The sequence below is a fragment of the Pseudomonas sp. 43A genome, from assembly GCF_013363935.1.
GTDB lineage: Bacteria > Pseudomonadota > Gammaproteobacteria > Pseudomonadales > Pseudomonadaceae > Aquipseudomonas > Aquipseudomonas crudilactis.
Map to the genome: position 1 here is coordinate 5,839,677 of NZ_CP054880.1, position 922,746 is coordinate 6,762,422.

At 59.4% G+C, this 922,746-nt stretch carries 835 protein-coding genes, 6 tRNA genes, 3 rRNA genes, 2 other RNA genes, 9 pseudogenes and 1 riboswitch (1 of these 856 cut by a window edge); of the genes and pseudogenes, 381 read left to right on the forward strand and 474 right to left on the reverse strand.

The features are described from left to right. From HUW52_RS25740 to HUW52_RS25755, 4 genes are all read left to right on the forward strand, one after another. A protein-coding gene (locus HUW52_RS25740; protein WP_016985107.1) for a glycosyltransferase crosses the window boundary here: on the forward strand, positions 1-2,411 show its 3' portion. Its footprint begins 181 nt before the window's first position; only the last 2,411 of its 2,592 coding nucleotides appear in the window; its start codon lies beyond the left edge, outside the window; it ends in the stop codon at positions 2,409-2,411. Positions 2,412-2,649: 238 nt separating this feature from the next. After that, a complete protein-coding gene (dapE, locus tag HUW52_RS25745) occupies positions 2,650-3,801 on the forward strand; it encodes a succinyl-diaminopimelate desuccinylase (RefSeq protein ID WP_175555229.1) in 1,152 nt (383 codons plus the stop codon). Then, complete coding sequence (locus HUW52_RS25750; protein ID WP_175555230.1) at positions 3,801-4,610, forward strand: putative RNA methyltransferase; 810 nt, start codon at positions 3,801-3,803, stop codon at positions 4,608-4,610. The genes dapE and HUW52_RS25750 overlap by 1 nt, the downstream gene beginning before the upstream one ends. A 75-nt stretch (positions 4,611-4,685) precedes the next feature. Beyond that, complete coding sequence (locus HUW52_RS25755; RefSeq protein WP_175555231.1) at positions 4,686-5,063, forward strand: hypothetical protein; 378 nt, start codon at positions 4,686-4,688, stop codon at positions 5,061-5,063. Positions 5,064-5,154: 91 nt separating this feature from the next. Here the strand turns inward: HUW52_RS25755 and HUW52_RS25760 are convergent, their stop codons facing one another. Further along, positions 5,155-5,364, reverse strand: a complete 210-nt coding sequence (locus HUW52_RS25760; RefSeq protein ID WP_007908870.1) for a cold-shock protein — start codon at positions 5,362-5,364, stop codon at positions 5,155-5,157. Positions 5,365-5,601: 237 nt separating this feature from the next. On the opposite strand from HUW52_RS25760, the gene plsB reads away from it, so the two are divergent. From plsB to HUW52_RS25775, 3 genes are read left to right on the forward strand one after another with little or no spacing between them, the layout of a single operon-like run. After that, the gene (plsB, locus tag HUW52_RS25765) at positions 5,602-8,103 is read left to right on the forward strand and encodes a glycerol-3-phosphate 1-O-acyltransferase PlsB (RefSeq protein WP_016985111.1); all 2,502 of its coding nucleotides are present in this window, start codon (positions 5,602-5,604) and stop codon (positions 8,101-8,103) included. A gap of 55 nt (positions 8,104-8,158) precedes the next feature. Further along, positions 8,159-8,557 (forward strand): YbaY family lipoprotein, encoded by a 399-nt coding sequence (locus HUW52_RS25770; RefSeq protein ID WP_175555232.1) that lies wholly within the window; start codon positions 8,159-8,161, stop codon positions 8,555-8,557. 40 nt (positions 8,558-8,597) lie between these two features. Beyond that, positions 8,598-9,287, forward strand: a complete 690-nt coding sequence (locus tag HUW52_RS25775) for a DUF4197 domain-containing protein (protein WP_016985113.1) — start codon at positions 8,598-8,600, stop codon at positions 9,285-9,287. Here the strand turns inward: HUW52_RS25775 and HUW52_RS25780 are convergent. From HUW52_RS25780 to HUW52_RS25790, 3 genes are all read right to left on the reverse strand, one after another. Then, the gene (locus tag HUW52_RS25780) at positions 9,284-10,675 is read right to left on the reverse strand and encodes a Fic family protein (RefSeq protein WP_175555732.1); all 1,392 of its coding nucleotides are present in this window, start codon (positions 10,673-10,675) and stop codon (positions 9,284-9,286) included. The genes HUW52_RS25775 and HUW52_RS25780 overlap by 4 nt on opposite strands. Before the next feature lie 811 nt (positions 10,676-11,486). Continuing rightward, on the reverse strand, positions 11,487-14,555 hold the full coding sequence (locus HUW52_RS25785; RefSeq protein ID WP_175555233.1) for an efflux RND transporter permease subunit: 3,069 nt from the start codon (positions 14,553-14,555) through the stop codon (positions 11,487-11,489). A gap of 6 nt (positions 14,556-14,561) precedes the next feature. Then, entirely contained in the window at positions 14,562-15,662 is a 1,101-nt protein-coding gene (locus tag HUW52_RS25790; protein ID WP_123594900.1) for an efflux RND transporter periplasmic adaptor subunit, read from the reverse strand. Between the two features lie 94 nt (positions 15,663-15,756). Here HUW52_RS25790 and HUW52_RS25795 point away from each other — a divergent pair, with 94 nt between their 5' ends. Next, entirely contained in the window at positions 15,757-16,392 is a 636-nt protein-coding gene (locus tag HUW52_RS25795; protein WP_016983601.1) for a TetR/AcrR family transcriptional regulator, read from the forward strand. Between the two features lie 105 nt (positions 16,393-16,497). On the opposite strand, the gene HUW52_RS25800 is transcribed toward HUW52_RS25795, so the two are convergent. After that, a complete protein-coding gene (locus tag HUW52_RS25800) occupies positions 16,498-17,280 on the reverse strand; it encodes a class I SAM-dependent methyltransferase (RefSeq protein WP_026000488.1) in 783 nt (260 codons plus the stop codon). Between the two features lie 92 nt (positions 17,281-17,372). Between HUW52_RS25800 and HUW52_RS25805 the strand changes: the two genes are divergently transcribed. Next, the gene (locus tag HUW52_RS25805) at positions 17,373-17,993 is read left to right on the forward strand and encodes a hypothetical protein (RefSeq protein WP_016983603.1); all 621 of its coding nucleotides are present in this window, start codon (positions 17,373-17,375) and stop codon (positions 17,991-17,993) included. A 3-nt stretch (positions 17,994-17,996) separates the two neighbouring features. Here HUW52_RS25805 and HUW52_RS25810 read toward each other — a convergent pair whose 3' ends face one another. The 7 genes from HUW52_RS25810 to ppc form a co-directional block, all read right to left on the reverse strand. Beyond that, the gene (locus tag HUW52_RS25810; RefSeq protein WP_175555234.1) at positions 17,997-18,689 is read right to left on the reverse strand and encodes an extensin family protein; all 693 of its coding nucleotides are present in this window, start codon (positions 18,687-18,689) and stop codon (positions 17,997-17,999) included. Between the two features lie 2 nt (positions 18,690-18,691). After that, positions 18,692-19,528, reverse strand: coding sequence for an oxaloacetate decarboxylase (locus HUW52_RS25815; RefSeq protein WP_175555235.1), 837 nt, complete (start codon positions 19,526-19,528; stop codon positions 18,692-18,694). 31 nt (positions 19,529-19,559) lie between these two features. Further along, the gene (locus HUW52_RS25820) at positions 19,560-20,420 is read right to left on the reverse strand and encodes a DUF72 domain-containing protein (RefSeq protein ID WP_175555236.1); all 861 of its coding nucleotides are present in this window, start codon (positions 20,418-20,420) and stop codon (positions 19,560-19,562) included. Then, positions 20,420-20,728, reverse strand: coding sequence for a hypothetical protein (locus tag HUW52_RS25825; RefSeq protein WP_008078387.1), 309 nt, complete (start codon positions 20,726-20,728; stop codon positions 20,420-20,422). Before HUW52_RS25825 ends, HUW52_RS25820 begins: the two co-directional genes overlap by 1 nt. Positions 20,729-20,950: 222 nt before the next feature. Then, entirely contained in the window at positions 20,951-21,625 is a 675-nt protein-coding gene (tsaB, locus tag HUW52_RS25830) for a tRNA (adenosine(37)-N6)-threonylcarbamoyltransferase complex dimerization subunit type 1 TsaB (protein WP_175555237.1), read from the reverse strand. Between the two features lie 93 nt (positions 21,626-21,718). Further along, positions 21,719-22,369: an adenylate kinase gene (adk, locus tag HUW52_RS25835; RefSeq protein WP_008078383.1), complete on the reverse strand. Its 651-nt coding sequence runs from the start codon at positions 22,367-22,369 to the stop codon at positions 21,719-21,721. 300 nt (positions 22,370-22,669) lie between these two features. After that, positions 22,670-25,300 carry a phosphoenolpyruvate carboxylase gene (gene ppc / locus HUW52_RS25840; protein WP_175555238.1) on the reverse strand — a complete coding sequence of 877 codons (2,631 nt, stop codon included), beginning with the start codon at positions 25,298-25,300 and terminating at the stop codon, positions 22,670-22,672. 213 nt (positions 25,301-25,513) lie between these two features. On the opposite strand from ppc, the gene HUW52_RS25845 reads away from it, so the two are divergent. The 4 genes from HUW52_RS25845 to HUW52_RS25860 all read left to right on the forward strand — a co-directional run bounded on the left by HUW52_RS25845 (position 25,514) and on the right by HUW52_RS25860 (position 27,759). Next, complete coding sequence (locus HUW52_RS25845; RefSeq protein ID WP_175555239.1) at positions 25,514-25,858, forward strand: pilin assembly protein; 345 nt, start codon at positions 25,514-25,516, stop codon at positions 25,856-25,858. A 377-nt stretch (positions 25,859-26,235) separates the two neighbouring features. Then, complete coding sequence (locus tag HUW52_RS25850; RefSeq protein ID WP_093436697.1) at positions 26,236-26,640, forward strand: DUF4398 domain-containing protein; 405 nt, start codon at positions 26,236-26,238, stop codon at positions 26,638-26,640. A gap of 54 nt (positions 26,641-26,694) precedes the next feature. Beyond that, complete coding sequence (locus HUW52_RS25855) at positions 26,695-27,483, forward strand: OmpA family protein (protein ID WP_007908901.1); 789 nt, start codon at positions 26,695-26,697, stop codon at positions 27,481-27,483. Between the two features lie 114 nt (positions 27,484-27,597). Further along, positions 27,598-27,759: a hypothetical protein gene (locus tag HUW52_RS25860; RefSeq protein WP_175555240.1), complete on the forward strand. Its 162-nt coding sequence runs from the start codon at positions 27,598-27,600 to the stop codon at positions 27,757-27,759. A 69-nt stretch (positions 27,760-27,828) separates the two neighbouring features. Here HUW52_RS25860 and HUW52_RS25865 read toward each other — a convergent pair whose 3' ends face one another. From HUW52_RS25865 to HUW52_RS25935, 15 genes are all read right to left on the reverse strand, one after another. Next, a complete protein-coding gene (locus HUW52_RS25865) occupies positions 27,829-28,158 on the reverse strand; it encodes a hypothetical protein (RefSeq protein WP_016983545.1) in 330 nt (109 codons plus the stop codon). Further along, complete coding sequence (locus tag HUW52_RS25870) at positions 28,155-29,060, reverse strand: alpha/beta hydrolase (protein ID WP_175555241.1); 906 nt, start codon at positions 29,058-29,060, stop codon at positions 28,155-28,157. The genes HUW52_RS25865 and HUW52_RS25870 overlap by 4 nt, the downstream gene beginning before the upstream one ends. A gap of 159 nt (positions 29,061-29,219) precedes the next feature. Then, on the reverse strand, positions 29,220-30,470 hold the full coding sequence (locus HUW52_RS25875; protein ID WP_175555733.1) for a flavohemoglobin expression-modulating QEGLA motif protein: 1,251 nt from the start codon (positions 30,468-30,470) through the stop codon (positions 29,220-29,222). Positions 30,471-30,530: 60 nt separating this feature from the next. Beyond that, positions 30,531-31,085: a hypothetical protein gene (locus HUW52_RS25880; RefSeq protein ID WP_175555242.1), complete on the reverse strand. Its 555-nt coding sequence runs from the start codon at positions 31,083-31,085 to the stop codon at positions 30,531-30,533. A 162-nt stretch (positions 31,086-31,247) separates the two neighbouring features. Next, positions 31,248-31,961 carry a TetR/AcrR family transcriptional regulator gene (locus tag HUW52_RS25885; RefSeq protein ID WP_175555734.1) on the reverse strand — a complete coding sequence of 238 codons (714 nt, stop codon included), beginning with the start codon at positions 31,959-31,961 and terminating at the stop codon, positions 31,248-31,250. 105 nt (positions 31,962-32,066) lie between these two features. After that, positions 32,067-33,569: a lysine--tRNA ligase gene (gene lysS, locus HUW52_RS25890; protein WP_016983551.1), complete on the reverse strand. Its 1,503-nt coding sequence runs from the start codon at positions 33,567-33,569 to the stop codon at positions 32,067-32,069. Between the two features lie 114 nt (positions 33,570-33,683). Beyond that, positions 33,684-34,779, reverse strand: a protein-coding gene (gene prfB, locus HUW52_RS25895) for a peptide chain release factor 2 (protein WP_099758102.1) whose coding sequence is annotated in 2 segments (ribosomal slippage) — positions 33,684-34,706 and positions 34,708-34,779 — 1,095 coding nt in all. Because the reading frame shifts where the segments join, the coding sequence is not laid out codon by codon here. A gap of 311 nt (positions 34,780-35,090) precedes the next feature. Next, entirely contained in the window at positions 35,091-36,092 is a 1,002-nt protein-coding gene (locus tag HUW52_RS25900) for a PleD family two-component system response regulator (RefSeq protein WP_175555243.1), read from the reverse strand. Between the two features lie 48 nt (positions 36,093-36,140). Further along, positions 36,141-37,151, reverse strand: a complete 1,011-nt coding sequence (locus HUW52_RS25905; protein WP_016983556.1) for a chemotaxis response regulator protein-glutamate methylesterase — start codon at positions 37,149-37,151, stop codon at positions 36,141-36,143. After that, a complete protein-coding gene (locus HUW52_RS25910) occupies positions 37,148-39,433 on the reverse strand; it encodes a hybrid sensor histidine kinase/response regulator (protein WP_016983557.1) in 2,286 nt (761 codons plus the stop codon). Before HUW52_RS25910 ends, HUW52_RS25905 begins: the two co-directional genes overlap by 4 nt. Beyond that, positions 39,430-40,113 carry a chemotaxis protein CheW gene (locus HUW52_RS25915; RefSeq protein WP_016983558.1) on the reverse strand — a complete coding sequence of 228 codons (684 nt, stop codon included), beginning with the start codon at positions 40,111-40,113 and terminating at the stop codon, positions 39,430-39,432. Before HUW52_RS25915 ends, HUW52_RS25910 begins: the two co-directional genes overlap by 4 nt. Further along, complete coding sequence (locus tag HUW52_RS25920) at positions 40,110-41,381, reverse strand: CheR family methyltransferase (RefSeq protein ID WP_175555244.1); 1,272 nt, start codon at positions 41,379-41,381, stop codon at positions 40,110-40,112. Before HUW52_RS25920 ends, HUW52_RS25915 begins: the two co-directional genes overlap by 4 nt. Next, entirely contained in the window at positions 41,378-41,914 is a 537-nt protein-coding gene (locus HUW52_RS25925) for a chemotaxis protein CheW (RefSeq protein ID WP_016983560.1), read from the reverse strand. The genes HUW52_RS25920 and HUW52_RS25925 overlap by 4 nt, the downstream gene beginning before the upstream one ends. Beyond that, positions 41,914-43,536, reverse strand: coding sequence for a methyl-accepting chemotaxis protein (locus HUW52_RS25930; RefSeq protein WP_016983561.1), 1,623 nt, complete (start codon positions 43,534-43,536; stop codon positions 41,914-41,916). Before HUW52_RS25930 ends, HUW52_RS25925 begins: the two co-directional genes overlap by 1 nt. Positions 43,537-43,828: 292 nt before the next feature. Next, positions 43,829-44,551, reverse strand: a complete 723-nt coding sequence (locus HUW52_RS25935) for a tellurite resistance TerB family protein (protein ID WP_016983562.1) — start codon at positions 44,549-44,551, stop codon at positions 43,829-43,831. A gap of 178 nt (positions 44,552-44,729) precedes the next feature. On the opposite strand from HUW52_RS25935, the gene HUW52_RS25940 reads away from it, so the two are divergent. The 8 genes from HUW52_RS25940 to HUW52_RS25975 all read left to right on the forward strand — a co-directional run bounded on the left by HUW52_RS25940 (position 44,730) and on the right by HUW52_RS25975 (position 54,761). Further along, positions 44,730-45,644: a LysR family transcriptional regulator gene (locus tag HUW52_RS25940; protein WP_007967749.1), complete on the forward strand. Its 915-nt coding sequence runs from the start codon at positions 44,730-44,732 to the stop codon at positions 45,642-45,644. A gap of 131 nt (positions 45,645-45,775) precedes the next feature. Next, entirely contained in the window at positions 45,776-47,233 is a 1,458-nt protein-coding gene (locus HUW52_RS25945; protein WP_175555735.1) for a gamma-aminobutyraldehyde dehydrogenase, read from the forward strand. 83 nt (positions 47,234-47,316) lie between these two features. Beyond that, positions 47,317-48,468: a putative ABC transporter substrate-binding protein YdcS gene (gene ydcS, locus HUW52_RS25950; protein ID WP_175555245.1), complete on the forward strand. Its 1,152-nt coding sequence runs from the start codon at positions 47,317-47,319 to the stop codon at positions 48,466-48,468. Between the two features lie 251 nt (positions 48,469-48,719). Continuing rightward, positions 48,720-49,757: an ABC transporter ATP-binding protein gene (locus tag HUW52_RS25955; RefSeq protein ID WP_175555246.1), complete on the forward strand. Its 1,038-nt coding sequence runs from the start codon at positions 48,720-48,722 to the stop codon at positions 49,755-49,757. A gap of 16 nt (positions 49,758-49,773) precedes the next feature. Then, positions 49,774-50,694 (forward strand): ABC transporter permease, encoded by a 921-nt coding sequence (locus HUW52_RS25960; RefSeq protein ID WP_007908947.1) that lies wholly within the window; start codon positions 49,774-49,776, stop codon positions 50,692-50,694. Beyond that, entirely contained in the window at positions 50,684-51,508 is an 825-nt protein-coding gene (locus HUW52_RS25965) for an ABC transporter permease (RefSeq protein ID WP_175555247.1), read from the forward strand. Before HUW52_RS25960 ends, HUW52_RS25965 begins: the two co-directional genes overlap by 11 nt. 167 nt (positions 51,509-51,675) lie before the next feature. After that, positions 51,676-53,100 (forward strand): gamma-aminobutyraldehyde dehydrogenase, encoded by a 1,425-nt coding sequence (locus HUW52_RS25970; RefSeq protein WP_175555248.1) that lies wholly within the window; start codon positions 51,676-51,678, stop codon positions 53,098-53,100. 176 nt (positions 53,101-53,276) lie between these two features. Further along, entirely contained in the window at positions 53,277-54,761 is a 1,485-nt protein-coding gene (locus HUW52_RS25975) for an APC family permease (protein WP_175555249.1), read from the forward strand. 75 nt (positions 54,762-54,836) lie between these two features. Here the strand turns inward: HUW52_RS25975 and HUW52_RS25980 are convergent, their stop codons facing one another. Further along, positions 54,837-55,238, reverse strand: a complete 402-nt coding sequence (locus HUW52_RS25980) for a type II toxin-antitoxin system VapC family toxin (protein WP_016986390.1) — start codon at positions 55,236-55,238, stop codon at positions 54,837-54,839. Next, positions 55,238-55,483: an AbrB/MazE/SpoVT family DNA-binding domain-containing protein gene (locus HUW52_RS25985; protein WP_016986389.1), complete on the reverse strand. Its 246-nt coding sequence runs from the start codon at positions 55,481-55,483 to the stop codon at positions 55,238-55,240. Before HUW52_RS25985 ends, HUW52_RS25980 begins: the two co-directional genes overlap by 1 nt. Before the next feature lie 419 nt (positions 55,484-55,902). On the opposite strand from HUW52_RS25985, the gene HUW52_RS25990 reads away from it, so the two are divergent. Further along, complete coding sequence (locus tag HUW52_RS25990) at positions 55,903-56,415, forward strand: Bro-N domain-containing protein (RefSeq protein WP_175555250.1); 513 nt, start codon at positions 55,903-55,905, stop codon at positions 56,413-56,415. A 288-nt stretch (positions 56,416-56,703) separates the two neighbouring features. Here the strand turns inward: HUW52_RS25990 and HUW52_RS25995 are convergent, their stop codons facing one another. Continuing rightward, complete coding sequence (locus HUW52_RS25995; protein WP_175555251.1) at positions 56,704-56,889, reverse strand: hypothetical protein; 186 nt, start codon at positions 56,887-56,889, stop codon at positions 56,704-56,706. Between the two features lie 392 nt (positions 56,890-57,281). On the opposite strand from HUW52_RS25995, the gene HUW52_RS26000 reads away from it, so the two are divergent. Next, positions 57,282-58,910, forward strand: a complete 1,629-nt coding sequence (locus HUW52_RS26000; RefSeq protein WP_038357769.1) for a glucan biosynthesis protein D — start codon at positions 57,282-57,284, stop codon at positions 58,908-58,910. 206 nt (positions 58,911-59,116) lie between these two features. Here the strand turns inward: HUW52_RS26000 and HUW52_RS26005 are convergent, their stop codons facing one another. From HUW52_RS26005 to HUW52_RS26015, 3 genes are all read right to left on the reverse strand, one after another. Continuing rightward, a complete protein-coding gene (locus HUW52_RS26005; RefSeq protein WP_175555252.1) occupies positions 59,117-60,223 on the reverse strand; it encodes an NADH:flavin oxidoreductase/NADH oxidase in 1,107 nt (368 codons plus the stop codon). A 286-nt stretch (positions 60,224-60,509) separates the two neighbouring features. After that, positions 60,510-62,219 (reverse strand): single-stranded-DNA-specific exonuclease RecJ, encoded by a 1,710-nt coding sequence (gene recJ / locus HUW52_RS26010; protein ID WP_175555253.1) that lies wholly within the window; start codon positions 62,217-62,219, stop codon positions 60,510-60,512. A 55-nt stretch (positions 62,220-62,274) separates the two neighbouring features. Next, complete coding sequence (locus HUW52_RS26015) at positions 62,275-62,817, reverse strand: YaeQ family protein (RefSeq protein ID WP_007908961.1); 543 nt, start codon at positions 62,815-62,817, stop codon at positions 62,275-62,277. Between the two features lie 146 nt (positions 62,818-62,963). On the opposite strand from HUW52_RS26015, the gene HUW52_RS26020 reads away from it, so the two are divergent. Both HUW52_RS26020 and HUW52_RS26025 read left to right on the forward strand, forming a co-directional pair. Next, entirely contained in the window at positions 62,964-64,163 is a 1,200-nt protein-coding gene (locus tag HUW52_RS26020) for a CaiB/BaiF CoA-transferase family protein (RefSeq protein ID WP_016986383.1), read from the forward strand. Continuing rightward, positions 64,090-65,070 (forward strand): TIGR02285 family protein, encoded by a 981-nt coding sequence (locus tag HUW52_RS26025; RefSeq protein ID WP_175555254.1) that lies wholly within the window; start codon positions 64,090-64,092, stop codon positions 65,068-65,070. Before HUW52_RS26020 ends, HUW52_RS26025 begins: the two co-directional genes overlap by 74 nt. Before the next feature lie 176 nt (positions 65,071-65,246). Here the strand turns inward: HUW52_RS26025 and HUW52_RS26030 are convergent, their stop codons facing one another. The 7 genes from HUW52_RS26030 to xerD all read right to left on the reverse strand — a co-directional run bounded on the left by HUW52_RS26030 (position 65,247) and on the right by xerD (position 72,560). After that, positions 65,247-65,528, reverse strand: coding sequence for a DUF3509 domain-containing protein (locus tag HUW52_RS26030; protein ID WP_016986381.1), 282 nt, complete (start codon positions 65,526-65,528; stop codon positions 65,247-65,249). Between the two features lie 175 nt (positions 65,529-65,703). Further along, a complete protein-coding gene (locus HUW52_RS26035) occupies positions 65,704-66,111 on the reverse strand; it encodes a response regulator (RefSeq protein ID WP_016986380.1) in 408 nt (135 codons plus the stop codon). A 117-nt stretch (positions 66,112-66,228) separates the two neighbouring features. Beyond that, positions 66,229-67,602 carry a transporter substrate-binding domain-containing protein gene (locus HUW52_RS26040; RefSeq protein WP_175555255.1) on the reverse strand — a complete coding sequence of 458 codons (1,374 nt, stop codon included), beginning with the start codon at positions 67,600-67,602 and terminating at the stop codon, positions 66,229-66,231. A gap of 120 nt (positions 67,603-67,722) precedes the next feature. Continuing rightward, positions 67,723-69,132, reverse strand: a complete 1,410-nt coding sequence (gene thrC, locus HUW52_RS26045) for a threonine synthase (protein WP_175555256.1) — start codon at positions 69,130-69,132, stop codon at positions 67,723-67,725. Between the two features lie 109 nt (positions 69,133-69,241). After that, the gene (locus HUW52_RS26050) at positions 69,242-70,546 is read right to left on the reverse strand and encodes a homoserine dehydrogenase (protein ID WP_175555257.1); all 1,305 of its coding nucleotides are present in this window, start codon (positions 70,544-70,546) and stop codon (positions 69,242-69,244) included. A gap of 130 nt (positions 70,547-70,676) precedes the next feature. Then, complete coding sequence (dsbC, locus tag HUW52_RS26055; protein ID WP_007908974.1) at positions 70,677-71,408, reverse strand: bifunctional protein-disulfide isomerase/oxidoreductase DsbC; 732 nt, start codon at positions 71,406-71,408, stop codon at positions 70,677-70,679. A 255-nt stretch (positions 71,409-71,663) separates the two neighbouring features. Continuing rightward, positions 71,664-72,560 carry a site-specific tyrosine recombinase XerD gene (gene xerD, locus HUW52_RS26060; protein WP_016986376.1) on the reverse strand — a complete coding sequence of 299 codons (897 nt, stop codon included), beginning with the start codon at positions 72,558-72,560 and terminating at the stop codon, positions 71,664-71,666. Between the two features lie 108 nt (positions 72,561-72,668). Between xerD and HUW52_RS26065 the strand changes: the two genes are divergently transcribed. Then, a complete protein-coding gene (locus HUW52_RS26065; protein WP_175555258.1) occupies positions 72,669-74,477 on the forward strand; it encodes a sodium:proton antiporter in 1,809 nt (602 codons plus the stop codon). A 118-nt stretch (positions 74,478-74,595) separates the two neighbouring features. Here HUW52_RS26065 and HUW52_RS26070 read toward each other — a convergent pair whose 3' ends face one another. From HUW52_RS26070 to ffh, 6 genes are all read right to left on the reverse strand, one after another. After that, a complete protein-coding gene (locus tag HUW52_RS26070) occupies positions 74,596-75,009 on the reverse strand; it encodes an acyl-CoA thioesterase (RefSeq protein WP_038357747.1) in 414 nt (137 codons plus the stop codon). Between the two features lie 91 nt (positions 75,010-75,100). Then, entirely contained in the window at positions 75,101-75,451 is a 351-nt protein-coding gene (gene rplS / locus HUW52_RS26075) for a 50S ribosomal protein L19 (RefSeq protein ID WP_003175895.1), read from the reverse strand. 45 nt (positions 75,452-75,496) lie between these two features. Beyond that, positions 75,497-76,249 carry a tRNA (guanosine(37)-N1)-methyltransferase TrmD gene (gene trmD, locus HUW52_RS26080; protein WP_008081628.1) on the reverse strand — a complete coding sequence of 251 codons (753 nt, stop codon included), beginning with the start codon at positions 76,247-76,249 and terminating at the stop codon, positions 75,497-75,499. A 2-nt stretch (positions 76,250-76,251) separates the two neighbouring features. Then, entirely contained in the window at positions 76,252-76,788 is a 537-nt protein-coding gene (gene rimM, locus HUW52_RS26085) for a ribosome maturation factor RimM (RefSeq protein WP_016986372.1), read from the reverse strand. Positions 76,789-76,793: 5 nt separating this feature from the next. Further along, positions 76,794-77,045 carry a 30S ribosomal protein S16 gene (gene rpsP, locus HUW52_RS26090; protein WP_016986371.1) on the reverse strand — a complete coding sequence of 84 codons (252 nt, stop codon included), beginning with the start codon at positions 77,043-77,045 and terminating at the stop codon, positions 76,794-76,796. A 249-nt stretch (positions 77,046-77,294) separates the two neighbouring features. Continuing rightward, a complete protein-coding gene (gene ffh, locus HUW52_RS26095; RefSeq protein WP_007908988.1) occupies positions 77,295-78,671 on the reverse strand; it encodes a signal recognition particle protein in 1,377 nt (458 codons plus the stop codon). 210 nt (positions 78,672-78,881) lie between these two features. On the opposite strand from ffh, the gene HUW52_RS26100 reads away from it, so the two are divergent. The 3 genes from HUW52_RS26100 to HUW52_RS26110 all read left to right on the forward strand — a co-directional run bounded on the left by HUW52_RS26100 (position 78,882) and on the right by HUW52_RS26110 (position 82,494). Then, positions 78,882-79,694: an inner membrane protein YpjD gene (locus tag HUW52_RS26100; protein ID WP_016986370.1), complete on the forward strand. Its 813-nt coding sequence runs from the start codon at positions 78,882-78,884 to the stop codon at positions 79,692-79,694. Positions 79,695-79,706: 12 nt separating this feature from the next. Beyond that, complete coding sequence (locus HUW52_RS26105) at positions 79,707-80,948, forward strand: transporter associated domain-containing protein (RefSeq protein WP_175555259.1); 1,242 nt, start codon at positions 79,707-79,709, stop codon at positions 80,946-80,948. A 229-nt stretch (positions 80,949-81,177) separates the two neighbouring features. Then, complete coding sequence (locus HUW52_RS26110; RefSeq protein ID WP_175555260.1) at positions 81,178-82,494, forward strand: MFS transporter; 1,317 nt, start codon at positions 81,178-81,180, stop codon at positions 82,492-82,494. Positions 82,495-82,613: 119 nt separating this feature from the next. On the opposite strand, the gene purT is transcribed toward HUW52_RS26110, so the two are convergent. From purT to HUW52_RS26135, 5 genes are all read right to left on the reverse strand, one after another. Beyond that, entirely contained in the window at positions 82,614-83,795 is a 1,182-nt protein-coding gene (purT, locus tag HUW52_RS26115) for a formate-dependent phosphoribosylglycinamide formyltransferase (protein ID WP_175555261.1), read from the reverse strand. A 100-nt stretch (positions 83,796-83,895) separates the two neighbouring features. Beyond that, positions 83,896-84,363 (reverse strand): VUT family protein, encoded by a 468-nt coding sequence (locus HUW52_RS26120; protein ID WP_016986366.1) that lies wholly within the window; start codon positions 84,361-84,363, stop codon positions 83,896-83,898. Positions 84,364-84,592: 229 nt separating this feature from the next. Continuing rightward, positions 84,593-84,805 carry a DUF1289 domain-containing protein gene (locus tag HUW52_RS26125; protein WP_016986365.1) on the reverse strand — a complete coding sequence of 71 codons (213 nt, stop codon included), beginning with the start codon at positions 84,803-84,805 and terminating at the stop codon, positions 84,593-84,595. Further along, positions 84,802-85,326, reverse strand: coding sequence for a gamma carbonic anhydrase family protein (locus HUW52_RS26130; protein ID WP_007954617.1), 525 nt, complete (start codon positions 85,324-85,326; stop codon positions 84,802-84,804). The genes HUW52_RS26125 and HUW52_RS26130 overlap by 4 nt, the downstream gene beginning before the upstream one ends. Before the next feature lie 47 nt (positions 85,327-85,373). Next, positions 85,374-85,973, reverse strand: a complete 600-nt coding sequence (locus tag HUW52_RS26135) for a CoA pyrophosphatase (RefSeq protein ID WP_016986364.1) — start codon at positions 85,971-85,973, stop codon at positions 85,374-85,376. A 147-nt stretch (positions 85,974-86,120) separates the two neighbouring features. Between HUW52_RS26135 and HUW52_RS26140 the strand changes: the two genes are divergently transcribed. The 7 genes from HUW52_RS26140 (at position 86,121) to nagE (ending at position 94,740) form a co-directional block, all read left to right on the forward strand. Then, the gene (locus tag HUW52_RS26140) at positions 86,121-86,672 is read left to right on the forward strand and encodes an NUDIX hydrolase (protein ID WP_175555262.1); all 552 of its coding nucleotides are present in this window, start codon (positions 86,121-86,123) and stop codon (positions 86,670-86,672) included. An 87-nt stretch (positions 86,673-86,759) separates the two neighbouring features. Further along, positions 86,760-87,275 carry a murein L,D-transpeptidase family protein gene (locus tag HUW52_RS26145; protein ID WP_016986362.1) on the forward strand — a complete coding sequence of 172 codons (516 nt, stop codon included), beginning with the start codon at positions 86,760-86,762 and terminating at the stop codon, positions 87,273-87,275. A 283-nt stretch (positions 87,276-87,558) separates the two neighbouring features. Beyond that, positions 87,559-88,290: a GntR family transcriptional regulator gene (locus HUW52_RS26150; RefSeq protein WP_371929227.1), complete on the forward strand. Its 732-nt coding sequence runs from the start codon at positions 87,559-87,561 to the stop codon at positions 88,288-88,290. Positions 88,291-88,313: 23 nt separating this feature from the next. Next, a complete protein-coding gene (gene nagA, locus HUW52_RS26155; protein ID WP_175555264.1) occupies positions 88,314-89,420 on the forward strand; it encodes an N-acetylglucosamine-6-phosphate deacetylase in 1,107 nt (368 codons plus the stop codon). Continuing rightward, positions 89,401-90,423, forward strand: a complete 1,023-nt coding sequence (locus tag HUW52_RS26160) for an SIS domain-containing protein (RefSeq protein ID WP_175555265.1) — start codon at positions 89,401-89,403, stop codon at positions 90,421-90,423. Before nagA ends, HUW52_RS26160 begins: the two co-directional genes overlap by 20 nt. A gap of 34 nt (positions 90,424-90,457) precedes the next feature. Next, positions 90,458-92,971, forward strand: a complete 2,514-nt coding sequence (gene ptsP / locus HUW52_RS26165; protein WP_175555266.1) for a phosphoenolpyruvate--protein phosphotransferase — start codon at positions 90,458-90,460, stop codon at positions 92,969-92,971. 23 nt (positions 92,972-92,994) lie between these two features. Next, positions 92,995-94,740, forward strand: coding sequence for an N-acetylglucosamine-specific PTS transporter subunit IIBC (nagE, locus tag HUW52_RS26170; RefSeq protein ID WP_175555267.1), 1,746 nt, complete (start codon positions 92,995-92,997; stop codon positions 94,738-94,740). A gap of 49 nt (positions 94,741-94,789) precedes the next feature. Here nagE and HUW52_RS26175 read toward each other — a convergent pair whose 3' ends face one another. Together HUW52_RS26175 and HUW52_RS26180 are read right to left on the reverse strand one after the other, a co-directional pair. Continuing rightward, positions 94,790-95,086: a hypothetical protein gene (locus HUW52_RS26175; RefSeq protein WP_016986354.1), complete on the reverse strand. Its 297-nt coding sequence runs from the start codon at positions 95,084-95,086 to the stop codon at positions 94,790-94,792. A 224-nt stretch (positions 95,087-95,310) separates the two neighbouring features. Then, positions 95,311-95,670: a DUF6124 family protein gene (locus HUW52_RS26180; RefSeq protein WP_175555268.1), complete on the reverse strand. Its 360-nt coding sequence runs from the start codon at positions 95,668-95,670 to the stop codon at positions 95,311-95,313. Between the two features lie 798 nt (positions 95,671-96,468). On the opposite strand from HUW52_RS26180, the gene HUW52_RS26185 reads away from it, so the two are divergent. Further along, positions 96,469-96,699 carry a hypothetical protein gene (locus HUW52_RS26185; protein WP_175555269.1) on the forward strand — a complete coding sequence of 77 codons (231 nt, stop codon included), beginning with the start codon at positions 96,469-96,471 and terminating at the stop codon, positions 96,697-96,699. Positions 96,700-97,233: 534 nt separating this feature from the next. Here HUW52_RS26185 and HUW52_RS26190 read toward each other — a convergent pair. Then, positions 97,234-97,545 carry a YqfO family protein gene (locus HUW52_RS26190; protein ID WP_175555270.1) on the reverse strand — a complete coding sequence of 104 codons (312 nt, stop codon included), beginning with the start codon at positions 97,543-97,545 and terminating at the stop codon, positions 97,234-97,236. 5 nt (positions 97,546-97,550) lie between these two features. Further along, positions 97,551-101,447 carry a phosphoribosylformylglycinamidine synthase gene (gene purL / locus HUW52_RS26195; RefSeq protein WP_175555271.1) on the reverse strand — a complete coding sequence of 1,299 codons (3,897 nt, stop codon included), beginning with the start codon at positions 101,445-101,447 and terminating at the stop codon, positions 97,551-97,553. Between the two features lie 285 nt (positions 101,448-101,732). Here purL and mltF point away from each other — a divergent pair, with 285 nt between their 5' ends. Next, complete coding sequence (gene mltF, locus HUW52_RS26200; RefSeq protein ID WP_175555272.1) at positions 101,733-103,193, forward strand: membrane-bound lytic murein transglycosylase MltF; 1,461 nt, start codon at positions 101,733-101,735, stop codon at positions 103,191-103,193. Positions 103,194-103,316: 123 nt separating this feature from the next. Here mltF and pdxJ read toward each other — a convergent pair whose 3' ends face one another. The 8 genes from pdxJ to lptF all read right to left on the reverse strand — a co-directional run bounded on the left by pdxJ (position 103,317) and on the right by lptF (position 111,719). Then, entirely contained in the window at positions 103,317-104,060 is a 744-nt protein-coding gene (gene pdxJ / locus HUW52_RS26205) for a pyridoxine 5'-phosphate synthase (protein WP_016986101.1), read from the reverse strand. 39 nt (positions 104,061-104,099) lie between these two features. Next, the gene (gene recO, locus HUW52_RS26210; protein ID WP_016986100.1) at positions 104,100-104,789 is read right to left on the reverse strand and encodes a DNA repair protein RecO; all 690 of its coding nucleotides are present in this window, start codon (positions 104,787-104,789) and stop codon (positions 104,100-104,102) included. A gap of 167 nt (positions 104,790-104,956) precedes the next feature. Then, a complete protein-coding gene (gene era, locus HUW52_RS26215; RefSeq protein ID WP_016771562.1) occupies positions 104,957-105,859 on the reverse strand; it encodes a GTPase Era in 903 nt (300 codons plus the stop codon). Beyond that, a complete protein-coding gene (gene rnc, locus HUW52_RS26220) occupies positions 105,852-106,541 on the reverse strand; it encodes a ribonuclease III (RefSeq protein ID WP_016986099.1) in 690 nt (229 codons plus the stop codon). Before rnc ends, era begins: the two co-directional genes overlap by 8 nt. Before the next feature lie 169 nt (positions 106,542-106,710). Beyond that, positions 106,711-107,565, reverse strand: coding sequence for a signal peptidase I (gene lepB, locus HUW52_RS26225; protein ID WP_016986098.1), 855 nt, complete (start codon positions 107,563-107,565; stop codon positions 106,711-106,713). A 5-nt stretch (positions 107,566-107,570) separates the two neighbouring features. Beyond that, positions 107,571-109,370, reverse strand: a complete 1,800-nt coding sequence (lepA, locus tag HUW52_RS26230; RefSeq protein WP_016986097.1) for a translation elongation factor 4 — start codon at positions 109,368-109,370, stop codon at positions 107,571-107,573. A gap of 173 nt (positions 109,371-109,543) precedes the next feature. Then, positions 109,544-110,605, reverse strand: coding sequence for an LPS export ABC transporter permease LptG (gene lptG, locus HUW52_RS26235; RefSeq protein ID WP_016986096.1), 1,062 nt, complete (start codon positions 110,603-110,605; stop codon positions 109,544-109,546). Next, positions 110,598-111,719, reverse strand: coding sequence for an LPS export ABC transporter permease LptF (gene lptF, locus HUW52_RS26240; protein WP_016986095.1), 1,122 nt, complete (start codon positions 111,717-111,719; stop codon positions 110,598-110,600). Before lptF ends, lptG begins: the two co-directional genes overlap by 8 nt. A 576-nt stretch (positions 111,720-112,295) precedes the next feature. Between lptF and HUW52_RS26245 the strand changes: the two genes are divergently transcribed. From HUW52_RS26245 to rlmF, 5 genes are all read left to right on the forward strand, one after another. Next, positions 112,296-113,786: a leucyl aminopeptidase gene (locus HUW52_RS26245; protein ID WP_077571238.1), complete on the forward strand. Its 1,491-nt coding sequence runs from the start codon at positions 112,296-112,298 to the stop codon at positions 113,784-113,786. A gap of 57 nt (positions 113,787-113,843) precedes the next feature. Beyond that, the gene (locus HUW52_RS26250) at positions 113,844-114,272 is read left to right on the forward strand and encodes a DNA polymerase III subunit chi (protein WP_175555273.1); all 429 of its coding nucleotides are present in this window, start codon (positions 113,844-113,846) and stop codon (positions 114,270-114,272) included. An 8-nt stretch (positions 114,273-114,280) separates the two neighbouring features. Then, positions 114,281-114,676: a hypothetical protein gene (locus HUW52_RS26255; RefSeq protein WP_016984996.1), complete on the forward strand. Its 396-nt coding sequence runs from the start codon at positions 114,281-114,283 to the stop codon at positions 114,674-114,676. Positions 114,677-114,870: 194 nt separating this feature from the next. Continuing rightward, positions 114,871-117,717 (forward strand): valine--tRNA ligase, encoded by a 2,847-nt coding sequence (locus HUW52_RS26260; RefSeq protein WP_175555274.1) that lies wholly within the window; start codon positions 114,871-114,873, stop codon positions 117,715-117,717. A 267-nt stretch (positions 117,718-117,984) separates the two neighbouring features. Then, positions 117,985-119,004 (forward strand): 23S rRNA (adenine(1618)-N(6))-methyltransferase RlmF, encoded by a 1,020-nt coding sequence (rlmF, locus tag HUW52_RS26265; RefSeq protein ID WP_095119373.1) that lies wholly within the window; start codon positions 117,985-117,987, stop codon positions 119,002-119,004. 194 nt (positions 119,005-119,198) lie between these two features. Here rlmF and HUW52_RS26270 read toward each other — a convergent pair whose 3' ends face one another. Continuing rightward, the gene (locus tag HUW52_RS26270) at positions 119,199-119,480 is read right to left on the reverse strand and encodes an HU family DNA-binding protein (RefSeq protein WP_003221909.1); all 282 of its coding nucleotides are present in this window, start codon (positions 119,478-119,480) and stop codon (positions 119,199-119,201) included. Positions 119,481-119,875: 395 nt separating this feature from the next. On the opposite strand from HUW52_RS26270, the gene yejK reads away from it, so the two are divergent. Both yejK and HUW52_RS26280 read left to right on the forward strand, forming a co-directional pair. After that, positions 119,876-120,880, forward strand: coding sequence for a nucleoid-associated protein YejK (yejK, locus tag HUW52_RS26275; protein ID WP_007909053.1), 1,005 nt, complete (start codon positions 119,876-119,878; stop codon positions 120,878-120,880). After that, positions 120,880-121,230, forward strand: coding sequence for a glutaredoxin family protein (locus HUW52_RS26280; RefSeq protein WP_175555275.1), 351 nt, complete (start codon positions 120,880-120,882; stop codon positions 121,228-121,230). The genes yejK and HUW52_RS26280 overlap by 1 nt, the downstream gene beginning before the upstream one ends. A gap of 83 nt (positions 121,231-121,313) precedes the next feature. On the opposite strand, the gene HUW52_RS26285 is transcribed toward HUW52_RS26280, so the two are convergent. The 5 genes from HUW52_RS26285 to HUW52_RS26305 form a co-directional block, all read right to left on the reverse strand. Then, positions 121,314-122,249, reverse strand: coding sequence for a glutathione S-transferase family protein (locus HUW52_RS26285; RefSeq protein WP_175555276.1), 936 nt, complete (start codon positions 122,247-122,249; stop codon positions 121,314-121,316). A gap of 84 nt (positions 122,250-122,333) precedes the next feature. Next, positions 122,334-122,636, reverse strand: coding sequence for a GIY-YIG nuclease family protein (locus HUW52_RS26290; RefSeq protein WP_175555277.1), 303 nt, complete (start codon positions 122,634-122,636; stop codon positions 122,334-122,336). 39 nt (positions 122,637-122,675) lie between these two features. Beyond that, the gene (locus tag HUW52_RS26295; protein ID WP_016985002.1) at positions 122,676-123,146 is read right to left on the reverse strand and encodes a nuclear transport factor 2 family protein; all 471 of its coding nucleotides are present in this window, start codon (positions 123,144-123,146) and stop codon (positions 122,676-122,678) included. A 203-nt stretch (positions 123,147-123,349) separates the two neighbouring features. Further along, a complete protein-coding gene (locus HUW52_RS26300) occupies positions 123,350-124,654 on the reverse strand; it encodes a CynX/NimT family MFS transporter (protein WP_175555278.1) in 1,305 nt (434 codons plus the stop codon). Beyond that, on the reverse strand, positions 124,644-125,303 hold the full coding sequence (locus HUW52_RS26305; RefSeq protein WP_016985004.1) for a FadR/GntR family transcriptional regulator: 660 nt from the start codon (positions 125,301-125,303) through the stop codon (positions 124,644-124,646). Before HUW52_RS26305 ends, HUW52_RS26300 begins: the two co-directional genes overlap by 11 nt. A 166-nt stretch (positions 125,304-125,469) precedes the next feature. On the opposite strand from HUW52_RS26305, the gene HUW52_RS26310 reads away from it, so the two are divergent. Both HUW52_RS26310 and HUW52_RS26315 read left to right on the forward strand, forming a co-directional pair. Next, positions 125,470-125,781, forward strand: a complete 312-nt coding sequence (locus tag HUW52_RS26310) for a type II toxin-antitoxin system MqsR family toxin (RefSeq protein WP_016985005.1) — start codon at positions 125,470-125,472, stop codon at positions 125,779-125,781. After that, positions 125,778-126,266 carry a type II toxin-antitoxin system MqsA family antitoxin gene (locus HUW52_RS26315; RefSeq protein ID WP_175555279.1) on the forward strand — a complete coding sequence of 163 codons (489 nt, stop codon included), beginning with the start codon at positions 125,778-125,780 and terminating at the stop codon, positions 126,264-126,266. The genes HUW52_RS26310 and HUW52_RS26315 overlap by 4 nt, the downstream gene beginning before the upstream one ends. Positions 126,267-126,323: 57 nt before the next feature. Here HUW52_RS26315 and HUW52_RS26320 read toward each other — a convergent pair whose 3' ends face one another. From HUW52_RS26320 to HUW52_RS26335, 4 genes are all read right to left on the reverse strand, one after another. Further along, a complete protein-coding gene (locus tag HUW52_RS26320) occupies positions 126,324-127,088 on the reverse strand; it encodes an amino acid ABC transporter ATP-binding protein (protein ID WP_175555280.1) in 765 nt (254 codons plus the stop codon). 11 nt (positions 127,089-127,099) lie between these two features. Beyond that, entirely contained in the window at positions 127,100-128,194 is a 1,095-nt protein-coding gene (locus HUW52_RS26325; RefSeq protein WP_175555281.1) for an amino acid ABC transporter permease, read from the reverse strand. Positions 128,195-128,204: 10 nt separating this feature from the next. Then, positions 128,205-129,386: an amino acid ABC transporter permease gene (locus tag HUW52_RS26330; RefSeq protein ID WP_175555282.1), complete on the reverse strand. Its 1,182-nt coding sequence runs from the start codon at positions 129,384-129,386 to the stop codon at positions 128,205-128,207. 66 nt (positions 129,387-129,452) lie between these two features. After that, positions 129,453-130,484 carry an amino acid ABC transporter substrate-binding protein gene (locus HUW52_RS26335; RefSeq protein ID WP_007914328.1) on the reverse strand — a complete coding sequence of 344 codons (1,032 nt, stop codon included), beginning with the start codon at positions 130,482-130,484 and terminating at the stop codon, positions 129,453-129,455. A gap of 468 nt (positions 130,485-130,952) precedes the next feature. On the opposite strand from HUW52_RS26335, the gene HUW52_RS26340 reads away from it, so the two are divergent. The 5 genes from HUW52_RS26340 (at position 130,953) to HUW52_RS26360 (ending at position 136,269) form a co-directional block, all read left to right on the forward strand. After that, on the forward strand, positions 130,953-131,609 hold the full coding sequence (locus tag HUW52_RS26340) for an alpha/beta hydrolase (RefSeq protein ID WP_175555283.1): 657 nt from the start codon (positions 130,953-130,955) through the stop codon (positions 131,607-131,609). A 97-nt stretch (positions 131,610-131,706) separates the two neighbouring features. Further along, entirely contained in the window at positions 131,707-133,185 is a 1,479-nt protein-coding gene (gene rhlB / locus HUW52_RS26345; protein ID WP_175555284.1) for an ATP-dependent RNA helicase RhlB, read from the forward strand. 137 nt (positions 133,186-133,322) lie between these two features. Further along, positions 133,323-134,273: an ornithine cyclodeaminase family protein gene (locus HUW52_RS26350; RefSeq protein ID WP_175555285.1), complete on the forward strand. Its 951-nt coding sequence runs from the start codon at positions 133,323-133,325 to the stop codon at positions 134,271-134,273. 148 nt (positions 134,274-134,421) lie between these two features. Next, positions 134,422-135,549 (forward strand): FAD-binding oxidoreductase, encoded by a 1,128-nt coding sequence (locus tag HUW52_RS26355; RefSeq protein WP_175555286.1) that lies wholly within the window; start codon positions 134,422-134,424, stop codon positions 135,547-135,549. A 93-nt stretch (positions 135,550-135,642) separates the two neighbouring features. Further along, entirely contained in the window at positions 135,643-136,269 is a 627-nt protein-coding gene (locus HUW52_RS26360) for a transcriptional regulator (RefSeq protein WP_175555287.1), read from the forward strand. Positions 136,270-136,370: 101 nt separating this feature from the next. Here the strand turns inward: HUW52_RS26360 and HUW52_RS26365 are convergent, their stop codons facing one another. The 6 genes from HUW52_RS26365 to HUW52_RS26390 form a co-directional block, all read right to left on the reverse strand. Beyond that, on the reverse strand, positions 136,371-137,147 hold the full coding sequence (locus HUW52_RS26365; RefSeq protein WP_175555288.1) for an ABC transporter substrate-binding protein: 777 nt from the start codon (positions 137,145-137,147) through the stop codon (positions 136,371-136,373). Positions 137,148-137,432: 285 nt separating this feature from the next. Continuing rightward, positions 137,433-137,885, reverse strand: a complete 453-nt coding sequence (gene moaE / locus HUW52_RS26370) for a molybdopterin synthase catalytic subunit MoaE (RefSeq protein ID WP_175555289.1) — start codon at positions 137,883-137,885, stop codon at positions 137,433-137,435. Between the two features lie 3 nt (positions 137,886-137,888). After that, complete coding sequence (locus HUW52_RS26375; RefSeq protein WP_016985014.1) at positions 137,889-138,131, reverse strand: MoaD/ThiS family protein; 243 nt, start codon at positions 138,129-138,131, stop codon at positions 137,889-137,891. Next, positions 138,128-138,601 (reverse strand): cyclic pyranopterin monophosphate synthase MoaC, encoded by a 474-nt coding sequence (gene moaC, locus HUW52_RS26380; protein WP_016985015.1) that lies wholly within the window; start codon positions 138,599-138,601, stop codon positions 138,128-138,130. The genes HUW52_RS26375 and moaC overlap by 4 nt, the downstream gene beginning before the upstream one ends. Before the next feature lie 239 nt (positions 138,602-138,840). Continuing rightward, a complete protein-coding gene (locus HUW52_RS26385) occupies positions 138,841-140,235 on the reverse strand; it encodes a PhoH family protein (protein ID WP_016985016.1) in 1,395 nt (464 codons plus the stop codon). Positions 140,236-140,572: 337 nt separating this feature from the next. Then, positions 140,573-141,697, reverse strand: coding sequence for a polysaccharide deacetylase family protein (locus tag HUW52_RS26390; protein WP_175555290.1), 1,125 nt, complete (start codon positions 141,695-141,697; stop codon positions 140,573-140,575). Between the two features lie 327 nt (positions 141,698-142,024). Here HUW52_RS26390 and yaaA point away from each other — a divergent pair, with 327 nt between their 5' ends. The 13 genes from yaaA (at position 142,025) to HUW52_RS26455 (ending at position 160,497) form a co-directional block, all read left to right on the forward strand. Then, positions 142,025-142,804 carry a peroxide stress protein YaaA gene (gene yaaA, locus HUW52_RS26395; RefSeq protein WP_175555291.1) on the forward strand — a complete coding sequence of 260 codons (780 nt, stop codon included), beginning with the start codon at positions 142,025-142,027 and terminating at the stop codon, positions 142,802-142,804. 810 nt (positions 142,805-143,614) lie between these two features. Continuing rightward, positions 143,615-144,931 carry a nucleotide sugar dehydrogenase gene (locus HUW52_RS26400; RefSeq protein ID WP_016985180.1) on the forward strand — a complete coding sequence of 439 codons (1,317 nt, stop codon included), beginning with the start codon at positions 143,615-143,617 and terminating at the stop codon, positions 144,929-144,931. Between the two features lie 98 nt (positions 144,932-145,029). Beyond that, entirely contained in the window at positions 145,030-146,511 is a 1,482-nt protein-coding gene (gene alg8 / locus HUW52_RS26405; RefSeq protein ID WP_175555292.1) for a mannuronan synthase, read from the forward strand. A gap of 35 nt (positions 146,512-146,546) precedes the next feature. Further along, entirely contained in the window at positions 146,547-147,716 is a 1,170-nt protein-coding gene (locus HUW52_RS26410; protein WP_016985182.1) for an alginate biosynthesis protein Alg44, read from the forward strand. Positions 147,717-147,725: 9 nt separating this feature from the next. Next, positions 147,726-149,234: an alginate biosynthesis TPR repeat lipoprotein AlgK gene (gene algK, locus HUW52_RS26415; protein WP_306149670.1), complete on the forward strand. Its 1,509-nt coding sequence runs from the start codon at positions 147,726-147,728 to the stop codon at positions 149,232-149,234. Further along, positions 149,231-150,712 (forward strand): alginate export family protein, encoded by a 1,482-nt coding sequence (locus HUW52_RS26420; protein ID WP_175555294.1) that lies wholly within the window; start codon positions 149,231-149,233, stop codon positions 150,710-150,712. The genes algK and HUW52_RS26420 overlap by 4 nt, the downstream gene beginning before the upstream one ends. 26 nt (positions 150,713-150,738) lie before the next feature. Further along, positions 150,739-152,310, forward strand: a complete 1,572-nt coding sequence (algG, locus tag HUW52_RS26425) for a mannuronan 5-epimerase AlgG (protein WP_175555295.1) — start codon at positions 150,739-150,741, stop codon at positions 152,308-152,310. Positions 152,311-152,320: 10 nt separating this feature from the next. Then, positions 152,321-153,781, forward strand: a complete 1,461-nt coding sequence (locus HUW52_RS26430) for an alginate O-acetyltransferase (protein WP_158954822.1) — start codon at positions 152,321-152,323, stop codon at positions 153,779-153,781. Positions 153,782-153,789: 8 nt separating this feature from the next. Further along, positions 153,790-154,914, forward strand: coding sequence for a mannuronate-specific alginate lyase (locus HUW52_RS26435; protein ID WP_016985187.1), 1,125 nt, complete (start codon positions 153,790-153,792; stop codon positions 154,912-154,914). 494 nt (positions 154,915-155,408) lie between these two features. Then, positions 155,409-156,974 carry an MBOAT family protein gene (locus tag HUW52_RS26440; RefSeq protein ID WP_175555296.1) on the forward strand — a complete coding sequence of 522 codons (1,566 nt, stop codon included), beginning with the start codon at positions 155,409-155,411 and terminating at the stop codon, positions 156,972-156,974. 10 nt (positions 156,975-156,984) lie between these two features. Next, the gene (locus HUW52_RS26445; RefSeq protein WP_175555297.1) at positions 156,985-158,160 is read left to right on the forward strand and encodes an alginate O-acetyltransferase; all 1,176 of its coding nucleotides are present in this window, start codon (positions 156,985-156,987) and stop codon (positions 158,158-158,160) included. A 14-nt stretch (positions 158,161-158,174) separates the two neighbouring features. Further along, positions 158,175-158,831: an alginate O-acetyltransferase AlgF gene (locus tag HUW52_RS26450; protein ID WP_064393312.1), complete on the forward strand. Its 657-nt coding sequence runs from the start codon at positions 158,175-158,177 to the stop codon at positions 158,829-158,831. Between the two features lie 214 nt (positions 158,832-159,045). After that, positions 159,046-160,497 (forward strand): mannose-1-phosphate guanylyltransferase/mannose-6-phosphate isomerase, encoded by a 1,452-nt coding sequence (locus tag HUW52_RS26455; protein ID WP_016985190.1) that lies wholly within the window; start codon positions 159,046-159,048, stop codon positions 160,495-160,497. 78 nt (positions 160,498-160,575) lie between these two features. Here HUW52_RS26455 and HUW52_RS26460 read toward each other — a convergent pair whose 3' ends face one another. Beyond that, positions 160,576-163,329 carry an RHS repeat domain-containing protein gene (locus HUW52_RS26460; protein WP_175555298.1) on the reverse strand — a complete coding sequence of 918 codons (2,754 nt, stop codon included), beginning with the start codon at positions 163,327-163,329 and terminating at the stop codon, positions 160,576-160,578. 181 nt (positions 163,330-163,510) lie between these two features. Here HUW52_RS26460 and HUW52_RS26465 point away from each other — a divergent pair, with 181 nt between their 5' ends. The 3 genes from HUW52_RS26465 to HUW52_RS26475 all read left to right on the forward strand — a co-directional run bounded on the left by HUW52_RS26465 (position 163,511) and on the right by HUW52_RS26475 (position 166,068). After that, on the forward strand, positions 163,511-163,975 hold the full coding sequence (locus HUW52_RS26465; protein WP_016985192.1) for a hypothetical protein: 465 nt from the start codon (positions 163,511-163,513) through the stop codon (positions 163,973-163,975). 35 nt (positions 163,976-164,010) lie between these two features. After that, positions 164,011-164,835, forward strand: coding sequence for an SDR family oxidoreductase (locus tag HUW52_RS26470; RefSeq protein ID WP_175555299.1), 825 nt, complete (start codon positions 164,011-164,013; stop codon positions 164,833-164,835). Between the two features lie 237 nt (positions 164,836-165,072). Then, a complete protein-coding gene (locus HUW52_RS26475; protein ID WP_016985194.1) occupies positions 165,073-166,068 on the forward strand; it encodes a sel1 repeat family protein in 996 nt (331 codons plus the stop codon). Between the two features lie 98 nt (positions 166,069-166,166). Here HUW52_RS26475 and HUW52_RS26480 read toward each other — a convergent pair whose 3' ends face one another. The 4 genes from HUW52_RS26480 to HUW52_RS26495 all read right to left on the reverse strand — a co-directional run bounded on the left by HUW52_RS26480 (position 166,167) and on the right by HUW52_RS26495 (position 171,063). Further along, the gene (locus HUW52_RS26480; protein WP_016985195.1) at positions 166,167-167,033 is read right to left on the reverse strand and encodes an HlyD family secretion protein; all 867 of its coding nucleotides are present in this window, start codon (positions 167,031-167,033) and stop codon (positions 166,167-166,169) included. A gap of 10 nt (positions 167,034-167,043) precedes the next feature. Then, positions 167,044-167,244, reverse strand: coding sequence for a DUF1656 domain-containing protein (locus tag HUW52_RS26485; RefSeq protein ID WP_175555300.1), 201 nt, complete (start codon positions 167,242-167,244; stop codon positions 167,044-167,046). Continuing rightward, positions 167,234-169,426, reverse strand: coding sequence for an FUSC family protein (locus HUW52_RS26490; protein WP_175555301.1), 2,193 nt, complete (start codon positions 169,424-169,426; stop codon positions 167,234-167,236). Before HUW52_RS26490 ends, HUW52_RS26485 begins: the two co-directional genes overlap by 11 nt. Before the next feature lie 137 nt (positions 169,427-169,563). Further along, a complete protein-coding gene (locus tag HUW52_RS26495) occupies positions 169,564-171,063 on the reverse strand; it encodes an efflux transporter outer membrane subunit (protein ID WP_175555302.1) in 1,500 nt (499 codons plus the stop codon). Between the two features lie 280 nt (positions 171,064-171,343). On the opposite strand from HUW52_RS26495, the gene HUW52_RS26500 reads away from it, so the two are divergent. The 4 genes from HUW52_RS26500 to HUW52_RS26515 all read left to right on the forward strand — a co-directional run bounded on the left by HUW52_RS26500 (position 171,344) and on the right by HUW52_RS26515 (position 175,465). Beyond that, the gene (locus tag HUW52_RS26500) at positions 171,344-172,312 is read left to right on the forward strand and encodes a LysR family transcriptional regulator (protein ID WP_007914118.1); all 969 of its coding nucleotides are present in this window, start codon (positions 171,344-171,346) and stop codon (positions 172,310-172,312) included. A gap of 380 nt (positions 172,313-172,692) precedes the next feature. After that, entirely contained in the window at positions 172,693-173,067 is a 375-nt protein-coding gene (locus tag HUW52_RS26505; RefSeq protein ID WP_093436220.1) for a DUF6124 family protein, read from the forward strand. 765 nt (positions 173,068-173,832) lie between these two features. Further along, the gene (locus HUW52_RS26510; protein WP_175555303.1) at positions 173,833-174,807 is read left to right on the forward strand and encodes a D-glycerate dehydrogenase; all 975 of its coding nucleotides are present in this window, start codon (positions 173,833-173,835) and stop codon (positions 174,805-174,807) included. A gap of 148 nt (positions 174,808-174,955) precedes the next feature. Continuing rightward, entirely contained in the window at positions 174,956-175,465 is a 510-nt protein-coding gene (locus HUW52_RS26515; protein WP_122605946.1) for a DUF2165 family protein, read from the forward strand. Between the two features lie 19 nt (positions 175,466-175,484). Here the strand turns inward: HUW52_RS26515 and HUW52_RS26520 are convergent, their stop codons facing one another. Beyond that, a complete protein-coding gene (locus tag HUW52_RS26520) occupies positions 175,485-176,387 on the reverse strand; it encodes a DMT family transporter (RefSeq protein ID WP_016982845.1) in 903 nt (300 codons plus the stop codon). Positions 176,388-176,526: 139 nt separating this feature from the next. Here HUW52_RS26520 and HUW52_RS26525 point away from each other — a divergent pair, with 139 nt between their 5' ends. After that, positions 176,527-177,402, forward strand: a complete 876-nt coding sequence (locus HUW52_RS26525; protein WP_175555304.1) for an AraC family transcriptional regulator — start codon at positions 176,527-176,529, stop codon at positions 177,400-177,402. Positions 177,403-177,602: 200 nt separating this feature from the next. Here HUW52_RS26525 and HUW52_RS26530 read toward each other — a convergent pair whose 3' ends face one another. The 6 genes from HUW52_RS26530 to HUW52_RS26555 form a co-directional block, all read right to left on the reverse strand. Beyond that, positions 177,603-180,032 (reverse strand): TonB-dependent receptor, encoded by a 2,430-nt coding sequence (locus tag HUW52_RS26530; protein WP_175555305.1) that lies wholly within the window; start codon positions 180,030-180,032, stop codon positions 177,603-177,605. A gap of 221 nt (positions 180,033-180,253) precedes the next feature. After that, positions 180,254-181,243, reverse strand: coding sequence for a FecR family protein (locus HUW52_RS26535; protein WP_175555306.1), 990 nt, complete (start codon positions 181,241-181,243; stop codon positions 180,254-180,256). Continuing rightward, positions 181,240-181,806 (reverse strand): RNA polymerase sigma factor, encoded by a 567-nt coding sequence (locus HUW52_RS26540; RefSeq protein WP_016986983.1) that lies wholly within the window; start codon positions 181,804-181,806, stop codon positions 181,240-181,242. Before HUW52_RS26540 ends, HUW52_RS26535 begins: the two co-directional genes overlap by 4 nt. Before the next feature lies 1 nt (position 181,807). After that, the gene (locus HUW52_RS26545) at positions 181,808-182,134 is read right to left on the reverse strand and encodes a DUF3325 domain-containing protein (RefSeq protein ID WP_175555307.1); all 327 of its coding nucleotides are present in this window, start codon (positions 182,132-182,134) and stop codon (positions 181,808-181,810) included. Further along, positions 182,134-183,720, reverse strand: coding sequence for a PepSY domain-containing protein (locus tag HUW52_RS26550; protein WP_175555308.1), 1,587 nt, complete (start codon positions 183,718-183,720; stop codon positions 182,134-182,136). The genes HUW52_RS26545 and HUW52_RS26550 overlap by 1 nt, the downstream gene beginning before the upstream one ends. Then, a complete protein-coding gene (locus tag HUW52_RS26555; RefSeq protein WP_016986986.1) occupies positions 183,717-184,022 on the reverse strand; it encodes a DUF3649 domain-containing protein in 306 nt (101 codons plus the stop codon). The genes HUW52_RS26550 and HUW52_RS26555 overlap by 4 nt, the downstream gene beginning before the upstream one ends. Before the next feature lie 190 nt (positions 184,023-184,212). Between HUW52_RS26555 and HUW52_RS26560 the strand changes: the two genes are divergently transcribed. From HUW52_RS26560 to HUW52_RS26575, 4 genes are all read left to right on the forward strand, one after another. Beyond that, positions 184,213-184,701 carry a sigma-70 family RNA polymerase sigma factor gene (locus HUW52_RS26560; protein WP_016986987.1) on the forward strand — a complete coding sequence of 163 codons (489 nt, stop codon included), beginning with the start codon at positions 184,213-184,215 and terminating at the stop codon, positions 184,699-184,701. After that, complete coding sequence (locus HUW52_RS26565) at positions 184,698-185,630, forward strand: DUF4880 domain-containing protein (RefSeq protein WP_175555309.1); 933 nt, start codon at positions 184,698-184,700, stop codon at positions 185,628-185,630. Before HUW52_RS26560 ends, HUW52_RS26565 begins: the two co-directional genes overlap by 4 nt. 89 nt (positions 185,631-185,719) lie before the next feature. Then, the gene (gene fecA / locus HUW52_RS26570; RefSeq protein ID WP_175555310.1) at positions 185,720-188,053 is read left to right on the forward strand and encodes a TonB-dependent Fe(3+) dicitrate receptor FecA; all 2,334 of its coding nucleotides are present in this window, start codon (positions 185,720-185,722) and stop codon (positions 188,051-188,053) included. Between the two features lie 269 nt (positions 188,054-188,322). Further along, complete coding sequence (locus HUW52_RS26575; RefSeq protein ID WP_175555311.1) at positions 188,323-188,691, forward strand: endonuclease domain-containing protein; 369 nt, start codon at positions 188,323-188,325, stop codon at positions 188,689-188,691. 397 nt (positions 188,692-189,088) lie between these two features. Here the strand turns inward: HUW52_RS26575 and HUW52_RS26580 are convergent, their stop codons facing one another. Both HUW52_RS26580 and HUW52_RS26585 read right to left on the reverse strand, forming a co-directional pair. Further along, positions 189,089-189,493 carry an HPF/RaiA family ribosome-associated protein gene (locus HUW52_RS26580; RefSeq protein ID WP_016986992.1) on the reverse strand — a complete coding sequence of 135 codons (405 nt, stop codon included), beginning with the start codon at positions 189,491-189,493 and terminating at the stop codon, positions 189,089-189,091. A 200-nt stretch (positions 189,494-189,693) separates the two neighbouring features. Continuing rightward, entirely contained in the window at positions 189,694-190,641 is a 948-nt protein-coding gene (locus HUW52_RS26585) for a LysR substrate-binding domain-containing protein (protein WP_016986993.1), read from the reverse strand. Positions 190,642-190,776: 135 nt separating this feature from the next. On the opposite strand from HUW52_RS26585, the gene HUW52_RS26590 reads away from it, so the two are divergent. The 3 genes from HUW52_RS26590 to HUW52_RS26600 all read left to right on the forward strand — a co-directional run bounded on the left by HUW52_RS26590 (position 190,777) and on the right by HUW52_RS26600 (position 194,074). Next, the gene (locus HUW52_RS26590; RefSeq protein ID WP_175555312.1) at positions 190,777-192,153 is read left to right on the forward strand and encodes an L-serine ammonia-lyase; all 1,377 of its coding nucleotides are present in this window, start codon (positions 190,777-190,779) and stop codon (positions 192,151-192,153) included. An 86-nt stretch (positions 192,154-192,239) separates the two neighbouring features. Continuing rightward, positions 192,240-193,541, forward strand: coding sequence for a serine/threonine transporter (locus HUW52_RS26595; RefSeq protein WP_175555313.1), 1,302 nt, complete (start codon positions 192,240-192,242; stop codon positions 193,539-193,541). Positions 193,542-193,756: 215 nt separating this feature from the next. After that, on the forward strand, positions 193,757-194,074 hold the full coding sequence (locus tag HUW52_RS26600; RefSeq protein WP_016986996.1) for a DUF3509 domain-containing protein: 318 nt from the start codon (positions 193,757-193,759) through the stop codon (positions 194,072-194,074). Here the strand turns inward: HUW52_RS26600 and HUW52_RS26605 are convergent. Then, entirely contained in the window at positions 194,071-194,571 is a 501-nt protein-coding gene (locus HUW52_RS26605; protein WP_026000737.1) for a phosphate-starvation-inducible protein PsiE, read from the reverse strand. The genes HUW52_RS26600 and HUW52_RS26605 overlap by 4 nt on opposite strands. Before the next feature lie 327 nt (positions 194,572-194,898). Here HUW52_RS26605 and HUW52_RS26610 point away from each other — a divergent pair. Beyond that, positions 194,899-195,153 (forward strand): annotated as a pseudogene (locus tag HUW52_RS26610) (YebG family protein); the annotation flags it as partial. 145 nt (positions 195,154-195,298) lie between these two features. Here the strand turns inward: HUW52_RS26610 and HUW52_RS26615 are convergent. Continuing rightward, a complete protein-coding gene (locus HUW52_RS26615; protein ID WP_016986999.1) occupies positions 195,299-196,318 on the reverse strand; it encodes a Glu/Leu/Phe/Val dehydrogenase dimerization domain-containing protein in 1,020 nt (339 codons plus the stop codon). A 185-nt stretch (positions 196,319-196,503) separates the two neighbouring features. On the opposite strand from HUW52_RS26615, the gene HUW52_RS26620 reads away from it, so the two are divergent. Continuing rightward, a complete protein-coding gene (locus tag HUW52_RS26620) occupies positions 196,504-197,307 on the forward strand; it encodes a SirB1 family protein (protein WP_016987000.1) in 804 nt (267 codons plus the stop codon). A 165-nt stretch (positions 197,308-197,472) separates the two neighbouring features. Here the strand turns inward: HUW52_RS26620 and HUW52_RS26625 are convergent, their stop codons facing one another. The 4 genes from HUW52_RS26625 to hmgA all read right to left on the reverse strand — a co-directional run bounded on the left by HUW52_RS26625 (position 197,473) and on the right by hmgA (position 202,250). Then, positions 197,473-198,843, reverse strand: a complete 1,371-nt coding sequence (locus HUW52_RS26625) for an aromatic acid/H+ symport family MFS transporter (protein WP_175555314.1) — start codon at positions 198,841-198,843, stop codon at positions 197,473-197,475. A 146-nt stretch (positions 198,844-198,989) separates the two neighbouring features. Then, positions 198,990-199,625, reverse strand: a complete 636-nt coding sequence (maiA, locus tag HUW52_RS26630) for a maleylacetoacetate isomerase (RefSeq protein WP_175555315.1) — start codon at positions 199,623-199,625, stop codon at positions 198,990-198,992. Positions 199,626-199,637: 12 nt separating this feature from the next. After that, positions 199,638-200,942 carry a fumarylacetoacetase gene (gene fahA / locus HUW52_RS26635; protein ID WP_016987003.1) on the reverse strand — a complete coding sequence of 435 codons (1,305 nt, stop codon included), beginning with the start codon at positions 200,940-200,942 and terminating at the stop codon, positions 199,638-199,640. A 3-nt stretch (positions 200,943-200,945) separates the two neighbouring features. Then, the gene (gene hmgA / locus HUW52_RS26640; RefSeq protein WP_175555316.1) at positions 200,946-202,250 is read right to left on the reverse strand and encodes a homogentisate 1,2-dioxygenase; all 1,305 of its coding nucleotides are present in this window, start codon (positions 202,248-202,250) and stop codon (positions 200,946-200,948) included. Between the two features lie 164 nt (positions 202,251-202,414). Between hmgA and HUW52_RS26645 the strand changes: the two genes are divergently transcribed. Then, positions 202,415-203,215 carry an IclR family transcriptional regulator gene (locus tag HUW52_RS26645; RefSeq protein WP_016987005.1) on the forward strand — a complete coding sequence of 267 codons (801 nt, stop codon included), beginning with the start codon at positions 202,415-202,417 and terminating at the stop codon, positions 203,213-203,215. A gap of 18 nt (positions 203,216-203,233) precedes the next feature. Here the strand turns inward: HUW52_RS26645 and HUW52_RS26650 are convergent, their stop codons facing one another. The 4 genes from HUW52_RS26650 to HUW52_RS26665 all read right to left on the reverse strand — a co-directional run bounded on the left by HUW52_RS26650 (position 203,234) and on the right by HUW52_RS26665 (position 211,687). Continuing rightward, a complete protein-coding gene (locus HUW52_RS26650; RefSeq protein ID WP_175555317.1) occupies positions 203,234-205,627 on the reverse strand; it encodes a dermonecrotic toxin domain-containing protein in 2,394 nt (797 codons plus the stop codon). Between the two features lie 181 nt (positions 205,628-205,808). Then, a complete protein-coding gene (locus HUW52_RS26655; protein ID WP_175555318.1) occupies positions 205,809-208,364 on the reverse strand; it encodes a LuxR C-terminal-related transcriptional regulator in 2,556 nt (851 codons plus the stop codon). 138 nt (positions 208,365-208,502) lie between these two features. Next, complete coding sequence (locus HUW52_RS26660; RefSeq protein ID WP_175555319.1) at positions 208,503-209,870, reverse strand: DUF1329 domain-containing protein; 1,368 nt, start codon at positions 209,868-209,870, stop codon at positions 208,503-208,505. 23 nt (positions 209,871-209,893) lie between these two features. Continuing rightward, entirely contained in the window at positions 209,894-211,687 is a 1,794-nt protein-coding gene (locus HUW52_RS26665; RefSeq protein WP_175555320.1) for a DUF1302 domain-containing protein, read from the reverse strand. Positions 211,688-212,392: 705 nt separating this feature from the next. On the opposite strand from HUW52_RS26665, the gene HUW52_RS26670 reads away from it, so the two are divergent. Further along, positions 212,393-214,810: an S-type pyocin domain-containing protein gene (locus HUW52_RS26670; RefSeq protein ID WP_256667870.1), complete on the forward strand. Its 2,418-nt coding sequence runs from the start codon at positions 212,393-212,395 to the stop codon at positions 214,808-214,810. Beyond that, positions 214,810-215,070 carry a hypothetical protein gene (locus tag HUW52_RS26675; protein ID WP_150792367.1) on the forward strand — a complete coding sequence of 87 codons (261 nt, stop codon included), beginning with the start codon at positions 214,810-214,812 and terminating at the stop codon, positions 215,068-215,070. Before HUW52_RS26670 ends, HUW52_RS26675 begins: the two co-directional genes overlap by 1 nt. A gap of 42 nt (positions 215,071-215,112) precedes the next feature. Here the strand turns inward: HUW52_RS26675 and HUW52_RS26680 are convergent. Next, positions 215,113-215,214 (reverse strand): annotated as a pseudogene (locus tag HUW52_RS26680) (serine/threonine protein kinase); the annotation flags it as partial. Between the two features lie 318 nt (positions 215,215-215,532). On the opposite strand from HUW52_RS26680, the gene HUW52_RS30535 reads away from it, so the two are divergent. Further along, positions 215,533-216,156: a hypothetical protein gene (locus tag HUW52_RS30535; RefSeq protein ID WP_256667871.1), complete on the forward strand. Its 624-nt coding sequence runs from the start codon at positions 215,533-215,535 to the stop codon at positions 216,154-216,156. A gap of 48 nt (positions 216,157-216,204) precedes the next feature. Here HUW52_RS30535 and HUW52_RS26690 read toward each other — a convergent pair whose 3' ends face one another. From HUW52_RS26690 to HUW52_RS26710, 5 genes are all read right to left on the reverse strand, one after another. After that, positions 216,205-217,116, reverse strand: a complete 912-nt coding sequence (locus tag HUW52_RS26690) for an SDR family oxidoreductase (protein ID WP_175555321.1) — start codon at positions 217,114-217,116, stop codon at positions 216,205-216,207. Positions 217,117-217,333: 217 nt separating this feature from the next. After that, positions 217,334-218,236 (reverse strand): alpha/beta fold hydrolase, encoded by a 903-nt coding sequence (locus HUW52_RS26695; protein ID WP_016987014.1) that lies wholly within the window; start codon positions 218,234-218,236, stop codon positions 217,334-217,336. Next, positions 218,236-219,018, reverse strand: coding sequence for a class II aldolase/adducin family protein (locus HUW52_RS26700; RefSeq protein WP_016987015.1), 783 nt, complete (start codon positions 219,016-219,018; stop codon positions 218,236-218,238). The genes HUW52_RS26695 and HUW52_RS26700 overlap by 1 nt, the downstream gene beginning before the upstream one ends. Before the next feature lie 131 nt (positions 219,019-219,149). Beyond that, positions 219,150-219,836: an LrgB family protein gene (locus HUW52_RS26705; protein WP_007914240.1), complete on the reverse strand. Its 687-nt coding sequence runs from the start codon at positions 219,834-219,836 to the stop codon at positions 219,150-219,152. Then, positions 219,826-220,212, reverse strand: a complete 387-nt coding sequence (locus HUW52_RS26710) for a CidA/LrgA family protein (protein ID WP_016987016.1) — start codon at positions 220,210-220,212, stop codon at positions 219,826-219,828. The genes HUW52_RS26705 and HUW52_RS26710 overlap by 11 nt, the downstream gene beginning before the upstream one ends. A gap of 95 nt (positions 220,213-220,307) precedes the next feature. Between HUW52_RS26710 and HUW52_RS26715 the strand changes: the two genes are divergently transcribed. Beyond that, entirely contained in the window at positions 220,308-221,195 is an 888-nt protein-coding gene (locus HUW52_RS26715; RefSeq protein WP_175555322.1) for a LysR family transcriptional regulator, read from the forward strand. Here the strand turns inward: HUW52_RS26715 and HUW52_RS26720 are convergent. After that, positions 221,185-221,640, reverse strand: coding sequence for a flavodoxin (locus tag HUW52_RS26720; protein WP_016987017.1), 456 nt, complete (start codon positions 221,638-221,640; stop codon positions 221,185-221,187). The genes HUW52_RS26715 and HUW52_RS26720 overlap by 11 nt on opposite strands. A gap of 153 nt (positions 221,641-221,793) precedes the next feature. Here HUW52_RS26720 and HUW52_RS26725 point away from each other — a divergent pair, with 153 nt between their 5' ends. After that, positions 221,794-222,270 (forward strand): PAS domain-containing protein, encoded by a 477-nt coding sequence (locus HUW52_RS26725; RefSeq protein ID WP_016987018.1) that lies wholly within the window; start codon positions 221,794-221,796, stop codon positions 222,268-222,270. A gap of 54 nt (positions 222,271-222,324) precedes the next feature. Beyond that, positions 222,325-222,930, forward strand: coding sequence for a hypothetical protein (locus tag HUW52_RS26730; protein ID WP_016987019.1), 606 nt, complete (start codon positions 222,325-222,327; stop codon positions 222,928-222,930). Positions 222,931-222,933: 3 nt separating this feature from the next. On the opposite strand, the gene HUW52_RS26735 is transcribed toward HUW52_RS26730, so the two are convergent. Next, the gene (locus tag HUW52_RS26735; RefSeq protein ID WP_026000739.1) at positions 222,934-223,893 is read right to left on the reverse strand and encodes a MerR family transcriptional regulator; all 960 of its coding nucleotides are present in this window, start codon (positions 223,891-223,893) and stop codon (positions 222,934-222,936) included. 213 nt (positions 223,894-224,106) lie between these two features. Between HUW52_RS26735 and HUW52_RS26740 the strand changes: the two genes are divergently transcribed. The 6 genes from HUW52_RS26740 to HUW52_RS26765 all read left to right on the forward strand — a co-directional run bounded on the left by HUW52_RS26740 (position 224,107) and on the right by HUW52_RS26765 (position 227,198). Further along, positions 224,107-224,673, forward strand: coding sequence for an antibiotic biosynthesis monooxygenase (locus tag HUW52_RS26740; RefSeq protein WP_175555323.1), 567 nt, complete (start codon positions 224,107-224,109; stop codon positions 224,671-224,673). Positions 224,674-224,806: 133 nt separating this feature from the next. Then, positions 224,807-225,517, forward strand: coding sequence for a dihydromonapterin reductase (gene folM, locus HUW52_RS26745; RefSeq protein ID WP_175555324.1), 711 nt, complete (start codon positions 224,807-224,809; stop codon positions 225,515-225,517). Between the two features lie 21 nt (positions 225,518-225,538). Further along, complete coding sequence (gene folE, locus HUW52_RS26750) at positions 225,539-226,099, forward strand: GTP cyclohydrolase I FolE (protein WP_016987024.1); 561 nt, start codon at positions 225,539-225,541, stop codon at positions 226,097-226,099. Next, entirely contained in the window at positions 226,100-226,471 is a 372-nt protein-coding gene (gene folX, locus HUW52_RS26755; RefSeq protein ID WP_175555325.1) for a dihydroneopterin triphosphate 2'-epimerase, read from the forward strand. It begins immediately after the preceding gene. A 99-nt stretch (positions 226,472-226,570) separates the two neighbouring features. Beyond that, positions 226,571-226,867, forward strand: a complete 297-nt coding sequence (locus tag HUW52_RS26760) for a DUF1244 domain-containing protein (protein ID WP_016987026.1) — start codon at positions 226,571-226,573, stop codon at positions 226,865-226,867. Further along, a complete protein-coding gene (locus HUW52_RS26765; protein WP_016987027.1) occupies positions 226,860-227,198 on the forward strand; it encodes a HopJ type III effector protein in 339 nt (112 codons plus the stop codon). The genes HUW52_RS26760 and HUW52_RS26765 overlap by 8 nt, the downstream gene beginning before the upstream one ends. 180 nt (positions 227,199-227,378) lie before the next feature. Here the strand turns inward: HUW52_RS26765 and trxB are convergent, their stop codons facing one another. Continuing rightward, on the reverse strand, positions 227,379-228,341 hold the full coding sequence (gene trxB, locus HUW52_RS26770; RefSeq protein ID WP_016987028.1) for a thioredoxin-disulfide reductase: 963 nt from the start codon (positions 228,339-228,341) through the stop codon (positions 227,379-227,381). Between the two features lie 311 nt (positions 228,342-228,652). On the opposite strand from trxB, the gene cysZ reads away from it, so the two are divergent. Then, positions 228,653-229,405 carry a sulfate transporter CysZ gene (gene cysZ / locus HUW52_RS26775; RefSeq protein ID WP_016987029.1) on the forward strand — a complete coding sequence of 251 codons (753 nt, stop codon included), beginning with the start codon at positions 228,653-228,655 and terminating at the stop codon, positions 229,403-229,405. Positions 229,406-229,459: 54 nt separating this feature from the next. After that, positions 229,460-230,659: a glycosyltransferase family 1 protein gene (locus HUW52_RS26780; RefSeq protein WP_175555326.1), complete on the forward strand. Its 1,200-nt coding sequence runs from the start codon at positions 229,460-229,462 to the stop codon at positions 230,657-230,659. 109 nt (positions 230,660-230,768) lie between these two features. Here HUW52_RS26780 and HUW52_RS26785 read toward each other — a convergent pair whose 3' ends face one another. The 3 genes from HUW52_RS26785 to HUW52_RS26795 form a co-directional block, all read right to left on the reverse strand. Beyond that, complete coding sequence (locus tag HUW52_RS26785; protein WP_016987031.1) at positions 230,769-231,872, reverse strand: NADH:flavin oxidoreductase; 1,104 nt, start codon at positions 231,870-231,872, stop codon at positions 230,769-230,771. 156 nt (positions 231,873-232,028) lie between these two features. After that, positions 232,029-232,511 carry a glutathione peroxidase gene (locus tag HUW52_RS26790; protein ID WP_016987032.1) on the reverse strand — a complete coding sequence of 161 codons (483 nt, stop codon included), beginning with the start codon at positions 232,509-232,511 and terminating at the stop codon, positions 232,029-232,031. Between the two features lie 123 nt (positions 232,512-232,634). After that, entirely contained in the window at positions 232,635-233,120 is a 486-nt protein-coding gene (locus HUW52_RS26795; RefSeq protein WP_008085027.1) for a peptidylprolyl isomerase, read from the reverse strand. Here HUW52_RS26795 and HUW52_RS26800 point away from each other — a divergent pair. Genes HUW52_RS26800 through HUW52_RS26810 form a run of 3 tightly spaced genes read left to right on the forward strand, consistent with a single transcriptional unit; the run spans position 233,089 to position 236,481 of the window. Continuing rightward, on the forward strand, positions 233,089-233,415 hold the full coding sequence (locus HUW52_RS26800) for a DUF3565 domain-containing protein (protein ID WP_080750706.1): 327 nt from the start codon (positions 233,089-233,091) through the stop codon (positions 233,413-233,415). The genes HUW52_RS26795 and HUW52_RS26800 overlap by 32 nt on opposite strands. Before the next feature lie 60 nt (positions 233,416-233,475). Next, positions 233,476-235,575: a phosphate acetyltransferase gene (gene pta, locus HUW52_RS26805; RefSeq protein WP_175555327.1), complete on the forward strand. Its 2,100-nt coding sequence runs from the start codon at positions 233,476-233,478 to the stop codon at positions 235,573-235,575. Beyond that, positions 235,576-236,481, forward strand: coding sequence for an acyltransferase (locus tag HUW52_RS26810; RefSeq protein WP_016987034.1), 906 nt, complete (start codon positions 235,576-235,578; stop codon positions 236,479-236,481). It begins immediately after the preceding gene. A 171-nt stretch (positions 236,482-236,652) separates the two neighbouring features. Here HUW52_RS26810 and cysN read toward each other — a convergent pair whose 3' ends face one another. From cysN to HUW52_RS26825, 3 genes are all read right to left on the reverse strand, one after another. Further along, positions 236,653-238,551: a sulfate adenylyltransferase subunit CysN gene (cysN, locus tag HUW52_RS26815; RefSeq protein WP_016987035.1), complete on the reverse strand. Its 1,899-nt coding sequence runs from the start codon at positions 238,549-238,551 to the stop codon at positions 236,653-236,655. Positions 238,552-238,560: 9 nt separating this feature from the next. Next, positions 238,561-239,478 (reverse strand): sulfate adenylyltransferase subunit CysD, encoded by a 918-nt coding sequence (gene cysD / locus HUW52_RS26820; RefSeq protein ID WP_008085033.1) that lies wholly within the window; start codon positions 239,476-239,478, stop codon positions 238,561-238,563. A 249-nt stretch (positions 239,479-239,727) separates the two neighbouring features. Further along, positions 239,728-240,486: a Nif3-like dinuclear metal center hexameric protein gene (locus HUW52_RS26825; protein WP_016987036.1), complete on the reverse strand. Its 759-nt coding sequence runs from the start codon at positions 240,484-240,486 to the stop codon at positions 239,728-239,730. 103 nt (positions 240,487-240,589) lie between these two features. On the opposite strand from HUW52_RS26825, the gene algW reads away from it, so the two are divergent. The 3 genes from algW to HUW52_RS26840 all read left to right on the forward strand — a co-directional run bounded on the left by algW (position 240,590) and on the right by HUW52_RS26840 (position 244,673). Continuing rightward, the gene (gene algW / locus HUW52_RS26830) at positions 240,590-241,747 is read left to right on the forward strand and encodes a Do family serine endopeptidase AlgW (RefSeq protein WP_016987037.1); all 1,158 of its coding nucleotides are present in this window, start codon (positions 240,590-240,592) and stop codon (positions 241,745-241,747) included. 88 nt (positions 241,748-241,835) lie between these two features. Further along, a complete protein-coding gene (locus HUW52_RS26835; protein WP_175555328.1) occupies positions 241,836-243,941 on the forward strand; it encodes a TonB-dependent siderophore receptor in 2,106 nt (701 codons plus the stop codon). Positions 243,942-243,953: 12 nt separating this feature from the next. After that, positions 243,954-244,673 carry a DUF4198 domain-containing protein gene (locus HUW52_RS26840; protein WP_175555329.1) on the forward strand — a complete coding sequence of 240 codons (720 nt, stop codon included), beginning with the start codon at positions 243,954-243,956 and terminating at the stop codon, positions 244,671-244,673. Positions 244,674-245,128: 455 nt separating this feature from the next. Here the strand turns inward: HUW52_RS26840 and hisC are convergent, their stop codons facing one another. The 10 genes from hisC to HUW52_RS26890 form a co-directional block, all read right to left on the reverse strand. After that, positions 245,129-246,181 carry a histidinol-phosphate transaminase gene (hisC, locus tag HUW52_RS26845; protein WP_175555330.1) on the reverse strand — a complete coding sequence of 351 codons (1,053 nt, stop codon included), beginning with the start codon at positions 246,179-246,181 and terminating at the stop codon, positions 245,129-245,131. Between the two features lie 3 nt (positions 246,182-246,184). Then, on the reverse strand, positions 246,185-247,510 hold the full coding sequence (hisD, locus tag HUW52_RS26850) for a histidinol dehydrogenase (protein ID WP_175555331.1): 1,326 nt from the start codon (positions 247,508-247,510) through the stop codon (positions 246,185-246,187). Positions 247,511-247,636: 126 nt separating this feature from the next. Next, positions 247,637-248,272, reverse strand: a complete 636-nt coding sequence (gene hisG / locus HUW52_RS26855) for an ATP phosphoribosyltransferase (RefSeq protein ID WP_007912384.1) — start codon at positions 248,270-248,272, stop codon at positions 247,637-247,639. 127 nt (positions 248,273-248,399) lie between these two features. Then, a complete protein-coding gene (gene murA / locus HUW52_RS26860; RefSeq protein ID WP_016984147.1) occupies positions 248,400-249,665 on the reverse strand; it encodes a UDP-N-acetylglucosamine 1-carboxyvinyltransferase in 1,266 nt (421 codons plus the stop codon). 22 nt (positions 249,666-249,687) lie between these two features. Then, complete coding sequence (locus HUW52_RS26865; protein WP_007912386.1) at positions 249,688-249,927, reverse strand: BolA family protein; 240 nt, start codon at positions 249,925-249,927, stop codon at positions 249,688-249,690. Positions 249,928-250,041: 114 nt separating this feature from the next. After that, positions 250,042-250,347: a lipid asymmetry maintenance protein MlaB gene (locus tag HUW52_RS26870; RefSeq protein ID WP_016984148.1), complete on the reverse strand. Its 306-nt coding sequence runs from the start codon at positions 250,345-250,347 to the stop codon at positions 250,042-250,044. After that, positions 250,344-250,994 carry a phospholipid-binding protein MlaC gene (locus HUW52_RS26875; protein WP_016984149.1) on the reverse strand — a complete coding sequence of 217 codons (651 nt, stop codon included), beginning with the start codon at positions 250,992-250,994 and terminating at the stop codon, positions 250,344-250,346. Before HUW52_RS26875 ends, HUW52_RS26870 begins: the two co-directional genes overlap by 4 nt. Before the next feature lie 11 nt (positions 250,995-251,005). After that, positions 251,006-251,473, reverse strand: coding sequence for an outer membrane lipid asymmetry maintenance protein MlaD (gene mlaD / locus HUW52_RS26880; protein WP_007912400.1), 468 nt, complete (start codon positions 251,471-251,473; stop codon positions 251,006-251,008). Next, positions 251,473-252,270: a lipid asymmetry maintenance ABC transporter permease subunit MlaE gene (gene mlaE / locus HUW52_RS26885; RefSeq protein ID WP_175555332.1), complete on the reverse strand. Its 798-nt coding sequence runs from the start codon at positions 252,268-252,270 to the stop codon at positions 251,473-251,475. Before mlaE ends, mlaD begins: the two co-directional genes overlap by 1 nt. Beyond that, a complete protein-coding gene (locus tag HUW52_RS26890; RefSeq protein ID WP_175555333.1) occupies positions 252,270-253,079 on the reverse strand; it encodes an ATP-binding cassette domain-containing protein in 810 nt (269 codons plus the stop codon). Before HUW52_RS26890 ends, mlaE begins: the two co-directional genes overlap by 1 nt. Before the next feature lie 275 nt (positions 253,080-253,354). Here HUW52_RS26890 and HUW52_RS26895 point away from each other — a divergent pair, with 275 nt between their 5' ends. From HUW52_RS26895 to HUW52_RS26945, 11 genes are all read left to right on the forward strand, one after another. Next, entirely contained in the window at positions 253,355-254,329 is a 975-nt protein-coding gene (locus tag HUW52_RS26895; protein ID WP_175555334.1) for a KpsF/GutQ family sugar-phosphate isomerase, read from the forward strand. Continuing rightward, positions 254,329-254,853 (forward strand): HAD family hydrolase, encoded by a 525-nt coding sequence (locus tag HUW52_RS26900; RefSeq protein ID WP_016984152.1) that lies wholly within the window; start codon positions 254,329-254,331, stop codon positions 254,851-254,853. Before HUW52_RS26895 ends, HUW52_RS26900 begins: the two co-directional genes overlap by 1 nt. Positions 254,854-254,861: 8 nt before the next feature. Beyond that, positions 254,862-255,434, forward strand: coding sequence for an LPS export ABC transporter periplasmic protein LptC (gene lptC / locus HUW52_RS26905; protein WP_016984153.1), 573 nt, complete (start codon positions 254,862-254,864; stop codon positions 255,432-255,434). Next, positions 255,421-255,966, forward strand: a complete 546-nt coding sequence (lptA, locus tag HUW52_RS26910; protein WP_016984154.1) for a lipopolysaccharide transport periplasmic protein LptA — start codon at positions 255,421-255,423, stop codon at positions 255,964-255,966. Before lptC ends, lptA begins: the two co-directional genes overlap by 14 nt. Further along, entirely contained in the window at positions 255,966-256,691 is a 726-nt protein-coding gene (gene lptB / locus HUW52_RS26915) for an LPS export ABC transporter ATP-binding protein (protein WP_008085069.1), read from the forward strand. Before lptA ends, lptB begins: the two co-directional genes overlap by 1 nt. Before the next feature lie 187 nt (positions 256,692-256,878). After that, the gene (locus HUW52_RS26920) at positions 256,879-258,369 is read left to right on the forward strand and encodes an RNA polymerase factor sigma-54 (protein WP_016984155.1); all 1,491 of its coding nucleotides are present in this window, start codon (positions 256,879-256,881) and stop codon (positions 258,367-258,369) included. A 73-nt stretch (positions 258,370-258,442) separates the two neighbouring features. After that, on the forward strand, positions 258,443-258,751 hold the full coding sequence (gene hpf / locus HUW52_RS26925) for a ribosome hibernation-promoting factor, HPF/YfiA family (RefSeq protein ID WP_007912419.1): 309 nt from the start codon (positions 258,443-258,445) through the stop codon (positions 258,749-258,751). Positions 258,752-258,763: 12 nt separating this feature from the next. Next, positions 258,764-259,228, forward strand: coding sequence for a PTS IIA-like nitrogen regulatory protein PtsN (ptsN, locus tag HUW52_RS26930; RefSeq protein WP_016984156.1), 465 nt, complete (start codon positions 258,764-258,766; stop codon positions 259,226-259,228). 2 nt (positions 259,229-259,230) lie between these two features. After that, positions 259,231-260,088 carry an RNase adapter RapZ gene (gene rapZ / locus HUW52_RS26935; protein ID WP_016984157.1) on the forward strand — a complete coding sequence of 286 codons (858 nt, stop codon included), beginning with the start codon at positions 259,231-259,233 and terminating at the stop codon, positions 260,086-260,088. A 15-nt stretch (positions 260,089-260,103) separates the two neighbouring features. Beyond that, a complete protein-coding gene (locus HUW52_RS26940; RefSeq protein WP_175555335.1) occupies positions 260,104-260,379 on the forward strand; it encodes an HPr family phosphocarrier protein in 276 nt (91 codons plus the stop codon). A 131-nt stretch (positions 260,380-260,510) separates the two neighbouring features. Continuing rightward, a complete protein-coding gene (locus tag HUW52_RS26945; protein WP_175555336.1) occupies positions 260,511-261,566 on the forward strand; it encodes a hypothetical protein in 1,056 nt (351 codons plus the stop codon). A 55-nt stretch (positions 261,567-261,621) separates the two neighbouring features. Here the strand turns inward: HUW52_RS26945 and HUW52_RS26950 are convergent, their stop codons facing one another. The 6 genes from HUW52_RS26950 to pmbA all read right to left on the reverse strand — a co-directional run bounded on the left by HUW52_RS26950 (position 261,622) and on the right by pmbA (position 266,987). After that, complete coding sequence (locus HUW52_RS26950) at positions 261,622-262,515, reverse strand: ZIP family metal transporter (RefSeq protein WP_016984160.1); 894 nt, start codon at positions 262,513-262,515, stop codon at positions 261,622-261,624. Positions 262,516-262,545: 30 nt separating this feature from the next. Further along, complete coding sequence (locus tag HUW52_RS26955) at positions 262,546-263,157, reverse strand: superoxide dismutase (protein ID WP_026000533.1); 612 nt, start codon at positions 263,155-263,157, stop codon at positions 262,546-262,548. A gap of 1 nt (position 263,158) precedes the next feature. Further along, positions 263,159-263,599 carry a hypothetical protein gene (locus HUW52_RS26960; RefSeq protein WP_016984162.1) on the reverse strand — a complete coding sequence of 147 codons (441 nt, stop codon included), beginning with the start codon at positions 263,597-263,599 and terminating at the stop codon, positions 263,159-263,161. A gap of 27 nt (positions 263,600-263,626) precedes the next feature. Next, entirely contained in the window at positions 263,627-265,003 is a 1,377-nt protein-coding gene (locus HUW52_RS26965; RefSeq protein WP_175555337.1) for an aspartate ammonia-lyase, read from the reverse strand. Further along, complete coding sequence (locus HUW52_RS26970; RefSeq protein WP_016984164.1) at positions 264,984-265,391, reverse strand: hypothetical protein; 408 nt, start codon at positions 265,389-265,391, stop codon at positions 264,984-264,986. The genes HUW52_RS26965 and HUW52_RS26970 overlap by 20 nt, the downstream gene beginning before the upstream one ends. A 249-nt stretch (positions 265,392-265,640) precedes the next feature. Next, positions 265,641-266,987, reverse strand: coding sequence for a metalloprotease PmbA (gene pmbA, locus HUW52_RS26975; RefSeq protein WP_371929228.1), 1,347 nt, complete (start codon positions 266,985-266,987; stop codon positions 265,641-265,643). A gap of 108 nt (positions 266,988-267,095) precedes the next feature. Here pmbA and yjgA point away from each other — a divergent pair, with 108 nt between their 5' ends. Then, on the forward strand, positions 267,096-267,620 hold the full coding sequence (gene yjgA, locus HUW52_RS26980; protein ID WP_007915377.1) for a ribosome biogenesis factor YjgA: 525 nt from the start codon (positions 267,096-267,098) through the stop codon (positions 267,618-267,620). 51 nt (positions 267,621-267,671) lie between these two features. Here the strand turns inward: yjgA and tldD are convergent, their stop codons facing one another. The 8 genes from tldD to mreB form a co-directional block, all read right to left on the reverse strand. Then, positions 267,672-269,114: a metalloprotease TldD gene (tldD, locus tag HUW52_RS26985; RefSeq protein ID WP_034154473.1), complete on the reverse strand. Its 1,443-nt coding sequence runs from the start codon at positions 269,112-269,114 to the stop codon at positions 267,672-267,674. Between the two features lie 4 nt (positions 269,115-269,118). After that, positions 269,119-269,979, reverse strand: coding sequence for a carbon-nitrogen hydrolase family protein (locus HUW52_RS26990; protein ID WP_016984167.1), 861 nt, complete (start codon positions 269,977-269,979; stop codon positions 269,119-269,121). 58 nt (positions 269,980-270,037) lie between these two features. Further along, positions 270,038-273,844 carry a YhdP family protein gene (locus HUW52_RS26995; RefSeq protein WP_175555339.1) on the reverse strand — a complete coding sequence of 1,269 codons (3,807 nt, stop codon included), beginning with the start codon at positions 273,842-273,844 and terminating at the stop codon, positions 270,038-270,040. Between the two features lie 75 nt (positions 273,845-273,919). Next, positions 273,920-275,377: a ribonuclease G gene (rng, locus tag HUW52_RS27000; protein WP_016984169.1), complete on the reverse strand. Its 1,458-nt coding sequence runs from the start codon at positions 275,375-275,377 to the stop codon at positions 273,920-273,922. A gap of 58 nt (positions 275,378-275,435) precedes the next feature. Beyond that, a complete protein-coding gene (locus HUW52_RS27005; protein ID WP_016984170.1) occupies positions 275,436-276,032 on the reverse strand; it encodes a nucleoside triphosphate pyrophosphatase in 597 nt (198 codons plus the stop codon). Positions 276,033-276,069: 37 nt separating this feature from the next. Then, positions 276,070-276,561 carry a rod shape-determining protein MreD gene (gene mreD / locus HUW52_RS27010; protein WP_016984171.1) on the reverse strand — a complete coding sequence of 164 codons (492 nt, stop codon included), beginning with the start codon at positions 276,559-276,561 and terminating at the stop codon, positions 276,070-276,072. Beyond that, a complete protein-coding gene (mreC, locus tag HUW52_RS27015) occupies positions 276,561-277,688 on the reverse strand; it encodes a rod shape-determining protein MreC (RefSeq protein ID WP_080587461.1) in 1,128 nt (375 codons plus the stop codon). Before mreC ends, mreD begins: the two co-directional genes overlap by 1 nt. Before the next feature lie 141 nt (positions 277,689-277,829). Continuing rightward, a complete protein-coding gene (gene mreB / locus HUW52_RS27020; RefSeq protein ID WP_002555108.1) occupies positions 277,830-278,867 on the reverse strand; it encodes a rod shape-determining protein MreB in 1,038 nt (345 codons plus the stop codon). 211 nt (positions 278,868-279,078) lie between these two features. Between mreB and gatC the strand changes: the two genes are divergently transcribed. The 6 genes from gatC (at position 279,079) to HUW52_RS27050 (ending at position 284,299) form a co-directional block, all read left to right on the forward strand. Further along, positions 279,079-279,366 (forward strand): Asp-tRNA(Asn)/Glu-tRNA(Gln) amidotransferase subunit GatC, encoded by a 288-nt coding sequence (gene gatC, locus HUW52_RS27025; protein ID WP_007915356.1) that lies wholly within the window; start codon positions 279,079-279,081, stop codon positions 279,364-279,366. Positions 279,367-279,382: 16 nt separating this feature from the next. Next, positions 279,383-280,834 (forward strand): Asp-tRNA(Asn)/Glu-tRNA(Gln) amidotransferase subunit GatA, encoded by a 1,452-nt coding sequence (gene gatA / locus HUW52_RS27030; RefSeq protein ID WP_016984173.1) that lies wholly within the window; start codon positions 279,383-279,385, stop codon positions 280,832-280,834. 10 nt (positions 280,835-280,844) lie between these two features. After that, positions 280,845-282,290 (forward strand): Asp-tRNA(Asn)/Glu-tRNA(Gln) amidotransferase subunit GatB, encoded by a 1,446-nt coding sequence (gatB, locus tag HUW52_RS27035; protein ID WP_095125392.1) that lies wholly within the window; start codon positions 280,845-280,847, stop codon positions 282,288-282,290. Between the two features lie 149 nt (positions 282,291-282,439). Next, entirely contained in the window at positions 282,440-282,814 is a 375-nt protein-coding gene (locus tag HUW52_RS27040) for a septal ring lytic transglycosylase RlpA family protein (protein WP_016984175.1), read from the forward strand. 46 nt (positions 282,815-282,860) lie between these two features. Beyond that, entirely contained in the window at positions 282,861-283,922 is a 1,062-nt protein-coding gene (locus HUW52_RS27045) for a calcium/sodium antiporter (protein WP_175555340.1), read from the forward strand. Further along, positions 283,919-284,299, forward strand: a complete 381-nt coding sequence (locus HUW52_RS27050) for a carboxymuconolactone decarboxylase family protein (RefSeq protein ID WP_016984177.1) — start codon at positions 283,919-283,921, stop codon at positions 284,297-284,299. The genes HUW52_RS27045 and HUW52_RS27050 overlap by 4 nt, the downstream gene beginning before the upstream one ends. A 108-nt stretch (positions 284,300-284,407) precedes the next feature. Here HUW52_RS27050 and HUW52_RS27055 read toward each other — a convergent pair whose 3' ends face one another. From HUW52_RS27055 to kdgD, 5 genes are all read right to left on the reverse strand, one after another. Further along, positions 284,408-285,349: an AEC family transporter gene (locus HUW52_RS27055; RefSeq protein ID WP_016984178.1), complete on the reverse strand. Its 942-nt coding sequence runs from the start codon at positions 285,347-285,349 to the stop codon at positions 284,408-284,410. A 676-nt stretch (positions 285,350-286,025) separates the two neighbouring features. Continuing rightward, on the reverse strand, positions 286,026-287,579 hold the full coding sequence (gene garD / locus HUW52_RS27060; protein ID WP_175555341.1) for a galactarate dehydratase: 1,554 nt from the start codon (positions 287,577-287,579) through the stop codon (positions 286,026-286,028). An 11-nt stretch (positions 287,580-287,590) separates the two neighbouring features. Next, positions 287,591-288,952 carry an MFS transporter gene (locus HUW52_RS27065; RefSeq protein WP_026000542.1) on the reverse strand — a complete coding sequence of 454 codons (1,362 nt, stop codon included), beginning with the start codon at positions 288,950-288,952 and terminating at the stop codon, positions 287,591-287,593. Between the two features lie 99 nt (positions 288,953-289,051). Further along, positions 289,052-290,497 (reverse strand): aldehyde dehydrogenase family protein, encoded by a 1,446-nt coding sequence (locus HUW52_RS27070; protein WP_175555342.1) that lies wholly within the window; start codon positions 290,495-290,497, stop codon positions 289,052-289,054. A gap of 75 nt (positions 290,498-290,572) precedes the next feature. Next, positions 290,573-291,484, reverse strand: coding sequence for a 5-dehydro-4-deoxyglucarate dehydratase (gene kdgD / locus HUW52_RS27075; RefSeq protein ID WP_016984321.1), 912 nt, complete (start codon positions 291,482-291,484; stop codon positions 290,573-290,575). Between the two features lie 296 nt (positions 291,485-291,780). On the opposite strand from kdgD, the gene HUW52_RS27080 reads away from it, so the two are divergent. After that, positions 291,781-292,161 (forward strand): hypothetical protein, encoded by a 381-nt coding sequence (locus HUW52_RS27080; RefSeq protein ID WP_175555343.1) that lies wholly within the window; start codon positions 291,781-291,783, stop codon positions 292,159-292,161. A 4-nt stretch (positions 292,162-292,165) separates the two neighbouring features. Here the strand turns inward: HUW52_RS27080 and HUW52_RS27085 are convergent, their stop codons facing one another. From HUW52_RS27085 to HUW52_RS27100, 4 genes are all read right to left on the reverse strand, one after another. Then, positions 292,166-292,915, reverse strand: coding sequence for a FadR/GntR family transcriptional regulator (locus tag HUW52_RS27085; protein ID WP_175555344.1), 750 nt, complete (start codon positions 292,913-292,915; stop codon positions 292,166-292,168). A 190-nt stretch (positions 292,916-293,105) separates the two neighbouring features. Beyond that, the gene (locus tag HUW52_RS27090; RefSeq protein ID WP_016984325.1) at positions 293,106-294,833 is read right to left on the reverse strand and encodes an ABC transporter ATP-binding protein/permease; all 1,728 of its coding nucleotides are present in this window, start codon (positions 294,831-294,833) and stop codon (positions 293,106-293,108) included. Between the two features lie 96 nt (positions 294,834-294,929). Continuing rightward, entirely contained in the window at positions 294,930-295,490 is a 561-nt protein-coding gene (locus tag HUW52_RS27095) for a response regulator transcription factor (protein ID WP_003221630.1), read from the reverse strand. Next, the gene (locus tag HUW52_RS27100; RefSeq protein ID WP_175555345.1) at positions 295,483-296,745 is read right to left on the reverse strand and encodes an ATP-binding protein; all 1,263 of its coding nucleotides are present in this window, start codon (positions 296,743-296,745) and stop codon (positions 295,483-295,485) included. The genes HUW52_RS27095 and HUW52_RS27100 overlap by 8 nt, the downstream gene beginning before the upstream one ends. 314 nt (positions 296,746-297,059) lie before the next feature. Here HUW52_RS27100 and HUW52_RS27105 point away from each other — a divergent pair, with 314 nt between their 5' ends. Beyond that, entirely contained in the window at positions 297,060-297,776 is a 717-nt protein-coding gene (locus HUW52_RS27105; protein ID WP_016984326.1) for an SIMPL domain-containing protein, read from the forward strand. A gap of 168 nt (positions 297,777-297,944) precedes the next feature. Here the strand turns inward: HUW52_RS27105 and HUW52_RS27110 are convergent, their stop codons facing one another. Further along, positions 297,945-298,301, reverse strand: a complete 357-nt coding sequence (locus tag HUW52_RS27110; protein ID WP_150650068.1) for a DUF6124 family protein — start codon at positions 298,299-298,301, stop codon at positions 297,945-297,947. A gap of 1,307 nt (positions 298,302-299,608) precedes the next feature. On the opposite strand from HUW52_RS27110, the gene HUW52_RS27115 reads away from it, so the two are divergent. The 9 genes from HUW52_RS27115 (at position 299,609) to HUW52_RS27155 (ending at position 312,198) form a co-directional block, all read left to right on the forward strand. After that, positions 299,609-301,210, forward strand: coding sequence for an ABC transporter substrate-binding protein (locus tag HUW52_RS27115; protein WP_175555346.1), 1,602 nt, complete (start codon positions 299,609-299,611; stop codon positions 301,208-301,210). 260 nt (positions 301,211-301,470) lie between these two features. After that, positions 301,471-303,096 (forward strand): ABC transporter substrate-binding protein, encoded by a 1,626-nt coding sequence (locus tag HUW52_RS27120; RefSeq protein WP_016985410.1) that lies wholly within the window; start codon positions 301,471-301,473, stop codon positions 303,094-303,096. Between the two features lie 300 nt (positions 303,097-303,396). Continuing rightward, positions 303,397-304,995 (forward strand): ABC transporter substrate-binding protein, encoded by a 1,599-nt coding sequence (locus HUW52_RS27125; protein WP_016985409.1) that lies wholly within the window; start codon positions 303,397-303,399, stop codon positions 304,993-304,995. 175 nt (positions 304,996-305,170) lie between these two features. Beyond that, entirely contained in the window at positions 305,171-306,547 is a 1,377-nt protein-coding gene (locus HUW52_RS27130) for an OprD family porin (RefSeq protein WP_175555347.1), read from the forward strand. A gap of 78 nt (positions 306,548-306,625) precedes the next feature. After that, on the forward strand, positions 306,626-308,221 hold the full coding sequence (locus tag HUW52_RS27135) for an ABC transporter substrate-binding protein (protein WP_016985408.1): 1,596 nt from the start codon (positions 306,626-306,628) through the stop codon (positions 308,219-308,221). A 72-nt stretch (positions 308,222-308,293) separates the two neighbouring features. Next, entirely contained in the window at positions 308,294-309,304 is a 1,011-nt protein-coding gene (locus tag HUW52_RS27140; protein ID WP_007953665.1) for an ABC transporter permease subunit, read from the forward strand. Between the two features lie 11 nt (positions 309,305-309,315). Further along, entirely contained in the window at positions 309,316-310,239 is a 924-nt protein-coding gene (locus tag HUW52_RS27145; RefSeq protein WP_016985407.1) for an ABC transporter permease subunit, read from the forward strand. 10 nt (positions 310,240-310,249) lie between these two features. Continuing rightward, complete coding sequence (locus HUW52_RS27150; RefSeq protein ID WP_016985406.1) at positions 310,250-311,218, forward strand: ABC transporter ATP-binding protein; 969 nt, start codon at positions 310,250-310,252, stop codon at positions 311,216-311,218. Continuing rightward, positions 311,218-312,198 carry a peptide ABC transporter ATP-binding protein gene (locus HUW52_RS27155; RefSeq protein WP_007917625.1) on the forward strand — a complete coding sequence of 327 codons (981 nt, stop codon included), beginning with the start codon at positions 311,218-311,220 and terminating at the stop codon, positions 312,196-312,198. Before HUW52_RS27150 ends, HUW52_RS27155 begins: the two co-directional genes overlap by 1 nt. A 213-nt stretch (positions 312,199-312,411) precedes the next feature. Here the strand turns inward: HUW52_RS27155 and HUW52_RS27160 are convergent, their stop codons facing one another. The 3 genes from HUW52_RS27160 to HUW52_RS27170 form a co-directional block, all read right to left on the reverse strand. Then, positions 312,412-312,669 (reverse strand): hypothetical protein, encoded by a 258-nt coding sequence (locus tag HUW52_RS27160; RefSeq protein WP_016985405.1) that lies wholly within the window; start codon positions 312,667-312,669, stop codon positions 312,412-312,414. 160 nt (positions 312,670-312,829) lie between these two features. Further along, entirely contained in the window at positions 312,830-314,026 is a 1,197-nt protein-coding gene (locus HUW52_RS27165) for an MFS transporter (RefSeq protein ID WP_175555348.1), read from the reverse strand. 971 nt (positions 314,027-314,997) lie between these two features. Continuing rightward, entirely contained in the window at positions 314,998-316,581 is a 1,584-nt protein-coding gene (locus HUW52_RS27170; protein ID WP_016986350.1) for a peptide chain release factor 3, read from the reverse strand. 358 nt (positions 316,582-316,939) lie between these two features. On the opposite strand from HUW52_RS27170, the gene HUW52_RS27175 reads away from it, so the two are divergent. The 5 genes from HUW52_RS27175 (at position 316,940) to HUW52_RS27195 (ending at position 322,191) form a co-directional block, all read left to right on the forward strand. Continuing rightward, positions 316,940-317,629: an ABC transporter permease gene (locus HUW52_RS27175; RefSeq protein ID WP_169844036.1), complete on the forward strand. Its 690-nt coding sequence runs from the start codon at positions 316,940-316,942 to the stop codon at positions 317,627-317,629. A gap of 21 nt (positions 317,630-317,650) precedes the next feature. Further along, positions 317,651-318,556 carry a glycine betaine ABC transporter substrate-binding protein gene (locus HUW52_RS27180; RefSeq protein ID WP_175555349.1) on the forward strand — a complete coding sequence of 302 codons (906 nt, stop codon included), beginning with the start codon at positions 317,651-317,653 and terminating at the stop codon, positions 318,554-318,556. Between the two features lie 12 nt (positions 318,557-318,568). Then, complete coding sequence (locus HUW52_RS27185; protein WP_007915307.1) at positions 318,569-319,222, forward strand: ABC transporter permease; 654 nt, start codon at positions 318,569-318,571, stop codon at positions 319,220-319,222. Beyond that, the gene (locus HUW52_RS27190) at positions 319,219-320,376 is read left to right on the forward strand and encodes a betaine/proline/choline family ABC transporter ATP-binding protein (RefSeq protein ID WP_175555350.1); all 1,158 of its coding nucleotides are present in this window, start codon (positions 319,219-319,221) and stop codon (positions 320,374-320,376) included. Before HUW52_RS27185 ends, HUW52_RS27190 begins: the two co-directional genes overlap by 4 nt. Positions 320,377-321,027: 651 nt before the next feature. Beyond that, a complete protein-coding gene (locus HUW52_RS27195; protein ID WP_016986476.1) occupies positions 321,028-322,191 on the forward strand; it encodes a type III PLP-dependent enzyme in 1,164 nt (387 codons plus the stop codon). A gap of 284 nt (positions 322,192-322,475) precedes the next feature. Here HUW52_RS27195 and HUW52_RS27200 read toward each other — a convergent pair whose 3' ends face one another. Continuing rightward, complete coding sequence (locus HUW52_RS27200; RefSeq protein WP_175555351.1) at positions 322,476-323,231, reverse strand: tetratricopeptide repeat protein; 756 nt, start codon at positions 323,229-323,231, stop codon at positions 322,476-322,478. Beyond that, a complete protein-coding gene (locus tag HUW52_RS27205) occupies positions 323,228-323,908 on the reverse strand; it encodes a Fe2+-dependent dioxygenase (RefSeq protein ID WP_016986478.1) in 681 nt (226 codons plus the stop codon). The genes HUW52_RS27200 and HUW52_RS27205 overlap by 4 nt, the downstream gene beginning before the upstream one ends. Positions 323,909-324,115: 207 nt before the next feature. Here HUW52_RS27205 and HUW52_RS27210 point away from each other — a divergent pair, with 207 nt between their 5' ends. Together HUW52_RS27210 and HUW52_RS27215 are read left to right on the forward strand one after the other, a co-directional pair. Next, positions 324,116-326,437 carry a TonB-dependent siderophore receptor gene (locus HUW52_RS27210; protein WP_175555352.1) on the forward strand — a complete coding sequence of 774 codons (2,322 nt, stop codon included), beginning with the start codon at positions 324,116-324,118 and terminating at the stop codon, positions 326,435-326,437. A gap of 244 nt (positions 326,438-326,681) precedes the next feature. Beyond that, positions 326,682-329,210: a sulfite reductase flavoprotein subunit alpha gene (locus HUW52_RS27215; protein ID WP_175555738.1), complete on the forward strand. Its 2,529-nt coding sequence runs from the start codon at positions 326,682-326,684 to the stop codon at positions 329,208-329,210. A 195-nt stretch (positions 329,211-329,405) separates the two neighbouring features. Here HUW52_RS27215 and HUW52_RS27220 read toward each other — a convergent pair whose 3' ends face one another. The 4 genes from HUW52_RS27220 to ptsP (HUW52_RS27235) form a co-directional block, all read right to left on the reverse strand. Beyond that, on the reverse strand, positions 329,406-330,947 hold the full coding sequence (locus HUW52_RS27220; RefSeq protein WP_016986481.1) for an alkaline phosphatase: 1,542 nt from the start codon (positions 330,945-330,947) through the stop codon (positions 329,406-329,408). A 185-nt stretch (positions 330,948-331,132) separates the two neighbouring features. Next, complete coding sequence (locus HUW52_RS27225; RefSeq protein ID WP_175555353.1) at positions 331,133-332,866, reverse strand: PTS fructose-like transporter subunit IIB; 1,734 nt, start codon at positions 332,864-332,866, stop codon at positions 331,133-331,135. A gap of 11 nt (positions 332,867-332,877) precedes the next feature. Continuing rightward, a complete protein-coding gene (gene pfkB, locus HUW52_RS27230) occupies positions 332,878-333,819 on the reverse strand; it encodes a 1-phosphofructokinase (protein ID WP_175555354.1) in 942 nt (313 codons plus the stop codon). After that, positions 333,819-336,680 carry a phosphoenolpyruvate--protein phosphotransferase gene (ptsP, locus tag HUW52_RS27235; protein ID WP_175555355.1) on the reverse strand — a complete coding sequence of 954 codons (2,862 nt, stop codon included), beginning with the start codon at positions 336,678-336,680 and terminating at the stop codon, positions 333,819-333,821. The genes pfkB and ptsP (HUW52_RS27235) overlap by 1 nt, the downstream gene beginning before the upstream one ends. A 308-nt stretch (positions 336,681-336,988) precedes the next feature. On the opposite strand from ptsP (HUW52_RS27235), the gene cra reads away from it, so the two are divergent. Together cra and HUW52_RS27245 are read left to right on the forward strand one after the other, a co-directional pair. Then, on the forward strand, positions 336,989-337,984 hold the full coding sequence (gene cra / locus HUW52_RS27240; RefSeq protein ID WP_175555356.1) for a catabolite repressor/activator: 996 nt from the start codon (positions 336,989-336,991) through the stop codon (positions 337,982-337,984). A 3-nt stretch (positions 337,985-337,987) separates the two neighbouring features. Then, positions 337,988-338,764 carry a TatD family hydrolase gene (locus tag HUW52_RS27245; protein ID WP_175555357.1) on the forward strand — a complete coding sequence of 259 codons (777 nt, stop codon included), beginning with the start codon at positions 337,988-337,990 and terminating at the stop codon, positions 338,762-338,764. On the opposite strand, the gene HUW52_RS27250 is transcribed toward HUW52_RS27245, so the two are convergent. The 5 genes from HUW52_RS27250 to HUW52_RS27270 all read right to left on the reverse strand — a co-directional run bounded on the left by HUW52_RS27250 (position 338,765) and on the right by HUW52_RS27270 (position 345,264). Further along, entirely contained in the window at positions 338,765-339,154 is a 390-nt protein-coding gene (locus tag HUW52_RS27250) for a hypothetical protein (protein ID WP_175555358.1), read from the reverse strand. A 240-nt stretch (positions 339,155-339,394) separates the two neighbouring features. After that, positions 339,395-341,425, reverse strand: coding sequence for a methyl-accepting chemotaxis protein (locus HUW52_RS27255; RefSeq protein ID WP_175555359.1), 2,031 nt, complete (start codon positions 341,423-341,425; stop codon positions 339,395-339,397). Between the two features lie 197 nt (positions 341,426-341,622). Further along, positions 341,623-342,462 (reverse strand): regulatory signaling modulator protein AmpE, encoded by an 840-nt coding sequence (gene ampE, locus HUW52_RS27260; RefSeq protein WP_016986489.1) that lies wholly within the window; start codon positions 342,460-342,462, stop codon positions 341,623-341,625. Next, positions 342,459-343,019 (reverse strand): 1,6-anhydro-N-acetylmuramyl-L-alanine amidase AmpD, encoded by a 561-nt coding sequence (ampD, locus tag HUW52_RS27265; protein ID WP_007915273.1) that lies wholly within the window; start codon positions 343,017-343,019, stop codon positions 342,459-342,461. The genes ampE and ampD overlap by 4 nt, the downstream gene beginning before the upstream one ends. 64 nt (positions 343,020-343,083) lie before the next feature. Beyond that, on the reverse strand, positions 343,084-345,264 hold the full coding sequence (locus tag HUW52_RS27270) for a DUF1631 domain-containing protein (RefSeq protein WP_175555360.1): 2,181 nt from the start codon (positions 345,262-345,264) through the stop codon (positions 343,084-343,086). A gap of 389 nt (positions 345,265-345,653) precedes the next feature. On the opposite strand from HUW52_RS27270, the gene nadC reads away from it, so the two are divergent. Then, a complete protein-coding gene (gene nadC / locus HUW52_RS27275) occupies positions 345,654-346,502 on the forward strand; it encodes a carboxylating nicotinate-nucleotide diphosphorylase (protein ID WP_016986492.1) in 849 nt (282 codons plus the stop codon). A 51-nt stretch (positions 346,503-346,553) separates the two neighbouring features. Here the strand turns inward: nadC and HUW52_RS27280 are convergent, their stop codons facing one another. The 32 genes and pseudogenes from HUW52_RS27280 to HUW52_RS27430 all read right to left on the reverse strand — a co-directional run bounded on the left by HUW52_RS27280 (position 346,554) and on the right by HUW52_RS27430 (position 374,372). After that, positions 346,554-346,853 (reverse strand): DUF6388 family protein, encoded by a 300-nt coding sequence (locus tag HUW52_RS27280; RefSeq protein WP_016986493.1) that lies wholly within the window; start codon positions 346,851-346,853, stop codon positions 346,554-346,556. A 360-nt stretch (positions 346,854-347,213) separates the two neighbouring features. After that, a complete protein-coding gene (locus HUW52_RS27285; RefSeq protein ID WP_175555361.1) occupies positions 347,214-348,353 on the reverse strand; it encodes an acyltransferase in 1,140 nt (379 codons plus the stop codon). A 139-nt stretch (positions 348,354-348,492) separates the two neighbouring features. After that, positions 348,493-350,658, reverse strand: coding sequence for a phage tail fiber protein (locus HUW52_RS27290; protein WP_175555362.1), 2,166 nt, complete (start codon positions 350,656-350,658; stop codon positions 348,493-348,495). A 69-nt stretch (positions 350,659-350,727) separates the two neighbouring features. Next, a complete protein-coding gene (locus HUW52_RS27295; RefSeq protein ID WP_175555363.1) occupies positions 350,728-353,277 on the reverse strand; it encodes a hypothetical protein in 2,550 nt (849 codons plus the stop codon). Next, positions 353,277-355,049 carry a hypothetical protein gene (locus tag HUW52_RS27300; protein ID WP_256667874.1) on the reverse strand — a complete coding sequence of 591 codons (1,773 nt, stop codon included), beginning with the start codon at positions 355,047-355,049 and terminating at the stop codon, positions 353,277-353,279. Before HUW52_RS27300 ends, HUW52_RS27295 begins: the two co-directional genes overlap by 1 nt. After that, the gene (locus HUW52_RS27305) at positions 355,046-357,457 is read right to left on the reverse strand and encodes a hypothetical protein (protein ID WP_256667875.1); all 2,412 of its coding nucleotides are present in this window, start codon (positions 357,455-357,457) and stop codon (positions 355,046-355,048) included. The genes HUW52_RS27300 and HUW52_RS27305 overlap by 4 nt, the downstream gene beginning before the upstream one ends. Beyond that, complete coding sequence (locus HUW52_RS27310) at positions 357,457-357,918, reverse strand: hypothetical protein (RefSeq protein ID WP_175555364.1); 462 nt, start codon at positions 357,916-357,918, stop codon at positions 357,457-357,459. Before HUW52_RS27310 ends, HUW52_RS27305 begins: the two co-directional genes overlap by 1 nt. Before the next feature lie 10 nt (positions 357,919-357,928). After that, positions 357,929-358,396, reverse strand: coding sequence for a hypothetical protein (locus tag HUW52_RS27315; protein ID WP_175555365.1), 468 nt, complete (start codon positions 358,394-358,396; stop codon positions 357,929-357,931). Continuing rightward, positions 358,383-360,728 carry a hypothetical protein gene (locus tag HUW52_RS27320; RefSeq protein ID WP_175555366.1) on the reverse strand — a complete coding sequence of 782 codons (2,346 nt, stop codon included), beginning with the start codon at positions 360,726-360,728 and terminating at the stop codon, positions 358,383-358,385. The genes HUW52_RS27315 and HUW52_RS27320 overlap by 14 nt, the downstream gene beginning before the upstream one ends. Continuing rightward, the gene (locus HUW52_RS27325; protein WP_175555367.1) at positions 360,725-361,324 is read right to left on the reverse strand and encodes a hypothetical protein; all 600 of its coding nucleotides are present in this window, start codon (positions 361,322-361,324) and stop codon (positions 360,725-360,727) included. The genes HUW52_RS27320 and HUW52_RS27325 overlap by 4 nt, the downstream gene beginning before the upstream one ends. 59 nt (positions 361,325-361,383) lie before the next feature. Next, positions 361,384-361,728 carry a hypothetical protein gene (locus tag HUW52_RS27330; protein WP_175555368.1) on the reverse strand — a complete coding sequence of 115 codons (345 nt, stop codon included), beginning with the start codon at positions 361,726-361,728 and terminating at the stop codon, positions 361,384-361,386. Positions 361,729-361,738: 10 nt separating this feature from the next. After that, a complete protein-coding gene (locus HUW52_RS27335; RefSeq protein ID WP_175555369.1) occupies positions 361,739-362,179 on the reverse strand; it encodes a Bbp16 family capsid cement protein in 441 nt (146 codons plus the stop codon). A gap of 36 nt (positions 362,180-362,215) precedes the next feature. Further along, entirely contained in the window at positions 362,216-363,208 is a 993-nt protein-coding gene (locus HUW52_RS27340) for a major capsid protein (RefSeq protein ID WP_175555370.1), read from the reverse strand. Positions 363,209-363,226: 18 nt separating this feature from the next. Beyond that, complete coding sequence (locus HUW52_RS27345) at positions 363,227-363,928, reverse strand: hypothetical protein (RefSeq protein ID WP_175555371.1); 702 nt, start codon at positions 363,926-363,928, stop codon at positions 363,227-363,229. Further along, complete coding sequence (locus tag HUW52_RS27350) at positions 363,925-364,242, reverse strand: hypothetical protein (protein WP_175555372.1); 318 nt, start codon at positions 364,240-364,242, stop codon at positions 363,925-363,927. Before HUW52_RS27350 ends, HUW52_RS27345 begins: the two co-directional genes overlap by 4 nt. Then, the gene (locus tag HUW52_RS27355) at positions 364,242-365,936 is read right to left on the reverse strand and encodes a portal protein (RefSeq protein ID WP_175555373.1); all 1,695 of its coding nucleotides are present in this window, start codon (positions 365,934-365,936) and stop codon (positions 364,242-364,244) included. Before HUW52_RS27355 ends, HUW52_RS27350 begins: the two co-directional genes overlap by 1 nt. Position 365,937: 1 nt before the next feature. Beyond that, entirely contained in the window at positions 365,938-366,288 is a 351-nt protein-coding gene (locus HUW52_RS27360) for a hypothetical protein (protein ID WP_175555374.1), read from the reverse strand. 2 nt (positions 366,289-366,290) lie between these two features. After that, positions 366,291-367,805, reverse strand: coding sequence for a terminase (locus HUW52_RS27365; protein WP_256667876.1), 1,515 nt, complete (start codon positions 367,803-367,805; stop codon positions 366,291-366,293). Continuing rightward, positions 367,777-368,316, reverse strand: coding sequence for a terminase small subunit (locus tag HUW52_RS27370; protein ID WP_175555375.1), 540 nt, complete (start codon positions 368,314-368,316; stop codon positions 367,777-367,779). The genes HUW52_RS27365 and HUW52_RS27370 overlap by 29 nt, the downstream gene beginning before the upstream one ends. Before the next feature lie 20 nt (positions 368,317-368,336). After that, positions 368,337-368,549 (reverse strand): hypothetical protein, encoded by a 213-nt coding sequence (locus HUW52_RS27375; protein WP_175555376.1) that lies wholly within the window; start codon positions 368,547-368,549, stop codon positions 368,337-368,339. Between the two features lie 3 nt (positions 368,550-368,552). Continuing rightward, the gene (locus HUW52_RS27380; protein ID WP_175555377.1) at positions 368,553-369,005 is read right to left on the reverse strand and encodes a lysis system i-spanin subunit Rz; all 453 of its coding nucleotides are present in this window, start codon (positions 369,003-369,005) and stop codon (positions 368,553-368,555) included. Between the two features lie 8 nt (positions 369,006-369,013). Next, entirely contained in the window at positions 369,014-369,400 is a 387-nt protein-coding gene (locus HUW52_RS27385; protein ID WP_175555378.1) for a Gp49 family protein, read from the reverse strand. 25 nt (positions 369,401-369,425) lie between these two features. Next, positions 369,426-370,046 carry a glycoside hydrolase family 19 protein gene (locus HUW52_RS27390; RefSeq protein ID WP_175555379.1) on the reverse strand — a complete coding sequence of 207 codons (621 nt, stop codon included), beginning with the start codon at positions 370,044-370,046 and terminating at the stop codon, positions 369,426-369,428. Between the two features lie 15 nt (positions 370,047-370,061). Then, positions 370,062-370,289 (reverse strand): hypothetical protein, encoded by a 228-nt coding sequence (locus HUW52_RS27395; protein ID WP_175555380.1) that lies wholly within the window; start codon positions 370,287-370,289, stop codon positions 370,062-370,064. After that, on the reverse strand, positions 370,286-370,516 hold the full coding sequence (locus HUW52_RS27400; RefSeq protein WP_175555381.1) for a hypothetical protein: 231 nt from the start codon (positions 370,514-370,516) through the stop codon (positions 370,286-370,288). The genes HUW52_RS27395 and HUW52_RS27400 overlap by 4 nt, the downstream gene beginning before the upstream one ends. Then, entirely contained in the window at positions 370,513-370,830 is a 318-nt protein-coding gene (locus HUW52_RS27405; RefSeq protein WP_175555382.1) for a hypothetical protein, read from the reverse strand. Before HUW52_RS27405 ends, HUW52_RS27400 begins: the two co-directional genes overlap by 4 nt. Before the next feature lie 149 nt (positions 370,831-370,979). Beyond that, positions 370,980-371,861: a hypothetical protein gene (locus HUW52_RS27410; protein ID WP_175555383.1), complete on the reverse strand. Its 882-nt coding sequence runs from the start codon at positions 371,859-371,861 to the stop codon at positions 370,980-370,982. 135 nt (positions 371,862-371,996) lie between these two features. Next, on the reverse strand, positions 371,997-372,440 hold the full coding sequence (locus tag HUW52_RS27415) for a RusA family crossover junction endodeoxyribonuclease (protein WP_175555384.1): 444 nt from the start codon (positions 372,438-372,440) through the stop codon (positions 371,997-371,999). Next, on the reverse strand, positions 372,433-373,185 hold the full coding sequence (locus HUW52_RS27420) for a hypothetical protein (protein ID WP_175555385.1): 753 nt from the start codon (positions 373,183-373,185) through the stop codon (positions 372,433-372,435). The genes HUW52_RS27415 and HUW52_RS27420 overlap by 8 nt, the downstream gene beginning before the upstream one ends. A gap of 25 nt (positions 373,186-373,210) precedes the next feature. Beyond that, a pseudogene (locus HUW52_RS30845) lies at positions 373,211-373,804 on the reverse strand (DnaT-like ssDNA-binding domain-containing protein); the annotation flags it as partial. Positions 373,805-373,821: 17 nt separating this feature from the next. After that, positions 373,822-374,130, reverse strand: coding sequence for a CII family transcriptional regulator (locus tag HUW52_RS27425; RefSeq protein WP_175555386.1), 309 nt, complete (start codon positions 374,128-374,130; stop codon positions 373,822-373,824). A 2-nt stretch (positions 374,131-374,132) separates the two neighbouring features. Continuing rightward, positions 374,133-374,372 (reverse strand): helix-turn-helix transcriptional regulator, encoded by a 240-nt coding sequence (locus HUW52_RS27430; protein WP_175555387.1) that lies wholly within the window; start codon positions 374,370-374,372, stop codon positions 374,133-374,135. Between the two features lie 115 nt (positions 374,373-374,487). On the opposite strand from HUW52_RS27430, the gene HUW52_RS27435 reads away from it, so the two are divergent. From HUW52_RS27435 to HUW52_RS27550, 25 genes are all read left to right on the forward strand, one after another. After that, positions 374,488-375,120, forward strand: a complete 633-nt coding sequence (locus HUW52_RS27435) for a LexA family transcriptional regulator (protein ID WP_175555388.1) — start codon at positions 374,488-374,490, stop codon at positions 375,118-375,120. A 13-nt stretch (positions 375,121-375,133) separates the two neighbouring features. Beyond that, positions 375,134-375,391 (forward strand): hypothetical protein, encoded by a 258-nt coding sequence (locus HUW52_RS27440; protein WP_175555389.1) that lies wholly within the window; start codon positions 375,134-375,136, stop codon positions 375,389-375,391. A 430-nt stretch (positions 375,392-375,821) separates the two neighbouring features. Next, entirely contained in the window at positions 375,822-376,007 is a 186-nt protein-coding gene (locus tag HUW52_RS27445; RefSeq protein ID WP_175555390.1) for a hypothetical protein, read from the forward strand. Between the two features lie 81 nt (positions 376,008-376,088). Further along, complete coding sequence (locus HUW52_RS27450) at positions 376,089-376,442, forward strand: hypothetical protein (RefSeq protein WP_175555391.1); 354 nt, start codon at positions 376,089-376,091, stop codon at positions 376,440-376,442. 389 nt (positions 376,443-376,831) lie between these two features. Beyond that, positions 376,832-376,975, forward strand: a complete 144-nt coding sequence (locus tag HUW52_RS27455; protein WP_175555392.1) for a hypothetical protein — start codon at positions 376,832-376,834, stop codon at positions 376,973-376,975. A gap of 199 nt (positions 376,976-377,174) precedes the next feature. Further along, the gene (locus HUW52_RS27460; protein WP_175555393.1) at positions 377,175-377,462 is read left to right on the forward strand and encodes a hypothetical protein; all 288 of its coding nucleotides are present in this window, start codon (positions 377,175-377,177) and stop codon (positions 377,460-377,462) included. After that, on the forward strand, positions 377,459-377,692 hold the full coding sequence (locus HUW52_RS27465; protein WP_175555394.1) for a hypothetical protein: 234 nt from the start codon (positions 377,459-377,461) through the stop codon (positions 377,690-377,692). Before HUW52_RS27460 ends, HUW52_RS27465 begins: the two co-directional genes overlap by 4 nt. Next, positions 377,689-377,823, forward strand: a complete 135-nt coding sequence (locus tag HUW52_RS30540) for a hypothetical protein (protein WP_256667878.1) — start codon at positions 377,689-377,691, stop codon at positions 377,821-377,823. The genes HUW52_RS27465 and HUW52_RS30540 overlap by 4 nt, the downstream gene beginning before the upstream one ends. Positions 377,824-377,947: 124 nt before the next feature. Beyond that, a complete protein-coding gene (locus tag HUW52_RS27470) occupies positions 377,948-378,274 on the forward strand; it encodes a hypothetical protein (protein WP_175555395.1) in 327 nt (108 codons plus the stop codon). Positions 378,275-378,325: 51 nt separating this feature from the next. Next, positions 378,326-379,099, forward strand: coding sequence for a hypothetical protein (locus tag HUW52_RS27475; RefSeq protein ID WP_175555396.1), 774 nt, complete (start codon positions 378,326-378,328; stop codon positions 379,097-379,099). Further along, positions 379,086-380,675, forward strand: coding sequence for a YqaJ viral recombinase family protein (locus HUW52_RS27480; protein WP_175555397.1), 1,590 nt, complete (start codon positions 379,086-379,088; stop codon positions 380,673-380,675). Before HUW52_RS27475 ends, HUW52_RS27480 begins: the two co-directional genes overlap by 14 nt. Position 380,676: 1 nt before the next feature. Next, positions 380,677-380,877 carry a hypothetical protein gene (locus HUW52_RS27485; RefSeq protein ID WP_175555398.1) on the forward strand — a complete coding sequence of 67 codons (201 nt, stop codon included), beginning with the start codon at positions 380,677-380,679 and terminating at the stop codon, positions 380,875-380,877. A 9-nt stretch (positions 380,878-380,886) separates the two neighbouring features. After that, positions 380,887-381,960, forward strand: a complete 1,074-nt coding sequence (locus HUW52_RS27490; protein WP_175555399.1) for a DNA translocase FtsK — start codon at positions 380,887-380,889, stop codon at positions 381,958-381,960. Positions 381,961-381,988: 28 nt separating this feature from the next. Beyond that, positions 381,989-382,210 (forward strand): hypothetical protein, encoded by a 222-nt coding sequence (locus tag HUW52_RS27495; protein ID WP_175555400.1) that lies wholly within the window; start codon positions 381,989-381,991, stop codon positions 382,208-382,210. Between the two features lie 61 nt (positions 382,211-382,271). Continuing rightward, the gene (locus tag HUW52_RS27500) at positions 382,272-382,886 is read left to right on the forward strand and encodes a 3'-5' exonuclease (RefSeq protein ID WP_175555401.1); all 615 of its coding nucleotides are present in this window, start codon (positions 382,272-382,274) and stop codon (positions 382,884-382,886) included. 25 nt (positions 382,887-382,911) lie between these two features. Next, a complete protein-coding gene (locus tag HUW52_RS27505) occupies positions 382,912-383,523 on the forward strand; it encodes a DUF1566 domain-containing protein (RefSeq protein WP_175555402.1) in 612 nt (203 codons plus the stop codon). Between the two features lie 77 nt (positions 383,524-383,600). Further along, positions 383,601-384,221: a DUF1566 domain-containing protein gene (locus HUW52_RS27510; protein ID WP_175555403.1), complete on the forward strand. Its 621-nt coding sequence runs from the start codon at positions 383,601-383,603 to the stop codon at positions 384,219-384,221. Between the two features lie 54 nt (positions 384,222-384,275). Then, on the forward strand, positions 384,276-384,632 hold the full coding sequence (locus HUW52_RS27515) for a four helix bundle protein (protein WP_175555404.1): 357 nt from the start codon (positions 384,276-384,278) through the stop codon (positions 384,630-384,632). A gap of 211 nt (positions 384,633-384,843) precedes the next feature. Beyond that, the gene (locus tag HUW52_RS27520; protein ID WP_175555405.1) at positions 384,844-386,004 is read left to right on the forward strand and encodes an RNA-directed DNA polymerase; all 1,161 of its coding nucleotides are present in this window, start codon (positions 384,844-384,846) and stop codon (positions 386,002-386,004) included. Between the two features lie 6 nt (positions 386,005-386,010). Further along, complete coding sequence (locus HUW52_RS27525; RefSeq protein ID WP_175555406.1) at positions 386,011-386,934, forward strand: DNA cytosine methyltransferase; 924 nt, start codon at positions 386,011-386,013, stop codon at positions 386,932-386,934. A 43-nt stretch (positions 386,935-386,977) separates the two neighbouring features. Next, complete coding sequence (locus tag HUW52_RS30545) at positions 386,978-387,319, forward strand: hypothetical protein (RefSeq protein ID WP_256667879.1); 342 nt, start codon at positions 386,978-386,980, stop codon at positions 387,317-387,319. A gap of 264 nt (positions 387,320-387,583) precedes the next feature. Then, entirely contained in the window at positions 387,584-388,159 is a 576-nt protein-coding gene (locus tag HUW52_RS27535) for a hypothetical protein (RefSeq protein ID WP_175555407.1), read from the forward strand. Further along, positions 388,152-388,358 (forward strand): hypothetical protein, encoded by a 207-nt coding sequence (locus HUW52_RS27540; RefSeq protein ID WP_175555408.1) that lies wholly within the window; start codon positions 388,152-388,154, stop codon positions 388,356-388,358. The genes HUW52_RS27535 and HUW52_RS27540 overlap by 8 nt, the downstream gene beginning before the upstream one ends. After that, positions 388,355-389,032, forward strand: a complete 678-nt coding sequence (locus HUW52_RS27545; protein ID WP_175555409.1) for a hypothetical protein — start codon at positions 388,355-388,357, stop codon at positions 389,030-389,032. The genes HUW52_RS27540 and HUW52_RS27545 overlap by 4 nt, the downstream gene beginning before the upstream one ends. After that, a complete protein-coding gene (locus HUW52_RS27550; protein ID WP_175555410.1) occupies positions 389,029-389,283 on the forward strand; it encodes an AlpA family transcriptional regulator in 255 nt (84 codons plus the stop codon). Before HUW52_RS27545 ends, HUW52_RS27550 begins: the two co-directional genes overlap by 4 nt. On the opposite strand, the gene HUW52_RS27555 is transcribed toward HUW52_RS27550, so the two are convergent. From HUW52_RS27555 to rlmE, 17 genes are all read right to left on the reverse strand, one after another. Further along, entirely contained in the window at positions 389,253-390,485 is a 1,233-nt protein-coding gene (locus HUW52_RS27555) for an integrase arm-type DNA-binding domain-containing protein (protein WP_175555411.1), read from the reverse strand. The genes HUW52_RS27550 and HUW52_RS27555 overlap by 31 nt on opposite strands. A gap of 162 nt (positions 390,486-390,647) precedes the next feature. Continuing rightward, positions 390,648-390,723 (reverse strand) — tRNA-Thr (locus HUW52_RS27560). A 129-nt stretch (positions 390,724-390,852) separates the two neighbouring features. Next, positions 390,853-392,958 carry a polyribonucleotide nucleotidyltransferase gene (gene pnp / locus HUW52_RS27565; RefSeq protein ID WP_016986494.1) on the reverse strand — a complete coding sequence of 702 codons (2,106 nt, stop codon included), beginning with the start codon at positions 392,956-392,958 and terminating at the stop codon, positions 390,853-390,855. A gap of 193 nt (positions 392,959-393,151) precedes the next feature. Then, positions 393,152-393,421, reverse strand: a complete 270-nt coding sequence (gene rpsO / locus HUW52_RS27570; RefSeq protein ID WP_003177875.1) for a 30S ribosomal protein S15 — start codon at positions 393,419-393,421, stop codon at positions 393,152-393,154. A gap of 142 nt (positions 393,422-393,563) precedes the next feature. Next, positions 393,564-394,481 (reverse strand): tRNA pseudouridine(55) synthase TruB, encoded by a 918-nt coding sequence (gene truB, locus HUW52_RS27575; protein ID WP_008088346.1) that lies wholly within the window; start codon positions 394,479-394,481, stop codon positions 393,564-393,566. Positions 394,482-394,485: 4 nt separating this feature from the next. Beyond that, complete coding sequence (gene rbfA / locus HUW52_RS27580) at positions 394,486-394,887, reverse strand: 30S ribosome-binding factor RbfA (RefSeq protein ID WP_016986495.1); 402 nt, start codon at positions 394,885-394,887, stop codon at positions 394,486-394,488. A 160-nt stretch (positions 394,888-395,047) separates the two neighbouring features. After that, positions 395,048-397,579 (reverse strand): translation initiation factor IF-2, encoded by a 2,532-nt coding sequence (gene infB / locus HUW52_RS27585; protein WP_095119526.1) that lies wholly within the window; start codon positions 397,577-397,579, stop codon positions 395,048-395,050. 27 nt (positions 397,580-397,606) lie between these two features. Further along, entirely contained in the window at positions 397,607-399,088 is a 1,482-nt protein-coding gene (gene nusA / locus HUW52_RS27590; protein WP_008088341.1) for a transcription termination factor NusA, read from the reverse strand. A gap of 47 nt (positions 399,089-399,135) precedes the next feature. Then, positions 399,136-399,594: a ribosome maturation factor RimP gene (gene rimP / locus HUW52_RS27595; RefSeq protein ID WP_016986496.1), complete on the reverse strand. Its 459-nt coding sequence runs from the start codon at positions 399,592-399,594 to the stop codon at positions 399,136-399,138. A gap of 139 nt (positions 399,595-399,733) precedes the next feature. Then, positions 399,734-399,810, reverse strand: a tRNA-Met gene (locus tag HUW52_RS27600). A gap of 97 nt (positions 399,811-399,907) precedes the next feature. After that, positions 399,908-399,993: transfer RNA gene (locus tag HUW52_RS27605), tRNA-Leu, on the reverse strand. Between the two features lie 22 nt (positions 399,994-400,015). After that, positions 400,016-400,402 (reverse strand): preprotein translocase subunit SecG, encoded by a 387-nt coding sequence (secG, locus tag HUW52_RS27610; RefSeq protein WP_016986497.1) that lies wholly within the window; start codon positions 400,400-400,402, stop codon positions 400,016-400,018. A 4-nt stretch (positions 400,403-400,406) separates the two neighbouring features. Beyond that, positions 400,407-401,162 carry a triose-phosphate isomerase gene (gene tpiA / locus HUW52_RS27615; protein ID WP_016986498.1) on the reverse strand — a complete coding sequence of 252 codons (756 nt, stop codon included), beginning with the start codon at positions 401,160-401,162 and terminating at the stop codon, positions 400,407-400,409. A gap of 65 nt (positions 401,163-401,227) precedes the next feature. Next, positions 401,228-402,565, reverse strand: coding sequence for a phosphoglucosamine mutase (glmM, locus tag HUW52_RS27620; protein WP_175555412.1), 1,338 nt, complete (start codon positions 402,563-402,565; stop codon positions 401,228-401,230). Between the two features lie 16 nt (positions 402,566-402,581). Continuing rightward, on the reverse strand, positions 402,582-403,433 hold the full coding sequence (gene folP, locus HUW52_RS27625) for a dihydropteroate synthase (protein WP_016986500.1): 852 nt from the start codon (positions 403,431-403,433) through the stop codon (positions 402,582-402,584). Positions 403,434-403,441: 8 nt separating this feature from the next. Next, positions 403,442-405,349 (reverse strand): ATP-dependent zinc metalloprotease FtsH, encoded by a 1,908-nt coding sequence (gene ftsH, locus HUW52_RS27630; RefSeq protein ID WP_016986501.1) that lies wholly within the window; start codon positions 405,347-405,349, stop codon positions 403,442-403,444. A gap of 202 nt (positions 405,350-405,551) precedes the next feature. Beyond that, complete coding sequence (rlmE, locus tag HUW52_RS27635; protein ID WP_008088328.1) at positions 405,552-406,181, reverse strand: 23S rRNA (uridine(2552)-2'-O)-methyltransferase RlmE; 630 nt, start codon at positions 406,179-406,181, stop codon at positions 405,552-405,554. 101 nt (positions 406,182-406,282) lie between these two features. On the opposite strand from rlmE, the gene HUW52_RS27640 reads away from it, so the two are divergent. Next, entirely contained in the window at positions 406,283-406,591 is a 309-nt protein-coding gene (locus HUW52_RS27640) for a YhbY family RNA-binding protein (RefSeq protein ID WP_016771761.1), read from the forward strand. A 9-nt stretch (positions 406,592-406,600) separates the two neighbouring features. Here HUW52_RS27640 and HUW52_RS27645 read toward each other — a convergent pair whose 3' ends face one another. The 8 genes from HUW52_RS27645 to grpE all read right to left on the reverse strand — a co-directional run bounded on the left by HUW52_RS27645 (position 406,601) and on the right by grpE (position 417,072). Beyond that, positions 406,601-407,005 carry a hypothetical protein gene (locus HUW52_RS27645; protein WP_016986502.1) on the reverse strand — a complete coding sequence of 135 codons (405 nt, stop codon included), beginning with the start codon at positions 407,003-407,005 and terminating at the stop codon, positions 406,601-406,603. A gap of 28 nt (positions 407,006-407,033) precedes the next feature. Beyond that, positions 407,034-407,510 carry a transcription elongation factor GreA gene (greA, locus tag HUW52_RS27650; protein WP_003221530.1) on the reverse strand — a complete coding sequence of 159 codons (477 nt, stop codon included), beginning with the start codon at positions 407,508-407,510 and terminating at the stop codon, positions 407,034-407,036. Next, positions 407,507-410,728: a carbamoyl-phosphate synthase large subunit gene (gene carB, locus HUW52_RS27655; protein WP_016986503.1), complete on the reverse strand. Its 3,222-nt coding sequence runs from the start codon at positions 410,726-410,728 to the stop codon at positions 407,507-407,509. The genes greA and carB overlap by 4 nt, the downstream gene beginning before the upstream one ends. A 126-nt stretch (positions 410,729-410,854) precedes the next feature. After that, complete coding sequence (gene carA, locus HUW52_RS27660) at positions 410,855-411,991, reverse strand: glutamine-hydrolyzing carbamoyl-phosphate synthase small subunit (RefSeq protein ID WP_007915228.1); 1,137 nt, start codon at positions 411,989-411,991, stop codon at positions 410,855-410,857. A 257-nt stretch (positions 411,992-412,248) separates the two neighbouring features. Then, complete coding sequence (gene dapB, locus HUW52_RS27665; protein ID WP_175555413.1) at positions 412,249-413,055, reverse strand: 4-hydroxy-tetrahydrodipicolinate reductase; 807 nt, start codon at positions 413,053-413,055, stop codon at positions 412,249-412,251. Between the two features lie 9 nt (positions 413,056-413,064). Continuing rightward, the gene (gene dnaJ, locus HUW52_RS27670) at positions 413,065-414,189 is read right to left on the reverse strand and encodes a molecular chaperone DnaJ (protein WP_175555414.1); all 1,125 of its coding nucleotides are present in this window, start codon (positions 414,187-414,189) and stop codon (positions 413,065-413,067) included. A gap of 297 nt (positions 414,190-414,486) precedes the next feature. After that, entirely contained in the window at positions 414,487-416,403 is a 1,917-nt protein-coding gene (dnaK, locus tag HUW52_RS27675; RefSeq protein WP_007915221.1) for a molecular chaperone DnaK, read from the reverse strand. 102 nt (positions 416,404-416,505) lie between these two features. Continuing rightward, positions 416,506-417,072 (reverse strand): nucleotide exchange factor GrpE, encoded by a 567-nt coding sequence (grpE, locus tag HUW52_RS27680; RefSeq protein ID WP_007915219.1) that lies wholly within the window; start codon positions 417,070-417,072, stop codon positions 416,506-416,508. A 240-nt stretch (positions 417,073-417,312) separates the two neighbouring features. Here grpE and recN point away from each other — a divergent pair, with 240 nt between their 5' ends. After that, a complete protein-coding gene (recN, locus tag HUW52_RS27685; protein WP_016986507.1) occupies positions 417,313-418,986 on the forward strand; it encodes a DNA repair protein RecN in 1,674 nt (557 codons plus the stop codon). A gap of 74 nt (positions 418,987-419,060) precedes the next feature. Here the strand turns inward: recN and fur are convergent, their stop codons facing one another. Further along, positions 419,061-419,465, reverse strand: coding sequence for a ferric iron uptake transcriptional regulator (fur, locus tag HUW52_RS27690; protein WP_016771770.1), 405 nt, complete (start codon positions 419,463-419,465; stop codon positions 419,061-419,063). Positions 419,466-419,562: 97 nt separating this feature from the next. On the opposite strand from fur, the gene HUW52_RS27695 reads away from it, so the two are divergent. Further along, the gene (locus HUW52_RS27695; RefSeq protein WP_016986508.1) at positions 419,563-420,090 is read left to right on the forward strand and encodes an outer membrane protein assembly factor BamE; all 528 of its coding nucleotides are present in this window, start codon (positions 419,563-419,565) and stop codon (positions 420,088-420,090) included. Between the two features lie 64 nt (positions 420,091-420,154). Here HUW52_RS27695 and HUW52_RS27700 read toward each other — a convergent pair whose 3' ends face one another. Genes HUW52_RS27700 through HUW52_RS27710 form a run of 3 tightly spaced genes read right to left on the reverse strand, consistent with a single transcriptional unit; the run spans position 420,155 to position 422,307 of the window. Then, positions 420,155-420,469 (reverse strand): RnfH family protein, encoded by a 315-nt coding sequence (locus HUW52_RS27700; protein WP_016986509.1) that lies wholly within the window; start codon positions 420,467-420,469, stop codon positions 420,155-420,157. Next, positions 420,462-420,896, reverse strand: coding sequence for a type II toxin-antitoxin system RatA family toxin (locus HUW52_RS27705; RefSeq protein ID WP_016986510.1), 435 nt, complete (start codon positions 420,894-420,896; stop codon positions 420,462-420,464). The genes HUW52_RS27700 and HUW52_RS27705 overlap by 8 nt, the downstream gene beginning before the upstream one ends. A 7-nt stretch (positions 420,897-420,903) precedes the next feature. Next, positions 420,904-422,307, reverse strand: a complete 1,404-nt coding sequence (locus tag HUW52_RS27710) for a sodium-dependent transporter (RefSeq protein WP_016986511.1) — start codon at positions 422,305-422,307, stop codon at positions 420,904-420,906. A 119-nt stretch (positions 422,308-422,426) separates the two neighbouring features. Between HUW52_RS27710 and smpB the strand changes: the two genes are divergently transcribed. Continuing rightward, positions 422,427-422,909: an SsrA-binding protein SmpB gene (smpB, locus tag HUW52_RS27715; RefSeq protein WP_008088297.1), complete on the forward strand. Its 483-nt coding sequence runs from the start codon at positions 422,427-422,429 to the stop codon at positions 422,907-422,909. A 119-nt stretch (positions 422,910-423,028) separates the two neighbouring features. Here the strand turns inward: smpB and HUW52_RS27720 are convergent, their stop codons facing one another. Continuing rightward, entirely contained in the window at positions 423,029-423,796 is a 768-nt protein-coding gene (locus HUW52_RS27720) for an FCD domain-containing protein (RefSeq protein ID WP_016986512.1), read from the reverse strand. A gap of 262 nt (positions 423,797-424,058) precedes the next feature. On the opposite strand from HUW52_RS27720, the gene HUW52_RS27725 reads away from it, so the two are divergent. The 8 genes from HUW52_RS27725 (at position 424,059) to ssrA (ending at position 432,988) form a co-directional block, all read left to right on the forward strand. Continuing rightward, entirely contained in the window at positions 424,059-425,753 is a 1,695-nt protein-coding gene (locus tag HUW52_RS27725) for a lactate permease LctP family transporter (protein WP_034154408.1), read from the forward strand. A gap of 151 nt (positions 425,754-425,904) precedes the next feature. Continuing rightward, positions 425,905-426,729 carry a (Fe-S)-binding protein gene (locus tag HUW52_RS27730; RefSeq protein ID WP_016986514.1) on the forward strand — a complete coding sequence of 275 codons (825 nt, stop codon included), beginning with the start codon at positions 425,905-425,907 and terminating at the stop codon, positions 426,727-426,729. After that, entirely contained in the window at positions 426,726-428,180 is a 1,455-nt protein-coding gene (locus HUW52_RS27735; RefSeq protein WP_016986515.1) for a LutB/LldF family L-lactate oxidation iron-sulfur protein, read from the forward strand. The genes HUW52_RS27730 and HUW52_RS27735 overlap by 4 nt, the downstream gene beginning before the upstream one ends. Next, a complete protein-coding gene (locus tag HUW52_RS27740; protein ID WP_175555415.1) occupies positions 428,180-428,851 on the forward strand; it encodes a lactate utilization protein in 672 nt (223 codons plus the stop codon). Before HUW52_RS27735 ends, HUW52_RS27740 begins: the two co-directional genes overlap by 1 nt. Then, positions 428,848-431,658 (forward strand): FAD-binding and (Fe-S)-binding domain-containing protein, encoded by a 2,811-nt coding sequence (locus HUW52_RS27745; protein ID WP_175555416.1) that lies wholly within the window; start codon positions 428,848-428,850, stop codon positions 431,656-431,658. The genes HUW52_RS27740 and HUW52_RS27745 overlap by 4 nt, the downstream gene beginning before the upstream one ends. A gap of 130 nt (positions 431,659-431,788) precedes the next feature. Beyond that, the gene (locus tag HUW52_RS27750) at positions 431,789-432,067 is read left to right on the forward strand and encodes a hypothetical protein (RefSeq protein ID WP_134174495.1); all 279 of its coding nucleotides are present in this window, start codon (positions 431,789-431,791) and stop codon (positions 432,065-432,067) included. Positions 432,068-432,227: 160 nt separating this feature from the next. Then, positions 432,228-432,503 carry a hypothetical protein gene (locus HUW52_RS27755; RefSeq protein WP_175555417.1) on the forward strand — a complete coding sequence of 92 codons (276 nt, stop codon included), beginning with the start codon at positions 432,228-432,230 and terminating at the stop codon, positions 432,501-432,503. Positions 432,504-432,599: 96 nt separating this feature from the next. Continuing rightward, positions 432,600-432,988, forward strand: a transfer-messenger RNA (tmRNA) gene (ssrA, locus tag HUW52_RS27760). Positions 432,989-433,079: 91 nt separating this feature from the next. Here ssrA and HUW52_RS27765 read toward each other — a convergent pair. Beyond that, entirely contained in the window at positions 433,080-434,120 is a 1,041-nt protein-coding gene (locus HUW52_RS27765; protein ID WP_175555418.1) for a DMT family transporter, read from the reverse strand. A gap of 316 nt (positions 434,121-434,436) precedes the next feature. Here HUW52_RS27765 and HUW52_RS27770 point away from each other — a divergent pair, with 316 nt between their 5' ends. The 3 genes from HUW52_RS27770 (at position 434,437) to HUW52_RS27780 (ending at position 437,158) form a co-directional block, all read left to right on the forward strand. Further along, positions 434,437-434,811, forward strand: coding sequence for a DUF6124 family protein (locus tag HUW52_RS27770; protein WP_175555419.1), 375 nt, complete (start codon positions 434,437-434,439; stop codon positions 434,809-434,811). A gap of 250 nt (positions 434,812-435,061) precedes the next feature. Further along, a complete protein-coding gene (rimJ, locus tag HUW52_RS27775; RefSeq protein ID WP_175555420.1) occupies positions 435,062-435,649 on the forward strand; it encodes a ribosomal protein S5-alanine N-acetyltransferase in 588 nt (195 codons plus the stop codon). Between the two features lie 30 nt (positions 435,650-435,679). Further along, positions 435,680-437,158 (forward strand): glycosyltransferase family 39 protein, encoded by a 1,479-nt coding sequence (locus tag HUW52_RS27780; RefSeq protein WP_256667880.1) that lies wholly within the window; start codon positions 435,680-435,682, stop codon positions 437,156-437,158. A 66-nt stretch (positions 437,159-437,224) separates the two neighbouring features. Here the strand turns inward: HUW52_RS27780 and HUW52_RS27785 are convergent, their stop codons facing one another. Both HUW52_RS27785 and HUW52_RS27790 read right to left on the reverse strand, forming a co-directional pair. Continuing rightward, positions 437,225-438,046: a phosphatase PAP2 family protein gene (locus HUW52_RS27785; RefSeq protein WP_175555421.1), complete on the reverse strand. Its 822-nt coding sequence runs from the start codon at positions 438,044-438,046 to the stop codon at positions 437,225-437,227. Next, on the reverse strand, positions 438,043-438,714 hold the full coding sequence (locus HUW52_RS27790; protein ID WP_175555422.1) for a histidine phosphatase family protein: 672 nt from the start codon (positions 438,712-438,714) through the stop codon (positions 438,043-438,045). Before HUW52_RS27790 ends, HUW52_RS27785 begins: the two co-directional genes overlap by 4 nt. Positions 438,715-439,102: 388 nt before the next feature. Here HUW52_RS27790 and HUW52_RS30850 point away from each other — a divergent pair. Together HUW52_RS30850 and HUW52_RS30855 are read left to right on the forward strand one after the other, a co-directional pair. Continuing rightward, a pseudogene (locus HUW52_RS30850) lies at positions 439,103-440,029 on the forward strand (methyl-accepting chemotaxis protein); the annotation flags it as partial. A 144-nt stretch (positions 440,030-440,173) separates the two neighbouring features. Beyond that, complete coding sequence (locus tag HUW52_RS30855; RefSeq protein ID WP_371042694.1) at positions 440,174-440,887, forward strand: methyl-accepting chemotaxis protein; 714 nt, start codon at positions 440,174-440,176, stop codon at positions 440,885-440,887. Between the two features lie 179 nt (positions 440,888-441,066). Here HUW52_RS30855 and HUW52_RS27800 read toward each other — a convergent pair whose 3' ends face one another. The 7 genes from HUW52_RS27800 to HUW52_RS27830 all read right to left on the reverse strand — a co-directional run bounded on the left by HUW52_RS27800 (position 441,067) and on the right by HUW52_RS27830 (position 451,228). After that, the gene (locus HUW52_RS27800) at positions 441,067-441,279 is read right to left on the reverse strand and encodes a plasmid stabilization protein (protein WP_026000704.1); all 213 of its coding nucleotides are present in this window, start codon (positions 441,277-441,279) and stop codon (positions 441,067-441,069) included. 107 nt (positions 441,280-441,386) lie between these two features. Further along, a complete protein-coding gene (locus HUW52_RS27805) occupies positions 441,387-442,715 on the reverse strand; it encodes a DUF1329 domain-containing protein (protein WP_371929266.1) in 1,329 nt (442 codons plus the stop codon). A gap of 194 nt (positions 442,716-442,909) precedes the next feature. Further along, on the reverse strand, positions 442,910-444,868 hold the full coding sequence (locus HUW52_RS27810; RefSeq protein WP_175555424.1) for a DUF1302 domain-containing protein: 1,959 nt from the start codon (positions 444,866-444,868) through the stop codon (positions 442,910-442,912). 47 nt (positions 444,869-444,915) lie between these two features. Continuing rightward, entirely contained in the window at positions 444,916-446,205 is a 1,290-nt protein-coding gene (locus HUW52_RS27815) for a phospholipase (protein WP_175555425.1), read from the reverse strand. 240 nt (positions 446,206-446,445) lie between these two features. Further along, positions 446,446-448,014: an FGGY-family carbohydrate kinase gene (locus HUW52_RS27820; RefSeq protein ID WP_175555426.1), complete on the reverse strand. Its 1,569-nt coding sequence runs from the start codon at positions 448,012-448,014 to the stop codon at positions 446,446-446,448. Positions 448,015-448,034: 20 nt separating this feature from the next. Beyond that, positions 448,035-449,627, reverse strand: coding sequence for a glycerol-3-phosphate dehydrogenase/oxidase (locus HUW52_RS27825; RefSeq protein WP_175555427.1), 1,593 nt, complete (start codon positions 449,625-449,627; stop codon positions 448,035-448,037). Positions 449,628-449,632: 5 nt separating this feature from the next. Then, positions 449,633-451,228 carry an FAD-binding oxidoreductase gene (locus tag HUW52_RS27830; protein WP_175555428.1) on the reverse strand — a complete coding sequence of 532 codons (1,596 nt, stop codon included), beginning with the start codon at positions 451,226-451,228 and terminating at the stop codon, positions 449,633-449,635. Positions 451,229-451,439: 211 nt separating this feature from the next. On the opposite strand from HUW52_RS27830, the gene HUW52_RS27835 reads away from it, so the two are divergent. Then, positions 451,440-452,456, forward strand: coding sequence for an AraC family transcriptional regulator (locus tag HUW52_RS27835; RefSeq protein WP_016986534.1), 1,017 nt, complete (start codon positions 451,440-451,442; stop codon positions 452,454-452,456). Positions 452,457-452,972: 516 nt separating this feature from the next. Next, on the forward strand, positions 452,973-453,338 hold the full coding sequence (locus HUW52_RS27840) for a DUF6124 family protein (RefSeq protein ID WP_016986535.1): 366 nt from the start codon (positions 452,973-452,975) through the stop codon (positions 453,336-453,338). Between the two features lie 380 nt (positions 453,339-453,718). Here the strand turns inward: HUW52_RS27840 and HUW52_RS27845 are convergent, their stop codons facing one another. From HUW52_RS27845 to HUW52_RS27880, 8 genes are all read right to left on the reverse strand, one after another. Next, positions 453,719-454,087 (reverse strand): glyoxalase superfamily protein, encoded by a 369-nt coding sequence (locus HUW52_RS27845; RefSeq protein ID WP_175555429.1) that lies wholly within the window; start codon positions 454,085-454,087, stop codon positions 453,719-453,721. A gap of 118 nt (positions 454,088-454,205) precedes the next feature. After that, the gene (locus HUW52_RS27850; RefSeq protein WP_175555430.1) at positions 454,206-455,663 is read right to left on the reverse strand and encodes an amidohydrolase family protein; all 1,458 of its coding nucleotides are present in this window, start codon (positions 455,661-455,663) and stop codon (positions 454,206-454,208) included. A 1-nt stretch (position 455,664) separates the two neighbouring features. Further along, entirely contained in the window at positions 455,665-456,525 is an 861-nt protein-coding gene (locus HUW52_RS27855; protein WP_175555431.1) for a MurR/RpiR family transcriptional regulator, read from the reverse strand. Between the two features lie 16 nt (positions 456,526-456,541). Beyond that, a complete protein-coding gene (locus tag HUW52_RS27860; RefSeq protein WP_175555432.1) occupies positions 456,542-457,891 on the reverse strand; it encodes a GntP family permease in 1,350 nt (449 codons plus the stop codon). A gap of 662 nt (positions 457,892-458,553) precedes the next feature. Beyond that, positions 458,554-459,171, reverse strand: a complete 618-nt coding sequence (locus HUW52_RS27865; protein ID WP_175555433.1) for a Fic family protein — start codon at positions 459,169-459,171, stop codon at positions 458,554-458,556. 140 nt (positions 459,172-459,311) lie between these two features. Next, entirely contained in the window at positions 459,312-460,205 is an 894-nt protein-coding gene (locus HUW52_RS27870) for an NAD-dependent epimerase/dehydratase family protein (protein WP_175555434.1), read from the reverse strand. Between the two features lie 103 nt (positions 460,206-460,308). After that, positions 460,309-461,220 (reverse strand): LysR family transcriptional regulator, encoded by a 912-nt coding sequence (locus HUW52_RS27875; RefSeq protein WP_016984263.1) that lies wholly within the window; start codon positions 461,218-461,220, stop codon positions 460,309-460,311. A gap of 66 nt (positions 461,221-461,286) precedes the next feature. Further along, positions 461,287-461,871: an NAD(P)H-dependent oxidoreductase gene (locus HUW52_RS27880; protein WP_175555435.1), complete on the reverse strand. Its 585-nt coding sequence runs from the start codon at positions 461,869-461,871 to the stop codon at positions 461,287-461,289. Positions 461,872-462,055: 184 nt separating this feature from the next. Between HUW52_RS27880 and HUW52_RS27885 the strand changes: the two genes are divergently transcribed. Continuing rightward, a complete protein-coding gene (locus tag HUW52_RS27885; protein WP_175555436.1) occupies positions 462,056-462,370 on the forward strand; it encodes a putative quinol monooxygenase in 315 nt (104 codons plus the stop codon). Here HUW52_RS27885 and HUW52_RS27890 read toward each other — a convergent pair. Next, the gene (locus HUW52_RS27890; RefSeq protein ID WP_175555437.1) at positions 462,360-463,124 is read right to left on the reverse strand and encodes a sulfite exporter TauE/SafE family protein; all 765 of its coding nucleotides are present in this window, start codon (positions 463,122-463,124) and stop codon (positions 462,360-462,362) included. The two genes, HUW52_RS27885 and HUW52_RS27890, sit on opposite strands and share 11 nt — an antisense overlap. A gap of 216 nt (positions 463,125-463,340) precedes the next feature. Between HUW52_RS27890 and HUW52_RS27895 the strand changes: the two genes are divergently transcribed. The 3 genes from HUW52_RS27895 to HUW52_RS27905 all read left to right on the forward strand — a co-directional run bounded on the left by HUW52_RS27895 (position 463,341) and on the right by HUW52_RS27905 (position 465,463). Beyond that, complete coding sequence (locus HUW52_RS27895) at positions 463,341-464,222, forward strand: LysR substrate-binding domain-containing protein (protein WP_016984259.1); 882 nt, start codon at positions 463,341-463,343, stop codon at positions 464,220-464,222. Between the two features lie 55 nt (positions 464,223-464,277). Then, positions 464,278-464,853 carry an NAD(P)H-dependent oxidoreductase gene (locus HUW52_RS27900; protein ID WP_016984258.1) on the forward strand — a complete coding sequence of 192 codons (576 nt, stop codon included), beginning with the start codon at positions 464,278-464,280 and terminating at the stop codon, positions 464,851-464,853. Positions 464,854-465,052: 199 nt separating this feature from the next. After that, positions 465,053-465,463: a MerR family transcriptional regulator gene (locus HUW52_RS27905; RefSeq protein WP_100846316.1), complete on the forward strand. Its 411-nt coding sequence runs from the start codon at positions 465,053-465,055 to the stop codon at positions 465,461-465,463. A 69-nt stretch (positions 465,464-465,532) separates the two neighbouring features. On the opposite strand, the gene HUW52_RS27910 is transcribed toward HUW52_RS27905, so the two are convergent. The 11 genes from HUW52_RS27910 to HUW52_RS27960 are packed head-to-tail and all read right to left on the reverse strand — an operon-like array spanning position 465,533 to position 480,221. After that, a complete protein-coding gene (locus HUW52_RS27910; protein ID WP_175555438.1) occupies positions 465,533-468,148 on the reverse strand; it encodes an RND family transporter in 2,616 nt (871 codons plus the stop codon). Between the two features lie 33 nt (positions 468,149-468,181). After that, on the reverse strand, positions 468,182-469,018 hold the full coding sequence (locus HUW52_RS27915; protein WP_093442334.1) for an outer membrane lipoprotein-sorting protein: 837 nt from the start codon (positions 469,016-469,018) through the stop codon (positions 468,182-468,184). Between the two features lie 59 nt (positions 469,019-469,077). Beyond that, positions 469,078-470,376, reverse strand: coding sequence for a DUF1302 family protein (locus tag HUW52_RS27920; RefSeq protein WP_175555439.1), 1,299 nt, complete (start codon positions 470,374-470,376; stop codon positions 469,078-469,080). Between the two features lie 2 nt (positions 470,377-470,378). After that, complete coding sequence (locus tag HUW52_RS27925) at positions 470,379-471,143, reverse strand: SDR family NAD(P)-dependent oxidoreductase (protein WP_016987256.1); 765 nt, start codon at positions 471,141-471,143, stop codon at positions 470,379-470,381. Further along, a complete protein-coding gene (locus tag HUW52_RS27930) occupies positions 471,140-471,877 on the reverse strand; it encodes a 3-oxoacyl-ACP reductase family protein (RefSeq protein WP_016987257.1) in 738 nt (245 codons plus the stop codon). The genes HUW52_RS27925 and HUW52_RS27930 overlap by 4 nt, the downstream gene beginning before the upstream one ends. Positions 471,878-471,886: 9 nt before the next feature. Continuing rightward, positions 471,887-474,757, reverse strand: a complete 2,871-nt coding sequence (locus HUW52_RS27935; RefSeq protein WP_175555440.1) for an aminotransferase class III-fold pyridoxal phosphate-dependent enzyme — start codon at positions 474,755-474,757, stop codon at positions 471,887-471,889. Between the two features lie 54 nt (positions 474,758-474,811). Next, positions 474,812-476,020, reverse strand: coding sequence for a beta-ketoacyl synthase N-terminal-like domain-containing protein (locus HUW52_RS27940; RefSeq protein ID WP_175555441.1), 1,209 nt, complete (start codon positions 476,018-476,020; stop codon positions 474,812-474,814). Next, a complete protein-coding gene (locus HUW52_RS27945; RefSeq protein ID WP_175555442.1) occupies positions 476,017-477,312 on the reverse strand; it encodes a beta-ketoacyl synthase in 1,296 nt (431 codons plus the stop codon). The genes HUW52_RS27940 and HUW52_RS27945 overlap by 4 nt, the downstream gene beginning before the upstream one ends. Beyond that, on the reverse strand, positions 477,309-478,367 hold the full coding sequence (locus HUW52_RS27950) for a beta-ketoacyl synthase (RefSeq protein WP_175555443.1): 1,059 nt from the start codon (positions 478,365-478,367) through the stop codon (positions 477,309-477,311). Before HUW52_RS27950 ends, HUW52_RS27945 begins: the two co-directional genes overlap by 4 nt. 1 nt (position 478,368) lies before the next feature. After that, on the reverse strand, positions 478,369-479,643 hold the full coding sequence (locus HUW52_RS27955) for a beta-ketoacyl-[acyl-carrier-protein] synthase family protein (protein ID WP_175555444.1): 1,275 nt from the start codon (positions 479,641-479,643) through the stop codon (positions 478,369-478,371). A gap of 8 nt (positions 479,644-479,651) precedes the next feature. After that, the gene (locus HUW52_RS27960) at positions 479,652-480,221 is read right to left on the reverse strand and encodes an acyl carrier protein (protein ID WP_175555445.1); all 570 of its coding nucleotides are present in this window, start codon (positions 480,219-480,221) and stop codon (positions 479,652-479,654) included. A 512-nt stretch (positions 480,222-480,733) separates the two neighbouring features. Here HUW52_RS27960 and HUW52_RS27965 point away from each other — a divergent pair. Continuing rightward, the gene (locus HUW52_RS27965) at positions 480,734-481,078 is read left to right on the forward strand and encodes a cupin domain-containing protein (RefSeq protein WP_175555446.1); all 345 of its coding nucleotides are present in this window, start codon (positions 480,734-480,736) and stop codon (positions 481,076-481,078) included. A gap of 161 nt (positions 481,079-481,239) precedes the next feature. Here the strand turns inward: HUW52_RS27965 and mmsB are convergent, their stop codons facing one another. Both mmsB and HUW52_RS27975 read right to left on the reverse strand, forming a co-directional pair. Continuing rightward, entirely contained in the window at positions 481,240-482,142 is a 903-nt protein-coding gene (gene mmsB, locus HUW52_RS27970; RefSeq protein ID WP_016987265.1) for a 3-hydroxyisobutyrate dehydrogenase, read from the reverse strand. A gap of 10 nt (positions 482,143-482,152) precedes the next feature. Continuing rightward, positions 482,153-483,679 carry a CoA-acylating methylmalonate-semialdehyde dehydrogenase gene (locus tag HUW52_RS27975; protein ID WP_016987266.1) on the reverse strand — a complete coding sequence of 509 codons (1,527 nt, stop codon included), beginning with the start codon at positions 483,677-483,679 and terminating at the stop codon, positions 482,153-482,155. Positions 483,680-483,828: 149 nt separating this feature from the next. Here HUW52_RS27975 and HUW52_RS27980 point away from each other — a divergent pair, with 149 nt between their 5' ends. The 6 genes and pseudogenes from HUW52_RS27980 (at position 483,829) to HUW52_RS28000 (ending at position 486,617) form a co-directional block, all read left to right on the forward strand. Continuing rightward, positions 483,829-484,776, forward strand: a complete 948-nt coding sequence (locus HUW52_RS27980) for a LysR family transcriptional regulator (protein ID WP_175555447.1) — start codon at positions 483,829-483,831, stop codon at positions 484,774-484,776. 267 nt (positions 484,777-485,043) lie between these two features. Beyond that, a pseudogene (locus HUW52_RS30860) lies at positions 485,044-485,409 on the forward strand (hypothetical protein); the annotation flags it as partial. A gap of 10 nt (positions 485,410-485,419) precedes the next feature. Beyond that, positions 485,420-485,674 carry a hypothetical protein gene (locus tag HUW52_RS30865; RefSeq protein WP_371929230.1) on the forward strand — a complete coding sequence of 85 codons (255 nt, stop codon included), beginning with the start codon at positions 485,420-485,422 and terminating at the stop codon, positions 485,672-485,674. Beyond that, positions 485,674-485,928, forward strand: coding sequence for a bacteriocin immunity protein (locus HUW52_RS27990; protein ID WP_016987270.1), 255 nt, complete (start codon positions 485,674-485,676; stop codon positions 485,926-485,928). The genes HUW52_RS30865 and HUW52_RS27990 overlap by 1 nt, the downstream gene beginning before the upstream one ends. 119 nt (positions 485,929-486,047) lie before the next feature. Beyond that, positions 486,048-486,404, forward strand: coding sequence for a DUF6572 domain-containing protein (locus HUW52_RS27995; RefSeq protein WP_175555448.1), 357 nt, complete (start codon positions 486,048-486,050; stop codon positions 486,402-486,404). 6 nt (positions 486,405-486,410) lie between these two features. Continuing rightward, on the forward strand, positions 486,411-486,617 hold the full coding sequence (locus tag HUW52_RS28000) for a bacteriocin immunity protein (RefSeq protein ID WP_175555449.1): 207 nt from the start codon (positions 486,411-486,413) through the stop codon (positions 486,615-486,617). Positions 486,618-486,676: 59 nt separating this feature from the next. Here HUW52_RS28000 and HUW52_RS28005 read toward each other — a convergent pair whose 3' ends face one another. The 12 genes from HUW52_RS28005 to tyrS all read right to left on the reverse strand — a co-directional run bounded on the left by HUW52_RS28005 (position 486,677) and on the right by tyrS (position 505,437). Continuing rightward, positions 486,677-487,171: an OmpA family protein gene (locus HUW52_RS28005; protein ID WP_175555450.1), complete on the reverse strand. Its 495-nt coding sequence runs from the start codon at positions 487,169-487,171 to the stop codon at positions 486,677-486,679. A 5-nt stretch (positions 487,172-487,176) separates the two neighbouring features. After that, the gene (locus HUW52_RS28010) at positions 487,177-488,445 is read right to left on the reverse strand and encodes a diguanylate cyclase domain-containing protein (protein WP_016987272.1); all 1,269 of its coding nucleotides are present in this window, start codon (positions 488,443-488,445) and stop codon (positions 487,177-487,179) included. Next, on the reverse strand, positions 488,442-489,017 hold the full coding sequence (locus tag HUW52_RS28015; protein WP_175555451.1) for a YfiR family protein: 576 nt from the start codon (positions 489,015-489,017) through the stop codon (positions 488,442-488,444). Before HUW52_RS28015 ends, HUW52_RS28010 begins: the two co-directional genes overlap by 4 nt. Positions 489,018-489,136: 119 nt before the next feature. Next, positions 489,137-491,245, reverse strand: a complete 2,109-nt coding sequence (gene recD / locus HUW52_RS28020; protein ID WP_175555452.1) for an exodeoxyribonuclease V subunit alpha — start codon at positions 491,243-491,245, stop codon at positions 489,137-489,139. Further along, the gene (gene recB, locus HUW52_RS28025) at positions 491,242-494,931 is read right to left on the reverse strand and encodes an exodeoxyribonuclease V subunit beta (protein WP_175555453.1); all 3,690 of its coding nucleotides are present in this window, start codon (positions 494,929-494,931) and stop codon (positions 491,242-491,244) included. Before recB ends, recD begins: the two co-directional genes overlap by 4 nt. Then, entirely contained in the window at positions 494,928-498,380 is a 3,453-nt protein-coding gene (gene recC, locus HUW52_RS28030; RefSeq protein ID WP_175555454.1) for an exodeoxyribonuclease V subunit gamma, read from the reverse strand. Before recC ends, recB begins: the two co-directional genes overlap by 4 nt. A 153-nt stretch (positions 498,381-498,533) precedes the next feature. Beyond that, positions 498,534-498,649, reverse strand: a 5S ribosomal RNA gene (gene rrf, locus HUW52_RS28035). Between the two features lie 150 nt (positions 498,650-498,799). Then, a 23S ribosomal RNA gene (locus tag HUW52_RS28040) occupies positions 498,800-501,693 on the reverse strand. Between the two features lie 247 nt (positions 501,694-501,940). Further along, a tRNA-Ala gene (locus HUW52_RS28045) sits at positions 501,941-502,016 on the reverse strand. Positions 502,017-502,046: 30 nt separating this feature from the next. Further along, positions 502,047-502,123 (reverse strand) — tRNA-Ile (locus HUW52_RS28050). 81 nt (positions 502,124-502,204) lie between these two features. Then, positions 502,205-503,741, reverse strand: a 16S ribosomal RNA gene (locus tag HUW52_RS28055). The 16S, 23S and 5S rRNA genes sit together here with 2 tRNA genes alongside, the layout of an rRNA operon. A gap of 496 nt (positions 503,742-504,237) precedes the next feature. After that, positions 504,238-505,437 carry a tyrosine--tRNA ligase gene (gene tyrS / locus HUW52_RS28060; RefSeq protein ID WP_150693830.1) on the reverse strand — a complete coding sequence of 400 codons (1,200 nt, stop codon included), beginning with the start codon at positions 505,435-505,437 and terminating at the stop codon, positions 504,238-504,240. A 212-nt stretch (positions 505,438-505,649) separates the two neighbouring features. On the opposite strand from tyrS, the gene HUW52_RS28065 reads away from it, so the two are divergent. Beyond that, positions 505,650-507,074 (forward strand): peptidoglycan DD-metalloendopeptidase family protein, encoded by a 1,425-nt coding sequence (locus HUW52_RS28065; protein ID WP_016983463.1) that lies wholly within the window; start codon positions 505,650-505,652, stop codon positions 507,072-507,074. Between the two features lie 3 nt (positions 507,075-507,077). Next, positions 507,078-508,169, forward strand: a complete 1,092-nt coding sequence (locus HUW52_RS28070) for an anhydro-N-acetylmuramic acid kinase (RefSeq protein ID WP_016983464.1) — start codon at positions 507,078-507,080, stop codon at positions 508,167-508,169. A 71-nt stretch (positions 508,170-508,240) separates the two neighbouring features. On the opposite strand, the gene erpA is transcribed toward HUW52_RS28070, so the two are convergent. Together erpA and argC are read right to left on the reverse strand one after the other, a co-directional pair. Further along, a complete protein-coding gene (gene erpA / locus HUW52_RS28075; protein ID WP_008077999.1) occupies positions 508,241-508,591 on the reverse strand; it encodes an iron-sulfur cluster insertion protein ErpA in 351 nt (116 codons plus the stop codon). A 168-nt stretch (positions 508,592-508,759) separates the two neighbouring features. Further along, positions 508,760-509,794, reverse strand: a complete 1,035-nt coding sequence (gene argC, locus HUW52_RS28080; protein WP_016983465.1) for an N-acetyl-gamma-glutamyl-phosphate reductase — start codon at positions 509,792-509,794, stop codon at positions 508,760-508,762. A 133-nt stretch (positions 509,795-509,927) separates the two neighbouring features. On the opposite strand from argC, the gene hemJ reads away from it, so the two are divergent. The 6 genes from hemJ to coq7 all read left to right on the forward strand — a co-directional run bounded on the left by hemJ (position 509,928) and on the right by coq7 (position 514,501). Further along, positions 509,928-510,356, forward strand: coding sequence for a protoporphyrinogen oxidase HemJ (hemJ, locus tag HUW52_RS28085; protein ID WP_077574746.1), 429 nt, complete (start codon positions 509,928-509,930; stop codon positions 510,354-510,356). A 32-nt stretch (positions 510,357-510,388) separates the two neighbouring features. Then, positions 510,389-511,357: a nitronate monooxygenase family protein gene (locus tag HUW52_RS28090; protein ID WP_175555455.1), complete on the forward strand. Its 969-nt coding sequence runs from the start codon at positions 510,389-510,391 to the stop codon at positions 511,355-511,357. Positions 511,358-511,435: 78 nt separating this feature from the next. Beyond that, positions 511,436-512,386 (forward strand): DUF805 domain-containing protein, encoded by a 951-nt coding sequence (locus HUW52_RS28095; protein WP_016983468.1) that lies wholly within the window; start codon positions 511,436-511,438, stop codon positions 512,384-512,386. Between the two features lie 61 nt (positions 512,387-512,447). Beyond that, complete coding sequence (locus HUW52_RS28100; RefSeq protein WP_016983469.1) at positions 512,448-513,236, forward strand: SDR family oxidoreductase; 789 nt, start codon at positions 512,448-512,450, stop codon at positions 513,234-513,236. A gap of 81 nt (positions 513,237-513,317) precedes the next feature. Then, a complete protein-coding gene (locus tag HUW52_RS28105; RefSeq protein WP_053124353.1) occupies positions 513,318-513,656 on the forward strand; it encodes a histidine triad nucleotide-binding protein in 339 nt (112 codons plus the stop codon). A 197-nt stretch (positions 513,657-513,853) separates the two neighbouring features. Further along, the gene (coq7, locus tag HUW52_RS28110; RefSeq protein ID WP_016983470.1) at positions 513,854-514,501 is read left to right on the forward strand and encodes a 2-polyprenyl-3-methyl-6-methoxy-1,4-benzoquinone monooxygenase; all 648 of its coding nucleotides are present in this window, start codon (positions 513,854-513,856) and stop codon (positions 514,499-514,501) included. A gap of 110 nt (positions 514,502-514,611) precedes the next feature. Here coq7 and speD read toward each other — a convergent pair whose 3' ends face one another. Both speD and HUW52_RS28120 read right to left on the reverse strand, forming a co-directional pair. After that, positions 514,612-515,406, reverse strand: coding sequence for an adenosylmethionine decarboxylase (gene speD / locus HUW52_RS28115; protein ID WP_016983471.1), 795 nt, complete (start codon positions 515,404-515,406; stop codon positions 514,612-514,614). Positions 515,407-515,643: 237 nt separating this feature from the next. Next, complete coding sequence (locus HUW52_RS28120) at positions 515,644-516,066, reverse strand: OsmC family protein (protein ID WP_003228794.1); 423 nt, start codon at positions 516,064-516,066, stop codon at positions 515,644-515,646. Between the two features lie 237 nt (positions 516,067-516,303). Here HUW52_RS28120 and crp point away from each other — a divergent pair, with 237 nt between their 5' ends. Beyond that, complete coding sequence (crp, locus tag HUW52_RS28125; protein ID WP_008088598.1) at positions 516,304-516,948, forward strand: cAMP-activated global transcriptional regulator CRP; 645 nt, start codon at positions 516,304-516,306, stop codon at positions 516,946-516,948. Positions 516,949-516,958: 10 nt separating this feature from the next. Here the strand turns inward: crp and HUW52_RS28130 are convergent, their stop codons facing one another. The 4 genes from HUW52_RS28130 to HUW52_RS28145 form a co-directional block, all read right to left on the reverse strand. Further along, positions 516,959-517,660, reverse strand: a complete 702-nt coding sequence (locus HUW52_RS28130) for a lipoate--protein ligase family protein (RefSeq protein ID WP_175555456.1) — start codon at positions 517,658-517,660, stop codon at positions 516,959-516,961. 136 nt (positions 517,661-517,796) lie between these two features. Further along, positions 517,797-518,633, reverse strand: a complete 837-nt coding sequence (gene trpC / locus HUW52_RS28135) for an indole-3-glycerol phosphate synthase TrpC (protein WP_175555457.1) — start codon at positions 518,631-518,633, stop codon at positions 517,797-517,799. Continuing rightward, positions 518,630-519,679 (reverse strand): anthranilate phosphoribosyltransferase, encoded by a 1,050-nt coding sequence (gene trpD, locus HUW52_RS28140; RefSeq protein ID WP_016983474.1) that lies wholly within the window; start codon positions 519,677-519,679, stop codon positions 518,630-518,632. Before trpD ends, trpC begins: the two co-directional genes overlap by 4 nt. Positions 519,680-519,688: 9 nt before the next feature. Next, the gene (locus HUW52_RS28145; RefSeq protein WP_095050324.1) at positions 519,689-520,282 is read right to left on the reverse strand and encodes an aminodeoxychorismate/anthranilate synthase component II; all 594 of its coding nucleotides are present in this window, start codon (positions 520,280-520,282) and stop codon (positions 519,689-519,691) included. 408 nt (positions 520,283-520,690) lie between these two features. Between HUW52_RS28145 and estP the strand changes: the two genes are divergently transcribed. Next, complete coding sequence (estP, locus tag HUW52_RS28150) at positions 520,691-522,598, forward strand: esterase EstP (protein ID WP_016985238.1); 1,908 nt, start codon at positions 520,691-520,693, stop codon at positions 522,596-522,598. 172 nt (positions 522,599-522,770) lie between these two features. On the opposite strand, the gene trpE is transcribed toward estP, so the two are convergent. The 10 genes from trpE to HUW52_RS28200 form a co-directional block, all read right to left on the reverse strand. After that, positions 522,771-524,249, reverse strand: coding sequence for an anthranilate synthase component I (gene trpE / locus HUW52_RS28155; protein WP_175555458.1), 1,479 nt, complete (start codon positions 524,247-524,249; stop codon positions 522,771-522,773). Between the two features lie 71 nt (positions 524,250-524,320). Beyond that, positions 524,321-525,139: a phosphoglycolate phosphatase gene (locus HUW52_RS28160; protein WP_175555459.1), complete on the reverse strand. Its 819-nt coding sequence runs from the start codon at positions 525,137-525,139 to the stop codon at positions 524,321-524,323. After that, positions 525,136-525,810 (reverse strand): ribulose-phosphate 3-epimerase, encoded by a 675-nt coding sequence (gene rpe / locus HUW52_RS28165; protein WP_007918813.1) that lies wholly within the window; start codon positions 525,808-525,810, stop codon positions 525,136-525,138. Before rpe ends, HUW52_RS28160 begins: the two co-directional genes overlap by 4 nt. Positions 525,811-525,924: 114 nt before the next feature. Further along, complete coding sequence (locus tag HUW52_RS28170; RefSeq protein WP_175555460.1) at positions 525,925-527,073, reverse strand: iron-containing alcohol dehydrogenase; 1,149 nt, start codon at positions 527,071-527,073, stop codon at positions 525,925-525,927. A 290-nt stretch (positions 527,074-527,363) separates the two neighbouring features. Then, positions 527,364-528,188 carry an ABC transporter permease gene (locus HUW52_RS28175; RefSeq protein ID WP_016985352.1) on the reverse strand — a complete coding sequence of 275 codons (825 nt, stop codon included), beginning with the start codon at positions 528,186-528,188 and terminating at the stop codon, positions 527,364-527,366. Between the two features lie 12 nt (positions 528,189-528,200). Then, the gene (locus tag HUW52_RS28180; protein ID WP_016985351.1) at positions 528,201-529,448 is read right to left on the reverse strand and encodes an ABC transporter permease; all 1,248 of its coding nucleotides are present in this window, start codon (positions 529,446-529,448) and stop codon (positions 528,201-528,203) included. Between the two features lie 181 nt (positions 529,449-529,629). After that, on the reverse strand, positions 529,630-530,673 hold the full coding sequence (locus HUW52_RS28185) for an ABC transporter substrate-binding protein (protein WP_008085222.1): 1,044 nt from the start codon (positions 530,671-530,673) through the stop codon (positions 529,630-529,632). 48 nt (positions 530,674-530,721) lie between these two features. Continuing rightward, positions 530,722-531,846, reverse strand: coding sequence for an ABC transporter ATP-binding protein (locus HUW52_RS28190; RefSeq protein WP_175555461.1), 1,125 nt, complete (start codon positions 531,844-531,846; stop codon positions 530,722-530,724). A 352-nt stretch (positions 531,847-532,198) separates the two neighbouring features. Beyond that, positions 532,199-532,828: a response regulator transcription factor gene (locus HUW52_RS28195; RefSeq protein WP_016983609.1), complete on the reverse strand. Its 630-nt coding sequence runs from the start codon at positions 532,826-532,828 to the stop codon at positions 532,199-532,201. A gap of 85 nt (positions 532,829-532,913) precedes the next feature. Beyond that, positions 532,914-535,310 carry a PAS domain S-box protein gene (locus tag HUW52_RS28200; RefSeq protein WP_016983610.1) on the reverse strand — a complete coding sequence of 799 codons (2,397 nt, stop codon included), beginning with the start codon at positions 535,308-535,310 and terminating at the stop codon, positions 532,914-532,916. A gap of 73 nt (positions 535,311-535,383) precedes the next feature. On the opposite strand from HUW52_RS28200, the gene HUW52_RS28205 reads away from it, so the two are divergent. Continuing rightward, positions 535,384-536,367, forward strand: coding sequence for an alpha/beta hydrolase family protein (locus tag HUW52_RS28205; protein WP_175555462.1), 984 nt, complete (start codon positions 535,384-535,386; stop codon positions 536,365-536,367). 126 nt (positions 536,368-536,493) lie between these two features. On the opposite strand, the gene HUW52_RS28210 is transcribed toward HUW52_RS28205, so the two are convergent. From HUW52_RS28210 to HUW52_RS28220, 3 genes are read right to left on the reverse strand one after another with little or no spacing between them, the layout of a single operon-like run. Further along, on the reverse strand, positions 536,494-537,261 hold the full coding sequence (locus tag HUW52_RS28210) for a DnaJ domain-containing protein (protein ID WP_016983612.1): 768 nt from the start codon (positions 537,259-537,261) through the stop codon (positions 536,494-536,496). A 1-nt stretch (position 537,262) separates the two neighbouring features. Then, a complete protein-coding gene (murU, locus tag HUW52_RS28215) occupies positions 537,263-537,934 on the reverse strand; it encodes an N-acetylmuramate alpha-1-phosphate uridylyltransferase MurU (RefSeq protein WP_175555463.1) in 672 nt (223 codons plus the stop codon). Further along, on the reverse strand, positions 537,931-538,950 hold the full coding sequence (locus HUW52_RS28220) for an aminoglycoside phosphotransferase family protein (RefSeq protein ID WP_175555464.1): 1,020 nt from the start codon (positions 538,948-538,950) through the stop codon (positions 537,931-537,933). Before HUW52_RS28220 ends, murU begins: the two co-directional genes overlap by 4 nt. Positions 538,951-539,080: 130 nt before the next feature. Between HUW52_RS28220 and HUW52_RS28225 the strand changes: the two genes are divergently transcribed. The 11 genes from HUW52_RS28225 (at position 539,081) to HUW52_RS28275 (ending at position 553,182) form a co-directional block, all read left to right on the forward strand. Continuing rightward, positions 539,081-541,882, forward strand: a complete 2,802-nt coding sequence (locus HUW52_RS28225) for an LPS-assembly protein LptD (RefSeq protein ID WP_175555465.1) — start codon at positions 539,081-539,083, stop codon at positions 541,880-541,882. After that, a complete protein-coding gene (gene surA / locus HUW52_RS28230) occupies positions 541,857-543,179 on the forward strand; it encodes a peptidylprolyl isomerase SurA (protein WP_175555466.1) in 1,323 nt (440 codons plus the stop codon). Before HUW52_RS28225 ends, surA begins: the two co-directional genes overlap by 26 nt. Beyond that, positions 543,176-544,165, forward strand: coding sequence for a 4-hydroxythreonine-4-phosphate dehydrogenase PdxA (pdxA, locus tag HUW52_RS28235; protein WP_175555467.1), 990 nt, complete (start codon positions 543,176-543,178; stop codon positions 544,163-544,165). Before surA ends, pdxA begins: the two co-directional genes overlap by 4 nt. Beyond that, on the forward strand, positions 544,162-544,980 hold the full coding sequence (gene rsmA, locus HUW52_RS28240) for a 16S rRNA (adenine(1518)-N(6)/adenine(1519)-N(6))-dimethyltransferase RsmA (protein ID WP_102900136.1): 819 nt from the start codon (positions 544,162-544,164) through the stop codon (positions 544,978-544,980). The genes pdxA and rsmA overlap by 4 nt, the downstream gene beginning before the upstream one ends. Positions 544,981-545,093: 113 nt before the next feature. After that, complete coding sequence (apaG, locus tag HUW52_RS28245; protein WP_016983136.1) at positions 545,094-545,474, forward strand: Co2+/Mg2+ efflux protein ApaG; 381 nt, start codon at positions 545,094-545,096, stop codon at positions 545,472-545,474. Continuing rightward, a complete protein-coding gene (locus tag HUW52_RS28250) occupies positions 545,474-546,355 on the forward strand; it encodes a symmetrical bis(5'-nucleosyl)-tetraphosphatase (RefSeq protein WP_175555468.1) in 882 nt (293 codons plus the stop codon). The genes apaG and HUW52_RS28250 overlap by 1 nt, the downstream gene beginning before the upstream one ends. A gap of 33 nt (positions 546,356-546,388) precedes the next feature. Continuing rightward, complete coding sequence (gene glpE, locus HUW52_RS28255; RefSeq protein ID WP_016983139.1) at positions 546,389-546,718, forward strand: thiosulfate sulfurtransferase GlpE; 330 nt, start codon at positions 546,389-546,391, stop codon at positions 546,716-546,718. Positions 546,719-547,015: 297 nt separating this feature from the next. Then, positions 547,016-548,938: a PrkA family serine protein kinase gene (locus HUW52_RS28260; protein WP_007910115.1), complete on the forward strand. Its 1,923-nt coding sequence runs from the start codon at positions 547,016-547,018 to the stop codon at positions 548,936-548,938. Between the two features lie 120 nt (positions 548,939-549,058). Then, on the forward strand, positions 549,059-550,330 hold the full coding sequence (locus HUW52_RS28265; protein WP_016983140.1) for a YeaH/YhbH family protein: 1,272 nt from the start codon (positions 549,059-549,061) through the stop codon (positions 550,328-550,330). Further along, entirely contained in the window at positions 550,327-551,889 is a 1,563-nt protein-coding gene (locus HUW52_RS28270) for a SpoVR family protein (protein ID WP_175555469.1), read from the forward strand. The genes HUW52_RS28265 and HUW52_RS28270 overlap by 4 nt, the downstream gene beginning before the upstream one ends. Positions 551,890-551,952: 63 nt before the next feature. After that, positions 551,953-553,182, forward strand: a complete 1,230-nt coding sequence (locus HUW52_RS28275; protein WP_175555470.1) for a multifunctional CCA addition/repair protein — start codon at positions 551,953-551,955, stop codon at positions 553,180-553,182. 82 nt (positions 553,183-553,264) lie between these two features. Here the strand turns inward: HUW52_RS28275 and folK are convergent, their stop codons facing one another. Further along, positions 553,265-553,783: a 2-amino-4-hydroxy-6-hydroxymethyldihydropteridine diphosphokinase gene (folK, locus tag HUW52_RS28280; protein WP_016983143.1), complete on the reverse strand. Its 519-nt coding sequence runs from the start codon at positions 553,781-553,783 to the stop codon at positions 553,265-553,267. Further along, complete coding sequence (gene folB, locus HUW52_RS28285; RefSeq protein ID WP_064390789.1) at positions 553,774-554,130, reverse strand: dihydroneopterin aldolase; 357 nt, start codon at positions 554,128-554,130, stop codon at positions 553,774-553,776. Before folB ends, folK begins: the two co-directional genes overlap by 10 nt. A gap of 74 nt (positions 554,131-554,204) precedes the next feature. Between folB and plsY the strand changes: the two genes are divergently transcribed. After that, entirely contained in the window at positions 554,205-554,774 is a 570-nt protein-coding gene (gene plsY, locus HUW52_RS28290) for a glycerol-3-phosphate 1-O-acyltransferase PlsY (protein WP_016983146.1), read from the forward strand. A 23-nt stretch (positions 554,775-554,797) separates the two neighbouring features. On the opposite strand, the gene tsaD is transcribed toward plsY, so the two are convergent. After that, a complete protein-coding gene (gene tsaD / locus HUW52_RS28295) occupies positions 554,798-555,823 on the reverse strand; it encodes a tRNA (adenosine(37)-N6)-threonylcarbamoyltransferase complex transferase subunit TsaD (protein ID WP_175555471.1) in 1,026 nt (341 codons plus the stop codon). 199 nt (positions 555,824-556,022) lie between these two features. Here tsaD and rpsU point away from each other — a divergent pair, with 199 nt between their 5' ends. From rpsU to HUW52_RS28375, 16 genes are all read left to right on the forward strand, one after another. Continuing rightward, positions 556,023-556,238 (forward strand): 30S ribosomal protein S21, encoded by a 216-nt coding sequence (gene rpsU, locus HUW52_RS28300; protein ID WP_002551877.1) that lies wholly within the window; start codon positions 556,023-556,025, stop codon positions 556,236-556,238. 485 nt (positions 556,239-556,723) lie between these two features. Further along, entirely contained in the window at positions 556,724-558,688 is a 1,965-nt protein-coding gene (gene dnaG / locus HUW52_RS28305) for a DNA primase (protein ID WP_016983148.1), read from the forward strand. Positions 558,689-558,755: 67 nt separating this feature from the next. Further along, positions 558,756-560,600, forward strand: coding sequence for an RNA polymerase sigma factor RpoD (rpoD, locus tag HUW52_RS28310; protein WP_137217364.1), 1,845 nt, complete (start codon positions 558,756-558,758; stop codon positions 560,598-560,600). A gap of 126 nt (positions 560,601-560,726) precedes the next feature. After that, positions 560,727-564,473, forward strand: a complete 3,747-nt coding sequence (locus HUW52_RS28315; RefSeq protein ID WP_175555472.1) for a bifunctional diguanylate cyclase/phosphodiesterase — start codon at positions 560,727-560,729, stop codon at positions 564,471-564,473. 15 nt (positions 564,474-564,488) lie between these two features. Continuing rightward, positions 564,489-564,565: transfer RNA gene (locus tag HUW52_RS28320), tRNA-Ile, on the forward strand. Between the two features lie 154 nt (positions 564,566-564,719). Beyond that, on the forward strand, positions 564,720-565,799 hold the full coding sequence (locus HUW52_RS28325; protein ID WP_175555473.1) for an acyltransferase: 1,080 nt from the start codon (positions 564,720-564,722) through the stop codon (positions 565,797-565,799). A gap of 79 nt (positions 565,800-565,878) precedes the next feature. Continuing rightward, entirely contained in the window at positions 565,879-566,340 is a 462-nt protein-coding gene (locus tag HUW52_RS28330) for an Lrp/AsnC family transcriptional regulator (RefSeq protein WP_016983153.1), read from the forward strand. Positions 566,341-566,563: 223 nt separating this feature from the next. Next, positions 566,564-568,246 (forward strand): NAD(P)/FAD-dependent oxidoreductase, encoded by a 1,683-nt coding sequence (locus tag HUW52_RS28335; RefSeq protein WP_175555474.1) that lies wholly within the window; start codon positions 566,564-566,566, stop codon positions 568,244-568,246. Between the two features lie 12 nt (positions 568,247-568,258). Then, complete coding sequence (locus tag HUW52_RS28340; protein WP_175555475.1) at positions 568,259-569,053, forward strand: carbon-nitrogen hydrolase family protein; 795 nt, start codon at positions 568,259-568,261, stop codon at positions 569,051-569,053. A gap of 38 nt (positions 569,054-569,091) precedes the next feature. After that, complete coding sequence (gene pqqF / locus HUW52_RS28345; protein WP_175555476.1) at positions 569,092-571,506, forward strand: pyrroloquinoline quinone biosynthesis protein PqqF; 2,415 nt, start codon at positions 569,092-569,094, stop codon at positions 571,504-571,506. A gap of 156 nt (positions 571,507-571,662) precedes the next feature. Continuing rightward, positions 571,663-571,737, forward strand: coding sequence for a pyrroloquinoline quinone precursor peptide PqqA (gene pqqA / locus HUW52_RS28350; RefSeq protein WP_003422658.1), 75 nt, complete (start codon positions 571,663-571,665; stop codon positions 571,735-571,737). Positions 571,738-571,818: 81 nt separating this feature from the next. Beyond that, entirely contained in the window at positions 571,819-572,730 is a 912-nt protein-coding gene (gene pqqB / locus HUW52_RS28355) for a pyrroloquinoline quinone biosynthesis protein PqqB (protein ID WP_175555477.1), read from the forward strand. 136 nt (positions 572,731-572,866) lie between these two features. Next, entirely contained in the window at positions 572,867-573,619 is a 753-nt protein-coding gene (gene pqqC / locus HUW52_RS28360) for a pyrroloquinoline-quinone synthase PqqC (protein ID WP_175555478.1), read from the forward strand. Beyond that, positions 573,616-573,891, forward strand: a complete 276-nt coding sequence (pqqD, locus tag HUW52_RS28365) for a pyrroloquinoline quinone biosynthesis peptide chaperone PqqD (RefSeq protein WP_175555479.1) — start codon at positions 573,616-573,618, stop codon at positions 573,889-573,891. The genes pqqC and pqqD overlap by 4 nt, the downstream gene beginning before the upstream one ends. Next, on the forward strand, positions 573,884-575,023 hold the full coding sequence (gene pqqE / locus HUW52_RS28370; protein ID WP_016983158.1) for a pyrroloquinoline quinone biosynthesis protein PqqE: 1,140 nt from the start codon (positions 573,884-573,886) through the stop codon (positions 575,021-575,023). The genes pqqD and pqqE overlap by 8 nt, the downstream gene beginning before the upstream one ends. Continuing rightward, entirely contained in the window at positions 574,989-576,800 is a 1,812-nt protein-coding gene (locus tag HUW52_RS28375) for a S9 family peptidase (protein WP_175555480.1), read from the forward strand. Before pqqE ends, HUW52_RS28375 begins: the two co-directional genes overlap by 35 nt. 133 nt (positions 576,801-576,933) lie before the next feature. Here HUW52_RS28375 and HUW52_RS28380 read toward each other — a convergent pair whose 3' ends face one another. Continuing rightward, the gene (locus HUW52_RS28380) at positions 576,934-577,092 is read right to left on the reverse strand and encodes a YqaE/Pmp3 family membrane protein (protein ID WP_003228885.1); all 159 of its coding nucleotides are present in this window, start codon (positions 577,090-577,092) and stop codon (positions 576,934-576,936) included. Between the two features lie 194 nt (positions 577,093-577,286). Further along, complete coding sequence (locus HUW52_RS28385) at positions 577,287-578,570, reverse strand: aspartate aminotransferase family protein (protein WP_175555481.1); 1,284 nt, start codon at positions 578,568-578,570, stop codon at positions 577,287-577,289. Between the two features lie 169 nt (positions 578,571-578,739). Between HUW52_RS28385 and HUW52_RS28390 the strand changes: the two genes are divergently transcribed. Then, positions 578,740-579,654, forward strand: coding sequence for a LysR family transcriptional regulator (locus HUW52_RS28390; protein ID WP_016983161.1), 915 nt, complete (start codon positions 578,740-578,742; stop codon positions 579,652-579,654). A gap of 227 nt (positions 579,655-579,881) precedes the next feature. Here HUW52_RS28390 and HUW52_RS28395 read toward each other — a convergent pair whose 3' ends face one another. The 11 genes from HUW52_RS28395 to bioB all read right to left on the reverse strand — a co-directional run bounded on the left by HUW52_RS28395 (position 579,882) and on the right by bioB (position 594,740). Further along, on the reverse strand, positions 579,882-581,660 hold the full coding sequence (locus tag HUW52_RS28395) for an acyl-CoA dehydrogenase C-terminal domain-containing protein (RefSeq protein ID WP_016983162.1): 1,779 nt from the start codon (positions 581,658-581,660) through the stop codon (positions 579,882-579,884). Positions 581,661-581,872: 212 nt separating this feature from the next. Further along, a complete protein-coding gene (locus tag HUW52_RS28400; protein WP_016983163.1) occupies positions 581,873-583,669 on the reverse strand; it encodes an acyl-CoA dehydrogenase C-terminal domain-containing protein in 1,797 nt (598 codons plus the stop codon). Positions 583,670-583,759: 90 nt separating this feature from the next. Continuing rightward, positions 583,760-585,049, reverse strand: coding sequence for a GGDEF domain-containing protein (locus HUW52_RS28405; RefSeq protein ID WP_095050296.1), 1,290 nt, complete (start codon positions 585,047-585,049; stop codon positions 583,760-583,762). A gap of 198 nt (positions 585,050-585,247) precedes the next feature. Then, positions 585,248-587,350, reverse strand: a complete 2,103-nt coding sequence (locus tag HUW52_RS28410; protein ID WP_175555482.1) for a cytochrome-c peroxidase — start codon at positions 587,348-587,350, stop codon at positions 585,248-585,250. Between the two features lie 272 nt (positions 587,351-587,622). Next, entirely contained in the window at positions 587,623-589,428 is a 1,806-nt protein-coding gene (locus HUW52_RS28415; protein ID WP_175555483.1) for a phenylacyl-CoA dehydrogenase, read from the reverse strand. A gap of 274 nt (positions 589,429-589,702) precedes the next feature. Further along, positions 589,703-589,999, reverse strand: coding sequence for a pyrroloquinoline quinone biosynthesis protein PqqE (locus tag HUW52_RS28420; RefSeq protein WP_093429944.1), 297 nt, complete (start codon positions 589,997-589,999; stop codon positions 589,703-589,705). A gap of 107 nt (positions 590,000-590,106) precedes the next feature. After that, a complete protein-coding gene (gene bioD / locus HUW52_RS28425; protein WP_016983173.1) occupies positions 590,107-590,787 on the reverse strand; it encodes a dethiobiotin synthase in 681 nt (226 codons plus the stop codon). Further along, positions 590,784-591,593, reverse strand: a complete 810-nt coding sequence (gene bioC, locus HUW52_RS28430) for a malonyl-ACP O-methyltransferase BioC (RefSeq protein WP_175555484.1) — start codon at positions 591,591-591,593, stop codon at positions 590,784-590,786. Before bioC ends, bioD begins: the two co-directional genes overlap by 4 nt. Then, on the reverse strand, positions 591,586-592,344 hold the full coding sequence (locus tag HUW52_RS28435; protein ID WP_175555485.1) for an alpha/beta fold hydrolase: 759 nt from the start codon (positions 592,342-592,344) through the stop codon (positions 591,586-591,588). Before HUW52_RS28435 ends, bioC begins: the two co-directional genes overlap by 8 nt. After that, positions 592,337-593,515, reverse strand: a complete 1,179-nt coding sequence (gene bioF, locus HUW52_RS28440) for an 8-amino-7-oxononanoate synthase (protein ID WP_175555486.1) — start codon at positions 593,513-593,515, stop codon at positions 592,337-592,339. The genes HUW52_RS28435 and bioF overlap by 8 nt, the downstream gene beginning before the upstream one ends. 169 nt (positions 593,516-593,684) lie before the next feature. Beyond that, entirely contained in the window at positions 593,685-594,740 is a 1,056-nt protein-coding gene (gene bioB, locus HUW52_RS28445) for a biotin synthase BioB (protein WP_016983178.1), read from the reverse strand. A gap of 91 nt (positions 594,741-594,831) precedes the next feature. Here bioB and HUW52_RS28450 point away from each other — a divergent pair, with 91 nt between their 5' ends. From HUW52_RS28450 to rarD, 5 genes are all read left to right on the forward strand, one after another. Next, complete coding sequence (locus HUW52_RS28450; protein ID WP_175555487.1) at positions 594,832-595,566, forward strand: ComF family protein; 735 nt, start codon at positions 594,832-594,834, stop codon at positions 595,564-595,566. A 183-nt stretch (positions 595,567-595,749) separates the two neighbouring features. Continuing rightward, complete coding sequence (locus HUW52_RS28455; RefSeq protein WP_016983180.1) at positions 595,750-596,514, forward strand: TOBE domain-containing protein; 765 nt, start codon at positions 595,750-595,752, stop codon at positions 596,512-596,514. A gap of 70 nt (positions 596,515-596,584) precedes the next feature. Continuing rightward, positions 596,585-598,486 carry a PhoX family phosphatase gene (locus HUW52_RS28460; RefSeq protein ID WP_175555488.1) on the forward strand — a complete coding sequence of 634 codons (1,902 nt, stop codon included), beginning with the start codon at positions 596,585-596,587 and terminating at the stop codon, positions 598,484-598,486. A 166-nt stretch (positions 598,487-598,652) separates the two neighbouring features. Beyond that, on the forward strand, positions 598,653-599,627 hold the full coding sequence (locus tag HUW52_RS28465) for a serine/threonine protein kinase (RefSeq protein ID WP_016983182.1): 975 nt from the start codon (positions 598,653-598,655) through the stop codon (positions 599,625-599,627). Positions 599,628-599,832: 205 nt separating this feature from the next. Further along, on the forward strand, positions 599,833-600,720 hold the full coding sequence (gene rarD / locus HUW52_RS28470; RefSeq protein WP_093429936.1) for an EamA family transporter RarD: 888 nt from the start codon (positions 599,833-599,835) through the stop codon (positions 600,718-600,720). A 223-nt stretch (positions 600,721-600,943) separates the two neighbouring features. On the opposite strand, the gene HUW52_RS28475 is transcribed toward rarD, so the two are convergent. Then, positions 600,944-601,462, reverse strand: a complete 519-nt coding sequence (locus HUW52_RS28475) for a glycine cleavage system protein R (RefSeq protein WP_007910018.1) — start codon at positions 601,460-601,462, stop codon at positions 600,944-600,946. Positions 601,463-601,916: 454 nt separating this feature from the next. Here HUW52_RS28475 and HUW52_RS28480 point away from each other — a divergent pair, with 454 nt between their 5' ends. Continuing rightward, positions 601,917-604,094, forward strand: coding sequence for a malate synthase G (locus HUW52_RS28480; RefSeq protein ID WP_175555489.1), 2,178 nt, complete (start codon positions 601,917-601,919; stop codon positions 604,092-604,094). Between the two features lie 265 nt (positions 604,095-604,359). On the opposite strand, the gene HUW52_RS28485 is transcribed toward HUW52_RS28480, so the two are convergent. Further along, positions 604,360-604,806, reverse strand: a complete 447-nt coding sequence (locus HUW52_RS28485; RefSeq protein ID WP_016983746.1) for a response regulator — start codon at positions 604,804-604,806, stop codon at positions 604,360-604,362. Positions 604,807-605,064: 258 nt separating this feature from the next. Here HUW52_RS28485 and HUW52_RS28490 point away from each other — a divergent pair, with 258 nt between their 5' ends. From HUW52_RS28490 to HUW52_RS28525, 8 genes are all read left to right on the forward strand, one after another. Continuing rightward, positions 605,065-606,999 (forward strand): putative nucleotidyltransferase substrate binding domain-containing protein, encoded by a 1,935-nt coding sequence (locus tag HUW52_RS28490; RefSeq protein WP_306149755.1) that lies wholly within the window; start codon positions 605,065-605,067, stop codon positions 606,997-606,999. Further along, positions 606,996-607,703 carry a PolC-type DNA polymerase III gene (locus HUW52_RS28495; protein ID WP_175555491.1) on the forward strand — a complete coding sequence of 236 codons (708 nt, stop codon included), beginning with the start codon at positions 606,996-606,998 and terminating at the stop codon, positions 607,701-607,703. Before HUW52_RS28490 ends, HUW52_RS28495 begins: the two co-directional genes overlap by 4 nt. A gap of 335 nt (positions 607,704-608,038) precedes the next feature. Then, complete coding sequence (locus tag HUW52_RS28500; protein WP_256668569.1) at positions 608,039-608,515, forward strand: RNA polymerase sigma factor; 477 nt, start codon at positions 608,039-608,041, stop codon at positions 608,513-608,515. Further along, positions 608,512-609,486, forward strand: coding sequence for a FecR domain-containing protein (locus HUW52_RS28505; protein ID WP_175555493.1), 975 nt, complete (start codon positions 608,512-608,514; stop codon positions 609,484-609,486). Before HUW52_RS28500 ends, HUW52_RS28505 begins: the two co-directional genes overlap by 4 nt. Before the next feature lie 238 nt (positions 609,487-609,724). Then, positions 609,725-612,151, forward strand: coding sequence for a TonB-dependent siderophore receptor (locus tag HUW52_RS28510; protein ID WP_175555494.1), 2,427 nt, complete (start codon positions 609,725-609,727; stop codon positions 612,149-612,151). A 74-nt stretch (positions 612,152-612,225) separates the two neighbouring features. Continuing rightward, entirely contained in the window at positions 612,226-613,356 is a 1,131-nt protein-coding gene (locus HUW52_RS28515; RefSeq protein WP_175555495.1) for a PepSY domain-containing protein, read from the forward strand. Continuing rightward, positions 613,353-613,532, forward strand: a complete 180-nt coding sequence (locus tag HUW52_RS28520; protein ID WP_016983739.1) for a hypothetical protein — start codon at positions 613,353-613,355, stop codon at positions 613,530-613,532. The genes HUW52_RS28515 and HUW52_RS28520 overlap by 4 nt, the downstream gene beginning before the upstream one ends. 182 nt (positions 613,533-613,714) lie before the next feature. After that, complete coding sequence (locus HUW52_RS28525; RefSeq protein WP_095126234.1) at positions 613,715-614,344, forward strand: glutathione S-transferase; 630 nt, start codon at positions 613,715-613,717, stop codon at positions 614,342-614,344. 199 nt (positions 614,345-614,543) lie between these two features. On the opposite strand, the gene creD is transcribed toward HUW52_RS28525, so the two are convergent. The 4 genes from creD to HUW52_RS28545 all read right to left on the reverse strand — a co-directional run bounded on the left by creD (position 614,544) and on the right by HUW52_RS28545 (position 618,775). Then, positions 614,544-615,914: a cell envelope integrity protein CreD gene (creD, locus tag HUW52_RS28530; RefSeq protein WP_175555496.1), complete on the reverse strand. Its 1,371-nt coding sequence runs from the start codon at positions 615,912-615,914 to the stop codon at positions 614,544-614,546. 185 nt (positions 615,915-616,099) lie between these two features. After that, positions 616,100-617,518: a two-component system sensor histidine kinase CreC gene (gene creC, locus HUW52_RS28535; protein WP_175555497.1), complete on the reverse strand. Its 1,419-nt coding sequence runs from the start codon at positions 617,516-617,518 to the stop codon at positions 616,100-616,102. Next, complete coding sequence (gene creB, locus HUW52_RS28540) at positions 617,518-618,198, reverse strand: two-component system response regulator CreB (protein WP_026000496.1); 681 nt, start codon at positions 618,196-618,198, stop codon at positions 617,518-617,520. Before creB ends, creC begins: the two co-directional genes overlap by 1 nt. 73 nt (positions 618,199-618,271) lie before the next feature. Beyond that, a complete protein-coding gene (locus HUW52_RS28545; protein ID WP_007909997.1) occupies positions 618,272-618,775 on the reverse strand; it encodes an ATP-dependent zinc protease in 504 nt (167 codons plus the stop codon). A gap of 306 nt (positions 618,776-619,081) precedes the next feature. Between HUW52_RS28545 and HUW52_RS28550 the strand changes: the two genes are divergently transcribed. Continuing rightward, a complete protein-coding gene (locus tag HUW52_RS28550; RefSeq protein WP_175555498.1) occupies positions 619,082-619,969 on the forward strand; it encodes an acyltransferase in 888 nt (295 codons plus the stop codon). A gap of 1 nt (position 619,970) precedes the next feature. Here the strand turns inward: HUW52_RS28550 and HUW52_RS28555 are convergent, their stop codons facing one another. Further along, entirely contained in the window at positions 619,971-620,528 is a 558-nt protein-coding gene (locus tag HUW52_RS28555) for a DUF2780 domain-containing protein (RefSeq protein WP_016983733.1), read from the reverse strand. A 150-nt stretch (positions 620,529-620,678) separates the two neighbouring features. On the opposite strand from HUW52_RS28555, the gene HUW52_RS28560 reads away from it, so the two are divergent. From HUW52_RS28560 to HUW52_RS28575, 4 genes are all read left to right on the forward strand, one after another. After that, on the forward strand, positions 620,679-621,314 hold the full coding sequence (locus tag HUW52_RS28560) for an RNA polymerase sigma factor (protein ID WP_175555499.1): 636 nt from the start codon (positions 620,679-620,681) through the stop codon (positions 621,312-621,314). Further along, positions 621,311-621,985 (forward strand): anti-sigma factor domain-containing protein, encoded by a 675-nt coding sequence (locus HUW52_RS28565; protein ID WP_175555500.1) that lies wholly within the window; start codon positions 621,311-621,313, stop codon positions 621,983-621,985. Before HUW52_RS28560 ends, HUW52_RS28565 begins: the two co-directional genes overlap by 4 nt. Before the next feature lie 441 nt (positions 621,986-622,426). Next, positions 622,427-622,612 (forward strand): hypothetical protein, encoded by a 186-nt coding sequence (locus HUW52_RS28570; protein WP_016983730.1) that lies wholly within the window; start codon positions 622,427-622,429, stop codon positions 622,610-622,612. Between the two features lie 69 nt (positions 622,613-622,681). After that, a complete protein-coding gene (locus tag HUW52_RS28575; RefSeq protein ID WP_016983729.1) occupies positions 622,682-622,912 on the forward strand; it encodes a cold-shock protein in 231 nt (76 codons plus the stop codon). A 56-nt stretch (positions 622,913-622,968) separates the two neighbouring features. Here HUW52_RS28575 and fdhA read toward each other — a convergent pair whose 3' ends face one another. The 8 genes from fdhA to HUW52_RS28615 all read right to left on the reverse strand — a co-directional run bounded on the left by fdhA (position 622,969) and on the right by HUW52_RS28615 (position 632,931). Then, positions 622,969-624,168 carry a formaldehyde dehydrogenase, glutathione-independent gene (gene fdhA / locus HUW52_RS28580; protein ID WP_008086916.1) on the reverse strand — a complete coding sequence of 400 codons (1,200 nt, stop codon included), beginning with the start codon at positions 624,166-624,168 and terminating at the stop codon, positions 622,969-622,971. A gap of 202 nt (positions 624,169-624,370) precedes the next feature. After that, positions 624,371-625,228: a formyltetrahydrofolate deformylase gene (gene purU / locus HUW52_RS28585; RefSeq protein WP_095187131.1), complete on the reverse strand. Its 858-nt coding sequence runs from the start codon at positions 625,226-625,228 to the stop codon at positions 624,371-624,373. 11 nt (positions 625,229-625,239) lie between these two features. Further along, the gene (locus HUW52_RS28590; protein WP_034155013.1) at positions 625,240-625,872 is read right to left on the reverse strand and encodes a sarcosine oxidase subunit gamma; all 633 of its coding nucleotides are present in this window, start codon (positions 625,870-625,872) and stop codon (positions 625,240-625,242) included. 181 nt (positions 625,873-626,053) lie between these two features. Next, entirely contained in the window at positions 626,054-629,071 is a 3,018-nt protein-coding gene (locus HUW52_RS28595) for a sarcosine oxidase subunit alpha (RefSeq protein ID WP_175555501.1), read from the reverse strand. Beyond that, entirely contained in the window at positions 629,068-629,397 is a 330-nt protein-coding gene (locus tag HUW52_RS28600) for a sarcosine oxidase subunit delta (RefSeq protein ID WP_016986286.1), read from the reverse strand. The genes HUW52_RS28595 and HUW52_RS28600 overlap by 4 nt, the downstream gene beginning before the upstream one ends. 14 nt (positions 629,398-629,411) lie before the next feature. Next, positions 629,412-630,662 (reverse strand): sarcosine oxidase subunit beta, encoded by a 1,251-nt coding sequence (locus HUW52_RS28605; protein WP_034155011.1) that lies wholly within the window; start codon positions 630,660-630,662, stop codon positions 629,412-629,414. Positions 630,663-630,682: 20 nt separating this feature from the next. Further along, positions 630,683-631,936, reverse strand: a complete 1,254-nt coding sequence (locus HUW52_RS28610) for a serine hydroxymethyltransferase (RefSeq protein ID WP_007913117.1) — start codon at positions 631,934-631,936, stop codon at positions 630,683-630,685. A gap of 284 nt (positions 631,937-632,220) precedes the next feature. Next, positions 632,221-632,931, reverse strand: a complete 711-nt coding sequence (locus tag HUW52_RS28615; RefSeq protein ID WP_175555502.1) for a TraX family protein — start codon at positions 632,929-632,931, stop codon at positions 632,221-632,223. A gap of 126 nt (positions 632,932-633,057) precedes the next feature. On the opposite strand from HUW52_RS28615, the gene HUW52_RS28620 reads away from it, so the two are divergent. Continuing rightward, on the forward strand, positions 633,058-634,098 hold the full coding sequence (locus tag HUW52_RS28620) for a low specificity L-threonine aldolase (protein ID WP_016986284.1): 1,041 nt from the start codon (positions 633,058-633,060) through the stop codon (positions 634,096-634,098). Between the two features lie 84 nt (positions 634,099-634,182). Further along, positions 634,183-635,007: an NAD(P)-dependent oxidoreductase gene (locus tag HUW52_RS28625; protein ID WP_016986283.1), complete on the forward strand. Its 825-nt coding sequence runs from the start codon at positions 634,183-634,185 to the stop codon at positions 635,005-635,007. A gap of 181 nt (positions 635,008-635,188) precedes the next feature. Here the strand turns inward: HUW52_RS28625 and gbcB are convergent, their stop codons facing one another. Next, positions 635,189-636,289 (reverse strand): glycine-betaine demethylase subunit GbcB, encoded by a 1,101-nt coding sequence (gene gbcB, locus HUW52_RS28630; protein ID WP_007911227.1) that lies wholly within the window; start codon positions 636,287-636,289, stop codon positions 635,189-635,191. A gap of 297 nt (positions 636,290-636,586) precedes the next feature. Between gbcB and gbcA the strand changes: the two genes are divergently transcribed. Beyond that, the gene (gene gbcA, locus HUW52_RS28635; protein WP_016986282.1) at positions 636,587-637,882 is read left to right on the forward strand and encodes a glycine-betaine demethylase subunit GbcA; all 1,296 of its coding nucleotides are present in this window, start codon (positions 636,587-636,589) and stop codon (positions 637,880-637,882) included. 254 nt (positions 637,883-638,136) lie between these two features. Further along, complete coding sequence (locus tag HUW52_RS28640; protein ID WP_175555503.1) at positions 638,137-638,343, forward strand: hypothetical protein; 207 nt, start codon at positions 638,137-638,139, stop codon at positions 638,341-638,343. Between the two features lie 285 nt (positions 638,344-638,628). On the opposite strand, the gene HUW52_RS28645 is transcribed toward HUW52_RS28640, so the two are convergent. From HUW52_RS28645 to HUW52_RS28675, 7 genes are all read right to left on the reverse strand, one after another. Next, the gene (locus HUW52_RS28645; protein WP_016983632.1) at positions 638,629-639,195 is read right to left on the reverse strand and encodes a GNAT family N-acetyltransferase; all 567 of its coding nucleotides are present in this window, start codon (positions 639,193-639,195) and stop codon (positions 638,629-638,631) included. A gap of 219 nt (positions 639,196-639,414) precedes the next feature. Beyond that, positions 639,415-640,185, reverse strand: a complete 771-nt coding sequence (locus HUW52_RS28650; protein WP_016983630.1) for an electron transfer flavoprotein subunit beta — start codon at positions 640,183-640,185, stop codon at positions 639,415-639,417. Positions 640,186-640,194: 9 nt separating this feature from the next. Further along, on the reverse strand, positions 640,195-641,415 hold the full coding sequence (locus HUW52_RS28655; protein WP_175555504.1) for an electron transfer flavoprotein subunit alpha/FixB family protein: 1,221 nt from the start codon (positions 641,413-641,415) through the stop codon (positions 640,195-640,197). Then, entirely contained in the window at positions 641,415-643,364 is a 1,950-nt protein-coding gene (gene dgcB / locus HUW52_RS28660; protein ID WP_175555505.1) for a dimethylglycine demethylation protein DgcB, read from the reverse strand. The genes HUW52_RS28655 and dgcB overlap by 1 nt, the downstream gene beginning before the upstream one ends. Positions 643,365-643,528: 164 nt before the next feature. Beyond that, complete coding sequence (dgcA, locus tag HUW52_RS28665) at positions 643,529-645,589, reverse strand: dimethylglycine demethylation protein DgcA (protein WP_175555506.1); 2,061 nt, start codon at positions 645,587-645,589, stop codon at positions 643,529-643,531. A gap of 15 nt (positions 645,590-645,604) precedes the next feature. Further along, positions 645,605-646,135: a DUF5943 domain-containing protein gene (locus HUW52_RS28670; RefSeq protein ID WP_005792152.1), complete on the reverse strand. Its 531-nt coding sequence runs from the start codon at positions 646,133-646,135 to the stop codon at positions 645,605-645,607. 106 nt (positions 646,136-646,241) lie between these two features. Continuing rightward, positions 646,242-647,219, reverse strand: coding sequence for a dipeptidase (locus HUW52_RS28675; protein ID WP_175555507.1), 978 nt, complete (start codon positions 647,217-647,219; stop codon positions 646,242-646,244). Between the two features lie 234 nt (positions 647,220-647,453). Here HUW52_RS28675 and HUW52_RS28680 point away from each other — a divergent pair, with 234 nt between their 5' ends. Beyond that, on the forward strand, positions 647,454-647,855 hold the full coding sequence (locus HUW52_RS28680) for a lysozyme inhibitor LprI family protein (RefSeq protein WP_175555508.1): 402 nt from the start codon (positions 647,454-647,456) through the stop codon (positions 647,853-647,855). A 13-nt stretch (positions 647,856-647,868) separates the two neighbouring features. Further along, positions 647,869-647,955 (forward strand): annotated as a pseudogene (locus tag HUW52_RS30560) (transcriptional regulator); the annotation flags it as partial. Positions 647,956-648,018: 63 nt separating this feature from the next. Here the strand turns inward: HUW52_RS30560 and HUW52_RS28685 are convergent. Beyond that, positions 648,019-648,984, reverse strand: a complete 966-nt coding sequence (locus tag HUW52_RS28685; RefSeq protein WP_175555509.1) for a tyrosinase family protein — start codon at positions 648,982-648,984, stop codon at positions 648,019-648,021. Positions 648,985-649,213: 229 nt separating this feature from the next. Here HUW52_RS28685 and HUW52_RS28690 point away from each other — a divergent pair, with 229 nt between their 5' ends. Continuing rightward, a complete protein-coding gene (locus HUW52_RS28690; RefSeq protein ID WP_175555510.1) occupies positions 649,214-649,630 on the forward strand; it encodes a DUF3010 family protein in 417 nt (138 codons plus the stop codon). Between the two features lie 140 nt (positions 649,631-649,770). Here the strand turns inward: HUW52_RS28690 and HUW52_RS28695 are convergent, their stop codons facing one another. Further along, positions 649,771-650,715: a GlxA family transcriptional regulator gene (locus tag HUW52_RS28695; protein WP_175555511.1), complete on the reverse strand. Its 945-nt coding sequence runs from the start codon at positions 650,713-650,715 to the stop codon at positions 649,771-649,773. A gap of 192 nt (positions 650,716-650,907) precedes the next feature. Between HUW52_RS28695 and HUW52_RS28700 the strand changes: the two genes are divergently transcribed. The 6 genes from HUW52_RS28700 (at position 650,908) to HUW52_RS28725 (ending at position 656,609) form a co-directional block, all read left to right on the forward strand. Further along, positions 650,908-651,852, forward strand: coding sequence for a choline ABC transporter substrate-binding protein (locus HUW52_RS28700; protein WP_122596528.1), 945 nt, complete (start codon positions 650,908-650,910; stop codon positions 651,850-651,852). Positions 651,853-651,961: 109 nt separating this feature from the next. After that, positions 651,962-652,849, forward strand: coding sequence for a 3-keto-5-aminohexanoate cleavage protein (locus HUW52_RS28705; RefSeq protein WP_175555512.1), 888 nt, complete (start codon positions 651,962-651,964; stop codon positions 652,847-652,849). 140 nt (positions 652,850-652,989) lie between these two features. Further along, positions 652,990-653,955, forward strand: a complete 966-nt coding sequence (locus HUW52_RS28710; protein WP_175555513.1) for an L-carnitine dehydrogenase — start codon at positions 652,990-652,992, stop codon at positions 653,953-653,955. Positions 653,956-654,294: 339 nt separating this feature from the next. After that, a complete protein-coding gene (locus tag HUW52_RS28715) occupies positions 654,295-654,771 on the forward strand; it encodes a thioesterase family protein (RefSeq protein WP_175555514.1) in 477 nt (158 codons plus the stop codon). Between the two features lie 24 nt (positions 654,772-654,795). Then, positions 654,796-655,959, forward strand: coding sequence for a gamma-butyrobetaine dioxygenase (locus tag HUW52_RS28720; RefSeq protein WP_175555515.1), 1,164 nt, complete (start codon positions 654,796-654,798; stop codon positions 655,957-655,959). A 386-nt stretch (positions 655,960-656,345) separates the two neighbouring features. Beyond that, a complete protein-coding gene (locus HUW52_RS28725) occupies positions 656,346-656,609 on the forward strand; it encodes a hypothetical protein (RefSeq protein WP_016983943.1) in 264 nt (87 codons plus the stop codon). 88 nt (positions 656,610-656,697) lie between these two features. Here HUW52_RS28725 and HUW52_RS28730 read toward each other — a convergent pair whose 3' ends face one another. Further along, positions 656,698-657,801: a GlxA family transcriptional regulator gene (locus tag HUW52_RS28730; RefSeq protein WP_007949927.1), complete on the reverse strand. Its 1,104-nt coding sequence runs from the start codon at positions 657,799-657,801 to the stop codon at positions 656,698-656,700. 514 nt (positions 657,802-658,315) lie between these two features. Next, complete coding sequence (locus HUW52_RS28735; RefSeq protein ID WP_175555516.1) at positions 658,316-659,692, reverse strand: L-serine ammonia-lyase; 1,377 nt, start codon at positions 659,690-659,692, stop codon at positions 658,316-658,318. 437 nt (positions 659,693-660,129) lie between these two features. Between HUW52_RS28735 and HUW52_RS28740 the strand changes: the two genes are divergently transcribed. The 3 genes from HUW52_RS28740 to choV all read left to right on the forward strand — a co-directional run bounded on the left by HUW52_RS28740 (position 660,130) and on the right by choV (position 663,161). Further along, positions 660,130-661,074 carry a choline ABC transporter substrate-binding protein gene (locus HUW52_RS28740; RefSeq protein ID WP_007918300.1) on the forward strand — a complete coding sequence of 315 codons (945 nt, stop codon included), beginning with the start codon at positions 660,130-660,132 and terminating at the stop codon, positions 661,072-661,074. A gap of 66 nt (positions 661,075-661,140) precedes the next feature. Beyond that, a complete protein-coding gene (gene choW / locus HUW52_RS28745; protein WP_016983941.1) occupies positions 661,141-661,986 on the forward strand; it encodes a choline ABC transporter permease subunit in 846 nt (281 codons plus the stop codon). Further along, positions 661,983-663,161, forward strand: a complete 1,179-nt coding sequence (gene choV / locus HUW52_RS28750; RefSeq protein WP_175555517.1) for a choline ABC transporter ATP-binding protein — start codon at positions 661,983-661,985, stop codon at positions 663,159-663,161. The genes choW and choV overlap by 4 nt, the downstream gene beginning before the upstream one ends. A 226-nt stretch (positions 663,162-663,387) precedes the next feature. Here choV and betT read toward each other — a convergent pair whose 3' ends face one another. After that, the gene (gene betT, locus HUW52_RS28755; RefSeq protein WP_175555518.1) at positions 663,388-665,385 is read right to left on the reverse strand and encodes a choline BCCT transporter BetT; all 1,998 of its coding nucleotides are present in this window, start codon (positions 665,383-665,385) and stop codon (positions 663,388-663,390) included. Positions 665,386-665,814: 429 nt separating this feature from the next. Here betT and betI point away from each other — a divergent pair, with 429 nt between their 5' ends. The 9 genes from betI to yccS all read left to right on the forward strand — a co-directional run bounded on the left by betI (position 665,815) and on the right by yccS (position 679,674). After that, positions 665,815-666,408 (forward strand): transcriptional regulator BetI, encoded by a 594-nt coding sequence (gene betI, locus HUW52_RS28760; protein ID WP_007918292.1) that lies wholly within the window; start codon positions 665,815-665,817, stop codon positions 666,406-666,408. A gap of 88 nt (positions 666,409-666,496) precedes the next feature. Beyond that, positions 666,497-667,969, forward strand: a complete 1,473-nt coding sequence (gene betB, locus HUW52_RS28765) for a betaine-aldehyde dehydrogenase (protein WP_093429885.1) — start codon at positions 666,497-666,499, stop codon at positions 667,967-667,969. A 153-nt stretch (positions 667,970-668,122) separates the two neighbouring features. After that, positions 668,123-669,826 (forward strand): choline dehydrogenase, encoded by a 1,704-nt coding sequence (gene betA, locus HUW52_RS28770; protein ID WP_175555519.1) that lies wholly within the window; start codon positions 668,123-668,125, stop codon positions 669,824-669,826. A 285-nt stretch (positions 669,827-670,111) separates the two neighbouring features. Further along, the gene (locus HUW52_RS28775) at positions 670,112-671,554 is read left to right on the forward strand and encodes a TldD/PmbA family protein (protein ID WP_175555520.1); all 1,443 of its coding nucleotides are present in this window, start codon (positions 670,112-670,114) and stop codon (positions 671,552-671,554) included. Next, positions 671,554-672,891 carry a TldD/PmbA family protein gene (locus HUW52_RS28780; RefSeq protein WP_175555521.1) on the forward strand — a complete coding sequence of 446 codons (1,338 nt, stop codon included), beginning with the start codon at positions 671,554-671,556 and terminating at the stop codon, positions 672,889-672,891. Before HUW52_RS28775 ends, HUW52_RS28780 begins: the two co-directional genes overlap by 1 nt. A 151-nt stretch (positions 672,892-673,042) precedes the next feature. Further along, positions 673,043-674,470: a multidrug transporter subunit MdtD gene (mdtD, locus tag HUW52_RS28785; protein ID WP_095121436.1), complete on the forward strand. Its 1,428-nt coding sequence runs from the start codon at positions 673,043-673,045 to the stop codon at positions 674,468-674,470. Between the two features lie 128 nt (positions 674,471-674,598). After that, positions 674,599-675,936: an ATP-dependent RNA helicase DbpA gene (gene dbpA / locus HUW52_RS28790; protein WP_230669476.1), complete on the forward strand. Its 1,338-nt coding sequence runs from the start codon at positions 674,599-674,601 to the stop codon at positions 675,934-675,936. Between the two features lie 137 nt (positions 675,937-676,073). Then, entirely contained in the window at positions 676,074-677,252 is a 1,179-nt protein-coding gene (locus tag HUW52_RS28795) for an NAD(P)/FAD-dependent oxidoreductase (RefSeq protein WP_175555522.1), read from the forward strand. Positions 677,253-677,481: 229 nt separating this feature from the next. Further along, positions 677,482-679,674, forward strand: coding sequence for a YccS family putative transporter (gene yccS / locus HUW52_RS28800; protein ID WP_175555523.1), 2,193 nt, complete (start codon positions 677,482-677,484; stop codon positions 679,672-679,674). A gap of 121 nt (positions 679,675-679,795) precedes the next feature. On the opposite strand, the gene HUW52_RS28805 is transcribed toward yccS, so the two are convergent. Beyond that, positions 679,796-680,533, reverse strand: coding sequence for an ABC transporter substrate-binding protein (locus HUW52_RS28805; RefSeq protein ID WP_016987244.1), 738 nt, complete (start codon positions 680,531-680,533; stop codon positions 679,796-679,798). A gap of 255 nt (positions 680,534-680,788) precedes the next feature. On the opposite strand from HUW52_RS28805, the gene HUW52_RS28810 reads away from it, so the two are divergent. Then, a complete protein-coding gene (locus HUW52_RS28810) occupies positions 680,789-681,241 on the forward strand; it encodes a GNAT family N-acetyltransferase (protein ID WP_038358715.1) in 453 nt (150 codons plus the stop codon). Between the two features lie 186 nt (positions 681,242-681,427). Here the strand turns inward: HUW52_RS28810 and HUW52_RS28815 are convergent, their stop codons facing one another. From HUW52_RS28815 to HUW52_RS28825, 3 genes are read right to left on the reverse strand one after another with little or no spacing between them, the layout of a single operon-like run. Next, positions 681,428-681,724 carry a helix-turn-helix domain-containing protein gene (locus tag HUW52_RS28815; RefSeq protein WP_016987242.1) on the reverse strand — a complete coding sequence of 99 codons (297 nt, stop codon included), beginning with the start codon at positions 681,722-681,724 and terminating at the stop codon, positions 681,428-681,430. Between the two features lie 24 nt (positions 681,725-681,748). Further along, complete coding sequence (locus HUW52_RS28820) at positions 681,749-682,243, reverse strand: M48 family metallopeptidase (RefSeq protein WP_016987241.1); 495 nt, start codon at positions 682,241-682,243, stop codon at positions 681,749-681,751. Positions 682,244-682,287: 44 nt separating this feature from the next. Then, positions 682,288-684,411: a bifunctional diguanylate cyclase/phosphodiesterase gene (locus HUW52_RS28825; RefSeq protein WP_175555524.1), complete on the reverse strand. Its 2,124-nt coding sequence runs from the start codon at positions 684,409-684,411 to the stop codon at positions 682,288-682,290. Positions 684,412-684,729: 318 nt separating this feature from the next. Here HUW52_RS28825 and HUW52_RS28830 point away from each other — a divergent pair, with 318 nt between their 5' ends. Next, entirely contained in the window at positions 684,730-685,398 is a 669-nt protein-coding gene (locus HUW52_RS28830) for a polysaccharide lyase family 7 protein (RefSeq protein WP_137217412.1), read from the forward strand. 447 nt (positions 685,399-685,845) lie between these two features. Continuing rightward, positions 685,846-686,208, forward strand: a complete 363-nt coding sequence (locus HUW52_RS28835; protein WP_175555525.1) for a DUF6124 family protein — start codon at positions 685,846-685,848, stop codon at positions 686,206-686,208. Positions 686,209-686,266: 58 nt separating this feature from the next. Here HUW52_RS28835 and HUW52_RS30870 read toward each other — a convergent pair. After that, positions 686,267-686,356: pseudogene (locus tag HUW52_RS30870) on the reverse strand (fructose-bisphosphate aldolase); the annotation flags it as partial. Here HUW52_RS30870 and HUW52_RS28840 point away from each other — a divergent pair. Continuing rightward, positions 686,334-686,933: a hypothetical protein gene (locus HUW52_RS28840; protein WP_175555526.1), complete on the forward strand. Its 600-nt coding sequence runs from the start codon at positions 686,334-686,336 to the stop codon at positions 686,931-686,933. The pseudogene HUW52_RS30870 and the gene HUW52_RS28840 overlap by 23 nt on opposite strands. 62 nt (positions 686,934-686,995) lie before the next feature. On the opposite strand, the gene fba is transcribed toward HUW52_RS28840, so the two are convergent. From fba to tkt, 6 genes are all read right to left on the reverse strand, one after another. Beyond that, a complete protein-coding gene (gene fba, locus HUW52_RS28845; protein WP_008081027.1) occupies positions 686,996-688,060 on the reverse strand; it encodes a class II fructose-bisphosphate aldolase in 1,065 nt (354 codons plus the stop codon). A 252-nt stretch (positions 688,061-688,312) separates the two neighbouring features. After that, a complete protein-coding gene (locus HUW52_RS28850; protein WP_016987235.1) occupies positions 688,313-688,645 on the reverse strand; it encodes an MliC family protein in 333 nt (110 codons plus the stop codon). A gap of 57 nt (positions 688,646-688,702) precedes the next feature. Beyond that, a complete protein-coding gene (locus tag HUW52_RS28855) occupies positions 688,703-688,924 on the reverse strand; it encodes a hypothetical protein (RefSeq protein ID WP_007913756.1) in 222 nt (73 codons plus the stop codon). A gap of 34 nt (positions 688,925-688,958) precedes the next feature. Beyond that, positions 688,959-690,122: a phosphoglycerate kinase gene (locus HUW52_RS28860; protein ID WP_175555527.1), complete on the reverse strand. Its 1,164-nt coding sequence runs from the start codon at positions 690,120-690,122 to the stop codon at positions 688,959-688,961. A 12-nt stretch (positions 690,123-690,134) separates the two neighbouring features. After that, positions 690,135-691,187: an erythrose-4-phosphate dehydrogenase gene (gene epd / locus HUW52_RS28865; RefSeq protein ID WP_007913751.1), complete on the reverse strand. Its 1,053-nt coding sequence runs from the start codon at positions 691,185-691,187 to the stop codon at positions 690,135-690,137. Between the two features lie 150 nt (positions 691,188-691,337). Beyond that, positions 691,338-693,335 carry a transketolase gene (gene tkt / locus HUW52_RS28870; RefSeq protein ID WP_016987233.1) on the reverse strand — a complete coding sequence of 666 codons (1,998 nt, stop codon included), beginning with the start codon at positions 693,333-693,335 and terminating at the stop codon, positions 691,338-691,340. Between the two features lie 258 nt (positions 693,336-693,593). Between tkt and HUW52_RS28875 the strand changes: the two genes are divergently transcribed. From HUW52_RS28875 to HUW52_RS28890, 4 genes are all read left to right on the forward strand, one after another. Continuing rightward, entirely contained in the window at positions 693,594-694,589 is a 996-nt protein-coding gene (locus HUW52_RS28875; RefSeq protein WP_016987232.1) for a metalloregulator ArsR/SmtB family transcription factor, read from the forward strand. A gap of 18 nt (positions 694,590-694,607) precedes the next feature. Beyond that, positions 694,608-695,798 (forward strand): methionine adenosyltransferase, encoded by a 1,191-nt coding sequence (gene metK / locus HUW52_RS28880; protein ID WP_016987231.1) that lies wholly within the window; start codon positions 694,608-694,610, stop codon positions 695,796-695,798. A 261-nt stretch (positions 695,799-696,059) separates the two neighbouring features. Continuing rightward, positions 696,060-697,736 (forward strand): NAD-dependent DNA ligase LigB, encoded by a 1,677-nt coding sequence (ligB, locus tag HUW52_RS28885; RefSeq protein ID WP_175555528.1) that lies wholly within the window; start codon positions 696,060-696,062, stop codon positions 697,734-697,736. Between the two features lie 97 nt (positions 697,737-697,833). Next, positions 697,834-698,229, forward strand: a complete 396-nt coding sequence (locus HUW52_RS28890) for a DUF1090 domain-containing protein (RefSeq protein WP_175555529.1) — start codon at positions 697,834-697,836, stop codon at positions 698,227-698,229. Between the two features lie 51 nt (positions 698,230-698,280). On the opposite strand, the gene HUW52_RS28895 is transcribed toward HUW52_RS28890, so the two are convergent. Beyond that, complete coding sequence (locus HUW52_RS28895) at positions 698,281-698,730, reverse strand: cytochrome c (protein WP_016987228.1); 450 nt, start codon at positions 698,728-698,730, stop codon at positions 698,281-698,283. A gap of 128 nt (positions 698,731-698,858) precedes the next feature. On the opposite strand from HUW52_RS28895, the gene HUW52_RS28900 reads away from it, so the two are divergent. Further along, positions 698,859-700,037, forward strand: a complete 1,179-nt coding sequence (locus tag HUW52_RS28900) for a murein transglycosylase A (protein WP_175555530.1) — start codon at positions 698,859-698,861, stop codon at positions 700,035-700,037. Positions 700,038-700,161: 124 nt separating this feature from the next. Here the strand turns inward: HUW52_RS28900 and HUW52_RS28905 are convergent, their stop codons facing one another. Together HUW52_RS28905 and HUW52_RS28910 are read right to left on the reverse strand one after the other, a co-directional pair. After that, positions 700,162-700,545, reverse strand: coding sequence for an MAPEG family protein (locus HUW52_RS28905; RefSeq protein WP_016987225.1), 384 nt, complete (start codon positions 700,543-700,545; stop codon positions 700,162-700,164). Positions 700,546-700,584: 39 nt separating this feature from the next. Further along, positions 700,585-701,418 (reverse strand): EamA family transporter, encoded by an 834-nt coding sequence (locus tag HUW52_RS28910; protein WP_007913737.1) that lies wholly within the window; start codon positions 701,416-701,418, stop codon positions 700,585-700,587. A gap of 212 nt (positions 701,419-701,630) precedes the next feature. On the opposite strand from HUW52_RS28910, the gene HUW52_RS28915 reads away from it, so the two are divergent. Further along, positions 701,631-702,800 (forward strand): MFS transporter, encoded by a 1,170-nt coding sequence (locus HUW52_RS28915; protein WP_175555531.1) that lies wholly within the window; start codon positions 701,631-701,633, stop codon positions 702,798-702,800. A 287-nt stretch (positions 702,801-703,087) separates the two neighbouring features. Next, a complete protein-coding gene (locus HUW52_RS28920; protein WP_175555532.1) occupies positions 703,088-704,353 on the forward strand; it encodes a sodium:proton antiporter in 1,266 nt (421 codons plus the stop codon). On the opposite strand, the gene HUW52_RS28925 is transcribed toward HUW52_RS28920, so the two are convergent. Further along, positions 704,354-705,241 (reverse strand): formate/nitrite transporter family protein, encoded by an 888-nt coding sequence (locus HUW52_RS28925; RefSeq protein WP_016984777.1) that lies wholly within the window; start codon positions 705,239-705,241, stop codon positions 704,354-704,356. A gap of 174 nt (positions 705,242-705,415) precedes the next feature. Then, positions 705,416-705,823, reverse strand: coding sequence for an acyl-CoA thioesterase (locus HUW52_RS28930; protein WP_016984776.1), 408 nt, complete (start codon positions 705,821-705,823; stop codon positions 705,416-705,418). 198 nt (positions 705,824-706,021) lie between these two features. Beyond that, a riboswitch (S-adenosyl-L-homocysteine riboswitch) is annotated at positions 706,022-706,120 on the forward strand. A gap of 23 nt (positions 706,121-706,143) precedes the next feature. On the opposite strand from HUW52_RS28930, the gene ahcY reads away from it, so the two are divergent. From ahcY to HUW52_RS28950, 4 genes are all read left to right on the forward strand, one after another. After that, positions 706,144-707,553, forward strand: coding sequence for an adenosylhomocysteinase (gene ahcY / locus HUW52_RS28935; protein WP_175555533.1), 1,410 nt, complete (start codon positions 706,144-706,146; stop codon positions 707,551-707,553). Between the two features lie 159 nt (positions 707,554-707,712). Continuing rightward, positions 707,713-708,558: a methylenetetrahydrofolate reductase [NAD(P)H] gene (gene metF, locus HUW52_RS28940; RefSeq protein ID WP_095121474.1), complete on the forward strand. Its 846-nt coding sequence runs from the start codon at positions 707,713-707,715 to the stop codon at positions 708,556-708,558. Positions 708,559-708,751: 193 nt separating this feature from the next. Beyond that, positions 708,752-709,564 (forward strand): ABC transporter substrate-binding protein, encoded by an 813-nt coding sequence (locus HUW52_RS28945; protein WP_016984774.1) that lies wholly within the window; start codon positions 708,752-708,754, stop codon positions 709,562-709,564. Between the two features lie 222 nt (positions 709,565-709,786). Continuing rightward, complete coding sequence (locus HUW52_RS28950) at positions 709,787-711,670, forward strand: DEAD/DEAH box helicase (protein ID WP_016984773.1); 1,884 nt, start codon at positions 709,787-709,789, stop codon at positions 711,668-711,670. A gap of 283 nt (positions 711,671-711,953) precedes the next feature. On the opposite strand, the gene HUW52_RS28955 is transcribed toward HUW52_RS28950, so the two are convergent. The 3 genes from HUW52_RS28955 to HUW52_RS28965 form a co-directional block, all read right to left on the reverse strand. Further along, a complete protein-coding gene (locus HUW52_RS28955; RefSeq protein WP_175555534.1) occupies positions 711,954-712,529 on the reverse strand; it encodes a YceI family protein in 576 nt (191 codons plus the stop codon). A gap of 31 nt (positions 712,530-712,560) precedes the next feature. Next, positions 712,561-713,112 (reverse strand): cytochrome b, encoded by a 552-nt coding sequence (locus tag HUW52_RS28960; protein ID WP_016984771.1) that lies wholly within the window; start codon positions 713,110-713,112, stop codon positions 712,561-712,563. Between the two features lie 613 nt (positions 713,113-713,725). Beyond that, positions 713,726-715,495, reverse strand: coding sequence for a flavin monoamine oxidase family protein (locus tag HUW52_RS28965; RefSeq protein WP_175555535.1), 1,770 nt, complete (start codon positions 715,493-715,495; stop codon positions 713,726-713,728). A gap of 223 nt (positions 715,496-715,718) precedes the next feature. On the opposite strand from HUW52_RS28965, the gene HUW52_RS28970 reads away from it, so the two are divergent. Together HUW52_RS28970 and HUW52_RS28975 are read left to right on the forward strand one after the other, a co-directional pair. After that, the gene (locus HUW52_RS28970) at positions 715,719-717,125 is read left to right on the forward strand and encodes an adenosylmethionine--8-amino-7-oxononanoate transaminase (RefSeq protein ID WP_007913711.1); all 1,407 of its coding nucleotides are present in this window, start codon (positions 715,719-715,721) and stop codon (positions 717,123-717,125) included. Between the two features lie 143 nt (positions 717,126-717,268). Beyond that, positions 717,269-717,988 (forward strand): 16S rRNA (uracil(1498)-N(3))-methyltransferase, encoded by a 720-nt coding sequence (locus HUW52_RS28975; RefSeq protein ID WP_016984768.1) that lies wholly within the window; start codon positions 717,269-717,271, stop codon positions 717,986-717,988. Positions 717,989-718,109: 121 nt separating this feature from the next. Here HUW52_RS28975 and HUW52_RS28980 read toward each other — a convergent pair whose 3' ends face one another. Both HUW52_RS28980 and HUW52_RS28985 read right to left on the reverse strand, forming a co-directional pair. Then, on the reverse strand, positions 718,110-719,012 hold the full coding sequence (locus HUW52_RS28980) for a transporter substrate-binding domain-containing protein (protein ID WP_016984767.1): 903 nt from the start codon (positions 719,010-719,012) through the stop codon (positions 718,110-718,112). Positions 719,013-719,064: 52 nt separating this feature from the next. Continuing rightward, on the reverse strand, positions 719,065-720,306 hold the full coding sequence (locus HUW52_RS28985) for a D-amino acid dehydrogenase (RefSeq protein WP_175555536.1): 1,242 nt from the start codon (positions 720,304-720,306) through the stop codon (positions 719,065-719,067). A gap of 108 nt (positions 720,307-720,414) precedes the next feature. Between HUW52_RS28985 and HUW52_RS28990 the strand changes: the two genes are divergently transcribed. Then, positions 720,415-721,326, forward strand: coding sequence for a LysR family transcriptional regulator (locus HUW52_RS28990; protein ID WP_016984765.1), 912 nt, complete (start codon positions 720,415-720,417; stop codon positions 721,324-721,326). 102 nt (positions 721,327-721,428) lie between these two features. On the opposite strand, the gene HUW52_RS28995 is transcribed toward HUW52_RS28990, so the two are convergent. After that, positions 721,429-722,046 (reverse strand): hemolysin III family protein, encoded by a 618-nt coding sequence (locus tag HUW52_RS28995; RefSeq protein WP_016984764.1) that lies wholly within the window; start codon positions 722,044-722,046, stop codon positions 721,429-721,431. A 141-nt stretch (positions 722,047-722,187) separates the two neighbouring features. Between HUW52_RS28995 and HUW52_RS29000 the strand changes: the two genes are divergently transcribed. Then, entirely contained in the window at positions 722,188-723,108 is a 921-nt protein-coding gene (locus HUW52_RS29000) for a LysR substrate-binding domain-containing protein (protein ID WP_099757407.1), read from the forward strand. Between the two features lie 211 nt (positions 723,109-723,319). Here the strand turns inward: HUW52_RS29000 and madM are convergent, their stop codons facing one another. The 16 genes from madM to pilG form a co-directional block, all read right to left on the reverse strand. Next, positions 723,320-724,084: a malonate transporter subunit MadM gene (madM, locus tag HUW52_RS29005; RefSeq protein ID WP_016984761.1), complete on the reverse strand. Its 765-nt coding sequence runs from the start codon at positions 724,082-724,084 to the stop codon at positions 723,320-723,322. A gap of 5 nt (positions 724,085-724,089) precedes the next feature. Then, positions 724,090-724,482: a malonate transporter subunit MadL gene (gene madL / locus HUW52_RS29010; protein ID WP_016984760.1), complete on the reverse strand. Its 393-nt coding sequence runs from the start codon at positions 724,480-724,482 to the stop codon at positions 724,090-724,092. 71 nt (positions 724,483-724,553) lie between these two features. After that, the gene (gene mdcH / locus HUW52_RS29015; RefSeq protein WP_175555537.1) at positions 724,554-725,468 is read right to left on the reverse strand and encodes a malonate decarboxylase subunit epsilon; all 915 of its coding nucleotides are present in this window, start codon (positions 725,466-725,468) and stop codon (positions 724,554-724,556) included. Further along, positions 725,465-726,085 carry a malonate decarboxylase holo-ACP synthase gene (locus tag HUW52_RS29020; protein ID WP_175555538.1) on the reverse strand — a complete coding sequence of 207 codons (621 nt, stop codon included), beginning with the start codon at positions 726,083-726,085 and terminating at the stop codon, positions 725,465-725,467. The genes mdcH and HUW52_RS29020 overlap by 4 nt, the downstream gene beginning before the upstream one ends. Next, complete coding sequence (mdcE, locus tag HUW52_RS29025; RefSeq protein WP_175555539.1) at positions 726,079-726,864, reverse strand: biotin-independent malonate decarboxylase subunit gamma; 786 nt, start codon at positions 726,862-726,864, stop codon at positions 726,079-726,081. Before mdcE ends, HUW52_RS29020 begins: the two co-directional genes overlap by 7 nt. After that, positions 726,861-727,712 carry a biotin-independent malonate decarboxylase subunit beta gene (locus HUW52_RS29030; RefSeq protein ID WP_175555540.1) on the reverse strand — a complete coding sequence of 284 codons (852 nt, stop codon included), beginning with the start codon at positions 727,710-727,712 and terminating at the stop codon, positions 726,861-726,863. The genes mdcE and HUW52_RS29030 overlap by 4 nt, the downstream gene beginning before the upstream one ends. Next, a complete protein-coding gene (locus HUW52_RS29035) occupies positions 727,705-728,004 on the reverse strand; it encodes a malonate decarboxylase subunit delta (RefSeq protein ID WP_007913697.1) in 300 nt (99 codons plus the stop codon). Before HUW52_RS29035 ends, HUW52_RS29030 begins: the two co-directional genes overlap by 8 nt. Beyond that, complete coding sequence (locus tag HUW52_RS29040; RefSeq protein ID WP_175555541.1) at positions 728,004-728,876, reverse strand: triphosphoribosyl-dephospho-CoA synthase; 873 nt, start codon at positions 728,874-728,876, stop codon at positions 728,004-728,006. Before HUW52_RS29040 ends, HUW52_RS29035 begins: the two co-directional genes overlap by 1 nt. Beyond that, a complete protein-coding gene (gene mdcA, locus HUW52_RS29045; RefSeq protein ID WP_093429846.1) occupies positions 728,876-730,546 on the reverse strand; it encodes a malonate decarboxylase subunit alpha in 1,671 nt (556 codons plus the stop codon). Before mdcA ends, HUW52_RS29040 begins: the two co-directional genes overlap by 1 nt. 297 nt (positions 730,547-730,843) lie before the next feature. Further along, positions 730,844-731,209, reverse strand: coding sequence for a DUF6124 family protein (locus tag HUW52_RS29050; RefSeq protein WP_034153647.1), 366 nt, complete (start codon positions 731,207-731,209; stop codon positions 730,844-730,846). A 530-nt stretch (positions 731,210-731,739) separates the two neighbouring features. After that, positions 731,740-732,210: a chemotaxis protein CheW gene (locus HUW52_RS29055; protein ID WP_175555542.1), complete on the reverse strand. Its 471-nt coding sequence runs from the start codon at positions 732,208-732,210 to the stop codon at positions 731,740-731,742. Then, a complete protein-coding gene (locus HUW52_RS29060) occupies positions 732,203-738,100 on the reverse strand; it encodes an Hpt domain-containing protein (RefSeq protein WP_175555543.1) in 5,898 nt (1,965 codons plus the stop codon). Before HUW52_RS29060 ends, HUW52_RS29055 begins: the two co-directional genes overlap by 8 nt. An 11-nt stretch (positions 738,101-738,111) precedes the next feature. Next, on the reverse strand, positions 738,112-740,160 hold the full coding sequence (locus HUW52_RS29065) for a methyl-accepting chemotaxis protein (protein ID WP_175555544.1): 2,049 nt from the start codon (positions 740,158-740,160) through the stop codon (positions 738,112-738,114). Between the two features lie 154 nt (positions 740,161-740,314). Next, positions 740,315-740,854, reverse strand: coding sequence for a chemotaxis protein CheW (locus HUW52_RS29070; protein ID WP_016985967.1), 540 nt, complete (start codon positions 740,852-740,854; stop codon positions 740,315-740,317). A 10-nt stretch (positions 740,855-740,864) separates the two neighbouring features. Next, a complete protein-coding gene (gene pilH / locus HUW52_RS29075) occupies positions 740,865-741,230 on the reverse strand; it encodes a twitching motility response regulator PilH (RefSeq protein WP_026000666.1) in 366 nt (121 codons plus the stop codon). A 60-nt stretch (positions 741,231-741,290) separates the two neighbouring features. After that, positions 741,291-741,695, reverse strand: coding sequence for a twitching motility response regulator PilG (pilG, locus tag HUW52_RS29080; RefSeq protein ID WP_007913673.1), 405 nt, complete (start codon positions 741,693-741,695; stop codon positions 741,291-741,293). A 225-nt stretch (positions 741,696-741,920) separates the two neighbouring features. On the opposite strand from pilG, the gene gshB reads away from it, so the two are divergent. The 8 genes from gshB to HUW52_RS29120 all read left to right on the forward strand — a co-directional run bounded on the left by gshB (position 741,921) and on the right by HUW52_RS29120 (position 749,277). Then, positions 741,921-742,892, forward strand: coding sequence for a glutathione synthase (gshB, locus tag HUW52_RS29085; RefSeq protein WP_175555545.1), 972 nt, complete (start codon positions 741,921-741,923; stop codon positions 742,890-742,892). Positions 742,893-742,999: 107 nt separating this feature from the next. Continuing rightward, complete coding sequence (locus tag HUW52_RS29090) at positions 743,000-743,899, forward strand: energy transducer TonB (protein WP_038358807.1); 900 nt, start codon at positions 743,000-743,002, stop codon at positions 743,897-743,899. Positions 743,900-744,071: 172 nt separating this feature from the next. Further along, entirely contained in the window at positions 744,072-744,644 is a 573-nt protein-coding gene (locus HUW52_RS29095) for a YqgE/AlgH family protein (RefSeq protein WP_016985971.1), read from the forward strand. Next, a complete protein-coding gene (gene ruvX, locus HUW52_RS29100; protein WP_016985972.1) occupies positions 744,644-745,081 on the forward strand; it encodes a Holliday junction resolvase RuvX in 438 nt (145 codons plus the stop codon). Before HUW52_RS29095 ends, ruvX begins: the two co-directional genes overlap by 1 nt. Positions 745,082-745,161: 80 nt before the next feature. Next, positions 745,162-745,668, forward strand: a complete 507-nt coding sequence (gene pyrR, locus HUW52_RS29105) for a bifunctional pyr operon transcriptional regulator/uracil phosphoribosyltransferase PyrR (protein WP_016985973.1) — start codon at positions 745,162-745,164, stop codon at positions 745,666-745,668. Positions 745,669-745,695: 27 nt separating this feature from the next. Beyond that, positions 745,696-746,700, forward strand: coding sequence for an aspartate carbamoyltransferase catalytic subunit (locus tag HUW52_RS29110; RefSeq protein WP_007913665.1), 1,005 nt, complete (start codon positions 745,696-745,698; stop codon positions 746,698-746,700). Beyond that, the gene (locus tag HUW52_RS29115) at positions 746,697-747,968 is read left to right on the forward strand and encodes a dihydroorotase (protein WP_175555546.1); all 1,272 of its coding nucleotides are present in this window, start codon (positions 746,697-746,699) and stop codon (positions 747,966-747,968) included. The genes HUW52_RS29110 and HUW52_RS29115 overlap by 4 nt, the downstream gene beginning before the upstream one ends. A 322-nt stretch (positions 747,969-748,290) precedes the next feature. Next, on the forward strand, positions 748,291-749,277 hold the full coding sequence (locus HUW52_RS29120; protein ID WP_016985975.1) for a lipid II-degrading bacteriocin: 987 nt from the start codon (positions 748,291-748,293) through the stop codon (positions 749,275-749,277). Positions 749,278-749,794: 517 nt separating this feature from the next. On the opposite strand, the gene HUW52_RS29125 is transcribed toward HUW52_RS29120, so the two are convergent. Continuing rightward, positions 749,795-750,226 (reverse strand): TM2 domain-containing protein, encoded by a 432-nt coding sequence (locus HUW52_RS29125; protein ID WP_122596578.1) that lies wholly within the window; start codon positions 750,224-750,226, stop codon positions 749,795-749,797. Between the two features lie 248 nt (positions 750,227-750,474). Between HUW52_RS29125 and HUW52_RS29130 the strand changes: the two genes are divergently transcribed. Continuing rightward, entirely contained in the window at positions 750,475-751,092 is a 618-nt protein-coding gene (locus tag HUW52_RS29130; RefSeq protein WP_016985978.1) for a C40 family peptidase, read from the forward strand. Between the two features lie 151 nt (positions 751,093-751,243). Here HUW52_RS29130 and HUW52_RS29135 read toward each other — a convergent pair whose 3' ends face one another. Further along, positions 751,244-752,278 carry a type IV pilus twitching motility protein PilT gene (locus HUW52_RS29135; protein WP_007953348.1) on the reverse strand — a complete coding sequence of 345 codons (1,035 nt, stop codon included), beginning with the start codon at positions 752,276-752,278 and terminating at the stop codon, positions 751,244-751,246. A 56-nt stretch (positions 752,279-752,334) separates the two neighbouring features. Between HUW52_RS29135 and HUW52_RS29140 the strand changes: the two genes are divergently transcribed. The 10 genes from HUW52_RS29140 to HUW52_RS29185 all read left to right on the forward strand — a co-directional run bounded on the left by HUW52_RS29140 (position 752,335) and on the right by HUW52_RS29185 (position 759,573). Then, a complete protein-coding gene (locus HUW52_RS29140; RefSeq protein ID WP_175555547.1) occupies positions 752,335-753,021 on the forward strand; it encodes a YggS family pyridoxal phosphate-dependent enzyme in 687 nt (228 codons plus the stop codon). A gap of 23 nt (positions 753,022-753,044) precedes the next feature. Beyond that, positions 753,045-753,863 (forward strand): pyrroline-5-carboxylate reductase, encoded by an 819-nt coding sequence (proC, locus tag HUW52_RS29145; RefSeq protein WP_175555548.1) that lies wholly within the window; start codon positions 753,045-753,047, stop codon positions 753,861-753,863. Positions 753,864-753,873: 10 nt separating this feature from the next. Further along, on the forward strand, positions 753,874-754,464 hold the full coding sequence (locus tag HUW52_RS29150) for a YggT family protein (protein WP_095186992.1): 591 nt from the start codon (positions 753,874-753,876) through the stop codon (positions 754,462-754,464). Beyond that, positions 754,461-754,757, forward strand: a complete 297-nt coding sequence (locus tag HUW52_RS29155; protein WP_175555549.1) for a DUF167 domain-containing protein — start codon at positions 754,461-754,463, stop codon at positions 754,755-754,757. Before HUW52_RS29150 ends, HUW52_RS29155 begins: the two co-directional genes overlap by 4 nt. A 433-nt stretch (positions 754,758-755,190) precedes the next feature. Beyond that, entirely contained in the window at positions 755,191-756,330 is a 1,140-nt protein-coding gene (locus tag HUW52_RS29160) for a homoserine O-acetyltransferase (RefSeq protein WP_016983244.1), read from the forward strand. Positions 756,331-756,337: 7 nt separating this feature from the next. Further along, the gene (gene metW, locus HUW52_RS29165) at positions 756,338-756,958 is read left to right on the forward strand and encodes a methionine biosynthesis protein MetW (protein WP_007913638.1); all 621 of its coding nucleotides are present in this window, start codon (positions 756,338-756,340) and stop codon (positions 756,956-756,958) included. A gap of 26 nt (positions 756,959-756,984) precedes the next feature. After that, on the forward strand, positions 756,985-757,419 hold the full coding sequence (locus tag HUW52_RS29170; protein ID WP_175555550.1) for a DUF4426 domain-containing protein: 435 nt from the start codon (positions 756,985-756,987) through the stop codon (positions 757,417-757,419). Then, the gene (gene rdgB / locus HUW52_RS29175; RefSeq protein WP_008083802.1) at positions 757,416-758,012 is read left to right on the forward strand and encodes an RdgB/HAM1 family non-canonical purine NTP pyrophosphatase; all 597 of its coding nucleotides are present in this window, start codon (positions 757,416-757,418) and stop codon (positions 758,010-758,012) included. The genes HUW52_RS29170 and rdgB overlap by 4 nt, the downstream gene beginning before the upstream one ends. Next, positions 758,009-759,214 (forward strand): radical SAM family heme chaperone HemW, encoded by a 1,206-nt coding sequence (gene hemW / locus HUW52_RS29180; RefSeq protein WP_256667893.1) that lies wholly within the window; start codon positions 758,009-758,011, stop codon positions 759,212-759,214. Before rdgB ends, hemW begins: the two co-directional genes overlap by 4 nt. Before the next feature lie 35 nt (positions 759,215-759,249). Beyond that, positions 759,250-759,573: a DUF3392 domain-containing protein gene (locus HUW52_RS29185; protein WP_008083808.1), complete on the forward strand. Its 324-nt coding sequence runs from the start codon at positions 759,250-759,252 to the stop codon at positions 759,571-759,573. 60 nt (positions 759,574-759,633) lie between these two features. On the opposite strand, the gene HUW52_RS29190 is transcribed toward HUW52_RS29185, so the two are convergent. From HUW52_RS29190 to HUW52_RS29210, 5 genes are all read right to left on the reverse strand, one after another. Further along, a complete protein-coding gene (locus HUW52_RS29190; RefSeq protein ID WP_175555551.1) occupies positions 759,634-760,419 on the reverse strand; it encodes a hypothetical protein in 786 nt (261 codons plus the stop codon). A 186-nt stretch (positions 760,420-760,605) separates the two neighbouring features. Continuing rightward, positions 760,606-761,331, reverse strand: a complete 726-nt coding sequence (trmB, locus tag HUW52_RS29195) for a tRNA (guanosine(46)-N7)-methyltransferase TrmB (protein WP_016983240.1) — start codon at positions 761,329-761,331, stop codon at positions 760,606-760,608. Positions 761,332-761,340: 9 nt separating this feature from the next. Then, the gene (locus tag HUW52_RS29200) at positions 761,341-762,135 is read right to left on the reverse strand and encodes a thiazole synthase (protein ID WP_016983239.1); all 795 of its coding nucleotides are present in this window, start codon (positions 762,133-762,135) and stop codon (positions 761,341-761,343) included. 60 nt (positions 762,136-762,195) lie between these two features. Further along, entirely contained in the window at positions 762,196-762,396 is a 201-nt protein-coding gene (gene thiS, locus HUW52_RS29205) for a sulfur carrier protein ThiS (protein WP_122604433.1), read from the reverse strand. Between the two features lie 71 nt (positions 762,397-762,467). Continuing rightward, positions 762,468-762,848 (reverse strand): DUF423 domain-containing protein, encoded by a 381-nt coding sequence (locus tag HUW52_RS29210; protein ID WP_016983237.1) that lies wholly within the window; start codon positions 762,846-762,848, stop codon positions 762,468-762,470. Positions 762,849-762,922: 74 nt separating this feature from the next. Between HUW52_RS29210 and mtgA the strand changes: the two genes are divergently transcribed. Continuing rightward, positions 762,923-763,645, forward strand: coding sequence for a monofunctional biosynthetic peptidoglycan transglycosylase (gene mtgA / locus HUW52_RS29215; RefSeq protein WP_016983236.1), 723 nt, complete (start codon positions 762,923-762,925; stop codon positions 763,643-763,645). A gap of 110 nt (positions 763,646-763,755) precedes the next feature. Here the strand turns inward: mtgA and rpoH are convergent, their stop codons facing one another. The 4 genes from rpoH to ftsY all read right to left on the reverse strand — a co-directional run bounded on the left by rpoH (position 763,756) and on the right by ftsY (position 767,968). Then, complete coding sequence (gene rpoH, locus HUW52_RS29220; protein ID WP_007913617.1) at positions 763,756-764,610, reverse strand: RNA polymerase sigma factor RpoH; 855 nt, start codon at positions 764,608-764,610, stop codon at positions 763,756-763,758. A 114-nt stretch (positions 764,611-764,724) separates the two neighbouring features. Beyond that, entirely contained in the window at positions 764,725-765,750 is a 1,026-nt protein-coding gene (ftsX, locus tag HUW52_RS29225; RefSeq protein ID WP_175555552.1) for a permease-like cell division protein FtsX, read from the reverse strand. After that, complete coding sequence (gene ftsE / locus HUW52_RS29230) at positions 765,747-766,418, reverse strand: cell division ATP-binding protein FtsE (RefSeq protein WP_008065082.1); 672 nt, start codon at positions 766,416-766,418, stop codon at positions 765,747-765,749. The genes ftsX and ftsE overlap by 4 nt, the downstream gene beginning before the upstream one ends. After that, positions 766,415-767,968, reverse strand: coding sequence for a signal recognition particle-docking protein FtsY (gene ftsY, locus HUW52_RS29235; protein WP_175555553.1), 1,554 nt, complete (start codon positions 767,966-767,968; stop codon positions 766,415-766,417). Before ftsY ends, ftsE begins: the two co-directional genes overlap by 4 nt. 344 nt (positions 767,969-768,312) lie before the next feature. On the opposite strand from ftsY, the gene HUW52_RS29240 reads away from it, so the two are divergent. From HUW52_RS29240 to HUW52_RS29260, 5 genes are all read left to right on the forward strand, one after another. Next, positions 768,313-769,668 carry a pitrilysin family protein gene (locus tag HUW52_RS29240; RefSeq protein WP_025112091.1) on the forward strand — a complete coding sequence of 452 codons (1,356 nt, stop codon included), beginning with the start codon at positions 768,313-768,315 and terminating at the stop codon, positions 769,666-769,668. Beyond that, positions 769,661-771,148, forward strand: coding sequence for a pitrilysin family protein (locus HUW52_RS29245; RefSeq protein WP_175555554.1), 1,488 nt, complete (start codon positions 769,661-769,663; stop codon positions 771,146-771,148). The genes HUW52_RS29240 and HUW52_RS29245 overlap by 8 nt, the downstream gene beginning before the upstream one ends. Next, positions 771,148-771,762: a 16S rRNA (guanine(966)-N(2))-methyltransferase RsmD gene (gene rsmD / locus HUW52_RS29250; RefSeq protein WP_016983230.1), complete on the forward strand. Its 615-nt coding sequence runs from the start codon at positions 771,148-771,150 to the stop codon at positions 771,760-771,762. The genes HUW52_RS29245 and rsmD overlap by 1 nt, the downstream gene beginning before the upstream one ends. A 63-nt stretch (positions 771,763-771,825) precedes the next feature. Continuing rightward, complete coding sequence (locus HUW52_RS29255; RefSeq protein WP_175555555.1) at positions 771,826-772,821, forward strand: hydrolase; 996 nt, start codon at positions 771,826-771,828, stop codon at positions 772,819-772,821. Continuing rightward, entirely contained in the window at positions 772,818-773,660 is an 843-nt protein-coding gene (locus tag HUW52_RS29260) for an AraC family transcriptional regulator (protein ID WP_175555745.1), read from the forward strand. The genes HUW52_RS29255 and HUW52_RS29260 overlap by 4 nt, the downstream gene beginning before the upstream one ends. A gap of 101 nt (positions 773,661-773,761) precedes the next feature. Here the strand turns inward: HUW52_RS29260 and HUW52_RS29265 are convergent, their stop codons facing one another. Then, positions 773,762-774,616 carry a sulfurtransferase gene (locus tag HUW52_RS29265; RefSeq protein WP_175555556.1) on the reverse strand — a complete coding sequence of 285 codons (855 nt, stop codon included), beginning with the start codon at positions 774,614-774,616 and terminating at the stop codon, positions 773,762-773,764. Positions 774,617-774,648: 32 nt separating this feature from the next. Beyond that, positions 774,649-775,320: a TetR/AcrR family transcriptional regulator gene (locus HUW52_RS29270; RefSeq protein WP_007913599.1), complete on the reverse strand. Its 672-nt coding sequence runs from the start codon at positions 775,318-775,320 to the stop codon at positions 774,649-774,651. A gap of 128 nt (positions 775,321-775,448) precedes the next feature. On the opposite strand from HUW52_RS29270, the gene HUW52_RS29275 reads away from it, so the two are divergent. The 5 genes from HUW52_RS29275 (at position 775,449) to HUW52_RS29295 (ending at position 780,149) form a co-directional block, all read left to right on the forward strand. After that, positions 775,449-776,897, forward strand: a complete 1,449-nt coding sequence (locus HUW52_RS29275) for a coniferyl aldehyde dehydrogenase (protein WP_256668572.1) — start codon at positions 775,449-775,451, stop codon at positions 776,895-776,897. Between the two features lie 29 nt (positions 776,898-776,926). Further along, positions 776,927-777,472: a twin-arginine translocation pathway signal protein gene (locus HUW52_RS29280; protein WP_175555558.1), complete on the forward strand. Its 546-nt coding sequence runs from the start codon at positions 776,927-776,929 to the stop codon at positions 777,470-777,472. 132 nt (positions 777,473-777,604) lie between these two features. Continuing rightward, a complete protein-coding gene (locus HUW52_RS29285; protein ID WP_175555559.1) occupies positions 777,605-779,200 on the forward strand; it encodes a GMC family oxidoreductase in 1,596 nt (531 codons plus the stop codon). 115 nt (positions 779,201-779,315) lie between these two features. Continuing rightward, positions 779,316-779,795, forward strand: a complete 480-nt coding sequence (coaD, locus tag HUW52_RS29290; RefSeq protein ID WP_003229157.1) for a pantetheine-phosphate adenylyltransferase — start codon at positions 779,316-779,318, stop codon at positions 779,793-779,795. Positions 779,796-779,897: 102 nt separating this feature from the next. After that, entirely contained in the window at positions 779,898-780,149 is a 252-nt protein-coding gene (locus HUW52_RS29295; RefSeq protein WP_003213796.1) for a YfhL family 4Fe-4S dicluster ferredoxin, read from the forward strand. Positions 780,150-780,281: 132 nt separating this feature from the next. On the opposite strand, the gene HUW52_RS29300 is transcribed toward HUW52_RS29295, so the two are convergent. The 3 genes from HUW52_RS29300 to HUW52_RS29310 form a co-directional block, all read right to left on the reverse strand. After that, on the reverse strand, positions 780,282-780,605 hold the full coding sequence (locus HUW52_RS29300; RefSeq protein ID WP_016983223.1) for a multidrug transporter: 324 nt from the start codon (positions 780,603-780,605) through the stop codon (positions 780,282-780,284). 69 nt (positions 780,606-780,674) lie between these two features. Then, positions 780,675-781,487: a bifunctional DNA-formamidopyrimidine glycosylase/DNA-(apurinic or apyrimidinic site) lyase gene (gene mutM / locus HUW52_RS29305; RefSeq protein ID WP_175555560.1), complete on the reverse strand. Its 813-nt coding sequence runs from the start codon at positions 781,485-781,487 to the stop codon at positions 780,675-780,677. A gap of 12 nt (positions 781,488-781,499) precedes the next feature. Next, entirely contained in the window at positions 781,500-782,312 is an 813-nt protein-coding gene (locus tag HUW52_RS29310; RefSeq protein ID WP_175555746.1) for an HDOD domain-containing protein, read from the reverse strand. A gap of 227 nt (positions 782,313-782,539) precedes the next feature. Here HUW52_RS29310 and HUW52_RS29315 point away from each other — a divergent pair, with 227 nt between their 5' ends. From HUW52_RS29315 to ilvD, 6 genes are all read left to right on the forward strand, one after another. Beyond that, positions 782,540-783,079, forward strand: a complete 540-nt coding sequence (locus HUW52_RS29315) for a type 1 glutamine amidotransferase domain-containing protein (protein WP_175555561.1) — start codon at positions 782,540-782,542, stop codon at positions 783,077-783,079. Between the two features lie 173 nt (positions 783,080-783,252). Continuing rightward, a complete protein-coding gene (locus HUW52_RS29320; RefSeq protein ID WP_175555562.1) occupies positions 783,253-784,449 on the forward strand; it encodes a class I SAM-dependent rRNA methyltransferase in 1,197 nt (398 codons plus the stop codon). Positions 784,450-784,904: 455 nt separating this feature from the next. Next, a complete protein-coding gene (locus tag HUW52_RS29325; protein ID WP_175555563.1) occupies positions 784,905-785,978 on the forward strand; it encodes a SagB family peptide dehydrogenase in 1,074 nt (357 codons plus the stop codon). Then, positions 785,975-786,952 carry a diiron oxygenase gene (locus HUW52_RS29330; protein WP_175555564.1) on the forward strand — a complete coding sequence of 326 codons (978 nt, stop codon included), beginning with the start codon at positions 785,975-785,977 and terminating at the stop codon, positions 786,950-786,952. The genes HUW52_RS29325 and HUW52_RS29330 overlap by 4 nt, the downstream gene beginning before the upstream one ends. Then, the gene (locus HUW52_RS29335) at positions 786,945-788,177 is read left to right on the forward strand and encodes a multidrug effflux MFS transporter (RefSeq protein ID WP_175555565.1); all 1,233 of its coding nucleotides are present in this window, start codon (positions 786,945-786,947) and stop codon (positions 788,175-788,177) included. Before HUW52_RS29330 ends, HUW52_RS29335 begins: the two co-directional genes overlap by 8 nt. A 268-nt stretch (positions 788,178-788,445) precedes the next feature. Next, a complete protein-coding gene (gene ilvD, locus HUW52_RS29340; RefSeq protein ID WP_077574927.1) occupies positions 788,446-790,287 on the forward strand; it encodes a dihydroxy-acid dehydratase in 1,842 nt (613 codons plus the stop codon). Positions 790,288-790,479: 192 nt separating this feature from the next. Here ilvD and HUW52_RS29345 read toward each other — a convergent pair whose 3' ends face one another. Further along, positions 790,480-791,541, reverse strand: coding sequence for a haloacid dehalogenase-like hydrolase (locus HUW52_RS29345; protein ID WP_159811900.1), 1,062 nt, complete (start codon positions 791,539-791,541; stop codon positions 790,480-790,482). A gap of 240 nt (positions 791,542-791,781) precedes the next feature. On the opposite strand from HUW52_RS29345, the gene HUW52_RS29350 reads away from it, so the two are divergent. Beyond that, entirely contained in the window at positions 791,782-793,173 is a 1,392-nt protein-coding gene (locus HUW52_RS29350; protein WP_175555566.1) for an L-cystine transporter, read from the forward strand. Positions 793,174-793,262: 89 nt separating this feature from the next. Here the strand turns inward: HUW52_RS29350 and HUW52_RS29355 are convergent, their stop codons facing one another. Continuing rightward, complete coding sequence (locus HUW52_RS29355) at positions 793,263-793,775, reverse strand: dihydrofolate reductase (RefSeq protein ID WP_016983213.1); 513 nt, start codon at positions 793,773-793,775, stop codon at positions 793,263-793,265. 85 nt (positions 793,776-793,860) lie between these two features. Here HUW52_RS29355 and HUW52_RS29360 point away from each other — a divergent pair, with 85 nt between their 5' ends. Continuing rightward, positions 793,861-795,240, forward strand: coding sequence for a DUF2868 domain-containing protein (locus HUW52_RS29360; protein WP_175555567.1), 1,380 nt, complete (start codon positions 793,861-793,863; stop codon positions 795,238-795,240). Then, complete coding sequence (locus HUW52_RS29365) at positions 795,233-796,618, forward strand: GTPase/DUF3482 domain-containing protein (protein ID WP_175555568.1); 1,386 nt, start codon at positions 795,233-795,235, stop codon at positions 796,616-796,618. The genes HUW52_RS29360 and HUW52_RS29365 overlap by 8 nt, the downstream gene beginning before the upstream one ends. Positions 796,619-796,778: 160 nt before the next feature. Here HUW52_RS29365 and HUW52_RS29370 read toward each other — a convergent pair whose 3' ends face one another. The 7 genes from HUW52_RS29370 to HUW52_RS29400 form a co-directional block, all read right to left on the reverse strand. After that, the gene (locus tag HUW52_RS29370; protein ID WP_175555569.1) at positions 796,779-797,339 is read right to left on the reverse strand and encodes a phosphonate degradation HD-domain oxygenase; all 561 of its coding nucleotides are present in this window, start codon (positions 797,337-797,339) and stop codon (positions 796,779-796,781) included. After that, positions 797,339-798,472 (reverse strand): TIGR03364 family FAD-dependent oxidoreductase, encoded by a 1,134-nt coding sequence (locus HUW52_RS29375; RefSeq protein ID WP_175555570.1) that lies wholly within the window; start codon positions 798,470-798,472, stop codon positions 797,339-797,341. The genes HUW52_RS29370 and HUW52_RS29375 overlap by 1 nt, the downstream gene beginning before the upstream one ends. Before the next feature lie 119 nt (positions 798,473-798,591). Next, a complete protein-coding gene (locus tag HUW52_RS29380; protein WP_175555571.1) occupies positions 798,592-799,617 on the reverse strand; it encodes a putative 2-aminoethylphosphonate ABC transporter substrate-binding protein in 1,026 nt (341 codons plus the stop codon). Between the two features lie 26 nt (positions 799,618-799,643). Further along, entirely contained in the window at positions 799,644-801,368 is a 1,725-nt protein-coding gene (locus HUW52_RS29385; protein WP_175555572.1) for a putative 2-aminoethylphosphonate ABC transporter permease subunit, read from the reverse strand. Beyond that, a complete protein-coding gene (locus HUW52_RS29390) occupies positions 801,368-802,444 on the reverse strand; it encodes a putative 2-aminoethylphosphonate ABC transporter ATP-binding protein (protein ID WP_016983207.1) in 1,077 nt (358 codons plus the stop codon). Before HUW52_RS29390 ends, HUW52_RS29385 begins: the two co-directional genes overlap by 1 nt. A 232-nt stretch (positions 802,445-802,676) precedes the next feature. Next, positions 802,677-803,540, reverse strand: a complete 864-nt coding sequence (locus HUW52_RS29395; protein ID WP_016983206.1) for a LysR family transcriptional regulator — start codon at positions 803,538-803,540, stop codon at positions 802,677-802,679. Between the two features lie 13 nt (positions 803,541-803,553). Continuing rightward, the gene (locus tag HUW52_RS29400; RefSeq protein WP_175555573.1) at positions 803,554-805,863 is read right to left on the reverse strand and encodes a heavy metal translocating P-type ATPase; all 2,310 of its coding nucleotides are present in this window, start codon (positions 805,861-805,863) and stop codon (positions 803,554-803,556) included. Between the two features lie 84 nt (positions 805,864-805,947). Here HUW52_RS29400 and cadR point away from each other — a divergent pair, with 84 nt between their 5' ends. After that, entirely contained in the window at positions 805,948-806,397 is a 450-nt protein-coding gene (cadR, locus tag HUW52_RS29405; RefSeq protein ID WP_016983204.1) for a Cd(II)/Pb(II)-responsive transcriptional regulator, read from the forward strand. A 121-nt stretch (positions 806,398-806,518) separates the two neighbouring features. Here the strand turns inward: cadR and HUW52_RS29410 are convergent, their stop codons facing one another. From HUW52_RS29410 to HUW52_RS29420, 3 genes are all read right to left on the reverse strand, one after another. Next, positions 806,519-807,490, reverse strand: coding sequence for a thymidylate synthase (locus HUW52_RS29410; protein ID WP_175555574.1), 972 nt, complete (start codon positions 807,488-807,490; stop codon positions 806,519-806,521). Between the two features lie 50 nt (positions 807,491-807,540). Then, positions 807,541-808,356 (reverse strand): prolipoprotein diacylglyceryl transferase, encoded by an 816-nt coding sequence (gene lgt / locus HUW52_RS29415; RefSeq protein ID WP_150793187.1) that lies wholly within the window; start codon positions 808,354-808,356, stop codon positions 807,541-807,543. A gap of 79 nt (positions 808,357-808,435) precedes the next feature. Next, a complete protein-coding gene (locus HUW52_RS29420; RefSeq protein ID WP_116028433.1) occupies positions 808,436-809,218 on the reverse strand; it encodes a sulfite exporter TauE/SafE family protein in 783 nt (260 codons plus the stop codon). Between the two features lie 132 nt (positions 809,219-809,350). On the opposite strand from HUW52_RS29420, the gene HUW52_RS29425 reads away from it, so the two are divergent. Then, positions 809,351-810,097 (forward strand): NRDE family protein, encoded by a 747-nt coding sequence (locus HUW52_RS29425; protein ID WP_175555575.1) that lies wholly within the window; start codon positions 809,351-809,353, stop codon positions 810,095-810,097. A 593-nt stretch (positions 810,098-810,690) separates the two neighbouring features. Here the strand turns inward: HUW52_RS29425 and ptsP (HUW52_RS29430) are convergent. Both ptsP (HUW52_RS29430) and HUW52_RS29435 read right to left on the reverse strand, forming a co-directional pair. Next, a complete protein-coding gene (gene ptsP / locus HUW52_RS29430) occupies positions 810,691-812,970 on the reverse strand; it encodes a phosphoenolpyruvate--protein phosphotransferase (RefSeq protein ID WP_175555576.1) in 2,280 nt (759 codons plus the stop codon). Between the two features lie 22 nt (positions 812,971-812,992). Beyond that, a complete protein-coding gene (locus HUW52_RS29435; protein WP_003229203.1) occupies positions 812,993-813,472 on the reverse strand; it encodes an RNA pyrophosphohydrolase in 480 nt (159 codons plus the stop codon). 143 nt (positions 813,473-813,615) lie between these two features. On the opposite strand from HUW52_RS29435, the gene HUW52_RS29440 reads away from it, so the two are divergent. Then, positions 813,616-814,272, forward strand: a complete 657-nt coding sequence (locus HUW52_RS29440; RefSeq protein ID WP_016987422.1) for an HAD family phosphatase — start codon at positions 813,616-813,618, stop codon at positions 814,270-814,272. 104 nt (positions 814,273-814,376) lie between these two features. Here HUW52_RS29440 and HUW52_RS29445 read toward each other — a convergent pair whose 3' ends face one another. Beyond that, complete coding sequence (locus HUW52_RS29445) at positions 814,377-814,790, reverse strand: DUF2269 family protein (RefSeq protein ID WP_160042251.1); 414 nt, start codon at positions 814,788-814,790, stop codon at positions 814,377-814,379. Between the two features lie 40 nt (positions 814,791-814,830). Beyond that, positions 814,831-816,345: a threonine ammonia-lyase, biosynthetic gene (ilvA, locus tag HUW52_RS29450; RefSeq protein ID WP_175555577.1), complete on the reverse strand. Its 1,515-nt coding sequence runs from the start codon at positions 816,343-816,345 to the stop codon at positions 814,831-814,833. Between the two features lie 147 nt (positions 816,346-816,492). Between ilvA and rpiA the strand changes: the two genes are divergently transcribed. Next, positions 816,493-817,167 (forward strand): ribose-5-phosphate isomerase RpiA, encoded by a 675-nt coding sequence (rpiA, locus tag HUW52_RS29455; RefSeq protein ID WP_007913886.1) that lies wholly within the window; start codon positions 816,493-816,495, stop codon positions 817,165-817,167. 145 nt (positions 817,168-817,312) lie between these two features. On the opposite strand, the gene HUW52_RS29460 is transcribed toward rpiA, so the two are convergent. The 4 genes from HUW52_RS29460 to HUW52_RS29475 all read right to left on the reverse strand — a co-directional run bounded on the left by HUW52_RS29460 (position 817,313) and on the right by HUW52_RS29475 (position 821,641). Beyond that, entirely contained in the window at positions 817,313-818,230 is a 918-nt protein-coding gene (locus HUW52_RS29460; RefSeq protein WP_175555578.1) for an SdiA-regulated domain-containing protein, read from the reverse strand. Between the two features lie 117 nt (positions 818,231-818,347). Beyond that, a complete protein-coding gene (locus HUW52_RS29465; RefSeq protein WP_016983786.1) occupies positions 818,348-819,271 on the reverse strand; it encodes an SdiA-regulated domain-containing protein in 924 nt (307 codons plus the stop codon). Between the two features lie 268 nt (positions 819,272-819,539). Continuing rightward, complete coding sequence (locus HUW52_RS29470) at positions 819,540-820,205, reverse strand: fumarylacetoacetate hydrolase family protein (protein WP_007913879.1); 666 nt, start codon at positions 820,203-820,205, stop codon at positions 819,540-819,542. 41 nt (positions 820,206-820,246) lie between these two features. Then, the gene (locus HUW52_RS29475) at positions 820,247-821,641 is read right to left on the reverse strand and encodes an FAD-binding oxidoreductase (protein ID WP_110718062.1); all 1,395 of its coding nucleotides are present in this window, start codon (positions 821,639-821,641) and stop codon (positions 820,247-820,249) included. Between the two features lie 204 nt (positions 821,642-821,845). Between HUW52_RS29475 and serA the strand changes: the two genes are divergently transcribed. Next, on the forward strand, positions 821,846-823,075 hold the full coding sequence (gene serA / locus HUW52_RS29480) for a phosphoglycerate dehydrogenase (protein ID WP_008085296.1): 1,230 nt from the start codon (positions 821,846-821,848) through the stop codon (positions 823,073-823,075). 61 nt (positions 823,076-823,136) lie between these two features. Here serA and HUW52_RS29485 read toward each other — a convergent pair whose 3' ends face one another. Continuing rightward, on the reverse strand, positions 823,137-823,562 hold the full coding sequence (locus HUW52_RS29485; RefSeq protein WP_016983788.1) for a DUF4399 domain-containing protein: 426 nt from the start codon (positions 823,560-823,562) through the stop codon (positions 823,137-823,139). Positions 823,563-823,697: 135 nt separating this feature from the next. On the opposite strand from HUW52_RS29485, the gene HUW52_RS29490 reads away from it, so the two are divergent. Then, positions 823,698-824,261 (forward strand): transporter substrate-binding domain-containing protein, encoded by a 564-nt coding sequence (locus tag HUW52_RS29490; protein WP_175555579.1) that lies wholly within the window; start codon positions 823,698-823,700, stop codon positions 824,259-824,261. A 193-nt stretch (positions 824,262-824,454) separates the two neighbouring features. On the opposite strand, the gene HUW52_RS29495 is transcribed toward HUW52_RS29490, so the two are convergent. Both HUW52_RS29495 and HUW52_RS29500 read right to left on the reverse strand, forming a co-directional pair. Next, positions 824,455-824,940: a DUF523 domain-containing protein gene (locus HUW52_RS29495; protein ID WP_175555580.1), complete on the reverse strand. Its 486-nt coding sequence runs from the start codon at positions 824,938-824,940 to the stop codon at positions 824,455-824,457. A gap of 1 nt (position 824,941) precedes the next feature. Next, positions 824,942-825,574: a 2OG-Fe(II) oxygenase gene (locus tag HUW52_RS29500; RefSeq protein WP_016983791.1), complete on the reverse strand. Its 633-nt coding sequence runs from the start codon at positions 825,572-825,574 to the stop codon at positions 824,942-824,944. Positions 825,575-825,682: 108 nt separating this feature from the next. On the opposite strand from HUW52_RS29500, the gene HUW52_RS29505 reads away from it, so the two are divergent. After that, positions 825,683-826,414 (forward strand): DUF2059 domain-containing protein, encoded by a 732-nt coding sequence (locus HUW52_RS29505; protein WP_016983792.1) that lies wholly within the window; start codon positions 825,683-825,685, stop codon positions 826,412-826,414. A 132-nt stretch (positions 826,415-826,546) separates the two neighbouring features. Here the strand turns inward: HUW52_RS29505 and HUW52_RS29510 are convergent, their stop codons facing one another. Next, positions 826,547-827,494, reverse strand: a complete 948-nt coding sequence (locus HUW52_RS29510) for an alpha/beta hydrolase (RefSeq protein WP_016983793.1) — start codon at positions 827,492-827,494, stop codon at positions 826,547-826,549. Positions 827,495-827,593: 99 nt separating this feature from the next. Here HUW52_RS29510 and HUW52_RS29515 point away from each other — a divergent pair, with 99 nt between their 5' ends. Continuing rightward, positions 827,594-828,172, forward strand: coding sequence for a DUF6436 domain-containing protein (locus tag HUW52_RS29515; RefSeq protein ID WP_175555581.1), 579 nt, complete (start codon positions 827,594-827,596; stop codon positions 828,170-828,172). A 102-nt stretch (positions 828,173-828,274) separates the two neighbouring features. Continuing rightward, positions 828,275-830,686 carry a penicillin acylase family protein gene (locus HUW52_RS29520; RefSeq protein WP_175555582.1) on the forward strand — a complete coding sequence of 804 codons (2,412 nt, stop codon included), beginning with the start codon at positions 828,275-828,277 and terminating at the stop codon, positions 830,684-830,686. A gap of 181 nt (positions 830,687-830,867) precedes the next feature. On the opposite strand, the gene HUW52_RS29525 is transcribed toward HUW52_RS29520, so the two are convergent. Further along, positions 830,868-831,833: a GlxA family transcriptional regulator gene (locus HUW52_RS29525; protein WP_175555583.1), complete on the reverse strand. Its 966-nt coding sequence runs from the start codon at positions 831,831-831,833 to the stop codon at positions 830,868-830,870. A 154-nt stretch (positions 831,834-831,987) separates the two neighbouring features. On the opposite strand from HUW52_RS29525, the gene HUW52_RS29530 reads away from it, so the two are divergent. Beyond that, positions 831,988-832,626, forward strand: coding sequence for an HD domain-containing protein (locus HUW52_RS29530; protein WP_175555584.1), 639 nt, complete (start codon positions 831,988-831,990; stop codon positions 832,624-832,626). A gap of 148 nt (positions 832,627-832,774) precedes the next feature. On the opposite strand, the gene HUW52_RS29535 is transcribed toward HUW52_RS29530, so the two are convergent. The 8 genes from HUW52_RS29535 to HUW52_RS29570 form a co-directional block, all read right to left on the reverse strand. Next, a complete protein-coding gene (locus HUW52_RS29535) occupies positions 832,775-833,665 on the reverse strand; it encodes an ABC transporter permease subunit (protein WP_007913861.1) in 891 nt (296 codons plus the stop codon). Continuing rightward, complete coding sequence (locus HUW52_RS29540) at positions 833,662-834,543, reverse strand: ABC transporter permease subunit (RefSeq protein ID WP_198431057.1); 882 nt, start codon at positions 834,541-834,543, stop codon at positions 833,662-833,664. The genes HUW52_RS29535 and HUW52_RS29540 overlap by 4 nt, the downstream gene beginning before the upstream one ends. 35 nt (positions 834,544-834,578) lie before the next feature. Beyond that, positions 834,579-835,721 (reverse strand): ABC transporter ATP-binding protein, encoded by a 1,143-nt coding sequence (locus tag HUW52_RS29545; protein ID WP_007913856.1) that lies wholly within the window; start codon positions 835,719-835,721, stop codon positions 834,579-834,581. Positions 835,722-835,787: 66 nt separating this feature from the next. Then, on the reverse strand, positions 835,788-836,885 hold the full coding sequence (locus HUW52_RS29550; protein WP_175555585.1) for a polyamine ABC transporter substrate-binding protein: 1,098 nt from the start codon (positions 836,883-836,885) through the stop codon (positions 835,788-835,790). A gap of 188 nt (positions 836,886-837,073) precedes the next feature. Beyond that, entirely contained in the window at positions 837,074-838,186 is a 1,113-nt protein-coding gene (locus HUW52_RS29555) for a polyamine ABC transporter substrate-binding protein (RefSeq protein WP_008085325.1), read from the reverse strand. A 172-nt stretch (positions 838,187-838,358) separates the two neighbouring features. Beyond that, complete coding sequence (locus HUW52_RS29560) at positions 838,359-839,723, reverse strand: aspartate aminotransferase family protein (RefSeq protein ID WP_016983800.1); 1,365 nt, start codon at positions 839,721-839,723, stop codon at positions 838,359-838,361. Positions 839,724-839,780: 57 nt separating this feature from the next. After that, positions 839,781-841,139 (reverse strand): glutamine synthetase family protein, encoded by a 1,359-nt coding sequence (locus HUW52_RS29565; protein ID WP_007913846.1) that lies wholly within the window; start codon positions 841,137-841,139, stop codon positions 839,781-839,783. Positions 841,140-841,234: 95 nt separating this feature from the next. Beyond that, on the reverse strand, positions 841,235-841,591 hold the full coding sequence (locus tag HUW52_RS29570) for a glutamine amidotransferase (RefSeq protein WP_157786257.1): 357 nt from the start codon (positions 841,589-841,591) through the stop codon (positions 841,235-841,237). Positions 841,592-841,869: 278 nt separating this feature from the next. Here HUW52_RS29570 and HUW52_RS29575 point away from each other — a divergent pair, with 278 nt between their 5' ends. Together HUW52_RS29575 and HUW52_RS29580 are read left to right on the forward strand one after the other, a co-directional pair. Then, positions 841,870-843,246: a glutamine synthetase family protein gene (locus tag HUW52_RS29575; protein WP_007913842.1), complete on the forward strand. Its 1,377-nt coding sequence runs from the start codon at positions 841,870-841,872 to the stop codon at positions 843,244-843,246. A 276-nt stretch (positions 843,247-843,522) separates the two neighbouring features. Continuing rightward, positions 843,523-844,149 carry a TetR/AcrR family transcriptional regulator gene (locus tag HUW52_RS29580; RefSeq protein WP_016983802.1) on the forward strand — a complete coding sequence of 209 codons (627 nt, stop codon included), beginning with the start codon at positions 843,523-843,525 and terminating at the stop codon, positions 844,147-844,149. A 138-nt stretch (positions 844,150-844,287) separates the two neighbouring features. On the opposite strand, the gene HUW52_RS29585 is transcribed toward HUW52_RS29580, so the two are convergent. The 8 genes from HUW52_RS29585 to HUW52_RS29620 all read right to left on the reverse strand — a co-directional run bounded on the left by HUW52_RS29585 (position 844,288) and on the right by HUW52_RS29620 (position 851,556). Beyond that, positions 844,288-844,503: a molybdopterin-binding protein gene (locus tag HUW52_RS29585; protein ID WP_003229256.1), complete on the reverse strand. Its 216-nt coding sequence runs from the start codon at positions 844,501-844,503 to the stop codon at positions 844,288-844,290. A gap of 27 nt (positions 844,504-844,530) precedes the next feature. Beyond that, the gene (ssuB, locus tag HUW52_RS29590; protein ID WP_007913838.1) at positions 844,531-845,337 is read right to left on the reverse strand and encodes an aliphatic sulfonates ABC transporter ATP-binding protein; all 807 of its coding nucleotides are present in this window, start codon (positions 845,335-845,337) and stop codon (positions 844,531-844,533) included. Further along, on the reverse strand, positions 845,334-846,116 hold the full coding sequence (gene ssuC, locus HUW52_RS29595) for an aliphatic sulfonate ABC transporter permease SsuC (RefSeq protein WP_003229260.1): 783 nt from the start codon (positions 846,114-846,116) through the stop codon (positions 845,334-845,336). The genes ssuB and ssuC overlap by 4 nt, the downstream gene beginning before the upstream one ends. A gap of 8 nt (positions 846,117-846,124) precedes the next feature. Beyond that, positions 846,125-847,273, reverse strand: a complete 1,149-nt coding sequence (ssuD, locus tag HUW52_RS29600; protein WP_018928626.1) for an FMNH2-dependent alkanesulfonate monooxygenase — start codon at positions 847,271-847,273, stop codon at positions 846,125-846,127. Between the two features lie 25 nt (positions 847,274-847,298). Continuing rightward, on the reverse strand, positions 847,299-848,264 hold the full coding sequence (locus tag HUW52_RS29605) for a sulfonate ABC transporter substrate-binding protein (RefSeq protein WP_175555586.1): 966 nt from the start codon (positions 848,262-848,264) through the stop codon (positions 847,299-847,301). Between the two features lie 91 nt (positions 848,265-848,355). Then, positions 848,356-848,949 (reverse strand): NADPH-dependent FMN reductase, encoded by a 594-nt coding sequence (gene ssuE / locus HUW52_RS29610; RefSeq protein ID WP_034151973.1) that lies wholly within the window; start codon positions 848,947-848,949, stop codon positions 848,356-848,358. Between the two features lie 317 nt (positions 848,950-849,266). Beyond that, complete coding sequence (locus HUW52_RS29615) at positions 849,267-849,905, reverse strand: peroxiredoxin (protein ID WP_077574963.1); 639 nt, start codon at positions 849,903-849,905, stop codon at positions 849,267-849,269. A 295-nt stretch (positions 849,906-850,200) separates the two neighbouring features. Beyond that, entirely contained in the window at positions 850,201-851,556 is a 1,356-nt protein-coding gene (locus tag HUW52_RS29620; RefSeq protein WP_016983805.1) for an OprD family porin, read from the reverse strand. A 364-nt stretch (positions 851,557-851,920) separates the two neighbouring features. Between HUW52_RS29620 and tauA the strand changes: the two genes are divergently transcribed. Beyond that, positions 851,921-852,910, forward strand: a complete 990-nt coding sequence (tauA, locus tag HUW52_RS29625; protein WP_371929231.1) for a taurine ABC transporter substrate-binding protein — start codon at positions 851,921-851,923, stop codon at positions 852,908-852,910. Positions 852,911-852,993: 83 nt separating this feature from the next. Here tauA and argA read toward each other — a convergent pair whose 3' ends face one another. Continuing rightward, complete coding sequence (argA, locus tag HUW52_RS29630) at positions 852,994-854,292, reverse strand: amino-acid N-acetyltransferase (RefSeq protein ID WP_007913824.1); 1,299 nt, start codon at positions 854,290-854,292, stop codon at positions 852,994-852,996. A gap of 270 nt (positions 854,293-854,562) precedes the next feature. Continuing rightward, complete coding sequence (argE, locus tag HUW52_RS29635) at positions 854,563-855,720, reverse strand: acetylornithine deacetylase (protein WP_175555587.1); 1,158 nt, start codon at positions 855,718-855,720, stop codon at positions 854,563-854,565. A 155-nt stretch (positions 855,721-855,875) separates the two neighbouring features. On the opposite strand from argE, the gene HUW52_RS29640 reads away from it, so the two are divergent. Then, positions 855,876-857,246, forward strand: coding sequence for an inorganic triphosphatase (locus HUW52_RS29640; protein WP_016983808.1), 1,371 nt, complete (start codon positions 855,876-855,878; stop codon positions 857,244-857,246). 88 nt (positions 857,247-857,334) lie between these two features. Here the strand turns inward: HUW52_RS29640 and HUW52_RS29645 are convergent, their stop codons facing one another. Beyond that, the gene (locus tag HUW52_RS29645) at positions 857,335-857,799 is read right to left on the reverse strand and encodes an Lrp/AsnC family transcriptional regulator (RefSeq protein WP_016983809.1); all 465 of its coding nucleotides are present in this window, start codon (positions 857,797-857,799) and stop codon (positions 857,335-857,337) included. Between the two features lie 126 nt (positions 857,800-857,925). On the opposite strand from HUW52_RS29645, the gene HUW52_RS29650 reads away from it, so the two are divergent. The 5 genes from HUW52_RS29650 (at position 857,926) to HUW52_RS29670 (ending at position 861,976) form a co-directional block, all read left to right on the forward strand. Further along, positions 857,926-858,264 carry a hypothetical protein gene (locus tag HUW52_RS29650; protein ID WP_016983810.1) on the forward strand — a complete coding sequence of 113 codons (339 nt, stop codon included), beginning with the start codon at positions 857,926-857,928 and terminating at the stop codon, positions 858,262-858,264. A gap of 92 nt (positions 858,265-858,356) precedes the next feature. Continuing rightward, positions 858,357-860,141: a GspE/PulE family protein gene (locus HUW52_RS29655; protein WP_175555588.1), complete on the forward strand. Its 1,785-nt coding sequence runs from the start codon at positions 858,357-858,359 to the stop codon at positions 860,139-860,141. A gap of 80 nt (positions 860,142-860,221) precedes the next feature. Continuing rightward, positions 860,222-861,142 carry an SPFH domain-containing protein gene (locus tag HUW52_RS29660; protein ID WP_016983812.1) on the forward strand — a complete coding sequence of 307 codons (921 nt, stop codon included), beginning with the start codon at positions 860,222-860,224 and terminating at the stop codon, positions 861,140-861,142. A gap of 3 nt (positions 861,143-861,145) precedes the next feature. Beyond that, the gene (locus tag HUW52_RS29665) at positions 861,146-861,589 is read left to right on the forward strand and encodes an NfeD family protein (RefSeq protein WP_016983813.1); all 444 of its coding nucleotides are present in this window, start codon (positions 861,146-861,148) and stop codon (positions 861,587-861,589) included. A 69-nt stretch (positions 861,590-861,658) separates the two neighbouring features. Then, complete coding sequence (locus HUW52_RS29670; RefSeq protein WP_016983814.1) at positions 861,659-861,976, forward strand: DUF2388 domain-containing protein; 318 nt, start codon at positions 861,659-861,661, stop codon at positions 861,974-861,976. Between the two features lie 188 nt (positions 861,977-862,164). Here the strand turns inward: HUW52_RS29670 and gcvP are convergent, their stop codons facing one another. The 11 genes and pseudogenes from gcvP to HUW52_RS29720 all read right to left on the reverse strand — a co-directional run bounded on the left by gcvP (position 862,165) and on the right by HUW52_RS29720 (position 874,885). Next, positions 862,165-865,038 (reverse strand): aminomethyl-transferring glycine dehydrogenase, encoded by a 2,874-nt coding sequence (gcvP, locus tag HUW52_RS29675; protein WP_175555589.1) that lies wholly within the window; start codon positions 865,036-865,038, stop codon positions 862,165-862,167. A gap of 99 nt (positions 865,039-865,137) precedes the next feature. Beyond that, positions 865,138-865,215 (reverse strand): annotated as a pseudogene (locus tag HUW52_RS30575) (DUF4381 domain-containing protein); the annotation flags it as partial. A gap of 75 nt (positions 865,216-865,290) precedes the next feature. Beyond that, on the reverse strand, positions 865,291-865,674 hold the full coding sequence (gcvH, locus tag HUW52_RS29680; RefSeq protein WP_016983816.1) for a glycine cleavage system protein GcvH: 384 nt from the start codon (positions 865,672-865,674) through the stop codon (positions 865,291-865,293). Between the two features lie 49 nt (positions 865,675-865,723). Continuing rightward, the gene (gcvT, locus tag HUW52_RS29685) at positions 865,724-866,806 is read right to left on the reverse strand and encodes a glycine cleavage system aminomethyltransferase GcvT (RefSeq protein ID WP_016983817.1); all 1,083 of its coding nucleotides are present in this window, start codon (positions 866,804-866,806) and stop codon (positions 865,724-865,726) included. Positions 866,807-866,962: 156 nt separating this feature from the next. Continuing rightward, positions 866,963-868,579 (reverse strand): iron ABC transporter permease, encoded by a 1,617-nt coding sequence (locus tag HUW52_RS29690; RefSeq protein WP_175555590.1) that lies wholly within the window; start codon positions 868,577-868,579, stop codon positions 866,963-866,965. A 243-nt stretch (positions 868,580-868,822) separates the two neighbouring features. Continuing rightward, entirely contained in the window at positions 868,823-869,827 is a 1,005-nt protein-coding gene (locus tag HUW52_RS29695) for an extracellular solute-binding protein (RefSeq protein ID WP_016985925.1), read from the reverse strand. A 246-nt stretch (positions 869,828-870,073) separates the two neighbouring features. After that, complete coding sequence (locus HUW52_RS29700; protein WP_175555749.1) at positions 870,074-871,291, reverse strand: 2-octaprenyl-3-methyl-6-methoxy-1,4-benzoquinol hydroxylase; 1,218 nt, start codon at positions 871,289-871,291, stop codon at positions 870,074-870,076. A 9-nt stretch (positions 871,292-871,300) separates the two neighbouring features. Next, positions 871,301-871,786 (reverse strand): DUF4442 domain-containing protein, encoded by a 486-nt coding sequence (locus tag HUW52_RS29705; RefSeq protein ID WP_095049393.1) that lies wholly within the window; start codon positions 871,784-871,786, stop codon positions 871,301-871,303. After that, on the reverse strand, positions 871,779-872,966 hold the full coding sequence (gene ubiH / locus HUW52_RS29710) for a 2-octaprenyl-6-methoxyphenyl hydroxylase (protein WP_175555591.1): 1,188 nt from the start codon (positions 872,964-872,966) through the stop codon (positions 871,779-871,781). Before ubiH ends, HUW52_RS29705 begins: the two co-directional genes overlap by 8 nt. After that, the gene (gene pepP, locus HUW52_RS29715) at positions 872,963-874,297 is read right to left on the reverse strand and encodes a Xaa-Pro aminopeptidase (protein ID WP_175555592.1); all 1,335 of its coding nucleotides are present in this window, start codon (positions 874,295-874,297) and stop codon (positions 872,963-872,965) included. The genes ubiH and pepP overlap by 4 nt, the downstream gene beginning before the upstream one ends. 27 nt (positions 874,298-874,324) lie before the next feature. Further along, positions 874,325-874,885: a YecA family protein gene (locus HUW52_RS29720; RefSeq protein ID WP_016985920.1), complete on the reverse strand. Its 561-nt coding sequence runs from the start codon at positions 874,883-874,885 to the stop codon at positions 874,325-874,327. 130 nt (positions 874,886-875,015) lie between these two features. Here HUW52_RS29720 and HUW52_RS29725 point away from each other — a divergent pair, with 130 nt between their 5' ends. The 4 genes from HUW52_RS29725 (at position 875,016) to HUW52_RS29740 (ending at position 876,433) form a co-directional block, all read left to right on the forward strand. Beyond that, positions 875,016-875,225 carry a TIGR02449 family protein gene (locus HUW52_RS29725; RefSeq protein ID WP_007911197.1) on the forward strand — a complete coding sequence of 70 codons (210 nt, stop codon included), beginning with the start codon at positions 875,016-875,018 and terminating at the stop codon, positions 875,223-875,225. Further along, the gene (locus HUW52_RS29730) at positions 875,222-875,539 is read left to right on the forward strand and encodes a cell division protein ZapA (RefSeq protein ID WP_007967943.1); all 318 of its coding nucleotides are present in this window, start codon (positions 875,222-875,224) and stop codon (positions 875,537-875,539) included. The genes HUW52_RS29725 and HUW52_RS29730 overlap by 4 nt, the downstream gene beginning before the upstream one ends. A gap of 30 nt (positions 875,540-875,569) precedes the next feature. Next, positions 875,570-875,748, forward strand: a non-coding RNA gene (ssrS, locus tag HUW52_RS29735) — 6S RNA. A gap of 79 nt (positions 875,749-875,827) precedes the next feature. After that, a complete protein-coding gene (locus HUW52_RS29740; protein ID WP_016985918.1) occupies positions 875,828-876,433 on the forward strand; it encodes a 5-formyltetrahydrofolate cyclo-ligase in 606 nt (201 codons plus the stop codon). Positions 876,434-876,469: 36 nt separating this feature from the next. Here HUW52_RS29740 and HUW52_RS29745 read toward each other — a convergent pair whose 3' ends face one another. After that, on the reverse strand, positions 876,470-876,625 hold the full coding sequence (locus HUW52_RS29745; protein WP_016985917.1) for a hypothetical protein: 156 nt from the start codon (positions 876,623-876,625) through the stop codon (positions 876,470-876,472). Positions 876,626-876,823: 198 nt separating this feature from the next. Here HUW52_RS29745 and HUW52_RS29750 point away from each other — a divergent pair, with 198 nt between their 5' ends. Further along, complete coding sequence (locus HUW52_RS29750) at positions 876,824-877,276, forward strand: EVE domain-containing protein (protein ID WP_175555593.1); 453 nt, start codon at positions 876,824-876,826, stop codon at positions 877,274-877,276. A 115-nt stretch (positions 877,277-877,391) separates the two neighbouring features. Here the strand turns inward: HUW52_RS29750 and HUW52_RS29755 are convergent, their stop codons facing one another. Beyond that, a complete protein-coding gene (locus HUW52_RS29755; protein WP_026000663.1) occupies positions 877,392-877,799 on the reverse strand; it encodes a flagellar basal body-associated protein FliL in 408 nt (135 codons plus the stop codon). 150 nt (positions 877,800-877,949) lie between these two features. Between HUW52_RS29755 and HUW52_RS29760 the strand changes: the two genes are divergently transcribed. Beyond that, a complete protein-coding gene (locus HUW52_RS29760; RefSeq protein ID WP_175555594.1) occupies positions 877,950-878,927 on the forward strand; it encodes an NADPH:quinone oxidoreductase family protein in 978 nt (325 codons plus the stop codon). A gap of 6 nt (positions 878,928-878,933) precedes the next feature. Here the strand turns inward: HUW52_RS29760 and HUW52_RS29765 are convergent, their stop codons facing one another. Next, positions 878,934-879,563: a flagellar basal body-associated protein FliL gene (locus tag HUW52_RS29765; RefSeq protein ID WP_175555595.1), complete on the reverse strand. Its 630-nt coding sequence runs from the start codon at positions 879,561-879,563 to the stop codon at positions 878,934-878,936. 224 nt (positions 879,564-879,787) lie between these two features. Here HUW52_RS29765 and glpT point away from each other — a divergent pair, with 224 nt between their 5' ends. After that, on the forward strand, positions 879,788-881,137 hold the full coding sequence (gene glpT / locus HUW52_RS29770; RefSeq protein WP_016985912.1) for a glycerol-3-phosphate transporter: 1,350 nt from the start codon (positions 879,788-879,790) through the stop codon (positions 881,135-881,137). On the opposite strand, the gene HUW52_RS29775 is transcribed toward glpT, so the two are convergent. The 7 genes from HUW52_RS29775 to HUW52_RS29805 all read right to left on the reverse strand — a co-directional run bounded on the left by HUW52_RS29775 (position 881,113) and on the right by HUW52_RS29805 (position 889,256). Continuing rightward, positions 881,113-881,781 (reverse strand): gamma-glutamylcyclotransferase, encoded by a 669-nt coding sequence (locus HUW52_RS29775; protein ID WP_175555596.1) that lies wholly within the window; start codon positions 881,779-881,781, stop codon positions 881,113-881,115. The two genes, glpT and HUW52_RS29775, sit on opposite strands and share 25 nt — an antisense overlap. 197 nt (positions 881,782-881,978) lie before the next feature. Continuing rightward, positions 881,979-882,947 carry a CDP-6-deoxy-delta-3,4-glucoseen reductase gene (locus HUW52_RS29780; RefSeq protein WP_034151997.1) on the reverse strand — a complete coding sequence of 323 codons (969 nt, stop codon included), beginning with the start codon at positions 882,945-882,947 and terminating at the stop codon, positions 881,979-881,981. Beyond that, complete coding sequence (ubiD, locus tag HUW52_RS29785) at positions 882,947-884,413, reverse strand: 4-hydroxy-3-polyprenylbenzoate decarboxylase (RefSeq protein ID WP_034151998.1); 1,467 nt, start codon at positions 884,411-884,413, stop codon at positions 882,947-882,949. The genes HUW52_RS29780 and ubiD overlap by 1 nt, the downstream gene beginning before the upstream one ends. A gap of 80 nt (positions 884,414-884,493) precedes the next feature. Continuing rightward, positions 884,494-886,449 (reverse strand): acyltransferase family protein, encoded by a 1,956-nt coding sequence (locus tag HUW52_RS29790; protein WP_175555597.1) that lies wholly within the window; start codon positions 886,447-886,449, stop codon positions 884,494-884,496. A 140-nt stretch (positions 886,450-886,589) separates the two neighbouring features. Further along, positions 886,590-887,849 carry a transcription termination factor Rho gene (gene rho / locus HUW52_RS29795; protein ID WP_003229334.1) on the reverse strand — a complete coding sequence of 420 codons (1,260 nt, stop codon included), beginning with the start codon at positions 887,847-887,849 and terminating at the stop codon, positions 886,590-886,592. Positions 887,850-888,098: 249 nt separating this feature from the next. After that, on the reverse strand, positions 888,099-888,428 hold the full coding sequence (trxA, locus tag HUW52_RS29800; protein ID WP_003206727.1) for a thioredoxin TrxA: 330 nt from the start codon (positions 888,426-888,428) through the stop codon (positions 888,099-888,101). 120 nt (positions 888,429-888,548) lie between these two features. Continuing rightward, positions 888,549-889,256, reverse strand: coding sequence for a FadR/GntR family transcriptional regulator (locus HUW52_RS29805; protein WP_016985909.1), 708 nt, complete (start codon positions 889,254-889,256; stop codon positions 888,549-888,551). Positions 889,257-889,512: 256 nt separating this feature from the next. On the opposite strand from HUW52_RS29805, the gene HUW52_RS29810 reads away from it, so the two are divergent. The 5 genes from HUW52_RS29810 (at position 889,513) to ppx (ending at position 894,068) form a co-directional block, all read left to right on the forward strand. Beyond that, a complete protein-coding gene (locus tag HUW52_RS29810; RefSeq protein ID WP_016985907.1) occupies positions 889,513-890,298 on the forward strand; it encodes a transporter substrate-binding domain-containing protein in 786 nt (261 codons plus the stop codon). A gap of 21 nt (positions 890,299-890,319) precedes the next feature. After that, positions 890,320-890,988, forward strand: coding sequence for an amino acid ABC transporter permease (locus HUW52_RS29815; RefSeq protein ID WP_175555598.1), 669 nt, complete (start codon positions 890,320-890,322; stop codon positions 890,986-890,988). Further along, positions 890,985-891,635 (forward strand): amino acid ABC transporter permease, encoded by a 651-nt coding sequence (locus HUW52_RS29820; protein WP_175555599.1) that lies wholly within the window; start codon positions 890,985-890,987, stop codon positions 891,633-891,635. The genes HUW52_RS29815 and HUW52_RS29820 overlap by 4 nt, the downstream gene beginning before the upstream one ends. After that, a complete protein-coding gene (locus tag HUW52_RS29825) occupies positions 891,622-892,359 on the forward strand; it encodes an amino acid ABC transporter ATP-binding protein (protein WP_007911148.1) in 738 nt (245 codons plus the stop codon). The genes HUW52_RS29820 and HUW52_RS29825 overlap by 14 nt, the downstream gene beginning before the upstream one ends. Before the next feature lie 206 nt (positions 892,360-892,565). After that, on the forward strand, positions 892,566-894,068 hold the full coding sequence (gene ppx / locus HUW52_RS29830; protein WP_016985904.1) for an exopolyphosphatase: 1,503 nt from the start codon (positions 892,566-892,568) through the stop codon (positions 894,066-894,068). 267 nt (positions 894,069-894,335) lie between these two features. Here ppx and ppk1 read toward each other — a convergent pair whose 3' ends face one another. Continuing rightward, positions 894,336-896,561 (reverse strand): polyphosphate kinase 1, encoded by a 2,226-nt coding sequence (ppk1, locus tag HUW52_RS29835; RefSeq protein ID WP_175555600.1) that lies wholly within the window; start codon positions 896,559-896,561, stop codon positions 894,336-894,338. A gap of 18 nt (positions 896,562-896,579) precedes the next feature. Beyond that, a complete protein-coding gene (hemB, locus tag HUW52_RS29840) occupies positions 896,580-897,593 on the reverse strand; it encodes a porphobilinogen synthase (protein WP_175555601.1) in 1,014 nt (337 codons plus the stop codon). A gap of 207 nt (positions 897,594-897,800) precedes the next feature. On the opposite strand from hemB, the gene HUW52_RS29845 reads away from it, so the two are divergent. Both HUW52_RS29845 and elbB read left to right on the forward strand, forming a co-directional pair. After that, a complete protein-coding gene (locus tag HUW52_RS29845) occupies positions 897,801-898,451 on the forward strand; it encodes a DedA family protein (protein WP_175555602.1) in 651 nt (216 codons plus the stop codon). A 290-nt stretch (positions 898,452-898,741) separates the two neighbouring features. Further along, positions 898,742-899,410, forward strand: a complete 669-nt coding sequence (elbB, locus tag HUW52_RS29850) for an isoprenoid biosynthesis glyoxalase ElbB (protein WP_016985900.1) — start codon at positions 898,742-898,744, stop codon at positions 899,408-899,410. A 132-nt stretch (positions 899,411-899,542) separates the two neighbouring features. Here elbB and HUW52_RS29855 read toward each other — a convergent pair whose 3' ends face one another. From HUW52_RS29855 to HUW52_RS29865, 3 genes are all read right to left on the reverse strand, one after another. Continuing rightward, positions 899,543-899,998: a YaiI/YqxD family protein gene (locus HUW52_RS29855; protein WP_007911138.1), complete on the reverse strand. Its 456-nt coding sequence runs from the start codon at positions 899,996-899,998 to the stop codon at positions 899,543-899,545. Between the two features lie 106 nt (positions 899,999-900,104). After that, the gene (locus tag HUW52_RS29860) at positions 900,105-902,000 is read right to left on the reverse strand and encodes an FTR1 family protein (RefSeq protein ID WP_175555603.1); all 1,896 of its coding nucleotides are present in this window, start codon (positions 901,998-902,000) and stop codon (positions 900,105-900,107) included. A 27-nt stretch (positions 902,001-902,027) separates the two neighbouring features. Next, a complete protein-coding gene (locus HUW52_RS29865) occupies positions 902,028-902,192 on the reverse strand; it encodes a hypothetical protein (protein ID WP_016985898.1) in 165 nt (54 codons plus the stop codon). Positions 902,193-902,258: 66 nt separating this feature from the next. Between HUW52_RS29865 and HUW52_RS29870 the strand changes: the two genes are divergently transcribed. The 5 genes from HUW52_RS29870 to HUW52_RS29890 all read left to right on the forward strand — a co-directional run bounded on the left by HUW52_RS29870 (position 902,259) and on the right by HUW52_RS29890 (position 907,031). Further along, on the forward strand, positions 902,259-903,665 hold the full coding sequence (locus HUW52_RS29870) for a COG3014 family protein (RefSeq protein WP_175555604.1): 1,407 nt from the start codon (positions 902,259-902,261) through the stop codon (positions 903,663-903,665). A 210-nt stretch (positions 903,666-903,875) separates the two neighbouring features. Next, a complete protein-coding gene (locus HUW52_RS29875) occupies positions 903,876-905,270 on the forward strand; it encodes a COG3014 family protein (RefSeq protein WP_175555605.1) in 1,395 nt (464 codons plus the stop codon). A 15-nt stretch (positions 905,271-905,285) separates the two neighbouring features. Beyond that, positions 905,286-905,660, forward strand: coding sequence for a YcfL family protein (locus HUW52_RS29880; protein ID WP_007911131.1), 375 nt, complete (start codon positions 905,286-905,288; stop codon positions 905,658-905,660). Positions 905,661-905,696: 36 nt separating this feature from the next. Next, complete coding sequence (lpoB, locus tag HUW52_RS29885) at positions 905,697-906,284, forward strand: penicillin-binding protein activator LpoB (protein ID WP_016772610.1); 588 nt, start codon at positions 905,697-905,699, stop codon at positions 906,282-906,284. A gap of 3 nt (positions 906,285-906,287) precedes the next feature. Next, positions 906,288-907,031, forward strand: a complete 744-nt coding sequence (locus HUW52_RS29890; protein ID WP_175555606.1) for a penicillin-binding protein activator LpoB — start codon at positions 906,288-906,290, stop codon at positions 907,029-907,031. Between the two features lie 114 nt (positions 907,032-907,145). Here the strand turns inward: HUW52_RS29890 and rhtB are convergent, their stop codons facing one another. The 3 genes from rhtB to HUW52_RS29905 all read right to left on the reverse strand — a co-directional run bounded on the left by rhtB (position 907,146) and on the right by HUW52_RS29905 (position 910,465). Next, positions 907,146-907,778 (reverse strand): homoserine/homoserine lactone efflux protein, encoded by a 633-nt coding sequence (rhtB, locus tag HUW52_RS29895; RefSeq protein WP_175555607.1) that lies wholly within the window; start codon positions 907,776-907,778, stop codon positions 907,146-907,148. Between the two features lie 195 nt (positions 907,779-907,973). After that, positions 907,974-908,555, reverse strand: coding sequence for a mechanosensitive ion channel family protein (locus tag HUW52_RS29900; protein WP_016985893.1), 582 nt, complete (start codon positions 908,553-908,555; stop codon positions 907,974-907,976). Continuing rightward, positions 908,555-910,465, reverse strand: a complete 1,911-nt coding sequence (locus HUW52_RS29905) for an ATP-binding cassette domain-containing protein (protein ID WP_175555608.1) — start codon at positions 910,463-910,465, stop codon at positions 908,555-908,557. Before HUW52_RS29905 ends, HUW52_RS29900 begins: the two co-directional genes overlap by 1 nt. Before the next feature lie 50 nt (positions 910,466-910,515). Between HUW52_RS29905 and HUW52_RS29910 the strand changes: the two genes are divergently transcribed. Beyond that, complete coding sequence (locus tag HUW52_RS29910; protein WP_175555609.1) at positions 910,516-910,977, forward strand: TIGR02444 family protein; 462 nt, start codon at positions 910,516-910,518, stop codon at positions 910,975-910,977. Here the strand turns inward: HUW52_RS29910 and HUW52_RS29915 are convergent. Then, positions 910,974-912,155 carry an AlgP family protein gene (locus HUW52_RS29915; RefSeq protein WP_175555610.1) on the reverse strand — a complete coding sequence of 394 codons (1,182 nt, stop codon included), beginning with the start codon at positions 912,153-912,155 and terminating at the stop codon, positions 910,974-910,976. The genes HUW52_RS29910 and HUW52_RS29915 overlap by 4 nt on opposite strands. 192 nt (positions 912,156-912,347) lie before the next feature. Between HUW52_RS29915 and HUW52_RS29920 the strand changes: the two genes are divergently transcribed. After that, the gene (locus HUW52_RS29920; protein ID WP_175555611.1) at positions 912,348-913,013 is read left to right on the forward strand and encodes an FKBP-type peptidyl-prolyl cis-trans isomerase; all 666 of its coding nucleotides are present in this window, start codon (positions 912,348-912,350) and stop codon (positions 913,011-913,013) included. Between the two features lie 57 nt (positions 913,014-913,070). On the opposite strand, the gene HUW52_RS29925 is transcribed toward HUW52_RS29920, so the two are convergent. The 8 genes and pseudogenes from HUW52_RS29925 to HUW52_RS30875 form a co-directional block, all read right to left on the reverse strand. Then, entirely contained in the window at positions 913,071-913,529 is a 459-nt protein-coding gene (locus tag HUW52_RS29925; RefSeq protein ID WP_016985889.1) for an Rsd/AlgQ family anti-sigma factor, read from the reverse strand. 183 nt (positions 913,530-913,712) lie between these two features. Continuing rightward, positions 913,713-914,264, reverse strand: a complete 552-nt coding sequence (locus HUW52_RS29930) for a disulfide bond formation protein B (protein WP_016985888.1) — start codon at positions 914,262-914,264, stop codon at positions 913,713-913,715. Between the two features lie 218 nt (positions 914,265-914,482). Continuing rightward, entirely contained in the window at positions 914,483-915,721 is a 1,239-nt protein-coding gene (locus tag HUW52_RS29935; protein ID WP_016985887.1) for a heme biosynthesis protein HemY, read from the reverse strand. Beyond that, positions 915,718-916,860, reverse strand: a complete 1,143-nt coding sequence (locus tag HUW52_RS29940) for a uroporphyrinogen-III C-methyltransferase (RefSeq protein ID WP_016985886.1) — start codon at positions 916,858-916,860, stop codon at positions 915,718-915,720. The genes HUW52_RS29935 and HUW52_RS29940 overlap by 4 nt, the downstream gene beginning before the upstream one ends. Before the next feature lie 16 nt (positions 916,861-916,876). Next, positions 916,877-917,638 (reverse strand): uroporphyrinogen-III synthase, encoded by a 762-nt coding sequence (locus tag HUW52_RS29945; protein WP_175555612.1) that lies wholly within the window; start codon positions 917,636-917,638, stop codon positions 916,877-916,879. Next, the gene (gene hemC / locus HUW52_RS29950; protein ID WP_175555613.1) at positions 917,635-918,576 is read right to left on the reverse strand and encodes a hydroxymethylbilane synthase; all 942 of its coding nucleotides are present in this window, start codon (positions 918,574-918,576) and stop codon (positions 917,635-917,637) included. The genes HUW52_RS29945 and hemC overlap by 4 nt, the downstream gene beginning before the upstream one ends. A gap of 137 nt (positions 918,577-918,713) precedes the next feature. Next, positions 918,714-919,460, reverse strand: a complete 747-nt coding sequence (locus HUW52_RS29955; RefSeq protein WP_007911111.1) for a LytTR family DNA-binding domain-containing protein — start codon at positions 919,458-919,460, stop codon at positions 918,714-918,716. Continuing rightward, positions 919,457-919,597, reverse strand: a pseudogene (locus tag HUW52_RS30875) (sensor histidine kinase); the annotation flags it as partial. The gene HUW52_RS29955 and the pseudogene HUW52_RS30875, both read right to left, overlap by 4 nt. Positions 919,598-919,932: 335 nt before the next feature. Between HUW52_RS30875 and argH the strand changes: the two are divergent. Beyond that, positions 919,933-921,327 (forward strand): argininosuccinate lyase, encoded by a 1,395-nt coding sequence (gene argH, locus HUW52_RS29960; protein WP_007911110.1) that lies wholly within the window; start codon positions 919,933-919,935, stop codon positions 921,325-921,327. A 107-nt stretch (positions 921,328-921,434) separates the two neighbouring features. Here the strand turns inward: argH and HUW52_RS29965 are convergent, their stop codons facing one another. Continuing rightward, complete coding sequence (locus tag HUW52_RS29965; protein ID WP_175555614.1) at positions 921,435-922,094, reverse strand: glutathione S-transferase family protein; 660 nt, start codon at positions 922,092-922,094, stop codon at positions 921,435-921,437. 123 nt (positions 922,095-922,217) lie between these two features. Here HUW52_RS29965 and HUW52_RS29970 point away from each other — a divergent pair, with 123 nt between their 5' ends. After that, positions 922,218-922,502: a hypothetical protein gene (locus HUW52_RS29970; protein WP_007911108.1), complete on the forward strand. Its 285-nt coding sequence runs from the start codon at positions 922,218-922,220 to the stop codon at positions 922,500-922,502. The last annotated feature ends 244 nt before the right edge of the window (positions 922,503-922,746 follow it).

A 922,746-nucleotide genomic window follows, 5' to 3' on the forward strand; every position in this document is an offset into this window, starting at 1 on the left:
CTGACGACGAAATGCGCCGCGACCTGGAGATCATGAGCAAGCTGACGGACAACATCCGCATCTACTCGGTCGACGGCTCGCTGCAAGACATCCCGAAACTGGCTGAAGAATTCGGCCTGCGCGTGACGCTGGGGATCTGGATCAGCCCGGACCAGGAACGCAACGAACGGGAAATCACCCGCGCCATCGAATTGGCCAACACCTCGCGCAGCGTGGTGCGCGTGGTGGTCGGTAACGAAGCGATCTTCCGCAAGGAAATCACCGCGCAAGAGCTGAGCGTGCTGCTCGATCGCGTGCGCGCGGCGGTGAAAGTGCCGGTGACCACGTCCGAGCAATGGCACGTCTGGGAAGAACACCCGGAGTTGGCCAAGCACGTTGACCTGATCGCCGCGCACGTTCTGCCGTACTGGGAGTTCATTCCGGTCGACAAGGCCGGGCAGTTCGTTTTCGACCGCGCCCGCGACCTGAAAAAACTGTTCCCGAAAAAACCGCTGCTGCTCTCCGAGGTCGGCTGGCCGAGCAACGGTCGTATGCGCGGTGGCGCCGATGCATCGCCGGCGGATCAGGCGATCTATTTGCGCACCCTGGTCAACAAGCTCAACCGCCAAGGCTTCAACTACTTCGTGATCGAAGCGTTTGACCAGCCGTGGAAGGCCAGCGACGAAGGTTCGGTGGGCGCGTACTGGGGCGTGTTCAACGCTGCGCGGCAGCAGAAATTCAACTTCGAAGGGCCGGTGGTCGCGATCCCGCAGTGGCGCGTGCTGGCCATCGGTTCGGTGGTACTGGCGCTGTTGTCGCTGACCCTGCTGATGATCGACGGCTCGGCGTTGCGTCAGCGTGGGCGGATCTTCCTGACCTTTATCGCCTTCCTTTGCGGCTCGGTGCTGGTGTGGATCGGTTACGACTACAGCCTGCAATACAGCACGTGGTTCAGTTTGACGGTGGGCTTCCTCTTGGCGCTCGGTGCGCTCGGCGTGTTTATCGTGCTGCTCACCGAGGCGCATGAACTGGCCGAAGCGGTGTGGATTCACAAACGTCGGCGTGAATTCCTGCCGGTTGAAGGCGACTCCAGCTATCGCCCGAAAGTCTCGATTCACGTGCCGTGCTACAACGAGCCGCCGGAAATGGTCAAACAGACCCTCGACGCCCTCGCCGCGCTCGATTATCCGGACTACGAAGTCCTGATCATCGACAACAACACCAAGGACCCGGCGGTGTGGGAGCCGGTGCGTGACTACTGCGAAACTCTCGGCCCGCGCTTCAAGTTCTTCCACGTTTCACCGCTGGCCGGTTTCAAGGGCGGCGCGTTGAATTACCTGATTCCGCACACCGCCAAGGATGCCGAAGTGATCGCTGTGATCGACTCCGATTACTGCGTGCACCCGAACTGGCTGAAACACATGGTGCCGCACTTCGCCGACCCGAAAATCGCCGTGGTGCAGTCGCCGCAGGATTACCGCGACCAGAACGAAAGCACCTTCAAGAAGCTCTGCTATGCCGAATACAAAGGCTTCTTCCACATCGGCATGGTCACCCGTAACGACCGTGACGCGATCATTCAGCACGGCACCATGACCATGACCCGTCGCTCGGTGCTGGAAGAATTGGGCTGGGCCGACTGGTGCATCTGTGAAGACGCCGAACTCGGTCTGCGCGTATTCGAGAAAGGCCTGTCGGCGGCGTATTACCACGACAGCTACGGCAAGGGTCTGATGCCGGATACGTTTATCGACTTCAAGAAACAGCGTTTCCGCTGGGCCTACGGTGCGATCCAGATCATCAAACGTCACACCGGCAGCCTGCTGCGCGGCAAGGACACCGAGCTGACGCGCGGCCAGCGTTACCACTTCCTCGCGGGCTGGTTGCCGTGGGTCGCGGACGGCATGAACATCTTCTTCACCGTCGGCGCGCTGTTGTGGTCGGCGGCGATGATCATCGTGCCGCAACGGGTCGATCCGCCGCTGCTGATCTTCGCAATCCCGCCTCTGGCGTTGTTCGTGTTCAAGGTCGGCAAGATCATCTTCCTCTACCGTCGCGCCGTTGGCGTGAACCTGAAAGATGCATTCTGCGCGGCACTGGCCGGGCTGGCGTTGTCGCACACCATCGCCAAAGCGGTGCTGTACGGCTTCTTCACCAGCAGCATTCCGTTCTTCCGCACGCCGAAAAACGCCGACAACCATGGCTTCTGGGTGGCGATTTCCGAGGCGCGCGAAGAGCTGTTCATCATGCTGCTGTTGTGGGGCGCGGCGCTGGGGATCTTCCTGGTCAACGGCATGCCGAGCAACGACATGCGTTTCTGGGTGGTGATGTTGCTGGTGCAGTCGCTGCCGTATCTGGCGGCGCTGATCATGGCGTTCCTGTCGTCACTGCCCAAACCTGCCGCTGCGCCCGAACCGGCGCCGGTCGTCTAAATCCTCATCGATGCACTAAACGGCGGCCAATGGTCGCCGTTTTGCTTTAAGATAACCGCCATTTTGCGGGGCTTGGCGTGATAACCGGTCTGATTGACCGAACCCAATCCCTGTGGGAGCGAGCTTGCTCGCGAAGGCTTTGTAACATTCAACCCTTATGTTGCCTGATACACCGCTTTCGCGAGCAAGCTCGCTCCCACATCGGCCCCAGCTCAAATTCATGACCCCGGAGTTTTCCATGACGGCCCACGCCGACCTTTCGCCGACCCTCCAACTCGCCATCGACCTGATCCGCCGTCCGTCCGTGACGCCGGTCGACGCCGATTGCCAGAAGCAGATGATGCAGCGCCTGGGCGATGCCGGTTTCACTCTCGAGCCGATGCGCATCGAAGATGTGGATAACTTCTGGGCGACCCACGGTACCAACGACGGTCCGGTGCTGTGCTTCGCTGGCCACACCGACGTGGTGCCGACCGGTCCGGTGACCGCGTGGCAGATCGACCCGTTCAACGCGCTGATCGATGAACACGGCATGCTCTGCGGCCGTGGCGCGGCGGACATGAAAGGCAGCCTGGCATCGATGACTGTCGCCGCTGAGCGCTTCGTCGCCGATTACCCGAACCACAAGGGCAAGGTCGCGTTCCTCATCACCAGCGATGAAGAAGGCCCGGCGCACCACGGCACTAAAGCAGTGGTCGAACGCTTGGCCGCGCGTAATGAGCGTCTGGACTGGTGCATCGTCGGCGAACCGTCGAGCACCACACTGGTCGGCGACGTAGTGAAGAACGGCCGTCGCGGCTCGCTGGGCGCCAAGCTCACGGTCAAAGGTATTCAGGGCCACGTCGCCTATCCACACTTGGCAAAGAATCCGATCCACCTCGCCGCTCCGGCGCTGGCCGAACTGGCCGCCGAACATTGGGATCACGGCAACGATTTCTTCCCGCCGACCAGTTTCCAGATTTCCAACGTCAACTCCGGCACCGGCGCGACCAACGTGATTCCAGGTGATCTGGTGGCGGTGTTCAACTTCCGTTTCTCCACCGAATCGACCGTTGAAGGCCTGCAGAAACGCGTGGCTGACATTCTCGATAAGCACGATCTGGACTGGCACATCGACTGGGCGCTGTCCGGCCTGCCATTCCTCACCGAACCGGGCGCGCTGCTCGACGCGGTGTCGGCGAGCATCAAGGACATCACTGGTCGCGAGACCAAGGCGTCGACCAGCGGCGGTACCTCCGATGGACGTTTCATCGCGACCATGGGCACGCAGGTTGTTGAACTGGGCCCGGTCAACGCGACCATTCACCAGGTCAACGAACGCGTGCTGGCGGCGGATCTCGACGTACTGACCGAGATCTACTACCAGACCCTGATCAAGTTGCTCGCCTGATGCTCGCTTGCCCCATCTGCAGTGAACCACTGAATGCGGTGGACAACGGCGTGGTCTGCCCCGCCGGCCACCGCTTCGACCGTGCGCGCCAGGGTTATCTGAACCTGTTGCCGGTGCAGCACAAAAACAGCCGCGACCCTGGCGATAACCAGGCCATGGTCGAAGCGCGCCGTGATTTCTTGAACGCCGGGCATTACGCGCCGGTGGCCAAGCGTCTGGCCGAGCTGGCGGCGAGTTATGCGCCGGTTCGCTGGGTCGATATCGGTTGTGGCGAGGGTTACTACACCGCGCAAATCGCCGAGGCCTTGCCGAACGCTGACGGCTACGCGCTGGACATTTCCCGCGAAGCGGTTAAACGCGCCTGCAAGCGTAACCCGGCGATTACCTGGTTGATCGCCAGCATGGCCCGTGTGCCGTTGGCGTCGGGCAGTTGCCAGTTTCTCGCCAGTGTTTTCAGTCCTTTGGACTGGGAAGAGGCCAAGCGCTTGCTCAGTGTCGGCGGCGGCCTGATGAAAGTCGGCCCGACCAGTGGCCATCTGATGGAACTGCGCGAGCGCCTGTACGACGAAGTGCGCGAATACACCGACGACAAGCATCTGGCCCTGGTGCCGGAAGGCATGGCGTTGGCGCACAGCGAAACCCTGGAATTCAAGCTGACGCTGGACAAGCCCGAGGATCGCGCCAACCTGTTGGCGATGACGCCCCACGGCTGGCGTGCCAGTGCCGAGCGTCGCGCGGCGGTGATCGAACAGGCCGAGCCGTTCGAGACCACCGTGTCGATGCGCTACGATTATTTCGTTCTTCAATAACTTTTGGTCTCGGGCACAGGCCCGGGGCCGGCTAAATCCGCGAATGGATTTTTCAGACCCGCAGTGAGGACATCCATGCGCCAACCGGACATCGAGATTTACCTGAAAGACGCCGACGTCGACCACAAGGCCATTTCCGCCTGGCTGAGCGCCGCGCTGGGCCCGTGCAGCGACTGGGTACAGAAAGGCCAGACTTACAAGTGCAAGGCCGGCAACGTGCCGGTGACCTGGCTGCCGAAAGCGGTGGGCAAATGGAACAGCCTGTACCTGGAAAGCGACCAGACGCCGTGGGACGACGACATCGCCTGCGCCCGCGCCGCATTTGCTGCGCTGAACGTGGAAGTGCGTTGCGCACCGGGCACGTGGGTCGAGGAAGAAGGTGAGGAGACGGCGGATCGCTGGATGCGCATCAGCGAAGACGGCGAAGAAGAAATCACCTGGAAAACTGCCTAAAAGCAAAAGATCGCAGCCTTCGGCAGCTCCTACAGGGTCATGTGTACACCCGTAGGAGCTGCCGAAGGCTGCGATCTTTTGATCTTCAAGGTTACAGGCCTACAACATCCTCAGCCTGCAAACCCTTCTCGCCAGTAATCACCGCGTATTCGACCTGCTGGCCTTCGGTCAGCGACCGATGCCCTTCGCCACGAATCGCGCGGTAGTGCACGAACACGTCCACCCCGTCTTCGCGCTGGATAAAGCCGTAGCCTTTGGCGTCGTTGAACCACTTCACATTGCCGGTTTCACGTGTTGCCATCTGTTCATACTCCTTTTTTATTATTGAACAGGCTTTTCGCAGGAAAGCCTTTGAGGAACGTCAGCCTGCATCCGACGTCCATAAAAGGGCCCCGGCGACAGACCGCCGAGTATATGACAGGCGCGAAAACTCTCAACAGGAGATTACTTCGCCGCTTTTTTGCCGATTTTCGGTGAATACGGCAAACTGTCGACCTCCCGAGCAACCGCTCGGTTTATCAACTCATGCAGAAGCCGTATGACCCGTTCCCCGTTCCGCCGTCTTGTGTTTGGCACCCTGCGCCGACTGTTGTACCTCTGGGTTCGCTCGGAGACGATCAACCAGTCGTCGTTCACCCTCAACCTCGACCGCAGTCGTCCGGTGTTCTACGTCCTGCAAAACCCTTCGCTGACCGATCTGGCCGTGCTCGACACCGAGTGCACCAAGGCCGGCCTGCCGCGTCCGGTGTTGCCGGTATCGGTCGGTTCGCTGATCGAACCGGCGGCGTTTTTCTACCTGACGCCGGATCCCGACTGGCTCGGCCGCCAGGACAAACGCGGTGCGCCGCCGACCTTGACCCGTCTGGTCAGCGCGCTCACGCAGAACGCTGCCGAAGACGCGCAGATCATTCCGGTCAGCGTGTTCTGGGGTCAGTCGCCGGACAGCGAAAACAGTCCGTGGAAATTGTTGTTCGCCGACAGTTGGGCCGTTACCGGACGTCTGCGTCGGCTGCTGAGCATCATCGTCCTCGGCCGTAAAACCCGTGTGCAATTCTCGGCGCCGATTCATCTGCGCGAATTGATTGAGCACAACAAGGGCCACGAGCGCACCGTGCGCATGGCCCAGCGCATCCTGCGTGTGCACTTCCGCAATCTGAAAGCAGCGGTCATCGGCCCGGACATTTCCCACCGTCGCAACCTGGTCAAAGGTCTGCTCAACCAGCCACTGGTCAAGCAAGCGATCCTCGACGAAGCCGAGCGCGAAAACATCTCCGCGGAAAAAGCCAAGGCCCAGGCCCTGCGCTACGGCAACGAGATCGCCTCGGACTACACCTACACCGCCATTCGCTTCCTCGAAGTGGTGCTGAGCTGGTTCTGGAACAAGATTTACGACGGCATCAAGGTCAACCACATCGAAGGCGTGCAGAAAGTCGCGCAAGGCCACGAAGTGATCTACGTGCCGTGCCACCGCAGCCACATCGACTACCTGCTGCTCTCGTACCTGCTGTTCCGCAACGGCCTGACCCCGCCGCACATCGCCGCCGGGATCAACCTGAACATGCCGGTGATCGGCAGCCTGCTGCGCCGTGGCGGTGCATTCTTCATGCGTCGCACATTCAAGGGCAATCCGCTGTACACCTCGGTGTTCAACGAATACCTGCACACACTGTTCACCAAAGGCTTCCCGGTCGAATACTTCGTCGAGGGTGGCCGCTCGCGCACCGGGCGCATGCTGCAACCAAAAACCGGCATGCTCGCGATCACCCTGCGCAGCTTCCTGCGTTCGTCGCGCATGCCGATCGTGTTTGTGCCGGTGTACATCGGTTACGAGCGCGTGCTTGAGGGTCGCACCTACCTTGGCGAGCTGCGCGGCGCGAGCAAGAAGAAAGAATCGATCTTCGATATTTTCAAAGTCATCGGCGCGCTGAAGCAGCGTTTCGGTCAGGTCGCCGTCAACTTCGGCGAGCCGATCAAACTGGCGGAATTCCTCGATGCCGAGCAGCCGGACTGGCGCCAGCAGGAACTCGGTCCGCAGTACAAACCGGCGTGGCTCAACGAAACCACCAATCGCCTTGGCGAGAAAGTCGCGCAACATCTGAACGAAGCGGCGGCGATCAACCCGGTCAACCTGGTGGCGCTGGCGCTGCTGTCGACTACGCGTCTGGCGCTGGACGATCGCGCCATGGCGCGAGTGCTGGATCTGTATCTGGCGCTGCTGCGCAAAGTACCGTACTCGCCGCACACCACGTTGCCCGAAGGCGATGGCCGCGCGCTGATCGAGCATGTGAAGGACATGGACCTGCTCGCCGAGCAGAACGATGCGCTGGGCAAGATTCTCTATCTGGATGAGCAAAATGCCGTCCTGATGACCTACTACCGCAACAACGTGCTGCATATCTTCGCGTTGCCGGCGCTGCTGGCGAGCTTCTTCCAGAGCGCCTCGCGCATGAGCCGCGAACAGATCCTGCGCTACACCCGCGCGCTGTATCCGTACCTGCAATCGGAACTGTTCATTCGCTGGACGCTGGAAGAACTGGACGGTGTGGTCGATCAGTGGCTGGAAGCGTTCGTCGAGCAAGGCCTGCTGCGTTTCGAGAAGGATGTTTATCTGCGTCCGGCACCGAGCTCGCGGCATTTCGTCCTGCTGACGCTGCTGTCGAAGAGCATCGCGCAGACCTTGCAGCGCTTCTACATGACCGTGTCCTTGCTGCTCAACAGCGGCCAGAACAGCATCAGCGCCGAAGAGCTGGAAGACCTCTGCACGGTCATGGCCCAGCGCCTGTCGATCCTCCACGGCCTCAACGCACCGGAGTTCTTCGACAAGAGCCTGTTCCGCCACTTCATCCAGACCTTGCTCGACCTCGACGTGCTGCGTCGCGACGAGGCTGGCAAACTGAGTTATCACGAGCTGCTCGGCGAACTCGCCGAAGGCGCGGCCAAACGCGTGTTGCCGGCGGAGATTCGTTTGTCGATCCGTCAGGTCGCGCTGCATCGCAGTGAGGATGCTGCCGATCAGGTCATCACTCATCCCGAGACCTGATGCAAACCTGGTGGGAGCGAGCAGGCTCGCTCCCACATTGAAAGGAGAACTTCCGATGAAAAAACTCACCCTGCTTGCCGCTGCCACGCTGCTCAGCGCCTGCCAATCGACCACACCTGCCGGCAAGGTCGGCCTCGACGGTGAAGTGTTCTACCTGCAGCGCATCGCCCTGCCACCGAGCGCAACCCTCAGCGTGAGCCTGCAAGACGTTTCATTGGCCGACGCGCCAGCCGTCGTGCTGGACGAGCAAAAAGGCCCGGTCCAAGGCCAGGTGCCGCTGCCCTTCCACTTGAGCTACGATCCAGCCCAGGTCAAACCCGGCCATCGCTACTCGGTCAGCGCGCGCATTGAAGTCAACGGCGAACTGATGTTCATCACCACCGAAAACCACGCCGTGCAACTCGACGGCAACGACCCGCAGCCGCTGAAAATCCGCGTCGACGCCGTTCGTTAACTCATTTTCCGCAGCCCTTTTCCGCAACAAGGAAGCCGCCATGCTCCGCCCTACCCTTCGCTTCGCCGGCCTCTGCGCAGGCCTGATGATCTCCGCCAGCGCGCTGGCCCTGTCGCTGAGTGACCTGTCGCAAAAAGACGCCACCGGCGGCCTCAAGGATGCCCTGACCCAAGGCGCGCAAATCGCCGTCAAACAACTGGGCACCCCCGGCGGGTTCAGCAACAACCCGGACGTGAAGATCGAACTGCCGGGCAAACTCGGCAAAGCCGCCAGCAAAATGAAAGCCTTCGGCATGGGCGCCCAGGTCGAAGAACTGGAAACCGCGATGAACAAGGCTGCGGAAAGCGCTGTAACTCAAGCCCAGCCAATCCTTGTCGACGCCGTGAAGAAAATGAGCGTGGAAGACGCCAAAGGCATCCTCAGCGGCGGCAAGGATTCGGCCACGCAATACCTCGACAAATCCAGCCGCGAACAGATCCGCGCCAAGTTCCTGCCAATCGTCAAGCAAGCGACCGACAAGGTTGGCGTCGCGCAGAAGTACAACTCGTTTGCTGGTCAGGCCGCTGCGTTTGGCGTTGTTGATGCGAAGAGCGCCAATGTTGAAAACTACGTCACCGAACAAGCGCTGAATGGCTTGTTCGAGATGATCGGCAAGCAGGAAGAAACCATCCGCCAGAACCCGGCCGCTGCGGCGACCAGTTTGGCGAAGAAAGTCTTCGGCACGCTCTAGGCAGTTGCAACATGGGGGCGAAGGAATTCGCTCCCGTGCTTCCATCCACCGACAGGGTTACGTAAAAAGAGCACCCACTCCCGCCCCATCTTCCTTCGTTCAAAAACCCGCAACTCATCTAATCCGTCTAGTGCCGAAGCCGCCTCGCTATACGAGCAAGCAAAATTCTCAGCTACATTGCTCGCGGTGAACTCCCTAGCCACTCCGTTTCGTGCCACCTCGTACAACGCGCGTTGTTTTTCCGTGAGTTGATCGAAGAAGCCGCAATTCGTCAGCCTGCGCTCGAACGCCTCGGTGCAGCCCACGCTCTCGCGGTAAACATCGGTAAACCCGAGCACCGCTCGCTGAATGACCGAACACTGAAATTCGATGAAATATGTCAGATCCAACTCATCCGCCTCGGTGTGCAGATATGAGCGTCCATATTTCACCGGTGCATTACGCAGTAACAAACTGATCGCTATATAGCGAAACGCTGCAAATTCGTTTTTAAACATGAACCAGTAAAACAACGCCCTGGCGACTCGCCCATTGCCGTCGCGAAATGGGTGTTCGTAACCCAAGGCAAAATGCAGTGTGATCGCCTTGATCAGTGGATGCAGATAGTTCTTCTCGTGCGGTGAGCCTTCGGGCAGGTTGAGCCAGTGCGACAATCTCTCCAGCCGCGCGGCCAATCCTGCCGCAGGTGGTGGCCGGTGTACGGTATTGCCCGCACCGTCCTGAACAACCACTTCATCATTGATCCTGAATACTCCGGGAGAGTACTTTTCGTCATCGATTCCCTCGACGCCTACCCGATGGATCGCTGTGATCAACTCCACACTCATGAGTTCGTAACGCCTCTCCCAGGCAAAATTCATCATTCGGTAATTACCCATCACCATGCGTTCATCCGGAGTACGAGGCAAACGCTGCTGCTTGAGCATGTCCTTGGCCACGCGCGTGGTAGTCGCCGCGCCCTCCAGCTGGCTACTGGCGATGGCCTCGTCTTCGATCAAGTCATTGAGCAGATAACTGAAATGCGCCCGCTCGCCGATCTGGCTGGTCATGTATTCCAGCGCCGCGGTACTGGCCTGCCGATCGACGATGGAAATGGTTTTCTGTGCCAGCGGCGTCAGCAGAAATTTGCCCCACTGCACCGGCTCACCCAGTGGCAGAAGGTTAATGTGCTGGGCAGCCCGCGCCTTCTTGACCAAGGCCCAACACAGTTTGGCATCCAGCCCTGGCGCCCAGCGATAACGCAACGCTTCAAATGGCAGATAACGACCTTGGTCATCGAGCGGCTTGAGCAAAGCAAGATAATCCGCCAAACGATGCTTGTGGGGCGGGCGCACCAATAAGTCGAACACCGGGTCGGTTCTACCTTTCAATGCTGGCGGCTTTTTCATCAAGACAAACTCAGGAAAGCTGGAAAGCAGAGGCTGGAGTACAACATCCGAGGCAATCTGGCTCAAGATCAGAGGCTTCTGAAAAAGATGTAGGAAGTGGCGCAGGTAAAGCGGGCTATGGGTCGTCAGCTAGAGACTGGTCGGCTATCAGGTCGCCTTCGCGAGCAAGCTCGCTCCCACAGTTGAATTGAGTACACCTGCAAAAAACAGGTCGGCTGTCGGGTCGCCTTCGCGAGCAGGCTCGCTCCCACAGTTGGATTGAGTACACCTGCGGAAAATAGGTCGGCTGTCGGGCCGCCTTCGCGAGCAGGCTCGCTCCAGTTGGATTGAGTACACCTGCAAAAAACAGGTCGGCTGTCAGGCCGCCTTCGCGAGCAAGCTCGCTCCCACAGAAAAGCAAAAGCAAGGCAGCTCCCACCTCGCATCGCTTCGGCTGCTCACCACTCAACAGGATGAGCGTTAGCTCGGCTGCGGCTTTTGATCTTGATCTGGAAGCCCGTCGGCAGGCTGAGTGGAGGGATTGATCCGGGGGTGGGAGCGCAGCGACCGCTCGACGAAGTCGAACACATCGAAAGTAGGTGCAGCGAAGCAAACCGGAAGCGATGCCCCCGGATCGATCCCGGAGCGAAGGAACCCCGAGCCCCAGCGAGCGGGCCGAACGTCAGGGCACAGACCTTTGGTTCCTTTGGGGCGTTTGCCAAAGGGACTCGCTGTAAGAGCGAAACCGCCAGCGGCAGCCCCCACAAAAACGGATATTCACCCAAAACTCCAAGAACATGGTCGGCCCGAAGGCCGCCACGTCACACAAGAATCAACCCTCCCGACGAACCCGGAACCAAGCCGCATACAACGCCGGCAAAAACAACAGCGTCAACGCAGTCGCAACAATCAACCCCCCCATGATCGCCACCGCCATCGGCCCAAAAAACACACTCCGCGACAACGGAATCATCGCCAACACCGCCGCCAACGCCGTCAACACAATCGGCCTGAAGCGTCGAACCGTAGCCTCGATAATCGCCTGCCAAGGCCTAAGCCCGGAAGCGATATCCTGCTCGATCTGATCCACCAGAATCACCGAATTACGCATGATCATCCCGGACAGCGCAATCGTCCCCAACATCGCCACAAACCCGAACGGCTGGCGGAACACCATCAAAAACAGCACCACCCCGATCAACCCCAGCGGCGCCGTCAAAAACACCATCGCCGTGCGCGAAAAACTGCGCAACTGCACCATCAACAGCGTCAGCACCACGACGATGAACATCGGCACCCCGGCATTCACCGACTTCTGCCCACGCTCGGAATCCTCCACCGTGCCGCCGACATCCAGCAAATAGCCATCGGGCAACTCGGCACGAATCGAATCCAGCGTCGGCATGATCTGCTTCACCAGCGTCGCCGGCTGCTCCTTGCCATAAATATCCGCGCGCACGGTCACGTTCGGCAGCCGATTGCGATGCCAGATAATCCCTTCCTCAAAGCCATATTCCAGCGTGGCAATCTGCGACAACGCCACACTGCGGCCGTTATCCGTCGGCACCGCCAGGCTCGGCAACAACGACAACTCGGTACGCTCATGCACCGTGCCGCGCAGCAGAATCTCGATCAACTCATTGTCTTCGCGGTACTGGCTGACACTCGACCCGGTCAACGAACTCTGGAGGAATTTCGCCAGATTGGCCGTGCTCACACCCAGCGCCCGGGCACGATCCTGATCGATATTCAGGTACACGACCTTGCTCGGCTCTTCCCAATCCAGATGCACATTGACCACGTGCGGATTCTCGCGAACCTTGGCCGCCACCTTGCGCGCCAACGCACGGACTTCTTCGATGTGCTCACCGGTGACGCGGAACTGCACCGGATAGCCAACCGGCGGACCGTTCTCCAACCGCGTAACCCGCGAACGCAATGCCGGGAACTGCTCGTTAAGCGTTTCAATCAACCAAGTGCGTAGTGCTTCCCGCTCCTCGATGGTTTTCGCCAACACCACAAACTGCGCGAAGCTCGCCGCCGGCAATTGCTGATCCAGCGGCAGATAGAAACGCGGCGACCCCGTGCCGACATAGGCGACGTAATTATCAATGCCGGCATGCTCCTTGAGCATCGCCTCCAGCCGTTTCACCTCACCGGTGGTATTGGCCAGCGACGCGCCTTCGGCCAGTTTCAGGTCGACCATCAACTCCAGTCGATTGGAAGCCGGGAAGAACTGCTGTGGCACGAAGCGGAACAACATCACCGAGGCGATAAACAGCCCGACCGTCAGCACGATCACGGTCTTGCGATGCATCACGCACCACTCGACCAAGCGCCGAACGCGCTGATAAAACGGCGTGCCATAGGGATCAGGCTGGCCATCGCCGGTGCCGTGTTTGGCCGCATGAATTTTCGCCAGATCCGGCAGCAGTTTTTCCCCCAGATACGGCACAAACACCACCGCCGCCACCCATGACGCGAGCAACGCGATGGTCACTACCTGAAAGATCGACCGGGTGTATTCGCCGGTGCCGGACTGCGCCGTGGCAATCGGCAAGAACCCGGCGGCAGTGATCAACGTACCGGTGAGCATTGGAAATGCGGTGCTGGTCCAGGCATAACTCGCCGCGCGGATGCGATCAAAGCCCTGCTCCATTTTGATCGCCATCATTTCCACAGCAATAATCGCGTCGTCCACCAGCAAACCCAGCGCCAGCACCAACGCGCCAAGAGAGATCTTGTGCAGGCCGATGCCGAGGTAATACATGCAGGCGAAGGTCATCGCCAGCACCAGCGGAATGGTCAGCGCGACGACCATGCCGGTACGCACGCCGAGGGAGAAGAAGCTCACCAGCAAGACAATCGCCAACGCTTCGACCAGTACCTGAACGAACTCGCCGACCCCGGTTTTCACCGCCGCCGGCTGGTCGGAAACCTTGCGCAATTGCATACCGGCCGGAAGGTTTTTCTGGATGCGCGAGAACTCGCCTTCCAGCGCTTTACCGAGCACCAGAATGTCGCCGCCATCCTTCATCGCCACCGCCAGACCGATCGCATCTTCGCCCATGAAGCGCATGCGCGGCGCCGGTGGATCGTTGAAACCGCGACGCACGTCGGCCACATCTGAGATGCGGAACGTACGATCGCCGACGCGGATCGGGAAGTTCTTTATCTCCTCGACCGTCTGAAAATTCCCCGAGACCCGTAGCTGCAAGCGCTCGCTACCGGTCTCGAAGAAACCTGCGGTAGACACCGCGTTCTGCTCTTGCAACGCCTGTTGCACCACCGCCAGCGGCAAGCCGAGGGTCGCCAGTTTGACGTTGGATAACTCGACCCAGATCTTCTCGTCCTGCAAACCGAGCAAGTCGACCTTGCCGACATCCTTGACCCGTTGCAGCTGGATCTGGATGCGATCGGCGTAATCCTTGAGCACCGCGTAATCGAAACCGTCGCCGGTCAGCGCATAGATATTGCCGAACGTGGTGCCGAATTCATCGTTGAAGAACGGCCCCTGAATGTCCGGCGGCAAGGTCTGGCGAATATCGCTGACCTTCTTGCGCACCTGATACCAAAGATCAGGGATTTGCTTGGAATGCATCGAGTCGCGGGCAATGAACGTGACCTGTGATTCACCGGGACGCGAGAACGACACGATGCGCTCGTATTCGCCGGTTTCCATCAGTTTCTTTTCGATGCGTTCGGTGACCTGCCGCGAGACTTCTTGCGCGGTCGCCCCCGGCCAACGGGTCTGAATCACCATGGCTTTGAACGTGAACGGCGGGTCTTCGCTCTGGCCGAGTTTGGTGTAGGACAACGCACCAACGATGGCCAGAAGAAGCATCAGGAACAGTACGATCTGGCGATTACGCAGCGCCCATTCGGAAAGGTTGAAGCGCATCGGGACTTACTCCTTGTCCGCCAGATTGACCACACGGTTGGAGCGATCCACCGGACGCACCTGCTGCCCTTCAAGCAACACATGCACGCCAGCAGCCACCACCCAGTCACTGGCGTTCAAGCCTTCGAGCACCGGCACGCTTTTCTCGCCAAACGGACCGATGCGCACCGGGGTTTTCTTCAAGGTGTTGTTGCCATTGACGACCCACACGTAGGTCGCACCGTTTTCGGCGGTGAGTGCCGAGAGCGGCACCGACAGGGAAACGCTGTCGGCCGACTGCACGAACACACGGGCGCTCTGACCCAGTTCGGCCGGGACTTTGCCGCCGGTGAAGGAGATGCGCGCGGCAAAGGTGCGCGAGCGTGGATCGGCGGCGGGCGACAGTTCGCGGATTTGCCCGGCGAAGCGCTGGTTCTGTTGCGTCCACAGTTCGACTGTCACTGGCTGACCGACCTTGAAGCGGCCGAAGCTCTGTTCCGGCAGGCTGATCAGCACTTCGCGCTCGCCATCGGTGGCAAGGGTAAACACGGTTTGCCCGGCGGCGACTACCTGCCCCACCTCGACCGAACGCTTGGCCACCACGCCATCCTGCGGCGCACGCAACACGGCGTAACTGGCCTGATTGGTCGATACGTTGAATTCGGCTTTGATTTGTTTAAGGCGGGCTTCACCGGAACGGTAAAGGTTTTCGGCGTTGTCGTAAGCCGAGCGGCTGACCATCTGCCGATCCATCAAGGTTTTGTAGCGATCACGCTCGGCGCGCACAAGATTGAGATTGGCTTCGGCGGCGGCAACCTGAGCACGGGTGGCTTCCAGTTGCAGACGCACGTCCTGCGGATCGAGTTCAGCGAGCGGTTGGTCAGCCTTCACACGCTGACCTTCATCGACCAGTCGTCGGCTGACTTTGCCGCCAATACGAAAGGCCAGATCGGGTTCATAGCGGGCGCGTACCTCGCCCGGATAACTTTCCATCGCCTGCGCCGAGGGCTCTGGCTGCACCACCATGGCCGGTCGCACGGTGACTTGCGTCGCCTCTTCCTGACCGCATGCTGACAAAAGGAACGCCAGACTCACTGGCAACGCGAGGGACAACGCATGGCGGAACATGGTGACGGACCTTTCGCTAATGGTGCTTGGAATAATTATACTGGCGGGTATGTTATTAATAGCAAACTCACCAGTCCAGTATTAAAAGCGAAGAATGTCGAACAATCTTTCAGCTCCAAACGGCCCGGGCCGTCCCAAGGATCTGGCCAAGCGCCAGGCCATCCTCGACGCGGCGAAAATTCTGTTTTTGAGTCATGGCTATGCCAACACCAGCATGGACGCGGTGGCCAGCGAGGCTGGCGTGTCGAAGCTGACGGTCTACAGCCATTTCAACGACAAGGAGACGCTGTTCTCCGCCGCCGTGGTGGCCAAATGCGAAGAGCAATTACCGCCACTGTTCTTCGAATTGCCCGAAGGCATCGCTGTGGAAAATGTATTGCTGAACATTGCGCGAGGCTTTCACCAGCTGATCAACAGCGATGAGTCGGTGAATCTGCACCGCTTGATCATGGCACTCGGCAGTCAGGACCCGAACCTGTCGCTGATCTTCTTCGAGGCCGGCCCGCAGCGCATGGTGCAAGGGATGGAGCGGTTGTTGACGCGCATTCACGAGACCGGTGCGCTGAGCATTGATCTGCCGCGCAATGCCGCTGAGCATTTCTTCTGCCTGATCAAGGGTGCGGGGAATTTTCGGCTGTTGTATGGCTGTGGGGAGCCGTTGAGCGAAGAGGCTGCGGAGAGCCATATTGAGGAAGTGGTGGCTTTGTTTATGCGCGCCTATCGCCCCTGATTCTGTGGTGTCTGGGGGGACGCCTTCGCGAGCAAGCTCGCTCCCACATTGGAATGCATTTCAAATGTGGGAGCGAGCTTGCTCGCGAATGGGGGCGCCTCGGTCTTAAGCCTTGAGCGCTTTCTTCGGGTAAATGTCATACCGGCTGGATTTGCCATCCAGCGCATGACTCGGCTTCGGCCCCGCAATGCACGGTGCCTTGCGCGGGCGCTTGACCACCACCCGGTGCGTCGCCAGAGCCAAAGCGGCCTGCAACAGCGCCGGCGCATCCGGATCATCGCCCACCAGCGGCCGGAACAGACGCATCTCCTTCTTCACCAGCGCGGTTTTCTCACGGTGCGGAAACATCGGATCGAGATAGATCACCTGCGGCGGCTCCCCTTCCCAGTTCTGCATGACTTCGATGGAGTTGCCCTTGAGCAACTTCATCCGCGCCACGATCGGCGCGACATCGAAATCTTCCGCGCCTCGCGCCAGACCATCTTCCAGCAGCGCGCCAATCAGCGGCTGGCGCTCGATCAGACTCATTTCGCAACCGAGACTGGCCAGCACAAAAGCATCCTTGCCCAGCCCCGCCGTGGCATCCAGCACGCGCGGGCGCACGCCTTGGGCGATGCCGACGGCCTTGGCAATCATCTGCCCGCTGCCGCCGCCATACAAGCGCCGATGCGCCGCCCCGCCTTCAACGAAGTCGACCCGCACCGGCCCTGGTGCATCCGGGCCGAGCTGTTGCAGTTGCAAACCCTGTTCGCCAACCTGCAAGGCGAACTCGCCGTCCGCCACTTCACGCGGCAGACCGAGGCATTCGGCCCACTGCTGCGCTTGCGCTTCAAACGTCGCGCCGAGGGCTTCGACATGGATGCGGCAGGCCGCGGGTTGCTCGATCATGGAAAACACGCTCAAAAATTCAAGGATCGGCAAAAACCGCCGATAATTCATTCAACGCGCATTTTGCCAGAGCTGAGCGTCAACCGAAAAAAATGTCAGGCATTCTTCCCACATCGATTGGCTACATCTCGCCCCATGGCGACTTTAGCCGTCACAACACTCAAGCACTGAGCGGCGTCAGTCACCTGTGGCAGGATTTCTTTGCCCAGGCAATGGCCGAACAGACGAGTGAAGTGGTGCCTGCCTGCGGCACGTTTCCACCGGTTGACCTGAGCAGCCCTGAAGAACCGACCATCGGCAGCGAGCTGCACGCGCACATCGTCAGTCAGCGCGAGTGCGATGTAGTCGAAACCGAAGTGCGTCCGCCGGAGCCATTGTTCCTGCCAATCGCCGAATTCGAAATGGACCTGCTGGACAAGCCATTCCCACCGTTCCCGCCTGAAGAACTCAAGGCTCAGCAAGAGCAACAGGATTTCGACAGCAGTTGGGTGCGTCCGGTGGTGATCAACAATGGTCAGCCAACACCAGAACCTGGCCCGGCCCCGCAGAAGAAACCACTGTACCTGCCGATTGCCGAGTTCGACCTCGACCTGATGCAGAAGCCCTACCCGCCGTTCCCGCCAGAAGAAATCGTCGAGCAACAGAAGGCGCTGGACTTCGATAATGGCTGGGCCCGTCCGATCGTTCTGCAGAACCTGCGCCTCGCCGCCTAAACCTCAGCGACACACGCTCCAGCGGCCGACATCGACATGAAAGTGATTGCGATGGGCGGCGTTGTAATCCGGACTCAACACCAGACTGAACGCCTCGCAGGCGCCATCGCGCACCTGACGCAGAAACTGCGCGTCCTGATTTTGCCTGGGCCAGTCCCTGAGTACGCTGATGCTGCGGCCGTCGGCCAGACGAAACCCGGCAATGTCCAGCGCATCAGCACTGGCATGACGGCTGAGCGCGCCGCTTTCGCGGTTGTAGACATTGCGGCAGGCGAAGCTGCCGAGGTGATCGAGGCGTACGACTTTCTGACCGTAAACCGACTGTGCTGCGGGTTGCAGCGAATGCTGCTCGAACATCGCGTAGGCCACCGCCAGCGGACAACTGGCGAGAAAACTGCTGCTCAGCGCCACCTCACCGCCCTGTACGCGCAGGGCGCCGATCAGCGGGCACTTGGCGTCAGGACTGTCGGATTGACGCGTGACGCGCAAGTCAGAGCTGCTCAACGCTTGCGCACAGAGTTGTGGGTCGCTGCGCAAACGCATCAGCTTGTAGCCGGTCAGCCAATTGGGCGTGGCTTTGACGTCCAGCGGCGCCCATGGATTCCATTCTGACGGCACGTCCAGCCAACCGCGCCAGACACTGATCAACGCGCCGCCGATGATCAACAGGACGCTTAGCGCAATCCATCGCCCCATGCTCAACCCTGGAAGAACTGATTGGCCTTGGCGTACGGCATCGACTGCGAGGTAAAGCCGAAGGTGCCGGATTGCTGGATCTCTTCAGCGGCGCGGAAAAACTCGCCGAACGCTGCCAACGCCAAGGCCGAACCGGTACTGATCCGCCGCACTCCCATGTTTTGCAGCTCCTGCACGGTCAGTTTCAAACCGCCGGACATCAGCACGTTGACCGGTTTCGGCGCCACCGCGCGTACCACCGCCAGCACTTCTTCGGCGTTGCGCAAACCTGGCGCGTACAACACGTCGGCGCCGGCCTCGGCGAAGGCCTGCAAGCGGCGAACGGTGTCGTTGATATCGGGATTGCCGTGCAGATAATTCTCCGCACGGGCAGTCAGGATGAAGGGGAATGGCAACGTGCGCACCGCGGCGACCGCAGCTTCGATACGCGCCACGGCGTGTTCAAAGCAATAGATCGGCGCGTCTGCACGGCCCGTGGCGTCTTCGATCGAGCCACCGACCGCACCCGCCTCGGCCGCACAAATCAGGCTTTTCGCGGCTTCGGCCGGGTCATCGGCAAAACCGTTTTCCAGGTCCACCGCCACTGGCAAATCGGTGGCCGCGACAATCGCGCGGACATTGGCCAGGGTCTCATCAAGACTCAAGGCACCGTCAGCCTTGCCCTGTGAAAACGCATAGCCGGCGCTGGTCGTCGCCAAGGCCTGATAGCCGAGACTCGCGAGCATTTTTGCCGAGCCGGCGTCCCACGGATTGGGAATGACGAAAGTCCCCGAATGTTCATGCAGGGCTTTGAAGGCGTGGGCCTTACGGGTTTGTTCTTGAAGGGCTGAGGCGTCCATCGGCTGGCTCCCGGGCAGGAAAAATTCCGCCTCAGAGCAGGTCAAGCTGCTCGGCGGCGGGCTCTCTGTATAGCTCAGGCAGCGCTGGCAGGCCAGGCAAACGTTGCATCAGTTGTGCGTGAAAACGTTGCGCCAGTTTTGCCGCCAACAGGTTGTCGGCGGTGTGCAGGAAGATGTACGGCGTACGGCCCTCTTCAATCCACTCGGCGATTTTCGCCACCCACGGCAGCAGAAACGGGTCGTTGGCCTCAAGCTCTGGATGGCCAATGAAGCGCACTTGCGGAAACTGTGTGAACGCCGCCGGACGCGTCGGCACTCGCGGTTTCTTCGATTGCGCGTGAATCACCGAGGACTCAGTCGACAGGCAACTGAACAGCGCACGCGGGTCGAGGCAGATGCGTTCCACGCCACGGTCCAGCAGCAGGCGATTGAGCAGGCGTTCGCTCTCGCCCTTGGCGAAGAACTGTTCATGGCGCACTTCCACTGCCAGCGGGCAATCCAGCGCATCGATGAACGCCGCCAGTTCCGGCAGCCGCTGCGGCGTGAAGCTTTTCGACAATTGCAGCCACAGCGGCGAGACGCGCGCACCGAGGGGCTTGAGTAATTGCAGGAAAGTTTCTGCGGCGGTCAGCTGGTCGCGCAGATCACCGCTGTGGCTGATGTCGCCGGGAAATTTGGCGGTGAAGCGAAAGTGTTCGGGCATGACCTCGGCCCAACGCTGCACAGTGGCGGGCGATGGACTGGCGTAGAAGGTCGTGTTGCCTTCGACGGCGTTGAACACTTGCGAATAAAGACCGAGGAAATCGGAGGTTTTGGCGTCTACCGGGTACAGATACTCGCGCCAGGCGTTTTCGCTCCAGGACGGGCAACCGAGGTAGTAAGGCAAATCCATCAGATGTACAGATCGAGGCCCAGCACGTCTGCATCCCAATCGACAAAACCGGCGGTGCTCAGGTAGCTGGCCAAGGCCATTGCTACGCTCTTTTTCATCGCACGGTGGTAGATCATGTCTTGCTGACGGGCAGGCAGATTGCTCAGGCGTTGGGCCGAGGCTTTGGCAGCGCGGGCGGCCAGTTGCTCTTCAGTCGGGAATTCCAGCTCGCCGTCGATATCGTCGACGGACTCATCCACAGTCACATTGCCTTTGCGAGGCTTGCGCTTGATGGGGTAGGACTGAGAGGAAAGGCCGTCTATACGCATAATTTCATGCTCGGTATCGATGATGGCAATTTAGCGGCACTTGACCGACTTAGCAAACCGCCGAGTGATAACTAGAACACATAAAGCGCAAAAGGTTTAAAGCGGGGGGTTGGAAACTGACGATTGGCTTCAGAAGATCAAAAGATCGCAGCCTTCGGCAGCTCCTACATTTGGAGTGCGATCCTTGTAGGAGCTGCCGAAGGCTGCGATCTTTTTAAAGGCTCAACGAGCCTTGGGGGTGGCGACCTTGTCGCGCAGGTAAACCGGTTGTGCGTCATCCGCCGGGATCGACTCGCCGCGTTCCCAGGCAAAACGCGCCAGCGTCAGCAGGTCTTCGGCATGGGGCAGCATGCCCGCATCCGAGCCGGTCAGCTCGACCGCGATCCGCTCGCCATAACCCCAACCGGTGCCGGCGCCGAACCACTCACCACTGGCATCCGCCGGCAGCGCAGCGACTTCCGGTGGCAACACCGCTTCGGCAGCGACCAGCCGCATCTCCCCCGCTGTTTCGCGGTAGCAGCCCCAATACACTTCATCCATCCGTGCATCGATGGCCGCCGCCACCTGACTCACGCCATGTTCACGCAATGCGCGCTGGGCCAGCACGGCAAGGTTGGACACCGGCAACACCGGGCGATCCAGCGCGAACGCCAGACCCTGGACCACACCAATAGCGATCCGCACACCGGTAAACGCGCCCGGTCCGCGACCGAAAGCAATCGCATCAACCGCTTGCAGCGTGGTGCCAGCGTCGGCCAGCAGTTGCTGAATCATCGGCAGCAGCTTCTGCGCGTGCAGGCGTGGGATCACCTCGTAATGGCTCGTGACCTTGCCGTCATGCAGCAAGGCAACGGAGCAAGCTTCAGTCGCGGTGTCCAGGGCCAGCAAGGTGCTCATCGATGTTTCCAAAACAGGGGAGGGAAAAAGTGCGTCAGTATAAACAACTACGGCCCGCAAGCGGGCCGTGGATGATGCAGCCGATCAGACTTTTCAGCTCAGCGCGGCCAGCACCTTGGCGGTGATCGCATCGACCGAACCAACGCCCGGGATGTGGCTGTACTTCGGCTTGCCAGCGTTTTTCGCGGACAGGCTCTGATAGAACTCCACCAGCGGCTTGGTCTGCGAATGGTAGACCGACAGGCGATGACGCACGGTTTCTTCGGTGTCGTCCTTGCGCTGTACCAGCTCTTCGCCGGTGATGTCGTCTTTGCCCGCGATTTTCGGCGGGTTGTAGACGATGTGGTAAACGCGGCCGCTGGCTTCGTGAACACGACGGCCGGCGATGCGTTGAACGATTTCTTCGTCTTCAACAGCGATTTCAACCACTGCATCCAGCTCAACACCGGCAGTTACCAACGCTTCAGCCTGCGGAATGGTGCGCGGGAAGCCGTCGAACAGGAAACCGTTGGCGCAGTCTGGCTGAGCGATGCGATCCTGAACCAGTGCGATGATCAGGTCATCCGACACCAGGCCGCCGGCATCCATGATGCTCTTGGCTTGCACGCCCAGTGGAGTACCGGCCTTGACCGCTGCACGCAGCATGTCGCCAGTGGAAATTTGTGGAATGCCGAATTTTTCGGTGATGAACTTAGCCTGAGTACCTTTACCGGCCCCGGGAGCTCCCAGCAGAATGACGCGCATTAGATGTGCTCCTCAATTTTTTTATAAAAAGCTTTTACAAAACAAAGGATTCGCCGCTTGGGACGAATCCTGAAAATACGGGTCGTGGCCGCACAAACGGCCAAAGGCTGATCAAGATACACAGCAGGCTGCGCCCACACAAGACGCCAAAAGTCGGAGAAACCGACGCCCCCCGCGACCTCGCGACGCGGTAACCCAAGTCGCAACCCCATCCTTAACTGTCGCCTGGCGGCACTTTCGCCGGTCAGGCAACGTGACAGCCAGGTCTTCGTCCGGCTACCGCGCCCCACGACAAAAACGTTAGCCGGTATTTCGCAAACCGGCGGCAATCCCCGCCACAGACACCAGCAACGCCTGTTCCACCGGGCTGCCCTGCTCGACATCCTGCTGCCGCGAGCGGGCCAGCAATTCGGCCTGCAATAGATGCAGCGGGTCGAGGTAGGTGTTGCGCAAGCGGATGAATTCAAGGGTATCCGGGCTATGTGCCAGCAGCTGCGACTGGCCAGTCAGGCCGAGCACCACCGTGCACGCCTGCGACAATAGGTCGCGTAACTGCGCGCCCAACGGCAGCAAGTCCGGCTCGACCAGACGCTGATCGTAGGACAGTGCGATATCCGCGTCAGCCTTGGCCAGGACCATTTCCAGCATGTCGATCCGCGTGCGGAAGAACGGCCATTGCTCGCGCATCTGCCCGAGCAGTTCGCCTTCGCCGCGTTCCAGTGCTTTGCTCAGCGCCGACTCCCACCCCAGCCACGCCGGCAGCATTAGCCGCGTTTGTGTCCAGCCGAAGATCCACGGAATCGCCCGCAGACTTTCGATCCCGCCGGCGCGGCGTTTGGCCGGACGACTGCCCAGTGGCAAGCGACCCAACTCCTGCTCTGGCGTGGACTGACGGAAGTACTCGACGAATTGCGGATTTTCCCGCACGACCTGGCGATAAGCGCTGACGCCATCGGCGGCCAATTCGTCCATCAAGTGACGCCACTCTGGTGTCGGCGGCGGCGGAGGCAGCAGCGTTGCTTCAAGCACCGCCGCCAGATACAGATTGAGGTTTTGCTCGGCGATGTCCGGCAGGCCGAATTTGAATCGAATCATTTCCCCCTGCTCAGTGGTGCGGAAACGCCCGGCCACCGAGCCCGGCGGTTGCGACAGAATCGCCGCATGCGCCGGACCACCGCCACGGCCCACGGTGCCGCCGCGACCGTGGAACAGCAGCAGTTCGACTTGTTGCTCGCGGCAGATTTCCACCAAGCGTTCCTGCGCGCGATATTGCGCCCACGCTGCCGCCGTGGTGCCGGCGTCCTTGGCCGAATCGGAATAGCCGATCATCACTTCCTGCGGACCTTGCAGCCGTGCGCGGTAACCCGGCAGCAGCAACAGCCGCTCCATCACCGGCCCGGCGTTGTCGAGGTCGGCAAGGGTTTCGAACAACGGCACCACGCGCATCGGCCGCAGCACGCCAGACTCTTTGAGCAGCAGTTGCACGGCGAGCACATCGGAAGCTGCACCGGCCATGGAGATCACGTAGGAACCGAGCGAAGCGCCCGGCGCCGCGGCAATTTCCTTGCAGGTGTTGAGCACTTCGGCGGTGTCGGCGGACGGTTTGAAATGCGCTGGCAGCAGTGGCCGACGATTGCTCAGTTCGCGGGTCAGGAAGCTGATGCGCTGCTCTTCGTCCCAGTCTTCGTAGCGACCGAGGCCGAGGTAATCGGTGATTTCAGTCATCGCCGAGCTGTGGCGCGACGAGTCCTGGCGCACATCCAGACGCACAAGGAACAGGCCGAAGGTCACCGCCCGACGCAGACAGTCGAGCAACGGACCATCAGCGATCACGCCCATGCCGCACTCGTGCAGCGAGTTGAAGCACAGCTCCAGTGGATCGAGCAGATCGCGGTTGTTGTGCAGCACGTCTGTCGGCGCTGGCGTCGGTGCAGTCAGCGCAGCGTGTGCCCAATTGCGCGTGGCGCGCAGGCGTTCGCGCAGTTGCTTGAGCACCGCACGATACGGTTCGGCGCTGTCGCCGGCCTTGGCTTTGAGGGCGTCGCTGGCCTGTTGCATCGACAGTTCGGCAGCGAGGTGATCGACATCGCGCAGGTACAGATCGGCGGCCATCCAGCGCGCCAACAGCAACACTTCGCGGGTCACCACAGCGGTAACGTTGGGATTGCCATCACGGTCGCCGCCCATCCATGACGCGAAGCGAATCGGCGCCGCTTCCAGTGGCAGACGCAGGCCGGTCGCTTCATACAACGCCTTGTCGGCCTTGCGCATATGGTTGGGGATCGCTTGCCACAGCGAATGCTCGATCACCGCGAAACCCCATTTGGCTTCATCGACCGGCGTCGGTCGTGTGCGGCGGATTTCTTCGGTGTGCCAGGCTTCTGCAATCAGCCGTTGCAGGGTGTTTTGAATCTGTTCGCGTTCGGCGCTGGTCAGGTCGCGATGATCCTGCGCGGCGAGTTGCCCGGCGATCGCGTCGTACTTCTGGATCAGCGTGCGCCGCGCCACTTCGGTCGGGTGCGCGGTCAACACAAGTTCGATTTCCAGCCGCGCCAGTTGCCGCGCCAGCGATTCGGCGCTGTGGCCTTCACTGCGCAAACGCGCGAGCAATTCCGGCAGCACGCGGGATTCGAACGGCGCCGGCTGCGATTCCTCGCGACGATGAATCAACTGATACTGCTCGGCGATGTTCGCCAGGTTGAGAAACTGGTTGAACGCGCGCGCCACGGGGAGCAATTCGTCTTCGCTCAATTGATTGAGGCTGGCGCTCAGTTCGGCGTCCATCGAACCACGCCGATCGGCCTTGGCGCCCTTACGAATCTGCTCGATCTTGTCGAGGAAAGCCTCGCCGTACTGATCTCGAATGGTATTGCCCAGCAGCTCTCCGAGCAGGTGAACGTCTTCGCGCAAGCGTGCATCAATATCGGTCATCAGCAATTCCCCAGCAGTAATCCGGACGGCTTAGAAACGAGTGCATGACCTAGAGAGTGCCGCTCTACGACGCTTCTTACAAGCAGCCGACGAAGGGACGTTAAACCTTGTGGGCGAAAGCTAGTCTCAACAGTAAGCCGCACAACGGCTTGCCGCCGGCCCCGGCGGACACTCACCCAGACCTGCCATGAGCAGGTGCGAAATGAGGTCATCATGAAAATTCGTGAACTCGCCCAGCATTGGGAAGAAAACGCCAAAGGTCGTATGACCGACACTGGCTACGCGATTCATCTGGACGTTGAAGCTGCGGCGCGTCTGGCAGCGATTACCGAGATGTACCCCAAACGTCATGTCGAAGAATTGCTTGGCGAACTGATCGGCGCGGCGCTTGAAGAGTTTGAAGCGAGCCTGCCGTATGTGAAAGGTTCGACGGTGGTGGCGACCGATGAGGAGGGTGATCCGTTGTATGAAGACGTCGGGCCTACGCCGCGTTTTCTGGCCCTTTCGCGCCGGCATTTGCATGACCTCTCGGCCACTGCCGGCAAGCAAAAACACTGACACCACACAGATCAAAACTGTGGGAGCGAGCCTGCTCGCGAATGCGGTATATCAGTCGACATTGATGGTGACTGGCACACCGCATTCGCGAGCAGGCTCGCTCCCACATTGACTGTATTTCTGCCTCCAAATAGAGGCGTTTCCGGTAATGGAAATACCCGCGCGTACCGCTCCATCCCGCTAAAGTTCCCGCTTTAGAGCCTTGTCCAGTCGGTCAAAGTTTTTTTTGGCGATAGGCCATCTTTTCTGAACTTTTGAAAAACGCCTCCGGTCGGAACCTGTAACCACGCCTGGAACGAGCGTTTCAAAAACGCCTTTCACACGACGCTTTCGGCTCCTCGACCAGGATGGATTCAGTTGTTTTCAGGAGATGCCTAATGGAGTTGAAGACCATGAAAAACCAAACCTCGTTTACCCACCTGCGCGGTCTGAAACTGGCGGCTCTGGCCATCGGCACCAGCTTCGTACTGGCCGGTTGCGCCGGTAACCCACCGACCGAGCAATACGCCGTGACCCAGTCGGCGGTGAACAGCGCCGTCAGCGCTGGCGGTACCGAGTTCGCTGCCGTTGAGATGAAGCAAGCACAGGACAAACTGAAACAAGCCGAAATCGCCATGCACGACAAGAAGTATGACGAAGCTCGCATCCTGTCCGAGCAAGCCGAGTGGGACGCTCGCGTCGCCGAACGCAAGGCTCAGGCCGCTAAAGCCGAACAGGCTGTGAAGGATTCCCAGAAAGGTGTTCAGGAACTGCGTCAGGAAAGTCAGCGCACCGTGCAGTAAGCGCGCATCCCGACCGCAAAGCTGAATCTCTTATCGATAGAAAGGAAGAAAATTATGCGTAAGCAACTGATGATCCCCGCTCTCCTCGCCGCAAGCGTTGCCTTGGCTGCCTGCTCGACTCCGCCTAACCCGAATCTGGAAAACGCGCGCACCAACTACGCCGGCCTGCAAGCCAACCCACAGGCGAGCAAAGTCGCAGCACTGGAAACCAAAGACGCCAGCGACTACCTGGACAAGGCCGACAAGGCTTATCTGGACAAGCAAGACGCGGCCAAAGTCGACCAACTGGCCTACCTGACCAACCAGCGCGTGGAAGTGGCCAAGCAGACCATCGCCCTGCGCACCGCTGAAAACAATCTGAAGAACGCCGCCGCCCAACGTGCCCAGGCGCGCCTGGATGCTCGTGATCAGCAGATCAAGCAGCTGCAGGACAGCCTGAACGCCAAGCAGACCGATCGCGGTACGCTGGTGACCTTCGGCGACGTGCTGTTCGCTACCGACCGTGCTGACCTGAAATCCAGCGGTTTGGTGAACATCAACAAACTGGCGCAATTCCTTCAGGAAAACCCGGATCGCAAAGTGATCGTCGAGGGTTACACCGACAGCACCGGGACCGCCAGCCACAACCAGTCGCTGTCCGAGCGTCGCGCCAACTCCGTGCGCACCGCGCTGGTGAAAATGGGCGTTGATCCAGCGCGCATCGTCACTCAAGGCTACGGCAAGGAATACCCGGTTGCCGAGAACGGCAGCGCCTCCGGCCGTGCGATGAACCGTCGGGTGGAAGTGACCATTTCCAACGACAACCAGCCAGTGATGCCGCGTTCGGCGGTCAGCTCGAACTAAGCGCCCTGCTGTAACGCAAAAGCCCCGCCTGAGTGATCAGGTGGGGCTTTTTTGTGGGGGCTGATATCGCGGCCCCTCACCCCAGCCCTCTCCCGAGGGAGAGGGAGCTGATTTGTGCTGCTTTCAGAATTTGTGTTCGACACGATGGATCAGGCTGGTTTTTTTGTGCGGGCTGAAATCGCGGCCCCCACAAAAAAGCCCTCTCCCGAGGGAGAGGGCTGGGGTGAGGGGCTTTCAGAATTTGTGTTCGAAACGATGGATCAGGTCGGCGCATAGCGAAAGAACACCTCGGTCAGTCCCCTCTCCCTCTGGGAGAGGGTTAGGGTGAGGGCTGAACCTGCAGAATCACTCTTGCAGCTTCTGCGGGGTCTCTTCGCCCATGCAACGCACCGCTTTTTTCTGTGCATTGATCAACACGCCGGTCAGGCCTTTCTGCTCGGTATCAAACAACACCAGCACGCCATCAATGCACTGCGCCACTTGCGGTGCCGGATCCAGAGAGACTTTGTAATCCTCACCCGGCACAGTCTTGAGCATGGTGAATTCATTGAGCAGCAACGCATCCTCGGGTTTGGCGAAATGCAGGTAACCGTAGTACCACAGCGCCCCGACGGTGCCGAGGATGCTGCAGATACCGGTGATGATCAGCGGGATGGCGTTACGTTCTTCACTCATTGCGGACTCTCATCTTCAGAATTCGGGGGTTGCGGGTAATTGGGGATTTCGCCGAGACGACGCAGGCCGTTGAAATGCTCTGGATCCTCCAGATAGCGCAGCATCACTTGGCGCCACACCGGATCGCCAAACGTCTGCACATGCCCGCCACGGGTCAGTTGCAGCACGCGCGGGGGCGGCGCAGCTTGATACAGACGGATGCCGTTGGAAAGCGGCACCAGCGGATCGTCGATGCTGTGGAAGATCAGTTTCGGCACGCCGTTGAGCTGCGGCATCGAGTTGATCGCGCTGTCGCCGTCCGGCACCAGCCACGACAACGGCACTTGAAATGGCCAGGTCAGCCACGAGGTGCTGAGAGCATATTGGCCAACGCTGCGATAGCTGGCGGGCACACCGTCTAGCACCAGCGCTTTCAGCTGTTTTTGCCGCTCGGGATGCTGCACCAGCCAATGCACGGCCATTGAACCGCCGAGGCTCTGGCCGAGCAGCACCAGCGGTTTACCTTTGACTTCCGGCGCCTTGTCCAGCCACGCAAACGCCGCGTCGATGTCCTGATAGATCGCCGGCAAACTCGGCTCGCCCTCGGACAAGCCATACCCGCGATAGTCCACCAGCAGCACTTGATAGCCATTTTTCGGCAGCCACCAACTGCCGCCCAAGTGCATCGGCAGATTGCCGCCGTTGCCGTGCAGGTGCAGGACGGTGCCCTTGACCTCTACGCCGGGTTTGGCCGGCAGCCACCAGGCATTGAGCTTGAGGCCATCCGCCGTGACCAGCGTGACGGTGCGGTATTCGAGTTTGGCTTTTTCCGGGGTAAAAATCTGGCCCGGCTCGGGATAGAACAACAAAGAGCTGCAACCGCCGAGGGTCAAGAGCAGGCAGAAGATGCCGAGGATTCTCATCCGGTGAAACCTCGCAGAATTTGGTAATACGATTCGGAGAAAAACATATAACCCTGTGGGAGTGAGCTTGCTCACGAAGGCGGAGTGTCAGTCGACATATGCGCTGAGTTTCAAACCGCTTTCGCGAGCAAGCTCGCTCCCACAGGTTAAGGGTTTGGCTTAAAGGATATTGGAGTAATCCGCTTCGATCCGGTCCAGGCTCAAATGATTGAGGAAGTTGGAGAAGCACATCCATGCCGACAATGCATTCAAATCGCGGAACTGGTCCGGCAGATATTTCGGCGGCACCACCAGTCCCTCATCCACCAACTGACGCAAGGTACGCATGTCTTCCAGCGTGGTCTTGCCGCAGAACAACAACGGAATCTGCTCAAGCTTGCCTTTACGCACGGCCAACTGAATGTAGTTGTAAACCATGATAAAGCCCTTGAGGTAGGACAAGTCTTTGGTGAATGGCAGACCGGTCGGCGTCGATCCACGGAAAACCCGACTGGCGTTGCCATAACTTTCTGCCATTTCAAAACCCTGCTCGCGGAAGAACTCGAAGATCTGCAAGAAGTCCGCGCCCTCCTCGACCATGTGAATGGCGCGGGTGCGGTTGGTCAGTTTGCGCAGGCGGCTCGGGTAAGAGGCGAAGGTGATGATTTCCATGAGGATCGCCAGGCCTTCCTGCGTCACTGTCGACGACGGCGGGCCTTTGGACAGGAAGGTGCAAATCGGCTGGTTCAAACCGTTGAGCGTGGTGCCAACGTGCACCAGGCCCTCGTGGACTTCCAGCGCGCGCACGTCGCGGTCGTTGAACATCGCGTCGGTGCGGATCTTGATGTAATCCGCGCCCGCCGCCGCGTCGGCAACGATGCCGTCGGACTCAAACACGCGGATGGTTTCCTCAGCCTCGCCAAAAACCTTGTTCAGACGAGTCTGCAGCAGGTGAACGGCGTCCTTGGCGGTGAGGATTTTCGGCTCGTCCTTCAGATCGCCACGGCCATCAATGTTGTTCAGATAGTCGGACATCATCAGGCCGAGATCGGCCAGCGTCGGGTCACCAGCGTGGAAAGCATCGGACGCGGCGCCGTACAGCTCTTGCGAGATCAGACCGAAATCCTCGGTGCCGCGCGCTTCGAGCATGCGCACCACCATGCGGTATTCCTTGCACATGCGCCGCATGATCTGCCCGACCGGGTTGAACTGGCCGAGCTGGCGGGTGATGTCGCGCTCGATGTTCTGGAACTCCAGTTTGACCTTGCTCGAATCAAAGCTCAGCGGCCGATTGAGGTAGTAGTCGCGATCAATGGCGGGCATTTCCTTGCCCTTGGCCTTGAGGAAACCCTTGCGGATATTCTCGTCCCACTTGACCGCGTCGAGCACACGGATCGGCGTCTGCGCCAGCACAATGCGGTCGGACAACATGCGTATCGTCTGCTGGTAATCGTCCACCCGAAACTCCTGAAGAACACCTGACGTAATGAATTATTTGGCGCGAGCCTGACGCTGGTAGCGCACAGCTTCGACGAAGACATCGGAATTGGCCGGATCATCGAGGTAAGCAAAGACCTTGTCGAGGTTACTGTCGACCTGCACGCCGTCGCCATCGTCGGTCTGGAAGGCCTGACCGTCGAGGGCTTTTTGTTTGATCGCCTGGTTGATCTGCTCGAGATCGAGGTTGTAGACCACCAGTTCGTGTTTGTCGGTGAGTTCAAAGCCGGCGATGGTAAAGTGGCCACCGTACTGCGCCGGGACTTTCGCCGACAGATACCAGCGGTTGCCATGGCGCGACACGGTGAAGGGATAGGCTTCGCGTTCGCGGGGTTTGGCCTTGAAGTACGTAACAGCCTGATAGCGGTCGTTGCCCAAGCGCGTCAGCTCAAGGTTCATCGGCTCGCCCCAGGCGTTGGTGCTCGACCATTTGCCGAGCAGGCCCTTGGGCGCCGGGTCGCTGGCGGTCAGTGGCTCTTTGAAGGTCACCAGACAGCCACTGAGCAGCAGGAACGACAAGGCGATCAGCACGCCACGCCAGGCTTTCATTCAATACTCCCTATGAACATTCGCCGCCCCTTGAATACTCCACCGAACCTGTGGGAGCGAGCTTGCTCGCGAAAGCGTCAGCACAGCCAACATTAGTGTTGAATGTCAGTCCGTCTTCGCGAGCAAGCTCGCTCCCACAGGGTTCGGTGTTTCCCCTGAGGATCAGACCGACGCGAGCACCAGGTGCATGTAGCGCGTCAGAATGCCGAGCATGTCCTCTTCGGCCAAAGGCTCGGCGTCGTTGAGCAGGCCCTGATATTCCATCCGTCCGATAATCGCCGTCAACACCTTGGCATCCTGTTGCGGTTCGCGCGAGCCCAATACCTGAAACAACTGGCAAGTGCCCTGCAGCAGAATCTGCTGATGCGAGCGCACCAGAATCGCCAGACGTGGGTTGAGCAACGCCTCCTGACGGAACGCCTGTTCAGCCATCAAGTGCTCACGACGGTTGACCAACTGCCGGTGCACGTAGTCCGCCATCAGCCGCGCAATATCGTCAGCCAGTTGCGAGCGCGACTCCGGACTGCCGTCGCCACTGACGACCATGTCACGCAACAGGCCTTCATTGTTGATCCACAACTTGGCCATGTACGCAGCGCTGCGCTCGACGTATTGAGCGAAGGTATCGGTGAGCAGGTCGTCGATATCCTTGAAGTAATAGGTGGTCGCCGACAACGGCACACCGGCCTCGGCAGCCACGGCGCGGTGGCGCACCGCGCGCACGCCGTCACGCACGACAATCCTCATCGCCGCGTCGAGAATGTCCTGTCGACGCTGCTCACTGCCCTGTCGGCTGGCCTTGCGACCCTGGTACTGAACACTTTCAGCGACCGCAGTGGCGATACCCGCTGCACCTTCTTGAGCGATTGCAACCATCACGACTGGACTTCCTCTGCTATTTCAAAAGTAACCAATTGATACATTTGTACCAGACAGGCAATAAAAAGCCGCCTGTTTTAGGCGGCTTTTCAACTGAAACGTTTACGCTTGCGGTCGCATGTGCGGGAACAGGATCACATCGCGGATCGACGGTGAGTTGGTCAGCAACATCACCAGACGGTCGATGCCGATGCCTTCACCCGCCGTTGGCGGCATGCCGTACTCCAGCGCGCGCACGAAGTCGGCGTCGTAGTGCATGGCTTCGTCGTCGCCAGCGTCCTTGTCGGCCACCTGCGCCATGAAGCGCTCGGCCTGGTCTTCCGCGTCGTTCAACTCGGAGTAGGCGTTGGCGATTTCACGGCCACCGATGAACAGCTCGAAACGGTCGGTGACGTTCGGGTTGTCATCGTTGCGACGGGCCAGCGGCGACACTTCAAACGGGTACTGAGTGATGAAGTGCGGCTGTTCCAGCTTGTGCTCGACCAGCTCTTCGAAAATCATCACCTGCAGCTTGCCCAGACCTTCGAAGCCCAGCACCTTGGCGCCGGCCTTCTTGGCGATGGCGCGAGCCTTGTCGATGTCGTTCAGATCATCGGCGGTCAGCTCAGGGTTGTACTTGAGGATCGAGTCGAACACCGACAGGCGCACGAACGGCTCGCCGAAGTGGAACACCTTGTCGCCGTACGGCACGTCGGTGCTGCCCAGCACCAGCTGCGCCAGTTCACGGAACAGTTCTTCGGTCAGGTCCATGTTGTCTTCGTAGTCGGCGTAAGCCTGGTAGAACTCCAACATGGTGAATTCAGGGTTGTGACGAGTCGAAACGCCTTCGTTTCGGAAGTTGCGGTTGATCTCGAAAACCTTTTCAAAGCCACCAACCACCAGACGCTTGAGGTACAGCTCAGGGGCGATGCGCAGGAACATTTCCATGTCCAGCGCGTTGTGGTGGGTTTCGAACGGCTTGGCCGCAGCGCCGCCCGGAATGGTCTGCAGCATCGGCGTTTCGACTTCGAGGAAGTCGCGCTTCATCAGGAAGCTGCGGATGTGCGCGATCACTTGCGAACGCACGCGGAAGGTCTGACGCACTTCTTCGTTGACGATCAGGTCAACGTAGCGCTGACGGTAGCGCTGTTCGGTGTCGGTCAGGCCGTGATGCTTGTCCGGCAGCGGACGCAGCGATTTGGTCAGCAGACGCACGCTGGTCATTTCAACGTACAGGTCGCCCTTGCCGGAACGCGCCAGAGTGCCTTCGGCGGCAATGATGTCGCCCATGTCCCAGGTTTTTACCGCGGCCAGGGTGTCTTCCGACAAGGTTTTACGGTTGACGTAGACCTGGATGCGACCGGTCATGTCCTGAATCACCATGAACGAGCCACGGTTGAGCATGATGCGACCGGCGACCTTGACCGGGATTGCAGCCTCTGCCAGCTCTTCCTTGGTCTTGTCCGCGTATTTCTTCTGCAGATCTTCGCAGTAGTTTTCGCGGCGGAAGTCATTCGGGAAGGCGTTGCCCTTGGCGCGCTCGGCAGCCAGCTTTTCCTTGCGCAGGGCGATCAGGGAGTTTTCTTCCTGTTGCAGGGCTTGCGGGTCGAGTTGTTGGTCGCTCATGTCTTTAGATATTCCATCAGGTTCGTTGCCCCCGGACCTTGCGGCCCGGGGATCGCCAGCAGGGCTGGCTCCTACAGGGATCGTGCTGAATCAGCCGATGCTGTATTGCGTCTTTTACAGCCCGGATTTCAGGCTGGCTTCCAGGTATTCGTCGATATCACCGTCGAGTACCTTGTCGCAGTCGCTGCGTTCGATGTTGGTGCGCAGATCCTTGATCCGCGACGCATCGAGCACGTACGAGCGGATCTGGTGACCCCAGCCGATGTCGGACTTGGTGTCTTCCAGCGCTTGCGACGCGGCGTTGCGTTTCTGCATTTCCTGCTCGTACAACTTGGCCCGCAGCATTTTCATGGCGGTGTCCTTGTTGGCGTGCTGGGAACGTTCGTTCTGGCAGCTGACCACGGTGTTGGTCGGTACGTGAGTGATACGTACGGCCGAGTCGGTGGTGTTTACGTGCTGACCACCGGCACCGGAGGAACGATAGGTGTCGATCCGCAGGTCTGCCGGGTTGATTTCGATTTCCACCTTGTCGTCGATCTCTGGCGAGACGAAAACCGCGGAGAACGAAGTGTGGCGACGGTTGCCGGAGTCGAACGGGCTCTTGCGCACCAGACGGTGCACGCCGATCTCGGTACGCAGCCAGCCAAAGGCGTATTCGCCCTTGATGTGCACGGTCGCGCCTTTGATACCGGCGACTTCACCAGCCGACAGTTCCATGATGGTCGCGTCGAAACCGCGTTTATCCGCCCAGCGCAGGTACATGCGCAGGAGGATGTTGGCCCAGTCCTGGGCTTCGGTGCCGCCGGAACCGGCCTGGATGTCCAGGTAGGCGTTGTTCGGGTCCATTTCATGGCTGAACATGCGACGGAATTCCAGCTTGGCCAGATTTTCCTCGAGACGGGCCAGCTCGGCGACGACATCGCCCACTGCGCCTTCGTCGTTTTCTTCGACGGCCATGTCCAGCAGGTCGCGGCAATCGGCCAAACCGCCGTTCAGTTCGTCGAGAGTATCGACGATCTGTGCCAGCGCGGCGCGCTCGCGGCCCAGTTCCTGGGCGTATTCAGGTTTGTTCCAGACACTCGGATCTTCAAGCTCGCGATTGACTTCGGTCAGACGCTCATGCTTTTGATCGTAGTCAAAGATACCCCCGAATAGTTTCGGAGCGCTCGGACAGGTCCTTGATGGTGTTCAGGATCGGGTTGATTTCCATGACGGGCAGCACTCGTTGGCGAACTTTTGAAAGCCGGCGAGTATAACGTAATCAGGCTGTGACGGCAGCCCGTCTGGCGGGTGTGGGGATCATTAAAGCCTTTGCCCTCACCCTAGCCCTCTCCCAGAGGTAGAGGGGACCGATTGGGGGATATTTGAGAGGTACGCCGACGTGAAAGGGCTTGGCTGAATCCGGAAATGCCAAGCTTGCAGATCCATAATCGACTCGGTCGATCAGGTCGATGTACAGCGCCAGACACCTCGGTCGGCCCCCTCTCCCTCGGGGAGAGGGCTGGAGTGAGGGAAAGGGCGTTACTCGATCCCGACCTGATTACGCCCGTTGTTCTTGGCCAGGTACAGGCCCCGGTCCGCCGCCGAAATCAGCAACCGGCAATCACTGCCCGCCTGCGGCACCATCGTTGCCAAACCAATACTGATCGTCAGGCTCGCGCCTTCAGCCGGGGCGTTATGCGGAATATTCAGCGCGGCCACGGTCTGACGCAATTTCTCTGCAACCAGCCGCGCACCACCCGGCGAGGTGTTCGGCAGCACCAGCACAAATTCCTCACCGCCATAACGCGCCGGCAGGTCCGACGGTCGCGCGCTGGCATCACGAATCGCCGTGGCGACCTTGCGCAACGCCTCATCCCCTTCAACGTGGCCAAAGCTGTCGTTGTAGGACTTGAAGTAATCAACGTCGATCATCAGCAACGACAACTGGCTCTGGTCACGCAGCGAGCGGCGCCACTCCAGTTCCAGGTACTCGTCGAAGTGGCGGCGGTTGGACAGTCCGGTCAGACCATCGGAGTTCATCAAGCGTTGCAACACCAGATTGGTGTCGAGCAGTTGCTGCTGGCTGACCCGTAGCGCGCGGTACGCGGCATCGCGTTGCAACAAAGTCATGTAGGAGCGCGAGTGATAGCGGATGCGCGCCACCAGTTCGATGGTGTCCGGCAGTTTCACCAGATAGTCGTTGGCCCCAGCGGAGAACGCCGCGCTCTTGATCAGCGGGTCTTCCTTGGTCGACAGGACGATGATCGGAATGTCCTTGGTCGCCGGGTGATTGCGGTATTCGCGCACCAGGCTCAGGCCATCGAGGCCGGGCATCACCAGGTCCTGCAGGATCACCGTCGGTTTGATCCGCACCGCCTGAGCAATGGCCTGCTGCGGGTCGGAACAGAAGTGGAAGTCGATGTTTTCCTGATTCGACAGCCCACGGCGCACGGCTTCGCCGATCATCGCCTGATCATCCACCAACAACACCATGGCGGCGTTTTCGTCGGTTTTAATGTCGTCGATCTGTAAGTCATTCATGGGCGGTCACCTGAGTACTGCGGGGGCCAGGATTGCGGATTGACCTGATCATCTGGGGAAAATCTCCTGCAATCGTGGCGCTATTCTTTCCAGCGGACGTATTTCTACGGCGGCATCAATGGCCGCAGCGGCCTTGGGCATGCCGTACACCGCACTGCTTTGCTGATCCTGCGCGATGGTCAGATAACCCTGTTGGCGCATGAGCTTAAGCCCTTGCGCCCCGTCGCGTCCCATCCCGGTCAATAAAACCCCGACCGCATCACCGTTCCAAAAGCTGGCGACGCTTTCGAAAAACACGTCGATCGAAGGCCGGTAGATCTCGTTGACCGGCTCGGCGGTGTAGGCCAGCGTGCCGTTTTTCAATAAGCGAATATGGTGATTGGTGCCGGCCAGCAGCACCGCGCCGGCCTGTGGCGGTTCGCCTTCGCGGGCGAGCCGTACATCGAGGCCGCTGGCGCTTGCCAGCCACTCTGCCATGCCAGCGGCGAATACCTGATCGACGTGCTGCACCAGCACAATCGCCGCCGAGAAATCTTTCGGCAAGCCTTTGAGCAACACCTCCAGCGCCGCCGGCCCACCTGCCGATGAGCCGATCGCCACCAATCGCTGGCACGAAGCGGAGCTGCGCTGGGCAGTCGGTACCGGGCGTGAGCGTTGCGGTTTCTCGCCGATCAGCCAGCCGATGTTCAGGATTTTGCGCAACAACGGCGCTGCCGCTTCCCGAGCATCACCGACGCCGAGGGCCGGGGTATCGACCACGTCCAGCGCGCCGTGGCCCATGGCCTCGAAGACCCGGTGCACGTTTTGCTGACGATCGACGGTGACGATGACGATCGCGCATGGGGTTTCAGCCATGATCCGCCGAGTCGCTTCGACGCCGTCCATCACCGGCATGATCAGATCCATCAGGATCAGGTCCGGGGTGTTTTCGGCGCACAGTTGCACCGCCTCGGCACCGTTGCGGGCGACCCAGACCACCTGATGCGCGGGCTCGAAGGCCAGCGCCCGGCGCAGCGCCTCTACCGCCATGGGCATGTCGTTGACGATTGCGATCTTCATGCCCGCGCTCCTCCGATAAGCTCGACCACTGCGTCGAGCAGGGCGTCGTCATGAAAACTGGCTTTGGCCAAATAATAGTCGGCGCCGGCATCGAGGCCACGGCGACGATCCTCTTCCCGATCCTTGTACGACACGACCATCACCGGCAGCGATTGCAGACGGTTATCGCGGCGCAGCAATGTGACCAGTTCGATGCCGTCCATGCGCGGCATGTCGATGTCGGTGATCAGCAAATCGAAGTCCTCCGAACGCAGCGCGTTCCAACCGTCCATGCCGTCCACCGCCACCGCGACGTCGTAGCCGCGATTGAGCAGCAGTTTGCGTTGCAGCTCGCGCACGGTCAGCGAATCGTCGACCACCAGCACCCGCTTTCGCGCCGCCTCGGCGGCCTGATTGCCATGACGGGCGATGCGCTCAAGGCGCCCGGTATTGAGCAGTTTGTCCACCGAACGCAGCATGTCTTCGACATCGACGATCAACACCACCGAGCCGTCGTCAAGCAAAGCGCCGGCAGAGATGTCCTGCACTTTGCCCAGACGTTCGTCGAGTGGCAAGACCACCAGCGTGCGCTCGCCAATGAAACGCTCCACGGCGACGCCATAAATCGTATCGCGCTCGCGAATAACCACGACTTTAAGGGTTTCGCCGCTGTTCTGGCTGGCCGGGCGGTTGAGCAACTGACTGGCCGCAACCAGCCCGACATGCTGGCCTTCGTGCCAGAAATGCTGACGGCCCTCGACTTGCACGATGTCTTCCGGCGCCAGATCACACATGCGCTCGATGTGCGCCAGCGGGAAGGCATACGCCTCTTCGCCGACTTCCACCACTAGGCTGCGCACCACCGACAAGGTCAGCGGCACTTCCAGATGGAAGCGACTGCCCTCGCCCGCCGTCTGCTCCAGCACCACCGCACCGCGCAACTGACGAACCATGTGTTGGACGGCATCGAGGCCAACGCCCCGCCCGGACACTTCGGTGACCGTGTCGCGCAAGCTGAAACCGGGCAGAAAGAGGAAGGTCAGCAGTTCTTCTTCGCTTAGCTGCGCTGCGGTTTCGGCTGGTGATAACTGCCGCTCGACGATGCTGCGGCGGACCTTCTCCAGGTCGACGCCATTGCCGTCATCGCTCAATTCCAGCACCAGCAGACCGGCCTGATGTGAGGCGCGCAAGCGGATCAGGCCTTCCTCGGGTTTACCCTTGAGCAGGCGTTGCTCAGGGGTTTCGATACCGTGATCGACTGCGTTGCGCAGCAAATGGGTCAGCGGTGCTTCGAGTTTTTCCAGCACATCGCGATCAACCTGAGTCTTCTCGCCTTCGATCTCCAGGCGTACCTGCTTGCCCAAGCTGCGGCCCAGATCCCGGACCATGCGCACCTGACCGGTAAGCACATCGGCAAAGGGCCGCATGCGGCAAGCCAACGCCGTATCGTAGAGCACTTGCGCACGCTGGCTGGCCTGCCAGGCGAATTCGTCGAGTTCGGCGTTTTTCTCGCTCAGCAGTTGCTGGGATTCGGCGAGCAGACGGCGTGCGTCTTCCAAGGCTTCCAGCGCTTCCAGACTCAGCGCGTGTTCCTTAAGGTGGACGTTGAGGTTTTCCAGCGCACGCAGACCATTGTTCTGCATGCGTTTGAGGCGCTGCATGGTCGCCAGATGCGGTTTCAGGCGCTGGGTTTCAACGAGTGATTTGCTCGACAGATCGAGCAGGCTGTTCAGGCGCTCGGCGGTAACGCGCAAGACGCGTTCGCCACCTTCGGTGGTGCGTTTGTTGTTGCGTGGCGCTGGCTCTGGCATCTCAGTCGGAACGTCGATAACGGGCGCTGGCGGTGTCGGCTCAACTCGCGGAGCTTCCAGTTGCAATTCGGCCATGACTGGCGTTGCGACAACGGGCGAGGACGATGGATCCAGCAACTGCGCCATCAACGCCACATACGCTTCGATGTCAGCCGGTTGCGGAGCATTCGCTGGCGTCGCAACGCGCATCAGCAAATCGGTGCCCTGCAACAACGCATCGATATGTTCGGGGCGCAGTAACAAGCGCCCTTCTTGCGCGCTGACCAGACAATCTTCCATGACATGGGCGACGCTGACGCCGCTGTCGATGCCGACAATTCGTGCCGCGCCTTTGAGCGAGTGCGCCGCGCGCATGCACGATTCCAGTTGATCGGCCTGAGTCGGGTTGCGCTCGAGTGCCAGCAACCCGGCGCTGAGTACTTGGGTCTGCGCTTCGGCTTCGAGGCTGAACAACTCCAGCAGCGAGGCGTCGCGCATTTGCTCGGGGGTCATGTGAGGCTCCGGGTCACGGCGGACAGCAGCTGTTCTTCATCCAGCCAACGCAGGCTGCGCCCTCGATATTGCAGAACACCACGGGTGTATTTGGCACTGGTTTGCGCGCCGGACTGCGATGCCGCATCAAGAATGCGCTCGTCGATGGCATGAATGCCGTCGACCTCATCCACCGGCACCACCACCGGCCCGCCATGGGCAGCGATGATCAACATGCGCGGCATGATTCGCACACCTGTGGCCGGCGCGGCGTTGCCATCCAGATCGAGCAATTCAACCAGTGACAGGCACGCCACCAGCGCGCCACGCACATTGGCCACGCCGAGCAAGGCTCGCGAGCGCTGGTGCGGCAGCGAGTGAATCGCTTGCAGCGGCGCCACTTCGACGAGACTGCGCGTCGCCAGCCCCAGCCATTCTTCGCCGAGCCGGAACATCAGCAGCGAGCGGGTTTTCACATCGCTTTCCACAGCGATCGCCACCGGGTCGCGCTCGTCCTGCTGCAACGCATAACGGTCAAGCAAGCGCGTGGCGGCGGCGGAATACACCGAGCAATTGCGGCAATGAATATGGTCTTCCAGCAGCGGGCAGGACTTGTCGCCGTGAATGCCGATGCGGTTCCAGCAATCGTCGATGGCCCGGGCGTCTTCGTGGGTGACGTTCAAGGTGTCGGACGGGATCATCGTTTACGCTCACTGTCGGCGGTGCGGCCGCTGCGGGCGGCGCGCTCCTGCAATCGTCTGGCACCGACGCTGTCGCCCTGGGCCTGCAGCAGCGCAGCCAGGTGCATCAACGCTTCGGGGTGTTGCGGTTCGAGGTACAAAGCCTTGCGATAGAATCCCTGGGCTTCGAGGGTCAGGCCGGCGACATCACTGAGCAAGCCGAGCCAGTAGAACACCTGGGCCACCGGTTCGTGGCTGCGCAAATACTGTTCACACGCGGCGCGCGCTTCGGCACTTTTACCCTCGTTGGCCAGCGCGGCGATGTTGGCCAGCAACGTCGCCGCGTCCGGGTTCGCGCTTTTGCTGGCGGTTGGCAGTGGTGTTACGGCGGCAAACGGTCGATTGCGCACCGGCGCTGGCGGCGTGCTGCGCTGCGGTTGGCTGATCGGCACCGCGATCGGTTTGGGTGTCGGCAGCGGTTCGGGATGCGGCTCACTGTGGCGACTGAAAGCAAAGGATTGCGGGATGCCGATCGAACGCATGCCCAACCGCCCGAGCAGACTGCCCTCGGCCGGGCCGATAAACAGCACGCCATCGAAATGGGTCAGGCGCTTGAGCACCTCGAACACCAGTTTTTGCGTCGGCTGATCGAAATAGATCAGCAGGTTGCGGCAGAACACGAAATCGAACGCCGGCTCACTGGCCAGAAGTGTCGGATCCAGAACATTGCCGACCTGCAAGCGCACCTGCTCACGTACGTTCTCGTTGACCCGATGGCCGTCCTGCTCAGGGGTGAAATGCCGTTCGCGAAAGTCCAGATCCTGGCCGCGAAACGAGTTTTTGCCATACAGCGCGCGCCGCGCCTTCTCCACCGACAGCGGACTGACGTCCATGCCATCGACCTTGAACTGGTGCGGTTTAAGCCCGGCATCGAGCAAGGCCATGGCAATCGAATAGGGTTCTTCGCCGGTGGAGCACGGCAGGCTGAGGATACGCAGCGCGCGCATGTTGTTCAGCTCGGCGAGGCGATTGCGCGCCAGTTTGCCCAGCGTGGCGAAGGATTCCGGGTAACGGAAAAACCACGTTTCCGGGACGATCACCGCTTCGATCAGCGCCTGTTGCTCATCCCGCGAGCCTTGCAGCAACTGCCAATACTCATCGGCATGCGCCGCTTGCGAGAGCGTTGTACGCTGACGCAAGGCCCGCTCAATGATCGCCGGACCCACCGACGTCACATCAAGGCCGATGCGTTCTTTGAGAAAGTCGAAAAAACGCTGATCGCTGCTCATGTCTGCGCCTCGAGCTGCGCCGGACTCAGCGGACGATCGGGGAACAGCAAGGCGCGCACCTCGTCATCGAGCAAGTCATTGACCCGCACCCATTGCACCAATCCCTGCGCATCTTCGCGAACAGGGCCGAGGTATGGCGCCTCGCGGTTGTCGAGGCCGTAAGGCTGAAACTCGTGCGGATGGCAACGCAGGGTGTCGGTGGCCTGTTCGAGAATCAGCCCGAGCCATTGCGCCGGCTGCGCTTCATCCGGCTGATAATTCACCAACACCAGCCGTGTACTGGTGCGCGCCTCGGCGGGATGGCCAAAGGTCAATGCACTGAGGTCGATCACCGGCACCACCGCACCGCGATAGGCAAACACCCCGGCGACCCACTGCGGCGCGCGCGCAATCGGCTTCAACGGCAGGCGCGGCAGTACCTCCGCCACTTCGGTGGCGCGCAGGGCGTAACGCTCGCTGCTGATGCGAAACAGCAGGAACAACGCCGGCTTCGCCACCTGCGCAGCGCTGCGTTTGGCGATGATTTCGCTCATCAGACTTTGAATCGCGAAACGCCGCTGCGCAGCCCGACGGCCACTTGGCTCAGTTCGTCGATGGCGAAACTGGCCTGACGCAACGATTCGACGGTCTGGCTGCTGGCGTCGCCCAACTGCACCAGCGCGTGGTTGATCTGCTCGGCACCAGTGGCCTGCGCCTGCATACCTTCGTTGACCATCAGCACCCGTGGCGCCAGCGCCTGCACCTGATGGATGATCTGCGACAGCTGTTCGCCGACCTGCTGCACTTCAGACATGCCGCGACGCACTTCTTCGGAGAATTTGTCCATGCCCATCACACCCGCCGACACCGCCGACTGAATCTCGCGAACCATCTGTTCGATGTCGTAAGTGGCGACAGCGGTCTGATCCGCCAGCCGTCGCACTTCAGTTGCAACCACGGCGAAACCGCGACCGTATTCACCGGCCTTCTCGGCTTCGATCGCTGCGTTGAGCGACAACAGGTTGGTCTGGTCGGCAACCTTGACGATGGTCACCACCACCTGGTTGATGTTGCCGGCCTTCTCATTGAGGATCGCCAGTTTGGCATTGACCAGATCGGCCGCGCCCATCACCGAGTGCATGGTGTCTTCCATGCGCGCCAAGCCTTGCTGGCCGGAGCCGGCGAGCACCGAGGCCTGATCGGCCGCGGTGGACACTTCAGTCATGGTGCGCACCAGATCGCGCGAGGTGGCGGCGATCTCTCGGGACGTTGCGCCGATTTCGGTGGTGGTCGCAGCGGTTTCGGTGGCGGTGGCTTGCTGTTGCTTGGAGGTGGCGGCGATCTCGGTCACCGAGGTGGTGACCTGCACTGACGAACGCTGTGCCTGGGACACCAGTGCGGTCAGCTCGGTCATCATGTCGTTGAAGCCGGTTTCCACAGCGCCGAATTCATCCTTGCGGTCGAGGTTCAGGCGCGAACTGAGGTCGCCGGTGCGCATGGTTTCGAGGATCTGCACGATGCGGTTCATCGGCGCCATGATTGCGCGCATCAACAACAGCCCACACAAACCAGCGGCCAGGACGGCGACCAACAGGGAAATGAACATGCTGACTTTGGCAGCCGCCACAGCCTCGTCGATATTGTTCATGGCCTCATCGGCGACTCTCTTGTTTTCACCGATGATGTCGTTGAGCTTCATACGCCCGGAATACCAGGCGGGCGTGAGCTTGTCGTGGAACATCCTGACCGCATCGGCTTCCAGGTTGCGCTTGTGCAGGTCCAGCACGGCATCCTGAATCTGGAGGTAGGCGTCGTGGTACTTCTCGAACGCGGCGAACTCGAGACGATCCTCATCGGTCGCCATGGTCTTGCGATAGTTCTCCATTTGCTCCTGCAAACGCGCCTCGAAAGCCTTGTAGTCGGCCGCGTCCTCGCTGGAAATCCCCTGGCCTTCCTTGAGCCCGAGCAGTTCTTGGGTCTGCAGATAACTGTCGACCCAGGCGCCACGGATCATCGAGCTGTAATAGACGCCGGGAATCGCGTCATCGCGCACGCTGTTTTCACTGGCCTCAATCTTCAACAGCCGTGAATACGAAACGACGACCATCAGCAACATGATGGCGATAATCACCGCAAAGCTCGCCAAAATGCGTTGGCGCAACGTCCAGTTCTTCACAGTGATTCCTCGTGCCTGATCGAAATGCGGGGAGTATAGCCGAGGGCGCTGTTTCATTTATAAGACGCTTTTGACCCTCGTGCCTGTCCGGCGGGGTTGGCGGGAAGGCTCTGGGGTGGGACTGTCCGACAATTGCGGGTGGGCGTGCCAGTGGGGTAATGGCAAAAAGGGACGATGGAATGGTCAGTGCCGTCGCTGTGGCCGGAAAATGCCTTCGCGAGCAAGCTCGCTCTCACATTGGAACGCAATACCCTGTGGGAGCGAGCTTGCTCGCGAAGGGGATCAGCCGGGTTTACGCCGATGCGATGCGCACCTGCTTCTCCAGTTCCACCTTCAACCCCGGCTCCAGCTTCAACTGCCGCGCCAGTTCATCCAGATAGCTCTTCTCCATGAAGTTCTCCTCATCCACGAGCATCACGCTGGCAATGTACATCTCTGCCGCCATCTCCGGTGTGCTCGCGGCGCGGGCGACATCGGTCGGGTCCAGGGGTTTGTTGAGCTCGGCGTGCAGCCAGTGCTGTAGCTCCTGATCGTTGTCGAGCTTGGTGAATTCGCCTTCGATCAGTTGGCGTTCGCGGTCATCGATATGGCCGTCGGCTTTGGCAGCGGCGACCAGCGCCTTGAGAATGGCCTGGCTGTGCTGTTCGGCCTGCGCCGGTGGCAAACGATCGAGGGTCTGCGGTTCACTTTGTGGGGCGGTGCCTTTTTGCGCGTTGTAGTTGCCGTAGGCTTTGTAAGCCAGCACACCCAGCGCAGCGAGGCCACCGTAGATCGCGACTTTACCGCCGACCTTGCGCACTTTCTTGTTACCGAGCAACAAGCCCATCGCGCCGGCCGCCAATGCGCCACCACCTGCGCCTGAGAGCAAACCGCCAAGGCCACCGGAGCCTGAAGCGCCGCTGAGCAAACCGCCCAAGCCACCGCTGGCCGATTTGTTCTGCGAAGCACCGGCCTTGTTCTGCAACAGATCCTGGCCGGACTTGAGTAGTTGATCGAGCAATCCACGGGTGTTCATGTTCCGCCTCCAAAACAGGGGTTATCCGGATCTATAAGGCCTCCAGCCTAGTTCGAAAGTGCCCCTGCCCTGCTTGCAAGTGTGCTTCCAGATGTTGCTCAGTACGCCCAAGCCGTTCGTGAAAATAGATATACACTCAGGCCAATCTATAAAAACCGCCCACTGGGTAGCCCTTCCCATGATGACCCTGCGTCAGATCCGTCATTTCATCGCCGTGGCCGAGACCGGCTCGATCTCCGCCGCCGCGCAAACCGCGTTTATTTCCCAATCAACCCTGACCCTGGCGATCCAGCAACTGGAAGAAGAAATCGGCGTCAGCCTGTTCAGCCGCCATGCCAAGGGCATGACGCTGACACACCAAGGTCATCAATTCCTACGCCAGGCGCACCTGATTCTGGCGACTGTGGATAACGCCAAACGCAGCCTGCAACAGAGCACCGACCAAGTCGCCGGGCAGTTGATCGTTGGCGTGACGAGTCTGGTTGCCGGTTATTACCTGGCGGATCTGCTGACGCGTTTTCAGCGCGCCTACCCCAATGTCGAAATCCGCGTGATGGAAGACGAGCGCCCTTACATCGAGCATTTGCTGGTCAGCGGCGAGATCGATGTCGGCGTATTGATCCTCTCGAACCTCGAAGACCGCCACGCGTTGCAGACTGAAGTACTGACCCATTCACCGCACCGTTTGTGGCTGCCGGCCCAACATCCCCTGCTGGAACACGACAGCATCAACCTCGCTGACGTCGCTCGCGAGCCGCTGATTCAGCTCAACGTCGATGAAATGGATCGCAATGCCCAACGCCTGTGGCGGGGCGCTGGTCTGCAACCGAAGATCACCCTCAGAACCGCCTCGACCGAAGCGGTGCGAAGTCTGGTCGCCGCCGGTTTGGGCGTGTCGATTCAGCCGGACATGACTTATCGCCCGTGGTCACTGGAGGGCGACATCATCGAAGCGCGGCCAATTGCCGACCTCAACCAGACCCTCGACGTCGGTCTGGCCTGGCGCCGTGGCACCGCGCGCCCTGCTCTCGTCGACCCATTCCTGACCGTGGCCCGCGAGCAACCCCACGGCGGACGCAAGCCATCTATTTAATCGAACGCAGCCTTCAGTATTTAGAATTTGTCGACCTCGGAGCCGCGCACTAGTCTTGCTGCATCTATAAGACGGCCGGCTCCCGATATCAGGGAGCACCAATGGCCACACAAGAAAAGAGATCGCGGAAAATGGCTGGCGTGCAGACCCCGATGTGTACCGCGTTGTTGATCGATGGCGAACTGGTCGCCGGGGAAGGTTTTGTCGAGCCGATTCTCAACCCCGCCACCGGTGAAATCCTCACGCACATTGCCGAGGCCAGCACCGAGCAGGTCGAAGCCGCGATCCTCGCCGCCCACCGCGCCTTCGCCGAATGGTCGCGCACCACGCCGCAACAACGTTCCAGCCTGCTGCTGGACATCGCCAACGCCGTCGAAAAACACGCCGACCACCTCGCCCGCCTCGAATCGCTGAACTGCGGCAAGCCTTTGCACCTGGCGCGTCAGGACGATCTGACCGCGACCGTCGACGTATTCCGTTTCTTCGCTGGCGCCGTGCGCTGCCAGACCGGTCAACTCAGCGGCGAATACCTGCCGGGCTACACCAGCATGGTCCGGCGCGATCCGATTGGCGTGGTCGCCTCGATTGCGCCGTGGAATTACCCGATCATGATGGCCGCGTGGAAAATCGCTCCGGCCCTCGCCGCCGGCAACACGCTGGTGTTCAAACCGTCCGAACACACGCCGCTGTCGATCCTCGCACTGGCGCCAGCGCTGGCCGAAATCCTCCCGCGCGGGGTGATCAACATCATCTGCGGTGGCGGCGAAGGCGTCGGCAGCCATTTGGTCGGCCACGCCAAGGTGCGCATGGTCTCGCTGACCGGCGATATCGTCACCGGGCAGAAAATCCTCCAGGCCGCCGCGAAAACCCTGAAACGCACGCACCTCGAACTCGGCGGCAAAGCCCCGGTGATCGTCTGCAACGACGCCGACATCCAGGCCGTGGTCGATGGCGTGCGCACTTACGGTTACTACAACGCCGGGCAGGACTGCACCGCTGCCTGTCGGATCTACGCGCAGGCCGGGATTCACGACAAATTGGTCGCCGAACTCGGCGCCGCCGTCAGCAGCCTGCGCTTCGCCGGCAAACGTGATGCAGACAATGAGATTGGCCCGCTGATCAGCACCCGTCAACGTGACCGCGTCGCCAGTTTCGTCGAACGCGCCCTCGGTCAGCCGCACATTGAACGCGTGAACGGTGCAGCGGTGCATTCCGGCGCCGGTTTCTACTATCAACCGACGCTGCTCGCCGGTTGCAAACAGAGCGACGAAATCGTCCAGCGCGAAGTGTTCGGCCCGGTGGTCACGGTGACCCGTTTCGACGAACTCGCGCAGGCTGTCGACTGGGCCAACGACTCCGAATATGGCCTCGCCTCGTCGGTGTGGACGCAGAATCTGGACAAGGCTATGCAGGTTGCCGCGCGCTTGCAGTACGGCTGCACGTGGATCAACAGCCACTTCATGCTGGTCAGCGAAATGCCCCATGGCGGGCTGAAACGCTCGGGTTACGGCAAAGACCTATCCAGTGATTCGCTTCAGGACTACAGCGTGGTGCGGCACATCATGGCCCGCCACGGCCAGCATCTCTGACTACGCTAATAACAAGCCGCCAACGGCATGCTTCACCGCGTTCACAACTGCCCCGACCATAATTTAAAGAAGAGGGTTCAACCATGTTCGTGCACAAGACCGCATTGCTCAGTGCAATCACCACGGCCCTGCTGGCCAGTGCCAGCCTGCAAGCGGCCGAGCCGCTGAAGACTGTCGGTACTGGCGAAGGTCAGCTGGATATCGTTGCGTGGCCGGGTTACATCGAACGTGGCGAGAGCGACAAGGCCTACGACTGGGTGAGCGGTTTCGAGCAAGAAACCGGCTGCAAGGTCAATGTGAAGACCGCCGCCACCTCGGACGAAATGGTCAGCCTGATGGCCAAGGGCGGTTACGACCTGGTCACCGCGTCGGGCGATGCGTCGCTGCGGTTGATCGTCGGCAAGCGTGTGCAACCGATCAACACCGCGTTGATCCCGAACTGGAACACCCTCGACCCGCGCCTCAAAGACGCGCCGTGGTACGTGGTCAACCAGCAGACTTACGGCACCCCGTACCAGTGGGGCCCGAACGTGCTGATGTACAACACCAACGTGTTCAAGACCGCGCCGACCAGCTGGAACGTGGTGTTCGCCGCGCAGGATTTGCCCGATGGCAAGCCGAACAAGGGCCGCGTGCAGGCCTATGACGGGCCGATCTACATCGCCGATGCGGCGTTGTATCTGAAATCGACCAAGCCTGAACTGGGCATCAAGGATCCGTACCAACTCACCGAAGATCAGTACAAAGCCGTGCTCGACCTGTTGCGCGCGCAGCAGCCGTTGATCCACCGCTACTGGCACGACACCACGGTGCAGATGAGCGACTTCAAAAACGAAGGCGTGGTGGCGTCGAGCGCCTGGCCGTATCAGGTCAACGGTTTGATGAACGAGAAGCAACCGATTGCTTCGACCATTCCGAAAGAAGGCGCTACGGGTTGGGCTGATACCACCATGTTGCACGCCGAGGCCAAGCACCCGAACTGCGCGTACAAGTGGATGGACTGGTCGCTGAAACCGAAAGTCCAGGGCGATGTGGCGGCGTGGTTTGGTTCGTTGCCGGCCGTTCCTGCGGCGTGCAAGGAAAGCGAACTGCTGGGTGCTGAAGGCTGCAAAACCGACGGTTTCGACCAGTTCGACAAGATCGCCTTCTGGAAAACCCCGCAGGCTGAAGGTGGCAAATTTGTGCCGTATAGCCGCTGGACGCAGGACTACATCGCGATCATGGGCGGCCGCTAAGCCCGGGAGCGACTCGGTCGAGCTCCCTTTCCCCCTCGCTCCCTTGGGGGAGAGGGCTGGGGTGAGGGGGTAGCTTTTGACCTTGCCTTTGACTTCAGAGCAACGGCCAATAAAGCCACCCTCACCCCCCGCCCTCTCCCGGAGGGAGAGGGAGCTAAAAGCAGATCGCATTCACCGTTAGATGTTTCAGATTTTTCAGAAGTCCAGGCAGGGCCGCTGCGACGGCCTTCGCCTTTTTGGAGCACCGCACCATGACGCTTGCAGTCCAGTTCACCAACGTTTCCCGGCAGTTCGGCGACGTGAAGGCCGTTGACCGGGTTTCCATCGATATCGAGGACGGCGAGTTCTTTTCCATGCTCGGCCCTTCCGGCTCGGGCAAAACCACCTGCCTGCGCCTGATCGCCGGGTTCGAACAACCGAGCACCGGCTCGATCCGCATCCACGGTGCTGAAGCGGCCGGTTTGCCGCCGTATCAACGCGACGTCAACACGGTGTTTCAGGATTACGCGCTGTTCCCGCACATGAACGTCCTCGACAACGTCGCCTACGGCTTGAAGGTCAAAGGCGTCGGCAAAACCGAGCGCCATAAACGCGCCGAAGAAGCCTTGGACATGGTCGCCCTCGGCGGTTACGGCGCACGAAAACCGGCGCAGTTGTCCGGTGGTCAGCGCCAGCGTGTCGCCCTCGCCCGCGCCTTGGTCAATCGCCCGCGCGTGCTGTTGCTCGACGAGCCTTTGGGCGCCCTCGATCTGAAACTTCGCGAACAGATGCAAAGCGAATTGAAGAAGCTGCAACGCCAACTCGGCATCACCTTCATCTTCGTCACCCACGATCAAACCGAAGCGCTGTCGATGTCCGATCGCGTCGCCGTATTCAACAAGGGCCGCATCGAACAGGTCGACACGCCGCGCAATCTGTACATGAAACCGACCACTACATTCGTGGCTGAATTCGTCGGCACCTCGAACGTCATTCGCGGCGATCTGGCCCGTGAAATCAGCGGCCATCCGCAGCCGTTTTCGATCCGCCCTGAACACGTGCGTTTCGCCGAAGGTCCGCTGGCCAGCCACGAAATCGAAGTCAGCGGTCTGCTCCACGACATCCAGTATCAAGGCAGCGCCACGCGCTATGAATTGAAACTGGAAAACGGCCAGACCTTGAGCATCAGCCACGCCAACAGTCAGTGGATCGACAGCAGCGCACAGCATCAGACCGGCCAGCGCCTGAGTGCACGTTGGGCGCGGGAAGCGATGATCCCGTTGCACGACACCGTGACGAGCGGGGTGTGACATGAGCACGCTCGCGATGACTGCATCGCCGCCGTTGCGCCGGTTTTCCAACCTGCTCTACCGCAAGCCGAACCTGTATCTGTCGATGCTGCTGGTGCCGCCGCTGCTGTGGTTTGGCGCGATCTATCTCGGCTCGTTGCTGGTGCTGTTGTGGCAGGGTTTCTACACCTTCGACGACTTCACCATGGCGGTCACTCCGGACCTGACCCTGGCGAATTTTGCCGCACTGTTTCAGCCGTCGAACTTCGACATCATCCTGCGCACGTTGAGCATGGCCATCGTCGTGTCGATCGCCAGCGCCATCGTCGCGTTCCCGATCGCCTATTACATGGCGCGCTACACCACGGGCAAAACCAAGGCGTTTTTCTACATCGCGGTGATGATGCCGATGTGGGCCAGTTACATCGTCAAGGCGTATGCGTGGACGTTGCTGCTGGCCAAGGGCGGCGTGGCGCAGTGGTTCGTGCAGCACCTTGGATTGGAGCCGGTGTTGCAGTTCATTCTGGGGATTCCCGGGGTGGGCGGCAGCACCTTGTCGACCTCGCATCTGGGGCGGTTCATGGTGTTTGTCTATATCTGGCTGCCGTTCATGATTCTGCCGATTCAGGCGTCGCTGGAACGTCTGCCGCCGTCGCTGTTGCAGGCCTCTGCCGACTTGGGCGCGAAGCCGCGTCAGACCTTTATGCAGGTGATTTTGCCGCTGTCGATTCCGGGCATTGCCGCCGGTTCGATCTTCACGTTTTCGCTGACCTTGGGCGACTTCATCGTGCCGCAACTGGTCGGGCCGCCGGGCTACTTCGTCGGCAGCATGGTCTACGCGCAGCAAGGTGCGATCGGCAATATGCCGATGGCGGCGGCGTTCACGCTGGTGCCGATTGTGTTGATCGCGGTTTACCTGTCCATCGTCAAACGACTGGGGGCTTTCGATGCGCTCTGACTCTTCATCACAAGGGCATGCCTCTCTAGGCCTGAAAATCGCTGCCTGGGGCGGGTTGGTGTTTCTGCACTTCCCGATCCTGATCATCTTTCTTTACGCCTTCAACACCGAGGAAGCTGCGTTCAGTTTTCCGCCGAAGGGCTTCACATTGCACTGGTTCAGCGTGGCGTTTTCCCGGCCGGATGTACTGGAATCGATCAAGCTTTCATTGCAGATCGCAGCCATCGCTACGCTGATTGCGATGGTGCTCGGCACGCTCGCATCGGCAGCGTTATACCGCCGGGAATTCTTCGGCAAACAGGGCATTTCACTGATGCTGATTTTGCCGATTGCGTTGCCGGGGATCATCACCGGGATCGCGCTGCTGGCGACGTTCAAAACGCTGGGCATCGAGCCGGGGATGTTCACCATCATCGTTGGGCACGCGACCTTCTGCGTGGTGATCGTCTACAACAATGTTATCGCCCGCCTGCGCCGCACTTCACACAGTTTGATCGAGGCCTCGATGGATCTCGGAGCCGATGGCTGGCAGACCTTTCGCTACATCATTCTGCCCAACCTCGGCTCGGCGTTGCTGGCCGGCGGCATGTTGGCGTTTGCGCTGTCGTTCGACGAGATCATCGTCACCACGTTTACCGCCGGGCATGAACGCACGTTGCCGTTGTGGCTGCTCAATCAACTGAGCCGACCACGGGATGTGCCAGTGACCAATGTCGTCGCGATGCTGGTGATGATGGTGACCATGCTGCCGATTCTCGGCGCGTATTACCTGACGCGCGGTGGCGAAAGCGTTGCCGGCAGCGGCGGCAAATAAATATTCAACCGATATCCACTTTCCCCTGTGGGAGCGAGCTTGCTCGCGAAGAGGCCATGACATTCAACATTGATGTCGACTGACACACCGCCTTCGCGAGCAAGCTCGCTCCCACAGGGTTTCGGTTTCTTCAGAAAAATAACAATTGCTGCAAAGAGGACAAAACCATGCAAACCAAACTCCTGATCAACGGCCAACTGGTCAACGGTGAAGGCCCGGCGCAACCAGTGCTCAATCCCTCGCTCGGCGAAGTCCTGGTAGAAATCAACGAAGCCAGCGAAGCCCAGGTCGATGCCGCCGTGCGCGCTGCCGACAACGCCTTCGCCGACTGGTCGCAAACCGCGCCAAAAGACCGCTCGCTGTTGCTGTTCAAACTCGCCGACGCCATCGAAGCCCACGGCGAAGAGCTGGCCAAACTCGAATCCGATAACTGCGGCAAACCCTACACCGCCGCGCTCAACGACGAGATTCCGGCGATCGCCGACGTGTTCCGTTTCTTCGCCGGCGCCAGCCGTTGCATGAGCGGTTCGGCCGCTGGCGAATACCTGCCCGGCCATACTTCAATGATCCGTCGCGACCCGGTCGGTGTGATCGCCTCCATCGCGCCGTGGAACTACCCGCTGATGATGGTCGCCTGGAAAATCGCCCCGGCGCTGGCGGCCGGTAATACCGTGGTGCTCAAGCCGTCGGAACAAACCCCGCTGACCGCGTTGCGTCTGGCCGAACTGGCGTCGGAAATCTTCCCGGCCGGTGTACTCAATCTGGTGTTTGGCCGCGGTCCTACCGTTGGCAGCCCATTGGTTACTCACCCGAAAGTGCGCATGGTTTCGCTGACCGGCTCCATCGCCACAGGCGCCAACATCATTTCCAGCACTGCCGACAGCGTCAAACGCATGCACATGGAACTGGGCGGCAAGGCGCCGGTGATCATCTTCGACGACGCCGATATCGATGCGGCGGTGGAAGGCATTCGTACCTTTGGTTTCTACAACGCCGGGCAGGACTGCACCGCCGCGTGCCGGATCTACGCGCAGCAGGGCGTCTACGACAAGTTCGTCGAGAAGCTTGGCGCGGCGGTCAGCAGCATCAAGTACGGCTTGCAGGATGATCCATCGACTGAACTCGGGCCGCTGATCACCGCGCAACATCGCGACCGTGTGGCCGGGTTTGTCGAGCGTGCCGTGGCGCAGTCGCACATTCGTTTGATCACTGGTGGCAAGGCTGTTGACGGTAACGGCTTCTTCTTTGAACCGACCGTACTGGCCGATGCCCAGCAGGACGACGAGATCGTGCGTCGCGAAGTGTTTGGGCCGGTGGTTTCAGTGACAAAGTTCACTGATGAAGCACAGGCACTGGAATGGGCCAACGATTCGGACTACGGCCTGGCGTCCTCCGTGTGGACAGCGGATGTAGGACGCGCGCATCGCATGTCGGCGCGTTTGCAGTACGGCTGCACATGGGTGAATACGCACTTCATGCTTGTCAGCGAAATGCCCCATGGCGGTCAGAAATTGTCCGGTTACGGCAAGGACATGTCCATGTATGGGCTGGAGGACTACACCACGGTTCGGCATGTGATGTTCAAGCACTAAGCCTTTACAAGCTTCGCGAGCCTGCTCGCGAAGGCGTCACCCCGGTTTCAGGAAGGAAACCGGCATTACGCACCACCAGGATCCCAAAACAATAACTACCGACCCGGGCGGCGCCTGCATGGCCCCGCCACGGCCTCGGCCATCCGAAATCTGCCGATTTCACGGAGCAAACACACATGAGTTCCTCACCCGATCTCGCCGCAGCCGTCGCCGACAGCGATGCCGAACAACTGCGCAAACTGGGCTACACCTCGAACTTCAACCGCAGCATGAGCCTGTGGGAAAACTTCGCTTTGGGCTTCACTTATCTGTCACCGGTCGTAGGGGTTTATACCCTCTTCGGCCTGTGCCTCGCCGCGGGCGGCCCACCGATGTTCTGGGCCTACTTGCTGGTCGGGTGCGGCCAGTTGCTGGTGTGCCTGATCTTCGGCGAAGTGGTTTCACAGTTCCCGATTTCCGGCGGCGTTTACCCGTGGGCACGCCGATTGGTCGGTAAAAAATGGGCATGGATGGTCGGCTGGATCTACTCCATCGCCCTCTGCGTAACCATTGCTGCAGTTGCCGTCGGCGCTGGCCCGTACCTGGCCGCGATGCTCGGTTTTGAACCGAGCAACAACACCAACATCGTCATCGCCCTGGTGCTGACCCTGTTCGCCACACTGGTCAACCTCAGCGGCACCAAAGTGCTGGCGCGCATCGCCATGTTCGGTTTTCTCTGCGAACTGGTGGGCGCGGTGATCGTCGGCGTGTACCTGCTGGTATTCGAACGCCATCAACCGCTCAGCGTGCTGTTCAACACCTTCGACATCAGCATCGACGGCTCGTACCTGCCGGCCTTCCTCACCGCATCGCTGGCGGGGATGTTCCTCTACTACGGCTTCGAGGCCTGCGGCGACGTCGCTGAAGAAACCCCGAACCCGAGCGCAAAAATCCCGGTGGCCATGCGCATGACCATCTACATCGGCGGCATCGCAGCAATGTTCGCCTGCCTGGCGCTGATCCTCGCTGTGCCGGACATGCAAGCGGTGATCAACGGCACCGACAAAGACCCGGTCACCACCATCCTCAACAACGCCTTCGGCCCGGTCGGTTCGAAAGTGGTGATGGGCGTGGTGATGATTTCCTTCATCTCCTGCGTCATCAGCCTGCAAGCAGCGGCGAGCCGTCTGCTGTACTCCTACGCTCGCGATGAAATGGTCATCGGCAGCCGACTGCTGAAAAAGATTTCTCCTACCACCCAAGTACCGGTTGCCGCACTGTTCGTGTCCGGCGTCCTGCCCGCGCTGATCATCGCCCTCGGCTTCTTCCTGCAAGACGCCGTCGCCACCATCGTCAGCTTCGCCGCCATCGGCATCTACCTCGCATTCCAGATGATCGTGCTGGCCGCGCTGTACGCCCGCAGCAAAGGCTGGAAACCGAGCGGCAAATTCACCCTCGGCGCCTGGGGCTGGCCGGTGAACATCGGCGCGCTGGTGTATGGCGTTGGCGCCATCATCAACATGGCCTGGCCACGTACGCCGGATGCGGCGTGGTACGTGAACTATGCGATGGTGTTGAGCACGGCCATCGTGATTGGCTTGGGCTTGGTTTATATGTGGATTGGCAAGCCGTATGACCATGGCAAGGCGCCGGCTGGGGATGCGTGGAAGGTGAGTCGCTAAAGCAGAATCGCCCCGGTAGGTTCATTGTAACCGGGGCGATTTGCGAGACCGCACGTCGTGTAGCAATCCATAAGCTCAGGACGGCGTTATCAATTCGACTGAAGGGAAATAAGTGCGGTAACGCTTGGAGTCTCTCGTCAACAAGGGTAATTTTTTTACGGCCGCATGTGCTCCGATGAAAAAATCCGCCAGAACATTATGCTTTCCACCGCCAACCTTCCGATACTTCACGAAGGCCTTACCAGCTAAAAACAGTGCGGGTCTAGGAATCTCCTGCATGACCAATCCCAGTTGACTCACTACTCCGTCCAATGCCTCAAACGTCGAAAATGTCTGTGATAGCTCTGCATAAACTATCGGGTTGATGGCTAACTCATGGATCAGTGATTGAGCACGAAGTTGCTGAATCGACCAATCGGCCCAGACCGGATCGTCTTCGAGCACATCAATCAACACATTCGTATCGACCAGCACCATCAATCATCCCCTCGGAGCAAGGCCATCAAATCATCGGTTCGCCATTTGATATCGGCTTTGCCCCTTACGGCATCAAATCGATCAGGAGTTCGCGCTTTTCCCGATTCGCGCTTAGCACTATGCAGAACCACTTCGCCATGATCGTTGACGCTGAACTCAATGGCCGAGCCCGGCGTAAGATGCAAAGCATCACGAATTGGCTTGGGGATTGTGACTTGCCCCTTGCTGGTCATGGTCGTCGACATGTCATACCCCTAAAGTATTACTCAATGGAACAACGTATTACTTGATCGAGATATCTGCAACCTCCGCTTATCGCAGGATTATTTTTACCGGATTGCAGGCCTCGACCTCTTAGCCCTGATGGCACTCATGCGGTTCATTCCGTGGACCCAAATAGATAAAGGAAAAACTACAGCTTGGGCGGTCGGTTGCTGCCGACACTACAAAATCAGGCATTTCCTACAGATACCGCCTTCAGAAACAAGCTCGCTTTCCTACAGTAGGTGTCGATAGAGCCGACTTGGCGTCGTAGGTTGCTAGCCGATAGGCTTTCTCTCGGCAGCGAAATCAGCGGCCCGGTGTCGGAGCCGGAGTAAATATCAAAACGGCGTGACCGCACTCATTTGAGTGGCGGCTCTATTCTCAATATTGGAGTCGAAAAATGCCTAACCACGTACAAATTCCTTCTGAAACCTCCGCTTTCTTCACCCCCACCATCTTCACCCGCCACAACCGCTTCCTCCACACCTTCATGCAAGACCACGAAGCCTGGTTCTGCGTGCAAGATCTCGGTCGCCTGATGGGCTATCCGCTAAACGAGCGCCTCACCATAAAACTCGATCCCGACCAGCGTCGCCATGTCCTTCTGCGTCGGGACGGCGAAATCATCGATTGCGCGATGGTCAGCGAGTCCGGCCTGTTCGCCCTGCTCGTCCATCACTTCGTCCCGGAAAACCGTCACCTGCGCCAGTGGTTGAGCCATGAAGTCATCCCGATGCTGCGTGAAACCCATTCAAGTCCAGTGGAAAACCACCCAAGTCTGCGTTCGATGCACTGGGCAGGCGTCACCGTGCCACTGCTGCACTGGCAGCAGCAGGCGTGGGTCAAATGGCGGGATGTACCAGAGTTGATGCACGGCCAGCGGCCGTATCCGGTTCAGGGGACTTGTCGCTAAACCCCAGTGAACAAAAAACCTGTGGCGAGGAAGCTAGCTCCCTCGCCACAGGTTTAGCGTGTCACCTCTAGCGAGTTGAATTCAGATGAGTAGAACTGTTCTCAAATTTCCTCAGATTGAGGAAGTGATTCCCTGTGATGAAAGCTTTGCGATCTCTTACCTGAAACTAAACGACAGTGCCGAGCTTCAGAAAGCCATTCACGTCAGCATCACCGATGCCGACGCAGGCAATTTGATTGACCTGGCCACCGTAAAAGCCCAATGGCTTTCACGGTGCCCACCCCAGCGTTAAAACCGCGAAACACTCCGCATCGCATCCACCAGATAGCGCATCGCAATCCGGTCCCCTTCTGAAAGCTCCCGATAACGCTCCACCAGCTTCACTTCGTCAGAGCTGAGCCGGCGCCTTTTGCGGCCGCTGCCCAGGCAAGGAAAGATGCCCAACATGTCGGTGATCCCTTGTATTTTTGCCATGGACGATGTCCTTCAATACTTCAAAGAATTGCTAAACCACCACATCGCCCTGCCCCTTACAGCAGCGCCGTGTGCCCTACCGGTCAGCACCGGTCATGCCCATAGAATAGAAATTAAATCGGCGCTGAAAAGCGGTTTTTAGAGTAATTAGTCGAAAAAAGCAGATATGCCGTGTAAATCAGAACGCCCTGTCAGATTTTTAACCGACATGTCTTGTTTCATTGACACACTGGCGCGGTGAATCAACGAATTTTGCAATGCGAGCGAACCGTTTAAGCTAGCGGGCATCTGTTAATAGTCCGTTGCGTTTGGCCGAAGGCTTGTCCGAACCGTTATTTCTGATCCAGCACGTGCCAGGAACGGCGCGGGATTGCACACGACAGGTTGTATTTATGCACCGCAGGAATTTGCTCAAAGCGTCCATGGCCATTGCGGCTTACACCGGTCTTTCAGCCACTGGCCTGCTGGCCAGCCGTGCGTGGGCGGCCAATGGCGGCGCCGCCGATGGCGAGGCGCAGGCCTTCGACTTCGAAGCGCTGAAGCGCCAGGCCAAGCAACTGGCTGGCAGCGCCTATCAGGACACCAAACAGGTGCTGCCGCCAACCCTGGCGACCATGACCCCGCAGAACTTCAACGCGATCCGCTACGACGGCGAGCATTCGCTGTGGAAGGAAAACAAGGGGCAGCTGGACGTGCAGTTCTTCCACGTCGGCATGGGATTCCGTCAGCCGGTGCGCATGTACAGCGTCGACGCCAAGACGCGCACTGCCCGCGAGGTGCATTTCCGCCCGGCACTGTTCAACTATGAAAACACTTCTGTCGACACCCAGCAGCTCAAGGGTGACCTCGGTTTTGCCGGCTTCAAGCTGTTCAAAGCGCCGGAGCTGGATCGTCACGATGTGTTGTCGTTCCTCGGCGCCAGTTATTTCCGTGCGGTAGACGCCACTGGCCAATATGGCCTCTCGGCGCGCGGTCTGGCGATCGACACGTACGCGAAAAAACGCGAAGAATTCCCTGACTTCACCAAGTTCTGGTTCGAGACACCGGACAAGAACGCCACCCGATTTGTGGTGTATGCCCTGCTCGACTCGCCGAGTGCCACTGGCGCTTACCGTTTCGACATCGACTGCCAGGCCGAGCGCGTGGTGATGGAAGTCGATGCGCACATCAATGCGCGCACGGCAATCGAGCAATTGGGCATCTCGCCGATGACCAGTATGTTCAGTTGCGGCACCCACGAGCGCCGCATGTGCGACACCATCCACCCGCAGATCCACGACTCGGATCGTCTGGCGATGTGGCGCGGCAACGGCGAGTGGATCTGCCGTCCGCTGAACAACCCGGCGACCCTGCAATTCAATGCATTTGCCGACACCGATCCGAAAGGTTTCGGTCTGGTGCAGACCGACCATGAATTCGCCAACTATCAGGACACCGTCGACTGGTACAGCAAGCGTCCGAGCTTGTGGGTCGAACCGACCACAGCGTGGGGCGAAGGCTCTATTGATCTGCTGGAAATTCCCACCACCGGCGAGACTCTCGACAACATCGTGGCATTCTGGACCCCGAAAAAACCGGTCGCTGCCGGGGATTCGCTGAACTACGGCTACAAGCTTTATTGGAGCGCATTGCCGCCAGTGGGTACGCCGTTGGCACGGGTTCATGCGACCCGTTCCGGAATGGGCGGATTCACCGAAGGTTGGGCACCGGGCGAACACTACCCGCCAGTCTGGGCGCGCCGTTTTGCCGTGGACTTCACGGGCGGCGGTCTCGATCGCCTGCCGCAGGGCACCGGGATCGAGCCGGTGGTGACCTGCTCGAACGGCAAGGTGCAGGACTTCAGCGTGCTGGTGCTGGATGACATCAAGGGTTACCGGATCCTGTTTGACTGGTACCCGACCAATGACAGTGTTGAGCCGGTGGAGCTGCGCTTGTTTATCCGCACCAATGACCGCACGTTGAGCGAGACCTGGTTGTACCAGTACTTCCCGCCGGCGCCGGACAAGCGAAAGTACCCTTGATGATTCTCTAGCGTTTGGGCGGGCCTCTTCGCGAGCAAGCTCGCTCCCACAGTTGATCTCGGCCGATTACAAAAATCATGACCGACATCGATCCAATGTGGGAGCGAGCTTGCTCGCGAAGGCTGCACGGGCACATCAACACTCAGCAGATAAAAAACAAAGCCCCGGCCATCACTGACCGGGGCTTTTTGCTTTATCGCTAATACTCAATCGCGCAAATCAGACTCATGAATCGGCTGATCCCGATGAGTCGCGCGCTGATACTGCGCCGGCCACACCGCTTTACGCCCACCCAGATCATCGTCGGCATGCAGCGGCCAGTACGGATCACGCAGCAGCTCTCGGGCGAGGAAGATGATGTCGGCCTGACAGGTGCGCAGAATATGCTCGGCCTGCGCCGGCTCGGTAATCATTCCCACGGTACCTGTGGCGATGCCCGACTCTTTGCGTACGCGTTCAGCGAAACGCGTCTGATAACCCGGCCCGACGGGGATCTCCGCGTTGGCTGCGGTGCCGCCTGACGACACGTCGATCAGATCCGCGCCAAGAGTGTGCAGGCGTCGCGCCAGCTCCACGGTTTCATCCGGATTCCAGCCGTCTTCCACCCAGTCAGTCGCCGACACGCGGACAAACACCGGCAACTCCTCAGGCCAGACCGCTCTCACCGCTTCAGTGACTTGCAGCACCAGACGAATGCGGTTCTCAAACGAACCACCGTACTGATCGCGGCGCTGATTGCTCAGCGGCGAAAGAAACTGATGCAGCAGATAACCATGCGCCGCGTGTACCTCGACCACACTGAAACCCGCCTTCAGCGCGCGCTTGGCGGCGTCGACAAACGCCTGAATGACTTCGGCGATCTGCCCTTCATCCAGCTGTTTCGGTTGTGTGTGCTGCGGATCGAAAGCAATCGGCGACGGCCCGACCGGGGTCCAGCCGCCATCATCGGGTTTGACGCTGCCGTGCTTGCCGATCCACGGCCGATGAGTGCTCGCCTTGCGCCCGGCGTGGGCCAGTTGAATGCCGGCAACCGCGCCTTGGGAGGTAATAAAGCGAGTAATACGTTGCAGCGGTTCGATCTGTTCGTCGCTCCACAGGCCCAGGTCTTCGGCGGTGATCCGCCCATCGGCGGTGACCGCCGTGGCTTCGGTGAAGACCAGACCGGCGCCACCCACCGCGCGACTACCGAGGTGCACCAGATGCCAGTCGTTGGCCAGGCCGTCGACGCTGGAGTACTGGCACATCGGTGAGACGGCGATGCGGTTGGGCAGGGTCAGTTGGCGAAGAGTGAAGGGTTCAAGCAGCAGACTCATGGGGCACCTCTCAAATCAGTGGGCAGGCTCCAGGGTTCTGTTTGAATAGTCGACGAGTGACAGGAAAAAGGTGCAGCACCCGCCCCCGCGGGCAAAAAAATTCGACAAGAAGTCACAAGGCCAATCAAGCAGTGCTTAGAGCCTAGTCGACAACCGGGGATGAGGGAGGGTTCAGAGTGATTCAGTGTGTGAACGGATGCTTTCGCGAGCAGGTCGAATCGTCGCACCGTCGCTCCCACAGGGGATATGCATTCCAAATGTGGGAGCGAGCCTGCTCGCGAAGGACTTAGCGCGGTTCGATATGGGCAATCATCAACTGAACAGTCTCATTCCCCCGAAACTCGTTAACGTCGAGCTTATAAGCCAGTTCAACCCACTTGATCGTCGGGTTCGGCCAGATATCCCGGTCAATACCAAACGCAATGCCATCCAGCTTCACCGAACCGCACTCGCTTTTCAGCACCACTTTCAGGTGTCGTTCACCGACCACGCGCTGTTCGACCAACTGAAACACGCCATGAAACAGCGGCTCCGGGAAGTGCTGCCCCCAAGGCCCAGCGTGGCGCAGCGCGCGAGCCAGTTCGAGGTGGAACTCTTCGACCGCCAGCGTGCCATCGGTCAGCATGCGCCCGGTGAGGTCGTCTTCGCGAAGTTGCCTACGCACTTCAGCGTCAAAGGCCTCGGCGAACAGCGGAAAATTCTCCTGCGGCAAGGTCAGACCGGCCGCCATTGCATGGCCACCGTACTTGGCGATCAGGTTTGGATGCTGCGCCGCTACCACGCTCAAGGCATCGCGAATGTGGAAACCTTGCACCGAACGCCCCGAGCCCTTGAGCAAACCATCGCCCGCATCGGCAAAGGCAATGGTCGGACGGAAGTAACGTTCTTTCATGCGTGAAGCGAGGATGCCGATCACACCCTGGTGCCACTCGGAATCGAACAGGCACAAACCAAACGGCATCGACTCGACCGGCAAGTCCTTGAGCTGCGCCAGCGCTTCACGCTGCATGCCCTGCTCGATGGATTTGCGATCCTGGTTCATGCCGTCCAGTTGCGCGGCCATTTCCCGGGCCAGGTTGGCGTCGGCGGTGAGCAAGCATTCGATGCCCAGGCTCATGTCATCCAGACGCCCGGCCGCGTTCAGGCGCGGCCCGACGATAAACCCCAGATCGGTGGAGGTGATGCGCGCAGCGTCTCGCTTGGCCACTTCAAGGATCGCTTTGATCCCCGGCCGTGCGCGACCGGCGCGAATCCGTTCCAAGCCTTGATGCACCAGAATCCGGTTGTTGGCGTCCAGCGGCACCACGTCAGCGACGCTGCCCAGCGCCACCAGATCGAGCAGTTCGCCGATGTTCGGCTGCGGCTTGTTCTCGTACCAGCCGAGGCTGCGCAGGCGCGCGCGCAACGCCATCAACACATAAAAAATGACCCCGACGCCGGCCAGTGCCTTGCTCGGGAATTCGCAACCAGGCTGGTTCGGGTTGACCAACGCATCCGCCTGCGGCAGTTCTTCGCCGGGCAAATGGTGGTCGGTGATCAGCACTTTGAGCCCGGCCTTTTTCGCCGCCGCCACACCTTCGACGCTGGAGATGCCGTTGTCGACGGTGACCAGCAAATGCGGCTCCCGAGTCAAAGCGACTTCAACGATTTCCGGAGTCAGGCCATAGCCATATTCGAAACGGTTCGGCACCAGATAATCGACGTGCGCCGCACCGAGCAGACGCAAACCAAGCATGCCAACCGTGCTGGCCGTCGCGCCGTCCGCATCGAAGTCGCCGACGATGAGAATGCGCTGGCGTTGTTCCAGCGCTGTCACCAGCAAGTCCACCGCCGCGTCGATGCCCTTGAGCTGCTGAAACGGGATCAACCGCGCCAGACTCTTGTCCAGCTCCGCCTCGGACTGCACGCCCCGCGCCGCATACAGGCGGGTCAGCAGCGGCGGAATATCACCCAGAAAGGGCAGCGTGGCAGGCAGTTGACGAGGTTCGATACGCATGGGGTGACGGAAACTTCTCTTTAATACGTGGGATTAATCAGTTGAAGGCGCGGGATCAGCCGCGCTCACCTTGCAGCCATTGCAACTGAACTTCGTGCTGACCACGATCGTCGGTGACGAAGATCGTCCCTTCGCTGATCATCACGTCCCACTTGATAACGCGGGGCATGTCCTTGGCCAGGGTTTCCAGCACTTCTTGCGGAACCGCAGCGATGTTGACGTTTTTCAGGTTCTTGATCGCCGGGATCACCTTGGTTTCCCAAACGCGCAGGCTGCCGTAGGCCAGCAGGCTGGTGCGCTCGGTGCGACGCGAGCACCAGGTCAGACGGTCGGCGTCCGGCTGGCCGACTTCGATCCAGTGCAGAACACGATCATCCAGGCTCTTTTCCCACAGTGCAGGTTCATCCACGTCTGACAGACCGCGACCAAACGACAACTGCTCGTTGTACCAGAGGGCGTAGGCCAGCAGTCGCACGGTCATGCGCTCTTCGGTTTCCGAAGGGTGACGGGCGATGGTCTGCTTGACGCTCTCGTAGACACTGCGGTCGAGGTCGGTGAGGTTCAGTTCAAACTTGTAGGTAGTGGACGGCTGGGCCATGAACGGGCTTCTTGATACGAGGAAAGTCGGCAAGTCTAACCGATGCGGTAGGCAATCATCGAATTGATGGCGATCAAGCTGCGGCGTCTGACAGCCGGCTATGTTAAAACGCTGTATCCGCTCAGCCTTGTCCTACAGGATTTCGCATGCCGTTCACCAGCAAACCGCTCTCAGGTCTGAAAGTCATTGAATTGGGTACATTGATTGCCGGGCCGTTTGCCTCGCGCATTTGCGGGGAGTTCGGTGCCGAAGTGATCAAGATCGAATCGCCGGACGGCGGGGATCCATTGCGCAAGTGGCGAAAACTGTATGAAGGCACGTCGCTGTGGTGGTTCGTCCAGGCGCGCAATAAAAAGTCGCTGACGCTGAACCTCAAACACCCTGACGGTTTGGCGATCCTGAAACAACTGCTCAGCGAAGCCGACATCCTCATCGAGAATTTCCGCCCAGGCGTGCTGGAAAAACTCGGCCTGAGTTGGGACACCCTGCACGCGCTGAACCCGAAACTGGTGATGGTGCGCCTGTCCGGTTTTGGCCAGACCGGGCCGATGAAGGACCAGCCTGGCTTCGGCGCGGTCGGCGAGTCCATGGGCGGTCTGCGCTACATCACTGGCTTCGAGGACCGGCCACCGGTGCGTACCGGGATTTCCATCGGCGACTCGATTGCCGCGTTGTGGGGCGTGATCGGCGCGCTGATGGCTCTGCGTCATCGCGAGGTCAACGGTGGCACTGGTCAGGTTGTCGATGTGGCGTTGTATGAAGCGATTTTCGCGATGATGGAAAGCATGGTGCCGGAGTTCGACGTGTTCGGTTTTATCCGTGAGCGCACCGGCAACATCATGCCTGGCATCACACCCTCCTCCATCCACACCAGTGCCGACGGCAAACACGTGCAGATCGGCGCCAATGGTGACGCGATCTTCAAACGCTTCATGCTGATCATCGGCCGTGAAGACCTGGCCAATGACCCTACCCTGACCAGCAACGACGGGCGTGACAATCGTCGCGACGAGTTGTACGGCGTGATCGATCGCTGGGTCAATTCGCTGCCGCTGCAAAGCGTGCTCGACCTGCTCAATCAGGCCGAGGTGCCGGCCAGCCGGATCTTCAGTGCCGAAGACATGTTCAACGATCCGCAGTATCTGGCCCGGGAAATGTTCCTTCACGCCAAACTGCCAGACGGCAAACCTTTCAAGATGCCGGGGATCGTGCCGAAACTCTCAGAGACACCGGGCTCCTCCGAATGGGTCGGGCCGCAGCTCGGTGAACACAATGCGCAGGTACTCCACGATCTTGGCTACGACGAAAAGCAGATCGCCCGGTTGCGCGAAGACGGAGCCATTTAAGCTGAAACGCCTGCCGACACCGGACGCCAATCGCGCCCACCAGTGGTGGACGTGGCGGTTGTTCGGCCTGGTGTTTCTATTGACCTTGCCTGCTTGGGCTCAGGCGAAACCGACGTTGACCTGGTTATTGCGCGACTTGCCGCCACTGACTATTTTCGAAGGCCCGAAAAAGGGCCAGGGCGTCATTGATCACCTCATGCCAATGCTGATCGCCGGCATGCCGCAATACGAACACCAGTTGATGCGGGTCAATCGAGCCCGAGGCAGCCAGATGCTTCACGAAGCCTCCTTCACCTGCGACCCGTCGCTGATCTGGAGCAAAGAGCGGACGCAATGGATCGCGTACTCCATCCCGGCCTTTCGCGCCGTCAGCAATGGGCTGGTGGTGCGTCAGAACGATCGCGAAGTGTTGGCGCCGTTTCTCGTGGAGGGTGAAATCGATCTGGCAGCGCTCCTGGCCAATGGCAAAGAGAAAATCGGTGTCGTGGCTGAGCGCAGTTACGGTGAAATGGTCGATGACCTGCTGCGCCAGGCACCACGGGACGCACTGACACCTCATTACGGCAATGACGCCCTGAACAGTCTGCTGATGATGCAGCGCCTGGGACGATTACAGGTGGTGCTGGGCTACTGGCCAGAAATTCGTTATCAGGCTCATCTGGCGCAAATCGCCGAAGACGAGTTGCTGTTTTATCCGATCCGCGGCACCGGTAAATATCTGTCGGGCTACATCGGCTGCTCCGACACACACCAGGGCCGTCAGGCGATCAGCGAAATAAACCAACTGCTGCGCACCCTCCCCCACGATCAACTGAACCAGCTGTACGCCGACTGGCTGGACCCCGCGATGCGAAGCGATTACCTCAAACAGGCCCGATCATTCTTCGAGCAACAAGCGGCGCCCTGAGCCAATTGCAGACAAAAAGAAACCCCGAGAAGTGGGGAGACGACTCGGGGTTAAACGTGGCCTGCATAAGGCCCGTAACAGCAAGCGACAAGCACCGGAGCACAATGCTTGATCCTGCTGTCATGGGGTCTGACTGACAGGGATGCAGGAAGGTTCCCACAAAAGATGTTTGATTTTCAGAGCGCCGGACGCTTGTCCAGAGCCGCATTACGCAAGGCCGCAATCACACAGGGCTCCAGGCGTCCTTCGGCAATCAGAATGTCGCGGTGCAAGCCGTCAACGACATCGGTCAACTGGCGCTTGTCGGTCAACTGCGCCTGGTTGAATTGGCGCTCCACTACAATCGCGCCGTTGCTGTTCTTCAAGGTCACCAGGCATTCACCGTGGGCGCCGCTTGGAGACAAAGAAACCTGATACGGGCTCAGAGCCTCACCGAGCAATAGACTGATACTTTCCATCTCGATCTCCACTCAATAGTCCGAAAACATTGTGTCTGGGGCGTGTCCACAGTAAATGACCACCGGCCCGAGAAGAAAGTTCTGCATTCCGCTCGCCAGCACCGGCGTGTCACGGAGGTATCACCGGTCTGTCAGAGCATGCACGGCAAAGATGACAGAAAAATAACCGGCCGCTTCAGGCCCCGACCGGCAGCGAAGGTGAAATCAGGTAGCTGTCCAGCAAACTGCGCATCAGTACTGCCGAAACAGGTGTTTGCAGAAGCCCCAGCAGTCGCAACCGATGCTCGCACAGCAACGGTTGGAGGTCGTTGAGCACGCTCGGCGCCACCGCGCCCAGCAGGATCAGCGCCCGCGCTTCGCGCTCCACTGCTACGTGCCGAATCAGGGCCAGGCCGTCACCGCCCTTGAGCTGCGGATCGCAAATAGCGATATCGACCACGCCACGATGCCCCAGTGAACATAAGGCCGATGCCAGCGATGACGCGGTCAGGACATCATAAATGCCGATAGCATTGAGCATTTGGTGCAACGCCATCAGCTGGAACGGATTGGGTTCAAGAATCAGGACTTTAAGCGAGCGCATGGGCGACCTCTGAAGCGACAATCGCGGACTCTCACCGCAGTTGCTACTCACTGTAGGGCAGCCCTTTGAAGCCTCCCATCGGAAAAGTAGCCGCGTCTTATAGGACATTTCCCATTCTCAATGCAGACATCGGCACCCGCTCTCTGCCCGGCGCTGGGTAATGTCCGTCCAGCCGCCCAGCAGTCCGCGCAATTTGCCATCGACACTGTAAAACGGCACCGTCCACTGATAGACCTCCCGCGTACCGTTCTTGAACAGCAATTGCCGCTTGCTGAAACGTGACTTACGCGTGCGCAACTGCACCATGAATTCGTCGTGAAGCATGCGCGCGGTTGCTTCTGGCAACGCATCGACCTCCATCAACAGCCGCCCCTGCACCTGATCCTGACGTACCGAAAGCGCTTCTTCATAGCTGCGGTTGCACATGATCAGCCGCCCCTGAAGATCACGGACAAACATCGGATCAGGCATGGAATCGATCAGTGCGTGCTGGAACGCCAATTGATCACCGAGGCTTTTCTCGGCAGCACGGCGTTGCTTGATCACCACCGTCAGGCGGCGGTTCCACACCAGCGACAGCAAGCCGAACACACCGAGGATCACCGCTACCCAACAGCCCCACTCAATCATCCGTTGCCAGAGCGTGGGGACGGGCTTGAGCGAGATTCCCTCCAGCCACTTCAGGCGAATGGCGCGTAACTCGGGAGCAGGAAAGGCCTCCAGTGCCTTGTTGAGAATACTTAATAGCTCTGGCATGCCCTTGCGCACGGCCAGATGATCAGCTTCCCATTTGCCTTCTACCAAACCACCCACCTTAAGCAGACCCAGCGGGTAAAGTTGCGCCCCGATTTCATTCTCGATCGTCGCGTAGGCTTCGCCGCTTTCGACCAATGCTCGCGCTTCGGCGTAAGTCTTGACCGAACGGATCTCGATCGACGGGTAATCGCGTCGAATCACATCCTCCAGTGCGTGCCGGGCCGGCAACACCAGCACCCGCTTGGCGAGTTGCTCCAGAGACTCTACCGACGGCGCACCGGCGCGCCCGACAAACACCCAGCCAGCCCCACCGAAGGCGTGGCTGAAATCCAGAAACGCCTTGCGCTCATCGCTCATCGCCAGGGTCGTACTGATGTCCGCCTGGCCGCTTTCGAGACGCTCCAGCATGTGATCGGTGGAAAACGACTCCTGATGCATGAATTTCAACCCGGTCATCGCAGTGACGCGCTTGAGCACATCATTGTTCAAACCGCTCCACTGTCCATGTTCATCCTGGAACAGATACAACGGGTATTGCACCGACGCTACCGTTACCCGCGGATTGTCGCGAATCCATTGGCGCTCGTGCGCGTCCAGTTCAACAGGCTGGACGTTGAGTGCCATAACGTCATCGTTCAGCGCCAGTTGCGCCGCCACACTGCAGCGCATCAACCCGAGCAATCCGAACAAGAACAACCAGCCCAGTGCCGGTTTCAAACCTCTATAAAACAGCATTGCCACTTCCTTCGTGATCGACTCACCCGTCCTTCGTGGGTGAAAACCCGAGCAGTGTGGCAGCAGAAACAAAAAAGCCCGTCAGGAGACGGGCTTCAAAATGTGACAGCTTTTGCAGGCTTAAAGCGGCTTGCCGCGGTTGCCATGCTGGCTGACAAAGGCCTGCACGGCTTTCAGCTCGTTTGGCAGAACGGTGCAGCGCTCGTTTCGCTCAAACAAATCAGAAAGATGTGCAGGCAGTTCGAGCGCTTTTCCTACACCGGCTTTCTCCACTGCATCCGGGAATTTAACTGGATGTGCGGTGCCGAGGATCACCATTGGAATGTCCAGGCTGCGACGGCATTCGCGCGCGGCCTTGACGCCAATGGCGGTGTGCGGATCCAGCACTTCACCGCACTGCTCGTAGACTTCGGCGATGGTTTCGCAAGTCTGCGCATCGTCCACAGCCAGCGAGTCGAACAGTTTGCGCGCTTCGGTCCAGCGCTCTTGTTCGACGCTGAAGCCACCACCTTGCTTGAACGCGTCCATCAGCCCGGCGATCGCCGCACCGTTGCGACCGTGCAGGTCGAACAGCAGGCGTTCGAAGTTCGACGAGACCATGATGTCCATCGACGGCGACAGCGTGGCGTGCAGGGTTTCCTTGACGTACTGATTGCCGCTCATGAAGCGATGCAGGATGTCGTTGCGGTTGGTGGCGACGATCAACTGATTGATCGGCAGGCCCATGTTGCGCGCCAGGTAACCGGCGAAGATGTCGCCGAAGTTACCGGTTGGCACCGAGAACGACACCGAACGCGCCGGGCCGCCCAACTGCAGGGCTGCATGGAAGTAGTAAACGATCTGGGCCATGATCCGTGCCCAGTTGATCGAGTTCACCGCCACCAGACGCGTGCCTTTGAGGAAGCTCTGGTCGGCGAAGCTGTTCTTGACCATCTCCTGGCAGTCATCGAAGTTGCCTTCGATGGCGATGTTGTGGATGTTCTCGCCGAAAATCGTGGTCATCTGCCGGCGCTGCACTTCGGACACACGGTTGTGCGGGTGCAGGATGAAGATGTCGACGTTTTCGCAGTGCTTGCAGCCTTCGATGGCGGCCGAACCGGTGTCACCGGAGGTGGCGCCGACGATGACAACGCGCTCGCCGCGCTTTTCCAGCACGTAGTCGAGCAGACGACCGAGCAGTTGCAGGGCGAAGTCCTTGAACGCCAGGGTCGGGCCGTGGAACAGCTCGAGCACCCATTCGTTGCCGTTCAGCTGACGCAGCGGCGCGACGGCGCTGTGCGAGAACACACCGTAGGTTTCTTCGAGAATCTTTTTGAAATCGGCGTCCGGAATGCTGCCGGTGACGAACGGGCGCATCACCCGGAAGGCCAGTTCGTGATACGGCAGACCGGCCCAGGAAGCGATCTCTTCCTGGGTGAAACGTGGCAGGTTTTCCGGAACGTACAGACCGCCGTCGGTCGCCAGACCAGCCAGCAGGACGTCTTCGAAATTCAGGGCCGGTGCCTGGCCGCGGGTACTGATATAACGCATGATTTCAAACCTTCGGTTTGGGCTTCAAGCCGTAAGCTGCAAGCTACAAGTGAAAAGCGGCTCTGCTTTTACTTGCAGCTTGAAGCTCGAAGCTTGCAGCTGCTTCTGTTTAGTTCAGGTGCTCGACGCGGATCCGTACAACCGGACCATTGACGCCGGCCAGCGCTTCGAGGGCGGCGATCGCATCGTTGATGCGCTGTTCCACGACACGGTGGGTCAGCAGGATCATCGGCACCAGACCGTCGTGTTCCTCGACTTCCTTCTGCATGATCGACTCGATGTTGATGCCGCGCTCCGAGAGGATGCTCGCCACCTGAGCGAGAACGCCCGGATGGTCCTTGGCCTGAATGCGCAGGTAGTACGCGCTTTCGCAGGCTTCGATCGGCAGGATCGGATGGGCCGACAGCGAATCCGGCTGGAAGGCCAGGTGCGGCACGCGGTTTTCCGGATCGGAAGTCATGGCGCGAACCACGTCGACCAGATCGGCGATCACCGACGAAGCGGTTGGCTCCATGCCGGCGCCAGCGCCGTAGAACAGCGTCGAGCCCGCGGCGTCACCGTTGACCATCACCGCGTTCATCACGCCGTTGACGTTGGCGATCAGGCGATCGGCCGGGATCAACGTCGGGTGCACGCGCAACTCGATGCCGGCGGCAGTGCTACGCGCCACACCGAGGTGCTTGATGCGATAGCCCAGCGCTTCGGCGTAGTTGACGTCGGCGGTGGTCAGCTTGGTGATGCCTTCGGTGTAAGCCTTGTCGAATTGCAGCGGAATGCCAAACGCGATGGAGGCCAGAATCGTCAGCTTGTGCGCGGCGTCGATGCCTTCAACGTCGAAGGTCGGATCGGTTTCGGCGTAGCCCAGAGCCTGCGCTTCGGCCAGCACGTCTTCGAAGGTACGGCCCTTCTCGCGCATTTCCGTGAGGATGAAGTTACCGGTGCCGTTGATGATCCCGGCGACCCAGTTGATGCGGTTGGCGGACAGGCCTTCACGGATCGCCTTGATCACCGGAATGCCACCGGCCACGGCCGCTTCGAATGCGACGATCACGCCTTTCTCGCGAGCCTTGGCGAAAATTTCATTACCGTGAACGGCAATCAGAGCCTTGTTCGCGGTGACCACATGCTTGCCATTCTCGATGGCCTTGAGTACCAGCTCGCGGGCAACGGTGTAGCCGCCCATCAGCTCTATGACGATGTCGATCTCAGGGTTCGTGGCCACTTCGAAGACATCGCTGGTAATCGCAATACCGGTCGTCTGGAACTGAGGCTTTGGCGTGCGCATGGCAATTTGTGCCACTTCGATCCCACGCCCGGCACGACGAGCAATTTCCTCGGCGTTGCGCTGAAGTACGTTGAAGGTACCGCCACCGACGGTCCCTAACCCACAGATGCCTACTTTGACCGGATTCACTGTGAACTCCCCATAAAACGGCCGACGCGGGGTCGGCCGGAAAACAACCGCGTGCTCGCGGCTCTCTATTGATGGCCCGGCGATGTGGCTGCCAGGCCATGATCGTCACGGCTGACCGTGACGATGCGAATTACTTCGCGCCCAGCGCCAGTTTGGCGACTTGTGGCGCAGGCTGGTAGCCCGGAATCACTTGTCCGTCAGCCAAAACGATGGCCGGTGTACCGTTCACGCCAATTGACTGACCGAGGGCGAACTGTTTGGAAACCGGGTTATCGCACTTGGCGGCCTTGATTTCCTTGCCATCGACCATTTTGTCCATGGCGGCTTTCTTGTCTTTCGAGCACCACACGGCTTGCAGTTGCTCATCGCCCGGCGAGTTCAAACCCTGGCGCGGGAAGGCAACATAGCGCACTTCGATGCCGCGCTTGTTCAGCTCAGGCACTTCGGCGTGCAGCTTGTGGCAGTACGGACAGGTGGTGTCGGTGAACACGGTGATGTGCGATTTGGTCTCGCCCACGGCCGGGTACACCACGGTTTCGGCAACCGGAATGGCATTGATCAGTTTGGAGATGCCCAGACGTTCGGTTTTCTCGGTCAGGTTGACCGGTTTGCCGTCCTTGAGCTGAAACAGGTAGCCCTGCACGATGTACTGACCATCGGCACTGGCGTAGAGCACGCGACTGCCTTTGAGTTTGACTTCGTACATGCCCGGCAACGGGCTGGCGCTGATGCTTTCGACCGGAACCTCGAGTTCGAGTTTTTCCAGGCTTTGACGAATGGCTTTGTCGGCCGCGTCATCGGCGACGGCAAAGGTGCTGACCAACGCAATGGCTGCGGCGGCGAAAATCTGGGTCAGACGCATGAGAACTCCTGAAGGCGGACAAATGGAACGATCAGAACGCCCGTGCCGGAACACCGGGTCATAACCGTCCATCGTGCAAACCGGCAAAGCCTAACACATAAGGCCACGGTGGCCGAATGCGCCTGTCGCCATAGATTTTGAGAGCACTGAAGAACCTGTAGGAGTGATCCTGCTCGCGATAGCGGTCCTTCATTCAGCACTGTGTTGTCAGGAATACCGCTATCGCGAGCAGGCTCACTCCTACAAAGACTTTGTTCAGCCGCGCGGGTGATGTTTGGCGTGCAGGTCTTGCAGCCGCGCGCGGGCGACATGTGTGTAGATCTGCGTGGTGGAGAGGTCGCTGTGGCCTAGCAGCATCTGCACCACACGCAAATCCGCGCCGTGGTTGAGCAGGTGCGTGGCGAACGCATGGCGCAAGGTGTGCGGCGACAGCGACTTGCCGATCCCGGCGACCTTGGCCTGATGCTTGATCCGGTGCCAGAAGGTCTGGCGAGTCATCTGCTCCCCGCGCTGGCTGGGAAACAGCACATCACTGGGACGGCCACCGAGCAGTTCGCCGCGACCATCGCGCATGTAGCGCTCGACCCAGACGATCGCCTCCTCGCCCATCGGCACCAGCCGTTCCTTGCTGCCCTTGCCCATCACCCGCAGCACGCCTTGGCGCAAGTTGACCTGTTCCAGGGTCAGACTGACCAGTTCGGTCACGCGCAGTCCGCAGGCGTAAAGCACTTCAAGCATGGCGCGGTCACGCTGGCCGATCGCTTCGCTCAGATCCGGTGCTTTAAGCAGCGCCTCGACATCGGCTTCTGACAGGGATTTTGGCAGTGGCCTACCGAGTTGTGGCATATCGACGCGCAAGGTCGGGTCGACGCTGATCATCTTTTCCCGCAGTAGATAGCGATAAAAGCCACGCACCCCGGAGAGAAATCTCGCGGTGGAACGTGGTTTGTAGTTCTGCTCCAGACGCCAGGACAAGTGATCAAGGATCAACTCGCGGCCAGCATTGATCAGCTCCAGGTTTTTCTCCTGCAACCAGCCATTGAACAGCGCCAGATCGCTGCGATAAGCGCCGCGGGTGTTATCGGACAGGCCCTTCTCAAGCCACAGAGCGTCGAGGAATTGGTCAATCAGAGGGTGGTCGATGGCAGGCATGGGCGCTCAAGACACACAGCCTCAAGGACTGTGCGCAAATGTAGAGTGAACTGTAGGAATGGGCGCTAGTCTTTCATAGCCCGCTATTTCAAGGAACAGGGAGCATCAATGAACGAGCAGCAAATTCTATTGGCGTTTGGCGGGATTGGCGCGGCGGCGCTGGGTTGCCAATGGCTGGCCTGGCGCCTGAAGCTGCCGGCGATTCTGTTTTTGTTGCTGACCGGTATTCTGGTCGGCCCGGTGCTGGGCTGGCTCGATCCGCAGGAAATGTTCGGCCCGCTGCTGATGCCGCTGGTTTCACTGGCCGTCGCGCTGATTCTGTTCGAAGGCAGCCTGACCCTACACCTGTCGGAATGGAAGGAGATTGGTAGCGTCGTTCATCGCCTGGTGACCATTGGCGCTATCTCGACCTGGATTGTCATCGCGGTTGCCACACACTTTCTGCTGGGCTTCGACTGGATGCTGGCCATCCTCTTCGGCAGCCTGACGCTGGTCACCGGCCCGACCGTCATCGTGCCGATGCTGCGGGTGGTGCGGCCGAAAGCCTCGATCGCCAACATTCTGCGCTGGGAAGGCATCGTCATCGATCCGATCGGCGCGCTCCTCGCCGTGGTGGTTTACAGCTTCATCATTGCCAGCGCCGAAGGCCATGGTCTCAAGCAGAGCCTGTTCACCTTTGGCGGCGTGATTCTCTGCGGCGCTGCGTTCGGCATTCTCGGTGGCTGGCTGCTCGGCACGGTGATCCGTCGGCAATGGCTGCCGGAGTATCTGCATAACCTGGCGTCGCTGGCGGCTGTGCTGGGGATTTTCATTGTCTCCAATGAGGTGATGCACGAGTCCGGTCTGCTGGCGGTGACGCTGATGGGCATGTGGCTGGCCAACATGAAAGGCGTGGATGTACGGCATATCCTGCATTTCAAGGAAAACCTCAGCGTGCTGCTGATTTCCGGGCTGTTCATTTTGTTGGCGGCGCGTCTGGACTTGTATGCCTTGATCGGACTGGGCCCGTTGGTGCTGATTCTGCTGCTGGTGATTCAACTGATCGCCAGGCCGTTGAACGTATTGCTCAGCACGGCCGGTTCCAGCCTGAGCTGGCGGGAGCGTGCATTGCTGTGCTGGATCGCGCCACGCGGGATTGTCGCGGCGGCGGTGTCGGCGATTTTTGCGATTCGGCTGCATGAGGTCGGGCATGAGGGCGCATTGCTGCTGGTGCCGCTGACATTTGCGGTAATTATCGGCACTGTTGTCCTGCAAAGCGCGACGGCACGACCACTTGCACGACTATTGAAGGTGGCCGAGCCGGCGCCGAGCGGTTTCCTGATCGTCGGCGCCAACGGCCCGGCGCGGGAGCTGGGCAAGTCGCTGCAGCAACTGGGCAGCCGCGTGTTGCTGACCGATTCGAGCTGGGAGAATATTCGTGCGGCGCGGATGGAAGGTTTGCCGACGTATTTTGGTAATCCGGCCTCGCAACATGCCGATGCGCATTTGGATCTGGTCGGACTTGGGCATTTGCTCGCGCTGTCGCCGTCGGGTGAGCTGAATACCTTGGCGGCGATGCGCTTTCGGCATGATTTCGGTCATCAGCGCTTGTTTGGTCTGGCCAGTGGTCATGAGAGTCGGCGCAGCGATAAACATCGAGCGAGTCTGGAACATCGAGGCAATCAGTTGGGCAGCGAGGCGTTTACCTACGCGAAACTGGCCAGTCAGATGGGCCAGGGTGCCGAGTTGTACAGTACGACGTTGACGGATGGCTTCGGCTGGGAGGATTACCGGGTGCTGCATGGTAATCGTGCGACCTTGCTGTTCATGCGCGATGACAGCGGTTGGGTGCATGTGGTGACGCCGGAGACTACCGTGAAACCCGGGTCGGGGTGGACGTTGCTGGCGTTGATTCAGCCTGAGGCCAACGGCGCCTGAGCTGACGCTTTCGCGAGCAGGCTCGCTCCCACAGGGTTCGCGCTGAACACAAAATCTGTGAGCGACACACATCCTGTGGGAGCGAGCTTGCTCGCGAACGGCTCGACTCGGATCTGGATCAAGCCGCAAAACCCGGCAGCACCGGCACCGGTCGCTTGTCATCATCAATGGCGACAAAGCTGAACTGCCCATGAATGGCCTTCTCGCGGCCATCACAGCTCATGCTCTCGACAAACACTTCCACCTCGACCTTGAGGCTGGTATTGCCGACCTTGATCACCTTCCCGACCAACTCGACGATGGAACCGGCCGGGATCGCGTGATTGAAGTCGATGCGGTCGGTGGAAACGGTCACCAGTGGCAGTCGGCAGAAACGCGTGGCGGTGATGAACGAGACTTCGTCCATCCATGCCAGCGCGGTACCGCCGAACAGGGTGTTGTGGTGGTTGGTGGTGGGCGGGAAGACGGCTTTGGTTACGCGGGTCACCGAGAGTTCGGTGCGGCGTTCGATTTCCTGGTCGCGGGTGGTCATGGTTCTGGCCTGAAACGAAAATACGTTGAATAAATTGCAGGCAACAAAAAAGCAGCCCGTAGGCTGCTTTTTTCTGCATCGGAAGCTGGACTTAAGCCAGTTTTTCCTTGATGCGAGCTGCTTTACCCGACAGGTCGCGCAGGTAGTACAGCTTGGCTTTACGTACGTCACCGCGACGTTTAACAGCCATGCTGTCGATCTGCGGGGAGTAGGTCTGGAAAGTACGTTCTACGCCAACACCGTTGGAGATTTTACGAACGGTGAACGCACTGTTCACGCCGCGGTTACGCTTGGCGATTACAACGCCTTCGAACGCTTGCAGACGGGAACGATCGCCTTCCTTCACTTTCACCTGAACGACAATAGTGTCGCCTGGGGCGAAGGTAGGGATTTCTTTGGTCATCTGCTCTGCTTCGAGTGCAAGGATGATTTTGTTGGTCATGCTGTGCTCCTAAGGTAAATCGTTCGATCTACCATCGATACGTTGTTAACTATCGTCCCGCTCGCGGATGTATTCCTCGAGCAGCTTCTTCTCTTCTCCAGAAAGCGAGCGGCTTTCCAGAAGATCGGCGCGTCGTTCAAAGGTCCTACCAAGGGACTGCTGTAAACGCCAACGCCGGATATGCGCGTGATTGCCACTCAGCAACACGTCGGGAACACGCTGATCCGCATACACCTCAGGTCGGGTGTAGTGCGGGCAATCCAGCAGACCATCCGTAAAGGAATCTTCCTCAGCGGAATCCGCATGCCCTAAAGCTCCAGGCAGCAGTCGTGTAACCGCATCGATCAGGACCATCGCCGGCAGCTCGCCGCCAGACAGTACATAGTCGCCAATCGACCACTCTTCATCGACATGAGCCTCAATAAAGCGCTCGTCAATGCCTTCATAACGGCCGGCAATCAGGATCAATGCATCCGATTGTGCCAGCTCGCGTACCGCCGACTGAGTCAGTTGACGGCCTTGGGGGGACAGGTAAATCACCTTCGCCGCCTCCCCGGCTGCTGCCTTGGCCTGAACCAGAGCATCTTCCAGGGGCTTGATCTTCATCACCATGCCCGGACCACCGCCAAACGGGCGATCGTCCACAGTGTGATGCCGATCCGTCGTGTAATCTCGCGGATTCCAACAGGTCAGCTGCAAGAGCCCCTGTTTGACCGCACGACTGGTGATGCCGTAGTCGCCGATGGCGGAAAACATCTCGGGAAACAAACTGATCACTTCTACGCGCAAGTTAGCCACGCTTAGAAGTCCGCGTCCCAATCCACCTTCATCTCGCCCGCTGCCAGGTCGATGGCCAACACGCATTGCTCCGTATAGGGCAACAGGCGTTCGCGATCATCCAGGCTGCCAGCGCAAGGCTTGACGACCATTACATCATTGGCGCCGGTTTCCAGAAGATGATCGATTTTCCCGAGCAATTGCCCAAGGGTGTCGATAACCTTCAGACCTTCCAGCTGGTACCAGTAGTACTCACCGTCGGTCAATTCAGCGAACAGATTGCGCGGCACGCAGATCTCATAACCGGCCAGAAGACGAGCTTCTTCACGATCATCAAGACCCTTGAGCTTCGCGACCAGGAACTTGTCGTTCCCGCGTCCACTGACCAGCTCGACCTGTTTCACATTGCCTTCGCGCTTGAGCGTCCAGGTTTTGTACTGCAACAGGTTTTCAGTCGGATCAGTAAAGGAATAAACCTTCACTTCGCCGCGAACGCCATGAACAGAATAAATTTTGCCAATAACGATCAAATCATCGGCAACAGCAGGCGTCGCGTTCATATTGCTCAGGCCGCAGCCTTGGCAGATTCCTTCAACAACTGAGCAACGCGCTCAGAAGGTTGTGCACCAACGCTCAGCCAGTAGGCTACGCGCTCTTGGTTCACGGACAGACGGGTTTCCTGACCACGGGCAACAGGGTTGAAGAAGCCAACCTGTTCTTTGTGGGAGCCGTCACGCGGGTTACGCGAGTCGGTTACGGTCAGGTGGTAAAACGGGCGCTTTTTGGAGCCGCCAAGGGCAAGACGGATTGTTAGCATGTGAACATCGTTCCTGTAGTCGGTGCTGCAAATCTAAATGCACAGCGGGCATGGGTGCCCGAAAGGCCGCATATTCTAAGGAATATCCGGACTTTTGCAAATGACTTTTTCCGGCGCCTATGGCATGCCGTGCAGATTTGCATAGAGAGCCGTCGATGAAAACGGCCAGTCAGCTCCCGCCGAGTGCGGGTTTGCTGTTGATCCCGCGTCCTTGCGGGGCCTGCGCCGGTGCGACGACCGGCGAGATCTTTACATTTTCGGCATGCCGCCGCCGGGCAACATTCCGCCCATGCCGCGCATCATTTTCGCCATTCCGCCCTTGGCGGAGAATTTCTTCATCATCTTCTGCATCTGCTTGTGCTGCTTGATCAAGCGACCGATGTCCTGCACCTGGGTGCCGGAACCCATGGCGATCCGGCGCTTGCGCGAACCGCTGATCAGCTCAGGGTCGCGGCGCTCGGCCGGGGTCATGGAATTGATGATGGCTTCCATCTGTTTGAATTGCTTCTCTGCGGCGTTCTGGGCATTGCCCATCTGCGACAGGTTGACGCCGCCGATGCTCGGCAGTTTGTCCATGAGCCCGCCTAGGCCGCCCATGTTCTTCATTTGTTGCAGCTGATCGCGGAAGTCTTCGAGGTCGAAGCCCTTACCCTTCTTCAGCTTCTTGGCCAGTTTATCGGCCTTGTCCTTATCAAGGGTCGCTTCGGCCTGTTCGATCAGGCTGAGCACGTCGCCCATGCCGAGAATGCGCGAGGCGATACGCTCAGGGTGGAACGGATCGAGCGCTTCGCTCTTCTCGCCCATACCGATGAACTTGATCGGCTTGCCGGTGATGGCGCGTACCGACAGGGCGGCACCGCCACGGGCGTCGCCGTCGACCTTGGTCAGGATCACACCGGTCAGCGGCAGTGCATCACCGAAGGCCTTGGCCGTATTGGCCGCGTCCTGACCGGTCATGGCATCGACCACAAACAGGGTTTCGACCGGATTGATCGCGGCGTGCAGCGCCTTGATCTCGCCCATCATCTCTTCGTCGATGTGCAGACGACCGGCGGTGTCGACGATGACCACGTCGATGAATTTCAGTTTTGCTTCTTTAATAGCTGCGGTGGCGATGTCCACCGGTTTCTGGCTCAGATCGGACGGAAAGAACGTCACGCCGATGTCATTGGCCAGGGTTTCCAGCTGTTTAATAGCAGCAGGACGGTAAACGTCCGCCGACACGACCATGACCGACTTCTTCTTGCGCTCTTTAAGGAAGCGCGCCAGTTTGCCGGCGGTGGTGGTTTTACCGGCGCCCTGCAGACCGGCCATCAGAATAACGGCGGGCGGCACAGCGCTCAGGTTCAAATCTTCGTTGGCCGCGCCCATCAGGCTTTCGAGTTCGGCCTGGACGATCTTAACGAACGCCTGGCCCGGCGTCAGGCTGCGCGACACCTCGGTGCCGACAGCGCGCTCCTTGACCGAATTGACGAAGTCCTTGACCACCGGCAGGGCGACGTCAGCTTCGAGCAACGCCATGCGCACTTCACGCAGGGTGTCTTTGATATTGTCCTCGGTCAGCTTGGCCTTGCCGGTGACATGGCGCAGCGTCTGCGAGAGACGGTCGGTTAAGTTTTCAAACATTGCGCGATCCTTTCAGGCCCTGTGTAGACCGGGATAATGGCGGCCCAGACCGGAATCAACATGTGCTCGGCGAGCCTGCGGCGTGGGCAGGTCGCGGATTATAGCGAAGACTGCGGCTGGCGGACACCTCGCTGTCAGCTTCCTGAGTCTTTCGTGCGATGGCGGTTCTATGCCAAACTCAGCCCCTTTCGGGCCTGCCTAACAGGATTTATGCTCCCCTTGTCACCCAGTTTATTGACCACCCTCGCCGCCGCCCTTCTGTACGCCGCTGCGACCCTTTATCAGAGCACCCGCCTGGCCACCGGCGCCAAGGCGAACAAGCGCCTGCTGGTTGCCCTCGGCGTCTTCGCCGTGCTGGCCCACGGCGCCAGCCTGCTCACTCACTTGCTGACCCCGATCGGTCTGGGCCTGGACTTCTTCAGTGCGTCCAGCCTGATCGCCGCAGCGGTGATCGCCCTGACGCTGATCGCCTGCTCGCGCATTCCGGTGGAAAACCTGCTGGTGCTGCTGTTCCCGCTGGGCGCGGTCACCGTGCTGCTGGCGCAGTTCGCGCCGACCGGCACGGTGCAGATCATCGATGAAGAGCCAGGCATCCTCGCGCACATTCTGTTGTCGATCCTCGCCTACGGCATGTTCACCATCGCAGTGTTCCAGGCCTTGCTGCTGCTGGTGCAAGACCACCAGCTCAAGCACAAGCATCCGTCCGGGCTGATCAAAAACTTCCCGCCGCTGCAAACCATGGAAAGCCTGCTGTTCGGTTTCCTCTGGGCCGGCTGGACGCTGCTGTCGCTGTCGTTGATTTCCGGCTGGCTGTTCGTCGAGAACCTGTTCGCCCAGCATCTGGTGCACAAGACCCTGCTGGCGTGCCTGGCCTGGATCGTCTTCAGCGTACTGCTGTGGGGCCGTAATCGCCTCGGCTGGCGCGGTCACAAGGCGATTCGCTGGACCCTCGCCGGTTTCTGCCTGCTGATGTTGGCGTACTTCGGCAGCAAACTGGTTCGTGAATACATCCTGCACATCTGACGGGCGGCATAAATGGACGCTTTGCCCATAGGGCCGATGCTCGCGGTTTTTGTCCTGCTGATTTTATGGTCGGGGCTGTTTACCGCCGTCGAAATCGCGCAACAGCACCTGCTCGCGCAACGCACCGCCTCGCGCGCCAGCGATAAACCGCTGGCGAAGCTGAGCTTTCCGCTCGATAGCCTGATCCTCTGCAATACCCTGTGCCGCGCGCTCGCGGTCGTCATCGCGACGTTGCTGGCAATTTTCCTTTGCGAAGAAAATGGCCCGTGGGCTGCGTGCCTCGGTGCCGGGGCAATCCTGCTGGTGTTTGCCGATTACTTCCCGCGTACCGTCGCTCAACGTTATCCCGACGCGGTGCTGGCGTTCGGCAATACCTTGCTGGCGGTGCCGCTGAAGATTGTTTATCCGTTTGCCTGGTTGTTCAGCCGCATCAGTGGCCTGCTGATGCGGCCGTTTGTGCGCAAGGTTCAAGTCGTACAGCAAAGCGAAGATGACTCACCTGCTGACCGTTACGACGATCCGGAGCACCCGGTTCACGCACACCCGGTTTCGGGGATTCATGCGTTGGACAACATTACGGTCAATGACATTCTGGTGCCGCGCAGTGACGTCGACGGCATCAACCTCGACGATTCGATCGACGAGATCATCGAACAGCTGCGTCACAACAAGCGCACGCGCCTGCCGGTGTTCCACAGCGACATCAACCAGGTTGAAGCAGTGCTCAACACCCGGCAGATCCGACATTTGCTGAACAATGGCGATCTGACCCGCGAGGCGCTGCTAGCGGCCAGTTACGAGCCTTACTTCGTGCCGGAAAGCACACCGCTGCAACTGCAACTGCTGAATTTCCACAAGCAGCAACGGCGCCTCGGCATGGTGGTCGACGAATACGGCGAAGTGCTCGGTATCGTCACGCTGGAAGACATTCTCGAAGAAATCGTTGGCGAATTCGAAAGCGAGCACAGCATCGATAATCCGCACATTCATCCGCAATCTGATGGCCGCATGGTGATTGACGGTGCCGCGTCGATCCGCGAGCTGAACAAGTGCCTGGGCTGGCATTTGCCGAGCGACGGACCAAAGACCCTCAATGGTCTGGTCACTGAGGCGCTGGAAACCATTCCGGAAAGCGCGGTTTGCCTGAAGATCGGGCGTTATCGGCTGGAGATTCTCGAGACTGAGGAGAACCGGGTGAGCAAGGTGTTGATCTGGCATACCTCTTCTGTGCCCGCTGTGGTGCCTACTCGATAGACGATCTTTTGCTCTTGTTTGATTGTTAGCCCCCTTCCTATAATCGAGACGCTTACCCAAGCGCCGCCGAACCTCGTGCTTACCCCGCACCCGACAGGCTTCGGCTATTTCCGCTGTACTCCGGAGACTGTTCCTACCTGAAGCAGCGACCGTGCCTCATCCCACATCCCTGGGTGTTCGACCATAATAATTCGCTCCAACGGAGCTCATGACTGTCAGGGATCACCGCATGACAACCAGTACCGCTATCAGCGACACCACCCCTGCCCAACCGACCAACTCCGCGACCCGCGTTGCCACGGCGAGCTTTATCGGCACCGCGATCGAGTTCTACGACTTCTATGTTTACGCCACCGCGGCTGCGCTGGTGATCGGGCCGGTGTTTTTCCCGCAGACCTCCGGCACCGCGCAGATGCTCTCGGCATTTCTGACCTTCGGCATTGCCTTCCTCGCCCGACCATTGGGATCGGCGCTGTTCGGCCACTTTGGTGACCGCATCGGACGCAAGTCGACGCTAGTCGCCTCGTTGCTGTTGATGGGCGTGTGCACGACGCTGATCGGCGTGCTGCCGGGTTATGCCAGCATTGGCGCCTGGGCACCGATCCTGCTGTGTGTGCTGCGTTTCGGCCAAGGTTTGGGATTGGGTGGTGAATGGGGCGGTGCCGCCCTGCTCGCAACGGAAAACGCGCCAAAAGGCAAACGTGCCTGGTTTGGCATGTTCCCGCAGCTCGGCCCTTCGATTGGCTTTCTCGCCGCCAACGGTTTGTTTCTGACCCTGGCCATGACGCTCACTGACGAGCAGTTCCGCAGCTGGGGCTGGCGGATTCCGTTCCTGCTCAGCGCAGCGCTGGTGATGGTTGGCCTGTACGTGCGCCTGAAACTTCATGAAACCCCGGTGTTCGCCAACGCCATCGCTCGTCAGGAGCGTGTAAAAGTGCCGCTGGTCGAACTGTTCAGCCAGTATTGGGCACCAACCTTGTTGGGCGCGGCGGCAATGGTGGTCTGCTATGCGCTGTTCTATATCTCGACGGTGTTTTCCCTGAGTTACGGGGTTTCCACACTCGGTTATAGCCGTGAAACGTTCCTTGGGTTGCTGTGTTTCGCGGTGCTGTTCATGGCCGCAGCTACGCCATTATCCGCGTGGGCCAGCGACCGTTACGGGCGCAAACCGGTGCTGATCATCGGTGGCGTGCTGGCGATTCTGTCCGGGTTCCTGATGGAGCCGTTGCTGACTCAGGGTTCGACCTGGGGCGTGGCGCTGTTTCTGTGCATCGAGCTGTTCTTGATGGGCGTGACGTTTGCACCGATGGGCGCACTGTTACCTGAACTGTTCCCGACCCACGTGCGTTATACCGGTGCTTCGGCGGCGTATAACCTGGGCGGCATTGTCGGGGCCTCGGCGGCGCCGTTCTTTGCGCAGAAACTGGTAGCGATGGGTGGTTTGAGTTATGTCGGCGGGTATGTGTCGGCGGCGGCGGTGCTGAGTTTGATTGCGGTGCTGTGCCTGAAGGAAACGCGGGATAACGATCTGAATCGGGTTGCCTGACAGAAAATCAATAGCTTCGCGAGCAGGCTCGCTCCCACAGGTTTTTTGGTTGGTCACAGATTCTGTGTTCACCCAATCCCATGTGGGAGCGAGCCTGCTCGCGAATGTCGCGACTCGGTTTACAGTTCTACGACAACAACCTGAGCAGCACGGGACGCCTTGGCACGAGCAGCCTCGATCGACTCATCCCGCGCCAGCGCCACGCCCATGCGGCGCTGACCATTCACTTCCGGCTTGCCGAACAGACGCAACGCCGTGTCCGGCTCGCTCAACGCAGCCCCCAGATTGGCAAACGCGGTCTGGGTCGACTGCCCTTCCACCAGAATCACCGCCGAAGCCGACGGCCCGAACTGACGGATCAGCGGCACTGGCAAGCCCAGAATCGCGCGGGCGTGCAGGGCGAATTGCGACAGGTCCTGCGAAATCAAAGTAACCAGACCAGTGTCATGCGGACGCGGCGAAACTTCGCTGAACCACACCTGATCACCCTTGATGAACAGCTCAACACCGAACAAGCCACGACCGCCCAGCGCTTCTGTCACCGCTTTGGCAACGCGCTCGGACTCAGCCAGGGCAATCGGGCTCATGGCTTGTGGCTGCCACGATTCCTGATAGTCGCCCTTCTCCTGACGGTGGCCGACCGGCGCGCAGAAAGTGGTGCCGCCGATGTGGCGCACGGTCAGCAGGGTGATTTCGTAGTCGAAATCGATAAAGCCTTCGATGATCACCCGACCTTTGCCGGCGCGACCGCCCTCCTGCGCGTAATCCCAGGCTTTCTGCACGTCATCGACGCTGCGCAGCAGGCTCTGACCTTTACCCGACGAACTCATCACCGGTTTGACGACGCAGGGGAAGCCCAGGTCCTCAACGGCCTTGCTGTAGTCCTCGAAGGTGTCGGCAAAGTGGTACGGCGAGGTCGGCAGGTCCAGCTCTTCGGCGGCCAGACGACGGATGCCTTCGCGGTTCATGGTCAGTTGCGCAGCGCGCGCGGTCGGGATCACGGTGAAGCCTTCGGCTTCCAGTTCGACCAGGGTGGCGGTGGCGATGGCTTCGATTTCCGGCACGATGAAGTGCGGCTTCTCGGCTTCGATCACCGCGCGCAAAGCGGCGCCGTCGAGCATGTTGATCACGTGGCTGCGATGCGCAACTTGCATGGCCGGCGCGTTGGCGTAACGGTCAACGGCGATCACTTCAACGCCCAGGCGTTGCAGCTCGATCACCACTTCCTTGCCCAACTCACCACAGCCACACAGCAATACGCGGGTCGCGGTTGGCGACAATGGAGTTCCGATACGGGTCATCTCAGGTCCTCAAAGAAGCGGATCATCGAGGAAAGCAACGCCAAACGCGCTTTCCATGGGGAGAAAGCGCGGCATTTTACATGAACCTGAGGGTTTGGCTTCAGCCGGCGACGGCCTGTTTGCGCTCACGCCAGGCCATGATCAGCCAGACGGCAGTAACGCCGGCAAATTTCGAGGCCAGTGCAGTGATGATCACCGGCGGCGTCAGCAAGTCGATCATGCCGAAGAAGATGAAGGTATCGAGAGGAATGCTCAGCGCCGAACTGATCCACAAGCGGTCGCGCAACGGGCGCTTGGTGATGCTGAACACCAGCCAGTCGATGCACTCGGAGACCGCGAACGCCGTGGCACTGGCCAAGGCAATGGAAGGATCGGAGGTGACGTAAGACAGCACCAGCGCCGCCAGCATCGCCACGATCGCGCCGTGACCGAAGCGGGTTTGCACCATGTCGCGCAGCACGAAAACCAAGCCGCCCCAGGCCGACCAGATGATGTCCAGGTGTGGCGCGGTGGAGAAGGCGAAGTTGATCAGCACGACGCTGCTGATGTAGGCGATGAGGAAAATCATGGAGGCGACCTGGCAGATTGGCGCACAGATTACTGGACCCGCAGATCAAGAGCCACCCCCTCACCCCAACCCTCTCCCCCAAGGGGGGCGAGGGGGAAAGGGAGCAGATCGCGGGCTTTTCGAAACCTGAGTTCGGCTCAATATGTCAGGTCGGCGTATAGCGAAAGACACCTCGGTCAGTCCCCTCTCCCTCTGGGAGAGGGCTAGGGTGAGGGCATACTCATGCCGATCACGACTTCGACGACGGGATCATCCACACCAACCCACTCGCCTTCGCCCGCTCATGACACAACCCCAACACCACACGGCGCTCGTCATTGCTCATGCGGCCCCAACGGGTGATTTCCGCGACCGTACGCTGGCAGCCGGTGCAGATGTCAGCCTCATCCAGCGCACAAATATTCACGCACGGCGAGGCTACAGGTCTTTCGGGGTCAGTCATTCTTCCTGCTCAACCAGATCGCGGGCATACCGCTGCGAGTTATGCACATAGTGGGCGGCGCTGGCCTCAAGCATCTTCTTCTGCGGCTCGGTCAGCTCACGCACAACCTTGCCCGGCGAGCCCATCACCAGCGAACCATCGGGAATTTCCTTGCCTTCGCCGATCAGCGAGTTGGCGCCAATGATGCAGTTCTTGCCGATTTTCGCGCCGTTGAGAATGACCGCATTAATGCCGATCAGGCTGTAATCGCCGACGGTGCAACCATGCAGCATGGCATTGTGGCCAATGGTCACGCCGGTGCCGATGGTCAGCGGATAGCCCATGTCGGTGTGCATCACGGTGCCGTCCTGGACGTTGCTGTTCTTGCCGATCAGGATCAGTTCGTTGTCGCCACGCAGCACGGCGTTGAACCAGACGTTGGCGCCCTCTTCCAGTTTGACCTTGCCCACCAGCACGGCATTGGGGGCGACCCAGCTCTGTGGATGGGTCTCGACACGGGCGTCGCCCAAGCGGTATTTCATCTTGTTTCCCTCAGGGCTCACGGTGAATGACCGTTCGGACGACGGCTTCAGGTATTGATAAAGCTTTTCGGCGGTTGGTGCAGGCTGATTTTCGCGTCATAGAGCAAGTTGATCAACTCGACGATCATGATCGCCGTCAGGCCCCAGATTTTGTATTCGCCAAAGCGGTAGCTCGGCACGTACCAACTGCGGCCCTGATAGTCGATGCGGTGAGTGTGTTCACGAGGGTCTTTACGGAAGAACTCCAGCGGCACGCTGAAGACGGCAGCGATCTCGGCATCATTGGGCTGATACTCGACGAAATCGGGAATCACACCGACATAAGGCGTGACCCTGATGCCGTGCAGGGAAATCAGCGGGCTGAGCGGGCCGATGACTTCGACCAGGCCGGGCGGCAGGCCGATTTCCTCTTCGGCCTCACGCAGGGCGGTAAAGATCAGATCCGGGTCTTCCGGATCGCGGCGACCACCGGGAAACGCCACTTCGCCGCCGTGGGTCGAGAGCCCGCTGGCGCGCAGGGTCAACACCAGTTCCGGCTCGTCACTGCGGGTGATCGGCACCAGAACGGCGGCCTCGGGGAAACGTATGTCGGTCTCCAGCGTGCGCGGTGTGTGGTTGCTTACCCTATGCAGTAGCTCGTCCAGCATGAGTGTTCTCGATCTGTGCCTTACCCTGCATCATGCACCAATCATTGCAGCCACCCAAGCCCCCGAAACCCGTCGTGTCGCGAAACGACAACTTGCCGACCGGCACCGCTGCACGCCAAGATAGGCGCAGCATTCAGGAAGCCCAGCATGAATTTTTGCAGCCACTGCGGTAACCCGGTCACTCAGCGCATTCCCGAAGGCGATTCGCGGCTGCGATTTGTCTGTGACAGCTGTCAGACCATTCACTATCAAAACCCCAATATCGTTGCCGGCTGCGTGCCGACCTGGGGCACGAAAGTGTTGCTCTGCCGTCGCGCCATCGAGCCGCGCCTCGGTTACTGGACGCTGCCTGCCGGTTTCATGGAGAACGGCGAGACCATCGAGCAGGCCGCCGTGCGCGAGACCGCCGAGGAAGCCTGCGCCCGCGTGCGCAACCTGAGCATCTACACGCTGATCGATGTGCCGCACATCAGTCAGGTGCATGTGTTCTTCCGTGCCGAGCTGGTCGACCTGGATTTCGCTGCCGGTCCCGAGAGCCTGGAAGTGCAACTATTCGACGAAGCCGACATTCCCTGGGACGAGCTGGCTTTCCGCACAGTGGGACGTACCTTAGAATGCTTCTTCGCTGATCGGCGTATTGAGGTGTATCCGGTTCGTTCGGAATCGATTCCGCCGCTTGCTCAGCCTGCCATTACTTGATTTCGTCGCCGGCCAGCCGATAACCCGAGCACGTCTGCACAACACCTGTAAATCATGTATCTGCGTCATTCCTGGGGAATCGTTTCAATGCGCTGGTTGCTTGCCCTGTTCTGTCTGTCGTTCGTTTCCGCCTCCCAAGCGTCCTTCGTGACCACCGTGGCGCCTGCGAATAGCCCGCTTATCGAAAAAGTCCTGGTGCTCAAATCAGCTCATCAACTGCAGTTGATCGCCGATGGCAAGCCGCTGAAGACCTATCGCATCTCCTTGGGCAAGGGCGCGAAAAAAGGCCCGAAACTGATTGAAGGCGACAAACGCACGCCGGAAGGTTTCTATTGGATCGACTGGCGCAAGACCAGTGACAAATTCAATCTGTCGATGCACATTTCCTACCCGAACATCAGCGATTCGGCCCGCGCCCGGCGTGAAGGCGTCGAGCCCGGCGGGATGATCATGATCCACGGCACGCCGGATTCGGAAGAGACCCCGGAAGACCTGTTCCACACCCTCGACTGGACCGACGGCTGCGTCGCCATGCGCAACGTCGATATGCGCGAAGTGTGGAGCCTGGTGCCGGACGGCACAATGGTCGAAATCCGCCCTTAATCCTTGACCACTGGTCACCTGCAAAAAAATAAATCAAAAGATCGCAGCCTGCGGCAGTTCCTTCAGAGGTGATACCACTTCCAAATACAGGAGCTGCCGCAGGCTGCGATCTTTTTGTTTTTAATGCCAAGCCCTAATACCAATTCAAACCACACCCAGTAAAAACCACCATTCCATTGGGTCAAAGGCCATTTTTGTGCGTTGACATGGTATTCAAGTGGTATTAATTTCCGCCCCACAAGCGAGCTACAACAATCCTATACTCGCGACGGAAATGCCCTACATGAACGACCTCCACGCCCTACGTCCCGATGACTCCCAGCCGACGCCGCTGTACCTGCAACTGGCACGCAATCTGGAAGCGGCGATTCATGCCGGACAGTGGAAATCCGAGCAGGCGATGCCCTCGGAACGCAATCTCTGCGAGCAACTGGGCATTTCCCGAGTGACTGCGCGCAAGGCGCTGGAAGTCCTCCTCGATCAGGGGCTGATCCGTCGCCTGCAAGGTTCCGGGACCTTCATCACCCCACGCCTCGAACAACCGCTGTCGCGCCTCTCCGGATTCAGCGAGATGCTGCGTTTGAAGGGTTTCGTGCCTAGCTCGAAATGGCTAGAGCGCGAAATCACCCTGCCGACTCACGAAGAACTGATCCGCCTCAGCCTGTCGCCGAACGACAAGGTCGCGCGCATGAAGCGTCTGCGCAAAGCCGATGACACCGTTATGGCCATCGAAATGAGCACCCTGCCCGCCTCGATCATGCCCAAGCCACAGCTGGTCGGTGATTCGCTCTACGAATACCTCGACGGTATCGGCAAACCGATTGTCCGCGCCTTGCAACACATCCAGGCAATCAACGCCTCGGACGAGTTCGCCGCGCTGGTCGGCATCGCCCCCGGCACCGCGATGCTGCTGATGACCCGCGTCGGCTACCTCGAAGACAACACGCCGATCGAAGTCACCGACACCTATTGCCGCAACGACTACTACGACTTTGTTGCAGAGCTGCGCCGCTAAAACGGCCCAAAGCGAGAACCAAAATGTCCGAAGACAACATCCTCACCGCCAGCGGCTGGGTTCGCGGCCGGCTGATCCACGAACACGGCAAAGTCGTGTCGATCGAAGGCGTGCCTTGCGATCCGGCCGCCAATGACCTGCCGTATCTGCTGCCGGGCTTCATCGATCTGCACGTTCACGGCGGTGGCGGCAAAGACATCATGGAAGGCGCCAGCGCTTTCGAAACCATCACCAGAACCCACGTGCGTTTCGGCACCACCTCACTGCTGGCCACTACCATGACCGCGCCGAGTGCCGAGATCTCCAGCGTCTTGAAAGAAGTCGGGGAATTCTGCGAACAGCGTCCGCAAGGGGCCGCCCGCGTCCTCGGCGTACACCTCGAAGGCCCGTACATCAATCCCGGAAAACTCGGCGCGCAACCGAACTTCGCCCACACCGCGTTGATGGCCGAAGTCGAAGAATATCTGGCACTGGCGCCGATCCGGGTGATCACTATCGCCCCGGAAATCGCCGGCCACGACGGGTTGATCCGCGAACTGAGCAGCCGTGGCGTGCGCATGCAGATCGGCCACACCCTCGGCAGTTACGAGGAAGGCGTTGCTGCCCTCGATGCCGGCGCGACCAGTTTCACCCACCTCTACAACGCCATGAGCCCACTGCATCACCGCGAACCGGGCATCGTTGGCGCGGCACTGGCCCACGCCAAATTCGCCGAGCTGATTCCGGATCTGCTGCACGTGCATCCCGGCGCCATTCGCGTGGCTCTGCGCTCGATCCCGTGCCTGTATTGCGTGACCGACTCGACCGCTGCCGCCGGCATGCCCGACGGTGAATACAAGCTCGGCAGCCACACCGTGACCAAATGCCTCGGCGGCGTGCGCCTGCCCGACGGCACCTTGGCCGGCAGCACTCTGACCATGGATCAAGCCCTGCGCAATCTGGTGAAGATCGGTTTGCCGATCGCCGAGGCCTCGCAGCGCCTGTCGCAATTCCCCGCCGACTACCTCGGCATCAACGAACGCGGGCGCCTGCAACCGGGTGCCTGGGCCGACTGCGTGCGGCTGGATCGCTCACTCACACTGACCGCCGTCATGGTCGAAGGAGAAGACATTGACTTCAAAAATGCTTGAGGAGGCACTGTCCTCGTTCGAGGCCGTGCAAGCCCAACTGCAACAGCTCGACCCGCAAATGATCGAGATCGCCGGCCGCCTGCGCCGTCAGCCGCCGCAAGTGGCGATGACCGTCGCACGCGGCAGCTCCGACCACGCGGCGAGCTATTTTGCCTACCTGACCATGCAGCAACTGGGTGTGCCAGTGGCGTCGTTGCCGATGTCGGTGGTGACCATGCAGCAAGCGCCGTTGAAGGTCAGCGGTCAGGTCGCGTTCGCGTTTTCACAATCGGGGCAGAGCCCGGATCTGGTCAACAGCCTGCGTCTGTTGCGCAAGCGTGGCGCACTGAGTGTTTCGATGGTCAACGCCGCCGATTCGCCGCTGGAAGCGGCATGCGAGTTCAGCGTACCGCTGCTCGCCGGCACTGAAAGCAGCGTCGCCGCGACCAAGAGTTTTATCGCCACCCTCAGCGCCAGCGCCCGTTTGATTGCGCACTGGAAAGAGGACAGCGAATTGCTCGAGGCCGGCAATGCACTGCCTGAAGGCCTGCGCGAAGCGGCCAAACAGGACTGGAGCGTGGCCATCGAAGCGTTGCGCGATTGCCAGCGTTTGATGGTCATCGGCCGTGGCGCCGGTTTTGCCATCGCCCAGGAAGCGGCGCTGAAATTCAAGGAAACCTCGGCGATTCAGGCCGAAGCATTCAGCAGCGCCGAAGTGCGTCACGGCCCGATGGCGCTGATCGATGAACACTATCCATTGTTGGTGTTCGCTCCGCGCGGCGCCGAGCAGGCGGGTCTGTTGAGCCTGGCAGCAGAGATGCGCCAACGCGGCGCCCGTGTGTTGCTGGCCGCGCCGGATGATGTAAGCGAGCGCGACCTGACCCTGACCCGCGCCGAACACCCGGCCCTCGATCCGATTCTGGCGATCCAGAGTTTCTACGTGATGGCCGCCGGTTTGGCCGTGGCCCGTGGCATGGACCCGGATCAGCCGCGTCACCTGAGCAAAGTGACCCGTACACACTAAATCCGAATGACTGCACACCTGATGAGACCGAGCCATGCACAACAACAATAAAGAGCTGACCCTCAGCGCCCCGCTCAGCGGCCCGGTGCTCACGCTCGCCAAAGTCCCGGACGCGGTGTTCGCCAGCGGCGCGATGGGCGACGGCATTGCCATCGACCCGCTCAACGACACCCTGTACTCGCCGTGCGCCGGGGTGATCATTCACGTCGCCCGCACCGGGCACGCGCTGACGGTGCGGGCCGACAACGGCGCGGAGATCCTTCTGCATCTGGGCCTCGACACCGTTGAGTTGAACGGCGAAGGTTTCTCGATGCTGGTCAAGGAAGGGGCCCGCGTGACCAAGGGCCAGCCGTTGTTGCGCTACGACCTCGACAAGGTCGGCCAACAATGCAAAAGCCTCGTCAGCCTGTTGATTCTGACCAATAGCCAGGATTTTCAGGTGCGCCCGATCACGCTGAAAGCGGTGAAGGTTGGCGAGCCGTTATTGCACATTGTTGCGCGCAACAGCGTGGCGGCGAATGTCGCGGAAGTCGCCGGACCTGAGGTTTATGGTCATGTATTGGTCGCTCATCGCGGTGGTTTGCATGCGCGCCCGGCGGCATTGATTCGACAGACCGCACAAGGTTTCAACAGCCAGTCGCAACTGCACTTCGCCGGCAAATCGGCGCCGTGCAACAGCCTGATCGGTTTGATGGGATTGGCAGTTGGCGAACAGGATGAAGTGCAGGTCAGCTGTCAGGGGCCGGATGCCGAAGCGGCGTTGCAAGCGTTGCTCAAGGCGTTGGCCACCGCGCTGCCGGATGATCATCACGCTGCAGCGCCGGTCAATGTTGCCGCTATCAAACGTCCGGCCGAGGCTGGCGTTTTGCATGGTGTGTGCGCCGCGCCGGGACTGGTCGGTGGGCCGCTGTTTCGCTTGAACTCGATCAGTTTGCCGGTCGACGCGGGCAATCACGATCCCCTGCAACAACAGCAGGTGCTTGAAGCTGCACTGCGACAGGTCAGCAACGAAATCCAAGGCACGCTAGCTCAAGCGAAAAAGCACAAGAACGCCGATGAAGAAGCAATCTTCGCCGCGCATCTGGCGTTGCTTGAAGACCCGGCGCTGCTCGATGCGGCACAGCAATCCATCGAACAAGGCACTGCGGCGACTCACGCCTGGAGCCAGTCGATCGATGTGCAATGCGACGTGCTGCTACACACCGGCAGCGCGCTGTTGGCTGAACGCGCCAATGATCTGCGCGACCTCAAACAAAGGGTGTTGCGGGCATTGCTCGGCGAAGCATGGCATTACGACGTGCCGGCCGGCGCCATTGTTGCGGCTCACGAACTGACCCCATCGGATCTGCTGCAACTCAGCGCGCAAGGTGTTGCCGGTTTGTGCATGGCCGAAGGTGGCGCGACGTCGCATGTGGCGATTCTCGCTCGCGGCAAAGGTCTGCCGTGCATGGTGGCGTTGGGGTCAGCGCTGCTTGATCAGCCGCAAGGCCAAGCGGTGGTGCTCGATGCCGACAGTGGACGCCTCGAACTGACGCCAGATGCCGAACGCCTGGCTGAAGTTCAGCAGGCGCAACTCGACCGTCAGCAGCGCCGCGACGCACAGCAAGCCAAGGCTCACTTGCCAGCAGAAACCCGCAATGGCGTGACCATCGAAGTCGTCGCCAATGTCGCCTCCAGCGGTGAAGCGGCAGATGCCTTCACCAACGGCGCTGATGGCGTTGGTCTGCTGCGCACTGAGTTTTTATTCGTCGATCGGCAGACCGCGCCGGATGTCGAAGAACAGCGTGCGGCCTATCAAGGCGTACTGGATGCGATGGGCGATCAATCAGTGATCATCCGCACCATCGACGTCGGCGGCGACAAGCAACTCGATTACCTGCCGCTGCCGACCGAAGCCAACCCGGTGCTCGGCCTGCGCGGCATTCGTCTGGCTCAGGTCCGTCCGGAAATCCTCGATCAACAATTGCGCGCGCTGCTGCAAGTCAGCCCGCTGCGCCGTTGCCGGATCCTGCTGCCGATGGTCACCGAAGTCGACGAACTGCTGCACATTCGCCAACGCGTCGATGCCCTGTGCCTGGAGCTCGGTATCAGCCAGCGTCCAGAAATCGGCGTGATGATCGAAGTCCCCGCCGCCGCGCTGCAATCCGAACAACTCGCCGAACACGCTGACTTCCTCTCGATCGGCACCAACGACTTGTCGCAATACACCCTGGCCATGGATCGCGACCACGCCGGTCTGGCCGCCCGTGTCGACGCCTTGCACCCGGCGCTGTTGCGCCTGATCGCCATGACCTGCGAAGGCGCGGCGGTGCACAAACGCTGGGTCGGCGTCTGCGGCGCCCTCGCCTCCGATCCGTTGGCCACACCGGTGTTGATAGGTCTGGGCGTTACCGAACTGTCGGTCAGCCCGGTGCAAATCGGCGAAATCAAGGATCGCGTGCGGCAACTGCATGAAGCCGAATGCCAGCGCCTCAGCCGCGATCTGCTCAAGCTGAGCAGCGCCGCCGCCGTGCGTCACGCCTGCCATCAACACTGGCCTCTGCGCTAATAACAACAAGAAGGAGAACCGCCATGTATCAACTCTTTATCGAAGGCCTGCAACGCCTCGGCCGCGCGCTGATGCTGCCGATCGCGATCCTGCCGATTGCCGGCCTGCTACTGCGCCTGGGTGACACCGACCTGCTGAACATCGCGATCATTCACGATGCCGGCCAGGTGATCTTCGCCAACCTGGCGATGATCTTCGCCATCGGCATCGCCGTCGGTTTCGCCAAGGACAACAACGGTACCGCCGGCCTCGCCGGGGTGATCGGTTATCTGGTGATGATCTCCACGCTCAAGGTGCTCGACGCGAGCATCAACATGGGCATGCTCGCCGGGATCGTCAGCGGCCTGATGGCCGGCGCGCTGTACAACCGCTTCAAGGACATCAAGCTGCCGGAGTACCTCGCGTTCTTTGGTGGCCGACGGTTTGTGCCGATTGTCACCGGGTTTGCGGCGGTCGGTCTGGGCGTGGTGTTCGGCTATATCTGGCCGCCGATCCAGCACGGCATCAACGCGTTTGGCGCGCTGATGATGGAAAGCGGCAGTATCGGCGCGTTCGTGTTTGGCGTGTTCAACCGCCTGCTGATCGTCACCGGCCTGCACCACATCCTCAACAACATGGCGTGGTTCGTGTTCGGTAACTTCACCGATCCGACTACCGGTGCGCTGGTGACCGGTGACCTGTCGCGCTACTTCGCTGGCGATCCGAAGGGTGGCCAGTTCATGACCGGCATGTTCCCGATGATGATCTTCGGCCTGCCAGCGGCATGCCTGGCGATGTACCGCAATGCGCTGCCGGAACGCCGCAAGGTCATGGGCGGGATCTTCCTGTCGATGGCGCTGACTTCGTTTTTGACCGGGGTGACCGAGCCGATTGAATTCGCCTTCATGTTTTTGGCACCGTTGTTGTATCTGCTGCATGCGCTGCTGACCGGGTTGTCGATGGCGATTACCAATGCGTTGAACATTCACCTCGGTTTCACCTTCTCCGGTGGCTTCATCGACATGGTGCTGGGTTGGGGGCGTTCTACCAATGGCTGGCTGGTGATACCGGTCGGGCTGGCGTACGCCGTGGTGTATTACGCGGTGTTTGATTTCTGTATTCGTCGCTTCAACTTGAAGACGCCGGGGCGTGAGGATGTCGCAACGGCAGAGAAAGTGGTTCTGACCGAGAACGAACGCGCCAGCGCTTATATCAAGGCATTGGGTGGTGCTGAAAATCTACTGACGGTCGGCGCCTGCACTACGCGGTTGCGCTTGGAAATGGTCGATCGCAACAAGGCGTCCGATGCTGATTTGAAAGCGTTGGGTGCGATGGCGGTTGTGCGTCCGGGCAAGGGTGGAAGTTTGCAGGTGGTGGTGGGGCCGATGGCGGACAGCATTGCGGATGAGATTCGCCTCGCCATGCCTTCACTGGGGCGTGCGGTTCTGGTTGAAACCGCTGTTGTTGCTGATGAGCCGAAAGCTTTTGTGGTCGCGAGTTCGGAAGCGCAGCAATGGCTGAATGCACTGGGTGGCGGCGACAACGTGCTGCAACTGGATTGCATTGCCATGAGCCGGATTCGCTTGTTGCTGGCAGATGGCAAGGCTCTGTCCGACGCGCAGTTAAAAGAGCTGGGTTGTCAGGGTGTCAGCCAGTTGGAGGGTGGTGTTTGGCACTTGTTGGTGGGTGACAAAGCTGCGAGTTTGAGTGGAGCACTTGAAGCTCTGCTCAATCGCATTGAGCCAAGTGCGAAGGTTTTAACCGCAATAAAAGTCCAACAGCCTTACTGACCCATGAAAAGCCGCCGTGCCAGGAAGCGCTGCGGCTTTTTATATCGTGTTACTTCGCTGGAACAACGATAAACGTGCGAACCGGTGACGTACCAGCGCTTCCTCTGGCCGTAACCGAATGAGCACCCACCATCAGACTCGTTAGGTGCGAATCCCAGAGTCCTGCAGCGCCGACGACTACTTGCCCCCTCAAAACAGCACCGTCGAAAATTTCAACTTTTTCTCCAGCATCTGCAACCCCGCTCAATTGCACAGAAGTTGCCGAGGTGGTGCCACCGTTGTCAATCACTCCCTTATCGTCTCTCACAGAGGTGATGACTGGCACAACATTTTTTTCAGCAGACATAGTCAAGTTCCTTCTTACCCGTTTGGATGGAAGGCTTATCTGACAGGAGTTGGAGGTATCGCGCCACTGTCAGAAATTACAGGTTAAGGGGTGTTTCCGATGAACGGTCAATGCCACATCTGCCACTGAGTTGAGCCGCGAACGTCAATCTACAAAGTCATGCGCTTGAGCAGGCTCGCCCCTATCCCAATGGGGCCAGCCTGTTTGCGATGTCCCCGTATGGATCAGGTTTGCGGGTCTACCCGATCCAGTGCGCGATTTACCGCCAGTTCGGCGAGCATGACGATTTGCTGGATGCCCAATACGGTGCTGCGCTGAGAACCGTTTAGCTCATTGGCGAAGTTGCCGGCCGCGGTACTTGCAGAGGCTAATGACTCGCAAGCGTGGGCGAGCAGGCTTTCGGTGTCGACCTGCGGACAGACCATGAACATGGTGCTAGGCCGGCGTGGCTTTGCGGGCTCGGGGCACAGGTAGAAGTCGAGGGCACGCTTGATGGCTTCGCGGTTTCGGGCCTGGTCTTCGGCGCGGAGGGCTTCTTCGAGTGGGGTTTTGGTTTCGGGTGGATCGGGTACGGGCTTAGTCATTGCAATGATCTCTAATCAATGATTGAGCCATCACTGGTCGTTTCTCACGCGACGAAGAGGTGGCAGCTATGTGCGGAGTGAGAAACCGGTAAGAGATCAACCCGGCCGAACCGAAGTCCGCCCGCACACAGCCGCCATAGAACATCACCAGCAGCAAATGAGCTGGCGGCGATTATGGTGCTACTGACGTTTGATTAAAACCTCTTACCGGGTTCTCACGCCCGATCACCGATTTGCGGTGACAGCCAAAGACTAGAGACCCGACGTCCGACGGACAACCTGAAAACCTTGTGGGAAGGTTCTGGCTATTCGACACATCATTAAACAGCCAAAAACAAACCCTCACCCTAGCCCTCTCCCAGAGGGAGAGGGGACTGACCGAGGTGTTTGGTGGATGTACGCCGACATGAAATACCAAGTCGAATTCAGGTTTTGAAAAGCCCATAAATCCCTCACTCTCCCCTAGCCGAACTCAGTTTCGCCCCCCACAAATCGGCCCCCTCTCTCCGAACCAAACTCAGGCTTGAATAGCACACAAATCGACTCCCTCTCCCTCGGGAGAGGGCTGGGCAGGCGGCGTTCCGATGAGGGGCGCCAGCACAAAACCCAAGTCGATCACACACCGCTCGAACAGGATGAGCGCCAGCTCGGCTGCCCCTCCCCACATTGCTGGCACTGTCAACTGTCAGGTCTGACAGTTGACCGCCTCGATCGACCTTACTACGTTGACTGAATCAGGCAGTTTTCATGTCGTAGCCTCGATAACCCGAAGCTCAACTCAAAAAGGATGGCTGCGACATGGCAAAGAAAATGACGGACGCAGAACAACTGGAGCATCTGAAAAAAACCTTCAAAGATCTTGATGAAAATACAGACGGGATTCTTACTTTCGAAGAGTTCGCCAACGGTGCCAAAGGCTTTGAAAAAACCATGAGGACTTGGGTTTGGGATGAATACAACAAGGACCGGAACAGCGAACTAACCCTGGAAGAGTACCTGGCCAGCCAAAACACGAAGCCCGCCGAATAGTTTCGTCACCTCCAGCTGGCAAGCCAGCTCCCACAGAAAAGCAAAGCAGCGCCACCTACTCGCTCCTGCTCCTCACCACTCAACAGGATGAGCGTTAGCTCGGCTGCAGCTCTTGATCTTGATCCACCGGCCCCGTCGGCAGGCTGAGTGGAGGGATTTATCCGGGGGTGGGAGCGCAGCGACCGTTTGGCGCAGCCAAATGCATCGAGAGGAGGTGCAGCGAAGCAAACCGTAGGCGATGCGCCCGGATGGATCCCGGAGCGAAGGAACCCCGAGCTTTAGCGAGTGGGCCGAACGTTGGGGCACAGACCTTTGGTTCCTTTGGGGCGTTTGCCAAAGGGACTCGCCGTAAGGGCGAAACCGCCAGCCGCAGCCCCCGAAGAAACGGATATTCACTCAGTCAGCCAGAGCATGGTCGCCTGTCAGGGCGCCATCGCGAGCAGGCTCACTCCTACAGAAAAGCAAATCGCAGGCAACAAAAAACCCGCAGACAATCACTCATCTGCGGGTTTCCCATTTCAGCAGCAAGAAAGATCAGAAATCTTCCAGCCGCCACACCTCATAAGCCGGCGTCTCGTAGGGATGGCTCAACTTGATCGCCGCCACTACAGCAACGATCAACTCATCCGCCACTACAAGCTCAACCTTCCATTCCTCAACCCGCTCAACCCGCCCCGCCTCGCCCATGAACGGCTGACTGCCGTCCAACGGTCGAAACTGCCCCAGACCGAGCACCTGCCAGGCACAGTGGTCATAGTCACCGATCCGCCCACCACCGGCAGCGAACACAGCCCCTTTGACCACCTCGACATGACTGTCAGGAACAAAAAAGGCGAGCTTGTACACAGGTCTTAGTTCACCCAAACGCGAGCATTACGGAACATACGCATCCAAGGTGCATCTTCGTTCCAGTCTTCCGAACGCCACGAGTTCTGCACCGCGCGGAACACACGCTCCGGGTGCGGCATCATGATCGTCACACGGCCATCACGGCTGGTGAGACCGGTAATCCCGCGCGGCGAACCGTTCGGGTTGGCCGGATACGACTCGGTGACCTTGCCATGGTTGTCGACGAAACGCATCGCCACGCAACCGGACAGATCGGCTTCCAGCAGTGCTTCTTCGCTGGAGAACTCAGCGTGACCTTCACCGTGAGCAATGGCGATCGGCATACGCGAACCGGCCATGCCCTGCAGGAAGATCGAGTTCGATTCCTGAATCTGCACCATCGCCACGCGCGCTTCGAACTGCTCGGAACGGTTACGCACGAAGTGCGGCCAGAACTCGCTGCCCGGGATCAGCTCGTGCAGGTTGGACATCATCTGGCAACCGTTGCACACGCCGAGGGTGAAGCTGTCGTTACGCTCGAAGAAGCCCTGGAACGCATCGCGGGCACGGCTGTTGAACAGCGCCGACTTGGCCCAGCCTTCACCGGCGCCAAGCACGTCGCCGTAGGAGAAACCACCGCACGCCACCAGACCTTTGAACTCGTTCAGGTCGACACGGCCAGCGAGGATGTCGCTCATGTGCACGTCGATCGCGTTGAAACCGGCGCGGTCGAACGCCGCCGCCATTTCCACCTGACCGTTGACGCCCTGCTCACGCAGCACGGCAACCTGTGGGCGAATGCCTTTCTTGATGTAAGGTGCGGCGATGTCCTGGTTGACGTCGTAGCTCAGCTTGACGCTCAGGCCCGGGTTATCTTCTTCCAGCAGCACGTCGAACTCTTGCTCGGCGCAGTCGGCGTTATCGCGCAGACGCTGAATCTGGTAGCTGGTTTCAGCCCAGGTACGTTGCAGCAGACGACGCTGACCTTCGAACACTGTGTCACCGTTGAAGGTGATGTTGATCTGGCCGTTGTTCATTGGCTGACCGATCACCGAAACGCAGTCGCCCAGACCGGCCGCGCTGAACTGCGCGAGAATGTCTGGCGTGGCGTCCTGACGAACCTGGATCACCGCACCCAGTTCTTCGTTGAACAGGATCGCAGCGATTTCGGCCGAGGACTCGGCAACGCTGTCGAGGTTCAGGCTCAGACCGCAGTGACCGGCGAAGGCCATTTCCACCACGGAAGTCAGCAGACCACCGTCGGAGCGGTCGTGGTACGCCAGCAGATGACCATCGGCGTTCAAGCCCTGGATCACGGCAAAGAAGGCTTTCAGGTCTTCGGCGTCATCGACGTCCGGCGCGTGTTTGCCGAGCTTGCCGTGTGTCTGAGCAAGGATCGAAGCACCCATACGGTTCTGACCGCGACCGAGGTCGATCAGGATCAGGTCGGTGGTGCCCTTGTCCATGCGCAGTTCCGGGGTCAGGGTCTGACGGATGTCAGCCACTGGCGCGAAACCGGTCACGATCAGCGACATCGGCGAGGTCACGGTTTTTTCTTCGCCGTTATCGTTCCAGCGAGTGGCCATGGACATCGAGTCCTTGCCCACCGGAATGGTGATACCCAGCTCAGGGCACAGTTCCATACCAACCGCTTTCACGGTGTCGTACAGACGCGCGTCTTCGCCCGGGTGGCCGGCAGCCGACATCCAGTTCGCCGACAGTTTGATGTCGGAGATCTTGTTGATGCGCGAAGCAGCGATGTTGGTCAGGGTTTCGCCGATGGCCATGCGGCCCGACGCCGGGGCGTCCAGCAATGCCAGCGGAGTACGCTCGCCCATCGCCATGGCTTCACCGGTGTAAACGTCGAAACTGGTGGCGGTGACGGCAACGTCAGCCACCGGAACCTGCCACGGGCCGACCATTTGGTCACGGGCCACGAGGCCGGTGATGGTGCGGTCGCCGATGGTGATCAGGAAGCTCTTGCTCGCCACGGCCGGGTGATGCAGAACGCGTTCGATGGACTCGGTGATGTCGAGGTTCGACGGATCGAAGTCATCGCCCAGCTCGGCTTCACGAACCACCGAACGGTGCATGCGCGGGGCTTTGCCCAGCAACACTTCCAGTGGCATGTCCACCGGGTTGTTGCCGAAGTGGCTGTCGGTCACGGTCAGTTGCGGTTCGGCAGTGGCTTCACCAACAACGGCAAACGGGCAACGCTCACGTTCGCAGATCGCCTGGAAGCGCGCGAAGTCTTCAGGGCCGACCGCGAGAACGTAACGTTCCTGGGATTCGTTGGACCAGATTTCGTGCGGGGCCATGCCCGGCTCGTCGTTTGGAATGTTGCGCAGTTCGAAACGGCCACCGCGGTCACCGTCGTTGACCAGTTCCGGGAAGGCGTTGGACAGACCGCCGGCCCCCACGTCGTGGATGAAGCTGATCGGGTTCTTGTCACCCAGTTGCCAGCAACGGTCGATGACTTCCTGGCAGCGACGTTCCATTTCTGGGTTTTCACGCTGTACGGAAGCGAAGTCGAGATCCGCCGAGCTGGTGCCGGTGGCCATCGAGGAAGCGGCGCCGCCACCCAGACCGATCAACATCGCCGGGCCGCCGAGCACGATCAGCTTGGAGCCAACGACGATCTCGCCTTTCTTGACGTGTTCTTCGCGGATGTTGCCCATGCCGCCAGCGAGCATGATCGGCTTGTGGTAACCACGAACTTCGTCACCGTGCGGGGTGGTGATCGATTGTTCGAAGGTACGGAAGTAGCCGGTCAGGGCCGGACGGCCGAATTCGTTGTTGAACGCGGCGCCGCCGAGCGGGCCTTCGATCATGATGTCCAGCGCGGTAACGATGCGCTCAGGCTTGCCGTACGGCACTTCCCACGGCTGTTCGAAGCCCGGGATCTGCAGGTTGGATACAGTGAAACCGGTCAGGCCAGCCTTGGGCTTGGCGCCACGGCCGGTTGCACCTTCGTCACGGATTTCGCCGCCGGAACCGGTCGATGCGCCCGGGAACGGAGCAATCGCAGTCGGGTGGTTATGGGTTTCAACCTTCATCAGGATGTGCACCGGCTCCTGCACCGCGCCGTACTGGCGGGTTTCAGGATTCGGGAAGAAACGGCCGGCAACGTTGCCGACGATCACCGAGGCGTTGTCCTTATAAGCCGACAGAACGCCTTCGCTGTGCATCACGTAGGTGTTCTTGATCATGCCGAACAGGCTTTTTTCCTGGTTCTCGCCATCAATATCCCAACTGGCGTTGAAGATCTTGTGACGGCAGTGCTCGGAGTTGGCCTGGGCGAACATCATCAGTTCGATGTCGTGCGGGTTGCGCTTGAGGCCGTTGAAGGCATCGACCAGATAGTCGATTTCGTCTTCGGCCAGGGCGAGGCCCAGCTCGGTGTTGGCTTTTTCCAGCGCGGCGCGACCACCACCGAGGATGTCGATGGCCGTCAGCGGCTTCGGTTCGGCGTGGCTGAACAGACCGGCGGCCTGTTCAAGGTTGGCCAGCACGATTTGAGTCATGCGGTCATGCAGCACGTCGGCAATCTGCTGGGCTTCGGCTTCGCTGAACTGACCGGCAACGTAGAAGGCGATACCGCGCTCCAGACGCTGGATCTTGCTCAGGCCGCAATTGCGGGCGATGTCGCTGGCCTTGCTCGACCATGGCGAGATGGTGCCGAAACGCGGCAACACCAGAAACAGACGACCGGTCGGCTCTTGTACCGGAACGCTTGGGCCGTACTTCAGAAGGCGCGCTAGCACCTGCTGTTCGTCGCCGGTCAGGACGCCGGTGACTTCGGCGAAGTGAGCGAATTCAGCATACAGGCCACTGACAGCTGGAACCTTCTGGCTCAGTTGCTCAAGGAGTTTGCTGTGGCGAAAGGCAGAAAGGGCAGGAGCGCCGCGCAGGATCAACATCTTCGGGACAGCCTCGGGAAGGGGTGTGCTTTGAGGCCGTGCATTCTAGCCTAAACCGCCCTCAACATCACCCGAAACGCTACGCACGGTTGCACTCGGGTATCAATCTGTGTTTCCGACTTCAGAGTCAGGTAAATCAGCTGTTCAGAGGCCGCTTATTTTTACTGTAACAAAAAGCCGTAAAGGCCCGTTTCTATGGGGTTTCGCTCGGTTTTGTGATCGCTAGCAGACTCGCCCTGCACTGTCGAGATATGGCGCCCGTGGCCGTTTGCGTATACTGCGCAGATGTTTTTTCCAACGGCTTTGCGTCCGCGGTACGCCAAATGGCTGATCGCAACCGGACTCTTCCTGATGCTCGGTGGCTGTGTTGATAAACCCAACACACTCGAGCGCGTAAAGGAGGATGGTGTGCTGCGGGTGATTACCCGTAACAGCCCCGCCACCTACTTCCAGGATCGCAGCGGTGAAACCGGCTTCGAATACGAGCTGGTGAAGCGTTTCGCCGACGATTTGGGCGTAGAGCTGAAGATCGAGACCGCCGACAACCTCGACGACCTGTTCAATCAGATCGGCAAACCCAACGGCCCGGTGCTGGCCGCCGCCGGTCTGGTCAGCAGCGATCAGCGCAAGCAGCAGGTGCGGTTCTCGCATTCCTATCTTGAGGTCACCCCGCAGATCATCTATCGCAATGGCCAGTCGCGGCCGACCGATCCCGGTGATCTGGTCGGCAAGAAGATCATGGTGCTCAAGGGCAGCACCCACGCCGAACAACTGGCGGAACTGAAAAAGAAATTCCCCGGTATCGAATACGAAGAGTCCGACGCAGTTGAAGTGGTCGACCTGCTGCGCATGGTCGATGAAGGTCAGATTGACCTGACCCTGGTCGACTCCAACGAAGTGGCGATGAATCAGGTGTACTTCACCAATATTCGCGTGGCCTTCGACCTCGGCGATGCGCGCAGCCAGAGCTGGGCGGTTGGTCCGGGCGAAGACAACAGTCTGCTCAACGAAATCAACGCGTATCTGGACAAGGTGCAGAAGAACGGCACCCTGCAACGCCTGAAGGATCGCTATTACGGCCACGTCGATGTCCTCGGCTACATGGGCGCCACGACCTTCGCCCAGCACTTGCAGCAGCGCCTGCCGAAATACGAGCAGCATTTCAAGAACTACGCGAAGAAAGAGAAAGTCGACTGGCGCCTGCTGGCGGCCATTGGTTATCAGGAATCGCTGTGGCAGCCGACGGTTACCTCGAAGACCGGCGTGCGCGGGTTGATGATGCTGACCCAGAACACTGCGCAAGCGATGGGCGTGTCCAACCGTCTCGATCCGAAGCAAAGCATCATGGGCGGGGCGAAATACCTGGCTTATATGAAGGATCAGCTCGACGACTCGATCAAGGAGCCGGATCGCACCTGGTTCGCCCTGGCAGCCTACAACGTGGGCAGCGGTCACCTCGATGACGCGCGCAAACTGACGGCCAAGGAAGGGTTGAACCCGGACAAATGGCTGGACGTGAAGAAGATCCTGCCGCGCCTGTCGCAGAAGCAGTGGTACAGCAAGACGCGTTATGGCTACGCCCGGGGCGGCGAGCCGGTGCATTTTGTGGCGAACATTCGTCGTTACTACGACATTCTGACCTGGGTGACGCAGCCGCAGCTTGAAGGCGATCAGGTGGCTGAGGGCAATCTGCATGTGCCCGGCATCGACAAGTCAAAACCCGCGCAAGAACCTGCCCCGCTCTAACAGACATCCCAATCAAATGTAGGAGTGAGCCTGCTCGCGATAGCGGTGTGTCAGTCAATTAATTTTGTCTGACACTTCGCTATCGCGAGCAGGCTCACTCCTACAAGGTTTTTGTGTTGAAGCTTAAGGCTTGGCAGCGGCCAGGATCAGCGCTTTCATCTCGGATACCGCGGACTTGAAGCCGACGAACAACGCATGCGCCACCAGTGCGTGGCCGATGTTCAGTTCGTTAATGCCCTTGATTGCCGCGACGGCTTCAACGTTGTGGTAGTGCAAGCCGTGACCCGCGTTTACGATCAAGCCTTGGGCCAAACCAAACGCCACGCCATCGGCAACGCGCTTGAGCTCTTCAGCCACTTCAGTCGGGGTTTCGGCATCGGCATAACGACCGGTGTGCAACTCGATGGCTGGAGCGCCAACACGCTTCGACGCCGCAATCTGCCGCTCATCAGCATCGATGAACAGCGACACTTCGCTGCCGATCTTCGACAGACGCTCGACCGCTGCCTTGATGCGCTCTTCCTGACCCGCTACATCCAGACCGCCTTCGGTAGTCAGCTCCTGGCGGGTTTCCGGGACCAGGCAAATGTGCGCCGGCCGGATGCGCTCGGCGAACGCCATCATTTCTTCGGTGACGCCCATTTCGAAGTTCATGCGGGTTTGCAGCACGTCCTTGAGCAACAGTACATCGCGCTCTTGAATGTGCCGGCGGTCTTCACGCAGGTGCACGGTAATGCCATCAGCGCCCGCCTCTTCCGCGTCCAGCGCCGCTTTGACCGGATCAGGGTAGCGCGTGCCACGGGCCTGACGCAGGGTGGCGACGTGGTCGATGTTCACGCCAAGAAGAATGCGATTGCTGGTGGTCACGGATGCGCTCCTGAATTGAGAGATTCGGCGCACAGCATATCAGGGCTTTCGAAACAGCTCGCGACTGACGAGAGGACGACCGCCCAGGTGAACAGCCAGTGCCTGACGCATCAAGCGCTTGGCGGCGGACAACGCGCCGGGGGCGGTCCAGTCGGCTTCGGCCATGGCCAGTAATTCAACGCCGTTGAACAGACCGGGTTGCAGCAGGAAAACCCTCTCAAGCCCCGCATCCACTTGCAGGCGATAGAGGCCGTCCGCCGCGACAGGCTCGCCATGGATATCAGTGTTCAGGGAAAAACCGTAACCGAGGTCGTCCAGCAGACGCCATTCGAAGGAGCGCAGCAATGGCTCAAGCGGTCTACCTTCAGCCAATGCCAGCAAGGTCGCGGCATAGTGATCGAATACACCCGGATGCGGATCCTCGGCCGGCAGCAAGCGGATCAGCAACTCATTGAGATAGAGACCGCTGAACAGTGCCTCGCCGTTGAGCCACGCCGAAGTGCCAGAACTCTCCATGCGCCCGACATTCTTCAACTCACCCTTGCCACGAAATTCGACTTCCAGCGACACGAATGGTCGCGCCAACGTCCCGGCCTTGCCCCGCGCACTGCGCAACACCGCCCGCAGCCGCCCTTGCGGCGTGAGGAAATCCACCAACGCACTGGTTTCGCGGTAGGCGCGGGAGTGCAGGACGTAGGCGGGTTGGGCGGGAGGCGGGTTTGAGGACATGGAACTCTCATGGATAAAACGCGGTTTTATATTCACCCCAAAACCACTGTGGGAGCGAGCTTGCTCGCGAATGCAGGGTGTCAGTCAACAAATATGTCGTCTGGCACTACGCCTTCGCGAGCAAGCTCGCTCCCACAGGTTTTTTCGGTGTTGCGACAACCGCGTACTTACAGGTCGCCGTAACCCAGCGAACGCAGCGCACGCTCGTCGTCGGACCAGCCGCCCTTCACCTTGACCCACAGGTTGAGCATGATCTTGGAGTCGAACAGCAATTCCATATCCTTGCGCGCTTCGGTGCCGATGCGCTTGATGCGCTCGCCCTTGTCGCCAATGATGATCTTCTTCTGGCCGTCGCGCTCAACAAGGATCAAGGCATGGATGTGCAAGGTTTTGCCCTGCTGCTTGAACTCTTCGATTTCGACGGTGATCTGGTACGGCAGCTCGGCGCCCATCTGGCGCATGATCTTCTCGCGTACCAGTTCGGCGGCGAGGAAACGGCTGCTGCGGTCGGTGATCTGGTCTTCCGGGAAGAAGTGATCGTTCTCCGGCAGGTGATCGGCAATGACCTTTTCCAGTGCTTCGAGGTTATGCCCGTGCTGCGCGGAAATCGGAATGATCTGCGCGTTCGGCAGTTGTTCCTGCAACCAGCTGAGGTGCGGCATCAGCTCGGCTTTGTCTTCGATGCGGTCGGTCTTGTTCAGCGCGACGATCAGTGGGCCGGTCACGTATTGCACGCGCTCCAGCACCATCTGGTCTTCGTCGGTCCACTTGGTGCGATCGACCACGAAGATCACCACATCGACGTCTTTCAACGCCGCCGAAGCGGTTTTGTTCATGTAACGGTTCAGGGCCTTTTCGCCACCCTTGTGCATGCCGGGCGTGTCGACGTAGATCGCCTGCACGTCACCTTCGGTTTTGATCCCGAGCATGTTGTGGCGAGTGGTCTGCGGCTTGCGCGAAGTGATCGCGAGCTTCTGGCCGAGGATGTGGTTCAGCAGCGTCGACTTACCGACGTTGGGACGGCCGACGATGGCAACATAGCCACAGCGAGTTGCGTTTGTATCAGTCATTGCCATTCTCCACGCCCAGGGCAATCAGTGCTGCAGCGGCCGCTACCTGTTCGGCAATACGACGGCTCACACCCTGACCTCGGCTTTTTTCATTCAGTAAGACAACTTCGCATTCGACGAAGAAGGTTCGGCAGTGCGGCTCACCCTGGATATCCACCACTTCGTAGCGTGGCAGATCGCAACCGCGCGATTGCAGGTGTTCCTGCAAACGGGTCTTCGGATCCTTGTTGGTGTCGACCAGCGTCAGGCCTTCGAACTCGCCAGCCAGCCAGGCCAGCACGCGCTCACGCGCCATGTCCATACCGGCATCGAGATAGATCGCACCGATCAACGCTTCGAGGGCATCGGCCAGAATCGATTCGCGACGGAAACCACCGCTTTTCAACTCGCCGGAGCCCAGTCTCAGGTAATCGCCAAGGTCAAAACCACGCGCCAGTACGGCCAGCGTCTCACCTTTTACCAGGCGTGCGCGCAAACGCGACAACTGGCCTTCGCGGGCCAGCGGGAAGCGATCGAACAGCGCCTCGCCAGCGACGAAGTTGAGGATGGCATCACCGAGGAATTCCAGGCGTTCGTTGTTACGCCCGGCAAAACTGCGATGCGTGAGGGCCAGCAGCATCAGCTCCTGATCCTTGAAGGTGTAACCGAGCTGGCGCTCGAGACGGCTTAGAGAAACGCTCACGGTTTACCCACGCTGAGTTCGTGGCTGGATTCCACTGCCATCGCCGGGATGCGGCGCAGGCCTGGGACAATTAACGCTGTGTTCAAAAATTAAATCCTGGCGATTGCGAAGCCGATTGTGCCGGCTCCAGAAATGCATTCGGCGCTGTGGTCAACAGCGCCGTGTGTGATTACTTGATCAGGCCAACCCGCGAAAAATTCGGCAGGTGACTGAGTTTCGGCTCCGGCCAGCTCATCCAGACCGCGAAGGCCTTGCCGACGATATTCTGGTCGGGAACCATGCCCAGCAGATCCTTGGGAATGTTCGGATCATCCCAGTAGCGACTGTCGTTCGAGTTGTCGCGGTTGTCGCCCATCATGAAGTAGTGCCCGGCGGGCACTGTCCACGAGCGATCCGGCGTGGCGCGGTAGCGGCTCATTTCCTTGCGGATCAGATGCTCGGCGGCGCCCAGTTTCTCTTTGTATAGCTCGGCGCTGCCCAGTGTGCCCGGCTCGGCGCCGACCATCTGCTCGGCAATCGACTCGCCATTGACGAACAGACGCTTGTCGGCGGTGTAACGCACCGTGTCGCCTGGCAGACCGACTACACGCTTTATGTAGTTGACGTTCGGATCGCTCGGGTAGCGGAACACCATCACATCGCCACGCTGCGGGTCACCGACTTCGATGATTTTCTTGTCGATCACCGGCAGGCGGATCCCGTAGGAAAATTTGCTCACCAGAATGAAGTCGCCGACGTCCAGGGTCGGTTTCATCGAGCCCGACGGGATCTGGAACGGTTCCACGAGGAACGAACGCAGCACCAGCACGATGAACAGCACCGGAAAGAACGACTTGCCGTATTCAACCAGCAGCGGCTCTTTGTTCAGCTTCTCGACCACCACGACATCCGGCTGGCTGACACTGCCTTGATAAGAGGCAATGGCAGCACGCCGACGCGGTGCCAGGATCAACAGATCGAGCAACGCCAACAGGCCGCAGACAAACACGGCGATGACCAGCAACAGCGGGAAATTTAGTGACATAGGACCTAACTATCCAACCTGAGCACGGCAAGGAAGGCTTCTTGTGGAATTTCCACGTTGCCGACCTGCTTCATGCGTTTCTTACCGGCCTTTTGCTTCTCGAGCAGTTTCTTCTTACGGCTGACGTCACCGCCGTAGCATTTGGCCAATACGTTCTTTCTGAGCGCCTTGACGGTTGTCCGGGCAACGATCTGACCACCGATGGCAGCTTGAATCGCCACGTCGAACATCTGACGAGGAATCAGTTCTTTCATCTTCTCGGTCAACTGGCGACCTTTGTAGTGCGAGTTGTCACGGTGCACGATCAACGCGAGGGCATCGACCTTGTCGCCGTTGATCAGCACATCCAGTTTCACCAGATTAGCCGATTGGTAACGGTCGAAATGGTAATCCAGCGAAGCATAGCCGCGACTGGTGGATTTGAGACGGTCGAAGAAGTCCAGGACCACTTCGTTCATCGGCAGGTCGTAAGTGACCTGCACCTGATTGCCGAGGAACAGCATGTCGACTTGAACGCCGCGCTTCTCGATGCACAGGGTGATGACGTTGCCCAAGTGTTCCTGCGGCACCAGAATGTTGGCCCGCACGATCGGCTCGCGCATGTCTTCGATCGACGACACATCCGGAAGCTTGGATGGGTTGTCGACGTAAATCGTTTCACCGGTTTTCAGCACCAGCTCGAAAATTACCGTTGGCGCGGTGGTGATCAGGTCCAGGTCGTACTCGCGCTCGAGGCGCTCCTGAATGATCTCCATGTGCAGCATGCCAAGGAAGCCGCAACGGAAGCCGAAGCCCAGTGCGTCGGAGCTTTCCGGGGTGTACTGCAGCGACGAGTCGTTGAGGGTCAGCTTCTGCAGCGCTTCGCGGAAATCCTCGAAGTCGTCGGAACTGACCGGGAACAGACCGGCGTAAACCTGTGGCTGGATGCGTTTGAAGCCGGGCAGCACTTCAACGTCCGGGGTCGAACTCAGGGTCAGGGTGTCACCGACCGGTGCACCGTGAATGTCCTTGATGCTGGCGATGATGAAGCCCACTTCGCCGGCCTTGAGGTCAGCGGTGGCGGTGTGTTTCGGGTTGAATACACCAACGCTGTCGACCAGATGGATCTTGCCGGTGGACTTGACGAGGATCTTGTCGCCCTTCTTCACGCGGCCATGACGCACGCGCACCAGGGAGACAACGCCCAGGTAGTTGTCGAACCAGGAGTCGATGATCAACGCTTGCAGCGGATCTTCGATGTTGCCGGTCGGCGCAGGAATGGTGTGCACCAGACGCTCGAGCACTTCGTCGACACCCAGGCCGGTCTTGGCGCTGCACGTGACGGCGTCGGTGGCGTCGATGCCGATGATCTTCTCGATCTCATCCTTGACGCGATCAGGATCGGCCTGCGGCAGGTCGATCTTGTTCAGCACCGGCATGACCTCAAGGCCCTGCTCGATGGCGGTGTAGCAGTTCGCTACGGACTGAGCTTCAACGCCCTGACCGGCGTCGACTACCAGCAAAGCACCTTCACACGCGGCCAGGGAACGGCTGACTTCGTAGGTGAAGTCGACGTGGCCCGGGGTGTCAATGAAGTTCAGCTGATACTTGATGCCGTCTTTGGCGGTGTAATAGAGGGTAACGCTGTGGGCCTTGATGGTGATCCCGCGTTCACGCTCCAGATCCATGGAATCCAGTACCTGGGCTTCCATTTCACGCTCGGCCAGGCCGCCGCACATCTGGATGAAACGGTCAGCCAGCGTCGACTTGCCATGGTCAATGTGGGCGATGATGGAGAAATTGCGGATATGACTCAAATCACTCACGGATCAACACTCAAAAAGGCTGCAGGCATGGCCCGCCGAAAAATAGCCGGGAATTGTACCTGATACACGGCGCAAGCGTCACGTTCGCCTGTCACCCGGATTGCATGCAAAAACGCCCCGATCTGTCGACCGAGGCGTTTTCGAGGTTTGAAGCACAGGTCAATCGCCTGTTATCAACCGGCTCTTCGCAGCAGCCAGACACCCGCCAGCGCACAGACACCGGCCGGCACCAGCACCGCGAACAGCGGCGAGAAACCGAACACCAGGCTGGAGGGACCGAGCAAATCCTGGACGATACGGAAGGTGAAGCCCACCAGCACACCGGTGAACACGCGCTGACCGAGGGTCACCGAACGCAACGGACCGAAGATGAAGGAGATCGCCATCAACACCAGAGCGGCAGTGACCAGCGGCTGCAACACCTTGACCCAAAATGCCAGCCAGTAGCGGCCGTTGCTCAGGCCCTGCTCGGACAAATAGTGGATATAGCCCCACAGACCACTGATCGACAGCGATTCCGGTGCCATGACCACAGTGCTGAGCAGTTGCGGGCTCAACGCCACGTCCCATTCTTCGCTCGGGGTATTGACGACTTCAGTGCTGCGCTCATGGAACCGCGTGGTAGCAACGTCAGTGAGCTGCCACTTATTACCGTCGAATTCAGCCTTCTTGGCGAAGCTTGAACTCAGCAGATGACGCTCCTTGTCGAAGTGATAGCGGGTCACGCCGTACAGCAGGCCGTTCGGTTGCACGGCGTTGATGTGGATAAATTCCTCACCCTGACGGTGCCACATACCGTGCTTGGCGCTTTGCGCGTCACCACTGCCCTGCGCCAGCGAGCGATTGGCCTGCGCCATGCTTTCGGTCGCCGGAGCAACGTATTCGCCGATCAGCACGCCCGCCAGCATCAGCACCAGCATCGGCTTCATGACCGCCCAGACGATACGGCCGATGGACACACCGGCAGCACGCATTACAGTCAGCTCGCTGCTGCTGGCCAGACTGCCGAGACCGATCAGGCAACCAATCAATGCGGCCATCGGCAGCATCTCGTAGAGACGACGTGGCGCGGTCAGCAACACGAAGCTCAGCACATCAACGAGGGTGTAGGTGTCGCTAACGTCGCCCATCTCGTCGATGAAGGCGAACAAGGTCGCCAGACCGAGAATGATGGCCAGCACGGCGATGATCGCCATGAACACGCTGCTGCCGATGTAGCGGTCGAGTTTAACCACGGGCCACCTCCAGCGCAGCGGAACGACGACTGGCCATCTTCAGGCGTAGAGGCTCCCAATAGAGCAGGCCGAGACCGATGACAAGGAAGATCGCATGCACCCACCACAGGCCGAGGGCCGGCGGGATCTTGCCTTTTTCAAGGGCGCCGCGGGCGGCAATCAGAATGGTCAGGTAAGCCATATAAAGAAGAATCGCCGGCAGCAGCTTGAGGAAACGCCCTTGGCGCGGATTGACTCGCGACAGCGGCACCGCCATCAGGGTCACGATAAATACCAGCAACGGCAGGGACAAACGCCATTGCAGCTCGGTTTTGGAGCGGATGTCATCGCTGCCCAGCAGAGACGAGGTCGGCATGGCGTCACGGTCGGTGACTTCTTCGCTGACGTCTGGCTTGGGCAACAGCACACCGTAGGTTTCGTAGTGAATGGCGCGGTAATCGGCCTGCCCCGGGCTGCCGTCGTAGCGATAGCCGTTATCGAGGATCAGGTAGCGATTGCCGTCGGGGCGCACTTCCTGGCGACCGCTTTCGGCCACCAGCACGGAAATCCCGCGATCCTTTTGATCGGCACCGAGGTTCTTCTGCGAAATGAATACGCTGCCCAGATTGACGCGATCGTCGCTCAGGGTTTCGGTATAGGTCACCCGAGTACCGTCACGCAGGGCCTGGAAACGCCCCGGCTCGAGGGTGTCGAATTCAGTCAGCGCGTCCTGCTTGTTCAGCAGCAACTGGAACTGGTTGGCGCCTTGCGGGGCCAGGCCCAGACTCAGCCACGCCACGACCAGCGCGACCAGCGTCGCTGGAAACAAGGTCATGCGAAACAGCTTCTGCTGGCTCATGCCTGTGGCCGAAAGCACAGTCATCTCGCTTTCCAGGTACAGCCGACCGTACGCCAGCAGGATCCCGAGGAACAGGCCCAGCGGCAGAATCAGTTGCAGGAACCCCGGCAGACGAAAGCCCATGATCAGGAACAAAGAGCCCGGATCGAGCTGGCCGGCAGCGGCCTGAGCCAGATATTTGATGAAGCGACCGCTCATGATGATGACCAGCAGCACGGCACTCACGGCGCTGAGGGTCAGCAGGACTTCGCGGGACAGATAACGGAAGACGATCAAACCAGACACTCCAGGGTTGTCAGGCTAAGGCGGCCAAACAAGCAAACACATCGACCGGCCCGCAACGCAGAGCCGTCGAAAAAAGATGCGGCATTATCCTGTGATTGAGGGCGCCTGTCACTGCGCACACTCATCCATGTCTGTAATCCTTTGCGGATCGTACAACCTAGGGGGCGTTCTCAATTAGTTTTCACACCGCGCCGGGTCTGCTGTTGTGCAGGGCAAGGCGCGAGAAGTGTGGCTTGGTCATTCCAAATAAGCTTCGAGCAACGCAGCCCTGCACAACAGCAGGCCCGGCCCTTCGGGTTGTGCCTTAAAGCCGGCCAGTCTGCGTTGCAGGCCTTGGAAAGGGAACAACCATTCCCAGCGGCCTGCGCCTTGCCTGGCTGGCTTTAAGGCGACAACGCGGTGTGAAAACTAATTGAGAACGCCCCCTAGGGTTGTCAGGCGCAGTGAGCGAGGTTCAAACTGCGGCCCTTGTCGCAGGCTTTGGCCTGCGCCTCTTCTATCTATAAGCAGGCGACTGCGGACACCGTCGAACGCCTGCATGTTGACCATTCATTCAGGGATCCGGACATGGAACTGGTTGTAAAAAGCGTTAGCCCAGAAACGTTGAAAACCGCCACCCTGGTGGTTGCCGTCGGCGAAGGCCGCAAACTCGGCGTCGCGGCCAAACAGGTTGATGAGCTGAGCGGTGGCGCCATCAGCGCCGTACTCAAGCGTGGCGATCTGGCTGGCAAGGTCGGTCAGAGTCTGTTGCTGCACAGCCTGCCGAACCTCAAAGCCGAGCGCGTGCTGCTGGTCGGCGTGGGCAAGGATGAAGAACTGGGCGACCGTCCGTTCCGCAAAATCGTGGCCGGCATCCTCAACACCCTGAAGGGTCTGGGCGGCAGCGACGCCGTGCTGGCGCTGGATGAAGTTATTGTCAAAAACCGTGACAGCTACGGCAAAACCCGTCTACTGGCGGAAACCCTGGTGGACGGCGAATACACCTTCGACCAGTTCAAGAGCCAGAAAGCCGAACCGCGCGCCCTGAAAAAAATCACCCTGCTGACCATCAAGGCTGCCCAAGCTGAAGTGCAGCGCGCCGTGAACCACGCTACTGCGATCGCCAACGGCATGGCCTTCACCCGCGATCTGGGCAACCTGCCGCCGAACATCTGCCACCCGACCTTCCTCGGCGAACAAGCCAAGAATCTGGGCAAAGAGTTCAAGGATCTGAAAGTCGAAGTCCTCGACGAGAAGAAGATCAAATCCCTGGGCATGGGCTCGTTCTACGCCGTCGGCCAAGGCAGCGAGCAACCGCCGCGCCTGATCGTCATGCAATACAACGGCGGCAAGAAATCCGAGAAGCCGTACGCGCTGGTTGGTAAAGGCATCACCTTCGACACCGGCGGCATCAGCCTGAAACCAGGCGCCGGCATGGACGAAATGAAGTACGACATGGGCGGCGCGGCCTCCGTGTTCGGTACCCTGCGTGCCGTGCTTGAACTGAAATTGCCGATCAACCTGGTGTGCATCCTCGCCTGCGCCGAGAACATGCCTAGCGGCAACGCGACCCGTCCGGGCGATATCGTCACCACCATGAGCGGCCAGACCGTGGAAATCCTCAACACCGACGCCGAAGGCCGACTGGTGCTGTGCGACGCGCTGACCTACTCCGAGCGCTTCAAGCCTCAAGCGGTGATCGACATCGCCACCCTGACCGGCGCTTGCGTCGTTGCCTTGGGCGCCCACACTTCGGGCCTGCTGGGCAACAACGACGAACTGATCGACCAACTGCTCAGCGCCGGTAAAGCCGCTGATGACCGTGCATGGCAATTGCCGCTGTTCGACGAATACCAGGAGCAACTGGACAGCCCGTTCGCCGACATCGCCAACATTGGCGGGCCGAAAGCCGGCACCATCACTGCTGCGTGCTTCCTGTCGCGCTTCACCAAGAACCTCAACTGGGCGCACCTGGACATCGCGGGCACCGCATGGACCAGCGGCGGCAAGGACAAAGGCGCAACCGGTCGTCCGGTGCCTCTGTTGACCCAGTACCTGCTGGATCGCGCCAAAGCCTGAACCCGCTGATGGGCGGCGTTACCTTCGGGTGACGCCGCTTGCTGCTCTGGAACCGCAATGACCAAAGTCGACTTCTATATCCTGCCCAGCGCTGACCCTTCGGCGCGCCTGGACTTTGCCTGCAAGCTCACCGAGAAAGCCTGGCGCATGGGCCATCGCATCTACCTGCATTGCAGCGATGCCGCTCAGCGCGATGATCTCGATGCACGCCTGTGGGCATTCAAGGGCGAAACGTTTGTACCTCACGGCCCGGCCGACAGCGAACCGGACGGTTTGATTGTGTTGGGTCTGGGTGAAGACTGCGGTCAGCATCAGGATTTGCTGGTTAATCTCGACCTGAAAGTCCCAGCCTTTGCCAACAAATTCGCCCGCGTGGCGGAAGTGGTGGTCGAAGATCCGTCGATCCGGGCGGCCGCGCGGGAGAGTTTCCGTTTCTACCGTGAACAGGGCTATCCTCTGCAAGACCACCGTTTACAGCGACTCTGAGCACTCCAATGGACACTCCGAAACCGCAACAAAAGTCCGCACACCTGTTGGATGATCTTGAATCGATCCGCCAGTTGCTCGGCGATGACAACCTGCAACCACCGCTGTTGACCGACACGGTCGACGATGGCGAACAGGAACAGATTCCGATGCTGTTCGATTCGGTCGGCACCGAGCCGGCTGCCGTCGAACCGCCTCCCACGCCCGCCCCGGCAACTGCCGCGCAATCGGCGGCGCCTGTGGATAAAGGCCCGGACGCCTTGCTTCACCTCGACAGCGAACTGCGCGCCGCCGCGCAATTGATCCTGCAAGACGTGATCGACGACTTCGCGCCGCACATCGAAACCGAAATCAAACGCCGCCTCGACGCGCGGATGGAACGGCTGCTCAGCCAGTACGAATAACGTACCCCGTGTAGGAGCTGCCGCAGGCTGCGATCTTTTGACCTTTGTTTTTTAAAGACAAGATCAAAAGATCGCAGCCTTCGGCAGCTCCTACATTTAGATCTCCATCCGGCCCGCCCCGCTCGCCCTCGGCCCCATGCCCCGCTATACTCGTCGGCTTTTCCTGAATTAATGCCAATAGGGTCCCGCCGCGCATGGATAAGACCTACCAGCCGCACGCCATTGAAACTTCCTGGTACAACACCTGGGAGTCCGAGAACTACTTCGCCCCGCAAGGCGCGGGCGACTCCTACACCATCATGATCCCGCCGCCGAACGTCACCGGCAGCCTGCACATGGGTCACGGTTTCAACAACGCGATCATGGACGCCCTGATCCGTTTCCGCCGCATGCAGGGTCGCAACACCCTGTGGCAACCGGGCACCGACCACGCCGGTATCGCCACGCAGATGCTGGTGGAGCGTCAACTCGAAGCCCAGGGCCAGAATCGCCATGATCTGGGCCGCGAAAAATTCCTCGAGAAAGTCTGGGAGTGGAAGGATCAGTCCGGCGGCAACATTAGCCGTCAGATCCGCCGCCTCGGCTCGTCCGTTGACTGGAGCCGCGAGCGCTTCACCATGGACGACGGCCTCTCGGAAGCGGTCAAAGAAGCGTTCGTGCGCCTGCACGAAGACGGCTTGATCTATCGCGGCAAGCGTCTGGTCAACTGGGACACCAAGCTGCACACGGCGATTTCCGACCTCGAAGTGGAAAACCACGACGAGAAGGGTTTCCTGTGGAACCTGAAGTACCCGCTGGCCGACGGCGCGAAAACCGCTGATGGCAACGATTTCCTGATCGTCGCGACCACCCGTCCGGAAACCATGCTCGGCGACTCCGCCGTCGCGGTGAACCCGAACGATGAGCGCTACAAATCCCTGATCGGCAAGTTTGTCGAGCTGCCACTCGTTGGCCGCCGGATCCCGATCATCGCCGACGATTACTGCGATCCTGAATTCGGCACCGGCTGCGTGAAAATCACCCCGGCCCACGATTTCAACGACTACGAAGTCGGCAAGCGCCACAACCTGCCGCTGCTGAATATCTTCGACAAGAACGCCAACGTGCTGCCGGCAGCGCAGGTGTTCAACCTCGATGGCACGCTGAACGACAGCATCGACGGCGCGATTCCAGCTGAGTACGCCGGTCTTGAGCGTTTCGAAGCGCGCAAGCAGATCGTTGCCGCATTCGACGCAGCCGGCCTGTTGGTCAGCGTCAATGACCACGGCCTGAAAGTACCGAAAGGCGATCGCTCCGGCACCATCATCGAGCCGTGGCTGACCGACCAGTGGTACGTGTCGACCAAGCCTTTGGCCGAGCCTGCGATTGCCGCCGTTGAAGACGGCCGCATCCAGTTCGTGCCCAAGCAATACGAAAACATGTACTTCTCGTGGATGCGCGACATCCAGGATTGGTGCATCAGCCGTCAGCTGTGGTGGGGCCACCGGATTCCGGCCTGGTACGACGAGTCGGGCAAGGTCTACGTCGGTCGCGACGAAGCCGAAGTGCGTGCCAAGCACAACCTCGGTCCGGACGTTGCCCTGCAGCAGGACAACGACGTACTCGACACCTGGTTCAGCTCCGGCCTGTGGACCTTCTCCACACTCGGCTGGCCTGAGCAGACCGAGTTCCTGAAGAAATTCCACTCCACCGACGTGCTGGTGACGGGCTTCGACATCATTTTCTTCTGGGTTGCCCGGATGATCATGCTGACCATGCACCTGATCAAGAACGAGGACGGCACCCCGCAGGTACCGTTCAAGACCGTTTATGTGCACGGTCTGGTGCGTGATGGTCAGGGCCAGAAGATGTCCAAGTCCAAGGGCAACGTCCTTGACCCGCTGGACATCATCGACGGTATCGAGCTGGAAGAACTGGTGCAGAAACGCACCTCCGGCATGATGCAGCCGAAACTGGCGAAGAAGATCGAGAAGCAGACCCGCGACGAATTCGCCGACGGCATCGCCAGCTACGGCACTGACGCCCTGCGCTTCACCTTCTGCTCGCTGGCCTCGACCGGTCGCGACATCAAGTTCGACATGGGCCGCGTTGAAGGCTATCGCAACTTCTGCAACAAGATCTGGAACGCCGCGCGTTATGTTCTGGACAAGGGCGAAGACTGCGGCCAGAACGGCGAAGCCTACGAGCTGTCGCTGGCAGATCGCTGGATCATCTCGCAGCTGCAGCGCACTGAAGCCGAAGTGACCCGTCAACTCGATCAGTTCCGTTTCGACCTCGCCGCGCAAGCGCTGTACGAGTTCATCTGGAACCAGTATTGCGACTGGTACCTGGAGTTGTCCAAGCCAGTGCTGTGGGACGAGAATGCGCCGGTTGAACGTCAGCGCGGCACTCGCCGTACGCTGGTTCGCGTGCTGGAAGTGGCGCTGCGTCTGGCGCATCCGTTCATGCCGTTCATCACTGAAGAAATCTGGCAGCGCATCGCGCCGCTGGCCGGCATTCAGGGCAAGACGATCATGCTGCAAGCGTGGCCAGTGGCCAACGAAGAGCGCATTGATCCGGCGGCCGAAGACGACATCGAATGGCTCAAGGAACTGATGCTCGGCACGCGTAACATCCGTGGCGAAATGAACATCGGCCCGGGCAAGCCACTGCCAATCTACCTGAAGAACGTCAGCGCTGAAGACCAGCGCCGTCTGACCGAGAACGAAGCGCTGCTGAAAAAGCTGGCGCGTCTGGAATCGATCACCGTTCTGCAGGCTGGTGAAGAAGCACCGCTGTCCGCCACTGCACTGGTTGGCGAGATGGAAGTGCTGGTGCCGATGGCCGGCCTGATCGACAAGGGTGCCGAACTGGCACGCCTGGACAAGGAAATCCTGCGTCTGCAGGGAGAAGTCCAGCGCGTTGGCGGCAAACTGTCCAACGCCGGTTTCGTCGACAAGGCCCCGGCCGAAGTCATCGAGAAGGAACGCGCCAAATTGGCCGAGGCGGAACAAGCCTTGGGCAAACTGGCCGAGCAACATGCGCGGATTGCCAGCCTGTAAAGGTAAATCGCATTAAAAAGGCGCGCCACCCGATTGGGTGACGCGCCTTTTTTATTGCCTACTTTCCTTCATCCACTGCCAATCCCTGTGGGAGCGAGCTTGCTCGCGAAGAGGCCGTGTCAGGCGAAAGTGATGTTGACTGAAACGACGCTTTCGCGAGCAAGCTCGCTCCCACAGAGATCGTTGGTGTTGCTGATATTGAGTTCGCAACGGCTGGATGTGGGACAATACCCGCCACTTTCAGCCATACCCGAATCGACCACGCCCATGAACGCCCCCCGCACACCCAAACCTGCGCGCAAGAAGCCTGACTCCGCGACCCCGGCCAAGACCGTCGAACCGCGCGAAAAGGCCAGCCTGCACCCGCGCAATCGCCATCAGGGTCGTTACGACTTCCCGGCGCTGATCAAAACCACGCCGGAACTGGCGAAGTTCGTGATCACCAACCCGTACGGCAAGGAAAGCATCGACTTCGCCAGCCCCGATGCGGTGCGTGTGTTCAACCGGGCGCTGCTCAAGTCGTTCTATGGCATCCAGCATTGGGACATCCCGGCGGATTACCTTTGCCCACCGGTTCCGGGCCGTGCCGATTACGTGCACTTCCTTGCGGATTTGCTGGCCAGCATGAACGACGGCAAGGTGCCACGCGGCGCGATCGTCAACGTGCTGGACATCGGGATGGGCGCCAACTGCGTATATCCGCTGATCGGTAACAGCGAATACCGCTGGCACTTCCTCGGCTCGGAAATCGACCCGACCGCCGTGGCCGCTGCCCGCGCCATCGTTCAGTCCAACGACCTGAACAAAGTTATCCAGCTGCGCCAGCAGGAAAACCGCAAGCACATCCTGATTGGCTTGCTGGAACCGGGCGAGCGCTTTGACCTGACCATGTGCAACCCGCCGTTCCACGCTTCGATGGATGAAGCGACCAAGGGCAGCGAGCGCAAATGGCGCGCATTGGGCAAGGCTGACCCGAAACGCAAACTGCCGGTGCTGAACTTCGGCGGGCAGTCGGCTGAACTGTGGTGTGAAGGTGGCGAGGCGCGTTTCGTGACGCAACTGATCGCCGAGAGCGCGAACTTCCAGCATAAGGTGCTGTGGTTCAGCACCTTGGTGTCGAAAGCGTCGAACCTGCCGGCCATCGAAACCGCGCTGAAAAAGGCCGGCGTGCTGGAAAGCCAAGTGGTGGAGATGTCGCAAGGGCAGAAGCAGAGCCGTTTCGTCGCCTGGACCTTCCAGACCAAGTCCGAGCAGCAGATCTGGCGCCGCGAGCGCTGGGTCCGCTAATAGCTGCGCAGATGCCCCTGTAGGAGCTGCGGCACGCTGCGATCTTTTGATCTTGATCCTGAAGAGCCAGATCAAAAGATCGCAGCCTCGTTTCACTCGACAGCTCCTACAGGCGGCGTAACGCCTCGCCAAATCGCAGACACAAAAAAACCGTGCCCGGATCACTCCGATGCACGGTTTTTTATTGCTGCGTCTTACTTGTTCACAGCGTCGGTCAGGCCTTTGGCCACAACCAGCTTGATCACTTTCTTAGCAGGGATTTCGATGGCAGCGCCAGTCGAAGGGTTACGGCCAGTGCGGGCAGGACGCTCGGTCACTTTCAGCTTGCCGATACCTGGCAAGGTGATTTCGCCGCCGTTTTCCAGCTGATCGGCAACGATTTGGCCCAGTTGGTCCAGAGCGTTACGCGCGGTGGTTTTCGGCGCGTCGATAGCTTCAGCGATGTCGGCGATCAGTTGGTCTTTAGTAAGAGCCATGTAGTGTTCCTTCCCTATCAAATTCATATGGATTGCAGAGTGCAGTGTCAGCCATCGAGCCCGATCTTCTGGATCTGGCACCCTCGGCGATAACCACGACGAGTCGGGTTATAGATGCCGAAATCAGGGTTTGGTTCGACCTGACAAATGCTGATTGCACGCTTAACGCAGTGACTTCGCGTAAGACCGGGCAAAACTAGCACAGAGACGGGGAAATATCCGCCTCTAGCTACCCATTTGGTCAGCTTTATTGCGCTAAATCGGTAAAAAACTGCATATGCGTCAGTACGCGCCCCGGTTTTGCCCTACAACCCGCGCCAAAACCAGTGGTTGCGGTACACTGGGCGCTTTTTCGGGGGAGCCTGCCCTCCTCCCTTCCAACAGCCGAGAAGCCCATGCCGATCCGTCATTGCATCGTCCACCTGATCGACAAAAAACCCGACGGCACGCCCGCAGTTCTGCACGCCCGTGACACGGAACTGGCCGAGTCTGCAGCCATCGAGAACATGCTCGCCGACCTCAACGAGAGCTATAACGCCAAACAGGGCAAAGCCTGGGGCCTGTTCCATCCGGAATCCGGAGCGTTCCCGTTCAGCGGCTGGCTGAAGGAATACATGGAAGGCGGCAAGGACTTCACCGCGTTCAGCAAAGTCGCGGTCGAGCACCTGCAAAAGTTGATGGAAGAATCGAACCTGTCGGTCGGCGGCCACGTGCTGTTCGCCCACTATCAGCAAGGCATGACCGATTACCTGGCGATCGCCCTGCTGCACCACAGCGAAGGCGTGGCAGTGACCGATGAGCTGGACGTGACCCCGTCGCGCCACCTCGATCTCGGCCAATTGCACCTGGCGGCGCGCATCAACGTCTCCGAGTGGCAGAACAACAAGCAGTCCAAGCAGTACATCTCGTTCATCAAGGGCAAGAACGGTAAGAAGGTGTCGGAATACTTCCGCGACTTCATTGGCTGCCAGGAAGGTGTCGACGGCCCGGGCGAGACGCGCACGCTGCTCAAGGCTTTCAGCGACTTCGTAGAAAGCGAAGACCTGCCGGAAGAATCCGCCCGCGAGAAGACCAAGACCCTGGTCGATTACGCCAGCAGCCAGGCCAAACTCGGCGAACCGATGGGCCTGGAAGAACTCTCCGAGCTGATCGACGAAGAACGCCCGAAAGCCTTCTACGATCACATCCGCAACAAGGATTACGGCCTGTCGCCAGAGATTCCGGCGGACAAACGCACCCTGAATCAATTCCGCCGCTTCACCGGCCGCGCCGAAGGCCTGTCGATCAGCTTTGAAGCGCACCTGCTGGGCTCGAAGATCGAATACGACGAAGAAGCTGGCACCCTGGTGATCAAGGGCCTGCCGACATCGCTCACCGATCAGTTGAAGCGGCGTAACTGATGCTCGGCAATGTGCTGAAGAAAGTTGCGCTGGTTCTGCTGGTGGTCGTGGTCTATCAGAACTGGGGCAAGATCGAGCGGGTGTTCAATCCGTCGCAGATGGTTGCAGAGCAGACGCGCGCGCAAGCCAACGTCGTGCTCTACGCCACCGACTGGTGCGGCTATTGCAAGCAGACCAAACGCTTTCTCGACAGCAAGGGGATTCCCTTCAAGGAATTCGATATCGAGAAGAATACCGAGGCGCGCAAGGCGTATGAGGCATTGGGCGGACGCGGGATACCGTTGATCGATGTCAACGGCACGTTGATTCGCGGATTCGACCCGGACGAAATCCTCGCTGCCCTGAAGTAACAACAAGATCAAAAGATCGCAGCCTGCGGCAGCTCCTACATGAGACTTGTGTAGGAGCTGCCGCAGGCTGCGATCTTTTGCTTTTAGCGGGCTTCGATGCGGAAACCGAAACGCGGGAAGTGCACATGCACCACACCGCCACGCTCGTCTTCGCGCCGAATGATCAATTCCTCACTGCCGGCAAACAGCAACTCACCGACCACCGGATCAACTCCGTAATCGGTCGCAGAGATCGCCACCTGCTGCCCAGCCTTGAACCCATTCGGATCTACGAACTGCTCATCCGGCAACGCCGCCGGTGTCGCGTTACGTGCAACCTCCAGCGCCTCTTCCGAAGTCATCGCACTCGCCGCGCCATGACCAAAACCCAGCACTCGGCCCAACCAGGCCGCAACAGCCGGATACTCATCCACCAGTGGAGCCGTGACATGCGTAGCCTTGAGGAACCACAGCGGATGCGCCAGCGCGAAGTCGGCAATCGACGGCTCGCCAAACAGGAAGTCGCCCTGCTCGCGCAGCAACTGCTGCTCTAGACGAGCCATGATCGTCGGCCACTGATGTTTGGCTTGTTCGGCAGACAAACGCGTGGCACTGCCACCACTGAACAGACCAGCGCGGTCGGCAATAAAAGCTTTGATCGCTTCCGGCGGCAACTTGGCGAAGCGCACCGCCACCGATTCCGGCTGAAACACCAGGCTCACCGCATGCTGGAACACCACCGAGTCAGCCCATGTGGCAAAACTGGCGGCGGTGAATTCCTGACCCTCGGGAAAGAACGCCGGCAATGCCTTTTCCTGCTCCAGACGACGCGCGATCAGCGAAGTGTCGCAATAGATATCAGCGCCAATCTGCAGCACCGGGGTCTTGCGGTAGCCACCGGTCAGCGCAGTCAGATCCGGTTTCGGCATCACCGGCGAGATATGCACCGAGCGCCACGACAAGCCTTTGAAGCCCAGCAGCAGGCGGGCCTTCTCGGCAAATGGAGAGGTCGGGTAATGATGGAGAATCAACTCGGACATGCTCGGCTCCGCCGCTCAGATAGTGAGCTGGCAGCTTAGCGTGCATTTGCTTAGCAGCCTACAGATCTGGCTGATGGGAACTGATCAGTCAGATTGATAAGACGCGACCAGACATTCCTTGGCGCTCTTGCGCAGCTTTTTGATCAGCCGCTCCTGGCGCAGCGCATCGCTCTTGTCGCGGCACAGTTCGGTGTAGACCAGCGCCATCGCCGGGCTGGAGAGGAAGAACCGCGCGCCTTTGCCGCTTTGATGCTTGGCGAAGCGGCGCACAGGGTCGTTGCTGATTCCGCAGTACAACGAGCCATTGGCCGCGCGCACGAGGTAGACGAACCAGGATTTGCTCACCGGTTCGGCCACATCGACAGATTTTTCGCTAAGGCTGGTCACTTCGGGATCAAGACGTGTAGGAAACAGGCGGCGATATTATCAGCGACCGGCCTGGAATGCCTTCAGTCCCTTCAGCGCCTGCGCACGTACGGCGTTGCGCACCAGCGGTGTCCAGCCCAGCAGCAGGCCTTTGAAACCCAGCGCCTGACGCGACCAGCGCCACAGATCAAAATGATCGTGGTGCTCGCAGATCTTGCCGTCACGAAACACGAAACGGGCCTGGATATCGTTGATGACGATGTTGCCGGTCTGGCTGAACAGATAAGTCGCGACCCAATGCGCGCCGCCGCTGCGCTCGTCGGCGCGAACGTTGTCGAAGGTCAGCGAGAAGTCTTTGGCGCGGGTGGTGAGCATGCGCCACATGTCGCCGGCATCGCGCCCGCGCAGTTCGCCGAAGGCCGGATCGCTGAACACTACGTCGTCGGTGTAGCAGGCGGCCATGGCTTCGGCATCCAGGCGCTGGAAGGCCTGGTAGAAGCGGCTGATCAACGCGGCGTGGGCTTCGCTCATGGGCAATCTCCAAAATAGGTACAGAGTGCCAGCACGATAATCCGCAATGCGCAGAAACACTATCGGCATTCGCACAGCGAATACCGAGAACACGCATAACCTTGTAGGAGTGAGCCTGCTCGCGATAGCGGTGTGTCAGTCAGCGCAACGTTGACAGGTATAAAGCTATCGCGAGCAGGCTCACTCCTACAGTTTGAACCGCGTCAGATTTTTTCGCTTTGCACTTGCACGTACAGCGCACGCCCGGCACCGAGGCCAGCAATGATCGCACCGGTGCCGATAATGCCAAAGATCCAGCCCACGGCATTCCAGCCGCCGGTCCAGTCATGCACCACGCCGACCGCGAACGGCCCCATCGACGCCAGCGTGTAACCGAAGCCCTGAGACATGCTCGACAGGTTCGCCGCGACATGGGAATCGCGCGAACGCAGCACAATCAACGTCAACGCCAGACTGAACGTACCGCCCTGCCCCAGACCCAGCAAAATCGCCCAGCCCCACAGGCCTTCGATCGGCGCGTACAGGCAGCCGAACAGACCGCCAAGGGTCAGCGCCATGACCACGACGATTGCCAGACGCTGATCCTTGCCACGGGTCGCCAGCCACGGCGCGGCCAGAGAACTGGCGAGCTGAATAATCACCGAACCGGACAACACCAGACCGGCCTGGGTTGGCGTCAGTCCACGACCGATCAGGATCGACGGCAACCAGCCGAAGACGATGTAGGCCAGCGATGATTGCAGGCCCATGTACAAGGTCACCTGCCAGGCCAGCGGATCACGCAGCAGACCGCGCACGCGATAGGCGACGTTGTGCGCGCCATGTTTCTGCCCGACTTGCGGCAACCAGAACAACGCAGCCACCAACGCCGGGATAACCCAAAAGCCCAGGCCGATCGTCCAGCTGCCACCAAAATGCTCGCTTAACGGCACGCTGGAACCGGCCGCCATCGCCGCGCCCAGACACAGGGCCATGGTGTAGACGCCAGTCATGGTGCCGGCATGTTTGGCGAAGTCGCGTTTGACGATGCCCGGCAAAAGCACGCCGACGATGCCGATGCTCGCGCCGCCCAATACGCTGCCGGCGAACAATCCGATCTCACCGAAGTTACTACGCAAAATGATCCCGCCGGCCAATGTCAGCAGAATCCCCAGCACCACCCGTTCAGCGCCAAAACGCCGCGCCAGAATCGGCGCCAGTGGCGCAAACAAACCGAGGCACAACACCGGCAGCGTGGTCAGCAGACCGGCCTGAGCCGCCGACAAGCCGAGGCTTTTGGAAACGTCGCTGAGCAGCGGCGCCATGCTCGACAGCGCTGGACGCAGGTTCAGCGCCACCAGAATCAGACCCAGCAGCAATAGCCACGGCCGGCGCACCAGCGGATGGCTCTGTTGCACTTGCTCGTCGTCGGCCTCGGCATCGATCAGCAGTTCTTCGAGCTCTGCCGTGCGTTTGGGGGTTGTGGATATCTCGTTGCGGGACATGGATTTCTCGGTTTCAAGGTTCATTGATCAATTGCCTCGACAAGGCTTTGGCCCGTTCCGGGTCGCGTTGCTCGACCGCATCGAGCAACTCGATGTGCAGGTCGAACACTTCCTGACGGCGCGGGACGATGTTCAGGGTCTGGCGCAATTGCGCGCCGACGATGCTGGAGAAATAGCGGTACAGCTCACTGAGGGTCGGGTTGTGCGCGGCATCGACCAGACGACGGTGGAACACCAGATCGCAAGCAATGTAGGTATCGAGATCGCCGTGGTAGTGACTGCCGCTGGTGCCGAGTGCCTCGCGCAATGCGACGAGGTCTTCTTCGGTACGACGTGACGCCGCCAGGCCGATGGCCTCGACTTCGAGGATGTGGCGGGTCTCGCGCGCCTGTTCCAGCGAGCATTGCGATAGCGCTTTCAGGGTATCCATCGGATCAACCACTGCGCGCAGATAACTGCCATCGCCCTGGCGAATCTCGATCAATCCGGAGAATGCGAGTACGCGCATGGCTTCGCGCACGGTGTTGCGGCTGATGCCCAGTTCGGCGCACAGCTCGGGTTCGGTCGGCAATCGCTCGCCGACCTGCCAGGCACCGCTGTTGATGCGCTGACGGAGTTGATCCAGGGCCTGATCGACCAGGGATCGTTTGATGAGTGGAGAAATGTCTGACATAGGATTCGCCCTTTCATCCAATCATAGGATGAATTTTCTGACATGTTAGTCAGACCCGTGTAGGACGGCAACCACCTAGCGTCAATCGGAGACACATGGAGCGGCATTTTCGATTGGTCAAAATTACCCTTTAAGGGTAATTTCAGGGACAGGGTTCTGGTTTCTTATGGAAAAGAACACACCCCATTACGACTTGGCGGTGATCAAGGCGGATGTCGTGCGACGCGGCAAAGAAGCCTTCACCCGACGCGCGCTGGAGACTGGCAGGGAAATGGGCATGTCATATGAATCAATGACGCATATCGTCTGCTCGCTTGAGCGGCGCATGCTTTACAAATCCATGACGTCCTACGCCAACCATCGCAACTGGCACGACGTTTATCACACCTCGTTTCGTGGTTTGGAGATTTACATCAAAGTGACTTACTGCTCTGGCGGTGGGCCCCCGGTAATCTCCTTCAAGGAGAAAAACACATGAGCAAAAGACCGTGCATCAGTTGCGGCACCGAAGAAGGAATGAGTCATTTTCGAAATCGCAGTCTCACCGTCAATTACAAACAGTTTTCGCGGCTCGTGCACACTCTTGCCGGTTGGGAGTGCAGGGTTTGCGGTGAAATCATTTTTGACAAGGACACCGACAGCGCTGAACGCTACGTGGATGCCGGGGATCGTTTGCTCGAAGACTCCCTTCGACTTATTGGCGCCGAGATGAAACGCATCCGACTTAAGCTTCATCTCACCCAAAGGAGCGCGGTGAAGTTGTTATCGGGTGGAGGACACAATGCATTTTCACGCTACGAGCGGGGCGAGCTTTCTCCTCCTCAACCGCTGCTCACCTTGATGCAACTACTGGATCGCCACCCGCATTTGTTGGCCGACGTACAGGCAGTCAATCAAGGTAACGATCTCAAGCAGCTAATGGCTGCGCGTTACCCAGAACACGAACCTGTATTGACCTCCTGACCCCGGACAAAATAAACCCGGAACTCAATCCGGGTTTATTTCAATGCCTGGACTCGATCAATGCAAAATCTGACTCAAGAACAACTTCGTCCGCTCATTCTGCGGATTATCGAAGAAGTCATTCGGCGCCGCCTGTTCAACGATCTCACCCTTGTCCATGAAGATCACACGGTTCGCCACGGTGCGGGCAAAGCCCATTTCGTGGGTCACGCAAAGCATGGTCATGCCGTCTTCAGCCAGACCGATCATGGTGTCGAGTACTTCCTTCACCATCTCCGGATCGAGCGCTGAAGTCGGTTCATCGAACAGCATGATTTTCGGTTTCATGCACAGGGCGCGAGCAATCGCCACACGTTGCTGCTGACCACCGGACAGTTGCCCCGGGAATTTATGCGCCTGCTCCGGAATGCGTACGCGCTCCAGGTAATGCATGGCGATTTCCTCGGCCTTGCGCTTGGGCATCTTGCGTACCCACATCGGCGCCAGGGTGCAGTTCTGCAAAATGGTCAGGTGCGGGAACAGGTTGAAGTGCTGGAACACCATGCCGACTTCGCGGCGGATCGCTTCGATCTGCTTGAGGTCGTTGGTCAGTTCCACACCGTCGACGACGATGCGGCCCTGCTGGTGTTCTTCCAGACGATTGAGGCAACGAATCGTCGTCGACTTACCCGACCCCGATGGCCCGCACAGGACGATACGCTCGCCCTGTTTGACGTTGAGGTTGATGTCTTTCAGCACGTGGAACTGGCCGTACCACTTGTTGACGCCCTGCATCTGAATAATGCCTTCAGGACCCACAGCCTTTTTGATTGCTTCACTCATTTACACAACTCCTAACGCTTGTGGCCAGTGTCGAGCTTGCGTTCCAGATGCATGGAATAGCGCGACATACCAAAACAGAAAATCCAGAACACCAGGGCGGCGAACACGTAGCCTTCGGTGGCCATGCCCAGCCATTTCGGATCGGCAGCGGCTTGCTTGACGCTGTTGAGCAGGTCAAAGAGGCCGATGATGATCACCAGACTGGTGTCCTTGAACAGCGCAATGAAGGTGTTGACGATGCCGGGGATCACCAGCTTCAGGGCTTGCGGCAAAATCACTAGGCCCATCGAACGCCAGTAACCGAGGCCCATCGCCGCAGCCGCTTCGTACTGACCTTTAGGGATCGCTTGCAGACCGCCGCGCACCACTTCGGCCACATAGGCCGACTGGAACAGGATCACGCCGATCAGTGCCCGCAGCAGCTTGTCGAAGTTCATGCCTTCCGGCAGGAACAGCGGCAGCATCACCGAGGACATGAACAGCACGGTGATCAACGGCACGCCGCGCCAGAATTCGATGAAGGTCACGCAGACCACACGAATCGCCGGCATGTTCGAACGTCGACCCAGCGCCAGCACAATCCCCAGTGGCAACGCACCGGCAATACCGACGGTGGCGATCACCAGGGTCAGCATCAGGCCGCCCCATTGGCTGGTCGCCACATTGGTCAGACCGAAACCGCCGTGCAGCAGGGTGAAGGCAATGATCGGGTACAGCACCAGAAAGCTCAGCCCGTAGATCGCTTTATGCGGTACACGGGAGATGAACAAAGGCGCCGCGCCGATCACCGCCAGCCACACAGTCAGGTCCACGCGCCAGCGCAACTCCGGCGGGTAGTAGCCATACATGAACTGGCCGAAACGCTGCTGAATGAACACCCAGCAGGCGCCGTCCTTGGTGCAGTCAGCGCGGGTGGTGCCGACCCAGTTGGCATCAATGATTGCCCAACTTAGGATCGGTGGCACCACGAGGTAGATCAGATAGAACGCAAACAGCGTCAGCAGGGTGTTGAGCCAGCTGGAGAACATGTTCGCGCGCATCCACGCCACCACGCCGATGCTGCTGTTCGGTGGGGGCATGTCGGGTTTGAAAGTATGAGTACTCATGCGCTTTTCCTTACCGCTCGATCAGCGCAATGCGCTTGTTGTACCAGTTCATCAGCAGGGAAATGCTGATACTGATCGCCAGGTACACGCTCATGGTGATGGCAATCACCTCGATCGCTTGACCGGTCTGGTTGAGCACGGTGCCGGCGAACAGCGACACCATTTCCGGGTAACCGATACCGGCCGCCAGCGAGGAGTTCTTCGCCAGATTGAGGTATTGGCTGGTCAGCGGCGGAATGATCACGCGCAGGGCTTGCGGAATAATCACCTTGCGCAGCGTCGGGCCGTTGCGCAGGCCGAGCGAACGCGCCGCTTCGGTCTGACCGTGGCTGACCGACTTGATCCCCGAACGCACGATCTCGGCGATGAACGCCGCGGTGTACACGGTCAGGGCCAGGGTCAAGGCAAGCAGTTCCGGGATCAGCACCCAGCCGCCAACAAAGTTAAAGCCCTGCAACTTGGGCATTTCCCAGTGCAGCGGAGCGCCGAAGATCAGTGCGCACAAGGTCGGGATCACCAGCAGAATCGCCAGGCCGACCCAGAACTTGTGAAACGGCACGCCGGTTTCTTCAAAGCGCTTGTTGGCCCAGCGCGTCATCAGCACGATGCCGACAATGGCCACCACGATGCTGATCACGAACGCCCAGAAACCGTCAGCCGCCAGCGCGGCCGGCATGTTCAGGCCACGGCTGCTGACAAAGAAGGTGTCGCCGAAGTTATGGCTGTTGCGCGGCCCCGGCATGGTCAGGAATACCGCGAAGTACCAGAACAGAATCTGCAGCAGCGGCGGAATGTTGCGAAACACTTCCACATACACCGTCGCCAGTTTGCTGATGATCCAGTTCTGCGACAGCCGCGCGACACCGATGATGAAGCCGAGGATCGTCGCCAGAACCACGCCGATCACGGTCACCAACAGGGTATTGAGCAGACCGATGACAAAGACGCGGGCATAGCTGTCCGCTTCGGTGTAGTCGATCAGGTGTTGAGCGATGCCGAACCCGGCACTGCGCTCCAGAAAGCCGAAACCGGAAGTAATGCCCCGGTGCTGAAGGTTGGTTTGCGTGTTGTCGAACAAGTACCAGCCCAGCGAGACCACCGCCACAACGGTGATGATCTGGAATAGCCACGCACGCACTCGTGGATCGCTGAGGCTGAACCTCTGCTTTGGTGCGCCGATTGAATTTTGCATGAAGTGCCCCGGAAGAAATGGAACAAGAACATCACCCGGCGGTTGGCCCGCCGGGTGATAGAACCATTAGCGCACTGGTGGTGCGTACTGAATGCCGCCGTTGTTCCACAGGGCGTTCAAGCCGCGGTCGATTTCCAGCGGAGTGCTCTTGCCGAGGTTTTTCTCGAAGATTTCGCCGTAGTTGCCGACTTGTTTGACGATCTGCACAACCCAGTCTTTCGGCAGTTTCAGGTCTTTGCCGTACTCGCCGTCAGCGCCGAGCATACGGGCGACGTCCGGGTTCTTGGTCGACTTGGCTTCAGCTTCGACGTTCTTCGACGTGATGCCGGCTTCTTCGGTGTTGAGCAGCGCGTAGCCAACCCAACGCACGATCGCCAGCCACTCGTCGTCGCCGTTACGTACGACCGGGCCCAGTGGTTCTTTGGAAATGGTTTCCGGCAGCACCACGTAGTCCTTCGGCGACGCCAGCTTGGAGCGCTGGGCAAACAGTTGGGACTTGTCGGAGGTCAGCACGTCGCAACGACCGGATTCGAGCGACTTGGCGCTTTCATCGGAGGTGTCGAAAGTGATCGGGGTGTATTTCAGACCGTTGCCACGGAAGTAGTCGGAAACGTTCAGCTCGGTGGTGGTACCGGCCTGGATGCAGATGGTTGCACCGTCCAGCTCTTTGGCACTCTTCACGCCCAGCTTGTTGTTTACCAGGAAGCCGATGCCGTCGTAGTAGGTAATGAAGCCCGGGAATTTCAGGCCCATGCCCGCGTCACGCGAACTGGTCATGGTGGTGTTGCGCGACAGGATGTCGATCTCGCCCGATTGCAGTGCGGTGAAGCGCTCCTTGGCGTTCAACTGACTGAATTTGACCTTGGTCGCGTCGCCGAATACGGCAGCGGCCACAGCGCGGCAGACGTCAGCGTCGATCCCGAGGATCTTGCCGGTCGCGTCCGGTACCGAGAAGCCCGGCAGACCGTCGCTCACGCCACACTGCACGAAACCTTTCTTCTGCACCGCATCCAGGGTTGCACCCGCCTGAGCGAACCCGCTGACGCCGAGAACTGTTGCTGCAGTCACGATCGCCAGAGTGGATTTCAACATCTTCATTCAAACCTCCAGTTTTGCTCTTGTTGTGTCGGAGCTTGAGTCCAGTCGCACCCTTTTGAGGCGTTGTTGACCCGTGTTGGCTTTTTTTGGGGTCAACCGACGTCAGGACCTTCGCTATGAGTCTTTCAGGAGAAAATCCACATCATGGACAACTCACTTCTCACCAATCGGCCGAACGGGCTGTAGCCCTTTCACGTTCGCTGCGCCCGTAGCGGCCATTGGCGAACATCCATCACCGGATTCTTTGCAATCCCGTCGCAGGTCGTACACTGATAGTGTTACCGCCCACGCGAGATCGGTTGCACGGTTCAAGCCATAGCAAAGCCCGTACCACACCGCTCGCCGAATCGATTCGGCGACAGGTCAATAGCAAAACTTGTACCCTTGCGACATCTTCTTAACGGATCAACCGGGCGCGCACTCCAATCACGCACTTAATGAGAGCGCCCGCACATTTTTGGAGCAGACATGACCGAGCCCTTGATTCTTCAGCCTGTTAAGCCCGCAGACGCCTGCGTGATCTGGCTGCACGGCCTCGGCGCCGACCGCTACGATTTCCTGCCGGTGGCTGAAGCGTTGCAGGAAAGCCTGTTGAGCACGCGCTTCGTGCTGCCACAGGCGCCGACTCGTCCAGTGACGATAAATGGCGGATATGCCATGCCGAGCTGGTACGACATTAAAGCCATGAGCCCGGCGCGGGCGATCGATCGTGATGAGCTGGAAGCGTCAGCGGATCGCATCATCGAACTGATCGAAAACGAGCGCGCCAGCGGAATAGACGCCTCGCGGATTTTCCTCGCCGGTTTTTCCCAGGGTGGCGCCGTGGTGTTGCACAGCGCATTTGTGAAATGGCAGGGGCCGTTGGGTGGTGTGCTGGCGTTGTCGACGTATGCGCCGACCTTCACTGATGAGATGGAGCTTTCAGCCAGTCAGCAGCGGATTCCCGCGCTATGCCTGCACGGTCAGTTCGATGGCGTCGTGCAGAACTCGATGGGCCGCAGTGCCTACGAGCATTTGGTGAAGCATGGTGTCACCGTGACATGGCAGGAATACCCAATGGAGCACGAAGTGTTACCCGAGGAGATTCGCGACATCGGTGTCTGGTTGAGTGAGCGCCTGCGCTAAGCGTCGAGATTAAAATCGCCCTTTGATCCCTCCCCCTACGCCGCGCCCGTTTCTTGCATTACACTGGCCGGCGTACATTCCTTAACCAATTGATGAGATGACCGTGCTCAAAGCACTCAAGAAGATGTTCGGTAAAAGCGAGGCTGAGCAGCTCGCGCCAGTTCCCAGTGCGCCGTCGCACGCCCCCGGTCATCGCACCGATGCCCCACAGGCCGACCGCCCCGCTGCCGTAGCAGCACCGAAGCAAGACCCGAAACCCGCTCCGGCCGCGCCAATCGCCGCCGAGCCTGCGCGCAATGAAGAGCCGAAACCGGCCAGACCGCGCCGCGAACCGAAGCCCAAGGCACCGGTAATTCCGTGGAAACTCGAAGACTTCGTCGTCGAGCCACAGGAAGGCAAAACCCGCTTCCATGATTTCAAGCTTTCACCAGAACTGATGCACGCCATTCAGGATCTGGGCTTCCCGTATTGCACGCCGATCCAGGCGCAGGTGCTGGGCTTCACCCTCGCCGGCAAAGACGCTATTGGCCGCGCGCAGACCGGTACCGGTAAAACCGCCGCGTTCCTGATCTCGATCATCACTCAATTGCTGCAAACGCCGCCGCCGAAAGAACGCTACATGGGCGAACCCCGTGCGCTGATCATCGCGCCGACCCGTGAACTGGTGGTGCAGATCGCCAAGGATGCCGCTGACCTGACCAAGTACACCGGCCTCAACGTCATGACGTTTGTTGGCGGTATGGACTTCGACAAGCAGCTCAAGCACCTCGAAGCGCGCCACTGCGATATTCTTGTGGCAACCCCGGGCCGTCTGCTCGACTTCAACCAGCGCGGCGATGTGCACCTGGACATGGTCGAAGTCATGGTGCTGGACGAAGCCGACCGCATGCTCGACATGGGTTTCATCCCACAAGTACGGCAGATCATTCGCCAGACCCCGCCGAAGTCCGAGCGCCAGACCCTGCTGTTCTCCGCGACCTTCACTGAAGACGTGATGAACCTGGCCAAGCAATGGACGACCGATCCGTCCATTGTCGAAATCGAAGTCACCAACGTCGCCAGCGAAAACGTTGAGCAACACATCTATGCGGTGGCCGGTGCCGACAAGTACAAATTGCTCTACAACCTGGTCAACGATAATGGCTGGGAGCGGGTGATGGTCTTCGCCAACCGCAAGGACGAAGTCCGCCGTATCGAAGAGCGTCTGGTGCGCGACGGTGTGAATGCTGCGCAGTTGTCCGGCGACGTGCCGCAGCACAAGCGCATCAAGACCCTGGAAGGTTTCCGCGAGGGCAAGATTCGCGTACTGGTCGCCACTGATGTGGCCGGTCGCGGCATCCACATCGACGGCATCAGCCACGTGATCAACTTCACCCTGCCGGAAGTCCCGGACGACTACGTGCACCGCATCGGCCGGACCGGTCGTGCTGGCGCCGATGGCGTGTCGATCAGCTTCGCCGGTGAGGACGACTCCTATCAGTTGCCGTCCATCGAAGAGAAGCTCGGTCGCAAGATCAGCTGTGAAACGCCGCCGACGCATCTGTTGCGTGCGGTTGAGCGCAAGCGTCCGCAGTAAGCGACGTTTAAAAGAAAAGCGCAGCCGGCAACGGACTGCGCTTTTTTTTCGCGCGGATTTTCATCAGATGCTTGCCCGACAAAACTAAAAGTCCATAATGGACAAATAAGTTTATGTTTGCATTTTCGGAGCCTGACATGTCCAGTAAGCCCTACGTGATCGACCAGCATCAGGCTCGCGAGCTGCTGGCGCGCATCGATGTACCGCAGATATTGCGCAAGCTGTTTCGAGACCTCGCCGCCGGGAACGCTGTGCAGCCGGCGCAACAACTGGTGGAGTTCCCGCAGGGTGCCGGCGACTTCATCAACTACTTGGGCGTACTGGCTGAAGACGGCGTGTACGGTGTGAAGACCTCGCCCTACATCGTTCGTGAGCAAGGCCCGCTGGTGACGGCATGGACGCTGCTGATATCGATGAAAACCGGCCAACCGCTGCTGCTCTGCGATGCCGGTGAACTGACCACCGCGCGCACGGCTGCGACCACCGCCGTGGCGGTCGACGCCCTCGCGCCGCTGAATGCCACGCGACTGGCGATCATCGGCAGCGGCAAGGTTGCCCAGGCGCATTTGCACTACGTGAGATCGCTGCGCAACTGGCAGAGCATCAGCCTGTATTCGCCAAGCCTGGCCGCCGAAGCGCAAACCCAGGCACTGTTGAAAGCCATCACGCCCAATCTGAAGATCGCTGACAGCCGTGATGCGGCCATCGCCGAGGCCGACGTGATCATGCTGTGCACTTCGTCTGCCGGACCGGTGATCGATCCCGCCGCATTGAGCAAACCGGCACTGATCACCTCGATCAGCACCAACGCCCCACGCGCCCACGAAGTGCCGCCGCAGAGCCTCAACGACATGCAGGTGTTCTGCGACTATCGTCTGACCACGCCGGGGTCGGCGGGGGAGATGTTGATTGCCAGTGAACAGCATGGCTGGAGCCAGGATTCGATTGTTGGTGACCTCGCCGACTTGCTCAGCGAGAAAGTGCAGCGCCCGGGTTACGACCGTCACGTGTTTTTCCGCTCAATTGGCCTCGGCCTGGAAGACATTGCCCTCGCCAATGCGGTTTATCTCCTCCATCACCAGAATTAAGCCTGATGCAATCCATGTGGGAGCGAGCTTGCTCGCGAATGCGGTCTGACATTCACCGAATGTGTTGACTGATAGATCGCTTTCGCGAGCAAGCTCGCTCCCACAGGGATTGCGTGTATTTTCATATTTCGAGCATCAGGAGACCTTCATGAGCCAGGCAGACTTCATCATCATCGGCGGCGGGATTGCCGGCGCTTCCAGCGGTTTCTGGCTGTCGCCGCACGGCAAAGTGATCGTACTCGAACGTGAATCCCACCCGGCCTATCACTCCACCGGGCGCTCCGCCGCGCTGTTCACCGCCGCTTACGGCACACCGCAAGTGCGCGCACTGACCCAGGCCAGCCGGGCGTTTTTCGACAACCCGCCCAGCGGTTTCTGCGAACACCCGCTGTTGACCCCACGCGGCGAAATGACCGTGGATTTCACCGGTGACGCTGCCGAACTCAACAACCAATACCTCAGCGCCAAAGCCACCGTGCCAGAAATGCAGTTGCTCACTGCCGACGAAGCCTGCGCGCGACTGCCAATCCTGCGCCGGGAAAAAGTCCATGGCGCGATCTACGATCCAAGCGCCAGCGACATCGACACCGACGCCCTGCATCAAGGTTACCTGCGCGGCATCCGTCGCAACCACGGCGAAGTGCACACCGATTGCGAAGTACTCGGCCTGAACCGCGACGCCAACGGTCTCTGGCACGTACAAACCAACGGCCAGACTTTCAGTTCGCCGGTGATCATCAACGCCGCCGGCGCCTGGGCCGACAAGGTCGGCGCACTGGCCGGCGCCAAGCCGCTGGGCCTGCAACCGAAACGCCGCGCCGCATTCATCTTCGCCGGCCCCGAAGGCGTCGACATTCATCACTGGCCGATGCTGGTCAGTCTCGACGAATCCTTCTACATGAAGCCTGACGCCGGCATGTTCCTCGGTTCACCGGCCAACGCCGACCCGGTCGAACCCCACGACGTGCAGCCGGAAGAACTGGACATCGCCATGGGTATCTACCAGATCGAAGAAGCCACCACGCTGACCATCCGCCGCCCGACCCGCACCTGGGCCGGGCTGCGCAGTTTCGTTGCCGACGGTGATTTGCTCAGTGGTTTTGATCAGCAGGTGCCGGGCCTGTTCTGGGTCGCGGCGCAAGGGGGGTATGGCATCCAGACTTCACCGGCGATGGGCCAGGCCAGTGCGGCATTGGTGCGCGGCGAGCCACTGCCCGAGCACTTGCGCAACTTCGGCCTGAGCAGCGCCATGCTCGCCCCTGCCCGCCTCGCCTGATCGTCCATCCGGATGACGCGCCCAACGGATTGCGGCACACTCGCTGCGCCTCCTGATCACGGGGGCGTTGACGCTGCCTGGAGCTCCACTGTCATGACCGTCCCTGAGTTCGACCCGGCGCTGGATAACTTCCGCGCCATCGCCGATGCCATCGCCACACTGTTCTTTCCGCACGCCGAAGTGGTGCTGCACGACCTGCGCACGCAGAAGGTCGACTACATCGCCAACAACCTGTCCAAACGCGAGATCGGCGACGACTCATCGCTGGAAGACATGCTCAGCGAGGATGTCAGCGACCGCAATATCGGCCCGTACGAGAAGCTCAACTGGGATGGTCAGAAGATTCGCAGCCTGAGCAGCGTCCTGCGCGACAGTGAAGGCCTGCCGCTGGCAGTGCTGTGCATCAATCTGAATATTTCGCTGTTCGAGAATGCCAAGGCGGCGCTGGATCTGTTCCTCTCACCGAGCAAACTGATCCCGCAACCGGACTCACTGTTTCGCGATGACTGGCAGGAGCGCATCAACACTTTCCTCCACGCCTGGCTGCGTGAGCGGCAGCTGAGCCTGAATGTGCTGACCCGCGATCACAAGCGTGAGCTGGTGCTGGCGCTGCACGCCGAAGGCGCGTTCAAAGGCAAGAGTGCCTCGAACTATGTGGCCAATGTGCTGAACATGGGGCGGGCGACGGTGTACAAACACCTGAAGGAATTGAAGAGCTAGAGATTTGCGGTGATATCTCTGACGCCATCGCGAGCAGGCTCACTCCTACAGGGGGAACGCATTCCAAATGTAGGAGTGAGCCTGCTCGCGAAAGCGGTAGATCAGTCGCCGTAAATGTCGGACTTGAAATACTTCTCGGAAATCTTCTGGTACTCGCCACTCGCGCGAATGCCATCAATGGCGCCATTCAACTGGCTGACCAGTTCGGCATTGCCCTTGCGCACCGCAATCCCTGCACCCTCGCCCACGTACTTCGGATCCTTCAACTCAGGCCCGACAAACGCATAACCCTTGCCGCGCGGCATCGACAGAAAGTCATTGAGCGGAATGGTGTCGGCAAAAATAGCATCAAGACGCCCCGCTGCCAGGTCCATGTAAATCTCTTCGTTGTTGCTGTAGCGCTTGACGTTGATGCCCTTCGGTTCGAACACCTCGGTGGCATAACGATCGGTGGTGGTCGCGCGCTGCACGCCGATGTTCTTGCCTTTGAGGCTGGCGTATTGATCATCAACGGTGGCGCCTTCCTTCATCACCAGGCGCGAGGATGTGAAGTAGTACTTATGAGTGAAATCCACCGACTTCTTGCGGTCTTCGTTGATGGTCATCGAGGACAGCGCCATGTCGATTTTCTTCACTTTCAGCGAAGGAATCAGGCCATCGAATTCACCCTCGACCCACACGCACTTGACCTTCATCTGCGCACACAAAGCGTTGCCGATGTCGTAGTCGAAACCGACGATTTCGCCCTTGTCGGTTTTCGAGGCGAATGGCGGGTAAGCGGCTTCGATACCGATGCGCAGGGTTTGCTCGGCGGCGAACACGCTGGCGCAGGACAACAGGCTGAGGGCCAGACCGGTGATGAGGGGAAGTTTCTTCATGTTCGTTCTCTCGCGGGTTTGTTGTTGGTTTGGCAAGATGAAGAAGAGCAGCTGCAAGCGGGGAGCTTTGAGCGGCAAGAATGAAGCTTTTTTGTACTTGGAAATCCATATTGGACTTATAGGTACAAGCCGTCAATCAGGGAGAAGAGAGTGTCTGCGAAGTTTTTGGTGTTGCAGATGACCCCTTCGCGAGCAAGCTCGCTCCCACGTTGGATTTGTGCACGACACAGGTCCCATGTGGGAGCGAGCTTGCTCGCGAAGGCTTACTGAAGGGCGCTACAGGAATTACTTTTTCCAGCGATCCGCCGCAGCATGATCACTGTCCCGCCCTTCAACCCAACGTGGCCCGTCGCTGGTGATTTCTTTCTTCCAGAACGGTGCGCGGGTTTTCAGGTAGTCCATGACAAAGGCGCAGGCATCGAAGGCAGCCTGGCGATGGGCACTGGCGGCGCCGACAAACACGATCGGCTCGCCCGGTTCCAGCGCGCCGATGCGATGCAGCACTTCCAGTTTCAACAGCGGCCAGCGCTGTTCGGCTTCAACGGCGATCTTGCCGAGGGCTTTTTCGGTCATGCCCGGATAATGTTCGAGGAACATCCCCGCCACATCGAGGCCGTCGTTGAAGTCGCGCACATAGCCGACAAAGCTCACCACCGCGCCGACGCCGACATTGGCCGCGTGCATCGCGTTGACTTCAGCGCCCGGATCAAACGGCGTGACCTGCACGCGAATCGCCATGGCTCAGCCTCCGGTCACGGTGGGGAAAAACGCCACTTCGTCGCCATCGACCACTGGCTCGTCGAGCTGGCAGAGGTCTTCGTTGCGCGCACACATCAGGTTCTGCTCGCTCAGCACCTCGGCGCCGTCACGTTGCGCCAGCAGTGCTCGCACGTCGTCGACGGTAGCGAAATCACCTTCAACCTTTACCGAATCCACGCCCAGCGCTTCACGGTAACGGGCAAAAAACTTCACGGTCAGGTTCATGGCTGCTCCGCTTGAAAGTGCCCGCTCTTGCCACCGACCTTCTCCAGCAGGCGTACGCTTTCGATGGTCATGCCGCGATCGACGGCTTTACACATGTCGTAAATGGTCAGGGCGGCAACACTGGCAGCGGTCAACGCTTCCATCTCGACGCCGGTCTGCCCGGAGAGTTTGCAACGGGCGACGATGCGTACGGTGTCTTCACCGTCGGCACTGAGCTCGACTTTGACGCCGGTGAGCATCAGCGGGTGGCACAGGGGAATCAGATCACTGGTTTTCTTCGCCGCTTGAATGCCGGCAATGCGCGCCACGGCGAACACGTCGCCCTTGGGATGGCCGCCGCTGACGATCATCTGCAGCGTTTCGGGGAGCATGCGCACCAGCGCTTGGGCCGTCGCTTCACGGAACGTCACGGCTTTTTCGGTGACGTCGACCATGTTGGCGCGACCTTGGGAATCGAGATGAGTCAGCACGGGATTACTCCTGATCAGGAGCGTGGATTGTAAACCTGCGGGTCAAATTTCCGCATCATTGATTATGAATTCACTATTTACCCTGTGGGAGCGAGCTTGCTCGCGAAGGCGGTGCATCAGGCTACATCTATGGTGACTGGCATACCGCATTCGCGAGCAAGCTCGCTCCCACATTGGGTTTTGTGTTCAGCCATAAAAAAACCGGGCGGCTGTTGGGCCGCCCGGTTCTGGATGAAGGGTTACAAATGCGTTTCGGCGTATTCGGCCAGAATCGAGCGAGGCACCCCTTGCAGGGTGATGTGCACACCGTTCGGGAAATCCTTGAAGCGTTCGGTCAGGTAGGTCAGCCCGGAGCTGGTCGCGGACAGGTAAGGGGTGTCGATTTGTGCGAGGTTGCCCAGGCACACCACTTTCGAACCGGCGCCGGCACGGGTGATGATGGTTTTCATCTGGTGCGGCGTAAGGTTCTGGCATTCGTCGATCAGGATCAGGCTCTGCTGGAAGCTGCGACCACGAATGTAGTTGAGCGATTTGAACTGCAACGGCACTTTGCTGAGGATGTAGTCGACGCTGCCATGGGTGTTTTCGTCATCCATGTGCAAGGCTTCGAGGTTGTCGGTGATGGCGCCCAGCCACGGCTCCATTTTTTCCGCTTCGGTGCCGGGCAGGAAGCCGATTTCCTGATCCAGGCCCTGCACGCTGCGAGTCGCGATGATGCGACGATAACGTTTGCTGACCATGGTCTGCTCGATCGCAGCGGCCAGCGCCAGAATGGTTTTACCGGAGCCTGCGGCCCCCGATAGATTGACCAGATGAATGTCCGGATCCAGCAACGCGTACAACGCCAGACTCTGATAAATGTCGCGTGGCTTGAGACCCCAGGCTTCTTGATGCAGCAGCGGTTCCTGGTGCAGATCGAGGATCAGCAGCTTGGCCTCATCAATCTCCTTGATCCAGCCGACAAAGCCCTGTTCATCAATGATGAACTCGTTGATGTGTACCGCCGGCAGGTTGTCGATCAGTTGCACTTGATGCCAGGTGCGGCCGTGATCCTGACGCGTATCGACCTTGCTCACGCGATCCCAGAAAGAGCCGGTCATGTTGTGGTAGCCGTTGGGCAGCAGGGACACGTCATCGACCAGTTGGTCGGTGCTGTAATCCTCGGCATCAATACCGCAGGCGCGCGCCTTGAGGCGCATGTTGATGTCTTTGGTGACCAGCACCACCGGTTTTTTCGGGTCGCGGGTGTGCAGATCGATCAGTTGGTTGATGATTTTGTTGTCGTTCAGATGCTCGGGCAGAATCAGATTCGATTCGGCCTGTTTGCTCATCAGAATCGACAGCAAGCCCTTCGGCCCGCCCTTGCCGCGCTGGATCGGCACACCCAGTTCGACATCTTCGGGGGACGCATCGCCCAGGGTCTTGTCGATCAGCCGGATGGCCTGACGGCATTCGGCGGCCACGCTGTGATGCCCGCTCTTGAGCTTGTCCAGCTCTTCAAGCACGGTCATCGGGATCGCGACGTGGTGTTCTTCGAAATTCAGCAGGGCGTTTGGATCGTGAATCAATACGTTGGTATCGAGTACATAAAGGATTGGCTGGTTGGAGGAAGGGCTACGTCCGTGATCATCCATACTCGGTCACCTTTGTCAGAGCCAGTAGACGCAATACCTGAGCGGTGCTGCGCCTCGAAGTGACTGCCGAAATCTCACCTGCGGAGATTCAAGTGACTGCAAACAAACGGGTCTTGGAAGACGCCACCTGTGTTGCAGGTTTCGGCGGTCTGTCTTCGTAATACTCCAAAACCGATGACATAAAAAAGTACTTTGACGGTTTTTTTAAGTTTATTTTGCAGAGTGACGAAAAGCCCTTGGCGGACTGCCCAGACCCCGCTAAAGTCGGAAGTCCGCCTGCACCGAATCCTGCAAAAAAATCGCCCCAAGCCCAATGTTTCCGGGCTTTCTTCGTTTCTCAGCGAAAAGCGTCCTGACAGTCTTCCCAACCAATGCCGCTCTGCGCGGTTTGCGTGATCAGCCACGGCAACGAGGTCTTCACCGCGTCCTGCTTCATGTTGAAATTGATCACCCCGTGACGCCACAGCAACATCAGGGTCAGCACCCGTTGCGCGCTCGGTGCGCCCTTGAGTTTGCCGGCGCCGTCCTGGGCGTCTATGTCCCATAACGCGACTTGCAAGCCTTGGGTGTTGAAGAAACCTTGCGCATCGCTGCGGCGTTGCCCTTCTGGCGGACGGAACAGCGGCACATAGTTTTCCGGCAATTTGTTCTTCACCAGATCAGCGCTGCGCCGCACCGAATCCTGCCAGTCCTGCCAGTGGCTGTGGGAACGGAACTCCCACCCCTGCACGCCGACGCACTGTTTCGAGAAACCGGCTTGCAGGCTGCTGACCGAGCGATCAGCAAGTCGCGCCTGAATATCCTTGCCCAACACAAAGAATGTGCCGCTCAGGTTTGCCTTGCGCAGGTATTCGGTGAGCCAACCGGTGTTGTCCGGTTGCACGTTGGCGGCGCTGTCGAAGGTCAGCAGAAACAAGCGGTCGTGCATCTCGTCGCCATTACGCTCGTAGTCGCCGAAACGATCGAATTCGTTGCTGGTCTGCGGCGATAACGCAGCCTTGCGCATCAACTCGTCCAGATACTGCAGATGGAAGATACGGCTCGGCTCCGCCCACTTGGTGTAATAGCTGTCGTCACTGACCACGAACTTGGCGGCTTGCTCGCGCAGGGTCGGCAGGTCTTCGACGAGGAAACAGAACGAGGCGTCCTGATCGCAGCTTTGCTGGGCGAAGTTGTAGTTGGCCAGCAGGCGCTGCCAGAGGCGTTGGCGCAGAATGTTGACCGCATCGATATTGACCGTGCGCAAGCCCAGACGCTGCGCCAGAGCGGCCTCATCCATCGACTCGGTGCCCAGCAGGACACGGGCGAACATCAGGATTTCCGCCCGTGAAGCCACGTCAAACAGCGTCGGATTGCTGAGCTGCTCGGGCCAGGTGCTGCGATCCAGCGTCGCTACATCGCCCGGCGCCGCGATGGCACCGAAGCTCAACAGCCACGCGGTGAATAAAAGAACAATGCGCAAAAGGGATGTCTCCATAACAAAACCCGCGCGGCACTATAGCTGATGTGCAAGGCTGAAGGACGCCGCCCTCACCCCAGCCCTCTCCCGGGGGGAGAGGGAGCCGATCTGTGTGGATTTCAAAATCAGCATTCAACTCGATAGCTCAGGTCGGCGGAAATCGACAGTACACGCGGTCAGTCCCCTCTCCCTCCGGGAGAGGGTTAGGGTGAGGGAGCGATCCACCAGCCGTCGCAAATGCCGACACTTACACCTGCCTATAACCCCCATAGCTGGAGTCAACACCGACAACCCCCTAGAATCGCCCCCACGATTAAAGGAGACGACTTCATGCTGATGGTGATTTCCCCCGCCAAGACCCTCGATTACGAAACACCGCCGGCGACCCAGCGCTTCACCCAGCCGCAATACCTCGACCACTCCCAGGAACTGATCCAGCAGTTGCGCGACCTGACGCCTGCGCAGATCAGCGATCTGATGCACGTGTCGGACAAGATCGGCGGGCTCAACGCCGCGCGCTTCGGCAGCTGGACGCCAGCGTTCACCCCGGAAAACGCCAAGCAGGCGCTGCTCGCCTTCAAGGGCGACGTCTATACCGGCCTCGACGCACAGTCCTTCAGCGAAGCCGATTTCGACTACGCGCAAAAACACCTGCGCATGCTCTCCGGTCTCTACGGGCTGCTGCGCCCGCTCGACCTGATGCAACCCTATCGTCTGGAAATGGGCACCAAACTGGCCAACGCCCGTGGCAAAGACCTGTACGCCTTCTGGGGCACGCGCATCAGCGAATGGCTGAACGAAGCGCTGGCCGATCAGGGCGACGACGTGCTGCTTAACCTGGCGTCCAACGAATACTTTTCGGCGGTAAAACGCACGGCGCTGAACGCGCGGATCATCAACACCGAGTTCAAGGATCAGAAGAACGGTCAGTACAAGATCATCAGTTTCTACGCGAAAAAGGCCCGTGGCCTGATGAGCCGTTTCGTGATCCAGGAAAAAATCAACGATCCGGCCCAGCTCAAACAGTTCGATGTGCAGGGTTATCGCTACAGCGCCGAACAGTCGAAACCCGAAAACCTGGTGTTTTTGCGCGACCACGCCCCCGAATAAAGCATGCCCAATGCACGACTCTTTCTATAAGGAGTCGTGCAGCTCGCACGATGTCAAAAAACTCTCGCCACATTTCGCCATTTTACTGGCGCCAGAAAAACCTCCCTGTCTTTTCTAAGATTAGTTTCACTCGACACTGATCATTTTTTTCAGTAGTGGCACCTGATTTTTTTCACCGTAGTGGCACAAAACTATCTAACGTGATTTTTCGCCTGTTATTAAAGGTCGAAAACGAAAGTGCTATCAAATTGAGACTAGTGCCATCTCTGACAATATTTCAAGAAATTTCAGATTTCGCGATGAGCGGACAGGAACTTCGTCCGAATGCATAGCTCATACCACCGGTAACGATTCTCGCCGAGTTTGTACGAGATAACTTACGCAGAGCAGATGGCCATGTAACCAAGTTGTCACAGCAACTTGCCTAGATGACTAACTAGTCTCAAAACAGACGATGGACAGGAGATACGCACCATTTATATCCCCTACAAAGGCCATGGCCGCGCCCTTATAAACGTGCTCGCCTGAGCACCCAACCGCTTGATTTACGGGACTTTCATCCTGACATCGAGCGCGCAAGACGATTGCACAAGAGTCTTCTATCAAGAAGATCGGCTGCATAACAGGGCAAGTCATAACAACAAGGCCTGGTTGCGCACATCTTGAGTGCACTTATTTAGACACTCGAAACTTAGTATGCCTGCACACGGCATTGTGGCGCCTGTATGCCGCACTTTCGAGTGCACTAATGAACGCTGAACACCATTAACTCCGGCCTTCTAAGGCCTGATATATACAGAGGTAATTGCGATGCGCATCAGCATATTTGGTTTGGGTTACGTTGGCGCAGTATGTGCCGGTTGCCTGTCTGCACGGGGCCATGACGTAGTTGGCGTCGATGTTGCCAAAGACAAGATCGACATGATCAACGCCGGCAAGTCGCCGATTGTTGAACCGGGCCTGGGCGAACTTCTGCAACAAGGTATCCAGACCGGTCGTCTGCGTGGCACGACCAACTTCGCCGAAGCGATTCGTGACACTGACCTGTCGATGATCTGCGTCGGCACGCCGAGCAAAAAGAACGGCGACCTCGAACTGAACTACATCGAAGCCGTGTGCCGCGAGATCGGTTTTGTTCTGCGTGAAAAAACCACCCGCCACACCATCGTCGTACGCAGCACCGTACTGCCGGGCACCGTTGCCAACGTGGTAATCCCGATTCTCGAAGACTGCTCGGGCAAGAAGGCCGGTGTCGACTTCGGTGTCGCGGTCAACCCTGAATTCCTGCGTGAATCCACCGCCATCGCCGACTACGACCTGCCACCGATGACTGTCATCGGCGAGTTCGACAAGGCGTCCGGCGACGTTCTGCAATCGCTGTACGAAGAGCTCGACGCGCCGATCATCCGCAAGGACATCGCCGTTGCCGAGATGATCAAGTACACCTGCAACGTCTGGCACGCGACCAAAGTGACCTTCGCCAACGAGATCGGCAACATCGCCAAAGCGGTCGGCGTCGATGGCCGTGAAGTGATGGAAGTGGTTTGCCAGGACAAGACCCTCAACCTGTCCCAGTACTACATGCGCCCGGGTTTCGCCTTCGGCGGTTCGTGCCTGCCCAAAGACGTGCGCGCCCTCACCTACCGCGCCGGTTCGCTGGACGTCGAAGCACCACTGCTCAACTCGCTGATGCGCAGTAATGAATCGCAAGTGCAGAACGCCTTCGACATCGTGGAAAGCCACGACAAACGCAAAGTCGCCCTGCTCGGCCTGAGCTTCAAGGCCGGCACCGACGACCTGCGCGAAAGCCCATTGGTTGAGCTGGCGGAAATGCTGATCGGCAAGGGTTACGACCTGAGCATCTACGACAGCAACGTCGAGTACGCCCGTGTTCACGGCGCGAACAAAGACTACATCGAGTCGAAGATCCCGCACGTGTCGTCCCTGCTCAACTCGGACTTCGATTCGGTGATCGACAACTCCGACGTGATCATCCTCGGCAACCGCGACGAAAAATTCCGCTCGCTGGCCCAGGAAGCGCCGCACGGCAAACAGGTCATCGACCTGGTCGGCTTCATGGCCAAAGCCACCGACGCCGGTACTCGCACCGAAGGTATCTGCTGGTAAAGCAGCCCTAAGCGACAAGCCTCGAGCTGCCAGCCAAAGCGTTTCGCTTGCAGCTCGAAGCTTGCGGCTTGAAGCCTTCTCACCTTCGGATGACGTTGATGACCAAGCTCAAACATTTTTTTCTGCAATCAGCCGGCTGGCTTTTTTATCTCAGTCTGCTGATGGGCCTGGCCTTGATGCTGCCCACGTCCACATTCGACTCCGAGTCGAAGGACTTCATTTTCCTGATTGGCGCCGTGGGTATCTGGCGCTACTCGATGGGTGCAACGCACTTTGTGCGCGGCATGATTTTTCTCTACATCGTTTACCCGCACCTGCGCCGCAAAGTGCGCAAGCTGGGTAAAGCGGCGGACCCGTCGCATGTGTTCCTGATGGTCACCAGTTTCCGTATCGACGCGCTCACCACCGCGCAGGTCTACAGCTCGGTGATCCGCGAAGCCATCGACTGCGAACTGCCGACCACCGTGGTCTGCTCGATCGTGGAAATGTCCGATGAGCTGCTGGTCAAGGCACTGTGGGCACGGATGAATCCGCCAGACCGCGTGAAGCTCGACTTCGTACGCATTCCCGGCACCGGCAAACGTGATGGCCTGGCCTATGGTTTCCGCGCGATCTCCCGCCACTTGCCGGACGACCGCGCCGTGGTAGCCGTGATCGACGGCGACACCGTGCTCGGCGAAGGCACCGTACGCAAGACCGTGCCGTGGTTCCAGCTGTTCGGCAACGTCGGCGGCCTGACCACCAACGAGTTCTGCGAAGTGCGCGGCGGCTACATCATGAGCGAATGGCACAAGCTGCGTTTCGCCCAGCGCCACATCAACATGTGCTCGATGGCCCTGTCCAAACGCGTGCTGACCATGACCGGCCGTATGTCGGTGTTCCGCGCCACCGTGGTAACCAACCCGGAATTCATCGCCGACGTTGAAAGCGACTCGCTGCAACACTGGCGCTTGGGCCGCTTCAAGTTTTTGACCGGCGACGACAAGTCGAGCTGGTTCAGCCTGATGCGCCTCGGTTACGACACCTTCTACGTGCCTGACGCAGCAATCAACACCGTCGAACACCCGCCGGAAAAGAGCTTCATCAAGGCCAGCCGCAAACTGATGTTCCGCTGGTACGGCAACAACCTGCGCCAGAACTCGCGAGCGCTGGGCCTGGGAGTAAAACGCCTCGGTGCGTTCACTTCGGTGGTGCTGTTTGACCAGCGCGTATCGATGTGGACTTCGCTGCTCGGCCTGACCGTGGCGATGATCGCCAGCTTCAAGTACGGCACCGCATTCATCCTGGTCTACCTGCTGTGGATCGGCATCACCCGCCTGATCCTGACCCTGCTGTTGTCGTGCTCCGGTCACCGGATCGGTCCGGCTTACCCAGCAATTCTTTATTACAACCAGATCGTCGGTGCGCTGGTGAAGATCTACGTGTTCTTCCGCCTCGACCAACAATCCTGGACGCGCCAACCCACATCCCTGACCCGTGATCTCGCCAGCTTTCAACGTTGGTTCAACACCTGGTCGTCTCGGACCATGACCTTCTCCGCCGGCAGCATTTTTGTCGCCGTGCTGCTGATGATGGTCTGACCCGCCCCTATTGAATTAACAAGGAAATCGCCCCTATGAATACCGCCGTCAACGCCAACGTAGTGCATGAATCCGAAGCCCAGCGCCAACACGCCCGCGTGAAAATCCCGGCCAAACTGCGCTTCTTCGGTCCCGACCGGACGCCGGTCGAAGCGCGGGTCCTGGACCTCTCGGCCGGTGGTCTGGCGTTCAACGCCGGGCAAATGCCACTGACCATCGGCGAGGTGTACAAGGCGCGTCTGCAATTCGTCATCGACAACCTTGGCATCGCCATGGACGTTGAACTGCAAGTGCGTTCCTACGACCGCCAGACCGGTCGCGTCGGCTGCCAGTTCCAGAACCTCGAGCCGCAGGACATTTCCACCCTGCGCCACTTGATCACTTCGCACCTGGCCGGCGACATCGTCAGCATCGGCGAAGTGCTGGCGACCCTGCAGCGCGACAACTTCACCAAGGCGCGCAAGGTCAAGGACGGCGGCTCCGGCATGACCCCGTTCGGGCGTCTGAAAGCAGTGACGTTCAGCGCCGGTATCTTCGCGGTCGGCCTGGTCGCAGCGGGTTTCATTTTCAAATCGGTGTACGGCATGTACTTCGTCAGCCACGCGCAGGCTGGTCTGGTCAGCGTGCCGGGAATGAACATCACCATGCCGCGCGACGGCACCGTGCAGAGCCTGGTCAAGTCCGACGGCGTCGCGGCCAAAGGCGCGCCACTGGCGACCTTCAGCACCAGCATGCTCGACGTGCTCAAGGGCCATCTGGAAGAAGATCAACTGTCCCCGGCCAAGGTTGAAGAGCTGTTCGGCAAGCAAATGACCGGCACCCTGACTTCGCCGTGCGATTGCACCGTGGCCCAGCAACTGGTGGCGGACGGTCAGTACGCGAGCAAGGGCGACGTGATCTTCCAACTGGTACCGCGCAACACCCAGGCCACCGTTGATGCGCGCTTCTCCTATCGCCAGTTCGGCGACGTGCGTCCGGGTACTCCGGTGAGTTTCCAGATCGCCGGCGAAGACAAGACCCGCACCGGCAAGATCGTCAGCAGCACCAGCCTGAAAAGCGCCGACCTGTCCTCCGACATCCGCGTACAGATCCAGCCTGACGAGCCGCTCGACAGCAGCCTCGCCGGCCGCCCGGTGGAAGTGAACAGCGACCGTGGCCCGAACCTGAACTGGCTGATCGACAAAGCCATGGCTGCCGGTCTTTAAGTCGAGGACATGCCTGTGACTACTCCACCCATCCTGAAAACACCGCGATCCCTGTGGGAGCTGGCCTGCCGGCGATTGGATCAGCGCGGTGTGTCTGATGTACCGCGCCGCCTGAATCGCGAGCAGGCTCACTCCTACATGGGGACGGTGTGTGCCTTGGCATTGGCGGTCAGTCTGGCCGGTTGTGCCGGTCTGCCCGATCAGCGTCTGGCCAACGAAGCGCTCAAGCGGGGCGACACCGCCACCGCTGCGCAGAATTATCAGCAACTGGCCGATCTGGGTTACAGCGAAGCGCAAGTCGGTCTCGCCGATATCCAGGTCGACAGCCGCGACCCTGAGCAAATGAAACAGGCCGAAGCGACTTACCGCGCCGCCGCCAGTGTTTCGCCGCGCGCTCAGGCACGTCTCGGCCGCCTGCTGGTGGCCAAACCGGGTTCCACCGAAGCCGAGCACCACGAAGCCGAAACCCTGCTGAAAAAAGCCGCCGCCAATGGTGAAGGCAACACGTTGATCCCGCTGGCGATGCTCTACCTGCAATACCCGCACAGCTTCCCCAACATCAACGCGCAGCAGCAGATCGATCAGTGGCGCAAATCCGGTTACCCGGAAGCGGGTCTGGCGCAGGTGCTGCTGTATCGAACCCAAGGCACCTACGACCAGCACCTGGATGATGTGGAAAAGATCTGCAAAGCCGCGCTCAACACCACCGATATCTGCTACGTCGAACTGGCCACCGTTTACCAGAAACGTGCCCAGCCAGAACAGCAAGCCGAGCTGATCAAGCAGATGCAGGCCGGTTACAGCCGTGGCACCGTCACCGCACAACGCGTCGATTCCGTAGCCCGCGTCTTGGCCGATTCGACCCTGGGCAAGACCGACGAGAAAACCGCGCAGTCGCTGCTCGAGCCGATCGCTCCGGGCTACCCGGCATCGTGGGTGACCCTCGCGCAATTGCTTTACGACTACCCGGAACTGGGCGACGTCGATCAGATGATGAAGTACCTCGACAATGGCCGTGCCGCCGACCAGCCGCGCGCCGAACTGTTGCTGGGCAAGCTGTACTACGAAGGCAAAATGGTCCCGGCCGACGCCAAAGTCGCCGAAGAACATTTCCAGAAAGCCGTCGGCCGCGAAGTCGCCGCCGACTACTACCTCGGCCAGATCTATCGCCGTGGTTACCTCGGCAAGGTCTACCCGCAGAAGGCTCTCGACCACTTGCTGACCGCTGCGCGCAACGGCCAGAACAGCGCCGATTTCGCCATCGCGCAACTGTTCTCCCAAGGCAAGGGCACCAAGCCCGACCCGCTCAACGCCTACGTATTCAGCCAGTTGGCCAAGGCGCAAAACACTCCGCAAGCCGATGAACTGGCGACCACCCTCGCCGCGCAACTGCCGCCCGAGCGTCTGGCCGAAGCCCAACGTCTGCTGCAACAGGAGCAAGCCAGCCGTGGCGCTCTGAACCAGAACACGCTGCAACTGCACGCCCTGCAAGAAGAAGACGGCGAGGAAAAATTATGAAGTTGAATCCATTCGTGAAGGCCGGCATTGGCCTTTCGTTCGCGCTGATCTGGTCTTGCCCGACACTGGCCGCGATGACTGAAACCAAGAACTTCGGCCTCGAAGTGAAAGTCACCGGCCAGTCCGAAGACGACCGTGACCTCGGCACCGCCGGTGGCGGCGACGTCAACGGCGTCGGCCTCGACCTGCGTCCGTGGATCTACGGCGAAAGCGGCGCGTGGAGCGCCTACGCCATGGGCCAGGCCGTGACCTCGACCGACATCATCGAAACCGACACCCTGCAACAATCCGACGGTGAACAAGCCACCGACAACAGTGATCGCAAAACCAAGAAAAACTACCTGGCGATGCGCGAGTTCTGGGTCGGCTACAGCGGCCTCACCCCGTACCCGGGCGAGATGCTCAAGTTCGGTCGCCAGCGCCTGCGCAATGACGACGGCCAATGGCGCGACACCAACATCGAAGCGCTGAACTGGACCTTCGACACCACCCTGTTGCGCGCCAACGCCGGTGTTGCCGAACGCTTCAGCGAATACCGCACCGACCTCAAAGAACTGGCGCCGAAAGACAAGGATCGCCTGCACGCCTACGCCGATGCGGCCTATCAGTGGACGCCAGGCAACTGGGTCGGTATTCGCGGTCACCACACCCACGATGACGGCAAACTCGATTACGCCGAACCGGGTGTGCCGCGCGATTCGCTGGATAAAACCGAAAACGGCGACATCAGCTGGATCGGCCTGACCGCTGACAGTGACGCCTACAACTGGCGCAACACCAACACCGTCAACTATTGGGGCAGCATCACCGGCATGAGCGGCGACCGCGACACCGTCAACGCTTTGAACGCCGATGGTTCGCGCCCGGCGCAAGCCAAGCGCAGTGATGACGTCAACGGCTGGGCCACCGACATCGGTGTGCGCCTGCGCCTCGATCCGCAATGGCAGGTCGGCGGTGCGTATGCCCGCGCCAGTGCCGATTACGAGCAGACGGGTCTGGAGAGCAACCGCTCCAACTACACCGGTACGCGCTCGCGTGTGCACCGTTTCGGCGAAGCGTTCCGTGGCGAAATGAACAACATGCAGACCGCGACGTTGTTCGGTTCGTGGATGGTCAACGACGAGTACGACGCCAGCCTGATCTACCACAAGTTCTGGCGCGTCGACGGCAACAAGCCGGTGGGCAGCAACGGCATCAACGCCGTGGAAAACAACACCGACGACGCCACCGGCGCGATCCTTTCCAGCACCTCGCTGCCGCTTGAAGACGGCAACAAGGATCTCGGTCAGGAGATGGACCTGGTCGTCACCAAGTACTTCAAGCAAGGCCTGTTGCCGGCGGCGTTGAGCCAGTCGATCGACGAGCCTTCGGCCCTGGTGCGCTTCCGTGGCGGTGTGTTCAAACCGGGCGATGCCTACGGCAAGCAGGTTGATTCGTACATGCACCGCGCGTTCATCGACGTGATCTGGCGCTTCTGATGCAAACCGCCAAGGGAGTGCCCGACATGATCAGCACCAGGACAGGCTCACTCAGCCTGCTGGCCGGCGCGATGCTGCTGGCCAGCGCCAGCGCCTTCGCGACTGTGGAGCCGGTTAAGCCGGTGACCACCGCGAAAGAGCTGCAACAAGCCAAGACCTACACCGTCAGCAGCGCACCCACCGAGGCGCTGAATCTGGCCGCGCCGAAACTGCCGGACATTTCCGGCTACACCGCCGAAGCCGCCGCCGCGAAAATCGTCCGTAGCAAACCGGGCAAGATCAGCGTGCGCCGGATGATGCAGGAAGACGCGCTGAAGGACTTCATCGGCGGCGATAACAAGATGGCCGAATGGGTGGTGCGTCAGCACGGCATCCCGCAGGCAATCTTTGTCGACGACGGTTACATGAACCTCAAGGACCTGGCGCAGAAACTGCCCAAGCAGTACTTCAGCGAAACCTCGCCGGGCGTGTACCTGTCGAAGCTGCCGATCGTCGTGGGCCGTAAAGGCATCCTCGAAATCGACGGCCAGACCCAGGAACTGCGCCTGTCGCAAGAGGCCGGTGCGTTCATGGTCAACGACGGCCAGCTGTTCGTGCGTGACACCAAGATCACTGGCTGGCGCGAAAAGGATAACGGCCCGGCGACCTTCCGTTCGCCGAAGGAATTCCGTCCGTTCCTGCTCGCCTGGGGCGGCACCGAGACCTACATCGTCAACAGCAAGATGGCCAGCTTCGGCTACGCCAACAGTAAGTCGTACGGGGTGAGTATTTCCCAGTACACGCCGAACATGGCCAAGGTGCTCAAGCGTCCCGAACCGACTGGCTGGATCGTCGGCTCCGAGTTCTCCGACATGTGGTACGGCTTCTACTGCTACGAGACCCGCGACTTCGTGGTCAAGGGCAACACCTACAAAGACAACATCGTCTACGGCATCGACCCGCACGACCGTTCCCACGGCCTGATCATTGCCGAGAACACCGTGCACGGCACGAAGAAGAAGCACGGGATCATTATTTCCCGTGAGGTCAACGACAGCTTCATCTTCAACAACAAGAGCTTCGACAACCACCTCTCGGGCCTGGTGATCGACCGGAACAGCGTCAACAACATCATTGCCTACAACGAGATCTACAAGAACCACACCGACGGCATCACCCTCTACGAGTCCGCCGACAACCTGCTGTGGGGCAACAAGGTCATCAGCAACAAACGCCACGGCATCCGCATTCGTAACAGCGTGAACATTCGCCTCTACGAAAACGTCGCCATGGCCAACGGCCTGACCGGCGTCTACGGCCACATCAAAGACCTCACCGACACCGACCGTGACATCAAGCTCGACCCGTTCGATGCACAGGTGTCGCTGATCGTCGTTGGCGGTGAACTGGCGGCCAACGGCAGCGGCCCGCTGTCGATCGATTCGCCTTTGAGTGTCGAGCTGTATCGCGTGTCGATGCTGGCGCCGACCAAATCCAGCGGCATCAGCTTCAACGGCATCCTCGGCGAGCGCCAGGATGAAATTCTCGACCTGCTGGTGCGCCAGCAGAAAGCCGTGCTGATCGACCCTGTCGAACGCCAGACCGAAATGCGGGACTGAGGATAATTTTATGCACCCACACCTGATCAAATTACTCAGCCTGTCGGCCCTGACCGTGGGCATTCTCGCGGCCAGCAACGGCGCCCGTGCCGACGAAGGCGCCGCCGCCACGCCGCCGAAGTTCAGCGCCGAACCGTGCTGCAACCTGTGCCCGGCCGCCCATGACGCGAAGAACTACACCACGCGTTATCAGCAGAACTTCACCACCCTGGTGCAGGCGCAAGGCGACTGGTTGTTCCGGACTCAGGAAGATTTGCGCACCGAGTTCAACACCACCCCGGCCGGCTACAAACGCCTGCAACAGCTGCACGATGCGTTCAAGGCCAAAGGCGTCGAGCTGGTGATCGTTTACCAGCCGACCCGTGGCCTGGTGAACCGCAACAAGCTCAACCCGCAGGAAAAAGCCGCGTTCGATTACGAGAAAGCGCTGGGCAATTACAAAACCATGCTCGGCCGTTTCGCCAAGATGGGTTACGTGGTGCCGGATCTGTCGCCGCTGACCAACGAATCGCTGCCGGACACCCTGCCCGCCCACGATTTCTACTTCCGTGGCGACCAGCACTGGACGCCATACGGCGCGCAGCGCACGGCGAAAATCGTCGCCGAGAAGGTCAAGCAGATCCCGGCCTTCGCCGACGTGCCCAAGCGTGAATTCGAGACCAAACGCTCCGGACGCATGGGCAAGACCGGCACCCTGCACAACATGGCCGGGCAACTCTGCGGCACCAGTTACGCGATCCAGTACATGGATCAGTTCACCACCGAGCCGAAAGGCGAGGCTGGCGACGGCGACCTGTTCGGTGATTCCGGCAATCCGCAAATCACCCTCGTCGGTACTTCGCACAGCGGCAAGAACTACAACTTCGCCGGCTTCCTCGAAGAAGCCATCGGCGCCGACATTCTCAACGTCGCCTTCCCTGGCGGCGGTCTGGAAGGTTCGATGTTGCAGTACCTGGGCAGCGACGAATTCCAGAAGACCCCGCCGAAAATTCTCATCTGGGAATTCTCGCCGCTGTACCGCCTCGACCAGGAAACCATCTATCGCCAGATGATGTCTCTTCTCGACAACGGCTGCGAAGGCAAAGACGCGCAAATGTCCGCGAGCACCACGCTCAAGCCGGGCGGCAAACAAGAACTGCTGGTCAACAGCAAGAACCTGAACCTGCAGAACAGCAGCCATCAGGTCGACATCCGCTTCGCCGACCCTTCGGTGAAAACCCTGCAAGCCACCCTCTGGTACATGAACGGTCGCCACGAGGACATCAAGATCGAGAAACCGGAAACCTCCGACACCGACGGTCGTTTCGCCTTTGAGCTGCGCACGGACGAAGACTGGGCCTCGCAAAACCTGCTGGCGGTCGAAGTCCAGGGCCCGGAAGCGGGCACCGCGCCACAGAAAGTCGAAGCGAAAATCTGCAAACGCAACGTATTCCCGGGCGCTGGGCAACAAACCGCTCAGGTCGGGCAATGAGGTCTGCTATGCGAAACTCGAAACTGAAAACTCTTTTAGCACCGACGCTGCTCGGGCTGGCAATTTTCGCCGGCACCGCGCAGGCCGCCGCGCCACTGCGTCCACCTCAGGGCTATTTCGCGCCTGTGGATAAATTCAAGACCGGTGACAAAAGCGAAGGCTGCGATGCGATGCCGACGCCGTACACCGGGCCGCTGCAATTTCGCAGCAAATACGAAGGTTCGGACAAGGCCCGCGCGACACTGAACGTGCAGTCGGAAAAAGCCTTCCGCGACACCACCAAAGACATCACCACGCTGGAACGCGGCACCGCCAAACGGGTGATGCAGTTCATGCGCGACGGTCGTCCGGAACAGCTCGATTGCACGCTGAACTGGCTGACCGCGTGGGCCAAGGCCGACGCGTTGATGTCGAAAGACTTCAACCACACCGGCAAGTCGATGCGCAAATGGGCGCTGGGCAGCATGGCCTCTTCGTACATTCGCCTGAAGTTCTCCGACTCGCATCCGCTGGCGCAGCATCAGCAGGAAGCGCAGTTGATCGAGGCGTGGTTCAGCAAAATGGCCGATCAAGTCGTCAGCGACTGGGACAACCTGCCGCTGGAAAAAACCAACAACCACTCGTACTGGGCCGCATGGTCGGTGATGGCGACTTCGGTCGCGACCAACCGCCGCGACCTGTTTGACTGGGCGGTGAAGGAATACAAGGTTGGCGTCAATCAAGTCGATGCCGACGGCTTCCTGCCGAACGAACTCAAGCGCCAGCAACGCGCCCTCGCCTATCACAACTACGCGCTGCCGCCGCTGGCGATGATCGCCAGTTTCGCCCAGGTCAACGGGGTTGATTTGCGTCAGGAAAACAACGGTGCGCTGAAGCGTCTGGGTGATCGGGTGTTGTCGGGAGTGAAGGACCCGGATGAATTCGAGAAGAAGAACGGCAAAGAGCAGGACATGACCGACTTGAAAGAGGACATGAAATTCGCCTGGCTCGAGCCGTTCTGCACGCTCTACACCTGTGCGCCGGATGTCATCGAGAAGAAGCGCGGCATGCAGCCGTTCAAAACCTTCCGCCTCGGCGGCGACCTGACCAAGGTCTACGACCCGTCGCATGAGAAGGGCAATAAAGGCTCTTGAAAGGCGAAAAGCAAAAGCCCTCACCCTAACCCTCTCCCAAAGGGAGAGGGGACTGACCGAGGTGGCTGTGCGAGTTACGCCGAAATGAAATACCGAGTCGATCTCAGGTGTTGAAAAACAACCGAGATCAGGCTGCACAGAAATACCGAGTCGATCTCCATTTTTGAAAAGCATGGAGATCAGGCTCCCTCTCCCTCCGGGAGAGGGGACTGACCGAGGTGGCTGTGCGAGTTACGCCGAAATGAAATACCGAGTCGGTCTCAGGCGTTGAAAAACAATCGAGATCAGGCTGCAAAGAAATATCGGGTCGATCTCCTTTTCTGAAAACCATGGAGATCAGGCTCCCTCTCCCTCCGGGAGAGGGCGGGGGGTGAGGGAAAGATTTCAAGGCCCTGCACAACCCTGACAGACACACCGTTTCACCCCTCCACTACCACGGGGGGTTTGGGGGGGCTTTGGCCCTTGACTGTTGGTTCAAACATGGAGAGATCGGGATGGTATTTTCATCCAACGTGTTCCTGTTTCTGTTCTTGCCGATCTTTCTCGGCTTGTACTACTTGAGCGGGCAACGCTATCGCAACCTGCTGCTGCTGATCGCCAGCTACGTGTTCTACGCCTGGTGGCGTGTGGACTTCCTCGCGCTGTTCGCCGCCGTCACGCTGTGGAACTACTGGATCGGCCTCAAAGTCGGTGCCGCTGGCGTGCGAACCAAACCGGCGCAGCGCTGGCTGCTGCTCGGTGTCGCAGTCGACCTGTGCATCCTCGGCTACTTCAAGTACGCCAACTTCGGCGTCGACAGCATCAACGCGATGATGACCTCGGTCGGTCTTGAGCCGTTCATCCTCACCCACGTGCTGCTGCCGATCGGTATCTCGTTCTACATCTTCGAGTCGATCAGCTACATCATCGACGTGTATCGCGGCGACACCCCGGCCACGCGCAACCTGATCGACTTCGCGGCATTCGTGGCGATCTTCCCGCACCTGATTGCCGGCCCGGTCCTGCGTTTCCGCGACCTCGCCGACCAGTTCAACAACCGCACGCATACCCTCGACAAGTTCTCCGAAGGCTGCACGCGGTTCATGCAGGGTTTCATCAAGAAGGTCTTCATCGCCGACACCCTCGCGGTGGTCGCTGACCATTGCTTCGCCCTGCAAAACCCGACCACGGGTGATGCCTGGCTCGGCGCGCTGGCGTACACCGCGCAGCTGTATTTCGACTTCTCCGGTTACAGCGACATGGCCATCGGTCTGGGCTTGATGATGGGTTTCCGCTTCATGGAAAACTTCAAACAGCCGTACATCAGCCAGTCGATCACCGAGTTCTGGCGTCGCTGGCACATCAGCCTGTCGACCTGGCTGCGTGACTACCTCTACATCACCCTCGGCGGTAACCGTAAAGGCACGCTGATGACTTATCGCAACCTGTTCCTGACCATGCTCCTCGGTGGTCTGTGGCACGGCGCGAACATCACCTACATCGTCTGGGGCGCCTGGCACGGCATGTGGCTGGCGATTGAAAAAGCGCTGGGCTTGAACACCTCGCCGCGCAGCCTCAACCCGATCCGCTGGGCGCTGACCTTCCTGCTCGTGGTGATGGGCTGGGTGATCTTCCGTGCCGAGAACCTGCACGTTGCCGGTCGCATGTACGGCGCAATGTTCAGCTTCGGCGACTGGTCTCTGTCGGAACTCAACCAGGCCAGTCTCACCGGTCTGCAAGTGGCGACCCTTGTTGTGGCGTACGTAACGCTGGCCTTCTTCGGTCTGCGTGATCTGTACACCAACCAGCCACCGGCCAAGAGCAAACCTGAAGTCAACGTCGAGGCCAACGGCCCTGCCACCGCGACCCCGGGAATGATCAAAGCCGCACCCGGCGAAAACCCGGAGAGCATCCACGAGCCTGGCTACACCGTCGGCGTCGAAGCCCAGGTGCAACCGGCCTATTGGAGCGCGGACTGGTCGCGCTACGTGATGCGCGGCTTGATCCTGCTGCTGTTCATCGCCTCGATTCTCAAACTCTCGGCGCAAAGCTTCTCGCCGTTCCTTTACTTCCAGTTCTGAGGGATCTGACATGACCCGCTCATTACGCATCTTCTACATCGCCCTGTTCCTGGTGACCCTGTTGGTCTTGGGTCTGTGGTCGGTTCGCAGCTTCTTCGGCTTCAGCACCAATGCCGATGCGACGGTACTCAACGGCCGCTGGACCAAGGCTGTTGAAACCCATTACGACGAAGAATTCCCGATCAAGCGTCTGGGCACCAACCTCTGGGCCGCGCTGGATTTCAAACTGTTCAACGAAGGTCGTCCGGGCGTGGTGCTCGGTCGCGACCAGTGGTTGTACAGCGACGAGGAATTCAACCCGATCGTCAACGAAGAGCTGAACCTGCAAGGCAACTACGCGCTGGTCGAAGGCGTGCGCCAGACCCTGAAAGCGAAAGGCGTGAAACTGGTGATGGCGATCGTGCCGGCCAAGGTTCGTCTGTACCCGGAGCATCTGGGTGAAGTGAAACCGGCGAGCATCCACGAAAACCTCTATCAGGATTTCCATGCTCGTGTAGCCGCCGACAAGATCCTCGCCCCTGACCTGCTCAAGCCGTTCCAACAGGCCAAGCAGAGCGGTCAGCAAGTGTTCCTGCGCACCGACACGCACTGGACCCCGGAAGGCGCCGAGATCGCCGCGAACACCCTGGCGAAAACCATCGCCGACAAGTTCCCGCTCAGCGGCGAGCCGCAGCGCTTCGTCACCACGCCGGCCGAGAAGGTTACGCACAAGGGCGATCTGCGCTTGTTCCTGCCGCTCGATCCGCTGTTCGAAAACCTGATGCCGGCGCAAGAGCCGCTGCAAAAGCGCAACACCGTCGCGGCCGGCGATCAGCCTGCCGGTGATGACGCGCTGTTCGCCAGCAATGAAGTGCCGGTGGCACTGGTCGGTACCAGCTACAGCGCCAACCCCAACTGGAACTTCGTCGGTGCGCTGAAACAAGCGCTGCACAGCGACGTGGTGAGCTACGCCGAAGACGGCCACGGGCCGATCCTGCCGATGCTCAGCTACCTGAAAAGCGATGACTTCAAGAACAGCCCGCCACAGGTGCTGATCTGGGAGTTTCCTGAACGATATCTGCCTGTGAACAACGAAATCGGCGACGCCGACCCACAGTGGGTCGCAGAGCTTAAACAAGCCGGCGCGCGCCAACAAAACGTAGCCATCAACACTAAATCCGAGACGCCCGATCGGGCGCAAAACTGAAAGAGAGGTACACCATGACTTTCACTACTACTCCTCGTCGTCTCGCTAAAAGCTTCGCACTGGTTGCTGGCCTCAGCGTGCTTTCCGTCCCTGCCTTTGCCGGTGGCGACGCCGCCCTGTACGGCCCGACCGCACCGAAAGGCTCGAGCTTTGTGCGGGTCTACAACGCCAGCAACGCTGAAGTCAGCGCGACTGTCGGCAGCACCAACCTGAGCGACGTTGCGCCACTGGCCAGCAGCGACTTCAGCTTCATGCCGGGTGGCGATTACAGCGCCAAGGTCGGCAGCCAGACCCTGCCGGTGAAACTGGCCGGCGACCACTACTACACCCTGGTCAACAACGCGTCCGGCGCGCCGCAACTGATCGAAGAGCCGCCGTTCAAGAACAAGCAGAAATCCCTGGTACGCGTGCAGAACCTCAGCGACAAACCGCTGACCCTGAAGACTGCTGACGGCAAGACCGACGTGGTGCCAAACGTGGCCGCCAAGGGCCGTGGCGAACGTGAAATCAACCCGGTGAAAGTCAGCCTGGCGCTGTACGAAGGCGACAAGAAAGTCGGCGACGTCAAGCCAGTCGCCCTGGAGCGCGGTGAAGCAGCGGTGCTGTACGTCACCGGCAGCGGCAGCAGCCTGTCGCCAGTCTGGGTAAAACGCCCGGTATCGACTCGCTAACCCTTTTTCCTGGCTGACGCATATCCCCTGTGGGAGCGAGCTTGCTCGCGAAAGCGGTCTGACATTCAACAGATGTGTCGACTGATACGCCGCCTTCGCGAGCAAGCTCGCTCCCACAATGAATAGGGTTGTCAGTTCGGGTACGAAACAAAAACAAGAGTGAAACGACACAGCGTTCGTGCCTCTAACCAATCGATTTTATGGAGTAAACAATATGATTCCGGTGATCTTGTCAGGTGGTAGCGGTTCGCGTCTCTGGCCGCTTTCGCGTAAGCAGTTCCCTAAGCAATTCCTCGCCCTGACCGGCGAACACACCTTGTTCCAGCAGACCCTCGAACGCCTGGTGTTTGAAGGCATGGACACCCCGATCGTGGTCTGCAACAAGGATCACCGCTTTATCGTCAACGAGCAGTTGGCCAATCGCAATCTGGAATGCCAGCGCATCCTCATGGAACCGTTCGGCCGCAACACCGCGCCGGCCGTGGCGCTGACGGCGATGATGCTGGTCAATGAAGGCCGTGACGAGTTGATGCTGGTGCTGCCGGCCGACCACGTGCTGGAAGACCAGAAAGCCCTGCAACGTGCTCTGGCCTTGGCCACCGTCGCCGCCGAAAACGGCGAAATGGTCCTGTTCGGCGTGCCGGCGACCAAACCGGAAACCGGTTACGGCTACATCAAATCCACTGGCGATTCGCTGCTGCCCGAAGGCGTCAGCCGCGTTTCGCACTTCGTCGAAAAACCTGACGTCAAACGTGCCACCGAGTACGTCGAATCCGGCGGTTACTACTGGAACAGCGGCATGTTCCTGTTCCGCGCCAGCCGCTTCCTCGAAGAACTGAAAAAGCACGATCCAGACATCTACGACACCTGCCTGCTGACCCTCGAACGCAGCCAGCAGGACGCCGACACCATCACCTTCGACGAAGCCACCTTCGCCTGCTGCCCGGACAACTCCATCGACTATTCCGTCATGGAAAAAACCCAGCGTGCCTGCGTCGTGCCGCTGACCGCTGGCTGGAGCGACGTCGGTTGCTGGTCGTCGCTGTGGGAAGTCAACGAGAAAGACGCCAACGGCAACGTCACCAAGGGCGATGTGGTGATTCAGGACAGCAAGAACTGCATGATCCACGGCAACGGCAAACTGGTGTCGGTGATCGGTCTGGAAAACATCGTCGTGGTCGAAACCAAAGACGCCATGATGATCGCCCACAAAGACAAGGTTCAGGGCGTCAAGCAGATGGTCAACACGCTCAACGAACAGGGCCGCAGCGAAACCCAGAACCACTGCGAGGTGTACCGTCCGTGGGGTTCGTACGACTCGGTGGACATGGGTGGGCGTTTCCAGGTCAAGCACATCTCGGTGAAACCGGGCGCGTGCCTGTCGCTGCAGATGCACCACCACCGCGCCGAACACTGGATCGTGGTCAGCGGCACTGCCGAAGTGACCTGCGATGAAAACGTGTTCCTGCTCTGCGAAAACCAGTCGACCTACATCCCGATCGCCTCGGTGCATCGCCTGCGCAACCCGGGCAAGATCCCGCTGGAAATCATCGAAGTGCAGTCGGGTTCGTACCTGGGTGAAGACGATATCGAACGCTTCGAAGATATCTACGGCCGCTCCACCCCGATCGAACGCGGCGTGTCGGTGAAGACCATCGCGCAGTGATCGATCTGCAATAAGAAGCCCCCGTCCAGCCCGCTGCGTCCCCTATCCGCAGTGGGTTGGGCGGGGGCTTTTTTTCGCCTAGGCGTAGTTCGATCCCCTGCGAGGACGCCTGACTTCTTCGTCTTTGCTGTCCCGGTAATCGACCGCCTGTACAACGTCCGGTGGTGACTGCACAAAGCCGGCATTGAACGCCTGCTGGACGAATGAACTCAGCCCTGCCGGTTGTTGCGGGAGCATTTCTCGCTGCGGTGTAGCAAATGATTGCTGGAGCGTCTGAAAGGAGGCTCTTGGTACATCGACTGTCGCAGACATCGGCACATTGGCAGGCGCACTCAACTGCTTGTACTGAACGCGCGTTTGCGCCTCTGAACTCACCATGACTTTACTGACCGCAACAGACGCCGCCCCGACCAACTGAAGCCCGGGATTTGCCGAGTGCATCAATAATTGCCCGCCGACATTAATGGTCGCGGCCACGGCTCCCCGTCTGGCGGCCAGTACTTGTGGGTCTTCGACAGGACTGTTGAAAGCGTCCGACATCGGGCCCATGACCCGACTTGCGAATTTTTCGCCGAACACCGTACTTATGCCGGCCGAAATCATCTCACCGCCGTGATACATCACCGGCCCCGACGGCGGTGAAGTCTGGGTTTTCACGGCGGCCCTTACGTGAGCCTGGTGGGTGTTGAGCAGCGAATCGCTGGTGGCTCCAAGCTTGGCCAGTTCCACGGGAATTTCCCGTCGGTAATTCTGCACTTCAGGGTTGGTATTACCGGCAAAATAATTGCGCACCGGTTGCATGCCGGCAGCCTGCACCGCGTGCACCAGTTTTTTCTCGCTCATATCGTGATAGACCCGATCGGTAGATTTCTTTTCTACTTTGTCCGGATCACGCCCATCGCTGTCCCGGTAAGTCACCGGGCTATTGCGCATGGCTCGATACCGGTTGTGCCCATCAATTGCGCCCGCCGGGTCCGGATTCAACCAGCGCTGCAGCCAGGACAGGTAGTAACGGTATCCGTAGTAATAAAGTCCGGTCGCATCGCGTTCCTTGGCGCAATAACGAACCGTTCGGTAACTGACCTGCGCCTCTTCACTCCACGCCGTGGCGCCGAAGGGATAGAAATGTTCGCGGCTGACAATGGCTGCACCGTCGTCCAGCTCCAGCCCCATTGATCCCATGTGATCGCCGAAATCGTAGCGACAGTGGTCATTGATGCCCGAAGGTCGCGCAGTGTCCCAGTGCAGGACCCGCACCCTGTTCAGCCCGGTCTGCACCGTGATGATGTGCAACACTTCGCCACTACCGCTGTCCGTGCGCACCTCCAGTGCGGGCAGATAACGCACATCCGCAACGACACTACGCGCATTGGTCTGCAGCCAACGGATCTTGCGCCCACGCTGTCCATTGCCGTCATAACGATAGACTTCGCGATCGTCCGCCGCGCTTTCGCGTTGCACCATTGCCACCGAGTCCAACTGATTGCGCACATTCCAGCGCAACAAACGTCCTTGATCGAGCAAGCGTAAATTGCCCCGGGCATCGAACGCCGCCGCGATCTCCGCCTCATCCGGCGGCACGCCATTGCGCCACGGCAAGCAGCGGTTGCTGTAACGTGCCGCCTGCAGTTGATGGCCATGATTTTGTGCGCCCACGTGGGTCAATTTGAGCAAGTTGCCGCCAGCGTCATAACCATAGTGTTGCGTGTAATTGGCGATTGCCGTCGGCCCGGCATTGGCTGCGCCTGCTTCCCATCCGCTGGCCGCACTGATCTGGTAGAGGCTGTCATAACAGAAACGACTGATCGGCTCGATGCGCTGATTGGCGAAGTAGCGCACCGACAGCGCTTTGTCCTCGACGCTCAGCACGTTGCCCATTGGGTCATAGTCGTAGACCCAATGTTGCACGACCTCACCCGTGGCTTTGCTGGCGCGACGTTCCAGCAGGCGACCGTCCTCGGGCCGATAGCTCAGGGTGGTCAGCACAGCGTTGCCGGCCATTTCCTGGACGACCTGCCCGTCAGCGTTGTAGTGGATATCGCGGACCGGCGTTGTTGATCCGGTCTGGTTCTTCAATTGCAGGTGAATGGCCCGCAGTTGGCCAGCGAGGGTCAGCTCGAAGCCCTGGCGATTGCCACACGCATCCCCCTGCTCGAGGACATGGCCGAGCGCCCCGAAACGCCAGTCAGTCGTCGCGCCTTCACCGGGCTCCAGCAGTTGCTGGCGCTGATCGATCGGCTCCGGCCAATCCGGGTTGACCGGATCCAGCGTGAAATGCCGGGTGGTCTGCAGACATTGGCCACCCAGTGCATAGGCATCGAACAACAGGCTGCCCAGTGGATCATCGTGGCGAATCAACTGACCGCACTGGTTTTGCGTCGGATCACCGACGCCAGGCTGACCAAAGACAAAACGCTCGGCGCAGCGTCGCGGTTCTCCTGCGCCCGCTTCGAAAATCGCAACCGGGCGTAACAGCAGGTCATGTTCGACTTCGCGCAGGCTGGCCCGACTGTCCCAATCCAGCAGCGCTTCATTGCCCAGGCCATGCAACGCGACCTGCGTACCGGCATCGACGCTGTCCGAACGCACTACCTGCCCCCTCAATGTGTGAACCAGCGTCAGGTTGGCTGTCGCCAGCGGATCGGTCATCTGCAGCAACCACAAGCGCGGATCCCATTGTTCGACCGCACGCCCGGCAGCATCAAAGCCTGTGCGGTTGATGCGGGGTTGTGCAGGACTGCCCTCCTCGTCACGCCAATAATCGACCGCACGCACAGACAACCCTCGCGGGTCGCTCGCCGAAAGTCGCGGTGTTTTGCTGTGCATGCTCATAGGTCTGCTCCGCACGACGACAGCATCCTGTCTGTCTGTGGTCATCTGAACAGCCGAACGCAAAGGACGCTACTGTCAGAAATTACAGTAGCGACCAACGGTAGGAAGCTTTGCTGGGTGAATGTCCATTCCTGTCGCCCTTCGGTAGGATGGTGCTCACGAACTCAAGGAGTGTTCCAACATGTTCATCGGCGTCTTGCTGATCATCACCTGGCTTGTCCTGCTGCTGCGCTACCCGGCCAAGGCTGTGCCGGTGTCGGTGGCCGCGGCTATCGGGCTGGGTCTGGTGGCCATGTGGGTGGTCTGGCTGGACAACCGCGAGATCAAGCAACTGGCGCGCCTTGAGATGCGTATCAGCTATGCCCCGGAACAATGTCCGGCCGATCGTCCGCTGCAACTGAAAATGAAAAACGGCAACGACGTGCCCCTGACCGAGCTGCGCTGGCGCATTGCAGCCTATGCACCGGGTGACACGGTCAATCTGGCCGACAACCAATACACCGCGCCACGCTATCGCGGCCCGGGTGAACTGCAGGCCGGCGGCGACTGGGAAGACTGCCTGCCAATGCCGCCGCTACGCCCCGGTTATCGTCCGCAAACCCTGGAGTTTCGCGCCGAGCGACTGCAGGGTAGCTTCTCCGACTGATCCCCTCCCCCGATTTTTTGCACAAGGAAAGCGCCATGCCCGTTGCGTTGATTACCGGTTGTTCCAGCGGCATCGGCCGCGCCCTCGCCGATGCGTTCAAAGCCGCCGGTTACGAAGTCTGGGCCAGTGCGCGCAAGGCTGAAGATGTCGCATTGCTGGCGACAGCCGGGTTCACCGCCGTGCAACTCGACGTCAATGACAATGTGGCGCTGGAGCAGCTTGGCGAACGGATCAACCAGCAACACGGCGGCCTCGATGTTCTCATCAACAATGCAGGGTATGGCGCCATGGGGCCTCTGCTCGACGGCGGCGTGCCGGCGATGCAACGCCAGTTCGAGACCAACGTGTTTTCGATTGTCGGGGTCACGCGCGCGCTGTTCCCGGTGCTGCGCCGGGCCAAGGGTCTGGTGGTGAATATCGGCAGTGTTTCAGGGGTTCTGGTCACGCCGTTCGCCGGTGCCTATTGCGCATCGAAAGCGGCAGTGCATGCGTTGAGCGATGCCTTGCGCATGGAGCTGGCACCGTTCGGTATTCGCGTGATGGAAGTGCAGCCGGGGGCGATTCAATCGAGTTTTGCCAAAAATGCCGGGCATGAAGCCGAGCAATTGATCAATGAACAATCGCCGTGGTTTCCGCTGCGTGAGGGTATTCGCGCGCGGGCCAAGGCGTCGCAGGACAAGCCGACGCCGGCCAGTGAGTTTGCTGCTGAACTGTTGAAGGCTGTGCAGCAGAACAAACCGCCACGCTTGATCCGCATCGGCAACGGCAGCCGCGCGTTGCCGTTGCTGGCGGCGTTGTTGCCCAAGGGGTTGCTGGAGTCGACGTTAATGAAGCGCTTCGGTTTGCGCGGGCGGCTCTGATTTATCTGGATGAAATTGCCAAATCGACCGATCAAAGTAGAATGCGCCGCACTTGAAGCAGCCAATGCTTCAAGTGAACCGGATAGCGTATGGAATCGCTGGCGCACGCACCGAAGCAAGGGAATTGCTGAACACTGATATCCCCCTCCCCCGGCCTTTCTTTGCGGAAACGTCGCTGCTTTGTTTGCCTGCCTGACGCCGCCCTGCGTTCGCTTCACTTCAGATCAGGACCAACTTTTGAAAGTTCTCAACGTATTGCCTGTGGCATTGCTCGCATGGCTGGCAGGCTGTTCGACTCAAGAAGTGCCCCTCAACGACACCCTGCCGAAATTGACCGCGCAAGCGCTCTTGCCAGCCGTCACCGCAAACGAATACTGCAATCCGCAGATGGACAGCGACATTTTGTTTGGCACAGGTTTGCTGATGTTCGAAGACGGATCACGCGATGTCGCTCAAACTTGCCTGGTCATGGCAGCGCCGAAACACCCTCGGGCGTTTTGCTACCTGTCCAGAATGGTGATGCAGTCCGGCGACCTGAGCAAAAACAAAGACCAGGTCTTCAACTACACAGCTTATGCGGCAAAGCAAAATGACTGGTGCGCGGAGTACGGCATGTACGATATGTACAGTTCCGGCACTCTCGGGGCGAAGAAAGATGCCGCACTTGCCATGCGTTGGCTGCTGCGCTCCTCGCAACACGGTTATCCCGATGCCCGGAAGCAACTGATCAAGCAGTACGAAGAACAGGGCAATCTGGCCGAAGCATACGCGTGGAGCAAATTCCTCACCGACGCAGAGGACGCCCGCATCGGTGCCACACTCAAAACCCGGATGTCTGCGGCGCAAATTGCCGAGGCCGACAAACGCTACAACGAGCTCGTCCCCCAGGTCGCCAGCAAGGCTGCCTTGGACGCCGAAGAACGGGCAGAGGACGTCGCCCGCTACTCCGCCCAGATCTATCAGGATTATCCGGATACCTTCAAGGGTCTGACGTCCGCCGAGCGTTATGCCTACATGAGTCAGTCGATCGGCGATGCCATGGACCTGCCATTCATCAGGAACCGTGATCATGTATTGATTTACATCGTGATCAATCGCGCCGCTCAGTTGAAAAAACCTGACGCAAACATTGCCAATGACCAGCGGATTGTCACCCTCATTGAAGACAAACGGTTAACCGTCGATGAGACCATCGAGTCCGGACTGCGGGTGGTCAAAACGTTCTACCGATAACCCCGATCGCGAGCAGGCTCGCTCCTACAGTGGATCTTCTGCGTGACACAGAGCCACTGTAGGAGGGAGCCTGCTCGCGATGCAGACGACTCGGTCCATCAGCTATCCACAGCGCTCTGCTTGACTACCACCGTACAAGTAATCCCAGCCGCCAACAGAACACCTTCCGGCACTTCATCAATGTGAATCCGCACCGGCACCCGTTGCGCCAAACGCACCCAGTTGAACGTCGGATTCACATCGGCAATCAGTTCGCGGCTTTCCGGGTTGTCGCGGTCGTAGATGCCGCGAGAAATGCTTTCCACATGCCCCTTGAGCACTTCGCCGCTCATCAACTGCATGTCGGCCTTGTCGCCGACTTTCACGTGGGGCAGTTTGGTCTCTTCGAAGAAGCCGTAAACCCAGAACGAATTCATGTCGACCACGGCCATTTTCGCCTCGCCGATGCGCGCGTAGTCACCGCGATGCACATTGAGGTTGGTGACGTACCCGTCGACTGCTGCGCGCACTTCGGTGCGTTTGAGGTTGAGTTCGGCGGCTTCCAGTTGCGCCTGAGCGTGTTGGTAATCGGCGAGTGCGGCGTCGGCGATGTTGCTGGCGTCGTCGCGGTTTTCCTTGGAGATCACCAGGTTGTCGAGATCGGCGCGACGGTGGGCGTTGACCTTGCGCATCTCCCACGTCGACTTGCGCGAGGCAACCAGCGACTGCGCCTGTTTCACTGCGATGCGGTAATGCTCGGGGTCGATCTGCATGAGCAAATCGCCCTTCTTCACCAGTTGGTTGTCACGCACCGGCACGTCGATCACTTCACCGGTAACGTCGGCGGCGACATTGATGATGTCGGCACGCACGCGACCGTCGCGGGTCCACGGCGTGTTCATGTAGTGCTCCCACAGCGTGCGGCCGATCCACAGCGCCAGGGCCAGCACCAACAGGGTCGCGAGCAGGCTGAAAAACTTTTTCATCGTGACGTTCTCAACGGTAGACAGTCAGCGCCATGGCGCCGAACAGACAGGTAAACAGACTCAGACGCATCAGCGCCGGGTGCCAGAAAAAACGGTACAGATCAAACCCGGACAAGAAACGGTCCACCGCCCAGGCCAGCGCCGCAGCAATGAAAAACATCAGGGTCATGGTCGGCATGTACACGCCGTGGAAGGCGATTTCACGAGGCATGGGCAAGTCCTTCGGGCTTGGCGATGGCGTAGGCAGCAAGCGGTGATTGCGGGTCGAGCAGCGAGGTGCGGATGAAGTGCAGATAGCTTTTCACCCGGCGCAACGCGGAGGTGTCGAAATGCGGCGCGAACGGTTCATCGGTCGCCGCCACGCGACTGATCGCATGATCGACCGCCACCAGCGCGCGTTCGAGATTGCTCGAGTTCGGCTGCAAGAACAGGCGCACCAGCGCCCGACCCATCACGCGGATCGCCTGGCGCCACGGCTGCGACTCGGCATAGGCCGGGTGCACCGGCAGGATCGCCTGTTCCTTGCGCAACTCGATGATCGCGTGGCCGACTTCCAGCACCACAAACATCCAGCGCAGCAGATTCTTTTGCACCTTCGGCTCCCCAGCCGCCAAACCGTAAGCCTGATGCAGCAGATCGCGGGTACGGCTCTCGAAGCTCGACGCCAGGCCTTTCAGTTTGCCGCTGATCGCGTAGACCACCTGCCCGCGCAGATCCTGCTCCAGGCGTTTCCACAACCAGCGACTGTTCGGCGGCAGAATAATCGCCCCCGCCGCCGCGCAGACCAGCATGCCCATGACCATGGCGATGTAGTCGTTGATGAAGGTGTACGGGTTGTAAATGGTCAGGTTGTCCGGCACCGATCCCGTGCTAAAAAAGATCAGCAAACCGAGGCCGACACCGGCGTATTGCGGCCGCGACGTGAGGAACGAACCGAGCACGATGACTGGCGCGAGCATCACGCACAGCAGCGGAAAACCATCGATCCACGGGAAGATGAAAAACATCTCGACGAAGCCGATCAGCGCGCCGAGGAAGGTACCGCAAGCCATTTGGAATGCCATGCGTTTCGGGTTCGGCGTGGCCGCCGAGAGGCCCACGGTGGCGGCGGCGATCAGTGTCATCGTCGCGCCACTTGGCCACGCGGTCGCGACCCAGTAACTGCCCAGCACGATGAGGATGAACGAGGCGCGAATCCCCGAAGCCGCAGCAGCCCACCAGTTGGTTTGCGGGGTGAACGGTTCGTCCCAGCGCTCGCGTTCATGGCGGTGATCGGCCAATGAGGCGTGGGTCTGGGCATAACTGTGCAGGTCATCGACGAAGCGATAAAGCAGTTCGTACGCGGTGTGGAAATCCAGTTGCTCGGCGTCGCTCGGTTCGCTCTCCTGGAAGATCCCGCGCAGGCTGCGCACACGTGCCGGCAGCCCTTCCTTGTAGGTCGCCAGCGCTGTCGCCAAACGGGCGGCGTCGGGGCTGGTCAGGGCCCGACCGCTGAAGCCGTCGAGCACTTCGGCGAGATCCTGCAAACCGGGTTTGATCGCCGCAACCACATGTTCTTCGCCATTGCCGCGCAGGCGTTCGAGCAACTGATGCAGCGCGTTGAAGCGCGTGGTGATGCCCATGAATTCGCTGTTCAAGCGACTCAGTCGACCGTTGCGCCGACGCATGTGCGGGTCTTCGAACACGGTCACGCTGCGCAAGCCTTCAAGGCCCACGGCTTCAGCAATGAAACGCACGTTGCTCGCCTCGAAAGCTTCGGCTTTGCTGCGCCCGCGCAGGCCATCGGTGACGAACAGCGCGAACACGCCGAAGCGCTGATACAAGGCGTTGCGCATCGCGGCGCTGGCGGTTTGCGGCAGGATCGCGGCGCTGATCAGGGTCGAGCAAAGAATCCCCAGCGAGATCTCCAGCACCCGCCACACCGCCGCCATAAATGCGCCGTCCGGGTGCGCCAGCGCCGGCAGCCCAACCATCGCCGCGGTATAGCCGGCGAGGACAAAACCGTAAGCGCGAAAGTTACGGCAACGCGCGGCACCGGCCGAGCAGATGCCGACCCAGATCGCCAGCGAGCCGAGGAACAGCTCAGTGTTCTGCGCAAATAACGCAATCAGCGTGACCATCATCGCCGACCCGGCCAGCGTGCCGAGGAAGCGATAGAAACTCTTCGCGAACACCTGGCCGCTCTGCGGCTGCATGACGATGAACACGGTGATCATTGCCGTGCGCGGTTGCGGTAATTCCAGGCGCATGGCCAGCCACAGGGTCAGGAATGCGGCGAGCAACACCTTGAAGATGTAGACCCAGGTCACGCCATCGCTGCGCGCCCAGTCGAAGAAACCACGGCGCCATTCCAGGGCGTAGAGCCAGCGCATTGGTGCGGGCAAAGGAGTCATGAATTCTGCTCAGAAAAGTCGGGACGGACCGGGACCCTGTGGGAGCGAGCTTGCTCGCGAATGCGGTGAGTCAGTCAACCAATGTGCTGGCTGACATGCCCTCTTCGCGAGCAAGCTCGCTCCCACAAGTTGTGTGTTCAACGCAGGAGAACCGGGGTTTTCGGGGCCTGGGTTTTCTCGGCGGTCGGTACATCGTTGCCGGCCCCGAGTCCACCACCCAACGCAGTCACCAACTCGGCATGCGCACTCAACCGTGCCGCCTGCACCTGCTGCTGCACCTGCTGCTGCTTGAACAGCAACGTCTGCGCATTGAGCACGTTGAGGTAATCGGTGAGGCCGCGCTGATAAGCGATCATCGCGATGTCGTAGGTCTTCTGCGCCGTGGCCACCGACTCGGCGGCAAAACCTTGCTGCTTGTCCATCGACTCGCGGCGGATCAACTGGTCGGAAATATTCTTCAGCGCATTCACCAGCGTCTGGTTGTAATGCGCCACGGCGATGTCGTAACCGGCAGAAGCTTCGCCCAATTCGGCACGCAATCGGCCACCGTCGAAGATTGGCAATGAGATCGCCGGGCCGACGTTGTAGTTGAGTTTCTTGCCGGTCAAAAACTCCAGCGCGCCACCGCCGGTGGCCATGTAACCGAGGCTGCCGACCAGATCGACGTTGGGATAAAAACCGGCATGCGCGACATCAATCCCGCGCGCCTGCGCCGCCACTTGCCAGCGACTGGCGACCACATCGGGCCGCTGGCCGAGCAATTCGGCGGGCAATGCCGATGGCAGTTTCAGCGCAGCACCGAGGGACAATGTCGGGCGCTGCAACTGTGCGCCCGCCCCCGGACCTTTGCCGGCGAGCGCGGCGATCTGGTTGCGACTCAGGGCGATTTCTTCGTCCAGTGCATCGAGCTGACGATGGGTTTCCGGCAGTGGCGTTTCGGCTTGGCTGACTTCGAAGTGCGTGCCGATCCCGCCGTTCAAGCGCTTCTGCGCCAGGTCGAGAATCTGTTGCTGCTGTTTGAGCGTCGCCGCGACGATGTCGCGTTGCGCGTAATGCAGCGACAGTTCGATGTAGGCGCGGACAATGTTGTTCTGCAATTCCAGCTGCGCCAATCGCGCCTCGGCGGCGCTCATGTGCGCCAGATCCACCGCCCGCTCGCTGGCATTGCTTTCACGGCCCCAGAGGTCGAGCGCGTAGCTGAAACCCAGCGCCGCGTTGTTATCCCAAGTGGTGGTGTTGGCCAGCTCGCCGGGGCCGTAGAACTGATCGGTCGGCCAGTTGTGCCGCTTGAGTGTCGACTCGCCATTGATCTGCAATGACTCAGCCGCCTCGGCAACACCGGCCATGGCTTTGGCTTGACGCACTCGCGCGGCGGCCATGGCCATGGTCGGACTGCCTTGCACGGCGAGGTCGATCCAGCGATTGAGTTGCGGGTCACCGTAGGCTTGCCACCATTGCGCGGTGGGCCAGTTGGCGTCACGGGCGGCGTGGGAGATGGCGTCATCGGTGGCCAGTGAATTGGCCTCCAATGCCTTGCCCTGTGGGGCGATTCCGTCCGTTGAGATGCAGCCGCCAAGACCCAGGGTAAAAGCCAGAACACTGAGCGGCAAAAGCGCTCTGTTGATGCGACGCGGCACAGCTGCGAATTCCTGAAAAGAGGATAAGGCGGGGCTTGTTTTCTGTAGGAGCTGCCGCAGGCTGCGATCTGTTGATCTTGATTCCCTTAAAACAAAATCAAAAGATCGCAGCCTGCGGCAGCTCCTACATTGGATCGGCGCAATTCTAGGGGGCGCCCCGAACGGCGATAAGCTGGGATTTCTGTGAATCTTTGTTACGGTTAACGAGATAATCCCTTGGTCGGGGGTCTCGCCCCTGAAACTTCGTGTCACAATTTGCCATCTCCCTTGAGAGCACCCCATGGACACTTTGCAAAACATGCGCGCCTTCAGTTGCGTGGCCGAAGCCGGCAGCTTCACCGCCGCCGCCGTGCAACTCGACACCACCACCGCCAACGTCTCGCGCGCGGTCTCCAACCTGGAAGCCCACCTGCAAACCCGCTTGCTCAACCGCACCACGCGGCGCATCGCCCTCACCGAAGCGGGCAAGCGCTACCTGCTGCGCTGCGAACAGATCCTCGCCTACGTCGAAGAGGCCGAAGCCGAAGCCAGCGACGCCCACGCGCGCCCGGCCGGGCAATTGAAAGTGCACACCATGACCGGCATCGGCCAGCACTTCGTCATCGACGCCATCGCCCGCTACCGCAAGACCCACCCGGACGTGACCTTCGACCTGACCCTGGCCAACCGCGTGCCGGACCTGCTCGACGAGGGCTACGACGTGTCCATCGTGCTCGCCAGCGAACTGCCGGATTCCGGCTTCGTCTCGCAACGCTTGGGCATCACCTACAGCATCGTCTGCGCCTCGCCGGCCTACGTGAAAGCCAACGGTGCCGCGCAAAAGCCCAGCGACCTGCTCAACCATGCCTGCCTGCGCTTGGTCAGCCCGGTGATCCCTTTGGAAAAATGGGCGTTCGACGGCCCGGAAGGCCAGGAAATGGTCACCATCAACAGCTCGCCATTTTTGGTGAACTCCGCCGACGCGATGAAAACCGCGATCACAAGCGGCATGGGCGTTGGCGTGTTGCCGGTGTATGCGGCGATTGAAGGCTTGCGCAACGGCACGCTGGTGCGGGTCATGCCGAACTACCGCTCGCAAGAGCTGAACCTGTATGCGATCTACCCGTCGCGGCAATATCTGGATGCGAAGATCAAGACGTGGGTTGAGTATTTGCGCGGCTCGTTGCCGGAAATTCTCGCGGCGCATCAAGCCGAATTGGCCGCCTACGAACTCAGCGGCAGCCTCGCCGGCGCGCGTGTCGCCAACTGATTTTTAAACACAATGCGTCTTCTGTAGGAGCTGCCGCAGGCTGCGATCTTTTGATCTTGATGTTTAAAAATCAACAGATCGCAGCCTACGGCAGCTCCTACAGAACAGTGATTTCGCGGATGTTTCCGACAGGTTTTGACGGTTGTCCGTCGGAAGTGCGGTGGCTAGGATTTGGGTGTCGCTGACGAATCAGCGACCGGACTTGGTCGTCCGGGTTTAGAATGGCGCACTTTTCAGCTTGCCTAATGGCGAACTGTGCGAGGGAGGGCTTTTGCCCTGCCGGGTTTCCATTCCCTGGTCGACCAACCCGCGTACAGTTCGCCACCCTACTGCTTGGTCGCAGTACGTGACGAACTCCACATCCCGAATGGAGTTTCACAATGTTCAAACCAACGCCTAATCCGCCCGAAACCGACGACACCACCCCCTACGAATTCCCCGGCTCAAAGAAATTCCACGAAGCCGCCGAACGCGCCCTCGACCACTACCTCAAACCCAACGCCCTCACCCTGCGCTTCCACAAACCCAGCACCATGTTCCAGGTCGCCCCAGAGCAGGACAGCGAAAGCCTGCTGGTTCACGCCTGCGAATCACTGGCCCAGGCCAGCCTCATGACCAGCGACATCGCCGCCTACATCGACCTGCCGCAACGGCGGACGATTCTGGCGATTCAGCAGATCATCATGCTCGCCGAACTGGCCGTGAACCGCGTGCTGGATAACCACGAAATTTCCCAATCTCCGGCACACAGCTAAAAGCCCCTCACCCTAGCCCTCTCCCAGAGGGAGAGGGGACTGATCGAGGTGTTTGGGAGAGTTACGCCGACGTGAAATACCGAGTCGAACTCTGATTCGAATCAAATCAAAAGCCCCTCACCCTAGCCCTCTCCCGGAGGGAGAGGGGACTGACCGTGGGGTTTGGTAGAGTTACGCCGATGTGAAATACCGAGTCGAACTCAGATTTTGAATCAGATCAAAAGCCCCTCACCCTAGCCCTCTCCCGGAGGGAGAGGGGACTGACCGAGGTGTTTGGACGAGTTACGCCGACGTGCGATACCGCGTTGAACACAAATCAAACGCCGAACACCCCACGCTTTTCACCACTCAATAGGCCGAGTGTCAGCTCGCCTGCTCTTGATCTTGATCCACGGGCGACGTCGGAAGGCTGAGTGGAGGGATTGATCCGGGCGTGGGAGCGCAGCGACCGTTTGGCGCAGCCAAACACAGCGAGAGGAGGTGCAGCGAAGCAAACCGTAGGCGCTGCGCCCGGATCGATCCCGCAGCGAAGGAACCCCGAGCCCCAGCGAGCGGGCCGCACGTAGGAGCAAGCCTTTTTGGTTACTTTTTCGGCGTCTGGAAAAAGTGACCCGCCGTAAGGGCGGAACCCTAATCAGCAACACCCGCAGCAACGGATATACACCCAAAACCCCAAGAACATGGTCGGCCCAGAGGCCGCCAAGACAACCCCAAGCCAGAAATGTTAGCGTGCTTGGTATCAAGCCCGAACAAGAGCCAAAAACGATGAAAAAAACTGTCCTGGCCTTCAGCCGCATCACCCCGCCCATGATCGAACGCCTCCAGCAGGAATTCGACGTCATCGTCCCCAACCCAAAAGCCGGCGACATCAACGCCCAATTCAATGAAGCACTGCCCCACGCCCACGGCCTCATCGGCGTCGGCCGCAAACTCGGCCGCGCACAACTGGAAAACGCCGCAAAACTCGAAGTGGTTTCAAGCGTCTCCGTCGGCTACGACAACTACGACCTCGACTACTTCAACGAACGCGGGATCATGCTCACCAACACACCGGATGTGCTCACAGAAAGCACCGCCGACCTCGCCTTCGCCCTGATCATGAGCAGCGCCCGCCGCGTCGCCGAACTCGATGCCTGGACCAAGGCCGGGCAATGGCAAGCCAGCGTCGGCGCCCCGCTGTTCGGCTGCGACGTCCACGGCAAAACCCTCGGCATCGTCGGCATGGGTAACATCGGCGCGGCCGTCGCCCGCCGTGGCCGCTTCGGCTTCAACATGCCGATCATCTACAGCGGCAACAGCCGCAAGACCGACCTGGAGCAAGAACTCGGCGCGCAATTTCGCAGCCTCGATCAACTGCTCGCCGAGGCCGATTTCGTCTGCCTGGTGGTGCCGCTCAGCGACAAGACCCGCCACCTGATCAGCCATCGCGAACTGGCGCTGATGAAACCCGACGCCATCCTGGTGAACATCTCACGTGGCCCGGTCGTCGATGAACCGGCCCTGATCGAAGCACTGCAAAACAAGCGCATTCGTGGCGCCGGTCTCGACGTCTACGAAAAAGAACCGCTGGCCGAATCGCCGCTGTTCCAATTGAGTAACGCCGTGACCCTGCCGCACATCGGCTCGGCGACGAATGAAACCCGCGAAGCCATGGCCAATCGTGCGCTGGCCAATCTGCGCAGCGCCTTGCTCGGTGAACGTCCGCAGGATCTGGTCAACCCGCAAGTCTGGCGCGGATAAAAAAGTACGGGCAAGTGCAACATCGCACTTGCCCGTTAGTTATTGCCATACACAACTTGAAATTGAACAACAAACCAATTTAAACAACAGCATTATAAGCTCTGCCTGGCTGCCGAATAATCGACAAGCGCTATGGAGAGCCAAAACATTGAACACCCTGACCACCGACAAACTTATCCGATACAGCAAAGTTATATTGATGGCCTACATCAGTTTCTTTGGCCTGCTGGTGATGATCCACAACTTTACCGACTATGACTCAAACTACACTTACGTGGCGCACATCCTGAGCATGGACACCACCACTGCCAGTGAAACCATCAAGTATCGGGCCATCGAATCGCCGATGATTCATCACCGGATCTACTGGTTTATCATCACCCTTGAAGTTACATACACAGTGTTGTGCCTGATCGGCACCTATCAGCTGTATCGCAATATCAACGCCTCCGCAGAAGCATTTCACGAGGCGAAGAAGTTTTCGATCATGGGCATACTCGCAGCCATCTTCATTTATTACGTGTGCCTGCAAACAGTTGGAGTGGAATGGTTTGACATGGACACTTCGCAATCATGGAATGCCAAGGACTGGGCACGGCATATCGTTGACTTCATATTCCCGGTAATGATTTACATCACCTTGAAGGTCGAGCGCTGACGTTCAGCGCTCGTTCATTTCAAGCCAACTTTCCCTGCACCGGCGCCGCAACTGCTTTCGGTTTACGAAACACCAGCACGTTACCCAGCATCACTAACACCAGCCCGACCAGAGCCGGTGCCGTCCATTGATAACCTTCGGCAAACGCCGAGACGTTCAGCGCTACCACCGGGAACAGCACTGTGCAGTAAGCCGCACGCTCCGGGCCCATGCGCCCGACCAGCGTCAGATATGCGGTGAAGCCAATGACCGAACCGGGGATCACCAAATACAGCAACGCACCGACATAACGCGGGCTCCAATCCATGCCGAATGGAATGCCCTTGACCAGGCACCACACCGACAGCATCGCCGCGCCATAGGCCATGCCCCAGGCGTTGGTGGTGAGCGGCTTGAGACCGGCCTTCTGCTGCAGGCTCGAGAGCATGTTGCCCGCCGAGAAACACAAGGTGCCGCACAAGGCCAGGCCGAGACCGAGCAAGGTTTGCGGGCTGGCCTGATGCCCGGCCAATTCCGGCCAGAACAGCATGCCCAGGCCAAACAGGCCCAATGCACCACCCATCAGAACATTGCGCGCGATGCGCTGGCCGAAGAACACTCGCGCATTCAGCGCGTTCCACAGGGTTGCGGTAGAAAACACCACCGCGACCAGACCACTGGGGATCCACTGACTGGCGGTCAGGAAGCACATGAAGTTGACGCAGAACAGACACAAACCCTGAGCCACGCAGATCAAATGCCCGCGACGGTTCATCGGTTGCAGACGCCGGCTGAGCAGCAACAACGCAAACAGCACCAGTGCGGCAAGACCGAAGCGATAGACGATCGACGCCGGAATCGCCACCACGCCCAGTTGCCATTTCAGAGCAATCCACGTGGTGCCCCAGATCAGCACGGTCAGCAAGTACAACGACAGGTTCATGGCACACACTCCTCGATAGGCCTTGAGTGTCTGCCCGCGCGCGCCTTGAGCGCTTGCAGATTCTTGCGCTTTTGTCGGGCAGCAGGCTGGCAGCGCGGCGTCTACGGAGTAGGATGCAAGGCGTTGAAGAGAACCGCTCATGGCCGCCATCGATACCCTGCAAGTCTTTCAAGCGTTGAACAGCTCGCCGAATGCACGCCTGGTGCACAGCGCCGAGCTCGGTGACGGCTTGTCTGCTGCTTTGTGGACCAATCACCACGATGCCCAGGAGTACGCAGCGCCGAGTCACCACACGCTGTCTTGCTACATTGCCGGTGGCACTGGCACGTTTCGTCGCGGGCAACCGGGCCACAAGGGCGGGCCGGACAAGCTGTGCATCCTGCCGGCCGATCACGAATCAGGCTGGGTGATCAATGGCGATATTCGCTTGGCGCATCTGTATTTCAGCGCTGAACAATTCGCCCTCGGTTGCGTCACCTTGCTTGATCGCGAACCGCGAGAGATGCAGTTGCGCGAGCAGACCTTTCTCGACGATCCGCAGCAGGCGCAGCGCTTTCGGCAGTTGCTGACGCTGAATTGGGACGAGCCCGCCGAACGTTTGCTGACCAGCAGCCTCGCCCATGAATTGATCAGCCACACTTTGCTCAGTCAGGTCGGCGCACGTCAGGGTTCGCGTTTGAAGGGCGGACTGGCGCCACACCAGCGTCGGCAGTTGGTGGAGTTTATCGACAGCCAGTTGGCCGAGCCGATTAGCCTGGGACAACTGGCCGGGATGTGTGCCCTGTCGGAATACCACTTTGCGCGGATGTTTCGCACGAGTTTCGGCCTGCCGCCGCATCAGTATGTGCTGGCGCGGCGCTTGAGCCGGGCGCGGGAGTTGTTGCGCGGGACGGCGTTGCCGCTGGGCGAGATTGCGCTGGCGTGCGGATTTGCCAGCGCGAGTCATTTCACTAATCGGTTCAAGCAGGTTTTGGGTGGGACGCCTGGTGAGTATCGGCAGGCGTTTTTGCGTTGAGCCCTTTTCCCCTCACCCCAGCCCTCTCCCGGAGGGAGAGGGGGCCGACCGGGGGATGCTCAAGCTTTTCACCGACCTGAAAGTGCTTTTCTGAATCCATAATCGATTCGATATTTCAGGTCGACGTATCGTGCAAGACACCTCGGTCAGTCCCCTCTCCCTCCGGGAGAGGGTTAGGGTGAGGGGCTTTTGATCTTGCCTTAAAACTCCAGAGTGCTGGACAGCGAAACCTGCCGCGCATCCCCCATCGATACAAAGAACCGGCTCGCCGCCGAGGTGTAGTACGTGCGATCAAACAGGTTCTTCACATTGAGCTGAAACTTGACCTTCTGCCCCTCGACTTTGGTGTCGTAAGTGGCAAACGCATCGGCGACGGTGTAGCTCGGCAGATCAAAATCATTCACCGCATTACCGGCACGTTCACCGACATAACGCGCCCCCGCGCCGACGCGCAATTGATCGCCGCCGATCACGCTGCCGAAGTCATACACCGCCGACAACGAGCCGGAATTCTTCGCCACGTTTTGCAGGCGCTTGCCTTTGTAGTCCGGGTCTTCGGTCACTTCGGCATCGGTGTAGGCGTAGCTGCCGATCATGCTCCAGTGGTCGCTCAACTGACCGGTCAGGTCCATTTCCAGACCGCGCGAACGCACCTCACCGGCCGCACTGTAAATGGTCGTCGGGCCTTCGGAGTTGGCCACCAGCACGTTGCGTTTCTTGATGTCGAACAAGACGATGTTGCCGGTGACACGCCCCGGCATGTCCAGCCGCGCACCCAGCTCCCACGACTTGGCTTCTTCCGGCGCGATGCTGCCGTCGAGCACAGTGCTGCTGCCACTCAGCGGGGCGATAGTCGAGTTGGGTTTGAACGATTCGGTGTAGCTGCCGTAGAACGACAAGGCGTCGGTGTAGCGATACACCAGACCGGCGCGCGGGACGAACTTCTGGCCGTTGCTGTCAGTGTTGGCCTTGAACGGCACGCCTTTGCCGGCGTACTGGTCGTACTCCTGGAAGCGCCCGCCAGCAACCAGAATCCACTGATCGTTAAGGTGAATCGAGTCCTGCATGAACACCGAGTCACTGCGTAGCTCATCGGTCTGCGCGCTGTCGGGAGCGCTGACGGTCGTGCCGGCGACTTCGCGACCGTACACCGGATTGAGGTAACTGAAGGTGGTCAGGCTTTTCTGCCGGATCAGGTCCTCACGGTAGATCTTGCGGTACTCGTCATCGACGCCGAACACCAGATCATGCTGCATGCCCAGCACGTTGACCTTGCCTTCGAGACTGGCGGTGGTGAAACGGTCGGTGCTGATCGCGTTCTGGGTGCCGTCCATGCTGCGGGTCAGCGTGCCCTTGTTGGTGTCGATAGCGGTCACGCGAACCTGGCTGGCGTCGTAGGTTTCGCGGTTCCAGCTGTAGCCGAAGTGGGCTTTCCAGTCGTCGTTGAGGTCGTGGTCGGCTTCGAAGTGATACAGATCCGAGCGGCCTTCCATGTTGTTGAACGGCTCATCGAGACGCTCTTTGCGCGAGATGTCCAGCGGATGATTGGTGCGCGGATCGATCAGCGTGCCACGGTCGAACGGCGTGAGAAATTCGCGGTGCTCGTAGGCGAACAACAGCTTGGTGCTTTCGCCGAACCAGGCTAGGGACGGCGCAATCAGGGTTTCACGGTGGGTGCCGAAATTGCGCCAGTAATCTTCGTCTTCGTGATCGAGCACCATGCGGTAGGCCAGCCCGGAATCACCCAGCGGGCCGGTGCTGTCGAAGGTGCCGCCGCTGCCGTTCTTGCCGTCACCGTAAGTCGAACCGCGCAAGGTCAGGGCGTTGTATTGTGTCAGTTCAGGTTTCTTGCTGACCATGTTGACCACGCCGCCCGGGTCTTGAATGCCGTAGAGCAGCGAGGCCGGACCTTTGAGTACTTCAACCCGATCAACCGTGGCGTTCATGCCGCGGCCCTGCACGATCGGCATGCCGTCGCGCATGATCGAGCCGTTGCGGTTGTCGCCGAAGCCACGGGTCATCACCGAATCCTGGGTGCTGCCCAAGGTGTTGCCTTGGGTGATGCCACTGACATTGGCCAGTGCATCATCGAGATTGCGTGGCGCCTGATCGCGGATGACTTGGGCCGGGATGACGTTGACGGTCTGCGGGATTTCCTGAAGCGAGGCCGAAGAGCGCATCACCGAACTGGTTTCCGGTGGCTGATAACTCATCGATTCATCGCGCATCGAGGTGATGGTGGTGGCGCCGAGGTTCAGCGCGCCTTCAGTCGGTTTTGGCTCCAGCGCCAGCGTGTGGCTATCGGTGCGGCGGAAGTTGAGGCCAGAGCCACTGAGCAAGCGTTGCAGTGCATGTTCGGCACTCATCTGGCCATTGACTGCCGGCGCGGTGAGGCCGTACGGCGCTTCGTCGGTGTACACCACACTCTGCCCGGTGACGCGGCTGAAGTCGCTCAAGGCTTGCGGCAGCGGTTTGGCGGCCAGGGAAAAATTGAACTGCTTTTGCGCCTGGCTGCTGACGGCTTCAGCGGCCAGAGACACGCTTATCGGCAGCAATGCCAATGCCGAAAAACTCAATGCCGACACGCTTAACCACTGTTTGACCGAACCCGACTTTGCCCTGGACTTCATGACTCAATGACCTGTGTAGAACCGCAACGGATGCGAATGACTCGCAGTTTCAGTCACTACACGGATGAGGCTCGGGTTTACCTCACCACAAATCTGAAAATATTTTTGCAGACGTGTTGTCGGGTCTGATGCCTTCGCGAGCAAGCTCGCTCCCACAGGGGGTTTGTGTCGATCACAGATCCAATGTGGGAGCGAGCTTGCTCGCGAAGAGGCCATCAGCCCTAACGCAAAATAATCAGATGCCCCAACACCTGATGCTGCTCAAACCCCAACACCCCTTGCAGGGAACTGAGCACCGCTTGCGGATCCTTGCTCGGAAAACTGCCACTGACCTTGCGCGCCGCCAGCTCATCGTTGAGCAATACGATCCGCCCCGGGTAATAACGGCGCAGATCCTCCACCACATCGGCCAGCGTCGCCGTGTAATACGTCAGCCAGCCCTGACGCCAGGCCAATTGCGCTTCGCTGTCCACGGCATGCAGTTTCTCCGCCGCACCGTCAGCGTAAGCAACCTGCTGGCCGGCTGTGAGAATCTGTTGTTCACCACCACGCTCCGCCGTCACCCCGACGCGTCCGGACAACACCGTCACCTGCGCACCATGCGGTTGCAGTCGCACTTCGAACTGCGTCCCGAGCACTAGCGCCTGACCTTTCTCGGCCTCGACCACAAACGGCTCGCCGGTGTGCGTAACCGTGAAAAACCCGGCACCACGACGCAGCTGAACATGCCGCTCGCCACGGCTGAAATCCACGGCAATCGCGCTGTCAGCATCCAGCGTGACTTGCGACTGATCGGTCAGGGTCACGGTGCGGATCTCGCCGGGCGCCGAGACATAATCGGCACCCAGATCATCGATCCAGCGTTGCGGCTGCCACCCGCTGCCGAGGCTGACCATCAGCAACAGACACGCGGCCATCGCCAGCGCCCCCGACCAACGCAAAAGCTGCGGACGGCGCGGGCGATCCATCGCATCGAGAAAGCCCTGCAACGCCAAAGCCTCTTCATCGGCCAGCGTGCGCGCCGGGCTTTCGCTCAGTTCCCAGACCACCTGCGCCTGCGCATAGGCCTCGGCATGCGCCGGATCCGCCCGCAGCCATTGGCTGAAGGTCAATTGATCGCCCGCACTCGGCCGATCATGCAACAGGCTCAGCCACGCAAACGCGGCCTGCTCTTGCGCGGGCGTCGGGATGATCGAATCGGATCGGTTCACGGTGCTTTCCCTGGCAGGCGTGGCGCGGGTTCGCGCAGGCTGGCCTTGCAGGCCTCGAGGGCGCGCATCATATGTTTTTCCACGGCACTTTGGGACAGGCCCATGGCTTTGGCGATTTCCGCATACTTGCGGCCGTGAATGCGATTGAGCAAAAAGATCTGCCGGGTGCGCTCGGGCAAGGCGCGCAACGCCGCTTCGACATGGCGCAGATCATTGCCCGCTTCCAGCGCCGCTTGCGGTTCGCTGCCGTGGCTGTCCGGCGCGTCCGGCTGCCAGCCTTCGTTGACGCGCGTGCGCGTGCCTTCGCTGCGCAAATGGTCGATGGCAATGTTGCCAGCACAACGCAACAGATAGGTACTGAGTTCTTCTACCTGCACCAATGGCCGGCGCCAGAAACGCAAAAACAGATCCTGCACCAGATCGGCCGCCGTCGCCCGGCAACCGACGCGGCGGTTCACCAGCGCCTCCATCTGCGAACGCTGGGACAGAAAAACCTGGAGAAAATGCGCACGCGCCCCGCGCGGCTCGTCGTCGCGCGATTCCGGTGGCAGACCGATCAGCACTTCAGCACTGCGCCCATGCGGCGACCGGGCTGGCCAGCAGACTGACACCGGCCAGTGCCAATGCGAAACGCGGGCGATACGGCAGCAGCAATACCAACGCCAGGGCGCTGAGCATCAGCACGGCGAACCAGTCGACCAGGCCGAAACTCCAGCCGTTGGAGGTCACCGCCGCCCACAGCGACAAACCCAGCAGCAACCAGCCCCCCAGCATCAAGCCCTGACGGCGTCGAGGCGAAGGTTTATGGCCGAGCAATTCATCGTGGTGGCGAGGCATCGACAGACACAACGCGGTGAATCCGGCGTAGGTGAGCAGCAAAGGCAAAAGCATCAGTTCGCCCCTTGCTCAAGGGTAATCGGCCGGGCCTTTTCGCGAGGAGGTCTTTTAACGCTGACGGTGCTGCCGGCACGCTGCATTTTCCACGCGGCCCACGCCAGAAACACACCGGTTGCAAGGCACGTCAGATCAAAACCGGCCAACGCCCAATCACCCTGCATCAGACTGACGGCGAGATTCCAAGGGGTGGTCAGTGCATTGATCAGCGGCATCGCAACAAACAATGCGGCGCTCAGGGTGAGTTGCTCAACCCAGGCCTTTGGTCCCGGACGCAGTAGCGCGTGCAGCACACTCAGAGCCCAAGCGATAAAGAACGCATTCACTTCCCAATCTGCGCGTTCGGCAAGGCTCACCGGCAACAGACGATTGGCCAGGAAGAACACCGCCACCGCAGACACCAGCCCGGCCATGCTGGCGATGTTCAGTACTTCCACCAGCCGCAGTTCGAACGGCATCACGCCGCTCTTGGCGTGTTTGAGCTGACGCTTGCCCAGCCAGATCACCAGCCCGGTGCCGATCATCGCCGTGCCGGCCAGCCCACAAATGAAATACAGCCAGCGCAAGAGCGGCCCGGCGAAGTGGCCCATGTGCAAACCATAGAACGCGCCCCCCACCGCCATCGCCAGCGGTTGCTCCGGTGTGCTGCCGAGCATCTGCCCGGTCACACCGTTGAAGGTCACGGCGCGGCCGAAATCATGCACCACACGGTCACCAGCACGGGACAGCACCACCGTGGCATTGGCATCGCCCGGATTGCTCACCGACAGGCGCGCCGTGTGGCCGCCCGACCATTGCTCGCTGGCCTTGCTCAACAGCGGTGCCATGGCCGCCAGCGGTGCCGCAATGTCGGCGCGCTCCGGTGTTTTCGATGCCGGGAAAACTTCGTCATAGAACTTGCGCACGTCATTGCCGTACGACGCGACGATGCTCGCCGGCATGACCATCGACATGAAGATCACCAGGCTGCTGTAAGTGATCATCAAGTGAAACGGCAGCACCAGCACCCCCACTGCGTTATGCCCGTCGAGCCAGGAACGCTGGCCCTTGCGCGGGCGGAAGGTGAAGAAGTCCTTGAAGATTTTCTTGTGGGTGATGATCCCGGTGATCAACGCGACGAACATCACCATCGCAGCGATTGTCGATAGCCAACGGCCCCACGGATAAGGCATTTGCAGCTGGAAGTGGAAACGGTAGAAGAACTCGCCGCCCATGCTGTCGCGGCCCTGCACTTCGGCGCCGGTTTGCGCATCAAGGGTTTTCGCTTCGAAACGGCCGCGCTCACCCGGTTTTGCCGGTGCTGGCTGCCAACGCACGCTCAGGGCGGGATCCCGGGCATCGGGCAAATCGATCAGCCAGCGTGACGCGCCGGCCGCGTGTTGCTGCAGATAATCCTGGGCCAGCGTCAGGCTCGTCTCGGCACTCACCGATCGCGCGGGGATTTCCGGCTGCATCCAGTGGCTGATTTCATCCTTGAAATACGCCAGCGTCCCGGTCAGAAAAATCGCGAACAACAGCCAGCCGAACAGCAGTCCGGCCCACGTGTGCAGCCAGGCCATCGCCTGACGAAAACCCTCTTTCATGCCAGGCCCAATCCACGTGCTGCGCCAGAGATGGTCGCCAGAATAACGCTTGGCACCAGCAAACCGACCCAGGCCGACCACGCCGTACGACAGGCGAAGCACCAGAGCACGGCCACCAGATAGACCAGAAAGGAAATGGTCATGCCGGTCACCACTGCTTCGGCGCGGCTCAACGGCAGCCACAGCGTCAGGGTGACACTGGCCAGCGCCGCGACCAGATAGCCGCCAAACACCGCGGCCAGTACCCGTGAGGTAACGGCCAGACGATAGGACATGGGGAGTGTGGCGAGTTTGCCTTTCATGTTTCGACCCTGAAACGAAAACCGTCCGGCCGACAAGCCGAACCCAAGGCGAGCAATATTAATGATAAATATTCTCATACGCAAAAGCATCTGATTGCCGGACAGTGTAGCTCCACCCTACAATGCGAACAGTTCTTGTTCTCTAACGCATACTCTCTACCGCGTCCTGAAAACGCCTGGAGTAATCCCGTTGTCCGCCGCCCATTCCGTCGAATCGCTCTATCAAGCCCATCACAGCTGGCTCACCGGTTGGCTGCGGCGCAAACTCGGCTGCCCGGACAGCGCGGCGGACCTGGCCCAGGACACCTTCATCAAGGTGCTGAGCGCCCGCGAGCCGCCGCTGATCATCGAGCCGCGCGCCTTTCTGACGACCCTGGCCAAACGGGTTCTGTTCAATCATTACCGACGTCAGGATCTGGAACGCGCTTACCTCGATACCTTGGCGCAGATGCCGGAAATGCTCGCACCGTCGGAAGAAGACAAAGCGATCATCCTGCAAACCCTGATGGAGTTGGATCAGTTGCTCGACGGTTTGCCGCGTCAGGTCAAACGCGCCTTTTTGCTGGCGCAGGTCGATGGCCTGACTTATCCACAGATCGCCGCTGAGCTCGACATCTCTGTGGCCACGGTCAAACGTCACTTGAACAAAGCGGCGATGCGCTGCTACTTCGCCCTATGAACCGCGCCCCGGATTTTTCCTCGCAGGTTGCCGAGCAGGCGGTGCACTGGTTGCTGGAAATGCAACAAGGCACGCTCAATCCGCGTCAGCAACAGGCCTGGCAACAATGGCTGGACGCGCACAGCGAACACCGCCGCGCGTGGGAGCATATTCAGCGGGTCAACCAGCGCTTGCGCGGTGTGTCTTCGCCGCTGGCGCATGCAGCGTTGAACGGGCCGAAGTCCGCCAGCCGTCGTCAGGCGCTGAAGCTGTTGCTGATTCTTGGCGCCGGTTCGGCGGTGACCTGGGGCATGCGCGAACACACACCGCTGCCGTCGCTCTTCGCCGATTACCGCAGCCCGATCGGGCAACGGCGCAAGGTGGCACTCGGTGCCGGCGATCAGTTGCAACTCAACACGGCCAGTGCTGCGGATGTCGACACCTCGGCGCGACTGATCCGCTTGCTCGAAGGCGAAATCCTCCTGACCGCCGCGCAATCGTTCGAAGTGCGCACGGCCCAAGGCACTCTGAAAACTCACGGCGCACGCCTCAATGTGCGGCAATTTGCCGATCGCACCCAGGTTGCGCTGTTTGAAGGCCAGGTCGAGCTGAGCAGCAACGGACGCGCGCCGATGCTGCTGCCGCTCGCGCGTCAGTTGAGTTTTACCTCTGCTTCAGTCGCCGAAGCCAAGCCTTTGGACGCCAACAGCGGCGCCTGGGCCGACGGCATGCTGGTGGCCGCGCATATGCGTCTGGGCGACTTCCTCGATGAACTGGCTCGCTACCGTCGCGGCCAGCTAAATTGCGACAGGAACGTCGCCGACCTGCTGATCTCCGGGACTTATCCACTGGACGACAGCGAGCGGATTCTCGATCTGCTGGAAATCAGTTTGCCGGTGAAAGTGAAGCGCTTTACCCGCTACTGGGTCACCGTCGAAGCGCGGGTTTAAAAAACTCAAAAATAAATGAGCCGTTTTTCAGATCTGGCGTGACAGAGAAGGAAAGCCCCCTTGATTCAACCTTCTCAGGATCATCCACCATGCACCCTACCCGCCTCACGCCACTGGCCCGCAGCCTGCGCAATCTTGTCCTCGGCGCCAGTCTGAGCTTCGCCGCTCTGCCCGCAGCACTGGCTGCCGATGCCAAGGCTTATCACATCGCGCCGTCGTCGCTGGAGAACGCCCTCAACCAGTTTGGCCGTGAAGCGGGCGTGTTGATTTCTTTCGGATCGCAAGTCACCGGCGGCGTGCAAAGTCGAGGTCTGGAGGGCAGCTACACGCCTGAGCAAGGTCTGAATGCGCTGCTCGAAGGCACCGGTCTGCAAGCACGCGCCGAGGGCAACAATGCGTTCAGCCTGCAACCGGTGGCGGATGCCGCGCTGGAACTGGACACTTCGAAAGTCGTCGGTGACTGGCTCGGCGACGCTGCGCAAATCAATGTGTTCGAACATCCCGGTGCCCGTGATGTGATCCGTCGCGAAGAGTTCGAACGTCAGGGCGCAACGCAGGCACGTGATGTGCTCAACCGCATACCCGGCGTCAATGCCCCGGAAAACAACGGCACCGGCAGCCACGACATGGCGCTGAACTTCGGCATTCGTGGGTTAAATCCGCGCCTGGCCGCGCGCTCGACGGTGTTGATGGACGGCATCCCGGTGCCATTCGCGCCTTATGGCCAACCACAGTTGTCGTTCGCGCCGATCAGCATGGGCAACATGGATGCCGTGGACGTCGTGCGTGGCGGCGGCGCAGTGCGTTACGGCCCGCAGAACGTCGGCGGCGTGGTCAACTTCGTGACCCGGGCGATTCCCGACGAGCCGACGGTCAAGGGCGGCTTCCAGACGGAAACCAGCCCATCGTCGAGCCACGACGGCTTCAAGACCAGCGCCAACCTGCTGGCCGGCGGCACCAACGCCAATGGTCTCGGCGGCGCGTTGCTCTACTCCGGCACGCGCGGTGGTGACTGGCGTGAACACAGCGACACCGAAATCGACGACCTGATCCTCAAGGGCAAATACCAGCTCGACGAAGCCAACAGTTTCAACGCCATGGCCCAGTATTACGAGGGCAAGGCCGACATGCCCGGCGGTTTGAACGTCGCTGATTACGACGCCGACCCATACCAGTCGACACGGCCGAAAGACCAGTTCTGGGGCCGTCGCACGATGTTCAACTTCGGCTATCGCTACCAGGAAGATCGCCGCGAATTCACCGCCAATACCTTCTTCACCAAGACCCTGCGCAGCGGTTATCTCGATCAGGGCACGTTCCTTTCGCTGTCGCCGCGCGAGTATTGGGTGCGCGGTCTGGAAACCCGTTTCGCCCAAGGCTTCGACCTCGGCCCGACCAGTCATGAAGTCGGCGTCGGCTATCGCTACATCAACGAGGCCGGCCACGAACTGCGCTATCGCACGCCGATCGCCAGCAACGAATACCCGACCACCAGCAGTCGTAATGACCGCGACACCCGTGGCGGCACCGAGGCCAATGCGTTCTTCGTTGACGACCGCATCGACATCGGCAAATGGACAATCACCCCGGGCGTGCGCTACGAGATGATCGAATCGCAGCAGACCAACAACCTGACGAACGTCAAATACAAGGGCGACTACAACACCGCGCTGCCGGCGTTGAACGTGCTCTATCACCTGACTGACAGCTGGAACCTGTACGCCAACACCGAAGGCTCGTTCGGCAGTGTGCAATACAGCCAGATGCCCAACCGCGTAACCAGCGGTGAAGTGAAACCGGAGAAGGCGCGCACCTGGGAACTCGGCACGCGCTATGACAATGGAGCGTTGCGGGCCGAGATCGGCGCGTTCCTGATCAACTTCGACAATCAGTACGAAAGTAACCAGACCAACGACTCGGTGATCGCCCGTGGCGAAACCCGTCATCAAGGGATCGAGACCAGCATCAATTACGCGCTGGATGACTTGAGCCCGGCGCTGGCCGGTTTTGATGTCTACGCCACTTACGCTTGTGTTGACGCGACCATCCGCGAAGACGGACCGAACAAAGGCAATCGCGTGCCATTCTCCTCGAAACACAAAGGCACGATTGGCGTGGGTTACACCGAAGGCCCTTGGAAGTTGAATCTGGACAGCAGCTTCCAGAGCGATCAGTTCGCCGACAACGCCAACACCTCGAAAGAAAGTGCCGATGGCAGCACCGGCAAGATCCCGGGTTACATGCTGTTCAGCAGCCGCGCCGGGTATGACTTCGGGCCGCAGTTGTCGGATCTGAATGTGGCGGTGGGGGTGAAGAACATTTTCAATACGCAGTACTTCACGCGTTCGTTTGATGACAACAACAAGGGCAAGTATGTGGGGGAACCGCGTACGGTTTATGTGCAGACATCTGTGGCGTTCTGAGGATTGAAAAAACCCTCACCCTAACCCTCTCCCAGAGGGAGAGGGGACTGATTGGGGGATGCTTGCGAGGTACGCCGACCTTAACGTGCTGTGCCGAATCCATAATCTACTCGACCTGAAACCGCTCGAATCCATAATCGACCCGGTCTGTCAGGTCGATGTAGCCCGCAAAACACCTCGGTCGGCCCCCTCTCCCTCCGGGAGAGGGCTGGGGTGAGGGGAATGGGCTACAGTGAAATATCAAACCCACTTCACAAGGATCGTGAAGCATGCAAACCCGCCCCAACCTCGCCCAATTCGCCCGCCAGTTACGCGTCAACCAAACCGATTGCGAACAGCTGCTCTGGCAAAAACTCCGCTCCCGCCAAATCGCCAATCTGAAATTTCGTCGGCAGTTTCCCTGTCCGCCCTATGTGCTGGACTTTTACTGTGCCGAACTGAAATTGGCGATTGAACTGGACGGTGGTCAGCACTATGAAACGTCGGGACTGATTCATGACCAGCGCCGGACACGCTATCTGAATCAAAAGGGCATTGAAGTCGTGCGTTTCAGTAATCTTGAGGTGATCCAGCAGATGGACGATGTGCTGGAGCAGATCATAAGAATTGCGGCGAATCGAAAAATGCCCTCACCCTAACCCTCTCCCAGAGGGAGAGGGGACTGATTGGCGGATGCTCATAATTTCCGTCGACCTGAAATTGCTTTGCTGAATCCATAATCGACACAGCCTTTCAGGTCGATGTACCTCACCAGACACCTCGTTCGGCCCTCTCCCGGAGAGTGGCGGGACTGATCGGGGAATGCCTGAGAAATACACCGATCTGAAAGTACTGTGTCGAATCCATAATCGACTCGGTCTTCCAGGTCGATGTATCACGTAAGACACCTCGGTCGGCCCCCTCTACCTCCGGGAGAGGGCTGGGGTGAGGGGCTGCTTTCTCGTGCCATCCCCAAAAACCATCCAGCCACACAAACAAAAAACGGGCCTGCTTCCGGAGGCCCGTTCTCATTGGGTGGTTTATAAAGTCAGCGCATCAACTGTTGATCGCTGCCTGTTCGTTCTCAAGAAATTCTTCCTCCAGCAGAGCATCATTCGCCTTGCTAAATGGCACCACAGCGGCACGTGGCTTACCTCGCAGTTTGCCGAAAAGGTGCTCCAGTGCGTGCTCGAGTTTTTCGGCAGCGCCGTCGATCGCCTGTTCCAGCGAATCGGCTTTGTGGGTCACGGAAATCGGTTGATGGCCTTTTGGCCGCGCTTCCAGTTGGCAGCGCAAGTCATGGGGACCTGGTTTGTCACCGTTCTCGTCGGCCAGATGGACTTCGACGCGGGTCAGGTCTTCTTCATAACGTTCGAGCGTGCTCTCAATGGTTGTACGTACCCACTCCTCCAGTCGTTGACTACTTTGAATATGGTTATCGCTGTTGACTTGGATTTGCATAGTTCATCCCTTATTTCAGCTAGCTCGTGAGAGGCCTTGAGTTGAATTTCCTGACCTCCTGGTTACAACAATCGGCCCGACCGGCGAACATTTCAACCCCTGAAAAAAGATAAATTTTCATTCGCAAAAAAAGCCGGACAACCGAGCAAAGCACTGGTAAGGTCGGGAGTTGGGTCGCCTCTTAACCCGGCAAAATTTGCTCACAATTGCCCGTCATTCAACGGGTGCAAGCTGCGAAAAATCCCCGCTTCCTCCACCAGCCAGTCATGCACGGCGCGCACGCCAGGATGGCTCAAGGCCCCCGGCGCATAGAGCAGCACATAACGTTTGTGATTGGGCACCGACAGGCCAAACGGCACAATCAATGTCCCCCGCTCCAGCTCATCGTTAAGTAACGTGCGTCTGGCAATCGCCACGCCCATGCCGGCAATCGCCGCTTCGATGGTCAGGTGATTGCGGTTGAAGGTATGCCCGCGCCGTACGTCGGCGCCTTCGAAGCCAATCGCGTTCAAATAGAATTCCCACTCTGCATATTCATAACTGCCACGCCAGGCGGTGATGTCGTGCAGCAACGGAAAATACACCAGATCCGCCGGCCCGTGCAGCGGCGGACGCCCACGCAACAGACTCGGTGCACACACGGGAAAAATCTGCTCGTCGAGCAAGGCTGTGGATAACAATCCCGGGTAACTGCCGTCGTTTAGATCGATCGCCAGATCAAAGTCGCCCTCGTGCAACGGCACGCTGCTGTCCTCGGCGACCAGTCGTAGCTGAATATCCGGATAGCGCTGTTGCAAGCGCGGCAGACGCGGCGTCAGCCACTTGCTGAGGAATGACGGAATCGAGCGCACACGCAAAATCCCGCTGATCATTCCAGCATCGAGCCGACGCAATTCCGCATCGATGCTGCCATATGCCTCATTGACGGTAATCGCCAGCCGTTGCCCCTCAGCACTCAATTCCACACCGCGCGCGCGCCGATGAAACAGGCGAAAGCCAAGACGTTCTTCCAGTTGGCGAATCTGCTGGCTGACCGCCCCCGGGGTGATGTGCAGTTCTTCGGCACAACGGGTGAACGACAGGTGCCGCGCGGCACAGGAAAACACCTGCAGCCAGACATAAGTCTGGGCATGCAATTGACGACTCATCGTTTAGTCCTGCTAAAGGCTTACTTAGGAAGTTTCGTTAGTCACATAGGACCGAGGTAGGCAGTATCGCCGACATTGCGCTTGTCCTACAAAAAATGGCAGCGATTCCTACTCCATTGCTTGTAAGGGTTTAGCATGGCTATCAGTGTTTTCGATCTATTCAAAGTCGGCATCGGCCCGTCCAGTTCCCACACCGTCGGCCCGATGCGTGCGGCGGCGACCTTCGCTCAGGCACTGATCGATCAGCATCTGTTGAACGATGTGCGCCGTGTGGAAATCCGTTTGTACGGTTCGCTGTCGGCCACCGGCGTCGGCCACGCCACCGACCGCGCCACGGTGATGGGCCTGATGGGTGAATGGCCAGACAGCATCGATCCGACGACCATCGATCCGCGCATTCAGCAACTGCGCGAGACGGGCCAATTGTCCCTCGCCGGGCAAAGAGAAATTGCCTTCAACTGGCAGCGTGATCTCCTGCTGCTCGACGAGAGCCTGCCCTACCACCCCAACGCCATGTCCCTGACAGCCTTTGGCGAAACGGCCGAGCTGTTCGAGCAGACGTACTACTCGGTCGGTGGCGGTTTCATTATCGAAGCGGAAGAAGCTGAGTCTGGTATAGCGCCGGCCGATGACGTGGCGTTGCCGTACGATTTTTCCAGCGCCGCCGAACTGCTGTCACTGTGCAAACAGCACAACCTGCGCGTGTCCGAACTGATGATGGCTAACGAGCGCGCTTGGCGCACTGACGCGGAAATCCGTCAGGGCCTGCTGCACATCTGGTCGGTGATGCGTGAGTGCGTCGAACAGGGCCTGCGCCATGAAGGCATCCTGCCCGGTGGTCTGAATGTGCCCCGCCGGGCGGCGAAATTGCATCGCAGCCTGCTGGAAATCGGCAAGCCGAACGTGATCAGTTCGACGCTGTCGGCGATGGAATGGGTCAACCTGTTCGCCCTCGCCGTCAACGAAGAAAACGCCGCCGGCGGGCGCATGGTCACCGCGCCGACCAACGGCGCAGCCGGGATCATCCCGGCCGTTCTGCACTACTACATGAAATTCAATCCGGATGCGTCTGACGATGACGTGGTCGCTTTCTTTCTCGGTGCGGCTGCGGTCGGCATTCTGTGTAAGAAAAATGCCTCGATCTCTGGCGCCGAAGTTGGCTGTCAGGGTGAAGTTGGTTCGGCGTGCGCCATGGCCGCAGCCGGCCTTGCCGATGTGCTCGGCGCAACCCCGGAGCAACTGGAAAACGCCGCCGAAATTGGCCTGGAACATAACCTCGGCCTGACCTGCGACCCGGTCGGCGGCCTGGTGCAAGTGCCGTGCATCGAGCGCAACGCGATCGCCGCCGTGAAGGCGATCAACGCCACGCAAATGGCCCTGCGCGGCGACGGCAACCACTTCATTTCCCTCGACCGGGTGATCCGCACCATGCGCGATACCGGCGCCGACATGCACGACAAATACAAAGAGACTTCACGGGGCGGCCTGGCTGTGAACTGGGTGGAATGCTGAGGCGCATTCCCTGACCGCCCCGGCAGACCGCACCCGACGGTCTGCCAAACGTGAGCCCGAGCAAAAATAATAACGAGGCGATACCGATGACCGATGTACGTACACCTGCTGCCGAAAATCCCGCTGTAGACCGCACACGCAACACAGAAACGGCCCACACGGGCTGGAGCAAATCCGACACCACCTGGATGCTTGGCCTGTACGGCACGGCGATCGGTGCAGGGACTTTGTTTCTGCCGATCAACGCCGGCGTCGGTGGTTTCTGGCCATTGCTGATTCTCGCCGTGCTGGCTTTCCCGATGACGTTTTTCGCCCACCGTGGCCTGACCCGCTTCGTGCTGTCCGGGCGCTCCGGGGACATCACCGAAGTGGTCGAGGAGCACTTCGGCATCGGTGCCGGCAAGCTGATCACGCTGCTGTATTTCTTTGCGATCTTCCCGATCCTGCTGGTGTACAGCGTGGCGCTGACCAACACTATGAGCAGCTTTCTCGAACATCAATTGCACATCGCCCCGCCGCCTCGGGCGATTCTCTCGCTAGGTCTGATTCTCGGTTTGATGGCGATCGTGCGCTGCGGTCAAAGTGTCATCGTCAAAGCCATGAGCGTGCTGGTTTATCCCTTTGTTGCCGCGTTGCTGCTGCTTGCACTCAGCCTGATTCCAAACTGGAATGGTGCGTTTTTCGCCAGCGCCCAAGAAGCCATGCCAATGTCCGATTTCTTCAAGACAATGTGGCTGGCGATCCCGGTGATGGTGTTCTCGTTCAACCATTCGCCGATCATCTCCGCGTTCGCGGTGGATCAGAAACAGCGCTACGGCGAGCAGGCCGAACGCAAGAGCAACGGCATCCTCGCCATGGCCCACGGCATGATGGTCGTGACGGTGATGTTCTTCTGCTTCAGTTGTGTACTGGCGTTGTCGCCGGCAGATCTGGCGGCGGCGAAAGCGCAGAACATTTCGATTTTGTCGTACCTGGCCAACCACTTCCAGACGCCAGTGATCGCTTACGCCGCGCCGCTGATTGCGCTGGTGGCGATCACCAAATCCTTCCTCGGCCACTACATCGGCGCCAGTGAAGGCTTCCAAGGCATGATCGTGAAAAGCCTGCGCAGCCGTGGCCGGGTCATGTCAGCGAGCTGGCTGAACCGCGCGACCGCCGTGTTCATGATCCTCAGTTGCTGGGCCGTGGCGACCTTCAACCCGAGCATCCTCGGCATGATCGAAACCCTCGGTGGGCCGGTGATTGCCTGCCTGTTGTTCCTGATGCCGATGTACGCCATCCACCGCGTGCCAGCTTTGCGCCAGTATTCGGGCCAGGTGTCCAACGTGTTTGTGGTGTTGATCGGCCTGATTGCACTGTCAGCGATCATCTACTCGGTTCTGCCCTGAAAACGGGCCATTAAAAAAGGCGAGCCGCGTGGCTCGCCTTTTTTATCCCCGTGTTCATTGTTCGACAATTTTCCCGGCATGCCCCTTGCTATATCCCAAATGAGGCAAACGGAAATTGCATACCTCAGCGAACGAGATGCCAGTGATCCGGTTTGGCGAACCAACCCGATCACGGCCGGTCAACAACTGCACGTTCAATCAGGCGGTGACGCATCATGGACAATCCTTTTCAGATCATTACCGATGCCTTCGCGCCGGACTATCAGATCAACCTGAGCATTCAGGGCCTGGACGGCAGCATCATGCTGACCCTGTCCAACAGCGGCCGAATCGTGGCCAAACGCATGATCAGCGCCGAGCAGCGCAACGATCCCGTGCGCCTCAAGCGCCTGGTGCAAAGCATTCAATTCGGCATCGCCATCGAACAGGGTCACAGCGCCATGGCGATCCTCGAAGCGATGACCAGTGGCGCCGGGCTGACCCCGCCACCGCCCCTCGTCAGCAGCCAGCCCGGACAAGCGGCCGGGCTTTAAAGCTCGCCCTTCTCGACTTCCGGATGCTCGCTGGAACCGGCGCCAAGTTTGCGCTGCGGTTTCTCGATCTTCACCGAAGGAAATTGTGACGAGGCGTAACGCACCACCAGAATCGAGAACGCCAGCAGCAGAATCCCGCCGCACAGATAGATGATGCCCATGTCCGGCGGGTTGTGGTGCGAGACGTTGGAGATCAGCAGACGGGTCAGCGCGGTGATCGCCACGTAGATCAGGAAGCGCACCGGCATGTGGTTGGTCTTGAAGTAAATCCCGACCATCGCCCCCAGTTCGAGATAGATGAACAGCAGCAGAATGTCATCGATCTTGATGTGGCCTTCCTCGAGCATCCCGAGAAACTCCATCACCGCCGCCCACGCCGTCACCGCACCAATGGCAAATAGCGCCAGATAGTGGAAGGTCTCGACGAACAGGTTACCCAGGGACTCGGCCAGTTGATGCACGTTTTGCCGCAGTTTCTCGGCCCAGTTGATTTTCACGATGATGTTCCTTAGCTCGAATGCGAGCGGATGATGCGTGTTGGACGTGACGGTTTTCTGCACGTAACGGTTTTCATGCAGAAAAGAGGCCACGCCATCATGGCGAGACGCCGCCAAACCCGCGCCGTGGCGTTTGGTCGCACCGCTGTGCTTTTGTGGGAGCGAGCCTGCTCGCGAATGCAGCGACACAGTCTCCCTGACAAACCCGAAATCCGGTCTACATTGAAAAGCCACTACCCATGGCGCAGGGATTCGCTTATCCTTTTCGCTGTATATGGATACAGTAGTCGTCAAGACAACTTAATGTGAAGGCATGTGAGGTGGTGAATGGCCGTCGAAGTGGTATACCGCAGCAGCCGAGATCTGGAGCGCTTGTTCATGGATAAAGCCGAAGCTGACCGTCATGACAAAATGCTCGAACTGGCCGAATATCTGGCCGATGTGCTGCAAAAAGCCGTTCCGTCCCTGACTGAGCAGCAAGTGGAAGAAGCCGGGATCTACATGGCGAAGAATCGCGATGTATTCGCCCGGGCGTTCAAGAGCCAGCCGGATGCACTGTCCGAACTGCTCAATGCACCGGCAGAGCCAGTCGAAAATGCTGAAGCTGCAGAACCTGCTGAAACGCCGGCGAAGCCAGCCAAAGCGGCAAAAGCGGCCAAGTAAGCAATGACCGAATTGAATAGGCCCTGAGTGGATTGGCTCAGGGCCTTTTTCATGCCTGTGAAACTCAGCGATACAAAACTTTCTCCGCCAACTCATCCGCCACCCGCGCCGGCGAACGTTTTTCCGCCTGCGCATGAGCGAACACCTCGGTCAGCCGCGAACTGATCTTCGACAGGTGCGCAGTAATCGTCGGCAACTCCTCGCCACGGTGTTTCAGCGAGACGTAGATCAAACCACCGGCATTGATCACATAATCCGGCGCATACAGAATCCCGCGCCGTTCCAGTTGATCGGCGACATCCAGATGCGTCAGTTGATTGTTCGCCGAACCCGCCACCGCCGAGCAACGCAGTTGCGTGACGCTGTGGCTGTTCAGCACACCACCCAGACCGCACGGCGCGAGGATGTCACACGGCGTACTGAGCAACGCATCGTTGGCAATCGGATGCGCGTTGAGCTGTTCCATCGCCAGTTGCACCTTGCCGTGGTCAATGTCGCTGACCAGCAATTCCGCCCCGGCGGCGTGCAGTTGCTCGGCCAATGCGTAACCGACATTGCCCAGGCCCTGAATCGCGATGCGCAAACCTTCGAGATTGTCGCTGCCCAGCCGTGCCATGGCGGTTGCCCGAATGCCGGCAAATACGCCCATTGCCGCGTGCGGTGCCGGGTCGCCGGCCGAGGTGGTGCTGGTGACATGCTGGGTCTGCTGAGCGATGCAATCCATGTCCGCCACCGAGGTGCCACTGTCGATGGCGGTGATGTAGCGGCCGTCGAGTTGTTCGATGCAACGGCCAAAGGCTTCGAACAACGAGCCACGGTTTTCCACATGAGCCGGGCGCACGATCACTGCCACGCCACCGCCCTGCGGCAGCCCCGCCAGCGCGGCCTTGTAGCTCATGCCCTGAGCAAGGCGAATGGCGTCCTCGACGGCCGATTCGTCATTGGGATAGGCAAGATAACGACATCCGCCCAAGGCTGGCCCGAGGCGACTGTTATGGATGGCAATGACCGCCTTCAACCCGGAGACCGGATCAACGCTAAGGTGCAGCGATTCCAGGCGAGTGCTTTGCATGAGCGCAAACATCGTTGGGCTCCCGAATCACTTCTTGTAGAACGCCAGTATAGGCTTGCGCCCGAAAATTGCTGGAGCGCACCGGAATAAGCGCCCGCGTCGACAACGACTTTGCGGCATAACCCGACACCGGTGTTGCGAGGCACTGGACGAATGACACGGACCGGGCTAAAACGAGGCATTCCCCGGAGATTTCGATGAGTGCGCGTCAACGTTTTTTCGAATGCCTGCACCGTTCACCGCCCGCGCTGTTCGAAGCCGCGCTGTGGATGGCGGCCGAGCACGAAAAAGCGGTCGATCCCGACGCGCTGCTGCACGAATTCAAAGAACTGCAACAGCGGGTCAGTTACGGCTTGCCGATGCTGCCGGTCAGTGAGCTGGCGCAACCTTTGTTACGCCGCATGACCGATCTGGGTTTTGCACAGGACGACTTTCTGCCGTTGCGCCCACAGGCTGCATTGCTGCACAAAGTGTTGCAGACTCGTCGCGGCCAGCCGTTGACGTTGGCGCTGATTGCTCTGGAACTGGCGCGCAGCCTGGAAATTCCGCTGGTCGGGGTCAACTTTCCCGGGCACTTCCTGTTGCGGGTGCCCGGTGCCGATCACTTGCTCGATCCATGTGGCGGCCGGCGGTTGTATCCCAATGATTGTCGCGAGCTGTTGCAGCGCCAGTACGGGCCGAACATGAAGCTCAACGCCGAGCATCTGCTGACCGCCACACCGCAGCAGATGCTCCAGCGCCTGTCGCGCAACCTGCGCCAGTTGCATCTGACCCACGATGACTTCATTGCCGCGCTGATCGATGCCGAGCGCGTGCTCGAACTGGGTGACGCCGGGGCCGCTGATTACCTGGCCCGAGCCAGCTTGTATCAGCGGCTCGACTGTCCGAATGCCGAGCGCTTTGATCTGGAGCATGCGTTGCTGCTCAGCGATGATCCGATTCAGCGCCTGCGCCTGACAGAACGCCTCAGCCACCTGCCGCCCAACTCAGTCGTCCACTGAAAACGCTCGCGATAGCGGTGTGTCAGGCAACGAATGTACTGACAGAAACACCGCCTTCGCGAGCAAGCTCGCTCCCACAGGTTTGGTGTGGACCTAAATTATCGGCTCGGCACACATCACTGTGGGAGCGAGCTTGCTCGCGAAGCAGACGGCGCGATCTTTCAGTTAAACCGCGTTATCGTTCTTCGCTACCAGGCTAGCTCCCACAGGAGATTGCGCTGTGTCGGTGGGCGAACGCACCTGAATGATCAGCAGCGCGGCAATCACCGCCGGAATCGCACAGAAGAAGAAAATCTGCGCCACCGGAATGTGCATCGCCAGCAGCAGGCTGCCAAACAGCGGCCCGAGAATCGAACCGAAGCGCCCCACGCCCAATGCCCAACCGGTGCCGGTCGCGCGCACATGCGCCGGGTAGAAGTTACTGGCAAACGCATTCAGCGTCAGTTGCCCGCCGATGATGCAGAACCCGGCGGCAAACACGCAGGCTACCAGATACCGCGGATTGTCATGATTGAGTCCGAGCAGAATCGTGCACAGCGCCGCGCCCGCCAGCACCGCTGACAACAGACGCACCTTGCGCTTCAAGCGGTCGGCGAACCACGCCATGCAGATCGCGCCCAACGTACCGGCGAAGAGGAACATCGACGTCACCAGATTGGCTTCGTTGAGTTTCAGGCCACTTTCCAGCAGCAGCGTCGGCAGCCAGCTGATCATGAAGTACAGCAGAATCAGGCTGACGAAAAACGTCGCCCAGATCAGCAAGGTCGGCCGCGCGTAACCGTTGCGGAACAACTCGACCACCGTTAGCTTGCTGCCCTGCTCGCGTTCGTTCTGTTCTAGGCTGGCAACGGGCGGTTGCCAGTCCGGCAACATCCGCGCGGTGACTTTGCGCAGTCGCGCGTATGGCGGCGCATCACGCAGCAGGCGTGGCAGCGACTCCGGCAGCATCCACCACAGAAACGGAAACAGCAGCAACGGCGTGACGCCACCGGCGAGGAACACCGCTTGCCAACCGAATTGGTCGATGAACCCGGCGGCGACGAAACCACCCGCTGCCCCGCCGAACGAGAAGCCACACGCAGCCAGCGTCACCATCAACGTGCGCAGGCGCGGCGGCGAATATTCCGACATCAGCGCCATTGCACTGGGCATCGCCCCGCCCATGCCGATGCCGCAGATAAAGCGCGCGATCATCAGCGTGTTAAGCGAATCGGCGAAGACCATCAACACTGTCAGGCTGGCGTAGATCAAGACGCACGCGAGCAGAATCCGCCGCACACCGAAACGGTCAGCCAGTGGCGTGACCGCCAGCGAACCGAGGGTCAGGCCCAGCAGGTTGGCGCTGAACACCGGGCCGAACGCAGACTTTTCCAGGCCCCAATCCTGCGCCAGCGCGGGCACCACATAACCGAGCACCTGGGCGTCATAGCCATCGGTAACGAGCAGCAAGGCGAGCAGGATCAAGAGCAACCACTGATATCGGGACACAGGACGGGCGTCGAGTGCCGCCCGGAAGCTGGCAATCTGGTTGTGCATCGCAAGGTACCTGTTTTGTTTTTATGATTTTTTGGTGCCGCAACCGAGACCCCTTGTGGGAGCGAGCTTGCTCGCGAAAGCGGTGTATCAGGTATATAAATGTTGCCTGACAGACCGTCTTCGCGAGCAAGCTCGCTCCCACAGGGTTACGGTGTATCTGGTTGATTGGCCGGATGGGCCTTGATAAACGCTGGATGTTCAGCCGCCAGTGCGGCGACCCGGCGGATTTTCGGGTAAGCCTCCAGCGAAACATTGAACCGCTCAGCCGCATACAACTGCGGGATCAGGTAAACATCCGCCACACACGGCCACTCGCCAAAACAGAAACCGCTGTCGCCGATCAACTGCTCCACCGTCGCCAGCCCCTGGCCGATCCAGTGGCTGATCCACTCGACCACCTGCGGCTCGTCATGCCCCAACTGCCGCAGGCGGTTGAGCACGCTGACGTTGTGCAATGGATGCACATCGCAACCGATCACCGCCGCCACGCCGCGCACATGGGCGCGGGCAGCGAGATCTGCAGGCAACAGCGGCGGCTGTGGATAACGTTCTTCGAGGTACTCGATGATCGCCGGTGACTGAATCAACAACTCATCCTGATCGGTGCGCAAGGCCGGCACCCGGCCCTGCGGGTTGATCGCCAGATACGCCGCTTGCCGATGCTCGCCACCCAGCGGCGCGATCAGATTGACCGGCACCGCCTGATAGTCGAGCCCCTTCAGCGCCAGCGCGATTCGCACCCGGTACGACGAAGTTGAACGGTAATAGGTATAGAGATCCATAAGCCGCTCCTGTCAGCGCGCCGCCAGCACTTTGCCGCGGCACTCGCCGAAGCCGATCGAAGCAAAACCATCACGAGCACAACGCGCGCGCAGAATGATTTCGTCACCGTCCTCAAGGAATTTGCGCACTTCGCCAGAGGCCAGTTCGATCGGCTTTTTGCCGCCCTCGGTGATTTCCAGCAGACTGCCGAACTGACCGTTCTCAGGGCCGGACAAAGTGCCAGAACCGAACAGGTCACCGGCCTGCAACTGGCAACCGTTGACGCTGTGGTGCGCGACCATTTGCGCGACGGTCCAGTACATGTAGCGGGTGTTGCTCAGGGTCAGGCGATGGGCCGGCAGGTTCTGCTCGCGCATGGCTTCGGTGAGCAACAGCACTTCCAGTTCGATGTCGAAGGCTCCGCCGTTCTGATCACGCTTGTCGAACAGATACGGCAGCGGCTGCGGATCACCTTCAGGGCGCGCCGGTTGCGCGGTGCGGAACGGCTCCAGCGCTTCGGCAGTGACGACCCACGGCGACACACTGGTAATGAAACTCTTGGACAGGAACGGGCCCAGCGGCTGGTATTCCCAGGCCTGAATATCACGCGCCGACCAGTCGTTGAGCAGGCAGAAGCCGGCGATATGATCAGCGGCGTCACCGATGGCGATCGAGTCACCCATCTCGTTGCCCTGACCGATCCAGATGCCCAGTTCCAGCTCATAGTCCAGACGTGCGCACGGGCCAAACGTCGGCTCGGTCTGACCGGCCGGCAAGGTCTGTCCTTTCGGACGACGCACGTCGGTGCCGGATGCACGCACGGTGGAAGCGCGGCCGTGATAGCCGATCGGCACGTGCTTGTAGTTCGGCAGCAACGGATTATCCGGACGGAACAGTTTGCCGACGTTCTGCGCGTGCTCGATGCCCACGTAGAAATCGGTGTAGTCACTGATGCGCGCCGGCAGATGCAACTGGCAGTCGGTGGCCAGTGGCAGCAGTTTCGCGCCTTGGGCTTCGATGTTGCCGCGATGCGTGCTGCCTTCACTGAACAGTTCCAGCAGACGCTCTCGCAAGGCCACACGAGCGTCGCGACCAAGTTCGAAGAATGCGTTCAACTGGCCGCCGTGCATGGCTTCGACTGCACTGCGCGCAGCACCGTCGAACAGCCCGGCTTCCAGCGCCACTTGCAGATCGAAGATGTGTTCGCCAATTGCCACGCCTGCACGCGGCGCCGAACCGTTAAGACTGAACACGCCCAACGGCAGGTTCTGCAACGGGAAATCTGTGTGGCCATTGGCCGAAGCGACCCAACTGCGGGTGATGGAATTCTGTGTCATGGGTTATCTCCGGGTCGGGTCGAACGTGGCGGGCAGCGTGGCCCAGCAAGCGTCGTAAGTGGATTGCAGTTGCAGGCAGTCGAGGGCGAAACGGCTTGGGCGCAGCACCTGGCTGGTCTCGAACATGAAGGCCATGGTGTTGTCGATTTTCGCCGGTTTGAGCTCGGCGTTGATCGCTTTGGTGCAGGTCTCGCCATCCGGGCCATGAGCGCTCATGCAACTGTGCAGCGAAGCACCACCGGGCACAAAACCTTCGGCCTTGGCGTCATATTCGCCCTGGATCAAACCCATGAATTCGTTCATCAGGTTGCGGTGGAACCAGGGTGGCCGGAAGGTGTTTTCGGCAACCATCCAGCGTGGCGGGAAGATCACGAAGTCGAGGTTGGCCAAGCCGTGCACGCTGGTTGGCGAAGTCAACACAGTGAAGATCGACGGGTCCGGGTGATCGAAACTGACCGTGCCGATGGTGTTGAAACGGCGCAGGTCGTATTTGTACGGCACGTTATTGCCGTGCCAGGCGACCACGTTCAGCGGCGAGTGATTGAGTTCGGTGGCCCACAACTGGCCGAGGAATTTCTGCACCAGCGTGGTCGGTTGCTGGAGGTTTTCGTAGGCGGCGACCGGGCTCAGGAAATCGCGCGGATTGGCCAGACCGTTACTGCCGATCGGCCCCAGATCCGGCAAGCGCAGCGGCGCACCGTGGTTCTCGGCGACATAACCGCGCGCTTGCGGGTCAAGCAGTTCAACGCGAAATTTCAGCCCGCGTGGCAGCACAACGATTTCCAGCGGCGCCACTTCCAGCACACCCAGTTCGGTGGCGATGCGCAGACGGCCGAGTTGCGGCACCAGCAGCAGTTCACCGTCGGCGTTGAAGAATACGCGCTCCATCGAACGGTTGGCGGCATAGTTGTAGATGCTGATCCCGGCCGGCTTCTCGGCGCCAGCGTTGGCGGCCATGCTCACCAGTCCGTCGATGAAATCGGTCGGTTCGGCCGGGATCTCCAGCGGGTTCCAGCGCAGGCGATTGGGGGTCACTTCACCCAACGGGCCACCGGCCAGTTGTCGCTCCAGTTTGACGAAGGCCGGGTGATTGGCCGACGGCTGAATGCGGTACATCCAGGTGCGCCGCGCTTCACTGCGGGTCATGGTGAACGCGGTACCGGAAAACAATTCGGTGTAGAGGCCGTAAGGGGCTTTTTGCGGGGAGTTCTGGCCGACGGGCAGCGCGCCGGGCAAGGCTTCAGTGCTGAATTCGTTGCCAAAACCGGACTGATAGGCCAAGGCCTGCGCGGTTGAATCGAGGTTCATGGAGCCTCCTGAACAGGGAGTCGGCAGTGGCCCATCGCTCTGGCTCAGAGGTTTCGGCACGCCGGGGTTGTTATTATCGTAATTCGATTACGCATAACGTAATTTGCTCGCTATCCAGCGTCAAGCTATAAAGACGCCCATTCGTTTCGGAACCCGGCCGCACCATGGAAAAAACCAGCGACAGCAACGGCAAACAGAAAGTCCGCTCCGCCGAAGTCGGCACCGACATCCTCAAGGCCCTGGCCGAGTTGTCGCCGTCGACTTCGTTGTCGCGGTTGGCCGAACATGTGCAGATGCCGGCGAGCAAGGTCCACCGCTATCTGCAGGCGCTGATCGCTTCGGGTTTTGCCGAGCAGAACGCCGCCACCAACCATTACGGCCTCGGCCGCGAAGCGCTACGCGTTGGCCTTGCCGCCCTAAACAGTATGGACGTACTGAAAGTCGCCGCCCTGCCGCTAGCCGAACTACGCGACGAACTCAACGAAACCTGCTTTCTGGCGGTGTGGGGCAATCAGGGCGCAACCGTTGTGCACATCGAACCGGCGGTGCGCGCAGTGACGGTGGTGACGCAACTGGGTTCAGTGCTGCCGCTGCTCAGCTCATCGACCGGGCTGGTATTCAGCGCCTATCTGCCGCATCGGGAAACCGACGATTTGCGCGAACTGGAAATCGCCGCTGTCGATCATCCTTTGAAGGACGAAAAAGCCTACGCGACGCTGTGTGAACAGATCCGCGAACGCGGTCTGCATCATGTGCATGGTTTGCTGATGCCGGGTGTGGATGCGTTGTCCGCACCGGTATTCAACGCCGTCGGCCAGGTCGCAGCGGTGCTGACCATCGTTGGCCCGACCTCGCTGTTCCACGCCGACGAAAACGGCCCGGCGGCGCAGCGGTTGCTGGCTGCGACGCGGGCCGTGAGTTGGCGGATGGGATTTGATGCGGACAGCCCTCCTGACGTCCGCTAGTCAGCACCTAGTCATGGCTTACAGCAAGACGGTTTTGCTGTCGCTCGCAGGTTCCTCTGCAAGGATATCTTCCAGCAATTCCTGGAAGCGCTCGTAGCCGAGTTTTTGACCAGTTGCCGAAGCAACTAGCCCGACAATGGTCTTGCTGTCACCCATTAATTGAATCAGGGTTTTCTGCGCTTTGGTCGCCTCCTTGCCGCCGGGAACCAGCGAATACAGATCGAGCAAGGCATCCTTGAAATTGTCGAACGCCGTGGCCCGGTCGCCATATCGGTAAGCTTCGGCGCCGTCCAGTACGTTCTTGGTGATCTGCACGACGGTGAGGGCCACGCCTACCGGTGGGATTACCAGACTGATCGCGCTTGCCGCCAAAACCGCAGAATCATAAGCCAGCTTGCCAATGATTTCGCTGAGACTGGTGGTTTGCGCGTCGACATCGGAAATAATTCGTTCAATGCGCTGGTTATAGCTCGAGCGCAGCGACAGCACTCGGCTGTTCAACTCAAGCACCGGAAGTTTTTCAGCGATATTGGTGAACTCGACATTGTTGATGAAAGTTCCCATGATCCGCTGATCCACATACTTCACTCGCTTATAGAAGTATTGGCCCAAGCCATTCTCCCTGATCGACTCAAAGAGCTGACTCAACGGGCGAAAATTCACACCGTCGGGGGCGTTTGGCGTGTAGAGAATCTCATTGATCTTGCCATTATTTATCAGCCTGAAAACATACACCCCTTCAACCAGGCACCTCTTCACATGAAAATTGAATACTGCACTGTACGTGACATTTGAAACTGCCTCACCGTAAGGGGGAAAAGATGAAGAAGTCGGCTTATTAAAGCCCTCAACCAGCGCAAATAGTTGTCCACTCACGTCATGGGAAATCTCACCAGAGAAATAACTGGACTGCACTGCACGGTACATTTCCGCATATTGAATCTTAAAATGAGCTTCTCGCTTGAGCTGATAATCTGGATGCTGCAGATTCAAGTATTCAGCCCGCAACATTGCAATGTATTTTTCTCCCGGGCGCAAAGTCCTTGACCAACTCGACACCTGACGTATGTCCAAATTACGCAATTGTGGATGCTTGACGCCCACAGACAACCGAGGGTAGGCACCAATAACGCTGCCACCACGCTCTTGAACATAAAAAGGCGTTTCCTTAATGATAAGCTGTGTGAGAGTAACTTTCTCCTTCTCACTTAACTCAATAAAAATCTCGTCCGGATTTACCTTTACGTTTTCCCCAAAGGTTTTCAATAGTTCTTCAATACGTTGTTTTATCAGGTCGTAACAGAATCGCTCATAGGTAATGACACCCGCTTCGCGCGTTCCGAGGGTGTAGAGCGCCTTCAGGTCGGTACTCAACCGAGCGAAAACCTGACGTGCCTCCCCGGCTGCATTTCGATAGGCCGCCGGATGCACGAGATCTTCCTGGGCCTCATCCCATGCGATCTGATGAAACAGCGGCTCGGCGAGAATCCCTTCAGGCGCGTTTGACCATTCGGTAAACGTTGCGCCTTTCCAGGCGCTGGGGAGTTGCCTCAGCGCTGCCATATACTTTGCCAACACCGCCCTCTGTGCAGGATGCGCCTGCGAGGACAGGTAGGCCAGCCCCTGATCAGTACGCCCCCAACCGGCCACCTGGAACTCAAGTTCGCGTATATTGGGAAATTCATACCAGTCGCGTCCCCCTGGCGATCCCGGCGCGAACAAGACACAGCTTCCAAATGGATTGGCCTTCTCCCGGAAGACCATCAGATCCCGGAAATTGACGCGATACCCCGTCATCACGAAGGCAGACGCTGAAATATTTTGATCTGTGCGCATAAAGCGCTCGACCATCGCCACACTTGGTTGCTTGATATGTCCCTGCAAGGTTGCCGCAAACATGCTGTAAGTGATGCGCGCGCCCAGCACTTCGATCAAGGCGATTTGCAGGTCGTAGCCATTAACAGCTTTACGCCGTACATTCCGAAAGTCAGAGCGAATATCACTGTTAGAGAGCCAGTTTTCCACATGCGCAGAAGTCAACCCTGCCGGCACCGGGCCTTCGAAAGTCATATCGTAACGATTGTCACGATCATGCAGACCAAACAGAGCAAGTTCCACGAGCGTGCGTTTGTCTTCTTGAACAAGTTCACGCTGGGCAACTTTGATTGTATAGCGGCACGTCACCTTCACTTGCTCAGGCTCGATCGAGACACCCCGCGCACTATTGGCCCACTCTTTAATCCGGAAAGACGCATAGGCTTTTAAAGATGCCGCCTTACCGAGCAAGCGATCACGCTGGCTCTCCAGTTCAATCAGTTGTTGCATTAAATCATCGTGCCGCTTCAGCTCTTGCTGGCTGACGCGCGACAACCATACCGGCCGAATAACTGCAGACTTAATTAAATCACTCATATTCAGTTCCTTTGTTTTCCCGCACTAAAAAAATGACATCAGGTCACTTTTCGAATGCAACAAAGTTATCGAACACGCACCATCATTAAAACCAGAGAGACGTTACCTTAGATTTTAAAAAGTCATAAAACATCTCCGGAAAAAATCCGGACAGATAAGTACCACTCCATCTGCAACCAACTCAATGCAGATCCAGCCCCAACAATTTCGCACTCGCAACCGCTTGCGTCCGACGTTTTACACCCAACTTCCCATGTATCCGTCTCGCATGAGTTTTTACCGTATGCAAAGAGATATACAGTTGATCGGCAATTTGTTGATTGGAATATCCTTTGGCAATCAGGCACAACACTTCTAACTCTCGCTGACTGAGCAAAGCGCTATGAGTCAATGTCTCGGCACCGGGTGCTTCAACAACTTTTCCCAGCAAACCCAACAGGCTCGGCTGACGCAACTTCAATTCATGCAGTGACTGATGTAGCCCATGCTGGCTGACCCGTTCAAGCCCCTGTCGCAAGTGCTGGCGCGCGCCAGCATGATCACCCAGCGAAAAGGCGGCTTCTGCCAACGCCAGACGCACATCGGTTTCCAGCGAGATCATTTTGCATCGTTGCGCCGTTTCAAGCAGGCGCCCAAGGTCGACCATCGGGTCGCAAGCCATACCTGAACCCACCTGGGCAAGGACCAACAGGTATTCAACCCGCGGAATCAGCTCAAGTGTCGCCGGCGGTGCCTGTAATGCCGCAGAGCCTTGATAATGCCGTAGCAATCGCGTCATTGCCTCGCATGCCAGTTCGGCACGTCCTTGCTGCAACCAGAACAGGCTGCTGACCTGTAACACCACTCCCCGATAAACCGTGTCTGGAATCTGCCGTTGCTGCATCAGTCGCTCGGCATCACGCAACCATACGAACGCAGCGTCGTAATCGGTCTGGTTGGCGGCCAGTTGCGCCATTCCCAGGTAGCCGTAAAGAACACGCTTGTCACCGTTACGTTTGCAATCCTCCAGTCCGGATTTGAAGAACGCTGCTGCCGATGCCTCCTGACCCTGACTCAACGCGAGACGCCCTCGACGTAACGCTACCCTGCCCTTGAGCGGCGTCAGCCGATTCGGTTGTCGGGCGAGCAAATCATCAACACCGGCCAAAAGGCTTTCGGCGCGAGACGCCGCGCCGCGTTGTTCAAGTAATTGCGCATGATCAAGCTCAAGCAGCGCTTCGAAAACCAGCGAACCGTGCGCCCGAGCCAGGCACAAGCCTTGTCGGTTGAGTGCATGGGCCACGTCGAGTTGCCCTCGCAAGAGCGCTTGCTGCGTCAACCCGGACAGACACATCACCCGCGCGATCCAATTGTCGCAATCAAGAGCCTCCAATGCCTGCGAGAAGTGTCCATGGGCGCAATCCATCCGCCCTTCCAGATGACCTGACCAGCCACTCAGCGTTTGCCAGCGGGCGATCAATTGCTGCTCAAGCGCCGCCGAGGGCTGCGGCATGAAATGTGAGAGGTGGGCGATGCACCGCGCCGCCTGCTCGAAACGACCGGCAAACAGCAACGCAGCGGTGATCAGCCCGACCAATTGAGGGGTGCCCATCGTCAGTTCTTCACCCTTGCACTCATGCAGCTGCAACAGCAGCGCTACCGTCTGCTCCTCAAACAGGTGCTCGAAATTGAAGTGTTGTAAAAGGCTGACCGCCGTTTCGAACTCCTCGGCAAGCAAGGCTTGTTCAAACGCTGAACGCCAGTCCTGCCTGACCGCAAACCACTGGCACGCCCGGCGATGCCACGAGCGGGCGGCAGGCCAGTGTTCGTCCTGCATCACCCGTGATAGGGGTGGGAAAACCTGTAACCAGTCGGCGGAGTCCCGCCAAGGTTCGATAAAACATCCAAGAACTTGCAGTAACCGCAGGCTCTGCGCCCCCTCCCCGACACCGAACAAGTGCTCACACAGCTCAGCATTGAAGCGCGGCAGATTCGCCAGCACCCGCCAGACTTCTGCCAACTCCGGCGTCAGACCGCTGAACAGTTCGTGCTGCAGATAATCAAGCAACGTATCAACCCGTTGCTGCGACTGGATGCTGTGCGACCAGTCGCACTTTTGCAGCAACGCCATACGCACGCCGGCGCACCAGCCACCGGTGCGATGAACGATCCGCCCAGCCACACTGGCCACCTGCTCGGCTGACAAATGTTTCAACGCCTGGGCAATCTCGTCTTGGGTCAGCGCCAGCGTCGCGCTCTCGCATTCATACAATTCGTCGTCCAGCAGCAACCTTGGCCAATTGCATTGTGGGCGTCGACGCGTACCGATCCACCAGATCAACGCAGGGCTGCTGAGGGCCAGCAAGCGGTCCAGCAGCGCATCGAGTGCCGGGGCCGGTAGCCGACAGTAATCATCGATAAACAGCCAGGTGGGTGTCGACCAGCAGGCCAAAGCAGCAATCAACTGTGCCTCATCCATTTCTGCCAACCCCAACGCATGACCAAGCCGCCGACAGAGTTCCTCGCTGCTCAAACACGCGCCCATCAATGGCAGCCAGTGCAGCAGACAATGCGCCGGCGCCTGTGCCAGGCACTCAACGAGCAACGCACTTTTGCCACTGCCGGCCGGCGCACAGATCAGCCTGATCCGTGCGACCGATGTCAGCAGAGGGTCACTCAATCGAGGGCGAGGTTGATGATGGGAAGAAAGTCTGGGCAAGAATCCGGGGCGATCCAGACAGGCAGTCATGGCGGTCATCGGGTGAGCCTTTTTATCGTTGTGCCTTCACCCTAGCCCTCTCCTCTGTACTTGTTGACGAGTATTCAGCGCGCTGATTGGCAGCCATAAAAAAGGCGACCGAGCGGTCGCCTTTTGTCCACTGATGTATCAGAACCGTTACCGCACCCCCTCTGCACGCAAGGCCGCTGGCGTGTAGTCGGCAGCCTTGGCTTCAAAGCCGAATTCGTAACTGTGCTTCTCTTCGTTCTTCATCCCCAAGGCAATGTAGCGGCCGGCAATGATGTCGTAGAGCGCTTCGAGTGTGTATGCCTGTGCCTGATGCTCGTAGTGATATTCAGAGTGGCCTTCGGCTACGCGCCAGAGTTGACCGCGACCGTCGTAGTGGTCAGCCAGTGCAACCTGCCAACTGTCCTCGTCGATATACATGTGGCGTTTGGCGTAGATATGCCGCTCATTCGGTTTGACGGTGCCGATCACTTCCCAGACCCGGTGTAACTCATAGCGCGTCAGGTCCTGATTGATGTGCCCGGCCTTGACGATGTCGTCGTACTTGAGCTTCGGCGAATCGAGTTTGTAGCTGTTGTACGGGATGTACATTTCCTTCTTGCCGACCAGTTTCCAGTCGTATCGATCCGGTGCGCCGGAGAACATGTCGAAGTTATCCGAGGTACGCAGGCCATCGGCGGCGGTGCCCGGACCGTCATAGGCTACTTGCGGCGCACGACGCACGCGGCGCTGACCGGCGTTGTAGATCCACGCCAGGCGCGGTTCCTTCACCTGATCGAGGGTCTCGTGTACCAGCAATACGTTACCGGCCAGACGCGCTGGCGCAGTCACCGACTGCTTGAAGAAGGTCAGCACGTTGGCGGCTTTTTCCGGGTCGATATCCTTGATCAGTTGCGGCACGGCGATCTCTTCTTCGAAGCGGATCGGCGTGTAGCTGCCGTTGGTCTGCGGGGTGACCTGGGTGATGATGCGTTTGACGTTGCCGCCGTGATAACGGGTGATGTGGTTCCACAACACCTCGACGCCGTTCTTCGGAATCGGGAACGCGTAATAGCGATTGCCGGTGAAATTGGCCAGGCCGTTACCGTCGTTGATCGTGGTGACATTGAGCGCACTGCGCTTGGCCGATTCGTAGATTTCCGCCGGTGCGGCCACCGTACGGTGCGTCGGGTAAACCGGGATCTTGTAAGTTTCCGGGTAACGTTTGAACATCGCCACCTGGCCGTCGGAGAGCTTGTCCTTGTACTTGTCGACGTTGGCCGCGGTGATGGTGAACAACGGTTTTTCATTGGCGAACGGGTCAGCGAGAAAGCCTTTGCTGTCCACCGCGGCGGCATTTTTCGGGATGCCGCCGGTCCATGCCGGGATAGAGCCATCGGCGTTACCGGCTTTCTCGGCACCCAGCGGGGTCAGGCTGGTGCCGAGTTTGCTGGCCTCTTCCGGCGACACCGCCGCCATTACGTTGGCCGCCAGCAGACTCAGGGCCAGCACGCCACATTGCAGAATTTTTTTGCGCATTGCAGTTATCCTTCTCGGGCAGATCAGAAGTTCACGCCGAAGCTCAGGGCCACGAAGTCACGGTCTTCGAGGACGTTGTAGTCACCACCGAAAAAGTCGGTGTAACTGAGGCTCGCGGTGTAGGTGTTGCGGTAGTCGGCATCGACGCCGACGCTGATTGCTTTCGCGCCTTCGTTGAACAGGCCGTTGGGGCCGTAACCGGCGACGTCATGCGACCACGACAGGTTGGGTTTGAGGTTGATCCCGCCGATCACGTTGGCGTAATCGAGGATCGCCCGGGCGCGGTAGCCCCACGAGGTCGAGGTGACGAAACCATCAGTGTCGCCGCCGAAACCGGACTGCCCGTAAACCGAATCGCGGCCATAACGCAGCTTGTCGCGCGACTCCAGGCCGCCGACCCGCACCACTGCGGCTTCACCGACCAGGGTCAAACGTTGAGCCCCCCAGACCTGATCGAAAAAGTGCGTGAGCGTGCTCTGGATTTGCGTGACTTCTTTGCGCCGATAACCCTTGTTGTCCGCTCCCGGTGACGTCGAGAGTGGCGACGCCGTGCCGCCCGCAATCGGGTTGAGCAACGCCAGTGTCAGGTCGTTGGTGTTGACCTGCACCGGGGCATTCGGCCGGTAGCTGATCTCGCCGGTCCATGCGGTGCCGGTCGGTAATGTGGTGGAGAAACTCGCGCCGTACAGGCGAATGTCTTCCGGATACTCAAGGTAGTACTGGCCGCGCCCGAGCATCACGCTCTGCGCCAGACCGGAACCGCTGCCGGGGGCGAGGCCATTGGCGATACCGACCATGCCCGGCAATGCTGCCAACGTCGAAAGACCGGCTGTGGTAGTGCCTACCGTCGGCGTGCGGCTGTGGTAGTTCATGAAGTAGAGACCGTACTCAGTGTCATCACCGAGCCAGCGCAACGCCGTCCCCCACTGCCCGGAATCCCGCGCATCGCGGTCGCCGCTACGCGGGATCACCACGCCTTCGCGAGTCACCTGAATGCCTTGGCCAAAAGCCTGGGTCAGCGGCACAAACGGTGCAATTGCCGGGTTGCCGACGGTGTAGCCGTTGTTGCAACCGTCCGCCGCCACATCGACACCGAAGAAGGTGCCGCAGTTGTCGAGAACAGTCTGATCCCATTCCAGTTGATAGAAACCTTCGACGGTCAATTGATCGGTCAGGCCTTGCGAGCCAAACAGCATGTTGACCGGAATCAGACCTTCCTTGATCTCCGCTCCGGGGCGACGAAACGCTGAGACGTCGATCGGGTTGATGCTGTTGATCGAGTTACCGATGAAGGTACTTTCGCCCCAGCTCACCACCTGTTTGCCCGCACGTACGGTGCCCGGCAGATCGGCGATGGAATAGTTGTGATAGACGAATGCATCGAGAATTTGTGCGCCGGAAGATTTCGCCCCTTCCTTGCGGCCGCTGTCGCTGATCGGCTTGAACTCGCGGTCCTCGTCCTTGAGTTCGAAGTCGTACCAGTATTTGCCGCGCACAAACACGCCGGTATCGCCGTACTTCAGTTCGAGGTCGTGAATGCCTTTGACGATTTTCGAGAAGGTCTCGCCCTTCTTGAAGTTCAGGCGCCCGTCATCACCGGTCGAGGATTGCCCGGTACCACCGTTGACCGTACCGACCAGCGATCTGTCGGCATCACGCATGCCCCAACTCGCGCCGACCGACAGCGACGAGTCGAAGGTGCCTTCAATCTCGCCAATGTTGAACGCGACCGCTTGCGCCTGGGCGCAGCAACCCAAAGCCACCGCGGCTGCCAGCGCCTGCGGTGTGAAGATGGCGCGCATTGTTGTTTTTGTCATGCGTCTTCCCCGGTGAGTGACAGAAGGCCCCACCCTACTGCCGGGCAACCGCGTCGATAAGCGCACCAAGGAGGTATTCGTGTTGTCGCTCGAAAGGATGAATGGCCTTGCGCGGCGGAACTTTGCGCCGTTCATGGATCGGCTGGATGGCGGATCATCAGTCCAGTGCATGGTGCACATCGGATCACGGGACTGTTGCATGCCCCGCAACAGTGCATGTCCGGAATCGGTATTTTTCCTACGCGCTCAAGACCTTATTCTGAACGCGCTTTCACGGGACACGCCGCAAAGCACGAAGCAGAGGCCTTTGAGAACTCAGGCCATTGCTGACAGATTTCAGATAAATCGAAGACTTCGGTTTATCGCCCCGGTGTTCACTGACGTTGATTTGTAGCTCCTTGATCCAACGTCTTACCTTGGCCGCTGCGTTTGCAGCGGCCTTTTTTATGCCTGCTGGAAAGTGAGCGGACTCGTCTTACAGCTTTGCTCAATCCCTGTCGGAAATTTCTTTTTACACAAAAGAATTCTGCTGGCGAAGTTATCCGCCTTCGAAAGCTCCCACACAACAACATCTAGTTACTTACGGTCTTCTCAGACTCGTTAACAGCAACTCTGCTGTAACTTGAAACCCATCAATTCGTCGCAACTGTCATCACTACTGATTGGCAATTGGTAACTATCAAGCACATTCAAAAGGACATGAATATGCAGAATCCTCCACCCTTTGTATTAACGGAAGCTGTTCATACGACAGCAGAAGCTCCGCCAGGGATGCCAATAATTCAAGCTATCATCACGGCCATTCCGGGCGGAGGGATGTTCAACTCTCCCAACGCCACCCGGGCCAATGCCCATGAATTTAATGCCCACACACTACAAATCAGTGGCGAATTCCGGACTCGGACAGAGCAACTGCCAGGGCTAATTGAACAGGAGTTGGCAGCGACACGACTGGAAGGCACGCCCCATCCACTTCCTCCCGCAGAAGCGATCATTCGAGAGCTGGGAGTACGCCAGTTATTAATCTCAAGGAAAACAGCTGAATTTCAGCAAAAAACTGCACTGGCCAATCAGTTCTTTGGCGAAGATCCACTGAGCAAGAACTTTCATGACTATCACGTAAAAGTAAGCCGCAATAGAAGAGACTATCTGCTGGGGATTGTTAACGCCTGGGTCGTTTCATACAGAGCCGCGCACGAAGCAAAATTGCTGGCGCAATCAATCCAGATGCTTAACCAGCAGCAGGTCAACGTACAGAACTGGCTGGCCGCCGTTCAGACAAATGATCAGGCGCAAGCACAAGCGGCGGCAGATGCTCAGCGAGTAGCGGCAGAACGTGCACGGATTGCCCAAGAACAGCAACGTCAAAGAGAACTCGCCGAAGCCGCGCGCCTGGAGCAAGCAAGACTTGCGGCTCTGGCAGAGACTCAGCGCTTGGCTGAAGAACGTGCCCGCATCGCAGCCGAGCAACAACGCCAGAGTGACATTGCCGACGCCGCCCGTCTTGAACAGGAACAGGTCCGCGTACGGGAACAGGCGCGAATCGCCGCGCTAGCTGAGAAACAGCGTCAGGACGCCCATCTGGCGCGCCTGGCTAGCGAAGTGGCTCGCATCAACGCTGAAGCTGAAGCTCAGGAAAAAAAACGCGTCGCGACACTGAAAGCAGCATTGGCAGAAGCGCAATTCAACATGGAAGCGGCTGCACAGGCGTTCGCTGCGGAACAGGCTCGTCTTAACGCTGAAATGGAACAGCGTATCGAGGCTATTCAAAGTCAGGTTCTAGCAGAGGAGCAAAGCCTGGAAATTCGTCGCAAGGTGATCGAGACCGCGACTAACGTTGCCAAAAGACAAGCGCAACTGGCGACGCTGAAAATCCAGCAACAACACGAAAACCAACGACATCTGCATGAGCTTCAAGCGGTTTCCAAACAAGAGGAGGAAGCCCTAAAGCAGCAACGTCAACCGCCAGAAATTCAACAGGTTTACCCTGCCTCAGGTGTTGTGGCTTCCACCAGACCGCACTTCTCCTTCTCCTCGACAGCCATTCGTCTTCCTTCCTCGGCAGCATCGGCAATTCTTGATTCGCTGAGGGTGGGATTACTGACCGTGAAAGCGGCAGCCGCTGCGCTGATCAGCGGTCCGGTATTGGTAGGTTTCGCGGCGCTGCTGATGCCTTCACGTCTGGGCAATGGCGAGCGCTTTTCCATGAGCGTGCCGCTTGCCGAGTTGTCGTCGGAGTCTGCACAGACACTGCGTGAAACAGCCGATCGGCAAGGCACGCTGGAGCTGCCTGTGGGCTTGGGCGTAAGGCGGCTCGGGGCTGGCGCGGAAATCTTCGTCGCCACAAGCGATGACTTCCATATCCGCTCGAGTGTGCTGGTTCTGAATGCGGCCTATGACTTGCTGAATGATGTTTATGAAGTAGCGCTGCCAGATTCGCCGACGGACTTTCTAACCTGGACGCCCGCTATCTCGCCGGGTGACAGCTCGACTGAGTCGCCCATGTTAGATACCGACTCCCCTGCGTATACGGGCGCTCCGATTGTTCCGATTGAAGGACGGCTGGACCTGAATCCGATTCTGGTCGAAGGCTGGGAACGATTCATCATCGTGTTTCCCGATGACTCGGGGATTGCGCCGCTTTATGTGGTGTTTAGCAGTCCGTACGGGGGTGTCGAGGACGGAGAACACAGCGGGCGAGATTTCAACCCCGAAGAAACAGGGTTACCGGTTACAAGCTCGGACTGGGCACCGTCCATCATCGCAAAAAACGGAATTAATATCGTGAGGCTACACACTTCAAAGTTCCCCGATTCTGATGCGAATAAAATAATGATCGATCGCCTAGAACGAATTTTTCGAGGAGAACTAGAGGTAACCGATACCGACAAACGCTTCTACACTCATGAGATCAGAGAGTTCGAAAGGCTTAAAGCCTTGGGATGTGGGGACACGGAAATGCCCGACAAAGACTCTTCCGTATGGAACAACGTCCACACTGCAACACTGGAGGATTACAAGCTTAAAGATGATCCAACGTTGTTATATACGCCAGAGGCGCTGGAAGCTGCCAGGCGGCAAGAAGAGCGTGAGTACCAGAAGTTGCTTAAGGAGATGTGGTAATGAATACCATTGAACAAATTGTAAAAAATGAACCATTGGATGACATCGTGACCGTATTTTCACTGTTCAAACCAAACCCGCACCTAGACATGATGATCAGACAATACAACCGAGATTTGATCAGTCAATATGGAGCCCTTGAGGGTGCCTACACTCGACTCATTGCGTCTGGAGTACTGGCACACGGAGATAAAGGCTTAGCTATTAAAGGCCCCAACTGGAAGGCTCCAAAATTCATGACCGAAAAACGATACGTTTAATGGTTTGTTGGCCGCCAAGCCCGAGCTTGGTGGCCTCACCCCTTAAAGCGAATACTTCTGCAAATTCGCCATCTTCTCTTTCAGCGCCTCAATGTTGCCTTTCGGATGCGCCGCACCTTCGAAATCACAAATCTGCTGCCAATGTTTCGGATAAATTATTGCGCAGCCATGCACTAACGGTGATTTGTCGCTCCTTGATCCAACGTCTTACCTTGGCCGCTGCGTTTGCAGCGGCCTTTTTTGCGCGCCGTTTTACCCATGCCATCTGCATCAGCGGGAAAATCCCCTATTGTTGTAGGAAATCTCCTTTTTTATCTTCTAATGCCAAGCTATCAAACCGCCTTCCACATTATTCATACAACCAAGCAGGTCATTACTGACGATCGATGCAGATTTTTCCGTTCGAAAGCTGATGTAGGTTAATTGCTCCGCAAAACCGAAAATTCGCAGTGAGTAAAACGAATGTTGGAGCAAAGTTTTGTTGAGGTCGCAGAAACAAAAATTGAAGGAAAAGGGTCTGCAGCCAACCTCATCATGATCAAGCGTCTTGACGCCATACTGGAGCGCAAGCTCGAGATGACCGATACCGATCGACGGTTCTATGCCTATTCACTTCGAATGATGGAGCGATTCAGAGCGATGGGATTCGCCGACGACTACATTCCCAAAAGTAATCCGTCCCTTTGGAATAACCTCCATACGGCCACACTTGAAGACTTCAAACTGAGCGACGATGAGTCATTACGCTATACCGACGAGGCCATCGACGCGGCGAAAAAACAGGAGCGGGAAGCATTTGAATGCGTCAGCGGATGCAAGAGTTCGATTGCAAAACTCGAACAAGCTGTCAGGCAAGAAAATCTCAGAGACTTGTTATCAGTTTTGGCTATCGGTTTGGCATTTCCCTCAATCGACACACTGTTCGGGCGTTATCGATTTGAAGTCATCGCGCGCGGTGAATTGTGGAGAACTTATGAGGAATTATTTCATGAGGGTGTATTGGCTGAGGGCAATGTGGCTGTCGCCATTGCGGGTCCAAACTGGAGAATCCCGGAATTCATGATTGATAAACGGTACAAGGAATAATGGAACGAGCCTCGCCGCATCGAGAACGCAGCGAGGCTCAAACGTCCCTTAAACCGAATACTTCTGCAAATTCGCCATCATTTCCTTCAGCGCCTCGATATTGTCCTTCGGATGCGCCGCCCCTTCGAAATCGCAAATCTGTTGCCAGTGCGCCGCCACGTCTTCCGGCGAGAAACCCACGCGTGGGTCGAAGCCGGCGCCGAGGCTGCGTTCCCAGCGCACCTTGCCCATCCAGCCGCCACCCACTTCGAACAACCCGGAAGTCTCCTGGCATTGCTCGCTGGCCAGATACACCACCAGCGGACTGACCAGCTCCGGCTTCAATTGCTCGAACACTTGCGGCGGGATCAGGCCTTCGGTCATGCGCGTGCCGCCGGTTGGCGCGATGGCATTGACGAGAATGTTGTTCTTGCGACCTTCGATGGCCAGGGTGCGGGTCAATCCATACAGGCCCAGTTTGGCCATGCCGTAGTTGGACTGGCCGAAGTTGCCGTAGATGCCCGAGGTCGAGGCGGTGAAGATTACCCGGCCGTAGTTTTGCTCGCGCAGGTGCGGCCATGCGGCGCGGGTGACTTTGTAGGCGCCTTCGACGTGGACGCGGTAAACCAGATCCCAGTCGGCGTCGTCCATCTTGTGAAAGGTCTTGTCGCGCAGGATCCCGGCGTTGTTGACGACGACGTCGACACGGCCGAAGGCATCGAGGGCGTTCTGCACCAGTTTGTCACCGTCGGTGACCGAGTCGTGGTTGGCTTCGGCAATGCCGCCAGCTTCGCGGATTTCCGCCACCACGCGGTCGGCGGCGGAGGCATTGGCGCCCTCGCCCTGGGTCGAGCCGCCGAGGTCGTTGACCAGCACTTTGGCGCCTTGCCTGGCAAACAGCAATGCATGGGCGCGTCCGAGGCCACCACCGGCTCCGGTGACGATGACGACTTTATCTTCGAAACGCACAGACTCATTCATCGCAGCAACTCCAGCAGGCCAGTATTGATCCTGAGTGTCAGGTACAGGGCTTTTGGTCACAACGAATACGGCTGAGGCTGAATGGTGTGCAATAAGGTTGGGGGATGATGAGGGTGTCAAAGAAACAAAAGATCAAAAGATCAAAAGATCGCAGCCTTCGGCAGCTCCTACATTGGATTTGTGTAGGAGCTGCCGAAGGCTGCGATCTTTTGATCCTTCAGGAGCAGGCCACTTTGCGCGGTGGCAGCACGAAGCGTTCGCGAAACGCCAGATAGTGCTTGAGTACCTGCACTGGCGCTTCGGTCTGCGGATAGTGGCCGATGCCCGGCAACAACACCGTGTCCGCGTCGGGAATCAATTCGCGGTAACGCTCGACCATGTGCGCCCCGGAAATCGGATCGACCTCGCCATCGATCACCCGCAACGGAATTTCACCGCGCTGCATCGCCATCACCCAGCGATCACGCTGCACGCGGCGTTCGGGAATGTAGCTGATCAACTTGTGCATGATCCGTGGCCCGCGATTGCTGTCGACCAGGCTCCAGAAATCGTCCAGCTCACTTTCAGTCGGCCGGGTCTGCGGGCCAAAGATCTGCCGGAAGCTTTTCACCAGCGCATCGCGCGTGAACGCGCGGCCAATCATCCAGCCCAGCGGACTGAGCAGCAGTTTCTGCATCAGCACCGGACGGTGGGTTTCCGGGAACAATCCGCCGTTGAGAAACACACAACTGGCCACTTCGATCTGGTCTTCGTAGTGCCGGGCGAGCAGTTCCTGCGCAACGCTGTCACCGTAATCATGCGCAAGCACATGCACCGGTTGCTCGACCTGCAAATGCGCGAGCAAGGCCTGTTGCAGATCAGCCTGTTCCAGCAGGCTGTAGCTGTGATTGAGCGGTTTGGCCGAATCGCCAAAGCCGAGCATGTCACAGGCAATCACGCGATAACGCTGGGCCAGCGGCTGCCACAGGTAATGCCAATCCCAACTAGCGGTCGGAAAGCCATGGATCAGCAGCAACGGCTCACCCTGCCCCGCTGTCCAGTAACGAATCGGCTGGCCACGAAAGACGAACGTCTGGCTGCGTTTGCGCCAGACACACAGAGGAATCTCGGCAAGAGGCATTAGAGTTTATATCCGGGGTCTTGTTTATCGAGTTTGCGCAGCAACGCCGGCCAGGCCAGCGCACCACCCATGCCTCGAGCACTTTTAGTGACGCCGGCGATCATCGCTTTGGCGCCTGCCAGAATTTGCGGTTCGATGGCGATGAGTTCAGCCCCGCCGGTTTGCGCCATGACCTGAATGTCGCAGGCGCGCTGGAAGGTGAACATCATCAGAAAAGTGTCGGCGATGGTGCCTCCACAGGTCAGCAGACCGTGGTTGTGCAGCATCAGGAAATTGCTCTCGCCGAGGTCGGCCTGCAAACGGGCCTTTTCTTCGTGGTTCAGCGCCACGCCTTCATAGGCGTGATACGCCAGGCTCGACAGCACGAACAGCGATTGCTGGCTGATCGGCAACACGCCCTGCTTTTGCGCCGACACTGCGACACCGGAAGCGGTGTGCGTATGCAGCACACAAACCACGTCGTGTCGCACTTCGTGCACGGCGCTATGGATGGTGTAGCCGGCGGGGTTGATCTCGTAGGGGCTGTCCATGAGTTTGTTGCCGGCCTGATCGACCTTCACCAGGCTAGAGGCGGTGATCTCATGAAACATCAGACCGAACGGGTTGATCAGGAAGTCTTCGGTGCCCGGCACCTTGGCGGAAATATGAGTGAAGATCAGATCGTCCCAGCCATGCAGCGCGACCAGACGATAACAGGCGGCGAGATCGACACGGGTCTGCCACTCGGCGGCGCTGACCTGGTCTTTGACATTAAGGGACGATTGGACGGGGGCTACGCTCACTGTATGCACCTCTGCGTTCTTATTGTTCTGCACGTGACAGCAGTCTAGTCAGGTGCAGGCAATCGCGTAGTTGCATTGGCAGCCAGCTTGATGACTGACCGGGTCAGCGATGCAAACAGCTTGGATCCATGTCAAAGCAACGACGCCAACAAAGGTGCAGCGAATAGATTCAGCAAACCGGTCAGCACCATCACCAGCCCGGCGACTGAGCCTTCTTCGCCGCCCACTTCATGGGCCCGGCTGACCCCGGCACCGTGCGCGCCAACCCCGAACAATGCACCGCGCGCCAAGGCGCTGCGCAATGGCAACCACTTCAACAACACGCCGCCGAGCATCGCGCCAAACACACCGGTGAACATCACGAAGACTGCGGTCAACTCCGGCACGCCTCCCAGGTTCTGCGCCAGCGGCATGGCGAACGGTGTGGTGATCGAGCGCGGCACCAGTGACATCGTCACCGAGCTGTCGAGCGCCAGCGCCCTGGCCAGTCCGAACGAGGTGCCGATCGATGCGGCACTACCGGCAACCATGCCGAGCAGGAGTGCCGACCAGTGCCGCATCAACAAACGGCGTTGCTGCCAGATCGGCACGGCGAAAGCCACGGTGACCGGGCCGAGCACCAGCATCAGCCAGTGGGTGTTGCTGGAATATTCGGCATAGGCGGTGTGCAGCGGCACGGCGAGCGCCAGCAGCAACGCCGGCACCAGAATCAACGGTGACAAGACGTAGCGTCCGGTGCGCCGATACAACCAGCGGCTGAACAGATACGCCAACAGGGTGAAAGCCAGCCAAAACATCGGCATCCATTCAAGCTTCATGGGAACGCCTCATGCGCACCGCAAGCTCGACGGTGAACGCCGTGACTAACATCACCATCAAGGTGCTGGCGGCGATCACCAACAGAATCCGCCAGCCGTCATTGCGCAACAGCGCGCCGTAGTCGAGCAGACTCATCAGCGCCGGAATAAAGAACAACAACATCTCGGCCATCAGCAGTCCCGCGCCCAATTGCAGCGCTGCCGGTTTGACCCATCCAAAGGCAAATGCCAGCAGCAACAGCGCCATACCGATGACGCCGCCGGGGATTGGCCACGCCAGCCAGGCCGCCAGTTGGCAGCCGAACAGGTAGAGACCGAGCAACACGGCGAGTTCGACGACTAAACGAGAAAGGTACTTGAGGGGGACGACGTTCATGATTTTGCTCCTGACATGCGCTTATTTTACGAAGCGCACAGCCATCTCCGAAGCGAATTGTTAGACTCAAAGCCATTCCAAAACGGAATCAGGTAATGGAATTCAAACAGCTGCGAAGTTTTGTCGAAGTCATGCATCAGGGCGGTTTCACCCAGGCCGCAAAAACCCTGCATATCAGTCAATCAGCGGTCAGCAAACAGATCGCGCAACTGGAGCAGAGCCTCGGCACGCCATTGCTTGAACGGCTCGGTTCGCAATTGCGCCTGACCGCCGCTGGCAGCGTCGTGCTGCAACGGGCCGAGGGCATGCTGCGGTTGCGCAACGAGTTGCTCGCGGAACTGGACGACCTCAGTCATATGGCCCGTGGAGAGCTGCGACTCGGCTTGCCACTACTCGGCAGCGACGCGCTGTTCGCCGGACTGTTTGCCGAATACCGGCGGCGCTATCCGAATATCAGCGTGCAATTGCTGGAGGGCGGCAGTCGCAATATCGAGCAGGCAGTGTTGAGCGGGGAACTGGAATTGGGCGGCAGTCTGTTGCCAAGGGATCCGCAATTCGACTGTCAGCTGTTTTGCGATGAGCCACTCGACGCCCTGCTGCCGGTGGATCATCCGCTGGCCGAGCGGGGTGAGATCGGTCTGCAAGAATTGGCCGAGACGCCCTTTCTGCTCTATCAGCGCAGCTTCGTACTCAACGACCGCTTGCTGCAGGCGTGCCAGCAACTGGGCTTTACCCCGCAGGAAGGTGGACGCAGCGGGCAGGCCGATTTTCTTGCGGCGCTGGTGGCCGCCGGGCAAGGCGTGGTGCTGTTGCCCAGCGTGGTCGCACGGGGCCTGGTAAGGCCAGGCGTGGTCCGCCTGACCTTGCGCGCGCCGGATTATCTGCGTTGGGATATCGCCTTCATCTGGCGTCGCGGCGCGTATCTGTCGAAAGCGGCGCAGGCATGGCTGGCGCTGTTGCGCGAGCGCGGAATCAGCCCTTGAGCGCGTCGATAAACTGTACCAGCCAAGGCTCGGCATCGGTTTCCGGGGTGACGCTTTCGCTGGCGTCGATGCGCAGCATCTCTTGCACTTCGCGCACGCCGAGTTCGCCGAACAGTTCACGCATTTGCTCGCCACCGCCGCAGAAGGTGTCGCCATAACTGGCGTCGCCCAGGGCAATCACTGCACCCGGCAAACCGAGCAGTTGCGCTGGCAGCTGGTCGCGAATCGCCGAATACAGCGGTTGCAGGTTGTCGGGCAATTCGCCCATGCCGGTGGTCGAGGTCACCGCGAGCAACGCTTCGGGGCCGAACGCCTGGATGTCGGCGAGGTTGGCGCGCGAGTTGTAGAAGGTTTCAATGCCAGCGTCTTTCAACAGGTTCTGGGCGTGGCGGGCGACTTCTTCGGCGGTGCCGTAGACCGAACCGGAGAGGATGGCGACTTTCATCAATCTGATCCTGAAACTGGAAAAAAGAGCGGCGATAGTAACAGCCTCCAGCGCAAAGCTGCGATTGGATCTCAATTGGCGGTAATGGCCAGTAGACAGCGCCTACGGTTCTTCTAGAATGCGTGCCACTGACAACTCTGAAAGGATTCAAAGATGATCAACGCCAGCCTGCTGCAAATGGTAATCAACGCGTCGAACGACGGGATCGTGGTCGCCGAAAAGGAAGGTGAACAGAACGATATCCTGATCTATGTGAACCCGGCCTTTGAACGACTGACCGGCTACACCAGCGAGGAAATCCTCTATCAGGACTGCCGCTTTCTGCAGTCTGGAGACCGAGATCAGGACAGCCTGAAACTGATTCGCGAGACGCTGGATAACGGCGGATCGTGCCGGGAAATCCTGCGCAACTATCGCAAGGACGGCACACCGTTCTGGAATGAACTGTCGCTTTCAACGGTGAAAAACGCCGATGACGGGCAGACTTATTTCGTTGGCGTGCAGAAGGACGTCACCGTTCAGGTCAAGGCTCAGCAGCGCGTGGCGCAGCTTGAAGCTCAAGTCGCAGCCCTTGAAGCAGAACTGGCTGCACTGAAAGCGACAAACGGTCAAAACAAAATCGCGAACTAAGTGTCATTAACTACAATCACCAATGACTTTGTAACTATATCTTTCGAGTTAGCCATGCAGCGCGACGCCCTACTCACTCAGGATGAGCTGGATTTCATCCAGACCATGCAGCACAACCCGCAATTGAACGTGCGGGATGCGACGTCGAGTCTGCTGGTTAACGGCGGTTCGCAGATTCGTGATTTGCTCACGCGGCTGGCCGCTCACGAGCAGGTGACCATTCAGGCCAACTTCGAAAATCAACAAATGACCTTCCCGCTGCATCTGGTGGAAGACGAGTTTCACGCGTTGCATCTGCGCCTCGGCGTGCCGAGCATTTATGAGGACGGCCCGATGGTGCGGCCATGGCGATTGACTCTCGAAGAGCCAGTAGCCCTGGAGAACGCCAAAGGTCAGCCGGGCACGTTGTGGGTCCACGAGGTTTCGCACAAGGGTGTGCTATTGGAAGTGCGCAACAAGACCAAACCACCCAAGCACTTCGCGCTGTGGTTCAGCCCTTCGGGATACGAACGGATTTCATTGCGCGGCAATTTCGAACGGGAAACCGAAAGTGGTTTCTATGCCTACGAACTGAGCCAGACCGACACCGACGAAACCGAGCGTCTGCGCCAGTTCATCCTGCAGCAACATCGCCTGACGCATCCTGCGCTTCACACCTGAGGTTCAGGTATCCAGCTTCCCGGCCATAAATTGCAGCATGCGCTGACGCATGTTCGCCCCTTCATTGCCCAGACACGCTACAGAAGATCCGGCCAGGCTGTCCTGCGCCAGATCTGAAGCGTTGCCCGCCAGCATCAACTGACAATCGAGACTCAATGCCAGCCGGTTCAAACGCCGAGGCAATTCGGCGCTGGGCGCGTGATTGGAAAACAGGACGAGTGCGTCAGGTTTGATTTTTTCGCAAACCAACGTCAGCTCATCGAACGGCTGACCGGTGGTCAGCACTCGAACACCAGAATTGCTGTCGCTGAGAAACAGCGCCGCCACCAGCAACTCCAGCTCTCGACATTGCCCGGCCAGCGCGCTGACGATCACCCGGCGCGGTTGCGTGCCGCGCAGCATGACAATCCGTTGCAACACCCGCGCCCGCAGGAATCCATCGAAGAACAGCCACTCGCTGGTTTGCCCGAACGCCTCCTGGCGCTGCAACAATTGCAGCCACAGCGGCATGAGGATGTCCTGAAACACCACCGGCAATGAGTAAGAAGAGAAAATCTGACCATATACACGGTCCAGTTGCTGATCATCGAATGCGCTGACCGCCTGCTGGATCTGTTCCTGCCACTGCAGATAATCAGCCTGCACCAGATCATCGGAGATGATGTGCGCCAGCACTTTCTTCGGTTCGGTCTTGGCGAGGATCTTGCCGACTTTGCTCACGGCGACACCGCGATCAATCCAGTCAACAATGCTGCGCACGCGCTCGATATCGGTCATCGAATAGAGCCGATGCCCACTTTCGGTGCGTGTCGGCTGAATCAAACCATAGCGCCGCTCCCATGCGCGCAAGGTCACCGGGTTTACACCGGTAAGGCGCGCGACCTCACGGATCGGGAACAGATCAGCGCGCTCGAGCGCAACAGAGGCCTGCGTAGCGGGGCTTGCGTCCGTGATGACAGGCATATGGCGTTCAACTTCCATGTCGGTTCAATTGGATCCCATTCTAACGCTTATGCCCTAATTGGGTTCAAGTGGTGAAATGCGACGAAAGTCGCTGGTTTAATCGTGAAAAACCGGAATAATCCTTGCTTGTTGAAAAACGCAGGCCTCTACCCCAGCCCTGCGTCAGGCGAAACTCCTACCCGGAGCGACGCACTCGAAATACGGAGATACAAAATGTCTACTTCCCCCGTCACGCTGATGGTTGCCCGTCGCGTCGCTGATGGCCGCTATCAAGACTTGATCGCCTGGCTGCGCGAAGGCGAACAACTGGCTACAGATTTCCCCGGCTACCTAGGTTCTGGTGTGCTCGCTCCGCCACCCGGCGATAACGAATTCCAGATCATTTTTCGCTTTGTCGATGAGCAAACCCTGCATGCGTGGGAACATTCGGTATCACGCACCGCGTGGTTGAGTCGAGGCAGCGATCTGTTTGCCCATCCGAAAGAGCATCGGGTCAGCGGTATCGAGGGCTGGTTCGGCGCCGTCGGCCAACGTCCACCGCGCTGGAAACAGGCCGTTGCGATCTGGCTGGCGTTTTTTCCGGTGTCACTGTTGTTCAACTTTGTCTTCGGCCCGTTGCTCGCTGACATGGGGTTGTTGCCGCGCGTTTTGATCAGCACCGCTTGCCTGACGCCGTTGATGGTTTACTTCTTTATTCCGCTGTCGACGCGCTTGCTGGCGAACTGGCTGAACAGCACCCCGGTGCGCCTGCCTGTTTCGGCGACACCTCAGAAACATTAAAGATCGCAGCCTCGTTGCAATCGACAGCTCCTACAGGACTGAACACAGACCAGGGTAGGAGCTGCCGCAGGCTGCAATCTTTTCAGGCTCGTCGCTGTTATAGTTTTTGCTCCCACCGCGATGCGAGCCTTTCATGCCTGATTCCTCAGCCCCGATCCTCATCACCGGTGCCGGCCAGCGTGTCGGTCTGCATTGCGCGCAGCGGTTGCTCGAAGAAGGCTATCGCGTCATCTTCACCTACCGTAGCGAACGCCCCGGCGTGCAGGCACTACGCGATCTGGGCGCGACTGGCCTGTTCGCCGATTTTTCCAGCGAAGCCGGGATTCTTGCCTTCATCAAGGAACTGAAAACCCACACCGAGAGCCTGCGCGCCATCGTGCACAATGCCTCCGAATGGCTGGCCGAAACCCCGGGCAGCGAAGCCGAAGCGTTCACGGGCATGTTCAATCTGCACATGCTTGCGCCGTACCTGATCAACCTGCACTGCGGTGAACTGCTAAAGCACTCGACGCCCGCCGACATCATCCATATCAGCGACGATGTCACCCGCAAAGGCAGCAGCAAGCACATCGGTTATTGCGCCAGCAAAGCCGGGCTCGACAGTCTGACGCTGTCCTTCGCCGCCCGCTATGCGCCGGCCATCAAGGTCAACGGCATCGCCCCGGCCCTGCTATTGTTCAATCCTGACGACGACGCGGCATACCGCGCCAAGGCGCTGGCCAAGTCTGCGCTGGGCATCGAACCCGGCAGCGAAGTGATCTATCAGAGCCTGCGCTATCTGCTCAACAACCCTTATGTCACCGGTACGACCCTGACCGTCAACGGCGGAAGGCACGTCAAATAACACCTGCCTGCGAGGCTGCCCATGAGCCGCTCACTGCCCGAGAACTACCGCGAAATCCTCATCGGCCTCGGTGAAGACCCTGACCGTGAAGGACTGCGCGACACCCCGGTACGCGCGGCCAAGGCCATGCAATACCTGTGTCACGGCTATGAACAGAACGTCGACGAGATCGTCAATGGCGCGCTGTTTGCCTCGGACAGCGACGAGATGATCATCGTCGCCGACATCGAGTTGTACTCTTTGTGCGAACATCACCTGCTGCCCTTCATCGGCAAGGCCCATGTGGCTTATATTCCGACGGGCAAGGTGTTGGGCCTGTCGAAAATAGCGCGTCTGGTGGACATGTTCGCCCGGCGCCTGCAGATTCAGGAAAACCTCACCCGGCAAATCGCCGATGCGGTGCAACAGGTCACCGATGCTGCCGGTGTCGCCGTGGTCATTGAGGCCAGACACATGTGCATGATGATGCGCGGTGTCGAAAAACAGAATTCGACCATGAACACCTCGGTCATGCTCGGCGCCTTTCGCGAGTCGAGCAACACCCGCCAGGAGTTCCTGCAATTGATTGGACGGAGCAAGTAAATGCCACAACTTCAGCCGGGAATGGCGCGCATCCGGGTCAAGGATCTGCGCTTGCGCACCTTTATCGGGATCAACGAGGAAGAGATCCTCAACAAGCAGGATGTGCTGATCAATCTGACCATTCTGTATGCCGCGCAGGAAGCGGTGCGTGACAACGACATCGACCACGCGCTGAATTACCGCACCATCACTAAATCGATCATCGCCCACGTCGAGGGCAATCGCTTTGCGCTGCTCGAACGCCTGACTCAGGAATTGCTCGATCTGGTGATGAGCAACGGATCAGTGCTGTACGCCGAAGTCGAAGTCGACAAGCCGCATGCGCTGCGTTTTGCCGAGTCGGTGTCGATCACGCTCGCGGCTAGCCGCTGAGCTTCAAGCTTCGAGCTGCAAGCGGTAAGCTAACGGCCGACCCCGATCCAATCTTGCAGCTTGAAGCTTGCCGCTCGAAGCTGTCTCGCAGAGACTTTTATGACTGATCAACAACGCCTCGAACTCGAAGCCGCTGCCTTCCGCCGGCTGGTCGCGCACCTGGACAGCCGCAAGGACGTGCAGAACATCGACCTGATGAACCTCGCCGGGTTCTGCCGCAACTGCCTGTCGAAGTGGTACAAGGCCGAAGCCGACGAGCGCCAGATCGAGGTCAGCCTCGATGACGCCCGCGAAGTGGTTTACGGCATGCCGTACGCCGAGTGGAAAGCCCAATATCAGCAAGAAGCCAACGCCGACCAGCAAGCGGCGTTCGCCAAAGGAAAAACCCATGAGTGACCTGAACACCCTGCGCGCCCGCCTCAACAGCGGCGAACACGCTTTCGCCGACACTCTGGCGTTCATTGCCGCCGGTTACGACTATCAACCGCAGGCGTTCAACAATGGCGGCGTGGAAAACGCCGCCGGACAGAACGAAGGCTCGTGCAAGACCTTGGGTCTGGCGCTGCTGGAAGGTCTGAGCGATGAAGAAGCGCTGCTGGCGTTTGGTGAGCATTACCGCTCGGTGGTGGCGACGCCTGAGGGCAGCGATCACGGCAACATTCGTGCGTTGATCAAGCACGGCCTGGCCGGCGTGAAATTTACCGCCCAACCCCTGACTCGCCGCTGATCCCTACAGCCCCCCCTGTGGGAGCGAGCTTGCTCGCGAATACGGACTGACATTCAACATTAATGTCGACTGACAAGCCGCTTTCGCGAGCAAGCTCGCTCCCACAGAGTTATGCGGCGTGGCTGAACCTGCGGGCACAAAAAAACCGGCCAATATGGCCGGTTTTTTATGCCTGCGATCTTAGAACGAAGCGTTCTGCAGACCGTCCAGGTAACGCTCGGTGTCCAGTGCGGCCATGCAGCCGGCGCCTGCCGAGGTGATGGCTTGACGGTAAACGTGGTCAGCCACGTCACCGGCGGCGAAGATACCTTCGACGCTGGTCGCAGTGGCGTTGCCATCACGGCCGCCTTGCACCACCAGATAACCGTCTTTCAGGGTCAGCTGGCCTTCGAACAGCGAAGTGTTCGGGGTGTGGCCGATGGCGATGAACACGCCGTCGACGGTGATTTCGTCGAAGCTGCCGTCGTTGTTCTTCAGACGCGCACCGGTCACGCCCATGTTGTCGCCCAGCACTTCGTCGAGGTTGGCGTTCAACTTGAGGATGATCTTGCCTTCAGCGACGCGAGCGTTGAGCTTGTCGATCAGGATCTTTTCGGCGCGGAAGGTTTCGCGACGGTGGATCAGAGTCACAGTGCTGGCGATGTTGGCCAGGTACAGTGCCTCTTCAACCGCGGTGTTGCCACCACCGACCACAGCTACCGGTTTGTTGCGGTAGAAGAAACCGTCACAGGTTGCGCAGGCGGAAACGCCTTTACCCATGAACGCTTCTTCCGACGGCAGGCCCAGGTAACGAGCGCTGGCGCCAGTAGCGATGATCAGGGCGTCACAGGTGTAGGTCGCGCTATCGCCAGTCAAGGAGTACGGCTTGGAAGCGAAGTCCACAGCGTTGATGTGGTCGAAGACGATCTCGGTTTCAAAACGCTCGGCGTGTTCACGCATGCGCTCCATCAGCACCGGGCCCGTCAGACCGTGGACGTCGCCCGGCCAGTTGTCGACTTCAGTGGTGGTGGTCAGTTGACCGCCGGCCTGCATGCCGGTGATCAGCAGTGGCTTGAGGTTGGCACGGGCCGCGTATACCGCAGCGCTGTAACCGGCAGGGCCGGAACCGAGAATAATCACTCGCGAATGACGGACTTCAGACATGACCTGCTCCTGTTGACCGGGCCGAAAAACAGGCCCGGATCGCCGGACTGCCGGCGGGAATAAAAAAGGACCGTGGAAAACCTTGGGGAAGGCTTGAGCTCGACAGTCCTGTAAAAAGTTGGGTGCAGCGTATCGAGGGGGGCAAGATTAAGGAAATACGGTTTAACAATCCAGCTCATAGGTGGTCTCTATGCCGACACACTGACGAGATGGACGTCTTTGTTACAGTGAATGTCGATCGCTCTGCCGCGCTTTCGCAGCCCTTGCAAAGTCGGTAAGGTCGGCGCGTTTTCCCTTGCTCGGAGCACCTTATGCCCGCCCCTGTTCTGTCTGGCCCGCAATACCTGCGCGAAGGCCTGAAACTGGTCCTAAGCCCCGGCTTGCGCCTGTTCGTGTTGTTGCCGCTGGCGATCAACCTGGTGCTGTTCGTCGGATTGATCTATCTGGCCGGCCACCAGTTCAGCCTGTGGGTCGATACGCTGATGCCATCGCTGCCCGACTGGCTGAGTTTTCTCAGCTACATCCTCTGGCCGTTGTTTGTAGTGCTGGTGGCGCTGATGGTGTTTTTCACCTTCACCATGCTCGCCAACGTGATCGCCGCACCGTTCAACGGCTTCCTCGCGGAAAAAGTCGAAGTGGTAGTGCGCGGCACTGATGACTTCCCGGCGTTCAGCTGGGGCGAGTTGATAGCCATGGTCCCGCGCACCCTCGCCCGGGAAATGCGCAAACTCGGTTACTTCCTGCCCCGCGCCATCGGCCTGTTCATCCTCTCGTTCATCCCGGTGGTGAACATCATCGCCGCGCCGCTGTGGCTGCTGTTCGGCGTATGGATGATGGCGATCCAGTACATCGACTACCCGGCGGACAACCACAAACTGGGCTGGAACGAGATGCTCGCCTGGCTGCGGCAGAAGCGCTGGCAGAGCATGAGTTTTGGCGGGATCGTCTACCTGGTGCTGCTGATTCCGGTGGTCAACATCCTGATGATGCCGGCCGCAGTGGCCGGGGCAACGTTGTTCTGGGTGCGTGAGCGTGGTGCCGAAAACCTGGTAACGCAGCGCTAGGCCGCTGACCATACGCGCGTCACAAATCCATCATCCGAACGTCACAAGCACGACATGGCCTCAGTCGACACTGAGGTCATGACGACAGCTCTGCATATCACCCTGATCAGCGAAACCTTCCCACCGGAAATCAACGGCGTGGCCAATACGCTTGGCCGCTTGTGCGATGGGCTGCGCGCGCGCGGCCACCAGGTCGAACTGGTGCGCCCGCGGCAGGCTGGCGATCCGCAGCGCAGTGAAGATGAAGCGCTGCTGTTGTGTCGGGGCTGGCCGTTGCCGGGGTATCCGGGGCTGCAATGGGGCCAGTCGTCGATGCATAAACTGCTGCGGCGCTGGAAGCGTCAGCGCCCGGATGTGCTGTACATCGCCACGGAAGGCCCGCTCGGGTTGTCGGCGCTGCGGGCGGCGCGGCGTCTGGGGATTTCGGTGGTCAGCGGGTTCCACACCAACTTTCAGCAATACACCAGTCAGTACGGTCTGGGCCTGCTGACGCGGATGCTCACGCACTATCTGCGCTGGTTTCACAATCGCTCGGCGCTGACGTTAGTGCCGAGTGTCAGTCAGCGCCTGGAGCTGGAGCGGCGGCATTTCGAGCGGTTGGCGCTGTTGTCTCGAGGCGTGGACAGCCAATTGTTTCATCCGAGCAAGCGGATGAATGCCTTGCGTGAGCAATGGGGTCTGTCCGAGCGCGATATTGCCGTGATTCATGTCGGACGCCTCGCGCCGGAGAAGAACCTTGGGCTGCTCAAACGCTGCTTCGAAAAGTTGCGTGACACTTATCCACAGCGCAATCTGAAGCTGATCGTGGTGGGTGACGGGCCGCAACGGCTGGCGCTGGAAAAGGATTTGCCCGAAGCGATCTTCTGCGGTGCACAGCGCGGTGAAGCGTTGGCGGCGCACTATGCGTCCGGCGATATATTTCTGTTTCCAAGCCTGACCGAAACCTTCGGCAATGTGGTGCTGGAGGCGTTGGCTTCCGGGCTCGGGGTGGTGGCTTACGATCAGGCTGCGGCGGCGCAGCACATTCGCCATGGTTACAACGGCGTGTTGGCGATGCCTGGTGATGAGCAAGCCTTTTGCGAGGCGGCGGCGTGGTTGCTGGAAGAGGATGAGCGGTTGCGCTGTGTGCGCCTGAATGCGCGGCAACATGCGAGTCGCCAAGGCTGGCCGGCGGTTATCGAGCAGTTTGAAAAGCATTTGCGTGGAGCTTGTTTGGGGGAGCAGGTGGTGCCGAATGCGCAGACATTGCCTTGAGTTCAGGCGACTTGGAGAACGCCATCGCGAGCAGGCTCACTCCTACAGGGGAAATGCATTCCAATTGTAGGAGTGAGCCTGCTCGCGATGGCGTCAGTACAGTCGCTGGTTAAACCAGCGTCATCAACGCCTCACGGCTGAACGGCAGAATATCCTGCTCACGCCCTTCGCGGACTTTCTGCGCCCAGTCCGGATCGACCAGCAGCGCGCGCCCCACCGCGACCAGATCGAATTCCTCTTTGTTCAGACGCTCCAGCAGGTTTTCCAGACTGGCCGGTTGCGCGACCTTGTCGGTGTTGACCATGAACTGCAGGAACTCGCCATCCAGACCAACGCTACCGACGGTGATGGTCGGCTTGCCGGTGAGTTTGCGCGTCCAGCCCGCGAGGTTCAGTTCGGAGCCGTCAAACTCCGGCTCCCAGAAACGCCGCGTCGAGCAGTGGAAAATATCCACACCGGCGTCAGACAACGGCTTGAGGAATTCGCCCAGCGCTTGCGGAGTTTGCACCAGACGTGCGGTGTAATCCTGCTGCTTCCACTGCGAGAAACGGAAGATGATCGGGAAACCTTCGCCGACCGCAGCACGTATGGCTTGAATCAGCTCGATGGCGAAACGCGAACGGTTAGCCAGGCTGCCGCCGTATTCGTCGCTGCGCTGGTTGCTGCCTTCCCAGAAGAACTGGTCAATCAGATACCCGTGTGCGCCATGGATTTCCACGCCGTCCATGCCGATGCTTTGTGCATCCTTGGCGGCCTGGGCGAACGCAGCGATCACGTCCTGAATGTCTTGTCTGGACATGCCGTGCACCACGACCTGACCGTCCTTGAGTTTTTCCGACGGGCCGTAACCCGGCACGCTGGCGTCCGGCTCGGTACCGATGCGGCGCACGCTGCCGACGTGCCACAGTTGCGGCACGATCTTGCCGCCCTCAGCGTGAACGGCGTCGACGACTTTCTTCCAGCCGGCCAATGGCGCCTCTCCGAAGAACTGCGGCACGTTCGGGTAGCCGTTGGAGGCAACGTGGTCGACGGTGGTGCCTTCAGTGATGATCAGGCCCACACCGGCGGCTGCGCGACGGCGGTAGTATTCGATGACTTTCGAATTAGGCACGCCGCCTGGGGAAAACGAGCGGGTCATTGGCGCCATGACCACGCGGGTCGGCAGTTCGAGGGCACCGAGATGGAACGGTTTGAACAAGGCTTGAACGGGCATCGAAAGGCTCCACGAAAACGTTATCGACAGGGCATAAAATCATATGACGGCGATAATATGCGTGAACACGTCGGCGCGATAGCATTATTGATATGAATGATTAAGGTTCAAAAGGCAGGCAAAAAATCGTCGCTCGAAGGCGACGATTTTCGTATTTCAGCTCAGCGCTTTTTCAATCGCATGAACAATGGTCGGATCATCCGGCGCCGTGCGCGGCGAGAACCGGGCCAGCACACGGCCGTCTTTGCCGAGCAGGAACTTCTCGAAATTCCAGGTGATATCACCGGGAAACTCCGCGCCCTCGCCTGCCAGCAGGCGGTAGAGCTGGTGACGATCATGACCGTTGACTTCGAGCTTGCTCGACAACGGAAACGTCACGCCATAGTTGAGGCTGCAGAAATCCTGAATTTCCTTTTCAGAACCGGGTTCCTGGCCGGCAAACTGGTTGCACGGCAGGCCCAATACACTGAAGCCTTTGCCTTTGAATTGCTGATAGAGGTTTTCCAGCGCCGCGTACTGAGGCGTCAAGCCGCACTTGGAGGCGACGTTGACCACCAGCACGACTTGGCCCTTGAACGGCGCCAGCGGTAGCTCCTGACCATCCAGGGCTGTCAACTTAAGGTCGTGAAAAGCACTCATGACGAACTCCAGGATTCCGATGTTCTACTCGAAACAGCCACTTGGCGAGGTCACCAAGGACAGCCGCGGACTAAAAAGGCGCCCGCAGGCGCCTCTCCAGTACTCGAAGCTTAGCGCAGAAAATCAGTGGTGATGGCCACCTTCGCCATGGACGTGGCCATGAGCGATTTCTTCCTGGCTGGCGTCACGGATGTCAACGATCTTCACTTTGAAGTTCAGGCGCTGACCGGCCAGTGGGTGGTTGCCGTCGACTGTTACGTCGTCGCCGTCGAGGTCACGGATGGTGACGATCTGCATCTGGCCGTCCGGCGCCGAAGCGTGGAACTGCATGCCGACTTCCAGCTCGTCAACGCCTTCGAACATGCTGCGGCTCAGCGTGCTGACCAGCTCAGCGGCGTATTCGCCGTAAGCGTCTTCCGGCTCAACGGATACTTCCAGTTCGTCACCAACAGCTTTGCCATCCAGAGCTTTTTCCAGGCCCGGGATGATGTTGCCTGCGCCTTGCAGGTAGACCAGCGGAGCGCCGCCGGCGGAGCTGTCGATGACCTCACCAGCGTCGTTGGTCAGGGTATAGTCGATGGAGACAGCCTTATTGGCGGCGATCAGCATGGGGCGAGACCTTTTGCATAAGAATATAGAAAGGCCAAGTTTAGCGAAGCAATCGCGCGAAAGCGAACACAACCCGGACAAACGGGTTTCGACGATCACCGGCTTCCATCAGGACGAAGAAGGTCATTGGGTCGCCGAGCTTTCCTGTGGCCACACCCAGCACCTGCGCCATCAACCGCCATGGCAATCACGCGCCTGGGTGCTCGACGCGGCGCAACGTATTGAAAAAATAGGCCAACCCTTTGCCTGCGGTTGGTGCGCACAAGGCTCGGTTAGCGATAACCTTGGCGACTGAATTTCGGTAGGTCGTCAGCTATAGGCGATCGCCATTGCCATGCAACTTTAGAGAATTCGCATGCAAACTTTTTTTATCGCGCCCACCGATTTTGGCGTGGGTCTGACCTCCATCAGCCTCGGGTTGGTGCGCACGCTTGAGCGAGCCGGGCTGAAAGTCGGCTTCTTCAAACCGATCGCGCAGCCGCATCCGGGTGACACCGGCCCTGAGCGTTCGACCGAACTGGTCGCCCGCACCCATGGCCTGAAACCGCCGCAACCGCTGGGCCTGGCCCACGTTGAACGGATGCTCGGCGACGGTCAGCTCGATGAACTGCTCGAAGAAATCATCACGCTGTATCAGCAAGCGGCCATCGGCAAAGACGTGCTGGTGGTCGAAGGCATGGTGCCGACCCGCAGCGCCAGTTACGCCGCACGGGTCAACCTGCACCTGGCCAAGAGCCTCGATGCCGAGGTGATTCTGGTCTCGGCGCCGGAAAACGAAGTGCTTGCCGAGCTGTCCGGTCGCGTCGAATTGCAGGCGCAATTGTTCGGCGGTCCGAAGGATCCGAAAGTCCTCGGCGTAATCCTCAACAAGGTCAAGACCGACGAGAGCATGGACGCCTTCGCCACGCGTCTGAAAGAGCATTCGCCGTTGCTGCGCAGCGGTGATTTCCGCTTGCTCGGTTGCATCCCGTTCCAACCCGAACTCAACGCACCACGCACCCGCGACGTCGCCGACCTGATGGGCGCGCAAGTGCTCAATGCCGGTGACTACGAAACCCGGCGCATGACCAAAATCATTATCTGCGCGCGGACCATGCGCAACACCGTCGAGCTGCTCAAGCCTGGTGTGTTGGTGGTGACGCCGGGGGATCGTGACGACATCATCCTCGCCGTCAGCCTCGCGGCGATCAACGGCGTGCCGCTGGCCGGCCTGCTGCTGACCAGCGACACCCTGCCCGATCCGCGCATCATGGATCTGTGCCGGGGTGCGTTGCAGGCCGGTTTGCCGGTGCTGTCAGTGAGCACCGGTTCCTACGACACCGCTAACCTGCTCAATGGCCTGAACAAGGAAATCCCGATCGACGATCGTGAGCGCGCGGAGATCATCACCGATTTCGTCGCCAGCCATCTCGACGCCAAATGGCTGCACCAGCGCTGCGGCACACCGCGGGAAATGCGCCTGTCGCCGGCGGTGTTCCGCTATCAGTTGATCCAGCGCGCGCAAGCGGCGAACAAACGCATCGTCCTGCCCGAAGGCAGCGAGCCGTTCACCGTGCAAGCGGCGGCGATCTGCCAGGAACGCGGGATTGCCCGTTGCGTGTTATTGGCCAAACCGGAAGACGTCGAAGCCGTCGCCCGCGCCCAAGGCATTGTGTTGCCGCCGGGGCTGGAGATTCTTGATCCGGACCTGATCCGCGAGCGCTACGTCGAACCGATGGTGGCCCTGCGCAAAAGCAAAAGCCTCAACGCGCCGATGGCCGAACAGCAACTGGAAGACACCGTGGTGATTGGCACCATGATGCTCGCACTGGATGAAGTCGACGGACTGGTTTCCGGCGTGATCAACACCACCGCCAACACCATCCGCCCGGCTCTGCAACTGATCAAAACCGCGCCGGGCTGCACGCTGGTGTCGTCGGTGTTCTTCATGCTCTTCCCGGAAGAAGTGCTGGTGTACGGCGACTGCGTGATGAACCCGCACCCGAGCGCCACCGAGCTGGCCGAGATTGCCCTGCAAAGCGCCGACTCGGCAGCGGCCTTCGGCATCACCCCGCGCGTGGCGATGATCAGTTACTCCAGTGGCGAATCGGCCACCGGTGAAGAAGTAGAGAAAGTGCGCGAAGCCACCCTGCTCGCCCACGAACAACAGCACTCGCTGCTGATCGACGGCCCGCTGCAATACGACGCCGCGGCCAACGCCGAAGTCGCCCGGCAACTGGCGCCGAACAGTCAGGTCGCCGGCCGTGCCACGGTGTTTGTGTTCCCCGACCTGAACACCGGCAACACCACGCACAAAGCCGTGCAACGCAGTGCCGATTGCGTCAGCCTCGGGCCGATGCTGCAAGGCCTGCGCAAACCGGTGAATGACTTGCCGCGCGGCGCGCAAGTCGATGACATCGTCTACACCATCGCCCTCACCGCAATTCAAGCCGCCAACCGACCTATGGATGTGTAAATGCTGGACTTTCTCCCTGCACCGTTGCGCGGCGTGATCGCCTCGCTGCTGTTGGCACTCAATACGATTCTGCTGTGCTCGTTTCTGTTCTGCGTGGCGCTGATCAAAGTGCTGCCGTTCGACTTTGCCCGGCGTGCCTCACTGTGGCTGATGAGCCACACCCACGAAGCGTGGATCAGCAACAACAAGGGCTGGATGAATCTGGTTCGGCGTACACGCTGGCACCTCAGCGGTCTGCAAGGACTCGATTACCAACACTCGTACCTGATCACCAGCAACCACCAGAGCTGGGTCGATATTCTGGTGCTGCAATATGTACTCAATCGGCGGATTCAACCGCTGAAATTCTTCCTCAAGCAGGAGCTGATCTGGGTGCCGGTGATTGGTCTGGCCTGGTGGGCGCTGGGCTTTCCGTTCATGAAGCGTTACTCCAAGGCGTACCTGGCCAAGCACCCCGAGAAGAAAGGCAAAGACCTGGAAACCACGCGCAAAACCTGCGCGAAGTTTCGCAATAATCCGGTGGGGATTTTCAACTTCGTCGAGGGCACACGCTTTACCGAAGGCAAGCATGCGCAGCAACAGTCGCCGTTCAAATACCTGCTCAAGCCCAAGGCTGGCGGCATTGCCTTTGTGCTGGATGCAATGGGCGAACAGCTGGAGTCGATCGTCAACGTGACGATTCACTACCCGGCCGGGCGTCCGGGGTTCTGGGATTTGCTCTGCGGCAATGTGCGCGATGTGGTGGTGCATTTTGAAGAGCTGAAGATTCCGCAGCAGTTCATTGGCAAGAATTACGATCAGGACGGCGAGTATCGCCTGCAGTTCCAGGGCTGGATCAATCAGCTGTGGCTGGACAAGGATGCGCTGCTGGAACAGATGCACCGCGAATTTCCAGCCAGACACTGATCCCTTGTAGGAGTGAGCCTGCTCGCGATAGCGGTGGATCAGCCACCAACAATGTTGAATGACACACCGCTATCGCGAGCAGGCTCACTCCTACAATTGACCGAGTTGGCCACAAATAAAAAGCCCGCCGATGATTGCTCATCGGCGGGCTTTATATTTGGTAGCTAACGCTTAGATCGCGCCACGCTGACGCAGCAGATCCAGCACTTGCTTGACGCTGTCTTCCAGACTCAGTGTCTGTGTGTCGATCACCAGATCGGCATTCAGCGGCACGTCGTACGGGAAGGATTCGCCCGGGATGTTGTCGCCACCGGCGGCATACAGGCCTTGCGGGTCACGCTCGGCGCATACGGCCGGCGAGGCCTGGACGTAGACGGTCAGCAGACGATCCTTGCCGATCAGGTCCTTGGCCTGTTCACGCCCTTCAGCGCTTGGCGCAACGAACGAAGCCAACGTCAGCAGACCCGCTTCGTTGAACTGACGCGCCACGTGCGCGGCACGACGCCAATTCTCGGTGCGACCGGCGCGATCCTGTGGCAGGCCTTTGTTCAGGTCCTGACGCAGGTTCTGGCCATCCAGCACAAACACCGCACGGCCCATGTCGAACAGTTTGCGCTCGACCGCATAAGCCAGCGTACTTTTGCCCGCGCCCGACAGGCCGCTGAACAGCACGGTCGCCGGTTGCTGGCCGAAGCGCTGAGCACGTTCTTCAGTGGCCACGTGCGCCAGTTTGCCGTGGTGCGTGGCAGTGCCATGCGACACAGGCTGGGCGACGATCATACCGGCGCCAACAGTGCCGTTGGTCAAACGGTCGATGATGATGAACGCGCCGGTGGTGCGGTTGCTCTCGTAACCGTCGAGGGCGATCGGCGCGTCGAGCGCAATCTTCACCTTGCCGATTTCGTTGAGCTGCAACGCGCTCGCCGGGCCTTCTTCCAACGTGTTCACGTCGACCTTGTTAACGATGCTGGCAATCGAGCCCGGCACGTAACTGGTGGCGCGTTTGATGTCGTATTTCTTGCCCGGCAGCATCGGCTCTTCAGCCATCCACACCAGCATCGCTTCGAAGCTGTCGGTGACCGGCGGCACGTTGTCGGCATGCACCAACAGATCGCCACGGGAGATGTCGATTTCGTCTTCCATGGTCAGCGTCACAGCCTGACCTGGACCGGCGTGCTCCAGTTCACCTTCGAAAGTGACGATGGATTTCACCCGGCTGCTCTTGCCCGACGGCAGCACCACGACTTCGTCGCCCTTGTGCACGATGCCGCTGGCCAGGGTGCCGGCGAAACCACGGAAGTTCAGGTTCGGACGGTTGACGTACTGCACCGGGAAACGCAGATCGGTGAAGTTGCGGTCGCCCGCCACTTCCACGGTTTCGAGAATCTCCATCAGCGACTGGCCGGTGTACCACGGCGAGCGCTCGGACTTGTTCACCACGTTGTCGCCCTTCAGGGCAGACATCGGCACGAAGTGCATGCTGGTCGGCTTCATCTTCAAGCCTTCGGCGAACTTCAGGTAGTCAGCCTTGATCGACTCGAACACGCCTTCATCGAAGTCCTTGAGGTCCATCTTGTTGATGGCGACAACGATGTGTTTGATCCCCAGCAGGGACGCGATGAAGCTGTGGCGACGGGTCTGGGTCTGCACGCCGTAACGGGCGTCGACCAGAATGATCGCCAGGTCACAGGTGGACGCACCGGTGGCCATGTTGCGGGTGTACTGCTCATGGCCAGGCGTATCGGCGATGATGAATTTGCGCTTGGCGGTGGAGAAATAGCGGTAGGCGACATCGATGGTGATGCCCTGCTCACGCTCGGCCTGCAGGCCGTCGACCAGCAATGCCAGGTCGATGTCGTCACCCGTGGTGCCGACTTTCTTCGAGTCGCGGGTGATCGCTTCGAGGTGATCTTCGTAGATCATTTTCGAGTCGTGCAGCAGACGCCCGATCAGGGTGCTCTTGCCGTCATCGACGTTACCGCAGGTCAAAAAGCGCAGCAGTTCTTTACGTTCGTGCTGGCCCAGGTAGGCGAGGATGTCCTCGCTGATCAAATCAGAAACATGCGACATGACAGCCCCTTAGAAATAGCCTTGACGTTTTTTATCTTCCATCGAGCCGGCGCCATCGTGGTCGATGACTCGGCCCTGGCGCTCGGAAGTTCGCGTCAGGAGCATTTCCTGGATGATGTCCGTCAGCGTTTCGGCCTCGGACTCCACGGCGCCCGTCAACGGGTAGCAGCCTAGGGTACGGAAACGCACTTTCTTTTTGACGATGCGCGCTTTGTCTTCATCGGACAGGTGTTCGAGGATGCGCTCGTCGTCGATCATGATCAGCGTGCCGTTCTTCTCGATCACTTCGCGTTCAGCGGCGAAGTACAGCGGCACAATCGGGATGCCTTCGAGGTAGATGTACTGCCAGATGTCCAGTTCGGTCCAGTTCGACAACGGGAACACACGAATGGACTCGCCCTTGTTGACCTTGCCGTTGTAGACGTTCCACAACTCCGGACGCTGGTTTTTCGGATCCCAGCGGTGCTTGCTGTCGCGGAACGAGTACACGCGCTCTTTGGCGCGGGATTTCTCTTCATCGCGACGGGCGCCGCCGAACGCTGCATCGAAACCATGCTTGTCGAGTGCCTGTTTCAGGCCCTCGGTTTTCATGATGTCGGTGTGCTTGGCGCTGCCGTGGGTGAACGGGTTGATGTTCTGCGCCACGCCATCGGGGTTGATGTGGGTGATCAGGTCCAGGCCCAGTTCTTCGACCATCTTGTCGCGGAACTTGTACATCTCCTGGAATTTCCAGCGGGTGTCGACGTGCATCACCGGAAACGGCAGTTTGCCCGGGAAGAACGCCTTGCGTGCCAGGTGCAGCATCACGGCGGAGTCTTTACCGATGGAGTACAGCATCACCGGGTTATCGAACTCGGCGGCCACCTCGCGGATGATGTGGATGCTTTCCGCCTCCAGCTGTTTCAGATGCGTCAGTTTGTCGACCATGGCTACTCACGAAAACTTTCTTATGAACGGCCAGCGGGCCGTGTTCGAGCGGGGAATCCTAGCACAGCGACCTATTCTAATCAGGACGCCAACTAGATCGAAAGGGCATATGAATATGCCTGCCAGTTCGGCCGATGGGGATCAATGTGGGAGCGAGCTTGCTCGCGAAAGCGGTGTGCCATTCAACAATGATGGCGACTGATATGGCCTCTTCGCGAGCAAGCTCGCTCCCACAGGGTTTGGGTGGATTCAGATCGGATTCGGGCAGTCGATGAAGATGTGTTCGACGGCGAAACGTTTTGCCAGGTAGTCGCCCAGCGCCTGCACGCCATAGCGTTCGGTGGCGTGGTGGCCGGCGGCGACAAAGCTGATGTCGTTCTCGCGAGCGCTGTGGAAGGTTTGCTCGGACGCTTCACCGCTCAGGTACAGATCGACGCCGGCAGCGATGGCCTGATCGATATAGCCCTGACCGCCGCCGGTGCACCAGCCAACCCGACGAATCATCGGATTACCTTCAATCAGCAACGGTTCGCGGCCCATGACTTCTTGCACCTTGCGGGCGAAATCGCGGGCGGTCAGCGGTTCTTTCAGCGAACCGACCAGACCGACGATTTTCAGATTGTCCGGATCCAGTGGCCCTTCTACGGTGATATCCAACTGCCGCGCCAGCTGCACGTTATTGCCAACGTCCGGGTGCAGATCCAGCGGCAAGTGGTAGGCGAGCAAACTGATGTCGTGCTTGAGCAGCGTCTTCAGACGGCGCTGCTTCATGCCGGTGATGCACGGGTTTTCACCCTTCCAGAAGTAGCCGTGGTGCACCAACACCAGATCGGCTTCTGCCTCGACGGCTGCGTCCAGTAGTGCCTGACTGGCGGTGACACCGCTGACAATGCGCATCACTTGCGGCCGGCCTTCGACCTGCAAGCCGTTAGGGCAATAATCGGCAATTTTCGCACTGCCAAGATAACGGTCGGCTTCTTCGACGAGGGTGCTGAGGGCAACGGCCATGAAAGACTCCTAAATATCCCGTTCAGAGGCACGCGCGGCCTCGTATAATGCGCGACATTATGGGCGGTCTGACCCCGCCTGCAACTTTTCCAGGACGTGCTTAATGTTCAAGGCGCTGCGTTTTATGGGCTGGCCGCTGTTGGCCGGCGTGCTTATCGCTCTGTTGATTATTCAGCGTTACCCGCAATGGGTCGGCTTGCCGAGCCTCGACGTCAACCTGCAACAGGCCCCGCAAACCACCAGCGTGCAGCAGGGGCCGGTGTCCTATGCGGATGCGGTGACTATTGCAGCGCCTTCGGTGGTCAACCTCTACACCACCAAAGTCATCAACAAACCGGCGCATCCACTGTTTGAAGATCCGCAGTTCCGCCGTTTCTTCGGTGACAACTCGCCTAAGCAGAAACGCATGGAATCGAGCCTCGGCTCCGGCGTGATCATGAGCCCGGAAGGCTACATCCTGACCAACAACCACGTGACCAGCGGCGCTGATCAGATCGTCGTGGCACTGAAGGACGGCCGCGAAACCCTCGCCCGCGTCATCGGCAGCGATCCGGAAACCGACCTCGCGGTGTTGAAGATCGATCTGAAAACCCTGCCGGCGATCACCGTCGGCCGCTCGGACAACATTCGTATCGGCGACGTCGCGCTGGCGATCGGCAACCCGTTCGGCGTCGGCCAGACCGTGACCATGGGCATCATCAGCGCCACCGGGCGTAATCAGTTGGGCCTGAACAACTACGAAGACTTCATCCAGACCGACGCGGCGATCAACCCAGGCAACTCCGGCGGCGCGCTGGTAGATGCCAACGGCAATCTCACCGGCATCAACACGGCGATCTTCTCCAAGTCCGGCGGTTCGCAGGGCATTGGCTTTGCCATCCCGGTGAAACTGGCGATGGAAGTGATGAAGTCGATCATCGAGCACGGTCAGGTGATTCGTGGCTGGCTGGGCATTGAAGTGCAGCCGCTGACGCAGGAACTGGCTGAGTCGTTTGGCCTCTCCGGGCGCCCGGGGATTGTTGTGGCGGGGATCTTCCGTGATGGCCCGGCGCAGAAGGCGGGCCTGCAATTGGGTGACGTGATTCTGAGCATCGATGGCGAGCCTGCGGGTGATGGCCGTCGTTCGATGAACCAGGTTGCACGGATCAAACCGACCGACAAAGTGACGATTCAGGTGATGCGCAACGGTAAAGAGATCAAGCTCACCGCTGAAATCGGCCTGCGCCCACCACCGGCGCCGGTGAAAGAAAAAGAAGAATAAAACTTTTCTCGCGCGGAACGCGCAGATAAAAGACATTCTCAAAAGGCATGTTATATTGTTTCAATTCTAAGAATTGGAACAACATAACATGTCGTCTCGAACAAAGGCTTCACTGCTCGGCCTGAGCCTTGGTCTGCTGGTCGACCCAGCCTTCGCCGAAGAACCCAAACCCCTCGAACTCGACGCCATCAGCGTCATCTCCGACTACGAATCGCCGACCGGCCCGGTCAAGGGCTACCGCGCCACCCGCTCGTCCAGCGCGACCAAAACCGACACCGCGATCCGCGATATCCCGCAGGCGATCAGCGTAGTGCCCGCCAGCGTGCTCAAGGATCTGGGCAGCACCAGTGTCGAACGCGCGCTGGATTTCGCCGGTGGCGTATCCAAGCAAAACAACTTCGGCGGCCTGACGCTTTACGAGTACAGCGTGCGCGGCTTCACCACGTCGGAGTTCTACAAGGACGGCTTCAGCGCCAATCGTGGTTATCCGAGCACACCGGACGCGGCCAACATCGAACGCATCGAAGTGCTCAAAGGCCCGGCTGCCAGCCTCTATGGTCGAGGTGATCCCGGCGGCACGGTAAACATCGTCACCAAGAAACCGCAGCCCGAAGCGTTCACCACGTTGCAAACCAGCGCCGGCAGTTGGGACCGCTATCGCACTGCACTGGACGTCAACACGCCACTCGATAAACAAGGTGATGTGCTCTCGCGGATCAACCTCGCGGTCGAAGACAACAACAGTTTTCGCGATCACGTTGACAGCAAACGTGTGTTCGTCGCGCCGTCGATCAGTTGGCAATTGAACCCGGACACGTCGCTGTTGGTGGAAAGCGAAATCGTCCGTCACAGCTCCACGTTCGATCGCGGCATCGTCGCGCCCAACAATAAATGGAGCGGTGTTTCGCGCTCGACTTTCCTCGGCGAACCCAACGACGGCAACATCGACAACCACAACAACCTGCTGCAGGCGGCCCTCGAACATCATCTCAATGACAGCTGGAAGCTGCGCCTGGCCAGCCATTACAAGGAAGGCAAACTCTGGGGCGACGCCTCGGAACAACGAGCGCTGAACGCCGACGGGCACACGGTCAACCGACGCTATCGCGAACGCGATACCAACTGGCATGACAGCATCACCCAACTGGAACTGCGCGGTCTGTTCGACCTCGGCCCGTGGCAGCACGAACTGCTGATCGGCAGCGAATACGAAAACTTCCGCAAGAACGAGCGCGTCACCACGATTGCTGGCGGCCCGTACGCCATCGACATCTATAACCCGGTCTACGGCCAGTCGAAACCCAACGGCGCGCGCTCGGGTACTGACTTCTTCGAACAGGTCGAAAGTCATGCACTGAACCTGCAGGATCAGATCGTCTTCACCGACAAATTGCGCGGGATGATCGGTGCGCGTTTCGAGCATTTCGATCAGCACATCGATGATCACAGTCGCAACGCCACGAGCAACCAGCGCCACGACGCCCTCACCCAACGCGCCGGCCTGCTTTATCAACTGACGCCGAACACCGGGCTGTTCGCCAACGCCTCGACCTCGTTCAAACCGAACAATGGCCTCGACGCGTCCGGCAAATCCTTCGACCCGGAAGAAGGCGTCGGCTACGAAGTCGGGATCAAGAACGAGCTGTTCGACGAACGCCTGAGCAGCACCCTCGCCTTCTTCCACATCGACAAGGAAAACGTCCTCGCCCTCGATCCTGCCACCGACACCAGCCGGGCGATGGGCAAGGCGCGCAGTCGTGGTTTCGATCTGCAAGTCACCGGACAGGTCACCGATGCTGTACGGCTGATTGGTGCCTTCGCTTACATCGACGCAGAAGTGACCCAGGGCGACGCAGTGATTCCCACCGGCAGTCGCATCCTCGGCGTGGCCAAACGCAGCGGCAGCCTGCTCGGGGTTTATGAGTTCCAGGATGGCCATTTGCGCGGCTCGGACGTCGGCGCCGCGTTCACCTATGTCGGTGATCGCTCAGGCGAATCCGGCAGCGACTTCGAGTTGCCGGCCTACCAGACCGTCGACTTGCTGGCGCACTACAAGGCCAGCGACAACGTCACTGTCGGCCTGAACCTCAATAACGTCTTCGACGAAAAGTATTACGAGCGCTCCTACAGCAACTACTGGGTTAACCCCGGCGAGCCGCGCAATTTCACCGTCAGCCTGACACTCAACCTGTAAAAGGACGTCACCATGCAATTCGGCAAAACCTTTGTGCTCATCGCCGCGCTGTTCGCAGGCCAGGTCTCGGCTCATGGCCTGTGGACGGAACAACGCCGCGGCAATATCGAAGTGGTCTACGGTCACGGCGCTGAGGACAATGCGTTCAAGGCACAGAAAATCAGCGGCGCATGGGCCTACGATGCGGGCGGCAAGATGATTCCGGTCAGCGTTGAACGTCTGGCTGATCACGCACGTTTGAAGCCGCTGAAGTCGCCTGCGGTGATGGCGGTGGCGCTGAACAATGGCATGTGGTCGCAAACGGCTGACAAGAAGTGGATCAACCAAGGTCGCAGCAAAGTGCCGGGCGCCATTGAGGCAACCGAGACGTTTAAATACAGCCTGGCAATTTATCAGCCAGGGGCGAAATTGCCCAAGCTCGATCAGATCAAGTTGCTGATTTTGCCGGAGGTCGACCCGTTGAGCGTTGGGCCGGGCAAGTCATTGCCAGTGCGGGTGTTGCTCGATGGCAAACCGGCGGCGGGGGTGAAGTTGATTGGCGATTACCGCAGTGCGCCGAACACGTTGAGTACCGAGACTGACAAGGATGGTCGGGCGCAGGTGTTGGTTAGGAATGAAGGGTTGAATGTGATTGCGGCGCAGGTTGAAGTGCCGGTGAAGGACAGTATTGATGTGAATAGTCGCGGCTTGTTCACCTCACTGACGTTCCTCGGCGAGCCGCATCACGAGTAAAAGCGAACCCTCACCCCAGCCCTCTCCCCGAGGGAGAGGGGGCCGACCGAGTTGTCGGGCGAAGTAGATCGACCTGAAAGACCGAGTCGATTATGGATTCGGTACAGCACTTTCACGTCGGCGTTACTCTGCAATATCCCTCAATCAGCCCCCTCTCCCTCTGGGAGAGGGGGTCGACCGAGTTGTCTTGCGAAGTACATCGACCTGAAAGACCGAGTCGATTATGGATTCGGTACAGCACTTTCACGTCGGCGTTACTCTGCAATATCCCCCAATCAGTCCCCTCTCCCTCTGGGAGAGGGGGTCGACCGAGTTGTCTTGCGAAGTACATCGACCTGAAAGACCGAGTCGATTATGGATTCGGTACAGCACTTTCACATCGGCGTTACTCTGCAATATCCCCCAATCAGTCCCCTCTCCCTCTGGGAGAGGGCTAGGGTGAGGGGCTTTTGCTTTTATAGATCGCCAAGCCCCTCGATCAACGCCTGATTCTGCTCCGGCGTGCCAATCGAAATCCGCAGGAACTGCGCAATCCGCTCCTGCTTGAAGTGGCGCACGATCACACCCTGCTCGCGCAGTTTGGCCGCCAGCCCCGCCGCATCATGCTGCGGATGCCGGGCGAAAATGAAGTTCGCCGCCGACGGCAGCACTTCAAATCCTTTGGCCTGCAACTGCGCAATCACCCACTCCCGGCTCTCGATGACCAGGCGGCAGGTCTTGTCGAAATACTCACGATCTTCGAACGCCGCTGCCGCACCGACAATCGCCAGACGATCCAGTGGATAAGAGTTGAAGCTGTTCTTGATCCGCTCCAGCGCCTCGATGAGATCGGGATGGCCGACCGCGAAACCAACGCGCAAACCCGCCAGAGAACGTGATTTTGACAAAGTCTGCGTCACCAGCAGGTTCGGATAACGGTCCACCAGACTGATCGCTGTCTCGCCACCAAAGTCGATGTAAGCCTCGTCCACCACGACCACCGAATCCGGGCTGGCCTTGAGGATCTGCTCAACCGCGTCCAGCGCCAACAGGCAACCGGTCGGAGCATTCGGATTCGGGAAGATGATCCCGCCGTTCGGCTTGACGTAGTCGGCCGGATTGATCTGGAACTGCGCGTCCAGCGGCACCGCATCAAACTCGATACCGTACAAACCGCAGTAAACCGGATAGAAGCTGTAGCTGATGTCCGGGAACAGCAGCGGCTGATCGTGTTGCAGCAAACCGTGGAAAATATGCGCGAGCACTTCGTCCGAACCGTTGCCCAGAAAGACCTGATTGCTCTGCACGCCGTAATAGTTGGCGACCGCAGTTTTCAGCAGATCACTGTTCGGATCCGGGTACAGACGCAGGTTGTCGTTGAGTTCGACTTGCATCGCCGCCAAGGCTTTTGGCGATGGGCCGTAGGGGTTTTCATTGGTGTTGAGCTTGACCAGTTTGGTCAGCTTCGGCTGTTCACCCGGCACGTACGGCACCAGATCCTTGACGAACGGGCTCCAGAATTTACTCATTTTTCAGTTCCCCTTCTGTTCGTCTTTGATGCGGTATTCGGCGCTGCGCGCGTGCGCGCTCAGCGATTCGCCACGGGCCAGTACCGATGCAGTCTTGCCCAGCTCGGAAGCGCCGGCTTCAGAGCAGAAGATGATCGACGAACGCTTCTGGAAGTCATACACACCCAGCGGCGAGGAGAATCGTGCGGTACCGGAAGTCGGCAATACGTGGTTCGGGCCTGCGCAATAGTCGCCCAGTGCTTCCGAGGTGTGACGGCCCATGAAGATCGCGCCAGCGTGGCGGATCTGCGGCAGCCACGCTTGCGGGTCAGCGACCGAAAGCTCCAAGTGTTCCGGGGCAATGCGGTTGGCGACTTCGATCGCTTGCGCCATGTCCTTCACGTGAATCAGCGCACCGCGGCCATTGATCGAGGTTTCGATGATGGTCGCGCGGTCCATGGTCGGCAGCAATTTATCGATGCTCGCGGCGACCTTGTCGAGGAACTCGGCGTCCGGGCTGACCAGAATCGCCTGCGCGTCTTCGTCGTGCTCGGCTTGCGAGAACAGGTCCATGGCGATCCAGTCCGGATCGGTCTGGCCATCGCACACCACGAGGATTTCCGAAGGGCCGGCGATCATGTCGATGCCGACCTGACCGAACACGTGGCGCTTGGCGGTGGCGACATAGATGTTGCCCGGGCCAACCACCTTATCGACTTTCGGCACGCTTTCGGTGCCGTAGGCCAGAGCCGCGACAGCTTGCGCACCACCGATGGTGAACACGCGGTCAACGCCGGCGATGCACGCCGCCGCCAGCACAAGCTCGTTGATTTCACCGCGCGGGGTCGGCACAACCATGACCACTTCGGTCACACCGGCGACCTTGGCCGGAATCGCGTTCATCAACACCGACGACGGGTACGACGCCTTGCCGCCCGGCACATACAGGCCGGCGCGATCCAGCGGCGTGACCTTCTGGCCGAGTACGGTGCCGTCGGCTTCGGTGTAGCTCCAGGAATCCTGCTTCTGTTTTTCGTGGTAGCTGCGCACGCGGGCGGCGGCTTTTTCCAGTGCTTCGCGCTGTGCCACGGTGATGCGCGTCAGCGCCAGTTCCAGGCGCTCGCGCGGCAGGATCAGGTCGGCCATCGAAGCGACTTCGAGGCCGTCGAACTTCTGGGTGAACTCGACCAGCGCCGCGTCGCCGCGCTCACGCACAGCCTTGATGATGTCCAGCACGCGCTGATTGACCGAGTCGTCAGACACACTTTCCCAGCTCAGCAGATGATCCAGATGATGCGCGAAATCCGGGTCAGCAGCGTTGAGTCGGCGAATTGCAGTCGGTGCGGTCATAGCGAGAGCCTCATAGGAATGGCAAAAACTCAGGCGCCCTAACTTAGCAGTCGTTTCCGCTTGGGCACCTGAGAATTCTGGCTATGAGGCGGATAGACGGGCGCGACTTAACGTCGCGCGGGTGAATCAGCCGCGGTGTCGCGATTCCACTGCATTGCGCAGGGTATCGATCAACGCCTGGATTCGGGCGTGTTGCATTTTCATCGAAGCCTTGTTGACCACCAGGCGCGAGCTGATCGTGGCGATCAGTTCCTGAGGTTCCAGACCGTTGGCGCGCAGGGTGTTGCCGGTGTCGACCACGTCGATGATCTTGTCAGCGAGACCGATCAGCGGCGCCAGTTCCATCGAGCCATACAGTTTGATGATGTCGACCTGACGGCCCTGCTCGGCGTAGTAACGCTTGGCGACGTTGACGAACTTGGTCGCCACGCGCAGACGGCCCTTGGGCTCAGGCGCGCCGATCTTGCCGGCGGTCATCAGCTTGCACTGGGCGATCTGCAGATCCAGTGGCTCGTACAGGCCCTGGCCGGTGTATTCCATCAACACGTCTTTACCGGCAACGCCGAGGTCAGCCGCGCCATGCTCAACGTAAGTCGGCACATCGGTGGCGCGCACGATCAGCAGACGAACGTCGTCCTGCGTCGTGGGGATGATCAGCTTGCGGCTCTTGTCCGGATTCTCGGTCGGCACGATGCCCGCTTCAGCAAGAAGCGGCAGGGTGTCGTCAAGGATGCGGCCCTTGGACAGTGCGATGGTCAACATGGGAAACGTCAGTCCTTATCAAGGTACTCATGTCCGGTCGCAATCGGCGCCGGACACACATCGCGCCGGAAACCGGCTCGACTCAAAACGAATTCAGTGGACACATCCCTGTGTCCCAATGCAGCAATCAGCCCGGGACGCGACGGATCTTGGCGCCCAGCATCTGCAGTTTTTCTTCGATGCACTCGTAACCACGGTCGATGTGGTAGATGCGGTCGATCAGGGTATCGCCTTCGGCAACCAGTGCCGAGATCACCAGGCTGGCCGAAGCACGCAGGTCGGTGGCCATGACTGGCGCGCCCTTGAGGACTTCGGTCCCGGTAACGATGGCAGTGTTGCCTTCAACCTGGATCTTGGCGCCCATGCGGTGCAGTTCGTACACGTGCATGAAACGGTTTTCGAAGATCGTCTCGATCACCGCACCGGTGCCTTCGGCAATGGCGTTGAGCGAGATGAACTGCGCCTGCATGTCAGTCGGGAAAGCCGGGTACGGCGCAGTGCGCACGTTGACCGCTTTCGGACGTTTGCCGTGCATGTTCAGCTCGATCCAGTCTTCACCGCAGGTGATTTCTGCACCGGCTTCACGAAGCTTTTCCAGCACGGCTTCGAGGATGGTCGGATCGGTGTCCTTGACCTTGACGCGGCCACCGGTCACGGCAGCGGCGACCAGGTAGGTGCCGGTTTCGATACGGTCAGGCATGACCTTATAGAAAGCCGAACCCAGACGCTCGACGCCATCGATGGTGATGGTGTCGGTGCCAGCGCCGGAAACCTTGGCGCCCATGGCGTTGAGGAAGTTCGCCAGGTCAACCACTTCAGGTTCGCGAGCGGCGTTCTGCAACACGCTGCGGCCCTTGGCCAGAGCAGCGGCCATCATGATGTTCTCGGTACCGGTCACACTGACGGTATCGAAGAAGAAGCTTGCACCGCGCAGGCCACCTTCAGGCGCCTTGGCTTTGATGTAACCGCCTTCGACGTCAATCACCGCACCCATGGCTTCGAGACCACGGATGTGCAGGTCAACCGGACGCGAACCGATGGCGCAACCGCCAGGCAGTGCGACTTCGGCTTCACCGAAACGGGCAACCATCGGGCCCAGTACCAGGATCGACGCACGCATGGTTTTCACCAGTTCGTACGGAGCGATCAGGGTCTTGATGGTGCGCGGGTCGATTTCGACGCTGAGTTTCTCGTCGATCACCGGCTCAATGCCCATGCGACCGAACAGCTCGATCATGGTGGTGATGTCGTGCAGGTGCGGCAGGTTGCCAACGGTCACCGGGCCATCGCACAGCAGCGTGGCCGCCAGGATCGGCAGGGCGGAGTTTTTTGCGCCGGAAATGCGGATCTCGCCATCAAGACGAGCGCCACCGGTAATAATCAATTTATCCATAAGAATCTCGACGCCCTTAGGCTCAGGTGCGCTCGGCCCAGGCCGCGCTGCTGAAAAATTTCATAGTGACCGCATGGATGCTGCCATCGGTGATCCATGGGTTCAAATGGGCATAGATCTGCTGCTGACGCTTCACCGGGCTCAACGCCGCCAGTTCATCGCTAATCACGTTCAGCTGGAAATTGCAGCCTTCGCCCTCAACTTCTACCAACGTTCCGGGCAGCTTTCCTTCAAGGAAGCTCTTCACTTCTACGGCCTGCATGCTCAACCTCAATCGGCGCCCTGTGCGCACGGGTCGGACATCATACAAAAAAGCCCCGCGCCTGCGAACCCCGCATGGCAGGACTCTGACGGGGGGCTTCTTTATGATGTGGGTTCAGGGGTGCGCCAACAGTTCGGTCAGTTCACTGACCTGAGCAATTTCGCGCATGTCTTCGGGCATCGCGCGGATGCTGACGGCCTTGCCGGCCTCTTTGGCATCGCGCATGAAGCACAGCAACAGGGACAAGCCAACGCTGCTGGACTTCTTTACGGCCGAGCAATCGATGATCAGCGAAGACGCCTTGCTGGACTTGATCAGCGCCTGACCTTCCTTGCGCAAGTCAGGGCCGGTGCGATAGTCCAGCACTCCGCTGAGCTGGAGCTCGTCGACATCACTCATACGAACTGCCGCCTCATTCATTGCGCCGGCTTCTCGGCTGCTTGCTCGGTGGTTTGCTTGGCCTTGGCCACTTCACCTGCCCAGTTGTTGATGGTCTTGTCCAGATCATTGCCGTTACGCTGCATCGCGTCAGCGAACTGGTCACGGAACAGCTTGCCGATGTTGATGCCGTTGATGATCACGTTGCGCAGCTTCCACTCGCCGTTGATCTTCTCCAGCGTGTACTGCACAGGATAGATCGCGCCGTTGCTGCCTCTGACGGTCATGCCGACACTGGTGCGGTCGCCCGACTCATCCTTGGCAGGATCAACGGTGATTCCCTGGTTGTTGTACTCAAGCAAGGCATTGCCATAGAACTGGAACAGGCCTTTCTTGAAGTTTTCCTGGAAGGTCTGCATCTGCGCCGGCGTGGCCTTGCGCGAATATTTGACCGTCATGATGCTTTTGGAAATGCCTTCAGCATCTACCACCGGACCTACGATGGTGTTCAGAGCAGTGTAGAAATCCTGCGGATCCTGCTTGTACTTCTCTTTGTTGGCCGACAGGTCGGCAAGCATCCGGTTGGTGGTGTCCTGAACCAGATCATGCGCGGATTGAGTCGCAGCGTTAGCCATCAGCGGCAATGCCGCGAGCAACACCAACAGGCCACGTCGCAAGGTAGAGATCATTCAAAAGCTCCTCATTTGGCGTCTTTGCTAACGGTATTGAGCAGGAATTTACCTATCAGGTCTTCCAGTACCAGAGACGACTGCGTGTCGTGAATGGTTCCGCCATCCTTCAGCGGCTTGTCTTCCCCACCGACGCTGATACCGATGTACTTCTCGCCCAGCAGACCAGCGGTCAGGATAGACGCTGTGGAGTCGGTCGGCAGATTGTCGACTTTTTTGTCCACTTGCAGGGTCACCCGACCGGTGAAGCTGTCGCGATCCAGATCGATGGCCGTGACCTTGCCGATGGTTACACCGGCCATGGTCACTTTGGCTCTGACCGTCAAACCAGCGATATTGTCGAAGTAGGCGTAGAGTTTATAGGTATCGGTGGTCGACGTCGGAGACAGGCCACTGACGCGCAAGGCAAGCAGCAACAAAGCCAGTATCCCTGCCAGCAGGAACAGGCCGACACCGATTTCCAGGGTGCGGTTTTGCATCAGAAATCTCCAAACATCAAAGCAGTCAGAATAAAGTCCAGGCCGAGCACTGCCAGCGAGGCAAACACCACGGTCTTGGTGGTGGCTCGACTGATGCCCTCGGAAGTGGGCTCACAGTCATAGCCTTGGAATACGGCAATCCAGGTCACGACAAAGGCGAAAACAATACTTTTGATCACGCCATTGACCACATCACTGGTGAAATTAACGCTGTTCTGCATGTTCGCCCAATAAGAGCCTTCATACACACCCAGCCAGTCGACAGCCACCCACGAACCGCCCCAGATACCCACCACGCTGAAAATCATCGCCAGCACCGGCAGAGAAATGAAACCGGCCCATAGGCGCGGGGCAATAATGTATTTGAGCGGATCGACACCGATCATTTCCAGGCTGGAAAGCTGTTCGGTGGACTTCATGTTGCCGATTTCTGCGGTCAGCGCCGAACCGGCACGACCGGCGAACAACAGCGCTGTCACCACCGGGCCGAGCTCACGCAGCAGCGTCAGCGCAACCATCTGCCCCACCGCCTGCTCCGAACCGTAGCTCGACAGAATGCTGAAGCCCTGCAACGCCAGCACCATGCCGATAAAGATACCGGAGACCACGATGATCACCAGCGACATGACGCCGACCGAATGCAACTGCTTGACCAGCAGACCGAACCCGCCACTGATCCCGCCACGCCCCAGCAGGGCATGAAACAGGAACAACGTGGCCCGACCAAACACCGCAACGGCATCGATCGCCGCTTCGCCGAACCGGCGCACGCGTTCTATTAATGAAATTCTGCGCATCAGCGCTTCCTCAGAAGATCTGCGCGGTAATCCGTCGCTGGAAAATGGTACGGCACCGGACCATCGGGATCGCCGGTCATGAACTGACGGATACGCGGCTCGTCCGAATTCATCAATTCGTCCGGCGTGCCCTGCCCCAATACCTGACCATCACCCACCACATAGATGTAGTCGGCGATGCTCGCGGTTTCGGCCAGATCATGGGAGACGACGATACTGGTGATCCCCAGCGCATCGTTAAGCAGGCGGATCAGGCGCACCAGCACGCCCATGGCGATCGGGTCCTGGCCGACGAACGGCTCGTCGTACATGAGGATCTGCGGATCCAGCGCAATGGCCCGGGCCAGCGCCACGCGACGCTTCATGCCGCCGGACAGCTCGTCCGGCATCAGCTCGATGGCACCGCGCAAACCTACCGCCTGCAATTTGAGCAGGACGATGTCGCGGATCATTTCTTCCGGCAACTCGGTATGAACGCGCAGGGGAAAGGCGACGTTCTCGAAGACATCGAGATCGGTGAACAGCGCACCGCTCTGAAACAGCACACCCATGTGCTTGCGCGCATCGAACAGATCGCTGCGCGACAGCGCCGGCAGGTTCTGACCGTTGACCCAGACTTCGCCGCTGGCCGGGCGCAACTGGGCGCCCATCAACCGCAACAGCGTGGTCTTGCCGCACCCGGAAGGTCCCATGATACCGGTGACCTTGCCGCGCGGGATGCGAATATCGACGTTATTGAAAATGCTGCGCGCACCGCGCTTGAAGGAGACTCCCTTCAGCTCGACCGCGTAGGCGTTATCGGCACTCATCTAAACTCCTTGCGATGCAGCCTCTCACTCGGACGCCTGGCTTTATTTAAAAAGCACGTACATCCCGGGCAGGCCGAACTGGCGGCGAACTATATCACTGCAAAGGCCAAGCGCCCAAGGCTTGTGCCTGCCGGTATTCGGCGATATGACAGGTCTGCGGGGTATTTTTCCGGGTTTTGGTAACGAGGAATGACAAAGCACGACGAACTTGCGTGAGGCTTTGCAACATAACCGCTATAATCGCCGCCTTTTCATCGGGCTATACGATTTCTGACATGAGCCAATCCAGCGACCTGATTCAATCGGCACAACGCACCATCCAACTCGAAGTGGAGGCCGTACAAGGCTTGCTGCCCCATATCGACGCCGATTTCGTACGCGCTTGCGAGATGATTCTGGCCAGCAAAGGCCGTGTAGTCGTGGTCGGCATGGGCAAATCCGGGCACATCGGCAACAAGATTGCCGCGACCCTGGCCAGCACCGGCACCCCGGCTTTTTTCGTGCACCCGGCCGAAGCCAGTCATGGCGACATGGGCATGATCACCCGTGATGACGTGATCCTCGCTCTGTCGAACTCCGGCTCGACCAACGAAATCGTCACCCTGCTGCCGCTGATCAAACGCCTGGGCATCCAGCTGATCAGCGTCACCGGCAACCCGCAATCGCCGCTGGCCAAGGCTGCCGAGGTCAATCTCAACGTTCACGTCGAGCATGAGGCTTGCCCGCTGAACCTGGCGCCGACCTCGTCGACCACTGCGGCCCTGGTCATGGGGGATGCGCTGGCCGTGGCGCTGCTGGAAGCCCGCGGCTTTACCGCAGAAGATTTTGCCTTTTCCCATCCGGGTGGCGCCCTTGGCCGTCGCCTGCTGTTGAAAGTGGAAAACGTCATGCACGCCGGACAGGAGTTGCCGCAAGTACAACGCGGTACGCTGCTCAAGGACGCGCTGATGGAAATGACCCGCAAAGGTCTGGGCATGACCGTCATCCTCGAAGCCGATGGCAAACTGGCCGGGATCTTCACCGACGGCGATTTGCGCCGGACCCTGGATCGCAGCATTGATATCCGTAGCGCCACTATCGACCAGGTGATGACGGCCCACGGCAAGACTGCCCGGCCCGAAATGCTTGCCGCCGAAGCCCTGAAAATCATGGAAGACCACCGAATCAACGCACTGGTCGTTGTGGATGAAGATGATCGCCCGGTCGGCGCCTTCAACCTCTCCGATCTGCTGCGCGCAGGAGTGATGTAATGAGCAACGATCTGCTGCAACGCGGCAAAGCGATCAAACTGGCGGTGTTCGACGTCGACGGCGTTCTCACCGACGGTCGCCTGTACTTCCTTGAAGACGGCAGCGAATTCAAGACCTTCAACACCCTCGATGGTCAGGGCATCAAGATGCTGATGAACGCTGGCGTACAGACCGCCATCATCAGTGGCCGCAAGACGCCAGTGGTCGAACGCCGGGCGAAAAACCTCGGCATCCCGCACCTGTTTCAGGGACGCGAAGACAAATTGGTCGTTCTCGACGGCCTGCTTGAGCAACTGGGCCTAAGCTATGAACAGGTCGCCTATCTCGGTGACGACCTGCCCGACCTGCCAGTGATCCGCCGGGTCGGTCTGGGCATGGCCGTGGCCAACGCTGCCGATTTCGTCCGCGAACACGCCCATGGCGTTACCCAGGCTCGCGGGGGCGAAGGTGCCGCCCGCGAATTCTGTGAATTGATCCTGCGCGCCCAGGGCCGCCTCGATGCGGCCAACGCCGCGTACCTGTGAGCCAAACCATGTTCAGCAAAAAATTTCGTAACTTCCTGCTGTTCGGCTGCATCGCTGCGATTTTCGCAGCGGTCGGCTATTGGAATATCAGCCCGGAACGCTTTCTCGACAAACCACCGGCCACCTCGGTGGAAACACCTATCGACTGGTATGCAACCAACACGCATACCCTGCAATACCTGCCGGATGGCAAGGTGCAGTATGAAATGACCTCCGAAAAAGCCGAGCACGTGAAGGCAACCGACGTCACGCTCGTGACCAAACCCGACCTGAACATGTATCGCGGAACGGAATTTCCGTGGCACGTGACCAGTGAGCGCGGTGAAGTGAACTCAGGCGGTACCGAAGTCGAACTGATCGACTCGGTACGCGTTGCGCGCACCGATGAAAAGAAGCGTGACATCCTGATCACTTCCACTCGCATGACCGTGTTCCCGCAGCAGGAATATGCGCAGACCGAGCAACCCGTTAGAATCGACGGCGCTGGCGGTGTATCGACTGGCGTTGGAATGAAAGCGTACCTGAAGGAAAGCAGGATACACCTGCTATCGAACGTAAGAGGACAGTATGAGGCTCGTTAAAACCCTCCCTATTTTGCTCAGTCTGGGCGCAGCACTGGGAAGCGTGAGCGCCTGGGCTCTGCCGAACGATCAGCAGCAACCTATCCGCATTCAGGCCGACGACGCCCAACTGGATGACAAGAACGGCATCGCTACCTATAAGGGTGATGTGATCATCACCCAGGGCTCGATGATCGTTAAAGGCAACACCGTCACCATGACTCGCGCACCGAATGGCGATATCGACGTAGTGACCTCCGTGGGCAACCTGGCTTACTTCGAGCAGTTGCAAACCCAGGGCGATACCAAACCGGTTCAAGGCTACGGCGTGACGATTCAATACCATGCCCAGCAAAACCGCGTCGTACTGATCGACAAGGCCAAGGTCGTCGACAAAGACGGCAACGTCACTCAGGGCGAGAAAATCGTCTATGACACCGTGAAGAAACTGGCCAGCGCCGGCCGCGCTACCGGCAGCAAGGTCACCGAGACGCGTCCGCGCATCGACATGGTGATCCAGCCGAAGAAGAAAACCGACGAGAAAACCCAGTAATGGCAACTCTGAAAGCTCAGCACCTGGCCAAGGCCTATAAAAGCCGCCAGGTCGTGCGTGATGTCAGCCTGTCGATCGACAGCGGCCAGATCGTCGGTCTGCTCGGCCCGAACGGTGCCGGCAAGACCACGTGCTTCTACATGATCGTTGGCCTGGTGCAGGCCGATCAGGGCCGCGTACTGATCGATGATCTGGACGTCAGCCATCAGCCAATGCACGGCCGTGCAAAGGCCGGCATCGGCTATCTGCCGCAAGAAGCGTCGATCTTCCGCAAACTGTCGGTGGCCGACAACATCATGGCCATCCTCGAGACCCGTCAGGAACTCGACAAGGCCGGTCGCCGCAAGGAGCTGGAAAGCCTGCTGCAGGAATTCCACATCAGCCACATCCGCGACAACCTCGGCATGAGCCTTTCCGGTGGTGAACGCCGCCGGGTGGAAATCGCTCGCGCGCTGGCAACGGCACCGAAATTCATCCTGCTCGACGAACCGTTCGCCGGTGTCGACCCGATTTCGGTCGGCGACATCAAGCAGATCATCCACCACCTCAAGGCCAAGGGCATCGGTGTATTGATCACCGACCACAACGTCCGTGAGACGCTGGACATCTGCGAAACCGCGTACATCGTCAACGATGGCCAGCTCATTGCTGAAGGCGATGCAGAAACCATCCTGGCCAACGATCTGGTCAAGGAAGTGTATCTGGGTCACGAGTTCCGCCTGTAAGCGTAACAGTGCCCGGTGCGCCGCCCGGGCGCTGTTTCGATTCAAGCAGGATTTAATACGCTTTAATTGTTACAGCGCTCTAGGCAAACACTTCAGTTTCAGGCATATAATTTGCTTAAGTTTGGCGCCCCGGCGCCCTGTAGTGGATGGCGCATAGCGCCGGCGAATAAGGTGTTAAGCCCCTGCCATGAAACCATCGCTAGTCTTGAGAATGGGCCAGCAGCTGACGATGACACCGCAGCTGCAACAGGCCATCCGCCTGCTCCAATTGTCGACCCTGGATCTGCAACAGGAAATCCAGGAGGCTCTGGAATCCAATCCGATGCTCGAACGCCAGGAAGAAGGCGACGACTTCGACAATTCCGATCCGATGGCCGACAACGCCGAACAGAAACCCACCGAAATCCAGGAACCCTCCTATCAGGAAACCGCCCCGACGGTGGACAACCTCGAGGACGGCGAATGGAACGAACGCATCCCCAACGAGCTTCCGGTCGACACGGCCTGGGAAGACGTTTACCAGACCAGCGCCAGCAGCCTGCCCAGCAGCGATGATGACGAGTGGGACTTCACCACCCGCACCTCCGCTGGCGAGAGCCTGCAAAGCCACCTGCTGTGGCAACTGAACCTCGCGCCGATGTCCGACACTGATCGCCTGATCGCCGTGACCCTGATCGACTGCATCAACAATCAGGGCTACCTGGACGAAACCCTCGAAGAAATCCTCGAAGCGTTCGATCCGGAACTGGACATCGAACTGGACGAAATCGAAGCCGTTCTGCACCGCATCCAGCAGTTTGAACCGGCCGGCATCGGCGCCCGCAACCTTGGCGAGTGCCTGCTGCTGCAATTGCGCCAGCTGCCAGCCAAGACGCCTTGGCTGGCTGAAGCCAAGCGTCTGGTCAGCGATTACATCGACCTGCTGGGCGGCCGCGACTACAGCCAGTTGATGCGGCGCATGAAGCTCAAGGAAGACGAGTTGCGCCAGGTCATCGAGCTGGTGCAAAGCCTCAATCCGCGTCCGGGCTCACAGATCGAGTCCACTGAAGCCGAATACGTCGTCCCTGACGTCATCGTACGCAAGGACAACGAGCGCTGGCTGGTCGAGCTGAACCAGGAATCGGTGCCGCGCCTGCGCGTCAACGCCCAGTACGCCGGTTTTGTCCGTCGCGCCGACACCAGCGCCGACAACACTTTCATGCGCAATCAGTTGCAGGAAGCTCGCTGGTTCATCAAGAGCCTGCAGAGCCGCAACGAAACCCTGATGAAAGTAGCCACCCAGATCGTCGAGCATCAGCGCGGTTTTCTGGAGTACGGCGACGAAGCCATGAAACCGCTGGTGCTGCATGACATCGCCGAAGCCGTGGGCATGCACGAATCGACGATTTCCCGGGTGACCACGCAGAAATTCATGCATACCCCGCGCGGTATTTATGAACTGAAATACTTTTTCTCCAGCCACGTCAGCACCTCTGAAGGCGGCGAATGCTCGTCCACGGCGATTCGCGCGATCATCAAAAAACTGGTTGCCGCGGAAAATCAGAAAAAGCCGTTGAGTGACAGCAAGATCGCTGGTTTACTGGAAGCACAAGGCATTCAGGTGGCTCGCCGCACCGTCGCCAAGTACCGCGAATCCCTCGGGATCGCGCCTTCGAGCGAACGCAAGCGGTTGATGTAAGCCACGTTACAGCGTTCCAGTGGCAGGCTATCCAGCCTGCCGCTTTATGCACTGGCAACGAAGGAGAAGCTGTATGCAAGTCAACATCAGTGGACACCAACTGGAAGTGACCCAACCTCTGCGTTCCTATATCGAGGAAAAACTCCAACGACTGGAGCGACATTTCGACAAGATCACCAACGTGCAAGTCACGATGTGCGTCGAAAAGCTGAAGCAGAAAATCGAAGCCACCTTGCATATTCCCGGCAGCGAAGTGGTCGCCAACGCAGAAGATACTGATATGTACGCTGCGATCGACTCACTCACCGACAAGCTGGATCGCCAACTCAAAAAGCATAAGGAAAAGACCCAGAGCCTCCTCCAGGGCGCGACCGGTCGTTAACACCCCTAACCCATGATCCGACTTGAAAACATCCTGACCCCCGGCCGTTCCCTGGTGAACGTGCCGGGCGGCAGTAAAAAGAAAGCCCTCGAACAAATTGCCAACCTTATCCATAAAGAAGTGCCGGATCTGGCCATGCAGGATGTCTTCGAGGCATTGATTGCCCGTGAAAAACTCGGCTCCACCGGTTTTGGTAACGGCATCGCCATTCCCCATTGCCGCCTCAAGGGTTGCGAAGCACCCATCAGTGCACTGATGCACCTTGATGCACCGATCGATTTCGACGCCATCGACGGCGCCCCGGTTGACCTGCTTTTCGTATTGCTTGTCCCGGAAGCCGCAACCGATGCGCACCTGGAGTTGCTGCGTCAGATCGCCAGCATGCTCGATCGCAAGGATGTACGCGAAAAACTGCGCAGCGCTCAGAGCAACGAAGCCTTGTATCAGGTTGTCCTGGACGAGCAGAACGGGCAGTAATCATGCGCTTGATCATCGTCAGTGGCCGTTCCGGCTCGGGTAAAAGTACCGCATTGGATGTCCTTGAGGACAACGGCTACTACTGCATCGACAACCTGCCGGCAGGCTTGCTGCCGGAACTGGCCGAACGTGCGCTGATTCACACTGAACTGGCGCAGCCGCTGGTGGCCGTATCGATCGATGCGCGCAACCTGCCGAGCCACCTGACGCGCTTTCCCGAACTGCTTGAAGATGTGCGCAGCAAGCACATCCAGTGCGACGTCCTGTATCTGGATGCCGACGAAGAAACCTTGCTCAAGCGTTTTTCCGAAACCCGCCGTCGCCATCCGCTGAGCAATGCCAACCGCTCCCTGGCCGAGGCGATCCAGGATGAAACCGCCCTGCTCGGCCCGATTGCCGACCTCGCGGACCTGAAGATCAACACCACCAATCTGAACCTGTATCAGCTGCGCGACTCCATCAAGCTCCGTCTGCTGAACCAGCCGGAGCCGGGCACGGCGTTTCTGGTCGAATCATTCGGCTTCAAGCGCGGCATGCCGGTGGATGCGGATCTGGTGTTCGATGTGCGCTGCCTGCCCAATCCGTACTGGAAGCCGGAACTGCGCGCGCAATCCGGTCTCGATGAACCGGTAGCCGAATACCTGGCATCCCAGCCCGAGGTCGAAGAAATGTTCCAGGACATTTTCACCTACCTGCACAAATGGCTGCCGCGCTTTGCCGCCAGCAACCGCGCCTATGTCACCATTGCCATTGGCTGCACCGGTGGGCATCACCGCTCCGTCTACCTGACCGAACGCCTGGGTCAGGCCCTGCAGAAAACCCTGAAGAACGTCCAGGTTCGCCACCGCGACCTCACTTAAAGGATTCACACCGCGATGCCTGCTCTGGAAATCGAAATTATCAACAAACTGGGCCTGCATGCCCGTGCATCGGCCAAGTTCGTCGGGGTGGCCGGGCAGTTTCCGGATTGCTCGATCAGAGTGGGCCGTACGCCGGAAACGACCGTTGATGGCAAAAGCATCATGGCGATGATGATGCTCGCCGCAGGCAAGGGCACGAAGATCTATTTGAGTACCGAAGGCCATCAGGAACAGGAAGCGCTGGACTCGCTGGTGGCGCTGATCAACAACTATTTCGATGAAGGCGGTTGATTGAGTTGATCCCACAACAGATGCCCTTGGCGATGAACATGGACAGTGTGCGTCTCATCTGCTCGCTTCAGTAATCGCCCGTAGCACATTCCCGAGCAATGATCGCTCCATGAGAAAAAGGACTTTTCGCAGTGACAACAGACCCCTACAGCATTGTTATTAGTGAGCCAGACGATGGCAACTTGCTTTCGCTGCCCGTCGATCGCGAGAAACTGAGCAGTTTCATTTCTGGACTACTTGGCCAGCCACAATCGATCGAAGGAGAGATGCACGGTATTTTCAATATTGACCATGAATGGCTTTTGCATATTCATGCACTCCTTGACCAGCGGATCAGACAGAATCACTCCACACTGACGGCTTTCAAGGGCTCAATATTTTTCAAGAACGGAAAGAAGCGCACCCTTGAAACGCTGGACTCGTTTCTGCATTACTCAGAAACGAAGAAAATGACTTCTGTGGCGGTTCGCCTTACGTGGACCTACCTGATTAATTTCCCCGACAAGTCCATTCCCGAAAAGCAGGAAATAACTTTTTACGCGGCAGCAACTCCACCACAGGCCGCGGGACCTATGGACCCGATCAGGTGGCTGCTGTCCACGAGATCCGAGCCGGGTGTCATCTCCTATAAAATCCACCACACCGAACGCAGTTGGGGTGACGACATCGATACGATATTGGGCCAGCAAGTTGAACTTGCAATGGAAAAACCCAATCGTTTCACCTCGCTCCTTTCGACGTCCTTGTTCTTTCTGACGTTTGTACTTTTTCTGGCCGGGGCCATGTTGCCGGAAGGTATGAATACATTGATTCAGGAACGCCATATAGAAGCTGTTTTTTCGACTTATTCCGTTCAGGCTCAAATACCCACGACCGATCTTGCTTCGGTCGGGGAGAAACTTGATCTGGCCCTTAAAGCGCTTGATCCAAGAAACTCGGCGAATCAGGTCGGCTTCCTGTATCGCGTTGTCAGTCTTCTGCTGACAGGCTTGCTCGCAATGTGGTGTTTCTACTTGTCGGGCAAGGGCAAACCGTCCTATGTGGTACTGAGCAAGGAAACGGAAAAATCACGAGACAAGGAGTTGAGTGCGGTTCGCCGGAATTACCTCCTCGCCACGTTCTCATTCCTGGCAAGTATCGCTGCCGGCGTTATTGGTAACTACGTGTACCTGGCTCTGTCATCCTGACTACTGGAGGCGGGGGGGATACTCTCCCCCTTGAGCACCGGTAAAGGAAACCGAACTACCCCAACGCGGTATCCATCACCATCATCAGACAAAACCCGATCAGAAGCCCGAGGCTGGCCAGCTTGTCGTGACCGTTGCGTCGCGACTCGGGAATCACTTCATGGGTCACCACCAGCAACATTGCCCCCGCCGCCAGTGCCAGACCTAACGGCAACAATACCTGCGCCAGGCTGACCAGCCACGCACACAACAGGGCAAATACCGGCTCGACCAGACCTGACGCCGCCCCGATCAAAAACGCTTTGACCCGCGACATCCCTGCCCCGGCCAGCACCAACGCAATCACCAGACCTTCCGGCACATCCTGCAAGGCGATGCCCATGGCCAGACTGTCAGCATCCGGCATGCCGCCGCCGGCAGACACGCCGACAGCCATGCCTTCAGGGATGTTATGGGCAATGATGGCGAACACGAACAGCCAGATCCGTGGCGGAATCACCGGATGTTCGACAGTGCCGACAAGCATTTCCGGGGAAGCGCCGGAAACCTTGCGATCGACCAGATACAGCCCGAACGCTCCGAGCATGATGCCAAAACAGATCAGGCCACTGCCGCCCCACGGAGTCAGACCGAGGCTTTCGGCGGCGGCAATGCCCGGCACGATCAGCGAAAACGCCGTCGCCGCCAGCATCACCCCGGCGCCAAAACCCAGCAAGGTATCGTTGAGTGCCTGTGGCATGCGCCGAATCACCAACACCGGCACCGCGCCAAGCGCCGTGCCGAGGGCGCAGATCGCGCCACCCTGCAACGCCCGCGACAGCCTCGGCTGCAGATTCAACCATTCCAGCCCGTGAGCGACCAGCAAGGTCATGCCCGCCAACAGCAACAGCGATCCCACTGCGTAACGAAACATACGCCCACTTCCGATCGCCAGTGTTTCAGTGCCCATAGTCAGCCTTGGATTGTTTTTATAGAAGACTTAAACCAGTGCGGCCTGATAGCGCGCAGCCACTTCAGGCCAATTGATCACGTTGTAGAACGCGTTGATGTATTCCGGGCGACGGTTCTGATAACGCAAGTAATAGGCGTGCTCCCAGACGTCGAGACCGAGAATCGGCGTGTTGCCATTCATCAACGGGCTGTCCTGGTTGCCGCTGCTTTCCACGATCAGCTTCTTCTGCGGGGTCACGCTGAGCCAGGCCCAGCCGCTGCCGAAGCGGGTCAGCGCGGCTTTGGTGAAGGCATCCTTGAAACTGTCTAGGCCGCCCAGTTGCTCATCGATGGCCTTGGCCAGTGCACCGTCCGGTTTGCCGCCGCCGCTTGGCACCATGACTTCCCAGAACAGCGAGTGATTGGCGTGACCGCCGCCCTGATTGATCACCGCCGCACGCAGTTTTTCCGGCAGTTGCTGAACACTGGCGACGAGTTTTTCTACCGGCCATTCAGCGTACTCAGTGCCTTCTACAGCGGCGTTTAAGTTGTTGATGTAAGTCTGGTGATGCTTGGTGTAGTGAATCTCCATGGTCTGCGCATCGATATGCGGCTCAAGAGCGTCGTAGGCGTAAGGCAAGGCAGGCAAGGTAAAAGCCATTTCAATGGACTCCATGGTGGTGTGGGGCAGGCGCGCGGCGCGCATTGCCGGTATCCGGGTGCAGCAGACGCTGGGTGCGCGGGTATTCGCCGTGTTCGCTGATGAAATTCAGCAGCTCGACGTAGGTCTTGCTGCTCTGGCGCAGCGCCGCTTCACGCAATGCCAGGCGCTGACGTTCGTCCTGCATGGTCTGCAGCAGCCGTTGATGAATAGCGCAGAGGTATTCGGCGCTCTCCTCCGGCTGATTCAGGCGCAGGTGCAAGTCCGCCAGGTTGTGATGGGAGATGACGCAGGCCGCCACCGCTTCGTCAGCATCCGCCCAGCGTTCGAACAACACTTGCGCCAGGGCCAGGGCCTGCAAGTAAGCCTCGCGGGCGTCGATCAGTTCGCCGAGCATGAAGCAGCGATTGGCCCGTTCGATCGTGCGTTTCCAGTGCTCCATGGTGAGCCTCCAAAGCGGTTGCGGGGTTTACACGCCGCCGGCGGTGAGTTTCTCGGGATTGAGCAACTCTTCCAGTTGGCTGCGCGACAGATTGGTGTGTTCCAGAGCAACGTCAATCACCGCGCGGCCTTCCTTGTAGGCCTGCTTGGCGATTTCGGCGGCCTTCTGGTAACCGATGATCGGGTTGAGCGCGGTGACCAGAATCGGGTTGCGCGACAACGCTTCTTTCAAGCGCGATTCGTTGACCTTGAAGCTGGCGATGGCTTTGTCACCGAGCAGGCGGCTGGAGTTGGCCAGCAGTTCGATGCTGCTCAACAGGTTCTGCGCGATGATCGGCAACATCACGTTGAGTTCGAAGTTGCCCGACTGGCCGGCGATGGTGATCACCGAATCGTTGCCAATGACTTGTGCAGCGACCATGGCGGTGGCTTCCGGAATCACCGGATTGACCTTGCCCGGCATGATCGACGAGCCCGGCTGCAGGGCTTCGAGCTCGATTTCGCCGAGGCCGGCGAGCGGGCCGGAGTTCATCCAGCGCAGGTCGTTGGCGATTTTCATCAGCGACACAGCGGTGGTCTTGAGCTGGCCGGAGACGGCGACGGCGGTGTCCTGCGAGCCGATTAGCGCAAACAGATCCTTGCCCGTGGTGAATTGCACGTCGGTCAGTTGGCTCAACTGACGGCTGAAACGAGCGGCGAACTCAGGGTGTGCGTTGATCCCGGTGCCGACCGCCGTGCCGCCCTGCGCCAACGATTGCAGGCTCGGCAGCAAATCCTGCAGGTGGCCGATGTTGGCCTTGAGCTGCTGCGCCCAGCCATTGAGTACCTGGCTCATGCGCACTGGCATCGCGTCCATCAAATGCGTGCGGCCGGTTTTGACGTGGTGATGCACCTGCCCGGCTTTTTGCTCGATCACTTGCACCAGGTGCAGCAGCGCCGGCAGCAGTTGTTCGTGCAGGGCCAGTGCTGCACTGACGTGGATGGTGGTCGGGATGATGTCGTTGCTGCTCTGGCCGCAGTTGACATGATCGTTGGCGTTGACCGGGTCACCGAGCAGGCGGCTGGCCAGGGTGGCGATCACCTCGTTGGCGTTCATGTTGGAGCTGGTGCCGGAACCGGTCTGGAAGATATCCACCGGAAAATGCTGCATGAAATCACCTTCGAGCAAACCTTGCGCGGCATCGCTGATGGCTTTGCCCTGTGCGGCGCTGATCTGGTTGAGCTCAACGTTGGCCCGAGCGGCGGCGGCTTTGGCGAGGATCAGCGCGCGGATGAATTGCGTCGGCATCGGCTTGCCACTGATCGGGAAGTTATCCACTGCGCGCTGAGTTTGCGCGCCGTAGAGAGCGTCCACCGGCACCTGCAGTTCGCCCATGCTGTCGCGCTCAATACGTGTCTTGGTCATCGGTAAATCCTTGGACTAATTCAATGAGAGGAATCGAGGGAAGCAGTTCGCAAGTGGCGAGCTGCCAGGTGTAGCGTTGCCAGCGATTGAGCCGGCAGTTGCACAGGGACAGGCGCTCCATTTCACGCAACGGGCGCCAGGCTTGATCGAGGCAGATGCTCCGCCAGTGCCACGGCAAGGCGATGTCAGTGGCCGTGTCGAGCAGCAGACGGAAGGAGGTTTCAGCGATGGTCCAAGGCGAGGTCGCGGTGCAACAAGACAGATACCGGCCTTCGGCGAGGTAATGTTCGATCAGGCGCGGCTCATCGGGATCCATCGCGCAACGGATCTGGCGACTCATCCAGCGCCAGCTTTCGAGGTACGGCTGCTCGTGCAAGGCAGAACTCATGATCCGGGGCTCATCCGATAATGAGATTTATTATTAGATGATAATGAGAACCAAAACAAGAGAGCCTGGTTACACAGACCCCATTGTGGGAGCGAGCCTGCTCGCGAAGGCGTCGTGTCAGTCACCATGAAGGTCGGCAGTTAAATCGCTTTTGCGAGCAGGCTCGCTCCCACATGGGTTTCGTGTGGAGCCAATAAAAAAGGCGCGCTACCCGGTGGGGTGGCGCGCCTTTTGTGTGACAGTTGCGGTTTAGCTGCCCGCGACAGTCATCCGCTCGATCAACACCGAACCTGTGCGAATGTTGCTGCGTAGCTCCAGGTCGTTACCCACGGCAACGATCTGTTTGAACATGTCACGCATGTTGCCGGCGATGGTGACTTCCTGCACCGCGAACTGGATTTCACCGTTCTCGACCCAGAAACCCGCCGCACCACGCGAGTAGTCGCCGGTAACCATGTTCAGGCCATGGCCCATCAACTCAGTGACCAGCAAGCCACGGCCCATACGCTTCAACAACGCCGCCTGGTCTTCGTCGCCATGGGTGACGAACAGGTTATGCACGCCGCCGGCGTTGGCGGTGCTTGGCATACCGAGCTTGCGCCCGGAGTACGTGCCGAGGATGTACGACACCAACTCGCCCTTTTCGACGAACGGTTTGGCATACGTCGCCAGCCCATCACCGTCGTACGAAGCACTGCCCATTGCGCGCATGAGGTGCGGACGCTCATCGATGGTCAGCCATTCAGGGAACAATTTTTGCCCCAGAGTGCCTTCAAGGAACGACGATTTGCGATACAGACTGCCGCCGGACACTGCGGAAAGAAAACTGCCAAACAGACCACCAGCCAGTTCTGCGGAAAACAGCACCGGCACTTCGCAGGTCGGCACCGGACGCGCGCCCAGACGGCTTGCCGCGCGTTGCGCAGCACGCTGACCGATGCTCACCGGATCCGCGAGCAGGCTGCCCTGACGGTTTACGTCATACCAGTAATCGCGCTGCATCTGGCCATCGGCCTCGGCAATCATCACGCAACTCAAGCTGTGCCGGGTCGAAGCGTAGCCACCAATGAAACCGTGGCTGTTGCCGTAAACCCGGCAGCCCTGATGGGTGCTGAGGGTCGTGCCGTCGGCGTTCTTGATCCGCGCGTCGGCGTCGAACGCCGCCGCTTCACAGAGCAAGGCCTTCTCGATCGCTTGCTCTGGCGTAATGTCCCACTCGTGAAACAGGTCGAAATCGTGCTGTTCCTTTGCCATCAACGCCGCATCGGCCAGACCCGAGGCCTCGTCTTCTGAAGTGTGTTTAGCGATGGCCAGAGCCGCAGCGACGGTTTCGCGAATTGCGTCCGGACCGGTCGCCGAGGTGCTGGCCGAGCCTTTGCGCTGGCCCACATACAGCGTGATGCCAAAACCCTGATCGCGGTTGAACTCGACCGTTTCGACTTCACGCTGACGCACCGAAGTCGACAGGCCCTGCTCCAGCGACACCGCTACTTCGCAGGCACTGGCGCCCTGACGCTTGGCTTCGGCGATGATCTGCTCGACTTGTTCCTGCAGTGCCGGCAATGCCTGCGGGCCGACGCTTTGAACTGCACTCATGCTCATCTCCACTCAAATTCTGCTTTCGGCTGGGGTCATCGAGCGACCGGGCCGGACAAGCGGCCCCCGACTGGTTATCATGGCGGCGTTTCTTTGCGGACTGCCACCATGGTTGATTCTTACGACGACTCCCTCGATACGGGAGAAAAAAGCAAATCTCAGGTCAAACGCGAGCTGCATGCTCTGGTTGACCTCGGCGAGCGCCTGACAACACTCAAGCCAGACTTGATCGCAAAACTGCCGCTGACCGACGCCATGCGCCGGGCTTTGGCCGATGCGCCCAAGCACACCGCGAACATCGCGCGTAAACGGCATTTGCAGTTCATCGGCAAACTGATGCGCGACCAGGACACGGACGCCATTCTCACGTTGCTCGATCAACTCGATGCCTCGACTCGTCAGTACAACGAGCGTTTCCACAATCTCGAACGCTGGCGTGATCGCCTGATCGCAGGCGACGATGCCGTGCTGGAAAAATTCGTCGTCGAGTACCCGGACGCCGATCGCCAACAACTACGCTCCCTGATCCGTCAGGCTCAGCACGAGGTTGCGCAAAACAAACCTCCTGCTTCCAGCCGCAAGATCTTCAAGTACATCCGTGAGCTGGACGAGACTCAACGCGGTCTGCGTTGATATTCGCCACCGGGTGGCCGCCCTGCGCGCCACCCGAAGCTCCACCTCTTCTTATGCGCCCGTGCCCCCCACGGTGATCGCATCGATTTTCAGCGTCGGCTGACCCACGCCTACCGGCACCGACTGCCCATCCTTGCCGCACGTGCCCACACCGCTGTCCAGCGCCAGATCGTTACCGACCATCGACACCCGGCTCATTGCCTCAGGGCCGTTGCCGATCAACGTAGCGCCTTTGACCGGCGCGGTGATCTTGCCGTCTTCGATCAGGTACGCCTCGCTGGTGGAGAACACGAACTTGCCGCTGGTGATATCAACCTGACCGCCGCCGAGGTTGGCGCAGTAGATGCCCTTCTTCACCGAAGCAATGATTTCCGCCGGATCGCTTTCGCCACCGAGCATGTAAGTATTGGTCATGCGCGGCATCGGCAGGTGTGCGTAGGACTCACGACGACCGTTACCGGTGCGGGCCACACCCATCAGACGCGCGTTGAGCTTGTCCTGCATGTAGCCTTTGAGTACGCCGTTTTCGATCAGCGTGGTGCACTCGGTCGGGGTGCCCTCGTCGTCGACGCTGAGCGAACCGCGACGACCGCTCAAGGTGCCGTCATCGACGATAGTGCAAAGTTTCGAGGCAACCATTTCGCCCATGCGTCCGCTGTAGGCGGAACTGCCCTTGCGGTTGAAATCGCCTTCCAGACCGTGGCCGACGGCTTCGTGCAGCAGCACGCCAGACCAGCCCGAGCCCAGTACTACCGGCAACGTACCGGCCGGTGCCGGAATTGCTTCCAGATTCACCAGCGCCTGACGCAGCGCTTCACGGGCATAGCCCATGGCGCGGTCTTCGGCGAGGAAATAACGGTAGTCGGTGCGCCCGCCGCCGCCATGTCCGCCACGCTCGCGACGGCCATTCTGTTCAACGATTACGCTGACGTTGAAGCGTACCAATGGCCGCACATCTGCCGCCAGGCCGCCGTCGGTGGACGCCACCAGAATCCGCTCCCAGACGCCAGCCATGCTGACGCTGACCTGCTGAATACGCGGGTCGAGCGCGCGGGTAGCCACATCAATGCGCTTGAGCAGCTCGACTTTCTCGGCGCGGCTCAGCACTTCCAGCGGGTTGTCCGGCGCGTATAGTTGCGCGACATCCTGCGTGGTGAACGCCTGCACCGTGCCGTTCTGCCCGGCGCGGGAGATCGAACGCGCGGCGCGGGCGGCTGCGCCGAGGGCTTCGAGGGTGATCGCATTGCTGTAGGCGAAACCGGTTTTTTCACCAGACTGCGCACGTACGCCGACACCCTGGTCGAGATTGAAGCTGCCTTCCTTGACGATGCCGTCTTCCAGCGCCCAAGACTCGGAGATCTGGCCCTGGAAATACAGGTCGGCGGCGTCGATGCCGGGGCCGGCCAGATCGCCGAGGACGCCTTGCAGGCTCTCGATCGTCACGCCGCCGGGCGCCAACAGGTGATCACTGACTGAGGACAACAACTCGCTCATAGGTTTACGCCTTAAATTCGTGTTCTGAAGCAGGCCGCTGTGCGCCCTGCGAGAAAAACCGCCGATGACTGGTCACCGGCATTCGCGCCCTGATGGACGATTGTTCATTGCTGTCGCGTTCGGCCAACAACACCGCTTCGCCTTGATCCTGACTCGCCAGCACACGGCCCCACGGGTCGATAATCGCTGCATGACCGAAAGTTTCCCGCGGTCCCGGATGGGTCCCGCCTTGCGCGGCGGCCAGCACATAACACTGTGTCTCGATGGCCCGCGCGCGAATCAGCACATCCCAATGCGCCGCGCCGGTCACCGCAGTAAACGCCGACGGTGCGGTAATCAGTTCAGCACCGGCAGCACGTAATTCGCTGTACAGTTCCGGAAAGCGCAAGTCGTAACACACGCTCAGACCGACTTTGCCCACCGGCGTGTCGGCAACCACCACGCCACTGCCATAAGCATAGTCATCGGATTCGCGATAACGGCCGCGATTGTCCGCTACATCAACATCGAACAGATGCAACTTGTCATAGCGTGCAACGGTTTCGCCCTGATCATCGACCAGCAACGAGCAGGCATTGGCCTTGGCCGTCGGTTGATCCACCGGCGGCAACGGCAAGGTGCCAGCCACTATCCATAACTTGAGGTCGCGGGCGGTCTGTTTCAACCACGGCAGGATCGGTCCTTCGCCCAGGGCTTCGGCACGGCCGATGTCAGCAACGTCACGACGGCCCATGGCGGCGAAGTTTTCCGGCAGCACCGCCAGCTTCGCGCCGCTGGCAGCAGCCTGTTCGAGCAGGCGTCGGGCCTGAGCCAGATTGGCCAGCACGTCGCTCTGGCTGACCATTTGAATCACCGCTAAAGACATGGCGAACTCCGCAAGAGGTACGCGGCCATGCTACTCCATCGGTTCAGGGGCTGGCTGTTCAAAAAGGCTTGTCGAAGGTGATTTTCGGCTCTTTCCATGGGCCTTTGACGGTGTATTTCACACTGGCAAAGCGCGCCACCCGGTCGCCGATCAGCTTGTCGATCAGGAACAGTGCGCCGCCAACTGCCGGCGCGCCAACGATCAGCGCAGCGATCGGCAGGTTGTTGGTCACCGGCAAGGTCACCAGCAACTTGGCGTCAACCTTGTCGCCGACCAGATCCAGCGTTCCGTCGAGTTCAAGATTGCTCGAAGGGCCGGTCAGGCGGATCGGTTCGCGAGTCACGTAGACACCGTTGGTGGCGACCAGCAAACCTTTGACCCGGTCATAGCTCAAGCCTTTGCCAAACAGATCGGAGAAGTCCAGACGCAAACGGCGGCCGATGGAGTTGAAGTTGAGCAGACCGAACACTCGCAACGCCTGTGCGCCACCCTCCACCTCAACAAACTGGCCTTTGTTCAGCGACGCATCAAGGGTGCCGGAGAAGCGCTTGGTTGCCAGCCATGCCGGCGAGCCGGGCCAGCGGCCATCGACGTCCATGTGAAATTCTTCACTGGTCACGCTCGGAGCAAAGCCCCAGCCCTTGAGGACATCAGCGAGGTTCTTGCCGCCAATGCGACCCTTATACCAACTGGTGGTCGCACCCGGGGGCCCTTCCCAGCCGCCGTTGCCCTGCAACAGGATGCCTTTGAGGCCCATGTCCAGGTTGTTCAGAGCGATGCCTTTGGCGGTCGGGCGCACCTTCAGCGACCAGCCGCCAACCAGATCCGGGCCGAGGAACAGTTGATTGATGGTGATATCCAGCGCTGGAATTTTCGTCGGATCGACCGAAACCAACGGATCCGGCGAATTCTCGTCAGCTTGAACCGTCGGGTCTGGCGCTGGCAGTTTCACGTACTGCAAATTCACCGCAATCGGCACGCCCTTGGCGTCCGGCAGGCTCGCCGAGCCTTTCGCCTGTTGACTGTCGAGGGACAGATTCCACGTACCCGGCTTGCGATTGACCTGCACCGATGCCTGATCCAGCGTAGTCCCGAATGCCGTGAGCTTGCCGACCTTGAAATCAGCACTGTTGAGCAATTGCTTGGCACTGCCGCCCGGATCCTGCCCGGCGTACTTGTTGACCAGGTCCTGCCACGGCGCGACATCCAGCTCCGAAAGCACCCCGCGAATCCGCAAGCCTTTGGCGCCCGGCAGCACCGCTTCGCCGGCTCCAAGGAACAACTCGCCACGGCCGTCGGCAAAATTGCTCGGCGGCGCGGCAAAGGTGAAATTGGCCAGTTGATCGTAATTGACCCAGTAACGCCGCTCCTGCCCCTGCAGGGTCATGCGAAACACCGTGTCGCGACCGACATCCGCCGCCATGCCGAACGGCGCCGGCAGATCCACCGCCACGCCTTTCATGTTGGAACTGACCAGCAACTGGCTGTCGACGCCGTCCAGATTCAATTGCAGTTGGTAGGGAATCGTCCCTGACACTGGCAAAGGTTGCGTCACGCCCAGCCAGTCGGTGAGTTTCTTCACTTCGACCTGACCGGATGCCGCGACCCGAGTCTTGAGCTTACCGGGGCTGCCATCGGCGAAGATCTGCGCCGTGACCGGTTTGTCGAATGCGCGCGCTGCGATGTTCTGCCCACTGAGCCCTTTGGCACTGTCAAAGCGGAAATCGCCTTTGAGTTGAGTCAGCTCCAGCTTCGGCTCAGCCAACTTCAGGCGCGCATTGGCGGTTTTGAAGTCGACGAGGATTTTTGGCTGGTCGCCGCCCTTGTCCAGCGGGATATCGAGCTTGAGCTTGCCTTGCAGATCACCCGCCCCTTCCCAACCGGCAAAGGTCTCACCGGTGCCGATCGGCGCGTCCTGAAGAATTTTCAGGCCATCACCGAGGCCGCCGGCAAAGCCGCCATCAAGATACATGTGCGTGTGTTGCCCGGCCGGTACGTGGGGAATATTGACGAAGACATCGCTGACTTGAGTGTCGAGCAACTGGCCCTTGTCGGCCCAGATCCGCACACCACTGTCTTCGATAAACACATCGCCGCTGACCTTGCTCACGTGCGGCCAGCCCGGCTGGAACGCCAGTTCGGCATCGTGCACTTTGAAGAACAGGCTGATGCTGCGGTCGGCCTCACCGGCATTCTTGCTCAGCGAACCCTGATACTGGAAGAAACCCTGATCGACTGCGCCTTTGAGGATGGCCGTACGCAGCCACTCGTCGAGCGCCGGACTCAAGACTTCGGGCAGGTATTTGGCGGTGTAGCGACCGTCGCCCTCGACCAGACCGACCCGCAGGTCCATGTAATCTTCCTGGCTATGGTCGAAATGCAGACGAATCAGGAAGTCACCGGCAATCTTGCCCTCCTCGCCGAGCACCTTCAGGTACGGAGCGATCAGGGTGAAGCCGTCTTTATCGAGTTTCCAGGTCAGGCGTGCGTTGGCGTGAATGTACTGCCATGGCTTGGCGAAAATCGGGTCGAGGTGCAGGACGAAATCCTTGCTGTCCATGCGCAACTCGCCACCGTCGAGGTTGCCGCTCAGGCTGCCGCTGACGTTCCGAGCCGCTGGCGCGCCGTGGTAGGCATCGAAACCGACGTTATCCAGATTGGTGGCGAAACTGAATTTGTTGCCGTCGGTGGCATTGGGGCGAAAATCCAGCAGCACGTTACGCAGGCCACCGGTGACTTTCAGATGATCAACAGCCGTGGCGAAACCTTGCGGCAACGGCCCCAAGGCATTGAGCAGTGGAGTGATCGGGGTCAGATCGAGACGATCCGCCTGCAAGTGCCAGAGCTCTTCGACCTTGTCGGTCGCGCGCGTCTGCTTCAGCTGTACGTGCGACTCCCAGCGGTTTTCGCCGAAATTCATCGCCAGTGAATCGAGGGTAACAGTCGCGCCCTCATCACTGTTCTCGTAGTAGGCGTTAAGCGCCAGATTATTGATCTGGATCGGCTTGCGATCGGCATAGGCGCCGGTCAGTTGCGGAGCATTCAAGCGTAACGCGGCACTCTGCAGCGTGCCCTTGGCCCAATTGACCCAGAGTTCGCCGCCAGCCTTGATCTCGGAAAAACTCCATTGTCGGGTAAGACGCTCCGGCAGCCACTTCGACCAGTCGCTTTGCGGCAGGCTGGCGTAACCGTCCACCACACTGTCCTGCCATTGCTCGGGGCGAATCCGCGTGCGCAGGCTCAGTGCAACAGGCTGGCCATCCGGCAAGGTCAAACGCGCGTCGAGCCTCTGACGGCTGGCGCCGGTTTTCAGATTGAGGCCAACATAGGTGAGGGTCAGCGGCGTGTGATCCAGCGGTTGCAAGGTTACCTGGCTGTCGAGCACCGACAGTTGCTGAATCATCTGCGAGCGATTGAACAATTGCTGCGGATCGAGCGGCTGATCGTTCTGCACCGGCAGCCCTTCCAGCGCCCAACTGCCGTCCTCGGCTTCCTTGAGGCTGATTTTCAGGCCGTTGAGTTCCAGGTGGGCAATGCGCACTTCGCGCGCCAACAGACTGGCCCACAGATCCGGCACGACGCGCACCTGATCGAGACGCAAAGCATTGGCGCCGCTGCCGACCATTACGTCATGCGCCAACAGGATCGGGGCAAAACCGCTCCAGTTGCCTTCCAGCTCACCGATCTGCAAGGGCATGCCGAGGGCGGCACTGGCCTTGTCTTCGATGTCGGCACGGTATTCAGCCACCAGTGGCGTCAGTTCGCGGCCGAGACTGACGTACAACGCCATCAACACCAGAACCAACGCGCACAGGCCCAGCCCCCAACGGGTGAGTGCGGCCAGAATGCGTGTCAGACGCTCCATGTCAGTTGGCTCCCATGGCAAAAATACTGCGAAAAGCTGAGGCCAGCCGCGTTGGAATAAAGGTGACGCAGGGGATCAGAGCAACACCACGTCATATTGTTCCTGGGAATACATGGTTTCCACCTGGAAGCGTATGGTGCGACCGATAAACCCTTCAAGCTCGGCAACGTTACCGGATTCTTCGTCGAGCAGGCGGTCCACCACTTTCTGGTTGGCCAGCACCCGATACCCCTCGGCCTGATAGGCGCGGGCTTCACGCAAGATCTCGCGGAAGATCTCGTAACAGATGGTTTCCGGGGTTTTCAATTTGCCGCGCCCCTGACAGCTGCTGCACGGCTCGCACAGCACTTGTTCGAGGCTTTCGCGGGTGCGCTTGCGGGTCATCTGCACCAGGCCCAACTCGGTGATGCCGATGATGTTGGTCTTGGCGTGATCGCGCTCCAGCTGTTTTTCCAACGTGCGCAGCACCTGGCGCTGGTGCTCTTCATCTTCCATGTCGATGAAGTCGATGATGATGATCCCGCCCAGATTGCGCAGGCGCATTTGCCGGGCAATCGCGGTGGCCGCTTCGAGATTGGTCTTGAAGATGGTTTCTTCGAGGTTGCGATGGCCGACGAAAGCGCCGGTGTTCACATCGATGGTGGTCATGGCTTCCGCCGGATCCACCACCAGATAACCACCGGATTTCAGCGGCACCTTGCGTTCGAGGGCTTTCTGGATTTCGTCTTCGACGCCGTACAGGTCGAAAATCGGTCGTTCACCTGGGTAGTGTTCCAGACGATCGGCGATTTCCGGCATCAGTTCGGCGACGAATTGCGTGGTTTTCTGGAAGGTTTCCCGCGAGTCGATACGGATCTTCTCGATTTTCGGATTGACCAGGTCACGCAGCGTACGCAACGCCAGACCGAGGTCTTCGTAAATCACGCTCGGCGCGCCGATGGTTTTGATCTGCTCGTTGATCTGATCCCACAGGCGTCGCAGGTAACGGATGTCCATGAGGATTTCATCGGCGCCAGCACCTTCGGCGGCGGTGCGCAGAATGAAACCGCCCGCTTCTTTGATCCCTTCCTTGGCCACGCAATCGCTGACCACCTGCTTGAGGCGTTCGCGCTCGGCTTCGTCTTCGATTTTAAGGGAAATGCCGACGTGGGCAGTACGCGGCATGTACACCAGATAGCGCGACGGAATCGACAGTTGCGTGGTCAACCGCGCGCCTTTGGAACCGATCGGATCCTTGGTGACTTGCACCACCAGGCTTTGGCCTTCGTGCACCAGCGCACTGATGCTTTCCACCGCCGGGCCTTCGCGCAGGGAGATTTCGGCGGCATGAATGAATGCCGCACGATCCAGGCCGATGTCGACGAAGGCCGCCTGCATTCCCGGCAGCACCCGCACGATCTTGCCTTTATAGATGTTGCCGACAATCCCGCGCTTCTGTGTGCGCTCAACATGAACTTCTTGCAGCACACCGTTTTCGACCACCGCCACGCGCGACTCCATCGGCGTGATGTTGATCAGAATCTCTTCACTCATGGCAGGATCTCGTTCAGGCATGTTCACGATAATGGCCGCATCTGGTTTCGTACGACGCTTATTGCGCGTTCAGGTTTTGCCAACAGGGTATGCCGAAATGGCCCAACAGTTCTGCGGTTTCGCAAACAGGCAGCCCGACGACTGCCGAGTAACTGCCATTGAGCCCGGCGACAAACACCGCACCGAGCCCCTGAATGCCATAGCCGCCGGCCTTGTCATGCGGTTCACCGCTAGCCCAATAGGCGGCAGCTTCATCCCCGCTGATCGGCCGGAACCGCACCAGACTGCGCACCACCCGCGATTCGCAACGATCGCCTTCGAGCACGGCGATGGCGGTCAGCACTTCATGCTCCTTGCCGGACAACATCATCAGCATGGCGCATGCATCGGCTTCGTCCACCGGTTTGCCAAGAATTTTGCCGTCCAGCACCACGGCGGTGTCGGCACCCAGCACACAGAAAGGCTGAGCAGACACGACGCTACGGCGCCCGGCCTCGGCCTTGCCGCGCGCCAGGCGCTCGACATAGGCCGACGGCGATTCTTCGGGTAATGGGGTTTCGTCGATATCCGCACTGATGGCGGAGAACGGAACGCCGATCTGCGTGAGCAATTCACGGCGACGCGGCGATCCGGAGGCGAGGTAAAGCGGCTTCATCAAAACATCTCCCTGTTCAGTGCCCTGCTTCACCGGCTCAATTGATTTTGTAGCGGCGGCGCAATCCACGCAGGGCGAAGCTGACCCAAGGCCAGAGCAATGCGCTGACCAGCGCCGGCAGTACCAGCGCCAGGGTCGGCTGACGGTTACCGGTCAAGGCACTGAGCCACAATTGCACCAGTTGCGCGAGGCCAAAAATCACCAGGATCACCAGGCACTGCTGCCACATCGGGAACATCCGCAGGCGTTGCTGCAACGACAGCACCAGGAACGTAATCAGCGAGAGGATGAGCGCGTTTTGCCCAAACAGATCGCCTTGCAATACGTCTTCGGCCAATCCCAGACAGAACGCAGTGACCATGCCGACCGTCTGCGGCATGTACAGCGCCCAGAACGTCAGTAGCAAGGCCAGCCACAGCGGGCGGAGGATTTCCATGAAGATCGGCAACGGCGACACGCTGAGCAACAGGCCGATCAAAAATGTCAGCCAGACCATCCAGCCATTTCGAGAAGCTTTCACACCAACCATTATTCTCGCCCCCTGGTGGTGACTGGCGCCGTGACCGGCGGTTTGGCGGGTGGTTTGCCGGTGGCTGGCGAAGAGGCCGGTGGCTTCGTCGCGGCCGGCACAGTCGCTGGCGGTTTGCTTGCACCCGGTTTGACCGCCGTCGCGGCGGGCGCTGTGGTGGCCGGTGCCTGTTCGGGAGTCGCAGGGGCGGCAGGCACCGGCATGACCAGAGGTTTCGAAACGTTGGCCGGCATCATCGGACCGCCGCCATGCGCATCCAGAATTTCCTGAGCCTGCGCAGCGTCGTTGGCGCGCTCCTCAGCCGTGCGCGAGTCACTGAACACCAGCAGCAAGTAGCGACTGCGGTTCAGCGCAGCGGTCGGTACCGCGCGAACGATCGCAAATGGCTGGCCGGAGTCGTGGATCACTTCCTTGACCGTCGCCACCGGATAACCCGCCGGAAAACGCTGTCCGAGACCGGAACTGACCAGCAGATCGCCTTCCTTGATATCCGCCGTGTCGGCGACATGCCGCAATTCCAGGCGCTCCGGGTTGCCGGTGCCGCTGGCAATCGCCCGCAGTCCGTTACGGTTCACCTGCACAGGAATGCTGTGGGTGGTGTCGGTCAACAGCAATACACGGGAGGTGTACGGCATCAACTCGACCACTTGCCCCATCAGACCGCGAGCATCGAGTACCGGCTGACCGAGCACCACGCCGTCGCGCTCACCTTTATTGATGATGATTCGATGGGTAAAGGGATTGGGATCCATGCCGATCAGCTCGGCCACTTCGACCTTCTCATTGACCAGCGCGGAAGAGTTGAGCAACTCGCGCAATCGAACATTCTGCTCCGTCAGGGCTGCCAATTTCTGCATACGCCCTTGATAAAGCAGGTTTTCGGTCTTGAGCTTTTCGTTTTCGGCGATGAGCTCGGTGCGGCTGCCGAACTGGCTGGCAATCCCTTCCCACAGCCGTCCGGGCAGGTCAGTGATCCAGTAGGCATCCATCAGCACCAGCGACGCTTGTTTGCGCGCAGGCTTGAGCAGATCAAAGCGGGCATCGACCACCATCAGCGCGACCGATAGCACGGCCAGCACCAACAGGCGCACACCCAACGAAGGGCCTTTGGCGAAAAGCGGTTTAATAAGCCGCTCCTCCCAGGCAAATGTTCTGTTTATTCATACGGCATCAAACCGGCCTGGATGAAGACTGACAGAAGATAAACGCCAACAGGCAGCACTGCAAAGTGCTGCCTGCGCGCTCACCCACGTATTGCACTCGGCGACTTATTCGCTCGAGAGCAGGTCCATGGTGTGCTTATCCATCATTTCCAATGCACGGCCACCGCCGCGAGCAACACAGGTCAGCGGGTCTTCGGCAACGATCACTGGCAGACCGGTTTCCTGGGCCAGCAACTTGTCGAGGTCACGCAGCAATGCGCCACCACCGGTCAGCACCAGGCCACGCTCGGCGATGTCGGAAGCCAGTTCCGGCGGCGATTGCTCCAGGGCACTTTTCACAGCCTGAACGATGGTTGCCAGGGACTCTTGCAGAGCTTCCAGCACTTCGTTGGAGTTCAGGGTGAATGCGCGTGGAACGCCTTCGGCCAGGTTGCGACCGCGAACGTCGACTTCGCGAACTTCGCCGCCCGGGTAGGCCGTGCCGATTTCCTGCTTGATGCGCTCAGCGGTGGATTCACCGATCAGGCTGCCGTAGTTACGGCGTACGTAGGTGATGATCGCTTCGTCGAAACGGTCGCCGCCCACGCGGACGGATTCGGCATAGACCACACCGTTCAGGGAGATCAGCGCGATTTCGGTAGTACCACCACCGATATCCACGACCATCGAGCCGCGCGCTTCTTCTACCGGCAGGCCGGCACCGATCGCAGCAGCCATTGGCTCTTCGATCAGGAACACTTCACGGGCACCGGCACCGAGGGCCGATTCACGGATGGCGCGACGCTCAACCTGGGTGGATTTGCATGGAACGCAGATCAGCACACGAGGGCTAGGCTGCAGAAAGCTGTTTTCGTGAACCTTGTTAATAAAGTATTGCAGCATCTTTTCGCAGACGCTGAAGTCGGCGATCACGCCGTCCTTCATCGGACGAATGGCAGCAATGTTGCCCGGCGTACGGCCGAGCATGCGCTTGGCCTCGGTGCCGACAGCAACGACACTTTTCTGGTTACCGTGTGTCCGAATGGCCACAACCGATGGCTCATTCAGGACGATACCGCGCTCGCGCACGTAAATAAGGGTGTTGGCAGTGCCCAGGTCAATGGAAAGATCGCTGGAAAACATGCCACGCAGTTTCTTGAACATGGGAAAGGGACCCTAGGCAACGCGTGGGTAAAAAAGTGCGGCAAACTCTAACAACGACAGGGATTTTGGGCAAGGCGCCAATATGTTAAATTGGCCGCTTTTCTGTGCACCAAGCCCCACAATCGCGGCCTTATGACCGTAGAAGTGCGGTAGTGTTCCGACAATCTAACACACGGACGCCGTCCGTTCTGTTTTCCACAGGAGAATCCCGATGGCGCTAGAACGCTCCGACGTGGAAAAAATCGCTCATCTGGCCTGCCTTGGCCTCAATGATGCCGATCTTCCACACATTACTTCCGCTCTCAACAGCATTCTCGGTCTGGTCGACGAAATGCAGGCTGTTAATACCGACGGAATCGAGCCTCTGGCCCACCCGCTGGAAGCCAGTCAGCGCCTGCGCGCCGACGTCGTGACCGAGAGCAATCACCGCGAGGCCTACCAGTCCATCGCACCAGCGGTCGAAAACGGCCTGTATCTGGTTCCGAAAGTCATCGACTAAAGGGAAAGAGCCTGCAATGCATCAAATGACTCTGGCCGAGATCGCCCGCGGTCTCGCCGATAAAAAGTTTTCCTCCGAAGAGCTGACCAAAGTCCTGCTGGCGCGTATCACCCAGCTCGATCCGCAGCTCAACAGTTTCATCAGCCTCACCGAAGCGCTGGCCCTCGAGCAGGCGAAAGCCGCCGATGCCCGCCGCGCCAACGGTGAGAGCGGCGCCCTGCTCGGTGCGCCGATCGCTCACAAGGACCTGTTCTGCACCCAGGGCATTCGCACCAGCTGCGGCTCGAAGATGCTCGACAACTTCAAGGCCCCGTACGACGCCACCGTGGTCGCGAAACTGGCGGCTGCCGGTGCAGTCACTCTGGGCAAGACCAACATGGACGAATTCGCCATGGGTTCGGCCAACGAGTCGAGCTGGTACGGCGCGGTGAAAAACCCGTGGAACCTGGAACACGTACCAGGCGGTTCGTCTGGTGGTTCGGCGGCGGCAGTGGCCGCTCGTCTGTTGCCAGCGGCGACGGCCACCGACACTGGCGGTTCGATTCGTCAGCCGGCGGCATTCACCAACCTCACCGGCCTGAAACCGACCTACGGTCGCGTTTCGCGCTGGGGCATGATCGCTTACGCCTCCAGCCTCGATCAGGGCGGCCCGTTGGCGCGCACGGCCGAAGACTGCGCCATTTTGTTGCAAGGTATGGCTGGCTTCGATCAGAACGACTCCACCAGCATCGATGAGCCGGTGCCGGATTACTCGGCAAGCCTGGGCGATTCGCTGCAAGGCCTGCGCATCGGCGTGCCGAAGGAATACTTCAGTGCCGGTCTCGACCCGCGTATCGCCGAGCTGATCCAGAACAGCATCAAAGAGCTGCAGAAGCTCGGTGCCGTGATCAAGGAAATCAGCCTGCCGAACATGCAGCACGCGATCCCTGCGTACTACGTGATCGCGCCGGCAGAAGCCTCCTCGAACCTGTCGCGTTTCGACGGCGTGCGTTTCGGCCACCGTTGCGAGCACCCGAAAGATCTGATCGACCTGTACAAGCGCTCCCGTGGCGAAGGCTTCGGTGCGGAAGTACAGCGCCGGATCATGGTCGGTGCCTACGCGCTGTCCGCCGGTTACTACGACGCCTACTACCTGAAAGCGCAGAAGATCCGTCGTCTGGTGAAGAACGATTTCATGGCGGCCTTTAATGAAGTCGACATCATCCTCGGCCCAACCACGCCGAACCCGGCCTGGAAGCTTGGCGCGAAGAACAGCGACCCGGTCGCTGCCTATCTGGAAGACGTCTACACCATCACCGCCAACCTCGCGGGCCTGCCGGGCCTGTCGATGCCGGCCGGTTTTGTCGACGGCTTGCCGGTGGGCGTGCAGTTGCTCGCGCCGTACTTCCAGGAAGGTCGCCTGTTGAACGTTGCCCACCAGTATCAGCTCAACACTGACTGGCACACCCGCACCCCAACCGGCTTCTGAGGAGACACACATGCAATGGGAAGTCGTGATCGGGCTGGAGATTCACACTCAGCTCACTACCCGGTCGAAAATCTTTTCCGGTAGTTCCACCACGTTCGGTTCCGAGCCGAACACCCAGGCCAGCCTGATCGACCTGGGCATGCCTGGCGTATTGCCGGTGCTGAACCAGGAAGCAGTGCGCATGGCGGTGATGTTCGGTCTGGCGATTGACGCCGAGATCGGTCAGCACAACGTGTTCGCCCGTAAAAACTACTTCTACCCGGATCTGCCGAAGGGCTACCAGATCAGCCAGATGGAATTGCCGATCGTTGGCAAGGGCCATCTGGACATCGCCCTGGAAGACGGCACCGTCAAACGTGTCGGCATTACCCGCGCGCACCTGGAAGAAGACGCCGGCAAGAGCCTGCACGAAGAATTCAACGGTGCCACCGGCATCGACCTGAACCGTGCCGGCACGCCGCTGCTGGAAATCGTCTCCGAGCCGGACATGCGCAGCGCCAAGGAAGCCGTGGCTTACGTCAAGGCGATCCACGCACTGGTGCGTTACCTGGGCATCTGCGACGGCAACATGGCCGAAGGTTCGCTGCGTTGCGACTGCAACGTGTCGATCCGTCCGAAAGGCCAGGTTGAGTTCGGCACCCGCTGCGAGATCAAGAACGTCAACTCGTTCCGCTTCATCGAGAAGGCGATCAACTCCGAAATCCAGCGTCAGATCGAGCTGATCGAAGACGGCGGCAAAGTGATACAGCAGACCCGTCTGTACGATCCGAACAAGGACGAAACCCGTCCGATGCGTTCGAAAGAGGAAGCCAACGACTACCGTTACTTCCCCGATCCGGACCTGCTGCCGGTGGTCATCGAAGAGTCGTTCCTCGGCGAGGTGCGCGCCACTCTGCCGGAACTGCCACCGCAGAAACGCGAACGCTTCCAGAGCCAGTTCGGTCTGTCGGCCTACGACGCCAACGTGCTGGCCACCAGCCGTGAGCAAGCCGATTACTTCGAGAAGGTTGCGGCCATCGGCGGCGATGCCAAACTGGCGGCGAACTGGGTAATGGTCGAGTTGGGCAGCCTGCTCAACAAGCAAGGCCTGGACATCGACGAGTCGCCGGTTTCCGCTGAACTGCTGGGCGGCATGCTGCTGCGCATCAAGGACAACACCATCTCCGGCAAGATTGCCAAGGTTGTGTTCGAAGCGATGGCCAACGGTGAAGGCAGCGCAGACGAGATCATCGAAAAACGCGGCCTCAAGCAAGTGACTGACAGCGGCGCGATTTCGGCGGTGCTGGACGAAATGCTCGCGGCCAACGCCGAGCAAGTTGAACAGTACCGTGCGGCTGATGAAGCCAAACGCGGCAAGATGTTCGGCTTCTTCGTCGGTCAGGCGATGAAAGCGTCGAAAGGCAAGGCCAACCCGCAGCAAGTGAACGAACTGCTGAAAAGCAAGCTCGAAGGCTGACCGCAATTGAGCCAGATCCCAAGCCTGGCTCTATTCCCTGTGGGAGCGAGCTTGCTCGCGAAGGCGTCATGACATTCAACATGAATGCTGAATGTAACGGCCTCTTCGCGAGCAAGCTCGCTCCCACATTGTTATCTGGGAGCTTTCGAATGAAACGTCTGCTCGGCGCCTGCGCCCTGCTCTCTTTACTGGCCGGTTGCGCCAGCACCGACACCATCGACCCGCACGGTTACGACCAGACCGGCGTCGCTTCCTATTACGGTGCCAAGCACCACGGTAAACGCACCGCCAGTGGCGAAGCGTTCAACCAGAATTCCCTGACCGCCGCCCACCGCCAGCTACCCTTTGGCACACGGGTAAAGGTCACCAATCTGAAAAACGATGAATCCGTCGTGGTCCGCATCAACGACCGTGGCCCGCACACCCGTGGGCGCCTGATCGACGTGTCCCGCGAGGCCGCCGAACAGCTCGGCATGCTGCGCAGCGGCACCGCACGGGTTCGCGTGCAAGCCCTCGACGACTGATGGAGCGCCGACCATTTTCGCACTAGCCGACTTACCCCTGATCAGCGTGATCGAACTGCTCGCCGGCCTGTGCCTGCTGATCTTCGGCGCCGAACTGATGGTGCGCGCAGCAGTGCGTCTGGCGGCGCGTCTGCATGTACGGCCGCTGATCATCGGCCTGACCATCGTCGCCCTCGGCAGCAGCGCACCGCAAATGGCCGTCAGCGTGCAAGCGGCGTTGGCGCACAACCCCGATATCGCGGTCGGCAGCGTGGTTGGCAGCAGCATCTTCAACATCCTCGTCACCCTCGGCCTGTCGGCGCTGATCATTCCGCTGCGCGTCTCCCGGCAACTGGTGCGCCTCGACATTCCGCTGATGATCGGCGCCAGCCTGCTGGTGTTCATATTGGCGTGGAATGAAGAAATCGGTCGCTTCGACGGCATCCTGCTGCTCGGCGCATTGGCGCTGTATCTCGGCTTGCTGCTGCGCCAATCGCGACACTCGACGCGGCCACATTCAGAACAGCCTCAAGCTGCGCAGGCCTCCTGGATCGGCAGTTTGCTGATGATCGTTATCGGTCTGGCGATGCTGGTGTTCGCCGGGCATCTATTGCTCGGCGCCGCCGTCGTGGTGGCCACCGACCTTGGTTTCTCCGAGCGGGTAATCGGCCTGACCGTGGTCGCCGTCGGCACTTCGCTGCCGGAACTGGCGACCTCGCTGATTGCCGCATTGCGTGGGCAACGCGATATCGCCGTGGGCAACGTGATAGGTGCCAACCTGTTCAACCTGCTCGGCGTGCTCGGCCTCACCGCGCTGATTGCACCGACGCCGCTGTCGGTGTCGCCGAACGCGCTGGATTTCGACCTGCCGGTGATGCTCGGTGTCGCGGCGCTGTGCCTGCCGGTGTTCTATTCCGGCTACCGCGTGACGCGGGCCGAAGGTCTGTTGCTGCTCGGTTTGTATCTGGCCTATGGGCTGCACGTGGTGTCGTTCACCACCGGCATGCCCCTGGCCGGCAAGCTTGAGCGAATGATGTTGTTTTATGTCCTGCCAACGCTGCTGACGTTCTTGTTGTTCACGTCGATACGCGCCTGGCGCCGCCAACACCACAAGAGTGAAAAACCATGACCGAATCGAAGAAGTCCGGGGTTGAAGTCCGCCGCCAGGTAATGGGCGATGCGTTTGTTGATCGCGCGCTGGGCAACGCCACCGAGTTCACCCAGCCGCTGCAGGATTTCGTCAATGAGCATGCCTGGGGTGGCGTGTGGAACCGCGAGGGTCTGCCGCTGAAAACCCGCAGCCTGATCACCCTCGCCGCGCTGACGGCACTGAAGTGCCCGCAGGAGTTGAAAGGCCACGTGCGCGGCGCACTGAACAATGGCTGCACGGTGGACGAGATTCGCGAAGCGCTACTGCATTGCGCGGTGTATGCCGGCGTACCGGCAGCGATTGATGCGTTTCGGGCGGCGCAGGAAGTGATCGATACCTACCAGAAACCTGAATGATTGAACTGACGCCTTCGCGAGCAAGCTCGCTCCCACATTGGAATGCATTTCAAATGTGGGAGCGAGCTTGCTCGCGAAGAGGCCCGAGAGAGCAACCCAAGATCCAGGCTAGATCCACCCACCCCACTGCAAAACGAAAATCCCGACATTGGTGGTAATCGCCGCCATCAACGTGGTCATCACAATAATCGCCGCCGCCAGTTCATGGTTACCCTGCGCCGCGCGGGCCATGACAAAACTCGCCGCCGCCGTCGGGCTGCCGAAGTACAAAAACAGAATCCCCAGTTCCGCCCCGCGAAATCCCCACAGCCACGCGCCGAGCGTCGCCAGCACCGGCAGGCCGACCATCTTCACCAGGCTCGAACTCAGCGCCATATTGCCGCTCTTGCGCAACGCCGCCAGTGACAGCGTGCCGCCAATGCAGATCAACGCCAGTGGCAACGTGGTCTGCGCCAGATACTGACCTGACGTCTCCAGCCAGCCCGGCAAACCGATCTTGAAATAGGCAAACGGCGCCGCCGCGATGACACTGATGATCAGCGGATTGCTGAACACGCTTTTGCAGATGCTCCACGGATCGGACTTGATCACCGGGCTGTACACCGCCAAAACGATGGTCGACAGCGTGTTGTAAAACAGGATCACCAGCGCCGCGAGAATTGCGCCGAGGGAAATGCCGTAATCGCCGTACATGCTTGCCGCCAGCGCGAGACCGATGACGCCGTTATTGCCGCGAAACGCGCCTTGGGTATAGATGCCGCGATCTTCACGCGGACATTTGAAAATCGCCCAGCCCCAGGCCAGGGCAAAACTCACCAGCGTGGCGAGGGAGAAGTAGATCAGCAGGGACGGTTGCAATGCTGCGTGCAGGTCGGCATGCAGAATGCCGAGAAACAGCAGCGCCGGCATGGTCACGTTGAACACCAGCGAGGAGGCGGTGTGGATGAAATTGTCGTTGATCCAGTCGATGCGCTTGAGCAGCACACCGAGAAACAGCATGGCAAACACCGGCGCGGTGATGTTCAGGGTTTCGAGGAAAATTGCCAGCATGCCGGGGAGCCTTGGGTGAGCGTCGTTAGTGGCCAATGATAAAGCAAAAGCCCCTCACCCTAGCCCTCTCCCGGAGGGAGAGGGGACCGATCGGGGGATATTGCATAAATCCATCGACCTGAAATGACTTCGTTGAATCCATAATCAACTCGGTATTTCAAGTCGATGTATAGCGCCAGACAACTCGATCAGCCCCTCACCCTAGCTCTCTCCCCGAGGGAGAGGGGACCGATCGGGGGATATTGCATAAATCCATCGACCTGAAATGACTTCGTTGAATCCATAATCAACTCGGTATTTCAAGTCGATGTATAGCGCCAGACAACTCGATCAGCCCCTCACCCTAGCTCTCTCCCCGAGGGAGAGGGGACCGATCGGGGGATATTGCATAAATCCATCGACCTGAAATGACTTCGTTGAATCCATAATCAACTCGGTATTTCAAGTCGATGTATAGCGCCAGACAACTCGATCAGCCCCTCACCCTAGCTCTCTCCCCGAGGGAGAGGGGACCGATCGGGGGATATTCTAAAAATCCACCGACCTGAAATGACATCGCTGAATCCATAATCGACCCGATTTTTCAGGTCGATGTACAGCGCAAGACAACTCGGTCGGCCCCCTCTCCCTCCGGGAGAGGGCTGGGGTGAGGGGTAGCTTTTGCCCCCCCAAACCATCAGGTAATCGGCGCCGGATTGAACAACGTAATGTCATTATGCAGCTTGTGCTTCTCCGCCCACGTCTGCTGCTTACCGCTCGCAACATCCAGGTAATAGTGAAACAACTCCCAACCCAATTCCTCGATCGTCGCGCGCCCGGTAGCAATCCGCCCGGCATCGATGTCGATCAGATCCGGCCAACGCTGCGCCAGCTCCGTACGCGTAGAGACCTTCACCACCGGCGCCATCGCCAACCCATACGGCGTGCCACGCCCGGTGGTGAACACATGCAGGTTCATCCCCGCCGCCAACTGCAACGTGCCGCAGACAAAATCACTGGCCGGCGTCGCACAGAAAATCAGCCCCTTCTGCTTGAACCGCTCGCCCGGGCCGAGTACGCCATTAATCGCACTGCTACCGGATTTGACGATCGAACCCAGCGACTTCTCGACAATGTTCGACAGCCCGCCCTTCTTGTTGCCCGGCGTGGTGTTGGCGCTGCGATCCGCTTCGCCCTTGGCCAGGTAACGGTCGTACCAGTCCATCTCACGCACCAATTCCTCGGCAACGGTTTTGCTTTCGGCGCGTGAAGTCAGCAGGTAAATCGCATCGCGCACTTCGGTGACTTCGGAAAACATCACCGTTGCCCCCGCGCGCAGCAACAAGTCCGAGGCATAACCCAGCGCCGGGTTGGCGGTGATCCCGGAAAACGCATCACTGCCGCCGCACTGCATGCCCAGGATCAGCTCGGACGCCGGCACGGTTTCGCGACGGCGCTGGTCGAGTTTCTTCAGGCGCACTTCAGCCAAGTTCATGATCTGTTCAATCATCTCGGTAAAACCGTGACTGGAATCCTGCAAGCGATACAGCCACGGATCGCTGAGATCCACCGACGCATCGTCCTCGTGCATCACCTGCCCGGCCTGCAATTTCTCGCAGCCGAGACTGATCACCAACGCTTCGCCACCGAGGTTCGGGTTGCGCGCCAGATTGCGCACGGTGCGAATCGGGATGTAAGCGTCAGTGGCGGTGATCGCCACGCCGCAGCCGTAACTGTGAGTCAGCGCCACCACGTCATCGACGTGCGGATACTTCGGCAGCAGTTCTTCCTTGATGCGCTTCACCGCGTGATCGAGCACGCCGGTGACGCACTGCACCGTGGTGGTAATGCCGAGAATATTGCGCGTGCCGACGGTGCCGTCAGCGTTGCGGTAACCCTCGAAGGTGAAGCCTTCCAGCGGTGCCTGTGCGTCCGGCACCTCGGTGGACAGCGGCAAGCTGTCCAGCGGCGGCGCGGTCGGCATGCGCAGTTGATCTTCCTTGACCCAACTGCCACGGCGAATCGGCTGCAACGCGTAGCCAATCACCTGACCGTAGCGAATCACCTGGCCGCCCTCGGGAATGTCTTCGAGGGTGACCTTGTGGCTCTGCGGCACAAATTCCAGCGTCACCAGGCCATCGGCAAATTCAGTGCCGGCCGGTGCGCCCTGGTCGTTGACCACTACCACCACATTGTCCCGCTCGTGCAGGCGGATGTGGCGCGGCGAGTCGGAATGTTCAATCAACTGCATGACGCCGCTCCTCAGGAATGCGCTTGAGACAATTTACCGGTGGCTTCAGTACCGCCGTTGGTTGGCGGCTCTTTGAGTACCACACGTTTGATCGGGCCGACGATGACCAGATAGCTGAACACCGCCACCAGTGCGTTGGCACCGACAAACACCAGCGCCCACTTGAACGAACCGGTGGAGCTGATGATGTAGCCAATCACGATCGGCGTGGTAATCGAAGCGATGTTGCCGAAGGTGTTGAACAGGCCACCGCTCAGACCGGCGATCTGTTTGGGCGAGGTGTCGGAAACCACCGCCCAGCCCAGTGCGCCAACGCCTTTGCCGAAGAAGGCCAGGGCCATGAAGCCAACGACCATCCATTCAACTTCAACATAGTTGCAGGCAACGATGCTGCTGGAAACCAGCAGGCCGGCAATGATCGGCGCTTTGCGGGCGAAGGTCAGCGAGTGGCCCTTGCGCAGCAGGTAGTCGGAAATCACCCCGCCAAGTACGCCGCCGATAAAGCCGCAGATTGCCGGCAACGAGGCGATGAAACCAGCCTTGAGAATGGTCATGCCACGCTCTTGCACCAGATACACAGGGAACCAGGTCAGGAAGAAATAGGTGATGCCGTTGATGCAGTATTGACCCAGATACACACCGAGCATCATGCGGTTGGTCAGCAACTGACGGATGTAATCCCACTTCGGACCGTCGGACTTTTTGCCCTTCTGGTCCATGTCGACCATGCCGCCGTTTTCAGCGATGTGTTTGAACTCGGCTTCGTTGATACGCGGGTGTTCACGCGGGCTGTGGATAACCTTCAGCCAGATGCCCGAGAAGACAATACCGAACAGGCCCATGACGATGAACACGTGCTCCCAGCCAAAGGAGTAAACGATCCAGCCCATCAGCGGTGCGAACAACACGGTGGCAAAGTATTGCGCCGAGTTGAAGATTGCCGAAGCGGTGCCACGTTCCGCGGTCGGGAACCACGCCGCGACAATGCGCGCGTTGCCGGGGAACGAAGGCGCTTCAGCCAGACCGACCAGGAAGCGCAGCATGAACAGCGCAACAATGGCCGTGGACATGCCGAACTCACCGACAAAGCCTTGCAGCACGGTGAACAGCGACCAGGTGAAAATGCTCAGGGCATAGACTTTTTTCGAGCCGAAGCGATCGAGCAGCCAGCCGCCGGGGATTTGCCCAGCCACGTAGGCCCAACCGAATGCGGAGAAGATATAGCCGAGGGTGACTGCGTCGATGCCCAGATCTTTTTGCAGGCTGGAACCGGCGATGGCGATCGTGGCGCGGTCGGCGTAGTTGATCGTGGTCACCAGAAACAGCATGAGCAGGATCAAATAGCGGACGTGAGTCGGCTTGGACGATTGCATGTAGATGTACTCCCACTGATTATTTTTATGCGGGTAAAACATTCTTTGGTCTTGTGCCGCGCAGGGCCTCAGGCGAAGGCCCGGCGCGGGTGCAGCGGGTTACGATCCGATGTAGGCAGTTTTTACAACCGTGTAAAACTCTTGCGCATAGCGGCCTTGCTCACGTGATCCATAGGATGAACCTTTACGCCCACCAAACGGAACGTGGTAATCCACACCAGCGGTCGGCAGATTGACCATGACCATCCCGGCTTGCGAATGGCGCTTGAAGTGGTTGGCGTACTTCAACGAGGTGGTCGCAATACCCGCCGACAGACCGAATTCGGTGTCGTTGGCCATCGCCAGCGCCGCGTCGTAGTCAGCTACGCGAACGATGTTGGCCACCGGGCCGAAGATCTCTTCGCGGCTGATGCGCATCGACGCTTCACTGTCGGCAAACAGCGTTGGCGCGAGGAAGTAGCCTTCGGTGTCGCAGGTCACCAGACCGCCGCCGCTGACCAGACGCGCACCTTCGGACTGGCCGATGTCGATGTACTTCATGTCCTGCTCAAGCTGCGCTTGCGAAACCACTGGACCGATGTCGGTACCGGACTTCAGCGCGTGGCCGACCTTGATCGACTTCATGCGCTCGGCCATCGCCTCAACGAACTTGTCGTGAATCCCGGCGGTGACGATCAAGCGGCTCGACGCAGTGCAACGCTGACCGGTGGAGTAGAACGCGCTCTGCACCGACAGCTCGACCGCTTGTTTGAGGTCGGCGTCGTCGAGAATGATCTGCGGGTTCTTGCCGCCCATTTCCAGCTGCACCTTGGCCTGGCGCGACACGCAGTTGACCGCGATCTGACGACCCACACCGACCGAACCGGTGAAGCTGATGCCATCGACTTTCGGGCTCTGCACCAGGGCATCACCGACCACGCGGCCACTGCCCATCACCAGGTTGAACACGCCGGCCGGGAAGCCTGCGCGGGAGATGATTTCCGCCAGCGCCCAAGCGCAACCCGGCACCAGATCGGCCGGCTTCAACACCACGCAGTTGCCGTAGGCCAGCGCTGGAGCGATTTTCCATGCAGGAATCGCGATCGGGAAGTTCCACGGAGTGATCAGACCGACCACGCCCAGTGCTTCACGGGTCACTTCGACGTTAACGCCCGGACGCACCGACGGCACGTAGTCGCCGGACAGACGCAGGCATTCGCCGGCGAAGAACTTGAAGATGTTACCGGCGCGGGTCACTTCGCCGATGGCTTCAGGCAGGGTCTTGCCCTCTTCCCGGGCCAGCAAGGTGCCGAGCTCTTCGCGACGGGCGAGAATCTCAGTTCCGACTTTATCCAGCGAATCGTGACGGGCCTGAATACCCGAAGTGGAATAGGCCGGGAACGCGGCGCGGGCGGCGTCGATGGCGGCGTGAACCTGAGTCAGGTCAGCCTTGGCGTAATCGCCGATGGTGTCGTTCAGTTCCGACGGGTTGATGTTGGCCGAGTAGTCGGCACCGGCAACCCATTCGCCGTTGATGTAGTTGTCGTAGCGTTTTGCATTTGTCACAGGGGCAGCCCTCAAAACTAAAAGCCTTTACGCAAAAAGCCGCTGATTACTCAGCGGCCGCGTTTTTGTCGGGTGTTACTGCGCACCTTGCTTGTCGATCAGCGCAGCGAGCATTTCGTACTCTTCGCCAGTCAGATCGGTCAGCGGCGCCCGCACCGGGCCTGCGTCATAGCCGGCGATTTTCGCGCCTGCCTTGACGATGCTCACGGCATAACCGGCCTTGCGGTTGCGGATGTCGAGGTACGGCAGGAAGAAGTCGTCGATGATCTTGCCAACGGTAGCGTGATCTTCACGAGCGATCGCGTGGTAGAAGTCCATCGCGGTTTTCGGGATGAAGTTGAACACCGCCGAGGAGTAGACCGGCACGCCCAGCGCCTTGTAGGCAGCGGCATAGACTTCGGCGGTCGGCAGACCACCCAGGTAGCTGAAGCGATCACCGAGGCGGCGACGGATCGACACCATCAACTCGATATCGCCCAGACCATCCTTGTAGCCGATCAAATTCGGGCAGCGCTCGGCCAGACGTTCCAGCAGCGGCGCGGTCAAGCGGCAAACGTTGCGGTTGTAAACGACTACGCCGATGTTGACCGATTTACACACGGCTTCAACGTGAGCGGCAACACCGTCCTGGCTCGCTTCGGTCAGGTAGTGCGGCAGCAACAACAGACCTTTGGCGCCCAGACGCTCGGCTTCCTGAGCGTATTCGATGGCCTGACGGGTCGAACCACCGACACCGGCGAGGATCGGCACGCTGGTTTCACAAGTGTCGACGGCAGTCTTGATGATTTCCGAGTATTCGCTGGCGGCCAGGGAGAAAAACTCACCGGTGCCGCCGGCGGCGAACAAGGCTGAAGCGCCATACGGAGCCAGCCATTCCAGGCGTTTGATGTAGCCCGCGCGGTTGAAATCGCCCTGCGCGTTGAAATCGGTCACCGGGAAAGACAGCAGGCCGGCAGAGAGGATGGACTTCAGTTCTTGTGGATTCATTATTCGAACACCCTGGTAGCAACGTTTTTTGTGAGTGGACCGTTCAGCCTTCGCTGAAGTTGTAGGTCATCGTACAACTTAAATAATAACCGTCAACTGCATTTCATCGTTGTGGGTGTTTTTTTGTCGGACAAAACTGTTTAAGGCTTGCCAGGACTCGTCGCAAAGCCCCGCGTTTGAAGGGTTTTAGCGCGGAAATGTCTGGTCAAGATTCGTTTACTGAACGCTGGAGAAACGCCGGGTAAGGTGCGACGACTGCCACGAAGGATCGTGGCGGACCTTCGAAGGAAACCGAAATGTTTGTGAATTATGCTGCGCCGACCCTCGCGCAAATGTCCTCTTCTGCCTCTGACGCCCTCACCCTGCAGCTATCCGTGCTACCCGATGTATTGATCGTACAGGTCCCGGATTCCAGCGATTTTCCAGCGAACTGGAGTGTTTATCCGATTCTCGGTGACGACCCGGAAGAGCCGGAATGGGCAGGCGAAGAAGTGAACACTGGCACCTGGGACGATGCCGAAGATGAGATGGAGAAACTCACGGGGATCGAGTTACAGATCCCCAAAGAGGCGCTGCGTCCGTACCTCAATACGGATGTCGAATTGCGTTACAAGTTTGTCGATGAGTCGAGCATGGAACCGTTTTCGCAGGCGGTGACGTTGCGGATCAAGGCCTGACCGCTTAACCCCGCTGCGCCTGCGCCTCTTCATGGGCCTGGCGCAGTCTTTCACGGCTGTTGGTCAAATGCAGACGCATCGCCGCACGCGCTGCATCGGAATCCTGACGGGCAATCGCGTCGTAGATTTCTTCGTGCTCACGACTCAGGCGGCTCATGTAGTGCTGCTGATCATCGTGAGCCAAGCGCGCCGAGTTCAGCCGCGTACGCGGAATGATGCTGGTGCCCAGGTGGGTCATGATGTCGGTGAAGTAACGGTTGCCGGTGGACAGGGCGATTTCCAAGTGGAAAGCAAAGTCTGAAGCCACAGCATCGCTGGCGTGGGCGGCGCTTTCGTTGAGCGCATCGAGGGCGGCGCGCATGGTTGCCAGTTGCTCGGCGCTGCGGCGTTGTGCAGCAAGGCCGGCAGACTCGACTTCGAGGCTGATGCGCAATTCAAGGATGGCCAGTACGTCACGCAGGGTGACGACGGTGGCCGGGTCGATGCGGAAACCGCTCGGGCTTGGCGTGTCGAGTACGAAGGTGCCGATGCCGTGGCGGGTTTCAACCTGACCGGCAGCCTGCAAACGGGAAATCGCCTCGCGCACCACGGTGCGGCTGACGCCATGGGCTTCCATGATCGCCGACTCGGTGGGCAGTTTGTCACCGCGCTTGAGCAGGCCATCGCGGATCTGCTCGCTCAGCACCGTCACCAGTTCCTGGGCCAGGCTGCGGCGCTTGCGCGGGAGACGCGGGGTTTCGATCAGGTTTTCCATGGTGTGCATCTAGTCTCGAAAATTCGGCTTGGAGGCATGATAGCTCAAGCGGGTTGTACGATCACTTTCCGGTTTACATCGCCTTATGTAGGAGTGAGCCTGCTCGCGATGACGTCCGCACATTCAGCATCAATGTGACTGACCCAACGCGATCGCGAGCAGGCTCACTCCTACAGGGGTTTAGCGGTGATCAGGCAGTCACGGTTTGTTCAACCAAATGGCCGCTGTCGATCCGCACGTGCCGTGGATGGAAGCGTTTCAGACTGCTGCGATGGCCGACGCTGACAATGCTCAGCCCCGGTATCTGATCAATCAACGCCTGATACAGCGTCGCCTCGTCTTCCTCGTCCATCGCCGAAGTCGCTTCATCCATGTACAGCCACTGCGGTGCGTAAAGCAGTGCGCGGGCAAAGGCCAGTCGTTGCTGTTCGCCCGGCGAGAGCATGCGCTGCCAGTGATTGGCCTCGTCCAGCCGCGTGACCAGATGCGGCAGACGGCAGGTTTCCAGCACTTGTGCATAACGTTCCGGCGCGTAAGTGTCGCCCGGTTGTGGATAACTCAAAGCCTCGCGCAGCGTGCCGATCGGCAGATACGGCTTTTGCGGCAGGAACAGATAACGTGCTGCCGGCAAGCGAATGTTGCCGTGGCCCGCTGGCCACAAATGGCCCATTGCTCGCAACAGCGTCGACTTGCCGCTGCCCGAACGCCCGCTGAGCATCACTCGCTCGCCCGCTTCGACGGTCATGTCGGCGCTGGTCAGCAAATGACGACCATCGGCCAGATCCAGACCGAGGTTGTGCACCTTCAATTCACTGCCCTGATTCTGCACATCGATGGCCGGCACGCGCTGCTCGTTGTCGCTCATGGCCTGACGGAAACTCAGCAGACGATCACAGGTGGCGCGCCAGGACGCGAGGCTCTGGTACGCACTGATGAACCAGCTGAAACTCTCCTGCACGTTGCCGAATGCCGAACTGATCTGCATCAGTTCACCCAGTTCGATCTTGCCGGAAAGGTAACGCGGCGAAGCCACAATGAACGGAAAGATAATGGCCGCCTGGCTGTAACCGGCGGTGAAGAAGGTCAGGCGCTTGGACACTTTCATGATGTCCCAGAAGTTGTGCCAGACATTCCCGAAGCGAGCGCTCAATCGGCGGTTCTCGTTCGGTTCGCCGTTGTACAACGCGATGCTTTCGGCATTCTCGCGAATCCGCACCATGGAAAAACGCAGGTCAGCTTCGAAGCGTTGTTGTTGGTTGTTCAGACCGATCAAGCGACGACCAATCAAATGCGTCAGCCAACTGCCCACCACCGCATACACCAGCACGCACCAGAACATGTAGCCGGGAATGGTGATGCCATAGACTTCGATACTGCCCGACACGCCCCACAAAATGATCGAGAACGACACCAGACTGACGATATTGCGCAGCAGCCCGATGCCCAGTTCAAGGGTGTTGGAGGTGAAGTTGTTGAGGTCCTCGGAAATCCGCTGATCCGGGTTATCGGTGTAACCGCCCTGCTCCAGCTGGTAGTAATTCTTGTCGGCGAGCCAACGCGAGAAATGCTTTTCAGTGAGCCAGGCACGCCAGCGAATGGTCAGCATCTGCGTCAGGTAGAGCCGATACACCGCACCGACAATAGCCACCGCCGCAATGCCGCAGAAATACAGAATCAAGCGCCAGAACGCCGCTTCGTCCTTCTTTTGCAGCGCGTTGTAGAAATCCTTGTACCAGGTGTTGAACCACACCGAGATGCCCACGCTCAGCAGCGAGAGCGCGATCACCGCAATCAGCAGCGTCCAGGCCTTGCCCTTCTCTTCACTGCGCCAGTACGGCGTGATGATCGCCCACACCTTGCGAAAAAACTGCCCGCGCACAGCATCGTTGACCGCGGAATATTCAGCGTTCTGATTCATGGATAAGGCTCGATATAGAAAAGAACAGACACGCACCGATCATAGTAGATCGGTGCGTTTTATCGCGAGGGCTGGCGATAGTCGTTCAGCGCAGGTTCAGCGACGAACCGGGCGCTTCTGCAGTTTGCGCTGCAGAGTGCGACGGTGCATGCCCAGGGCGCGGGCAGTGGCGGAGATGTTGCCTTCGTGTTCGGTGAGCACGCGCTGGATGTGTTCCCACTGCAGACGGTCAACCGACATCGGGTTTTCCGGCACCAGACTGTCGAGGTCGGCGTGCTCGGACAGCAACGCGGCCAGCACGTCATCGGCATCGGCCGGTTTGCACAGGTAGTTGCAGGCGCCGCGCTTGATCGCTTCAACCGCCGTGGCAATGCTCGAATAACCGGTGAGGATCACCACGCGCATTTCCGGGTCCAGTTCCAGCAGTTTGGGCAGCAGCACCAGACCGGAGTCGCCGTCCATTTTCAGGTCGAGCGCGGCGTAATCAGGCAGATCGGCCTGGGCAATGGTCAGGCCTTCTTCGGCCGAGCCGGCAGTGCTGACGCGAAAGCCACGACGAGCCATGGCACGGGCCATCACTCGGGTGAACGTTGCGTCGTCGTCGACCAGCAGCAAATGCGGCAGTTCTTCGCCTTCGACTTGGATTTCGTCACTCATGTTGGTCTCCTCGGGCGCCGTGGGGCAGGCGCAGCTCGGTGAGCGTGCCGCCTTCCTCATGACTATAGAGTTTCACTGAGCCGCCGGCGCGTGTCACGCTGGCCTTGCTCAAAAACAGGCCAAGGCCGAAACCTTTGCCCTTGGTGGTAAAAAACGGTTTGCCGATCTGTTCGGCGATGGCCAGCGGCACACCGGCGCCGTGGTCACGAATGCTGATGGTCACCGTTTCCGAGTCCCAGTCCAGGGTCACCTTGAGGTTTTCCGGGCAGGCATCGGCGGCGTTGTTGAGCAAATTAAGCAGCGCCTGAGTCAGATCCGGCGGCGGCGCCATGCGCGGCACGGCGCCCTGACCGAGGCGATGGAAGCGGTAACTGGCCTCCGGACGCATCAGGTGCCAGCGGTTCAGCGCCTCGTCGAGCCAGTCGGTGACGTCCTGCATCTCGACCGCCAGACGCCGGTTGGCCTCGGCGGCGCGCACCAGTTGTTGCAAGGTTTCCTTGCACAACTTGACCTGATCCTGCAGCACTTTCAAATCGTCCTGCAGCATCGGGTCGGGGTGATCCTGCTGCATTTCCTTGAGCAACACGCTCATGGTCGCCAGCGGCGTGCCCAGTTCATGGGCGGCGCCAGCGGCCTGGGTGGCGACGGCGAGCAGTTGCTGATCACGCAGGCCTTCTTCACGACGGATCGCCCGTAATTCTTCCTGACGGCGCAGCTCTTCAGCCATGCGCGCGGCGAAGAAGGTGATCACCGCCGCGGCGAGCGCGAAGCTCAGCCACATGCCGTAAATCTGCAGGTTCTCGCGGGCCACTGGCAGGGTTTCCAGCGGATAGAACCGCGTCAGCATTACGGTGTACAGCGCCAGTGCGATACCGGAGAGGATTACCGAATAGCGCCACGGCAGCGTCACCGCAGCGATGGTCAGCGGCACCAGATAATAGGAAACAAAGGGGTTGGTCGAACCACCGGAGAAGTACAGCAGCGCACTGTGGATCACCAGATCACAGGCCAGTTGCAGCGCGTACTCAAGCTCGGTTACCGGCCACGAAGTGCGCAGGCGCACGGCAGTGAACACGCAAAGCAGTATCGAGCAGCCGAGGGTCATCGCCAGTTGCACCCACGGCAACGGCAGCAGTTGCAGCCAGTAGGCCAGGCCTACGGAGCCGGCCTGCGCGGCAAGCACCAGGGTGCGGATGAAAGTCAGCCGCCAGAGGTTCTGGCGAGTGGCGGATGTCAGTTGTACGGGGGCGAGCATGAGCTCTCCTGATGAGCGCTCCAGGCGGATCGCACGGAGTATAACCAAGCCACGCCCCTGAGAGGCGAAAGTGCGGCAAACGACCACATGGCGAAAACATCTTCGGCGGCTATAAGGGCCTCTTCGCGAGCAAGCTCGCTCCCACAGGGGGAATGCATTTCAAAGGTGGGCGAGCCTGCTCGCGAATGGCTGCGCAGCAGCCCCGTCGATGTGTATAGAAGTTGTAACTGGGCGAACCGGAGCATAAAAGCTAGAGTCTGATGGTTTCACGCAGGCCCCCGAACCATCACCTGCGCCCTCATCAAGGAGCTTTCATGCACACATTTCGCCGCAGCGCCGCCCTTCTCGCCCTGACCGTCGGCAGCATCGCCAGCCTTCCGGCCCTGGCCGCCGATGAGCTGCACTACAACCAGATCTCCCTGCGCGCCGAAGTCAGCACGGAAGTGGCCCGCGACCTGATGATCGTCACCCTCTACACCGAAGAGCAAAATACCGACCCGGCCAAACTTGCCGCCGACGTCAGCACCACCATGAACAAGGCCTTGGCCCAGGCCAAGCAAGTCAAAGACATCACCCTGCGCCAGGGCAGCCGCAACAGTTACCCGATCTACGACACCAAAGGCCAGAAAATCACCGGCTGGCGTGAGCGCGCGGAACTGCGTCTGGAAAGCGCCGACTTCGCCGCCCTGTCCAAACTCACCGGCGAACTGCTGGGCGACCTGAAAATGGGCGGCATGGACTTCGCCATCGCCGACCCGACCCGCAAATCCAGTGAAGACCAGTTGCTCAAAGAAGCAGTGACCGCCTTCAAGGCCCGCGCCCAACTGGCCACCGACGCACTGGGCGGCAAGGGTTACAAAATCGTCAACCTGAACCTCAACAGCAACGGTTATCCACAACCGTACCTGCGCGCACCGATGATGATGAAAGCGGCGGCGATGGATTCGGCGCCAGTGACGCCGGAAGTTGAAGCGGGCACCAGCCAGGTGAGCATGACGGCAGATGGCTCGATTGAAGTGTTGATGCAGTGATTTGATTTGCGCTGAATGAAAAACCGCCGATCGGTGAATGATCGGCGGTTTTTTTGTGCCTGGGATTTGCTGTGGATGAACCACCGTCTTCGCGAGCAAGCTCGCTCCCACAGTTTGAACGCATTCCAATGTGGGGCGAGCCTGCTCGCGATGAACGATAACGCGGTATCAAGTCTGCGGATCAACCCGATCCAGCGCCCGATTCACCGCCAGCTCGGCCAGCATGATGATCTGCTGAATCGCCAACGCCGTATTGCGCTCGGGCCGGCCCAACTGATCGGCAAAGTTACCGGTTAACGTGTTCGCCGAAGCGAGTGACTCACAGGCATGCGCCAGCAGGCTTTCGGTGTCGATGTTTGGTTGGATCAGGAACATCGTGCTGGGCTGCCGGGGTTTGACCGGGTCGGGGCTGAGGTAGAAATCCAGGGCGCGCTTGATGGCTTCGCGGGTTTTGATCTGGTCGTCGGCGCGGATGGCGTCTTCGAGTGGGGTATCGAGGGGTGGGTCAGGTATCAATTTATCCATGGAAAATTTCCTTATGAACTGACGCCATTCATTTCCGATCTCACTCGAGAAATGAGGTGGCAACTATGTACGGAGTGAGATTACCGGTAAGGAAACCAACCCGGCCGGACAAAAGTCCGCCCGTACATAGCCGCCATAAAAACTGCTGACAGCATGAGCTGGCGGCGATTATGGAGGGGCTTGTGCAGGTTTCCAAATTCAATAACCGGGAATCTCACCTCCCGATCGCTGAGTCTTCAGCGACAGCCAAAGACTAGAGAGCCCACGTCCGACGGACAACCTGAAAACCTTGTGGGAAGATTCTGGTTATTTGACACAAATTTAAACAGCCAAAAGCCAACCCTCACCCTAGCCCTCTCCCAGAGGGAGAGGGGACTGACCGTGGTGTTTGGGAGAGTTACGCCGACGTGAAATACCGAGCCGAACTCAGATTCTGAAACAGATCAAAAGCCCCTCACCCTAGCCCTCTCCCGGAGGGAGAGGGGACTGACCGTGGTGTTTGGGAGAGCTACGCCGACGTGAAATACCGAGCCGAACTCAGATTCTGAAACAGATCAAAAGCCCCTCACCCTAGCCCTCTCCCGGAGGGAGAGGGGACTGATCGCGTGGACTGGAGGAGATACGCCGACTCGGGATACCGAGTCGAACTCAGATTCTGCAACAGATCAAAAGCCCCTCACCCTAGCCCTCTCCCGGAGTGAGAGGGGACTGACCGAGGTGTTTGGGAGAACTACGCCGACGTGCGATACCGCGTCGAACTGAGGCTTTGAAAAACACACAAATCGGCCCCCTCTCCCTCCGGGAGAGGGCTGGGGTGAGGGGCAAACCCACCACAAATCAAAAGGCCGAACACCCGCGCTCTTCACCACTCAATAGGCCGAGTGTCAGCTCGCCTGCTCTTGATCTTGATCCACGGGCGACGTCGGAAGGCTGAGTGGAGGGATTGATCCGGGCGTGGGAGCGCAGCGACCGTTTGGCGCAGCCAAACACAGCGAGAGGAGGTGCAGCGAAGCAAACCGTAGGCGCTGCGCCCGGATCGATCCCGGAGCGAAGGAACCCCGAGCCCCAGCGAGCGGGCCGCACGTAGGAGCAAGCCTTTTTGGTTACTTTTTCGGCGTCTGGAAAAAGTGACCCGCCATCAGGGCGGAACCCTAAGCAGCCCTAACCGCAGCAACGGATATACACCCAATAAAAAACGCCCAGATATACCGAGATAGACACTCCCCCGAGAAAAACGATATTTCCGATACCCCGCTATTCCCCGCTAATCTCAACCAACAACCACCTCCAATCTTCCCGGGGACTCCATGCCAAGATTCACCCTAAAACCGCTCCTGATCTCCCTGGCCCTGGCCACAATCGCCCCGCTAGCCAACGCCGCCACCACTCTGGTCTACTGCTCCGAAGCCAGCCCCGCAGGCTTCGACCCCAGCCAATACACCAGCGGCACCGACTTCGACGCCTCCGCCGAAACCGTCTTCAACCGCCTCACCCAATTCAAACGCGGCGGCACCGACATCGAACCCGGCCTGGCAACAAAATGGGACATATCCCCGGATGGCCTGCAATACACCTTCCACCTGCGCCAAAACGTAAAATTCCACACCACCGACTACTTCAAACCCACCCGCGACTTCAACGCCGACGACGTCCTCTTCACCTTCCAGCGCCTCCTCGACCCGGACAACGCCTTCCGCAAGGCCTACCCCGCCGAGTCCCCCTACTTCACCGACATGGGCCTCAACACCACGATCAAATCGGTAGAAAAACTCGACGAGCAAACCGTGCGCTTCAACCTCAACAACGTCGACGCCGCGTTCGTGCAAAACCTCGCCATGAGCTTCGCCTCGGTGCAATCGGCCGAATACGCCGCGCAACTGCTGAAGGAAGGCAAAGCCGCCGACCTCAACCAGAAGCCGATCGGTACCGGCCCGTTCGTGTTCAAGCGCTACCAGAAGGATTCGCAAATCCGCTACACCGCCAACCAGGCCTACTGGAAACCCGAAGATGTGAAGATCGACAACCTGATCTTCTCGATCACCCCGGACGCCGCCGTGCGCCTGCAAAAACTCAAGGCCGGTGAATGCCAGGTCAGCGGCTACCCACGCCCGGCCGACATCGAAGTGATGGAAAAAGACCCGAACCTGCGCGTGCTCAAGCAGGCCGGTTTCAACCTCGGCTTCCTCGCCTATAACACCACCCACGCACCACTCGATCAGCTAAAAGTGCGTCAGGCGCTGGACATGGCCATCGACAAACCGGCGATCATCAAAGCCGTTTACCAAAGCGCCGGCCAGTTGGCGCAAAACGCCTTGCCGCCAGCGCAATGGTCGTATGACCCGAATATCAAGGACGCTCCCTATGACCCGGCAAAAGCACGGGTGCTACTTAAAGAAGCAGGGGTTGCACCGGGTACAACCATCAACCTTTGGGCGATGACAGTACAGCGCGCCTCGAACCCGAATGCGCGGATGTCGGCACAGATGATCCAGCAGGATTGGGAGAAGATCGGCATCAAGGCCAACATCGTCAGCTACGAATGGGGCGAGTACATCAAACGCGCGAAAAATGGCGAACACGACGCCATGATTTATGGTTGGACAGGTGACAACGGTGACCCGGACAACTGGCTTGGCGTGCTCTACAGCTGCGCGGCGGTGAAAGGCAGCAACTATGCCAAATGGTGCGATCCGGCCTACGACAAACTGGTGCAACAGGCCAAGTTGTCCACCGACAAAGATCAACGGGTAAAACTGTATCAACAGGCGCAACTGATCCTTAAACAGCAGGTGCCGATCACGCCGATTGCCAACTCCACGGTGTTCCAGCCGCTGCGCAAGGAAGTCACTGACTTCCGGATCAGCCCGTTCGGTCTAACCCCCTTCTATGGCGTGGGTATAAATAAGTAACACCGAGCCCCAAGGCGGCGCGCACAACGTGACCAGCGCACCGTTTTGGGGCTTGTTTTGCACCGTAAAAACCACCCGCAAACGGTCAAATGCGTCAGAAGTTATACAGATGCGACATTAAGGTACGTTCGTGCCACGCTTTGATGCCGGCAGTCACTCTGGATCTTGCAATGGGTATGGCCCCTGCATAAGTATCCGCAGGCACGACTCACGAGGTCGTACCTCACAACTAAAAAATGACAACAAATCATGAGGCCAACATGCTTAAACACGCGGTCATTCCGTTTTTAGTCGGCGCAGGCTTGTTAGCCTCCGCACCTTTCGCATCCGCTGCGACTAACCTGGTGTTCTGCTCCGAAGGCAGCCCGGCCGGTTTCGACCCAGGCCAGTACACCACCGGAACCGACTTCGACGCCTCAGCCGAAACCATGTTCAACCGTCTGACCCAGTTCGAGCGCGGCGGCACCGCCGTGATTCCTGGTCTGGCGACCAAGTGGGACATTTCCGACGACGGCCTGACTTACACCTTCCACCTGCGTGAAGGCGTCAAGTTCCACACCACCCCGTATTTCAAGCCGACTCGTGAGTTCAACGCCGACGACGTGCTGTTCACCTTTAATCGCATGATTAACAAGGATGATCCGTTCCGTAAGGCGTACCCGACCGAATTCCCGTACTTCACCGACATGGGGATGGACACCAACATCACCAAGATCGATAAAGTCGACGACCACACCGTCAAGTTCACTCTGAAAGAAGTCGACGCTGCGTTCATCCAGAACATGGCCATGAGCTTCGCCTCGGTACAATCCGCCGAGTACGCAGCGCAGCTGCTGAAAGAGGGCAAGGCTGCCGACATCAACCAGAAGCCGATCGGCACTGGCCCGTTCGTGTTCAAGAGCTACCAGAAAGATTCCAACATCCGCTACACCGGCAACAAGGACTACTGGAAGCCGGATGACGTGAAGATCGACAACCTGATCTTCGCCATCACCACCGACCCGTCGGTACGTATTCAGAAGCTGAAAAAGAACGAGTGCCAGGTCACCCTGTTCCCCCGTCCGGCCGACCTGAAAGCGCTGAAAGAAGACAAAACCCTGAAGATGCCTGACCAGGCTGGTTTCAACCTGGGTTACATCGCCTACAACGTGATGGACAAGGTCAAGGGCAGCAACGAAGCGAACCCACTGGCTGACCTGCGCGTACGTCAGGCGCTGGACATGGCGGTGAACAAGCCGCAGATCATCGATTCGGTTTACCAGGGCGCCGGCCAACTGGCCGTCAACGCCATGCCGCCGACCCAATGGTCCTACGACACCACCATCAAGGACGCCAAGTACGATCCTGAGAAAGCCAAACAGCTGCTCAAGGAAGCCGGCGTCAAGGAAGGTACCGAGATCGTGCTGTGGGCGATGCCGGTTCAGCGTCCGTACAACCCGAACGCCAAACTGATGGCTGAAATGCTCCAGTCCGACTGGGCCAAGATCGGCTTGAAAGTGAAGATCACCAGCTACGAGTGGGGCGAGTACATCAAGCGCTCCAAAGGTGGCGAGAACCAGGCCATGATCATTGGCTGGAGCGGTGACAATGGTGATCCGGACAACTGGCTGAACGTGCTGTTCGGTTGCGACTCGCTCAGCGGCAACAACTTCTCCAAGTGGTGCGACAAGAAGTTCGACGGCCTCGTCAAAGAAGCCAAGCGCACGACCGATCAGGGCAAGCGCACTGAACTGTACAAACAGGCGCAACACGTCCTCAAAGATGCAGTTCCAATGACACCTATCGCTCACTCGACGGTGTATCAACCCATGCGCGCCAACGTGCAGGACTTCAAGATCAGCCCATTTGGCTTGAACTCCTTCTACGGCGTCAGCGTCAGCAAATAAGGCACTGCAACGGCGACGTTTTTGACGTCGCCGTTGTTTTACCTGCCGGGAATTTAGGAATTTGCCTACAGCCAATTCCACTGCGGACTACCGCAGCGGTATAGGACGCGTCGCCTTTTCCTACGAGCTTTAAGGCATTTACGCATTTACTGCCAGGACCGCGGCCCCTACCGTCGGGTACTGACCAGTTTCTGCGTGGGCCACCGGTTTGCCGTACGTACTGGATTGAGCTCGATGCAGCCAAAACGTCTCCGGATGAGACGACGGCGCATTGAACAACACTAAAAAAGAGGGAGCGTCATGCGCCATACCTTGATTTTTTCCGCAATGCTGAGCGCCGGCCTGTTGGCCGCCTCGTCCGCCAGTTTCGCCGCCAGCAAAAGTCTGGTGTTCTGCTCTGAAGGCAGCCCGGCGGGTTTCGACACCGCGCAGTACACGACAGCGACGGATAACGACGCCGCCGAACCGATCTACAACCGTCTGGTCGAGTTCGAAAAAGGCGCGACCAATGTCGTACCTGGTCTGGCGACCACGTGGGATATTTCCGAGGATGGTCTCAAGTACACCTTTCACCTGCGTGAAGGTGTGAAGTTTCATACAACGCCGTATTTCAAACCGACCCGCGACATGAACGCCGACGACGTGCTGTTCACGTTTAATCGCATGCTCGATGCACAGCAACCCTTCCGTAAGGCTTATCCGACCGAGTTCCCGTATTTCAACGGCATGAGCCTGAACAAGAACATCGCCAAGGTCGAGAAGACCGGGCCGCTGACCGTGGAGTTCACGCTCAACAGCGTCGACGCCGCGTTCATTCAGAACATCGCCATGAGCTTCGCCGCCATCCTGTCCGCCGAATACGCCGACAAACTGCTGGCCGAAGGCAAGCCGAGCGACATCAACCAGAAACCGATTGGCACCGGGCCATTCGTGTTCAAGAGTTATCAGAAAGACTCGAACATCCGTTACACAGGTAATAAACATTACTGGGATCCGAGCCGGGTCAAACTCGACAACCTGATCTTCGCGATCAACACCGACGCCTCGGTGCGCGTGCAGAAGCTCAAGGCCGGCGAATGCCAGATTACCTTGCATCCGCGCCCTGCCGATGTTGAAGCGCTGAAGGCCGATCCGAAACTGCAGCTGATCTCCAAGCCGGGTTTCAACCTCGGCTACATCGCCTATAACGTGCGCCACAAGCCCTTCGACCAGCTCGAAGTGCGCCAGGCGCTGGACATGGCGGTAAATAAACAAGGGATTCTCAACGCTGTTTATCAAGGCGCCGGCCAACTGGCCGTCAACGCCATGCCGCCGACCCAGTGGTCCTACGACGACAGCATCAAAGACGCCGCCTACAACCCGGAAAAAGCCAAAGAGCTGCTCAAGGCTGCCGGCGTCAAAGAAGGCACCGAGATCACTCTGTGGGCGATGCCGGTGCAGCGCCCGTACAACCCGAACGCCAAACTGATGGCCGAAATGCTCCAGGCGGACTGGGCCAAGATCGGTCTGAAAGTGAAGATCGTCAGCTACGAATGGGGCGAGTACATCAAGCGCACCAAAAATGGCGAGCACGACATCAGCCTGATCGGCTGGACCGGTGACAACGGCGATCCGGACAACTGGCTCGGCACGCTGTACAGCTGCGATGCCATCGGCGGCAACAACTATTCCATGTGGTGCGATCCGGCTTACGACAAGCTGATCAAACAGGCCAAGGTCGTCACCGACCGCGACCAGCGCACCGTGCTCTACAAACAGGCTCAGCAATTGCTTAAACAGCAAGTGCCGATCACGCCTGTCGCCCACTCGACGGTCAACCAGCCGTTAAGCGCGAGGATCGAAGGGTTCAAAGTCAGCCCGTTCGGTCGCAACGTGTTCTCGGGTGTCGGTATCGATTAAACCAGACGATTAGCCGCAACGCTGAGGGGCGCTGTCTAGCCCCTCACGCAAGCGATTTGCCGAAATTTGCCAATCCGGCTTTTTGCAAACGTTTGCGATGTGTGAATGAGTTCTAAACCAATAACCGGCATACCAAAAAAAGCCGGCATAAAAAGAAAGTAAAGGAGCTTCACCCATGAAACTGAGCAACACCGCGATACTGGCTTTGGCCATCAGCAGCATCACCGCCGGAGCCCATGCTGAAAGCGTCAGCCAGGACTTCATACCGACGCAACTGGCCAGCACCAGCGCCCAGTCCGAAGCCAAGGGTTTTATCGATGGCCAGAGCCTGTCGGGTTCGACCCGTAACTGGTACGCCAACGAAGAAAAAAAGCGCGGCGGCACTTTCAGCTATGAACGCCACGGCGAAACCCTGACCGGTTCGCGCCGGATCAACTGGGTTCAGGGCACCATTCTCAACTACACCTCGGGCTTCACCCAAGGCACCGTGGGGATCAGCACTGAAGTCGCGGCGTACAACGCCATTGCTCTGGATCGCAGCCGCGAAGACATCAAGGGCGGTTCCAACCGTACCCTCGCCCACTCCAACGGCGACGCCGTCGATCAGTGGAGCAAACTGGGTCTGGCCAACGTCAAGGCGCGTATCTCCAACACCACCCTGACCGCCGGCCGCATGAACTTCAGCAGCCCGATCGTCGACGTTATCGGCAACCGTCCGCTGCCATCAAGCTTCGAAGGCGTGGCGATCCACAGTGAAGAATTCGACAATCTGTCGTTCGACCTCGCGACCTTCGACCGCGTGTCGCCACGTACCGAACAGAGCCTGTCGAAATTCCGCACCGAATACAGCAACACCGGTGTTGAAACCGACCACGTCAACACCGCCGGCGTGAACTACCAGCCGCTCAAGAGCCTGAAAACCAGCCTCTACGCGACCCAGGCTGAAGACTTCTGGAACCAGTACTACTTCGGCGCCACTCACGAACTGGGCGACAGCTCGGTACTGAGCCTGACCACCGGCCTGAACTACTACAAGACCGTCGACGAAGGCAAAAAGTTGATGGGCGAGATCGACAACGACACCTACTCGCTGTCGTTCGGTCTGACTCACCAGGCACACACCCTGACCTTCTCGTACCAGGAAGTGAACGGTAACGAGTACTTCGACTACCTGCACGAAACCAACGGCATCTACCTGGCCAACTCCCTGTTGTCGGACTTCAACGGACCAAACGAGAAATCCTTCCAGATCGCCTACGGCATCAACATGGCCGAGTACGGCATTCCGGGCCTGAAGTTCAACGCCTACAGCGCTCGCGGTTGGGGCATCGACGGTACTCACTACGTCGGCACCGCTTACGACGTGCGCAACATGGACGGCGAACACCATTACGAATACGGCATCGGCTCTTCGTACGCTGTGCAGAGCGGCCCGCTCAAGGCCACCACGATCCGCGCGACCTACACCACCCACCGCGCCAGCGAAAACCAGGCTGACGGCAGCATCAACGAGTTCCGTCTCGTGACTACCATCCCGTTCAACATCCTGTAAAAAACGCCAGCCGACGGCTGACTCATGATGAGTCGGCCGTTCGGCTTTTTGTCTTCAACCGATTGCAGAGGGTTATCGATGAAAATGCTTCCCCTACGTGCGGCCGTTGCGGCTGCGTTGCTGAGTGTCGCCATCGGCGTCTCGGCCAAACCCTTGGTGGTCTGCACCGAAGCCAGTCCGGAAGGCTTCGATATGGTCCAGTACACAACTGCAGTCACGGCGGATGCTGTGGCCGAAACCATCTTCAATCGTCTGGTGGACTTCAAGCCTGGCACCACGGAAATCGTTCCGGCCCTGGCAGACACCTGGGAAATCAGTGAAGACGGCCTGACCTACACGTTCCACCTGCGCCAAGGCGTCAAGTTTCACACCACCGAATACTTCAAGCCGACCCGCGACATGAACGCCGACGACGTGGTCTGGAGCTTCCAGCGTCAGCTGGACCCGAATCACCCCTGGCACAAGCTGTCGAGCGTGGGCTTCCCGTACTTTGAAAGCATGGGCTTCAAAGAACTGCTCAAAAACGTAGAAAAAGTCGACGACCACACGGTCAAGTTCACCCTGACCCGCCGCGAAGCGCCGTTCCTGGCCGACGTCGCGATGCCGTTCACCGCCATCTACTCCGCCGAGTACGCCGATCAGTTGCTCAAGGCCAACAAGACCGGCGACCTCAACAACAAGCCTGTCGGCACCGGCCCGTTCATTTTCCAGCGCTACGCCAAGGATGCGCAGGTGCGCTTCAAGGCCAACCCGGATTACTTCCGTGGCAAGCCACCGGCCGACGCGTTGATTCTGGCGATCGCCACCGACAACAACGTGCGCCTGCAGAAGCTCAAGGCCAACGAGTGCCAGATCGCCCTGTATCCGAAGCCGGATGACATCCCGAGCATCAAGAAAGACGACAAGCTCAAGGTCGATGAGCTGAACGCGATGACCGTTTCGTACATCGGCATGAACACTCAGCATAAATACATGAGCGACGTGCGCGTGCGTAAGGCCATCAATATCGCCTTCGACAAAGCGGCTTACGTCAACGCGCTGTTCGGCCCGGGCAATGCGACCGTCGCGGTCAACCCGTACCCGGACACGCTGCTGGGCTACAACCACGACCTGAAGAACCCGCCACGTGACCTCGACAAGGCCCGCGCCCTGCTCAAGGAAGCCGGGGTGCCGGAAGGCACCGTGTTTACCCTGTTTACCCGCAACGGTGGCGGCCCGACCAACCCGAACCCGATGCTGGGCGCACAAATGATGCAGGCTGACCTGGCGAAAGTCGGGATCAAGATCGACATCCGCGTGATGGAATGGGGCGAAATGCTCAAACGCGCCAAGGCCGGTGAGCACGACATGGTCTCGGCCGGATGGGCGGGCGACAACGGCGACCCGGATAACTTCCTGACGCCTATGCTCAGTTGCGAAGCTGCCAAGAACGGCGAAAACTACGCGCGCTGGTGCAACGAGAAATTCCAGGCACTGCTCGACGAAGCACGGGCTAAAGTAGATCCGGCCGAACGCGCGAAACTCTATGAGCAGGCTCAGGTCCTGTTTAATCAGGATCAACCGTGGATCAGCATGGCCCACACCCGGATGTTTACTGCAATGCGCAACAACGTAGAGGGCTATCACATCAGCCCTCTCACCACTAATAACTTCGCCACCACCCAGGTGAAGTAGATAAGAAACTCCCGGTGTTCCTGACCCAGGGACACCGGGCACGCCTAACCGGCTGATGAGGTACCACACAAGATGTTTAGTTTTATTGCCCGCCGACTGGGGTTGTTGATCCCCACGTTTTTCGGCATCACCTTGCTGACTTTCGCGTTGATTCGCATGATTCCGGGCGACCCCGTGGAAGTGATGATGGGCGAACGTCGGGTCGACCCCGAAATGCACGCTCAGGCAATGGAACGCCTAGGTCTGAACAAGCCACTGTATGCCCAGTATCTGGACTACATCGGCAAACTGGCCCACGGCGATCTCGGCGAATCCCTGCGTACCCGTGAAAGCGTATGGACCGAGTTCACCTCCCTCTTCCCGGCGACCCTGGAACTGTCCATGGCCGCCCTGCTGTTCGCCGGCATTCTGGGCCTTCTGGCCGGGGTGATTGCGGCACTCAAGCGAGGATCCCTGTTCGACCACGGGGTGATGGGCATCTCCCTCGCGGGGTATTCGATGCCGATCTTCTGGTGGGGCCTGATCCTGATCATGTTCTTCTCGGTGAGCCTGGGCTGGACCCCGGTATCCGGGCGGATCGATCTGCTTTACGACATCGAGCCGCGCACCGGTTTCATGCTGATCGACACGCTATTGGCCGACGACATGGGCGCGTTCCTCGATGCCCTGCATCACCTGATCCTGCCGGCCATCGTGCTCGGCACTATTCCGCTGGCGGTGATCGCGCGGATGACCCGTTCGTCGATGCTCGAAGTGCTGCGCGAAGACTACATCCGCACCGCCAAGGCCAAAGGCCTGTCGCCGTCGCGCGTGGTGTTCGTGCACGGTCTGCGTAACGCACTGATTCCGGTACTCACCGTGGTCGGCCTGCAAGTCGGCACGCTGCTGGCCGGTGCGGTTCTGACCGAAACCATCTTCTCCTGGCCCGGCATCGGTAAATGGCTGATCGAAGCCATCGGCGCCCGGGACTATCCGGTTGTGCAAAACGGCATCCTGTTAATCGCCTGCCTGGTGATTCTGGTCAACTTCGTAGTGGACATCCTCTACGGCTTTGCCAACCCACGCATCCGTCATCAGCGCTGAGGTCCATAACCATGAGCACTCCAACATCCTCAGTAGCCACCGCCGCCAACGCGGATCAAAGTCTGCTGTACCCGTCACCGTACAAAGAATTCTGGCAAGCCTTCTCGAAGAACAAGGGCGCGGTTGCCGGCCTGCTGTTCATGCTGCTGGTGATTTTCTGCGCACTGTTCGCGCCGTGGGTCGCCCCGCACAACCCGAGCGAGCAATACCGTGACTTCCTGCTGACGCCGCCGGCGTGGCTGGAAGGCGGGCAAATCCAGTTCCTGCTCGGCACCGATGAACTCGGTCGCGACTTGCTGTCACGCCTGATCCAGGGTTCGCGCCTGTCGCTGCTGATCGGTTTGTCGTCGGTCGTCATGTCGCTGATTCCGGGGATCCTGCTGGGTCTGTTCGCCGGTTTCTTCCCGAAGATGATCGGCCCGACCATCATGCGTCTGATGGACATCATGCTGGCCCTGCCGTCGCTGCTGCTGGCGGTGGCGATCGTCGCCATCCTCGGCCCTGGCCTGATCAACACCGTGATCGCCATTGCTGTGGTTTCGCTGCCGTCCTACGTGCGTCTGACCCGCGCGGCCGTGATGGGCGAACTGAACCGCGACTACGTGACCGCCGCGCGCCTGGCCGGTGCCGGCCTGCCACGGCTGATGTTCATCACCGTGCTGCCGAACTGCATGGCACCGCTGATCGTTCAGGCAACCTTGAGCTTTTCCTCGGCGATTCTCGATGCCGCTGCGTTGGGCTTCCTTGGCCTTGGCGTACAACCGCCAACCCCTGAGTGGGGCACCATGCTGGCTTCGGCCCGCGACTACATCGAACGCGCCTGGTGGGTGGTGAGCCTGCCTGGTTTGACCATTTTGCTCAGCGTGCTGGCAATCAACTTGATGGGCGACGGTCTGCGCGATGCGCTGGACCCGAAACTCAAGAACGCCGCCTGAGGAGATTCCCATGTCACTGCTAGAAATCAAGAATCTCAACGTTCGCTTCGGCGACAAGACCGCGACCCCCGTCGTCGATGGCCTCGACCTGAAAGTCGACAAAGGCGAAGTGCTGGCCATCGTTGGCGAGTCGGGTTCGGGTAAATCCGTGACCATGATGGCGCTGATGGGCCTGATCGAGCATCCCGGCATCGTCACCGCCGACTCGCTCAGCTTCGACGGCAAAGACATGCTCAAGCTGAGCAACCGTCAGCGTCGGCAGATCGTCGGCAAAGACTTGTCGATGGTGTTCCAGGACCCGATGACCGCGCTGAACCCGAGCTACACCGTCGGTTTCCAGATCGAAGAAGTGCTGCGCCTGCACCTAAAAATGTCCGGCAAGCAAGCGCGTAAACGCGCGATCGAACTGCTGGAAAAAGTCGAAATCCCGGGCGCAGCCAGCCGTATGGACGCCTACCCGCATCAACTGTCCGGCGGTATGAGCCAGCGCGTCGCGATCGCCATGGCGATTGCCGGCGAGCCGAAACTGCTGATCGCCGACGAACCGACCACTGCGCTGGACGTGACGATTCAGGCACAGATCATGGATCTGCTGCTGGCGTTGCAGAAAGAACAGAACATGGGCCTGGTACTGATCACCCACGACCTCGCGGTCGTGGCTGAAACTGCCCAGCGCGTCTGTGTGATGTACGCCGGCCAAGCCGTTGAAGTCGGTCAGGTGCCGCAACTGTTCGACGTCCCGGCGCACCCGTACAGCGAAGCACTGCTCAAGGCGATTCCCGAGCACAGCCTCGGCGCCGCACGTCTTTCGACCCTGCCGGGCATCGTTCCGGGCCGCTACGACCGTCCGCAGGGTTGCCTGCTGTCGCCACGCTGCCCGTACGTGCAGGACAGCTGCCGCGCGCAGCGTCCAGGCCTTGATCCGAAAGCCCACAGCCTCGCCCGCTGCTTCTTCCCGCTGAACCAGGAGGTGGCGTAATGGCCGTCGTACTTACCGCCCGCGACCTGACCCGTCACTACGAAGTCTCACGTGGCCTGTTCAAGGGCCATGCGACCGTGCGCGCACTGAACGGCGTGTCGTTCGAACTGGAAGCCGGCAAGACCCTCGCTGTTGTAGGCGAATCGGGCTGCGGCAAATCCACCCTCGCCCGTGCGTTGACGCTGATTGAAGATCCGTCGTCCGGATCCTTGAAAATCGCCGGCCAGGAAGTCGCCGGCGCCGACAAGGCCCAGCGCAAGCAACTGCGCAAAGACGTGCAGATGGTCTTCCAAAGCCCGTACGCGTCGTTGAACCCACGACAGAAAGTCGGTGACCAGCTCGGCGAGCCGCTGCTGATCAACACCAACCTTTCCGCCGCCGAACGTCGCGAAAAAGTCCAGGCGATGATGAAGCAGGTCGGCTTGCGTCCCGAGCACTATCAGCGCTATCCGCACATGTTCTCCGGCGGTCAGCGCCAGCGTATCGCCCTGGCTCGCGCCATGATGCTGCAACCGAAAGTGCTGGTGGCGGACGAACCGACCTCGGCACTGGACGTGTCGATTCAGGCGCAGGTGCTCAACCTGTTCATGGATCTGCAGCAGGAGTTCAACACCGCGTACGTGTTCATCTCGCACAACCTCGCGGTGGTGCAACACGTGGCCGATGACGTGATGGTGATGTACCTCGGTCGCCCGGTGGAACTGGGGCCGAAGAACGACATCTACGAGCGTCCGCTGCACCCGTACACCCAGGCGCTGCTGTCGGCGACCCCGACCATTCACCCGGACCCGAACAAGCCGAAAATCAAGATCGTCGGCGAACTGCCCAACCCGCTGAACCCGCCACCGGGCTGCGCTTTCCACAAGCGCTGCCCGTATGCGACCGAGCGTTGCAGCACCGAAGAGCCAGCGTTGCGCCAGCTCGACAGCCGGCAAGTGGCTTGCCACTACGCCGAGCAGTTCCTCGACGGCGCGGCATAAGCAAATCTGGAGAGCGATACAAAACACTGTGGGAGCGAGCTTGCTCGCGAAGGCGTTGGATCATTCAACATAGATGTCGCCTGATACACCGCTTTCGCGAGCAAGCTCGCTCCCACAGTGATCGCATTTCAAAGAGAGTGACGTGTTAACCAAACCCCTTCTGCCTCGATTGCGCATCAGTCGAGGCAGAAGGGGTTTTCTTTTGCCTGCGATTTACGTCTGGCTGTCGCCGTCGTCGTCATCAGTGTCCGGCTCGTCAGTGGTCGAGTCGTCATCGTCTTTACTGCCGCCCTGGTCCTGATCGCCCGGCTCGGACTCAGACTTGGCGAGCATCAAGCCGCTATGCCCAATCTTTCCGTTGAACGCCTGGGAATCGTGATCCTCGCACTCGGCCCAGGCCGTCGCGGTGCCGAGGGACAGCATGACCATCACTTTCAACAGCAATAAAACCCGTAGCAACCTGCTTTTCATAGCCGACTCCATCCATTTTCAGGTGAGACATTCGTGCCTGACTGGCGCTGTGTGAAATCTAGTTCCGATCCATCGGGTTCACCAGATAGGACGCTAACGAGCAGGCAGAAATGCCCTCAGCAGACAGATTGCTTTCGAATAACGCCAATAGCCGGATCAGCTAAGCGACCGGGCGCACGCGCGTGGCCTGCCAAGTCAGAGGGATGGAAATCAACACCATCAGCGCACTCGCCAGCCACACACTGTGACCACCGAATTGACCATACAACTGGCCACTGAGTACCGGTGACAACAGCGCACTGGCGCTCCAGCTCATAAAGAACAGGCCAAAGTACTGACCGCTTTTGCCGCCTTGGGCAAAGCGCATCGCCAGCACATTCAGCGGCGGCATGAAAAAGGCCTCGCCCAAGGTCCAGATCAGCGTCGACAGGCAGACGTAAAACAGCCCGGAACCGAACGGCAGCATGCCCAACCCGCAAGCCAGTAACACACTGCCGAGCAGCATTTGCCGACGCATGCCCCAACGTTCGCCCCAGTGCGACAGCGGAATCTGCAGGGCGATCACCAGCAACGCATTGAGGCCGAACTGCCAGCCGATCGCCTCGGTGCTCAAGTGATAGTAATCACGCAGGTAATTGCCCAGCGTGCTGTAGACCGTATCAAACGCGATGCCAAGCACGGCCGTCGCCGCCAGCAACCAGAGGAACGGTTTGTCGCGATACGGCACCCCGGAACCTGCGTCATCCGTGGACTTTTTGTCATTGATCAGCACCGGCCGCTGCCACGTGGTGCGAACAAACCAGAGCAGCGCCAACAACGTCATCGCCGCGCTGCCGAAAAACACCCAGCGAAAATCGGTCTGCGCCAACACCCCGCCCGCGACGCCGGCGGCCGCCATGCCGAGGTTGCGCGCCACCCGGCTCAAGGCCTGCGCACGCGAACGTTGAGCGACTTCGCAATATTCCATGATCAGCCGCTGATGCAGCGTGCGAATGGCACCATCGTTGGTTCCGCTGAGCAACAGCAAAGCAGCCAGCAACGGCACTTGCGTGACCAGCCCCAGCAGCATCAGCACCCACACTGAAACAAAGAACAGCGACGCCGTCAGCCGCGCCGTGCGCACATGATCACTGAGCCAGCCACCGAGTATCGAACCCACCAGCAACCCCGCGCCATAGGCCGAGAGCAACCAGCCCACGGTCTCGATCGCCAGCCCCAGCTCCTGACGCAGGTACAACGCCATGAACAGCTTGACCATGCTGCTCAGGCGATTGATGAACAACAGCGCACCGAGCACCCAAGCCATTACACTGAAATAGCCGTCCAGTCGTAGCAAGTGAGTCAGGCGACTCGTCATTCCATTGACCTCTCAGAGCGACTTGGGTGGAGCTGAAACACTAACGGTCAGCAGGCTGGATGTCGCGTTCAAGTGCATCGAGATCACGATAAACCGAGGCGTCCTACAGCCATTGCGCGCGATAAAACCGTGCCGAAGATCAAAAGCCCCTCACCCTAGCCCTCTCCCAGAGGGAGAGGGGACTGACCGAGGTGTTTGGGAGAGCTACGCCGACCTGAAATACCGAGCTGAACTCAGACTCTGAAACAGATCAAAAGCCCCTCACCCTAGCCCTCTCCCGGAGGGCGAGGGGACTGATCGCGGGGTTTGGGAGAGCTACGCCGACCTGAAATACCGAGTTGAACTCCGACTCTGAAACAGATCAAAAGCCCCTCACCCTAGCCCTCTCCCGGAGGGAGAGGGGACTGACCGAGGTGTTTGGGAGAGCTACGCCGACGTGAAATACCGAGTCGAACTCAGATTCTGAAAAGCACACAAATCGGCTCCCTCTCCCTCGAAGAGGGCTGGGGTGAGGGGCAGCCCCAACACAAACCAATAGCCGAACACCGCTTGGCCCTTAACCACTCAATAGGCCGAGTGTCAGCTCGCCTGCTTTTGATCTTGGAGCCCGTCGGCAGGCTGAGTGGAGGGATTGATCCGGGGGTAGGCGCGCAGCGCCGTTCGACGAAGTCGAACACATCGAAAGGAGGTGCAGCGAAGCAAACCGGAAGCGATGCCCCCGGATCGATCCCGGAGCGAAGGAACCCCGAGCCCCAGCGAGTGGGCCGAACGTCAGGGCGCAGACCTTTGGTTCCTTTGGGGCGTTTGCCAAAGGGACTCGCTGTAAGAGCGAAACCGCCAGCGGCAACACCCAAAGCAACGGATATTCACCCAAAACCCCAAGAACCTGGTCGGCCCACAGGCCGCCAAGACCAAAGCAAAAAGCCCCCGATGCTTTCACATCGAGGGCTTCGGACCAACCAATTCAGAGCTTAATGATGCTCACGCGTCGCGCGGAATTTCACATCCGGCCAACGCTCTTCCATCAACGCCAGATTAACCCGCGTCGGCGCCAGGTAAGTCAGGTGACCACCGCCATCAACGGCAAGGTTCTCCACAGCCTTGTTAGAGAATTCCTCAAGCTTCTTCTTGTCAGTGCACTCAATCCAGCGCGCGGAATACACAGTGATCGGCTCATACGAGCACTCAACCTTGTATTCCTCCTTCAAACGGCTGGCGACCACATCGAACTGCAGCACACCCACGGCGCCAAGAATGATGTCGTTGCTGCGCTCCGGGAAAAACACCTGCGTCGCGCCCTCTTCAGCCAACTGCTGCAGCCCCTGTCGCAACTGCTTGGACTTCAGCGGATCACGCAGACGCACACGACGGAACAGCTCCGGCGCAAAGTGCGGAATACCGGTGAAACCGAGGGTCTCGCCTTCGCTGAAGGTGTCGCCGATCTGGATCGTGCCGTGGTTGTGCAGACCAATGATGTCGCCGGCAAAAGCTTCTTCCAGCTGCTCACGCTCGGAGGAGAAGAACGTCAGGGCGTCACCGATGCGCACGTCCTTGCCGGTGCGCACGTGGCGCATCTTCATGCCTTTCTCGTACTTGCCGGAGCAGATACGCATGAAAGCGATACGGTCGCGGTGTTTCGGGTCCATGTTCGCCTGGATCTTGAAGATGAAGCCCGAGAACTTCTCTTCGACCGGTTCAACGGTACGCTCGTTGGCCACACGGGCCAGCGGACGTGGTGCCCAGTCAACGACGGCGTCGAGAACGTGGTCAACACCGAAGTTGCCCAGCGCCGTACCGAAGAACACCGGCGTCAGTTGACCGTCGAGGAATTCCTGCTGGTTGAATTCGTGACAAGCGCCCTGCACCAGTTCCAGCTGCTCGATGAAACGCTCGTACTCGTCGCCCAGGTGCGCGCGCGCCTCGTCGGAATCGAGCTTCTCGATGATCTTGGTTTCGGTGCGTTCGTGACCGTGACCGGCGGTGTAGACAATGATGTAGTCGTCGGCCAGGTGGTACACGCCCTTGAAGTCGCGGTAGCAACCGATCGGCCAGGTGATCGGCGCAGCCTTGATTTTCAGAACGGCTTCGATTTCGTCGAGCAGTTCGATCGGGTCGCGGATGTCACGGTCGAGTTTGTTGATGAAGCTGACAATCGGCGTGTCACGCAGACGGCAGACGTCCATCAGCGCAATGGTCCGTGGCTCGACACCTTTACCGCCGTCGAGGACCATCAATGCCGAGTCCACCGCCGTCAGGGTGCGGTAGGTGTCTTCGGAGAAGTCTTCGTGGCCCGGGGTGTCGAGCAGGTTGATCATGTGTTCGCGATACGGGAACTGCATGACCGACGTGGTAATGGAAATACCCCGTTGCTTCTCCATCTCCATCCAGTCGGATGTCGCATGGCGATCGGATTTACGGGATTTCACCGTACCGGCCACTGCAATCGCCTTGCCCATCAACAGGAGCTTTTCGGTGATCGTGGTTTTACCGGCATCGGGGTGGGAAATAATGGCGAAAGTGCGGCGTTTCGCGACTTCGGCGGCCTGGTTGGTCATGGGAAATCGCCTGGCGGTGATTCAAAAAAGGGCCGCGATTATAGCCCAACTCGATGCAATAACCGAACCGTTGAGCACATTAAGGGTGGCCAAATGCTGCCGCAGATGGGAACCTTTTAAAGCCCGGAGACGTCCATCCCCTGTTACGAATTTTCGTCAGGGGCTGAAAAATCAGCAAGTTAGCCTGACGAGGCTGCGCTCATGGCTCGCTTTCAGACCGCTTTTTGCCGGGGCTGAGGGAGCTGCTTCTCGCGAACGTTTATTCCCGGCAGCCATGTATGGCATGCCACACGGGAGGGCGTTCGCCGACTACAAAAAAAGGAGTCCGCCTGTGGCTATCCGCTATGGCAAAGGGCTGATGGGAGGTGCGGTGGTGATCGCGCTCCTGGCCCTGCTGGTCCACTGGATCGGCATCAACACGATCGAACACTACCGCGACGATTTGTTGTTTTACCTGCAAGCTCATCTGATTCTCGTCCTCGCTTCAATGCTGGCCGCCCTTGTCGTGGGCATCCCCGCCGGCATCTTCCTCAGTCGCCCGACCATGGTCGGCCGCGCTGAACGCTTCATGCAGATCTTCAATATCGGTAACACCGTGCCGCCGCTGGCCGTGCTCGCGATTGCCCTGGGCGTCCTCGGCATCGGCAGTGGCCCGGCGATCTTCGCTTTATTCCTCGCCTCCCTGTTGCCGATTGTGCGCAACACCTACGAAGGCCTGAAAAATGTGCAGGGTTCGCTGAAAGAAGCGGCCGTCGGCATCGGCATGACCCCGCGCCAGGTGCTGTGGAAAGTCGAATTGCCCAACGCCGTGCCGATCATCGTCGGTGGCGTGCGCGTGGCTTTGGCGATCAACGTCGGCACCGCGCCGCTGGCGTTCCTGATCGGTGCCAACAGCCTCGGCAGCCTGATCTTCCCTGGCATCGCCCTGAACAATCAGCCGCAACTGCTGCTCGGCGCCGCGTGCACCGCGCTGCTGGCCTTGCTGCTCGATGGCGTGGTCACCCTCGCCAGCCGTCTCTGGCTGGAACGCGGTTTGCGCCCGTCTTAAGGCTCTTGCGAAGGAATATTTATGAAACGATTTAGTTCGACTCTGGGATTGATAGCGGGTTGCGTTCTGCTGTTCGCAGGAATCGCGCAAGCAGCCGACAAACCAGTGATCCGCCTCGGCGCCCGGGTCTTCACCGAGCAGACCCTGCTCGCGGAAATCACCGCGCAATACCTGCGCAGCAAAGGTTATGACGCGCAGATCACCGGTGGTCTGGGCAGCAACCTCGCCCGCAGCGCCCACGAAAGCGGGCAGCTGGACATGCTCTGGGAGTACACCGGCGTGTCGCTGGTGGCCTACAACCATGTCACCGAAAAACTCGACAGCGCCCAGTCCTACGCCCGGGTAAAAGAACTCGACGCGAAAAAAGGTCTGGTCTGGCTGACCCCGTCGAAATTCAGCAATACCTACGCCCTCGCGCTGCCGAAAAAGGTCGCTGAGGAATATCCGCAGATCAACAACATCAGCCAGTTGAACGAAGTGCTGCGTGCCGAAGCCAAGACCAATCACCTGGTGGCGTTGGACACCGAGTTCGCCAACCGCTCCGACGGTCTGATCGGCATGGTCGATCTCTACGGCATGAACCTGACCCGCAAGAACATCCGCCAGATGGATGCCGGGCTGGTTTACACGGCGTTGCGCAACGGCCAGGTGTTTGCCGGTCTGGTCTACACCACCGACGGTCGCCTCAACGCCTTCGGCCTGAAGTTGCTGGAAGACGACAAGCATTACTTCCCCGACTACACCGCCGCGCCGGTGGTGCGTCAGGCTTATCTCGACAAGCACCCGCAACTGGCCGAACAGCTCAAGCCGCTGGCCGAACTGTTCGATGACGAAACCATGCGCCAGCTCAATGCGCGGGTCGACGTCGATCACGAAAGCCCTTCGAAAGTCGCTGCCGATTTCCTGCGCCAGCATCCACTCAACTAAGGAGGAAAAGTCATGGAATTTCTGAACGCCTTTTCCCACCTCGACTGGCAGCAGGTGATGCACCTGACCTGGCAGCACATCACCCTCGTCGGCATTGCCGTGACCCTGGCGATTGTCGTTGGCGTGCCGCTGGGCATTCTGATGACACGCTTTCCGACCCTAGCAGGTCCCTTGCAGGCCAGCGCCACGGTGCTGCTGACCGTGCCGTCGATTGCCCTGTTCGGTCTGCTGCTGCCGTTCTATTCCAAGTTCGGCCAAGGCCTCGGGCCGATGCCAGCGATCACCGCCGTGTTCCTTTATTCGCTGCTGCCGATCATGCGCAACACCTACCTCGCCCTCACCGGCGTAGAGCCCGGTATCCGTGAAGCCGCGCGCGGCATCGGCATGACCTTCGGCCAGCGCCTGCGCATGGTCGAGTTGCCGATTGCGGTGCCAGTGATCCTCGCCGGCGTGCGCACCGCCGTGGTGATGAACATCGGCGTAATGACCATCGCCGCGACCATCGGCGCCGGCGGCCTCGGTGTGTTGATCCTCGCTTCCATCAGCCGCAGTGACATGTCGATGCTGATCGTCGGCGCGCTGCTGGTCAGTCTTCTGGCCATTTTCGCTGACCTGTTTCTCCAATGGCTGCAACGCTCGTTGACTCCAAAAGGACTGCTCAAATGATCGAACTTCAAAACCTCAGCAAAACTTTCCAAAGCAACGGCAAAGATGTCAAAGCCGTGGACTCGGTGAGCCTGACCGTCAATGAAGGCGAAATCTGTGTGTTCCTCGGGCCATCGGGTTGCGGCAAAAGCACCACGCTGAAGATGATCAATCGCCTGATCAAACCGACCTCGGGCAAGATCCTCATCAACGGCGAAGACACCACCGATCTCGATGAAGTGACCCTGCGCCGCAACATCGGCTACGTGATCCAGCAGATCGGTCTGTTCCCCAACATGACCATCGAAGAAAACATTGTCGTCGTGCCGAAACTGCTCGGCTGGGACAAACAGAAATGCCACGACCGCGCCCGCGAATTGATGAGCATGATCAAGCTTGAGCCCAAGCAGTATCTGCATCGCTATCCGCGAGAGTTGTCCGGTGGCCAGCAACAGCGCATCGGTGTGATCCGCGCATTGGCGGCGGATGCGCCGCTGCTGTTGATGGACGAGCCGTTCGGCGCGGTCGATCCAATCAACCGCGAAATGATCCAGAACGAATTCTTCGAGATGCAGCGCGCGCTGAACAAGACCGTGATCATGGTCAGCCACGACATCGACGAAGCGATCAAACTCGGCGACAAGATCGCCATCTTCCGCGCCGGCAAACTGCTGCAGATCGATCATCCGGACACGCTGCTCGCGCACCCGGCAGACGACTTTGTCAGCAGCTTCGTCGGCCAGGACAGCACGCTCAAGCGTCTGCTGCTGGTGAAAGCCGAAGATGCGGCGGACAACGCGCCATCGGTGAGCCCGGAAACACCGGTGGCCGATGCGCTGGAATTGATGGACGAACATGACCGTCGCTACGTGGTGGTTACCTGTGCTGACAACAAGGCCTTGGGTTACGTGCGCCGTCGTGATCTGCACCGTCAGACCGGCACTTGCGCGCAGTTCCTGCGTGAGTTCAACGCGACGGCGGCGTATGACGAGCATTTGCGCATCCTGCTGTCGCGCATGTACGAGTTCAATCGCGCGTGGTTGCCGGTGATGGATGCCGAGCGGGTGTTCCTTGGCGAGGTGACGCAGGAGTCGATTGCGGCTTATCTGAGCTCGGGTCGTTCGCGCGGGATGAAGACCAGTATCGTCTCGCCGGCTGAAGCAGTGGTCGCCTGATTAACCGGTAAAAACACAAAACCCTGTGGGAGCGAGCTTGCTCGCGAAAGCGGAATATCAGTCAACAACGATGTCGACTGTGAAAAAGCCTTCGCGAGCAAGCTCGCTCCCACAGGGTCATGGTGATTTTTTGTTCATTCACAGGGCGGAAAAGAATCTCAACACCTGACAACAGCCCAGCCTGTCTCAAGCAGCTTGCGAAACCGCCAAAATCCCCTTCACCCCCTCCTCTCGCCGCCAACGTCGCCGATGTTGCGCCCATCACACTTACCCAAGACTTAGCCGACATAATCCACGAACGTGCAGGTATTTTTAACACTTGAAAATTCTCGGGGAACATCTGCCCGTCATCTCGGTCGGCTACAAAGAGTAATGAACGCGACGCACGTCAGAAGCGTGCAAAAACGCGACATTTTTAGTTGATCTCACGCCCCTCACGCCCTAAAGTTCGCGCCGAACGTCCATGCTGGAAACGATCCATCCGGCTCAAGTACTGACGACGAGACAGCAAGGCCAAGGGAAAGCTGCACATCCCATGGCCTTTTTGCTTTCGGCGACATGCCTTGGGAAGTAGGCGAACCAAAGTGGGGATACGGAGGACGTTCATTTGCACCCATTGTTTTTACTTGTTTGCCCATAGGAGCTCCCAGCATGTCGATCCAGGTCGAAGACTATTTCGCGCGCGCTACATTCGACAAAATGAAGGCGTTCGCCGACAAACAGGAAACCCCGTTCGTGGTGATCGACACCGCGATGATCAGCCAGGCCTACGATGACCTGCGCGCTGGTTTCGAATTCGCCAAGGTCTACTACGCGGTCAAGGCAAACCCGGCCGTCGAGATCATCGACCTGCTCAAAGAAAAAGGTTCGAGCTTCGACATCGCCTCGATCTACGAGCTGGATAAAGTGATGGATCGCGGCGTCAGCGCCGACCGTATCAGCTACGGCAACACCATCAAGAAATCCAAGGACATCCGCTACTTCTACGAGAAGGGCGTGCGTCTGTTCTCCACCGACTCCGAAGCCGACCTGCGCAACATCGCCAAGGCTGCCCCGGGTTCGAAAGTCTATGTGCGCATCCTCACCGAAGGCTCGACCACGGCTGACTGGCCACTGTCGCGCAAATTCGGCTGCCAGACCGACATGGCCATGGACCTGCTGATTCTCGCTCGCGACCTCGGTCTGGTGCCTTACGGCATCTCGTTCCACGTCGGTTCGCAGCAGCGCGACATCAGCGTCTGGGACGCGGCGATCGCCAAGGTCAAAGTGATCTTCGAGCGCCTGAAAGAAGAAGACGGCATTCACCTCAAGCTGATCAACATGGGCGGTGGCTTCCCGGCCAACTACATCACCCGCACCAACAGCCTGGAAACCTACGCTGAAGAAATCATCCGCTTCCTGAAAGAAGATTTCGGTGATGACCTGCCGGAAATCATTCTCGAGCCGGGCCGTTCGCTGATCGCCAACGCCGGTATTCTGGTCAGCGAAGTGGTGCTGGTTGCGCGCAAATCGCGTACTGCGGTCGAGCGCTGGGTGTACACCGATGTGGGCAAGTTCTCCGGCCTGATCGAAACCATGGACGAAGCGATCAAGTTCCCGATCTGGACCGAGAAGAAAGGCGAGATGGAAGAAGTCGTCATCGCTGGACCGACTTGCGACAGCGCCGACATCATGTACGAGAACTACAAGTACGGTCTGCCGCTGAACTTGGCCATTGGTGATCGTCTGTATTGGCTGTCGACCGGTGCGTATACCACCAGTTACAGCGCGGTTGAGTTCAATGGCTTTCCGCCGTTGAAGTCGTTTTACGTGTAAGTGCTGAAGCCGTAATGCAAAAAGCCCATGACGTGTCATGGGCTTTTTTGTGTTTTTGGGTTCGGCTTGAAGTTTTGCCGGGGTAATTGAGACCGAGGCCCCTCACCCCAGCCCTCTCCCAAAGGAGAGGGAGCCGACCGAGGTGTAAAGCGTCATTCACCGACCGGAGAGACCGTGTCGATTATGGATTCCGCAAAGCACGTTCAAGTCGGCGTAACTCTTCAATATCCCCCGGTCAGTCCCCTCTCCCTCCGGGAGAGGGTTAGGGTGAGGGCTTTGCGAATTCAGACGCGCTGCAATTCTGCATATCGAAGCGCGAACTGAGCAGCCATCCCCTGAATCCTGGGATCTGTCGCACCTAGCAGCGTCTGACTCGCCACCCGCAGAAAATTCAGATTGCCGCCGGCCAATGCTTTCTCAAGCCAATCGACCGCCTGATCGATCCGCCCCTCATCCGCTAAAACTGCAGCAAAACTGAACTGCCCGCGAAAATCCCCACCCTCCGCCGAGCGCCGATACCATTCACGCGCCGCCACCGGATCCGCCTGGCACACCTGGCCTTCTTCCAGATACCGCCCCAACAGATTCATCGATTTCGCATGACCCAATTCAGCCGCGCAACGATACAGCGCCAACGCCTGAAGGTGATCCACCGCCACCCCGCGTCCCGTCGCCAGCAGATTGGCGAGGTTGTACATCGCCCAATCCAGTCCGGCCTCCGCAGCAATCCGATAGTGCTGCGCAGCAACCGACGCATCCGCCGCAATGCCCCAACCATGCTCATGACAACGCCCGAGCATATTGCGCGCCATCAGATGCCCACGCCCGGCGGCGATGCCAAACCAGCGCAGCGCCAGCGCTTGATCCTGCGCAATGCCCTGGCCGTCGAGCAGGATCTGCCCAAGCAAGGCCTGCGCTTCAACCTCGCCCTCACCTGCCGCGAGCAAAATTGCCTGCGCCGCGCGTGCCGGGCTTTCGCCGAGCATGACGCTGAGTTGTTCGCCGCTGAGGACTTCCTCGCGACGCAATTGGAAACTCATACCTCGACCCAGCGCCGCAGCAAGTTGTGATACGTGCCGGTGAGGCGGATCAGCGAAGGGTGCTCAGGCATGTCATGAGTCAGTTGCTGAATCGCCCCGTCCATCTCGAACAGCAACGCGCGCTGACTGTCTTCACGCACCAGACTCTGTGTCCAGAAGAACGACGCATAACGCGCACCCCGCGTAACCGCGTTGACCTTGTGCAGGCTGGTCCCGGGGTACAAAACCATGTCGCCGGCCGGCAACTTCACCCGTTGCGTACCGTAGGTGTCCTGGATTTCCAGCTCGCCGCCGTCGTAATCCGCAGGCTCGCTGAAGAACAGCGTGGCAGACAGATCGGTGCGCACCCGTTCGATGCTGCCCTTGGGCTGGCGCACGGCGTTGTCGATGTGGAAATCGAAACTGCCACCGGCGGTGTAACAGTTCACTAACGGCGGGAAGACTTTGTGCGGCAGCGCGGCGGACATGAACAGCGGGTTTTTCCACAACCGCTCAAGCATCGCTGCGCCGATTTCCTTGGCCAGTGGATGGCCTTCGGGCAGTTGCAGATTGTGCTTTGCCTTGGCCGATTGAAAGCCGGCGGTGATCTTGCCATCGGCCCAATCGGCGTGCTCCAGCGCCTCACGAATGCGCTGCACTTCGTCTTTTGCGAACAGTCCGGGGATGTGCAGCAGCATGGCGATGTCACCTGATGGCAAAGAGGCGGCAATGGTATTGATTCTTATTGGCTGTGTAAAACCCGAGAGACGAACGAACTGGCAAAAACCGTAAGGTTAAATTGTAAAGAATGTAAATTCAGTGCGAATAACAATGTTTCGCAATTGATACGAATACTTGTTTAACCTATATTCCGCGGCCTCAAATCCTTGGGGAGGGGAATAAAAATGGCACGTCAACACGCACAATTACCGGTCAGTTCACCACGTCTGCTCGCCTCTGCAATCGGTGTGGCAATCACCGCCGGCTCCGCTGGCCAGATGGTGTTCGCCGCGGAAAAAACCGACAGCAAAGCCACCGGCAATGCCATCGCCCTGGACGCCACCGCCATCACCGGCGAAGCGCAGGACTCAACGTCCTACCAGGTCGAAAAAGCCTCCTCGCCCAAGTACACCGCGCCGCTGGTCGACACGCCGCGCTCGGTCACCGTTATTCCGCAACAAGTGCTCAAAGACACCGGCGCCCTGAACATGCAGGACGCATTGCGCACCGTGCCGGGCATCACCTTCGGCGCCGGTGAAGGCGGCAACCCACAGGGCGATCGTCCGTTCATTCGTGGTTTCGACGCCCAGGGCGACACCTACCTCGACGGCGTGCGCGACACCGGTTCACAGAGCCGCGAAATTTTCGCTGTGGAAAACATTGAAGTCAGCAAGGGCCCGAACTCCGCCATCGGCGGTCGCGGCGCGGCAGGCGGCAGCATCAACCTAGTGAGCAAGAAAGCGCACTTGGGCAACTCGTTCGACGGTGGTTTCACCTGGGGCTCCGACCAGACCCAGCGCTACACCCTCGACGGCAACTACCAGTTCAGCGACACCGCTGCCGGCCGTTTGAACCTGATGAGCCACGAGAGCAATGTCGCCGGTCGCGACAAAGTCGATTACGACCGCTGGGGCATCGCGCCATCTCTGGCGTTTGGCCTGGGCACCGACACCCGCGTCAACCTCGATTACTACCATCTCGAAAGCAACGACACCCCGGATTCGGGCGTGCCGTACACCATTCCTGCTGGCGGCTCCGCTGCACGCACCAAGTCCAATCCGGACAAGCCGTACGCCGGCGGTGACCACAGCAATTTCTACGGTCTCGATCGCGATTTCCGCAAAGGCCGCACCGACACCGCGACCTTCGCCATCGAGCATGACCTGAGCGACTCGCTGACAATCAAGAACACCCTGCGCCACGGCACCAGCATGCAGGATTACATCCTGACCCAGCCGGACGACAGCAAGGGCAACGTCAACAATGGCAGCCTCTGGCGTCGTGCCAATACTCGGGTGAGCAACACCGAGACCACCACCAACCAGACTGACCTGTTCGGCAACTTCTATGTTGCTGGCTTCAAGAACAGCTTCTCCACCGGTGTCGAGTACACCCGTGAGGAAAGCCAGAAGTCCTCGTACAACGTCAACACCGACACCACGCCGCGCACGACCAACGTGCCGGCGAGCAGCAACTGCACACCGTCGATGATCGGCGCTTCGAGTGGCTACAACTGCACGTCGCTGTCGAACCCGAACCCGAACGATCCGTGGAACGGCGCAATCTCGCGCAACTACGCCGGCACCGACACCCAGGCCAACACTTACGCGCTGTACGTGTTCGACACCCTGGAGCTGAACGAGCAGTGGCTGGTGAACATGGGGCTGCGTTACGACCACTTCGACACTGACTACAAGACCTACAACGCTGCCGGCACCACCACGTCCAAGGGTGATGACACCAGCGAGTTCGTCACCGGTCAGTTCGGCGTCGTCTACAAGCCGGCGGAAAACGGCAGCATCTACGCCTCCTACGCCACCTCGGCCACGCCGCCGGGCAACACCTTGGGCGAAGGTCAGGAAGGCAACCCGTTGGGCGGCACCCCGGATCGCAGCGGCAACCTGCTGAGCAGCGACATGGAGCCGGAAACCACCAAGAACTACGAGATCGGTACCAAGTGGGATCTGCTCAATGATCGCCTGTCGCTGACCGCTGACATCTTCCGTACCGAGAAAGAAAACGCTCGCGTACAAGTCGACACCACCTCGTACGAAAATGCCGGCAAGACCCGCGTGCAAGGTGTCGAGCTGTCGGCCAGCGGCAAGATCACCGACAAGTGGCAAGTGTTCGCCGGTTACGCCTTCATGGACAGCGAACAAGTCGACGGCGGCCCGCTGGGCAAGGCCAACGATGGCAACGAACTGCCTAACACGCCGAAAAACAGCGCCAGCCTGTGGACCACTTACCAGGTCACGCCGAAGCTGACCATCGGTGGCGGTGCGTTCTACGTCGACGACGTGTACGGCAGCGTGGCCAACACCACCATGGTTGATTCGTATGTTCGTTACGACGCGATGGCCGCGTACAAGCTGACCAAGAACGTCGACCTGCAACTCAACGTGCAGAACCTGACCAACGAAACCTACTACGACAAAGCCTTCTCGACCCACTTCGCCAACCAGGCGGCGGGCCGTACGGCGCTGTTGAGCACCAACTTCCACTTCTAAGAAAGGTGGAACCTGTGAAACCTGTGGGAGCGAGCTTGCTCGCGAAAGCGGTGGGTCAGTCAGCCTTCATGTCACTGACAGATTGCATTCGCGAGCAAGCTCGCTCCCACAGGTGATGTGATCAACAGGCTCGGCCCCGTTCATTCAATTGAACGGGGCTTTTGTGCGTAATAAAGAACGCTTCTCGATAACCCACGGCATAATGCGCGCCGTGAAGACAATTTCCGAACGGACGGCGAGTGACGTGTTGAAGAAAACCCTGTTCCAGTTGCACTGGTTTTTTGGCATCACCGCAGGCTTGGTGCTGGCGTTGATGGGCATCACCGGCGCGGCCTATTCGTTTCAGGACGAGATCCTGCGGGCGCTGAATCCGTCCGTCCTGCAAGTAGAAAAGCAGGTGGCCGGTGTGCTGCCGCCCGTGGAACTGGTCGAGCGCATCGAAGCCACGTCCGGCAAAAAAGTCTCGATGCTTTGGGTCGAGACCGACAGCGGCAACGCCGCGAAAGTGTTCTTCACCCCGCCCAAGGGCGAACGTCGTGGCGAGATGCGTTACTTCGATCCGTACACCGCCGAGTTCATGGGCGACGCGGTCGGCCAGGATTTCTTCGGCCTGATGCTGCAACTGCACCGCTTCCTCGCCATGGGCGATACCGGGCGCAACATCACCGGCGCCTGCACATTGATCCTGCTGTTTTTCTGCCTCTCTGGTTTGTATCTGCGCTGGCCACGGCAGTGGAACAGCTGGCGCGTGTGGCTGACGCTGGACTGGAAGAAAAAGGGCCGCGCCTTCAACTGGGACCTGCATTCGGTAGCCGGTACATGGTGCTTGTTGGTGTATCTGCTGCTGGCACTGACCGGGTTGTCGTGGTCGTACGAGTGGTACAACAAAGGCCTGACCAAATTGCTCTCCGATGCCCCGCAAAACGAACGCGTGCGCGGCGGTCGTGGCCCGGCACCGGAAGGCCCGGCGCCGACTGTCGATTACGCAGCGATGTGGAGCAGCATCTACAGCGCTGCCGGCCCGGGGCTGGCTGCCTACAACATCCGTATGCCGGCCGTCGCGGGCCAACCGGCGACCGTGTTCTATCTGCTCGACAGCTCGCCGCACGATCGCGCGTTGAATCAGATTACCCTCGACCCGGCCACCGGCATCGTCAAACGTGTCGACCGTTACGCCGACAAGAGCTTCAAGGCGCAACTGCTGACCAGCATTTATGCGCTGCACGTCGGCAGCTATTTCGGCTTGGTCGGGCGGATCATCATCACCCTCGCAGCGGTGTGCATGCCGTTGTTTTTCATTACCGGATGGCTGCTTTACCTCGACCGTCGGCGCAAGAAAAAGCAGATCAAGGATGCGCGCCAAGGTCTCGAACAACCAGCCGGCGATGCGTCGGCATGGCTGATCGGCTTCGCCAGCCAAAGCGGTTTTGCCGAGCAACTGGCGTGGCAGACCGCCGGGCAATTGCAGGCCGCCGGATTGCCGGTGAAGGTGCAGCCGCTGGCGAATGTCAGCGAGCAGGATTTGCGTGATTCCAGCAACGCACTGTTTGTCGTCAGCACCTTTGGCGACGGCGAAGCGCCGGACAGTGCGCGTGGATTCGAACGCAAAGTGTTGAGCAAGGCGGCAACCTTCGACAGTCTGAATTACTCGATACTCGGCCTCGGCGATCGTCAATATCAGCACTTCTGCGGTTTCGCCAAACGCCTGCACCAGTGGTTGGCTGAGCACGGCGGCAAGACATTGTTCGCCCCGGTGGAAGTCGACAGCGGCGATCCGTATGCCCTGCGTCACTGGCAAACCCAACTCGGCCTGCTCACCGGCCAAGCACCGGTCGACACCTGGCAAGCGCCAAGCTACGACAACTGGACGCTGGTACGCCGCGAGCTGATGAACCCGGACAGCAGCGGTGCGCCGATTTACTTGTTGGGCCTGAGCGCACCGAACACCAGCAGTTGGCTGGCCGGTGATCTGGTCGAAGTGCTGCCGCGCAACTGCCCGTGGGCCATCGAGCATTTCCTCGACGGCCTCGGCATTCGCGGCGAGACCATGGTGAAAATCAACGGCCTCGACGAGCCGTTGGAAGTCGCATTGGCGTCGCGGCAGTTGCCGGAACACTGTGCACATCTGGTCGGTTTGCATGCGCAATCACTGGTCGATGCAATGGTGCCGTTGGCCATGCGCGAATACTCGATCGCCTCGATTGCAGCCGACGGCGTGCTGGAGTTGATCGTGCGTCAGGAGCAGCATTCGGATGGCAGCCTCGGCATTGGTTCCGGCTGGCTGACCGAGCATGCGCCAGTGGGTGGCAGCATCAGTTTGCGGGTGCGACGCAACAGTGGCTTCCATCTGCCGAACGAACCCGTGCCGATGATTCTGCTGGGCAACGGCACCGGTCTGGCCGGGCTGCGCAGTTTGCTCAAGGCGCGGATTGCCGATGGTCAACAGCGCCAGTGGTTGCTGTTTGGCGAGCGCAATCGTGAACACGATTTCCTCTGCCGCGCCGAGCTGGAAGAGTGGCTGATCAATGGTGATCTGGAACGGCTGGATCTGGCGTTTTCGCGGGATCAGGCGGAGAAGGTTTATGTGCAGGATCGCTTGCGTGAATCGGCTGACGAGTTGAAGAAGTGGCTGGCGGACGGGGCGGTGATTTACATTTGTGGCAGTTTGCAGGGGATGGCTTCGGGGGTTGATCAGGTGCTTAACGACATTCTCGGGGCAGCCGAAGTGGAGCGGTTGATTGAGCAGGGTCGTTACCGCCGCGACGTCTATTAAAGAGCCCCTCACCCTAACCCTCTCCCGGAGGGAGAGGGGACTGATTGGGGGATGCTTGAGATGTACGCCGACCTGCGACTGCTTTACCGAATCCATAATCGACACGGTGTTTCAGGTCGACGTACCTCTTCAGACTCCTCCGTCGGCCCCCTCTCCCTCCGGGAGAGGGCTGGGGTGAGGGTTAGCTCTTGATCTTCAAACCGGCTGCAACCTCTGCTCAAAAACCGCCACCCCATTCAAATCCCGCAACACCACACTCATCTCCCCACTCCCCCCTTCAATATTCACCTCGCCAAAAAACTGAAACCCGGCAAACGGTGAAGTGTTCTGCACCGGCGGCGCCTTCTCGAACACCACCTCCGGACCAAAGGTCTTATCCAGCGGATTAGGCCCAAAGCTCCCGGCGTTCAGCGGCCCGGCGACAAACTCCCAGAACGGTTCGAAATCCTGAAACGCCGCGCGATCCGGGTGATAGTGATGCGCCGCGCAGTAATGCACATCTGCCGTGAGGAAGACAAAATTGCGCACCTGCTGCGCACGCAGATAGCCGAGCAATTCGGCGATTTCCACCTCGCGCCCCTGAGCCGGTCCCGGGTCACCGTTAGCCACCGCTTCCCAACGCGGGACACCCGGACTGACCTCGCCATCCGGCACGCCAAGGCCGATTGGCATGTCGGCGGCAATGACCTTCCACTGGGCTTTGGATTTCTTCAAGCCGCGCTTGAGCCAGTCCAGTTGCTCGCGACCCAGGAACGGTTTTGCCGCGCCAAGGTTGTCGTCATTGGCGCCGCGATAACTGCGCATGTCGAGCACGAACACATCGAGCATCGGCCCGTAACTGAGCTTGCGATAAATCCGTCCGCCACCGTCGGCAGCCTGCAAACGCATTGGCGAATACTCCAGCCAGGCCTTGCGTGCACGGCCGACCAGGGTGTGGATATCTTTCTCCTGATAACGCTCGTCGAGTTGCTTGCCCGGCGACCAGTTGTTGACCACTTCATGGTCGTCCCACTGCCAGATCTGCGGCACTTCGGCGTTGAAGCGGCGGATGTTTTCGTCCATCAGGTTGTAGCGATAGTTGCCGCGATAGTCGTCGAGGGTCTGCGCGACTTTGCTCTTGGCTTCGGTGGTAAGGTTGCGCCAGATGCGACCGTTTTCGGTGGTGAGCTGCGCGGGCACCGGGCCGTCGGCGTAGATGGTGTCGCCGCTGTGGATAAAGAAGTCCGGCAGGCGCAGACGCATGGCTTCATAGATGCGCATGCCGCCGATGTCCGGGTTGATGCCGAAGCCCTGGCCGACGGTGTCGCCGCTCCAGACGAAACGAATATTGCGCCGTGCCGTCGGTGCGCTGCGCAGGTGGCCGAGCCACGGTTCGCTGGCGACGCCGGTGCGGGCGTCCTTGAAGTACACGCGATAGAAAATTGCCTGATCGGCGGGCAGGCCGGTGAGCTCAACGCGGGCGGTGAAGTCGCTGCGGGCATCGGCGAGCGCCGAGACCACCCGGCGCGGGTGACGAAACTGGCTGCGAGTGTCCCACTCGACCACCATATGCGCGGGACGATCGCTGCGGCTCCAGATCATCGCGCGGTCGCCTTGCAGGTCGCCGGACTGCACGCCATCGGTCAGTTGCGGGCGGTCCTTGACCGAAGCAATCACCGCCGGCGCCAGGCCTGGCATCAGCAATCCGGCGCCGACGACTTGCATGACACGCCGGCGACCGGGGTTGAAATCGCTCATGGTGTTCTCCCTGAAAAAAGGAAAACTTAAGCACGCTCACATGACCCGGAAATGACACCGGACACACCACACAACCCATGTGGGAGCGAGCTTGCTCGCGAATGCGTCCTATCAGTCGAAATCTTATTCGCTGACACACCGCTTTCGCGAGCAAGCTCGCTCCCACAGGGGCTTTGTGGAGGCAGTTAAGCCTTCGCCGGTTCCAGCGCCAGCTCTGCGGCTTCCGGGCGTTTGACCGTTGCGTACACAATCGCGGTCAACAAACTCCCGGCAACAATCGCCAGCAAATACAACAACGCATGATTGATCGCATTCGGAATCGCCAACACAAACAAGCCACCGTGCGGCGCCATCAGTTTGCAGCCGAAATACATCGACAAAGCGCCAGTCAACGCACCACCGGCAATGCTCGCCGGAATCACCCGCAACGGGTCCTTCGCGGCAAACGGAATCGCCCCTTCGGAGATAAAGCACAGCCCCAGCACGAAGGCAGCCTTGCCGGCCTCGCGTTCAGTTTGAGCAAACTTGCGCCGCGCAATAAACGTGGCGATGCCCAAGCCAATCGGCGGCACCATGCCCGCCGCCATGGTCGCGGCCATCGGCGCATAACTCTGCGATGCCAGCAGCCCCACCGAGAACGCATACGCGGCTTTGTTGATCGGCCCGCCGAGGTCGACGCACATCATGCCGCCCAGCAGCACACCGAGCAGAATCGCGTTGGTGGTGCCCATGCTGTCGAGGAAATGCGTGAGCGCCCCGAGCATGCCGGCAACCGGTTTGCCGACCACGTAAATCATCACCAGACCGGTAAACAGGCTGGCGAACAACGGGATGATCAAAATCGGTTTCAGCGCCTCAAGACTTTGCGGCAAGGCGACATATCGACTGATCGCTTTCGCCGCGTAGCCGGCAATAAACCCTGCGATGATGCCGCCGATAAACCCCGCGCCCAACGTACTCGCGAGCAAGCCACCAATCATCCCCGGCGCCAGGCCCGGACGGTCAGCGATCGAATAAGCGATGTAACCGGCCAGCAACGGCACCATCAACTTGAACGCAGTTTCGCCGCCGATCTGCATCAGCGCAGCGGCCAGCGTGCCTTCTTCCTTGAACGCGGTGATACCGAACACGAACGACAGCGCGATCATCAAACCGCCGGCCACGACCATCGGCAGCATGAACGACACGCCGGTCAGCAGGTGTTTATAGACGCCGGTCTTCTCTTGCTTGGCCGGTGCCTTGCCGTCACTTGAAGCGCTTTCCACTGCACCTTCGGCCAAGGCTTTTTTCAACGTGGCTTCGGACTGTTTCAAGGCAATTCCGGTGCCGCAACGATAGATTTTCTTGCCGGCGAAACGCTCGGTGGCGACTTCGATATCCGCCGCCAGCAATACCACGTCTGCCTCGGCAATCGCCGCTGCGCTCAACGGGGTTTTCGCGCCCACCGAGCCCTGGGTTTCGACCTGCAGTTCATAGCCCAAACGCTTGGCGGTTTGCTGCAAGGCTTCGGCGGCCATGAAGGTGTGGGCGACACCGGTCGGGCACGCGGTAATCGCGACGATGCGTGGCGCACGCGGCGCATCAGCGACCGGTTCAGCCGCGCTGGCGACGTAAACTTCAGCCTCTTCAGCACCACGACGCAGCACCGCTTCAACATCCTGCAGCGCCTGCGCCGGGGCAATCTGGAAAAGCCGTTTACCGACAAAACGCGTCATGTCGACCGCGCCGGTGGCGACGAGCAAAACCCACTCGGCCGCGGCAATGGTCGCCGCCGACAACTCGCGTTCCGGGTGCGCCGCATCGACCACTTCAACGCTGGTGCTCCAGCCCTGACGCTGCGCCGCCGCATCAAGCAAACGCGCGCACAGCACACTGGTGACCATGCCGTTCGGGCAAGCCGTAACAATGGCTAATTTCATGACAAACCCTCTTATTGTTCTGTCAGGGGACGCACGCGCACGCCCTGTTCGAGCTGCGCCAGTTGCGCGGCATCGTTGATGCCAAAACCGATTTGGGTCACCGCCATCGCCGCAATCGCGGTGGCCGTGCGCAGGGTTTGTTCAGGCGTGTCGGCGCTGAGCAGACCGTGGAGCATGCCGGCCAGCAACGAGTCGCCGGCACCAACCGTGCTGGCGACGCTGACCTTCGGTGGCGTGGCGTGCAGTGCCGAACCGACGCTGAACCAGTTCACACCATCAGCACCGTGAGAAATCACCACGTGCTCGATGCCTTGGGCATGCAAACGCGCCGCTGCCTGAGCTTCCGCCGCGTGAGAAACCACGTCGCAACCGAGTGCATCGGCGAGTTCTTCAGTGTTTGGTTTGATCAGCCACGGACTGGCCTGCAACGCCGCACGCAACGCTTCGCCGCTGGAGTCGAGAGCGACTTTCAGGCCGAGCTGATTGAGCCGTTCGATCAGCTCACGCAACCATTGCGCTGTGACCCCACGCGGCAAACTGCCAGCTACCACCACCGCATCGTGACCGGGTGCAATCTGCACCAGACGCTCCAGCAACGCTTGCTGCGCGGCCGCATCGACCACCGGCCCCGGGCCGTTGATGTCGGTGATGCGACCGTCCTGTTCGGCGACCTTGATATTGCTGCGCGTCTCGCCCGGCACACGGATAAACGCGTCGACAAAACCGCGCTTGGCGAACAGGGTTTCGAATGCTTGCAGATTGTCCTCGCCGAGAAACCCGCTGACCGTCAGTTGATGGCCGAGGTCGGCCAACACCTGGGCGACGTTCACGCCTTTGCCGGCCGCATGGGTGTGCATCTCGTCGCTGCGATTGACCTGACCGGCCTCCAGGCGTGGCAGTTCGACGGTGAGGTCGAGCGCCGGGTTGAGGGTCAGGGTAAGAATCTTGGCCATTACAGGGCCTCCACTAATGCGCGCACTTCGTTGGCGCTGCCCACGGCCAGGGCCTGTTGAGCAAGGGTTTGCGCCTGAGTCAGGCTGAGTTCGCGGATGCGCGCCTTGACTTCGGCAATGCTGCGCCCGGACACGCTGAGTTCATCGACGCCGAGGCCAACCAACACCGGCACGGCCAGCGGGTCCGCTGCCAGCTCGCCGCAGACACCGACCCATTTGCCGTGGGCATGGGCCGCGCGCACGGTGATGTCGATCAGTTGCAGCACCGCCGGGTGCAAACCGTCAGCCTGCGCCGACAGCGTCGGGTGACCACGGTCGATGGCCAGAGTGTATTGCGTGAGGTCGTTGGTGCCGACGCTGAAGAAGTCGACTTCCTTGGCCAATACCGGTGCGAGCAAAGCAGCGGACGGCACTTCGATCATGATCCCCAGTTGCAGATCAGCAACCGGGATTTCCAGGCGCAGACGTTCGGTCATGTCGCGGGCCTGACGCCACTCTTCAACGCTGCCGACCATCGGGAACATGATTCGCAACGGACGGTTATCCGCCGAACGCAGCAGGGCGCGCAATTGCGCTTCCATGATCTGCGGTCGCTGCAAGGTCAGGCGAATGCCGCGCACGCCGAGGAACGGATTTTCTTCTTTGGCGATCGGCCAATACGGCAGCGGTTTGTCGCCGCCGACGTCCAGCGTGCGCACCACCAACGGGCGACCGGCGAGACCGTCGAGCACACGACGATATTCAGTTTCTTGCGTCGCCTCGTCCGGCGCTTGCGGATGGGCCATGAAAATCAGTTCGGTACGCAGCAGACCGATGCCTTCGGCGCCCTGCTCCACCGCACTGATCACGCCAGCGCTTTCGCCGATGTTGGCGAACACTTCAACGGCGTGACCGTCAGTGGTGTGTGCCGGTTGATGGCGTTGTTCGGCGGCAATCTTCAGGCGTTGTTCGCGGGTGTCGCGCTCTTCGGCGGCGCGTTGCAGGGTCGCCGCATCAGCGTCGACATGCAGACGACCGCGTTGACCGTCGAGCAGCAACGGCGTGCCCGGCGCCAGCAGCAACACCGCCGCGCCAGCGCCGACCAGCGCTGGAATCCCGAGAGCACGAGCGACGATGGCGCTGTGCGCCGTGGCGCCGCCGCGTGCGGTGAGAATCCCCGCCACACGCGCCGGGTCCAGCCGTGCGACATCGGACGGGCCGACCTCGTCCATCACCAGAATATACGGTTGCTCAGGCTCGCTCGCAGTCTGCACGCCACACAGTTGCGCCAGCACGCGGCGACCGACGTCACGCAAGTCCGCCGCGCGCTCTGCGAGCAACGCGTCTTGCAGCGATTCCTGTTGTTTGGCAGCCGCCTCGATCACCGCCATCCACGCCGCTTCGGCGCTTTCGCCCTGCTTGAGGCGGGTGTCGACTTCGTCGGTGAGTTCCGGGTCGTCGAGCATTTCCTGATGGGTGATGAAAATCTCGCGGATGGCTTTGGCTTTGCTGCGTTCGATCAGGCCCTGAATGTCGCTGCGCACATCGCTGAGCGCTTGCTTGAGACGTTCGCGCTCGACGGCGGCGGACTCGCCGCGCAAGGGGTAATCGATGGTTTGCTGAACTTGAATATGCGCAGGCCCGATGGCGATGCCGGGGGCTGCCGGGATCGCCTGCAACTGAGCGCCGGATGCCGGAGCGATCAGTACTTCGGCGATGTCGGCGATCACTTCGCGCTGCTGACTCACCGCTGGCAGCGGTTCGACTTCTTCACCAAGGCCTTCTTCGATCGCGGCAAGCAACGCCGGTAAAGCGTCGGCAGCGATGCTCGGCTCGGCAATCAGCTCCAGCACCTGACCGCGACGGGCGCCGAGGCTGAGCAGTTTGCTCAAACTCTTCACCGACACAGCACTGTCCTGACCGTCGACGATGCGCACGCGTATTTCGCCATCAAAACTCTTCGCCAGTTGCGCGAGGATCTTCGCCGGACGCGCGTGCAAGCCGTGGGCGTTGGCCAGGGCAATGCGCGCACTCGGCCAATCGGCGGGCAATTCACCACCGAGCACTTCGAGAACTTTGCGACTGCTGGTGGCGCGGCCCAATTCATGGCCGCGACCTTCGATCAGCAACGCACACAAACGTTCGAGCAGCGCTTGGTGCGCTTCGCCAAGGCTGGCCAGACAGAACAGACCGCTGAGCGGCTGGCCGAGGTAGCGCATCGGTTTGTCCGGCGTCACGAACGCCAGCCCCGGACGCTTCACGGTCTGCTCGCTGTGCAACCACCACAACCCGTCGCCCAACGGCAGCGCTTCGACCTGTTGCAGCACCGCCGAGAAACCGTTGCTCACACAATCGGCCTGACGCAGCAGGCGCGCGCCACGCCAGACCAGCTCTTCGAAATCGTCGGCCGAGACGCCGAGGCCGATCATCTGTGCGTCCAGCGCCAGTTCCTGCGGCGCGCCTTGCAGCAGTTTCAGCAGCGCTTCGGGTGAGCTGGCGCGACGCAGGGCCTGGCCCAGATCGGTCTCGCCGAGGGCGCGGGTCAGCAGTTGCAGCAGACGCAGGTGTTCGTCGGATTTGGCGGCGATACCAATCGCCAGATAAACGATCTGGCCATCACCCCAATCCACGCCCTCGGGAAACTGCATCAGGCGCACGCCAGTGGCGAATACCTGATCGCGGGTTTCCGGCGTTCCGTGGGGAATGGCAATACCTTGACCGAGAAAGGTCGAGCCCTGGGCTTCCCGTGCCTGCAATCCAGCGAGGTAACCGTCGGCAACCAGACCATCGGCCACCAAGTGATTGGCGAGCAGTTGCAGCGCAGCGGGTTTATCCACGGCCGATTGGCCCATGGATATCTGCTCTATAGTGAGCTCGAGCATGCGATCTCCTTTTTGGCGCTTTATGAGTGCCAGGTATTGTTTTGAATGGTTTGCAGCTTAGGCGCTTTACCGCTTTGCTTTTTGGCGGCAGTTTTGGCGGTTTCACGGCAGAACCGGCCAAAGACGTCTAAAACGTAGAAAATACGCTTGCTGAAACGTTTAATCTAGATTGATCGGCACGTTACTCGATAATGTCCCATCCTTGAAGTCCAACTTGTCGGATGCGCTGCGACAATGGTCGCCTGCCCTAATCGGGTAGGATTGGCGAAAATGTCGCGGCAAGCTCGAAAAAACAAGGAAATCCCGGGTTGAAACTCAGTGATATCGCGCGGTTGGCCGGAGTGTCCGTGACCACCGCCAGCTACGTCATCAACGGCAAGGCCGAACAGCAACGCATCAGCAACGCCACTGTCGAGCGGGTGCGGGCGGTGGTCGATCTGCACGGCTTCACGCCAAACCCTCAAGCGGCCGGTCTGCGCAGTCGGCACACGCGCACGCTGGGCTTTATTCTGCCGGATCTGGAAAACCCCAGTTACGCGCGGATCGCCAAACTGCTCGAGCAAGGTGCGCGCGCGCGCGGCTATCAGTTGCTGATCGCCAGCTCCGATGATGCGCCTGAAAGCGAGCGCCAGTTGCTGCAACTGTTCCGCGCGCGCCGTTGCGATGCGCTGATCGTTGCCAGTTGCCTGCCGGCCGGTGATGACAGTTATCGTCAGTTGCAGGCCAAAGGCACGCCGATCATCGCCATCGACCGGGTCATGGAACCCGAGCATTTCTGCTCGGTGATCAGTGACGACCGCGAAGCCAGTCAGCACCTGACCCAGAGCTTGCTTGACCCGCAACCGAAGCAGATCGTACTGCTCGGTGCGCGTCCGGAACTAAGCATCAGCCAGGAGCGGGCTGCCGGGTTCAAACAAGCGCTGGTCGATTTCAAAGGCGAAGTGCTGGTCGAACACGCCGAGTCTTTCAGTCGTGAATGCGGCAAGCAGTTGATGGAAGAACTCCTGCAACGTCTGGGGCATTTGCCCGACGCACTGGTGACAACTTCCTACGTGCTGTTGCAGGGCGTGTTCGATGCGCTGCATGACTTCCCGCTGAAATCGCGGCCACTGCGCCTCGGCACTTTCGGCGATACGCAGTTGCTGGATTTCCTGCCGCTGCCGGTCAACGCCATGGCTCAACAACACCAATTGATCGCCGACAAGGCGCTGGAACTGGCGCTGGCTGCGGTCGAGCAGTCGGAGTACAAGCCCGGCGTGCAGGCCATTGCGCGGACCTTCAAGCAGCGTATTTACCAGGACTGAGCCGTGGAGCTGATCGACAGCCACACCCACCTCGACTTCCCCGACTTCGACGCTGATCGCCCGGCGTTGCTCGCCGAAAGCCGCGCCCTCGGGGTGCGGCGGATGGTGGTGTTGGGGGTTTATGAGGGTAACTGGCAACGGGTGTGGGATCTGGTGCAGAGCGATGCGGATTTGTACGCGGCGTTTGGTCTGCACCCGGTGTATCTCGATCAGCATCGTCCCGAAGATTTGTCGGCGCTTGGTGATTGGCTGACTCGATTACGCGGTCATCGGCAGTTGTGTGCGGTGGGCGAGATCGGTCTGGATTACTTTATCGAAACCCTCGACCGCGAGCGGCAACAGGCGCTGTTCGAGGCGCAGCTGCAATTGACGGCGGACTTTGAATTGCCAGCGCTGATCCATGTGCGGCGCAGTCATGCTGCGGTGATCTCGACGCTTAAACGCTTCAAGCTCAAACGCGCAGGGATCATCCACGCGTTCGCCGGCAGCCGCGAAGAAGCGCGTGAATACATCAAACTCGGTTTCAAACTGGGGCTTGGCGGGGCACCGACCTGGCCGCAGGCGTTGCGCATGCATCGGGTGCTGGCGGAACTGCCGCTGGAGTCGATCGTGCTGGAAACCGATTCACCGGACATGCCGCCTGCGATGTTTCCCGGCCTGCGCAACAGCCCTGCGCACTTGCCGGCCATTTGCGCGGCGCTGGCCGAACTGATGAAGATCAGCCCGCAACAATTGGCCGCCGCCAGCACCGCCAACAGCTGCGAAGTGTTTGGCTGGTAATCAGTCGGCGTGCGCCTTGGCGGCCTCCAGAAGCAGCGTCAGATGCTGACGCTGGCGCGCATAACGCACGACCAGAAAGTACACAAAAATCGTGATCAACGACGCGTTCAATTGTTCGGTAACACTGAGCAGCCCCACCCACTCCATCACTAACGCCACAAACAGCGCGGTACACACCGTCACCGAAGCGCTGAAGCGCAGTAACGCCAGCGAATCGAGGGACTTGAAGCGCTTGATCTGTTTTGGGCAACGCAGCTCGAGGGTTTTCTGGCAATGCTCGCAGGTGAACGGTTCGTTGATCGAGATGGCATTGAGCTGCCAGGGTTTGAGCGCCAGCGTAGTCTGACAATGAGCACAACGGCCCTGGACTCCCAGGGTTGCGACGGACATGAGCGGACTCCTCTTCGCGATCAGATGAGCATGGATACTGGCCTAATGATGGGGAAACGCCAGAGCCCGGAGGAAAACAGGATCGGGCTTACGACGTGAAGTGAAAAAGTACTACAAAAAGTTCTGAAAAATGCGGCCCCTGTGGGAGCGAGCCTGCTCGCGAAAGCGCTGTGTCAGGTGACAGCGATGACACTGACAGACTGCATTCGCGAGCAGGCTCGCTCCCACAGGGGGGTTGGCTCAGACGCGGAAGGCGCTGATCAGTTGTTTAAGCTCGACAACTTGGGCTGATAGCGCCCGGCTGGCATCTTCGGTCTGGTGCGCACCTTGCGCGGTGCGCTCGCCGGCGCGGTTGATCTCGACGATGTTCTGGTCGATGTCATGGGCCACCGCCGTTTGCTGTTCAACCGCGGCGGCAATCTGCTGGTTCTGATCGACGATCATGCCCACAGCCCCGAGGATGTTTTCCAGCGCCTGCTGGACTTTTTCCGACTGCCCCACCGTGCCGTTGGCCATCTGATGGCTGACGCCCATGGCCTTCACCGCCGCGCCGACGCCGCCGTGCAGCTTGGCGATCATCTGTTCGATTTCTTCGGTCGATTGCTGGGTGCGTTTGGCCAAGGTGCGCACTTCGTCGGCGACCACGGCAAAACCACGTCCTTGCTCGCCAGCGCGCGCCGCTTCGATCGCGGCGTTGAGCGCCAGCAAGTTGGTTTGTTCGGCGATGCTTTTGATCACTTCCAGTACGCGACTGATCGCCTGGCTGTCGCTGGCCAACTGGTTGATCACCAGCACCGACTGATCGATTTCGCTGGCCAGTGCAGCAATGCTGCCCTGTTGCGATTCGACCAGGCCGCGACCGCTGATGGTCTCGTCATTCACGCTGTGGGCACTGCTTACCGCTGCGGCGGCACTGCGCGCCACCTCCAGTGAGGTCGCCGACATCTGGTTCATCGCCGTCGCCACTTGTTCGATCTGCGTACGTTGCCCTGCGACCGCCTGATTGCTCTGCGCCGAAACATTTTCAACCTGCCCGGCCTGACGCTCGACCTCACCGACGGTCTGCCCCACCCGCTCGATCAAGTCGTGAATCTTCTTCACCGTGCCGTTGAACACTTCGCCCAACTCACCTAACTCATCACGACTGTTGGCCTTGAAGTTGACCGTCATGTCGCCGGCCGCGACCTTGTCCATCATCGCCCCAAGGCGTTTAAGCGTGGTGCGGGTCGAGGCGTAGAAACCGCCGTAGAGGTAGAAAATCAATACGAACACCACCGACAGGGCCACAGCCTGCAAAAGCATGTGTGTGCGGTTCTGCGCCAAACGCTGCTGCAATTGAGTGTCGAGGAATTTCAGCGTGGCGTCGTTGAGCTCATAGGTCTTGCCGATCAGCCCAGTGACCTGATCGTAAAAAGCCTGCCACGGCGCATCGAGGGTGTCGGCCATGACGACCTGCTCTTCGAACAGTTCGCTGGCCTGTTTCAACGAGGCCTTGCTGCTGTCAGCCGCAGCACTGAGGTGTTCGCGCGCAGCTTTGCTCGAGCCGAGCGCATCCTGCAGTTTCAGAGCGTACTCGGCCTGGAGTTTCTCGATCTGCACCAACAACTCATCGAAACGAGTGCTTGAAGAGCTGTTGAGAAAACCCTGGCCCAGCGAATACGAGCCCATGGCCCGGCCTTCGCCAAGGGTTTGCGTGACCGTCGGGGTGATCAGGGTGACCAGTTCGCTGAGCTGACGGATGTCGCTCTGGTTGTCGCGGCTCAGGCCGGCCTGACTGGTGATGATCTGACTGAATATCTGCGCACTGGCCAGCAGTTTGCCGATCAACGCGCTTTTGCTTTGCAGCGAGTTTTCCGTTTGCTGCGCCTTGAATGCGGCGATCATTTCGTCGCGTTTGCCGTCGAACACCTTGATCTGCTCGGGATCATCGGTCATCGCCGTCAGCCTTTGCAGATGCGCCAGTACCGCTTGTTCGAGGCTGGTGATCTGCGCTTCGACATTCCCGGCTTTGCCAGACTGACCGAGGGTGACGTTGATCTGCACCAGATTGTTGAGCGTTTCCAGGTCCCGGCGCAGGGCCACGCTGCTGCCCAGCAGATCAAGGCTTTGCAGCTCGACGCGGGTGCCTTGGAATTCGCGATAGGAATCGCGCACCAGATAGAAATTGGTCACCAGCATCGGCACCAGGAACAGCACGCTGATCAGGCTGAACTTCATGCCGAAGCTCAGACGGTTCATCAGCGAGACAGCGGGATAGAGCAAGCTCTTCACTGGAAGTCTCCCTTGGTTTTTCTTGTTTTTATTGGCAGGCGCGGGGCGAAAGCAGATAGCCACTATCGAGCGCCATCTCTGTATAGCTCAAATCGGAGGGAGGTTTTGTAACTTAAGGTTAACGACATCGCAGCCCGCGAAACACACATCTCCTGCAGGAGCTGTCGCAGGCTGCGATATTTTGTTCTTTCTGGAAATCAGTGGATCAGAACTGTCCACAAGGCAAATCCGGCATACCACAGCACCGCCGCACGCAGCAGCAGCTCCCACAGGCAATCGAGGGTGTTGATGCCTTCCGGCCCGACCACGGGAGGTGGAATTTCACCCGCCGCCAAACCGACCCGATTGATCAGTTGCGCAGCGCTGATGTTCCAGTTGAGCAGTTCATGCAGCATCACCCGGCTGACCGCGACAAAATTGCCGACCAGCGCCAGACTCGCCGCCAGCAAGCGTACCGGCAGCCAGTCGAAGGCATGCCGCAGATGCGCGGCGCGCTCGACCAGCGCCGGGTTCTGCCCGTGTTCTTGCGCCAGCGCCAACAGGCGATACGCCAATGCCGCCACCGGGCCGAGCACGAAATACCAGAAGATCACCGCAAAAAAGCTCTGGTAGGCCTGCCACAACAGATGCCCTTGCACACGCTCAAGCAGTTGCTCGCCGCTGTCGGCGCAGATGTCCAGATCGCGCTTGGCCACATGCGCCGCCGCTTGCAGATCCTCACGGCGCCAGGCATCACGGAACGGCCCGAGGCCGCCGAGCAAGTCGCCACGCCCCAGACTGTAAATCACCACCAGCAAATGCACCGGCAAGGCCAGCAAGCCGTAGGCCACAGGCTCCAGTACCAATAGCAACAACGCCAGCAGCGCCACCGGAAACAGCACCAGAATCGTCAGCACCAGCCAGGGCTGCTTCGCCAGCCGCTCGCTGCTTTCGAGCTTGTTCAGTTCGCGGATCCATCCGCCATCGCGTTGAACCCGATGACGCAGGGCCGAAAACTTCTCGATCCACAACGCCAGCAGTAACACCAGAAAACTCATTGTCCTTCCTCTTGTGCCAGGGCTGCGCGGTAACGCGCCCAGTCGAATGCCGGGCCAGGATCGGTCTTACGCCCGGGTGCTATGTCGCTGTGCCCACAAATGCGGGCGCCGGTGATGGCCGGAAATGCGCTTTGCAACTGGCGGGTCAACGCCGTCAACGCCTGATACTGCGCGTCGGTGAACGGTAGATCATCGGTGCCTTCGAGCTCGATGCCCACGGAAAAATCGTTACAGGTTTCGCGCCCTTCGAACACCGATACACCCGCATGCCACGCCCGCTCAAGACAGGAGACAAACTGCGTGACCTTGCCGTCACGCTCAATCAGAAAATGCGCCGAGACGCGCAAGTCGGCGATCCCTGCAAAGTAGGGATGTTCAGTGACATCCAGACGATTCTGGAAAAATTCCTGCACCTTGCCCGTGGCGAACTGCGCCGGCGGCAGGCTGATGTTGTGGATGACCAACAGGGAAATTTCGCCCGCAGGACGTTCATTGAAGTTGGGCGATGGGCAGACCTGCACCCCGTGACACCACCCGCTAGCGGGATCCAACTGCATACCGATTCCTTCAACGCCGACTGTGTTGGCACCCAGTATGCCGTGATCGGCCCCCGGCGCGCGATCACTTGCCGCGATTGAGTCGCCGCAGATTACCCAGCACCGACTCCAGCGCCCGATCGAACAGCAAGGTGTCATCCAGTGCACGCACCGCACCGCGCTGGAATTCTTCGGCCAGCGCAAGGCGACTGCGTTCCAGCACCTTCATGCCGGTGCGATCGACAAACACATATTTACCGGTGGCTTCGATGATCGCCGCGAGTTTGCAACGCAGACTGTGTTCATCGTCCTCCTGAAACGCCACCCAACTGCCCAGACGCAGTTGCTCGACCTGGCGCAGACCCGCAGCGTCGTGGGGCAAGCGTACCGACGTCAGCGCCACGCCGCCCTCGTCGGCGGTTTGCAGCACGATCTGCTGCGACACCTCGATCATCGGCGCGGCCGGATCCGCCTCGACAGGACGCTCCAGCACCCGCACATGCAAGGCTTCCAGCTCACTGAAAAACTCGCTGGTGGCGAACGGATCAAACGCAGAACTGGTCAGGCCATCCCGCAGCGACTTAAGCAAACCCGGCACCAGCGCCAGCAAACGCAGACTGGATTCAGTGTCTACATGACGCTGCACACTCCAGATCAATTGCTCCATGGTTTGCACATCGGCCTGCCATTCAGCTGACTGATCGCCATGCTTGAGGCAAGTCAGCAGCAGAACCTTGCTCCAGGCGTCCCGGACGAAGGTAACCACGGTCGGCGGCAGTGTTTTACCCAGCAGCGCTTGATTCAACGCCCGTTCGACCCGACGCCGGGCCAGTTCGGTTTTCGCACGCCCCTCTTCGGCGTCACGCAGTCGCTGCTCAAGCAGCTCGCTGCGGCGGCGCTGATCGCTGGTGAACGCGAGAAAATCAGCCAGCAACTCGGAGAAAATCGCCGGATCATCGACAAAGTCAGTCAGCAGGCGCTGCACCACTTGTTCGATGCGCAGGTACAAACTGTCGCGCGCCTCACCGTCGCAATCGCCCCAGCCCATGGCCGCCTCAGCGATTTCGTTGAGCAGGCGCCGCGCCGGATGCGTGCTGCGGCTGAAGAAACTCTTGTCGAGCACCGCGACCTTGAGCATCGGGATCTGCAACCGCGCGATCAGAGCCTTGAGCGAATCCGGCACATTGCGGTCTTCAAGAATGCAGTCGAAGACCATGGCGATCAGGTTGATCACGTCTTCGTCCGCATCGCCGACGATCCGCGATTTGCCACTTCTGACGCTGACCCGGGTCAGCAACTGTTCGAGCTGATTGCGCAGATCGAAGTCGTCCTGCGCCGCCAGTGCCGGCACGTATTGTTGCAAGTGCGAGAGCAGACGTAAAAGGTCGCGAGTGGAGATGGGTTGCGCCGCAATGCTGGACTCCAGCGTCGGTGCGACACTGCCGCGTACGTGCGTTAGCAATTGCTGCAACGCGGCGAAAACTTCCTGCACGCTTTCGTCGACTGGCGGCGTGTCGTCGCTCTCCTCACTGTTCACGTTGGCGATCGCACGATCAATCGCCCGGCGGGCCGGGGCTGGTTTCAACTCCGGCAGCACACCGGTGGCGAGCAGCAGTTGATTGGCTTCAGCGTAAAGTTGTTCGGTGTCGGCCAATACATAGCGCTCGAACAGTTTGAGCAGGATCAGCTTGACCTTGATTTCCACACCCAGGTTACGGCCGGCCTGCAGGAAAAACTCACAGAGCATGGCCGGCCCGAGCGGGTTGTGCTGATCGTCGAGCGGGTTGCTGAGCAGCGCATTAAGCCGCGCGGTCAGTTGATCCAGGGCGAAGCCGTCACGCTTGAGTACGCGACCGACCATGGTCTCGACCGCCACACTGCGTTCCATGTCGTCGCTACGCGGAGCGAACTCGTCGTACTTGAGGGCGTGCGGCAGTGCGTTGTGCGTGGGATCGTACTGAGTCAGACCGACGAAGGCTTCGAAGAATTGCTCGAGAAAACCGCGCTCGATGTTTTTGCGCTTCAGACGCAGGTCGCGCATGGCCTCGAAAAAGATGTTCTGCTCGACATCGTTGCGCGCCCGATCAGCCATTTCAAACAGCGTGTCGTCGGCGTTATCGAACAGTTCCTGCAGACCGTGACGCAGTTGCTGGGCAGCCTTGTCGCGAACCTGAAGCAGAATCACAGGCAGGCGGGCGAGCGGCGAGTGATTCGCCTGATCGGTAGCAGCCTTGTACAAAGGAACTACTTTCCCGTCGTTGTGCATCCAAGCCTCCTGAAACGGTGATTCGTTCGGTCACTTTCAACACAAGCCTCCTGTGGGAGCGGGCTTGCTCGCGCAGGCGATCTGTCAGTGACATGGTTGGTGACTGACACTGCGCTTTCGCGAGCAAGCTCGCTCCCACAGGTCTCAACAACTTTGGCCGCACCGCACGTCAAAGCTATGACGTCAAATGCAAGGCGAATTATCTTTCATAACTTGCACCCGGCGCCATAGCCGTCAGGGTTTCCCCTATACCGCCCCTTTCAGTGACCACGTCTGGCCGGGTTTGCTCAAAGAAAATCGACCGGATGCAGGCAAGCACGCAAGTTCTCGCCTTGGGTTGGCTCGCGCCATGCCCCTATAATCGAACCACTTTGTTTGTGGAGCCCGTTATGCCGAATCTACGTCTCGCCGATTTGACCGCCGAAATCGAAGCCAACGTGCGCCGTGCGTTGCTCGAAGACATCGGCAGCGGCGACATTACCGCGCAACTGATCCCGGCCGAACGACTGGCCAAAGCCACCATCATCACTCGCGACGCGGCTGTCATCTGCGGCACCGCGTGGGTCGATGCCGTGTTCCGTCAGCTCGATCCGCGGGTCGCGGTGCATTGGCAAGTGGTCGATGGCGAACGAGTGAAGCCCAATCAACCGCTGTTTCATCTGGAAGGCCCCGCCCGTTCGCTGTTGACCGGTGAACGCAGTGCGCTGAACTTCCTGCAGTTGCTTTCCGGTGTTGCCACCCGCGCGCAGTACCTGGCCGATTTCGTGGGCACCACTCAGGTCAAACTGCTCGACACCCGCAAAACCCTGCCGGGCCTGCGTCTGGCGCAGAAATACGCGGTGACCTGCGGTGGCTGCCACAACCATCGCATCGGTCTGTACGATGCATTCCTGATCAAGGAAAACCACATCGCCGCCAGCGGTGGCATTCCACAAGCCATTGCCGCCGCGCACAAGATTGCGCCGGGCAAACCGGTGGAAGTCGAAGTGGAAAGTCTGGATGAATTGAAGGAAGCACTGGCCGCCGGCGCCGACATCATCATGCTCGACGAATTGAGCCTGGACGACATGCGCGAAGCCGTGCGCCTGAACGGCGGCAAGGCGAAACTGGAAGCCAGCGGCGGCATCAATGAAAGCACGCTGCTGCCGATCGCCGAAACCGGGGTGGATTACATCTCGATTGGTGCGATGACCAAGGATGTGAAAGCGGTGGATCTGTCGATGCGCCTCAGCCTCTGAAGACTTCGCGCAATAAAAAACGCCAGCCCGGTTGAGGCTGGCGTTTTTGTTTCAGACCACCAGATTATTCATCTCGCAGTACTCTTCCCAATCGACACCCAGCACTTCGGCCGCCTCTTTGTGCAGCACAAGGCGCTGCGCCTCGAACTCCTCCGGCGTGCTCGTGTACTTGAGCGTCAGTTCCCACGGCTGCAGGCCCTGGGCTTCAGCCTCGTCTTCGAAGGCCCACTGAATCTGATCTTTCTGATCATCGGGACTGAGATCCTTGATCTCTTCCAACAGCTGCGGGGCGTCGAGTTTGTACTTTTCCAGCGCCTGTACGTGACGTTGCTCTTGAGTTAATTCGGTCATGGCGTTCTCGCTGATCGTAAGAATGGAGGATGGATCTGGATCATCAAGGATCTCTCTGACGCGGATTTGTCCGGCCTTCGGAACCATTCGGGATCATCTGAAAACTGCTAAGCGATGCTCATGCAGGCACCGAATATAGGACGTTTGCATGACGAATTACACGGCTCTTTACATCTCTCCCACAAAAAGCTGACCTGCGGAACATAAATCCGCTTTTGCGAGGGGTGACAGAGCTGAAGCAGGTGGTGCCCGAGACAGGAACCATACTTAGGATGGATCCCCCAGCGTTCACTGGGGGTATAGAACGAATCTATTCGATCGGTGTACTAACCAAAGTACTTTTTCTGAATGGCTGGGCTGTCATGCGGTCGCGGCAATTGGTGTCTTTTGGAGAGTCAACCGCTTACCCCAGTCCATTCCAGGTTGCTCGATATACCTGAACGTGAGCGCCGAAATTAACGTGATAATGACCATTGAGATTATCAGGGATGAAACAAATCCTGCAGCGAGGCTTGTCGGGAAAAATTCGTATACCCAGTTGTAGAAACCAAGATACCCGAGGCCGTAGACAATTGTCGGGTGCACCAGGTAAAGGCTGAAACTGATTTTACCGAGATAACGTGTCAATGGGTTTGAGATAAATCTTGATGGATGCAAGGCCATCGCAATGCACAGAAAGACAAACGGAATCCCCCACAACATGTCCCATGTCGCTCGCAGGTCTCTGACCATGAAGAACATGATGAACTGAATATTATTGTAAAGGCAGATCATCAAAATTATGGCAGCACCGCAAAGAGTCCAGCAAACATACCTGCTTGCCGCTAATGGCATGTGGGAAATTTTTCTGTGAATGTGAAACCCGAGCACCCCCCACAAAAAGAACGGAAGGAATGATAAAAAGTTGTGATGAATAAAGCTTGATAATTGTTCCTCGAACGGTTTGAAATTCACAGAAAACAAACTTGAAAGCAGTATAGAGAATACAAGTACAAGAGCAGACCGAAGAGTTGTTTTGCACAGCATCAAAAGCAGCGGAAATAGCGCATAAAAAATCATCTCCACGCCGATAGTCCAAGACGCTCCAACAATGCCGTCCGTCAATCCAGGAATAACATTAAACGCAAACAGGATATTAACAATAACGGAAGTTGGAGAATAAGTAACATCCCAGCACAACCACAAATAAAACAGTTGAAATATCAAAGCCGCATAAAATAATGGCGCGATGCGAGCAAATCGCCTTGCAAAGTAATGACCTATGGCTAGCTCACTTGAGAGTTTTCCCCAGTAACCATATGCAAGACTAAATCCGCTGACAACGAAAAACAGCTGCACCCCGAAACCAAAATGACTACCAATGAAACTAAGGGCTGACGGAAGCTTTGCACCGCCAGAACCAACAAGATGAAACAGGATAATCGTCACTGCTGCATAGGCACGCAAAGACTCGATACCCTCCAATCTACCTCTTTGCTTTTTTTGTATTTCAGTCCGCATGCCTGATCCTTTGAGCGCTAACGATTGAAGCCGGCAAGACTATGCGCGAAGCCGAAACAATGCAACAGAAAGCCGGCCAGCGGGACGTTCAAGGCTATCCGGACGGTCACAGCGAACACGCCGCGACCGCCCCTCACAGTTAGATTTTGTAATTCCCTGAAATAACGATATCAGTAACGCTGGTGATATCTGTGTTAGCCAGTGGCACCAGCGACCCTGCTGCCCACTTGTACAATGTAATGCTAGAACTCCCTTGCTGAATCCTTCCAGATACAGGCACCGTAATCGCAGCCTGTAGGTTTGTTGCCGAAACAGACACACTTGATAAATTATTGATTATGTTTGCGTTGGTGAACGGAAGCCCGGAAACGCTTAGGTTTCCAGCATTCATTGTCCCGAACCCTGAGATAGATACCCTCAATGTAAAGTGAACCATGTTACCTGTGACGTTATAGCTGCCAAGTTGTGATCCGTGCACAGGAACCCCGCCGCCACTGCTGGCAATTGAAGCAGTGAACGTCCCTTGGCCAGAGTATCCTGATGGGGTATTAGAAGCCGTGTTGGTTTGACTTGCATTTGAAACATAACCCGACGTACCGGCAACAAAAGAGTTGCCAGAAAGAATGTTCCCTACTGTATTTGCATCGAGTATTACAGCAAACGTCGCTGTAGTGGCCCCTGTAACGTTACCCGTAATAGTGTTATTGGAAGCGCCTTGCTGAAGCATAATGGGCGCGCCTGCTGCGTTGCCACAGTTGATCAGTATATTGGAAGAAACGGCGCAGTTCTGTGCGTAGTTCCCAACAACCTCCGCTGATAGAACAATGCCACCTGCTGGGCAATCACTTGCATGGTTGCCACTTATTACATGATTGCCGCCGCCGGTGGCACGGTACCCGACCTGAAACCCTTGGACGTAGTTTCCTTCAGCCCGGCAGTTGTAACACTTGGACGCTAGGTTTGATCCTGATTGCAACCAGAGACCAACACTGCCATTTCCGTTGGCGGGGCCATAAATGGTGTTACCGATGAACGAAACGTTGGTTGATGTCATCGTGGTGTTGAGGCTGGTATCCCCCGTCAGCAACATCCCGTAGCCGAATGTCACATACCCCACGTTGTTCGCAACCAGCCCCGCGTTGCTGCCTTCCCACTGGTCGTAGCAGCAGTTGGTTGTCCCATATGCAAAATTGTTTGTAACCATGAAGTTCGTGCACAACGTGTGCGCCGTTCCGTCTGCGCCACCACTGAACGTGCAATGGTGCGTATGACAGAAATTTGTGTTTCGCATGTGAACGTTGTGCATGCCGCCGGTATAGGCGGACGAATCCATGAACAAACCTGAGATTTCAATGTGGGAGTTTGGGGAGCTGGTCGCGATGCCGGAGTTCCCGAACAAAACTGGGAGGAATCCACCAGCCCAAGGCAGATTGATTGGGGCGAAAGTTGACGGGGCAAATACCCTGGAAAGGTATCCGCTGCCTGTGATGGTGGTGTTGCTCGGGACAAGCAGGGTCGTCATGACTTTGTAGTCGCCCGGCGGGAAATGCACTTCTCGGGCGGAATTCAACGCCAATTGAATCGCAGCCGTGTCGTTCGTTATCCCATCGCCTGTTGCGCCATAGTCTTTGACGCTTGCCTGGTCGCCGAGCCTGGCCGCTACCGTCCTTCCTTTGTAGCCAATGAGTGCGGCACCCTTCGCCGCTACTGTCTTGCTCGACATGTCCTGAACTACATAGTCCAGGTTGTCAGGCCCCTTATAGAAGACGTTCGCGGCATTGTTGATTGGCCCCTGAATAGCACTGATCAGCGATGTCAAATACTCGCGTGACCAATGCTTGGTTGTGGCGTCCTGATCGTCGATAGGATCGGCTAGATTAACGATGCGCCGGCCTTCTGCGTCGTAGTAATCCTTACCGAAAGGACGGTTCAGAGAGCGGGTATTTACCGAAAAACTCTGCTGAATGAGCATTGTCAGTCGATCGAAAACGTCTTCATGCGTTTCCGCCAGAAACTTGCCCTGATTGCGAAGTGATGTGAGCTGATAAGGATCCATCTCGCGAGAGACGATGAGTTGCCCGGGGCCGGCAAGCGCAATGGTTGTTACGATGCTCCCACCGGTTTCGTCCTTTGCACCATTGGCTGAGTAGTCGGTCCCCAGTGTGAGGGGGACTACCATGCCCAATGGATTGACGTACGTTACAGACAAGTCTTCGTTTGCAAGAAACTTGAAATAAAACGGGAAGTTGGTCGTGACGCCATTGGTCACAAACTCTGCAACGCTGCCAATTGTGCTAACGGTCACTGTCGTGACTCCTTTTCTTCAGACGAAAAAAAGCCCGCTCAGTGGCGGGCTTGTTTGGGGTGAACAGGTTTAGCGGGCGATGCCCAGAGGGTCGGAGTAGCTTTGTGACGGCCTGACCAGGAACTGCTGACCGTTTTCCTTCTGAATGCGCTGCTCAGTTCGGCGCAGCGACCCGGGGTTCATGGCCTCCTGTACCGAGTAGAGAAACAGGTGGTCCATGGCGATGCGGGTGTAGAAGAGGTTGAGGAATGGCGTGTTGCCCAGCGCCAACCGGAAGGCTGACGAGCCTGCGTCATCCCCTGAACGCACCTTGCTCCACAGATCCACGGCACTGGCGGCGGTGCCCAGCGTTGGGCCGGCCAACGTCTCCAGCGGTTTGTTGCCGAAGCGGCTGACCTCTCCAAACATGAAATCGCCGAAGATCCCGAAGCCGCCGCCTTGAACCATCGCGGCAACCCAAGTTTTCGGGTCGTCGACGGGGCGCGGCTCGCGGCCCTTGGCAATATCCTTGGACGCCATCGACAGATAGCCGAAGGCTGTAGTCCACAGCAGCAGTTGGGCGATGCCCAACTTTTCCCCGTTGCCATTGCGCAGTGCTGCAATCAGATCCTTGCTACCGCGATAACCCTCACCTAGCGGCGTCGGCGCGTAGCCACGACCGTACAGCTCGCGGCCGAGCGTCTTCTGCATGTACGCGGCTGGGAAGCTTTTGAAATGGGTCAAGAATCGATTGAGGTCACCCATCATCGTGCCCGGGCGTGTGCCCTGATTCATGATCGATCGAGTGCGCGCATCAGGCTCAAGGACTGCGTAGCTGACACGGTCGTTGACGTACGCCCGCAGACTGCGATCAAGGCTCTGCCGAGTTTCGCGGATCGCTGAGTCAGACACGGTCCGCCCCTGATCAGCCAGATATCCGGCGATCTTCTCGCTTGGAATGTCGGTAATTCCTTCAGGGGTGAGGTAGTCGCGGCCGTCCGCCATTTTGGTGTCCATGCTGCGTAACAGATCCCACTTCCCAGCATCGATGTCGTACAGGGAAAGCGTGCGGCGCAGGTTGGCGTCCATGTTGGCCATGGCCCTACCTTTGTTCTGTGCCAGGTTATGGGACATCATCAGTCCCGCGCTGGCTTTGTTGGCGTCCGTCCACCATGACAGGCCGTTCAGCTTGAAGAACAGCGACATACCGCGCGACATCTTGCCACCCACCGAGTCGTCGGCGGAGAACCGGCGCATGATCTCGCCGCGCATCGAGTCGGCATAGACGCCAAAGCTCGACAGGATTTCACGCTGCTCAAGGCTGCCTTTCCCCTTCACCAGGCCAGCGGTCATTTCCCCCAGTGAGCCGAGGAAGTTCTTGCCCTGGTAACGCATCTCGCTGGCCGCAACTGGTAGATCGGTGAAGCTGGAAAGCAACGCGCCGCCGAGCTTGGACAGCGACTGCCAAGCCCGAACGTTCGCAGCAATACGCGCCTGCGTGGCGTTGCCGGGGATCCGTGTCTGCCCACTCACCTCGGCGAATCGGTTCTTGATCATCGTTTCCCGGGCGGTATTGAAGTTGGCCAGCGCTGCAGGATCACCGGACTTGCGCACGTCCTCGGCGATGATGTCCATCGCCATATTCAGGTTTGCTTCTGGGTTGGTTCCCAGCTTGCGCATCAGGGCGGTGTTCTGTCCGGACAGGTCGAGGCCGCGCAGAACCGCTTCGCGCAGGTTGCCGGTACCATAAAGCTGGTTGTATTCGTGCCACGCCACGCCATCCTTGAAGTGCAGCACCCGCTCCTGGCTCATCTTCTTGGCGATGTTGGCCGGTCCACGGAAGCCGTTGGGTTTGGCCTCGGCTGGGGACTTCAGGTGGTCGCCGGTGACAAGCCCGTCGTACACGCCATGCAGAAAGCTTTTTTCATTGGTGATGCCATCGAACGTTTTCGGATCAAGCCTTGGCAGAATGTCGGCCGCCCACTTGTCGAAGCCGGCTGAACCGATCTTCTCGCTGTCGTGGCTCTGGCGCGCGATGTAGCCCGGCAGCTTGCCGATACTGGCGCCCGCTTGGTTTGCATCAAGACGGGATGCTTCCTGATATTTCTCAATGATCCGGGCGATATCGACAACCTGGTCATTCAGCTTTGAGGTATCCATGTCATTGCCGATCTTCCATAAAGCGTCGGCGATATCGATGTCTGAACTGCCCTTCGCCAGTAGCGCGGTCAGGTCTTTCGTTTCGAGGTCGTGGATCAAGCCGCTGATGTAGGCATCACCGAGCGACTTCTGTTCAGCCGCCACGGACATCCGGGATCCCTGCCGAGCGAGGTTGGTACCGACCAGCAGCGATTCGATACCCAAGTCCGGACGGTCGGCGAAGTTGCCGCGGATGAATGCAATGATCTCTCCCCGGCGGCGCAGATTGATCAGAGCGTTGCGCCGCTCGATCAAGGCCGCATGCCGTGCCTGTTTACCCAGCTCATCAGCGGCTTTCAAAGTCGCCTGCTCCATCCCAAGAGCGCCTTCCCTTGCCATTATTTCTTTGGTGCGGCTGCGGAGCAGTTCAAAGATCTCAGCGAGTTCCACGTCTTCAAGGTCGCCGGCGGCGGCCCGTACAGCGTCAATGCAGGGATTCATTATTGTCCGTTCCTTATGTCGCACACGGCAGCGGCGCGGTATGCCTTCGAATAGCTTTCAGCTCGTTCAGCCTGGGCGGCTACGGCCTCGGCTTCCTCACGGCTGGCGGCCATTACCGCCGCGCGATCGGCTTCAGGCATTTGCTCGAGCATTTCATTGACCAGTGCTTCGTCCTCGTCGAAGGCCTTCTGTGCTGCATCCAGATCATCGATGTCCGCAACCTTGGCGCCGGCGTCGACACGCAGACTTTCGGCCTGGCCTTCTGGATCTACGCGGCGTGCAGCAGGTCGCTTGAAATGCTCCATCGCCTCGGAGGACTTGGCCGAAGACTCCAGATCAAACAAGCCATTGACGTCGATATCGCGCCCCGTGACTGCCTGGGAAACCGCGCTGCGCAGTGCGCTGTCTCGCACGGTCCAGTCCGCAGACATGGCCGTTTCACGTGCGGTGCGTACGGCGGTACCCAGCGGACGCAGCGCGTAACCCTTCATGATTTGTTTGGCGCGAGCTTCGATCTGAGGGCGCAAGCGCTCCGGGATTTCACCACGCTCAATCAGGCCGAGGTCACGCCGATCAAACTCGCCGGCACGGTTGCGCTCCAACTGGGTGTTGATTTCTGCCTGTCTGGCGCCGATCTGTTCGCGCTGGGCGTCGATGGTGTCGCGCGCCGCACGCTCGGCCTGTTTACGGGTCATGCGTTCGCCCTGGTATTGCTTCGCCAGATCCTTGAACGTGCCGTCAAGATTCATTGCCTGCTGAGTCAGCGACAGCCTTTCAGCGTGCAAGTCGGCCACATTGCCAACACGCTCGCCAGTCAGGGTCGGCCGTATCTCATCAATGGCCTGCACCTGGGCATTTCGATAGAGCGTGGCACTGTCCTCTTCGAGGTGTCGTCTGAGCGAGGCGCGCAACGCCGATTCAGGATCCTGATCAAACACCTTCGAAAAGTCCGCAGGCTGGGTTCGCTCCCGCAGGGAAAGCCCTTGCTGCGCCTGGCCTTCGGCGATTTTCGGCGCCGTCTCGATCCCAGTGGTTTCGGTCGCCAGCCGCCGGCGAAGTGCGTCAGATGCGGCGCCACCGAGCGTGTGCAGTCCGCCACCGAGAACACTACCCAGCGCTATGTTGGCCAGCGAATCGGATAGGCCGTATTCGGTCTGGTCGAGGCCGGCCGCAAGCAATGGAAGTGGTTCAATCAGCGCAGCACCGACAGCGCCCTCAACTGCACCAACACCCGCGCGCACGCCTGCTCGCCCAAGAGGGCTGGCAGCTCGCCCCAGCATTGCGGCGTACCGAGCTTCGCCAACGACAGGCACAAAGGCCGACGCAATGTTGAGCGGGTCTAGCAGCGAAGCCGCAAGACCGGCCGCGATCTGCGTCCCAAAGGATCCGCCATTGGCCCGGGCCATTACCTGTTGGCGTGCTGCCTGCTCGCGGTGCCGATCAATCAGGATGTCGAGCGCGCCTTGCCGAATGCCCTGATCAGGAATCTTGATCTCAAGCCCCATGCCGGCGACTCGATCGCGAGCGGCCTGTGCATCGAGCATCGGGGTATCAGGTTCATTGCGCGGCGGTACCAGGATTGATTCGGTGTCACCTGTAAGCCGCAAACCTTCCTGTGCTTGCGTCAGCTCTTCGCTGCGCATGATTGAGTTCGAAGGGTTGGTCGACAGTGCTGAACCGAAGGAAGCGTCGAACACTTCACCAGATCCGGCGGGGATATCCAGCATCGTGCGCCGGTCAAGTGCCGGAGCGTCACCTGCAAAAATTGTCATGGCATCATCACCGACGGCGCGACACGGTACTGTCCGGCTTCTTGCAAGCCTTCCTGCTGAAGCTCAGACCAGGTGCGAACGATGGGCTTACCGTCCTTGCCCCTGACGCGGTAGCCGTTGAGGGTGAGCGACAGGCCGCTCTCGTCATTGGTCGGAACCCATTGGCCGCCGGACAGCAGCGCGTCGTGCAGCTGACTGGCGTTCTGTTCGGCAGTTACGCCTTTGAACCCAGGCAGCGGCATGAGCTCATCGGGCTTGATGCTGCTCAGCGCCTTCTCTGCGCCACGGCTGACGGCGGTGGTATCCAGCGTTTTCGGTACGCGGTAGGTTCCGAAGAAGTCGTATTTCTCGTTGACCATGCCGTCGACAACCCTCTGCGCCGAGTCCTTCGGGCTTTCACCCTGAAGCACATAAGAGGTCGCAGTCCGAACGGCGGCCTTGTACATGGTGCTGAACGTATTGATCCCGCCAGCCTGCCCCTGAAGAGACTCGGCAAACGGCAGCATGGCCTGTTGAACGCTCTGCGCGATCTCGTCTTGCTGGCCTTTCTGCAAGCCTGCGCTCAGTTCCTTGTCCTTGAGTGGGGCAACGGACGCCATACGCTCGGCGATATCCTTTGGAAGCCCGGTGGCAATCACCTGCGCTTCAGGCGGCAGCTTATTGCCTACCTGCTGCAATACGGCCGAGAAGTTCGAACCCCACAGCTGAGCCTGCTGCTCGATCAGTGTTGCAGCATTTTCACCCCCATTAACCTGCTCGTTGAATTGTGCGGCGAATTGGTTGGCCGCTGCGTCCGGCAACAGCTTCGGCTGGGCCACACCTAACCGCTGCTGTTCCGCCAGGGTGGTGTTTGCATAGACCTGATAGGCCTCTGGCGTACCCTGCTCTTGTGCGTTGGCGAAGGCACGTTGAACCACAGGGCTGTACTTGACGGTGTACGCAGCCGGGTCAGTTTGCTGTTGCTTCATCAGACCAACGCCAACAGACGTCAGGTGCTGGTAGAGCTGGGAGTCTTCTTTGAATCCCTTGCCAACGGTTGGCGTCCCGCCGTCCACGTACTGACGTGCCTGCTGTTCGTGCAAGGACTCTGCATAAGCAGTGGCATCTTCAGGGTTATCAAATTTGCCCAAGTGCTTACCTGTTTTCAGGTAGTTCTTGATGGCATTTTCATCGCTCATGATCTTTCCGTCATCGCTAACGGTTGGAATTAGTACTTCCTGCCCATCAAAGTTCGCCGATATCGATCGCACAGTACTGATACTGCCGTCTTCGTTTTTCACCGTTGGCCTGGCGTTGAGATCGATGTTGCCCCGCTCCAACATTCCCGAAGCTTGGTCACCATAGAACGCGCCTGCGGATTGCCGTGTTGGGTTGAAGCGGTCAAGGATCGCTTGACGCTCCTGCGGGTCAGCCGTAGCGAATTCGCGTATCGCCGGCGCTACAGCCTGAATTTTCGCGAACGAATCATAATGATCCTTTGCCTTGTCACCATAAGCCGCCTTGAAATCCGAAAAGCTTGGCGGGTCTTTGAAATCCAGACCTTGCGAATAGGCAGCGCTGGCGTCCTGCACGCGGCTGCTCAACTCCATGCGGTTGATTGCCTGCATCTGACGCGCCTCGACCTGGCGCTGCCGGGCTTCGGCCTCAAGACGACGGAAACCCTGATCGATGCCATTGCTGGCGCGGATCTGGTCTTCTGCGGTCATCTGGCCTTTGTAGGACTCGAAGTAGCCTTTGGCCTTTTGCGGAGAGTCCACCAGCATGCGCTGGATTACCGCCGTCGACATACCGCTGACCGTGCTGAGGCGTTCGGCCTGGGCGGCTTCTGGCGACAGGCCGAGGCGTTCGGCGCGACTGGCCAGCACCGCGTCGATCTTCTGCCGGTAAGCGTCGACCTTCGCAGGATCCTGATATTCAAGCGCAGCGCCCTGCATGGACGTCTCAAGCTGGCCTTTCTCGACCTCGCCGTAATAGTTCTGACGCTCGCCATATTCGTAACGGTTGAGGTCGTTGGATAACGAATTGCGCCGCCCGCTGACAATCTGCGCATATCGTGCACGCTGCGCATCGCTGGTCAGGTTCTTGGCGATTTCGGCCTGGGTCTGGTCAAACTGATCCAGCGTCTGGTTGGTGACGTCGAGAGCGTTCTTTCCCTTACGGGTGAATACGCCCCCGTTTTCGTCATACATCGCCTTCTGCTGCCACTGCGTGAGCTGATTGTCGGCTTCCATCAGCATCGCGGTGTCAGCCCTTTCGCGCTCTTTGGCGACAAGGATTTCGGCGCCGCGCTGAAAACTGCGCAGTCCATCCTCAATAGCCGAACTGTCAGGCGCAACGGCGCGTAACTCTGTCGCCCGGGTCGGCTGTTGCTGAACCTGGGCCGTGTCGAATGTCGGTACCCGAGCCATTATCTGCCCCCCGCGAATGAGCCGAATGCGCTACCGAGTCCGCCGAGAATAGAGCCTGTGGCCTTGTTGCCGGCATTGGTCACGGTCTGCACCGCGTTGGCTCGATCCTGCTGAGCCTGAATGCGGTAGCCGTAAGCTTCGCGCGCGGCGTTGTTCTGAATGGTCAGCGCATCCAGTTCGCCGATCATCGCGGTGTCGTCTTGAAGCTGTGCAGCGCTGCCGCTGTTCACATCGATACCGTTTGCTGCCTGAACGGAACGCTGCGTCCCTAGGGCTTGCCCGGTGCGCACGCGCTGCCAATCGGCTGACGTGTCGCCGGCGGCGATGGTGTCATTTGCTGCCTGATCCTTCAGCGCGGCGTTCTGCTTGAACATCCCCGAGTTAAAGGCGCCTTCCTGCTTGGCGTTCTGCGCGCCCATCACACCGCCAGCCACGGCGATGGCCACCGGTATCAATGCCATCCAGCACATATCAAATCTCTCTGTTCAGGGTGAACGGGTGAAAGGGGAAGCCGTGCGGGCCATACGGAACCGCTGGGCCGAATTCGAAGCCGAGCCACTTCAGCCAGCGGATTGCGGCCGTGTTTCGGGCGTCGACGTAATTGATGAGGTGCCAGTGCCTGGTAAGCATCCCCTGCACTTCCGGCTTGCAGACCTTGAGAAATGCTCGAGCATGTCGATCGACGTGAATGGTGCTGATCAGCCAGGGCACGCCGATCGATCCGAGAATGCTGTAGGTCGCATCGCCGAACACCGCAACAACCAACCCGTTTACGACGATCTTGCGAGCGTTGAGGCTGCCGGTTATCGCTTCGCGCAGCGCCCTTTCCATGGGGATGCCCAGCGCCTCGGTGATCTCGTCGATATCGGCTTGGCGGACGACGGGCAGGATCTCAGCCACATCATCAACCGTGACCGGTAAAACCTTAGCGGCCGCCAATAGTCACCTCCGGAATAACCGCCAGCACTGACAGCGGCAATGGGTCGGATTGACGGATGAACACCCGCCCCTTGCCCTGCCAGTCGTTAGAGATTGAAATCTCTGCCTGCCCGGTAATCGTGTCGAGCGGCTGCTCGTAGGTTTCGCGGCTGGTTTTCTTCTCGTAGAGCGAGTTCTTATCCTTGCCGGCGAAGATTCCGCGCGACTCCTCAACGATCACCGTCAGCGACGTAACTGCGATTTTCTTGTCCAGGACGGTTTCGTTGGCGTTTTTCAGTTCAAGGTCGAGCGTTTCCATGTCTGAGTGATACGGCAGCCCAATGTGAGCCACGCCTGCGGCTTCCTGAAGATTCACGGACCCGCTTGCGACAACCCGTTGCGGGTGAACGCTGCCGTCAGCAAGGATCGACACCGTCTTACCTTCGAGATGCGCCAGCCCGGAAATGGTCTTCGCCTGGCGCGACCACGTCGAAACGGAGACGTTGCGGAGGGCTTCCGGGCACACGATCAGAAGCTTTGCTGTAACCACTGTCGAGCTGGTGAATTCGACGACCTCGACACGGACCGTCTCGGTGATGGTGTCTTCGTTACTGTCGGTAATGGTGCGCTTCAGCGAATACTGATTGCCCACGCTACCGGCAGTGAAAGGCGCATGACCGGTAGCGATCAATGCAATCAATCCCGGATATTCCCAACTTGTTCCGCCAGCCAACGTCAGGAACTTGTTCGTATCAGTGTTTCGACCGTCATAGGTCAGTCCGCAGTCAACAAAGAATGCGTCTTCGATGTTCAGGATCTGGCGAGTAGCCATTCGCTCGACATAACGCTTTTGCACTCCGTTGATGGTGCGGCGCACCACCATGTACAGCGCATCTTCCTGCCCTTCAGGGATGCAGGCGATCGATTCAACAAAGCCATCCGTGTCGTGCCAGTGCCAACCAACGAGCTGCTGCTCTGGCAGGTAAGTCAGCCCAAGCAATACGCCGTCATCACGCACATACCAGACGATCGAGTCGGGGATTTTCTGATAAGCAACGCTGGTCAGCTCATAGCCTCGGAACAGATGCGCGCTGAAAATCGTGAGGTCATCGGCCGCGAATCCGTCAGAGTCGAGCGAGTACCCGAACGAAGACACGCGACTGCCGCGCGCTTGGACATACACGGCGCTGTTGCCCACAACCACCGGGGGCACAATCGCCGACCCGTCATAACCCTCTTGGCTGGCCTGAATGGTCTTGGCTGTCAGCCCGGTGTCGCCGCCGGAGAACGTCCACTCGCCGCCCGAGGTCAGGCCCAACAGTTTGCGCAGGCCGAGCAGGTGGCGCATGCGGTTCACTTCCCTGCTGGCAATGGTGAAGGTGATCGCGTCGTCATCCTTGTTCGGCACCGAGAAACCGAAGTTCTTGAACAAGCCAGTCTTTGACATCCATACGGTTTGCGGGCTGAGGTTGCTGCCGGCGAACACCAGGCGCTGCTGGTAATAGCCGACGGCGCCCGGGTAGTTGTTCGCGCCCACAAACGGATCGTTGCCATTCGGTGGCGTATCGGTCTTTACCGCCGTGATGTTGCGATCAGTGAAGGTCAGCGCAGTGGCGCGGCCAATGAAGCCATAGATCCCAGCGCCGGCGTTGTCCTTGTAAACGATGTAGTAGGTGGCGCCGGCAACGGCTGGCCAGACGACCGTTGCCGACGCGGTATCAGGAAACACCGTCACCGTGTTCGAGGTGACCGGCAACGATTCATCAATGCTGTTGCCGTCATCCAGAACCGCTGTGATCTGATAGCGCCAGACCTGCGTGTTGGTGCCGGTGCCAGCGGTTGGCGTTGCGGTGGCTGACGCCGGCGCTGCGATGCGCGGAGCAAGACTGATTTCGGACGTCACCCAGTTATCGTGCGCAAGGCGCCCCAGCTCGCGCGGTTTGTAGGAAGGGTGCGCAAAGGTCATCAGGTCGGCAGACTGGGTGAAGTTCAGTTGCTGCAGGTCGAACTGCGTGTACGGCATTCCAACCTGATACGGCAGCCCAACGAACGGCCCACCACTGAACAGCACCTGACCGCCGTCCTTGATCACGCGCATCTGCAAATCACCGAATTGCAGAATGTAGGTCTGTTCATCGTTGAACTGGAACGGGATCAGGCGGTTCAACTTGGTCGAGTCGGCCACCTCGCACACGAACTTCGTGCCCGGGCGATTACGAACCCCGCCGTATGGCATGACCATGAAGTTCCGGCAAAGCTTCAGCCCGGTGTAATAACGGGCGATATCGGTACGAGCACTGGCGGAAGGCGACAGCTCGCCGGCGGCGAACGTTGGCTGCAATACGCTGGTCATCGGCGCACCGCCACGAACTCGGAATCAGGCTCAGGATCGTCCTGCGATTCGTTGAAGGCCGAGGCTTCAGCCGTGGTCAGCGCCATTTGATATTGCTGCGTGGCGAACTGTTGCAGATCTGGCTTCGAACTCAGTGGCAATGCCAAATCCATCGCTAGACGCCATGCCAGGGCGTCTGAAAACAGTGCATCGAAGAACGTCGAGTCTTCAACCCTGAACGTGAAGCGCACACCAGCATCAGGCTGATCAGTGTGAATTACCCGGCCGCCGGCGTCGTATCCAAGACGGAAAGGGATTTGCAGCTCGCTGGCAATTGGCTGGCGCTGTCCCGGCTGAATGATTTCGCGGACCTTCAGGCAGTCCGCCGGGTAGCGATATCGGTACGCCCAACCAGGTGCAGGGCTGCCGATATCGGCAAGGGTCACAACGGATTCCGCGAACGGCCACGGAAAATCAGAAAGCACCAGCTCGCGCAACGTGCCGTAAAACACGCTGCATAGCTCGGCCGCCTTGCTTTTTTCCGTGAACGACACGATAGGGTCGGTGTGTGCAACGCGTGACAGCGCAACGTTGCAGATCTCGATATCGCTTGGCATTCGGGAACCTCAGAAAGAAGAAAGGGCCCCGAAGGGCCCTTAAGGGTTGCTGCTGTGGGTCAGGCGTCAGGCAGTCCGTTGCTGTTGTCGTCATTGCCGCCGGTGTTGGTCTTGGTGGCGATTTCGCCACCGTCATTCAGGCGAGCGGCTTCCGATTCCGCTTCTGCCTTGGAGCCTGTAAAGGTCCCAACCATTTGGCCCGCCGCATCCTTGACGACGAATTTCCCGGCAGCACCGCGCGCGGCAACGTAGCCGGTGTACTTTGGCCGTTTCCTTGGCTTCGCTTCCGTGCCCTCAATCATCCAGCTTTCGCTGAAATGCGCCTCATCATCCAGGATGAACGTGTCACCAGGTTCTTTGATGCCGCCGCCGTAAAAGCCGCGATCAGTCGCTGTAACTTGCATGGTCATCTCCTTACAGAATCACAGAGCCGCTGGCGTAAGTGGTTCGGTCCTGAACGTCTTTGACCAAGCCAGCCCAGAAGCTGCCGGCGGTAAGTGGGCCAGTGCCGATGACATAGTTCAGCCGCAGATAACGACGTACACCGCGCGGCACCGCAACCTGAACAGGACGCTTGCCAGCGGTAAGGTCAGCCAAAGCCAGCGCACCGGAATCGAACAGCGTCACCCAGGTGGCGTTGTCATCGCTGGTTTGCAGTTGAATGTTGGTGGTGGCTGCACCCGCAGCGGTTGCAGCAGCAAGCATCGCAACCACAAGATAAATCGGCTCACCGGCGCCGATATCGCGGCGCGTGTTGCCGTGGGTCAGCGGCCCCAGATCAATGACATCAGTTGATGCCGCCGAAGCGGTAACGAGCTGAGCATTGCTGAAGGTGTTCAACTTATCGGTAATCATTTTTCGAACTCCTATGAGCGAGGGAAGCCAGCGGTCTTAGACCACTGGCGCCTCGGTGTTGAGCAGGGCATCGACGGTGCGGAAAGGCACGCCGCGCAGGCTGGTACGGAACTCACCGTCGTACTCATCGATCCGCAGCTGAACGTTCTTTTTGTTCATTGCCTGGATGTCCAAGCACTCGCGGATAGTCCGGTTCATGTAGAACGCAGCCCGGCCCATCTTCAGGTTCGGGATACGGTGCACGGCGCGGATCATGTTCTCGATCAGCTTGACGGTGGTGCCGTCAGTGTCGGCAATCAGATCAGACACATCGACGTTGCAGATCCGTACCGCGTAGCGCCAGTCACGCAGGGCAATGCCGCAGTTCCACTTATAGTGGTCACGGTATGCGCGGAAGACCTTGCCTGTCCCATCATCGACGAGCTCGATGCCCATGTCGTTGTGCTCAAGGCCGGCCTTCGAGCCTTTTGGGTAGATGCCGGCGACAGTCTGATCACCCCACAGCACCAGCCAGATCGACGTGTTGTCGGAGCCGGAACCACCCATCTTGATAATGTTCTGACCGTTCTTCGCAGTGCTGTCGCTGTAGCGAGGGGAAAGGCCAAGAAACTGGGCAGGCGCCAGCGCGTCGTTGTTGTAGAACAGGCCGGTGGCCATGTCCTGGTTCATGCCTTCCATAAAAGCCGAGTTTTCCGAGAGACGGAAAGCTGCAGTGTTGCCATTCAGTTCGGCCAGCGCCACGTCGACCACGCCGAGGTTTTCCAGCATTGCGCAGGTTTCATCGACCTGTGCGCTGGTGGATTTACCGCGTGGAATACCGGCGTTCAATGCGCGATAGGTACCAGTAGGTAGACCGGTGCGGATGGTGGTGCGGTGACCGGTCGGCAGGTTGCCTTCCATCCACAACATGTCCGTCAACACTTCGTTGGTCTGGGTGAGCATTTCGATCATCCGCGCTTGCTTCTGATCGGGGTCTTGACGCTTTGCCCAGTCGGCCAAAGTCAGCGAGGTATTGCCAATAGTTGCCATGTTTATTTGCTCCGTAGATTAAGACTTGCCTTGGCCGTAGAAAACTTCTTCATTCGACTTACGGCCGGTGTTGGTTTGCCCGCCCGGCAAGACAAACTTGTCTTCCGAGATGGCCTGACTGACGCGGTGGCAGAACTTGAAGAGGGCCGGGTGGTTACCCAGTCCGGAGTTGTTGAGCAGATCCCGCAGGCCGTCGTCGCCGAATGCCTGAATGACCTTGACGGCGCTCGCTACGCTCTTGTCGTAGTTCTCACCGCCCAGTTCTGGATCGTTTTTCACTGCCGTCGCCCACGCCTCTCCCTGCTTGGTGACAGCGGCCTGGTATTCCTCGGCTTGCTTGGCCGCCAACTTCGTTTGGAAGTCGACGATCTTCTGGGCCTTGTCCTGCGGCAGATTCAGTTCCTTGGCGAAGTCCTTGAACTCACCGAGGATTGCCGAATCCAGGTCCATGCCTTCCGGCAGGGTGAAGTCGGCGTAGGCCTCAGGCGCGCCCTGTGACTGATCCTTTGCCTTTGCGGCATCTGCGGCGGCCTTGTCCCTGGCTGCCTGATCACCCTCCTGATTAGCGGCGTCAGTCGCGGTGGTGGTATTGGCGTCTGCTGTAGCAGCGGTTGCGGTGGTTGCATCGGCGCCGCTGGTAAGCAGCGTGGTATCCGACTGTGCGGTTGTTGCTGTCGCGGCAGTGGTGTCTTGAGCGGCAGCGGCGGTTGCGTCAGTCATTGGGATTCATCCTCTATAGGCTTGGGGGCGTTCTCGGCGGCCATGACCGGGAACATCGCCGGACACAGGTCGTTGGTTTCGCCCAAAAGAAAAAGGCCAACATTTCGTTGGCCTTCGTTGAAGTTCATCACCCCGCCGTGGGGGTTGAATGAGGGTTGGAACACCTTGCAATGTCCCATCAGGCGCCACATGAAGCGTCGGCCGCGCGGGTCACTCATCAGCCAGCGGAAGTCGGCGATCTCTTGCTGGCGGGCGATTTCCTTGGCGTCTTCGTCCTGCTCACGCAGGTCGTCGAGGTTATCCAACTCAGTCATCACACAGCCCCCGCCAACTGAGTCAGGGCGTTATCGCCGCTGGTGTCGGTCTCGCTGAGCATCTGCGCACCTTGAATGACGCTGCCAAGTTCCTGCTGCATCTGCTGCGCTTGCTGAGCCTGTGCGCGCTGCTCACGGATGCCGGCGACCATGTCGTCAGCACGGACCATCGTTGGCGGAACACCGATCAGTTCGAAGTACTGCCGGATCGCTTCGTCCGAATCCAGCAGGTCTAGCGCGTTCAGGCTTTGTGTGGTGGTGGCGACCTGGCCTGCAAAGCCAATGGCGCGCTCGATGCTCGATACACCGATCTGTTTCTGTGCCTGAGCCAGGATGCTGGTGAACTCGACACGCAGATCAAGGCCGGCCAGTTCTTTCGGCGGCGGTGGGATGAGTGGAGCGCCCGGAAGTAGGCCAGCCCAGCGAGGGATCGACTGTTCCAGCATCTGGTTGAAGTACATGTCGACCAGCGGATCCAGTAGGTCATCGGTCTGGCGCTCGAGTACGGGGCCGAGCATCAGCAGTTTTTCTTCCTTGCGGGTAGCGATCTCGTAAGCCGTCCGGACGCTGTCCATCTGGCTGACCATCAGGAACAGGTCGACGAAGAATGCGGTGTCGATGATCTCGCTGTCGGCCTGGATCTCGCCGCGCAACTGGCCAAGCCATGCAGGGTTGACCATGTACAGCGGTTCGAATTTGGCGCCGACCTGCATATCGTTGAGGTAGGTGATGCTGCCCGGCAGGATCGAGGCGCGTTGATTCTTCAGGCTGGCAGGCGCCCCCATCGGTGGCCGCACACCCTTTTCCAGCAGTTCAGCCTTGCGGCGCTCCATCAACTGCACAGCTTTGGTCGAGCCAATGCACATCGAGCCAGGGCCAGTACCGTAAACGTCTTCACCCAACACGTCCCAGCGCGGTGCCATACATGGAAAGGTTTTAAATCCTGACTTGCGCAGCACGCTGTCCTTGTCGCTGCCCTTCTCCCAGTACACAGACCGGAACGGCATGTTCTGGTTGTCCTGCTTGCCGGCCTCGCGGTTGTCGTTTGGCTCCAGCGCGTGCACGACGTCTACCCAAGCTTCCGGGTTGCTATCCAGCAGCGTGCGCGCCGTAGCGCTCATATTGGCTATGCCGAACTGCTGTTCAAGCTGGCGGGCGGTCATACGGAAATCGCGGTAGAGCGTATCCACCTGGTTGCGACTGTTATTGGCCAGCATGTAACTGCCGACCGCAAGCGGGTACGAGCGCAACAAGTCTTGTTCGTCCGGCAGTACGATCATCGGCGCAGTACCGAATACGCCTTCCTCGCTGTAGCGGTTTGGCAGGACGCTGTACAGGTTCGACCGGGCCATTACCTCGCGCATTGATGTCTCAACCGCGTACAGCCAGGCCTTGACCGGGGCGAATTCCATCATGTCCGGGTCAGGCGTGCCGAACTTCACCCATGGCGCGGCAGGATTGGTCATGCCGGTGTGCATGCCAGCACCGAGCGTACGAGCCGCAAACGACGCACGCGGGTTGATGATCTTTTGATCTCGGCGCTTGCCGTTGTTGGTGTCGGTGTTGTTCCAGCGTCCAGAGCGCGGACTGATGAAGTCACCCAGTTCCTGCCACTCGGGCAGCCAATTACTCTCGCGCTCGTTCTTCAGGCGGGAATAGCGCTTTTCGAGCTGGTCGCGCAGAGAGTCGGCCAACTTACACCCCCAACAGCGTTTTGTTGCTGGTGTTGGCGCCGCCCAGTACGCCGGACGCACCGGTGAGGATGGTGCCGTTTTGGCCGGATTGAGCCAAACGCCGGCGGCGCTCGGCATCTACCGCAGCCTGCACCGAGTCGCTACTGGTGGTCGGCGCCGTGGTGCTGGCGGTGGTGCCAGAGCCGGCAGCAGCCTCAGCCGCCGCCTTCTCACGGTCAGCCTTTCCGAGGAAACCGGTCTGCTCACCAGTCAGGTTGGGCAGGCCCATGCCTTCGAGGATCACATCACCGCCGCGCAGCGGATCCAGATCGATCGCTTTGTTCACCAGTTTCTTGATGCTTTTGCCACACATGCTCATTTCTCCCCGTATGGGTCGTAGTCGGATTCCAGCCCGTTGTTGCTGCCGCCGTTTCCGTAGTCGTGGTACTGGCTCTTCATCACCGGCATGGCGAAAGTGAGCGCCAGCGCATCGGCGTCGTCGGGCGAGATGCCGAGGCGTTTCTTGATGTCGTCTTTCTTTTCCAGGGCGATCTGGTCGCTTGCGTTGTGCCCGTACATGGGAGACGTCAGCTCTGCCTCAAGCTCTGGACAGGCGTTGATTGCCAGGCCTGCACGTAGCGCCTCGCGCATCTGCCACCACATGTACGTCCGCATGTTTGCGTAATGCCGATCAGGCGCTGCGCTAGCGAAGTTGACGTCGAGGATCACCACGCCAGGCATAAGCCTGCGCAACTGATCGGCTACCGGGCCGCCCACACCGGTCGAGTCCACAAACACAGCGTCCGGCCGGTGGTCCTGCACCGCGGTGCATACCTTGGCGATAAACAGCGTGGTGTCGCGGGTTTCGCTGCCGGGAATCTTGATCGCCGGTATCGATCGAGTGTCGAGGCCGCGGCGGAAACGAATCACGTTGCTGTCCGCGCCGCCCCGGGCGATGTCGATGCCGCAGACCAGGGCATCGTCCAAACCGAAAACAGGCTCACGCTTCATCGCGTCCGCTACCCAGTCGGTCGGGATCAGTTGCAATTCGGAAGCCCTCGGGAACATGCCGCGAACTCGTACGCGGAAAAAGTCGCTGTCTTCGCCGTAGTCCTCCATCCACTTGGCAAACTGGACTTTGTTTGTCCCGTCCACCGTGCGGCTGTCGATCTGCCGGGGATTCCAGCGGTGCTTGTACTTCGAGAAACACTGGCGGAATCGCCCGGTGTTCTTGGTCGGGTTGCCGAAAGCAGCCCAGATAATTTCGGTGTTCTCGTCCGTCAGGGCGCCTTCAGCCACTTCCCATACCAGATCGGCGATGGCTGATGCTTCGTCGAACACCAGCAACAGGCGCTTGCCTTCGTTGTGCAGGCCGGCAAACGCCTCGGTGTTGCTCTCCGACCATGGCACGGCGTCGATACGCCAGTTCTTTTCATGGTCTGGGTCAGTGCTGATCAGTGCCGTAGCGGTTAACCGAAACCAGTGGGCAGTGATGGAAAGCCGGTTCCACTTCGCCACCTCTGGCCAGGTCTTGGTGCGCAACTGGGTTTCAGTGTTGGCCGTGACCACGCCACGAGTATCGACAGCGGTATCGAGCGACCATTTGATGATCCAAGACACCAACGCTGACTTGCCGATCCCGTGGCCGCTGGCCACCGCTTCATGGATAACCTCGCCCAGATCCTTGGCGCCGGCTCGGATCTTCTTGCCGATATCGTCGAGGACATCAATCTGCCACTGGCGCGGGCCTTTCTTGTTCGCCAGCTCCGTGCCCGGTTCACCCCATGGAAACGCGTACCAGACGTAACCCAGTGGGTCGTCAGCGAATGAAAGAATGTCCTCGACCAGTTGCTGTTCGAGGTCAGCCTCTGGAGCGGTCAAGGCGTTCACGTGCTTTAGCCATCCGCTGCGAGGTGGTGAGGTTGATGTCTACCGCCACCTGTTCACGGAAAGCGTTGACGTTGACGTGCTTGCCCAGCAGTTCCAGGTTCTTGACCTTGTCCGGCCACTTGATCTTCTTCATCAGGCCGACCAAGTCGCGTTCCTTGCCGGCGCCTTCGAACATCTCGGCGATATCGAAGCCCGACAGCGACTGGCGCCAGACCTTGGGCCACTTCGAAAGCGGCTTGATCGACATGTCGTCGTCGAGGATGTCCAGCAGATCCATCTGATCAATCTCAGTCAGTCGGTGCAGCACGTAGTCAGCATCAATCTGCGTACGCTTGTTGCGGGCTTCCATGGCCGCTTTGATAGCTGCGGAGATCTCCGGACGTTCCATCAGTTGCCACGCCTGATCCTTGGCGCCCTTCTTTGCATACCCTGCCCGAATGGCTGCCTGCGTGGCATTGAGGTCAACCAGGTACTCGATGACGAATGCCTGTTGCTTCGATGTCAGAGCCATACGGTCACTCGCTTACTCGCTTACTCGGTTGCTTCTGATGCTGGGTTGGCGCCGGCTTCAGGTAGCGTGACTGGCTCCTCCTTCACAACAACCTCTTCTGCCCACAGGTAGCGCGAGAACGCAGCCACCACGTGGCCAGCGTTGTAGAAGCGCACGCCATCACCCAAGAACTCCATACGCTCGGCACTGATCTCGCGGGTATCGGCTTCGGTTCGAACTTTGAATTGGGTCATAACTCAGTTTCCTTTCAGGCAAACGCGGCTGACGTAATCCTGCAGCGCGGTCAGGGCAACGATGGCTTCGTCACCGTCTGTGGCGGTGGCGACAATTCTTTCAGCAGACGCGGGGTCAAGTTCGGCTCTCGCTTCTGCATCATCCAAGCGGGCGGCGCCGGTGGCGGATCGCACTGCGGGACAGGTGGCCTTGACGGACAGCCGGCGAGCGCCAGTAGCGACAGCAGTACGAAGCTGGTTGTTAGCGGTCTTGGCATCGGTCAGGGCCTTTGTGTGTTCGGTGTCGAGCTGGGCCAGCAGGCGCTGGGTGTTGCGGCGGGACTCTGCGGCCTTGGTCAGCGTGGCGACCTGCTCGGTGGCTGTGGCCAGTTGATCGGCTTGGCGCTCGATATGCTGCCAGCCGAACAGAATCGCTACCGCACACGCGGCGAGGGCAATGAGCAGGTAGCGATTCATGGTTTCGGTTACTCAGTCGGCGATTGAGCTGGTAGGCGTTGCTGGTGCAGGCGCTCTTTCAGCTCATAGCCCACCAGTGGCCAGATCTTTTGTTCAGCGTTCTGACGGGCAATCTTACGGCCGATCTCGGCGTTGAAGTTCTCCGGACTGGCGCAGGCCGACTCGCCGGTGACGGTGAAGCCGTTGCGCAAAACCAGGACGCAGAAGGTCAGCAGATCCAGCGAGCTTGGATACACGCTACGATCTCGACCATCAGCAAGAGTTGCGCCATGAGCTCCGTCTCCCGCCGTGAAGTAGTGTTCGCTTGCAATGTTCGCTTGCAGGTCAGCCGGTGTGATGCGGGGAGCGGTCAGGCCCTTCGCCTGAATTTCTTGCTCAATCGTTTTGTCGTTCACGGTGTTTGCCTCTGGTGGGGGAATGTCAGGCCAGCACTTTCAGCGCGACCTGGTACAGCGCTTTGCGTTCTTCAGCACCGTGCGGCACACGTCCGCGCCGGCCGGTGTTGATCAGGCTGCCAATGTTCTGGATGTCACCAGCATCGGCCAGGGCGTTCAGGCCCATGCTGTCCCAGAACCACGCGGCAGACATCGCGGCATGCTGCGGACGCTCCAGCAGCTCTGGATGGGTTAGCAGATCGAGCTGCAAGGCAGCGCCGCACGCGATGTAGTTGGACTTCCCGGTGATCTGAATTCCCCCACGGCCGCGAAACTTCCAGCCGTCACCCGGGGCGGTGTTGCCCATGCGAGCGTTGTAGACCGCGTTCGCAATGCGCTCAGGCTTGCGGGCGTACTCTGCCGCCAGATTGGCGTCGAACATGCTTGGCCAAGTCTTTTGCAGACCCTCGGCGCTGTAGTTCAGGTTCTCGACCACACGGGACAGGCGGCCGCTTTCGTGCCCGACCTGAGCAAGGAATGCAGCGATACGCAGCGGCGTGTTGATCTGGAAGCGCTCGCACGCATTGTTCAGCGGGTCAGCCCACAGGCGTGCGGTGGCGTCCTGGCAACGCATGATTGCCACCAGGTGGGAAGGTGTGATTTTCATCGGAGATTCCTTGGATCAGGCGCCGGCCGGCGGATCTTGGTCGCGCAGCTTCGACTGCTGGATGACGCGGGCGATGGCCACAGCAACGCTCAGCACCATGTTCACGCTCGCGAATACCAGCGGATCGACTGCGCCTTGAAACACCGACCACGCAGCGGCGGCAGCGTTGAGGACGGCGCCCAGAATCGCCAACTGCACGCTGGTCATGCGCCAGAACTTGCGCCACTCGGGGATCAGTTTCATTTGCTCGGCTTCGCGTCTGGGAGTTTTTCGAGGCTTTCGGCGTAGCGTTTCCATTCGTCACGACTCTTCAAGGCTTGCTTGAGCTTGGCGTCCATAGGCTCAGATGTTTCGCAGGTGGTGGTTGAGTACCGGTATACGGTCGTGTGCGTTGCGACTGGTTGCGGCCGAGGGATGTCCTTGTGCGCGCAACCGGTCAGCACCAGCACGACGACCAGTGCGGCTCTCACTTGGGCCGCCCGGTCAGCACCAGCGTCTTGAAGCTCTCGGCCATGCTGGTGATCTGAAATTCTTGGCGCTGCGTGGTAGTGCGGAGGGTGTCGACCATCTTGTCGTTGGAGTCGCGAGAGCGTTCCAGGGATTCAACACGCTGCGTCAGCAACGCCTGATTGGTCTGATACGTGCCGAGTTGGGCCTGTAGCGCCGAGAGGGAACCGACCACATACACGAACGCCCCGATGGCGCCAGCAGACAAGATCGTCTGCAGCACAGGCACGACCAGTTTGAACACCGTGCTGTCGGCGATGCGGGAAACGTCGGTCATTGGTTTGTCCAAGAAACGAAAAAGCCCCGCACGACGGCGAGGCTCAAGATTGAAATTCAGGCAACAAAAAACCCGCACTTGGCGGGCTTCTGAGAGCTGGGCGTAACTTTGCAACTTGGGGAAAAGGTACCGGAACACTCATCATTTGGTCAAGCGACCCTTTTTGCGACGTCTCCAACCCGTTGCCGTTGGTTCCAGTATTCGCAGATCCGGTCGCTGTACAGCAGGTGGCGCGACTGGTTTTCGTGCGTGTCGCTCCCCCACTCACGGCGGTACGCGGCGCCGTAATTGTTCATGCGGCGGAACCAACGGCGCAGCTGATCAACGTCCATGGCGTTCAGGCGCTGGTGCAATGCTTCGCGGGCAGATCCTCGGCGTGCAGCGTAGGCCTCGGCACGCACATCGGCAGCATGCTCACGGTCGTAGATGTCCCACCGGCAGGTTCCGAACACACGACGTTCAGCCATTCGCACGATTACCGCAGCAACAGGCTTCAGCGCCTTCGCGTCGAGCTGATCCACTGCGCGGGCGATGATTGACCACACCGGCGCCCAGTCGCGCGCCCAATTGGCCACGGCGAACTTTGTGCCGTACCAGTCCTGCACGAACTCTGCGACACGGCTAGGCCCCCAAGCCTCACGGCCATTCACAGCAGCCTGATGGCTCTTGATCGCGGCGAGGGCCATCCAGTAAGCCACCTCGCGGCGCTTGGCCGGGTAACCGTCCAGATCGACCGTCAGCCAGACCAGGGCGTGCGCCACGTTGATGTCCTGGCCATTGGCGACAGGCGAGTACAGCGCGTGCCCGAAGTGCTGCAACGGCTTTGGCAGCGTCCCAATGGCCGATTGCACCAGCCCAGCTGCCAGCATGTGAGCGCATCGGCCGTTGCTGTCGCGCATCGATGGCATGGTTTCCCCCACCACCCTGCCCCTTTTCCCCAGTTTGATCCGCTCCTGAGCCGCTGCCAGCACCGAATCACGGCTTTCGTGCAACGCTTCCCGCCAGGCTTGCCGCGCACTGATCAATTTCATGGTTTTCCCCTTGTTGCGTAGTTCTGCGTAGTCCGGTGATTCACTGGCAAACGGCTGGCAGCCCCAGCATGTACAGCTTGAACGCGGCGAAGATCAGCACGAGCAGCGCAGCGGCGCCCACGACGAGTACTGTGTTCATGATGACTTCCCCTCAAGCGGAACAACCCGGACGATCACGCCCGGTGTTTCGCCAAATTTCTTGGACATGGACACGTTGGTGACCTGCACGTCGTCCTTGAAGACGATCCCGTTGATGCCGTCGCAGATCGCTTTCAGCACGTTGTCGATGTCGGGTTTCTTGGTGGGCTTCACTTCGCCGGCGAGTGCTTCGGCGCGTTTCTTCTTCGACCAGGACTGAGCGATCGACACGAAGATTTTCAACTCGACCATGACGGGGCCGACGATCAGGTCGCGCCCGTTCATGGCTTGCTGGGCTGCCAGAGCGATCAAGGTTTCGTAGTTCGCCGTCTTGGCTGGCGTGAACATACGAGCGTGTCCGCCGATGGTGGTTACGCGTGGTCTGCCCTTCCCCACGGCCTCACCAGGCACCACGAATGAAACTGGCGCGAGCTCATGCATGGTCGTCTCTCCGGATCTTGAACTGTGCAAGCAACATGGCGCGGCAAGCCTTCGGGTCTTTGGGGATTTCGAGTACGTCGACGATGCGGTCGACCTCGTTACGGCTGTGCTCGAGCTGGACCTGCTCACGCGGACGGCTGCTGTCGCTGCCAATGCCCTTGGCGATCCGCCCTTCCAGCGGCTGGCCTGTCTGTGCACGGCGCATGACGATCGCGTAATTGCGTTCGAATCTCTGGAACAGTGCCTTGTCGCCTTGTTTGGCTGTGCGCAGGTCGAAAGTACTGGTGGCTTCAGCGGCAACGCGCACACCTTCGTGGCTGTACACACCGATCAGCGCTTCGGTCCAGGCATCCTTGATGCTCGGCATACCCGGCACTTGCAGGCACATGGCGCGAAAGACGTTCGCCGGCGGTGGCCAGTCGAACTCGTCCGGCTTTTCGACCAGGGTGTTCAGGCCATTGGCGATCTGTGTACCGTTCAAGCCCTTGAGAACGCTTGCCCACGAATGGTTTGGATCAGCCAATACGCCGAAATTCGCCGTCCAACGGTGGCCGTACATCTCCGTCATCTTGATCCACAGTTTGTCCAGCAGTGCGCGCGGCAGCTTCTCGGGCGTCTCGTTCGGCGATGGCGTCTCTGACCTGGTCTGGAGCTGATCGTGAGCCTTTGCGAGCAGGTCGTTGGCTTGACTGGGAATTACTGCGGCTTTCGCCTTGGGCAGTGTTTTCGGATCGAGCGTTTCCATTGGAGTTTCTCCCGGAAGCTTGTGCATTACGGAGATCGCGTTTCATAGCCATGGCGAGTGCGTGCTCCCACTTGGCGTGGGTGCGGTGTTCGTCGGGGGATGCGATCCAGAAAGATTTGAATTCGAGCAACAAGTCGGCGTGTAGCGTCTGGCCTGCCATCGCGTTCATGGTCAGCACGGCCTGAAAGGATTTCTCACAGGGCAGCCAGTCGCTGGTCATGCAAAATCTTGATCGGGAGTCGAAAACGTCATCCGCGTAAATAGGTGGAGGAGGTACTTCTGTATCTGCCTCTGTCTCTGGGGGCGTTACCGTAACGTTACATGCCTGTTTCTTCTTTGCTCGATGGGCTGCAACCCGCTTGGCGCTTGAGTCAGAGACGAATTGACGACGATCCCAAGCTGCTGGTTGGCAGTCCTCATCGATGAGGCCTTTGCTCAGAAATAGCGCCTTCGAAGTGGCCCACTCCTCGTTACTGATCCGTAACTGAAACGCTATCTCTGTTTCATGTAACGTTACATCGTCGTTACTGCAACGGAGGCAAAGAAGCATGACGAAGCGGCGCTGATCAGCCTCGCTCATCATCTGGACTTTGGGGTCGGTGGCGAACTCGCCATACATCCGGAACCAGTCCACAGTCAGTCCTCCTCAAGCTGGTCGACGTGCTGCACATGCTCCATCCAGCGCTTGGCCTGATGGAAAATCGCTTCAATGTCGCGCTGGTTGAAGCACCGCATATCGCTGGGGACAACCTTCAGGCCTAGGAAGGCCAGGATCTGGCAGAACTGCTCGAACTTCTCCGGTTTCATGCGGCTGATCGTTGCTTCATCGCAACCCACTGCAAGCGCGACAGGTCCGTTGCCGACTGACGCAAGGTGCTGCATGAGAACTGAGTAGTTCTTGCGAGCCCTTACCGTCTCTTCTTGGCTTAATTGGGTCGTGGACATGATCACGCCGCCTGTTCACCGGAGTCGGGGAACCGCTCCGGATAGAGGATGTGGATCTCGGTGATCTCACCGTCGAAGACCTTGCTCAGATTCTCAGCAAGAGCTGCGGAGGCGCGCTGAACACCGCGCTCAACGCGGGAAAGGTTGCCGGAGTCGATCGCGTCACCGATCTGGGCAAGACGTGCCGAAACATCGGCGAGCGTCCATTTCTTGTCGAGACGAGCACGTTTTAAGGGAGTCATGGCGTGGCCCTGAGTTGATTTCAGGGTGATTCTGCGATTGGCGCAGATTTAATGCAATCAAATTCTGCGCCTATCGCTTTGCGCATAACGCAGCAAGACCGGAAAATCTGCACCTATGGATATCGGACAAATCATCAGAAACGCGCGCAAAGCCAAAAAGCTTTCGCTTGAAGAACTTGCACACCAGGTCGGATCAGACACTGGCAACCTGTCGCGCCTTGAGCGCGGCATGCAAAGCACTACCCCAGAAAAGCTCAAGCAAATAATGAGCACCCTCGGGATAAAACTGAGCCCGCAGCTGGACGCGGGAATGTCGAACGTGCAGATGGCCCTGCAACCGAGCCGGGAGCCTAAGGAATATCCGTTGGTGAGTTGGGTGATTGCTGGAGACTGGGCGGAGTCCTGCGACAACTTCCATCCAGGCGATGCAGATGAATGGATCGCCTCTACTGAGAATGCTGGCGAGAACGGCTTTTGGCTGAACGTGCGTGGCGACTCTATGACCTGCAACGGAAACCCCAGCTTCCCCGAGGGTTCGCGTATTCTGGTGCAGCCAGAGGCTGACGTGATCAGTGGCAAGTATTACGTGGTGAAGCTTGAGAGCGGCGAAAGCACCTTCAAGCAGTACATCGAAGATGCAGGTATGAAGTATCTGCGCCCGCTGAATCCGAACTACCGCACCATTCAGATCGAAGGCGACTGCAAATTCATCGGTCGCGTGATCGATACCAAGATGACCGGTCTATAAGCAGGTGCCAGCCATGACCAACGTTATCACCCGAGACTCCGCAACCGGCGCCCTTTTCACTTGTGGATTGCTGCTCATCGCCTTTTCTGGCGGTACCTTCCTGCTGTTCGACTGGGCCCAGGCCGGGATCCTGTTCTGCGTGGGAATGGCCGTTTGCTTCATCACCTGCGTTGTCTCTGCCCTTCTGGGTGAGCGCGCATCACGCAGCGATATCGCGACAATGGCCGTCGCAGCGGCCTTCTTCATCTGGCTGATCGTCAACAACCTGTAATTCCCCCCCTTCAAAACGAGCCCGCCACTGAGCGGGCTTTTTTTCGTCCTGATTTTTTTGAATCTGCGCTTGACGCAGAAAACAATCTGCGCATAATGCAACCCATGTTCTGCGATTAGCGCAGATTAGAAACCCGGCGAAAGCCAACGCTCTTTAGTTCGACCGCTTCACCTTGCCGGATCACCACCGGCCCAGATTCAAAGGCAGCGATGAACCGGCCTCAACGGTTCAGAGGGTTGGCAACTGACCCGGGCGTGCAGCGTAAAACGTCGAAAGCAGTTATCCAGCGGGAGAACAAGCCGAAAGGCCCGCGGCTGGAGGAACAATTTGAATCGATCTGTACCGCGCCAGTAGCGCCGAAGGATCAGCGGAAAGTTTCACTGATGCACCTGGTGACGGGTGCATTGGGAAAACAACCGAGGGCAACTCAATGAACAAGGTAATTCACATCACCCTGCGCGGAGAGTTGCAGGTCTTCGCCGATGCCGACCTAAACGCCTGCATACGAGAGGCGAACAGGCTCAACGCGGAGCGCGGACTCAAAAGCGGCGTGCGCGTTGTTGAGTGCGAAGACGGCCATCGAATGACGGCGGCCGACTGCAAGGCTGCTGCATGACGATTTCACTGCCTGGCCTTGGCGACAGGGCCAGACGGGAAATCAACCGACAAGTCAGACTTGACTGTTCGAGGTGAGTAGATGGAAAGCAACAGTGAATTGAGCGCAGCCGACAGGATTCTGGCGAGAGTCGGCAAAGGGCCAAGTCTCGAAGAGGCTCTGAAGGAAAGCGCAGCGGCTGCCAAAGCGCCGTCTCGGATCAGTCAGATCCTCGGCAAGGATGCGCCAGTACAGCAGCGCTACACGAAAGCGCGGCGCCGCAAGGAGCGCCGGGAAATATCGGAGCAGGCTCTGCGAGAGGGCATTAAGCGCATCAAGGAAAAGCGCCGTACCGCGCCAAAGGACTGGGAGCGCGCCTACAACAGCGCGATCGCCCAGATCGAAATCTTTCTGGATGAAATCCTCGCCAAACAGTGGGCGCCGGCTGAGTTGTAAACCCAAAGTTTACAACTGCCCGATCCTCTCTATGAGAGCGCATCGGGGTGTGATCTGCGTAGCTCAATGGTAGAGCTACCCCCGACCGGAATAGGGCTGGATGCCCATAGGTTGGAACTGTGGTGGTTGCGGGCTTCGAAACCCGTCGTAGATCACACCCCGATGCGGACGAAACTGCGGCCTATAACCGCCCACCTGCATCACCGCAAAAACGCAGAAGCGACGTGGAAAATCGAAGACACGTAAGGCGCTATAGGAGCCAGAAAACAACCTATTGAGTGGCAGGAAGGTGGCCACCAGACCTGAAAGCCAGGATGTGACTGGCCAGACTGACAACACATCGCCGGGGTAGCGTCCGGCCTTCTGCATCACAATCACCGGAGAACACCATGCTCCAGATAATCCTGATCGGCGCAGCGCTGAGTCATATGCGGCCAGAACCGCACAGCTCTATTGCGTTGTCCGCCGATCCGCAACGTGCACGCCGTGAGCGATGGCGATGTACCACCGGGGTCGCCGCGTTCTGGCGCTGATCGATCCCGCCAAAAACAAACCACTCATATCGCTGCATCGGAAGCAACACCGGAAAGGCCCTCCCGTCCAGTTGGGCCTTTCACTTTTCCTACACAACTACGAATGCACTCACCCCGCGCCCAACGGCAACCAGCGGAGCGAACGAGTGCATTCGAGTTTTTGTTGGCACAACACACCGCCACCACGGAGGCGACCACCATGGAACACGAAGTGATTGTTGAAGGGTTTGTCCTCCAGGTGGAGGTAACCCGTTGTGAAAACATCGCGCCCTGCCTCAACGCTTGGAATAGCGATTGGGACTTCTACGGCAGCCGCGAACTGGAGTTCAAGGTTCTTTCGGCCATCACCTACGACGATGAAGGAGTAAGGCAGAAGGTTTTCGGCTACGACTCGCTGGCCCAGCAGTACGGCAAGCAGATCGAGACGGCGCTGTGGGTTGAGATTGACGCCTTGCAGCGCCGCAAGAACGGTCGGTGGGCAGCATGAGCCGCAAACATGAAATAGCGCTGGGCATGATCGATTCACGGTTTGCCCTGCTGCGTAACGGTGACTCGTCGGCGCAACTGCATGCTGAGACCAGCATGGCCATCGAAATGGCCCACGCGCTGGGAGCGATCGATATCGGCGAGCACCACCACTATGTGGCTCGTCTGGATCGCATCTACCAGGCACAGGCCGAGGCCTTTCTCGCCGACATTCGGAGGTCAGCACCGTGACCATCATCTGCCGAACCGCCAAACAACTGACAGAAGCCCTGAAAAATCAGGGCTTTTTCTTGGTCGCCGATCTGCCCCGGCCGCTGCGCATTGAAGTGCGGCGCGGCATGTTGATTGCGAGAGTGTCATGACCACCACCCAGCGCTCCCGGCGCCGCGCGATCCGCATCACCTCGGCCGCTGTTGGCCTGACCTTCCTAGCCATTGTCCTGCTGGCGCCTGCGCTCGGCGGACTGATCACCAATTAGGTAACCCCATGTCCAACAAAGATACCGGCGGGCCGGCGTTCCCCTGCTCTGAGAACGGCACGTCCCACACCATCGCCATGGCAGCGATGCTTGAACTGGCGCCAACTGCGACCACTGACGAAAAAGACAAGGTGTATATCCAGACCAAGGCCCAAGCGATGCAAGGCATGAGCTTGCGCGATTACTTTGCAGGCAAGGCTTTGGATGGGTTTATGCACTGGGCCCTCGATCAGCCTCATTTCACGGACTACGACACAGCGGCAAAGGCGGCGGCTGGATACGCAAAGTCAGCCTACACAATAGCTGACGCAATGTTAGCCGCCCGCTCTGCCTAATCCTTATTCCACTCTCTCTTCACGCTGCGAACCGCGCGGCAAGGAAACCTCATGTCCGAATTAACGACCCAACCCAATCAGGCGATAAAGCCGACGTTCAGCCTCGCGCCGCAGAACATCGAAGAAGCGCTGAAGTTCTCCGATTACCTGGCCAAGTCGACCATCGTGCCGAAGGACTTCGCCAACAACCCCGGCAACATTCTGGTGGCGATCCAGTGGGGCATGGAGCTCGGCCTGCAACCGATGCAGGCGATGCAGAACATCGCAGTCATCAACGGCCGCCCTGCCCTCTGGGGTGACGCGGTGATCGCACTGGTCCGCAGCTCGCCCCTGTGTGAGTACGTCTACGAAAGCGACGACGGCGAGACGGCAACGTGCCGGGTGAAGCGCCGCGGTGAAGAAGAGCAAAGCCGCACGTTCAGCATGACCGACGCCAAGCTGGCCGGGCTCGCCGGCAAGCAAGGGCCGTGGACGCAGTACCCGAAGCGGATGCGCCAGATGCGCGCCCGGGCCTTCGCAATGCGCGACGTGTTCCCCGATGTTCTGCGCGGCATGCCGGTCGCCGAAGAGGTGCAAGACATCCCGACCGAACGCGAAGTCAACCAGGCGCGCAAGGCCGACGAGCCGAAGGTTTTGCCGCCCTACCCCGACAGCAAGCTGGACGAAAGCGCCGAGAAATGGCGCGGGATGATCGCCCAGAAGCGCACCAGCCCCGAACACATCATCACCAACATCTGCAGCAAGTACGTCATCACCGACGAGCAGAAAGACCGCATTCACGGCCTTGTCGCCATCGAGGGAGAAACCACCAATGCAAGTTCATAACGTTCAGCAGGGTTCGCCTGAGTGGCATGCCCTTCGCGCCAACTACTTCACCGCTTCCGAAGCGCCGGCAATGATGGGCGAATCGAAGTATCAAACCCGAACCGATCTGCTGACGGTGAAGAAAACCGGGATCATCGACGAAGTTGGGCCGGCGCAGCAGGCCGTGTTCGATCGAGGCCACGCCACCGAAGAGCTGGCCCGCCCCATCGTTGAAGAAATTATCGGCGAAGAGCTTTACCCAATCGTCGGTACCAGCGGCAACCTACTGGCTTCAATGGACGGCGCCACGATGCTTGGCGACATTCTGTTTGAACACAAACTGTGGAATCAGGCGCTTGTCGCGCAGATCCGCGCGAATGCGTTGGACCCGCATTACTACTGGCAGCTTGAACAGCAACTGCTGGTGAGCGGCGCCGAGAAAGTGTTCTTCGTCTGCTCCGATGGCACCAAGCAAAACTTCGTGCACTTGGAATACCGGCCTGTGCCAGGGCGTGCCGAGCTGTTGATTGAAGGCTGGAAACAGTTCGAGGAAGAACTGGGCACCTTCACTCCGCAGGAAAAGACGGTTGAAGCCATCGGCGCCGCGCCTGATCAGCTTCCCGCCCTTCGCATCGACGTAACCGGCATGGTTACCGCAAGCAACCTCGACGCCTTCAAGTCTCACGCGCTGACAGTGATCGGCAATATCAACACCGACCTGAAAGACGACAAGGACTTCGCGGATGCCGACGCAACCGTGAAGTGGTGCGGTGAAGTTGAGGACAAGCTCAAGGCAGCGAAAGAACACGCCCTGAGCCAAACCGAAAGCATCGACATCTTGTTCAAGGCGATTGATGACATCGCGGCCGAGACTCGGCGCAAGCGCCTGGAACTGGAAAAACTGGTCAAGGCCCGCAAGGAAAACATCCGCAACGAGATCGTCATGGATGCGGCCAAGGCTTTGCAGATCCATATCGACCAGATCGACGCCACCTTGGGCGGTCGCATCAGGATGCCGAAGGTGCAGGCGAACTTCGCCGAAGCCATCAAGGGCAAGAAGTCGGTGTCCAGCCTTCGCGAGGCTGCTGACGCCGAGCTGGCCCGGGCGAAAATCGAGGCCAGTCGCATCGCCGACGGCATCCGGATCAATCAGGCAAGCCTGAACGAACTGGCGGTGAATCATAAATTCCTGTTCCACGACGCACAGGAATTGGTGATGAAGGCCAACGATGATCTGGTGGCGCTGATCAAGATGCGAATCCACGATCATGACCAGCAGCAGCAACAGGTTGTTGAACCGGTCGTGCAGCAACAAACAGTCGCACCAGTCGTGGAGCCGGCGCCGGCCACCAGCACGCCGATCAAGCCAGTCGAAACGGCAGCTCAAGTCGTCGACGATGGCCAGCGCTTCAAGCTGGGTGATCTGAGCGACCGACTCGGCTTCACGGTGTCAGCGGGCTTCCTGAGTTCGCTGGGTTTCGAAGTTGTGGCCAAGGAACGCAGTGCATCGCTGTACCGGGAAAGCGACTTCCCGCGCATCTGCGCCGCCCTGATCAGCCACATTCAGAAGGTGCAAAACATCAGGGTAGCTGCGTGACATGGCTGCTCAATCCGTCCTCGACATCTACGACAGTGTCGAGGAATTCATGGCCATTCTCGTCGCCGCTGAGCTGCACGCCAGCGGCGGCTGGGAACTGGAGTTCGTCGAAAGCATGCGCGCCAACTTCAAGCGTTTCGGCGCCCACACCAACCTGAGCCCGGCTCAACAATCGAAGCTTGAGCGCATCGCCAAGCACTGAGGGTCAAATATGAAAATTGAACACATGGAAGCCATTGAGCGTGCGAAGCGGCATGGCGTCATGCCTTCGGTTCTGGCCCACGAGCTACTGGTGCGCGACCTGGTCGACGCCGCAATGTTCGAATGGCAGAACATTGCCGCACCGTACAGCAAGTTGAACGAAGGCCAGCGCCAAGAAGTAACCGACCGCGTCACAGAGAAAGTGACCACGGCGGTTTACACGGCCGTGGGAATCATCTCGTCTCGCAGCGTCGACACCATCCCGTTGACGGTGGCCGACGCCAAGTTCAAGGCAAAAAGCATCACGGTTACCGCGACCATCGATGCGCAAGACCCGAACCGCCATGGGCTGATCGACGTAGCCGGGAAACTATGCCTGCTGGTGCTGGCACCAAACGATTACGCCGAAGGCTTGGACAGTCTCACGGTAGAGCGCGATCAACGAGACTTGCCGCTGCACGTCAGCAACTTGACCGGCGGTCTGTTCGGCGGTGGTACCGGACCAGATGAGCCAGACGGAGTGAAACACCCTCTGGGCACTGAAGAAGAATTGAACGCGCTGGTGAATGCTGGCAAATCCGGCGGGGTCGACGATGACCAGATCGGCAGCAAAGACCCGCTCTACAACGAAGCCGTGGAACAGTTGATTGCCTACGGCCGGCTGGGCGCGGCGGCAATTGCCGGAGCGCTGAGCATCAGCAACGAGCGGGCATCGCAGATGCTCAATGCAATGGTCGAGTCAGGCGCCGCTGTTGCGATCGATGGCGGCAACGTCTTCGAAATCAAAGGTGGTGCTGAGGCAGAAGGCAATGCTGAGGATCAAAACTTCGGCCTTGTCGATACGGAAACCAAAGAGTTCGGCGACTTCAGCTACGACGACGCCAAGCAACTGATCGTGCTCAAGGCCGGCACCAAAGCCTTTAAGGCCCACTGGGTACAGAGCCGGCTGGCGATTGACAGCGACAAGGTGGCATCGCTGCTGCTGCGCCTGCTCGACGACAAGGTGGTTGCCGTCGAAGCCGAGGGCGAATCAGCGCTTGAGCACAGCTACAAGGTGATCGCCACGCTGGAAGACGTCGTTTAACCCATCCCGCGCAATAGGAGTACAGCTGATGCGACAAGTTGAACTGAAGCGAAAAAAATGGGTTCAGCCATCCGAAGGTGTTCGTGGTCACTGGGCAGAAGATGAGATTGTAACAGCGACGTTTCACCAGTTCGGTACAGCGTATGAAGAGTTCGAGGCAGGCCCAGGCAACTACTCTGTGGCAATCGTTGAGTTGCCAGACGGAACCGTCGAAAACGCACACCTGAACGAAATCCGCTTCATCGACTGAACAATCCCCCGAAACATCACAGGCGCCTACGGGCGCCTTCTTTTCGACTGGAGAAAAGCCCATGAATCTGCTCACCCCGTATGACACCGAAACCACCGGCCTGCCGCTGTTCAAAGAACCGAGCGACGACCCGCGCCAGCCGCACCTGGTGGATATCTGCATTCTGGCCTACGACGCCAACGGCGCGCTGGTCGATTCCTTCGAAGCAATGGTTCGCCCTGATGGCTGGGTGATCCCCAACGAAGTCGCGGTGATCCACGGCATCACCACCGAAATGGCCATGGACACGGGCATCCCGGAAGCCGAGGCGCTGGACGGCTTCATGGCCATCCACGAACGCGCCGGCCTGCGCATCGCCCACAACATCAACTTCGACGACCGCATCATGCGCATCGCGCTATCGCGCTATCGCGGTAAAGACGCGGCGGACGCATTCAAGCAGACGCCCGGCTACTGCACCTGCCAGAGCAGTAAGAACATCGTGAAATGCCCGCCGACCGAAAAGATGATCCGCGCCGGCTTCGGGCGCCCAGGCATGTACAAGAACCCGACTGTCGCCGAGGCCTTGCTGCACTTCACCGGTGAAGTATTGGTCGGCGGCCACCGCGCACGGCCAGACACCGAGGCCTGCGCCCGCATCTACTTCGCCATGAACCCGCCTGCTCAGGTGGCTTAAGCCCACCACAACCGAAGGAATCAAGATGAAAGCCAATAAGATTTCAATCGAGGCCGATGGCTTCAAAATGAAGGCCACGCCTGAAAGGCTCGTTCAGCTGCTGATTGCGGGGCTGTTCGCCCAAGCTCTGCCGCCTGCGGCTCCTGTTCAACCGCAGACTTCGAATGTGGTCCCAGCACTCGGCGCCGAGTGGCCAGAGCAAGGCGGATACAACGGCGGCCTGGTACCGGCACGTGGCGACGTTCCTGCGCACTATTTGATCGTCGCAGCGAAAGACGCGGGCAGCTTTGAGTGGGGCAGGCGCGGGATCGAGGTTGAAGGCCTCAGCAAGACCGACGGCTACACCAATACGCAGACGCTCATTGGCAATGACGATGAACGCAAGTATCCGGCTGCCGATGCGTGCGCCGAGTACCAGGCTGAAGGGCATCACGACTTCTACCTGCCGGCCTGTGCAGAGCTGTATCACTGCTGGGTGAACGTGCCCGAGTTGTTCGCCAAGGACACCTGGTACTGGTCGTCAACGCAGCGCTCCGCCAACGGCGCATTCTACATGTACTTCGATGATGGCTATCAGTACGACCTCGGCAAGCACCTCGAGCTCCGCGTCCGCCCCGTCCGCAGATTCTTTATTTAATCCTTCATTCATCCGTTCTTGATCCGGCACCGGGCGCAATAGCGCCTTTTTTGTTGCCTTAAAAAAGAGGAAAGACCATGTCCGCAATTGATAAAGCAGCGCCAGCAGTGACCATCCCAGAGATCGGCCAGCCCTTCGGCGGCGGCTTCTTCTCCGGCATCACCCGCGATCCGGAAACCGGTAAGCGTTATCTGAACATCACCGCATATGCATCGCATGAACTGGTTGGGAAGTGGGGCGAGTACGGCGAGAAGATCGCAGGTGCCGACAGCTTCACAGATAGCCGCGCAAACACGGAAGCGATGGCAGCCGCCGGCAGCGAGCTGGCACAGCAGGTACTGGCTTTGGATATGGGCGGCTTCAACGACTGGGCAATCCCAGCACGCGACGTGCAGGAATTGCAGTACCGCCACTTCAAGCCGACTACTGAAGTGAACTGGCAGTACTCGCGCAGTGGCGACAATCCGAATAGTGAGCCTGTCGGCCTTCTGCACACTGAAGATTCACCTGCTCAGACCTCGATCGCTGCTTTCCAGCATCGTGGCGCAGAAGCCTTCCAGCCGCGCGCTTACTGGTCGAGTTCGCAGCGCTCCGCCGACCTCGCTTTCTTCATGGGCTTCGATGGTGGCGGTCAGGCCAGCGGCGGCAAGTACCTCGAGCTCCGCGTCCGCCCCGTCCGCAGTCAATTGATTGATTAATTCGTTTATTCAATCCGGCCGCTTGCGGCCGGTTGCTCTTGGAGAGCTCGCCTCATGGCAATGCATACGGATTTGCAGATTTACAAAGTCTCGCTCGGTCTGCTCCAGATGGCCACAAACCTGACCCGGAACATTCCGCGAGACCTCAAGCAGTCATTGGGCAAGCGCGTCATTGATGAGTGCATCGATGTGCTGATGCTCATTGCCCGAGCCAACTCAACGCCGGACAAGCGCCCGCACCTCACATTGCTGGTCGAGAAGGTTCAGGTGATCGAGTTCCTGATGAGGCTGTTCAAGGACAGTCGATTCATCAGTGTCCCGCAGCATGCCACGGCCATCGAGGTAACCACCTCAATCGGCAAACAGGCAAACGCCTGGAAACGCTCTACCCCAACCGCGCCCGCCATCTGAGAGTTACGGCTTTCAGATCTGTGCGAATTGAATCTGGTCGTGCCGCTGGCCTCTGGGCCACCGCCATGCGCACTAAAGATACCGCCGGTCTAAAGCGTCCGTGTAGGTCTTGCGCAGTTTCCTCGCTGATCGGCTCTGCCTTCGGCTTGGCAACGTAGATAGCACGATAGGTCGCAGCGCTCCGCCAACAACGCATTCAACATGAACTTCGATGATGGCAATCAGAACAACAACGACAAGAACAACGAGCTCCGCGTCCGCCCCGTCCGCAGATTCGACTGTTGGCCCCTACCCGTTCAGCGAACTTGTTCAAGCCTACTACGACTGCCGTCGCACGAAGCGCAACAGCGCCAGTGCATTGGCCTTCGAGATGGATCTGGAAAAGAACCTGATCGGCCTACACGACGACCTGATCGCCGGCACTTACCGGCCAGGCCGCTCGATATGTTTCGTAGTCACACGACCGAAAGCACGCGAGGTGTGGGCCGCTGCATTTCGGGACCGCGTTGTCCACCACCTGCTGTACAACCGTGTGGCACCGCGCTTCTACGCCAGCTTCATAGCGGACAGTTGCGCATGCATCCCTGGGCGCGGCACGTTGTACGCCGCGAAGCGCCTTGAGGCGAAGATTCGCAGCGCCAGTCAGAATTGGTCGAAGCCGATGTTCTATCTCAAGTGCGACCTGGCCAACTTCTTCGTTGCGATCGATAAGCAGGTGCTGCGCCAGCAACTGGCGAAGCAGATCACCGAACCCTGGTGGCTGTCACTGGCCGAAACGATCCTGATGCACGACCCTCGCGAAGATTACGAAGTACGCAGCCCGGCCCATCTGCTCAACCGGGTACCGCAGCACAAGCGCCTGACCGCACAGCCGGCGTACCTCGGCTTGCCGATCGGCAACCTGTCTTCGCAGTTCTTCGCCAATGTCTACCTCGACGCGTTGGACCAGTTCGCCAAGCACAAGCTCGGCGCCAAGCATTACGTTCGCTACGTCGATGACTTTGTATTCCTGCATGAATCGCCGCAACAGCTGAATAAGTGGCGCGAGCAGGTCGAAGCGTTCCTTCCGCAACTTGGCGCCAAGCTCAATCCCAGCAAGACAATCTTGCAGCCGGTGGATCGCGGTGTTGACTTCGTCGGCCACGTCATAAAGCCATGGCGGCGATCAACGCGTAAGCGATCGCTGGCCCAAGCACTGAAGCGAGTCGCTGCAGCATCCGCCGAGGATCTTCGCGAAACCGCCAACAGCTACTTCGGTCTTCTAGGACAAGCCAGTCACAGCCAGAAAGATCGGGCAGCCATCGCTCGCGTGGTTCTGTTGCGAGGCAACAGCGTCAACGCGGCACTGACCAAAACCTTCAAGAAGCGGTAACACACCATGACAACAGCAATTGATTTGTTCGCCGGCCTAGGCGGATGGTCCACCGGTGCCCGCAATGCCGGCATCGACGTTATCTGGGCGGCAAACCACTGGCCGGTCGCCGTGGAATGGCACAGCGCCAACCATCCGGAAGCCATTCATATCTGCCAAGACCTGCATCAGGCGGATTGGTCGAAGGTCCCAGCTCACGACATCATGCTCGCGTCACCCTGCTGCCAGGGGCATTCGAAAGCCCGGGGCAAGAAGTCAGGCAATGCACAGCACGATGCATCCAGATCGACAGCATGGGCCGTTGTGTCCGCCGCCGAGTACCACAAGCCGGAAGTGGTGCTGGTCGAAAACGTCGAAGAGTTCACGGACTGGGCGCTGTATCCAGCCTGGTCGCAGGCCATGGCAGCGTTGGGCTACATGATCGCGCCGCATGTAGTCGACTGCGCCGATCTCGGCGTGCCACAGCACCGCGTGCGCCTGTTCCTGGTCTGTACCCGAAGCAAATCGCCGCTGATGCTCGAGCTGCACCGGCGCCAGCACGTTCCCGCCGCCAGCTTCCTCCAGTTTGACGCTGGGCGCTGGTCATCGATCGAGAAGCCAGGGCGCGCGCAGGCCACTTTGGACCGGGTGCGCAACGGTCGAGAGCGATTCGGCGATCAGTTCATCATGCCCTACTACGGCAAGGGCTCAGGGCTTACCGGTCGCGATATCAACCGGCCGATCGGCACCATTACTACGCTCGACCGTTGGGCCTTGGTGCGCGGCGATGAGATGCGGATGCTCAGTGCAAACGAAGCACTTGCCGCAATGTCATTCCCAGCCGACACGCTGCGCCCTGATAACCACCGACTGACCATGCACATGGCCGGCAACGCTGTTCCGCCACTCGCCGGCCAGCGAATCATCGAAGCTCTGAAAGCAGCCGCATAACCCATCCTCCACAGCCCGGGTATGCCCCGGCATAGGGAACCCCATGAACTCACTCGCAAACGAGGCGCTTGCTCGCGCCCTCGGCAAAGCCCTGTCCGCTCCTACAGCGAAAGCCCAGCAAACACAGGCTACGGCTGAGGATAAGCGCGCATTTGGCCCGGCCCCGCTCCCACAGCTGGAGATCACCGGCCCGATCAACCGCGTCATGGAACTAGAGGGCAAGCGGTACGCCCTTGAGTTCGTCCGTGCACTTGGCGCATCCGTCCGGCGCGCACCCGTCAGAGAAAAGGCCATTGCTGATCTGATTCGGTACGCAGCGGTTCAGCCATCCAGCGTGGCCAGTGGTGTGAAGATCGTCATCGATGTGTTGAAGGGGGCGGCATGATCCTCTCCACCCTCTTCATGCTCCAACACATCTATCGAGGGCCGTGGCGATGACCAGCACCGGCAAGCTCAACGCCGGCGTTATGGAGTTCACCGCACGCTGCGACAAGTGCAACAGACCCCGCCACGTCGGCAACCACGAAAAATGCAGCAGGGCTCGGCAGCGCGAGCATGCCGAGCGGGAGAACAACAATGTTCCAACAACTACTTGAATACGGCCTGTGCCTGCTGGCGCTGGCCCAACTATTTTGCTGAGGGTACTGAAATGGACGGAGTAATTCGCTATCTCGCCAGAGACGCTCTGGCCGAGTCACTGAAACAGGCCGTGGCCAAAAATGAACCGGGCCTGTGGGTTCGCGCCGCCGACTTCGATGATCGCCAGGCACAAGCAAAACAGCGGGAGGTTGCTCTGCAGGATCGGCTGACTGCGGCAGAGCAACAGATTGATGAGTTTCCGTCCCTGCACATCGAAGGCTGCCAATTTGTTGGCTACAACGCGGACGGAACCGAGCCTTTCGAATTTGTTGGGAAAACAATCAAAAAGCTGAAATCCATCAATATGTCTGGATGGTTATGCGAGGGACCTCTAAAGAAAGAAGGAATGTTTGAGCGTGATCTCCCAGATGTTGCTGTGCCAGAGCAGCAACTTGATGAGCGCAACGGTACGTGTGAGTGGACTGACGAAGATGGCGTTGGCACCTGGCACAGCTCCTGCGGGGTCTTCTGGTCCTTTCATGAAGAAGGGCCGGTCGAGAACGGCATGAACTTTTGCCACTCCTGCGGGAAAGCTGTGGCGGTAAAGGCTGACGATTCCAATCCGCAGGCAGAAAGTCATGAGTAAGGAAAAACTGCGCGAAGGCCATGTACTGGTCGAGGTGGTCCGTGGGGTTGAAGGCAATTGCCTTTGCATCGGGGACTTCGATACAGGCGAGCGTGTTGCGGGGCCAAAGCCATGGGGCGGCGGCACGACAATCCATAAATTCCAAGTCAAGGCGTCAGATTTGATCCGTCTTGCAAAAGAGTACGAGGCCAAGCAATGACCAATAACCCAACGATTGACGGCGTGTGCGAGACCTGCCTTGGCAGCGGAAAAGAGTACGACGGCGCCGGCCACACCTGCACGGCATGTAACGGTCTCGGCGGTGCGCCAGCGGTCGAGCGGCAAGAGCCCACTACCGATAGCTCTTTCATACGGGGCTGGGAGGTTGGCGCGAAACTATTTAGGCTCAGATTAGATGCGGACAAGTACATCAAAACCGGCCAGTCCAAAGCTGACGGAAACGGAAATAAGCTCGAACCTCTATACCGTGAAAATCACGCGCCCGAAGTCGCCGCCCTGCAATCTACCATCGCCCAGCTGCAAACGCGCGTGCAGGAGCTAGAGAGTGTGAAGGGTGAACCGTTCGGGTACGTTGATCAGCCATACGAAAAATGGCTGGAAAACAAAACTTCTGGATGGGCAACCATCTGGGCTACAGATGGCGCAGGTAACCCATCTCGCGGAAAGCCATCTGTAGCCCTTTTCACCGCCCTGCCAACGCCGGTCGCGGTGACTCTATCTGACGATCAGATTCTTGATGCGATGCGCGAGCACATTTATGCCGCCGACGGCGGTTACGTGTTCGACACGGCAAAGCCTGACGTTATCGCCGCCGGTCGCGCACTGATCATCGCTGTACTCAACAACAAACCTTCAACCGAGGTGAACCCATGAACACCGAACGTCAAGACCTGCCAGACGAGCCGGTCGAATTCATCCGCCTGCCTGAGGTGAAGAAGCTGACCAGCTTGGGCACCACCAAGATTTACACCATGGCCAGCCAAGGCCTGTTCCCGAAACAGGTACCACTGGGCGGCCGCTCCGTGGGCTGGATCAAGTCCGAGGTTCTGCAATGGAACCACGCACAGATAGCCGCCGCCCGTGGCACGCAGGATCAGGCTTCGGCTTCCAGCGCGTCCAAGTAGTCAGCCCAGTCCTGCATCATTCCCCGCCGCTGTTCCACGTATTCCGCGTGGTTGTAGGTCTTCCTGACCTTGCTTGAACTCGCATGCGAAAGCTGCGCCTCGATCCAATCCTCGTTGTAACCCATCTCGTTCAAGGCCGTTGAAATCGTGGCACGGATCCCGTGCCCGGTCAGTTGGTCTTCATACCCCATGCGCTTCAATGCATTGTTGACCGTGTTGTCGCTAATAGGCTTGGTCGGCTCGTTCCGGCCAGCGATCAGCAGCTTGTAGCAGCCGGTCAACTTATGCACCTTGCGCACCTCTTCAACCGCCTGCCGCGACAGTGGCACCAGATACGGCGGTACTTCATCCCCTCCCTTGCTACGAATCACCTTCCGCAATTGCTTCACTGTGTCGGCCGGGATCGTCCACAGCGCGTTATCCAGGTCAAACTGGCTGATCGTCGCTTGACGCACCTCGCCGGTACGCACGCCGGTCAGTAACAGAATCCTGATGGCACTCTTCACATACCCAGCCGCGCCATCGAAAGTCCGCAGATCATGCAGAAATTTCTTTAACTGATGCTGGCGCAGCATTGGGTTGTGCTTCACCGGTGGCTCTTTGGCGGCCACGATGTCGAGGTCAGACGCCGGGTTCATTTCCAGATAGCCCGACGCAATGCCGAACCGGAATATCTCGTTCAGCCAAGCGCGGCACTTGCGTGCAGAGTTCAGCGAGCCTCGACCCTCAATCCTGCGGAGCGCGGTCAGCACGTCACCACGGCGGACATCCACGATCGGGATCCTGCCCAGCACCGGGATCAGGTCCTTGTCCAGGTAGAAGCGCGACTGATAGGCGGCACCCTTTTTTGCCTCGGCAACCCGAGGTGATTTGAATTTGTGCCATTCGTTGGCGACCACTTCGAACGTCTTGACGGCGTTGCCGGCGGCGACACGCTTTTCCTCGCGCCGCTGCGATCGAGGATCGATGCCTTTGGCCACAAGCGACCGGTGCTGGTCCCGCAACTCACGGGCTTCCTTCAAGGTTATTTCGGGATAGGTGCCCAGCGACATGCGCGGCTGCTTGCCGTGCCAGGAATACCTGAAGTGCCAGGACTTGGTGCCATTGCTGGCAACAAAGAGGGATAGGCCGCTGCCATCCGTGAGGGTGAAGTCTTTTTCGGCCGGTTTGGCCTGTCGAACAGCGGTATCAGTGAGGGGCATTAGTACATCACCAAGTCACTCGAACGGGAGAGTGCTGAATGATGTACTAAAAATGCGCGGCACGCAGCGAAAGAATGCGAAAGAGCGCGAAAGAAAAAGGCCGCAATCTTCGTCCTATTTTAGGAGGGTGTGAAAGTCGCCGAACACTGGCGAAAGTAGATTTGGTGCCCGAGACAGGAATCGAACCTGCGACCTTCGCGTTACGAGTGCGCTGCTCTACCGGCTGAGCTACACGGGCGGTGGGCTAAACCTAGCACCGGTCTTGAAGTCCGGCAACTTCACAGAATGTTCCGATATTTCGCAGACAAAAAAATGCCCCACCGTTTACACGGCGGGGCATTTTTATTGCGCTAAAGCCTGGGGGTGATTAAACGCCCGAAGCCTTGGCCGCTGCCACGTCTTTGATGGACAGCTTGATACGGCCGCGGTTGTCCACGTCCAGTACCAGCACTTCCACTTCCTGGCCTTCTTTCAGGATGTCGGTCACTTTCTCTACGCGAGCGTCGCTCAGCATCGAGATGTGCACCAGACCGTCCTTGCCCGGCAGGATGTTGACGAATGCGCCGAAGTCGACGATGCGCTCAACCTTGCCCACGTAGATCTTGCCGATCTCGGCTTCAGCGGTGATGCCCAGAACGCGCTGACGTGCTGCTTCAGCGGCTTCCTTGGTTTCACCGAAGATCTTGATCGAACCGTCGTCTTCGATGTCGATCGAAGCCTTGGTTTCTTCACAGATCGCACGGATGGTCGCGCCACCTTTACCGATAACGTCACGGATCTTGTCGGTGTCGATCTTCATCGCGATCATGGTCGGAGCGTTGGCCGACAGTTCGGTACGCGACTGGCCGATGATCTGGTTCATCTGACCGAGGATGTTCAGGCGCGCTTCCAGGGCTTGGCCCAGAGCGATTTCCATGATTTCTTCGGTGATGCCCTTGATCTTGATGTCCATCTGCAGCGCGGTAACACCTTTGGCGGTACCGGCTACTTTGAAGTCCATATCGCCTAGGTGATCTTCGTCACCGAGGATGTCGGTCAGGACGGCGAACTTCTCGCCTTCTTTAACCAGACCCATGGCGATACCGGCAACCGGCGCCTTCATCGGTACACCAGCGTCCATCAGGGCCAGGGAAGCGCCGCAAACGGAAGCCATCGAGCTCGAACCGTTGGATTCGGTGATTTCCGAAACCACACGGATGGTGTACGGGAACACGTCAGCGGCTGGCAGCATGGCCGAAACCGAACGACGGGCCAGACGGCCGTGACCGATTTCACGACGACCAGCGCCACCCATGCGACCACACTCGCCCACCGAGAACGGAGGGAAGTTGTAGTGCAGCATGAACGGGTCTTTTTTCTCGCCTTCCAGGGTGTCCAGCAGTTGTGCGTCACGGGCGGTGCCCAGTGTTGCAACGACCAGAGCCTGGGTTTCACCACGGGTGAACAGCGCCGAACCGTGAGTCTTCGGCAGAACGCCGACTTCGATGTTCAGCGGACGTACGGTCTTGGTGTCGCGGCCGTCGATACGTGGCTTGCCGTTTACGATGTTTTCGCGAACGGTGCGGTATTCGATTTCGCCGAAAGCGGCTTTGACTTCGCTGGACGAAGGCTGGCCTTCTTCACCGGACAGCTTGGCAACGACCTGATCCTTCAGCTCGCCCAGACGCGCATAACGGTCGGCCTTGACGGTGATGGTGTAAGCCTGGGAGATCGCATCGCCGAACTCGGCACGGATCGCGCCCAGCAGTTCGGTGGCTTCTGGCGCAGGAGCCCAGGTCCAGGTTGGCTTGGCAGCTTCAGCGGCCAGTTCTTTAACCGCGTTGATCACAACCTGGAATTCGTCGTGAGCAAACAGTACCGCGCCCAGCATCTGGTCTTCGGTCAGCTCTTTGGCTTCCGATTCAACCATCAGCACGGCGTCGGAAGTACCGGCAACGACCATGTCCAGACTCGAAGCAGCTTGCTGCTCGTAGGTCGGGTTCAGCAGATAGCCGGTGCTTTCGTGGAAAGCAACGCGAGCGGCGCCGATCGGGCCGTCGAACGGGATGCCCGAGATGGCCAGGGCAGCCGAGGTACCGATCATCGCAGCGATGTCCGGATCGGTCTTCTTGCTGGTGGAAACGACGGTGCAGACAACCTGCACTTCGTTCATGAAGCCTTCTGGGAACAGCGGACGGATCGGACGGTCGATCAGTCGGGAAGTCAGGGTTTCTTTCTCGGAAGGACGGCCTTCACGCTTGAAGAAACCGCCAGGGATCTTACCGGCAGCGTAAGTCTTTTCCTGGTAGTGAACGGACAGAGGGAAGAAGCCCTTGCCTGGATCGGCTTGTTTTGCACCGACTACAGTCACCAATACGCTGACGTCGTCGTCAACGGTGACCAATACTGCGCCGGAGGCCTGACGGGCGATACGGCCAGTCTCGAGGGTAACGGTCGATTGACCGAACTGGAATTTTTTGATTACCGGGTTCACGGTGTCCTACCTTCTTTGTGGCTCTTGGGGGAACTGGTTTCTTGCGAATTCTTGGGCAATGTCGGGAATCGGCCCAACCGTTGTCCGGGGTAAAACGTGTATCCAGATAAAACTTGAGGCTGGGAGCCTGCAAGGCGTCTGCGGTAAACCGAAGACGTCCGACAGACAACCAACCTCATAGCGCAATCGCTGATTAGCGACGCAGACCCAGGCGACCGATCAGAGTCTGGTAACGACCCAGATCCTTGCCTTTCAGGTAGTCCAGCAGCTTGCGACGCTGGTTTACCATGCGGATCAGACCACGACGGGAGTGGTGATCTTTACCGTTGGCCTTGAAGTGACCTTGCAGCTTGTTGATGTTGTGGGTCAGCAGTGCAACTTGCACTTCTGGCGAACCAGTGTCACCAACAGCTTGCTGGTAGTCAGCAACGATTTGAGCTTTTTCTTGAACGTCGAGAGCCATGAGGCAATCCTTTTATCAGGAAACTGTTTCAAAGAAACAGCTTCAACAGGCCAGGGACAAATCCCTGTATCTATAAATGAGTAGTGACCGTGCCTGTTAACAGCCACCCTCGCCAGCCTGCTTTGACACAGACCGGTTTCGGTCATTCCGACCGAATCAGTCGACGCGGCGCGATGCGCCCGTCTTCGCTCACTTCACCGATGCCGATGAAGCGACCATTGTGATCCTGTACCCGTACCATGCCGAACTTCGGAGCATCCGGGGCACGTACCGGCTGGCCGTTGAGCCAGTAGAACGCACTCGCTTCGGAGAAGTGCAGCAACGGCCAATCCTGCAAGCCGCTGTCCGATGGCATCAGGAAGCGATCCACCGCTTCGTTGCCGCCTTCGGCATGTACCGCTTCCAGCTCTTCGAGGGTAACGGTCTGCGCCAAAGTGAAAGGCCCGGCCTGGGTACGGCGCAATTCAGCGACGTACGCACCACAACCGAGTTGCTCACCGATATCCTCCACCAGGGTGCGAATATAGGTGCCTTTGCTGCAGTCCACCGCAAGTCGCGCAGTATCGCCTTCGAAGGCCAGTAATTCCAAGCGCGCAATAGTAACAGAACGCGGTTCGCGCTCCACTACTTCGCCTGCACGCGCCAACTTGTACAGCGGCTGGCCATCACGCTTGAGCGCCGAGTACATCGGCGGTATCTGACTGATTTGCCCACGAAATTTCGGCAATGCCGCTTCGACATCGGCGCGACCAACGGTCACCGGGCGCTCCTGCAAAACCTCACCTTCGGCATCGGCCGTGGTGGTGGTCTTGCCCAGTTGCGCCAGGGTTTCATAAGCCTTGTCGGAATCGAGCAGGTACTGCGAAAACTTGGTCGCTTCACCAAAGCACAACGGCAAGACGCCGGTGGCCAATGGATCGAGGCTGCCGGTGTGACCGGCCTTCTCGGCATTGAGCAGCCAGCGAACCTTCTGCAACGCGGCGTTGGAGGTGAACCCCAACGGTTTGTCGAGCAGGATGATGCCACTGACGTTACGACGGATACGTTTGACCTGAGCCACCGAATTACTCCTTGGTGTCTTCAGGTTCAGCAACGACCGGATGCTGATTGTCTTCAGCCACGGCACGCTCGATCAGCGCCGACAGGTGCGCACCACGGACAACGGATTCGTCGTAGTGGAAGTGCAATTGCGGCACGCTGCGCAGTTTCATTTCACGGGCCAATTGCATGCGCAGGAAGCCTGCGGCGGAATTGAGCACCTTGATACTTTGCGCGATGTCTTCAGCGTTGTCCTGCCCCATCACGGTGATGAAAATCTTCGCATGACCGACGTCACGGCTGACTTCCACTGCGGTAATGGTGACCAGACCCACACGTGGATCTTTGACTTCGCGACGGATCAGTTGAGCCAGCTCACGCTGCATCTGATCGCCGATACGTTGGGTACGGCTGTATTCTTTTGCCATGATTTTGTTACCTGTTACTGCCCGGCGGTGAAACCCGCCAGGTCTGAAAGCGGCAAACGCCCGGCCTGACAAAAGCCAGACCGGGCGTTGCGTTTAGAGTCCGGGTGATGCGCCACACCGTTGAGTGCGGCCGACCATCACGGCTCCTGAAGTGCGCGAGTTAGAGGCTGCGAGCAACCTGAACCTTCTCGAAGACTTCGATCTTGTCGCCGACTTTGACGTCGTTGTAGCTCTTCACGCCGATACCGCATTCCATGCCGGCACGTACTTCGGAAGCGTCATCCTTGAAGCGGCGCAGGGATTCCAGCTCGCCTTCGAAGATAACGATGTCTTCACGCAGTACACGGATCGGACGGTTACGGTGCACAACACCTTCGATCACCATGCAGCCTGCGATCGCGCCAAACTTCGGCGAACGGAACACGTCACGCACTTCAGCCACACCCAGAATGTTCTCGCGAACATCGCTGCCGAGCATGCCGGTCAGGGCTTTCTTGACGTCTTCGATGATGTCGTAGATCACGTTGTAGTAACGCATATCCAGACCTTCCTGCTCGACGATCTTCCGTGCGCCAGCATCGGCACGCACGTTGAAGCCGAACAGTACAGCGTTGGAAGCCAGTGCCAGGTTAGCGTCGGACTCGGTGATACCACCGACGCCGCCGCCGACTACGCGCACTTGAACTTCGTCGTTGCCCAGGCCATTCAAGGCACCGTTCAACGCTTCCAGCGAACCACGGACGTCGGATTTGAGGACGATGTTGAGCGTCTTCTTCTCGGCCTGACCCATGTTTTCGAAGATGTTTTCCAGCTTGCCGGCGTGAGCGCGAGCCAGTTTGACTTCGCGGAACTTGCCTTGACGGAACAGAGCCACTTCACGGGCTTTCTTCTCGTCAGCAACTACGCTCATCTCGTCGCCAGCGTCCGGGGTACCGTCCAGGCCGAGGATCTCGACAGGGATGGATGGACCGGCTTCTTTGATTGGCTTGCCGTTCTCGTCGAGCATGGCGCGCACGCGGCCATAGTTCGAACCGACCAGAACCATGTCGCCTTGGCGCAGGGTACCGTCTTGAACCAGAACGGTTGCCACCGGGCCACGACCTTTGTCGAGACGCGATTCAACCACGACGCCACGGCCAGGAGCCGATGGAGTTGCTTTCAGTTCGAGAACTTCAGCTTGCAGCAGAACGGCTTCAAGCAACTCGTCCACGCCAGTACCGACTTTCGCCGAAACCGGAACGAACGGCGTATCACCGCCCCACTCTTCGGAAGTCACGCCGTGAACCGACAGTTCGCTACGGATGCGATCGAGATCGGCGCCCGGCTTGTCGATCTTGTTCACTGCTACAACCAATGGAACGCCAGCCGCTACAGCGTGCTGAACAGCTTCAATGGTCTGCGGCATCACGCCGTCGTCCGCTGCAACCACCAGGATCACGATGTCGGTCGCCTTGGCACCACGAGCACGCATTGCGGTAAACGCGGCGTGACCCGGGGTGTCGAGGAAGGTGACCATGCCGCGTTCGGTTTCAACGTGGTATGCACCGATGTGCTGAGTAATACCGCCGGCTTCGCCAGCAGCTACCTTGGCACGACGGATGTAGTCGAGCAGGGACGTTTTACCGTGGTCAACGTGGCCCATTACGGTCACGACTGGCGCACGGGAGAACGACTCACCTTCAAACTTCAGGGACTCGGCCAGGGAATCTTCCAGGGCGGTGTCGCTGACCAGGGTCACTTTGTGGCCCAGTTCTTCGGCTACCAGTTGAGCAGTTTCCTGATCAAGCACCTGGTTGATGGTCGCTGGAGTACCCAGTTTGAACATGAACTTGATGATTTCAGCAGCCTTGACCGACATCTGATTGGCGAGATCGCCAACAGTGATGGTCTCGCCGATCTGCACATCACGCACGACAGGGCCGGTTGGGCTCTGGAAACCGTGAGCGTTGCGCTTCTTCAGCTTGGCCTTGCCGCGACCACCACGACGGAAGCCATCGCTTTCTTCGTCGGTAGTGCGTGGTGCCACGCGTGGAGCCGGCGCTTTTTCTTTGACCGAGGCGCGATGCGGAGCGTTTTTGCGCTCGCCATCACCGCCACCGCTGCGACGATTGTTATCGTCAGCACGTGGCTTGTCCGGACGGCGCTGTTCGTTCTGCTTGTTGCGAACGTCAGCAGACGGAGCTGGAGCAGCGGCAACCACCGGCGCGCTTTCGCGAACAGGTTCGGCAACTGCAGCCGGCGCCGCAACGGCGTCGCTGGTAGCGTTCTGCGCAGCAGCAGGCTGATTACGCGCTTCTACTTCGGCGCGTTGCTTGGCTTCTTCTTCAGCCTTCTGACGGGCAGCATTTTCTACTGCGCGACGCTCATCCAGTTCACGCTTGCGCTCGGCTTCGATTTCTTCCGGGCTGCGCTGTACGAAAACTTTCTTCTTGCGGACTTCAACGCTGATGCTTTTGCTGCCAGCAACACGCAGGGTGCTGGTGGTTTTACGCTGCAGCGTGATCTTGCGTGGTTCTTCCACTTTCGCCTTGTGGCTGCTTTTCAAGTGAGTCAGCAGGGACTGCTTCTCACTGTCAGTCACATTTTCTTCGGCGGCGGTGTGCGGCAGACCTGCCTCACGCATCTGCTGCAACAGGCGCTCTACCGGTGTTTTGACCTCATCGGCCAGTTGTTTCACCGTGACTTGCGTCATGCACTTCTCTCCTCAGGCCGCGCCTAATTACTCGAACCAGTGGGCTCGGGCGGCCATGATCAACTTGCCGGCACGATCATCGTCAATGCCGTCGATGTCGAGCAGGTCGTCAATAGACTGCTCGGCCAGGTCTTCGCGGGTAATTACGCCGCGCACCGCCAGTTCCATCGCCAAATCCTTGTCCATACCCTCAAGCGAGAGCAGGTCTTCGGCCGGATGGGCGTCTGCCAGCTTTTCCTCAGTAGCGATGGCTTTGGTCAACAAACGATCCTTGGCACGAGCACGAAGCTCGTTGACGGTATCTTCGTCAAAGCCGTCGATGTTGAGCATTTCTTCCAACGGTACGTAGGCAATCTCTTCCAGGCTGGTGAAGCCTTCATCTACCAGCACCTGTGCCAGGTCTTCGTCGACTTCCAGCTCGTCGATGAAGTTGCGCAGGATGTCGCCGGTTTCTGCTTGCTGCTTAGCCTGGATGTCCGATTCGGTCATCACGTTCAGGGTCCAGCCAGTCAACTGGCTCGCCAGACGCACGTTCTGACCACCACGACCGATGGCCTGAGCCAGATTGTCTGCGCCAACGGCGATGTCCATTGCGTGGGCATCTTCGTCAACGATAATTGCCGCAACCTCAGCCGGGGACATGGCGTTGATCACGAACTGAGCCGGGTTGTCGTCCCACAGGACGATATCAACACGCTCACCGCCCAACTCACCCGACACTGCCTGGACGCGCGAACCGCGCATACCAATGCAAGCGCCTTGCGGGTCGATGCGTTTGTCCTTCGAGCGGACGGCGATCTTGGCGCGCGAACCCGGATCACGGGACGCTGCCATTACTTCGATCAGGCCTTCGGCAATTTCCGGCACTTCGATACGGAACAGCTCGATCAGCATTTCCGGCGCGGTACGCGACAGGATCAGCTGCGGGCCGCGGTTCTCGGTGCGGATTTCCTTGAGCAGCGCACGCAGACGCACGCCAACACGGAAGGTTTCACGCGAAATGATGTCTTCACGGGCCAGCAACGCTTCAGCGTTGTTACCCAGATCGACGATCACGTTGTCGCGGGTGACTTTTTTCACGGTGCCGGAGATGATTTCCCCCAGGCGCTCGCGATAAGCGTCGACCACTTGAGCGCGCTCGGCTTCACGTACTTTTTGCACGATGACTTGCTTGGCAGTCTGTGCAGCAATACGGCCGAACTCGATGGATTCGATTTTTTCTTCGACGACGTCGCCAACGTTGGCACCAGGATGCGTTTCCGCAACCTTGCTCGGCCAGGTTTCGATGGCCGGATCGTCGAGATCATTCTCTTCAACGACCGTCCAGCGACGGAAAGTTTCGTATGCCCCGGTGTGGCGGTTAATTTCCACACGCAGGTCAACTTCGTCTTCAAAACGCTTTTTGGTAGCAGTGGCTAAAGCCAGCTCCAGCGCTTCAAAAATTACGCTTGCCGGTACGCCCTTTTCATTGGATACCGACTCAACAACCAGCAGTACTTCTTTGCTCATCGTACGCCTCGCCTTTCGCAAGCCATTGGATCCGCGGGATCCGCGTCTCAGTCAAAACTGGGAATAATGTTGGCCTTGTCGATCATATCGATCGGCAACAAGAACTCATGGTCATCTACCTGCACCACGACATCCTGCTCTTCTACACCGCGCAGAAGGCCCTGAAAGTTGCGGCGCCCTTCGAAAGGCGAACGCAGCTTGATCTTCACTTGTTCACCGACAAACTGGGCGAACTGCTCAATAGTGAACAGTGGGCGCTCCATGCCAGGCGAGGAAACTTCGAGGGTGTATTCAACGGAGATCGGATCTTCAACATCCAGCACACCGCTGATCTGACGGCTGACAATGGCGCAATCGTCCACCAGCACGCCACCCTCTTTATCGATATAAACGCGCAACATCGAGTGACGACCCTGAGCCGAAAACTCGATACCCCAGCATTCATAGCCCAGGGCCACGACCACCGGGGCCAGCAAGGCCTGCAACTCTTCTAGCTTGCTCGACACCTGAACCCCCTAGTGCATGATATGTGCATGCTTTGCAAAATAAAAAAATGGGCTTAACGCCCATCCTTGAAACGCCGTCGAACAGCGGCGTTGAAAGTGTCCAGCTAACAAAAAGCCCCTTAAAAGGGGCTCCTTAAACTGGTTGCGGGGGCCGGATTTGAACCGACGACCTTCGGGTTATGAGCCCGACGAGCTACCAGACTGCTCCACCCCGCGACAAAGCTGGGGCGGAAGTATACGACCGATCCCTTATTGGGTCAATGTAACCTTCCACCTGCAAGAAAGCCCGCAACAGCGGGCTTTCCTGACTAATTGGTACCGAGAAGGGGACTCGAACCCCTACACCCTATGGGCACAACCACCTCAAGGTTGCGTGTCTACCAATTCCACCACCTCGGCAAAACTACGTTTGAAACCCTTCTTACTTCTGCTCTTGAGCTGGAGGTACGTCAGTCGCTGGAGTAGCCGACTTTTGCTCTTGAAGCACCGGGACATCATCAGAAGCCGGTTGTTGTTGCTTAGGCACTTCCAACACTGCTGGATTTGGGAGACCTGCCTGAGTCAGCTGATGAGCCTTCTCTTTAGCAAAGTAACCTAACCCCAAGCTGGTTATGAAGAAACCGGCGGCAAGTATAGCAGTAAACTTACTAAGAAAGGTAGAGGAACCTTGGCTTCCGAACACAGTATTTGAAGCACCTGCTCCGAAAGACGCGCCAGCGTCCGCACCCTTACCCTGCTGCAGCAAAACCAGAGCAACTACGCCCAATGCACCCAGCAGATGAAAAACGACTACGACTGTTTCCAGCATTTTCTCAGTTTCCCGCGGCGCGACAGATCGCACCGAACTCATCTGCATTCAGGGAAGCTCCACCAATGAGCCCCCCATCGATATCCGGCATGCCGAACAGTTCGACCGCATTGGCCGCCTTCACGCTGCCGCCGTATAGAAGCCGCACACCTCGTGCGACCTCAGAATTCTCTGCCGCCAGCTGCTCGCGAATGGCTTTATGCACATCCTGAGCCTGCTGTGGCGTCGCAGTCAGTCCGGTACCAATGGCCCAGACCGGCTCGTAAGCAATGACTGCCTTGGCAAAAGCACCAACACCCAGCTCCTCGATGATGCTGCCCAGCTGACGCCCGACAACCTCAAGAGTTTTTCCGGCTTCGCGCTGCTCAAGGGTTTCCCCTATACACAACACCGGAATCAAGCCACATGCCTGTGCCGCTGCGAACTTGCGATTCAGCATTCCGTCTCGCTCGCCCATTATCTGGCGACGCTCGGAGTGACCGACAAGAACCAGGGAACAACCTGCATCCACCAACTGACTCGGTGCAATTTCACCGGTCAATGCACCTTGCATGGATTCCACCGCAGAATTCTGCGCGCCGACCGAAATCGACTTGCCTTTCAAGCCATCAATCACTTGATTGATATACAAGCAAGGCGGGAATACCGCGACATCAACACCGCTTGGCAAGGCCAGATGACGAAGGCCGTTGATCAGCTCAGCGACGCTGGCGCGGGTACCGTGCATCTTCCAGTTACCAGCTACCATAGGGCGACGCATGCTGTACCTCGTCGGTCAAAGTGGGCGCAGATGTTACCCAACACAATCATGGCTTGCAAGCCGTATCAGGCAGAAACTTCAGTTACCAGTTTTGCCAGTTCTTCGGCGTAGTTGCGAACCTGGGTTTCGTCTTCGCCTTCAACCATTACGCGCACCAGAGGCTCTGTGCCGGACTTGCGCAAAAGCACACGCCCGCGCCCCGCCATCGCCTGAGTTACACGAGCACTGGCTTCCTTGACAGCTGGATGCTCCAACGGGCTTTCGCCACCGCCGAACCGCACATTGATTAACACCTGAGGGCACTTGCGTAAGGCCTGCCGGGTCTGCGCAAGACCTTCGTTACGCACCTTGAGCGCCATCAGCACTTGCAGCGCAGCAATGATCGCATCGCCGGTGGTGGTGTGATTGAAGCAAACGATATGTCCCGAGTTTTCGCCACCGACCAGCCAATTGCGCTCCAACAGTTCAGCGATCACATAGCGGTCGCCAACATTGGCACGAATGAATGGAATCGAAAGATCGGCAAGGGCTAACTCCAACCCCAGGTTACTCATCAGGGTACCCACCACCCCACCCTGTAATTTGCCACGCTCATGCAGATCGCGGGCAATGATGAACAGCAGTTCATCACCATCAACGATAGCCCCCGTGTGATCGACCATCAAGACCCGATCACCATCGCCGTCAAAAGCGATCCCCAGATCGGCGTGCTCAGCCAGTACCGCTGCCTGCAACTGATCCATATGGGTCGAGCCGCAGTTGTCGTTGATATTCAGGCCATTGGGCTGGGCCGACAGCACGACAACCTCGGCACCGAGTTCGCGGAAAACACTCGGAGCAACTTTATAGGTCGCGCCATGGGCACAATCGATAACGATCTTGAGACCGGAGAAGTTGGAGCCGGTTGGCACACTGCTCTTGCAGAATTCAATGTAGCGACCGGATGCATCGTTGATTCGCGACACTTTGCCGATCTTGCTCGACTCGACCACGGTCATTGGAGCATCGAGCAACTCTTCGATCATCAACTCCAGCTCATCGGGCAGCTTGGTGCCTTTGCCGGAGAAAAATTTGATCCCGTTATCATCATGCGGATTGTGCGATGCACTAATCACAATGCCAGCCTCAGCCTGAAACGTGCGCGCCAGATATGCGATGGCCGGCGTTGGCATAGGACCAAGCAGCATCACATCAGCACCCGCCGATGTCAGACCGGCTTCAAGGGCCGATTCGAACATATAACCGGAAATTCGCGTGTCCTTGCCAACCAGCACCTTGCAGGCGCCCATCTTGCGGAACGCCATACCGGCGGCCCAGCCAAGCTTGAGCATGAAGTCAGGAGTAATCGGGTATTCACCGACGCGACCACGAATGCCGTCAGTACCAAAATATTTCTTGCTCATAAGCGCTCCATCATTCTTATTCGGCTGATTCCACGGCTGCGATCATCCGCACCACATCTACCGTTTCCGCTACATCATGGACGCGCAATATACGCGCACCTTTTACCGACGCCAGCGCTGCCAGGGCCAACCCACCAAAAAGGCGCTCGCCTACAGGACGATTCAAGGCGTGTCCGATCATGCTTTTTCGCGAAACACCGACCAACAACGGTCGACCCAACGCATGCAGGGCTTCCATGTGCTTGAACAAGCTTAGATTGTGCTGCAGGGTTTTGGCGAAGCCGAAGCCAGGGTCGAGAATGATTCGCTCGGCAGGAATACCCGCCGAAGCACACACCGACATCCGCTCGGTGAGAAACTCGCCCACCTCCAGAGTGACATCCTGATACTGCGGATTATCCTGCATATCACCTGGCTCACCCAGCATATGCATCAAACAAACCGGCAAACCCGTCGCCGCAGCAGCATCCAGCGCGCCATCACGTTGCAACGATCGCACATCATTGATCAAGCCGGCCCCCAGCCGCGCAGTTTCGCGCATCACGGCAGGCGTTGAGGTATCGACCGAAATAATGACGTCGAGCTCGCGATTGATCAGTTCCACAATGGGCGCTACACGCTCCAGCTCTTCCAGCGGCGATACCGCCCGCGCACCGGGTCGAGTCGACTCACCGCCAACATCGATCAGCGTCGCACCGGCTGCCACCATAGATTCGGCGTGGCGCAAGGCCGCGTCGAGCTGGCTGTAGCGGCCGCCATCAGAGAAAGAGTCGGGAGTGACATTTAGAATACCCATGACATGCGTCTGGGCCAAATCAAGAACCCGGTTGCCGCAAGGCAACCGGGTCAGGGACTGTACAGAAGTCATTTCAAACCTTAAACGTCAGCAGCCGGACCGCCGATCGGTGTTTCCGGACGCTCATCCCGAACGACAGGAGGCGGTGGCGTACCCGTGCCGCCCGACCAGTCGCGGGGTTCGCGAGGCGTGCGACCTGCCATGATGTCGTCGATTTGCTCAGCATCGATCGTCTCGTACTTCATCAGAGCGTCAGCCATTGCATCGAGCTTGTCACGGTTATCCGTGAGGATCTGCTTGGCCGTACCGTAGCACTGGTCAATGATGCTGCGGACTTCGGAGTCGATCAGCTTGGCTGTCTCGCCAGAGAAGCTGGCAGCCTGACCGCCACCGCCGCGACCGAGGAACACTTCACCCTCTTCTTCGGCATACATCAAAGGGCCGAGTTTTTCCGACAGACCCCACTTGGTCACCATGTTCCGCGCAATCTGACTGGCACGCATGATGTCGTTGGATGCACCGGTGGTGACTCCGTCGAAGCCCAAAGTCATTTCTTCAGCGATTCGGCCGCCGTACAGCGAGCAGATCTGACTGATCAGTGCACGCTTGGACAGGCTGTAACGATCCTCTTCCGGCAGGAACATCGTCACACCCAGTGCACGACCGCGCGGAATGATCGACACCTTGTACACCGGATCGTGCTCAGGCACGACGCGACCAACGATGGCGTGGCCTGCTTCGTGATAAGCGGTGTTCTGCTTCTCTTTCTCGGACATGACCATCGATTTGCGCTCGGCGCCCATCATGATCTTGTCTTTGGCCAGTTCGAACTCTTTCATTTCAACGATGCGTTTGCCGCTGCGTGCAGCGAACAGCGACGCTTCGTTGACCAGGTTAGCCAGGTCAGCACCAGAGAAACCCGGAGTACCACGAGCGATAACGGCCGGAGCAACGTCGTCACCCATTGGCACTTTACGCATGTGAACCTTGAGGATTTGCTCGCGACCACGGATATCCGGCAGCCCCACCACAACCTGACGGTCGAAACGGCCCGGACGCAGCAGCGCAGGGTCGAGTACGTCAGGACGGTTGGTTGCAGCGATAACAATAATGCCGTCATTCATCTCGAAGCCGTCCATCTCAACCAGCAACTGGTTGAGAGTCTGCTCACGCTCGTCGTGACCGCCACCCATGCCGGCGCCACGATGGCGACCGACGGCGTCGATTTCGTCGATAAAGATGATGCAAGGCGCGTGCTTCTTCGCCTGCTCGAACATGTCACGTACACGACTGGCACCAACACCGACGAACATTTCGACGAAGTCAGAACCGGAAATGGTAAAGAACGGAACCTTGGCTTCGCCGGCAATCGCCTTGGCCAGCAAGGTTTTACCGGTACCCGGAGGACCGACCATCAGTACGCCGCGCGGAATACGACCGCCCAGGCGCTGGAACTTGCCCGGATCACGGAGGAACTCAACCAGCTCGCCGACTTCTTCCTTGGCTTCGTCGCAACCGGCAACGTCAGCCAATGTGGTTTTTACCTGATCTTCGGAGAGAAGGCGTGCCTTGCTCTTGCCGAAGCTCATCGGTCCGCCCTTGCCGCCAGCACCGCCCTGCATCTGGCGCATGAAGAACATGAACACCGCGATGATCACCAGGATCGGGAAGCTGGCCACAAGAAGCTGGGTCCAGATGCTTTGCTGTTCAGGCTGCTTGCCTTCAACCACAACGTGGTTGTCGACCAGATCGCCGATCAGGCCATTGTCCTGGATTGCCGGACGAATGGTCTTGAAGCTGTCGCCATCGTTCCGCTTGCCGGTAATCACATAACCATCAACGGCTACGCGCTCGACCTTGCCATCCTTGACCTGCTGGATGAAGTCGGAATAGTTGAGGGTCTGCGGCTCGTTAGGGCTGGAGAAGTTGTTCATCACCGTCACCAGGACAGCCGCGATGATCAACCACAGGATCAGATTCTTTGCCATATCGTTCAATTAACTACCCTCTGAAGCAAGCTCCGCTACTGGCGCGCGCTTCGCATGATATTCACCGGCCTAACTTACTACATTACCTACGACTCTGGCAGGCGCCGTCTGTAACCCTTTGTGAAACACTTTCTACACAATATTCGCTAATGCTAGCCGGGCGAAATACTAAAAACCTATCACCCTACACAAAAAACTCGTTTTACTCGCTACGCCCGCGATAACCCCAAGCCAGCATGTATTGCTCGCGAGAGCTGCCACGAGAGGAGTCCGGCTTGATCATCTGGATCTTGTCGAACTTCTTGCGAGCATCCTTCAGGTAAACATCAAACCCTTCGCCCTGAAAAATCTTGATCACGAAATTACCACCCGGTTTGAGGATCCGCTCTGCCAGATCAAGTGCCAGCTCGCAAAGGAACATGGCTTTCGGCATATCCACTTCAGGCGTACCACTCATATTGGGGGCCATATCGGAAATCACAAGGTCTACCTGCGAATTACCGACGGCTTCCAGGATCTGCGCGAGCACTGCGTCCTCGGTGAAGTCACCCTGAATAAAGGTCACGTCAGGGATGCTGTCCATTTCCAGAATGTCCGAGGCGATCAAACGCCCCTGACCGCCGATCAGCCGGCTAGTCACCTGCGACCAGCCACCGGGCGCAGCACCCAGGTCGACAACGCTCATGCCAGGGCGGATCAGCTTGTATTTCTCCTGGACTTCCAGAAGCTTGTAACTCGCACGCGAGCGGTAGCCATCCTTCTGCGCCTGCTTCACATAGGGATCGTTGACATGTCGTTTCAGCCAACCAAGGCTTGTCTTGGAACGCGCCATTGGGCACCTCGATAATAAGAGTCGTGATTAATTGGGCGGATCCACGAGCCCTCGGGTAAAATGGCCGCCATTTTACAGAATCCAGACGAAAGGGTCAGATTATGCCGCTCACTCCAGAGCAGAAGAAACAGTACAAATCCATTGGCCACCACCTGAAACCAGTTTTGACGGTGGCTGATAACGGTTTGACTGAAGGCGTGTTAGCCGAACTTGAACGCGCTTTGGCGGATCACGAGCTGATCAAGATCAAGCTCAATATCCTTGATCGCGAGTCGCGCCTGGCGCACATCGCAGAACTGTGCAAGGTCGGCAAAGCGGACCTGGTACAGGTCATCGGCAAGATGGCACTGGTTTACCGCAAGAATTTCAGCGCCAACAAGCAGCTGTCGAACGTGCATCGCTTCAAGTGATGAAAAGGGTCACGGGTGTGCCTGGCGCACCCTGCCACTCCATCCCGGCACCGGCTGCATCACCAGCACCAGCCCGGAAAACCCCAGAACCAGATAACTGAATACCTGCCAGCGCTGCGCATCCGGCCAGCCAACACGCACTGCGACAAACATCGCACACGCATACAACGCCATCAGCAGCACCTGACCGCGAAAATCTCGCCATAGACTGGCAAGACCCTCGGCCTGTACCAGCACCAAAGCCTGAAAAATAACGCATGCGGCGGAAAACCCCACCACCAGCACTTCAAATGCACTGGCCACTTCATCGATCAGCAACGGTGCCAGGCCAATCTTGCCCAGCGCCGGCTGCAAACCGAGATGAATCAGCCAAAGACCGCCGACCCAAAGCATCTGGGTCAGCTGCCAAAGCATGGCGCCCGCATGTAGCGGGCGCCCTTTTTCAGATGTGACGGACTTCGACAATCTCGTACTCGATCACGCCACTTGGCGTTTTCACGGCGACCACATCGCCCTCTTCCTTGCCGATCAAGGCACGGGCCAAAGGCGAGCCAACCGAAATCTTGCCGAGTTTGAAGTCAGCCTCATCCTCACCCACGATGTGGTAAGTGACGCTTTCATCGGTCTCGACGTTGGCGATTTCGACGGTGGTGCCGAAAATCACTTTGCCGGTGTGCGGAATAGTTGTGACATCGATGATGACCTGATTCTGAATACGGCCTTCGATGTCACGAATCCGCGCCTCGACCATGCCTTGCTGTTCGCGGGCGGCATGGTATTCAGCGTTTTCCTTCAAGTCACCCAACTCGCGGGCCGTACCGATGTCCTGGCTGAGCTTCGGACGGACGACCTTGGTCAGGTGAGCGTGTTCCTCTTCCAGAGCTTTAGCGCCCTGGACGGTCATTGGGTATTTGATCATGCCTTCAATCCTGCGTGTAGATCCTGCAAGCGACGCACGGTCTTTTCCGGACCGAATTTCAGCGCTTCACAGATAGCTTCGCCAGCAGCAATGGTGGTGGTGCAGTAAATCTTGTGCTGCAAGGCATTACGACGAATGGAGTACGAATCAGCGATCGACTGACGACCTTCGGTGGTGTTGATGATCAAGGTGACTTCGTCATTCTTGATCATGTCGACCACGTGCGGACGACCCTCGGTCACCTTGTTCACACGGCGCACTTTCAGGCCAGCAGCCTCGATCAGCTTGGCAGTACCGGCAGTGGCAACCACTTCGAAGCCCAAGTTGATCAGATCACGGGCCACGCCTGCAACCAGAGGCTTGTCATCGTCGCGAACGCTGATGAACGCAGTACCGCCGGTCGGCAGCACTTCGCTGGCGCCCATCTGGGCTTTGGCGAATGCTTCACCGAAGGTGTCGCCGACGCCCATCACTTCACCGGTCGACTTCATCTCTGGGCCGAGGATCGGGTCAACGCCAGGGAATTTGGCAAACGGGAACACCGCCTCTTTCACGCTGTAGAAGTTCGGGATGATTTCTTTGGTGAAGCCGATTTCTTTCAGAGTCTTACCGGCCATCACACGGGCAGCGATCATCGCCAGAGAGACACCGATGCACTTCGATACGAACGGCACGGTACGGGAAGCGCGCGGGTTGACCTCGATGACATAGATGTCTTCGCCTTGCAGCGCCAACTGCACGTTCATCAGACCGACAACGCCCAGTTCCAAAGCCATTTTCTTGACCTGTTCGCGCATCTCGTCCTGGATGTGCGCCGGCAGCGAGTACGGCGGCAGCGAGCACGCGGAGTCACCAGAGTGAACGCCGGCCTGCTCGATGTGCTGCATGATTGCGCCGATCACCACGTCTTTGCCGTCGCAGACCGCATCCACGTCCATTTCGATGGCGCAGTTGAGGAAGTGGTCGAGCAGCACCGGGCTGTCGTTGGACACTTTCACCGCGTCACGCAGGTAGCGCTTGAGCTCTTCTTCTTCGTAGACGATTTCCATCGCACGACCACCCAGGACATAGGATGGGCGCACCACCAGTGGGTAACCGATCTTGCTGGCAGCACGAATCGCTTCGTCTTCACTGCGCACGGTGGCGTTTGGTGGCTGACGCAGGTTCAGGCGCTCAACCATTTGCTGGAAGCGCTCACGGTCTTCGGCACGGTCGATGGCATCAGGGCTGGTGCCGATGATCGGCACACCAGCAGCTTCCAGGGCACGAGCAAGTTTCAGCGGAGTCTGGCCGCCGTACTGGACGATCACGCCTTTCGGCTTCTCGACGCGGCAGATTTCCAGCACGTCTTCTAGCGTTACCGATTCGAAGTACAGACGATCGGAGGTGTCGTAGTCAGTGGAAACAGTTTCCGGGTTGCAGTTGACCATGATGGTTTCGTAGCCGTCTTCGCGCAGTGCGAGGGCAGCGTGAACGCAGCAGTAGTCGAACTCGATACCTTGACCGATACGGTTCGGGCCACCGCCCAGAATCATGATCTTGTCGCGACCCGACGGCGCGGCTTCGCACTCTTCTTCGTAAGTCGAATAGAGGTAAGCGGTGTCGGTGGCGAACTCGGCGGCGCAGGTGTCAACGCGCTTGTAGACCGGGAACACTTCCAGCTTGTGACGGTGCGTGCGCAGGTTCTTCTCGGTCACACCCAGCAGCTTGGCCAGACGCTGATCGGAGAAACCTTTGCGCTTGAGCTTGTACATCACGTCACGGTCGATCGCCGACAGACCAAGGGTCTTGACCTTCTCTTCGTCCTTGATCAGATCTTCGATCTGTACCAGGAACCACGGGTCGATCATGTTCATGGCGAAGATTTCTTCGACAGTCATGCCAGCGCGGAAAGCGTCAGCGACGTACCAGATGCGCTCGGCGCCCGGCACGGTCAGTTCGCGCTTGAGCACACTCATGCTTTCCGGGTTGCTCAGGTCGAGCTTCTCGTCCAGACCGCAAACGCCAACTTCCAGACCGCGCAGAGCTTTCTGCAGGGATTCCTGGAAGGTACGGCCGATGGCCATGACTTCACCCACCGACTTCATCTGAGTGGTCAGGCGCGCGTCAGCCTTGGCGAATTTCTCGAAGGCAAAACGTGGCAGCTTGGTGACGACGTAGTCGATCGACGGCTCGAAGGACGCCGGGGTCTTGCCACCGGTGATGTCGTTCGACAGTTCGTCGAGGGTGTAGCCCACAGCCAGTTTGGCCGCGACTTTGGCGATCGGGAAACCGGTGGCTTTCGAAGCCAGCGCCGAGGATCGCGATACACGCGGGTTCATTTCGATCACGACCATGCGGCCAGTGTTCGGGCAGATACCGAATTGAACGTTGGAGCCGCCAGTCTCGACGCCGATCTCGCGCAGTACTGCCAGCGAGGCGTTACGCAGGATCTGGTATTCCTTGTCGGTCAGGGTTTGTGCCGGAGCCACGGTGATCGAGTCACCGGTGTGCACGCCCATCGGGTCGAAGTTTTCGATCGAGCAGACGATGATGCAGTTGTCCTTTTTGTCGCGGACAACTTCCATTTCATATTCTTTCCAGCCGATCAGCGATTCGTCGATCAGCAGCTCTTTGGTCGGCGACAGGTCCAGACCACGGGCGCAGATTTCTTCGAACTCTTCACGGTTGTACGCGATACCACCACCGGTGCCGCCCATGGTGAACGACGGACGGATGATGCACGGGAAGCCCAGGGTTTCGAGAACCGCGTTGGCTTCTTCCATGCTGTGGGCGATACCGGAACGCGGGCACGCCAGGCCGATGGATTTCATCGCTTTGTCGAAACGCGAGCGATCTTCAGCCTTGTCGATGGTGTCGGCGTTGGCGCCGATCATTTCTACGCCGAACTTCTCCAGAACGCCTTCGCGTTCCAGGTCCAGGGCGCAGTTCAGAGCAGTCTGGCCGCCCATGGTTGGCAGCACGGCGTCCGGACGCTCTTTTTCGATGATCTTGGCAACGGTCTGCCACTTGATCGGTTCGATGTAGGTGGCGTCGGCCATGTCCGGATCGGTCATGATGGTGGCCGGGTTGGAGTTCACCAGGATGACGCGGTAACCCTCTTCGCGCAGGGCTTTGCAGGCCTGGGCGCCGGAGTAGTCGAATTCGCAGGCCTGGCCGATAACGATCGGGCCAGCGCCGAGAATCAGGATGCTTTTAATGTCTGTACGTTTTGGCATGGGTTTGTCACTCAAATCCGCAGGTCAGTCGGCAAGCCGTCTTGATCGATTTCTGAAGTCTCGAGGGGGCCGCCGGTGTCGGGGCCGCCCTCGAGGGGCTTCTCTCTACAGTCTCAAGGCGAACGCTTAGCGTCGCTTGGCCATCTCGTTGATGAAGCGGTCGAACAGTGGCGCGACGTCGTTCGGGCCCGGGCTCGCTTCAGGGTGACCCTGGAAGCTGAACGCGCTCTTGTCGGTGCGCTCGATGCCTTGCAGGGTGCCGTCGAACAGCGATTTGTGGATCGCACGCACGTTGGCTGGCAGGGTTTCTTCGTCTACCGCAAAACCGTGGTTCTGGCTGGTGATCATTACGACGCCAGTGTCCAGATCCTGCACCGGGTGGTTGGCACCGTGGTGGCCGTGACCCATTTTCAGAGTCTTGGCGCCGGAGGCCAGAGCCAGCAGTTGGTGACCGAGGCAGATGCCGAATACCGGAATCTCGGTTTCCAGGACTTCCTTGATCGCCTTGATCGCGTAGTCGCATGGCTCCGGGTCACCAGGGCCGTTGGACAGGAACACGCCGTCAGGCTTCAGTGCCAGTACGTCGGCCGCTGGAGTCTGAGCCGGCACCACGGTGACGCGGCAGCCGCGCTCGACCAGCATGCGCAGGATGTTGACCTTGACGCCGTAGTCGTAGGCAACCACGTGGTAAGGCAGCTCGGAAGCGTCGATGGTCGCGTGGCTGTCGGTCTTCAGATCCCAGACAGTCGAGCGCCACTCGTATTGAGTCTTGGTGCTGACGACTTTCGCCAGATCCATGCCCTTCAGGCCCGGGAAGCCTTGCGCCGCGGCGATGGCCGCCTCTTCGGAGATGTTGTCGCCGGCCATGATGCAGCCGTTCTGAGCGCCTTTTTCACGCAGGATGCGGGTCAGGCGACGCGTGTCGATACCGGCGATTGCCACAACGTTGTTGGCTTTCAGGTAGTCAGACAGGGACATCGTGTTACGCCAGTTGCTCGCTACCAGCGGCAGGTCACGGATGACCAGGCCAGCGGACCAGACGCGGTCGGACTCGGCGTCTTCCGGCGTGGTGCCGGTGTTGCCGATGTGCGGGTAAGTCAGGGTAACGATCTGTTGGGCGTAGGAAGGATCGGTAAGGATTTCCTGATAGCCGGTCATTGCGGTGTTGAACACCACCTCACCAACGGTTTGACCGTCGGCACCAATGGCTTCGCCGCGAAAAATGCTGCCATCAGCAAGGGCAAGTATGGCTGGCTTAGTCAAGAAGACCTCCCGTAAATAACGCATGAAAGGGCGATCGCAGGTTGTAAAAAAGCGGAGTGACGTATGGACACGTCACCCCGCTTCTTCACTGAATTATTCTGCGCGCTTTTAGTGGACACACTAAAGCTGTAGCTTACAGAAAAAGGCTTTTTTGGTCCACCGCTAAAGAGCCGAAAAGGCCGGAGAATGCGACAGGTCGTCGCCAAGCGGAGAAAAACCAGCGCAAACAGGGCGTTTGCGCCGGGTTCAGCAGTGTATCAACGCAGGTCGAGCACGTCTTGCATGTCGTACAGACCCGGCTCGCGACCATCCAGCCACAAAGCCGCACGCACCGCGCCCTTGGCGAACGTCATGCGGCTCGACGCCTTGTGCGTGATTTCCAGACGCTCACCTTCGCAGGCGAACAGCACGGTGTGATCACCCACCACATCACCACCACGAACAGTGGCGAAGCCGATGGTTTCACGCTCACGAGCGCCGGTGTGGCCCTCACGACCGTAGACCGCAACCTTCTGCAGATCACGATCCAGCGCACTGGCAATCACTTCACCCATGCGCAACGCCGTACCCGACGGCGCATCGATCTTGTGCCGGTGATGCGCTTCGATGATTTCGATGTCCGCTTCATCACCCAGCACGCGCGCTGCCATATCCAGCAGTTTCAGCGACAGATTGACGCCGACACTGAAATTGGCCGCGAACACGATCGGAATGTCCTTGCCCGCCTCGACCAGCAACTGCTTCTGCCCAGCGTCGAGGCCAGTGGTACCGATAACCATGGCCTTGCCGGCCTTACGGCAGAACGCGAGGTTTTTCAGCATCACTTCCGGCAGCGTGAAGTCGATCAATACATCAAACTCTTCAGCGACCGCCTCGATATGACCGGACAAAGGCACGCCGATGCGACCCAGCGAGGCCAGCTCACCGGCATCGACGCCGATCAGTGTGCTGCCCGGACGAACCACGGCAGCGGTCAACCCGGTCAGCGGCGCGCGCTGCTGCACGGCCTCGACCAGAATCTTGCCCATGCGCCCAGCAGCGCCCATCACAGCTATACGTCGCATGCCGACTCCTTACAGATCGCCGAAGAAACGCTTCACACCGTCGAACCAACCGGTGGTTTTCGGCGAGTGACTGTTGTCGTCCGCCAGCGAGCTGCGGAATTCTTCCAGCAGTTCGCGCTGACGACGGTTCAGGTTGACCGGGGTCTCGACTGCCACGCGGCACATCAAGTCGCCCGCACCACCGCCACGCACCGGCGCGACGCCCTTGCCGCGTACACGGAACTGCTTGCCGGTCTGGGTCCCTTCAGGGATTTTCAGTTTGACGCGACCGTCGAGGGTCGGAATTTCCAGCTCGCCGCCCAGCGCCGCATCGACGAAGCTGATCGGCACTTCGCAAAACAGGTGCTTGCCATCGCGCTGGAAAATGTCGTGCTCGCGGACATTGATGACCACATACAGGTCGCCCGTCGGGCCGCCCTGCGTGCCCGCCTCGCCTTCACCAGACAGACGAATGCGGTCGCCGGTATCGACGCCAGCCGGCACTTTGACCGACAGGGTTTTGTATTCTTCAACGCGGCCGTCACCGTGGCAGGAGTCGCACGGATCGGAAATGATCTTGCCTTGGCCATGGCAACGCGGGCAGGTTTGCTGCACCGAGAAGAAGCCCTGCTGCATGCGCACCTGACCGATGCCACCACAGGTCGGGCACGTCGATGGCGACGAGCCTTTCTTCGCACCCGAGCCATCGCACGGTTTGCAGTTGACCAGCGTCGGAACGCGGATATTCACCGACGTGCCGCGTACCGCTTCTTCCAGATTCAGCTCCAGGGTGTAGCGCAAGTCGCTGCCACGCTGAGCGCCGCCACGGGAACCGCCGCGACCGCCACCGAAGAAATCACTGAAGACATCACCGAAGATGTCCGAGAAATTCTGACCGCCGAAACCGGCGCCACCGCCACCCATGCTCGGGTCGACGCCGGCATGGCCGTACTGATCGTACGCCGCACGCTTGCTCGAGTCGGACAGCACTTCATAGGCCTCGTTGGCCTCTTTGAACATTTCTTCCGATGTTTTGTCATCGGGATTACGGTCCGGGTGGTGCTTCATCGCCAGACGACGGTAAGCCTTCTTCAGGTCCGCATCGCTTGAGCCGCGCTCAACACCCAACACTTCGTAATAGTCACGCTTTGCCATAAGTCTTCTGCACTCTTGAGGACGTTCGGCAAACCCCTCCTGAGGATGGCCAAACTCGTTGAGCCCCAATACAGGCCCGGACCCAACTCACGTCAATTCAACGATCCTGGTCTTTGTTTCTTGCGGTACTTGCGGCGCGAAAAGCAGGAGCATTCCCGGCCATACCGCCAACATCCGAACCTTGTCGCATGCTGTAAAAATTCGCGTATTCCAGATACGCCAACGCGGGAGCTAGCTCCCGCGCGGCGACATCCTACCAGTCACTGCCTAAAGGCAGTCAACCGGCCGACCAACAACTTACTTGTGGTCTTTGACTTCTTCGAACTCTGCATCGACAACGTCGTCAGCCTTCTCAGCCGATTCGCCTTGCGGGGCTGCGCCATCAGCTGGCTGAGCCTGTTCGGCGTACATCTTCTGAGCAACCGGAGCGGAGACTTTCGACAGCTCTTCAACCTTCGCTTCGATAGCGGCCTTGTCGTCGCCTTTGACAGCAGCTTCCAGAGCAACCACAGCGGCTTCGATCGCAGTCTTCTCTTCGGCGGTGACTTTGTCGCCCGCGTCAGCAATCATTTTGCGCGTCGAGTGAACCAGTGCATCACCCTGGTTACGGGCAGCGGCCAGCTCTTCGAACTTGCGATCTTCCTCAGCGTTGGCTTCGGCGTCACGCACCATGCGCTCGATTTCTTCGTCGGACAGACCGGAGTTGGCCTTGATCACGATCGACTGAGTCTTGCCGGTCGCCTTGTCTTTCGCACCAACGTGCAGAATGCCGTTAGCGTCGATGTCGAAGGTCACTTCGATCTGCGGCACGCCACGTGGAGCAGGTGGAATGTCGGCCAGGTCGAACTTGCCCAGGGACTTGTTCTGAGTGGCTTGCTTACGCTCGCCCTGCAGTACGTGAATGGTCACAGCGCCCTGGTTGTCGTCGGCAGTCGAGAACACTTGCGATTTCTTGGTAGGAATCGTGGTGTTTTTCTCGATCAGCGCGGTCATCACGCCACCCATGGTTTCGATACCCAGGGTCAGCGGGCTGACGTCGAGCAGCAGAACGTCTTTCACGTCACCAGCCAGAACGGCGCCCTGAATCGCGGCACCCATGGCAACGGCTTCGTCCGGGTTAACGTCTTTGCGAGCTTCTTTACCGAAGAAATCGGTAACCAGCTTCTGCACCAGCGGCATACGGGTCTGACCACCGACCAGGATCACGTCGTTGATCGCGCCAACGTCCAGACCTGCATCTTTCATGGCGATGCGGCAAGGTTCGATGGTGCGCTGAACCAGGTCTTCAACCAGTGCTTCGAGCTTGGCACGCGAGATCTTCACGTTCAGGTGCTTAGGACCGGTCGCATCTGCAGTGATGTACGGCAGGTTGACGTCGGTCGACTGAGCGGACGACAGCTCGATCTTGGCTTTCTCAGCGGCTTCTTTCAGGCGCTGCATGGCCAGCGGGTCACCTTTGAGGTTCATGCCGCTTTCTTTCTTGAATTCGTCAACGAGGTAGTCGATCAGACGAATGTCGAAGTCTTCACCGCCGAGGAACGTGTCACCGTTGGTGGCCAGAACTTCGAACTGGTGCTCGCCATCAACTTCAGCGATCTCGATCACGGAAACGTCGAACGTACCGCCACCCAGGTCATAAACGATCACGGTGTGGTCGCCCTTGGCCTTGTCCATACCGTAAGCCAGAGCAGCTGCGGTTGGTTCGTTGATGATACGTTTTACGTCCAGACCAGCGATGCGGCCGGCGTCTTTGGTCGCCTGACGCTGGCTGTCGTTGAAGTAGGCCGGAACGGTGATCACCGCTTCGGTCACGGTCTCGCCGAGGTAGTCTTCGGCGGTCTTCTTCATCTTTTTCAGGATTTCAGCCGAGATTTGTGGCGGTGCCATTTTCTGGCCGTTCACTTCAACCCAAGCGTCGTTGTTGTCAGCCTTGACGATCTTGTAAGGAACCATCTGGATGTCTTTCTGCACAACTTCTTCGTCGAAACGACGACCGATCAGACGCTTTACCGCGTACAGAGTGTTGTGCGGATTGGTCACGGCCTGACGCTTGGCCGACTGACCTACAAGGATTTCGCCATCGTTGGCGTAAGCGATGATCGACGGCGTGGTACGCGCGCCTTCAGCGTTTTCGATAACTTTTGCTTTGCCGTTTTCCAGCACGGAGACGCAGGAGTTGGTAGTCCCCAGGTCGATACCGATAATTTTGCCCATGTTAACTCTCCCGAAACTTTGGATTTTTTTGCCGCAGCAGTGGTGGCTGACTGTGGTAATACTTAAACGCTTGACTTCTAAATGGGGGCCTTGCGGCTAATTTCAAGCCTTCTCGTCAATCGAAGGCGAAATTGGCGCAGGCGCCTTGCTGACCACAACCATGGCCGGACGCAGCAGGCGACCGTTGAGCTGGTAGCCCTTCTGGAACACCTTCAGAACGCTGTTCGGTTCTACGTCGGCGCTTTCCTGCATGGCCATTGCCTGATGCTGGACGGCGTTGAACGGTTCGCCATGCGGATCGATCGCTTCCAACTGATAACGCTTGAGGGTGTCGTGGAACATTTTCAGCGTCAGCTCGATGCCTTCGCGCATCGGACGGATGCTTTCGTCGTCCGGGTTCGACAGCTCGAGGCCGCGCTCCAGGCTGTCGACGATCGGCAGCAAGTCGCCAGCGAATTTTTCAAGGGCAAACTTGTGCGCCTTCTCGACGTCCTGCTCGGCACGGCGACGGACGTTCTGCAGATCGGCAGCTACACGCAGAGATTGATCCTGCGCGGCGGCCAATTGCTCTTCGAGCACTTGTACACGGGTCGCCAGGTCATCACCCGAACCTTCGGGCGCCTGATTGGCTTCTGGGTTTTGCGTATCTACTGTCTGTTCGTCAGCCATAGAATTCTCCTTTCAATTTCGTCCGCGAGCCTGACTCGCGCTTCTGCCCCGATATATGGGGCCGCAAAATCAGGCTTCAAGGGCCTTCAATCATTAACCCTACAAAAAAGTGCCGCATTGTCATTCCTCGATGCGCTAAGCAGATCTGCGTTTCAAGCAAATCGACCTAAGGGAGGGCATTGTCAGCCTGAAACAAAACACTGTATAAATAACCAGACCTAAAGCCTGGGAGCGGCCTTTATGCTGGTGCACCTGTCCGTACACAACTACGCCATCGTTGAACATCTCGATCTTGAACTTGATCGCGGGATGAGCGTGATCACAGGGGAAACCGGCGCCGGCAAGTCGATCATGCTTGACGCGCTTGGCCTGACCCTCGGTGATCGTGCCGACAGTGGCGTGGTGCGTCCCGGCGCCGACAAAGCCGACATCCTCGCGACTTTCGATCTGGCCGATATTCCCGAAGCCAGCGCGTGGCTGGCCGAACGCGATCTGGAGACTGATGGCCCCTGCATTCTGCGCCGGGTAATCACGTCGGAAGGTCGCTCGCGCGGCTACATCAATGGCACCCCTTGCCCCCTGGGCGATCTCAAGTCATTGGGCGAGTTGTTGATCGATATCCACAGCCAGCATGAACACCAGTCCCTGTTGAAAACCGATACCCATCGCCGCTTGCTGGACGAGTATGCCGGCGCCACGGATCTGGCCCGCCAGGTTCAGCTCGCCGCCCAGCGCTGGCGCCAGACTCGCCAGGAACTGGAGCGTCTGTCCAATTCCGGTGACGAACAACGCGCCCGCCATCAACTGCTCAGCTATCAGCTCGAAGAGCTGGAAAACCTCGGCCTCGGTGACAACGAACTGGAGCAACTGGAGCAGGAACACAAAAACCTGACCAACGCCGAGACGCTGCTGGGCATTTGCCGGCAAGTGGTAGAGCAATGCAGCGAAAGCGATTCCGGCAATGTGCTGAACGCGCTGACCGCCAGCCTCAATCGTCTGTCGAGCGTGAATAACTCCGTCGGCGCATTGGGCGAAGCCAGCAGCCTGCTGACCAGCGCACAGATTCAGGTTGAAGAGGCCGTCGGCGAACTCAATCGCTTCCTCGACAACTTCGATGCCGATCCGGCGCGCCTGCAGTATCTCGAAGAACGCCTCGACGCGATTTACACCCTGGCGCGCAAGCACCGGATTCAGCCAACCGAAGTCGGCGAAATGCAGCAGAAGCTGCTGGATGAAATCGAAACCCTCAATGCCAATGACGAATCCATTGAGCGCCTTGGGGAAGAATTGGCCTCCTATGCCCGCCACTATCAGGAGAAGGCCCGGGAACTGAGCGATTTGCGGCATCGTGCTGCCGGCAGCCTGGCCAGCGCGGTGGAGCAGGAGATTCAGCGACTTGGCATGCCCGGTGGGCGCTTCACCATTGAGCTACGCGCCAACTGCAGCGACGAACTGCTACCTAATGGACTGGAACAGGTTGAACTGCTGGTCAGCGCTAACCCCGGCCAACCGCTGAAGGCACTGGCGAAAGTGGCATCCGGTGGCGAGTTGTCACGGATAAGCCTGGCGATTCAGGTCATCACCGCGCAGACGTCTCGTGTGCCAACACTGGTATTCGACGAAGTCGACGTAGGCATCGGCGGCCCGACCGCTGAAATCGTCGGCCAGTTATTGCGCCGCCTCGGCGAACGCGGCCAGGTACTGACAGTGACTCACCTGCCCCAAGTAGCGGCGCAAGGGCATCAACATTTATTCGTACACAAGGTTCGGGGCGAAGAGGCAACGCATACAGCCGTCTCCAAATTGAGCAAAAATGAACGTATAGAAGAGGTGGCGCGAATGCTCGGCGGCATAGACTTAACCAAGGAGTCCCTGGCCCACGCCAAGAAAATGGTCGTCACCGCAAAAGTTTGATGATGGCAGAAAGCACGAAGGCGACCCTTGGGTCGCCTTCGCTCGTTTCGCGAACGGAAATTCGCGCGACATGCTTACTTTTTCTTGCGCACGTATAGAACCAGATTGTGATCAACCATCTCGAAGCCATGCTTCTCGACGATAGATTTCTGAAGTTTTTCGATTTCTTCGTCGAAGAATTCGATGACTTCACCCGACTCCACGTTGACCATATGGTCATGGTGACCACCATCGGCCAATTCGAATACCGCGTGGCCACCGTCGAAATTGTGACGGACCACGAGGCCAGCTGCTTCGAACTGGGTCAGAACACGGTAAACCGTGGCCAGACCGACGTCCTCGCCAGCTTCCATCAACGCCTTGTAGACGTCCTCGGCGCTCATGTGACGCTGCTCGGTGGAGTCGAGCATTTGCAGGATCTTGACCCGTGGCAGGGTCACTTTAAGGCCGGCTTTGCGTAGTTCGCTATTTTCAACCATGGTCAGCTTTCTCGCGATGCTGCTTCGCAGCTTCTCTTAATGCGGGTATGATCGGCGTTTACGTTGTCCCAGCCAAGATAGTGGAAGTCGCCCACCGATGCAAAACACCAAGCTCTTGCTAACCAGTTTCACCTTTGTGGGACTGCTCGCACTCGCCGGTTGTTCATTCCCCGGGGTTTACAAAATCGACATCCAGCAGGGCAATGTCGTCACGCAGGACATGATAGACCAGTTACGCCCGGGAATGACCCGGCCGCAAGTACGGTTTATCATGGGCAACCCTCTGCTTGCCGACACGTTCCATGCCGATCGCTGGGATTATCTGTACAGCCTGCAACCGGGTGGCGGTGAACGCCAACAGGAACGCATCAGCGTTATTTTCAACTCAAACGACCAGCTTGTCAGCCTGTCCGGTGACTTTATGCCGGGCGTAAGCCGTGACGAAGCCATTCTCGGCAAGGACAGTGGAACGACCGTGACCGCTCCTGCTGAAAACGCCGAGAAGCCAAAACCGGAAAAACCGGTCAAGCCAGGTTCCTTGCTGGATCAGATCCAGAAGGACGTCGATGGTGTGGAAACCGTTCCGGTTCCGACACCAGAGCCGCTGGATACCTCGCCGCAATAAATAATTGGCGAGGCAATAAAAAACCCGGAGATTCCGGGTTTTTTATTGCCTGCAATTTGTCCTTTTACGCGTTTCGAGCCTTGGCTGCGGCAGCCTTGGCAGCACGCAAACGTCGAACCTCTTTGGGGTCGGCAAGCAACGGGCGATAAATTTCGATGCGCTCCCCCTCCTGAATCACCCGCGTATCAGGGTCAGCCACCACTTTGCCGAAGATACCCAACGGACACTCCGCCAGATTCAGCTCGGGAAACTCGCTACAGATACCCGACGCAAGCACCGCACCCCGCACCGTCGCGCCTTCATTGACGCTGAATGAGCGCAATACCTGACGATCCACGGCCGCGTATACCACCTCTATCTCGATCACAGGATCAACCATGCATCTGCTTGGCGCGCTGGCAGAACGCGTCCACCAGCGTATTGGCGGCCTGATTGAACAGCGGCCCCAACGTCGCGCGCACCAGCGGCCCGGCGTAATCAAACGACAGATCCAGGCTGATCTTGCAGGCCTTCTCGTTCAACACCTTGAACACCCAGACGCCGTGCAGTTGATTGAACGGCCCTTCTTCCAGGTTCATCTCGATCGACTGCCCCGGCACCAGGGTATTGCGCGTCACAAAATGCTGACTGAGACCGCCCTTGGCCACGCCAACACTGGCGCGCATGTGCTCCGGCGAACTTTCCAGCACTTCAGCGGAGGAACACCACGGCAGAAATTCCGGGTAGCGCGCCACGTCGTTGACCAGGTCATAGAGAAATTGCGCCGGGTACGGCAGCAACGCCGATCGTTGAATATGTGTCGTCATGTAAGCGTTACTTCCAGAGCTGAGCGGCAAACACTACAACAATGCCGATAGGCGCCACGTAGCGCATCAAAAACAAAGACAGGGCGAACAGTGCCGGGTTGCGGATCGACAATTCATCGCGCACCGCTTCACGTCCCATCACCCATCCGGCAAACAGCACGAAACACAGGCCACCGAGCGGCAACATGATCCGCGAGGTGAAGAAATCGATCACGCCAAAGAAGTCCAGACCGCTCTGCGCACCCCATTGGTAGAGATGGAACATCCCGCCTTCGTTCACGAAAAATTTGGCTTCCTTCCAGATATTGAAGGAGAACACTGTACCCAGACCAACGAACCAGCAGATGAACGCCAGCCAGAAAGTCACCCACGCGCGGCTGACTTTGGTGCGCTCAACCAGATAGGCAACCATCGGCTCCAGAAGGGAGATCGCCGAACTCCATGCCGCGATCGCCACCAGCACAAAGAACACCACGCCCATCAACTGACCGAACGCCACATTACCAAAGGCAAATGGCAGACTGACGAACATCAGCCCCGGCCCTTCGCTAGGGTTCAGGCCTCCGGCAAATACAATCGGGAACAGGGCCAGGCCGGCGATCAGCGAAACAAAGGTATCGAGCAGTGCCACGCCGACAACGGTTCCCGACAACGATGAGCTCTTTGGCATATAAGCACCGTAGATCATGATCGAGCCGACACCGACACTCAGCGAGAAGAACGCATGCCCCATCGCCGGCAACAAGCCGTCGAGGACTTTTTCCGGGTGGAAGTCGAACATGAAATGCACGCCCTCCATGAAATGCCCGGTGGTCATGCTGTAACCCAGCAATACCAGGATCATCACGAACAGCAGCGGCATCATGATGCGCAGGCTGCGTTCAAGCCCGGCGACCACGCCTTTGGCGATGACGAAGGCCGACAGCAGCATAAAAATCGTGTGCCAAAGTGTCAGACGCCATGGATTGGAGATGACATTGCCGAAATAAGCGCCGACCTGATCGGCCGTGGCGCCCTGGAAGTCACCGCGCCCCATGTCGACGATGTAGTCCAGCGACCAGCCGCCGACCACACTATAGAAAGACAGGATCAGCAACGCCGTGATCATCCCGGCAAATGCCCCCCACGACCACTTGCCCGAGTGCCCGGCTTCCAGCGCCAGCACCTTCAAGGCGTTCGCCGGACTCTGCCGAGCGCGCCGGCCGATCAGGGTTTCAGCCAGCATGACCGGGATGCCGATCAGCGCGATACACGCCAGAAACATCAGCACAAAGGCACCGCCGCCGTAGACCCCGACCATGTAGGGGAACTTCCAGATACTACCCAGTCCCACGGCCGAACCGGTCGCGGCGAGTATGAATACCCAGCGGCTAGCCCAACTGCCGTGGACAGAAACCTTGTCTGTCGACATCGTTTATCACGCCCAAGCGTTAGAAAAAGAGGCCGCATTGTCCGGGATTCACTCAACCTGCTCAAGCACGCAGCATCACCGTAGCCGACAGCCGTTTATCTCCATATAATGCCGCCCCTATGGCTAAACAGAAGAAACACCCAACAGGGACCATCGCGCAGAACAAAAAGGCGCGACACGATTACTTCATCGAACACAAGTTCGAGGCTGGTCTGGTCCTGGCCGGCTGGGAAGTAAAAAGTCTGCGGGCAAGCAAGCTACAGCTGGTCGACAGCTATGTCCTGCTCAAGGATGGCGAAGCGTGGTTGCTCGGCAGCCACATCACGCCTCTGATGACCGCAAGCACCCACGTCATCGCCGACCCGGTGCGCACACGCAAATTGCTGCTCAACCGCCGCGAGCTGGAAAAGCTTGCAGCGATGGTGCAGCAAAAGGGTTACGCCTGCGTCTGCCTGTCCTGGTACTGGAGCAAGCACATGGTCAAGTGCGAGATCGCTCTGGGCAAGGGCAAGAAGGAATACGACAAGCGTGACACCGAGCGCGAGCGCGATGCCGGTCGTGAACTGCAGCGTGCGGTGCGCAACAAGGGCAAGGAAGATTAATTTCCTCTGCCTTTAGAGCGTATTCGCGAGCAAGCTCGCTCCCACCTTGGAATGCATTTCAAATGTGGGAGCGAGCTTGCTCGCGAACGCTATTGCAACATCACCACAGAAACAACTGATCACATCCCCTTGCGCCGCTCCGCCCGAGCCATGCGCTGAACCTCCTGCCGCACCTCTTCCAGCACTTCCTGCACATACAAAATATGTCTGCTGGAAACTTCCCGCGCCTGCTCCGCACGACCTTCAATAATCGCCATATACAATTCCCGATGCTGGGTAATCAGCATGTCGCGGGTTTCCGTGCGCTGCTTGTACATGCCGCCGATGTTGGTGACCACATTACGTTTGAGCAGATCGAACAGCCCGCGAATAGTGTGCAGCAACACCGCGTTATGGCTGGCTTCGGCAATTGCCAGATGGAATTTCGCATCAGCCGCGCCCTCCTCCGCCCGGCTGACTTCATCGTGACGCGAATAGCAGTCCTGTAGTTCTTCGAACGCTGCGGTCAAGCGCTCGCGATCCACATCAGTAGCGCGCAATGCAGCGTAATAGGCGCACGATGCCTCCAGAGTGTGCCGAAATTCCAGTAGATCGCGTTGTGCCTCGGGGTTGCTTTCAAGCAGCTGCAACAGCGGATCACTGAACGTCGACCCGAGGCTTTCCACCACATAATTGCCGCCGCCCTGGCGACTGACCAGCAGCCCTTTGGCCGCCAGTTTCTGAATCGCTTCGCGCAGCGACGGCCGTGATACGCCAAATTGTTCGGCCAGCGTGCGCTCCGCCGGCAGCCGCTCACCGGACTTCAGCGTGCCCTCGAGGATCATCCCCTCAAGTCGCTCGACAATATCGTCAGACAAACGGCGCTGCCGAATCTGATCAAACCCCATAACTCATTTCTCCACGATCCCGACCGCTCGCCGGGCTCTCTATTCTGGCCTATCGGCGCCTTGCCGACACCTACCAGACGCCACTTGCCGAAACCGGATCAGATGCGATCTGCACCGCTTGTTCGGCAAAAGTTTCAGGGCGACAAATTGACACACCGACATCAAGGCTTTTACCCTAGCCAACAGCGATTGTAAATTGGTCTTACCAATTATCCAAGAACGCTGACAGTGCCTGACCAACAACAATTAGGGGCCACCCCATATGCAAACCTGGCAACAGCTCTACAGCCCGCTCGGCAGTCTCGGCGTGTCCGCACTCGCGGCCGTCATCCCCATCGTGTTCTTTTTCCTCGCATTGGCGGTGTTCCGCCTCAAAGGCCATGTCGCCGGGAGCATCACCCTCGCCCTGTCGATTGCCGTAGCAATCTTCGCGTTCCAGATGCCGGTCGACATGGCCTTCGCCGCCGCCGGATACGGTTTCGCCTACGGTCTGTGGCCGATTGCCTGGATCATTGTCGCGGCGGTATTCCTCTACAAACTGACGGTCAAAAGTGGCCAGTTCGAGGTCATTCGCAGTTCGGTGTTATCGATTACTGACGACCAGCGCCTGCAAGTGCTGCTGATCGGTTTCTGCTTCGGTGCGTTTCTGGAAGGTGCTGCCGGTTTCGGTGCGCCCGTGGCGATTACTGCCGCACTTCTGGTAGGGCTGGGCTTCAACCCGCTGTACGCCGCCGGCCTGTGCCTGATCGCCAACACCGCGCCGGTTGCGTTCGGTGCCCTGGGGATCCCGATCATCGTTGCCGGCCAAGTCACCGGCATCGACGCGTTCAAGATCGGCGCCATGACCGGTCGCCAACTGCCACTGCTGTCGCTGTTCGTACCGTTCTGGCTAGTGTTCATGATGGACGGTCTGCGCGGCGTGCGCGAAACCTGGCCGGCTGCATTGGTCGCGGGCCTGAGCTTCGCCATCACCCAGTACTTCACGTCCAACTTCATCGGCCCAGAGTTGCCGGACATCACCTCGGCCTTGGCCAGCCTGATTTCCCTGACCCTGTTCCTGAAAGTCTGGCAGCCAAAACGCACCGCCGGCGCGCAAATCGCTGGCGCCACCTCCAGCGCAGCAATCACCGCCAGCGTCGGTGGTTTCGGCCAAAAGCGCACCACCGTGGCGTCGCCTTACAGCCTTGGGGAAATTTTCAAAGCCTGGTCGCCGTTTCTGATCCTCACCGTGCTGGTGACCATCTGGACGCTGAAGCCTTTCAAAGCGATGTTCGCCGCTGGCGGTTCGATGTACAGCTGGGTGTTCAACTTCGCGATCCCGCATCTTGATCAACTGGTGATCAAAACCGCACCGATCGTGGCCGCCCCGACTGCCATCCCGGCGGTGTTCAAACTCGACCCGATTTCCGCGACTGGCACGGCGATTTTCTTCTCCGCGCTGATCTCGATGCTGGTCCTGAAGATCAATTTCAAAACTGGTCTTACCACTTTGAAAGAAACCTTCTACGAACTGCGCTGGCCCATCCTGTCGATCGGCATGGTGCTGGCGTTCGCCTTCGTCACCAACTACTCCGGCATGTCTTCGACCATGGCCCTGGTATTGGCCGGAACCGGCGCGGCATTCCCGTTCTTCTCGCCGTTCCTCGGCTGGCTCGGCGTGTTCCTCACCGGTTCCGATACTTCGTCCAACGCGCTGTTCAGTTCATTGCAGGCGACCACCGCACACCAGATCGGCGTCAACGACACCCTGCTGGTGGCAGCGAACACCAGCGGCGGAGTGACCGGCAAAATGATCTCGCCACAATCGATCGCCGTGGCCTGCGCCGCGACCGGACTGGTGGGCAAGGAATCGGATCTGTTCCGCTTCACGCTCAAGCACAGCCTATTCTTTGCAACGATTGTCGGTTTGATCACCCTGGCTCAGGCCTACTGGTTCACCGGCATGTTGGTGCACTAAACCTACAAGAAGCATGGAAATAACCGACGCCGATCCGTGATTTCAGCGTCAGCAATTCACAACCCGGTCTGTAAGGCTGCTGAAAGCAACTCTCTCTATATTTCAGCAGCCGCAACAGACGGATAACCGGGCCCACCCGGAGACACGCCTGATGAGCGAGCTTTTTTACAACGCCGTGCCAAACGCGACCCGTGTGGCACCGCCACTGCCCGAACCTCGGCAATACCCCAGCGAGAAACCGGCGCGGGTCTACCTGTTCGGCACGTGCGTGGTCGATCTGTTCTACCCCGAAGCCGGGATGGACGCGATCCACTTGCTGGAGCGCGAAGGGATCCGGGTCGAGTATCCACAAGGGCAAAGTTGCTGCGGGCAACCGGCCTACACCTCGGGTTACACCGAGCAGGCGCGGACGGTAGCGCGCTCGCAGCTGGCGCTGTTTGCCGGGGACTATCCGGTGGTGGTGCCGTCGGGATCCTGCGCCGGCATGCTGCGCGAGCATTACGCCGACTTGTTCAAGGACGAGCCGGAGACGTTGAGACAGGTTCAGGCCCTCGCGGCCCGCACCTATGAACTGGCCGAGTTTCTGCTGTTCGTCTGCAAGGTGCAGCTCAAGGACAGCGGCGAACCGGTCAAAGTCGCGCTGCACACTTCGTGTTCGGCACGCCGCGAAATGAACACCCACCTGCACGGCCGCGAGTTGTTGGCGCAGTTGAGCAACGTGGAACGGGTCAACCATGACCACGAAAGCGAATGCTGTGGCTTCGGCGGAACATTCAGCGTCCGTATGCCAGACATTTCCGGCGCGATGGTGGCTGACAAGACCCAAGCGTTGAAGGATTCCGGCGCGCACAAGGTATTGAGCGCCGATTGTGGCTGTTTGATGAACATCAACGGCGCATTGGAGAAACAAAAAGAAGCGCTGCGCGGGCAACATCTCGCCAGCTTTCTGTGGCAACGAACCGGGGGTGCGCAATGAGCACTTCCGCGATTATTCCTACGGTCGCCGTAGAAGAGGATTTCCGCACCCGGGCGCACAACGCCTTGGGTGATCAGCAACTGCGGAACAACTTCCGCACTGCCATGGACTCACTGATGCTCAAGCGGGCAGCCGCTTTCAGCGATGCCCACGAAAGAGAACATTTGCGCGCACTGGGCAATTCGATCAAAGCCCGCGCGCTGTCCAAGTTGCCCGACCTGCTCGAGCAACTGGAACAGAACCTGACCCGCAACGGTGTGACAGTGCACTGGGCGGAAACGGTGGACGAGGCCAATGGCATCGTCTTATCGATCATCCGCGCTCACGAGGCGCGGCAAGTGATCAAGGGCAAATCGATGGTCAGCGAAGAGATGGAGATGAACCATTTCCTCGAGGCTCGGGACATTGAATGTCTGGAGTCCGATATGGGGGAATACATCGTCCAGCTCGACCACGAGAAGCCTTCACACATCATTATGCCGGCGATCCACAAGAATGCCGGTCAGGTCGCGTCCTTGTTCCACGACAAACTTGGCGTGGAATACACCAAGGACGTTGACCAACTCATTCAGATCGGTCGCAGAGTCCTGCGGCAGAAATTCTTCGAAGCGGACATCGGCGTCTCCGGTGTCAACTTCGCCGTGGCCGAAACCGGCACCCTGCTGCTGGTGGAAAACGAAGGCAACGGCCGCATGACCACCACCGTGCCGCCAGTGCACATCGCCGTCACCGGTATCGAAAAAGTCGTGGAAAACCTACGCGACGTGGTGCCGTTGCTGTCACTGCTGACGCGCTCGGCGCTGGGCATTCCGATCACCACTTACGTCAACATGATCTCCGGCCCGCGCAAGGAACACGAACTCGACGGCCCACAGGAAGTGCATCTGGTGCTGCTCGACAACGGTCGCAGCCAGGCTTTCGCCGACAGCGAACTGCGCCAGACCTTGAATTGCATCCGCTGCGGCGCCTGCATGAATCATTGCCCAGTCTATACCCGCGTCGGCGGCCACACTTACGGCGAGGTGTATCCGGGGCCGATCGGCAAAATCATCACCCCGCACATGGTCGGTCTGGCGAAGGTACCGGATCACCCGAGCGCGTCATCGCTGTGCGGTGCCTGCGGTGAAGTCTGCCCGGTAAAAATTCCGATCCCGGCGATCCTGCGACGCCTGCGCGAAGAAAACGTCAAAGCCCCTGACAGCCCGAATCAAGTGATGCGCGGTCAGGGCAGCAAGTATTCGCGCAAGGAACGCTTTATCTGGAACGCCTGGGCGAAACTCAACAGCTCGCCAACCTTGTATCGACTGTTCGGTTTCTTCGCCACGCGCCTGCGCGCCCTGACGCCAAGCAACGTCGGCCCTTGGACACAAAACCACAGCGCGCCGAAACCCGCCGCTCGCTCACTGCACGACATGGCCCGCGAGCATCTGGCCAAACAGGGAGACCGCTGATGAGCGCCAAGCACAATATCCTCGGCAAACTGCGGAAAAGTCTGACGGGAACCACACCGATTGCCGACGACTTCGATGTCGATCTGGTGACGCAGCCCTACACCTACAGCGCCGAACAACGCATCCCGCAACTGCGCAAATTGATGGAAGCGGTGCACACCGAAATCCACCTGACCTCAGGCGAAGAATGGCCAGCCTTGCTCGCACAATTGCTGCGTGATCGTCAGCTGCCGAGCCTGTTGATCGCACCGACGACAGCGCACGGGCAGAAAATCGTTCAGCACTGGGCGAACAATCCCGAGCTGCCGACGCTGAAATCCTACGACCGGCCGATGGAAGAGTGGAAAGCCGAACTGTTCAATGACACCCCGGCCAGTCTCACCGGAACCCTCGGCGCGATCGCCGCCACCGGCAGTTTGATCATGTGGCCAACCCGAGAAGAACCACGACTGATGAGCCTGGTGCCGCCGGTGCATTTCGCCCTGCTCAAGGCCAGTGAAATCCGCGACAACTTCTATCAGGTGCAACAGGAATTCGAATGGGCGCAAGGCATGCCGACCAATGCTCTACTGGTCTCCGGCCCATCGAAAACTGCCGACATTGAGCAAGTACTGGCATACGGCGCCCACGGCCCGAAAGACCTGGTGGTTCTGATTCTGGAGGACCAATGACGCTTCCCGTTGACTTCCTGCGTGATGCGCAGCAACTGATTCCCGCCGAGCGCCGTTTTGATGACCCGTTATCGACCCTGGCCTTTGGTACGGATGCCAGTTTTTATCGACTGATTCCGCAACTGGTAATCCGCGTCGAGTCCGAAGATGAAGTGGTCGCGCTGCTGAAACTGGCCCAGCGTGACCATGTCCCGGTGACCTTCCGCGCTGCGGGCACCAGCCTGTCAGGCCAAGCGATTAGCGACTCCGTGTTGATAGTGCTTGGGGATAACTGGAACGCCCGCGAGATTCGTGGCCAAGGCACGCAGATTCGCCTGCAACCAGGTGTGATCGGCGCGCAGGCCAACGCATGGCTGGCACCGTTCGGGCGCAAGATCGGCCCGGATCCAGCGTCGATCAACGCCTGCAAGATCGGCGGCATCGTCGCCAACAACGCCAGCGGCATGTGCTGCGGCACCGCGCAAAACACCTACCACACGCTGGCCGGCATTCGCCTGGTACTCGCCGATGGCACACGCCTGGATACCGAGGACGCTGCCAGCGTCGACGCTTTTCGCAACAGTCATGGCGAGTTGCTGGAGCGCTTGACGACCTTGGGCCGCGAAACCCGCGCCAACGCCGAACTCGCCGCACGAATCCGCCACAAATACCGTCTGAAAAATACCACTGGCCTGTCGCTGAATGCCTTGGTGGATTTCGATGAGCCTGTGGATATCTTGAGCCACCTGCTGGTCGGTTCCGAAGGCACGCTTGGCTTCATCAGCGCGGTGACCTACAACACGGTGATCGATCACCCGAACAAGGCTTCGGCGCTGATCGTGTTCCCGGATGTGGAAACCTGCTGCAACGCGGTCACCGTGTTGAAAAGCCAACCGGTATCCGCCGTAGAACTGCTGGATCGGCGCAGCCTGCGCTCGGTGCAAGACAAACCGGGTATGCCCGCGTTCGTACAGCAGCTGTCGAACAATGCCTGCGCGCTGCTGATCGAATCCCGCGCCGCGTCTTCCACTTTACTGCAGGAACACCTGGCGCAAATCATGGCGTCGCTCAGTGGTTTCCCGGTGGAGAAGCAAGTCGACTTCACCGAAGATCCTCTGGAAAACGCCAAGCTCTGGGCAATCCGCAAAGACACCTTCCCCGCCGTCGGCGCCGTGCGTAAAACCGGCACCACGGTGATCATCGAAGACGTGACCTTCCCGGTCGAACAACTGGCCATTGGCGTCAATCGCTTGATCGAGCTGTTCGATAAACATGCCTACGACGAGGCGATCCTTTTCGGACACGCGCTGGAAGGCAATCTGCACTTCGTCTTCACCCAAGGCTTCAACAACCCGGAAGAAGTCGCACGCTATCAAGCGTTCATGGACGACGTCGCGCAACTGGTTGCGGTGGAATTCGGTGGATCGTTGAAAGCCGAACACGGCACCGGCCGCAACATGGCGCCGTTCGTGGAACTGGAATGGGGCAGCGACGCCTATCAGTTGATGTGGCAGCTCAAACGTCTGCTCGACCCGAACGGGATTCTCAATCCAGACGTGGTGCTCAGCGAAGATCCACAGATTCACCTCAAAAACCTCAAACCGCTGCCGGCGGCCGACGAGATTGTGGATAAATGCATCGAATGCGGTTTCTGCGAACCGGTCTGCCCATCTAAAGGACTGACCCTGAGCCCGCGTCAGCGCATTGTGATCTGGCGCGATATTCAGGCGAAAAAACGCGCCGGCGTCGACACCACCGAACTGGAAAAAGCCTACGAGTACCAAGGCATAGAAACCTGCGCCGCCACTGGTCTGTGCGCGCAACGTTGTCCCGTAGGCATCAACACCGGCGAGCTGGTGAAAAAGCTCCGAGGCCGACACGCAACGCATCAGAAAACGGCTGACTGGATTGAAGGAAATTTCGCCAAGACTTTGCAGGGCGCACGCTTCACTCTGCACGTGGCCAACGGTGCGCGGATGATGCTCGGCGCGCCGCGTCTGGCGAAACTTTCGGCAACCATTACGCGGCTGTCCAAGGGCCAAGTGCCGTTGTGGACGAATGCGATGCCGCAACCGGAGAAGGCGATTCGCTTCAGCCCGAGCGTGTCGGACGAGCGCCCGCGCGTGGTGTATCTCGCAGCGTGTGTCTCGCGAGTCATGGGCCCGGCGGCGGGCGATAAAGAGCAGATATCGCTGTACGACAAAACCTGTGGGTTGCTGGAAAAGGCCGGTTATCAAGTGGTCTTCCCGGACAATCTGGACAATCTCTGCTGCGGTCAGCCATTCGCTTCCAAGGGCTATGCCGAACAGGCCGAGCACAAGCGCCAAGAGCTGATCAGCGCACTGTTGCACGCCAGTCGCGGCGGACTCGATCCGATCTATTGCGACACCAGTCCGTGCACGTTGCGCCTGGTGCAGGATGTCGGCGATGTTCGTCTGGATCTGTACGATCCGGTGCGCTTCATCCGTACGCATCTTCTCGAACGACTCGACTTCACCCCGCAAGATGCACCGATTGCCGTGCACGTGACCTGCAGCACTCAGCATCTGGGCGAAAGCCAGGCGCTGATTGATCTGGCGCGCAAGTGCAGCAAAACCGTAGTGATTCCGGAAGGGATTCATTGCTGCGGATTTGCCGGCGACAAGGGCTTCACCACACCGGAGTTGAACAGCCATTCGCTGCGCACGCTCAAGGACGCGGTGCAGCATTGCAGCGAGGGGATTTCCACCAGTCGCACGTGTGAAATCGGCCTGACGCAACACGGCGGAATCGATTATCACGGCCTGGTTTATCTGGTCGATCGAGTCACTCAGGCGAAGGCCTGCTGAAGAAAATCAGAACCCTTGCGCGAGACCGCAGTCCACAGAACAGGCCTCGAACACTCGGGGCCGTTCCTTCTTTCGGTGACCGGCACTCAGGGTCAGCGAAGTCTGGATCCCTCAGCGTAAGGAGATACACATGAAACGTTCTGTACTGCTCGGTCTGTTCGTTACTGCCTCGGTGATGGCGTCGACTTCGTTTGCCGCCGGGCCAGACAGCCTGTGCGAAGCTAATCTGCAAACCATCAATAACGCGAAATCGGAATATCAGACTTCATCGGAGCTGAACGCGCGCGTCTCCGCCAGTGTGGCGAGAGCCCAGGCCCTCAAAGCCCAAGGCAAGATTGATGACTGCGTCGCGGAAACCCAGCAAACAATTCTGGAAATCCAGAAAACCTCGGGTGACACCAAGAAGTGATAGTGAGCAGGCGTTTTGATACCAGATGTAAAAAAAACCGAATTCCTGCGTAGCGCGGCGGTCGATTAAACAGGCCCTACGCTAACGTAGCCTGTTATGACCTCGGCATCGCCGCCAGACCGTCCGGCAGCACCGAGCCCTACCGTTCAAGGAGATACCCATGAAGCATTCTGCAATTGCTGGATTGTTCATCGCTGGTGCCCTGCTGACGTCGCCGGTGTTCGCGGCAGACAAAGACCTTTGTGCAGGTAATCTTCAAGCCATCAAAGACTTTGTCACCAGTCAGCCATCCCTTCCTGAATCTTCCATGAACAACATCAAGGCGGATCAGGAGAAAGCCATGGCGGCTCAAGCGGCCGGCAACGACAAGGATTGCGTTGAGATCACTTCGGGCCTGATGACTAAAATGCAGATCCGTAACCCAACACGTAACTGACAGACCTCAAGGCCAACCTTCGGGTTGGCCTTACACGCCGATTGGCGTACACTGCGCAGGCTTGTTGCTCACCAAGATGTACAGAGCAATGAGTTCGGGGCCGTTTAGGATTCGACGCCGGTTGCGAAACTTTAGGTGCATGCCGACTTGGTAACAGAAGTCGTAAATCCACTGTTGCAACTACTTATAGTTGCCAATGACGACCAATACGGTGTTGCTCTCGCTGCTTAATTGCAGCTGACAATGCTCCTGGTACCTTCGGGTCCAGCAATCATCAGGGGATGTCTGTAAACCCAAAATGATTGTCATATAGAACAGAATCGCCGTGCAGTACGTTGTGGACGAAGCGGCTAAAACTTACACAACTCGCCCAAAGCACCCTGCCCGTCGGGTCGCTGAGGGTTAACTTAATAGACACGGCTACGCATGTAGTACCGACAGCGGAGTACTGGCGGACGGGGGTTCAAATCCCCCCGGCTCCACCAACTCTCAACAACAAAGCCCGCCAAGTGCGGGCTTTGTTGCATCTAGCCGTCCCATCCAGCCCCTTTCGAAAACCAACCCCGTCCACACACCTCAATGCTCATGCCGATGATGCACATCCGGGAAATGCGCATGACGGTGACGCATCGGCGTATGCACATGCGGATGACTGTGCGGCTCCGTTCCATCCCAGTCAAACCCGTGCACATGCTGGTGATGCTCGTCATGTGTGTGGCGATGATCATGCTCGAGCCGTTCGTGCTGATGCTCATGAGTATGGTTCTCCATCAGATGAATCCATACCCCCACGGCCATTAACGCTGCAGCGAGCAGGAACATCAGCGATACCGACTCGCCCAGCAGCAGAATCGAGATACCTGCGCCCAGAAACGGCGCGGTGGAAAAGTACGCGCCGGTGCGCGCACTGCCCAGCCCGCGCAGGGCCAGGACGAACATCACCAGGCTGACGCCATAACCGAGAAATCCGACCAGCAGAATGGGCACCAGCGAGGCGGCTGCGGGCAGCTGTTTGCCGATGAACAAGGCGAGGCCGCAGTTGACCAACCCCGCCACAAGACCTTTGCTGCCCGCGATAAACAGTGCATCCGAGGCAGACACCTTACGCGTCAGGTTGTTGTCGATGGCCCAGCAAAAGCAGGCAAAGGCGACGGCCAGCGGCCCTGTCCAGTCCTGCGCCGAGACGGCCTCTTGCGGCCATGACAACACGACACCACCCGCCACGATGGCGAGCATGCCAATCACGATTCGCCGATCGGCATTTTCCTTGAACACTACCCACGCCAGCAGTGCCGTGAGCACTGATTCCAGATTGAGCATCAGTGACGCGCTCGCGCCGGACGTTCTGGTCAAACCGAACATCAACGCCACCGGCGCCAGCACACCGCCGAAGCCGATGGCGCCGACCAGCCACGGCCATTCGCCGGGTCCGAGTCCGGAACGCTGCCAGCCTCGATCGCGGGCAAAACGCAGGACGGTCAAACCCAGCCCGCTGCCCAGATAGAGCAACCCGGCCAATAGAATCGGTGAAATCTGTACCCCCAACAGCTTGGCGAGTGGCGTACTGGCGCCAAACAATGCTGCCGCAACCAACGCGTAGAGCACGCTCGCATTCATGAAGGGATCACTCGCTCGGGCCGATGAAATACCGGCGACAATCATGGCAGAACTCAGGTGAGAATTATGTGAACGGTTTCGCCCGCTGACCACATGCCTTGAGATGACTTTCCGTGATCACCACGACTGCTGTCTGGTTTTATCGCCACGCCCTCCTTCCCACACAGAACGTCCTAGGAAAATTCCCGCAACACGCGTCGACTTTGATGAACTGGTGGACAGTTCCTCGTGGCGTTACCCTCCACGACCACTGCCATCCCAATGGACGACTTGGCAGACGCAATTGCAGTGAATGTTCACTCCACGGAGCTACGTCATGAAGAAAATCACCCGCCTTTCCCTGGTTGGCCCGGCACCTTGCGACGCGCCAGCGTCCAGCACTCAAATCCAATCGAATACCACCGCACGCAACGAGGCGCAGAACCGGCGGCGTAGAGTTCCTCTCAATCAGCTCATCAGGGTACGCGACGATGTTGACACCCTGACCCTGCTCACCCACGCCAGCGAGATTCTCGACTCTCTGACGGCCATCAGCGCCAACTTTGCCGATGAGTTCGACGGTTCGAAACGCCATGTGGCGGTGGCAATGAAGCAATTGAGCGCACTGGCCGAGATCCTGGTCTGCCGGGCACGGGACAATCTTGATCCGCAGGGCGCGCCGCCCTCATCCAGGCCTGAAACCTGCCATTGACGGGCAAAGTCTGTGCACTTTTATTGACGCATCAGACACGGTTGGAGCCGCCCATCGAGATGAATTTTTCTTCACTGCAGCTGCGCGGCCAACCCTTGTACAGTCCGTTCGCTCATTCAAGAAACTACGGTTCGCCCGCGCTCCTGCGGGCTTTTTTTTGCCTGAAACAAAGCCCCTGCTTCGCCACGACTTGCCGAAACCCGGCGGATTGCGCGACTCTGCCGGAAGATTCCCCATTCCGGAGCGCCCGATGCCGCTGTTGACCCTGCCCTGCCAACGCCTGACGCTCGCGATACTGGCTCCGGACCAGGCCGAACTTGAAAGCGAGTTCTATCAACGCAACCAGCGTCACCTCGCGCCATGGTCGCCTATCCGCACCACCGAATATTTCTCCACCGAGCAGATTCGCCGGCGTCTTGAAATACAGGCCAGCGCCTTCGAGGCCGGGCTGGCCCTGCATTTCGCACTACTGACGCCGGACGGCCAGCAGATGATCGGCGCATGCAACTTCAGCGGCATTATTCGCGGGGCCTTTCAGGCGTGTTATCTGGGCTATCACATCGATGAGGCCCAACAGGGACAGGGCTTGATGCACGAGGCGCTGGAGGCTGGCATCGCTTACATGTTCGATACCCAGAACCTGCACCGGATCATGGCCAATTACATTCCGGGCAACGAACGCAGTGCGCGCTTGCTTGAGCGCCTGGGCTTCGAACGTGAGGGTTACGCCAAGGCGTATCTGAACATTGCCGGACGCTGGCAGGACCACGTGATGACGGCGCTGGTCAACTCCAGGTTCGAAACGCCGGAAAAGCGCTGGTCGAAACCTTTGGCGTGAGTTTCACAATTCGTTAAGGATTGCCGTCGTATGCTCAGGCCTCCCGCCCCTTCCGGTTGCCTGATCCTTATGTCGCGTGCCGTCACTTCGCTGTTTCTGCTTGCTGCCCTGCTGTTTTTCTTCGCGCTGGGTAACCACCAGTTGCAAGGCTCCACCGAGGCCCGCGTCGCCGGCATCGCCATGGAGATGCATCTGGACGACGACTGGGTGACACCTCGTCTGTTCGGCGAACCGTTTCTGGAAAAACCACCGCTGAGCCTGTGGCTGGATGCTGGTGCCATGCGCGTATTCGGCGTGTCACCGTGGGCCGTGCGACTGGCGTCGGCGGTGGCCGGGCTGCTCAGTGTGATGCTGCTGTACGGCATGTTGCGCCGCTTTGAACGGCCGAAGATGATTGCCTGGACGGCGGGCATTCTGCTCGCGACCATGGCCAGTTACTGGAGCAATGTGCGCGGCGTCGGTGAAGATGCATTGCTCGCCCTCGGCGTGACCACGGCACTGCTCGCCTTTTTCCAGGCGCAACGAGCATCGACTCTCGGCAACTCGCTGTTGTTTGTCGTCGGGATCGCCATCGCTACATTGAGCAAAGGTGTGCTGGGGCTGGCAATGCCGGGGGTGGTGATTTTTGCTTATCTGCTGGCTGACAACCTGATGGACAAGCGCCTGAAAATCACCGATTGGCTGCGCCCGGGCTTACTGACCCTGGTCGGTTTGATTCCGCTGCTGATCTGGCTCGTCATCCTCTTCCAGCACGGCGGCGCACAGGCCGTCAAAGAGGTGCTGCTGACCAACAGTGTCGGGCGCTTCAGCGGATCATTCGTCGAGGCCGGGCACTATGAACCGTTTTATTACTACCTCGCCAAACTGCCGGAAGCCTTCCTGCCGTGGAACATTCTGGTGTACCTGGGGCTCTGGCATTTCCGCAAACAATTGAAGGCCAACCGCTACTTGCTGTTTTTCAGCCTGTGGATCGTTGCGCAGTTCGTGATGCTGACGTTGGCATCGAGCAAGCGCACGGTGTATCTGATGTCGATGACGCCAGCCGCAGCGGTGATCGCGGCAGAATATGCAGGCGTGTTGTTCGAACGATTGAAGCAGTACGAATCCGCCAATCGATTCGTAGGCCGAATCGCCCGTCATCGTCAGACACTGGCAGTGGGTGTGCTCACGCTGGTAATCGGCAGTTACCTCGCGGCCGCGCAGTGGGCCCTGCCCCACGCCGACAAAAAGCTTTCCTTCCTGCCGTTGAGCGCAGAGATTCAGACGCTGCAAACTGCCGGGCATCAAGTCGCACTGTTTCAGGCCAACGAGCGGGTCGGTGGCGCCACGGTCTTCTACACCCAGCAAGTGCTCAAAGGCCTGGATACCGAAGTGCAGCTGCGAGATTTCCTCGCGGCCTCGCCCTCGCATGTCGTGGTGATGGCCGGCGACAGCGAACCCGCGCCGCCACTGAAAGTACTCAAGACCATGATGGTCGGACGACAGGCGTATTACTTCGTCGGCTATTGAGGCCTGCGCAGCCGCATAAAAAAACCGCCGATGATTGGCGGTTTTTTTCATTTCATCCGGACCGGTTCAGAGAGAGACCTCAGACTGCGCAATGAAAGCTTCCTGCGTGCGCTTGCTCAGCACCGGCGCATCCAGCCGCGCGCGCCCGTAGAAGGCCAACGCTGTCAGCAAACACGCCAGCCAGACGAAGATTCCAGCCCAGAAGGTGTGGGACATGTAGTGCCAGCCTTGCAGGACGCGAGTAGTGCCATACACGAATCCCAGCAGCAGCGAGCCCCACAAGATTGCACTGGAAAAGCGCCATTGATAGCGGCGCGCCACGAAGTACAGCGCCAGCATGGTGAAGCCACCCGACGCATGACCACCCGGCCAGCACCGGCCACTCCCGGCTTCGTGGAACAGTTGAAAGTTGCTGTACCACTTAATGTGGGCCATTTTTCCGCCGTACAGCGTGGTCTCGATCGGGCAGTAAACGCTGGTGTGGGATTTGAGGAAATGGATCACCCCGGTGCAGACCGCAAACGCGACCACCACAAACAGAAAATCCCTACGATGATCAGCGGCAAAGCGCAGCACTGGCGCGACCTTACTGCGCTCCAGCATTGCGCCGAGGCGCGGACGCTTGTGCGGATTGACCAATGGCCAGACCACCGACAGCAGCGCGCCGATCAGGGCGACTTCCGCCGTCCAGTTCGGAATGATCCGCGCCCATTTGTGGGTGAGTTTTTCAAAAAAGTGGATTTTGTCGAGCGGGAAGGTCTGGGTCAGCGGATCGAACAGCAGGTTGCTGAAGGCGATGTCGATTTTAGTCATGTCGAACATCAGGAACACCAGCGCCGCACAGGCGAGCGGAATACCAAAGTTGTATGCGTAGAAGCGGGATTTCATCGGGTATTCACCGTGCGCCAGTCGGAGGCTTCAATGAAGCCGAGCATCTTGGGAGCCGCCGGACTGGCAGCGGAAACAAACAATGACGAGCCATAACCCATGTCCGAGGCTGGCACTTTGAGGTCTTTCTCGATTTGCGCCATGCATTCGCTGTGGGTCACCAGCACCAGATTGCGACCGGGAACCTTGTGGGCCAGCGCATCCTGCAACATGCGCCCCCGGCAATTGATCAACCAGTCGTCACCGCTGGCGGCATGGTTGAACATGTAACCGGCGGTCTGCACCGTGCGCATCGACGGGCTGTTATAGATGTCGGCGTTGTTCAGGCCCAATTGTTCGAACCTTGCACCGACCGCCACCGCGACACTGCGCGAGCGATCGGTGATGCCGTCATTGCCACTCAGGCATGCCGCTTTGGAGTGATCGCAACGCTCGACGTGACGCACCAGCACGATCATCTCACCCTTGGCCCATCCCGCCGCCAACGCTTGCGCACCGGCAACATTGCCGTGGGCCAGGTCCGGCACCGCCGCCGGCGCCAGCAACCACAGGGTTACGGGGATCACCAATACCGATGCAGCCAACACCACCCAGGTGTTGCGAAAACGCGCCAAAAAGCTCAGATCGATCGAGCGTTTGACGCCGAACAGACTCAGTCTCAATTCCACAAAAACCGCCTCGCCACTCTGCATCACGGGTTCATTCGATGCGGCGAAGGTACAGAGGCGGGCGTGGGCAGCCAGTGAAACCCATGTGAAAAAAGTCTTGGGATCCGATGTTACAAATTCCGTAGGACAAAATCCTTTCAGCTCTGGGAAATGCGGCCGATACAAACCTGCTAACACCCTTGCTGGCTCAAAAAAACAACAATCTTCCAGCCTAACCGACGACAAGAAACCCAACGTTTCTGGAGGATTTTTGATGAATAGCTGGTTCGGCAACATCAGCGTGAACATGAAACTGGGCCTGGGCTTCGGCCTGGTGCTGGCCCTGACCTGCGTACTGGCCCTGACAGGCTGGACCAGCCTCGGTGGCCTGATCGACCGCAGCAACTGGATGAGCGACATCACCCAGCTCAATGCCGGTTTGACCAAACTGCGTGTGGTACGTCTGCAATACATGCTGACCAATGGCGATGAAACCGCCGCGCAGAACGTGCAGACCACCCTTGAAAGTTTTGCCGCGCAGCAACAGAAGCTGATCAACAGCTTCAAGAGCCCGGAAAACGTCAAACTGCTCAAGGAGCAGGCAGCGACCATCGCTGAATACCAGACGTCGCTGAACAAAATGCGCAATGCCTACCGCACCGGCAACAGCGCCCGCGACAGCATGAGCGTGAGTGCCGAGACCGCGTACAACCAGATCGAATCGATCAGCAAACGCGTGCAGCAGATGGACATGAGCGAACAGCGTTTCGAACAGTTCCAGGCGATCACCGCCGCTAAGGAAGCGTTCATCCTCGCGCGCTACGAAGTGCGCGGCTACACCGCCACCACCAACGCCGAAACCGAGCAGAAAGCCGTCGGCCAACTGGACGTGGCGATTGCCAGCCTCAAGCAACTGAACGTGCATTTCGCCGATTCTCAGCAAGACGCGCTGCGTCAGCTGGAAACCGCACTGGTCAACTATCGCAGCGCGTTGATGGCCTATAAAAACGCCAACACTGACGCCGTGCAGGCCCGTAAGGAAATGACCGATCAAGGCACCGCGATCGTCAACACCAGCGAGCAGCTGTATCAGATTCAACTCGACCGCCGCGATGTCGAAAGCGCCCAGGCGCGCACCTTCCAGTTGATCAGCACCCTGCTGGCACTGTTGGTCGGCGTGATTGCTGCGGTGATCATCACCCGTCAGATCACCCGTCCGCTGCAAGAAACCCTGGCTGTAGTCGAGCGCATCGCCAGCGGCGACCTGACCCAGAACGTCACCGTCACCCGCCGCGACGAACTCGGCGTGCTGCAACAAGGCATCGCGCGCATGGGCGTAACCTTGCGCGACTTGATCAGCGGCATCCGCGACGGCGTCACCCAGATTGCCAGCGCCGCTGAAGAACTGTCGGCCGTCACCGAGCAGACCAGCGCCGGTGTGAACAGCCAGAAAGTCGAAACCGATCAGGTCGCCACAGCGATGCACGAGATGACTGCCACCGTGCAGGAAGTCGCGCGCAACGCCGAAGAAGCCTCGCAAGCCGCTGCCGCCGCTGACGGTGAAGCCCGCGAAGGCGACAAAGTCGTAAACGAAGCCATCGCGCAGATCGAACGTCTGGCCAGCGAAGTGGTGCGTTCGACCGAAGCCATGAGCGTGTTGCAACAGGAAAGCGACAAGATCGGCAGCGTCATGGACGTGATCAAGGCTGTGGCTGAACAGACCAACCTGCTGGCGCTCAACGCTGCGATCGAAGCCGCCCGTGCCGGTGAAGCCGGTCGTGGTTTTGCCGTGGTTGCCGACGAAGTGCGTGGTCTGGCTCAGCGTACGCAGAAATCCACCGAGGAAATCGAAGGCCTGGTCGCCGGTCTGCAGAACGGCACCCAGCAAGTCTCCGCCGTGATGAGCAACAGCCGCGCCCTGACCGACAGCAGCGTCGCCCTGACCCGCAAGGCTGGCGCGTCGCTGGAAAACATCACCCGCACGGTGTCGAACATCCAGTCGATGAACCAGCAGATCGCCGCTGCTGCCGAACAGCAGAGCGCCGTGGCCGAAGAGATCAGCCGCAGCATCATCAACGTACGCGACGTGTCGGAACAGACCGCAGCGGCGAGTGATGAGACGGCAGCGTCGAGCGTTGAACTGGCGCGTTTGGGTGGTCAGTTGCAGCAGATGGTCAGCCACTTCCGCGTTTGATCCTGATACAGCGCTGAAGCTACAACCGCATCGCGAGCAGGCTCACTCCTACAGGTAACGCGTCGATCACAGATTATGTGGGCGACGCCAATTCCCCTGTAGGAGTGAGCCTGCTCGCGATTGCGTTATGGCTTGCCCTACTGATGCGTGGTCATACCGTGAAACTGCGTGCCCCGCTTTCAACGCGAAGGCAAATCCAGCTCAACTCCGCCAACGCTTCTAAAGCGCTCTTGGATCCGACTCCCCAAGCCGCCAGTGGATTGAGTCTGTTCCAGAGCATTCTTCAAAATCAGACACGCTTGCTCTTCCATCGATCGACCATTGAGGTCGGCCGCTACCCTCAGCGCTTCATAGAGCTGAGGGTCAAGATTGTCGATGATCAAACTTGCCACAATGCTCTCCGTCATTACTGAAATCGCAGCAGCGGAGGCTACCATGAAGCTTTTGCTGCGACGGTTTCAGGTTGTAACGCCAGAAAAGCATAGACAGGTCTGCTATCTCACCGAGTGCCCCGCTGCCGCAACGCCGACGGCATAAAGTAAGCATCCTCCGGCACCGGCTGCGCGAAATCCACCGTCTCCGCTTCTTCGTTATCAAGGTTCTGCACGTAGTAACGACGCGCCTGCAAATCGTGGAAAACATCCAGCGCACTCCACGTCGTCGGCAGGTCGTAGAAGTTTTTCAGGTAGGCCATCGACACCCGCCACAACTCCCCTCGCCCATCGTATTGATCGACCAGTGCCGCGCCCCAGCTGTCTTCATCGAGGAACAGCACTCGTTTGGAATAGATGTGTCGCGAACCTGGTTTGAGGTTGCCTTCCACCACCCAGACCCGGTGCAGTTCATAGCGGGTGTATTGCGGGTTGAGGTGGCCCGGGGTGAGCAGTTGCGCGTATTTCACGTCGGGGCTGGCGACTTTGTAGTTGTTGTAGGGGATGTAGATTTCCTGTTTGCCCTTGAGCTTCCAGTCGTAGCGATCGGGTGAGCCGTTGAACAGGTCGGTGTCGTCGGCGGTGCGCAGGCCATCGGAGGATGCGATCGGCGTGTCGTAGGCGAGGTTCGGTGCGCGGCGCACGCGGCGTTGGCCGGCGTCGTAGATCCAGGCTTGACGTGCGTCTTTGAGCTGGTCGAGGGTTTCATGCACGAGGGCGGCACCGCCGGCCAGGCGCGCCGGGCTTTTCACGAAGGCGAGGTAGTAGAACAGGATGTTTTTCAGGTCGGCGAACTGGCCGTTCGGGCGGTAATAGTTGAACAGCGCTTCCTGCTGCGAGGTCACCAGCGCGAAGCTGCCGTTGCGTTGTACCGGCGCTTCGGAAGCGCGGCGCACGACGTAGATGCCGCGATAGCGGGTGATGTGGTTCCACAGCACTTCAACGCCGTCCTTGGGCACCGGGAATGGCACGCCGCCGTAGGCATCGGAGAAACCGCTGCCGCCTTCGAGCAGCTTGGCCGAGGTGGCGTTTTTCAGGGTGTTGTCGTACAGCCACTGCGGCGCCGAGCCAGAGCGACGGGACGGGTAGATCGGCATCTGGAAGGTGTCGGGGTAGCTGTTGAACAGGGCGATCTGGCCGGGGCTGAGGTGGGCTTTGTATTGGTCGAGATTGGCTTTGGTGATGGTGAACAGCGGTTTGTCTGCGGCAAATGGATCGGGGTGATGCTGACCGGGTTTGTAACCGGCCGGAGCTTGGGTGATGCCGCCGGTCCACGCGGGAATCGTGCCGGCAGCGTTGCCCGCGCGCTCGGCGCCCATGGGGGTCAGGGTGGTTTTCAGTTGTTCGGCTTGTTGCGGGGTGATGGCGGCGAAAGCGCTACTGGCCGCCAGCCCCATGACGAGCGCCAGCGTGGTCTTGGTAAATCGTGAAGTGTGAAACATGATCTTCTCCAGAATGCAGAAACCTGTGGGAGCGAGCTTGCTCGCGAAAGCGATGGGTCAGTCGACATCAAGGTTGAATGTGCTGGCCTCTTCGCGAGCAAGCTCGCTCCCGCAGGGGGATGAGGTGTCGCAGACATCTCGTATGAAACTCACAGGAAATACTTGAGGTTGAACCCGACGTTGTCGCGGTCGCGAATGCCGTTGTTCTGCCCGCCGCCGTAGAACTCGGTGTACTGAAGTTCGGCTTCAAGCTTGTTCTGGTAATTGGCCTTTATCCCCAGCGTGTAAGCCTTGCGACCTTCGATGGTGTTGCCGGCCTGATAGCTGTTGCCCTCGAAATCGTCCTTGTAGACGATGTACGGCGAGACGTTAACCCCGGCATACACATCGTTCCAGGTGCCGTTGAGCATCGCCGTGTAGCTGTAGGAATTGCGGTTGACCTGATCGTCGCGATCACCGCCGGAGACATAGGAATAGTTACCGGTACCGGCGTAATAACGTCGGCTGCCGTCGTAGGCGGTGTATTGCAGACTGCTGCCGCGCAGGTGCTCGGAGGCCAGTTCGAAGATGCCGAACAGCGAGTCGAACGAGGCAGTCGGGCCGAAGTTGTAGATGGTCCCCAGCGAGGTGTTGAACGCTTCGACACGTTCGGCGTTGTTGATCTCGCTGTTGAGATTGACCATCTGCCCGCCGACGTTGATCGACCGACCCGTCACCGCCACAGCTGCACCGTTGGCCAGGTCGCCAATCAAATCGTTGGTCGCTGCAACGCCGATCGGCAAGTTCGGCCGATAAGCGATTTCACCAAACACCGACGCCTCGCCCAGCGTGGTGTTGAAGCTGAAGCCGTACATGCGGATGTCTTCGGCGTAGCGCCGATGCGCCTGGATATTGCCCATCACATCAGCCGTGGCCAGACCATTGGCCAGCGCCCCGGCCTGACTGCCGGCAACACCCGACAACAAGTTAGTCAGGGCATCCATGTCGATGCCTTTGTAGCCGCCCAGATCGGCAGCGATGGTCGGTTCCTTGGCGTGGTAATTGACCATGTACAAACCGAACTCGGTGCTGTTGAGCTGTTCGGCGATGTAGCGAAAAGCAAAGCCGAACTGGCCATCGTTGCGTGCGTTGTAGTCCTTGCCGACGCTCGCCACTTTCAGTGTGTTGCCGTAGGCCGGCGTCACGCCATTGGCGTACAGCCCGGTGCTTTGCAGGGCGGAACTCAGCAGCGGGTTGTTGCCGAGTGCGCTGTACAAACCGATGACGTTGCCAAACCCCGGCACCGGCGTATCGAGCGCCGTGCCGCTGAAGTTGTTGTAACCGGTGTTGCCACCGTCGGCGAACAGGTCGGTCTGCGAGTAGAAGGTGCCGACCGGATCGATGCGGGTTTCCTTCCAGTTGGTCTGGTAGAAACTCTCCATGGTCAGTGAATCGGTCAGACCGATGTTGAAGCTCAGCGCCTCGACCGGCACCAGCACTTCCTTCACTTCGGCGCCGGGCAAGCGGTACTTGGCGGCGTCCACCGGGTTGGTGGTGTTGATTCCGCCGCGATAGAAAATCCCCTCGCCCCAGTTGAACACCTGACGGCCGACACGTGCGGTCACCGGCATCTGCGCGACGTCCCAACTGCCGTGCACATAGGCGTCGAGCATCTCGATGCGGCTGCCGGCAATGTCGCGGGTCTGACTGGTGAAATGGTCGTCCTGCGGGTAGCTCTGGCTCGGTTGCGAGGGGCTGTTGTTGTCGTAGTAGTCGTTGCGTTTGTCCATCAGTTGCGTGTCGTAGAACGCAGTGCCGCGCACGAACACACCGTAGTTCTGATAGTTGGCTTCAAGCTCGGAGGTGATCTTGTACACCTCGGAAACCAGCCCGGTGTCGAAGTTGCGATTGCCGTCGTTGGTGTTGACGTCATCGTTAGTCTTGTCGCGGCCCTGCACCCGCCACAAACGGCCGTAGGACAAGGTCGTGTCGAGGGAGCCAGTGACCTGTTTGTCCATGAAGCTGAACTCCACCGCGTGCGCCGCATCGACTGCGCACAGTTGCAGCAACCCGGCCAGGCCGACACCGGGGAGTGCGGCGCCCGTCAGGCGCAATCGAGAGTTGATCATGTGTTCCTCCTTCCCTGTTTTTTATTGTTGTGGTGTGCGTTGCCGCGCTACGGCGCCAATCCCGCGCTGACGTAAATCCGGCTGTGTGAACCGAAATGCCCGAGCAATTTGAATAGCTGCTGGTTAAGTGCCGGGTGGTCGAAGTCTTCCTGTTGCAGTTGGTTGCCGCTGCTGAAATCACTGTTGACGGGCGCGGCTTCCAGCCACTGGCCGATGGACTCGTCGAACGCTGCGGAGTCGTTGACCGACTCGGCGCTGACCACTTCGCGCAGGTAGTCGACCGCGTACGGCGGGTAGGTTTTGTCCTGAGCCACATCGGCGTATGCCGCGAGCATCGGATGCGGCTGACCGGTGCGTAGCACGCGCCGCAGCCAGGTTGACTGATACTTCTCGACTTCCATGTGTCGGGTCGCGACGCGCTCAATGGAGGCCTGTTTGTCCTCAGCAAAACCGGCGATGGCCTTGCCTTCCAGTAACAGAAGGCTGGCGAGGTCGACGCCGGGTAATGGCTTGGCGTGATACGGCTGGGTCAGGTCCTGAATGTGGTGCAGGCCCCAGCCGAGAAAGCGATAACCCCAATACGGATGACCGCTGGCAAACGCCAGTCGCGCCAGGCCCATGTATTGATACGCACGCCAGTCCGGCCAACTGCGTTCAAGGAAACCGGCAGCGGCGTACACCACGGGGCTTTCGTGGAAGAAGCCCATGTGGAACGGCGCCTGCGAGCTGTACTGGAACCGCGCATCACCGAACGGTTGCGGGCCGAAACCGTAGAGCGCGCCGACGTTGCCAGGGTTGTCGCTGAACAGGTTGATGTCGTGGCCGTAATCCGGCTCGTCGGCGGCACTGGCGAGCACGGCCAGCGGTGCGACTTTTTCGTGATCGGCGATGACGATAAAGCGCTGGCGATTCCACGGCGACAGGGTTTGCTCGACCATGACTTGATTGGCCTGCAGATGCTCACGCTCGAGCAGGTCCTTGCCGGGCAATGGCTGGATGACCATTGCCAGATGAATCTCGGGATTGATGCGCAGCGCCGTGAGGAAGTCGTGGCGCAGATTGTCACTTGGCACTGCGGGCAATTTCAGGTTATCGGGGCGTGGCGGGTATTGAGCGAAGTGCTCGCGAGCGAAGCTTTCCTGCTGCTCCAACAGTGTCAGCACGGCCGGATATTGCTCGGTGAGAAAACGCTCCAGTGGCTCGACTTCAACCTGCGGTGCATCGCGCAACGCCGGCAGATCCTGCAACGCCAGATAGCTGCCCACCGTATGGTTCGACCAGCCCCAGGCGCTCGGGGCCGTTGCACAAAGCAGCAACAGGAGGAAGGTCAGCTTCATTGCTTTTCGTTCTTATTGGCGGTGCCGTGGGGGGTGAGCCTAACAACCGACCCCGCCGCTGACACTGTCCGATCTCACCAGAAAAAGTCTCCGATGGCGCCACATAAGCGGATCTGATTCCACCGCATAACCTTGTGGGAGCGAGCTTGCTCGCGAAAGCGGTGGGTCAGACAAGACATTAGTGACTGACACTCCGCATTCGCGAGCAAGCTCGCTCCCACAGGGATTGGTGGTGTTCTTTCAGGCGGGATAGCCGGTGATTTTGCGGATGCTCTGATACAGCGGCTTGAGCTGGCGATACATGCGCAGGTAGACCTCTTTGTACAGCTGCTCGTAGATTGTTTGTGCCTCGGGCTGTGGGGTGAAAACCGCGCCCACCCGCGTCATCGCCGCGATCGCCGTGGGGAAATCCGCGTGCAACCCCAACCCCACCGCACAACAAATCGCCGCACCCAGACCCGACGCTTCGTACACATGCGGACGCTCCGCCGGCAGGCCGAAAATATTCGCCGTCAGCTGCATCGCCGCATCACTCTGCGAGCCGCCACCGGCCACGCGCAGACGCTTGACCGACACCTTCGAACGCCGCTCGATGTTCTCCATGCCCTGACGCAACGCATACGCCAGTCCCTCAAGAATCGCCCGGTAAATATGCGCCCGGGTGTGCACATCACCGAAGCCGATCATTGCGCCCTTCGCCTCGACACCCGGCTCGCGAATCCCCGGCGACCAGTACGGTTGCAACATCAGGCCCATCGACCCCGGCGGCACCGCCTCAACCAGCGCATCGAACAACTGCTCCGGCTCGATGCCCTGCTCTTTGGCCTGCTGCATCTCGCGCAGACCGAACTCGTTTTTGAACCAGCTGACCATCCAGTAACCGCGATAAATCATCACCTCGCAGTTGAACTGATCGGGCACAGCTGACGGGTACGGCGGAATCAACGGGACAATTTCCAGATAGCGCGAGCGGGTGCTGGTGATCGTCGCCGTGGTGCCGTAGGACAGACACACCGTACCCGCATCGACCACGCCGGCACCGACCACTTCACAAGCCTTGTCAGCGCCCGCCGCAATCAACGGCAAGCCTTCGGGAATACCCGTATGGCGAGCGGCCTCGGCGGTAATGTAGCCGAGGGTTTCACCGGGTTTTTGCAGGTTTGGCAATTGCTCGGGCCGCACCGCCAGCGCCTGCCATTTCCAGTCACTCGGCGCGGCCCATTTCAGCCGTTTGAAATCGAACGGCAGATAGCCAACGCAGCAACCCACCGAGTCGACAAAGCGTCCGCACAAACGATGCGTGAGAAACCCCGACAGCAGCAAAAACTTGTCCGTCGCCGCCCACACGTCAGGTTGGTGTTTTGCTATCCAGTTAGCCTCAGCCTGGGCACGAAAGTAATCCACAGTGCCCTGTGCACCGACCAGTTTGAACAGCCAGCCCCACGGCCCTTTGATCCCGCCCTCAACTTCGCTCTGCCGTTGGTCGAGCCACAGAATCGCCGGACGCAGCGGCTTGCCTTCAGCATCAACGTTGATCACCGTACCGCGCTGCGTGGTCAGGGAAACGCCGGCAATCTGCGAGCGATCAATCCCCGTTTGCTGCCAGACCTGCTGACACGCCTCGCCGAGTTTCGCCCAGTAATACTCCGGATCCTGCTCGGCCCAGCCCGGTTGCGTCGAGTAATACGCCTGCAACTCGACCTTGCCTTTGCCGAGCAGATTGCCCTGCAAATCGAAGAGCAGCGCGCGCACGCTCTGGGTGCCGTTGTCGATGGCCAGCAGGTAACGCTTGTTCGGGTGGTTATCCATGGAGCTCTCTTCAAGGGGCATCAAGGCGTGGCATCCGGCAAACCATGATGGCGTTGCCACAACGCCCGATAACGCTGTTCTTCCTGCTGCCAGTGTTCGTCGCTCCAACCCAGTCGTGGCTGGCAGAGTTGGCGGATGGCGGCGAAATACGCTTCGCCACCGCGCGGCAACAGCAGACCGAGACGCGTGCGGCGCAGCAGCAGATCGTCAAGGTGCAGAACCATTTCCGATTCGCAGGCGAAGGCCAGTTCGGCCCACAGAGTGTCGGTGGCGCCGACCGTGTCATGATCGATCTCCGTGAGCAGTTGCGCCAGCCTTGGCAGGTCGCGGCCATGCCGTCCGGCGAGACGTCGCCATTGGTGGCTGCTCAGCGCCGGGATCGGCAACTCAGGCACAGCAGCAAACACTGGCGCGGCATCATCGACAAAGGTGCGACCCAGCATGCTCGCGCAGGCCTTGAGCACTTCGATGGCTTGCGGGCGAAACGTGGTGAGTTTGCCGCCGGCCAGGGTCACGCAACCGGGCTCCTGCCACAGCACATGCTCGCGGGTTTCGTTCGACGGTTTGTCTTGATGCTCACCTGCGCTGCCCACCACCGGACGCACGCCGGACCAGGTCGACAGCACATCATTCGCCGTCACTTCTGCGCCGGGAAATTGTTGCGTGCAGGCCGCCAGCAGATAGTCGAGTTCTTCGCCGCTGATGCTCGCGCTCTGATCGAGATCCTCACGATGATCGAGGTCCGTGGTGCCGACCACTGTCGCGCCCTCCCACGGAAAAACAAACACCGGACGCCGATCAAGCTCATGCATGAAAGTGAACGCCTGCGCCACCGACAGACGCCAACCCGGCAGCAACAAATGACTGCCGCGCAACGGCCGCAATTGCCTTGGCGCCTCAGTCGGCCGCAAGCGTTCGGCCCACGCGCCAGTCGCCACAGCGAGCACGCCGCAGCGCAATTGCAGTGACGTGCCAGCCTCGCAATCCTCGACCTGAACGCCACACACGCGCCCGTTTTCTCGCAGCAAATGTTCGACGCGAACGCCGTTCACCACGACAGCACCGTCGGCCCGCGCCTCGCTCAGAACGCGCATTACCAGCCGCGCGTCATCGGTCAGTGCATCGACAAAACTAGTGCCGCCGAGCAAGTCATTTTCCTTCACCCCCGGCGCCAGATAACGCAGTTGCTGCGCATCATGAAAACGATGGCTGCGACGCCCGGCCAAGGCGTCGTAAACGCTCAGCAAGCCACCCAACACCCGAGGCCCGGGAAAGCCGCCGCGATAGTGCGGCATCATGAAACTCATCGGCTCGACCAGCCCCGGCGCTTCGTCGAGCAAGCGCTGACGCTCGCGCACCGAATCACGGGTCAGGCGCCACTGGCCTTTGGCGATGTAGCGCAAACCGCCGTGGACCATTTTCGAAGATCGACTTGAGGTGCCCCAGGCAAAGTCGCGTTGCTCCAACAGCAGACAGCGCCAGCCTCGACGCGCCGCCTCACGCAGGATTCCGGCGCCGCTGATGCCGCCACCAATGACGATCAGATCCCAGGTTTCCTCCGCCAGCGTTGGCAGAACTTGCTGGCGCCACGCGGCGTTCCAGTGCTGACTCATGGTCATCACTCCGGCAGCAGCGTGCCGGGGTTGAGGCGCCCGGCCGGATCGAAATGTTTGCTCAGCGCCTGCAAGGTATCCATTGCCAGTGCGCCCTTCTCGCGCAGCAGATACGGCACGTGATCCTTGCCGACGCCGTGCTGATGGCTGATGGTGCCGTGGTTGTCGACGATGGTCTGGCTGGCCACGTGTTTGAGTGCTTTCCAGCGCGCCAGCGTCGCCGGATAGTCAGCCGCCGGGCGAAACACGTAAGTGGTGTAGATGCTCGAACCTTCGCCGTAGACGTGGGACAGGTGGGTGAACACGTGCACTCGCTCGCCTTCGGCGGCCAAGGCCTCGCGCAAGCTGTCCTCGATAAGGTTGAGCAGGTTGTCGACGTTGCTCCAGTCGGTGGCGGTTTCGAGGGTGTCGACCACGTAACCGGCGTTCCACAGGTTCTCGCGCAGGTAGGGGAAACGGAAGCGGTTCTGCGCCCATTTCTTGCCGAGCAAGGTGCCGGTGAATACGCCGCCGAAGGCCTTCAGATGCTGTCGTGCCTGGGTCAGCGACAGTGCGTTTTGTCGACGATTGCCGGTTACACCGAAGGTCAGCAGGCATTTGCCCGCGCCCGCTCCACGTAGATTCAGGTACTTTTCCAGCCAGGCGATTTGTTGCGGATGACCGGCCAGTGCCAGTTGCGTTTCGGTTTCCACGGCGTTGGACAGGCGCAGCATCGACAGTGGTACGCGCGCCTGGGCCAATTGGCGGATGGCTTGCAGGGCCTTGGTCCAAGAAGGCAGAAACACGCCGTAGAAACGCTCATCCGTCGGCAACGCGCTGACCCGCACCTTGACCTCGGAAATGATCCCGAAACGGCCCTCGCAACCGAGCACCACTTCGCGCAAATCGGGTCCGGCAGCCGAAGCCGGGAAAGTTGGTATTTCCAAAGGCCCGGCAAAGGTTTCCAAGGTTCCGCCCGCAAACAATTGCTCGATCCGGCCATAGCGCAACGACTGCTGACCGCTGGAACGGCTGGCGACCCAACCGCCCAACGTCGACAACTCCCACGACTGCGGGAAATGCCCCAGCGTGTAGCCCCGCGCACGCAACTGACTTTCCACCTGCGGGCCACTCGCACCGGGGCCGAACGTCGCCAGCAGGCTCTGTTCGTCGAGATCGATCAGGCGGTTCATCCGCGCCAGCGACACCGTCACCACTGGCCGCGCCGAATCTGGCGGATTGATGTGCCCGGCCACCGACGTGCCGCCGCCGTACGGGATCAGGCACAAGTCCTGTTCGTGAGCGAGCGCCAGCAATTGGCGAATGTGTTCGGCCGTCTCCGGGAACGCCACCGCATCCGGATAATTGCCCAGCGCACCTTCGCGCAACGCAAGCCAGTCCGGCAGGCTCTGACCCCGCGCATGCAGCAAACGATCATGGGCATCGACGCTGTACAAACTGTGCGCCGGCAATCGCGAGGCTGGCACGCGGGCCAATGCGGTCTCCAGTGTCGCGTCGGGCAGCGCTCGCCCCTCGCCCAATCGCTCATGAAGAAACTCCGCGCCCTGGGCCGGCAGTTCGACCACCGTGGTTGCATCTCCCCAGCCGTTCCAGCGTCGCATGCGTGTGTCCTTTTTTGCCGTCAGATCAGTGATATTTCAGGCCCCCATACTAGCCAGCGGCCGTAAAGTGTCACGGTCGCATCCGGCCAGTTCGTGTAGCCAATTGAGTCAAACGTCGCGCAAGCGTCAGCCATTTACTTTAGTCGGGGTTTCAAATTACCTTTCAGGCTATTCGTCCGCCTCCGCCGCCATTGATCAAAGGAATGGGATCATGCAATCGCTTGGCTTCACCTCGGTTCCGCCGCTGCTCAAGTACCTGCGCCATGCCGAACAACTGGGTATGGATATCGAGCCTGCGTTGGCGGCGGCGGGTTTGCAGGCGCAGCAGTTGAGCGACAACACCCTGCGTTTGCCCGGTGAGGCACACGAACGCTTGCTCGATTATTTTTGCGAGCACTCGGGCGATCCGTTGTTCGGGCTTAACGCGGCGAATTTCGTCCTGCCCAATTCGTGGAGCGTGCTCGGCTACATCACCATGAACTGCGCGACCCTGGGCGATGCGATGAGCCGGATCATGCCGTTCGAGAAACTGGTGGGGGACATGGGCGTCAGCCGCGCCGAGGTGCTGGATGGCCACGTGCATTTGATCTGGACGTGCCGTTATCAGCGCCCACGGATTCGCCGGCATCTGGTGGAGAACGTGCTCGGTTCATGGCTGCACTATGCGCGCTGGATCGCGGATACACAGATGTCGCCGGCCGGTGTCTGGCTGGAACATTCGTGCCCGGCCGAAGCGACGCCTGCGCAATACGAGGCGTTTTTCGATTGCCCGGTGTTGTTCGATCAGCCGTATTCGGCGCTGGTTGTGCCGCTGGCGTATTTGCAGTTGCCGTTGCGTCAGGCCGATGCGCAATTGCTGCGCACGCTGGAAGAACATGCGTTGGGATTGATGGCGACGCTGGAGGATGCGTCGCTGGAACAGCAGGTGAAGAACATTCTGCGGCAGTTGCTCAAGGAGGGCTTGCCGCGCAAGGAGCAGGTCGCCGAGCAGCTCGCCGTTTCAGTGCGCACGTTGCAGCGGCAGTTGCATCAGGCGGGGACGTCGTATCAGCAGATTCTCGATGATTTGCGCCAGGAACTGGCTGAGCATTATTTGCTCAACAGCACGCTGCCGATTCAGGACATTGCGCAGTATTTGGGGTTTACCGAACCGAGGTCGTTTCATCGCACGTTCAAGAGTCGACGCGGGATGCCGCCGGGGGAGTTTCGGCAGATGCATCGGGGTTGATTGTTCTGGCCCCTTCGCGAGCAAGCTCGCTCCCACAGTTGATCTCGGCTGCTCACCAATTCGATGTTCACTGCAGATCCATTGTGGGAGCGAGCTTGCTCGCGAATGCGCCAGTTGCAGCAACCGATTCCTACAGGCAAATCTTCGATACTTGAGCGCAATAAACATTCCGCACCACAGGTGTTTAAAGACACTCAGCGTTACGCGAAACAGCCCACAAATCCTTGCGCCGTTACCTACGCCTAAGCCAGAATCCGCCGGCTTGTGCGCCCTGAGCAGGCTGCGTAACTTGATTGCGTCACTGATTCCCAGTGATCGAGCTTAGCGGCTCGGCTACATTCGCTCCCCGCTGCACGAGTATCATCCAGTCAGGTATTTGCCTGCGCTTTATGGTGGCTGTGCGCATGGCACCTTCGGGTGCGCCGGGGTGGGATGCGACCGGTCCGCTAACTTGCGCACAGCTGCCTCCCTTTTGCTTAGCGGCGAAATGGATGCGGCTTTAAAAGGTACGCTCCCATGTTCAAAATAACACCAAACCCGCCGGTCACCGACCCGGCCTCCCCCTACGAATCCGCCGATTCGAAGAAATTCCACGAAGCCGCCGAGCGCGCGCTCGACCACTATCTCGCCCCACCCACCGCGCAGATCATGGCCACGCCCTACCAACCCAACCGCCTCTACATGGCCAACCCGGCATCCGCGACTGAGCCCTTGCTGGTCGACGCCTGTGAAACGCTGGGCTCGGCCTCGGTGATGCTCAACGACTTCGCCGCCGTGCTCGAAGGTTCGCACCGCAAGACTTTGCAGGGTATTGCGCAAGTGGTGATGGTGGCGGAAATGGCCGTCAATCAGGTGCTCGATAAGTTCGTGCCGACCGAGTAACGAAAAAGCCCGCTGCCCGACTGTGATGGTCAGGTGGCGGGCTTCTTTTTGCGGCGGGCCATTTTCCCCTCACCCCAGCCCTCTCCCAAAGGGAGAGGGGGCCGACCGAGGTGTCAGGCGCTATGCATCGACCTGAATGACCGAGTCGATTATGGATTCGACCGAGCAGGTTCAGGTCGGTGTCTCTCTCAAGCATCCCCGGATCAGTCCCCTCTCCCTCTGGGAGAGCCGACTGTGGGATGCTCGCTAAATACACCGACCTGAAAGTGCTGCCGTGAATCCATAATCGCTGCAGATCTTTCAGGTCGATGTACAGCGCCAGACACCTCGGTCAGTCCCCTCTCCCTCCGGGAGAGGGCTAGGGTGAGGGGCTTTTCGCTTCAGAGGCTGATCGCATTGGTGAACACCAGCCGATTACCAAACGGATCGGCAATCGTCATGTCCTGACTGCCCCACGGCATCGCCTGAATCTGCGGGTGTGAAAACTTATAGTCCTTGGCGATCAGTTGCTGTTGGAAATCCTCCAGCTCATCCGTCTCGATCCGCAGCGCCGAACCCGGGCACGCATCGCCATGATGCTCGGACAAATGCAGCACACACTCGCCCCGCGACACCTGCAGATACAACGGAAAATTCGCCTCGAAGCGATGCTGCCAGTCGATCTTGAAACCCAGAAAATCGACGTAGAACTCAACAGCCTTGGCTTCATCGAAGATCCGCAGGATCGGGGTGGTTTTGCCGAAGCTCATGGGGTGCTCCCTGACTGATTGGCCCCACAGTGTAGACGGGGTGGATGTCAGCAATTCGGCCTGTTGATGGCTTTCTTTAATCGCAATGTGCCATCACTGTGACGCAGTCCGCGAAACCTCAGTGAAAGTTGTCACGCAGATCACCTTGTCGTGCGAGAAAGCGACCTTCCCTACGCCCATTCGCCTGCCCGTCGCGATAGCTCAAGACACCGTTGATCCAAACCCCTTCGATACCCTGTGCGGCGCGTTGTGGATCACTGAAATCCGCGACATCACGCACCGTCGCCGGATCGAACAACACCAGATCCGCCCAATAGCCTTCACGAATCTCACCGCGCTCCTTCAAACCAAACCGTGCCGCCGACAAACCAGTCATCTTGTGCACAGCGGTGTGCAGCGGAAACAGGCCGACGTCACGACTGAAATGTCCGAGCACCCGTGGGAAAGCACCCCACAGGCGCGGGTGCGGGAACGGATCTTCGGGCAGTCCGTCAGACCCGACCATCGATAACGGATGCGCGAGGATTCTTCGTACATCCGCCTCGTCCATGCCGTAGTACACCGCCCCTGCCGGTTGCAGACGTTTCGCGGCATCGAGCAGCGGCAGACTCCATTCGGCGGCGATGTCGATCAGGTCGCGGCCGCTGACCTCGGGGTGCGGCGTCGACCAAGTGATGGTGATGCGATGCGCATCGGTGACTTGCTTCAAATCCAGCGTCGAAGAACTCGCCGCATACGGGTAGCAATCGCAGCCGACCGGGTGAGTTTTCGCTGCCTCTTCCAACGACGCCAGCAATTGCGGACTGCGCCCCCAGTTGCCGACGCCGGCACACTTGAGGTGGGAAATGATCACAGGTGAACGCGAGTGACGACCGATGCTGAACGCTTCATCCATCGCTTCCAGCACCGGTTCGAATTCACTGCGCAGGTGCGTGGTGTACACCGCGCCGAACGCCGTCAGTTCTTCAGTCAGTTGCTTCACTTCATCGGTGGAGGCGTTGTAGGCGCTCGCATACGCCAGGCCTGTGGATAAACCCAACGCACCGTGCTCAAGGCTTTCTCGCAGTTGCTCACGCATCGCGGCGATTTCTTCTGGCGTCGCGGTGCGGAACAAGTCATCCAGATGATTGCTGCGCAGCGCCGTGTGGCCGACCAACGCGGCAACGTTCAACGTAGTATTGGCCGCCTCGACCGCCGCGCGGTAATCGCTGAAGCGTGGATAAACGAACGCCGCCGCCGTGCCGAGCAGGTTCATCGGGTCTGGCGGATTGCCCTTCAAACTGACCGGCGAGGCGCTGATTCCGCAGTTGCCGACAATCACTGTGGTCACGCCTTGGCTGAGCTTGGGCAGCATCTCTGGCTGACGGATGACTACGGTGTCGTCATGGGTGTGCACGTCGATAAAACCCGGCGCCAGCACACGGCCGGCGGCGTCGATTTCTTCGGTCGCCGTGGCCTCGTGCAAGTCGCCGATACGCTCGATGCGGCCATCGCGAATCGCCACGTCCGCTTTGTAGCCGGGCATGTTGCTGCCATCGATGATCAGGGCGTTGCGAATCAGCGTGTCGTACAGCATGTCAGTCTCCCAGCGGCAGGTGATCGTCGCCGCCACGGTATTCGTCGAGGGCGAGTTTGATCCGCCGCAGACGCTCTTGATTGTCTTCAGGATTGGCCAGCGCCAGCTCGGTCGCGAGCACGTCGATGGCGAGCAGCATGCCGTAGCGCGCCGCCGTCGGTTTGTAGATGAACGAGGTTTCCGCGCCTTGCAGCGGCAGGACGATGTCGGCCCGTTCGGCCAGCGGCGAATCGGCGCGGGTGATCGCCAGAATGCGTGCGCCGTAGTTGCGCGCCAGCTCAACAGTCTCAAGCAATTCCGGGGTGATGCCGGTCAGCGAACAAACGATAAGCACTTGCTCGGCGTTGAGGCTGGCGGCGGTAACACGCATCATCACCGCGTCATGACACACCGCAATCGGGTAGCCGAGGCGCACCAGGCGTACCTGCAATTCGTCGCTGCACAGGGTCGAGCAACCACCCATGCCGAAGGCGTGAATCATTCGTGCCTGGCCGAGCAGTTTCACCGCATCGGCGAAGCGTGACTCGTCGAATCCGGCCAGATGCTGGCGCAGCGTGGTTTCGATATCGCCGACAATCTGCCCGTAGAACGCCGACTGTTCAGGCGTGCCCGCCGGGTCGAGAAACCGGCTGCCAATGCCGCTGGCCTGAGCCAGTTGCAGGCGCAGATCACGCAGGTCGCGACAGCCGACGGTGCGGGCGAAACGCGACAGCGTGGCGGTGCTGACTTCAGCGCGTTGGGCGAGGTCTTCGAGGCTGGCACTGGCGGCGAAACCAACGTCGTCGAGCATCAGCCGGGCGATGCGGCCTTCGCCGGCGCTGAAGGAATCCTGACGGGCGCGGATCTGGTAGAGGATGTCCATGGGCGGCGGGCTCCGGTTACAGCAGGTAAGAAAGGCCGACGGTCAGGCCGAACGCGACTACCGAGATCAACGTCTCAAGCACGGTCCAGGTCTTGAACGTCTGCGCGACCGTCATGTTGAAGTATTCCTTGATCAACCAGAAGCCGCCGTCGTTGACGTGGGAAAAGATAACCGAGCCAGCGCCAGTCGCCAGCACCAACAGCTCAGGGTGTGGATAACCCAGACCAATGGCCACCGGCGCGACCACCCCAGACGCGGTGGTCATCGCCACCGTCGCGGAACCGGTGGCGACGCGCATCAACGCCGCGAACAGCCAGCCCATGATCAGCGGCGACAGGTGAAACTCATGAGCGAGGCCGACGATCTGATCGGTGACGCCCGCGTCGACCAGAATGCGGTTCAAGCCACCGCCAGCACCGACCAGCAAGGTGATACTGGCGGTAGGTGCCAGACATTCGTTGGTGAATTTCAGAATCGATTCGCGATTGAAACCCTGGGCAATCCCCAGCGTCCAGAAACTCAGCAACGTCGCCAGCAGCAGCGCAATCACCGAATTGCCCATGAACAACAGGAACTGGTTGAAGCCGCTGCCCGGCGTGGAAATCAGGTTGGCCCAGCCACCGATCAGCATCAACACCACCGGCAATAGAATGGTCGCCATGGTGATGCCGAAACCCGGCAGTTTGTCGCGCGGCTCGCGGTCGAGGAATTGTTTTTCCAAGGGGTTATCCGCCGGCAATTGAATGCGCGGCACGATGAATTTGGCGTACAACGGCCCGGCAATAATCGCGGTGGGAATGCCGATGGCGATCGCATACAGCAAGGTCTGCCCGACCGACGCCTGATAGGCCTGCACCGCGAGCATCGCCGCCGGATGCGGCGGCACCAGCGCATGCACCACCGACAGGCCGGCGACCATCGGCAAACCGACCATCAGAATCGACACGCCGACGCGTCGCGCCACGGTAAAGGCAATCGGCACCAGCAAGACGAAACCGACTTCGAAGAACAGCGGCAAACCGACCAGAAACGCGATGCAGACCATCGCCCAGTGCGCGTTCTTCTCGCCGAACTTATCGATCAGCGTGCGCGCCATCTGCTCGGCGCCACCGGACTCGGCCATCATCTTGCCAAGCATCGTCCCCAGCGCGACCACCAGCGCAATATGCCCCAGCGTCTTGCCCACCCCGGCCTCATACGCCCCCACCACACCCGACGGCGGCATCCCCGCGACCAGCGCAAGACCAATGGAAATCAGGGTAATGACAATGAACGGGTTGAGCCGGTAACGGGCGATCAACACGATCAGCGCGATGATGGCGACGGCGGCATAGACCAGCAGCCAATAGCCGAAGGAAGGCGTCATGCGGTACTCCTCGAAAGGGTCACGTTCGAATGGGTTGTGAAACTCATAAATCATTTCGAGATCGAGATTTCAAACCACATGAAAGTAATTTTCGTGGAGAGGCAAGGCGTGTCGCTGATGGATATGTCTTGTCGTGATTAATGAAAATCGTAGGGCGGGATTTACATGGCTTTTCGGTGAACGAGAAACCAATGTGGGAGCGAGCCTGCTCGCGAAGGTGACTTCACATTCAACATCTTTGCCGACTGATCCACCGCTTTCGCGAGCAAGCTCGCTCCCACAGTTTTGATCGCATTCCTCCAGACAGGATGCGCAAAACCTGCGGGAGCTGGCTTGCCAGCGATGATGGCTGCACATTCAACTTAAATGCTGACTGGCCGACCGCTATCGCTGGCAAGCCAGCTCCCACCGGTTCGGTGTCCAGCCATACGTTATATTTTTCAAATCCAGCCAAGCGCTATACTCGCCTGACAACCTCCGCGGAGTCCCTGCCATGAGCCCCACACCTCGCACCAAAAAAAAACTGACAACCGAAACGTTGATCCGCGCAGTTGCCAGTTCGACAGCCATCGAGACGGGTCAAAGCGTGGAGACCATTGAGCGCAAACTCAAACTCAGATCCAGTAAATTTCTGCATTTGTCCCTGGCCAAGTAGCCCCGCCTCAAGTCCACAACGCCTGTCGTACCCAATACTCCATGGGTTCGTAGTTGCATTTCAGCCCTTGGTTGATGGCTGCAAAATAAGCCTCTTTATTCCGCTCCCAACTGCTGTAGTCCAGCGGCACGTAGCCCGCCTGCACGGCCATGACATCCGCCAGTAATCGCGACAAGCGTCCGTTACCTTCACGAAAGGGATGAATCAGGATGAACTCGACGTGCGTGACAGCAATGGCGCGAATCAGGTTCTCGTCCAGATCGGGCCGACATGGCGTGTATTTGGCAAGACAGTCCCTTTCAAATACGTCGAGCAACCGAGGAATTTGCGGTGCAGCGGCGAAGAAAAATCCATCCTTGCCCAAATTTACCGCACGGACATCGCCCGCCCATGGATAGATGTTCCCGAGCCAGCGTCGATGCCAATCCTTCAGATCCTGAACAGTGATTGACCGATCAGGCAAATGCTCGATGAGCACAGATTGGTAGAGCTTTTCCAACAAAACCAGCTCTGCATCATCCATGTCTTCGGGTTCGATAACTCCCAGTTTATTGCTCAGCACTTGCTCATTCGAGCCGGGCTGAAAGCTGCTTTGCGCCCCTTCTGCGTCATAACGGTTAATCATCCTTGTACCTGCTGAACTGGCAATGTTCAGAGCACCATAGGTCTGACGTGACACAAGCGCAAAGCCCGAAACGAAAACGGCTGCACGATGGCAGCCGTTCTAAAGGGTGATCACAAAGCCCGGCGGGGCTCAAACTGCAATCACACCATTTCGTTACGAATCCATTCAACCACCGAGGTGCGCTTCGGCACCCAACCCAGCAGTTCGCGGGCGTGTTTGCCGCGCACTCGGCTGTTGGAGCCTAGGCCGTAGTTGGCCATTTCGTAGCCCCACTCCGCTTCGGCGTCTTTCAGCGGCCAGTCTTGTGGTTGGCCCAGGTTCAGGGCTTCGGCCATGGCGGTGGTCATGTCGATAAACGACGCTTCGCCGCTCTCGACGAAGTAGAAAGTGCCCGGGACGTTCTTGGTCAGCGCCAGCAAGTACAGGGCGACGACGTCTTCAATGTGCACGTTGGACCAGATGTTCTGGCCAGTGCCGACGTGGCGCACCACACCACTTTTGCGTGCTTGCTTGAGCAGTCGCGGTAATTGCACGCTGTCACGATTGACGCCCAGGCTGTGGCCATAGATCAGCGTATTGCAGATCACTGCCGAATTCACGCCGTCCTGCGCCGCGGCGAGGATCAGGTTGTCGATGGCCACGCGGGCGGCCTTGTCGACGGTCGGCTCTGGCAGGTTGTCTTCGTAGTAGATGACGTCGCTGGACTTGCCGCCGGATGCATCGCCAACAATGCTCGAACCGCTGGTGTGCAGGAATACTTTGTTGGAACCGCGCAAGGCATCAAGCAACGCTTCAACTGCACCGCGATGGTCGCTGCTGGCGGCGTTGATCACCGCATCGGCAGCGCGGGCCTGTTCGGCGAGCAGTGTTTTGTCGTCGAGAGTACCGATGACCGCGTTGATCCCGATGGCTTTCAGCTCTTCAGCCTGTTCGGCGCTGCGCACCAGGCCTGTGACTTTGTGCCCGGCCTTGACCAGACCGGTGGCGATCGAGCCGCCGATAAAACCGGCAGCGCCGGTGACGAATACGTTCATGGAATAACTCCCTGCGTGAATAAGTGATGGGACGAGTATCGGCCTGTGGATCCGAGGGAAAAACCCGCCCCCACCCAATTCACTCTTGCGCAGAGGTCACGAATCAGCCCTTGAAATCGGCGCTGGCGTAAGCAGCGAGTTTGCTCTGGATAAAGTCGAGGAAGCACTGAATGCGCAGCGCCAGTTGCGAGTTACGGTAGTACACCGCGTTGATCGGCTGGCGATAACCGCTGTTGAATTCGCCGAGCAGGACTTTCAGGCGCCCGGCCCGAATGTCGTCGATGGTCATGAAGTGCGACAGACAGGCGATGCCCTGACCTTCCAGCGCCAGGTGGCGCACGGTCTCGCCGCTGGAGGCGCTGATCGCCGGGGTGATCGGCCAGCGGTCGCCGTGCACATAGCGCAGCGGCCATTGGTTGAGGCCTTCGTTCTGGGTGAAGCCGAGCAAGGTGTGTTCGCTCAAGTCCGCCACTTGCTGCGGCGCGCCGTGCTTTTCCAGATAGGCCGGGCTGGCGACGATCAGCAGCGGACTGCAACCGAGCGAGCGCGCGTGCAGCGTCGAGTCAGCGAGGGTGCCGATACGGATGGCGACGTCGGTGCTTTGTTCCAGCAGGTCAATGATCAGGTCATTGCTGTTGAGTTCGAGCTGGATGTCCGGATAGAGACGGCGGAATTCGTCGATGTACGGGACGACCGCGTGGAGCATGAACGGTGACGCGGCATTGATGCGCAGGCGCCCGGACGGGGTTTGCTGGCGCGAGGACAGACGCTCTTCGAGTTGCTCCATCTGATCGAGAATCAGCTTGGCCTGCTCGAAGAAATACTTGCCCTCCTCGGTCAGGTCCATGCGCCGCGTGGTGCGGTTGATCAACGTGGTGTCGAGCTTGGCTTCCAGCTTCGACAACGTGCGGCTGACCGCCGACGGCGTTTGTCCGACCTGTTCGGCGGCGGCGGAAATCGAACCGCATTCGATCACGCAGACGAAAATCTGCAACTCATCGGATCTGGCTTTCACGGGTGTCCTCAAATCGATTGGCCTGCCCCGCAGGCTCAGGCCTTCGATAGTAGCCGAGCATCAGCCCTAGAGGCCAAACACCTCGGTCAAATGCTGCTCATAGCGCGCCACATCAGCCTCGATGTTCGGCCGCTTCATCACGTCCACACAAAGGAACGTCGGCAACCCGGTCATGCCCAGAAATTCGTTGGCCTTGTGAAACGGGAAGTACACCGCGTCGACGCCTTTGGCCTCAAAGAAATCCGTCGGGTCATCGAAGGCTTGCTGCGGTGCGTTCCAGGTCAGCGACAGCATGTATTGCTTGCCCTGAATCAGACCGCCGCTGCCGTACTTCTGCGACGCATCGGAACGGGTGCGGCCGTCGCTGGCGTAGAGGCTGCCGTGGCCTTCGGTGAAGACTTCGTCGAGGTACTTTTTCACCGTCCATGGCGCGCCCATCCACCAGCCCGGCATCTGATAAATGATCACGTCGGCCCAGAGAAATTTCGCTACTTCTGCGGCGACGTCATAGCCCTCGTCGATGAAAGTGGTTTTGACGTCGACACCGCCACGATCCAGCACGCTCAGCGCGGCCTCATGCAGGGTGGTGTTGTAGCGACCGTCGGAGTGAGCGAATTTTTTACCGCCATTGAGCAACAGCACTTTTTTCATGAGAAAGCCTCGGCGCAGCCATTGGGCTGGATGGAGAAGGGAAACTGGAATGGCGGCAGATTAACGATCCGCCTCGCGCGGAATAAGCCGGTTTTGCGCAAAATACATTTGATCAAAAAGCACGAATCTATCGACGATTGTTGCAATAACATCCGCGACGTTCTGAATTTGAGGAGTCGTTGTGATGAGTGAACGTTTGGGTTTTATCCTGCACGCCAAGACCCGCCCGGAACAATCCGAGGCCTTCGAAGCGCTGTTTCGCGCCTATGTAGAGCCGAGTCGCGCTGAGCCGGGTTGTATCGAGTACCACATGCTGCGCGACAAGGAAGACCCGACGCTGTTTATCTTCTACGAGATCTGGGCATCGCAAGCGCACCTGGATGAGCACTCGAACCTGCCGCACATGAAGGCATTCTTCGAGCGACGCATGGATTATCTGGAGCGTGATTTTGATATCCGCCAGATTGAAATGCTCAGCGAAGCCTCGGCTAACCGCTGATCAACAAATGGGCGCCAAGCGCGCCCATACCAATAAAGAACACCCGCTTGAACAGCACGGCGCTGATCCGTTCGCGTAGCCATTGGCCAAGCAACATGCCGAGAATGGCCGGGATCAGCGCCAGCAGCGAAGCACTCAGTTCGCCGCCACCGAGGGCGCCACGCCAAAGCAATCCACCGGCCAACGCCAGCGTCGAAACGGTGAAGGACAGGCCCAGCGCCTGCACCAGTTGATCGCGATTCAAGCCCAGCGCTTGCAGGTACGGCACCGCTGGAATCACGAAGACGCCGGTGGCCGAGGTGATGACACCGGTGATCAAACCGCACGCCGGACCCAGCCAGCCTTCATGGCGGGGATTGACGCTCAGCGTTGGCAGAAACAAACCGCTCAACGCATAAAGCAACAGCGCCGCGCCGAGCCCGCGCACCACCCAATGCCCGCCTGCCATGCCGATCGACAACGTGCCGATAGCGGTGCCGAGGAAGATCATCAGCAGCATTGGCCAGAGGCGCTTGATCAGTCCTTTGAGGTGACCACCAAAGGCGAGTTGCCAGACGTTGGTCAGGGTTGCCGGGATGATCAGCAAAGCGGCTGCCTGCGACGGTGCCATAGCCAGACCGAGCATACCCATGGCGACGGTGGGCAGGCCGAGGCCGATCACGCCTTTGATCAGGCCGGCGAGGATGAAGGTCATGATGACCAGCAGGGACAGAGCCAGACCGAGGTGCTGGTAGAAATCTGTGAGTGTGTTCATGGCGCTACTGTGCGCTGGTCGAGGTTGGATGAAAATCTGCCATATACTGAGGGTGCCTCTGCCCATACAAGAGGCTGATATTTTCTTTGAAGCCTCTGGCCCCTTCGCGAGCAAGCTCGCTCCCACATTGGATGTGTGTCGTACACAACTCCCCGTGGGAGCGAGCTTGCTCGCGAAGGGGCCAGCCCGAACACCCTAAAACCAGAGGCCACCCTCATGCACTTCGACCTCACCGACCTGCGCCTCTACCTGCACATCCTCGACACCGGCAACATCACCGCCGGCGCAGCCCGCAGCCATTTATCCCTGGCCGCCGCCAGCGCCAGAATCCGCGCCATGGAAGCCTCGCTTGGCGTCGATTTTCTTGAGCGCGGCCGCCGTGGCGTCACACCGACGGCCGCCGGAAAGGCGCTGGCCCAGCACGCGCGCATCCTCCTGCAACAGGCCGAACGCCTGCAGCAGGATCTGGCCGACTACGCCCAAGGCGTCAAAGGTCAGGTGCGCTTACTGTGCAACACCACGGCGATCACCGAATACCTGCCGGAAGTACTCGCGGACTTCCTGCGTGATCACCCCAATCTCGACATCGACTTGCAGGAACTGCCCAGCGCGCGCATCACTCACGCCTTGCGCCAGGGCGCGGCGGACCTGGGGATCGTCTCCGATGCGGTCGACACCCACGGCCTGCAAACCCGCCCCTTTCGCGACGATCCATTGGTGCTGATCCTGCCCCCCGAGCATGTTTTGGCGAGTCAGGCGTCGCTGACGTTTGGTGAAACCCTGGCGCACGACTATGTGGCGCTTGGCAGCCACAGCGCGCTGGCGATTCACTTGGAGGAACAAGCGCTGCACATCGGCCAGCGCATGTCGATCCGGATCCGTGCCGATGGCTTCGAGGCCGTCATGCGCATGGTGGCGCGAGGTGCGGGGCTGGCCATCGTGCCCAAGGTGGCTATCGAGCGCTGGGCGGCGGTGCACTCGATAACGTGCCGGCCGCTGGACGAAGTCTGGGCCCATCGCACTCTGCAATTGTGCGCGCGGGACTTCGACCACCTGCCCGGTTACGCCCGGGCCTTGTTTGATGCGCTGGTGCCTTGACTCTACCGCTAGGGGCAGACTCTATCCTGTGCGCTTCATTTCAGGAGTACACACAATGAGCAAACGAATGCTCGTGATACTGGGTCACCCCTCCACCGACAGCTTCTGCGGGGCATTGAGTGAGACTTACGTTCAGGCCGCCAAGGACGCCGGGCATGACGTGCGGCTGCTGCGTCTGGATGCGCTGGAGTTCGACCCGGTCCTGCACGAAGGCTACAACAAGGTGCAGCCACTGGAGCCGGACCTGCTGCAAGCGCAGGCCGATATCACCTGGGCCGAGCACCTGACATTCGTCTATCCGATCTGGTGGGGCGGGATTCCGGCGCTGTTGAAAGGCTTCGTCGACCGGATTTTCCTGCCGGGTTTCGCCTTCAAATATCGCGAAGGCAAAGCCTTCCCCGACAAGCTGCTCAAGGGCCGCACCGCGCATTTGCTGGTGACCATGGACACGCCGTACTGGTACTACAAATGGATCTATGGGATGCCGGGGCTGAATCAGATGCGCAAGACCACGCTGGAATTCTGCGGCATCAAGCCACTGAAGACGCTGACCTTCGGGCCGATCCTTGGCTCCAAGCCAAACCAGCGCGATGCCTGGCTGGAAAAGGCGCGCGTGACCGCCGCCGTCTAGGGTTTTCCAGCCGCCTCAACTGACGGCGCACCCGCCGCCGTCAGTGCCTCTTCGGGTTCCCTTCACGAGCCCGTCCGTCGCCTGTGCACGTCATTTACGCGCAGTTGCAATTTTCCGATGGTATTGGACATATAATCGCCGCCGATCCGGCATGACGCCTGATCGCGCTACGCTATGTTTGACCATCGAGACGGACCTTATGTATATCGGCAAAGCCGCCCAGCTGTCGGGCACCACAGTCAAAAGCATTCGCCATTACGAAGAAATCGGCCTGTTGCCAGAGCCCAAGCGTGAAGGCAAATACCGCATCTACAGCCAGCAAAGTGTCGAGGTGTTGACGTTCATCAAGTGCGCCCAGCAACTGGGTTTCAAGCTCAAAGAGCTGCAGGTGATCCTCAACAACTACCGCGGCGACGAATTCCCATGGGACATGGCGCAACGAGCCATTGCCGAAAAAAAAGCCGAACTGGTGACCCAGATCGGCGATTTGCAGCAGTTGCACGACGGCCTCGAAGCGTTCGAAAACAACCTCAACGATGCGCGACAGGAATGTCAGTTCGAGCGCATTGCCCGTTATGGCGAAAAAAACCCGGGCACTACCCTGAACTGAAAACCCTGCTGCGCCGCATGACCGGGTTCGCCTGTCGTCTCAGGGCAGGCGCGCCCGGTCGTTGGCGAGTCAGCCCGGCACCGCCTCCCCTTTTGTGCGCAGCGCTTGAACCGGCGCATGCACCGGCGTAATCGCCGCAAAGAACCACGGCGATACCAGCGTCACCAGGACAATGGTCATGACCCCGCTGGAAAACAGCGCCATCGCCACCAATGCGCCGAGATCGACAATCGGCTTGAAGTCGGAAAACAGCAGCGCCATGAAGCCCACGGAGAAGATCACCACGTTGATCACCGTCGAACGGCCGACGCTGTGCATCGCCTGCAAGATAGCCGCGTCGATCTCAATGCCCTGCTGCACCAGCAACTTGATCCGCGACAGCAGGTGCACGGCGTAATCGACCACCCCGACCACGAGGAACGTCACCAGCGTCGTGCCGATGTTCAGCTCGATGCCGAACAGGAACATGAAGCCGTAGACCGTCACCGACGTGGTCAGCAAGGTCAACATGCCGAGCACCCCGAGGCGTACCGATTTGAGCCAGTACATCATCATCAACGTGACGACCAGCAAGGCCAGGGAAAAACTCAGCACCTGACCCTGAGTGATTTCCTGCAACACCCCGGTCCAGATCAACGGCGTGCCGGCGTGGGTCACCTCAAGGTTGGCCGGTTTGTTCACCAGTAGCCAGGCGTCGAGGCGGTCGAGCATGCCCTGATAGTCGCTGGCGACAGACGAGGTCATGGTGTACAGGGTCAGGGCCTTGGAGAAGTCGGCATTGAGCACGTTGTTCAGGTCCGAACCGCCACCGTTTTCGAACAGCATCACGTGCTGCTCGATCAGCGAATTGCCCGGCACTTCAAAGCGCTCGATCTGCCCGTCATCATTGACCGACGTTACTTTCTCCACGGCATTCGGTACCCGCAGATACTCCGGGTTCATGTCGTTGAGCACCAGGTTCATGCGCTTGACGTAGGTGGCCAGCGAGTAGCCGTAACTGACGTTCGGTTGCTGTTTGATGAAGTGGTCGAGCTTGTCGATGAACTGCACCACTTCGGTGGTCAGCACACCGCGCGGCTCTTTGCTGTCGATGGCGATCCAGCCCGGCGCCGTCCCCGCCACTTTGGCGTGGTTGATGAACTGATCAGACACGCGAATGTGGCTTTCCGGCTTGAAGTAAGCAATGCCGGAGTCTTCAATATCGACGCGGAAGGTGAACACGGTGGCCAGTGCCAGCAGCGGCAGCATGACCATCAGGATCGGTTTGCGAAAGCGGATCATCCAGGCACAGAACGCGACCAGATACCGCGAGATGATCGATTCTTTGTGTACCTCGGCCTTGGCCTGCTTCGGCTGATCCTTGCCCCAGATCGCGATCCACGCCGGAATCAGCAGCAGCGAAATGATCAGCGCCGCGGTCAGACCGATCGACATGAACACGCCGAAATTGCGGATGCTGACAATGTTGTTGGTGGTGGAAATCATGAACGTGGCGATGGTCGTCACGGTCGTCAACACCACCGGCACCACCATCAGGCGCTGGGTTTCGCGGTTGGCCTCGCGATTGCTCTTGCCGGCGTTTTTCTGCTCGTAATATTCAGCCATCACATGGATCGCATCCGAGCAGCAGATGGTGAACAAGAATACCGGCAGCACACTGGTCAACAGGTCGAACGGCACCCGCAACAGCGCCATCAGGCCCAAGGTCCAGATGGTGCAGAACAGAATGTTGAACAGCGGCAGCAGCACGCCCAGTGGTTTGCGGAAGAAGAAAATCAGCAGCAAGGTAATCAGCAAAAACACGATCGGGAACAACACCGCCAGGTCGTGATCGATGATCTCCTGCTGCGCGGCGATGAAGATCGGCATGCCGGCAATGAAGATTTCGTCCTTGTACTCCGGGTGCTCGGCCTGATACTGCGCGACGATGCCGCGCACGATCTGATAGGCGCGCAATTGCGCCTGGGCGTCGTCCTGCTTGGTGCCGAGTTCAGCCACCAGCATCGCGACTTTCTTGTCCTTTGACACCACCCCGTCGACCATCAACTCGTTGCCCATGATCTGCGACTCGACCACTGCCGGGTCCATGTCGTAGGCATTGAGGGTTTTGTGGATCAACAGCTCACCGTCGTCGGTCAGGACGATGTTTTCCAGGTCGCCCATCGAGGCCATTTCGCGGATCGGGTTGATCCGCTCGGCGAGAAAGGACAGGAACAGCTGATCATGGGAATCCCAGTTCTGGCTCTGGGCATGATCACGCAAGGCCTTGGCGTTGGCGTAATCGTTCTGCGAAAAACCACCCTCGAGAATGTCCCGGGTCAACAACTGCGCACGACTGTCGTCCGGGTGCCGGGCAACGATCTGCGCCAACTGATCCTTGTCGGCATCGTTGGCCAGGATCATCTTGCGCACCGACTGCGACATCGAAAACAACGCGTTGAGTGTTGATTTGTTGAACACCGTTTGCGGGTTGTTCAGCGCCACCATCACCGAGTCGAACGTGCCGGTGAACTCACCCTGCAAGTCGATGATGGTCTTGCGCGCCGGGTGGCTTTCCTTGAGCAGATAAGGGTTGGTGTCGGACACCAGCGCGCCCAGCGTATAAGTGAAATACGCCGTAATCGCCACCAGCAGGAAAACAATCGCCCGCGCATAGCGCTCGACGAAATTCAGATATCTTTCCATGATCATGCGGTTCCAGGTCGTCGGGGTCGGCGCTTAGCGGGCAGACACGGCAAAGTCCGGCAGGTCACCGGTTTTCAGCCCGCGCTTGATGGCGGTCTGGGTGAAGAGGCGGTCTTCCAGAGAGACGTTGTACTGCAACTGGTTGAAGCGCATTTCTGAGCGCGTGCCGTCGATAAAGTGTTCGGTCTCACTGAGCACGATGCTGTCGATCGAATCGATGGTCGCGACTTTCTGCGTGCGCATCTGCTTGATCAGCACACCTTTGACGTCGAAGAAGTCCTGACGCATGACCAGGAAATTCTGCTTGTCGATCCACACCTTCAGTTTGTTGTAACCGGTCTTGGCCAGCACTTCGGGGGACGCCGGTTCGCGCTCGATCACGTAGCAGTCGCGGCCCTTGATCTGTTCTTCGCCGACGAGTTTCTGCGAGTAGTCCTTGACGCGAATCTTGTCCAGATCGGCGTACGAGTACTCACTGCCCATGAACGAGCCACGCTTGTCGGTGGTGGAGATGCGGCGGGTCTGGCGGCTGACCGGCAGGTACATCCACTGGCTGTCTTCCAGGCCTAGGGTTTCGTGCGGGTTTTCGATGTGGAAGGCCACGTCACGCACGTCAGTCGGTGCAGAAAAGTACATGCTGAACTTGTCGCTGTCCGGGTAATCCTTTTGCAGGTAGGTGAACTCACGAACCCGGGTATTGCCTTTCTTGTCATGCAGGATAAGCGAAACCTGGGACATGAAGCTGTTCCCGTCATTGCGATCGCGTACCTGACGGATGATCTCATCGGCATTGCCAGCCTCGGCGGCACTGGCGCAGGCGCTGCCGAGGATCAGTGCGGCGGTGGTCAGACTTTTCAAAAACGGCAACATGACAACTTCCTTTTCGTTGGATGAATGCACCTGCGCACGAGAGCGGCAGGCGTGATGGGTCAGAACAGATAACCGGCCGACAGCCGCACTTGATCGCGTTTGCTGTACTCGCCGAAAGTCTTCTCGGGCTTGCCGAAGAACACATCCACTTCCAGGCCGAGCTTGATGTAGTCGACCGGCTTGTAGGTGAAGATGCCTTGCAGCAAGGCGTCGTCCTGAAACGGCGGTGAGCCAGCGACCACCAGGCGACTTTTGAGGCGGTCCTGCCAATGGGTGCCTTCGGCCGACAGGGTGAACAGCGGTTCGCGCTTGTCCTGCAACATGCCGTCCTGCCAGTCGAGCAGCACCTGCTCCTGCCACTGCGCGGAGATCAGCCAGTCGCGCAACAGGTAGTCGACACCCAGCAGCGACTTGACCATCGGCGTGCTGTCGGCACCGTAGGCGCGGGTCGGATTGGTCACTCGCCAGTTGTCGAAATACGCGACCTCGCTGCGCACCACGATGCTGTGCCCGGCGTCGATCGCCAGTCCGGCACCGCCCATGGTGTAACGGGGAAATTGCCTTTCCAGTCGCGTACGGCCGTCATCGGCCAGACCTTCGACGGCGTACACCGGGTCTTGCTGACGGGCGCTCAAGGCAACAAAACTGGTGTCCACTGCACCGATCCGACCGTTGGCGCTCAGGCCATAGGAATAGCCTTTGTCGCCGTCATAGCCGGGCTTGGAATCGAGCAGAAAATACTGCGGGTCCGGCGCGGCAAACAGTGGCGCGGCAAATTCACTGCCCTCAACCGGCGCCCGGTTTTTCACGAAGTCGGTGATCCACAACGCCTCCAGTTCCCACTCGCCCACCGGTTGCGCAAAACGCACCATGGGCACGGCGATGCGGCTGTCTTCGAGCAGCGGCGTCAGGCCATCGCGATAGTCCAGCGGGTTGATCTGATCGAGCACGCGCAATTCATCCGCGCGGCCCCAGACCACCTGCTGCCAGCCCACCGTCACCTCTCCGTCGCCCAGCGAATGGCCGACGTAGAGATGCCGCCAATCGGCGTCGAAACGGTACTTGTCCCGCGCCCGTTCGCTGTACGGATTGTTGCCGTCGTAGCGCGCGTCGTAACGCACGCGGCCCTTGGCCTTGTAGTAACCGCCCTCCCAGTTGTCTTCCAGATTGGCTTTGAAATACACGGCTTTTTGCGTGATCTGGTCGTCGCCGTGCAGGCGCATGGCCGTGGCCACGCCGACTTCACCTTCGGCGTAATCGGGCTTGAGATCAGCGACGGTAAATTCGGCCATCGCGGTGGGTGCAGCCATGCACGCCCACACCGCACCCACGATGTGACTGTTGTGAAATCGAGGCATCGTTACATTCCCAACCCGACACCGCCATCGATCACCAGACTCTGGGCGGTCACTCCGCCAGCCTCGGGGCTGGCCAGGTAACGCACCATCGCCGCCACTTCCTCGCTCTGGATGAAACGGCGCATCGGCAGTTTCTTCTTCGCGTTGCGCACGATCTGTTCCTGGGTGAGCCCGGCAATCGCCGCTTGCGTCGCCAGTTCACCCTGCAACATCGGCGTGTCGATCCACGCCGGCAGAATTGCGTTGACGGTGATCTGCCGCGAAGCGAGATCCAGCGCCAGCGCCTTGGTCATGCCGACGATGCCGTGCTTGGACGCGCAGTACGCGGTGTTGCGCACCTTGCCGGCACGGCCGAGGATCGACGACATATTGATGATCCGCCCACGGTCGGGCATCAGCGCCAGACACAGCGAGGTCACGTAGAACGTGCCATTGAGGTTGACCGAAATCACCTTGTGCCAGTTGTGCAGATCCTCCGGCTCGTTCTCGTTGCAGATGCCTGCACTGTTGACCAGCACGTCGACGTACTCGACTTGCGAGCCGAGTTTCTTGAACAACGCCTCCATGGCCGGCAGGTCGGCAATGTTCGCCGCATGGGTTTCGACTCGCGCCTGGATCTGCTCCTGTTGCTCATCGACCCAGCGTTGCAGTTCGGCCAGATCGAGATCCAGCAGGATCAGACGATTGTCGGCGTCGGCGGCAAAGTTCTCGGCAACCGCGCGGCCGATGCCTTTCGCCGCTCCGGTAATCAGAATGGTCCGGCTCATGGCATCTTCAACCCGCCGTTAACCGACAGGACCTCCCCGGTCAGGTACAAACCGCGATCGGCGAGGTACAGCACCGCTTCGGCAATTTCTTCAGGTTCCGCGTAGCGCTTGATCAGCAGACGCGACTGGATTTCTTCCTCCTGACTGCCGATCAGCGCCGTACTCATCTCGGTCTTGACGATGCCCGGCGCTACCGCGTTGACGCGAATATTGCGTGGCGCCAGCTCCACCGCCAAGGCACGGGTCAACGATTCGACCCCGCCCTTGGCGGCGGCATAGTTGCTCTGCCCTTTGCCAGGCTTCTGCGCCGCCACCGAACTGATGTTGACGATGCAACCTTTGCGCTGGCGCAACATGCCCGGCACCACCTGCTGACAGCAGAGCATCGTGCCGATCAGGTTGGTCTGGATCACGTCGATCAGGTCACGCGACGACATCGTCGCCAGCAGACCGTCGCGGGTGATACCGGCGTTATTGACCAACAGATCGATACGCTGGAAATGCTGATCGACCCGCTCGAAAAACGCCTTGATGCTGTCGCCGCTGCTGACATCGCACTGCAATGCCAGGCAATCGATGCCCGACGCCTGAACTTCATCGCGCAAGGTCATTGCCGCGACTTCATCGCGCACGTAACTGAACGCGATCTGATAACCCGCCCCGGCCAGGGCCAGGACAATCGCCCGACCGATGCCACGACTGCCACCGGTCACCACTGCTACTTTATTCGGCATGACCGTTCCTTAGAGCGAGTTGTCGGTTTTGAACTGCGCGAGGCTGAAGCCGTGAGTCGCCGCCAGTGCACGAATCTGCTGCACTTGCTCGCGGCTGATGTCGCCGTAGGAGTAGTGCTGTTTCATCCCGGACAGGCCCATCAACACCGATTCGGCCATGCACGCGTACAACTGACCTTGCTTGAGATAGGCCCGTACGTTTTTCACCAGGCCATCGCCCAGCGGCGTCTGCACGATGCCGCCATGCATGTAGAGCACGTCGGAACGCTGACTGGCGAGGTTCTGGTCGACGTTCAACGGAACGGCGATGTCGCAGATCACGCTGTTTTCGGCGAAGTGCTCGGCAAAGAGAAACGGCTGCGGTGCGTTCGCCGCGCAGAGCACGATGCGCGCCTGTTTCAGCACATCAAGATCGTTACTGACGGTGATGAAGGCGTTCGCGCCCAAGCGTTCCTCGACCAGTTTCGCCACGCGCTGCCCCAGATCGGCACTGCTGCCATGGGCCTGCAACAGCGCATCGATGCCGTCGATTTTCTGCAGGCGACGGGCGAGGCGATCGTGCTCGGCAACGCCCTTGAGAATCGCGCGGGCGGCTTCGGCGTAAATCTGTTGCGCGGTTTTTTCCAGACGACGCAGGGAACCGTCGCGGCCGCTACCGATGAGGATCAGGTGCTCGACACTGGTCGACAGCAGCGAAGCGTAGGTCGAGGCGATGTTGCCGGCGGCACCGACCACCGCAGCGGTTTGCTCGCTCAGTTCCAGGCCTTGCTGCTTGCAGCCCTGTTCGATGGCTTCCAGGCCCATGCCGATGGTCAGCGCGTTACCGGAAGTCAGCGCCATGTCGGGAATCTGCAAAGCCTGGCAGTTGTTGGTGACGATCGAGGTGTACATGCCCAGCCCGGCGACGGTGTAGCCATCGGCGCGGGCGTCCTTGATGCGATTGCCGACTTCTTCGCGGATGGTTTGCAGATCACCGCTGGCGATGTACGCCGCCATGGCGTCGGAATCCATGCACAGCGGGTACAGGGTGAATTCCACGGCAGTACCGAGCTTCGAGCGGATCTGCACCGGGCCGATCGGCGCGGCACGGCGCTCGGGGGCCATGCGCTTGATGAATTCGCGTTTCTGCTCAGCGCTCAGGGTCGACAGTGAAGGATCGACGTCACTGAGCATGTCCGAATCAATCAGATGGTTGATGAACGCCACGCGCGCCACCACGCGTACGTTCTCGTCAGACTTTGGGAGGCTTTCATCCTCCTTGAAGCTGACCTCGCGGGCCGGCACTTGCGCGATGCTGTCGGCACACACACCGGCGGCCAGCGGGAAAGCATCGCGGCGGCGCAGCATGTCGCAGACTTTCTGCAAAGAACCGATCAAGCCGTCGATTTCTTCGAAGGTGATGCACACCGGCGGTTCCAGACGGATCACATTGGCGTTGCTGCCCGACGGCGCCACGCGCAGCGATTCGAATTGCAGCAGGTAGCCGGCAATGATGTAGCCCAGCGCATCGTTGTACTGCGCCGATGCCTGAACCAGTGAGCTGGTGCCGGTCAGATCGTGCAGTTCGAAGCCCAGCAACAAGCCACGCCCGCGCACGTCGGCGATCACGTCCGGATAGGCCGCTTTGAGTTCCAGCAGCGAAGACTTGAGGTATTCGCCCTTCTTGTTCACATCCTTGAGCATCGCGCTGTCGTTCTCGAACAGACGGCGCAGGGCCGACAGGGCGATATGGCAGGACGCATCATCTTCGGCAAAGGTCGAACTGTGGATGTAGCTGAAATCGTTTTCGTAGTGGCTGGCGCGAATCACCGTTGCGGCGATTTTCATCAGGCCACCGCCCAAGGCTTTCGACAGGCAGTAGTAATCACCCTGCAAGTTGAAATGGCTGGCGCCGAGCAAGGTGCCGGTGCGGCCGAAACCGGATTGCACTTCATCGATGATCAGCGGGCATTGCTGCTCGTTGCACAGACGCCGCAGGCCCAGATAGAACTCATTGGCGAACTCGTTGATGCCGCCCTCGCCCTGAATCGGCTCCAGCAATACCGCCGTGATCGCGCTGAATGCTTCGCGGCGGACCTGCAGGGTTTCGCCGCTCCATTCCAGGCTCAGCCAGTGACGAATATGACGGGCCGGCAGCTCTTGCAATTGCTGGGGTTGCTGCGGGTCGATGAACTCGACGTTGAGGCCGAAACGGGCGAACGGTTTGCGGTACTGCTTGCCATAGGTCAACTGAACGGTGTTCACCAGTTTGCCGTGGAAGCTGCCGCGCACAGCGAGGAACACTGGTTCGACATGCAGTTGCGCCAGGTTGTGCTGACGCACCGCTTCGGCCACTTGGCGCACGGTCACGCAGGACAGATTCTGCGGTAGCAGACCGGCGGGCAAATCGAGATCGTCGATGTCCAGTTCGACGTAAGCCTTGTCGCTGGCAACCAGATTGGCGAGGGCGAAATCACGCTCGTCGAATTGCTTCTGCAGGTTTTTCTGACGACGGTATTCGGCGTGCTTGACGGCGATTTCCACCGACTCGGCGCCACTGTTGGAGAAGGTCGAGATGTAGCGTTCGCTGTTGTTCAGTTCACGATTGAACGCTTCACTGAGTTCACGCCCCAACTGCCCCGCCGCACCGCGCACCGACATCTGCGCGTTGAACGGCACATCGGCACGCAGCAGGTCGACGAGTTGATCGACAAATTGCGGATCGTTGTGGCCATACAGCGCGGCGCCGTAACCGCCGAGGAAGTCAGTGACAGTCACCTCTTCGCCCTGGCGGTCGCGGTAAAACAGTTTGCTGCCCAGCGCTCTGTGGAACTGGCATTCGAGGCCCAGGGCCTGCATCAATTCTACGAATTTCGGCCGTACGTAATCGCGGTAATCCATGACAGTTCTATCCCTTAAGTAAAAAATCAGATGCGTTTCGTTACGTGCCGACGGTCAGTCGGCCGCGTGAAATTCGAGTTGGTAACCGGCGCTGAAACCGTTGTCGTCGCGGTTGATCACCAGGCAATCGTGGAGCACGGCATCGCGCGGACCGCCGAGCACAAACGGCAGGTGCGCATCCAGCGGTTGCTGCAGACCACTGACCGGCGGGATGCTTTGCGCCTGCAAGACCTGCCGGGCAAAGATCAGATCAACCAGACTCGGTGCACCACTGAGCATGCCGGTCAGCGGCGTGCTGCTGGTGATGTGCGCAGCGCCGGTTCGCGCCAGCGTGCGGGCCAGATCGGCATCCTTGTGCGGATCGCCAGTGGCGCTGCTGATCAGCAGATCCACCTGTTTGTCGGGCAGGTTCAGCGAGTCCAGACGCGGATGGGCGAAGAGCGCCGTCAGGCAGGTTTGCGGGCCTGCCGGCAGATCATCGGCGCGGCGCAGTACCAACGCTGCCGCGCCTTCGCCGGCAATACCACCACGGCCCTGGCGATCAAAGGCACGCAGGCTTGGCGTTCCTTCGGTACTGATCACCCCCGCCTCGGCCAGTGCGGCGAGCGCCAACGGATCCAGTTCACTGCCCGCGCCCACCACAATGGCCGCATCGATCCGACCGCTCTGCAACGCCGCGCAGGCTTCGCGCAGCGCCGCCAGGTTGCCGGCCACGCCTTGCATGTAGGCGTTGCATTCGCACTCAAGCTTCAAGGCCAGACTGACGACGCCGAGCAAACCGTTGCTCAGGCTCTTGAGCACCAGGAACGGATCGAGTGCGCGCTCCTGCAACACGCGTTTGGCCAGACGCTGCATGTCGGCACCGGTCTCGGTCTGACATTCGTGCAACAGTTCGCCGTAGGACGCGAGCGAGGGATGGGTGTAACCGCCCTGGCAGCAATAGAGACCAAAACGCACGTTGTCGCGGCCCGGTTCAAGCCCGGCCTCGGCCAACGCCTGGCGCACGGCACTGACGCCCCAGATCACTGCCGGCGGACAGTAGCGCTGGAGGTTTTGCGCAACGTCCTGACGGCTACGTTGATGGTCTCGATCAGCGATGTGCCCGAACGCAGTCACCCGATCGCTGCGGAACAGCGACGAGTTCAAGGGCGAGATCGCGCTACGCCCTTCGCGGGCCGACGACCAGAAACCCTCAACGCCCCAGCCGGTGGGCAACACACAACCGCTGCCGGCGATCGCTACACGTACAGTGGCGTCAGTCATTGTCCGTGCTCCCGATATTTGCCAAGGGCCAGCGAGGTATTGAGGCCACCGAAACCGAAGGAATTGCTCAACGCGTAATCCACTCGGCGGCTCACGGCTTGACCGGCGCAGTAATCCAGATCGCACTGTTCATCGGCGTCATGCAGGTTCACCGTTGGCGTGACCAGATCGTTGAGGCAGGCCAACGCGGTGACGATGCATTCAGGGGCGCCAGCGGCCGCGATCAGGTGACCGAACTGTGATTTGTTGGCGCTGACAGCCAAGGCTTGATAATGCTTGTGTTCGGCGAACACACTTTTGATCGCCAGGGTTTCGGCAACGTCGTTGAGCGGTGTCGAGGTGCCGTGGGCGTTGATCAGATCAATCTGCTGCGCACGCAAACCGGCGTCATCCAGCGCAGCCTGCATCGCCAGTGCCGCGCCACGTCCTTCCGGTTGCGGTGCGGTGACTTTGTAAGCGTCCAGACTGCTGCCGAACCCCAACACCTCGGCATACGGCGTGGCGCCACGGGCCAAGGCATGTTCGAGGCTTTCCAGCACGACGAAACCACCACCCTCGCCGGCAATCAGACCGCTGCGGTCACGATCGAACGGACGGCACAGATCCGCGCCCCAGCGCTGCTCGCTCGACGCGGCACCGAGTAAATACAACGCGGCCATGGTGTCGAGGTTGAGCACCGAGTCGGCGCCACCCGCCAGCGCAACGCTGACTTCTCCGCGACGAATCATCTGAAAGGCATTGCCGATGGCTTGTGAAGCGCCGGCACAGGCACTGCTGATGTTGATCACCGGCCCTTCACAACCCAGGTCGTCGGCGATTACCCGCGCCAGACGGTCGTTGCTCTGACGCAGCGAGCCATCGGCATTCACTTGCCCGGCCCGCGACATCAGGTACGACCAGCTCGGGGTACCGCCATTCGGGGCTTCGCTCAGCAGCATGTCGGCGAGCATGTGCTGCGGTGCTCCCGAGGCACACAGCACCGCCGCGCCCCGCAACTGTTCTGGCTGCAAGCCGCTGTCACCGACGGCCTGCGTGGCAGCCACCCAGCCAAAGCGACTGCGCTTTTCCAGCGGCATCGTCCAGGCCGGATGGCTTTGCAGTTTTTCCGGCAACAGGCGCATGTCGACAGGCGCTGCATAACGCACCGCGAACGAGGCCTCTTGCAGGTCGTCCGGCTGCCATGGCCGCACGCAATGTTCGGCGCCAAGCATTTTTTCCCAGAGGGTCTGCCATTCGAAACCGAAACCGGTGACGGCGCCCATGCCGGTGATCACAATCCGTGTCGCACTCATGCGTGCTTCTCCATGGTTTCACTGGCCAACAGCAACGCGCCCCAGTGACCGGCGCGAGTGTGGCTGACAAGCAACGTGTAGCCCGGCGTCGCCGCTACTTCACGGCTGAGGTGCAAGGTCAGTGCGACCTCTGTCAGCAAGCCGCTGGCGCCCAGTTCACCGGTCATGGCGCGAGTGCTGCGAATCTCGCGCGGGAAAGCTTCGAGCAACTTCATCACTTGCCCGTCAGCGCAATTGCCGACGATGTGCTCGACGTCGCCGACCCGCAGTTTCTCGACACTCAGGACCTGGTCGATCACGCGCCGACCCACCGCCACAGACCGCTGTGGATCGGTGCTGTAACCACGGGCAAACCCGGCAATGCGCACGGCGTGTGCCGCACCCGGCGGGGGTGTCGACGCCAGCAGCAGCGCTGCGGCGCCCTCACCGAAAATCGGTTCTCTCGCCTGATCGGGCTCGCGCAGGTACAGGGCAGGGGTCAGGTTCGGACTGCTGCTGACCACCAACGCGGCGTCGGCATGCCGCTCGCCGATCTGCTGGCAGGCCTCGATCAGCGCATCCAGCCCGGCATTGTCCTGGGAACAAAATCCGCCCATTGGCCCATGGCATTCGAGCGCTTCAGCCACATACGCCATCACGCTGCTGTTGAGCAGGGTCAGCGCATGCAGGGGCGGCGTGTTGGCCAATAACTGCGCCAGTTGTTTTTGCGGCTGTTCGAGGATCGCCTGCACCGCATCCCAGCAAGGACTCGGTGCGTCGACTTCAGGAATGGCCGCTGTCAGGGCAATGCGCGACGCGGGCAATTGCATCGCGGCCAGTGCTGGCGCCAGCCGTGCGGCGCAATGCAACAGGCGCAAGCCCTGCGGTTCGACGCTGCGCTGGATCTTGCGATCAAACAGGTCACTGGCCAGTCGCGGCGTCGGCAATGCAAATGCCTGACGCTGTGCGTCAAAGGCCAGCGGTTGCGCCGCGCAGGGCGTGCCGAGCAAGTCAGCGCAATCACTGCCCGCCACATTCAGCACCGCAGCGGCATTGAGATAGATGGCTCGGTTCATGTCATGCCCTCCCCAAAACCAGCGAGCTGTTGATGCCGCCAAAGCCGAACGAGTTGGACATCACCACGCTGATCGGCTGTCGCACCGGCTCGCTCAGGAACTTCAGCGAAGGGTATTCGGCACGCTCGGGGTCGTAATTCAGGGTCGGCAACAGCACACCGTCACGCAGGCTCATCAGCGACAGCACTGCTTCGATCGCGCCACTGCCCGCCAGCGAATGGCCGATAGCGGACTTGTTGGCGGTGAAGGTCATGAAGTCCTGGCAGCCGTCGAACAGACGCTGCAACGCCAACGCTTCACAACTGTCATTGGCCTGCGTGGAGGTACCGTGGGTGTTGACGTGTTGCACGGCGCTGCGCAACAGCCCGGCATCTTCGATTGCTGCTTCCATGCATTCCTCGTATTTACTGCCATCGCGGCTGCTGGAGGTCATTTTCTGCGCCTCGCAGACATTCGCGTAACCCAACACCCGGCCCAGTGGCGCAGCCTTGCGCCGTTGTGCGTGTTCAGCGGATTCGAGAATGACCATCGCCGAGCCTTCGCTGAGGACAAAACCGCTACGGTCCGGCATGAACGGGCGGCTTTGTTCGCTCGCCGGCAAGTCGGCCTGACAGAGCGCGCCAAGGCTGTTGAACATGTAATAAGGCAGTTCGTTGGCCATCAGTTCGACGGCGCCGCAGATAGCCAGATCGATCTCTCCGCGCTCGATCGCCCGGTAAGCGCTGCCGATGGCCATGGTGCCGGCGGCACAGGCATCGGAATGGGTCGAGATGTGATCGCGGATGCCGAGCCAATCGGCCAGGTGTTGTGTCTGTTGATCGACCCGCCGGGTGAAAGTCGCGCTGGACGGTGCCGGACTGTCCAGCAGACGATCGAGGTCGACGCGTCCGGCCTCATCCATGCAACGGCTGAGCCGCTGCAGATCGTGGCTGTCGGCACAGTACTTATTGGCGCCCAGAAACAGACCGCTGCGACTGTGAGCAAAGTCTGCCGGCGTCAAGCCGGCGTGCTCCAGCGCCTGCCGGGCAACGTACTCGGCCAGCACACTTTGCCGTGGGTGCAGCGCCGCGTTGCCGCCGAAACCGGCCTCGATCCGCTGCCACTGCGTATCGTCGATAAATCCGGCTGCGCTGTTGTTGAATCCCAGCGCCTTGAATCGAGGATGTTCGCGGACACAGGATTGCTTCCGGCAAATCCGCTCGAACAACGTGGCAGCGTCCAGCGCCATGGGCGCCACCAGACCGAACCCGCTCACATAGACTTCTCGTGCCCGCATGAGAACTCCTACACCGCTTCTTTGGCGTGAGTGGTAACAAACTGCTCAACCAATTGACGGGACACTTCATCGCCATCCGCCGGCACCAGGCGCGCACTGCACGCGCCACAGACCACTTGTTGGCGCTCGTTCAGCACCGCCTGGTGAGCATTGCAATCCGGGCAGGTCGCCGGCAGGTAGTTGAAGAGATTGCGGCACTGGTTGGCCCAGTTACGCACGGTGGTCGCGGCGAACACCTGAGCCGGTTGCATGCCCGCCTTCAGTTGATCCGGGGTGTAGGCGCTCAGGCTTTGCTCAAGCAGGCGCTTGCCGCTTTCGGTAATACGACCGTTGGCGAGAAACTCGCTGGCATCACCGCAAACCGTCAACGCATGATCAAGCACGCTGGTTTTCGGCAGTGTGCAGCCATATTGGCGGCCCAGCTGGAAGCTCAGGTCGACGATGTCCAGCGAGTCGGCACCGAGGTCTTCGACGATGCTGCTGTTTTCTTCGATGTCATTCGCATCCATCACCAACAGCTGTGCGAGGATTTCGCGAGTGCTGGCAACAACATGTTCCAAGTCCAATGGATTGTTCATTTCTATCTCCCTATATGTCGTGACTACTTCATGAATTCGACTTATGAAAAGTAACTTTTCCCACAGCAACTTCTCACGCGGCGGGAATCTAAACTCTGCCCTTAAGGGGAGAGTCAACGAACTATTCAAGGTTTTTCTACAATTCGAAAAAAGTCGGAAAAACCCCACGGATACCGCACCCCTTGGTGCGGTGAACGACTTATTTACTTAACAAAGACGGGGTAAGGTGGGGCGCCCGCGGTATCAGGCAGGCTGACTATCGAAAGTAACTAAGCACGCAACGGAACAGACGTACTAAAAGCAAAAACCAGACAAGTAAAATAGTTATAACTTCATAACCTTTGTTGTAGATCAGTACTGCCGTTAATTGATTTTGCTGGAAGGTTCAGGCCTTCATCCGTAAATCGCTGGCAGCGTTTATGGATATCTGCATGTCGAGCACAGACATCTGGGCCAAGGCTCGGCGCTATAGGGTGCAGCTTCCGTTTGATCGCCTTGTCTGGAGCCGACACATGACCGCCCCTATCACCGTTCTACGCGACACCCATCCGCTGCCGGTACTCGATGCCTGCAAATGGGAAAAACTCGAAGGCGACCCGCACACCGTCAACCTCAACGCCTACACCAGCGAAGACGGCAGCAAGATCATGGGCACGTGGATCTGCACGCCGGGCAAGTGGCGCGTTGAATACGTGAAGTGGGAATACTGCCATTTCCAGGAAGGCTACTGCGTGATCACCCCGGAGGGCATGGCGCCGATCCATCTGCGTGCTGGCGATATCTTCGTGATTGAGCCGGGCATGAAGGGCACGTGGGAAGTGGTCGAAACCGTGCGCAAATATTTCGTGTTCGCCTGATGCAAAAAAGCCGGGAGATCACCCGACGTGATTTCCCGGCAAATGTCCCAGATTCACTCGAATCCCTGTGGGAGCTAGCCTGCTGGCGATTGCGGTTGATCTGGCGAAAATGAGTTGCCTGACACTCTGCCATCGCTAGCAGGCTAGCTCCCACAGTGTGTTCAGCGCTGCCCTTCTATTGCAGGCTTGCGATAACTGTTGATGATCGCCGAGAAATCCTTCCCGCCATCCCCACGCTGACTCATCGCCTGATACAACTGCTGCGCCACTGCCCCGAGCACCACCGGTTGGTGCGCCTGACGCGCTGCTTCCGTCGCCAGCCCCAGATCCTTGAGCATCAGTTCCGCGCCAAACCCGCCGGTATACCCGCGCGAAGCCGGCGCCGTTTCAACAATCCCCGGCCACGGGTTGTACATCTCCGAACTCCAGCAACGCCCGGTCGAGCTGTTGATGATCCCGGCCAGTACCGAGGTGTCGATCCCCAGCGCATCACCCAGCGCCATCGCCTCGCTGACGCCGACCATCGAGATCGCCAGCAGCAGGTTGTTGCAGATCTTGGCGATCTGCCCGGTGCCGACTTCGCCGCAATGCACGATGTTACGGCCCATCTGCGCCAGCACCGGTTGCAGGGTGGCGAACAGTTGCGGGGTGGCGCCGACCATGAAGGTCAGCGTGCCGGCAGTGGCACCACCGGTGCCACCGGACACTGGTGCATCGGCCATGGCCACGCCTTGTTTGGCCGCAGCGGCCGCTACGTCACGGGCAGTCTGCGGATCAATGGTGCTGCAATCCACCGCTGGCACACCTTGGCGAATGCCAGCCAGCACACCGTCCTCGCCGAGCCAGACGCTGCGCACATGCACGGCGGCCGGCAGCATGGTGATCACCAGTTCAGCATCCTCGGCCGCCTCACGCGCCGAAGCGCGAATAGTGCCGCCCAGTTGTTCCAGTTCCGCCAGCACGGTTTTGTTCAGGTCGACCAGATTCAGCGAGTGGCCAGCCTTGATCAGGTTGCGCGCCATCGGCGCTCCCATGTTGCCCAGACCGATAAATGCGATTTTCATGGTCGATTCCTCAGCGCAGGTTGATGGTGGTGTTCACGCCGTCGTTGACGCTGTCGTCATCGAACCAGCGCGCCGTGACCGTTTTGGTCTGCGTGTAGAACTGCACCACTTGCTTGCCGTACGGGCCGAGGTCGCCGAGTTTCGAACCGCGCGAACCGGTGAAGCTGAAGAACGGCACCGGCACTGGAATCGGGATGTTGATCCCGACCTGGCCGACGTCGATTTCCGTCTGGAATTTACGCGCAGCCGCGCCGCTCTGGGTGAACAGGCCGGTGCCGTTGCCGAACGGGTTGGCGTTGACCAGCGCAATCGCCTGATCAAGGGTGTCGACTTCCAGCACCACCAGCACCGGGCCGAAGATTTCCTGCGTGTAGATCTGCATGTCGGTGGTCACGCCCGAGAACAGGGTCGGGCCGACAAAGTTGCCTTGCTCGTAGCCGGGCACCTTGATGTCGCGACCGTCCAGTTCGAGCTTGGCGCCTTCTTTGATGCCGCTTTCGATCAGGTCGAGAATCCGCGCCTTGGCTTTTTTCGAGATCACCGGACCGACATCGGTGCCCGGCTCGCTGCCGGCGTTGACGGTGAGTTTCTGCGCCAGCGCTTTCAGATCCGGCAACCATTGTTTCGCCGCGCCGACCAGCACCACCACCGAGGTGGCCATGCAACGTTGCCCGGCCGCACCGAAACCGGCGCCGACCAGCGCATTCAGCGCTTGCTCGCGATTGGCGTCGGCCAGCACCACGGCGTGGTTCTTCGCGCCCATCATCGATTGCACGCGTTTGCCGTGCTTGCCGGCCAAGTCGTAAACGTGGGTACCGACAGCGGTCGAACCGACGAAGGACACGGCTTTGATGTCCTTGTGCGTGCACAGGCCATCGACCACATCTTTACCGCCATGAACCACGTTCAACACGCCCGCCGGAACGCCGGCCTCAATCGCCAGCTCGACCAACAACATGGTCGACAGCGGATCCTGTTCCGATGGCTTCAAGACGAAGGTGTTGCCGCAAGCGATGGCCATCGGGAACATCCACAGCGGAATCATCGCCGGGAAGTTGAACGGCGTGATGCCGGCGCACACTCCGATTGGCTGGCGCAGGGTGTAGGTATCGACACCGCCGGCGACGTTCTCGGCGAACTCGCCCATTTGCAGGCTGCCGATCGAGCAAGCGTGCTCGACCACTTCCAGGCCACGGAAAATATCGCCCTCGGCGTCGGCAATGGTTTTGCCCTGCTCGGCGCTGAGCACCACGGCAATGCGTTTGGAGTGTTCGCGAATCAGCGCTTGCAGCTTGAGCATGATGCGCATCCGCGCGCCGATCGGGGTCAGTTTCCAGGTCTGGAAGGCGCGCTGTGCAGCGCTGACGGCGGCATCCACTTCTGCGGCAGTGGCAAACGGCACTTTGGCCAGCACTTGCTGGGTCGCCGGGTTGACGATGTCGTGCCACTCGGTGGACTGCGACTCGACCCACTCGCCGTCGATCAGCAGCTTGACCTTCTGGACCGTGGTTTCGTTGGGCGTAAGCGATGCGTTCATGCTGGTCTCCGAAACTTGTTTTTATCGTAGGAGCCAAGGCGAAAGGTTCGCCTTGAGATGAGGCGTGTGTCACGAGTTGGTTGTCGGACTGTTTTTGGAGTATAGATGTGCAAACTTCTAATAAGAACGCACATATAAGCCCGTCCATCATGCAAAAAAACATCACCTCTCTAGGCTCGCTGAACTGGGACGACCTGAAGTTTTTCCTTGAAGTCGCCCGCACCCGCAAGGCCAGCACCGCCGCCAAACGGCTGGCTGTCGACTACACAACCGTGTCGCGGCGCATCAGTTCGCTGGAAGCGGCATTGGGCACTTTGCTGTTCGAGAAGTCGCGCACCAGCGGCTTCGTCCTGACCACCGAAGGTCAGCGTTTGCTCGGTTATGCCGAGTCGATCGAAAGCACCTTGCACATGGCCTGCGAGCAAGTGTCAGGTTCCGGCGTGGCACTCTCCGGGCATGTGCGCATGGGCTGCACCGAAGGTTTCGGCAGCTTTTTCATCACCCCGCAGCTAAGCCATTTCGTCGATGCTTACCCGGCGATCTCGGTGGACATCCTGCCGCTGCCGCACTTCATCAGCCTGTCCAAGCGCGAAGCCGACATCGTTATCGCCCTGGAACGTCCGGAGCATGGGCCGTATGTGTGCTGCAAACTCTGCGACTACCGCTTGCAGCTCTACGCAACTCAGGAATATCTCGACAAACACCCACCGATCCGCCGCCCGGCAGACTTGGGCAAGCATCAATTCATCAGTTATGTGGATGACCTGGCGTTCAGCTCGGAGTTGCTGTACCTGGCGAACGTGTTGCCGGGCGCCAGCGCCAACTTGCGCAGCACCAGCGTGATCGCGCAGTTCGTCGCCGCGCAACAAGGGCGCTCGCTGGCGATTCTGCCGTGCTTCCTCGCCGCGCAGGATCCGCGCCTGCTGCCGGTGTTGCCGGAGGAAATCGACATCACCCGGCAGTTCTGGATGTACTGCCGGGAGGATCTGAGGAAGTTGAAGCGGATCACCCTGTTGTGGGATTACATCAGGGAGGTGACGGAGCGCAATCAGGCGCTGTTGATGGGGCAGACCCGCGAGATGCAGTTCGCCGACTAAAAACTTTCGATGAATAAGGCTGCGGATTCGGAACGTGCTCTAAAGCCTTCAGTCGTTTTTATCCTGTTTGATACGAAACCCGTAACACTCCCGCCCTTGCATTCTACCCCCTCAATGAAGTCCCTCCACCCAAGCAGCCTCTGAAGATTTTTCAGAATTTTGGGAAGCGCCCTACATACACGCCAAACACCCTTGGAGTAGCGTCCTTCGCACTTCAATGGCGAAGGATCGCCAATTTGCACAGGGGATGTTATGGCGGTTGAAAACCTGTTCCCGAATTATCTGGGGTGTAACGGGATAGACAGCAACAGGCGACATGCCGAGGCGACAGAAGCAGCGCAGGCGGCTTGGGACAGAACAGTGGCGGCGAACGAAAGGAACGAGCGGGATGCTGACGCACGCAGGAATGCGATTAAGAAGCGGGATGAAGTGGCGCCTCGCAGATGCGTTTTCGCCAAGAGTTGTAACCTTCCTGACGGCGTGATCAATCACAACAACCCATCCGGGTTTGTGCCCGTTGAAAAACTGGCCGAATACGGACTGTGGGCTGTGCTTGGCACCGGTGCAGCTATCACGGCACAAGGCACCCCACTGCAACTGGTGTCAGGGTCTGCTAACGGCAGTGCAATTGCTCCGTTTCAACGTGAAGACGTTGCCGGACGGCTCCGTTGACGTTTATGGCTTCTACTTGCTGGGACAATTCTGTTCAGATAACCAAAGGAAAATCGCAGAAGGCAAAGCGCCAATCGCAATCGAAACGGAGCATGTCGGCGAGCGAATGCGCTTCGAGATTCACCATGTTGTATACATCAAGAACGGAGGAGATGTTTACAACGTTGATAATCTTGCTGTCATGACGCCAAAATTACACGTCCAAACTCACAAGGAGAATAAGTAATGGAGTTAAAAAGTAAACTTTCCGAATACACAGAAAGTGAATTCATCGTGTTCATTAATGAAATAAAGTTTGGCTCCAATGACGAGATCACTGAAGACAAGCTGATCTTTCATTTCAAAAAAGTTATTGGTCATCCAGCAGGCTCAGATTTGATTTTCTATCCCGACAACAAAGATGAAAATACAGCGGAAGCAATAGTGCAGATTCTGAAAAAATGGCGTGCCGCTCAGGGCTTGCCAGGATTTAAAGAGTAATCAGTGGACGGTGAGAGAACATATGGAGCTTCGACCTGATTCAATGCCCCCGTCATTGGATTGATCCTTGGTAGCTCGGCTGACGATTATTTCTCGACCCAAGCCCTGAGGGAGCAGACATGTCCATCACGAATTCGCAGGTAATCGATATCTGGGCAATCCCTACTTGGGAGCCTGACAACGTAGTGTTGTATGTCTCTGACCACCTTGAATGGGGTGGAAAAGCTGAGCAAGGCGAGCACCTGCAATTGCTTCAAGACAAGCTCAACACCTACGTTGCATTCATCGAGAGCGGCGAGATCTACACCGAAATACCTAATGCACTCGGGAAGCACCCCATTATCCGAATCAACGGATTGTATATGCTGCCAGAGCAAGGTGAGATCTTTATTGACCGCGCTGCTGAGGTGCTAAAAGAGGTGGGTATTGGGTTGGAGTTTGTGCTTGATGAAAACGAGACGATACAGGGCATGTGACCGGCTATGTTTCCAGAACCTGGCCCTGCAGTTTTTTGGGAATTGTTATTTGTTGGGGCGGCTGGGCAACAGCGGGTCAACAACACATTCAGCGATTACACAGAAAACGAATTCGTAGCCTTGCTACAGCGGATCATTAGCCATGACGGCACGGAACCGGAAGTGGACAAGCTGGTGTTCCACTTTGACCCTGTTGTGGGACTCCATCCGTGAGGTGACGAGCGCAATCAGGGTCTGCTGATGGGGCAGACCCGCGACATCCAGTTCACCGACTAGTCGGCGCTGACAACAATCGACACGCGACGGTTTTCCGTGCGGCCCGCTGCCGTATCGTTGGACGCCACCGGCTCTTTGCTGCCCAGCCCCTGCAACTGGATGTTCTCTTGCTTCATGCCGACCGTGCCCAGCACGTTGGCGACACTTTTCGCACGACGCAGCGATAGTTGCTGATTGTAGGTTTCCTTGCCCGATGCGTCGGTGTGGCCATCGACGCGCACGCGCTCGATGCCGACACCCAGCAGGGCCTTGCCGATGCGTTCGACGATTTCGGTACTTTCCTTGTTCAGGCTTTCGACGTCGCTGCCAAACAGCACTTTGCCGGACAGGCCAAATTCCCAGCCCTCGTCGGTCAGTTCAAAACCCTGTTGTTTGAGAACGGCGACCTGCGCTGGCGTCAGGCCTTTTTGCGGCGCTGTCTGGCAACCGGTCAGGGCCAGTACGGCGATCAACAGCACAGCGTAAAAAGATCGAATGGACAGTGTGAACACGAGGGTCAGCTCCTGGTTTGAACGGAATCGACCGGAAGCTCCGCCCCGGCCGTGAATTGGGCGCCACGCGAAAGACGCTTGGCTTGATACATCGCCGCATCGGCAGCATCGAGCAAGGCGCCCGGCGTGACCCCATGATCGGGATAAACCGCGATACCGATACTGAGCGAGGTCACGACACTGGTGTCGCCCGGCAGCGCGATGGGCATGTCCATGCTGGCGAGGATCTTGTCGGCGATGCGTTCGGCGTCTTCGATCCTGTGCAGCGGCGTGAGCAGGACGGCGAACTCGTCACCGCCCAGGCGCGCCACCAGATCCTCTTCGCGCAACTGTGCGCGAATGCGATTGGCCACGGCGACCAGCACAGCATCACCGGCAGCGTGGCCGAAATTGTCGTTGATCCCCTTGAAGCGGTCGCTGTCGAGAAACAACACGGCAACGCGTTCATTGTGTTTGCCGGCGTTGCGCAAGGCGCGGATCAACCGCCCTTCGAAAAAAGCGCGGTTCGGCAGACCGGTGAGGCTGTCATGGCTGGCCTGGTGAGCGAGGGTTTCGTTTTCGTTCTGTAGATGGCTTTGCCACGACTCCAGCTCATCGAGCAAGGCGTTGAAGTCATTGCCGAGGTTATCGAGTTCGGCGATCTGTGCCGGCGGCACGCGGCGGTCCAGCGCTCGTTCGCTGCGGGCGGCGTGAGCCACATTGGCCAGACTGCGCAGAGGACCGGTGATCGCGCGTAACTGGCGACGCGCCAGGTAGAGCGCAACCCAGGCGCTGATCGCGGTACAGAGAATGATCCCCGCCAGACCGCTGAGCAGAAAGCGCATCAGGCTACCGCCATGACCGGTGAGCAATACGCGACCGATTTCACGGTCCTGATGCTCGATAGGCAGGCTGATGGGTTTTTCCAGGACTGCGCGGGTGATCTGCATTTCCAGCTCAGAGAACAAGCCGTTTTCCGGGCGTTGCCAATGCGCGAGCAGTTGTCCCTGGCTGTCCAGAACCTGGGCGTCAGCAACCTCTTCGGCAGAAGCAATCAGTGCCAGCGATTCGTTGGCGGCGGTCTTGTCGTTGAACACCACTGCGGCTTCCACGGTGTAGCTGATCGAACGGGCGATCAAGTGCAGGTTGTGATCGGCGTACACCCGTAATGCCAGTACGCCGAGCAACGTCAGCGAAACACTGGCCATCGCCACACCCACCAGCGCGACCGTCAGATGCCCTCGGCCAATGACCGAACCCAGCGTTGGGCGGCTATTCGATCTGAACAGGTTCATGGTGCCGCCGGTTTGCGACGCGACAATTGCAGCACGCTGGGGTGAATGCGTACGCCGCTGCGGGCAACGGAGTCGAGATTGACCTCGAATGAAACCTGCTCATCGCCAACACGCAGACAGAACAGGCTGCCGACCGTGCATTGATCGCCACCTTCACTGATGCTCAGCACCGGATGACCGATCAGCGAAGTGAACAGCCGAGCGCGTTCATCGGCCGTGAGTTTGCCGATGTACACCGCATCGCATTCGCTGACGATGGCCGGATTATCGGCCAGCAGGCGACGTACGGTGACCGGACGGCCAGTGGCTTGAGTGGTGCCTTTGACCAGATCGTCGGTGTATTCGGTGGGGCCAACGATGCACAGACGCAACTGCGCAGGCTCAACCGGCCAGCGCGCGTAGCTGAGAATACCAAGAACAACCTGCGTGACAGATTTGGCCCGTTGTTCGGCCATACCCGTCGGCGCTTGCGGCTGCGCGACAGCCGCGCCCGTCAACAACCAGAGCAGACCGACAAGCAACGCGTGCTTGCAGACAACTACGCGCCCTGTCGCCCAGACAGACACCTTCATGCAGGGATTCTCTTGGATCGTAGCGAAATGATGCCGCAACGATAGCACAGCAGTGAAACACCAGCGAGACACTGACCTCTGACCGGTTGGTCAGTAATCGCCGTCAATTGTCTGGATTTTCACCCCCGAGGCACGGTGCCCTCCTCCAGTTCCAGCATCAGCCCGCTCAGGCGTTTGACCTTGCGCTGCACCGCCTCCTCAAACACGCCGGCCCGGGGCTCGATCAAGGTGAACCAGTGCTTGGCCCGGGTAATGCCGGTGTAGATCAATTCTTTGGTCAGCACCGGATTCAAGGCATCCGGCAGAATCAGGGCCGTGTGGGCAAACTCCGAACCCTGGGATTTGTGCACCGTCATGGCGTAGACGGTTTCGACGTCGTTGAGGCGGCTTGGCAATACGAAGCGCACGCCGCCCTGACCGTCGTTGCGCGGGAACGCCACGCGCAACACCGGTTTGCCCGCATCAGGTCCTTCGCGCTCGGGCAGCTTGAGGGCGATGCCGATATCGCCGTTCATCAAACCCAGACCGTAGTCGTTACGGGTCATCAAGACCGGACGACCCTCGTACCATTGCTGATCGTTTTCGATCAAACGTGCTTTGAGCAGCGCGGCGGTGACCCGTTGATTCAGGCCTTCGACGCCCCAAGGCCCTTTGCGTACGGCACACAGCAACTGGAAGGTGTCGAACGCTTGCAGGACGTCACGAGCCCAGACGATCCAGTCAGGATGTTCGAGTGGCCTACCCGGCGGCGGACGCTGATTACGCAGCACAGTCAGGTAATGGCGGTAGCCTTGTGGGCCGTCGCCATGTCCCTCAAGCAACAGGCGCTCGAGCTTGTGATCATGTTCGCCCTTGAGCGGCAACGAATACACATCGTCATAGTGCCCGGTCGTGAGCAACTGCCGCGCCTCATCCGGCAACTGTTGGTTGACCCGACGCGCGAGCTGACCGATCCCGCTACCCTCGCCGAAACGCCGGGAGTGACGCAGCATCACCACTTGCTGGGCCAATGGGTGGGCGCCGCCGACATCCTCATGCAAGTCGCTGTCCTGTAACGACTCACCGCTGACCGACTCCAGCCACTGTCGGGTCTGCGGGCTGTACCAGCCACTTTCGGCGTCACGGCACAAATCCCCCAGCACCGCCCCGGCCTCCACAGAGGCCAATTGATCCTTGTCACCCAGTAATACCAGTCGAGCATGCGGCGGCAAGGCATCGAGCAGGTTGGCCATCATCTCCAGGTCGATCATCGAGGCTTCGTCGACTACCAGTACATCCAGTGGCAGGCGGTTGCCGGCATTGTGGCGGAAGTGCCGGGTGCCGGGACGGCTGCCGAGCAGACGATGCACAGTGGTGACGTCACAAGGGATTTTCGCCCGCACCTCTTCGCTGACTTCCAGCGACTGCACTTGTTGGCTGATGGACTCGGTCAATCGCGCCGCAGCCTTGCCTGTCGGCGCCGCCAGACGAATCCGCAGCGGATGACCGGAGGCGACTGCTGGGGCTTGAAGCAACGCCAGCAAACGCACCACCGTGGTGGTTTTACCGGTCCCCGGCCCCCCGGTGACGATGCTGAAGGCACCACGAGTAGCAAGGGCGCAGGCCAGCTTCTGCCAGTCGATCACTTCACCGACCTTGGCTGATCCGAACAGTTCGTTCAAGCGTTGTGGCAGATCATCCGGCGTTGGCTCAACCTGCTGCAAACGCTGGCGCAACGCCGTATCAATCCGCCGCTCGTAGGCCCAGTAGCGTCGCAAATACAGGCGTTTGCCTGACAACACCAACGGGCGTTGTTCTGCTGAATCACTGGTATCCGCCGCCAGTGCGACCAGAGAACTGCCCGCCAGAACCTTGCACCAGTGCGCGCCCTCGAGTGCCTCAAGCAATTGCGAAGGCAGCAACAGCACACCACCTTGCACGTCACCTTCAGGGGGCAACGACAGCGCGAAGTCGGGCGCTTTCAGGGTTTCATAAAGATCGAGACAGACATGACCGTGGCCAAGTTGATGGCTGGTCAGGGCGGCTGCGAGCAACACCAGCGGATCCGTGTCGCGCGCGAGCTCGTGAAGGAACGCGACGAATGCTTTGTCCAGCGCTCGCAACCAGCCGCGCTCGACCCAACGCGTCAGCAATATCAGAAGATCGTCGGCGCTGGTCAGCGGCGACAGCCTCGACAGACTGTCCGCTGCCAGCGGCGTGGGTAGCAGGTCGGCAAAGGTGCGGCTCATAGCAGGACTCCCTGTTCCCAGGCGGGCTCGGTCTTGGGTTCGGGTTTGCCTTGGAACATCCGGTCGAGACGCTCGATCAGCTCACGGGGCGGACGTACAAAATAGACACCGCGACTGTCAGCACGGGTGCCGCGCAGAAATAGATACAACGCCCCGCCGACATGCCGGTCGTAATCGTAATCAGGCAGCCGGGCCTTGAGTTGGCGGTGCAACGCCAGCAGGTACAACACGTATTGCAGGTCATAGCGGTTGTCGAGGATCGACAGTTCCATGGCCTGCTCGGTGTAGGCCAGATCATCCACGCCGAGCCAGTTGGACTTGTAGTCGGCCACGTAGTAACGGCCATTGTGTTCAAAGGTCAGGTCGATAAAGCCTTTGAACATGCCATTGAGTTGCACTGGTTCTGCCGCCACGCGGGCCACGCCTCTGTGAGTGTGCTGGCGCACCAGTTCGTCGAGTTTGAGGACATCGACTTTATGGCTGGCGAACCAGAACTCCATCTCGACCCGATATTGTTTCAGTTGCTCAAGAACAACCGGTGGTTGCCCGCCAGCAATCGGCAGTGGCGATTTGAGCAGGTGCTGCAGCCAGTCGCTCAGGGTGGTGATCCAGCCTTCCCAGCCACGCAGGTTACAGCGTCGGGCAATCGCATCTTCCAGCGCTTCGCGGGCAACGGCAAAACCGTCATCACCTGCCCATTCCAGCAAACCATGGAGAAACGTTCCCGGATTGGGGCCACGAGGAAAGCGGTGGATATCGGCGCCACCGGCAATGATTTCTCGCGGGGCGTCGGGATCGAGGCGCTCATCATCGAATAGTTTTTGCGCTTGCGGACTGTCCGGAGCCTCATCGCTGCCGACACTCAACACGTCGCTGATGCGCAAGGCGCTATAGGAGGCGATCCACCAGTTTTCGCTAGCCTTGCGCTTGGGCAACAGCGTGGCACTCAGCACGGCGTCATTTTGTGGCGGCTGGTAATGCTCGTCGGTGGGTTGTGGCATTTCATCGATGTGGATGGCCGGGCAGTCTTGTTGCAGGTCTTGCAGCCAGCGTTTCAGTTCGCTGGACTCACCCAGCGATACGCCACCGCCGAGCAGATAACCCAGTGCCGAAAGGTGCAGCACCGAACTGTTGTTATTGCCTCGCTTGAGGTCCGTTACGCCCAACCAACAGGCGTGCTGCGCGCGAGTCAGAGCAACGTAGAGCAAACGCAGGTCTTCGGCCAGACGCTCATCGTCCGCTTGCGCGATCAGCTCAGCGGTTGGTTTCAGACTCACCTGGGCCTTGCCCTCGGCATCGTGGTAATGCAGTGGCAAGCGACTGCCATCCACGGGTTTTGCCGAACAGATGAACGGCAGGAACACCAAGGGATATTCCAGGCCTTTGGACTTGTGGATGGTCACGACTTTGACCAGTTGCTCGTCGCTTTCCAAACGCAGAATCTGCTCTTCGCCGGCCTGACCGGACACTGCCAGCAGTTCGGCCAGATGACGAATCAGCGCTTGTTCCCCGTCCAGCTCCGCAGCCGCTTGCTGCATCAATTCCGACAGGTGCAAAAGGTTGGTCAGTACCCGCTCGCCATCCGTGCGCGTCATCAAGGTTTGCGGCAGATGGAAGTCGTGCAGCAGGCGGCGCAACATCGGCAGTACACCTTGTTTGCGCCATAGCTCGCGATAGCCACGGAACTGCATGACCCGGGTTTCCCATACCAGCTCGTCCTGGTTCAGACGTTCCAGCTCTGCCAGTGGCAGGTTCAGGGTGATACAGGCCAGAGCAGCTTTCAGTGAACGTTCGACATCCGGCTCGGCACAGGCCTTGAGCCAGGACAACAGGTCGTGGGCTTCTTGCGCCGCGAACACAGAATCCTTGTCCGACAGGTAAACGCTGCGCACGCCACGGGCGGCGAGTTCACCGCGTACAGCCTGGGCTTCTTTGCCGTCGCGCACGAGAATCGCGATGTCGGACGGCCTCAGACCTCTGAAGTCTTTGTCGTCCCGAACAAACCCCGCGCTAGCGTTTTGCCCGCCATTGAGCAGCGCAGTAATTTCGCTGGCGCACGCCGCTGCTAACTGCTGACGATAGACCACGCCCGACAGTGGCTGGTCGGTGGACAAGTGCCAGACATTCAACGCCGCGACAGCCTGCCCGGCAACTTGCAGATGTTCCTTGCGACCTTGAGATTCGACGGGAAGAAATGGCACCGGATTGTCGCCGTTTTTCTCGCGGAACAAAAATGCGCCGCGCCCCAACTCACGGGACTCGGCGCGTGCGAATACATGATTGACCGCGTTGACCATGCCGTGGCTGGAGCGGAAGTTGGTGCCCAGCGTATGCAGCCGGCCAGTGGTGGCCTGACGTGCGCGCAGGTAGGTGTAGATGTCTGCACCGCGGAAGGCGTAGATCGCCTGCTTCGGATCACCGATCAGAAACAGGCCGGTGTCAGGGCTGTTGTCTTCAATGCGATAGATGCTCTCGAAGATTCGATACTGCACCGGGTCGGTGTCCTGAAACTCATCGATCAGCGCGACCGGGAACTGCTCGCGAATCAACGTCGCAAGACGTTCGCCTCCGTCGGATTGCAAAGCGGCATCCAGCCGCAACAACATGTCGTCGAAGCCCATTTCGGCGCGACGCCGCTTCTCTTCTTCAAAGCGTGCGCCTACCCATTTGGCGGCATGTTGCAGCACAGCGGCATCGGGAGTCGGCAATGCATCGAGGCTCGATTTGAGCTTCGGCATCGCGTCCAGGCCCGGGTGAACTGGAGCCTGGCCTTTCCACGCTTCGGCCATGCCGTCGGGCGTCAGTCGGGTGAAACCGGTGCCGATATCCAGTTGCTCCAGGGTCTCGTCTTCAGCCCATGCCTTGAGCTTTTCGAACCACGGTTCGAAGTAACGCGCCTGCATCTTGCGCCCGTCGACGGTTTTGCTCGCAACGCCTTGCTGGCAGATGGCGAGCAACTCGTCTGCCCACTGGCGCCACGGCATTTTCAGTTCGATCAGCGCTGCACGGCGTTCTTGCAGGCATTCATCGATCAGCTCTGCGGGAGCCTTTCCCTCATCGCTGTCACGCTCACTGGCGAACAGGCCGCGCACGCGAGGCAACAAAGCCGCCGGCCCCCCCCAATTGCTGCGAACCCAGTTCAAGGCATCGCCCTGCATCGGGTAACAGAACAGTCGCCAGTAATCGCGCAGCACTTCGCCGAGCAAGTCGCTGTGATCAGTTTCCAGAGATTGAGTGAACAAGCTGCCACTGTCGAACGCGTGCTCCCGCAGCATGCGCTGACACCAACTGTGGATGGTCGAAACAGCGGCCTCGTCCATCCATTGCGCGGCGACATCGAGGCGGTTGGCACAACCAGGCCACTGCTGTGGTTCGAATTGGTCGCGCAGTTCAGCAATCAGTCCGTCAGGGGCAGGTGTTTCGTCACGAAAGAATCGAGCGGCCTCAGCCAGACGCGTGCGTATGCGCTCACGCAGCTCCTTGGTCGCGGCATCGGTGAAGGTCACGACGAGAATCTGTGGTGGCAGCAATTCACGACCAAAGCCGCTCGACTCGCCACCGTGCCCAAGAATAAGTCGCAGATACAAAGCTGAGATGGTGAATGTTTTGCCGGTACCGGCACTGGCTTCGATCAACTGACTGCCCTGTAGCGGAAAGGCCAGTGCGAGGGGTGTCTTTGTGCTCATGCGCGAGTCCCTTCAGTGGACAGTGAACGCCATGATGCTTCAAGCAGTGGGCGATACAACGCGTCGCACCAACCGGCGAATGTTTCGTCCTCAAGCAATGCATCGAAATCGGCATATTGCCGTGACAACGCGGGGCTCTCGCGACGCTCGCCTTCGCTAGTCTGCCCGTCACCTTCATAGGCTTTACGCGCTGCCGCTTCGGCCTTCAGCGGATCAGTTTGGGAAAGCCACGCAAAAGCGGTTTTTACCGCGACCGGCAGTGGCTGTCGCATGCCTGCCTGCCAAGCGAGGAGCAAGTCACCAAGGAAACGTATCGCTCGTGCTGGCTCCATGGGTTCAAGCAGCAATGTATCGTCGCTGGCTACCAAGGCTGTCGTCAGCGAAAGTCCGCTGGCGCAGGCCACCAAATGATTAACCCAAGGTTTGGTCAGCCGATGCCATTTGCGGCTTTTGATTGAGCCGATGCTGTTGGGAATGGTCGTGACCGACAACAGGCCTGCGTCAGCGCGCTGGTGCAAACCCGCGAGCCAGCCTTCAAGACGCAAGCCCTGCAATTCAAGGTTGACCGGCATCGCACTGTTCAAAGGGGTAGGCCAGAGTGCCAGCAATTGTTGATAACGCTGTAGCAAGTCAGGCAAAGGTTCGATCAGCTCACGTTGCAGGCACTCGCCAAACCCGGCCATTGGCAACAGACCACTGTTTTGCAGACGCCGGGCCTGGGCTGTCAGTGCTTGATCGATATTGTCGGGTTGCCTGAGAGCGGCTTCGAGCAAGCTGTCGCTGAGCGTGTAACGCTGTAATGCATCCAGCACGAAGGGTTCTTCGTCGGCCAGCGGTGCTTCGGCGGCCTCGAAATAAACCTTGAGGCGCTGGGTGAAAAAGTGCCGAACCGGGTTGCGTAAAAAGTCCTGCAACAGAGCCAGGCTCAGCGGCTCTTCTTGTACATAAGGGCTGAGTAACTGAGTTTCGTTTTGAGGCTCATGCTGTTGATGCAGAACCTGCCATTCACTGGCATAGCTAAACAGGTGATCGCCTTCATGAAAATAGCGCGCACTGAATGGTTGCAGCGGATGCTCTTGCGTCATGTCACTCAACAGATCGCGGTTTTCGTCGAGCAATCGCCAGCCACTTGCGAGGTGATCCCGCAATTGCCCGATCAACACTGAAGCCGGTCGCTCACTGTTATCACGGATGCTGCGACCAACCCAACTGATGTACAGCTGGTTGCGCGCAGACAAAAGCGCTTCAAGCAAAAGGTAGCGGTCGTCTTCACGCCGGGAACGATCTCCCGGACGGTAGTCGCTACCCATGAGGTCGAAATCCAGTGGCGGCTGCGCACGGGGATAATCGCCGTCGTTCATACCCAGCAGGCAGACCAGTTTGAATGGAATGGCGCGCATGGGCATCAACGTACAAAAATTCACGGCGCCGGCCAGAAAACGCTGAGACAAGCGCCCCTGATCCAGCCCCGCGAGCCAGGCTTCACGAACCACAGTCAGTGGTAGCTCATCCGCCAGGCCTACTGCCTCGCACGTTTCCAGCCAGGTCTCACGTAGCTCTTCGAGTTGGGTCAACAGGTAGTCGTCGTGCTCGTTGCTGGCTTTGAAGAACAGTTGCATCAGCGCTTGCAATCGATATCCCCACTCCTTGGGCTGAGCGGATTGGGTGAGCTGCTGATGGGCGAGTTCCAGAGCATCGAGCAAAGCCACCAACGGCCCGATCAGGGCGGCGTCTAGTCCACCAATTTCATCATAAGGTTCGATCCCCTCACACGCGTTGGCGCTGCCTACGGCGTAGCCCAGAAGCATGCGTCGCAGACCGAAATGCCAGCTGTTTTGCTCTAGTTCGTCGGGTAAACCCAGGCCCGCGCGTTGCTCGGCATTCATGCCCCAACGCACGCCTGCGCCTTCTATCCAGCGGTGCAGTGTTGGCAAGTCACGCTCCTCAACACCAAAGCGCGCGCGAAGTGCAGGAACGTCAAGCAGGTCGAGGATTTCACTGACCGGAAAGCGGCTGTCGGGAAGCTTGAGCAGGTGTTCGACTGCGATCAGCAGTGGATCACGACCACGCTGCCCCTGATCCGCCAATGTGAACGGGATGAACCGCGCATCGTGGCGATCAAGCTGACCAAACACCGCGCGGATATGCGGTGCATAGCTATCAATGTCAGGCACCATCACGATCACATCGCGAGGACGCAGATCCGGGTTGGCACTAAAACGCGCCAGAAGCTGGTCATGCAGTATTTCAACTTCACGCTGAGCGCTGTGGGCAATGTGAAAACGGATCGACTCGTCTTGTGTCAGATCGACAACAGGCCAGTGTTCGCGAGTCTCATTGAGTGGGCGCAACTCAAGGATGTCGTCCTGAAGTTGATTGAGCAGATTGTGTGGTTGAGTTTCGCTGAACAGGTCTATGCGGCCGTCGCGGAAAGCCGCCCGATAGCTATTGGGATCGTCATAACTGTCGAGCAGGTTGATGTAGTCCCGGCCTTGTTTACCCCATGCAGCCAATAGTGGATGAGCGTGTTGATGCAGTGCATCAGGGTCCAGCACTGTGGGCATTCCAGTCTTGCGCGATTGCCGCTTATATTGATGCCGCAACAGATCCTTGTCGGCAACAATATCGGCCCAGTGGTGACGGCACGGGTTGTGTACACACAGCAGGACCTGGCTGAAACGCGCAAGCCCGGCCAGTGCTTCAAGCACTTGGGCTGGCAGCGAAGAAATCCCGAAAACGATCACCCGCGAAGGTAGTCCCCCAGGAGCTTCGATAAGGTTATTGATGCGCTCGATAAATCGTTGGTGAACGCCGGCGCGGCTCTGCGCCATACCTTGTTCGCCTACGTCATCCAGCAGCGCACGCCACAACTCTGCCTGCCAGCAACTGGTCGGGGGCAGTGGTTTGACTTCGCCCCTGACGTTGCGCAATTGATGTCGGCCTTCGGCCCAGTCTTCAAGCCAGTCGGCCCGGTACACCTGATACTGGTCGAACAGATCCGCCAAGCGCTCGGATAATTGGTAGCGCTTGCGCAGGTCGGCGTCATTGATGAGAAAGCGTTGTAGCGGTTCGAAATGAGGTCGATCAATAACCTGAGGGAGCAGACGCATAAGGCGCCAGGTCAACGGGGCTTTATCGAGCAGGGACTTGGGAGGAATTTCATCTCGCCCCAATACCATGCGGTACAACTGCCACATGAAACTGCCCGGCAGTTGCACATCAATCGCTGCGGCAATACCGCAACCGCCAAGGTCGTCTTCCTCAGGGTCTTCGGCCAAGGCCAATTTGAGCCATTGGGCAATGCCGTTGCTCTGCACCAGCGCTATTTCGTTTTCCAGGGGAGCAAGCGGATAACGCCGCATGATGCTGATCACAAGGCTGCGCAGTTCGTCCAGGCTGTTGCTCTGGACCACCATGAATGCAGCGTTGAGGGACTGAGCGTCCTGCATAAAGGATTCCTTGGAAAGTACGAAAGCCAGGGCAGAACCTTAGCATTGTCGGCAGGTTGTGACAGCCGGACGGCGCCTGCGAATGTTGTAAGAACTTTCCTGCGGACAAAACAAAACCCCAACTGCTTTCGCAATTGGGGTTTCGGAATTTAATCTTGACGATGACCTACTCTCACATGGGGAAACCCCACACTACCATCGGCGATGCATCGTTTCACTGCTGAGTTCGGGATGGGATCAGGTGGTTCCAACGCTCTATGGTCGTCAAGAAATTCGGGTACCGAATCGTGGCCAGTTGGCCTCGCTTCAGCAAATTGGGTATGTGACAGCTTTCGGTGTTTGTGAACATCGAACTTTCGGTTCGTTTCGTCTTCACACACCGCAATCTGGCTTTTAAGCGCAAATTGCTTGGGTGTTATATGGTCAAGCCTCACGGGCAATTAGTATTGGTTAGCTCAACGCCTCACAGCGCTTACACACCCAACCTATCAACGTCGTAGTCTTCGACGGCCCTTCAGGGAACTCAAGGTTCCAGTGAGATCTCATCTTGAGGCAAGTTTCCCGCTTAGATGCTTTCAGCGGTTATCTTTCCCGAACATAGCTACCCGGCAATGCCACTGGCGTGACAACCGGAACACCAGAGGTTCGTCCACTCCGGTCCTCTCGTACTAGGAGCAGCCCCTCTCAAATCTCAAACGTCCACGGCAGATAGGGACCGAACTGTCTCACGACGTTCTAAACCCAGCTCGCGTACCACTTTAAATGGCGAACAGCCATACCCTTGGGACCGGCTTCAGCCCCAGGATGTGATGAGCCGACATCGAGGTGCCAAACACCGCCGTCGATATGAACTCTTGGGCGGTATCAGCCTGTTATCCCCGGAGTACCTTTTATCCGTTGAGCGATGGCCCTTCCATACAGAACCACCGGATCACTAAGACCTACTTTCGTACCTGCTCGACGTGTCTGTCTCGCAGTCAAGCGCGCTTTTGCCTTTATACTCTACGACCGATTTCCGACCGGTCTGAGCGCACCTTCGTACTCCTCCGTTACTCTTTAGGAGGAGACCGCCCCAGTCAAACTACCCACCATACACTGTCCTCGATCCGGATAACGGACCTGAGTTAGAACCTCAAAGTTGCCAGGGTGGTATTTCAAGGATGGCTCCACGCGAACTGGCGTCCACGCTTCAAAGCCTCCCACCTATCCTACACAAGCAAATTCAAAGTCCAGTGCAAAGCTATAGTAAAGGTTCACGGGGTCTTTCCGTCTAGCCGCGGATACACTGCATCTTCACAGCGATTTCAATTTCACTGAGTCTCGGGTGGAGACAGCGCCGCCATCGTTACGCCATTCGTGCAGGTCGGAACTTACCCGACAAGGAATTTCGCTACCTTAGGACCGTTATAGTTACGGCCGCCGTTTACCGGGGCTTCGATCAAGAGCTTCGCGTTAGCTAACCCCATCAATTAACCTTCCGGCACCGGGCAGGCGTCACACCCTATACGTCCACTTTCGTGTTTGCAGAGTGCTGTGTTTTTAATAAACAGTCGCAGCGGCCTGGTATCTTCGACCGGCATGAGCTTACGGAGCAAGTCCTTCACCCTCACCGGCGCACCTTCTCCCGAAGTTACGGTGCCATTTTGCCTAGTTCCTTCACCCGAGTTCTCTCAAGCGCCTTGGTATTCTCTACCCAACCACCTGTGTCGGTTTGGGGTACGGTTCCTGGTTACCTGAAGCTTAGAAGCTTTTCTTGGAAGCATGGCATCAACCACTTCGTCACCCAAAGGGTAACTCGTCATCAGCTCTCGGCCTTAAGATCCCGGATTTACCTAAGATCTCAGCCTACCACCTTAAACTTGGACAACCAACGCCAAGCTGGCCTAGCCTTCTCCGTCCCTCCATCGCAATAACCAGAAGTACAGGAATATTAACCTGTTTTCCATCGACTACGCTTTTCAGCCTCGCCTTAGGGACCGACTAACCCTGCGTCGATTAACGTTGCGCAGGAAACCTTGGTCTTTCGGCGTGGGTGTTTTTCACACCCATTGTCGTTACTCATGTCAGCATTCGCACTTCTGATACCTCCAGCAAGCTTCTCAACTCACCTTCACAGGCTTACAGAACGCTCCTCTACCGCATCATCCGAAGATGATACCCGTAGCTTCGGTGTATGGTTTGAGCCCCGTTACATCTTCCGCGCAGGCCGACTCGACTAGTGAGCTATTACGCTTTCTTTAAAGGGTGGCTGCTTCTAAGCCAACCTCCTAGCTGTCTAAGCCTTCCCACATCGTTTCCCACTTAACCATAACTTTGGGACCTTAGCTGACGGTCTGGGTTGTTTCCCTTTTCACGACGGACGTTAGCACCCGCCGTGTGTCTCCCATGCTCGGCACTTGTAGGTATTCGGAGTTTGCATCGGTTTGGTAAGTCGGGATGACCCCCTAGCCGAAACAGTGCTCTACCCCCTACAGTGATACATGAGGCGCTACCTAAATAGCTTTCGAGGAGAACCAGCTATCTCCGAGCTTGATTAGCCTTTCACTCCGATCCACAGGTCATCCGCTAACTTTTCAACGGTAGTCGGTTCGGTCCTCCAGTTAGTGTTACCCAACCTTCAACCTGCCCATGGATAGATCGCCCGGTTTCGGGTCTATTCCCAGCGACTAGACGCCCTATTAAGACTCGCTTTCGCTACGCCTCCCCTATTCGGTTAAGCTCGCCACTGAAAATAAGTCGCTGACCCATTATACAAAAGGTACGCAGTCACAGAACAAAGTCTGCTCCCACTGCTTGTACGCATACGGTTTCAGGATCTATTTCACTCCCCTCTCCGGGGTTCTTTTCGCCTTTCCCTCACGGTACTAGTTCACTATCGGTCAGTCAGTAGTATTTAGCCTTGGAGGATGGTCCCCCCATATTCAGACAAAGTTTCTCGTGCTCCGTCCTACTCGATTTCATGACCAAGAGATTTTCGCGTACAGGGCTATCACCCACTATGGCCGCACTTTCCAGAGCGTTCCGCTAATCTCAAAGCCACTTAAGGGCTAGTCCCCGTTCGCTCGCCACTACTAAGGGAATCTCGGTTGATTTCTTTTCCTCAGGGTACTTAGATGTTTCAGTTCCCCTGGTTCGCCTCTTGCACCTATGTATTCAGTACAAGATAACCATCTTATGATGGCTGGGTTCCCCCATTCAGACATCTCCGGATCAAAGTCTGTTTGCCGACTCCCCGAAGCTTTTCGCAGGCTACCACGTCTTTCATCGCCTCTGACTGCCAAGGCATCCACCGTATGCGCTTCTTCACTTGACCATATAACCCCAAGCAATCTGGTTATACTGTGAAGACGACATTCGCCGAAAATTCGAATTTCTCAACTAAGAGAACTCACAAATTTTACCTTAGCCTGATCCGTTACCAGTGAAAGTAACGTTCAGTCTATCTTTCTATCACATACCCAAATTTTTAAAGAACGAACTAGTCAAAGACTAGAAATCAACATTCACCATCATCACAATGGAATGCTCATTTCTAAGCTTTCAAACTTCAGAAGCAGTAGTGGTGGAGCCAAGCGGGATCGAACCGCTGACCTCCTGCGTGCAAGGCAGGCGCTCTCCCAGCTGAGCTATGGCCCCGTATCTCTACAGGTATTTCCCACACAAAATTGGTGGGTCTGGGCAGATTCGAACTGCCGACCTCACCCTTATCAGGGGTGCGCTCTAACCAACTGAGCTACAGACCCAATTTCGGGCTGCTTCTTTCGTCTTCTTCAATGAATCAAGCAATTCGTGTGGGAACTTATGGAGCAGCTGATGTCGTCGATTAAGGAGGTGATCCAGCCGCAGGTTCCCCTACGGCTACCTTGTTACGACTTCACCCCAGTCATGAATCACACCGTGGTAACCGTCCTCCCGAAGGTTAGACTAGCTACTTCTGGTGCAACCCACTCCCATGGTGTGACGGGCGGTGTGTACAAGGCCCGGGAACGTATTCACCGTGACATTCTGATTCACGATTACTAGCGATTCCGACTTCACGCAGTCGAGTTGCAGACTGCGATCCGGACTACGATCGGTTTTATGGGATTAGCTCCACCTCGCGGCTTGGCAACCCTTTGTACCGACCATTGTAGCACGTGTGTAGCCCAGGCCGTAAGGGCCATGATGACTTGACGTCATCCCCACCTTCCTCCGGTTTGTCACCGGCAGTCTCCTTAGAGTGCCCACCATGACGTGCTGGTAACTAAGGACAAGGGTTGCGCTCGTTACGGGACTTAACCCAACATCTCACGACACGAGCTGACGACAGCCATGCAGCACCTGTCTCAATGTTCCCGAAGGCACCAATCCATCTCTGGAAAGTTCATTGGATGTCAAGGCCTGGTAAGGTTCTTCGCGTTGCTTCGAATTAAACCACATGCTCCACCGCTTGTGCGGGCCCCCGTCAATTCATTTGAGTTTTAACCTTGCGGCCGTACTCCCCAGGCGGTCAACTTAATGCGTTAGCTGCGCCACTAAGAGCTCAAGGCTCCCAACGGCTAGTTGACATCGTTTACGGCGTGGACTACCAGGGTATCTAATCCTGTTTGCTCCCCACGCTTTCGCACCTCAGTGTCAGTATCAGTCCAGGTGGTCGCCTTCGCCACTGGTGTTCCTTCCTATATCTACGCATTTCACCGCTACACAGGAAATTCCACCACCCTCTACCATACTCTAGCTTGTCAGTTTTGAATGCAGTTCCCAGGTTGAGCCCGGGGATTTCACATCCAACTTAACAAACCACCTACGCGCGCTTTACGCCCAGTAATTCCGATTAACGCTTGCACCCTCTGTATTACCGCGGCTGCTGGCACAGAGTTAGCCGGTGCTTATTCTGTCGGTAACGTCAAAACAGCAACGTATTAAGTTACTGCCCTTCCTCCCAACTTAAAGTGCTTTACAATCCGAAGACCTTCTTCACACACGCGGCATGGCTGGATCAGGCTTTCGCCCATTGTCCAATATTCCCCACTGCTGCCTCCCGTAGGAGTCTGGACCGTGTCTCAGTTCCAGTGTGACTGATCATCCTCTCAGACCAGTTACGGATCGTCGCCTTGGTGAGCCATTACCTCACCAACTAGCTAATCCGACCTAGGCTCATCTGATAGCGCAAGGCCCGAAGGTCCCCTGCTTTCTCCCGTAGGACGTATGCGGTATTAGCGTTCCTTTCGAAACGTTGTCCCCCACTACCAGGCAGATTCCTAGGCATTACTCACCCGTCCGCCGCTGAATCCAGGAGCAAGCTCCTCTCATCCGCTCGACTTGCATGTGTTAGGCCTGCCGCCAGCGTTCAATCTGAGCCATGATCAAACTCTTCAGTTCAAACATCTTTGGGTTTTTAAGAAACCCTAAACTTGGCTCAGCAATCGTTGGTTACATCTTTGATTTCTCGCGGAGTAACTTGTGATGCTGATAATCTTGTTGACTATCAGTCTGACTCCACAAGCACCCACACGAATTGCTTGATTCAGTTGTTAAAGAGCGGTTGGTTAAGATCTTTCGTCTCAACCGAGGCGCGCATTCTACAGCAGCCTCATTTGCTGTCAAGTGATTATTTTCAGAAGCTTTCGAAGAATTCTTCAACAACTTCAACCACTTGCGCTTCCGATCTCTCGTCAGCGGGAGGCGAATTCTACAGCGTTACACGCTGCTGTCAACACCTCTTTTTCAACTTCCTTTTGGCTTCGATGACCTGAAGCAACCTGCTGCCGAAAATTACATAACTCATTGAATCTCAAGGAGTTTTCCGTTTCGACTGCGCCGGAAGTGGGGCGAATTATAGACATCTGAAATTCGCCGTCAAGACCTATTTTCAAATTTACTCAGATTTCAGCGTGATACGTGCAAACGCCTTCTTGCCTGCCTGGCAAACGTGGGTTGCGCCCAGTACATATATAAAGGAGCGATCAACCACCTCACCATCAACGCGCACACCGCCGGACGCCAACAGGTCGCGTGCCGCTGCCGAGTTCTTCACCAGACCTGCCTTATTAAGGACAGCCGCGATCGGCATATCTTCAGCAGAGACCAGCTCGATCTCCGGCAGATCATCCGGCAGCTCGCCATCCTTCATGCGGTTGCCCGCTGCACGATGAGCATTGGCCGCAGCCTCCTCACCATGGAAACGTGCGACGATCTCTTCCGCTAGTTTGATTTTGACGTCACGCGGATTGGCACCGGCTTCTACATCAGCACGCAGCGCATTGATCTCATCCATCGAGCGGAAGCTGAGCAGCTCGAAGTAACGCCACATCAATGCATCCGGAATCGAAACCAGCTTGCTGTACATGACGCCCGGCGCTTCCTGAATACCGACGTAGTTGCCCAAAGACTTGGACATCTTCTTCACGCCATCCAGACCTTCAAGCAGCGGCATTGTCAGAATGCACTGCGCTTCCTGGCCGTAACCACGCTGCAACTCACGCCCCATCAGCAAGTTGAACTTCTGATCAGTGCCGCCCAACTCAACGTCCGCACGCAAAGCCACCGAGTCGTAACCCTGAACCAGCGGATAGAGGAACTCGTGAATAGCGATTGGCTGATTGGTGGTGTAGCGCTTATCGAAGTCGTCACGCTCGAGCATGCGAGCGACGGTGTACTGCGAGGTCAGACGAATGAAGTCGGCCGGTCCCATCTGATCCATCCAGGTGGAGTTGAATGCGACTTCGGTTTTCGCCGGATCGAGAATCTTGAACACCTGAGTCTTGTAGGTCTCAGCGTTTTCCAAAACCTGCTCGCGAGTCAGCGGAGGACGCGTTGCACTCTTGCCACTCGGATCACCGATCATCCCGGTGAAGTCACCTATAAGAAAGATCACCTGATGCCCCAGCTCCTGGAACTGGCGCAGCTTATTAATAAGCACGGTATGACCCAAGTGCAGATCCGGAGCGGTTGGATCAAAACCAGCCTTGATACGCAGCGGCTGGCCGCGCTTGAGCTTCTCGATCAGCTCGGACTCGACCAATAGTTCTTCCGCACCACGTTTAATCAGCGCTAGCTGCTCTTCAACCGACTTCATAACAGACCCGCAAGGCTCAGATTCAAAGGGAACCAACCATACAAGATCGCGCACCAATTACAAGTTTTGCCCGGCGCACGGACACCAATCCACAGACGTGCTGTCTGTAGACTTGCTTCAGAGATGATTTGGTTATATTTTATACAGTTATTTCATCTTCATCATGTCATTCATCTTTTCCAATTCATCATTTTTCAAAGTCAAAATTACCTATGACCACAGAACCGTCTAAAGCGCCGCCGCTTTACCCGAAGACCCACCTGCTCGCCGCAAGTGGAATCGCCGCCCTTCTTAGCCTGGCTCTCCTGGTATTCCCTTCCAGTGATGTTGAAGCCAAAAAGACGACCCTGAGTCTCGAACTGGAAAGTCCTGCTGAACAACTGACACAAGATCAAGACGCTGCTGACGCGGCTCAAGCCACAAATGAGCCAGTAGCTTCGCCATTTGCTCAAATCGAAAACAGCGACGAAAACGCCCCGCAAACCGCAGAAGCAGCACCGGCATCGGCACCAGCCGCTGAAAAGCCAAAAGCGCCTGGTCATCGTGAAGTCATCGTTGCCAAGGGCGATACACTATCGACCTTGTTCGAAAAGGTCGGCCTGCCTGCCGCCTCCGTTCATGAGGTCCTGGCCAGCGACAAACAGGCCAAGCAGTTCAGCCAGCTTAAGCACGGCCAGAAACTCGAGTTCGAATTGAACCCTGAAGGTCAACTGACCAGTTTGCACAGCAAGGTCAGCGACGTCGAAACCATTACCCTGACCAAGAATGAAAAGGGTTATGCCTTCAACCGGGTTACCGCAAAACCCACCGTTCGCACCGCTTACGTACACGGCGTGATCAACAGCTCGCTTTCACAATCCGCGGCCCGTGCCGGCCTTTCCCACAGCCTGACCATGGATATGGCCAGCGTCTTTGGCTACGACGTCGATTTTGCGCAGGACATCCGCCAGGGCGACGAATTCGATGTGATCTATGAGCAGAAAGTGGTCAACGGCAAGTCAGTCGGCAATGGTCCGATCCTGTCAGCACGCTTCACCAACCGCGGCAAAACATACACCGCCGTGCGTTACACCAATAAACAAGGCAACAGCAGCTATTACACCGCTGACGGCAACAGCATGCGCAAGGCGTTCATCCGTACTCCGGTAGACTTCGCCCGCATCAGCTCGAAGTTCTCCATGGGCCGCAAACACCCGATCCTCAACAAGATCCGCGCCCACAAAGGCGTTGATTACGCTGCGCCGCGCGGTACGCCGATCAAGGCTGCCGGCGACGGTAAAGTGCTGCTCGCCGGACGTCGTGGCGGCTACGGCAACACCGTGATCATCCAGCACGGCAATACCTACCGCACGCTGTACGGCCACATGCAAGGGTTCGCCAAAGGCGTGAAGACTGGCGGCACGGTGAAACAAGGCCAAGTCATCGGTTACATCGGTACCACCGGCCTGTCCACTGGCCCGCACCTGCACTATGAGTTCCAGGTAAACGGCGTTCACGTCGATCCGCTTGGCCAGAAGCTGCCAATGGCTGATCCGATTGCCAAAGCCGAACGTGCTCGCTTCCTTGCACAAAGCCAACCGCTGATGGCGCGTATGGATCAAGAGAAGGCCACCATGCTGGCTTCGAGCAAGCGTTAAGTCATGGCCCTGTATATCGGTGTGATGTCCGGAACCAGCCTCGACGGTCTGGACATTGCCCTGATCGAACAGACCTCGGCGATCAAGCTGATCGCCACCCACTACATTCCCATGCCTGAATCCCTGCGCGCCGAGCTGCTTGGCTTGTGCGCCAGCGGCCCTGACGAAATCGCCCGCTCGGCAATTGCCCAGCAGAACTGGGTGACGCTCGCGGCGCAGGGCATTCATACCCTCCTCGATCAGCAGCGACTCAAGCCGAAAGACATTCGGGCGATCGGCAGCCACGGCCAGACCATCCGCCATGAGCCGGCACGCGGTTTTACCGTGCAGATTGGCAATCCTGCTCTGCTGACTGAGTTGACCGGCATTACTGTAGTCAGCGACTTCCGCAGCCGTGATGTCGCTGCCGGCGGCCAAGGTGCGCCGCTGGTTCCAGCCTTCCATGAAGCTTTGTTCGAAGAGCGTACCGGTAACCAGGCAGTCTTGAATGTCGGCGGTTTCAGCAATCTGAGTCTGATTGAGCCGACCAAGCCTGTAGCCGGTTTCGACTGCGGCCCTGGGAATGTTCTGATGGACGCCTGGATTCAGCAGCAACGGGGTGAAAACTACGATCGCAATGGCGACTGGGCGAGATCAGGCACTGTTGAGCCGACATTGCTGGAAGCACTGCTCAGCGATCCGTTTTTCATTACCAAAGGCCCGAAGAGTACCGGACGCGAAGTGTTCAACCTGCCGTGGCTGGAACAACACCTGTCACGACTACCAGCCTTCGCGGCGGAAAACGTGCAGGCCACACTGCTTGAGTTGACGGCACTGACCATCGTCGAGTCGTTGCAAAGCGCTCAATCCGATACCCAAGAACTGTTGGTCTGCGGTGGTGGCGCGCACAACAGCGCACTGATGAAACGGCTGGCCGACCTGCTTCCCGAGACAACGGTAGCCAGCACCGCGACCCACGGCGTTGACCCGGACTGGGTCGAAGCGATGGCGTTCGCCTGGCTGGCCCATTGCTGCCTCGAAGGCATTGCCGCCAACCGCCCAAGCGTCACCGGCGCCCGCGGACTTCGAGTGCTCGGCGCCATCTACCCCGCTTAAACATCACGCACAGCAAAACGCCGCAGAACCGTAAGGCTCTGCGGCGTTTTGTTATCTGAAGCGCAGTGCGATCAGATCGAGAACGAAGATCCGCAACCACAGGTCGTGGTGGCGTTCGGGTTCTTGATCACGAAACGCGAACCTTCCAGACCTTCCTGGTAGTCCACTTCAGCACCGGCCAGGTACTGGAAGCTCATCGGATCCACCACCAGACTCACGCCTTCGCGCTCGACGATAGTGTCGTCCTCGGCCACATCTTCATCGAAGGTGAACCCGTACTGAAACCCTGAACAACCGCCGCCCGTAACGAATACGCGCAGCTTCAAGCGATCATTCCCCTCTTCATCGACCAGGCTCTTCACCTTGTGCGCGGCACCGTGGGTGAATTGCAAAGCCGTGGGGGTGAAGGATTCGACGCTCATGCTGACTATCTCCCGGCGTTACGCCGCCATAATGCGTGATGACGCGCATTATCCGCTTGTCCGAGAAAATCGGTCAACTATTGTTACGGTATATCAATAAAGCCGACGAGCTGTTCAGAGTGCAAAAAGGCCCGATTAACGGGCCTTTTTGCTGTGCGGCTTAAAGTGTTACGGCAGCATACCGGCATGGGACAGGCCGAAGCGCTCGTCCAGACCGAACAGGATGTTCATGTTCTGCACCGCTTGGCCCGACGCGCCTTTGACCAGATTGTCGATCACCGACAACACCACCACCAGATCGCCATCCTGCGGACGGTGAACAGCGATACGGCAAACGTTGGCACCGCGCACGCTACGGGTTTCCGGATGGCTACCGGCCGGCATCACGTCGACGAACGGTTCGTTGGCATAACGCTTTTCAAACAGCGCCTGCAGATCTACCGAGCGATCGACCACAGTGGCGTAGAGCGTGGAGTGAATGCCACGGATCATCGGGGTCAGATGCGGAACAAAGGTCAGACCGACATCCTTGCCCGCTGCGCGACGCAGACCCTGGCGAATTTCCGGCAAGTGACGGTGACCTTTCACCGCATAGGCCTTCATGCTTTCCGACGTCTCGGAGTACAGGGAGCCTACAGCCGCACCGCGACCAGCACCGCTGACGCCGGATTTGCAGTCGGCAATCAGACGCGAAGCATCCGCCAGACCGGCTTCAAGCAGCGGCAGGAAACCCAGTTGCGTCGCGGTCGGATAGCAACCCGGCACCGCAATCAGACGGGCCTTCTTGATTTGCTCGCGATTGACTTCCGGCAGGCCGTAAACCGCCTCGTCCAACAGTTCAGGCGCGCCGTGCGGCTGACCGTACCACTTGGCCCACTCTTCAGCGTCTTGCAGACGGAAATCGGCCGACAGGTCGATGACCTTGGTGCCCGCTGCCAGCAATTCGCCCGCCAGTGCGTGCGCAACACCATGCGGTGTGGCGAAGAACACTACGTCACAAGCGCCGAGAGTCTTGATGTCCGGCACGCTGAAGGCCAAGCCATCGTAGTGACCGCGCAGGTTCGGGTACATGTCAGCCACGGCCAGACCGGCCTCGGATCGGGAAGTGATGACAACCACTTCTGCCTGCGGATGCTGCGCCAACAGACGCAGCAGTTCGACACCGGTGTAACCCGTGCCGCCGACGATACCGACCTTGACCATAACCTGCCCTCAAAGAACCCACTGGAAAGCCGTCGATAATAGGGGCCGCGCGCGCCTGCGACAACCGTCAAGGTGACGTGCGGACGCTCAAGCCTCTACTATCCGGCTTACCGTGAACCTGGAATAACTAAAAATGCTCTATCTATGGATCAAAGCTTTTCACATTGTCAGCGTCGTTTGCTGGTTTGCCGGGCTGTTCTACTTGCCGCGCCTGTTCGTGTATCACGCGCAAAGCGAAGACACGCTCAGCAAAGAACGCTTCAGCATCATGGAGCGCAAGCTGTATCGCGGCATCATGGGCCCGGCGATGATTGCGACGCTGATCTTCGGCGGCTGGCTGATCTATCTCAACCCGAGCATCTTCAGCATGGGTGGCTGGATTCACGCCAAGTTGACACTGGTCGTCTTGCTGATCGGCTACCACCACATGTGCGGCGCGCAGGTAAAACGTTTTGCCCGTGGCGAAAATACCCGCAGCCATGTCTTTTATCGCTGGTTCAATGAAGTGCCGGTTCTGATATTGCTGGCTATCGTAATTCTGGTCGTGGTCAAGCCGTTCTAACTTCAACAAGTACAGATCTTGGGGTGTTCATAATGTCGCTGCCCGCTTTGCTCGAACAACGTCTGCGTCTGCCGGTAGTGGCAGCGCCGATGTTCCTGATTTCCAACCCCGAGTTGGTACTCGCCTGCTGCCGTAACGGTGTGGTCGGTAGTTTTCCGGCATTGAACCAACGCGAAAGCAGCGGTTTCAAAGCATGGCTCGAGCAAATCGAAGCGGGACTGGCGGCACTCGACAACCCGGCGCCGTACGCGGTGAACCTGATCGTGCACAACAGCAACCCGCGCTTGCAGGCGGACCTGAATATCTGCGTCGAACATAAAGTGCCCATCGTCATCACCAGCCTCGGCGCGGTGAAGGAACTGGTCGACGCAGTACACAGCTATGGCGGCCTGGTCTTCCACGACGTCACCACTCGCAGACATGCCGAAAAAGCGGCCGAGGCCGGTGTCGACGGATTGATTGCCGTCGCGGCCGGCGCCGGCGGGCATGCCGGAACCTGGAGTCCGTTTGCGCTGATCGCCGAGATCCGAGAGTTTTTCGATAAAACCCTGCTGCTTGCAGGATGTCTTAACCACGGCCATGAGATTCTTGCCGCACAGCTGCTCGGTGCGGATCTGGCCTACTTCGGTACGCGATTTATCGGCACCACAGAAAGTCATGCGCCTGACGCCTATAAGGAGATGCTGCTGACAGCCAAGGCTGCGGACATCATCCATACTCCAGCGGTGTCGGGAGTGCCGGCGAGCTTTATGCGTCAGAGCCTGGAGGCGGCCGGTTTCGATATGGCTGCTCTGCAAGGCAAGGGCGAGGTCAATTTCGGTGACAAGCTCAAGCCGATCAGCGATGAAGCCAAAGCCTGGAAAACCGTGTGGTCGGCCGGTCAAGGCGTAGGGCAGATCGACGACCTGCCGAGCGTTGATCAATTGATCGCCCGACTGGACGCCGAGTATCGCCAGGCTCAGGAACGCGCGGCACAACTGCCGAAACGCTGGCCACGTTAAGAAATAGCGGGCGAGCCCCAAAGGACTGGCCTTACACTGCTGACCTTTCAATCCATTCGCGACAAGGATGCCTCGGCCATGAGCGAAACCCGTTACAAGATCGTGTTCGACGGTGCTCTACAGCCCGGTGTCGATATCACCACGGCCAAACTCAATCTGGCGGATCTGTTCAAAAGCGATGTGACCGCCATTGAGCGTCTTTTTAACGGCAATGTCGTCGCACTCAAGCGCGAGCTCTCCCACAGTGATGCTCAAACGTACCTGCAGGCACTGAACAAAACCGGGATCGCAGCGCGAATCGAAACGGAAACAGCCATCGAGCTGAATCTGGCCGATGTTCATGAGCATGCGCCGGTTGTTGCGGAACCTGACTCTCCATACGCGCCCCCTCGTGCCAGTGTCGGCGAGAGTCTGCCGGCGTTCGCCACGCTCAAGCCGTTCAGCGTTGAAGGTCGAATCGGACGCTTGCGTTTTCTGGCGTGGACGATGGTGCTGAGCCTGGTGACCTTGCCCATTGTCGGCGTATTCGCCCTCCTGGCTCTGGGGCTGGTCAGCGGTGATTCCACTACCGGCCTGATCATCGGCGGGATCTTCGCCTTCTTCCTGTTTATCGCTTTCCTGATTGTCAGCATTCTGTTCAGCGTTCAACGCCTGCACGACATAGGTTGGTCGGGTTGGCTCTGGCTGCTGAACCTGGTGCCTTTCGTGGGCAGTTTCTTTCCGCTGGTGATCATGGTCGTACCGGGCAACACCGGCGCCAATCGCTATGGCCCTCCCCCACCGCCCAACAGCACCGCAGTGAAAGTGCTGTGTTCACTGTGGATCGTGTTTTTCGCCCTGGTGTTCGCCGGCGGCATGCTTGGCGGGATCTCGGCGATCCAGCAGGAATACGAAAGCAACCTGGAAAGCAGCTACGAAAGTGGCTCGGTGACCACCGATGAAGTCGAAGTAGAAGTCGAATCACCCGTGGATTCCGCCGACGAAGCCGCCGAAGCGGCGCAGGCCCCTGTAGACTCTGCGAAAGAATGAACAGCGCTCCCCGCCGTGACAACCGCGTCGCTGGCGCGGAGCTGTTGCGATGGAGAATTGCATGACCCGTTACGCTCTGATCACTGGCGCCTCCAGCGGCATCGGCCTAGCACTGGCCGAAGCGCTGGCCCGGCGCGGCCGCAGCCTGATTCTGGTGGCACGACAGCGTGATCAGCTGGAAAGTATTGCGATCGAATTGACCCAGCGCTTTGGCGTCGAGGTACTGTTCCGCGCCTGCGATCTGGGCGAGCCATTGCGTCTGTCCGGCTTCCTGCTGGAACTCGAAGAAGGTGACCGGCAGATCGACTTGCTGGTCAATTGCGCCGGTATCGGTACCTGCGGCCCGTTTCTCGCGCAGGACTGGATGACCGAGCAGGATCTGATCGAGGTAAACATCCTCGCCCTCACCCGCCTCTGCCACGCCATCGGTAACAGCATGGCACTGCAGGGTGGTGGGCAGATTCTCAATGTCGCCTCGGTGGCCGCGTTCAATCCCGGCCCATGGATGAGCACCTACTACGCCAGCAAGGCGTATGTGCTGCACTTCTCCGAAGCCTTGCGGGTTGAACTCAAACAAAGTGCGGTGAAGGTTTCGGTGCTCTGCCCCGGCCCGACCCGTACGGCATTTTTCCGCACGGCACAGCTCAATAGCGACAAACTCAAAGACAGCAAATTGCTGATGAGCCCCGAGGAGGTTGCGCTGTACACCGTGCGCGCCCTCGACAAGAACCGCGCGATCATCATTCCGGGACGACGCAATCGATGGTTCGCTTTCCTGCCGAGACTGGGTTCGCGCTGGCTCAACCGTACCATTGTCGGCATGGTCAACAAGGCTTACTGCCCGCGCTGAAATGCCCTACAGGTAAAACACTGGGCGGGATAAGCCGCCCTGCGTACACTCAGACCAGCCCAAACAACGGAGAAAACAGCAGTGGATACTCTGTTCACCAAGATCATCAACCGGGAAATTCCGGCCAAGATCATTTACGAGGACGACCAGGTTCTGGCGTTCCACGACATCGCCCCTCAGGCACCGGTGCATTTTCTGGTCATCCCGAAAAAACCGGTGCGCACCCTCAATGACCTGACCGAAGACGACAAGGCACTGGCCGGGCATATCCTCTTCACTGCACAGCGCCTGGCGCTGGAGCTGGGCTGCGAAGATGGTTTCCGCGTGGTAATGAACTGCAATGAGAAGGGCGGCCAGACGGTCTATCACATTCACATGCACGTACTCGGGCAGCGCCAGATGAACTGGCCGCCGGGCTGATCCCCCCCCATCCCCCTGTGGGAGCGAGCCTGCTCGCGAAGACTTCGGCACATCCAATGTATCAGTGCCTGACGCTCCGCCTTCGCGAGCAGGCTCGCTCCCACAAAAAGCATGACCGCGCAGCAAATGACCCAGCGCAAACCTTCCCCCGGCCGATTCGGTTAAACTGGCCGTCGAGATTCTTCCCGGAGGTCAGCATGACTACCCAACGTCACTACTCGCCAATTGACCGTCTTCTGCTGCAAGCCGATGCCGCGATGCGTACCCTGTTGCCTTTCAGCGGCCAGCCGTACCGTCCATCGCCAGCGATTTTGCAACCGGAAACACCAATGAGCGACGAAGACACCCGCCACGTCGCCGGCCTGATGCGCATCAACCATACCGGTGAAGTCTGCGCGCAGGCGCTGTATCAGGGGCAGGCGCTGACCGCCAAGCTACCTCAGGTGCGCGAGGCCATGGAGCACGCCGCCGAAGAAGAGATTGATCATCTGGTGTGGTGCGAACAACGCATTCATCAGTTGGGCAGCCATACCAGTGTGCTCAATCCGCTGTTTTACGGCATGTCTTTCGGGATTGGCGCGGTGGCCGGGTTGATCAGCGACAAAGTCAGCCTCGGTTTTGTTGCGGCGACCGAACATCAGGTGTGCAAACACTTGAATGAACACCTGGAGCAATTGCCGGCCGAGGACGAAAAGTCCCGGGCGATTCTGGAACAGATGCGCATTGATGAAGAACATCATGCGGAAAGTGCCCTGGAGGCTGGCGGTTTCCGTTTTCCGGCGCCGGTGAAGTTCGGAATGAGTATTTTGGCCAAGGTGATGACCAAGAGTACTTATCGGATCTGAGAACGGTATTGCTGCAAAGGGCTCCTTCGCGAGCAGGCTCGCTCCCACAGGGGGTTGTGGCAGAAATGAAAAAGGCGACCGAAAGGTCGCCTTTTTTGTAGCCGGGAATCTTAGGTCGGCATGTTGCGCGCGTAGAAGATTTCGAGCATTTCGTGTTTCACCCGGTCGGTCACCTGAGCACGTTGCTCGGGGGACAGGTTGCTGGTCGCGTCGCCGAACAGGTAGTTATCCAGTTCGAAGTTCTTCAGCAGCATTTTGGTGTGGAACAGGTTTTCCTGGTACACGTTCACGTCGGTCATCTGGTACGCGTCGCGGGTGTCTTCGGAGAGGTAGTTCTGGATCGAGTTGATCTCGTGGTCGATGAAGTGCTTGTTGCCTTCAACGTCACGGGTGAAGCCGCGCACACGATAATCCACAGTCACGATGTCCGAATCGAACTGGTGAATGAGGAAATTGAGCGCTTTCAGCGGTGAGATGACACCACAGGTCGACACGTCGATGTCCACACGGAAGGTTGCAATACCGTCGTCCGGATGGATTTCCGGGTAGGTATGCACCGTGATGTGGCTCTTGTCGAGGTGGGCCAGGATAATTTCGGGCAACGGGCCCGGCGACTCTTCAATCTGGCTTTCAGTCGGGGTTACCGGCTCTTCAGAAATCAGAATCGTGACGCTGGCGCCCTGAGGTTCGTAGTCCTGACTGGCAATGTTCAGGATGTTGGCACCAATGATCTCAACAACTTCGGTGAGAATCTGCGTCAGGCGTTTCGCGTTGTACTCTTGATTGATGTACTCGACGTAAGCCTGCTGGTCTTGCGGGGTTTCCGCGTAGCAGATGTCATAGATGTTGAAGCTCAAGGTCTTTGTCAGGTTATTGAACCCGTGGAGCTTGAGTTTGCTTTTCACCGTTAAAAACTCTCTATGTATGCGGCCCGGCCGCGTGATCAAGCATGCCCGTCAAGTGCGAACAACGCACCTGCGTAGGACGGTTAACACCTCTTCGCGATGGCGATTTTGGTTATCTGTTCAGGCGGCTGGTCTGTCGGCTGACTGATCACTGCCCTGAAAAAAGTGGCGCATTATGCAGACGTCAGCGGGGGATCGCCAGAGTCTGCACTGCTTTTATGATAGTTGAATGTCGGTTCAACCGAGTTCGACGATTTCGTAGTCGTGGGTGATTGCCACGCCGGCCGCGCCGAGCATGATCGAGGCCGAGCAATACTTCTCGGCAGACAACTCGATGGCGCGCTTGACCTGGGCTTCTTTCAAGCCACGGCCCTTGACCACGAAATGCATGTGAATCTTGGTGAATACCTTCGGATCTTCGGTCGCGCGCTCGGCTTCGAGGAAGGCTTCACAGCTTTCAACGGCCTGACGGGACTTCTTCAGAATGCTGACCACGTCGAAATTGCTGCAACCGCCGACACCGAGCAGGAGCATTTCCATCGGGCGAACACCCAGATTACGACCACCGGCGTCCGGCGGACCGTCCATCACCACGACATGACCGCTGCCGGATTCGCCGAGGAACATGGCTTCGCCAGCCCATTGGATGCGTGCCTTCATCGCCAAGACTCCACTGTATAAAAAAGGGTCGCCAGCTTAGCACAGCGTCCCGGCCTGACAGCGAGTGCCGATCCTAGGACGGATGCCTCTGCGACGTAGGTAATTTCTCGAATTTTCGACGAAGTGTCTGTTAAGCTGGCGCCAATTCGCTGGCGCCCATGCCAGCTGTGTAGCGACCGCCTTCAGCGCCTCATAAAAAAATCAAACATCACCGTGCAGTCTTTTCGGGATACAACCATGGTTGCTATTACCCCCACACCCAAAATCAAGAATCTCGACAAGCTGTTGATGCATTGCCAGCGCCGTCGCCATGCGGCCAAGAGCAACATCATCTGTGCGGGCGATCGCTCGGACACGCTGTACTTCATCATCAAGGGTTCGGTAACGATCCTGATTGAGGATGACGACGGCCGCGAGATGATCATCGCTTACCTCAACGCCGGGGATTTCTTCGGTGAGCTGGGTCTGTTCGAACAAGCGGGCCAGGAACAGGAACGCAGCGCCTGGGTGCGGGCCAAGGTCGAATGCGAAACAGCGGAAATCAGTTACGCCAAGTTCCGCGAATTGTCGCAGCAGGACCCGGACATTCTTTACGTGCTCAGTGGACAAATCGCACAACGCCTGCGCAACACCACGCGCAAGGTTGGCGATCTGGCGTTCTTCGACGTCACTGGCCGGGTAGCACGTTGTCTGCTGGAACTGTGCAAGCAGCCAGATGCGATGACCCACCCGGACGGCATGCAGATCAAGGTGACGCGTCAGGAGATCGGGCGGATCGTTGGTTGTTCGCGGGAGATGGTCGGTCGCGTGCTCAAAGACCTTGAAGAACGCAACCTGGTCGATGTGAAAGGCAAGACCATGGTGGTCTTCGGCACTCGATAAACCGGTGACGTCAGGCGCGGTACATCTGCGCCAGCATTAGACGAAACAACTCATCGAGACGCGCCAAGGCCTGTGGCGCGTTGAATTTTTCATGCAGGGCAATGTGGCTTTGCGCCCGCACCCGCTGTTCCAGGCCACACGCTTCGTTGAAGCGATTGACCGCCGCAACCATCGATTCGCGCTCGTTATCCATCAGCATTGCACCGTGCACCAGACCGACCGGACGCTGTCCGCCCTGACTCTGGCGCCAGCGCTGGGCGGTGCCGACCATTTTGCGGCCATCGAGGTTGACGTTGAAGCGACCGTCGCAGAAGGCGCCGTCGATTTCACCCAACGATGCTGTGCCACCCAACTCGTCGAGCAACTGACAGATCGGATCGCACAGGCGTCGGTAGCCGGTTTCGATGCGGTTCAGATCGCCTTCGCTGCGTGGTGGTGCGTAGACCAGGGCGATATTGATTGTCGCGGCAGATTGCGGGACAGGTTCGCCGCCGGTTTCACGTAGCAGGACTGGCCAACCGGCGGCGGCGGAGACTTCGCAGGCGTGTTCGAATCCGGGGAGGCGATTGAGGCGGCGTGGCATGACCAGCGCACGGTCACTGGGTTGCCAGAACAGCAGGCCGAACTCCGAGTCGCCGGCGCAGACCGAGGCCAGCAAATCCTGTTCGGCTTGCAGGCCGGCTTCGATGGTCATGGGGGTTGGCAGCGACATGGAGGGCTCCGGCAGAGTGAACATCTTTAGCGGATTTTAGGGCCTCTTCGCGAGCAAGCTCGCTCCCACAGGAGAAATGCATTCCAATGTGGGAGCGAGCTTGCTCGCGAAAGGGTCGACTCAGTCTGAAAGAATATCAGTCGAGGGTCGAACCGCTGATCGACACGCCACGCTCCGGGAAGAACAGGCGCTGCAGTTCAGTGCCCGGATTTTCCGCGCGCATGAACGCTTCACCGACCAGGAACGAGTACACGTCACTGATTTCCATCAACTCGACATCGGCACGGTTGAGGATGCCGCTCTCGGTAATCACCAAGCGATCGCGCGGAATGCGCGGCAGCAGGTCGAGGGTGGTTTCCAGGCTGACTTCGAACGTGTGCAGGTTACGGTTGTTGACCCCGACCAACGGCGTGTCGAGGGTTTTCAATGCGCGCTCCAGCTCATCGCCATCGTGTACCTCGACCAGCACATCGAGACCGACGCTTTTGGCGACGGCGGCCAGCTCGGCCATTTTTACGTCATCCAGTGCAGAGACGATCAGCAGCACGCAGTCGGCGCCCAGCGCACGGGCTTCAATGATCTGGTAAGGATCGATCATGAAGTCCTTGCGGATCACCGGCAGGCTGCACGCGGCACGGGCCTGTTGCAGATAGGCGTCGGCGCCCTGGAAGTAATCGATATCGGTCAGCACGGACAGACAGGTCGCCCCGCCCTTCTCGTAACTTTTGGCGATCTCGGCCGGAACGAAGTTCTCGCGGATCACGCCTTTGCTCGGCGAAGCCTTTTTGATTTCGGCAATCACCGCTGGCTGCTTCTTCTTTGCCTGCACCAGTAATGCCTGGGCAAAACCACGGGGTGCATCGGCCGCCTTGGCCAGACTTTCCAGCTCGCTCAGGCTGACGCGGGCACTACGCTCGGCGACTTCCTGAACTTTGCGCGCCAGAATGTTTTCCAGAACCGTCGGTACACTCATCCTTCATTCTCCACTCTGAATACCGCGGTAAAGGCACCCAGCTCCTCGAGTTTTTCCCGAGCGAGACCGGTGTGCAGGGCGTCGTGCGCAAGCTCGACGCCCTGTTTCAAACTGCTGGCCAGGTCAGCGGCATACAGCGCTGCACCGGCATTGAGGACAATCATTTCGGCGGCTTTCTGGCCGTTTTCGGTTTTGCGCTTGCCCAATGCATCGCGGATCAGCGCCAGCGAGGCTTCCGGGCCGTCGACCGACAAGCCGTGCAGGCTCTGGCTTTTCATGCCGAGGTCTTCCGGCTCGACCCAATATTCAGTGATTTCGTTGTTCTTCAGCTCGGCGACAAAAGTCGGCGCAGCGAGACTGAACTCGTCCAGACCGTCCTTCGAATGCACCACCAGCACGTGCTTGCTGCCCAGACGCTGCAAGACTTCGGCCAATGGCCGGCACAGCGCCTTGTTGAATACGCCCACTACCTGATGCTTCACACCGGCCGGATTCGTAAGCGGGCCAAGCATGTTGAACAGCGTACGCAGGCCGAGATCGCGGCGCGGGCCGGCGGCGTACTTCATGGCTTTGTGGTGGGTCTGGGCAAACATGAAACCGATGCCGACGTTGTCGATGCAACGCGCAACCTGAACCGGCGTCAGGTTCAGATAAATACCGGCAGCTTCCAGCAAGTCGGCGCTACCGCTTTTACCCGAGACCGCACGGTTGCCGTGCTTGGCGACGGTGCAACCAGCAGCCGCGACAACAAACGATGAGGCAGTCGATACGTTGAAGATATTCGCGCCGTCACCGCCGGTGCCAACCACATCGACCACGCCGTCGAGAGTCTTCAGTTCGACCTGATCGGCCAGCTCACGCATCACCGACACGGCGCCGACGATTTCGTCGATGCTCTCGCTCTTCATGCGCATGGCCATCATGAACGCGCCGATCTGCGCGTCGCTGCATTGGCCGGTCATGATTTCGCGCATCACGTCGCGCATTTCATCGGTGCTGAGGTCGAGGTGTTCGACGATACGGCTCAGGGCTGTCTTGATATTCATGGGAAGTCCTTAGCGCGTGCCGCCGGTTTGTTTGAGGAAGTTGGCAAACAGTTCATGACCCTGCTCGGTCAGAATCGATTCGGGGTGGAACTGTACGCCCTCAATGTTCAGGGTCTTGTGACGCAGCCCCATGATTTCATCGACCGAGCCGTCATCGTGCTGGGTCCACGCGGTCAGTTCCAGACAATCGGGCAAAGTGTCGTGCTTGACGATCAGCGAGTGGTAACGAGTGACGGTCAACGGATGATTGAGGCCGGCGAAAACGCCCTTGTCCTCGTGGAATACCGGACTAGTCTTACCGTGCATTACTTGACGCGCACGCACTACGTCACCGCCAAAGGCCTGACCGATGGACTGGTGGCCGAGGCAGACGCCGAGGATCGGCAGTTTGCCGGCAAAGTGTTTGATGGCTTCGATGGAAATGCCGGCTTCGGTCGGCGTGCACGGACCGGGGGAAACCACGATGCGCTCAGGCTTGAGCGCTTCGATTTCAGCGATGGTCAGTTCGTCGTTGCGCACAACCTTGACCTCGGCACCCAGCTCGCCAAGGTATTGCACAACGTTGTAAGTAAAGGAGTCGTAGTTGTCGATCATCAGCAACATGGCGTGTCGAACCTCTTGAATTCTGATTTGAAAACAGCCTTCAGATCACTTGCCCGCAGGGCGCTGCACGATGTCGGACGCAGGAAGACGCGTCGGCACAGCGGCATTTCAAACAGGCAAGGAAGGCAAAGCGATACAGATCCGGCGGGGCCGGCAGAAAAGATTCAGGCGCGCCAACGCCAGCGGGCGTGTGCCTTGATGACTTGATCCAGAAGTTTGCTGGTGATCAACACGGGGAAGGTCTCGTTCATACGTTCCGGCACAGTAACTTAGCTGGGCGGAGCGTGCAATATGGCCGGGGCCGCGGGAGATAAAACCGGGGGAGGATTCACGACCGATGGCAAAACGCCGGGAGTTTTTGGTACTGTCGTTTCGTTCACCTACAACAATAAATAAACGGACTTGCTCATGATCAAACAGACGTTGTTTGTACCGCTGGCCGGATGCCTGCTCGCACTGGCTTGTGCTCAGGCCAATGCTGCACCCAATCCTTATTCGAATTTCGTGGTGTTTGGCGACAGCCTCAATGATGCCGGCACGTTTGCCGATACCGGCGGCCCTGCTGGCGCCACTCAGCGCTATACAAACCGCACCGGCCCGATTTATCAGGATGGCAGCGGCGAAGTGCGCTCCCTCAACTCTACACAACTGCTTGGTGGTCGCCTCGGATTCACCCCGGATCAGACAGCGTCCTCCAGCTCGGCAGTACGCGCCGACAACGGCCAGCCCGACGGCAACAACTGGGCAGTTGGCGGTTATCGCACCGACCAGATCCTCGATTCGATCACCACGCAATCCGCTACCGGTGAACGCACCCGCGCCGGTTACCTGCCATCGAACGGCTTCCGCGCCGACCCGAGGGCGCTGTATTACATCTCTGGCGGCGGCAACGATTTCCTCCAGGGGCGCATTCTCAGCCTGCCCCAAGCCAGCGCTGCTGCGGATCGACTGGCCGACAGCGTGCAAACCCTGCAAACCGCCGGCGCCAAATATGTGATGGTCTGGCTATTGCCTGACGTCGGCCTGACTCCGGCCATTAACGGTACGCCGCTGCAAGCGTTCAGCAGTCAGCTCGCGGGCCAGTTCAACAATCAGTTGGTCACACGCCTGCAAGGCATCAACGCCGAGATCATTCCGCTGAACATTCCGGTGCTGCTTTCGGAAGTATTTGCCGATCCGGGGCGTTTTGGTCTGGCCACCGATCAGAACCTGACCGCGACGTGCTTCAGTGGCAGTGGCTGCCCGGAAAACGCCCGTTATGGCATCAACAGTGCCACGCCGGATCCGACCAAGCTGATCTACAACGACGGCGTGCACCCGACCGAAGCCGGGCAAAAACTGATCTCCGACTACGCCTATTCCCTGCTCGCCGCGCCGTGGGAACTGACGCTGTTGCCGGAAATGGCTCACGCCACCGTACGCGCGCATCAGGATGAACTGCGCAACCAATGGCAGGCGGATTGGGAGAACTGGCAAGCGGTGGGCCAATGGCGCGCGATTGTTTCCGCAGGTGGCCAGCATCTGGATGTCGACAGCCAAAGCAGCGGCGCCAGTGCCGATGGCAGTGGTTACAACCTCAACGTCGGTGGCAGCTATCGCTTGAATGAAGCATGGCGCGTCGGTGTGGCGGGCGGTTTCTATCGGCAGAATCTGGAGGCCGGTCACAACGATTCGGACTACAAACTCAACAGCTATATGGCCACGGCATTTGCCCAGTACCAGCAAAACCGCTGGTGGGCTGACGCCGCGTTGACCGGCGGCAAACTCGACTACGACAACCTCAAGCGCAAATTTGATCTGGGCGCCAGCGAAGGTGCTGAAAAAGGCGACACCGACGGCAGCCTCTGGGCGTTCAGCGCTCGTGTCGGTTATGACATTGCCCAGCCGGGCAGCGAGTGGCACCTGTCGCCGTTCGTCAGCGCCGATTACGCCAGCGTCGATGTCGATGGCTACTCAGAGAAGAGCAACCGCGCTACTGCGCTGACCTTCGATGATCAGACCCGCGACTCGAAACGCCTGGGACTGGGCTTGCAGGGCAAATACAACATCACGCCGCAAACTCAGGTGTTCGGCGAGTACGCTCATGAGCGTGAGTACGAAGACGACGTGCAAAAGGTCAACATCGCGCTCAATACCTTGCCGGCGAATGACTTCAAACTTGAGGGTTATACGCCGCAGAGTCACCTGAACCGCTTGAGCCTGGGCGTCAGCCACAAGCTCACGGCGGATCTGGCGCTGCGTGGCGGTTACTCATTGCGCAAGGATGATGACTTTACCCAGCAGGGTGTGAATGTCGGGGTTGTGCTGGATTTCTAAAACCGCAGGCACAAAAAAAGCGGCGCCCTCACAGGCGCCGCTTTTTTAATGGCTACACACAAATCGAATGTGGGAGCGAGCTTGCTCGCGAAAGCGGTGGGTCAGCCAGCATAAATATTGACTGACGGGGCCTCTTCGCGAGCAAGCTCGCTCCCACAGGGAAGATCAGTGATCAGTCCGGGGTTTGCTCGGCCAGGGCCACGGCGCGGAACATCGCGCGGCGTTTGTTCAGGGTTTCTTCCCATTCCAGTGCCGGCACCGAGTCAGCAACGATGCCGCCACCGGCCTGCACGTGCAGTTCGCCGTTCTTGATCACCGCGGTGCGGATCGCAATCGCGGTGTCCATGTTGCCGTTCCAGGCGAAGTAACCGACCGCACCGCCATACACACCACGCTTGACCGGCTCCAGTTCGTCGATGATTTCCATCGCACGAATCTTCGGTGCGCCGGACAAGGTGCCCGCTGGCAGAATCGCCCGCAGCGCATCCATCGCCGTCAGCCCTTGTTTCAACTGGCCGGTGACGTTGGAGACGATGTGCATCACGTTGGAATAACGCTCGATGACCATCTTCTCGGTGAGTTTCACCGAACCAATCTCCGAGACGCGACCGGTATCGTTACGTCCGAGATCGATCAACATCAAGTGCTCGGCGATCTCCTTGTCGTCCGACAGCAGATCTTCTTCCAGCGCCACGTCCGCTTCTTCGGTCGCGCCACGAGGGCGAGTCCCGGCAATCGGACGCACGGTGATCAGGTTGTCTTCAACACGCACCAGCACTTCCGGCGAACTGCCAACAACATGGAAGTCGCCGAAGTTGAAGAAGTACATGTACGGCGTCGGGTTGAAGCAACGCAGCGCGCGATACAGATCGATCGGTGCAGCCTTGAAATCGATCGACATGCGCTGCGAAGGCACGACCTGCATGCAGTCACCGGCCAGGATGTATTCCTTGATGGTGTCGACGGCTTTTTCGTAATCGTTCTGGGTGAAACTGGAACGGAACACCGGATCAGCCGATTGCTGCTTGCTGAAATCCAGGCCACGGCGCGGGGTGATCGGCTGACGGAGCTTTTCCAGCAATGCCTGCAGTTGCGCCTTACCTTGTTCGAAGGCATCCGCCTGCGCTGGGTCGGCCAATACGATCGCGTGCATCTTGCCGGCCAGGTTATCGAACACCACAACAGCGTCGGAGACCATCAGCAGAATATCCGGCACGCCCAGCGGATCCGGATTCGGGCACTTGCCCAAACGCTTCTCGACATAACGCACGCAGTCGTAACCGAAGTATCCGACCAGGCCGCCGTTGAAACGCGGCAGACCGGCGATGGTCGGCACGTTGTAACGCGCATTGAAGGTTTCGACGAAGGCCAGCGGATCTTCAACGTCGTGGCTTTCGGTCTCGACGCCATCAACGGTGATGCTGACGTGATGGTCGTGAACCCGCAGCACGGTACGGCACGGCAGGCCGATAATCGAATAACGGCCCCACTTCTCACCGCCCTGCACCGACTCGAGCAGGTAGGAGTTGGGCTGGTCGGCCAGTTTCAGGTAGATCGACAGCGGCGTGTCGAAGTCGGCCAGGGTTTCGCAGGCCAACGGAATGCGGTTGTAGCCGTCAGCGGCCAAGCGCAGGAATTCTTCGCGGATCATAAGGTGCCTCGTGGTGTGAGGGGCAAATCAGTCAGGTATGCAAACGCGCCGGCAGGCCGGCCAGGAACAAGTCAGGCGCGCCAACGCCAGCGGGCCAGGGCCTTGATGACTTTCATCCAGAGTTTGCGAGTGACCACCACGATGGCGTTTCCAGAATGGGAGTGAGAAGCGTCGGGCAACGTTATCTCAGCGGCCGTACCGAGGCAACCGGGAATTAGCTTGCGCAGATCGTCGATCACCAGTGCCGGCGATTCTTCGGCAATCGGTCGGCCGTGGTTGTAGCCGTAACTCAGCGCTACGCATTTGACCCCCGCCGCCTTCGCCGCCAGTACGTCGCTGCGCGAGTCACCGACGAACAACGATTGCGAGGCCGGGATGTTGGCCATTTTCATCACGAAAAACAGCGCGGCCGGATCAGGCTTTTTCTGCGGCAGGGTATCGCCACCGATGATCCACTTGAAGTAGCGACCGATCTTCATCTGATCCAGCAGCGGCGCGACGAAGCGCTCCGGTTTGTTGGTAATCAGCGCCATGGCCACGCCTTGCTTGTGCAGCCACTTGAGGGTGTCGCGCACGCCGGGATAGACCACGGTCAGCTCATGGCTGGCGCCGTAGGCGTCCATGAATACTTCCAGCGCGTGCTCGGCTTCGACGTCATCCACCGCCGAATGATCGATACCACCGGCCAACGCACGGCGCACCAGCACTGGCGCGCCGTTGCCCACCCACTCGCGCACCGAATCGATGCCCGCCGGTTGCCGGCCGAGAGAGAGCAGCATGGTGTCCACCGCGGCTGCCAGGTCCGGAACCGAGTCGATCAGTGTGCCATCCAGATCGAACATCACCAGCCGTGGCAGTTTCCCCGGGAACAGCTGCTCAAACCCGCTCATGGGCGAGCCAGCGCCAGTTCGGAACGCATCTTGTCGATGACTTCCTGATAGTTCGGCGCGTTGAAGATTGCCGAGCCGGCGACAAAGGTATCAGCGCCAGCAGCAGCGATTTCGCGGATATTGTTGACGTTGACGCCGCCATCGATTTCCAGACGGATGTCACGGCCCGAAGCATCGATGATCGCCCGCGCTTCGCGCAGTTTGTCGAGGGTGCCAGGGATGAACTTCTGCCCGCCGAAGCCCGGGTTGACGCTCATCAGCAAGACCATATCGACCTTGTCGATCACGTACTTGAGTACGTCCAGCGGAGTTGCCGGGTTGAACACCAGACCGGATTTGCAGCCGCCTTCACGGATCAGCTGCAGCGAGCGATCAACGTGCAGCGTGGCTTCCGGGTGGAAGGTGATGTAGGTGGCGCCGGCCTCGATGAAGTCGCCAACGATGCGGTCCACCGGGCTGACCATCAAGTGTGCGTCGATCGGCGCGGTAACGCCGTACTTGCGCAATGCCGCGCAGACCATCGGGCCGATGGTCAGGTTTGGCACGTAGTGGTTGTCCATGACGTCGAAGTGGACGAAGTCGGCGCCAGCGGCCAGAACGTTGTCGACTTCCTCGCCGAGGCGGGCGAAGTCGGCGGAGAGAATCGACGGAGCAATTACGAAGGGCTGCATGACGCACCTTTTCTGAGCTAAATCACGATGGCGCGCATTGTATACCTCAAGTTTCCAAGCGCGCACCGTGACCGCGATGATTGGGTTGTGCCATGACGGATGACTGGCGCTGACTTAATACGCCGCGCGGTAGATCTTCTCGATGTCGACAGCGCTGAGTTTGCGCGGGTTGTTGCGCATCAGCCGCTCGATGCCCGCCGCTTCCACAGCCATCGCCGGGATCGCCTCTTCCGGGACACCGAAACTGCGCAGGCCGGCAGGAATTTCCACCGCCGCGCACAGATCGGTCATGGCCTGCACGGCTTTGTCTGCGGCCTCGGCGGCACTCAGATGAGCGGTCTTCACCCCCATGGCTTCGGCAATATCCTGCATGCGTTCAACGCAAGCCATCTTGTTCCAGGTCATGACATACGGCAGCAGCAACGCATTGCTCACGCCATGAGCGATGTTGAAGCGCCCGCCCAGCGGATACGCCAGCGCATGCACCGCGCCGACCCCGGCATTACCGAACGCCATACCGGCCATCAGGCTCGCGGTGGCCATGTCTTCGCGCGCTTGCAGGTTGGCGCCGTTGGCGTAGGCCTTTGGCAGGGCTTTGGCGATCAATTTGATGGCACCGATGGCCAGCGAGTCGGTGATCGGCGAGGCGTTGACCGACAGGTAGGATTCGATGGCGTGCACCAGCGCGTCGACACCACTGGCGGCGGTGACGCTGCGTGGACAGGTCAAGGTCATTTGCGGGCTGACTAGCGCCACGTCCGGTAATAGAAAGTCGCTGACGATGCCTTTCTTCAGTTGCGCGACTTTGTCCGAAAGGATTGCGACGTTAGTGACTTCTGAACCGGTGCCAGCGGTGGTCGGGATGGCGATCAGTGGCGGGCCTTTGCGTGGCACCTGCTCGACACCGAACAGATCTTCCAGCGCGCCGTGGTAACCGGCGTAGGCGGCGACGCTTTTGGCGATGTCGATGGCGCTGCCGCCACCGAGGCCGATCAAACCGTCATGCCCGCCTTCGCGGTAAACACGCATGCAGTCTTCGACGATGGCGATTTCCGGGTCGGGCAGCACGCGGTCGAAAATCTCGTAGTCACGCCCGCCGAGTTGTACCAGCGCCAGCTCCACCGTGCCGGATTTGACCAGCGCGGCGTCGGTAACGATCAGGGGGTTGTCGATGTCCAGGCGCGTGAGTTCGGCGGCCAGTTGCTCGATGGCTCCGGCGCCGGTGATCAGTTTGTGAGCGATTTTGAACTGGGACAGACTCATCGTGCGCAGCCTCTTATAGATGTGGGAGCTGGGCACAAGATTAGCTGGGGATTTGGGGTTGTCTGCTATTCAGGTGGTGAATGGTTGATCGGCCAGAAGGTCCAGAGCCCCTCACCCTAGCCCACTCCCGGAGGTAGAGGGGACTGACCGCGCTGTACTTTCGAAGTACACCGACCTGAAATACCGAGTCGAACTCAGGTTTTGAAAAGCACAACGATCTGCTCCCTTTCCCCTCGCCCCCCATGGGGGAGAGGGTTGGGGTGAGGGGGGAAAGGATCTTCAGTTCGCCGCTAGACTTGAGCAGTCCGCAGTTTTTCGCTACGCCCACGCAACCATTCCAGCGTCAGCAGCAGGATCACGGAGAAGGCGATCAGCAAGGTCGCGGCAGCCGCAATCGTCGGGCTCAGGTTCTCACGAATCCCGCTAAACATTTGCCGAGGCAACGTCGCCTGCTCAGGCCCGGCAAGAAACAACGTCACCACCACCTCATCAAACGAAGTCGCAAACGCAAATAGCGCCCCCGAAATCACTCCCGGCGCAATCAGCGGCAAAGTCACCCGCCGGAACGCGGTCAACGGCGAGGCCCCCAAACTGGCAGCAGCCCGCACCAGATTGTGATTAAAGCCCTGCAACGTCGCCGACACCGTGATGATCACAAACGGCACGCCCAACACCGCGTGCACCACAATCAACGAGAAGAAGCTATTGCCCAACCCCAGCGGCGCGAAGAACAGATAACTCGCCACACCAATGATCACCACCGGCACCACCATCGGCGAAATCACCAGCGCCATAACCAGCGATTTCCCGGGGAAGTCACCGCGAGTCAGGCCAATCGCCGCCAGCGTACCGAAGACCATCGCCAGCACCGTCGCCGCCGGGGCGACGATGATGCTGTTCTTCAACGCACGCATCCATTCCGCCGAAGCAAAGAAGTCGTGATACCACTGCAGCGAAAATCCCTGCAGCGGATACACCAGAAAACTCCCCGAGTTGAACGACAGCGGAATGATCACCAGCACCGGCAGAATCAGGAACAACAGAATCAGGCCGCAGAGGATCCGCAGGCTGTAGAACCACACCCGTTCGATGGGCGACATGTAAGGACTCAGCATCTCGAATTCCCCTTAGCTCAGGCGCAGGCGACTGGCGCCGACCAGCCAGCTGTAAATCAGATAAAGCACCACCGTCGCCAGCAGCAACAGCCCGCCGAGTGCGGTGGCCATGCCCCAGTTGATGCTGGTGTTGGTGTAGAAGGCGACGAAGTAGCTGACCATTTGATCGTTCGGGCTGCCGAGCAGCGCCGGGGTGATGTAGTAGCCGATGGCAAGGATGAACACCAACAGGCAACCGGCGCCAACACCGGCGTAGGTCTGCGGGAAGTAAACCCGCCAGAAACTGGCGAACGGGTGGCAGCCGAGGGAAATTGCAGCGCGCATGTAGGTCGGCGAGATGCCTTTCATCACGCTGTAGATCGGCAGAATCATGAACGGTAGCAGGATGTGCACCATCGAGATGTACACACCGGTGCGGTTGAACACCAGTTCCAGCGGTTTATCGATGATGCCCATCGCCATCAGACCGCTATTGATCAGGCCGCCCGATTGCAGGAGCACGATCCACGCGGCGACGCGCACCAGAATCGAGGTCCAGAACGGCAGCAGCACCAGAATCATCAGCAGGTTGCTTTGCCGCGATGGCAGGTTCGCCAGCAAATAAGCCAGTGGATAAGCCAGCAGCAGGCAAATCACGGTGATGACCAGGCCCATCCAGAAGGTGCGGGCGAAGATGTCCAGGTAGATCGCCTGATCCGGGGTGGCCGGGGCGATTTCGCCGAGGTCGTCGATGCGGTGATCGACGGCCGCCAGCAAGTAGTACGGGGTGATGCTGCTGGTGTTGCGTTTGACCGCTTGCCAGTAGGCCGGGTCGCCCCAACGTTCGTCGAGCGCTTCCAGCGCTTCTTTATAAGAGGCCGGCTCGCTGGCAAACGGCAGCGCCCGGGCGGTTTTGGTCAGCAGGCTGCGATAGCCGGCCAACTCCATGTTCAAGCGCTTGGACAGATCGCCCAGCGTCTGGTTTTTACGTGCTTCGGCAAGGTCTTCGCCCGCAGCCTTGTAGACCGGTTCAGCGGGCAGGCCGCGGCCGTCCCAACTGACGATGGCCGCCACGGTGCGCGGCATGCCGCCGACCACTTCGGGGTTGCCAACGCTTTTGTAGAGCAGCGCCACGATCGGCACCAGAAACACCAGCAACAGAAACAGCACCAGCGGCGCAATCAGCGCTTGAGCCTTCCAGCGGTTGACCCGCTCGGCGCGCTTGAGCTTCTGCTTCAAGGTGGGGCTGTTGCCCTCGTTCAGGGGAACGGCGATGGCCATGACGTACTCCGCAAATCTTTGATCGTTACAGAGGTGGCGAACCACCTCGATCGATTGATGCACACAGATCCAAATGTGGGAGCGAGCTTGCTCGCGAAGGCGGCGCATCAGTCGACATCAATGTTGAATGTACTGGCGCTTTCGCGAGCAAGCTCGCTCCCACAGGAGAGCGAGCCCTCGGTTATTTCGCAGCCCAGGAATTGAAGCGCTGCTCCAGTTGCTCGCCGTTGTCAGCCCAGAAGCTGACGTCGATCTGCACCTGGTTGGCGATGTTTTCCGGGGTGGTCGGCATGTCTTTCAGGACGTCCTTGGCCAGCAGCGGCACAGCCTGGGTGTTGGCCGGGCCGTAAGCGATGTTTTCCGAATAGGTCTTCTGCTGCTGCGGCTGTACCGAGTAAGCGATGAACTTCTTCGCCGCTTCGGCACGCTTGGCGTCCAGACCTTTCGGGATGGCCCAGGCGTCGAAGTCGTAGATACCGCCGTTCCACACCACTTTCAGATTGGATTCTTTCTGCACGGCAGCGATGCGACCGTTGTAGGCCGAGCTCATCACCACGTCGCCGGAAGCGAGGTACTGCGGCGGTTGTGCGCCGGCTTCCCACCACTGGATGCTCGGTTTCAGCTCATCGAGTTTCTTGAACGCGCGATCCTGACCGCCCTTGCTCGCCAGTTCCTTGTAGACGTCTTTCGGCGCCACACCGTCGGCCATCAGCGCGAATTCGAGGGTGTACTTGGCGCCCTTACGCAGACCACGCTTGCCCGGGAATTTCTTGGTGTCCCAGAAATCCGCCCAACTGGTCGGTGCGGTTTTCAGCTTGTCGGCGTTGTAAGCGAGTACGGTCGACCAAACGAAGAAGCCCACGCCGCATGGCTGAATCGCGCCTTTGACGTAGTCTTCGGTCTTGCCGAACAGTGCCGGATCGAGTTGTTCGAACATGTCTTCGTCGCAACCACGGGACAGCTCTGGCGATTCAACTTCCACCAGGTCCCACGACACACTCTTGGTGTCGACCATGGCTTTGACCTTGGCCATCTCGCCGTTGTACTCGCCAGCGACGATCTTGCCGTTGCCCGCCGCTTCCCACGGTGCGTAGAAGGCTTTGACTTGCGCCGCCTTGTTCGCCCCGCCAAACGACACCACGGTCAAATCCGGGCCAGCGGCCATTGCGCTGGCCGCACCCATCAGGCCCAGGGTCAGGGCGGTGAACTTCAGGGATCTCAACATTTATTGTTCTCTCCACGTGCAGGGTTGGTGTTGGTATTGCCGGGGCGATCAGTTCGCCTCTAAAAGCGGATCAAGCGCGCGAACGTGCTCGACCTGCCAGCCAAGCGGAACCACGTCACCGACCGCGAGCGCTGGATCGAGCTCGGCAATCGGTTGTTTCACGAAGAAGTCGGTCTTGCCACAGACTTCCAGACGCACCCGGACGTGGTCGCCCAGATAGATGAATTCCGCCACCCTCCCTGAGAAGCGGTTAACGCATTGATCGCTCGAACCGTTGAGGCTAACGCGCTCCGGACGGATCGACAGGGTCACCGGTTCGCCGGCCTGACCGACGTTGACCGCCAACGCCTCGACCTTTTCGCCTCGGCCCAACTCGACCACACAACGTTCGCCGGTCTGACTGAGCAGACGGCCGTTGAGGCGGTTGTTCTCACCGATGAAGTTGGCGACGAAGGTGTTTTTCGGTTCCTCGTAAAGAGTTCGTGGCGGAGCGATCTGCTGGATTTCGCCTTGATGGAACACTGCGACGCGGTCGGACATGGTCAGCGCTTCACCCTGATCGTGGGTCACGTAGACCACGGTCACGCCGAGGCGCTGGTGCAGGTGTTTGATTTCCATCTGCATGTGTTCACGCAGTTGTTTGTCGAGGGCGCCAAGGGGTTCATCCATCAGCACCAGTTGTGGCTCGAACACCAGCGCGCGGGCCAGTGCCACACGTTGCTGCTGACCACCGGACAACTGCGCCGGGTAACGCGAGGCGAACGCGTCGAGCTGGACCATGCTGAGGACTTTCTTCACGCGGTCGCTGACGTCGCTTTTGTTCAGGCCACGCACGGTCAGCGGGAACGCGAGGTTTTCCGCCACGGTCATGTGCGGGAACAGCGCGTAGTTCTGGAACACCATGCCGATATCGCGCTTGTGCGGCGGCACGTTATTGATCGAGCGCCCGGCCAGCAGAATCTCGCCAGCGGTTGGTGTTTCGAATCCGGCGAGCATCATCAGGCTGGTGGTCTTGCCGGAGCCGGACGGCCCGAGCAGGGTGAGAAATTCGCCTTTGCGAATGTCCAGGTTGAGGTCTTTGACGATCAGGTTCTCGCCGTCGTAGCTCTTCTGCACTCCACGAAAGCTGACCAGCACATCGCTGGCCCCTGCGTTTGTATCGACCTGGCTCATACCCACACCTTTGTTGTTGATGACTGCTTGTGGGTTAAGCCTAGTGGCTGCTGACAGGCGCGCAAATCGGGGTGCAGGAGAGAATCGCCTCAGCCGGATGGAAGGTTGGGGGTAGGGATTGCCCTACAAGGATGGCGCTGATGGATAAGGCAGTGGCGAGGGTTGAGCTGCAAGCTGCAAGAACAAGCAAAAGCGCGTGTCGCTAACAGATATGCCCAATCTCGCAGGAACGATGAAGAAACCTGTGGGAGCGAGCTTGCTCGCGAAAGCGGTGGGTCATTCAACTCATTCTGTGACTGATACACCGCATTCGCGAGCAAGCTCGCTCCCACAGGTTTGATCGCGGTGATCTTTAGAGGAGTTTGTGTTCCATCGCGTATTTGACCAGTTCGGCCAGTGAGGTGATGTTGAGCTTCTGCATCAGCCGCGCCTTGTGGGTGCTGATGGTTTTGCTGCTCAAGGCCAGTTGCTGGGCAATGTCGTTGACATTGGCGCCTTGGGCCAGGCGTTCGAACACCGAGAATTCGCGTTCGGACAGTAATGAGTGCAGCGGCCGTGTATCGGTCAGGCCGACTTCAAACACCATGCGATCCGCCAGATCCGGATCAATATAACGTCCACCCGCCGCGACCTTGCGAATGGCGGTGAGCAACAGCGCCGGATCACTGTCTTTGGTCGCATAGCCGGCCGCGCCGACCTTCAGCGCCCGCGCTGCCATCTGCGCCTCGTCGTGCATCGACAACACCAGAATCGCCGGCGGATTGTTCAGTGCCCGGATGCGCGGAATTGCTTCGAGGCCATTGACCCCTGGCATGGAAATGTCGAGCAGCACCACTTCGCACGGAATATGGCGCAGGGTTTCGAGCAGTTGTTCACCGTTGCTCGCCTCGCCCACCACTTGCAGGTCCTTGGCCAGGCCGATCAATTGCTTGATGCCTTCGCGGACGATGGTGTGGTCTTCGGCTACCAGTACACGAATCAAATCTTTTCTCCAGATTTCAGGTACACACCAATCCCTGTGGGAGCGAGCCTGCTCGCGATAGCGTCAGCCCAAACACCACAAGTCTTCAAACCTCACTCACCGGCACCCGCACCACCAGACTGGTGCCCTCCCCCGGTTCACTCTCCAGCACCAGCTGCCCACCCATGATCAGCACCCGCTCACGCATGCCCACCAGACCAAACGAAGTCGGCCGACCGGCAGTGGCGACGAATCCTACGCCATCATCACTGACCGTCAGACACACTTCGTCGCCTTCCAGCGCCAGCGTCAGTTCCACAGTATGCGCCTGGGCATGCCGCATCACATTGGTCAGCGCCTCCTGCAAAATCCGAAACAACCCAATCGCCTTGGCATCACTGAGCGCAGGCAGATTGTCCGGCACCTGCACCAGACACGGAATCTGTGTACGCGCTTCAAATCGCCGCGCCTGCCATTCGATCGCCGAAGCGATCCCGGCATCGAGAATCGGTGGGCGCAGCGCCGTCGCCACATCGCGCACCAATTGAAACAACTGCGCGATCAGGCGTTTCATGCTGTTTAGCCGTTCATTCAGACCGGGATCGAGTTGCGCGTAGGCCAGTTCGCACATCGATGTTTCCAGCTTCAGCACCGTCAACATTTGCCCCAATTCATCGTGAACCTCGCGAGCAATGCGCGCCTTCTCTTCTTCACGCACGCTCTCAAGGTGCGCCGACAGTTCACGCAACTGCTCGCGCGATGCCGCCAGCTCCAGCTCGATACGCTTGCTCTCGGTGATGTCCCAGACGATGCCATCCCAGACGTAAGCGCCATCCTCCAGTTGCCGGGTGATCGCCTTGATCTCGGCCCAGCGCTGTTCGCCCTGACGCGTGAGGATTCGGCCCTGCCATGACCAATCGCTGTCGGTGTCCAGCGCCTGATCCTGAGTGCGGTGATAACTGGCCTTGTCGTCGGGATGCACCAGACTGCGCAGGCCCATGTCGCGATGAGCGATAGCGGCCGGTGCGTAGCCGACCAGACTTTCACTGCCCTCACTGATATAGGCAAAGTCGATCTGCCCAGTCACTGGCGCCCGCTCCAGACGGAACACCAGCCCCGGCACGTTGGCGGCGATACCTTGCAGACGCGCCTCGCTTTCCTGCAAAGCCGCCAAAGCGCGACGGCGGTCGGTGACGTCGGTGAGGTACACCACCAGATATTCACTGTCGCGGAAACGCAGAAAACTCAGCGACACGTCCGCAGGTAAAACACTGCCATCGGCGCGCACGCAACTGGTCTCGAAACTCAGCGGCCCTTCTTCGCTGGCACGCGCGCGCTTCCACAGGTTGAGCCAGCGATCCATGTGCAGGCCCGGTTCGAAGTCGATCAGCGGTCGCTCGATCAATCCGCCTGAGGGATAACCGAGCATGACTTCCGCCGCGCGATTGGCGTAGCGCACATGGCTGTCCCAGTTGACCCAGAGGATGCCGACAGTGCTTTGATCGATGGAGAACTGCGTCAACCGCAGCGCTTCTTCACTGGCCGCGCGCAAGGCGATGTCTTCCCGCGCGGCCAGCAGCCGCTGTTCGAGGCTGTGCTGTTGGCGGCGCTGCCAGAATACGATCGCGACACAACTGAGCAGCATTACCGCGAACAACAGACTGAGGTTCTGCCAGAACCCCCGTGACTCCGACAGCCGCGGATATTTCGGTTGCAGCCATTGGCTGTGCAATTGCTCCAGATCCTTGGCCGGGACTGCACGCAAGGCGCTTTGGACGATGCCGGCCAACTCTGGCCAATCGCGGCGTGAGCCGACTCGCAGCAGTTGCGGCAGGCCGATGTCGCCGACCACCACCAACTCGGCGAACTCCGGCTCCGCCGACAACCGTCCGAGTTGCGCCTCATCGACCACAGCGTAAGTAGCCTGCTGACTCAACAGCAACTGCAACGCCTGACGCTCCAGCGGCACACCTTGCAGATTCAGATGGGGGTAGTTGCCGCGCAGATAGTCGGCGGTGCTGCTGGGCATGCGCACGGCGACGCGGGTCTGGCTGTCGAGTTTCTCCAGATCGACCACACCACTGGCCTTCTGATCGCTGACCACCAGTTGCGGCACGCGCATGTACGGATCGGAAAATTGCCACAGGCGCAGCGCACTCGGGGTTTGACTGAGGCCCGGAGCGATATCGACCTCGCCCTCGCGCACGGCGGTTTCCAGTTGTGCGAGATCCTGAAAATTGCGCCAGCTCAATTCGACGTCGAGCGCCTTGGCCAACAACTTCATCAGCTCGACGTTGGCCCCGGACAGCCGTTGCAGGCGCCGGTCGTATTGCGCATACGGCGCTTGCAACACCAGGCCGACGCGCAATTCACTGTGCTGCGCCAGCCATTGCTGCTGGCTTGCCGACAACTGTGCGAGATGAGACGGCGGCGCAGGCGCCGCCCAGCCCATCAAGGGAAACCATAAACAGCCGATAACCCACAGGCAGCAAAATCGCTTCATTGAAGTCTCATACACTGACAAATTCTGACCAACCCATTAGGCTGCCGGGATACTTTCTGGCCTGGAATAACCGATGCCCTCTGTTTACCGCCTGGCACTGCCAGCATTGTGCCTGTCGCTGATCCTGCCTTGTGCGTTTTCCGTCAACGCCGCCGACCCCGCCCCTGCGGCGGAAAAACCGGCAGAAGAAAAACCGGCCGAACGCCAGCCATTGCTAGAGCGTAGTCAGGAAGAGGCCGCCGCACTGGAACGTCAAGTTCCGGCGCAAGAACAGCAACAGTTACAGGCCGGCAGCGACACCTTCCTCGCCCTGTGGAAACCGGCCAACACCGCCGACCCCAAAGGTGCGGTGATCATCATTCCTGGCGCTGGCGAAACCGCTGACTGGCCACAGGCAATCGGCCCGCTGCGGCGTAAATTGCCCGATGCGCAGTGGAGCAGCCTGAGTATTACGCTGCCCGACCTGCAAAGCGATGCCATCGCGGCGCGTGTCGTCGAAGCGCCCGCTGTGCCTAAAGCGCCGGAGTCCGGCAGCAAAGACGCCACCACCGCGCAGCCGATCGAGCAGGCCGCTGGCGGTGAAGCCGAAGTGGCGGATCAAGTAGTCGCCGAAACCACTGAAGAGCAATCCAAGGCTGACGCCGAACGAATCTTCGCCCGCATCGACGCCGCGCTCGCCTACGCCGAGCAGCAGAGCGCACGCAGTATTGTTGTGCTTGGACACGGCACGGGCGCCTATTGGGCCGCGCGATACCTGAGCGAAAAACAAACGGCGCAGGTGGAGAAATTTGTCATGGTCGATGCGCAGATGCCGGCCAAGGCAAAACCGGCGTTGGCCGAGTTGACGCCAATGCTGAAATTGCCGACGGCCGATATTTTCTACATGGACAAGCCGCTGGATCGCAACGCGGCGCTGGAGCGCATGCAGGCGAGCAAGCGCTTGAAGACCTTGGCGTTCAGCCAGGTCGCGCTCAGAGCCTTGCCAGACAACAAGGCTGAGCAGGAACAGTTGTTCCGCCGGGTGCGTGGCTGGCTGAATCCGCAGAACCCGGACTGACCGAATAAGACCGAGGCGCCTTCATTCGCGAGCAAGCTCGCTCCCACAATGGATTTTGTACGCAGATCCAATGTGGGAGCGAGCTTGCTCGCGAAGGGGCCATCACTGGCAACACAGCTCTAACGGTTAGCGAAAATCCCGCCGCTCACGAATCAACGTGTAGGCATTGTGCAGCTCACGGGTTTTATCGGTTGCTTCACGCACCTGCACTGGCGTCGCCCCTGACCCGGCAATCTTGTCCGGATGATGACGACTGAGCAGGCGCCGATAAGCGCGCTTGATCTGCGCCGGTTCACTGGACGCCGACACACCCAATAAACGCATCGCCTCCTGATAACTCACTGCAGCACTGACGATCGGTCGTTTACCCGGCTCGTAATCACTGGCCAATGCCTGCACCTGATGCGTCGTCCAGCCGAGCCACTTGCCCCACTGCGCCAGCAATTCACGCTCACTGACACCCGCGCGGCCATCGGCCCAGACCATCCGCCAACAGGCGCGCAACACACCTTCGCTGGCGTGCGGCTGGACACTGAGGCGGCGCAGATAACCGCGCAGATTGTCGCTGCCGGACTTGCCACGGTTGAACGCGGCAATCGCCCGACGTGTCGCCGGTTCGCTCATCTCCAGCGCACGCATCTCGTTTCGCGCCTGCTGGATATGCCCATCGGTGACGCGACCGTCGCTCTTGGCCAGACGACCGAGCAACACGAACAACAATTCATCATTGCGCAGCATCGGCTTACCGCCGAGCTTTTCCCGCAGATGCCCCCAGCTCTGCAAGTGCAGACGCCGATCCAGCGCCTGCCCCAACAATGCCCCAAGCATGGCCCCCGGAATGCTGGCAATTGCAAAACCCGCTCCGGCTCCAATCAGAGTCCCTGGCCACAACATGTCAGCGACTCGCTTCTATCAAGGTTTCAGCTTCGGCCAGACGCTCGTGCGTACCGACATCAACCCAGTGACCTTTCAGACGCTCGCCCGTGACTTCACTAGCCGCCATGGCCTTGCGCAGCAGCGGTGCCAGTTTGAAAGCACCGTCGCTGCAGCCATCGAACAGTTGCGGATGAAGTACGGCGATGCCGCTGTAGGTCAGGGTTTGCGCGTCAGGTTGGCCGTCGTGCACCTTACCGTCGATCAGTGTGAAATCGCCGTTCGGGTGGTGCGCCGGATTGTCAGCCAGCACCAGATGCGCGAGCCCGTTGATCGGCTGATGCAGCACGCTGAAATCGTAATCGGTCCAGATATCACCGTTGACCACCAGAAAGGCATCATCGCCGAGCAGCGGCAGCGCGCGGAAAATCCCGCCGCCGGTTTCCAGTGGTTCACCTTCCGGCGAGTACTGAATGCTCACGCCAAACTGCGAACCGTCCCCCAGGTAATCTTCGATCTGCTGACCGAGCCAGGCGTGGTTGATGACGATCTCGTTGAATCCTGCGGCCGCCAAAGCGCGCAGGTGATACTCGATCAGTGGCACGCCACCCGCACGTACCAGCGGTTTCGGCGTGGTCAGGGTCAGCGGGCGCATGCGCTCGCCTTTGCCTGCCGCCAGAATCATTGCCTTCATGCTGGCGCTCCGCCCCGCAGGCTGGTGAACAGCGCTTGCAGCTCCGCCAGTTCAGGGCGACGCGCAATCACCGCTTCTATATAGGAGAAGAAACGCGGTACGTCGGCCAGATAACGCGGCTTGCCGTCGCGGTGACAGATACGCGCAAAGATGCCGATGACTTTCAGGTGACGCTGCACGCCCATCAGATCACTGGCGCGCAGGAAATCTTCGAAGTCAGGCTGCACCGGGATGTTCAGCGCCGAGGCTTGTTGCCAGTAATTTTCCAGCCAACCACGTACACGCTCTTCAGGCCAGCTGAGGAAGGCATCCTTGAACAGGCACGTCACGTCGTAGGTCACCGGACCATAAACCGCATCCTGGAAATCCAGCACACCGGGATTCGGCTCGCTGAGCATCAGGTTGCGCGGCATATAGTCACGGTGCACCAGCACTTTGGGCTGCGCGAGGGCGCTGTCGATCAACAGGTCGCTGATATGTTGCCATTGTTGCTGCTGGACCGCGTCGAACTCGATGCCGAGCTCACGCTTCACATACCACTCGGGGAACAGTTCCAGTTCACGGCGCAGCAACGCCACGTCGTAACTCGGCAACGGCGCAACCATCGGCAACTGCTGAAAAGCCAGCAGCGCTTGCAGGGCCTCGTCGAACAAAGCATCGGCATTTTCGCCATCGATCACGTCGAGATAGGTCTTGTTGCCCAGGTCATTGAGCAAAAGAAAACCGCGTTCGAGGTCTTCGGCATAAATTTTCGGCACATTTATTCCGGATTTCGCCAGCAAAAAGGCGATATCCACGAACGGTTTGCAGTTTTCCTGGGGTGGCGGCGCGTCCATCACGACAAAGCTGCGACCCTCTCCTTCCCAACGGAAGTAACGGCGGAAACTCGCGTCGCTGCTGGCCGCAGTCAACGTGGCCGGGGGCACGGCGCCCCAGCCCTGATCTGCAAACAGGGTTGCCAACTGCTCATCGAGCCAAACTTTCAGGTGTTGCAAGCGTACATCTTGGTCAGGCATTGCAAGGGTCTCCGACGGCGCTAGCCGTCAAGCGGGTCATGCTTTATTATCCAGCATCTTTTTCAGACCATCGAGAGGCGTGCGGCCCACACCGCGGGCAGATGGCACGCAGGAAGCCCGGACTAATAAGATGGCATTGAAATCCCCCGCGTTTCGTAAAAAATTTCCGTTGTTGGTAACCGGCAGTCTGCTGGCTATGCAACCTCTGGCCAGTCAATTCGTTGTTGCCGCCGAGCAGTATGACTGCTCCGTCTCGGCTTCGGGTGGTTGGGCCTGTGCGCCCAAATCAACCGCTGCTGCGTTGCCGCCGCGCCCAGTGCATGACGGCAGTGCCGTCAGTGCCACCGGCGAAGCGGCGAGCGAGAACGGTTCGACTGCCGACACAGCCCCTAAAACGGCACTGGTCACCGAAGCCAAGGGCCGCGGCCTGAAGTCCCGTAGCGAAGACTTCAGTCACCTCGACTGGGTTCCGCGCGAGAAGCTCACCGCCGCTCAATTGGCCGAGACCGGACCTTACTGCTCTGGTGCCTATATCGAACCGATTCGTCCTGGCATGAATGACAAGACGAATAAAAGTGACGCCCCGACCTTTATCGGCGCGAAAGCCTCGCGCTATAACACCGATGATCAAGTCGGTACGCTGGCCGGCGATGTCGTCCTGCGTCAGGGCAGCATGCAGGTCGAATCCGACGAGGCGAGCCTGTATCAGGCCGAGAGCCGCGCCGAACTCAATGGCGATGTGCGTATCCGTGACAACGGCGCGCTGATCGTCGGCGATCACGCCGATGTTCAACTCGACACCGGTGAAGCCAAGGTCGACAACGCCGAATACGTGATGCACAAATCGCGTATCCGCGGTAACGCGCTGTACGCCAAGCGTGCAGAAAACGCGATCATCCGTCTGAAGGACGGCACGTACACCACGTGCGAACCGAACAGCAACGCCTGGCAGCTCAAGGGCAACAACATTACCTTGAACCCGGCCACCGGTTTCGGTACCGCGACCAACGTGACGCTGCGCGTAAAAGACATTCCGATTCTGTACACGCCGTACATCTATTTCCCGATCGACGACCGTCGCCAGTCGGGCTTCCTGCCGCCGACCATCGGCAGCGGCAGCGATACCGGCTTCATGCTGGTTACACCGTACTACTTCAACCTGGCGCCGAACTATGACGCCACGTTGTACCCGCGTTACATGAGCAAGCGCGGCATGTTGGTGGAAGGCGAGTTCCGTTACCTGACCAAGTCGAGTGAAGGTCAGTTTGGTGCGGCGTATCTGAACGATGACGATACCGAGCGCAGCAAGCAGACCGACTACGAAAAAACCCGCTACATGTACAACTGGCAGCACAAGGGCGGTCTCGACTCCCGTGTGTTCACCGAGGTTGATTACACCAAGATCAGCGATCCGTATTACTTCCAGGATCTGCAGACTGATCAGATTGGTGTGAAGTCCAGCGACTTTGTGAATCAACAGGGTTCGGTTACTTATCGTGGCGACAGCTACACCGCACGGTTGAATGCTCAGCAGTACCAATTGGCGACTGTTTCGAACATTACGCCGTATGGCCGTCTGCCGCAGATCACCTTCAATGGTCAGTTGCCGTACCACCCGGAAGGCCTGAATTTCGATTACGAGACCGAGATCGTTCGGTTTGATCGTGATTTGAAAACCGGGACATTTACCCAGGAAGACGGAGTTACTACAGAGCGGCGCCTTGATACCAATATATTTGGACTTGCTCGTGCAAACGGCGACCGTCTGAATCTGAAGCCAGGTGTTAGCCTGCCGCTGAACTGGACTTATGGCTTCCTGAAACCATCGCTCAAATATCAGTACACCCAGTATCAACTTGATCTGGATGGTCAGGGTAAGCGCGATATTGCTACGCAAAACGCCGAGCAGAACAAGCTCAACGGTACATTCGACAGCAATCAGAACCGCGGCGTACCAATCGCCAGCGTCGACAGTGGCCTGTACTTCGACCGCAATACCCAGTATTTCGGCAAGAACTACCGTCAGACTCTGGAACCACGCCTGTTCTATCTCTATGTACCTGAGGTCGACCAGGAAGATATTCCAGTGTTCGATACCAGCGAATACACCTTTAACTATGCATCGCTGTTCCGTGACAACCGCTTCTCCGGCTCCGACCGTGTCGGTGACGAGAACAAACTGTCGCTGGGCGTGACCAGCCGCTGGATCGAAGATGATGGTTTTGAACGTCAACGCATCAGCGTAGGCCAGGCGTTGTATTTCAAGGATCGCAAGGTTCAACTGCCAGGCATCGCATTCAACGATCGTGACGACGCCAAGTCCAACGTCTCGCCATATGCTCTGGAATACGAATACCGCTGGAACCGCGATTGGCGGACCACTGCCGACTACAACTGGGATCCGGACAGCCGCAGCCCTCGTTCCGGCAGCGCGATGTTCCACTACCAGCCGGAAGACAACCCGAACAAGGTTATCAACGTCGGCTATCGCTATCGCAACGACCAGGTTCGCTACGACCAGAACACCGGTAAGTGGACTGTGGGCGGTGGCGACTACGGTACCCCTGGCACGCCTGGCTACGTGAAGGATTACTACAAGATCCAGCAGCATGACTTCTCGGTCATCTGGCCGATCGTTCCACAGTGGAACGCGATCAGCCGCTGGCAGTATGACTACAACCGCAACCGTACCCTGGAAGCCTTCGGTGGTTTCGAGTACGACAACTGCTGCTGGAAACTACGCCTGATCAACCGTTACTGGGTTTCCTATGACGAGTTCAGCCAGGAAGCTCCGCAAAACGAGAAAGGCGACCATGGCATCTTCCTCCAAATTGTTCTGAAGGGACTCGGCGGCCTCACCGGCGCCAAGGTAGAGAGCTTCCTCGACAAAGGCATTCAAGGTTATCGTGAACGTGAAGACCAAGCTTTCTGATTGTCTGCGCCCGCTGGTGTTGGGCGCGCTGTTCCTGGGTACTGCGGCCAACGCCGCAGTACAGTCCATCGATAAAGTGGTAGCGATCGTCGACAACGATGTGGTCATGCAGAGCCAACTGGATCAACGCGTCCACGAAGTTCAGCAGACCATCGCCAAGCGTGGTGGCGGTCTGCCGCCTGCGGGTGTGCTGGATCAGCAGGTGCTCGAACGCCTGATCGTTGAAAACCTGCAATTGCAGATCGGCGAACGTTCCGGCATCCGCATCACCGATGAAGAGCTGAACCAGGCGGTCGGCACCATTGCCCAGCGTAACAACATGACCGTGGATCAGTTCCGCGCAGCACTGGCTCACGACGGCCTGTCCTACGACGACGCACGTGACCAGATCCGCCGGGAAATGATCATCAGCCGTGTCCGTCAGCGTCGCGTGGCAGAGCGCATTCAGGTCTCCGAACAGGAAGTGAAGAACTTCCTCGCCTCCGACCTGGGCAAGATGCAACTGTCCGAAGAACTGCACTTGGCCAACATCCTGATCCCGACCCCGGAAAGTGCCAACTCTGAAGCGATTCAGAACGCCGCACGTCAGGCGATGGAGGTTTACCAGCAGCTCAAGCAAGGCGCCGACTTCGGCCAGATGGCCGTTGCCAAGTCCGCCAGCGACAACGCACTGGAAGGCGGCGACATGGGCTGGCGTAAAGCCGCGCAACTGCCACCACCGTTTGATCGTGAACTGAGCAGCATGGCCATCGGCGATATCACTCAGCCTGCGCGCACTCCAGGTGGTTTCATCATCCTGAAGTTGCTGGCCAAGCGTGGCGGCGAAGCCCAGATGCGTGATGAAGTGCATGTGCGCCACATCCTCGTCAAGCCGAGCCCGATCCGCGACGAAGCCAAGACCAAAGCGCTGGTTCAATCGCTGTATGACCGCATCGTCGCCGGCGAAGACTTCGCCGAACTGGCGAAGAACTATTCGGAAGACCCCGGTTCTGCCCTCAACGGCGGCGACCTGAACTGGATCGACCCGAACGCACTGGTACCGGAATTCCGCGAAGTGATGGCCAAGACCCCACAAGGTCAGCTGTCCAAGCCATTCCAGACCCAATACGGCTGGCACGTTCTGGAAGTCCTTGGCCGTCGCGCCACCGACAGCACCGAACAGGCCCGCGAGCAGCAAGCCATGACCGTACTGCGTAACCGCAAATACGATGAAGAGCTGCAAACCTGGCTGCGTCAGATTCGTGACGAAGCGTACGTAGAGATCAAACTCCCTGGTGCAGACCAGGCAGCGCAGTGAAACCCCAGCGTTTCGCGCTGACACCCGGCGAACCAGCCGGCATCGGTCCCGACCTGTGCCTGCTGCTCGCCTCGCAAGCCCAGCCACATCCCCTGATTGCCATCACCAGCCGCGACCTGCTCCTTGAGCGGGCCGCGCAGCTGGGGCTGGTCGTCAATCTGCTGGATGTTGCGCCCGATCACTGGCCGGACGCCCCGGCGCCCGCAAACAGCCTGTATGTCTGGGATACGCCACTGAGCGCCCCCGTGGTTGCCGGGCAACTGGACAAGGCTAATGCCGCTTTCGTCCTCGAAACCCTGACCCGCGCCGGCAACGGCTGCCTGAACGGCGATTTTGCCGGGATGATCACCGCGCCCGTTCACAAAGGCGTGATCAACGAATCGGGCATCGCGTTCTCCGGGCACACGGAGTTTCTGGCTGACCTGACCCATACCGAACAAGTAGTGATGATGCTGGCAACGCGCGGTTTGCGTGTGGCACTGGTCACCACTCACCTGCCCCTGCGCGACATCGCCGATGCGATCACGCCGGAACGGCTGGAACGGGTCACACGGATTCTGCACAGCGACCTGCAACACAAGTTCGGCATCGCCCAGCCACGCATCCTGGTCTGCGGACTTAACCCACACGCCGGTGAAGGCGGCCACCTGGGCCATGAAGAAATCGACATCATTGAACCTACCTTAGAGCGCCTGCGCGGCGAGGGCATGGACCTTCGTGGCCCGCTGCCTGCCGACACTCTGTTTACCCCCAAATATCTGGAGCACTGCGACGCAGTGCTGGCGATGTACCACGACCAGGGTTTGCCTGTGCTCAAGTACAAAGGCTTCGGCGCTGCCGTCAACGTGACCCTTGGCTTGCCGATCATCCGCACGTCGGTTGACCATGGCACCGCCCTGGATCTGGCCGGCAGCGGCAAGATCGATACCGGCAGCCTGCAAGTCGCCTTGGAAACCGCCTATCAGATGGCCGAGACCCGTTTATGACCGAGCAATACCAACACAAGGCGCGCAAACGCTTTGGCCAGAACTTCCTGCACGATGCCGGCGTCATCGACCGCATCCTGCGCTCCATCAGCGCCAAGTCTGAAGACCGCCTGCTGGAAATCGGCCCGGGCCAGGGCGCATTGACCGCCGGCCTGCTCAACTCCGGTGCGCAACTCGATGTGGTGGAACTGGACAAGGATCTGATCCCGATCCTCAACCAGCAGTTTGCCGGCAAGAGCAACTTCAACCTGCATCAGGGCGATGCACTGAAGTTCGACTTCAACACGCTCAACGCCGCACCGAACAGCCTGCGTGTGGTCGGCAACCTGCCGTACAACATCTCGACACCGCTGATTTTTCACCTGCTGAACAACGCCGGCATCATTCGCGACATGCACTTCATGTTGCAGAAAGAAGTCGTCGAGCGTCTGGCTGCAGGCCCTGGTGGTGGTGACTGGGGGCGTCTGTCGATCATGGTTCAGTACCATTGCCGAGTGGAACACCTGTTCAACGTCGGCCCAGGCGCGTTCAACCCGCCGCCGAAAGTCGACTCGGCCATCGTTCGCCTGGTACCGCACGCCGTGCTGCCGCACCCGGCCAAGGATCACAAGTTGCTCGAGCGTGTTGTGCGCGAAGCGTTCAACCAACGCCGCAAGACCCTGCGCAACACCCTCAAGCAATTGCTCAGCAATGCCGAGATCGAAGCCGCCGGCGTCGATGGCAGCCTGCGTCCGGAGCAACTGGATCTGGCCGCGTTCGTACGCTTGGCCGACCAGCTCGCCATTCAGGTCCCGGCCTCCCCCGCCGCCGACTGACAAGCGATGAACGCTATCGGGCAGGACGCCACTCTGGTTTACTGCCCGATACTTGCCTAGACTGATTCCCCATCAGCTACGCCCCGCGTTCCGCTTCGTTTAAGGCCCCTTGCATGTCCGATTCCCGTTACCAGGTCGATGTCAGCGTCGTTACCCGCTATCTGGCAGACCAATCGCAACCCGAGCACGACCGCTTCGCCTTCGCCTACACCATCACCGTGCAGAACAATGGCGCGATTCCGGCCAAGCTGCTGTCACGGCACTGGGTGATCACCGATGGTGATGGCCATGTCGAGGAAGTACGCGGCGCCGGCGTCGTGGGTCAGCAACCGTTGATCAATGCCGGGCAAAGCCACACCTACAGTAGCGGCACGGTGATGACCACCAAGGTCGGCACCATGCAGGGCACCTACGAAATGGTTGCCGACGATGGCAAACATTTCGACGCCATCATCAAACCTTTCCGTCTGGCAGTGCCCGGAGCCCTGCACTGATGGCGACGTATGCCGTCGGCGACCTGCAAGGCTGCCTCGAACCGCTCAAGTGCCTGCTCAAGCAAGTGGCATTCGATCCGACGCTTGATCGGCTGTGGCTGGTGGGCGATCTGGTCAACCGTGGCCCGCAATCACTGGAAACCCTGCGCTTTCTCTTTGGCATGCGCCAATCGCTGGTCTGCGTACTTGGCAACCATGACCTGCATCTGCTGGCAGCGGCGAAAAACATCGAGCGCCTGAAGAAGTCCGACACCTTGCGCGAGATTCTCGATGCACCGGACAGCGCTGAATTACTCGAGTGGGTACGCCAGCAAAAGCTCATGCATTACGACGAGACACGTGATGTCGCCATGGTGCATGCCGGCATTCCGCCGCAGTGGTCCCTGAGCCGCGCGTTGAAGTGCGCCGCTGAAGTCGAAAGCGCCCTGCGTGACGACAATCTGTTCCCCGCCTACCTCGACGGCATGTACGGCAACGACCCGGCGAAATGGGACAACGACCTTAAAGGCGTGACCCGCCTGCGCGTCATCACCAACTATTTCACGCGCATGCGCTTCTGCACCGCCGAGGGCAAGCTCGACCTCAAGAGCAAAGAAGGCCTCGACACCGCGCCGGCCGGTTACAAACCGTGGTTCCAGCATAAAGAGCGCAAAACGAAAGGCTTGCGAATCATCTTCGGCCACTGGGCAGCACTCGAAGGCAATATCCATGAGCCAGGTATCTCGGCGCTGGACACCGGTTGTGTCTGGGGCGGCAGCCTGACCCTGATGAATGTCGACAGCGGTGAACGCTTGTCATGCAAATGCGATGAACACGGCGGCCTCGCCCCGACTGTCGCACCACTTATCCCCCAAACTTCGCCAGTCAGCGTCCCGCGTTAGACTGCGCTTTCAGCCGAGCAACAGGAACCCGCCATGAGCGAATTCAAACGAATCCCCCCGGAACAGGCCCAGGCCCTGCGTGAACAAGGTGCTGTCGTGGTCGACGTGCGCGACCCGGCGACTTTTGCCGCTCTGCATATCAGCGGTTCGAAGCATCTGGACAACCATTCTCTGCACGCCTTCATTCAAGGCGCCGACCTTGATGCCCCGACCGTCGTCGTCTGCTACCACGGCAACTCCAGCCAGGGTGCTGCGGCCTATCTGATCAGCCAAGGCTTCTCCGACGTCTACAGCATGGACGGCGGCTTTGAGTTATGGCGTACGACTTATCCTGCAGAAACCGCGCAAGGCACCGCCGAATAATTTTTTTGTCACGCGCAGGCCCCGGCTGCCTTGGGCCTGCGCGCGGCAGACGAACGGTCAGAGACAACTAATTACGTATCTGCCCTTTACCTCCCGAATTCCCAACTATCCTTAAGCCCAGGCCATCCAAAACAGGGGAGAGCCGGTACACCGGCGCACGGGTCATCGGGAGTGACTTTCGCGATTGTCGATCGCGGAAGTGTTCTGGGGGGTAAACAAACAGCCGCCAAAACGGTTGTTTGCCAGCATCGACTGAGTGATCCGGCGTCGGCTCCACGTATCGAGCGAGGTGACGTCATGAGTATCTTTAGCCACTTCCAACAACGCTTCGAGTCCACACGCCAGGAAGAACTCTCGCTGCAAGAGTACCTGGAGCTGTGCAAGAAAGACCGTAGCGCCTACGTTTCCGCCGCCGAGCGTCTATTACTGGCCATCGGTGAGCCGGAACTGCTCGACACCTCGACTAACTCGAGGCTGTCACGCATCTTCTCCAACAAGGTGATTCGTCGCTATCCGGCCTTTGAAGACTTCCACGGGATGGAAGAATGCATCGACCAGATCGTCTCGTATTTCCGCCATGCCGCCCAAGGCCTGGAAGAGAAGAAGCAAATCCTTTATCTGCTCGGCCCCGTCGGCGGCGGTAAATCATCCCTGGCCGAGAAGCTGAAACAGCTGATCGAGAAAGTGCCCTTCTACGCGATCAAGGGCTCGCCCGTGTTCGAATCGCCACTGGGTCTGTTCAACGCCACCGAAGATGGCGCGATCCTCGAAGAAGACTTCGGCATCCCACGGCGCTACCTGAACACCATCATGTCGCCATGGGCCACCAAACGCCTGGCCGAATTCGGCGGCGACATCAGCCAGTTCCGCGTGGTCAAACTGTACCCGTCGATCCTCAACCAGATCGCCGTGGCCAAGACCGAACCGGGTGACGAGAACAACCAGGACATCTCGGCGCTGGTCGGTAAGGTCGACATCCGCAAACTCGAGGAATACCCACAGAACGACGCCGACGCCTACAGCTACTCCGGTGCGCTGTGCCGGGCCAACCAGGGCCTGATGGAATTCGTCGAAATGTTCAAGGCACCGATCAAGGTGCTGCACCCGTTGCTGACCGCCACACAGGAAGGCAACTACAACAGTACCGAAGGTCTTGGCGCGATTCCGTTTACCGGGATCCTGCTCGCCCACTCCAACGAATCGGAATGGCACACCTTCCGTAACAACAAGAACAACGAAGCGTTCATCGACCGGATCTACATCGTCAAAGTGCCGTATTGCCTGCGCGTCAGCGACGAAGTGAAGATCTACGACAAACTGCTGTTCAACAGTTCTCTGGCCAAAGCCCATTGCGCACCTGACACCCTGAAGATGCTCGCGCAGTTCACCGTGCTGTCGCGCCTCAAGGAGCCGGAAAACTCCAACATTTATTCGAAGATGCGCGTCTACGACGGCGAAAACCTCAAGGACACCGATCCGAAAGCCAAGTCGATCCAGGAATATCGCGACTCGGCAGGCGTCGACGAGGGCATGAACGGTCTGTCGACCCGCTTCGCGTTCAAGATCCTGTCCAAGGTCTTCAACTTCGATCCGCATGAAATCGCCGCCAACCCGGTGCACCTGCTCTATGTGCTGGAACAGCAGATCGAACAGGAGCAATTCCAGGCCGAAACCCGCGAGCGCTACCTGCGCTACCTGAAGGAATACCTGGCGCCGCGTTATATCGAATTCATCGGCAAGGAGATCCAGACCGCTTACCTCGAATCTTACAGCGAGTACGGCCAGAACATCTTCGACCGCTACGTGCTGTACGCGGATTTCTGGATTCAGGATCAGGAGTACCGCGATCCGGAAACCGGCGAGATTCTCAACCGCGTGGCGCTGAACGAAGAACTGGAGAAAATCGAGAAACCGGCCGGCATCAGCAATCCGAAGGATTTCCGCAACGAGATCGTCAACTTCGTATTGCGCGCCCGCGCCAACAACAACGGCAAGAACCCGACCTGGCTCAGCTACGAAAAACTGCGCGTGGTCATCGAGAAGAAAATGTTCTCGAACACCGAGGATCTGCTGCCAGTCATCAGCTTCAACGCCAAGGCCAGCAAGGAGGATCAGCAAAAGCACAACGACTTCGTCACTCGAATGGTCGAACGCGGCTACACCGACAAACAGGTACGTCTGCTGTCCGAATGGTACCTACGGGTCCGGAAATCGCAGTAAAACAGCTACAAGCTTCAAGCTACGGGCTGCAAGAAAAAAGCAGATGAACCCTGACCCATGGGCAACCGCTTCTTCTTGCAGCTCGCAGCTCACAACTTGAAGCTGCCCGGAGGGCCATGTATGAGCTATGTGATCGACCGACGTCTGAATGGCAAGAACAAGAGCACGGTGAACCGCCAGCGTTTCCTGCGGCGTTACCGTGACCACATCAAAAAGGCTGTCGAAGAGGCGGTCAGCCGGCGTTCCATTACCGATATGGAACACGGCGAACAGATCAGCATTCCCGGTCGCGACATCGACGAACCGGTGCTTCACCACGGCCGTGGCGGCAAGCAGACCGTGGTTCATCCCGGCAACAAGGAATTCACCGCCGGCGAGCATATTGCCCGCCCACCGGGAGGTGGCGGCGGACGTGGTCCCGGCAAGGCTGGCAATTCCGGCGAGGGCATGGACGAGTTCGTCTTCCAGATCACCCAGGAAGAATTCCTCGAATTCATGTTCGAAGACCTCGAACTGCCGAACCTGGTCAAACGTAACCTCAGCGGCACCGACACCTTCAAGACCGTTCGTGCCGGGATCAGTAACGAAGGTAACCCGTCACGCATCAACATCATCCGCACGCTGCGCTCGGCTCATGCGCGACGCATTGCCCTGTCTGGCAGCAGTCGGGCAAAACTGCGCGAAGTCAAAGAAGAACTTGAGCGCCTGAGACGCGAAGAGCCGGACAACTTCGGCGATATTCAGGAACTCGAAGCGGAAATCGAAAGGCTCAGCGCGCGCATCCATCGCGTGCCGTTCCTCGATACCTTCGACTTGAAGTACAACTTGCTGATCAAACAGCCCAACCCCAGTTCGAAAGCGGTGATGTTCTGTCTGATGGACGTCTCCGGCTCCATGACCCAGGCGACCAAGGACATCGCCAAACGCTTTTTCATCCTGTTGTACCTGTTCCTGAAACGGAATTACGACAAGATCGACGTGGTATTCATCCGCCATCACACCAGCGCTCGGGAAGTCGACGAAGAAGAGTTTTTCTATTCCCGGGAAACCGGCGGCACCATCGTGTCCAGCGCCTTGAAACTGATGCAGGAGATCATGGCCGAGCGTTACCCGAGCAACGAGTGGAACATCTACGCAGCCCAGGCTTCCGACGGTGACAACTGGAACGACGACTCGCCAATCTGCCGCGACATCCTGATCAACCAGATCATGCCGTTTGTGCAGTACTACACTTACGTGGAGATCACCCCGCGCGAACATCAGGCATTGTGGTACGAGTACGAACGCATCGCCGAAGCCTTTTCTGACACTTTTGCCCAGCAGCAACTGGTCTCGGCCGGGGATATCTATCCGGTCTTCCGTGAACTCTTCCAGCGCAGGTTAGTGACATGACCGCCAAAGAGCAGAAGCGCCAACCCATTTCCACCGGCTCCGAATGGACGTTCGAGCTGATCCAGACCTACGACCGCGAAATCGCCCGGATCGCGGCCCGCTATGCCCTGGATACCTATCCCAACCAGATCGAAGTGATCACCGCCGAGCAAATGATGGATGCGTACGCCTCGGTGGGCATGCCACTGGGTTATCACCACTGGTCCTACGGCAAACACTTCCTCAGCACCGAAAAATCCTACAGCCGTGGGCAGATGGGCCTGGCCTACGAAATCGTGATCAACTCCGATCCGTGCATTGCTTACCTGATGGAAGAGAACACCATCTGCATGCAGGCGCTGGTGGTGGCGCACGCGTGCTACGGCCACAACAGCTTCTTCAAGGGCAATTACCTGTTTCGTACCTGGACCGATGCCAGCTCAATCATCGATTATCTGGTGTTCGCCAAGCAGTACATCATGCAGTGCGAAGAACGCCACGGCATCGATGCGGTGGAAGACCTGCTCGACTCCTGCCATGCCCTGATGAACTACGGCGTCGATCGCTACAAGCGTCCTTATCCGATTTCCGCCGAAGAGGAACGCCGGCGGCAGAAAGATCGCGAAGAGCACATGCAAAAGCAGATCAACGATCTGTGGCGCACCATTCCCAAAGGCGCGGACAAATACAGCGACAGGGACAACGCGCGCTTCCCGGCCGAGCCGCAGGAAAACATCCTCTACTTCATCGAGAAACATGCGCCGCTGCTGGAGCCGTGGCAGCGCGAAATCGTGCGTATCGTGCGCAAGATCGCCCAGTATTTTTATCCACAACGCCAGACCCAGGTCATGAACGAAGGCTGGGCAACGTTCTGGCACTACACGCTGATGAACGACCTGTACGACGAAGGCCTGGTCACCGACGGTTTCATGATGGAATTTCTCACTTCGCACACCAGTGTGGTGTTCCAGCCGGGTTTCGACAGCCCCTATTACAACGGGATCAACCCTTATGCACTGGGCTTCGCCATGTACCGTGACATTCGGCGCATGTGTGAAGAACCAACCGAGGAAGATCGTCACTGGTTCCCGGAAATTGCCGGTACGGACTGGCTATCGACCATCAAGTTCGCCATGAGCAGCTTCAAGGATGAGAGTTTCATCCTGCAATACCTGTCACCGAAAGTGATCCGTGATCTGAAGCTATTCAGCATCATGGATGACGATCAGAAGGACGACTTGTTGGTGCCTGCAATTCATGATGAACCCGGCTACCGGATCATTCGCGAAACCCTGGCCGCGCAATACAACCTCGGCAATCGTGAACCGAACGTGCAGATTTACAGCATTGATCGGCGCGGCGACCGCTCACTGACCCTGCGTCACCAACAGCATGATCGTAAACCGCTGGGAGACTCCACCGAAGAAGTACTTAAACACCTGCATCGCCTGTGGGGCTTTGATATCCATCTGGAAACCCTGCAAGGCGACCAGATCATGAAAACTCATCACGTTCCACCACGCAGTGACCACAGCGAAGGGGATTACGGTCGACTTGATCTGGCCGTCATTCATCTTTGATCCGGTTCCGACCTCCGAAAGTCTGACGCAAGGGTTATCCTGTCGGGCTAACGGAGGTTTTTTATGCAGATTTTCAAGGTTGGCGGCGCCGTACGTGATCGCTTGCTGGGCAAACCGGTTACTGACATCGATTGGGTGGTGGTCGGCGCTACCACGGAAGAAATGCTCGCCAAGGGCTATCGCCCGGTGGGCGCGGATTTCCCGGTGTTTCTTCATCCCAAAAGCGGCGAGGAATACGCCCTCGCCCGCACCGAGCGCAAGAGCGGGCGCGGTTATGGCGGCTTCACCTTTCACGCCAGCCCCGAAGTAACGCTTGAAGAAGACCTGATTCGTCGCGACCTGACGATCAATGCCATGGCCGAGGACGACCAGCAGAATCTGACCGATCCGTACCATGGCCAGCGCGATCTTGATGCGAGAATCCTGCGCCACGTTTCCCCGGCGTTCGCCGAAGATCCTCTGCGGGTATTGCGCGTTGCCCGCTTCGCCGCGCGCTATGCCGAGCTCGGTTTCACGGTCGCGCCAGAGACGCGGGAATTAATGCGTCAACTCAGCGACTCCGGCGAACTGGAGGCGCTGACCGCCGAACGCAGCTGGAAGGAAATCTCCCGCGCCTTGATGGAAGATCAGCCGCAGGTGTTCATTCAGGTGCTGCGCGACTGCGGCGCGCTTAAAGTACTGATGCCAGAGGTCGACGCGCTGTTTGGCGTGCCACAACCGGAAGCCCATCATCCGGAAATCGACACCGGCCTGCACACGCTCAGCGTTCTGGAGCAATCGGCGCTGTACAAACAACCGCTGACAGTACGCTGGGCTTGCCTGCTGCACGATCTCGGTAAAGGTCTGACCCCGGAAGAACAGTGGCCGCGACACATCGCCCATGAGCACACGGGGTTGAAGCTGATCAAAGCGGTCAACGAACGCTTTAAGGCACCAAAGGATTGTCAGGAATTGGCGCTACTGGTCGGCAAGTACCATACCCATGGCCATCGGGCGCTGGAACTGAAGGCTTCGACATTGCTGGAGTTGCTGCAGAGTTTTGACGTGTATCGTCGGCCACAGCGGTTTGAAGAGTTCATCGTCGCATGCGAAATGGACGCCCGAGGCCGCAAAGGGCTGGAACAGAGAAATTATCCACAGGCGGATTATTTGCGGGGTGCGGCGAAGGCCGCGCGGGAAGTCGCAGTGCAGCCGTTGCTGGAGAAGGGATTCAAGGGACCGGAACTGGGCGAAGCGCTGAAGCGTGAACGACTGAGGGCGTTGAAGGCTTACAAAGAGGCGGCGTCAGTCTGAAAACCTTCGCAAACAACTTCGCTCCCAAATTGGAATAGGGCCCACTGTGGGAGCGAGCTTGCTCGCGAAGACGCCAGTCAAGTCAACTCAGATCTGAAGAGGTTAACTGCTGACCCCGCCACTCGAACGCTACTGGCGCCAGCACCTGATCAATCTGCGCCTCTGCCCACAACGTCGCGAAGCTTTTTCCCACACTCGGATGTACGCGATCCGGCGCAATCAGTGACAGCGGCCACAACACAAAAGCATTTTTCAGAATCTCGGCACGTGGCAAAACCAGCCCGTCGAAACTCCCCGCCAGCTCGCCATACAGCAGCACGTCGATATCCAGCGGCAAACCCTTGCGATCAGGCGCATAACGACCGTTATCCGCCTCGATGAATTTCAAGCGTCGATCCAGCTCCATCAACGGCAGGTCGGTATACGCCGACACTACAAAATTGAAGAACGGCCCACTCTTGATCCCCACAGGCGCGCTCTCGAACACCGCCGAACAGCGGATATCCACCAGAAACGTCGCCAATGCGTCGAGTCCGGCACGCAAATGGATTTCGCGCTCGATATTACTGCCGAGCCCTAAGTAGACCTGAGTCAGCGACATCCGCGCTCGATCTCCACGCCCACACCGCCCTTCGCGGCCGGTACAGCGCCAGGCTTGGTCAACTTCAGACGCACCCACGTGATCTTGAATTCGCTCATCAGCACTTCGACCAGACGCTCGGCAAAGGTCTCGACCAACTGAAACTGCGCTTGCTCGGCAAAAGCCTGAATCCGCGTGGAAACGCTGGCGTAGTCGAGCGCCAGGGTCAGGTCGTCACCGGCAGCGGCCGGGCGATTGTCCCAGGCGAAGCTCAGATCAAGTCGCAGGCACTGTCGGATGCCGCGCTCCCAGTCGTAGGCACCAATGACGGTGTCGACTTCCAGGCCCTCGATAAACACTCTGTCCAAGCACTTTTCTCCGCTGCACGACAAGGGCGCAATGCGCCGTTAGAATCAGGGCGTCCTCGCCCGGAATAGTTAGCATGTTTTGGTTACTGGCGACTCTCGCCTACCTGCTCGGCTCGCTGTCCTTCGCCATTTTGCTCAGCCGCCTGACCGGAAATCCGGACCCGCGAATGAGTGGCTCGGGCAATGCCGGCGCCACCAACATGCTGCGCCTGGCCGGTCGCAAACTGGCGATCCTGACCCTGCTCGGTGATCTGTGCAAAGGCCTGGTGCCGGTGCTGATTGCCTCGGCAGCAGGTCTTTCGCTGCAGGATCAGGCGTGGATCGGCGTGTGCGCCGTGATCGGTCACCTGTTCCCGCTGTACTTTCGCTTCCGTGGCGGCAAAGGTGTCGCCACCGCTGCCGGCATGCTCCTGGGCCTGTATCCGCCTGCAGCACTGCTGGCAGTATGCGCCTGGTTGCTGACGTTTTACCTGACCCGCACCAGCTCGCTGGCGGCACTGATCGCCACGCCGCTGACCCTGCCGTTGCTGGCCTGGCAGGAACCGGAAGCGCTGTTGCCGATGAGCGCACTGACCTTGCTGATCGTCTGGCGCCACCGCGGCAATCTACGCGACCTGTTTGCCGGGCGCGAACGGCATTTTTAAATACCGTCCATGAGCGCCGCTCATCACAGCGCCGACAACTGTTCCATCGGCCAGCGCGCCTGCACGCTGATCGCCAGACTTTCCTGCTGACCGGCCTGCAAGCGCTGGCAACCGGCAAACGCGATCATCGCGCCATTGTCGGTGCAGAACTCGGGGCGGGCGTAAAACACATCGCCCCTCATGTCGCCGAGCATCTTTTCCAACGAAACCCGCAAGGCCTTGTTGGCACTGACGCCACCAGCGATCACCAGACGCTTCATGCCGGCCTGTTTCAGGGCACGCTTGCACTTGATGGTCAAAGTCTCCACCACGGCCTGCTGGAACGCCAGCGCGATGTCGCAACGGGCTTGCTCGTTGTCGTCCCCGGCGCTGACGCACTGCTGCCAGGCGTTGAGCGCAGAGGTTTTCAGACCACTGAAGCTGAATTGCAGACCCGGGCGATCACACATCGGACGTGGAAAGGTGAAACGTCCTGCAACGCCCTTCTCCGCCAATTTGGCGATTTCCGGCCCGCCCGGATAATTCAGGCCCATCATTTTCGCGGTTTTGTCGAACGCTTCGCCGGCAGCATCGTCGAGCGTCTCGCCGAGCAGACTGTATTGACCGATGCCATCGACCTGAACAAGTTGCGTATGGCCACCGGAGACCAACAAAGCGACGAACGGGAATTCCGGCGGTTTTGGCTCGAGCATCGGCGCCAGCAAGTGACCTTCCATGTGATGCACGCCGAGCGCCGGAATGCCCCAGGCAAAGGCCAGTGCCTGGGCGCAGGAAGCCCCCACGAGCAATGCGCCAACCAGCCCAGGACCCGCGGTATAGGCGATCGCATCGATCTCGGTCGGCACGCAGTCCGCCTCGGCCAAGACCTGACGGATCAAGGGCAGCATGCGTTTGACGTGGTCACGCGAGGCCAGCTCCGGCACCACACCGCCATAGGCACGGTGCAGGTCGATCTGGCTGAACAGTGCGTCAGCCAAGAGGCCGCGTTCACTGTCATATAATGCGACGCCGGTTTCGTCGCAGGAGGTTTCTAATCCCAGTACTAGCATGGGTTTGCGCCTTGTTTAGGCTGACTTCGAAGGCGCGCATAATAGTCGCCGCGTGATGCCCCGACCAGCGGTTTTCGATCAGAGGCTTTGCATTCCGAGCGATGAGGGGTTAACATCCGCAACCCTTAAAAACCGACGTCTTCAAGTGCTCTTTTGCCGCGAGGATGTTGACCCCGGTAATGAATGAAGGTAGCTCTGGATGCCAGCCGTCAAAGTTAAAGAGAACGAACCCTTCGACGTAGCTCTGCGTCGTTTCAAGCGCTCCTGCGAAAAAGCCGGTGTACTGGCTGAAGTTCGTAGCCGCGAATTTTACGAGAAGCCAACTTCTGAGCGTAAGCGCAAAGCAGCAGCCGCTGTTAAGCGTCACGCCAAGAAAGTTCAGCGCGAACAGCGCCGCGCCGTTCGTCTGTACTAATACACAGACGTTCGTAGCAAGCTTCTTGCCTAAGCCCGGCTCTCAGCCGGGCTAATGGCATTTGCGTAAAACGCTTGATGCTTCACCGTCGAAGCCGCACACGCGACCGAGACAAATCTGCTTCACGCGTCAGACCTGGCTCTTTTGCCAGCGGTGCACGTCTTTTCTGACGAGCCTTTCAAGGCTACTGACGAGCACACCCACTGATTCCTCTTACGACGATCAGCCCAAGGCACCTGCATGCGTGCCCGCTTTATTGAGCTATCCGAGGCCCTTTATCGGCCGTCAGCGGATTCAGCGCAACACTTTCAAATAGTCGAAGACTGATTGGTACTAACGTCAGTGGATTTTCGGCAGATACACTTCCCGACAGCGATTACGCAGACGACACCGGTCGAGCCGCATATTTTGCGTGCCTACAGTAACGACCCGCGTCCGAATGCCCTTCGTATCGGACTATTTACAGCGCAGACGATGAGAACGCCATGGCCGGGCTGATACCCCAGAGCTTCATTGACGACCTGCTGAACCGCACCGACATCGTCGACGTGGTCAGCTCGCGCGTGCAATTGAAGAAGGCCGGCAAGAACTACACCGCCTGCTGCCCGTTCCACAAAGAGAAAACCCCGTCATTCAGCGTCAGCCCCGACAAGCAGTTCTACTACTGCTTCGGCTGCGGCGCAGGCGGCAATGCCCTCGGTTTTCTCATGGATCACGACAACCTGGATTTCCCCCAGGCTGTTGAAGATCTGGCCAAAGCCGCCGGCATGGAAATTCCCCGCGAAGAAAGCGGCCGCGAGCGCAAGCCACGGCAACCGACCGATTCGCCGCTCTACCCGCTGCTCAACGCCGCCGCTGACTTTTACAAGCAGGCGCTCAAGAGCCATCCCGCCCGCAAGGCTGCCGTGGATTACCTCAAGGGCCGCGGCCTGACCGGCGAAATCGCCCGCGACTTCGGTCTCGGCTTCGCGCCGCCGGGCTGGGACAACCTGTTCAAACACTTGAGCAGCGACACACTTCAGCAAAAAGCCATGATCGACGCTGGCCTGCTGATCGAGAACGCCGAAACCGGCAAACGCTATGACCGCTTCCGCGATCGCGTGATGTTCCCGATCCGCGATACCCGTGGGCGGATAATCGCTTTCGGCGGCCGCGTACTCGGCGACGACAAGCCGAAGTACCTGAACTCACCGGAAACCCCGGTCTTCCATAAAGGCCAGGAGCTCTACGGCCTTTATGAAGCGCGCAAGAACAACCGCAACCTCGACGAAATCATTGTCGTCGAAGGGTATATGGACGTCATCGCCCTCGCCCAGCAAGGCCTGAAGAATGCCGTCGCGACGCTGGGCACCGCGACCAGCGAAGAACATTTGAAGCGTCTGTTCCGCGTCGTACCGAACGTATTGTTCTGTTTCGACGGCGACCAGGCAGGCCGTAACGCCGCATGGCGAGCTTTGGAAGCAACGCTGTCGAGCCTGCAGGATGGGCGCCGGGCGCGATTCCTGTTCCTGCCGGAAGGCGAAGACCCGGATACCCTGGTGCGCGCCGAAGGCACTGACGCCTTCAAGGCCCGGATCAATCAGCACGCGCAACCGCTGGCGGATTATTTCTTCCAGCAACTGACCGAAGAGGCCGACCCGCGCTCGCTCGAAGGCAAGGCCCATATGGCTACCCTCGCCGCACCGCTGATCGACAAAGTGCCGGGCGCCAACCTGCGCATCCTGATGCGTCAGCGCCTGACCGAAATCACCGGCCTGAGCAGCGAAACTGTCAGCCAGCTCGCACAAAATGCGCCGCAGGAAGCGCCGCCCGCCTACGATCCCGGCTTCGATTACGACGCAATGCCGGACTACAGCGACTACCATCAGCCGCAGGCACAAGACATGTATGTGCCGCAGCAGGAGTGGACGCCAAAGAAACCCGGCGCCGGCGGCAAGAAGTGGGACAAGAAGCCCTGGGACAAAAACGGCAAGCGTGGCGGCGATCGTGACCAACAACGCCCGCGCACGCCGATCGGCGTCGAATCGCCGACCCTGACCGCCCTGCGCACCTTGCTGCATCACCCGCAATTGGCCGAGCGCGTTGAAGACGCCGGACACATTGCGGACGAAAATCAGACCAACGCCCAGCTGCTTGTGGCGCTGCTCGAAGCCGTACAGAAGAATCCCAAGCTAAACTCATTTCAGTTGATCGCGCGATGGCACGGCACTGAACAGGGTCGCCTGCTCAAGGCACTGGCAGAAAAGGAATGGCTGATTGACGGAGATAACCTTGAACAACAGTTTTTCGACACCATTACTAGCTTGTCAGCCCGCCAACGCGAGCGAAATCTGGAACAGTTGCTCAGGAAAGCGCGTCAAAGCGAACTGAGCATTGAAGAGAAAAACCAACTGCGCGACCTATTAAGTCGCAATGTTTCCGCATCAAACCCGACCTCAACTGGCGCGTGAGGTCATAGCTCAGGTATAATCCTCGGCTTGTTTTTTGCCCGCCAAGACCTTCAGTGGATAGGGTGTTATGTCCGGAAAAGCGCAACAGCAGTCTCGTATTATTGAGTTGATCAAACTGGGTCGTGAGCAGAAGTATCTGACTTACGCCGAGGTCAACGACCACCTGCCCGAGGATATTTCAGATCCTGAGCAGGTGGAAGACATCATCCGCATGATTAACGACATGGGGATCCCCGTACACGAGAGTGCTCCGGATGCGGACGCCCTTATGTTGGCCGACGCCGATACCGACGAGGCCGCTGCGGAAGAAGCAGCCGCCGCGTTGGCAGCGGTGGAGACCGATATCGGTCGCACCACTGACCCAGTGCGCATGTACATGCGTGAAATGGGTACGGTCGAGCTTCTGACTCGTGAAGGCGAAATCGAAATCGCCAAGCGTATCGAAGAGGGCATCCGTGAAGTGATGAGCGCAATCGCGCACTTCCCTGGCACGGTTGACCACATTCTCTCCGAGTACACTCGCGTCACCACCGAAGGTGGTCGCCTGTCCGACGTCCTGAGCGGTTATATCGACCCGGACGACGGCATTGCGCCGCCTGCCGAAGTGCCGCCGCCTGTCGAAGCGAAAGTGGCGAAAGCCGACGACGAGACCGACGACGATGAAGCCGAATCTTCCGATGACGAAGAAGAAGCCGAAAGCGGTCCCGATCCGGTCATCGCTGCCCAGCGCTTTGGCGCCGTGGCTGACCAGATGGAAATCACCCGCAAGGCCCTGAAAAAGCACGGTCGCAACAACAAGGCAGCGATTGCCGAGTTGCTTGTACTGGCCGAGCTGTTCATGCCGATCAAACTGGTACCGAAGCAATTCGAAGGCCTGGTCGAGCGTGTTCGCGGCGCCTTGGATCGTCTGCGTCAGCAAGAGCGTGCGATCATGCAACTGTGTGTACGTGATGCACGTATGCCACGCGCCGATTTCCTGCGTCAGTTCCCGAGCAACGAAGTCGACGAAAGCTGGTCCGACGCCCTGGCCAAAGGCAAAAGCAAGTACGCCGAAGCCATCGGTCGCGTGCAGCCGGACATCATTCGTTGCCAGCAGAAACTGATCGCGCTGGAAACCGAAACCGGTCTGACCATCGCAGAAATCAAGGACATCAACCGTCGCATGTCGATCGGTGAGGCCAAGGCCCGCCGCGCGAAGAAAGAGATGGTTGAAGCCAACTTGCGTCTGGTGATCTCGATCGCCAAGAAGTACACCAACCGCGGCCTGCAATTCCTCGATCTGATCCAGGAAGGCAACATCGGTCTGATGAAAGCGGTGGACAAGTTCGAATACCGTCGTGGTTACAAGTTCTCGACCTATGCCACCTGGTGGATCCGTCAGGCGATCACTCGCTCGATCGCCGACCAGGCCCGCACCATCCGTATTCCGGTGCACATGATCGAGACCATCAACAAGCTCAACCGTATTTCCCGGCAGATGTTGCAGGAAATGGGTCGCGAACCGACCCCGGAAGAGCTGGGCGAACGCATGGAAATGCCTGAGGACAAGATCCGCAAGGTATTGAAGATCGCTAAAGAGCCGATCTCCATGGAAACGCCGATCGGTGATGACGAAGACTCCCATCTGGGTGACTTCATCGAAGACTCGACCATGCAGTCGCCAATCGATGTCGCCACTGTTGAGAGCCTGAAAGAAGCGACTCGCGAAGTACTGTCCGGCCTCACTGCCCGTGAAGCCAAAGTACTGCGCATGCGTTTCGGTATCGACATGAACACCGACCATACGCTCGAAGAAGTGGGCAAACAGTTTGACGTAACGCGTGAGCGGATCCGTCAGATCGAAGCCAAGGCGTTGCGCAAGCTGCGCCACCCGACGCGAAGCGAGCATCTGCGCTCCTTCCTCGACGAGTGATACCAGAACCCCCGGCCCAGGCCGGGGGTTTTGTTTATATGGCAGATTAAATCCTTCGCAACACCCCTCCCCCGCATACCCCGTCTACACTCGAAACAATCATCCCCGAGCCATAACGAGAGCGTTATGCCCAGATTGGCGTCCGTGCTTTTTTTGCTGTCACTGATGATCTGGACCGCAACGGCTGACGCGCTGACTCTGACCGATGAAGAACGTAGCTGGCTGGCGGCTCACCCGGACTTGCGCCTCGGCGTGGACGCGTCGTGGCCGCCGTTTGAGTTTCGTGACGATCAAAACCGTTATCAAGGGCTGGCGGCCGATTACATTGATGTCATTCGCCAACGCCTGGCAATCAAACTCACACCTATTGAGCCGGTGAGCTGGACGGTTGTGCTGGAACAGGTGAAACAGGGCAAGATCGACCTGTTGCCGGGGATCATGTCCACACCGGAGCGCCAGACCTATCTGTCATTCACCCGCCCTTATCTAGACTTCCCGATTGTCATCCTCGCTCACATCGGCGGTGTACAACCGCGCAAGCTCGATGATCTGTACGGTCTGAAGATCGCCGTAGTGGAAAACTACGCGCCTCACGAATTGCTGCGTACTCACCATCCGGATCTGAATCTGGTCGCCATGCCCAACGTCAGTTCAGCATTGCAGGCACTGGCGACCGATGAAGTGGATGCCGTGGTCGGCGACCTTGCATCCAGCGTCTGGAGCTTGCGCCAGTTGAAACTTGACGGCTTGTACGTCAGCGGTGAAACCCCGTATCGCTACCAACTGGCAATGGGCGTGCCCCGTGACAACAAAATGCTGGTGGGGATTCTGGACAAAGTCCTGGCCGATATGACCCCGGCTGAAATCAGCAGCATTCAAGAGCACTGGGTGGGCAACGTCCTCGATCATCGGACATTCTGGTCTGATCTTCTGATTTACGGCTTGCCCGGCCTGGTATTGCTAGTCATCATTCTGGCGGTGGTGATCCGTATCAATCGCCGCCTGAGCTCGGAGATCGCCCGACGCATTGACCTCGAACAGGAACTGCGCAGCAGCGAATATCACTATCGCGGCCTGGTGGAGAGCCTGTCAGCCATTGCATGGGAAGCGCGAATGAGCGACTTCACCTACAGCTATGTTTCGCCGCACGCCGAAGACCTGCTCGGCTATCCGCTGGCGCATTGGCTGATTCCAGGGTTCTGGCGCAACATCATCCATCCGGCGGACCTTACCCGCGCCCAAAGCTTTTGCGATCACGAAGTATTGGCCGGGCGCGATCACAGTCTCGATTACCGAGTGATCACAGCCGATGGTCGCTGCCTGTGGGTCCGCGACATCGTCAGCCTGATCGAACACGGCCACGAACCGGTGATGCGCGGGTTGATGATCGACATCAGCGAAACCAAGCGCACCGAAGAAGCCCTGCGTCTGTCGGAGCAGAAATTCGCCTCGGTGTTCCAGCAATGCCCGGACATTCTGGTGATTGCGCGACTCTCCGACGGCTGCTTGCTGGAAGTCAACGAGGCGTTCGAGGAGCAGATCGGACTGAAAGCCGAGGACGTCATCGGCCAAACTGCTACTGACTTGAATATCTGGGGCATTCCCGGCGTTGGGCCCGGGCTGTTGCAGCGCTTGCAGGCTGGCAGTATCCGCAACCTGGAAATGCCCTTCCGGCGCAACAATGGTCAAGTGTTCACCGGACTGATCTCCGCCGAACCGTTCGACCTCGACACCACACCAGCGCTGGTTGTAGTGGTGCGCGACATCTCCCAACTCAAGGAAACCCAACAGCAACTGCAGACGTCGGAAGAGAAGTTTGCCAAGGCATTCCATGCGTCGCCGGACGGCCTGCTGCTGTCGCGTCAAAGCGACGGACTGCTGCTGGAAGTCAACGAAGGTTTCAGCCGCATCACCGGCTTCAACAGCGCGATGTCGGTGGATCGCTCGGCACTGGACCTGGGAATCTGGGTCAACCTCAACGAACGCAAGCAGATGCTCGACCTGCTGCATCGCGACGGCTTTGTCCGTGATTTCAGCTGTCATATCCGCCGCAGTGACGGGCAGATCCGCCTCTGCGAAGTGTCCGCCCGTCCGCTACCGATCGGTGACGAAGACTGCATGCTGACCATCGCCCGGGACATTACTGAACGCCATCTGATGCAGGAAAAGTTGCAACAGGCCGCGACTGTATTCGAAAGCACAGCCGAAGGTGTATTGATCACCGATACCCAACAGCACATCAGCGCAGTCAACCGGGCTTTCACCGAGATCACCGGCTACAGCGAAAGCGAAGCACTCGGCCACACACCGCGCCTGCTCGCTTCAGGCCTGCACGACAGCGCGTTTTATGCGGCGATGTGGCACCAGCTGACCGACGAAGGTCACTGGCAAGGCGAGATCTCCAACCGGCGAAAAAACGGCGAGTTGTACCCCAGTTGGCTGACCATCAGCGCCGTACGTAACCGCGACAGATTCATCACCCACTTTGTCGCAGTATTTGCCGATATCTCCAGCCTCAAGCATGCACAGGCCAAACTCGATTATCAGGCTCACCACGACCCGCTCACCGGCCTGCCGAACCGTACGTTGTTCGAAAGCCGCTTGCTGATGGCACTGAACAGTCAGCAAGAAAACGGCGGTCAGGGCGCGGTACTGTTCCTTGATCTTGACCGCTTCAAACACATCAACGACAGCCTCGGCCATCCGGTCGGCGATCTGCTGCTCAAGGGCATCGCCGTGCGCCTGAAAGAACAGCTGCGCGACATCGACACCGTTGCCCGCCTGGGCGGTGACGAATTCATCATTCTGCTCCCCGGTCTGCAGCAAGCCAGTGACGCCGACAATCTCGCCACGAAACTGCTCAACTGCTTCGGCGCGCCGTTCCAGGCCGGCGAACACGAGTTTTTCATCAGCGCCAGCATCGGCACCAGCCTCTATCCGCGCGACGGTTGCGACGTGGCCACTCTGGTCAAAAACGCCGATGCGGCGATGTACCGCTCCAAAGCCAAAGGTCGCAATCGCGTCGAGAGCTACACCCGCGACCTGACAGCACAAGCCATCGAACGCGTGGCACTGGAGCACGAATTGCGCCGCGCCATCGAGCGTGATGAGCTGTTCCTCTACTACCAACCGAAAATAAGCCTCGAAGATCACAGCCTGGTCGGCGCCGAAGCGCTGATTCGCTGGCGTCATCCGACCTTTGGCGAAGTGCCGCCAGAGCATTTCATTCCTTTGGCCGAAGAGAACGGGATGATCCTGCAGATCGGCGACTGGGTGCTGGAGACTGCCTGCCGGCAGATGTTCGAATGGAACCAGATCTACGACAGCCTCGGGCCACTGTCAGTCAACCTCGCTGGTGCGCAACTACGCCAGCCCAATCTGCTTGGGCGCATTGAACAACTGCTTAAGGAAAACCGCCTCAGACCAGATTTACTGCAACTGGAAATTACCGAAAATTTCATCATGAGTCAGGCTGAAGAGGCATTGTCGGTGCTGCATCAACTCAAGCACCTGGGCGTACAACTGGCAATCGACGACTTCGGCACCGGCTACTCCTCACTCAGTTACCTGAAACGCCTGCCGTTGGACATCCTCAAAATCGATCAGTCCTTCGTCCGCGGGCTGCCCGACGACCCCCACGATGCGGCGATTGTCCGAGCCATCATCGCCCTGGGCCGCAGCATGCAATTCACCGTGATCGCAGAAGGTGTGGAAACCCAGGCGCAACAACAATTCCTCGCGGCCGAGGGCTGCGAACAGATCCAGGGCTATATCGTCAGCCTGCCCCTGCCACCTGAAGAATTCGCTGCAACGTTTCTTCGTATTGCCGTATCGGATTTTTCGGATAGCACAGCCGAGAAACCGTCGCTATAATCCGCGACCTACTGAGGGCCTATAGCTCAGTTGGTTAGAGCAGAGGACTCATAATCCTTTGGTCCACGGTTCAAGTCCGTGTGGGCCCACCAAACCTGAAAGCCGCGCAAATGCGCGGCTTTCGTCGTTTCTGGGGCCTGAAAGAAATACGCGGATGAACTGTTCCCGTGTCCGTGCTTGCGTCTGTGTCGCGTAAATTTCAGAATGCCGGCAAAAGATGCCAGTCGGCTTCAGGGACGAATAATCGTGTACAAACTTTCCTCGCTACAAGCGGCCAGAGGACTGGCAGCTCTTTTTGTCGTAGCGTTTCACTCACTATTCATCAATGCCAAGTATGTAAAAGGTGAACGCCTGTTGCCGGAGCTGTTTGTTTTTGGACAAACCGGTGTAGATCTGTTTTTTGTCATCAGTGGTTTTGTGATGATTATCGCTTTCCGTAACAAGTTCGGTCTCAAGGGCGAAGTTGCTGATTTTCTCAAAGGGCGATTCTTTCGAATTTACCCAACTTACTGGGTTTATTTTCTCGCTATCTTCTTTGTCGCTCAGGTCAAACCTGAACTGGTGAACGGTTCTCAGGGAGGGGCTGTCGACATGACCTGGTCATTTTTCCTGCTCCCGCACTCGGCGTTACCGTTGTTAATGGTCGCCTGGTCACTTATCCATGAAGTCTGGTTCTATCTCGTATTTGCCTTGATCCTGATGCTCCCGGCCAAGCGGATAACTCATGCATTTGCGCTGTGGTTAATCACGATTATCGGCGTTTCAATTTTTTCGGATACGCCGGAAAATCCTTATCTTCGGGTGATGTTCCATGAGTTCTCCATTGAATTCATTCTCGGTGCCTTGGCGGGAATCACATACCTGAGGCTTTCATCGGTTTCTTCTGCGTCTCCTTTTACCATTCCCTTGATGGTTCTGACTGGGCTGGCTGGTCTTGTCTACGCATTGACCACCGATGTAGTCGGCGACGCCGATGTCATTCAATCCATACCCCTGGAACGAGCCTTTGCGATCGGTGGCGGTTACACGCTTTTACTGTTGGCATTTGCCCTGCAAGAAGCGAAAGGTCGATTAAAGTCATTCGGTTTTCTCAAATCAGCTGGGGATATGTCCTATTCGCTGTACCTTTCGCACGTGCTGACACTCAGTGTTTGCGGGCGCCTATGGGTTATGACGGGGCTCAGCGGTAACAACTTCTGGCATGAAACTTTGTTCTGGACAGTTTCCTACACGGCAGTCCTGGTGGTTGCTTACTGCAGTTATCAGTTGATAGAGCGCAAACTGCTGAATCTCTCGCGCAACATTCAACTCCCTGTACGAACGTAAAAAAAACCGCACATCCGCGCGGCTTTTTCATTGCCTGTAACATGTGCAGGCCAAAGATCCGCGCCAATGGAGTCGCCCCTTGCCAGATATTCGCCCGCCCGTACTTGATGAAGTCGACCGCCAGTTGATCGCCGCTCTGCAAATCAATGCCCGTGAGAGCGTGGCCATGCTCGCCCGGCAATTGGGCATAGCGCGCACCACCGTAACGTCGCGGCTGGCGCGGCTGGAAAAGGCCAAAGTGATCACCGGGTACGGCGTACGCCTGGGCCAGCGCGTAGTCGATGGCGGCCTGCAGGCGTATGTCGGGATCAAGGTGCAGCCGCGTTCCGGCAAAGAGGTGGTGCGCCGGTTGAGTGCGATGGCGCAGGTGCAGCAGCTGTGTGCGGTGAGTGGCGAATTTGATTATGTGGCGTGGTTGCGTACGGATTCGCCGGAGCAACTGGATCAGTTGCTGGATCAGATTGGCAGCGTGGACGGGGTGGAGAAGACTACGACGTCGATCATTTTGAGTAGCAAGATTGATCGGGGGCAGCCGGTTTAAGATTTTGATCCGGCTTCTCGGGTGAATTTCAGGGCGTCTTCGCGAGCAGGCTCGCTCCCACATTTTGGTCGGTGTGCAGCCTCTAATCGTCATATTGATCGTTAATCTGGCAAAACGACGACACTTTGCGTCTTATTAACGTGTTCTACGCTCCCTAGAATGGCTGGCATCTTTTCCTATACTCAGACGCGCATCCCGCGTCGGGTCGCCAGCAAGGTCAGCCATGAACAAGAACAATCGCCATCCTGCAGACGGTAAGAAACCCGTCACCATTTTCGGTCCGGACTTTCCGTTCGCGTTCGACGACTGGATCGAACACCCGGCCGGACTCGGCAGCATTCCTGAGCATAATCACGGCGCTGAAGTGGCGATCGTCGGCGCGGGCATCGCTGGCTTGGTGGCGGCTTACGAGCTGATGAAGCTCGGTTTGAAACCGGTGGTTTACGAGGCTTCGAAACTCGGTGGGCGTCTGCGTTCGCAGGCGTTCAATGGCACTGACGGCATCGTCGCTGAATTGGGCGGAATGCGTTTTCCAGTGTCTTCCACGGCGTTTTATCACTACGTCGACAAGCTCGGCCTCGAAACCAGACCCTTCCCGAACCCGCTGACGCCAGCCTCCGGCAGCACCGTGATCGACCTCGAAGGTAAAACCCATTACGCACAGAAACTGGCGGATCTTCCTGCACTGTTCCAGGAAGTGGCTGACGCCTGGGCGGATGCGCTGGAGGCCGGCTCGCAGTTTGCCGATATCCAGCAAGCCATCCGCGACCGCGATGTGCCACGTCTGAAAGAGCTGTGGAATACCTTGGTGCCACTGTGGGACGACCGCACCTTCTATGACTTCGTCGCCACCTCCGAGGCCTTTGCCAAACTGTCGTTCCATCATCGCGAAGTGTTCGGTCAGGTCGGTTTCGGCACCGGCGGCTGGGACTCGGACTTCCCCAACTCGATGCTGGAAATCTTCCGCGTGGTGATGACCAACTGCGACGATCACCAACACCTGGTGGTCGGCGGCGTCGAGCAAGTCCCACAAGGCATCTGGCGGCATGTGCCGGAGCGCTGCGTGCACTGGCCCGAAGGCACCAGCCTGAAATCCCTGCACCGTGGCGCACCGCGTTCCGGCGTGAAGAAAATTGCCCATGCACCGGATGGCCGCTTCGCGGTCACCGACAACAATGGCGACACCCGCGAATACGCCGCCGTACTGACCACTTGCCAGAGCTGGCTGCTGACCACCCAGATCGAATGCGACGAAACCCTGTTCTCGCAAAAGATGTGGATGGCCCTCGACCGCACCCGCTACATGCAGTCGTCGAAAACCTTTGTGATGGTCGACCGCCCATTCTGGAAGGACAAGGACCCGGAAACCGGCCGCGACCTGATGAGCATGACCCTCACTGACCGCCTGACCCGTGGCACCTATCTGTTCGACAACGGCGACGACAAACCGGGGGTGATCTGCCTGTCGTACTCGTGGATGAGCGATGCGTTGAAGATGCTGCCGCACCCGGTGGAAAAACGCGTTGAGCTGGCGTTGAACGCATTGAAAAAGATCTACCCGAAAGTCGACATCGCCGCGCGAATCATTGGCGATCCGATCACCGTATCGTGGGAAGCCGACCCTTACTTCCTCGGCGCCTTCAAAGGCGCACTGCCCGGCCACTATCGCTACAACCAGCGCATGTACGCGCACTTCATGCAGGACGAGATGCCTGCCGAGCAGCGCGGGATTTTTATCGCTGGCGACGATGTTTCGTGGACACCGGCATGGGTCGAGGGCGCAGTGCAGACCTCGCTCAACGCGGTGTGGGGGATCATGAAGCATTTCGGCGGTTCGACACATAAAGCGAACCCGGGCCCGGGTGATGTGTTCAAAGACATCGGCCCTATCGCCCTGCCCGAGTAAGAGGAATCCCTGATGCGTGTAGCCCTTTACCAATGTCCGCCGCTGCCATTGGACCCCGCCGCCAACCTGCAACGCCTGCATCAACTGGCGATGGAGGCCAAGGGCGCCGACCTGTTGGTGCTGCCGGAGATGTTCATGACCGGCTACAACATCGGCGCAGAAGCGGTCAGCACCTTGGCCGAGGTCTTTAACGGTGAATGGGCGCAGCAGATCGGGCGGATCGCCAAGACTGCCGGTCTGGCGATTGTTTATGGCTACCCGGAGCGGACTGCCGATGGGCAGATCTACAACGCCGTGCAGCTGATCGATTCGCACGGCGAGCGCCTGTGCAATTACCGCAAGACGCATCTGTTTGGTGATCTTGACCGGTCGATGTTCAGCCCGGGTGATGATGATTTTCCCATCGTCGAACTCAACGGCTGGAAGCTCGGTTTCCTGATCTGCTACGACCTGGAGTTTCCAGAAAACACCCGACGTCTGGCACTCGCCGGCGCCGAACTGATTCTGGTGCCGACAGCGAACATGATTCCGTTCGATTTCGTCGCTGACGTCACCGTGCGTTCGCGCGCCTTCGAAAATCAGTGCTATGTGGCTTACGCCAACTACTGCGGCCACGAAGGCGACATCCACTATTGCGGGCAAAGCAGCCTCGCCGCGCCGGACGGCAGCCGTATCGCCCAGGCCGGACTCGACGAAGCACTGATCATCGGCGAGCTCGACCGGCAGTTGATGCTCGACTCCCGCGCGGCCAATCGCTACCTCAGCGACCGCCGCCCGGAGCTTTACGGCGCGCTCAACCAGCGCTAATCCGCTAGCATTGGCACTTCACTGTTCTGGAAGTGCCCATGCCTGCGCCGACTCACCCCCGTCCTCACACCGAAACCCTGGCCAACGGCTTGCGCGTGACCCTGCGTCATGCGCCCGGTCTGAAGCGCAGCGCCGCTGCCTTGCGCGTGGCCGCCGGTAGCCATGACGTGCCGTTGGCGTGGCCGGGGCTGGCGCATTTTCTCGAGCATTTGCTGTTTCTCGGCACCGAGCGTTTCCCAGCGAATGAAGGGCTGATGGCTTACGTTCAAGGTCACGGTGGCCAGGTGAATGCCAGCACGCGAGAGCGGACCACTGACTTTTTCTTTGAGTTGCCGACACAGTCGTTCAGCGCGGGGCTGGAGCGACTGTCAGACATGCTCGCCAATCCGCGTATGAATCTGGACGATCAGTTGCGGGAACGGGAAGTGTTGCAGGCGGAGTTTGTCGCTTGGTCGCAGGATCCTGCGGCGCAGCAGCAGTTTGCCCTGTACGAAGGATTACCGGCAGAACATCCGTTGCGCGGGTTTCATGCGGGGAATCGCGACAGTCTCCAAGTCGAGCAACCTGCGTTTCAACAAGCGTTGAAAGATTTCCACCAGCAGTTTTATCGGACCGGGCAAATGACTCTGAGTCTGGTCGGACCGCAGAATCTTGAAGAACTAAAAGCACTGGCTGAACAATTTGCGGCGGTTTTGCCCGTTGGGGATAAAGTTGTGCAGGCGGCATCCATACCGCTGGCGATAAAAAGTTATCAACAGGTCGGTGAGCGACGCGGCAACCTGATGTTTGCGTTCGATGCCTTGCCTGAGTCGTCTGTCGAGGCTTTGGCGTTTCTCTGCCATTGGTTAAACAGCGCCAAACCCGGCGGGTTACTGGCGCATTTGCAGCAGCAGAATCTGGCTGATGGATTAAAATCTGCGCCGGTCTATCACTTTGACAGGCAAGCGTTGCTGCATCTGGAGTTCATCGCAGCTTCCGAATCGTTAAACGCCATTGGCGAGCAGGTCCTGGATTGGCTGAGTTTCTTTGCTCAACAAGATTGGGCGCCACTGCGCAAAGAATACGCAGCTCTGCTGCAGCGCCAGCAGCAAGTCGCCGGCGCGCTGCAGCTGGCGCGACTCGACAGTGAACAGTTGGAAAATGGCCTGTCCGATGCAGGCGTTGAGGCCCTCGCTCACATCCTCGGTGAAATCGGCACTGTGGATAACTGCAGCGATCACTGGATCCTGCCTGCTGCCAATCCTTTTCTGCGAGCCAGCGAACCCCTGGCCAACGCCGGACTGATTCGCGGCCAGACCAGCGCCCATAGAGGGCTGCGCACATTTGCTCAGGATCGCTCACGCGGCCGTCGCGAGCGCTCGCCGATGCAGTTCAGTCAAGCGTTGCCGGACAGCACCGATGAAGGTGCGATCTATCTGCGATGGCAAGTAGAGGCCGCAGCCGGTGCTGATCTTCAATCGCGGTTGCAGCGCAGTCTTCAGCAAACTCAGCAAGACGCGCGGGAGGCCGGTGTCGATCTGTCTTTCAACGTCTCTGGCAATCAATGGCTGCTGAAGCTCACCGGCCTGCAAGAGCCAATGCCCTGCGTCCTCGAGCATGCGCTGAAAAGTCTGGCGCAAGTTGACCCTGATTCGCCGAGCAGCGAGCTGGAAACGTCACTGATCGCCATCCGCCAACTGCTTAAAGCGCTGCCGGAACATATTCTGCAATCAGCAAGAACCGGCGACGACGCCAAACACCTGTGGACAACTTCGCGCTGGGACTGCCTCGCTCTGGGACTTAACCAGCAGACGCAATCCGCGATGGGCCTGGCCTTGAGCCGTATTCCCGGGATCCCTGACAATCAGTTGCCTGCGCCGACGACGATTCCCGCGCAAAAACACTGGCGACATATCGATACCGCCTCCAGCGAACACGCCTTGTTGCTGTGCTGCCTGACCGCCAGCCGCGACATCGCCGACGAAGCCGCGTGGCGACTGTTGGCGCAGTTGTGCCAGACGCCTTTCTATCAGCGCCTGCGCGTCGAGTTGCAATTGGGCTACGCGGTGTTCAGCACACTTCGCCAGATTCACGGGCAAGCGGCGATACTGTTCGGCGTGCAATCCCCGAGCACCGCACCTGGGGATCTGCTAGGCCACATTCAGCAATTCCTCGAAAGCCTTCCAATGCGAATCGAACAATTGGATGAAGCGAGTTTTGAACAGCAGCGCAAAAACCTCGCCGATCAATTCGATGACGCCAGTCTGTCCAGCAAAGACGCCACCGAACTGTTTTGGCAGGCCAAGCTCGCTGGCCACTCATCGGATTATCTTGAGCAATTGATCATTGCGATCCGCCAACTGGATCGCCAGGCATTGCTTAGCGCTGCCCAGCGTTTAATCAACGCCGAAGGCGGCTGGCTCTGCCTCGCCAGCGATCCGAAGCCCAACACCCCATGGCGAGCGGCAAATTGATCATTACCGAGGCTGCAAGGAGCTTTCTCAAAGATTCACGGGCATTTACCCGGAAATTTTGAGTAACATAGCAGCCTAACTATTTGGAACATCTTTGCGCTGCCGTGGACTATAACTATGGACAGCGCTATCCCACCCACCCTGAGGAGACACACCATGTCCTGGACAAAACCTGCTTACACCGACCTGCGTATCGGCTTCGAAGTCACCATGTACTTCGCCAGCCGCTGAGTTCTGCTTACGTAGAATTGCAGTGCAACGCCTCGGCTCGCCGGGGCGTTTTATTTTCCGCGTTGAAATGATGGAGTGTTCATGTTCGTCCAGATTCTGGGTTCCGCCGCTGGCGGCGGTTTTCCGCAGTGGAACTGCAACTGCGTCAACTGCGCAGGTTTTCGCGACGGCAGCCTGAATGCCAAGGCCCGCACCCAATCGTCCATCGCGATTTCCGATGACGGCGTGAACTGGGTGCTGTGCAACGCCTCGCCGGACATCCGCGCGCAACTGCAAAGCTTCGCTCCGATGCAACCGGGCCGCGCCCTGCGTGACACTGGCATCAGCGCGATCATCCTGATGGACAGCCAGATCGACCACACCACCGGTCTGCTCAGCCTGCGCGAAGGCTGCCCGCATAAGGTCTGGTGCACGGACATGGTTCACGAAGACCTCAGCACCGGTTTCCCGTTGTTCAAGATGCTCACGCACTGGAATGGTGGGCTGGACTGGAACCGCATCGAACTCGACCAGAGCTTCACTGTGGCAGCGTGCCCGAACCTGCGTTTCACTCCGTTGCCATTGCGCAGCGCCGCGCCGCCGTACTCGCCGCACCGCTTCGATCCGCATCCGGGCGACAACATTGGTCTGATCGTTGAAGACCTGAACACTGGCGGTAAATTGTTCTACGCGCCGGGTCTGGGCAAGGTCGATGCGCCGTTGCTGGAGATCATGGCCGGCAGCGATTGCCTGTTGGTCGACGGCACGATGTGGGATGACGATGAGATGCAGCGCCGTGGCGTTGGCACTCGCACTGGTCGCGAGATGGGCCATCTGGCACAGAACGGCCCCGGTGGCATGCTGGAAGTGCTGGAGCAACTGCCAGAGCAGCGCAAAGTGCTTATCCACATCAACAATACCAACCCGATTCTCGATGAAGATTCGCCGGAGCGTGCCGAACTGGCGCGACGTAATGTTGAAGTGGCGTTCGATGGCATGAGTATTGTGCTGTAGCGACCGACCTCTTCGCGAGCAAGCTCGCTCCCACATTGGATCTGTGGCGTTCACAAACCCTGTGGGAGCGAGCTTGCTCGCGAAGGCGTCCGAATAGACACCCAGGATTCCAACGGTTGTTCCCCGGAGAACCGCAATGACTGACACGCCAATGTCCCCCACCGAATTCGAAGCGGCGCTGCGCGCCAAAGGCGCCTACTACCACATCTACCACCCGTATCACGTGGCGATGTATGAAGGCCGCGCCACTCGCGAGCAGATCCAGGGCTGGGTCGCCAACCGCTTCTACTATCAGGTGAACATCCCCCTGAAAGACGCGGCGATCCTCGCCAACTGCCCCGATCGGGAAATCCGCCGCGAGTGGATTCAGCGCCTGCTCGACCACGACGGCGCTCCCGGCGAAGATGGCGGTATCGAAGCCTGGCTGCGCCTTGGCCAAGCGGTCGGTCTCGACCAGGACCAACTGCTCTCCCAGGAGCTGGTGCTGCCCGGCGTGCGTTTCGCCGTCGACGCCTACGTCAACTTTGCCCGTCGCGCCAGTTGGCAGGAAGCCGCCAGCAGCTCGCTGACCGAACTGTTCGCGCCGCAGATTCACCAGTCGCGCCTCGACAGCTGGCCGCAGCATTACCCGTGGATCGATCCGGCCGGTTACGAATACTTCCGCACCCGCCTCGGTCAGGCGCGGCGTGATGTCGAGCATGGTCTGGCGATCACGCTTGAGCACTACAAGACGCGTGAAGGCCAGGAGCGCATGCTGGAAATTCTCCAGTTCAAACTGGACATTCTTTGGAGCATGCTCGATGCCATGAGCATGGCCTACGAACTGAACCGCCCGCCGTATCACAGCGTCACCGAACAACGCGTCTGGCATAAAGGAATCACCTTATGAGTTTCGACCGCAGCAAAGTCCCGACCTGGCGTCCCGGCTACCGTTTCCAGTACGAACCGGCGCAGAAAGGTCACGTGCTGCTTTACCCGGAAGGCATGATCAAGCTCAACGACAGCGCCGCACTGATCGGTGGGCTGATCGACGGTTCACGCGATGTCGCCGCGATCATCGCCAAACTCGATGAGCAGTTCCCCGGTGTGCCCGAGCTCGGTGACGACATCGAGCAATTCATGGAGGTTGCCCGTGCGCAGCACTGGATCGAACTTGCCTGATCTGCCGCCCAAGCCTGAAGTCGGCCTGCCGCTGTGGCTGCTCGCCGAGCTGACCTACCGCTGCCCGCTGCAATGTCCGTACTGCTCCAATCCGCTGGACTTCGCCGAGCAGGGCAAAGAGTTGAGCACCGAGCAGTGGATCAAGGTCTTCCGCGAAGCGCGGGAGATGGGCGCGGCGCAACTGGGCTTTTCCGGCGGCGAACCGCTGGTGCGTCAGGATCTCGCCGAGCTGATTCATGAAGCGCGGCAGCTGGGTTTCTACACCAATCTGATCACCTCCGGCATCGGCCTGACCGAGCAGAAAATTAGCGATTTCAAAAAGGCTGGCCTCGATCACATCCAGATCAGTTTCCAGGCCAGCGACGAGCAAGTGAACAATCTGCTCGCCGGCTCGAAAAAAGCCTTCGCGCAGAAACTGGAAATGGCTCGTGCGGTGAAGGCCCATGGCTATCCGATGGTGCTGAACTTCGTCACCCATCGGCACAACATCGACAAGATCGACCGCATCATCGAACTGTGCATTGCGCTTGAGGCCGACTTTGTCGAACTCGCCACCTGCCAGTTTTACGGTTGGGCGCAGCTCAATCGTGTCGGCCTGTTGCCGACCAAAGAGCAACTGGTCCGTGCCGAACGCATCACCAACGAATACCGGGCGAAGCTGGAAGCCGAAGGGCATCCGTGCAAGCTGATTTTCGTCACCCCGGATTACTACGAAGAACGCCCGAAAGCCTGCATGAACGGCTGGGGCAGCATCTTTCTGACAGTCACCCCGGACGGCACCGCCCTGCCCTGCCATGGCGCCCGACAGCTGCCGGTGCAATTTCCCAATGTGCGCGACCACAGCATGCAGCACATCTGGTACGACTCGTTCGGCTTCAACCGCTTCCGTGGTTACGACTGGATGCCCGAGCCGTGCCGCTCCTGCGACGAGAAAGAAAAAGATTTCGGCGGCTGTCGCTGCCAGGCGTTCATGCTCACCGGCGATGCGAGCAATGCCGACCCGGTGTGCAGCAAGTCCGAACATCACGGTGTGATTCTCAAGGCCCGCGAAGAAGCCGAGACCGCCACCCAAACCATCGAACAATTGGCCTTTCGCAATGAACGAAACTCACGCCTCATCGCCAAGGGCTGAGCCTTTCAGCGCCTCGCAAGCCGTCGCGGCCGGCATGGATTTCGCCGAGTTGCAGCTCGGTGCCAATGGGCTGTTCTGGAATGAATATCGCCCGGAAGATGCCGCATGCCGGATCTGGCATTGGCGCGATGGCGTGGCGAGATGTCTGACGCCGGATGGCTTCAGTGTGCGCAGTCGCGTGTACGAATATGGCGGTGGCGCGTTTTGTCTGACGCCGGATGGGGTGGTTTTCGTCGCTGAGGCGGATCAGCAGTTGTACCGCCAGAAGCTCGGTGGCGAGCCGGAGGCATTGACGTCGGGCGAGTGCCGTTATGGCGATCTGCATTTTGCCTTCGGCCAGGTGCTGGCGGTGGAAGAACAGCACGATCAGCATCGGCTCGTAGCAATCGATCTGGCTGACGGGACGCGGTATTTATTGGCTGAAGGTGCGGATTTTTATGCGGCGCCAATCCTCAGTGCGGATGGCCTGCGTTTAGCGTGGATCGAGTGGAGCCGGCCGCATCAGCCATGGACGTCGACGCGGTTGATGGTGGCGGAACGCTTGGCTGACGGCGCCTTTGGTTCGCCGCGCTGCGTTGCTGGCGATGAGGTTGAAGAGTCCATTCAACAACCACGATTTGATGCTGAAGGTCGACTGTATTGCCTGACTGATCGCGGTGGATTCTGGCAGCCGTGGGCTGAGACTTCGGACGGTTTGGCGCCACTGCCTGCCGCGCCGGCCGATCATGCGCCGGCGCCTTGGCAGTTGGGCGGCTGCACCTGGTTGCCTGTTGATAATTCGTTTTTGGCGAGCTGGAGCGAAGGTGGTTTTGGTCGCCTGACGCTCGGTGACGAAGATTTCACTGGTGACTACAGCCGCTTCCGTCATCTCGCTGTGGATGAGCGATTTATCTACTGCATCGCCGCCTCACCGATCAGTCCTTCGGCGGTCATCGCCATTGATCGAACCACGCGAGAAGTGAACGTGCTGGTGGGTGGCGTGGCGCCCCTGCCCGCTGAGCGCATCAGCCGTCCGCAAACCCTGCGCTACCCAAGTGGTTCCGGCGAAGCGCACGGGTTCTTTTATCCAGCCATGAGCGGTGAGACAAAACCGCCGCTGGTGGTGTTCATCCACGGCGGCCCAACATCGGCCTGCTACCCGATTCTCGACCCGCGCATTCAGTACTGGACGCAACGTGGCTTCGCCGTCGCTGATCTCAACTATCGCGGCAGCAGCGGTTATGGCCGCGAATATCGGCAAGCGCTGCACTTGAGCTGGGGCGAGGTGGATGTCGAGGATGCTTGCGCGGTGGTGAGCTATCTCGCCGAGCAGGGTTTGATCGACGGTGAGCGCGCATTTATTCGGGGTGGCAGCGCAGGCGGCTACACCACGTTGTGTGCGCTGGCGTTCCAACAGGTATTCCGAGCGGGTGCCAGTCTTTACGGAGTCAGCGATCCGGTCGCTCTGGGCCGGGCGACGCATAAGTTCGAAGGTGATTATCTTGACTGGCTGATCGGTGATCCTGAGCAAGACGCCGAACGCTACGCGGCCCGCACACCGCTGCTGCATGCTAGCAACATTGGCGTGCCGGTGATTTTCTTTCAGGGTGAGCTGGATGCGGTCGTTGTTCCGCAACAGACCCGCGACATGGTCACGGCACTTGAGGAGAACGGCATCCCGGTCGAAGCACATTACTACCCGGACGAACGCCACGGTTTCCGCCGTGCGGCCAATCAGGCGCATGCGCTCGAGCAGGAGTGGAAGTTCTATCGCCAGGTAATGGGATTGGCGGACTGATCATCGCGCCCCGTTCAAAACCGAGGTGCCCCATTCGCGAGCAGGCTCGCTCCCACATTGGATCTGTGTTGTTCACAAATCCCCTGTGGGAGCGAGCCTGCTCGCGAAAGCTATCTACTTGGCGCCGCAGAACTCAGCGCTTGGCGATGATGTACACCGCATGCACGATCCCCGGAATATACCCGCACAGCGTCAGCAGAATGTTCAACCAGAACGCCCCGCCAAACCCGACCTGCAGAAACACGCCCAGTGGTGGCAACAGAATAGCGATGATGATGCGAATGAAATCCATGGGGCAGCTCCTGTATGGGGGTTGGCTCACTTGAGCCATACAAGCTAATCGACCTGCGCCGTTCGTCAGGGTTCAGTGCAACTGCCATTTGATCGCCATCACCTCACAAAAAAACGCCCCACGCCAAAAGAATCAGGCGTGGGGCGTGCGTTATACCGCGAGACGGTTCTGGAAATCGGGTAGGAAACTTCAGCTCAGACGGCAATCCCTTTGCGGCATTGCAGTTGTGCGGTACGCACTCGCGAGAACGCGCGGCCCAGGCGCAGGAGCATTTCGTCGATGTTGGTTTTGCTTACGGTGAGGGCCGGAGTGAAGCGCAAACAGTTGGCTTGCGGGGCGTTGAGCAGCAGGCCTTCGTGGTGGGCGGCGTGGACCACAGCTTCGGCGGAATCGTCTGACAGGTTCAATCCGTAGAACAGGCCCTGGCCGCGCAACTGACCGTGGTCGTAACGGTGCGCCAATCGGGCCAGACCTTCACGCAGGTGCTGACCGTTATCGTTGATCTGCTGGAGAAAGCTGCGGTCGTGCACGCTGTCGAGAACTACCAGACCGGCCGCCGTCATCAATGCATTGCCGTGATGCGTGCCGCCCAATTCGCCGGCCTCGAAACAGCATGCTTTGCCCCGCGCCAGCAGCGCCGCCAATGGCACACCGCCGCCAAGTCCTTTGCCGAGCACGACGATATCGGCGCGCACGCCGTAGGATTGTTCGGCGAGCAAAGTACCGCAACGGCCGATGCCGGTTTGTACTTCGTCGAGGATCAGCAGAAGGCCCAGCTCACGGCAGAGACGTTCGACACCCTTGAGGTAATGCTCGGTGGCCGGAACGACGCCGGCATCGCTCTGGATCGGCTCCAGCATGATCGCTACTGTCTGCGCATCGACCGCCGCGTGCAACGCCGGCAAGTCGTTGAACGGCACCAGATCGAAACCCGGCAGCAACGGCGCAAAACGGTTGTGCAGGTTGCAACTGTCGGAGGCGGAAATCGTCGCCAGGCTGCGACCATGACAACCCTGCTTCGCAACGATAATCCGCGAGGCGCCGCCGCGATGCAGTTGGCCCCATTTACGCGCCAGTTTGATCGCCGCTTCACAGGCTTCGCTGCCGCTGTTGAGCAAGTAGGCCTGATCGCTGGAAGTGGCAGCGCACAGACGCTCGGCAAGGCTGAGCATGCCGCGATTATGCAGATTGAAACCGGGATTGATCAGCGCTTGCGCCTGACTGTTGATGGCTTTGACCAGCGCCGAAGGGCTGTGGCCAAGACTGTTGGCGCCACCGGCCTGGGAAAAATCGAGGTACGCGCGGTCGTTACTGTCCCACAACCACGAACCCTGCCCCCGGACGAACACCTGCTGCGGCCGTTCGACGCTGGGCATCAGCCTTTCAACGCTAAGATTTTCGCTGCTTTCAGCAGGATTGGCCTCGAAGGCGAGGTCATCAAGACTCGGCGTCTGGCGCCGCAAACCGAACAGATTCATTGAAAAACACCTCGTTTCAGGTGTTTTGAACTGCCTATGCAAACACTGTCGAAGCGAACGCTATTCATCGCGCTTTCTGGCCCTGTAAGCCTTATGAATGCGGTTAGACTAGGCGCACTGACGCCTGGGGGCCATTTCGATTTCCCAGCATTTTCGATAAGCATTACTTATGGATTTCAAGCAACTGCGTTATTTCGTCGCGGTCTACGAGGAAGGTCATGTCGGCCGGGCGGCGGAACGCCTGTCGATTTCGCAACCGGCGCTCTCGCAGCAGATCCGCCAGCTCGAACAGAACCTCGACGTCACCCTGTTCGAACGCAGCAGCAAGCGCCTGCTGCCTACCCTAGCAGCGCACACCTTGTACAACCACGCGTTGCCGTTGCTCGATGGTTTGCAACGGGCGCGCGAGGCGTTGGGAAATTTCAAAGGACAGGCCTTGCGTACGCTGGCGATTGGCGTGCTGCAAACGGTTCACACCAGTCTGGTGCCGCAAATGCTCGAACGGGTGCGCAAGGCGCAGCCGCATCTGGTGGTGCAGATTTATGAGTTGACCGGACTTGAGATCGAGCGGCGACTGCTCAACGGTTCATTGGACATCGGCATCAGTTATCTACCGCCGCGCCAACCGGGTCTGCACGGCGTGATGCTCTACGAAGATGAACTGACGCTGGTGATCCCGGCGGATCATCCGTTGCGTGAATTCAAGAAAGTCTCAATGCGCCAGGCCGCCGAGTTGCCAATGTTGCTATTGGGCGAAGAGTTCCAGATCCGCCAGATTTGGCAGGCACAACTGACCGCCCTCGGACGCCGCCCGCAGGTGCAAGCCGAGCTGAACAATATGGTGGGAATTCTCGACAGTCTGCCGCACACCAGACTGGCGACGGTGCTGCCGGGGCGTTCGCAGAAGGAATACGACGATCAGGATCTGCTGTGGAAACCGCTGAGCGAGCCACGGGTGCCGCTGAAGGTTGGGTTGGTCTGTCGCGATGTGCAGCGTCAGCAGGCGCCTTTGGCGCTGTTGCAGACACTGCTGGAAGAAGTGATGGAGCGCGAAGTGAAGCCGACGCTTGATCCGATGGCCTGACTACTTTTCTGCAGGCAAAAGAAAACCCCGCCGAAGCGGGGCTTTGCAGACTGTTTCCCTGACATCCATTTCACTCCGCCACCCTGGCAGAATCCTACGTGTCCGTGTTGTTGCTTTGCGCTTCCTGCGCGACGTCCATGAAATGTAGATTAGCCGTGGATCCAATCTACGCATATGGGAGAACAGCAGCACGTCATGTAAGAGAATGCTTACATAACGTCATCGCATCAGAATTGCGCCGCATCCAGCAGGAACAGCGATTCGCTACCGGCCTTCACCGACGCACTCAACGAGTGAATACGCGGCAGCAAACGGGCGAAGTAGAAGCGCGCGGTGCCCAGTTTGCTGGCATAAAAATCGTCCTGCGCTTCTTTGCCCAGTGAGGCTTTGGCCATCAATGCCCACATGTAGGCATAGGAAACGTATCCGAACGCTTGCAGATATTCGACCGAAGCCGCGCCGATTTCGTTCGGGTTGTTTTTTGCCCGATCCAGCAACCACGAGGTCAGTTCGTCGAGAGTGTCGACGGCATCGTTCAGCGGCTTGGTGAATTCGCCCAGATCGGCACTGGCGGAAGCGGTGAAGTGGCGAATCTCGTCAGCGAACAGCTTGTAGAACGCGCCGCCACTGCCGACGATCTTGCGCCCGACCAGGTCCAGTGCCTGAATGCCGTTGGTGCCTTCGTAGATCTGGGTGATGCGCACGTCACGCACCAGTTGCTCCTGGCCCCACTCGCGGATGTAGCCGTGGCCGCCGAAAATCTGCTGGCCGTGCACCGTGGTTTCCAGTCCCAGATCGGTGAGGAATGCCTTGGCCACTGGCGTCAGCAACGCGACCAGATCTTCCGCACGCTTACGGGTGGTGGCATCTTCGCTGAACTTGGCGGTGTCGAGTTGCATCGCCACGTACGTGGAGAACGCCCGGCCGCCTTCGTTCGAGGCTTTCATGGTCAGCAGCATGCGACGCACGTCCGGGTGAACGATGATCGGGTCAGCGACCTTGTCTTTGTTCTGCGCGCCAGTCGGCGAACGGCTTTGCAGACGGTCGCGGGCGTATTCAACGGCGTTCTGATACGAACGCTCACCGGTGGCCAGGCCTTGGATGCCGACGCCGAGGCGCTCGTAGTTCATCATGGTGAACATCGCGGCCAGACCTTTGTTCGGCTCGCCGACCAGATATCCCACGGCTTCGTCGAAGTTCATCACGCAGGTCGCGGACGCCTGGATGCCCATTTTGTGTTCGATCGAACCGCAGTTCGCCGGGTTACGCGCGCCCAGGCTGCCGTCGGCATTGACCATGAATTTCGGCACGAGGAACAGCGAAATGCCTTTCGGGCCCGCCGGGGCGTCCGGCAGTTTCGCCAGTACCAGATGGATGATGTTTTCGGTGAGGTCGTGTTCGCCACCGGTGATGAAGATCTTGGTGCCGCTGACCTTATAGGAACCGTCGGCCTGAGGCTCGGCCTTGGTACGAATGATCCCAAGGTCGGTGCCGGCGTGCGGCTCGGTCAGGCACATGGAACCTGCCCAGACGCCGGCGTACATGTTCGGCAGGTACGCGGCTTTCAGTTCTTCACTGGCGTGAGCGTTGATCGACAGACAGGCGCCGGCGGTCAGCATCGGGTACAGACCGAAGGACAGGCTGGCGGAGTTGACCATTTCTTCGACCTGCGCCGACACGGCTTTGGGCATGCCCATGCCGCCGTATTGCGGATCGCCACCGACGCCAACCCAGCCGCCTTCGGCATAAGTCTGATAAGCCTGTGGGAAACCGGCTGGAGTGGTGACGGCGCCGTCGGCCCAGTGACAGCCTTCTTCGTCAGCGGCGCGGCTCAATGGCGCGATGCTTTTACTGGTGACCTTGCCGGCCTCTTCGAGAATGGCTTCAACGGTTTCGGCGTCGACGGTCTCGGCCAGTGCTGGAAGTTCGGCCCAGAGTTTGGCGACCTCGAACACTTCATTGAGGACGAAGCGCATATCGCGCAGCGGCGCTTTGTAGTCAGCCATGGCAAACCTCGCAAGATCTAAACGGTGATTCGTGGAAGGGTGTTTTCGTTGAGCCGGAGTGTACCTCAACAACTTTTGCGACACATAGGGTCAACCGGTGACTGTTTTGTTATTTCTAGTCATCAAAAAAAGATCACAGCCTTCGCCAGCGCCTACAGGTAAAACACGATCCTATGTAGGAGCTGCCGAAGGCTGCGATCTTTTGATCTTCCTTAAAGCGCAAACAGTTCAGCAGGCAACTTCATCAAACAATCACTCCCCGCCTCAATCGCCGCCCGATGCGCTGCCGTACGCGGCAACAAACGCTTGAAGTAAAACTCGCACGTCGCCAATTTCCCGCGCAGGTAATCCGCCTCGCCCTCGCCCGCCTCCAGTTGCGCCTGCGCCACCAATGCCATGCGCAACCACAGATAACCGAGAATGATGTAACCGCTGTACATCAAATAATCCACAGACGCCGCGCCCACTTCATCCGGGTTCTTCATCGCCGCCATGCCGACCTTCATGGTCAGGTCGCCCCACTGCTGGTTCAGCTCATTGAGTTGCGCAACGAAACTGCCCAGTTGCGGATGCTCAGCGTTGGCCGCGCAGAACTTGTGGACTATTTTGGTGAAGCCGCGCAGCAGCTTGCCCTGACTGCCCAGCACTTTGCGCCCGAGCAGGTCCAGCGCCTGAATGCCGTTGGTGCCCTCGTAGATCGGTGCAATCCGGCAATCGCGCACCAGTTGCTCCATGCCCCATTCGCGAATGAAGCCGTGGCCGCCAAACACCTGCATGCCGTGGTTGGTCACTTCCAGCCCGGTATCGGTCATGAATGCTTTGCAGATTGGTGTGAGGAAGGCCAACAGATCTTCCGCCTCCTGCCGCGCCTCGGCGTCGCTGCTCAGGTGCGCGACATCGAGCAGTTGCGCGGTGAAGTAGGTCAGCGCGCGGTTGCCTTCGTTGAAGGCTTTCATGGTCAGCAGCATACGCCGCACGTCAGGGTGGACGATGATCGGGTCGGCGGCTTTGTCCGGGGCTTTGGCACCGGTCAGCGAACGCATCTGCAAACGGTCGTTGGCGTATTTGATCGCGCCCTGGAAACTCGCTTCACCCAGACACAAACCCTGCATCCCGGTGCCAAGGCGTGCATGGTTCATCATGGTGAACATGCAGTTCAGGCCCTTGTTCGGCTCACCGATCAGGTAACCCTTGGCGCAGTCGAAGTTCAACACGCAAGTGGCCGAGGCCTTGATGCCCATTTTGTGTTCAATCGAACCGCAGGAAACGCCGTTGCGCGCGCCCGCCTCGCCTGCAGTATCCGGCAAGAACTTCGGCACGATAAACAGCGAGATGCCCTTGGTCCCGGCCGGCGCATCCGGCAACTTGGCCAACACCAAATGGATGATGTTGTCGCTCATGTCGTGCTCGCCGGCGGAGATGAAAATCTTGCTGCCGGTGATCGCGTAGCTGCCGTCGGCCTGAGGTACGGCGCGGGTCTTGATGATGCCCAGGTCGGTGCCGCAATGGGCTTCGGTCAGGCACATGGTGCCGGTCCATTGCCCGGCGGTGAGTTTGCTCAGATAAGTCTTTTTCTGTTCAGCGCTGCCGTGGGCATGGATCGCCGACATCGCGCCGTGAGTCAGCCCCGGGTACATGCCCCAGGACGTGTTGCTGGAGCCGACCATTTCGCTGATCACCAGCCCCAGCGAGCTTGGCAGGCCTTGGCCGCCGTAGGTTGGGTCTGCGGCCAGACCGTGCCAGCCGCCCTCGACGTATTGTGCGAAGGCTTGCTTGAAGCCTGTAGGCGTTGTCACCACACCGTTGTCGAAATGGCAGCCCTCTTCGTCGCCGCTGCGATTAAGCGGCGCCAGAACGTTCTCGCAAAACTTCGCGCCCTCTTCGAGGATCGCGTTGATCATGTCCGGGCTGGCGTCGTGGGCGCCAAGGATGGCGTAATTGGCGTGGAAGTCGAAGACGTGGTCGATCAGAAAGCGCATGTCGCGCAGGGGAGCTTTGTACTCAGGCATGGTGGCTTCTCCGTCAGCAGATTGCCTCAACCTACTGCCGGCCACCACGCCAAACAATCATTGTGCAGACGCTGAATGCGCCGTCATCACTCAACCCGCAGCGGTGTCCATGCGCACCGCGCCGCGGCGGTTCTGGCCGAATGCGACCACGCAGTTACGCCCCGCGCCTTTAGCGGCGTAGAGCGCCTCGTCGGCGGACTTCAGCACTTGTTCCGGGTTGCGTTGTTCCACTCGTTCGGCGACGCCGATGCTTACCGTCACCGACACACTGGACGCACCCGAGCCGGCGCGGCGCTGACGACCTTGCTGATCGTCCTGTGGACGGTTTTCCTGATTGCGCAGTTGAATGCTGTAGGAGGCAATCGACTCGCGGATCACCTCAAGGTGCGGCATGCACTCTTCAAGGGTTTTGCCTGCGAACACCAGGGCAAATTCCTCACCACCGTAGCGATAGGCCCTACCGCCACCGCTGATTTTCGACAGCTTGCTGGCGACCAGACGTAGTACCTGGTCACCGACATCGTGACCGTGGGTGTCGTTGAATTTCTTGAAGTGGTCGACGTCGCTCATGGCCAGCACATAGTTGCGGCCCAGGCGCTGCATGCGTTCGTTGAGCGCACGACGTCCCGGCAGACCGGTCAGTTCGTCGCGGAAGGCCATTTGATAAGCCTCGTGCGCAACGGCGGCGGCGATCATCAACATCACCTGACTGCACATGATGTTCAGGGTGAACGGCAGGATGAAGGTTTTCGGCAGCATCCAGAACACGCCGAGCAGGCCAACCAATTGTGCCGCATGCAGTGGACGCGGATTGCGCCAGTACTGCCAGGCCAACAGCAGGAACGCCGAGATGAATACCGGATAGGAAAGCTGGATCAGACTCATCCATGCGCCATGCAGCGCCGGCCAGCGGATTTCCGACAGCCACATCAGCAGCGCCTGGGGATAACTTTGCTCAAGGCCCAACGCCACACTGCCAAAGGCCAGCAACACGGCGAACCGCGCGACCATGTCCTGAAACAGGTGCGTACGTTCCTGCCACGCAGCGAACAGGCCGAACAATAACGGCAGCAGCAAACACACAAGATGAAAGACCACCGCAGCGTCTTCACGGACCTTGCCGTTATCGCGGTAATAGTCGGTCTGGGTGTCGAGCAGAAAGTAGGCGATGTACACCGTGAGCATCAGAAAAAGTTCGCGCTGACGTCGGTAAACCGCGCAATAAGCGCCACCCAACAGCAGCACCAAGGTCGGCAACACATTGAACAGCGAAGTGAAGAACACGCTGAGGTCTTTGACGTACGCAGCCGCCAACCCCGCGAGTAACAACAGCAGTGAAGGTAGGAAATGACTGAAACGTACAGCGGAAGAACGCGGCAAGGGTAAAGCTCCGACCCGTCATATCAAAGAGATGGCATTGTGCCTGCAATGTGGCCAGTTAAGCACACACAATGTGATCCACATCACACGCAGTCTCTGTAACGGCAGAAAACCTGACTATCTGAGCGATTTGCCAAGTTTTTTGCCCGATTTGCCATGCTGGCCACCATCACTGATGGCCAGGCCTGGAAATATTCCTCACAAATCGTTGTAGAACGGCAGTAATGGCCCCTCCGCCGTGCTGCGCCCCTCGGCGCCGTAAGGCTTGAGATTGAGCGAAGCGTCCGCTGCCTGGCGGGTGGTGACTTTCGGGCTGGCGGGCCGTTGGGTCACCGCGTTTTCATCACCGATATGGCCTTGCGGGATGACCAGTGACGGATGATCGAATGGCGCCCGTTCCCAGGCCACACGCGGATCGGTCAGGCCGACTTCCATGAATTTCACCAACGCGTCGATCTCATCGGGAGTCAGGTTGAGGTTGGTCATGTCCGGATCGAGGTTCGACGTATTGTGCTGATTCGCCGAAGGATGCTCGAAACCGCTGGTGTTGTTGGCGTCCTCGCCGCGACGGTCGCCGCCACGGTTGTAGAACTCCATCACCTGTTTGAGCGTCGCGCGGCTGCCGTTGTGGAAGTACGGGCCGGTCAGCGCGATGTTACGCAAGGTCGGCGTCTTGAAGGCGCCGTCGACCGAATCACGGAAGTTGACGTTGGGTTTGAGCGTCGCGTCGCACGGAATCGCTGCGCTCAGCGGTGCCTCGAAGGTGCAGACATCGACGTCCAGCGGATCGGGAATGCTGCCGCCTTGCAACAGCTTGTTGTACTGGCGGCTGAACGACCATGGGTTACCCCAGGCATCCGAGCCACCGAGCGCGAGGTCTTCTGAGGTCGGACGCACACCGGTGTTGTAGAAACCGTTGTCGTAAAGGGTGATCAGGTTATCGGCCATGACCATGCGTTCAATGCGCTCACGTGGGTGCATCAGCAGGCGGCTGGCGGCATTGGTCAGCTCCGCGCCGCCATGGCAGTTCACACATTTACCTTTGCCGAGAAACAGGTTCATGCCTTGGACCTGCTGCGCGTTCATGGCGGTTGAATCGCCTTGCAGATAGGCATCAATCGGCGCCTGGTCAGAGATCAGGGTGGATTCGTACATCTGAATCGCCAACCCGAAGAACAGCGGGAAGTTGGCTTCCATCTGCGTATACGGCGCACCGCCCACCAGCACATTTTGCGTGGCGTTCCACAGGCGTGGCTGGAAGGCGTTTTTGATCAATTCGCGATAGGTCGGACGCCGTGCGCCGGATACCGAAGCGAGCACCGAGTCGTTGGAAGAAATCCGCTGTTGCTTGAGCATCAACTGATCGAGCATGCGCCGGCCGATGTCGGCGAAAGTGCGGCCGCCGCAGGACATTTCCACCCCGCTACCCGGCGGTCCCACCGCTTGCGACGCGGCAGATGCGTCGTTGAGTGCCAGCCGGACTTTGCTTGCCACGGTGTTGCGCTCGCTGGTCACGTAAATGCCCGCATCGGGATCACGATTACCGAACGGCGAAAAACCGTTGAACACGTTGTTCGCGCGGCCATCCCAGAAGTTGCGCACGTTGAACGCAGCATTGATCACCGACGGCGCGTTGCGCCCGGTGCTGCGGCGTACGTTGATGCCGCCGACCTGGAAGATGCCGTCCGGTTGCTGGGTGCACTTGTCGAAGCGCGGTTGATTGGGTTTGACGAAGTTGGCGTCGAATACGCCTTGGGAGCCGACCACGTCATCGCTCGAGTAAACGATCGGCGAGTTGCGCTCCAGTGGGTTGCTCAGCACATGGGTCGGGAAATCGGTTTTCTTCAGTGTGTAGTTAGGCCCGCCCTTGCCACCGGACAGCGTCGCGTAGGACGCCACGTCACCGGGAATGTCCGACGCGACAAAAGGTTTGTTGAAGATCGAGGCGACGTTGGCATTGGTGTGCGCCTGGCCGGGGTTGAGTTGGTTGGTGATGCGGTGATCGACGCCAGCGTGATAGTGGCAGGACGCGCACGCGGTGGCGCCATCGCTGCCGACTTCCATGTCCCAGAACAACGCCTTGCCCAGCAGGATAGCGGCGGAGCGGTTGAGCACGTAGTCGGTCATCAGGTCGACCTTGCGTCCGCCCTCGGTTCCGGAGGGATCGGGCGGCAGCATGCCACGCAAGGATTGCAGGCTTGGCACTTCCGGTACCGGCGGATCGACTTCGGTCGGTGTAGCGGCCATCGTGTTGAAAGTGGCGAGTGCAAGGGCTAACCAGACAAGTCGGCAGATGTTCATGTGCTTCACCCTAACGTTGTTGTTATGCGTTTTGCCGGGCGAGAGGCGTCGTGGAACAGCACAGGATTTCTCGTGAGCGCCGGTTAATCAGCGCAGTGCAATTAATTGGCCATCCTTTCGAGAAACATTTTGAATCAATAAACACGGGGAAGGCGCGCTGTCAGCTCACCGTTTCTGCTGGGGAAACATCCCCAGTGTTGGGGATAAATTCAGCGCAAAAAAAACCGCCGCCCCCAAAGGAGCAGCGGTTTTTCAAAAGACTGCGTTAAGGCTTAGTAGCCCAGTGCGAAGTCTTCTTCTTTCATGTCCATCAGGTTGTTGGCGCCCGACAGCATGGTGGCCACGTGCGTACGGGTACGCGGCAGAATGCGCTGGAAGTAGAAGCGCGCGGTTTGCAGCTTGGCGGTGTAGAACGCCGCGTCGCCACTGCCTTCTGCCAGCTTCTCGGCTGCTACACGAGCCATGTCGGCCCAGAAATAAGCCAGGCAGGCATAACCGGAGTACATCAGGTAGTCCACGGAGGCCGCGCCGACTTCTTCGCGATCTTTCATGGCGGCCATACCGACCTTCATGGTCAGCTCGCCCCACTCTTTATTGATTGCCGCCAGCGGTGCGACGAACTCTGCAACGGCTTCGTTGCCTTCGTTGTTCTGGCAGAACTTGTGGACGATCTTGGTGAAGCCTTTCAGGGCCTCGCCTTGCGTCATCAGCACTTTACGGCCCAGCAGATCGAGTGCCTGGATACCGGTGGTGCCTTCGTACAGCATCGAAATGCGGCTGTCGCGAACGTTCTGCTCCATGCCCCACTCGGCGATGAAGCCGTGGCCGCCGTAGATCTGTACGCCGTGGTTGGCGGACTCAAAACCGACTTCGGTCATGAACGCCTTGGCGATCGGGGTCATGAAGGCCAGCAATGCGTCGGCTTTCTTTTTCTCTTCTTCATCGACGCCGTATTTGACGATGTCGACCTGTTTGGCGGTGAAGTACACCATCGCACGGTTGCCTTCGGCGAAAGCCTTCATGGTCAACAGCATGCGGCGTACGTCAGGGTGCACGATGATCGGGTCAGCGGCTTTGTCCGGCGCTTTCGGGCCAGTCAGGGAGCGCATTTGCAGACGGTCGCGAGCGTATTTCAGGCCGCCCTGGAAACCGATTTCGGCGTGGGCCAGACCTTGCAGCGCGGTACCCAGGCGAGCGGTGTTCATAAAGGTGAACATGCAGTTCAGGCCTTTGTTCGCCGGGCCGATCAGGTAACCGGTGGCGCCGTCGAAGTTCATCACGCAAGTGGCGTTGCCGTGGATGCCCATCTTGTGTTCCAGCGAACCGCAACTCACTGCGTTGCGTGCACCGACGGTGCCATCAGCATTGGGCATGAACTTTGGAACGATGAACAGCGAGATGCCTTTGGTGCCGGCCGGTGCGTCCGGCAGGCGGGCCAGTACGATGTGGACGATGTTGTCGGCCATATCGTGTTCACCGGCCGAGATGAAGATCTTGGTGCCGGAGACTTTATAGGAGCCATCAGCCTGAGGTTCGGCCTTGGTGCGCAGCATGCCCAGGTCGGTGCCGCAGTGTGGTTCGGTCAGGCACATGGTGCCGGTCCATTCGCCGGAAACCAGTTTGGTCAGATAGGCTTCTTGCTGCTCAGGGGTGCCGTGCTCGGAGATGGTGTTCATCGCACCGTGCGACAGGCCTGGGTACATGCCCCACGACCAGTTGGCTTCGCCAACCATCTCGCTCACTGCCAGACCCAGCGACTCCGGCAAGCCTTGGCCGCCGTGCTCAACGTCGTGCGCCAGGCTTGGCCAGCCGCCTTCGACGAATTGCTTGTAAGCCTCTTTGAAGCCGGTCGGGGTTTTCACGCCGGACTCGCTCCAGGTGCAACCTTCGAGGTCGCCCACGCGGTTCAGCGGCGCCAGTACCTGCTCACAAAACTTGGCGCCTTCTTCGAGAATGGCGTCAACCATGTCTGGAGTTGCGTCTGCGCAAGCCGGAAGGCTCTGATAGTGCGCTTCGTAGCCGAGCAGTTCGTCACGAACGAAGCGAATATCACGCAAGGGGGCCTTGTAGTCAGGCATAGCGATAAACCTCTGCTGATGTAACCGGGAATGAACGACCGTGTTGATTTGTTGTGACGGTCAAACAGTTGTTTGAAACATACGTTTACGCCGAAATCTTGTCAAGCATCGATCTTTTGCCGTTCGTCATCGCATCTTTCAAACGCCGGACACAGCAAACCGCCATGCGCTCGATCGAGTCACGGGTGCTGAAAAAAGATTAGTTGAGGTAGAAGGACTTACAACGAAAAACGCCGCGACAAAGCGCGGCGTTCAGGGGGCAGATGGCGAAAAATCAGGCAAAAGTGTCGATGATCGTACCGAGCATTTCGTCGGAAGCTTTGGCGACTTTTACGCCCAGCTCCACTTGAAACTTGCCTTGGGCCATTTGCACCATGTCGCTGCCCAGGTCCATTTGCTGGCTGCGATCAACGCCACGCAGACGATCGACCTGCGCTTCCGAAGACTGGCTGGTGACCGAACGCTCAATGGTGTTGTTGGCAATCTGGCTGGCGGCCTGATCAACGCGGTTCTGCCCGCTCTGAATCGAGCTCAGACCTGCATAAAAAGCTGTGTTACCGGAGATTTCCATAACAGTTCTCATCCTTGGGAAGGATCAATGGCGCCATTGAACCAGAGGCGCCAGAAAAACACCCGTCAAAAACACTAATGGCACAGTGCCTGCCCATAGAGAAAAGCTTAGTCGAGCAGATCCAGTTGCAAATGATCCGCCACCGCTTCTGCGCTCAACGCCTTGAGTTTCGGCACGCGCCCCAAACACGGCGCCGGAATTCGCTCGGCCAGCGTCGCGAGGTTTTCTTCCAGCCGCGAAGTCTTCGGATCGATGATATTCGCCACCCACCCCGCTAATTGCAGGCCATCCCGAGCAATCGCCTCAGCCGTCAGCAACGCATGACTGATGCAACCCAGGCGCACGCCCACCACCAGAATCACCGGCAGCTTCAACGCAATCGCCAGATCCGACAAATTGTCCTGATCCGCCAACGGCACCCGCCAGCCACCCGCGCCTTCGATCAAAGTGAAATCGGCATTCATCGCCAGAATCTCGCGCATCGGCGCCAGCAACGATTGCACGGTCAAGGCCACTCCCGCCTCGCGCGCCGCCAGATGCGGAGCAATCGCAGGCTCGAACGCCACGGGATTGACCTGTTGATAACTCAGCGGCAACGAGCATTCGGCCAACAGTGCCAACGCATCGGCATTGCGCAACCCTTTGGGCGTGACTTCGCAACCGGACGCCACCGGTTTGCCCGCCGCTGTACTCAACCCGGCAGAACGTGCCGCATGCAGCAACCCGGCGGCCACCGTGGTCTTGCCGACATCGGTGTCGGTTCCGGTGATGAAATAGGCTGCGCTCATACGGGTTTCTCCAACACGGCGTAGACCACCTGATAAGTTGCCGGCAATCCCGACGCCTCACGGAACTGCTCGTAAGCTTCGACCAGCCCGAGAATCCGCGCGCGGCCGGTCAAACCGCCCGGCCGCCCCGGATTCAGATTGTGCGCACCTAAAGCTTTCAATTCATGCGTCAAGCTGCGCACATCCGGGTAATGCAGCACGTGAGGCTGATTTTCCAGGCTCAACGTACGCAAGCCACTGGCTGCACACAATTGCTCGTAGCGGGCGAACTCGCGGAAGCGATTGACATGCACCATCCCGTCGACTTGGCGCCAGCTGTCGCGCAACTCAAACAGCGTCCCTACACAAAGACTAGCAAACGCAAAAATCCCACCCGGTTTCAACACGCGAAACGCTTCGCTGAGCACTGCATCGAAGTCCGCGCACCACTGCACGGCGAGGCTGGAGAAGATCATATCGCAAGTCGAATCCTGCAACGGCAGGCGCTCGGCATCGCCAGCAATGAAGTACTCCGCGCCGCCCAGCGGGCGCGCGTGATCGAGCATACCCTCGGCAATGTCCAGTGCCACACCGTGGCCCTCGGCAAACCGCGAAGCCAACGCGCGGGTGAAATAACCCGTACCACAACCCAGATCCAGCCAACGCGCCGGCACGAACTCCTGCGGCAAACGCTCAATCAACTGTGTACCGACATCACGTTGCAACTCGGCGACGCTGTCGTAACTGGCCGCCGCGCGGGAGAAAGAGGCCGCGACCTGACGCTTGTCAGGCAAGCCGCCAGGCAGCACAAGAGACAAATCAGTCATCACCGCACTCATGTAAAAAAGCCTGGATAGCGCCCGCCAGTCCGTGGGGGTCTTCCAGAAGGAACGCATGACAGGCCTGTTCGATCAGACCTATTTCGATGTCCGGCAACAGAGCGAACAACGCCCCCGCCGCTTCCGCCGGAACCAGAGCGTCCTGTCCGGCGAACAGATGAAATTGCGGGCCGCGAAAAGTTTGCAGTGCTTCGCGGGTGTCCAGTTGCGCGAGCAATTCCAGGCCCGCCATCAACGCCGACGGCGCCGTGTGCGGTGCGCCGCCGAGCATCAACCGCGACAAGCCGCGCGCATCTTGTGCACCTTGTGCACCTTGTGCACCTTGTGCACCTTGAGCACAGAGCAGCGAAAAGCGTTTGAGGGTCAGCCGGGGATCGGCTTGGCAACCGGCGAGAAACGCATCGAAGGTCTCGCCGGGCATCGCGTTCGGCCACTGTTCATGGGCAACGAAGGAAGGATTGCTCGCCAGCGTCAGCAAACCGCAGCAATGCTCGCCACGCCGTGCCGCCAATTCGGACGCAAGCATGCCGCCCAGCGACCAGCCACCGAGCCAGACGTCTTGAGGAATGCTCTCATCGAGTTCATCGAGCCAGTCTTGCAGGTCGCTGGAATCCAGCTCCGGCAACGGCTCGACTTCAACTTTCAGTTGTTCGTCGAGCCCTTGCAATGCTGCGGCCAGAGGCTCCATCGGCGACACACCGAGGCCCCAGCCGGGCAGCAGAATCAGGCGATCACGCATGGCTTGGCTCCGACGACAGTTGGGCAAAGCAATCGGCCAGTCCCTCTAACAATAGCTGCACCTGCGCCTCGCTGTGGGCAGCGGTCAGGGTCACGCGCAAGCGAGCGCTACCGGCGGGCACGGTGGGCGGACGGATCGCGGTGACCATCAGGCCGCGCTCGCGCAACATCTGCGACAACTGCACCGCGCGCCCGGCATCACCGATCATGATCGGCTGGATCGGCGTAAAGCTGTCCATCAACTCCAGACCGATCTGCTCGGCGCCCTGGCGGAACTGGCGGATCAGCGTTTGCAAATGTTCTCGACGCCAATGCTCGGTGCGTAGCAGTTCGAGACTTTTCAGCGTCGCACACGCCAGCGCCGGTGGCTGGCTGGTGGTGTAGATGTACGGGCGGGCGAACTGGATCAGGCTTTCGATCAGTTCTTCGCTGCCCGCAACGAAAGCGCCTGCGGTGCCGAAGGCTTTACCGAGGGTGCCGACCAACACCGGCACATCCTCCTGACTCAAACCGAAGTGCTCGACGATGCCGCCACCGTTCGCACCGAGCGGCCCGAAACCGTGTGCATCATCGACCATCAACCACGCGCCTTTGGCCTTGGCTTCGCGGGCGAGTGTCGGCAGGTCAGCGAGATCGCCGTCCATGCTGAACACGCCGTCGGTGACTACCAGCGTATTGCCGGTGGCTTTCTCCAGGCGCTTGGCCAGACTGTCCGCGTCGTTATGCAGATAGCGATTGAAACGCGCGCCGGACAACAATCCGGCATCCAGCAACGAGGCATGATTGAGACGATCTTCCAGCACTGTATCGCCCTGCCCGACCAGCGCGGTGACCGCGCCGAGGTTGGCCATGTAACCGGTGGTGAACAACAAAGCACGCGGGCGTCCGGTGAGGTCGGCCAATGCTTCTTCCAGTGCGTGATGCGGGCCACTGTGGCCGATCACCAGATGCGATGCACCGCCACCAACTCCCCAGCGTTCAGCACCGGCGCGCCAGGCTTCGATCACTTGCGGATGATTGGCCAGGCCGAGGTAGTCGTTGTTGCAGAAGGCGAGCAGCGGTTTGCCGTCGACCACCACTTGCGGCCCCTGCGGGGACTCGAGCAGCGGTCGCTGGCGATAAAGGTTTTCGGCACGACGGGCAGCAAGGCGTGCGGCGAGATCGAAAGACATGCAGGCCTCGGTGAGATCACAAATATCAAAGTGAACGCGATCCCTGTGGGAGCGAGCTTGCTCGCGAAGAGGCCTTCACATCCGACATCAATGTCGACTGAAACACCGCTTTCGCGAGCAAGCTCGCTCCCACAAGGGTTTGCATTCCTTCAGAGGAATCCGCGCAGGTTTAAACGGCGGCGTTGTAGAACTGCTCGCTGCTCTTCTGCTCAACCAATGCCTGCTCGATCGCAGCCTGGTGAACCTCATCGGAATGCTCTTCACGCGCTTCCGGCTGGATGCCCAGGCGCGCAAACAATTGCATGTCCTTGTCGGCTTGCGGGTTGGCAGTGGTCAGCAGTTTGTCGCCGTAGAAAATCGAGTTGGCGCCGGCGAAGAAGGCGAGAGCCTGCATCTGCTCATTCATCGCTTCGCGGCCGGCGGACAGGCGCACATGGGATTGCGGCATGAGGATACGGGCCACGGCGAGCATGCGGATGAAGTCGAACGGGTCGATGTCGTCGGCGTTTTCCAGCGGCGTGCCGGCGACTTTCACCAGCATGTTGATCGGCACCGATTCCGGATGCTCCGGCAGGTTGGCCAACTGGATCAGCAGATTGGCGCGGTCGTCCAGCGATTCGCCCATGCCGAGAATGCCGCCGGAACAGATCTTCATCCCCGATTCACGCACGTAGGCCAGCGTTTGCAGGCGCTCGCTGTAAGTGCGGGTGGTGATGATGCTGCCGTAGAACTCAGGCGAAGTGTCGAGGTTGTGGTTGTAGTAATCGAGGCCGGCCTTGGCCAGCGCCTCGGTCTGATCCTGATCGAGACGGCCGAGGGTCATGCAGGTTTCCAGGCCCAGAGCTTTCACGCCCTCGACCATTTTCAGCACGTACGGCATGTCTTTGGCCGACGGATGTTTCCACGCTGCCCCCATGCAGAAACGCGTCGAGCCGATGGCCTTGGCGCGTGCCGCCTCTTCGAGGACCTTCTGCACTTCCATCAGCTTTTCTTTTTCCAGGCCGGTGTTGTAGTGACCGGACTGCGGGCAGTACTTGCAGTCTTCCGGGCAGGCGCCGGTCTTGATCGACAGCAGGGTCGAGACCTGCACGCGGTTGGCGTTGAAATGTGCGCGGTGCACCGTTTGCGCCTGGAACAGCAAGTCGTTGAATGGCTGTACGAAGAGTGCTTTGACTTCGGCCAGAGACCAATCGTGACGCAGGGTGGCGGTGGTGCTCGCGCTCATGGGTAGTTCCTTGGTTATGCTTGGCTGGCGGCTGCGGGAACGGAATACCCACAGGCGCGACACGGATGTTCGGCATATTTAAGGAAGAGTCATGCGCTGTCAACCACGACACGAAGGACAGGTTTACATCTGTTTAAATAACGTACAATCCTGCTTGCTTTGCGATGAGCCGGCAGAAGCAGAAATGCCAATATGCGTGGCTTGCGAAACAGATCTGCCGTGGCTCGGCGATCACTGCGTCACCTGCGCTTTGCCTTTAGCCGCAGCGGGACTGACCTGCGGCGAGTGCCAACTAGAGCCGCCAGCTTTCGAAGAGGTGGTGGTGCCATGGCTTTATGGCTTCCCGGTCGACAGTCTGATTACGCGGTTTAAACACAACGTGAAATGGCCGTTTGGCCACCTGCTCGCCGACGTTCTCGGGCAATACCTGCAACATCGCTTCGATGAGGGCTTGCCGAGGCCGGATGTGTTGTTGCCGGTGCCGCTGGCGCGTAAACGTCTGCGTCAACGGGGGTTCAACCAGGCGGCGATGCTGGCGCGCTGGTTGAACAAGTCGCTTGATCTGCCAATTGAGGAAACTGTTCTGCGTCGTATCAAAGACACTGATGCCCAACAGGAGCTCGACGCCAAGTCGCGTAAACGCAATCTGCATAAAGCCTTCGACCTCATGCCGGACGCGCAGGTGAAAGGCCGGCATCTGGCGCTGGTTGATGATGTGCTGACCACTGGCGCCACTGCGCAGGCGCTTGCGCGTCTATTGATGGACGCTGGCGCTGCGCGGGTCGATGTCTATTGCCTGGCCCGCACGCCAAAGCCCGGAAGCTGAAGCCAACACATACCCCCTGTGGGAGCGAGCTTGCTCGCGAAGGGGCCAGAACATTCAAAATCAATGTTGAATGACACGCCGCTTTCGCGAGCAAGCTCGCTCCCACAGGGTTCTGTGTCGGGCTTGACTCTCGCGTCGCTAGCGGCCAACTTCCACGTCCACCGCCACAAAAAGCACCCATCCATGTCCATGCCCTCCCTGTTGTCCCAGCACATCGTCCGCCGTCCGCAGCGTATCGCGCTGCTGCAACATATCGCCGAACAGGGCTCGATCACCCGCGCGGCGAAAAGCGCGGGTCTGAGTTACAAAGCGGCGTGGGACGCCATCGATGAGCTGAACAACCTCGCCCAGAAACCGCTGGTCGAGCGTGCCGTCGGTGGCAAGGGCGGCGGCGGTGCAAAACTGTCCAGCGAAGGCGAACGCGTTTTGCGCCTGTACCAGAAACTTCAGGCCTTGCAAGCGCAGGTGCTGGAAGCGGCGGAAGATGCCAGCGACCTCGACCTGCTCGGTCGCTTGATGCTCAGAACCAGCGCACGCAATCAATTACACGGCAAAGTCGTGGCGATCGAAGCGCAGGGCCGCAATGACCTGATCCGCCTCGAACTGGCCGAAGGGCTGTGCCTCGACGCGCAGATCACTCACGACAGCACCGTGCACCTGGAGCTGCAAGCCGGCACCGAAGTGGTCGCGTTGATCAAGGCCGGCTGGCTGGAATTGCTCAGCAGCGAGCAATCTGCAACGTCTGGTCACAATCTTCTCAAAGGCACCATCGAAGCGATTCTCGACGCAGAAGACGGCCCGAGCGAAGTGCGGATCACCCTGCCCAATGGCCATACCCTCTGCGCCCTGGCTGAGCCGCTCGATTTGCGCACGCGCGGATTGAGCGTTGACCAACCGGTGCAGGTGCAGTTTTCGCCGTCCAATGTGCTGATCGGCACGCCGCTGTAATCAGGCGCTGCAACGAAAGCGTCATCGACGCTCATTAAGGTGGCTGCCAAAACCAAGCAGGGAGCCTGATGTGAGCCTATTAGAAGAAAACCAATCCACTGACCTGGAAAAAATGGTCGGCCTCAGCCGTCGCGGTTTCATCGGCGCCGGTGCGCTGTGCGGTGCGGCAATGTTCCTCGGCGGCAGCCTGCTGAGCCGCAGCGCGCTGGCCACCGGCGTCAGCGCTGGCAATAGCCGCTTGCTCGGTTTCGAGAGCATTCCTGCCGCGACCACCGACGTCATCACATTGCCCAAAGGCTACAAGTCTTCGGTGCTGATCAGTTGGGGCCAGCCCCTGCAAAAGAACGGCCCGGCCTTCGACCCGAGCGGTAACGGCACCGCTGCCGCACAGGAAGTGCAGTTCGGCGACAACAACGACGGCATGAGCCTGTTCGCCTTCCCCGACGACCGCAACCGCGCGCTGATGGCGATCAACAACGAATACACCAACTACCGCTACCTCTACCCGCACGGCGGCATGCCGCAATCGGCCGAAGACGTGCGCAAGGCGCTGGCCTGCGAAGGTGTGTCGGTGATCGAAGTGCAACGCAAGAATGGTCAGTGGCAGTTCGTTCAGGGCTCGCGCTACAACCGGCGCATCCACGGCAACTCGCCGCTGCGCATCAGCGGCCCGGCGGCCGGTCACGATCTGATGAAAACCGCTGCCGACAAGCACGGTAAAAAAGTCCTCGGCACCTTCCAGAACTGCGCCAACGGCAAAACGCCGTGGGGCACTTACCTGACCTGTGAAGAAAACTTCACCGACTGCTTCGGCAGCAGCAACGCCCAGCAGCAATTTGACCCGGCGCAGAAGCGCTACGGCGTGTCGGTCGCCAGCCGCGAAATCAACTGGCACCCGTACGATCCGCGCTTCGACATGGCGAAAAACCCCAACGAACTCAACCGTCACGGCTGGGTGGTCGAGATCGATCCGTTCGATCCGCAATCGACCCCGGTCAAACGCACCGCACTGGGCCGCTTCAAGCATGAGAACGCCGCCCTGGCCGAGACCGACGACGGTCGCGCCGTGGTGTACATGGGCGACGACGAGCGTGGCGAGTTCATCTACAAATTCGTCAGCCGCGACCGCATCAACCATCGCAACGCCAAGGCCAACCGCGACATTCTCGATCACGGCACCCTGTACGTGGCGAAATTCGATGCCGGCGACAGCAACCCCGATCACCCGAAAGGCCAGGGCCAGTGGATCGAGCTGACCCACGGCAAAAACGGCATCGACGCCAGCAGCGGTTTTGCCGATCAGGCTGAAGTGCTGATCCACGCGCGCCTCGCCGCCAGTGTTGTTGGTGCGACGCGCATGGACCGTCCGGAATGGATCGTCGTCAGTCCGAAGGACGGTCAGGTTTACTGCACCCTGACCAACAACGCCAAGCGTGGCGAAGACGGCCAGCCAGTCGGTGGGCCGAATCCGCGCGAGAAGAACGTCTACGGGCAGATTCTGCGCTGGCGCACCGAACGCGATGATCACGCTTCGAAGACGTTTGCCTGGGATCTGTTTGTGGTCGCCGGTAACCCGGGTGTGCACGCCGGGACGCCGAAGGGCGGTTCGAAGAACATTACTCCGCAGAACATGTTCAACAGCCCGGATGGTTTGGGCTTCGACAAGGCCGGGCGCTTGTGGATTCTCACCGACGGCGATTCGAGCAACGCTGGGGATTTTGCCGGGATGGGCAACAACCAGATGCTCTGCGCCGATCCGAAGACCGGTGAGATTCGCCGGTTCATGGTCGGGCCGATTGGTTGTGAGGTCACCGGGATCAGCTTCTCGCCGGATCAGAAGACTTTGTTTGTCGGCATTCAGCATCCGGGGGAGAACGGCGGTTCGACGTTCCCAGAGCATTTGCCGAATGGCAAGCCGCGGTCGTCGGTGATGGCGATTACCCGAGAGGACGGCGGGATCGTCGGCGCCTGATCCACCGCCTTCGCGAGCAAGCTCGCTCCCACATTGGGAATGCGATCCCCTGTAGGAGTGAGCCTGCTCGCGATAGCGTCAGCACAGACACCAAACCCCTAAGGGCCTGCCATCTGCGCTACCATGCTGGGCCGGACGCGGCAGCCTGCTGCGCGCAGGAGTCAGCATGGCCCACCCGTTTGAAACCCTCACACCCGACCTCGTCCTCGATGCCGTTGAAAGCATCGGCTTCCTCAGTGATGCGCGCATTCTGGCGCTCAACAGCTATGAAAACCGCGTTTATCAAGTCGGCATCGAAGACTCCGAGCCGCTGATCGCCAAGTTCTACCGCCCGCAGCGCTGGACCAACGAAGCCATCCTCGAAGAACACAAATTCACTTTCGAACTGGCTGACGTCGAAATCCCCGTGGTGGCGCCGCTGATCCACAACGGCGAAACCCTGCACGAGCACGCAGGTTTCCGCTTCACCTTGTTCCCGCGTCGTGGCGGCCGTGCGCCAGAGCCGGGCAATCTCGATCAGCTGTATCGCCTCGGCCAGTTGCTCGGGCGCATTCATGCGGTCGGCGCGACCAAGCCGTTCGAACACCGTGAAGCCCTCGCCGTGCAGAACTTCGGCCACGCCTCGCTGAACACCTTGCTCGAAGGCAATTTCATTCCGAAAAGCCTGCTGCCGGCCTACGAGTCCGTCGCCCGCGACCTGCTCAAGCGCGTGGAAGATGCCTACGCCAACACGCCGCACCAGAACATCCGCATGCACGGCGACTGCCACCCCGGCAACATGATGTGCCGCGACGAAATGTTCCACATCGTCGACCTCGACGACTGCCGTATGGGGCCGGCGGTGCAGGACATCTGGATGATGCTCGCCGGGGATCGTCAGGAATGCCTGGGGCAGTTGTCGGAACTGATGGACGGCTACAACGAGTTCCACGACTTCGATCCGCGCGAACTGGCGCTGATCGAACCGTTGCGCGCCCTGCGCCTGATGCACTACAGCGCCTGGCTGGCGCGGCGCTGGGATGACCCGGCGTTCCCGCACAGCTTTCCGTGGTTCGGCACCGAGCGTTATTGGGGCGATCAGGTGTTGGCCTTGCGTGAGCAACTGTCCGCGCTGAATGAAGAGCCACTGAAACTCTTCTGATTCAAACCTGAACCCTGTGGGAGCGAGCTTGCTCGCGAAGGCGTCATGTCAGTCAGCTTAATGTTGAATGTCAGTCCGTATTCGCGAGCAAGCTCGCTCCCACAGGGTGTGTGTGTTCACAAATTTCTGACCAATCAGCTACGGCACTCGCCGGCAAACCTCCTTACAATCCCTCCTTTGTCAGCTGCCTGAGCAAGGATTCTGCATGCAAGCCGCCAACCCGCGTCGCGGGTACATTCTGGGCCTGAGTGCCTACATCATCTGGGGCCTGTTCCCGATCTACTTCAAAGCCATTGCCGAGGTGCCGGCGGTCGAGATCATCATCCATCGGGTGCTGTGGTCGGCGCTGTTCGGGGCGCTGCTGCTGATGGTGTGGAAACATCCGGGCTGGCTGCGCGAGCTGCTCGACAACCCCAAGCGACTGGCGATTCTGGCCTTGAGCGGCACGCTGATCGCAGCCAACTGGCTGACCTACGTGTGGTCGGTAAACAACGGGCGCATGCTCGAAGCGAGCCTCGGTTACTACATCAACCCGTTGGTAAACGTGCTGTTGGGGATGTTGATTCTCGGCGAACGCCTGCGGCGGATGCAGTGGCTCGCGGTCGGTCTGGCGGCGGTCGGTGTGGCGCAACAGGTGTGGCAGGTCGGCAGTCTGCCGTGGGTATCGCTGGTGCTCGCGTTGACCTTTGGCTTCTACGGTCTGATCCGCAAACAGGCGCCGGTCAAGGCGTTGCCGGGGCTGGTGGTGGAAACCTGGATGCTGGTGCCGATCGCGATCGCCTGGCTGCTGTTCAACCAGACCGCAACCAGCGCTCAACCAGAGTTCTGGACTACGTCCCAAGCGTGGTGGCTGGTGGCCGCCGGACCGGTCACGTTGGTCCCGCTGGTGTGCTTCAACGCCGCCACGCGCCACTTGCCGTACACCACGATCGGCTTCCTGCAATACCTCGCACCGACCCTGGTGCTGTTGCAAGCGGTGCTGTTGTTCGGCGAGCACTTGTCGTCGAGCACGCTGGTCGCGTTTATCTTCATCTGGGCCGGTCTGGCCGTTTACAGCGTCGATGCGGTGATCAGTTTACGCCGGCGCAGCTGATCAAAAAACGCACAAACCTTCACAGGCCACGGTTCTCGTGGCCTGCATCGTTCCTTCCCAAGGTTATCCACAGCGTGATCCCCGCCGTTTGTGTGCAAGTCACTGAATGTTGGCGGTTTTTTGATCAGGTAGCGCAAAGCCACGGCGGGCCTGGCGTGGCGGGCTGTCTCTACAGGTTATCCACAGGCAGGTGCACGTTTAAACTGGATAACCTGATCGGCGCTTAAACGTCTGTGCGTAACACCAGTTCCACCATCAGATCATCGGCCAGGGTTTCCAGACGCGACTGCAAGACATCGAGCGACAAGGTCAGCGGCACCGCGAGAATCGCCTCGGCGTGAAACAACGGCTCGCTGCTCATCGGCGCCGGACGCACTTCCGTGACCAGCCTTTCCAGATTCACACCCTGCTCGCTCAACAACCGCGTGATATCGCGCACGATCCCCGGACGATCATTGCCCACCAGTTCCATGGCGATCGGTTTCCAGGTGCAGGATTGCTCAATGCCACTCTCGGCAATCAGTACGCGAATGCCATGCGTCGACAATGCTTGTAGGGAATCGACTAATTCATCGTAAGCCTCCGCCGGCACGCCCACCCGAAGAATCCCGGCAAACTGCCCGGCCATCCGTGACATGCGGCTTTCCAGCCAGTTGCCGCCATGCTCGGCAATGCATTGGGCGATGCGCTCGACCTGTCCGGGCTTGTCCGGGGCAAAAACGGTGAGTACGAGATGGTCCATGGCGTCGCCCTCTTGTCATGACTTTTGTTATAGAAGGGGAAGTATAGGCAAGGGATGGTCAGGCGCCTCAGACGCCCGAAAAGACAAATCGTGTACAACTTTTTATATTTAGCTGGAACAATCCATCTGTTTTTTGAGAACATCCCGTTCCGCGATGTGACCGCAATGCGACATGAGGTCGCAGAACGACGTAATTAGTCTGATTTTCACAAGCGCAACTCATCATGTAGTATGCCGCAGCGCGCACTACATAACGCTGGATTGATGTCTGCCCAAGGCCTGTTCGCAACCCTGAAAGCCCCGTCAGCAAGGCCCCCAAGCCGTTGATTGGTCCCAGCCCAGCCGCCCGCAATGGCATGTACTGGTCGGCAGGTTTGTGGTTTAAATGGCCAGAGGCTTCATTGTCAAATTGAAGAGCTGAAAAGCGAAATAGCTGAGCAGAGTGAGGCAAGCAATGACTGAACACGTTCAAGTCGGTGGCCTGCAGGTCGCCAAAGTCCTGTTCGACTTCGTGAACAACGAAGCCATTCCCGGTACCGGCCTCACCGCCGAAAAATTCTGGGAAGGTGCCGACAAGGTCATTCATGACCTGGCGCCGAAGAACAAAGCCCTACTCGCCAAACGCGATGACTTCCAGGCACGCATTGACGCCTGGCATCAGGAACGCAACGGTCAGGCGCACGACGCCGTGGCCTATAAAGCGTTCCTGCAAGAAATCGGTTATCTGCTGCCAGAAGCGGCTGATTTCCAGGCAACGACACAAAACGTCGATGATGAAATCGCCCGCACCGCCGGCCCGCAACTCGTTGTGCCGGTGATGAACGCCCGCTTCGCTCTCAATGCCTCGAACGCCCGCTGGGGTTCGCTGTATGACGCCCTCTACGGCACCGACGCGATCAGCGAAGACGGTGGCGCGGAAAAAGGCAAAGGCTACAACAAGGTGCGTGGCGACAAAGTCATCGCCTTCGCCCGTGCGTTCCTCGACGAAGCTGCGCCATTGGCTGCTGGCTCCCACGTCGATTCGACCGGCTACAAAATCGCTGACGGCAAATTGCTGGTCACCCTCAAGGGCGGCAGCAACACTGGCCTGCGCGACGATGCACAACTGATCGGTTTCCAGGGCGACGCCAACGCGCCAATCGCCATCTTGCTGAAACACAACGGTCTGCATTTCGAAATCCAGGTCGACGCCACCACCCCGGTTGGCCAGACCGACGCCGCCGGCGTCAAAGACATCCTGATGGAAGCCGCGCTGACCACCATCATGGACTGCGAAGACTCCGTGGCCGCCGTCGATGCTGACGACAAAGTGGTGATCTACCGCAACTGGCTCGGCCTGATGAAGGGCGACCTGGCGGAATCCGTGTCCAAGGGCGGCCAGACGTTCACCCGCACCATGAACCCGGATCGCACCTACGCCGCGCCGAATGGCGGTGAAGTGACGTTGCACGGTCGTTCGCTGCTGTTCGTGCGTAACGTTGGTCACCTGATGACCATCGACGCGATCCTCGACAAAAACGGTAACGAAGTGCCGGAAGGCATTCTCGACGGTCTGGTCACTTGCCTGGCGGCGATGCACAACCTCAACGGCAATACCTCGCGTCGCAACACCCGTACCGGCTCGGTCTACATCGTTAAACCGAAGATGCACGGCCCGGAAGAAGCGGCGTTCACCAACGAGCTGTTCGGTCGCATCGAAGACGTGTTGGGCCTTACGCGCAATACGCTGAAAGTCGGGATCATGGACGAGGAGCGCCGTACCACGGTCAACCTCAAGGCCTGCATCCAGGCAGCCAGCGAGCGCGTGGTGTTCATCAACACCGGTTTCCTCGATCGCACCGGCGACGAAATCCACACCTCCATGGAAGCCGGCCCGGTTGTGCGCAAGGCTGACATGAAGGCTGAGAAGTGGATCGGCGCGTACGAAAACTGGAACGTCGATATCGGTCTGAGCACCGGCCTGCAAGGTCGCGCGCAAATCGGTAAAGGCATGTGGGCAATGCCCGACCTGATGGCAGCGATGCTGGAGCAGAAAATCGCCCACCCGCTGGCCGGCGCCAATACCGCTTGGGTGCCGTCGCCAACGGCGGCTGCGCTGCACGCGCTGCACTACCACAAGGTCGACGTGTTCGCCCGTCAGGCCGAACTGGCCAAACGTGCTCGCGCTTCCGTCGACGACATCCTGACCATCCCACTGGCGGTTAACCCGAACTGGACGCCAGAGCAGATCAAGAACGAACTGGACAACAACGCTCAGGGCATTCTTGGTTACGTGGTACGCTGGATCGACCAGGGTGTCGGTTGCTCGAAAGTGCCGGACATCAATGACGTCGGCCTGATGGAAGACCGTGCCACGCTGCGTATCTCCAGCCAGCACATCGCCAACTGGCTGCGCCACGGCGTGGTCACCGAAGCGCAGGTGATGGAAAGCCTCAAGCGCATGGCGCCGGTGGTTGACCGTCAGAACGCCAACGACCCGCTGTACCGTCCGCTGGCACCGAACTTCGACAGCAACATCGCCTTCCAGGCAGCGGTCGAACTGGTGATCGAAGGCACCAAGCAGCCGAACGGTTACACCGAGCCGGTGCTGCACCGTCGTCGTCGCGAGTTCAAGAAGGCCAACGGCCTGTAACTTGCGCTGAATGCCGGACATGAAAAAGCCCTGATCGAAAGATCAGGGCTTTTTTGTTTGTGTGGTGTGGGCTGGTATTTGTGGAGGGTTTGAGATCCATCCCCCTCACCCCAGCCCTCTCCCCCAAGGGGTAGAGGGGAAAGGGAGCAGATATTGGTGCTTTTCAAAACCTGAGTTCGACTGAGGAGTTTCAAGTCGGTGTACCTCGACCATCCACCTCGGTCAGTCCCCTCTCCCTCTGGGAGAGGGCTAGGGTGAGGGGCTTTTAAGGATCGATACCCAACTCGTGTTTTACCAGACCGAGCAACTTGCCCGTATCAATCGGCTTGAGCAGAAAATCCACCACGCTCAAATGCATCGCCGCAATCGCATCCTTCACATCGGCATCACCGGAAACAATGATGATCGGCATCGCCGCCCGTACCGATTCGCGTACTTGCCGTATCAGTTCAAGCCCACCGACGTGGCCCATGCGCAAATCGGTGATGACCAGCCCGATCGAAGGCTTTTCTTCAAGCATCTTCAACGCTGTCTCACCACTGGCTGCAGTCATGCAACGAATGCCATCCAACGCAAGAATCTCCGACAACAGCTCACGAGCATCCTTGTCGTCATCAACGATCAATACACGCTGCGGCGGCAGATCAGGTTCGAGCATGACTGCACTGAGCGCTTCTCGCTCGGCATCGCTCAAAATATCGTGGTCGGACATGGCGTTCTCTAAGTATTCAAAACAGTCCCTTGGCAAGTGGTCAGACATCGCGGGGCAGAGCTTCAATGTGCACTTCGTCGGATTTTTTTCCAAGGGGGTAGACCAGGGAATTTCCGACTGTTTGCGTAGGGCATCTCCGAAACTGCACCAATGGTGGCAAAACCTAGACTTACGTCCAATGGGCACCCTGCCCGCAGGGGTCGACCATGGCTGCAACGATCCGACAACAACAATTCGAAAAAGACTGCGGTAATGGTTATGAGTAAAGCGGACGCCTTCACCCAGGCAGGGAAAACCGCGGTATTGCAGAACATTCAGGGCACCCTGCAATTCCTCCAGCGCTTCCCGCCCTTCAATCAGATGGAACACGCCCACCTGGCTTATCTGGTGGAGCAATGTCAGCTGCGTTTCTACGGCCAGGGCGAGAGCATCATCAAACCCGCCGACGGCCCGGTCGAACATTTCTATATCGTCAAACAAGGTCGGGTGGTTGGCGAACGCCAGCACATCACCAAACCCGGCACCGAAACCACGTTTGAAATCACCACCGGCGAATGCTTTCCGCTGGCGGCACTGCTCGGTGAACGCGCGACGCGCACTGAACACCTGGCCGGCGAGGACACCTTCTGTCTGCAACTGAACAAACTGGCGTTCATCAAACTGTTCGCCCTCTCCAACGTCTTTCGCGATTTCGCCTTGCGCGGGGTCAGCAGCCTGCTCGATCAGGTCAATCAGCAAGTGCAGCAAAAAGCCGTGGAAACCCTCGGCACGCAGTACTCGCTGAACACCCGCCTGGGCGAACTGGCGATGCGGCACCCGGTGACCTGCAGCCCGGACACGCCATTGCGTGAAGCGGTGAAGTTGATGCACGAGCAACAGGTCGGCAGCATCGTCGCGGTGGATGAGCACAAGGCGCCGCTGGGGATCTTCACCCTGCGCGATTTGCGCCATGTGGTGGCTGAAGGCATCGGCGATTTCAGTGAGGCCATCGATCGCCACATGACCCGCGCGCCCTTCTATCTTTCGCCGGACCACAGTGCCTTCGATGCAGCGATTGCCATGACCGAACGGCATATCGCGCACGTCTGTCTGGTCAAGGATCAGCGCCTGTGTGGCGTGGTCTCCGAGCGCGATCTGTTCTCGCTGCAACGGGTCGACCTGGTGCATCTGGCCCGGACGATCCGCAGCGCCCAGCGCGTCGAACAACTGGTGAGTCTGCGCGGCGAGATCGGCCAATTGGTCGAACGCATGCTCGCCCATGGCGCATCCTCGACGCAGATCACCCACATCATTACCCTGCTCAACGATCACACCGTGTGCCGGGTGATCGAACTGACCCTCGCCGAAAAAGGCGACCCCGGTGTGCCATTCAGTTGGTTGTGCTTCGGCAGCGAAGGCCGCCGCGAGCAGACCCTGCACACCGATCAGGACAACGGCATTCTGTTCGACGCGCGAGACGCGGCGCATGCGGCGGAGATTCGCGGCAAGCTGCTGCCGATTGCCCAGCAGATCAACCAAAGTCTGGCGCTGTGCGGTTTCACCCTGTGCAAAGGCAATATCATGGCCGGCAACCCCGAGCTGTGTCTGTCGCGGGCAGAATGGGCACGGCGCTTTGCGGCTTTTATTCGTGAGGCGACGCCGGAGAACCTGCTCGGGTCGAGCATTTATTTCGACCTGCGCGTGGTCTGGGGTGATGAACAAGGTTGTGAACAACTGCGCCGGGGCATTCTTGATCAGGTCGGCGACAACCGCTTGTTCCAGCGCATGATGGCCGAGAACGCTCTGCGCAACCGTCCACCGGTGGGGCGTTTCCGCGAGTTTGTCCTGGCGCGCAAGAACGGCGAGAAAGCCACGCTGGATCTCAAGGTTCAAGGCCTGACGCCGTTTGTGGACGGCGCACGCTTGCTGGCGTTGGCCAACGGTATCGACGCCAACAACACCCTTGAGCGCTTCCGTCAGTTGGTCGAAAAAGAAGTCATCGAGCGTCTGGATGGTGCGGCGTATGAAGAGGCCTATCACTTCATTCAGCAGACGCGCATGCAACAGCATCAACTGCAGACGCGGGAGAACCTGCCCTACTCCAACCGCGTCGACCCGGACAGCCTCAATCATCTCGACCGGCGCATCCTGCGTGAATCGTTGCGCCAGGCTCAGCGCCTGCAAAGCAGCCTGACCTTGCGGTATCAGCTATGAGCCTGTTCTCGTGGCTGCGCCCGGCCAGTCCGGTGCTGTCAGCGGATTTGCAGCAGCGTCTGGCCAAGTTGCCGACGATCACCGAGCTGAGCGAATGCACGCTGCGCGAACAGCGCTGGGTGGTGCTGGACCTGGAAACCACCGGACTCAACCTGAACAAGGATCGCGTGCTGTCGATTGGTGCGGTGGTGATCGCGGATGGCGCAATCGATTTCAGTCAGCAGTTCGAGCGCACGCTGCAGTGTCGCGAGTTGAAGCTCAGCCCCAGCGTGTTGATTCACGGCTTGGGGCCGAGTGCGATTGCGGCGGGCAGTGAACCGGCCGAGGCGCTGCTGGAGTTCATGGAGTTTGTCGGTGACAGCCCGGTGCTGGCGTTTCATGCGCCGTTTGATCAGCACATGCTTGGGCGCGCGTTGAAGGAGCATTTGGGGCACAAGTTGCAGCAGGTGTTTCTCGATGTCGCCGACATCGCCCCGCTGGTTTGCCCGCAGGCGCAGATCCGTGAGGCAGGGCTGGATGAGTGGATTGAGTGGTTCAAGCTTGAGGTGTTCGAGCGGCATAACGCGAGTGCCGATGCGCTGGCTACGGCGGAGTTGGCATTGATTCTGTTCAGCCGGGCGCGGGGGCAGCAGATTCATAGTCCGCTGAACTTGCAGCAGCGGTTGAGTCAGTGGAAGCGGCGGCAGCAGGCGCCTTCGTTCTGAAATTGAGTCAAGTCCAAGATCCATCCCCCTCACCCCAGCCCTCTCCCCCAAGGGGGCGAGGGGGAAGGGAGCAGATCTTCATGTTGTCCGACCCGGAGTTCGACCGAAGAATTTCAGGTCGGTGTATCTCGAACATTCACCTCGGTCAGTCCCCTCTCCTTCTGGGAGAGGGCTAGGGTGAGGGCCAGCCTTTAAACGCCCACCTGACCAGTGGCCAATTGCTAACCATTCCCACCTCTGCCACAATCGCGAACAATTCGCGTTAGTTAACATTTCCCAATCGGTGATGTCCGGTGTCGTCAGTCCCTAGCCCTAACAGTGAGCTCGTCGGTGCGATGTATCGCGACCATCGCGGTTGGCTGCTGGCATGGCTGCGGCGCAATGTGGCGTGCCCGCAGCGCGCCGAAGACCTGAGCCAGGACACCTTTGTGCGTCTGCTCGGTCGCGACGAAATGCCGACACCCCGCGAGCCGCGCGCCTTTCTGGTGGCAATCGCCAAAGGCTTGCTGTTTGACTACTTCCGCCGCGCGGCGCTGGAACAAGCCTACCTCACCGAACTGATGCTGATCCCCGAAGGCGAACAACCTTCGGTGGAAGAACAGCAAATGATCCTCGACGACCTCAAAGCCATCGACCGCTTGCTCGGCAAACTGTCGACCAAGGCCCGCGCCGCTTTCCTTTATAACCGCCTCGACGGCCTCGGCCATGCCGAGATTGCCGACAAGCTCGGCGTTTCGGTGCCGCGTGTGCGCCAGTATCTGGCGCAAGGCATTCGGCAGTGCTACATCGCCCTGTACGGTGAGCCGACGTGAGCCCGGCCAGTTCCAGACCGGTGCCGGCGCATGTGCTGGACGCGGCGATTGCCTGGCAACTGACCCTCGATTCGAGCAGTCCGCTGGAGCGCGAAGAGTTCGCCAAATGGCACGCGGCCAATGAAGAACACGCCCGCGCCTGGCAGCAACTGGGCATGCTCGATCAGCGTTTCAGCGTCGCCAAGGGCCCGGCCCGCAGTGCCTTGCTGCAATCGCGCGAGGGCATTCGCCGCCGCGTGCGCAAACTTGGCAGTGGGCTGGCCAGCGTTGTGGTGCTGGTCGGTGTGGGGCTGTTTGCCAGTGAGCGGTTTTTACCGCTGGACTACTGGCTCGCCGATCAACGTACCGCTACGGGTGAGCAACGCACCATGCGCCTGGCGGACGGCACTGTTTTGAATCTGAACACTCACAGTGCGGTGGATGTGCGATTCGATGACAAGCGCCGATTGATCGTTTTGCAGGAAGGCGAAATTCTCGTCGAGACCGGTCATGGCGATGCGCGGCCCTTTATCGTTGAAACGCGCGAAGGCAGCATGCGTGCCTTGGGCACACGGTTTCTGGTCAAGCGTGAAGAAGAAGGCACACGTCTGAGCGTATTGCAGTCGGCGGTCGCGGCGCACCCGCAATCGAATCCTGAAGAACACATTCTCCATGAAGGCCAGCAAGTGCTGCTGCGCAGTGATGGGCTGGGCTCGGTTGTCGCGCTCAATCCCGGCGCTGATGCCTGGACGCGCGGCATGCTGGTGGTGGATAACGCGCGCCTCGGCGATCTGGTGCATGAACTGGGGCGTTATCGTCGCGGGCATCTGGGCGTGGCGCCGGACGTGGCGGACCTGCGGATTACCGGCAGCTTCCCGCTGCATGACACCGACAAAGCCCTGAGCGCATTGCTGCCGACCCTGCCGGTGCAGATCGAGCGGCATACGCCGTATTGGGTGACCGTCGCGAAGGCGGATATCAAGCCTGAGTAGTGTGGCGCCTGACAAATTGCCTTCGCGAGCAAGCTCGCTCCCACAGGGAAACGCATTCCAATGTGGGAGCGAGCTTGCTCGCGAAAGGGCCATTCGACGCGCGATATAAGTCCGCTCAAACGCGTCAATCAGCAGCATTCAAACTTTAATCGAAATTATTTTCATCCAGCCCTATCACTTTCTGCTTTTCATCCGGCACACAGGCAATTGAGAAACACTTCCATTCAGGAGCCGCCGTATGTCCCGTTCGCTAGACACCTTGTTGCGCCCCAGTCTGCTGGCCGTCGCCATTGCGCTCAGCGCGCCGCTGATCAGCAGTCCGTTGCTCGCCGCTGAACAAGCGTCGAGCGTGCGCGCGTACAACCTGCCGGCGGCGCCACTGTCGACCACCCTGAACCAGATCGCCAGCCAGGGCGGCATCGCGCTTTCGCTCAATCCGTCGCTGGCGGCAGGCAAGACCTCAGCACCGGTGAACGGCCAGTACGACGCGGCTGGCGCTCTGCGCGCGGCGCTGCGCGGCACCGGTCTGCAACTGGAACAAAGCAGCACCGGCACCTACACCCTGGTCGCCGTGCCTGAAGGAACGCTGGCCCTGCCGGAAACTTCCGTCATCGGTGTGGAAAACTTCGAAAGCGCCTGGGGCCCGGTCGAAGGCTACACCGCCACCCGCACCGCTGCTGGCACCAAGACCGACACCGCACTGGTCGAAGCACCGCGTTCGATCTCCGTGGCGACCCGTCAGCAAATGGACGACCGCAGCGTGCACAGCCTCGACGACGCGGTGCGCTACATGCCGGGCATCACCGCCAGCAGCTACGGCAGCGACACCCGCGCCGACTGGCTGCGTGTGCGCGGCTTCGAACCGACCCAGTTCCTCGACGGCCTGCCGCTGCCGAAAGGCGTGTACGCCAACCCGAAACAGGAAACCTGGAACCTCGACCGCCTCGCCCTGCTGCGCGGCCCAGCCTCCTCGGTTTACGGCCAGACCCCGCCGGGCGGTTTGCTGGACATGGTCAGCCGTCGTCCAAGCGCTGAAGCCAGCAATGAAATCCAGCTGCAATACGGCAGTGACAACCACCGCCAGATCAACTTCGCCAGCACCGGCAAGATCGATGACGCCGGCCAGTTTCTCTACGGTCTCAGCGGTGTGGTGCGCGACAGTGGCACGCAGGTCGATCACGTCGACAACAAGCGCTACAACATCGCGCCGAGCCTGACCTGGAACATCGACGATGACACCAAGTTCACCCTGCTGAGCCAGTTCACCCGCGACGATACCGGCATCACCAGCCAGTTCCTGCCGGTGCAGGGCACCAAGATCAAATCGCCGTTCGGTGATATTTCCCACCACAAGAATCTGGGTGATCCGGACTGGGAATATTACGATCGCACCTACTACGCGCTGGGCTATGCCTTCGAACATCGTCTGAACGATGTCTGGCAGTTCAAGCAGAACCTGCGCTACACCAAGTCGGATCTGTCGTTCCAGTCGCTGACACCGGGCTCCTATCCGTTCGCGCAAGTTGACGATCAGGGCAACGTAAACCGCACCAGCACCAGCGTCGACGAAGACATCAGTCAGTTCGCTGTGGACAACAACTTCCAAGCCGACTTCGCCACCGGAGACATCCGCCACACCCTGCTGCTGGGTCTGGATCACCAGCGCAGCAACACCAACTACACCTCGATCTTCGGTGATGGCCTGCCCACCAACGTCATCACGCCGATCTACGGTCAGCCGATCGTTCGCCCGGCGCGCTCGACGGCGTTTTATGACTACGACCAGAAGACCTACCAGACCGGTCTGTACGTGCAGGACCAAATGGCTCTCGACCAGTGGCGCCTGACCCTCGGCGGCCGTGAAGACTGGGTGCACACCAGCACAAAGTTCATCAACAAGGGCGATGCCACCAACACCCAGCGTGACAAGGCCTTCAGCGGCAACGCCGCGCTCAGCTACGTCTTCGACAACGGTTTCGTGCCGTACCTGTCGTACGCCGAATCCTTCCAGCCGACCACAGGTGCCGACGCTACTTCGAGCGGTTCGCTCAAGCCGACCGAAGGCAAGCAGTGGGAACTGGGCATCAAGTACCAGCCGCCGGGCAGCAAAACCCTGCTGACCGCCGCCGTGTATGACCTCACCCAGAAGAACGTTTCGGTCAACACCTTCGTCAACAACGTGTCGATCACCAGCCAGACCGGCGAAGTGAAAGTCAAAGGCCTGGAGCTGGAAGCGGTTTCCGACGTCACCGACAACCTCAAAGTCATCGCTGCCTACACCCTGGCCAAATCGGAAGTGCAGAATGGCGTCGACAAAGGCAATCGCCTGCAACTGATGCCGAACCAGCAAGCCTCGCTGTGGACTGACTACACCTGGCACGCCGGCGTCCTCGACGGCTTCGGCATTGGCGGTGGCGTGCGTTACACCGGCAACACCTATGGCGACAAGGCCAACACCTGGCTGGGCAAGGCGGATGCCTACACCGTGTTCGACGCGAGCGTGCATTACGACCTCGGCCGTCTGGACAACAGCCTCAAAGGCGCGTCACTGGCCGTCAACGCAACCAACCTGTTCGACAAGGAATACATTTCCACCTGTGACGGTTTCTACTGCTACTACGGCGACACGCGCAGCGTCGTCGCCAGCGCCACTTACAAGTGGTAAGCGATTTAGCTGAAACAGGCCCTGTGACCAGGCCGTCCCCCGTGGACGGCTTTGGTGTTTTTGAAGGTCATGAAATGAAAAGTAAAACAATTCGTCGCTGGTCGTTCATCCACACCTGGACCAGCCTGATTTGCACCGTGTTTTTGTTGCTGCTGGCACTGACCGGTTTGCCACTGATTTTCCATCACGAGATCGAGCACCTGCTCGGCGACGCACCCGAAGTGCGCGAGATGCCGGCCGACACGCCACGGCTGAATCTGGCGCAACTGGTCGAGGCCGCCGAGAAACATCGTCCCGATGAAGTCGTGCAGTATTTCGGTTTCGATGACGATGAGCCGAATGCCGTGCTGACGATCATGGCGAAAACCGCCGGCACTGAACCGAACTCGTCGCACACTTTCATGCTCGATGCACGTACCGGTGAAGCACTGGAAACGCCTTCGGCCAACGGCGGTTTGATGCTGTTCATCCTGCGCCTGCACGTCGACATGTTCGCCGGGCTGCCGGGCAAATTGCTGCTGGCGTTTATGGGGCTGCTGTTTGTCGTGGCCATCGTGTCCGGGACGGTGCTGTATTTGCCGTTCATGCGCCGCCTGAAATTCGGCACGGTGCGCCAGGATAAATCCACCCGCCTGCGCTGGCTCGACCTGCATAACCTGATCGGTGTTGTCACCCTGACCTGGGCGTTGGTGGTCGGCGTGACCGGTGTGATCAGCGCCTGCGCCGACCTGTTGATCGCGGCTTGGCGCAACGATGCATTGACTGCGTTGATCGAGCCTTACCGCGATGCGCCACCGCTGACCCACTTGGCGCCGGCCACACGTTTGCTCGACATCGCTGCTGAAGTTGCGCCGGAGATGAAACCGGATTTCATTGCCTTCCCCGGCACACGCTTTTCCAGTGAACACCATTACTCGGTGTTCATGAAGGGCGGCACGCACCTGACTTCGCATCTGCTGACGCCAGTGCTGATCGATGCGACCACGCTGCAGGTCACCGCCGTGGCCGAACGGCCGTGGTACATGGACGCCATGGGCATGTCGCAGCCGTTGCACTTTGGTGACTATGGCGGCATGCCGATGAAAATTCTCTGGGCCACACTCGATGTGCTGACCATTATTGTGCTCGCCAGTGGCGTGTATTTGTGGGTAGTGCGGCGCAAAGCAGCGAAGCCTGTGCTGGAAACGGCGGAGGCGTCTGCATGAAGCCGCGTCAGTCGAGTTTCTGGAAAGTCTTCAGCACGCCGATCGTGATTGCGCTGCTCAGTGCAGCGGGGTTGTTTGCGGCGTTGCTGGGGGATGGGATTTGGGATGCGTTGAGCTGGGTTGGGCTGGGTGTCCCGGCCGTTCTGGCGATCAGGGGATTGCTGCAGCGTAGGTAATATTTGCATTGCCTGAGATGGCCCCTTCGCGAGCAAGCTCGCTCCCACATTTGAAATGCGTTCCCCTGTGGGAGCGAGCTTGCTCGCGAAGGCGACAGTGAATACACCATCAATTCCTCGCCAGCCTCGCCGCATCTGGCTAGGCTAACCACCTGCTCTTCGACGATCACCGAGGTTTGCCAATGTCCGCCCCCAGCATGACCCTGTACCACAACACGCTCTCTCCGTTCGTGCGCAAAGTGATGGTGTTGCTGCACGAAACCGGCCAGCAGGATCGCGTGGCCTTGCAAGATTGCGTGCTCAGCCCGGTCAGCCCGAGCGCCGAGCTCAATCTCGACAACCCGCTGGGCAAGATTCCCGCGCTACGTCTGGCCGACGGCAATGTCATCCATGACAGCCGGGTGATCCTCGAATACCTCGACCAACAACACGTCGGCAATCCGCTGATCCCGCGCGAAGGCGCGGCTCGCTGGCGTCGCCTGACCCTCGCCTCAATGGCTGACGGGATCATGGATGCGTCAGTGATGGTGCGTTATGAAATGGTCCTGCGCGCGCCGGAAAAACATTGGGACGAATGGCTCGAAGCCCAGCGCGACAAGATCCGCCGCGCCCTTGCGGTGTTGGAAAAGGATGCGATTGCCGAGCTGACCAGCCATTTCGATGTGGCGGCGATCAGCGTGGCCTGCGCCTTGGGTTATCTCGATTTGCGCTTTCCGGACCTGGGCTGGCGTGACGCCAATCCGCAACTGGCCAACTGGTTCTTTGAAGTGAGTCAGCGACCGTCCATGATCGCCACGATGCCCAAGCCTTAAATCGGCGGCGCCTGTTCCGGCCTCTTCGCGAGCAGGCTCGCTCCCACGTTGTTTTTGGGTATGGCAGAAATCTCTGTTCCAACACCAATCCTGTGGGAGCGAGCCTGCTCGCGAATGCACCACCTCGGTTCCGGCGGCAGCGCTGCAAAAATCAGTGTCACCAAAACCTCTACCTCCCGCTGATCTTCACGCAACCCGCTCATTGCATCGCCCCCACATCAAACTCCAACGGCTTGCCCGGCTTCTGCCCGATCCCGTACCAGTCCAGTTTGCGCGTCAACACCATGAACACACCGAGCAGACCGAACAGCAACAATGAGCCCATCAGCAACGCGTAATCCTCAGCGCTCAGTAATCCATAAAGCAGGCCATACAACGCCGCCAGTCCCGCCGAAAAACTCAAACCGTGGCGCACACTGCGCAGCACGTGGCAGACGTAAAACCCGATCAACAGCACACAGGCACTGGCTGACAACAGATACGCCAAGGCAAACCCGATGTGCTCCGACAACGACAGCAGCAACAGATAAAAGAACGCCAGCGCCACACCCACCAGCGCGTATTGCACCGGGTGCACGGCCAGGCTCTTGAGCACTTCGAACAGGAAGAAACCGGCGAACGTCAGGACGATGAACAGCAGCGCATATTTGATCGCCCGGTCACTCTTCAGGTACTGATCCACCGGATCGATGAAGCTCACGCCGAAGCTGCGACCGTTGAATGCCTCGCAATCATTGCCGCTCACGCAACGGCTCATGGCGTCTTGCAGGTTGGTGGAGAAAAACGTGGTCTGCCAATCGGCGCTGAAACCTTGATCATTGATCTCACGTTTGCCCGGCAGGAAATTGCCGATGAAACTTGGATGCGGCCAATTCGCCGTGAGGCTGACGCTGCTGCTCTTGCCCACCGGCAGTACCTGCAACGAACCGGTGCCTTGCAGGCGCAAATCGAAACCGAAGCTCAGTTCCGTGGTTTTACTGGTGTCGAGCAGCGGCAGCGTCACTCGCACGCCTTCGCCGAGCCAGCCCACTTGAGTTCCCGGCACGAAGTCCAGACGCTGGCCGTCGAGTTCCAGCTTCAGCGCATTTTCAATGCCGCGAATGTCGCTGATACCGACGGCGAGAAACGGTGCATCGAACAGGTAGTCGGAGAAATCTTCTTTTATGCCCAATTGCGCTGGGAGCGAGAAATGGCCATTGATGCGGTTGTCGGCATGGAATAGCCGCGCCTCATAAATACCCCGCGCACGCAGTTCGGTTTGCACCTGACCATCGAGTTCGAAACGCTCCGGCAGGAAATACAGACGACCGCGCTCTTCACTCGGCTCGTCGTAGCGCTGATTGGTTTTGTCGTTGGTTTTCCAGTTGTGAATCACTTTGCGATACGGCACCACCATCACCGGGCCGCTCAGTTGCTGGCTGTAGCTGGAGCTGCGGGCGATGTCTTCAAGCACGCCGTCGCGCAGCTGTTGGCGCTCGTCGATGACGCCGTCGATCATCAGCAACGGGATCAGCAACAGCAGGATCAGCACGGCGATGGCGCCGAGCTTTATCGTCAGATTCTTGTTCATGGGACTCTCCCTGTTTGGATGGGGAGAGTCTGCTGTTGCTGTATGAGGGGAATATGGGGGGAATATGGAGATTGTGTGGAGACTGTTCAGGCCCCTTCGCGAGCAAGCTCGCTCCCACATTGGATCTGCGTCGTTCACAAATCCCCTGTGGGAGCGAGCTTGCTCGCGAAGGCAACGACTCGATATCAAGGCAAGCGCAATGTCACTTCAACACCGCTTTCAACATTACGAATCTGCATCGCCCCACCATGCAACTTGACCACCTCTTCAACGAAGTTAAGCCCCAACCCGGTGCTTTTTCGTCCACTGTCCGGACGCGGCAACGAGTAGAAGCGTTCAGTCAAACGCGGCAAAGCGTAGTCAGGAATCGCCGCCGTTTCATTGAACAATCGAAATTCGATCTGCTCGCCAACCCGCTCGGCACTGAACCGCAGCAGCCCCTCAACCGGGGTGAAATCCAGCGCATTCTCCAGCAGATTACCCAACGCCTGACGCAGCAGAAACGGCTCGCCGATCAACAGAAGATCAGCCGCAATCGCCTGTTCGATGCGCAACTGTTTGCCTTCAATCCGCGCCGCCTGCCCTTGCAACAGCTCATCAACCAAAACCGCCAACGGCACAGCGACCCGTTCTTCAAGACCCTGACGTTGTTCCACTTGTGCCAGATTCAACAACCGTTCGATCAACTGCTGCATCCGCGCACTTTCACTGTCGATGTTGCCGACAAAGCGCAATCGCTGAACTGGCGGCATCTCCCCTTGCAGCAACTCGGCGGCGCCACGAATCGCCGCCAGCGGACTTTTCAGTTCATGGGTCAGCGTGTGCACGTAGCGTTCAACGTAAGCCTTGCCTTCCAGCTGTGTGCGCATCTGCTCAACCGCTGTGGCCAGTTGCTCCAGCTCACCACCTCGGTAATGCGGCACTTCCACCCGACGTCCCTCGCTCACCGCTTGGGCATAACCGGTCAAACGGTGCAGCGCGCGGCTCAGCCACCACGACAGCAAAGCACCGAAGAGCAGACCGAGGCCGATCAGACCCGCGCCGTAAAACAGCAAACGCCGCTCGGTGCGATCAACATAGGGCTGCAAAGAGCTGTTGGGTTTGGCCACGGTGACCACACCGATGATCTGGCCGTTGTCGCGGATCGGCGCGCCGACGTGCATCACCGACGAGCTGGCGTCATCCGGGTCGCTGCGGCTCGAACGCGCGCCATATTCACCGCGCAAAGTCAGGTAGACATCGTTCCAGCGCGAGTAGTCCTGCCCCACGGCCACGCCACTGGAATCGAGCACCACAATGCCCTTGGCGTCAGTCACGTAGATACGGTGGTTGACCTGATTTTTCGGCAAGCCCCAAATGGTTGCTTGCGGCTGACGATCACCATACGCGCGCAGCAACTCCGGCCAGCGGTTCTCGCTAAGAGTGCCAGCCTTGAAATCATCACGGAGGATTTCCGCCATCAGGTTGGCGGTATCGACCAGGGTTTCTTCGGTGGACTGGCGCACGCCGGGGCGGATTTCTTCCATCACCGTGTTGAGCACGAAATAACCGGTGAGGCCGACAAACAGCACATACACCAGAAAGATCCGCAGCCCCAGTGACATCAGCTGTGCCCCGGGCTGTAGCTGTAACCGAGGCCGCGATGGGTCTGGATCGGCTCGGCGTCGGCGCGGACCAGACGCAATTTGGCGCGCACGCTTTTGATATGGCTGTCGATGCTGCGTTCATAACCGGCGTCGGCCGCTACGCCGAGGGCATCAAGCAATTGCTCACGACTGAACACTCGCTCGGGTTGTTCGAGCAGGCATTGCAGCAGACGGAATTCGTGACGGGTCAGGGTCAACGTCTGGCCGCGATAAATGATTTGAATCCGCTCCGGATCGATACGAAACAGCGCTGAACTGACTTCAATCGCAGGACGCGGCGCCATGCGCTTGAGGATGGCCTTGACCCGCGCCGCCACCTCTCGAGGACTGAACGGCTTGACCACATAGTCGTCAGCGCCAATTTCCAGACCCACCACGCGATCAATCTCGGCATCGCGGGCGCTGAGGAACAGCACCGGGACTTCGCTGAAGCGCCGCAGCTGTTTGCATGTCTCGAAGCCGCTGATGTCCGGCAGGCCGATGTCGAGGATGATCAGATCGGCAGGCGTCTGCCGCTGATGCTCCAGCGCCGCCGCGCCGAGACTCAACCACGTGGTGGTGAAGCCCTCGCCCTGCAAGGCAAAAATCAGCGTGTCGGCAATCGCCGCTTCGTCTTCGACAATCAGGATATGAGGCATGGCGTCCGAGCCCATAGGTTAAGTGCGCGAACGGTGCCCCAAGCCTGACGTTACGTCAATGAGACCACTTGGCTCAGCAGTCCGGCTTGTCGGCGGTGAAGCGCCGCGCCGGATTCACCGCAGCGCCGAACTCGCGCAAGGCTTTGGCACCGATCAGCAACGGGTAATTGAAGTTGCTGCGGTCGGTCAGGTTGACCTCAACGGTACGCTTGACGTTACCCAGGCACAGCTCCAGATCGACCACCGGGCGCTTGGCGACTTCGGTGCTTTCGCCCTCGTCTTCTTCATCCGAACGGCTCTTGATCTTGCTGATGCGCGCGACCTTGTGTTCGTAGACCTTGTTGCTGGCGTCCTTGGTGCCGAGGCGGAACCGCACCCATTCGTCGCCATCACGGGTGAAGGTCTCGATGTCTTTGGCCGACAGCGAGGCGGTCAGTGCGCCGGTGTCCATCTTGGCCTTGAGCACTTCACCGCCGATTTCCGGCAGCGCGATGTATTCGTAGCGCCCGTACAGGGTCGGCTCGGCGGCCATGACCGGCAGGGCGACGAGGGCAAACAGTGCAAGGAGGGATTTCACGTAAGGGGCTTCCTTGGAAAATGAGGGCGGCAGACTGGGATTTTAGACAGCCATTGAGTCATTCGTTCGCCTTGAAATCGCTTTCGCGAGCAGGCTCGCTCCCACAGGGTTTTGTATTGAGCACATATTTTTAATACATCTGAATCCAGTGTGGGAGCGAGCCTGCTCGCGAAGAGGCCAGCATATTCAACACAACGCTTGAGCAAAGCATACCGGCCCAAAAGTGAAACATTCGTCACCAGCGATTTGGCCTGTCGCGCGAAGCTGCTTATCATGGCGCGCCCATCCGTTTGCAAAGAGTTGCTTATGCGCCGCCTGCTCACCGGCTGTTTCGTCACCCTGCTGCTGTTGCTCAACACCCTGATCCTGATCGGACCGTTGCTGGTGTTTGCCCTGCTCAAACTGGTCGCCCCCGGCCGCTGGCGCGATTACGCGTCGGGGGCGGTGATGTGGATCGCCGAGACCTGGGCCGAGATCGACAAGCTGATTTTCCGCTTGTGTATCCCCACTCAGTGGGACATTCGCGGCGGCGAGAATCTGCGCGGTGACACCTCGTATCTGGTGGTCAGCAACCATCAGTCGTGGGTCGACATTCCGGCGCTGATCCAGACGCTGAACCGGCGCACGCCGTTCTTCAAATTCTTCCTCAAGAAAGAACTGATCTGGGTACCGTTTCTGGGGCTGGCGTGGTGGGCGCTGGATTACCCGTTCATGAAGCGCTACACCAAGGCATTCCTGGCGAAGCACCCGGAGCTGGCCGGCAAGGATCTGGAAATCACCAAGCAGGCCTGCGAGCTGTTCAAGCGTCAGCCAGTGACCGTGGTCAATTATCTGGAAGGTACGCGCTACACCGCTGCGAAAAGCGCGCAGCAGCAATCACCGTTCAACCACTTGCTCAAGCCCAAGGCTGGCGGCGTAGCGTTCGTGTTGGCGGCGATGGGTGAACAACTGGATGCGATTCTCGATGTGACGGTGGTTTATCCACAGGCGAAAATCCCGGGTTTCTGGGATTTGATCAGCGGCAACGTGCCGCGCGTGATCGTTGATATCAAGACCCGCGACCTCGACCCGGCGTTGTGGCAGGGCGATTACGAGAATGATCCGGCGTTTCGCCAGACGGTCCAGAGCTGGGTCAACCAGCTCTGGAACGAGAAAGATCAGCGCATCGCCGAACTGCGCAGCGAGCGCCGCTGAATCAGCTACCGGTGCCAGCGCCCCAGATGCTGCCCAGGCTTTGCAGCAGCGGGCCGCCAACGCCCTGATCACCCAGATACTTGAGCAGCACCGGGGCAAACTGGCCGACCATGCCGCTGTCCATGCCCAAGGCACCAAAGGCATTGTTCAGGTCATTGGTGTCCTTGACGTTGCCCAGCGCATTTTCCAGACCGGCTGATTTACCGGACTGACCGAGCAACCCGCTCAACGCCGCCAGATTGCCGCTACCGCCCGACAGCTTGTCGATGCCCGGTACTTCCTTGGCCAACTGCGAATAATCGGTGCTGCTCAATTGGTTCTTCGCCAAACCAAGCATGGCGCTGGTGCCGCCAACGGCTTGCTGCGGGGTAACGCCCAGGCCAGTGATGGCTTGCAGCAGACCGGCGGTTTCCGAGGTCGGTGCGGCGGCGGTGGCAGCGTTGCCACCCTGCATGCTCGAAGCCGCCTTGGTCACGTCGTCCAGACTGAAACCGGCGAACACCGGGCTGGCCGCAAGGGTCATCAGTGAAGCCAAGGCAATACCGCGTGAAATCTTCATTCAGACATCCTCTTGCGCTGTGAAAACCACCCGTTGAACGGGCAGTGAAACTGCCGGTTTGACCGGGTATCCGCCGGCATGTTCCGGCGCGGCGCATCCATATTCATCCGGCCTGCGTATATAAAACGTGAAATCCCGGACACCCTCGCGATGAATGGCACAACCGCTGTCGCTGAACTAGCCTGTGAACAGTCCGAGTCTCGCCCTCGCGCGCTCACTCTTGCTTGGAGAGTCGTCATTTCCATCGCCGACACCGATCAGCTGCGACAGCTGCTGGCCCAGTGTGCACTGGGTGATCGTCGCGCCTTCGAAAAGCTGTACCGCAGCGTCGGCCCGCGTCTGCACGGCGTCGCCCTGAGTTTTATGGGCCGCACCGATCTGGCCGAGGAAGTGCTGCAGGAAAGCTTCGTGCGCATCTGGAACAACGCCTCGCGCTACGAAGCGCACCTGTCGGCGCCGTTGACGTGGATGATCAACATCACCCGCAATCAGGCCATCGACCAGTTGCGCAAACACCGTGACCGGCCACTGACCGATCTCGAACAGGACACACTGCCAGACGAAAGCCCCTCGGCTCACGACCAACTGAACAGCGCCCGTGAGGCCAACGCGCTGAATCGCTGCCTGGAAACCCTCGACGGCATGCAGCGCCAGTCGATCACCGTGGCCTACTTTCAGGGATTGTCGTGCACGGAACTCGCCGAACATCTCGCCACGCCACTGGGAACGGTGAAATCGTGGATCCGTCGTGGCATGGAACGTCTGCGCCGGTGCCTTGAATCATGAACTACCAGACCCCAGCCCTGCGCCGCGCCCTGGCTGCCGATTACGCGATCGGGTTGATGGCTGCGCCTGCGCGGCGGCGGTTTGAACAATTGCTGCTGGACGACGCTGTGTTGCGAGCTGAACTGGCGCAATGGCAGGAAAGCCTCGCCTCTCTCACCGAAGCGCTGCCGGAACATCCCGTGCCCGACCGAGTGTGGCAAGGCATTACCGCGCGGATCGAACCGCAAGTGCTGCATGTGCCCGAGAAGCGGCCGTTCTGGAACTGGCTACGGGTTACCGCTGCGCTGTGTTCGATCGTGTTGCTGGTCTTCCTCGGCTCGCTGTACAACCGCGACGACGCCCGCTACCGCGCCACCCTGCTGACCGCCGATGCGCAACCGGCGCTGAAGGTCGAAGCGCATGCGGATTATCTGCAGGTCGAGCCGCTGACGCTGGCGGCGGTTGATGCGGATCGCAGCCTTGAACTGTGGGCGATTCCGGCTGATGGAAAACCGATCTCGCTGGGGGTGATTCCGGCGGGGGGCAAAGGCAAGGTTGAGCTGAACGAGGTGCAGAAAGCGTTGATCGGTAAACCGATTGCGCTGGCAGTAAGTCTTGAGCCTAAAGGTGGTTCGCCGACCGGGCAGCCGACTGGGCCGGTGTTGTACCAAGGGGCCTTGGCGGGCCTGTAAAGCAAAGCCCCTCACCCTAGCCCTCTCCCAGAGGGAGAGGGGACTGACCGAGGGATATTGACGCAATACGCCGACGTGGAAGACTTGCGTTGAATCCATAGTCGACTCGATCTTTCAGGTCGATATACGACGCAAGACACCTCGGTCGGCCCCCTCTCCCTCGGGGAGAGGGCTGGGGTGAGGGTAGCTTTTGATCAATCACAAACTTCTTCGGCACGCCCGCATCGAAGCTCCCACAGGACCTCAAACCCGCGAAACAACCGATGGCGATCTTTTTTAGATCGTTAATTGCTTGTCGTGAAAATCAATATTTCAAAAAGAACTGGACACCTGTCAGATCTGACAGGTGTCCAGCGATCCGGGCTGGAATAGGCTGCTGGTGTGTCAATTGTTCGAAGAAAGCGAGGTGCAATTAACGGTCATTCAACGGGAGATACGGTGATGGAAAAGCAACTCAGTCCGCTCGATCAACTGCTCGAATCAGATGTCCCACCGATCATCTTTTGCATCAGCCCGGACGATCCGATCATCAAACACATCAAAGCGGGGCAGAAGGTTACTTATGACCTTAAGCGCGGTGATAACGGAAAAAACTACGCGGTAAACATTCAAATCGAAGACGACTGACAGGCTGGAAAATCAATACGGCAACATGTGTGAAATGAAGTTCTTCATAAATAGACAGGAAGCAAGGACATGACACAAGCATCAAGCGGAAAACCAAGAAAAAACGGCACGGTTAAATGGTTTAACGACGAAAAAGGCTTTGGTTTTATTACACCGGACGGTGGCGGTGATGACCTCTTCGTCCATTTCAAGGCGATCGAATCCGATGGATTCAAATCCTTAAAAGAAGGGCAAAAAGTTTCTTTCGTTGAAGAAAAGGGGCAAAAAGGACTACAAGCCGAGCAAGTCCGCCCTGAATGAACCATAAACAAAAAAACGGCGACCCTGAGGTCGCCGTTTTGTATTGCGCTTAAACGTTACGCCGCACTGAACAACTTATGCGGATCAATCACAAACTTCTTCGGCACGCCCGCATCGAACTCGCCATACCCTTCCGGCGCCTGATCAAGGCTGATCACCTGCACGCCCACCACTTCGGCGATGTTGATGCGATCCCACATGATCGCCTGCATCAGTTGGCGGTTGTACTTCATCACTGGGGTTTGCCCGGTGTGGAAGCTGTGCGACTTGGCCCAGCCCAGACCGAAGCGAATGCTCAGGCTGCCCATTTTCGCAGCGGCATCCACAGCACCCGGATCTTCGGTGACGTACAGGCCGGGAATACCGATCTTGCCGGCAACACGCACCACGCCCATCAGCGAGTTGAGTACGGTGGCCGGAGCTTCCGATTTCGCGCCATCGTGGCCATGACCGCGTGCTTCGAAGCCGACGCAGTCCACCGCGCAATCTACTTCCGGCTCACCGAGCAGCGCGGCGATTTGTTCGTGCAGCGGTGCGTCTTTCGACAGATCGACGATTTCAAAACCCTGCGCCTTGGCGTGGGCCAGGCGGATGGTGTTGACGTCGCCGATGATCACCACCGCCGCACCCAACAGACGCGCGGAAGCGGCAGCGGCCAGACCGACCGGGCCGGCGCCCGCGATGTAAACGGTGCTGCCCGGGCCAACGCCGGCCGTCACCGCGCCGTGGTAACCGGTCGGCAGAATGTCGGAGAGGCAGGTCAGGTCGCGGATTTTCTCCATGGCCTTGTCGCGATCCGGCAGTTTCAGCAGGTTGAAGTCGGCGTACGGCACCAGCACGTACTCGGCCTGGCCACCGGTCCAGTCGCCCATGTCGACGTAGCCGTAAGCGCCACCGGCACGGGCCGGGTTGACGGTCAGGCAGACGCCGGTGTGTTGCTCCTTGCAGGAACGGCAGCGCCCGCAAGCCACGTTGAACGGTACGGAGACCAGGTCGCCGATTTTCAGGTTTTCGACGTCGGAGCCTTTTTCGATCACCTCGCCGGTGATCTCGTGGCCCAGGACCAGACCGGTCTGCGCCGTGGTACGGCCGCGCACCATGTGCTGGTCAGAGCCGCAGATGTTGGTGGAAACCACTTTGAGAATGACCCCGTGCTCGATCTTGCGACCGCGCGGGTCCTGCATTTTCGGATAGTCGATTTTCTGTACTTCGACCTTGCCAGCGCCGAGATACACCACACCACGATTGCCAGACATGCTTTCACCTCGCTGTTGTTTTTATGGAACCGCGTTGCCCAGGCAGGCAGCGCGTTAAATGCTCGGGTTATTGCTTGTTGGTCTTGCGTTGTCAGTTATGGCCCCTTCGCGAGCAAGCCCGCTCCCACAGGGATTTGTGTCGTTCACAAAATTTGAATTCACCACCGAACCCTGTGGGAGCGGGCTTGCTCGCGAAAACGATCTAGAGAACGACGGTTCTGTTGGCGTTCAAAAACACCCTTCTTTCGATGTGATAACCAACGGCGCGGGCCAACGTCAGGCCCTCGATATCCCGCCCCTTGGCAATCAGATCCTCAGGGTAATGACTGTGATCCACCGCCTCGACGCCTTGAGCGATGATCGGCCCTTCATCCAGATCGTTGTTGATGTAATGCGCCGTGGCACCCACCAGTTTCACGCCCTTGTTGTAGGCCTGGTGATACGGCTTGGCGCCCTTGAAGCCCGGCAGCAAAGAGTGATGAATGTTGATCGCCTTGCCATCGAGCTTGCGGCACAGCTCTGGCGACAGCACCTGCATGTAGCGGGCGAGGATCACCAGTTCGGCGCCGGACTCTTCGATCACCTGCAAGACCCGACGCTCCTGCGACGGTTTGTCGTTGGGATCGAGGGGGAAATGGTAGTAGGGAATCTGGTGCCAGTCGGCCAACGGCTTGAGGTCGGGATGGTTGGACACCACCGCCGCGACGTCCATCGACAACTGGCCGATGCGCTGGCGGTAGAGCAAGTCGTTAAGGCAGTGATCGGCCTTGGAGACCATGATCACCACTTTTGGCCGATAGTTCGGTGCCGTCAGTTCGAAGATCATGCCGAAGGCCTGGCCACGTTCAGCGAGGCCGGTGCGGAAGGATTGTTCGTCGAAGCCGTCGGGCTGACGGAATTCCACACGAATGAAGAAACGCCCGGAGAGGCGGTCATCGAACGAATGGTGCTCGGTGACGTAGCAACCCTGCTCGAACAGAAAACGCGTCACCGCGTCCACGGTGCCGAGAACGCTGGGGCAGTCGGCGGTCAGAATCCATGTGTCTGGGGCGCGGCTCATCGTTGTTTCTCCTAGGCCTGGACGCTGAGGCCGTACTCAGCCGAAGCATCCTGCAACCACAACCACCAATAATCCGAAAAGCTGCGACGGATCAGCAGTTCCCAAGTGTCTTCGGCGGTATGACGAATCATCAGCTGCGACTTGGCGAACACCGTGCCGACCGCTTTACCGACCGGGAAGTTGTTCGGGTGTACGTCGTAGCTGGTGGACTTCATCAGCACCTGGCGCACGTTCGGCCCGCTCAGTTCGAGTACTTGCTGGCCGCCGCTGACGTTGACGATCGCGATGTGCAGATCGCCCAGCGCTTCACGCAGCTTTTGTTCAGCGGCGAATTCTTCACCGCTTGGCACGATCAGCAGCCACTCGTCCGGGCCCATCCATTGCAGGCTGGTTTCGCCTTTGACGATAACGCTCAGCGCGCCGGGCAGTTCGATGCCCAGGGCCTTGTGCACACCGGCGGCGAACGCGGCATCGTGGCCATCGCCACGGATGGTCAGGTGGCCGAGGAGTTTTTTCTCACGCACGATCACGCCGGCGTTCTTGCGGCCCTTGCCGACCAGGCTGGCGAGGTCGGCATGGTGCAGCGACGACTCGGCACGGGCCCCGGTGGTTGGGCGTTGTTGGTAAACATTGGCTGTGGTCATAAAGCACCTTTATCAATTCTGTTGGTTCCGGCCCTTGTGGTGGCTGTGACTCCGCCTTCGCGAGCAAGCTCGCTCCCACACTGGACTGATGCCTGACACAAATCCCATTAACAACCCAGAACCTGTGGGAGCGAGCTTGCTCGCGAAGGCGATATCCGCCACCCCACAGAGCTCGAAGCTGTCAGATGTTCTGGCGATCCCCCTTCGGATCGAAGAACACCGAAGAAACGATTTCCGCCTCGATCACGCTGCCATCGGCCAGCGGTGCAAACACCCGCTCACCGAGACGCTTCAGACCGCCCTTGACCACACCCATGGCAAACGAATAACCGAGGGAGTTGTGCGCGTAGCTGGAAGTCACGTGGCCGACCATGGTCATCGGAATCGCCTGCTTGGTGTTGAACACCAACTGCGCACCTTCCGGCAGCCACACGTTCGGATCGATCGGCTTCAGCCCGACCAGCTGCTTACGCTGATCCTTAACGCAGTCTTCACGGTTCATGCCGCGTTGGCCGATCCACGAGAACGGTTTGGTGCGGCCCACACACCAGCCCATGTTCAAGTCGTCCGGGGTCATCGAGCCATCAGTGTCCTGGCCAACGATGATGAAGCCCTTCTCGGCACGCAGCACGTGCATGGTTTCAGTGCCGTACGGGGTCAGGTTGTACTGCTTGCCGGCCTCGACGATTTTCTCCAGCACGCCCATCGCGTAGTCGGCCTGGACGTTGACTTCGTACGACAGTTCACCGGTGAACGAGATACGGAACACCCGCGCCGGCACGTCGCCGACCAGACCTTCTTTCCAGGTCATGAACGGGAACGCTTCGTTGCTCAGATCAATGTCAGTCACGGCGCTGAGCAGCTTGCGGCTGTTCGGCCCGGACAGGGTCATGGTCGCCCAGTGGTCGGTGACGGACGTGAAATACACCTTCATGTCCGGCCATTCGGTCTGGTGATACAGCTCCAGCCATTGCAGCACGCGAGCCGCGCCGCCAGTGGTGGTGGTCATGACGAAATGGTTGTCGGCCAGGCACGCCGTGACACCGTCGTCGAAGACCATGCCGTCTTCTTTGCACATCAAACCGTAGCGAGCCTTGCCCACGTCGAGTTTGGTCCAGGCGTTGGTGTACACGCGGTTGAGGAACTCGCGGGCATCCGGGCCTTGAATGTCGATCTTGCCGAGGGTCGAGGCGTCGAGCAGGCCGACGCTGTCGCGCACGGCTTTGCATTCACGCTTCACCGCTGCATGCAGGTCTTCACCGTTTTTCGGGAAGTACCAAGGACGTTTCCACTGCCCGACGTCTTCAAACTCGGCACCGTTCTTCACATGCCAGGCATGCAGCGCGGTGTAGCGCACCGGTTCGAAGATGTGCCCGCAATGACGACCGGCCACGGCGCCGAAAGTCACCGGCGTGTAGTTCGGACGGAACATGGTGGTGCCCATCTGCGGGATGGTCACGTTCAGCGAGCGGGCCGCGATGGCCAGACCGTTGACGTTGCCGAGCTTGCCCTGATCGGTGCCGAAACCCAGCGCGGTGTAGCGTTTGACGTGTTCGACCGATTCGAAACCTTCGCGGGTCGCCAGTTCGATCGCAGCAGCGGTCACATCGTTTTGCAGATCGACGAATTGCTTCGGCGCCCGTGCGGTGTTCTTTTCGTGCGGCACTTGGAACAGCGCCAGCGTCGGCTCTTCTAGACGGCTCAGGGCTTTTGGCAGCACGCCTTCGACAGTCTGGAAACCGGCTTCAGCGGCAGCGCGCACGCCACCTTCAAAACCGTCAGCGAGCGAATCGCCGAGACCGTACACGCCGTTGATGCCACCAACGCACACGCGCTTCTGCGGTGCTTCGCCCGGAACGAAACCGAGGATGTCTTCACGCCAGGTCGGCTTGCCACCGAGGTGCGAGGCCAAGTGAACGACCGGGCTGTAACCGCCGGAACTGGCGATCACATCGCAGTCGAGCCATTCGCCCGGGCTGGTCACGGCGTGCGCTTTAACATCAATCGCCGCCACGCGGGCAGCAGTCACGCGCTTGCTGCCACGGGCTTCGATCACGGCGCTGCCGGTGAGGATGCGGATACCTTTGGCACGCGCTTCTTCGACCAGCGCACCACGCGGATTGCTACGGGCATCGGCGATGGCGACTACTTGCAGACTGGCGTCGAGCCAATCCAGAGCGACACGATAAGCGTGATCGTTGTTGGTCGAAAGAACGAGCTTCTTGCCCGGTGCTACGCCATAACGGCGCACGTAAGTCGACACCGCACCGGCGAGCATGTTGCCCGGCACGTCGTTGTTGCCGTAAACCAGCGGACGCTCGCAAGCACCGGTCGCCAGCACGACGCGCTTGGCGCGGACACGGTGAATACGCTGACGCACCTGACCGATTGGCGCACGGTCACCGAGGTGATCGGTGAGGCGTTCGTGAATGGTCAGGAAGTTGTGGTCGTGGTAACCGTTGACCGTGGCGCGCGGCAACAGCAGCACGTCCGGGGTGTTCTTCAGTTCCGTGATGACACTGGCGACCCAGTCCATCGCCGGTTTGCCGTCGAGGCTTTCACGGGAATCGAGCAGGCTGCCGCCGAACTCTTCCTGCTCGTCCGCCAGAATCACTCGGGCACCGCTGCGCGCCGCTGCCAGTGCAGCCGCCAGACCGGCAGGGCCGGCGCCGACGATCAGCACGTCGCAGTGCTGGTTCATGTAGTCGTAGGTGTCCGGATCGTTCTCGGTCGGCGAACGGCCGAGACCGGCTGCCTTGCGAATGTACTTCTCGTAGGTCATCCAGAACGATTGCGGGTACATGAAGGTTTTGTAGTAGAAACCCGGCGGCATCAGCTTGCCGCCGACCTTGCCGAGAATGCCCATCATGTCGTTGTTGACGCTCGGCCAGCCGTTGGTGCTGGTCGCGACCAGACCTTGATACAGCGCCTGTTGCGTGGCGCGCACGTTGGGGATTTGCGTGGCTTCGGTCGCGCCGATCTGCAGCACCGCGTTCGGCTCTTCGGCACCGGCAGCAAAGATGCCGCGAGGACGCGAATACTTGAAGCTGCGGCCAATGATATCGACGCCGTTGGCGATCAGCGCGGCGGCCAGCGAGTCACCCTCGAAGCCTTTGTAGCTCTGACCGTTGAAGGTGAAGCTCAGCACTTTGTTGCGGTCGATCCGTCCACCGTTGGACAGGCGATTGGTCTGGCTCATACCTTCTCTCCCAGCGCCGTCGTGGCTGTTTTCGCCGTATCAGCCTTGTCGGTGAATTGCGGCTTGGTGCCGATCTTGTAGGTTTCGAGAATCTCGTAGGTCACGGTGTCGCGGGTGACGTTGAAGTACTGACGGCAACCGGCAACGTGATCCCACAGCTCGTGGTGCAGACCGCGCGGGTTATCGCGGAAAAACATGTAGTCGCCCCACTCTTCATCAGTGCAGGCGCCTGGATCCAGTGGGCGCGGAATGTGCGCCTGACCGGATGCGTGGAATTCCTCTTCGGAGCGCAGTTCGCCGCAGTGAGGACAGAAGATATGCAACATGGGGATTTCTCCTGTTAGTGGGCAACCGCAGCAGCGCCGTGTTCATCGATCAACGCACCGTTGTGGAAACGGTCGATGGAGAAAGGTGCGGCCAACGGGTGCATTTCACCCTTGGCCAGACTCGCGGCAAACACGTTGCCCGAGCCAGGAGTTGCCTTGAAGCCACCGGTGCCCCAACCGCAGTTGAAGAACATGTTCGGTACCGGGGTTTTCGAAATGATCGGGCAAGCGTCCGGCGTGGTGTCGACGATGCCGCCCCACTGACGGTTCATGCGTACGCGCGACAACACCGGGAACATCTCGACGATGGCCTGAATGGTGTGTTCGATCACCGGGTACGAACCACGCTGGCCGTAGCCGTTGTAGCCGTCGATACCGGCGCCGATCACCAGGTCGCCCTTGTCGGACTGGCTGATGTAACCGTGCACGGCGTTGGACATGATCACGCTGTCGATAATCGGCTTGATCGGCTCGGACACCAGCGCTTGCAGCGGGTGGGATTCGATCGGCAGACGGAAACCGGCGAGTTTGGCCATGTGCCCGGAGTTACCGGCGGTGACCACACCGACGCGCTTGGCGCCGATGAAACCCTTGTTGGTTTCAACACCGATGCATACGCCGTTTTCCTTGCGGAAACCGATCACTTCGGTCTGCTGGATCAAGTCCACACCGAGGGCGTCGGCGGCACGGGCAAAGCCCCAGGCCACGGCATCGTGACGGGCAACGCCGCCGCGACGCTGAACAGTCGCGCCCAACACTGGGTAGCGAGTATTTTTCGAGCAGTCGAGGTACGGAATCTCGTCAGCGACTTGCTTGGCATTGAGCAGTTCGCCGTCGACGCCGTTGAGGCGGTTGGCGCTGACCCGACGCTCGGAATCACGGATGTCCTGCAGCGTGTGGCACAGGTTGTAGACGCCACGCTGGGAGAACATCACGTTGTAGTTGAGATCCTGGGACAGGCCTTCCCACAGTTTCATCGCATGTTCGTAGAGGTGCGCCGACTCGTCCCACAGGTAGTTGGAGCGCACGATGGTCGTATTGCGCGCGGTGTTACCGCCGCCCAGCCAGCCTTTCTCGACCACGGCGACGTTGGTGATGCCGTGTTCTTTCGCCAGGTAGTAGGCAGTCGCCAGACCGTGCCCGCCGCCGCCGACGATGACCACGTCGTAGACCTTTTTCGGCGTTGGCGTGCGCCACATGCGCTGCCAGTTTTCGTGGTGGCTGAGGGAGTGTTTGAAGAGGCCGAAGCCCGAATAGCGTTGCATAGTCAGTTACTCCAGAACACTCAGCGATAAACCGGGAAGTCTGCGCACAGGGCCGACACTTGCTGGGCAACATTGGCCTCGACATCGGCATCACCGAGGTTGTCGAGGATGTCGCAGATCCAGCCGGCCAACACTTCGCACTGGGTCACCTTGAAGCCGCGGGTAGTGACCGCCGGGGTGCCGATGCGCAGGCCCGAAGTCACGAACGGCGATTGCGGGTCGTTCGGCACGGCGTTCTTGTTGACGGTGATGTGCGCGCGGCCAAGGGCGGCGTCGGCATCTTTGCCGGTCAGGCCCTGACGGATCAGGCTGACCAGGAACAAATGGTTGTCGGTGCCGCCGGACACTACATCGTAGCCACGTTTGATAAACACGCTGGCCATCGCCTGAGCGTTGTCGATCACTTGTTGCTGATACGCCTTGAAGCCTGGCTCCAGCGCTTCCTTGAAGCACACGGCTTTACCGGCGATGACGTGCATCAGCGGGCCGCCCTGAGCGCCGGGGAACACAGCAGCGTTGAGCTTCTTCTCGATCTCTTCGTTGGACTTGGCCAGGATCAGCCCGCCACGTGGGCCGCGCAGGGTTTTGTGCGTGGTGGTGGTGACCACGTCGGCGTACGGCAGCGGGTTCGGGTACAGACCGGCGGCAACCAGACCGGCGACGTGGGCCATGTCGACAAACAGCAGCGCGCCGACCTTGTCAGCGATCTGACGGAAGCGCGGGAAGTCCAGCGTCTTCGAGTAAGCGGAGAAACCGGCGACGATCATTTTCGGCTTGGATTCGACGGCGAGACGCTCGACTTCGTCGTAATCGATCAGCCCGGTGTCGGTGTTGATGCCGTACTGCACAGCGTTGTAGAGCTTGCCCGAGGACGACACCTTGGCGCCGTGGGTCAGGTGACCGCCGTGGGCCAGGCTCATGCCGAGGATGGTGTCGCCCGGCTGGATCAGCGCCAGGTACACCGCGCTGTTAGCGGATGAACCGGAGTGCGGCTGAACGTTGGCGTAATCGGCGCCGAACAGTTGCTTGGCGCGTTCGATGGCCAGTGCTTCGACTTTATCGACGTGCTCGCAGCCACCGTAGTAGCGCTTGCCCGGATAGCCTTCGGCGTATTTGTTGGTCAGGCCGCTGCCTTGCGCTTGCATCACGCGTTTGCTGGTGTAGTTCTCCGACGCGATCAGCTCGATGTGATCTTCCTGACGTTGCTCCTCGGCATTCATCGCCGCCAGCAGTGCATCGTCGTAACCCTGGATCTGGTCTTGCTTGCTGAACATCGCGTCTCTCCCAGCGGCATCTGTGCGCCATTCGTCTCGGTAAGGCACTGGCAATCACGGCAGTGCCCTTTGATGCCGATGGTATGACCGGCGCAGACAGCTCAAATGCCTGCGCGCGCCACGCAAAGGTGCGTTTACGACATGGCCGGAAATGCCCTGACAAACACAATCCTCAATATGACGAAGAACCCTGTGGGAGCGAGCTTGCTCGCGAATAGGCCGTGTCAGTCAGCATCAGTGCTGGCTGATACACCGCTTTCGCGAGCAAGCTCGCTCCCACAGGGTTATGTGAAAAGTTGGCGGACGGCGAGTAGCAGGAGAAAATGTGCGGGATAGAGGACGTACGCCCAGCGCCGCATCGGTGGCGGCTGGAGATGTCGCGCATGTCGCAACAGGAACATTCCGAGCGTGGGCGCAAACAGACAGGTGGCAATGCCAAGAATGGCGACGCTGCTACCGAACCTTGCAGAGTCGTAAAGCACTTGCCATTGGTTCGCTGCGAGGCATATCAAACCCGGCAGCAAGCTGAAATACCACGGACGGCGAAACACCAGCAGCATCGCCAACGGCAGCAACACCCCGAAGAAACCAAACATCAGTCGTTCCGGAAACATGGCGGCCAGCACCAGCGCGGCGACACCCAACAATCGCGCCGTGATCGAGGGGTCCTGCCAACCACGCGCCACTAGCAAACCCAACGCCAGCGTCGGCATCACGTTCAACGTGTCGGGCTCTGGAATGTACAACCAATAGGGAATTTCACTCACCGCACTGAACAGCAACAACCACCCCAGATACCGCCATTCCATCCTCCGCGAACCATCGCGCGAAAGATTCGCCGCCATCGCCAGACAAAACCAAGGAAACGCCAGCCGCCCCGGCACGTACAGCCAATCGGCGGAGAACCCGACATATCGCAGGTGATCGAGCAACATGCTCAGCAGCGCAAGCCACTTGAGCAGATCCAGCGCGCCGTCGCGTTTGCTCAGGTGCATAATCGTCCTACAAACTGGTAATTTCCTGAACGTGACATCCCGTGTGCTCCCCGGAAGATCTTCGGTAAAGTGCGCACCCTCATTGACCACGAGCCTTCACAAGAGTCTCGACCACGGAAGCCGGCCATGACCGACAAGAGCCAACAATTCGCCAGCGACAACTACTCCGGTATCTGCCCTGAAGCCTGGGCTGCGATGGAGCAGGCCAACCACGGCCACCAGCGCGCGTATGGCGACGATGAATGGACCGCACGCGCGGCCGACCATTTCCGCAACCTGTTCGAAACCGACTGCGAAGTGTTCTTCGCCTTCAACGGCACCGCCGCCAACTCGCTGGCCCTGTCGTCGCTGTGCCAGAGTTACCACAGCGTGATCTGCTCGGAAACCGCCCACGTCGAAACCGACGAATGCGGCGCCCCGGAATTCTTCTCCAACGGTTCGAAACTGCTGATCGCTGGCACTGAAAACGGCAAGATCACCCCGCAGTCGATCCGCGAAGTCGCGCTCAAGCGCCAGGACATTCACTACCCGAAACCGCGCGTGGTGACCCTGACCCAAGCCACTGAAGTCGGCAGCGTTTACACCCCGGAAGAAGTCCGCGCCATCAGCGCCACTTGCAAGGAGTTGGGCCTGCACCTGCACATGGACGGCGCACGTTTTTCCAACGCCTGCGCGTTCTTAGGCTGCTCGCCAGCAGACCTGACCTGGAAGGCTGGTGTTGACGTGCTGTGCTTCGGCGGCACCAAGAACGGCATGGCCGTAGGTGAAGCGATCCTGTTCTTCAACCACAAACTGGCCGAAGACTTCGATTACCGCTGCAAACAGGCCGGGCAACTGGCGTCGAAAATGCGCTTCCTCTCGGCACCCTGGGTCGGCATCCTCGAAAACGACGCCTGGCTGAAATACGCCCGCCACGCCAACCACTGCGCGCAATTGCTGGCCGAACTGGTCAGCGACATTCCCGGCGTCGAACTGATGTTCCCGGTGCAGGCCAACGGCGTGTTCCTGCAACTGTCGGAACCGGCGATCGCCGCGCTGACCGCGAAAAACTGGCGTTTCTACACCTTCATCGGCAAGGGCGGCGCACGCTTCATGTGCTCGTGGGACACCGAAGAAGAACGCGTCCGCGAACTGGCGCGCGACATCCGCGAAGTCATGTCCGCCTGACCTGACTACACGGGTTGTGCTTCTGCTTGGTCTACATTGTCTGTCGAGCCCTCCGCTCACATAACAATAAGCAGGAGCATCGGCATGTCGTTACAAGGCAAAACCCTGTTCATCACCGGCGCCAGCCGTGGCATTGGTCGTGAGATTGCGCTGCGTGCCGCGAAGGACGGAGCCAACATCGTCATTGCGGCGAAGAGCGCCGAACCCCACGCAAAATTGCCTGGGACCATTCACAGCGTCGCTGCGGAAGTCGAAGCGGCGGGCGGCAAAGCTTTGGCCCTGCAAGTGGATGTGCGTGATGAAGAGGCGGTGCGCAAAGCGCTCGCGCAGGCCAACGAGCATTTCGGCGGCATCGATGCGCTGGTGAACAACGCCGGGGCGATCAAGTTGACCGGCGTGCAACACATCGAACTCAAGCGTTTCGACCTGATGCACCAGATCAACACCCGGGCGGTGTTGCTGTGCAGTCAGGCCGCCCTGCCCTATTTGAAGAAATCCGCCGGACACATTCTCAACCTGTCGCCGCCGCTGAATCTGGCGAGCAAGTGGTTTGCGCAATTCAGCCCGTACACGGTGACCAAGTACGGCATGAGCATGCTGACGCTGGGGATGAGCGAGGAATTTGCCGCGTACGGGATCAGCGTCAATTCACTGTGGCCGCAGACGATGATTGCCACGGCGGCGATTGAGTTTCAGCTGGGCAATCGCGAGTCGTTCAAGCAGGCGCGCACGCCGGCGATTATGGCGGATGCGGCGCATGTGATTTTGGGAAGCAGTGGACGGCAGATTACCGGGCGATTGTTGATTGATGAGGAGATTTTGCGGGAGAGCGGCGTGACTGAGTTCGATCAATATCGCTTTGATCGAGAAAGCGACGCGGCGTTGATGCCGGATTTGTTTGTTGACTGAAAAGCCCCTCACCCTAGCCCTCTCCCAGAGGGAGAGGGAACTGACCGTGGTGTTTATCAGAGCTACGCCGACGTGAAATACCGAGCCGAACTCACATTTTGAAAAGCCCAAAAATCGGCCCCCTCTCCCTCTGGGAGAGGGCTGGGGTGAGGGGCAAGCCGTACGCAAAAATTCGCCCCACTCAGAAATCGATGCGCACATCCCCTTTAGGCACACTGCAGCACGAAAGAATAAACCCTTCGGCCTCGTCGTCCTCGGTAATCCCGCCGTTGTGCTCCATCTCCACCTCGCCCCCCAGCTTCAACACCTTACACGTCCCACAAATCCCCATCCCGCAAGCTTTCGGAATCATCAAGCCAAGCTTGGCCGCCGCCGCATGCACGGTTTCACCCGGTGCCACACGAATGCTCTTGCCGGACGAAGTGAATTCGACCTGATGCAGATCCGCCGCATCGATTTCCGGTGCATCCGCAGCCTGCTCGGCCTGTTCGACCGCATCGGCACGTGCTTCCGGTGGCGTCGCACCAAACGACTCCTCGTGATAACGCGACATGTCGTAACCGGCCACTTCCAGCAGGCGCTTGACCGCGTTCATGTACGGCGTCGGGCCGCAGCAGAACACTTCGCGCTCGAGGAAGTCCGGCACCATCAATTCGAGCATCTTGTGATTCAGGTAACCGCGATACCCGGCCCACGGCTCGCCCAAGCCATGCTTCTCGCAGATCAGGTGCAGGCTGAAGTTGTCGATCCGCGATGCCATGTGTTCCAGCTCGCGGTGGTAAATGATGTCTTTCGGCGAGCGCGCGCTGTGGATAAAGGTCATGTCGACGTTGGCGTTGGTGTCGTAGAACCATCGCGCCATCGACATGCACGGCGTAATCCCCACGCCGCCGCTGAGATAGAGCACCTTCGGGCTCGGGAAGTCGATGGCGTTGAACAGCCCGACCGGCCCGTGCACCGCCAACTCTTGCCCTTCATGCAGCGTGTCGTGCAACCAGTTCGAGACCTTGCCCCCTGGCACGCGCTTGATCGTCACCGAAAAGCTGTACGGCACCGACGGCGAACTGGAAATGGTGTACGAGCGCATGATCGGCTGGCCTTCGATTTCCAGCTCCAGAGTCACGAACTGCCCGGGCTTGAAGAAGAACAGGATCGGCTGGTCAGCCATAAAGCAGAAGGTGCGCACGTCCCAGGTTTCCTGGATGACTTTGACGCAACGGACGATGTGTCGGCCATTGGCCCAGGTCTGGGTGGTGACCGGATTCAGGAAGCTGTTGGACATGCTGTTCTCCACGGCCGACTGTCGGCCTCATGTCGGCGATTCTGCGTATAGCGCGAACCGCCCGTTTACCTATCCGCGACATCGGCATACTTATCGCGACCAGCCCCCAACCACCGGGGGTTGCGCGTCGGGAACAGATTGCACCATGTCGCCCATGGATAAGGTTGCGCCCTGCGCCGGGCCCACACTCGCCCCAACACCAAGACAGCTTCTTTACACCTTGCGTAGCAACCGTTAGCAGCACACCTGATCAGCCACTTTTCGCCGGCCACGCAGATGGCCATGAGGATCACATCGATGGACGTCACCGCAAAAATCAGCCTGGGCGATCCGCTGGAACCCGCACGCAAGGCCACTGCACAAATGCTGCAAGAGCGCGAGCGCACCTTTTCGCTGCCGCAACCGTTCTATAGCGATGAGCGGCTGTTCGATATCGACATGCAGGAGATCTTCCAGAAAGAGTGGTTGATCGCCGGCATGACCTGCGAGATCCCGGCCAAGGGCAACTACCTGACCCTGCAGATCGGCAAGAATCCGATCATCGTCATTCGTGGCGCCGAGGGCGTAGTGCATGCGTTCCACAACGTCTGCCGTCACCGTGGCTCGCGCCTGTGCACCAGTGAAAAAGGCAAGGTCGCCAAACTGGTCTGCCATTACCACCAGTGGACGTACGAGCTGGACGGTCGCCTGCTGTTCGCCGGTACCGAAATGGGCGCCGACTTCGACATGAAGCAATACGGCCTCAAACCGGTGAACGTGAAGACTGCTGGCGGTTACATCTTCATCAGCCTGGCCGAGAACCCGCCGGCCATCGATGACTTCCTGTCGACGCTGAACCATTACATGGAACCGTACGACATGGAGAACACCAAGGTGGCGATTCAAACCACCTTGTTCGAAAAGGCCAACTGGAAACTGGTGCTGGAAAACAACCGCGAGTGCTACCACTGCAACGCGTCGCACCCGGAACTGCTGAAAACCCTGCTGGAATGGGACGACGTCACTGATCCACGCGCCGATCAAGCGTTCAAGGATCACGTTGCTGCGTCCGCCGCTGCCTGGGAAGCCGAGAAGATTCCTTACGCCCACGCCAGTTTCGGCCTGCGTAACCGCATCGTGCGCATGCCGCTGCTCAAAGGCACCGTGTCGATGACCCTCGACGGCAAACAGGGCTGCGCGAAACTGATGGGGCGGATCAAGAACCCGGATCTGGGTTCGATGCGCATCCTGCACCTGCCGCACTCGTGGAACCACTGCATGGGCGACCACATCATCGTCTTCACCGTGTGGCCGATCAGCGCGCAGGAAACCATGGTCACCACCAAATGGATCGTGCACAAGGATGCGGTTGAAGGCGTCGATTACGACGTCGAGCGCATGCGCCAGGTGTGGGATGCGACCAATGATCAGGATCGTCGTCTGGCGGAAGAGAATCAGCGCGGGATTAACTCGACGGCGTATCAGCCTGGTCCTTACTCGAAAACTTATGAGTTTGGCGTGGTCAACTTCGTTGATTGGTACAGCGAGCGTCTGCTGAACAACCTCGGTGCCGAGCCTGCGCCTTACCTCAAAGGCGTCCCTGTCCAAGGATAAAAAGCATCGCGAGCAGGCGAAGGCCTACATTTGGAATGCGTTCCCCTGTAGGAGTGAGCCTGCTCGCGATAGCTATTTCACATTCACCACATCCCTGAACCTTGATTGCACAAATTCTGACCAACCACCCCACACCCCATACCCACCAAGCCCCCCAGCCTTCCGCAAACAAGTTATCCACATACCCACCCACAGCAAATGGGGACAACTGTGGATGACTCAAAAAATATCTCACTGATTTGCAAAGAAAAACCGTGACTTATCCAGAAGCACGGTTTTCCAAAGGCAATGATCGTTTTTCGATCAACAGGCTGAAAGGCACACAGATCGTGGCCTTCAGCGGATGGCAAACACCTTATCCACAGAAGCGCCAACAGAGATCGGGGGTAACTTTGCATCTGCTGTGGAAAAGCGCTGAAGACTGCGAAAAATCGGGGGTTTCGGAAGATTCATCCGGTTAAAAGTGCAAATTGATCAGTTATTGATCAACTCTCTGAAAGCCACGTTTTATATGGCTGTTAGTGGAAAGCAAACATCTTATCCACAGAAGCGCCAACAGAGATCGGGGGTAACTCAGGAAGTTATCCCGCCGAAAAATCCCGTAAAAACCGTAACTTAGGCTGGTTATTTTTTGATCTGAAGGCTACAGGCCACGGCCGACGTGACTTGCAGTGATGGGCGAACATGTTATCCACAGACTGACCAACAGGGATTGTGTGTAAACCCTCGTCAGTGGATAACCGGATTCATGCCCGGTACATAAGATAGGCCTCACCCGTCACCCGAATCATCGGATGCGGTACCACCTGACAGGTTTTGACGATGCCAAAGCCATGTCGCTCATAAAACCGGCGCGCACCGGTATTGGCGGCGTAGTCGATCAGGCTCAGCCCTTTGAGCGTGAGTTGATCGGCGCGCGCCTGGGCATGCTGGAGGAACTGCACGCCCAATCCTTGATTGCGCCAGCCTTCGTGCAGCGCCAGGCTGGAGATGTACAGGGTATCCGCCACCTCCATATCGGCGTAAGGCGCCAGCACAGGATCGGTGGGCGGTGCCGGGTCTGGATCTTCGCGCATGACGTAGCTGTGCATCATGCCGACCACGCCGCCTTCGGCCTCAGCGATCAGGCAGTTCTGCCAGGAAAAGTCCACATCGTCGCGGGCATATCGCCGCTCACCGACATCAAGCAATGTCTCGCCCGGCTCCGCCAACTGACTCCAGATGTAATCCGAGGCGCCCTCTGAGGAGATCTGAAACAAACGCGCAATATCGCGCGCATCCGTGCGCCGGGCAGGTCGAAATTTTACGGTCATTCACTTGACTCCCTGTGTGGTGAGTGGCTTTTCTAACCCGTGCTTGAAAACAGCTGCAAACAGAAGCGCAATGTTTTTCATGTCAACAAATGACAGTTGTCGACCAAATACATGTGGGAGCGAGCTTGCTCGCGAAAGCGCTGTATCCGCCAACATCATTGCTGACTGATCCGATGCATTCGCGAGCAAGCTCGCTCCCACAGGAGGATTGGAGGGGTGTCAGCGGACCACGCCTTCTTCAATCAGCAACTTGAGGATGGCTTCGGCGCCAACCTGCGGGGTAACGCCTTTGAGCACTTGTCCACCGCCACCACTGGCTTTGGCGGTAGCCGCTTTCATCCGGTCGGCACCGCTTTTGGCTTTGATCACTTTCAGGCGTTTGGGCCTTGGTTTGGCCGGCTGCAGGGTGGCGACAGCCAAGAGCTCGTCGTCTACGACCTCGACGTCGTCAGCCTCCAGCACCCCGCGCCGCGCCGGGCCATAGGCACTCTGCCGAGGCTTCGGCGCAGCGTTATCCACAGTCGCGAGAAACGGCAGTTTCACCTTCAAGCGCCGCCGCTGACCACGCGGCAAGGCTTGCAGCACCAGCGCCGAACCGTCGTTGATCGACTCGACCTGTGCCAGCCCCACCACCAGCGGCCAACCCAGACCTTCCGCCAACAAGAACGGCAGCATCCCCGAACCTTCACCGGTTTCTGCCTGGCTGCCGGTCAGCACCACCTGGGCACCGGCATCGCGCAGATACGCGGTCAGCGCTGGTAGCGCATCGGCGCCAGCCGGTTGCTCCAGCACATGCATCTGCTCAAGACCCATACCCAGATAGGCGCGCAACGCCGGTTCCGCAACGTCGCCGGCATGCAGCACTTGCAGGTTATCCCCAGCCAGTTGCAGACCCAGTTCCACAGCGCGCGCGTCCTGATCAGCACGGCGTGGCCGCCCGGAAGTCGGGTGAGCGCCGATTGAAACCAGACTGATTACTTTCGTGTTCATAGCGTTTCCTTAAGCCGCATCGCGTTTGGCTTCGTTGCGGTAAGCCGCGACCGCCTCGATCAACGCCTGCAGAATCTCTGCGCTTTCGCCGATCACCGACAAATCGGCACGCTTGATCATGTCGCAACCTGGATCAAGGTTGATCGCCACCACTTTGTCGCAAGCGCCAATGCCTTGCAGGTGCTGAATCGCGCCAGAGATACCCACAGCCACATAGACCCGCGCGGTGACCCAGGTGCCGGACGCGCCGACCTGGCGATCACGGGCCATGAAGCCATCGTCCACTGCAACGCGGGAAGCGCCTTCGGTAGCGCCGAGCGCCGCTGCCGTTTCGTGAAAGAGCTGCCAGTCCTTGACGCCGTTGCCGCCGGAGAAAATGAACTCCGCTTCGGCCATCGGAATCGCTGCGGGGTCCACCGCCACAGCGCCGAGATCTTCAATCCGCGACAGGCTGCGCACGACGCTTGTGGATAACTCTACCGGCAACGCTTCATGTCGGGTTTCGCTGACCGGCTCGGCGCATTCGGCGGCGCCCAGAATCAACCGCGCGACCGGTCGGGCAAGGTCTTGCAGTCCAGCGCCAGCGCGGCCAATGCACTGCTGATCCTTGACCTGCCAGACCCGCGTCGCCGGGCGCTCACCCAGTGCCGCGGCAAAGCGCCGGCCGAGTTCACCGCCACCGCTTCGGCTGTCCGGCAGCAACCAATGACGCGGGTTGAACTGGTTATCCACAGCGCGCAAACCTTGCAACCGTTGCTCCGGTGCATAACCGCTGAACTGTTCGCCTTCGAGCACCAACAAGCGATCGACGCCTGCCGTGGCGAAAGCATTTTCCTTGTGTTCGCAAAACACCACCGCGAGCACCGCGCCGTCCTGGCCGGCGAGTTGATGAGCGAGGCCGAGCAAGTCGCGGTCGTGGCTGCTCAAGCGGCCACCGACCATATCCGGCACCACGCTGATATAGAACGCCGGGGCCGGCACCTGATGCAGCGGCAATTGCACTTCCACAGCAGCTGAACGTTTGACCGCCCCGCCCTGCTGCGCGCCGCTGCGGTCGATACGCTTGATGCCGTTGGGGCCGATAAAACCGATGCCGTGCAAATTCTTGCGGATGATGCCGTTGGGGCCCATCCAGCTGTGCTGCGCCGGTTGCATGGCCGCGTGCAACGGGTGCAAACGGTTACGGGCAATCCATTCGGCGCGTGGGTCGCGGCGGATAATGTCGCTCATCAATGGGCCTCCGCAGGTTCACGTTTCGCTGGAGTAACGGGCTTGTTCGGCGCTGCGTCTTCGAGCAGCGCGTCGGCCACCAGTTCGGCGATGTCCTTGATCAGCGGACGCGGTTCGACCACGCCTTCGAGCATCGCCGTGCACTGTGGACAACCCACGGCCACCAGTTCGGCGCCGGTCTCGCGGATGTCTTCCATGCGCATGTCGGGAATCCGCTGCTTACCCGGAATGTCAGTGATCGGCGCCCCGCCACCGCCGCCGCAGCAGCGCGAGCGGAAGCCGGAACGTTGCATCTCTTTGACTTCAATGCCGAGGGCCCGCAACACTTCGCGCGGCGCTTCGTACTCGCCGTTGTAGCGGCCCAGGTAGCACGGATCGTGATAGGTCACGCTGTTGCCTTTGTGCTGCCCGAGGTTGAGCGCGCCGGCCTGGATGATTTCCGCCATGTAGGTGCTGTGGTGCTGCACCAGGTAGTTGCCGTCGAACGCGCCGTATTCGTTTTTCAACACGTGGAAGCTGTGCGGATCGCAAGTGACGATGCGGTTGAAGCTGTATTTGGCCAGGGTCTGGATATTGCGTTTGGCGAGCAACTGGAAGGTTGCTTCGTCACCGAGACGGCGGGCCACGTCGCCACTGTCACGCTCTTCGAGACCGAGTACGGCAAAGTCGATTTTCGCCGCTTTCAGCACTTTGACGAACGCGCGCAGGGTGCGCTGGTTACGCATGTCAAAAGCACCGTCGCCAACCCAGAACAGCACGTCGGTGGATTTCTTTTCGCTGAGCAGATTGAGGTTCAAGTCCGCCGCCCAGTTCATCCGTCCGCCCGGGGCGAAACCACCGGGGTTGTCGGTGGCGATCAGATTTTCGAGGACTTCGGCGCCCTTGTTCGGCGTCGCGCCTTTTTCCAGGGTCAGGTGACGGCGCATGTCGACGATGGCGTCGACGTGCTCGATCATCATCGGGCATTCCTCGACGCAGGCGCGGCAGGTGGTGCACGACCACAGGGTTTCGGCATCGACCAGACCGTTGACGATCGGTTGATGCGGATTGCCGCTGTGCTCGCCAATTGGTTTACCGGGATACGGACTGCCAGCAAACTTGGCATCGGTGCCGCCAGCGAGGCCGACGACCATGTCCTGAATCAGCTTTTTCGGGTTCAGCGGCTGGCCGGCGGCGAAGGCCGGGCAAGCCGCTTCGCATTTGCCGCACTGCACGCAGGCGTCAAAACCGAGCAACTGGTTCCAGGTGAAATCCTTGGGTTTTTCCACACCCAGTGGCGCGCTCGGATCGTTCAAATCGAGCGGTTTCAAACCGGTGGAGCGACCGCCGCCAAAACGCTCGGCGCGGCGGTGCCAAGCCAAATGCAACGCACCGGCGAAGGCGTGTTTCATCGGCCCGCCCCACGTCATGCCGAAAAACAGCTCCGACACGCCCCACAGCACGCCAATCCCGAGGATGACCGCGAGCACCCAACCGCCAAAGTTCTCCGGCAGGATTCCAGCCACCGGCAATGTCAGCAGAAAGAACGACGCCGAGAACGCCAACAGGCTTTTCGGCAGGCGCATCCACGGGCCCTTCGACAGCCGCGCCGGCGGGTTGCGCCGACGCAGGTAGACGAAGATCGCGCCGACGAACATCACCGCCGTCATCAGCAGCAAGGCGTAACCGAGAATGCGGTTATGCAGGCCGAAACCGTGCACCAGCAGCGCCAGCACAATCGACGCCACTGCACCGCCGGCCGTGGCCACGTGAGTGTTGGCGATGTATTTGTCCCGCGCCACGACATGGTGCAAGTCGACCATGTAGCGCTTGGGCATGGCGAACAGGCCGCCGATCAGATCGACCTTCGAGGCCCGGCCCCGACGCCACATGGCCACCCGCCGCAAAGCGCCAAGGACACCAAGGCCCAGAGCGGCGAACAACAGGATTGGAAGAAGGGTGTTCAACATAGGTGAAGCTCCCAAAGACCGCAGGGTCTTGCAGGTCGAGTTGCCTTACTCGGTCACTGTGGGAGCGAGCTTGCTCGCGAAGGCGGACTGACATTCAACATCAATGTCGACTGATCCACCGCTTTCGCGAGCAAGCTCGCTCCCACAGGGTTGTGTGCAAACCTTTAGAAGTCTTTACACAGTCTGAGCGCGTCATAGATCGCGGCGTGGGTGTTGCGCTGCGCCACGCAGTCGCCGATGCGGAACAGCAAGTAGCCGTCGCCCGCCTCGCTCAGCGACGGTTGCGGCTGGATCGCGAACAACGCTTCGACGTCGATCTGGCCCTTGTTGCGCGAACCCTCTTTGAGCGCGTAGTAGATTTCTTCATCCGGACGCACGCCGTTTTCCACCACCACCTGATCGACCACCCGCTCCTCTTTCGCGCCGGTGTATTCGTTCTCCAGCACTGCCACGAGTTTGTCGCCTTCGCGGTAGACCTTCTCGAGCATCATGTCGCCGGTCATGATCACTTCTTTCGGGTACATGCTGCGGTAGTAAGTCGGGAACGATGTACCGCCGATGGCCACCCCCGGTTTGATGTCGTCGGTAACGATCTCGACCTGGCTGCCCTTGTCGGCGAGGAAGTCGGCAACCGACATCCCGGTGAATTCGCAGATGGTGTCGTAGACCAGCACGTTCTTGCCCGGCGCGACCTTGCCGTCGAGCACGTCCCAGCTGCTGACCACCAGCCCTTCGGCGGCGCCCCAGTGTTCGTTCTGTTCCAGGTACGGATGCCCGCCGACCGCCAGCACCACCACGTCCGGACGCAAGTCCATGATGGTGTCGGCATCAGCTGCCGTGCCCAGGCGCAAATCGACTTTCAGCCGCGCAAGTTCCAGCTGGAACCAGCGGGTGATGCCGGCGATCTGGTCGCGCTGCGGCGCTTTCGAGGCGGTGGTGATCTGCCCGCCGATGAATTCTTTCTTCTCGAACAGGGTCACGTCGTGGCCACGTTCGGCGGCAACCCGTGCCGCTTCCATCCCGGCCGGGCCGGCACCGACCACAACGACTTTGCGTTTCGGTCCGGTGGATTTCTCGATGATATGCGGCACGCCCATGTACTCACGGGACGTCGCGGCGTTCTGGATGCACAACACGTCGAGACCTTGATACTGACGGTCGATGCAATAGTTGGCGCCGACGCACTGCTTGATCTGGTCGATCTGGCCCATCTTGATCTTGGCGATCAGGTGCGGGTCGGCGATGTGCGCGCGGGTCATGCCGACCATGTCGACGTAACCGCCTTCAAGGATGCGCGTGGCCTGGTTCGGGTCCTTGATGTTCTGGGCGTGCAGCACCGGCACCTTGACCACTTCCTTGATCCCGGCGGCCAGATGCAGGAACGGCTCCGGTGGATAACTCATGTTCGGAATCACGTTGGCCAGGGTGTTGTGGGTGTCACAACCCGAGCCGACGACGCCGATGAAATCGAGCATGCCGGTGTCGTCGTAATACTTGGCAATCTGCTTCATGTCCTCGTGGGACAAACCGTCCGGGTGGAACTCGTCACCGCACAGACGCATGCCCACGCAGAAGTCGTCACCGACCTCGGCGCGCACGGCTTTCAGCACTTCCAGACCGAACTTCATCCGGCCCTCGAAGGTGCCACCCCATTCGTCGGTGCGCTTGTTGACGCGCGGGCTCCAGAACTGGTCGATCATGTGCTGGTGAACGGCAGACAGCTCAACGCCGTCGAGACCACCGGCCTTGGCCCGGCGCGCGGCCTGGGCGTAGTTGCCGATCACCCGCCAGATTTCTTCCGGCTCGATGGTCTTGCAGGTGGCGCGGTGCACCGGCTCACGGATGCCCGACGGCGACATCAGGGTCGGCCAGTTGAAGCCGTCCCAGCGCGAGCGCCGGCCCATGTGGGTAATCTGAATCATGATCTTGGCGCCATGCTTGTGCATGGCGTCGGCCAGATTCTGGAAGTGCGGAATGATCCGGTCGGTCGACAGGTTGACCGAGCTCCACCATTCCTGCGGGCTGTCGATGGCGACCACGGAGGAACCGCCACAGATCGCCAGGCCGATGCCGCCCTTGGCTTTCTCTTCGTAATACTTGACGTAGCGGTCGGTGGTCATGCCACCGTCAGTCGCGTAGACCTCGGCGTGCGCAGTGCTGAGCACGCGGTTGCGGATGGTCAGTTTGCCGATCTGGATCGGCTGGAACATTGCTTCGAAAGCCATGGCGGGTTCCTCGACTTACAACGGCTTGACGGTGAACAGGCCGTCGTCGTGGCCTTCTTCGGAGCCACCGTAGACTTGCTCGGCAACGGTGCGAATCTTGCTGCCGCGCGCCTCAAGAATCTGATCCATGGCCCCGGCAAACCAACCGGTGAACATGTAGTCGACCTTGCGCCCGACCTTGCCGTAGACGTAGACGAACGCCGAGTGTTCGAGCTTGACGCTGGCGGTGCCTTTGTCGAGGTCGATGTCCTGGATCTTGAACAGGCCCCAGCCGCGTTGCGACAGGCGTTTCATGTAGTGCTCGAACACCGCGACGCCTTCCAGGCCGTGGCATTCGGCTTCTTTTTCGCACCAGTGCCAGGCGGACTTGTAGCCTGCCTTGTAGAGGATCTCGGCGTAGGCGTCAGCGCCCAGCACTTCCTCGATGCCCATGTGGTTATTGACGAAGAAATGCCGTGGCACGTAGAGCATCGGCAGGGCGTCAGAGGTCCAGACACCGGTCTCGCTGTCGACTTCGATTGGCAATTGCGGGGCGATCTTGGCCATGGAAACTTAACTCCAGAAAATTTTAGATTCAGTGTTGGCCGCGGCCCTCACCCCAGCCCTCTCCCAGAGGGAGAGGGAGCAGATCGGCGGCGGTCTTGAGAAAGCGTTACTCGCCCCAGACGTCTTTGAGGACGTTGACCCAGTTCTCGCCCATGATCTTGCGCACCACGCGCTCGGAGTGGCCGCGCTTGAGCAGGGTTTCGGTCAGGTTCGGGAACTCGCCGACGGTGCGGATACCCAGCGGGTTGATGATCTTGCCGAAGCTGGTCAGGCGGCGGGCGTAGCCCTTGTCGTGGGTCAGGTATTCGAAGAAGTCCTGACCGTGCCCCTGGGTGAAGTCGGTGCCGATGCCGATGGCGTCTTCGCCGACGATGTTCATCACGTATTCGATCGCTTCGGCGTAGTCGTCGATGGTCGAATCGATGCCCTTGGCGAGGAACGGCGCGAACATGGTCACGCCGACAAAACCGCCGTGGTCGGCAATGAACTTCAGTTCTGCATCGGACTTGTTGCGCGGGTGCTCTTTGAGACCCGACGGCAGGCAGTGGGAATAGCAGACCGGTTTTTTCGATTCGAGGATAACTTCTTCGGAAGTCTTCGAGCCTACGTGGGACAGGTCGCACATGACGCCAACGCGGTTCATCTCGGCAACGATCTCGCGACCGAAACCCGAGAGGCCGCCATCACGCTCGTAGCAACCGGTACCGACCAGGTTCTGGGTGTTGTAGCACATCTGCACGATGCCGACGCCGAGCTGCTTGAACACCTCGACATAGCCGATCTGGTCTTCAAACGCGTGAGCATTCTGGAAGCCGAAGAGGATGCCGGTCTTGCCTTGTTCCTTGGCGCGACGGATGTCGGCAGTGGTGCGCACCGGCATCACCAGGTCGCCGTTTTCGCGGATCAGCTTCTGGCTGGCGGCAATATTGTTCACGGTCGCCTGAAAGCCTTCCCACACCGACACCGTGCAGTTGGCTGCCGTCAGACCGCCCTTGCGCATGTCTTCGAACAGCTCGCGGTTCCATTTGGCAATGATCAGACCGTCGATAACGATGCTGTCGGCGTGTAATTCGGCTGGGCTCATCAGGCGTCCCCTTATTGGCGATTCATGCGCCGAATCGTCTGCCGGCGCTTTGGGGCCAGCATATGCCTCGGTGCCGGGGCGACCGGGTGCAAAAACGACAGGGGAATTGCCGAAAGCGTCAATCCGCGACAAAGGGTCGCCAGACGCTCCGATCAGCTACCTGTTCAAGCCCGCAAGCTTGAGCCAGAATCTCCGGCATCTTGGAAACACCACTGGATTAGAGCGGCGACAACAATGAAATCGATCTTCCTGGCTTTGGCACTGATTGCGACCGGCGTACACGCCGCTGAGGAATCCGACAACAACCCCTGCGACGCCGTCGAAAACGACGTCCAGACCCTGGAATGCTCGACCTACAGCCGCAGCACCGCCGAAGACCTGCTCAAGGACAACTACGCCAGCCTCAACGAACGCATGCAGACCGCGTACGGCAAGAACCCGACGCAACTGGCGGACATCACCGCCAAGATGAAGACGGCTCAGCAGCAGTGGCTGAAGACGCGGGATGCCGATTGCGCCGTGGAAGCGTTCCCGGCGACGGCGGGGAGCAAGGCGTTCACGATTGCGCAGAATGACTGCGTGGCGCGGATGAGTGATGAACGGTCGGAGTTTTTGGAGTCGATTGGGCAGGAGTGATCATTAGAACTGCAGGAAGACAATCGCCAAGCCTCGAAAAGCAACTCGCGAAAAGATTGCGGCGGCCTTTGGAATCACCTCTGAGCAGCTTGAGCTCTAGCCGGTTACGGCGTGTTTGCCTGCTGCAATAGCCAGGCATTCACACCGCCACCCAATGCCAGCATCAGTCGTGAAAAGGAGACCGAGGTTTCGCATGATCAAGGATCAGACGGGGCACCTCATACTCATACCCCAAGTCAGTGATGTCGCTCACACTCCGAGCAGACTGCGCAAACGGCTCAAGCACATCATCGTAATTATGTCCTTTCGGACCATTGACCAGCGGCGCGTAATGCGGCGCCCAACGTTCGTTGCTCTGTAGCATCAGTGATTGCCAGTCTGCCCACACTTTGTCGACAAAGCAGTGGTGCAGGAAGAACACCGGATCATCTGGAGAGGTCATCGGCAACATATTGCCGCCCACCCAGAGGTGAACGCGATTATGCAGTTGTGAACCCGCAGTGGTTACCTGCGGATCACCGCGCTGGGTGATCCAGCCTTCCAGACGATTTCGGAAGCCGCGCACAGTCGGGCCTGAATCATAAGGCGGGGTGTCGTAAAGATTTTCGCGCAAGGCCATTTGCAGATCTTCCGGGGTCGGCAATGAGTTCACGACCAGCCCGAACTGGCGCTTCAAACCAGGACCTGGCAAATCGTCATCCGGATAGGAGGGAACCGGCCATTGTCCATGCTTAGAGGCAAACCGACCGGTTGCGACACGCCAGTCATCGCCTTCAACACCATTACCGCCCATGAAATCCTCAGCCCACACCGGAGAGTTGAGCGGGTCGGCAGCATCTTCGGTCCAGTTCCAGTACGGAATCGTGATGGAGGGGTCAATCGCCTGAAGGTCATTTTCGAACTTCAGCAAAAACGCGCGGTGCCATGGCAGGAATGAAGGCCCCCGATGGGCGCCATTGCGGTAGTTTGGATCGTTTGGTTCATGTGGCAGAACTGTAGGCTTCATGACTTGGTGATGCAGGTGTACATACTCGTCATATTGACCTGACTGTTTGAGCTGGAGGCAGGCGGCGACGAAGTTGGTTTTTTCGTTTTGGGTCAATGAGCGAATGTTCTTGCGTAGTTTCATGTCTTCAGTCCCTTGAGCGAGGTCACGAATGGGAAAGGACGATAATCGTCCCAATCCCCCGGCAACCAAGCTAGGCGCCTGCCGGAAGGCCGTCTACTGTCAGAAATTACAGGTCAGTAACGAATTCCGACCAGCGGTATTGCACCGCTGGGGCGCCGACGCGAGTGACTTGACCGCCCGACTGCGTCAACATGACTACCATCCAATTCGCTCATAAGGTCACTCGCCCATGAACATCTGCGGCATCGAAATCAAAGGCAGCGAAGCGATCATCGCCGTGGCCTCGCTGGACGGTTCGACCCTGAGCCACATTCCCCTCGCCACCAAGAAGATCGCCCTCGAAGACGATGACGAAGCGGCCAACGTGAAAGTGTTCGCGGCGCAGCTGGCGTCGTTTGTGCGCGAGAATTCGGTTGACCGGATTGCGATCAAGAAGCGCAGCAAGAAGGGTGAGTTTGCCGGCGGGCCGACGACGTTCAAGATTGAGGGGGTGTTTCAGTTGCTCGATGGGTGTGAGGTGACTCTGTTGTCGCCGCAGACTATCAATGCGCAGGCGAAGAAGCACAACTTCGAGCTGCCGGGGACGCTGAACAAGTATCAGCATGAGGCTTATAAGGCGGCGTGTTCGGCGCTGGTGAAGAAGTAACCCGATTTCCGAAATCACAGTAAATCCATGTGGGAGCGAGCTTGCTCGCGAAGAGGGAGTGTCAGTCGACAGTTTTGTTGAATGATCTACCGCATTCGCGAGCAAGCTCGCTCCCACAGGTTTATTTACTGGTCTCAAGATCAGGCCTGGGCGGTACGGCGGTCTTCGCGGGGGCAGCGGGCGAACTTTGCGCGGTAGCTGCGGGTGAAGTACGACGGCGACTCGAAGCCGCAGGCGATGCTCACTTCGAGCACGCTCATGTCGGTCTGGCGCAGTAGCTGCCGGGCTTTTTCCAATCGCAGGCGCAGATAGAAATTGCTCGGCGTATCGTTCAGGTGCAGCCGGAACAAGCGCTCCAGTTGCCGTCGCGTGACTTTGATCGATTCCGCCAGTTGCAGCGTGGTCAGCGGCGGTTCGCTGTGCTGCTCCATCTCGCCGATCACATGAACCAGTTTCTTGTTGCTGATCCCGTAACGCGTGGCCACTTCCATGCGCTGGTGATCTTTACGCGGACGAATTCGCCCCAGCACAAATTGCTCGCTGACCTGAATCGCCAGTTGCGGGCCATGAGCCTGGGCGATCAGATCGAGCATTAAATCGATGGAAGCCGTGCCGCCGGCCGAGGTGATGCGTCGGCGGTCGATCTCGAACAGCTCCTGGGTCACGCTGAGCTGTGGATAAGATTCCTTGAAAGCGTCAATGGCTTCCCAGTGCAGCGTCAAGCGATGGCCCTCAAGCAACCCGGCTTCAGCAAGGACAAAGCTGCCGGTGTCAATGGCACCAAGGGTCACGCCTTCGTTATCCAGCCGCCGCAACCAGTGTTCAAGGGTGGGCGTGGCGAACTTCAGCGGTTCAAACCCGGCCACCACTAACAACGTCGCACCTTTCTTCAACGGCTCCAGCGCCGCGTCGGCGTTGACCGACATGCCGTTGCTCGCCAACACCGCCCCACCATCAGCGCTCAACACATGCCAGCGGTACAACTCGCCACGAAAGCGGTTGGCCACGCGCAGCGGTTCGATCGCGGAAATAAAGCCGATGGCGGAGAACCCCGGCATCAGCAAGAAGTAGAAATCCTGGGACATGTGCGCACTCGGTTGGCGGGTAGCGTGGGATGTTGATACGCCAGTTGTCTTCGGCATTCAAGAGCGCAGGTCGCTACAGTGCAAATGCCAGTCGCCGCAGTGCGCTTTCATGGGCGTATAGCTGCGTAACTTTGCATCACCGGCACGACAGATGCCGGAACTCACAATAAACGACCTGCCGAGGAACCCGACATGAAACGACTGATCAGCAGCTGTGTTCTTGCACTCAGCGGTACCGCTTTCTTGAGCGCCAGCGTTATGGCGGCGGACCCCGCCTCGTGCCAGAACGTGCGCATGGGCGTGGTCAACTGGACCGACGTGATCGCCACCAGTGCCATGACCCAGGTCCTGCTCGACGGCCTCGGCTACAACACCAAACAAACCAGCGCCTCCCAGCAAATCATCTTCGCCGGGATCCGCGATCAGCGGCTGGACCTGTTCCTCGGTTACTGGAACCCGCTGATGACCCAGACCATTACCCCGTTCGTCGACGCCAATCAGGTCAAAGTCCTTGAGGCACCGAGCCTGAAAGATGCCCGCGCCACCCTCGCGGTGCCGACTTATCTGGCCGACAAAGGCCTGAAAACCTTCGCCGATATTGCCAAGTTTGAAAAAGAACTGGGCGGCAAGATTTACGGCATCGAGCCGGGCTCGGGCGCCAACACGCAGATCAAGGCGATGATCGCCAAGAACCAGTTCGGCCTCGGCAAGTTCCAGTTGGTCGAATCCAGTGAGGCCGGCATGCTCGCCGCCGTCGACCGCGCCGTGCGCCGCAAAGAAGCCGTGGTGTTCTTCGGCTGGGCGCCGCACCCGATGAACGTCAACGTACAGATGACGTACCTGACCGGCAGCGACGACGCCCTCGGCCCGAACGAAGGCATGGCCACCGTGTGGACCGTCACTGCGCCGAAATACGCCGAACAGTGCCCGAACATCGGTCGCCTGCTGACCAACCTGACGTTCACCGCCGAGGACGAGAGCCGGATGATGCAGCCGCTGCTCGATCACAAGGACGCTTTCGAATCGGCCAGGCAATGGCTCAAGGATCACCCGGAAGACAAGCAGCGCTGGCTGGAAGGTGTGACCACGTTCGATGGCAAACCGGCCGCTGAAAACCTCCAGCTGACCAGCAAATAACCGCCACCCTCACCCTATCCCTCTTCCGCTGGGAGAGGGAACTGAACGACGCTTCGCAGCCCGGAAAAGGACTGCGGACAGACCCATTACGCCTGAAGGAAACCGCACCATGAACCACGACGTCATCATCACCTGCGCACTCACCGGTGCTGGCGACACGACCGCCAAGAGCCCGCACGTGCCGGTCACCCCGAAACAGATCGCTGCGGCGGCCGTTGAAGCGGCCAAGGCTGGCGCCACCGTCGCGCACTGCCATGTACGCGATCCGCAAACCGGCAAGTTCAGCCGTGACGTGGCGCTGTACCGCGAAGTGATGGAGCGCATCCGCGAGGCCGACGTCGACATCATCGTCAACCTCACCGCCGGCATGGGCGGCGACCTGGAGATCGGCGCCGGCGAGAACCCGATGGAGTTCGGTCCGAACACCGATCTGGTCGGCCCGCTGACCCGTCTCGCCCACGTTGAAGAGTTGCTGCCGGAAATCTGCACCCTCGATTGCGGCACTCTGAACTTCGGTGATGGCGACACCATTTATGTCTCCACTCCGGCGCAACTGCGTGCCGGCGCCAAGCGTATTACCGAGCTGGGCGTGAAGGCCGAGCTGGAGATTTTCGACACCGGGCACCTGTGGTTTGCCAAGCAGATGATCAAGGAAGGGTTGCTCGATAATCCGCTGTTCCAGCTGTGCCTGGGCATCCCGTGGGGCGCGCCGGCGGATACCACCACCATGAAAGCCATGGTCGACAACCTGCCCGCCGATGCGGTGTGGGCCGGGTTTGGCATTGGCCGCATGCAGATGCCAATGGCCGCGCAAGCGGTGCTGCTCGGCGGCAACGTGCGGGTCGGGCTGGAAGACAACCTGTGGCTGGACAAAGGTGTGCTGGCGACCAATGGCCAACTGGTCGAGCGCGCCACCGAAATCCTTAGCCGCCTCGGCGCCCGGGTGCTGACCCCTGCCGAAGGCCGCAAAAAAATGGGCCTGACCCAGCGCGGTTAATTGCCCCACCTCGAACCCTGTGGGAGCGAGCTTGCTCGCGAATGCGATGGCTCTGCTGATGAAGATGCTGCGGATGTACCGCCCCCTTCGCGAGCAAGCTCGCTCCCACAGTTGATCGCCGAATTATTCAGGAAATCACCATGAGCTTTATCACCGAAATCAAAACCTTCGCCGCGCTAGGCAGCGGTGTCATCGGCAGTGGCTGGGTGGCTCGCGCCCTCGCCCACGGCCTGGATGTGATCGCCTGGGACCCGGCACCGGGCGCGGAAGCGGCGCTGCGCAAACGCGTGGCCAATGCCTGGGGCGCGCTGGAGAAAAACGGTCTGGCGCCGGGCGCTTCGCAGGATCGTCTGCGCTTTGTCGCGACCATCGAGGAGTGCGTGCGCGAGGCCGATTTCATTCAGGAAAGCGCCCCGGAACGTCTCGAGTTGAAGCTCGATCTGCACAGCAAAATCAGTGCAGCGGCCAAGCCGAATGCGTTGATCGGTTCGAGTACCTCGGGCCTGCTGCCAAGTGAGTTCTACGAGAGTTCAACGCACCCTGAACGCTGCGTGGTCGGCCACCCGTTCAACCCGGTTTATCTGTTGCCGCTGGTGGAAGTGGTCGGCGGCAAGAACACCGCGCCGGAGGCCGTTCAGGCAGCGATGAAAGTCTACGAATCTCTCGGCATGCGTCCGTTGCATGTGCGCAAGGAAGTGCCGGGTTTCATTGCTGACCGCTTGCTCGAAGCGCTGTGGCGCGAGGCGTTGCACTTGGTTAACGACGGTGTCGCGACCACTGGCGAGATCGACGATGCGATTCGGTTTGGCGCTGGTCTGCGCTGGTCGTTCATGGGGACTTTCCTGACTTACACGCTGGCTGGGGGTGATGCGGGCATGCGCCACTTCATGTCGCAATTCGGCCCGGCGTTGCAGTTGCCGTGGACCTATCTGCCGGCGCCCGAGCTGACGGAGAAGTTGATTGATGATGTGGTCGATGGCACCAGTGATCAGCTTGGCCGCCACAGTATTTCGGCGCTGGAGCGCTATCGTGATGATTGCTTGCTGGCGGTGCTTGAGGCGGTGAAGACTACCAAGGAGAAGCATGGGATGGCGTTCAGCGATTAATCGGGTTGGCATGACATCGCAGCCCTCACCCTAGCCCTCTCCCAGAGGTAGAGGGGACTGACCGCGGTGCTCATGCGAGTTACGCCGACTTGCACCACCGAGCCGAATTCAAGTTTTGAAAGGCCCCCGATCGGCTCCCTTTCCCTCTCTGCCCCCTGAGGGAGAGGGGACCGACCGCGGTGCTCATGCGAGTTACGCCGACTTGATCTATCGAGCCGAACTCAAGTTTTGAATAGCCCCCGATCGGCTCCCTTTCCCCCTCTCCCCCCTGGGGGAGAGGGCTGGGGTGAGGGGGTAGCTCTTGATCTTAACGACCCGCCCACTGCCGGAACCCAAACCATGTCACACCTCACCACCTACCAAACCAGAATCATCCCCGACTGGGTCGACTACAACGGCCACCTGCGCGACGCCTTCTACCTGCTGATTTTCAGCTACGCCACCGACGCCCTGATGGACCGCCTCGGCATGGACAGCAACAACCGCGAAGCCAGCGGTAACTCACTGTTCACCCTCGAACTGCACCTCAATTATCTGCACGAAGTGAAGCTCGACACCGAGGTCGAAGTACGCACGCAAATCATCGGCCACGACAGCAAACGCCTGCACCTCTATCACAGCCTGCACAAGGTCGGGGAGGAGCAGGAACTGGCCGGCAATGAACAAATGCTCTTGCACGTCGACCTTGCCGGCCCGCGCTCGGCGCCTTTCAGCGCGGACACCTTGAGCCGCCTGCAAAGCATCGTTGCCGAACAGAAAGACCTGCCCGCTCCCGCTTACATCGGCCGCGTCATCACGCTGCCGCCTGCAAGGTAAATCCATCGATCGCAAGGAGCCGCCATGAACACCGCTGCCGCTGTTGCCGATTTCCGTACTTATCCGTTGATCAGCGCGCTCAGTGGCGTGCAGACCCTGGCGGATCGCGTTGCCATTGAATGGGCTGACGGTCGCATCAGCCCGTTTCACGCTGTCTGGTTGCGGGATAACTGCCCGTGTCAGCAGTGCGTCTACAACGTCACCCGTGAACAGGTTTTCGAAATTGTCGATGCGGCTGAGGATCTGAAACCGACAGCCGCGCACATCGATACCGATGGCTGTCTGCGCATCGACTGGCAGGACGGCCACCTCAGCCGTTTCGACCCGGGCTGGTTGCGCGCGCATGCCTACGATGATGAATCCCGCGCCGAACGTCTGGCCGCCAAGCCCAAGCCCTTTCTTTGGCGTAGCGATCTGCAACTCCCGGTGTTCGAATACGCGGCGCTGATGAACGACAACGCCGCGCTGCTGCAATGGCTGCTCGCCGTACGCGACATCGGCCTGACCCAAGTGCGCGGCGTGCCCACCGAACCCGGTTCGCTGAAGCTCATCGCGCAACGTATTTCCTTCATTCGTGAAAGCAACTTCGGCGTGCTGTTCAACGTACAGTCCAAGGCCGACGCCGACAGCAATGCCTACACCGCTTTCAATTTGCCGTTGCACACCGACCTGCCCACCCGCGAGCTGCAACCGGGGCTGCAATTTCTGCATTGCCTGGTAAATGATGCAGAGGGTGGCGAGAGCATTTTTGTCGATGGTTTTGCGATTGCCGATGCGTTGCGCAGCGAAGACCCGAAGGCGTTTCAGGCGCTGTGTGAAATCCCCGTGGAGTTTCGCAACAAGGATCGCCATAGCGACTATCGCTGCCTGGCGCCGATCATTGCTTTGGATGCCCTGGGACGTGTGGCGGAAATTCGCATGGCGAACTTTTTGCGTGGGGCATTTGAGACGTCGGTGGAGCAGATGCCGGTGTTGTATCGGGCGTATCGGCGGTTTATCGCGATGACGCGCGAGCCACGGTTTCGGCTGATGCAGCGACTCAATCCGGGCGAGCTGTGGTGCTTTGATAACCGCCGCACGTTGCATGCGCGCAATGCGTTTGACCCGGCCACCGGGGCGCGGCACTTCCAAGGCTGCTATATCGACCGCGATGAGCTGTTGTCGCGGATTCTGGTGTTGCAACGCTAGACCGCGTCATCGTTCTTCGCGAGCAGGCTCGCTCCCACATTTAATCGCATTCCCCTGAATGAACGCGGTCACCTGTGGGAGCGAGCCTGCTCGCTAAGGCTTCAGCAGCAACACACCGTTCTCTGATTCACAGGCAAAAAAAACTCCGATCGAGCCGTGACAGGATCGGAGCTGAGGAGGGTACTGTTGAGGAGCTGCCGTGCGAGGGTGACCAAACCTTCGTGTTGCAAGCTGAGTTCAGTGTGCCCACTCCCTTGAGCGGCAAGTTAGCCGAAAACGACCTGTTCATAGCCGTCGCAGCCACTGCGACAAAACGCCCTTGCCGTGCCCCGGCGTGGCTACCAGAATCGAGCCACGACCTCCGTTATTGAAGAAGGATGCGCGTCATGATGTATGCCGATTTGATCGATCAGGAAGATTTGTTGGGCCAGCTCAAGGCGTTGGGTATTCAAGTGCCCAGTGGCACGACCGCCGATCAGGCCTGCGAGTGCGCGGTGCGCGGTCTGGATAATGTGCGCGCGTTTGAACTGCGCAAGATGGTCAAGGACATGTACACCAGCGGCGCCAGTATCCAGCCGGCAGTGCGGCAGGCGATCGACAAACAATTACTGCCGGCATTGGCGGACTATCAGCAAAGCCATAGCGCCTGACAGCAGATCAAAAGATCGCAGCCTTCGGCAGCTCCTACATTGGAACGCATATCCCTGTAGGAGCTGCCGCAGGCTGCGATCTTTTGCCTTACAGCCTTACGCTGGCAAACGTCGACTCGTTGCGCGCCTGACTCAACGCCGACATCGGCCCCGACAGCGGCGACATCACGATGGCTTGTGGCAGCGGCAGCATCGCCACTTGCTGGGTGGTGTTGGAGCCTACGCGCTCGTCACGCGGCGGAATGCCGAAGTACTCGCGGTAGCACTTGGAGAAGTGCGGCGTCGAGACGAAACCACACACCGACGCCACTTCGATGATCGACATCGGCGTTTGCTTGAGCAACTGCCGGGCGCGGATCAGGCGCAGCTTCAAGTAGTAGCGCGACGGCGAGCAGTGCAGGTATTTCTGGAACAACCGCTCCAGCTGTCGACGCGACACCGCGACGTACACCGCCAATTCATCGAGGTCGATCGGCTCTTCGAGGTTGGCTTCCATCAGCGCGACGATTTCCTGCAGTTTCGGCTGATTGGTGCCGAGCATGTGCTTGAGCGGCACGCGCTGGTGATCCTGCTCGTTGCGGATGCGTTCGTAGACGAACATTTCCGAGATCGCGGCGGAGAGTTCACGGCCATGATCGCGGCTGATCAGGTGCAGCATCATGTCCAGCGGCGCGGTGCCACCGGAGCTGGTGAAACGGTTACGGTCGAGGGTGAACAAGCGAGTGCTCATGGCCACGCGTGGGAAAGCTTCCTGCATCGCCGCCAGACATTCCCAGTGCACGCTGCAATCGAAACCGTCGAGCAGACCAGCGCAGGCCAGTGCCCAACTGCCGGTGCACACGGCGCCGAGACGCTTGGACTGACGCGCCTGGCTTTGCAGCCAGGAAACGTGTTCACGGGTGACAGTGCGTTGGATACCGATGCCGCCGCAGACAATCACAGTGTCCAGCGGCGGGGCTTTGTGCATGGAAGCGTCGGGAGTGATTTGCAGACCGTCACTGGCCCACACCTGGCCGCCATCGACGGTGAGGGTGCTCCAGCGATACAGCTCGCGACCGGACAATTGGTTGGCCATGCGCAGAGGTTCTACTGCCGAGGCCAGAGAAATCAGCGTGAAATTGTCCAGCAGCAGAAAGCCGATGGATTGAGGCGCACGGTTCTGGGGTTGGGCCCCGGAGTTGAACGACGTCATCGCGGTATCTCCTCACACAAAGCGGGTGATGGCCTCAGGCGGAGGCTCTTGTTATTGCCAGCGTTCTCGCGTGGGAGACGGGCTTTGTTATGACAGAGCAATTGCCATGCCTAAAATTGGATGGCCGTTCAATAACTCCTGAAAACGACGTCGCGACGTGTCTATACGAGACGTCCGACGAAAGGTATTTCGAAGTGCCATCAGCGGCTGGGAAAGCCCTGTCCCGAGGTGTGTGAGCAAATCGGTAGCACTTGTGGGAACTGGCCTGCGCGCAGTTTGCGGGGAGTGTCACCGCAAGCACGGGTGACGGACGGTAGAAGGGCTGAGCGCGTGTAACAGGTGGGAAAGACTCTTATCTGATTGCGACGCGCTAAAAGGTGGCGTGATTTATTGTCTGTGTTCACTTGGTGAGCAGTTTTGACTGGTCTGACGCTATCGCGAGCAGGCTCACTCCTACAGGGGAACGCGTTCCAAATGTAGGAGTGAGCCTGCTCGCGATTGAGGCGACTCGGTCTCAGCACTCAACCGCGCTGACCGCCAAGCCGCCGCGCGAGGTCTCTTTATATTTGTCATGCATGTCGGCGCCGGTATCGCGCATGGTGCGGATCACCCGATCCAGCGAGATAAAGTGCTGACCATCGCCGCGCAACGCCATCTGCGCCGCGTTGATCGCCTTCACCGCCGCAATCGCATTGCGCTCGATGCACGGCACTTGCACCAGGCCACCGACCGGATCGCAGGTCAGCCCGAGGTTATGCTCCAGACCAATCTCCGCCGCGTTGCATAATTGCTCCGGCGTAGCGCCAAGAATCTCCGCCAGCCCCGCCGCCGCCATCGCGCAGGCCGAACCGACTTCACCCTGACAGCCGACTTCGGCGCCAGAGATCGAAGCATTCTTCTTGCACAGAATCCCCACCGCCGCCGCACCCAGGAAGTAGTCGACCACGTTGGCGTCCGTCACCGCTTCGCTGAACTTCATAAAGTAGTGCAACACCGCCGGAATGATCCCCGCCGCGCCATTGGTCGGCGCCGTGACCATGCGCCCGCCCGCCGCGTTTTCTTCATTCACCGCCAGCGCAAACAGGTTGACCCATTCCATGGCGCTCAACGTCGAGCCGATCACATTGGGCTTGCCCAATTCCTGAAGGCTGCGATGCAACTTCGCCGCCCGCCGCCGCACATTCAATCCGCCCGGCAGGATGCCTTCGTGCTTCAGGCCCTGCTCGACGCAATCCTGCATCGCCCGCCACAACTTCATCAGCCCGGCGCGGATCTCTTCTTCACTGCGCCAGACCTTTTCGTTGGCCATCATCAATTCGGCGACGCGCAGGTTGTTTTTCTTGCACAACTCCAACAGTTCAACCGCACTGGAAAAGTCGTAGGGCAACTCAGTGCGATCCAGATCGACAACGCCGCTGGACGCCTGCGCTTGATCGACGACAAAACCGCCACCTACTGAATAGTAGGTGTCGCGATGCAGTTCGCCGTGATCGCCCTCGGCAACAATCGTCATCGCATTGGGGTGGAACGGCAGGTTCTCATCGATCAGGCGCATGTCTCGCGCCCAGACAAACGGCACCGCCAGACGACCATCCAATAAAAGGGTGTGAGTTTCGCGTAACGCTTGAATGCGCGGGCCGATCTGCGACGGGTCGATTGCGTCCGGCCACTCGCCCATCAAACCCATGATCACCGCGTTGTCGCTGCCGTGACCGATACCGGTAGCCGACAGCGATCCGAACAATTGCACTTCTATACGACGCACCTGCTCCAACTGGTGTTTGTCCCGCAGCGACTCGACAAACAACGCCGCCGCGCGCATCGGCCCGACGGTGTGGGAACTGGAAGGGCCGATGCCGATTTTGAACAGGTCGAAAACGCTGATAGCCATTGCTGCAGAGCTCCTGAGGATGCCGGTCCGGAACGCAAAAGCGCCCGCTGGCGGAGCTGCTACGCTCAAGCTGCGATCCGCCGGAATGCCCGCATCATCAGGCTTTTGTCGGAGCGCACGGCGTCTGACACCGACGCACTCATGTCCACCAGCGCCGCGCCGTTTTCGTCCCTGTTTTTCGCCGTTTTTGTGCGGTTCAGATGGCCATTCGGGGTAGAAAAAAGCTGTAAACGACGTCACTGACACTGGATGCGACCATCCCTGTACTGGATACGACCCCCCCTGTAGGCGTCAGATTTTCACTGGTACATGATCGTTATGACTCGATTGCAAGGCGCCGTGACAGAGCTGTCTCCAGAACGCCATCCAACCGCAACCTATAAGTGCGGTGGTCCACAGTCGGAACACTGCCAAAAAAAACACCAAGGAGTCCATCCATGAAAGGTTCCCCGTCGTTGTTGTTGGCCGCCATGCTGAGTCTGCCGTTACTGGCGCAAGCTGCAGAACCGGCGCAATGCAGTACCGTTAACTTCTCCGATGTCGGCTGGACCGACATCACCGCGACCACCGCCACCACCTCCGTTGTCCTCAACGCCCTCGGCTACAAGACCAAGACCACCATGATCTCCGTGCCCGTGACCTACAAGTCGCTGGCCGACGGCAAGAACATGGACGTGTTCCTCGGTAACTGGATGCCGACCATGGAAAACGACATCAAGGCCTACCGCGATGCCGGCACCGTGGAAACCGTGCGCACCAACCTCAAGGGCGCCAAGTACACCCTCGCCGTGCCGCAAGCCCTGTATGACAAGGGTCTGCATGACTTCGCCGACATCGCCAAATTCAAGAAAGAACTCGACGGCAAGATCTACGGCATCGAGCCTGGCAACGACGGCAACCGTCTGATCCAGAGCATGATCGACAAGGACGCCTTCGGCCTGAAGACCGCCGGTTTCAAAGTGGTTGAATCATCGGAAGCGGGCATGCTCTCGCAGGTCGACCGTGCGCAGAAACGCGACACAGCGGTGGTCTTCCTCGGCTGGGCGCCGCACCCGATGAACAAGCGCTTCAAGATTCAATACCTGACCGGTGGCGATGATTTCTTCGGCCCCGATTTCGGTGCAGCGACCGTGGCGACCAACACCCGCAAGGGTTACGCCGAGGAATGCAGCAACGTCGGTCAGTTGCTGAAGAACCTGGAGTTCACCGTCGACATGGAAAGCGAACTGATGGGCAACATCCTCGACGACAAGATGAAGCCTGACGCGGCCGCCAAGGCCTGGCTGAAAAAGAATCCACAAGTGCTCGATACCTGGCTCGCTGGCGTGACCACCATTGACGGTAAACCTGGCCTGGAGGCCGTGAAAGCCAAGCTTCAGTAATCGCTTATGCCGGGTGGGCTCGCCCACCCGGGCTGTTTATTTCCTTGCATGCGGACGTTCACTACCATGCTGATTGATCAGAAAATACCTTTAGGCCAGTACATCGCGGGCTTCGTTGAATGGTTGACGCAACACGGCGCCAACACCTTCGACGCAATCGCCGTGACACTGGAAACGATGATCCACGGCGTGACGTTTGCGCTGACCTGGTTCAACCCACTGGTCTTGATTGGCCTGATCGCCCTGCTCGCGCACCTGATCCAGCGCAAATGGGGATTGACCGCTTTCGTGATCGCCTCCTTCCTGCTGATCCTCAATCTGGGCTACTGGCAGGAAACCATGGAAACCCTCGCCCAGGTCATGTTCGCGACCTTGGTCTGCGTGGTCATCGGCGTGCCGCTGGGCATCGTCGCCGCGCACAAACCGATGTTCTACACTGTCATGCGTCCGGTACTCGATCTGATGCAGACCGTACCGACCTTCGTTTACCTCATTCCTACCCTGACCCTCTTCGGGCTGGGTGTGGTCCCGGGCCTGATCTCCACGGTGGTGTTCGCCATCGCTGCGCCGATCCGCCTGACCTACCTGGGCATCCGCGATGTCCCGCAAGAACTGATGGACGCCGGCAAGGCCTTCGGCTGCTCGCGTCGCCAATTGCTCTCACGGATCGAACTGCCTCACGCCATGCCGAGCATCGCGGCCGGCATTACCCAGTGCATCATGCTGTCGTTGTCGATGGTGGTGATCGCGGCACTGGTAGGCGCCGACGGACTCGGCAAACCGGTGGTCAACGCACTGAACACTGCTGATATCGCCCTGGGCTTCGAAGCGGGCCTGGCGATCGTACTGCTGGCGATCATGCTCGACCGTATCTGCAAACAACCCGACGCTAAAGTAGGGGGTGACGCATGAGCATAATTCGCTTCGAAGACGTTGACGTAATCTTCTCCAAAGATCCGCGCGAGGCACTCAAGCTGCTGGATCAGGGCATGACCCGCAACGAGATCCTGAAGAAGACCGGACAGATTGTCGGTGTGGAAAAAGCCACGCTGGACATCAACAAAGGCGAGATCTGCGTGCTGATGGGCCTGTCCGGTTCCGGCAAGTCGAGCCTGCTGCGCTGTATCAACGGCCTCAACACCGTGAGTCGCGGCAAGCTGTTCGTCGAGCATGAAAACCGTCAGATCGACATCGCCTCCTGCACCCCGGCCGAGCTGAAAATGATGCGCACCAAGCGCATCGCCATGGTCTTTCAGAAGTTCGCCCTGATGCCGTGGCTGACGGTGCGCGAGAACATCAGTTTCGGTCTGGAAATGCAGGGCCGTCCGGAGAAGGAACGCAAGAAACTCGTCGATGAAAAACTCGAACTGGTTGGCCTGACCCAATGGCGCAACAAGAAGCCTGACGAACTCTCCGGCGGCATGCAGCAACGTGTCGGTCTGGCGCGGGCACTGGCGATGGACGCCGACATTCTATTGATGGACGAACCGTTCTCGGCACTCGACCCGCTGATCCGTCAGGGTCTGCAGGATGAACTGCTGGAGCTGCAACGCAAGCTCAACAAGACCATCGTGTTTGTGAGTCACGACCTTGATGAGGCGCTCAAACTGGGCAGCCGCATCGCGATCATGAAGGACGGCCGGATCATCCAGTACAGCGTGCCGGAAGAGATTGTGCTGAACCCGGCGGACGACTATGTGCGGACGTTCGTGGCGCACACCAATCCGCTCAATGTGCTCTGCGGTCGCAGCCTGATGCGCACGCTGGACAAGTGCAAACGCATCAACGGCTCGGTGTGTCTCGATCCGGGCGGCGATTCGTGGCTGGACCTGGCCGAAGGCAACACCATCAAGGGTGCGCGGCAGAATGGTTCGGTGCTGAACCTGCAGAACTGGGCACCGGGGCAAGCGGTCGAGGGCCTGGAGCGCAAGCCGACGCTGGTGGATTCGAACATCGGCATGCGTGATGCGTTGCAGATTCGTTATCAGACCGGCAACAAGCTGGTGTTGCACGATAACAATCATGTGGTGGGGATCCTGGGCGACAGCGAGTTGTATCACGCGCTGTTGGGCAAGAACCTCGGTTAAGGCGGGATAAAAAAAGGGATCGCGGTGAGCGATCCCTTTTTTATTGGGTCAGGGAAAAGCCCCTCACCCTAGCCCTCTCCCAGAGGGAGAAGGAACCTACCGAGTTGTACTTTCAAGCTACATCGACCTGAGAAATCGAGTCGAACTCAGGTATTGAAAAGCCCCCGATCTGCTCCCTTTCCCCCTCTCCCTTAGGGAGAGGGCTGGGGTGAGGGGGCTTTTGACTTTAGCTGTACACCCGGCCAAGGAGCTGCCGATGGCTTTCAAACTGATCGAGCACATCCCGCGTGATCTGATCCTGCGTGAAGCCCATCAGGTCGTAATCCTGGCTGCCGTTGTGCAGATACACCTCGGCGCGGTAGTAACGCTGGCGCGCTTCATCGGACTGCGCCGATTCGCTCGGGGTCGCCAGATAGCCGTCAAGGCTCACTTCGTAAACGAAAGGGTTGCCCTCTTCCATCTCGACGCGCACGCCCATGCAACGCTTGGATTTACCCAGCAGCGTCTGCACTTCCAGACCCTGTGCACGCATCTGCGCGGTGGCATCTTCCAGCGCCGGGCTGACCTGCTTGTCCATAAAGCGCTGCACCACCGATTGGCTCGGTTGCAGATCCAGTTGCGTCAGACGCTCGCTGAAACCGCGACGACCGCGCTCCGCCAGTTGCGCCTGCTCCTGTTCGATCTGCACGTCCTGGCGCATCGCCTTGTGCAAGCCGAACATGAAGAACACCAGCACCACCGAGAACGGCAGACCGGCCAGCACCACCATGGTTTGCATGGCTTCGAAGTTACCGGCGAACAACAGACCGATGGTCACCAGGGTGATCACTACCGACCAGAAGATCCGCAGCCAGTGCGGCGCATCTTCATCGACGTGACCGCCCTTGCAGGACAGATTCGCCATCATTACCGCGCCGGAGTCGGCCGGGGTCAGGAACAGCACGAAGCCAACGAAGATCGACACACCGATAACGACTTTCGACGCCGGGTAGTGTTCAAGCAACTGATAGATCGCCATCGACGGCTGTTCCAGCGCCGTCTTGCCGAGCTCCACCGCGCCATGGTTCATCACCAGATCCAGTGCCGAGTTACCGAAGATCGACAGCCAGGCCAAGGTGAAGCCCAGCGGAATCAGCAACACGCCTGCCACCAGTTCACGCACGGTACGACCACGGGAGATACGCGCGATGAACATGCCTACGAATGGCGCCCAGGAAATCCACCACGCCCAGTAGAACAGGGTCCACAGGCCCATCCAGCGCTCGGACTTGGCGTTGTCGCCTTCGTACACATAAAGGTCGAAGGTTTTCAGCACGATGCCATTGAGGTAGTCACCGATGTTCTGCACGAAGCCGTTGAGCAAGTGCAACGTCGGGCCGAACAGCAGCACGAAAATCAGCAGACCACTGAACAGCACGATGTTCAGGTTGGACAGACGGCGGATGCCGTTTTCCACGCCGGACACGGCAGCGATGGTCGCTACGGTGCTCATCACGATGATCACGATCAACAGGTTGGTGTTGCTGTGCTCCATGCCGAACAGGTTTTCCAGGCCCGACGACACTTGCAGCGAACCGATCCCCAGGTTCGTCACCAGACCCAGCAGGGTCACGAACATACCGAAGCCGTCCACCGCGTGACCGGCCGCGCCTTTGACCCAACGCTCGCCGACCAGCGGATACAGCGCCGAACGCAGTGCCAGCGGCTGGTTATGACGATAAGCAAAGTACGCCACGGCCAGACCGACCAGTGCGTAGATTGCCCAGCCGTGCAGCCCCCAGTGCAGGAACGTCAGCTGTACAGCCTGACGCGCGGCCATGTTGCTGGCCGATGCGCCTTCCGGCGGATTGAAGTAGTGATCCAGTGGCTCGGATGCGCCGAAGTACAGCAGCGAAATACCGATACCCGACGAGAACAGCATCCCCGCCCAGGCGCCGTAACTGAAATCCGGGGTGTCGTCCTTGCTGCCCAGTTTGAGTTTGCCGTACGAGGAAAACGCCAGACCGACGACAAATACCAGATAAGCGGCGATTACCACCATGTAGTACCAGCCGAAGCTGCGCGACAACCAGGCCTGAGCGATACCCAACAGTCTGCCGGCCTCTTGCGGGGCGATAATCAGAATGGCGGTCAACAACAGAATCAGCGCGGTAGAGGTGTAAAACACCCAACCGTTGACCGTCACCTTCTCGGGCGGGGTCTTTATAAGCGAGGCAGAACTCATGGCACAAATGCTCCAGGCAGTGCGAGAGAAGAACACAAGGCAACACGGAACCCGACCAATCGGTTAGTTGGCAGCCGACCGGCGGGTGATATAAAGACACCCCGAAAAAAGCCCGAACCTGCCGAAATGGCGCTGCGAATCGCTTTCGTGGCCGAAGGTGGACGGACGTTCATCCGAAACCTGGCCCTGAGCGTCTTGCCCTTTCAACACGTCCATCGAATCGCGAACCGCGCCATGCCCCATACAGGTTTCGAGCATTTTCGGATGTCGGTTTTATCGCCACTTACACGTAGGAAAAATCTGTAGGCAGCGACGATTTGTCGCAGATCTTATTCTTTGTTGATTGAACGTTCAATCAAAACAAAATAGACTGGCCGTCAATCCGATAGGCGTGATTCGCCGCTCGGAAGGCCTAAGGAGATGTGCAAGATGCCCAAGGTCGGTATGCAACCCATCCGCCGCCAACAACTGATCGAAGCCACATTGCAGGCGGTCGATCAGGTCGGAATGGGGGACGCCAGCATTGCGCTGATCGCCCGTTTGGCCGGTGTCTCGAATGGCATCATCAGTCATTACTTTCAGGACAAGAACGGCCTGATTGCCGCCACGATGCGGTATCTGATGACCGCCCTCAGCGAGAGCGTCACCGCGCGCCGTCAGGCGCTGGCAGATGACAGCCCACGGGCGCATCTGCAGGTGATCATCGAAGGCAACTTCGACGCCAGCCAGGTCAATGGCCCGGCAATGAAAACCTGGCTGGCCTTCTGGGCCACCAGCATGCACCAGCCGTCTTTGCACAGGTTGCAGCGGATCAACGATCACCGTCTGTATTCCAACCTGTGCTGCCAGTTCCGCCGTGTGCTGTCGCTCGAAGATGCGCGCAGCGCAGCAAGAGGACTGGCAGCGTTGATTGACGGCTTGTGGTTGCGCGGCGCTTTGTCGGGAGACGCTTTCGACACGGCGCAGGCGCAACAGATCGCTTACGAATACATGGATTTCCAATTGGCCAAGAAGGTGAGCTAGAGCACACAGAAAACGCTCGGCCCCTCAACGCCACCGCAGCCTCACCGCGGTGGTCAACGCCAACCACCAATGCACTTGCGAGGACACTATGGCCCGTTTCGAACTGCAAAAACTTTACATCGATGGCGCGTACTCTGACGCTGGCAGCGATGCCACCTTCGAAGCCATCAACCCGGCGAACGGTGAAGTCCTCGCCCAAGTGCAACGTGCGACCAAGGAAGACGTCGAGCGCGCGGTAGTGAGCGCTGAAAAAGGCCAGAAAATCTGGGCCGCGATGACCGCCATGGAGCGTTCGCGCATCCTGCGTCGCGCCGTCGACATCCTGCGCGAGCGCAACGATGAACTGGCCGCGCTGGAAACCCTGGACACCGGTAAATCCTTCTCCGAAACCAAGTACGTCGACATCGTCACCGGCGCTGACGTGCTGGAATATTACGCAGGCCTGGTACCCGCCATCGAAGGCGAGCAGATCCCGCTGCGTGACACTTCGTTCGTCTACACCCGTCGCGAGCCGCTGGGCGTTGTCGCCGGTATCGGCGCGTGGAACTACCCGATCCAGATCGCCCTGTGGAAATCCGCGCCAGCCCTGGCGGCCGGTAACGCGATGATCTTCAAGCCAAGCGAAGTGACCTCGCTGACCACCCTGAAACTGGCCGAGATCTACACCGAAGCCGGCGTTCCAAACGGTGTGTTCAACGTCCTGACCGGCAGCGGCCGTGAAGTCGGCACTTGGCTGACCGAGCACCCGCGCATCGAAAAAATCTCCTTCACCGGCGGCACCGACACTGGCAAGAAAGTCATGGCCAGCGCTTCGGCTTCGTCGCTGAAAGACGTGACCATGGAACTGGGCGGCAAGTCCCCGCTGATCATCTGCGACGACGCCGACCTCGATCGCGCTGCCGACACCGCGATGATGGCCAACTTCTACAGCTCCGGTCAGGTCTGCACCAACGGCACTCGCGTGTTCGTTCCGGCGCACCTGAAAGCCGCTTTCGAAGCCAAGATCGTTGAGCGCGTTGCACGCATCCGCGTCGGCAACCCGGAAGACGAAAACACCAACTTCGGCCCGCTGGTCAGCTTCGCGCACATGGAAAGCGTGCTGGGCTACATCGCCAAGGGTAAAGAGCAAGGCGCCCGCGTACTGTGCGGCGGCGACCGTCTGACCGACGGCGAATTCGCCAAAGGCGCATTCGTCGCGCCAACCGTGTTCACCGATTGCACCGACGACATGACCATCGTTCGTGAAGAAATCTTTGGCCCGGTCATGGCGATCCTCTCCTACGAAACCGAAGAAGAAGTGATCCGCCGCGCCAACGACACCGACTTCGGCCTGGCCGCCGGTATCGTCACCAAAGACCTGAACCGCGCCCACCGCGTGATTCATCAACTGGAAGCCGGTATCTGCTGGATCAACGCCTGGGGCGAGTCCGACGCAAAGATGCCGGTTGGCGGTTACAAGCAGTCGGGTGTAGGTCGTGAGAACGGCATCAGCTCGCTGAACAACTTCACCCGCATCAAATCGGTACAGGTCGAGCTGGGCGATTACGTCTCGGTGTTCTAAGACCCGAGTCCTGTATTGCTCGTGAGGCCGTCTTCGCGAGCAGGCTCGCTCCCACAGGAGATCCCATTCCAATGTGGGGGCGAACCTCTTCGCGAATCGAGTGCAAAGCACTCGTCAGGCCCGACCTGACCACATCTAAAGAGGGTGCATTCAATGTCCCAAGAATTCGATTACATCATCATCGGTGCCGGCTCGGCCGGTAACACCCTGGCGACCCGTCTGACTGAAGACGCCGGCGTCACCGTTCTGCTGCTCGAAGCAGGCGGCCCTGACTACCGTCTCGACTTCCGCACGCAAATGCCGGCTGCACTGGCATTCCCGCTGCAAGGTCGTCGCTACAACTGGGCGTACGAAACCGATCCAGAGCCACACATGGACGGTCGCCGGATGGAATGCGGCCGCGGCAAAGGCCTTGGCGGCTCTTCGCTGATCAACGGCATGTGCTACATCCGCGGCAACGCGATGGACTACGACGGCTGGGCAAAACTGCCAGGTCTGGAAAACTGGTCGTACCTCGACTGCCTGCCGTACTTCCGTAAAGCCGAAACCCGCGACATCGGCCCGAACGATTACCACGGTGGCGAAGGCCCGGTCAGCGTGACCACGCCGAAGGCTGGCAACAACCCGCTGTTCCACGCCATGGTTGAAGCCGGCGTACAAGCCGGTTACCCGCGCACCGAAGACTTGAACGGTTACCAGCAGGAAGGCTTCGGCCCGATGGACCGCACCGTGACGCCGAACGGCCGTCGTGCTTCCACCGCCCGTGGCTACCTCGACACCGCTAAAAAGCGTTCGACCCTGACCATCGTCACCCACGCCCTGACCGACAAGATTCTGTTCGAAGGCAAGCGTGCGGTTGGCGTGCGTTACCTGGTCGGTTCGGCGGAAGAGCGCGTTGAAGCCAAAGCGCGCAAAGAAGTGCTGCTGTGCTCCGGTGCCATCGCTTCGCCGCAGATTCTGCAGCGTTCCGGTGTCGGCCCTGCCGAACTGCTGAAGTCGCTCGACATCCCGGTCGTTCACGATCTGCCGGGCGTCGGTGAAAACCTGCAGGATCACCTTGAGCTGTACCTGCAATACGCTTGCACTCAGCCGGTTTCGCTGTACCCGTCGCTGCTCTGGTACAACCAGCCAGCCATCGGTGCCGAGTGGCTGTTCAACGGCACCGGCATCGGCGCCAGCAACCAGTTCGAAGCCGGCGGTTTCATCCGTTCGCGTCCGGAATTCGAATGGCCGAACATTCAGTACCACTTCCTGCCGGTGGCGATTAACTACAACGGCAGCAACGGTGTGAAAGAGCACGGTTTCCAGGCGCACATGGGTTCCATGCGCTCGCCAAGCCGTGGTCGCATCCAGGCCAAGTCGAAAGACCCGCGCCAGCACCCGAGCATCCTGTTCAACTACATGGCCACCGAGCAAGACTGGCAGGAATTCCGCGACGGCATCCGCCTGACCCGTGAAATCATGCAGCAACCTGCGCTGGACGCTTTCCGTGGCCGCGAAATCAGCCCGGGCATCGAAGTGCAAACCGATGAGCAGCTGGACAAGTTCATCCGCGAGCACGCCGAAACCGCGTTCCACCCTTCCTGCTCCTGCAAGATGGGCACCGACGAGATGGCTGTAGTGGATGGCGAAGGTCGCGTGCACGGCATGCAGAGCCTGCGTGTGGTCGATGCCTCGATCATGCCGATCATCACCACCGGTAACCTGAACGCGCCGACGATCATGATCGCCGAGAAAATCGCCGACAAGATCCGTGGCCGTCAGCCGCTGCCGCGTAGCACCGCGCCGTACTACGTCGCGGGCGATGCACCGGTGAAAGGCAAGCCGATGCGTGATATCACCCCGGCTGCTCAGTAATTCAGTTACACCGCATCAAGGCTGATCGCGAGCAGGCTCACGCCTACATCGATCTCCAGTGAACACAAACTCTGTGGACACTGGAGATTAACTGTAGGAGTGAGCCTGCTCGCGAAGGGGCCCTCACATTCAGCACAAATTCCCGCGCTGCACAGTAAATCCCCCTACACCCCCTCTTCACTTGATCCTACCCCCACGCAGGCCTACTCTAGACCTCGCGCAACCGTTTCACCCCTCCCCGCCGAGTAGCCTCACCCCGCTTCCCCCTGACAAGGAGGTTCCCGAATGTTCGATTTCCACCCCCAGCTCAAGCAGCGCTTCGCTGCCTTGCGCACGGGCGCCGAGTTTTTTTCCCTGCGATACGTACGCGAATCCGGTCAGTACCTGTCGGTGCGTAAAAACGTTGCCGAACCACCGAGCCTGAGCCGTGACGAAGGCGCGATGCTCACCGTGCGCGTCAATGGTGTTGAGGCCTACGCGGCGACCAACGACCTGTCGCAAAAAGGTCTGCAAGCCGCCCTCGAACGCGCCGAGCAGCAAGCGCGCCGGCTCAAGCCGCACGCACTGCTCGACCTGCGCGATCAGCCAGTGTCCAGCGATCGCGCTGATTACTTTTCACCCAATCTCGAACAAGCCTTCCCGTCCCTGAGCGAATGTTTTGAGCTGCTCGGCGCAGAATCCGCCTCGGTGCCAAAGGATGAGCGCCTGGTGAACTGGCAAGTGAGCATCGGCATTACCCACGTCGAACAGATCTACCTGAGTAGCGCCGGGGCCGAATTGCGTCAGGCTCAGCGTTTCGTCTATCCAGGCCTCGACGTCACCGCCTACGACGGCAACGACAGCCAGACCCGCAGCCTCGGCCGCGAGAACTTCGGCCAACAGGGCGGCGCTGATGTGATCAGCCGCTGCGGTCTGATCGGCGCCGGCCCGCAAGTCGCCGACCAGGCATTGCAACTGCTGCTCGCGCCGAACACCCCGCAAGGCCCGCGCGATCTGCTGTTGATGCCGGATCAAATGATGCTGCAGATCCACGAATCCATCGGTCACCCGTTGGAACTCGACCGCATCCTCGGCGACGAGCGCAATTACGCCGGCACCAGTTTCGTCAAAGCCAGCGACTTCGGCAGCCTGCAATACGGCTCGAAACTGCTCAACGTAACGTTCGATCCGCGTATTCCCGAAGAACTGGCCAGCTATGGCCACGATGACGACGGTACCAAGGCCAGCAAACAATTCCTGATCCGCGATGGCCTGTTGTTGCGTCCGCTGGGCGGGGCGCTGTCGCAGTTCCGCGCCGGTCTCGACGGCGTCGCCAACAGCCGCGCCTGTGGCTGGAACCGGCCGCCGATCGACCGCATGGCCAACCTCAATATCGAACCGGGCGATCAGCCGCTGAACAAGCTGATCGAAGGCATCGAGCACGGCATCCTGATGAGCACCAACCGTTCTTGGTCGATTGACGATGCGCGCAACAAATTCCAGTTCGGCTGTGAATGGGGCCAGTTGATCGAAAACGGTGAACTCAAAGGCGTGGTAAAAAACCCGAACTACCGGGCGATTTCCGCGCACTTCTGGAAAAGCCTGCGCGCCGTCGGCGACGCCAACACCGTCAAGGTGCTGGGCACGCCGAACTGCGGCAAGGGCGAACCGAACCAGGTGATCCGCGTCGGCCACGCTTCGCCGGCCTGCGTATTCAGCAACGTTGATGTGTTTGGGGGAGACGCCTGATGAGCATTTCGAAGAGTCAGTCCGACGCCTTCAAGGTCATGGTCGAGTGGCTGCGCGACAGCGTGCGCGAGCCAGAACAGTTCACCCTTAGCTATGCCGCCGAATCCTCGGCGTTTGTGCGTTTCAACCACGCCAAGGTGCGTCAGGCCGGGCAAGTGCAGCAGGCCAATATCGTCCTGAAGCTGATTAACGATGGTCGCCATGCCGATCTGCAAGTCACCCTGTCCGGTGATCAGGAAGGCGATCTGCAACGGCTTGCCGAAGGTCTGCAACAACTGCGCGAAACCCTGCCGTTGCTGCCGCAGGATCCGTATCTGTTGCTCAACCACAACGGCTGGCAGAGCCAGAACGTGCAGGAACATCCGCTACCGGACACTGAACAGGTAGTCGATGAAATCTGTGCTGCCGCTGAGGGTCTGGACCTGGTGGGCTTCTATGCCGCCGGCCCGATCAGCCGTGGTTTCGCCAGTTCAGCGGGGGCGTTTGGCTGGCATCAGGCCAACAGTTTCAACTTTGACTTCAGCCTGTTCCACGACAACGGCGAAGCGGTGAAGGCCAGCTACGCCGGGCACGACTGGAGCAGCGAAGGCTTCGCCAAGCGCTTTGCTCAGGCGCGCGAGCAACTGGAATTTCTCGGTCGTCCGCTGCGCACCCTGGCACCGGGGCAATACCGCGCGTACCTGGCACCAGCGGCGCTGGAAGAAATCATGGGCATGCTGAGCTGGGGCGGTTTCTCGGCGCAGTCGATTGCCAGCAAGAGCAGCCCGTTGCAGAAGCTGTATGTCGGCGATCAGGCGTTCAGTCCACTGGTGTCGCTGGATGAGAAAGTCAGCGAATCGTTGAGCCCGGCGTTTTCCGGCGAAGGTTATCCGCGCAGTGATTTGCGTTTGATCGTCGAAGGCAAGGCCGGTGATCAACTGGTTGGCTCGCGCAGTGCCGCCGAATATGGTTTGGCCGCCAACGGCGCTGGCGGCGGTGAAATGCCGAGTGCGTTGAACATGGCGGCGGGGGATCTGTCGCAAGCAGAGATCCTCAAGCAGTTGGGCACCGGGCTGTACATCAGCAACCTGTGGTACCTGAACTACTCGGATCAACCGGCCGCGCGCATGACTGGCATGACCCGCTTCGCGACCTTCTGGGTCGAGAACGGCGAGATTCAGGCACCGGTGAGCACCATGCGCTTTGACGACAGCGCTTACAGCCTGCTCGGTTCGCAGCTGGAAGCGTTGACCGCCGAGCGCGAGTTGCTGCTGTCGGCGAGTACCTACAGCCAACGCAACACGTCGTCGGCGTTGCTGCCGGGGGCGTTGGTCAGCCGTTTAACCCTGACCCTGTAAACGCAACACCTGTGGGAGCGAGCTTGCTCGCGAAGAGGCCATGTCATTCAACATTGATGGCGACTGACCTACCGCTTTCGCGAGCAGGCTCGCTCCCACACTGACCGCGCTCGACAATGGATATGCATTAACTCCAACGACAAGAGGTTCCATGCCCAACCGCCCGCCTCTCGACGCCATCACCGCCCGCTGGTTGCCGTGGGTCGTCGCCATCGCTTTCTTCATGCAGTCCCTCGACGGGACCATCCTCAACACCGCCCTGCCGGCCATGGCTCGCGACCTGGCCGAAGATCCCTTGCGCATGCAGGGCGTGATCATCGCCTACATGCTCACCGTGGCTTTGCTGATCCCGGCTTCGGGCTGGATCGCCGACCGCTTCGGCACCAAGAAAATCTTCTTCGGCGCAATTCTGCTGTTCAGTTTCGGCTCACTGCTCTGTGCGCTGTCGAGCAGCCTGAGCATGCTGATCGGCGCCCGGGTCATTCAGGGGCTGGGCGGTGCGCTGATGCTGCCGGTCGGGCGACTGGTGGTGCTGCGCGCTTATCCACGATCCGAACTGGTGCGGATCATGGGTTTCATCACCATCCCCGGCCTGCTCGGCCCGCTGATCGGGCCGACCATGGGCGGCTGGATGGTCGAGTACCTGACGTGGCACTGGATCTTCCTGATCAACCTGCCGGTCGGCGTCATCGGTTGCTACGCGGTGTGGAAATTCATTCCCGACCTGCGCGGCACCGAGCGCACGCGCTTCGATAGTCTGGGTTTTCTGTTGTTCGGCGCGGCGATGATCCTGATCACCATCGCCATGGAAGGCCTTGGCGAGTTGCACTTGCCGCACCTGCGCGTGATGTTGCTACTGTTCGGCGGCATGGCCTGTCTGGCGGCATACTGGTTGCGCGCCGGGCACATCGAAAATCCGCTGTTCGCACCGTCACTGTTCAAGACCCGCACCTTTGCTGTGGGTATTCTCGGCAACCTTTTCGCCCGTCTGGGCAGCGGTGCACTGCCGTTTCTGGTGCCTTTGCTGCTGCAAGTGGCGCTGGGTTATTCACCGTCGCAAGCGGGAATGAGCATGCTGCCGCTGGCCGCTGCGGCGATGATCGCCAAGTGGGTGGCACGACCGCTGATCGAACGTCTCGGTTATCGCATCGTGCTGACCGGCAACACGCTGGCACTGGGGATCATGCTGGCGAGCATGGGTCTGGTCAGCGAGCAAACGCCGTATTGGCTGCTGCTGTGCCTGCTGGCGATTCTCGGCGCGATCAACTCGCTGCAATTTACCGCGATGAACACCGTGACGCTGATCGACCTCGACGATGCGAGCGCCAGCAGCGGCAACAGCTTGCTGTCGGTGGTGGCGCAGTTGTCATTGAGTCTGGGCGTTGCCTGCGCCGGTGCGTTGCTCGGCGGGTTCACCGCGGAGGTTGGTAACGATGGCGTCGAGACCGTGCTCGGTGCGTTCCAGCTGACCTTCGTCACCGTCGGCATCATGGCGATGCTGGCCGCGACGATCTTCTCGCAACTGTCGAAGGAAGACGGCCGCCGCGCCAAACGCCCGGAAGAACACATCGAACATTAACCACTGTTCGTCCAGAACTTTCGAAGAAAGTGGCACGGGGCTGCTACACTGCGCGACATTTTGTTTTGCAGGCCAGTCCCGTGACCACCATCGCCACCGCTTTTAATACTCTGCCGCTGTCCGCCGCCATGCTGGCTAACCTCGAATCCCTCGGTTATGCCCAGATGACGCCGATCCAGGCGCAGAGCTTGCCGGTGATCCTCAAAGGGATGGACCTGATCGCCCAGGCCAAGACCGGCAGCGGCAAGACCGCCGCATTCGGCATCGGCCTGCTGAACCCGATCAACCCGCGCTACTTCGGTTGCCAGGCGCTGGTGATCTGCCCGACGCGCGAACTGGCCGACCAGGTCGCCAAGGAAATCCGTCGTCTGGCCCGTGCCGAAGACAACATCAAGGTCCTGACCCTGTGCGGCGGCGTGTCGTTTGGCCCGCAGATCGCTTCGCTGGAGCACGGCGCGCACATCATCGTCGGCACCCCGGGCCGCATCCAGCAGCACCTGCGCAAAGGTTCGCTGGTCCTTGATGGCCTGAACACTTTGATCCTCGACGAAGCCGACCGCATGCTCGACATGGGTTTCTACGACGCCATCGAAGACATCATCGTCAAGACTCCAGAGCGTCGTCAGACCCTGCTGTTCTCCGCGACTTACCCGGTGGGCATCAAGCAACTGGCGTCGAAATTCATGCGCGATCCGCAAACGGTGAAAGCCGAAGCGTTCCACGATGACACGCAGATCGAGCAGCGTTTCTACGAGATTTCCCCGGAAGACCGCATGAGCGCAGTGACCAAAGTCCTGCACCACTTCCGCCCGGCGTCCTGCGTGGCGTTCTGCTTCACCAAGCAGCAGGTTCAGGAAACCGTTGATCACCTGACCGCCAAAGGCATTTCCGCTGTCGGCCTGCACGGCGACCTGGAACAGCGTGACCGCGATCAGGTGCTGGCGATGTTCGCCAACCGCAGTACTTCGGTACTGGTCGCCACCGACGTGGCTGCCCGTGGTCTGGACATCGATGCGCTAGACATGGTGATCAACGTCGAACTGGCCCGCGATTCGGAAATCCATATTCACCGCGTTGGCCGTACCGGTCGCGCTGGCGAGAAAGGCATCGCGATCAGTCTGGTTGCTCCGGGTGAAGCGCACCGCGCGCAAGCCATCGAACAGCTGCAGAAATCACCGCTGAACTGGGATCAGGTCGATAACCTCAAATCCCAGGGCCTCGCCCCATTGCAGCCGCCGATGACCACGCTGTGCATTGGTGCCGGTCGTAAAGACAAGGTTCGTCCGGGCGACATTCTGGGTGCATTGACTGGCGACGCCGGTATTCCGGGTGCGCAAGTTGGCAAGATTGCGATCTTCGATTTCCAGGCTTATGTAGCCGTGGACCGCACCGTGGCCATGCAGGCCTTGCAGCGTTTGAACGACGGCAAGATAAAGGGCCGTTCGCTGCGCGTACGTATCCTGTAAGAACAACGTAACTCCCCTGTAGGAGCTGCCGCAGGCTGCGATCTTTTGACTTTGTTTTTTAAGAGCAAGATCAAAAGATCGCAGCCTGCGGCAGCTCCTACAGTTCGTTTTGTGGTGATATTTCAGAGGACACCGTTTTGCGCTCTACCGAAGTCGTGATCATTGGCGCTGGCGCCGCTGGGTTGATGTGTGCACTGACTGCCGCCGGGCGTGGGCGTCAGGTGTTGCTGCTCGACCACGCGAACAAGGCCGGCAAGAAAATCCTGATGTCGGGCGGTGGCCGCTGCAATTTCACCAACATGTACACCGAGCCGAACAATTTCCTCTCGCAGAACCCGCACTTCTGCAAATCCGCGCTGGCGCGCTACACCCAGTGGGATTTCATCGGCATGGTCGGCAAACACGCCGTGCCCTACCACGAGAAGAAACTCGGCCAGTTGTTCTGCGATAACAAATCCAGCGACATCCTCGAAATGCTCCTGACCGAGTGCGATCAGGCCGGTGTCGAACTGCATCTGGACACGTCGATCCAGACGATCGAGAAGGTCGAAAGCGGTTACCTGCTCGACACCACCCTCGGTCAGGTTCAATGCCAGTCGCTGGTGATCGCCACCGGCGGTCTGTCGATCCCGACGCTGGGTGCCACCGGTTTCGGTTATCAGGTCGCCAAACAGTTTGGCCATGAGTTGCTGCCGACCCGCGCCGGTCTGGTGCCGTTCACCATCACCGATCAGCTCAAGGAACTCTGCACCGAGCTGTCCGGGACGTCGGTGGATTGTCTGGTCAGCTGCAACGACCAGAGCTTTCGCGAGAACATCCTGTTTACTCACCGTGGCCTCAGTGGCCCGGCAATTTTGCAGATTTCTTCGTTCTGGGAACCCGGCGACACGGTGGAAATCAACCTGCTGCCAGATCACGACGCCGCGAGCTGGCTGCAACAGCAAGTGGCCGAGCGTCCGAACAGTGAACTGAAAACCCTGCTGGGTGAGATCTTCACCAAGAAGATGGCCAATCTGCTGGCGGACAACTGGTTCGTGTCCAAGCCGATGAAGCAGTACACCCACGCGGAACTGGCGGAAATCGCCGACAAACTCGGCAGCTGGAAAGTCGTGCCGGCGGGGACTGAGGGTTATCGCACGGCCGAAGTGACCCTCGGCGGCGTCGATACCCGCGAAGTGTCGTCGAAGACCATGGAATCGCTGAAAAGCCCTGGCCTGTATTTCATCGGTGAAGTGCTCGACGTCACCGGGCATCTGGGCGGCTTCAACTTCCAATGGGCCTGGGCCTCCGGCTACGCCGCCGCGCAGTACGCCTGACTCAGAGCCAAATACAAAACCCTGTAGGAGTGAGCTTGCTCGCGAAAGCGGTCTTTCAGTCAACATTGTGGTGACTGACACATCGCATTCGCGAGCAAGCTCGCTCCCACAGTGGTTTGTGGTGTAAGTAAAAGGAACACTTTTTGCTGTCAGATGTGATCGGCGCCATTGCGTCGGCGTCATTACTGGCTCAATTTAGCGGCATCGCCTCGGAAGGCCTTCGCACTTCATGTCCTCGACCTCGTTTCGTCAGTCTTTGCGGCGCCTGTGGGCGCTGGATAAATTCAGCTACAGCGTGCGGGTGTTCATCGCCCTGACCGGCAGCATGGCGCTGTGTTGGTATCAGGATGAAATGGGCCTGCTGATCCCGTTATTCCTCGGCATTATCGCCAGCGCCCTGGCCGAAACCGACGACAGTTGGCAGGGCCGCCTCAACGCCCTCGCCGTGACACTGGTGTGTTTCAGCATCGCCGCGCTGTCGGTGGAATTGCTCTTCCCCTACCCGATCGTCTTTGCCATTGCCCTCGCGCTGGCCAGTTTTGGCCTGACCATGCTCGGTGCGCTCGGCGAGCGTTATGGCGCGATTGCTTCGGCGACGTTGATTTTGTCCGTATACACGATGATCGGCGTTGATCAACGCGGCGGCGCAGTCACTGATTTCTGGCACGAGCCGATGCTGCTGGTCGCCGGTGCGGCGTGGTACGGCTTGCTCTCGGTGTTGTGGCAGGCGATGTTTTCCAACCAGCCGGTGCAGCAGAGTCTGGCGCGGCTGTTCCGTGAACTGGGTTTTTACCTGAAGCTGAAATCGTCGCTGTTCGAGCCGATCCGACAGATGGACGTCGAAGCACGTCGCCTCGAACTGGCGCAGCAAAACGGCCGCGTGGTGGCTGCGCTGAACAGTGCCAAGGAAATCATCCTGCACCGCGTCGGCAATGGCCGCCCCGGCTCGAAGGTCAGCCGTTACCTGAAGCTGTACTTCCTCGCTCAGGACATCCACGAACGCGCCAGCTCCTCGCACTATCCGTACAACGCGCTGGCCGAAGCGTTCTTCCACAGCGACGTGCTGTTCCGCTGCCAGCGCCTGTTGCGCCAGCAGGGCAAGGCTTGCCGCGCACTGGCCGAATCGATCCAGATGCGCCAGCCATTTATTTATGACGCGAGTTTCGCCGAAGCCCTCAGTGACCTCGACGCCTCCCTCGAACACCTGCGCATCCAGAGCAACCCGGCGTGGCGCGGACTGCTGCGTTCGCTGCGCGCACTGGCCGCCAACCTCGGCACCCTCGACCGTTTGCTCAGCGACGCGAGCAATCCGGATGCCTTGGCCGATGCGACCGACAGCAGCCTGCTCGACCGTTCGCCGCGCAACCTCAAGGACGTCTGGATTCGCCTGCGCACGCAACTGACGCCGACTTCTCTGCTGTTCCGCCATGCCCTGCGCCTGCCATTGGCGCTGAGTATCGGCTACGGCATGGTGCACCTGATTCACCCGTCGCAGGGTTACTGGATCATCCTCACCACGCTGTTCGTCTGCCAGCCGAACTACGGCGCGACGCGGCGCAAACTCGGTCAGCGGATCTTCGGCACGGCCATCGGCCTGACCGTGGCGTGGGCGCTGTTCGATCTGTTCCCGAGCCCATTGGTGCAGTCCTGCTTCGCCATCGCTGCCGGCGTGGTGTTCTTTACCAACCGCACCACCCGCTACACCCTGGCAACAGCGGCGATCACCATCATGGTGCTGTTCTGCTTCAACCAGGTCGGTGACGGTTACGGACTGTTCCTGCCACGCCTGTTCGATACCTTGCTCGGCAGCCTGATCGCCGGTCTGACGGTGTTCCTGTTCCTGCCGGACTGGCAGGGTCGACGCCTGAACAAAGTGCTGGCCAACACCCTGACCTGCAACAGCATCTATCTGCGCCAGATCATGCAGCAATACGCCGCCGGCAAGAGCGACGACCTCGCTTATCGTCTGGCCCGGCGTAATGCGCACAACGCCGATGCGGCACTGTCGACGACGTTGGCGAACATGCTCATGGAGCCGGGGCACTTCCGTAAGGAAGCAGATGTCGGATTCCGCTTTCTGGTGTTGTCGCACACGCTGTTGAGTTATCTGTCAGGACTGGGCGCGCATCGCGAGACGCAGTTGCCGGCGGATGTGCGTGAGCATTTGATTGATGGCGCCGGGGTGAAACTGGCGACGAGTATTGATGAAATCGCCCAAGGGCTGGCGAACAAGCAGCCGGTGGCGATTCAGAGTGACGAAGAAGAAGCGCTGGCCAATGAGCTGGAGCAGATGGCTGATGAGATTGATGAAGGACAGCGGTTGGTGCAAACGCAACTGGCGTTGATTTGCCGGCAGTTGGGGCCGTTGCGGACGTTGGCGGCGCATCTGATCAAGGACACCAGTGAGGTTGGCGCTGGCTGACAGGACGTCTTCGCGAGCAAGCTCGCTCCCACATGTGTTCTGTGTCGTTCACAAATCCAATGTGGGAGCGAGCTTGCTCGCGAAGAGGCCATCAGCCACACAAAAAATTCTGGATCAGCCCTCACATGCCATGCTGGCGAAGCAACTTGTCATAACTCCCATCCGCCTTCATCGCCGCAATCGCCTTATCAAACCCTGCAACAATCTGCTCATGCTGCGGATTCTTCAGGCTCACCAGAATGTGCAGGCTGTTCTCACTCAACGGCTTGGGCAAAAACTCCACCGAATTGCGCACCTTGGCGGATTCCCGCGCCAGGTAATACTTCGCCACATACTCATCCTCCAGCGTCAGCTTGACCCGATCCGCCGCGAGCATGCGCACGGCCATGGCGAAGTTATGCACAGGGACTTTCTGCAACGCCGTGTCGGCATCGAACGGCGCCGAATAGGCGTAACCGCGCACCACAGCGATCGGATACGTGTGCAGTTGTTGCAGATTTGAGTAGTCGAGTGGTGTGTCTTTGCGCTTGAGAAAGCGAATGCGGTTGAGCAGGTATTCACCGGAAAACTGGCCGAGCCTGGTCCGCTCGTCGTTGTACCAGGCGTTGACCAACACATCGTAGCGGCCCTCGCCAACGCCAAGCAGCGCCCGCGCCCAAGGCACCTGCTCGTAGCCGCTGGCATAACCGGCCCGGGCCAGCGCAGTTGTGACGATGTCGGTGGCCAGTCCGCCGTTGACCAGCGTGTCGTCGGTAAAGGGTGGCCAGATATCAAACACCAGCCGCAGCTTATCCGCTGCAGCGGTCTGAGCCAGCAAGAGCAATCCGGTCAAAGCAAAGGCTCGATGCAAACGCGGCATGCTTGAAAATCCTTAGCGGGCGAGTTGCCCAGCATGTTTTCAGTCAAAACCCCAAGGCCCCTTACCAGCAAAACCCAGGCCCTAACATTAGCTCATTGCAGCCAGTGCACAGGGCTCTCCAGCAGATTACACAAAGTCGCCGAGGCTGCGAGAAAGGAATGATGGCATTTTGACCTTTGTCACAGACTCTTACGCCATAAAGACATCTTTGCCGCAGGCGCTTAGTATCGGGCGACACGTTCAAGGAATCGGCAAATGACAATCGAATGGGTCTGCAAACATCACAGTGATCTGGGCAAGGAACAGCTGTACGCGCTGTTGAAGCTGCGCTCTGACGTGTTCGTGGTCGAACAGAAATGCGCCTATCCGGACCTCGACGGCCAGGATCTGGAAGGCGACACCTACCATCTGATGGGTTGGGAAGATGATCAGCTGATGGCGTACCTGCGCCTGCTGGATCCGGAATCCCAGGGCGGTGACGTGGTGATTGGCCGCGTGATTACCGCACCGCAGGGGCGGGGGAAAGGGCTGGGGCACGAGATGATGGAGCAGGCGTTGAAACAGGCCGAGAAGCATTGGCCGCAGGTGCCGATCTATCTGTCGGCGCAGGCGCATTTGCAGGGGTATTACGGCAAGTACGGGTTTGTTGTGGCGGGTGAGGAATATCTGGAGGATGACATTCCACATATCGGGATGCGTCGTGCCTGAAAAGCCCCTCACCCTAGCCCTCTCCCGGAGGGAGAGGGGACTGACCTTATCGTCTTGCGGCAGACATCGACCTGAAAAACAGTGTCGATTATGGATTCAACGGCGCTCGCTCACGTCGGCGTAACTCTCAAATATCCCCCAATCGGCCCCCTCTCCCTCGGGGAGAGGGCTGGGGTGAGGGGCTCTTCAGGGATACTCCAGAACAGCCCTGATCTGCCGCAAATTACGCTCGATCCACCCGCGATCAATCGCCCCCCACTCGCGAATCCGATAGCGCCCCGCATGATTACGTGCGCCCTCTTCCTGCTCGAACTCACAAACGATGTCCAGATCCGCCAGCGCCGCAATGGTGTCCTGCGCCGTGCGCCGGGGCATGCCGGTCACTTCGGTCAGCGTCGGCACACTCGGCGCCAGACCGCTGTCGATCAGGTACGCCACATACAAGCGGCGGTAGAAACTGCTTTTGGTCTTGCTGACGTCCATCCCCACCTTCCTGGTTGCGTACAGTTAAGCCTGCATATCGCGCCACGTCAGGTACACGCGCAGATCAAACTCGACCTGGTGATACCCCGGCAGCATGTGCTCGCACAATTTATAAAACGCCTTGTTGTGATCCGATTCCTTGAAGTGCGCCAGTTCATGCACCACGATCATTTTCAGAAAGTCCGGCGCGGCGTCCTTGAACAACGAGGCGATACGAATCTCTTTCTTGGCCTTGAGCTTGCCGCCCTGCACTCGCGACACCGTGGTGTGCAGACCCAGTGCCCGGTGGGTCAGGTCGAGGCGGTTGTCGAACAGCACCTTGTCGATGGCCGGGGCGTTGCGCAGGTATTCCTGCTTCAAGTCCAGCGCGTAGCTGTACAAGGCCTTGTCGTTCTGCACATCGTGGCGCCCCGAATAGCGTTGATTCAGGTATTCACCCAGACGCCCTTCGGCGATCAGTTGGCGCACCTGATCCTGTAATTGCGCGGGATAGGCCTGGAGGTACTTCAACACAGTCATGGACGGGCGACACGGTTCGAAAAAGGTCCGCCAGTGTAGCGAATTCAACCGGGCAGCGCGCTCCAGTCAAACGGTTCGGCAAAGCTTGCAGCGTCCTCGGCGATCAATGGCCGTGCGACGAGGAAGCCTTGCACGTACTCGCAGCCGTGGGCTTGCAGCCATTGGTATTGCTCGATGGTTTCCACCCCTTCGGCAATCACCAGCAAACCGTATTGCTTGCACAGACTGATCACTGTGCTGACCAGTGAGGCGTCGCGTTTCGAGTCCGGCAATCGCGCGATGAGATGGCGATCAATTTTCAGCGTATCGAGTTCCAGATCGCGCAGATGCGCCAGCGAACACGGCCCGGAACCGAAGTCATCCAGCGCCACGCGCACCCCAAGATTGCGCAGCAAACGCAGTTGTTTGCGGGTTTCGTCGGGGTTTTGCATCAGCGCTTCTTCGGTGATCTCGACCTCCAGTTGCCGAGGCTGCAAGGCATGTCGCTCCATGACTTGCCGCAACTCTGTGACCAGATTCGGCAGACTGAACTGGGTGTTGCTCAAACTCACGCCAAGCACCAGATCCTCGGCAAACAGGGTTTCCCAGGCTTTACGCTGACCGGCGCCGCGATGATAAATCCAGCTGCCGAGGCGACTGATCAGCCGCGCCTCTTCCAGCAGCGGCAAGAACAACCCCGGCGGCACATCGCCAACGCTCGGGTGCTGCCAGCGCAACAACGCTTCAAAGCCACGAATCTGGCCCGTGTCGATAGCCACTTGCGGTTGATAGACCAGATTGAAATCGCGATTCTCGATGGCGGCACGCACGCTCTCTTCGAGCATCAACCGCGAGCGCGCCCGGCCATTCATTTCATGATCGTAGAAACGATATTGCTGACGTCCGGCACGTTTGGCCTCGTACATGGCGATGTCGGAAGCACGCAGCAATCCGTCGAGGTTCGAGCCGCAGTCCGGGTAAGTGGCGATGCCGATGCTGGCGCCGAGAGCGATGTCCAACCCTTCGATCTGCTGACAGATCGACACCCGCTCGATGAGTTTTTCGGCAATCTTCGCCGCTTGCTCGGGAAACTCCAGATCCAGCAGCGCGGTAAATTCATCGCCGCCCATGCGCGCGAGAATGTCGAACGGCCGCAGACAGGCTTTCAATTGCTCGGAGACCCAGCGCAGCACGCGATCACCAGCATCGTGGCCTAGCGAATCGTTGACCCGTTTGAAGCCATCAAGATCCAGATACAGCAAGACCCAACTGCTATCACTGCGCTCACCACGCAACAGCAGATTTTCAACGGTCTGGTAAAAGCCGCGACGGTTGAGCAAACCCGTCAACGGATCGGTGACCGCTTGAAATTCGAGTTGCTGGTGCAAGTGACGCACCACCGACATGTCCAGCACAGTCACCACCATCGCGTGTTGCTCGGCAGGCAACGCCGCACACGACAAGGCCACCGGCACTTGCTGGCCGGGCGCGGTGCGCAGCAAGGCATCGTGCAGTCTTAATGTTTCGCCACGCTTGTAGCTGGCATAAAACTCGGAATCGGCCCACAGCGGAATGTGCGGCTTCTGAAGAAAATCGAGAAACTCCTTACCTTCCAGCTCCTTCACCGGCGCATTCAGCAAGCGTGAAATCGCTGGGTTGGCAAAGCGGATCAAGCCGTCCTCGCCCACCACCAATATCCCCTCGGCAGCGTTATCCAGCACCGAGGCATTGAAGGCGCGCGCCACTTCCAGGTCATGACTCAGGCGCTGCAACGCGCGGCGATTGCGCTGGTGCTCCAGCAACGCCTGCACTTTGGGCTTGAGAATCTGTGGGTCGAACGGTTTGAACAGGTAATCCACCGCGCCACTCGCGTAGCCCTTGATCACGGCGTCCTGGGATTGCTCGTTGGCAGTCAGAAAGATAATCGGCGTTAGCCGCGTGCGCTGGCTGCCACGCATCAGCCGCGCCACTTCAAAGCCGTCCATGCCCGGCATCTGCACATCCAGCAGCACCAGATCGACGTCGTGGGAGAGCAGAATATTGAGCGCTTCGAAACCGGAGGCTGCGGTGAGGACGTGCCAATCCTGGCGCTGCAGCAACGCGCGCATGCTGATCAGATTTTCAGGGTAATCATCAACGATCAAAAGGACAGAGCTGCCTTCACCTGGCGGGGGTTGCGCGCATTCCATGCTGCTTCTCTTGTCGGGACTTCAGGGCGATTCCGGTAAAACCGTACATACATCGAGCCTTCACTCTAGTCGTGGATCCGAAAAAGCAGAAGCTGTCATCAGGCCATCATTTAACCAAAGCGTGAATTTGCCGACTAACGGTCACCGCTGAAGCCCCCGGAAACCGGTAGAGATGGCATTTCGACAGGATGTTGACGTCAATCATCTGCCAAACGGGCGTTAACAAATTCCCCCTCTACGCTTATAAAGGCCGCCCCAAACGTGCGGGCTAGAGCTTCTGGCACGTACGTGCAGTGAAACTTGAGTGGAAGAACCGACATGATCGATCTCGCAACCTGGAACCTCAGCGTTCCCGTTGGCAGCCCGCCATACACCGTCGAAACCTCCAAACTGGTGAACGGCTTCAAAGATCAGTACTTCCATTCCGACACCGGCACCTTGTTCTTCTGGTCACCGGTTACCGGGTCAAAAACCGAAAACGCCATTTATCCGCGCACTGAACTGCGGGAGACCTACAGCAACGGCACGCTGCGCAATTGGTATTACCCGGACGCCGACAATTCGTTGCGTGCGACAGTGACGGTTAACAAAGTGCCGAGCTCCGGCAAGATCGTCATCGGCCAGATACACGCTTATGAAAGCCAGAAGCCGATGGTCAAACTCGAATACCAGTACAAGACAAAAACCGAGACCGGCAATCTCGTGATCAAAGTGCGCATGCACCCGGATGATGACGAAAGCCGTGTCATCACGCTGGCTACCGGGATCAAACTGGATCGCGAATTCAACTACCTCATCCACTTAAGCCCCGGCGGCGCATTGGGCATCAGTGCGGCGGGTTATCAGTGGGACTCACAGATCAGCGCGACATGGCGCAACAAGCCGTTGTACTTCAAGGCTGGGGTTTATGTGCAGGACAACACCGGGTACACCAGCGAAGGTGGCCAAGTGACCTTCTCCAAACTCGACATCGATCACGACAAATAACCCAATCCCCACGGTAGGAGCTGCCGAAGGCTGCGATCTTTTGATCTTGTTCTTGATTCTGAAAAGACAAAATCAAAAGATCGCAGCCTTCGGCAGCTCCTACCTTTAAACAGTGCTGTTTAGATCTGTCGGCGGTTACTTCCGGATGCCTACAACACCTTGCGTCGTTGCCTACCGCTACGCCAGAATCCGCCGGCTTGTGCGCCTGGCGGGCCATCGGTAACTTGATTCGCGTCACTGATTTCCAGTGATCGGGTTTAGTAGCCCGTGGTTACGCGATGCGCATTGGCACCATTCAGTCGGGCATAACCCGCGCTTGATGGTAGCTGTTCGCAGGGCGCCTTCGGGTGCGCCGGTCGCGTCTCCCCGGTCTACTAACCTGCGTTCAGCTGCCACCCCTTCGTTTAGTAGCGATCCGGTGTCGGCTCCATTTACCGGAGACGAAACATGATCAGATCAACGCCGCACCCGCCAGAAACAGATCCCGCATCGCCCTACGAATCTCTTGATTCCAGAAAACTCAACGACGCCGCCGAACGCGCCCTCGACCATTACCTCAAACCGTCCGCCTTCATCATGGCCAGCACGCATAAACCCGAGCCCATGTACCTCGCCAACCCTAAGTACAACACCGAATCCCTGCTGGCCAACGCCAGCGAAACCCTGGGTTCAGCCAGCGAAATGCTCAACAACTTCGCCGCCATGCTGAACACCTCACACCGCAAGACCGCGCTGGGGATTGCGCAAGTGGTCATGCTCGGTGAACTGGCAGTGAATCAGGCACTGGATCATATTGAACTAAAGGAATAACGGCCCACAAAAAAACCCGCCTCACGGCGGTTTTTTTAAAGCAGTTCAACGCTCAGGCTTAGTTAACCTTGGCGTTCAACTCACCCTTCAGATAACGCTGATACATCGCTTCCAGCGAGATCAGTTTGATCTTCGAAGCATTGCCCGCAGCAAATAAAGGTCACAGCTATATTAATATCACTTGTTCTTATACCGATTTTATAAACAACCTGATCAGAATATCGCAAATAACTATAAAGAACTGTCATTTCTATCAGGTTACAAAAGACGGCCTCCACTCTAACCTCATCATCGTGACACAAGAAACCAAATTCGGACTGACATTTAGCCCGAGCTTAAATATCGCGTCCAAAAAGGTGAAGAAAATGTTTAATTTCAATGGCAACGTCACTGATCTGTCCGGTATAGGTGAAACAAACCCCGCCACACTTACATTTGACGACCTAAGCCAACAAGGTGGACAGTTAAAAAATGGCAGAATGCAATATTACGGCCTTTACTTCACCCTCACCGGTAGTTATACCGCGAAGACTTCCCGGTCTTTTAATCTTCAAGCAAAAGCAAAAGCCTCAGATGGAGATGAATATGGACACGGAGACAGTTCACTCACCATCAACTTGACATCGAAGGACGGCAACGATAATAAGTTGGACGGTACTGTTAAGGTTCTTGCAGGCGGGCCGAACGTGGGTAAAACCTACAAAATCAACTTCGCAAGAGGCTAACACCAGAGCGTAAAAAACCCGCCTCATGGCGGGTTTCTTTTAAAGCAGTTCAACACTCAGGCTCAGTTAACCTTAGCGTTCAACTCACCCTTCAGATAACGCTGATACATCGCTTCCAGCGAGATCGGTTTGATCTTCGAAGCATTACCAGCAGTGCCGAACGCTTCATAACGAGCGATGCACACATCACGCATCGCGGTCACAGTCGCGCCAAAGAATTTACGTGGGTCGAATTCGCTCGGGTTGGTGGCCATCAGGCGACGCATTGCGCCGGTGGATGCCAGACGCAGGTCGGTGTCGATGTTGACCTTGCGCACGCCGTGCTTGATGCCTTCGACGATTTCTTCAACTGGTACGCCGTAGGTTTCTTTGATGTCGCCGCCGTACTGGTTGATGATCGCCAGCCACTCTTGTGGCACCGACGAGGAACCGTGCATCACCAGGTGGGTGTTAGGGATGCGTTTGTGGATTTCCTTGATGCGGTCGATCGCCAGCACGTCACCGGTCGGTGGCTTGGTGAACTTGTAGGCGCCGTGGCTGGTGCCGATGGCGATGGCCAGGGCATCGACCTGGGTGCGTTTGACGAAGTCAGCGGCTTCTTCCGGGTCGGTCAGCATTTGGCTGTGATCCAGAACGCCTTCGGCGCCGATGCCGTCTTCTTCACCGGCCATGCCGGTTTCCAGCGAACCCAGGCAGCCCAGCTCGCCTTCTACCGAAACGCCGCAGGCGTGAGCCATGGCTACAGTCTGCTGAGTGACGCGGACGTTGTAGTCGTAGTCGGTCGGGGTCTTGCCGTCTTCGCCCAGCGAGCCGTCCATCATCACCGAGCTGAAGCCCAGTTGAATCGAACGCTGGCAAACGTCAGGGCTGGTGCCGTGGTCCTGGTGCATGCACACCGGGATGTGCGGGAATTCTTCGATCGCGGCGAGGATCAGGTGACGCAGGAATGGCGCGCCGGCGTATTTGCGAGCGCCGGCCGAAGCCTGGACGATCACCGGGGAGTCAGTCTTGTCAGCGGCTTCCATGATGGCGCGCATCTGCTCAAGGTTGTTGACGTTGAAAGCTGGAACGCCGTAGCCGAATTCGGCTGCGTGGTCCAACATCTGGCGCATGCTGATAAGTGCCATTGTGTGTGTCTCTCCCGGTTGAGGGTCGTTAATCGTGCCAGCCTGCCGGAGCGGCGGCGGCTATTCAAGTGATTGCAGATCGGGGGTTGAGGCCCGGTCTGGTGATTCGATAAAGCAAAATCCTGAGAGCTACACAGAACCCCTGTAGGAGTGAGCCTGCTCGCGATAGCCATCTTGCAGTCAATATTGCAGTGACTGTCATACCGCTATCGCGAGCAGGCTCACTCCTACATTGGGCCTGTGGTGTTTCAATTACTGCGCCTTGCAGCCGCGGCCGATCAGGTCATTGGTGGCGACCCAGTACACCAGGCCTTCCTCTCCCTTGACGTGAAACGCCAGCATGCCGTCGCTGTACAGAGTGCCCGAGGCGCCCGGCTCTTCTTTCAGGCGATAGACCTGATCACCGCCACCCAGTCGCACATCGACTTCCTTCTGGCCGGCATCGGCGTAACGCCACAGCACTTTGGCCTGGCTGTCGCAGGTCCAGGTCGTCCAGTTGTCCGCCGGGGCGGACGACTGAAACAGGTTCAACTGCGCGCAACCGCCCAACAATGCCAGCGCCGCAATGGCGATCAAGCCTTTCATCCGTGTTCCTCGACTGACGGCGCACGCCGCCAGCCCTGAGTTAAAGAGTCAGACCCGTCAAGGACAACCATGTTCCTTGGCCGGGGTTTGCGTCTCGTATTTGTCCAGGCCGTCCGGTCCCGAGCGCTTGTTCAGCACCGGGTTGGTTTCGGCCTGCCAGTCGGCCTGATAACAGCCCTTCTGCGACTCGCTCGGCGCCGGCGTAGCTTCGGCCTTCGGGTTACTCCCGCAGGCCGCCAGCGTACCGGTCAGCAACAACAGCGCTAACGACTTGACCATGTAAACACTCCTTTGCCTGGCCAAACGGGCGGCCTCAGGCCTTGGCCCGGCTTTCCAGGACTTCAACGGCTGGCAGCACTTTGCCTTCGACGAATTCGAGGAACGCGCCACCACCGGTGGAAATGTAGGAGATTTGCTCAGCCACGCCATATTTATCGATCGCAGCCAGAGTGTCGCCACCGCCAGCGATGGAGAACGCGGAGCTTTCAGCGATGGCTTGCGCCAGTACTTTGGTGCCGTTACCGAACTGGTCGAATTCGAACACGCCAACCGGGCCGTTCCACAGGATGGTTTTCGACGATTTCAGCAGTTCGGCGAAGTTGGCTGCGGTTTGCGGGCCGATGTCCAGAATCATGTCGTCAGCAGCAACGTCAGCGATCAGCTTGACGGTGGCTTCTGCGGTTTCGGCGAATTCCTTGGCAACCACCACGTCAACCGGCAGCGGCACGCTGACTTTGGCGGCGATGGCGCGGGCGGTGTCGAGCAGGTCTGGTTCGTACAGCGACTTGCCCACCGGGTGACCGGCCGCCGCTAGGAAGGTGTTGGCGATGCCGCCGCCGACGATCAACTGATCGCAGATCTGGCTCAGGCTGTTCAGCACGTCGAGTTTGGTCGAGACCTTGGAGCCAGCAACGATGGCAGCCATTGGTTGCGCAGGCGCGCCGAGCGCTTTGCCCAGCGCGTCCAGTTCAGCGGCCAGCAGTGGGCCAGCAGCAGCGACTTTGGCGAACTTGGCAACGCCGTGGGTCGAGCCTTCGGCGCGGTGAGCAGTGCCGAAAGCGTCCATCACGAACACGTCGCACAGGGCGGCGTATTGCTGGGCCAGTTCGTCAGCGTTCTTTTTCTCGCCTTTGTTGAAGCGCACGTTTTCGAACAGCACGATGTCGCCGGCCTTGACGTCAACGCCGCCCAGGTAATCAGCGACCAGCGGCACTTCACGACCCAACGCTTTGCTCAAATAGTCAGCGACAGGCTTGAGGCTGTTCTCGGTAGAGAACTCGCCTTCGGTCGGACGGCCAAGGTGCGAGCAAACCATCACGGCCGCGCCTTTTTCCAGGGCCAGCTTGATGGTCGGCAGCGAAGCCAGGATACGCGCATCGCTGGTGACAACACCGTCCTTGACTGGGACGTTGAGGTCTTCGCGGATCAATACGCGCTTACCTTGCAGATCGAGGTCGGACATCTTCAACACGGTCATGGGTCGCACTTCCTACGGTTTTTTTGAAGTTGCTGTTTGCAGATAGTGTTCTGCAACGTCCAGCATTCGGTTGGCAAAACCCCACTCGTTGTCGAACCAGGCCAGGATGTTCACCAGCTTCGGGCCGGAAACACGGGTCTGACTGGCATCGACGATGGCCGAATGTGGGTCATGGTTGAAATCACAACTGGCGTGCGGCAGCTCGGTGTAGGCCAGCAGGCCCTTGAGCGGGCCATGGGTGGCGGCCTCGCGCAGGATCCGGTTGACCTCATTGGCATCGGTCGCGGTGGCGGTCTGCATCGTGATGTCGAGGCAAGACACGTTGACCGTCGGCACGCGTACGGCTTTGGCCTGAATTCGCCCGGCAAGTTCCGGCAGCAGGCGCTCGATACCACGCGCCAGACCGGTGGACACCGGGATCACCGACTGGAACGCCGAACGGGTGCGGCGCAGGTCTTCGTGGTGATAGGCGTCGATCACTGGCTGATCGTTCATTGCCGAGTGAATCGTAGTGATCGACACGTAATCGAGGCCAATGGCCTTGTCGAGCAAGCGCAACAGCGGCACACCGCAGTTGGTGGTGCAGGAGGCGTTGGACACCAGCAGTTCGTCGCCGGTCAGGCAGTCCTGATTGACGCCGTAAACGATAGTGGCGTCGACATCCGCCTCGCTGGCCATCGGCTGCGAGAACAACACGCGCGGCGCGCCAGCGTCGAGAAAACGCTGGCCGTCTTCACGGGTGTTGTAGGCACCGGAGCATTCCAGCACCAGATCGACGCCGAGCGACGCCCAATCGATGCCTTCGGGAGTGGCACTGCGCAGGACCTTCACGCAGTCGCCATTAATATGCAGACAATCGCCTTCTACTCGCACCTCGCCCGGAAAGCGGCCGTGGGTGGAGTCAAAGCGTGTCAGGTATTCGATGCTGGCCATGTCGGCCAGATCGTTGATCGCGACAATTTCAAACCCGGCTTTCTCGCCTCGCTCAAACAACGCACGCAAGACGCAACGACCAATCCGGCCGTAGCCGTTGAGTGCAACTTTGTAAGGACGCGGTTGAGGCATGGGGTTCTCGATTACCGTGGTGAATCAGGCAGTGCGATGTTGCCCGAACCAACGCTATCGCGAGCAAGCTCGCTCCCACAGGGAAATGCGTTCCAATGTGGGAGCGAGCTTGCTCGCGAAGGCGTCAGCTCAGACGACATCTTTTCTGGATCAGTCTTCCAGCAGCTCTTCAGCCTGACCCAGGATGTTTTCCAGGGTGAAGCCGAACTCTTCGAACAGTGCCGAAGCCGGAGCCGATTCGCCGTAGGTGGTCATGCCGATCACGCGACCTTCCAGACCCACGTACTTGAACCAGAAGTCGGCGTGAGCCGCTTCGATGGCGATACGTGCGCTGACCTGCAACGGCAGCACGGCTTGTTTGTAGCCGGCGTCCTGAGCATCGAACACGCTGGTGCAAGGCATCGAAACCACGCGCACCTTGCGACCTTGCTCGGTCAGCTTGTCGTAAGCCTGAACCGCCAGACCCACTTCCGAACCGGTCGAAATCAGGATCAGCTCAGGCTCGCCTGCGCAGTCCTTCAGTACATAACCGCCACGGCTGATGTCGGCAATCTGGCCGGCATCGCGCTCTTGGTGCTGCAGGTTCTGACGCGAGAAGATCAGCGCCGATGGGCCGTCCTTGCGCTCCAGAGCGTTTTTCCAGGCCACGGCCGATTCAACGGCATCGGCTGGACGCCAGGTGTCGAGGTTCGGTGTGGTACGCAGGCTGGTCAGTTGCTCGATCGGCTGATGCGTCGGGCCGTCTTCGCCCAGACCGATGGAGTCGTGGGTATAGACGTGGATCACTTGCTTCTTCATCAGCGCCGACATGCGCACCGCGTTGCGGGCGTATTCCATGAACATCAGGAAGGTCGCGCCGTAAGGCACCAGGCCGCCGTGCAGGGTCACGCCGTTCATGATTGCGGTCATGCCGAATTCGCGCACGCCGTAGTACATGTAGTTGCCGCTGGCATCTTCAGCGCTGACGCCTTTGCAACCTTTCCACAGGGTCAGGTTGGAACCGGCGAGGTCAGCGGAGCCGCCAAGCAGTTCCGGCAGCAGCGGGCCGAATGCGTTCAGGGTGTTCTGGCTGGCTTTACGGCTGGCAATGGTTTCGCCTTTGGCCGCGACTTCAGCGATGTAAGCCGAGGCTTTTTCGGAGAAATCGGCCGGCAGCTCACCGCTCAGACGACGCACCAGTTCGTTGGCTTCAGTCGGGAACGCAGCGGAGTAAGCAGCGAAACGCTGATCCCACTCGGCTTCGGCCGCACGACCTTTTTCCTTGGCATCCCACTCGGCATAGATGTCGGCCGGGATTTCGAACGGACCGTGGTTCCAGTTCAGCGCCTGACGGGTCAGCGCGATTTCCGCGTCACCCAGTGGAGCGCCGTGGCAGTCTTCTTTGCCTTGCTTGTTCGGCGAGCCGAAACCAATGGTGGTCTTGCAGCAGATCAGGGTCGGCAGCGGGCTCTTGCGCGCGGTCTCGATGGCGGTCTTGATCTCTTCCGGATCGTGACCGTCAACGTTGCGGATCACTTGCCAGTTGTAGGCTTCGAAACGCTTCGGCGTGTCATCGGTGAACCAGCCTTCGACTTCGCCGTCGATGGAGATGCCGTTGTCATCGTAGAAAGCGATCAGCTTGCCCAGACCCAGAGTACCGGCCAGGGAAGCGACTTCGTGGGAAATGCCTTCCATCATGCAGCCATCACCCAGGAACACGTAGGTGTGGTGGTCAACGATGTTGTGGTTTGGACGGTTGAACTGCGCAGCCAGAACTTTTTCTGCCAGAGCGAAACCGACGGCGTTGGCCAGACCCTGACCCAGCGGGCCGGTGGTGGTTTCAACGCCCGGGGTGTAACCGAATTCCGGGTGGCCCGGGGTGCGGCTGTGCAGTTGACGGAACTGCTTGAGGTCTTCGATCGACAGGTCGTAACCGGTCAGGTGCAGCAGCGAGTAGATCAACATCGAGCCGTGGCCGTTGGACAGCACAAAGCGGTCACGGTCGGCGAACGATGGATTGCTCGGGTTGTGCTTGAGGTAGTCGCGCCAAAGCACTTCGGCGATATCTGCCATACCCATAGGGGCACCGGGATGGCCGCTGTTGGCTTTTTGCACGGCATCCATGCTGAGGGCACGAATGGCGTTGGCACGCTCACGACGGCTAGGCATCGCTGATCTCCTGGGTTCTGGTAAGTCGAAACGGAAAAAAGGAGGGCATTTTCCCTCACCGGAGCGCCTCGGGGCAATGACAGATAGTCATCCGGGGGCGTTTTTCCAATGGATAGCGGCGCTTTCTGTTGGTGAAACCTTTCCGCTACTCGTTTGTAGAGTTAACCGCTTGGAGAGAAGTGCCATTTATCGAGCAATATCAAAACTTTTTGATATTGGCCTTGCGATGAATTCACCCCGTCTCTAGACTGCGGCCCTATGAATTTACGCGTGCCTTCCATTCGCCATGACGATTGCGACGAGCTGGCGGCCCTGTGCAAGGCCGGCGGCGATCCGCTGCGCCTGAATGTACTGCGCGCACTGGCCAACGATTCGTTCGGTGTTCTGGAACTGGCGCAGATTTTCGGCATCGGTCAGTCCGGCATGAGCCATCACCTTAAAGTGTTGGCGCAGGCTGATCTGGTGGCAACGCGCCGCGAAGGCAACGCGATCTTTTATCGCCGTGCCCTGCCCCACACCGAATTGCTCGGCGGCAAGTTGCACGCGGCATTGTTAGAAGAAGTCGACAATCTGGATCTGCCTGACGACGTGCAAGCGCGCATCGAGCAGGTACACGGCCAACGCGCCGCGGCCAGTCAGGACTTTTTCGCCCGGGTCGCGGAGAAATTTCGCGCCCAGCAAGACTTGATCGCAGGCCTGCCGCAATACCGTGACAGCGTGCTGGCCCTGCTCGACAAACTGAACTTCAATGGTGCTGCCACGGCCATTGAAGTCGGCCCCGGCGATGGTGCTTTTCTGCCGGAACTGGCCCGTCGCTTCGGCACCGTAACCGCGCTGGACAACAGCCCGGCGATGCTCGAACTGGCGCGTCAGGTATGTGAACGTGAACAGCTGGCTAACGTCAGCCTGCAGTTGGCCGATGCATTGAATGGCACAAGCCTTCAGGCCGATTGCGTGGTGTTGAACATGGTGTTGCACCATTTCGCCGCGCCGGCCGATGCGCTCAAGCACATGGCCGACCTGCTGCAACCGGGCGGTAGTCTGCTCGTGACAGAGTTATGTAGCCACAACCAGAGTTGGGCCAGGGAGGCCTGCGGTGATCTGTGGTTGGGGTTTGAACAGGACGATTTGGCCCGTTGGGCCACCGCTGCGGGACTCGTTCCCGGGGAAAGCCTCTATGTAGGCTTACGTAATGGTTTCCAGATCCAGGTCCGCCATTTTCAGCGACCGGCTGGCGACACTCACCATCGGTAAATTCAGGAAAACATCGAGATGAGCGAATACTCCCTCTTCACCTCCGAGTCCGTGTCCGAAGGACATCCGGACAAAATCGCCGACCAGATTTCCGATGCGGTGCTGGACGCCATCATTACCCAGGACAAACACGCACGCGTTGCCGTGGAAACTCTGGTCAAGACTGGCGTGGCTATCGTTGCCGGTGAAGTGACCACCAGCGCCTGGGTCGATCTGGAAGAGATCGTGCGTAACGTGATTCTCGACATCGGCTATAACAGCTCCGACGTCGGCTTCGACGGCGCGACCTGCGGTGTGATGAACATCATCGGCAAGCAGTCCCCAGACATCAACCAGGGTGTTGACCGTGCCAAGCCTGAAGATCAGGGCGCCGGCGACCAGGGCCTGATGTTCGGCTACGCCAGCAACGAAACCGACGTTTTGATGCCAGCGCCGATCACCTTCTCGCACCAACTGGTGCAGCGCCAGGCCGAAGCCCGTAAGTCGGGTCTGCTGCCTTGGCTGCGTCCGGACGCCAAGTCGCAAGTGACTTGCCGTTACGAAGGCGGCAAGGTTGTCGGTATCGACGCGGTTGTTCTGTCGACACAGCACAACCCTGAAGTGTCGTACAAAGACCTGCGCGAAGGCGTGATGGAGCTGATCGTCAAGCACGTGCTGCCTGCCGAACTGCTGAGCAAAGACACCCAGTTCCACATCAACCCGACCGGCCAGTTCATCATTGGCGGCCCGGTAGGTGACTGCGGTCTGACCGGTCGCAAGATCATCGTCGACAGCTACGGCGGCATGGCCCGTCACGGCGGCGGCGCGTTCTCCGGTAAAGATCCATCGAAGGTTGACCGTTCGGCTGCCTACGCTGGCCGTTATGTTGCCAAGAACATCGTCGCTGCCGGCCTGGCCGAGCGTTGCGAGATTCAGGTTTCCTACGCGATTGGTGTAGCTCAGCCTACGTCGATCTCGCTGAACACCTTCGGCACCGGCAAGATCAGCGATGACAAGATCGTCAAACTGGTGCGTGAAGTGTTCGACCTGCGTCCATACGCAATCACCACCATGCTCGATCTGCTGCACCCGATGTACCAGGAAACTGCAGCGTACGGCCACTTCGGTCGCACGCCAGAGACCAAGACCGTTGGCGAAGACACCTTCACCACGTTCACCTGGGAAAAAACCGACCGCGCCGACGCCCTGCGTTCCGCTGCTGGCCTGTAAGAACTTCCCGGCTGCACAAAAAAGCCCCGCACGGCTCACGCCCTGCGGGGCTTTTTCATGCCTGAAACCGGGAGTTCAACTCAGAACGTTCAGGTCGATGCATATCCAACAAACCACTCGGTCAGTCCCCTCTCCCCCGGGGAGAGGGTTAGGGTGAGGGGCTGTTTTTACTGCACAGAAACAAGCCGTAAAACACCCATCCGGCGGAGTAAATATCTTCGCCTAACCTTCAAGCATTCCCCCTGAGCAAGGACGCTCACAATGCTTGTCACGCTGCGCCTGTTGTTGGTTTTCCTCGCTGCCTGTACGGCCCTCAACGCCCACGCCGATTGCCCGAAATGGCCGGCCACTCAAGCACAAAGCGAAATCGCCGCCCTGCAAAAACAGATCGACCAATGGGACGACGCCTATCACCGCGAAGGCCGCTCACTGGTTGTCGATGAGCTCTACGACCAGTCACTCCAACGCCTGAGCGCATGGCGTGAATGCTTCAGGCTACCCTCGCCCGCCGAACCTTTGCGCACGGCTTCAGGCACAGTTACCCACCCCATCGCCCATACCGGTCTGGATAAAATCCATAAAGCCGAGGCCGTGCAAGCATGGCTACGGGATCGTCATGACGTCTGGGTTCAACCCAAAGTCGATGGCGTGGCAGTGACGCTGGTTTATCGCCAAGGGATGTTGCAACAGGCCATCAGTCGCGGTGACGGGATCAGCGGACAGGACTGGACGACTTCAGCGCAAAGAATCAACGCCATACCTCAACGCTTGAAACAACCGCTGGATCTGCAGGTGCAAGGCGAACTCTACTGGCGCTTGGACAAACACGTGCAAGCCCGATCCGGCAGCGTCAACGCCCGCGCCGCCGTTGCCGGACTGATGAACCGCAAATCCTTCACTGCAGAACAAGCCGCCGGTATCGGACTGTTCGTTTGGGACTGGCCACAAGGACCTGTGGACTTGCCCGAACGAATATCCAGATTGGCCGCACTGGGTTTCGCCACAATTGAACCGTACAGCCACCCCGCCAGCGATTTCGCAGAGGCACAAAAATGGCGCGACCACTGGTATCGCTCGCCTTTGCCATTTGCCACCGACGGCGTGGTGTTGCGCCAGAGTCAGCGCCCGCCCGCCGAACGCTGGCAGGCTCGCGCTCCGTATTGGGCAGTTGCGTGGAAGTATCCTTTTGCTCAAGCGCTGGCCGAAGTGCGCAAGGTCAACTTCAAGATCGGGCGCACTGGGCGTATCACGCCAGTACTCGAACTCAAACCCGTCATGCTCGATGACCGGGAGATCAAACGGGTCAGCGCCAGCTCGTTGAAACGCTGGCAAGAACTGGACATTCGCCCCGGCGATCAGGTTGCGATCAGCCTCGCCGGCCTGACCATTCCACGGCTCGACAGCGTGGTGCTGCGCGCCGCCGAACGCACAGACCTCAACATCCCCAACTCCGACGACTTCCACGTATTGAGTTGCTGGCAACCCTCGCCCGGTTGCGAAAGCCAGTTTCTCGCACGCCTGACCTGGCTCAGTGGCAAACAAGGGCTGGCGCTGCAACATGTCGGTCGTGGCACGTGGGAGAAACTTCTCGAAACACGCCGCGTGAACAACCTGCTGGATTGGTTGACCCTCGAGGGGCCGGAGCTTGCTAACATTGCCGGCTTCGGCGAGCGCAGCAGCGAACGCCTGATGCACAGTTTTCACAGCGCTCGCCAACGACCCTTCGCCCAATGGCTCAAGGCCCTGGGCTTACCACCCACAGGTCAGGCTCAACTGCCTGACTCATGGCAGGCGCTGGCGCAACGCGACACCGAACAATGGCAGGCCGAAGCCGGTATTGGCCCGGGACGCGCAGCGCAATTGAGCGCATTCTTTCGCGATCCGCAGGTGCTGGCTTTGAGCGAAACCTTACATGCCGCCGGAATCGACGGTTTCTGACTACGCAATCCCGGCGCGCCGGGAACCCATCGGCCACCGAGGCGCTCCAACAGCGCAGTGCCGCCCCGACCCGATTGCCTTTGCACATGGAGCTTTTATGAAATTTCTCGCACCGCTCGCCTTGCTGACCCTTTGCGGCGTAATGGCCGCCCCTGTGATGGCCGACGAAGACGCCCCGGGCCTGACCGGCTGCGCCGCCAAGAAGCAGGGCATCATCAATCAGATCGAACAGGCCAAGTCGCGCGGCAACGCCGATCAGCAGGCGGGCCTGGAAACTGCCCTGCGTGAGGTGACCGAACACTGCACCGATGCCGGCCTGAAAAAAGAACGCGAAAACAAGGTCCTCGAAGCCAAACACGAAGTGAGCAAGCGTCAGGCTGATCTCGACAAGGCCATGAAAAAAGGCGATCCAGAGAAGATCAACAAGCGCAAAGACAAACTCGCCGAATCACGCAAAGAACTGCAGGACGCGCTGGACGAGATCGATAAGTAAGCATTGATGCAGTGAGTTTGATGGCCTCTTCGTCAGCTCAAACAATAGAAATCAATGATCGCGAAACTGTTTATGGCAAGCGCTGCAGGCATCTTCAACTTTCTGCACCGCAGGCCCGAGGTTGCTGGCCTTGTACGGCTGAACCTGGCTGGCGATCACCAATTCACCGGTGGCCGCTTCCAGGGTGCGGGCCATTTCCTGAAACTGCGCCTGCTTCTGCCAGACATCGTCCTTGGCGCTGGTGTGATCTTCTTCGCGAACCTGCGGAAAATGCTTCCAGGGTTCATGGGACAACGCATCGAGTTTGACTGCGCCTTCGGCAAACTTCGGCCCGTCGAACGGAATGCGCCCGCGCAGCATGCCGCCGAGGTCTTCGCCGGTCTTGAGCATTTGTTTGAAGATCGCCTTGCGTTGACCCAGCGGGGAATTCGGATCGACACCGCCACAAGCGGACAAGGTCAGACAGGCCAGCAATACAACAGAAATGCTTTTAAGAGTCATGGTGGCTTCAGGTCACGGATTTCGGCGGCCAGTATCCTCGCGTCAACGCCAAACACCAATAGCCCTATTAAAAATACGGGTTGCCCGAGCGCATGGAGCACGCGGGCAGCCGGCACAGGAATCACTCCATGAACAGCCGTTTCAAGGCCTGGCGTCACCCGCTGATCGCAACCCTGCCGCTACTGGCAATCCTCGCCGGCTGCACTGGCGGTGACAGCGCCAAGCCAAAAACCCACGCACTGGCCACCTATTCCAGCGCTACCTGGGAAGCACTGCCGGCGGTGTCCGACAGTGATCTGGTCGCCGGCTTCGGTTCGTGGCGCAGCGCATGCACCCGGCTCAAGGCTGATGCAGTCTGGGGCAACACCTGCGCCGCTGCAGCCAAAGTGCCGCAAAGTGCTGGCGAGATTCTCGCCTTCCTCAAACAAAATCTCGACGTCTACGGCCTGCGCGCTGAAAACGACAACCCCAACGGCTTGATCACCGGCTACTACGAACCGGTCTACCCCGGCAGCCTGACGCCCACCGACGCGGCCAATGTACCCGTGTATGGCGTCCCGGAAGACATGATCATCGTCTCGCTGGACAGCATTTATCCCGAACTCAAAGGCAAACGCCTGCGCGGTCGCCTTGAAGGTCGGGTACTCAAACCGTACGACGATGCCGCAACTATCGAATCGAAGGGCGTTAAAGCCCCAGTGGTGGCTTATCTGACCGACCCGATGAACCTGCAATTCCTGCAGATCCAGGGCTCCGGGCGGATCCAGACCGAGGACGGCAAACAGCTGCGCATCGCCTACGCCGATCAGAACGGCCACCCGTACCGCCCAATCGGCCGCTGGCTGGTCGAGCAAGGTGAGCTGAAGAAAGAAGATGTGACCATGAACGCGATCAGCAACTGGGCCAAGGCCAATCCTTCGCGCATCCCCGAACTGTTGGGTAGCAACCCGAGCTATGTGTTCTTCACCCGCAACCCCGACAGCAACGAAGGCCCGCGCGGCTCGCTGAACGTGCCGCTGACTGCCGGCTATAGCGCGGCGGTGGATCGCAAGGTGATTCCGTTGGGTAGTCTGTTGTGGCTGTCGACCACTCGCCCTGATGGCACGGCGCTGGTGCGTCCGGTGGCGGCGCAAGATACCGGCGGCGCGATTGCCGGCGAGGTGCGTGCGGATCTGTTCTGGGGCACGGGCGACGCAGCCGGGCAACTGGCCGGGGACATGAAACAGCAAGGGCAGATCTGGATGCTCTGGCCAAAAGGTGCCGCGTTGCCGCAAGTGCCGCAGGTGGCGGATACAGAGAAGAAGTAAGCCTTGGGAACTGCTGAGGCAGGCAAATAGCTATCGCGAGCAGGCTCACTCCTACAGGGGAACGCATTCCAAATGTAGGAGTGAGCCTGCTCGCGATGAGGCCATCAGCGACACCAAAAAATAATCAGACCGACACAAAGAAGAACGAAGCAATCAACCCCATTCCCACAAACCACACCAGCGAGCGCAGGATCGCCCAGTCCGCCAGGTAGCAAATGATGTACAGCAGGCGACTGGTAATAAACATCACCGCCAGCACATTGACCGTCACCAACTGCGCGGTTCCCACCAGGTGCGCAACGATCACCGCCGCTGCAAACGCCGGCATCACTTCAAAACTGTTCAGTTGCGCCGCGTGCGCCCGACGGGCCACACCGTTGAGACTTTCGAGAAAGTCGCGCGGATCATGGTTGTCACTCAACCGGTAGCCGCCCACGGCTTTCGCTACGCCGGTGCAGATATACGGCAGAAAAATCGCGATCAACACACACCACAGAGCCACCGTCATAACGCCGTCCTTTTTTCGAGTTATAGAATTCGCGGGCGGTCAGAACTTCATCACCAGCATGCCGATCAGCACCAGCCCACAGGCTAAGAGCCGCGGACGGCCGAAAGGTTCTTTCAAGTAGCGCATACCGAACAGCACCACCAGAATCACGCTGATCTCGCGCAATGCCGCTGCTTCCGCAATCGAACCCAACTGCATCGCCCACAGCACCAGAGCGTAGCTGGCCAATACGCAGAAGCCCACCGCCAACCCCAGCTTCCATTGCTCACGCCAGAACAACATGAACGCCGGACGCTTGGCGACCCACGCCAGCAGTGGAAACGGCCACGCGCTGAACAACGTGACCCAGACCAGGTAATCGAGCGGATGCGACCAGCGCCGCAATGCCTGGCCGTCGATGTAGGTGTAGCAACCAATACACAGGCCGATCAACGCCACCACCGGCAGCATCGACCATGGCAAATGCTTGCCACCACCGCCCTGCCACAACAGACAAACCATGCCCAACGGGATCAGCATGATCCCGAAAATCTGCTGCGTGGTGAGCACTTCACCGGCGAAGATCAAGGTCAGCGCCAGCACCACCAGCGGCGACAATCCGCGCATCAGTGGATACACCAGGCCCAGATCGCCGACCCGATACGCCTGAATCAGCAGGTAGCGATACAGCAGCTCAAAAGCTGCCGAAGCGAGAATCCATGGCCAGATTTCCATGGGCGGCAAGCTCACGAATGGAAACGCGATGGCAACGACCAGCAGCGCCACGGTGTCCATGCACGCCACCACCAGCAGCCGCTCGGCGCTGAACTTGATTAACGTATTCCACGTCGCATGCAACAGCGCCGCCATCAATACCAAAGCTGTCGCCAGCACGTTCCACTCCTTATTGTTGTTAGCGAGCCAATTAGTCAGATTATTGATTCGCGATGTGTCAGCAGCTGTTTATACTGCAAGCGACCACGCCGCACTCAGTTGCGCACAGAAAAATACCAATAATTCCCGCCCGCACCGCCCTCCTTCGAGATCGGTCTTCGGCCTGCGTATGCCTGATCAAAGCGTCAAGACTACCGACAGAGACCTTGCGCATGCCACTCGCCTTGCTTGCCCTCGCTGTTGCCGCATTCGGCATCGGCACCACCGAATTCGTCATCATGGGCTTGCTGCCCGATGTTGCCCGCGACCTTGCCGTGAGCATTCCCGATGCTGGTCTGTTGATCACCGGTTACGCGCTGGGCGTAGTGTTCGGTGCGCCGATTCTGGCCATCGGCACCGCCAACATGCCACGCAAAGCGACATTGCTGGGAATGACGCTGATGTTCATCCTCGGCAACATACTCTGTGCACTGGCACCGAACTACGCGACGCTGATGGCTGCTCGTGTGGTCACAGCGCTGTGCCACGGCGCGTTCTTCGGCATTGGCTCGGTGGTCGCCGCCGGGCTGGTCGCGCCGAACAAACGCGCGCAGGCGATTGCGATGATGTTCACCGGCCTGACCTTGGCCAACGTCCTCGGCGTACCGCTGGGCACGGCGCTCGGGCAATACGCCGGCTGGCGTTCGACCTTCTGGGCGGTCTCGGTGATCGGCGTAATCGCAGCCTTGGCGCAGTGGCTGTGGCTGCCAAAACACATCCCGATGGACAAGGCCAACCTCGCCAGCGAGTTCAAGGTGCTGGGCAAGGTCAATGTGTTGCTGGCGCTGGGCATGAGCGTGTTGGCCTCGACCAGCCTGTTCAGTGTGTTCACCTACATCGCACCGATCCTGCAGGACATCACCGGCGTCAGCCCGCACGGCGTGACGGTGATGCTGCTGTTGTTCGGCGTCGGTCTGACCGGCGGCAGCATGCTCGGCGGGCGTCTGGCCGATAGCCGTTTGTTGCCGTCGCTGGTCGGTGTGGCCCTGGCGGTGGTGGTGATTCTGGCGGCGTTCAGTCAGACCAGCCGTTCGGTGGTGCCGGCGGCAATCACGCTGGTGCTGTGGGGGATTTTTGCTTTTGCGCTGTGCCCGATTCTGCAATTGCTGATCATCGATCAGGCCCATGAAGCGCCGAACCTCGGTTCGACTTTGAATCAGAGCGCTTTCAATCTCGGTAACGCGGCGGGTGCGTGGATCGGCGGGCTGGTGGTGGCCAGTGGCGCGGATCTGGCGGACTTGCCGTGGACCGGTGCGCTTGTTGGCGTATTGACCGTGCTGACAGCGCTGTTTTTCATCTATCTGCAACGTCGCGGCGCGGCTGCGGTCAATGTGTCCGGCTAATCGGGTTTAGCCTGCAAGAGCCCTCACCCTAGCCCTCTCCCAGAGGGAGAGGGGACTGAACGGGGGGCGCTTCAGAAGTACGCCGACCTGAACGCGCATTGCCGAATCCATAATCGACTCGGTTATTCAAGTCGATGCATGCCGCAAGACAATAAGGTCGGCGCCCTCTCCCTCCGGGAGAGGGCTGGGGTGAGTGAAGCTTGTGCCCTCTGTCGCTCTCAGCCCATCAACCCCCTGCGCCCAAGCATCGGGCGCGCTCCACTCACCCCTCATCCAAAGGACCCCGGATGCTTGAACTTGTCGCCGCTTTCATCTGCCTCACCACCCTCCTGACCTTCGTCAACTTCCGCTTCATCGGCCTGCCGCCGACCATCGGCGTGATGGTGACCGCACTGCTGTTCTCTCTGCTGCTGCAAGGCCTGAGTGTGCTCGGCTACCCCGGCCTCGAAGAACGCGTGCAGCAACTGATCGGCCAGATCGACTTCGGCGATCTGCTGATGAACTGGATGCTGTCGTTCCTGCTGTTCGCCGGCGCTTTGCACGTCAACCTCAATGACCTGCGCAGCTACCGTTGGCCCATCGGCCTGTTGGCGACCTTCGGCGTGTTGATTGCCACCACAGTGATCGGCAGCCTCGCCTATTACATTTTTGCCCTGTTCGGCTGGCACGTGAGCTTCTTGTATTGCTTGCTGTTCGGCGCATTGATTTCGCCGACCGACCCGATTGCGGTGCTCGGCGTGTTGCGTACCGCCAATGCCTCGAAGCCGCTGAAAACCACCATCGTCGGCGAGTCACTGTTCAACGACGGTACAGCCGTTGTGGTATTCACCGTGCTGCTGGGCATCGCCCAACTCGGCGAAACCCCGACCGTCAGCGCCACCGCGATGCTGTTCGTTCATGAAGCCATTGGCGGTGTGCTGTTCGGCGGGCTGATCGGTTATCTGGTCTATCGGATGATCAAGAGCGTCGAGCAGCATCAGATCACTGTGATGCTGACCTTGGCGCTGGTCATTGGCGGTTCGGCGATGGCCACCGAGATTCACGTCTCCGCGCCGATTGCGATGGTGGTCGCCGGTCTGATCATCGGTAACGTCGGACGCAATCTGGCGATGAATGACATGACCCGCCGCTATCTCGACGGCTTCTGGGAATTGCTCGATGACATGCTCAATGCGCTGCTGTTCGCACTGATCGGCATGGAGCTGTTGCTGCTGCCATTCAACTGGCTGCACATGGCCGCGGCAGGTTTGCTGGCGGTGGCCATTCTGCTCTCGCGCCTGCTCACCGTAGCACCAGCGATTCTGCTGCTGCGACGCTGGCGGACAGTGCCCGCCGGCACCATCCGGATTCTGACCTGGGGCGGTTTGCGCGGCGGTGTCTCGGTGGCACTGGCGCTGGCGCTGCCGTTGGGCCCGGAGCGCGATCTGCTGCTGAGCATCACCTACATCGTGGTGCTGTCGTCAATCCTGTTGCAGGGTCTGACCATCGGCAAACTGGTCAAGCACGCGACTCGCAACGAGCCCGCGACCACCAGCGAACCTGCTCACCACTGATCATTTTTTGATCTGCTGCGGATCAGGCTTCTCGGCCTGATCCGCAGTTTCCTTCGGCGCCCCGCTTTCGCTGCGGATCTGCGCATGGCTGATCAGCGCAAAGATGAAGCTGCCGCCAATGATGTTCCCCGCCAGCGTGGGACCTGCGAACACCATCCAGAAATCACTCCACGGCAGCTCGCCGGCAAACACCAGGTATGACACCTCAGCCGAACCCACCACGATGTGCGTGAAATCGCCGAGCGCCATCAGGTAGGTGATGAGAATGATGATCCACATCTTCGCGCTCTCCATGGAAGGAATCATCCAGACCATGGTGGCGATCATCCAGCCAGACACGATGCCTTTGGCGAACATCTGGCTGGCATGGTTTTCCATGACCTTGCGACCGATTTCGAGAAAGGCGTGGTCAGTCTTGGTGTCGAAGATCGGCAGTTCGAGCATCACGTACGCGACCAGAATCGTGCCGCACAGGTTGCCGACCAGCACCACCGTCCACAGTCGGATCAGCCGGCCGAAGTTTTGCAGGGTCGGCTTGGTCATGACCGGCAATACGGCGGTCAGGGTGTTCTCGGTGAACAGTTGCTGACGGGCGAGGATCACCGCAAGGAAACCGGCGCAGTAGCCGAAGCTGGCGATTACCTTGAATTCATCACCGTCGGGCAGGCGTGAATTGAGCAGGCCCATGCCCATCAGCGACAGGCCCATGGTCAACCCGGCTGCCAATGCCGACCACCAGAGCGCGGCGATGCTGCGCTCCAGTTCCTGATCGCCTTGGCTGCGGATGATTTCATGCAGGACGGCCGCGCGGGGCGGCTGGTTTTTCTCGACTTCGTGCTGTTCTTTGGCCGAGAGGTCGGGGGTTTTGCCGTCGGTGGGGGTCGTCATGGCGTGGTAACCGTGGGGGTGGTGTTTACCTACGACCCCGGCGGTTCATGGCTGTTCAGTGGGCAGATGATTCTTCGGTGACAGGACAACCGCTTTCGCGAGCAAGCTCGCTCCCACAGGTACAGCGTGATCCTTGTGGGAGCGAGCTTGCTCGCGAAGAAAGCACCGCCAATGTCACTTGGTGACCAATTCATCTTCCTGGAACTGATCTTTCACATATTTGATTTCAGTGCGCCCGTGCGGCGCCGGCAAACCGTCTTCACCGAGGTTCACAAACACCATCTTCTCAACAGTGAGAATGCTCTTGCGAGTGATCTTGTTGCGCACTTCGCAGGTCAGGGTGATCGAGGTGCGGCCGAACTCGGTGGCGGTGATGCCCAGTTCGATGATGTCGCCCTGGCGCGAGGCGCTGACGAAGTTGATTTCGGAAATGTACTTGGTCACCACGCGCTGGTTGCCCAACTGGACGATGGCGTAAATCGCCGCTTCTTCGTCGATCCAGCGCAGCAGGCTGCCGCCGAACAGGGTGCCGTTGGGGTTGAGGTCTTCGGGTTTTACCCATTTGCGGGTGTGGAAATTCATCTTCACTCCTGAGTGTCTTGCCGAACGATGGACGGTATCTTGGCAGACTGAGCGGTCAGGCTCCATGCGGCTTCGACTATGGTCGTCATTAACGATCTTCATCTGGCCGACAGAAACCCTTTGGAAGATCAGTCTAGACGGCTATAATCGCCCCCGTTTCAAAACGGTAACGTTCACTTGCTACCGTTTTCCCGCCACCTGTCCGAGGGGCGCTGCAGCAGGTTCAACCTGTCAGGCTCGGATGGGGCGTTGACTGGCTCAGGCCGGACACTAAACGCACAACGGCGCCCATTCGCATACATTACGAATGGAGGCTCTTCATGAGCGCTGTTATCACGCCTGCAGATTTTAACGATTACAAAGTTGCCGACATGTCCCTGGCTGCCTGGGGCCGTCGCGAAACCATCATCGCCGAATCGGAAATGCCGGCCCTGATGGGTCTGCGTCGCAAGTACTCCGGCGAACAGCCGTTGAAAGGCGCCAAGATCCTCGGCTGCATCCACATGACCATTCAGACTGCCGTGCTGATCGAAACCCTGGTTGCCCTGGGTGCCGAAGTACGCTGGTCGTCGTGCAACATTTTCTCCACTCAGGATCAGGCCGCTGCCGCTATCGCTGCTGCCGGCATCCCGGTTTTCGCCTGGAAAGGCGAAACTGAAGAAGAGTACGAGTGGTGCCTGGAACAAACCATCCTGAAGGATGGCGCGCCATGGGACGCCAACATGATCCTCGACGACGGCGGCGACCTGACTCAGCTGCTGCACGACAAGTACCCACAAGTACTGGATCGCGTTCACGGCGTGACCGAAGAAACCACCACCGGCGTACACCGTCTGCTGGACATGCTGGCCAAGGGCGAGCTGAAAATCCCGGCCATCAACGTCAACGACTCGGTGACCAAGTCCAAGAACGACAACAAGTACGGCTGCCGTCACAGCCTGAACGACGCGATCAAGCGCGGTACCGACCACCTGCTGTCCGGCAAGCAAGCGCTGGTCATCGGTTACGGTGACGTGGGCAAGGGCTCCGCTCAGTCCCTGCGTCAGGAAGGCATGATCGTTAAGGTTTCCGAAGTTGACCCGATCTGCGCCATGCAAGCGTGCATGGACGGTTTCGAACTGGTGTCGCCGTTCATCGACGGTATCAACAACGGCACCGAAGCAAGCATCGACAAAGCGCTGCTGGGCAAGATCGACCTGATCGTGACCACCACCGGTAACGTCAACGTTTGCGACGCGAACATGCTCAAAGCTCTGAAGAAGCGCGCTGTTGTCTGCAACATCGGTCACTTCGACAACGAAATCGACACCGCTTTCATGCGCAAGAACTGGGCATGGGAAGAAGTTAAGCCACAGGTACACAAGATCCATCGTACCGGCGCTGGCGCTTTTGACGCGCAGAACGACGACTACCTGATCCTGCTGGCCGAAGGCCGTCTGGTAAACCTGGGTAACGCCACTGGCCACCCAAGCCGCATCATGGACGGTTCGTTCGCCAACCAGGTTCTGGCGCAGATCTTCCTGTTCGGCCAGAAGTACGCCGACCTCTCGCCAGCCCAGAAAGCCGAGCGTCTGACCGTTGAAGTACTGCCGAAGAAACTCGACGAAGAAGTGGCCCTGGAAATGGTTCGCGGCTTCGGCGGCGTGGTCACGCAACTGACCAAGCAACAGGCTGACTACATCGGCGTCACCGTTGAAGGCCCGTTCAAGCCGCACGCTTACCGCTACTAACAGGCGCTGACTGCTCGCTCTCCCTGTGGGAGCGAGCCTGCTCGCGAAGGCGGCTTAACATTCAACATCCGTGTTGTCTGACCCAGCGCTTTCGCGAGCAGGCTCGCTCCCACACGGGATTGCAGCGCCTCGAAGGTTCTTGTTTCCAAGGGTATGACCATGTCCCAAGACCGTCGCTACAGCTTCGAGTTCTTCCCGACCAAGACCGATGCTGGGCATGAAAAACTGCTCAACGTTGCCCGTCAGTTGGCAACGTACAATCCGGATTTCTTCTCCTGCACCTATGGCGCTGGTGGTTCGACCCGTGATCGCACCCTCAACACCGTTCTGCAACTGGAAAGCGAAGTCAAAATCCCGGCCGCACCGCACCTGTCGTGCGTCGGCGACAGCAAGGACGACCTGCGCGGCCTGCTGAACGAGTACAAGGCTGCCGGCATCAAGCGCATCGTCGCCCTGCGTGGTGACCTGCCGTCCGGCATGGGCATGACCAGCGGCGAGCTGCGTCACGCCAATGAACTGGTTGAATTCATTCGTGAAGAAACCGGCGATCATTTCCACATCGAAGTTGCCGCTTACCCGGAGATGCATCCACAAGCACGCAACTACGAAGACGATCTGGCCAACTTCGTGCGCAAGGCTCGCGCCGGCGCCGACAGCGCGATCACCCAGTACTTCTTCAACGCCGACAGCTACTTCTACTTCGTCGACCGTTTGCAGGCGCAGGGTGTCGATCTGCCGATCGTCCCGGGGATCATGCCGATCACCAACTACAGCAAACTCGCGCGCTTCTCTGATGCCTGCGGTGCGGAAATCCCGCGCTGGATCCGCAAGCAACTGGAAGCCTACGGCGATGACACGCAAAGCATTCAGCGCTTTGGTGAGCAAGTCGTCAGCGAGATGTGCGAACGCCTGTTACAGGGCGGCGCACCGGGGCTACACTTCTATTCCATGAACCAGGCCGAACCTAGCCTGGCGATCTGGAATAACCTGAAGTTGCCGCGCTGAAGCAGCGGCAAGCTTCAAGCTGAAAGCTACAAGCAAGATCAAAAGATCGCAGCCTTCGGCAGCTCCTACATTGAGATTTCGTATCCCGTGCAGGAGCTGCCGAAGGCTGCGATCTTTTGCGTTTAAAGGCCCGAAACAGAGCTTGTGCAGCCACTTTCTGGCTCTTTCGCGTTTCTCGTCGTAATCTCAAGCCATGCCTTTGATCACACAGTTATTCGCCGTGCTGGTTTTTGCTTGCCTGAGCTTTGCTGCTCGAGGCGAGAAGCTGCGTATTGTCACCGAGCCGTGGGCGCCTTACGTCTACGAAGAAAACGGTAAAAACCTCGGGCTGGATTACGAAACCACGGCCATCGTCTTCAAACGTCTGGGCATTGAAGTCGAATGGCAGTTCCTGCCGTGGAAGCGTTGCCTGTCGATGCTTGAGACGGGACTGGCCGACGGCGCGCTGGATATCTTCCATAGCAATGAGCGCGACGCCACCCTGCTCTACCCGAGCGAACCACTGTCGGACGTCGAGTTCGTGATGTTTTACGCCAACGACCGGCCGCACCCGTTCAGCAAACTCGAAGAACTCAAAGGCCTGACCATCGGCACCTCGCCCGGTTATCTGTACAGCCCGGATTTCCGTGAATCGACGCTGTTCACCCGCGAACCGGCGCCGACCCACGAAGCCAACTTCGGCAAATTGGTGCGTGGCCGAATTGATTTGTTGATCACCGATCGCCGCGTTGGTCAGCATTTGCTCGATGAATTGAATATTCGCGATCAGATCACCGAAAACCCCACTGTTATTAGCCGTCAGAGCCAGTTTCTCGCAGTTCGGCGCAATGCCGGCATGGATCTTCTGGTGCAGCGATTTGGCGCCGAACTCAAACGCTTCAAGCGCGAACCGGCTTATGCCGAGCTGAGCGCCCGTTATGGCGCGGCTCCCGCTATTAACGCGCCGCTGGGCAATGCCACGGCCAACAGCAAAACCGTTGAGCAGCAGGAAAGCAGCGCGCAGTGATTGCTCTGTTATACTCCGGCGTTCCCGCCAGGCTCACGCCCGGACGCCCGGAACCGTAACAGGCCTCTCGACCCGCTACAGCGCAGCTTTGCAGCCCGCGCGAGCGCTCCAGACGTGCCTTCGGAACCGCAGCAGGACCGGACGGGATTGCGTCCTCTTAAACGTGATTCGCGCCAGGCAAGACTCCCATTGGGCCAAGCCCTAACTAAAACAGGATTACTCATGTCCTTTGCTTCCCTCGGTCTCTCCGAGGCTTTAGTCCGCGCCATCGAAGATGCGGGCTATACCGAGCCTACTCCGGTGCAACAGCGGGCCATTCCCGCCGTGTTGCAAGGTCGCGACCTGATGGTTGCGGCACAGACAGGTACCGGTAAAACCGGCGGTTTCGCCCTTCCGATCCTGGAGCGGTTGTTCCCCAACGGTCACCCGGACAAATCCCAGCGTCATGGCCCGCGCCAACCGCGCGTACTGGTCCTGACCCCGACCCGCGAACTCGCGGCCCAGGTTCACGAGAGCTTCAAGATCTACGCCCGTGACCTGAAATTCGTCAGCGCCTGCATCTTCGGCGGCGTCGGCATGAACCCGCAGGTTCAGGCCATGTCCCGTGGTGTCGACGTGCTCGTTGCCTGCCCGGGTCGTTTGCTCGATCTGTGTGGCCAGGGCAGCGTTGACCTGTCCCACGTGGAAATCCTCGTCCTCGACGAAGCCGACCGCATGCTCGACATGGGTTTCGTGCACGACGTGAAGAAAGTCCTCGCGCGTCTACCGTCCAAGCGTCAGAACCTGCTGTTCTCGGCGACGTTCTCCAAGGACATCACCGACCTCGCCGGCAAGCTGCTGCACAACCCGGAACGCATCGAAGTGACGCCGCCGAACACCACGGTCGAGCGCATCGAACAACGCGTATTCCGTCTGCCGGCCAGCCACAAGCGTGCGCTGCTGGCCCACCTGATCACCGCCGGCGCGTGGGAACAGGTATTGGTGTTCACCCGCACCAAGCACGGCGCCAACCGTCTGGCCGAATACCTGGACAAACACGGCCTGCCGGCTGTGGCGATCCACGGTAACAAGAGCCAGAACGCGCGCACCAAAGCGCTGGCCGACTTCAAGGCCAACCAGGTGCGCATCCTGGTGGCTACCGACATCGCTGCTCGCGGTCTGGACATCGATCAGTTGCCACATGTGGTCAACTTCGAACTGCCGAACGTCGATGAAGATTACGTGCACCGTATCGGCCGTACTGGCCGTGCCGGTCGTTCGGGCGAGGCGATTTCGCTGGTCGCGCCGGACGAAGAGAAGCTGCTGAAAAGCATCGAACGCATGACCAAGCAGAAAATCGCCGACGGCGACCTGATGGGCTTCGATTCGAGCACCATTGAAGCCGAGAAGCCGGAAGTACGTGAGCGTCCGGACGTGCGTAACCCGCGCAATTCACGTGGCCCACGCGGCGACGGGCCGAATGGCGGCGGCGGTGGCGGCGGTCGTAAAGACAAAGGCAAGGACAAGGGTAAAGAGAAGCCGGCCGGTGAACGTGGCGAGCGTCCTGCCCGTCAGCAGAAACCGCGCGAAGGCACCCCAGCCCGCGAACAGCGTCCGAGCCAGCCGCCACGTGCGGCAGCTGATCGTGCACCGGACGAGTTCCTCGACGACGATATCGATAACTTCGGTAACCGCGTTGACTACGTGCCGAAGCCGGCTCCTGCCGGCGGCCGTGGTCGTCGTCCAGGCGCACCGGCTCAAGGTGCTGGCGCAGGTTCGGGCGCACCACGCGGAGGTCAGTCGCAGGGTCGTCAGAACGGTCCGCGCAACAGCAACGGTTCGAGCACCGGCACCCCGCCAGCCAAACGTAGCGGCCCACGCAACGGCGCACCGCGGGATGGTCAGTCGGGTCGTCGCGACGATTCCACCTCGTCCTCGCGCAACCGCCGCCCGGCCCGTGACGATCAGCCTCGTAGCGAGCCAGCCGTGCAGAACCCGCGCAGCAACGGCCCGAAGATCATGCACAAGGAATCGAAAGCCGACCGCTTCCCGACGCCAGAGCAGCTTGATCAACTGCCAAGCCGCCCGCGTGGCGAAAAACCAGCGCTGCTGACCCGCAATCGCTGAGTTAACGCTGCAATGAAAAATGCCCCGCCTCGAAAGAGCCGGGGCATTTTTTTGCTGCCGCGAATCCCTGCATCACCACAATCCCCCTGTGGGAGCGAGCTTGCTTGCGAAAGCGTCGGATCAGTCGAGACCTCTGGTGAATGACACACCGCATTCGTCGGATCGCCGCCCGGAGCAAGCTCGCTCCCACAGTGGATATGCGCTGGTCTCAAGTCATGTGACGGGCAATAAAAAACGCCCCCGGTCTTTCAACCGGTGGCGTTTTTATGTGGCGGGGCGAAAGTTACTGAACTTTCACGCCTTCCAGCGAGATGTCCAGATCCGCAGTTTGCGAGGAAGGACCTGGGCCCTTGATCCCGAAATCGTTCAGGTTCAGGGTGGTCTTGGCGTTGAAGCCAGCACGCTCGCCGCCCCATGGATCCTTGCCTTCGCCGTTGAACGTGGCTTTGAAGGTCACAGGCTTGGTCACGCCGTGCAGGGTCAGGTCGCCGGTCACGTCAGCGGTCTTTTCGCCGGTCGATTTAACGGCGGTGGAGACGAACTTGGCATCAGCAAACTTGCCAACGTCGAGGAAGTCTTTGCTGGCGATGTGCTTGTCACGTTCAGCGTGGTTCGACCACAGGCTGGCGGTTTTCACATCAACCGAGATCTTGCTGGCTTCAGGCTTGGCCGAATCCCACGAGAACGTACCGTCGAAATCTTTGAAAGTACCGTGGATGAAGCTGTAACCCAGGTGGCTGATTTTCCAGTCAACGAAGGCGTGCTGACCTTCCTTGTCGATTTTGTAGTCCGCTGCCATGGCCTGGGCCGAGAGCAGTGCAGAACCGATTGCCAGAGCGGCCAGAGTCTTTTTCAACATGCTTTCTTTTCCTTTGAGTCGAGGTTGAATTTCAGGCTTTGCGACCGAGCATTCGCGTCAGGGTCGCATCACGATCGATAAAGTGGTGCTTCAATGCTGCCAACGCATGGAGGCCGGAAAAAATTACCAGCGCCCACGCCAGCCAGAGATGAATCACCCCAGCGGTATCTGCCTGATCCGGTAGCCCGGAAACCAGTGCAGGAACTTCAAACAGGCCAAACACCGGGATCCCGACACCGTCTGCGGTGGAAATCAGGTAACCGGCAAGCATCACAGCGAACAGCGCCAGATACAGAAACCCGTGGCCGAACCTGGCGCCGATACGGGTCATGCGGCTGTAGCTCTGCAGCGTCGGCGGCGGTGGACTGATAAAGCGCCACAGCACCCGTAACACCATCACGGCCAGCAACACCAGGCCGATGCTCTTGTGCAGATCCGGCGCCTCTTTGCGCCAGCTGCTGTAGTAATCCAGCCCGACCATCCACAAGCCCAGCGCGAACAGCCCGAAGACCACCAGCGCCACACCCCAGTGCATGAAGATGCTGACCCAACCATAGCGCGAAGAAGAATTACGTAGCTGCATTGCCCAAATCCTGTGAGAACTGCGAACCAAGACTAGCGAGTTATCTATCGAATTAAAGCGGAAAATTTTGCTTTGAAATATCGAGAAATACGATCAAGAGTCTGGAAGTGGCTTGTTAAGGAAAGATTAAAGGCGATTACGGCGTGGGACGTCTGGACAAATGATCGTTGCTGAACTCTCGGGCGCCTGCACAAGCGCAAGCAAAGGTGTCGAGGGAAACTGCCGAACGGGACAGAGTTATCCAAGTAACCGGCCCTCTATTCATGGCTGATTAGTTATGAAGTACCGCCGGCGGTTGCAGGCAATCGGCGCTGTAGGGATCTATCTGGCATTTATGCGCGAGCTCTGAACTATAACCGCCAGGAAAGAAACGCCCGTTGGAGCAACCGGGAAGTGCAATCAACAAAAGCATGAGCGTGAACGTTTTCATCAAGTGCCTCCTATTTTTCCCAGCATAGAATTGGCGCCGGGGCACCCGCTATCACCTCACTCTGAGTACTTTGTGGGAAGGCTCCGGTACACAAGTAAGCTCCGTGACCGGATGGCGAAGGACAAAAATGCAGGGCAAAAAAAACGCGGCCCGAATGGCCGCGTTTTTTATTGAAGCAAAGGCTTACTGCGCCTTCGTCTCAGTCGTGGCTGCCGGCTTGGCCGCTGGCTTCTTCGCCGGTTCGGCCTTTTTCGCTGCCGGTTTGGCCGGGGCCTTCTTCGCCTCGGTTTTAGCTGCAGGCTTCTTCGCCGCTGGCTTGGCCGCTGCTTTCTTCGCCGGTTCAGCTTTCACCGGGGTCGCTGGTTTCGGTGCTTCCACCGGCGCTGGCGCGGGTGCCGGGGTCGGCGCAGGCGCTGGAGCGACCGGTGCAGGAGCCGGCTCTGGCGCCTTCACAGGCTCAGGCTTCTTCTCGTCATCCGAACCGCCGAACAGGTTGCTGAAGAAGTTGCCCTTCTTCGCCGCCACGGCACCCGCCGCGCCTGCCGCTGCTGCGGCCGGGACCACTTTGGCTGGCTCAAACGATTTGCCCGCCGCCAGATCTTCAACCTGACTGGCCGCACGCTGGCCGGTGCGCAGTGCGCCTTCCAGCGTGCCCGGGTACAAGGTGTCGGTGTGTTCGCCGGCGAAGGTCACGCGTTGCAGCGGACGTTCCCACAGGCGCCAGAACTTGCTGATCTGGCCCGGGCCGTAAGCCAGGTAGGCGCCGCCCATCGACGGGTCGGTGCTATAGCGACGGATTTCATAACCGGTGAACGAGCCACGGGCCTGTGGATAAAACGCGTGCAGACGAATCAGCACCTGATCGACCATCTGTTTGTCGCCGAACGCCTGCATCACGCGGGCATTGTCGCCGGACAGGTTGATCACCACGTTGGCGCCGCCCTTCAGGGCAGGCTCGATCCACAACATGCCCAGACCAGTGTTGCTATAGATCTCGCCGGACATGCGCGCCTTGCTTTCCCACACTGGCGTCTTGAACTTCAGCATGATCTGGTCGCGCCAACCGTAGTTGGTGCCCTTGATCGCCGCCAGGTGCTGAGCGTCCAGCGCCGGCGTCAAAGCAATCTTGTTCAGTGCGCGCAATGGCACGGCCAGTACGACGTAATCAGCTTGGTAGCCAACACTGCCGACCTTGACGGTCACGCCGTCCTTGTCCTGAGTGATCGCGGACACTGGCGAATTGGTCTTGATGGTCTTGATCTGTTTGACGAACGCCTGCGCCAGCACCTGGCTGCCGCCGACCAGACGCGAAGCGCGCAGGTCACGGTCGGAAACGCCGCGATAGACACGGTTCTGCTGGGCGAAATACAGCAGCGACAGACGCGAAGGTTCGTCGTAGTGCGTGCGGATGTCCTGGTTGATCAACTGGCGCGCGGTGGCCGGCAGATTCTGCTTGTCGAGCCAGCTCGATACGGTGATCTGGTCCAGCGCGTGCAGGGTGCTGGTCGCCGCCGGGTTCTGCGGGTCGTCGATCGAACGCGCCAGATCGTCGAGGGTTTTCTGGTAGCGCTTCAAGGCGTCGGCGGTGGCCGGTTGCTTGGTCGCCAGATCGGCAGCGGAGAAATACTCGCCGTCGATCAGGTAGCCCGGCGTACGCACGAATTCCGGAGCCGGCGTGGTACCGAGCTTGAAGGTCGACACGTACTTGTTCAGCACCGGCTGGGTCTTGTCGTTGCCGATCCACTCGCTGGTGGCCATGCCGGAGCGACCGCCCATGCTCGGCTTGGCTTCCAGCAGGGTGACCTGCCAGCCTTTGTTTTGCAGTTCATAAGCGGCGGTCAGGCCCGACAGGCCGCCGCCGATCACGATTGCAGTTTTATCCTTGGCCAGCGCTGTAACGCTGAACAGCCCCAACATCACCAGCGCACAGGCGCGCAGCCAACCGACAGACATTCAGCGAACTCCGGAAATACACGTAGGAAAAAGCAGTTTTGCGGGTCAGACGACCCAAAGAACCGCGAAGAATACGTTAGCCATCAAAACGCCGCCAGCGACGTCTATCGGCTCATACAAAGTAGCTCAATCGACACAATGGGTTGTCCCCACGCGATGCATTGCATAGGCTTGCGCGATTGTTTGCCCGCGCCTGTCGCGAGCCGCCTCGAGGAGACTGTAAATGGGCCTGAATAACCAGTGGATGCAACGCGACCTCGCGGTGTTGTGGCATCCCTGCACCCAGATGAAAGACCACGAACAGCTGCCGCTGATCCCGATCAAGCGCGGTGAAGGCGTCTGGCTCGAAGACTTCGAAGGCAAGCGCTACCTCGACGCCGTCAGCTCCTGGTGGGTCAACGTGTTCGGCCACGCCAACCCGCGCATCAATCAGCGCATCAAGGATCAGGTCGATCAGCTGGAACACGTGATTCTGGCCGGTTTCAGCCATCAACCCGTGATTGAGTTGTCCGAGCGTCTGGTGAAGATGACACCGGAAGGCCTGAATCGGGTGTTCTACGCCGATAACGGTTCGTCCTGCATCGAAGTCGCGCTGAAAATGAGCTTTCACTACTGGCTCAATCGCGGTCAACCGAACAAGAAGCGCTTCGTCACCCTGACCAACAGTTACCACGGCGAAACCATGGCGGCGATGGCGGTCGGCGACGTGCCGCTATTCACCGAAACCTACAAAGCACTGCTGATGGACACCATCAAGGTGCCGAGCCCGGATTGCTACGGGCGCCCCGAGGGCATGAGCTGGGAAGAACATTCGCGCAATATGTTCGCCGCCATGGAACAGACCTTGGCAGAAAATCATGACAGCGTCGCGGCAGTGATCGTCGAGCCGTTGATTCAGGGCGCCGGCGGCATGCGCATGTATCACCCGGTTTATCTCAAGCTGCTGCGCGAGGCCTGCGACCGTTACGGCGTGCACCTGATTCTCGACGAAATCGCCGTTGGCTTTGGCCGCACCGGGACCATGTTTGCCTGTGAACAGGCCGGCATTCGCCCGGACTTCCTCTGCCTGTCGAAGGCCCTGACCGGCGGCTATCTGCCGCTGGCCGCGTGCCTGACCACCGATGAGGTCTACAGCGCGTTCTACGACGACTATCCGACCTTGCGCGCGTTCCTGCATTCGCACAGCTACACCGGCAACCCGCTGGCGTGCGCGGCGGCGCTGGCGACGCTGGATATCTTCGAGCAGGACAACGTCATCGAGAACAACAAGGCCCTGGCGCAGCGCATGGCCTCGGCGACGGCGCATCTGGTCGATCACCCGAACGTCTCCGAAGTGCGCCAGACCGGCATGGTCCTGGCCATCGAGATGGTCAAGGATAAAGCCACCAAAGAGGCCTACCCTTGGCAGGAACGTCGCGGCTTGAAAGTGTTCCAGCATGCGCTGGAGCGTGGCGCGTTGCTGCGGCCGCTGGGCAGCGTGGTGTATTTCCTGCCGCCGTACGTGATCACCCCGGAGCAGATCGACTTCCTCGCCGAAGTCGCCAGCGAAGGCATCGACATCGCCACCCGTGACAGCGTCAGCGTCGCGGTGCCAAAAGACTTCCATCCCGGCTTCCGCGATCCGGGCTGATTCAAAATTTTTGGCGCCTGAACTGCCGCTTTCGCGAGCAGGCTCGCTCCCACAGGGGAATGCATTGCAAATGCGGGAGCGAGCTTGCTCGCGAATGAAGTCGACACCGATCCACCTGATTCACATCTTTCCAGAGACCCGAAATGAGACTGTCCCGCTTCTTTATCGACGCCCCCCTGAGCACCGGCGAACACGAATTGCCGGAGGCCCAGGCGCATTACATCAGCCGCGTGCTGCGCATGGCCGAGGGCGATGCGGTGCAGCTGTTCGACGGTTCCGGCCATGAGTTTCGCGGCGCCCTGCTGGAAGTCGGCAAGAAGCGCGTGACCGTGCAGATCGACGAGCAACTCGCCGGCCAGGTCGAATCGCCGCTGCACATCCACCTCGGCCAGGGGCTGTCCCGTGGCGAGCGGATGGATTGGGCGATTCAGAAAGCCACCGAGCTGGGCGTGAATGAAATTACGCCGATCTTCAGTGATCGCTGCGAAGTCCGCCTGAAGGACGAACGCGCCGACAAACGCCTGCTGCACTGGCGCCAAGTGGCGATCAGCGCTTGCGAGCAATGCGGGCGCTCGCGGGTGCCAGTGATTCATCCGCCGGTGTTGTTGGCGGACTGGATCAAGCAGACTGAAGCCGAGTTGAAACTGGTGCTGCACCCGGTGGCGGAGCCGTTGGTGAGTCATGCCAAACCGGCGACGCTGGCGTTCCTGATCGGACCTGAGGGTGGGTTGACGGATGCCGAGGTTGAACAGGCCAAGGGCAACGGCTTCCACGCCGCCCGCCTCGGCCCGCGCGTGTTGCGTACCGAGACGGCGCCGGTGGTGGCACTGGCGGTGGCCCAGCAGCTTTGGGGGGATTTCTAAAGCCTCTTCGCGAGCAAGCTCGCTCCCACAGCAGGTCTACAGTGAACACAAAATTCGTGCATAACCGAGATCCAATGTGGGAGCGAGCTTGCTCGCGAATGGCGGCGTCTCGGTCTGAAATTTACTGCACCGGATCACTGATCGGCCTGGCAATAATCGCTTTCAACTCGCTGGTCATCGGGAACTCCAGGTTCAGCCCCTTCGGCGGAATCGGCTGTTCAAACCAGCGCTGATAAATCCCGTTGATCTCACCCGAACGGTACAGATCCGCCAACGCGCCATTCACCAGCGCCAGAAACTGCGGATCGTCCTTGCGCACCATGCAGCTGTAGATTTCCCGCGACTGCTCCTCCCCCACCACCACCCAGTTATGCGGGTCGCGAGCCTTGGCCCTTTCGCCGTACAACAACGCATCATCCATATAGAACGCCGCTGCACGTCCCGACTCAAGCATCTGGAACGCCTCGCCATGATCCTTGGCGCTGATCACCGACATGTCGAGTTTGTGATCGTGGTTGTAGCTCTTCAGGTAGCGCTCGTTGGTCGTGCCCGCCGTGGTCACTACGTTCTTGCCGCGCAGGTCGTCGAAGCTTTTGATGCCGCTGTCCTTGGCCGTCAGCAACTGGCCTTTGACGTAGATGAAACCGTAGGAAAACGACACCTGTTTCTGTCGCTCGGCCGTCACCCCGGTGGAGCCGCATTCAAGGTCGACCGTGCCGTTTTGTACCAGTGGAATTCGCGTCTGCGAAGTGACGAGGTTGTACTTCACCTTCAGATCCGTCAGCGCCAGCTTCTGCTGAATTCGCTCGACAATCTTGCCCGCCAGATCCACCGAATAGCCCATCGGTTTACCGGTGTTATCGCCCACGTAAGAGAACGGCACCGAGGCATCGCGATAGCCCAGGGTGATGCTGTTGGCACTGGCGATCTTGCCAAGCGTGCCGGTCAATGGCGCCTCATTGGCATGGGCCTGACCGCCGATCAGCAGTCCCAACGTACAGGCAAGCAACGTGATTTTTTGCATTGTTATTCTCCGTTGTCGATGTGGTTGTTTTGAACGGTACAGCGTTGATCATTCACGCCGCACGGGGATTGAAACCGTGCAGATCAATCGACGTGTGTTGTTGGCCGATCAGCTCGCTGAGCAACTGTGCGCTGCCGCAGGCCAAGGTAAAACCGAGCGCACCGTGGCCGAGATTCAGCCATAGATTGCGATAGACCGTGGCACCTAACAGTGGCACACCGGTTGGCGTCGCCGGGCGCATGCCAGCCCACTCGACAACGGCGTCGTAGCTTCCGGCGTCGGGGAAGGTGTCGCGAGCCTGACGTTTGATCAGCACCAATCGTTGTGGATCAACTGCCGGATCGAAGCCGACAATATCGACCATCGCCGCCACGCGCAGCTGTTCGCCGATACGCGCGTAGACGATCTTGCGGTCGTAGTCGGTGATGCTCACGTCGGGCGCGCGGTGCTCGCTGCCGATCGGCACGGTCAGGCTGTAGCCCTTCAGCGGGTAGAGCGGTAAACGTAAACCGGGCAACGCCAGAAATGAACTGCGATGGCCGGCGGCGATGACCAATTGCTCGACCGGCAGCGTTTCACTGCCCAACTCGATAGCGGTGACCACGCCGTTGCTGTGCCGAATCGCAGTCACCGCTTGGCCGAGGCGAAACTCGCAGCGCCCGGACGCTTTCAATCGCGCCGCCAGTTGCTGACAGAAACCGTGGCAATCGCCAACCTCTTCATCCGGCGTATAGATCGCGCCCACAAACGGCGCATCGGTCAGCGCCGGTTCCAGTTGTGCGCATTCGCTGGCGGACAACACCTGCTGTTGCTGCGGATCGGCCAGGCCTTTGCGTGCATGCTCAAAACTGCCGGCATTGCGGAAGGTCACCAGTTTGCCGTTGCGCCGCCAGTTGAATCCGTCCAGCCCATCGTCCTCGCGCCAGCGCTTGAGCGTGCTCTGGCTGAACAGCGCCAGACGCAGCAGGTGCGCGGCATTTTCACGGTTGACCGAAGTGCGGCAGGCAGCGAGAAACGCCGCCATCCAGCGCCATTGCGCAGGATCCAGACGCGGACGCAGCTTGAGCGGTGAGTCGCCACGCAGCATCCAGCCTATCGCCTGCACCGGCACGCCGGCGTCGGCCAGCGGCGCGACGTAGCGATAGGACAACTGGCCGCCGTTGGCAAAACTGGTCTCGGTGCCGAGCGACTGCCGCGCCTCGATCACCGTCACCTCAAAGCCGTCGCGCACCAGCGCATAGGCCGTCGCCAGACCGATCACGCCACCGCCGATGATGCACACACGCTGAGCCATTGCTGCCTCTGAATCCTGGTAAAGACGAATCCGAGGTTAGAGCCAGGTGACAGCCGCCGAACAATGAATAAAGATGCCTGGACCATAAACAAAGGTTATGGAATCGCCATGCGTCTACGTCACATCGAGATTTTCCAGGCCATACGCCAGACCGGCTCGGTCAGCGGCGCCGCGCAGCTGCTGCACGTTTCGCAACCGGCGGTGAGCAAAGTGTTGCAGCACGCCGAACAGCAGCTGGGGTTTCCGTTATTCCTGCGCGTGCGTGGCAAGTTGCAGGCGACCCCGGAAGCGCTGGAGCTGGAGCGTGAGGTCGACAAGGTCACGGAAAGCCTGCAAGGCGTGCGACGTCTGGCGCAGAGCCTGCGTCGCGAGCCGGGGCACAGTTTGCGCATCGGTGCGACACCGGCGCTGGCCTTGTCGTTGTTGCCGCCGGCGATTCATCAGTGGACGACGCGTTACCCGGACATCGCCTGTGAACTGTCCAGCGCCCACAGCCGTGAGCTGATGCAGAACTTGTTGATGCGCGAGGTGGATGTCGCGCTGACGTTGCAGTTGCCCGATCACCCGGCCCTGAAAGCGCAGGCACTGGCATCAGGGGTGTTGGTGGCGTTGGCGCCGAAAGATTTCTGGCCGGTTGAAGAAGCGGGAAAACCATTGCCATTGATGGCGCTGGCGGGAGCGTCGTTGATTGGGTTGTCGAGTGCCGATCCGTTGGCGGCGCGGCTCGACAGTTATCTGGAAGCGGTCGAGCCGCCACCGCTGGTGCGGATCGCCGTGCAGACGTATTCACTGGCGCGAGCGATGGTGGAATCGGGTGCGGGGGTGGCGGTGATTGATCCGTTTACTGCACTCGGCGCGTCTACGGCGACCACCACGATTCGCCCGTTGGCCCCGCCTTTGCCGATCACGCTGTACGCCGTGACCCGCGCCAGCGAACCGCCGCCGCATACCCTGAATGGTCTGCTGAAAATCTTCAGTGATCGTGCACAGAAGCAACTGGAAGAACTGGTTCCCCTGTAGGAGTGAGCCTGCTCGCGATAGCGGTGCATCAGCCATATACGCTGTCGACTGACAGGACGCCATCGCGAGCAGGCTCACTCCCACAGCGGGATGGTGGTGTCTCTAGAGGACATAAAACAGAATCGCCACAAAGTGCAGCAAACTCCCGGCGATCACGAACAGATGCCAGATCCCGTGCGCATGTCGCAACCGGTGATCGAGGGCAAAAAAGATAATCCCCACCGTGTACAAAATCCCACCCGACGCCAGCCAGGCAAACCCTGTAGTGCCCAGCGCCGCAATCAAAGGCTTGACCGCCACCAACACAATCCAGCCCATCACCGCGTAAATCACGATCGACAGAATCCGCGCCTCGGAGCGCGGTTTGATCTCTTGCAGGATGCCGATCAGCGCCAGCCCCCAGACAATCCCGAACAACGTCCAGCCCCACGGACCGCGCAGGGTCACCAGGCAGAACGGCGTGTAACTGCCGGCAATCAACAGGTAGATCGAAAAGTGATCGACCTTCTTCATGATCGCTTTCTTGCGCCCGCGCACGCTGTGGTACACGGTCGAAGCGCTGTAGAGCACCAGCAAGGTAAACGCGTAAATCGCCACACTGACAATCTTCCACGGGCTGCCGTCGAGGCAGGCGATCACCAACATCCACACGCCACCAATAAATGCCGCCACCGCCCCGACCAGATGGGTCCAGGCGTTCAATCGTTCTCCGTGATACATGTATCGCTCACCTCACATTCGTTACCGCAGCGCGCAAGGCTCGGGCCTTCAGCGTAAAAGCGCAATGTTTCTGTTCAACATCAGCCTGCGCGCGTCGTGGTAATTGGGCACAATCGGCCGATACCAAAAAGAGTCCGCGCCATGCTGATCGACGAAGAATTGACCCTGAAAAAACTCGAGGTGTTCCTCGCTTTCATGCGCACCGGCAACCTCGCCCGCGCCGCTGCCGAGTTGCAGACCAGCAACGTCAGCGTGCACCGCGCGATTCACTCGCTGGAAAGCGCCCTGCGCTGCCCACTGTTCAAACATGAAGGCCGCAACCTGACGCCGCTGGAAAGTGCTTACGTCCTCGAAGAACGCGCGCAGAAGCTGATCAATGACGTCGTCGAAAGCGTGCGCCTGACCCGCGAAGCCGCTGGTTTCTCCGCTGAACGTTTCAAGCTTGGCTCACTGTATTCACTGACAGTGAAAACCGTGCCTCAGTTGATCATGGGCCTGAAGATTCGCCGCAGTGAACTCAACATCGACCTGATCCTCGGCTCGAACATCGACCTGCTCTACAAGCTGAAAAACATGGAAGTCGACGCGATTCTGGTGTCGCTGGACGACAGCATCAACGACCCGGATTGCGAGCAGATTGCGCTGTTTTCCGACGATATCTTCCTCGCCACCCCGGCGGATTCAAAGTTCGCCCAGCGCAGTGAGGTGGATCTGGCTGAGGTGCGCGATGAAACCTTCATCACCCTGACCCAGGGCTTTGCCACGCATCAGGACGGTAACCGGGTGTTCAAGCAGGCGGGGTTCGAGCCGAAGGTGGCGATGCAGGTGAATGACATCTTCACGCTGCTGAGCATGGTCAGCTCGGGGGTGGGTTATGCGTTGCTGCCGGGAAGGATTGCGGCGGTGTATGAGAATCGGGTGAAGTTGATTCCGTTGCAGGAGAAGTACCGGTTGCAGCAGCACATTGGCGTGGTGTTTTTGAAGGCCAAGGAGAGGGATCCAAATTTGCTGGCGTTGCTGGCGGAGTGTCGGATGTATGCCAATCGACAGGCTGGGATTTAGAGCAAGATCAAGATCAACAGCTACCCCCTCACCCCAGCCCTCTCCCCCAAGGGGGCGAGGGGGAAGGGAGCAGACCGGGGGCCTTTCAAAACCTGAGTTCGACTCAGGACTTTCAGGTCGATGTATAACGCCAAAACAACTCGGTCAGTCCCCTCTCCCTACGGGCGGTCCGACGTTTCGGGAGGGCTAGGGTGAGGGCAGCTCTTAGCTGTTATCCCACCAACCCGCGCATCGCCAAAAACAACAGCGAAGGCCCAAGCAAACACCCAAGCGCGGTATAAAACGCCGCTGTCAGACACCCATAAGGCACCAGCTTCGGATCCGTCGCCGCCAACCCGCCGGCCACACCGCTGGACGTGCCCATCAGCCCGCCAAAAATCACCGCGCTGCGTGGATTGTTCAGGCCAATCATCGGCGCCACGAACGGCGTCATCACCATCACCAGAATCGCCTTGATCAACCCCGCTGCAATCGACAGCGCCATGACCTCGGAACTGGCGCCAATCGCCGCGCCGGTCACCGGGCCGACGATGTAGGTCACCGCGCCGGCACCAATAGTGGTCAGGCTAACGGCATCGGTATAACCGAACGCCATCGCCACACCAACACCCGCCACGAACGACGTGCCTACGCCGACAAACAGCGCCAGCACCCCGACGAACCCTGCCCGTTTCAGCTCATCGACACTCACGCCGAAGGCCGTGGCGACAATCGCGAAATCGCGCAGCATCGCACCACCGAGCAAACCGATGCCCGACAGCAACGGAATATCCACCACGCCCTTCTGCCCACCGGTCAGTGCGCCGCCGACATACGACAGCACCAGCCCGAGCAGAATGGCGATGGCCGAGCCGTGCAAACGACCTTTGGTGAAGGTATTGGACATCCAGTAGGACACCCACATGGTCAGGCCGACAATCAGAAACCCGCTGATCAAACCGTAGCCGGTGATCACTTTCATCATCGATTCGTACATCGCGATTACCCCGCAGTCTTGGCTGGAGCGATCGGGGTCTGCTCCTTGTTGCCCATGCGCGTCAGCACGGGCACCAGGGCAAAAGCGATCACCACGGCAAGTGTGCCGGCGAGAATAGCCATTGGCCCGCCCTTGAGCGCGCCATACACGTTCTGCTGCGCTGCCATCGCCACGACGATCGGAATGTAGATAGCGCTCCAGAACTCGACGCCCTGCTCGGTCTTGCCCTTGAGCCAGCCGCTTTTGTTCAGATAACTGCCCAGACCGATCAACAGCAGCATGGCAATGCCGACGCCGCCGACGTTGGCCGGCACGCCGATCAGCTTGCCGAGCAGTTCACCGACCCAGATACCCACCAACGTACAAAAGGCGAGAAACGCCACACCGTAAATAATCATTGTTGTAGTCCTCAAAGTGCATCGTCGAATGTTGTTTTTGTTGTTCGAAGCTTGAGTCGGCGGTTTTAGAGTTAGTGGCCACCCTCCTCACGCAACAGCGCCTGCAAGGTGTCGAGACGCGCACTGTCGAAGGCAGTGACCGTGCCCTGCTCGAACACCCGGCGCGCCAGCCCGGTCAGCACCGCACCGGGCGGCAGTTCGATCTGTAAACGCACGCCACGCTCGTAGGCGCTTTGTACGGTGCCGCGCCAATCCACCACGCGGCACATGTTGAAGGCGAGGTCGTCGCGCAGCGCTTCGACGTTGATCACCGGACGCGCGCGGCTGCCGCTCAGGTAAGCGATTTTCGGAGTCCTCAATTCAACTTTGGCGAAGGCCTCGGCGAGGGTTTGTGCAGGAGCCTCCAGCAGCGGACAGTGCGACGGCACACTCACCGCCAGGCGTTTCGCCAGACCAGCGCCACGGCTGCGTGCCAGTTCAGCCACCGCTTGCATGGCCTCGTCACTGCCGGCGATCACCACTTGGTTATCGGCATTGATGTTGGCCAGATACACCGGCGAATCTTCGCTGTGTACCTGTGCGAGCAGCGTTTCGATTGTGGATAATTGCAGGCCGATGATCGCGGTCATGCCATAGCCCTGTGGATAAGCCTGTTGCATCAACTCACCGCGCAGGCTGACCAGATGCAACGCGTCGCTGAAGCTCAATGCACCCGCAACCACCGCTGCCGGGTAGGCGCCGATGGACAAGCCAGCAACGTAATCCGCCATGAGCCCGTCCTGCAATAACTGCCGCGATGCAGCGACGCCAGCGATCAGCAAACAGAGTTGAACCGCCCTTGTCGTGCGCAACGCGTCGCTGGAATCCAAGAGCAAGACATCTTCGCCAAGCACATCGCTGGCCTCGACCAAGGTCTCGCGGGGCAAGCGCTGAAGCATGCCCGCTTGCTGCGCGCCCTGGCCGGGGAACACCAGCAGACTGCTCACGCTGCCTGCTCCTGCGGGTTCCATGGATCGATCACCAGGCAAGCCTGATGAGCATTCTTCAGCAGCACACGCGCCGAACCGCTGGCCCATTCACGCAATGCCACAGCACCGAACGGCGTCTGCAATTGCAGGTCGACCCGGCATACAGTCTGATCAAAAAGCTCGACCAGTTTGCGTGCCTGATTACGCGTGATCATCTGTGGCGTACGCAGAATCAGATCGAGATCACTGGCCGCGTGCATCACTTTAAAACCACTGGCCAATTCAAACCCGACACTGCCGCTGACACCCCAGACCCAACCGCAATCGTCGAGCATCGGCCGCAGCTGTTTGAGTGCCTGCATGACCGGCAGATCGCGCTCGCTGTCGACATGACACAGCGCCTCCGGACTGACCCGACAGGCTATCGAATCCAACGCCATAAACGCCGCCAACCGCTGCTCGCGCAACACACCGCGCACGCCGACCGCGACAAAACCTTCCTCGCTCAGCGCCCGCCGCACTACCACCGGTTGCCCGGAGGCCAGCGACTCGACTGCCCACAGCGGCGCATCCGCCGGCAACTGCGCCGGAGTCATGCCCCAGAGCAGGTCATGGGCCAGAGGCGTGCTCACCACTGCGCCCTCAACAGTTCACGCACTTTGCTGGAAGCAGCACGATTTTTCGCGCCGAGACGATTGCTCAGATCAGTGCTGACGACATCGCTGATGGCTTGTTTCAGGCATTGGTTCACCCGCGCCAGATCCTCCGCTGTCGGCTGTTCAATCTGCTCAACCGACAAGGTTTCCCAGAGCAATCCGAGGCTGGCATAGCTGTCGATGTCATACGCCATCGGCGGCACACTGGCGGCCAGCGCTTCCAGCTCTTCGACACTGCGCAACGTCACCCGCGCCGCCGAAGCCTTGCCCATGGCATGCACCATCACGCCGGGATCACGCAGCGCGATCAAACGATTGGCTTGATAACCGTGAGCCAAAAACGCCCCGGACATCGCTTTACCGACCAACAACGCAATCACCGGATGCCCGGCCAACCGCGCGCGGGCGTAACTGTCCGCCGCCCCGGCCAGCGCCTGATGAATGCCGAGTGCTTCTTCGCGCCGACCATAAGCCTGGCTCGGCACATCGACGATGGCGATGATCGGGCGCTTCTGCGCTTTGTCGCGGTCAGCGCTGATCGCGTCATCCACAGCCTTGGCCAGACCCCAGCCTTCGAGCAAACCGACTTCGCCATTACGAGCGCGAGGGAAACGATTGTCCGGGTCAGCGACCACCGCGATAAAACGCCCCAGCTCTCCGTCAGCAACCCTCAACGAGGGCGGCAGTCCTTCAACACTTTTAGCGCCCGCGCTCAAGGCGTTGAACCAGTTCAAACCGCGCAGTGAATAACCGCTCATGAGCGCTCTCCTTGATACAGATCGCGAACCACCGACGGTTCGATTTGCGGGTCAGTGTTCAGGCTGCTCAGGCGTTGCAGAAACCAGTCGGCGCGTTGGCTGCGCGGTTGTTCCGGCAAACCTTGCTGAAGCAATTCACCGACCTGCTGACGAATCTTCGCCACGTCATCGGCGACATAACGATCCACCAGACCACTGGCGAAACGCTGCTCGCCACCGGTCAGGCTCCAGATGAATGGCCGGTCGCGGGAGTCGTATTCCTCGATCCCGGCTTCCTGTTCGATCACCTGCGGGCCGTTCAAACCAAGGCGCGCTTCCTGAGTCACCAATAGATAGCTGCACAGCGCAGCGGCAATCGACATACCGCCAAAACAACCAACGCTACCGGCGACCACACCGACCACCGGTTGGTACTGCTGCAAATCGACAATCGCCGCATGAATATCAGCAATCGCCGCCAGCCCAAGATTGGCTTCCTGCAAGCGCACGCCGCCGGTTTCCAGCAGCAACACCGCGCGTGTCGGAATGCCTTTGCGGTTGTCTTCAGCCGCCAGTTCCAGCGCGCCGGCAATTTTCGCCCCGCCGACTTCGCCAAGGCTGCCGCCCTGAAATGCACCTTCAATCGCGGCAATAACCACCGGCAAACCGTCGAGGCTGCCCTTGGCGATCACCACGCCGTCATCGGCCTGCGGCACCACGCCTTGGCGCTCAAGCCACGGCGACATCACCCGTTGAAACGGGTCGAGCAATTCGCGAAAGCTGCCGGCATCGAGCAAGGCTTTCGCCCGTTGCCGCGCGCCGAGTTCGACGAAGCTGTGTTTGTTGAGCAACGCGGCGCTGTCAGTCATGGCCGATCTCCTCGAAACCTTGTTCCAGACGCAAGCGCACCACCCCCGGCGTCGCACCGAAATCGTGGATATCGATGGCCATGGCCGGCGGCGTGGTGCCGTCGAACATCCGCGCAAACAGGTGCTGCCAGCGCAGCTGCGCGCCGTTGACCGAGGTCTGCACATTGATCGTCAGCTTGCCGGCCAGACCCGGTTCGATCAGCACTTCCAGATCACCCGAACCGACACAACCGACCAACGCGCGACCGCGTGGTGGCTGCCCGGCGGGGAATTCAAACGATAGGGTTTCCATCAAAACGCTCCCTGAGAGATGCCGTCGCGCTCGATACGGTCGAGCAGCAGCGTGGCGGCGAGCAAGTCGGCGGCGCCACCGGGCGAGGCATTCAATGCGATGAGTTGTTGATCCAGTTCGTGCAGGCGTCGACGCCCGCTGAGGCTGGCACTGCCACCGGCGTCGAGCACCGCTTGCGCGCCGTGTTGCATGGCGTGCAAACCCTCTTCGCCGGCGCGGTAGAGCACGCAAGTGTCGGCCAGGTTGGTCATGATCGCGAGCAAGGCGTCGAGCCGGGCGTTCTGTTCGCCCTGCCCTTTGGCACGACTGCGTTTGAGTTGTGGCAGACCGCGTTGCAGCACCGAAGGGAAGCCGAGTTGCGCTTCTTCACGAGCACCGCGTGCGCCGTAACGCAGGGCGACTTGTGCGCCGTGGCTCAATGGCTTCGGCGCGTAGCGGTCATCCAGTAAGGCCAGACGCGCAGCGCGCAGGGTCACGGCATTGGCGCTGGAGGATTGCGGTTCCAGCGCAGCGGCCGTCACCAACAACCCCAGCGCCCAAATTGCACCGCGATGCGTGTTCACGCCGTTAGTGGTGGTGAGCATCGCTTGTTCACCTTCACGACCGATGCGGCCAATCGCTTCGCGCAACGTTGAATCGACTTCACCGATTTCAACCGCCGCTTCAGCCATCTCCTTGAACGCCGGCCACAACGACAGCGCAGAAGCGTGCATCAGGCCCAGATGCAGATCGGTGTGCGCGCCATTGCCGCGACGGTCGACCAGTGCCGGTTTCGGCGACAGATCGGCTTCGTCGATCAACGCGTCCACCGCCAGGTCGGCCAATCGATCAGCCAGGGACAGCGGTTTCGCTTGCAGGTTAAGTGCGTGCATTACCAGCTCCTGAATTTGGCGGGCGGGTTGTACAGGCCGCCGGACCACTCGACCAGATCAGCCACGCTTTTCGCCGCGAGCAATTCGCGGGTGGCGTCGGTGCGGCGGATACCGAGGTCTTCGGGCAAGGCGATCAGGCCTTCGCGGCGCATGCGTTCGGTGTCTTTCGGGTTGTGGCGCAGGCCGATAGCGGTGACGCCCGCGACGGCGGCGATCATCGCTTGGCGTTCTTCCAGCGAGCGCGCCTTGTACAGGTAGGCGATGCCTTCTTCGGTGAGCAGGTGGGTGACGTCGTCGCCGTAGATCATGATGGGCGCCAGCGGCATGCCGCTTTTCTTCGCCACTTCTACCGCGTCGAGGGTTTCGACGAAGGTCGGTTTGCCACCCTCCTGGAAGGTCTCGACCATTTGCACCACGAGTTTTTTGCCGCGTTCGAGCATCGGTTGCTGCGAGTCGTCGTGGCGCATGTCCAGCCACGCCGGGGTGCCGTGACGGCGACCGCGCGGGTCGTGGCCCATGTTCGGCGCGCCACCGAAACCGGCGAGGCGACCACGGGTCACGGTCGAGGAATGGCCGTCGCCATCAACCTGCAACGTCGCGCCGATAAACAGATCCACCGCGTATTGCCCGGCCAGTTGGCAGAACATCCGGTTGGAACGCAGCGAGCCGTCGCGGCCGGTGAAGAACACGTCCGGGCGGGCGGCGATGTAGTTTTCCATGCCCAGTTCGGTGCCGAAGCAATGCACGCTTTCGACCCAGCCGCTCTCGATCGCCGGGATCAACGTCGGGTGCGGGTTGAGCGTCCAGTTGCGGCAGATCTTGCCTTTGAGGCCGAGGGATTCGCCGTAGGTCGGCAGGATCAGCTCGATGGCGGCGGTATTGAAACCGATGCCGTGGTTGAGCGACTGCACGTTGTGTTTTTCGTAGATGCCGCGAATCGCCATCATCGCCATCAGCACGTGCACAGGCTTGATGTGGCGCGGGTCACGGGTGAACAGCGGTTCGATGTAGAACGGCTTGTCGGCGACCACGACGAAATCGACCCATGACGCAGGAATATCTACGCGGGGCAGTTCGCTGACGTCGTCGACCAACTGGTTGACCTGGACGATGACGATGCCGTCGCTGAACGCCGCCGGTTCGATCAATGCCGGGGTGTCTTCGGTGCTGGGGCCGGTGTAGATGTTGCCGGCGCGGTCGGCCATGAAACCGGCCGAGAGCACGACGTTGGGGATCAGGTCCACCACCAGCCGCGCGTAGAGTTCGATGTAGGTATGAATCGCGCCGATTTCCAGCAGGCCGTCTTCCAGCAACTGGCTGATGCGCAGGCTCTGGGTGCCGGCGAAGGAGAAATCCAGTTTGCGGGCGATGCCGCGTTCAAACAGGTCGAGGTGTTCCGAGCGACCTACGCTGGGCATGATCATGTGCAGGTCGTGGAGCTTTTCCGGGTCGGCTTTGGCCAGCGAACGGGATAGGAAATCCGCCTGCTTCTGGTTGTTGCCTTCGAGCACCACACGGTCGCCGGGATGAATCAGCGCTTCGAGCGCGGCGACGATCTTGTCGGTGGGCAACACCACACCGTCGGCCAGCCCGCGCACCTTGTCGAGCCGGCGCTGCTTCTCATCGCGCCGCCGCGTCCAGCGCGAGTCGGGGGAAATTGTTGTTGTCATGCTCACTCCACGGGGTTCGCTGTCGTGGAGCTAAGGTAGGCGTGTGGGGTGGGGGCATCAATCAAGCGCGGTGGTGAATCGTTACGCTCAGGGTAACGATCAAGAGCCGCCCTCACCCTAGCCCTCTCCCGGAGGGAGAGGGGACCGACCGAGGTGTCTGGCGCCATACATCGACCTGCCCCACCGAGTCGATTATGGATTCACAGCAGTATTTTCAGGTCGGCGTAACTTGTGAGCATCCCACGGTCGGCCCCCTCTCCCTCCGGGAGAGGGCTGGGGTGAGGGTCAGCTTTTAAGTCACTCCGTCGGCACCAACCTGTCCAACAAACGATTGACCGCCATCTCCGCCACCATCACCACCTGCGCAATACCCTGCACAGTCTTGCGGTGCGTACCCTCCACCATTGCCGCATGGTTGTTGAGCATCACCGTAGCCGAGCCGAGGGTTTCACTGGCGTCAGCCAGCAGGGATTCGGTGTCGGCATTGGGATTGGCCATGTACAGCGTGTTGGGGGTATAAGGCGTGGCCATCAGGTCGGCGTTGGTCGGGCCGAGGTAATGGTCGAGGGCGCGTTCGGCGGCTTCGTGGAATTTCTTCGAATCGGGGGATTCGTAGGGGGATGCCGGGTCGGTGAGCGGGGGGTTAGGCGTAGGTTTAATCATCTTCAGGTTCCGAAATAAAGCTGGAACCACTTCTCTGCTAAAAGAAGGGGTGGCAGCTGAACGCAGGTTAGCAGACCGGGGAACCTAAGGAAGCCGGCGCGCCGAAGCGCCCTGCGCACAGCCGCCATCGAATGCAGGCGCTAAGCCTGACGATGATGTATGTGCACCCTTAGATTAACCACGGGCTGCTAAACCCGATCACTGGAAATCAGTGACGGAATCAAGTTACGCAGCATGCCAAAGGCGCACAAGCCGGCGGATTCTGGTGCATGCGTAGGCAGCGGCGCAAGGATTTGTAGGCTAGGGAGCCGTAACACCGGGTGTCTTTAAACAGCTGAGATAAAGGGTGTTTATTACTCACAGAGATTTAGGATTTGTCTGTCGGATTGGGGTGTGGCGACTGGCGCTTTCGCGAGCAAGCTCGCTCCCACAGGATATCTTCAGAGAACGCAGATTTTGTGTACGAAATAAGCCCACTGTGGGAGCGAGCTTGCTCGCGAAGAGGCCAGCAAGATCACCGCAAACCAGGATCAGTGAACGAGCCCCGCATCCACCAACAACTTCTCCAGCCCAAGCAAGTCAGGCACCTTCGCCACTTGCTCCCCGACCTGCACCGCCGCCAGCTCCAGCGCACACAACGGCACGTCGACATAACTCAACTGACTATCAAGCTTGTACGACCGCGGAATCCCCTGCACCAGCAGCGCAATGAACTTCAACTCCGGCAACCCACCGAGCGCATTCAAAATCACAATCCGCGCCCGCTCGCCAATGACGATTTTCTGCCCGCACGCCGACTCGAAACTCAGCAACGGAATCTGCCGCTCACGCCACGTAACCTTGCCGAGATACCACGGCGGCGTGTCCAGATCGAAAGCGCTGGCCTGGTAATCAATCAACTCAGCGACAGCGACGTTAGGCAGGATCAAATTGCGATCCGCCAGCGGCAGCAACAACCCGGTCAGTTGGCTGCTGCGTTGATTATGCCGGCGCTCATGCATGTTTCTTGCTCCACTGGGCAATGCTTTCGAGCAGCACCGATTCCTGGTACGGCTTGCCGAGGTAGTCGTTGACACCGATGGCCATGGCGCGGTCGCGGTGTTTCTGCCCGGTGCGTGAGGTGATCATGATGATCGGCAGGTGTTGCAGGCGCTCGTCGTTGCGCACCTGGGTGGCGACTTCGAAGCCGTCCATGCGCGGCATTTCGATGTCGAGCAGCATCAGGTCAGGCATGTGTTCTTCGAGCAGCAGCATGGCGTCGACACCGTCCTTGGCGGTCAGCACGTTCATGCCGTGGCGTTCGAGCAAACGGCTGGTGACCTTGCGCACGGTGACCGAGTCGTCGACCACCATCACCAGCAGCGGTTTGTGCGGTTCGCTCTCAATCTCCGGCAGTGACGGCGGCTGTGCAACCCGCGCCTGCATCGCGCGGATCGGCGCGAGCAAATCGAGAATCAGCACCACCCGGCCATCGCCGAGAATCGTCGCGCCGGACACGCCCTGCACCGCCGCGAATTGCGCGCCAAGGCTCTTGACCACAATCTCGCGTGTACCGGCCATGGTGTCGACCAGCACCGCGATGCGCCGGTCGTTGTAGTGCACCAGCAGCACCGGCAACGGCAGGTTCTGGCCGAGCAGTTTCGGCCGTGGCGCGGTTTTCAGCAGTTCGCCGAGGTAGCACAGTTCATAGGTCTGGCCGCCATATTGGTAGCGTGGCGGATCAACCCGGAAGTGAGCTTCCAGATCATTCGGCAACACGCGAACAATGCCTTCGATGGTGTTCAGCGGAATCGCGTATTGATCCTCACCACACTGCACCATCAACGCGCGATTGACCGATACGGTGAACGGCAGCCGAATGCGAAAATGCACGCCCTGCCCCGGCACCGAGTCGATGCTCATGCTGCCGCCGAGTTGCCGCACCTCTTCATGCACCACGTCCATGCCGACGCCGCGCCCGGAAATCTGGGTGATCTTTTCCGCTGTGGAAAACCCCGGCTGGAGGATGAACTGCAACACGTCGCGGTCGCTGATCTCGGCTTCCGGCGCGAGCATGCCGCGCTTGATCGCCTTGCGCCGCACCGCTTCCAGCGGCACCCCGGCGCCGTCATCGCGAATGTCGAAAACGATGTCACCGCCCTCGCGGGACAGGTCGAGGCTGATCTGTCCTTGCGCCGGTTTACCCGCCGCCAGCCGCACCTCGGCGGACTCCAGACCGTGGTCGACGGCGTTGCGCAGCATGTGTTCCAGCGGCGCGGCCATGCGCTCGAGCACGTTGCGATCCATCTCGCCTTCAGCGTTGCCGACGACGAAGGCAACGTCCTTGTCCAGCTCTTCAGCGACCTGACGGACGATGCGTTTCAAGCGCGGCAACATGCGCTCGAACGGCACCATGCGCGTACGCATCAGACCTTCCTGCAATTCGGTGTTGATGCGGCCCTGTTGCTGCAACAGGTTCTCGGCGTCGTGATTGCGCCGATCCAGGGTTTCCTTGAGATCGAGCAAGTCAGAGGCGGATTCGAACAGCGCCCGCGACAGTTGCTGCAACTGCGAATGGCGGTCCATTTCCAACGGATCGAATTCTTCGTAGCCGAGGCGTTCGGCATCGACTTGCTGGCGGCTGAGAATCCGCCCCTGAGTTTCGGTGTCGAGGCGGCGCAGCTGATCACGCATCCGTTCGATGGTGGTTTCCATCTCGTTCAGGGCGATCTGCGCGTCGTTGACTTGCTGCTCGATACGGCCACGGAAGATCGAGGTTTCCCCGGCCAGATTGACCAGCTCATCGAGCAGTTCGGCGGAGACCTTGACCATGTCCGCGCCAGCGTCGGCAGCCGGCGGTGCCGCGTCAGCCTTGACCGGAACAGGTAGCACTGGCGGCGTTTCTATCGTCGCCGGGTGGCTGAAATTCTGGATCGCGTTGATCAGCCGATCGGCCGGTGGGCACGGTTGCCCGGCGCGCACGCCATCGAGCATTTGCGCCAAGCGGTCATGACCGCGCTGCACCAGCGCGAACAGCTCCGCCGATGGCTGCAAAGCGCTGCTGGAAAGACTTTCGTAAAGGTATTCCAGCTCATGGGCAAGGTCGCCGATCGGGCCGATCTCGACCATCCGCGCGCCGCCCTTGAGGGTGTGCAGATCGCGCAGCAGGGTTTCCACCTCCTGACGATTACCCGGCTCCGCCTGCCAGCGCAGCAGTGCGGCGCCGGAGTTTTCGATGATGTCGAAACCTTCTTCGAGGAAGATTTCCAGCAGCTCCGGGTCGTGGCCAGCGCTGTCATGATCGGCCGCTGGCTGGGGCGTTTCGCTGACGGTCTGGCCTTGACGCACCTGACGCAGGGTTTCGATCAAATCCTGGGCCGGGGTCAGTGGCTGATGCTGTTGCAGGTGTTCAAGCAGCAGCGCCAAACGCTCATGACTCTTGAGCAGCAGACGCCTCAAGGTTTCGCTGTAGTTGAAGCGACGATCGACCAGACCTTCGTAAAGGCTTTCCAGCTCTTGAGCCAAATCGCCGATGGCCTCGACTTCAGCCATCCGCGCGCCGCCCTTGAGCGTATGCAAATCGCGCTGCAACGAGGACAGCGGCGCAACGTTATCCGGGTCGTTCAGCCAGCGCTGCAAGGCTTGGCCGGAGCTGTCGAGAATGTCCACGGCCTCTTCAAGGAAGATCTCGACAATCTCGTCATCGGGCTCAAGCGCCGTTGCCTTTTGCTGCAACTCGGCGGTGGCGCTGCCCAGTTCACGGATGCTCAGGGTGCGGCTGCCATCGCTGCGAATCAGGCCCATCGACGACGGATCGAGACTCTCATCGAGCAGGTCATGCAAGGCACGAATCCGCTCTGGCTGCGGCGTGACTTCCTGCCCGGCGGCCAGTTCGTCGAGCATATTGATCAGCGCTTCGTGAGCGTTTTGCGCTTCCTGGAAAAACCGTTCGCTGACCGCCAGACTGCTTTCTTCCACCGCGCCATAGAGGTCGAGCAAGGCTTCACACAGCACGTCGACCGGCAGCAGATCGGCCATGTGTGCGCCTTCGCCAAGCGTCGTCAATTCATCCAGCAAGGCGCTGAGTTCCTGGCGTTCGCCGGGGTGTTGCTGCCAGCGCTGCAGGAGGTTTTCGGCGTCGAGGAGGATGTCCATACCCTGGGCGAGGAAGTTGTTGATCAGTTGCGGGTCGCGCTTGATCCGCAGGCCGGTGTGCGGTGCATCAAGGATCGACGCCAGACGCTCGGCGAGCAGGGTTTCCGAACGTTTGATCAGCGACTGCGCGCCGACAATCGGCGCCAGCGGATCATGCTTGAGTTGACGCAGGCCGACGCGGAACAGGCCCTCGGCTTCGAGCAGCAATTCCACTTCGTCGAGGTCCAGCGGCAACAGGTGCGCCTTGAACTCGCGGGCCAGTTGATCGAGCGGTGCAGCGAGTTCGGCAATCGGCAACACGCCAGCCATCGAAGCGCTGCCCTTGAGCGTGTGCAGGGCGCGCTGCAATTCATCGCTGGCCTGTAGCGGCAAATGCTCGGCGGCTTGATCGAGGAAGCGGTTGAGGCTGGCGAGGTGGGTTTCGGCTTCTTTGCGGAAGATCTCCAGCAACAGCGGATCGAGTGCGGCGACATCGTCGACGTCTTCGGCAGCCAGCGGTTCGTCACCCTTGGCCAAGGCGTGAGCACGGGCAGCCAGTTGATCGACATCGCTGCGCTGACGCTGACTATTGGTGGCGAATTCGTTGATCAACTCGGGCAGCAACAACACCGTGTCGGTCAGTACTTGCTGCACCACCAAGCCCGGTTCGACACTTTGTTCGAGCACACGGTTGAGCAGGTTTTCCACCGACCACGCCAACTCGCCAAGGATCAGTGCGCGCACCATGCGGCCGCTGCCCTTCAAGGTGTGAAAGGCGCGGCGCAGTTCGGTCAGCGCATCACGATCCTGCGAATTGGCGATCCAGCGCGGCAGGTATTCGTGGAGAACTTCGAGGACCTCGTCGGTTTCTTCAAGGAACACTTCGCGCAGTTCATCGTCGACCGGCTCTTCATCGGCCGGTGGCGGCATCAGGCTGCCGGGGGTGATCAGTGCTGGCGGGTTGAGCGCAGACACCGGACTGGCCAGAACGTCGGCCAGCGACTGTACGGTTTCCGGATCGTCGAGCGCCTGCATGTCCTGCATCACCAGCGCTTCGCTGGGGCTGAGCACGTCGTCGAGCACGGGAACGTGCGGCTCATTTGGAAAGAAACCCAGACTGGCGAGGGACTTCTGCGCGACATCCAGCAATTGCTCGCCCGGCGCCTGCGGGTCGTCGCTCAGACGTTCGAGGTAATACTCAAGGCTGCTGATGACATCCGCTAGACGATCGAGTTGTTCCCAACCCGGCTCGTGCGGATCGAGCAGCAGATGCTCGCGGATAAAACCGTTGCAGGCTTCGACCAGACTCGCCGCGCGGCTGAGCGGAATCATCGCCAGCGCACCGCGCACCTGCGTCAACAGCGCCGGCAGCGGTTGCAGGTGCTGGCGATCCCAATCGGCGTCGATGTAGTCGACGATCATGTCCTTGGCCTGTTGCAGGCAGATGCGTGCTTCCTTGATGACGATCTGATGGATCTGCGTCAGGTCAGTGGTCGGCAGGCGCGAATCTTCCGGGCTTTCCGGCTCGACGGTGCCGACCATCCCGGCCAGCGTCGCTTCGACGTAGAGCAGCGCGCCGGCAACGTCCATCAGGATGGCGTCATTCGGTTCGCGCTGGCCTTGGGCAAGGCTGAGCACCACCGCCAATTGATCGATGATCACTTTGCGCGGTTGGCCGAAACCGAGCACGGCGAGGGTGTCGGCGATCTGCCGCAACGGCGCCAGCAAACTCTCAAGATCCGAGGTGTGCTGGCGGTCGCTGCGCACGAACAGGTCGAGGCGTTCCTTGACCCGCACCAGTTCCTCACACAGCGCTGCCAGCACCGAACGCATCGCATCGCGGTCGGGGCCGGCCAGGCGCGCGCGTTCTTCGTCGACCATCGCGCTGTCGGGCAACGCGTCATCCAGAGAGTAGCGATCTTTCATGGTCAGCATCTGCCCGGTGGGATGTTCGGCTTTGGCAATATAGAACAACAGGCTTTTCAGCAGCTCCGCAGGTGGCGGCTGGTTGAGGCCGGCCATGCCCTGATCGAGCAGGCGTTTGAGTTCTTTGTCGGCATCCTTGAACAGGCTGCGCAGCGCCGGACTGTTGGCGATGACGCCTTCGCGCATGCCCTCGACCAGCGCCGAGGCGACTTGCCACAGCGGGCTCAGGGGCGAATCAGCGCTCAGCGCTTCGAGGCGGGTGAAGACTTTCGCCAGATACTCGAGGTGGGTCTGGTCATCCTGTTCGCGCAGCAAACCGACCAAGGCCATTTGCAGCATCTGGCGTAATTTGCGCAGCACGTTCGGCAGCTCTGCCGGCTCAAGCCGCGCCAGTGCTTCGGCGCTTAAGGGCGGTAACTCAGGCAGTTGCGGGCTGAACAAACTGGTTTCCGAGAGCAGGCTTTCACCACGAGCACTACGCAGATCGTTGATCAGCGGCAACACCACCAGCGGCAAATCGCGGCGGGCGCTCTGCACGCGGTCGAGGTAGATCGGCAATTGCCCAAGGGCTTGCAGCAACAGATGCAGGGCTTCGTCGCGATGGCTGACGCGCTCATGCTGCAAGGCTTCGACCAGATGCTCCATTTCTTCGGCGAGCAAGGCTGCGCCGTAGAACTCGACCATCTGCAAACTGCCGTGGACCTGATGGATGTAATCCAGGCACTCGTCCAGCCCCGGAAAAGCCTGCGGATCATCGAGCACGGCTTCAATCGCCTGATGCGCCTGCTTCAGCGTTTCGGCAATTTCGCCTTTGACCCATTCGAGGGCCACATAGTCGTGCCGATCACCCATAACAACTCCACTCACGCTTTATCTGTCGCCGCCGGCAAGGTGAAGCCGGACACCGAACGGCGCAACTGACTGGCCATTTTCGCCAGGTTACCGATGCTCTCCGCAGTAGCCGTGGAGCCGGACGAAGTCTGCGAAGTGATCTGCTGGATCACGTTCATCGTCAGCGAGATCTGCCCGGCCGAGGACGTCTGTTGCTGCGCTGCGTTGGAGATGCTTTGAATCAGCGCCGCGAGGGTCTTCGATACGCCTTCGATTTCTTCCAGGGCCACACCGGCATCCTGCGCCAGTCGCGCGCCGCGCACCACTTCGGTGGTGGTTTGCTCCATGGAAATCACAGCTTCGTTGGTGTCGGTCTGAATCGCCCGCACCAGGGTTTCGATCTGCCGGGTGGCGGCGGACGAGCGTTCGGCCAGCCGCTGCACTTCATCGGCGACCACGGCAAAACCGCGTCCGGCATCGCCGGCCATCGACGCCTGAATCGCCGCGTTGAGGGCGAGGATGTTGGTCTGATCGGCAATGTCGTCGATCAGGCTGACGATGTCGCCGATTTCCTGCGACGACTCGCCGAGACGCTTGATGCGTTTGGCGGTGTCCTGAATCTGCTCGCGAATGTTGTCCATGCCGTGGATGGTGTTGTGCACCACCTCGTTGCCCTTGTTGGCGATTTCCACCGAACGCTCCGCCACCGCAGAAGACTCGGCGGCGTTGGCCGAGACCTGATCGATGGATTCCGCCATGTCGCTGATCGCCGTCGAAGCTTCGGAAATCTGCTGGGCCTGATGCTCCGAGGCCTGGGCCAGGTGCATGGCGGTGGCCTGGGTTTCCTGCACGGCGGCAGCAACCTGGCCGGCGGTGAGGTTGATCGTCGCGACGAGATCGCGCAGTTGGTCGACGGAGTAGTTGATCGAGTCGGCGATGGTGCCGGTGAAGTCTTCGGTCACCGAGGCGGTCACGGTGAGGTCGCCGTCGGCGAGGTCTTCGATTTCATCGAGCAGGCGCATGATCGCGTTCTGGTTGCGCTCGTTCTTCTCGGCGGTTTCGCGTAACTGGCGATTGGTTTCCCGGACCATCACCAGACCGATGAGGATGATCGACGCCAGCGCCAGCAAACCAAGGACATAGCCGCCGATGGTGTCGGTGTTGCGCCCGCCGGCAAGGTTCTCGAAGCGAGTGGCCAGGTGCGAGGCTTCGTCGAGCAGGGTTTGCGAGAGGCTGAAGATGTTGCTCGCCGATTCACGGACTTTGAACAGCTCCGGCGAGGTTTCGAGGATTTCATCCACCGAGCCGGAAACGAACTGGAATAGCTCGGAAATCTCGCTCAAACGGGCACGGGCGTCACGGTCTTCGACCTGGCTGATTTTCAGCGTCGGATTGCCTTGCAGCATGCCGTTGAGCACTTGGCCGAAACGGGTGGCATCACGGCCAAAGGCATCGGCGGCTTGCTGCGAGTTTTCGTCGCCGGCGAGCACGGTGTTGACCGCGCCAAGGATGCGCTCGGCCAGCAGCGATTGACGCTGGGCCATCGCCACTTGTGCGGCAGGAGCGCCACGTTGCAGGAGGATTTCGACGACTTTTTCGTATTCGATCTGCAACTGCGGCACGGTTTCGGCCAGAGTCGCGGCGACCTGATGCAGCGACAGCACGGTCTGTTCGCTGGAGAGAATCGCGTCGGTGTTTTTCAGCAGGCGTTCCCAGTCGAGCTGCACGGCGCGCATTTCCGGGCGCACGGTGGCCGGCGCTGGCGGCAGGCCGGTGGCGGGGTCGCCCTTTTTCAGGTAACCCCAGCGCTGAGCGAAATCGTTGCGCGCATCGCTGAGCAACTTGAACGCGGCAGCCTTGCCGGCGGCGGCTTCGGTGGCGTTCTTGGCGATGCGTTGCGAGAGCACGCGCAGTTCACCGGCATGGCCGATGTACTGTTTGTCGTAGTTCGCCTGGGTGTTGAGGTAAGCGAAGTTGGCGAACAGCAGCATGATGAACACGATCAGTGCGATAAACAGCACGATGATCTGCGAGCGACTGCGCGAGCCTTCCGCCGGCTTGCCTGTTTTTGCTTTTGTCATCGGTCCTCGCCCTTAACCCACACCTTTGAGGCCTGCTGCAATCCCTGTGGGAGCGAGCTTGCTCGCGAAAGCGCTGGGTCAGCCAATATTTGTTTCGCCTGACACGCCCTCTTCGCGAGCAAGCTCGCTCCCACAGGGGACGGTGTTGAATCTGTTATACCGCGACGCTCATGAACACCGGGGATTTGGCCAGCGCAAACAGGCTGAACACCCGCCAGTTCTGCTCACGGCGGAAATAGCCTTTGACGAACTCGGCCTTGGAGCCCTGGCGCTTGCTGATCGAAATCGGTTCAAAGCTGTCCTGCTCGAAATGCTGCAGACCAATCACCTCATCGACCATCAGCCCGGCGAACACATCGCCATGCTCCACCACCAACACCCGCCGCTGTTTACGCAGCGGCGACAGTTCATGCCCGAAGAAACCACACAAATCCATGATCGGCAGCAGCCGCCCACGCAGGTTAGCCACCCCTTTGACCCATGGCTTGACCCCGGGCAACTGAGTGAAACGCGGTTCGTGCAGCACTTCGCTGACTTCGCCCATCGGCGCCACATACCAATGCTCGCCGAGGCGAAAGCCGATGCCGCTCCAGCGATCCTGGCGCGCCGGTTGCGACGGCAGGTCCGCCGCCAGCAAGCGGCAGCGCTGGTCGATTTGCCAGAGCAGTTCGAACGCGGTCAGCGATTCGCTCATGGTCGCGCGATCAGCCTTTGAGCACGTTGTTCAGGGTCTTGATCAGGGTGTCTTCGTCGACCGGTTTGGTCAGGTAATCCTTGGCGCCCTGTCGGGTGCCCCAGACCTTGTCGGTTTCCTGATCCTTGGTGGTGATGATGATCACCGGGATATGTCCGGTTTCCGGGTCTTTGGTCAACTGACGGGTGGCCTGAAAACCATTGAGGCCGGGCATGACGATGTCCATCAATACCGCGTCAGGTTTTTCCTGACGGGCCAGGGCCACGCCGTCGGCGCCATTCTCAGCCTTGAGCACTTCATGGCCGTGCTTTTCGAGCATGCCGGTGAGTTTGTACATTTCAGTCGGCGAATCATCGACGATCAGGATACGTGCCATGGTTTTCCCCATTTTTCTTGTCGACGCCCGGCCCGCTGGCCGAGCGTCACTGTACGTGTCTTACTGCGGCAAAACGGCGGCGAAGCCCGGAACATGGGCCTGGATCGCGTTGAGCAGTTCTTCCTTGCTGAAAGGCTTGGTCAAAAATTGATCAGATCCGACAATCCGCCCCTTGGCCTTGTCGAACAGCCCGTCACGCGATGACAGCATGATCACCGGCGTGGCTTTGAACGCACTGTTGTTCTTGATTAAAGCGCAGGTCTGATAACCATCCAGACGCGGCATCATGATGTCGACAAAAATGATCCCGGGATGGTTATCGGCGATCTTCGCCAGGGCGTCGAAACCGTCGATCGCCGTGATCACTTCGCAACCGACATTCTTCAACAATGTTTCGGCGGTGCGACGAATCGTTTTCGAGTCGTCGATCACCATGACCTTCAAGGCGCTGGACTGCTGTTCCATAAGAGGGCTCTACCGTCGCCTTTGCGAATCAATTTGTCCGTTTTGCGGTTATGAATGGCTCGAAACCCTTGATGTTCAAGGGCCAGCACGCTACGCCAGCCTTTTTAGCACAGTCTCCAGATGCAATCTATCGACGGGTTTTTCCTTGACCGAAAACCCGCCCGGCGCCACTCTGGCGGCACTTTTTCAATACCGATCCGGTAGCCAATTTTCGAGGAAAACCCAATGAGCGTTCGCGTCGGGATTGTCATGGACCCTATCGCCAGCATCTCCTATAAAAAGGATAGCTCGCTGGCCATGCTGCTGGCCGCGCAGAAGCGTGGCTGGGAACTGTTCTATATGGAACAGCGCGACCTGTATCAGGGTGAAGGTCAGGCCCGGGCGCGCATGAAGCCGCTGAAAGTCTTCGCCAACCCGGAGAAATGGTTCGAACTGGACGCCGAGCAGGACAACCTGCTGAGCGATCTGGACGTGATCCTGATGCGCAAGGATCCGCCGTTCGACATGGAGTTCGTTTACTCCACCTACCTGCTCGAACAGGCCGAAACCGCTGGCGTGCTGGTGGTGAACAAGCCGCAAAGCCTGCGCGACTGCAATGAAAAACTGTTTGCCACGCTGTTCCCGCAGTGCACGCCGCCGACCGTGGTCAGCCGTCGCGCCGACGTGCTGCGTGAATTCGCCGCCAAACACGGCGACGTGATCCTCAAGCCGCTCGACGGCATGGGCGGTACGTCGATCTTCCGTCACCGCGCGGGCGATCCGAACCTGTCGGTGATTCTGGAAACCCTGACCGCCCTCGGTGGCCAGCAGATCATGGGCCAGGCTTACCTGCCGGCAATCAAGGACGGCGACAAACGCATCCTGATGATCGACGGCGAACCGGTGGATTACTGCCTGGCGCGGATTCCGGCGCAGGGCGAAACCCGTGGCAATCTCGCCGCCGGTGGCCGTGGTGAAGCGCGCCCGCTGACCGACAAGGATCGCTGGATCGCTGCGCAGGTCGGCCCGACGCTGCGTGAGAAAGGCCTGCTGTTCGTCGGTCTCGATGTGATCGGTGAAAGCCTCACCGAAATCAACGTCACCAGCCCGACCTGCATCCGTGAAATCGACAATGCCTTTGGCACTGACATCGGCGGCCTGCTGATGGACGCGATCGCCAAGAAGCTGCAAGCCGCCGGCAAAAAGCCACAAGCTTGATGCACGTCACATGCAGTCTGTCGCTTGAAGCGTGAAGCCCAAGGCGTGAAACCAACATTGCGTTATCATGCGCAGCCTCTGAAAAACGCGATGTTGGTTTTCTTGTCATGACCCTCCCGTCCGATCTGCCCGCAGAACTCGCCCACCGTGGCGTGCGCCCGGCCGATCGCCTCGGTTTTACCCTGTTTCTCGCAGCGCTGATCCATTTGGCGCTGCTGCTCGGCGTCGGATTCACCATGGTCGAGCCCAAGCAAATCAGCAAAACCCTGGAAATCACCCTCGCCACCTTCAAGAGTGAAAAGAAGCCGGAGAAGGCTGACTTTCTCGCCCAAGAGCATCAGGAAGGCAGCGGCACGCTGGACAAGAAGGCGATCCCGAAAACCACCGAAGTGGCGCCATTCCAGGACAATCAGGTCAAGAAAGTCACCCCGCCCCCGGCCGCCAAGCCGGAGGTGCAGGAGGCCGCGCCCAAGGCTGCGGTGACCACCGTCGCGCCGAAGCCGAAAAAGGCGCCGACCAAGAAAGAAGAGAGCAAAACCGAGGTCAAACCGACGGTTGATGCGCCGGAATTCGACAGCTCGCAGCTGTCCAGCGACATCGCCAGCCTCGAAGCGGAACTGGCCAAGGAACAACAGCTGTACGCCAAGCGTCCGCGTATTCACCGCTTGAGCGCGGCGTCGACCATGCGCGACAAAGGCGCCTGGTACAAAGATGACTGGCGCAAGAAGGTCGAGCGCATTGGCAACCTCAATTACCCCGAGGAAGCGCGGCGCAAGCAGATCTATGGCAATTTGCGCCTGATGGTCTCGATCAACCGCGACGGCTCGCTGTATGAAGTGCTGGTGCTGGAATCGTCCGGCCAGCCGCTGCTGGATCAGGCGGCACAGCGCATCGTCCGACTGGCGGCACCGTTTGCGCCGTTTACCGGGGACTTGTCGGATATCGACCGTCTGGAAATCATTCGTACCTGGAAATTCGCCCGGGGCGACAAGCTCTCAAGCAACTGACACACCACAGAAACCTTGTGGGAGCGAGCTTGCTCGCGAAGAGGCCGGCACATGCACCATTGATATTGCCTGACCTGGCGCCTTCGCGAGCAAGCTCGCTCCCACATTTGATCTGCGTTGTTCTCTGATCCTCAGCTTGTCAGTTTGCCCCTTCGACGCCACACTAGCGCACATGAAAAACGTCAGCCCCAGCTACCTCAAGCATCAATTCCTGATCGCCATGCCTCACATGGCCGACCCGAACTTTGCCCACACCTTGACCTACATCGTCGAGCACACGGCCAATGGCGCGATGGGGATTGTGGTCAATCGACCGCAAGAGCTGAATCTGGCCGACATCCTTGAGCAGCTGCGCCCGGACATCGATCCGCCAGCACTCTGCCAGCACGTGCCGATCTTCATCGGCGGCCCGGTGCAGACTGATCGCGGTTTTGTCCTGCATCCGGCGGGGAAAACCTTCCAGGCCACCGCGCAACTGGATGGCGATCTGGCCCTTTCCACCTCGCAGGATGTGCTGTTCGCCATCGCGGACGGCGTCGGCCCGGCAAAAAGCCTGATTGCCCTCGGTTACGCCGGTTGGGAAGCCGGGCAGCTGGAAGCGGAACTCGCCGACAACGCCTGGCTGAACTGCCCGTACGACGCCGACATCCTCTTCAACACCAGCAGCGAATTGCGTCTCGAAGCAGCGGCCAGGCATTTGGGGATCAACCTCAGCCTGCTGACCAGCCAGGCAGGTCACGCCTGATGGCCCTGCGCCTGATTCTCGGCTTCGACTACGGCACCAAACAGATCGGCGTCGCGGTCGGCCAGGTGATTACCGGCCAGGCCCGCGAGCTGTGCACCTTGAAGGCACAGAATGGCGTGCCGGACTGGAACCAGGTCGAAGCCCTTATAAAAGAATGGAAACCCGACGCCGTCGTTGTCGGTCTGCCGCTGAACATGGACGGCACGCCGAGCGACATGTGCCTGCGCGCAGAGAAATTCGCCCGCCGCCTCAATGGCCGCTTCAACCTGCCGTTCTATACCCACGACGAACGCCTGACCACGTTTGAAGCCAAAGGCGAGCGCCTGGCCCGTGGCGGCCAAAAAGGCAGTTACCGCGACAACCCGGTGGACGCCATCGCCGCCGCTCTGCTGTTGCAGGGCTGGCTCGATGAAAACACTGCATTGTTTGAATCCTGACAAGCGCTTCGGCGCTTTTCTTTTGAGTGAAAAACCGAGTCGTGTCCAAGGATCCGGCTCGCCCCCAACAAGGAGCAACCATGAGCCTGCCAAATCCCGCCGATCTGATCAGCCAGATGGCGACCCGCCTCAAGGCGCACCTTGCCCAGCGTGAAATCAGTGAACCGCGTTACATCGGCATCCGCACTGGCGGTATCTGGGTCGCGCAGGCCTTGCTCAAGGAATTGGGCAGCGACGCGCCACTGGGCACGCTGGATGTGTCCTTTTACCGCGATGACTTCAGCCAGAACGGCCTGCACCCGCAAGTGCGCCCTTCCGCCCTGCCCTTCGAGATCGAAGGCCAGCATCTGGTGCTGATTGACGATGTATTGATGAGCGGCCGCACCATCCGCGCCGCCATGAACGAATTGTTCGACTACGGCCGCCCGGCCAGCGTGACTCTGGTCTGCCTGCTGGACCTCGACGCCGGTGAGCTGCCGATCCGCCCGAACGTGGTCGGCGCGACTTTGTCGCTGGCCGCTCACGAACGGGTGAAGCTGTCCGGCCCCGAGCCGCTGACGCTCGAACTGCAAGACTTCAACCTTTAATCCGCCCTATTGAGAGTCCCCTTCGCGATGACGCCTCTAGATACCAAGCGCCCGCTGCAGCTCAATGATCAGGGCCAGCTGCGCCACTTCCTCTCGCTCGACGGCCTGCGCCGCGAGTTGCTGACGGAAATCCTCGACACTGCCGACTCGTTCCTCGAAGTCGGTGCCCGGGCGGTGAAGAAAGTCCCGTTGCTACGCGGCAAGACCGTGTGCAACGTGTTCTTCGAAAACTCCACGCGCACCCGCACCACCTTCGAACTGGCGGCCCAGCGGCTGTCGGCGGACGTGATCACCCTGAACGTGTCGACCTCGTCGGCAAGCAAAGGTGAAACCCTGCTCGACACCCTGCGCAACCTTGAAGCCATGGCCGCCGACATGTTTGTCGTGCGCCACGGTGATTCCGGCGCTGCGCACTTCATCGCCGAACATGTTTGCCCGCAAGTGGCGATCATCAACGGCGGCGACGGCCGTCACGCCCACCCGACGCAGGGCATGCTCGACATGCTCACCATCCGTCGGCACAAGGGCGGTTTCGAAAACCTCTCGGTGGCCATTGTCGGCGACATCCTGCACTCGCGGGTGGCGCGCTCGAACATGCTCGCGCTGAAAACCCTCGGTTGCCCGGACATCCGCGTGATCGCGCCGAAAACCCTGCTGCCGATCGGCATCGAGCAATACGGCGTGAAGGTCTACACCGACATGACTGAAGGTCTGAAGGACGTCGACGTGGTGATCATGCTGCGCCTGCAGCGTGAACGCATGACCGGCGGCCTGCTGCCGAGCGAGGGCGAGTTCTACCGCCTGTTCGGCCTGACCACCGCGCGCCTGGCCGGGGCCAAACCGGATTGCATCGTCATGCACCCGGGGCCGATCAATCGGGGGGTGGAGATCGAGTCCGCAGTGGCCGACGGCCCGCACTCGGTGATCCTCAATCAGGTCACCTACGGCATCGCGATTCGTATGGCGGTGTTGTCCATGGCCATGAGCGGGCAAACCGCTCAGCGCCAATTCGAGCAGGAGAACGCCCAGTGAAGCTCAGCATTCTCGGCGCACGCGTCATCGATCCAAGCAGCGGCCTGGATCAAATCACCGACATTCACGTTGAAGCCTGCAAGATCGTCGCCCTCGGCGCGGCCCCAGCGGGTTTCACGGCAGTAGAAACCATCGACGCCCAAAGCCTTGTCGCCGCTCCGGGCCTCGTTGATCTGAACGTGGCCCTGCGCGAGCCGGGTTACAGCCGCAAAGGCTCAATCATCAGCGAAACCCGCGCAGCGGCCGCCGGTGGCGTGACCAGCCTGTGCTGCCCGCCGAAAACCAAACCGGTGCTCGACACCTCCGCCGTGGCCGAACTGATCCTCGATCGCGCTCGCGAGGCCGGCAACACCAAGGTGTTCCCGATTGGCGCGCTGAGCAAAGGCCTGGAAGGCGAGCAACTGGCTGAGCTGGTAGCGCTGCGCGACGCTGGTTGCGTGGCATTCGGCAACGGTCTGGAGAGTTTCCGCAACACTCGCACTCTGTGCCGGGCGCTGGAATACGCGGCGACGTTCGACCTGACGGTGATTTTCAACTCGCAGGATCATGATCTGGCTGAGGGTGGTTTGGCTCATGAAGGCGCCGTGGCCAGTTTCCTCGGCCTGCCGGGGATTCCGGAAACCGCTGAAACCGTGGCATTGGCCCGTGATCTGTTGCTGGTCGAGCAGACCGGCGTACGCGCGCACTTTAGCCAGTTGACCAGCGCTCGCGGTGTTGCCCTGATTGCTCAGGCTCAGGCGCGTGGTTTGAAGGTGACGGCGGACGTGGCGTTGTATCAGCTGATTCTGACCGACGAAGCGCTGATCGACTTCAGCAGCCTGTACCACGTGCAGCCACCGCTGCGCACTCGTGCGGATCGCGACGGTTTGCGTGAAGCAGTTAAGTCCGGCGTAGTGTCGGCGATTTCCAGCCATCACCAACCGCACGAACGTGACGCCAAACTGGCACCGTTCGGCGCGACCGAGCCGGGCATCAGCAGTGTTGAACTGTTGCTGCCGTTGGCGATGACGCTGGTCGAGGATGGTTTGCTGGATCTGCCGACCTTGCTGGCGCGTTTGAGCGCAGGCCCGGCTGAGGCGCTGCGTCTGCCGGCTGGCAAACTGGCGGTGGGCGGGGCGGCGGATATCGTGTTGTTTGATCCGAAAGCGTCGACCGTGGCCGGTGAGAACTGGTTGTCGAAAGGCGAGAACTGCCCGTTCATTGGGCACAGCCTGCCGGGTGTGGTTCGCTACACCTTGGTGGATGGGCGGATTAGTCACCAGGCGTAAACTCTAATGATCGCAGCCTGTAGTGGGCTGCGATCTGTTGGACTTCGGTTAGTAACACCAAATTGTCTAATTACTAAAACTCCGCTCAGCTCCCTTCCTGAACCAGCACATACACTCGCCTAATACCCGCTATTTGCTCTCCATCAACAGGTGTAGGAAAAGGTACGCGAGCCAAAAAGAAATTTCCGACACCTTTCTTTCCTACAAAAATAACTTCGGCACAATCAGAAACAGACTACAAATTTTCCATATCCAATTTTAATACGCCACCCCTAATATAAAACCTGCAAAAAGGACGACAATCACCAACAAGGATGAACATATGAAAAATGGACTTACGCTTCCACCTATCGTCACCAGGGGCACAACAGGGAATTCTGGTGGCTTTACAGTTAACCATGGTTTTAGCTGGGGAACCTACGCCACGGCAGATTGGCAGGGCGCTGGAGAAGCCATTATCAACCATGATGGTCAAACCTACGCACTCCCCTTAAGCGATGGGCCTGTGTTGTCTTCAGCGGAAATGGATATGTTCCATTCCTGGCTGGAAATGAAATCTGGCATCAAAGCTTTCACCTATGAGCTCCAAATGGTGAACAAGGCAATAAATAACGATGCTCTGGGAGGTATTCGTGACCTGTGGAGAATCACTGAAAGCGATAACTACCTACTCAACAGCGCCGCTGTTATTAGCCACGGCTACTTTAAGAACAAGATTATAAATTTCAGTTTGGCCGATGCTTTTGCTGCGCAGCAGAAACTGAGCCCGATAGAAGCACTGATCAAAGTTTCAGCAACAGCTCCATACAATTTAAATTACGAAACATTGACTACTGAGTTATCGGGAGGCACTTTCAGCCCGATTAAAGCTTTCGCCCACTACCTGTGGGGGAACGGGGAGAGGATGAGAGTGAGCATTAACAATATCGGCCTGAACGTCAGGGCCAACGAACTGCCACTACTGGCCAATTCAATTGCCAGCACCCGAGAGGCCGGTACCTATTATTTATCTGATCCGAAGATCCCTTACGCAACCATCAATGACAGCAACGTCACCGGAGCTTACCTAGGAAGAATAACGTTGAGCATGGAAGGAAGTTTCACGCGAGATGTACAAGGATCCTGGATTTTCGATGGCGTCGTCAGAGCGTATACCGATACTTATGATTTCGATGCCAGCAACAGATCAACAGCGCTTGAAGTCTTAACAACAGCAGGTAGAGTATTCTCCGGAACGCATTACGAGATCGATATCTTCGGCAAGCAAAAAATACGGCTCACCGGAACTGGCTTTCAACCGACCCCGTAGAGTTTAATAATATTTTCCACGCCCGCTCAGTGGAGCTTAAATGAAGAGATTCTATAAATTTTCGAGTTGTACGTATCTCATTTTACTCGCAGTCACATTTTGCACCGGCGTATTCATACTCACTAAAAATCTCGAGGCGCAAATATACGATGCCAAACAAGATTCAATCGGCATCCCCTTTAGCGTAATGTTTGCTATATGGCTGACACTGACACTTAACCACCTAATGCAGATTCTATTATTGCGAAAGTCACGCACTCGCTTCTCTGCAAGTCTAATCCGAAAAATACCAGCATATTTGCTTGCCACGGTGTCACTGGTGATTCTTGTGGGAAGTATTGTTTATTGGTCGATACCGAACCATGCGGTCATCGCAATATTTTACGTTGCTAGCGCAATCACGTTTATCGCTTTTCAGGCCAGCACATTTGCCCAATCTAAATAACACATTAGCAAAACAGCTCTTTGAGGAACTTGCCAAACCGTTCGTCTAAGCGGTCTGGCAAGCCTCTCCTGTTTACTGGAAAGCACCGCGATTCTGCGCGTTGCGCACCGAGACCTGATCATTCAGCGTCCAGAAGTCATACAGCACCCCCAGAAAGAACAACCCGCCTGTCAGCAGATAGATCAGGCCGCTGATCCACTTGCCCTGATACATCCGGTGCACACCCAATGCTCCGAGGAACGTCAGCAGAATCCACGCCACGTTGTATTCGATCGGCCCGGCGGTAAAACGCAGATCCGCCTCGCGATCCATTGCCGGGATCAAGAACAGGTCGATCAGCCAGCCAATGCCCAGCAAACCGAAGGTGAAGAACCAGATCGTCCCGGTCACCGGCTTGCCGTAATAGAAGCGGTGGGCGCCGGTAAAACCGAAAATCCACAGCAGATAACCGATGATTTTGCTGTGCGTATCTTGCTGCTGAACAAATTGTTGATAGGGGTTCATGAAGACCTCGATTCACACGATAGATAAATATTCTTGAATTCTTTGTGACTTTTTTACAGGTAGCCGACGTATGGCAAATGTTACCGTTGCTACCGTCAAAGCCTTATAGCACCTGACTTCTGTCCGACAATTGCGTCCATTTGCCGCTTATTTGGTTCCGTTGCCAGCCAAGTGAATCGACCAACGGCCTCGGAATGAAAAAAAACTCTGTTATAAAGTTGCGCGCTATCACTTAAGAGCCACGCCTAATGCGACCATTTTTCAAGACATGGCTAACCATCTGCCTATTAATGCCACTGGCCGCCCACGCCACCAATCGTGAGCAACGTCTTCCCAACGTCAACGGCTTTACCCCTAAATCCCATGCTTCGGCTCCTTCGAGCAAAAGCAGCAAAAGCAAAACCACCACGCTGAGCAGCAAGAGCCACAGCAAGCTGGTGCCACCGATGGCGAGCAAGGAAAGCAGCAATGTGCTGAGCCGTGCGGTCAACGTCCTCGGTACACCTTATCGTTGGGGCGGCAGCAGCCCAAGTAAAGGTTTCGATTGCAGCGGTCTGGTGAAATACGCGTTCAACGACGCCACGTTCGACCTGCCACGCACCTCGAACGCCATGGCCAGCGGCCACGGCGAGAAAGTCGAGCGTAAGGATCTGAAGCCGGGCGACCTGATTTTCTTCAACATCAAGAGCCGCCGGGTCAACCATGTTGCCATCTACCTGGGCAACGACCGCTTCATCCACGCCCCGCGTCGTGGCAAAGCGGTGAGCATCGATACGCTGAACAAGCCGTACTGGCAGCAGCATTACGTGGTTGCCAAGCGGGTGTTGCCGAAAGAACAGAGCCAGATGCGCGTGGTTCAGCGCTGAGCTGACTGATCCGGAATCAGCTCAAGCAGTACCGCCCTCTTCGCGAGCAAGCTCGCTCCCACAGGTGAAAGCATTCCAATTGAAGGAATGCAATCAAATGTGGGAGCGAGATTGCTCGCGAAAGGGCCGGTGAGAACACCGAAAATCTCCCTCAGAAATTATCCGGCGTGCGTGCCTTCTCCCGCGCATGTTCGCGACTGATCAAACCCTTGGTCACCAGATCCTTCAGGCACATGTCCAGTGTCTGCATCCCCAACGATCCCCCCGTCTGAATCGCCGAATACATCTGCGCCACCTTGTCCTCGCGGATCAGGTTACGGATCGCTGACGTCCCCAGCATGATCTCGTGCGCCGCCACCCGCCCGCCGCCGATCTTCTTGATCAACGTCTGCGAGACCACCGCCAGTAACGACTCCGACAGCATCGAGCGCACCATCGACTTCTCGTCACCGGGGAATACGTCGACCACGCGGTCGATGGTTTTCGCCGCCGACGTGGTGTGCAAGGTGCCGAACACCAAATGCCCAGTCTCGGCAGCGGTCAGCGCCAGGCGAATGGTTTCCAGGTCACGCATCTCGCCAACCAGAATCACATCCGGGTCTTCGCGCAGCGCTGAACGCAAAGCCGTAGCGAAACTGCGGGTATCACGGTGAACTTCGCGCTGATTGATCAGGCATTTGCGCGACTCATGAACAAATTCGATCGGGTCTTCAATCGTCAGAATGTGGTGGTGGCGATGGGTATTGAGGTAGTCGATCATCGCCGCCAGTGTGGTCGACTTGCCCGAGCCGGTCGGGCCGGTCACCAGCACCAGCCCTCGCGGCGCATCGGTGATCTTGCGAAAGACATCGCCCATGGCTAAGTCTTCCATGCTCAGCACTTTCGACGGAATCGTACGGAATACGGCGCCCGCACCTCGGTTCTGGTTAAAGGCATTAACCCGGAAACGCGCGACACCCGGCACTTCGAAGGAAAAGTCGGTTTCCAGATGTTTCTCGAAGTCGACGCGCTGGGTGTCGTTCATGATGTCGTAGATCAGTTCGTGCACTTGCTTGTGGTCGAGCGCTGGCAGATTGATCCGCCGCACATCGCCATCGACACGGATCATCGGCGGCAGACCGGCCGACAGGTGCAGGTCGGAAGCTCCCTGTTTGGCGCTGAAGGCCAGCAGTTCAGTGATATCCATAGCGCTCCTCAATTCCAGTAGAATGCCGCGAACCTTCAGACCGCTGGCGCCTCTTGATGTCCACGATAGCAGACAACATTCAACTGGTTAGTTCGCGCATCCAGGCAGCGATCCAAGCCGCAACCCGCCCTGAAAACAGCGTTCAATTACTCGCCGTCAGTAAAACCAAACCCGCCGAAGCCCTGCGCGAAGCGTATGCCGCCGGCCTGCGTGACTTTGGCGAGAACTATCTGCAGGAAGCCTTGAGCAAACAGCTCGAACTGGCGGATCTGCCCTTGATCTGGCACTTCATCGGCCCCATTCAATCGAACAAGACTCGTGCGATTGCCGAGCATTTCGACTGGGTGCACTCCGTGGATCGCCTGAAAATCGCTCAACGTCTGTCCGAACAGCGCCCGGCCGAACTGCCGCCGCTGAACATCTGCATTCAGGTCAACGTCAGCCGTGAAGCCAGCAAGTCCGGCTGCACGCCTGACGATCTGCCGGCATTGGCCGCTGCCATCAGCACTTTGCCGCGCCTGAAACTGCGCGGCTTGATGGCGATTCCGGAGCCAACCGACGACCGCGCCGAACAGGACGCGGCCTTCGCCGCCGTGCAGAAATTGCAGGCGAGCCTCGATTTGCCGCTCGACACACTTTCCATGGGCATGAGCCACGACCTCGAGTCGGCCATTGCCCAAGGCGCCACCTGGGTGCGTATCGGTACGGCCCTGTTTGGCGCCCGCGACTATTCCCAATCTTGAACGTTTCCAGATAAGGACCACACATGAGCAACACACGTATTGCGTTTATCGGTGCGGGCAACATGGCGGCCAGTTTGATTGGCGGCCTGCGCGCCAAAGGTCTGGAAGCTGCCCACATCCGTGCCAGCGATCCGGGCGAAGAAACTCGCGCCAGGGTCAGCGCTGAACACGGCATCGAGACCTTTGCCGACAACGCGCAGGCCATCGACGGCTTCGATGTGATCGTACTGGCCGTCAAGCCGCAGGCGATGAAAGCCGTGTGCGAGGCAATTCGCCCAAGCCTGCAACCCAATCAACTGGTGGTTTCCATCGCGGCGGGCATCACCTGCGCGAGCATGACCGCCTGGCTCGGCGAGCAGCCGATTGTGCGCTGCATGCCCAACACCCCGGCGCTGCTGCGTCAGGGCGTCAGCGGTTTGTATGCAACCAGTGAAGTGACCGCCGAGCAACGTCAGCAAGCCGAAGAGCTGCTGTCCGCCGTAGGCATTGCCCTGTGGCTGAATGAAGAACAGCAACTGGACGCGGTCACTGCGGTTTCCGGTTCAGGCCCGGCGTACTTCTTCCTGCTGATCGAAGCCATGACCGCCGCTGGCGTCAAACTGGGTCTGCCAAAGGACATCGCCGAGCAACTGACTCTGCAAACGGCGCTGGGCGCGGCACACATGGCCGTCTCCAGCGATGTCGATGCTGCCGAACTGCGCCGCCGCGTGACTTCGCCAAACGGCACCACGGAAGCTGCAATCAAATCATTCCAGGCCAATGGCTTTGAAGCACTGGTCGAAACCGCACTCGGCGCCGCCGCGCACCGCTCGGCCGAAATGGCCGAACAACTGGGCAAATAAGGAGCCTTACATGATTGGATTGAACACCGCAGCGGTTTACGTGCTGCAAACCCTCGGTAGTCTGTACCTGCTGATCGTGCTGCTGCGCTTCGTGCTGCAACTGGTACGGGCGAACTTCTACAACCCGCTGTGCCAGTTCATCGTCAAAGCGACCCAGCCGCTGCTCAAGCCACTGCGGCGGATCATTCCGAGCATGTTCGGTCTGGACATGTCGTCACTGGTGCTGGCGATTCTGGTGCAACTGGCGCTGATGGCACTGACCCTGTTGCTGACTTACGGCACCACCGGCAATCCGCTGCAACTGTTTATCTGGTCGCTGATCGGCGTGACCGCGCTGTTCCTGAAGATCTTCTTCTTCGCCCTGATCATCAGCGTGATCCTCTCGTGGGTCGCGCCGGGCAGCCACAATCCGGGCGCTGAGCTGGTCAACCAGATCTGCGAGCCGGCGCTGGCGCCGTTCCGCAAGTTCCTGCCGAATCTTGGCGGTCTGGACCTGTCACCGATCTTCGCCTTCCTCGCGCTGAAGCTGATCGACATGCTGGTGATTAACAATCTGGCGGCGATGACGATGATGCCGGAAATCCTCCGTCTGCTGATGTGAGCTGGTTTCGATGGGACGGTGACGACTTGATCCTCGAGTGTCACCTGCAACCGGCAGCCCGCAGCGATGACTTCGCCGGGCTGCACGGCGATCGTCTGAAGATTCGCCTGACTGCGCCGCCGGTCGAGGGCAAGGCCAATGCTAATCTGCTGGGCTTTCTGGCCAAGGCGTTTGGCGTTTCGAAGAGCCAGGTCAGTTTGCTCAGCGGTGAGTTGAACCGGCAGAAACGGGTGAAGATCTGCTCGCCGAAGAAGTTGCCGGATTTGCCGGGGTTGGTTGGGCGCTTGTCTTGAGTTTTGCGGCGTCTGTGCCCTTCACCCCAGCCCTCTCCCCCTGGAGAGGGAGCCGATTTGGGTGGTTTTCAAAACCTGAGTTCGACTCGATAGATCAGGTCGGCGTATCTCGAACATCCACCCCAGTCAGTCCCCTCTTCCTCCGGGAGAGGGAGCCGATTTTGGTGGTTTTCAAGGCCTGAGTTCGACTCGACAGATCAGGTCGGCGTATCTCGAACATCCACCCCGGTCAGTCCCCTCTTCCTCCGGGAGAGGGAGCCGATTTTGGTGGTTTTCAAGGCCTGAGTTCGACTCGATAGATCAGGTCGGCGTAGTTCAAAAGAACACCTCGGTCAGTCCCCTCTCCCTCCGGGAGAGGGCTAGGGTGAGGGCCGCTTGCCGCTAACCCCCCCGGTCTTTAGACTTACGCCTCATTTCAACGAGAGCAGGGTCGATGCCAACTGCCTTTCCCCCCGATTCTGTTGGTCTGGTGACGCCGCAAACCGCGCACTTCAGCGTTCCGCTGGCGCTGGCCTGTGGCCGTTCGCTGGCCGCCTATGACCTGATCTACGAAACCTACGGCACGCTGAACGCGCAAGCGAGCAACGCCGTGCTTATTTGCCACGCCTTGTCCGGCCACCATCACGCCGCCGGCTATCACAGCGTCGACGACCGCAAGCCCGGTTGGTGGGACAGCTGCATCGGCCCCGGCAAACCGATCGACACCAACAAATTCTTCGTGGTCAGCCTGAACAACCTCGGCGGCTGCAACGGCTCCACCGGCCCGAGCAGCATCAACCCGGAGACCGGCAAACCGTTCGGCGCCGACTTCCCGGTGCTTACCGTGGAAGACTGGGTGCATAGCCAGGCACGTCTCGCTGATCTGCTCGGCATCGGCCAGTGGGCGGCAGTGATTGGCGGCAGCCTCGGCGGTATGCAGGCGTTGCAATGGACCATCACCTATCCGGATCGCGTGCGTCACTGCCTGGCCATCGCCTCGGCACCGAAGCTGTCGGCGCAGAACATCGCCTTCAACGAAGTGGCGCGTCAGGCAATCCTGACCGATCCGGAATTCCACGGCGGTTCGTTCCAGGAAGCGGGCGTGATCCCCAAGCGCGGGCTGATGCTGGCGCGGATGGTCGGGCACATCACCTACCTGTCCGACGATTCCATGGGCGAGAAATTCGGCCGTGGCCTGAAGAGCGAGAAACTCAACTACGACTTCCACAGTGTCGAGTTTCAGGTTGAAAGCTACCTGCGTTATCAGGGCGAAGAGTTCTCCGGACGCTTCGACGCCAACACCTATCTGTTGATGACCAAGGCACTGGATTACTTCGATCCGGCGGCGAACTTCGACGATAACCTGGCAAAAACCTTTGAAAACGCCACGGCCAAGTTCTGCGTGATGTCATTCACCACCGATTGGCGTTTCTCCCCTGCCCGTTCGCGGGAACTGGTGGATGCGCTGATGGCGGCGCGCAAAGACGTCAGTTATCTGGAAATCGATGCGCCGCAGGGCCACGACGCCTTCCTGATTCCGATCCCGCGCTACTTGCAGGCGTTCGGCAATTACATGAACCGCATCACGCTGTGAGAAAGCCATGAGAGCTGATCTGGAAATCATCCAGGAATGGATCCCCGCCGGCAGCCGCGTCCTCGACCTCGGTTGCGGTGACGGCGAGCTGCTGACCTGGCTGCGCGACAACAAGAACGTCACCGGTTATGGCCTGGAAAACGACGCTGACAACATTGCCCAGTGCGTGGCCAAAGGCGTCAACGTCATCGAGCAGGACCTGGACAAGGGGCTGGGCAACTTCGCCAGCAACAGTTTCGACATCGTCGTCATGACTCAGGCCCTGCAAGCCGTGCATTACCCGGACAAGATCCTCGACGAAATGCTCCGGGTCGGCCGCCAGTGCATCATCACTTTCCCCAACTTCGGCCACTGGCGCTGCCGCTGGTACCTGGCGAGCAAGGGCCGCATGCCGGTTTCCGAGTTCCTGCCGTACACCTGGTACAACACGCCGAACATCCACTTCTGCACCTTCGAAGACTTTGAAGAACTTTGCCGCGAACGTGATGCGAAGGTCATTGATCGGCTTGCCGTGGATCAACAGCACCGTCACGGGTGGGCCAGTAAGCTATGGCCTAATCTGTTAGGTGAGATCGGTATCTACCGCGTCAGCAGCCCGCAGCTTGCAGACCACAAAGTCGCGGTCTGAATCCCGTCATTTCGAGGAGCACGATCATGGGTCGTTTAGCGTTGTTGTTATTGACTGCCTGCCTGAGCGCCAGCGCTCTGGCGGCCGACGTCATCAAGGGTGAGCGCAAGGAAACCTTTGCCGACGTCACGGTGCACTACAACACCTTCAACTCGACGTTCCTGCAACCGGACATCGCCAAGGCCGCGGAGCTGATCCGCAGCAAGAATCAGGGCGTGATCAATGTCTCGGTGATCAAGGACGGCAAACCGCTGGTCGCCAACGTCACCGGCACGGTCAAAGACCTGACCAGCCAGAGCGTGCCGCTGAATTTCAAGCAAGTCACCGAGCAGGGTGCGATCTACTACATCGCCCAATATCCGGTGCCTCAGCAGGAAACCCGCACCTTTGAAATCAAGGTGCAGAACGGCGACAAGGTCAACACCATCAATTTCAACCAAGAACTCTTTCCCGGCGAATGATGAACATCAAGCAGCTCGTACTGGCCAGCCATAACGCCGGCAAACTCAAAGAACTCCAGGCCATGCTCGGCGAATCGGTGCAACTGCGCTCGATTGGCGAGTGGAGCAAGGTCGAGCCGGAAGAAACCGGTCTGTCGTTCGTCGAGAACGCGATTCTCAAGGCGCGTAACGCCGCGCGTATTTCCGGGTTGCCGGCGCTGGCCGACGACTCCGGTCTGGCGGTGGATTTCCTTGGCGGTGCGCCGGGCATCTATTCGGCGCGTTATGCCGACGGCAAGGGCGATGCGGCAAACAACGCCAAACTGCTCGACGCGCTGAAGGATGTGCCGGAAGCCGAGCGCGGCGCACAGTTTGTTTGCGTGCTGGCGCTGGTACGTCACGCCGATGACCCGTTGCCGATCCTCTGCGAAGGCCTGTGGCACGGGCGCATTCTGACGGCTGCCAGCGGCGAACACGGTTTCGGTTATGACCCGCTGTTTTGGGTACCGGAGCGTGACGTGTCCAGCGCCGAACTGAGCCCGGCGGACAAGAACCAGATCAGCCACCGCGCCCGAGCAATGGATCTGCTGCGCCAGCGTCTGGGCTTGAAATGACCCGTGACTCTTCTGCGTCGTCGCTGATTGTCGGCGGCGCCGCTTCTTCGCCTCGGGCGCCGTTGCCGACGCTGCCGCCCTTGTCGCTGTACATCCACATCCCGTGGTGTGTACGCAAATGCCCGTATTGCGATTTCAACTCGCACACCGCAAGCCCGGTTTTGCCTGAGCAGGAGTACGTTGATGCGCTGCTGGCCGATCTCGATCAGGACCTGCACGCCGTTTACGGCCGCGAAATCAGCTCGATCTTCTTCGGTGGCGGTACGCCGAGCCTGTTCAGCGCCGAAGCGCTTGGGCGTTTGCTCGAAGGCGTCGAGCAGCGCATTCCGTTTGCCGACGACATCGAAATCACTCTGGAAGCCAACCCGGGCACCTTTGAACAAGAGAAGTTCGTCGCCTACCGCAAGCTGGGGATCAATCGGCTGTCGATCGGCATCCAGAGTTTCCAGCAGGAAAAGCTCCAGGCACTGGGCCGCATTCACAACGGTGACGAAGCCGTGCGCGCGGCGGGCATGGCGCGTCAGGCCGGGTTCGATAACTTCAACCTCGACTTGATGCACGGCTTGCCCGATCAATCGCTGGACGATGCCCTGAGCGATTTGCGCCAGGCCATCGAACTGAATCCGACGCACATTTCCTGGTATCAACTGACACTGGAGCCGAACACGGTGTTCTGGAACCAGCCGCCAGTGCTGCCGGAAGACGACACGCTGTGGGACATTCAGGAAGCCGGGCAGGCGCTGTTGGCCGAGCACGGTTACGCGCAATACGAAGTGTCGGCGTATGCCCAGGCCGGACGTCCGGCGCGGCATAACCTCAATTACTGGAGCTTTGGCGACTTCATCGGCATTGGCGCGGGTGCACATGGCAAGCTCAGCCATCCGGATGGGCGCATCGTGCGCACCTGGAAAACCCGTTTGCCAAAGGACTATCTCAACCCGGCAAAAAGCTTCCAGGCCGGCGAAAAAGCGCTGACCAACGACGAGATGCCGTTCGAGTTTCTGATGAACGCCTTGCGCCTGACTGCAGGCGTCGAATCGCGCTTGTATCCGGAGCGCACTGGCCTGTCGCTGGAAAGCCTCGCCGAAGGCCGGGCAGCGGCAGAACAAAGCGGTCTGTTGCAGGTCGAACCGTCACGTCTGGTGGCCACCGAGCGCGGACAGCTGTTCCTCAACGACTTGCTGCAACAATTTCTGAACTGAGCCCAACCCTCAACTTCTGTCCCAAGGGAAAACGCATGGATTTGATACTCGACCTGCTCGCCACCGTCTCCCGCTGGAGCCGCAGCAACCTCTCGGAAATCGCCCTGGCGCTGGTCGGCTGCTTGCTGGTGCTGTTCGGCGCTGACTTCAAAGGCTGGGTCGAGCAGCGCCTGGGCAGCATCGCCGGCGCCTTGCGCGTGCCACTGATGGCGCTGCTGTGCCTGATCGGCAGCGGCGCGGCGCTGATTTACGCAACGCCTTGGGTGATCAAAGGCTTGAGCCAGTTCAACAACTACAGCCTGGCGCCCGTCCTGCTGGTAGTCCTCGTGCTCATTGGCGTAGTCGCCGACCGCCGCTGAGCCGAAAACGATCCAAAATGAATGTGGGCGTGATGATTCCCGCCCGCCCACAGGGATCGTCTATTTAACGCCGGACTTGACCTCATGGCGGATCATCGCGCTGAGCCCGTAATAGTCCTGGCAGCCCAGTGCTTCAGCGCTATCCAGATACAAAATGCTCTGACTGTCGTGTCGGTCGCTGGCGTTTACCCGTGTCAGCGCCAGAATGTAGTTGGCCTCAGCCCGATACTGCTCCTCTGACAACATCAACGCCACAGCGCGGGCGCGCATGGCCGCTGCCACACCTTGCTGAGTCTGGGGCGCCCTCTCGTCCAGGAAACACAGGGAGCGCTTGGCCTGCAGCGGATAATCGTCAACATGAGCGTCGGGTTTACTCAACAACTGTTCCAGCGACTGCAGGAATTTCAAATGATCGGCGTTGTGCAAATCAAACCGTTCATAGGCTTTGTCGCACAGATGGTAGTAACCCACCGCGGCCGCCAGTAACCCTTGATCCATGGCTTTCTGGTACAGGCCGCAAGTTTCCAGGCGTGTTCGCTCAGAGAACATCGGATTGTCCTGCAGACTGGCCAGCAGGTACGTTGCCAGCGTGTGTCCGCCATCCGATGCGTGCTTCAAATTCTCGGCCAGCGCTTCAATATCGCCCTCTGCAACGCGCAATTGCTCCGGGGTGTATTCGAGCGTTTCTCCGGCGGCCTCCCGCCTGATGCGCTCATTGGCTTCGCGCTCGATCTTCACCGCCGTTCTCTGCGCACTTGCAAAGTATTCCTCAGGGGTGACTACCCGCTCGCAGGCGGCGCAAAACAATAAACCCAGAACCAGCGTGCAGGCGAAAATGGCTTTCAAGACTCGTCTTCCTTTACAAGTGGGGGACGTAGAGCTTTCGGCGGATCGCCAGCAATCTTTAAGGCCCCCAAAAACAACTGTAGGAGTGAGCCTGCTCGCGATAGCGGTGTGTCAGTCGGCATAAGTACTGACTGATCCACCGCTATCGCGAGCAGGCTCACTCCTACATTGGGTATCGCGTGATGCTCAGGACTGTTTTTCGAACTTCAGGTCCCACACGCCATGGCCAAGACGTTCGCCGCGGCGCTCGAACTTGGTGATCGGGCGTTCAGCCGGGCGTGGCACGCACTTGCCGTCTTCGGCGAGGTTGCGATAGCCCGGCGCGACGTTCATCACTTCCAGCATGTATTCGGCGTACGGTTCCCAGTCGGTGGCCATGTGCAGAATGCCGCCAACCTTCAACTTGCTGCGCACCAGTTCAGCGAACGAGGCCTGAACGATGCGACGCTTGTGGTGACGGCTCTTGTGCCACGGGTCCGGGAAGAACAGCATCAGGCGATCGAGGCTGTTGTCGGCGATGCAGCGGTTGAGCACTTCGATCGCGTCGCAATCGTAGACCCGCAGGTTGGTCAGGCCTTGGGTAAGCACGCCATTGAGCAGCGCGCCGACACCCGGACGGTGAACTTCCACGCCGATGAAATCCTGATCCGGTGCGGCCGCGGCCATTTCCAGCAGCGAGTGGCCCATGCCGAAACCGATCTCCAGCGAGCGCGGTGCCGAACGGCCGAAAACCTGATCGTAATCCACCGGCGCGTCGGCCAGCGGCAACACGTACAGCGGCGCGCCCTGATCCAGACCGCGTTGCTGGCCTTCGGTCATGCGCCCGGCGCGCATCACGAAACTCTTGATGCGGCGGTGTTGGCGCTCGTCGCCTTCTTCCGTCTGGATAGGCGTGTCGTTCGATTCAGTCATCAATGGCTCTTACTTGATCAGACCATCCAGCGGCGAAGAGGCGCTGGCATAGAGTTTTTTCGGCATACGGCCAGCGAGGTAGGCCAGACGGCCTGCAACGATGGCGTGTTTCATGGCTTCAGCCATCATCACCGGCTGCTGGGCGTGGGCGATGGCCGAGTTCATCAGCACCGCATCACAACCCAGTTCCATGGCGATGGTTGCGTCGGACGCAGTGCCGACACCGGCATCGACCAACACAGGGATCTTGGCTTCTTCGAGGATGATCTGCAGGTTGTACGGGTTGCAGATCCCCAGACCGGAACCGATCAGACCGGCCAGCGGCATCACCGCGATGCAGCCGATTTCTGCCAGTTGACGGGCGATGATCGGGTCATCGCTGGTGTAGACCATCACGTCGAAACCTTCCTTGACCAGCGTTTCCGCGGCCTTGAGGGTTTCGATCACGTTAGGAAACAGGGTTTTCTGGTCCGCCAGTACTTCCAGCTTCACCAGGTTGTGGCCGTCGAGCAGCTCACGGGCCAGGCGGCAGGTACGCACGGCTTCGATGGCGTCGTAGCAACCGGCGGTGTTCGGCAGGAAGGTGTAGCGCTGCGGCGACAGCACGTCGAGCAGGTTCGGCTCGCCTTCGATCTGGCCGAGGTTGGTGCGGCGCACGGCGAAGGTGACGATTTCGGCACCCGAGGCTTCGATGGCCTGACGGGTTTCTTCCATGTCACGGTACTTGCCGGTACCGACCAGCAAACGCGACTGGTAAGTACGACCGGCCAGCACAAAAGGCTTGTCGCTACGAACGATGCTCATGGGGAATCCTCTTTAGGAGTGAGGGTCTTGCAGAATTCTGTGCCCTTGCGGGCCGGGCGATCAGCCGCCGCCGATGGCGTGCACCACTTCAACGTTGTCGCCATCGTTGAGCGTGGTGTCGGCATGCTGGCTGCGCGGGACGATATCCAGATTGAGTTCGACTGCCACCCGGCGTCCGGTCAGTTCCAGACGAGTGATCAGGGCCGCAACGGTCTCGCCGTCGGGCAGTTCAAGGGATTCGCCGTTCAATTGAATGCGCATGCACAACGCCGCCATCATTTTTAGGGGCTGGCATTCTAGCCCGATCATGACCTAAAGGTCAGCACCAAGCGTCAAGCGGTTGGCTGCAAGCGCCAGGCGGCGAGGCCCAGGCAGACCCAACCGGCCAGAAACGCCAGACCACCGAACGGGGTGATGATGCCGAGCTTGCTGATGCCGGTGGTGGTCAACACGTAAAGGCTGCCGGAGAACAGCAGGATGCCGACGGTAAACGACACGCCGGCCCAAGCAACCAGTCGGCCCTGAATCTGCGTGGCCAACAGCGCCACACCGAACAGCGCCAAGGTGTGCACCAACTGATAGGTCACGCCGGTGTGGAAAATCGCGAGGTACTCGGGCGTCAGGCGGTTTTTCAGGCCATGGGCAGCGAATGCGCCCAAAGCGACCCCGGTAAAACCAAAAAAAGCGGCCAGCATCAAAAAGCCACGCAGCATTGGGAACTCCAGTCAGACGCGATCGGCAGGGTCTGTATAATGGCCCGCTCCACCGGTTCGGCCAAGCCATCTCTATGCTGCGTACTATTTTCCGTCGTCTCACGAAGGCCCTGCTCTGGTTCGCGGGCGGCAGCATCTTGCTGGTGCTGGTGTTTCGCTTCGTGCCGCCGCCGGGCACGGCGTTGATGGTCGAGCGCAAAGTCGAATCCTGGGTCGATGGCGAGCCGATTGACCTGCAACGTACCTGGAAACCATGGGACGAGATCTCCGACGACCTCAAAGTCGCGGTCATGGCCGGTGAGGATCAGAAGTTTCCCGAGCATTGGGGCTTTGACTTCAGTGCGATTCAGGCCGCGTTGGCGCACAACGAGCTCGGTGGATCGATTCGCGGCGCCAGTACCTTGAGTCAGCAGGTGTCGAAGAATCTGTTTCTGTGGGCCGGGCGCAGCTATCTGCGCAAAGGTCTGGAGGCCTGGTTTACAGCGTTGATCGAAGTGTTCTGGCCCAAGCAGCGGATTCTTGAGGTGTATCTGAACAGTGTCGAGTGGGATGACGGGGTGTTTGGTGCTGAAGCTGCCGCCCGCCATCACTTTGGTGTGAGCGCGAAGTCGTTGTCGCGGCAGCAGGCGAGTTATCTGGCGGCTGTTCTGCCCAATCCGCGTGTCTGGAGTGCCAGTCATCCGACCGCTTATGTCTCGCGTCGGGCCGGGTGGATTCGCCAGCAGATGAGTCAGTTGGGTGGGGATAGCTATTTGCTCGGACTGAACGATTCGCGGCGGGCACCGTGGTCTCGATGACACCGAGGATCTAAATGCAGGCTCACTCCTACAATGGCTTTGTGTGAATCCAGAAATGAAAACGCCCCGATCATCGCTGATCAGGGCGTTTTTTATTGCCTGCTCGCCGGTTACGCGGCGATCGACAATTTGAGCTTGTTCATCGCGCTCTTCTCGAGCTGACGGATCCGCTCGGCCGACACGTTGTACTTCTGCGCCAGGTCGTGCAGCGTGGCTTTCTCTTCTGCCAGCCAACGCTGGTAGAGAATGTCGCGGCTGCGTTCGTCCAGCACTTCCAGCGCTTCGTGCAGGTTGCTGTTGGAGTTGTCGCTCCAGTCGGCATCTTCCAGTTGACGCGCCGGGTCGTACCGGTGGTCTTCCAGGTAGTTGGCCGGCGACTGGAAAGCGCTGTCGTCGTCGGCTTCAGCAGCCGGGTCGAAGGCCATGTCATGGCCGGTCAGGCGACTTTCCATCTCGCGCACTTCACGCGGTTCAACGCCGAGGCTTTCCGCCACACGGTGGACTTCCTCGTTGTTCAGCCACGCCAGACGTTTCTTCTGGCTGCGCAGGTTGAAGAACAGCTTGCGCTGGGCCTTGGTGGTCGCGACTTTCACAATGCGCCAGTTGCGCAGGATGAACTCGTGAATTTCCGCCTTGATCCAGTGCACGGCGAACGACACCAGACGCACACCCATTTCCGGGTTGAAGCGTTTTACGGCCTTCATCAGGCCAACGTTACCTTCCTGGATCAGGTCAGCCTGAGCCAGACCGTAGCCGGAATAGCTACGGGCAATGTGTACGACAAAACGCAGGTGGGCGAGCACCATCTGCCGAGCCGCCCCCAAATCCTGCTCATAGTAGAGACTCTCGGCCAGTTCACGCTCCTGCTCCGGCGTCAGCAATGGAATGCTGTTGACGGTGTGCACGTAAGCTTCCAGGTTCGCACCCGGAACCAACGCATACGCAGGTTGCAAAGAATTGGTCATACGAAAAAACCTCCCACTTACATACTCGTGCTTCTCAGCACTGCGAAAAATTGACCGGGAACTCAAATACAAGTTCCCAAAAAACCGCGAGGTCAATCACGCGCAAAAAAGATTCTACTTCGGCGCCAGCTCCCTGAGATGGCGTGCGACTGCAATCCATGCACCGATATAACCCAACAGCACCGCGCCAAGCAAGAGCGACAGACCGTCGGCAACTGGCACTCCGGCCAGCGCGAAATCACTGCCGTACAAGCCGGCCAGTCCAACCACCGCGTCGTTCAGCCAGTTCAGGCCGAACGCCAATACGCCCCAGGACAACAGCCCCGCACCGAAGCCATACAACGCCCCCATATAAAGGAAGGGACGTCGCACATAACTGTCAGTGCCGCCGACGAGTTTAATCACTTCTATCTCTGTGCGGCGGTTTTCAATATGAAGACGAATGGTATTGCCTATCACCAAAAGTAATGCGGAAACCAAAAGCACCGTCAGACCGAAGACAAAACGATCGCCAAGCTTGAGGATGGCGGCCAGACGCTCGACCCAGACTAGATCAAGTTGCGCCTGTTGTACCTTGGGCAGCTCGGAAAGTTTTTGTCTTAATGCTTCCAGGGTCGGCTTGTCGACTTCGTTCGGAGTGACCAGCACCACGCCCGGCAATGGGTTCTCCGGCAGCTCGCGCAGGGCTTCGCCCAGTCCGGACTGTTGCTGGAACTCTTCCAGCGCCTGATCACGGCCGACATATTCAGCATCAGCTACGCCGGGCATGCCTTTGATCTGTTCACGCAACGTCTCGCCTTGCTCGGGGCTGGCGTCGAGTTGCAGATACAGCGAGATCTGCGCTGCCCGCTGCCACGAACCGCCAAGACGTTCGACATTGTTGAGCAACAGCGAAAGGCCCATCGGCAGGCTCAGCGCGACCGCCATCACCATGCAGGTGAAGAAGCTGCCGATCGGCTGTTTGCCCAAACGACGCAGGCTGTCGAGCAGGCTGGCGCGATGACTTTCGACCCAGGCACGGAACAGCGTGGCAAAGTCCGGGCCATCGTCATCGTCGTGCTTTTTCTTCTTTGGCGGCTGCGGATCGGCGGCTTTCGGGGCCACGCGTTCGGAAACCTTCGGACTGCGTGTCGCACTCATTCGCCGGCCTCCCCGTCGCCAATCAATCGGCCGCGTTGCAGGGTCAGCATGCGGTGACGCATGCGCGCGATCAGTGCCAGGTCGTGACTGGCGATCAGCACGCTGGTGCCCAGACGGTTGATGTCTTCGAACACGCCCATGATTTCCGCCGCCAGACGCGGGTCGAGGTTACCGGTCGGTTCGTCCGCGAGCAGCAAGGCCGGACGGTGAACGATGGCGCGGGCGATGCCGACGCGCTGTTGCTGACCGGTGGACAGATCGCCCGGGTACAGATCGGTTTTATCCGACAGCGCCACGCGCTCAAGTGCCGAATCGACACGCTTGGCGATTTCGGCCTTGGACAAGCCAAGAATCTGCAGCGGCAACGCGACGTTGTTGAACACCGTGCGATCGAACAGCAACTGGTGATTCTGGAACACCACGCCGATCTGCCGGCGCAGGAACGGAATCTGCGCGTTGCTGATGGTGCTCAGGTCTTGCCCGGCCAGCAGCAGTTTGCCGCTGGTCGGACGTTCCATCGCCAGCAACAGGCGCAACAAGGTGGATTTACCGGCACCGGAGTGGCCGGTAACAAACAAGAACTCGCCACGACGGACTCGAAAGCTCAGCTCATGCAAGCCGACGTGACCGTTCGGGTAGCGTTTACCGACCTGTTCGAAACGAATCATGAACGCTCCCGCTCGGCAAACAGTGCCTGGACAAAGGGTTCGGCTTCAAAGGTACGCAAATCGTCGATGCCTTCACCGACGCCGATGTAGCGGATCGGCAGGCCGAACTGCTTGGCCAGGGCGAAGATCACCCCACCCTTGGCGGTACCGTCGAGTTTGGTCAGCGCCAGGCCGGTCAGTTCGACGGTCTGGTTGAATTGCTTGGCCTGGTTGATGGCGTTCTGGCCAGTACCGGCGTCGAGCACCAGCAGCACTTCGTGCGGCGCGTCGGCGTCGAGCTTACCGATGACCCGGCGAACCTTTTTCAGCTCTTCCATCAGGTTGTCTTTGGTGTGCAGACGACCGGCGGTGTCAGCGATCAATACGTCGATGCCACGCGCCTTGGCGGCCTGAACGGCGTCGAAGATCACCGAAGCCGAGTCGGCGCCAGTGTGCTGGGCGATCACCGGGATCTTGTTGCGTTCGCCCCAGACCTGCAATTGCTCCACCGCAGCGGCACGGAAGGTGTCACCGGCGGCGAGCATGACTTTCTTGCCTTCCAGTTGCAGCTTCTTCGCCAGTTTGCCGATGGTGGTGGTCTTGCCGGCGCCGTTGACGCCCACCACCAGAATCACGAACGGCTTGTTCTGCGAAGCGATTTTCAGCGGTTGTTCGACAGGTTTGAGCATCGCAGCCAGTTCGGCCTGCAGGGATTTGTACAGCGCGTCGGCGTCGGCCAGCTCTTTGCGGGCGACCTTCTGAGTCAGACGCTGGATGATTTGCGTGGTGGCTTCGACGCCGACGTCGGCGGTGAGCAGACGGGTTTCGAGGTCATCGAGCAGATCGTCGTCGATGGTTTTGCGGCCGAGGAACAGGCTGGCCATGCCCTCGCCGATGCTGGCGCTGGTCTTGGACAAGCCTTGTTTAAGACGAGCGAAGAAACCGGCTTTGGTTTCTTCGGTGCGCGGGGCTTCGACTGGCGCTTCGGCCATCGCTTCAACCGGCACGACTGGAGCAACCGTAACAGGGGCGGGGGCGGGGGCGGGGGCAGGGGCAGGTGCAGGTGCAGGCTCGGGCTGTTGAATGACCGGCGCAACGGGGGCGACAACTACCGGAGCTACAGGCTCAGAAACAATAGGTTCAGCTACAACCGGCGCAGGCTCGACAACCGGCTCAACCACAGGCGTCGGAGCAACTTCGGGCACAAACGCGGCAGGTGCAGGAATCTCCGGAGTGACGTGCGGCGCAGCTTCTTCAACCAACGCCACCGGCTCTTCCGCCACTGGCAAGGTCAACCACGGCTCGGCCGCCGGGGTCAGCGGCAGTTCAGCCGCCACTGGCGCTTCAGGCTCGGGTTCCGGCTCAACCGGTTGCAGCACCGGCTCGGCAATCGGCAGCACAATCGGTGCCGGCTCTTCTTCTATTACCGGAGCGGGCGCCGGGGCAGGCTCAGGAATCGCGGGCGGCTGTTCGACGACGGGTTCCTGCGGTTTCTTACGCAGCCATCCGAACAGGCTTTTCTTCTCGCCAGCCGCAGCTGGGGTCTTCTTGTCGTCGTTGGAACCAAACATGGAGGACGGCTATCTCACGGTAGCGACGCGCCATAAGGGCGCCCCGGCAAATAAATATTTGATGCAGAACAGACTGTGTTTCATCCAGCTTGTTCACGCGCAACATTTTGTCGAGGCGCCAGCGGCACCCCAAAGAATCGTATAAACGAAGGACTAAACCGGCAAATTCGGCGAAAAAGCGAAGTTTAGTCGATAAACCGCAGCTTTTTGCCGCAAACCCATTCAGCCGGATCAGGTCTGAAAACCTGATAGGCGTGGTCGCCAGTAAAACGGATCAGTATCCTAGCACCCTCTCGCCCGCTGACGCTAAGACCAAGCGGGCAGCCCAACAGGTTAAAAAACGAATGAATGCTCTAGCCCGCCGCGCCGCAGGCCTGCTGCTCAGCACAGTCTGCCTGCCCCTTTCGGCCCTGGCGGCCGACCCGCAACCGACTCACGAATTCACCCTAGACAACGGCCTCAAGGTCGTCGTGCGCGAAGACCATCGCGCGCCGGTGGTGGTCTCGCAGGTCTGGTACAAGGTCGGTTCCAGCTACGAAACCCCGGGCCAGACCGGTCTGTCCCACGCACTTGAGCACATGATGTTCAAGGGCAGTGAGAAAGTCGGCCCCGGCGAAGCGTCGCTGATCCTTCGCGATCTGGGCGCCGAAGAGAACGCCTTCACCAGCGACGACTTCACTGCTTATTACCAGGTGCTGGCCCGCGACCGCCTGGGCGTAGCCTTTGAACTGGAAGCCGACCGCATGGCCAATCTGCGCCTGCCGGCCGACGAGTTCGCCAAGGAAATCGAAGTCATCAAGGAAGAGCGCCGCTTGCGCACCGATGACAAGCCGATGTCCAAGGCTTACGAGCGCTACAAGGCCATGGCCTACCCGGCCAGCGGTTACCACACGCCGACCATTGGCTGGATGGCCGACCTCGACCGCATGAAAGTCGAAGAGCTGCGCCACTGGTATCAATCCTGGTACGTGCCGAACAACGCCACGCTGGTAGTGGTCGGTGACGTTACTCCGGACGAAGTGAAAACCCTCGCTCAGCGCTATTTCGGCCCGATCGCCAAGCGCGACGTGCCACCGGCGAAAAAACCACTGGAACTGGCTGAACCGGGCGAACGCCAGATCACCCTGCACGTGCAGACTCAGCTACCGAGCCTGATGCTTGGTTTCAACGTGCCGAGCATCGCCACCGCTGAAGACAAACGCTCAGTCAACGCCTTGCGCCTGATCTCGGCCCTTCTCGACGGTGGCTACAGCGGTCGCATCCCGACGCAACTGGAGCGCGGCGAAGAGCTGGTCTCCGGCGGTTCGTCGAGCTACGACGCCTACACCCGTGGCGACAGCCTGTTCACCCTGTCGGCAACCCCGAACACGCAGAAGAAAAAGACCATGGCGCAAGCCGAGGCCGGTCTGTGGAAGTTGCTGGAGCAGCTGAAAACCACCGCGCCGTCCGCCGAAGAACTGGAGCGCGTGCGTGCACAAGTGATCGCCGGTCTGGTCTTCGAACGTGATTCGATCACCAGCCAGGCCACCGCCATCGGCCAACTGGAAACCGTCGGTCTGTCGTGGAAACTGATGGACACCGAACTGGCCGATCTGGAAAGCGTGACCCCGCAAGACATCCAGAACGCTGCCAAGCTGTATTTCACCCGCGAACGTCTCAGCGTCGCCCACGTCCTGCCACTGGAGACGACTCATGAGTAAGCGCAAATCCCCACGCCTGCTGCTCGGCCTGATTGCCGTGGCGGTGATCGGCTCTGCCGCGCTCTACCTGTCGCCAGGCGCTGACAGCAATGCCAGCGAAGCGCTGGACAATGCCAAAACCAGCCAGAAGCTGCAATCGCTGGCCGAACTCGACGGCAAGGCCCCGGCCAGCCGCAAGCTCGATGTACAAACCTGGAGCACCGCCGCAGGCGCCAAAGTGCTGTTCGTCGAAGCCCATGAGTTGCCGATGTTCGACATGCGCCTGATCTTCGCCGCTGGCAGCAGCCAGGACGGCAGCGCCTCGGGTCTGGCGGTGCTGACCAACGCCATGCTCAACGAAGGTGTCGCCGGCAAAGACGTCGGCGCCATCGCTCAAGGCTTTGAAGGCCTCGGTGCAGACTTCGGCAACGGTGCGTTCAAGGACATGGCGCTGGCTTCGTTGCGCAGTCTGAGTGCCACCGACAAACGTGAACCGGCGCTGAAGCTGTTCGCGGAAGTGGTTGGCAAACCGACCTTCCCGGCCGACTCTTTCGCACGCATCAAGAACCAGATGCTCGCCGGATTCGAATACCAGAAACAGAACCCCGGCAAACTCGCCAGCCTTGAGCTGATGAAGCGTCTGTATGGCGATCACCCGTACGCGCATTCGAGCGATGGCAACCCGCAAAGCGTGCCGAAGATTACCCTCGCGCAACTGCGTGAGTTCCACGCCAAGGCTTACGCCGCTGGCAACGTGGTGATTGCGCTGGTCGGTGACTTGTCTCGCACGGAAGCCGAGGCGATTGCCAATCAGGTCTCTTCTGCACTGCCGAAAGGCCCGGCGCTGGCGAAAATCGCTCAGCCGCAGGAACCGAAGGCCAGCACTGGCCATATCGAATTCCCGTCGAAGCAGACCAACCTGATGCTCGCGCAACTGGGCATCGACCGTGACGATCCCGATTACGCCGCGCTGTCGATGGGCAACCAGATCCTCGGTGGCGGCGGTTTCGGCACGCGTCTGATGAGCGAAGTGCGCGAGAAGCGCGGCCTGACCTACGGCGTGTACTCGGCCTTCAGCCCGATGCAGGCGCGCGGCCCGTTCATGATCAACCTGCAGACCCGCGCGGAAATGAGCGAAGGCACCCTGAAACTGGTGCAGGACGTGCTCGCCGACTACCTGAAAACCGGTCCGACGCAGAAGGAGCTCGACGACGCCAAACGCGAACTGGCCGGCAGCTTCCCGCTATCGACCGCGAGCAATGCCGATATCGTTGGCCAACTCGGCGCGATGGGCTTCTATAATCTGCCGTTGAGCTACCTGGATGACTTCATGCGTCAGTCGCAAAGCCTGACCGTCGAGCAAGTCCGCGACGCCCTGAACAAGCACCTGAGCACGGACAAAATGGTCATCGTCACCGCTGGCCCGACCGTGCCGCAAAAGCCGTTACCGGCCCCATCTGATAAACCTGCCGAGCAACCGCTCGGGGTTCCGGAGCATTAATGGCTACCCGATCGCCTAAAAAACCCGCGCAGAACGTCCATAACGGCGTGAACCAGTTGCGCATCATTGGCGGCCAATGGCGCAGCCGCAAGCTGAGCTTCCCCGACGCGCCGGGCCTGCGCCCGACGCCGGATCGCGTGCGTGAAACCCTGTTCAACTGGCTCGCACCGTACGTTGAAGGGGCCAAGGTGCTCGACCCGTTTGCCGGCAGCGGCGCGCTGTTTCTCGAAGCACTGTCCCGTGGCGCGGCCATGGGTCAGGCGCTGGATGCCAGCAACATCGCCGTTTCCAGCCTGAAGGAACACCTCGGCACCCTGCGCTGCACCAACGGCCAGGTGCAGACCGCCGATGCCCTGCGTTATCTGGAAACCCAGACCGCCAGTGCGTTCGATCTGGTATTCCTCGACCCGCCGTTCAACCAGAACCTGCTGCCGGCCGTTTGCACCTTGCTCGAAGAGCGTCAGTGGCTGGCGCCCGACTCGTGGATCTACACTGAAAGCGAAACGGCGCCATCGACGCTGGGACTGCCGGGCAACTGGCGCCTGCACCGCGAACAGAAATCCGGCCGGGTTTACTACGCGTTGTGGCAACGTACGGCAGAGATCGCCGGCTAACCAACCGGTCTGAATCAGCGGCGTCCCTTCCAATGGGGTCGCCGCTCTGCATCGAGAACCATCGTGTCCGCCTCTTCAGAACGCTTCACCCCCGCCCTCGGCCTCGGCAATCCGCACCTGCAAACCTTGTGGGGGCCGCTGTGGCGCAAAACCGTGCATATCGAACGTGAGCGCGAGCGCCTGTGGCTTGAGGATGGCGACTTTCTCGACCTCGACTGGCACGGCCCGCACACCGCCGATGCGCCACTGGTGCTGGTGCTGCATGGGCTGACCGGCTCGTCCAATTCGCCTTATGTAGCGGGTATCCAAAAAGCCTTGGCCGATCAAGGCTGGGCCAGTGTCGCGCTGAACTGGCGCGGCTGCTCGGGCGAACCGAATCTGCTGCCGCGCAGCTACCACTCCGGCGCAAGCGAAGACCTCGCCGAAACCATCAGGCACCTGCGCGCGAAACGACCGCTGGCACCGCTGTATGCCGTTGGCTATTCCTTGGGTGGCAATGTGTTGCTCAAACATCTCGGGGAAACCGGCAGCGCCAGTGGCGTGCTTGGCGCGGTGGCGGTGTCCGTGCCGTTTCGCCTCGATCAATGCGCCGACCGCATCGGCCAGGGATTTTCCAAGGTCTATCAGGCGCACTTCATGCGCGAGATGGTTGCCTACATCAAGAACAAGCAACGGCAGTTCCAGCATGACGGACGCGAAGACGGCCTCGCGGCACTGGCAGCGCTTGGCTCGCTGGAGAACATGCGTACGTTCTGGGATTTCGATGGCCGGGTGACCGCGCCGCTACATGGTTTCAACGATGCCGAGGATTACTACCGGCGCGCATCGAGCCGCTATTTCCTCGGCGAGATTCGCACCCCGACCCTGATCATTCAGGCGGCAGACGATCCATTCGTATTCCCGCACAGCTTGCCCCAGGCTGATGAACTGTCGGCCTCAACCGCATTTGAGTTGCAGCCACGCGGCGGGCATGTCGGTTTCGTCGACGGCTCAGTGCGCCAACCCGGCTACTACCTCGAACGCCGCATCCCGCAATGGCTGGCCAGCTTGCCCGCATGAGTGATCAGGGCGAGTCGATCCGCTTCTGGCAAACCGCGCCGCTGGCCGGGGTCGAATTGTTGTCGGCGCGCTACATCGAGCATCGTTTCGCCCCGCATGTGCACGACGGCTTCGTGATCGGCATGATCATGGCCGGTGCCCAGCGCTACCGTTATCGCGGCGCCGAGCATCTGGCCGGCAGCGGCACACTGGTCTTGATCAATCCGGACGAATTGCACACCGGGCATAAAGGCACTGAGGATGGCTGGCTGTATCGGGCGTTTTATCCCGACACCTCGCAAATCGTTTCGTTGCTCGATGAGCTGGAGCTGTCCAGCACCAACCTGCCGGCGTTCGGCGCCACGCTGTATAGGGATCCGGATCTGGTCAACGGCTTTGCCCAGTTGCACCGTTTGCTCGAAAGTCCGGCCACAGCGCTGCAGCAGCAAACGCTGTGGCGCGAAATGATGTTGCTGCTGTTGCAGCGCCATGCGGCAGTGCCGGTGCCCGGTCGAGCCGGCAAGGAACACCGTGCGGTGCTGTTGGGCAAAGAATTGCTGCACGCGCAACTGGCGGCGCCACCGTCACTGGAAGAACTGGCGGCGGCGGTCAATCTGTCACCCTTCCATTTCGCCCGAGTGTTCCGCCGCGCCACTGGCATGCCACCGCACACCTGGCTGATGCAGCAACGCATCGCCCAGGCGCGCGCACTCCTGCAACATGGCTGCCTGCCCGTGGAGGTCGCCACGCAATTGGGTTTTGCCGACCAGAGCCATTTGAGCCGACAGTTCAAACAGGCTTATGGCGTCGGCCCCGCCGCGTATCGCAGCGCCCGACAATTTCCTTCAGACAACGAATAACCAAGGTGGGAGCGAGCCTGCTCGCGAAAGCGGTGTGTCAGTCCAAGAAATAGTGACTGACAGGACGCATTCGCGAGCATGCTCGCTCCCACAGGTATTGGTTATTCGCCGGTGGCGATACCGCGCGAAGGCTCGTTGATCCACTCGCTCCACGACCCGGCGTACAACGATCCCAGCGGATAACCCGCCAGGCACAACGCAAACAGGTTGTGACACGCCGTCACGCCAGAACCGCAATAAGCCACCAGATCCGCTGGCGAACGTTCACCGAGCTTCGCGGCAAAACGCTGCTTGAGCTGATCGGCGGGCAGGAAGCGCCCATCGCTGCCGAGGTTGTCGGTGAACGCTGCGCATTGCGCGCCGGGAATATGCCCCGCCACTGGATCGATCGGCTCCACTTCACCCTTGAAGCGCGGCAAGGCGCGGGCGTCGAGCAGGGTCAGCGTTGGCTGCCCAAGGCGTTGCTGCAATTGCTTGGCGTTAAGCAGCAGTTGCATATCCGGCTGGCCACTGAAGTTGCCCGTCGTGACAGTCGGCGCATCCAGGCTCAGCGGCAGCCCCGCCGCATGCCACGCCTTGAGCCCGCCATCGAGAATGAACACGCCGTCGCGTTTGCCCAGCCACGCGAGCAACCACCATGCCCGCGCCGCGTAGGCACCGGGACCGTCGTCGTACAAAACCACGTCGCTGTCGTTGTTGATGCCCCACGCCTGCAGCCGCTCGACCAACGCCGCAGGCTCGGGCAACGGATGACGGCCAGTCACGCCTTTGACCACGGTACCGCTGAGGTCACGCTCAAGATCGGCGAAGCTCGCCCCGGCAATGTGCCCTTCGGCATAGCTGCGCTGACCGTAATCCAGGTCTTCGAGGGCAAAACGACAATCGAGAATCACCAGCCCCGGCTGCGCCTTGCGGGCATCCAGTGCTTCGGGGCTGATCAGTTGCGCAATCGGCATAACGGGCTCCTGAGGGATTTCAACAGAACGGTTTATTTCACGTCTTCAAGGGCCTGGGCCAGCGGCACGTAGAACTCTTCGAACAACGCATTGACCTCGTCTCGCGCCTGTTCAGTGACAAAACCGGCTTCCAGCACCAGCACCTGGTACACGCCACGTTTAATGGCTTGCTCACTGAGGTGGTTGGAGTTTTCGCGGGTGGTGCACAGGAAGCGCACCCAGGATGTCAGGATGATCCAGGCGTTGAGGGTCAAGGATTCGATCTGCACGCGGTCCATATCAAGGATCCCGGCGGCGACAAAACCTTCGTAGATCGCCGCGCCCTGAATCACGCAGCGCTGGGAGAAGCGCCGATAACGGGCGGCCAGTTCCGGATCGCTGTCGAGCAGATGCTCCAGATCGCGGTGCAGAAAGCGGTAGCGCCACATCGCCGAAAGCAATTCCTTGAGATAGAAACGCTTATCCTCGACCGTCGCCGCACGCCCCTGCGGCGGGCGCAGAAAGCTGTCCACAAGGCTTTCGTACTCACTGAACAACACGGCGATGATCGCCTGCTTGTTGGGGAAGTGGTAGTACAGGTTGCCCGGAGAAATCTCCATGTGGGCGGCGATGTGATTGGTGCTGATGCTGCGCTCGCCCTGCTGATTGAACAGCTCAAGGCTGTTCAGCACGATACGCTCGCTGGTTTTTATTCGTGGGGCCATGGCTTGAGCTTTAATTCAGAGTGCGTTGGGGGGCATCTTACGACCTAACCGGAAATGGATAAAACACTGCTGTGCAAGGAAGTCATTTGACTTTCTAGAGCATAGACTCTAAAAAGTTCATCACTACAATAAATCCGGAGCAGACCATGACTGCCGACATTGCTTACCTGCAAACGCTGCAACAACCGTTGGCCGAGCTGGACCGGTTGTTCGAGGCGCAGCGGGCTGCGTATGCGGCCAATCCGATGCCAGCCGCCGCCCAGCGTCAGCAATGGCTCAAGGCACTGAGTGATTTGCTCAGCAACGAGCGTCAGGCATTGATCGCGGCGATCAGCTCCGATTTCAGTCATCGCAGCGCCGATGAAACCCTGCTTGCCGAGCTGATGCCAAGCCTGCACGGCATTCATTACGCCAGCCGTCATCTCAAAGGCTGGATGAAAGCCTCGCGGCGCAAGGTCGGCATGGCATTCCAGCCTGCTTCGGCAAAAGTGGTGTATCAGCCATTGGGCGTGGTCGGCGTCATCGTACCGTGGAATTACCCGTTGTATCTGGCGGTCGGCCCACTGGTCGGCGCCTTGGCGGCGGGCAACCGGGTGATGCTCAAACTCAGCGAATCGACCCCGGCCACCGGCTTGTTGCTCAAAGAATTGCTGGCGCGAATCTTCCCCGAAGACCTGGTCTGCGTGGTGCTCGGTGAGGCCGACATCGGCGTGGCATTCTCGCGCCTGCGCTTCGATCATTTGCTGTTCACCGGCGCCACCAGTATCGGCAAACACGTGATGCGCGCCGCCGCCGAAAACCTGACCCCGGTGACACTGGAACTGGGCGGCAAGTCGCCGGCCATCGTCTCCCGCGATGTGCCGCTCAAGGATGCTGCCGAGCGCATTGCCTTCGGTAAAACCCTCAACGCCGGTCAGACCTGCGTTGCCCCGGATTACGTGCTGGTACCGGAAGACCGGGTCGGCGGCTTTGTCGAAGCCTATCGCCAGGCCGTACAGGGTTTTTATCCGACACTCACCGACAATCCGGACTACACGGCGATCATCAACGAACGCCAATTGGCACGGCTCAACGGCTATGTCAGCGACGCCACCAGCAAGGGCGCGCTGTTGATTCCGCTGTTCGAGCAGGGCCAGGGTCGACGCATGCCGCACAGTGTGCTGCTGAATGTCAGTGATGAAATGACGGTGATGCAGGACGAAATCTTCGGCCCGTTGCTGCCGATCGTGCCGTATCAGGATCTCGAGCAGGCATTTGCTTACATCAATCAGCGGCCACGACCTCTGGCTCTTTACTACTTTGGCTACGACAAACGCGAACAGAACCGCGTGCTGCACGAAACCCATTCGGGCGGCGTGTGCCTGAACGACACGTTGCTGCATGTGGCTCAGGACGATATGCCGTTTGGCGGCGTCGGCGCTTCCGGCATGGGCCATTACCACGGCCACGAAGGCTTCCTGACCTTCAGCAAAGCCAAAGGCGTGCTGATTAAACAGCGCTTCAACGCCGCCAGACTGATTTACCCGCCCTACGGCAAATCGATCCAGAAACTGATTCAGAAGCTGTTCATTCGCTAAACATTCGTCACCGCCGGGTAATAAAAACAATGCACCCAAGCCTGACCGAAACACCTGCACTGTCCCGCCGTGGCCTGCTGAAATTCAGCCTCGGCGCTACCGCGTTCCTTGCCACTGCCGGGCTCGGTGCCAGCCTCAGCGGCTGCTCGTCGAGCATCGCGGCCAATGGTTTTGTGTCGTTGCGTGACGGCGATCTGCTGTTTCTGCGCGCACTGATTCCGGTGATGCTCGACGGCGCCGTGGCGGCCGAGAAACTGCCAAGCGCTGTTGAAGGCACGCTCAAGTCGCTGGACTACAGCCTCGACCACCTGTCGCCGGAAATGCTCAAACTCACCCGGCAACTGTTCGACGTCCTCGGCATGGCCGTGACGCGCGGGCCGCTCACCGGGATCTGGGGCAGTTGGGAAAATGCCAGTGCCGAAGCGATGCGGCATTTCCTTGATCGTTGGGAAAACAGCTCGTTGAGCCTGCTGCGCATGGGGCATAGCTCGCTGCAGCAGATGGTGATGATGGCTTGGTACACCCGCGCAGAATCCTGGCCGCATTGTGGTTATCCCGGCCCGCCGATCGTTTGAGATCAGCGGCGCGGCCTTCGCGAGCAGGCTCGCTCCCACCCTGGAATGCATTTCAAATGTGGGAGCGAGCTTGCTCGCGAAGGGGCCAGTCGCCACACCTTGCATCCAAAAATAATAAAGAGAACCTGATCGATGCCCGTACACGACCCGTTCCGCGAAGGCCTCGCCCGAGGCTGGAAAACCTACAACGGCGCACAACTGAGCGACGACCTCACCCTTGAGGCCGACGTGGCGATCATCGGCAGCGGCGCCGGTGGCGGCACCACGGCGGAAATCCTCAGCGCCGCTGGTTACAAAGTCCTGCTGATCGAAGAAGGCCCGCTGAAAACCAGCTCCGATTTCAAAATGCTTGAAGAAAAGGCCTACAGCAGCCTCTATCAGGAAGGCATCGGCCGCATGAGCAAGGACGGCGCGATCACCATCCTGCAGGGGCGCGCGGTCGGTGGTACCACGCTGATCAACTGGACCTCGAGTTTCCGCACCCCGGAGCCGACCCTCGAACACTGGGCCAAAGAGCACAACGTCAAAGGCCATAGCCCCGCCGAGATGGCGCCGTGGTTCGAAAAAATGGAGCAGCGCCTCGGCGTCGCGCCGTGGATGGTGCCGCCCAATGCCAACAATGATGTGATCCGCAAAGGCTGCGAACAACTCGGTTACAGCTGGCATGTGATTCCGCGCAACGTGCGCGGCTGCTGGAACCTCGGCTATTGCGGCATGGGCTGCCCAACCAACGCCAAGCAATCGATGATGGTCACCACGATTCCGGCGACGCTGGAAAAGGGCGGCGAGCTGCTTTATTTGGCCCGCGCGGAGAAACTGCTGATCAACGGCGACAAAGTCACCGGCCTGCAATGCGTGGCGATGGATGAGCGCTGCGTCGAACCGACCGGGCGCAAGATCAGCGTCAAGGCGCGGCATTACGTATTGGCCGGCGGCGGCATCAACAGCCCGGCGCTGTTGCTGCGCTCGGACGCTCCGGACCCGCATGAAAACCTGGGAAAACGCACCTTCCTGCACCCGGTGAACATGTCCGCCGCGCGCTTCGACGAAGTCATCAACCCGTTCTACGGGGCGCCGCAGTCGATCTATTCCGACCATTTCCAATGGAAGGACGGCACCACCGGGCCGATGGCCTTCAAGCTCGAAGTACCACCGTTGCATCCGGCACTGGCGGCTACGCTGCTCGGCGGATTTGGCGCAGAAAGCGCGCAACACATGGCTGACCTGCCGCACACCCACGCCATGCTGGCCTTGCTGCGCGACGGTTTTCACCCGGACAGCACCGGTGGCTCAGTCGAATTGCGTGGCGATGGTTCGCCGGTACTCGACTATCAGGTTTCACCCTACGCCTGGGAAGGCCTGCGCCGCGCCTTTCATGTCATGGCCGAAATCCAGTTTGCCGGCGGCGCGAAATCGGTGATGCCGATGCACGCCGACGCCCGTTACGTAAAGACCCTGGCTGAGGCACGCACGCTGATCGATGGTTTGAGCCTTGAGTTGTATCGCACGCGACTCGGCAGCGCTCACGTCATGGGCGGTTGCGCGATGGGCGAAGACCCGAAAAGCGCGGTCACCGACAGTCTCGGCCGGCATCATCAACTGGCTAATCTGTCGATTCACGACGGCTCGTTGTTCCCCACCAGCATCGGCGCCAACCCGCAGCTGTCGGTGTATGGCCTGACCGCGCAACTGGCGACTTCCCTCGCCGATCGGCTGAGAAACCCGTGAAAAAACCGATTATTCGCGTCGTCTATAGTGCTTTCTTACCCAACAGGCGACTTGGCCGACCGGGACGGCTGCGATACCATCCGACTCCCCAACGGACTCCCGCCAGGACGACGCGATGAACCGAGTGTTGTACCCAGGTACCTTCGACCCTATTACCAAGGGCCATGGCGATCTGGTCGAACGCGCCTCGCGCCTGTTCGACCACGTGATCATTGCAGTCGCCGCCAGCCCGAAGAAAAACCCGCTGTTCCCGCTGGAACAACGGGTCGAACTGGCTCGCGAGGTGACCAAACATCTGCCGAACGTGGAAGTGGTCGGCTTCTCGACACTGCTCGCGCATTTCGCCAAAGAGCAGAACGCCAATGTGTTCCTGCGTGGTCTGCGCGCGGTGTCGGACTTCGAATACGAATTCCAGCTGGCCAACATGAACCGCCAGTTGGCACCGGATGTGGAGAGCCTGTTTCTCACCCCGTCCGAGCGTTATTCGTTCATTTCGTCGACACTGGTGCGGGAAATTGCTGCGCTGGGGGGCGATATCAGCAAGTTCGTCCACCCCGCCGTGGCTGACGCGCTGACCCTGCGCTTCAAGAAGTAACGACCGTTCAAACGGCGCCCGCGTGCACTGCGGGCGCCAATGCGGCACAATTGCGCGCATTGATTTATTGCGCCCGGGCCTGCCGCCCCGGCTGGAGTTAGCATGTCCCTGATCATCACCGACGATTGCATCAATTGCGACGTCTGCGAACCCGAGTGCCCGAACGCCGCCATTTCCCAAGGCGAAGAGATCTACGTGATCGACCCGAACCTGTGCACCCAGTGCGTCGGCCACTACGACGAACCGCAATGCCAGCAGGTTTGCCCGGTGGATTGCATTCCGCTGGACGAGGCGCATCCGGAGACTGAAGAGCAGTTGATGGAGAAGTACCGCCTGATCACCGGCAAGGCCTGATCCGCCGGATTTGTAGCGCTCTTTCGGGCCTCTTCGCGAGCAAGCTCGCTCCCACATTTGAAATGCGTTCCAATGTGGGAGCGAGCTTGCTCGCGAAAGGGCCATCAGCAGCAGCGCAAACCCCTGATCAGCTCACTCACGCTGCTCAAACCCCTCCCCGATACACCCCAGGCACCGCACAAACGCCGCTTTCGCCGGATCGACCACCAGCGCCTGTCCCGCATCGCCAACCCCGCCACCCAGCGCGGTAAACGGCAACGACACGACAAACGCCCCCGCACCGATCACCGTCGCCACCACCAATAAAGGTCGGGCAATCAGCAAATCGCCAAGCATGGCGTAGGCCGGGGGATTCTGGATGGTGTAGCGTGGGTCACCGCTGCCGTTTTCCGCGGCCTGAACAGCCAGACTGGAACACAGCAGCAGCGCAACAAAGAGGACTTGCAAGGACTTCATGGCACGATCCTTCGAGCTGAACAGTGAGACAACTCACTATAGACCGTAGGACTTTTTCAGCTTTTTGCCTCAGCTCTGACAGCGCGGGCAGAACACACTGGCCCGTTGCCCCAGCTTCACTTCACGCAAACCGGTGCCGCAGACCTTGCAGTGTTCACCGCCACGGCCATAGACAAACAGTTCCTGTTGGAAGTACCCCGGCTGGCCGTCACCACCAATGAAGTCACGCAACGTCGTCCCGCCACGCTCGATGGCGGCGGCGAGGATGCGTTTGATCTCGATCGCCAGCTTCAGATAGCGCCCCCGGGAAATGCCCCCGGCTTCACGACGCGGATCGATTCCGGCGGCAAACAAAGCTTCGGTCGCGTAAATATTGCCGACCCCGACCACCACTGCGTTGTCCATGATGAACGGCTTGACCGCCATCGACCGCCCGCGCGACAGCTGAAACAAGCGCTCGCCATCGAACAGATCGGTCAGTGGCTCCGGGCCCAGGCGAATCAGCAGTTCATGATTGAGCGCATCGTTGCTCCACAACATCGCGCCGAACCGGCGCGGATCGGTGTAGCGCAGCGCCAGCCCCGACTCCAGTTCAATATCGACGTGTTCATGCTTGAGCGCCGGCAGCCCGACCTCGACCAGACGCAAATTGCCCGACATGCCCAAATGACTGATCAACGTACCGACTTCGGCGTTGATCAACAGGTACTTGGCACGACGTTCGACCAGCACGATGCGCTGCCCCGACAGGCGTACATCGAGGTCTTCGGGGATCGGCCAGCGCAACCGCCGGTCCCGCACGATCACCCGACTGACACGCTGGCCTTCCAGGTGCGGGGCAATCCCGCGACGGGTTGTTTCGACTTCCGGCAACTCAGGCATGGTGTCCTCGAATCAATGCGCGCCGAGGTCGCGGATCGTTTGTTTGAGGGTTTCGAAGTCGTAATCCGACAGCCCTACATAGTCGAGTACCAGCGGCCCGACGGCGTTCCATTCGAAATCTTCGGTCTGGTTGCCCAGCACGCGATACGAAGCGCAAATGTGCTCGGCCATCTTCAGGATCGCCAGCAGATTTTTCAGTTGGCTGTTGCGCGACGACTCATCGTTGAAGATTGCCAAGGCGTTGTGGTGATTGGCGATCGCCGCGCTGACATGCTCCGGCAGGCGCCAGGACTTGGCGGTGTAGTAGCCAACCACCGCGTGGTTGGTGTTGAACTCGCTGTTCTCGGTGTCGACCACCCGGCATTCGGTGCTGGCATTGGCGTAAGCCTTTTCCAGCACCGTCATGTAATTGGGGAACCGTTGCAGCATCAACGGCACGCCGCAATCGTGGAACAGACCCAAAGCGTAAGCCTCGTCACCCGCCTGAGTGCCGACACGCTTGGCCAGCGTCAGGCAGGTCATCGCCACGTCCTGAGCGGTGTCCCAGAAACGGTTGAGGGTGACGATGGTGTCGTCGTTCATCTCGCCCTTGATCGACTGCGCGTTGATCAGGTTGATGATCGAACGGCTGCCCAACAGGTTCACCGCGCGCTGGATCGAGGTGATCTTGTTGCTCAGGCCGTAGTACGGCGAGTTGACGATTTTCAGCAGCGAACCGGACAGACCGGGATCCTGGGCGATCAGCTTGGCGATCACCTCCAGGTCGGGGTCGGGCATGTACTGCTCCATTTGCAGATCCACCATGATCTGCGGTTGCGCCGGCACACTGATGCCTTGCAGCGATTGTTGAATCTGTTCGGTGGTCAGCTCTTGGGACATAAGTACACACTCAGGGACAGGCGGCGATTCTAACCTCTAAAAACCGCGAGACGACACACCAGTGGGCAATTGTCAGGAACTTTCATTCAGGCCACGGCTTCGGAATCTGTAATGCCCGACGGATCACTCCGGTCCTTTACGGCGGCAATCTCCCACAGACTCAGGAGCTTATGATGGCCACTTCCCTCACCGGCAAACGCGTCGCCATTTTGGTAACAGATGGTTTCGAACAGGTCGAACTGACCGGTCCCAAGCAGGCACTGGAACAAGCGGGCGCGCAGGTCGACATCCTTTCCGCCGAGGCTGGCCAGGTCAAAGGCTGGAATCACGACAAACCGGCGGACGACTTCAAGGTCGACCAGACATTCCAGAGCGCCAGCAGCGAGCAATACGACGCGATCGTCCTGCCAGGCGGCGTGCAGAACTCCGACACCATCCGCATCGATCAGGATGCCCAGCACTTGGTCAAGACCGGCGCCTCGGCCGGCAAACCGATTGCGGTGATCTGCCATGGCGGCTGGCTGCTGATTTCCGCAGGGCTGGTCAACGGCAAGACCATGACCAGTTACAAGACCCTCAAGGATGATCTGGTCAATGCCGGGGCCAACTGGGTCGACAAAGAAGTGGTCAAGGACGGTCACCTGATCAGCAGTCGTCAGCCGGATGATATTCCGGCGTTCAACAAGGAGTTGATCAACGCACTGTCGGCGTAGCATTGGGGACCGCATTCGCGAGCAGGCTCGCTCCCACATTGGTCTTGTATCGGTCACAAGCCCTTTGTGGGAGCGAGCCTGCTCGCGAAGGGACCATCAGCGTTTCATCGCTCATCAAACCCGACACAAGTCGCAACACGCTATACTCCCGCTCTTTTTTCCGGAGCGACGTCATGTCCCTGCCTAGCTTGCGCCTCAAAGCCAACGCCGACCGTCGCCTGCGCGCCGGTCACCTGTGGGTCTACAGCAACGAAATCGATGTAGCCGCCACCCCTTTGCATGGCTTCCAGGCCGGCGATCAAGCCATCCTCGAAGCTGCCGGCGGCAAACCGCTGGGCATCGTGGCGCTGAGCCCGAACAACCTGATTTGCGCTCGCCTGCTGTCGCGCGACATCAAAGTGCAACTGGACAAATCGCTGCTGGTGCACCGCCTGAACGTGGCCCTGTCGCTGCGCGAACGCCTGTTCGACAAGCCGTTCTATCGTCTGGTCTACGGTGATTCCGACCTGCTGCCAGGCCTGGTCGTCGACCGTTTCGGCGACATCCTCGTCGTACAGATCGCTTCGGCCACCATGGAAGCGCATAAAGATGACGTGATCGCCGCACTGACCCAAGTGCTCAAGCCAAGCGGCATCCTGTTCAAGAACGACTCCGCCGCACGCGACGCCGAAGGCCTCAACCGCTACGTCGAAACCGTGTTCGGCCTGGTGCCGGAGTGGGTGGCGCTGGAAGAGAACGGTGTGAAGTTCGAAGCGCCGGTCATTCAGGGCCAGAAAACCGGGTGGTTCTATGACCACCGCATGAACCGCGCTCGCCTGGCCCCTTATGCCAAAGGCAAACGCGTCCTCGACCTCTATAGCTACATCGGCGGCTGGGGCGTGCAGGCTGCTGCGTTCGGCGCCAGCGAAGTGTTCTGCGTCGATGCTTCGGCCTTCGCCCTCGACGGCGTCGAGCGCAACGCAGCGCTGAACGGTTTCGCCGACAAGATGACCTGCATCGAAGGCGACGTTTTCGAAGCCCTGAAAGAACTGAAAGCCAGCGAAGAGCGCTTCGACGTGATCGTTGCCGACCCGCCGGCGTTCATCAAGCGCAAGAAAGACATGAAAAACGGCGAAGGCGCCTACCGTCGCCTGAACGAGCAAGCCATGCGCCTGCTCAACAAGGACGGCATCCTGGTCAGCGCATCGTGCTCGATGCACTTGCCGGAAGATGACCTGCAGAACATCCTGCTGACCAGCGCCCGTCACCTGGATCGCAACATCCAGCTGCTGGAACGTGGTGGCCAAGGTCCGGATCACCCGGTGCACCCGGCCATCGCTGAAACCCGCTACATCAAGAGCATCACCTGCCGCCTGCTGCCCAACAGCTGATCCTGCGGATGACGGGGAGCCAGCAGGCTCCCCGTTTGCTGTACGCCTGGCCCTGGCAGTCATTCCGCGCCTGTTGATCCTTCCGACGTTTACGACTTCCTACACTTGCCTTCCTATGAACGTGCAGGATATTTCCTTACGTCTTTTAATTATTGAAACTTACCCTACAAAATCAATCTCCAGCTAAAGATTATTCCGACAAAATTACTGGAGCATTCCTACTTAATATCCACTTGCCAATAATCCATTACAAACTATTATGAAGTCGTCGCCACGAGGTGACTTAAAATTTCAACGAACAAGGAGTTCACATCATGAAAAAGATTTCTCTGGAAACCAACAAAATCGCAAACCTGGCTTTTCTGGTTGCTCCTAAAGCCCGTTAAGTAAGTCAGGACGCTGGGGAGTGCCGGCAACTCAGCGTCCTTTCGACTTCAGCCAGAGTGAACAGCCCCATGTACATCAACCCTTATCTGTTTATATTGCCGCGCTCGCCAGGACAAGTAGTATGGAATTACAAAGACCACACTCAACATGAACTCGACATCAACTATTCATCGCGCCTTGCCCAACTAATAAACGATCCAGACCTGTTCGACACCCACAACATCATAGATACACAACTATTAAGCGTGGGCATTCTAACCATTGCAAAAATCGACACCCTGCAATGGGGCTGGGATGAATTATCAAAGATTTATCACATCGGCACTCAAAACATTCCCTGCGAACACTCACCACAGAACATTCATGAGTGGTCCAGACAATATCTGGCGCACTGCAACGAAGTATTGGCTAGCCCGCCCCCCTCGACTGAACGCCCGCAGCATGAAACTGATCAGCGCATTGCGCTGCCCGTTCCGTGCGCATTGAGCAACGACAGCCTGAATAACGCGTTGCTTCAGCGAAAGACTTGCCGCTCCTTTACCAATGCAGCGATGACGCTCAGCGACGTCGGCACCCTGCTTTATCTTTCACTCGGTTATCTCCACGAACGCGACATTGATCGCGACGACAGCATCGCTCAAGGCTTCGGCGCACGTCGCAGCAGCCCCTCCGCAGGCGGCCTGAACGCCTGTGAAGGCTTTCTGCTGGTACAGAATGTCGAGGATCTGGAGCCCGGCATCTACGCCTACCACCCGGCGCAACATACCCTGAGCCGGGTCAATCCATTACCACAACCGGCACTGGGCGATTTGCTCGGCGGCCAGCATTTCATCAACAACCTGCCGCTTGGGTTGTTCATCACGGCCCGATTTGATCGGCTCTGGTGGAAGTACGAGCACTCACGGGCCTATCGAATGGCGTTCGTTGAAGCAGGTCATCTATCGCAGACCTTTCAACTGGTTGCCACAGCGCTTGGCCTTAACACCTGGCTGACCGGTGCGTTTGCCGACAAACATGTCGAAACACTGCTCAAACTTGAGGGAAGCGCTGAACAAACGCTGTTTTTTGTCGGCTGCGGTGCGAGCGACGGATACGTGATGTGCGCGGAAATGCGCGATCTGCTGCGCGAGGTCCAGGCATGACCCTGCTGATCCCCGATCCGAATGAAGTACCGGTGTCATGGGCGCTCAAGTTCACCCTGGGGGACTGGGACAGCCGAGCCTCGGTACGCAGCAGCACCCACGACTATCAATTGCCGGACGACGTGCAGCAGCAACTGCAAAGCCGCTACTGGTTCCCTCCGGCCTTCCTGCCCTACCTGGCTCATCCCGCGATTCAGGCCGCAGGGCGTGAGGTGGTGCACCGACTGAGCGCCAACCATCTGGTGCATTTTCTGGATTACACCACCCTGCTCGAACACCGTATCGTCAATCGCGCGGTGGAAGTCATCGTCCACCGGGAACTGCCCATCTACGTACCCTTGCCAATGAAACACGCGGCGCTGCAGCTCTACACCGATGAGGGTTACCACGCGCTGTTCTCCAATCGTCTGGCCGAACAGATCGCCGCGCTCTATGGGATGACCGGACGTCCGGTTGTGCCGAAGCGGATCACCCGCATGAACGCAATGATCGCCCGCACCCCAGAGAAGAACCGCCCACTGGCATGGTTTCTGCTCGGCTTCGTCTCGGAGACCATCATTGCCCGCGAGCTGCTGGACATCTGCCGCGACACTCTGGTGTCCAGCGTGAACGACATGCTGCGCGATCATCTGACCGACGAAGCCCGCCACAGCCGCTACTTTGCCGAGGCGTTCCATTACTTCTGGCTGTCCATGAACAGTCGCCAGCGTACGTTTGTGAGCAGAACGCTGCTGGAGATCATCGGAATTTTCTTCGAGGTCGACGAACGCTGGCTGCAACAGAGCATGCGTGGCGCGGGCATCGCAGACAGTGACGTGATGGAGATAGTCGGCGGCATGGCAACGGTGCAGGCCAACCGCGCGCGTGCACGATCAGGTTGCATCGCTACGGTGGATGCATTGCGCAAGGCCGGATTTTTCGCCACGCCCCATAACCAGACACTTTTTGCCAAGGCAGGACTGATCGATGGATAAAGGAAAATCCGTGGTAACTCCCCGTCAACGTCGCGGGGCGGTCAGCCTGTTGCTCGCAATGGTGCTGCTTGGCGTGTTTCCACTGGATGTCCTGCTGCCTTCGTTTCCGGCACTGGCGGCGCATTTTCGCAGTACACCGGCGGACATCGCACTGTCGATCAGTCTGTTCGCCGTAGGTATCGCGTTTGCCCAGGTGTTGATCGGCCCACTGTCCGACGTGATCGGGCGCAAGGGCTTGTTGCTCGCCGGCATGAGCGTATCGATGCTCGGTGCCGTCGGTTGCGTGATGACCAGCGATTACGCATTGTTCCTGATGTTCCGGGTAGTACAGGCCTTGGGGTGCGGCTGCTTCGTGCTGTCCCAGGCACTGGTGCAGGATCTGTTCGAAGGTGAAGAGCGTGATCGCCTGCGTATCCTGATGGTTACGGCCACCGGGATTTTCATCTCCGTATCGCCGCTGGCCGGCACTTTTCTGCAAGCAACCCTTGGCTGGCGCGGCAGCTTCTGGGTGTTCACTGCGCTGGCTGGCGCAGTGTTGCTCAAGGCCTGGATTTTTCTGGAGAACACCCGCCCCGTTGTCAGCGGCCCTCCCATGAGTTTCCTCAAGGCCTATCGACGGGTGTTGGGAGATTTCGACTTCCTCGGCTACTGGCTGATTTCGGCCTTCGCATTTGCCTGCCATTTTTCCTTTATCGTGATTTCACCGCTGATTTTCATGGACCAACTGCAATTGTCGGCCTATGAGTTTTCGCTGATCCTGCTGGTATACGGCGCCGCGTATGTCGTGGGCGGCATCATTGCCACGGTATTGAACCGACGTATCACGCCGGGCAGGCAAATCATCACCGGTCTAAGCCTGATTCTGCTGTCAGGACTGGTCATGCTGTATCTCGCCGCCCACCATCCTTTGGCCCCCGCCACGGTGCTGATCCCGATGCTGATCTGCACCGCCGGCACCACCATCACGCGTCCAGCCGCCACCTCCCGGGCCATGGGTCTGTTTCCCGAAAATGCCGGCACCTCAGCCTCGGCCGGCAGCACAATCATCTTCATCTGCGGCGGGTTGATCAGCGCATTGATCAGCCTGAGTCCGACCAATATGCAATCGACGCTGGGATACAGCTTCGTGCTGCTCAGCGGCATCGCGCTGATGCTCAACAGCCGGATAAGCCAGCGCGCCAGGAACCTTGCAATCAATGCGCTTGCGCAACCGGGTAGGGATTAAACCTGCCGATCGTCATCCCACACGCACCGTCGGCACTGGAACAACACTTTGCGCCATTCCCTCCAGACGCCAGCGGTGTAGAATCGGCTGATTCATCGCCATTCATCCCCCGGCGGGTTTATGAGCTCAGGCTGAGACCAGCGGCGATCCCGCAACGTCATCGGCAACATCACGGACACACGGCCATTTCTGAGTGTCCCAGACGTCAATAGAAGCTCACTCCCCTTTTGCACCTGATTAGTAAGTGATTAGCCGCCCGGAGTGCTCCATGCCAGATTACCGCTCGAAAACATCCACCCACGGCCGCAACATGGCCGGCGCCCGCGCACTGTGGCGCGCCACCGGGATGAAAGATGACGACTTCAAAAAGCCGATCATCGCCATTGCCAACTCGTTTACCCAGTTCGTACCGGGCCACGTGCACCTGAAAGATCTGGGCCAACTGGTCGCCCGCGAAATCGAACGCGCCGGCGGTGTAGCGAAAGAATTCAACACTATTGCCGTGGATGACGGCATCGCCATGGGCCACGACGGCATGCTCTATTCGCTGCCGAGCCGCGAGATCATCGCCGACTCCGTCGAGTACATGGTCAACGCCCACTGCGCCGACGCCATCGTGTGCATTTCCAACTGCGACAAGATCACCCCGGGCATGTTGATGGCTGCGTTGCGCCTGAACATTCCGGTGATTTTCGTTTCCGGCGGCCCGATGGAAGCCGGCAAGACCAAACTCGCGTCCCACGGCCTCGACCTTGTTGACGCCATGGTAATCGCCGCCGACGAAAGCGCTTCTGACGAGAAAGTCGCTGAATACGAGCGCAGCGCCTGCCCGACCTGCGGTTCGTGCTCCGGCATGTTCACCGCCAACTCGATGAACTGCCTGACCGAAGCCCTGGGCCTCGCACTGCCGGGCAACGGTTCGACCCTCGCCACCCACAGCGACCGCGAACAGCTGTTCCTGCAGGCTGGCCGCACCATCGTCGAGCTGTGCAAGCGTTACTACGGCGAGAACGACGAGTCGGTATTGCCGCGCAACATCGCCAACTTCAAGGCGTTCGAGAACGCGATGATGCTCGACATCGCCATGGGCGGTTCGACCAACACCATCCTGCACTTGCTCGCTGCTGCCCAAGAGGCAGAGATCGACTTCGACCTGCGCGACATCGACCGTCTTTCGCGCACCGTTCCACAGCTGTGCAAAGTCGCGCCGAACATCCAGAAGTACCACATGGAAGACGTGCACCGCGCCGGCGGCATCTTCAGCATCCTCGGCTCGCTCGCCCGTGGCGGTCTGCTGCACACCGACCTGCCGACCGTGCACAGCCGCAGCATGGAAGAAGCCATCGCCAAATGGGACATCACTCAGACCACCGATGAAGCGGTACACCACTTCTTCAAGGCTGGCCCGGCCGGTATCCCGACCCAAACGGCGTTCAGCCAGTCGACTCGTTGGGAAACTCTGGATGATGACCGTGAAAACGGCTGCATCCGCAGTTTCGAACACGCCTATTCGCAGGAAGGTGGTCTGGCTGTGCTGTACGGCAACATCGCTCTCGACGGCTGTGTGGTGAAAACCGCCGGTGTCGACGAATCGATCCACGTCTTCGAAGGCAACGCGAAGATCTTCGAAAGCCAGGACAGCGCCGTACGCGGCATCCTCGCTGACGAAGTGAAGGCTGGCGACATCGTCATCATTCGCTACGAAGGCCCGAAAGGCGGCCCGGGCATGCAGGAAATGCTCTACCCGACCTCGTACCTGAAATCCAAAGGCCTGGGCAAAGCTTGCGCACTGCTCACCGACGGTCGTTTCTCTGGCGGTACTTCCGGTCTGTCCATCGGCCACGCTTCGCCAGAAGCCGCCGCCGGCGGCGCGATCGGTCTGGTGCAGGATGGCGACAAAGTGCTGATCGACATTCCGAACCGCTCGATCAACCTGTTGGTCAGCGACGAAGAACTGGCGGCACGCCGCGCCGAGCAGGACAAGAAGGGCTGGAAACCTGTGGAAGTGCGTCCACGTAAAGTGACCACCGCACTAAAGGCCTACGCCCTGCTGGCGACCAGCGCCGACAAAGGTGCTGTGCGTAACAAAGCGATGCTCGACGGGCTGTAAGGCTTAACCGTCGAATACAAAAATGCCCCGCCTGAGTGCGGGGCATTTTTTTTGCCTGAGCAGATTCCCGAAACACTAAAAATCAAACTGTGGGAGCGAGCTTGCTCGCGAAAGCGGCATGTCAGAAATACAAATGGTGACTGACACGACGCATTCGCGAGCAAGCTCGCTCCCACATTAGATCTGCGGTGATTACTGAATTTCTTCTGGCTTGACGATCACCCAATTCTTGTCCGCCGTCACCGGCAACCCTTCTTTCGCCTGCGCCGCCGCGTGCTTGGCCATCATGCCGTTCAACTGCGTCATGTACTTGTCCTTGCGGTTGATCCACAAGTGAATGCCGCCCTTGGCCACATCGACATCGTGGAACAGCATGTAACCGTCGCTGGTCGGGGTATCGCCACCGACCAACACCGGTTTTTTCCATTCATCGATGTAGGTCAGAATCGCTGCGTGCTTGCCGGCCATCCAGGTTGCCGGGGTCCACAGGTACGGTGTCAACTCAAGGCCGAGGTTGGCCTTCTCGTCATATTTGCCGGCAGTGATCTGCTTGCGCGCAGTAGTCAGTTCGTTGGTTTCGCGGTTCTTCAGCAGCGTGGTCACGCCAATGACGTTCTGCGGTTTGACGTTGTAGCCGTACTTCGGATCCGCCGCGACCATGCGCACCAACTCCTCAGAGGCCGCGGTCATCACGTAGACCTCGATGCCGTTCTCCATCAGCTTGTTGTACAGCTCTTGCTGACCGGTAAAGATTTTCGGCGGATTAACGTCGAGTTTCTTCACCACATCGCCTTCGTAATACGTCGCCGGCACCGGTTTGCCCGAAGCCATCAGCTCATCGACGTAGCCTTTGAGTTCCTTGAGGGTAAAGCCAGAGAACACCTGTGCCACCCACGGATAGCAGACCATATCGTCGACTTCGCAGAGGCGATAGTAGTAACTGAACAGGCTTTCCTTGTGGTCGGCGGTGTCCTTGAACGGCATCAGTTTCAGGGAAGGATCGAGTTTGTCGCGGGTGATCAGGCCCTTGTTTTCCATGAACGGCAACAAGGATTCTTCGAGGTCGTAGCGGTAACTGGTGTTGTCCATGTCGAACACCGCGTAGTTACCCTTGTTGGCGTTGGCGGCGATCATCGCGTCCAGCGCTTTGGCCTGATCGGCCGGCCAGTGTTTCAGGTCGGTGGCGAACGCCTGAGAAGCCAGGCCCATGCCCACAGCCAGTGCGACAGCCAGAAATTTCGGTGCGAACTTCATAAGCCTCTTCTCCCTGATTCAAAGAGATCGACGCTAACAAATATGTGTGACAGTCCTCGTCTGTCAGCGACCGCCCACGTCCCTATCGCGCCAGATGCATTGCCGAGAGCGACACGGGCTTATTCCAAAAACGACGGACGCCCTAAGATTTCGGTATTAAATCATTGCAAATCAAGCTGTTAGGCTTGCCGGTTCGCAGCAGCCCCGGAAGGCTGTTGGCAAAGTCTTTCTGGAGTTCTCATGAACCTACCGTTGATTCTCAACTTGCTGGTGTTCCTCGCCCTGCTCTTCGGTCTGGCGCAAACCCGCCACACCACCTGGAGCCTGGCGAAAAAAGTCCTGCTCGCACTGGCGATGGGCGTCGCGTTCGGCGTGACCCTGCACACCGTTTACGGTGCCGGCAACCCGGTGCTGAAGGCCTCGATCGGCTGGTTCGATCTGGTCGGCAACGGTTACGTGCAGTTGCTGCAAATGATCGTCATCCCGCTGGTGTTCGCCTCGATCCTCAGCGCCGTGGCACGTCTGCACAACGCTTCGTCGCTGGGCAAGATCAGCTTCCTGACCATCGGCACCCTGCTGTTCACTACCGCGATTGCGGCGCTGATCGGCATCGGCCTGACCAACCTGTTCGGCCTCACCGCCGAAGGTCTGGTCGCCGGAACCCAGGAAATGGCGCGTCTGCAAACCATTCAGACCGACTACGCCGGCAAAGTCGCCGACCTGAATGTGCCGCAACTGCTGCTGTCGTTCATCCCGCAAAACCCGTTTGCCGACTTGGCGCGGGCCAAGCCGACCTCGATCATCAGCGTGGTGATTTTCGCAGCATTCCTCGGCGTTGCTGCACTGCAACTGCTCAAGGATGACGTCGAGAAAGGTCAGAAAGTGATCAATGCCATCGACACCCTGCAAGCCTGGGTGATGCGTCTGGTACGACTGGTGATGAAACTGACCCCTTACGGCGTGCTGGCGCTGATGACCAAAGTGGTCGCCGGTTCCAACCTGCAGGACATCATCAAACTCGGCAGCTTCGTCGTTGTGTCGTACCTCGGTCTGGGCCTGATGTTTGTCGTGCACGGCTTGCTGGTGTCGGCCGCCGGGATCAACCCGCTGCGTTTCTTCCGCAAGATCTGGCCGGTGCTGACGTTCGCGTTCACCAGCCGCTCCAGCGCGGCGAGCATTCCGCTGAGCATTGAAGCGCAGACCCGGCGTCTGGGGATTCCGCAGTCGGTGGCGAGTTTTGCTGCATCGTTCGGTGCGACCATCGGCCAGAACGGTTGCGCCGGTTTGTACCCAGCAATGTTGGCGGTGATGGTTGCGCCGACCGTAGGCATCAACCCGCTGGATCCGCTGTGGATCGCGACGCTGGTGGCGATTGTGACGTTGAGTTCGGCCGGTGTGGCCGGTGTCGGTGGTGGCGCGACGTTCGCGGCACTGATCGTGCTGCCGGCGATGGGCTTGCCGGTGTCACTGGTGGCGTTGCTGATTTCGGTTGAGCCGCTGATCGATATGGGGCGTACGGCGTTGAACGTGAGTGGTGCGATCACGGCTGGGGCGATTACCAGTCAGGTGATGCAGCAGACGGATAAAGAATTGCTGGATGCTGATGAGCATGCGGAACTTGCTCAGGCTTAAGTAGCGCCTGACAGACCGCTTTCGCGAGCAGGCTCGCTCCTACATTGGAATGCGTTTCCCTGTAGGAGTGAGCCTGCTCGCGATGCTTTTTAGGCTTTTTCCCAGACTTCGAAGTTGTACGCCGGCTTATCTTCAACCGCCGGGTTTTCAACGTTGGAAACCAGCTTCCACTGGTGCAAATCAAACTCCGGAAACCACGCATCCCCTTCCGGGCTCAACGCCACGCGAGTCAGATACAGACGATCCGCCTGCGCCAGCCCTTGCGCGTACAACTGCGCGCCGCCAATCAGCATCAGCTCATCAACGCCCTGCTCTTTCGCCCATTCCTCGGCGCGAACCACCGCGGCTTCCAGCGACGGATAAACTTCCGCCCCTTCGAGCACCAGATCGGCCTGACGGCTGACCACAATGTTCAAGCGCCCCGGCAATGGTCGGCCGAGCGAATCCCAGGTCTTGCGACCCATGATGATCGGCTTGCCCAAGGTCGTGGCCTTGAAGTATTTGAAGTCCCCCGGCAGGTGCCAGGGCATGCTGTTGTCGACGCCGATCACGCGGTTTTCACCGAGGGCTGCGATCAGGCTGAGGGGGAGTGATTTAGTCATGCCGGCGAGGATACCAGAGCCGCGCTTACCCCGATAAGCGCCACAGCGGTTATGCTCAGCGCTCAATTGAGCGACGGGATGCCGCGTGACTGAACTGACTCCACTGCAAAACCTCTGGCTCACCGAGACCGTGCGCCTGCGCGAAGAACACGCAGGCCCCTTGGATGATCTGGAAGCCAATCGTCTGGCCCGCACCGCCGGCGGCGATCTGCCAAGCCGCATTCAGCGCCGGGCGCTCTGGCTGGCCGAACGTGACGGGCTGACGGCCGCCCTCAAACACTGGCTGCAAGGCGCGCGCCTGGCACTGCTATTGATGGTGGTGCTGGCCTGCGTCACCGGGGCTGGCATGGCATTTTCTGCGCTCGGCGACGGTACGCGAGCGGTTAACATTTTCTGGGCGCTGGGCACCTTGCTCGGGGTCAATCTGATCCTGCTGCTGAGCTGGGCATTCGGCCTGCTATTCGCTGGCGAACATGCGGCAGCGCTTGGCAGGTTGTGGCTGTGGCTTAGCGAGAAATTTGCCCGGGACGCCAAAGCCGCGCAATTACCCCCCGCATTACTGGTCCTGCTGCAACGCCACAAACTCAATCGCTGGGCGATTGGCTCACTGGTCAATGGCCTGTGGCTGCTGATCATGTTCAGCGCGCTGAGCATGCTGATATTGATGATGGCCACTCGGCAATATGACTTCATCTGGGAAAGCACGCTGCTGGGCGCTGACTTCTTCGCAGCACTGACTGATGCGTTGACGGTCATTCCCCATGCGCTGGGCTGGAGTGCGCCGAGCGTGGACATGATTCGCGTGACGCTGGACACCGATTACAACCGTGTCCTGGTTCGCCAGATGTGGGCAATATGGCTGGTCGGCGCGGTGCTGATCTATGGCGTGCTCCCCCGTCTGCTGCTGATGCTGTTCTGCCGTTGGCGCTGGAAGCGTGGACGTGATCGCTTGCGTCTGGAACTGAACCTGCCCGGCTACGCGCAACTGCGCGAACGCTTGATGCCGACCAGCGAACGCCTTGGCGTCAACGACCCGGAGCCTGCGCAGTTGCATCGCGTCGAAAGCAGCGTCGGCGAACTCGCCAGCGAAGGCGCATTGCTGGTGGCCATCGAACTCGACGAACAACGTCCATGGCCGCCAGCGCTGCCGAAAAACGTCAGCAACGCCGGCATCCTCGACAGTCGCGAATCACGGCACAAACTTCTCGAACAACTCAGTCGCTTCCCGCCGGCACGGCTGGCAATTGCCTGCGACCCACGGCGTTCACCGGACCGCGGCAGCCTCGCCTTGATCGCCGAACTGGCGCGCAGCGCGGGCGAAACCCGCGTCTGGCTGCTGCAAGCGCCGCCCGGTGAAGCACTGGATGCCGAGCGCCTCGGAGACTGGCACGTTGCGCTGCAACAGCTTGATCTGAAGTTCGCCGATTGCGCGCCGTTGAACTGGCTGGAGACTGGCCATGACTGATGCCTGGAAAGCGCCGCTGAAACTCGCAGTGGTCGGCCATACCAACGTCGGCAAGACCTCGCTGCTGCGCACGCTGACCCGCGATGTCGGCTTCGGCGAAGTCTCGCATCGCCCGAGCACCACGCGGCATGTCGAGGGTGCGCGGTTGTCGGTGGATGGCGAGCCGTTGCTCGATCTCTACGACACACCTGGGCTGGAAGACGCCATCGCCCTGCTCGACTTTCTCGAGCGTCTGGAACGCCCCGGCGAACGCCTCGATGGCCCGGCAAGGCTGGCGCGGTTTCTCGACGGCAGCGAGGCACGCCAGCGCTTTGAGCAGGAAGCTAAAGTACTGCGGCAATTACTCGCTTCCGACGCCGGTTTGTATGTGATTGATGCCCGCGAACCGGTGTTGGCCAAGTACCGCGACGAACTGGAAGTGCTCGCCAGTTGCGGCAAACCGCTGCTGCCGGTGCTGAATTTCGTCAGCAGTGCCAACCATCGCGAACCGGATTGGCGTGAGGCGTTGGCACGGCTTGGGCTGCATGCACTGGTGCGTTTCGACAGTGTGGCGCCGCCGGAAGATGGCGAGCGGCGGCTGTATGAAAGTCTGGCGCTGCTGCTGGAAAACGCTCGTCCGCAACTGGAACGCTTGATTGCTGATCAACAGGCTCAGCGCCTGGCGCGTCAGCAAAGTGCGGCGCGGTTGATTGCTGAATTGTTGATCGACTGTGCGGCGTGTCGGCGCAGTGTGGTCAGCGAAGCCGAGCAGGAACAGCAAGCGATCAGCGAGCTGCGCAAGGCTGTGCGTCAGCGTGAGCAGAAGTGTGTTGAGGCGTTGCTCAAGCTGTATGCGTTTCGTCCACAGGACGCGGCGGCGAGTGATCTGCCATTGCTCGATGGACGCTGGGGCGACGACCTGTTCAACCCGGAAACCTTGAAGCAGCTCGGCGTACGGGTGGGCGGCGGCATTGCTGCCGGTGCGGCGGCGGGGGCTGGTGTGGATTTGCTGGTTGGCGGGATTACCCTCGGCGCTGCGGCGTTGGCGGGGGCGATTGCCGGTGGTGCGCTACAAACGGCGCGCAGCTATGGCAGCCGGTTGCTGGGCAAGATCAAAGGGCAGCGTGAGTTGACGGTGGATGATGGTGTGTTGCGGTTGTTGGCGTTGCGCCAGCGGCAGTTGGTGGTGGCGCTGGATCAGCGTGGGCATGCGGCGATGGATGCGGTTCAGGTGGCGACGCCACAGGACAAAACCTGGCGTGAGGGCAAGTTGCCTGAAGCGCTGAACAAGGCGCGGGCGCATCCGCAGTGGTCGTCGTTGAATCCGCAGGCGAAGTTGAATCAGGGGGAAAGGCAGGAGCAGATTGAGGCGTTGGTGGGGAAGGTGCTTGAGCTGTAGACGCCGACCCTCACCCCAGCCCTCTCCCAGAGGGAGAGGGAGCTGACCGTGTTGTTCTTCCGTCATACGTCGACCTGAGATATCCAGTCGAACTCAGTTTTGAAAGGCATGAAAATCGGCCCCCTCTCCCTCCGGGAGAGGGCTGGGGTGAGGGTGACAATCACTCAGCCGCCAATAAAACCTCAGCCTTGCGCTTGAGAACCGCCAAATCAATAACCGGCACCGCCGTCTCCTTGGCCAACTCATCCCACTGCCGCATGCGCAAACTCACCGCACACAACGGATCACGCTCAAACACATCCGCCTCAGCCTCCGTCATCACCCCACCCTGATACGCCAACGTCCGCTGACTCGCCTCTCTTAACCGCTCGAAATACCCAGGCTCACGCAACGTCAGATACCGCTTGGCCTGCACGTGATATTCCACCAGCCGCGCCATACGCTCGCTGAAACCGGCCTCACGCAAATAATCCGCACCCAGGCGTTCATGGCTGACCACGCCATACCCGCCCATGTTCTCTGCGCCCTCGGCACACAGATGGCCGATGTCATGAAAGAACGCCGCGAGCACCACTTCATCATCAAAACCTTCGGCGATCGCGAGTTCGGCAGCCTGGGACATGTGCTCGATCTGCGACACCGGTTCGCCGATGTAATCGTGGGTGCCAAAGCGTTCATACAGTGCGAATACCTTGGCGACGGTTTGCTCGTGACCTGTCATCAAATTTCCTCCAGCAACTGCGCAACGTTGCGTTCAGCCATTGCCGGGCCGACGCTCATGCCGACGCCGGTGTGCATCAGCGCCACATTCAAACCGGGTGCCGGGCGCAGGAACGAAAACGGCCCCGGCCCCCGGGAACCATAGACGCCCTGCCAGCGCTCGACCACTTGCACCTTGCAGCCCAGCGTCTGCTCGGCCAACTCGATCATCCAGTCATCCACCTGCTCAGCGTTGAACGGTGAAGGGTCGCTGCCGTAATGGTGCGAGTCGCCGATGATCAGTTCGCCGTGCGGTGTCGGACTGATCAGCAGGTGGATGCCGTTGTCGTGCAGGTGCGGTTGCTCACGGAGGATCTGCGCCTGCACCGCCGCCGCTTCCGGCAGATCGGCGAAGGCGCCGTAGTGCACGCAGCTCAGGCCGGTGAGCAAGGCGTGTTGCAGATTGAGATCGATCTGCGGTTTGGCGCGGAGCATTTGCAGGCGGCAGATTTGCGGGTCGAGCGCGGCGATCGGTTCGGCCAGCAGGGTCTGATAGTCGTGGCCGGAGCAGACGATGATCTGCTTCGCGGTAAAACTGCCGGCGGTGCTGTGCAGATGTCCCGGCTCGACGTCGCGTACCAGGGTGGAGAAGTGGAACTCGACGCCGAGGTCGCGGCGCAGGTAATCGATCAGTGCCGTAATCGCTTCGCGCGAATACAGCTGTTGATCGTCCATGCCGTGCAACGCGGCGCGGTGATGGCTGAACTGGCCGTTATACAGATCGCGCAAGGCAGCGCCGCGCAGCAACTGGATGTTGTAACCGTGTTCCACGGCGCGACCGTTGCAGAAGGCTTCGAGCAGATGTTCTTCGGCTTCGGTGCGGGCAAACAAGTAGGAGCCGTTGCGTTTGATTTGCAGCCCGGCGAGTTGTGCCCAGTCACCCCATATCTCGCGGCTGGCCTTGGCCAGTTCGAGCATTGGGCCCGGCGGTTGGCCGGTGACCAGGGCCTGGCCGAAGTTGCGCACCGAGGCGCCCAGCGGCGTGGCGGTGCGTTCGAAAACGGCGACCTTGAGGCCGCGTTTGGCGGCGGCGTAGGCGTGGGACAGGCCCAGAATGCCGGCGCCGACGATGAGCAGGTCTTGGTGTTGTGTCATCTGGATGATGTCCTGAATGAAAGACCGCAATCGCGAGCAGGCTCACTCCTACAGTTGGAATGCGTTCCCCTGTAGGAGTGAGCCTGCTCGCGATGAGGCCCTGTCAGTCGATAAAAATCTTACTTGGCAACCACTTTCTCGGACTTGCCGTCATAACGCTTGCGCCACTCGGTCAGAATCTCGTCACGATTCTTCGAGGCCCAGGCAAAGTCGTTCTTGATCAAACGCTGCTCGTAATCCGCCGGCAATTCGGTCTGCGGCTTGGCGATACCCGGTTGCGCAAGAACAGCGAAGTTCTCCTTGTACAGATCCATCGCCTCAGCGCTGGCGGAGAAGTCGGCGAGTTTCTTCGCCGCCTCTTCATGCGGCGTGCCTTTGATCACAGCGGTCGCTTCGATCTCCCAGCCCAGACCTTCCTTCGGCAGGATGATGTCCAGCGGCGCGCCCTGACGCTTCAACTGTACGGCTGGATACTCGAAAGAAATGCCGATCGGGAATTCCCCCGCCGCCGCCAGTTTGCAAGGCTTGGAACCGGAGTGAACGTATTGGCCGATGTTCTGGTGCAGACCGTCCATGTACGCCCAACCCTGCTTCTCGCCGAAGGTTTGCAGCCAAGCGCTGACGTCGAGAAAACCGGTGCCGGACGACGCCGGGTTCGGCATGACGATCTTGCCCTTGTACTCAGGCTTGGTCAGATCCTGCCAGCTCACCGGTTTAGTCAGGCCCTGCTTCTCGGCTTCGACGGTGTTGAAGCAAATCGTTGCGGCCCACACATCCATACCGACCCAGGCTGGCGGGTTGGCAGCGTCGCGGTAGTTCGCGCCGATCTTGCCGAGGTCCTTCGGCGCGTAGCTTTGCAGCATGCCTTGCTGATCGAGGATCGCCAGGCTCGAAGCGGCCAGGCCCCAAACGGCGTCAGCCTGCGGGCGGGCTTTTTCGGCGAGCAGTTTGGCGGTGATGATCCCGGTGGAATCACGCACCCATTTGATCTCGACGTCCGGGTTGGCCTTTTCAAAGGCTTCTTTGTAGGACTTCAGTTGCTCGGCTTCGAGGGCGGTGTACACCATCAACTCGGTTTTTGCCGCGAAGGCATTCAGGCTGAAAGTAGCGAGCACAGCAGCGGCCAGGGCCATAGGCTTGAACATGATCGTTTTCCTGTAGGTGAGTTGAATCAGTGACCGGGCGCGGTTTGCCGCCAGGCTTGGGAACGGCGCAGCAAGCCGCGCGAAGCCCACGCCAGCAGCAAGGACACGCCCGCCGAGGTGAACAGAATCAGAGTCGACATCGCCGCCGCGCCGCCAACGTTGCCGGCGTCATCCATGTTCAACACCGCGACTGCTGCGAGGATGGTGTCGGGGCTGTAGAGGAAGATCGCCGCCGACACGGTGGTCATCGCCGAGACGAACAGGTAGCGCACAATGTCGAGCAGCGCCGGCAGGCAGATCGGCACGGTGACGCGCAGGTAGTGCCGATACAGCGGCGCCTTCAGCGACAACGCGGCGGCTTCGAACTCGGCGTCGAGTTGGCGCAATGCAGTGGTCGCGGTCATTTGGGCAGTGGTCAGGTAGTGCGCAATCGTGCAGACGATCAGCAGCGTCATCGTCCCGTAGAGCACATGCAGCGGGTTACCCGTGAGGTTGAAGAAGAAGACGTAACCCAGACCGAGCACCAGCCCCGGCACCGCCATCGGCACAAAACTGAGCATGCGCAGGGCCAGGTTGAGTCCGCGCTGGCTGCGGGTTTTCTCCATCAGGTAAGCGCCGGTGAAAATCAGCACGCTGCCGATCAACGCCGTGCCCAGCGCCATCTTCAAACTGTTGCTGTAGGCCAGCCAGCCACCGCCGGCGGTTTCGTTGAACTGGTAGTGGTTGAGCGACAGCGACAGGTTGTATGGCCAGAACTTCACCAGAGAGGAGAACACCGCCATGCCGAACACCAGAATCAACGCCGCGCTGATCAGCAGAACAATCGCCAGATAGCAGCCATCGCGCAGTTTCGACGGTGCCGGTTTGAACACTTGAGCGCGGCCGCTCATGGAGTCGCCGTGACGCCGACGCAGCCACGCATCGACGCCAAAGCTGAACAGCGCCGGCAGCAACAGCACCATGCCGATCAACGCACCGCGACCGAATTGTTGTTGGCCGACCACGGCTTTGTAGGCTTCCAGCGCCAGCACTTGATAGTCACCACCGACCACCACTGGCACGCCGAAATCGGTGATGGTCAGGGTGAACACCAGACAGAACGCAGCGAACACAGCCTGCCGCGTCGCCGGCCAGGTGATGCTGCGAAACGCCTTGGCCGGACTGGCGCCCATGCTCGACGCAGCGTCGAACAATCGCGCATCGGCCAGCGACAATGCCGAGAGCAGAATCATCAGCGCATGCGGGAAGGTGTAAATCACCTCGCCCAGCACAATCCCCCAGAAGCCATAAATGTTGTCCGAGAGCAGTCCGCGCAACATGCCCTGGTTGCCGAACAGATAGACCAGTGCAATCCCCGGCAGCATCGACGGCGCCATCAGCGGCAGCAAGGAAATCCCGCGCCAGATGCCCTTCGCCGGAATCATTGTGCGTTGCAGCGCGTAGGCAAACAGGTAAGCCAGCGGTACGACGATGGCCGCAACGCTGAGGGAAACTTTCAGACTGTTGCCGAGCAACCAGTGAAAATTCTCGCTGCTCACCAATTCCTTCGCCGCAACCCAGCCACCGCCCTGCCCGGCCTCACTGCTGAAACCGCGCCAGAAGATTGCCAACAACGGCAGCAACACCGCGACGCCGAGCAACAGCAGCAAGAGAACTTTGCCACCGACGACAAAAATGCGGTCGCCGATCTCGGCTTTCGAGGACTGTCGCACCTGCTTGTGCGGTAGCGGCAGCGCGAGGTTGCTGTTCATCAGGCAAACACCTGCAGGCTGCGCGGCGGCAAGGCGACCATGATTTGCTGGGCGCCGAGGCGCGGCATGGCTTCCGGGGCGAGTTCGGCGAGCAAGGCGTGGCCAGGCAGTTGATCGAGTTCGAAACTCATGCGGCAGCGGTTGCCAAGGAAGGTGATCTCGCGGACTTTGGCCGGGAACAGGTTTTCTTCGTGCACCGGCGGATTGACGTTGATCGCCTCCGGGCGGCAGAACAAACGACCCGAAGCACGCTGAACGCTGCCATCGCTGAGGCGCAGGTTCATTCCGCCGACCTGCGCGTGGCTGTCGCTGCTGCGCTGGAACGGCAGCCAGTTGCCCTGGCCGACAAACTCGGCCACGAACGGTGTGGCCGGGCGGTTATAGATTTCCTGCGGGGTGGCGTATTGCTCGACGCGGCCGTTATTCATCACGGCGATGCGGTCGGCCATCAACATGGCTTCGTCCTGATTGTGCGTGACCATCAGGGTGGTGATGCCAAGGTTGCGCTGCAGTTGGCGCAACTCGGTGCACAGATGCTCGCGGACGCGGGCGTCGAGGGCGGACATCGGTTCGTCGAGCAATAGCAGAGATGGTGCAGGCGCCAGAGCGCGGGCCAGCGCGACACGTTGCTGTTGGCCGCCGGACAATTGGCCGGGGTACTTTTTCTCGCTCCCGGTAAGGCCGACCAGTTCGAGCATCTGGCCGACACGACGGCGCACTTCGTCGCGACCGCTGCCGGCGAGGCCGTAGGCGATGTTCGCTTCGACGGTCAGGTTGGGAAACAGCGCGTAGGACTGGAACAAAATCCCGTAGTCGCGGGCTTGCGGGGCGAGGTGCGAGACGTCGCGGTCGCCGAGGTACAGCTCGCCGCTGTCCTGTTTCTCCAGACCGGCGATGCAGCGCAGCAACGTGGTTTTGCCGCAGCCCGACGGGCCGAGCAGGCACACCAGTTCACCGGCAGCGACGTCGAGGGAGACGTTATCCAGCGCGGTGAACGCGCCGAAGCGTTTCTGCACGCCGCGCACTTTCATCGGCGCACCGGGGTTGGTCAGGGCAGTTGCGATGGCAGGATTCATGGACAGACCTCATCAAGCAGATGGGGCCAATCCTAGAGTTGTAATGCGTCCGTCATGTGGCAGTGAGGCAAAAACGACCGATAGTGGTATTCGGGGATTTTGGTTCAGAAGATTCAGGTCTTGGGTTGTTTGAACCGACGCCTTCGCGAGCAAGCTCGCTCCCACAGGGGGAACGCATTCCAATGTGGGAGCGAGCTTGCTCGCGAAGAGGCCGGCGCAGGCACTGAAAATCTCAGGCCGGGGACATTTCCTGCGCCAACCCGAGGAACGCCGCCGGCAACCGCGCGCCCTTCCTCTCCTTCAGGCAATACAGATACTCAGGAATCTGCGGCGCATTCTCGATCGTCAGCACGCGCAACTGCGGATCATGCGGCACTTCCTGCCGGGCAATGATGCTGATGCCGATATTGCGCAACACCGCCTCACGAATCGACTCACGGCTGCCAATCTCCAGCAACGGACCGAAACTGACCCCGGCGCTGGCCAGCAACTCTTCAGTCAGCCGCCGCGTGGTCGAACCCGACTCGCGCATCAACAAGGTATGCCCGGCCAGCGCACTCAATGCCACATGCTCCTGCGCCGCCAACGGATGGTTGCGATGCACCGCCAACACCAGCGGATCCGTCCCGAGCACCCGTCGAATCAACCGCGCGTCATCGAGCAATTGCGACGACGCAGCAATATCCACCCGGTAATCCTCCAGTGCTTCGAGCACCTGCTGTGAATTGCCGATTTCCACCGACACTTCCACTTGCGGCAGACGCTCGCGAAAGGTCTTCACCAGATCGAGGATGTAATACGGCGCCGTCGCGGCTATGCGCAACGTGCCCTGCACCTGACCGCTGTTGCGCAGGAAAAACTCGATGTCGGCCTCCTGCTGCAGCAGCGTCTTGACCATCGGCAGCAACCGCGCGCCTTCGTCGCTGACGCTCAAGCGCCGGCCGCCACGGTAGAACAGTTCCACCGAATACTGACTTTCCAGATGGCGGATCTGCGTGGTCACGGTGGGTTGGCTGAGGCCGAGTTTTTTCGCCGCCAGCGTGATGCTGCCCAGGCGGGCGACCATGTAAAACGCTTTCAACTCGGCACTCAGCACAACCTTTCCTCATCTATTTGCGCAGCAGGCGCAAACCGTTGAACACCACCAACAGGCTCACGCCCATGTCGGCGAACACCGCCATCCACATGGTGGCGAGCCCGGCGAAGGTTACCGCAAGAAAGATCGCTTTGATCACCAGGGCCAGCGCGATGTTCTGTTTCAGGATGCTTGCGGTGTTGCGCGACAGGCTGATGAATGCCGGGATCTTGCGCAGATCATCGTCCATCAGGGCGACATCGGCGGTTTCGATCGCCGTATCGGTGCCGGCAGCGGCCATGGCAAAACCGATCTCGGCGCGGGCCAGTGCCGGGGCGTCGTTAATGCCGTCGCCAACCATGCCCACACGATGGCCCTGCTTGTACAGATCTTCAATGGCTTGCAGTTTGTCGGTTGGCAGCAAATCACCGCGAGCCTCGTCGATGCCGACCTGCGCGGCAATTGCCTGGGCGGTGTGGACGTTGTCGCCAGTGAGCATCAGGGTTTTCACCCCGAGTTCATGCAACTGACGGATCGCTTCGCGGCTGGTTTCCTTGACGGTGTCGGCCACGGCGAACAGCGCCAGCGGCCCGGAACTGTCGAGCAGCAACACCACGGATTTGCCCTGTTTCTCCAGCGCAAAGAGTTTTTCTTCCAGTGCTGGCGAGCACAGGCCGAGTTCTTCGACCAGTCGATGGTTGCCCAAGTGGTAGGTCTGACCGTTGATTTCACCTTTGACGCCACGCCCGCCCAACGCTTCGAAGTTATCCACAATCAGCGCTGCAAAGTTTTTATCCGCAGCAGCGTTGGCGATGGCCAGCGACACCGGGTGGTCGGAGCGACCGGCCAATGCAGCGGCGATGGCCGGGGCCGTGGCATCGGCGGTCGGATCGAGGGACAGGTAATCAGTCTGCACCGGTTTGCCGTGGGTGATCGTCCCGGTTTTATCCAGCGCCAGATAATCGAGCTTGAAACCGCCCTCCAGGTACACGCCGCCCTTGACCAGAATGCCTTTGCGCGCCGCTGCCGCAAGGCCGCTGACAATGGTCACCGGAGTGGAAATCACCAGTGCGCATGGGCACGCGACCACCAGCAACACCAGCGCGCGGTAGATCCAGTCGAACCACACAGCGCCCATGAACAGCGGCGGAATGATCGCCACGGCCAAGGCAAAGACGAACACCACGGGCGTGTAGATTTTCGAGAACTGATCGACGAAGCGCTGAGTAGGTGCGCGCGCGCCCTGAGCCTGTTCGACCGCGTGAATAATGCGCGCCAACGTCGAGTTGTTCGCCGCTGCGGTGACCGCGTATTCCAGCGAACCGGCCTGATTGATGGTGCCAGCGAAGACTTTGTCGCCTACGGTTTTTTCCACCGGCAGGCTTTCCCCGGTGATCGGCGCCTGGTCGATGGTCGAGTTGCCGCTGAGCACTTCACCGTCCAGCGCAATACGCTCGCCCGGTTTCACCCGCACGCGGGCGCCGAGTTCGACGCTTTTTACGTCTTGTTCAATCCACGAACCGTCAGCCTGCAACACCGTCGCTTGCTCCGGCGTCATCTGCATCAGACCACTGATCGCGTTGCGCGCACGGTCCAGCGAGCGCGCTTCGATCAACTCGGCGACGGTGAACAGGAACATCACCATCGCCGCTTCCGGCCACTGGCCGATGAGGATGGCACCGGTGACGGCGATGCTCATCAGTGCGTTGATGTTGAGATTGCGGTTCTTCAGGGCGATCCAGCCCTTTTTGTAAGTGGTCAGGCCACCGCTGAGGATCGACACCAGCGCGATGATCGCTACCACCCAGGTTGGCGCGGCGTTGGTGAAGTGGATGACTTCAGCGGCGAGCGCGCCGACACCGGACAACGCCAGCGGCCACCAGTGTTTTTTCACCGGTGCCGGGGCTGGCGCTTCGACGCCCGCCTCCAGCGGTTCGGCGTGCATGCCGAGGGATTTGATTGCCTCGGTGATCGGCTCGGTACCCGGCAAATTGTGGGTCACGCCGAGCACGCGGTTGATCAGGTTGAATTCCAGTTGCTGCACGCCGGAGAGTTTGCCGAGCTTGTTCTGGATCAGCGTCTGCTCGGTCGGGCAGTCCATCGCCTCGATGCGGAAACTGCTCAGCCGCGCGTCGGCGGTGGTCTTTTCGCTCAGTTGCACCAACGCAGGCGCGGCGGCGTTCGACGAGCAGCAGGAATCTTCGTGCGCATGAACCGGTGCCGGTGCTGCGACTTTCGACCCGCAGCAGGAATCGCCGCCATGTGAATGCTTATGCACAGGCTGCAATTTATGACTGTGATCGTGGCCGTCGCCGGGCTTGTGGGTGTGCTGGGAATCGCTCATTGGTCGCGTCCATGAAGGTGCCTGTTGCCAAGTAAAGACCCTGTAGCCACTATAGGGTCAAGCACCCTTTTGGAGATTGTCGTCATGAAGATCGGAGAACTGGCCAAACTCACCGACTGCGCCGTGGAAACCATCCGCTACTACGAGCGCGAAAACCTCCTGCCAGAGCCGGCCCGCAGCGACGGCAACTACCGCGTTTACACCCAGGCCCACGCCGAACGCCTGACCTTCATCCGCAACTGCCGCACCCTCGACATGACCCTCGAAGAAATCCGCAGCCTGTTGGCCATGCGTGACAGCCCGCAGGATCAGTGTGAAAGCGTGAATACGCTGATCGACGAACACATTCAGCATGTGAAGGCGCGGATTGATGGGTTATTGGCGTTGCAGACACAGCTGCTCGACCTGCGCCAACGGTGTGGCGAAGGGCCGATGGCCGATCAATGCGGGATTTTGCAGCGGCTGGAAGTGAGTGGCGGGGTTGTCGCGACGGAGGTTGAGCATTCCCATGTGGGCCGCAGCCACGGCCATTGAGCCCAACACAAAACCAAATGTAGGAGCTGCCGCAGGCTGCGATCTTTTGATCTTATAAACAGCAAGATCAAAAGATCGCAGCCTTCGGCAGCTCCTACACAGGGGTATTGCGTATTGCTTGTCAGACCGCCATCGGCGCGGTCATTGGCGCGTGATGCTCGTAGCCTTCCAGCGAAAAGTCGCTCGGCTCGACCAGCTCCAGCCATTCCGGCTGGTACACGCCAGTCTTGGCAAACTCCGGCACACGATCCGAGATATTCAGCTTCGGCATGGCGAACGGCTCACGCTTGAGCTGTTCGTTGAGCATGTCCAGATGGTTCTCGTAGACGTGTGCATCACCGATGAAATAGGTGAACCAGCGCGGCGTGTAACCGGTCAGGCGACCGATCAGGCTCAGCAGCGCGGCGCCTTCGGTGAGGTTGAACGGCGTGCCCAGACCCAGATCGTTTGAGCGGATGTAGAGGGTCAGAGAAATCTCTTTGGTCTCGACATTCGGGTGGAACTGGTACAGCAGATGGCACGGCGGCAGGGCCATTTCATCCAACTGGGCGACGTTCCAGCCGTGGAACAGAATACGGCGGCTGCCCGGATCGTTGATGATCGTGTCGACGCACTGGCGCACCTGATCGATGGCTTTGTACAGCACCACGTAGGCCTGGCCGTCTTCTTCGCCCTGAGCGATCTGCTTGTAGCCGTTGGCCAGGGTTTGTTCGATGGCGGCGGTGTTGCTCAGCGGGATCTGCTTGTACGCCGGCCATTTGCGCCATTGCACGCCGTAGATTTCGCCGAGGTCGTCGTCGCCCTGACGGAACGGGTTGGCCAGCCACTGCGCGTTTTCGTTGGCGTTCTGGTCCCAGACCTTGCAGCCCAGCGCACGGAATTCAGCGGCGTTGTTCACACCACGGAGAAAACCGCACATCTCGCCGATGGCCGATTTGAAGGCCATTTTGCGCGTGGTGATCGCCGGAAAACCTTCCTGCAGATCGAAACGCAGCATCGCACCCGGGAAGCTGATGGTGTTGATGCCGGTGCGGTTGGCTTGTTTGGTGCCGTTCTGAATGACGTGCGAGACCAGTTCGAGATATTGCTTCATGAGTTACCTGTGTCCTTTGAGCCCCGGCGTCGCGCGCCGGGGTTCGTAGTTTAAGCCGTCGGCGCGAGCGGTGCTGCCGGTGCGCGACGATAGGCCAGCCAGATCAGGAACAGCCCGCCGACGATCATCGGCACGCAGAGCACCTGGCCCATCGTCAGCCAGTTCCAGGCCAAGTAGCCCAGCTGCGCATCCGGCACGCGAACGAATTCGACGATGAACCGGAAGATGCCGTAGAACAGCGCGAACATGCCCGATACGGCCATGGTCGGACGCGGTTTGCGCGAGAAAATCCACAGAATCAGGAACAGCGCCACGCCTTCCAGCGCGAACTGATACAGCTGCGACGGGTGACGCGGCAGTTGCGCCGGATCGCTGAATGGCGGGAAGACCATGGCCCACGGCACGTCGGTCGCCTTGCCCCACAACTCCGCGTTGATGAAGTTACCGATGCGCCCGGCACCCAGACCGATCGGCACCATCGGCGCAACGAAGTCCATCAGCTGGAAGAACGACTTGCCGTTACGCTTGCCAAACCACAACGCGGCCAGCATCACGCCGATAAAGCCACCATGGAACGACATGCCGCCCTTCCACACTTCGAAAATCAGTGTCGGGTTGGCCAGATAAGCGCTCAGATCGTAGAACAGCACGTAACCCAGACGTCCGCCAACGATCACGCCCATCGATAGCCAGAAGATCAGATCGGAGAGTTTCTCCTTGGTCCAGGTCGGGTCGAAACGGTTGAGCCGGCGCGACGCCAGCAGCCACGCACCGCCGATGCCGATCAGGTACATCAGACCGTACCAGTGGATTTTCAGCGGACCGATGGCCAGGGCCACCGGGTCGATCTGCGGGTAAGGCAGCATTGCGACTCCTTGTTAGAGTTGAAACCAAAATTCCCGGGCGACGCTGCCACCTCAGGATTAAGCCAGGATTGCGACGCGATTAAAGCAGGAAGCTCACACCCACGCTGAACAGCAAAGCGGCGAACAGCCGTTTCAGCAAGCGCGGCGACAACCGATGCGCCAAACGCGCGCCAATGCGGGCGAAGACCATACTGGTCAGGGCAATGCCCAACAACGCAGGCAAATACACAAAACCGAGACTATGGGCCGGCAACAACGGATCGTGCCACCCCAGAATCATGAAACTTAATGCACTGACCAGCGCGATTGGCAGCCCGCAGGCCGACGAGGTCGCCACCGCTTGCTGCATCGGCACGCTGCGCCAGGTCAGGAACGGCACGGTCAGCGAACCGCCGCCCACGCCAAAAATCGCCGAGGCCCAGCCGATGATGCTGCCGGCCACGGTCAGACCGAGTTTACCCGGCACCGTTCGGCTGGCCTTGGGTTTAATGTCCAGCGCCAGTTGCACCGAGATGATCAAGGCGAACACGCCGATGATCTTTTGCAAGTGCGGGCCGGAGATCGCTTCTGCAGTCAGCGCGCCGAAGCCTGCACCGAGCAGAATGCCGACGGCCATCCACATGAAGATCGGCCAGCGCACCGCGCCTCGTCGATGATGCTCACGCACGGCGTTGACCGAGGTGAAGATGATCGTCGCCAGCGACGTGCCAACCGCCAGATGGGTGAGGATCGACTGATCAAAGCCCTGCAAGGTGAAACTGAACACCAGCACCGGCACGATGATGATCCCGCCGCCGACGCCAAACAGTCCGGCCAGCACGCCCGCACAGGCGCCCAGCGCCAGATAGAGCAGAAATTCCATGACCGTCTCCCCAGACCGCATCCGCAAAACCGGAGCGGCATGGTAACGGATGCACACCCTTTGGCTCCACTGGCGATGGATGCACGGACGCGGGATGCGTAGAGTGAGCAAAAAACACACAAGGACTACCTTATGTGCCTGATTGTTTTCGCCTGGCGGCCGGACCATGCCCTGCCGCTGATCGTCGCGGCCAACCGTGACGAGTTTTACGCCCGGCCGAGCCTGCCCTTGGCGCAATGGCCGGAGGCGCCGCATGTGCACGCGGGGCGTGATCTTGAAGCCGGCGGCACCTGGCTGGGGATCGGCGCCAACGGGCGCTTTGCCGCGCTGACCAATATTCGCGATCCGCAGCAGCCGCCGGCACGCAAGTCGCGGGGCGAGTTGGTGGCGCGGTTTCTCACGGGCGATGCGTCGATTGATGATTATTTGAGCGATGTGGTCGGGCGTTCGGCGGAATATGCCGGGTTTAATCTGCTGCTCGGCAATAGTCATGAGCTGTGGCACTTCAATGCGCGGATGTCGGAGCCGGTGATGCTGGAATCGGGCGTCTACGGGTTATCGAATGCCGGGCTGGATACGCCGTGGCCGAAGTTGCTGAAGGCCAAGGCTGGGTTGAGTGCGGTGCTGGATGATCCGCAACCGCAGCACTTGCTCGATTTGCTAAGCGATGCCCAGACCGCGCCGGAAGCGGAATTGCCAGATACCGGGGTGGGCATGGCGACGGAGTCATTGTTGTCGAGTGTGTTTATTGCCAGCCAGAGTTACGGCACGCGGGCGAGTTCGGCGTTGATCGTGAAGGCGGATGGGTCGCGGCGGATGGTCGAGCGGAGTTTCGGGCCGTATGGCGGGCATTTGGGCGAGGTGGAGATAAAAGCGTAAAAGCCGACCCTCACCCCAGCCCTCTCCCGGAGGGAGAGGGGGCCGACCGAGGTGTCTTGAGCCGTACATCGACCTGAAAGATCGAGTCGATTATGGATTCAACACAGCACTTTCAGGTCGGCGTACCTCTGCAGCATCCCCCAATCAGTCCCCTCTCCCTTTGGGAGAGGGGGCCGACCGAGGTGTCTTGAGCCGTACATCGACCTGAAAGATCGAGTCGATTATGGATTCAACACAGCACTTTCAGGTCGGCGTACCTCTGCAGCATCCCCCAATCAGTCCCCTCTCCCTTTGGGAGAGGGGGCCGACCGAGGTGTCTTGAGCCGTACATCGACCTGAAAGATCGAGTCGATTATGGATTCAACACAGCACTTTCAGGTCGGCGTACCTCTGCAGCATCCCCCAATCAGTCCCCTCTCCCTTTGGGAGAGGGGGCCGACCGAGGTGTCTTGAGCCGTACACCGACCTGAAAGATCGAGTCGATTATGGATTCAACACAGCACTTTCAGGTCGGCGTACCTCTACAGCATCCCCCAATCAGTCCCCTCTCCCTTTGGGAGAGGGTTAGGGTGAGGGTGAGGGGCTTTTGATCTTCAGGGGGCCTTGACCACCGCCGGCGGATGCATCTTCGACAACCCAAGGTTCTTCAGCGCCAATTGCAGCGAGCTGTGGATCACTTGCGGGTTGTCGATGGTCATCAGCTCCGCCAGCAATTCCTTGGCCTTGCTCAGATTGACCTGACGCAACATCCACTTCACCTTCGGCAAGTTGGTGGCGTTCATCGACAAACTGTCGAAACCCATCGCCATCAACAGCACTGCCGCCGCTGGATCACCGGCCATCTCGCCGCAGATACTCACCGGTTTACCTTCCGCATGGGCATCGCGAACCACGGTCTGCAAAGCTTGCAGCACCGCCGGGTGCAGGTAGTCGTAAAGATCGGCCACGCGCGGGTTGTTACGGTCGACCGCCAGCAAATACTGGGTCAAGTCGTTGGAACCGACCGACAGGAAGTCGACCATCCGCGCCAGTTCCTTGGTCTGATACACCGCTGCCGGAATTTCGATCATCACGCCGATCGGCGGCATCGGCACGTCGGTGCCTTCGTCGCGCACTTCGCCCCAGGCCCGGTGGATCAGGTGCAGGGCTTCTTCGAGTTCGTGGGTGCCGGAGATCATCGGCAGCAGAATCCGCAGGTTGTTCAGGCCTTCGCTGGCCTTGAGCATCGCGCGGGTCTGCACCAGGAAGATTTCCGGGTGGTCGAGGGTGACGCGAATGCCGCGCCAGCCGAGGAACGGGTTGTCTTCCTTGATCGGGAAGTACGACAGCGACTTGTCACCGCCGATGTCGAGGCTGCGCATGGTCACCGGTTGCGGGTGGAACGCGGCGAGCTGCTCACGGTAGATCGCCAGTTGTTCCTTCTCGCTCGGGAAGCGCTGGTTGATCATGAACGGCACTTCGGTGCGGTACAGGCCGACACCTTCGGCGCCACGCTTCTGCGCCCGCGCCACGTCGGCGAGCAGACCGGTGTTGACCCACAGCGGCATGCGGTGGCCATCGAGGGTCACGCACGGCAGGTCGCGCAGGGTGTCGAGGCCCAGCGCCAGTTGTTTCTCTTCTTCAACGACTTCGGCGAACTGCTTGCGCAGCACTTCGCTCGGGTTGGTGTAGACCTCGCCGCGAGTGCCGTCGACGATCATTTCGATGCCGTCGACCTTGGCGTACGGCAGGTCGACCAGCCCCATCACCGTCGGAATACCCATCGCCCGGGCAAGGATCGCCACGTGGGAGTTGCCCGAACCGAGTACCGAAACCAGACCGACCAGCGTGCCTTCCGGCACCTCGCCGAGCATCGCCGGCGTCAGTTCTTCGCTGACCAGAATGGTTTTTTCCGGGTAGACCAGGTTCTGCTGACGCTCTTCCTGCAAATAGGCGAGCAAGCGGCGACCGAGGTCTTTGACGTCCGAGGCACGCTCACGCAGGTAGGCGTCGTCCATCAGTTCGAAACGGTTGACGTGCTCAGTGACCACCTGACGCAGCGCGCCTTGGGCCCACTGGCCGGTCTTGATCACGGTGGTGATTTCGCTGCCCAGCGAGGCATCGTCGAGCATCATCAGGTAGACATCGAACAGCGCACGCTCTTCCGGGCGCAGCTGGGTCGCGAGCTTGGCGGACAACGCGCGCATGTCGGCACGCACGCCTTCGATGGCGGTCTTGAACAGCGCCAGTTCAGCGTCGATGTCGGTGATGGTCTTGTCCGGCACCACGTCGAGATCGGCCGGTGGCAGCATGACCACCGCCGTACCGACCGCCGCACCCGGCGAACCCGGCACGCCGACGAACTTGGCTTCCTGAATGCCTTTGCCCTGACGGCCCAGACCACGGATCGATCCGGTGGCCTCGGCGTGGGCGATAACCCCGGCGAGCTGCGCGCTCATGGTCACGAGGAAGGCTTCTTCACCTTCATCGAACTGGCGGCGTTCTTTTTGCTGGATGACCAACACGCCGACGACGCGGCGGTGGTGAATGATCGGTGCACCGAGGAACGAGGCGTAACGCTCTTCACCGGTTTCGGCGAAGTAGCGGTAGCGCGGGTGAACAGACGCGTTTTCGAGGTTCAGGGGTTCTTCACGCGTGCCGACCAGACCGACCAGACCTTCGTTGGGTGCCATGCTGACCTTGCCAATCGAGCGCTTGTTCAAGCCCTCGGTGGCCATCAGGACGAAGCGGTTGGTCTCGGGATCAAGCAGGTAGACCGAGCAGACCTGGCTGCCCATGGCCTCTTTGACGCGCAACACAATAATCCCCAACGCCGCCTTGAGATCCTTGGCGGAGTTAACTTCCTGGACGATCTTGCGCAGCGTATTGAGCATGGCTCGGGGTCGAACTCCGTCGTCAGTCGCGCGCTAAAAGGCGCGGGGCAAGCTCTTTGAGGGCGCGGCGATACACCTCGCGCTTGAATGTCACCACCTGGCCCAACGGATACCAATAGCTGACCCAGCGCCAGCCATCGAACTCCGGTTTACCGGTCAAATCCATCCGCACCCGCTGCTCGTTGGAGATCAGGCGCAGGAGAAACCATTTCTGTTTCTGGCCGATGCACAGCGGTTGGCTGTGCGTACGCACCAGACGTTGCGGCAAACGATAGCGCAACCAGCCCCGAGTACAGGCCAGTATTTCAACATCTTCACGTTCCAGGCCAACTTCTTCGTTCAGCTCGCGGTACAAGGCGTCTTCCGGCGTCTCTTCAGGGTTGATTCCCCCTTGCGGAAACTGCCAGGCATCTTGATTGATACGGCGAGCCCATAGCACCTGGCCGGCGTCATTCGTCAGAATGATCCCGACATTGGGGCGGAAACCATCGGGGTCGATCACGGGCACAACCTCGCAAACGCATGTCGCCGCATTGTTCCACAAAGGTTGATAAGGCGGCAACGAAGCTTCCTACCTTATGTGCACTCTTGTGAAAAGACCGTATTCTTGTCGCCTTTTTACAGACTTATCAGCGGGTAACTGCAATGCGCCTGGCACTCTTCGATTTGGACAACACCCTTCTGGGCGGCGACAGCGATCACGCTTGGGGCGACTATCTGTGTGAACGCGGCTTCCTCGACCCGATTGCGTACAAAGCACGCAACGACGAGTTCTATCAGGATTACCTGGCCGGCAAACTGGATAACGCCGCGTACCTGAACTTCTGTCTGGAGATCCTCGGCCGCACCGACATGGCCGTGCTCGATCAATGGCACAGCGATTACATGCGCGACTGCATCGAGCCGATCGTGCTGCCGCAAGCGCTGGAACTGCTGAAAAAGCACCGCGATGCCGGCGATAAGCTAGTGATCATCACTGCGACCAACCGTTTTGTGACGGCGCCGATTGCTGTGCGACTGGGCGTTGAAACCCTGATCGCTACCGAGTGCGAAATGGTTGATGGCCGTTACAGCGGGCGCAGCACTGATATTCCGTGCTTCCGTGAAGGCAAGGTGACGCGCCTGAATCGCTGGCTGGAAGAGACCGGGTATTCGCTGGACGACAGCTATTTTTATAGCGATTCGATGAATGATTTGCCGTTGCTGGAGCAGGTGGCGAATCCGGTGGCTGTTGATCCGGATCCGAATCTGCGGGCGGAGGCTGAGAAGCGTGGCTGGCCGGTGATTTCGCTGCGCGGCTGATTACGCCTTCGCGAGCAGGCTCTCTCCCACAAGGTATTGTGAACGACACAGATCCAATGTGGGAGCGAGCCTGCTCGCGAATGGGGTCGACTCGGTCTCAAGCCTTAAACAGGCTTGGCACCCATCAACGCCGCAATGGCGAGAAATCCGATGCCGCTGACAATCGCCAGCGCCAGCGTGAATTTCCGGTTACCTACCCCGCTAGTCCACAGCCGATTAAGCCGCACCAACAACCACACTGCACTCAACGTGGCCACTGCATAAATCACACTGGACCCCAAAATCCACAACTGCCCCAATGGCCAGCCGATCAGGTGTACCAACCACCAGCCGGTGAAAGGCATGCTCAGCATACCGATCAGCATCAAACACCAGATAAACAGCCAGGGACGCTGCATCGTGCTGGCCGGCCCTTCGCTGCGATTACGCCAAGTCAGAGCGGCGAGCCCCAGCCCGCTCGCGAGTATGACCACGGTCGCCGCGACGTGAAGGACTTTCAGGGTGGTCAGGGTTTCCATGAATTTCTCTTCCTTGGGCCATGCCCATCAGCGTAGCCGCTCAGCCAAGAAACAGCTGATAGGCCGGGTTCTCGCTTTCATCCCAGTACGGGTATCCGATTTCTTCAAGCGCCGCCGGCACTAGATGACGCTCGTCGTGCGGCACTTGCAGGCCCGCGACCACACGGCCATCGGCAGCACCATGGTTACGGTAGTGGAACATCGAGATGTTCCAGCGCCCGCCCAGCTTATTAAGGAAGTTGAACAGCGCGCCCGGACGCTCCGGGAATTCGAAGCGGAACACCACTTCATCAATCACGTGCGCCGCATGCCCGCCGACCATGTGGCGGATGTGCAGTTTGGCCAGTTCGTTGTCGGTCAGGTCGATGACCGGGAAACCCTGCTCGGTCAGGCTCGCCAGCAATGCGCTGCGCGGGTCGTTTTCCGGGTGGGTCTGCACGCCGACAAAGATGTGCGCTTCGCTGCCGGTGTTGTAGCGGTAGTTGAATTCGGTGATCTGGCGCTTGCCGATGGCTTCGCAGAACGCCTTGAAGCTGCCGGCCTTCTCGGGGATGGTCACGGCGATGATCGCTTCGCGGCCTTCACCCAGTTCGGCGCGCTCGGCGACGTGGCGCAAGCGGTCGAAGTTGACGTTGGCGCCGGAATCGATGGCCACAAAGGTCTGGCCACTGACGCCGCGCAACTCGACGTACTTCTTGATCCCAGCCACACCCAAGGCGCCGGCAGGTTCGGTGATCGAGCGGGTATCGTCGTAGATATCCTTGATCGCCGCACAGATCTCGTCAGTGCTGACGGTGATCACTTCATCGACGTAGTCTTTGCAGATGTCGAAGGTGTGCTGGCCAATCTGCGCCACCGCCACGCCGTCGGCAAAGATGCCCACGGTCGGCAACACCACGCGCTCGCCGGCGGCCATTGCCGCTTGCAGACAGTTGGAATCGTCCGGCTCGACGCCGATGACTTTGATGTCCGGGCGCAGGTATTTCACGTATGCAGCAATACCGGCGATCAAACCGCCGCCACCGACCGGAACAAAAATCGCGTCCAGCGGCTGCGGGTGCTGGCGCAGAATTTCCATCGCCACGGTGCCTTGCCCGGCAATGGTGTGCGGATCATCGTACGGGTGGATGTAGACGTAGCCTTTCTCATCAACCAGTTTCAGCGAATAGGCCAGGGCTTCCGGGAACGAATCACCGTGCAGCACCACTTTGCCGCCGCGCGAACGCACGCCTTCGACTTTGATTTCGGGGGTGGTCTTGGGCATGACGATGGTGGCTTTGACGCCCAGCACTTTCGCCGCCAGGGCCAAGCCCTGCGCGTGGTTGCCCGCCGACGCGGTGACTACGCCACGGGCGCGCTCTTCATCGCTCAGTTGCGTCAGCTTGTTGTAGGCGCCACGAATCTTGAACGAGAACACCGGCTGCAAGTCTTCACGTTTGAGCCAAATGTCATTGCCCAGCCGCTCGGAGAGCTGGCGAGCGTTCTGCAGCGGGGTTTCTACGGCAACGTCATAAACGCGCGAGGTGAGGATCTTTTTGACGTACTGTTCGAGCATCGGAAAGCATCACTGAGCGGTTGAGCGGGACCGAGGAGTCTAACCCGGCTTTTGCCCGCACGACCACACGAATCCAGAGGTTTTAGCCGCGCTTGCGGCTATAATGCTGGCCTTTCCGTTCTCTCCTTGCCCGCTTCCGGAGCCCGCATGACCCAGGATCAACTCAAACAGGCAGTGGCTCAGGCCGCCGTCGACTTCATCCTTCCGAAACTCGACGACAAGAGCATCGTCGGGGTCGGCACCGGCTCCACCGCCAACTGCTTCATTGATGCCCTGGCCCAGCACAAGGGTGCGTTCGATGGCGCCGTCGCCAGCTCCGAAGCCACCGCCGCGCGCCTGAAAGGCCACGGGATTCCGGTGTATGAACTGAACACCGTCAGCGACCTGGAGTTCTACGTCGATGGCGCCGACGAAAGCGACGCGCACCTGAACCTGATCAAGGGCGGCGGCGCTGCCCTGACCCGCGAGAAGATCGTTGCGGCCGTGGCCAAGACCTTCATCTGCATCGCCGACGCCAGCAAACTGGTGCCGGTGCTGGGCGAGTTCCCGCTGCCGGTCGAAGTGATCCCGATGGCCCGCAGCCACGTTGCGCGTCAGTTGGTGAAATTGGGCGGCGACCCGGTGTACCGCGAAGGCGTGCTGACCGACAACGGCAACATCATTCTGGATGTGTTCAACCTGCAGATCACCAACCCGGTGGAGCTGGAAGCGCAAATCAATGCGATTGTCGGCGTGGTTACCAATGGCTTGTTCGCGGCGCGTCCGGCGGATCTGTTGCTGCTGGGTACTAGCGAAGGTGTGAAAACCCTCAAGGCTGAGTAATCCAGACTGCCCACACTTTATGGGCAGATGAATAAACCTGTGGGAGCGAGCTTGCTCGCGAATGCGTCAGTTCAGCCAACATCTTCATTGGCTGACACGACGCCTTCGCGAGCAAGCTCGCTCCCACAGTGTTTTGTGGTGTTGGTCAGGGTTGTGCTGGTTTTTTGAAGACGTAAAACAGGTTCGGCTCACTCACCAGATACAACGTCCCGTCATCATCCATCGCGATGCCTTCCGCCTGCGGCACGGTCTTCTTCAAACCCTGCCGACCGCCACTGATGGACATCGTGCTCAACGGCCGTCCACCGACATCCAGCTCCAGAATCAGCCGCGACTCATCCGACAGCGCCAGTAAATGCCCGCTGCGCTCGTCGTATTGCAAACTCGATAGATCACGCACAAACATCCCGGCGTCACGCTTGGGATCATTGATCACGTGCACTGCATAGGACTTCTCTGGATTGAAGTGCGGAAAACCGTGCACTTCGTAGATCAGCATCGGGTTGCGTTCCTTCGCAACAAACAGGCGCTTGCCCACCGAGTCATACGCCAAGCCTTCGAAGCCCTTGTTGCTGGCCATATGCACACCGAGGGTCATCTGTTCGGCATCCGCTGCGTCGAGGAATGTGGTGTCTGCTTCCAGGTGAATCTTGATCAGCCGCTGCTGACGCTCGTCAGTGATCACGTAGGTGTCGGCGCTGATGTACTCGACAGCTTCCGGATCGCCAAAACCAATCAGGGCAATGCGCCGCAGGATCTTGCCTTCCAGCGACAGTTCGACCAGCTCGGAATTCTTGTTGGTCACGGTGAACAGGCTTTTGCGCACCGGATCGAAGGTCAGCGCCGAGACATCATCGTCCAGCCCGTCAATCACCCGAGCCTCAATCTCGACGCGATACTGATCCAGCCCGATCGACTCGCTACTCTGCGGCTGCAACAACGTGTGCAGGTTGAACCAGGCGCGTTCGAACAGACGCATGTATTGGCCGAGCGCGATCAATGCGATCAGGGCAATCACCGACAGGATGATCATCAGAGGTTTGGGACGGGCAAGTCGACGCATTCGGGCGGGCTCGGGATCAAGACAGGCGGATGAAATATCACGCCCGTCTGAACTGAAGCTTAATGGCCACTTGCCTGTCAGGACAATCAGACTTGTCTGAAATTGCCGCTAGGACATTTATTGCTGTTTTTCGAAGCGATAGAACAGGTTCGGCTCGCTGACCATGTACAGCGTGCCTACCTCGTCCATGGTCACGCCTTCGGCGCGGGGGATGGTGTTCTTCAGACCGTTGAAGCCGCCGAGCAGGGTCATGAAGCTGACTTGCTCGCCCTTCTCGTCCAGCTCCAGCAGCAGATGTGAATCGGCAGAGAGCACCAGGGTGTGACGCGTGCGGGGATCGATCGCCAGTGCCGAGAGATTGCGAATATCCAGTTCATCACTGGCGAGTTTTTGCTTGTCGCCCTTGAGGGTCTGGCTGCCGTCGCTCTTCCAGGTGAACAGCGCCGGTGGCCGCTCCTCACCGAGCAGCAATTGCTGGTTGTGGGAATCCCAGGTAATCGCTTCGAAGGCTTTGTTCTGGTCTTTCGACGGGCCGAGATCGTATTTGGGGAAGTCGGCGATGTTCAATTCGCGGGTATTGGCGTCGACCTTGACGATCGACAGCATGTGCTGGCGCTCATCGACAATCGCCATCAAGCCGTTTTCCATGACGGTCAGGCCTTCCGGGTTGCTCCAGCCCACCAACGGCATCTTGCGCAGCACATCACCCTGTAGAGTCAGCTCAGCGAGAAACGGGTTTTTGCCCATCACTGAAAACAGCGTTTTGGTCTGTGGGTTGTACGCCAGATCCGAAGCTTCGTCCTTCTCCATCCCCTTGAGCGGCTTGGCATCGATCACCACTCGATAGTCCGGTAGCCAGATGCTTTCTTTCTGCTCGGCCTGGCTTTCGAAGCGCTCCTGCAGCCAAAGCACACCGCGATCATCCCAGTGCATGGCAAACGCCAAGGCGTATGCGGCGGCAATCACCAGCAAGAGCCAGACATACCAACGCAGGGCGAAACGTGAACGGCGAGTGGGTTTGAGCTGAGTTTGAGATGACATCGAGGGACGCGTTCCGAAAATTCAGGCTAAGGGTAATAGCACAAAGAGGCCGGCTCAGACGCCAGAATGAGAGGAATTATCCGTACAGGATGTGAAAAAAACGGCAAATGGCGGGATTGCCCTGCACTGCCAGCGGTCTGCAGGGCAGCACAAAACAATGTGGGAGCGAGCTTGCTCGCGAAGGCAGAGTGTCAGTCGACATCTTTGTTGACTGACAAAATGCTTTCGCGAGCAAGCTCGCTCCCACAGGGGATTTGCAGTGTTGCGGTTAGCGCACGCTGCTGGTGAAGCTGCTCGCACCGACCAGTTCGAGGACGATGTCATCGCCCACGTTCAGCGGGCCAACGCCGACTGGCGTGCCGGTGAGGATCACGTCACCGGCCTGCAGCGAAAAGCAACCAGCCATGTGCTGGATCATCGGCACGATCGGGTTGAGCATCGCGCTGCTGTTGCCGTCCTGACGGACTTCGCCGTTGATGGTCAGGCGGATACCGATGTCGGTCAGGTCAGCAAAAGTGCTGCCGACCACGAACGGTGCAAGCACCGCCGCGCCGTCGAACGACTTGGCGATTTCCCACGGTAGGCCCTTGGCTTTCAGCTCGGCCTGCTTGTCGCGCAAGGTCAGATCGAGCGCCGGGGCGAAACCGGAGATCGCATCCAGCACTTCTTCACGGCTCGGTTTGGTCGACAATGGCTTGCCGATCAACACGGCGATTTCCGCTTCGTAGTGCACCGAACCGCGCTCGGTCGGAATGGCGAATCCACCCTCCAGCTCAACCACGCAACTGCCCGGCTTGATGAACAGCAACGGCTCGGTAGGCACCGGGTTGTCCAGTTCCTTGGCGTGTTCGGCGTAATTACGGCCAATGCACACGACTTTCCCGATCGGGAAGTGGATGCGCGTGCCGTCGACGTACTGGTGCTGATAGCTCATTTACCGACTCCTGCCTTCATTGATTCATCAAAGATTGCCGATCAAACCGCGAAAATCTTGCCCGGGTTCATGATGCCGTTCGGGTCGAACACCGCTTTCACCGCTTTCATGTACTCGATCTCAACCGGCGAGCGGCTGTAGGTCAAGTAATCGCGCTTGGTCATGCCGACGCCGTGTTCGGCGGAGATCGAACCGTTGTACTTCTCGACGGTTTCGAACACCCACTTGTTGACGGTCGCGCACTTGGCGAAGAACTCATCCTTGCTCAGGTTATCCGGCTTGAGGATGTTCAAGTGCAGGTTGCCGTCGCCGATGTGGCCGAACCAGACGATTTCGAAGTCCGGATAGTGTTCACCGACGATCGCGTCGATTTCCTTCAGGAACGCTGGCACTTTCGATACGGTGACCGAGATGTCGTTCTTGTACGGCGTCCAGTGCGAGATGGTTTCGGAAATGTATTCGCGCAGTTTCCACAGATTCTGCAGTTGGGTTTCGCTCTGGCTCATTACGCCGTCCAGCACCCAGCCCTGTTCGACGCAATGCTCAAAGGTTTCCAGCGCGCTGTTGGCCACTTCTTCGGTGGTCGCTTCGAATTCCAGCAACGCGTAGAACGGGCAATCGGTTTCGAACGGCGCCGGTACGTCGCCACGGCCCATGACCTTGGCCAGAGCCTTGTCGGAGAAGAATTCGAAGGCGGTCAGATCGAGCTTGCCTTGAAAGGCATGCAGCACCGGCATGATCGAGTCGAAATCGGCGGTGCCGAGGACCATCGCGGTGAGATTCTTCGGCGCACGATCAAGGCGCATGGTCGCCTCGACAACGAAACCGAGGGTGCCTTCAGCACCGATGAACAGCTGGCGCAGGTCATAACCGGTGGCGTTCTTGATCAGGTCTTTGTTCAGTTCCAGCACATCGCCCTTGCCAGTGACGACTTTCATGCCGGCGACCCAGTTGCGGGTCATGCCGTAGCGAATCACCTTGATCCCGCCGGCATTGGTGCCGATGTTGCCGCCAATCTGGCTGGAACCTGCCGAGGCGAAGTCGACCGGGTAGTACAGGCCCTTTTCTTCGGCAACGTTCTGCAAATGCTCAGTGACCACGCCCGGCTGACAAACGGCGGTACGGTCGGTGAGGTTCACGTCGAGAATCTGATTCATGTAGTCGAACGAGACCACCACTTCGCCGTTGGCGGCCACGGCGGCGGCGGAAAGCCCGGTGCGCCCGCCCGATGGCACCAGCGCAACCTTGTGCGCGTTGGCCCAGCGGACCACGGCCTGCACCTGCTCGATGGTCTTGGGAAACACGATGGCGCTGGGCGCCGGGGCGAAGTGCTTGGTCCAATCCTTGCCGTACGCATTCAGGGAGTCGGCGTCGGTCAGGACCTTGCCAGGCTCGACCAGGGTCTTCAGTTCATCAATCAGGGCAGGATTGGTCATCGACAGAACTCTCGAACAATTCATGGTCATCCTGAGAACGCTTCACGTCGCAGGAATGAGTGTTTAGCGGGGAGGCTATGCTAGCATATCGACCCCGCAGGACAGTGCCCAAGGCCAGATCCGCGGAGACGACATTCTTGTCGTCCGGGTCAGCGTCTGTTGACCATTTCCTGCCATTTTTCTCCGGGATACAGGTTTACGCAGATGAGCAAGACTTCTCTCGATAAGAGCAAGATCAAGTTCCTTCTTCTCGAAGGCGTCCACCAATCGGCTGTCGACGTCCTCAAGGCGGCGGGCTACACCAGCATCGAATACCTGACAGGTTCCTTGCCGGAAGCCCAGCTCAAGGAAAAGATCGCTGATGCTCACTTCATCGGCATTCGTTCGCGCACCCAACTGACCGAAGAGATCTTCGATCACGCGAAGAAGCTGGTTGCGGTCGGCTGTTTCTGCATCGGCACCAACCAGGTCGACCTGAGTGCTGCCCGTGAGCGCGGTATCGCCGTGTTCAACGCGCCGTACTCCAACACCCGCTCCGTTGCCGAGCTGGTACTGGCCGAAGCGATCCTGCTGCTGCGCGGCATCCCGGAGAAAAACGCTTCCTGCCACCGTGGCGGCTGGATCAAATCCGCAGCCAACTCCTTCGAGATCCGTGGCAAGAAACTCGGCATCGTCGGCTACGGCTCGATCGGTACTCAGCTGTCGGTTCTGGCTGAAGGTCTGGGCATGCAGGTGTACTTCTACGACACCGTGACCAAGCTGCCGCTGGGCAACGCCACTCAGATCGGTAGCCTGACCGAACTGCTGGGCATGTCCGACATCGTCACCCTGCACGTTCCGGAAACCGCTGCGACCCAGTGGATGATCGGCGAGAAGGAAATCCGCGCCATCAAGAAGGGCGGCATCCTGATCAACGCTGCTCGCGGTACCGTGGTCGAGCTGGACGCTCTGGCGGACGCGATCAAGGACAAGCACCTGATCGGCGCGGCCATCGACGTCTTCCCGGTGGAGCCACGCTCCAACGACGAAGAGTTCGAAAGCCCGCTGCGTGGCCTCGATAACGTGATCCTGACCCCGCACATCGGTGGTTCGACCGCCGAAGCGCAAGCCAACATCGGTCTGGAAGTGGCAGAGAAACTGGTCAAGTACAGCGACAACGGTACCTCCGTTTCGTCGGTGAACTTCCCGGAAGTGGCCCTGCCGGCTCACCCTGGCAAACACCGCCTGCTGCACATCCACGAGAACATCCCGGGTGTGATGAGCGAGATCAACAAGGTCTTCGCCGAAAACGGCATCAACATCTCCGGTCAGTTCCTGCAGACCAACGAGAAGGTTGGCTACGTGGTGATCGACGTCGACGCCGAGTACTCGGACCTGGCGCAAGAGAAGCTGCAGCACATCAACGGTACTATCCGTAGCCGTGTGTTGTTCTGATCAAGCGTTGAGCGACAAAAAAGGGAGCCTTCGGGCTCCCTTTTTCATGCACGGCGAAAACTTATTCGACGTTGATGGTGATTTTCTTCGAGACGATTGGCGGGTCGAATGCCATGTGACCGCTGTCGCCAAGTTCCAGCTGCAAGGTGTGTTTGCCCGGGGCGAGCTTGATGTCAGCCTGGGTCTGCGCCTTGCCGAAGTGCATATGGTTGGCATCGGTAGGGACGACCGAACCGGCAGGAACAATTTCCTTGGCGTCGATCAGCAGGTGATGGTGACCGGTGTTCTTGGTGACGTCACCGGCCGGCGCCAGTGCGACGTCCTTGGTACCGAATTTGACGGTGAAGGTCTGCGAAACCGTGGCCCCGTCTTTGGGAGAAACGATGAACACTTCAGCGCCTTTGGGGGCCGGTGTCGCCGCACTGGCCAGCACCGAAACGCCCATCAGCACACCCGCGAACGCTGCACGTGACATAAAGCTTTTCATTTTCTTCTCCAGTTTTTCCGTAAAATCCGCACGGTCATGACAACTTCATGACCATTCGTTGTCGAAGGCACTCGACAACCATAGCAAAGCGAGCCTGACTCAGAGCGTCGCGATAATGATTTCAAAGGAGTGACCATGCGTTTTCTGCCTGGCCTGATCTGCCTGCTACCCCTTTTGAGCCCACTGGCCCACGCCGAACTGATTGATGACGTCAACGACCGTGGCGAGCTGCGCATAGCCCTTGAGGCTAATACACCGCCCTTCAATTTCAAGGAAGGCGACACCCTCACGGGGTTCGAGGTCGAGCTTGGGCAACTGCTGGCCAACGAACTGGATGTACGCGCCGACTTCATCGTCACCGACGAGGCCGATCTGCTCCAGGGCGTTGAAAGCGGCAAGTACGACGTCGCGCTCAACCACATAGCACTGACACCCGAACTCAAGGATCGTTTCGACTTCAGCGAGCCGTACGGCAAGGTCGATTCGCAGTTGTTGGCGAAGAAGGATGAGCAGCCACGGCCGATGGTGTTGGTGCAGGCGTTGACGGAAGAGAAGCCGAAAGCGGCGGAGCCGGTGAATTTGGCGATACCGTTTCAGAAAGGTAATCCGGCGTTTCAGGCCAGCCTTGCGAGTGCGATGCAGCGGATCAAGGACGACGGGCGCCTGGCAGCGCTGACCGAGAAGTGGTTGAAGCCTTGAAAGCCCCTCACCCTAGCCCTCTCCCAGAGGGAGAGGGGACTGAATGGGGGATGTTTTAGAGGTACGCCGACCTGAACCTACTTTGCCGAATCCATAATCGACAAGGTCTTTCAGGTCGATGAATAGCGCCAGACATTTCGGTCGACCCCCTCTCCCCTTGGGAGAGGGCTGGGGTGAGGGCAACGATTCCGGATCAGTCCAAACCCGCCAGAGCCACCGCAGCCTGCGGCAGTTCAAGCTCGCTGAATACCTGCACACCATGGCGCTTGAGCAGCGCAGCCGTCACGCCCTCGCCATTGACTTTGACGCCACTGAACGTCCCGTCATACGTCAGCAGATTCCCGCAAGAAGGACTGTTGGCCTTAAGCACCGCCACCCGAATCCCGTGCTTCTGCACCAGCGCCAACGCCTGCCGCGCACCGTCGAGAAACTGCGCACTGACATCCTCGCCATCGGTAGTAATCACCGCAGCGACACCATCCAGCACTTCACCCCCCTGCCCACCCGGTATCTCCGCCGCCGCCCGCGGCGTCGGCAATCCTCCCGCCACCTCCGGACACAACGGCACCACCCGCCCTTCGGCAATCCACTGCTCCAGCAGATCAAACGGTCCGCTCGCGCCACCGTCGTAACGCACGCGATGGCCCAGCAGGCAGCGACTGACCAGAATCCTGTCCATCTCAGAACGGCTCGTTGCCACGGCGACGAAACCAGCCAGTCAGCGACAGGCGCTCGCGGTTCGCCGGCAGCACTTCATGAGGCACCTCACCAGAGAGAAACACCACCAGACACCCGCCAGTAGGCTGCACGTCATGCACGCGCTCATCATTCAGGTACATGCGCAACTGACCGCCATCCTCCGGCAGCCACGCGTCATTGAGGTAGACCACCACTGAGACCATGCGCTTGTCGTCGTCGCGAAAACGGTCGACATGCCTGCGATAAAAAGCGCCGGGCGGATACAAGGCAAAATGGCACTCAAAGTCTTCAAGACCGAGGAACAAGCCACGGTTGAGTGCTTCGCGCAGGCTCTCCATCAGGTTCAGATAGCGGTCGCTGGCCTCGGCCTGCCCCGGATCGACCCACTGGATGTGGTCGCCACGAATCCCCTCGCGGATCTCCGAGAACGGCCCACGCCCCACCGCCGCTGGCGCCAGCTCACCCTCGGCCTCACGTTTACGGCACTCGGCCGCCAGCTCGCGGGTCAAACCGGCGGGCAGGAAAATGTTCTGCTGCGACCAGCCGTGGTCGGCCAGGTCATCGACAATGCGTAACAGCAGTGGGTGTTCAGAGGATATTTGCATGGCGCGCATAGTATGTCGGCGGCAAGAAATCCGACAGAGCCACGCGGCGGCTTGATACGAATTCTCGACAAGTACCTGCACCGCACGGAGAATAGTCCGCTGCTGACAGGAGTCCCTATGCGCCGTTTGCTTTTTTCACTGTTGATGCTCTGCGTTTTGCCCGCTTGGGCGGACGGCCACGATCAGTTGTACAAGGTCGCCGGCTGGCCAGATCAACGTGCGCATTTCAATGACGCCCTGAGCGCCGCACAGCAGCGCTATCAGAACAGCCTGCCGCCCGCCGTGTTTCAGGCCTTGGTGAACAACAGCAATCAGCGCTTTGCTCCGCAGGCCGTGGATCAGCGCGCCGAAGCGCAACTGCGGCAGAAGCTTGCCGACCCGAAACCGGCGCTGACCTTCTTCCAATCGCCACTGGGCAAAAAGATCGTCGCGGCTGAATTGCTCGCGACCCGTCGCGATCAATTGGCGAAAAACGCCAAGGGCCTGCCAAAGATGCAGGTCAGCGACAGCCGACTGCTGATCATCGGCCACCTTGCTCAAGCCTTGCCGGCACGTGAAGCCGGCGCCGAAGTGAGTCTGGCGATTGCAGGCGTGGCGGCGGACAGTTTGAGTTCGATGATCCCGGGACTGCTCGGCGGCGGTCAGGCGCAGGGCATGTTGAATGGTCAGCGCCAGCGTTTGATGGATCAGATCGGCGCGGACATGAACAACACGTTGCTTTACGTCTATCGCGACTTGTCGGATGAAGAGCTGGAAGAGTTCGCGACGTTTGCCGAGTCGACTGAAGGCAAGGCCTACTATCAGGCGGCGCTGGCGGCGATTCGCGCAGGGTTGGCGGTCGGGCAGTGATCCTTGTTGCCTGACAAACCGCCTTCGCGAGCAAGCTCGCTCCCACATTTGGATCTTCAGCGAACATAAAATTGTGAACATCCCCAAGCCCCTGTGGGAGCGAGCTTGCTCGCGAAAGGGCCCTCACAGGCGCTAGAGATTCCGGCCCCTGATCCGCTTGCTCAAAAACTCGAAATACTCCTCACGCATCTCCACCGTCTCATTCGCCAGATGATGCCGCGCCTCGGCCAGCAGCAGAATTTGCGGTCGATCAAACTTCCATTTCAATACCTGCAAATTGTGCTGCCAGTCCACGGTCATGTCCGCCTGCCCCTGAATGATCAGCGGCCGTCGCGGACTTTTTTTCGCGTGTTCGACGCGAATGATCCAGCGCGACAACGCCCCCACCCACTTCGTCGGCAGGCGTCGTGGCTGCAACGGATCAGCCTGCAGAAACGGTAGGAAATCCGGATCGTTGGAGTTCTCGCTGAAACGTCGCGCGACACCTCTGACGAAAGGTCTGAGCAGGTAATAACTCAGCTGCGACCAGCCCCACGCTCGCGGCCGAACCAGCGGCGCCATCAAAATCACCTGGCCTTGCGCTGGGCTGTTTTCAGCATGGTTAAGCAGGTGATCGACCACAATCGCCCCGCCGGTGCTCTGCCCGCACAGATGCCACGGCTGCGGCAGGGAAATCGACTGCGCCTCGGCGAACAGCGCTTGCAAGGTGTCCTGGTATTCGGAGAAATCGCGAATGCTCGCGCGCGGCCCACTCGACAGGCCATGGCCCGGCAAATCGCAGGCGATCACCGCGAAATCCTGATCCAGCGCCCACTCGATCACATGCCGGTAAAGCCCGACGTGATCGTAATAACCGTGCAGCAGAAACAGCGTCGCCTTGACCTTCTCCGGCCACCAGCAATGGCTGACCACTTCATAGCCATCGACCTCGAAACGGCCCATGCCACGCCAGACATCGCGATGGGGAAAATCGGTTTTATAAAACCGCTGATAAGCCTTGGCCTCGTCCGACAACGGCTGCCACTCGGCCAGAGGCTTGAGGCTGGCGCGGATTTGATCGGGATCGAAAGTGGCAGGCATGCGGGAATTCCAAAGCGATGAACAGACTTTATCGGCCTGCGATATTCATCTGTCGGAGCAAGCATGGCAAGCTAGCCCACCTCTTCTGGAACGAAAACCATGCGTTCGCCCTACCGCACCGCACTGTTTGCCAGCCTGCTCGCGCTGATTTGCGCCGGGGTGCTGTGGGCCGCGTACGACTGGTTTCAAGGGCGTTATCTGCGCGCATTCAGCGAACACACGGCGGTGTTTTCCGGTGATCCGCTGCGCCTGCCGGACAATCTCGCCGGTCCCGGCAAGATTCGCCTGGTGCACTTCTGGGACCCGGCTTGCCCGTGCAACGTTGGCAACCAACAGCATCTGACCGAGATGGTCGAGCAGTTCGGCGCCAAGGGCGTCGAGTTCTTCGCGGTGCAAAAGACTGGCAGCCACGGGCAGTTGCCCGCCACCCTCAGCAGTCTGAAAACCATCACGATATTGCCCGGCTCCGAACAGGTGCCCGCCAGCCCGGCTGTGGCAATCTGGGATCGCAGCGGCAAACTGGCGTACTTCGGCCCGTACAGCGAAGGCCTGACCTGCAACTCCAGCAACAGCTTTATCGAACCGATTTTGAATGCCCTGACGGAAGATCGCCCGGTCAATGCCACGCACACCCTGGCGGTCGGTTGTTACTGCCCGTGGCCGGTGGAAACGCCGTAAGGCATTCCGGACTTTTCAAGGACAGCGCTGCACGGCACAGAAGGTCTGTGCTAATTGTTTGCAGCCCGACGGGCGGCATTCCCGCATGCACAAGGAGTCACCATGAAGCGCGTGTTCACCGTTCTTGCCTTGCTCATCGTTGTTCTGCTGGCCGGCGTCGGCTGGTATGTCTACAGCAAACAACCGACGCGCCAGGGCCAGGTCGAACTGCGCAACTTGCAAGGTTCGGTGACCGTGCGCTATGACGAACGCGGTGTACCGCACATCCGCGCCGAGAACGAAACCGATCTCTACCGCGCCCTCGGCTACGTGCATGCCCAGGATCGGCTGTTCCAGATGGAAGCCATGCGCCGTCTTGCCCGTGGTGAACTGGCGGAAGTGCTCGGGCCGAAGCTGCTCGACACCGACAAACTGTTCCGCAGCCTGCGCATCCGCGAACGCGCGGCCAGTTATGTCGCCAGTCTCGATAAACAGTCACCGGCGTGGAAAGGCCTGCAAGCCTATCTGGATGGCATCAACCAATATCAGGACACCCACGCCGCGCCAATCGAGTTCGACGTGCTGGGCATCCCCAAGCGGCCGTTCACGGCAGAAGACAGCATCAGTGTCGCTGGCTACATGGCCTATAGCTTTGCCGCGGCGTTTCGTACCGAGCCGCTGCTGACCTACGTGCGCGATCAGCTCGGCGCCGATTACCTCAACGTGTTCGACCTCGACTGGCAGCCCAAAGGTGTGCTGGTCAACGGTCACGCCAAGCCAGCGCCGGCACTTGCCGCTGGCGACTGGAAAGACCTCAACGCCCTCGCCCGCCTCAGCGAACAAGCGCTGATCGACAATGGTTTGCCGCAGTTCGAAGGCAGCAACGCCTGGGTGATTGCCGGCAGCCGCAGCCAGAGCGGTAAACCGCTGCTGGCCGGTGACCCGCACATTCGCTTCTCGGTGCCGTCGGTGTGGTACGAGGCGCAATTGTCGGCGCCGGGCTTTGACCTGTACGGCCATCATCAGGCATTGGTGCCGTTTGCGTTTCTGGGGCACAACCTCGATTTCGGCTGGAGCCTGACCATGTTCCAGAACGACGATCTCGATCTGATTGCCGAGAAGGTCAACCCGGACAATCAGAATCAGGTCTGGTATCGCGGCCAGTGGACCGACATGGTCGTCACCGAGCAGCAAATCAATGTGAAGGGACAGTCGCCTGTGACCCTCACCCTGCGCCAATCCCCTCATGGCCCGATCATCAACGATGCGCTCGGCACCGCCGCCGGCAAGACACCGATCGCCATGTGGTGGGCCTTCCTCGAAACGCCGAATCCGATCCTCGAGGGCTTCTACCAGCTCAACCGCGCCGACACGCTGGCCAAGGCCCGCGCCGCCGCAGCCAAGGTGCAGGCACCGGGGCTGAACCTCGTCTACGCCAACGCCAAAGGCGATATCGCCTGGTGGGCCTCGGCGTTGCTGCCCAAGCGCCCGGCCGGGGTGCGGCCGGGATTCATTCTCGACGGAAGCAGCAATCAGGCCGACAAGGACGGTTTCTACCCGTTCAGTGCCAACCCGCAGGAAGAGAACCCGGCGCGCGGCTACATCGTCTCGGCCAACTTCCAGCCGCTGTCGCCGACCGGCATGGAGATTCCCGGTTACTACAACCTCGCCGATCGCGGGCAACAACTCAATCGTCAGCTCAGCGACAAGAGCGTGAAGTGGACCAATGAGGCCAACCAGAAACTGCAACTGGGCACGGCGACCGGTTATGGCCCGCGATTGCTTGCACCGTTGCTACCGGTGCTGCGTGAGGTGGTCAGCGATCCGGCGCAACTGAAACTGGTCGAGCAACTGGCGCAGTGGCCGGGCGACTATCCGCTGGATTCGGTTAATGCGACGGTGTTCAACCAGTTCCTCTACGACCTGACCGATGCGGCGATGCGTGATGAGTTGGGCAATGATTTTTTCGAGACATTGCTGTCGACGCGAGTGATCGATGCGGCGCTGCCGCGCTTGGCGGCGAATGCCGATTCTCCGTGGTGGGATAACCGCAGCACACCGAACAAGGAGACCCGCGCCGATATCGTCCGCGCGGCGTGGCAGGCGAGCATGCAGCACTTGAAGCTGACCCTCGGCGATAACTCTGCCGAGTGGAAATGGGGCGCGGCGCATACGCTGACTCACGGCCATCCGCTGGGACAGCAGAAGCCACTGGACCGCATTTTCAACGTCGGGCCATTTGCGGCGCCAGGCAGTCACGAAGTGCCGAACAACCTCTCGGCGAGGATCGGCCCGGCGCCGTGGCCGGTGACTTACGGGCCATCGACACGACGCTTGGTGGACTTTGCCGATCCGGCGCATGGGGTGACGATCAACCCGGTCGGTCAGAGCGGTGTGCCGTTCGACAGCCACTATGACGATCAGGCTGAGGCGTATGTCGACGGGATGTATGTGCAGGCGCACTTCAATGCAGAAGAAGTGACGGCGAATACGCGCAGTACCTTGAAGTTGTTGCCGGCGCGGGCGGCGCCTTAAGATCCCCTCACCCTAGCCCTCTCCCAGAGGGAGAGGGGACTGACCGAGGTGTCTTTTGTCATACATCGACCTGAAAGAGCGGTGTCGATTATGGATTCACAACCGCTCGCTCAGGTCGGCGTATCTCGCCAATCTCCCCGAATCGGCCCCCTCTCCCTCTGGGAGAGGGCTGGGATGAGGGTCAAACCATCGCCGCAAAATTCAGCCGAAACTGCTGCGGCGTAACCCCCAACCGCCGGTTGAACACCCCGCGCATATGCTGCGCATCCCGAAACCCGCACTGATACGCCACGGTCTTCAACGGCGCCGCCGTGCTTTCCAGCATCACCCGCGCCGCATCCACTCGCGCCCGCTCGACGAACTCCGCCGGGGTGACTTTGGCCTCCCGGGCGAACACTCTGGAAAAGTTACGCGCACTCATGTTCGCCGCATTGGCCAGATCAGCAATCGTCAGATCGCCCGTGAGATTGGCCAATACATACAGCTGCACCATCGCTACCGCCGATGTCGGCTCTGCATGCGGCGTCAGAAACGGGCTGAACTGCGACTGCCCACCGGAGCGCTGCGTAAACACCACCAAACGCTTGGCCACGCTCAGCGCTACGTCAGCGCCGTAATCTCGCGCCAGCAGGTACAGCGACAGATCAATCCCCGCCGTCACCCCGGCCGAGGTGTAGAGCGTGCCGTCCTCGACGTACAGGCGATCCGCTTCAACCCGCGTTGACGGACACAACTGCGCCAACGCCTCGGCATCGTTCCAGTGCGTGGTGACGGTGCGCCCTTCCAGCAACCCTGCTCGCGCCAGCATGAACGCACCATTGCAGATCGAACCGAAGCGCTGCGAGCGTGAACAGGCCTCGCGCAGCCAATCATCGAACGTCGCGCCGAAATCCATGAACGGCAATTGCGGACCACCGGCAACCAGCAGCAGGTCATAGGAGTCGAGTGCTTCGCTGAAATGCCGATGGGCATTGAGGGTCAAGCCGTTGGAACAGGCCATTGGGCCGTGCTCGACGCCGATCACCTGCAGCCGATAGTGATCTTCGGGCGCCAGGAAGCGGTTGGCCTCGGCGAACACATCCATCGGGCCGCTCACATCCAGCGACTGCACACCGGAGAACACCACGATGGCGACGGTTTTGCTCATGGCTGGGAGGCTCCTTTTTGGTCTCTGAGCCGAGTTGGCACGATTTACAGGTGGATTGGCAAGGATCGCAGCCATGGATCGATTGTCCGGTTTCAGCCTCGGGAACAGACTTTCCTCATCAGCGCCACGACGGCGTTCACTGAGGAAACCTCCCATGAGCACGACCATTGCCGGCATCAAAATCCCCGACAGCGCCCTCGCCCGGGCCACCACCGAGTACATCCGCGACATCGAATCCGACCTGCTCTACCACCATTCGCGTCGGGTATTCCTGTTCGGCGCACTGAGCGGTGAGCGCCAGCAACTGGCCTACAACCCGGAGCTGTTGTACGTCGGCGCAATGTTCCATGACCTCGGTCTGGTCGAAGGTCATCGCAGTGATGACGAGCGTTTTGAAGTCGACGGCGCGAACGCGGCAGCAGCGTTTCTCAAACCGTACGGGTTGAGCGATGACGATATCGAACAGGTCTGGCTGTCGATTGCCTTGCACACCACGCCGGGCGTGCCGAAGCATCTGCGCCCGACCGTTGCGCTGGTGACGGCTGGTGTGGAGATGGATGTGCTGGGCATGGATTACGCGGCGTTCAGCACCGTGCAGCGTGAAGCGGTGGTGCATGCGCACCCGCGTGGGGAAGGTTTCAAGGAATGCATCATCTGCGCGTTTGCCGATGGCTTGCGTCATCGCCCGCAGACCACATTCGGCAATGTGAAGACGGATGTGCTGAAGGATCAGGAGCCGGGGTTCAAGCCGATGAACTTTGTCGAGGTCATCCGCAACTCACCCTGGACTTGAATATCACCAAAAAACCTGTGGGAGCGAGCTTGCTCGCGAATGCGGTGGGTCAGCCAACATTTCAGTCGACTGACACGCCCTCTTCGCGAGCAAGCTCGCTCCCACAGGGATTGGGGTTGATCACAGATTTTTGATCAACCCCATTGGCTTACGCAGCCTCCGGGCTTGGTGCGCGACGCACGTCCGGTTGCTTCCATGAATCGGCTGCGCTTTCTTCGATGGCTTGCTGAATGGCCTTCTTGCGCGCTTCTTCGGCACGGCGGCTGAAGAACCAGACCATGAAGGTCACGATCGACACAGCCAGCAGAATCAGACTGGCCACGGCGTTGATCTCAGGCTTCACGCCCAGACGCACTGCCGAGAACACTTCCATCGGCAAGGTCGTCGAACCAGGACCCGAGACGAAGCTCGCCAGTACCAGGTCATCCAGCGACAGCGCGAACGACATCATGCCGCCCGCCGCCAGCGATGGCGCGATCATCGGGATGGTGATCAGAAAGAACACCTTCCACGGCCGTGCACCGAGGTCCATCGCCGCTTCTTCGATCGACAGGTCCAGCTCACGCAGACGCGCCGACACCACCACCGCCACGTACGCCGCACAGAATGTGGTGTGGGCGATCCAGATGGTGACGATGCCACGCTCCTGCGGCCAGCCGATCATCTGCGCCATGGCCACGAACAGCAGCAACAGCGACAGGCCGGTGATCACCTCAGGCATCACCAGCGGCGCTGTCACCAGACCGCCGAACAGTGTGCGGCCCTTGAAGCGGGTGATGCGGGTCAGCACGAACGCCGCCAGCGTACCGAGCGCCACCGCCGCTACGGCGGTGTAGCAGGCGATTTCCAGCGAGCGCAGCACCGAGCCCATCAGTTGCGTGTTGTCGAGCAGGCCGACGTACCACTTGATCGACCAGCCGCCCCACACCGTCACCAGTTTCGAGGCGTTGAACGAGTAGATCACCAGGATCAGCATCGGCAGGTAGATGAACAGCAAACCAATGACCAGCATCAGGCTGGAGAAACGGATGCGCTTCATTCTTTGCCCTCCATTTCCTTGGCCTGACTGCGGTTGAACAGAATGATCGGCACAATCAGGATCGCCAGCATCACCACCGCCAGCGCGGACGCTACCGGCCAGTCACGGTTGTTGAAGAACTCTTGCCAGAGCACTTTACCGATCATCAGGGTTTCCGGACCGCCGAGCAGTTCCGGGATCACGAACTCGCCGACCACCGGGATAAACACCAGCATGCAGCCGGCAATAATGCCGTTCTTGGACAGCGGGATAGTGATTTTCCAGAAGCTGTTGAAGGTGCTCGAACCGAGGTCGGAGGCCGCTTCCAGCAGACTGTGATCGTGCTTCACCAGGTTGGCATACAGCGGCAGGATCATGAACGGCAGGTACGAGTAAACGACACCGATGTACACCGCCAGGTTGGTGTTGAGGATCTGCAAAGGCTCGTCGATGAAACCCATGCTCATCAGGAAACCGTTGAGCAGGCCGTTGTTGCTGAGAATGCCCATCCACGCGTAAACGCGGATCAGGATCGCGGTCCAGGTCGGCATCATGATCAGCAGCACCAGCACCGTTTGCATCTCTTTACGGGCGGTGGCGATGGCGTAGGCCATCGGGTAGCCGATCAGCAGACAGAGGACGGTACTGATCAGCGCCATCTTCAGCGAGCCAAGGTAAGCGGCGATGTACAACTCGTCGCCCGCCAGCATCGCGTAATTGCCCAGATTCAGCAGCAGTTGCAGCTTCTGCTCGGCGTACGTGTAGATCTCGGTGTACGGCGGGATCGCCACGTCGGCTTCGGCGAAGCTGATCTTCAGGACGATGAAGAACGGCAACATGAAGAACAGGAACAGCCAGATGAACGGGACCCCGATGACCAACTGCCGGCCATTGGGGATTATTCGGTTGATGCGGCGTTTGAATTTGCGCATGTTCATGAGCGCAGTACCACGCCGCTGTCGTCTTCCCACCACACGTAGACCTGATCGCCCCAGGTCGGACGTGCGCCGCGACGTTCGGCGTTGGCCACAAACGACTGCACCAGTTTGCCGCTCGGCAATTCAACGTAGAACACCGAGTGCCCGCCGAGGTAGGCGATGTCGTGCACCTTGCCGCTCGACCAGTTGTATTCACAGGTCGGTTGATCGGCGGTGACCAGCAGCTTCTCCGGACGGATCGCGTAAGTCACCGATTTGTCCTGCACCGAAGTACTGATGCCGTGGCCGACGTAGATCTGCCGGTCGAGGTCTTTGCAGGTGATGGTCGCATGGCCTTCGGCGTCGTCGATCACTTCGCCTTCGAAGATATTGACGTTGCCGATGAATTCGCAGACCAGACGGCTGGTCGGGGTTTCATAGATGTCGATCGGGCTGCCGATCTGCGCGATCCAGCCCAGGTGCATGATCGCAATGCGCTCGGCCATGGTCATGGCCTCTTCCTGGTCGTGGGTCACCATCACGCAGGTCACGCCGACGCGTTCGATGATCTCGACCAGTTCCAGCTGCATCTGCGAACGTAGTTTCTTGTCCAGTGCGCCCATCGGCTCATCAAGCAACAGCAGCTTCGGCCGCTTGGCCAGCGAGCGGGCCAGTGCCACACGCTGACGCTGACCGCCCGACAGTTGATGCGGCTTGCGCTTGGCGTACTGGCTCATCTGCACCAGCTTGAGCATCTCGGCCACGCGGGCATCGACTTCAGCGGCCGGAATCTTGTCCTGCTTGAGTCCGAAAGCGATGTTCTGCGCCACGGTCATGTGCGGGAACAAGGCGTACGACTGGAACATCATGTTGATCGGACGTTCGTACGGCGGCATGTCGGTGATGTCGACGCCGTCGAGAAAAATGCGCCCCTCCGTGGGCCGTTCGAACCCTGCCAGCATCCGCAGCAGAGTGGATTTGCCCGATCCCGAACCGCCGAGCAGGGCGAAGATCTCGCCCTTCTTGATTTCCAGGGACACATCGTCCACGGCAATCGTCTCGTCGAACTTCTTCGTGACCCGGTCGATTTTGACCAACACCTGTTTCGGTGTCTGGTCGCCCTCGAGGGCTTTCTTATAGGCGCCGGAGGCAACTGCCATTTACGAAACTCCCAGAAAAAAACAATGCAGTTCGCCCCGCAAGGCGAACCCAGGATAGTGTGTGCCTTACATCCCCGACTTGACCTTGGTCCAGCTGCGGGTCATCAGGCGCTGAATGTTCGGTGGCAACTCGGTCGACACATAAGCCTTGTCGATAACGGCCTGCGGCGGATACACCGACGCATCGGTGCGGATGGATTGTTCCATCAACTTGTCCGAACCCGGATTGGGGTTGGCATAACCGACGTAGTCACTGACCTGAGCGATCACCTCAGGTTTCAGCAGATAGTTGATGAAGGCATGGGCCTGCTTCACGTTCGACGAATCCTTGGGGATTGCCAGCATGTCGAACCACAGCGCACCGCCCTCTTTCGGCACCGCGTAGGCGATGTTCACGCCTTTCTTGGCTTCGGCTGCGCGGTTCTTCGCCTGGAAGATATCGCCGGAGAAACCGATGGCTACGCAGATGTCGCCGTTGGCCAGATCACCGATGTATTTCGAGGAGTGGAAGTAGGTCACGTAAGGACGCACCGCGAGCAATTTGTCGGTGGCTTTTTCGTAGTCCTTGGGGTTGGTGCTGTTGGCATTCAGGCCCAGATAGTTGAGCACGGTCGGCATCATTTCATCCGCCGAATCGAGGAACGCCACGCCGCAGCTTTGCAGCTTCTTGATGTTCTCAGGTTCGAACAAAACGCCCCAGGAATCGATCTTGTCGACACCCAAAACGGCCTTCACTTTATCGACGTTGTAACCGATGCCGTTGGTGCCCCACAGGTACGGCACGGCGTACAGGTTGCCCGGATCGTTTTGCTCCAGACGCTTGAGCAGCGCAGGGTCGAGATTGGAATAATTCGGCAGTTGCGCCTTGTCGAGCTTCTGGAACGCGCCCGCCTTGATCTGCTTGCCGAGGAAGTGGTTCGACGGCACGACCACGTCGTAACCGGTACGCCCGGCCAGCAGCTTGCCTTCCAGGGTTTCGTTGGAATCGAAGACGTCGTAGACCGGTTTGATTCCGGTGGCTTTCTGGAAGTCGGCCAGGGTGGTCTCGCCGATGTAATCGGACCAGTTATAAATATGCACCGTACCGGCGGCCTGGGCTCCGACGGCGATCGTCAGGCCGGCAGTGGCCAGCAGGGCTTTGCGCAAAGAAGAAAAAATAGGCAAGTGGAGGTCCTCTAAATTAGTTGGGCCCAAGTTGCCCCGCGCTGCATGACAGCGATGGCTGCCCGGCAACAAAACCGGCGCGCAACTTACCCTCGAAAAACCGTTCCTGCAAAACTTCCTGTCATTTAATTGATCCGCTGGCCGCCCGCGCAGGGCATGACGGCCAACGGTTGTTGCCTCAAACCGGCTTATTTACCCGATTTGATCTTGGTCCAGCTGCGGGTCAGGATGCGCTGAGTCGCGGCCGGCAAGTCGGCAATCGCGTACAGCTTGGCCAGCACGTCAGCCGGTGGGTAAACGCCCGGGTCGCTGGTGATGTCTTTATCAACCAGTGGGGTTGCAGCGGCGTTACCGTTCGGGAAGCGTACGGCGTTGGTGATTTCCGCCATGATTTCCGGCTTCTGCAGGAAGGTCATGAACTTGTAGGCGCCTTCGACGTTTTCGGCATCTTTAGGGATGGCGACCATGTCGTAGAAGCTGCCAGCACCTTCTTTCGGAATGTTGTAGCTGACTTTCACCTTGTCACCGGCTTCAGCAGCGCGCGACTTGGCCTGGTAGATGTCACCCGAGTAACCCACAGCCACACAGATGTTGCCGTTGGCCAGGTCGGAGATGTACTTGGACGAGTGGAAGTAGGCGATCGAAGGACGCACCTTCATGATCAGCGCTTCAGCCTTGTCGATGTCTTCTTTCTTCTGGCTGTCGGTTGGCAGGCCCAGGTAGTGCAGCGCCACCGGAATCATCTCGGTTGGCGAGTCGAGCAGGCTGATGCCGCAGGATTTCAGCTTGGCCGCGTTTTCCGGCTTGAAGATCAGATCCCACGAATCGACCGGCGCGTCGGCGCCCAGTGCAGCCTTGACCTTCTCGGCGTTGAAGCCAATACCGATCGAGCCCCACATGTACGGGAAGGCATGCTCGTTGCCCGGGTCGCTGACCGACACGGCTTTGAGCAAGTCAGTGTTGAGGTTCTTCCAGTTAGGCAGCTTGGACTTGTCCAGCTTCTGGTAGACACCGGCCTTGATCTGCTTGGCGAGGAAGTTGTTCGACGGTACGACGATGTCGTAGCCGGACTTGCCAGCCAGCAGTTTGGCTTCAAGGGTTTCGTTGCTGTCGAAGACGTCGTAGACGACTTTGATACCCGACTCGTCTTCAAACTTCTTGATGGTGTCCGGGGCGATGTAGTCGGACCAGTTGTAGACGTGCAACACCTTGTCGTCCGCCTGAGCCGCAGCCGCCATGATTCCCATCAGGGACATGGCGAGCAGAGTCTTGCCAGCGAGCTTTTTGCCTAATGCCTTCATGCGTTAATGCTCCAAATTTTTCTTTTTTGAACCACTTTGTTCAGCGGCCGAACCCGGACAACTGGAACCGCGGCTAGTCTGGCAAGATCCGAGGCGGTCTTTCAAGAAAAGACCAGCCTTTCTGACAGCTTTGAGCGCGAGCGCCACGGCTCCCCCGCTCAAAGCCTAGCACTTAGCCCTGCAACGCACTGAGGGTCAGGTCCAGACACTTGCGTGCCTTTGTAACCAGCTCATCGATCTCGGCTTTGCTGATCACCAGCGGCGGCGCGATGATCATGGTGTCGCCCACAGCGCGCATGATCAGGCCATTGTCGAAGCAGAACTGGCGGCAGATCATGCCGACGCCCCTGCCTTCGTAACGCTTGCGCGTGGCCTTGTCCTGCACCAGCTCGATCGCGCCCAACAGACCAACCCCGCGAACTTCACCCACCAACGGGTGATCATTCAGTTCCCGCAGACGTTTCTGCAAATACGGTGCCGTTTCGTTGTGCGCGTTCTCGATAATTTTTTCATCGCGCAGGATGCGGATGTTTTCCAGGCCCACCGCTGCTGCCACCGGGTGACCGGAGTAAGTGAAGCCGTGGTTGAAATCGCCACCTTCGTTGAGTACCGCAACCACGCTGTCGCGAACGATCAGGCCACCCATCGGGATGTAGCCGGAGGTCAGGCCTTTGGCGATGGTCATCATGTCCGGCTTGAGATTGTAGAAATCGCTACCGAACCACTCACCGGTGCGACCGAAACCGCAGATCACTTCGTCCGCCACGAACAGGATGTCGTACTTGGCGAGGATTTCCTTGATGCGCGGCCAGTAGCTGTCGGGCGGAATGATCACACCGCCGGCACCCTGGATCGGCTCGGCAATAAAGGCACCGACGTTGTCGACGCCGACCTCGAGAATCTTCTCCTCCAGCTGATTGGCTGCCCAGATGCCGAACTCTTCAGGGGACATGTCGCCGCCTTCGGCAAACCAGTACGGCTGCGCGATGTGGACGATACCCGGGATCGGCAAGTCGCCTTGTTCGTGCATATAAGTCATGCCACCGAGGCTCGCGCCGGCCACGGTCGAACCGTGATAACCGTTCTTGCGGCTGATGATGACTTTCTTGTTTGGCTGGCCCTTGATCGCCCAGTAGTGGCGAACCATGCGCAGCATGGTGTCGTTGCCTTCGGAACCGGAACCGGTGAAGAACACATGGTTCATGCCTTCCGGTGCCACGTCGGCGATTGCCTTGGCCAGTTCCAGTGCCGGCGGGTGCGCGGTCTGGAAGAACAGGTTGTAGTACGGCAGCTCACGCATCTGTTTGGCAGCCGCATCGGCCAGCTCATCGCGACCGTAACCGATGGCCACGCACCACAGCCCGGCCATGCCGTCGAGAATCTTGTTGCCTTCGCTGTCCCACAGGTAAACGCCCTTGGCGTTGGTGATGATCCGCGGGCCTTTCTCTTTCAGCTGCTTGAAGTCGCTGAACGGGGCCAGGTGGTGATCATTGCTGAGTGCTTGCCACTCGCGGGTTTGCGGGTTGTTGCTGGTCATGCCAATTCTCCTTGTTATCGGTGAAGGCGCGGCTTTTTCAGGGCCGCGCCTGGCGTATCAGACGGCGAAGAGCAGGTACTCACGCTCCCAGGAACTGATCACGCGCTTGAAGTTTTCATGCTCGGCCCGTTTTACCGCGACGTAGCCAGTGATGAAGGTTTTGCCCAGGTACTTCTCGATGGTCGCGCTGTTTTCCATGCGTTCCAGCGCATCTTCGATGGTCAGCGGCAGGCGCAGGTTGCGGCGCTCGTAACCACGGCCGACTACTGGCGCGCTCGGGTTGAGGCCTTCGACCATGCCGATGTAGCCGCAGAGCAGGCTCGCGGCAATCGCCAGGTACGGGTTGGCGTCAGCGCCCGGCAGACGGTTTTCGACACGACGGTTCTGCGGGCCGGCATCCGGTACGCGCAGGCCGACGGTGCGGTTCTCTTCGCCCCACTCGACGTTGACCGGTGCCGAGGTGTCCGGCAGGAAGCGGCGGAACGAATTGACGTTCGGCGCGAACAGCGGCAACAACTCAGGAATCAGTTTCTGCAAACCACCGATGTGGTGCAGGAACAACTGGCTCATGGTCCCGTCTTCGTTGGAGAAGACGTTCTTGCCGGTCTCGATGTCGATGATGCTCTGGTGCAAGTGCATCGCACTGCCTGGCTCACCGGTCATCGGCTTGGCCATGAAAGTCGCGGCCACGTCGTGCTTGAGCGCGGCTTCGCGCATGGTGCGTTTGAACACCAGAATCTGGTCGGCCAGCGACAGTGCGTCGCCGTGACGGAAGTTGATTTCCATCTGCGCCGTGCCGTCTTCGTGGATCAGCGTGTCGAGGTCCAGCTCCTGCAGCTCGCACCAGTCGTAGACGTCCTCGAACAGCGGGTCGAATTCGTTCGCCGCTTCGATCGAGAACGACTGACGACCGATTTCCGGACGGCCCGAGCGGCCAATCGGCGGCTGCAACGGATAGTCAGGGTCGTCGCTGCGCTTGGTCAGGTAGAACTCCATTTCCGGCGCCACGATCGGCTGCCAGCCCTTGTCGGCATAGAGTTTCAGAACTTTTTTGAGGACGTTGCGCGGCGACAGTTCGATCGGGTTGCCTTGCTTGTCATAGGTGTCGTGGATCACCTGTGCAGTCGGCTCGATAGCCCATGGCACCATGTACACGGCGTTCTGGTCGGGACGGCAGATCATGTCGATGTCGGCCGGGTCGAGCAGTTCGTAATAGATGTCGTCTTCGACGTAGTCGCCGGTCACGGTCTGCAGCAGCACGCTCTCGGGCAGACGCATGCCTTTTTCGGCGATGAACTTGTTGGTCGGCGAAATCTTGCCCCGGGTGATCCCGGTCAAGTCGGCGATCATGCATTCGACTTCTGTGATCTTGTGGTCTTTCAACCAATCGGTGAGCTGGTCGAGGTTGTTACTCATAAATGCCTCTGGGCTGAGTCTCCTGACGTGGTGTCAGGCAAAGTTTGACGCCGGGGCGTCGCGTTAAAGGGGGCTTGCTTGTGCGCAGTGCGGGCTTACGCCGGGCACCGCGCATAGACAATGAAAGAGGAGCTTACCTGCCCTTTACGCTGGCGTTGCATTTCCTGTGCACACTCAAGGCGTGCAGAATCATGAGCACGGCTGAGGAAGCCGCACAGGCTTTGGAAATGAAAGCGATCTATAGTGGAAGGAGACGCCATAAACAGGATGCTTTCCCGTACGTCCAGAATATCGGACGCTGGCGCTTGAACGGCCATGGACGGGAACATCGTCGGCAAGCGGCAAGCCTTGCTGGCTGCGCTACGGACGGATTTGTCGCCACTGATGTGATGAGCATGCAGACCGGACTGTTGCGAGCAGTCGGTGATGCCGATTAACGGCAGGCGAGACATGAAGCACCCCGGTATTATTGCTGTTATGGGTTTGATCGGAGCTTAGCCTTGTTCATTTTTTTACACAACACCCCCGTAAAAAATACAACACGGCCTGCTCAAGCCTGCGGGTGCACAGTCTCCCAAGGACAAAAAAACACCCGAAAATGCCCCATAAATGCCCTCACAGCGCTTTTTTAGGGCAAAAAAGGCCTCGCTTGACTTCGGCAGGCCGTTCGGGTTGACTGAAACCAGAAAAGATCAATGATTGATATTTTTAACAACAAAGGTGTTGCATCATGTCGGTACCCCCGCGTGCCGTTCAGCTTAACGAAGCGAACGCGTTCCTTAAGGAACATCCTGAGGTTCTGTACGTTGACCTTCTGATTGCGGATATGAATGGTGTGGTGCGCGGCAAGCGCATTGAACGCACCAGCCTCCACAAGGTTTACGAGAAAGGCATCAACCTGCCGGCCTCTCTATTTGCTCTGGATATCAACGGTTCAACGGTGGAAAGCACCGGCCTGGGCCTGGACATCGGCGACGCCGATCGTATCTGCTATCCGATCCCCGATACCCTGTGCAACGAGCCATGGCAGAAGCGCCCGACCGCGCAACTGTTGATGACCATGCACGAACTCGAAGGCGATCCTTTCTTCGCCGATCCGCGCGAAGTGCTCCGTCAAGTTGTTGCAAAGTTTGACGAGCTCGGCCTGACCATCTGCGCCGCCTTCGAACTCGAGTTCTACCTGATCGACCAGGAAAACGTGAACGGCCGTCCACAGCCGCCACGCTCGCCGATCTCCGGCAAACGTCCGCACTCGACTCAGGTTTACCTGATCGACGACCTCGACGAATACGTCGACTGCCTCCAGGACATTCTGGAAGGTGCCAAAGAGCAAGGCATCCCGGCCGACGCCATCGTCAAGGAAAGTGCCCCGGCGCAGTTTGAAGTGAACCTGCACCACGTCGCCGACCCGATCAAGGCCTGCGACTACGCGGTACTGCTCAAGCGCCTGATCAAGAACATCGCCTACGACCATGAAATGGACACCACCTTCATGGCCAAGCCGTACCCGGGCCAGGCAGGTAATGGTCTGCACGTACACATTTCGATTCTGGATAAAGAAGGCAAAAATATTTTTGCCAGCGAGGATCCCGAGCAGAACGCCGCGCTGCGTCACGCGATCGGCGGTGTGCTCGAGACCCTGCCCGCGCAGATGGCTTTCCTCTGCCCGAACGTCAACTCGTACCGTCGTTTCGGCGCACAGTTCTACGTGCCGAACTCACCGTGCTGGGGCCTGGACAACCGCACCGTGGCGATTCGCGTACCGACCGGCTCGTCCGATGCCGTGCGTATCGAACACCGCGTGGCCGGTGCTGACGCCAACCCGTATCTGTTGATGGCTTCGGTACTGGCCGGCGTGCATCACGGTCTGACCAACAAGATCGAGCCGGGCGCGCCAGTCGAAGGCAACAGCTACGAGCAGAACGAGCAAAGCCTGCCGAACAACTTGCGCGATGCCCTGCGCGAGCTGGACGACAGCGAGGTGATGGCCAAGTACATCGATCCGAAGTACATCGATATCTTCGTCGCCTGCAAGGAAAGCGAGCTGGAGGAGTTTGAACACTCCATCTCCGACCTTGAGTACAACTGGTATCTGCATACCGTTTAAGCGGGTTGCGAACCAGATAAAAACGCCGTCGGCTGTCATAGCCCACGGCGTTTTTTATGGCCGAACACAAATTCCTGGGGTTGGGGTGAATGGCCGCCTGCGGCGGTTCGCGAGCAAGCTCGCTCCCACAGGGATCTCCATTCAACATGACTTGTGCGTACACAGGAGATCCCCTGTGGGAGCGAGCTTGCTCCGGGCGGCGTTCCGACGAAAGCGGCCGACAAGACAACGCAAGAGCCGGCTCGTACAATGCCCGCTGCCCCGCAGGAGACTTCCATGACGCGACCCGCCCCCGTCCGCAAACCCCGTGCCCGCAGCCAGGCGCGCATCGATTCGATACTCGACGCCGCGCGTACGCTGCTGGCCGCCGAGGGTGTGGCGAGTCTGTCGATCTACAGCGTCGCCGAGCGCGCGCAGATTCCGCCCTCCTCCGTGTACCACTTCTTCGCCAGCGTCCCGGCATTGCTCGAAGCGCTGACGGCAGACGTACACGCGGCGTTCCGTGCCTGCCTGCAAGCGCCGATCGATCACGAAGCCTTGCATGACTGGCGTGATCTGTCGCGACTGGTCGAACAACGGATGCTGGAGATCTACGACGAAGACGCCGCCGCACGGCAGTTGATCCTCGCGCAACATGGTTTGACCGAAGTCACTCAGGCTGACCGTCAGCACGATATTGAGTTGGGCGATCTGATGCACAAGCTGTTCGATCATCACTTCGAGTTGCCGAGGCTGCCGGAGGATGTCGATGTGTTTGCCCTGGCGATGGAGTTGGGTGACCGGGTATATGCGCGCTCGGTGCAGCAGCACGGGCAGATCACTCCGCGCATGGCCGAGGAAGGGATGCGCGTGTTTGATGCCTATATCGGCCTGTATCTGCCGCCGTATCTGCCTAAACGCTAAAAGATCGCAGCCTTCGGCAGCTCCTACATTGGAACGCAATCCCCTGTAGGAGCTGCCGAAGGCTGCGATCTTTTGCTCTTCAAGACACAAAAACCCCGCAGGGCTCACGCCCTCCGGGGTTGTTTTTTACTCACTGGCTTACAACTTGGCGATCGACACCTCGGTGGATTTCACAAACGCGATCACTTCGCTGCCGACCACCAGTTCCAGCTCTTTGACCGAGCGGGTGGTGATCACCGAAGTGACGATGCCCGAAGCGGTCTGCACGTCGATTTCCGACAGCACGTCGCCGAGGACGATTTCCTTGATCGAGCCTTTGAACTGGTTACGGACGTTGATGGCTTTGATAGTCATGGCAATGATTCCTGTCGTTTGCTTGAGTTATTGAGCCCAACGCAGTTGCGTAGGCAGTGGTGAAACAGGTTCCGGCGCCGGCGGTTCGCCGGGCAGGGAGAGAACACGGTTAAGCACTTCGGTTTCCAGCGCTGCCAGTCGATGCGAACCACGCACCCGCGGCCGCGGCAGTTCCACATGCAGGTCGAGGCCGACTTCGCCGTCCTCGATCAGAATCACCCGGTCGGCAATCGCCACCGCTTCGCTGACGTCGTGGGTCACCAGCAGCACCGTGAAGCCGTGTTGCTGCCAGAGACGTTCGATCAGTTGCTGCATTTCAATACGGGTCAGCGCGTCCAGTGCGCCGAGCGGTTCGTCGAGCAACAGCAGCCGCGGTTGGTGGATCAACGCGCGGGCTAGTGCAACCCGCTGCTTCTGTCCGCCAGACAACGCCGCCGGCCACTCATTTGCACGATCCGCCAGACCCACCGCGTCCAGTGCTTCAAGCGCCTTCGGGCGCCAGTTGCCTTTAAGGCCGAGGCCGACGTTGTCGATGATCTTTTTCCATGGCAGCAAACGCGCTTCCTGGAACATCAATCGGGTGTCTTCCCGCGCATCGCTGAGCGGCGCAGAACCGGCGAGCAAGTCACCGCCCGTTGGCTGGTCGAGGCCGGCGAGCAAGCGCAGCAAGGTACTTTTGCCGCAGCCACTGCGCCCGACCACGGCGACGAACTGCCCCGCCGGAATGTGCAGATCAATGTCACGCAGCACCTGCCGCGCGCCAAAGGTTTTCTGCAGATTGCGCACCGCCAGCGGAATCCCGCGCAGCAGGCGTGGAGGTTGTTGAGCGGTCATGCCGCACCTCCTTTGGCAACCTGATAAGCCGGGTGCCAGCGCAACCACACACGCTCAAGTCCACGGGCGGCGAGGTCGGCGAGTTTGCCGAGCACGGCGTAAAGCAGGATCGCCAGCACCACCACGTCGGTCTGCAAAAACTCGCGGGCGTTCATCGCCAGATAACCGATGCCGGAGCTGGCGGAAATGGTTTCCGCCACAATCAGCGTCAGCCACATAAAGCCCAGGGCGAAACGCACACCGACCAGAATCGAAGGCAGCGCACCCGGCAGAATCACCTGCCAGAACAGACTGAAACCGCTCAAGCCATAACTGCGCGCCATCTCCACCAGCGCCGGGTCGACGTTGCGGATGCCGTGATAAGTGTTGAGGTAGATCGGGAACAACGTGCCCAGCGCCACCAGAAAAATCTTCGCTGACTCGTCGATGCCGAACCACAGGATCACCAGCGGAATCAGCGCCAGGTGCGGCACGTTGCGGATCATCTGCACCGAACTGTCGAGCAGGCGTTCGCCCCACTTCGACAGGCCGGTGATAAAGCCCAGGACCAGACCGATGCTGCCGCCGATGGTGAAACCGAGGGCCGCACGCCAGCCGCTGATCGCCAGATGCGTCCAGATTTCACCGCTGCGCACCAGGCTTACGCCGGCTTCGATCACCGCCACCGGTGCCGGCAGAATCCGTGTCGACAACCAACCCGCCGACACCGACAACTGCCACACCGCCAGCAACAACACCGGCAACGCCCAGGGCGCGAGGCTGTGGATGATTTTCTTCATGGCGCGCCTCAGCTCTGCGACGCGGCTTTGGGAAGAATGTCGTTGGCGACCATCTCGCCGAACGGGCTGACATAACCGGCGCTTTTCGGCAGTTCCGGACGCTCGATGTCGAGGTGCGGGAACAGCAGTTCAGCGACGCGATACGATTCTTCGAGGTGTGGATAACCGGAGAAGATGAAGGTGTCGATGCCCAGATCCGCGTATTCCTTCACACGCGCAGCCACGGTCGGGCCATCGCCGACCAGCGCCGTACCGGCACCGCCGCGTACCAGACCGACGCCGGCCCAGAGGTTCGGGCTGACTTCGAGGTTGTCGCGGCTGCCACCGTGCAGTGCGGCCATGCGCTGCTGGCCAACCGAATCGAAACGCGCCAGCGAGGCTTGAGCGCGAGCGATGGTGTCGTCGTCCAGGTGCGAGATCAGCCGATCCGCCGCTTGCCAGGCTTCCGCATTGGTTTCACGGACGATCACATGCAGACGAATGCCGAAGCGCACGGTGCGGCCAAGCTTGGCGGCTTTGGCGCGAACTTGGGCGATCTTCTCGGCCACCGCTGCTGGCGGCTCGCCCCAGGTCAGGACCATCTCAACTTGTTCAGCGGCCAAGTCCTGCGCGGCTTCCGACGAGCCACCGAAGTACAGCGGCGGACGCGGTTGCTGGATCGGCGGATAGAGCAATTTCGCGCCCTTCACGCTGATGTGCTGACCGTCGTAATCAACGGTTTCGCCTTCCAGCACACGACGCCAGATGCGGGTGAACTCCACCGAGGCCTGATAGCGTTCTTCGTGGCTGAGGAACAGACCGTCGCCGGCCAATTCTTCCGGGTCGCCACCGGTCACCAGATTGAACAGCGCACGACCGCCGGACAACCGATCCAGTGTGGCTGCCTGCCGCGCCGCGACCGTCGGGGAAATGATCCCGGGGCGCAGGGCAACGAGGAATTTCAGGCGCTGGGTCACCGGGATCAGCGACGCCGCCACCAGCCACGAGTCTTCGCAGGAGCGGCCGGTGGGGATCAGCACACCGCCGAAGCCCAGACGATCCGCCGCTTGCGCGACCTGTTGCAGATAACCGTGGTCGACGGCGCGAGCGCCTTCGGCGGTGCCAAGGTAATGGCCGTCGCCGTGGGTAGGCAGGAACCAGAAGATATTGAGGCTCATGGAGTGGTCTCCTTAGGAATTCGAATTACTGCGCTTTAGCCACAGCGGCCGGTGGTGTCCAGATCACATCCTTGATGCTCAGCGGCTTGGGAATCAGCTTGAGCTGGAAGAACGTGTCAGCGATTTTCTGCTGCGCGGCGACCACTTCCGGGGTCAGGAACAGCGCGCCGTAGCCCTGGCGCTTCACCGAGGTCAGGGTGATGTCCGCCGGCAGGCCGAGCAGTGGCGCGACTTGTTGGGTCACGTCTTCGGGGTTGGCCTTCGACCATTCGCCGACCGCGCGCACTTCCTCAACGAGGGTTTTGATCACCTGAGGATTTTTCTCGGCGTAAGGCTTGGTCGCGAGGTAGAACTGGTGGTTGTCGACGATGCCTTTGCCGTCGCGCAGGGTGTGCGCTTGCAGTTGTTTCTCGGCCGCAGCCTGGTACGGATCCCAGATGACCCAGGCGTCGACGCTGCCACGTTCGAACGCGGCGCGAGCATCGGCGGGCGGCAGGAATACGGTTTGAATGTCGCTGTATTTGAGGCCGGCGTCTCCCAGCGCGCGCACCAGCAGGTAGTGGACGTTGGAGCCTTTGTTCAGCGCGACTTTCTTGCCCTTGAGATCGGCCACCGATTTGATCGGCGAGTCTTTCGGCACAAGGATCGCTTCGCTGTTCGGCGCTGGCGGTTCGTAGGCGACGTAGAGCAGATCGGCGCCGGCAGCTTGGGCGAAGACTGGCGGGGTTTCGCCAGTGACGCCGAAGTCGATCGAGCCGACGTTCAGGCCTTCCAACAGCTGCGGGCCGCCAGGGAATTCAGTCCATTGCACGTCGACGCCTTGGGCGGCCAGACGTTTTTCCAAAGTGCCCTTGGCTTTGAGCAGCACCAGCGTGCCGTACTTCTGATAACCGATCCGCAATGTCTCGGCTTGAGCTTGAGTGATGGCGCCGAAGGTGACAGCCGCAGCAAACAGAGCGACCAGACCACGACGCAAAAATACAGTGCGCATAGCGCTCTCCTTTTTTGCTGTTGGGTTTTGGCTGCACCTGCTTGGCCGTTAGCGGCTGAGTAAGGTGAGTTACATCAAGTTCGGGTGTGGCTTAAATGCTCCAGCGAGCACTCAACAAACGTTCGTTCAACAGGCCCGGTTCCAGCGGTTTCGGCCGGCGGGCCATGGCGCCGACAAACTGATCCAGCGCTTCATGCAGACGCTGCTCCAGCGCTGGAGCCAGTTGCGCCGCAGCACTGCCTTCGCCGTAAGCGATCTGGCTGTCCTCGGCGAAAATCCCCTGGAGCATTTCCTGGGCCTTCAACGCCGACAACACAGGCTTGAGGGCGTAATCGACCACCAGCATGTGGGCGATGCTGCCGCCAGTGGCCATCGGCAAGACAATCTTGTGGTTCAAGGCGCGCTCCGGGAGCAGATCCAACAGAGTTTTCAGAGCGCCGGAGAACGACGCTTTGTAAACCGGCGTGGCAATCAGCAAGCCGTCGGCGTTTTCAATCTGTTGCAGCAGGTCGAGCACCTTCGGGCTGTCGAAGCGGGCGTGGAGCAGGTCTTCAGCCGGGAAGTCCCGCACCTGATAACTCACCACTTCCACCCCTTGCTGCTGCAACCAACGTTGCGAGCGCTCCAGCAGCACCCCGGAACGGGAGCGCAGGCTGGGACTGCCACCGAGTGAGACGACCAGCATTAAGACCATTCCTTAAGCGTTACAGGCGATTCGCGGGTTGCGATCTCGCTTCGATGGAGTGACCTTACCAGCTGATTTATATATCCATAAATCATATTTATTCATTTGGTTATGCATTTTGGAGATATACATTTCAGCAAACCGCGGGCGAAAAAAAAGGCCGTCGAAACGGCCTGAAATCCCCTGCATCGTGGTTCCGTGTTGACTGGACTAACGCTATCGCGAGCAGGCTCACTCCTACATTTGGAATGCGTTCCCCTGTAGGAGTGAGCCTGCTCGCGATAGCGCCGGTAGCTACAAAAAATATCTCACTGGATTCACTTATTCGGCTGCGGCGTCAGGCGCAGGTACGGTTTCACCGCGCGATAGCCCTTCGGAAAGCGCTGCTTGATCTCTTCCTCATCCTTGAGCGACGGCACGATCACCACCTCCTCACCGTCCTGCCAGTTGGCCGGCGTGGCCACCTTGTAGTTATCGGTGAGCTGCAGCGAATCGATCACCCGCAGAATCTCGTGGAAGTTGCGCCCGGTGCTCGCCGGGTAGGTGATGGTCAAACGAATCTTCTTGTTCGGATCGATCACGAACAGCGAGCGCACGGTCAGCGTGTCGTTGGCGTTCGGGTGGATCAGGTCATACAGATCCGAGACCTTGCGATCGGCATCGGCGAGGATCGGGAAGTTGACGATGGTGTTCTGGGTTTCGTTGATGTCTTCGATCCACTTGTGGTGCGAATCCACCGGGTCGACCGACAGCGCGATGGCTTTGACACCGCGTTTGCTGAACTCATCCTTGAGCTTGGCGGTGAAGCCCAGCTCAGTGGTGCACACCGGGGTGAAGTCCGCCGGGTGGGAGAACAGCACGCCCCAGCTATCGCCCAGCCATTCGTGGAAACGAATCTTGCCGGCGCTGGAATCCTGTTCGAAATCGGGGGCGATGTCGCCGAGTCTGAGGCTCATGGTGCTGCTCCTGATGAGTTGTTCGAGACCTCAACTGTAGCCCGGGATTTGCCATCATGAAAAAGAATAAATAATGAGATATCTAGATCATAAGTGAATATTAAACATCTGTTCACTGGACGCTGGCAGGCATCCCGACGAACATCAGCCGCAAGGTTCGAGAAGGCCTTGAGTTGCTGAAAAGAGGGAAATTCGGGGAGGGCTTACGGGGGTGGGCCTGACTCGAAAACGCAAAGCCCCGTCCGGCGCGATGCCGGACGGGGCTTTTTTTACATCAACGAATCGAGACGCGCTATTACAGCAGCGGGATCGAGTAGCTGAGGATCAGGCGGTTTTCGTCCTGGTCGCGAACGCCAGCGATGTTGGTACGCCAGGTAGCGTTTTTCCACATGAAGCCAACGTTTTTCAGCGGGCCTTCCGGTACGACGTAACCGACAGTCAGGTCACGTTCCCACTCGGAGTCGCCATTACCGTTTTCAAGACCGCGGGAAGTAACGGTGTCGATGTTGTCGCCACGCAGGTAAACCATACCAGCGGTCAGGCCTGGTACGCCGACTTTGGCGAAGTCATACGAGTAGCGAGCTTGCCAGGTACGTTCGCCGGCACGGCCGAACTTCTGAATCTGCATGTCGGTGATGGTGTAGTTCGACGAGCCGTCACCCTGGTTCAGCCAAGGGAAGTCGCTGCTGCCGTTGGAAACCTGGTAGCCACCACCGAAGGTGTGACCTGCAACGGTGTACAGGAACAGGCCGCTGTACAGGTTGTTGTCGACTTTACCGCGACCGCTGGCAACACCGGAATAGTTACCGCTGCTGAAGTAAGCAGGGGTGTTGCCGTTGGCGCCGTCGTCGGAGCTGTTGAAGTAACGGAAGTCAGACTTCAGCACGCCCGGGCCGATTGCCCAGTTGTGAACCAGACCCAGGAAGTGTTGCTTGTAGAAATCTTCCAGGTTGCCGTAGTAGTACTGGGCAGTCAGGTCTTTGGTGATTTTGTAGTCACCACCGGCGTAGATGAACTTGTTGCTGTTAACGGTACGCGGTGCCGCGCCGTTGATAGACAGCTGTTCATTGTTGCTGGAGTTACGGCCTTTGGCGTGCTCGATCTGACCACCGACCAGGGTCAGGTCCTTGATCTCGCCGGAAGTGATCTGGCCACCCTGCCAGGTCTGTGGCAGCAGACGACCGTCGTTGGTCACGATAACCGGGTTCTTCGGCTGCAGAGTACCCAGCTTCAGCTCAGTCTGGGAGATCTTGGCTTTGGCAGTCAGGCCCAGGCTTGAGAAGTTATCGACCGCTTGGCCATTGGATTCGCTTGGGAAAACAGTGCCGCCGTAAGCAGGACCAGGTTTGCCAGCAGCGGTAACGTTACCGTTGGTGCCGCCGCCCGAATCCAGACGTACGCCCAGCAGGCCGATGGCGTCGATACCAAAACCAACGGTGCCTTGGGTATAGCCGGAAATGAAACGCAGATCGAAGCCTTGGCCCCACTCTTCGTTGCGGCTTGGTTCGTTTGTTCCGCTACGGTTATCAGTGTTGATGTAGAAGTTACGCAGCCCCAAAGTAGCTTTGCTGTCTTCGATGAAACCGGCGGCGCCTGCCTGCTGCGCCATAACCCCTACGGCCACAGCCAGGGCCAAGGTGGACTTGTTCATGTAAAGCTCCTCTCGTTTCTAATTCTTGTGTTCCTGGCCCTGGGTCTGATGCCCCGGGTCCTAAGATGCGCGATTAGCGCCAGAGCGTGACTGACAAGTCAATCGTAACCTTGTGTGTCTACGACCAAGGTCTAATCGCAGTGATTTGGTCCGTGCAGAGTAAAGATTTCCTGATAAACCCAAAAAGAATTTATTCATTCTTTTTCATATCATTTCGGAATATGGCCAGTATCGTGCCACCTCCGCCGGGAAACAGCGTATCGGCGACTAAGCTCATTCCTAAATGGTATTTGTTAGCCTTTTTTTATATCGATTAGCTTTGGCGCAACCGCAATTCGTCAAACCCTATCGAAAAGGCGACGCCATGATGGCCAAACGCGCACTATCTAGTCAATTTGTTACAGTTTGTGTGTCAGCTCTGATTTCTTTTTCTGCCCATGCCGCCAGCCTCACCGTGGGTTATCAAACCGGTATCGACCCGAGCAAAGTCCCCCAGGCTGACGGCGTCTACGAGAAGACCATCGGCGAGAAAATCGACTGGCGCCGCTTCAACAGTGGCCCGGAAGTTGTGACAGCCATTGCTTCGGGTGACGTGCAGATCGGCAACCTCGGCTCCAGCCCGTTGGCAGCGGCGGCCTCGCGTAATCTGCCAATTGTCGCGTTCATCGTTTCGGCGCAGATCAATGCCGCCGAAGCGTTGGTGGTGCGCAATGGCAGTGGCATCAACACACCCCAGGATCTGGTCGGCAAGACCATCGCCACGCCCTTCGTTTCCACCTCCCACTACAGCCTGCTCGGCGCACTCAAGCATTGGGGGCTGGATAGCTCGAAAGTCAAAGTGGTGAACCTGCAATCGGCAGAGATCGCAGCGGCGTGGAAGCGTGGCGATATCGATGGCGCGTTTGTCTGGTCGCCGGCGCTGGGTGAAATCCGCAAGACCGGCAAAACCCTGACTGATGCCGCGCAGGTCGGTCAGTGGGGCGCGCCGACCTTCGAGGTTTGGGTCGCGCGCAAGGATTTCGCCGAGAAGCACCCCGACGTCGTCGCGAAGTTCGCCAAGGTCACGCTGGATTCATTTGCCGATTACGCGGCGCATAAAGACAGCTGGACAGCTGACTCGGTACCGGTACAGAAAATCGCCAAACTGACCGGTGCCAATGCCGCCGATGTACCGGAATTGCTCGCAGGTTCGGCGTTCCCGGATGCCAAGGCACAGCAAACCACGGCGCTGCTGGACGGCGGCACGGCGAAGGCGATTGGCGAGACGGCGAAGTTTTTGAAGGAACAGGGCAAGGTTGAAACGGTGCTGCCGGACTACTCACCGTACGTCAGCGCGAAGTTCATCGCCCAGTAAAAAGCTTCGCGAGCAGGTCGAATCGTCGCACCGTCGCTCCCACAGGAGTGGGAGCGAGCCTGCTCGCGAATGGAGCGCCTCGGTTACAGAGTTTTTTCGAAGATCTTCGAATTGCGCTGAAAGTTGTACAGCGAAGCTCGGGCCGCCGGCAGGCGCTCGACGCTGCTCGGCTCGAACCCGCGCTCACGGAACCAGTGCGCGGTGCGCGTGGTGAGGACGAACAAGGTCTTCAAACCCTGCGCCCGTGCGCGAGTTTCGATACGTTCCAGCAATTCATCACCGCGACCGCCATGGCGATACTCCGGATTCACCGCCAGACACGCCAATTCACCGGCATCGGAATCGGCAATCTGATACAGCGCCGCGCAGGCGATGATCATGCCTTCACGCTCGACCACGCTGAACTGCTCGATCTCGCGTTCCAGCACTTCGCGCGAGCGACGCACCAGAATCCCCTGCTCTTCCAGCGGACTGATCAAGTCGAGCAAGCCGCCGACGTCTTCAATCGCCGCCTCGCGGACCAGTTCGAATTGCTCTTGCGCAACCAGCGTACCGCCACCGTCACGGGTGAACAGCTCGGTCAGCAGCGCGCCGTCTTCGGCGTAACTGACGATATGGCTGCGCGCCACACCGCCACGGCAAGCCTCGGCGGCGGCATCCAGCAGTTCCGCCTGATAGTTGCTGCCAAGGCGTTGCAAATGCGCCGGCACCTGTTGCGGGCGCAGTTCCCGCACCAGTTTGCCGTTCTCATCGATCAGGCCGAGGTCAGCACCGAACAGCAGCAACTTGTCCGCGCCCAGATCGATGGCGGCGCGGGTGGCGACGTCTTCGCAGGCGAGGTTGAAGATTTCCCCGGTTGGCGAGTAGCCCAGCGGCGACAGCAGCACGATCGAACGCTCATCGAGCAGACGATTGATGCCCTTGCGGTCGACCCGGCGCACTTCGCCGGTGTGGTGATAGTCAACGCCTTCGAGCACGCCGATCGGCCGTGCGGTGACGAGGTTGCCGCTGGCCACGCGCAAACGCGAACCCTGCATCGGCGACGAAGCCATGTCCATCGACAAACGCGCTTCGATGGCGATGCGCAATTGGCCGACCGCGTCGATCACGCATTCCAGGGTCGCCGCATCGGTGATGCGCATGCCGTGGTGGTAATGCGGGGTCAGCCCACGCGCGGCGAGGCGGGTTTCGATCTGCGGGCGCGAACCGTGCACCAGCACCAGGCGCACGCCGAGGCTGTGCAGCAGGACGATGTCGTGGACGATGTTGCCGAAATTCGGATGCTCCACGCCGTCGCCGGGCAGCATGACGACGAAGGTGCAGTCGCGGTGGGCATTGATGTAAGGGGACGCGTGACGAAGCCAATTGACGTATTCGGGCATGAACCTGGGCCTGTAATAAATAGCAGCCTAAAAAGGGGCGAAACGGAAAACGCACAGCGGGCTGATGGTTATCGTCGGAACAGGCTTGGCGACACGCGCGCTCTCCTCATGAATACGGGTTGGGGTGCTGGCAATTTACAGCGTTTGATCGAGCAAAACACAATCCCTGTGGGAGCGAGCTTGCTCGCGAAAGCGGTGTATCAGATACATCAATGTCGACTGACCGACGCCTTCGCGAGCAAGCTCGCTCCCACATGGACAGTGTTCAATTCATAGAACTTTGTCCGGGGTCAGGCAGTAATGTTCAATCAGTTGCCGTAATAGATGCACGGTAGGCTGCAAACGTGACATTTCAAGGTACTCGCCGGGCTGATGCGCGCACGCAATGTCGCCGGGGCCGAGCACGATGGTTTCGCAGCCAAGGCGCTGAAGATAAGGCGCTTCGGTTCCAAACGCTACTGCTTCGGCGCTGTGACCGGTGAGCTTTTCGGCGATGCGCACCAGTTCAGCGTCTTCATCCTGCTCGAACGGCGGCACTTCCGGGAACAACGGTTTGTAATCGATCTTCACCTGATGTCGCTCGGCCACCGGGTTGAGCTTGCGCAGAATCTCCGCACGCAGGACTTTCGGGTCCATGCCCGGCAACGGCCGCAGATCAAACTCCAGCGAACACTGGCCGCAGATACGGTTGGGATTGTCGCCGCCATGAATGCAGCCAAAGTTCATCGTTGGCTGCGGCACGCTGAACTGCGGATTATTGAATTCACGCTGCCACAACAGGCGCAAGCCACGCAGTTCGCCAATCGCATCGTGCATGGCTTCAAGAGCACTGTGGCCCAGGCGCGGATCCGACGAATGGCCGCTCTGCCCTAGAATGTCGATGCGCTCCATCATGATGCCTTTGTGCATGCGGATCGGCTTGAGCCCGGTCGGCTCGCCGATTACCGCCGCACGACCCAGCGGACGCCCGGCCTCGGCCAGTGCGCGGGCGCCAGACATCGAGCTTTCTTCATCGCAGGTAGCGAGGATCAGTAGCGGTTGCTTGAAAGGCTGATCGAGCAGAGGCAACACCGCTTCGATGATCAACGCGAAGAAGCCCTTCATGTCGCAACTGCCGAGGCCGACCCAGCGGCCATCGACTTCGGTGAGCTTCAGTGGATCGGTCTGCCACAACGCATCGTCGTACGGCACCGTGTCGCTGTGGCCGGCCAGCACCAGCCCGCCGGGACCGCTGCCGAAACTGGCGAGCAGGTTGAACTTGCCGGGGCTGACCTGCTGGATGTCGCAGCTGAAACCCAGGTCACCCAGCCAACCGGCGAGCAAATCGATCACCGCGCGGTTGGACTGATCGAGGTTCGGCTGGGTACAGCTGACCGATGGCGCGGCGATCAGCGCAGCGAACTGGTCTTGCATGGACGGCAAAGGCATCGCTGACTCCAACTCCCGATTTGAAGTCCATCATAGAACCATCCGGCGTCAGGAATAAACCGCCGCAGGGCGTAGGACGAATCAGTCCTGTACACTGCACGGCCTTGGCAGCCACATATTCCCCGGCTGCGCTCCCGATCCTGGATTTTCCGGCCATGCAGAAAGAAACCGAAATCAAACTCCGCGTCAGCCGCGAAACCCTCGCCGCCCTGCGCGAGCACCCGTTACTGAAGAAACGCAACAAAAGTGGCTGGGAACGCCGTGAGTTGATGAACCAGTATTTCGACACCCCCGAGCGCGACCTGGCCCAGGCCAAAGTCGCCCTGCGCCTGCGCAAGGACGGTGACGAAGTGATTCAGACCCTCAAGACCCGTGGCCAGAGCGTTGCCGGCCTGTCCGAGCGCAATGAATACGACTGGAAGTTGCCAAAAGCCAAGCTCGACGTGAAGAAACTCGACGGCGAATGCTGGCCCGAGTCGCTGGCCGAACTGGACAAGAAAACCCTCAAGCCGATCTTCACCACCGATTTCGTCCGCGAACGCGCCGAAATCGCCTGGGGTCGTGGCAAGTCCAAAGTGGTCATCGAAGCCGCGCTGGACCTCGGTCACGTGGTCGTCGGCAAGCAGAAAGAAGAAATCTGCGAGCTGGAACTGGAACTGCGCGAGGGCGAACCTGCCGCGCTGCTGGAACTGGCCGCTGAACTGGCCGAAACCCTGGCCCTGATGCCGTGCGACATCAGCAAGGCTGAGCGCGGTTATCGTCTGTACGACGCCAACAGCTACTCGCTGAGCCTGCCGGCGCCGGAGTTGACCCCGGAAACCCAACTCGACGACGCTTTCGCCGCACTGAGCTGGCACTTGCTCGGCAGCAGCCAGCGTCTGGCAGAACAGTACCGTTTCAATGGCCACTGGCGCCTGTTGCTCGACTGGGTCGAGAACCTCGCGGAACTGCGCGCACTGCTCAGCAGCCTCGGCCAGGCCGCTCCGCGTCAGTCGACTCACGATTTGCGCGTTGCCCTGGATGCGTTGCTGGAAGACTGGCGCCCGCTGGTGCAGGCCGGTATCGAAGATGAAGACGTGCGCAAAGCCGCACCGGAGCAGTTCCTCGAAGAACTCGAAGACCCGCGCTGGGGCTCGTTCTCACTGAACACTTCGCGTTGGCTGCTGGCTCGCACCTGGACCGCCGATCGTAACGTACGTGGTAATCGTCAGGGCGGCGCGCAGTTGCACAGCTGGTTGCCGCGCACATTGGGCGAAGAAGCGACGGCCCTGCAATTGCAGCGTTATCAGCAGCAGCCGGAAGATCTGGCTGAGCAACTGCCGCGTATCGAGCGCATCCAGGTCTGGCTGCACCATGCTCGTAACGTGCTGGACATCGCGGAAATGGACCGTCTGTACGGCGAGCTGAACAAGCTGGCGCAACTGGCCAACGAACCGACGATCACTGACGAACTGCTCGACGCGCGCAAGCAGCAGGCGATTGCGGTTTACCAGAATCGCGCGTGGAAAATGCTCCTGCGCATGTAACACCGCTTTCGCGAGCAGGCTCGCTCCCACTTTGGAATGCAATCCCCTGTGGGAGCGAGCCTGCTCGCGAAGAGGCCACCGCCTTACCTCAAACCGGCAAGCTTGTGGTGGACTTGATCTCCGACAACGCCACGATCGAATTCACTTCCTGAATCCCCGGCACCAGCGACAGCTTCTCGAAGAAGAACCGCTCATACGCCTCGATGTCCGCCGCGACAATCCGCAACAGAAAATCCACCGCGCCCATCAGCACATAACACTCCAGCACCTCCGGAAAACCGCGAATCGCCTCGGTGAACTCAGTGAAGTTCGAACGCCCGTGCGCGTTGAGTTTGATCTCGGCGAAGATCTGCGTGTTCAGGCCAATCTTCTTGCGATCGAGCAAGGTCACCTGGCCGCGAATGATCCCCTCCTCCTTCATCCGCTGAATCCGCCGCCAGCACGGCGATTGCGACAGGCCGACCTGCTCGGCGATCTGCGCGCTCGACAGTGAAGCATCCTCTTGCAGCAGGGCGAGAATCTTGCGGTCGTAGCTGTCCAGCTCGCTGTGCATAGAAAAACCTCAATAACAGGATTATGCGAATTGATCTTTGCGATCAGCCGTCATTAACGCCGATCATAGCCAAGAAATACCCCGCGCCGAATGTAAAAATTCCTCCAGAGATTTTGGAGACTCGTCATGCCGCACCTCGAAGCCGTAACCACCTCGCCAACGCGCGCCGATGTCTGGAACGTCAGCAACGCCCATTGCCTGGCGCAATATCAAATCCTCGCCGAGGCCGAGCCGGACTTGCTGGTGCGGGTGCTCAACCTGTTCGCCCTGCAATTCCTCACACCCGAGCAGGTCAACGTGCAGCGAATGGATGACTTGATGTCGATCGACATCGTCATCGGCGGTTGCAGTTGGCATCGCGCGCAAGTGATCGCAGAAAAACTTCGTAACCTGATCAGCGTCTGCTCGGTGAACCTGCAAAACGCCGATAGCGTTTGGGATGCGCCGGCACAAGCGGCCGGCTGACAAATCCGGCAACGGCTTCGTCGGGTAGTGGCCCAACGGTCTGCGGGGTCACGACTATTCTTTTGCGCACTGTCGCTCAAAAGGAAGCCCGCATGTCCGTTCAACTCGCCACTCAGGACCGCTGGCTGGAACTCAACGAGGTGTTGCGTGAACTGGTCGCCCAAGGCTTTATCTGCCAGGACTCGGCGGAGCAGGCGCTGAATGCCCGCCGCCGCCATGCAGCACATGGCCAGATGCACCCACTGGAATTTATCGCCAGCCAGCAACTCGACGACCTCAGCCGTCCGGGCAAGCATCTCGACCTGGAAAGTCTGACCCTGTGGCTGGCACAGCAGGCCGGTCAGCCGTATTTGCGCATCGACCCGCTGAAGATCAACGTCGCCGCAATCACGCCATTGATGTCCTACGCCTTCGCACAACGGCACAAGATTCTCGCCGTGGCGGTCGACCGCGATGCGGTGACCGTGGCCAGCGCCCAGCCCTACGTCACCGGCTGGGAAGCCGATCTGACCCACGTGTTGAAACTGCCGATCAAACGGGTGGTGGCCAACCCGGCGGACATCCAGCGCTTCAGTGTCGAGTTTTTCCGCTTGGCCAAATCAGTGAGCGGCGCCAGCAATGCCGACGCCCAGAGCGGCAATCTCGGCAACTTCGAACAACTGCTCAACCTCGGCGCCAGCGATCAGGAGCCGGACGCCAACGACGCGCACATCGTCAACATCGTCGACTGGCTGTTCCAGTACGCCTTTCAGCAGCGCGCCAGTGATATCCACATCGAGCCACGGCGTGAACAAGGCACCGTGCGCTTTCGCATCGACGGCGTGCTGCACAACGTCTATCAATTTCCCCCGCAGGTGACCATGGCGATTGTCAGTCGCCTGAAAAGCCTCGGGCGGATGAACGTCGCCGAAAAGCGCAAACCCCAGGACGGCCGGGTCAAGACCAAGACCCCGGATGGCGGCGAAGTGGAGCTACGGCTTTCAACGCTGCCCACCGCGTTCGGCGAAAAAATGGTCATGCGGATTTTCGACCCGGAAGTGCTGCTCAAGGATTTCGACCAGTTGGGTTTCAGCGCTGACGATTTGCGCCGCTGGCAGGACATGACCCGCCAGCCCAACGGCATCATTTTGGTCACCGGTCCTACCGGTTCGGGCAAGACCACCACGCTGTACACCACGCTGAAAAAACTGGCGACGCCGGAAGTGAACCTCTGCACCATTGAAGACCCGATCGAAATGGTCGAGCCGGCGTTCAACCAGATGCAGGTGCAGCACAACATCGACCTGAGCTTCGCCGCCGGCGTGCGTGCACTGATGCGGCAAGACCCGGACATCATCATGATCGGCGAGATCCGTGATCTGGAAACCGCTGAAATGGCGATTCAGGCGGCGCTCACCGGACACTTGGTGCTGTCGACCCTGCACACCAACGACGCGCCCAGTGCGATCAGTCGTCTGCTCGAACTCGGCGTGCCGCATTACCTGATCAAAGCCACCGTGCTCGGGGTCATGGCACAACGACTGGTGCGCACCTTGTGCCCGCATTGCAAGGCGCCGCTGACGCTGGCAGAGGAAGACTGGCAAACCCTGACCCGCCCGTGGCAGGCGCCGTTGCCGAGCAACGCACAACGCGCCATCGGCTGCGTGGAATGCCGCGACACCGGCTATCGCGGCCGCGCCGGGGTCTACGAAATCATGCAACTGAGCGATAGCCTCAAGGCTTTTATCACCCCGGACACCGACCTCACGGCGATTCGCCGCCAGGCATTCAAGGAAGGCATGCGCAGTTTGCGTCTGTCCGGTGCGCAGAAAGTCGCGGCGGGGTTGACCACGGTTGAAGAGGTATTGCGCGTGACGCCGCAGAGCGAGCTCAAATGAGCAAATTGCCATCAATCTGTTTTTAACCCCGGGCCACGCCGTTACACTTGCGCCACTGATCTATCCAACAAGGAATCGTTATGCAGACCGGAAGTGTACTTTTACTGTTTGTGGCCCTGGCCGTCGCCATCCTGTTCATGGGCTTCAAAGTCGTGCCGCAAGGCTTCGAGTGGACGGTCGAGCGCTTCGGTCGCTACACCAACACCCTCAAGCCTGGGCTGAACATCATCATTCCGGTGATGGACCGGATCGGGCGCAAGATCAACGTGATGGAAAGCGTGCTGGATATCCCGCCGCAGGAAGTCATCACCGCCGACAACGCCACGGTGCAGATCGATGCGGTGTGCTTTTTCCAGGTAGTGAATACCGCCCAGGCCGCGTACGAGGTGAACAACCTTGAGCACGCCATTCGTAATCTGCTGCAAACCAACATCCGCACCGTGCTCGGCTCGATGGAACTCGATGCGATGCTCAGCCAGCGTGACAACATCAACGAACGTCTGCTGCGCACCGTCGACGAAGCCACCGCGCCGTGGGGCATCAAGATCACCCGAATCGAAATCAAAGACATCAGCCCGCCTGCCGATCTGATGGCGGCGATGTCCGGGCAGATGAAAGCCGAGCGGATCAAACGCGCGCAAATCCTCGAGGCCGAAGGCTTGCGCGCCTCGGCGATCCTCACCGCCGAGGGCAAGAAGCAGGCACAGATTCTCGAAGCCGAAGGGAGTCGTCAGGCCGCATTCCTCGAGTCGGAAGCCCGTGAGCGTCAGGCCGAAGCCGAAGCTCAGGCGACCAAAGTGGTGTCTGAGGCCATCGCTGGCGGTAACGTTCAGGCGGTCAACTATTTCGTTGCACAGAAATACATCGACGCGCTGGGCAAACTGGCGTCGGCCAACAACAGCAAAGTGATCCTGATGCCGCTGGAAGCCAGTTCGATGATCGGCGCCGTGGGCGGGATCGGCGAAATCGTCAAGGCGACCTTCGACGGCAAGAAGGCCTGAGTCATGCCCACCGAACTGTTCACCTTCTGGAGCTGGCTGGGGCTGGGCACCGTGTTGCTGATCCTCGAAGTGTTCGGGGCGGGCGGCTACCTGTTGTGGATTGGCATGGCAGCGGCCGCTGTCGGCGTCACCACGTTCGTGTTGCCAACCCTGCCGTGGGAGATTCAACTGCTGCTGTTTGCCGTGTTTTCGATTCTCACGGCGCTGTATTGGTGGCGCCGCCAGCGCACGGCAGTGCGCAGCAGCGATCAACCACTGCTGAACCTACGCGGTCAGGAATTGATCGGCAAAGTGTTCGTGGTCAGCGAGGCGATTGTCGATGGTCGCGGCAAGATCAAGGTGGCCGATGGCGTGTGGATCGCTCGCGGGCCGGACACAGCGCTCGGCGAACGCGTGCGCGTGACCGGGCAGCAGGGTGCGGTTTTGCTGGTGGAAAGCGCCGAATAGCCGGGTACGGAACTGGATCGTGGAAATGGCGATCCAACGCCGTAGTTAACCCCTAGGAGTCATCTCATCATGCGTCTCAAATTTGCTGTCGCCACTCTGGCCTTGCTGTCCCTTCCCGTTGGTTCGGCCATGGCGGACAGCTTTTGGCGTAACGTCATTTCGTCCGGTGCGACTACCGGTTCGACCTATCTGACCTTCAAGGATCACAAGCTGATCATCGCCGCACAGGACGATGCCGGCAGTTTCGTTGCCAGTGACGGCGGCATTCGTGGGCCGTATCTGGAAGCCGCGATGCAGAAAGTCCGCGCCGACAATCCGGGCCTGCAGGCGACAGACATGGAACTGGCGAATGCGATTCTGGCGAAGAACGCCGTGGCTTCCGAGTAAGCCGTTCGCCGAAGCAAAAATGCCGCTCAATCGAGCGGCATTTTTTTGCCTGTCTTCTGACCCCAGCACAAAACCCTGTGGGAGCGAGCTTGCTCGCGAAGGCAATTTCACATCCGAAATATGCGGCGACTGACACGCCGTCTTCGCGAGCAAGCTCGCTCCCACAAGGACCGCATACAGTCTGAATGTCAGCGGTAATCATCGACCGGGACACAAGCGCAGAACAGATTGCGATCGCCGTAAACGTTATCCACCCGATTCACCGCCGGCCAATACTTGTGCGCCTTGGTGTGCGCATCCGGGGTAATTCCTTGCTCGATGCTGTACGGCCGCTCCCAGACTCCGGTGACATCCGCGAGGGTATGCGGCGCCCGTTTCAGCGGGTTGTCCTCGGCCGCCCAGTTGCCGTTCTGCACTTCGGTGATTTCTGCACGAATGCTCAGCATGGCGCCGATAAACCGATCCAGTTCAGCCTTGGATTCACTTTCGGTCGGCTCGACCATCAAGGTTCCCGGCACCGGGAAGGACATGGTCGGCGCATGGAAACCGTAATCCATCAGGCGCTTGGCGACGTCTTCCTCACTGATTCCGGTCTGCGCCTTCAATGGCCGCAGATCGAGAATGCATTCGTGAGCCACGCGCCCGTTGCGCCCGGTATATAGCACCGGGAAGGCGCCGGATAAATGCTGCGCCAGGTAATTCGCCGCCAGGATCGCCACTTCACTGGCGTCCGCCAGTTGCGGGCCCATCATGGCGATGTACATCCAGCTGATCGGCAAAATGCTCGCGCTGCCCCACGGCGCCGCGCTGACGGCGCCGTTCTGCGCCAACGGCCCATCGATTGGCACCACCGGATGATTGGCGACGAACGGCGCCAGATGCGCGCGAATGCCGATGGGCCCCATGCCCGGGCCGCCACCGCCGTGTGGGATGCAGAAGGTCTTGTGCAAATTCATGTGCGACACGTCGGCGCCGATGTCCGCTGGTCGCGCCAGCCCGACCTGCGCATTGAGGTTGGCGCCGTCCATGTACACCTGACCGCCGTGTTTGTGGATAACTTCGCAGATCTCGCTGATGCCCTCCTCGTACACACCGTGAGTCGACGGATAGGTTGCCATCAGGCACGACAACTTATCCCCAGCTTCGGCGGCTTTCGCTTTCAAATCCTCAAGGTCGACGTTGCCCGCTTCATCGCACTCGACAATCACCACACGCATGCCGGCCATCTGCGCCGAAGCCGGGTTGGTGCCATGGGCCGAGGACGGAATCAGACAGATATCCCGCGCGCCCTGCTGACGGCTCTCGTGATACTTGCGAATCGCCAGCAGCCCGGCGTACTCACCTTGGGCGCCGGAGTTGGGCTGCATGCAGATCGCATCAAACCCGGTGATTGCGCACAGCCAGCGCTCCAGTTCTTCGATCATCAAGGTGTAACCGAGTGCCTGCTCTCTCGGTACGAACGGATGCAGGTTGGCGAACTGCGGCCAGGTGATCGGGATCATTTCGCTGGTGGCATTGAGTTTCATCGTGCACGAGCCCAATGGGATCATTGACTGGTTGAGCGCCAGATCCTTGTTCTCCAGTTGTTTGAGATAGCGCAGCATCTCGGTTTCGCTGTGATGGGCGTTGAATACCGGATGGCGCAAGTAAGGTGTCTTGCGCTGGAGGTTGTCAGGGATACCGGAAACCAGCACTTCGACGTCGAGTTCGTCGACGTTCAATCCATGATCGGCGCCGAGCAGCACATCGAACAGCTTGGCCACGGTGCTCTCATCGCATGTCTCATCGAGACTCAGCCCCACACGACCGCGCCCGAGAATTCTGAGGTTGATCTGTGCGGCTTGAGCGCTTTCAATGATCGCCGTTTGCGCACCGCCGACTTCCAGCGTCAGGGTGTCGAAGAACTGCGCATTGACCCGGCTGATTCCTTTGCGCTCAAGCCCCGCCGCCAGAATGCAGGTCAGCCGATGCACGCGCTGGGCGACACGTTTCAGGCCTTCCGGACCGTGATAGACCGCGTAGCAACTGGCGATGTTGGCCAGCAGCACCTGCGCCGTGCAGATGTTCGAATTGGCCTTCTCGCGGCGGATATGTTGCTCGCGGGTCTGCAACGCCATGCGCAGCGCGACGTTACCCCGGGCGTCTTTCGACACACCAATGATCCGCCCCGGAATCGCCCGTTTGTATTCCTCGCGACTGGCAAAGAACGCTGCGTGTGGCCCGCCGTATCCCATCGGCACGCCGAAGCGCTGGGATGAACCGAACACCACATCGGCACCCAACTCGCCCGGCGGTGTCAGCAATAGCAGACTCAGTAAATCAGTGGCGACGCAGGCCAGCGCTTGCTGCGCATGCAGGTGATCGATCAATGGCCGCAGATCATGAATCTCGCCGTGGGTGTCGGGATACTGCAACAACGCACCGAACACCTGGTGCTGCTTCAAGTTGTCCACCGCGTCGATGATCAACTCGAAACCGAAGCCTTCGGCGCGGGTCTGCACCACCGAAATGGTCTGTGGATGACAGTTCTCATCGACGAAAAACAGATTGCTCTTCGACTTCGCCACACGCTTGGCCAAAGCCATGGCTTCGGCCGCCGCCGTGGCCTCATCGAGCAGCGAAGCGTTGGCCAGTTCGAGGCCGGTGAGGTCGATGGTCAGTTGCTGGAAATTCAGCAGCGCTTCGAGCCGGCCCTGAGCGATCTCGGGCTGATATGGCGTGTACGCGGTGTACCAGCCGGGATTTTCCAGGACGTTGCGCAGGATGACGGTCGGCGTCAGGGTGCCGTGGTAGCCCATGCCGATCAGACTGGTCCAGACCTGATTCTGCTCGGCATAACCGCGCAGTTTGGCCAGTGCTGCTTGTTCATCCAGCGCGGGGGGCAAATCGAGCGCGCGGTTGAAACGAATGCCCGGCGGCACGGTCTGTTCGATCAGTTCGACGCGGCTGCCGAGACCGAGGCTGTCGAGCATGGCTTGTTGCTCGGCGGCGTCGGGACCGAGGTGGCGGCGCAGGAAGGCATCGGGGTCGCGTAACTGGCTCAGGGACGGCAACTGGGACATGACGGGCTCTCTCTTGGCTGGCGCTCGGCGTCAATGCAACACGGTCAAACCAGCATAGCAGCCCATGCCAAGGCTAAATTTTCAAGATCAACACTGACCCTGTGGGAGCGAGCTTGCTCGCGAAAGCGGTGTGTCAGTCGCGGAAGATGTTGAATGTAAAACCGCCTTCGCGAGCAAGCTCGCTCCTACAGGGGATTTGTGCCGCCCATGAAAAAGCCCCGACGGGTCGGGGCTTTGGGTATTGCTTAACGCTTACTCGCCGATGGCAGCCTTGTAGGCAGCGGCATCGAGCAGCTTGTCCAGCTCAGCCTTGTCGGTTGGCTTGAGCTTGAAGATCCACGCGCCGTACGGGTCGGAGTTCAGCAGTTCAGGCGAACCACCCAGCTCGTCGTTGACGGCAATCACTTCACCGCTGATCGGCGAATAGATGTCCGACGCGGCTTTCACCGACTCAACCACACCGGCCTGATCTTCGGCAGCGAACACCTTGCCTACTTCAGTCAGCTCGACGAACACCACATCGCCCAGCGCTTCCTGCGCGTGATCGCTGATGCCCACGGTGACGGTGCCGTCAGCTTCCAGACGTGCCCATTCATGACTTTCGGCAAAACGCAGTTCAGCGGGGATATTGCTCATCTTCGGTGTCCTCGGGAATTGGGTCAGCGGTCATGCCCGCCAAAAAAGGTTAGATCAAAGTTTTGCCATGGCGTACGAACGTCGGTTTGACCACCCGTACCGGGTACCACTTGCCACGGATTTCCACTTCGGCGCGGTCGGCGGTTGCCATCGGCACACGCGCCAGGGCAATCGATTTGCTTAGCGTAGGAGAGAAACTACCACTGGTGATCTCCCCTTCGCCAACATCAGCGATACGAACCACCTGATGAGCGCGCAAAACACCGCGTTCTTCCAGCACCAGGCCGACCAGTTTGTGCGCAACTCCGGCGGCTTTTTCCGCCTCCAGAGCAGTGCGACCGATGAACTGGCGCGTGGCCGGTTCCCAGGCAATGCTCCAGGCCATATTCGAGGCCAGCGGCGAAACGTCCTGATGAATGTCCTGACCGTAAAGGTTCATCCCGGCTTCGACGCGTAGCGTGTCACGGGCGCCGAGGCCGATCGGGGAAATGCCGGCGCCGACCAGATCGTTGAAGAACCCCGGCGCCTGACTGGCTGGCAGGCAGATTTCCAGACCATCTTCACCGGTATAACCGGTACGGGCGATGAACCAGTCGCCGTCGGTATAGCCTTCGAAGGGTTTGAGGTGCTGGATCAGCGTGGCGCGCGACTGGGTGACCAGTTCGGCAATCTTGTGCCGGGCCTGCGGGCCTTGAATGGCGAGCATCGCCAGTTCGGCGCGTTCGTGCAGTTGCACGTCGTAACTACCGCGCTGCGCGTTCATCCAGGCTAGATCCTGATCGCGGGTCGAAGCGTTGAACACCAGACGATACGCATCGTCGAGGCGGTAAACGATCATGTCATCGACGATGCCGCCGCGCTCATTGAGCATGGTGCTGTACAACGCACGGCCGGGGCGGTGCAGACGATCAACGTCATTGGCCAGCAAATGCTGCAGCCAGGCCTTGGCCTGGGTACCGGTGACGTCGATTACGGTCATGTGGGAAACATCGAATACCCCGCAATCGCGACGCACCTCGTGGTGCTCCTCGACCTGCGAGCCGTAATGCAGGGGCATGTCCCAACCGCCAAAATCGACCATCTTCGCGCCAAGGGCGAGATGCAGGTCATACAGAGGCGTACGCTGTCCCATGGGTTTCTCCTTCCGGGCGTGGCGAAGGTGCGGACAGTCGCTGCACAGCGTGAAAGCCTCGTAATAGAAGGCTTTCAACCAATTTCAGCGAAAAGATCTGTCAGACGAACCGCACCGAATGCCGCGCATTGTAGCCGCATGATTCAGGACTCACTACTAAGTGTTTCTATGGGCAGAGCGGCGAATCAGGCCGATGACCGGTAACAACCCGACCAGAACCAGGGTCAGCGCCGGCAATGACGCCCGTGCCCATTCGCCTTCGCTGGTCATTTCAAAGATGCGTACGGCCAGCGTGTCCCAGCCAAACGGGCGCATCAGCAGGGTCGCGGGCATTTCCTTGAGCACATCGACGAACACCAGCAGCGCCGCGCTCAGCGTGCCGGGCAGTAACAGCGGCAGATACACTTTGAAAAACAGTCGCGGCCCACTGACACCCAGGCTACGTGCCGCTTCGGGCAAAGATGGCCGTATACGCGCCAGACTGTTTTCCAATGGTCCATAAGCCACGGCAATAAAACGCACCAGATAGGCCATCAACAATGCCGCCAGACTGCCGAGCAGCAACGGCTTGCCGGCGCCGCCAAGCCAAGCGGAGAGCGGAATCACCAGTTCGCGATCCAGATAACTGAACGCCAGCATGATCGACACCGCCAGCACTGAACCCGGCAAGGCGTAGCCAAGATTGGCCAGACCAACTCCAGAGTTGATCGCCCGAGTCGGCGCCAAGCGCCGGGCAAACGCCAGCAGCAGCGCAACGCTTACGGTAATCAGCGCCGCCATGCCGCCCAGATAAAGGGTGTGCAGAATCAGCCCGGCGTAGCGTTCATCGAGATCGAAACGCCCGCGCTGCCAGAACCAGACAACCAGTTGCAGCACCGGAATCACGAAGGCGCAGGCAAACACCATTGCGCACCAGCTCATTGCCGCGAGCGCCTTGAACCCGCGTAAGTGATACAGGGCTTTGACCCGTGGCCGCTCGTTGCTCGCCCGATTGGCGCCACGCGCACGACGCTCGCCATACAGCACCAGCATCACCACCAGCAGCAACAGACTCGCCAGTTGCGCCGCACTCGGCAGGCTGAAAAAGCCGTACCAGGTCTTGTAGATGGCCGTGGTGAAGGTGTCGAAGTTGAACACCGACACTGCGCCGAAATCAGCGAGGGTTTCCATCAGCGCCAGCGCTACGCCGGCGCCAATCGCAGGACGCGCCATTGGCAACGCCACTCGCCAGAAAGCTTGCCACGGCGACTGACCGAGTACTCGCGCGGCTTCCATCAGGCCTTTGCCCTGCGCGAGAAACGCGGTGCGCGCCAGCAGGTAAACGTAGGGATAGAAGACCAGCACCAGCACGATGATCACCCCGCCGGTGGAGCGCACGCGCGGCAGGCGCAGGCCTGTGCCGAACCATTCACGCAGCAGGCTCTGTACGGGACCGGCGAAGTCGAGCAGGCCTACGAAAACGAAGGCCAGCACGTACGCGGGGATGGCGAACGGCAGCATCAGCGCCCAGTCGAGCCAGCGCCGGCCGGGGAATTCACAGAGGCTGGTGAGCCAGGCGAGGCTGACGCCGAGCAGCGTCACACCGACACCGACGCCAACGACCAGCGTCAGGGTGTTGCCGAGCAGACGCGGCATCTGGGTTTGCCACAGGTGCGACCAGATTTGTTGGTCGATGGCCTGCCATGAGAGCAGCAGAACGCTCAGCGGCAACAGCACCAGCGCGGCGATGGTGAAGACGATGGGGTACCAGCGGCGTTGGGCGTGGTGGGCCACTTTTGGGTCTCTGGAGGGAATGGGGTGTTCTTGGATGAGGTGTTTCAGGTTGAGATTGCTGCCCTCACCCTAACCCTCTCCCAGAGGAGAGGGGACTGACCGAGGTGCTCTTTCGATTTACGCCGACCTGAATTATCGAGCCGAACTCAAGTGTCGAAAACAACACAAGTCGGCTCCCTCTCCCTTGGGAGAGGGCTGGGGTGAGGGGCTGGTTTTTGAATCAAACAAATCTTTCGAAACGATTCAGTTCCAACCCGCCCGATCCATCATCCGGATCGCCTCGGCCTGACGCTTGCCCGCCACTTCCACCGGCAAGGTATCAGCAATGAACTTGCCCCACGCCGCCACTTCTTCGGAAGGCGCCACCGCCGGGTTGGCCGGGAATTCCTGGTTCACGTCAGCAAAAATCTTCTGCGCCTCAGGCGTGGTCATCCACTCGACCAAAGCCTTGGCCGCTTCCGGGTGTGGCGCATGCTTGGTCAGACCGATGCCCGACAGGTTTACGTGTACGCCACGATCCGCCTGATTCGGCCAGAACAGTTTTACCGGCAGCTCCGGCTTCTGCTTGTGCAGGCGACCGTAGTAGTAAGTGTTGACGATGCCGACGTCGCACTGGCCGGCGTTGATCGCTTCCAGCACCGCTACGTCATCGGAGAACACGTCGGTGGAGAGGTTATTCACCCAGCCCTTGAGGATTTCCTCGGTCTTCGCCGCGCCGTGGACTTCGATCATGGTCGCGGTCAGCGACTGGTTGTAGACCTTCTTCGCCGTGCGCAGGCACAAGCGCCCTTCCCAGTTCTTGTCGGCCAGGGCTTCGTAAGTCGTCAGTTCACCCGGCTTCACCCGTTGAGTCGAATAGGCGATGGTCCGCGCGCGCAGGCTCAGGCCAGTCCAGGCATGAGTCGAAGAGCGATATTGCAGCGGAATGTTGGCGTCGATGGTTTTCGAGGTGAACGGCTGGAGAATGCCCATCTGCTCGGCTTGCCAGAGGTTGCCAGCGTCGACGGTAAGCAGCAGGTCGGCGGTGGCGTTTTCACCTTCGGCCTTAATGCGCTGCATCAGCGGCGCTTCCTTGTCGGTGATGAACTTGATCTTCACCCCGGTCTTGGCGGTGTAGGCATCGAACACCGGTTTGATCAGTTCATCGATGCGCGACGAGTAAACCACCACCTCATCAGCGGCCTGAGCGGTTGTACTGCCGATCAGGGTCAGGGCCAGTGCGGTCAGAAGACGCTTGGGTGCCAACATGGGAGTGGTCTCTCGGTCGGAAAATGTGGGCCAAATGATAAGGACTCACATTTACCACCTCAATCGAAGTCTTTTTGAAGGAGTTACCAGATGTTGCACAGCCTGAAATCTTTGGTGTCGGCTCTGGCCCCTTCGCGAGCAAGCTCGCTCCCACAGGGTTTGATGTGTTCACAAAAATGATGTTTCACACCGACCACTGTGGGAGCGAGCTTGCTCGCGAAGAGGCCTTCAGCCTCAATACAGATGTCAGGCCTTGGCGAGTGCCGGCAGATCCCCGGTCAACCCCAACGCCTCCCGCACAAACAACGCCTTCGCTTCGGGCATCTGCTCCACCAGCTTCAAACCGGCATTCCTCAACCAGCGCACCGGCAACGGATCCGCCTGGAACAACCGCTCAAACCCTTCCATCGCTGCCATCAGCGCAAGGTTATGCGGCATGCGCCGACGCTCGTAACGGCTCAGCACTTTCACATCCGCCAGACGCTCACCGCGCTCCGCCGCTTGCAACAGCACTTCGGCCAGCACCGCCGCATCAAGGAAGCCAAGGTTCACACCCTGCCCCGCCAACGGATGAATGGTGTGCGCCGCATCGCCAATCAGCGCCAGACCTTCGGCCACATAACGTTTGGCATGCCGCTGACGCAGCGGTACGCACAGTCGCGGATCGGCACTGATGACTTCGCCGAGACGGCCTTCAAAAGCGCGCTCCAGCTCACGACAGAAATCCGCTTCGTCCAGCGCCATCAAGCGCTCGGCCTCACTCGGCGTGGTCGACCAGACAATCGAGCACCAGTCCTGCTGCCCGTCACGTTCCAGCGGCAGAAACGCCAGCGGCCCGTGATCGGTAAAGCGCTGCCACGCGGTCATCTGGTGCGACTTGCTGCTGCGCACGCTGGTAACGATGGCGTGATGCAGGTAATCCCACTCACGCGTCGCCACACCGGTCAGACGTCGCACTGCCGAGTTGGCACCGTCAGCGGCAATCACCAGCGGCGCGCGCAACTGTCGACCATCGGCCAGCGTCAGCAGCCAGTCATCACCGGAGCGACGCATCTGTTCCAGCCGCGCATTGGCCAGCATGCCCAGATCGCAATCGTGCAAACGGTCGAGCAAGGCATCCTGCACCACACGGTTTTCGACGATGTGGCCAAGCACCTCGGCATGCACGCTGCTCGCCGAAAAGTGAATCTGCCCGGTGCCGCTGCCATCCCACACGTGCATGTCGGTGTACGGGCTGCTGCGGCGTGCGGCGATGCCATCCCACACACCGAGGCGTTCAAGAATGCGCTGGCTCGCCGCTGACAGGGCGCTCACGCGCGGTTCAAACGCAGCTTCAGCGTCGAACGGTTTGACGCTCAGTGGGCTGCCGTCGAGCAGCAGGACTTCGAGCCCGCTGTTCTGCAACGCCAACGCCAGGGCGCTGCCGACCATTCCGGCTCCGACAATCAGCAGATCTGCGCGCATGTCCATGCTTTAAGCCTGTCTCGCTTGCGGCTTGAGCCGCACATAAAGGGTTTTACCGACCCGCGCCACCAGATTGCCGGCGCCGTCATGAATGTCGACCTGCAACTGCGGCAGGTACTTCTCGCCATTGGCGGTTTGCCGGCGAATCTCGGCGAGCAAGGTCTCGTCGATATTGAACCGGGCGAACACCGGGCCTTTGCCCGGTGCAATGAAATCGATGTCGGCAGCCTTGTCCCAGACGATGTACTTCGAGCCAAGGTTTTCCATGAGCATCAGCATGAAGAACGGATCGACCATCGAATACAGACTGCCGCCAAACTGCGTGCCGACGTAGTTGCGGTTGTACCAGCCAAGGCCCATCGACACCTGAACGTCGCGGAAATCATCGCTGATGTGCCGAACGCGTACGCCAGCGCCGAGGTAGGGCGGGTAGAACGTCATCACCCAGCGCATCAACCGCGCCTTGCCGAATTTAGCGGTCAACCACTTAAGCATCCGGACGCGTTCCCAAACCCATGGCCTGACGCGCAAACCAGCGTTTGGCCGGCGGCAACAGGTCGAGACCGAGCAAACCGATGTTGCGGCCCAGCGACACCAATGGCTGCGTGCTGCCGAACAGCCGCGTGACCTGATCGGAGAAACCGACGGTAAGGTCCTGATCAAGACGCTGACGCTCGCGATAAGCCTGCAATGTGGCGAAGTCGCCCAGCGGCTTATCGCTGGCCAGCAGCGCAGCGGCCAAGGCATCGGCGTCACGCAGCGACAGATTGAAACCCTGCCCGGCGATCGGGTGCAGGCTATGCGCGGCATTACCGAGCACGGCCAGATGCGAACGCACTTGCTCTTCGGCCTCGACCAGCGTCAACGGGTACAAATGTCGCGCGCCGACCTGTTTCAGCGTACCGAGGCGATAACCGAATACGCCTTGCAATTCGCTGAGGAAATCGCGCTCGCTCAAATCGGCCAGACGCTGCGCGTCCATACCCAGACGGGTCCAGACCAGAGCGCAGCGGTTCTCCGGCAGCGGCAGCAGCGCCATCGGCCCTTCGTCGGTGAAGCGCTCGAAGGCCATGCCGTTGTGCGCTTCGCTCGGGGTGATGTTGGCGATCAGCGCGCTCTGGTTGTACGGACGCTTGCGCACGTTGATGCCCAGTTGTTCGCGCAGCCCGGAGCGCCCGCCATCGGCAAGTACCGCGAGATCGCATTCAAGCGTGGTTTCATCGTTGAGGGTGAGGCGATAGCCATCGGCCAGCGGCTCCATGCGCGTGACTTCCGCCGGGCAGCGCCAGCTGATCACGTCTTTGTCGATGTGCTGCCAAAGGCACTGGCCGAGCCAGGCGTTTTCCACCACGTAACCGAGTGCCGGCACGCCCTCTTCCATCGCCGACAAACGCGCGGTGGAGAAGCGGCCACGGTCGGAAACGTGAATCTGTTTGATCGGCTCGGCACGGCGGGAGATTTCCTGCCACACGCCCAAGCGTTGATAAATCTGCCGCGAACCGAAGGACAGCGCCGACGAACGTGCGTCGTAGCTCGGCTGCCAGCTGTCGCCGGGGGCAAACGGCTCGATCAGCACGATCTTCCAGCCACGGGACTTGGCCCCGGCCTGCAAGGCCAACGCCAGACTGGCGCCGACCAGACCGCCACCGATGATTGCCAGATTGACTCGACTCATGCCGCGTGTGTCCTTGCTTGCGCCATCAGCGCTTCGATTTCAACGACGGTTTTCGGCACGCCGTGGGTGAGGATTTCACAACCGGTTTTGGTCACCACCACGTCGTCCTCGATGCGCACGCCAATGCCGCGCCATTTCTTCGCGACGTTTTGATTGTCCGGGGCGATGTAGATGCCCGGCTCGACGGTCAGCGCCATGCCGACTTCCAGCACGCGCCATTCGCCGCCGACCTTGTACTCGCCGACGTCATGTACATCCATGCCCAGCCAGTGGCCGGCGCGGTGCATGTAAAACGCCTTATAGGCTTCGCTGGCGATCAATTCGTCGACCTCGCCTTGCAGCAAACCGAGTTTCACCAGCCCCGTGGTAATGACTCGAACCGTGGCTTCGTGCGCCTGATTCCAGTGCTTGTTCGGGGCGATTTCGGCGAACGCTGCTTCCTGCGAGGCCAGGACCAATTCGTAGATCGCTTTCTGCTCGGGCGAAAACTTGCCGTTGACCGGCCAGGTACGAGTGATGTCGCTGGCGTAGCAATCGATCTCGCAACCGGCGTCGATCAACACCAGATCGCCGTCCTTGAGCAACGCGTCATTCTGCTGGTAATGCAGGATGCAGCTGTTGCGCCCGGCGGCGACGATCGAACCGTAGGCCGGCATCTTCGCCCCGCCCTTGCGGAATTCGTAGTCGAGTTCGGCTTCGAGGCTGTACTCGTGGAGCCCAGCCCGACTGGCCTGCATCGCACGGATATGAGCCTGCGCCGAAATCCGTGCGGCTTCGCGCATCACCTTCACTTCTGCCGCCGATTTATACAGGCGCATGTCGTGGAGCAGATGATCCAGGGCAACGAATTCGTTCGGCGGCTGGGCACCGAGGTGCGCCTTGGAGCGGATCACGTTGATCCAGTCCATCAGGTGACGATCAAATTCGGGGTTGCTGCCCATCGCCGAATACACCCGGTCGCGGCCTTCGATCAGGCCCGGGAGGATGTCGTCGATGTCGGTAATCGGAAAGGCGTCGTCGGCACCAAAGTCGCGGATCGCGCCTTCTTGCCCCGCGCGCAGACCGTCCCACAATTCGCGTTCGGCGTTGCGTTCACGGCAAAACAGTACGTATTCGCCGTGCTCGCGGCCGGGCATCAGGACGATGACAGCCTGCGGCTCGGGAAACCCGCTGAGGTACTGGAAGTCGCTGTCCTGACGATAGACGTGCTCGACGTCGCGGTTGCGAATGGCCACCGCGGCGGCGGGCAGGATCGCGATGCTGTTGGGTTCCATCTGCGCCATCAGGGCCTTGCGGCGACGGCTGTATTCCGCTTTCGGGATATGGGTCATGGGCAGATGGCTTTCCCTGGCACGCGATTAATGCAGCGACGGCTTGGCGGCTGGCGGCACGTCGGTTTTCTTGGTTTCCGAGAACAGCAGCAGCGGCGCGACGCGCAGGTACTCCATGACTTCCATGTAGTCGGTTTCGCCGTCTTCGGATTCTTCGAGGGCGTCTTGCACTTGGGAAATGGCGGCCAGATCCTGCAGCACTTCGGTGGCTTCAGTGCTGAGCATGCTGCTGTCGCGGCAGTTCAGGCCGAACCCGCTGAGGAAGCCCTGGCACCACTCGCCCAGTGCAGCGGCGCGGTCGGCCAGCGGCGCGTCATCGGTCGGCAGCAGCAGAACGACAGTGACGTCGTCGCCGGTCAGCTCGCCTTTGACCATCTCTTGCAGGCCGATCAGGGCGTTGCGGACGTTGTCCTGGATGTCGCCTTCGAGCAGTTCGGCGGCGTCGATCAGCCAGCCTTCGTTATCGAAGCCGGCACCGGCGCAACTGCGCCCGAGCAGCACGCCGTGCAGTTCGGCAGGCGAGACGTTGTGGCCGCTGGAGGTCAGCAGGGTGGCAAAGGCTTGGTACGGGGAATTCGCAATGGTCATGGGCAGCTAGGCGCCAGACGGCGCTATGTCTAGAATGAAGGCCTTGTATCCTACATCGACAGACTCGCCAAGACTATTAAAGGCTGTCCGCCAGCTATCCCATCAGACAGACTCCAACTCAGTGGACACAATGGAAGACACCGACCTGCAAGCGCTGATGGCCAGACTCGAACTGCTGATTGGCCGAGTCGAGCAACTAAAGAGTCAAAATGCACTCTTACTAGCTCAGGAAAAGACCTGGCGCGAGGAACGCGCTCACCTCATTGAAAAAAACGAAATCGCCCGGCGTAAGGTCGAATCGATGATTTCGCGCCTCAAGGCCCTGGAGCAAGACTCATGAGTTCAAGCAATAGCGTCACCGTGCAGATCCTCGACAAAGAGTATTCGATCATCTGCCCGCAGGAAGAACGCAGCAATCTGGTCAGCGCCGCGCGTTATCTGGATGGCAAGATGCGCGAGATCCGCAGCAGCGGCAAAGTCATTGGTGCCGACCGTATCGCCGTGATGGCCGCGCTGAACATCACCCATGACCTCTTGCACAAAGAAGAGCGCCCGGATATCCAGGCCAGCGGTTCGACCCGTGAACAGGTGCGTGACTTGCTCGATCGTGTCGATCTGGTGCTCGCCGACGATCCGGACATCAGCAAGGGCTGATTCGCCAGGCCGCTTGAGGTATACTCGCCGCACTCCCTGGGGTGCTTGCCAGTTGACGATGTCCCTGAGCCGATTCGCACTACCCTGGAAGTTGCACGTTGGGCTGGTGTGCATGTCCGCCAGACGGAAAGCCTTAAAGTCTACTGCATCTTCCACCTTGAACTTTCGGGTTCAAGGGCTAAGTTGACAGCGGTTCATCCGGGGAGCCTGATTCGAATCCGATGTCGGTGAATGCCGACATCGGATTTTTTATGCGTACGTTTTCGTCCAACCTGCCGAAGCCGAACCATGACCGAACCCGCGCTGCTGCCCCGCCCGCAACTTCGTCGCCTGCTGCGCAAGGCGCGCCGCGCGCTCACGCCGGGCGAGCAACGCCAAGCGGCCAAAGGCCTGTTCCGGCAATTGGCCCAAGACCCGCACTTTCGTCGGGCGAAACACATTTCCCTGTACCTGCCCACCGACGGTGAAATCGATCCGCGCCTGCTGCTGCGTGAAGCCCAGCGCCGAGGCAAAGCCACGTACCTGCCAGTGCTCAGTGCCTGGCCGCGAACCAAAATGGTCTTCCAGCGCATTCGCCCCGGCGAGAAGCTCAAAGCCAATCGCTTTCGCATTCTTGAGCCGCGGGCCAATCTGGCCAGGCAACGCAAGGTCTGGGCGCTGGATCTGGTGTTGTTACCGCTGGTGGGTTTTGACGACGTCGGCGGACGCCTGGGGATGGGCGGCGGATTTTACGATCGCAGCCTCGCGTATCTGGCCCGGCGCCAGAACTGGCGCAAGCCGACGCTATTAGGGCTGGCTCATGAATGTCAGAAGGTCGAACGCTTGGCGCAAGCAAGCTGGGATGTACCGTTGCAAGGCACGGTCACCGATAAGGCGTGGTATTTCGCGGGATAGGACGCCGCACGGAACAGCGGCGTCGAGAAAGCAGTTTCAGCGCTTGAAAGCGGTCGACTGTTGAACCTGTTGCGCGACTTCAATCGGCGCATCGGCCTTGTTCGACCACAGGCTCTGCGCGTAACCGGTGGTCACGACACCCAAGCCAAACAAAATTACCAAAGTCCATAGTAAATCCGGTTTGCGTTTCATCGATTGCCCCCCTCAAGGCACATCATCACGATGACAGCAGCGGTTTCCGTTTGTAGGCCGTGCAGCAGCGTCAAGCTTTAAAGGCCGGCATTTTGCGGCAACGTGAACCTGTGCGCAAACGCTGACGTCAACCGACTGTCGGTTTGTCATAAAATTGCCCGACAACCTGCCCAATGACCGTTTCAGGAGCAAAAAACCATGGCCTATTGGCTGATGAAGTCCGAGCCCGACGAACTTTCGATCAAAGGCCTGGAAAAACTTGGCACAGCGCGCTGGGACGGGGTGCGCAACTATCAGGCGCGTAACTTTCTGCGGGCGATGGCGGTGGGCGACGAGTTCTTTTTCTACCATTCCAGCTGCCCGGAGCCGGGAATTGCCGGGATTGGCAAGATTATCGAGGCGGCGTACCCGGATCCCACCGCACTGGAACCGGAGAGCCATTACTTCGATCCCAAGGCTACTCCGGAGAAAAATGCCTGGAGTGCGATCGATGTCGAACACGTCGAGACGTTTGCCCGGGTGTTGAAACTGGATTATCTGAAGCAGCAGACCGAGTTGGCCGAGATGCCGTTGGTGCAGAAGGGCTCGCGGTTGTCGGTGATGCCGGTGACGGCGGAGCAGTGGGCTGCGGTGATTGCGCTTAAACCCTGAGGGAAATGTCGCCTGAAACATTGCCATCGCGAGCAGGCTCACTCCTACAGGGGAACGCATTCCAACTGTAGGAGCGAGCCTGCTGGCGAAGAGGCCCGCCCGGACAACAAATGACTTACTGAATGATCAGGTTGTTGAACAACAGATCTTCAACCACCGGCTTGCCGGTCTCGTCATTCATCACTTGCTGGGTCTGCTTCAACGCTTCCTGACGCAGCTTCTCTTTACCCTCGATGCTGCCCATCGCCTCGGTGGTCTGCTGAGTGAACAGCGCCACCAGTTGATTGCGGATCAGTGGTTCGTTGGCCTTGACCAGTTTGCTCGCCTCTTCACCGGTCACACGCAGTGCCACATCGGCCTTGTAGACCTTGAGCTTCGGCGTGCCGTCCAGCCCGTAGTTGCCCACGAACGGCGGGCTCAGGGTGATGTAGCTTACCTTCGGCGCCTCGCCTTCTTTGGCTTCTTCGGCCAGCGCTGCCACAGGCAGAGACAGGGCCAGCAACAACATGATCCACGCTTTCACAATTCGCTCCTTATCCGGTTTGCGGCCTAGCATAACGACCCGCCGCGCAAGCACAAGCTTATGGCTGACTATCAGGGCCGGGCATGCTCGTTGACCCGTTGACTGACACACCTACACTTATCGGCCATCACTCCCAAAGGAATAGCCCTGATGAAAGCCGTGCTGTGCAAAGCCTTCGGCCCTGCCGAATCGCTGGTGCTGGAAGACGTCGCCAGCCCTGTCGCGAAGAAGAACGAAATCCTGCTGGACGTGCACGCCGCCGGGGTCAACTTCCCGGACACGCTGATTATCGAGGGCAAGTACCAATTCAAGCCGCCCTTCCCGTTCTCACCCGGTGGCGAGGCGGCTGGCGTGGTGCGCGAAGTCGGGGAAAAGGTCAGTCACCTCAAGGTCGGCGACCGCGTTATGGCCCTGACCGGCTGGGGCAGTTTTGCCGAACAGGTCGCGGTGCCGGGCTATAACGTGCTGCCGATTCCGCCGTCGATGGATTTCAACATCGCTGCCGCCTTCAGCATGACCTACGGCACCTCGATGCACGCGCTCAAACAGCGCGCCAATCTGAAAGCAGGCGAAACCCTGCTGGTGCTTGGCGCATCCGGTGGCGTCGGCCTCGCGGCGGTGGAAATCGGCAAAGCCATGGGCGCCCGCGTCATCGCTGCCGCCAGCAGCGCGGAGAAACTGGCGGTGGCCAAAGCTGCCGGCGCCGATGAGTTGATCAACTACAGCGAAACCAGCCTCAAGGACGAAATCAAACGCCTCACCGACGGCCAGGGTGCCGATGTGATTTACGACCCGGTCGGCGGCGATCTCTTCGATCAAGCCATCCGCGCCATCGCCTGGAATGGTCGTCTGCTGGTGGTCGGCTTCGCCAGCGGTCGGATTCCGGAGCTGCCGGTCAACCTTGCCCTGCTCAAAGGCGCGGCGGTGCTCGGCGTGTTCTGGGGTTCCTTCGCCCAGCGCCAGCCGCAAGACAACGCGGCGAACTTCCAGCAGTTATTCGGCTGGTTTGCCGAGGGCAAGTTGAAACCGCTGGTGTCGCAGGTCTATCCGCTGAGCAATGTGGCGCAGGCGATCAATGATCTTGGCCAGCGCAAGGCTGTCGGCAAGGTGGTGGTGCAGGTTCGCTGAGACTCTTCAACGACCGGGCGACGCCGCAATGTCGCCCGGCATCAGATGTTCCTGAACCTTTTCGCTCTGTGACTCAACAAGCTTTCCCTTGTCATCGAAGCGCAGAACGATCAGCCAATCGTAAACATCGACCGGCCATTTCGGCTGGCCGATCAGCATCGGGCCATCACCGCCGAAGGCGGCAATCAGTTTGTTGATATGGCTGTGGTGCCATGCAATCAGCACGGTTTTCGCCTGATTGCTCTTGCGCAGCGAACTGACCAGATTGTCGACGTCGTTATTGGCAAACGGCTGTTCGATGGGCAATTGCAGGCGCTGGGACAGCGGAATCAGTGTCTGACGCGGTCGGATGCTTTCCGGGCTGTCGGCGGTAGCGATCAGGCGTTGGGGCGTGAGTGTCTGGTCGTCCAGTTGCAACGAGGTGAAATAGTCCGCGTAGGCAACGGCGCGCTGTTCGCCCCGGGCATTGAGTTCACGGCCCACCTCAGGCTTTTCCGCATGGCGGACGATCAATACGGTGACATTGCGCAGGCCTGGCGCTGCAGAACCCTGCGCGAAGCTCAACACCAGCACTGAAGCAGCCACAACAGCAACCATCAACAGTCTGGGCAATAGCCCGCGAACTTTCGGGGTCATCGTTTATCTCGCGAAATCAGTCGATCTGTAGATCGCGAGTCTAAGTCACAACGTCCCGACCGCCACAAAAACGCCCTGTTCTTACAGCTGAGCGACAGGTTCGTAAAGGAACGCGCGACTTCCAACATTTTCCGCTATTTGCTCGATGCGAACCGGTGCTATTTTCGGTAACGAAACTGTAACATTCGCATCCGCAGTCAAAACAAGAAATCTGGAGCTCTTGAATGTTTGCTTTCTTTCGTCCTGCCGCACATCAGGCTCCATTGCCTGAAGAAAAAATAGACAGCACGTACCGACGCCTGCGCTGGCAGATCTTCGCCGGTATTTTCTTTGGCTACGCGGGTTATTACCTGCTGCGCAAAAACTTCTCCCTGGCCATGCCGTACCTGATCGACGAAGGCTACAGCCGCGGCGATCTGGGCCTGGCGATGTCGGCGATCGCCATTGCTTATGGTTTGTCGAAATTCCTCATGGGCCTGGTGTCCGACCGTTCCAACCCGCGCTACTTCCTGCCGTTCGGCCTGCTGGTGTCGGCCGGGGTGATGTTCATTTTCGGTTTCGCACCTTGGGCAACGTCCAGCGTGACCATGATGTTCATTCTGTTGTTCATCAACGGCTGGGCCCAGGGTATGGGCTGGCCGCCAAGTGGCCGGACCATGGTGCACTGGTGGTCGCAGAAGGAACGCGGCGGCGTGGTTTCAGTGTGGAACGTGGCGCATAACGTTGGCGGCGGCCTGATCGGCCCGCTGTTCCTGCTCGGCATGGGCTTGTTCAACGACTGGCATGCAGCGTTTTACGTACCGGCAGCCGTGGCGCTGGGCGTGGCGGTATTTGCCTTCATCACCATGCGCGACACCCCGCAATCGGTCGGCCTGCCACCCATCGAGAAGTACAAGAACGATTACCCGGAAGGCTACGACGCCAGCCACGAAGACGAATTCAGTGCCAAGGAAATCTTCGTCAAATACGTGCTGCGCAACAAAATGCTCTGGTACATCGCCATGGCTAACGTTTTCGTTTACCTGCTGCGCTACGGCGTACTGGACTGGGCGCCGACCTACCTGAAAGAAGCCAAGGGTTTCACCGTCGATAAAACTTCGTGGGCTTACTTCTTCTACGAGTGGGCGGGCATTCCCGGCACGCTGCTGTGCGGCTGGATGTCGGACAAGATATTCCGTGGCAACCGTGGCCTGACCGGTATGGTGTTCATGGCGCTGGTGACCGTGGCGACCCTGGTTTACTGGCTGAACCCGGCCGGCAACCCGACCGTTGACATGATCGCGCTGTTTTCGATCGGCTTCCTGATCTACGGCCCGGTGATGTTGATCGGTCTGCAGGCGCTGGAACTGGCGCCGAAGAAAGCCGCCGGCACGGCTGCGGGTTTCACCGGCCTGTTCGGCTATCTGGGTGGTTCGGTCGCGGCCAGTGCGGCGATGGGCTACACCGTTGACCACTTCGGCTGGGACGGCGGTTTCGTCCTGCTGGTGGGCGCTTGCCTGCTGGCGATGGCCTTCCTCGCCCCGACGCTATGGCACAAGCAAGTCGCCAGTCAGAGCCGTGAAGCAGTCGCTTGATCGCTTTGTGATTTACAGCGCTTGAGCCGCGCCTCCAGATTACGGTCTGGCATGGCGTGGCTGCGCAGGGCGTGGGCGGTCTGCTCGACATAATCGCGAGTGGTGCCGTAACGCCCGCAAGCGCTTGCGAACACCTGGCTCAGCACGTGATCCGGCAAGTTGCCGGCATAGCTGGGCAGGTGTCGCTCCAAAACGAATCCCAAGGCCTGCACCTGGCTACCGTCGGCAAGACGGCAGTTGAGCCAGTGTGGCCGATAGGATGGCACCGGCATCTCGCGTTTCCACAACGCGTACAGCGCCGCATCGAGATTGTCTTCCGGCAAGCGATAAGCGAAGCCGCTGCACGAACCGCCACGATCCAGACCAAACACCAGTCCCGGCATTTCCGGCGTACCGCGGTGCTCGTGGGACCACAGGTACAAGCCGCGATGGTAGCCATGCACGCGCCCGCGAACCCGCTCCACCGCCGAACATTCCGGGCGCCATATCAGCGAACCGTAGGCGAACAGCCACACCGGCCCGCCCTTGTGGCGCGCCATGGTCGATTGCATGGAAGCGAGAAGTTGTTCATGCGTCAGCTGCGGCCCAAGATCGAGCCGCGGAGGGTAATTCAAATTCAGAAAAGCGTTTTCAATGGCGCTCATGGCGAATAGCGTTCAGCTCCCCGCGGGTGAAGAATTACTTAATAGAACGCACCGCTGTAACAATAAGGCACATATGTTTTAAGGCAATTTGAGTGCCATGGCACAGTTCTTAATTGATTGCCTGATTGATATATAACCTAGCGGTATTTATGCAATTAGATAAATACCGATCGGCTATATAGAGAGTTATAACGAATTCAGGAACGAGGGGCGTACGCGAACACATCGGCGCGCATTTGATGGGCATCCATCCCAGCTTCGACCAAGGCGTCGAGTGTGCCGTAGACCATGGCCGGCGAGCCGCTGGCGTAGACGTGCAGCGGTTTCAGGTCAGGGAAGTCCTCGCAGACCGCCTCGTGCAGCATGCCGCAGCGCCCTTCCCAACCGCATTGATCACTGACGACTTTGTGCAGGAACAGGTTGGGCAACTTCAGCCATTCGTCCCAGTGTTCGATCTCATAGAAATCTTCTGGGCGGCGCACGCCCCAGTACAGATGCACCGGGTGCTTGAAGCCGTTGGCGCGGCAGTGCTCGATCAGGGCGTGAATCTGGCCCATGCCGGTACCGGCGGCGACCAGCACCAGCGGCCCATCCGGCAGCTCGGCCAGATGCGTATCACCGAATGGCAGCTCGACCCGCACCATCGCGTTGCGTTGCAGCTGTTCAATCAGGCTCAGTGCACTGGCTTCGCGCGCCAGTACGTGGATTTCCAGATCACGCCCGCCGTGCGGTGCCGAGGCCATGGAGAATGCTGATTTCTCACCATTCTCGCGCTCGATCATCAAATACTGCCCGGCGTGATAGCGCGGTGGCTTGCCCGCCGGCGCACGCAGACGCACGCGCCAGGTGTCGCCGCCGACGTCGCGGCATTCGATGACCTGACATGACAGGCTGCGCACCGGCAGTTCTCCCAGCGCGAGCACGCCATCCCACAGCAGGATGCAGTCTTCCAGTGGCTCGGCTATGCAAGTGTAGAACTCGCCGTGGTCATGCACCTTGCCGTCCTGCGCGACACTACCTTCAACCAGCAGCGCCGCACACACATGACAATTGCCGTTGCGGCAGCTTTGCGGGCATTCGTAGCCCAGGCGCCGCGCGCCATCGAGAATCCGCTCACCGGGCTGTATCTCAAGCACTGCTCCGGAGGGCTGCAGGGTTACACGCATCAATCTATTCCTAACTGATTCCAGATGGCATCGATCCGTTGGGTGACGGCGTCGTCCTTGACGATCACACGACCCCACTCGCGAGTGGTTTCGCCCGGCCACTTGTGGGTGGCATCGAGGCCCATTTTCGAACCCAGGCCGGAAATCGGCGAGGCGAAGTCGAGGTAGTCGATCGGCGTGTTATCGATCATCACCGTGTCGCGCTTGGGGTCCATGCGCGTGGTGATGGCCCAGATCACGTCGTTCCAGTCACGGGCGTTGATATCGTCGTCGGTGACGATAACGAACTTGGTGTACATGAACTGTCGCAAAAACGACCAGACACCGAGCATCACGCGCTTGGCATGCCCCGGATACGACTTCTTCATGGTCACGATGGCCATGCGGTACGAGCAGCCTTCCGGCGGCAGGTAGAAATCGGTGATTTCCGGAAACTGCTTCTGCAGGATCGGCACGAACACTTCGTTCAGCGCCACGCCAAGGATCGCTGGCTCATCCGGCGGACGGCCGGTGTAGGTGCTGTGGTAGATCGGCTTGATCCGGTGGGTAATGCGCTCGACGGTGAACACCGGGAAGCTGTCGACTTCGTTGTAATAACCGGTGTGGTCGCCGTACGGGCCTTCATCGGCCATTTCGCCCGGATGGATCACACCTTCGAGAATGATCTCGGCAGTGGCCGGCACTTGCAAGTCGTTGCCCCGGCACTTGACGAGTTCGGTGCGGTTACCGCGCAAGAGGCCCGCGAATGCATATTCGGAGAGGCTGTCCGGCACTGGCGTCACCGCGCCGAGGATGGTCGCCGGATCTGCGCCCAGCGCCACCGACACCGGGAACGGCTGACCCGGATGCTTCTCGCACCATTCGCGATAGTCCAGCGCGCCGCCACGGTGGCTGAGCCAGCGCATGATCACCTTGTTGCGGCCGATCACTTGCTGACGGTAGATGCCGAGGTTCTGGCGTTCTTTATTCGGGCCTTTTGTGACAGTCAGACCCCAAGTGATCAGCGGACCGACGTCGCCGGGCCAGCAGGTCTGCACCGGCAGCATCGCGAGGTCGACGTCGTCGCCTTCAATGACCACTTCCTGGCAGACCGCGTCTTTGACGACTTTCGGCGCCATCGAAATGATCTTGCGGAAAATCGGCAGTTTCGACCACGCGTCTTTCAAGCCCTTCGGTGGCTCCGGCTCCTTGAGGAAGGCCAACAGCTTGCCGATTTCACGCAGCTCGCTGACCGACTCGGCGCCCATGCCCATGGCCACCCGTTCAGGCGTACCAAACAGGTTGCCGAGCACCGGAATGTCGTAGCCAGTCGGTTTTTCGAACAGCAGCGCCGGGCCCTTGGCCCGCAGCGTACGGTCGCACACCTCGGTCATCTCCAGCACCGGCGAGACGGGAATCTGGATGCGTTTCAACTCTCCGCGCTGCTCAAGCTGCTGCACGAAATCCCGAAGATCCTTGAATTTCATTGACGATGGCACCCTCAAAATAGGCGTACATCCTACCTGCTCTGACGGGCAAACAGCAGCCCGTCAGGCACCGGCATCGCTCAATTGTGGCTCGTGCCCAGCAGCAGCGGTGCAAACAGCGGGCTCAGTCGGGCACTGCCGGCATCCGACAGGTGATCCTCATCCTTGTACTGCGAATGACCATTGACCTCGATACTGCAGATTCCGTTCGCACACATCAGCGGTGTTGGATCGATCACGTGAACCCCCGGATCGGCGGCGCTCATGGCGTCGAACAAGGTACTGAGGAACTGCTGTCGCGCCAGATGCTCTTCAAGCGGACGGCCCAGCCCTTCGGCCGAACGCCCGATGCGCGCCAGACTGGTCAACCGGTTGATGATGCCTTTACGTTGTAAAGGCACTTCTTTGAACAACCAGACTTGCGCGCCCGCTGCTCTCAGCGCAGCCACTCGCGCCTTGAGTGCTGCGGCCATGCGTTGCTCGGCCTGGGCAGTAGTGTCGTGAGCGTTGAGCAGTACTTTTTTATCGCCGTCTTCACGGCCGTACACATAAAGGCTCCAGTTCGAGGCCAGCACTACGTCCTTGATACCCAGACTGCGCACACGCTCCATGGTTTGTTCGTTGAAGTCTTTGCAACGCTGACGCGGATCATCGCTCAGAATCGGTGGGCAGGCACTCATGCTGTACAGCCACACCGGACGTCCTTCGCGGCGGGCATTGCTTTCGATGGCCGGCAGCAACGCAGCGGTGTGGCTGTCGCCCCAGAACAATTGCGTGGCCGGGACATCCTCGCGACCACCTACCAGGCACGCCTTGTCCAGCGACTTGTCCTGGGTGACCAACATGCACTTCATCTGCCCGGCGCGCCATTCCCTCGACTGTGCATATTCCAGCGCTTTGCCGGTCAGCCGTTGTGGCACACCGTCAGCTGAACGGATCGCCGAGCCCGTCGCCACCAACACGACAATCGCAGCCACAGCCCCAGCCAATATGGCGTTACGCCCGGCCAGCAGGCGTTTTTCCCGAAACGGCAACTCGACGTAGCGCAGGCTCAGCCACGCCAGTCCCAGCGCCATGGCCATCCAGGCGAACGCCTCGACAGGCTGAATACCGTCGATGGAAATCGCGTTGGCGTAGACAAAGACCGGCCAATGCCACAGGTACAGCGAATAGGAGAGCAACCCGACCCAGACCAACGGCCGCAGGCTCAAGAGTTGCGCGGTCCAGCTCTGACCCTGCGCACCCGACCAGATCAATGCCGTGGTACCCAGTACTGGCAGCAACGCCGCCCAGCCCGGAAACACCGTAGATTTGTCGAACGTCAACACCGCAAACAGCACGGCAGCCAGACCCGCGATGCCAACCGTTTGATACAACCACGGGCGCACCGCCTGCTTCGGCGCCGGCGTCACCGCGAGCATCGCGCCGCAGAGCAGCTCCCAGGCCCGGGTCGGCAGCGAGAAGAAGGTGAATTCCGGTTTGTGTTCGATATACGCGATATTCAAGCCAAACGACACCAGCAACGCCGCGAACAACATCCAGCGCCAATGCCGGACATAACGGATCAGCACCGCCATCAGCAGTGGAAAGAAGATGTAGTACTGCTCTTCTACCGCCAGCGACCAGGTATGCAGCAGCGGCTTCAGATCGGAGGCCGGCTGGAAGTAGCCATCCTCACGCATGAACAGGATGTTGGAGATGAACAATGACTGATAGCGCACTGTTCGCCCAAGCTCGGAGAAATCCTTGGCCGTCAGCAACAGCCAGCCCAGCGCCAACGTGACCAGCATGACCACGCTCAGCGCAGGAATGATGCGACGGGCACGGCGCGCCCAGAAATCAATGAAACTGAAGCGCTGTGCGCTGATTTCACGGAACAGAATGGTGGTGATCAGGAACCCGGAAATGACGAAAAAGACGTCCACCCCGACAAAACCACCACTGAATGTACTGAATCCGAAATGAAACAGTACGACAGGAATAACCGCCAGTGCCCGTAATCCGTCGATATCACGGCGATTGCCAAACGTGTGCATGAAAAACCTTTCTCTTTTTGGATACAGCGTCCCTGGAAAGCGCGAAAGTTATCAGCAGCGTACATTTCAATCCAGACACAAATAATCCGGCGCAAAAAAAACGCCCCTTTCGGGGCGTTCTTTTTCAAACCGCTTACGTATTACTTGCGCTTCATCGACAAGAAGAACTCGTCGTTGGTCTTGGTCGTTTTCAGCTTGTCGACCAGGAACTCGATGGCCGCCACTTCGTCCATCGGGTGCAGCAGCTTGCGCAGAATCCACATACGCTGCAGTTCGTCGTCAGCAGTCAGCAACTCTTCGCGGCGGGTGCCGGAGCGGTTGATGTTGATGGCAGGGAACACGCGCTTCTCGGCGATCTTGCGATCCAGAGGCAGCTCCATGTTGCCGGTACCCTTGAACTCTTCGTAGATCACTTCGTCCATCTTCGAACCGGTTTCAACCAGCGCGGTGGCGATAATGGTCAGCGAGCCGCCTTCTTCGATGTTACGCGCAGCACCGAAGAAACGCTTTGGCTTCTCCAGGGCGTGGGCATCGACACCACCGGTCAATACCTTGCCGGAGCTCGGGATCACGGTGTTGTAGGCACGGGCCAGACGGGTGATGGAGTCGAGCAGGATCACCACGTCTTTCTTGTGCTCGACCAGGCGCTTGGCCTTCTCGATCACCATTTCGGCAACCTGCACGTGACGGGTCGGCGGCTCGTCGAAGGTCGAGGCAACCACTTCGCCGCGCACGGTGCGCTGCATTTCGGTCACTTCTTCCGGACGTTCGTCGATCAGCAGCACGATCAGGTGAACTTCAGGGTTGTTACGGGCGATGTTCGCTGCGATGTTTTGCAGCATGATCGTTTTACCGGCTTTCGGCGGTGCAACGATCAGACCACGCTGGCCTTTGCCGATCGGGGCACACAGGTCGATCACACGACCGGTCAAGTCTTCGGTGGAACCGTTGCCGGCTTCCATCTTCATGCGCACGGTCGGGAACAGCGGGGTCAGGTTCTCGAAGAGAATCTTGTTTTTCGCGTTCTCGGGACGATCGAAGTTGATCGTGTCGACCTTGAGCAGGGCGAAATACCGCTCGCCTTCCTTCGGAGGGCGGATCTTGCCAACGATGGTGTCACCGGTGCGCAAGTTGAAGCGGCGGATCTGGCTTGGCGAGACGTAGATATCGTCCGGGCCGGCCAGGTAGGAAGCGTCAGCGGAGCGCAGGAAGCCGAAGCCGTCCTGGAGAATCTCCAGCACGCCATCACCGGAGATTTCCTCGCCGCTTTTCGCGTGCTTTTTCAGCAGGGAGAAAATCACGTCCTGCTTGCGCGAACGGGCCATATTTTCTATGCCCATCTGTTCGGCCAATTCGAGCAGTTCGGTAATCGGCTTTTGCTTGAGTTCAGTCAGATTCATATAGGAATGACGTAATCATTTATGGAGGGGGGGAAATTAAGCTTTTGGCTTAATGAGGCCGCGCCGCAGAGAAGGCGACAGGATCGCGAACTAATTCGAAAAGGAGTGCGTCGGCGACGGCTAGCAGGGGGCAATGGAGAAACCAGTGCGGGGCCGAATGTACCACCTGAGTTTCGGAGCGTCTAGCCCTGAATACGCAAAAAGCCCCGCTAATTGCGGGGCTTTTTTTCAGGCACTTTACAGCGACGCTTAGATGTTGGCGTCGAGGAAAGCAGCCAGTTGCGACTTCGACAGGGCGCCGACTTTGGTCGCTTCAACGTTGCCGTTCTTGAACAGCATCAGCGTCGGGATACCACGCACGCCGTGCTTGGCAGGGGTTTCCTGGTTTTCGTCGATGTTCAGTTTGGCAACGGTCAGCTTGCCTTTGTAAGTCTCGGCAATCTCGTCCAGTACCGGAGCGATCATTTTGCAAGGACCGCACCATTCAGCCCAGTAATCGACCAGGACAGCGCCTTCGGCCTTGAGTACGTCGGCTTCGAAGCTAGCGTCGCTAACGTGTTTGATAAGATCGCTGCTCATGGAATTCTCCAGGTTGTAAGCAAAAAAACGTGGCCCATCATAGCCGCCCTTCCCCTGTTCAGGAAGCCGCAGTTGATTGAGTCTTGCTATGGCACTCGATGAGTTTGGGTATAGCTCAAGTCACGCGGTGGCGGGGGCAATGAAGGAAATTCCGGTACGCAGGGCGGCGTTGCGCACGTGTTCCTGCATGGCTTTTTGCGCCGCACCCGACGCCCGGCGCGCGAGAGCCCGGAGGATCTTGCGGTGTTCCTGCCAGGTTTCCATGGCGCGCTCGGCGCGGATGAACGGTAGTTTCTGGCTCTCCAGGAACATCTCGGCGCTGGCGGTGAGGATGTTCAGCATCGCCTGATTGCCGCTGGCCAATAGAATGCGCCGGTGGAATTCGAAGTCGAGTTTCGCCGCTGCTTCAAAGTCACCGACCTTCAATTGCTCGCGCATGGCCGCGACATTGTCTTCCAGCGCATCCAGATCGAAGGTACTCAACGTCACCGTCGCCAGCCCGGCGGCAAACCCTTCGAGCGCATAGCGCAACTGAAAGATATCCAGCGGCGACGCCTGCGCAGCAAATGACCAGCCCGGCGCGCTGTCGCCGCGCGACAACTCCACTGGTGCCTGCACGAACACGCCTTTGCCTGGCTGAATACTGACCACACCCAACGCACTCAGCGACGACAGCGCCTCACGCAACGACGCCCGGCTGACGCCCAGTTGCAACGCCAGATCCCGTTGCGACGGCAAGGCATCGCCCGGACCGAAGCCCTGCTCGGTGATCAGTTTGCGGATCGCTTGCAGCGCCACTTCGGGTACCGCACGGGAAATCGAATTCATGGTTTTTCAGACGCGTCAGGCCAATGTGCGGCTAGTTGTAAAGCTATTCGCCGAGTCCGGCAAGTCGTGCCCCAGCGGGGTTCGGTTCGGCGGGTCGATGCGCGATAGCAGTGCGAAAAACAACCTGACTGTTCAGACCAGTAAGACCGAACAAACCCGCTAAAACCATGGCCTGCCGGGACGAAAACCGCGTATTGGCACGGCCCATGCTCTGTCCGATCGCAGAAATCACTTCCCGCCGATCCGGAGATTGTTCATGACCAAGCGTTACAGCGCCCTCCTCGCCGCCCTGTTTTCTTCTTTGTTGCTCAGCCAGGCTCCCGCTCACGCCGACGGTCTCGACGACGTGGTCAAACGCGGCACGCTGAAAGTCGCTGTACCTCAGGACTTCCCGCCCTTCGGCTCGGTCGGCCCGGACATGAAACCGCGCGGTCTCGATATCGACACGGCAAAACTGCTGGCCGAGCAACTCAAGGTCAAACTCGAGCTGACCCCGGTCAACAGCACCAACCGCATCCCGTTCCTGACCACTGGCAAAGTCGACCTGGTGATTTCCAGCCTCGGCAAAAACCCCGAGCGCGAGAAAGTCATCGACTTCTCCCGCGCCTATGCACCGTTCTACCTCGCCGTGTTCGGCCCGCCAGACGCCGCCATCGCCAGCCTCGATGACCTCAAAGGCAAGACCATCAGCGTCACCCGTGGCGCCATCGAAGACATCGAACTGAGCAAAGTCGCCCCAGAAGGCGTGACCATCAAACGCTTCGAAGACAACAACTCGACCATCGCCGCCTACCTCGCCGGCCAGGTCGACCTGATCGCCAGCGGCAACGTGGTGATGGTCGCGATCAGCGAGAAGAACCCGAAACGTGTGCCCGCGCTGAAAGTGAAGCTCAAGGATTCGCCGGTTTACGTCGGCGTGAACAAGAACGAAGCGGCGCTGCTGGCCAAGGTCAACGACATCCTGACCACCGCCAAGGCTGACGGCGCACTGGAAAAGAACTCGCAGACCTGGCTGAAAGAGCCGCTGCCGGCCGATCTCTGATCGACTGCGCGGGAGATTTTCATGGCTTATCAGTTCGATTTCATGCCGGTGGTGGAAAACACCGACCTGTTGCTGCGCGGGGCACTATTCACCCTTGAGCTGACCGCCATCGGCGCGTTGCTCGGGGTTAGCGTGGGGATTGTCGGGGCGCTGGTGCGGGCGTGGAACATCCGCCCGTTCTCGGCGATTTTCGGCGTCTACGTCGAGTTGATCCGCAACACGCCGTTTCTGGTGCAGTTGTTCTTCATCTTCTTCGGTTTGCCGTCGCTGGGCGTGCAGATTTCCGAGTGGCAAGCGGCGGTGCTGGCGATGGTGATCAACCTTGGCGCCTATTCGACCGAGATCATCCGTGCGGGTATTCAAGCAATCCCGCGCGGACAGCTGGAAGCCGCAGCGGCATTGGCGATGACCCGCTTCGAAGCGTTCCGTCATGTGGTTTTGCTGCCGGCGCTGGGCAAGGTCTGGCCGGCCCTGAGCAGCCAGATCATCATCGTCATGCTCGGTTCGGCGGTGTGTTCGCAGATCGCCACCGAAGAGTTGAGTTTTGCCGCCAACTTCATTCAGTCGCGCAACTTCCGCGCTTTTGAAACCTATGCGCTGACCACGCTGATCTATCTGTGCATGGCGCTGCTGATCCGCCAGGTGCTCAACTGGATCGGTCGCCGCTACATCAGCAGGAGCCGAGCATGAGCGATTTCACCTTCTGGGACATCCTGCGCAACCTGCTCGTCGGCCTGCAATGGACGCTCGCGTTGTCGCTGGTGGCGTTCATTGGCGGCGGGATCGTCGGGCTGCTGATCCTGATCATGCGCATCTCGAAAAACTCTCTGCCAAGCAGCATCGCCCGCACCTGGATCGAACTGTTCCAGGGCACGCCGCTGTTGATGCAGTTGTTTCTGGTGTTCTTCGGCGTGGCCCTGGCCGGGATCGAAATCTCGCCGTGGATGGCCGCAGCGATTGCCCTGACCTTGTTTACCAGTGCCTATCTGGCAGAGATCTGGCGCGGCTGCGTCGATTCGATCGCGCATGGCCAGTGGGAAGCTTCGGCGAGTCTGGCGCTCAATCCGCTGGAGCAACTGCGCTACGTGATCCTGCCGCAAGCGCTGCGCATTGCCGTGGCGCCGACCGTGGGGTTCTCGGTGCAAGTGGTCAAAGGCACCGCCGTGACCTCGATCATCGGCTTCACCGAGCTGACCAAGACCGGCGGCATGCTCGCCAACGCCACATTCGAACCGTTCATGGTCTACGGCCTCGTCGCCCTCGGCTACTTCCTGCTCTGCTACCCCTTGTCCCTCAGTGCGCGCTACCTGGAAAGGAGACTGCATGCCTCTGCTTAGAATTTCCGCCCTGCATAAATACTACGGCGATCACCACGTGCTCAAAGGCATCGACCTCAGCGTCGAGGAAGGCCAGGTCGTGGCGATCATCGGCCGCAGCGGCTCGGGCAAATCCACCCTGCTGCGTACGCTCAATGGTCTGGAGTCAATCAACGACGGCGTGATCGAAGTCGATGGCGAATACCTCGACGCCGCCCGCGCCGATCTGCGCAGCCTGCGGCAGAAAGTCGGCATGGTGTTTCAGCAATTCAACCTGTTCCCGCACCTGACCGTCGGCGAAAACGTGATGCTCGCGCCGCAAGTGGTGCAGAAAGTGCCGAAAGCCAAAGCGGCTGAACTGGCGCGCGAGATGCTCGAGCGCGTGGGTCTTGGGGAAAAGTTTGATGCGTTCCCGGATCGACTTTCTGGCGGTCAGCAGCAGCGCGTGGCGATTGCCCGGGCATTGGCAATGTCGCCGAAGGTTCTGCTCTGCGACGAGATCACCTCGGCGCTCGACCCGGAACTGGTCAACGAAGTGCTCAGCGTGGTGCGGCAACTGGCCAAGGAAGGCATGACGCTGATCATGGTCACCCACGAAATGCGCTTTGCCCGCGAGGTCGGGGACAAACTGGTGTTCATGCACCATGGCAAGGTGCATGAGGTGGGGGATCCGAAGGTGTTGTTTGCCAATCCGCAGACGGCGGAGCTGGCGAACTTTATTGGCACCGTCGAAGCGACAGCCTGAAGATCTTCTGATGCAGTGATGGCCTCTTCGCGAGCAAGCTCGCTCCCACATTGGAATGCGGTCACCTGTGGGAGCGAGCTTGCTCGCGAATGGCCGCGCCGCGATCTCCAGACTTCTGCGCTGAATCAACGGTTTGAACCATGCGCGTTGGCGCCAGCGTTTGATCGTGGCACGATGTCGAGGTTATCGACCGAGACCCCCTGACCATGCCGCAATCCCAAGCCAAGAATCTGTCCCTGATCGCCGCAATCGACCTGGGCTCGAACAGCTTTCACATGGTCGTGGCCAAGGCCCAGAACGGCGAAATCCGCATTCTCGAGCGCCTCGGCGAGAAGGTTCAACTGGCCGCCGGCATCGACGATGAGCGCAAGCTCAACGAAGAATCGATGCAGCGTGGCCTCGATTGCCTCAAGCGCTTTGCCCAACTGATCAACGGTATGCCGCTGGGCGCCGTGCGCATCGTCGGCACCAACGCCCTGCGTGAAGCGCGCAACCGCCTCGAATTCATCCACCGCGCCGAAGAAATCCTCGGCCACCCGGTGGAAGTCATCTCCGGCCGTGAAGAAGCGCGCCTGATTTATCTGGGCGTGTCGCACACCCTTGCCGACACCCCGGGCAAACGTCTGGTCGCCGACATCGGCGGCGGCAGTACCGAATTCATCATCGGCCAGCGCTTCGAGCCGCTGCTGCGCGAAAGTCTGCAAATGGGCTGCGTCAGCTTCACCCAGCGTTACTTCAAGGACGGCAAGATCACCCCGGCCCGCTACGCCCAGGCGTACACGGCGGCACGGCTGGAGATCATGAGCATCGAACACGCTCTGCATCGGCTGACCTGGGATGAGGCCATCGGCTCCTCAGGCACCATCCGCGCCATTGGCCTGGCGCTGAAGGCCGGCGGCCACGGCACCGGCGAAGTGAACGCCGAAGGCCTGGCTTGGCTCAAGCGCCGCCTGTTCAAGCTCGGTGACGTCGACAAGATCGATTTCGAAGGCATCAAGCCTGATCGCCGGACCATTTTCCCGGCGGGTCTGGCGATTCTCGAAGCGATTTTCGACGCCCTCGAACTGCAACGCATGGATCACTGCGACGGCGCGCTGCGTGAAGGCGTGCTCTACGACCTGCTCGGCCGCCATCATCACGAAGACGTGCGCGAACGCACCCTGACCTCGCTGATGGAGCGCTACCACGTCGATCTGGAACAGGCCGCGCGAGTTGAACGCAAAGCCTTGCACGCGTTCGATCAGGTCGCGGTGGACTGGGAGTTGGATGACGGCATCTGGCGCGAACTCCTCGGCTGGGCGGCGAAAGTGCACGAAGTCGGCCTCGATATCGCGCACTATCACTACCATAAGCACGGCGCCTACCTGATCGAACACTCGGACCTTGCCGGGTTCTCCCGCGAAGACCAACAGATGCTCGCGCTATTGGTGCGCGGCCACCGCCGCAACATTCCCAAGGACAAGTTTGCCGATTTCGGTGACGACGGCGACAAGCTGATTCGCCTGTGCGTGCTGCTGCGCTTTGCGATCCTGTTCCACCACATTCGTGGGACACAGGCGATGCCGCAGGTGGTGTTGCACGCTAAGGGCAATACTTTGGATGTGGAGTTCCCGGAGAACTGGCTGGACGAAAATCAGCTGACTCAGGCGGATTTCGGGCTTGAGGCGGATTGGCTGACGCGGGTGGGGATTGTGCTTACTGTCCACTGATACACCGCAAATCCCCCCTACAAGGAATTTCAGGTACGAAAAAGGCGATCCGCAGGGATCGCCTTTTTTATTGGGTTCGGTTTTGAGATGGGAGGTGGGCCTGCCCCTCACCCCAGCCCTCTCCCGAAGGAGAGGGAGCCGATCTCCGTTGGCTTCGAAGCCTGAGTTCGACTCGATTTCTCAGGTCGACGTAACTCGCCTATCCAACACGGTCAGTCCCCTCTCCCTCTGGGAGAGGGTTAGGGTGAGGGGCTCTTGCTCTTGGCTTTAGCTGCTCACCGGCAAAATCGGGCTGCCCAACCGCTCCAGCAACGTCGCCTGCGCACTGCGCGGGTTCTGGTTACCGGTTGGCGTATTGCGAATGTAACGGCCATCCGACTGCAAGCTCCAGCTATGAGTATTGTCAGTCAGATACAACTCCAGCTCTTTTTTCACCCGGGTCAGCAGCTTCTTGCCCTCCACCGGGAAGCAAGTCTCGACGCGCTTGTCGAGGTTGCGCTCCATCCAGTCGGCGCTGGAGAGGAACATCTGCTCGTCGCCGCCATTGAGGAAGTAGAACACGCGGGTGTGCTCAAGGAAGCGACCGATGATTGAGCGCACGTGGATGTTGTGCGAAACCCCGGCAATCCCCGGACGCAGACAGCACATGCCGCGCACCACCAGGTCGATACGCACACCGGACTGGCTGGCCTTGTACAGCGCGCGAATGATCTTCGGATCGGTCAGCGAGTTGAACTTGGCAATGATGTGCGCCGGTTTGCCTTCGACGGCGAACTGGGTCTCGCGGGCAATCATGTCGAGCATGCCCTTTTTCAGGGTAAACGGCGCATGCAGCAGCTTCTTCATGCGCAGGGTTTTACCCATGCCGATCAACTGGCTGAACAGTTTGCCGACGTCTTCGCACAAGGCGTCGTCGGAAGTCAGCAGGCTGTAGTCGGTGTACAGCTTGGCGTTACCGGCGTGGTAGTTACCGGTGCCGAGGTGCGCGTAACGCACGATCTCGCCGGCTTCGCGACGCAGGATCAGCATCATCTTGGCGTGGGTCTTGAAGCCAACCACACCGTAAATCACTACCGCACCGGCCGCTTGCAGGCGGCTGGCCAGTTGCAGGTTGGATTCTTCGTCGAACCGCGCACGCAGCTCAATGACCGCCGTCACTTCCTTGCCGTTACGCGCGGCATCCACCAGTGCATCGACGATCTCGGAGTTGGCGCCGGAGCGGTACAGGGTCTGACGCACAGCGAGAACGTGCGGGTCTTTGGCGGCCTGACGCAGCAGGTCGACCACCGGGGTGAACGACTCGAACGGGTGCAGCAGCAGGATGTCCTGCTTGCTGACCACGCTGAAAATGTTTTCGCTGTTCTGCAGCAGTTTCGGAATCTGCGGGGTGAACGGCGTGTATTGCAGCTCCGGATGGCTGTCCAGACCGGTGATGCTGAACAGCCGCGTCAGGTTGACCGGGCCGTTGACCTGATACAGCTCGCTCTCGCTCAGGTTGAACTGCTTGAGCAGGTAGTCCGAGAGGTGTTTCGGGCAGGTGTCAGCGACTTCCAGACGCACCGCATCACCGTAACGACGCGAGAACAACTCGCCACGCAGGGCGCGGGCCAGGTCTTCTACATCTTCGGAGTCGAGCGCCAGGTCAGCGTTTCGGGTCAGACGGAACTGGTAGCAGCCTTTTACCTTCATGCCCTGGAACAGGTCATCGGCGTGGGCGTGGATCATCGACGACAGGAACACATAGTTGTCGCCCGGGCCGCCGACTTCTTCCGGCACCTTGATGATCCGTGGCAGCAAGCGCGGCGCCGGGATGATCGCCAGACCGGAGTCGCGACCGAAGGCGTCGATACCTTCGAGCTCGACAATGAAGTTCAGGCTCTTGTTCACCAGCAACGGGAACGGGTGCGTCGGATCGAGGCCGATCGGGGTGATGATCGGTGCGATCTCGTCGCGGAAATAGCGGCGCACCCAGGTCTTGAGCTTGACCGTCCAGTTGCGGCGACGGATGAAGCGCACCTGATGCTTTTCCAGCTCCGGCAACAGGATGTCATTGAGGATCGCGTACTGACGGTCAACGTGACCGTGGACCAGCTCGCTGATCCGCGCCAGCGCTTGATGCGGTTGCAAACCGTCGGCACCGGCCTGTTCACGGGCGAAGGTGATCTGCTTCTTCAGGCCGGCGACACGAATCTCAAAGAATTCATCGAGGTTGCTGGAGAAGATCAGCAGGAACTTCAAGCGTTCCAGCAACGGATAGGACTCGTCCAGTGCCTGTTCCAGCACGCGGATATTGAATTGCAGTTGCGAAAGCTCACGGTGGATGTACAGGCTGCTGTCATCCAGGCCTGGTATCGCAATCACTGGTGCAGCCGCGACAGGTTCGGCGACTGGCGCGGGTGGCGCAGGCTCCAGTTCCGGCGGGGTCTCGGTGATTTGCTCGACCACCGGTTGAGCTTCTTTTACTGCAACTTCCGTGAGTCCTTCGGTATTCATTGAATGTTCCTGGGAGGGCTATTTCTGCTCTCGTAACAATTGAGCGGCGCGGACAGCAAAGTAAGTCAGGATGCCATCAGCGCCGGCACGTTTAAAGGCGGTCAGTGATTCGAGAATCACCGCCTCGCTCAACCAGCCATTCTGGATCGCCGCCATGTGCATGGCGTATTCGCCGCTAACCTGATAGACGAAGGTCGGCACTTTGAAGGCATCTTTTACCCGGAAAAGAATGTCCAGATACGACATGCCGGGTTTGACCATGACCATGTCCGCGCCTTCAGACAAGTCGGCGCCGACTTCGTGCAGCGCTTCGTCGCTGTTGGCCGGGTCCATCTGATACGAGGCCTTGTTGGCCTTGCCTAGGTTCGACGCCGAACCGACCGCATCGCGGAACGGGCCGTAATAGGCGCTGGCGTACTTGGCCGAGTAAGCCATGATCCGCACGTTGACGTGGCCGGCGATTTCCAGCGCTTCGCGGATCGCCTGAATGCGACCGTCCATCATGTCCGACGGAGCCACCACCTGCGCGCCGGCTTCAGCATGGGACAACGCCTGACGAACCAGCGCGTCGACGGTAATGTCGTTCTGTACGTAGCCTTCTTCGTCGAGAATGCCGTCCTGGCCGTGGGTGGTGAACGGATCGAGCGCGACGTCGGTGATCACGCCCAGCTCAGGGAAACGCTCACGCAGAGCGCGGGTGGCGCGCTGAGCGATGCCTTCGGGATTCCAGGCCTCAGCGGCGTCGAGGGATTTCAGCTCGGGCGGAGTGACCGGGAACAGCGCCAGCGCCGGAATCCCCAGTTCCACCCACTTGGCCGCTTCTTCGAGCAGCAAATCGATCGTCAGCCGCTCTACCCCGGGCATCGAAGCCACGGCTTCGCGGCGATTTTCACCGTCGAGCACGAACACCGGCAGGATCAGGTCATCGACTGTCAGCACATTTTCCCGCACCAGCCGACGCGAAAAATCATCACGACGATTGCGCCGCAGGCGTGTGGCAGGGAACAGACGATTGGCGGGGGTAAAGCTCACGGCAGACTCCTGAGCCCGCGCAAACGGGCGAGCGTGACAGTTATAGACGGCCATTATGACGAACAGATGACAGTTGTGTGAGACCTGTGACAGGTAGCCGCATTCCATTCTCAGTGTAGGAATTGTTCACGTCGAGACACATTTGGACACTTTCATGAATGTGTCCGAAGGGTTAGGCTGCGCGTTCATTTCGCCAGCACCCAGACAATGCTCCAACAATTTCTGCATGACTTTGGCTACTTTGCCTTGTTCCTCGGCACGTTCTTCGAAGGCGAAACCATTCTGGTGCTCGCGGGCTTCCTCGCGTTCCGTGGATACATGGACATCAACCTGGTGGTGGTTGTGGCGTTCTGCGGCAGCTATGCCGGCGATCAGCTGTGGTACTTCCTCGGCCGCAAGCACGGGCGCAAATTGCTGGCGCGCAAACCGCGCTGGCAGATGATGGGTGACCGCGCGCTGGAGCACATCCGCAAGCATCCCGACATCTGGGTGCTGAGCTTCCGCTTCGTCTATGGCTTGCGCACGGTGATGCCGGTGGCGATCGGTTTGTCGGGTTATCCGCCGGGACGTTATCTGCTGCTCAACGGCATCGGTGCGGCGATCTGGGCGACCGCACTGGCTGCCGCCGCTTATCACTTCGGTGCGGTACTGGAAGGCATGCTCGGCAGCATCAAGAAGTACGAGTTGTGGGTACTCGGTGCGCTGCTGATTCTTGGCGTTGGCCTGTGGCTACGCCGCCGCTTCAAGAATGCGCGATTGGCCAAGCAGGTTTACGCCGACGAGCAAGCCGCGAAAGCTGCACTGCTGAGTCAAGACGAAGCGTCCAAGGCTGCCGAACCGAAGACGCCAGCCGAGTAACTCGCTGGCGACTTGCTACAGCCCGCCAGCACTGAGCGGGCTGGCCGACCCTTTCAGTCAGACAGATCACTTTTATCCTCGCTACTCTGGGGCATTCAAGTTCGCCAGCGGGGTTGTCACGCCAAAAATCTCCCGCTCGTTACGCCGCAGGCAACCCCAAATAATGAACACCCCGCCGTCGTTGCGATCCATGTAGAAAGCGCTCCATACAGGTGCAGCCGCCACTTGGGCCTATGGCAACGCGCGACAATTTAGTGGACATTTAGCGCCATGAATCTGGAGAGAAACCCATGAGCAAAAAAGTTGCAGTGATCCTGTCCGGCAGTGGCGTGTACGACGGCGCCGAAATCCATGAAAGCGTCATCACCCTGCTGCGCCTCGACCAACGCGGTGCGCAGGTGCAGTGCTTCGCACCGAACATTGCGCAATTGCACGTGATCAATCACCTGACCGGCGAAGAAATGCCCGAGTCGCGTAACGTGCTGGTGGAATCGGCGCGCATTGCTCGCGGCAACATCAAAGACATCCGCGAAGCCGACGTCGACGACTTCGATGCGCTGATAGTGCCCGGCGGTTTTGGTGCGGCGAAGAACCTGTCCAATTTCGCCGTCGAAGGCGCTGGCTGCACTGTGCAGCCTGAAGTGCTGGCGCTGGCCGAGGCATTTGCCGAAGCAGGCAAACCCGTCGGTCTGATGTGCATTTCGCCGGCATTGGCCGCGAAGATCTACGGCCCGGGCGTAACCTGCACCATCGGCAACGACGCCGACACCGCCACGGCGATGAACAAGATGGGCGCCACCCACGAAGACTGTGCGGTGACGGAAATCATCGAAGACAAGGCGCGCAAACTGGTGACGACCCCGGCTTACATGCTGGCGCAGAACATCAGTGAAGCGGCGTCGGGGATTAACAAACTGGTCGACCGCGTCCTTGAACTGACTCACGAAAACGACGCCTGATCCCCCGCAGCACACAAAACCCAATGTGGGAGCGAGCTTGCTCGCGAAAGCGGTGTGTCATTCAACACAGCGTTGCCTGATTCGGCGCCTTCGCGCGAGCAGGCTCGCTCCCACAGGGGATTTGTATAGGGCTTAAGGTTTGCGCGTCAGTCGGGTGAGAATCCGGTCCAGCGCATTGGCAAACGCCTGCTTCTCGCGATCGCCAAATGGCGCCGGGCCGCCGCTCATCTGGCCTTGTTCGCGCAGATCGGTGAACAGGTTGCGCACGGCCAAGCGTTCGCCCATGTTCTGCGCATCGAACTCCTTGCCACGTGGATCCAGCGCCGCGACGCCCTTCTTCACCAAACGATCGGCCAATGGAATATCGCTGCAAATCACCAGCTCACCCGGTACCGCGTGCTCGACCAGATAATCGTCTGCCGCATCCGGGCCGCTCGGCACCACGATCAGTTTGACGATGGCCAGCCCCGGCTTGATCTGCGGCTGCCCGGCCACCAGCACCACTTCAAACTGACGCTTGAGGGCAAACTTCACCACCAGATCCTTCGCCGCCCTCGGGCAGGCGTCGGCATCGATCCATACACGCATTTTTCTAACCTCCCAAAAACAATTCGCGAGCAGGCTCGCTCCCACAGAATACACACCGTCCCTGTGGGAGCGAGCTTGCTCGCGAATGTGAGCGCAGCGAATGCTGTTAAGCGACTACTCGCTTCTTCTCCGCCATCCAACTACGCCCATACAACACAACAATCGCCACAATCGCCACCGCCTGCGCTGTCAGCGAATAGGCATCGGCATGAATCCCCAGCCAGTCGAATTCAAAGAACGCCACCGGCCGCGTGCCGAAGATCCCGGCTTCCTGCAAGGCCTTCACGCCATGCCCGGCAAACACCACCGACAGCGCGCACAGCAGCGCCGCGTTGATGCTGAAGAACAGCGTCAGCGGCAGTTTCGCCGAACCGCGCAGAATCACCCACGCCAGACCGACCAGCAGCACCAGTGCGGTCGCGCCGCCGGCGAGCACGGCGTCATGCCCGGCCGGGCCGGCCTGCAACCACAGGGTTTCGTAGAACAGGATCACTTCGAACAACTCGCGGTACACCGAGAAGAACGCGAGGATCGCGAAACCGAAACGTCCGCCGCCACCGACCAGACTGCTCTTGATGTAATCCTGCCAGGCCGCTGCGTGGCGACGATCGTGCATCCACACGCCGAGCCACAAGACCATGACACTGGCGAACAGCGCCGTCGCGCCTTCAAGCAATTCACGCTGCGAGCCGCTGACGTCGATCACATACGCCGCCAGCGCCCAGGTGCCGAGGCCCGCCAGCAGCGCCAGGCCCCAACCGACGTTGACGCTGCGCACCGCCGATTGCTGGCCGGTATTGCGCAGGAAGGCGAGGATCGCCGCCAGCACCAGAATCGCTTCCAGCCCTTCGCGCAGCAGAATCAGCAGACCGGAGATGTAGCTCAGCGACCAGCTCAGACCATCGCTGCCAAGCAGGCCGGCGGACTCTTTCAACTTGGCCTTGGCCGCCTCCAGACGCTGCTCGGCCTGCTCGACCGGCAAGCCGTCCTGCAACGATTGCCGATACGCCATCAGGGATTTTTCGGTGTCCTTGCGCACATTGGCGTCGACGTTATCCAGCGAGCTCTCGACCAGTTCGAAGCCTTCCAGATAGGCCGCGACCGACAGGTCGTACGCCTGATCGTGTTCACCGGCGCGGTAGGCGGCAAGACTCTTGTCCAGGGTTGTCGCGGTGTAGTCGAGCAACTGCGCCGGGCCACGCTTGACCTGCGGCGGTTGCGCGCGCTGCGCACGGAAGGTCGTCGCAGCTTGCGCGCCTTCGGCGGCCTGCACTTCAGCCGGAGTCTGGCGCGCCAGATCGGCGATGCTGTAGCTCTTCTCCGACTTGGCCGCCGCCGGATCGGCGCTGAAGCCGGCGATGTAAGTCGCCAGGTCCCAGCGCTGACGATCATCGAGCTGATCGGCAAACGCCGGCATGTCGGTGCCTTCGACGCCTTGGCCGAGGGTGTTGTAGATCGCGTACAGGCTCAGGTGATCCAACCGCGCCGCATCACGCAGATTGGCCGGTGCCGGGGTCATGCCGAGCCCCGCCGGGCCGTCACCGGCGCCGCTGTCACCGTGGCACACCGAGCAATTCTGCGCATAGAGCGGTGCGCCGCGAGTCGGATCCGGAGTGATGATCGGTGCCTGGCTGACTTCATACGCCACCGCCAGTTGCGCGCCCAGTTGCCGCGCCTGACGGGCCACTTCGGCGCCATCCTGCTTCGCGCTGATTGCGCCATGCAAAGCTTTAACGCCCTGCTCCAGAGCAGCCTTTTCCGGCTTGGCCGGCATGCCGGCGATCAGGCCTTGCAGCGCCCGCGTGAACTCCAGTTGCTCGCGGTATTCGGAATCATCGACAACCTTGCCCGCCGCTACCGTCGGCGGGTAATCCGCACTGATGTAATCGAGCAGGTGCAGCGCTTGCGGCGCGCCTTCCACGGTATCGGCCAGCAGATTGAAGCTGCTCAGGGCAAACAACGGGAGCACCAGCCAGGCCAGAATTCGGGACGAGGCAGTCATGAACGGATCTCAAATGGAAATGCGAAGTTACATATTGTTCACTTCGCGGACTTTTCTCTCAAGCTTTGTCGGTTTTTCGCTTTTATTGGGCGGATATACCCGGCAGACGAACACCGCAATATCGCCGAGGATTGCCGCAGTGACAGGGTCCTTGATCGGCGCACATCGGCCCCCCACCTGAATCGCAGCCATTGGCCAGCATCCGCCACTATACTGCGCGCGCCCTCAACATTTCGGCTCAAGGAGACACCCCCGTTTATGCGGATCATCCCGTTGTTCGTCCTGTTGGCCACTGCTCTTTTATTGAACAGCTGCGCGGCTTACCGCAATTACGATCAGGAAATGCAGCAAACCACCGACGAGATGACCAAGGGCAACCTCACCGGCGCACTGGCACTGGTCGAGATGCACAACCCGTGGGAAGACAAGGATCTGCTGTATTACCTGGAAACAGGCGCCATCCTCAGCGCTGGCAGCGCCCTGCCCGAAAGTCAGCAAGCCTGGCGCAGTGCTGACCGGATGATCTTCCAGCGTGAAGAACTCAACCCGTCAGGCGCCATGAAGTTGCTGGTGCGGTTCGGCGATGAAATGGGCACCATGCTGGTCAACGACAAGTTGCGGCGCTACGAAGGCTACGATTACGAAAAGGTCATGCTGACCACGCAAATGGCCCTCAATCAGTTGTCCGTCAACGATTTCGCTGGGGCACGCGCCGACATCAAGAAAACCCACGAACGCGAAGCACTGATCGCCCGGCAGCGGGAAAAACAATACGAAGAAGCCGAAGAACAAGCCAAGACCCAAGGCATCGTCTTGCGTTACAAGGACCTGCAAGGCTACCCCGTGGCCATTCTTGACGCGCCGAATGTGGTAGAGCTGAAGAACGGCTATCAGAGTGCTTTCAGCCATTATCTGGCTGGCTTCACTTACGAGGCCTTGGGCGAGCGAGACCTCGCGGCGCCCGGCTATCGCCAAGCGATCGAATTGCGCCCGGACCTGCCCTTTCTGCAAAAAGCCTTGCGCAATCTCGACAAGCCCATCGCGAAAACCGATGAAAGCGATGTGTTGATCATTATCCAGAGTGGCCTGGCGCCTGCCCGCAGTTCGGTGCAAGTGCCTATTCCTGTGCGCCTGAACGAAAATCTAGTCATCGTCGCGCCGATTTCTTTTCCGGTCATGGTGCCGGACACCGTGACCCCCGGCTTCAGTCATGTCACGGTGGATGGTCGAAAACAGCCGCTGACCGTGATCAACAGCGTCACCGACATGTCCATCCGCACATTACGCGATGACATGCCGGCAATCATCTCGCGGGCGATGTTCCGCGCCAACATGGCCGCCATCAGTCAGGCTCAGGAGAACGAGCGCAATCCGGCCAAGGTTTCGCTGACAGTCACCCAGCATGACCCGTTTGAAGAAGCTGACACGCGAACCTGGCGGGCGCTGCCGGACAAAACACTGATCGCCCGCCTGCGCCTGAAAAAAGGGTTGCATACGTTTCGATTGCCAATCCCACCGACTGACTACCCGTTTCAATTACGCGTCGACCAGGACCACCAGATTCTGCACCTGCGAGTGTTCCGGGATCAGACGTATACGATGGGCTCGGCTTTCGTCCCGCGGGACACTCCGTTGCCGGAAAAAACGCCGACGCCTGCCAGGTAATGGCACACCACCAAACTATTGCAATCAAAAAGCAATTACATAGCCACTACGTCACGCCTATAATGCCGCGCCCTCGCCATGCGAGCCGGCACAAAAGCTCCTCCGGTAACGAGGAATTGGCAGGAGGCCAACGCCCTGTCGATGGGTCACATCAGCCCGACCAGCACACGCGGCTGCAGTTAAATCAGCTACTCAGGGAAGAAGTACCCCATGGTTTTCCGCGCTCCCACCTTGATCGCGCTCAGCGCCGTCACTCTACTCTCCGGCTGTTCGGCGTTTCGCAACTACGATTCCGAACTGGCACAGACCAACCAGCAACTGGCCACCGGCAACGTTGACGCCGCGCTGACCCTGCTGGAAAAGAACAACACCGGCCCCGACAAAGACCTGCTCTATTACTTCGAGAAGGGTGAGTTGCTGCGCGCCAAGGGCGACCTGTCCGGCAGCCAGAATGCCTGGACCAGCGCCGATGTGGTGGTCGGTCAGTGGGAAGACTCGGTCAAGCTCGACACCGGTAAGTACCTGGCCCAGTTCGGCAGCTTCATCGTCAACGACAAAGTGCGTCGCTACGAAGGTTACGACTACGAAAAAGTCATGCTGACCACGCAGATGGCCCTGAACCTGCTGGCGGTCAATGACTTCGACGGCGCGCGTACCGCGATCAAGAAGACTCACGAGCGCGAAGCGGTGATCGCTGACCTGCGCGACAAGGAATACCTCAAGAGCGAAGAAGAGGCCGAGAAAGAAGGCATCAAGACGCAGTACAAGGATCTGCAAGGCTATCCGGTCGCCAGTCTCGACGCGCCGGAAGTGGTTGGCCTGAAAAACAGCTACCAGAGTGCGTTCAGCCATTACCTGTCCGGCTTCGTTTATGAAGCGCTGGGCGAGAAAGGCCTGGCTGCACCGGGCTACCGCAAGGCCGCCGAGCTGCGTCCGAACACGCCACTGCTGGAACAGGCACTGGTCAACCTCGACAAGCCGGGCAAGTCCGACGACAGCGACATCCTCATCGTTGTCCAGAGCGGTCTGGCCCCGGCCCGCGACTCGATCCGCGTACCGCTGCCATTGCCGATCTCCAACAACGTGGTGATCACGCCGCTGTCGTTCCCGATCATCAAACCTGATACCTCTACGGCGACGTTCGCGCAAATCGGCGTCGACGGTCAGCAGGTCGATCTGACCGCGCTCAACAGCACCACCGCGATGTCCCGCCGCGCCCTGCGCGACGACATGCCGGGGATCATCCTGCGCACCACCGTGCGGGCGATCACCAAGGGTGTTGCGCAGAAGCAGATCAACGAAACCAACCCGCTGGCCGGTCTGGCCGTCGGTATCTCTTCAGCTGTGCTCGAAGGTGCCGATACCCGTACGTGGCGCACCCTGCCGGACTACACACAAGTGGTGCGTCTGCGTCTGAAAAAAGGCGAGCATCAGGTTACCCTGCCAAGCGCCGTGGGCGGTTCGGTGGTCAAGGTCACTGTCGATCAGCGTTATCAGGTGATCACCCTGCGCGCCGTGGGCAACCAGGTGTTCGCCGGTGGCCTCGCCGCACACGTCATCCCGAGCGCCAGCGCGACCAACGTCGCCAGCCTCAAACAACCTTAAGAACGGAGTCTTTGCATGCGCTTCAAACTCATCGCCGTCGCCGCCCTCGCCTTGCTGGCGAGCGGCTGCGCCACCCCGCCACCGCCAGAGCCGGGCAGCGCCGCGAGCAAAGTCGTGGCCATGGGTCCGCAGAAACACATCGTCGTCGGCGCCATGCGCGTCGCCCGCGAAAACGGCTTCATGACGGTCAACGTGCAGTTGAGCAACACCCTCAACAGCAACAAGATTTTCTACTACCGCTTCGCCTGGCTCGGTGCGGAAGGCTTCCCGATTGCCGAAGAAGAAGTCTGGAAAAGCCAAATGATGTACGGCGCCCAGACCAGCTTCATTCAAGGCATCGCCCCGACCCCGAAAGCCGTGGACTTCCGTCTGGAAATCAAGACGCCGTAAGCCTGCCACCCTATTCCTGTTTTAGAGAGCACTCCCATGTTTGCACGCTTTTCCTGCATCGCCGTCATCGCCCTGCTGGCCTCCGGTTGCGCCAACACTTCGCCGACCCTGGGCAGCAAGAACATCAGCTACGGCGACACCAAAGCGGTTGAAACCGTGACCAACGAATTCGGTTCGACCGACCTGCAGATGATCGCCGAGTCGATGACCCGCTCGCTGGCTCAGTCCGGCATCCTGCAAGGCCGTCCGGTGGTTCAGGTCTACGACGTGAAGAACAAGACCAGCGAGTACATCGACACCCGCGAAATCACCACCAGCATCAAGACTCAGCTGATGAAGACCGGTGTTGCCCGCTTCGCCAGCGACAACAACGCGATGCAGAGCCAGGTTGACCAGCTCAAGCTGCAAAACCAGAGCGGTCTGTACAAGAAAAGCACCGTGGCCAAGACTGGCAACATGGTTGCCGCCAAGTACCGCATCGAAGGCTCGATCAGCTCGATCGTCAAGCGCAGCAGCGACTACAAGGACGTCTTCTACAAATTCAGCCTGCAACTGATCGACGTTGAAAGCGGTCTGGCCGAGTGGATGGACGAAAAAGAGATCCGCAAAACCACGGAGCGTTAATCAATGCGCACATGGATTGGCATGATGGCCCTGGCTTGCGCGTTCAGCGCGCAGGCGGCCCCGAAAGTCGCGGTGACGGATCTGGCCTATCAGGAACGTGTGGAGCAATACATCCACATCGTTTCGGCCCAGAGCAATCATCGCGAGGGTTACTACAGCTCCAGTGGCTCTTCGAGCTACAACGAGATCGAAGCGAGCACCAGCTACATCGAGCAAGGCGAGCTGCGTAAATTCACCGGCGACATCAAGGGTGAAATTCTGCGTACCGGCATGTTCCAGCTGGTGCAGGGCACGCCGTACACCGCGTCGTCCAAGGGTGACGTCTACGACGTGATCAAGCGCATCAAGGCCGGCAACTTCAAAGGCGCCGACTATGTGCTGTTCGGCACTGTTTCGGACATCGACTTCACTCAGGACATCAACGAGCTGGCGAACACCGACAGCTATTCGGCGGTGCTGGGCCTGACATTGGTGGCGGACTTCAGCCTGATCAACACCAAGACCTTCGAGATCACCTCGGCCTTCACGGCGATGGGCGAAGCGCAGGACACCAAACTGGTGAACCACCGCGACATCAAGATCTCGCTGAACCGCCCACGGGTGGTGCGTGACGTGTCCAAGGCCTTGGGTGAAGACGTGGCCGGGCAACTGAGCATGCAGCTCGGTGGCGGCGGTTACGAGCAGCCGCGCGAAGCACCGCAGCGCAACAACCTGCCGCGTGATACCGCGCCAGTGATCTTGCGCTGATGACTGGCTCCTGATCATTCCCATGCTCCGCGTGGGCATGCATCCCGGGACGCTCTGCGTCCCAGCCACAAAAAAGGCGACCCGCAATGGTCGCCTTTTTTGTGCCCGCGATGTTTACGCCGCCGCTTTGCGCAACGTTGCCATAAACGCCGCCGCGCCGATGAACAACCCGGCAAACGTGCGGTTCATGCGCTTCTGCTGCTGCGGAGTGCGCAACAGGCGCAGCACCTTCGACGCCAGGCCGGTGTAGCCCGCCATCACGATCAAATCAACGCAGATCATCGTCACGCCAATCACCAGATACTGAATCAGCAACGGCGCATGTGGATTGATGAACTGCGGCAGCACCGCGAGCATGAACACCAGCGCCTTGGGGTTGCTGATATTCACCAGAAAGCCGCGGAAGACCAGCGCCAGCGGCTTGCCGATCGGCCGTACCGCCGCGTCATCGCTCATGTCCATGGGCTGCGCACGCCATTGCTTGATAGCCAGGTACACGAGGTAAGCGACACCAAACCATTTGATCGCATGGAACGCCGTGGCCGAAGCGGTCAGGATCGCGCCAACACCGGCGCCGACAATCGCAATCTGCACCGCCAGGCCGATCTGCAGGCCGAGGGCATTCCAGTAACCGCGCCAGAAACCGTATTGCAGACCGCTGGACATCGACGCAATGGCGCCGGCACCCGGGGACAGACTGATCACCCAGCAGGCGGCAAAAAACGCCAGCCATGTTTGAAGCTCCATCGCACACCTCGACTCATGCTCGTGACAAATGCCTAAGCTAATCCGGGTTTGAATGGATGACTACCGATTTTTTGCTGAATGTTGCGGGTGCTGCTGAGGGCCCCTTCGCGAGCAAGCTCGCTCCCACAGGGGGAATGCATTCCAAATGTGGGAGCGAGCCTGCTCGCGAAGGCGTCAGAACAGACGCCGCAGAATCTACTTCTCGAACCCGCTCGACGGAAACACATCCGTCCCGCGCCAGCGCCGCACCGAGCGCTGGAAGAACAAGCTGTTCGGCACTTGCACCATGGCGCTGCCAGTCCCCAGCTCTTCAGCCTCGATCAACGTGGTGTAGAGCAGATTGATCGCCACCACTCGCCCCTTCACGCCAGGCTTGTCCGTGGTGTCCACCAGCTCAACGATATCGCCCAGGCGAAACGGCCCGACCGTGAAGATCAGAATCGCGCAAAGCAAATTCGACAACACACTCCACATCGCGAAGAACGCGACCGCTGCCACCGCGACGAACCCCGACAGCGCCGTCCACAACACCGTGGCCGAAACCCCGAGGCGTTCCAATACGAAGATCAGCGCGCTGCCCATGATCAGCCAGCGCAACACACCGCGCAGCGGCATCAGCAACTGCGGCGGAAACGGATAGCGCTCACCCAACCGGGTCAGGCCTTTGGCGACGAAGCGCTGGGTGAGATAGCCGGCCAGCAGAATCAACAGAATCTGCACCGTAAACCAGATCGGCTCGACCCACACCGCCGGCAGCGGCAGCTTGAACGCTTCCATCAGGACAGCGCCTCCAGCTCCGCTTGCATGCTTTCCAATACCTCGAGGGCTTCCATCCACGCCTCTTCCAGCTCGCCTTCGCGAACCTTCAGCTTGGCCTGCTCGGCAAGCAGATCACGCAGCTCGCTCTTGCGCGCCGGCTCGTAGATGTCGCTGTCACCAAGGCTGGCGTCGACCTTGGCCAGTTTCTCGTGAAGCTTGCCAAGCTCAGCTTCAAGCTTGTCGGCTTCACGCTTGTGCGGGGCCAATTGCTGACGCAACGCAGCCGCCGCCTGACGCTGAGCCTTCTTGTCGGTCTTGTCCGGGTTCACCGGGGTGTTGCTGACCGGCGCATTACGCTGGCGGTATTCCACCAGCCAGCGCGCATAGTCTTCGAGATCGCCATCGAACTCTTCGACCTTGCCGTCAGCGACCAGGTAGAAGTTGTCGGTGGTGCTCTTGAGCAAGTGCCGATCGTGAGACACCACCAGTACCGCACCGCTGAATTCCTGCAGGGCCATGGTCAGCGCCAGGCGCATTTCCAGATCGAGGTGGTTGGTTGGTTCGTCGAGCAGCAACAGGTTCGGGCGTTCCCAAGCGATCAATGCCAGGGCCAGACGCGCCTTTTCACCACCGGAGAAATTCAGCACCGGCTCATCGATGCGCGCGCCACGGAAGTCGAAGCCGCCGAGGAAGTCGCGCAGGGTCTGCTCGCGTTCGGTCGGCGCCAGACGCTGCATGTGCAGCAACGGACTGGCCTTGGAATCCAGCGAATCGAGCTGATGCTGAGCGAAGTAGCCGACCACGGTGTTCTCGCCACGGGTCAGGCGCCCGCCGAGCGGTGACAGCTCGCCGGCGAGGTTCTTGATCAGGGTCGATTTACCCGCACCGTTCGGCCCGAGCAGGCCGATACGCGCGCCCGGGGTCAGTTGCAGCTTGACCTTCTCGAGGATGGTTTTGTCGCCATAACCCAGACGCGCATCGGACAGGTCGATCAGCGGGCTGGAGATCTTCGTCGACTCGCGGAAGACGAAGTCGAACGGCGAATCGACGTGGGCCGCCGACAGCTCTTCCATCCGCTCCAGGGCCTTGATCCGGCTCTGCGCCTGACGGGCCTTGGTGGCCTGGGCCTTGAAACGGGCGATGTAGCTTTCCATGTGCGCACGTTGCGCCTGCTGCTTCTCGTAGGCCTGTTGCTGCTGGGCCAGACGCTCGGCACGGGCGCGTTCGAACGCGGTGTAGCCGCCGCGATACAGGGTGATTTTGCGCTGATCGACATGGGCCACGTGATCGACGACTTCATCGAGGAAATCACGGTCGTGGGAGATCAGCAGCAAGGTGCCCGGATAGCTTTTCAGCCACTCTTCGAGCCAGATGATCGCGTCGAGGTCCAAGTGGTTGGTCGGTTCGTCGAGCAACAACAGGTCCGACGGGCACATCAATGCCTGCGCCAGATTCAGACGCATCCGCCAGCCACCGGAGAAATCCCCGACCTGACGATCCATCTGCTCGTTGGTGAAACCGAGACCGGCAAGCAACTTGCGCGCCCGCGCATCGGCGGTGTAACCGTCGGCGCTGTCGAGTTCCGAGTGCAGTCGGGCCTGAGCGGCACCGTCGTGCGCGGCTTCGGCAGCGGCGAGGTCACGTTGCACCTCGCGTAGACGCAAGTCACCATCGAGCACATAGTCGACGGCAAGGCGCTCGAGCGTCTCGATTTCCTGGCGCATGTGGGCGATGCGCCAGTCAGCCGGCAAGAAGCAATCACCCGAGTCCGGGTGCAGCTCACCCCGAATCAAGGCGAACAGGCTCGATTTGCCGGCGCCGTTGGCACCGATGAGGCCGGCTTTGTGGCCGGCGTGCAGGGTCAGCTCGGCGTCTTCTAGCAGACGTTGCGGGCCACGCTGTAAAGTCAGGTTCTGAAGTCGGATCATAATGGCGGCGGAGTCTACCAGCTTCGCTCACAACTGGCGCGAGTAGCACGATGTCCTCTGACCTGTGGAGCTTTTCCCTTGCCACCTACGCCCGACCGGGCGTGGAAGACGCCTGCCTGCAACTGCAAACGGCGGGCGCCAATGTGTGCCTGCTGCTGTGCGGTTTATGGCTGGAGCAGCGCGCAGTGACCTGCGATGAACAACGCGTTCGCCAGCTTCAGGCGCTGACCGAACCATGGGATATCGAGGTGGTGCAGCCGCTGCGCACACTGCGTATGCAATGGAAAGCGCGGGCGCTTGATGATGCAGTGTTGAAAGGCATGCGCGAGCAGATCAAATCACTTGAGCTGGAAGCTGAGCGAGCGTTGCTGTCACGGCTTGAGGGTGTGGCGCAGGAGTGGCTGCGAAACGACGCAGGTTCAATAACCTGGCTTGAAGAATTGGCCGGCACGGCAGCCGACCCGAACCGCGACGCGCTGCGAGTGCTGCGCGTCGCGGCAACCGGCACTTAGGAAGCGCTGGTCGGGTTGTTGCTGACGCTCGACGCAGCGGCTGGCGATGGTGCAGTCGAAGGGGTCGAGGTAGTAGCGGCTGGTGCAGCGGCGGCTGGCGTGGCCGGAGTGGCTGGCGCAGCAGGCTTGGCAGCTGGAGTGGTAGCCGGTTTGGCGGCAGCTGGTTTGGCAGCGGCTGGCTTTTTAACGGCGGGTTTTGCAGCAGGTTTTGCAGCTGGCTTGGCGGTAGTTTTTGCAGCAGCAGGCTTGGCAGCAGCAGTTGCTGGTTTAGCAGCAGCGGCTGGCTTGGCGGCAGGTTTCGCAGCCGCTTTCACGGCTGGTTTGGCTGCTGGTTTAGCGGCAGGCTTGGCAGCCGGTTTGGCAGCGGCAGTCTTGGCAGCTGGTTTTGCCGCAACTTTAGCAGCAGGTTTAGCGGCCGGTTTGGCAGCGGCGGTTTTTGCTGGAGCAGCTTTGGCAGTGGCTGGCTTGGCAGCTGGTTTAGCAGCGGCGGCACGGGTAGCGGGTTTAGCAGCGGCAGTACGCACAGCAGGTTTTGCCGCAGTGGTTTTAGCCGCTGGCTTTGCAGCACTTGCCGCAGCTGGTTTTTTCGCTGCAGGTTTTGCGACAGCTTTGGCAGCTGGTTTTGCAGCCGCTTTCACCGGTGCTTTGGCAGCAGGCTTGGCGGTGGATTTAGCAACAGCTTTTGCAGCAGGCTTGGCCGCTGCGGTTTTCGCTGGAGCTTTTGCAGCTGCCGGTTTCGCAGCTGCTTTCTTCGCCGGTGCAGCTGCCGGTTTGGCTGCGCGGGTGGACAATACTTTGCCCACGGCTTCTTGAACGCGACCAACACCTTGAGCCAGTTTCAGGCTCTCCTGGGCATCGCGCTTGAGTTGCAGAATGTAGCTGCGGGTGTCGGACTGACGATCCTTCAAGGCATCGAGCAGGTCTTCCAGTTCTTTCACTGCGGCCTTGGCTTTGTTCTGCGCCTTGGCTTTGCCGGCGGCAGCTGCGTCCTGCAATTTGGTGCGGGATTTATGCAGTTTTTCCTGCGCCTTGCCGCGTTGCTTTTCCAGTTTGGCGAGCAGTTTTTCAGCATCAGCCAAGGCTTGGGAGCAAGCGTTTTCCAGATGCTCGAGCAGGCTGCCCGAGAGTTGTTGGAGTAAGTGCAACGGAGTATTTACAGGCTTCTTGGTGGCCGACATGGTTTACCTCCTGGCTGACGTGAGTGCGGCTCATACTAGACCTCTGCAGTTACCGCCGCTAGGGCATCTTGACAGTATCGATTGCGTTGCGTTGCACCGAAGTGAAAATGTTCTGCGCGAAGGCAAAAGCAGTTCACCGTTGCAGACGTTCACGCTGGCATAATCCACCGCATCTCAGGACGGAGAGTGCCCATGTCGCGCTACTTTTTTTTATCCCTCTGCATGGTTTTTTCGGCCGTTCACGCTGACGAAAAAACCACCGAAAACGACGCTCACGATCTGGCCTACAGCCTCGGTGCCAGCCTCGGTGAACGGTTGCGGCAGGAGGTCCCGCAATTGCAGATTCAAGCGTTGGTCGATGGCTTGCAGCAAGCCTATCAGGGCAAGCCGCTGGCGCTGAGCGAAGCACGCATTGAACAGATTCTGGCTGATCACGAATCGCAGAATGCCGAACATTCGGCACAGCCTTCGAGCGACGCGGCGATGGAAAACGAACAGCGTTTTCTCACCACTGAAAAAGCCAAACCAGGCGTGAAGGAACTGGCCGACGGCATCCTGCTAACCGAGCTGACGCCTGGCAACGGCGCCAAGGCGGGTCCCGATGGAAAAGTGCAGGTGCTGTATGTCGGACGGTTGCCGGACGGCACCGTGTTCGATCAGAACACTCAGCCGCAATGGTTCAATCTCGACAGCGTGATTGCCGGTTGGCGCACGGCGTTGCAGAACATGCCGGTGGGCGCAAAATGGCGGCTGGTGATTCCATCGGATCAAGCCTACGGCGCCGACGGTGCCGGCGACCTGATCGCACCGTTCACCCCGCTGGTGTTCGAAGTGGAATTACGCGGCGCGACGAGTTGAGCGGACAATAAAAAACGGTGCGCTTTCGGGCACACCGTTTTTTGATCAAGGCTTGGGTCAAGCCTGAACCGGATCTTCTTCCTTGTGTGCTGTATGCAGCACTTCAATCAGGCAATCTTCCAGTTCGAAACGTTCGTGAAGCAGGCCGCCGAGCTCCTTGAATTTCTCGGCAACGCATTTGCCTTCATCGCAAAGATCATTGAACGCAAGAAGCTTTTCGGTGATGACATCGATGCGCGGGTATATCGTCTCGGCGAGTTCGAGGCCGCGCTTATCGTTGAACGCCTTGGCTTCGCCGGTCAGCTGTTCATAGATTTCGAAGTGCCCGGCCGAGACGTAATCGACCAGCACGCCGCAGAATTCCTGCAAAGGCTTGCGGCTCTCCGACAGCGACTCAGGCTGTGCGCCGAGCTTGTCGTAGGCGCCGATCAGCTCTTCACGCTCCTGCAACCAGCGGTCGATCAGCAGATGAACTCCACCCCAGCGTTCCTGAGCATTCTGACAACTTTCGAGCATGGCGATCTCTCTTCCCTTGTGGGTCATGCTGCTCTACACCCGCGCCCCTCTTTTGATTTTGACTTGGGGGACGGCCGGGCAGAGCGTCATCGAGCAACATAAATCCAATGACACGTGCGGGCCAGATTATGCCCGCACGCCTATGGCTTCAAGGTACGCAGGAGATAAAGTTCATACAAGTGTTTAATCCCGTAGCAGCTGCCGGTGCGACGCTTCGCCGCTGAGCGGGCGTTGCAGAGCACTCCAGGCCAGCCGTAACAATTGATACACCGCCAGTATCGATACCGCGACAAAGAACAACAGGCTCCACTCCGGGATGCTCAGGTCGAACAGCGTCCAGGATATTTCCGCGCAATCGGCACCACCGCTAAACATCCTTTGCAAGGCGCAGATCCAGGGCAGACCACTGAACAATGTCTCGGGGTGCGGGGTACATTTGAGCAGTTGCAACATCGGGTCACTCTGTATCAATACCTGTCGCCAGGCGGCCGTAGTGCCGCCCAGGCTCGCGACCAGCGTCAACAGCCAGTAGAACCACAAACCGACACGCCCGGGGCCGTGCACCGCTGCCATGCCACTGCACACGCACAGCAGCGTGAGGAACAGGCGCTGCACCAGACACAAGCTGCACGGCTTCAGACCGACAGCATATTCAAGATAATAGGAAGCTCCCAGAGCAAAGGCCCCCGCAGTGAAAGCCATGAAGAACAAGGAGCGTGAGCAGGCCAACGACATGGCTTTTCCGTAACAGTAGAGACAGACGGTTACGGTAGAGGAAAGCGTGTCAGCCTTTCAAGGCGAGGCCCTGCCGACAGTTCACCAGAGGTGTAGGGAAAACCCGACAGGTTTGAGAGGAATCGGTGTAGACCGCTGTAGGAATTTGCTTCTGGCGCTCAACGAAGTTGAAATTTCAGCCACAAAAGGTAAGCGAGGGAGCTGCCTCCCCCGCCACTTCAGACCTGCGCTGGAACCGGCAACGGCGCGGCCAGCAGGCGTTCGTCCAGCAGACCGAGGCCTTCCTGGAACAACTGATTGCTGCGCTCGGTATCGCCCAGCTGTGCGAGCAGACGCGCCAGTTCCGCACAGGCTTCAGGGTTGCGCTGCACACGCAGGCTGCTTTCCAGATAATCCCGCGCCTTGCCCCACAGACTGGTTTGCAGACACAGGCGGCCAAGGGTCAGCAGCAAGCTCGGATCGTTGGGGTGATCCTTCAGCCAGCCTTCGGCAGTTTGCAACTGACGGGCCGGATCACTGCCGCGCACCAGACCGTAGAGACGGGCCAGATGGCTGTCGTACTTGCGCTTGAGGGCGGTGCGCAACACTTCTTCCGCTTCGACCTGAGCGCCCAGCTGGCGCAGCTGTTCGGCGTATGCCAGTACCAGCGGTGGCTCCTGACGCTGCGCCGAGGTGAGCTGCTGCCAGGCACGCGTGAGCGACTGCAAGCCAACGCTGCCGTCCTCCTCGCGCTGCGCTGCCAGCGAGAGGTTTTCACCCCAGGCACGGCGCTCAAGTTCAGCCAGTTCGGCCGGGGGCAAGACTTTGTCCTTGCGCAATTCCGGCAGCAAACGAATCACCGCCGACCATTCGCCGCGCTGCTGATACAAACGCTGCAACTGGCGCAGCGTCTGCGCATTGTGCGGATGACGATCATGCATCGCTTGCAAGGTCACCAAGGCACCGTCGGTATCGCCACGGTCGGTCTGCAACTGCGCATGGCTTAAAGCGATAGCCAGCTCTGCTTGAGGCTGACGCTCCAGTGCGCGCTCAAGCAAACGATCGCACTCTTCGTAATTGCCCTGCTCATTGGCCGCACGGGCAGCACCGAGGTAGTACAGCAATGGCTGACGCTCGGCTTCGGCCGCACGATAAAGATGACGCTGAGCACTGGCCCAACGACCTTCGGCCAGATCCAGTTGGCCGTGTTCGATGGCGACCTGCACCCGTCGACTGCGGTTACGCCGCGACCATGGATTGACCACACCACTCGACGTCATGACCAACTCGACCAGCGCCTTGATGCCCCAGATCAGCAGCCACAAAACCGCGATCACCGCCAGCGTTGCCCAAAGACTCGCTTCGTAACGGAAGCTCTTGTAGGCAATCAGCACGTAGCCGGAATGCTGGGCCACTGCAAAGCCCAGTGCCGCCGTCGCCGCGATCACCAGAAACACGATCACATACAGGCGTTTCATGGCGTGGCCTCCTGCGCGGTGTTGGCGGCAGGTTTGGCAAAGGGTTTCACCGACTCTTCGGCGTTGACGTTGCGCCGCTCAAGATAGGCTTGCACCGCACTCAGCGTACCGGCCAGATCCGGAGTCACGACCGTAACCGGTTCCTTGCTGAGCTCACCGACCTGTTCCAGCATCACTTTGCTTTGCGGATTGTCCGGATTGAAATTGCCCTTGAGCACATCACGTGCTTCGGCCAGTGCCTGGGTGTAGACCGGCGCCTGCCCGTTGAGCGCTGCCCACTGCGCCTGTTCAAGCGCAAGGCTCAGGGCCAGACGAACCTGACTCAGGCTCTGCCCGGCCAGCAACGGCCGCACATTCTTGTCGGCGTTGAAATCGATGCGGATGTAGCGCGACACCTGATCCCACCACTGCGCCCAACGACTGGCGCCATCACCATCGGCGGTCAGGCCCAGCAGCGACTCGCCACGATCCTTGTACTCCGGCGCCAGCTCGGTGAGCTCGATGACTTGATCACGCAGTGCGCCGAGACGCAGGAACAAACCGGTGCGATCCGGCTGCGCGGTACTGCGCAGCGCCACGAGGGTTTTCGCCACTTGCTCGCGAGCGGCGAAGGAGCCGGGATCGTTTTGCTCACGGAGAATTTCGTCAGCGCCCTGCACCAGCGCCTGAGCGCTGCTGATGTCCTGCAACGCCGAAAGACGCAGGCTGGCCAGACGCAGCAAATGCTCTGCCTCAGCCAGGCGCCAGTCCTTGCGGCTGGCGCCAAGGACGGTTTCCAGACGTTGATTGAGGCGCTGTTGATCGCCCTGAAGTTGCGTCACCAGACGCTGGCGCTCGGCGAGTTCGTCGGCACCCGGCAACTGCGCGAGGCGCTCGGTCAGTCGCTGTTCATTGAGCTTCAGGCTCTGCGCCTGATCGTTCAAAGCCTGCACTTCACCGGACTGCTGCTGAGTGTTGGTCTGCAGGTGACGGACCTGCCAGACACCCCAGCCACCGATCGCGACGCCGGCGGCGCCGAGCAACAGGGCGACGATGGCCAGTCCATTGCCTCGGCGCGGCTCTGTGGCCGGCGGTGGAGTTTCAACCTGGGTTTCAATCACAGGTTGCACATCATCTTTAGGCAAGGCTGTTTCGCTCACGTATCCATCCTTTGCATTAGAAAACGGGTTCGGGATGCTCCCGCAACGCCGTCAGCAAAGCCGCGGCATTCGCGCCGCGGCAATCCACAACTGTTTGAGCCCCGGCGACAAATGCCTGCTCGGCGACTCTTGGGCTTGGCACAAACAATGGCAAACGCGCGATTGTCGGCCAGGAGTCGCCAGCCATCTGACGCAGGTGCTCAAAACCCTGTCCACTGCTGACCACCAGCCCGTTCAAGCGTTCCGCTTCGATCCGCCGCGACAGTTCCTTCGGGGCGTAGGCTGGCAGATCACGTCGATACAATTCCAGATACTCGACACTAGCACCTAGCTCGCGCAGGCGCTCGGCGAGTAGTTCGCGGCCGCCCTCACCGCGCAGGATCAACACCTGCGCACCGGGCTGGCTGACCGCCTCACGCAGACGCGGTAATTGCAGCAAGGCTTCGCTGTCATCGCCGTCAGCCGGGAAGCTGACGTCGAGGCCGTGATCGCGGAGAATCTGCGCGGTCGCGGCTCCGACACTGAACCAAGGCATCGTCAACGACGACGAGCCGTCTAGCAGATCCACCGCAATACGTGCCGCCGGTTTGCTGACCACAATCACCGCGTTGCAACGCGGCAACCGCGCAATCGCCTGACGAATTTTGTCAGAGACTGGCAGCGCGACAATGTCCAGAAGCGGCAAACAACTACTGAAAATCCCCTGCCCGGCCAACGTCTCGGCCAGCGCCGCACAGTCCTCCGCAGGGCGCGTCAGCAACAGGCGCCAGCCAGTCACTCGTGACCTGCCTCGCCATAGACCGCTTTGAGAATATCGTCGGCGCCCTGGCTGAGCAGGTCTTCGGCGACCTTCACGCCCAATGCTTCGGCATCGGCGCGCGGCGCGCGAGCTTCGGCGCTGAGCAGCTTGCCACCGCTCGGTTCACCGACCAGACCGCGCAGCCACAAATGCTCGCCTTCGAGCACGGCGTAGCAAGCGATCGGCACCTGGCAGCCGCCATTCAAATGTTTGTTGAGGGCACGTTCGGCGGTCACCCGCGAAGAGGTGTCGGCATGATGCAAAGGTGCGAGCAAGGCGTGGATTTCAGTGTCGGCACTACGGCATTCGATGCCGACCGCACCCTGACCACCGGCCGGCAGGCTGTCATCAACGCTGATCGCCGAGGTGATGCGGTCTTCGAAACCGAGGCGGATCAAACCCGCTGCGGCGAGGATGATCGCGTCGTACTCGCCAGCATCAAGCTTGGCCAGACGGGTGTTGACGTTGCCACGCAGAAAACGGATTTCCAGGTCTGGACGGCGGGTCAGCAATTGCGCCTGACGACGCAGACTCGACGTGCCGACGATGCTGCCGGCCGGCAACGCCTCCAGACTTGCATACGTATTGGAAACGAAGGCATCACGCGGATCTTCACGCTCGCAGATGCAGAACAGACCGAGGCCTTCAGGGAAATCCATCGGCACGTCTTTCATCGAGTGCACGGCGATGTCGGCTTCGTTTTCCAGCAGTGCGGTTTCCAGTTCTTTGACGAACAGGCCCTTTCCGCCGATCTTCGACAGCGGCGAATCGAGCAGCTTGTCGCCGCGACTGACCATGGGCACCAGCGTCACCAGCAGGCCCGGGTGGGCCGCTTCCAGACGGGCTTTGACGTATTCGGCCTGCCAGAGGGCCAGCGCACTTTTACGGGTGGCGATGCGGATTTCGCGAGAGGACATGGATCAATCCGTACTGAATAGATACGGCGGATAATAACAGCTCAGCCAAATCCACTTTGACTTGAATCAGAAACGGCGCGGCCTCCCTGGCCGGCAATGCCTGGTAAAGGAATGAGGAGCCGCCCGGAATGACCGGGTTACAGCCCCTGCATCATTTTGCGCACACCGGCCACATGGCGACGACTGACGATCAGCGCATCACCATTAAGACCTTTGAGGAACAGCTGGAAATGCCCCAGCGGCGTGCGTTGCAGCCGCTCGATACGATCGCGGGCGACCAGCGCGTTGCGATGGATACGCACGAAGCGTTCGCCGAATTCGTCTTCAAGGGCTTTGAGCGGTTCGTCCAGCAGCACCTCACCGGCTTCGTGACGCAGGGTCACGTATTTGTGGTCGGCAATGAAATAGACCACCTGATCCAGCGGGATCAGTTCGATGCCTTTGCGGGTGCGGGCGCTGATGTGGCTGCGCGGCCCGGTGCCACTTTCGGCAGCAGGACGGGTCAGGGCCGAGAGTTGCGCCCGATTGGGACGTTCAGCCCGTTTCAGGGCGTCATGCAGATGTTCGGTTCGCACGGGTTTCACCACATAGCCCACGGCGCTGGCCTGCAGGGCTTCCACGGCAAATTCATCGGGGCTGGTGCAAAACACCACGGCCGGCGGCGTTTCGCGTTCGCACAGACGGGCAGCAACCTGCAGGCCATCGAGGCCCGGCATGCGGATATCGAGCAGCACGATATCCGGTTTGTGGCTGTCGATCAGTGCCAACGCCTCTTCGCCATTCGTGGCGCTGGGCTCCAGAACTGTATAACCCTCGAGCTCGCTCACCATTCGGCTGAGGCGCTCGCGAGCCAGTGGTTCGTCATCAACGATCAGGACATTCATATTGCGCTGGATTCCTGCGTGAGTCTCGCACAAGGATAGCGTAGACAGGTGAAGTGACGTCCGTCACCGCGATCCACGCTAAGACTAGCCCGAGCGCCAAAAAGTGCCGTACGTCGGCCAGCAATATTTGCCAGTGTCCGGGTCGTACTGCTCAAAGCCCGCTGTTTCCTGCGTTTCTCACGGGGATTGCCGAAGGACAATTACACCCACCCCCTCTTCTTATAGTCGGCGGCCAGACCTTTGCGCGATCCACAGCCGCGTCGACCCTTATGTCCAACTGTAGACGTTCGTCGGGCCGATATTGCTCAATCGAAAAATATCCTTGCGCAAAACCGCCGCGGTCAGCGTCGACTATGGCGCAGACAATGAGAAAAAAACGTATCGACCAGTGTCAACGACAGGATTGGCAACCCTGTTATTATCCGCGCCAGCGTTTCACGCCTTTTTTCTTCAAGCCGATACGAGCGAATTCATGAGCACTGACAAGACCAATCAGTCCTGGGGCGGCCGCTTCAGTGAACCCGTCGACGCCTTCGTCGCCCGCTTCACCGCCTCCGTCACTTTCGACCAGCGCCTGTATCGCCACGACATCATGGGCTCGATCGCCCACGCCACCATGCTGGCCAAGGTCGGCGTGCTGACCGATGCCGAGCGCGACAGCATCATCGATGGCCTGAAGACCATTCAGGGCGAAATCGAGGCCGGCCAGTTCGACTGGCGCATCGACCTCGAAGACGTGCACATGAACATCGAAGCACGGCTGACCGACCGCATCGGCGTCACCGGTAAAAAGCTGCACACCGGGCGTAGCCGCAACGATCAGGTCGCCACCGACATCCGCCTGTGGCTGCGTGACGAGATCGACCTGATCCTCGCCGAAATCACCCGCCTGCAAAAAGGCCTGCTGGAGCAAGCCGAGCGCGAAGCCGCGAGCATCATGCCGGGCTTCACTCACCTGCAGACCGCGCAACCGGTGACCTTCGGGCACCACATGCTGGCCTGGTTCGAAATGCTCAGCCGCGACTACGAGCGTCTGGTCGACTGCCGCAAGCGCACCAACCGCATGCCACTGGGCAGCGCCGCGCTGGCCGGCACCACCTACCCGATCGACCGTGAATACACCGCACAATTGCTGGGTTTTGACGCGGTTGGCGGCAACTCGCTGGACAACGTTTCCGATCGCGATTTCGCCATCGAATTCTGCTCGGCCGCGAGCATCGCGATGATGCACCTGTCGCGCTTCTCCGAAGAATTGGTGCTGTGGACCAGCGCGCAGTTTCAGTTCATTGATCTGCCGGACCGCTTCTGCACCGGCAGTTCGATCATGCCGCAAAAGAAAAACCCCGACGTGCCGGAGCTGGTACGCGGCAAGACCGGCCGTGTGTTCGGCGCACTGATGGGCCTGCTGACCCTGATGAAAGGCCAACCACTGGCCTACAACAAAGACAACCAGGAAGACAAAGAGCCGCTGTTCGACGCCGCCGATACCCTGCGCGATTCGCTGCGGGCCTTTGCCGACATGATCCCGGCGATCAAACCGAAGCACGCGATCATGCGTGAAGCGGCGCTACGTGGTTTCTCCACCGCGACCGATCTGGCGGATTATCTGGTGCGCCGTGGTCTGCCGTTCCGTGATTGCCACGAGATCGTTGGCCATGCGGTGAAGTACGGCGTGGACACGGGCAAGGATCTGGCCGAGATGAGCCTGGAAGAACTGCGTCAATTCAGCGATCAGATCGAGCAGGATGTGTTTGCCGTGCTGACTCTGGAAGGCTCGGTGAACGCTCGCGACCATATCGGCGGCACTGCGCCGGCGCAGGTAAAGGCTGCTGTGGTGCGCGGTCAGGCCCTGATCGCTAGCCGCTAACAGAAAAAGCCAAAAGCATCGCGAGCAGGCTCACTCCTACATTGGAATGCGTTCCCCTGTAGGAGTGAGCCTGCTCCCGATAGCTGCTTTCAACTCAACTACAAACCTCACTTCTTGGCAGCGATCATCGCCAAAAACGCCGGCATCGCCGCTTCCTTGTCCGCCGCAATCTTCTGCACATGCGGATTCTGCTCAAGCCGTTCCAGCAACGCCTTCGCCTGCGGCATCTCCGCCAGCAAATCAATCCCGAACAGTTTCTGCCCGACGGCACAGGCCAGCGGCACGCTGTAGAGGAAGTACAAATCGGCGATGCTCAGACTGTCGCCCGCCACATACGGGGCGAATTTGCCGTGCCGTCCCAGTGCGGCAAACCCCAGCAGCAATTCGGTCTTGGTCTTTTCCTTGATGGCGTCCGGCAAGGTCATGCCGAAGAACGCTTCGCCATAGCAGGCGCGTCCCGGCAGTTCGATGTACAGCTCGATTTCCTTGGCAATTGCCAGCACCTGCGCGCGCTCGAACGGATCGCTCGGCAGCAGCGGCGTGCCTTTCTCGGTTTGCTCGAGGTATTCGAGGATGATCGCGGTTTCGTTGATGAAACCAGCGTCCACACCAAGCACCGGGACCTTGCCGCGCGGGCTGATGGCCAGAGACTCGGGTGTCTGCGTCGGGTAGAACGTGACCTCTTCGAACGGCAGGCCTTTTTCCAGCAGCGCCAGTTTGACCATGTTGTAGTAGTTGCTGACTGAGAATCCGTAGAGCTTGAACATCACATAGCCTCCAGGCCGTGCGGGGTGGGCAGTGCCTGTTTATAGATCGCGCAGGCGAATCGCGCCAGCAGCATCACGCCGCTGAATGCGGGTAAACTGGCGCCTTTCCATGAGGAGCCTGCCATGAGCGAGCCGACAGACATCGACAACGACGAAGAAGAGTTCACCGAGGCTACTTTGATCGAAGCCATCGAGAACCAGATCGAAAGCGACAACCCGCCAGCGGCCAAAGCGACCTTCAACAAGCTGACCCTGGTGGGCGTTGAGCGTGAAGAGATCCTCAATCTGATGGCACATGTGCTGGCCTACGAGATTGACGCGATGCTCGATGAAGACCGCGCGTTCAATACCGAATGGTACGAAGCGGCGCTGCGGGCGCTGCCAGAGTTGCCACCCGAAAAGCAGTAACAACATATTCCCCCCTGTGGGAGCGAGCTTGCTCGCGAAGGCGTTTTATCAGTCAACTTATTTGGTGAATGACACATCGCTTTCGCGAGCAAGCTCGCTCCCACACAATTTGTCACCCATCTATCGGCCCTGCGCCTGAGCCCCGACTACACTGGAATCCGCCTCAAGACAAAATCCCTGATCTGAGCACTGGACATGCCGCAAAAGCGGGTTCACCTTAGGGACGCTGTCGTCCAATTCCTAG

Bases quoted from the DNA above. Each gene is read 5' to 3' on its own strand.
- HUW52_RS27745 (WP_175555416.1), top strand. From the start codon at position 428,848: ATGACGCTTCCCGTTGACTTCCTGCGTGATGCGCAGCAACTGATTCCC.
- HUW52_RS28205 (WP_175555462.1), top strand. From the start codon at position 535,384: ATGCCCTCTGTTTACCGCCTGGCACTGCCAGCATTGTGCCTGTCGCTG.
- choV (WP_175555517.1), top strand. From the start codon at position 661,983: ATGAGCATAATTCGCTTCGAAGACGTTGACGTAATCTTCTCCAAAGAT.
- HUW52_RS26965 (WP_175555337.1), bottom strand. From the start codon at position 265,003: ATGACCAAGACACGTATTGAGCGCGACAGCATGGGCGAACTGCAGGTG.
- proC (WP_175555548.1), top strand. From the start codon at position 753,045: ATGAGCAACACACGTATTGCGTTTATCGGTGCGGGCAACATGGCGGCC.
- creB (WP_026000496.1), bottom strand. From the start codon at position 618,198: ATGCCTCATATCCTGATTGTCGAAGACGAAGCGGCGATTGCCGACACG.
- HUW52_RS27430 (WP_175555387.1), bottom strand. From the start codon at position 374,372: ATGACTCCCTTAAAACGTGCTCGTCTCGACAAGAAATGGACGCTCGCC.
- HUW52_RS29090 (WP_038358807.1), top strand. From the start codon at position 743,000: ATGACCCTCCCGTCCGATCTGCCCGCAGAACTCGCCCACCGTGGCGTG.
- trmB (WP_016983240.1), bottom strand. From the start codon at position 761,331: ATGACTGAATCGAACGACACGCCTATCCAGACGGAAGAAGGCGACGAG.
- HUW52_RS25970 (WP_175555248.1), top strand. From the start codon at position 51,676: ATGCAAACCAAACTCCTGATCAACGGCCAACTGGTCAACGGTGAAGGC.
- HUW52_RS27395 (WP_175555380.1), bottom strand. From the start codon at position 370,289: ATGAAACTGATCCCCGAGTGGCGCAAGTTCTGGCGCATGACCAGCGTG.
- pmbA (WP_371929228.1), bottom strand. From the start codon at position 266,987: ATGAGTGCAGTTCAAAGCGTCGGCCCGCAGGCATTGCCGGCACTGCAG.
- HUW52_RS28650 (WP_016983630.1), bottom strand. From the start codon at position 640,185: ATGAACACGAAAGTAATCAGTCTGGTTTCAATCGGCGCTCACCCGACT.
- rsmD (WP_016983230.1), top strand. From the start codon at position 771,148: ATGGCTACCCGATCGCCTAAAAAACCCGCGCAGAACGTCCATAACGGC.
- HUW52_RS25780 (WP_175555732.1), bottom strand. From the start codon at position 10,675: ATGAAAAAGCCGCCAGCATTGAAAGGTAGAACCGACCCGGTGTTCGAC.
- murU (WP_175555463.1), bottom strand. From the start codon at position 537,934: ATGAAGGCAATGATTCTGGCGGCAGGCAAAGGCGAGCGCATGCGCCCG.
- HUW52_RS27115 (WP_175555346.1), top strand. From the start codon at position 299,609: ATGCCAAGATTCACCCTAAAACCGCTCCTGATCTCCCTGGCCCTGGCC.
- hisG (WP_007912384.1), bottom strand. From the start codon at position 248,272: ATGTTGACCATCGCACTGTCCAAGGGCCGCATCCTTGACGACACCCTG.
- trpD (WP_016983474.1), bottom strand. From the start codon at position 519,679: ATGAATATCAAGACAGCCCTGAGCCGTATCGTCGAACACCTCGACCTC.
- HUW52_RS28275 (WP_175555470.1), top strand. From the start codon at position 551,953: ATGCAGATTTTCAAGGTTGGCGGCGCCGTACGTGATCGCTTGCTGGGC.
- HUW52_RS26300 (WP_175555278.1), bottom strand. From the start codon at position 124,654: ATGAACCTTGAAACCGAGAAATCCATGTCCCGCAACGAGATATCCACA.
- rpsO (WP_003177875.1), bottom strand. From the start codon at position 393,421: ATGGCTCTCGACGTTCAAGAAAAAGCTCAAATCGTTGCTGACTACCAG.
- HUW52_RS28710 (WP_175555513.1), top strand. From the start codon at position 652,990: ATGAGCTTTATCACCGAAATCAAAACCTTCGCCGCGCTAGGCAGCGGT.
- HUW52_RS26110 (WP_175555260.1), top strand. From the start codon at position 81,178: ATGACAACCAGTACCGCTATCAGCGACACCACCCCTGCCCAACCGACC.
- HUW52_RS26955 (WP_026000533.1), bottom strand. From the start codon at position 263,157: ATGGCTTTTACCTTGCCTGCCTTGCCTTACGCCTACGACGCTCTTGAG.
- HUW52_RS26615 (WP_016986999.1), bottom strand. From the start codon at position 196,318: ATGTTTGCGCTCATGCAAAGCACTCGCCTGGAATCGCTGCACCTTAGC.
- HUW52_RS29130 (WP_016985978.1), top strand. From the start codon at position 750,475: ATGCGACCATTTTTCAAGACATGGCTAACCATCTGCCTATTAATGCCA.
- mreD (WP_016984171.1), bottom strand. From the start codon at position 276,561: ATGGTTGGTGTGAAAGCTTCTCGAAATGGCTGGATGGTCTGGCTGACA.
- yjgA (WP_007915377.1), top strand. From the start codon at position 267,096: ATGGTTGATTCTTACGACGACTCCCTCGATACGGGAGAAAAAAGCAAA.
- HUW52_RS27815 (WP_175555425.1), bottom strand. From the start codon at position 446,205: ATGAAGCTGACCTTCCTCCTGTTGCTGCTTTGTGCAACGGCCCCGAGC.
- HUW52_RS28265 (WP_016983140.1), top strand. From the start codon at position 549,059: ATGAGCTATGTGATCGACCGACGTCTGAATGGCAAGAACAAGAGCACG.
- HUW52_RS28175 (WP_016985352.1), bottom strand. From the start codon at position 528,188: ATGCTGAGTCCTTACATGTCGCCCATCGAACGGGTGTGGTTCTACAGC.
- argA (WP_007913824.1), bottom strand. From the start codon at position 854,292: ATGCCCGAATACGTCAATTGGCTTCGTCACGCGTCCCCTTACATCAAT.
- HUW52_RS28145 (WP_095050324.1), bottom strand. From the start codon at position 520,282: ATGTTGCTGATGATCGACAACTACGACTCCTTTACTTACAACGTTGTG.
- HUW52_RS28975 (WP_016984768.1), top strand. From the start codon at position 717,269: ATGAGACTGTCCCGCTTCTTTATCGACGCCCCCCTGAGCACCGGCGAA.
- HUW52_RS27405 (WP_175555382.1), bottom strand. From the start codon at position 370,830: ATGACCGACGTTTCCCGCATCGCCGACAGCACGGTGTTCAAACTGGTC.
- tkt (WP_016987233.1), bottom strand. From the start codon at position 693,335: ATGCCTAGCCGTCGTGAGCGTGCCAACGCCATTCGTGCCCTCAGCATG.
- HUW52_RS27205 (WP_016986478.1), bottom strand. From the start codon at position 323,908: ATGCTGCTGCACATCCCCGGACTGTTCGCAAAAGACGAAGTGCAGCGC.
- serA (WP_008085296.1), top strand. From the start codon at position 821,846: ATGAGCAAGACTTCTCTCGATAAGAGCAAGATCAAGTTCCTTCTTCTC.
- HUW52_RS27005 (WP_016984170.1), bottom strand. From the start codon at position 276,032: ATGAAGCCGCTTTACCTCGCCTCCGGATCGCCGCGTCGCCGTGAATTG.
- HUW52_RS29900 (WP_016985893.1), bottom strand. From the start codon at position 908,555: ATGGAAGCGTTCAAGCTGCCGCTGCCGGCGGTGTGGGTCGAGCCGATC.
- HUW52_RS27415 (WP_175555384.1), bottom strand. From the start codon at position 372,440: ATGCATGAGCTCGCGCCAGTTTCATTCGTGGTGCCTGGTGAGGCCGTG.
- HUW52_RS25940 (WP_007967749.1), top strand. From the start codon at position 44,730: ATGATGACCCTGCGTCAGATCCGTCATTTCATCGCCGTGGCCGAGACC.
- moaE (WP_175555289.1), bottom strand. From the start codon at position 137,885: ATGGCGATTCGCGTGCAGGTCACGCCGTTTGATCCGGGCGCTGAAGTC.
- HUW52_RS27320 (WP_175555366.1), bottom strand. From the start codon at position 360,728: ATGACCAGCGTATTGCAGCCAACGTTCGCCGCCGGCGAGCTGTCGCCT.
- HUW52_RS27090 (WP_016984325.1), bottom strand. From the start codon at position 294,833: ATGAATCAGAACGCTGAATATTCCGCGGTCAACGATGCTGTGCGCGGG.
- HUW52_RS29970 (WP_007911108.1), top strand. From the start codon at position 922,218: ATGAGCGAGCCGACAGACATCGACAACGACGAAGAAGAGTTCACCGAG.
- rplS (WP_003175895.1), bottom strand. From the start codon at position 75,451: ATGACCAACAAAATCATCCTTGCACTCGAAGCAGAGCAGATGACCAAA.
- HUW52_RS27195 (WP_016986476.1), top strand. From the start codon at position 321,028: ATGTCGATCCAGGTCGAAGACTATTTCGCGCGCGCTACATTCGACAAA.
- HUW52_RS28700 (WP_122596528.1), top strand. From the start codon at position 650,908: ATGAAACGACTGATCAGCAGCTGTGTTCTTGCACTCAGCGGTACCGCT.
- HUW52_RS27425 (WP_175555386.1), bottom strand. From the start codon at position 374,130: ATGTCCACGACCCAATTAAGCCAAGAAGAGACGGTAAGGGCTCGCAAG.
- HUW52_RS26695 (WP_016987014.1), bottom strand. From the start codon at position 218,236: ATGCCTCTTGCCGAGATTCCTCTGTGTGTCTGGCGCAAACGCAGCCAG.
- plsB (WP_016985111.1), top strand. From the start codon at position 5,602: ATGACCCGTTCCCCGTTCCGCCGTCTTGTGTTTGGCACCCTGCGCCGA.
- HUW52_RS29915 (WP_175555610.1), bottom strand. From the start codon at position 912,155: ATGTCGGCCACCAAGAAGCCTGTAAATACTCCGTTGCACTTACTCCAA.
- ppx (WP_016985904.1), top strand. From the start codon at position 892,566: ATGCCGCAATCCCAAGCCAAGAATCTGTCCCTGATCGCCGCAATCGAC.
- HUW52_RS27440 (WP_175555389.1), top strand. From the start codon at position 375,134: ATGACCAACGTTATCACCCGAGACTCCGCAACCGGCGCCCTTTTCACT.
- HUW52_RS28815 (WP_016987242.1), bottom strand. From the start codon at position 681,724: ATGGACGTCAGCAAGACCAAAAGCAGTTTCTACCGCCGCTTGTATGTG.
- HUW52_RS28925 (WP_016984777.1), bottom strand. From the start codon at position 705,241: ATGACGACCCCCACCGACGGCAAAACCCCCGACCTCTCGGCCAAAGAA.
- HUW52_RS27695 (WP_016986508.1), top strand. From the start codon at position 419,563: ATGCAAAACACCAAGCTCTTGCTAACCAGTTTCACCTTTGTGGGACTG.
- HUW52_RS28395 (WP_016983162.1), bottom strand. From the start codon at position 581,660: ATGGCTGACTACAAAGCGCCGCTGCGCGATATGCGCTTCGTCCTCAAT.
- ahcY (WP_175555533.1), top strand. From the start codon at position 706,144: ATGAGCGCTGTTATCACGCCTGCAGATTTTAACGATTACAAAGTTGCC.
- HUW52_RS27750 (WP_134174495.1), top strand. From the start codon at position 431,789: ATGAAACGTTCTGTACTGCTCGGTCTGTTCGTTACTGCCTCGGTGATG.
- elbB (WP_016985900.1), top strand. From the start codon at position 898,742: ATGAGCAAAAAAGTTGCAGTGATCCTGTCCGGCAGTGGCGTGTACGAC.
- HUW52_RS25825 (WP_008078387.1), bottom strand. From the start codon at position 20,728: ATGCGTATAGACGGCCTTTCCTCTCAGTCCTACCCCATCAAGCGCAAG.
- HUW52_RS26065 (WP_175555258.1), top strand. From the start codon at position 72,669: ATGAACGAGCAGCAAATTCTATTGGCGTTTGGCGGGATTGGCGCGGCG.
- HUW52_RS29670 (WP_016983814.1), top strand. From the start codon at position 861,659: ATGCGTCTCAAATTTGCTGTCGCCACTCTGGCCTTGCTGTCCCTTCCC.
- yaaA (WP_175555291.1), top strand. From the start codon at position 142,025: ATGCTGATGGTGATTTCCCCCGCCAAGACCCTCGATTACGAAACACCG.
- HUW52_RS26330 (WP_175555282.1), bottom strand. From the start codon at position 129,386: ATGCAAAATTCAATCGGCGCACCAAAGCAGAGGTTCAGCCTCAGCGAT.
- mreB (WP_002555108.1), bottom strand. From the start codon at position 278,867: ATGTTCAAGAAACTGCGTGGCATGTTTTCCAGCGATCTTTCCATTGAC.
- HUW52_RS29560 (WP_016983800.1), bottom strand. From the start codon at position 839,723: ATGACCAGCAACAACCCGCAAACCCGCGAGTGGCAAGCACTCAGCAAT.
- HUW52_RS25880 (WP_175555242.1), bottom strand. From the start codon at position 31,085: ATGAAAGCCTGGCGTGGCGTGCTGATCGCCTTGTCGTTCCTGCTGCTC.
- HUW52_RS27445 (WP_175555390.1), top strand. From the start codon at position 375,822: ATGAACAAGGTAATTCACATCACCCTGCGCGGAGAGTTGCAGGTCTTC.
- HUW52_RS27155 (WP_007917625.1), top strand. From the start codon at position 311,218: ATGGCCGTCGTACTTACCGCCCGCGACCTGACCCGTCACTACGAAGTC.
- HUW52_RS26245 (WP_077571238.1), top strand. From the start codon at position 112,296: ATGGAACTGGTTGTAAAAAGCGTTAGCCCAGAAACGTTGAAAACCGCC.
- HUW52_RS27165 (WP_175555348.1), bottom strand. From the start codon at position 314,026: ATGACGAGTCGCCTGACTCACTTGCTACGACTGGACGGCTATTTCAGT.
- HUW52_RS27840 (WP_016986535.1), top strand. From the start codon at position 452,973: ATGTTCAAAATAACACCAAACCCGCCGGTCACCGACCCGGCCTCCCCC.
- HUW52_RS29520 (WP_175555582.1), top strand. From the start codon at position 828,275: ATGAAGCGCGTGTTCACCGTTCTTGCCTTGCTCATCGTTGTTCTGCTG.
- HUW52_RS29495 (WP_175555580.1), bottom strand. From the start codon at position 824,940: ATGGACAGGATTCTGGTCAGTCGCTGCCTGCTGGGCCATCGCGTGCGT.
- HUW52_RS29860 (WP_175555603.1), bottom strand. From the start codon at position 902,000: ATGACTGCCTCGTCCCGAATTCTGGCCTGGCTGGTGCTCCCGTTGTTT.
- HUW52_RS27765 (WP_175555418.1), bottom strand. From the start codon at position 434,120: ATGAATGCGAGCGTGCTCTACGCGTTGGTTGCGGCAGCATTGTTTGGC.
- HUW52_RS26565 (WP_175555309.1), top strand. From the start codon at position 184,698: ATGAACCGCGCCCCGGATTTTTCCTCGCAGGTTGCCGAGCAGGCGGTG.
- HUW52_RS26550 (WP_175555308.1), bottom strand. From the start codon at position 183,720: ATGAAAGAGGGTTTTCGTCAGGCGATGGCCTGGCTGCACACGTGGGCC.
- fdhA (WP_008086916.1), bottom strand. From the start codon at position 624,168: ATGTCTGGCAATCGTGGTGTGGTGTATCTCGGCGCTGGCAAGGTCGAA.
- HUW52_RS27810 (WP_175555424.1), bottom strand. From the start codon at position 444,868: ATGATCAACTCTCGATTGCGCCTGACGGGCGCCGCACTCCCCGGTGTC.
- HUW52_RS27140 (WP_007953665.1), top strand. From the start codon at position 308,294: ATGTTTAGTTTTATTGCCCGCCGACTGGGGTTGTTGATCCCCACGTTT.
- ptsP (WP_175555355.1), bottom strand. From the start codon at position 336,680: ATGCTCGAGCTCACTATAGAGCAGATATCCATGGGCCAATCGGCCGTG.
- HUW52_RS25760 (WP_007908870.1), bottom strand. From the start codon at position 5,364: ATGGCAACACGTGAAACCGGCAATGTGAAGTGGTTCAACGACGCCAAA.
- HUW52_RS27920 (WP_175555439.1), bottom strand. From the start codon at position 470,376: ATGCCTCGATTTCACAACAGTCACATCGTGGGTGCGGTGTGGGCGTGC.
- HUW52_RS27465 (WP_175555394.1), top strand. From the start codon at position 377,459: ATGAGCCGCAAACATGAAATAGCGCTGGGCATGATCGATTCACGGTTT.
- HUW52_RS26460 (WP_175555298.1), bottom strand. From the start codon at position 163,329: ATGAGCATGCACAGCAAAACACCGCGACTTTCGGCGAGCGACCCGCGA.
- HUW52_RS26485 (WP_175555300.1), bottom strand. From the start codon at position 167,244: ATGCCTCGTGAAATCGCCTTCCACGGCGTGTACATGCCGACCATGACC.
- argE (WP_175555587.1), bottom strand. From the start codon at position 855,720: ATGCCTTTGCCGTCCATGCAAGACCAGTTCGCTGCGCTGATCGCCGCG.
- HUW52_RS26625 (WP_175555314.1), bottom strand. From the start codon at position 198,843: ATGCACAACCAGATTGCCAGCTTCCGGGCGGCACTCGACGCCCGTCCT.
- HUW52_RS28090 (WP_175555455.1), top strand. From the start codon at position 510,389: ATGTCGCTGCCCGCTTTGCTCGAACAACGTCTGCGTCTGCCGGTAGTG.
- cysD (WP_008085033.1), bottom strand. From the start codon at position 239,478: ATGGTCGACAAACTGACGCATCTGAAACAGCTGGAGGCGGAAAGCATC.
- bioF (WP_175555486.1), bottom strand. From the start codon at position 593,515: ATGTCTTTCGATCTCGCCGCACGCCTTGCTGCCCGTCGTGCCGAAAAC.
- HUW52_RS27170 (WP_016986350.1), bottom strand. From the start codon at position 316,581: ATGACCAACCAGGCCGCCGAAGTCGCGAAACGCCGCACTTTCGCCATT.
- rlmF (WP_095119373.1), top strand. From the start codon at position 117,985: ATGAACGCCCCCCGCACACCCAAACCTGCGCGCAAGAAGCCTGACTCC.
- HUW52_RS29525 (WP_175555583.1), bottom strand. From the start codon at position 831,833: ATGAGCAAAACCGTCGCCATCGTGGTGTTCTCCGGTGTGCAGTCGCTG.
- recB (WP_175555453.1), bottom strand. From the start codon at position 494,931: ATGAGCACAAAGACACCCCTCGCACTGGCCTTTCCGCTACAGGGCAGT.
- HUW52_RS27910 (WP_175555438.1), bottom strand. From the start codon at position 468,148: ATGGAAAGATATCTGAATTTCGTCGAGCGCTATGCGCGGGCGATTGTT.
- gcvH (WP_016983816.1), bottom strand. From the start codon at position 865,674: ATGAGCAATATCCCCGCTGAACTGCGTTTTGCCGAAAGTCATGAATGG.
- HUW52_RS25850 (WP_093436697.1), top strand. From the start codon at position 26,236: ATGGAGTTGAAGACCATGAAAAACCAAACCTCGTTTACCCACCTGCGC.
- HUW52_RS26385 (WP_016985016.1), bottom strand. From the start codon at position 140,235: ATGGATGATCACGGACGTAGCCCTTCCTCCAACCAGCCAATCCTTTAT.
- HUW52_RS27865 (WP_175555433.1), bottom strand. From the start codon at position 459,171: ATGATTAACCGTTATGACGCAGAAGGGGCGCAAAGCAGCTTTCAGCCC.
- rpsP (WP_016986371.1), bottom strand. From the start codon at position 77,045: ATGCTAACAATCCGTCTTGCCCTTGGCGGCTCCAAAAAGCGCCCGTTT.
- HUW52_RS26295 (WP_016985002.1), bottom strand. From the start codon at position 123,146: ATGAGCGAAGCCCACGCCGCGTTGATCAGCCGCTTCTACCAGGCCTTC.
- HUW52_RS25925 (WP_016983560.1), bottom strand. From the start codon at position 41,914: ATGAGCGAAATCATCGCCAAACGCAGCGCTGCGCAGGTGGCGAAGCCG.
- HUW52_RS28600 (WP_016986286.1), bottom strand. From the start codon at position 629,397: ATGTTGCATATCTTCTGTCCTCACTGCGGCGAACTGCGCTCCGAAGAG.
- HUW52_RS27135 (WP_016985408.1), top strand. From the start codon at position 306,626: ATGAAAATGCTTCCCCTACGTGCGGCCGTTGCGGCTGCGTTGCTGAGT.
- ftsY (WP_175555553.1), bottom strand. From the start codon at position 767,968: ATGTTTGGTTCCAACGACGACAAGAAGACCCCAGCTGCGGCTGGCGAG.
- mlaE (WP_175555332.1), bottom strand. From the start codon at position 252,270: ATGCGCAGAATTTCATTAATAGAACGCGTGCGCCGGTTCGGCGAAGCG.
- HUW52_RS27110 (WP_150650068.1), bottom strand. From the start codon at position 298,301: ATGGATAAATTGATACCTGACCCACCCCTCGATACCCCACTCGAAGAC.
- HUW52_RS26355 (WP_175555286.1), top strand. From the start codon at position 134,422: ATGAGCCAGGCAGACTTCATCATCATCGGCGGCGGGATTGCCGGCGCT.
- HUW52_RS27535 (WP_175555407.1), top strand. From the start codon at position 387,584: ATGGACGGAGTAATTCGCTATCTCGCCAGAGACGCTCTGGCCGAGTCA.
- HUW52_RS26455 (WP_016985190.1), top strand. From the start codon at position 159,046: ATGATTCCGGTGATCTTGTCAGGTGGTAGCGGTTCGCGTCTCTGGCCG.
- HUW52_RS26970 (WP_016984164.1), bottom strand. From the start codon at position 265,391: ATGAGTTCTGCCTTGCACGAGCAGCCGTACCTCGAAAGCTGGCGCTGG.
- HUW52_RS26020 (WP_016986383.1), top strand. From the start codon at position 62,964: ATGCCGTTCACCAGCAAACCGCTCTCAGGTCTGAAAGTCATTGAATTG.
- HUW52_RS27880 (WP_175555435.1), bottom strand. From the start codon at position 461,871: ATGAAAAAAGTGCTGTTGCTCAATGGCGGTAAAAAATTCGCTCACTCC.
- algG (WP_175555295.1), top strand. From the start codon at position 150,739: ATGATCAGCACCAGGACAGGCTCACTCAGCCTGCTGGCCGGCGCGATG.
- HUW52_RS29440 (WP_016987422.1), top strand. From the start codon at position 813,616: ATGCGCCTGGCACTCTTCGATTTGGACAACACCCTTCTGGGCGGCGAC.
- HUW52_RS29210 (WP_016983237.1), bottom strand. From the start codon at position 762,848: ATGCTGCGTGGCTTTTTGATGCTGGCCGCTTTTTTTGGTTTTACCGGG.
- HUW52_RS26015 (WP_007908961.1), bottom strand. From the start codon at position 62,817: ATGGCCCAGCCGTCCACTACCTACAAGTTTGAACTGAACCTCACCGAC.
- HUW52_RS27645 (WP_016986502.1), bottom strand. From the start codon at position 407,005: ATGCTTTGGCAGCTGACCCAGATGCTTTGGGTCGGCGGTCTTTGGCTG.
- HUW52_RS29645 (WP_016983809.1), bottom strand. From the start codon at position 857,799: ATGCACAGCGAGCTGGACAGCTACGACCGCAAGATTCTCGCCCTGCTG.
- HUW52_RS29505 (WP_016983792.1), top strand. From the start codon at position 825,683: ATGCGCCGTTTGCTTTTTTCACTGTTGATGCTCTGCGTTTTGCCCGCT.
- HUW52_RS28450 (WP_175555487.1), top strand. From the start codon at position 594,832: ATGCGCTGTCAACCACGACACGAAGGACAGGTTTACATCTGTTTAAAT.
- HUW52_RS29460 (WP_175555578.1), bottom strand. From the start codon at position 818,230: ATGCGTCGACTTGCCCGTCCCAAACCTCTGATGATCATCCTGTCGGTG.
- HUW52_RS29700 (WP_175555749.1), bottom strand. From the start codon at position 871,291: ATGCGCGCAGATCTGCTGATTGTCGGAGCCGGAATGGTCGGCAGCGCC.
- HUW52_RS27820 (WP_175555426.1), bottom strand. From the start codon at position 448,014: ATGGATAACCACCCGAACAAGCGTTACCTGCTGGCCATCGACAACGGC.
- HUW52_RS29745 (WP_016985917.1), bottom strand. From the start codon at position 876,625: ATGAAACGCAAACCGGATTTACTATGGACTTTGGTAATTTTGTTTGGC.
- mtgA (WP_016983236.1), top strand. From the start codon at position 762,923: ATGCTGCGTACTATTTTCCGTCGTCTCACGAAGGCCCTGCTCTGGTTC.
- HUW52_RS27105 (WP_016984326.1), top strand. From the start codon at position 297,060: ATGCACACATTTCGCCGCAGCGCCGCCCTTCTCGCCCTGACCGTCGGC.
- HUW52_RS25875 (WP_175555733.1), bottom strand. From the start codon at position 30,470: ATGTTGTCCGACCGCATTGTGCTGGCGCAGACGCCGATCCGTGTGCTC.
- HUW52_RS29475 (WP_110718062.1), bottom strand. From the start codon at position 821,641: ATGACCAATCCTGCCCTGATTGATGAACTGAAGACCCTGGTCGAGCCT.
- HUW52_RS28495 (WP_175555491.1), top strand. From the start codon at position 606,996: ATGAGCCTGTTCTCGTGGCTGCGCCCGGCCAGTCCGGTGCTGTCAGCG.
- HUW52_RS25905 (WP_016983556.1), bottom strand. From the start codon at position 37,151: ATGAAGATCGCAATCGTCAACGACATGCCCATGGCGGTAGAGGCGCTG.
- HUW52_RS28730 (WP_007949927.1), bottom strand. From the start codon at position 657,801: ATGACGTCGTTCAACTCCGGGGCCCAACCCCAGAACCGTGCGCCTCAA.
- HUW52_RS28410 (WP_175555482.1), bottom strand. From the start codon at position 587,350: ATGAACATCTGCCGACTTGTCTGGTTAGCCCTTGCACTCGCCACTTTC.
- HUW52_RS27460 (WP_175555393.1), top strand. From the start codon at position 377,175: ATGGAACACGAAGTGATTGTTGAAGGGTTTGTCCTCCAGGTGGAGGTA.
- HUW52_RS28170 (WP_175555460.1), bottom strand. From the start codon at position 527,073: ATGAGTCTGTCCCAGTTCAAAATCGCTCACAAACTGATCACCGGCGCC.
- dnaK (WP_007915221.1), bottom strand. From the start codon at position 416,403: ATGGGCAAAATTATCGGTATCGACCTGGGGACTACCAACTCCTGCGTC.
- HUW52_RS29925 (WP_016985889.1), bottom strand. From the start codon at position 913,529: ATGCTCGAAAGTTGTCAGAATGCTCAGGAACGCTGGGGTGGAGTTCAT.
- HUW52_RS27220 (WP_016986481.1), bottom strand. From the start codon at position 330,947: ATGAGCGATTTCAACCCCGGTCGCCGGCGTGTCATGCAAGTCGTCGGC.
- ubiH (WP_175555591.1), bottom strand. From the start codon at position 872,966: ATGAGTCGAGTCAATCTGGCAATCATCGGTGGCGGTCTGGTCGGCGCC.
- greA (WP_003221530.1), bottom strand. From the start codon at position 407,510: ATGATCAAATACCCAATGACCGTCCAGGGCGCTAAAGCTCTGGAAGAG.
- HUW52_RS26150 (WP_371929227.1), top strand. From the start codon at position 87,559: ATGAACGACCTCCACGCCCTACGTCCCGATGACTCCCAGCCGACGCCG.
- HUW52_RS28480 (WP_175555489.1), top strand. From the start codon at position 601,917: ATGACTGAACACGTTCAAGTCGGTGGCCTGCAGGTCGCCAAAGTCCTG.
- HUW52_RS28685 (WP_175555509.1), bottom strand. From the start codon at position 648,984: ATGAAACTACGCAAGAACATTCGCTCATTGACCCAAAACGAAAAAACC.
- mltF (WP_175555272.1), top strand. From the start codon at position 101,733: ATGTTTTTTCCAACGGCTTTGCGTCCGCGGTACGCCAAATGGCTGATC.
- lptB (WP_008085069.1), top strand. From the start codon at position 255,966: ATGGCAACTCTGAAAGCTCAGCACCTGGCCAAGGCCTATAAAAGCCGC.
- rng (WP_016984169.1), bottom strand. From the start codon at position 275,377: ATGAGTGAAGAGATTCTGATCAACATCACGCCGATGGAGTCGCGCGTG.
- HUW52_RS29070 (WP_016985967.1), bottom strand. From the start codon at position 740,854: ATGAGCGAATCGCTGACCGCGTTCGAACTGCTCTGGCAAATCGACCAG.
- plsY (WP_016983146.1), top strand. From the start codon at position 554,205: ATGTTTTGGTTACTGGCGACTCTCGCCTACCTGCTCGGCTCGCTGTCC.
- dnaG (WP_016983148.1), top strand. From the start codon at position 556,724: ATGGCCGGGCTGATACCCCAGAGCTTCATTGACGACCTGCTGAACCGC.
- HUW52_RS26030 (WP_016986381.1), bottom strand. From the start codon at position 65,528: ATGGAAAGTATCAGTCTATTGCTCGGTGAGGCTCTGAGCCCGTATCAG.
- HUW52_RS29605 (WP_175555586.1), bottom strand. From the start codon at position 848,264: ATGCGCACTGTATTTTTGCGTCGTGGTCTGGTCGCTCTGTTTGCTGCG.
- HUW52_RS28185 (WP_008085222.1), bottom strand. From the start codon at position 530,673: ATGTTGAGATCCCTGAAGTTCACCGCCCTGACCCTGGGCCTGATGGGT.
- HUW52_RS26940 (WP_175555335.1), top strand. From the start codon at position 260,104: ATGCCTGCTCTGGAAATCGAAATTATCAACAAACTGGGCCTGCATGCC.
- HUW52_RS28810 (WP_038358715.1), top strand. From the start codon at position 680,789: ATGACAATCGAATGGGTCTGCAAACATCACAGTGATCTGGGCAAGGAA.
- HUW52_RS28970 (WP_007913711.1), top strand. From the start codon at position 715,719: ATGGGCCTGAATAACCAGTGGATGCAACGCGACCTCGCGGTGTTGTGG.
- HUW52_RS29370 (WP_175555569.1), bottom strand. From the start codon at position 797,339: ATGACAGGTCACGAGCAAACCGTCGCCAAGGTATTCGCACTGTATGAA.
- HUW52_RS29185 (WP_008083808.1), top strand. From the start codon at position 759,250: ATGGATTTGATACTCGACCTGCTCGCCACCGTCTCCCGCTGGAGCCGC.
- HUW52_RS25815 (WP_175555235.1), bottom strand. From the start codon at position 19,528: ATGGACGCCTCAGCCCTTCAAGAACAAACCCGTAAGGCCCACGCCTTC.
- HUW52_RS29820 (WP_175555599.1), top strand. From the start codon at position 890,985: ATGAGCGATTTCACCTTCTGGGACATCCTGCGCAACCTGCTCGTCGGC.
- HUW52_RS29880 (WP_007911131.1), top strand. From the start codon at position 905,286: ATGCGCTTCAAACTCATCGCCGTCGCCGCCCTCGCCTTGCTGGCGAGC.
- HUW52_RS27830 (WP_175555428.1), bottom strand. From the start codon at position 451,228: ATGCGACGCTGGAACGGCTGGGGAGATGCAACCACGGTGGTCGAACTG.
- HUW52_RS26595 (WP_175555313.1), top strand. From the start codon at position 192,240: ATGACCGATGTACGTACACCTGCTGCCGAAAATCCCGCTGTAGACCGC.
- HUW52_RS27200 (WP_175555351.1), bottom strand. From the start codon at position 323,231: ATGAGTTTCCAATTGCGTCGCGAGGAAGTCCTCAGCGGCGAACAACTC.
- recC (WP_175555454.1), bottom strand. From the start codon at position 498,380: ATGCAGGACGCTCAGTCCCTCAACGCTGCATTCATGGTGGTCCAGAGC.
- HUW52_RS28000 (WP_175555449.1), top strand. From the start codon at position 486,411: ATGTTTCCAGAACCTGGCCCTGCAGTTTTTTGGGAATTGTTATTTGTT.
- HUW52_RS29965 (WP_175555614.1), bottom strand. From the start codon at position 922,094: ATGTTCAAGCTCTACGGATTCTCAGTCAGCAACTACTACAACATGGTC.
- HUW52_RS26865 (WP_007912386.1), bottom strand. From the start codon at position 249,927: ATGCAGGCCGTAGAAGTGAAGAGCTTCCTTGAAGGAAAGCTGCCCGGA.
- HUW52_RS25805 (WP_016983603.1), top strand. From the start codon at position 17,373: ATGTCAGGCATTCTTCCCACATCGATTGGCTACATCTCGCCCCATGGC.
- HUW52_RS28820 (WP_016987241.1), bottom strand. From the start codon at position 682,243: ATGACTGTGTTGAAGTACCTCCAGGCCTATCCCGCGCAATTACAGGAT.
- HUW52_RS26305 (WP_016985004.1), bottom strand. From the start codon at position 125,303: ATGTCAGACATTTCTCCACTCATCAAACGATCCCTGGTCGATCAGGCC.
- HUW52_RS29385 (WP_175555572.1), bottom strand. From the start codon at position 801,368: ATGAACAGCAACCTCGCGCTGCCGCTACCGCACAAGCAGGTGCGACAG.
- HUW52_RS26510 (WP_175555303.1), top strand. From the start codon at position 173,833: ATGAAAAAAACTGTCCTGGCCTTCAGCCGCATCACCCCGCCCATGATC.
- HUW52_RS27480 (WP_175555397.1), top strand. From the start codon at position 379,086: ATGCAAGTTCATAACGTTCAGCAGGGTTCGCCTGAGTGGCATGCCCTT.
- HUW52_RS28385 (WP_175555481.1), bottom strand. From the start codon at position 578,570: ATGAATCTGTTCGGTTTGCGGCGCCAGACGCCGAGTCTTGATGACCTC.
- secG (WP_016986497.1), bottom strand. From the start codon at position 400,402: ATGCTGGAAACAGTCGTAGTCGTTTTTCATCTGCTGGGTGCATTGGGC.
- HUW52_RS26620 (WP_016987000.1), top strand. From the start codon at position 196,504: ATGAGTGCGCGTCAACGTTTTTTCGAATGCCTGCACCGTTCACCGCCC.
- HUW52_RS29055 (WP_175555542.1), bottom strand. From the start codon at position 732,210: ATGCATGAGCGCCGGCATAATCAACGCAGCAGCCAACTGACCGGGTTG.
- fba (WP_008081027.1), bottom strand. From the start codon at position 688,060: ATGGCACTTATCAGCATGCGCCAGATGTTGGACCACGCAGCCGAATTC.
- HUW52_RS28900 (WP_175555530.1), top strand. From the start codon at position 698,859: ATGAACAGCCGTTTCAAGGCCTGGCGTCACCCGCTGATCGCAACCCTG.
- HUW52_RS29270 (WP_007913599.1), bottom strand. From the start codon at position 775,320: ATGGCCCCACGAATAAAAACCAGCGAGCGTATCGTGCTGAACAGCCTT.
- HUW52_RS27295 (WP_175555363.1), bottom strand. From the start codon at position 353,277: ATGAATCCCTGCATTGACGCTGTACGGGCCGCCGCCGGCGACCTTGAA.
- HUW52_RS29380 (WP_175555571.1), bottom strand. From the start codon at position 799,617: ATGTTCAAGCCTATGGCCCTGGCCGCTGCTGTGCTCGCTACTTTCAGC.
- tauA (WP_371929231.1), top strand. From the start codon at position 851,921: ATGATGGCCAAACGCGCACTATCTAGTCAATTTGTTACAGTTTGTGTG.
- HUW52_RS25820 (WP_175555236.1), bottom strand. From the start codon at position 20,420: ATGGATTTGCCTTACTACCTCGGTTGCCCGTCCTGGAGCGAAAACGCC.
- algK (WP_306149670.1), top strand. From the start codon at position 147,726: ATGCCTGTGACTACTCCACCCATCCTGAAAACACCGCGATCCCTGTGG.
- HUW52_RS28565 (WP_175555500.1), top strand. From the start codon at position 621,311: ATGAACTACCAGACCCCAGCCCTGCGCCGCGCCCTGGCTGCCGATTAC.
- HUW52_RS26500 (WP_007914118.1), top strand. From the start codon at position 171,344: ATGGACACTTTGCAAAACATGCGCGCCTTCAGTTGCGTGGCCGAAGCC.
- HUW52_RS27870 (WP_175555434.1), bottom strand. From the start codon at position 460,205: ATGAACGTATTCGTCACCGGCGCTGCCGGTTTTATCGGCGGCTCGATC.
- gshB (WP_175555545.1), top strand. From the start codon at position 741,921: ATGAGCGTTCGCGTCGGGATTGTCATGGACCCTATCGCCAGCATCTCC.
- HUW52_RS29500 (WP_016983791.1), bottom strand. From the start codon at position 825,574: ATGCGCGCCATGCAAATATCCTCTGAACACCCACTGCTGTTACGCATT.
- HUW52_RS26590 (WP_175555312.1), top strand. From the start codon at position 190,777: ATGGCTATCAGTGTTTTCGATCTATTCAAAGTCGGCATCGGCCCGTCC.
- HUW52_RS26470 (WP_175555299.1), top strand. From the start codon at position 164,011: ATGCCCGTTGCGTTGATTACCGGTTGTTCCAGCGGCATCGGCCGCGCC.
- HUW52_RS30545 (WP_256667879.1), top strand. From the start codon at position 386,978: ATGAACTCACTCGCAAACGAGGCGCTTGCTCGCGCCCTCGGCAAAGCC.
- HUW52_RS29280 (WP_175555558.1), top strand. From the start codon at position 776,927: ATGCACCCAAGCCTGACCGAAACACCTGCACTGTCCCGCCGTGGCCTG.
- HUW52_RS29535 (WP_007913861.1), bottom strand. From the start codon at position 833,665: ATGAAGCGCATCCGTTTCTCCAGCCTGATGCTGGTCATTGGTTTGCTG.
- HUW52_RS29135 (WP_007953348.1), bottom strand. From the start codon at position 752,278: ATGGATATCACTGAACTGCTGGCCTTCAGCGCCAAACAGGGAGCTTCC.
- nagE (WP_175555267.1), top strand. From the start codon at position 92,995: ATGTATCAACTCTTTATCGAAGGCCTGCAACGCCTCGGCCGCGCGCTG.
- HUW52_RS28680 (WP_175555508.1), top strand. From the start codon at position 647,454: ATGAAATCGATCTTCCTGGCTTTGGCACTGATTGCGACCGGCGTACAC.
- HUW52_RS25810 (WP_175555234.1), bottom strand. From the start codon at position 18,689: ATGGGGCGATGGATTGCGCTAAGCGTCCTGTTGATCATCGGCGGCGCG.
- HUW52_RS28995 (WP_016984764.1), bottom strand. From the start codon at position 722,046: ATGTATCACGGAGAACGATTGAACGCCTGGACCCATCTGGTCGGGGCG.
- HUW52_RS27925 (WP_016987256.1), bottom strand. From the start codon at position 471,143: ATGAGCCGGACCATTCTGATTACCGGAGCGGCGAAAGGCATCGGCCGC.
- cadR (WP_016983204.1), top strand. From the start codon at position 805,948: ATGAAGATCGGAGAACTGGCCAAACTCACCGACTGCGCCGTGGAAACC.
- HUW52_RS27885 (WP_175555436.1), top strand. From the start codon at position 462,056: ATGAGTGAACGTTTGGGTTTTATCCTGCACGCCAAGACCCGCCCGGAA.
- lysS (WP_016983551.1), bottom strand. From the start codon at position 33,569: ATGAGCGACCAACAACTCGACCCGCAAGCCCTGCAACAGGAAGAAAAC.
- HUW52_RS29345 (WP_159811900.1), bottom strand. From the start codon at position 791,541: ATGAAGTTCGCACCGAAATTTCTGGCTGTCGCACTGGCTGTGGGCATG.
- HUW52_RS28200 (WP_016983610.1), bottom strand. From the start codon at position 535,310: ATGAAGCGATTTTGCTGCCTGTGGGTTATCGGCTGTTTATGGTTTCCC.
- HUW52_RS29285 (WP_175555559.1), top strand. From the start codon at position 777,605: ATGCCCGTACACGACCCGTTCCGCGAAGGCCTCGCCCGAGGCTGGAAA.
- HUW52_RS28210 (WP_016983612.1), bottom strand. From the start codon at position 537,261: ATGTTGTGGCCAGGGACTCTGATTGGAGCCGGAGCGGGTTTTGCAATT.
- HUW52_RS27990 (WP_016987270.1), top strand. From the start codon at position 485,674: ATGGAGTTAAAAAGTAAACTTTCCGAATACACAGAAAGTGAATTCATC.
- HUW52_RS27540 (WP_175555408.1), top strand. From the start codon at position 388,152: ATGAGTAAGGAAAAACTGCGCGAAGGCCATGTACTGGTCGAGGTGGTC.
- HUW52_RS28375 (WP_175555480.1), top strand. From the start codon at position 574,989: ATGAACGAAACTCACGCCTCATCGCCAAGGGCTGAGCCTTTCAGCGCC.
- tyrS (WP_150693830.1), bottom strand. From the start codon at position 505,437: ATGAAGTCGGTTGAAGAGCAGCTAGCGCTGATTAAACGTGGTGCGGAA.
- HUW52_RS27270 (WP_175555360.1), bottom strand. From the start codon at position 345,264: ATGCACAACGACGGGAAAGTAGTTCCTTTGTACAAGGCTGCTACCGAT.
- HUW52_RS25770 (WP_175555232.1), top strand. From the start codon at position 8,159: ATGAAAAAACTCACCCTGCTTGCCGCTGCCACGCTGCTCAGCGCCTGC.
- creD (WP_175555496.1), bottom strand. From the start codon at position 615,914: ATGAACAAGAATCTGACGATAAAGCTCGGCGCCATCGCCGTGCTGATC.
- erpA (WP_008077999.1), bottom strand. From the start codon at position 508,591: ATGAGCGTCGAATCCTTCACCCCCACGGCTTTGCAATTCACCCACGGT.
- ssuB (WP_007913838.1), bottom strand. From the start codon at position 845,337: ATGACCGCTCAACAACCTCCACGCCTGCTGCGCGGGATTCCGCTGGCG.
- HUW52_RS27125 (WP_016985409.1), top strand. From the start codon at position 303,397: ATGCGCCATACCTTGATTTTTTCCGCAATGCTGAGCGCCGGCCTGTTG.
- HUW52_RS26675 (WP_150792367.1), top strand. From the start codon at position 214,810: ATGAATACCATTGAACAAATTGTAAAAAATGAACCATTGGATGACATC.
- alg8 (WP_175555292.1), top strand. From the start codon at position 145,030: ATGACCAAGCTCAAACATTTTTTTCTGCAATCAGCCGGCTGGCTTTTT.
- HUW52_RS29845 (WP_175555602.1), top strand. From the start codon at position 897,801: ATGCTCCAACAATTTCTGCATGACTTTGGCTACTTTGCCTTGTTCCTC.
- HUW52_RS29325 (WP_175555563.1), top strand. From the start codon at position 784,905: ATGTACATCAACCCTTATCTGTTTATATTGCCGCGCTCGCCAGGACAA.
- apaG (WP_016983136.1), top strand. From the start codon at position 545,094: ATGTCCGATTCCCGTTACCAGGTCGATGTCAGCGTCGTTACCCGCTAT.
- HUW52_RS29160 (WP_016983244.1), top strand. From the start codon at position 755,191: ATGCCAACTGCCTTTCCCCCCGATTCTGTTGGTCTGGTGACGCCGCAA.
- HUW52_RS26435 (WP_016985187.1), top strand. From the start codon at position 153,790: ATGCGAAACTCGAAACTGAAAACTCTTTTAGCACCGACGCTGCTCGGG.
- HUW52_RS27285 (WP_175555361.1), bottom strand. From the start codon at position 348,353: ATGCGGACTGAAATACAAAAAAAGCAAAGAGGTAGATTGGAGGGTATC.
- HUW52_RS28930 (WP_016984776.1), bottom strand. From the start codon at position 705,823: ATGAATTTCCACACCCGCAAATGGGTAAAACCCGAAGACCTCAACCCC.
- gatA (WP_016984173.1), top strand. From the start codon at position 279,383: ATGCATCAAATGACTCTGGCCGAGATCGCCCGCGGTCTCGCCGATAAA.
- HUW52_RS26440 (WP_175555296.1), top strand. From the start codon at position 155,409: ATGGTATTTTCATCCAACGTGTTCCTGTTTCTGTTCTTGCCGATCTTT.
- mdcE (WP_175555539.1), bottom strand. From the start codon at position 726,864: ATGAGCGGTTATTCACTGCGCGGTTTGAACTGGTTCAACGCCTTGAGC.
- HUW52_RS29150 (WP_095186992.1), top strand. From the start codon at position 753,874: ATGATTGGATTGAACACCGCAGCGGTTTACGTGCTGCAAACCCTCGGT.
- HUW52_RS28715 (WP_175555514.1), top strand. From the start codon at position 654,295: ATGTCACACCTCACCACCTACCAAACCAGAATCATCCCCGACTGGGTC.
- HUW52_RS29355 (WP_016983213.1), bottom strand. From the start codon at position 793,775: ATGACTAAATCACTCCCCCTCAGCCTGATCGCAGCCCTCGGTGAAAAC.
- HUW52_RS27345 (WP_175555371.1), bottom strand. From the start codon at position 363,928: ATGACTGACGCAACCGCCGCTGCCGCTCAAGACACCACTGCCGCGACA.
- hisD (WP_175555331.1), bottom strand. From the start codon at position 247,510: ATGACCGCACCGACTGCAATTCGCCGACTCAACGCTGCTGACCCGGAT.
- rlmE (WP_008088328.1), bottom strand. From the start codon at position 406,181: ATGGCGCGTTCCAAGACAAGCCTTGGTTGGCTGAAACGACATGTCAAC.
- HUW52_RS26350 (WP_175555285.1), top strand. From the start codon at position 133,323: ATGTCCAGTAAGCCCTACGTGATCGACCAGCATCAGGCTCGCGAGCTG.
- HUW52_RS29870 (WP_175555604.1), top strand. From the start codon at position 902,259: ATGCGGATCATCCCGTTGTTCGTCCTGTTGGCCACTGCTCTTTTATTG.
- HUW52_RS26670 (WP_256667870.1), top strand. From the start codon at position 212,393: ATGCAGAATCCTCCACCCTTTGTATTAACGGAAGCTGTTCATACGACA.
- HUW52_RS27525 (WP_175555406.1), top strand. From the start codon at position 386,011: ATGACAACAGCAATTGATTTGTTCGCCGGCCTAGGCGGATGGTCCACC.
- HUW52_RS29260 (WP_175555745.1), top strand. From the start codon at position 772,818: ATGAGTGATCAGGGCGAGTCGATCCGCTTCTGGCAAACCGCGCCGCTG.
- HUW52_RS29390 (WP_016983207.1), bottom strand. From the start codon at position 802,444: ATGAATCCTGCCATCGCAACTGCCCTGACCAACCCCGGTGCGCCGATG.
- HUW52_RS27055 (WP_016984178.1), bottom strand. From the start codon at position 285,349: ATGCTGGCAATTTTCCTCGAAACCCTGAACATCACCGCGCCGGTGTTT.
- folE (WP_016987024.1), top strand. From the start codon at position 225,539: ATGAGCCGCTCACTGCCCGAGAACTACCGCGAAATCCTCATCGGCCTC.
- HUW52_RS28500 (WP_256668569.1), top strand. From the start codon at position 608,039: ATGTATCGCGACCATCGCGGTTGGCTGCTGGCATGGCTGCGGCGCAAT.
- HUW52_RS26520 (WP_016982845.1), bottom strand. From the start codon at position 176,387: ATGAACCTGTCGTTGTACTTGCTGACCGTGCTGATCTGGGGCACCACG.
- HUW52_RS26645 (WP_016987005.1), top strand. From the start codon at position 202,415: ATGGAAAAAACCAGCGACAGCAACGGCAAACAGAAAGTCCGCTCCGCC.
- metF (WP_095121474.1), top strand. From the start codon at position 707,713: ATGTCCCAAGACCGTCGCTACAGCTTCGAGTTCTTCCCGACCAAGACC.
- grpE (WP_007915219.1), bottom strand. From the start codon at position 417,072: ATGGCTGACGAACAGACAGTAGATACGCAAAACCCAGAAGCCAATCAG.
- HUW52_RS27825 (WP_175555427.1), bottom strand. From the start codon at position 449,627: ATGAGTCAGCACTGGAACGCCGCGTGGCGCCAGCAAGTTCTGCCAACG.
- HUW52_RS27755 (WP_175555417.1), top strand. From the start codon at position 432,228: ATGAAGCATTCTGCAATTGCTGGATTGTTCATCGCTGGTGCCCTGCTG.
- ampD (WP_007915273.1), bottom strand. From the start codon at position 343,019: ATGCAGTTGGATCCCGCTAGCGGGTGGTGTCACGGGGTGCAGGTCTGC.
- HUW52_RS29855 (WP_007911138.1), bottom strand. From the start codon at position 899,998: ATGCGTGTATGGATCGATGCCGACGCCTGCCCGAGGGCGGCGAAGGAT.
- HUW52_RS27555 (WP_175555411.1), bottom strand. From the start codon at position 390,485: ATGCCCCTCACTGATACCGCTGTTCGACAGGCCAAACCGGCCGAAAAA.
- HUW52_RS25990 (WP_175555250.1), top strand. From the start codon at position 55,903: ATGCCTAACCACGTACAAATTCCTTCTGAAACCTCCGCTTTCTTCACC.
- HUW52_RS28475 (WP_007910018.1), bottom strand. From the start codon at position 601,462: ATGGACCATCTCGTACTCACCGTTTTTGCCCCGGACAAGCCCGGACAG.
- lptC (WP_016984153.1), top strand. From the start codon at position 254,862: ATGTTCAGCAAAAAATTTCGTAACTTCCTGCTGTTCGGCTGCATCGCT.
- HUW52_RS26950 (WP_016984160.1), bottom strand. From the start codon at position 262,515: ATGGGCACTGAAACACTGGCGATCGGAAGTGGGCGTATGTTTCGTTAC.
- HUW52_RS27700 (WP_016986509.1), bottom strand. From the start codon at position 420,469: ATGGTTGATCCTGTGATCGAGATAGAGGTGGTATACGCGGCCGTGGAT.
- HUW52_RS27785 (WP_175555421.1), bottom strand. From the start codon at position 438,046: ATGAAATCCCGCTTCTACGCATACAACTTTGGTATTCCGCTCGCCTGT.
- rpoH (WP_007913617.1), bottom strand. From the start codon at position 764,610: ATGACCAATTCTTTGCAACCTGCGTATGCGTTGGTTCCGGGTGCGAAC.
- HUW52_RS28805 (WP_016987244.1), bottom strand. From the start codon at position 680,533: ATGCCGCGTTTGCATCGAGCCTTTGCTTTGACCGGATTGCTCTTGCTG.
- rpoD (WP_137217364.1), top strand. From the start codon at position 558,756: ATGTCCGGAAAAGCGCAACAGCAGTCTCGTATTATTGAGTTGATCAAA.
- HUW52_RS26000 (WP_038357769.1), top strand. From the start codon at position 57,282: ATGCACCGCAGGAATTTGCTCAAAGCGTCCATGGCCATTGCGGCTTAC.
- HUW52_RS26760 (WP_016987026.1), top strand. From the start codon at position 226,571: ATGACTGATCAACAACGCCTCGAACTCGAAGCCGCTGCCTTCCGCCGG.
- HUW52_RS28690 (WP_175555510.1), top strand. From the start codon at position 649,214: ATGAACATCTGCGGCATCGAAATCAAAGGCAGCGAAGCGATCATCGCC.
- HUW52_RS26320 (WP_175555280.1), bottom strand. From the start codon at position 127,088: ATGAGTGAAGCAATCAAAAAGGCTGTGGGTCCTGAAGGCATTATTCAG.
- HUW52_RS29585 (WP_003229256.1), bottom strand. From the start codon at position 844,503: ATGACTATCAAAGCCATCAACGTCCGTAACCAGTTCAAAGGCTCGATC.
- HUW52_RS28180 (WP_016985351.1), bottom strand. From the start codon at position 529,448: ATGGCCATCGCCGTTCCCCTGAACGAGGGCAACAGCCCCACCTTGAAG.
- bioC (WP_175555484.1), bottom strand. From the start codon at position 591,593: ATGACTGATTTGTCTCTTGTGCTGCCTGGCGGCTTGCCTGACAAGCGT.
- HUW52_RS27900 (WP_016984258.1), top strand. From the start codon at position 464,278: ATGAGCAAACGAATGCTCGTGATACTGGGTCACCCCTCCACCGACAGC.
- dapE (WP_175555229.1), top strand. From the start codon at position 2,650: ATGACGGCCCACGCCGACCTTTCGCCGACCCTCCAACTCGCCATCGAC.
- HUW52_RS26785 (WP_016987031.1), bottom strand. From the start codon at position 231,872: ATGCCCGTTCAAGCCTTGTTCAAACCGTTCCATCTCGGTGCCCTCGAA.
- HUW52_RS29660 (WP_016983812.1), top strand. From the start codon at position 860,222: ATGCAGACCGGAAGTGTACTTTTACTGTTTGTGGCCCTGGCCGTCGCC.
- HUW52_RS26655 (WP_175555318.1), bottom strand. From the start codon at position 208,364: ATGACCGCCATGACTGCCTGTCTGGATCGCCCCGGATTCTTGCCCAGA.
- HUW52_RS29655 (WP_175555588.1), top strand. From the start codon at position 858,357: ATGTCCGTTCAACTCGCCACTCAGGACCGCTGGCTGGAACTCAACGAG.
- HUW52_RS28190 (WP_175555461.1), bottom strand. From the start codon at position 531,846: ATGAGCCAGGTCGATACAAACGCAGGGGCCAGCGATGTGCTGGTCAGC.
- HUW52_RS27175 (WP_169844036.1), top strand. From the start codon at position 316,940: ATGGGAGGTGCGGTGGTGATCGCGCTCCTGGCCCTGCTGGTCCACTGG.
- HUW52_RS28890 (WP_175555529.1), top strand. From the start codon at position 697,834: ATGAAATTTCTCGCACCGCTCGCCTTGCTGACCCTTTGCGGCGTAATG.
- HUW52_RS29705 (WP_095049393.1), bottom strand. From the start codon at position 871,786: ATGCTTAAGTGGTTGACCGCTAAATTCGGCAAGGCGCGGTTGATGCGC.
- HUW52_RS27340 (WP_175555370.1), bottom strand. From the start codon at position 363,208: ATGGCAACTATTGGCAATACCTCGCTGACTTTGGCCGACTGGGCAAAG.
- adk (WP_008078383.1), bottom strand. From the start codon at position 22,369: ATGCGCGTCATTCTGCTGGGAGCTCCCGGGGCCGGTAAAGGTACTCAG.
- HUW52_RS29890 (WP_175555606.1), top strand. From the start codon at position 906,288: ATGCGCACATGGATTGGCATGATGGCCCTGGCTTGCGCGTTCAGCGCG.
- HUW52_RS27305 (WP_256667875.1), bottom strand. From the start codon at position 357,457: ATGGCTCGGGTACCGACATTCGACACGGCCCAGGTTCAGCAACAGCCG.
- HUW52_RS27065 (WP_026000542.1), bottom strand. From the start codon at position 288,952: ATGCAATCGTCCAAGCCGACTCACGTCCGCTATTTGATCCTGCTCATG.
- trxA (WP_003206727.1), bottom strand. From the start codon at position 888,428: ATGAGCAGCGATCTTATCAAACACGTTAGCGACGCTAGCTTCGAAGCC.
- HUW52_RS26130 (WP_007954617.1), bottom strand. From the start codon at position 85,326: ATGAAATACCGCTTGGGCGACGCCCGTGTCGAGACCCATCCACAGAGC.
- HUW52_RS27720 (WP_016986512.1), bottom strand. From the start codon at position 423,796: ATGGGGTTTGATCAGATTCGGCAGCGCCGTTTGTCTGACGATATTGTC.
- HUW52_RS26005 (WP_175555252.1), bottom strand. From the start codon at position 60,223: ATGAGTCTGCTGCTTGAACCCTTCACTCTTCGCCAACTGACCCTGCCC.
- HUW52_RS29825 (WP_007911148.1), top strand. From the start codon at position 891,622: ATGCCTCTGCTTAGAATTTCCGCCCTGCATAAATACTACGGCGATCAC.
- HUW52_RS27770 (WP_175555419.1), top strand. From the start codon at position 434,437: ATGAAGAAAATCACCCGCCTTTCCCTGGTTGGCCCGGCACCTTGCGAC.
- yccS (WP_175555523.1), top strand. From the start codon at position 677,482: ATGTCCTCGACCTCGTTTCGTCAGTCTTTGCGGCGCCTGTGGGCGCTG.
- HUW52_RS28825 (WP_175555524.1), bottom strand. From the start codon at position 684,411: ATGGAATGCGCGCAACCCCCGCCAGGTGAAGGCAGCTCTGTCCTTTTG.
- pepP (WP_175555592.1), bottom strand. From the start codon at position 874,297: ATGACCCATATCCCGAAAGCGGAATACAGCCGTCGCCGCAAGGCCCTG.
- HUW52_RS28950 (WP_016984773.1), top strand. From the start codon at position 709,787: ATGTCCTTTGCTTCCCTCGGTCTCTCCGAGGCTTTAGTCCGCGCCATC.
- HUW52_RS28985 (WP_175555536.1), bottom strand. From the start codon at position 720,306: ATGGCTCAGCGTGTGTGCATCATCGGCGGTGGCGTGATCGGTCTGGCG.
- HUW52_RS27160 (WP_016985405.1), bottom strand. From the start codon at position 312,669: ATGAAAAGCAGGTTGCTACGGGTTTTATTGCTGTTGAAAGTGATGGTC.
- HUW52_RS26125 (WP_016986365.1), bottom strand. From the start codon at position 84,805: ATGACTGACCCCGAAAGACCTGTAGCCTCGCCGTGCGTGAATATTTGT.
- HUW52_RS27835 (WP_016986534.1), top strand. From the start codon at position 451,440: ATGCAATCGCTTGGCTTCACCTCGGTTCCGCCGCTGCTCAAGTACCTG.
- mdcA (WP_093429846.1), bottom strand. From the start codon at position 730,546: ATGACAACAACAATTTCCCCCGACTCGCGCTGGACGCGGCGGCGCGAT.
- HUW52_RS27950 (WP_175555443.1), bottom strand. From the start codon at position 478,367: ATGAACCGAGCCATCTATCTCAATGCCGCTGCGGTGCTGAATGTGGCG.
- nadC (WP_016986492.1), top strand. From the start codon at position 345,654: ATGCCGAATCTACGTCTCGCCGATTTGACCGCCGAAATCGAAGCCAAC.
- HUW52_RS29545 (WP_007913856.1), bottom strand. From the start codon at position 835,721: ATGGCAGTTGCCTCCGGCGCCTATAAGAAAGCCCTCGAGGGCGACCAG.
- HUW52_RS28610 (WP_007913117.1), bottom strand. From the start codon at position 631,936: ATGTTCAGCAAGCAAGACCAGATCCAGGGTTACGACGATGCACTGCTG.
- rpe (WP_007918813.1), bottom strand. From the start codon at position 525,810: ATGCAGCCCTTCGTAATTGCTCCGTCGATTCTCTCCGCCGACTTCGCC.
- HUW52_RS26810 (WP_016987034.1), top strand. From the start codon at position 235,576: ATGCTGGACTTTCTCCCTGCACCGTTGCGCGGCGTGATCGCCTCGCTG.
- ubiD (WP_034151998.1), bottom strand. From the start codon at position 884,413: ATGAAATTCAAGGATCTTCGGGATTTCGTGCAGCAGCTTGAGCAGCGC.
- HUW52_RS29805 (WP_016985909.1), bottom strand. From the start codon at position 889,256: ATGAATTCGATTTCCCGTGCGGTACCCGAAGTGGCGCTGCAAGCGATC.
- cysZ (WP_016987029.1), top strand. From the start codon at position 228,653: ATGCCCGCCCCTGTTCTGTCTGGCCCGCAATACCTGCGCGAAGGCCTG.
- HUW52_RS25985 (WP_016986389.1), bottom strand. From the start codon at position 55,483: ATGTCGACGACCATGACCAGCAAGGGGCAAGTCACAATCCCCAAGCCA.
- HUW52_RS25980 (WP_016986390.1), bottom strand. From the start codon at position 55,238: ATGGTGCTGGTCGATACGAATGTGTTGATTGATGTGCTCGAAGACGAT.
- HUW52_RS28225 (WP_175555465.1), top strand. From the start codon at position 539,081: ATGGCATTGAAATCCCCCGCGTTTCGTAAAAAATTTCCGTTGTTGGTA.
- purT (WP_175555261.1), bottom strand. From the start codon at position 83,795: ATGACCCGTATCGGAACTCCATTGTCGCCAACCGCGACCCGCGTATTG.
- HUW52_RS27505 (WP_175555402.1), top strand. From the start codon at position 382,912: ATGAAAGCCAATAAGATTTCAATCGAGGCCGATGGCTTCAAAATGAAG.
- HUW52_RS26255 (WP_016984996.1), top strand. From the start codon at position 114,281: ATGGACACTCCGAAACCGCAACAAAAGTCCGCACACCTGTTGGATGAT.
- recN (WP_016986507.1), top strand. From the start codon at position 417,313: ATGCTGGTGCACCTGTCCGTACACAACTACGCCATCGTTGAACATCTC.
- HUW52_RS26100 (WP_016986370.1), top strand. From the start codon at position 78,882: ATGCTCCCCTTGTCACCCAGTTTATTGACCACCCTCGCCGCCGCCCTT.
- HUW52_RS29530 (WP_175555584.1), top strand. From the start codon at position 831,988: ATGAGCACGACCATTGCCGGCATCAAAATCCCCGACAGCGCCCTCGCC.
- HUW52_RS26960 (WP_016984162.1), bottom strand. From the start codon at position 263,599: ATGGAGCACTGGAAACGCACGATCGAACGGGCCAATCGCTGCTTCATG.
- ilvA (WP_175555577.1), bottom strand. From the start codon at position 816,345: ATGCTCGAACAGTACGTCAAAAAGATCCTCACCTCGCGCGTTTATGAC.
- HUW52_RS27905 (WP_100846316.1), top strand. From the start codon at position 465,053: ATGTATATCGGCAAAGCCGCCCAGCTGTCGGGCACCACAGTCAAAAGC.
- HUW52_RS26530 (WP_175555305.1), bottom strand. From the start codon at position 180,032: ATGAAGTCCAGGGCAAAGTCGGGTTCGGTCAAACAGTGGTTAAGCGTG.
- ftsE (WP_008065082.1), bottom strand. From the start codon at position 766,418: ATGATTCGTTTCGAACAGGTCGGTAAACGCTACCCGAACGGTCACGTC.
- HUW52_RS27150 (WP_016985406.1), top strand. From the start codon at position 310,250: ATGTCACTGCTAGAAATCAAGAATCTCAACGTTCGCTTCGGCGACAAG.
- HUW52_RS27550 (WP_175555410.1), top strand. From the start codon at position 389,029: ATGAACACCGAACGTCAAGACCTGCCAGACGAGCCGGTCGAATTCATC.
- HUW52_RS27520 (WP_175555405.1), top strand. From the start codon at position 384,844: ATGATGGCAATCAGAACAACAACGACAAGAACAACGAGCTCCGCGTCC.
- dgcB (WP_175555505.1), bottom strand. From the start codon at position 643,364: ATGTTGAACACCCTTCTTCCAATCCTGTTGTTCGCCGCTCTGGGCCTT.
- HUW52_RS28315 (WP_175555472.1), top strand. From the start codon at position 560,727: ATGCCCAGATTGGCGTCCGTGCTTTTTTTGCTGTCACTGATGATCTGG.
- HUW52_RS28835 (WP_175555525.1), top strand. From the start codon at position 685,846: ATGATCAGATCAACGCCGCACCCGCCAGAAACAGATCCCGCATCGCCC.
- HUW52_RS28740 (WP_007918300.1), top strand. From the start codon at position 660,130: ATGAAAGGTTCCCCGTCGTTGTTGTTGGCCGCCATGCTGAGTCTGCCG.
- lgt (WP_150793187.1), bottom strand. From the start codon at position 808,356: ATGCTGCCTTACCCGCAGATCGACCCGGTGGCCCTGGCCATCGGTCCG.
- HUW52_RS26135 (WP_016986364.1), bottom strand. From the start codon at position 85,973: ATGCTGGACGAGCTACTGCATAGGGTAAGCAACCACACACCGCGCACG.
- HUW52_RS29060 (WP_175555543.1), bottom strand. From the start codon at position 738,100: ATGGGTGATCGGCACGACTATGTGGCCCTCGAATGGGTCAAAGGCGAA.
- HUW52_RS25750 (WP_175555230.1), top strand. From the start codon at position 3,801: ATGCTCGCTTGCCCCATCTGCAGTGAACCACTGAATGCGGTGGACAAC.
- HUW52_RS28850 (WP_016987235.1), bottom strand. From the start codon at position 688,645: ATGAAAGGCTTGATCGCCATTGCGGCGCTGGCATTGTTGGGCGGTTGC.
- gbcA (WP_016986282.1), top strand. From the start codon at position 636,587: ATGGACGTCACCGCAAAAATCAGCCTGGGCGATCCGCTGGAACCCGCA.
- HUW52_RS29665 (WP_016983813.1), top strand. From the start codon at position 861,146: ATGCCCACCGAACTGTTCACCTTCTGGAGCTGGCTGGGGCTGGGCACC.
- HUW52_RS28070 (WP_016983464.1), top strand. From the start codon at position 507,078: ATGGCCCTGTATATCGGTGTGATGTCCGGAACCAGCCTCGACGGTCTG.
- recO (WP_016986100.1), bottom strand. From the start codon at position 104,789: ATGTCCTCAAACCCGCCTCCCGCCCAACCCGCCTACGTCCTGCACTCC.
- HUW52_RS26175 (WP_016986354.1), bottom strand. From the start codon at position 95,086: ATGTCTGCTGAAAAAAATGTTGTGCCAGTCATCACCTCTGTGAGAGAC.
- HUW52_RS29330 (WP_175555564.1), top strand. From the start codon at position 785,975: ATGACCCTGCTGATCCCCGATCCGAATGAAGTACCGGTGTCATGGGCG.
- HUW52_RS28905 (WP_016987225.1), bottom strand. From the start codon at position 700,545: ATGACGGTGGCTCTGTGGTGTGTGTTGATCGCGATTTTTCTGCCGTAT.
- HUW52_RS26505 (WP_093436220.1), top strand. From the start codon at position 172,693: ATGTTCAAACCAACGCCTAATCCGCCCGAAACCGACGACACCACCCCC.
- HUW52_RS28510 (WP_175555494.1), top strand. From the start codon at position 609,725: ATGTCCCGTTCGCTAGACACCTTGTTGCGCCCCAGTCTGCTGGCCGTC.
- pilG (WP_007913673.1), bottom strand. From the start codon at position 741,695: ATGGAACAGCAGTCCAGCGCCTTGAAGGTCATGGTGATCGACGACTCG.
- HUW52_RS27735 (WP_016986515.1), top strand. From the start codon at position 426,726: ATGAGCACTTCCGCGATTATTCCTACGGTCGCCGTAGAAGAGGATTTC.
- HUW52_RS29695 (WP_016985925.1), bottom strand. From the start codon at position 869,827: ATGTTGGCACCCAAGCGTCTTCTGACCGCACTGGCCCTGACCCTGATC.
- rho (WP_003229334.1), bottom strand. From the start codon at position 887,849: ATGAATCTGACTGAACTCAAGCAAAAGCCGATTACCGAACTGCTCGAA.
- HUW52_RS26660 (WP_175555319.1), bottom strand. From the start codon at position 209,870: ATGCGCAAAAAAATTCTGCAATGTGGCGTGCTGGCCCTGAGTCTGCTG.
- HUW52_RS26730 (WP_016987019.1), top strand. From the start codon at position 222,325: ATGCAGCGCGACGCCCTACTCACTCAGGATGAGCTGGATTTCATCCAG.
- glpE (WP_016983139.1), top strand. From the start codon at position 546,389: ATGAGCGAATTCAAACGAATCCCCCCGGAACAGGCCCAGGCCCTGCGT.
- rimM (WP_016986372.1), bottom strand. From the start codon at position 76,788: ATGAACGCGACGCCTGCTGTTGCCGATGATTTGATCGTTATTGGCAAA.
- HUW52_RS25855 (WP_007908901.1), top strand. From the start codon at position 26,695: ATGCGTAAGCAACTGATGATCCCCGCTCTCCTCGCCGCAAGCGTTGCC.
- HUW52_RS29810 (WP_016985907.1), top strand. From the start codon at position 889,513: ATGACCAAGCGTTACAGCGCCCTCCTCGCCGCCCTGTTTTCTTCTTTG.
- HUW52_RS25870 (WP_175555241.1), bottom strand. From the start codon at position 29,060: ATGAGAATCCTCGGCATCTTCTGCCTGCTCTTGACCCTCGGCGGTTGC.
- HUW52_RS25935 (WP_016983562.1), bottom strand. From the start codon at position 44,551: ATGAACACCCGTGGATTGCTCGATCAACTACTCAAGTCCGGCCAGGAT.
- HUW52_RS25755 (WP_175555231.1), top strand. From the start codon at position 4,686: ATGCGCCAACCGGACATCGAGATTTACCTGAAAGACGCCGACGTCGAC.
- HUW52_RS26490 (WP_175555301.1), bottom strand. From the start codon at position 169,426: ATGACTCCTTTGCCCGCACCAATGCGCTGGCTCTACGCCCTGGAATGG.
- HUW52_RS26280 (WP_175555275.1), top strand. From the start codon at position 120,880: ATGCTCGGCAATGTGCTGAAGAAAGTTGCGCTGGTTCTGCTGGTGGTC.
- HUW52_RS29750 (WP_175555593.1), top strand. From the start codon at position 876,824: ATGGCCTATTGGCTGATGAAGTCCGAGCCCGACGAACTTTCGATCAAA.
- HUW52_RS29265 (WP_175555556.1), bottom strand. From the start codon at position 774,616: ATGCCGATTGCGCAACTGATCAGCCCCGAAGCACTGGATGCCCGCAAG.
- HUW52_RS26715 (WP_175555322.1), top strand. From the start codon at position 220,308: ATGGAATTCAAACAGCTGCGAAGTTTTGTCGAAGTCATGCATCAGGGC.
- HUW52_RS28380 (WP_003228885.1), bottom strand. From the start codon at position 577,092: ATGGATTTCATTCGCATCATCATCGCTATTCTGTTGCCACCACTGGGC.
- HUW52_RS27085 (WP_175555344.1), bottom strand. From the start codon at position 292,915: ATGGAAAACCTGATCGAAACCCCGCGTCTCCCGCGCAAGCGCCGCAGC.
- HUW52_RS27935 (WP_175555440.1), bottom strand. From the start codon at position 474,757: ATGGATTACCGCGATTACGTACGGCCGAAATTCGTAGAATTGATGCAG.
- HUW52_RS25885 (WP_175555734.1), bottom strand. From the start codon at position 31,961: ATGGTTGCAATCGCTCAAGAAGGTGCAGCGGGTATCGCCACTGCGGTC.
- argC (WP_016983465.1), bottom strand. From the start codon at position 509,794: ATGGTCAAGGTCGGTATCGTCGGCGGCACGGGTTACACCGGTGTCGAA.
- HUW52_RS27500 (WP_175555401.1), top strand. From the start codon at position 382,272: ATGAATCTGCTCACCCCGTATGACACCGAAACCACCGGCCTGCCGCTG.
- pyrR (WP_016985973.1), top strand. From the start codon at position 745,162: ATGAGCCTGCCAAATCCCGCCGATCTGATCAGCCAGATGGCGACCCGC.
- HUW52_RS28415 (WP_175555483.1), bottom strand. From the start codon at position 589,428: ATGCCTGACTACAAGGCCCCCTTGCGTGATATTCGCTTCGTTCGTGAC.
- HUW52_RS27310 (WP_175555364.1), bottom strand. From the start codon at position 357,918: ATGGCATTGATACCGGTGGCCATCGCCGTGGCTGGCGGTGTGATGGGC.
- HUW52_RS25845 (WP_175555239.1), top strand. From the start codon at position 25,514: ATGAAAATTCGTGAACTCGCCCAGCATTGGGAAGAAAACGCCAAAGGT.
- tsaB (WP_175555237.1), bottom strand. From the start codon at position 21,625: ATGAGCACCTTGCTGGCCCTGGACACCGCGACTGAAGCTTGCTCCGTT.
- dgcA (WP_175555506.1), bottom strand. From the start codon at position 645,589: ATGGCTTTCGAAGCAATGTTCCAGCCGATCCAGATCGGCAAACTGACC.
- HUW52_RS29465 (WP_016983786.1), bottom strand. From the start codon at position 819,271: ATGTCATCTCAAACTCAGCTCAAACCCACTCGCCGTTCACGTTTCGCC.
- HUW52_RS27965 (WP_175555446.1), top strand. From the start codon at position 480,734: ATGACCGCCCCTATCACCGTTCTACGCGACACCCATCCGCTGCCGGTA.
- trpC (WP_175555457.1), bottom strand. From the start codon at position 518,633: ATGAGTGTACCGACGGTTCTGGAAAACATTCTGGCGCGCAAAGTTCAG.
- HUW52_RS29815 (WP_175555598.1), top strand. From the start codon at position 890,320: ATGGCTTATCAGTTCGATTTCATGCCGGTGGTGGAAAACACCGACCTG.
- rhlB (WP_175555284.1), top strand. From the start codon at position 131,707: ATGACCGTGCTCAAAGCACTCAAGAAGATGTTCGGTAAAAGCGAGGCT.
- HUW52_RS27040 (WP_016984175.1), top strand. From the start codon at position 282,440: ATGAAACGTCTGCTCGGCGCCTGCGCCCTGCTCTCTTTACTGGCCGGT.
- HUW52_RS27455 (WP_175555392.1), top strand. From the start codon at position 376,832: ATGCTCCAGATAATCCTGATCGGCGCAGCGCTGAGTCATATGCGGCCA.
- HUW52_RS29315 (WP_175555561.1), top strand. From the start codon at position 782,540: ATGGCCACTTCCCTCACCGGCAAACGCGTCGCCATTTTGGTAACAGAT.
- hisC (WP_175555330.1), bottom strand. From the start codon at position 246,181: ATGAGTAAATTCTGGAGCCCGTTCGTCAAGGATCTGGTGCCGTACGTG.
- thiS (WP_122604433.1), bottom strand. From the start codon at position 762,396: ATGCGCATTCAATTGAACGGCGAATCCCTTGAACTGCCCGACGGCGAG.
- hemC (WP_175555613.1), bottom strand. From the start codon at position 918,576: ATGTCCTCTCGCGAAATCCGCATCGCCACCCGTAAAAGTGCGCTGGCC.
- HUW52_RS29335 (WP_175555565.1), top strand. From the start codon at position 786,945: ATGGATAAAGGAAAATCCGTGGTAACTCCCCGTCAACGTCGCGGGGCG.
- bioD (WP_016983173.1), bottom strand. From the start codon at position 590,787: ATGAGCGCAGCCTATTTCATCACCGGAACCGACACCGATGTCGGCAAG.
- HUW52_RS29905 (WP_175555608.1), bottom strand. From the start codon at position 910,465: ATGATCCGACTTCAGAACCTGACTTTACAGCGTGGCCCGCAACGTCTG.
- ptsN (WP_016984156.1), top strand. From the start codon at position 258,764: ATGATCCGACTTGAAAACATCCTGACCCCCGGCCGTTCCCTGGTGAAC.
- HUW52_RS26525 (WP_175555304.1), top strand. From the start codon at position 176,527: ATGGCCGCCATCGATACCCTGCAAGTCTTTCAAGCGTTGAACAGCTCG.
- HUW52_RS29140 (WP_175555547.1), top strand. From the start codon at position 752,335: ATGTCCACGATAGCAGACAACATTCAACTGGTTAGTTCGCGCATCCAG.
- HUW52_RS28400 (WP_016983163.1), bottom strand. From the start codon at position 583,669: ATGCCTGAGTACAAAGCTCCCCTGCGCGACATGCGCTTTCTGATCGAC.
- purL (WP_175555271.1), bottom strand. From the start codon at position 101,447: ATGTTGATCCTGCGCGGCGCTCCTGCCCTTTCTGCCTTTCGCCACAGC.
- HUW52_RS27895 (WP_016984259.1), top strand. From the start codon at position 463,341: ATGCACTTCGACCTCACCGACCTGCGCCTCTACCTGCACATCCTCGAC.
- HUW52_RS27930 (WP_016987257.1), bottom strand. From the start codon at position 471,877: ATGCCGAATAAAGTAGCAGTGGTGACCGGTGGCAGTCGTGGCATCGGT.
- HUW52_RS27325 (WP_175555367.1), bottom strand. From the start codon at position 361,324: ATGCCAAGCGATATCGAGATCTGCAACGTTGCGCTGTCACGCGTTGCA.
- HUW52_RS26900 (WP_016984152.1), top strand. From the start codon at position 254,329: ATGAGCAACGATCTGCTGCAACGCGGCAAAGCGATCAAACTGGCGGTG.
- HUW52_RS26795 (WP_008085027.1), bottom strand. From the start codon at position 233,120: ATGCTGATCGCCGCCAATAAGGCTGTCTCCATCGACTATACCCTGACC.
- HUW52_RS27080 (WP_175555343.1), top strand. From the start codon at position 291,781: ATGTTTGTGAATTATGCTGCGCCGACCCTCGCGCAAATGTCCTCTTCT.
- HUW52_RS27490 (WP_175555399.1), top strand. From the start codon at position 380,887: ATGAAAATTGAACACATGGAAGCCATTGAGCGTGCGAAGCGGCATGGC.
- HUW52_RS29650 (WP_016983810.1), top strand. From the start codon at position 857,926: ATGCCGCACCTCGAAGCCGTAACCACCTCGCCAACGCGCGCCGATGTC.
- HUW52_RS26070 (WP_038357747.1), bottom strand. From the start codon at position 75,009: ATGACCACCCGCGACCAGGAAATCGAACGCCGCACCGAACTCTCGGTG.
- HUW52_RS26710 (WP_016987016.1), bottom strand. From the start codon at position 220,212: ATGAACGTCGTCCCCCTCAAGTACCTTTCTCGTTTAGTCGTCGAACTC.
- HUW52_RS29245 (WP_175555554.1), top strand. From the start codon at position 769,661: ATGAGTAAGCGCAAATCCCCACGCCTGCTGCTCGGCCTGATTGCCGTG.
- HUW52_RS29125 (WP_122596578.1), bottom strand. From the start codon at position 750,226: ATGAACCCCTATCAACAATTTGTTCAGCAGCAAGATACGCACAGCAAA.
- HUW52_RS26895 (WP_175555334.1), top strand. From the start codon at position 253,355: ATGAGCCAATCCAGCGACCTGATTCAATCGGCACAACGCACCATCCAA.
- metW (WP_007913638.1), top strand. From the start codon at position 756,338: ATGAGAGCTGATCTGGAAATCATCCAGGAATGGATCCCCGCCGGCAGC.
- HUW52_RS26420 (WP_175555294.1), top strand. From the start codon at position 149,231: ATGAAGTTGAATCCATTCGTGAAGGCCGGCATTGGCCTTTCGTTCGCG.
- HUW52_RS27210 (WP_175555352.1), top strand. From the start codon at position 324,116: ATGGCACGTCAACACGCACAATTACCGGTCAGTTCACCACGTCTGCTC.
- HUW52_RS26450 (WP_064393312.1), top strand. From the start codon at position 158,175: ATGACTTTCACTACTACTCCTCGTCGTCTCGCTAAAAGCTTCGCACTG.
- HUW52_RS29865 (WP_016985898.1), bottom strand. From the start codon at position 902,192: ATGGCTGCGATTCAGGTGGGGGGCCGATGTGCGCCGATCAAGGACCCT.
- HUW52_RS27980 (WP_175555447.1), top strand. From the start codon at position 483,829: ATGCAAAAAAACATCACCTCTCTAGGCTCGCTGAACTGGGACGACCTG.
- HUW52_RS27335 (WP_175555369.1), bottom strand. From the start codon at position 362,179: ATGATTACCGATAAGTTGAACACCTTCAGCAATGCTCAGCTCGTTACC.
- fur (WP_016771770.1), bottom strand. From the start codon at position 419,465: ATGGTTGAAAATAGCGAACTACGCAAAGCCGGCCTTAAAGTGACCCTG.
- betA (WP_175555519.1), top strand. From the start codon at position 668,123: ATGTCCCAAGAATTCGATTACATCATCATCGGTGCCGGCTCGGCCGGT.
- HUW52_RS26105 (WP_175555259.1), top strand. From the start codon at position 79,707: ATGGACGCTTTGCCCATAGGGCCGATGCTCGCGGTTTTTGTCCTGCTG.
- ligB (WP_175555528.1), top strand. From the start codon at position 696,060: ATGCTTGTCACGCTGCGCCTGTTGTTGGTTTTCCTCGCTGCCTGTACG.
- HUW52_RS28260 (WP_007910115.1), top strand. From the start codon at position 547,016: ATGAGTATCTTTAGCCACTTCCAACAACGCTTCGAGTCCACACGCCAG.
- madL (WP_016984760.1), bottom strand. From the start codon at position 724,482: ATGATTATTTACGGTGTGGCGTTTCTCGCCTTTTGTACGTTGGTGGGT.
- betT (WP_175555518.1), bottom strand. From the start codon at position 665,385: ATGAGTTCTGCCTCGCTTATAAAGACCCCGCCCGAGAAGGTGACGGTC.
- gbcB (WP_007911227.1), bottom strand. From the start codon at position 636,289: ATGTCCAACAGCTTCCTGAATCCGGTCACCACCCAGACCTGGGCCAAT.
- HUW52_RS29410 (WP_175555574.1), bottom strand. From the start codon at position 807,490: ATGAAGCAATATCTCGAACTGGTCTCGCACGTCATTCAGAACGGCACC.
- betI (WP_007918292.1), top strand. From the start codon at position 665,815: ATGCCCAAGGTCGGTATGCAACCCATCCGCCGCCAACAACTGATCGAA.
- HUW52_RS28100 (WP_016983469.1), top strand. From the start codon at position 512,448: ATGACCCGTTACGCTCTGATCACTGGCGCCTCCAGCGGCATCGGCCTA.
- HUW52_RS27955 (WP_175555444.1), bottom strand. From the start codon at position 479,643: ATGCGGGCACGAGAAGTCTATGTGAGCGGGTTCGGTCTGGTGGCGCCC.
- HUW52_RS27450 (WP_175555391.1), top strand. From the start codon at position 376,089: ATGGAAAGCAACAGTGAATTGAGCGCAGCCGACAGGATTCTGGCGAGA.
- HUW52_RS26335 (WP_007914328.1), bottom strand. From the start codon at position 130,484: ATGAAGATGTTGAAATCCACTCTGGCGATCGTGACTGCAGCAACAGTT.
- HUW52_RS28695 (WP_175555511.1), bottom strand. From the start codon at position 650,715: ATGTCCCAGGATTTCTACTTCTTGCTGATGCCGGGGTTCTCCGCCATC.
- betB (WP_093429885.1), top strand. From the start codon at position 666,497: ATGGCCCGTTTCGAACTGCAAAAACTTTACATCGATGGCGCGTACTCT.
- HUW52_RS29375 (WP_175555570.1), bottom strand. From the start codon at position 798,472: ATGACACAACACCAAGACCTGCTCATCGTCGGCGCCGGCATTCTGGGC.
- recJ (WP_175555253.1), bottom strand. From the start codon at position 62,219: ATGCGTATCGAACCTCGTCAACTGCCTGCCACGCTGCCCTTTCTGGGT.
- HUW52_RS27850 (WP_175555430.1), bottom strand. From the start codon at position 455,663: ATGCTGTACGACACGCTGATTCGCAACGCCCTGATCATCGATGGCAGC.
- estP (WP_016985238.1), top strand. From the start codon at position 520,691: ATGATCAAACAGACGTTGTTTGTACCGCTGGCCGGATGCCTGCTCGCA.
- HUW52_RS28590 (WP_034155013.1), bottom strand. From the start codon at position 625,872: ATGACCACAGCCAATGTTTACCAACAACGCCCAACCACCGGGGCCCGT.
- tpiA (WP_016986498.1), bottom strand. From the start codon at position 401,162: ATGCGTCGCCCTATGGTAGCTGGTAACTGGAAGATGCACGGTACCCGC.
- HUW52_RS29920 (WP_175555611.1), top strand. From the start codon at position 912,348: ATGTCGCGCTACTTTTTTTTATCCCTCTGCATGGTTTTTTCGGCCGTT.
- HUW52_RS26270 (WP_003221909.1), bottom strand. From the start codon at position 119,480: ATGGCTCTTACTAAAGACCAACTGATCGCCGACATCGCTGAAGCTATC.
- cysN (WP_016987035.1), bottom strand. From the start codon at position 238,551: ATGTCGCATGTTTCTGATTTGATCAGCGAGGACATCCTCGCCTACCTG.
- rarD (WP_093429936.1), top strand. From the start codon at position 599,833: ATGCAAGCCGCCAACCCGCGTCGCGGGTACATTCTGGGCCTGAGTGCC.
- bioB (WP_016983178.1), bottom strand. From the start codon at position 594,740: ATGAGCGCGAGCACCACCGCCACCCTGCGTCACGATTGGTCTCTGGCC.
- tldD (WP_034154473.1), bottom strand. From the start codon at position 269,114: ATGAGCGAGTTGTTGTCCTCAGTCAGTGATCACCTGTTGGCGCCCGGC.
- nagA (WP_175555264.1), top strand. From the start codon at position 88,314: ATGTCCGAAGACAACATCCTCACCGCCAGCGGCTGGGTTCGCGGCCGG.
- lpoB (WP_016772610.1), top strand. From the start codon at position 905,697: ATGTTTGCACGCTTTTCCTGCATCGCCGTCATCGCCCTGCTGGCCTCC.
- HUW52_RS28915 (WP_175555531.1), top strand. From the start codon at position 701,631: ATGCCACTCGCCTTGCTTGCCCTCGCTGTTGCCGCATTCGGCATCGGC.
- HUW52_RS27185 (WP_007915307.1), top strand. From the start codon at position 318,569: ATGGAATTTCTGAACGCCTTTTCCCACCTCGACTGGCAGCAGGTGATG.
- HUW52_RS26870 (WP_016984148.1), bottom strand. From the start codon at position 250,347: ATGAATGAGGCGGCAGTTCGTATGAGTGATGTCGACGAGCTCCAGCTC.
- HUW52_RS26040 (WP_175555255.1), bottom strand. From the start codon at position 67,602: ATGCTGTTTTATAGAGGTTTGAAACCGGCACTGGGCTGGTTGTTCTTG.
- HUW52_RS28520 (WP_016983739.1), top strand. From the start codon at position 613,353: ATGAAGCCGCGTCAGTCGAGTTTCTGGAAAGTCTTCAGCACGCCGATC.
- HUW52_RS27280 (WP_016986493.1), bottom strand. From the start codon at position 346,853: ATGACCGAATTAACTCAAGAGCAACGTCACGTACAGGCGCTGGAAAAG.
- HUW52_RS25900 (WP_175555243.1), bottom strand. From the start codon at position 36,092: ATGAATGACTTACAGATCGACGACATTAAAACCGACGAAAACGCCGCC.
- trpE (WP_175555458.1), bottom strand. From the start codon at position 524,249: ATGATCCGCGAAGAATTCCTGCGCTTGGCCGCTGACGGCTACAACCGC.
- HUW52_RS25960 (WP_007908947.1), top strand. From the start codon at position 49,774: ATGACTGCATCGCCGCCGTTGCGCCGGTTTTCCAACCTGCTCTACCGC.
- coaD (WP_003229157.1), top strand. From the start codon at position 779,316: ATGAACCGAGTGTTGTACCCAGGTACCTTCGACCCTATTACCAAGGGC.
- HUW52_RS27485 (WP_175555398.1), top strand. From the start codon at position 380,677: ATGGCTGCTCAATCCGTCCTCGACATCTACGACAGTGTCGAGGAATTC.
- trxB (WP_016987028.1), bottom strand. From the start codon at position 228,341: ATGTCTGAAGTCCGTCATTCGCGAGTGATTATTCTCGGTTCCGGCCCT.
- HUW52_RS28065 (WP_016983463.1), top strand. From the start codon at position 505,650: ATGACCACAGAACCGTCTAAAGCGCCGCCGCTTTACCCGAAGACCCAC.
- HUW52_RS28945 (WP_016984774.1), top strand. From the start codon at position 708,752: ATGCCTTTGATCACACAGTTATTCGCCGTGCTGGTTTTTGCTTGCCTG.
- HUW52_RS27640 (WP_016771761.1), top strand. From the start codon at position 406,283: ATGCCGCTCACTCCAGAGCAGAAGAAACAGTACAAATCCATTGGCCAC.
- ptsP (WP_175555266.1), top strand. From the start codon at position 90,458: ATGCACAACAACAATAAAGAGCTGACCCTCAGCGCCCCGCTCAGCGGC.
- HUW52_RS26665 (WP_175555320.1), bottom strand. From the start codon at position 211,687: ATGACAAAAACAACAATGCGCGCCATCTTCACACCGCAGGCGCTGGCA.
- HUW52_RS26800 (WP_080750706.1), top strand. From the start codon at position 233,089: ATGGAGACAGCCTTATTGGCGGCGATCAGCATGGGGCGAGACCTTTTG.
- rsmA (WP_102900136.1), top strand. From the start codon at position 544,162: ATGACCGAGCAATACCAACACAAGGCGCGCAAACGCTTTGGCCAGAAC.
- HUW52_RS29110 (WP_007913665.1), top strand. From the start codon at position 745,696: ATGACGCCTCTAGATACCAAGCGCCCGCTGCAGCTCAATGATCAGGGC.
- HUW52_RS27705 (WP_016986510.1), bottom strand. From the start codon at position 420,896: ATGACGACACATATTCAACGATCGGCGTTGCTGCCGTACCCGGCGCAA.
- HUW52_RS28670 (WP_005792152.1), bottom strand. From the start codon at position 646,135: ATGGCCAAGATCGCCCCGCAATTGCCAATCGAAGTCGACAGCGAGACC.
- HUW52_RS26260 (WP_175555274.1), top strand. From the start codon at position 114,871: ATGGATAAGACCTACCAGCCGCACGCCATTGAAACTTCCTGGTACAAC.
- maiA (WP_175555315.1), bottom strand. From the start codon at position 199,625: ATGGATCTCTATACCTATTACCGTTCAACTTCGTCGTACCGGGTGCGA.
- HUW52_RS29740 (WP_016985918.1), top strand. From the start codon at position 875,828: ATGACCGAACCCGCGCTGCTGCCCCGCCCGCAACTTCGTCGCCTGCTG.
- ptsP (WP_175555576.1), bottom strand. From the start codon at position 812,970: ATGCTCAATACGCTGCGCAAGATCGTCCAGGAAGTTAACTCCGCCAAG.
- HUW52_RS26340 (WP_175555283.1), top strand. From the start codon at position 130,953: ATGACCGAGCCCTTGATTCTTCAGCCTGTTAAGCCCGCAGACGCCTGC.
- HUW52_RS29050 (WP_034153647.1), bottom strand. From the start codon at position 731,209: ATGATTAAACCTACGCCTAACCCCCCGCTCACCGACCCGGCATCCCCC.
- HUW52_RS25915 (WP_016983558.1), bottom strand. From the start codon at position 40,113: ATGATCCCGTCCGACACCTTGAACGTCACCCACGAAGACGCCCGGGCC.
- infB (WP_095119526.1), bottom strand. From the start codon at position 397,579: ATGACGCAAGTCACGGTGAAACAACTGGCCGATGAGGTCAAAACACCG.
- HUW52_RS26430 (WP_158954822.1), top strand. From the start codon at position 152,321: ATGCACCCACACCTGATCAAATTACTCAGCCTGTCGGCCCTGACCGTG.
- HUW52_RS29425 (WP_175555575.1), top strand. From the start codon at position 809,351: ATGTGCCTGATTGTTTTCGCCTGGCGGCCGGACCATGCCCTGCCGCTG.
- lptA (WP_016984154.1), top strand. From the start codon at position 255,421: ATGAGGCTCGTTAAAACCCTCCCTATTTTGCTCAGTCTGGGCGCAGCA.
- HUW52_RS26145 (WP_016986362.1), top strand. From the start codon at position 86,760: ATGCGCTGGTTGCTTGCCCTGTTCTGTCTGTCGTTCGTTTCCGCCTCC.
- HUW52_RS26310 (WP_016985005.1), top strand. From the start codon at position 125,470: ATGGAAAAGAACACACCCCATTACGACTTGGCGGTGATCAAGGCGGAT.
- HUW52_RS27225 (WP_175555353.1), bottom strand. From the start codon at position 332,866: ATGAAATTAGCCATTGTTACGGCTTGCCCGAACGGCATGGTCACCAGT.
- HUW52_RS27730 (WP_016986514.1), top strand. From the start codon at position 425,905: ATGAGCGAGCTTTTTTACAACGCCGTGCCAAACGCGACCCGTGTGGCA.
- HUW52_RS29725 (WP_007911197.1), top strand. From the start codon at position 875,016: ATGGAAGACACCGACCTGCAAGCGCTGATGGCCAGACTCGAACTGCTG.
- HUW52_RS29640 (WP_016983808.1), top strand. From the start codon at position 855,876: ATGCAGAAAGAAACCGAAATCAAACTCCGCGTCAGCCGCGAAACCCTC.
- HUW52_RS28250 (WP_175555468.1), top strand. From the start codon at position 545,474: ATGGCGACGTATGCCGTCGGCGACCTGCAAGGCTGCCTCGAACCGCTC.
- HUW52_RS29400 (WP_175555573.1), bottom strand. From the start codon at position 805,863: ATGAGCGATTCCCAGCACACCCACAAGCCCGGCGACGGCCACGATCAC.
- HUW52_RS29930 (WP_016985888.1), bottom strand. From the start codon at position 914,264: ATGTCGTTGGCCTGCTCACGCTCCTTGTTCTTCATGGCTTTCACTGCG.
- HUW52_RS27420 (WP_175555385.1), bottom strand. From the start codon at position 373,185: ATGGAAACGCTCGATCCGAAAACACTGCCCAAGGCGAAAGCCGCAGTA.
- rpsU (WP_002551877.1), top strand. From the start codon at position 556,023: ATGCCAGCCGTCAAAGTTAAAGAGAACGAACCCTTCGACGTAGCTCTG.
- HUW52_RS26840 (WP_175555329.1), top strand. From the start codon at position 243,954: ATGCAATTCGGCAAAACCTTTGTGCTCATCGCCGCGCTGTTCGCAGGC.
- fahA (WP_016987003.1), bottom strand. From the start codon at position 200,942: ATGACACAGAATTCCATCACCCGCAGTTGGGTCGCTTCGGCCAATGGC.
- HUW52_RS28390 (WP_016983161.1), top strand. From the start codon at position 578,740: ATGGATTTCAAGCAACTGCGTTATTTCGTCGCGGTCTACGAGGAAGGT.
- tsaD (WP_175555471.1), bottom strand. From the start codon at position 555,823: ATGCTAGTACTGGGATTAGAAACCTCCTGCGACGAAACCGGCGTCGCA.
- pilH (WP_026000666.1), bottom strand. From the start codon at position 741,230: ATGGCACGTATCCTGATCGTCGATGATTCGCCGACTGAAATGTACAAA.
- HUW52_RS25800 (WP_026000488.1), bottom strand. From the start codon at position 17,280: ATGATCGAGCAACCCGCGGCCTGCCGCATCCATGTCGAAGCCCTCGGC.
- yejK (WP_007909053.1), top strand. From the start codon at position 119,876: ATGCCGATCCGTCATTGCATCGTCCACCTGATCGACAAAAAACCCGAC.
- ampE (WP_016986489.1), bottom strand. From the start codon at position 342,462: ATGAGTTTTCTGGTGTTACTGCTGGCGTTGTGGATCGAGAAGTTTTCG.
- HUW52_RS27435 (WP_175555388.1), top strand. From the start codon at position 374,488: ATGGATATCGGACAAATCATCAGAAACGCGCGCAAAGCCAAAAAGCTT.
- HUW52_RS29170 (WP_175555550.1), top strand. From the start codon at position 756,985: ATGGGTCGTTTAGCGTTGTTGTTATTGACTGCCTGCCTGAGCGCCAGC.
- HUW52_RS28620 (WP_016986284.1), top strand. From the start codon at position 633,058: ATGACCGACAAGAGCCAACAATTCGCCAGCGACAACTACTCCGGTATC.
- HUW52_RS26400 (WP_016985180.1), top strand. From the start codon at position 143,615: ATGCGCATCAGCATATTTGGTTTGGGTTACGTTGGCGCAGTATGTGCC.
- pqqB (WP_175555477.1), top strand. From the start codon at position 571,819: ATGTTCGTCCAGATTCTGGGTTCCGCCGCTGGCGGCGGTTTTCCGCAG.
- mutM (WP_175555560.1), bottom strand. From the start codon at position 781,487: ATGCCTGAGTTGCCGGAAGTCGAAACAACCCGTCGCGGGATTGCCCCG.
- HUW52_RS29065 (WP_175555544.1), bottom strand. From the start codon at position 740,160: ATGACAAAAGCAAAAACAGGCAAGCCGGCGGAAGGCTCGCGCAGTCGC.
- HUW52_RS26825 (WP_016987036.1), bottom strand. From the start codon at position 240,486: ATGGCCGTTGCCCTCAGCACCCTCGTCGAAGAAGCCGACCGTTATCTT.
- rimJ (WP_175555420.1), top strand. From the start codon at position 435,062: ATGCCGCTGTTGACCCTGCCCTGCCAACGCCTGACGCTCGCGATACTG.
- HUW52_RS27710 (WP_016986511.1), bottom strand. From the start codon at position 422,307: ATGTCGACAGACAAGGTTTCTGTCCACGGCAGTTGGGCTAGCCGCTGG.
- ffh (WP_007908988.1), bottom strand. From the start codon at position 78,671: ATGTTTGAAAACTTAACCGACCGTCTCTCGCAGACGCTGCGCCATGTC.
- HUW52_RS27120 (WP_016985410.1), top strand. From the start codon at position 301,471: ATGCTTAAACACGCGGTCATTCCGTTTTTAGTCGGCGCAGGCTTGTTA.
- HUW52_RS29765 (WP_175555595.1), bottom strand. From the start codon at position 879,563: ATGACCCCGAAAGTTCGCGGGCTATTGCCCAGACTGTTGATGGTTGCT.
- HUW52_RS29470 (WP_007913879.1), bottom strand. From the start codon at position 820,205: ATGAGCTATCAGCACCAGTACGTCGACGGCACGCGCATCCACTTCCCG.
- HUW52_RS27725 (WP_034154408.1), top strand. From the start codon at position 424,059: ATGCAAACCTGGCAACAGCTCTACAGCCCGCTCGGCAGTCTCGGCGTG.
- gcvP (WP_175555589.1), bottom strand. From the start codon at position 865,038: ATGTCCCAGTTGCCGTCCCTGAGCCAGTTACGCGACCCCGATGCCTTC.
- HUW52_RS28860 (WP_175555527.1), bottom strand. From the start codon at position 690,122: ATGACCGTGTTGAAGATGTCCGACCTCGATCTGCAAGGTAAGCGCGTA.
- HUW52_RS27860 (WP_175555432.1), bottom strand. From the start codon at position 457,891: ATGACGCCTTCCTTCGGCTATTGGCTGCTGGTCTATGCCGCCGTCGCC.
- HUW52_RS28220 (WP_175555464.1), bottom strand. From the start codon at position 538,950: ATGCCTGACCAAGATGTACGCTTGCAACACCTGAAAGTTTGGCTCGAT.
- HUW52_RS26480 (WP_016985195.1), bottom strand. From the start codon at position 167,033: ATGAAAAAGTTTTTCAGCCTGCTCGCGACCCTGTTGGTGCTGGCCCTG.
- HUW52_RS29580 (WP_016983802.1), top strand. From the start codon at position 843,523: ATGACGCGACCCGCCCCCGTCCGCAAACCCCGTGCCCGCAGCCAGGCG.
- HUW52_RS25865 (WP_016983545.1), bottom strand. From the start codon at position 28,158: ATGAGTGAAGAACGTAACGCCATCCCGCTGATCATCACCGGTATCTGC.
- HUW52_RS27360 (WP_175555374.1), bottom strand. From the start codon at position 366,288: ATGTGTGGCAAAAGCATCAAGAAACTGGTGAACAAAGCGATCGATCTG.
- HUW52_RS28490 (WP_306149755.1), top strand. From the start codon at position 605,065: ATGAGTAAAGCGGACGCCTTCACCCAGGCAGGGAAAACCGCGGTATTG.
- recD (WP_175555452.1), bottom strand. From the start codon at position 491,245: ATGAGCCGCACCTTTGCCGACCTGCTACCCACGCCGCTGGCAGCGGAC.
- hpf (WP_007912419.1), top strand. From the start codon at position 258,443: ATGCAAGTCAACATCAGTGGACACCAACTGGAAGTGACCCAACCTCTG.
- ftsX (WP_175555552.1), bottom strand. From the start codon at position 765,750: ATGAGTGCGACACGCAGTCCGAAGGTTTCCGAACGCGTGGCCCCGAAA.
- HUW52_RS29620 (WP_016983805.1), bottom strand. From the start codon at position 851,556: ATGAACAAGTCCACCTTGGCCCTGGCTGTGGCCGTAGGGGTTATGGCG.
- HUW52_RS27250 (WP_175555358.1), bottom strand. From the start codon at position 339,154: ATGTCCGTCGCAACCCTGGGAGTCCAGGGCCGTTGTGCTCATTGTCAG.
- HUW52_RS29575 (WP_007913842.1), top strand. From the start codon at position 841,870: ATGTCGGTACCCCCGCGTGCCGTTCAGCTTAACGAAGCGAACGCGTTC.
- HUW52_RS27960 (WP_175555445.1), bottom strand. From the start codon at position 480,221: ATGAACAATCCATTGGACTTGGAACATGTTGTTGCCAGCACTCGCGAA.
- HUW52_RS30535 (WP_256667871.1), top strand. From the start codon at position 215,533: ATGTTGGAGCAAAGTTTTGTTGAGGTCGCAGAAACAAAAATTGAAGGA.
- pqqC (WP_175555478.1), top strand. From the start codon at position 572,867: ATGACTGACACGCCAATGTCCCCCACCGAATTCGAAGCGGCGCTGCGC.
- HUW52_RS26025 (WP_175555254.1), top strand. From the start codon at position 64,090: ATGCGCAGGTACTCCACGATCTTGGCTACGACGAAAAGCAGATCGCCC.
- HUW52_RS28485 (WP_016983746.1), bottom strand. From the start codon at position 604,806: ATGTCCGACCACGATATTTTGAGCGATGCCGAGCGAGAAGCGCTCAGT.
- ilvD (WP_077574927.1), top strand. From the start codon at position 788,446: ATGCCAGATTACCGCTCGAAAACATCCACCCACGGCCGCAACATGGCC.
- lepB (WP_016986098.1), bottom strand. From the start codon at position 107,565: ATGTCACTAAATTTCCCGCTGTTGCTGGTCATCGCCGTGTTTGTCTGC.
- HUW52_RS29875 (WP_175555605.1), top strand. From the start codon at position 903,876: ATGGTTTTCCGCGCTCCCACCTTGATCGCGCTCAGCGCCGTCACTCTA.
- rapZ (WP_016984157.1), top strand. From the start codon at position 259,231: ATGCGCTTGATCATCGTCAGTGGCCGTTCCGGCTCGGGTAAAAGTACC.
- HUW52_RS26035 (WP_016986380.1), bottom strand. From the start codon at position 66,111: ATGCGCTCGCTTAAAGTCCTGATTCTTGAACCCAATCCGTTCCAGCTG.
- epd (WP_007913751.1), bottom strand. From the start codon at position 691,187: ATGCCTCAACCGCGTCCTTACAAAGTTGCACTCAACGGCTACGGCCGG.
- HUW52_RS29040 (WP_175555541.1), bottom strand. From the start codon at position 728,876: ATGCACGCACTTAACCTGCAAGCGAAACCGCTGTCCCTGGCTGATCGA.
- madM (WP_016984761.1), bottom strand. From the start codon at position 724,084: ATGTACGAATCGATGATGAAAGTGATCACCGGCTACGGTTTGATCAGC.
- HUW52_RS25910 (WP_016983557.1), bottom strand. From the start codon at position 39,433: ATGACCCCCGAGCAAATGCGCGACGCCTCGCTGCTGGAGTTGTTCAGC.
- HUW52_RS28525 (WP_095126234.1), top strand. From the start codon at position 613,715: ATGTCCGCCCCCAGCATGACCCTGTACCACAACACGCTCTCTCCGTTC.
- HUW52_RS26600 (WP_016986996.1), top strand. From the start codon at position 193,757: ATGGACAATCCTTTTCAGATCATTACCGATGCCTTCGCGCCGGACTAT.
- HUW52_RS29570 (WP_157786257.1), bottom strand. From the start codon at position 841,591: ATGTCTCGCCTGCCGTTAATCGGCATCACCGACTGCTCGCAACAGTCC.
- HUW52_RS27975 (WP_016987266.1), bottom strand. From the start codon at position 483,679: ATGAACGCATCGCTTACGCCCAACGAAACCACGGTCCAGAAGGTCAAG.
- HUW52_RS26140 (WP_175555262.1), top strand. From the start codon at position 86,121: ATGAATTTTTGCAGCCACTGCGGTAACCCGGTCACTCAGCGCATTCCC.
- HUW52_RS27780 (WP_256667880.1), top strand. From the start codon at position 435,680: ATGCTCAGGCCTCCCGCCCCTTCCGGTTGCCTGATCCTTATGTCGCGT.
- HUW52_RS27350 (WP_175555372.1), bottom strand. From the start codon at position 364,242: ATGACTGAGTTGGATAACCTCGACGACCTGCGTGAGCAGGACGAAGAC.
- HUW52_RS26720 (WP_016987017.1), bottom strand. From the start codon at position 221,640: ATGAAAGTCGCCATCCTCTCCGGTTCGGTCTACGGCACCGCCGAAGAA.
- mdtD (WP_095121436.1), top strand. From the start codon at position 673,043: ATGCCCAACCGCCCGCCTCTCGACGCCATCACCGCCCGCTGGTTGCCG.
- HUW52_RS26575 (WP_175555311.1), top strand. From the start codon at position 188,323: ATGCAAACCCGCCCCAACCTCGCCCAATTCGCCCGCCAGTTACGCGTC.
- ruvX (WP_016985972.1), top strand. From the start codon at position 744,644: ATGGCCCTGCGCCTGATTCTCGGCTTCGACTACGGCACCAAACAGATC.
- HUW52_RS26740 (WP_175555323.1), top strand. From the start codon at position 224,107: ATGTCTACTTCCCCCGTCACGCTGATGGTTGCCCGTCGCGTCGCTGAT.
- HUW52_RS28560 (WP_175555499.1), top strand. From the start codon at position 620,679: ATGAATGGCACAACCGCTGTCGCTGAACTAGCCTGTGAACAGTCCGAG.
- HUW52_RS28875 (WP_016987232.1), top strand. From the start codon at position 693,594: ATGAATTTACGCGTGCCTTCCATTCGCCATGACGATTGCGACGAGCTG.
- HUW52_RS29775 (WP_175555596.1), bottom strand. From the start codon at position 881,781: ATGAGCGCCATTGAAAACGCTTTTCTGAATTTGAATTACCCTCCGCGG.
- hemJ (WP_077574746.1), top strand. From the start codon at position 509,928: ATGCTCTATCTATGGATCAAAGCTTTTCACATTGTCAGCGTCGTTTGC.
- murA (WP_016984147.1), bottom strand. From the start codon at position 249,665: ATGGATAAATTGATTATTACCGGTGGCGCTCGTCTTGATGGCGAGATC.
- HUW52_RS29555 (WP_008085325.1), bottom strand. From the start codon at position 838,186: ATGAAGGCATTAGGCAAAAAGCTCGCTGGCAAGACTCTGCTCGCCATG.
- crp (WP_008088598.1), top strand. From the start codon at position 516,304: ATGGTTGCTATTACCCCCACACCCAAAATCAAGAATCTCGACAAGCTG.
- smpB (WP_008088297.1), top strand. From the start codon at position 422,427: ATGGCTAAACAGAAGAAACACCCAACAGGGACCATCGCGCAGAACAAA.
- HUW52_RS26780 (WP_175555326.1), top strand. From the start codon at position 229,460: ATGGCCTCAGTCGACACTGAGGTCATGACGACAGCTCTGCATATCACC.
- hmgA (WP_175555316.1), bottom strand. From the start codon at position 202,250: ATGAACCTCGATTCAACCGCGCAGGCCTTGGCCTATCAGTCCGGTTTT.
- HUW52_RS26360 (WP_175555287.1), top strand. From the start codon at position 135,643: ATGACCGTCCCTGAGTTCGACCCGGCGCTGGATAACTTCCGCGCCATC.
- HUW52_RS26120 (WP_016986366.1), bottom strand. From the start codon at position 84,363: ATGATTTTCCTCATCGCCTACATCAGCAGCGTCGTGCTGATCAACTTC.
- HUW52_RS28980 (WP_016984767.1), bottom strand. From the start codon at position 719,012: ATGCAAAAAATCACGTTGCTTGCCTGTACGTTGGGACTGCTGATCGGC.
- HUW52_RS27050 (WP_016984177.1), top strand. From the start codon at position 283,919: ATGACCGAATCGAAGAAGTCCGGGGTTGAAGTCCGCCGCCAGGTAATG.
- ssuE (WP_034151973.1), bottom strand. From the start codon at position 848,949: ATGCTGGTCGTCTCACTCGGTGGCAGTCCCAGCCTGCGCTCCCGTTCC.
- thrC (WP_175555256.1), bottom strand. From the start codon at position 69,132: ATGCGTTATATCAGTACCCGCGGCCAGGCACCGGCCCTGAATTTCGAA.
- HUW52_RS28780 (WP_175555521.1), top strand. From the start codon at position 671,554: ATGAGCATTTCGAAGAGTCAGTCCGACGCCTTCAAGGTCATGGTCGAG.
- HUW52_RS29200 (WP_016983239.1), bottom strand. From the start codon at position 762,135: ATGAGCATCGTTCGTAGCGACAAGCCTTTTGTGCTGGCCGGTCGTACT.
- folX (WP_175555325.1), top strand. From the start codon at position 226,100: ATGCCACAACTTCAGCCGGGAATGGCGCGCATCCGGGTCAAGGATCTG.
- metK (WP_016987231.1), top strand. From the start codon at position 694,608: ATGAGCGAATACTCCCTCTTCACCTCCGAGTCCGTGTCCGAAGGACAT.
- HUW52_RS28010 (WP_016987272.1), bottom strand. From the start codon at position 488,445: ATGAACCTGTTCAGATCGAATAGCCGCCCAACGCTGGGTTCGGTCATT.
- HUW52_RS25790 (WP_123594900.1), bottom strand. From the start codon at position 15,662: ATGTTCCGCCATGCGTTGTCCCTCGCGTTGCCAGTGAGTCTGGCGTTC.
- HUW52_RS28735 (WP_175555516.1), bottom strand. From the start codon at position 659,692: ATGGCTATCAGCGTTTTCGACCTGTTCAAAATCGGCATCGGCCCTTCC.
- HUW52_RS29240 (WP_025112091.1), top strand. From the start codon at position 768,313: ATGAATGCTCTAGCCCGCCGCGCCGCAGGCCTGCTGCTCAGCACAGTC.
- mlaD (WP_007912400.1), bottom strand. From the start codon at position 251,473: ATGCAAAACCGCACCCTGGAAATCGGTGTCGGCCTGTTCCTGCTGGCA.
- HUW52_RS28015 (WP_175555451.1), bottom strand. From the start codon at position 489,017: ATGAAGGTGTCTGTCTGGGCGACAGGGCGCGTAGTTGTCTGCAAGCAC.
- HUW52_RS26890 (WP_175555333.1), bottom strand. From the start codon at position 253,079: ATGAGTGCCGATAACGCCTACGCGGTCGAGCTGAAGGGAGTCTCCTTC.
- HUW52_RS28120 (WP_003228794.1), bottom strand. From the start codon at position 516,066: ATGAAGGCACGCATCCAATGGGCTGGCGAAGCCATGTTCCTCGGCGAA.
- HUW52_RS27805 (WP_371929266.1), bottom strand. From the start codon at position 442,715: ATGGGGCTGGCGGCCAGTAGCGCTTTCGCCGCCATCACCCCGCAACAA.
- HUW52_RS29320 (WP_175555562.1), top strand. From the start codon at position 783,253: ATGTCCCTGCCTAGCTTGCGCCTCAAAGCCAACGCCGACCGTCGCCTG.
- ppk1 (WP_175555600.1), bottom strand. From the start codon at position 896,561: ATGAATACCGAAGGACTCACGGAAGTTGCAGTAAAAGAAGCTCAACCG.
- argH (WP_007911110.1), top strand. From the start codon at position 919,933: ATGAGCACTGACAAGACCAATCAGTCCTGGGGCGGCCGCTTCAGTGAA.
- HUW52_RS27545 (WP_175555409.1), top strand. From the start codon at position 388,355: ATGACCAATAACCCAACGATTGACGGCGTGTGCGAGACCTGCCTTGGC.
- HUW52_RS27470 (WP_175555395.1), top strand. From the start codon at position 377,948: ATGTCCAACAAAGATACCGGCGGGCCGGCGTTCCCCTGCTCTGAGAAC.
- HUW52_RS29095 (WP_016985971.1), top strand. From the start codon at position 744,072: ATGAAAAACGTCAGCCCCAGCTACCTCAAGCATCAATTCCTGATCGCC.
- dnaJ (WP_175555414.1), bottom strand. From the start codon at position 414,189: ATGGCAAAGCGTGACTATTACGAAGTGTTGGGTGTTGAGCGCGGCTCA.
- folM (WP_175555324.1), top strand. From the start codon at position 224,807: ATGCCTGATTCCTCAGCCCCGATCCTCATCACCGGTGCCGGCCAGCGT.
- HUW52_RS26990 (WP_016984167.1), bottom strand. From the start codon at position 269,979: ATGTCTTTAGCGGTGATTCAAATGGTCAGCCAGAGCGACGTGCTGGCC.
- HUW52_RS26920 (WP_016984155.1), top strand. From the start codon at position 256,879: ATGAAACCATCGCTAGTCTTGAGAATGGGCCAGCAGCTGACGATGACA.
- HUW52_RS28435 (WP_175555485.1), bottom strand. From the start codon at position 592,344: ATGCGTGATCGCCTGATTCTGCTGCCCGGCTGGGGCCTCGGTGTGTCG.
- HUW52_RS26875 (WP_016984149.1), bottom strand. From the start codon at position 250,994: ATGATCTCTACCTTGCGACGTGGCCTGTTGGTGTTGCTCGCGGCATTG.
- HUW52_RS29120 (WP_016985975.1), top strand. From the start codon at position 748,291: ATGAAAAATGGACTTACGCTTCCACCTATCGTCACCAGGGGCACAACA.
- HUW52_RS27855 (WP_175555431.1), bottom strand. From the start codon at position 456,525: ATGGACATCCTCTACCAGATCCGCGCCCGTCAGGATTCCTTCAGCGCC.
- HUW52_RS30855 (WP_371042694.1), top strand. From the start codon at position 440,174: ATGCACGAGATGACTGCCACCGTGCAGGAAGTCGCGCGCAACGCCGAA.
- HUW52_RS26650 (WP_175555317.1), bottom strand. From the start codon at position 205,627: ATGAGTGATTTAATTAAGTCTGCAGTTATTCGGCCGGTATGGTTGTCG.
- HUW52_RS28775 (WP_175555520.1), top strand. From the start codon at position 670,112: ATGTTCGATTTCCACCCCCAGCTCAAGCAGCGCTTCGCTGCCTTGCGC.
- HUW52_RS27330 (WP_175555368.1), bottom strand. From the start codon at position 361,728: ATGCAAGTTACAGCGACTGATCGCGGCTTTTACGGCGGCGGCATCAAA.
- HUW52_RS26375 (WP_016985014.1), bottom strand. From the start codon at position 138,131: ATGAACCTGACCGTGAAGTTTTTTGCCCGTTACCGTGAAGCGCTGGGC.
- HUW52_RS28705 (WP_175555512.1), top strand. From the start codon at position 651,962: ATGAACCACGACGTCATCATCACCTGCGCACTCACCGGTGCTGGCGAC.
- HUW52_RS28675 (WP_175555507.1), bottom strand. From the start codon at position 647,219: ATGAGCCCAGCCGAATTACACGCCGACAGCATCGTTATCGACGGTCTG.
- HUW52_RS28515 (WP_175555495.1), top strand. From the start codon at position 612,226: ATGAAAAGTAAAACAATTCGTCGCTGGTCGTTCATCCACACCTGGACC.
- HUW52_RS28270 (WP_175555469.1), top strand. From the start codon at position 550,327: ATGACCGCCAAAGAGCAGAAGCGCCAACCCATTTCCACCGGCTCCGAA.
- glmM (WP_175555412.1), bottom strand. From the start codon at position 402,565: ATGAGCAAGAAATATTTTGGTACTGACGGCATTCGTGGTCGCGTCGGT.
- HUW52_RS26410 (WP_016985182.1), top strand. From the start codon at position 146,547: ATGAATACCGCCGTCAACGCCAACGTAGTGCATGAATCCGAAGCCCAG.
- HUW52_RS27300 (WP_256667874.1), bottom strand. From the start codon at position 355,049: ATGACAATTTTTGCAGGTGACGCTCCGGCACTTGACCGGCGCACGATG.
- dbpA (WP_230669476.1), top strand. From the start codon at position 674,599: ATGCTGGCTAACCTCGAATCCCTCGGTTATGCCCAGATGACGCCGATC.
- HUW52_RS26555 (WP_016986986.1), bottom strand. From the start codon at position 184,022: ATGAAAGGCAAACTCGCCACACTCCCCATGTCCTATCGTCTGGCCGTT.
- HUW52_RS26365 (WP_175555288.1), bottom strand. From the start codon at position 137,147: ATGAAGAAACTTCCCCTCATCACCGGTCTGGCCCTCAGCCTGTTGTCC.
- HUW52_RS26445 (WP_175555297.1), top strand. From the start codon at position 156,985: ATGACCCGCTCATTACGCATCTTCTACATCGCCCTGTTCCTGGTGACC.
- HUW52_RS26325 (WP_175555281.1), bottom strand. From the start codon at position 128,194: ATGAGTACTCATACTTTCAAACCCGACATGCCCCCACCGAACAGCAGC.
- xerD (WP_016986376.1), bottom strand. From the start codon at position 72,560: ATGCCTGCCATCGACCACCCTCTGATTGACCAATTCCTCGACGCTCTG.
- HUW52_RS28725 (WP_016983943.1), top strand. From the start codon at position 656,346: ATGATGTATGCCGATTTGATCGATCAGGAAGATTTGTTGGGCCAGCTC.
- HUW52_RS29350 (WP_175555566.1), top strand. From the start codon at position 791,782: ATGAACCTACCGTTGATTCTCAACTTGCTGGTGTTCCTCGCCCTGCTC.
- HUW52_RS25795 (WP_016983601.1), top strand. From the start codon at position 15,757: ATGTCGAACAATCTTTCAGCTCCAAACGGCCCGGGCCGTCCCAAGGAT.
- HUW52_RS29720 (WP_016985920.1), bottom strand. From the start codon at position 874,885: ATGACCATTGCGAATTCCCCGTACCAAGCCTTTGCCACCCTGCTGACC.
- HUW52_RS26180 (WP_175555268.1), bottom strand. From the start codon at position 95,670: ATGACTAAGCCCGTACCCGATCCACCCGAAACCAAAACCCCACTCGAA.
- HUW52_RS29790 (WP_175555597.1), bottom strand. From the start codon at position 886,449: ATGCACACGTTTGGCAATCGCCGTGATATCGACGGATTACGGGCACTG.
- HUW52_RS26315 (WP_175555279.1), top strand. From the start codon at position 125,778: ATGAGCAAAAGACCGTGCATCAGTTGCGGCACCGAAGAAGGAATGAGT.
- HUW52_RS27145 (WP_016985407.1), top strand. From the start codon at position 309,316: ATGAGCACTCCAACATCCTCAGTAGCCACCGCCGCCAACGCGGATCAA.
- gatB (WP_095125392.1), top strand. From the start codon at position 280,845: ATGCAATGGGAAGTCGTGATCGGGCTGGAGATTCACACTCAGCTCACT.
- HUW52_RS29760 (WP_175555594.1), top strand. From the start codon at position 877,950: ATGAAAGCCGTGCTGTGCAAAGCCTTCGGCCCTGCCGAATCGCTGGTG.
- HUW52_RS28605 (WP_034155011.1), bottom strand. From the start codon at position 630,662: ATGCAACGCTATTCGGGCTTCGGCCTCTTCAAACACTCCCTCAGCCAC.
- pfkB (WP_175555354.1), bottom strand. From the start codon at position 333,819: ATGGCCAAGATTCTTACCCTGACCCTCAACCCGGCGCTCGACCTCACC.
- HUW52_RS27995 (WP_175555448.1), top strand. From the start codon at position 486,048: ATGTCCATCACGAATTCGCAGGTAATCGATATCTGGGCAATCCCTACT.
- HUW52_RS27370 (WP_175555375.1), bottom strand. From the start codon at position 368,316: ATGGCTCTGACATCGAAGCAACAGGCATTCGTCATCGAGTACCTGGTT.
- HUW52_RS27940 (WP_175555441.1), bottom strand. From the start codon at position 476,020: ATGACTGACGCCACTGTACGTGTAGCGATCGCCGGCAGCGGTTGTGTG.
- folP (WP_016986500.1), bottom strand. From the start codon at position 403,433: ATGACTTCTGTACAGTCCCTGACCCGGTTGCCTTGCGGCAACCGGGTT.
- creC (WP_175555497.1), bottom strand. From the start codon at position 617,518: ATGTCACTGGGGCTGCGGATCTTTCTGGTGTATGTGCTGTTTGTCGGC.
- HUW52_RS28595 (WP_175555501.1), bottom strand. From the start codon at position 629,071: ATGAGCCAGACCAATCGCCTGTCCAACGGTGGACGGATCGACCGCAAC.
- HUW52_RS28455 (WP_016983180.1), top strand. From the start codon at position 595,750: ATGTCCATGCCCTCCCTGTTGTCCCAGCACATCGTCCGCCGTCCGCAG.
- HUW52_RS26735 (WP_026000739.1), bottom strand. From the start codon at position 223,893: ATGCCTGTCATCACGGACGCAAGCCCCGCTACGCAGGCCTCTGTTGCG.
- fecA (WP_175555310.1), top strand. From the start codon at position 185,720: ATGCACCCTACCCGCCTCACGCCACTGGCCCGCAGCCTGCGCAATCTT.
- ssuD (WP_018928626.1), bottom strand. From the start codon at position 847,273: ATGAGCCTCAATATCTTCTGGTTCCTGCCTACCCACGGCGACGGCCAT.
- HUW52_RS29935 (WP_016985887.1), bottom strand. From the start codon at position 915,721: ATGAAACGCCTGTATGTGATCGTGTTTCTGGTGATCGCGGCGACGGCG.
- HUW52_RS29515 (WP_175555581.1), top strand. From the start codon at position 827,594: ATGCGTTCGCCCTACCGCACCGCACTGTTTGCCAGCCTGCTCGCGCTG.
- ssuC (WP_003229260.1), bottom strand. From the start codon at position 846,116: ATGAAGAAAATCATCCACAGCCTCGCGCCCTGGGCGTTGCCGGTGTTG.
- HUW52_RS28420 (WP_093429944.1), bottom strand. From the start codon at position 589,999: ATGGAAATCTCCGGTAACACAGCTTTTTATGCAGGTCTGAGCTCGATT.
- HUW52_RS28130 (WP_175555456.1), bottom strand. From the start codon at position 517,660: ATGTCGCTGCCAACCCCCATGACCATCGAAGCCGGCCTGCAAGCCGAA.
- HUW52_RS28555 (WP_016983733.1), bottom strand. From the start codon at position 620,528: ATGAAGATTTCACGCGGTATTGCCTTGGCTTCACTGATGACCCTTGCG.
- HUW52_RS26725 (WP_016987018.1), top strand. From the start codon at position 221,794: ATGATCAACGCCAGCCTGCTGCAAATGGTAATCAACGCGTCGAACGAC.
- rdgB (WP_008083802.1), top strand. From the start codon at position 757,416: ATGATGAACATCAAGCAGCTCGTACTGGCCAGCCATAACGCCGGCAAA.
- HUW52_RS27510 (WP_175555403.1), top strand. From the start codon at position 383,601: ATGTCCGCAATTGATAAAGCAGCGCCAGCAGTGACCATCCCAGAGATC.
- HUW52_RS28465 (WP_016983182.1), top strand. From the start codon at position 598,653: ATGGCCCACCCGTTTGAAACCCTCACACCCGACCTCGTCCTCGATGCC.
- HUW52_RS28625 (WP_016986283.1), top strand. From the start codon at position 634,183: ATGTCGTTACAAGGCAAAACCCTGTTCATCACCGGCGCCAGCCGTGGC.
- choW (WP_016983941.1), top strand. From the start codon at position 661,141: ATGCTGATTGATCAGAAAATACCTTTAGGCCAGTACATCGCGGGCTTC.
- HUW52_RS28160 (WP_175555459.1), bottom strand. From the start codon at position 525,139: ATGAGCGGGTTTGAGCAGCTGTTCCCGGGGAAACTGCCACGGCTGGTG.
- HUW52_RS29565 (WP_007913846.1), bottom strand. From the start codon at position 841,139: ATGAGTAACAACCTCGACCAGCTCACCGATTGGTTGAAAGACCACAAG.
- HUW52_RS25975 (WP_175555249.1), top strand. From the start codon at position 53,277: ATGAGTTCCTCACCCGATCTCGCCGCAGCCGTCGCCGACAGCGATGCC.
- HUW52_RS27495 (WP_175555400.1), top strand. From the start codon at position 381,989: ATGCGACAAGTTGAACTGAAGCGAAAAAAATGGGTTCAGCCATCCGAA.
- HUW52_RS27410 (WP_175555383.1), bottom strand. From the start codon at position 371,861: ATGAAATTGATCAGTGCGCGGCAAGCCTGGCGGGAAGCGTTGCACGAA.
- ppc (WP_175555238.1), bottom strand. From the start codon at position 25,300: ATGACCGATATTGATGCACGCTTGCGCGAAGACGTTCACCTGCTCGGA.
- HUW52_RS26285 (WP_175555276.1), bottom strand. From the start codon at position 122,249: ATGTCCGAGTTGATTCTCCATCATTACCCGACCTCTCCATTTGCCGAG.
- garD (WP_175555341.1), bottom strand. From the start codon at position 287,579: ATGCAGTTGATTGAACATTCCGACTCGCCGCGCCACATCCGCCTGCAC.
- HUW52_RS28095 (WP_016983468.1), top strand. From the start codon at position 511,436: ATGAGCGAAACCCGTTACAAGATCGTGTTCGACGGTGCTCTACAGCCC.
- HUW52_RS29295 (WP_003213796.1), top strand. From the start codon at position 779,898: ATGTCCCTGATCATCACCGACGATTGCATCAATTGCGACGTCTGCGAA.
- HUW52_RS29445 (WP_160042251.1), bottom strand. From the start codon at position 814,790: ATGGAAACCCTGACCACCCTGAAAGTCCTTCACGTCGCGGCGACCGTG.
- gcvT (WP_016983817.1), bottom strand. From the start codon at position 866,806: ATGGGACAGCGTACGCCTCTGTATGACCTGCATCTCGCCCTTGGCGCG.
- mmsB (WP_016987265.1), bottom strand. From the start codon at position 482,142: ATGAAAATCGCATTTATCGGTCTGGGCAACATGGGAGCGCCGATGGCG.
- HUW52_RS25920 (WP_175555244.1), bottom strand. From the start codon at position 41,381: ATGAGCAGCGATCAGCGTTTTTTCGACTTTCTCAAAGAACGCATCGGC.
- HUW52_RS27095 (WP_003221630.1), bottom strand. From the start codon at position 295,490: ATGAGTGACGAAATCCAAGTCGAAGGCGAAGAACTGCCGCATTTGCTG.
- HUW52_RS26765 (WP_016987027.1), top strand. From the start codon at position 226,860: ATGAGTGACCTGAACACCCTGCGCGCCCGCCTCAACAGCGGCGAACAC.
- HUW52_RS28655 (WP_175555504.1), bottom strand. From the start codon at position 641,415: ATGAGCGACATTATCCGCCGCGACCCACGCGCCGAATGGATTGCCCGT.
- gatC (WP_007915356.1), top strand. From the start codon at position 279,079: ATGGCGCTAGAACGCTCCGACGTGGAAAAAATCGCTCATCTGGCCTGC.
- HUW52_RS25995 (WP_175555251.1), bottom strand. From the start codon at position 56,889: ATGGCAAAAATACAAGGGATCACCGACATGTTGGGCATCTTTCCTTGC.
- HUW52_RS27915 (WP_093442334.1), bottom strand. From the start codon at position 469,018: ATGTTGCCGTTTTTGAAAAGTCTGACCACCGCCGCACTGATCCTCGGC.
- HUW52_RS27890 (WP_175555437.1), bottom strand. From the start codon at position 463,124: ATGAACACACTCACAGATTTCTACCAGCACCTCGGTCTGGCTCTGTCC.
- HUW52_RS27390 (WP_175555379.1), bottom strand. From the start codon at position 370,046: ATGAAAATCACACCTTCCCACCTGGTGGCAATCATGCGTTGCCAGGAC.
- HUW52_RS27190 (WP_175555350.1), top strand. From the start codon at position 319,219: ATGATCGAACTTCAAAACCTCAGCAAAACTTTCCAAAGCAACGGCAAA.
- HUW52_RS28830 (WP_137217412.1), top strand. From the start codon at position 684,730: ATGATCGATCTCGCAACCTGGAACCTCAGCGTTCCCGTTGGCAGCCCG.
- HUW52_RS28340 (WP_175555475.1), top strand. From the start codon at position 568,259: ATGCGTGTAGCCCTTTACCAATGTCCGCCGCTGCCATTGGACCCCGCC.
- HUW52_RS28955 (WP_175555534.1), bottom strand. From the start codon at position 712,529: ATGTTGAAAAAGACTCTGGCCGCTCTGGCAATCGGTTCTGCACTGCTC.
- pqqD (WP_175555479.1), top strand. From the start codon at position 573,616: ATGAGTTTCGACCGCAGCAAAGTCCCGACCTGGCGTCCCGGCTACCGT.
- algW (WP_016987037.1), top strand. From the start codon at position 240,590: ATGTTCAAGGCGCTGCGTTTTATGGGCTGGCCGCTGTTGGCCGGCGTG.
- HUW52_RS27475 (WP_175555396.1), top strand. From the start codon at position 378,326: ATGTCCGAATTAACGACCCAACCCAATCAGGCGATAAAGCCGACGTTC.
- HUW52_RS29030 (WP_175555540.1), bottom strand. From the start codon at position 727,712: ATGACTGACAGCGCCGCGTTGCTCAACAAACACAGCTTCGTCGAACTC.
- HUW52_RS29910 (WP_175555609.1), top strand. From the start codon at position 910,516: ATGTCCTCTGACCTGTGGAGCTTTTCCCTTGCCACCTACGCCCGACCG.
- HUW52_RS27130 (WP_175555347.1), top strand. From the start codon at position 305,171: ATGAAACTGAGCAACACCGCGATACTGGCTTTGGCCATCAGCAGCATC.
- era (WP_016771562.1), bottom strand. From the start codon at position 105,859: ATGACTGATACAAACGCAACTCGCTGTGGCTATGTTGCCATCGTCGGC.
- HUW52_RS25955 (WP_175555246.1), top strand. From the start codon at position 48,720: ATGACGCTTGCAGTCCAGTTCACCAACGTTTCCCGGCAGTTCGGCGAC.
- HUW52_RS28335 (WP_175555474.1), top strand. From the start codon at position 566,564: ATGAACAAGAACAATCGCCATCCTGCAGACGGTAAGAAACCCGTCACC.
- HUW52_RS28615 (WP_175555502.1), bottom strand. From the start codon at position 632,931: ATGCACCTGAGCAAACGCGACGGCGCGCTGGATCTGCTCAAGTGGCTT.
- HUW52_RS26465 (WP_016985192.1), top strand. From the start codon at position 163,511: ATGTTCATCGGCGTCTTGCTGATCATCACCTGGCTTGTCCTGCTGCTG.
- HUW52_RS25775 (WP_016985113.1), top strand. From the start codon at position 8,598: ATGCTCCGCCCTACCCTTCGCTTCGCCGGCCTCTGCGCAGGCCTGATG.
- HUW52_RS28990 (WP_016984765.1), top strand. From the start codon at position 720,415: ATGCGTCTACGTCACATCGAGATTTTCCAGGCCATACGCCAGACCGGC.
- HUW52_RS25945 (WP_175555735.1), top strand. From the start codon at position 45,776: ATGGCTGGCGTGCAGACCCCGATGTGTACCGCGTTGTTGATCGATGGC.
- rpiA (WP_007913886.1), top strand. From the start codon at position 816,493: ATGACCCAGGATCAACTCAAACAGGCAGTGGCTCAGGCCGCCGTCGAC.
- nusA (WP_008088341.1), bottom strand. From the start codon at position 399,088: ATGAGCAAAGAAGTACTGCTGGTTGTTGAGTCGGTATCCAATGAAAAG.
- HUW52_RS28965 (WP_175555535.1), bottom strand. From the start codon at position 715,495: ATGTCTGTCGGTTGGCTGCGCGCCTGTGCGCTGGTGATGTTGGGGCTG.
- HUW52_RS26790 (WP_016987032.1), bottom strand. From the start codon at position 232,511: ATGAGTGCTTTTCACGACCTTAAGTTGACAGCCCTGGATGGTCAGGAG.
- dapB (WP_175555413.1), bottom strand. From the start codon at position 413,055: ATGCGACGTATAGCTGTGATGGGCGCTGCTGGGCGCATGGGCAAGATT.
- HUW52_RS26580 (WP_016986992.1), bottom strand. From the start codon at position 189,493: ATGCAAATCCAAGTCAACAGCGATAACCATATTCAAAGTAGTCAACGA.
- HUW52_RS28895 (WP_016987228.1), bottom strand. From the start codon at position 698,730: ATGACTCTTAAAAGCATTTCTGTTGTATTGCTGGCCTGTCTGACCTTG.
- HUW52_RS28720 (WP_175555515.1), top strand. From the start codon at position 654,796: ATGAACACCGCTGCCGCTGTTGCCGATTTCCGTACTTATCCGTTGATC.
- HUW52_RS29510 (WP_016983793.1), bottom strand. From the start codon at position 827,494: ATGCCTGCCACTTTCGATCCCGATCAAATCCGCGCCAGCCTCAAGCCT.
- hemW (WP_256667893.1), top strand. From the start codon at position 758,009: ATGACCCGTGACTCTTCTGCGTCGTCGCTGATTGTCGGCGGCGCCGCT.
- HUW52_RS25785 (WP_175555233.1), bottom strand. From the start codon at position 14,555: ATGCGCTTCAACCTTTCCGAATGGGCGCTGCGTAATCGCCAGATCGTA.
- purU (WP_095187131.1), bottom strand. From the start codon at position 625,228: ATGAGCCGCGCCCCAGACACATGGATTCTGACCGCCGACTGCCCCAGC.
- HUW52_RS27515 (WP_175555404.1), top strand. From the start codon at position 384,276: ATGGCAATGCATACGGATTTGCAGATTTACAAAGTCTCGCTCGGTCTG.
- HUW52_RS26705 (WP_007914240.1), bottom strand. From the start codon at position 219,836: ATGAAGCTTGAATGGATGCCGATGTTTTGGCTGGCTTTCACCCTGTTG.
- HUW52_RS29615 (WP_077574963.1), bottom strand. From the start codon at position 849,905: ATGAGCCTCAGACTCGGCGACATCGCCCCCGATTTCGAACAGGATTCC.
- HUW52_RS25965 (WP_175555247.1), top strand. From the start codon at position 50,684: ATGCGCTCTGACTCTTCATCACAAGGGCATGCCTCTCTAGGCCTGAAA.
- HUW52_RS27100 (WP_175555345.1), bottom strand. From the start codon at position 296,745: ATGCTCGCCCCCGTACAACTGACATCCGCCACTCGCCAGAACCTCTGG.
- HUW52_RS29420 (WP_116028433.1), bottom strand. From the start codon at position 809,218: ATGGAATTTCTGCTCTATCTGGCGCTGGGCGCCTGTGCGGGCGTGCTG.
- HUW52_RS29000 (WP_099757407.1), top strand. From the start codon at position 722,188: ATGCTGATCGACGAAGAATTGACCCTGAAAAAACTCGAGGTGTTCCTC.
- HUW52_RS29490 (WP_175555579.1), top strand. From the start codon at position 823,698: ATGCGTTTTCTGCCTGGCCTGATCTGCCTGCTACCCCTTTTGAGCCCA.
- coq7 (WP_016983470.1), top strand. From the start codon at position 513,854: ATGACTACCCAACGTCACTACTCGCCAATTGACCGTCTTCTGCTGCAA.
- HUW52_RS28570 (WP_016983730.1), top strand. From the start codon at position 622,427: ATGGAAAAGCAACTCAGTCCGCTCGATCAACTGCTCGAATCAGATGTC.
- ftsH (WP_016986501.1), bottom strand. From the start codon at position 405,349: ATGGCAAAGAATCTGATCCTGTGGTTGATCATCGCGGCTGTCCTGGTG.
- HUW52_RS29485 (WP_016983788.1), bottom strand. From the start codon at position 823,562: ATGAAAAGCTTTATGTCACGTGCAGCGTTCGCGGGTGTGCTGATGGGC.
- kdgD (WP_016984321.1), bottom strand. From the start codon at position 291,484: ATGAATCCACAAGAACTGAAGTCCATCCTCTCTGCCGGCCTGCTGTCT.
- HUW52_RS27380 (WP_175555377.1), bottom strand. From the start codon at position 369,005: ATGAATCGCTACCTGCTCATTGCCCTCGCCGCGTGTGCGGTAGCGATT.
- folK (WP_016983143.1), bottom strand. From the start codon at position 553,783: ATGTCGCTGACTCAGGTCTACTTAGGGCTCGGCAGTAATATCGAGCGC.
- HUW52_RS26185 (WP_175555269.1), top strand. From the start codon at position 96,469: ATGGCAAAGAAAATGACGGACGCAGAACAACTGGAGCATCTGAAAAAA.
- rbfA (WP_016986495.1), bottom strand. From the start codon at position 394,887: ATGGCAAAAGAATACAGCCGTACCCAACGTATCGGCGATCAGATGCAG.
- HUW52_RS26690 (WP_175555321.1), bottom strand. From the start codon at position 217,116: ATGAATGAGTCTGTGCGTTTCGAAGATAAAGTCGTCATCGTCACCGGA.
- ydcS (WP_175555245.1), top strand. From the start codon at position 47,317: ATGTTCGTGCACAAGACCGCATTGCTCAGTGCAATCACCACGGCCCTG.
- HUW52_RS28645 (WP_016983632.1), bottom strand. From the start codon at position 639,195: ATGACCGTAAAATTTCGACCTGCCCGGCGCACGGATGCGCGCGATATT.
- pqqF (WP_175555476.1), top strand. From the start codon at position 569,092: ATGCCTGCGCCGACTCACCCCCGTCCTCACACCGAAACCCTGGCCAAC.
- HUW52_RS28920 (WP_175555532.1), top strand. From the start codon at position 703,088: ATGCTTGAACTTGTCGCCGCTTTCATCTGCCTCACCACCCTCCTGACC.
- HUW52_RS26995 (WP_175555339.1), bottom strand. From the start codon at position 273,844: ATGGAGCGTCTGACACGCATTCTGGCCGCACTCACCCGTTGGGGGCTG.
- HUW52_RS29035 (WP_007913697.1), bottom strand. From the start codon at position 728,004: ATGGAAACCCTATCGTTTGAATTCCCCGCCGGGCAGCCACCACGCGGT.
- HUW52_RS28960 (WP_016984771.1), bottom strand. From the start codon at position 713,112: ATGCAGCTACGTAATTCTTCTTCGCGCTATGGTTGGGTCAGCATCTTC.
- glpT (WP_016985912.1), top strand. From the start codon at position 879,788: ATGTTTGCTTTCTTTCGTCCTGCCGCACATCAGGCTCCATTGCCTGAA.
- HUW52_RS28855 (WP_007913756.1), bottom strand. From the start codon at position 688,924: ATGGTCAAGTCGTTAGCGCTGTTGTTGCTGACCGGTACGCTGGCGGCC.
- HUW52_RS26835 (WP_175555328.1), top strand. From the start codon at position 241,836: ATGTCGTCTCGAACAAAGGCTTCACTGCTCGGCCTGAGCCTTGGTCTG.
- HUW52_RS26585 (WP_016986993.1), bottom strand. From the start codon at position 190,641: ATGAGTCGTCAATTGCATGCCCAGACTTATGTCTGGCTGCAGGTGTTT.
- HUW52_RS29365 (WP_175555568.1), top strand. From the start codon at position 795,233: ATGACTGATGCCTGGAAAGCGCCGCTGAAACTCGCAGTGGTCGGCCAT.
- HUW52_RS29730 (WP_007967943.1), top strand. From the start codon at position 875,222: ATGAGTTCAAGCAATAGCGTCACCGTGCAGATCCTCGACAAAGAGTAT.
- dsbC (WP_007908974.1), bottom strand. From the start codon at position 71,408: ATGCGTCTGACCCAGATTTTCGCCGCCGCAGCCATTGCGTTGGTCAGC.
- HUW52_RS29955 (WP_007911111.1), bottom strand. From the start codon at position 919,460: ATGAATGTCCTGATCGTTGATGACGAACCACTGGCTCGCGAGCGCCTC.
- pta (WP_175555327.1), top strand. From the start codon at position 233,476: ATGCAAACTTTTTTTATCGCGCCCACCGATTTTGGCGTGGGTCTGACC.
- rhtB (WP_175555607.1), bottom strand. From the start codon at position 907,778: ATGGAGCTTCAAACATGGCTGGCGTTTTTTGCCGCCTGCTGGGTGATC.
- HUW52_RS27740 (WP_175555415.1), top strand. From the start codon at position 428,180: ATGAGCGCCAAGCACAATATCCTCGGCAAACTGCGGAAAAGTCTGACG.
- HUW52_RS26545 (WP_175555307.1), bottom strand. From the start codon at position 182,134: ATGCTTTTGCCTTTGCTGCTCACCTACGCCGGATTCACCGCGTTGTGT.
- HUW52_RS27945 (WP_175555442.1), bottom strand. From the start codon at position 477,312: ATGAGTGCGACACGGATTGTGATCACCGGCATGGGCGCCGTCACCGGT.
- HUW52_RS26250 (WP_175555273.1), top strand. From the start codon at position 113,844: ATGACCAAAGTCGACTTCTATATCCTGCCCAGCGCTGACCCTTCGGCG.
- carB (WP_016986503.1), bottom strand. From the start codon at position 410,728: ATGCCAAAACGTACAGACATTAAAAGCATCCTGATTCTCGGCGCTGGC.
- HUW52_RS29300 (WP_016983223.1), bottom strand. From the start codon at position 780,605: ATGAAGTCCTTGCAAGTCCTCTTTGTTGCGCTGCTGCTGTGTTCCAGT.
- HUW52_RS29780 (WP_034151997.1), bottom strand. From the start codon at position 882,947: ATGCGTGTAACCCTGCAGCCCTCCGGAGCAGTGCTTGAGATACAGCCC.
- HUW52_RS27845 (WP_175555429.1), bottom strand. From the start codon at position 454,087: ATGAGCTTCGGCAAAACCACCCCGATCCTGCGGATCTTCGATGAAGCC.
- HUW52_RS27180 (WP_175555349.1), top strand. From the start codon at position 317,651: ATGAAACGATTTAGTTCGACTCTGGGATTGATAGCGGGTTGCGTTCTG.
- HUW52_RS28550 (WP_175555498.1), top strand. From the start codon at position 619,082: ATGCGCCGCCTGCTCACCGGCTGTTTCGTCACCCTGCTGCTGTTGCTC.
- HUW52_RS27375 (WP_175555376.1), bottom strand. From the start codon at position 368,549: ATGACCCAATTCAAAGTTCGAACCGAAGCCGATACCCGCGAGATCAGT.
- HUW52_RS28575 (WP_016983729.1), top strand. From the start codon at position 622,682: ATGACACAAGCATCAAGCGGAAAACCAAGAAAAAACGGCACGGTTAAA.